General features: G+C 62.6%; 800 protein-coding genes, 15 tRNA genes, 3 rRNA genes, 1 other RNA gene, 3 pseudogenes and 1 riboswitch (2 of these 823 only partly in view). Of the genes and pseudogenes, 554 read left to right on the forward strand and 268 right to left on the reverse strand.

Going from position 1 to position 919,271, the window contains the following annotated elements; all coding sequences use genetic code 11:
* Window positions 1-1,586 carry the 3' portion of a dihydroxy-acid dehydratase gene (locus tag ACRWQA_RS06065; protein WP_434231922.1) on the forward strand. Its footprint begins 172 nt before the window's first position, so the window shows 1,586 of its 1,758 coding nt (coding positions 173-1,758); its start codon lies beyond the left edge, outside the window; the stop codon is at window positions 1,584-1,586.
* A gap of 9 nt (window positions 1,587-1,595) precedes the next feature.
* Window positions 1,596-2,522 carry a 2-hydroxyacid dehydrogenase gene (locus tag ACRWQA_RS06070; protein WP_411794685.1) on the forward strand — a complete coding sequence of 309 codons (927 nt, stop codon included), beginning with the start codon at window positions 1,596-1,598 and terminating at the stop codon, window positions 2,520-2,522.
* A gap of 353 nt (window positions 2,523-2,875) precedes the next feature.
* Here the strand turns inward: ACRWQA_RS06070 and ACRWQA_RS06075 are convergent, their stop codons facing one another.
* The 3 genes from ACRWQA_RS06075 to ACRWQA_RS06085 all read right to left on the reverse strand — a co-directional run bounded on the left by ACRWQA_RS06075 (window position 2,876) and on the right by ACRWQA_RS06085 (window position 7,640).
* Window positions 2,876-3,547 (reverse strand): haloacid dehalogenase type II, encoded by a 672-nt coding sequence (locus ACRWQA_RS06075; RefSeq protein ID WP_263580701.1) that lies wholly within the window; start codon window positions 3,545-3,547, stop codon window positions 2,876-2,878.
* 372 nt (window positions 3,548-3,919) lie between these two features.
* The gene (locus ACRWQA_RS06080) at window positions 3,920-5,014 is read right to left on the reverse strand and encodes a 2Fe-2S iron-sulfur cluster-binding protein (RefSeq protein WP_434232698.1); all 1,095 of its coding nucleotides are present in this window, start codon (window positions 5,012-5,014) and stop codon (window positions 3,920-3,922) included.
* Between the two features lie 64 nt (window positions 5,015-5,078).
* Window positions 5,079-7,640: a heavy metal translocating P-type ATPase gene (locus ACRWQA_RS06085; protein ID WP_446326259.1), complete on the reverse strand. Its 2,562-nt coding sequence runs from the start codon at window positions 7,638-7,640 to the stop codon at window positions 5,079-5,081.
* A 481-nt stretch (window positions 7,641-8,121) separates the two neighbouring features.
* On the opposite strand from ACRWQA_RS06085, the gene ACRWQA_RS06090 reads away from it, so the two are divergent.
* The 7 genes from ACRWQA_RS06090 to ACRWQA_RS06120 all read left to right on the forward strand — a co-directional run bounded on the left by ACRWQA_RS06090 (window position 8,122) and on the right by ACRWQA_RS06120 (window position 16,100).
* On the forward strand, window positions 8,122-9,660 hold the full coding sequence (locus tag ACRWQA_RS06090; RefSeq protein ID WP_263580698.1) for an ABC transporter substrate-binding protein: 1,539 nt from the start codon (window positions 8,122-8,124) through the stop codon (window positions 9,658-9,660).
* A 278-nt stretch (window positions 9,661-9,938) separates the two neighbouring features.
* Window positions 9,939-10,886: an ABC transporter permease gene (locus tag ACRWQA_RS06095; RefSeq protein WP_263580697.1), complete on the forward strand. Its 948-nt coding sequence runs from the start codon at window positions 9,939-9,941 to the stop codon at window positions 10,884-10,886.
* A 43-nt stretch (window positions 10,887-10,929) separates the two neighbouring features.
* Complete coding sequence (locus ACRWQA_RS06100; protein ID WP_263580696.1) at window positions 10,930-11,796, forward strand: ABC transporter permease; 867 nt, start codon at window positions 10,930-10,932, stop codon at window positions 11,794-11,796.
* A 31-nt stretch (window positions 11,797-11,827) separates the two neighbouring features.
* Entirely contained in the window at window positions 11,828-12,550 is a 723-nt protein-coding gene (locus ACRWQA_RS06105; protein WP_446326260.1) for a GntR family transcriptional regulator, read from the forward strand.
* Window positions 12,551-12,623: 73 nt separating this feature from the next.
* On the forward strand, window positions 12,624-13,712 hold the full coding sequence (locus tag ACRWQA_RS06110; RefSeq protein WP_434232580.1) for an ABC transporter ATP-binding protein: 1,089 nt from the start codon (window positions 12,624-12,626) through the stop codon (window positions 13,710-13,712).
* Window positions 13,702-14,757 carry an oligopeptide/dipeptide ABC transporter ATP-binding protein gene (locus tag ACRWQA_RS06115; RefSeq protein ID WP_434232577.1) on the forward strand — a complete coding sequence of 352 codons (1,056 nt, stop codon included), beginning with the start codon at window positions 13,702-13,704 and terminating at the stop codon, window positions 14,755-14,757. Before ACRWQA_RS06110 ends, ACRWQA_RS06115 begins: the two co-directional genes overlap by 11 nt.
* Before the next feature lie 11 nt (window positions 14,758-14,768).
* Window positions 14,769-16,100: an MFS transporter gene (locus tag ACRWQA_RS06120; protein ID WP_434232574.1), complete on the forward strand. Its 1,332-nt coding sequence runs from the start codon at window positions 14,769-14,771 to the stop codon at window positions 16,098-16,100.
* 82 nt (window positions 16,101-16,182) lie between these two features.
* On the opposite strand, the gene ACRWQA_RS06125 is transcribed toward ACRWQA_RS06120, so the two are convergent.
* On the reverse strand, window positions 16,183-17,343 hold the full coding sequence (locus ACRWQA_RS06125; RefSeq protein WP_434232572.1) for a M20 aminoacylase family protein: 1,161 nt from the start codon (window positions 17,341-17,343) through the stop codon (window positions 16,183-16,185).
* A gap of 353 nt (window positions 17,344-17,696) precedes the next feature.
* Here ACRWQA_RS06125 and ACRWQA_RS06130 point away from each other — a divergent pair, with 353 nt between their 5' ends.
* On the forward strand, window positions 17,697-19,151 hold the full coding sequence (locus ACRWQA_RS06130) for an aldehyde dehydrogenase family protein (RefSeq protein WP_446326261.1): 1,455 nt from the start codon (window positions 17,697-17,699) through the stop codon (window positions 19,149-19,151).
* A 132-nt stretch (window positions 19,152-19,283) separates the two neighbouring features.
* Here the strand turns inward: ACRWQA_RS06130 and ACRWQA_RS06135 are convergent, their stop codons facing one another.
* Window positions 19,284-19,481 carry a heavy-metal-associated domain-containing protein gene (locus ACRWQA_RS06135; protein WP_263580689.1) on the reverse strand — a complete coding sequence of 66 codons (198 nt, stop codon included), beginning with the start codon at window positions 19,479-19,481 and terminating at the stop codon, window positions 19,284-19,286.
* A 278-nt stretch (window positions 19,482-19,759) separates the two neighbouring features.
* Here ACRWQA_RS06135 and cueR point away from each other — a divergent pair, with 278 nt between their 5' ends.
* Window positions 19,760-20,188 carry a Cu(I)-responsive transcriptional regulator gene (gene cueR / locus ACRWQA_RS06140; protein ID WP_263580688.1) on the forward strand — a complete coding sequence of 143 codons (429 nt, stop codon included), beginning with the start codon at window positions 19,760-19,762 and terminating at the stop codon, window positions 20,186-20,188.
* Between the two features lie 14 nt (window positions 20,189-20,202).
* Here cueR and cmoB read toward each other — a convergent pair whose 3' ends face one another.
* Both cmoB and cmoA read right to left on the reverse strand, forming a co-directional pair.
* Window positions 20,203-21,195 (reverse strand): tRNA 5-methoxyuridine(34)/uridine 5-oxyacetic acid(34) synthase CmoB, encoded by a 993-nt coding sequence (gene cmoB / locus ACRWQA_RS06145; protein ID WP_434232401.1) that lies wholly within the window; start codon window positions 21,193-21,195, stop codon window positions 20,203-20,205.
* Window position 21,196: 1 nt separating this feature from the next.
* The gene (gene cmoA / locus ACRWQA_RS06150; protein ID WP_434232398.1) at window positions 21,197-21,940 is read right to left on the reverse strand and encodes a carboxy-S-adenosyl-L-methionine synthase CmoA; all 744 of its coding nucleotides are present in this window, start codon (window positions 21,938-21,940) and stop codon (window positions 21,197-21,199) included.
* Between the two features lie 238 nt (window positions 21,941-22,178).
* Between cmoA and pgi the strand changes: the two genes are divergently transcribed.
* The 6 genes from pgi to ACRWQA_RS06180 all read left to right on the forward strand — a co-directional run bounded on the left by pgi (window position 22,179) and on the right by ACRWQA_RS06180 (window position 30,332).
* The gene (gene pgi / locus ACRWQA_RS06155) at window positions 22,179-23,852 is read left to right on the forward strand and encodes a glucose-6-phosphate isomerase (RefSeq protein WP_434232396.1); all 1,674 of its coding nucleotides are present in this window, start codon (window positions 22,179-22,181) and stop codon (window positions 23,850-23,852) included.
* Window positions 23,853-23,915: 63 nt separating this feature from the next.
* The gene (locus ACRWQA_RS06160; RefSeq protein ID WP_434232393.1) at window positions 23,916-24,548 is read left to right on the forward strand and encodes a YqiA/YcfP family alpha/beta fold hydrolase; all 633 of its coding nucleotides are present in this window, start codon (window positions 23,916-23,918) and stop codon (window positions 24,546-24,548) included.
* A gap of 85 nt (window positions 24,549-24,633) precedes the next feature.
* Window positions 24,634-26,514, forward strand: a complete 1,881-nt coding sequence (gene parE, locus ACRWQA_RS06165; RefSeq protein WP_434232391.1) for a DNA topoisomerase IV subunit B — start codon at window positions 24,634-24,636, stop codon at window positions 26,512-26,514.
* A 7-nt stretch (window positions 26,515-26,521) separates the two neighbouring features.
* Complete coding sequence (parC, locus tag ACRWQA_RS06170) at window positions 26,522-28,774, forward strand: DNA topoisomerase IV subunit A (protein WP_263580682.1); 2,253 nt, start codon at window positions 26,522-26,524, stop codon at window positions 28,772-28,774.
* Window positions 28,771-29,991 carry a phosphoserine phosphatase SerB gene (serB, locus tag ACRWQA_RS06175; RefSeq protein WP_434232389.1) on the forward strand — a complete coding sequence of 407 codons (1,221 nt, stop codon included), beginning with the start codon at window positions 28,771-28,773 and terminating at the stop codon, window positions 29,989-29,991. Before parC ends, serB begins: the two co-directional genes overlap by 4 nt.
* 80 nt (window positions 29,992-30,071) lie before the next feature.
* On the forward strand, window positions 30,072-30,332 hold the full coding sequence (locus ACRWQA_RS06180) for a TIGR02647 family protein (RefSeq protein WP_263580680.1): 261 nt from the start codon (window positions 30,072-30,074) through the stop codon (window positions 30,330-30,332).
* Between the two features lie 89 nt (window positions 30,333-30,421).
* Here the strand turns inward: ACRWQA_RS06180 and ACRWQA_RS06185 are convergent, their stop codons facing one another.
* Window positions 30,422-31,276, reverse strand: a complete 855-nt coding sequence (locus ACRWQA_RS06185) for an SDR family oxidoreductase (RefSeq protein WP_434232387.1) — start codon at window positions 31,274-31,276, stop codon at window positions 30,422-30,424.
* 486 nt (window positions 31,277-31,762) lie between these two features.
* On the opposite strand from ACRWQA_RS06185, the gene ACRWQA_RS06190 reads away from it, so the two are divergent.
* The 4 genes from ACRWQA_RS06190 to leuA all read left to right on the forward strand — a co-directional run bounded on the left by ACRWQA_RS06190 (window position 31,763) and on the right by leuA (window position 36,056).
* Window positions 31,763-32,596 (forward strand): ion transporter, encoded by an 834-nt coding sequence (locus tag ACRWQA_RS06190; protein WP_263580678.1) that lies wholly within the window; start codon window positions 31,763-31,765, stop codon window positions 32,594-32,596.
* Between the two features lie 67 nt (window positions 32,597-32,663).
* Window positions 32,664-33,707: a M4 family metallopeptidase gene (locus tag ACRWQA_RS06195; RefSeq protein WP_434228709.1), complete on the forward strand. Its 1,044-nt coding sequence runs from the start codon at window positions 32,664-32,666 to the stop codon at window positions 33,705-33,707.
* A 29-nt stretch (window positions 33,708-33,736) separates the two neighbouring features.
* A complete protein-coding gene (locus ACRWQA_RS06200) occupies window positions 33,737-34,045 on the forward strand; it encodes a protealysin inhibitor emfourin (RefSeq protein ID WP_446326284.1) in 309 nt (102 codons plus the stop codon).
* A 304-nt stretch (window positions 34,046-34,349) separates the two neighbouring features.
* Complete coding sequence (gene leuA / locus ACRWQA_RS06205; RefSeq protein ID WP_434228707.1) at window positions 34,350-36,056, forward strand: 2-isopropylmalate synthase; 1,707 nt, start codon at window positions 34,350-34,352, stop codon at window positions 36,054-36,056.
* A 76-nt stretch (window positions 36,057-36,132) separates the two neighbouring features.
* Here leuA and epmB read toward each other — a convergent pair whose 3' ends face one another.
* A complete protein-coding gene (gene epmB, locus ACRWQA_RS06210; protein WP_434228706.1) occupies window positions 36,133-37,179 on the reverse strand; it encodes an EF-P beta-lysylation protein EpmB in 1,047 nt (348 codons plus the stop codon).
* A 102-nt stretch (window positions 37,180-37,281) separates the two neighbouring features.
* Here epmB and efp point away from each other — a divergent pair, with 102 nt between their 5' ends.
* Together efp and epmA are read left to right on the forward strand one after the other, a co-directional pair.
* Window positions 37,282-37,848: an elongation factor P gene (efp, locus tag ACRWQA_RS06215; RefSeq protein ID WP_167116944.1), complete on the forward strand. Its 567-nt coding sequence runs from the start codon at window positions 37,282-37,284 to the stop codon at window positions 37,846-37,848.
* A 63-nt stretch (window positions 37,849-37,911) separates the two neighbouring features.
* Entirely contained in the window at window positions 37,912-38,889 is a 978-nt protein-coding gene (epmA, locus tag ACRWQA_RS06220) for an EF-P lysine aminoacylase EpmA (protein ID WP_434228704.1), read from the forward strand.
* Window positions 38,890-38,901: 12 nt separating this feature from the next.
* On the opposite strand, the gene asd (ACRWQA_RS06225) is transcribed toward epmA, so the two are convergent.
* The 3 genes from asd (ACRWQA_RS06225) to rsgA are packed head-to-tail and all read right to left on the reverse strand — an operon-like array spanning window position 38,902 to window position 41,696.
* Complete coding sequence (gene asd / locus ACRWQA_RS06225; protein ID WP_434228702.1) at window positions 38,902-39,759, reverse strand: archaetidylserine decarboxylase; 858 nt, start codon at window positions 39,757-39,759, stop codon at window positions 38,902-38,904.
* A 29-nt stretch (window positions 39,760-39,788) separates the two neighbouring features.
* Entirely contained in the window at window positions 39,789-40,619 is an 831-nt protein-coding gene (locus ACRWQA_RS06230; RefSeq protein WP_263580663.1) for a sulfurtransferase, read from the reverse strand.
* Between the two features lie 42 nt (window positions 40,620-40,661).
* Window positions 40,662-41,696 carry a small ribosomal subunit biogenesis GTPase RsgA gene (gene rsgA / locus ACRWQA_RS06235; protein WP_434228699.1) on the reverse strand — a complete coding sequence of 345 codons (1,035 nt, stop codon included), beginning with the start codon at window positions 41,694-41,696 and terminating at the stop codon, window positions 40,662-40,664.
* An 85-nt stretch (window positions 41,697-41,781) separates the two neighbouring features.
* Here rsgA and orn point away from each other — a divergent pair, with 85 nt between their 5' ends.
* Entirely contained in the window at window positions 41,782-42,366 is a 585-nt protein-coding gene (gene orn, locus ACRWQA_RS06240) for an oligoribonuclease (RefSeq protein ID WP_434228697.1), read from the forward strand.
* 4 nt (window positions 42,367-42,370) lie between these two features.
* Here orn and queG read toward each other — a convergent pair whose 3' ends face one another.
* Complete coding sequence (gene queG, locus ACRWQA_RS06245; RefSeq protein WP_434228696.1) at window positions 42,371-43,474, reverse strand: tRNA epoxyqueuosine(34) reductase QueG; 1,104 nt, start codon at window positions 43,472-43,474, stop codon at window positions 42,371-42,373.
* Window positions 43,475-43,576: 102 nt separating this feature from the next.
* Between queG and ACRWQA_RS06250 the strand changes: the two genes are divergently transcribed.
* From ACRWQA_RS06250 to ACRWQA_RS06300, 11 genes are all read left to right on the forward strand, one after another.
* Window positions 43,577-45,139, forward strand: a complete 1,563-nt coding sequence (locus tag ACRWQA_RS06250; RefSeq protein WP_434228694.1) for an NAD(P)H-hydrate dehydratase — start codon at window positions 43,577-43,579, stop codon at window positions 45,137-45,139.
* A complete protein-coding gene (gene tsaE / locus ACRWQA_RS06255) occupies window positions 45,120-45,620 on the forward strand; it encodes a tRNA (adenosine(37)-N6)-threonylcarbamoyltransferase complex ATPase subunit type 1 TsaE (protein ID WP_263580658.1) in 501 nt (166 codons plus the stop codon). Before ACRWQA_RS06250 ends, tsaE begins: the two co-directional genes overlap by 20 nt.
* A 44-nt stretch (window positions 45,621-45,664) precedes the next feature.
* On the forward strand, window positions 45,665-47,110 hold the full coding sequence (locus ACRWQA_RS06260) for an N-acetylmuramoyl-L-alanine amidase (protein ID WP_434228712.1): 1,446 nt from the start codon (window positions 45,665-45,667) through the stop codon (window positions 47,108-47,110).
* Window positions 47,107-49,038, forward strand: coding sequence for a DNA mismatch repair endonuclease MutL (gene mutL, locus ACRWQA_RS06265; protein ID WP_434228692.1), 1,932 nt, complete (start codon window positions 47,107-47,109; stop codon window positions 49,036-49,038). Before ACRWQA_RS06260 ends, mutL begins: the two co-directional genes overlap by 4 nt.
* Before the next feature lie 16 nt (window positions 49,039-49,054).
* Window positions 49,055-49,993 carry a tRNA (adenosine(37)-N6)-dimethylallyltransferase MiaA gene (miaA, locus tag ACRWQA_RS06270; RefSeq protein ID WP_434228690.1) on the forward strand — a complete coding sequence of 313 codons (939 nt, stop codon included), beginning with the start codon at window positions 49,055-49,057 and terminating at the stop codon, window positions 49,991-49,993.
* A gap of 125 nt (window positions 49,994-50,118) precedes the next feature.
* On the forward strand, window positions 50,119-50,370 hold the full coding sequence (hfq, locus tag ACRWQA_RS06275) for an RNA chaperone Hfq (RefSeq protein WP_263580655.1): 252 nt from the start codon (window positions 50,119-50,121) through the stop codon (window positions 50,368-50,370).
* An 8-nt stretch (window positions 50,371-50,378) separates the two neighbouring features.
* On the forward strand, window positions 50,379-51,695 hold the full coding sequence (hflX, locus tag ACRWQA_RS06280; RefSeq protein WP_434228688.1) for a ribosome rescue GTPase HflX: 1,317 nt from the start codon (window positions 50,379-50,381) through the stop codon (window positions 51,693-51,695).
* 136 nt (window positions 51,696-51,831) lie between these two features.
* On the forward strand, window positions 51,832-53,055 hold the full coding sequence (hflK, locus tag ACRWQA_RS06285) for an FtsH protease activity modulator HflK (RefSeq protein ID WP_263580653.1): 1,224 nt from the start codon (window positions 51,832-51,834) through the stop codon (window positions 53,053-53,055).
* The gene (gene hflC / locus ACRWQA_RS06290; RefSeq protein ID WP_263580652.1) at window positions 53,056-53,940 is read left to right on the forward strand and encodes a protease modulator HflC; all 885 of its coding nucleotides are present in this window, start codon (window positions 53,056-53,058) and stop codon (window positions 53,938-53,940) included.
* A 178-nt stretch (window positions 53,941-54,118) separates the two neighbouring features.
* On the forward strand, window positions 54,119-55,294 hold the full coding sequence (locus tag ACRWQA_RS06295) for an ATP phosphoribosyltransferase regulatory subunit (protein ID WP_263580651.1): 1,176 nt from the start codon (window positions 54,119-54,121) through the stop codon (window positions 55,292-55,294).
* 123 nt (window positions 55,295-55,417) lie between these two features.
* Window positions 55,418-56,713: an adenylosuccinate synthase gene (locus tag ACRWQA_RS06300; protein ID WP_434228686.1), complete on the forward strand. Its 1,296-nt coding sequence runs from the start codon at window positions 55,418-55,420 to the stop codon at window positions 56,711-56,713.
* Window positions 56,714-56,818: 105 nt separating this feature from the next.
* Here the strand turns inward: ACRWQA_RS06300 and ACRWQA_RS06305 are convergent, their stop codons facing one another.
* The 7 genes from ACRWQA_RS06305 to ACRWQA_RS06335 all read right to left on the reverse strand — a co-directional run bounded on the left by ACRWQA_RS06305 (window position 56,819) and on the right by ACRWQA_RS06335 (window position 68,387).
* Complete coding sequence (locus tag ACRWQA_RS06305; RefSeq protein ID WP_434228684.1) at window positions 56,819-59,392, reverse strand: tetratricopeptide repeat protein; 2,574 nt, start codon at window positions 59,390-59,392, stop codon at window positions 56,819-56,821.
* A gap of 102 nt (window positions 59,393-59,494) precedes the next feature.
* Window positions 59,495-60,742: an alginate lyase family protein gene (locus ACRWQA_RS06310; protein ID WP_434228681.1), complete on the reverse strand. Its 1,248-nt coding sequence runs from the start codon at window positions 60,740-60,742 to the stop codon at window positions 59,495-59,497.
* Between the two features lie 37 nt (window positions 60,743-60,779).
* Window positions 60,780-61,652 carry a polysaccharide lyase gene (locus tag ACRWQA_RS06315; RefSeq protein ID WP_434228680.1) on the reverse strand — a complete coding sequence of 291 codons (873 nt, stop codon included), beginning with the start codon at window positions 61,650-61,652 and terminating at the stop codon, window positions 60,780-60,782.
* Window positions 61,642-63,198 (reverse strand): PilZ domain-containing protein, encoded by a 1,557-nt coding sequence (locus tag ACRWQA_RS06320; protein ID WP_434228678.1) that lies wholly within the window; start codon window positions 63,196-63,198, stop codon window positions 61,642-61,644. Before ACRWQA_RS06320 ends, ACRWQA_RS06315 begins: the two co-directional genes overlap by 11 nt.
* A 19-nt stretch (window positions 63,199-63,217) precedes the next feature.
* A complete protein-coding gene (locus tag ACRWQA_RS06325; RefSeq protein WP_434228677.1) occupies window positions 63,218-65,146 on the reverse strand; it encodes a glycosyltransferase in 1,929 nt (642 codons plus the stop codon).
* Between the two features lie 9 nt (window positions 65,147-65,155).
* Window positions 65,156-66,502: a UDP-glucose dehydrogenase family protein gene (locus ACRWQA_RS06330; RefSeq protein ID WP_434228675.1), complete on the reverse strand. Its 1,347-nt coding sequence runs from the start codon at window positions 66,500-66,502 to the stop codon at window positions 65,156-65,158.
* 379 nt (window positions 66,503-66,881) lie between these two features.
* Complete coding sequence (locus ACRWQA_RS06335; RefSeq protein WP_263580643.1) at window positions 66,882-68,387, reverse strand: RimK family ATP-grasp domain-containing protein; 1,506 nt, start codon at window positions 68,385-68,387, stop codon at window positions 66,882-66,884.
* Window positions 68,388-68,573: 186 nt separating this feature from the next.
* Here ACRWQA_RS06335 and rimI point away from each other — a divergent pair, with 186 nt between their 5' ends.
* The 5 genes from rimI to pepN all read left to right on the forward strand — a co-directional run bounded on the left by rimI (window position 68,574) and on the right by pepN (window position 73,566).
* The gene (gene rimI / locus ACRWQA_RS06340) at window positions 68,574-69,047 is read left to right on the forward strand and encodes a ribosomal protein S18-alanine N-acetyltransferase (RefSeq protein ID WP_263580642.1); all 474 of its coding nucleotides are present in this window, start codon (window positions 68,574-68,576) and stop codon (window positions 69,045-69,047) included.
* A gap of 80 nt (window positions 69,048-69,127) precedes the next feature.
* On the forward strand, window positions 69,128-69,613 hold the full coding sequence (locus ACRWQA_RS06345) for a YajQ family cyclic di-GMP-binding protein (protein ID WP_263580641.1): 486 nt from the start codon (window positions 69,128-69,130) through the stop codon (window positions 69,611-69,613).
* Window positions 69,614-69,791: 178 nt separating this feature from the next.
* Entirely contained in the window at window positions 69,792-70,322 is a 531-nt protein-coding gene (locus ACRWQA_RS06350) for an Hsp20/alpha crystallin family protein (RefSeq protein ID WP_434228673.1), read from the forward strand.
* 139 nt (window positions 70,323-70,461) lie between these two features.
* Complete coding sequence (locus ACRWQA_RS06355) at window positions 70,462-70,860, forward strand: YbaN family protein (RefSeq protein ID WP_434228671.1); 399 nt, start codon at window positions 70,462-70,464, stop codon at window positions 70,858-70,860.
* Window positions 70,861-70,932: 72 nt separating this feature from the next.
* Entirely contained in the window at window positions 70,933-73,566 is a 2,634-nt protein-coding gene (pepN, locus tag ACRWQA_RS06360) for an aminopeptidase N (RefSeq protein WP_434228669.1), read from the forward strand.
* A gap of 52 nt (window positions 73,567-73,618) precedes the next feature.
* Here the strand turns inward: pepN and ACRWQA_RS06365 are convergent, their stop codons facing one another.
* Entirely contained in the window at window positions 73,619-73,906 is a 288-nt protein-coding gene (locus ACRWQA_RS06365; RefSeq protein ID WP_434228668.1) for a hypothetical protein, read from the reverse strand.
* 31 nt (window positions 73,907-73,937) lie between these two features.
* Window positions 73,938-75,536 carry a cation:proton antiporter family protein gene (locus ACRWQA_RS06370; protein WP_263580636.1) on the reverse strand — a complete coding sequence of 533 codons (1,599 nt, stop codon included), beginning with the start codon at window positions 75,534-75,536 and terminating at the stop codon, window positions 73,938-73,940.
* Window positions 75,537-75,641: 105 nt separating this feature from the next.
* On the opposite strand from ACRWQA_RS06370, the gene ACRWQA_RS06375 reads away from it, so the two are divergent.
* From ACRWQA_RS06375 to ACRWQA_RS06385, 3 genes are all read left to right on the forward strand, one after another.
* Complete coding sequence (locus tag ACRWQA_RS06375) at window positions 75,642-76,238, forward strand: LemA family protein (RefSeq protein ID WP_434228665.1); 597 nt, start codon at window positions 75,642-75,644, stop codon at window positions 76,236-76,238.
* Window positions 76,239-76,251: 13 nt separating this feature from the next.
* Window positions 76,252-78,165: a M48 family metallopeptidase gene (locus ACRWQA_RS06380; RefSeq protein ID WP_434228664.1), complete on the forward strand. Its 1,914-nt coding sequence runs from the start codon at window positions 76,252-76,254 to the stop codon at window positions 78,163-78,165.
* 132 nt (window positions 78,166-78,297) lie between these two features.
* Window positions 78,298-79,035: a hypothetical protein gene (locus ACRWQA_RS06385; protein WP_434228662.1), complete on the forward strand. Its 738-nt coding sequence runs from the start codon at window positions 78,298-78,300 to the stop codon at window positions 79,033-79,035.
* A gap of 130 nt (window positions 79,036-79,165) precedes the next feature.
* Here the strand turns inward: ACRWQA_RS06385 and ACRWQA_RS06390 are convergent, their stop codons facing one another.
* Entirely contained in the window at window positions 79,166-79,372 is a 207-nt protein-coding gene (locus ACRWQA_RS06390) for a cold-shock protein (protein ID WP_102626783.1), read from the reverse strand.
* Window positions 79,373-79,742: 370 nt separating this feature from the next.
* On the opposite strand from ACRWQA_RS06390, the gene ACRWQA_RS06395 reads away from it, so the two are divergent.
* Window positions 79,743-80,384 (forward strand): LysE family translocator, encoded by a 642-nt coding sequence (locus tag ACRWQA_RS06395; protein ID WP_434228660.1) that lies wholly within the window; start codon window positions 79,743-79,745, stop codon window positions 80,382-80,384.
* Between the two features lie 18 nt (window positions 80,385-80,402).
* Here ACRWQA_RS06395 and ACRWQA_RS06400 read toward each other — a convergent pair whose 3' ends face one another.
* Window positions 80,403-82,355 (reverse strand): transglycosylase SLT domain-containing protein, encoded by a 1,953-nt coding sequence (locus tag ACRWQA_RS06400; protein ID WP_434228658.1) that lies wholly within the window; start codon window positions 82,353-82,355, stop codon window positions 80,403-80,405.
* Between the two features lie 198 nt (window positions 82,356-82,553).
* On the opposite strand from ACRWQA_RS06400, the gene ACRWQA_RS06405 reads away from it, so the two are divergent.
* The 7 genes from ACRWQA_RS06405 (at window position 82,554) to sixA (ending at window position 90,481) form a co-directional block, all read left to right on the forward strand.
* Window positions 82,554-83,075 carry a PaaI family thioesterase gene (locus ACRWQA_RS06405; RefSeq protein ID WP_434228656.1) on the forward strand — a complete coding sequence of 174 codons (522 nt, stop codon included), beginning with the start codon at window positions 82,554-82,556 and terminating at the stop codon, window positions 83,073-83,075.
* Window positions 83,068-83,538, forward strand: a complete 471-nt coding sequence (locus tag ACRWQA_RS06410) for a PaaI family thioesterase (RefSeq protein WP_434228654.1) — start codon at window positions 83,068-83,070, stop codon at window positions 83,536-83,538. Before ACRWQA_RS06405 ends, ACRWQA_RS06410 begins: the two co-directional genes overlap by 8 nt.
* A 92-nt stretch (window positions 83,539-83,630) precedes the next feature.
* Window positions 83,631-85,535: a molecular chaperone HtpG gene (gene htpG, locus ACRWQA_RS06415; protein ID WP_434228652.1), complete on the forward strand. Its 1,905-nt coding sequence runs from the start codon at window positions 83,631-83,633 to the stop codon at window positions 85,533-85,535.
* A 254-nt stretch (window positions 85,536-85,789) separates the two neighbouring features.
* Window positions 85,790-87,361 carry a Re/Si-specific NAD(P)(+) transhydrogenase subunit alpha gene (locus ACRWQA_RS06420; protein WP_263580627.1) on the forward strand — a complete coding sequence of 524 codons (1,572 nt, stop codon included), beginning with the start codon at window positions 85,790-85,792 and terminating at the stop codon, window positions 87,359-87,361.
* Between the two features lie 16 nt (window positions 87,362-87,377).
* Window positions 87,378-88,820 (forward strand): NAD(P)(+) transhydrogenase (Re/Si-specific) subunit beta, encoded by a 1,443-nt coding sequence (locus ACRWQA_RS06425; RefSeq protein WP_263580626.1) that lies wholly within the window; start codon window positions 87,378-87,380, stop codon window positions 88,818-88,820.
* 102 nt (window positions 88,821-88,922) lie between these two features.
* Entirely contained in the window at window positions 88,923-89,996 is a 1,074-nt protein-coding gene (locus tag ACRWQA_RS06430; protein ID WP_434228650.1) for an NAD(P)H-dependent glycerol-3-phosphate dehydrogenase, read from the forward strand.
* A complete protein-coding gene (gene sixA / locus ACRWQA_RS06435; RefSeq protein WP_434228648.1) occupies window positions 89,993-90,481 on the forward strand; it encodes a phosphohistidine phosphatase SixA in 489 nt (162 codons plus the stop codon). Before ACRWQA_RS06430 ends, sixA begins: the two co-directional genes overlap by 4 nt.
* On the opposite strand, the gene ACRWQA_RS06440 is transcribed toward sixA, so the two are convergent.
* Window positions 90,478-91,425 (reverse strand): AEC family transporter, encoded by a 948-nt coding sequence (locus ACRWQA_RS06440; protein ID WP_263580623.1) that lies wholly within the window; start codon window positions 91,423-91,425, stop codon window positions 90,478-90,480. The two genes, sixA and ACRWQA_RS06440, sit on opposite strands and share 4 nt — an antisense overlap.
* A 224-nt stretch (window positions 91,426-91,649) precedes the next feature.
* On the opposite strand from ACRWQA_RS06440, the gene ACRWQA_RS06445 reads away from it, so the two are divergent.
* From ACRWQA_RS06445 to ACRWQA_RS06455, 3 genes are read left to right on the forward strand one after another with little or no spacing between them, the layout of a single operon-like run.
* A complete protein-coding gene (locus ACRWQA_RS06445; protein ID WP_434228646.1) occupies window positions 91,650-92,465 on the forward strand; it encodes an alpha/beta fold hydrolase in 816 nt (271 codons plus the stop codon).
* Complete coding sequence (locus ACRWQA_RS06450) at window positions 92,462-93,331, forward strand: alpha/beta fold hydrolase (protein WP_263580621.1); 870 nt, start codon at window positions 92,462-92,464, stop codon at window positions 93,329-93,331. Before ACRWQA_RS06445 ends, ACRWQA_RS06450 begins: the two co-directional genes overlap by 4 nt.
* Before the next feature lie 14 nt (window positions 93,332-93,345).
* The gene (locus tag ACRWQA_RS06455) at window positions 93,346-94,422 is read left to right on the forward strand and encodes a patatin-like phospholipase family protein (RefSeq protein ID WP_263580620.1); all 1,077 of its coding nucleotides are present in this window, start codon (window positions 93,346-93,348) and stop codon (window positions 94,420-94,422) included.
* Here ACRWQA_RS06455 and ACRWQA_RS06460 read toward each other — a convergent pair.
* Complete coding sequence (locus tag ACRWQA_RS06460) at window positions 94,419-94,997, reverse strand: Smr/MutS family protein (protein ID WP_263580619.1); 579 nt, start codon at window positions 94,995-94,997, stop codon at window positions 94,419-94,421. The genes ACRWQA_RS06455 and ACRWQA_RS06460 overlap by 4 nt on opposite strands.
* Window positions 94,998-95,113: 116 nt before the next feature.
* On the opposite strand from ACRWQA_RS06460, the gene prmB reads away from it, so the two are divergent.
* From prmB to phaC, 5 genes are all read left to right on the forward strand, one after another.
* Complete coding sequence (gene prmB, locus ACRWQA_RS06465; RefSeq protein ID WP_434228644.1) at window positions 95,114-96,067, forward strand: 50S ribosomal protein L3 N(5)-glutamine methyltransferase; 954 nt, start codon at window positions 95,114-95,116, stop codon at window positions 96,065-96,067.
* A 30-nt stretch (window positions 96,068-96,097) separates the two neighbouring features.
* Window positions 96,098-97,183, forward strand: coding sequence for a chorismate synthase (gene aroC / locus ACRWQA_RS06470; protein WP_434228642.1), 1,086 nt, complete (start codon window positions 96,098-96,100; stop codon window positions 97,181-97,183).
* Between the two features lie 69 nt (window positions 97,184-97,252).
* Window positions 97,253-97,654: a DUF6489 family protein gene (locus ACRWQA_RS06475; RefSeq protein WP_434228640.1), complete on the forward strand. Its 402-nt coding sequence runs from the start codon at window positions 97,253-97,255 to the stop codon at window positions 97,652-97,654.
* 215 nt (window positions 97,655-97,869) lie between these two features.
* Window positions 97,870-98,316 carry a phasin family protein gene (locus ACRWQA_RS06480; protein ID WP_263580615.1) on the forward strand — a complete coding sequence of 149 codons (447 nt, stop codon included), beginning with the start codon at window positions 97,870-97,872 and terminating at the stop codon, window positions 98,314-98,316.
* Between the two features lie 169 nt (window positions 98,317-98,485).
* Window positions 98,486-100,324 carry a class I poly(R)-hydroxyalkanoic acid synthase gene (gene phaC / locus ACRWQA_RS06485; protein WP_263580614.1) on the forward strand — a complete coding sequence of 613 codons (1,839 nt, stop codon included), beginning with the start codon at window positions 98,486-98,488 and terminating at the stop codon, window positions 100,322-100,324.
* A 90-nt stretch (window positions 100,325-100,414) separates the two neighbouring features.
* Here the strand turns inward: phaC and lnt are convergent, their stop codons facing one another.
* The 5 genes from lnt to miaB all read right to left on the reverse strand — a co-directional run bounded on the left by lnt (window position 100,415) and on the right by miaB (window position 105,851).
* On the reverse strand, window positions 100,415-101,890 hold the full coding sequence (gene lnt, locus ACRWQA_RS06490; protein ID WP_434228639.1) for an apolipoprotein N-acyltransferase: 1,476 nt from the start codon (window positions 101,888-101,890) through the stop codon (window positions 100,415-100,417).
* A 28-nt stretch (window positions 101,891-101,918) separates the two neighbouring features.
* Entirely contained in the window at window positions 101,919-102,794 is an 876-nt protein-coding gene (locus tag ACRWQA_RS06495) for a CorC family transporter (protein WP_263580612.1), read from the reverse strand.
* On the reverse strand, window positions 102,787-103,308 hold the full coding sequence (gene ybeY / locus ACRWQA_RS06500) for an rRNA maturation RNase YbeY (protein ID WP_263580611.1): 522 nt from the start codon (window positions 103,306-103,308) through the stop codon (window positions 102,787-102,789). The genes ACRWQA_RS06495 and ybeY overlap by 8 nt, the downstream gene beginning before the upstream one ends.
* The gene (locus tag ACRWQA_RS06505; protein WP_263580610.1) at window positions 103,305-104,381 is read right to left on the reverse strand and encodes a PhoH family protein; all 1,077 of its coding nucleotides are present in this window, start codon (window positions 104,379-104,381) and stop codon (window positions 103,305-103,307) included. The genes ybeY and ACRWQA_RS06505 overlap by 4 nt, the downstream gene beginning before the upstream one ends.
* A 126-nt stretch (window positions 104,382-104,507) precedes the next feature.
* Window positions 104,508-105,851, reverse strand: a complete 1,344-nt coding sequence (gene miaB, locus ACRWQA_RS06510) for a tRNA (N6-isopentenyl adenosine(37)-C2)-methylthiotransferase MiaB (protein WP_263580609.1) — start codon at window positions 105,849-105,851, stop codon at window positions 104,508-104,510.
* Between the two features lie 227 nt (window positions 105,852-106,078).
* Here miaB and ACRWQA_RS06515 point away from each other — a divergent pair, with 227 nt between their 5' ends.
* The 3 genes from ACRWQA_RS06515 (at window position 106,079) to ACRWQA_RS06525 (ending at window position 107,859) form a co-directional block, all read left to right on the forward strand.
* Window positions 106,079-106,408, forward strand: a complete 330-nt coding sequence (locus tag ACRWQA_RS06515; protein WP_263580608.1) for a DUF1820 family protein — start codon at window positions 106,079-106,081, stop codon at window positions 106,406-106,408.
* A gap of 168 nt (window positions 106,409-106,576) precedes the next feature.
* On the forward strand, window positions 106,577-107,203 hold the full coding sequence (locus ACRWQA_RS06520; RefSeq protein ID WP_412031176.1) for a TIGR04211 family SH3 domain-containing protein: 627 nt from the start codon (window positions 106,577-106,579) through the stop codon (window positions 107,201-107,203).
* Window positions 107,204-107,217: 14 nt separating this feature from the next.
* On the forward strand, window positions 107,218-107,859 hold the full coding sequence (locus tag ACRWQA_RS06525) for a class I SAM-dependent methyltransferase (RefSeq protein ID WP_434228635.1): 642 nt from the start codon (window positions 107,218-107,220) through the stop codon (window positions 107,857-107,859).
* A gap of 74 nt (window positions 107,860-107,933) precedes the next feature.
* On the opposite strand, the gene ACRWQA_RS06530 is transcribed toward ACRWQA_RS06525, so the two are convergent.
* A complete protein-coding gene (locus ACRWQA_RS06530; protein ID WP_263580606.1) occupies window positions 107,934-108,524 on the reverse strand; it encodes a YajG family lipoprotein in 591 nt (196 codons plus the stop codon).
* Between the two features lie 206 nt (window positions 108,525-108,730).
* On the opposite strand from ACRWQA_RS06530, the gene ACRWQA_RS06535 reads away from it, so the two are divergent.
* The 16 genes from ACRWQA_RS06535 to trpE all read left to right on the forward strand — a co-directional run bounded on the left by ACRWQA_RS06535 (window position 108,731) and on the right by trpE (window position 126,914).
* On the forward strand, window positions 108,731-109,165 hold the full coding sequence (locus ACRWQA_RS06535) for a GNAT family N-acetyltransferase (RefSeq protein ID WP_434228634.1): 435 nt from the start codon (window positions 108,731-108,733) through the stop codon (window positions 109,163-109,165).
* Window positions 109,166-109,323: 158 nt separating this feature from the next.
* Entirely contained in the window at window positions 109,324-110,628 is a 1,305-nt protein-coding gene (locus ACRWQA_RS06540) for a flavin-containing monooxygenase (RefSeq protein ID WP_434228633.1), read from the forward strand.
* A 61-nt stretch (window positions 110,629-110,689) separates the two neighbouring features.
* Window positions 110,690-111,115, forward strand: coding sequence for a RidA family protein (locus ACRWQA_RS06545; protein WP_434228631.1), 426 nt, complete (start codon window positions 110,690-110,692; stop codon window positions 111,113-111,115).
* Window positions 111,112-111,786 (forward strand): DUF1028 domain-containing protein, encoded by a 675-nt coding sequence (locus tag ACRWQA_RS06550; RefSeq protein WP_434228629.1) that lies wholly within the window; start codon window positions 111,112-111,114, stop codon window positions 111,784-111,786. Before ACRWQA_RS06545 ends, ACRWQA_RS06550 begins: the two co-directional genes overlap by 4 nt.
* Entirely contained in the window at window positions 111,783-113,006 is a 1,224-nt protein-coding gene (gene argE / locus ACRWQA_RS06555) for an acetylornithine deacetylase (RefSeq protein WP_434228628.1), read from the forward strand. Before ACRWQA_RS06550 ends, argE begins: the two co-directional genes overlap by 4 nt.
* A 101-nt stretch (window positions 113,007-113,107) precedes the next feature.
* Entirely contained in the window at window positions 113,108-114,082 is a 975-nt protein-coding gene (locus tag ACRWQA_RS06560) for a LysR family transcriptional regulator (RefSeq protein ID WP_434228626.1), read from the forward strand.
* 261 nt (window positions 114,083-114,343) lie between these two features.
* Window positions 114,344-115,831, forward strand: coding sequence for an aldehyde dehydrogenase (locus ACRWQA_RS06565; RefSeq protein ID WP_434228624.1), 1,488 nt, complete (start codon window positions 114,344-114,346; stop codon window positions 115,829-115,831).
* A gap of 75 nt (window positions 115,832-115,906) precedes the next feature.
* Window positions 115,907-117,349, forward strand: coding sequence for an APC family permease (locus ACRWQA_RS06570; protein WP_434228622.1), 1,443 nt, complete (start codon window positions 115,907-115,909; stop codon window positions 117,347-117,349).
* A 76-nt stretch (window positions 117,350-117,425) separates the two neighbouring features.
* Entirely contained in the window at window positions 117,426-118,847 is a 1,422-nt protein-coding gene (locus ACRWQA_RS06575; RefSeq protein WP_434228620.1) for an aminotransferase, read from the forward strand.
* 293 nt (window positions 118,848-119,140) lie between these two features.
* A complete protein-coding gene (locus tag ACRWQA_RS06580) occupies window positions 119,141-120,586 on the forward strand; it encodes a sodium:solute symporter family protein (RefSeq protein ID WP_434228618.1) in 1,446 nt (481 codons plus the stop codon).
* A 129-nt stretch (window positions 120,587-120,715) separates the two neighbouring features.
* Window positions 120,716-121,414: a ribulose-phosphate 3-epimerase gene (gene rpe / locus ACRWQA_RS06585; protein WP_434228617.1), complete on the forward strand. Its 699-nt coding sequence runs from the start codon at window positions 120,716-120,718 to the stop codon at window positions 121,412-121,414.
* 42 nt (window positions 121,415-121,456) lie between these two features.
* Complete coding sequence (locus ACRWQA_RS06590; RefSeq protein ID WP_434228615.1) at window positions 121,457-121,717, forward strand: GIY-YIG nuclease family protein; 261 nt, start codon at window positions 121,457-121,459, stop codon at window positions 121,715-121,717.
* A complete protein-coding gene (locus tag ACRWQA_RS06595; RefSeq protein WP_434228613.1) occupies window positions 121,702-122,367 on the forward strand; it encodes a phosphoglycolate phosphatase in 666 nt (221 codons plus the stop codon). Before ACRWQA_RS06590 ends, ACRWQA_RS06595 begins: the two co-directional genes overlap by 16 nt.
* A gap of 160 nt (window positions 122,368-122,527) precedes the next feature.
* Entirely contained in the window at window positions 122,528-123,088 is a 561-nt protein-coding gene (locus ACRWQA_RS06600) for a LemA family protein (protein ID WP_263580601.1), read from the forward strand.
* 60 nt (window positions 123,089-123,148) lie between these two features.
* On the forward strand, window positions 123,149-125,083 hold the full coding sequence (locus ACRWQA_RS06605; protein ID WP_434228611.1) for a DUF2207 domain-containing protein: 1,935 nt from the start codon (window positions 123,149-123,151) through the stop codon (window positions 125,081-125,083).
* Window positions 125,084-125,429: 346 nt separating this feature from the next.
* Window positions 125,430-126,914: an anthranilate synthase component I gene (gene trpE, locus ACRWQA_RS06610; RefSeq protein WP_263584004.1), complete on the forward strand. Its 1,485-nt coding sequence runs from the start codon at window positions 125,430-125,432 to the stop codon at window positions 126,912-126,914.
* 83 nt (window positions 126,915-126,997) lie between these two features.
* Here the strand turns inward: trpE and ACRWQA_RS06615 are convergent, their stop codons facing one another.
* Entirely contained in the window at window positions 126,998-127,960 is a 963-nt protein-coding gene (locus ACRWQA_RS06615) for a metal ABC transporter solute-binding protein, Zn/Mn family (RefSeq protein WP_434228609.1), read from the reverse strand.
* Between the two features lie 358 nt (window positions 127,961-128,318).
* Between ACRWQA_RS06615 and ACRWQA_RS06620 the strand changes: the two genes are divergently transcribed.
* From ACRWQA_RS06620 to trpC, 3 genes are read left to right on the forward strand one after another with little or no spacing between them, the layout of a single operon-like run.
* Window positions 128,319-128,903 (forward strand): anthranilate synthase component II, encoded by a 585-nt coding sequence (locus ACRWQA_RS06620; RefSeq protein ID WP_263580598.1) that lies wholly within the window; start codon window positions 128,319-128,321, stop codon window positions 128,901-128,903.
* 26 nt (window positions 128,904-128,929) lie between these two features.
* A complete protein-coding gene (gene trpD, locus ACRWQA_RS06625; protein WP_263580597.1) occupies window positions 128,930-129,949 on the forward strand; it encodes an anthranilate phosphoribosyltransferase in 1,020 nt (339 codons plus the stop codon).
* A gap of 43 nt (window positions 129,950-129,992) precedes the next feature.
* Window positions 129,993-130,799 carry an indole-3-glycerol phosphate synthase TrpC gene (gene trpC / locus ACRWQA_RS06630; protein ID WP_263580596.1) on the forward strand — a complete coding sequence of 269 codons (807 nt, stop codon included), beginning with the start codon at window positions 129,993-129,995 and terminating at the stop codon, window positions 130,797-130,799.
* Window positions 130,800-130,875: 76 nt separating this feature from the next.
* Here trpC and ACRWQA_RS06635 read toward each other — a convergent pair whose 3' ends face one another.
* Entirely contained in the window at window positions 130,876-131,499 is a 624-nt protein-coding gene (locus tag ACRWQA_RS06635) for a c-type cytochrome (RefSeq protein ID WP_263580595.1), read from the reverse strand.
* Between the two features lie 4 nt (window positions 131,500-131,503).
* Window positions 131,504-132,754: a PQQ-dependent sugar dehydrogenase gene (locus ACRWQA_RS06640; protein WP_434228607.1), complete on the reverse strand. Its 1,251-nt coding sequence runs from the start codon at window positions 132,752-132,754 to the stop codon at window positions 131,504-131,506.
* Between the two features lie 207 nt (window positions 132,755-132,961).
* Between ACRWQA_RS06640 and nosP the strand changes: the two genes are divergently transcribed.
* Complete coding sequence (nosP, locus tag ACRWQA_RS06645) at window positions 132,962-135,340, forward strand: nitric oxide-sensing protein NosP (RefSeq protein ID WP_434228605.1); 2,379 nt, start codon at window positions 132,962-132,964, stop codon at window positions 135,338-135,340.
* Here nosP and ACRWQA_RS06650 read toward each other — a convergent pair.
* Both ACRWQA_RS06650 and ydiJ read right to left on the reverse strand, forming a co-directional pair.
* Window positions 135,317-135,517: a DUF2905 domain-containing protein gene (locus ACRWQA_RS06650; RefSeq protein WP_263580592.1), complete on the reverse strand. Its 201-nt coding sequence runs from the start codon at window positions 135,515-135,517 to the stop codon at window positions 135,317-135,319. The genes nosP and ACRWQA_RS06650 overlap by 24 nt on opposite strands.
* A gap of 66 nt (window positions 135,518-135,583) precedes the next feature.
* Window positions 135,584-138,826 (reverse strand): D-2-hydroxyglutarate dehydrogenase YdiJ, encoded by a 3,243-nt coding sequence (gene ydiJ, locus ACRWQA_RS06655; protein WP_434228603.1) that lies wholly within the window; start codon window positions 138,824-138,826, stop codon window positions 135,584-135,586.
* Window positions 138,827-139,017: 191 nt separating this feature from the next.
* Between ydiJ and serS the strand changes: the two genes are divergently transcribed.
* Window positions 139,018-140,307: a serine--tRNA ligase gene (gene serS / locus ACRWQA_RS06660; protein WP_434228601.1), complete on the forward strand. Its 1,290-nt coding sequence runs from the start codon at window positions 139,018-139,020 to the stop codon at window positions 140,305-140,307.
* Here serS and ACRWQA_RS06665 read toward each other — a convergent pair.
* On the reverse strand, window positions 140,285-141,052 hold the full coding sequence (locus ACRWQA_RS06665; RefSeq protein WP_434228599.1) for an SIMPL domain-containing protein: 768 nt from the start codon (window positions 141,050-141,052) through the stop codon (window positions 140,285-140,287). The genes serS and ACRWQA_RS06665 overlap by 23 nt on opposite strands.
* A gap of 124 nt (window positions 141,053-141,176) precedes the next feature.
* Here ACRWQA_RS06665 and ACRWQA_RS06670 point away from each other — a divergent pair, with 124 nt between their 5' ends.
* Window positions 141,177-142,340 (forward strand): AI-2E family transporter, encoded by a 1,164-nt coding sequence (locus ACRWQA_RS06670; RefSeq protein WP_263580588.1) that lies wholly within the window; start codon window positions 141,177-141,179, stop codon window positions 142,338-142,340.
* A gap of 17 nt (window positions 142,341-142,357) precedes the next feature.
* On the opposite strand, the gene trxA is transcribed toward ACRWQA_RS06670, so the two are convergent.
* Complete coding sequence (gene trxA / locus ACRWQA_RS06675; RefSeq protein ID WP_167120343.1) at window positions 142,358-142,681, reverse strand: thioredoxin; 324 nt, start codon at window positions 142,679-142,681, stop codon at window positions 142,358-142,360.
* A 246-nt stretch (window positions 142,682-142,927) separates the two neighbouring features.
* On the opposite strand from trxA, the gene cysB reads away from it, so the two are divergent.
* The gene (gene cysB / locus ACRWQA_RS06680) at window positions 142,928-143,899 is read left to right on the forward strand and encodes an HTH-type transcriptional regulator CysB (RefSeq protein WP_263580587.1); all 972 of its coding nucleotides are present in this window, start codon (window positions 142,928-142,930) and stop codon (window positions 143,897-143,899) included.
* A gap of 107 nt (window positions 143,900-144,006) precedes the next feature.
* On the opposite strand, the gene ACRWQA_RS06685 is transcribed toward cysB, so the two are convergent.
* Both ACRWQA_RS06685 and pabB read right to left on the reverse strand, forming a co-directional pair.
* The gene (locus tag ACRWQA_RS06685) at window positions 144,007-144,624 is read right to left on the reverse strand and encodes a phosphoadenosine phosphosulfate reductase domain-containing protein (RefSeq protein ID WP_263580586.1); all 618 of its coding nucleotides are present in this window, start codon (window positions 144,622-144,624) and stop codon (window positions 144,007-144,009) included.
* Between the two features lie 117 nt (window positions 144,625-144,741).
* Complete coding sequence (gene pabB / locus ACRWQA_RS06690; RefSeq protein WP_434228596.1) at window positions 144,742-146,121, reverse strand: aminodeoxychorismate synthase component I; 1,380 nt, start codon at window positions 146,119-146,121, stop codon at window positions 144,742-144,744.
* 234 nt (window positions 146,122-146,355) lie between these two features.
* Here pabB and ACRWQA_RS06695 point away from each other — a divergent pair, with 234 nt between their 5' ends.
* From ACRWQA_RS06695 to rrf, 12 genes are all read left to right on the forward strand, one after another.
* Window positions 146,356-147,066 carry a GntR family transcriptional regulator gene (locus ACRWQA_RS06695; RefSeq protein ID WP_263580584.1) on the forward strand — a complete coding sequence of 237 codons (711 nt, stop codon included), beginning with the start codon at window positions 146,356-146,358 and terminating at the stop codon, window positions 147,064-147,066.
* A gap of 31 nt (window positions 147,067-147,097) precedes the next feature.
* The gene (prpB, locus tag ACRWQA_RS06700; protein ID WP_434228594.1) at window positions 147,098-148,003 is read left to right on the forward strand and encodes a methylisocitrate lyase; all 906 of its coding nucleotides are present in this window, start codon (window positions 147,098-147,100) and stop codon (window positions 148,001-148,003) included.
* 48 nt (window positions 148,004-148,051) lie between these two features.
* Entirely contained in the window at window positions 148,052-149,179 is a 1,128-nt protein-coding gene (gene prpC / locus ACRWQA_RS06705) for a bifunctional 2-methylcitrate synthase/citrate synthase (RefSeq protein ID WP_263580582.1), read from the forward strand.
* Window positions 149,180-149,264: 85 nt separating this feature from the next.
* Window positions 149,265-151,880 (forward strand): Fe/S-dependent 2-methylisocitrate dehydratase AcnD, encoded by a 2,616-nt coding sequence (gene acnD / locus ACRWQA_RS06710; RefSeq protein ID WP_434228592.1) that lies wholly within the window; start codon window positions 149,265-149,267, stop codon window positions 151,878-151,880.
* On the forward strand, window positions 151,877-153,055 hold the full coding sequence (gene prpF, locus ACRWQA_RS06715; RefSeq protein ID WP_434228590.1) for a 2-methylaconitate cis-trans isomerase PrpF: 1,179 nt from the start codon (window positions 151,877-151,879) through the stop codon (window positions 153,053-153,055). Before acnD ends, prpF begins: the two co-directional genes overlap by 4 nt.
* Window positions 153,056-153,152: 97 nt before the next feature.
* Entirely contained in the window at window positions 153,153-154,637 is a 1,485-nt protein-coding gene (prpD, locus tag ACRWQA_RS06720; RefSeq protein ID WP_434228588.1) for a 2-methylcitrate dehydratase, read from the forward strand.
* 710 nt (window positions 154,638-155,347) lie between these two features.
* Window positions 155,348-156,887 (forward strand): 16S ribosomal RNA (locus tag ACRWQA_RS06725).
* A gap of 93 nt (window positions 156,888-156,980) precedes the next feature.
* Window positions 156,981-157,057, forward strand: a tRNA-Ile gene (locus ACRWQA_RS06730).
* A gap of 16 nt (window positions 157,058-157,073) precedes the next feature.
* Window positions 157,074-157,169: transfer RNA gene (locus ACRWQA_RS06735), tRNA-OTHER, on the forward strand.
* Between the two features lie 117 nt (window positions 157,170-157,286).
* A tRNA-Ala gene (locus ACRWQA_RS06740) sits at window positions 157,287-157,362 on the forward strand.
* Window positions 157,363-157,589: 227 nt separating this feature from the next.
* Window positions 157,590-160,569: ribosomal RNA gene (locus ACRWQA_RS06745) — 23S ribosomal RNA — on the forward strand.
* 104 nt (window positions 160,570-160,673) lie between these two features.
* Window positions 160,674-160,789: ribosomal RNA gene (gene rrf / locus ACRWQA_RS06750) — 5S ribosomal RNA — on the forward strand.
* The 16S, 23S and 5S rRNA genes sit together here with 3 tRNA genes alongside, the layout of an rRNA operon.
* Window positions 160,790-161,001: 212 nt before the next feature.
* On the opposite strand, the gene gdhA is transcribed toward rrf, so the two are convergent.
* Entirely contained in the window at window positions 161,002-162,354 is a 1,353-nt protein-coding gene (gene gdhA, locus ACRWQA_RS06755) for an NADP-specific glutamate dehydrogenase (RefSeq protein ID WP_263580578.1), read from the reverse strand.
* Between the two features lie 427 nt (window positions 162,355-162,781).
* Between gdhA and rlmM the strand changes: the two genes are divergently transcribed.
* Window positions 162,782-163,867 (forward strand): 23S rRNA (cytidine(2498)-2'-O)-methyltransferase RlmM, encoded by a 1,086-nt coding sequence (gene rlmM / locus ACRWQA_RS06760; RefSeq protein WP_263580577.1) that lies wholly within the window; start codon window positions 162,782-162,784, stop codon window positions 163,865-163,867.
* A 30-nt stretch (window positions 163,868-163,897) separates the two neighbouring features.
* Here rlmM and ACRWQA_RS06765 read toward each other — a convergent pair whose 3' ends face one another.
* Window positions 163,898-164,185 (reverse strand): antibiotic biosynthesis monooxygenase family protein, encoded by a 288-nt coding sequence (locus ACRWQA_RS06765; protein WP_263580576.1) that lies wholly within the window; start codon window positions 164,183-164,185, stop codon window positions 163,898-163,900.
* Between the two features lie 29 nt (window positions 164,186-164,214).
* Between ACRWQA_RS06765 and tusA the strand changes: the two genes are divergently transcribed.
* Complete coding sequence (gene tusA / locus ACRWQA_RS06770) at window positions 164,215-164,466, forward strand: sulfurtransferase TusA (RefSeq protein WP_263580575.1); 252 nt, start codon at window positions 164,215-164,217, stop codon at window positions 164,464-164,466.
* A 25-nt stretch (window positions 164,467-164,491) separates the two neighbouring features.
* Here the strand turns inward: tusA and ACRWQA_RS06775 are convergent, their stop codons facing one another.
* The 3 genes from ACRWQA_RS06775 to ACRWQA_RS06785 all read right to left on the reverse strand — a co-directional run bounded on the left by ACRWQA_RS06775 (window position 164,492) and on the right by ACRWQA_RS06785 (window position 167,810).
* The gene (locus tag ACRWQA_RS06775) at window positions 164,492-165,205 is read right to left on the reverse strand and encodes a hypothetical protein (protein WP_263580574.1); all 714 of its coding nucleotides are present in this window, start codon (window positions 165,203-165,205) and stop codon (window positions 164,492-164,494) included.
* A 135-nt stretch (window positions 165,206-165,340) separates the two neighbouring features.
* Window positions 165,341-166,306 carry a DUF3080 family protein gene (locus tag ACRWQA_RS06780; protein WP_434227871.1) on the reverse strand — a complete coding sequence of 322 codons (966 nt, stop codon included), beginning with the start codon at window positions 166,304-166,306 and terminating at the stop codon, window positions 165,341-165,343.
* A 55-nt stretch (window positions 166,307-166,361) separates the two neighbouring features.
* Entirely contained in the window at window positions 166,362-167,810 is a 1,449-nt protein-coding gene (locus ACRWQA_RS06785; RefSeq protein WP_434227869.1) for an MATE family efflux transporter, read from the reverse strand.
* Window positions 167,811-167,943: 133 nt separating this feature from the next.
* Here ACRWQA_RS06785 and ACRWQA_RS06790 point away from each other — a divergent pair, with 133 nt between their 5' ends.
* Entirely contained in the window at window positions 167,944-168,528 is a 585-nt protein-coding gene (locus tag ACRWQA_RS06790; protein WP_263580571.1) for an elongation factor P hydroxylase, read from the forward strand.
* Here the strand turns inward: ACRWQA_RS06790 and ACRWQA_RS06795 are convergent.
* On the reverse strand, window positions 168,486-169,337 hold the full coding sequence (locus ACRWQA_RS06795) for a LysR family transcriptional regulator (RefSeq protein ID WP_263580570.1): 852 nt from the start codon (window positions 169,335-169,337) through the stop codon (window positions 168,486-168,488). The genes ACRWQA_RS06790 and ACRWQA_RS06795 overlap by 43 nt on opposite strands.
* A gap of 103 nt (window positions 169,338-169,440) precedes the next feature.
* Here ACRWQA_RS06795 and ACRWQA_RS06800 point away from each other — a divergent pair, with 103 nt between their 5' ends.
* Window positions 169,441-171,657, forward strand: a complete 2,217-nt coding sequence (locus ACRWQA_RS06800) for a thiamine pyrophosphate-dependent enzyme (protein WP_434227867.1) — start codon at window positions 169,441-169,443, stop codon at window positions 171,655-171,657.
* Window positions 171,654-172,742, forward strand: a complete 1,089-nt coding sequence (locus ACRWQA_RS06805) for an ACP S-malonyltransferase (RefSeq protein WP_434227865.1) — start codon at window positions 171,654-171,656, stop codon at window positions 172,740-172,742. Before ACRWQA_RS06800 ends, ACRWQA_RS06805 begins: the two co-directional genes overlap by 4 nt.
* Here ACRWQA_RS06805 and ACRWQA_RS06810 read toward each other — a convergent pair.
* Window positions 172,728-173,204, reverse strand: coding sequence for a hypothetical protein (locus ACRWQA_RS06810; RefSeq protein ID WP_263580568.1), 477 nt, complete (start codon window positions 173,202-173,204; stop codon window positions 172,728-172,730). The two genes, ACRWQA_RS06805 and ACRWQA_RS06810, sit on opposite strands and share 15 nt — an antisense overlap.
* A gap of 2 nt (window positions 173,205-173,206) precedes the next feature.
* Window positions 173,207-174,103, reverse strand: coding sequence for a TatD family hydrolase (locus ACRWQA_RS06815; RefSeq protein WP_434227863.1), 897 nt, complete (start codon window positions 174,101-174,103; stop codon window positions 173,207-173,209).
* 100 nt (window positions 174,104-174,203) lie between these two features.
* On the opposite strand from ACRWQA_RS06815, the gene ACRWQA_RS06820 reads away from it, so the two are divergent.
* Window positions 174,204-176,126 (forward strand): ATP-binding cassette domain-containing protein, encoded by a 1,923-nt coding sequence (locus tag ACRWQA_RS06820; RefSeq protein WP_263580566.1) that lies wholly within the window; start codon window positions 174,204-174,206, stop codon window positions 176,124-176,126.
* A 49-nt stretch (window positions 176,127-176,175) separates the two neighbouring features.
* Here the strand turns inward: ACRWQA_RS06820 and ACRWQA_RS06825 are convergent, their stop codons facing one another.
* Window positions 176,176-176,628 carry a universal stress protein gene (locus ACRWQA_RS06825; protein ID WP_263580565.1) on the reverse strand — a complete coding sequence of 151 codons (453 nt, stop codon included), beginning with the start codon at window positions 176,626-176,628 and terminating at the stop codon, window positions 176,176-176,178.
* A gap of 100 nt (window positions 176,629-176,728) precedes the next feature.
* On the opposite strand from ACRWQA_RS06825, the gene ACRWQA_RS06830 reads away from it, so the two are divergent.
* Entirely contained in the window at window positions 176,729-177,265 is a 537-nt protein-coding gene (locus tag ACRWQA_RS06830) for a preprotein translocase subunit YajC (protein WP_434227861.1), read from the forward strand.
* A gap of 5 nt (window positions 177,266-177,270) precedes the next feature.
* On the opposite strand, the gene slyA is transcribed toward ACRWQA_RS06830, so the two are convergent.
* Window positions 177,271-177,714, reverse strand: coding sequence for a transcriptional regulator SlyA (gene slyA / locus ACRWQA_RS06835; protein WP_263580563.1), 444 nt, complete (start codon window positions 177,712-177,714; stop codon window positions 177,271-177,273).
* A 104-nt stretch (window positions 177,715-177,818) separates the two neighbouring features.
* Window positions 177,819-179,096, reverse strand: coding sequence for a DUF5924 family protein (locus ACRWQA_RS06840; RefSeq protein WP_434227859.1), 1,278 nt, complete (start codon window positions 179,094-179,096; stop codon window positions 177,819-177,821).
* A 199-nt stretch (window positions 179,097-179,295) separates the two neighbouring features.
* Between ACRWQA_RS06840 and fadB the strand changes: the two genes are divergently transcribed.
* The 3 genes from fadB to ACRWQA_RS06855 all read left to right on the forward strand — a co-directional run bounded on the left by fadB (window position 179,296) and on the right by ACRWQA_RS06855 (window position 183,009).
* Complete coding sequence (fadB, locus tag ACRWQA_RS06845; protein ID WP_434227857.1) at window positions 179,296-181,473, forward strand: fatty acid oxidation complex subunit alpha FadB; 2,178 nt, start codon at window positions 179,296-179,298, stop codon at window positions 181,471-181,473.
* 28 nt (window positions 181,474-181,501) lie between these two features.
* Entirely contained in the window at window positions 181,502-182,680 is a 1,179-nt protein-coding gene (gene fadA, locus ACRWQA_RS06850; RefSeq protein ID WP_434227855.1) for an acetyl-CoA C-acyltransferase FadA, read from the forward strand.
* A gap of 143 nt (window positions 182,681-182,823) precedes the next feature.
* A complete protein-coding gene (locus ACRWQA_RS06855; RefSeq protein WP_434227853.1) occupies window positions 182,824-183,009 on the forward strand; it encodes a CCGSCS motif protein in 186 nt (61 codons plus the stop codon).
* Between the two features lie 91 nt (window positions 183,010-183,100).
* Here the strand turns inward: ACRWQA_RS06855 and ACRWQA_RS06860 are convergent, their stop codons facing one another.
* Window positions 183,101-183,562, reverse strand: coding sequence for a flavodoxin family protein (locus ACRWQA_RS06860; RefSeq protein ID WP_434227851.1), 462 nt, complete (start codon window positions 183,560-183,562; stop codon window positions 183,101-183,103).
* A 75-nt stretch (window positions 183,563-183,637) separates the two neighbouring features.
* On the opposite strand from ACRWQA_RS06860, the gene ACRWQA_RS06865 reads away from it, so the two are divergent.
* The 3 genes from ACRWQA_RS06865 (at window position 183,638) to thpD (ending at window position 185,932) form a co-directional block, all read left to right on the forward strand.
* The gene (locus ACRWQA_RS06865; RefSeq protein WP_434227850.1) at window positions 183,638-184,114 is read left to right on the forward strand and encodes a YbhB/YbcL family Raf kinase inhibitor-like protein; all 477 of its coding nucleotides are present in this window, start codon (window positions 183,638-183,640) and stop codon (window positions 184,112-184,114) included.
* Between the two features lie 38 nt (window positions 184,115-184,152).
* Window positions 184,153-184,848, forward strand: a complete 696-nt coding sequence (locus tag ACRWQA_RS06870; protein WP_434227848.1) for a hypothetical protein — start codon at window positions 184,153-184,155, stop codon at window positions 184,846-184,848.
* Window positions 184,849-185,020: 172 nt separating this feature from the next.
* Window positions 185,021-185,932, forward strand: a complete 912-nt coding sequence (gene thpD / locus ACRWQA_RS06875) for an ectoine hydroxylase (protein WP_434227846.1) — start codon at window positions 185,021-185,023, stop codon at window positions 185,930-185,932.
* 80 nt (window positions 185,933-186,012) lie between these two features.
* On the opposite strand, the gene ACRWQA_RS06880 is transcribed toward thpD, so the two are convergent.
* Both ACRWQA_RS06880 and ACRWQA_RS06885 read right to left on the reverse strand, forming a co-directional pair.
* Complete coding sequence (locus tag ACRWQA_RS06880; RefSeq protein ID WP_434227844.1) at window positions 186,013-186,780, reverse strand: class I SAM-dependent methyltransferase; 768 nt, start codon at window positions 186,778-186,780, stop codon at window positions 186,013-186,015.
* A 100-nt stretch (window positions 186,781-186,880) separates the two neighbouring features.
* On the reverse strand, window positions 186,881-187,825 hold the full coding sequence (locus ACRWQA_RS06885) for a 2-dehydropantoate 2-reductase (RefSeq protein ID WP_263580554.1): 945 nt from the start codon (window positions 187,823-187,825) through the stop codon (window positions 186,881-186,883).
* 57 nt (window positions 187,826-187,882) lie between these two features.
* Here ACRWQA_RS06885 and ACRWQA_RS06890 point away from each other — a divergent pair, with 57 nt between their 5' ends.
* Window positions 187,883-188,623, forward strand: coding sequence for a hypothetical protein (locus ACRWQA_RS06890; protein ID WP_434227843.1), 741 nt, complete (start codon window positions 187,883-187,885; stop codon window positions 188,621-188,623).
* Window positions 188,624-188,668: 45 nt separating this feature from the next.
* On the opposite strand, the gene ACRWQA_RS06895 is transcribed toward ACRWQA_RS06890, so the two are convergent.
* Window positions 188,669-189,589, reverse strand: coding sequence for a complex I NDUFA9 subunit family protein (locus ACRWQA_RS06895; protein WP_434227841.1), 921 nt, complete (start codon window positions 189,587-189,589; stop codon window positions 188,669-188,671).
* 36 nt (window positions 189,590-189,625) lie between these two features.
* Window positions 189,626-190,138, reverse strand: a pseudogene (locus ACRWQA_RS06900) (Lrp/AsnC family transcriptional regulator); the annotation flags it as partial.
* A 406-nt stretch (window positions 190,139-190,544) separates the two neighbouring features.
* Here ACRWQA_RS06900 and ACRWQA_RS06905 point away from each other — a divergent pair.
* The 7 genes from ACRWQA_RS06905 (at window position 190,545) to ACRWQA_RS06935 (ending at window position 197,341) form a co-directional block, all read left to right on the forward strand.
* Window positions 190,545-191,009, forward strand: coding sequence for an SUF system Fe-S cluster assembly regulator (locus ACRWQA_RS06905; protein ID WP_263580550.1), 465 nt, complete (start codon window positions 190,545-190,547; stop codon window positions 191,007-191,009).
* A 70-nt stretch (window positions 191,010-191,079) separates the two neighbouring features.
* On the forward strand, window positions 191,080-192,522 hold the full coding sequence (gene sufB, locus ACRWQA_RS06910) for a Fe-S cluster assembly protein SufB (RefSeq protein ID WP_263580549.1): 1,443 nt from the start codon (window positions 191,080-191,082) through the stop codon (window positions 192,520-192,522).
* Window positions 192,523-192,600: 78 nt separating this feature from the next.
* Entirely contained in the window at window positions 192,601-193,353 is a 753-nt protein-coding gene (gene sufC / locus ACRWQA_RS06915) for a Fe-S cluster assembly ATPase SufC (RefSeq protein WP_263580548.1), read from the forward strand.
* Window positions 193,350-194,717, forward strand: a complete 1,368-nt coding sequence (sufD, locus tag ACRWQA_RS06920) for a Fe-S cluster assembly protein SufD (protein WP_263580547.1) — start codon at window positions 193,350-193,352, stop codon at window positions 194,715-194,717. The genes sufC and sufD overlap by 4 nt, the downstream gene beginning before the upstream one ends.
* Before the next feature lie 14 nt (window positions 194,718-194,731).
* Window positions 194,732-195,991 carry an aminotransferase class V-fold PLP-dependent enzyme gene (locus ACRWQA_RS06925; RefSeq protein WP_434227837.1) on the forward strand — a complete coding sequence of 420 codons (1,260 nt, stop codon included), beginning with the start codon at window positions 194,732-194,734 and terminating at the stop codon, window positions 195,989-195,991.
* A gap of 1 nt (window position 195,992) precedes the next feature.
* Window positions 195,993-196,565, forward strand: coding sequence for a putative Fe-S cluster assembly protein SufT (gene sufT / locus ACRWQA_RS06930; protein WP_263580545.1), 573 nt, complete (start codon window positions 195,993-195,995; stop codon window positions 196,563-196,565).
* Between the two features lie 65 nt (window positions 196,566-196,630).
* Complete coding sequence (locus ACRWQA_RS06935; RefSeq protein WP_263580544.1) at window positions 196,631-197,341, forward strand: SanA/YdcF family protein; 711 nt, start codon at window positions 196,631-196,633, stop codon at window positions 197,339-197,341.
* A gap of 13 nt (window positions 197,342-197,354) precedes the next feature.
* Here the strand turns inward: ACRWQA_RS06935 and ACRWQA_RS06940 are convergent, their stop codons facing one another.
* The 4 genes from ACRWQA_RS06940 to ACRWQA_RS06955 form a co-directional block, all read right to left on the reverse strand.
* Entirely contained in the window at window positions 197,355-197,798 is a 444-nt protein-coding gene (locus tag ACRWQA_RS06940; RefSeq protein ID WP_263580543.1) for a hypothetical protein, read from the reverse strand.
* A 110-nt stretch (window positions 197,799-197,908) separates the two neighbouring features.
* Entirely contained in the window at window positions 197,909-198,817 is a 909-nt protein-coding gene (gene rimK / locus ACRWQA_RS06945) for a 30S ribosomal protein S6--L-glutamate ligase (protein WP_263580542.1), read from the reverse strand.
* 31 nt (window positions 198,818-198,848) lie between these two features.
* Window positions 198,849-199,286 (reverse strand): ATP-dependent zinc protease family protein, encoded by a 438-nt coding sequence (locus ACRWQA_RS06950; RefSeq protein ID WP_263580541.1) that lies wholly within the window; start codon window positions 199,284-199,286, stop codon window positions 198,849-198,851.
* Between the two features lie 51 nt (window positions 199,287-199,337).
* On the reverse strand, window positions 199,338-200,369 hold the full coding sequence (locus tag ACRWQA_RS06955) for a DUF3549 family protein (protein WP_434227834.1): 1,032 nt from the start codon (window positions 200,367-200,369) through the stop codon (window positions 199,338-199,340).
* Window positions 200,370-200,687: 318 nt separating this feature from the next.
* Between ACRWQA_RS06955 and ACRWQA_RS06960 the strand changes: the two genes are divergently transcribed.
* The 5 genes from ACRWQA_RS06960 to ACRWQA_RS06980 all read left to right on the forward strand — a co-directional run bounded on the left by ACRWQA_RS06960 (window position 200,688) and on the right by ACRWQA_RS06980 (window position 203,839).
* A complete protein-coding gene (locus tag ACRWQA_RS06960) occupies window positions 200,688-201,446 on the forward strand; it encodes an amino acid ABC transporter substrate-binding protein (RefSeq protein WP_434227832.1) in 759 nt (252 codons plus the stop codon).
* A 17-nt stretch (window positions 201,447-201,463) separates the two neighbouring features.
* A complete protein-coding gene (locus tag ACRWQA_RS06965) occupies window positions 201,464-202,138 on the forward strand; it encodes an amino acid ABC transporter permease (protein ID WP_434227830.1) in 675 nt (224 codons plus the stop codon).
* Window positions 202,135-202,881, forward strand: coding sequence for an amino acid ABC transporter ATP-binding protein (locus ACRWQA_RS06970; RefSeq protein WP_434227829.1), 747 nt, complete (start codon window positions 202,135-202,137; stop codon window positions 202,879-202,881). Before ACRWQA_RS06965 ends, ACRWQA_RS06970 begins: the two co-directional genes overlap by 4 nt.
* A 92-nt stretch (window positions 202,882-202,973) precedes the next feature.
* Window positions 202,974-203,306: a YqcC family protein gene (locus tag ACRWQA_RS06975; protein WP_434227827.1), complete on the forward strand. Its 333-nt coding sequence runs from the start codon at window positions 202,974-202,976 to the stop codon at window positions 203,304-203,306.
* Window positions 203,307-203,338: 32 nt separating this feature from the next.
* On the forward strand, window positions 203,339-203,839 hold the full coding sequence (locus ACRWQA_RS06980; RefSeq protein WP_434227825.1) for a gamma-glutamylcyclotransferase family protein: 501 nt from the start codon (window positions 203,339-203,341) through the stop codon (window positions 203,837-203,839).
* 71 nt (window positions 203,840-203,910) lie between these two features.
* On the opposite strand, the gene ACRWQA_RS06985 is transcribed toward ACRWQA_RS06980, so the two are convergent.
* Together ACRWQA_RS06985 and ACRWQA_RS06990 are read right to left on the reverse strand one after the other, a co-directional pair.
* Entirely contained in the window at window positions 203,911-204,543 is a 633-nt protein-coding gene (locus ACRWQA_RS06985) for an OmpW/AlkL family protein (protein WP_434227823.1), read from the reverse strand.
* Window positions 204,544-204,770: 227 nt separating this feature from the next.
* Complete coding sequence (locus ACRWQA_RS06990; RefSeq protein WP_434227822.1) at window positions 204,771-205,364, reverse strand: OmpW/AlkL family protein; 594 nt, start codon at window positions 205,362-205,364, stop codon at window positions 204,771-204,773.
* Window positions 205,365-205,633: 269 nt separating this feature from the next.
* Between ACRWQA_RS06990 and ACRWQA_RS06995 the strand changes: the two genes are divergently transcribed.
* Window positions 205,634-205,930, forward strand: coding sequence for a hypothetical protein (locus tag ACRWQA_RS06995; protein WP_263580532.1), 297 nt, complete (start codon window positions 205,634-205,636; stop codon window positions 205,928-205,930).
* A gap of 87 nt (window positions 205,931-206,017) precedes the next feature.
* Here ACRWQA_RS06995 and putP read toward each other — a convergent pair whose 3' ends face one another.
* The 7 genes from putP to ACRWQA_RS07030 all read right to left on the reverse strand — a co-directional run bounded on the left by putP (window position 206,018) and on the right by ACRWQA_RS07030 (window position 213,055).
* A complete protein-coding gene (gene putP / locus ACRWQA_RS07000; protein WP_263580531.1) occupies window positions 206,018-207,496 on the reverse strand; it encodes a sodium/proline symporter PutP in 1,479 nt (492 codons plus the stop codon).
* 44 nt (window positions 207,497-207,540) lie between these two features.
* Window positions 207,541-210,732: a bifunctional proline dehydrogenase/L-glutamate gamma-semialdehyde dehydrogenase PutA gene (gene putA, locus ACRWQA_RS07005; RefSeq protein WP_434227820.1), complete on the reverse strand. Its 3,192-nt coding sequence runs from the start codon at window positions 210,730-210,732 to the stop codon at window positions 207,541-207,543.
* Window positions 210,733-210,910: 178 nt separating this feature from the next.
* Entirely contained in the window at window positions 210,911-211,723 is an 813-nt protein-coding gene (locus ACRWQA_RS07010) for a helix-turn-helix transcriptional regulator (RefSeq protein WP_434227818.1), read from the reverse strand.
* Window positions 211,724-211,773: 50 nt separating this feature from the next.
* Window positions 211,774-212,148, reverse strand: a complete 375-nt coding sequence (locus ACRWQA_RS07015) for a hypothetical protein (protein WP_263580528.1) — start codon at window positions 212,146-212,148, stop codon at window positions 211,774-211,776.
* A gap of 73 nt (window positions 212,149-212,221) precedes the next feature.
* Window positions 212,222-212,295 (reverse strand) — tRNA-Gly (locus ACRWQA_RS07020).
* Window positions 212,275-212,517 carry a hypothetical protein gene (locus ACRWQA_RS07025; protein ID WP_263580527.1) on the reverse strand — a complete coding sequence of 81 codons (243 nt, stop codon included), beginning with the start codon at window positions 212,515-212,517 and terminating at the stop codon, window positions 212,275-212,277. The genes ACRWQA_RS07020 and ACRWQA_RS07025 overlap by 21 nt, the downstream gene beginning before the upstream one ends.
* A 130-nt stretch (window positions 212,518-212,647) precedes the next feature.
* Window positions 212,648-213,055 (reverse strand): CBS domain-containing protein, encoded by a 408-nt coding sequence (locus tag ACRWQA_RS07030; RefSeq protein WP_263580526.1) that lies wholly within the window; start codon window positions 213,053-213,055, stop codon window positions 212,648-212,650.
* A 226-nt stretch (window positions 213,056-213,281) separates the two neighbouring features.
* On the opposite strand from ACRWQA_RS07030, the gene ACRWQA_RS07035 reads away from it, so the two are divergent.
* The 16 genes from ACRWQA_RS07035 to ACRWQA_RS07110 all read left to right on the forward strand — a co-directional run bounded on the left by ACRWQA_RS07035 (window position 213,282) and on the right by ACRWQA_RS07110 (window position 229,224).
* Window positions 213,282-213,788, forward strand: coding sequence for a YqaE/Pmp3 family membrane protein (locus ACRWQA_RS07035; RefSeq protein WP_263580525.1), 507 nt, complete (start codon window positions 213,282-213,284; stop codon window positions 213,786-213,788).
* Between the two features lie 552 nt (window positions 213,789-214,340).
* Window positions 214,341-215,429: an ABC transporter ATP-binding protein gene (locus ACRWQA_RS07040; protein WP_263580524.1), complete on the forward strand. Its 1,089-nt coding sequence runs from the start codon at window positions 214,341-214,343 to the stop codon at window positions 215,427-215,429.
* The gene (locus tag ACRWQA_RS07045; protein WP_434227815.1) at window positions 215,429-216,526 is read left to right on the forward strand and encodes an ABC transporter ATP-binding protein; all 1,098 of its coding nucleotides are present in this window, start codon (window positions 215,429-215,431) and stop codon (window positions 216,524-216,526) included. Before ACRWQA_RS07040 ends, ACRWQA_RS07045 begins: the two co-directional genes overlap by 1 nt.
* On the forward strand, window positions 216,523-217,407 hold the full coding sequence (locus tag ACRWQA_RS07050) for a carbohydrate ABC transporter permease (RefSeq protein ID WP_263580522.1): 885 nt from the start codon (window positions 216,523-216,525) through the stop codon (window positions 217,405-217,407). The genes ACRWQA_RS07045 and ACRWQA_RS07050 overlap by 4 nt, the downstream gene beginning before the upstream one ends.
* Window position 217,408: 1 nt before the next feature.
* Entirely contained in the window at window positions 217,409-218,302 is an 894-nt protein-coding gene (locus ACRWQA_RS07055; RefSeq protein ID WP_434227813.1) for a carbohydrate ABC transporter permease, read from the forward strand.
* A gap of 16 nt (window positions 218,303-218,318) precedes the next feature.
* Window positions 218,319-218,591: a DUF2160 domain-containing protein gene (locus ACRWQA_RS07060; protein WP_434227811.1), complete on the forward strand. Its 273-nt coding sequence runs from the start codon at window positions 218,319-218,321 to the stop codon at window positions 218,589-218,591.
* 62 nt (window positions 218,592-218,653) lie between these two features.
* Window positions 218,654-220,396, forward strand: a complete 1,743-nt coding sequence (locus tag ACRWQA_RS07065; protein WP_263580519.1) for an ABC transporter substrate-binding protein — start codon at window positions 218,654-218,656, stop codon at window positions 220,394-220,396.
* A gap of 155 nt (window positions 220,397-220,551) precedes the next feature.
* Window positions 220,552-222,225, forward strand: a complete 1,674-nt coding sequence (locus ACRWQA_RS07070) for a glycerol-3-phosphate dehydrogenase/oxidase (RefSeq protein WP_434227810.1) — start codon at window positions 220,552-220,554, stop codon at window positions 222,223-222,225.
* 83 nt (window positions 222,226-222,308) lie between these two features.
* Window positions 222,309-223,178 carry a carboxylate/amino acid/amine transporter gene (locus ACRWQA_RS07075; RefSeq protein WP_434227808.1) on the forward strand — a complete coding sequence of 290 codons (870 nt, stop codon included), beginning with the start codon at window positions 222,309-222,311 and terminating at the stop codon, window positions 223,176-223,178.
* Window positions 223,179-223,242: 64 nt separating this feature from the next.
* Window positions 223,243-224,136: an NAD(+) kinase gene (locus tag ACRWQA_RS07080; protein ID WP_263580516.1), complete on the forward strand. Its 894-nt coding sequence runs from the start codon at window positions 223,243-223,245 to the stop codon at window positions 224,134-224,136.
* 16 nt (window positions 224,137-224,152) lie between these two features.
* Window positions 224,153-225,139: a metallophosphoesterase gene (locus ACRWQA_RS07085; protein WP_434227873.1), complete on the forward strand. Its 987-nt coding sequence runs from the start codon at window positions 224,153-224,155 to the stop codon at window positions 225,137-225,139.
* A gap of 217 nt (window positions 225,140-225,356) precedes the next feature.
* A complete protein-coding gene (locus ACRWQA_RS07090) occupies window positions 225,357-226,205 on the forward strand; it encodes a rhomboid family intramembrane serine protease (RefSeq protein ID WP_263580515.1) in 849 nt (282 codons plus the stop codon).
* A gap of 23 nt (window positions 226,206-226,228) precedes the next feature.
* A complete protein-coding gene (locus tag ACRWQA_RS07095; RefSeq protein ID WP_263580514.1) occupies window positions 226,229-226,513 on the forward strand; it encodes a YeaC family protein in 285 nt (94 codons plus the stop codon).
* A gap of 49 nt (window positions 226,514-226,562) precedes the next feature.
* On the forward strand, window positions 226,563-227,360 hold the full coding sequence (locus ACRWQA_RS07100) for a DUF2797 domain-containing protein (RefSeq protein WP_412031231.1): 798 nt from the start codon (window positions 226,563-226,565) through the stop codon (window positions 227,358-227,360).
* A gap of 71 nt (window positions 227,361-227,431) precedes the next feature.
* Entirely contained in the window at window positions 227,432-228,427 is a 996-nt protein-coding gene (locus tag ACRWQA_RS07105; RefSeq protein ID WP_434227804.1) for a zinc-dependent alcohol dehydrogenase family protein, read from the forward strand.
* A 110-nt stretch (window positions 228,428-228,537) separates the two neighbouring features.
* Window positions 228,538-229,224: a glutathione S-transferase family protein gene (locus tag ACRWQA_RS07110; protein WP_434227802.1), complete on the forward strand. Its 687-nt coding sequence runs from the start codon at window positions 228,538-228,540 to the stop codon at window positions 229,222-229,224.
* 42 nt (window positions 229,225-229,266) lie between these two features.
* Here the strand turns inward: ACRWQA_RS07110 and ACRWQA_RS07115 are convergent, their stop codons facing one another.
* Window positions 229,267-230,349 carry a PA0069 family radical SAM protein gene (locus ACRWQA_RS07115; protein WP_434227800.1) on the reverse strand — a complete coding sequence of 361 codons (1,083 nt, stop codon included), beginning with the start codon at window positions 230,347-230,349 and terminating at the stop codon, window positions 229,267-229,269.
* A 96-nt stretch (window positions 230,350-230,445) separates the two neighbouring features.
* Between ACRWQA_RS07115 and ACRWQA_RS07120 the strand changes: the two genes are divergently transcribed.
* The 19 genes from ACRWQA_RS07120 (at window position 230,446) to ACRWQA_RS07210 (ending at window position 252,414) form a co-directional block, all read left to right on the forward strand.
* Window positions 230,446-232,686: a heavy metal translocating P-type ATPase gene (locus ACRWQA_RS07120; RefSeq protein ID WP_434227798.1), complete on the forward strand. Its 2,241-nt coding sequence runs from the start codon at window positions 230,446-230,448 to the stop codon at window positions 232,684-232,686.
* A gap of 56 nt (window positions 232,687-232,742) precedes the next feature.
* Window positions 232,743-233,798, forward strand: a complete 1,056-nt coding sequence (cobT, locus tag ACRWQA_RS07125) for a nicotinate-nucleotide--dimethylbenzimidazole phosphoribosyltransferase (protein ID WP_263580508.1) — start codon at window positions 232,743-232,745, stop codon at window positions 233,796-233,798.
* Entirely contained in the window at window positions 233,795-234,775 is a 981-nt protein-coding gene (gene cbiB, locus ACRWQA_RS07130) for an adenosylcobinamide-phosphate synthase CbiB (RefSeq protein ID WP_263580507.1), read from the forward strand. The genes cobT and cbiB overlap by 4 nt, the downstream gene beginning before the upstream one ends.
* Entirely contained in the window at window positions 234,772-235,878 is a 1,107-nt protein-coding gene (cobD, locus tag ACRWQA_RS07135; protein ID WP_434227796.1) for a threonine-phosphate decarboxylase CobD, read from the forward strand. The genes cbiB and cobD overlap by 4 nt, the downstream gene beginning before the upstream one ends.
* Window positions 235,875-236,423, forward strand: coding sequence for a bifunctional adenosylcobinamide kinase/adenosylcobinamide-phosphate guanylyltransferase (locus ACRWQA_RS07140; protein WP_263580505.1), 549 nt, complete (start codon window positions 235,875-235,877; stop codon window positions 236,421-236,423). Before cobD ends, ACRWQA_RS07140 begins: the two co-directional genes overlap by 4 nt.
* A complete protein-coding gene (cobS, locus tag ACRWQA_RS07145) occupies window positions 236,420-237,178 on the forward strand; it encodes an adenosylcobinamide-GDP ribazoletransferase (protein WP_263580504.1) in 759 nt (252 codons plus the stop codon). The genes ACRWQA_RS07140 and cobS overlap by 4 nt, the downstream gene beginning before the upstream one ends.
* Window positions 237,130-237,771: a histidine phosphatase family protein gene (locus ACRWQA_RS07150; protein WP_263580503.1), complete on the forward strand. Its 642-nt coding sequence runs from the start codon at window positions 237,130-237,132 to the stop codon at window positions 237,769-237,771. The genes cobS and ACRWQA_RS07150 overlap by 49 nt, the downstream gene beginning before the upstream one ends.
* The gene (locus ACRWQA_RS07155) at window positions 237,723-238,154 is read left to right on the forward strand and encodes a bifunctional adenosylcobinamide kinase/adenosylcobinamide-phosphate guanylyltransferase (protein ID WP_434227793.1); all 432 of its coding nucleotides are present in this window, start codon (window positions 237,723-237,725) and stop codon (window positions 238,152-238,154) included. Before ACRWQA_RS07150 ends, ACRWQA_RS07155 begins: the two co-directional genes overlap by 49 nt.
* A 52-nt stretch (window positions 238,155-238,206) precedes the next feature.
* Window positions 238,207-238,442, forward strand: a riboswitch (cobalamin riboswitch).
* Between the two features lie 157 nt (window positions 238,443-238,599).
* Window positions 238,600-240,432 (forward strand): TonB-dependent receptor domain-containing protein, encoded by a 1,833-nt coding sequence (locus ACRWQA_RS07160; protein ID WP_263580501.1) that lies wholly within the window; start codon window positions 238,600-238,602, stop codon window positions 240,430-240,432.
* A complete protein-coding gene (locus ACRWQA_RS07165) occupies window positions 240,432-244,868 on the forward strand; it encodes a cobaltochelatase subunit CobN (RefSeq protein ID WP_434227791.1) in 4,437 nt (1,478 codons plus the stop codon). Before ACRWQA_RS07160 ends, ACRWQA_RS07165 begins: the two co-directional genes overlap by 1 nt.
* Window positions 244,865-245,320, forward strand: a complete 456-nt coding sequence (locus ACRWQA_RS07170; protein ID WP_263580499.1) for a MotA/TolQ/ExbB proton channel family protein — start codon at window positions 244,865-244,867, stop codon at window positions 245,318-245,320. The genes ACRWQA_RS07165 and ACRWQA_RS07170 overlap by 4 nt, the downstream gene beginning before the upstream one ends.
* Complete coding sequence (locus tag ACRWQA_RS07175; protein ID WP_263580498.1) at window positions 245,317-245,619, forward strand: DUF2149 domain-containing protein; 303 nt, start codon at window positions 245,317-245,319, stop codon at window positions 245,617-245,619. The genes ACRWQA_RS07170 and ACRWQA_RS07175 overlap by 4 nt, the downstream gene beginning before the upstream one ends.
* A 69-nt stretch (window positions 245,620-245,688) precedes the next feature.
* Window positions 245,689-246,543: a cobalamin-binding protein gene (locus ACRWQA_RS07180; protein ID WP_263584000.1), complete on the forward strand. Its 855-nt coding sequence runs from the start codon at window positions 245,689-245,691 to the stop codon at window positions 246,541-246,543.
* Window positions 246,544-246,547: 4 nt separating this feature from the next.
* On the forward strand, window positions 246,548-247,531 hold the full coding sequence (locus tag ACRWQA_RS07185; RefSeq protein ID WP_263580497.1) for a FecCD family ABC transporter permease: 984 nt from the start codon (window positions 246,548-246,550) through the stop codon (window positions 247,529-247,531).
* A complete protein-coding gene (locus tag ACRWQA_RS07190; RefSeq protein WP_263580496.1) occupies window positions 247,531-248,298 on the forward strand; it encodes an ABC transporter ATP-binding protein in 768 nt (255 codons plus the stop codon). Before ACRWQA_RS07185 ends, ACRWQA_RS07190 begins: the two co-directional genes overlap by 1 nt.
* A gap of 1 nt (window position 248,299) precedes the next feature.
* Window positions 248,300-249,622: a cobyrinic acid a,c-diamide synthase CobB gene (locus tag ACRWQA_RS07195; protein ID WP_434227788.1), complete on the forward strand. Its 1,323-nt coding sequence runs from the start codon at window positions 248,300-248,302 to the stop codon at window positions 249,620-249,622.
* A gap of 13 nt (window positions 249,623-249,635) precedes the next feature.
* Window positions 249,636-250,247: a cob(I)yrinic acid a,c-diamide adenosyltransferase gene (gene cobO, locus ACRWQA_RS07200; protein WP_263580494.1), complete on the forward strand. Its 612-nt coding sequence runs from the start codon at window positions 249,636-249,638 to the stop codon at window positions 250,245-250,247.
* A complete protein-coding gene (bluB, locus tag ACRWQA_RS07205) occupies window positions 250,244-250,951 on the forward strand; it encodes a 5,6-dimethylbenzimidazole synthase (RefSeq protein ID WP_434227786.1) in 708 nt (235 codons plus the stop codon). Before cobO ends, bluB begins: the two co-directional genes overlap by 4 nt.
* A complete protein-coding gene (locus ACRWQA_RS07210; RefSeq protein ID WP_434227785.1) occupies window positions 250,948-252,414 on the forward strand; it encodes a cobyric acid synthase in 1,467 nt (488 codons plus the stop codon). Before bluB ends, ACRWQA_RS07210 begins: the two co-directional genes overlap by 4 nt.
* An 80-nt stretch (window positions 252,415-252,494) precedes the next feature.
* On the opposite strand, the gene nadE is transcribed toward ACRWQA_RS07210, so the two are convergent.
* Together nadE and ACRWQA_RS07220 are read right to left on the reverse strand one after the other, a co-directional pair.
* Window positions 252,495-253,835 (reverse strand): NAD(+) synthase, encoded by a 1,341-nt coding sequence (gene nadE, locus ACRWQA_RS07215; protein WP_434227783.1) that lies wholly within the window; start codon window positions 253,833-253,835, stop codon window positions 252,495-252,497.
* Between the two features lie 72 nt (window positions 253,836-253,907).
* Window positions 253,908-254,672: a glycerophosphoryl diester phosphodiesterase gene (locus ACRWQA_RS07220; protein WP_263580491.1), complete on the reverse strand. Its 765-nt coding sequence runs from the start codon at window positions 254,670-254,672 to the stop codon at window positions 253,908-253,910.
* A gap of 136 nt (window positions 254,673-254,808) precedes the next feature.
* Here ACRWQA_RS07220 and ACRWQA_RS07225 point away from each other — a divergent pair, with 136 nt between their 5' ends.
* Together ACRWQA_RS07225 and ACRWQA_RS07230 are read left to right on the forward strand one after the other, a co-directional pair.
* Window positions 254,809-255,369 (forward strand): hypothetical protein, encoded by a 561-nt coding sequence (locus tag ACRWQA_RS07225; protein WP_263580490.1) that lies wholly within the window; start codon window positions 254,809-254,811, stop codon window positions 255,367-255,369.
* 88 nt (window positions 255,370-255,457) lie between these two features.
* A complete protein-coding gene (locus tag ACRWQA_RS07230) occupies window positions 255,458-256,435 on the forward strand; it encodes an NADPH:quinone reductase (RefSeq protein WP_434227781.1) in 978 nt (325 codons plus the stop codon).
* Between the two features lie 73 nt (window positions 256,436-256,508).
* On the opposite strand, the gene ACRWQA_RS07235 is transcribed toward ACRWQA_RS07230, so the two are convergent.
* The gene (locus ACRWQA_RS07235) at window positions 256,509-259,472 is read right to left on the reverse strand and encodes a LysM peptidoglycan-binding domain-containing protein (RefSeq protein ID WP_434227779.1); all 2,964 of its coding nucleotides are present in this window, start codon (window positions 259,470-259,472) and stop codon (window positions 256,509-256,511) included.
* A gap of 109 nt (window positions 259,473-259,581) precedes the next feature.
* On the reverse strand, window positions 259,582-260,487 hold the full coding sequence (locus ACRWQA_RS07240) for a MurR/RpiR family transcriptional regulator (protein WP_434227777.1): 906 nt from the start codon (window positions 260,485-260,487) through the stop codon (window positions 259,582-259,584).
* A gap of 146 nt (window positions 260,488-260,633) precedes the next feature.
* On the opposite strand from ACRWQA_RS07240, the gene ACRWQA_RS07245 reads away from it, so the two are divergent.
* The 3 genes from ACRWQA_RS07245 (at window position 260,634) to ACRWQA_RS07255 (ending at window position 264,668) form a co-directional block, all read left to right on the forward strand.
* Window positions 260,634-261,962: an aspartate aminotransferase family protein gene (locus ACRWQA_RS07245; protein WP_263580486.1), complete on the forward strand. Its 1,329-nt coding sequence runs from the start codon at window positions 260,634-260,636 to the stop codon at window positions 261,960-261,962.
* A 9-nt stretch (window positions 261,963-261,971) separates the two neighbouring features.
* Window positions 261,972-262,535 carry a carboxymuconolactone decarboxylase family protein gene (locus ACRWQA_RS07250; RefSeq protein ID WP_263580485.1) on the forward strand — a complete coding sequence of 188 codons (564 nt, stop codon included), beginning with the start codon at window positions 261,972-261,974 and terminating at the stop codon, window positions 262,533-262,535.
* 234 nt (window positions 262,536-262,769) lie between these two features.
* Window positions 262,770-264,668, forward strand: a complete 1,899-nt coding sequence (locus ACRWQA_RS07255) for an SLC13 family permease (protein WP_263580484.1) — start codon at window positions 262,770-262,772, stop codon at window positions 264,666-264,668.
* A 64-nt stretch (window positions 264,669-264,732) separates the two neighbouring features.
* Here ACRWQA_RS07255 and ACRWQA_RS07260 read toward each other — a convergent pair whose 3' ends face one another.
* From ACRWQA_RS07260 to betI, 4 genes are all read right to left on the reverse strand, one after another.
* A complete protein-coding gene (locus tag ACRWQA_RS07260; protein ID WP_434227774.1) occupies window positions 264,733-267,177 on the reverse strand; it encodes an acyl-CoA dehydrogenase in 2,445 nt (814 codons plus the stop codon).
* A 210-nt stretch (window positions 267,178-267,387) separates the two neighbouring features.
* Complete coding sequence (gene betA / locus ACRWQA_RS07265) at window positions 267,388-269,079, reverse strand: choline dehydrogenase (RefSeq protein ID WP_434227773.1); 1,692 nt, start codon at window positions 269,077-269,079, stop codon at window positions 267,388-267,390.
* A 219-nt stretch (window positions 269,080-269,298) separates the two neighbouring features.
* Window positions 269,299-270,768 carry a betaine-aldehyde dehydrogenase gene (gene betB / locus ACRWQA_RS07270; protein ID WP_434227771.1) on the reverse strand — a complete coding sequence of 490 codons (1,470 nt, stop codon included), beginning with the start codon at window positions 270,766-270,768 and terminating at the stop codon, window positions 269,299-269,301.
* Window positions 270,765-271,385, reverse strand: a complete 621-nt coding sequence (gene betI / locus ACRWQA_RS07275) for a transcriptional regulator BetI (RefSeq protein ID WP_263580480.1) — start codon at window positions 271,383-271,385, stop codon at window positions 270,765-270,767. The genes betB and betI overlap by 4 nt, the downstream gene beginning before the upstream one ends.
* A 174-nt stretch (window positions 271,386-271,559) precedes the next feature.
* On the opposite strand from betI, the gene ACRWQA_RS07280 reads away from it, so the two are divergent.
* The 4 genes from ACRWQA_RS07280 (at window position 271,560) to ACRWQA_RS07295 (ending at window position 272,104) form a co-directional block, all read left to right on the forward strand.
* Window positions 271,560-271,636 (forward strand) — tRNA-Met (locus ACRWQA_RS07280).
* 143 nt (window positions 271,637-271,779) lie between these two features.
* A tRNA-Asn gene (locus ACRWQA_RS07285) sits at window positions 271,780-271,855 on the forward strand.
* Window positions 271,856-271,885: 30 nt separating this feature from the next.
* Window positions 271,886-271,961: transfer RNA gene (locus ACRWQA_RS07290), tRNA-Asn, on the forward strand.
* Between the two features lie 67 nt (window positions 271,962-272,028).
* Window positions 272,029-272,104, forward strand: a tRNA-Asn gene (locus ACRWQA_RS07295).
* Between the two features lie 87 nt (window positions 272,105-272,191).
* Here the strand turns inward: ACRWQA_RS07295 and ACRWQA_RS07300 are convergent.
* Together ACRWQA_RS07300 and ACRWQA_RS07305 are read right to left on the reverse strand one after the other, a co-directional pair.
* Window positions 272,192-275,323 carry a bifunctional diguanylate cyclase/phosphodiesterase gene (locus ACRWQA_RS07300; protein WP_434227769.1) on the reverse strand — a complete coding sequence of 1,044 codons (3,132 nt, stop codon included), beginning with the start codon at window positions 275,321-275,323 and terminating at the stop codon, window positions 272,192-272,194.
* A 365-nt stretch (window positions 275,324-275,688) separates the two neighbouring features.
* A complete protein-coding gene (locus ACRWQA_RS07305; RefSeq protein WP_434227767.1) occupies window positions 275,689-277,752 on the reverse strand; it encodes a carboxy terminal-processing peptidase in 2,064 nt (687 codons plus the stop codon).
* Window positions 277,753-277,879: 127 nt separating this feature from the next.
* Between ACRWQA_RS07305 and ACRWQA_RS07310 the strand changes: the two genes are divergently transcribed.
* Window positions 277,880-279,178 carry a M18 family aminopeptidase gene (locus ACRWQA_RS07310; RefSeq protein WP_263580477.1) on the forward strand — a complete coding sequence of 433 codons (1,299 nt, stop codon included), beginning with the start codon at window positions 277,880-277,882 and terminating at the stop codon, window positions 279,176-279,178.
* 53 nt (window positions 279,179-279,231) lie between these two features.
* On the opposite strand, the gene ACRWQA_RS07315 is transcribed toward ACRWQA_RS07310, so the two are convergent.
* The 8 genes from ACRWQA_RS07315 to ACRWQA_RS07350 form a co-directional block, all read right to left on the reverse strand.
* Window positions 279,232-279,308, reverse strand: a tRNA-Met gene (locus ACRWQA_RS07315).
* 53 nt (window positions 279,309-279,361) lie between these two features.
* Window positions 279,362-280,453: a redox-regulated ATPase YchF gene (gene ychF / locus ACRWQA_RS07320; RefSeq protein ID WP_263580476.1), complete on the reverse strand. Its 1,092-nt coding sequence runs from the start codon at window positions 280,451-280,453 to the stop codon at window positions 279,362-279,364.
* Window positions 280,454-280,508: 55 nt separating this feature from the next.
* Window positions 280,509-281,090 (reverse strand): aminoacyl-tRNA hydrolase, encoded by a 582-nt coding sequence (gene pth / locus ACRWQA_RS07325; protein ID WP_434227766.1) that lies wholly within the window; start codon window positions 281,088-281,090, stop codon window positions 280,509-280,511.
* A gap of 80 nt (window positions 281,091-281,170) precedes the next feature.
* Window positions 281,171-281,809, reverse strand: a complete 639-nt coding sequence (locus ACRWQA_RS07330; RefSeq protein WP_263580474.1) for a 50S ribosomal protein L25/general stress protein Ctc — start codon at window positions 281,807-281,809, stop codon at window positions 281,171-281,173.
* Window positions 281,810-281,931: 122 nt separating this feature from the next.
* The gene (locus tag ACRWQA_RS07335) at window positions 281,932-282,873 is read right to left on the reverse strand and encodes a ribose-phosphate pyrophosphokinase (protein ID WP_263580473.1); all 942 of its coding nucleotides are present in this window, start codon (window positions 282,871-282,873) and stop codon (window positions 281,932-281,934) included.
* 87 nt (window positions 282,874-282,960) lie between these two features.
* Window positions 282,961-283,818: a 4-(cytidine 5'-diphospho)-2-C-methyl-D-erythritol kinase gene (ispE, locus tag ACRWQA_RS07340; protein ID WP_434227763.1), complete on the reverse strand. Its 858-nt coding sequence runs from the start codon at window positions 283,816-283,818 to the stop codon at window positions 282,961-282,963.
* Between the two features lie 7 nt (window positions 283,819-283,825).
* Complete coding sequence (lolB, locus tag ACRWQA_RS07345) at window positions 283,826-284,446, reverse strand: lipoprotein insertase outer membrane protein LolB (RefSeq protein WP_434227761.1); 621 nt, start codon at window positions 284,444-284,446, stop codon at window positions 283,826-283,828.
* A gap of 29 nt (window positions 284,447-284,475) precedes the next feature.
* A complete protein-coding gene (locus ACRWQA_RS07350) occupies window positions 284,476-286,230 on the reverse strand; it encodes a tetratricopeptide repeat protein (RefSeq protein WP_434227759.1) in 1,755 nt (584 codons plus the stop codon).
* Window positions 286,231-286,464: 234 nt separating this feature from the next.
* Here ACRWQA_RS07350 and hemA point away from each other — a divergent pair, with 234 nt between their 5' ends.
* The 13 genes from hemA to ACRWQA_RS07415 all read left to right on the forward strand — a co-directional run bounded on the left by hemA (window position 286,465) and on the right by ACRWQA_RS07415 (window position 300,551).
* Window positions 286,465-287,730 carry a glutamyl-tRNA reductase gene (hemA, locus tag ACRWQA_RS07355; RefSeq protein WP_263580469.1) on the forward strand — a complete coding sequence of 422 codons (1,266 nt, stop codon included), beginning with the start codon at window positions 286,465-286,467 and terminating at the stop codon, window positions 287,728-287,730.
* 11 nt (window positions 287,731-287,741) lie between these two features.
* Window positions 287,742-288,830 (forward strand): peptide chain release factor 1, encoded by a 1,089-nt coding sequence (prfA, locus tag ACRWQA_RS07360; RefSeq protein WP_434227757.1) that lies wholly within the window; start codon window positions 287,742-287,744, stop codon window positions 288,828-288,830.
* Window positions 288,830-289,675 (forward strand): peptide chain release factor N(5)-glutamine methyltransferase, encoded by an 846-nt coding sequence (gene prmC / locus ACRWQA_RS07365; RefSeq protein WP_434227755.1) that lies wholly within the window; start codon window positions 288,830-288,832, stop codon window positions 289,673-289,675. Before prfA ends, prmC begins: the two co-directional genes overlap by 1 nt.
* A gap of 179 nt (window positions 289,676-289,854) precedes the next feature.
* Window positions 289,855-290,355 (forward strand): Lrp/AsnC ligand binding domain-containing protein, encoded by a 501-nt coding sequence (locus tag ACRWQA_RS07370; protein WP_263580466.1) that lies wholly within the window; start codon window positions 289,855-289,857, stop codon window positions 290,353-290,355.
* Between the two features lie 5 nt (window positions 290,356-290,360).
* On the forward strand, window positions 290,361-291,110 hold the full coding sequence (locus ACRWQA_RS07375) for a HesA/MoeB/ThiF family protein (protein WP_434227872.1): 750 nt from the start codon (window positions 290,361-290,363) through the stop codon (window positions 291,108-291,110).
* 352 nt (window positions 291,111-291,462) lie between these two features.
* Window positions 291,463-292,758 (forward strand): NAD(P)/FAD-dependent oxidoreductase, encoded by a 1,296-nt coding sequence (locus tag ACRWQA_RS07380; protein WP_434227754.1) that lies wholly within the window; start codon window positions 291,463-291,465, stop codon window positions 292,756-292,758.
* 38 nt (window positions 292,759-292,796) lie between these two features.
* A complete protein-coding gene (locus tag ACRWQA_RS07385) occupies window positions 292,797-294,143 on the forward strand; it encodes a glutamine synthetase family protein (RefSeq protein WP_263580464.1) in 1,347 nt (448 codons plus the stop codon).
* A 178-nt stretch (window positions 294,144-294,321) separates the two neighbouring features.
* Window positions 294,322-295,428, forward strand: coding sequence for a polyamine ABC transporter substrate-binding protein (locus ACRWQA_RS07390; protein ID WP_434227752.1), 1,107 nt, complete (start codon window positions 294,322-294,324; stop codon window positions 295,426-295,428).
* Between the two features lie 178 nt (window positions 295,429-295,606).
* Entirely contained in the window at window positions 295,607-296,683 is a 1,077-nt protein-coding gene (gene potA / locus ACRWQA_RS07395) for a polyamine ABC transporter ATP-binding protein (RefSeq protein WP_263583997.1), read from the forward strand.
* A gap of 23 nt (window positions 296,684-296,706) precedes the next feature.
* The gene (locus ACRWQA_RS07400; protein ID WP_434227751.1) at window positions 296,707-297,615 is read left to right on the forward strand and encodes an ABC transporter permease subunit; all 909 of its coding nucleotides are present in this window, start codon (window positions 296,707-296,709) and stop codon (window positions 297,613-297,615) included.
* Window positions 297,616-297,617: 2 nt separating this feature from the next.
* The gene (locus ACRWQA_RS07405; RefSeq protein WP_318153150.1) at window positions 297,618-298,454 is read left to right on the forward strand and encodes an ABC transporter permease subunit; all 837 of its coding nucleotides are present in this window, start codon (window positions 297,618-297,620) and stop codon (window positions 298,452-298,454) included.
* A 28-nt stretch (window positions 298,455-298,482) separates the two neighbouring features.
* Entirely contained in the window at window positions 298,483-299,775 is a 1,293-nt protein-coding gene (locus tag ACRWQA_RS07410; protein WP_263580461.1) for an NAD(P)/FAD-dependent oxidoreductase, read from the forward strand.
* A 200-nt stretch (window positions 299,776-299,975) separates the two neighbouring features.
* Entirely contained in the window at window positions 299,976-300,551 is a 576-nt protein-coding gene (locus ACRWQA_RS07415; protein WP_263580460.1) for a glycine zipper 2TM domain-containing protein, read from the forward strand.
* Between the two features lie 67 nt (window positions 300,552-300,618).
* On the opposite strand, the gene ACRWQA_RS07420 is transcribed toward ACRWQA_RS07415, so the two are convergent.
* The gene (locus ACRWQA_RS07420; RefSeq protein WP_263580459.1) at window positions 300,619-301,995 is read right to left on the reverse strand and encodes a glutamine synthetase family protein; all 1,377 of its coding nucleotides are present in this window, start codon (window positions 301,993-301,995) and stop codon (window positions 300,619-300,621) included.
* A gap of 235 nt (window positions 301,996-302,230) precedes the next feature.
* Between ACRWQA_RS07420 and ACRWQA_RS07425 the strand changes: the two genes are divergently transcribed.
* Both ACRWQA_RS07425 and ACRWQA_RS07430 read left to right on the forward strand, forming a co-directional pair.
* Window positions 302,231-303,031: a gamma-glutamyl-gamma-aminobutyrate hydrolase family protein gene (locus tag ACRWQA_RS07425; RefSeq protein WP_434227749.1), complete on the forward strand. Its 801-nt coding sequence runs from the start codon at window positions 302,231-302,233 to the stop codon at window positions 303,029-303,031.
* Window positions 303,028-304,527, forward strand: coding sequence for an aldehyde dehydrogenase (locus ACRWQA_RS07430; RefSeq protein ID WP_434227748.1), 1,500 nt, complete (start codon window positions 303,028-303,030; stop codon window positions 304,525-304,527). Before ACRWQA_RS07425 ends, ACRWQA_RS07430 begins: the two co-directional genes overlap by 4 nt.
* 76 nt (window positions 304,528-304,603) lie before the next feature.
* Here ACRWQA_RS07430 and ACRWQA_RS07435 read toward each other — a convergent pair whose 3' ends face one another.
* The 4 genes from ACRWQA_RS07435 to ACRWQA_RS07450 form a co-directional block, all read right to left on the reverse strand.
* The gene (locus tag ACRWQA_RS07435; RefSeq protein WP_263580456.1) at window positions 304,604-305,041 is read right to left on the reverse strand and encodes a hypothetical protein; all 438 of its coding nucleotides are present in this window, start codon (window positions 305,039-305,041) and stop codon (window positions 304,604-304,606) included.
* 127 nt (window positions 305,042-305,168) lie between these two features.
* Window positions 305,169-306,293: an agmatine deiminase gene (gene aguA, locus ACRWQA_RS07440; protein ID WP_434227746.1), complete on the reverse strand. Its 1,125-nt coding sequence runs from the start codon at window positions 306,291-306,293 to the stop codon at window positions 305,169-305,171.
* A gap of 9 nt (window positions 306,294-306,302) precedes the next feature.
* Window positions 306,303-307,772, reverse strand: coding sequence for a Na+/H+ antiporter NhaC family protein (locus ACRWQA_RS07445; protein ID WP_434227744.1), 1,470 nt, complete (start codon window positions 307,770-307,772; stop codon window positions 306,303-306,305).
* 86 nt (window positions 307,773-307,858) lie between these two features.
* On the reverse strand, window positions 307,859-309,283 hold the full coding sequence (locus ACRWQA_RS07450; protein ID WP_434227742.1) for an aminotransferase: 1,425 nt from the start codon (window positions 309,281-309,283) through the stop codon (window positions 307,859-307,861).
* A 148-nt stretch (window positions 309,284-309,431) separates the two neighbouring features.
* On the opposite strand from ACRWQA_RS07450, the gene ACRWQA_RS07455 reads away from it, so the two are divergent.
* A complete protein-coding gene (locus ACRWQA_RS07455; RefSeq protein ID WP_434227740.1) occupies window positions 309,432-310,679 on the forward strand; it encodes a Zn-dependent hydrolase in 1,248 nt (415 codons plus the stop codon).
* Window positions 310,676-312,181: an aldehyde dehydrogenase gene (locus ACRWQA_RS07460; protein ID WP_434227738.1), complete on the forward strand. Its 1,506-nt coding sequence runs from the start codon at window positions 310,676-310,678 to the stop codon at window positions 312,179-312,181. The genes ACRWQA_RS07455 and ACRWQA_RS07460 overlap by 4 nt, the downstream gene beginning before the upstream one ends.
* A gap of 94 nt (window positions 312,182-312,275) precedes the next feature.
* Here ACRWQA_RS07460 and ACRWQA_RS07465 read toward each other — a convergent pair whose 3' ends face one another.
* Window positions 312,276-313,130: a helix-turn-helix transcriptional regulator gene (locus ACRWQA_RS07465; RefSeq protein WP_263580450.1), complete on the reverse strand. Its 855-nt coding sequence runs from the start codon at window positions 313,128-313,130 to the stop codon at window positions 312,276-312,278.
* A gap of 162 nt (window positions 313,131-313,292) precedes the next feature.
* Between ACRWQA_RS07465 and ACRWQA_RS07470 the strand changes: the two genes are divergently transcribed.
* Window positions 313,293-314,669: a DNA recombination protein RmuC gene (locus ACRWQA_RS07470; RefSeq protein WP_434227736.1), complete on the forward strand. Its 1,377-nt coding sequence runs from the start codon at window positions 313,293-313,295 to the stop codon at window positions 314,667-314,669.
* Window positions 314,670-314,697: 28 nt separating this feature from the next.
* Here the strand turns inward: ACRWQA_RS07470 and ACRWQA_RS07475 are convergent, their stop codons facing one another.
* From ACRWQA_RS07475 to gatC, 5 genes are all read right to left on the reverse strand, one after another.
* A complete protein-coding gene (locus ACRWQA_RS07475) occupies window positions 314,698-316,383 on the reverse strand; it encodes a methyl-accepting chemotaxis protein (protein ID WP_263580448.1) in 1,686 nt (561 codons plus the stop codon).
* Window positions 316,384-316,621: 238 nt separating this feature from the next.
* Window positions 316,622-317,173, reverse strand: a complete 552-nt coding sequence (locus tag ACRWQA_RS07480; RefSeq protein WP_263580447.1) for a cupin domain-containing protein — start codon at window positions 317,171-317,173, stop codon at window positions 316,622-316,624.
* A gap of 58 nt (window positions 317,174-317,231) precedes the next feature.
* Window positions 317,232-318,686, reverse strand: a complete 1,455-nt coding sequence (gene gatB, locus ACRWQA_RS07485; protein ID WP_434227734.1) for an Asp-tRNA(Asn)/Glu-tRNA(Gln) amidotransferase subunit GatB — start codon at window positions 318,684-318,686, stop codon at window positions 317,232-317,234.
* Window positions 318,686-320,146 carry an Asp-tRNA(Asn)/Glu-tRNA(Gln) amidotransferase subunit GatA gene (gene gatA, locus ACRWQA_RS07490; RefSeq protein ID WP_434227732.1) on the reverse strand — a complete coding sequence of 487 codons (1,461 nt, stop codon included), beginning with the start codon at window positions 320,144-320,146 and terminating at the stop codon, window positions 318,686-318,688. The genes gatB and gatA overlap by 1 nt, the downstream gene beginning before the upstream one ends.
* Window positions 320,147-320,232: 86 nt before the next feature.
* Complete coding sequence (gene gatC / locus ACRWQA_RS07495; protein WP_111414297.1) at window positions 320,233-320,520, reverse strand: Asp-tRNA(Asn)/Glu-tRNA(Gln) amidotransferase subunit GatC; 288 nt, start codon at window positions 320,518-320,520, stop codon at window positions 320,233-320,235.
* A gap of 180 nt (window positions 320,521-320,700) precedes the next feature.
* Between gatC and ACRWQA_RS07500 the strand changes: the two genes are divergently transcribed.
* The 7 genes from ACRWQA_RS07500 to tldD all read left to right on the forward strand — a co-directional run bounded on the left by ACRWQA_RS07500 (window position 320,701) and on the right by tldD (window position 330,661).
* Entirely contained in the window at window positions 320,701-321,738 is a 1,038-nt protein-coding gene (locus tag ACRWQA_RS07500; protein WP_104201758.1) for a rod shape-determining protein, read from the forward strand.
* 131 nt (window positions 321,739-321,869) lie between these two features.
* Window positions 321,870-322,745, forward strand: a complete 876-nt coding sequence (gene mreC, locus ACRWQA_RS07505; RefSeq protein WP_434227729.1) for a rod shape-determining protein MreC — start codon at window positions 321,870-321,872, stop codon at window positions 322,743-322,745.
* The gene (gene mreD, locus ACRWQA_RS07510) at window positions 322,745-323,236 is read left to right on the forward strand and encodes a rod shape-determining protein MreD (RefSeq protein ID WP_263580443.1); all 492 of its coding nucleotides are present in this window, start codon (window positions 322,745-322,747) and stop codon (window positions 323,234-323,236) included. Before mreC ends, mreD begins: the two co-directional genes overlap by 1 nt.
* A 13-nt stretch (window positions 323,237-323,249) precedes the next feature.
* Complete coding sequence (locus ACRWQA_RS07515) at window positions 323,250-323,855, forward strand: Maf family protein (protein ID WP_434227727.1); 606 nt, start codon at window positions 323,250-323,252, stop codon at window positions 323,853-323,855.
* 53 nt (window positions 323,856-323,908) lie between these two features.
* Window positions 323,909-325,372 carry a ribonuclease G gene (gene rng, locus ACRWQA_RS07520; RefSeq protein WP_263580441.1) on the forward strand — a complete coding sequence of 488 codons (1,464 nt, stop codon included), beginning with the start codon at window positions 323,909-323,911 and terminating at the stop codon, window positions 325,370-325,372.
* A 7-nt stretch (window positions 325,373-325,379) separates the two neighbouring features.
* On the forward strand, window positions 325,380-329,210 hold the full coding sequence (locus ACRWQA_RS07525) for a YhdP family phospholipid transporter (RefSeq protein ID WP_434227725.1): 3,831 nt from the start codon (window positions 325,380-325,382) through the stop codon (window positions 329,208-329,210).
* Window positions 329,207-330,661, forward strand: a complete 1,455-nt coding sequence (gene tldD, locus ACRWQA_RS07530; protein ID WP_434227723.1) for a metalloprotease TldD — start codon at window positions 329,207-329,209, stop codon at window positions 330,659-330,661. The genes ACRWQA_RS07525 and tldD overlap by 4 nt, the downstream gene beginning before the upstream one ends.
* 90 nt (window positions 330,662-330,751) lie before the next feature.
* Here tldD and yjgA read toward each other — a convergent pair whose 3' ends face one another.
* Window positions 330,752-331,258: a ribosome biogenesis factor YjgA gene (yjgA, locus tag ACRWQA_RS07535; RefSeq protein ID WP_263580438.1), complete on the reverse strand. Its 507-nt coding sequence runs from the start codon at window positions 331,256-331,258 to the stop codon at window positions 330,752-330,754.
* 148 nt (window positions 331,259-331,406) lie between these two features.
* Between yjgA and pmbA the strand changes: the two genes are divergently transcribed.
* Window positions 331,407-332,747 carry a metalloprotease PmbA gene (gene pmbA, locus ACRWQA_RS07540; RefSeq protein WP_434227721.1) on the forward strand — a complete coding sequence of 447 codons (1,341 nt, stop codon included), beginning with the start codon at window positions 331,407-331,409 and terminating at the stop codon, window positions 332,745-332,747.
* 67 nt (window positions 332,748-332,814) lie between these two features.
* On the opposite strand, the gene ACRWQA_RS07545 is transcribed toward pmbA, so the two are convergent.
* From ACRWQA_RS07545 to ACRWQA_RS07595, 11 genes are all read right to left on the reverse strand, one after another.
* Window positions 332,815-333,084: an HPr family phosphocarrier protein gene (locus ACRWQA_RS07545; RefSeq protein WP_263580436.1), complete on the reverse strand. Its 270-nt coding sequence runs from the start codon at window positions 333,082-333,084 to the stop codon at window positions 332,815-332,817.
* Between the two features lie 2 nt (window positions 333,085-333,086).
* Entirely contained in the window at window positions 333,087-334,007 is a 921-nt protein-coding gene (gene rapZ / locus ACRWQA_RS07550) for an RNase adapter RapZ (protein WP_263580435.1), read from the reverse strand.
* Window positions 334,008-334,052: 45 nt separating this feature from the next.
* Complete coding sequence (gene ptsN / locus ACRWQA_RS07555) at window positions 334,053-334,523, reverse strand: PTS IIA-like nitrogen regulatory protein PtsN (protein ID WP_263580434.1); 471 nt, start codon at window positions 334,521-334,523, stop codon at window positions 334,053-334,055.
* A 6-nt stretch (window positions 334,524-334,529) separates the two neighbouring features.
* Window positions 334,530-334,838 (reverse strand): ribosome hibernation-promoting factor, HPF/YfiA family, encoded by a 309-nt coding sequence (hpf, locus tag ACRWQA_RS07560; protein WP_197565781.1) that lies wholly within the window; start codon window positions 334,836-334,838, stop codon window positions 334,530-334,532.
* A 109-nt stretch (window positions 334,839-334,947) separates the two neighbouring features.
* Window positions 334,948-336,369, reverse strand: a complete 1,422-nt coding sequence (locus tag ACRWQA_RS07565) for an RNA polymerase factor sigma-54 (RefSeq protein WP_263580433.1) — start codon at window positions 336,367-336,369, stop codon at window positions 334,948-334,950.
* Window positions 336,370-336,526: 157 nt separating this feature from the next.
* Window positions 336,527-337,252 (reverse strand): LPS export ABC transporter ATP-binding protein, encoded by a 726-nt coding sequence (lptB, locus tag ACRWQA_RS07570; RefSeq protein WP_263580432.1) that lies wholly within the window; start codon window positions 337,250-337,252, stop codon window positions 336,527-336,529.
* Between the two features lie 7 nt (window positions 337,253-337,259).
* On the reverse strand, window positions 337,260-337,799 hold the full coding sequence (gene lptA / locus ACRWQA_RS07575; RefSeq protein WP_434227717.1) for a lipopolysaccharide transport periplasmic protein LptA: 540 nt from the start codon (window positions 337,797-337,799) through the stop codon (window positions 337,260-337,262).
* Entirely contained in the window at window positions 337,796-338,416 is a 621-nt protein-coding gene (lptC, locus tag ACRWQA_RS07580; protein ID WP_434227715.1) for an LPS export ABC transporter periplasmic protein LptC, read from the reverse strand. The genes lptA and lptC overlap by 4 nt, the downstream gene beginning before the upstream one ends.
* Before the next feature lie 12 nt (window positions 338,417-338,428).
* Entirely contained in the window at window positions 338,429-338,986 is a 558-nt protein-coding gene (locus tag ACRWQA_RS07585; RefSeq protein WP_263580429.1) for a KdsC family phosphatase, read from the reverse strand.
* Window positions 338,987-339,010: 24 nt separating this feature from the next.
* Window positions 339,011-340,024, reverse strand: coding sequence for a KpsF/GutQ family sugar-phosphate isomerase (locus ACRWQA_RS07590; RefSeq protein WP_263580428.1), 1,014 nt, complete (start codon window positions 340,022-340,024; stop codon window positions 339,011-339,013).
* A 28-nt stretch (window positions 340,025-340,052) separates the two neighbouring features.
* Window positions 340,053-341,003 (reverse strand): calcium/sodium antiporter, encoded by a 951-nt coding sequence (locus tag ACRWQA_RS07595; protein ID WP_263580427.1) that lies wholly within the window; start codon window positions 341,001-341,003, stop codon window positions 340,053-340,055.
* A 139-nt stretch (window positions 341,004-341,142) separates the two neighbouring features.
* On the opposite strand from ACRWQA_RS07595, the gene ACRWQA_RS07600 reads away from it, so the two are divergent.
* The 9 genes from ACRWQA_RS07600 to hisD all read left to right on the forward strand — a co-directional run bounded on the left by ACRWQA_RS07600 (window position 341,143) and on the right by hisD (window position 348,061).
* Window positions 341,143-341,955, forward strand: coding sequence for an ABC transporter ATP-binding protein (locus ACRWQA_RS07600; RefSeq protein WP_263580426.1), 813 nt, complete (start codon window positions 341,143-341,145; stop codon window positions 341,953-341,955).
* Entirely contained in the window at window positions 341,952-342,734 is a 783-nt protein-coding gene (gene mlaE / locus ACRWQA_RS07605) for a lipid asymmetry maintenance ABC transporter permease subunit MlaE (RefSeq protein ID WP_263580425.1), read from the forward strand. Before ACRWQA_RS07600 ends, mlaE begins: the two co-directional genes overlap by 4 nt.
* Before the next feature lie 37 nt (window positions 342,735-342,771).
* Window positions 342,772-343,236, forward strand: coding sequence for an outer membrane lipid asymmetry maintenance protein MlaD (gene mlaD, locus ACRWQA_RS07610; protein ID WP_434227713.1), 465 nt, complete (start codon window positions 342,772-342,774; stop codon window positions 343,234-343,236).
* Between the two features lie 55 nt (window positions 343,237-343,291).
* Complete coding sequence (locus tag ACRWQA_RS07615; protein WP_434232487.1) at window positions 343,292-343,954, forward strand: MlaC/ttg2D family ABC transporter substrate-binding protein; 663 nt, start codon at window positions 343,292-343,294, stop codon at window positions 343,952-343,954.
* Window positions 343,951-344,283 carry an STAS domain-containing protein gene (locus tag ACRWQA_RS07620; protein WP_434232485.1) on the forward strand — a complete coding sequence of 111 codons (333 nt, stop codon included), beginning with the start codon at window positions 343,951-343,953 and terminating at the stop codon, window positions 344,281-344,283. Before ACRWQA_RS07615 ends, ACRWQA_RS07620 begins: the two co-directional genes overlap by 4 nt.
* A 136-nt stretch (window positions 344,284-344,419) precedes the next feature.
* Window positions 344,420-344,689, forward strand: a complete 270-nt coding sequence (locus tag ACRWQA_RS07625) for a BolA family protein (protein ID WP_263580421.1) — start codon at window positions 344,420-344,422, stop codon at window positions 344,687-344,689.
* A gap of 13 nt (window positions 344,690-344,702) precedes the next feature.
* Window positions 344,703-345,965, forward strand: coding sequence for a UDP-N-acetylglucosamine 1-carboxyvinyltransferase (gene murA, locus ACRWQA_RS07630; protein WP_434232482.1), 1,263 nt, complete (start codon window positions 344,703-344,705; stop codon window positions 345,963-345,965).
* Window positions 345,966-346,008: 43 nt separating this feature from the next.
* On the forward strand, window positions 346,009-346,671 hold the full coding sequence (gene hisG / locus ACRWQA_RS07635) for an ATP phosphoribosyltransferase (RefSeq protein WP_434232480.1): 663 nt from the start codon (window positions 346,009-346,011) through the stop codon (window positions 346,669-346,671).
* A gap of 67 nt (window positions 346,672-346,738) precedes the next feature.
* Window positions 346,739-348,061: a histidinol dehydrogenase gene (gene hisD, locus ACRWQA_RS07640; protein WP_434232478.1), complete on the forward strand. Its 1,323-nt coding sequence runs from the start codon at window positions 346,739-346,741 to the stop codon at window positions 348,059-348,061.
* A gap of 13 nt (window positions 348,062-348,074) precedes the next feature.
* On the opposite strand, the gene ACRWQA_RS07645 is transcribed toward hisD, so the two are convergent.
* Window positions 348,075-349,283, reverse strand: coding sequence for a Do family serine endopeptidase (locus tag ACRWQA_RS07645; protein WP_434232476.1), 1,209 nt, complete (start codon window positions 349,281-349,283; stop codon window positions 348,075-348,077).
* Between the two features lie 101 nt (window positions 349,284-349,384).
* On the opposite strand from ACRWQA_RS07645, the gene ACRWQA_RS07650 reads away from it, so the two are divergent.
* A complete protein-coding gene (locus ACRWQA_RS07650; RefSeq protein WP_434232474.1) occupies window positions 349,385-350,146 on the forward strand; it encodes a Nif3-like dinuclear metal center hexameric protein in 762 nt (253 codons plus the stop codon).
* A 26-nt stretch (window positions 350,147-350,172) separates the two neighbouring features.
* Here the strand turns inward: ACRWQA_RS07650 and ACRWQA_RS07655 are convergent, their stop codons facing one another.
* Window positions 350,173-350,640, reverse strand: coding sequence for a Z-ring associated ZapG family protein (locus tag ACRWQA_RS07655; protein ID WP_263580415.1), 468 nt, complete (start codon window positions 350,638-350,640; stop codon window positions 350,173-350,175).
* 202 nt (window positions 350,641-350,842) lie between these two features.
* Between ACRWQA_RS07655 and zapE the strand changes: the two genes are divergently transcribed.
* The 8 genes from zapE (at window position 350,843) to ACRWQA_RS07695 (ending at window position 357,178) form a co-directional block, all read left to right on the forward strand.
* On the forward strand, window positions 350,843-352,027 hold the full coding sequence (gene zapE / locus ACRWQA_RS07660; RefSeq protein ID WP_434232471.1) for a cell division protein ZapE: 1,185 nt from the start codon (window positions 350,843-350,845) through the stop codon (window positions 352,025-352,027).
* A 173-nt stretch (window positions 352,028-352,200) separates the two neighbouring features.
* Window positions 352,201-352,629 carry a 50S ribosomal protein L13 gene (gene rplM, locus ACRWQA_RS07665; RefSeq protein WP_167111123.1) on the forward strand — a complete coding sequence of 143 codons (429 nt, stop codon included), beginning with the start codon at window positions 352,201-352,203 and terminating at the stop codon, window positions 352,627-352,629.
* Window positions 352,630-352,642: 13 nt separating this feature from the next.
* Window positions 352,643-353,032, forward strand: a complete 390-nt coding sequence (gene rpsI, locus ACRWQA_RS07670) for a 30S ribosomal protein S9 (RefSeq protein WP_263580413.1) — start codon at window positions 352,643-352,645, stop codon at window positions 353,030-353,032.
* Window positions 353,033-353,242: 210 nt separating this feature from the next.
* Window positions 353,243-353,842 (forward strand): ubiquinol-cytochrome c reductase iron-sulfur subunit, encoded by a 600-nt coding sequence (gene petA / locus ACRWQA_RS07675; protein ID WP_263580412.1) that lies wholly within the window; start codon window positions 353,243-353,245, stop codon window positions 353,840-353,842.
* A complete protein-coding gene (locus ACRWQA_RS07680) occupies window positions 353,842-355,101 on the forward strand; it encodes a cytochrome b (protein ID WP_263580411.1) in 1,260 nt (419 codons plus the stop codon). The genes petA and ACRWQA_RS07680 overlap by 1 nt, the downstream gene beginning before the upstream one ends.
* The gene (locus tag ACRWQA_RS07685) at window positions 355,101-355,868 is read left to right on the forward strand and encodes a cytochrome c1 (protein WP_263580410.1); all 768 of its coding nucleotides are present in this window, start codon (window positions 355,101-355,103) and stop codon (window positions 355,866-355,868) included. Before ACRWQA_RS07680 ends, ACRWQA_RS07685 begins: the two co-directional genes overlap by 1 nt.
* 151 nt (window positions 355,869-356,019) lie before the next feature.
* Window positions 356,020-356,646: a stringent starvation protein SspA gene (sspA, locus tag ACRWQA_RS07690; RefSeq protein ID WP_263580409.1), complete on the forward strand. Its 627-nt coding sequence runs from the start codon at window positions 356,020-356,022 to the stop codon at window positions 356,644-356,646.
* A 49-nt stretch (window positions 356,647-356,695) separates the two neighbouring features.
* The gene (locus tag ACRWQA_RS07695) at window positions 356,696-357,178 is read left to right on the forward strand and encodes a ClpXP protease specificity-enhancing factor (RefSeq protein WP_434231777.1); all 483 of its coding nucleotides are present in this window, start codon (window positions 356,696-356,698) and stop codon (window positions 357,176-357,178) included.
* An 81-nt stretch (window positions 357,179-357,259) separates the two neighbouring features.
* On the opposite strand, the gene ACRWQA_RS07700 is transcribed toward ACRWQA_RS07695, so the two are convergent.
* Genes ACRWQA_RS07700 through ACRWQA_RS07715 form a run of 4 tightly spaced genes read right to left on the reverse strand, consistent with a single transcriptional unit; the run spans window position 357,260 to window position 360,594 of the window.
* On the reverse strand, window positions 357,260-357,838 hold the full coding sequence (locus tag ACRWQA_RS07700; RefSeq protein ID WP_263580407.1) for a BON domain-containing protein: 579 nt from the start codon (window positions 357,836-357,838) through the stop codon (window positions 357,260-357,262).
* Window positions 357,839-357,843: 5 nt separating this feature from the next.
* Entirely contained in the window at window positions 357,844-358,437 is a 594-nt protein-coding gene (locus ACRWQA_RS07705) for a phosphoheptose isomerase (protein WP_263580406.1), read from the reverse strand.
* Between the two features lie 38 nt (window positions 358,438-358,475).
* Window positions 358,476-358,844 (reverse strand): YraN family protein, encoded by a 369-nt coding sequence (locus ACRWQA_RS07710; RefSeq protein WP_434231774.1) that lies wholly within the window; start codon window positions 358,842-358,844, stop codon window positions 358,476-358,478.
* Window positions 358,828-360,594, reverse strand: a complete 1,767-nt coding sequence (locus ACRWQA_RS07715; protein WP_434231772.1) for a penicillin-binding protein activator — start codon at window positions 360,592-360,594, stop codon at window positions 358,828-358,830. The genes ACRWQA_RS07710 and ACRWQA_RS07715 overlap by 17 nt, the downstream gene beginning before the upstream one ends.
* 101 nt (window positions 360,595-360,695) lie before the next feature.
* On the opposite strand from ACRWQA_RS07715, the gene rsmI reads away from it, so the two are divergent.
* The 17 genes from rsmI (at window position 360,696) to lpxC (ending at window position 379,606) form a co-directional block, all read left to right on the forward strand.
* Complete coding sequence (gene rsmI / locus ACRWQA_RS07720; RefSeq protein WP_434231770.1) at window positions 360,696-361,553, forward strand: 16S rRNA (cytidine(1402)-2'-O)-methyltransferase; 858 nt, start codon at window positions 360,696-360,698, stop codon at window positions 361,551-361,553.
* Between the two features lie 53 nt (window positions 361,554-361,606).
* An RNA gene (rnpB, locus tag ACRWQA_RS07725) (RNase P RNA component class A) lies at window positions 361,607-361,971 on the forward strand.
* A gap of 64 nt (window positions 361,972-362,035) precedes the next feature.
* The gene (rsmH, locus tag ACRWQA_RS07730; RefSeq protein WP_434231767.1) at window positions 362,036-362,992 is read left to right on the forward strand and encodes a 16S rRNA (cytosine(1402)-N(4))-methyltransferase RsmH; all 957 of its coding nucleotides are present in this window, start codon (window positions 362,036-362,038) and stop codon (window positions 362,990-362,992) included.
* A gap of 8 nt (window positions 362,993-363,000) precedes the next feature.
* Entirely contained in the window at window positions 363,001-363,330 is a 330-nt protein-coding gene (gene ftsL / locus ACRWQA_RS07735; RefSeq protein ID WP_263580401.1) for a cell division protein FtsL, read from the forward strand.
* Window positions 363,327-365,036 (forward strand): peptidoglycan D,D-transpeptidase FtsI family protein, encoded by a 1,710-nt coding sequence (locus ACRWQA_RS07740; protein ID WP_434231766.1) that lies wholly within the window; start codon window positions 363,327-363,329, stop codon window positions 365,034-365,036. Before ftsL ends, ACRWQA_RS07740 begins: the two co-directional genes overlap by 4 nt.
* 31 nt (window positions 365,037-365,067) lie before the next feature.
* The gene (locus ACRWQA_RS07745; RefSeq protein ID WP_434231763.1) at window positions 365,068-366,576 is read left to right on the forward strand and encodes a UDP-N-acetylmuramoyl-L-alanyl-D-glutamate--2,6-diaminopimelate ligase; all 1,509 of its coding nucleotides are present in this window, start codon (window positions 365,068-365,070) and stop codon (window positions 366,574-366,576) included.
* Window positions 366,573-367,940, forward strand: a complete 1,368-nt coding sequence (locus ACRWQA_RS07750; RefSeq protein ID WP_434231761.1) for a UDP-N-acetylmuramoyl-tripeptide--D-alanyl-D-alanine ligase — start codon at window positions 366,573-366,575, stop codon at window positions 367,938-367,940. Before ACRWQA_RS07745 ends, ACRWQA_RS07750 begins: the two co-directional genes overlap by 4 nt.
* Before the next feature lie 9 nt (window positions 367,941-367,949).
* A complete protein-coding gene (mraY, locus tag ACRWQA_RS07755; RefSeq protein WP_263580397.1) occupies window positions 367,950-369,032 on the forward strand; it encodes a phospho-N-acetylmuramoyl-pentapeptide-transferase in 1,083 nt (360 codons plus the stop codon).
* A 38-nt stretch (window positions 369,033-369,070) separates the two neighbouring features.
* Window positions 369,071-370,450, forward strand: coding sequence for a UDP-N-acetylmuramoyl-L-alanine--D-glutamate ligase (gene murD, locus ACRWQA_RS07760; RefSeq protein WP_434231758.1), 1,380 nt, complete (start codon window positions 369,071-369,073; stop codon window positions 370,448-370,450).
* Window positions 370,443-371,699 carry a putative lipid II flippase FtsW gene (ftsW, locus tag ACRWQA_RS07765; RefSeq protein ID WP_434231755.1) on the forward strand — a complete coding sequence of 419 codons (1,257 nt, stop codon included), beginning with the start codon at window positions 370,443-370,445 and terminating at the stop codon, window positions 371,697-371,699. The genes murD and ftsW overlap by 8 nt, the downstream gene beginning before the upstream one ends.
* A gap of 29 nt (window positions 371,700-371,728) precedes the next feature.
* Window positions 371,729-372,784, forward strand: coding sequence for an undecaprenyldiphospho-muramoylpentapeptide beta-N-acetylglucosaminyltransferase (gene murG, locus ACRWQA_RS07770; RefSeq protein ID WP_434231780.1), 1,056 nt, complete (start codon window positions 371,729-371,731; stop codon window positions 372,782-372,784).
* Window positions 372,785-372,842: 58 nt separating this feature from the next.
* Window positions 372,843-374,255: a UDP-N-acetylmuramate--L-alanine ligase gene (gene murC / locus ACRWQA_RS07775; protein WP_263580394.1), complete on the forward strand. Its 1,413-nt coding sequence runs from the start codon at window positions 372,843-372,845 to the stop codon at window positions 374,253-374,255.
* Window positions 374,252-375,181, forward strand: a complete 930-nt coding sequence (locus tag ACRWQA_RS07780) for a D-alanine--D-alanine ligase (protein WP_263580393.1) — start codon at window positions 374,252-374,254, stop codon at window positions 375,179-375,181. The genes murC and ACRWQA_RS07780 overlap by 4 nt, the downstream gene beginning before the upstream one ends.
* A complete protein-coding gene (locus ACRWQA_RS07785) occupies window positions 375,178-375,900 on the forward strand; it encodes a cell division protein FtsQ/DivIB (RefSeq protein WP_263580392.1) in 723 nt (240 codons plus the stop codon). Before ACRWQA_RS07780 ends, ACRWQA_RS07785 begins: the two co-directional genes overlap by 4 nt.
* A gap of 195 nt (window positions 375,901-376,095) precedes the next feature.
* Entirely contained in the window at window positions 376,096-377,379 is a 1,284-nt protein-coding gene (gene ftsA, locus ACRWQA_RS07790) for a cell division protein FtsA (RefSeq protein WP_263580391.1), read from the forward strand.
* A gap of 33 nt (window positions 377,380-377,412) precedes the next feature.
* Window positions 377,413-378,582 (forward strand): cell division protein FtsZ, encoded by a 1,170-nt coding sequence (ftsZ, locus tag ACRWQA_RS07795; protein WP_263580390.1) that lies wholly within the window; start codon window positions 377,413-377,415, stop codon window positions 378,580-378,582.
* Window positions 378,583-378,694: 112 nt separating this feature from the next.
* Window positions 378,695-379,606 carry a UDP-3-O-acyl-N-acetylglucosamine deacetylase gene (lpxC, locus tag ACRWQA_RS07800; RefSeq protein WP_263580389.1) on the forward strand — a complete coding sequence of 304 codons (912 nt, stop codon included), beginning with the start codon at window positions 378,695-378,697 and terminating at the stop codon, window positions 379,604-379,606.
* 71 nt (window positions 379,607-379,677) lie between these two features.
* Here the strand turns inward: lpxC and bioA are convergent, their stop codons facing one another.
* The 7 genes from bioA to bioB all read right to left on the reverse strand — a co-directional run bounded on the left by bioA (window position 379,678) and on the right by bioB (window position 385,736).
* Complete coding sequence (bioA, locus tag ACRWQA_RS07805) at window positions 379,678-380,943, reverse strand: adenosylmethionine--8-amino-7-oxononanoate transaminase (RefSeq protein ID WP_434231752.1); 1,266 nt, start codon at window positions 380,941-380,943, stop codon at window positions 379,678-379,680.
* A 156-nt stretch (window positions 380,944-381,099) separates the two neighbouring features.
* Window positions 381,100-381,184 (reverse strand) — tRNA-Leu (locus ACRWQA_RS07810).
* 44 nt (window positions 381,185-381,228) lie between these two features.
* Window positions 381,229-381,930, reverse strand: a complete 702-nt coding sequence (gene bioD / locus ACRWQA_RS07815) for a dethiobiotin synthase (RefSeq protein ID WP_263580387.1) — start codon at window positions 381,928-381,930, stop codon at window positions 381,229-381,231.
* Window positions 381,927-382,739 (reverse strand): methyltransferase domain-containing protein, encoded by an 813-nt coding sequence (locus ACRWQA_RS07820; RefSeq protein WP_434232440.1) that lies wholly within the window; start codon window positions 382,737-382,739, stop codon window positions 381,927-381,929. Before ACRWQA_RS07820 ends, bioD begins: the two co-directional genes overlap by 4 nt.
* Entirely contained in the window at window positions 382,736-383,473 is a 738-nt protein-coding gene (locus ACRWQA_RS07825; protein ID WP_434232443.1) for an alpha/beta fold hydrolase, read from the reverse strand. Before ACRWQA_RS07825 ends, ACRWQA_RS07820 begins: the two co-directional genes overlap by 4 nt.
* The gene (gene bioF / locus ACRWQA_RS07830) at window positions 383,470-384,624 is read right to left on the reverse strand and encodes an 8-amino-7-oxononanoate synthase (protein WP_434232446.1); all 1,155 of its coding nucleotides are present in this window, start codon (window positions 384,622-384,624) and stop codon (window positions 383,470-383,472) included. The genes ACRWQA_RS07825 and bioF overlap by 4 nt, the downstream gene beginning before the upstream one ends.
* Before the next feature lie 5 nt (window positions 384,625-384,629).
* Window positions 384,630-385,736, reverse strand: a complete 1,107-nt coding sequence (gene bioB / locus ACRWQA_RS07835; protein WP_434232449.1) for a biotin synthase BioB — start codon at window positions 385,734-385,736, stop codon at window positions 384,630-384,632.
* Between the two features lie 178 nt (window positions 385,737-385,914).
* Here bioB and ACRWQA_RS07840 point away from each other — a divergent pair, with 178 nt between their 5' ends.
* Both ACRWQA_RS07840 and ACRWQA_RS07845 read left to right on the forward strand, forming a co-directional pair.
* On the forward strand, window positions 385,915-386,700 hold the full coding sequence (locus ACRWQA_RS07840) for a ComFC family protein (RefSeq protein ID WP_434232452.1): 786 nt from the start codon (window positions 385,915-385,917) through the stop codon (window positions 386,698-386,700).
* Window positions 386,701-386,755: 55 nt separating this feature from the next.
* Window positions 386,756-387,742 (forward strand): serine/threonine protein kinase, encoded by a 987-nt coding sequence (locus ACRWQA_RS07845; RefSeq protein ID WP_434232454.1) that lies wholly within the window; start codon window positions 386,756-386,758, stop codon window positions 387,740-387,742.
* Between the two features lie 47 nt (window positions 387,743-387,789).
* Here the strand turns inward: ACRWQA_RS07845 and ACRWQA_RS07850 are convergent, their stop codons facing one another.
* Window positions 387,790-388,353: a hypothetical protein gene (locus ACRWQA_RS07850; RefSeq protein WP_263580380.1), complete on the reverse strand. Its 564-nt coding sequence runs from the start codon at window positions 388,351-388,353 to the stop codon at window positions 387,790-387,792.
* Between the two features lie 269 nt (window positions 388,354-388,622).
* On the opposite strand from ACRWQA_RS07850, the gene folE reads away from it, so the two are divergent.
* The 4 genes from folE (at window position 388,623) to ACRWQA_RS07870 (ending at window position 391,582) form a co-directional block, all read left to right on the forward strand.
* Window positions 388,623-389,180, forward strand: a complete 558-nt coding sequence (gene folE / locus ACRWQA_RS07855) for a GTP cyclohydrolase I FolE (protein ID WP_263580379.1) — start codon at window positions 388,623-388,625, stop codon at window positions 389,178-389,180.
* A gap of 47 nt (window positions 389,181-389,227) precedes the next feature.
* Entirely contained in the window at window positions 389,228-389,638 is a 411-nt protein-coding gene (folX, locus tag ACRWQA_RS07860; RefSeq protein WP_263580378.1) for a dihydroneopterin triphosphate 2'-epimerase, read from the forward strand.
* A gap of 100 nt (window positions 389,639-389,738) precedes the next feature.
* Window positions 389,739-390,056 (forward strand): hypothetical protein, encoded by a 318-nt coding sequence (locus ACRWQA_RS07865; RefSeq protein ID WP_434232458.1) that lies wholly within the window; start codon window positions 389,739-389,741, stop codon window positions 390,054-390,056.
* A gap of 68 nt (window positions 390,057-390,124) precedes the next feature.
* Entirely contained in the window at window positions 390,125-391,582 is a 1,458-nt protein-coding gene (locus ACRWQA_RS07870) for an NAD-dependent succinate-semialdehyde dehydrogenase (RefSeq protein ID WP_434232460.1), read from the forward strand.
* Window positions 391,583-391,793: 211 nt separating this feature from the next.
* Here the strand turns inward: ACRWQA_RS07870 and purH are convergent, their stop codons facing one another.
* The 8 genes from purH to ppa form a co-directional block, all read right to left on the reverse strand.
* Window positions 391,794-393,374 carry a bifunctional phosphoribosylaminoimidazolecarboxamide formyltransferase/IMP cyclohydrolase gene (gene purH / locus ACRWQA_RS07875; RefSeq protein WP_434232463.1) on the reverse strand — a complete coding sequence of 527 codons (1,581 nt, stop codon included), beginning with the start codon at window positions 393,372-393,374 and terminating at the stop codon, window positions 391,794-391,796.
* A gap of 75 nt (window positions 393,375-393,449) precedes the next feature.
* The gene (fis, locus tag ACRWQA_RS07880) at window positions 393,450-393,788 is read right to left on the reverse strand and encodes a DNA-binding transcriptional regulator Fis (protein ID WP_263580374.1); all 339 of its coding nucleotides are present in this window, start codon (window positions 393,786-393,788) and stop codon (window positions 393,450-393,452) included.
* Window positions 393,785-394,828: a tRNA dihydrouridine synthase DusB gene (dusB, locus tag ACRWQA_RS07885; protein ID WP_263580373.1), complete on the reverse strand. Its 1,044-nt coding sequence runs from the start codon at window positions 394,826-394,828 to the stop codon at window positions 393,785-393,787. The genes fis and dusB overlap by 4 nt, the downstream gene beginning before the upstream one ends.
* Before the next feature lie 78 nt (window positions 394,829-394,906).
* Window positions 394,907-395,821, reverse strand: a complete 915-nt coding sequence (prmA, locus tag ACRWQA_RS07890) for a 50S ribosomal protein L11 methyltransferase (RefSeq protein ID WP_263580372.1) — start codon at window positions 395,819-395,821, stop codon at window positions 394,907-394,909.
* A gap of 76 nt (window positions 395,822-395,897) precedes the next feature.
* Window positions 395,898-397,238 carry an acetyl-CoA carboxylase biotin carboxylase subunit gene (accC, locus tag ACRWQA_RS07895; protein WP_263580371.1) on the reverse strand — a complete coding sequence of 447 codons (1,341 nt, stop codon included), beginning with the start codon at window positions 397,236-397,238 and terminating at the stop codon, window positions 395,898-395,900.
* Between the two features lie 27 nt (window positions 397,239-397,265).
* On the reverse strand, window positions 397,266-397,727 hold the full coding sequence (gene accB, locus ACRWQA_RS07900; RefSeq protein ID WP_434230182.1) for an acetyl-CoA carboxylase biotin carboxyl carrier protein: 462 nt from the start codon (window positions 397,725-397,727) through the stop codon (window positions 397,266-397,268).
* Between the two features lie 212 nt (window positions 397,728-397,939).
* On the reverse strand, window positions 397,940-399,802 hold the full coding sequence (gene dsbD, locus ACRWQA_RS07905; protein WP_434230184.1) for a protein-disulfide reductase DsbD: 1,863 nt from the start codon (window positions 399,800-399,802) through the stop codon (window positions 397,940-397,942).
* A 236-nt stretch (window positions 399,803-400,038) separates the two neighbouring features.
* Entirely contained in the window at window positions 400,039-400,569 is a 531-nt protein-coding gene (gene ppa, locus ACRWQA_RS07910; RefSeq protein WP_434230187.1) for an inorganic diphosphatase, read from the reverse strand.
* A gap of 304 nt (window positions 400,570-400,873) precedes the next feature.
* On the opposite strand from ppa, the gene ACRWQA_RS07915 reads away from it, so the two are divergent.
* Window positions 400,874-402,529, forward strand: a complete 1,656-nt coding sequence (locus tag ACRWQA_RS07915; protein ID WP_412031230.1) for a bifunctional protein-serine/threonine kinase/phosphatase — start codon at window positions 400,874-400,876, stop codon at window positions 402,527-402,529.
* An 80-nt stretch (window positions 402,530-402,609) separates the two neighbouring features.
* Here ACRWQA_RS07915 and ACRWQA_RS07920 read toward each other — a convergent pair whose 3' ends face one another.
* Window positions 402,610-403,869, reverse strand: a complete 1,260-nt coding sequence (locus tag ACRWQA_RS07920; protein WP_434230190.1) for a 6-phosphofructokinase — start codon at window positions 403,867-403,869, stop codon at window positions 402,610-402,612.
* Between the two features lie 192 nt (window positions 403,870-404,061).
* Between ACRWQA_RS07920 and mpl the strand changes: the two genes are divergently transcribed.
* From mpl to ACRWQA_RS07935, 3 genes are all read left to right on the forward strand, one after another.
* Complete coding sequence (gene mpl, locus ACRWQA_RS07925; protein WP_434230193.1) at window positions 404,062-405,441, forward strand: UDP-N-acetylmuramate:L-alanyl-gamma-D-glutamyl-meso-diaminopimelate ligase; 1,380 nt, start codon at window positions 404,062-404,064, stop codon at window positions 405,439-405,441.
* Window positions 405,434-406,051 carry a flavin prenyltransferase UbiX gene (locus ACRWQA_RS07930; RefSeq protein WP_434230196.1) on the forward strand — a complete coding sequence of 206 codons (618 nt, stop codon included), beginning with the start codon at window positions 405,434-405,436 and terminating at the stop codon, window positions 406,049-406,051. The genes mpl and ACRWQA_RS07930 overlap by 8 nt, the downstream gene beginning before the upstream one ends.
* 82 nt (window positions 406,052-406,133) lie before the next feature.
* On the forward strand, window positions 406,134-406,757 hold the full coding sequence (locus tag ACRWQA_RS07935; RefSeq protein ID WP_263580363.1) for a LysE family translocator: 624 nt from the start codon (window positions 406,134-406,136) through the stop codon (window positions 406,755-406,757).
* Window positions 406,758-406,773: 16 nt separating this feature from the next.
* Here the strand turns inward: ACRWQA_RS07935 and ACRWQA_RS07940 are convergent, their stop codons facing one another.
* Genes ACRWQA_RS07940 through ACRWQA_RS07950 form a run of 3 tightly spaced genes read right to left on the reverse strand, consistent with a single transcriptional unit; the run spans window position 406,774 to window position 410,004 of the window.
* Entirely contained in the window at window positions 406,774-408,171 is a 1,398-nt protein-coding gene (locus ACRWQA_RS07940) for a bifunctional DedA family/phosphatase PAP2 family protein (protein ID WP_434230199.1), read from the reverse strand.
* A 38-nt stretch (window positions 408,172-408,209) separates the two neighbouring features.
* Window positions 408,210-409,142, reverse strand: coding sequence for a diguanylate cyclase domain-containing protein (locus tag ACRWQA_RS07945; RefSeq protein WP_434230202.1), 933 nt, complete (start codon window positions 409,140-409,142; stop codon window positions 408,210-408,212).
* The gene (locus tag ACRWQA_RS07950; protein WP_263580360.1) at window positions 409,135-410,004 is read right to left on the reverse strand and encodes a hypothetical protein; all 870 of its coding nucleotides are present in this window, start codon (window positions 410,002-410,004) and stop codon (window positions 409,135-409,137) included. The genes ACRWQA_RS07945 and ACRWQA_RS07950 overlap by 8 nt, the downstream gene beginning before the upstream one ends.
* 90 nt (window positions 410,005-410,094) lie before the next feature.
* Here ACRWQA_RS07950 and ACRWQA_RS07955 point away from each other — a divergent pair, with 90 nt between their 5' ends.
* The 11 genes from ACRWQA_RS07955 to lipB all read left to right on the forward strand — a co-directional run bounded on the left by ACRWQA_RS07955 (window position 410,095) and on the right by lipB (window position 420,554).
* On the forward strand, window positions 410,095-411,396 hold the full coding sequence (locus ACRWQA_RS07955; RefSeq protein WP_434230205.1) for a glutamate-5-semialdehyde dehydrogenase: 1,302 nt from the start codon (window positions 410,095-410,097) through the stop codon (window positions 411,394-411,396).
* A 68-nt stretch (window positions 411,397-411,464) separates the two neighbouring features.
* Window positions 411,465-412,094, forward strand: a complete 630-nt coding sequence (gene nadD, locus ACRWQA_RS07960; RefSeq protein ID WP_434230269.1) for a nicotinate-nucleotide adenylyltransferase — start codon at window positions 411,465-411,467, stop codon at window positions 412,092-412,094.
* A 65-nt stretch (window positions 412,095-412,159) separates the two neighbouring features.
* Window positions 412,160-412,522: a ribosome silencing factor gene (rsfS, locus tag ACRWQA_RS07965; protein WP_263580358.1), complete on the forward strand. Its 363-nt coding sequence runs from the start codon at window positions 412,160-412,162 to the stop codon at window positions 412,520-412,522.
* Window positions 412,519-412,986 carry a 23S rRNA (pseudouridine(1915)-N(3))-methyltransferase RlmH gene (rlmH, locus tag ACRWQA_RS07970; RefSeq protein ID WP_434230209.1) on the forward strand — a complete coding sequence of 156 codons (468 nt, stop codon included), beginning with the start codon at window positions 412,519-412,521 and terminating at the stop codon, window positions 412,984-412,986. The genes rsfS and rlmH overlap by 4 nt, the downstream gene beginning before the upstream one ends.
* Before the next feature lie 42 nt (window positions 412,987-413,028).
* On the forward strand, window positions 413,029-414,936 hold the full coding sequence (gene mrdA / locus ACRWQA_RS07975; RefSeq protein WP_263580356.1) for a penicillin-binding protein 2: 1,908 nt from the start codon (window positions 413,029-413,031) through the stop codon (window positions 414,934-414,936).
* A 3-nt stretch (window positions 414,937-414,939) separates the two neighbouring features.
* Window positions 414,940-416,100: a rod shape-determining protein RodA gene (gene rodA, locus ACRWQA_RS07980; protein ID WP_434230212.1), complete on the forward strand. Its 1,161-nt coding sequence runs from the start codon at window positions 414,940-414,942 to the stop codon at window positions 416,098-416,100.
* Between the two features lie 61 nt (window positions 416,101-416,161).
* Window positions 416,162-417,223 carry a lytic murein transglycosylase B gene (gene mltB / locus ACRWQA_RS07985; RefSeq protein WP_263580354.1) on the forward strand — a complete coding sequence of 354 codons (1,062 nt, stop codon included), beginning with the start codon at window positions 416,162-416,164 and terminating at the stop codon, window positions 417,221-417,223.
* On the forward strand, window positions 417,220-418,200 hold the full coding sequence (locus ACRWQA_RS07990; protein ID WP_434230215.1) for a septal ring lytic transglycosylase RlpA family protein: 981 nt from the start codon (window positions 417,220-417,222) through the stop codon (window positions 418,198-418,200). Before mltB ends, ACRWQA_RS07990 begins: the two co-directional genes overlap by 4 nt.
* A 51-nt stretch (window positions 418,201-418,251) precedes the next feature.
* A complete protein-coding gene (locus ACRWQA_RS07995) occupies window positions 418,252-419,469 on the forward strand; it encodes a D-alanyl-D-alanine carboxypeptidase family protein (protein WP_412031174.1) in 1,218 nt (405 codons plus the stop codon).
* Between the two features lie 76 nt (window positions 419,470-419,545).
* Complete coding sequence (locus ACRWQA_RS08000) at window positions 419,546-419,854, forward strand: HP0495 family protein (protein ID WP_434230219.1); 309 nt, start codon at window positions 419,546-419,548, stop codon at window positions 419,852-419,854.
* A gap of 22 nt (window positions 419,855-419,876) precedes the next feature.
* A complete protein-coding gene (lipB, locus tag ACRWQA_RS08005) occupies window positions 419,877-420,554 on the forward strand; it encodes a lipoyl(octanoyl) transferase LipB (protein WP_434230222.1) in 678 nt (225 codons plus the stop codon).
* 114 nt (window positions 420,555-420,668) lie between these two features.
* Here the strand turns inward: lipB and lipA are convergent, their stop codons facing one another.
* Together lipA and ACRWQA_RS08015 are read right to left on the reverse strand one after the other, a co-directional pair.
* Window positions 420,669-421,721, reverse strand: a complete 1,053-nt coding sequence (gene lipA / locus ACRWQA_RS08010; protein ID WP_263580349.1) for a lipoyl synthase — start codon at window positions 421,719-421,721, stop codon at window positions 420,669-420,671.
* Between the two features lie 182 nt (window positions 421,722-421,903).
* Window positions 421,904-422,893 carry a LysR family transcriptional regulator gene (locus ACRWQA_RS08015; protein ID WP_434230227.1) on the reverse strand — a complete coding sequence of 330 codons (990 nt, stop codon included), beginning with the start codon at window positions 422,891-422,893 and terminating at the stop codon, window positions 421,904-421,906.
* Window positions 422,894-422,926: 33 nt separating this feature from the next.
* Between ACRWQA_RS08015 and ACRWQA_RS08020 the strand changes: the two genes are divergently transcribed.
* From ACRWQA_RS08020 to ACRWQA_RS08060, 9 genes are all read left to right on the forward strand, one after another.
* Window positions 422,927-423,940, forward strand: coding sequence for an ATP-binding protein (locus tag ACRWQA_RS08020; protein WP_434230230.1), 1,014 nt, complete (start codon window positions 422,927-422,929; stop codon window positions 423,938-423,940).
* Window positions 423,941-424,084: 144 nt separating this feature from the next.
* Entirely contained in the window at window positions 424,085-426,547 is a 2,463-nt protein-coding gene (locus ACRWQA_RS08025; RefSeq protein ID WP_434230233.1) for a DUF3141 domain-containing protein, read from the forward strand.
* Window positions 426,548-426,825: 278 nt separating this feature from the next.
* Window positions 426,826-429,453 carry a type I DNA topoisomerase gene (gene topA, locus ACRWQA_RS08030; RefSeq protein WP_263580345.1) on the forward strand — a complete coding sequence of 876 codons (2,628 nt, stop codon included), beginning with the start codon at window positions 426,826-426,828 and terminating at the stop codon, window positions 429,451-429,453.
* Window positions 429,450-429,914, forward strand: coding sequence for a DUF6586 family protein (locus ACRWQA_RS08035; protein ID WP_263580344.1), 465 nt, complete (start codon window positions 429,450-429,452; stop codon window positions 429,912-429,914). Before topA ends, ACRWQA_RS08035 begins: the two co-directional genes overlap by 4 nt.
* A 154-nt stretch (window positions 429,915-430,068) precedes the next feature.
* The gene (locus tag ACRWQA_RS08040) at window positions 430,069-430,533 is read left to right on the forward strand and encodes a 2-hydroxyacyl-CoA dehydratase (protein ID WP_434230236.1); all 465 of its coding nucleotides are present in this window, start codon (window positions 430,069-430,071) and stop codon (window positions 430,531-430,533) included.
* A 47-nt stretch (window positions 430,534-430,580) separates the two neighbouring features.
* On the forward strand, window positions 430,581-431,039 hold the full coding sequence (locus ACRWQA_RS08045) for a GIY-YIG nuclease family protein (protein WP_263580342.1): 459 nt from the start codon (window positions 430,581-430,583) through the stop codon (window positions 431,037-431,039).
* Window positions 431,040-431,227: 188 nt separating this feature from the next.
* Entirely contained in the window at window positions 431,228-432,469 is a 1,242-nt protein-coding gene (locus tag ACRWQA_RS08050) for a GspE/PulE family protein (RefSeq protein WP_434230239.1), read from the forward strand.
* A gap of 259 nt (window positions 432,470-432,728) precedes the next feature.
* Window positions 432,729-433,343, forward strand: coding sequence for a L,D-transpeptidase family protein (locus tag ACRWQA_RS08055; RefSeq protein ID WP_263580340.1), 615 nt, complete (start codon window positions 432,729-432,731; stop codon window positions 433,341-433,343).
* Between the two features lie 194 nt (window positions 433,344-433,537).
* A complete protein-coding gene (locus ACRWQA_RS08060) occupies window positions 433,538-433,801 on the forward strand; it encodes an Lpp/OprI family alanine-zipper lipoprotein (RefSeq protein WP_167110963.1) in 264 nt (87 codons plus the stop codon).
* Between the two features lie 156 nt (window positions 433,802-433,957).
* On the opposite strand, the gene ACRWQA_RS08065 is transcribed toward ACRWQA_RS08060, so the two are convergent.
* Both ACRWQA_RS08065 and mfd read right to left on the reverse strand, forming a co-directional pair.
* Window positions 433,958-435,037 (reverse strand): L,D-transpeptidase family protein, encoded by a 1,080-nt coding sequence (locus tag ACRWQA_RS08065; protein ID WP_263580339.1) that lies wholly within the window; start codon window positions 435,035-435,037, stop codon window positions 433,958-433,960.
* Between the two features lie 199 nt (window positions 435,038-435,236).
* Entirely contained in the window at window positions 435,237-438,686 is a 3,450-nt protein-coding gene (gene mfd / locus ACRWQA_RS08070; protein ID WP_434230244.1) for a transcription-repair coupling factor, read from the reverse strand.
* A 235-nt stretch (window positions 438,687-438,921) separates the two neighbouring features.
* Between mfd and ACRWQA_RS08075 the strand changes: the two genes are divergently transcribed.
* From ACRWQA_RS08075 to ACRWQA_RS08220, 30 genes are all read left to right on the forward strand, one after another.
* Window positions 438,922-440,385: a glyceraldehyde-3-phosphate dehydrogenase gene (locus ACRWQA_RS08075; RefSeq protein ID WP_263580338.1), complete on the forward strand. Its 1,464-nt coding sequence runs from the start codon at window positions 438,922-438,924 to the stop codon at window positions 440,383-440,385.
* A gap of 367 nt (window positions 440,386-440,752) precedes the next feature.
* Window positions 440,753-442,102: a Na(+)-translocating NADH-quinone reductase subunit A gene (locus ACRWQA_RS08080; protein ID WP_263580337.1), complete on the forward strand. Its 1,350-nt coding sequence runs from the start codon at window positions 440,753-440,755 to the stop codon at window positions 442,100-442,102.
* Window positions 442,102-443,328, forward strand: a complete 1,227-nt coding sequence (locus ACRWQA_RS08085) for an NADH:ubiquinone reductase (Na(+)-transporting) subunit B (protein WP_434230248.1) — start codon at window positions 442,102-442,104, stop codon at window positions 443,326-443,328. Before ACRWQA_RS08080 ends, ACRWQA_RS08085 begins: the two co-directional genes overlap by 1 nt.
* Entirely contained in the window at window positions 443,328-444,140 is an 813-nt protein-coding gene (locus ACRWQA_RS08090) for a Na(+)-translocating NADH-quinone reductase subunit C (RefSeq protein WP_263580335.1), read from the forward strand. Before ACRWQA_RS08085 ends, ACRWQA_RS08090 begins: the two co-directional genes overlap by 1 nt.
* Before the next feature lie 11 nt (window positions 444,141-444,151).
* Window positions 444,152-444,820, forward strand: a complete 669-nt coding sequence (locus tag ACRWQA_RS08095) for an NADH:ubiquinone reductase (Na(+)-transporting) subunit D (protein WP_263580334.1) — start codon at window positions 444,152-444,154, stop codon at window positions 444,818-444,820.
* 1 nt (window position 444,821) lies between these two features.
* Complete coding sequence (gene nqrE, locus ACRWQA_RS08100) at window positions 444,822-445,439, forward strand: NADH:ubiquinone reductase (Na(+)-transporting) subunit E (RefSeq protein ID WP_104201866.1); 618 nt, start codon at window positions 444,822-444,824, stop codon at window positions 445,437-445,439.
* A 68-nt stretch (window positions 445,440-445,507) separates the two neighbouring features.
* On the forward strand, window positions 445,508-446,740 hold the full coding sequence (gene nqrF / locus ACRWQA_RS08105) for an NADH:ubiquinone reductase (Na(+)-transporting) subunit F (protein WP_263580333.1): 1,233 nt from the start codon (window positions 445,508-445,510) through the stop codon (window positions 446,738-446,740).
* Window positions 446,737-447,507: a hypothetical protein gene (locus ACRWQA_RS08110; protein ID WP_434230253.1), complete on the forward strand. Its 771-nt coding sequence runs from the start codon at window positions 446,737-446,739 to the stop codon at window positions 447,505-447,507. Before nqrF ends, ACRWQA_RS08110 begins: the two co-directional genes overlap by 4 nt.
* Before the next feature lie 19 nt (window positions 447,508-447,526).
* Window positions 447,527-447,793: a (Na+)-NQR maturation NqrM gene (gene nqrM / locus ACRWQA_RS08115; RefSeq protein WP_263580331.1), complete on the forward strand. Its 267-nt coding sequence runs from the start codon at window positions 447,527-447,529 to the stop codon at window positions 447,791-447,793.
* A gap of 93 nt (window positions 447,794-447,886) precedes the next feature.
* Entirely contained in the window at window positions 447,887-449,278 is a 1,392-nt protein-coding gene (gene sthA / locus ACRWQA_RS08120; protein WP_263580330.1) for a Si-specific NAD(P)(+) transhydrogenase, read from the forward strand.
* A 431-nt stretch (window positions 449,279-449,709) separates the two neighbouring features.
* On the forward strand, window positions 449,710-451,815 hold the full coding sequence (locus tag ACRWQA_RS08125) for an acyltransferase family protein (protein ID WP_434230256.1): 2,106 nt from the start codon (window positions 449,710-449,712) through the stop codon (window positions 451,813-451,815).
* A complete protein-coding gene (locus ACRWQA_RS08130) occupies window positions 451,812-452,858 on the forward strand; it encodes an NAD-dependent epimerase/dehydratase family protein (protein WP_434230259.1) in 1,047 nt (348 codons plus the stop codon). The genes ACRWQA_RS08125 and ACRWQA_RS08130 overlap by 4 nt, the downstream gene beginning before the upstream one ends.
* A gap of 58 nt (window positions 452,859-452,916) precedes the next feature.
* Window positions 452,917-453,693, forward strand: a complete 777-nt coding sequence (gene rfbF / locus ACRWQA_RS08135; RefSeq protein ID WP_263580327.1) for a glucose-1-phosphate cytidylyltransferase — start codon at window positions 452,917-452,919, stop codon at window positions 453,691-453,693.
* Complete coding sequence (locus ACRWQA_RS08140; RefSeq protein ID WP_446326262.1) at window positions 453,672-455,063, forward strand: NAD(P)H-dependent oxidoreductase; 1,392 nt, start codon at window positions 453,672-453,674, stop codon at window positions 455,061-455,063. Before rfbF ends, ACRWQA_RS08140 begins: the two co-directional genes overlap by 22 nt.
* Before the next feature lie 10 nt (window positions 455,064-455,073).
* Window positions 455,074-455,622, forward strand: a complete 549-nt coding sequence (gene rfbC / locus ACRWQA_RS08145) for a dTDP-4-dehydrorhamnose 3,5-epimerase (RefSeq protein ID WP_263580325.1) — start codon at window positions 455,074-455,076, stop codon at window positions 455,620-455,622.
* Window positions 455,623-455,661: 39 nt separating this feature from the next.
* Window positions 455,662-456,690 (forward strand): glycosyltransferase family 2 protein, encoded by a 1,029-nt coding sequence (locus ACRWQA_RS08150; protein WP_434229120.1) that lies wholly within the window; start codon window positions 455,662-455,664, stop codon window positions 456,688-456,690.
* Between the two features lie 106 nt (window positions 456,691-456,796).
* Window positions 456,797-458,611 carry an ABC transporter ATP-binding protein gene (locus ACRWQA_RS08155; protein WP_434229123.1) on the forward strand — a complete coding sequence of 605 codons (1,815 nt, stop codon included), beginning with the start codon at window positions 456,797-456,799 and terminating at the stop codon, window positions 458,609-458,611.
* A gap of 23 nt (window positions 458,612-458,634) precedes the next feature.
* A complete protein-coding gene (locus ACRWQA_RS08160; RefSeq protein WP_434229125.1) occupies window positions 458,635-459,840 on the forward strand; it encodes a right-handed parallel beta-helix repeat-containing protein in 1,206 nt (401 codons plus the stop codon).
* 229 nt (window positions 459,841-460,069) lie between these two features.
* Entirely contained in the window at window positions 460,070-461,974 is a 1,905-nt protein-coding gene (locus ACRWQA_RS08165; protein WP_434229127.1) for an acyltransferase family protein, read from the forward strand.
* A gap of 506 nt (window positions 461,975-462,480) precedes the next feature.
* Window positions 462,481-463,602: a polysaccharide export protein gene (locus tag ACRWQA_RS08170; protein WP_434229129.1), complete on the forward strand. Its 1,122-nt coding sequence runs from the start codon at window positions 462,481-462,483 to the stop codon at window positions 463,600-463,602.
* Window positions 463,603-463,724: 122 nt separating this feature from the next.
* Complete coding sequence (locus tag ACRWQA_RS08175) at window positions 463,725-465,959, forward strand: polysaccharide biosynthesis tyrosine autokinase (protein WP_446326263.1); 2,235 nt, start codon at window positions 463,725-463,727, stop codon at window positions 465,957-465,959.
* A gap of 79 nt (window positions 465,960-466,038) precedes the next feature.
* Window positions 466,039-467,379: a hypothetical protein gene (locus ACRWQA_RS08180; protein WP_434229131.1), complete on the forward strand. Its 1,341-nt coding sequence runs from the start codon at window positions 466,039-466,041 to the stop codon at window positions 467,377-467,379.
* A 42-nt stretch (window positions 467,380-467,421) separates the two neighbouring features.
* Complete coding sequence (locus tag ACRWQA_RS08185) at window positions 467,422-468,369, forward strand: glycosyltransferase family 2 protein (protein WP_434229133.1); 948 nt, start codon at window positions 467,422-467,424, stop codon at window positions 468,367-468,369.
* A gap of 36 nt (window positions 468,370-468,405) precedes the next feature.
* Window positions 468,406-469,275, forward strand: coding sequence for an ATP-grasp fold amidoligase family protein (locus ACRWQA_RS08190; protein WP_434229135.1), 870 nt, complete (start codon window positions 468,406-468,408; stop codon window positions 469,273-469,275).
* A complete protein-coding gene (locus ACRWQA_RS08195) occupies window positions 469,259-470,461 on the forward strand; it encodes a glycosyltransferase (protein ID WP_434229137.1) in 1,203 nt (400 codons plus the stop codon). The genes ACRWQA_RS08190 and ACRWQA_RS08195 overlap by 17 nt, the downstream gene beginning before the upstream one ends.
* 1 nt (window position 470,462) lies before the next feature.
* Window positions 470,463-471,632: a glycosyltransferase family 4 protein gene (locus ACRWQA_RS08200; RefSeq protein WP_434229139.1), complete on the forward strand. Its 1,170-nt coding sequence runs from the start codon at window positions 470,463-470,465 to the stop codon at window positions 471,630-471,632.
* Window positions 471,587-472,207, forward strand: coding sequence for a sugar transferase (locus tag ACRWQA_RS08205; RefSeq protein ID WP_434229141.1), 621 nt, complete (start codon window positions 471,587-471,589; stop codon window positions 472,205-472,207). Before ACRWQA_RS08200 ends, ACRWQA_RS08205 begins: the two co-directional genes overlap by 46 nt.
* Complete coding sequence (locus tag ACRWQA_RS08210) at window positions 472,204-473,172, forward strand: ATP-grasp domain-containing protein (RefSeq protein WP_434229143.1); 969 nt, start codon at window positions 472,204-472,206, stop codon at window positions 473,170-473,172. Before ACRWQA_RS08205 ends, ACRWQA_RS08210 begins: the two co-directional genes overlap by 4 nt.
* Window positions 473,173-473,211: 39 nt before the next feature.
* Window positions 473,212-474,384, forward strand: coding sequence for a DegT/DnrJ/EryC1/StrS family aminotransferase (locus tag ACRWQA_RS08215; RefSeq protein ID WP_434229145.1), 1,173 nt, complete (start codon window positions 473,212-473,214; stop codon window positions 474,382-474,384).
* A 37-nt stretch (window positions 474,385-474,421) separates the two neighbouring features.
* Window positions 474,422-475,186, forward strand: coding sequence for an ElyC/SanA/YdcF family protein (locus ACRWQA_RS08220; protein ID WP_434229147.1), 765 nt, complete (start codon window positions 474,422-474,424; stop codon window positions 475,184-475,186).
* A gap of 108 nt (window positions 475,187-475,294) precedes the next feature.
* On the opposite strand, the gene ACRWQA_RS08225 is transcribed toward ACRWQA_RS08220, so the two are convergent.
* Window positions 475,295-477,313 (reverse strand): polysaccharide biosynthesis protein, encoded by a 2,019-nt coding sequence (locus ACRWQA_RS08225; RefSeq protein ID WP_434229148.1) that lies wholly within the window; start codon window positions 477,311-477,313, stop codon window positions 475,295-475,297.
* Window positions 477,314-477,835: 522 nt separating this feature from the next.
* Between ACRWQA_RS08225 and ACRWQA_RS08230 the strand changes: the two genes are divergently transcribed.
* The 3 genes from ACRWQA_RS08230 (at window position 477,836) to ACRWQA_RS08240 (ending at window position 480,391) form a co-directional block, all read left to right on the forward strand.
* On the forward strand, window positions 477,836-478,273 hold the full coding sequence (locus ACRWQA_RS08230) for a low molecular weight protein-tyrosine-phosphatase (protein ID WP_434229150.1): 438 nt from the start codon (window positions 477,836-477,838) through the stop codon (window positions 478,271-478,273).
* Between the two features lie 72 nt (window positions 478,274-478,345).
* Window positions 478,346-479,689: an O-antigen ligase family protein gene (locus ACRWQA_RS08235; protein ID WP_434229152.1), complete on the forward strand. Its 1,344-nt coding sequence runs from the start codon at window positions 478,346-478,348 to the stop codon at window positions 479,687-479,689.
* A gap of 351 nt (window positions 479,690-480,040) precedes the next feature.
* On the forward strand, window positions 480,041-480,391 hold the full coding sequence (locus ACRWQA_RS08240; protein WP_263580306.1) for a hypothetical protein: 351 nt from the start codon (window positions 480,041-480,043) through the stop codon (window positions 480,389-480,391).
* Window positions 480,392-480,393: 2 nt separating this feature from the next.
* On the opposite strand, the gene ACRWQA_RS08245 is transcribed toward ACRWQA_RS08240, so the two are convergent.
* Window positions 480,394-480,837, reverse strand: a complete 444-nt coding sequence (locus tag ACRWQA_RS08245; protein WP_263580305.1) for a DUF488 domain-containing protein — start codon at window positions 480,835-480,837, stop codon at window positions 480,394-480,396.
* Between the two features lie 281 nt (window positions 480,838-481,118).
* Here ACRWQA_RS08245 and ACRWQA_RS08250 point away from each other — a divergent pair, with 281 nt between their 5' ends.
* Window positions 481,119-482,933, forward strand: coding sequence for an asparagine synthetase B family protein (locus ACRWQA_RS08250; protein WP_434229155.1), 1,815 nt, complete (start codon window positions 481,119-481,121; stop codon window positions 482,931-482,933).
* A gap of 10 nt (window positions 482,934-482,943) precedes the next feature.
* On the opposite strand, the gene ACRWQA_RS08255 is transcribed toward ACRWQA_RS08250, so the two are convergent.
* The 5 genes from ACRWQA_RS08255 to leuS form a co-directional block, all read right to left on the reverse strand.
* Window positions 482,944-483,891 (reverse strand): PA2778 family cysteine peptidase, encoded by a 948-nt coding sequence (locus tag ACRWQA_RS08255; protein WP_434229156.1) that lies wholly within the window; start codon window positions 483,889-483,891, stop codon window positions 482,944-482,946.
* A gap of 11 nt (window positions 483,892-483,902) precedes the next feature.
* Window positions 483,903-484,295 (reverse strand): PA2779 family protein, encoded by a 393-nt coding sequence (locus ACRWQA_RS08260; RefSeq protein WP_263580302.1) that lies wholly within the window; start codon window positions 484,293-484,295, stop codon window positions 483,903-483,905.
* Between the two features lie 181 nt (window positions 484,296-484,476).
* Window positions 484,477-485,535, reverse strand: coding sequence for a DNA polymerase III subunit delta (gene holA, locus ACRWQA_RS08265; RefSeq protein ID WP_434229158.1), 1,059 nt, complete (start codon window positions 485,533-485,535; stop codon window positions 484,477-484,479).
* 24 nt (window positions 485,536-485,559) lie between these two features.
* The gene (locus tag ACRWQA_RS08270) at window positions 485,560-486,057 is read right to left on the reverse strand and encodes an LPS-assembly lipoprotein LptE (protein WP_434229160.1); all 498 of its coding nucleotides are present in this window, start codon (window positions 486,055-486,057) and stop codon (window positions 485,560-485,562) included.
* Window positions 486,058-486,079: 22 nt separating this feature from the next.
* Window positions 486,080-488,662 (reverse strand): leucine--tRNA ligase, encoded by a 2,583-nt coding sequence (leuS, locus tag ACRWQA_RS08275; protein WP_434229162.1) that lies wholly within the window; start codon window positions 488,660-488,662, stop codon window positions 486,080-486,082.
* A 206-nt stretch (window positions 488,663-488,868) separates the two neighbouring features.
* Here leuS and ACRWQA_RS08280 point away from each other — a divergent pair, with 206 nt between their 5' ends.
* The 4 genes from ACRWQA_RS08280 to ACRWQA_RS08295 all read left to right on the forward strand — a co-directional run bounded on the left by ACRWQA_RS08280 (window position 488,869) and on the right by ACRWQA_RS08295 (window position 492,939).
* Window positions 488,869-489,384: a zinc ribbon-containing protein gene (locus tag ACRWQA_RS08280; RefSeq protein WP_263580298.1), complete on the forward strand. Its 516-nt coding sequence runs from the start codon at window positions 488,869-488,871 to the stop codon at window positions 489,382-489,384.
* Between the two features lie 498 nt (window positions 489,385-489,882).
* Complete coding sequence (locus ACRWQA_RS08285) at window positions 489,883-491,109, forward strand: ATP-grasp domain-containing protein (protein WP_263580297.1); 1,227 nt, start codon at window positions 489,883-489,885, stop codon at window positions 491,107-491,109.
* 47 nt (window positions 491,110-491,156) lie between these two features.
* Window positions 491,157-491,747: a sugar transferase gene (locus tag ACRWQA_RS08290; RefSeq protein WP_263580296.1), complete on the forward strand. Its 591-nt coding sequence runs from the start codon at window positions 491,157-491,159 to the stop codon at window positions 491,745-491,747.
* Window positions 491,748-491,832: 85 nt separating this feature from the next.
* Complete coding sequence (locus tag ACRWQA_RS08295; protein WP_434229165.1) at window positions 491,833-492,939, forward strand: GNAT family N-acetyltransferase; 1,107 nt, start codon at window positions 491,833-491,835, stop codon at window positions 492,937-492,939.
* Window positions 492,940-493,006: 67 nt separating this feature from the next.
* Here the strand turns inward: ACRWQA_RS08295 and ACRWQA_RS08300 are convergent, their stop codons facing one another.
* A complete protein-coding gene (locus tag ACRWQA_RS08300) occupies window positions 493,007-494,338 on the reverse strand; it encodes a hypothetical protein (RefSeq protein ID WP_434229167.1) in 1,332 nt (443 codons plus the stop codon).
* Window positions 494,339-494,397: 59 nt separating this feature from the next.
* Entirely contained in the window at window positions 494,398-495,288 is an 891-nt protein-coding gene (locus ACRWQA_RS08305) for a LysR family transcriptional regulator (protein WP_434229169.1), read from the reverse strand.
* Between the two features lie 334 nt (window positions 495,289-495,622).
* Here ACRWQA_RS08305 and leuC point away from each other — a divergent pair, with 334 nt between their 5' ends.
* The 6 genes from leuC to ACRWQA_RS08335 all read left to right on the forward strand — a co-directional run bounded on the left by leuC (window position 495,623) and on the right by ACRWQA_RS08335 (window position 502,201).
* On the forward strand, window positions 495,623-497,068 hold the full coding sequence (gene leuC / locus ACRWQA_RS08310) for a 3-isopropylmalate dehydratase large subunit (RefSeq protein ID WP_263580292.1): 1,446 nt from the start codon (window positions 495,623-495,625) through the stop codon (window positions 497,066-497,068).
* Window positions 497,069-497,071: 3 nt separating this feature from the next.
* Window positions 497,072-497,725 (forward strand): 3-isopropylmalate dehydratase small subunit, encoded by a 654-nt coding sequence (gene leuD / locus ACRWQA_RS08315; RefSeq protein WP_434229172.1) that lies wholly within the window; start codon window positions 497,072-497,074, stop codon window positions 497,723-497,725.
* A gap of 220 nt (window positions 497,726-497,945) precedes the next feature.
* The gene (gene leuB, locus ACRWQA_RS08320) at window positions 497,946-499,025 is read left to right on the forward strand and encodes a 3-isopropylmalate dehydrogenase (protein ID WP_434229174.1); all 1,080 of its coding nucleotides are present in this window, start codon (window positions 497,946-497,948) and stop codon (window positions 499,023-499,025) included.
* Window positions 499,026-499,087: 62 nt separating this feature from the next.
* Window positions 499,088-499,570: a lasso peptide biosynthesis B2 protein gene (locus tag ACRWQA_RS08325; protein WP_434229176.1), complete on the forward strand. Its 483-nt coding sequence runs from the start codon at window positions 499,088-499,090 to the stop codon at window positions 499,568-499,570.
* A complete protein-coding gene (locus ACRWQA_RS08330; RefSeq protein ID WP_434229178.1) occupies window positions 499,567-501,465 on the forward strand; it encodes an asparagine synthetase B family protein in 1,899 nt (632 codons plus the stop codon). The genes ACRWQA_RS08325 and ACRWQA_RS08330 overlap by 4 nt, the downstream gene beginning before the upstream one ends.
* A 433-nt stretch (window positions 501,466-501,898) precedes the next feature.
* Window positions 501,899-502,201: a PqqD family peptide modification chaperone gene (locus ACRWQA_RS08335; protein WP_434229180.1), complete on the forward strand. Its 303-nt coding sequence runs from the start codon at window positions 501,899-501,901 to the stop codon at window positions 502,199-502,201.
* A 236-nt stretch (window positions 502,202-502,437) separates the two neighbouring features.
* On the opposite strand, the gene ACRWQA_RS08340 is transcribed toward ACRWQA_RS08335, so the two are convergent.
* The 3 genes from ACRWQA_RS08340 to ACRWQA_RS08350 are packed head-to-tail and all read right to left on the reverse strand — an operon-like array spanning window position 502,438 to window position 506,421.
* The gene (locus ACRWQA_RS08340; protein ID WP_434229182.1) at window positions 502,438-504,264 is read right to left on the reverse strand and encodes an ABC transporter ATP-binding protein; all 1,827 of its coding nucleotides are present in this window, start codon (window positions 504,262-504,264) and stop codon (window positions 502,438-502,440) included.
* The gene (locus ACRWQA_RS08345) at window positions 504,261-505,454 is read right to left on the reverse strand and encodes a nucleotidyltransferase family protein (RefSeq protein WP_434229184.1); all 1,194 of its coding nucleotides are present in this window, start codon (window positions 505,452-505,454) and stop codon (window positions 504,261-504,263) included. Before ACRWQA_RS08345 ends, ACRWQA_RS08340 begins: the two co-directional genes overlap by 4 nt.
* Entirely contained in the window at window positions 505,444-506,421 is a 978-nt protein-coding gene (locus ACRWQA_RS08350) for a hypothetical protein (RefSeq protein ID WP_434229186.1), read from the reverse strand. The genes ACRWQA_RS08345 and ACRWQA_RS08350 overlap by 11 nt, the downstream gene beginning before the upstream one ends.
* Window positions 506,422-506,862: 441 nt before the next feature.
* Between ACRWQA_RS08350 and asd (ACRWQA_RS08355) the strand changes: the two genes are divergently transcribed.
* The 18 genes from asd (ACRWQA_RS08355) (at window position 506,863) to ACRWQA_RS08440 (ending at window position 525,935) form a co-directional block, all read left to right on the forward strand.
* Window positions 506,863-507,975, forward strand: coding sequence for an aspartate-semialdehyde dehydrogenase (asd, locus tag ACRWQA_RS08355; protein WP_263580289.1), 1,113 nt, complete (start codon window positions 506,863-506,865; stop codon window positions 507,973-507,975).
* A gap of 219 nt (window positions 507,976-508,194) precedes the next feature.
* On the forward strand, window positions 508,195-510,777 hold the full coding sequence (locus tag ACRWQA_RS08360; RefSeq protein WP_446326264.1) for a type IV pilus assembly protein FimV: 2,583 nt from the start codon (window positions 508,195-508,197) through the stop codon (window positions 510,775-510,777).
* Between the two features lie 7 nt (window positions 510,778-510,784).
* The gene (gene truA, locus ACRWQA_RS08365; protein ID WP_434229190.1) at window positions 510,785-511,729 is read left to right on the forward strand and encodes a tRNA pseudouridine(38-40) synthase TruA; all 945 of its coding nucleotides are present in this window, start codon (window positions 510,785-510,787) and stop codon (window positions 511,727-511,729) included.
* Window positions 511,726-512,373: a phosphoribosylanthranilate isomerase gene (locus ACRWQA_RS08370; protein WP_434229191.1), complete on the forward strand. Its 648-nt coding sequence runs from the start codon at window positions 511,726-511,728 to the stop codon at window positions 512,371-512,373. The genes truA and ACRWQA_RS08370 overlap by 4 nt, the downstream gene beginning before the upstream one ends.
* Before the next feature lie 61 nt (window positions 512,374-512,434).
* The gene (trpB, locus tag ACRWQA_RS08375; RefSeq protein ID WP_263580285.1) at window positions 512,435-513,649 is read left to right on the forward strand and encodes a tryptophan synthase subunit beta; all 1,215 of its coding nucleotides are present in this window, start codon (window positions 512,435-512,437) and stop codon (window positions 513,647-513,649) included.
* Between the two features lie 2 nt (window positions 513,650-513,651).
* Window positions 513,652-514,467, forward strand: coding sequence for a tryptophan synthase subunit alpha (trpA, locus tag ACRWQA_RS08380; protein ID WP_434229229.1), 816 nt, complete (start codon window positions 513,652-513,654; stop codon window positions 514,465-514,467).
* A gap of 75 nt (window positions 514,468-514,542) precedes the next feature.
* A complete protein-coding gene (gene accD / locus ACRWQA_RS08385; protein ID WP_434229193.1) occupies window positions 514,543-515,568 on the forward strand; it encodes an acetyl-CoA carboxylase, carboxyltransferase subunit beta in 1,026 nt (341 codons plus the stop codon).
* Window positions 515,569-515,577: 9 nt separating this feature from the next.
* Entirely contained in the window at window positions 515,578-516,864 is a 1,287-nt protein-coding gene (folC, locus tag ACRWQA_RS08390; RefSeq protein ID WP_434229195.1) for a bifunctional tetrahydrofolate synthase/dihydrofolate synthase, read from the forward strand.
* Window positions 516,865-516,893: 29 nt separating this feature from the next.
* On the forward strand, window positions 516,894-517,568 hold the full coding sequence (locus tag ACRWQA_RS08395; protein ID WP_446326265.1) for an SPOR domain-containing protein: 675 nt from the start codon (window positions 516,894-516,896) through the stop codon (window positions 517,566-517,568).
* A gap of 4 nt (window positions 517,569-517,572) precedes the next feature.
* Complete coding sequence (locus tag ACRWQA_RS08400) at window positions 517,573-518,136, forward strand: CvpA family protein (RefSeq protein ID WP_263580281.1); 564 nt, start codon at window positions 517,573-517,575, stop codon at window positions 518,134-518,136.
* A 60-nt stretch (window positions 518,137-518,196) separates the two neighbouring features.
* Window positions 518,197-519,720, forward strand: a complete 1,524-nt coding sequence (gene purF, locus ACRWQA_RS08405) for an amidophosphoribosyltransferase (protein WP_434229198.1) — start codon at window positions 518,197-518,199, stop codon at window positions 519,718-519,720.
* Between the two features lie 11 nt (window positions 519,721-519,731).
* On the forward strand, window positions 519,732-520,928 hold the full coding sequence (locus ACRWQA_RS08410) for an O-succinylhomoserine sulfhydrylase (RefSeq protein WP_434229200.1): 1,197 nt from the start codon (window positions 519,732-519,734) through the stop codon (window positions 520,926-520,928).
* Window positions 520,929-521,039: 111 nt separating this feature from the next.
* A complete protein-coding gene (locus ACRWQA_RS08415) occupies window positions 521,040-521,594 on the forward strand; it encodes a cytochrome b (RefSeq protein ID WP_263580278.1) in 555 nt (184 codons plus the stop codon).
* 39 nt (window positions 521,595-521,633) lie between these two features.
* Complete coding sequence (locus ACRWQA_RS08420; RefSeq protein ID WP_434229201.1) at window positions 521,634-522,218, forward strand: YceI family protein; 585 nt, start codon at window positions 521,634-521,636, stop codon at window positions 522,216-522,218.
* Between the two features lie 121 nt (window positions 522,219-522,339).
* Complete coding sequence (locus ACRWQA_RS08425; RefSeq protein WP_434229203.1) at window positions 522,340-522,795, forward strand: PAS domain S-box protein; 456 nt, start codon at window positions 522,340-522,342, stop codon at window positions 522,793-522,795.
* Window positions 522,796-522,866: 71 nt separating this feature from the next.
* A complete protein-coding gene (locus ACRWQA_RS08430; RefSeq protein WP_434229230.1) occupies window positions 522,867-524,177 on the forward strand; it encodes an MATE family efflux transporter in 1,311 nt (436 codons plus the stop codon).
* 83 nt (window positions 524,178-524,260) lie between these two features.
* Complete coding sequence (locus ACRWQA_RS08435) at window positions 524,261-524,731, forward strand: Spy/CpxP family protein refolding chaperone (protein WP_263580275.1); 471 nt, start codon at window positions 524,261-524,263, stop codon at window positions 524,729-524,731.
* 511 nt (window positions 524,732-525,242) lie between these two features.
* Window positions 525,243-525,935 carry a hypothetical protein gene (locus tag ACRWQA_RS08440; protein ID WP_434229205.1) on the forward strand — a complete coding sequence of 231 codons (693 nt, stop codon included), beginning with the start codon at window positions 525,243-525,245 and terminating at the stop codon, window positions 525,933-525,935.
* A 76-nt stretch (window positions 525,936-526,011) separates the two neighbouring features.
* On the opposite strand, the gene ACRWQA_RS08445 is transcribed toward ACRWQA_RS08440, so the two are convergent.
* The gene (locus tag ACRWQA_RS08445; protein WP_263580273.1) at window positions 526,012-527,550 is read right to left on the reverse strand and encodes an NCS2 family permease; all 1,539 of its coding nucleotides are present in this window, start codon (window positions 527,548-527,550) and stop codon (window positions 526,012-526,014) included.
* Between the two features lie 157 nt (window positions 527,551-527,707).
* Here ACRWQA_RS08445 and ACRWQA_RS08450 point away from each other — a divergent pair, with 157 nt between their 5' ends.
* Complete coding sequence (locus ACRWQA_RS08450) at window positions 527,708-528,454, forward strand: Crp/Fnr family transcriptional regulator (protein WP_263580272.1); 747 nt, start codon at window positions 527,708-527,710, stop codon at window positions 528,452-528,454.
* 79 nt (window positions 528,455-528,533) lie between these two features.
* On the opposite strand, the gene ACRWQA_RS08455 is transcribed toward ACRWQA_RS08450, so the two are convergent.
* The 4 genes from ACRWQA_RS08455 to cfa all read right to left on the reverse strand — a co-directional run bounded on the left by ACRWQA_RS08455 (window position 528,534) and on the right by cfa (window position 532,370).
* Window positions 528,534-529,721 (reverse strand): amino acid aminotransferase, encoded by a 1,188-nt coding sequence (locus tag ACRWQA_RS08455; protein ID WP_263580271.1) that lies wholly within the window; start codon window positions 529,719-529,721, stop codon window positions 528,534-528,536.
* A gap of 22 nt (window positions 529,722-529,743) precedes the next feature.
* Window positions 529,744-529,869: a 4a-hydroxytetrahydrobiopterin dehydratase gene (locus ACRWQA_RS08460; protein ID WP_434229207.1), complete on the reverse strand. Its 126-nt coding sequence runs from the start codon at window positions 529,867-529,869 to the stop codon at window positions 529,744-529,746.
* Window positions 529,870-530,072: 203 nt separating this feature from the next.
* Window positions 530,073-530,984 (reverse strand): GGDEF domain-containing protein, encoded by a 912-nt coding sequence (locus ACRWQA_RS08465; RefSeq protein WP_263580270.1) that lies wholly within the window; start codon window positions 530,982-530,984, stop codon window positions 530,073-530,075.
* 234 nt (window positions 530,985-531,218) lie between these two features.
* Window positions 531,219-532,370, reverse strand: coding sequence for a cyclopropane fatty acyl phospholipid synthase (cfa, locus tag ACRWQA_RS08470; protein ID WP_434229210.1), 1,152 nt, complete (start codon window positions 532,368-532,370; stop codon window positions 531,219-531,221).
* Window positions 532,371-532,567: 197 nt separating this feature from the next.
* On the opposite strand from cfa, the gene pyrF reads away from it, so the two are divergent.
* Window positions 532,568-533,269, forward strand: coding sequence for an orotidine-5'-phosphate decarboxylase (gene pyrF, locus ACRWQA_RS08475; protein ID WP_434229212.1), 702 nt, complete (start codon window positions 532,568-532,570; stop codon window positions 533,267-533,269).
* 4 nt (window positions 533,270-533,273) lie between these two features.
* On the opposite strand, the gene lapB is transcribed toward pyrF, so the two are convergent.
* Genes lapB through ACRWQA_RS08490 form a run of 3 tightly spaced genes read right to left on the reverse strand, consistent with a single transcriptional unit; the run spans window position 533,274 to window position 535,091 of the window.
* Window positions 533,274-534,461 carry a lipopolysaccharide assembly protein LapB gene (gene lapB / locus ACRWQA_RS08480; RefSeq protein WP_434229214.1) on the reverse strand — a complete coding sequence of 396 codons (1,188 nt, stop codon included), beginning with the start codon at window positions 534,459-534,461 and terminating at the stop codon, window positions 533,274-533,276.
* Window positions 534,462-534,767 carry a LapA family protein gene (locus tag ACRWQA_RS08485; RefSeq protein ID WP_263580266.1) on the reverse strand — a complete coding sequence of 102 codons (306 nt, stop codon included), beginning with the start codon at window positions 534,765-534,767 and terminating at the stop codon, window positions 534,462-534,464.
* Between the two features lie 27 nt (window positions 534,768-534,794).
* Window positions 534,795-535,091: an integration host factor subunit beta gene (locus tag ACRWQA_RS08490; protein ID WP_010629003.1), complete on the reverse strand. Its 297-nt coding sequence runs from the start codon at window positions 535,089-535,091 to the stop codon at window positions 534,795-534,797.
* Between the two features lie 201 nt (window positions 535,092-535,292).
* On the opposite strand from ACRWQA_RS08490, the gene ACRWQA_RS08495 reads away from it, so the two are divergent.
* Both ACRWQA_RS08495 and ACRWQA_RS08500 read left to right on the forward strand, forming a co-directional pair.
* The gene (locus ACRWQA_RS08495) at window positions 535,293-535,586 is read left to right on the forward strand and encodes an FAD assembly factor SdhE (RefSeq protein ID WP_263580265.1); all 294 of its coding nucleotides are present in this window, start codon (window positions 535,293-535,295) and stop codon (window positions 535,584-535,586) included.
* The gene (locus ACRWQA_RS08500; protein ID WP_434229216.1) at window positions 535,546-535,938 is read left to right on the forward strand and encodes a hypothetical protein; all 393 of its coding nucleotides are present in this window, start codon (window positions 535,546-535,548) and stop codon (window positions 535,936-535,938) included. Before ACRWQA_RS08495 ends, ACRWQA_RS08500 begins: the two co-directional genes overlap by 41 nt.
* Window positions 535,939-535,980: 42 nt before the next feature.
* Here ACRWQA_RS08500 and nadB read toward each other — a convergent pair whose 3' ends face one another.
* From nadB to uvrY, 7 genes are all read right to left on the reverse strand, one after another.
* A complete protein-coding gene (nadB, locus tag ACRWQA_RS08505) occupies window positions 535,981-537,573 on the reverse strand; it encodes an L-aspartate oxidase (protein WP_434229218.1) in 1,593 nt (530 codons plus the stop codon).
* A gap of 87 nt (window positions 537,574-537,660) precedes the next feature.
* A tRNA-Leu gene (locus ACRWQA_RS08510) sits at window positions 537,661-537,747 on the reverse strand.
* A gap of 39 nt (window positions 537,748-537,786) precedes the next feature.
* Window positions 537,787-537,860: transfer RNA gene (locus ACRWQA_RS08515), tRNA-Cys, on the reverse strand.
* A 13-nt stretch (window positions 537,861-537,873) separates the two neighbouring features.
* A tRNA-Gly gene (locus ACRWQA_RS08520) sits at window positions 537,874-537,948 on the reverse strand.
* A 71-nt stretch (window positions 537,949-538,019) separates the two neighbouring features.
* Window positions 538,020-538,568, reverse strand: a complete 549-nt coding sequence (gene pgsA, locus ACRWQA_RS08525) for a CDP-diacylglycerol--glycerol-3-phosphate 3-phosphatidyltransferase (RefSeq protein ID WP_263580262.1) — start codon at window positions 538,566-538,568, stop codon at window positions 538,020-538,022.
* A 69-nt stretch (window positions 538,569-538,637) separates the two neighbouring features.
* Window positions 538,638-540,452 carry an excinuclease ABC subunit UvrC gene (uvrC, locus tag ACRWQA_RS08530; RefSeq protein WP_434229231.1) on the reverse strand — a complete coding sequence of 605 codons (1,815 nt, stop codon included), beginning with the start codon at window positions 540,450-540,452 and terminating at the stop codon, window positions 538,638-538,640.
* A 50-nt stretch (window positions 540,453-540,502) separates the two neighbouring features.
* Entirely contained in the window at window positions 540,503-541,150 is a 648-nt protein-coding gene (gene uvrY, locus ACRWQA_RS08535; RefSeq protein WP_263583989.1) for a UvrY/SirA/GacA family response regulator transcription factor, read from the reverse strand.
* Between the two features lie 264 nt (window positions 541,151-541,414).
* Between uvrY and ACRWQA_RS08540 the strand changes: the two genes are divergently transcribed.
* A tRNA-Ala gene (locus ACRWQA_RS08540) sits at window positions 541,415-541,490 on the forward strand.
* A 70-nt stretch (window positions 541,491-541,560) separates the two neighbouring features.
* Here ACRWQA_RS08540 and ACRWQA_RS08545 read toward each other — a convergent pair.
* A complete protein-coding gene (locus ACRWQA_RS08545; RefSeq protein ID WP_263580261.1) occupies window positions 541,561-541,803 on the reverse strand; it encodes a hypothetical protein in 243 nt (80 codons plus the stop codon).
* A gap of 371 nt (window positions 541,804-542,174) precedes the next feature.
* On the opposite strand from ACRWQA_RS08545, the gene ACRWQA_RS08550 reads away from it, so the two are divergent.
* Entirely contained in the window at window positions 542,175-543,590 is a 1,416-nt protein-coding gene (locus tag ACRWQA_RS08550; RefSeq protein ID WP_434229220.1) for an amidase, read from the forward strand.
* A 37-nt stretch (window positions 543,591-543,627) separates the two neighbouring features.
* On the opposite strand, the gene ACRWQA_RS08555 is transcribed toward ACRWQA_RS08550, so the two are convergent.
* Window positions 543,628-545,373 (reverse strand): putative bifunctional diguanylate cyclase/phosphodiesterase, encoded by a 1,746-nt coding sequence (locus tag ACRWQA_RS08555; protein ID WP_434229222.1) that lies wholly within the window; start codon window positions 545,371-545,373, stop codon window positions 543,628-543,630.
* 288 nt (window positions 545,374-545,661) lie between these two features.
* Between ACRWQA_RS08555 and ACRWQA_RS08560 the strand changes: the two genes are divergently transcribed.
* On the forward strand, window positions 545,662-547,659 hold the full coding sequence (locus tag ACRWQA_RS08560; RefSeq protein ID WP_434229232.1) for a sensor domain-containing diguanylate cyclase: 1,998 nt from the start codon (window positions 545,662-545,664) through the stop codon (window positions 547,657-547,659).
* 209 nt (window positions 547,660-547,868) lie between these two features.
* On the opposite strand, the gene ACRWQA_RS08565 is transcribed toward ACRWQA_RS08560, so the two are convergent.
* The 3 genes from ACRWQA_RS08565 to flgA form a co-directional block, all read right to left on the reverse strand.
* A complete protein-coding gene (locus tag ACRWQA_RS08565) occupies window positions 547,869-548,318 on the reverse strand; it encodes a flagella synthesis protein FlgN (protein ID WP_263580259.1) in 450 nt (149 codons plus the stop codon).
* Window positions 548,315-548,596, reverse strand: coding sequence for a flagellar biosynthesis anti-sigma factor FlgM (flgM, locus tag ACRWQA_RS08570; RefSeq protein ID WP_434229223.1), 282 nt, complete (start codon window positions 548,594-548,596; stop codon window positions 548,315-548,317). The genes ACRWQA_RS08565 and flgM overlap by 4 nt, the downstream gene beginning before the upstream one ends.
* A gap of 139 nt (window positions 548,597-548,735) precedes the next feature.
* Window positions 548,736-549,425 carry a flagellar basal body P-ring formation chaperone FlgA gene (flgA, locus tag ACRWQA_RS08575; RefSeq protein WP_434229224.1) on the reverse strand — a complete coding sequence of 230 codons (690 nt, stop codon included), beginning with the start codon at window positions 549,423-549,425 and terminating at the stop codon, window positions 548,736-548,738.
* Window positions 549,426-549,608: 183 nt separating this feature from the next.
* Between flgA and flgB the strand changes: the two genes are divergently transcribed.
* From flgB to flgL, 11 genes are all read left to right on the forward strand, one after another.
* Window positions 549,609-550,022, forward strand: a complete 414-nt coding sequence (gene flgB, locus ACRWQA_RS08580; RefSeq protein ID WP_263580256.1) for a flagellar basal body rod protein FlgB — start codon at window positions 549,609-549,611, stop codon at window positions 550,020-550,022.
* A gap of 31 nt (window positions 550,023-550,053) precedes the next feature.
* Window positions 550,054-550,461: a flagellar basal body rod protein FlgC gene (gene flgC / locus ACRWQA_RS08585; RefSeq protein WP_263580255.1), complete on the forward strand. Its 408-nt coding sequence runs from the start codon at window positions 550,054-550,056 to the stop codon at window positions 550,459-550,461.
* A 5-nt stretch (window positions 550,462-550,466) separates the two neighbouring features.
* Entirely contained in the window at window positions 550,467-551,159 is a 693-nt protein-coding gene (gene flgD / locus ACRWQA_RS08590) for a flagellar hook assembly protein FlgD (protein ID WP_263580254.1), read from the forward strand.
* 82 nt (window positions 551,160-551,241) lie between these two features.
* A complete protein-coding gene (gene flgE, locus ACRWQA_RS08595; RefSeq protein WP_434229225.1) occupies window positions 551,242-552,474 on the forward strand; it encodes a flagellar hook protein FlgE in 1,233 nt (410 codons plus the stop codon).
* Window positions 552,475-552,506: 32 nt separating this feature from the next.
* Window positions 552,507-553,262 (forward strand): flagellar basal body rod protein FlgF, encoded by a 756-nt coding sequence (locus tag ACRWQA_RS08600; RefSeq protein WP_434229226.1) that lies wholly within the window; start codon window positions 552,507-552,509, stop codon window positions 553,260-553,262.
* 28 nt (window positions 553,263-553,290) lie between these two features.
* Window positions 553,291-554,073: a flagellar basal-body rod protein FlgG gene (gene flgG / locus ACRWQA_RS08605; protein WP_263580251.1), complete on the forward strand. Its 783-nt coding sequence runs from the start codon at window positions 553,291-553,293 to the stop codon at window positions 554,071-554,073.
* A gap of 114 nt (window positions 554,074-554,187) precedes the next feature.
* Window positions 554,188-554,820: a flagellar basal body L-ring protein FlgH gene (locus ACRWQA_RS08610; protein ID WP_434232569.1), complete on the forward strand. Its 633-nt coding sequence runs from the start codon at window positions 554,188-554,190 to the stop codon at window positions 554,818-554,820.
* Between the two features lie 58 nt (window positions 554,821-554,878).
* Window positions 554,879-555,982 (forward strand): flagellar basal body P-ring protein FlgI, encoded by a 1,104-nt coding sequence (locus ACRWQA_RS08615; protein ID WP_263583986.1) that lies wholly within the window; start codon window positions 554,879-554,881, stop codon window positions 555,980-555,982.
* Window positions 555,982-557,106 carry a flagellar assembly peptidoglycan hydrolase FlgJ gene (gene flgJ, locus ACRWQA_RS08620; protein WP_434232543.1) on the forward strand — a complete coding sequence of 375 codons (1,125 nt, stop codon included), beginning with the start codon at window positions 555,982-555,984 and terminating at the stop codon, window positions 557,104-557,106. The genes ACRWQA_RS08615 and flgJ overlap by 1 nt, the downstream gene beginning before the upstream one ends.
* Window positions 557,107-557,167: 61 nt before the next feature.
* Window positions 557,168-559,072: a flagellar hook-associated protein FlgK gene (flgK, locus tag ACRWQA_RS08625; protein ID WP_434232546.1), complete on the forward strand. Its 1,905-nt coding sequence runs from the start codon at window positions 557,168-557,170 to the stop codon at window positions 559,070-559,072.
* Between the two features lie 20 nt (window positions 559,073-559,092).
* Window positions 559,093-560,385 (forward strand): flagellar hook-associated protein FlgL, encoded by a 1,293-nt coding sequence (gene flgL / locus ACRWQA_RS08630; protein WP_434232548.1) that lies wholly within the window; start codon window positions 559,093-559,095, stop codon window positions 560,383-560,385.
* Between the two features lie 117 nt (window positions 560,386-560,502).
* Here flgL and fliR read toward each other — a convergent pair whose 3' ends face one another.
* The 13 genes from fliR to fliF form a co-directional block, all read right to left on the reverse strand.
* The gene (fliR, locus tag ACRWQA_RS08635) at window positions 560,503-561,294 is read right to left on the reverse strand and encodes a flagellar biosynthetic protein FliR (protein ID WP_434232551.1); all 792 of its coding nucleotides are present in this window, start codon (window positions 561,292-561,294) and stop codon (window positions 560,503-560,505) included.
* A 25-nt stretch (window positions 561,295-561,319) separates the two neighbouring features.
* Window positions 561,320-561,589, reverse strand: a complete 270-nt coding sequence (gene fliQ, locus ACRWQA_RS08640; protein WP_434232554.1) for a flagellar biosynthesis protein FliQ — start codon at window positions 561,587-561,589, stop codon at window positions 561,320-561,322.
* Between the two features lie 42 nt (window positions 561,590-561,631).
* Window positions 561,632-562,393 (reverse strand): flagellar type III secretion system pore protein FliP, encoded by a 762-nt coding sequence (fliP, locus tag ACRWQA_RS08645; protein WP_434232557.1) that lies wholly within the window; start codon window positions 562,391-562,393, stop codon window positions 561,632-561,634.
* The gene (gene fliO, locus ACRWQA_RS08650; protein WP_434232559.1) at window positions 562,390-562,827 is read right to left on the reverse strand and encodes a flagellar biosynthetic protein FliO; all 438 of its coding nucleotides are present in this window, start codon (window positions 562,825-562,827) and stop codon (window positions 562,390-562,392) included. Before fliO ends, fliP begins: the two co-directional genes overlap by 4 nt.
* On the reverse strand, window positions 562,824-563,390 hold the full coding sequence (gene fliN, locus ACRWQA_RS08655; RefSeq protein WP_434232562.1) for a flagellar motor switch protein FliN: 567 nt from the start codon (window positions 563,388-563,390) through the stop codon (window positions 562,824-562,826). Before fliN ends, fliO begins: the two co-directional genes overlap by 4 nt.
* Window positions 563,383-564,429, reverse strand: coding sequence for a flagellar motor switch protein FliM (fliM, locus tag ACRWQA_RS08660; RefSeq protein WP_434232565.1), 1,047 nt, complete (start codon window positions 564,427-564,429; stop codon window positions 563,383-563,385). Before fliM ends, fliN begins: the two co-directional genes overlap by 8 nt.
* Before the next feature lie 17 nt (window positions 564,430-564,446).
* The gene (fliL, locus tag ACRWQA_RS08665; protein ID WP_446326266.1) at window positions 564,447-564,923 is read right to left on the reverse strand and encodes a flagellar basal body-associated protein FliL; all 477 of its coding nucleotides are present in this window, start codon (window positions 564,921-564,923) and stop codon (window positions 564,447-564,449) included.
* Window positions 564,924-565,034: 111 nt separating this feature from the next.
* Window positions 565,035-566,297, reverse strand: a complete 1,263-nt coding sequence (locus ACRWQA_RS08670; RefSeq protein WP_434231287.1) for a flagellar hook-length control protein FliK — start codon at window positions 566,295-566,297, stop codon at window positions 565,035-565,037.
* Between the two features lie 19 nt (window positions 566,298-566,316).
* Window positions 566,317-566,772 (reverse strand): flagellar export protein FliJ, encoded by a 456-nt coding sequence (gene fliJ / locus ACRWQA_RS08675; protein WP_263580239.1) that lies wholly within the window; start codon window positions 566,770-566,772, stop codon window positions 566,317-566,319.
* Complete coding sequence (gene fliI, locus ACRWQA_RS08680) at window positions 566,769-568,166, reverse strand: flagellar protein export ATPase FliI (RefSeq protein ID WP_434231290.1); 1,398 nt, start codon at window positions 568,164-568,166, stop codon at window positions 566,769-566,771. Before fliI ends, fliJ begins: the two co-directional genes overlap by 4 nt.
* Before the next feature lie 10 nt (window positions 568,167-568,176).
* The gene (locus ACRWQA_RS08685; protein WP_434231293.1) at window positions 568,177-568,920 is read right to left on the reverse strand and encodes a flagellar assembly protein FliH; all 744 of its coding nucleotides are present in this window, start codon (window positions 568,918-568,920) and stop codon (window positions 568,177-568,179) included.
* Window positions 568,913-569,917 (reverse strand): flagellar motor switch protein FliG, encoded by a 1,005-nt coding sequence (fliG, locus tag ACRWQA_RS08690; protein ID WP_434231295.1) that lies wholly within the window; start codon window positions 569,915-569,917, stop codon window positions 568,913-568,915. Before fliG ends, ACRWQA_RS08685 begins: the two co-directional genes overlap by 8 nt.
* Window positions 569,914-571,653, reverse strand: a complete 1,740-nt coding sequence (fliF, locus tag ACRWQA_RS08695) for a flagellar basal-body MS-ring/collar protein FliF (RefSeq protein ID WP_434231298.1) — start codon at window positions 571,651-571,653, stop codon at window positions 569,914-569,916. Before fliF ends, fliG begins: the two co-directional genes overlap by 4 nt.
* Before the next feature lie 291 nt (window positions 571,654-571,944).
* On the opposite strand from fliF, the gene fliE reads away from it, so the two are divergent.
* Window positions 571,945-572,274 carry a flagellar hook-basal body complex protein FliE gene (fliE, locus tag ACRWQA_RS08700; protein WP_263580234.1) on the forward strand — a complete coding sequence of 110 codons (330 nt, stop codon included), beginning with the start codon at window positions 571,945-571,947 and terminating at the stop codon, window positions 572,272-572,274.
* A gap of 143 nt (window positions 572,275-572,417) precedes the next feature.
* Here the strand turns inward: fliE and ACRWQA_RS08705 are convergent, their stop codons facing one another.
* The gene (locus ACRWQA_RS08705) at window positions 572,418-572,783 is read right to left on the reverse strand and encodes a flagellar protein FlaG (protein WP_434231301.1); all 366 of its coding nucleotides are present in this window, start codon (window positions 572,781-572,783) and stop codon (window positions 572,418-572,420) included.
* Between the two features lie 354 nt (window positions 572,784-573,137).
* Between ACRWQA_RS08705 and ACRWQA_RS08710 the strand changes: the two genes are divergently transcribed.
* From ACRWQA_RS08710 to ACRWQA_RS08735, 6 genes are all read left to right on the forward strand, one after another.
* A complete protein-coding gene (locus ACRWQA_RS08710; RefSeq protein ID WP_434231304.1) occupies window positions 573,138-575,660 on the forward strand; it encodes an EAL domain-containing protein in 2,523 nt (840 codons plus the stop codon).
* A 131-nt stretch (window positions 575,661-575,791) separates the two neighbouring features.
* Window positions 575,792-576,790, forward strand: a complete 999-nt coding sequence (locus tag ACRWQA_RS08715; protein WP_434231307.1) for an OmpA family protein — start codon at window positions 575,792-575,794, stop codon at window positions 576,788-576,790.
* A 98-nt stretch (window positions 576,791-576,888) separates the two neighbouring features.
* The gene (locus tag ACRWQA_RS08720) at window positions 576,889-578,712 is read left to right on the forward strand and encodes a methyl-accepting chemotaxis protein (protein WP_434231310.1); all 1,824 of its coding nucleotides are present in this window, start codon (window positions 576,889-576,891) and stop codon (window positions 578,710-578,712) included.
* A gap of 140 nt (window positions 578,713-578,852) precedes the next feature.
* On the forward strand, window positions 578,853-580,214 hold the full coding sequence (fliD, locus tag ACRWQA_RS08725; RefSeq protein WP_434231313.1) for a flagellar filament capping protein FliD: 1,362 nt from the start codon (window positions 578,853-578,855) through the stop codon (window positions 580,212-580,214).
* A gap of 326 nt (window positions 580,215-580,540) precedes the next feature.
* Entirely contained in the window at window positions 580,541-582,109 is a 1,569-nt protein-coding gene (locus ACRWQA_RS08730) for a flagellin N-terminal helical domain-containing protein (RefSeq protein ID WP_434231316.1), read from the forward strand.
* A gap of 114 nt (window positions 582,110-582,223) precedes the next feature.
* Window positions 582,224-582,418 (forward strand): hypothetical protein, encoded by a 195-nt coding sequence (locus ACRWQA_RS08735; RefSeq protein WP_434231319.1) that lies wholly within the window; start codon window positions 582,224-582,226, stop codon window positions 582,416-582,418.
* Window positions 582,419-582,543: 125 nt separating this feature from the next.
* Here the strand turns inward: ACRWQA_RS08735 and ACRWQA_RS08740 are convergent, their stop codons facing one another.
* Together ACRWQA_RS08740 and ACRWQA_RS08745 are read right to left on the reverse strand one after the other, a co-directional pair.
* A complete protein-coding gene (locus ACRWQA_RS08740) occupies window positions 582,544-583,047 on the reverse strand; it encodes a hypothetical protein (protein ID WP_434231322.1) in 504 nt (167 codons plus the stop codon).
* Window positions 583,048-583,233: 186 nt separating this feature from the next.
* Window positions 583,234-583,959 (reverse strand): putative metalloprotease CJM1_0395 family protein, encoded by a 726-nt coding sequence (locus tag ACRWQA_RS08745; RefSeq protein ID WP_446326267.1) that lies wholly within the window; start codon window positions 583,957-583,959, stop codon window positions 583,234-583,236.
* Window positions 583,960-584,071: 112 nt separating this feature from the next.
* Between ACRWQA_RS08745 and ACRWQA_RS08750 the strand changes: the two genes are divergently transcribed.
* From ACRWQA_RS08750 to ACRWQA_RS08890, 29 genes are all read left to right on the forward strand, one after another.
* Window positions 584,072-584,302 carry a DUF2835 domain-containing protein gene (locus tag ACRWQA_RS08750; RefSeq protein WP_434231328.1) on the forward strand — a complete coding sequence of 77 codons (231 nt, stop codon included), beginning with the start codon at window positions 584,072-584,074 and terminating at the stop codon, window positions 584,300-584,302.
* A gap of 171 nt (window positions 584,303-584,473) precedes the next feature.
* A complete protein-coding gene (locus ACRWQA_RS08755; protein WP_434231331.1) occupies window positions 584,474-585,715 on the forward strand; it encodes a GGDEF domain-containing protein in 1,242 nt (413 codons plus the stop codon).
* Between the two features lie 141 nt (window positions 585,716-585,856).
* A complete protein-coding gene (locus ACRWQA_RS08760; protein ID WP_434231332.1) occupies window positions 585,857-589,891 on the forward strand; it encodes an EAL domain-containing protein in 4,035 nt (1,344 codons plus the stop codon).
* Between the two features lie 25 nt (window positions 589,892-589,916).
* On the forward strand, window positions 589,917-591,602 hold the full coding sequence (locus ACRWQA_RS08765) for an HD domain-containing phosphohydrolase (protein WP_434231334.1): 1,686 nt from the start codon (window positions 589,917-589,919) through the stop codon (window positions 591,600-591,602).
* A gap of 148 nt (window positions 591,603-591,750) precedes the next feature.
* Window positions 591,751-593,115 (forward strand): flagellar filament capping protein FliD, encoded by a 1,365-nt coding sequence (gene fliD / locus ACRWQA_RS08770; protein ID WP_434231337.1) that lies wholly within the window; start codon window positions 591,751-591,753, stop codon window positions 593,113-593,115.
* A 72-nt stretch (window positions 593,116-593,187) separates the two neighbouring features.
* Window positions 593,188-593,607 carry a flagellar export chaperone FliS gene (fliS, locus tag ACRWQA_RS08775; protein WP_434231340.1) on the forward strand — a complete coding sequence of 140 codons (420 nt, stop codon included), beginning with the start codon at window positions 593,188-593,190 and terminating at the stop codon, window positions 593,605-593,607.
* A gap of 1 nt (window position 593,608) precedes the next feature.
* Window positions 593,609-593,992, forward strand: a complete 384-nt coding sequence (locus tag ACRWQA_RS08780) for a flagellar protein FliT (RefSeq protein ID WP_434231343.1) — start codon at window positions 593,609-593,611, stop codon at window positions 593,990-593,992.
* Window positions 593,989-595,299, forward strand: a complete 1,311-nt coding sequence (gene fliK, locus ACRWQA_RS08785) for a flagellar hook-length control protein FliK (RefSeq protein ID WP_434231346.1) — start codon at window positions 593,989-593,991, stop codon at window positions 595,297-595,299. Before ACRWQA_RS08780 ends, fliK begins: the two co-directional genes overlap by 4 nt.
* Window positions 595,280-595,561: an EscU/YscU/HrcU family type III secretion system export apparatus switch protein gene (locus ACRWQA_RS08790; protein WP_167110709.1), complete on the forward strand. Its 282-nt coding sequence runs from the start codon at window positions 595,280-595,282 to the stop codon at window positions 595,559-595,561. Before fliK ends, ACRWQA_RS08790 begins: the two co-directional genes overlap by 20 nt.
* A gap of 343 nt (window positions 595,562-595,904) precedes the next feature.
* On the forward strand, window positions 595,905-596,231 hold the full coding sequence (gene flhD, locus ACRWQA_RS08795) for a flagellar transcriptional regulator FlhD (RefSeq protein WP_263580215.1): 327 nt from the start codon (window positions 595,905-595,907) through the stop codon (window positions 596,229-596,231).
* A 3-nt stretch (window positions 596,232-596,234) separates the two neighbouring features.
* A complete protein-coding gene (gene flhC / locus ACRWQA_RS08800; protein ID WP_434231348.1) occupies window positions 596,235-596,810 on the forward strand; it encodes a flagellar transcriptional regulator FlhC in 576 nt (191 codons plus the stop codon).
* 191 nt (window positions 596,811-597,001) lie between these two features.
* Window positions 597,002-597,874: a flagellar motor stator protein MotA gene (gene motA / locus ACRWQA_RS08805; protein WP_263580213.1), complete on the forward strand. Its 873-nt coding sequence runs from the start codon at window positions 597,002-597,004 to the stop codon at window positions 597,872-597,874.
* Entirely contained in the window at window positions 597,871-598,818 is a 948-nt protein-coding gene (gene motB / locus ACRWQA_RS08810) for a flagellar motor protein MotB (protein WP_434231352.1), read from the forward strand. Before motA ends, motB begins: the two co-directional genes overlap by 4 nt.
* 57 nt (window positions 598,819-598,875) lie before the next feature.
* Window positions 598,876-601,251, forward strand: coding sequence for a chemotaxis protein CheW (locus ACRWQA_RS08815; RefSeq protein ID WP_434231355.1), 2,376 nt, complete (start codon window positions 598,876-598,878; stop codon window positions 601,249-601,251).
* Window positions 601,252-601,253: 2 nt separating this feature from the next.
* Window positions 601,254-601,748: a chemotaxis protein CheW gene (locus ACRWQA_RS08820; RefSeq protein ID WP_434231358.1), complete on the forward strand. Its 495-nt coding sequence runs from the start codon at window positions 601,254-601,256 to the stop codon at window positions 601,746-601,748.
* A gap of 87 nt (window positions 601,749-601,835) precedes the next feature.
* Window positions 601,836-603,170 carry a methyl-accepting chemotaxis protein gene (locus tag ACRWQA_RS08825; protein ID WP_434231360.1) on the forward strand — a complete coding sequence of 445 codons (1,335 nt, stop codon included), beginning with the start codon at window positions 601,836-601,838 and terminating at the stop codon, window positions 603,168-603,170.
* A 103-nt stretch (window positions 603,171-603,273) separates the two neighbouring features.
* Window positions 603,274-605,463 (forward strand): methyl-accepting chemotaxis protein, encoded by a 2,190-nt coding sequence (locus ACRWQA_RS08830; protein WP_446326268.1) that lies wholly within the window; start codon window positions 603,274-603,276, stop codon window positions 605,461-605,463.
* 48 nt (window positions 605,464-605,511) lie between these two features.
* On the forward strand, window positions 605,512-607,698 hold the full coding sequence (locus ACRWQA_RS08835) for a methyl-accepting chemotaxis protein (RefSeq protein ID WP_446326269.1): 2,187 nt from the start codon (window positions 605,512-605,514) through the stop codon (window positions 607,696-607,698).
* A gap of 20 nt (window positions 607,699-607,718) precedes the next feature.
* Window positions 607,719-608,582: a CheR family methyltransferase gene (locus ACRWQA_RS08840; RefSeq protein WP_263583985.1), complete on the forward strand. Its 864-nt coding sequence runs from the start codon at window positions 607,719-607,721 to the stop codon at window positions 608,580-608,582.
* Window positions 608,583-608,745: 163 nt separating this feature from the next.
* The gene (locus tag ACRWQA_RS08845; RefSeq protein ID WP_446326270.1) at window positions 608,746-609,837 is read left to right on the forward strand and encodes a protein-glutamate methylesterase/protein-glutamine glutaminase; all 1,092 of its coding nucleotides are present in this window, start codon (window positions 608,746-608,748) and stop codon (window positions 609,835-609,837) included.
* Window positions 609,838-609,896: 59 nt separating this feature from the next.
* Complete coding sequence (locus ACRWQA_RS08850) at window positions 609,897-611,669, forward strand: methyl-accepting chemotaxis protein (protein ID WP_434229453.1); 1,773 nt, start codon at window positions 609,897-609,899, stop codon at window positions 611,667-611,669.
* Between the two features lie 60 nt (window positions 611,670-611,729).
* Complete coding sequence (gene cheY / locus ACRWQA_RS08855) at window positions 611,730-612,119, forward strand: chemotaxis response regulator CheY (protein WP_111415342.1); 390 nt, start codon at window positions 611,730-611,732, stop codon at window positions 612,117-612,119.
* Window positions 612,120-612,154: 35 nt separating this feature from the next.
* Window positions 612,155-612,847, forward strand: coding sequence for a protein phosphatase CheZ (cheZ, locus tag ACRWQA_RS08860; protein WP_263580205.1), 693 nt, complete (start codon window positions 612,155-612,157; stop codon window positions 612,845-612,847).
* Window positions 612,848-612,996: 149 nt separating this feature from the next.
* The gene (gene flhB / locus ACRWQA_RS08865; RefSeq protein ID WP_263580204.1) at window positions 612,997-614,193 is read left to right on the forward strand and encodes a flagellar biosynthesis protein FlhB; all 1,197 of its coding nucleotides are present in this window, start codon (window positions 612,997-612,999) and stop codon (window positions 614,191-614,193) included.
* Window positions 614,190-616,271, forward strand: coding sequence for a flagellar biosynthesis protein FlhA (flhA, locus tag ACRWQA_RS08870; RefSeq protein ID WP_263580203.1), 2,082 nt, complete (start codon window positions 614,190-614,192; stop codon window positions 616,269-616,271). Before flhB ends, flhA begins: the two co-directional genes overlap by 4 nt.
* A 3-nt stretch (window positions 616,272-616,274) precedes the next feature.
* Complete coding sequence (flhF, locus tag ACRWQA_RS08875) at window positions 616,275-618,491, forward strand: flagellar biosynthesis GTPase FlhF (protein ID WP_487247145.1); 2,217 nt, start codon at window positions 616,275-616,277, stop codon at window positions 618,489-618,491.
* Window positions 618,492-619,082 (forward strand): hypothetical protein, encoded by a 591-nt coding sequence (locus ACRWQA_RS08880; protein ID WP_434229450.1) that lies wholly within the window; start codon window positions 618,492-618,494, stop codon window positions 619,080-619,082.
* On the forward strand, window positions 619,079-619,501 hold the full coding sequence (locus ACRWQA_RS08885) for a flagellar protein FlhE (protein ID WP_434229448.1): 423 nt from the start codon (window positions 619,079-619,081) through the stop codon (window positions 619,499-619,501). The genes ACRWQA_RS08880 and ACRWQA_RS08885 overlap by 4 nt, the downstream gene beginning before the upstream one ends.
* 56 nt (window positions 619,502-619,557) lie before the next feature.
* On the forward strand, window positions 619,558-620,262 hold the full coding sequence (locus ACRWQA_RS08890; RefSeq protein WP_263580199.1) for an RNA polymerase sigma factor FliA: 705 nt from the start codon (window positions 619,558-619,560) through the stop codon (window positions 620,260-620,262).
* On the opposite strand, the gene ACRWQA_RS08895 is transcribed toward ACRWQA_RS08890, so the two are convergent.
* Entirely contained in the window at window positions 620,259-621,461 is a 1,203-nt protein-coding gene (locus ACRWQA_RS08895; RefSeq protein WP_263580198.1) for an EAL and HDOD domain-containing protein, read from the reverse strand. The two genes, ACRWQA_RS08890 and ACRWQA_RS08895, sit on opposite strands and share 4 nt — an antisense overlap.
* An 83-nt stretch (window positions 621,462-621,544) precedes the next feature.
* Window positions 621,545-622,318, reverse strand: coding sequence for an EAL domain-containing protein (locus ACRWQA_RS08900; RefSeq protein ID WP_434229446.1), 774 nt, complete (start codon window positions 622,316-622,318; stop codon window positions 621,545-621,547).
* A 317-nt stretch (window positions 622,319-622,635) separates the two neighbouring features.
* On the opposite strand from ACRWQA_RS08900, the gene ACRWQA_RS08905 reads away from it, so the two are divergent.
* The gene (locus tag ACRWQA_RS08905; RefSeq protein WP_263580196.1) at window positions 622,636-623,454 is read left to right on the forward strand and encodes a motility protein A; all 819 of its coding nucleotides are present in this window, start codon (window positions 622,636-622,638) and stop codon (window positions 623,452-623,454) included.
* Window positions 623,447-624,142 carry an OmpA/MotB family protein gene (locus ACRWQA_RS08910; protein ID WP_263580195.1) on the forward strand — a complete coding sequence of 232 codons (696 nt, stop codon included), beginning with the start codon at window positions 623,447-623,449 and terminating at the stop codon, window positions 624,140-624,142. The genes ACRWQA_RS08905 and ACRWQA_RS08910 overlap by 8 nt, the downstream gene beginning before the upstream one ends.
* A gap of 82 nt (window positions 624,143-624,224) precedes the next feature.
* Here the strand turns inward: ACRWQA_RS08910 and argF are convergent, their stop codons facing one another.
* Entirely contained in the window at window positions 624,225-625,145 is a 921-nt protein-coding gene (gene argF / locus ACRWQA_RS08915) for an ornithine carbamoyltransferase (RefSeq protein WP_263580194.1), read from the reverse strand.
* Window positions 625,146-625,310: 165 nt separating this feature from the next.
* On the opposite strand from argF, the gene ACRWQA_RS08920 reads away from it, so the two are divergent.
* Window positions 625,311-625,661 (forward strand): Grx4 family monothiol glutaredoxin, encoded by a 351-nt coding sequence (locus ACRWQA_RS08920; RefSeq protein ID WP_263580193.1) that lies wholly within the window; start codon window positions 625,311-625,313, stop codon window positions 625,659-625,661.
* A 104-nt stretch (window positions 625,662-625,765) separates the two neighbouring features.
* On the opposite strand, the gene rnt is transcribed toward ACRWQA_RS08920, so the two are convergent.
* Entirely contained in the window at window positions 625,766-626,431 is a 666-nt protein-coding gene (rnt, locus tag ACRWQA_RS08925) for a ribonuclease T (protein WP_263580192.1), read from the reverse strand.
* A 201-nt stretch (window positions 626,432-626,632) separates the two neighbouring features.
* Here rnt and ACRWQA_RS08930 point away from each other — a divergent pair, with 201 nt between their 5' ends.
* Complete coding sequence (locus ACRWQA_RS08930) at window positions 626,633-627,853, forward strand: argininosuccinate synthase (RefSeq protein WP_434229444.1); 1,221 nt, start codon at window positions 626,633-626,635, stop codon at window positions 627,851-627,853.
* Window positions 627,854-627,944: 91 nt separating this feature from the next.
* Entirely contained in the window at window positions 627,945-628,244 is a 300-nt protein-coding gene (locus tag ACRWQA_RS08935) for an HlyU family transcriptional regulator (RefSeq protein WP_434229443.1), read from the forward strand.
* 30 nt (window positions 628,245-628,274) lie between these two features.
* Here the strand turns inward: ACRWQA_RS08935 and ACRWQA_RS08940 are convergent, their stop codons facing one another.
* Window positions 628,275-629,087 (reverse strand): IclR family transcriptional regulator, encoded by an 813-nt coding sequence (locus tag ACRWQA_RS08940; protein WP_263580189.1) that lies wholly within the window; start codon window positions 629,085-629,087, stop codon window positions 628,275-628,277.
* 220 nt (window positions 629,088-629,307) lie between these two features.
* Between ACRWQA_RS08940 and ACRWQA_RS08945 the strand changes: the two genes are divergently transcribed.
* From ACRWQA_RS08945 to ACRWQA_RS08985, 9 genes are all read left to right on the forward strand, one after another.
* Entirely contained in the window at window positions 629,308-630,819 is a 1,512-nt protein-coding gene (locus ACRWQA_RS08945) for a M81 family metallopeptidase (protein WP_434229441.1), read from the forward strand.
* A gap of 64 nt (window positions 630,820-630,883) precedes the next feature.
* Window positions 630,884-632,494: an ABC transporter substrate-binding protein gene (locus tag ACRWQA_RS08950; protein ID WP_434229440.1), complete on the forward strand. Its 1,611-nt coding sequence runs from the start codon at window positions 630,884-630,886 to the stop codon at window positions 632,492-632,494.
* 81 nt (window positions 632,495-632,575) lie between these two features.
* Complete coding sequence (locus tag ACRWQA_RS08955; RefSeq protein WP_434229439.1) at window positions 632,576-633,517, forward strand: ABC transporter permease; 942 nt, start codon at window positions 632,576-632,578, stop codon at window positions 633,515-633,517.
* On the forward strand, window positions 633,517-634,401 hold the full coding sequence (locus tag ACRWQA_RS08960; RefSeq protein ID WP_434229438.1) for an ABC transporter permease: 885 nt from the start codon (window positions 633,517-633,519) through the stop codon (window positions 634,399-634,401). Before ACRWQA_RS08955 ends, ACRWQA_RS08960 begins: the two co-directional genes overlap by 1 nt.
* Window position 634,402: 1 nt before the next feature.
* Complete coding sequence (locus ACRWQA_RS08965) at window positions 634,403-636,058, forward strand: dipeptide ABC transporter ATP-binding protein (protein ID WP_434229436.1); 1,656 nt, start codon at window positions 634,403-634,405, stop codon at window positions 636,056-636,058.
* 23 nt (window positions 636,059-636,081) lie between these two features.
* Window positions 636,082-637,242, forward strand: a complete 1,161-nt coding sequence (locus ACRWQA_RS08970; RefSeq protein ID WP_434229435.1) for a M20 aminoacylase family protein — start codon at window positions 636,082-636,084, stop codon at window positions 637,240-637,242.
* A gap of 72 nt (window positions 637,243-637,314) precedes the next feature.
* The gene (locus ACRWQA_RS08975) at window positions 637,315-638,931 is read left to right on the forward strand and encodes an amidohydrolase (protein WP_434229434.1); all 1,617 of its coding nucleotides are present in this window, start codon (window positions 637,315-637,317) and stop codon (window positions 638,929-638,931) included.
* The gene (locus ACRWQA_RS08980; RefSeq protein WP_434229433.1) at window positions 638,928-639,887 is read left to right on the forward strand and encodes a CobW family GTP-binding protein; all 960 of its coding nucleotides are present in this window, start codon (window positions 638,928-638,930) and stop codon (window positions 639,885-639,887) included. Before ACRWQA_RS08975 ends, ACRWQA_RS08980 begins: the two co-directional genes overlap by 4 nt.
* A 71-nt stretch (window positions 639,888-639,958) precedes the next feature.
* The gene (locus ACRWQA_RS08985; RefSeq protein WP_434229432.1) at window positions 639,959-641,089 is read left to right on the forward strand and encodes a DUF294 nucleotidyltransferase-like domain-containing protein; all 1,131 of its coding nucleotides are present in this window, start codon (window positions 639,959-639,961) and stop codon (window positions 641,087-641,089) included.
* 8 nt (window positions 641,090-641,097) lie between these two features.
* Here ACRWQA_RS08985 and ACRWQA_RS08990 read toward each other — a convergent pair whose 3' ends face one another.
* From ACRWQA_RS08990 to ACRWQA_RS09010, 5 genes are all read right to left on the reverse strand, one after another.
* Complete coding sequence (locus ACRWQA_RS08990) at window positions 641,098-643,848, reverse strand: ATP-binding protein (RefSeq protein ID WP_434229430.1); 2,751 nt, start codon at window positions 643,846-643,848, stop codon at window positions 641,098-641,100.
* Window positions 643,849-643,852: 4 nt separating this feature from the next.
* The gene (locus ACRWQA_RS08995; protein WP_263580178.1) at window positions 643,853-644,053 is read right to left on the reverse strand and encodes a hypothetical protein; all 201 of its coding nucleotides are present in this window, start codon (window positions 644,051-644,053) and stop codon (window positions 643,853-643,855) included.
* A complete protein-coding gene (locus tag ACRWQA_RS09000) occupies window positions 644,050-646,113 on the reverse strand; it encodes a 3'-5' exonuclease (protein WP_434229428.1) in 2,064 nt (687 codons plus the stop codon). Before ACRWQA_RS09000 ends, ACRWQA_RS08995 begins: the two co-directional genes overlap by 4 nt.
* On the reverse strand, window positions 646,113-646,484 hold the full coding sequence (locus ACRWQA_RS09005; RefSeq protein ID WP_263580176.1) for a response regulator transcription factor: 372 nt from the start codon (window positions 646,482-646,484) through the stop codon (window positions 646,113-646,115). Before ACRWQA_RS09005 ends, ACRWQA_RS09000 begins: the two co-directional genes overlap by 1 nt.
* Before the next feature lie 132 nt (window positions 646,485-646,616).
* A complete protein-coding gene (locus ACRWQA_RS09010; RefSeq protein WP_263580175.1) occupies window positions 646,617-646,904 on the reverse strand; it encodes a hypothetical protein in 288 nt (95 codons plus the stop codon).
* 273 nt (window positions 646,905-647,177) lie between these two features.
* Here ACRWQA_RS09010 and ACRWQA_RS09015 point away from each other — a divergent pair, with 273 nt between their 5' ends.
* The 5 genes from ACRWQA_RS09015 to ACRWQA_RS09035 all read left to right on the forward strand — a co-directional run bounded on the left by ACRWQA_RS09015 (window position 647,178) and on the right by ACRWQA_RS09035 (window position 651,724).
* Complete coding sequence (locus tag ACRWQA_RS09015) at window positions 647,178-648,851, forward strand: carbon starvation CstA family protein (RefSeq protein ID WP_434229426.1); 1,674 nt, start codon at window positions 647,178-647,180, stop codon at window positions 648,849-648,851.
* 15 nt (window positions 648,852-648,866) lie between these two features.
* Window positions 648,867-649,169, forward strand: a complete 303-nt coding sequence (locus ACRWQA_RS09020) for a cory-CC-star protein (RefSeq protein ID WP_263580173.1) — start codon at window positions 648,867-648,869, stop codon at window positions 649,167-649,169.
* Window positions 649,170-649,233: 64 nt separating this feature from the next.
* Window positions 649,234-650,241, forward strand: a complete 1,008-nt coding sequence (locus ACRWQA_RS09025; protein ID WP_434229424.1) for an ArsA family ATPase — start codon at window positions 649,234-649,236, stop codon at window positions 650,239-650,241.
* Window positions 650,242-650,364: 123 nt separating this feature from the next.
* The gene (locus ACRWQA_RS09030; RefSeq protein WP_434229423.1) at window positions 650,365-650,772 is read left to right on the forward strand and encodes a ketosteroid isomerase-related protein; all 408 of its coding nucleotides are present in this window, start codon (window positions 650,365-650,367) and stop codon (window positions 650,770-650,772) included.
* 37 nt (window positions 650,773-650,809) lie between these two features.
* The gene (locus ACRWQA_RS09035) at window positions 650,810-651,724 is read left to right on the forward strand and encodes a carbon-nitrogen hydrolase family protein (protein ID WP_434229422.1); all 915 of its coding nucleotides are present in this window, start codon (window positions 650,810-650,812) and stop codon (window positions 651,722-651,724) included.
* A gap of 47 nt (window positions 651,725-651,771) precedes the next feature.
* On the opposite strand, the gene ACRWQA_RS09040 is transcribed toward ACRWQA_RS09035, so the two are convergent.
* From ACRWQA_RS09040 to metG, 6 genes are all read right to left on the reverse strand, one after another.
* The gene (locus ACRWQA_RS09040) at window positions 651,772-652,515 is read right to left on the reverse strand and encodes a YdcF family protein (RefSeq protein ID WP_434229421.1); all 744 of its coding nucleotides are present in this window, start codon (window positions 652,513-652,515) and stop codon (window positions 651,772-651,774) included.
* A 13-nt stretch (window positions 652,516-652,528) separates the two neighbouring features.
* On the reverse strand, window positions 652,529-653,590 hold the full coding sequence (locus ACRWQA_RS09045; protein WP_263583984.1) for a carboxysome shell carbonic anhydrase: 1,062 nt from the start codon (window positions 653,588-653,590) through the stop codon (window positions 652,529-652,531).
* Window positions 653,591-653,710: 120 nt separating this feature from the next.
* The gene (gene nth / locus ACRWQA_RS09050; RefSeq protein ID WP_263580168.1) at window positions 653,711-654,349 is read right to left on the reverse strand and encodes an endonuclease III; all 639 of its coding nucleotides are present in this window, start codon (window positions 654,347-654,349) and stop codon (window positions 653,711-653,713) included.
* Window positions 654,350-654,372: 23 nt separating this feature from the next.
* Entirely contained in the window at window positions 654,373-655,143 is a 771-nt protein-coding gene (locus ACRWQA_RS09055; RefSeq protein ID WP_263580167.1) for an RnfABCDGE type electron transport complex subunit B, read from the reverse strand.
* Between the two features lie 150 nt (window positions 655,144-655,293).
* Complete coding sequence (locus ACRWQA_RS09060; RefSeq protein ID WP_434229420.1) at window positions 655,294-656,880, reverse strand: diguanylate cyclase domain-containing protein; 1,587 nt, start codon at window positions 656,878-656,880, stop codon at window positions 655,294-655,296.
* A gap of 230 nt (window positions 656,881-657,110) precedes the next feature.
* Entirely contained in the window at window positions 657,111-659,153 is a 2,043-nt protein-coding gene (gene metG, locus ACRWQA_RS09065) for a methionine--tRNA ligase (RefSeq protein ID WP_434229419.1), read from the reverse strand.
* Window positions 659,154-659,336: 183 nt separating this feature from the next.
* Between metG and ACRWQA_RS09070 the strand changes: the two genes are divergently transcribed.
* From ACRWQA_RS09070 to ACRWQA_RS09085, 4 genes are all read left to right on the forward strand, one after another.
* Window positions 659,337-659,888 carry a DUF421 domain-containing protein gene (locus ACRWQA_RS09070; RefSeq protein ID WP_434229418.1) on the forward strand — a complete coding sequence of 184 codons (552 nt, stop codon included), beginning with the start codon at window positions 659,337-659,339 and terminating at the stop codon, window positions 659,886-659,888.
* A 152-nt stretch (window positions 659,889-660,040) separates the two neighbouring features.
* A complete protein-coding gene (locus ACRWQA_RS09075; protein ID WP_263580163.1) occupies window positions 660,041-660,310 on the forward strand; it encodes a hypothetical protein in 270 nt (89 codons plus the stop codon).
* 175 nt (window positions 660,311-660,485) lie between these two features.
* Window positions 660,486-662,597: a putative bifunctional diguanylate cyclase/phosphodiesterase gene (locus ACRWQA_RS09080; RefSeq protein ID WP_434229416.1), complete on the forward strand. Its 2,112-nt coding sequence runs from the start codon at window positions 660,486-660,488 to the stop codon at window positions 662,595-662,597.
* Window positions 662,598-662,738: 141 nt separating this feature from the next.
* On the forward strand, window positions 662,739-665,120 hold the full coding sequence (locus ACRWQA_RS09085) for a DNA polymerase II (protein WP_434229415.1): 2,382 nt from the start codon (window positions 662,739-662,741) through the stop codon (window positions 665,118-665,120).
* Here the strand turns inward: ACRWQA_RS09085 and ACRWQA_RS09090 are convergent.
* Complete coding sequence (locus tag ACRWQA_RS09090; RefSeq protein ID WP_434229414.1) at window positions 665,117-666,259, reverse strand: LBF_2804 family protein; 1,143 nt, start codon at window positions 666,257-666,259, stop codon at window positions 665,117-665,119. The genes ACRWQA_RS09085 and ACRWQA_RS09090 overlap by 4 nt on opposite strands.
* 293 nt (window positions 666,260-666,552) lie before the next feature.
* Here ACRWQA_RS09090 and ACRWQA_RS09095 point away from each other — a divergent pair, with 293 nt between their 5' ends.
* Complete coding sequence (locus tag ACRWQA_RS09095; RefSeq protein WP_263583983.1) at window positions 666,553-666,828, forward strand: hypothetical protein; 276 nt, start codon at window positions 666,553-666,555, stop codon at window positions 666,826-666,828.
* Between the two features lie 97 nt (window positions 666,829-666,925).
* Here ACRWQA_RS09095 and ACRWQA_RS09100 read toward each other — a convergent pair whose 3' ends face one another.
* The 3 genes from ACRWQA_RS09100 to ACRWQA_RS09110 form a co-directional block, all read right to left on the reverse strand.
* Window positions 666,926-670,147, reverse strand: coding sequence for a transglycosylase domain-containing protein (locus ACRWQA_RS09100; RefSeq protein ID WP_446326271.1), 3,222 nt, complete (start codon window positions 670,145-670,147; stop codon window positions 666,926-666,928).
* Window positions 670,148-670,248: 101 nt separating this feature from the next.
* A complete protein-coding gene (gene thiI, locus ACRWQA_RS09105) occupies window positions 670,249-671,724 on the reverse strand; it encodes a tRNA uracil 4-sulfurtransferase ThiI (protein WP_434229411.1) in 1,476 nt (491 codons plus the stop codon).
* Window positions 671,725-671,858: 134 nt separating this feature from the next.
* On the reverse strand, window positions 671,859-672,143 hold the full coding sequence (locus ACRWQA_RS09110) for a hypothetical protein (RefSeq protein ID WP_263580157.1): 285 nt from the start codon (window positions 672,141-672,143) through the stop codon (window positions 671,859-671,861).
* Between the two features lie 480 nt (window positions 672,144-672,623).
* Here ACRWQA_RS09110 and ACRWQA_RS09115 point away from each other — a divergent pair, with 480 nt between their 5' ends.
* The 7 genes from ACRWQA_RS09115 (at window position 672,624) to ACRWQA_RS09145 (ending at window position 694,663) form a co-directional block, all read left to right on the forward strand.
* A complete protein-coding gene (locus ACRWQA_RS09115; protein WP_434229410.1) occupies window positions 672,624-674,822 on the forward strand; it encodes a TolC family outer membrane protein in 2,199 nt (732 codons plus the stop codon).
* A gap of 111 nt (window positions 674,823-674,933) precedes the next feature.
* On the forward strand, window positions 674,934-677,105 hold the full coding sequence (locus tag ACRWQA_RS09120) for a type I secretion system permease/ATPase (protein WP_434229408.1): 2,172 nt from the start codon (window positions 674,934-674,936) through the stop codon (window positions 677,103-677,105).
* Window positions 677,105-678,547: an HlyD family type I secretion periplasmic adaptor subunit gene (locus tag ACRWQA_RS09125; protein ID WP_434229407.1), complete on the forward strand. Its 1,443-nt coding sequence runs from the start codon at window positions 677,105-677,107 to the stop codon at window positions 678,545-678,547. The genes ACRWQA_RS09120 and ACRWQA_RS09125 overlap by 1 nt, the downstream gene beginning before the upstream one ends.
* Window positions 678,544-679,158, forward strand: a complete 615-nt coding sequence (locus tag ACRWQA_RS09130) for a response regulator transcription factor (protein WP_263580153.1) — start codon at window positions 678,544-678,546, stop codon at window positions 679,156-679,158. Before ACRWQA_RS09125 ends, ACRWQA_RS09130 begins: the two co-directional genes overlap by 4 nt.
* A gap of 213 nt (window positions 679,159-679,371) precedes the next feature.
* On the forward strand, window positions 679,372-689,100 hold the full coding sequence (locus ACRWQA_RS09135) for a retention module-containing protein (protein ID WP_446326272.1): 9,729 nt from the start codon (window positions 679,372-679,374) through the stop codon (window positions 689,098-689,100).
* 231 nt (window positions 689,101-689,331) lie between these two features.
* On the forward strand, window positions 689,332-694,245 hold the full coding sequence (locus ACRWQA_RS09140; RefSeq protein WP_446326273.1) for a retention module-containing protein: 4,914 nt from the start codon (window positions 689,332-689,334) through the stop codon (window positions 694,243-694,245).
* Window positions 694,246-694,333: 88 nt separating this feature from the next.
* Complete coding sequence (locus ACRWQA_RS09145) at window positions 694,334-694,663, forward strand: tryptophan synthase subunit beta like protein (RefSeq protein ID WP_263580149.1); 330 nt, start codon at window positions 694,334-694,336, stop codon at window positions 694,661-694,663.
* Between the two features lie 72 nt (window positions 694,664-694,735).
* Here the strand turns inward: ACRWQA_RS09145 and ACRWQA_RS09150 are convergent, their stop codons facing one another.
* The 5 genes from ACRWQA_RS09150 to ACRWQA_RS09170 form a co-directional block, all read right to left on the reverse strand.
* Window positions 694,736-696,661, reverse strand: coding sequence for an EAL domain-containing protein (locus tag ACRWQA_RS09150; protein WP_434228428.1), 1,926 nt, complete (start codon window positions 696,659-696,661; stop codon window positions 694,736-694,738).
* A 76-nt stretch (window positions 696,662-696,737) separates the two neighbouring features.
* Window positions 696,738-697,451, reverse strand: a complete 714-nt coding sequence (locus ACRWQA_RS09155; RefSeq protein WP_434228427.1) for a transglutaminase-like cysteine peptidase — start codon at window positions 697,449-697,451, stop codon at window positions 696,738-696,740.
* A gap of 145 nt (window positions 697,452-697,596) precedes the next feature.
* On the reverse strand, window positions 697,597-698,772 hold the full coding sequence (locus ACRWQA_RS09160; RefSeq protein WP_434228425.1) for a cation diffusion facilitator family transporter: 1,176 nt from the start codon (window positions 698,770-698,772) through the stop codon (window positions 697,597-697,599).
* Window positions 698,769-699,959: a 1-acyl-sn-glycerol-3-phosphate acyltransferase gene (locus tag ACRWQA_RS09165; RefSeq protein WP_263580145.1), complete on the reverse strand. Its 1,191-nt coding sequence runs from the start codon at window positions 699,957-699,959 to the stop codon at window positions 698,769-698,771. The genes ACRWQA_RS09160 and ACRWQA_RS09165 overlap by 4 nt, the downstream gene beginning before the upstream one ends.
* A gap of 26 nt (window positions 699,960-699,985) precedes the next feature.
* Window positions 699,986-700,915: a recombination-associated protein RdgC gene (locus ACRWQA_RS09170; protein ID WP_263580144.1), complete on the reverse strand. Its 930-nt coding sequence runs from the start codon at window positions 700,913-700,915 to the stop codon at window positions 699,986-699,988.
* A 178-nt stretch (window positions 700,916-701,093) separates the two neighbouring features.
* Between ACRWQA_RS09170 and ACRWQA_RS09175 the strand changes: the two genes are divergently transcribed.
* The 7 genes from ACRWQA_RS09175 (at window position 701,094) to rpsA (ending at window position 711,885) form a co-directional block, all read left to right on the forward strand.
* The gene (locus tag ACRWQA_RS09175) at window positions 701,094-701,522 is read left to right on the forward strand and encodes an acyl-CoA thioesterase (protein WP_434228424.1); all 429 of its coding nucleotides are present in this window, start codon (window positions 701,094-701,096) and stop codon (window positions 701,520-701,522) included.
* A gap of 359 nt (window positions 701,523-701,881) precedes the next feature.
* Entirely contained in the window at window positions 701,882-704,614 is a 2,733-nt protein-coding gene (gene gyrA / locus ACRWQA_RS09180; RefSeq protein ID WP_434228423.1) for a DNA gyrase subunit A, read from the forward strand.
* 204 nt (window positions 704,615-704,818) lie between these two features.
* Complete coding sequence (gene serC, locus ACRWQA_RS09185) at window positions 704,819-705,904, forward strand: 3-phosphoserine/phosphohydroxythreonine transaminase (RefSeq protein WP_434228421.1); 1,086 nt, start codon at window positions 704,819-704,821, stop codon at window positions 705,902-705,904.
* 3 nt (window positions 705,905-705,907) lie between these two features.
* A complete protein-coding gene (gene pheA / locus ACRWQA_RS09190) occupies window positions 705,908-707,002 on the forward strand; it encodes a prephenate dehydratase (RefSeq protein WP_434228419.1) in 1,095 nt (364 codons plus the stop codon).
* A 2-nt stretch (window positions 707,003-707,004) separates the two neighbouring features.
* Window positions 707,005-709,344: a bifunctional prephenate dehydrogenase/3-phosphoshikimate 1-carboxyvinyltransferase gene (locus ACRWQA_RS09195; protein WP_434228418.1), complete on the forward strand. Its 2,340-nt coding sequence runs from the start codon at window positions 707,005-707,007 to the stop codon at window positions 709,342-709,344.
* On the forward strand, window positions 709,341-710,030 hold the full coding sequence (cmk, locus tag ACRWQA_RS09200) for a (d)CMP kinase (RefSeq protein WP_434228416.1): 690 nt from the start codon (window positions 709,341-709,343) through the stop codon (window positions 710,028-710,030). The genes ACRWQA_RS09195 and cmk overlap by 4 nt, the downstream gene beginning before the upstream one ends.
* A gap of 178 nt (window positions 710,031-710,208) precedes the next feature.
* Window positions 710,209-711,885, forward strand: a complete 1,677-nt coding sequence (rpsA, locus tag ACRWQA_RS09205; protein ID WP_263580137.1) for a 30S ribosomal protein S1 — start codon at window positions 710,209-710,211, stop codon at window positions 711,883-711,885.
* Window positions 711,886-711,978: 93 nt separating this feature from the next.
* Here the strand turns inward: rpsA and rimO are convergent, their stop codons facing one another.
* Window positions 711,979-713,340, reverse strand: a complete 1,362-nt coding sequence (rimO, locus tag ACRWQA_RS09210; protein ID WP_434228413.1) for a 30S ribosomal protein S12 methylthiotransferase RimO — start codon at window positions 713,338-713,340, stop codon at window positions 711,979-711,981.
* 217 nt (window positions 713,341-713,557) lie between these two features.
* On the opposite strand from rimO, the gene ACRWQA_RS09215 reads away from it, so the two are divergent.
* Window positions 713,558-713,974 (forward strand): SRPBCC family protein, encoded by a 417-nt coding sequence (locus ACRWQA_RS09215; protein ID WP_263580135.1) that lies wholly within the window; start codon window positions 713,558-713,560, stop codon window positions 713,972-713,974.
* A 93-nt stretch (window positions 713,975-714,067) separates the two neighbouring features.
* Window positions 714,068-714,214 (forward strand): hypothetical protein, encoded by a 147-nt coding sequence (locus ACRWQA_RS09220; RefSeq protein WP_434228411.1) that lies wholly within the window; start codon window positions 714,068-714,070, stop codon window positions 714,212-714,214.
* Here ACRWQA_RS09220 and ACRWQA_RS09225 read toward each other — a convergent pair.
* Complete coding sequence (locus ACRWQA_RS09225; protein ID WP_434228409.1) at window positions 714,204-714,992, reverse strand: universal stress protein; 789 nt, start codon at window positions 714,990-714,992, stop codon at window positions 714,204-714,206. The genes ACRWQA_RS09220 and ACRWQA_RS09225 overlap by 11 nt on opposite strands.
* A complete protein-coding gene (locus ACRWQA_RS09230) occupies window positions 714,982-717,420 on the reverse strand; it encodes a Lon protease family protein (protein WP_434228407.1) in 2,439 nt (812 codons plus the stop codon). The genes ACRWQA_RS09225 and ACRWQA_RS09230 overlap by 11 nt, the downstream gene beginning before the upstream one ends.
* A gap of 117 nt (window positions 717,421-717,537) precedes the next feature.
* On the opposite strand from ACRWQA_RS09230, the gene ACRWQA_RS09235 reads away from it, so the two are divergent.
* Window positions 717,538-718,137 (forward strand): 2-hydroxychromene-2-carboxylate isomerase, encoded by a 600-nt coding sequence (locus ACRWQA_RS09235; RefSeq protein WP_434228405.1) that lies wholly within the window; start codon window positions 717,538-717,540, stop codon window positions 718,135-718,137.
* 76 nt (window positions 718,138-718,213) lie between these two features.
* Window positions 718,214-718,951 carry a tellurite resistance TerB family protein gene (locus tag ACRWQA_RS09240; protein WP_434228403.1) on the forward strand — a complete coding sequence of 246 codons (738 nt, stop codon included), beginning with the start codon at window positions 718,214-718,216 and terminating at the stop codon, window positions 718,949-718,951.
* Between the two features lie 29 nt (window positions 718,952-718,980).
* Here the strand turns inward: ACRWQA_RS09240 and ACRWQA_RS09245 are convergent, their stop codons facing one another.
* From ACRWQA_RS09245 to pilB, 6 genes are all read right to left on the reverse strand, one after another.
* A complete protein-coding gene (locus ACRWQA_RS09245; RefSeq protein ID WP_434228439.1) occupies window positions 718,981-719,844 on the reverse strand; it encodes a DNA replication terminus site-binding protein in 864 nt (287 codons plus the stop codon).
* A 2-nt stretch (window positions 719,845-719,846) separates the two neighbouring features.
* Entirely contained in the window at window positions 719,847-720,074 is a 228-nt protein-coding gene (gene yacG / locus ACRWQA_RS09250) for a DNA gyrase inhibitor YacG (RefSeq protein ID WP_263580129.1), read from the reverse strand.
* Window positions 720,075-720,133: 59 nt separating this feature from the next.
* The gene (gene coaE, locus ACRWQA_RS09255; RefSeq protein WP_434228400.1) at window positions 720,134-720,739 is read right to left on the reverse strand and encodes a dephospho-CoA kinase; all 606 of its coding nucleotides are present in this window, start codon (window positions 720,737-720,739) and stop codon (window positions 720,134-720,136) included.
* 27 nt (window positions 720,740-720,766) lie between these two features.
* Window positions 720,767-721,594 (reverse strand): prepilin peptidase, encoded by an 828-nt coding sequence (locus tag ACRWQA_RS09260; RefSeq protein WP_434228398.1) that lies wholly within the window; start codon window positions 721,592-721,594, stop codon window positions 720,767-720,769.
* Window positions 721,595-721,596: 2 nt separating this feature from the next.
* Window positions 721,597-722,829, reverse strand: a complete 1,233-nt coding sequence (locus tag ACRWQA_RS09265; protein WP_434228396.1) for a type II secretion system F family protein — start codon at window positions 722,827-722,829, stop codon at window positions 721,597-721,599.
* Between the two features lie 66 nt (window positions 722,830-722,895).
* Window positions 722,896-724,689, reverse strand: coding sequence for a type IV-A pilus assembly ATPase PilB (pilB, locus tag ACRWQA_RS09270; RefSeq protein ID WP_434228394.1), 1,794 nt, complete (start codon window positions 724,687-724,689; stop codon window positions 722,896-722,898).
* 414 nt (window positions 724,690-725,103) lie between these two features.
* Here pilB and ACRWQA_RS09275 point away from each other — a divergent pair.
* From ACRWQA_RS09275 to ACRWQA_RS09285, 3 genes and pseudogenes are all read left to right on the forward strand, one after another.
* Window positions 725,104-725,236 (forward strand): annotated as a pseudogene (locus ACRWQA_RS09275) (prepilin-type N-terminal cleavage/methylation domain-containing protein); the annotation flags it as partial.
* Window positions 725,237-725,467: 231 nt separating this feature from the next.
* A complete protein-coding gene (locus tag ACRWQA_RS09280; protein ID WP_434228392.1) occupies window positions 725,468-726,862 on the forward strand; it encodes an O-antigen ligase family protein in 1,395 nt (464 codons plus the stop codon).
* Window positions 726,863-726,982: 120 nt separating this feature from the next.
* On the forward strand, window positions 726,983-728,122 hold the full coding sequence (locus tag ACRWQA_RS09285; protein ID WP_434228391.1) for a pilus assembly PilX family protein: 1,140 nt from the start codon (window positions 726,983-726,985) through the stop codon (window positions 728,120-728,122).
* Window positions 728,123-728,133: 11 nt separating this feature from the next.
* On the opposite strand, the gene ACRWQA_RS09290 is transcribed toward ACRWQA_RS09285, so the two are convergent.
* Window positions 728,134-728,553: a hypothetical protein gene (locus ACRWQA_RS09290; protein ID WP_434228390.1), complete on the reverse strand. Its 420-nt coding sequence runs from the start codon at window positions 728,551-728,553 to the stop codon at window positions 728,134-728,136.
* Window positions 728,554-728,725: 172 nt separating this feature from the next.
* Between ACRWQA_RS09290 and ACRWQA_RS09295 the strand changes: the two genes are divergently transcribed.
* The 6 genes from ACRWQA_RS09295 to ACRWQA_RS09320 all read left to right on the forward strand — a co-directional run bounded on the left by ACRWQA_RS09295 (window position 728,726) and on the right by ACRWQA_RS09320 (window position 733,300).
* Window positions 728,726-729,286: an anti-virulence regulator CigR family protein gene (locus tag ACRWQA_RS09295; protein ID WP_434228388.1), complete on the forward strand. Its 561-nt coding sequence runs from the start codon at window positions 728,726-728,728 to the stop codon at window positions 729,284-729,286.
* 119 nt (window positions 729,287-729,405) lie between these two features.
* The gene (locus ACRWQA_RS09300; protein WP_434228386.1) at window positions 729,406-729,708 is read left to right on the forward strand and encodes a type II toxin-antitoxin system RelE/ParE family toxin; all 303 of its coding nucleotides are present in this window, start codon (window positions 729,406-729,408) and stop codon (window positions 729,706-729,708) included.
* Window positions 729,705-729,986 (forward strand): addiction module antidote protein, encoded by a 282-nt coding sequence (locus tag ACRWQA_RS09305; RefSeq protein WP_181514452.1) that lies wholly within the window; start codon window positions 729,705-729,707, stop codon window positions 729,984-729,986. The genes ACRWQA_RS09300 and ACRWQA_RS09305 overlap by 4 nt, the downstream gene beginning before the upstream one ends.
* 235 nt (window positions 729,987-730,221) lie before the next feature.
* Window positions 730,222-730,749: an HPP family protein gene (locus ACRWQA_RS09310; RefSeq protein ID WP_434228384.1), complete on the forward strand. Its 528-nt coding sequence runs from the start codon at window positions 730,222-730,224 to the stop codon at window positions 730,747-730,749.
* Window positions 730,750-730,902: 153 nt separating this feature from the next.
* On the forward strand, window positions 730,903-732,696 hold the full coding sequence (locus ACRWQA_RS09315; RefSeq protein ID WP_434228382.1) for a T6SS phospholipase effector Tle1-like catalytic domain-containing protein: 1,794 nt from the start codon (window positions 730,903-730,905) through the stop codon (window positions 732,694-732,696).
* Window positions 732,697-732,703: 7 nt separating this feature from the next.
* Window positions 732,704-733,300, forward strand: a complete 597-nt coding sequence (locus ACRWQA_RS09320) for a DUF2931 family protein (RefSeq protein WP_434228380.1) — start codon at window positions 732,704-732,706, stop codon at window positions 733,298-733,300.
* A 59-nt stretch (window positions 733,301-733,359) separates the two neighbouring features.
* On the opposite strand, the gene ACRWQA_RS09325 is transcribed toward ACRWQA_RS09320, so the two are convergent.
* Window positions 733,360-734,064, reverse strand: a complete 705-nt coding sequence (locus ACRWQA_RS09325; protein ID WP_263580119.1) for a Crp/Fnr family transcriptional regulator — start codon at window positions 734,062-734,064, stop codon at window positions 733,360-733,362.
* Window positions 734,065-734,576: 512 nt separating this feature from the next.
* Here ACRWQA_RS09325 and ACRWQA_RS09330 point away from each other — a divergent pair.
* Window positions 734,577-734,957: a histone-like nucleoid-structuring protein, MvaT/MvaU family gene (locus ACRWQA_RS09330; RefSeq protein WP_263580118.1), complete on the forward strand. Its 381-nt coding sequence runs from the start codon at window positions 734,577-734,579 to the stop codon at window positions 734,955-734,957.
* 157 nt (window positions 734,958-735,114) lie between these two features.
* On the opposite strand, the gene ACRWQA_RS09335 is transcribed toward ACRWQA_RS09330, so the two are convergent.
* Window positions 735,115-735,936, reverse strand: a complete 822-nt coding sequence (locus ACRWQA_RS09335) for a helix-turn-helix domain-containing protein (RefSeq protein WP_434228378.1) — start codon at window positions 735,934-735,936, stop codon at window positions 735,115-735,117.
* Between the two features lie 353 nt (window positions 735,937-736,289).
* Here ACRWQA_RS09335 and ACRWQA_RS09340 point away from each other — a divergent pair, with 353 nt between their 5' ends.
* From ACRWQA_RS09340 to ACRWQA_RS09530, 39 genes are all read left to right on the forward strand, one after another.
* On the forward strand, window positions 736,290-736,586 hold the full coding sequence (locus tag ACRWQA_RS09340) for a hypothetical protein (protein ID WP_434228377.1): 297 nt from the start codon (window positions 736,290-736,292) through the stop codon (window positions 736,584-736,586).
* A gap of 24 nt (window positions 736,587-736,610) precedes the next feature.
* Window positions 736,611-737,081 (forward strand): hypothetical protein, encoded by a 471-nt coding sequence (locus ACRWQA_RS09345; protein ID WP_434228375.1) that lies wholly within the window; start codon window positions 736,611-736,613, stop codon window positions 737,079-737,081.
* Window positions 737,082-737,555: 474 nt separating this feature from the next.
* Complete coding sequence (locus tag ACRWQA_RS09350; RefSeq protein WP_434228373.1) at window positions 737,556-738,563, forward strand: NAD-dependent epimerase; 1,008 nt, start codon at window positions 737,556-737,558, stop codon at window positions 738,561-738,563.
* A gap of 59 nt (window positions 738,564-738,622) precedes the next feature.
* Window positions 738,623-740,071: an MBL fold metallo-hydrolase RNA specificity domain-containing protein gene (locus tag ACRWQA_RS09355; RefSeq protein WP_434228371.1), complete on the forward strand. Its 1,449-nt coding sequence runs from the start codon at window positions 738,623-738,625 to the stop codon at window positions 740,069-740,071.
* Window positions 740,072-740,146: 75 nt separating this feature from the next.
* A complete protein-coding gene (locus ACRWQA_RS09360) occupies window positions 740,147-741,469 on the forward strand; it encodes a UDP-glucose dehydrogenase family protein (protein WP_434228369.1) in 1,323 nt (440 codons plus the stop codon).
* Window positions 741,470-741,481: 12 nt separating this feature from the next.
* On the forward strand, window positions 741,482-743,248 hold the full coding sequence (locus ACRWQA_RS09365; protein WP_434228368.1) for an SLC13 family permease: 1,767 nt from the start codon (window positions 741,482-741,484) through the stop codon (window positions 743,246-743,248).
* A 66-nt stretch (window positions 743,249-743,314) separates the two neighbouring features.
* Window positions 743,315-744,115 (forward strand): 3'(2'),5'-bisphosphate nucleotidase CysQ, encoded by an 801-nt coding sequence (cysQ, locus tag ACRWQA_RS09370; protein ID WP_434228434.1) that lies wholly within the window; start codon window positions 743,315-743,317, stop codon window positions 744,113-744,115.
* Between the two features lie 30 nt (window positions 744,116-744,145).
* A complete protein-coding gene (cysD, locus tag ACRWQA_RS09375) occupies window positions 744,146-745,063 on the forward strand; it encodes a sulfate adenylyltransferase subunit CysD (RefSeq protein WP_434228366.1) in 918 nt (305 codons plus the stop codon).
* Complete coding sequence (gene cysN / locus ACRWQA_RS09380; protein ID WP_434228364.1) at window positions 745,063-746,982, forward strand: sulfate adenylyltransferase subunit CysN; 1,920 nt, start codon at window positions 745,063-745,065, stop codon at window positions 746,980-746,982. Before cysD ends, cysN begins: the two co-directional genes overlap by 1 nt.
* Before the next feature lie 236 nt (window positions 746,983-747,218).
* Window positions 747,219-748,160 carry a hypothetical protein gene (locus ACRWQA_RS09385; RefSeq protein ID WP_434228363.1) on the forward strand — a complete coding sequence of 314 codons (942 nt, stop codon included), beginning with the start codon at window positions 747,219-747,221 and terminating at the stop codon, window positions 748,158-748,160.
* Window positions 748,160-748,942 carry a hypothetical protein gene (locus ACRWQA_RS09390; RefSeq protein ID WP_434228361.1) on the forward strand — a complete coding sequence of 261 codons (783 nt, stop codon included), beginning with the start codon at window positions 748,160-748,162 and terminating at the stop codon, window positions 748,940-748,942. Before ACRWQA_RS09385 ends, ACRWQA_RS09390 begins: the two co-directional genes overlap by 1 nt.
* 28 nt (window positions 748,943-748,970) lie before the next feature.
* Window positions 748,971-749,867, forward strand: a complete 897-nt coding sequence (locus ACRWQA_RS09395) for a hypothetical protein (RefSeq protein WP_434228360.1) — start codon at window positions 748,971-748,973, stop codon at window positions 749,865-749,867.
* Between the two features lie 45 nt (window positions 749,868-749,912).
* On the forward strand, window positions 749,913-750,947 hold the full coding sequence (locus ACRWQA_RS09400) for an SDR family NAD(P)-dependent oxidoreductase (RefSeq protein WP_434228358.1): 1,035 nt from the start codon (window positions 749,913-749,915) through the stop codon (window positions 750,945-750,947).
* Window positions 750,948-751,000: 53 nt separating this feature from the next.
* A complete protein-coding gene (locus tag ACRWQA_RS09405) occupies window positions 751,001-752,191 on the forward strand; it encodes an NAD-dependent epimerase/dehydratase family protein (RefSeq protein WP_434228357.1) in 1,191 nt (396 codons plus the stop codon).
* An 11-nt stretch (window positions 752,192-752,202) separates the two neighbouring features.
* Window positions 752,203-755,397 carry a glycosyltransferase gene (locus ACRWQA_RS09410; RefSeq protein ID WP_434228355.1) on the forward strand — a complete coding sequence of 1,065 codons (3,195 nt, stop codon included), beginning with the start codon at window positions 752,203-752,205 and terminating at the stop codon, window positions 755,395-755,397.
* A gap of 110 nt (window positions 755,398-755,507) precedes the next feature.
* Window positions 755,508-756,524: a hypothetical protein gene (locus ACRWQA_RS09415; protein ID WP_434228354.1), complete on the forward strand. Its 1,017-nt coding sequence runs from the start codon at window positions 755,508-755,510 to the stop codon at window positions 756,522-756,524.
* A gap of 1,356 nt (window positions 756,525-757,880) precedes the next feature.
* Window positions 757,881-759,434: a glycosyltransferase family 2 protein gene (locus ACRWQA_RS09420; protein ID WP_446326274.1), complete on the forward strand. Its 1,554-nt coding sequence runs from the start codon at window positions 757,881-757,883 to the stop codon at window positions 759,432-759,434.
* Window positions 759,435-759,572: 138 nt separating this feature from the next.
* Window positions 759,573-760,697 carry a non-hydrolyzing UDP-N-acetylglucosamine 2-epimerase gene (gene wecB / locus ACRWQA_RS09425; protein ID WP_434228432.1) on the forward strand — a complete coding sequence of 375 codons (1,125 nt, stop codon included), beginning with the start codon at window positions 759,573-759,575 and terminating at the stop codon, window positions 760,695-760,697.
* A gap of 82 nt (window positions 760,698-760,779) precedes the next feature.
* Complete coding sequence (gene wecC, locus ACRWQA_RS09430) at window positions 760,780-762,075, forward strand: UDP-N-acetyl-D-mannosamine dehydrogenase (protein ID WP_434228351.1); 1,296 nt, start codon at window positions 760,780-760,782, stop codon at window positions 762,073-762,075.
* Window positions 762,076-762,322: 247 nt separating this feature from the next.
* The gene (locus ACRWQA_RS09435; protein WP_434228349.1) at window positions 762,323-766,171 is read left to right on the forward strand and encodes a glycosyltransferase; all 3,849 of its coding nucleotides are present in this window, start codon (window positions 762,323-762,325) and stop codon (window positions 766,169-766,171) included.
* Window positions 766,172-766,276: 105 nt separating this feature from the next.
* Entirely contained in the window at window positions 766,277-767,026 is a 750-nt protein-coding gene (locus ACRWQA_RS09440; protein WP_434228348.1) for a DUF6270 domain-containing protein, read from the forward strand.
* Window positions 767,027-767,040: 14 nt separating this feature from the next.
* Entirely contained in the window at window positions 767,041-767,799 is a 759-nt protein-coding gene (locus ACRWQA_RS09445; protein ID WP_434228345.1) for a sulfotransferase, read from the forward strand.
* A gap of 248 nt (window positions 767,800-768,047) precedes the next feature.
* Window positions 768,048-769,637, forward strand: coding sequence for a hypothetical protein (locus ACRWQA_RS09450; RefSeq protein WP_446326275.1), 1,590 nt, complete (start codon window positions 768,048-768,050; stop codon window positions 769,635-769,637).
* An 18-nt stretch (window positions 769,638-769,655) separates the two neighbouring features.
* Window positions 769,656-770,927: a glycosyltransferase family 4 protein gene (locus ACRWQA_RS09455; protein ID WP_434228341.1), complete on the forward strand. Its 1,272-nt coding sequence runs from the start codon at window positions 769,656-769,658 to the stop codon at window positions 770,925-770,927.
* 5 nt (window positions 770,928-770,932) lie between these two features.
* Entirely contained in the window at window positions 770,933-772,135 is a 1,203-nt protein-coding gene (locus ACRWQA_RS09460; protein WP_434228339.1) for a glycosyltransferase family 4 protein, read from the forward strand.
* A complete protein-coding gene (locus ACRWQA_RS09465) occupies window positions 772,125-773,402 on the forward strand; it encodes an exopolysaccharide biosynthesis polyprenyl glycosylphosphotransferase (protein ID WP_434228337.1) in 1,278 nt (425 codons plus the stop codon). The genes ACRWQA_RS09460 and ACRWQA_RS09465 overlap by 11 nt, the downstream gene beginning before the upstream one ends.
* 36 nt (window positions 773,403-773,438) lie before the next feature.
* Window positions 773,439-774,530: a dTDP-glucose 4,6-dehydratase gene (rfbB, locus tag ACRWQA_RS09470; RefSeq protein ID WP_434228335.1), complete on the forward strand. Its 1,092-nt coding sequence runs from the start codon at window positions 773,439-773,441 to the stop codon at window positions 774,528-774,530.
* 76 nt (window positions 774,531-774,606) lie between these two features.
* A complete protein-coding gene (gene rfbA / locus ACRWQA_RS09475; RefSeq protein WP_434228333.1) occupies window positions 774,607-775,476 on the forward strand; it encodes a glucose-1-phosphate thymidylyltransferase RfbA in 870 nt (289 codons plus the stop codon).
* 131 nt (window positions 775,477-775,607) lie between these two features.
* Window positions 775,608-776,612, forward strand: coding sequence for a UDP-glucose 4-epimerase GalE (galE, locus tag ACRWQA_RS09480; RefSeq protein WP_446326276.1), 1,005 nt, complete (start codon window positions 775,608-775,610; stop codon window positions 776,610-776,612).
* A 145-nt stretch (window positions 776,613-776,757) separates the two neighbouring features.
* Complete coding sequence (locus ACRWQA_RS09485) at window positions 776,758-778,035, forward strand: O-antigen ligase family protein (RefSeq protein WP_434228329.1); 1,278 nt, start codon at window positions 776,758-776,760, stop codon at window positions 778,033-778,035.
* A 26-nt stretch (window positions 778,036-778,061) separates the two neighbouring features.
* Window positions 778,062-778,637, forward strand: a complete 576-nt coding sequence (locus ACRWQA_RS09490; protein WP_434228327.1) for an acyltransferase — start codon at window positions 778,062-778,064, stop codon at window positions 778,635-778,637.
* A complete protein-coding gene (rffA, locus tag ACRWQA_RS09495; RefSeq protein WP_434228325.1) occupies window positions 778,621-779,751 on the forward strand; it encodes a dTDP-4-amino-4,6-dideoxygalactose transaminase in 1,131 nt (376 codons plus the stop codon). The genes ACRWQA_RS09490 and rffA overlap by 17 nt, the downstream gene beginning before the upstream one ends.
* Window positions 779,748-781,166: a lipopolysaccharide biosynthesis protein gene (locus ACRWQA_RS09500; RefSeq protein ID WP_434228323.1), complete on the forward strand. Its 1,419-nt coding sequence runs from the start codon at window positions 779,748-779,750 to the stop codon at window positions 781,164-781,166. Before rffA ends, ACRWQA_RS09500 begins: the two co-directional genes overlap by 4 nt.
* Complete coding sequence (locus tag ACRWQA_RS09505) at window positions 781,160-782,452, forward strand: glycosyltransferase (protein WP_434228321.1); 1,293 nt, start codon at window positions 781,160-781,162, stop codon at window positions 782,450-782,452. Before ACRWQA_RS09500 ends, ACRWQA_RS09505 begins: the two co-directional genes overlap by 7 nt.
* Before the next feature lie 6 nt (window positions 782,453-782,458).
* A complete protein-coding gene (locus ACRWQA_RS09510) occupies window positions 782,459-783,565 on the forward strand; it encodes a glycosyltransferase (RefSeq protein ID WP_434228319.1) in 1,107 nt (368 codons plus the stop codon).
* 13 nt (window positions 783,566-783,578) lie between these two features.
* Complete coding sequence (locus ACRWQA_RS09515; protein WP_434228317.1) at window positions 783,579-784,652, forward strand: glycosyltransferase; 1,074 nt, start codon at window positions 783,579-783,581, stop codon at window positions 784,650-784,652.
* Between the two features lie 24 nt (window positions 784,653-784,676).
* Complete coding sequence (locus tag ACRWQA_RS09520; RefSeq protein WP_434228315.1) at window positions 784,677-785,387, forward strand: WecB/TagA/CpsF family glycosyltransferase; 711 nt, start codon at window positions 784,677-784,679, stop codon at window positions 785,385-785,387.
* Window positions 785,388-785,448: 61 nt separating this feature from the next.
* Window positions 785,449-786,828, forward strand: coding sequence for an undecaprenyl-phosphate glucose phosphotransferase (locus tag ACRWQA_RS09525; protein ID WP_434228313.1), 1,380 nt, complete (start codon window positions 785,449-785,451; stop codon window positions 786,826-786,828).
* A gap of 116 nt (window positions 786,829-786,944) precedes the next feature.
* Complete coding sequence (locus tag ACRWQA_RS09530; protein WP_434228311.1) at window positions 786,945-788,174, forward strand: O-antigen ligase family protein; 1,230 nt, start codon at window positions 786,945-786,947, stop codon at window positions 788,172-788,174.
* 4 nt (window positions 788,175-788,178) lie between these two features.
* On the opposite strand, the gene ACRWQA_RS09535 is transcribed toward ACRWQA_RS09530, so the two are convergent.
* Window positions 788,179-789,501, reverse strand: a complete 1,323-nt coding sequence (locus ACRWQA_RS09535) for a hypothetical protein (protein ID WP_434228310.1) — start codon at window positions 789,499-789,501, stop codon at window positions 788,179-788,181.
* A gap of 246 nt (window positions 789,502-789,747) precedes the next feature.
* Here ACRWQA_RS09535 and ACRWQA_RS09540 point away from each other — a divergent pair, with 246 nt between their 5' ends.
* The 10 genes from ACRWQA_RS09540 to ACRWQA_RS09585 all read left to right on the forward strand — a co-directional run bounded on the left by ACRWQA_RS09540 (window position 789,748) and on the right by ACRWQA_RS09585 (window position 799,235).
* Window positions 789,748-790,455: a lipopolysaccharide kinase InaA family protein gene (locus ACRWQA_RS09540; protein WP_434228308.1), complete on the forward strand. Its 708-nt coding sequence runs from the start codon at window positions 789,748-789,750 to the stop codon at window positions 790,453-790,455.
* 135 nt (window positions 790,456-790,590) lie between these two features.
* Entirely contained in the window at window positions 790,591-791,415 is an 825-nt protein-coding gene (locus ACRWQA_RS09545) for a glycosyltransferase family 32 protein (RefSeq protein WP_434228306.1), read from the forward strand.
* 87 nt (window positions 791,416-791,502) lie between these two features.
* A complete protein-coding gene (locus ACRWQA_RS09550) occupies window positions 791,503-792,405 on the forward strand; it encodes a LysR family transcriptional regulator (protein WP_434228304.1) in 903 nt (300 codons plus the stop codon).
* Between the two features lie 106 nt (window positions 792,406-792,511).
* Window positions 792,512-793,330 (forward strand): putative hydro-lyase, encoded by an 819-nt coding sequence (locus ACRWQA_RS09555; protein WP_434228302.1) that lies wholly within the window; start codon window positions 792,512-792,514, stop codon window positions 793,328-793,330.
* Between the two features lie 29 nt (window positions 793,331-793,359).
* The gene (locus ACRWQA_RS09560) at window positions 793,360-794,427 is read left to right on the forward strand and encodes a TRAP transporter substrate-binding protein (RefSeq protein ID WP_434228301.1); all 1,068 of its coding nucleotides are present in this window, start codon (window positions 793,360-793,362) and stop codon (window positions 794,425-794,427) included.
* Between the two features lie 61 nt (window positions 794,428-794,488).
* Complete coding sequence (locus ACRWQA_RS09565; protein WP_434228299.1) at window positions 794,489-795,082, forward strand: TRAP transporter small permease subunit; 594 nt, start codon at window positions 794,489-794,491, stop codon at window positions 795,080-795,082.
* Entirely contained in the window at window positions 795,079-796,362 is a 1,284-nt protein-coding gene (locus ACRWQA_RS09570) for a TRAP transporter large permease (RefSeq protein ID WP_434228297.1), read from the forward strand. The genes ACRWQA_RS09565 and ACRWQA_RS09570 overlap by 4 nt, the downstream gene beginning before the upstream one ends.
* A gap of 34 nt (window positions 796,363-796,396) precedes the next feature.
* On the forward strand, window positions 796,397-797,074 hold the full coding sequence (locus ACRWQA_RS09575) for a DUF2848 domain-containing protein (protein WP_434228296.1): 678 nt from the start codon (window positions 796,397-796,399) through the stop codon (window positions 797,072-797,074).
* Window positions 797,071-798,450 carry an amidase gene (locus ACRWQA_RS09580; RefSeq protein WP_434228295.1) on the forward strand — a complete coding sequence of 460 codons (1,380 nt, stop codon included), beginning with the start codon at window positions 797,071-797,073 and terminating at the stop codon, window positions 798,448-798,450. Before ACRWQA_RS09575 ends, ACRWQA_RS09580 begins: the two co-directional genes overlap by 4 nt.
* The gene (locus tag ACRWQA_RS09585) at window positions 798,444-799,235 is read left to right on the forward strand and encodes a hypothetical protein (protein ID WP_434228294.1); all 792 of its coding nucleotides are present in this window, start codon (window positions 798,444-798,446) and stop codon (window positions 799,233-799,235) included. Before ACRWQA_RS09580 ends, ACRWQA_RS09585 begins: the two co-directional genes overlap by 7 nt.
* 130 nt (window positions 799,236-799,365) lie before the next feature.
* On the opposite strand, the gene ACRWQA_RS09590 is transcribed toward ACRWQA_RS09585, so the two are convergent.
* The 11 genes from ACRWQA_RS09590 to ACRWQA_RS09640 form a co-directional block, all read right to left on the reverse strand.
* Window positions 799,366-799,890 carry a DUF1269 domain-containing protein gene (locus ACRWQA_RS09590; RefSeq protein WP_434228292.1) on the reverse strand — a complete coding sequence of 175 codons (525 nt, stop codon included), beginning with the start codon at window positions 799,888-799,890 and terminating at the stop codon, window positions 799,366-799,368.
* Window positions 799,891-800,026: 136 nt separating this feature from the next.
* Window positions 800,027-800,332 (reverse strand): helix-turn-helix transcriptional regulator, encoded by a 306-nt coding sequence (locus ACRWQA_RS09595; protein WP_434228291.1) that lies wholly within the window; start codon window positions 800,330-800,332, stop codon window positions 800,027-800,029.
* Window positions 800,333-800,345: 13 nt separating this feature from the next.
* Window positions 800,346-801,692 (reverse strand): type II toxin-antitoxin system HipA family toxin, encoded by a 1,347-nt coding sequence (locus ACRWQA_RS09600; protein WP_434228289.1) that lies wholly within the window; start codon window positions 801,690-801,692, stop codon window positions 800,346-800,348.
* A gap of 234 nt (window positions 801,693-801,926) precedes the next feature.
* Window positions 801,927-803,348: an amidase gene (locus ACRWQA_RS09605; RefSeq protein WP_434228287.1), complete on the reverse strand. Its 1,422-nt coding sequence runs from the start codon at window positions 803,346-803,348 to the stop codon at window positions 801,927-801,929.
* A 6-nt stretch (window positions 803,349-803,354) separates the two neighbouring features.
* Window positions 803,355-804,662 (reverse strand): Zn-dependent hydrolase, encoded by a 1,308-nt coding sequence (locus tag ACRWQA_RS09610; protein WP_434228285.1) that lies wholly within the window; start codon window positions 804,660-804,662, stop codon window positions 803,355-803,357.
* A 45-nt stretch (window positions 804,663-804,707) separates the two neighbouring features.
* The gene (locus tag ACRWQA_RS09615; protein ID WP_434228283.1) at window positions 804,708-805,517 is read right to left on the reverse strand and encodes a FadR/GntR family transcriptional regulator; all 810 of its coding nucleotides are present in this window, start codon (window positions 805,515-805,517) and stop codon (window positions 804,708-804,710) included.
* Between the two features lie 55 nt (window positions 805,518-805,572).
* A complete protein-coding gene (locus ACRWQA_RS09620; protein ID WP_434228281.1) occupies window positions 805,573-807,108 on the reverse strand; it encodes a sodium:solute symporter family protein in 1,536 nt (511 codons plus the stop codon).
* 11 nt (window positions 807,109-807,119) lie between these two features.
* Window positions 807,120-807,356, reverse strand: coding sequence for a hypothetical protein (locus ACRWQA_RS09625; RefSeq protein WP_434228279.1), 237 nt, complete (start codon window positions 807,354-807,356; stop codon window positions 807,120-807,122).
* 708 nt (window positions 807,357-808,064) lie between these two features.
* Complete coding sequence (locus ACRWQA_RS09630) at window positions 808,065-808,541, reverse strand: CAP domain-containing protein (protein ID WP_434228277.1); 477 nt, start codon at window positions 808,539-808,541, stop codon at window positions 808,065-808,067.
* A gap of 101 nt (window positions 808,542-808,642) precedes the next feature.
* On the reverse strand, window positions 808,643-810,064 hold the full coding sequence (locus ACRWQA_RS09635) for an FAD-binding oxidoreductase (protein WP_434228275.1): 1,422 nt from the start codon (window positions 810,062-810,064) through the stop codon (window positions 808,643-808,645).
* A gap of 1 nt (window position 810,065) precedes the next feature.
* Entirely contained in the window at window positions 810,066-811,367 is a 1,302-nt protein-coding gene (locus tag ACRWQA_RS09640; protein ID WP_434228273.1) for an L-fuconate dehydratase, read from the reverse strand.
* 196 nt (window positions 811,368-811,563) lie between these two features.
* Here ACRWQA_RS09640 and ACRWQA_RS09645 point away from each other — a divergent pair, with 196 nt between their 5' ends.
* From ACRWQA_RS09645 to nanR, 6 genes are all read left to right on the forward strand, one after another.
* Entirely contained in the window at window positions 811,564-812,328 is a 765-nt protein-coding gene (locus ACRWQA_RS09645; RefSeq protein WP_434228272.1) for an SDR family NAD(P)-dependent oxidoreductase, read from the forward strand.
* Between the two features lie 170 nt (window positions 812,329-812,498).
* Window positions 812,499-813,491, forward strand: coding sequence for a sialic acid TRAP transporter substrate-binding protein SiaP (locus ACRWQA_RS09650; protein WP_434228270.1), 993 nt, complete (start codon window positions 812,499-812,501; stop codon window positions 813,489-813,491).
* 49 nt (window positions 813,492-813,540) lie between these two features.
* Complete coding sequence (locus ACRWQA_RS09655; protein ID WP_434228269.1) at window positions 813,541-814,095, forward strand: TRAP transporter small permease; 555 nt, start codon at window positions 813,541-813,543, stop codon at window positions 814,093-814,095.
* A gap of 30 nt (window positions 814,096-814,125) precedes the next feature.
* Entirely contained in the window at window positions 814,126-815,505 is a 1,380-nt protein-coding gene (locus ACRWQA_RS09660; protein WP_263580079.1) for a TRAP transporter large permease, read from the forward strand.
* Window positions 815,506-815,514: 9 nt separating this feature from the next.
* Window positions 815,515-816,594, forward strand: coding sequence for an Ldh family oxidoreductase (locus ACRWQA_RS09665; protein ID WP_434228267.1), 1,080 nt, complete (start codon window positions 815,515-815,517; stop codon window positions 816,592-816,594).
* Between the two features lie 75 nt (window positions 816,595-816,669).
* Window positions 816,670-817,386 (forward strand): transcriptional regulator NanR, encoded by a 717-nt coding sequence (nanR, locus tag ACRWQA_RS09670; RefSeq protein WP_434228266.1) that lies wholly within the window; start codon window positions 816,670-816,672, stop codon window positions 817,384-817,386.
* A 142-nt stretch (window positions 817,387-817,528) separates the two neighbouring features.
* On the opposite strand, the gene ACRWQA_RS09675 is transcribed toward nanR, so the two are convergent.
* From ACRWQA_RS09675 to kduD, 4 genes are all read right to left on the reverse strand, one after another.
* On the reverse strand, window positions 817,529-819,169 hold the full coding sequence (locus ACRWQA_RS09675; RefSeq protein WP_434228264.1) for a UxaA family hydrolase: 1,641 nt from the start codon (window positions 819,167-819,169) through the stop codon (window positions 817,529-817,531).
* Between the two features lie 25 nt (window positions 819,170-819,194).
* Window positions 819,195-820,052 (reverse strand): fumarylacetoacetate hydrolase family protein, encoded by an 858-nt coding sequence (locus ACRWQA_RS09680; RefSeq protein WP_434228262.1) that lies wholly within the window; start codon window positions 820,050-820,052, stop codon window positions 819,195-819,197.
* 31 nt (window positions 820,053-820,083) lie between these two features.
* On the reverse strand, window positions 820,084-820,833 hold the full coding sequence (locus tag ACRWQA_RS09685; protein WP_434228260.1) for an SDR family oxidoreductase: 750 nt from the start codon (window positions 820,831-820,833) through the stop codon (window positions 820,084-820,086).
* Between the two features lie 147 nt (window positions 820,834-820,980).
* On the reverse strand, window positions 820,981-821,733 hold the full coding sequence (gene kduD / locus ACRWQA_RS09690; RefSeq protein ID WP_434228258.1) for a 2-dehydro-3-deoxy-D-gluconate 5-dehydrogenase KduD: 753 nt from the start codon (window positions 821,731-821,733) through the stop codon (window positions 820,981-820,983).
* Window positions 821,734-822,012: 279 nt separating this feature from the next.
* Here kduD and ACRWQA_RS09695 point away from each other — a divergent pair.
* Window positions 822,013-822,089: transfer RNA gene (locus tag ACRWQA_RS09695), tRNA-Pro, on the forward strand.
* Between the two features lie 100 nt (window positions 822,090-822,189).
* On the opposite strand, the gene ACRWQA_RS09700 is transcribed toward ACRWQA_RS09695, so the two are convergent.
* Window positions 822,190-822,540, reverse strand: coding sequence for a hypothetical protein (locus ACRWQA_RS09700; protein ID WP_434228256.1), 351 nt, complete (start codon window positions 822,538-822,540; stop codon window positions 822,190-822,192).
* Window positions 822,541-822,791: 251 nt separating this feature from the next.
* On the opposite strand from ACRWQA_RS09700, the gene ACRWQA_RS09705 reads away from it, so the two are divergent.
* The 5 genes from ACRWQA_RS09705 to ACRWQA_RS09725 all read left to right on the forward strand — a co-directional run bounded on the left by ACRWQA_RS09705 (window position 822,792) and on the right by ACRWQA_RS09725 (window position 827,478).
* Window positions 822,792-822,965, forward strand: a complete 174-nt coding sequence (locus ACRWQA_RS09705; protein WP_263580071.1) for a DUF2970 domain-containing protein — start codon at window positions 822,792-822,794, stop codon at window positions 822,963-822,965.
* A 179-nt stretch (window positions 822,966-823,144) separates the two neighbouring features.
* Complete coding sequence (gene coxB, locus ACRWQA_RS09710; protein ID WP_263580070.1) at window positions 823,145-824,263, forward strand: cytochrome c oxidase subunit II; 1,119 nt, start codon at window positions 823,145-823,147, stop codon at window positions 824,261-824,263.
* A gap of 75 nt (window positions 824,264-824,338) precedes the next feature.
* Complete coding sequence (gene ctaD, locus ACRWQA_RS09715; protein ID WP_434228254.1) at window positions 824,339-825,976, forward strand: cytochrome c oxidase subunit I; 1,638 nt, start codon at window positions 824,339-824,341, stop codon at window positions 825,974-825,976.
* Between the two features lie 54 nt (window positions 825,977-826,030).
* On the forward strand, window positions 826,031-826,624 hold the full coding sequence (locus ACRWQA_RS09720) for a cytochrome c oxidase assembly protein (RefSeq protein ID WP_263580068.1): 594 nt from the start codon (window positions 826,031-826,033) through the stop codon (window positions 826,622-826,624).
* The gene (locus ACRWQA_RS09725; RefSeq protein ID WP_263580067.1) at window positions 826,621-827,478 is read left to right on the forward strand and encodes a cytochrome c oxidase subunit 3; all 858 of its coding nucleotides are present in this window, start codon (window positions 826,621-826,623) and stop codon (window positions 827,476-827,478) included. The genes ACRWQA_RS09720 and ACRWQA_RS09725 overlap by 4 nt, the downstream gene beginning before the upstream one ends.
* Window positions 827,479-827,515: 37 nt before the next feature.
* On the opposite strand, the gene ACRWQA_RS09730 is transcribed toward ACRWQA_RS09725, so the two are convergent.
* On the reverse strand, window positions 827,516-827,713 hold the full coding sequence (locus ACRWQA_RS09730; RefSeq protein WP_104203676.1) for a DUF2909 family protein: 198 nt from the start codon (window positions 827,711-827,713) through the stop codon (window positions 827,516-827,518).
* On the opposite strand from ACRWQA_RS09730, the gene ACRWQA_RS09735 reads away from it, so the two are divergent.
* From ACRWQA_RS09735 to ihfA, 13 genes are all read left to right on the forward strand, one after another.
* The gene (locus ACRWQA_RS09735) at window positions 827,712-828,461 is read left to right on the forward strand and encodes an SURF1 family protein (protein ID WP_263580066.1); all 750 of its coding nucleotides are present in this window, start codon (window positions 827,712-827,714) and stop codon (window positions 828,459-828,461) included. The two genes, ACRWQA_RS09730 and ACRWQA_RS09735, sit on opposite strands and share 2 nt — an antisense overlap.
* Window positions 828,462-828,498: 37 nt before the next feature.
* Window positions 828,499-829,029, forward strand: a complete 531-nt coding sequence (locus ACRWQA_RS09740; protein WP_434228250.1) for a redox-active disulfide-containing membrane protein — start codon at window positions 828,499-828,501, stop codon at window positions 829,027-829,029.
* Between the two features lie 105 nt (window positions 829,030-829,134).
* Window positions 829,135-830,196, forward strand: coding sequence for a COX15/CtaA family protein (locus ACRWQA_RS09745; RefSeq protein WP_446326277.1), 1,062 nt, complete (start codon window positions 829,135-829,137; stop codon window positions 830,194-830,196).
* 40 nt (window positions 830,197-830,236) lie between these two features.
* Window positions 830,237-831,136, forward strand: coding sequence for a heme o synthase (cyoE, locus tag ACRWQA_RS09750; RefSeq protein WP_263583978.1), 900 nt, complete (start codon window positions 830,237-830,239; stop codon window positions 831,134-831,136).
* Window positions 831,137-831,388: 252 nt separating this feature from the next.
* Entirely contained in the window at window positions 831,389-831,856 is a 468-nt protein-coding gene (locus tag ACRWQA_RS09755) for a DUF2489 domain-containing protein (RefSeq protein ID WP_434228246.1), read from the forward strand.
* Window positions 831,857-832,104: 248 nt separating this feature from the next.
* Window positions 832,105-832,800 (forward strand): OmpA family protein, encoded by a 696-nt coding sequence (locus ACRWQA_RS09760; protein ID WP_434228244.1) that lies wholly within the window; start codon window positions 832,105-832,107, stop codon window positions 832,798-832,800.
* 279 nt (window positions 832,801-833,079) lie between these two features.
* Window positions 833,080-834,978: a threonine--tRNA ligase gene (gene thrS, locus ACRWQA_RS09765; RefSeq protein WP_446326278.1), complete on the forward strand. Its 1,899-nt coding sequence runs from the start codon at window positions 833,080-833,082 to the stop codon at window positions 834,976-834,978.
* Window positions 834,979-835,040: 62 nt separating this feature from the next.
* A complete protein-coding gene (gene infC / locus ACRWQA_RS09770; RefSeq protein WP_263583977.1) occupies window positions 835,041-835,580 on the forward strand; it encodes a translation initiation factor IF-3 in 540 nt (179 codons plus the stop codon).
* An 84-nt stretch (window positions 835,581-835,664) separates the two neighbouring features.
* Complete coding sequence (rpmI, locus tag ACRWQA_RS09775; RefSeq protein ID WP_089725334.1) at window positions 835,665-835,859, forward strand: 50S ribosomal protein L35; 195 nt, start codon at window positions 835,665-835,667, stop codon at window positions 835,857-835,859.
* Between the two features lie 36 nt (window positions 835,860-835,895).
* A complete protein-coding gene (gene rplT / locus ACRWQA_RS09780) occupies window positions 835,896-836,249 on the forward strand; it encodes a 50S ribosomal protein L20 (RefSeq protein ID WP_104203667.1) in 354 nt (117 codons plus the stop codon).
* 225 nt (window positions 836,250-836,474) lie between these two features.
* Complete coding sequence (gene pheS, locus ACRWQA_RS09785) at window positions 836,475-837,494, forward strand: phenylalanine--tRNA ligase subunit alpha (RefSeq protein WP_434231655.1); 1,020 nt, start codon at window positions 836,475-836,477, stop codon at window positions 837,492-837,494.
* A gap of 61 nt (window positions 837,495-837,555) precedes the next feature.
* The gene (gene pheT, locus ACRWQA_RS09790) at window positions 837,556-839,937 is read left to right on the forward strand and encodes a phenylalanine--tRNA ligase subunit beta (protein ID WP_434231658.1); all 2,382 of its coding nucleotides are present in this window, start codon (window positions 837,556-837,558) and stop codon (window positions 839,935-839,937) included.
* 60 nt (window positions 839,938-839,997) lie between these two features.
* On the forward strand, window positions 839,998-840,303 hold the full coding sequence (ihfA, locus tag ACRWQA_RS09795; protein WP_263580058.1) for an integration host factor subunit alpha: 306 nt from the start codon (window positions 839,998-840,000) through the stop codon (window positions 840,301-840,303).
* A gap of 54 nt (window positions 840,304-840,357) precedes the next feature.
* On the opposite strand, the gene ACRWQA_RS09800 is transcribed toward ihfA, so the two are convergent.
* Window positions 840,358-840,573, reverse strand: a complete 216-nt coding sequence (locus ACRWQA_RS09800; protein WP_263580057.1) for a DUF2788 domain-containing protein — start codon at window positions 840,571-840,573, stop codon at window positions 840,358-840,360.
* A gap of 155 nt (window positions 840,574-840,728) precedes the next feature.
* Between ACRWQA_RS09800 and ACRWQA_RS09805 the strand changes: the two genes are divergently transcribed.
* Together ACRWQA_RS09805 and ACRWQA_RS09810 are read left to right on the forward strand one after the other, a co-directional pair.
* Window positions 840,729-841,193 (forward strand): flavodoxin domain-containing protein, encoded by a 465-nt coding sequence (locus ACRWQA_RS09805; RefSeq protein WP_263580056.1) that lies wholly within the window; start codon window positions 840,729-840,731, stop codon window positions 841,191-841,193.
* A 1-nt stretch (window position 841,194) separates the two neighbouring features.
* Entirely contained in the window at window positions 841,195-841,569 is a 375-nt protein-coding gene (locus ACRWQA_RS09810) for a hypothetical protein (protein WP_434231663.1), read from the forward strand.
* 70 nt (window positions 841,570-841,639) lie between these two features.
* On the opposite strand, the gene ppnN is transcribed toward ACRWQA_RS09810, so the two are convergent.
* Complete coding sequence (gene ppnN, locus ACRWQA_RS09815; RefSeq protein WP_318153145.1) at window positions 841,640-843,004, reverse strand: nucleotide 5'-monophosphate nucleosidase PpnN; 1,365 nt, start codon at window positions 843,002-843,004, stop codon at window positions 841,640-841,642.
* 202 nt (window positions 843,005-843,206) lie between these two features.
* Between ppnN and ACRWQA_RS09820 the strand changes: the two genes are divergently transcribed.
* Window positions 843,207-844,121 (forward strand): LysR family transcriptional regulator, encoded by a 915-nt coding sequence (locus tag ACRWQA_RS09820; RefSeq protein ID WP_434231693.1) that lies wholly within the window; start codon window positions 843,207-843,209, stop codon window positions 844,119-844,121.
* Window positions 844,122-844,209: 88 nt separating this feature from the next.
* Here the strand turns inward: ACRWQA_RS09820 and gcvP are convergent, their stop codons facing one another.
* Both gcvP and gcvH read right to left on the reverse strand, forming a co-directional pair.
* Window positions 844,210-847,104, reverse strand: coding sequence for an aminomethyl-transferring glycine dehydrogenase (gene gcvP, locus ACRWQA_RS09825; protein WP_434231666.1), 2,895 nt, complete (start codon window positions 847,102-847,104; stop codon window positions 844,210-844,212).
* Between the two features lie 80 nt (window positions 847,105-847,184).
* On the reverse strand, window positions 847,185-847,577 hold the full coding sequence (gene gcvH, locus ACRWQA_RS09830; protein WP_263580053.1) for a glycine cleavage system protein GcvH: 393 nt from the start codon (window positions 847,575-847,577) through the stop codon (window positions 847,185-847,187).
* A 477-nt stretch (window positions 847,578-848,054) separates the two neighbouring features.
* On the opposite strand from gcvH, the gene ACRWQA_RS09835 reads away from it, so the two are divergent.
* Together ACRWQA_RS09835 and gcvT are read left to right on the forward strand one after the other, a co-directional pair.
* Window positions 848,055-849,461 carry an alanine/glycine:cation symporter family protein gene (locus ACRWQA_RS09835; RefSeq protein WP_263580052.1) on the forward strand — a complete coding sequence of 469 codons (1,407 nt, stop codon included), beginning with the start codon at window positions 848,055-848,057 and terminating at the stop codon, window positions 849,459-849,461.
* A 93-nt stretch (window positions 849,462-849,554) separates the two neighbouring features.
* Window positions 849,555-850,673 carry a glycine cleavage system aminomethyltransferase GcvT gene (gene gcvT, locus ACRWQA_RS09840; RefSeq protein WP_434231669.1) on the forward strand — a complete coding sequence of 373 codons (1,119 nt, stop codon included), beginning with the start codon at window positions 849,555-849,557 and terminating at the stop codon, window positions 850,671-850,673.
* Window positions 850,674-850,754: 81 nt separating this feature from the next.
* Here the strand turns inward: gcvT and ACRWQA_RS09845 are convergent, their stop codons facing one another.
* The 4 genes from ACRWQA_RS09845 to ACRWQA_RS09860 form a co-directional block, all read right to left on the reverse strand.
* Entirely contained in the window at window positions 850,755-852,869 is a 2,115-nt protein-coding gene (locus tag ACRWQA_RS09845; RefSeq protein WP_434231671.1) for a YjbH domain-containing protein, read from the reverse strand.
* Window positions 852,866-853,648, reverse strand: a complete 783-nt coding sequence (locus tag ACRWQA_RS09850; protein WP_434231674.1) for a capsule biosynthesis GfcC family protein — start codon at window positions 853,646-853,648, stop codon at window positions 852,866-852,868. Before ACRWQA_RS09850 ends, ACRWQA_RS09845 begins: the two co-directional genes overlap by 4 nt.
* A 14-nt stretch (window positions 853,649-853,662) precedes the next feature.
* Window positions 853,663-854,277, reverse strand: a complete 615-nt coding sequence (locus ACRWQA_RS09855) for a YjbF family lipoprotein (RefSeq protein ID WP_434231677.1) — start codon at window positions 854,275-854,277, stop codon at window positions 853,663-853,665.
* 134 nt (window positions 854,278-854,411) lie between these two features.
* Window positions 854,412-854,741, reverse strand: a complete 330-nt coding sequence (locus tag ACRWQA_RS09860; RefSeq protein ID WP_434231679.1) for a hypothetical protein — start codon at window positions 854,739-854,741, stop codon at window positions 854,412-854,414.
* 776 nt (window positions 854,742-855,517) lie between these two features.
* Between ACRWQA_RS09860 and ACRWQA_RS09865 the strand changes: the two genes are divergently transcribed.
* The 21 genes and pseudogenes from ACRWQA_RS09865 (at window position 855,518) to ACRWQA_RS09965 (ending at window position 881,247) form a co-directional block, all read left to right on the forward strand.
* On the forward strand, window positions 855,518-856,654 hold the full coding sequence (locus ACRWQA_RS09865) for a polysaccharide export protein (RefSeq protein WP_434231682.1): 1,137 nt from the start codon (window positions 855,518-855,520) through the stop codon (window positions 856,652-856,654).
* A 10-nt stretch (window positions 856,655-856,664) separates the two neighbouring features.
* Window positions 856,665-857,123 (forward strand): low molecular weight protein-tyrosine-phosphatase, encoded by a 459-nt coding sequence (locus ACRWQA_RS09870; protein WP_434231684.1) that lies wholly within the window; start codon window positions 856,665-856,667, stop codon window positions 857,121-857,123.
* A 36-nt stretch (window positions 857,124-857,159) separates the two neighbouring features.
* Window positions 857,160-859,358: a polysaccharide biosynthesis tyrosine autokinase gene (locus ACRWQA_RS09875; RefSeq protein ID WP_434231686.1), complete on the forward strand. Its 2,199-nt coding sequence runs from the start codon at window positions 857,160-857,162 to the stop codon at window positions 859,356-859,358.
* Window positions 859,359-859,469: 111 nt separating this feature from the next.
* Complete coding sequence (locus ACRWQA_RS09880; protein ID WP_263580043.1) at window positions 859,470-860,786, forward strand: nucleotide sugar dehydrogenase; 1,317 nt, start codon at window positions 859,470-859,472, stop codon at window positions 860,784-860,786.
* Between the two features lie 29 nt (window positions 860,787-860,815).
* Complete coding sequence (locus ACRWQA_RS09885; protein ID WP_446326279.1) at window positions 860,816-861,766, forward strand: Gfo/Idh/MocA family oxidoreductase; 951 nt, start codon at window positions 860,816-860,818, stop codon at window positions 861,764-861,766.
* A gap of 20 nt (window positions 861,767-861,786) precedes the next feature.
* Window positions 861,787-862,371, forward strand: a pseudogene (locus ACRWQA_RS09890) (acyltransferase); the annotation flags it as partial.
* A complete protein-coding gene (locus ACRWQA_RS09895; protein ID WP_434227702.1) occupies window positions 862,366-863,508 on the forward strand; it encodes a DegT/DnrJ/EryC1/StrS family aminotransferase in 1,143 nt (380 codons plus the stop codon). The pseudogene ACRWQA_RS09890 and the gene ACRWQA_RS09895, both read left to right, overlap by 6 nt.
* Before the next feature lie 25 nt (window positions 863,509-863,533).
* A complete protein-coding gene (locus ACRWQA_RS09900) occupies window positions 863,534-864,979 on the forward strand; it encodes a lipopolysaccharide biosynthesis protein (RefSeq protein ID WP_434227437.1) in 1,446 nt (481 codons plus the stop codon).
* Window positions 864,976-866,607, forward strand: a complete 1,632-nt coding sequence (locus ACRWQA_RS09905) for an asparagine synthase-related protein (RefSeq protein WP_434227439.1) — start codon at window positions 864,976-864,978, stop codon at window positions 866,605-866,607. Before ACRWQA_RS09900 ends, ACRWQA_RS09905 begins: the two co-directional genes overlap by 4 nt.
* The gene (locus ACRWQA_RS09910) at window positions 866,604-867,260 is read left to right on the forward strand and encodes a GNAT family N-acetyltransferase (protein ID WP_434227441.1); all 657 of its coding nucleotides are present in this window, start codon (window positions 866,604-866,606) and stop codon (window positions 867,258-867,260) included. Before ACRWQA_RS09905 ends, ACRWQA_RS09910 begins: the two co-directional genes overlap by 4 nt.
* Window positions 867,257-868,183, forward strand: a complete 927-nt coding sequence (locus ACRWQA_RS09915; RefSeq protein WP_263580038.1) for a GNAT family N-acetyltransferase — start codon at window positions 867,257-867,259, stop codon at window positions 868,181-868,183. Before ACRWQA_RS09910 ends, ACRWQA_RS09915 begins: the two co-directional genes overlap by 4 nt.
* 5 nt (window positions 868,184-868,188) lie before the next feature.
* Window positions 868,189-869,637 carry a polysaccharide deacetylase family protein gene (locus ACRWQA_RS09920; RefSeq protein ID WP_434227443.1) on the forward strand — a complete coding sequence of 483 codons (1,449 nt, stop codon included), beginning with the start codon at window positions 868,189-868,191 and terminating at the stop codon, window positions 869,635-869,637.
* 19 nt (window positions 869,638-869,656) lie between these two features.
* Entirely contained in the window at window positions 869,657-871,003 is a 1,347-nt protein-coding gene (locus tag ACRWQA_RS09925; protein ID WP_434227445.1) for a hypothetical protein, read from the forward strand.
* Window positions 870,963-872,081, forward strand: a complete 1,119-nt coding sequence (locus ACRWQA_RS09930) for a glycosyltransferase family 4 protein (protein ID WP_434227447.1) — start codon at window positions 870,963-870,965, stop codon at window positions 872,079-872,081. The genes ACRWQA_RS09925 and ACRWQA_RS09930 overlap by 41 nt, the downstream gene beginning before the upstream one ends.
* Window positions 872,082-872,092: 11 nt before the next feature.
* Window positions 872,093-873,343 (forward strand): glycosyltransferase family 4 protein, encoded by a 1,251-nt coding sequence (locus ACRWQA_RS09935; protein ID WP_434227448.1) that lies wholly within the window; start codon window positions 872,093-872,095, stop codon window positions 873,341-873,343.
* On the forward strand, window positions 873,340-873,939 hold the full coding sequence (locus ACRWQA_RS09940; protein WP_434227450.1) for a sugar transferase: 600 nt from the start codon (window positions 873,340-873,342) through the stop codon (window positions 873,937-873,939). Before ACRWQA_RS09935 ends, ACRWQA_RS09940 begins: the two co-directional genes overlap by 4 nt.
* Window positions 873,932-874,645 (forward strand): acetyltransferase, encoded by a 714-nt coding sequence (locus ACRWQA_RS09945; protein ID WP_263580032.1) that lies wholly within the window; start codon window positions 873,932-873,934, stop codon window positions 874,643-874,645. Before ACRWQA_RS09940 ends, ACRWQA_RS09945 begins: the two co-directional genes overlap by 8 nt.
* Entirely contained in the window at window positions 874,645-875,826 is a 1,182-nt protein-coding gene (locus ACRWQA_RS09950) for a DegT/DnrJ/EryC1/StrS family aminotransferase (RefSeq protein WP_434227451.1), read from the forward strand. The genes ACRWQA_RS09945 and ACRWQA_RS09950 overlap by 1 nt, the downstream gene beginning before the upstream one ends.
* A gap of 49 nt (window positions 875,827-875,875) precedes the next feature.
* Complete coding sequence (locus ACRWQA_RS09955) at window positions 875,876-877,843, forward strand: polysaccharide biosynthesis protein (RefSeq protein ID WP_434227453.1); 1,968 nt, start codon at window positions 875,876-875,878, stop codon at window positions 877,841-877,843.
* Between the two features lie 140 nt (window positions 877,844-877,983).
* A complete protein-coding gene (gene glmS, locus ACRWQA_RS09960) occupies window positions 877,984-879,834 on the forward strand; it encodes a glutamine--fructose-6-phosphate transaminase (isomerizing) (RefSeq protein ID WP_434227455.1) in 1,851 nt (616 codons plus the stop codon).
* Window positions 879,835-879,972: 138 nt separating this feature from the next.
* A complete protein-coding gene (locus tag ACRWQA_RS09965; protein ID WP_434227457.1) occupies window positions 879,973-881,247 on the forward strand; it encodes an O-antigen ligase family protein in 1,275 nt (424 codons plus the stop codon).
* An 11-nt stretch (window positions 881,248-881,258) separates the two neighbouring features.
* Here the strand turns inward: ACRWQA_RS09965 and ACRWQA_RS09970 are convergent, their stop codons facing one another.
* The 4 genes from ACRWQA_RS09970 to ACRWQA_RS09985 all read right to left on the reverse strand — a co-directional run bounded on the left by ACRWQA_RS09970 (window position 881,259) and on the right by ACRWQA_RS09985 (window position 884,640).
* Window positions 881,259-881,849 carry an alpha-ketoglutarate-dependent dioxygenase AlkB family protein gene (locus ACRWQA_RS09970; RefSeq protein ID WP_434227458.1) on the reverse strand — a complete coding sequence of 197 codons (591 nt, stop codon included), beginning with the start codon at window positions 881,847-881,849 and terminating at the stop codon, window positions 881,259-881,261.
* A 28-nt stretch (window positions 881,850-881,877) separates the two neighbouring features.
* Entirely contained in the window at window positions 881,878-882,831 is a 954-nt protein-coding gene (locus ACRWQA_RS09975) for a LysM peptidoglycan-binding domain-containing protein (protein WP_434227460.1), read from the reverse strand.
* Complete coding sequence (gene yihG, locus ACRWQA_RS09980) at window positions 882,780-883,649, reverse strand: 1-acylglycerol-3-phosphate O-acyltransferase, YihG family (protein WP_263580025.1); 870 nt, start codon at window positions 883,647-883,649, stop codon at window positions 882,780-882,782. Before yihG ends, ACRWQA_RS09975 begins: the two co-directional genes overlap by 52 nt.
* A 97-nt stretch (window positions 883,650-883,746) precedes the next feature.
* A complete protein-coding gene (locus ACRWQA_RS09985; protein ID WP_263580024.1) occupies window positions 883,747-884,640 on the reverse strand; it encodes a LysR family transcriptional regulator in 894 nt (297 codons plus the stop codon).
* A 132-nt stretch (window positions 884,641-884,772) separates the two neighbouring features.
* Here ACRWQA_RS09985 and ACRWQA_RS09990 point away from each other — a divergent pair, with 132 nt between their 5' ends.
* Window positions 884,773-885,474, forward strand: coding sequence for a CoA transferase subunit A (locus ACRWQA_RS09990; protein ID WP_434227462.1), 702 nt, complete (start codon window positions 884,773-884,775; stop codon window positions 885,472-885,474).
* 70 nt (window positions 885,475-885,544) lie between these two features.
* Complete coding sequence (locus ACRWQA_RS09995; protein ID WP_434227464.1) at window positions 885,545-886,204, forward strand: CoA transferase subunit B; 660 nt, start codon at window positions 885,545-885,547, stop codon at window positions 886,202-886,204.
* A 175-nt stretch (window positions 886,205-886,379) separates the two neighbouring features.
* Here ACRWQA_RS09995 and ACRWQA_RS10000 read toward each other — a convergent pair whose 3' ends face one another.
* The 3 genes from ACRWQA_RS10000 to ACRWQA_RS10010 form a co-directional block, all read right to left on the reverse strand.
* A complete protein-coding gene (locus ACRWQA_RS10000) occupies window positions 886,380-887,147 on the reverse strand; it encodes a VOC family protein (RefSeq protein WP_434227465.1) in 768 nt (255 codons plus the stop codon).
* Between the two features lie 152 nt (window positions 887,148-887,299).
* Window positions 887,300-887,560 carry a GrxA family glutaredoxin gene (locus ACRWQA_RS10005; RefSeq protein WP_263580020.1) on the reverse strand — a complete coding sequence of 87 codons (261 nt, stop codon included), beginning with the start codon at window positions 887,558-887,560 and terminating at the stop codon, window positions 887,300-887,302.
* A gap of 117 nt (window positions 887,561-887,677) precedes the next feature.
* Window positions 887,678-888,499: an inositol monophosphatase family protein gene (locus ACRWQA_RS10010; RefSeq protein WP_434227467.1), complete on the reverse strand. Its 822-nt coding sequence runs from the start codon at window positions 888,497-888,499 to the stop codon at window positions 887,678-887,680.
* A 94-nt stretch (window positions 888,500-888,593) separates the two neighbouring features.
* Between ACRWQA_RS10010 and hybE the strand changes: the two genes are divergently transcribed.
* Both hybE and ACRWQA_RS10020 read left to right on the forward strand, forming a co-directional pair.
* Window positions 888,594-889,040: a [NiFe]-hydrogenase assembly chaperone HybE gene (hybE, locus tag ACRWQA_RS10015; RefSeq protein ID WP_263580018.1), complete on the forward strand. Its 447-nt coding sequence runs from the start codon at window positions 888,594-888,596 to the stop codon at window positions 889,038-889,040.
* 83 nt (window positions 889,041-889,123) lie between these two features.
* Entirely contained in the window at window positions 889,124-889,897 is a 774-nt protein-coding gene (locus tag ACRWQA_RS10020) for a 3-hydroxybutyrate dehydrogenase (protein WP_263580017.1), read from the forward strand.
* On the opposite strand, the gene ACRWQA_RS10025 is transcribed toward ACRWQA_RS10020, so the two are convergent.
* Window positions 889,898-890,437, reverse strand: a complete 540-nt coding sequence (locus ACRWQA_RS10025) for a response regulator transcription factor (protein ID WP_434227470.1) — start codon at window positions 890,435-890,437, stop codon at window positions 889,898-889,900.
* Window positions 890,438-890,456: 19 nt separating this feature from the next.
* Complete coding sequence (locus ACRWQA_RS10030; RefSeq protein WP_263580015.1) at window positions 890,457-891,722, reverse strand: ATP-binding protein; 1,266 nt, start codon at window positions 891,720-891,722, stop codon at window positions 890,457-890,459.
* Window positions 891,723-891,871: 149 nt separating this feature from the next.
* Here ACRWQA_RS10030 and ACRWQA_RS10035 point away from each other — a divergent pair, with 149 nt between their 5' ends.
* From ACRWQA_RS10035 to ACRWQA_RS10045, 3 genes are all read left to right on the forward strand, one after another.
* Window positions 891,872-893,461 (forward strand): peptide chain release factor 3, encoded by a 1,590-nt coding sequence (locus ACRWQA_RS10035; protein WP_263580014.1) that lies wholly within the window; start codon window positions 891,872-891,874, stop codon window positions 893,459-893,461.
* 63 nt (window positions 893,462-893,524) lie between these two features.
* Window positions 893,525-894,013: a large conductance mechanosensitive channel protein MscL gene (mscL, locus tag ACRWQA_RS10040; protein WP_434227472.1), complete on the forward strand. Its 489-nt coding sequence runs from the start codon at window positions 893,525-893,527 to the stop codon at window positions 894,011-894,013.
* Window positions 894,014-894,059: 46 nt separating this feature from the next.
* A complete protein-coding gene (locus ACRWQA_RS10045; RefSeq protein ID WP_434227474.1) occupies window positions 894,060-894,821 on the forward strand; it encodes a TatD family hydrolase in 762 nt (253 codons plus the stop codon).
* Window positions 894,822-894,836: 15 nt separating this feature from the next.
* Here ACRWQA_RS10045 and ygfZ read toward each other — a convergent pair whose 3' ends face one another.
* On the reverse strand, window positions 894,837-895,877 hold the full coding sequence (gene ygfZ, locus ACRWQA_RS10050; RefSeq protein ID WP_263580011.1) for a CAF17-like 4Fe-4S cluster assembly/insertion protein YgfZ: 1,041 nt from the start codon (window positions 895,875-895,877) through the stop codon (window positions 894,837-894,839).
* A gap of 137 nt (window positions 895,878-896,014) precedes the next feature.
* On the opposite strand from ygfZ, the gene ACRWQA_RS10055 reads away from it, so the two are divergent.
* From ACRWQA_RS10055 to ACRWQA_RS10085, 7 genes are all read left to right on the forward strand, one after another.
* Window positions 896,015-896,212 (forward strand): hypothetical protein, encoded by a 198-nt coding sequence (locus tag ACRWQA_RS10055; RefSeq protein ID WP_263580010.1) that lies wholly within the window; start codon window positions 896,015-896,017, stop codon window positions 896,210-896,212.
* A gap of 16 nt (window positions 896,213-896,228) precedes the next feature.
* Complete coding sequence (locus ACRWQA_RS10060) at window positions 896,229-896,651, forward strand: OsmC family protein (RefSeq protein ID WP_263580009.1); 423 nt, start codon at window positions 896,229-896,231, stop codon at window positions 896,649-896,651.
* Between the two features lie 87 nt (window positions 896,652-896,738).
* Window positions 896,739-898,760 (forward strand): excinuclease ABC subunit UvrB, encoded by a 2,022-nt coding sequence (gene uvrB / locus ACRWQA_RS10065; RefSeq protein ID WP_434227476.1) that lies wholly within the window; start codon window positions 896,739-896,741, stop codon window positions 898,758-898,760.
* 196 nt (window positions 898,761-898,956) lie between these two features.
* Window positions 898,957-899,778, forward strand: a complete 822-nt coding sequence (gene nei / locus ACRWQA_RS10070; RefSeq protein ID WP_434227478.1) for an endonuclease VIII — start codon at window positions 898,957-898,959, stop codon at window positions 899,776-899,778.
* 172 nt (window positions 899,779-899,950) lie between these two features.
* Entirely contained in the window at window positions 899,951-901,456 is a 1,506-nt protein-coding gene (locus tag ACRWQA_RS10075; RefSeq protein WP_434227479.1) for a fumarate hydratase, read from the forward strand.
* A gap of 140 nt (window positions 901,457-901,596) precedes the next feature.
* Complete coding sequence (gene cls / locus ACRWQA_RS10080; protein WP_263580005.1) at window positions 901,597-903,015, forward strand: cardiolipin synthase; 1,419 nt, start codon at window positions 901,597-901,599, stop codon at window positions 903,013-903,015.
* A gap of 115 nt (window positions 903,016-903,130) precedes the next feature.
* On the forward strand, window positions 903,131-904,048 hold the full coding sequence (locus ACRWQA_RS10085; protein ID WP_263580004.1) for a LysR substrate-binding domain-containing protein: 918 nt from the start codon (window positions 903,131-903,133) through the stop codon (window positions 904,046-904,048).
* 212 nt (window positions 904,049-904,260) lie between these two features.
* On the opposite strand, the gene ACRWQA_RS10090 is transcribed toward ACRWQA_RS10085, so the two are convergent.
* Window positions 904,261-905,337, reverse strand: coding sequence for a bifunctional nicotinamide-nucleotide adenylyltransferase/Nudix hydroxylase (locus tag ACRWQA_RS10090; protein ID WP_263580003.1), 1,077 nt, complete (start codon window positions 905,335-905,337; stop codon window positions 904,261-904,263).
* 138 nt (window positions 905,338-905,475) lie between these two features.
* Here ACRWQA_RS10090 and ACRWQA_RS10095 point away from each other — a divergent pair, with 138 nt between their 5' ends.
* Complete coding sequence (locus ACRWQA_RS10095) at window positions 905,476-906,378, forward strand: YihY/virulence factor BrkB family protein (protein ID WP_434227481.1); 903 nt, start codon at window positions 905,476-905,478, stop codon at window positions 906,376-906,378.
* 60 nt (window positions 906,379-906,438) lie between these two features.
* Here ACRWQA_RS10095 and ACRWQA_RS10100 read toward each other — a convergent pair whose 3' ends face one another.
* Window positions 906,439-907,476 (reverse strand): Glu/Leu/Phe/Val family dehydrogenase, encoded by a 1,038-nt coding sequence (locus tag ACRWQA_RS10100; protein WP_434227483.1) that lies wholly within the window; start codon window positions 907,474-907,476, stop codon window positions 906,439-906,441.
* Window positions 907,477-907,719: 243 nt separating this feature from the next.
* Here ACRWQA_RS10100 and yccX point away from each other — a divergent pair, with 243 nt between their 5' ends.
* The gene (yccX, locus tag ACRWQA_RS10105; RefSeq protein WP_263580000.1) at window positions 907,720-907,992 is read left to right on the forward strand and encodes an acylphosphatase; all 273 of its coding nucleotides are present in this window, start codon (window positions 907,720-907,722) and stop codon (window positions 907,990-907,992) included.
* Window positions 907,993-907,999: 7 nt separating this feature from the next.
* Here yccX and ACRWQA_RS10110 read toward each other — a convergent pair whose 3' ends face one another.
* The 3 genes from ACRWQA_RS10110 to ACRWQA_RS10120 are packed head-to-tail and all read right to left on the reverse strand — an operon-like array spanning window position 908,000 to window position 910,815.
* Complete coding sequence (locus ACRWQA_RS10110) at window positions 908,000-908,941, reverse strand: nucleoside hydrolase (protein WP_434227485.1); 942 nt, start codon at window positions 908,939-908,941, stop codon at window positions 908,000-908,002.
* Between the two features lie 18 nt (window positions 908,942-908,959).
* Complete coding sequence (locus tag ACRWQA_RS10115) at window positions 908,960-909,865, reverse strand: ribokinase (RefSeq protein ID WP_434227486.1); 906 nt, start codon at window positions 909,863-909,865, stop codon at window positions 908,960-908,962.
* A gap of 2 nt (window positions 909,866-909,867) precedes the next feature.
* Window positions 909,868-910,815 carry a D-2-hydroxyacid dehydrogenase gene (locus ACRWQA_RS10120; RefSeq protein WP_434227488.1) on the reverse strand — a complete coding sequence of 316 codons (948 nt, stop codon included), beginning with the start codon at window positions 910,813-910,815 and terminating at the stop codon, window positions 909,868-909,870.
* Window positions 910,816-910,970: 155 nt separating this feature from the next.
* On the opposite strand from ACRWQA_RS10120, the gene ACRWQA_RS10125 reads away from it, so the two are divergent.
* From ACRWQA_RS10125 to tolB, 10 genes are all read left to right on the forward strand, one after another.
* Window positions 910,971-911,243 carry an FmdB family zinc ribbon protein gene (locus ACRWQA_RS10125; protein ID WP_263579996.1) on the forward strand — a complete coding sequence of 91 codons (273 nt, stop codon included), beginning with the start codon at window positions 910,971-910,973 and terminating at the stop codon, window positions 911,241-911,243.
* Window positions 911,244-911,297: 54 nt separating this feature from the next.
* On the forward strand, window positions 911,298-913,076 hold the full coding sequence (gene aspS, locus ACRWQA_RS10130) for an aspartate--tRNA ligase (RefSeq protein WP_434227490.1): 1,779 nt from the start codon (window positions 911,298-911,300) through the stop codon (window positions 913,074-913,076).
* Window positions 913,077-913,199: 123 nt separating this feature from the next.
* Window positions 913,200-913,739: a crossover junction endodeoxyribonuclease RuvC gene (ruvC, locus tag ACRWQA_RS10135; protein WP_434227491.1), complete on the forward strand. Its 540-nt coding sequence runs from the start codon at window positions 913,200-913,202 to the stop codon at window positions 913,737-913,739.
* Window positions 913,740-913,874: 135 nt separating this feature from the next.
* Window positions 913,875-914,489 carry a Holliday junction branch migration protein RuvA gene (gene ruvA, locus ACRWQA_RS10140; protein WP_434227493.1) on the forward strand — a complete coding sequence of 205 codons (615 nt, stop codon included), beginning with the start codon at window positions 913,875-913,877 and terminating at the stop codon, window positions 914,487-914,489.
* Window positions 914,490-914,584: 95 nt separating this feature from the next.
* Complete coding sequence (gene ruvB, locus ACRWQA_RS10145; protein ID WP_434227494.1) at window positions 914,585-915,622, forward strand: Holliday junction branch migration DNA helicase RuvB; 1,038 nt, start codon at window positions 914,585-914,587, stop codon at window positions 915,620-915,622.
* Window positions 915,619-916,014 carry a tol-pal system-associated acyl-CoA thioesterase gene (gene ybgC / locus ACRWQA_RS10150; protein ID WP_434227495.1) on the forward strand — a complete coding sequence of 132 codons (396 nt, stop codon included), beginning with the start codon at window positions 915,619-915,621 and terminating at the stop codon, window positions 916,012-916,014. The genes ruvB and ybgC overlap by 4 nt, the downstream gene beginning before the upstream one ends.
* A gap of 35 nt (window positions 916,015-916,049) precedes the next feature.
* Window positions 916,050-916,727: a protein TolQ gene (tolQ, locus tag ACRWQA_RS10155; protein WP_263579991.1), complete on the forward strand. Its 678-nt coding sequence runs from the start codon at window positions 916,050-916,052 to the stop codon at window positions 916,725-916,727.
* 12 nt (window positions 916,728-916,739) lie between these two features.
* Window positions 916,740-917,177 (forward strand): protein TolR, encoded by a 438-nt coding sequence (gene tolR / locus ACRWQA_RS10160; RefSeq protein ID WP_263579990.1) that lies wholly within the window; start codon window positions 916,740-916,742, stop codon window positions 917,175-917,177.
* Between the two features lie 10 nt (window positions 917,178-917,187).
* Window positions 917,188-918,498, forward strand: coding sequence for a cell envelope integrity protein TolA (gene tolA, locus ACRWQA_RS10165; protein ID WP_446326280.1), 1,311 nt, complete (start codon window positions 917,188-917,190; stop codon window positions 918,496-918,498).
* On the forward strand, window positions 918,498-919,271 hold the 5' portion of the coding sequence (tolB, locus tag ACRWQA_RS10170) for a Tol-Pal system beta propeller repeat protein TolB (RefSeq protein WP_263579988.1). It continues 522 nt past the right edge of the window; the window shows 774 of its 1,296 coding nt (coding positions 1-774); its start codon is at window positions 918,498-918,500; the stop codon falls past the right edge of the window. Before tolA ends, tolB begins: the two co-directional genes overlap by 1 nt.

The following is a 919,271-nucleotide window of genomic DNA, read 5'->3' on the forward strand; positions in this document are numbered from 1 at the left end:
ATCCCTGTAACCTCAACCTGCGTGACCTGGCGGAGGAGGTGAAGACCGGGATTCTCGAGGCGGGCGGCATCCCGCTCGAGGCGCCGCTGATGTCGATCAGCGAGAACATCATCAAGCCGACCTCGTTTCCGTTTCGAAACCTGCTGGCGATGGAGGCCGAGGAGTCCATCCGCGCCTACCCGTTCGACGCGGTGGTGCTGCTTGGGGGCTGCGACAAGACGCAACCGGCACTGCTGATGGGGGCCGCGAGCGCCGGGGTTCCCTGTATCTTCCTGGCCAGCGGCCCGGCAACGCCCCGTTCGTCGACTGGCGGAAATCTGGCGAATGCCACCGGCGTCTGGCGCCTGGTCGACGAGCTGCGTGCCGGCGAGGTTTCCCAAGGCGACTTCGCGGCGTTCGAGCGCAGCGTCATGGGAACGGTTGGCCACTGTGCCGAGATGGGGACGGCTTCCTCCATGGCGACCATCTGCGAGGCGTTGGGCGTGTCCCTTCCCGGCAGTAGCCTGGTGCCGGCGGTCGACCGACGTCGTAATCAGTTCGCCCGCGAGGTGGGCCGTCGCAGTGTCCGCATGGCTGCCGAGGGAAGTCCGCGTCCGAATGAGATACTCGACGCACGGGCCTTCGACAACGCCATCACCCTCCTGTGTGCGGTGGGCGGTTCGACCAACGTCATCATCCACCTGCTGGCGCTCGCCGGCCGCGTCGGTGTGCCGTTGACCCTGGAGCGCTTCGACGAGATCGCTCGCCGCGTGCCGCTGATCGCTAACGTTCAGCCCGCCGGCGAACATCTGACCGAACGGCTGATGACCGCGGGCGGCGTGCCGGCCCTGCTCAAGACACTCAAGCCGCTGTTGCACCTGGACGCACGGACGGTCGATGGGCGCACGATCGGCGAGGTCATCGAGACCGCCGAGGTCATCGATGAGGATGTCATTCGCCCGCTGGACAAGCCGGTGAAACCGGGCGAGACACTGGTCGTGGTGAAGGGCAACCTGGCGCCGGACGGGGCGGTGATGAAGACCTGCGCCGCAGACCCAAAACTGTTCAGTCATCGCGGCCCTGCAGTGGTTTTCGAGGACGTCCAGACGATCGCCGACCGGATTGACGATCCCGAGCTCGGCATCGACGAGAGCAGCGTGCTCATCCTGCGCAACGCCGGTCCCGTGGGCGCGGCGATGCCTGAGTGGGGCATGCTGCCCCTGCCGCGCCACCTGATGGAGCGCGGCGTCCGCGATATGCTCCGCATCTCGGACGCGCGAATGAGCGGTACCGCCTACGGCGCTGCGGTGCTGCACGTTTCCCCCGAGGCGGCCATCGGTGGTCCGCTCGCCCTGGTGCAGGATGGCGACATCATCGAGCTGGACGTGGCGGAGCGCCGGCTGGAGCTCTGCGTCGAACCGGAAGAGCTCGAGCGTCGGCGCCAGGCGTGGCAGCCGCCGCTGTCCCGGCACGTGCGCGGCTATCGCAATCTCTACAATCAACACATCGAGCAGGCGCATCGCGGCTGCGACTTCGACTTTCTCCGCGGCGCCAACGAAGAGACTCTCCCCGAAGGCCTCTTCGACGGCTGGGTAGGAGGCTGGTAGGACATTAATATGTGTATTCTCTATCGATCAGATCCGCCGCGTGCGGCAGCTTGGGCGAGCTACTTCGCCGAACATGCCCCCGACCTCGATTTCCGTGTCTGGCCTGACGCTGGCAACCTCGACGAAGTCGAATACCTGATCGCCTGGCAGGCGCCGGCCGAGTTCATTGCCCAGTTGCCCCGGCTCAAGGTGTTCTTTTCCTCGGGAGCCGGGGTCGATCATGTCGACTTTTCCGCCGTGCCCGAGCACATTCCCATCGTCAGGATGGTCGAGCCTGGCATCATCGATGGCATGGTGGAATACGTGTCCCTTTCCGTCCTGAATCTCCATCGCGACTTCTTTGACTATGTCGAGGCGAAGCAATCGCGTACCTGGCACCCCATCGAGGTGCCGCCTGCGTCGTCCCGTACGATCGGAGTCATGGGCATGGGCTCCCTCGGCTGCGCCGTTCTGGAGCGGCTGGCGACCTACGGCTTCCGGCTGCGCGGCTGGAATCGTTCGCTGCGTCACCTGGATGGCGTGGAGAGTTTCGCCGGCCCCGAGCAATTGCAGCCGTTCCTCGAGGGTTGCGATGTCCTGATTTGCCTGTTGCCGCTCACCTCGGCCACCCAGGGGATCCTGAACCGCGAACTCTTCTCGGCGCTGCCCGCCGGGGCCTCGTTGATCAACGTCGGCCGCGGTCCGCACCTGGTGGATGCCGATCTCCTCGAGGCGTTGGATTCGGGTCAGCTGTCGCGTGCCATCCTCGACGTGACCGATCCCGAGCCCCTGCCACCCGAACACCCCTTCTGGGTGCATCCGCGGGTGTTCCTGACGCCCCACGTGGCGAGCATGACCCAGCCCGAATCGGCTGCGCCCATCCTGCTCGAGAACCTTCGCCGGCATCAAGGCGGCGAGGCGCTCATGAACGTCATCGATCGGTCCCGCGGCTACTGAATCCCCTGCCGCAACCTGCGGAGATCATTGCAACCAGGGTAGCATCCCTGGTTTTTTCCGTTCCCGATGCGTTGCCGGCGTGCCGCACGGTCACAGCCGACGTCGGGTTTGCTATCTAGCTCAGCAGAGCAAAGCCGGCGAACTGCCCAAGCGGTGATCTGCTAAACCATGTGAACGTAACTCGAGGGGGGTAGCTAGGGCGCTGCGGCAGTTGTTGCAATTCCAGGAAATGGAACTCGACAAGGCGAAAGGAGGGTGTGGTGTCAAGCGGAGGAGGGGAGAGCGTCAATCGACGACCGCACTCTTTGCTCGGCGGCGAAGAGTGCGGTCGTGACGAGAGGAGGCTTTTGCGCTTAGAGCCCGACCACGGAAGCCAGGCCGCCCATGTCCTTGATCACGTGAGTCACGTAATTCGGCGCCAGGTTCGGCTCATGGTTGCGATCGACCAACACGCGAGCGCCGTAGCCCAGGTCGGAGGCGGACATATGGTCGTAGCGGAAGCTGCTGGAGACGTGCATGCACTCTTCCGGTGAGCAGCCGAGCTGGTCGAACATGTATTCGAAGGCCTGGAGGCGCGGCTTGTAGGCGCGGGCCTGCTCGGCGGTGAAGACATGGGCGAACGGGGCGCCGAGTTTTTCGACGTTCTGGTAGATCTGGTCGTTGTCGGCGTTGGAGAGGATCACCAGCGGAATTTCGTGGGCGACCTTGAGCAGGCCTTCCGGCACGTCCGGGTGCGGGCCCCAGGTCGGCACGGAGTGGTAGATTTCCAGCGCTTCCTCCTCGCGGAACTCGAGCTTCCACTTGCGGCAAGTGCGCTCGACCGAGTTGTGAACGACTTCCTTGAACGGTTTCCAGTCGCCCAGGACTTCGTCGAGGCGATAGACACGGAAATCTTCGACGAAGGCTTCCATCTGCTCCGGGCTGATGCGATCCGCGAAGATCCGGCGCGCCGACGGGCCCATCTGGAAGTTCGTCATCGTGCCATAGCAATCGAAGGTGATGTACTTCGGCTTGAATGTGCTCATGAGTTGGGTTTCCTGTTTTTTTGCGATGGTGAAAAAAAGCCCTTCGGCGTCGTCAGCGGTATCCCGAGGCATGCCTCACGAATGGGGTCGTTCACTTTGCGCCGTAAACCCATTACATCATGGGGTTGCAAACAGATGGTTTCGATGCGTGGGGGGCAAACCGCAAGAAACGTCGCTTTTATAGGCGCGCACGGCAGATATAAGCGTCCTTTCGTGATTGTCTCGCGAGGGCTTGCGGGTCCAGGCCAGCGCTGGTGGCCAGGGCGCGAGGCGCATGAAATGCCATCGGCCGAATAATGGCCTGCGTAGCGATGACGGACCGGCCTGCCTGCACGGCAAGCCGGTCTCGTGCGACAGAGGGAGCAGTTGGGGCTAGGAGGCGTTCGACTGGCAGCAGGAGCGGGGAGTGTCAGCGTCATCCTGGATGGCCTGTACTGCCGGTGAGCCCGAGGCGCTCTCGCGGTCGGCTGAGGTATAGAAGGCATCGGCATGGATGCGGTCTGCCGACACACCGCGGGCCGCAAGCAGTTCGGCAGCCGCTTCCACCATGGGCGGCGGGCCGGCCAGGTAGGCGCGGCAGCCGCTCAACTCGCTCTCGTTCGCCACCATGGTCTCGGTGACCAGGCCGGTGCTGCGCTCGGTGGGGCGGGTGGGCTCGGACAGCACGATATGGATCTGCAGGTTGGCGTGGCGCGCGGCCAGCTGCTGGAGATGGGACTCCAGATAGACGTCACGCTCGTCGCGGACGCCGATATAGAGACGTATGGGCTGACGCATTCCGGCGGCAAGCGCGGTCTCGATGATCGACTTCACCGGCGCCAGGCCGGAACCGCCGGCTACCGCGACAATGGGGCCGGCATGTTTCTCGCGCAGGTAGGAGCTGCCGAACGGCCCTTCCACCTGCACCCGATCATCTACTGACAACCTGCTGGCCACATGAGTACTGGTAGTCCCCCCGGGTACATGCCGCACGTGAAACTCGAGGATGGGCTCGTCCGGGCGATTGGCCATGGAGTACTCGCGGGTCGGGCAGCCGGGGAAGGTTACCTGGGCGTACTGGCCGGCGGAAAAGGCAAGGCGCTCGCCGTTTTCCAAGTGCAGGCGGACTCGCTTTATGTCGTGGGTGAGGTCGTCGAGCGCCACCACGGTCCCGTACACCTTGCGCACCGGATGGGCGGCTCGCGCTTCGTCATCGAGCAGCCAGGCGACGGTGCAGTCGCGGCGGGGCAGGGCGCGGCAGGCGAGTATCAGGCCGGCGTCGCGCTCCTCGTCGCTCAGCGAGAAGCGAGTGTGGGGGAGCAGCTCGACCTCGCCTTCCACCAGGCGTGACTTGCAGGCGCCGCAACGGCCGGCGCGGCAGCTGTGGGGGTAGTCGATGCCCGCCGCCATGGCGGCATCGAGAAGGGTGTCGCCATTCTCCACGGTGACGCGCTTGCCGGCGGTGGTGATCGTAACGTCGTGACTCATCTTCTTGTTCTCCAAACGTCGTGGGTGTACCTCCCGCTTGGGAGGCACGTGGTCAGGCAGGCATTCAGGCGGCCTCGGCCTGCGGGACCTGGTGGCCCGGGGCCGCGGTTTCATCCGCGGCGATCGCGATCGGCGGCCGGAAGCCCTTGAGGCGCAGCGCGTTGGTGAGCACGCAGATGCTCGAGGCGGCCATGGCCACGGCGGCGAAGATCGGCGAGAGCAGAATCCCGAAGGCGGGAAACAGCGCACCGGCGGCCACCGGGATCAGCACGGTGTTGTAGGCGAAGGCCCAGAACAGGTTCTGCTTGATGTTGCGGATGGTGGCCCGGGACAGTGCAATGGCATTGGGAACGTTGCGCAGGTCGCCGGACATCAGCACCACCTCGGCGGATTCGATGGCGATGTCGGTGCCGGTGCCGATGGCGATCCCCACGTCGGCCTGGGCCAGCGCCGGGGCATCGTTGATGCCGTCGCCGACGAAGGCCACCAGACCGCCTTCGCCCTGCAGCTGCTTCACCGCATCCACCTTGCCGTCGGGCAGCACCTCGGCCACCACCTTGTCGATGCCGAGGCGGCGGGCGATGGCATCGGCGGTGCGCCGGTTGTCGCCGGTGATCATCGCGACCTGCAGGCCTTCGGCGTGCAGCGCGCGGATGGCGGCCGGCGTGGACTCCTTGATGGGGTCGGCGACGGCGATGATCACGGCCAGGCGGCCGTCGATGGCGGCATACAGCGGTGACTTGCCCTCGTCGGCGAGCCGGTGTGCGGTCTGGGTAAAGGCTTCCACGTCCAGGCCCAGTTTGCGCATGTAGCGGTCGGCACCGACGTCCACCCGGTGCCCATCGACCTGGGCCGCGACCCCGAAACCGGGAATTGCCTCGAAGTCCTGGATGGCGCCAGGCTCCAGTCCGCGGGTCTGGGCCGCGTTGACGATCGCCTCGGCGATGGGGTGCTCCGACTGTCGCTCGACGGAAGCCACCAGGCGCAGGGTATCGGCCTCGTCGAAGCCATCGGCCACGACCAGGTCGGTGAGTTCGGGTCGGCCCTTGGTCAGGGTGCCGGTCTTGTCCAGCGCTATTACCTTGGCGTCACGCAGCGACTGCAAGGCTTCGCCCTTGCGGAACAGCACGCCCATCTTCGCCGCCTTGCCGGTACCCACCATGATCGATGTGGGGGTGGCCAGACCCATGGCACACGGGCAGGCAATGATCAGCACTGCCACGCCGTTGACCAAGGCGAAGGTCAGCGCCGGGGCGGGGCCGAAGATCAGCCAGACGCCGATGGTGGCCAGGGCTGCGACGATCACCGCCGGTACGAAGTAGTTGGTGACCTTGTCCACCATGGCCTGGATAGGCAGCTTCGAGCCCTGGGCCTGCTCGACCATGCGTACGATCTGGGCCAGCAGGGTGTCAGCGCCGACCTTGGTGGCGCGGAAGGTGAAGCTGCCTACCTTGTTGAGGGTACCGCCGACCACGTCCGCGCCGGCTTCCTTGCGCACCGGTACGGGTTCGCCGGTGATCATCGACTCGTCGACGAAGGAGCTGCCGTCGATCACCTGGCCATCCACCGGGATCTTTTCGCCGGGGCGTACCAGCACGATGTCGCCCTGGCGCACCGCGTCGATGCCGATCTCCATCTCCTCACCGTCGCGAACCACGCGGGCAGTCTTGGCCTGGAGCTTCATCAGCGCCTTGATGGCCTCGCTGGTGCGGCCCTTGGCGATGGCCTCGAAATAGCGGCCGACGAGGATCAGCGTGATGATCACCGCCGAGGCCTCGAAGTAGACGTTCACGGTGCCGGCCGGCAGCACTTGGGGCAGGAAGGTGGCCACCACCGAATAGCCCCAGGCCGCGGTAGTACCCAGCATCACCAGCGAGTTCATGTCCGGGCCGCCGCGCATCAGGGCGGGCCAGCCCTTCTGGTAGAAGCGCAGGCCGGGCCCGAACTGTACGATCGAGGCCAGCACGAAGAACAGGTAGAACAGGTTCTGCTGGCCCAGGCTCATGTGCAGCCAGTGATGAAGCCCCGGTATGAAGTGCGAGCCCATCTCCAGCACGAAGAGTGGCAGCGTGAACACAGTGGCGATGGTTACCGCACGCTTCAGCTCGGCGATCTCCCGTTCACGGGCCTCGCGTTCGCGGTCACTGCGATCCGGTGCGTCGCTGGCGGCCTCGGCGTCGTAGCCTGCCGCCTTCACGGCCTCGATCAGGCGCGGCGCGGTCACGGCCTCGGCCACCACTTTCACGGTAGCCGTCGCCGTGGCCAGGTTGACGCTGGCCTCGAGTACCCCGGGCACGTCGGCGAGTTTGCGCTCCACGCGGCCGACGCAGGAGGCGCAGGTCATGCCCTTGACTGTCAATTCGATGGTATCGCTAACGGCGGGGTAGCCGGCGCTGCCCACCGCCTGTACGACACCGGCGAGGTCTGTCCGGTCGGAAGCGAATGCCACCTGGGCGCGCTGCGTGGCCAGGTTGACGGAGGCGTCGACCACCCCTGGCACGCCGCGGATCGCCTTCTCGACCCGGCCGACGCAGGAGGCGCAGCTCATGCCTTCGATGGCCAGGGAGTACGCATCGGCTTCGTCGCGGGCGTTCTTCTTTGTTGACGGCATGTTGTCGGTTGGCATGGTCCACCTCCTCTGGTGTGCCGCAGGGGATATTGGCAAGCCTAAACCTTCTCATCATGGGAAGGTCAAGGATCTTTCTGAGCGCCTTGCATATTGTCTACAAAAGACTGTTGACAAAATTTTTTTCGTCGCCCTATCTTTTTTTCAACGGTGCAAGGCTTGGCGAAGCGGCGCACGAATTGCCTGATGGCGCGTGGCGAAATGCCCAAGCGTGACGGCAGCGAGAGGGGTCATTCGCCCCTTGACCTTCCCAGTATGGGAAGGTCTAAGTTCCCAAATAACGCCATCGCGGCCCACCAGAGCGGGACATGCCGGCCAGCTGGCGGAGGGCTCGTGGCCAGCGTCAACCTGGCCAATGACAGGTGCCGTGATCGCACAACGACCGACGAGATCACCAACAACAACAAGCGAGGCAGGATGCCCCAGCGAAATCCTTCGCTACATGTCGTTCTGCACAATAACAAGCAAGAGGGTGAGACCCATGAATACTCAACACTGCCTCAAGGCGGTACCCGCCCTGCTCCGAGGGGTGGCTGTCGCTGTCATGATCGGCCCGATGGCCGCTTCGGCCTCGGCAGCCTCCGGTGGAAAAGTCGTCTTCGGTGAGCTGTTCACCCCGGCGTCGGGGTGGGCGGTGGAGACCATCGATGCCTATGTGCTGTCTCGGGCTGGCTGTCTGGAGGGGCTAGCGCGCATGGATTACGACGCCTCGATAAATCCGGCGCTGGCCGAGTCCTGGGAGCAGATATCGCCGACGGAGTGGGAGTTCCAGTTGCGCGAGGGGGTGACCTTTCATGACGGTTCCGCCTTGACGTCGCAAGTCGTCAGCGATCAGCTCAACCGGCTGTTGAACGTGGCGACCCCGCCCCCGGGTTTTTCGCCGAGCGTGATCGAGTCCGTCGAACCGGCCGGCGAGCATGTCGTGCGCATCGTCACCAAGGCACCGGATGTCTTCGTGCCCAACCGCCTGGCCAGTCCCAATACCGGTATCCTGTCGCCCGCAGCGTTTGCCAGTGACCGCATCAACCCAGTGGGGCATTGCACGGGGCCCTTCGAGATCGTGCGTGAGATTCCCCGCCAGGGCCTGGAGCTCAAGCGCAACGAGAACTATTGGGGAGGCGAGGTGATGCTGGCCGAAGGGGAGGTGCGCTACATCCCCGACGGGCAAGTGCGTTCCATGATGGTGGAAACCGGCGAGATTCATATCGCTCGCCAGATACCCGCGGCGGCACTGGCACAGATGGAGCGCTCGCAGAAGCTGAAGGTACATACCGTCGAGGCGCCGAGAACCACTTCGCTCTACCTCAACAACCGTCGTGCACCGCTGGATAACATCAAGGTTCGCCAGGCGATCCAGAGCGCCATCGACGTGGCCGGTATCGCCGAGGCGGTCTACGAAGGTTCGGTGAACCCGGCAGTGGGGCAGTTCTCCCCGAATACGCCCTGGGCACCGGAAAATGCTGCGGTCATTCCCCAGGACCTGGAGCTAGCCCGTCAACTGCTGGCGGAGTCGGGAATACCGGCGAGCGAACTGCAACTCGAACTCCTGGCTTATGTGGAGCGCCCGGTGCTGGCCGATCTGGCCGCGGTCATTCAGTTCCAGCTCCAGCAGTTGGGGATGAAAGTGAATATTCGAGTCTCGGAATATGGCGCTATCGAACCACAGCTGCTCGCAGGGGATTTCGACATGGTCCTGCTCTCGCGCGGCTACCTCACCGATGTGGCGGATCCGATCGGCACCCTGGCCGAGGATTATGGCTGTAATGGCAGCTACAACCTGTCCGGCTTCTGCGATCCGCAGGTGGATGCGCAGTTGGAAAGAGCGAGCGCCTTGGTGGAGCCCGAGGAGCGCAATGCCATCTATCGGGACATCGCCGCGCGCCTGCAGGAGGAAGCGGTGAATGTGTTCCTGATCCACGAGACCATCAGCGAGGCGGTCTCCAACACGGTGGAAAACTACCAGGTGCATGTCTATGAGCGCACCGCCTTCCACAAGGACCTGGGAGTGAACTCGCTCTAGCGGCTCGCCGTGAGGAAGCGCTGATGTCGCGAGTCCTGCATTGCGTCAGCGCTTCCCGAACGAAGATGACAACAACAACGGAGACCCCTCTGATGAACAGCCCGAGACTTCTGCCCCCAAAGACTGCCTTCCACGACCCTCGACCGGCAGAGCCCCGCGACACGTCGTGGCTGACTGGCCGCCGGTGAGGAGGGTGTCGATGCGACGCATGGCATCACGGCGCTTGGTTCCGACCGCGTCGGAGCGGGATCCGCGCAAACCCTGGGAGGGCTGACAAAATGCCTATATTCATCCTACGCCGCGTCGCGGTGCTGGTGTTGGCGCTGCTGGTCGTCACGTTTCTGGTCTTTCTCATCCCCTATATCGGGGAGACGGATCCGGTGCGGGCGCTGGCTCGGGCGCGTTTCGGTCGCCTCGACCTGGATGCGGCCACCATCGAGGCGCTACGCCTCGAGTTGGGAATGCACCGGCCGTTGATCGTGCAATATCTGGACTGGCTGCGCAGTGCGGTGACCGGCGATTTCGGCAACTCGTACATGAGCCGTGAACCTGTCGTCGAGCAGGTCTGGTCGGCGCTCAAGGTATCCGTCGTGCTGACGCTGGCGTCGCTGGGCTTCGCCTTCGCCGTGGCCGTTCCCGCCGGCAGCATTGCTGCCTTGCGGCGGGGCGGTTCCTTCGACATGGCGACCAAGTCGCTTAGCCAGGCGTTCGTCGCCGTGCCGGAATACTGGCTCGCCCCCATGAGCATCCTGGTCTTTGCGCTCTATCTGGGCTGGCTGCCGTCGGCGGGCTGGCGGGGGCCGGAGTCGGTGATCCTGCCGGCCCTGGCGCTGTCGCTGCGTCCCATGGGCTATTTCACCCAGGTCATGCGGGCCTCGATGATCGACGTGCTCAACTCCCCCCATATCGTGGCGGCACACAGCCGCGGCCTGAGCGTCCGGCGCACGCTGATCGCCCATGGCCTGCGCAACGCCCTGCTACCCGTGATCACGCTGTTCTCGGTGTGGATGGCGGGCCTGCTGGGCGGGGCGGTGGTCATCGAGGTCATCTTCGCGGTACCCGGCATGGGCCGGCTGGTCTACTCGGCGATCGTCAATGGCGACATTCCGGTGCTGCAGGCGGGCCTGGTCGCCATCGTGACCCTTGCCGTCGTGATCAACACGGTTACGGATCTGGCCTACACCGTTCTCAACCCGGTAGTGAGGATCGACAATGCCACAGCTTGATACCCCCCTATCGCCGGATAGCGTGCAGGGCATGAGATCGAGAATGGGCAACTTGCACCTGGCGAAGTCCTGGCTAGTCCATCTCTCCCGACACAACCGCACGCTGTTGGTGGCCGGCAGCGTATTCGCCACCGTGATAGTGCTCTTGCTGCTCACGCCATGGATAGCGCAACACGACCCTTCGGCGATGACGCTTGCGCAGCGCTTTGCAGGCCCCAGTGCGGAACACTGGCTGGGGCAGGATCATCTGGGCCGGGATGTCTTCAGTCGCCTGCTCTACGGCGGTCAGTTCTCGGTCTCGATTACCACCATCACCCTGGTGATCTCGGCCGTAGTCGGCACCCTGCTGGGCGTGATCAGTGCCCGGGCAGGGGGTGTCGTCGACGAGTTCCTGATGCGCCTCGTGGATCTGATGATCTCGTTTCCCGATGTGCTGGTGGCACTGCTCCTGGTCGCCATCCTGGGGCCGGGCTATGGCACGTTGATCCTCGCGCTCACCATTACCGGCTGGACGCCCTTTGCGCGGATGACACGTGGGCTGGCGCTGGAGATCAACGCCAAGGATTATATCCGGGCGGCGGAAATACTCGGCTGCTCGCGTACCTTCATCATCGTGTATCACGTGATTCCCAATGTCCTGAGGCCGCTGGCCACGATCGCGTTCCTGCGCTTCGGCCACAAGCTGATCACGGTGGGAAGCCTCTCCTTCCTGGGGCTTGGCGTGCAGCCGCCCGATACGGATTGGGCCGCGATGCTGGCCGAGGCACTGCCCTATCTGGATCGTGCCCCCGCCCTGGTACTGATTCCCGGCCTGGCCATCTTCATCACCGCGTTGAGCGTCACGCTGGTCGGGCAGGGCCTGGAGGCGCATCTGGATGCGAAGATGAAGTGGCGTCACGAAAGTAAATGAATGAGTTTCGATCGAGATAAGGAGAGTCGTCATGATGCAGCTGCATGCGGGACCGAAACCCGTCGTTCGCTCGACCATGTCGAGCATGGTCACCGAACAGATTCGCGATGCCATCCTGTCTGGTGCCTATCCGCCGGGCATGCAGTTGAACGAAAAACTGGTCGCCGAGAGCTGTGGCGTCAGTCGCGGGCCGGTCAGGGAGGCCATCCAACGCCTCCTGCAGGAGGGGCTGCTGGTCAGCGAGCCGCACCGTGGCGTTTTCGTGCTGGAGCTCACGGAGGACGATCTCGAGGACATCTATTTTACCCGGGATGCGGTAGAGCGCGCGGCATTGCGGCGCATTGTTCAGTCCGGTCGTGGAGAAGAGCTTTCCGTTCGACTCCGGGCCATCGTGGAGTCCATGAAAAAGGCCGTCGAGGAGGAGGAGTGGACCGAGGTCGCCTCCCTGGATATTCGCTTTCACTCCGAGCTGGTGAACGCCGCCGGCAGTCGGCGGCTGTCCCGCCTGTTTGCCACGCTGATGGCGGAAATGGGGCTCTGCCTCAATCAATTGCTCGGGGTATACAGCGGCCGCGGTCGGCTGATCGAAGAGCACGAGTACCTGGCAGAGCTGGTAGCGAGCGGTGACACCGAAAAGCTCGAAAAAGCCATGGCCGACCATCTCCAGGAACCGGTCGAAACCATCTGCAATGCCTGGGAAAGAGCGAGGCAGGAAAACGGAAAATTGGCGGCCTCGGGTATGGAAAAAGGCTGAGGCGCCATGCCGGATATCGAATAGGCGTGGCTAGACACAATCACCCACATAATCACAACAGAGGGGATGAAAAATGCTTGCCAACCAAACGACCGTGCAGCATCAGTTGCGACCGGAGGTATGCGCCCCGGTTCTCGAGGTCGAGCATCTCACCGTCGGTGTTCCTGGTGTCGGTGCCATCATCAACGACCTGAACCTGACCATTCGGCGCGGTGAGATTCTGGCCCTGGTCGGCGAATCGGGCTCCGGCAAGAGCATGACGGCGCGCAGCCTGATGCGCCTGATGCCTTCTGGCATCTCGATACTCGGAGGGTCGGTACGCGTCGGCGGGGAAGAGGTGCTTTCCCTGTCCGAGGAGAATTTCAACAAGATCCGTGGCTCCAGGATCGCGATGTTGTTTCAGCAGCCACACGTGATGCTTGATCCGACCTGCACGGTGGGCGCCCAGGCCGGCGAGGCGCTGCACGTCCACCAGCATCTGACCGCCGAAGAGGAGCACGAGCGGGTCGTCCAGCTGTTTCGCGACGTCGGGATCCCGGAGCCCGAAGAGCGGATGAAGTGCTATCCGCACCAGATGTCCGGGGGGATGGCGCAGCGGGTGATGATCGCCGCGGCACTGAGCGCCGATCCCGACCTGCTCATCGCCGACGAGCCGACCACGGCGCTGGACGTTACCGTACAGGCACAGATTCTGCAGCTGCTGGATCGCAAACGGCGTGAACGCAACCTCTCCATCCTGCTGATCACCCATGACCTTTCGGTGGTCTCGGCGATCGCGGACCGGGTGGCCGTGATGTACTCAGGCGAGATCGTGGAGCAGGGCACCACCGACGAGATCCTTCACAGCCCCAAGCACCCCTACACTCAATCGCTGATCCATTGTTCACTCCTGCAGGCGGATGAGTCGGGGGAGCTGTACGCCATTCCGGGCACGCCCCCGGAACTGCTGTCGGAGATCCCGGGGTGCCGGTTCCGTTCGCGCTGTCAGGTCGCCGAAAAGTGGGGGCACCCGGAAGTCTGCTCGCGGGTTGCCCCCCCGATGGTCGAGCACGGTGGCCCCGGCTGCTGCGCACGCTGCTGGGTCGGGGCGCCGAACGACGTCCAGGCGCAGGCCATCAGGATCTGTCAGACCGAACTGGAGGGCCATCGCGATGGCTGTTGAAACACGCACCATTCCTCACGTGGCGGGTGGCCCGATTCTGAACGTCACCGAGGCCATGAAATACTATCCGCTGCGCGGCGGTCTTTTCCGCCAGCGGCGGCAGGTACGTTCCGTGGATGGCATCACGCTTTCCGTGACCCCGGGCGAATCCCTGGGCCTGGTAGGCGAATCGGGCTGCGGCAAGAGTACCTTGGCGCGGCTGATTCTCGGCATGTCGTCGCTGACCTCGGGCCATATCGATATCGACGGTATCGACGTCTCGTCGGCCAGGGGCAGCGAGCGCAGGCGTCTGCGCCGCACCGTGCAACTGGTGTTCCAGGATCCGTTCAGTGCGCTGGATCCTCGCATGACGATAGGCCGCAGCCTGTATGCGCCGCTTTCCCAGAACCGCATCGGGACCCGGCCCGAGCGGCTGCAGCGGATCATTCGGGCCCTGGACGATGTCGGCCTGGATTCGAGCTTCATCAACCGCTTCCCCAGCCAGTGCTCCGGGGGGCAGCTGCAGCGGGTGGTGATCGCGCGTGCCCTGCTACTCGAGCCGAAGGTGCTGGTGTGCGACGAGCCCACCTCGGCGCTGGATTCCTCGATGCGCTCCCAGATCCTGAATCTCCTGGCATCGCTCAGGAAGCGCTATGATCTCACCCTGGTGGTCATCTCCCATGACCTGCGCGTGGTGCATTACCTCTGCGATCGAGTGGCGGTGATGTACCTGGGCCGCATCGTCGAGGTGGCCGAGAGCGAGGAGCTCTTCGCGAACCCGCTGCATCCCTACACCCGCTCGCTGATCAACGCCTCGATGCTCGAGGAGAAAGGACTCGAAGGGTGTGCCATGGCACGCGGTGAACCGCCAAGCCCAATTGCACCGCCGCCGGGTTGCAGTTTCCATCCCCGCTGCCCCATTGCCAGGCCGGCGTGCAGCCGTTCCCTTCCCGAATTGATCGCCACCAGCGAGGGGCACCAGGTTCGCTGCCCCTATCATGCCGCTGCGCCAGGGGAGGGTGACCCTGCCGGTCGGCTGGACATGGCGGCAGCGAGTTCCGGCTAGCGAGGTGGATCATGTTCGAACCCCTGCAGGATTGGCGATACCGCCGTCTGTTCTCTGCCCAGTGCATGGCACTGCTGGGTACGGGCCTTGCCACCATCGCGCTGGCGCTGCTGGCCTACGAGCTGGCGCAAGAGCGGGCGGGGGTGGTCATGGGCACGGCACTGGCTATCAAGATGGTCGCCTACGTCATCGTCGCACCGCTGGCGCAGGCCTTCGCCGAACGCTTGCCCCGACGTCAGGTGCTGATCGTTCTGGAAATGCTGCGTGGCAGCGTGGTGCTGCTGCTCCCCTTCGTCACCGAGGTGTGGCAGGTCTACGTACTGATCTTCGTGCTGCAGTCGGCATCGGCGGCGTTCACGCCGACGCTGCAGGCCACGATTCCCGCGGTGCTGCGAGAGGAGCGTCGCTATGTGAAGGGGCTCGCCCTGACCCGGCTGGCGCACGACCTGGAAAACCTTCTCAGTCCCCTGCTGGCCGCCTATCTGTTGACCCTGATGTCCTTCAACCTGCTGTTCGTCGGCACGGCGCTGGGAATGTTCGCATCGGCGGCGATCATCGCCATGACTGCGCTGCCACGCGTCGAGCGCGCCGAGCAGCGTTCCTACACCGCCCGCGCACTGCGGGGAGTGAAGATCTTCCTCCATACCCCCAGCCTGAAGGGGCTCACCGCCATCCACTTCGCCATCGCCGCGGGCGGTGCCATGGTGCTGGTGAACACCGTGGTCTACGTGCAGGGCGTGCTGGGGTTGGGGCAGCGCGAGGTGGCGCTGGTCATGGCCTGCTTCGGTGCCGGTTCCATGAGCGTGGCGCTGCTGGTGCCTCACATCATCCATCGTGTCCGGGACCGGACCATCATGCTGGCGGGCTGCCTGGCCACCGTGGTGGCGATGGCCATCGGGGCGCTGACACCGCAGACGCTATGGAGCCTGCTGCTGCTTTGGCCGCTACTGGGGGCTGCCCTGGGGGCGGGTGTGACCACGGCGGGGCGGGTACTGCTCCATTCGTCCAGGGAGAGTGATCGCCCTGCGGTCTTTGCGGCGCATTTCTCCATTTCGCATGCGGCCTGGTTGGTGACCTATCCCACCGCCGGCGTGGTGGGCGCCCGATATGGTCTCGATGCTGCCTTCCTGGTGCTTGGCGTGCTGGCGCTGCTGGGAACCGTGCTGGCCGTGCGCGCCTGGCCGGCCGGGCTGGTGCTGACGGTGGAGCATGAGCATGCGGACCTGTCCCCCGACGACCCTCACCTCGCGGATGCCCAGGGAGGGCGCCACGCCCACCCCATCGTGATCGACGATCTGCATGGCAACTGGCCAGCCCCGGGTGGCCGAGTGGGGCGCCTGTAAAGGGACTCGATCTGTGGTGATGGCCCTGGCCGCCGGTCAGGCTTCGATATCGGTCGGCCAGCGAGTCTCCTTGCGCTACCGCTCAGCTCGCCAGATAGCGTTCGGCGAGCGCGACGTGCAGGCGAATCCCGGTTGCCAGCACGTCGTCGTTGAAGTCGTAACGGGGGTGGTGCAGCGGTACCTCTGCGTCGCCGCGCCCCTGACCCAGCCAGAGATAAGCGCCCTTGCACGCCTGCAGCATGAAGGCGAAATCCTCCGAGGTGAAGGCCGGTTCCGCGGCGAGTTCGGCGTGGGCCACGCCGGCGGCGGCGGCCAACGCCTCGTCGGCGGCAGCCGCGTCATTGATCGTCGCCGGGTAGTAGCGCTGGTAGGTCACGCTCACGCGTGTGCCGCTGGCGAGGGCGACGCCCGCTGCGACCTGCCGCAGGGCTTCCTCGATCTTGTCCTGCACCGCGATGTCGAAGGTGCGCACCGTGCCGACGACACGGACCGCGGCGGGCAGGACATTGTGCGAACTTCCGCCTTCAATCCGGGTGACCGAGAGCACCGCCGTGGACATCGGCGGAATCCGGCGAGACACCAGCCCGTTGAGCTGGGTGACGAGGTCGCTGGCGGCCAGGATCGCGTCGGGCGTCTTGTGCGGCATCGCGGCATGGGCGCCGCGCCCTTCAACCAGGATGTCGAACTTGTCGGCCGCCGCCATGATGGGCCCCGGCCGCGTCGAAACCGTCCCGGCCGGAAGGTCCGGCCAGTTGTGGAGGGCGAAAACCCGGTCGCAGGGAAACCGCTCGAACAACCCATCCTCGACCATGGCCCGGGCGCCGGCGTGTCCTTCCTCGGCCGGCTGAAAAATGAAATGGACGGTACCGTCGAAGCGACGGGTGCGCGCCAGCTGCTGGGCGGCGCCGAGCAGCATCGCCACATGGCCATCGTGGCCGCAGCCATGGAAGACACCCGGGGTGCGGCTGGCGTAGGGCAGTCCGGTCTCCTCATGGAAAGGCAGCGCATCCATGTCGGCACGCAAGCCGATAGCGCGTTCGGAACTGCCTACCTTCAGGGAGGCGACGACACCGGTTCCGCCGATGCCCGCATGAACTTCCAGCCCGAGCTGGCGCAGCGCCTCTTCTATCTTGCGCGACGTACGGCGTTCTTCGTAGGCAAGTTCGGGGTGGGCATGCAGATCGCGGCGAAACGATACCAGCGGCGCTACCAGATCATCGATTTCCGATCCCTTGTCTGACATTTTCAGCCTCCGTCGAGCAGCTTCAGCCATGTCCCGCCCCCTCGGGTTGCCGGAAGGGCGTGCTCATATCATGCACGAGAGCAGCGACAGTATCTTGCCGATACCGGGTGGTTTAATGACATTTCCTACCGTTCACTCTGCGAAATGAGCAGCCCGTACCGCGTGGCTGGCGTTACAGTGGACGGCAACGGAACACACTGACTTTGTTCGCGCTTTACCGCGGCGCTGAGGGTCGAAACCGGCATCCACCAGTTCGCGATCGCCAGCCAGGCGTTTTTCTGAGCCCGGCCACTTCGAGCCCGTATTTTCTTGCCCATCTCGGGAGCTCACTGTCGTCACAAGGATCGATTTCCATGACCTCGCCCATCGCACATCTCAACAACGCAGGCCGTCTCGATCGCATGTTCATCGACGGCGAGTGGACCTTGCCAGAGCGCTCGACCCGAAGTGCTGTCGTCGACCCCTCGACGGAGGAGCCCATTGCCGAGATCGCCCTGGGCAGTAGTGCGGATGTCGATACGGCGGTGGCCGCGGCAAGGCGCGCCTTTGCGGGCTGGGCCGCCACCTCCGCCGAGAGCCGGGCCACGCTTCTGGATCGCGTCCACGCCCTGATCCTCGAGCGTGCGGAATGGTTCGCCCAGGCGATCTCGCTGGAAATGGGGGCGGCCATCGGCTATGCGCGCAGCGCTCAGGTGCCGCTGGCGGCGGAGCACATTCGCGTGGCACGGGACAACCTGGCCACTTACCCGTTCCTCTCACATCGCGGCACCACGGCCATCCTGCGCGAGCCGATCGGCGTGTGCGGCCTGATCACGCCCTGGAACTGGCCGCTTTACCAGATCACCGCCAAGGTGGGGGCTGCCCTGGCGGCAGGGTGTACGGTCGTGCTGAAGCCCAGCGAGCTGTCCCCCCTGAGCGCCTTGCTCTTCGCCGAAGTGGTGCAGGACGCCGGGTTCCCGCCGGGCGTCTTCAACCTGGTGAACGGCGATGGCCCCGGGGTCGGTGCGGCCCTGTCGGCCCACCCCGAGGTGGACATGATCTCGCTGACCGGCTCGACCCGGGCCGGCGTCCTGGTGAGCCAGGCGGCAGCGCCGACGGTGAAGCGCGTGGCCCTGGAACTCGGCGGCAAGTCGCCCAACGTCATCCTGCCGGATGCGGACCTGGCTCGTGCCGTCGCACCTGGTGTGGCGGCCGCGTTCCGCAACCTCGGGCAGTCCTGCAGCGCTCCTACGCGTATGATCGTGCCCCGCCGGCACCTCCGGGAGGTCGAGCGTCTCGCGCGCGAGGCGGTATCCAGCATGGTGGTCGGCGATCCGCGTGCGGAGGCGACGACCCATGGCCCGGTGGCGAACCGCGCCCAGTTCGAGCGCGTACGGCAGATGATCGACGTCGGGATCGGCGAGGGCGCACGGCTCGTGTGCGGGGGGGCTGGCCGGCCCGAGGGCCTGAACCGGGGCTTCTATGTCCGCCCCACCGTCTTCTCCGAGGTGCGGACTGGAATGAGGATCGCTCAGGAGGAAATCTTCGGGCCGGTCCTCTGCGTCATTCCCTATGACACCGTTGACGAAGCCGTGGCGATTGCCAACGACACAGTCTACGGCCTCGGCGCCCATGTCCAGGGCGAGAATCTCGAGGCGGCGCGGGCCGTGGCGGCTCGGATCCGCTCCGGACAGGTGCACATCAATTATCCGGCCTGGGACCCCAACGCACCCTTCGGCGGCTACAAGCGCTCGGGAAACGGCCGCGAATACGGCATCGAGGGCATGGAGGAGTATCTGGAGACGAAATCCGTGCTCGGATTCTCGTGAGCCCCGGCGAAGCGTCATTCATGCCGGGAATGGGACGCAACGCGCCGGACAGAGCCATCCTCCGGATCGTGATGAGATCGGTGGCGAATCAGGGGGCCACGGATACGCGCCGTACCCTCGGCCCCCTCAGTACTACGCCAGCTCGTTGGGATAGCCGGCTTCCTTGAGGACAGCAGCCAGGGCCGCCGTATCGGCGCTGCTCTCGACGGTCACTTGGCGCTGCTCAAGGTCGATGTCCACGCTGGCATTGGCATCGACAGCCTTGATCGCGGTGGTGACGGTCGAGGCGCAGTGGCCACAGGTCATCTGGGGGACATTGAATGTCGGCATGATCCTTCCTCATTGGGTTTTGGGGAGTTTTCAGCCTAAGGCTTCCCACCATTGGAAGGTCAAGCGGGAAAGCAAGGTTATCCGCCGCCCTCGGCGGGCTGGGTACCGGCATGTCCTCAATGGCAGCTTCGGGCGCTTGGCGGCGCAAGGGAAGAGGACGTCTTTCCCGAAGTTTCCTATTCTTGGTGAGTTGGCCCCACCGTCCGGGGTTCAAGGCAGGCACCTCTCAGTGGTTCGAGATGGGGTATCCCTGCGTGTCCATGACTTGGAGGTACCCGATGAATATCGGTCAAGCGTCGAAGGCATCCGGCATCTCGGAAAAGATGATTCGCTACTACGAGAGCATCGGCCTGATTTCCCCGGTGCGACGCACGGAGTCGGGATACCGGATCTTCAGCGAGAAGGACGTCCACGCGCTTCGTTTCATCTCTCGGGCCCGTGACCTGGGCTTCTCGGTGGAGCAGATGGGTAACCTGCTCGCCCTGTGGCAGGACCGGCATCGGGCCAGTGCCGACGTCAAGGCTGTGGCTCAGGCGCACATCGAGGAGCTGGACCTCAAGATCAAGAAGTTGCAGGACATGCGCCAGACCCTGGAACACCTGGTGGACCATTGCCACGGAGACAAGCGGCCGGATTGCCCGATCCTGAGTGGCTTGGCGGCAGAGAACGACGCAGAAAGCGTCGAGCTCGATGCCGAAACGTCCTAGCGCGCCATTTCTCGTTACAATGGTTTTGTCGCTATCACCACGGCGCGCCTTGGCGCCGGATACCCCTCGCGGGTCTTGCTCGGATCGTTCGGGTCGAGAAAGTCGGCCAGCGACTGGAAGGTCATCCACTCGGTGGAGCGCTGCTCATCCAGCGTGGTGACCGCCTCGTCCACCACGCGCACGTTAATGAGCCCGCAACGTTCGAGCCACTGGCAGAGTGCCTTCGAAGAAGGCAGGAAGTAGACGTTGGGCATGGCGGCGTAGCGCTCGCCGGGCAGCAGTACGGTGGTAGCGTCGCCTTCCACTACCAGCGTTTCCAGCACCAATTCGCCGCCGGGGCGCAGGGCGTCCTTCAATTGCAGCAGGTGTTCCAGCGGCGAGGGGCGGTGGTAGAGCACACCCATGGAGAACACCGTGTCGAAGAAGGCGAGCTTCTCCGGCATCTCCTCGATGCCCACCGGCAGGAAATGGGTGCGCCCGCCGTCGGCGTCGCCGACGAAATGACGCAGCGCCTGGAATTGATAATAGAAGCGCGGCGAGGGGTCGATCACCAGCACGAAGGCAGCACCGGCGCCGGTCATGCGCCAGGCGTGGTAGCCGCTGCCACCCCCGACGTCGAGTACTCGCCTGCCGCGCAGGTCGGTGAGATGTGGCGCCACCCGCCGCCACTTCCAGTCGGAGCGCCACTCGGTGTCGATGTGGATGCCGGCGAGCCGGTAGGGGCCCTTGCGCCACGGCGCGAGCTTCTTCAACAGGTTCTCGCACTGGCGGCGCCGGCTATCGTCGAGGGCGCAATCCACCGTCACCGTATCGGCATCCAACTGGACATCACGCACCTCGGGCAGCGCAGGCAGCTTGGCCACCGCTTTCTCCCAGGCCGGCAAGTCGCCGTAGCGCTTGCGGTCGAGCCCTTGGGCCAGCTGTTCCGGCAGGCGAGCGAGCCAGCGCTCCAGGCCCTGATCGATGAAGGCGCGGTAAAGCGGACGCTGATCAGCAGGTATCGCCACCTCAGGCCTCCTTGAACGCAATCATCGAGGCGAAGTTGAGATACTGGAACCAGGTCAGCGAACGTGGGAAGCCGGCCTGTGCCAGGCGAGCGTGGTGCGCCTCGAGGGTGTCCGGCACCAGCACGTTCTCCAGCGCCGTGCGCTTCTGGCTGATTTCCATGTCGCTATAGCCGTTGGCACGCTTGAAGTCGTGATAGCGCTCCACCCGCCAGGCGTTGTCGCGCTCGTCGGGGTCGATCACCTTTTCCGAAAGCACCAGCACGCCGCCCGGCTCCAGCGCCGCGTAGAGTCTGGCGATGACGGCGTCCCGGTCCTCCGGCGGCAGGAACTGCAGGGTGAAGTTGAGGATCACCATGCCCGAGGGCTGGTAGTCGAGGGTGCGGATATCGCCTTCGACTACCTCGATGGCGTGCTGAGGGCATTCGGCAGCGAGGGTCTCGCGGGCTCGGGCGACCATGGCCGGGGAGAGATCCACCGCGGTGAGGCGGAAGGCATCCGCAGGCAACTGGCCGGCCAGCGCCAGGCTGGCGGCGCCCAGCGAGCAGCCCAGGTCGTAGACGTGGGCGCCGTGGCGCAGGTGACGCCCGGCGATCAGCCCCAGCATGCCCAGGATCTGGCCGTAGCCCGGCACCGAGCGGCGGATCATGTCGGGGAAGCAGGCCACCACGCGTTCGTCGAAGGAGAAGCGGGCAACCCGGTCCAGGGGTGTGGAAAAGATCGCGTCGCGATAAGATGCGTCACTCATGAGCAGGCCGGTAACATGGAACAGGCCGGTATTCTACGCCGGCTGCCGGCCGGCTGCACGGATGGCGCGCCGTATCGGCGGCGTGATGCGCACAAGCCGACCCGCGTCTACATCCTGTTGGGCACGCACTGTGGATTTACAGGCGGATACAAGGCTAGCCTGTGGGCGAAGGATTCGCTCGTCTCACGCTGGCCGTCAACGACGCGGTTGCTCCCGCACTACGTCAAGGAGGATTGCTATGAACCACGCCCCAATCGACCAGACTGGCGCCTGGCAGCAGCTGCTGGAACACGCCGAGGAGATGCGCACCACCCACCTGAGCGAGCTGTTCGTCGACCAGGCGCGTGGCCGCGCCTTCATGCGGCAGGCGGCAGGTTTGACCCTCGACCTGTCGAAGCAGCGCTGGAGCGATACGACGCTCGCGCTGCTGCTCGACCTGGCCCGCGAAGCCGGGGTTCCGGAAGGTATCCAGGCGCTGCTGGCCGGAGAGCGTGTCAATGTCAGCGAGGATCGCCCGGCGTTGCATACGGCGCTGCGCCTGCCCGCCGAGGCTTCGCTGATCGTCGATGGTGAGGACGTGGTGCCCGGCGTGCACGCCACGCTGGACCGCATGGCCACCATGGTCGCGCGCCTGCACGCCCGTCAGTGGCGCGGCGCCACCGGCCGACCGATTCACGACGTGGTCAACCTGGGCGTGGGCGGCTCCGATCTCGGCCCGCTGATGGTGACCCACGCACTGGCCGACTATCGACCCGCCGATGCCCATCATGTCGAAGTGCATTTCGCCTCCACCATGGACGGCTCGCAGCTCGCCGATTACCTCAACCGCTTCAATCCCGAGACCACGCTATTCGTGATCTCGTCGAAGTCCTTCACCACCATCGACACCCTGTCGAATGCGCGTACCGCCCGTGACTGGTTGATGGCGCGGCTGGTGAACGACGGTATCCAGGGAGTGGACGAAGAAATGGTGATGCGCCAGCACTTCGTCGGGGTCTCGGCCAAGCCCGAGAAGATGAGGGAGTGGGGTATCGCCGAGGCCAACCAGCTGCTGTTCTGGGAGTGGGTCGGCGGGCGTTACTCGCTGTGGGGTGCCATTGGGCTACCCATTGCCCTGGTGATCGGCATGGCCAACTTTCGCGAGCTGCTGGCCGGCGCCCATGCCATGGATGAGCATTTCGCCAAGGCGTCTCTCGGTGACAACCTGCCGGTGCTGCTGGCGCTGGCGGGCATCTGGAACGTCAACTTCCTCGACATCCGTGCCCACTCGATCCTGCCCTACGACGGCCGCCTGGAGCACTTCGCCGCTTACCTCGAACAGCTCGAGATGGAGTCCAACGGCAAGTCGGCGACCCACGAGGGACGCCAGGTCAGCTACTCGACCTGCCCGGTGCTGTGGGGGCAGCTCGGCCCCAATGCCCAGCACGCCTTCTACCAGCTGCTGCACCAGGGGACCCAGCCGGTGGTGTGCGACTTCATCGCTCCGCTCAAGCGTTACGATGACGTGGAAGATGTGGCGACCCGCAGGCATTTGATGTCCCAGCATCGCCTGACACTGGCCAACTGCTTCGCCCAGTCGCGCCTGCTGATGCTCGGCGACGATGCCATCGACGAGCCAGGCGAGCGGCCCGGGCACAAGCGATACCGGGGCAACCAGCCCTCAACCACGCTGCTGCTCGATCGCCTGACGCCGGCCACTCTTGGGGCCTTGATTGCGCTCTATGAGCACAAGGTATTCGTCCAGGCCACCATCTGGGGCATCAATCCCTTCGACCAGTGGGGCGTCGAGCTGGGCAAGCAGATCGCCGGCGAGACCGAACGCATCCTGGCCGATCATCACGGTCACGAGGGCATGGATGCTTCCACCCGGGCCCTGCTCGAAGCGGTCTGGCATGCCGAGCGGGAAGAGTGACCGTTGAAGCAAGGCGAAAGGGGATAACGTGGAAGGGCTGGCAATGTATACAGTGGGTTCGGTATGCTGAACGCGCCCTTGGCGCCGCTGCCGGCCAGCGGCGTGCTTTACCTGCACGGTTTCAATAGCGGCTACGGCTCGCCCAAGGCAGTGTTGATGCGGGCCGCCTGCGCTGCGCTGGCGCTGCCCTGCGAGACGCCGCAGCTGCCGCATCGCCCCGCGGCAGCCCTGCAGCTTGCCGAAGCGCTGCTGGAGGGGCTAGGCCCGAACCCGCTGCTGGTCGGCAGCTCGATGGGCGGTTTTCTGGTCACCTGCCTGGCCGAGCGTCACGACCTGTCGGCGGCGCTGGTCAACCCGGCGGTGCGGCCGGTGCGGCTGGTGTCGGAGTGGGTTGGCGAGGCCTTCGTCAATGAGCATACCGGCGAGCGCTTCGTCATCGAGACGGCGCATCGTGAGGAGCTGGCAGCGCTGACACCGCGGCGAGTCTCTCCCGAGCGTTACCTGCTGCTGCTGGGAACCGCCGACGAGACGCTGGACCCGGCGGATGCCTTCGCGCTCTATCGGGGCGCCAGGACGCTCCTGCACCCCGGAGGGGACCATGTGTTCAGCACGCTGGAGGCGTACCTGCCGGCAATCTTGGCGCACGGTGGGCATCGTCTGGAGCCGAGGTGCGTGACCGTCGCGTTCCCGGGTTGATTCCGATCGTGCGGGACAGGCTTCAGGGCGGGAGCGGGAACCCTGCAGGGAGCGCAATCGAATTCGTAACGGCTTTGGGACACGCATGACACAGTACAGTGCCAGCTCAATCGAAGTTCTTTCCGGTCTCGACCCGGTGCGCAAGCGCCCCGGCATGTACACCGACACCACCCGGCCTAACCACCTGGTCCAGGAGGTCATCGACAACAGCGTCGACGAGGCGCTGGCTGGCCATGCCCGAGAGGTCAACGTGCGCCTGCTCGATGACGGCGGCATCGAGGTTTCCGATGATGGCCGCGGCATGCCCATCGACATCCACCCCGAGCACGGTGTCTGCGGGATCGAGCTGATCCTCACCCGGCTCCACGCCGGCGGCAAGTTTTCCCAGTCCAGCTATCGCTTCTCCGGCGGCCTGCATGGCGTCGGCGTGTCGGTGGTGAACGCCCTGTCGCGGCGCCTGGAGGTCGAGGTGATGCGCGACGGCGCTCGCCACGGCATGGCCTTCGAGCATGGCGACAAGGTGTCGGAGCTGACCGAGATCGGCAGCGTGGCCAAGCGTACCACTGGTACCCTGGTACGCTTCTGGCCGGACGAGTCCTACTTCGACAGCCCGCGGCTGGCCATGGGGCGGCTCAAGCACCTGCTGCGGGCCAAGGCGGTACTCTGCCCGGGGCTCAAGGTTACCTTGGTGGAGACCGACGGCGCCGAGAGCGTATGGCAGTACGAGGATGGCCTGCGCGACTACCTGGCACAGGCCACCGATGGCTTCGAAGTGCTGCCGGCCTCGCCCTTGATCGGCCACTTTGCCGACGACGATCAGGCGGTGGACTGGGCGGTGCAGTGGCTCCCCGAAGGCGGCGAGACGCTGATGGAGAGCTACGTCAACCTGATTCCTACGCCCCAGGGCGGCACCCACGTCAACGGGCTGCGTTCGGGCCTGCTCGAGGCGCTGCGCGAGTTCTGCGAATACCGCAACCTGCTGCCGCGGGGCGTCAAGCTCACCGCCGAGGACCTGTGGGAGCGCGTCGCCTACGTGCTCTCGGTGAAGATGCTCGACCCGCAGTTCGCCGGCCAGACCAAGGAGCGCCTGTCGTCGCGCACCGTGGCGGCCTTTGTCTCCAGCGTGGTGAAGGATGCCTTCTCGCTGTGGCTCAATCATCACGTCGACCAGGCCGAGGCGCTGGCCGAGCTGGTCATCAGTGCTGCCCAGCGGCGCCAGAAGAGCGCCAAGAAGGTGGCGCGCAAGAAAGTCACCGCCGGCCCCGCGCTGCCCGGCAAGCTGGCCGACTGTTCCGGCCAGGACCCGGCCCAGGGCGAGCTGTTCCTGGTGGAGGGCGATTCGGCTGGCGGCAGCGCCAAGCAGGCGCGCAACCGCGAGACCCAGGCGATCCTGCCGCTGCGCGGCAAGATCCTCAATACCTGGGAGGTCGACAGCCACGACATCTACGGCTCCCAGGAGGTTCACGACATCGCGGTTGCCGTGGGCATGGATCCGGGCAGCGACGATCTCAGCCAGCTGCGCTACCACAAGATCTGCATTCTCGCCGATGCCGACTCCGACGGCCTGCATATCGCCACGCTGCTATGTGCGCTGTTCGTGCGTCACTTCCCGGCGCTGGTAGATGCCGGCCACGTCTACGTCGCCATGCCGCCGCTCTACCGTATCGACCTGGGCAAGGAGGTGCACTACGCGCTGGACGAAAGCGAGAAGGCGGCGATACTGCGCCGCCTCGAGGGCAAGCGCGGCACGCCCAACGTACAGCGCTTCAAGGGCCTGGGTGAGATGAGCCCGCTGCAGCTGCGCGAGACCACTATGGCGGTGGAGACTCGCCGCCTGGTGCAGCTCACTCGCGAGGTCGGCGACGGCACCATGGAGATGATGGACATGCTGCTGGCCAAGAAGCGCGCGTCGGACCGCAAGAGCTGGCTCGAAGACTACGGCAACCTCGCTGACATAGAGGTCTGATCCCCTTATGACCATGGATATCCAGGTAGCGGAGGGCGACGTCGAGCGTCTCTCGCTGCGCGAATACACCGAGAAGGCGTACCTCGACTACTCGATGTACGTCATCCTCGACCGGGCGCTGCCGCACATCGGCGACGGCATGAAGCCGGTACAGCGGCGCATCGTCTACGCCATGCGCGAACTGGCTTTGAATGCCAGTGCCAAGTACAAGAAGTCGGCGCGTACCGTCGGCGACGTACTGGGCAAGTTCCACCCTCACGGCGACAGCGCCTGCTACGAGGCGATGGTACTGATGGCCCAGCCGTTCAGCTATCGCTATCCGCTGGTGGACGGCCAGGGCAACTGGGGCAGCCCCGACGATCCCAAGTCGTTCGCGGCGATGCGCTACACCGAATCGCGCCTGTCGAAGTTCGCCGAGGTGCTGCTCGCCGAGCTGGGCCAGGGCACGGTCGACTGGACCCCCAACTTCGACGGCACCATGAACGAGCCGGTGGTATTGCCGGCGCGCCTGCCCCACGTGCTGCTCAACGGCGGCACCGGCATTGCCGTGGGCATGGCCACCGACATCCCGCCGCACAACGTGCATGAAGTGGTCGAGGCCACCTGCCACCTGTTGCGCCATCCCGAGGCAACCACCGGCGAGCTGATGCAGTACCTGCCGGCACCGGACTTCCCTACCGCGGCGGAGATCATCACCTCCCGCGACGACCTGCAGAAACTCTACGAGAGCGGCCGCGGCTCGGTGAAGCTGCGCGCCCGCTATACCATGGAGGAGGGCAAGGTGGTGGTCACCGCACTGCCCTACCAGGTCAGCGGGTCCAAGGTGCTCGAACAGATCGCCGCGCAGATGCAGGCCAAGAAGCTGCCCATGGTGGACGACCTGCGCGACGAGTCGACCCATGAGGAGCCGACCCGGCTGGTGATCGAGCCGCGCTCCAACCGTGTCGACATCGAGGCGATGATGGCGCACCTGTTCGCCACCACGGACCTCGAGAAGAACATTCGCGTCAACCTCAACGTGATCGGACTCGACGGCCGCCCGCGGGTCATGCCGCTGCCGGACATGCTCGGCGAATGGCTCACCTTCCGCCGCAAGACGGTGCGCCGCCGTCTCGAGCATCGCCTGGGCAAGGTCGAGGACCGCCTGCATATCCTCGAAGGCCTGCTTGTCGCCTACCTCAATATCGACGAGGTGATTCGCATCATCCGCGAGGAGGACGAGCCCAAGAGTGCGCTGATGGAAGCCTTCGGTCTTTCCGACCGCCAGGCCGAGGCCATCCTCGAGCTGCGCCTGCGCCACCTGGCCAAGCTCGAGGAGATGAAGATTCGCGGCGAGCAGGATGCGCTCGAAGCCGAGCGCAAGCGCTTGAAAGCGCTGCTCGGCAGCGAGGCCAAGCTCACCGACCTGATCGAGGAGGAGCTGCGCGAGGCGGCCCGCGAGCATGGCGACGAGCGCCGTTCGCCCATCGTCGAGCGCGAGGAGGCCAAGGCGCTCTCCGAAGTCGAGCTGATGGGGGCCGACCCCATCACCGTGGTGCTCTCCGAGAAAGGCTGGATTCGTGCCGCCAAGGGCCACGACATCGACCCGGAAGGTCTCTCCTACAAGTCCGGCGACCGCTTCGCCCTGGCGGCCCGTGGCAAGACCAACCAGCCGCTGGTGCTGCTCGACGACACCGGCCGCGCCTACACCTTGGCCGCTCACAACCTGCCCAGTGCTCGCAGCCAGGGCGAGCCGGTCACCGGCCGGGTCAATGTCGTCGCCGGCGCCCACATGGCCGGGCTGATGCTGGCCCCGCCCGAGACCCGCTACCTGCTGGCCAGCGACGGTGGCTACGGGTTCGTGGCCAAGCTGGAGGAGTTGATCGGCAAGAACAAGTCGGGCAAGGCGGTGCTTTCGGTGCCCAAGGGGTGCCGGGTCATGCCGCCTGTACGCGTGCCGGAAGGTGAAGACATCTGGGTGGCCTCGGTCTCCAACGAAGGGCGTCTGCTGCTCTTCCCGTTGGAACAGCTGCCCGAGTTGGCCAAGGGCAAGGGCAACAAGATGATCGACATTCCCGGCGCTCGCGCAGCGCGACGTGAGGAGCTGGTACGTGATATCGCCCTGGTGCCCGCCGGTGCGTCGCTGGTCATTCATGCCGGCAAGCGTCACCTGACCCTCAAGGATGGCGAACTGGACTATTATCGCGGCGAACGCGGCCGCCGCGGCAGCAAGCTGCCCCGCGGCCTGCAAAAGGTCGACAGGCTGGAGAGCGGGGAATGACACGACGATTGCTGATTCGCGCCACCGGCGCGGCACGACCCGGCCAGCTGGCCGGCCTGGGCCAGGCCATGGCGCGCAGCGGCGCACGGCTGCTCGACATCAATCAGAGCGTGACCTTCGGCATGGTCTCGCTGGAGGCACTGGTCGGACTCGAGCGTGACAGCGACCTGGAAGGGGCGCTCAACGAGGCCGGTGACAGCCTGGGCCTCGACGTGCAGGCGATCCAGGTCAGCGCCGAGGACTACCAGCGCTGGAGTGCTCATGCCAGCGAGCCGCGGCTGATCCTGACTCTACTGGCACCGCACCTGCCCGCCGGCATCCTCGCCGAAGTCGGCGCGCTCACCGCCGAGCACGGCCTCACCGTGGAGTTGATTCACCGCCTCTCCGGGCGTGAGCCGCTGGATGGCGGCGTGCCGCGGTTCGGCGCCTGCATCGAGTGCTGGCTTCGCGGCGAGGAGGTCGACCTCGACAGCCTGCGCGAGAAGGCGCTGGCGCTGGGGGCGATGCACGGCGTCGACATCGCACTCCAGGAGGATTCCATCTGGCGCCGGCATCGCCGCCTGGTCTGCTTCGACATGGATTCGACCCTGATCCAGGCCGAAGTGATCGATGAGCTGGCGCGGCGGCACGGTGTCTTTGATGAGGTTGCGGCGATCACCGAGCGTGCCATGCGCGGCGAGCTCGACTTCCAGCAGAGCTTTCGCGAGCGCATGGCCAAGCTCAAGGGGCTCGACGAATCGGTACTCGCCGAGATCGCCGAAGAGTTGCCGCTGATGGATGGCGTCGAGCGGCTGATGAAGCATCTCAAACGGCTGGGCTACCGCACTGCCATTCTATCGGGAGGCTTCACCTACTTCGCACGGCACCTGCAAGAGAAGCTCGGCTTCGACGAGATCCATGCCAACGAGCTGGTGATCGAGCATGGCAAGGTGACCGGCGAGGTGCGCGAGCCGATCCTCGACGCCAGCCGCAAGGCCCAACTGCTGCGCGAGATCGCCGAGCGAGAGGGGCTGGCCATGGAGCAGACCATCGCCGTGGGCGACGGTGCCAACGACCTCAAGATGCTGGCGGCTGCGGGGCTCGGGATTGCCTTTCGCGCCAAGCCGCTGGTGCGCAGCCAGGCACGCCAGTCGATCTCGACACTGGGCATCGATGCCGTGCTCTACCTGATGGGTTACCGCGAAGGGGACCTGGAGGACGAAAGCCGCGCGGGGTGACCGCCGGCACTGGTGAAGCGGGAGCAAGTGGCGTACCTTCGAAGTGCCTATCTCGAAGAACTATTACATCGGAGGTCGCCATGGCCCAAGCGCATTTCTCCGCGGAACTGCTGGACGAATTGAACCTGCTCTGTCTATACAATCTGGACACCACCCATGAAGGTCTCAAGGTGCATGCCGGCAGCGCCGCTACCGGGGCCGTCGCCGCTGCCTCGCGGTTGTATGACAAGGGCCTGGTGACCCAGGCCGACGGCGGTTACCTGACGCCTCGCGGTCGTGAAGCGGCCCTTCACGCGCAGGAGCTGGCGGGCCTGTTGGCCCCGGCAGAACTCACGACCTGAAGCTCGCTATATCTGATCGTGCTGCGAACGGCCCGAACCCGTGCGCCCGCCTGAATGCTCCAGGCGGGCGCGATCCTATGCAGGCGTTGTCAGGTGTTGAGCACCACACCACCGTTCAGGTGCAGCGTCTGGCCACTCATGTAGGAGGACTCCTCGCAGGCCAGGTAGACGTAGGCCGGGCCCATCTCGGAGGGCTGGCCGGCGCGGTTCATCGGCACCTGGCCGCCGAAGGAGGCGACCTTCTCGGCCGGGAAGCTCGCCGGAATCAGCGGCGTCCACACCGGCCCCGGGGCTACGGCATTGATTCGAATGCCCTTCTCGGCCAGCGGGACGGCCAGTGAGCGCACCAGCCCCTGGATGGCGCCCTTGGTAGCGGTGTAGTCGATAAGAGTAGGGTTGCCCTTGAAGGCATTGATCGACGAGGTGCAGATGAACGAGTCACCCTCTCCCATGTGGGGCAGGGCTGCCTTGGTCAGGTAAAAGTGGCTGAACACGTTGGTCTGGAAAGTGCGCAGGAGTTGGTCGTCGGGAATTTCGGTGATGTCGTCCCAGTCGTACTGCTCGGCGGCGTTGTGCACCACGATGTTGAGTTTGCCGAACTCCTGAAGAGTCTTGTCGACGATCTCCTGGCAGAATGACGGCTCGCCCACATCACCCTTGAGTATCAGGCAGCGGCGTCCTTCCGCCTCGATCAGTGATTGCGTTTTGCGGGCGTCGGTATCCTCCTCCAGGTGCACGATGACGCAGTCGGCCCCCTCGCGGGCGTAATGCACGGCGACGGCCCGACCGATGCCGCTGTCGCCGCCGGTGATGATCGCGACCTTGTCCTTGAGCTTGTCGGCGCCGCGGTAGCTGTCACGGATGTATTCCGGCTCGGGGTCCATCTTGTACTCGGCGCCGGGCTGGTGGGACTGCTCCTGTGGTGGTTGCTTGTCTTCGCTCATGTACTGAACTCCTTTTCCTTGGGAAACACTGCATAAATGTCTGCGCGTGCGAATCACTGCGTTGCGCGGTGCTGGTGCGCCAGCCCGGTCGAAATCCTCACCTATACCCCATAGGCTCCGGTTGATTCGCAGCCTTCGGCTTCTTGCCCCTTCGGGGCCAGCCTACGGCTGTTTGTCGCTTCGCTCGGTACTGTGCTCCGTGCGCCTTGTGCTTCATCCCGCTCGCCGATTTATCAGCGCTTCCCTTTGCACGTGATGATTTGAAGGTAGGCAGGCCGCAACCGCCAGGACAAGGCGGGGAGCGTGAATAAAGGTTTCGCTGTCGTAAAGCCTGGTGAAACCGGCTGCGCCATGAAGAGTGCGCCCCCTCGTTTCACACCCGTGATACCATCACGCCGCCTCGACTGCCGGCGCTGCGTGGCCTGTTGTCGGCGGCTCGGCGCCTGTCACTTCGGATCCTGTCATAGGTACTTTCGAGAATTCCCAATGAGCGCTTCCTTCGAAACCTGGCGCGACCGCTTCGAGCGTCTGCGCGCCCACAAGGCCTTCGAGCTGACGGTGATCACCATCATCGTCGTCTCGGCCCTGCTGATCGGCGCCAAGACCTACGAAGAAGAGGTCAGCCCCTTCCAGGAGTGGTTGCTGCTGCTCGACACGGCGGTAACCGTATTCTTTCTCGTCGAGATCCTGATCCGCATGGCGGCCGAAAAGCGTCTGCGTGATTTCTTCAAGCGCGGCTGGAACGTCTTCGATTTCCTCATCGTCACCGCCAGCCTGATCCCCATGGACGACTCGGAGATGGTGCTGCTGGCGCGGCTGCTGCGCATCTTCCGCGTGCTGCGCCTGGTATCGATGATCCCCGAGCTGCGCATGCTGATCGCGGCGCTGTTCAAGTCGATTCCGCGCATGGGTTACGTGGTGCTGTTGATGTTCATCATCTTCTACATCTACGGTGCCATTGGCAGTTTCCTGTTCGCCAGCGTCGACGAGAAGCTGTGGGGCAACATCTCGCTGGCCATGCTGACGCTATTCCAGGTTGCCACCTTCGAGAGCTGGGCCACGGCGGTGCTCTATCCCACCATGGAGCACTACCCCTATGCCTGGATCTTCTTTCTCACCTTCATCTTCCTCAACGCTTTCATCTTCCTCAACATGATGATCGGCATCGTGCTCGACGTGATGCAGAAGGAAAGCATCCAGATCGAGCTGGAGAGCGGCGAGGGCGAGGCTGCCGAGCTGCACGGCCTGCGCAAAGACGTGCGGGCACTGAGCGACCAGATAGCACGCATGGAGGCGATGCTGGAGCGGAAAGAAAAGTAAGTCTTCCACTATGCTCTAATCAACCGGTCTCGATGGGCGAGCCGGTTGGTGAAAGGAGAGGAAAAGGATGACCGACTTGTCACCCGCCGGGGCGAGACACTTCCTGCCGCCCTATCTGCTCGAACGTATCGCCAGCGCCGGGTCTGCCCACCTGAGCGAATGCGCCCGGCATACCCTGCTGGTCGATCGACAGTTCCGCGCCCGTGCCGGGGCTGCTGCTCTGCCCGAGGGCAGCGTCCGGCGCGGCGAGCCGGTCCGCTACGTGCATTCCGCCGAGCAACAGCAGATCCTGCCCGGCAGGCTGATTCGAGGTGAAGGGGAGGGCGCCAGCGGCGATTCCGCCGTCGACGAAGCCTACCACGGCCTGGGTGCGACCTACCGGCTGTACTGGGAGGTCTACGAAAGGCACTCGATCGACGATGACGGCATGGCGTTGCTGGCCACGGTTCACTACGGCCGCGATTACGAGAACGCCTTCTGGGATGGTCAGCAGATGGTCTTCGGCGACGGCGATGGAGAATTGTTCAACCGCTTCACCGTAGCGCTGGACATCGTCGCTCATGAGCTGACCCATGGTGTCATCCAGCACGAAGCGGCACTGGCCTATGCCGGTCAGTCGGGGGCGCTCAACGAGTCGTTGTGCGACGTGTTTGGCAGCCTGGTCAGGCAGTATCGACTGGAGCAGAGCGTCGATGAGGCGGACTGGCTGATCGGCAAGGGGTTGTTCACCGAGCGGGTCGCCGGACGTGCCCTGCGCTCCATGGCCAGGCCGGGTACCGCCTACGATGACCCCTTGTTGGGGCGCGACCCACAGCCCGACCATATGGACGCCTTCGTGGTGACCGAAGCGGACAGCGGTGGCGTGCACATCAACTCGGGCATCCCCAACCGCGCCTTCCATCTCACGGCCATGGCACTGGGCGGCCATGCCTGGGAACGGGCCGGCCGAATCTGGTACGACACCCTGGTCGACCGACGCCTGGAGCAAGATAGCGACTTTGCCGCCTTCGCCACGCTGACGCTGGACAACGCAGAGCGCCGCTATGGTGCCATGAGTCAGGAGGCGACAGCGGTGCGCGAAGGCTGGCGTCGCGTCGGAGTGCTGCCGTGAGCCAGCCGCCGCCATTGACTCCGGTCAACGTGGTCCGGCTGCGGCGTGAAGGTGGGGTGGCTCACCTCCCCGGCCTGGCGCGCCCGCGCTGCATCCACTGCGCCCGCTACAGCGAGGCGCAGCGTGACGAGCTGTGGCATCTGCTGTCGAGCGCGGAGTCGGGAGCAGGGGGGGAAGAGGTGCCGGGCGCCGACCGGCGCCGGTTCTGTCTGAGCGTGGAGGACGCGAACGGCAACTCGCTGTGGCTACTGACGGTAGCCGAGGACGCGATGCCTCAGGAACTGATCGAGTGGTGGCGGCGGGCCGATACGTCAGCGGAAAATGGCAACGCGCCTTGACAAGAGTCACGCATACTGATTTTCTAGAGGGCATGAACACGACATTCCGCTACCTCAGCCTGAACCTACGACTACTAGCCGGCCTTTGAGCGTCGGGCGATGCACTGTGCATCGCGTTTTGTCCAGGTCAGTCGAGGTACCGAAATGTCTACCACCCGAAGTGTTTTCTGCCACGTACATCGTTCCGTCGTGACCTTCGCCGGTCGCGGCCACTGTTTTGCCTATCGCTCCGACGCCCCGGTATGCTCGATGCAGCCGGGGCGTTGTCGTTTCTGAATGCCGCCAGCCCAGGGAGAATGCCACCATGATGCTCGACAACCCCGCCGCCAAGTACCGTCCCTTCGTCGCTGTCGATTTGCCCGACCGCCAGTGGCCGAATCGTCGTATCGAATCGCCGCCGCTGTGGTGCAGCGTCGACCTGCGCGACGGCAACCAGGCGTTGATCGACCCCATGGATCAGGAACGCAAGCAGCGCTTCTTCGACCTGCTGGTGAAGATCGGCTTCAAGGAGATCGAGGTCGGCTTTCCCTCGGCGTCGCAGACCGACTTCGATTTCGTGCGCGCACTGATCGAGCAGAACAAGGTGCCGGACGACGTCACCATCCAGGTACTGACCCAGGCGCGCCCGCATCTCATCGAACGCACCTTTGAGGCGCTGGAGGGGGCGAAGAACGCCATCGTGCACGTCTACAACGCCACCGACCCGGTGTTCCGCCGCGTGGTGTTCAATGTGAGCCGTGAGGAGTGCATCGGCATCGCGGTGAACGCCACCACCCAGATCCGCGAGCTGATGGCGGCGGCCCCGGAGACGAACTGGACTTTCCAGTACTCGCCGGAGCTGTTCACCACTACCGAGATGGACTTCGCCAAGGAGGTGGTCGAGGCGGTGATGGAAGCCTACGGGGCTACGGTCGAAAAGAAGATGATCGTCAATCTGCCGGCCACGGTGGAGGCGGCCACGCCCAACAACTACGCCGACCAGGTCGAGTGGTTCTGCCGTAACGTCAAGAACCGCGATCACCTGATCGTCAGCGTGCATCCCCACAACGACCGCGGCACCGGCGTGGCGGCTGCCGAGCTCACCGTGATGGCCGGCGCCGACCGCGTCGAGGGCACGCTGTTCGGCAACGGCGAGCGCACCGGCAACGTCGATATCGTCACCCTGGCCATGAACCTCTACACCCAGGGCGTGAACCCGGGGCTCGACTTCTCCAACATCACGCCGATCATGCGCGAGGTGGAGTACTGCAACCAACTGCCGGTGCACCCGCGCCATCCCTACGTGGGTGACCTGGTGTTCACCGCCTTCTCCGGCTCCCATCAGGACGCCATCAAGAAGGGCATGGCCGAGCGCCGCGCCAACCCCGAGGCCATGTGGGAGGTGCCCTACCTGCCCATCGATCCGCTGGACGTGGGTCGCAGCTACGAGGCGGTGATTCGCGTCAACAGCCAGTCGGGCAAGGGCGGGGTCTCCTACCTGCTGGAACAGGAGCATGGCATCGAGCTGCCGCGCCGGCTCTCGATCGAGTTCAGCCAGGTGGTGCAGGAGGTGGCCGACCGTACCGGCAAGGAGATCACCTCTCAGATGATCTACCAGGCCTTCGCCGACGAGTACCTGGCGCGTACCTCACCCTATGCGATGGTCAATCATCGCCTCTCCTCGGAGCCCGACAGTCCCAGGGTGAAGCTCGAAGCCAGCATCGAGGAGCGCGGTGAGCGGCGCAGCATCGAGGGCGAGGGCAACGGCCCGCTGGCGGCCTTCATCAAGGCGCTGGCGGCGGCCGGCCACGACGTGGAGATCATCGATTACCACGAGCACTCCCGCGGCCAGGGCGCCGACGCCGAGGCGATCGCCTACGTGGAGGTGCGCATCGACGGCAAGGCGGTATTCGGCGTCGGTACCGACGAAAGCATCACCAGCGCCTCGATGAAGGCGGTGATGAGCGCGATCAACCGGCATGTCTCCAACGAACCGGCGGCGGCTAATGTGACTGCGGCGACGCTGGCATAATTAACGTTGCGTCAGTCCGCCAGGCTGGTTTGGCGCGGCGCAAGCGAATCATGTCTGCCGTCGACGGTTCTGGGCCCTATAGCGGCGTCTTGCTCGCCTCGCCAGGAATCTCCCTGACCAACCGCGGCATCAAGAAGCCCGGCAGTACTTCTCTGAGGCCCGCGACCAGCTCGCGGGCCTCTGCGTCTGGCACGTCGAAGTGGGCGGCCCCGGCCACCGGATCGAGCACGTGCAGGTAGTAGGGCAATACGCCCGCCTCGAACAGCCGCTCGGAGAGTTCGGCCAGGGCGTCCACCGAGTCGTTGACGCCACGCAGCAGCACGCTCTGGTTGAGCAGGGTGACGCCGGCCTGTTTGAGCCGGGCGCAGGCATCAATCACGGCTTCGTCTATCTCCTGGGCATGATTGACATGCAATACCACGACCTGCTGCAGCCGGGTGGCGCCGAGCCAGCCGAGCAGGGCATCGTCGACCCGATCGGGAATGACCACCGGCAGGCGGGTATGAATGCGTAGCCGCTTGAGGTGGGGAATCGCTTCTAGGCGCTCGACCAGCCAGGCGAGCTGGCGATCGCTGGCGGCCAGCGGGTCGCCGCCGGAGAGGATCGCCTCGTGAATCGAGGTGTCCTGCCGCAGGATATTCAGCGTTTGCTCCCACTGGGTGCGGGAAGGGCTGTTGTCGCCGTAGGGAAAATGTCGGCGAAAGCAGTAGCGGCAGTTCACTGCGCAGGCGGGGCTGGCGATCAGCAGCACGCGGCCGGCGTACTTGTGGATCAGCCCCGGCCCGGGGGTGTGCTCGGCCTCGGCCAAAGGGTCGCTGACGTAGCCCGGTACCGTCTCGTCTTCGTCAACGAGCGGTAACACCTGGCGCAGCAGGGGGTCGCTGGGGTCGCCGTGGCGCATGCGCGCCAGGAACGCCTCCGGCACGCGTACCTCGAACAGGGCGTGGCCGCGCTCGGCGCCGGGCAGCCAGGCATCGTCCAGCCCCAGCCGCCGGCACAGCTCGCGCGGGTCGCGAATCGCTTGCGACAGCTGGGTCTGCCAGGCGCTCGGAAGCGTCAGGGGCGTCACGTCGACGCTTGGCGAATTCGCTCTCTGCAAAAGGGCGGAGCTTCGGGTTATCATGCGGCACACCAGTCACAAAGGGGCGAGGGCTCGAATCCTCGTCGATTCGGTATTTGCGCGTCCAGAGCCTGCTGCGGCGCGCCCGATCATTCGAGAGGCAACATGGCAAACTATTCTACCAATGAATTCAAGGGCGGTCTGAAGGTGATGCTGGATGGCGATCCCTGCGCGATCGTCGAGAACGAATTCGTCAAGCCGGGCAAGGGACAGGCGTTCAACCGCGTGAAGCTGCGCAACCTGATCACCGGTCGTGTGTGGGAGCGCACCTTCAAGTCGGGCGAATCCCTCGAAGGCGCCGACGTGGTGGATCTCGAGATGGAATACCTCTACAACGACGGCGACATGTGGCACTTCATGAAGACCGACGGCTCCTTCGAGCAGTACGCCGTCGAGAAGAAGGCGCTGGGCGACACCGTCAAGTGGCTCAAGGAGCAGGTGGCCTACACCGTGACGCTGTGGAACGACAACGCCATCAGCGTGACGCCGCCCAACTTCATCGAGCTGGAAGTGGTCGAGACCGACCCGGGCCTCAAGGGCGACACCGCCCAGGGCGGCTCCAAGCCGGCCACGCTCTCTTCCGGCGCCGTGGTGCGGGTGCCGCTGTTCATCAACCAGGGCGAAGTGCTCAAGGTCGATACCCGCTCTGGTGAATATGTGTCACGCGCCTGACCGGGTGCCTGGCTGTTTCAACGCCGAGTCCTGTTGGGCTCGGCGTTTTCGATGGTGACGACCATGCAAGAGATCGATTGGCAGCCCACTGCCACCATGGCGACCTTGCGCGAGCGGGCGCGGCTGCTGGCCGAGGTGCGGGCGTTCTTCGCCGAGCGCGGCGTGCTGGAGGTGGAGACGCCGGTGCTGGGGCATGGGGGCAGCACCGACGTGCACCTGGCCTCGCTGTCGCTCGAGGCGACTACGCCGGCAGGGCGTGAGCGGCTGTGGCTGCAGACCTCTCCCGAGTTCCACATGAAGCGGCTACTGGCCGCCGGCAGCGGGCCGATCTTCCAGCTTGCGCGCAGTTTTCGCGACGGCGAGGTGGGCAGCCGTCACAATATCGAGTTCACCATGCTGGAGTGGTACCGCCCTGGCTTCTCCCTCGATGAATTGATAGAGGAAACCGAGGCGCTGATCCGTGCTGTGCTGGGACGCGACCCGGGGCCACTGTGCCGTCGCCGCTATCGCGAGCTGTTCCGCGAGGCATTGGGACTCGATCCCTTCACCGTCGAGCTCGACATGCTGCGCCATGTTGCCGGTGAGCGCGGTGCGCTCGACATGAGCGATGCCGAACGCGACGACTGTCTCGACCTGCTGATGAGCCTGGTCATCGAGCCTGGCCTGGGGCGTGATGGGCTGGATGTCGTGGTGGACTATCCGGCGAGCCAGGCGGCGCTGGCGCGGCGCCATCGCGACCCGGAGGACGGCGAGTGGGTGGCGTCGCGCTTCGAGGTCTACCTGGCTGGGCTGGAGCTTGCCAACGGCTATGACGAGCTGACTGACGCCGGGGAGCAGGCTGCCCGTTTTGCCGAGGACAATGCCAGCCGTGGCAGACTGGGGCTTCCCGAGGTGGATGTCGACAGGCGCCTGCTGGCCGCGCTCGAGCACGGCATACCGGCAGGCAGCGGCGTGGCGCTGGGCATCGACCGGCTGATCCAGCTCGCCCTGGGCAGGACGAGCGTGGCGGAGGTCATCACCTTCGCCACGCCCAACTGCTAGAACAGGCTTCGCCTAAAAGAACTCGGGACCGCGATTGGGAAAACCGCCCAATGACTGGCCCATGCTGACCTTGGTCTTGGGCGCCAGGCCAGTATCGAAATCGACCTTGCCGGCGAAGGCCATCACTACCGTGGAGCCGAGCTTGAAGCGACCCATCTCGGCGCCGCGCTCGAGATGGATCGGCCGGTCGAAGCGGACACGCTGCACCTGGCCCGAAAGCGGGGTGACCTGGCCGGCCCATACCGTCTCGATGGCAGCCACGATCATCGCACCGACCAGCACCACCGCCATGGGCCCGTGTTCGGTATCAAAGTGGCACACCAGGCGCTCGTTGCGGGCGAACAGGTTGGGCACATGGTCCGTCGTAGCCGAGTTGACCGAGAACAGCCGCCCTGGCACGTAGACCATTTCGGTCAGGGTACCGGCCAGCGGCATGTGCACGCGGTGGTAGTCCTTGGGCGAGAGATAGACGTTGGCGTAGCTGCCGCCGCTATAGCGCCGCGCGGCCTCGGCGTCGCCGCCGAGCAGGTCGACGACCGAGAAGCGGTGACCCTTGGCCTGCAGCAGACGGTCCGCCTCGATGGGGCCGAACTGGGAGATGTTGCCGTCGGCGGGGCTGAGCAGCCCTTCGCCCAGGGGGCGGGCTTCCGGCTTCAGCTCCCGGGTGAAGAAGTCGTTGAAGGTGGCATAGGCCGCGGGGTCGGGCTCGGCGGCCTCGCGCATGTCGACCTCGAAGACCTTGATGAAGGCGCGTATCAGCGCATTCTTCAGCCAGGCGACGCGACATTCGGCCAGAAAGCCCACCAGCCGCGACAGCAGGTGGTGGGGAATCGGGTACTGGATCAGGGCGAAGAACTTGGCGAGAGACAAGATTTGAAATTCCTGGCAATGAAAGGCGTTTACTTTTCTATCGGCGTATCGTCGCGGTTGCCCCACTCCTTCCAGGAGCCGGCGTAGCCGCGCATCTTCTCGAAACCCAGCGCCTTGCCCACCAGCCAGGTGAAGCCGCTGCGGTGGTGGCTCTGGCAGTGGGTGACCACTTCCATGTCCGGCGTGAGCCCCAGCGCCTCGAGTTCGGTGATCAGCTCGGCGTAGTCGCGAATGCGCAGAGCACGCTCCTTGTCCATGGCCTCGGTCCACTCCATGTTGACCGCGCCGGGAATATGGCCGAGCTGGCGATTGTCGCCCTTCTCGCCACGGTACTCTTCCGGCGAACGGGCGTCCCAGATGGCGAAGCCCTTCTCGCCGAGGCGCTCCTGCAGCTCGAGGCGGTCGATGGCGACCTCCGGGTGCAGAATCTCGGCCTCGTACTCGCTGGGAGAGGGAGTGCGGGTCTCGGTGGAGACGGGTTGGCCGGCCTGTCGCCAAGCGTGGATGCCGCCGTTGAGGTAGGAGTAGCGGGTATGGCCGATCAGCTCCAGCGTCCACAGTAGGCGCCCGGCCCAGCCGCCGCCCTCGTCGTCGTAGGCCACCACATGGGTGTCGCGGGTCAGTCCGAGAGACGAGAACAGCTGCGACAATGCCTCTATGCTCGGCACCTCGTTGGGTACGTCGCCTTCGCTACGCGTCAGGCGGCGGAAGTCGAGGAATACGGCGCCGGGGACGTGCCCCTCCGTGTAACTCTCCGCCTTGAGCGGCACGTCGACAATCAACAACTGGGTATCGTCCAGATGCTTGGCGAGCTGCTCGGGTTCGACGATCAGCGGTAGCAGGTTCTCTTCGGAACTCATGGCGCTCTCCTTATCCTCAATGTCGTCGCGATGCGAGCTTGATCAGGTCTCGCTGAGACTATCGACGATATGTCGATAGCTGGCAAAACGTGCGGGATGAATGTCGCCGCGTTCCACGGCCTCGAGCAGGGCGCAGCCCGGCTCCTGTCGGTGGCTGCAGTCGCGGAAACGGCAGCGGCCGAGAAAGTCGTGAAACTCGATGAACCCCTCGGCGACCTGCTGCTCGTCCAGGTGTACCAGGCCGAATTCGCGGATCCCCGGTGAGTCGATCAGTTCGGCATCGTCGGCCGTAGGCAAGCGGTAGAGGCGCGCCGTGGTGGTGGTATGGGTGCCCTTGCGTGAATCCTTCGACAGGTCGCCGATGCGCAGCGACTCATCGGGTAGCAGGCGACCGATCAGTGAAGACTTGCCCACGCCGCTCTGGCCGACGAATACCGAGGTGCGCCCGCTCAGCCGTTCCAGCAATGCATCGAGCCCATCGTCGCGGGCGGTGGTCGTCGTTACCACCGGATACCCCAGCGCTTCGTAGCGGGCCAGTAGCGCGCGCAGTTCGCCGCCGTCCGCGGGCAGCAGGTCGATCTTGTTGAGCACCAGCACCGGAGCGATGCCGGTGGCCTCGGCGGCCACCAGGTAGCGGTCGATCAGGTTGGGGTGCGGGGCGGGTTCCACGGCGAAGACGATGAGGATCTGATCGATGTTGGCCGCCACCGGCTTGAGCTGGCCGCGGGGGTCGGGGCGCTCGAGCACGTTCTGGCGCTCGCTGCGGGCCACGACGACGCCTTCCACGGGGTTGCCTTCGTCGTCGTAGGTGGCACGCCAGATGACCCGGTCGCCTGTCACCAGCCCTTCGAGATTGGCGCGCAAGTGGCAGCGTACGGTCGCTTCGTCGGCGTCGCCTTGCACATCGAGAGTGCGTCCGTAGTGGGCAATGACGCGCCCGGGCCGCTCGGGGCCGTATTCGCCGGCGGCGAGCTTCTGAGAATCCTGGGCGTCGCGCTGCTCGGCGCGCCGAGACCGCTCGGCCTGTATCTTCTCGATCCGCCAGCGTTGCTGGCGACTTAGCTTGCGTTTGCTCATGGGCGCCCGAAGATCGTTACAATAGCGGCATTGTACCCAGCGTGGCCCGGCCTGTCCTGCTGCGCCCTCAACCTGGAGCTGTCCCATGCCGAATACCCCCGCGCCGCGCGACGACCTGCTGGTGTGGATCGACCTCGAGATGACCGGGCTCGAACCCGAGCGCGAGCGCATCATCGAAGTGGCCACCCTGATCACCGACAACGATCTCAACCTCATCGCCGAAGGCCCGGTGATAGCGGTGCACCAGCCCGACGAACTGCTTGCGGCCATGGACGACTGGAACCAGAAGACCCATGGCGAGTCGGGCCTGGTCGAGCGGGTCAAGCAGAGCCGCACCGTTACCGACGAGGCCGAGCGGCAGACTCTCGAGTTCCTGAAGACTTACGTGATGCCCGGGACCTCACCCATGTGCGGCAACAGCGTGCACCAGGACCGTCGCTTCCTCGAACGCGAGATGCCCGAGCTGCTGGCCTTCTTCCACTATCGCAACCTGGACGTCTCGACCCTGAAGGAGCTGGCCAAGCGCTGGAACCCGGGCGCGCTGGCCGGCTTCAGCAAGCGCAATACCCACCAGGCGCTGGACGACATTCGCGAGTCGCTGGCCGAACTGGCCCACTATCGCAATACCTTCCTGCGGCTGGCGGGCAGCGAGCGCGACGAGGAGGAGTGAGAAGCTAGGCTTGGCTGGCGATCAGCCTGTCACGCTTCTCCCGCTGCCGCCAGAGCGCCCAGCGCACGTGCTCACGCACCAGGTCGGAGGGAAAGGCGAGGCGGGCGCGCAAGGCGGCTTCCACGGCCTCGCTCCAGGGGGCGTTGCCCAGGCCCACCGCCAGGTTGCGCAGCCAGCGTTCGTAGCCGATGCGCCGTATCGGGCTGCCGGCGGTCTTGTCGAGGAACTCTTCCTCGCCCCAGCCGAACAGCGACACCAGGCTGGCGCGGTCGAGGTCGTGGCGCGGGGCGAAGTCGTCCTCCTTCGTGGCGCGGGCAAAGCGGGTGAAGGGGCAGACCAGTTGGCAGTCGTCGCAGCCGAACACGCGGTTGCCCATGGCCTCGCGGAAGCGCTCGGGGATGCTGCCGAACAGCTCGATGGTGAGGTAGGAGATGCAGGCGCGGGCGTCGACCACCTTGTCTTCGACGATGGCGTCGGTGGGGCAGGCCGTGCGACAGGCGCTGCAACTGCCGCAGTGTTCGCCCTCGAACGGGGGATCGACGGGCAGCGGCAGGTCGACGTAGAGTTCGCCGAGAAAGAACAGTGAGCCCGCTCGGGGGTTGAGCAGCATGGCATTCTTGCCCACCCAGCCGAGCCCGGCCTTGCGCGCCAGCGCGCGCTCCATGACCGGTGCCGAGTCGACGAAGGCGCGATAGCCGAAGGGGCCAACCTTCTCCTCGATCCACTGGGCCAGGGTGGCCAGGCGCTTGCGCATCAGCTTGTGGTAGTCACGACCCACGGCGTAGCGCGAGACATAAGCGATATCAGGCTGGCCCAGCACCTTGGCGCTCTCCACCTCGGCGGGCAGGTAGTCCAGGCGTACGCTGACGACACGCAGCGTGCCGGGAATGAGCTCTTCCGGCCGAGTGCGCTTGGTGCCGTGCTTGGCCATGAAGCCCATTTCGCCGTGGTACTCGGCGTCGAGCCAACGCTGCAGGTGGCGCTCGTCTTCGGCCAGGTCGAGGTCGGCGATGCCCACCTGCTGAAAGCCAAGCTCACGGCCCCAGGTCTTGATGGCCGTGGCCAGCTCGGCCAGCGCATTGTCGTCCAGGGTCGCGAGGTGGGTCATGATCGAGAAAAAACCGGGTAAATACACAGCGGGGGGATTGGCGAGCGCGCCACGGCGCTTACACTCCCAATGATAAAGCAATGCTGGCAGGGGAGACACCGGATGTCCGGGAATCGTTCCGACGAACCACAGGTCGTGCTGCGTCCGCTCTATCGGGCCGAGCAGGTGCGCGAACTCGATCGCCGCACCATTGCCACCGGGGTCGAAGGCTTTGCCCTGATGCAGCGGGCGGCCACGGCGGCTTGGCAGAGCCTCAAGGCGCGCTGGCCCGGCGTCAAGCGAATCACGGTGCTGTGCGGCGGTGGCAACAATGGCGGCGATGGCCACGTGCTCGCGGCGCTGGCGTCAGTCGCCGGGGTCGAGGTTCAGCGCATCACGCTCAAGTCGATGTCGGCACTCGAGGGTGACGCGGCGCGAGCTGCCGAGATGGCGACCGCGGCGGGTGTCGGCCTCGATCCGTGGCGCAAGGGGATCGACTTTTCCGGTGAGGTGGTCGTCGATGCCCTGCTGGGTACCGGTCTCACCGGTGAGGCGCGGGGTGAATTTCGCGATGCCATCGAGGCGGTCAATGCCAGTGGACTGCCGGTACTGGCCATCGACATACCTTCCGGGCTTGCCGCCGATACCGGGGCCGAGCTTGGTATGGCGGTACGTGCTACGCGCACGGTCACTTTCATCGGCGACAAGATCGGCCTGCACACCGGGCGTGCCCCGGCGCTGGCCGGAGAAGTCCACTTCCGTGCCCTGGGGGTCGATGCACGCAGCCATGTCGACCTGACGCCAGCCGCGGACCTGCTGGATCAGGAGCTGTTGAAGGTATGGTTGCCGCCGCGGACGCGAGACGCCCACAAGGGCGCCATGGGCCATGTGTTGGTGCTGGGCGGTGCGCCGGGCTTCGGCGGTGCGGCACTGCTCGCCAGCGAGGCGGCGGCGCGCCTGGGGGCCGGCAAGATCAGCCTGGCCACGGCACCCGAGCATGTCACGGCCAGCCTGACCTACCGCCCCGAAGTGATGGTGCATGGCATGCGCGGTGCCGCCGAACTCGGCGAGCTGCCCGGCAGGGCCGACGTGCTGGTAGTGGGGCCCGGGCTGGGGCAGGGCGCTTGGGGGCAGGGCATGTTGCAGGCAGCGCTGGGAGAGTCGAAGCCGATGGTAATCGATGCCGATGGCCTCAACCTGCTGGCCTCTCATTTCAGCGGCCAGCGCCGGGACGACTGGATCCTGACGCCACATCCGGGAGAGGCAGGCCGTTTGCTGGGCTGCAGTGCGGCTGAGGTGGAAGCCGACCGGCCCGCTGCGGCGCGCGAACTGCAACAGCGCTATGGCGGGGTGGTCGTGCTCAAGGGGGCCGGCAGCCTGGTGGCGGGCCCCGATGGCATGGCGGTGTGTCCTTATGGCAACCCGGGCATGGCCTCGGGAGGGATGGGAGACGTTCTCAGCGGTATTCTTGGAGCACTGCTGGCCCAGGGTCTGGCGCTGGAAGTGGCGGCAAGGCTCGGCGTCATGGTTCATTCGCTGGCAGCCGACATGGCCGTACGCGACGCGGGGGAGCGTGGTCTGCTGGCTGCCGATCTGGCATCCTATGCCCGAGTTATCGTCAACCCTGGGTTCGAGCCGGGGTTCCATTCGCTTGCAGGGGGCCATGATGCGCATAAGACTCGATGACGAAGACCGTCAGGTCGTCTTCGGGCAGTGCCTGGGCAAGGCCCTGAGGGCGCGTGGACGCATCTATCTCGAGGGCGAGCTGGGCGCGGGCAAGACCACGCTCACCCGTGGCATCCTGCGCGGCCATGGTCATGCCGGAGCGGTCAAGAGCCCGACCTACACGCTGGTCGAGCCCTACGACCTGGAAGGTGGGCGGGTCTACCACTTCGACCTCTACCGCCTGGGCGACCCCGAGGAACTGGAGTTCATCGGTGGGCGCGACCTGTTTGCCGATGATGCCCTGTGTATCGTCGAGTGGCCCAGCCGCGGCGCCGGTTGGCTGCCGCCTCCCGACCTGTTCGTCACCCTGCGCCTGAACGGAAGCGGGCGCCTGGCCACGCTCGAGGCTCCTTCGGCCCATGGCCGGGAGGTCGTGGCTGCCCTGGGGCGGGATACCGCCCTTGCCGACATGATCATTGACCGGGAACGCGAAACACCGTGAGCCATATTCGATCCTCGATCGCACGCCTCCATTATTGGCCGGGGATGGCCGGCATCGGTCTGCTGGCGATACTGTGCCTGACCCTGTTGCCCGACGCTCCAGTGCGGGCGGCTCAAGTCGACAATATCCGCCTGTGGGCGGCGCCGGACCATGCACGGTTGGTGTTCGATCTCTCCGACCATGCCGAGGCCGATATCTTCACCCTGGACAACCCGCGGCGGCTGGTGATCGACCTCGACCAGAGCGGCCTCGACACCGACCTGGCGAGCCTGGAGCTTGAGGGGAGCGCCATCACGGCGGTGCGCAGCGGAGTTCGCGACGGCGGCGGCCTGCGGGTGGTGCTGGAACTCTCGCGCGAAGTGGAGCCGCGCCACTTCACGCTACCGCCCAACGAGCAGTACGGTCATCGCCTGGTGGTCGACATGGAGTATCCCGGCGAGAGCGCGGTTCAAAACCCTATCGATCCCATCGAGGCGATGATTCGCGAGCAGGAGATCGCCGCCAACCGTCACAGGAGCGGTTCCAGCGAGACAGCCGGCGAGGCGCCACGAGTCGACCCCGAGGTCGTGGCTCAGCAGCCGGCGGCACCGCATCCCCGGCGTGACATCATCATCGCCATCGACGCCGGTCATGGCGGCGAGGACCCGGGGGCCATCGGGCCCAGCGGAACGCGTGAAAAGGACGTGGTAATGGAGATCAGCCGTCGTCTGCAGCGCCTGGTCGACGATACCGAAGGCTTCCGCGCGGTGATGATTCGCGACGGCGACTACTATGTCGGGCTGCGCCAGCGCACCCGCATCGCCCGTGAGCAGAAGGCCGACTTCTTCGTTTCGATCCATGCCGACGCCTTCAACAGCCCGCGGCCCAACGGCAGTTCCGTCTATGCACTGTCCCAGCGGGGTGCCACCTCGGAGACCGCCCAGTGGCTGGCGGCCAGCGAGAACCAGGCCGACCTGATCGGTGGCGTGGACGGCAATCTTTCGCTCAACGACAAGGACGAGGTGCTGCGCGGCGTGCTGCTCGACCTGACCATGACCGCCACCCTCAACGATTCCCTGGCCATCGGGGGGCAGGTGCTCGACCAGTTGGGGCGCGTCAATCGCCTGCACAAATCGCGGGTCGAGCAGGCCGGCTTCATGGTCTTGAAGTCGCCCGACATCCCCTCGCTGTTGATCGAGACGGGCTTCATCTCCAACCCTGACGAGGAGCGTCGTCTACGTGACTCGGGCCACCAGCAGCGCATGGCCGAGTCGATCTTCTCCGGGCTGCAGGCGCATTTTCGCAGCAATCCGCCGCCGGCGAGTCTCTTGGCCTGGCAGCGTGACAACCAGCGCACTCCCTCTGGTAACGAGTACCGCATTCAGCCGGGCGATACCCTGTCGCAGATCGCGGCACGCCACGGCGTACCGGTGGCGCAGCTCAAGCAGGCCAACGAACTCAATGGCGACGTGATCCGCGTCGGACAGGTACTACGGATTCCCCGCTCATGACGGTAATCGAAGCAACCCGACGCATCCGCGTCCTCGATCCCCGGCTGGCCAACCAGATCGCTGCCGGCGAGGTGGTGGAGCGCCCGGCGTCGGTGGTCAAGGAACTGGTCGAGAATGCCATCGATGCCGGTAGCACCCGTATCGAGGTGGAGCTCGAGGCTGGCGGGGCGCGGCTGATCCGCGTGCGCGACGACGGCAGCGGGATCGCCGAGGATGACCTGCCGCTGGCCTTGTCGCGCCATGCCACCAGCAAGATCGCCTCGCTGGAGGATCTCGAGGGTGTGGCCAGCCTCGGTTTTCGCGGCGAGGCGTTGGCGTCCATCAGCTCGGTCTCGCGTCTCGAGCTCGTCGCCAATGTCGACGACGACCCGCGCAGTGGCTGGCGCGTGGTGGCCGAGGGGCGCCAGATGGAACCCCGCGTCACCCCGGCACCGCATCCGCGTGGAACCTCGGTGACGGTGCGCGACCTGTTCTTCAACACGCCGGCACGGCGCAAGTTCCTGCGCGCCGAGAAGACCGAGTACGGCCACGTGGAGGAAGCCTTCCGCCGCCTAGCACTGTCGCGCTACGACATCGCCTGGGTGCTGCGCCACAATCAGAAGACCGTGCATCAGTTGCCGGCGGGTGACGACGCCGCTCGCCGCGAACGGCGTATCGCCGCGCTGCTGGGCAAGGGCTTCCTCGACAACGCCCTGCATCTCGATCTCGAGGCGGGCGGCCTGCGTCTATGGGGCTGGGTCGGACTGCCCACTCACTCCCGCGCCCAGGCCGACCAGCAGTACTTCTTCGTCAACGGGCGTGTGGTACGCGACCGGCTGGTAGCGCACGCCATCCGGCAGGCCTACCGCGATGTACTGTTCCATGGGCGGCATCCGGTCTTCGTGCTTTATCTCGAGGTCGATCCCGCAGTGGTGGACGTCAACGTCCACCCCACCAAGCACGAAGTACGCTTTCGCGATGGCCGCCTGGTCCACGACTTCCTCTTCTCCAGTCTGCATCGTGCACTGGCCGAGGCACGTCCGGGCGTGCACGAGCCGGAAGGCTCCAGTGCCGTTGACGAGGCCTCCGCAAGCGCGAGTACTGGCGGTGAGCAAGCGGTGCGTGAACCGGCAGGACGCTGGCAGCAGCAGCCCATGAGGCTGCACGAAACGGTGGATACGGCAGGACGAGTGACGGCCGATCGCGTGCGCACCTTCATGGACGGCTATCGGGCCCTGCATCCCGACCATGAAGAACAACTGCTCACGCCGCGGTCCGAGGATGATGCGGACGTCCCGGTGGCCACGCCGGCAGTGCGAGAGGCCGCGTCGCCGCGACTGCCCGATGCGGACGAGGGTAGCGGCATACCGCCATTGGGCTTTGCCATCGCCCAGTTGCACGGTATCTACATCCTCTCGCAGACGGCGCAGGGCATGATCATCGTCGACATGCACGCCGCCCATGAGCGCATCGTCTACGAGCGCATGAAGGATCAGGTGCACGGAGGAGCGCTCGAGGCTCAGCCGCTGCTGGTGCCGGTGTCGATGGCCGCCAGCCACGCGGAAGTGGCCACCGCCGAAGCCGAACGCGATGCCTTCAGCCGCTTGGGTGTGGAGCTCGATGTGGCGGGTCCCGAGACGCTACTGGTGCGTCAACTGCCGGCGCTGCTGGCGGATGCCGATGCCGAGCCGCTGATCCGAGACATGCTGGGGGACCTGGAGCGCTACGGTCGCTCCGACCGCCTCGAAGCCCGGATCAACGAGCTGCTGGCGACCATGGCCTGCCACGGCAGCGTACGCGCCAACCGACGCCTGACCACGGCCGAGATGAACGCGCTGTTGCGCGACATGGAGCGCACCGAGCGTAGCGGTCAGTGCAACCACGGCCGCCCCACCTGGACCGAGATGTCGCTCAAGCAGCTCGACCGGCTGTTCCTGCGTGGCCAGTAAGGAAGCACTCGCCCACATGCGTGAAAGACGCCCTCTCGCCATCCTGCTGATGGGCCCGACCGCCGCCGGCAAGACCGACCTGGCGATCGCCCTGCACGAGCGGCTCGATTGCGAGCTGATCAGTATGGACTCTGCCATGGTCTACCGCGGCATGGATATCGGCAGTGCCAAGCCGTCGCCGGAAGAGCTGGCGAGCGCCCCCCATCGGCTGATCGATATCCGCGACCCGGCCGATCCCTACTCGGCGGCGGATTTCCGCGAGGATGCCCGCCGCGAGATGCGACGAATCACCGCAGCCGGGCGTATCCCGCTGCTGGTGGGTGGCACCATGATGTATGCCAAACGCCTGCTCGAAGGCGTTGCCAACCTGCCGGCGGCCGATCCGGCGATACGCGCCGAGCTGGCGCGAGAGGCCGAGCGCAGCGGCCTGGCTGGGCTGCATGCCGAGCTTGCCAGGGTCGACCCCGAGTCTTCCCGGCGCATCCACCCCAACGACCCACAGCGCCTGATGCGGGCACTCGAGGTCTATCGTGCCAGCGGCACGACGCTCACCGAATTGTGGCATCAGCAACAACCTGAAACCTTCCCGTGGGAAGTGCTGTCGATAGGTTTCACGCCCTTCGATCGCAGTGTCCTGCATACGCGGATCGCGGCACGCTTCGAGGTCATGCTGGAAGCCGGCTTCATCGCGGAAGTCGAGTCGCTTAAAGCACGTGGCGACCTGCATCCAGGGCTGCCCTCGATGAAGAGCGTGGGCTATCGTCAGGTTTGGGAATACCTCGACGGACAGGGCAATCTCGAGCAGTTGCGCCATCGGACCATCGTGGCGACCCGGCAATTGGCCAAGCGTCAGTTGACCTGGCTGCGCAGTTGGCCGGGACTACACTGGGTCGATAGCCAGAGCCGGGATGCGCTGGACGATGTCCTGAAATTCGTGCGTGAATCGGGCTCTTAGCGTAAGATGTTGGCTTCGAGTGGCCGGGTAGACCAGGCCGAACCGGCATGGTGGCGTGTCGCATCGACAGGCAACCCAAGAACACAACTTCCACCCCTCATTAGAATGATTTAGGGAGAGGTAACATGTCCAAAGGGCAGTCCCTTCAAGACCCATACCTGAACATCCTGCGCAAGGAGCGCATTCCGGTTTCGATTTTCCTGGTCAACGGCATCAAGCTTCAGGGACAGATCGAGTCGTTCGATCAGTTTGTGATCCTGCTGCGCAACACCGTCAGTCAGATGGTCTACAAGCACGCCATCTCCACGGTGGTGCCTTCGCGCAACGTGCGGCTACCGCCGCAGGATCCAACGGCCCAGCCGGACAGCAACGCGTGAGGTATTGATTGTTTTTTGAACGACCCAATGCCGGCGAAACGGCAGTACTGGTCCATGTCGACTTCCAGGACGAGCGGGAACGCGAGGATCCGGGCGAGTTCTTGGAACTGGTCCGTTCCGCCGGCGCCGAGCCGGCCATGCTGCTTACCGGCAGCCGGCATCGGCCCGATTCGCGCACCTACATAGGCAGCGGCAAGCTCGAGGAGCTGCGCGAGGCGCTATCGGTGCATGGCGCCGAACTCGTCATCTTCAACCATGGCTTGAGCCCCTCCCAGGAACGTAACCTGGAGCGAGAACTCAAGTGCCGGGTACTGGACCGTACGGGGCTGATTCTCGATATCTTCGCCCAGCGGGCGCGTACCCATGAGGGCAAGCTGCAGGTCGAGCTGGCCCAGCTGGAGTACATGTCCACTCGTCTGGTTAGGGGCTGGACCCACCTGGAGCGCCAGAAGGGTGGTATCGGCCTGCGCGGTCCCGGCGAGACGCAGCTCGAGACCGACCGTCGGCTGTTGCGGGCGCGCATCAAGGCGATCCACAAGCGGCTCGACAAGGTGCGCAGCCAGCGCAGCCAGAACCGCCGTGCGCGGGCTCGGGCAGAGATCCCCAGCGTGTCGCTGGTCGGCTATACCAATGCCGGCAAGTCGACGCTGTTCAATGCGCTGACGGAAGCGAAGGTCTATGCGGCCGACCAGTTGTTCGCTACGCTCGATCCGACTCTGCGACGGTTGGAGGTCGGTGATGTCGGCCCCGTGGTGTTGGCGGATACCGTGGGCTTCATTCGTCATCTCCCGCACAAGTTGGTGGAGGCCTTCCAGGCCACTCTCCAGGAAGCGGCCGAGGCGTCGCTGCTGGTGCACGTGATCGATGCCGCCGACCCCGACCGCGAGCTCAACGTGGCTCAGGTCGAAGGTGTGCTTGACGAGATCGGTGCGCTCGGCGTGCCGATGCTCAAGGTAATGAACAAGATAGACCTGCTCGACAGCGCGCCGCGGATAGAGCGCGATGGGCAGGGCCGGCCCGAAGTGGTGTGGCTGTCGGCACGCGATGGGCGTGGGCTGGAACTGCTCGGCCAGGCCCTCTCGGAGTGCCTGGCCGAGGATGTCATCGATTTCAGCCTGCATCTGGCGCCACAACAGGGTCGCTTGAGAGCGGGTCTGCACGAGCTTGGTGCCGTGCGAGAAGAGCATTACGAAGAGGGCGGTAAGGTACGGCTCGATGTACGCCTGCCTCGACGCGACTTCCTGCAGTTGATGGCCCGCTTGGGAGAGCGTGCAGAGGACTACCTGCCGTCCGAGCTGCACGAACGGCCGGTGTGGGATGCATGACAACCGGCTGGATTGGCTTTTTTCCTGAAAACAACGGCATCAGGCGCCCTCGGGTGTCCCTACAGGATAGCAACCGACCATCCCTTGCGGCGGTACGAGAGGCCGCTTGGGAGGTAACGCAGAGTGGAGACGACGTATGGCTTGGAATGAGCCGGGTGGCGGAAACCAGAACGACCCCTGGAGTGGCGGGGGCCGACGCGGCGGTGGAAACGGCGGCGGCGGTGGCAACCGCGGGGGCAACCAGGGGCCACCCGACCTTGACGAGGCCCTGAAGAAGTTTCAGGACAAGCTCAACAGCATGCTCGGTGGCCGTGGTGGCAAGGGTGGCGGTGGCCGTGGCGGCAAGGGAGGGGGGCGCCCGCGCAACACCTTTGCACTGCCCGGGCTGCTGCTCATCATTGCACTGGGCATTTGGGGGGCGATGGGCTTCTACCTGGTCGACCAGGCCGAACGCGGCGTGGTGCTGCGCTTCGGCGAGTACCAGACCGTGGTGGGCCCCGGTCTGCACTGGAACCCGCCGCTGATAGACGACGTGCGCATGGTCAACGTGACCCGCGTACGCTCGTTGACCCAGACACAGGCGATGCTGACTCGCGACGAGAACATCGTCGAGGTCGAGATCTCGGCCCAGTACCAGGTCAACGACCCGCGGGACTTCGTGCTCAACGTGCGCAACCCGCAGCTTTCCATCGAGAACGCGCTGGATTCCGCATTGCGTCACGTGGTCGGCGGCACCGACATGATCGAGATCCTGACCTCCGGTCGCGAGATCCTCGGCAGCTCCGTGGCGAGCCGCCTGCAGACCTATCTGGACAGCTACGGCACCGGCATTCGTCTGCAGACGATCAACATCGAGTCGACTTCGGCGCCGGCACCCGTCATCGATGCCTTCGACGACGTGATCCGGGCCCGCGAGGATCGCCAGCGGACCATCAACGAAGGTATGGCCTACGCCAATGCCATCATCCCGGCCGCTCAGGGTCAGGCCCAGCGCCTGGTCGAACAGGGCCAGGGCTATCGTGAGTCGGTAGTGGCCGAAGCCCAGGGTCAGGTCAACCGCTTCAACGCGCTATTGGTTCAATACGATAATGCGCCGGAGATCATGCGCGAGCGCCTCTATATCGACGCCATGGCGGACGTCTTCGCCCGTACGCCGAAGGTATTGGTCGACGTGCGCGACGATGCACCGCTGATGTACCTGCCGCTCGACCAGCGGCCCGGAGGAACGGGTGGCGAAGGCGGCGACGAGGCGGCACGCGGCGAAAGCGGTGAGCTCGACCCGCGCGTGCTCGAGCGCCTGCGGACGTCTTCATCGTCGCAGGGCGGTAACACCGGTGGTATCCGCAGGGAGGGCCGCTAAATGGTCAACAACCGTTCCTTGATCATCGTGGGTGGCCTCGCTGCCGTTGCCTGGCTCGCCAGCAACAGCCTCTATGTGGTCGACGAAACCGAGCGAGCCGTCAAGTTGCGCTTCGGTGAAGTCATCGAAGAGAACATCCAGCCCGGGCTGCACTTCAAGGTGCCGATCACCCAGACAGTTCGCAAGTTCGACACTCGGGTGCTGACGCTGGATACCGATACCAGCCGCTACCTGACCCTTGAACAGAAAGCGGTGATCGTCGATTCCTACGTCAAGTGGCAGGTGGTCAATCCCACTCGCTACTACGAGGCCACGGCAGGCGACGAGATGATGGCGATCCGCCTGATTCAGCCGCGGGTCGACGAAAGCCTGCGTAACGAGTTCGGCCGCCTGGATCTGCAGCAGATCATCGCCGAGCGCCGCGACGACCTGATGATCAGGCCGACCCAGGAACTCGATTCGCTGATGCGCGAAGAGCTCGGTGTGTCGATCCTCGATATTCGCGTCAAGCGCATCGACCTGCCCGAGGATGTCTCTTCGGCGGTTTTCGAGCGTATGCGCTCCGAGCGTGAACGCGAGGCGCGAGAGTGGCGCGCCCAGGGTCAGGAAGAGTCCGAGCGCATCCGTGCCAACGCCGACCGTCGTCGCCAGGTGCTGCTGGCCCAGGCCACCGAGCGGGCCGAGACCCTGCGCGGTGAAGGGGATGCCGAAGCGGCGGCGATCTTCTCCGAGGCATACGGCCAGAATGCGGAGTTCTTCTCCTTCTGGCGCAGCCTCAACGCCTATCGCAATAGCTTCGACGGCGAGCGGGACATGCTGGTACTCGACCCGACCAGCGACTTCTTCCGTTACCTGCGAAGCCCGGGCATCCAGAACGGGGAATAAGCCTGGAGGAAGCCGGCCGCAGGAGCGAAGTCGGCTTCCTCGCGTTGGGCGGGCGGGGTTCAACCGGCCGCCAAACGTGATAGAATCCTTGAACCGGGCGTGGCCCGGTTTTTTTGTGGGCCATTTTCGCCATCGAGTCTTTTTTTGCCCGCCCAAATCGCCTTGCAGGATTGACGACATGACCATTGCTGACCGCTGGCTGCTGCCCGACGGCATGGATGAAGTGCTGCCGCCCCAGGCGAGCCGCATGGAGGAGTTGCGCCGGACGCTGCTCGATCTCTACTACCGTTGGGGATACGACCAGGTGATGCCGCCCCCGGTGGAATTCCTCGATTCCCTGTTGACCGGCACCGGCACCGACCTGGACCTGCAGACCTTCAAGCTGACCGACCAGCTCACCGGTCGCCTGATGGGGGTGAGCGCCGATGTGACGCCGCAGGTGGCACGCATGGACGCCCACTCCATGCGCCACCAGGGTCCGGCCAGGCTGTGCTATTGCACCAACGTACTGCGGGCCAAGGCCGACCAGCACCAGGGAGGGCGCAGCCCGGTACAGGTGGGCGTCGAGCTGTTCGGCCATGCCGGCCTGGAAGCGGACCTCGAGATCCTGAGTCTGGCGTTGCTGAGCCTCAAGGCCGCAGGTGCCGGTGAGTTGCATCTGGCGTTGGGCCATATCGGCATCTATCGTAGCCTGGTACAGGCGGCCGCATTGGAACCCGACCAAGAGCGTGCGTTGTTCGAGGCGCTCGAACTCAAGTCGCCGGGGGCCCTGGCCCAACAGGTCGAGGCGAGCGTGTCCGACCCGGCGCTGGCCGATATGTTTCGAGCGCTGGGTCGCCTGCACGGTGGGGCCGAGGTGCTGGACAGTGCGCGTGATACCTTTGCCGATGCCCCAGCAGCCGTGGCCGAGGCCCTGGCGCAGCTCAAGGCGTTGCACCAGGGCGTGGCGGAAGAGCATCCCGAGGTCGAGCTCTACTTCGACCTGGCCGAACTGCGTGGCTACCAATACCACACCGGAATGATGTTCGCGGCTTTCGTGCCGGGCTACGGCCAGGCGCTGGCCAAGGGTGGTCGCTATGACGATACCGGGCGAGCCTTCGGACGAGCACGCCCCGCCACCGGTTTTTCAATGGACCTGAAACTGCTCGCCACGCTGGTACAGAGTGAGCCGGCCCGTGACGGTATCTGGGCGCCCGCTGACGGTGAGGGCGTGACAGAGGCGATCGCATCGCTGCGCGATGGCGGGCACCGTGTGGTACAGGCGCTGCCGGGGCAGGCGACGCCGCCCGAAGCGCACCGCTGCAGCCTGCGGCTGGTTCTGGCCGATGGACGTTGGCAGACGGAAGCACTCTAGGTGTTGGCACGCGCTGACGCCTGACTTGAACGATACCGGCAGCGGGCCGGAAGACGAGCGCGGCCCGCGGGGCCGGATCATCGACGCGCACGTATGCGGCGCCGACACGAGAGACGAGACACAATGGGCAAGAACGTAGTCGTACTGGGTACACAGTGGGGAGACGAAGGCAAGGGCAAGGTCGTCGACCTGTTGACCGAATCCGCAGCGGCGGTGGTGCGCTTCCAGGGCGGCCACAACGCCGGGCATACGCTGGTCATCGATGGCGAGAAGACCGTCCTGCACCTGATTCCCTCCGGTATCCTGCGTAAGGACAAGACCTGCGTCATCGGCAACGGCGTGGTGCTGTCGCCGGAGGCGTTGATCAAGGAGATCCGCGAACTCGAGGACAAGGGCGTGCCGGTGCGTGAGCGCCTGCGGCTCTCTCCGGCCTGCCCGCTGATCCTGCCGTATCACGTGCGCCTCGATCTGGCTCGCGAGAAGGCCCGGGGCGTGGCCAAGATCGGTACCACCGGTCGTGGCATCGGCCCGGCCTACGAAGACAAGGTGGCGCGCCGCGGCCTGCGCCTGGGCGACATGCTCCATCGCGAGCGATTCGCCTCCAAGCTGGGCGAGGTGCTCGACTATCACAACTTCGTGCTGGTCAATTATCACGGCGAGAAGGCGGTGGATTTCCAGCAGATCCTCGATGAGGCCATGGAAATGGCCGAGGAACTGCGCCCGATGGTATGCGATACGGTAAGCCTGGTTCACGAGATGCGTCGCGCCGGGGAAAACATCCTCTTCGAGGGAGCGCAGGGGTCGTTGCTGGATATCGACCACGGCACCTATCCGTTCGTCACCAGCTCCAACACCACGGCGGGGGGAACGGCTACCGGCTCCGGCGTCGGGCCGCTCTATCTCGACTACGTACTCGGCATCACCAAGGCCTATACCACCCGGGTCGGCTCCGGTCCGTTCCCCACCGAGCTTTTCGACGAACATGGTCGCCACCTGGCCGAGCGCGGCCATGAATTCGGCGCCACCACGGGCCGTCCGCGCCGCTGTGGCTGGTTCGATGCCGTGGCCCTGCGTCATGCGGTGCAGATCAACTCGGTCTCGGGTATCTGCCTGACCAAACTCGACGTACTCGACGGACTCGAGAACATCCGGGTCTGCGTGGGCTACCGTAGCAAGGACGGCGACGTGCTCGACAACCCGGTCGACTCCGAAGGCTACGAGGCGGTCGAGCCGCTCTACGAAGACCTGCCGGGCTGGAGCGAATCGACCCTGGGCGCCAAGCGTATCGAGGACCTGCCGGACAATGCCCGTTCCTACATCAGCTTCCTCGAGGAGAAGGTGGGCACTTCGATCGATATTGTCTCGACCGGCCCGGACCGCAACGAAACCATCGTGCTGCGCAATCCGTTCGAGGACTGAGCACGCCCGAGCATGACGAGCAAGATAAAGGCCGGCACGGAGTGCCGGCCTTGTCATATGCGAGGCCTTGTCGAGCCTGCACCAGAACGCCCCGAGGGGCGCCGTTCACTCATCCACCTCCACCTCAGCGGCGGCGGCGAGGGCTTCTTCGTCGGTAAGTAGCTGACGCAGCGTCTCGACGGCCATCTGTCCTTCGCTCTCGAAGACGTCGTCGAGCCATAGCAGCGCCTGTTGCTGGTTGGCGTGCTCCAGTCCACGGGCAGAGAGATAGGCCTGGGCGAGGGAGAGGCGCGCACTGCGATGCCCTTGGCTTGCGGCCTCGTAGAGGTAATTGGCTCCGCGTTCCGGGTCGGCCTCGACGTTCTCGCCACGCAGGTATTCGCGGCCGAGGGAGGCCTGGGCACCCGGATGGCCCTGTTCAGCGGCCTCGAGCAGCAGGGCATGGCCTTCCTCGACGTCTTGGGCAATGGCGCCGTCACCACGCATCAGCGCGAGCCCCAATCCGACGCGCGCGTGGGTGGCGCCGGCATCGCTGGCCTGACGGTACCAGCGTTCGGCCTGTTCGGCGTCCTGCTCCACGCCGTCGCCGTTCTGGTAGGCCTCGCCCAGCAGGAAGGCAGCGTTGGGATCACCCGATTCGGCGGCGGCGGTCAGCAGCTCCATGCCTCGCTCCACATCGCGCTCGACGCCGTCTCCGGTCAGGTAAGCTTCGCCCAGGCTGCTGCGGGCTCCGGCGTGGCCACGGGAAACGGCAGCTTCGAGGTAGTCGATGCCACGCTCGGTGGCGCCCCGGTCGAGGTACATCCGGCCGAGGCTTGCCGCGGCGCCGGCATGGCCCGCCTGATGCGCCTGTCCCAGCCAGTATTCGGCCCGCTCCTGGTCCTGCTGGACGCCCTCACCGCTGAGGAAGGCACGACCGAGGTCGGCCATTGCGCCGGGATGGCCATCCTCCGCAGCGGCCACGAGCGCCTCGATGTTGCCTTGGGCGCCCAGGTCGCGCTGCAAGTAGGTGAGGGCTTCGTCGGCGGATTCGTGCCCTGCCTCCTGAGCCCGGGTCAGCCAGCGGTTGGCCTCGTTCAGGTCGCGCTCGACGCCGCTGCCGTTGCGATAGGCGCGACCGAGAACCACCATGGCATAGGCATCTCCCTGTTCGGCGGCCTGGGTGAGCAGCTGAATACCCTGGGAAGGGTCTTCCGGCAGCGGCCCTTCCAGGTAGGCTTCGCCGAGCAGGGTCATCGCCGTGGTATCGCCGGCCTGGGCGGCCTGGCGCAGCAGCTCCTCGCCGCGGCTGGGTTCGAAAGCGTGACTCTCCTCGTCCAGGTAGGCTTCACCCAGTAGTCGCATCGCCCCCGATTGTCCACGTTCGGCGGCCTGGCGTAACAGCTCCTCGCCCCGTGCGGGATCCTGAGCCACGCCGCGGCCCTTGAGATAGGCCTCGCCGAGTTGCTGGGTCGCCCATGGATGGCCGAGTGCGTGACCGCGTTCGAGATAATCGACGGCAATGTAGGGCTGGCCGGCAATCCGCTCATCATCGAGATAGAGCGAGCCCAGTTGGGCCAGCGCCAGCGGATGGTCCTGTTGGGCCGCCTGTTCGAGCAGGTTCATGCCGCGGGGCAGGTCGTTGAGCCCACCCTCTCCTTCGACGAGCGCGCGGCCGAGTATCACCTGGGCATCCACCGAACCCGCTTCGATCGCTGCTTGCAGCCAGCGCTCGGCGAGTACCGGCTGCGGTCGGCCGACGCTGCCTTCCAGCAGCGCCTCGCCGTAGTACGTCATGGCATCGACGTGCCCATCAGCGGCGGCTTCCTCGAGCAGCTCCATGCCTCCGGCGGTATCGCCGGCCTCGACCATCTCGCGTCCGGCACGAGCCAAGGCGTCGACGTCGCCGGCCTCGGCGGCCTGGCGCAGCCAGCGGACGCGCTGCTCGGGTTGATCGCCGAGCAGTCCCTCTGCCGAGTAGAGCGACGCCAGTTGCAGCATGGCGCCGGTGTCGCCGGTGCTGGCCTGTGTTTCGAGCGTCTCGGCATAGCGCTGGCCGTAGTCCATGACCGCGGCAGGGTCCTCTTCCAGCCAGCCACCGGGGGAGTGCGCTTTGGCCAATGCTTCCAGCGCCTTTGAGTCTCCCTGGGCGGCGGCGCGCTCGTAGAGCTGCTTGGCCATTTCCGGGTCGGCTTCGACATTCTCGCCGCCACTGGCCAACAGCTCGGCCAGCCGGACCTCGGCGTCCTGCTCGATATTCGCTTCCACGGCTTGCTTGAGCAGGTGATAGGCCAGCACATCGTTTTGCGCGACGCCGCGACCTTCCTGATACAGTCGCCCGAGGTGCAGCGAGGCATGGCCGTGTATGGCGGACTGCAGCTCCAGCGCCTTGCCGTAGAGCTCGGCCGCTTTTGCGGGATTCTCTTCGACGCCGATGCCGCGTTCGTAGAGCTTGCCCGCCTCATAGAAAGCCGGCATGACGTTGCGTGCCATCAGTGCGTCGAGTTGCTCCATGGCTTCCTCGTAGCGCTCCTCTTCGATCAGCCGCTGGCTGTAGTCGATGACGTCCCAGTCCCGGCCGGAGATATCGGCGTCGATGACGCCGCCGAACCAGGCTTCATATCCTGCCGGGACGGGCGGGGCATGCCCGCCGGGAGCAGAGCCTCCCGGGGCGGCACAGCCGACAAGCCATGCCGACACGATTAGCGCTGCGGTCATCCGCAGCGAGGGGACGAGTAAAGTCCTGTTCGTTGTCCGTTCCATGTGTTCCCCTCTGTGATGTGTGGTTTTCAGGTCGCTTGCTCAATTGCTCAAGCCGCGGAAGGCTTCGGTGCGTCGCTGCTCCTCGTCCATGTAGACGTGCTGCTGGGCATCGGGATCCATGAAATAGAAGGTGATGAAACCGCCGGCGCTGCGGTTGTAAGTGGGACGCACCCGGGTAATGAAACGGGCCATCTGCGGATGGTCGAAGCGGGCGAGGTAGATATCCATCCAGGTGAAATACTGGGGATCCCGCAGAAACCCGGTGAATTGTTCCAGCGGTGCGTAGTCGCCCAGTGCCTCGGGGTTGTCGAGGATGCGGAACAGGTAATCGACGGCCTCGTGAATGTCATTGCCTTCGTACTCGAGGTCGAAGATGTCGTAGCCCTGGCGCTGAATGACCTGCATGTTGGTGACGAGGTAGTTGAGCGCATAGTTCTGGTAGTGGGTCGCGCGCCGGCCGCGACTCACCTCGAGGGGCAGGGCGCCCTCCTCGGTCATGTCGTGCAGCGCCGAATAGATGGCGCTGACGCCGAAGCGGAACAGGTCGTCGTCCTCCACCAGTACGCCGATCATGCTGGCGTAGAGCGCGCGACGATAGAAATGGTTGTTGCAGCAGCTCTCCTCCTCCTCACCGGGAAACGCCGAGTGCTGCAGAGCAAGACCGTGCAGCCACTGCTCGATCTCGGCGCGCTCCTCCTCGTAGCCATCCACGTAGGGACGCACGATGGAATAGGCCATGGCGGCGGCGAACAGCATCGATTCCGCGGCGAACCAGGCCTGAGGGTCGTTCGGGTCGAAGACGAAGGTGGTCAGCGCCTTGGCCTCGGCCCAGCCGTGCAGGAAGCGTACCAGGCAGTCGGCATAGAAGGTGTCGCCGCTGGCGACGAAGGAGCCGGCCAGTACCGACACGCTGTCCTCGAAAGCGAACAGCGGCTCGGTGGCCAGTTCCCACTCCTCGGGGTTGGGGTAGAAGCCTGGTATGCCCCCGCGTGTGGTGATGGGCTTGAAATTGAGCATCTGACGACAGCTGGGACCGGTCTCGAGTTCGTCTTGCAGCTGCAGCAGGATCGAGTTGTCGGTTTCGTCCAGCAGGGCCATGCGCGCTTCGACATCGAAGTAGCCGGCATCCGTGTCGGTGACGCGGTACTCCGAGAGGTCGAGCTCCATGCGCTCCTCTCGCGAGAGAGTCTCGGTGGCTGCCGCCACGCCGCCTCCCGTCACCATCAGGGCGAGGGAGAGCGTGCACAGCAGTCTCGCGGTAAGTCCTTTTGCTACGGCAAGGGGCATGATCGGCGTCGCTCCATTGGCGCTCGAATGCGGAGTGTCAAGGGTGTGGTGTGAAGAACCGGAAAGCGGCAAAGTCCACGTACTGGTCGCGCGGCGTACGCCATCCTTCGCCGCTACCACCAAAGAAGGTGGAGAACATCAGCCCATCGATGGTGACCGAGGGCGAGGTGCGATAGACGACGTTCTGCTGTTCCAGCACCGGACGTCCGTCGACCCATAGTCGGGCGATGCCGTTCTCCTGGCCGGGGTCGTTGAGCACGATCTCCTGCTCGAGGGTGACCCACTGACCCAGCGGGAAGCGCCAGAAGCCGCGTCCCACCGAATCGCCCTCGAAACCGACCACATAGGGGTAGAGTTCGCCTTCGCCTTCCTCGCGCCACATCAGGCGCATCGAGAAGCCGTTCTTGCCATCGACCTCTTCGCCCCCGGAGGGGGCTTCGCCGCCATAGAGCCCCGGCAGTTTGCCACCGCGTACGAAGTCGAAGTCCGGGGGGAACCGGACCCTGTAACTCAGGCAGGCCCGGTCAGCCCCCTTTATGGAGGGCGGGTCGCTGTAGAAGCCGGCCCCGCCGACCGGTTCCTCCCCGGGTGAGGAGGTGCCGGCGGGGTAGTGCACGCGCAGGCCGGGCTCACCAATCCCGGTCTGTTCGGCGTCAAGGCGTTCCACGTTCTCTTCGGTACCCCAGTGACGCCGGGTATGAAAATTCTGACGTATGGAAGCGTGAGCGCTCGCGGCTTGACGCGGGCGGGGCGTTTCGGCTTGGGCGTAGCGCTGGGAACAGGCTTCCACTTGGGGAATGCCGACGAGGGCATCCTCGGCTTCGTCGGCATGGGTGGCGGAAGCCGGCAGCAATAGTGCGCCAAGCAGCGGCAGGTATAGGCTCGGAGCCCGGCTGGGCTTAGCCTTCATTGGTAACTTCATCGTTGTCCTCCGTGGCGGCGCGATAGATGTCGTCACCGAACTGGATGACCGTTCTTACCCCCTGCCAGATCCGTTCCGAGGCGGCCCCCAGCAGCGGTGCTTCGGTAAAGCGTACGTCCACGGGCTGGCCGACGCTCTCCGCAGGAAGCGGCTCCTCGGGAACCAGGAGTACGCTTGCCACGTTCTGCTGCTGGCGTACCCAACTGGGGAAACCGGCACGTGGCTGACGCTCGACGTCGAGGGCGACGTTGCGTACCCGGGCGCGAATCGGCTGGTTGGCATTGGCCAGGGTCACGTAGGCCTGCTGGTTGGGTTCGATGCGGCTGATGTCGTTCATGTGCACCAGTGCTTCGACCAGCACGTCGTCCTCGTCGGTACGGATCAGCGTCATGATCCGCTCGCTTTCGTTGATGTAGACGCCGTCGGCGCTGCTCAAGGCCCAGGCCACCAGGCAGTCGCAGGGACTGTAGATCTCGTTGCTGGCGGCGCGCGCCTCGAGCGCGGCGATGCGGGAACTCTCGTAGTCGCGAACCGTCTCGAACTGCTCGACCCGTGCCTGGGCGATCTCCGGCGAGACCGATTCGAATGTCATGGTGTCGCCACTGGCCGGCTGTGCCGAGTTGGCCAGGCTGACCTCCTGCATGCCGCCTTCGAGGTGTTCGCGCAGGTTCTCGATCAGGCGGTTGTTATAGTCGAGCGCCGCCTCGGCCAGGATCAGGTCCGATTCCAGCTCGCTGTTGACCACGCTGGTCAGCAGTTGATCGCGCTCGACCTGATCCCCGGCAGTCAGTTCGTGCTCGCCGAGGATGCCCGGACCGGGGGCTCGAATGTCGATGCGCGGCGCGGTGACGGCAGCGAAGCTAGGCTCGATCAGCATGAAATTGCGGTAGGCCGTGGCTGCCCCAACCAGCACCAACAGGCCGATGGCAACGAACAACAGGATGTAGCGTCCCATCGGCTTGGGCGGACGCGCAGGCGGCAAGGGTTTGCTCGCCTGGCGCTTGCGCGGTGTCTGGGGATCTTCACCCGCCATCAGGCCTTCGACGTTGGGCGAGCGTCCGCTGAGGGCGCTGCGGATGATCTGGCGCAGCAGCTCGCGATGCTGCGGTTCGATCTCGGTGATCTCGAAGCTGATGTCGTAGCCGTCTCCGTTCGCCGCGCGGGTCGCGCGTAGGCACTCGGCCTTCAGCGGGACGATCAGTTCGGTGGCGCCGGCCATCATCAGCAGCGAGGCGGATATTTTCTCGCCCGGCTCGAAACGCTGTGAGCTGCGTGCGGAGAAGCCCCCCAGCGAGACATCGTTGCCGCTCAGTTCGGTGTCGCTGTCGGCGAGGTCGACGCGAAACGGAAGGGTAACGCGAATGTAGCCTCGCTCGTCACGGCGCTCGTGCTGCAGCCGGTCACCCTGGGTCAGCCGCACGCTGTCCTGATCGGCATTCCTTGGCTCGGTGTGAGAGTCGGCTTGCCTCGGTCGGTGCCCACCCAGGGTAGGCTCGTGCCGCTGGGAGTCATCATCGAAAAAATTGTCAGCCATCCGTTGGTCGCTCCTTGCGTCAGGGCTGAGTCGCTGCCACGTCGGTCGGGGCATCGGGCTCGACCCTGAGTCGTACGTTGACGAGGGACAGGTTATGTTCGTTCAGGGCCAGTTGGCAGTGCGCATCCACGGTGCACTCGACGGCATCCTGGATGGGGTCGCCATTCGGGCCTTGCACCAGCTCCGCCAAGGCCGGGGAAATCGCCAGGACGGTAGTGTCCTGATTGCCGCGGATCCGCGATTCGTTCGGCAGCGTGTTGCGCTGCAGCGTCTCGAGCAGGCCGCCTTCGAGACGGAAGTAGCCCGGAGGCAGCTGCACCGAGTCGCCGCTCTTGTCTGCCAGGACGGCTCCAAGCCAGCGGTCGATCCGCTCGGGATCCTGATTGCGCTCCCATGTCTGGTCACGCGCAATGTGCAGCGATACCCGGTCCGGCGGTGCCATCACGCCGGTGGCAATAAGCAGGATGAAGAGCAGTACGCCATAAGCAAAGCCATGCAGCACATGGCCCATGCGGCGCTGCCTTCTGGCCGCAACAGGATCGCTCGGCTCGCCTGCGGAGATTCCCTGGCGTGACCATTTCTGGCGGTTGAAGCGGAAGCTGACATAAGTCTTCAGCATCGCGCCCCATACTTGATTGTAGTAAATCAGCGGAACCCACAGCAGGCTGAAGCGTCCTCGCTGCCACGCCAGGATCGAGGTGGCAATGCCGCGGGTGAAGAGTATCCACAGCACGTAGGCGAAGAAGAACGAAGGCCTGACGAACAGCGTCACCAGTGTCACCACCGTGGGTCCGACCAGGGTCGTCCACATGGAGAGACGCTGATCCACCAGGCTCCACCAGGTGAACATGCCCATCGGGCGAGGTCCCAGGCCGATGGCCCGGTTACTGGTACGCAGCATGTTGCCGTACCAGCGGCGCATCAGGTCGGTGGTCGAGGCGAAGAAGCGCCTACGGTCGGGTAGTTCTTCGAACCCGGTGACGAAGACGTCGGGAACGTAGAGCATGCGCCAGCCGTTCTTCAGCAACCAGTACCACGAGGACTTATCGTCGCCCGAGAGGAACTTGAAGTTGCCGAAGCGCCAATGGTCGACGTGGTCGCTCTCGATCAGCTCGATGAAGTCCGGCTGGGTCGCCAGGTCGGCGCGGAAGACGCTGTAGCGGCCGGTCAATACCAGCAGACGTCGCGAGACCGCCATCGAGCTCATCATCAGGTGGCGTTGCGCATAGCGCAGGTCATACCACTCGCGGGTGGCATCGTTGCCGGTCACTTCCGCGCGGTTGTTGGTGGTCAGCGCACCCAGGTCATCCTGAGACTGGAAGAAGCAGAGCGAACGCGACAGCGTACCCGGCTCGAGCCGGATATCGCCGTCCATCGACACCAGCAGCGACCCCGGCGCCGGCAGGCGCCGGGAGATTGCCCGCAGCACTTCGGCCATGGCCGAGCGCTTGCCGTCCCCTTTCTGGAACATGTAGCGCACTTCGACGTTCTTCGGCCAGCCGTGATCGTCCATCACGTGAGTGATGACATCCACATCGGTACGATCCGAGACGGAGGCGAAGATGGTGGTCGGTACGCCGTAGTCGCGAGCCTCGCGAATCAAGGCGTCGTAGACCTGGAAGTTCACCTCCGCCTCGATTCGGAACGAGGTGCAGAGCACGAACAGTTCGGGTGGCTTCTCCTCCTCGCCGATCGCGTCCGCCTCGGCCCGCAACTGCGGAAACACGCGCCGGTTGTACCATACCGAGCGTACGGCCTGGATGGCCCACCAGGAGTAGCGCCAGATGGCGATCCAGCCGATGACGAAGATGAAACTCTCCGACTCGGGCGAGAACACCTCCGAGGGCAACTCGCTGACGATGACCACCATCAAGGCCAGGCCAAACAGGAAGGTGGTGACCTCCGTGACCCGGCTGGCAGTGGAGGGATCTGGGGGAGTAGCGGACATCGGAACTCCTCAGGCCAGTACGGGCCGCACGGAGTCACCTCGGCCGATGCCGTAGTAGGCGAGCCCCGCAGCCTTGACGAACTCGGGTTGGAACAGGTTGCGTCCGTCGACCAGCACCGGCTCCCTGAGCTTGTGGTACAGCTCCTCGAAGTCGACGGTACGGAAGGCCTTCCACTCGGTGCAGATGACCAGAGCGTGGGCTCCCTCCAGGGCGTCGTCACGACGCTCGGTCAGCACCAGGTCGTCGCGTTCACCATAGAGGCGACGACACTCGTCGGCGGCTTCCGGGTCGTACGCTTGAACCCGCGCGCCGGCATCCCACAGGGCTTCCATCAGGGTGCGGCTGGGCGCTTCGCGCATGTCGTCGGTATTGGGCTTGAAGGCCAGCCCCCAGACGGCGATGGTCTTGCCGGCCAACTGGCCGTCGAAGGCCTGGCACAGCTTCTCGAACAGCTTGTTCTTCTGCCGCGCATTGACCCGCTCCACGGCCTTGATCATCTCGGCGGGGTGGCCGATCTCCTCGGCGGTATGGGCCAGCGCCTTGACGTCCTTGGGGAAGCAGGAACCGCCGTAACCGCAGCCGGGGTAGATGAAGCTGTAGCCGATACGCGGGTCGGAGCCGATGCCGTGGCGCACTTCCTCGACATCGGCGCCGAGGCGCTCGGCGAGATTGGCGACTTCGTTGATGAAGCTGATCTTGGTGGCGAGCATTGCGTTGGCGGCGTATTTGGTCAGCTCGGCGCTGCGTATGCCCATGAACATCATCTTGTCGCGCTGACGGTTGTAGGGCCCGTAGCACTCCATCATGGCCTTCTTGACGCGCTCCGAATCGGTGCCGACGATGATGCGTGAGCCACGCGAGAAGTCCTCGATGGCGGCACCTTCCTTGAGGAATTCGGGATTGGAGCAGACGTCGAATTCCAGGTCGAGACCGCGCTTCTCCAACTCGGCGGCCACGGTGCGCTCCACCTTGCTGGCGGTGCCGACGGGCACGGTCGACTTGTCGACGATGATCTTGTAGTCGGTCATGTACTGGCCGACGGTCTCGGCAACCTTCAGTACATACTTGAGGTCGGCGCTGCCATCCTCGTCGGAGGGGGTGCCCACGGCAATGAACTGGAGCAGGCCGAATTCCACGGCCTTGGTGGCATCAGTGGTGAATTCGATGCGTCCTGCGGCCTTGTTCTTGCTGATCAGATCCTCCAGGCCGGGCTCGTAGATGGGGATTTCCCCCTCGTTCAGTCGAGCCACCTTTTCCTCGTCGATGTCCACGCACATGACCTGATGGCCGACATCGGCCAGGCAGGCGCCGGTGACTAGACCCACATAGCCGGAACCGAAGATGGTTATCCTCATGGTCGTCGTCGCTCCTTGCAATTGCGCCCTGTCATCCAAACAACGCCATCGCGCCGGTGTCGGTGGTTGACCGACGTGCGATAGCGAGCAGGGCCGGGTTCATTTAGTTAGCGTGCCATACGGTACGCAACATCCGCGCCAACTAGAGAACACTGTTTTCATTCAGTGATTTGGCAGGGCATGGAGAGGATAGTGATTGAATGGGACGACACAAATTGTCGCCAATAAGAGACATAAGTGAGCCGAAGTGATCTTAGCCTTTTAGATCAAGGGCTTGAACTGTCTCTTGATGGCGACAATGGTAGAGGCGCGAGAGGTAATTTATTGAATTGTTTTGTTTTATTTGGTTAATTGATGATGTGGGTATCCAACGACTCCCTCAGCTCTCAAATGATCTGGCCGCAACGCGGGCTTCCATACGGGACAGGAAGACGCCCATGATGCGTTCGTAGAGCTGGCGCCCCAGAACGGTATCCTCGATGCCGGCGTCCACGTTGGGATTGTCGTTCACCTCGATGACGACCACGCGTTCCCCGGCCTGCTTGAGATCGACGCCGTAGAGCCCATCGCCGATCAGGCGGGTGGCCTTCAGGGCCGCCCGAATCACGGCAGGCGGTACCTCGGCCGGGTCGTGGGTCGTGAAACCGCCGCTCTTCACTCTGGCGCCCGAGTGGTCGTAGATCTGCCAGTGGCCACGCGCCATGTAGTAACGGCTGGCGAACAGCACCTGGCCATCCAGAACGCCGATTCGCCAGTCGTACTCGGTCGGCAGCCACTCCTGCAGCAGCAGCAAGGCGGAATCCTCGAACAAGCGCCGGGTTTCGTGCTCCAGCTGTTCGAACGAGCCAATCTTGACGATCCCGCGCGAGAAAGCGCCGTCGGGAATCTTGAGTACCAGGGGAAAGCTCAACCCGGCGACCCGCTCCGCCAGTGGCCGGCGGTCGCGCCGCTTCAGCAGCACGCCTTCCGGCGCAGGCACGCCGCGGGCACGCAATAACGCGTGCAGGTAGACCTTGTTGGTACAGCGCAGGATGTCACGCGGGGAATCGATCACTACCAGCCCTTCGTGCTCGGCAAGTCGGGCCATGCGATAGGTATGGTGATCCAGTGCCGTCGTCTCGCGGATGAAGAGCCCATCGAATTCGGCGAGCCGCCCCGCATCGCGCCGGGTGATCAGCGAAACGTCGATACCCAGCTTGCGCCCGGCACGAATGAAGGCCTTGAGCGCACTGCGGTTGCTCGGCGGCATGGCTTCCTTGGGGTCGACCAGTATGGCCAGGTCGAAGCGATAGCGACGGCGCGCCTTGGGAGTTCGCCACACCTTGCGCGAGTGCCGGTTGAGCGCGGAGGCGAACAGGTCCTGTTCGTCGGCGTTCAGGTCGCGAAGGTGGATCGGCTTGAGTCGGGCCAGACGCCACAGGTCGTGGCGTCGCACCAGGCGCGCCTCGAGCAGGGGGCAGGGCAGGCGCTCGAAGAGCTTTCGCGCGAGCCGGGCCAGCTCGGGCTCGCGGCATTCACCGAACAGCACGCGCAGGGTCACGCTGTCGCCGGCGAGGCGACCGTGGCGTGCCAGCTCGCCGAGCAAGGGGGCCAGGGTATCCAGTTGCAGGTCGACCAAGGCCTTGCGCGACAGCTCGTTGAGGGTTTCCACGCTGGGCAGAACACGCTGACCACGTGCCTGGGCGAGCAGGGAAACGTAGTAGCCGGTGCCCAGATAGTCGAGTTCACCGCACAGGTTGATCACGTGGGTGCTGCGGTCCTGGTCGGCCGCGCTACGATGGCGCCGATCCAGGGCCAGGAAGTCGTCGGCGCTGATCAGGTCTTCGGAGGGATAGTAGGGCTGCCAGTCTTCCTGTCGGTCGACGACGATACGCAAGGCGCACATGAGCGAGTTCCGTTCGAGTGATACGGGGCGGCAGTGCCGCGATTGCGGCCAGCATGACGCTGCAACTTCCTGTCGACAAGCGCTTCGACAGGTGAAATGATTTCATGATCCCGACGGTCCAAGGCCTGTCGATACGACCCTGTTTTCACTGTATTCCGTGTTGCTACCGCAGCCCCGGAGAGATCCATGACCGTTACTCTGCGCCAGGCCCAACCTCAGGATCTGGACGCACTTTTTCGCCTGGAGCAGGTGGCCTTCAGCGGCGATCGCTTCAGCCGCCGACAGCTCTGGCACCTGTTGAATCGTGCTCATGCCGAGACCCTTGTGGCCGACGATGGGGGACGTCTCGTGGGGTATGGCACCCTGTTGTTCCGTCGAGGCAGTCGTCGTGCCCGGCTCTATTCCTTCTGCGTTCATCCCGAGGCGCGGGGCAGCGGCCTGGGCCGCCAACTGCTCGAGGCGCTGGAGCGGGTCGCCGTACGGCATGATGCCGAGGCGCTGGGTCTGGAGGTGCGGGCCGACAACCGCACCGCTCTCGGGCTCTATCGGCGCATGGGCTTTCGATTGGAGCGCTGGCTCGAGGACTATTATGAGGATGGTTGTGCCGGCTGGCAGATGAATAAGCCGCTCGTGATCCTGGCAGAAGAGAACTCGGCCTAGCCTGGGGGGAGCCACGGGCGCGCAGGGATCGATCCGGGCTGGTAGACTTCCGGCATGATTGGGCAAACAAGGACATCGCCATGCCAACCTTCGACATCGTTTCCGAATACGACAAGCACGAAGCCAGCAACGCCGTCGATCAGGCCAACCGTGAAATCCAGGGGCGCTTCGACTTCAAGGGGGTCAAGGCGAGCTTCGAGCTCAACGGCGACACCGTGCAGCTCGAGGCGGAAGTCGACTTCCAGCTCCAGCAGATGCTCGATGTACTGCGCAATCGCCTCATCGCTCGTGGAATCGACGCGCGTTGCATGGATATCCAGGAACCCGAGCTCTCCGGTGTGCGTGCCCGCCAGGAGGTCAAGCTCAAGCAGGGTTTGGAGCAGAAGGAGGCCAAGGATATCGTCAAGCGCATCAAGGACAGCAAGCTCAAGGTGCAGGCGCAGATTCAGGGCGACAAGGTAAGGGTCACCGGCAAGAAGCGCGACGACCTGCAGGAGGTCATCGCCATGCTGCGCGGCGAAGGCGGCCCCGACCTGGCGCTGCAGTTCGATAACTTCCGCGATTGACATGCCTCGCCTGCCATCGACCCGTCAGTGGTCGATGGCCAAACTTGATCCAGCGCAAAGGGCGCCTCGAGTTCCACTTGAAAACCGTTTCCCTGCCACCAATTCTATTCGTGCTAGCGCAGTGCCGAAAGGCCTGTCCGATGCGTCACGTGTGTTTGTCACGAACAGGAGGTGGCGTATGAATCTGCAAAAGTTCTCACCCTGGAACTGGTTCAAGAGCGAGCGAGGCGACGCTGGTGCGCCGGCACCCATGGAACCTCGACATCGCGAACTCTCGCCGTTGCTCGGCATGCACCAGGAACTCGACCGCTGGATGGACGGCGTCATGCGTCAGTTCGGCATGCCGGCGCTCGAGAGTCGATTCGGCGAGATGGCCAGCCTGCTCAGGCCGCAGCTCGACATTGCCGAACGCGACGATGAGTACCTGGTCAGCGTCGAGGTGCCTGGCGTGGACGAGAAGGACGTCAAGCTTACCTTGGATGGCGACCGCTTGATCATCGAGGGCGAGAAGCGCCAAGAGAGCAGCACCAAGGAGGATCGCTACCAGCGCATCGAGCGCTCCTACGGCAGCTTCCGCCGGGTACTCGATCTGCCCGTCGATGCGCGACCCGACGAGATCAGGGCTTCGTTCGCCAACGGCGTGCTCAAGGTGCACGTACCTCGCAGTGGCGAAGTGAGAGAGAATCGCCGTGAGATTCCTATCCAGTAGATGCTGTCCTGTCACTTCCGCTCGCCCTCGGGCGGGCTTTTCTTTTTCTAACGGTGCCATAGGCATGGCCGATTGGCCTGCGCCGGCGAGATGGGCTTCAATGGAAGCAGCAGGGAAAGCCTATCTCGGAGCTTCATGCATGCACTCGCTTCGTCGTGCCCTTTACATCGTTCTGGCCTGGATCAGCTTCGCGCTCGGTGTCGTCGGCATGTTCGTACCGCTGATGCCGACGACCTGCTTCATGCTGCTGGCCGTATGGGCGGCATCGCGGGGCTCGCCGCGCTTTGCCTTGTGGATTCGCGAGCATCCACGCTTCGGCCCGACCGTGATGGCCTGGGAGGGCGAGCGCGCGATACCGCGTCACGCCAAATGGATCGCCAGCCTGATGCTGGCACTCTCGATCCTGGTGCTGCTGATGACCCTCAGCCTGGTATGGCTGAAGCTGATGCTGGTGGCAGGCCTGGCATTGCTGGGACTCTGGATCGTCACACGACCCGAGCCTGGCAGCACGGCGGCAGTGCGCCTCGTGCGGCGTTGAGGTCAAGCTTCTTTGAGGTTGGGGAGCTCGCGACCGTACAATGGGCATCGATCAAGGACAGGAGTCTTCCCGATGTCTGAACCCAAGCCGACCCATCGTCACGATTACCGGCCGCCCGCCTACCGTGTGACCCATGTCGAGCTGACTTTCGAACTGGACCCCGCCGCGACCAAGGTCAAGGCGAGTTTGCAGATGGAGCGCCACCCGCAAAGTGAGGGCGAGGCGCCTCTCGTACTCGATGGTGAGCAGCTGACCCTCAAGCGTATCGCCATCGATGGCCAGGTGCTCGCCGACGACGAGTACGCTCTCAGTGATGCCGACCTGACCGTGCACAACCCACCCAGGCAGTTTCGCCTGGACACGGAAGTCGAGATCTCTCCCAGCGAGAACACGGCGCTGGAAGGCCTTTATCTTTCCAACGGCATGTATTGCACCCAGTGCGAAGCCGAGGGTTTCCGCCGCATCACCTACTACCCGGACCGCCCGGACGTAATGGCCACCTTCTCCACCACCGTGATCGGCGACCGACAGAGCCTGCCGGTGCTGCTCTCCAACGGCAACACGGTGGAGCGGGGCGAACTGCCCGGTGGGCGCCACTTCGTGACCTGGAACGATCCGTTTCCCAAGCCCAGCTACCTGTTCGCCCTGGTGGCTGGCGACCTGGAGAAGGTCGAGGATCGCTTCACTACAATGAGCGGGCGTGAGGTCACGCTGCAGATCTGGGTCGAGGAGGAGAACCTGGGCAAGACTGACCACGCCATGGCCTCGCTCAAGCGAGCCATGGCGTGGGACGAGGAGACCTACGGCCGCGAATACGATCTCGACCTGTTCATGATCGTGGCAGTCAACGACTTCAATATGGGCGCCATGGAGAACAAGGGGCTCAATATCTTCAACTCGGCGGCGGTGCTGACCCACCCACACACCGCTACCGATGCCGCCTTCCAGCGGGTCGAGGGTATCGTCGCACACGAATATTTCCACAACTGGTCGGGCAACCGCGTGACCTGCCGCGACTGGTTCCAGCTCTCGCTCAAGGAGGGCTTCACCGTCTTCCGTGACCAGTGCTTCTCTGCCGACGTCAACTCGGCGCCGGTCAAGCGCATCGAGGACGTGTCCTTCTTCCGTACCTCGCAGTTCGCCGAAGACGCCGGGCCTACCGCTCATCCGGTACGCCCCGACCATTACATCGAGATCGGCAACTTCTATACCCTGACCATCTACGAGAAGGGCGCCGAGGTGGTACGCATGCTGTGCAACCTGGTGGGTTGGGAAGCCTTCCGCCGCGGCAGCGACCTCTATTTCGAACGTTTCGACGGCCAGGCGGTGACCATCGAGGACTTCGTCGACTGCATGGCCGAGGCGTCGGGGCAGGACCTCTCCCAATTCATGCGCTGGTACTCCCAGGCCGGCACCCCGGAGATCGATGCCTACGGCGAGTATGATTATGCTCACGCCGAGTACCGCCTGACCCTGCGTCAGCGTACCCCGGCCACGCCGGGGCAGCCCGAGAAACAGCCGCTGCACATTCCCGTGCGCATGGGGTTGGTCGGCACCAAGTCCGGCCGCGACCTGGCGCTGCATCTGGACGGTGAGTCGCTGGGCAGCGATGGTGTCATCCACCTGCGCGAAGCAGAGCAGACTTTCGTATTCACCGACGTGCCCGAGGCGCCCGTGCCTTCGCTGCTGCGCGGCTTCTCGGCACCGGTCCAGCTACGTTTTCCCTACAGCCGTGAGGACCTGGCCTTCCTGTTGGCCAACGATTCCGATGGCTTCAACCGCTGGGATGCCGGCCAGCGGTTGGCCATGTTGGCGTTGGACGACCTGATCGCCGCCCATCGCAACGGTGTGGAGAAGGTCATGGACACGCGCCTGGTCGAGGCCTTCCGAGCCCTGCTGGAGCGCGGCAGCGACGACAAGGCAGTGCTGGCCGAGATGCTGACGCTGCCCAGTGAAGCCTATATTGCCGAACAGCAGCCACTGGTGGACGTCGAGGCGATTCATGCCGCACGAGACTTCGTCAAGCAGTCGCTGGCCGCGACCCTGCGCGATGACTTCCTGCGCGTCTACGAAGAGAATCGCAGCGACGAAGCCTATGCGCCGAAGCCCGAGCAGATCGCGCGGCGCAGCCTGAAGAGCGTGGCGCTCTCCTACCTGATGGCGATCGAGGATGAGCAGGCCATCGAGCTCGCTCATCAGCAGTTCGAGGCCGACCACAACATGACCGACGTACGCCATGCGCTGACCCTGCTGACCCACAGCAGTCGCGACGACCTGGCAGGCCCCGCGCTGCGCGCTTTCGGCGAGAAGTGGGCTCACGACTCGCTGGTGATGGACCAGTGGTTTGCCATTCAGGTCACCCGGCCGCAGGCGGACGCCCTGGATCGGGTCAAGCATCTGATGGCGCACCCGGCCTTCTCGCTGAAGAACCCCAACAAGGTGCGCGCGCTGGTCGGCACCTTTGCCAACCAGAACCGCATCAACTTCCATCGGGCCGACGGCGAGGGCTACCGCCTGCTGGCCGACGTGGTGATCGAGCTCAACCGGCTCAACCCGGAAATCGCCGCCCGCCTGGTCACGCCGTTGACTCGCTGGCGGCGCTTCGACGAATCGCGCCAGGAACTGATGAAGGGCGAGCTCGAACGCATCCGCGCCGAGAAGCTCTCGCCGAACGTCTATGAGGTGATCGAAAAGGCCTTGGCGTAACCCATGACAGGGCACCGCCCATCGGGGCGGTGCCCTGTTCGGGTGACTGTGCTCAATAGATCAACCAGCTCAATACCGTCACGCCGAGTACTGCCCAGATCAGGGTGGCGATCAGGCTGCGTCGCATCAGGGCACGCAGAGCGAGATAGAGCAACCATAGGCCAAGCAACAGCACCGCCAGGCTGACCACGGTGGCGGGGATGCCCAGCGAGGTGGCCAGGCCGTTGAAGAAGCCTCGAGCGGAGGCGCCCAGGTTCTGGAAGAAATGGGTCAGCAGGTCGACCACGAAACGTATGATCTCGCCCAAGGTGCGGCCCAGCCAGGTGAAAAAGTCCTGCATGCGTGCTCTCTCGTAATGAATGGGGCTCGTCTTAGCCCATCTGTTGCGCTACGGGAGCGACACCGGCGGTTTCGGCAGCGCTGTCCGCCAGGGCTCGTCCCGCCTCGTCGTAGACATGGAAGACCGCGTTGGCCCCCAGTTCGCGTATCGGTTCGATCTCTTCGGGGTACTCGACGACCGCAGTGATACGGCCAGGGAACTGTCGGTTGCGCAATTGTTGCAGCGCGAAGAGATTGCCCGAATGGTGCGGCATGGCCAGGATCACCATCTGCACGTCGCCGGACATCAGCAACTTATCCCAGAAATCCGAATCCAGTGCATCTCCTTCGAGCAGATTGAAACCACGCTCGCTCAGGTCGGTGACGGTCTTCGGATTACTGTCGATGCCTAGCACCCGCAAGCCATAGTGCTTTCGCAGCCGCCGGTAGACGCTGCGCCCGATTCGTCCCATGCCGAGTACCACTGCCTGGGCATCGCCGATCTCTATCGGCCGTTCACGGGTCGCCAGCGCCTGCTCCTGCCTGGCGGGGAGCAGCGCTTCCAGACGGCGGTAGGCACCCTCGCTGACCGTATTGAGCACGGCGGAACAGGCGAAGCTCAGGGCTACCGCCAGCGACAGTACAATCAACCACTCCGGTTCCAGCCAGCCTGTGGCGACCGCCAGGGCGCCCACGATCAAACCGAACTCGGAATAATTGGTGAGTGCCAAGGTGGCCAGCAGCGAGGTGCGGTGGCGCATCGGGAAGGACATGAAGACTATTTGGTAGAGTACGCTCTTCAGTGGTAGCGCAATTACCAACAGAACGGCCATGCCCAGCATTTCCCAAGTGGGTGTACTGGTAAAACCGATGCTCAGGAAGAAGCCCACCAGCAGCAGCTCCTTCAGATTGAACATCGAGCGGGAGAGATTTCCCGCGGCGGGATGCGGTGCAAGCAGAAGGCCGACGACCAGGGCGCCGAGGTCGCCCTTGAGGCCGACCAGTTCGAACAGACCGTAACCCAGTACCAAGGCCAGGAACATGCCGAAGAGCATCTGCATCTCGCCATGTCCGAAGCGATCCAGCGTTTGGCGTAGCAACGGCGCCAACGGTATCAGCAGCACCAGTCCGATGGCCCAGGGGCTCGGTAGCTCGCCGGACGAGGCCGAAATGAAAATTACGGCGAAGACGTCCTGCATGATCAATACCCCAATGGCCAGGCGGCCATGAGCCGATTGGGTCTCGCTGCGCTTCTCGAGAACCTTGACTACGAAGACCGTGCTGGAAAAGGAGAGTGCGAAGCCCAGCAACAGCAGTGTGGACCAGCCGGTGCCTGCAAGTTGCCCCAGACCCAGCCACTTGAGCGCCCCGAGAACGAGCAGGAAGAGCAGGCTGGACCCTACCATGTGCAGCGATGCGCTTCCCCAGACCTCGCCCTTGAGCAGCTGACGGACGTTGAGCTTCAGCCCGATGCTGAACAGCAACAGCGTCACCCCGACATCGGCGATCGTGGTGAGCAGCGGTGTCGACTCATAGCCCAGCATGTTGAGGGCAAAGCCGGCCGCCAGGAACCCGACGAGCGGCGGCAGGCGGATGGCCATGGCAGCCACGCCACCGAGGAGAGCGGCAATGATGTAGGCGGCGTCGATCATCTATCCCCAATGTTCTGATAATGTATCCGAAGGCAGAGTGTAAGAGTTTGCCGTGTAAATGGCACTGGCGAAGTCATTGCCAGAAGCCGGCAATGAGGAGATAACATGCAAGTTACGACAATCTTGCTACTGGTAGTGCTGGCCCTGTTGGTGGTCTACGGTGTCAGCATCTACAACCGCCTGGTGGCGCTGAAGAACCGTTACCAGAACGCCTTCGCCCAGATCGAGGTGCAGCTCAAGCGACGCTACGACCTGATCCCCAACCTGGTGGAAACCGCCAAGGCCTACATGGCTCATGAGCGCGACACCCTGACCGCCGTGACCGAGGCGCGCAATGCCGCCATGGCCGGGCTGAAATCGGCTGCCGCCAGGCCGGGCGAGCCCGGCGCTATGGCCGAGCTATCCGGTGCCGAGGGCGCGCTGGGGGCCGCCCTGGGCCGGCTCAACGTGGTGATGGAAGCCTATCCGGACCTCAAGGCCTCCGACAACATGCGCCAGCTCTCCGAGACCCTCACCAGCACCGAGAACCGGGTTGCCTTTGCCCGCCAGGCCTTCAACGACGCGGTCATGCAGTACAACACCTACAAGCAGAGCTTCCCGCCGATGTTGCTGGCGGGGCCGCTGGGTCATAGCGAGGACGCAGCGCTGCTGGAGTTCGACGATAGCGCCGAGATCCAGGCCGCACCCAGCGTTCGCTTCTGACGGGTACACGGCGATGGATTTCTTCGGTGCCCAAGAGCGCGCAAGGCGCCTCACCGTCTGGCTGGTTCTGCTGCTGATGATGGCGGTGATCGGCATGATCGCTGCGGCCGTCGCGGTGGTGACGCTGGCCATGGTGCTGCTCGATGGCGGCCAGCCGGCCGTCGACCCCCTGGCCCGGGCGCTCGATCCGCTACTACTCGGTGGCGTGGCCCTCGGCGTGCTGCTGGTGGTTGCAGCGGGGAGTCTGGCGCGGCACGTGCAGCTGCGCGCCGGCGGTGCCGCGGTGGCCGAAGCGCTGGGCGGCCGGGTCATCAATGCCGCCACTCGCGATCCCGACGAGCGCCGCTTACTCAACGTGGTGGAGGAGATGGCGATCGCCGCGGGGCTGCCGGTGCCGGCGGTCTATCTGATCGACGAGCCCGGTATCAACGCCTTTGCCGCCGGCCATACGTCCCGGGACGCGGTCATTGGCGTGACGCGAGGCGCCATCCGCAGCCTGTCGCGCGACGAGCTACAAGGGGTGATGGCCCACGAATTCAGCCATATCCTGCATGGCGACATGCGCCTCAACATGCGCTTGATCGCGCTGCTGTACGGCATTCTGGTGATCGGGCTCGTTGGACGCATGCTGCTGAGAGGAATGGCGACCCGGCGCGTGGTACGTGGCTCCCGACGTGGCAACGGTCACGTGGTGCTGCTTGGCGCCGGGCTTGCGTTGATGCTGGTGGGCTTCATCGGTACCCTGTGCGGCAACCTGATCAAGGCGGCGGTGAGTCGTCAGCGCGAGTTTCTGGCCGATGCCAGCGCGGTGCAGTACACCCGCAACCCGGCGGGCCTGGCCGATGCGCTGAAACGCGTGGCGGCGCACGCCCATGGCTCCGAGCTGGGGGCGACCCGCGCCGAGGAGTTCAGCCATTTTTATTTCAGCCGCGGCCTGCCTGGCTTGCGTGGCCTCACCGCCACTCACCCGCCGCTGGCGACCCGAATTCGACGTCTCGAGCCCGAATGGGACGGCCAACTGCCTGAGCCGAACACCGCGCGAGAGGCCGTTGCCGCAACCGGCTCCAGTGAGACGGCCGCCCAAGTGAGGCCGGCCCAGGCGGCGGCCCTGAGTGGAGGAGGAGCCCGGCCGGCATCTGCCAGGCCGGCAGAGCGGATCGGTGAGCCGCGTGAAGTGGATCTGGAGCTGGCGCGAGGAGCGCTGGCCGGAATCGATCCCAGGCTGCTCGAAGCCGTGCACGACCCTTATGCGGCCCGTGCCGTGATCTACGGTCTATTGATGGGGGCCGAGCCTGCCAGTCGCGCCAGCCAGCGGCAGGTCTTGATCGGAGCCGCCCTGCCGGACGTGCTGGCGGAGCTCGAGCGGCTGGACCTGCCGCTTAGCGAGGTACGACCGGGCCAACGGCTGCCGCTGATCGAGCTGTGCCTGCCCTTGCTGCGGCAGCTTTCGGTGGCTCAGTACGCGCGCTTTCGCGACTGCCTCGAGCGGTTGATGGCGGCCCAGCACGCCCCTGGCGCCCTGCAGTGGGCTCTGTATCGCCTGGTCGTCGTCGGTAGCGAGGGGGCGACGCATCATCGCGGACGCCGACTGTCTCTGGAACGGATCGAGGCGGCAGTGGAACGCCTGCTGTCGAGCCTGGCGCTGGCGGGAAACAACGACGAGACACGGGCAGGGGAAGCGTTCCGTGAAGCGGCCGAGAGGTTGGGCTTGGGTATGACGTTGCTGCCCCAGCCGGCCACGCCCCAGGAACTCGACTGGGCCCTGGCGCGTTGTCGTCAACTGAGTGATGGCGATCGGATCAGGTTGCTTGACGCCATGACTTGCTGCGTGGTGCACGATAACCATGTCCACGCTCAGGAAGCCGAACTGTTGCGGGCCGTGGCTTGGTCGCTCGACTGTCCGTTGCCGATAGCAGCCATGGATTGATGTGTAAATGGATCGTTTTTCCCTGCCACTGTCCAAGCAGTAGGGTGACTCGCTCCCTGGCGGCTTGCAGCGTTCGCCGGGCTCTGCTGGAATAAGCCCCTTTGCGGGTCTCATATGGATGGGAGAAAATCGATGGCCAAGACACCCTGGATTCCGGCCGCCGCGGCCTTGACGCTTGCCTTGATGCTGGCAGGCTGCGGCGACGACGGCGATGAGCCGACCGTGCCAGCCCAGGACGACGAGCCCGCGGCCGAGACGGCGCCCGCCACCGAGACCACCGAAGATGAGCCATCGGCCCCGCCTCCCGCTGAGGAGGAGGAGGCCGCGACCGAGAGCGAACCGGAAGGCGAGGCGTCGCTCGGCGAGGACGAGGAAATAGACGCCGAAGCCGAGACATTGGGTGAGTCTCCCGTCGATACGCTGGAGGAGGGTGGTGCGCTTCCGGGCGAGCCCACTCGTTCCGATGTGGATGCGATCATCGAGGATACCGAGCGTCGCTTCGAAGAGGCTCAGCGCCAGATCGACCAGCAGTTCGAGGAAGTGGAGCGCAGCAATCCCGCCCTGGAACCCATGGAAGGTGGAACCGATTTCGAGTCGTCACTCGAGCCCATGGAGGACGACGAGGGTCGCTCTTCCTCGGCCATCGAGCGAGAGGCGGAGCGAACCGGCGAGGTCACGCAGTCGGATGTCGACGCCTGGCTTGAAGAGTCCGAGCGTCGCTTCGAGGAGGCACGGCGTCAGCTCGACGAGCAGTTCGAGGAGGCAGAGCGTAGCGAGCCGAGGCGCGATCTCCCGCGGATCGAACCCGAGCCGGAAGCCGAGTCAAGCACCGAGGCGTCGACCCGGGCTGAAACCGATCCGGAAGACTGAGTTCCCATGCCGGCTTGGGTTGGCATGTCGAACGGGAATACGAAAAAGGCCCACTCCAAGGAGTGGGCCTTTCGTCTGACTGCCGGGCCACATATAGACGGCCTGGCTCCGGGCCTGTCGAGGCGTTACCTCAGTTGGCGAGCCGGATGTTGGAGGCCTGAAGGCCTTTCTTGCCCTGGGTGACTTCGAAGGTCACCTTCTGACCGTCCTGCAGGGTCTTGAAGCCTTCAGCCTGAATCTCGGAGAAGTGCGCGAACAGGTCATCACCGCCGTCGTCCGGAGAGATGAAGCCGTAGCCCTTGGTATCGTTGAACCACTTGACAGTGCCAGTTGCCATTGTCGATTTTCCTTACTTACAGATTGATCGTGCTGGGCACTCGGCAATGCCGGGCCCGAAGTGCGTGGGCAAGAGCTGAAAAGTGCGCTTCGGGTGCATCGAGAACTCGACATACGACGGGACGACTTTCCACTTGCAGGCCAACGCAGCGGAAGCAGCCGGCGAGGGAGGTTGCGATCTGTGGCAGTGGCCTCGCTTCACCGATATCATCCGCTCAATCCACTGTAGATAGAAAAATTCCGAGCGTCCAGCGAATCCGTTGCCTTAAATTAGCCATACTTTGTGCTACCCGCAGCCAGCCCTGACCACGCTCGGCTATGTTCCTCGTCGGGTCACTCGAACTCATGTCTTACCTAACCGGAGCCCTGTCATGCTGGACGCACAATTCTGGCCTTTTCTGGTCGCCATCACCCTGCTGTCGATGAGTCCTGGGGTCGATACCCTGCTGGTCATTCGCAATACGGCACGCGGGGGAGTGCGCGATGGTGTGCTCACCAGCCTGGCAATCTGCTGTGGCCTGTTCGTGCATGCCACGATCTCGGCGCTGGGTATTTCGTTGATATTGCTCCAGTCGGCGTGGGCCTTCAGTGCGCTCAAGCTGGCGGGGGCGGCGTACCTGATATGGCTGGGAATCAACGGTTTGATCGCCGCGCGACGCGGTAACGCTCTGCCAGTGCAAGCGATGCAGGGGAGGCGCCAATCCGTGCCGGCCTGGAGGCCGCTGCGCGAAGGGCTGCTCTCCAATGTGCTCAACCCCAAGACAGTGGTCTTCTACATGGCCTTCCTGCCCCAGTTCATCGCTCCGACCGACCCGGCGCTGCTCAAGTCGCTGTGGCTTGCCGGGGTGCACTTCGTCATCGCCAACCTGTGGCAGATCGCCATCGTGCTCATGGTCGGTAGTGCGGGGCGCTGGTTGGCCAGCCAACTCTTCGCCCGCGCGCTGAACGGGGTGACCGGTGCGGTGCTGATCCTGTTCGGGGTCAGGCTGGCGCTGGAACGCCAGCCAGCCTGACCTCTAAGGTAGCGGCCATCAGTTCCTGGCGAGCAACGAGGCGTCGTAGCGCACCGTTTTCTCCGCCTGGCTGAGCATGGCTACGCCTTCGCTGCTGCCGCCGTTGGCCAGGCTTTCGAAGATCACGCGGTAGGAGAGCACGGCCTGGACGTAGTCGCGGGTCTCGCGGAAGGGAATCGACTCGACGAATAGGTCGAACTCCTCCGGCGCGTCGCGCAGCCAGCGGTCCACCCGGCCGGGACCGGCATTGTAGGCCGCCGCCGCCGCCAGGCGGTTACCCCGGTAGCGGTTGGTCATGTCGCGAATGTAGGTGCTGCCCAGACGGATGTTGAGCTCGGGATCGAGCACGCCGTAGGGGCCGGGATCGCTGATGCCGAGCTGGCGGCTGAGCAGGGACGCGGTGCCCGGCATCAGTTGCATCAGGCCTCGGGCGCCGGCCGGCGAGAGCGCCTCCGGGTTGTAGGCGCTCTCGCGCCGTGCAATGCCCATCAGCAGATAAGGATCGACCCCGGTCTGCTGTCCCCAGTGCAGGAAATGCTCGCGGTAGGCTTCGGGGAAGCGCCAGTCCAGGGCATCCCACAGCTGGGCGGTGATGGTGGTCTGTACCAGGCGCGCATGCCAGCCGCGGCGTGCGGCATAATCGGCCAGCGCCCTGACTTCACGCGGCGACGCGGTGGCCGCCGCATGCAACCATTCGCTGTTGGCCAGGCCCTCCTCGCCGATCCGCAGCAGCGCCTCGGTGCGCTGCACCGTCGGCCACTGGTCCACCTGGTCGCGGAAGCTGTCGTTGAGTGTGCTGCGCTCCAGGTTCAGGGAGTAGGGGCGGCCGATGCGGTCGGCGGCGGCGAAGCCGAAGAAGTTGCGCTCCCGGGCGGCACGCGCATAGGCCACCTCGGCCCGTTCCTGGTCGCCCAACTGTTCGTGGGCGCGAGCCTTCCAATACTGCCAGCGGCTGTCCTCGCGGGCCTCTTCGGGCATCAGGTCGACCCAGCGAAGTACGTCGTGCCAATCGCGGTTCGCCAGCGCATGACGGATGCGCAGCTCGAGCACGCGGGCAGTGCCGATCCGCGGCAGAGCCTCGTCGACCCAGCTCAGGTTGTGCTCGATGCCGCGTACCAGTGAGTAGAAGGCGAGGTCCTCCTCGATGGCATGCCGGTGGTTCTCCTCGATCGGCAGGTGGGCGGCGATCTTGCGCCACGCCTCCATGGCGGCTTCGGTATCGGCGCGGATGAAGCCGTGCATGGCGGCGGCGAACAGCGGCCCGCTGCCGCGGCACTCGGGGCCGATACAGGTGGGGATCCGGGTGATGTCGGCATAGCTGCGCTGAAGCCGCTCCACGGCGTCGCGCCCCTCCTGCCAGCGGCGACCGAGCTGTCGCCCCAGGTAGCTGACCAGGCCGGTCTCGCTCTGCTCCCAAGCCAGCATCATGCGCTGCCAGATATCGAACTCACTGATTTCGCCGTTGGCGCGTAGGTGGTCGAATAGCGTGTCGCAGGCATCCGGCTGTGAGCGGCCGACGCGCCAGAGGGCACGACCGCCTTCCGCTGCCGCCTGAGGGTCGCTACCGAGCAGCGCCGTGTAGTAGTGGCATTGACGCTCGGTGCCGCTGGGCTCGCCGTCGGCCACGGCCAGCAGGCTGCCATAGCGCCCGGCGGCGCCATAACGGGCGATCGCCTGGCCGCGCATCCAGTCGGCGACGGGCGCCCCCCGATGGCGCTCGATGAACTCCAGGATCTGGCCCGGCTCGGCCTGAGGCAGGCGGCTGCGCAGGCGGTGATACTCCACGTAGCCTTCCAGCACGTGGCCGTCGATGGCGGCCTGGTCGATTCGGTGCCACTCGTGATTGCGCGCGGCTTCCAGCGCCGTGCGCATGGCGCTGTCGCTGGGCTGGGCATGCGCGGTAACGGAAAAGCTGAAAGCGGCCGCGGCGAGCCAACCGGACGCGCGGCGGAACGATAAGGTATGGCGCATGTGGAACGGCCTCCGGAAGGCGGTGACGAACTGTCCCTATCCTCGCTTATCGAAGCTGCTTTGAGTAGACCGCCGCGCCGTTTTCTCGGCGCTTCAGTGGAAATTTTTCTCGGGGCCGCGCACGGGTCATGGCACTTGTGCCGGTCTCGCCCGCCAACTAGTCTAGCAAGATTGATCAAACGCTTGTTGGAGGGTGGGGTGAGCGAACGTGACGAACCGCAGAGCGGGCCTGCCGTGGCAGGTCGAAGTTCCGACGTCTGGCGAGCTGGCCTGAGCCGTTTCGTCAATGTCATTCCGCATACGCGTGGCCTGGGTCTCGAAGTGGAAGAGGTCAATCCGCCCTGGGTGCGCATGCGCTTGCCATGGTGCGACGAGCTGCTGGGTGATGCCGACCGCGGCCTGGTACACGGCGGCGTGTTGACCATGCTGCTGGATACCGTATGTGGCTCGGCGGTGCTGTGCGGGTTACCGGCGCCGGAGGTATGCCCGACGCTCGATCTGCGCGTCGACCACTACCGACCGGCGGTGGCGGGCCAGCCGATCATGGCCGAAGCCCATGTGCTTCGCGTGACGAATGCCATGGTGTTCACCGAGGGCACGCTATGGCAGGAGCCGGGCCGGCCCATCGCCCGCGGCATCGGAAACTTCGTGCGCCTCGGGGAACGCAATACGCCGCCGGGGTTCGCCGAGGCGCTTTTCGGGGAGGTCGCTCATGCCTGAAGGATTTCACGATGTAGCCTGGCTGGCCCGGACCCGTAGCGAAGGCGATATCGCCGCCTGGCTGGAGCGGCTCCCCTATGCTCGCCATATCGGCGTGTCGGCGACACCGGACGCTGCCGGCGATGGTCTGATCTTTCATCTCGAGCCGCGCGAGCACAACGTCGGCAACATCCTGCTGCCGGCGCTACATGGGGGAGTGGTGGCGGCCTTCATGGAAACCGCCGGTACACTCGACCTGATGCTGTCGGCGCGCGAGCCGCGACTGCCGCGTATCGTCGACTTCTCCATCGACTACCTGCGCACGGCCCGGGTGGTTCCCACCCACGCCCGCTGCCAACTGCTGCGCGAAGGGCGACGCCTGGCCAACGTCCAGGTCACGGCCTGGCAGGAGTCGGAGGATCAGCCGGTGGCCACGGCCCGTCTGCATCTGGTATTGGGTGCACTGGAACCGAACGACGCTTGAAAAGCGGAAGTCGGACCCCATATCGCTGAACAGTTCTGAAACGGCGACGCGCTACGCGCCGCCGTGAGTTCAAGCCATGAGGTAACCGATCCATGTCCACGACCGCTCACGAGGAAACCCTCGGCTTCCAGACCGAGGTGAAGCAACTGCTGCACCTGATGATCCACTCGCTCTACTCCAACCGGGAGATATTCCTGCGCGAGTTGATCTCCAATGCCGCAGACGCCTGCGACAAGCTGCGCTACGCCGCGCTCGACAACGATGCGCTCTACGAGGGCGACAGCGAGCTGCGCATCGAGATCGAGCACGACGAGAAGGCCCGCACCGTCACCGTGCGCGACAACGGCATCGGCATGAGTCGCGACGAGGTGATCCAGAACCTCGGCACCATCGCGCGCAGTGGCACCGCGGAATTCCTCAAGCAGCTCTCCGGCGAGCAGCAGAAGGATGCACGCCTGATCGGCCAATTCGGCGTGGGCTTCTACTCAAGCTTCATCGTCGCCGACGAGGTCACGGTGCGCACGCGCAAGGCGGGCACGGCCAAGGCCGAAGGCGTCGAGTGGCGTTCGAAGGGCGAGGGCGAGTTCACCGTCGCCGACCTGGAGCGTGAACTGCACGGCACCGAGATCGTCCTGCACCTGAAGAAGGACGCCAAGGAGTTCGCCGACGACTTCCGCCTGAGGAGTCTGGTGCGCAAGTACTCCGACCATATCGAGGTGCCGGTGCGCATGCCCAAGGTCGAGGCCGCCAAGGACGACGATGGCAACGAGATCGAGGGCAGCGAGGTCACTACCTGGGAGACCGTCAACGAGGCCACGGCGCTGTGGGTGCGTCCCAAGAGCGAGATTTCCGACGACGAGTACAAGGCTTTCTACAAACACGTGGCTCACGATTTCAGCGATCCGCTGACCTGGAGCCACAACAAGGTCGAGGGCAAGCTCGAGTACACCAGTCTGCTCTATGTGCCGGGGCGCGCGCCGTTCGACCTCTACGAGCGCGATGGCTCAAGGGGGGTCAAGCTCTACGTTCAACGCGTCTTCATCATGGACGATGCCGAGCAGTTCCTGCCGCTCTACCTGCGTTTCATCAAGGGCGTACTCGACACCCGCGAGCTGTCGCTCAATGTCTCCCGCGAGCTGCTGCAGCAGGACCCCAAGGTCGAGAAGATCAAGGGCGCGCTGACCAAGCGCGCACTGGACATGCTCAAGAAGCTGGCCAAGGACAAGGAGGCCTACCAGACCTTCTGGAACACCTTCGGCAGCGTACTCAAGGAAGGCCCCGCCGAGGACTTCGCCAATCGCGACAAGATCGCGGCGCTGCTGCGTTTTTCCTCCACCCACACCGACAGTGCCACCCAGGACCAGTCATTGGCCGACTACCTTGGCCGCATGCAGGAAGGGCAGGAGAAGATCTACTACATCGTCGCCGACGGCTTCAATGCCGCCAAGAGCAGCCCGCACCTGGAGATCTTCCGCAAGAAGGGCATCGAGGTTCTGTTACTGCACGATCGTATCGACGAGTGGCTGATGAGCCATCTGCATGAGTTCGAAGGCAAGCGCTTCGTCGACGTCGCCAAGGGCGAGCTTGACCTCGGCGAGATCGAGGGCGAGGAGGAGAAAAAGGCCCAGCAGGAGACCGCCAAGGCCAAGGAAGAGCTGGTCAAGCGAGTCAAGGAGGCGCTGGGTGATGCGGTACAGGAGGTCAAGGTAACCCATCGCCTGACCGACTCGCCGGCCTGCGTGGTGCTGCCAGAGCACGAGATGGGTTACCAGATGCGCCGCATCATGGAAGCCGCAGGGCAGAAGATGCCGGAGGTCAAGCCGATCCTCGAGCTCAACCCAGGCCACGCGTTGGTAGAGCGGCTCGAGGCGGCCGAAGGCGAGCGTTTCGGCGACCTGGCCCAGGTGCTGCTTGACCAGGCGATCATCGCCGAGGGCGGGCATCTCGACGACCCGGCGGCCTACGTCAAGCGGCTCAATGCCCTGCTGACGGCCTGAGCTTCGGCGCCGGTCGCGCCTTCGACGCCAACCCCTATCAGGCCGCCTACGGGCGGCCTGTTCGTATTCATACGCGCCCTCTAGCCTCCCTTGACGTCAACGTCATCCTTCGTTTTTTTCCGTAATTTCAGCTGGATAGTGCTACATTCATGTGCTGTCTATCGGTTGCGCTGCGGTTGTGCATTGCGGCATGGTCAGGTATGAATAGCCGGTTGACCCTTTTCGAAATTCAATAACCACAAGGGAGATCCAACGTGAAGATTGGTGCACCCAAGGAGCTCGCCAAGGGAGAGGCGCGTGTCGCGCTGACTCCTGATAGTGCGCAGTTCATCCAGAAGCTTGGACACGAATGCCTGATTGAATCCGGGGCCGGCATCGCTGCCGGTTTCGACGACGACGCCTATCGTACGGCCGGCGTCACGGTGGTGGAGAGTGCCGAGGCGCTCTGGCAAGAAGCCGAGGTCGTGATCAAGGTGCGCGAGCCCAGCGACGAAGAAGCCGAGCGGCTGCGCGATGGGCAGACCCTGATCGCCTTCTTCTGGCCGGCCCAGAACGAAGCGCTGCTGGAGAAGTGCCGGGCCAAGGGCGCGACCGTCATCGCCATGGACATGGTGCCGCGGATCTCCCGCGCGCAGAAGATGGATGCACTCTCGTCCATGGCCAACATCGCCGGCTATCGTGCGGTGATCGAGGCGGGCAACAACTTCGGCCGCTTCTTCACCGGCCAGGTGACGGCTGCCGGCAAGGTGCCGCCGGCCAAGGTGCTGGTCATCGGGGCTGGCGTGGCCGGCCTTGCCGCCATCGGTACCGCCACCAGCCTGGGCGCCGTGGTGCGCGCCTTCGACGTGCGCCCCGAAGTAGCCGAGCAGATCGAATCCATGGGCGCCGAGTTCCTGTTCCTCGACTTCGAGGACAACCAGGACGGCTCCGGTACCGGCGGCTATGCGGCGCCCTCCAGCCCTGAATTCCGCGAAAAGCAGCTCGAATGCTTCCGCGAGCAGGCCCCCGACGTCGATATCGTCATCACCACCGCCCTGATCCCGGGTCGTCCGGCGCCCAAGCTGTGGCTAGAGGACATGGTCAAGGCGATGAAGCCTGGTTCGGTGATCATCGACCTGGCCGCCGAGAAGGGCGGCAACTGCGACTTGACGCGCCCCGACGAGCGGGTCGTCAGCGACAATGGCGTGGTCGTGGTCGGCTATACCGACTTTCCCTCGCGCATGGCGACTCAGGCCTCGCTGCTCTATTCCACCAACGTTCGCCACATGCTCACCGATCTCACGCCGGAGAAGGACGGCCAGATCGTCCATGACATGGAGGACGACGTCATTCGTGGCGCCACGGTGACTCACCAGGGCGAGATCACTTTCCCGCCGCCGCCGCCCAAGGTGAAGGCGATCGCTGCGGCGAAGCCCAAGCCCAAGGAGAAGGAGCCCACCCCCGAGGAGCGGCGGGCTGCCGAACATGCCGCCTTCAAGGCCCAGACCAAGCGCCAGGCCACTCTGCTGGGCGCCGGCGGCCTGCTGATGCTGCTGCTCGGCCAGGTGGCTCCCGCTTCCTTCATGCAGCATTTCATTGTCTTCGTGTTGGCCTGCTTCATCGGCTTCCAAGTGATCTGGAACGTCAGCCATTCGCTGCACACGCCGCTGATGGCGGTGACCAACGCCATTTCGGGGATCATCATCCTCGGGGCGATCCTGCAGATCGGCTCGGGGAACTGGCTCGTCGTGCTGATGGCGGCCATCTCTGTGCTGATTGCCACCATCAACATCGTGGGGGGCTTCCTGGTGACACGCCGGATGCTTGCCATGTTCCAGAAATCGTAAGCGGCGGAGACAACACATGCTGAGTCAAGGATTCGTGTCTGCCGCGGCGATTGCGGCAAGCGTGCTTTTCATCCTCTCGCTGGGGGGATTGAGCAACCAGGAGAAGGCCAAGCGGGCGGTGTGGTACGGCATTGTCGGCATGGCAGTGGCGGTCTTCTTCACCGCCTTCGGGCCGGGTATCGGCGCCTACTGGCTGATGATCCCGATGATGATCATCGGCGCGGTGATCGGCGCCTACGTGGCCAAGAAGGTCGACATGACCGAAATGCCGCAGCTGGTGGCGGCACTGCACAGCTTCGTCGGCCTGGCGGCGGTGTTCGTGGCCTGGAGTGCCGATCTCGAGCGGCGCCGCGTGCTGGCGGCACGGGCTCTGGATGCGGGTACCGAGCAGTTCTCCGCCTTTGCCGCCCTGGTGGCGACCAAGGCGCCGGACGAACTGATGTTCCTGCAGATCGAGGTGGTGCTGGGCGTGTTCATCGGGGCGGTGACCTTCACCGGCTCGGTGGTCGCCTTCGGCAAGCTGGCCGGCAAGGTGGACGGCAAGCCGAAGCAACTGCCCGGTGGGCATCTGCTCAACGCCGGTGCCGCGGTACTGTCGCTGCTTCTGGCCATTCTCTATCTCAACGGTGCCGGTTTCTGGACGCTGTTGCTGATTGCCGCGCTCGCCTTCTTCATCGGCTATCATTTGATCATGGGCATCGGTGGTGCCGACATGCCGGTGGTGGTGTCGATGCTCAACAGCTACTCCGGCTGGGCCGCGGCGGCCATCGGCTTCACGCTTTCCAACGACCTGCTGATCGTCACCGGTGCCCTGGTGGGCTCCTCCGGTGCCATCCTGTCGTACATCATGTGCAAGGCGATGAACCGCAACTTCGTCAACGTCATCCTGGGGGGCTTCGGTGGTACCCAGGGGCCTGCCGCCGAGATCGAGGGCGAGCAGGTGGCGATCGATGCCGGCGGCGTGGCGAGTGCGCTCAACGACGCCGACAGCGTGATCATCGTGCCGGGCTACGGCATGGCCGTGGCTCAGGCCCAGAACGCCGTGAGTGAGCTGGTGCGCAAGCTGCGGGCCGCCGGCAAGCAGGTGCGCTTCGGTATCCACCCGGTGGCGGGTCGTCTGCCGGGCCACATGAACGTGCTGCTGGCCGAGGCCAGGGTGCCCTACGACATCGTGCTGGAGATGGACGAGATCAACGATGACTTCGCCAGCACCGATGTGGTGATCGTCATCGGCTCCAACGACATCGTCAACCCCGCGGCCCAGGACGATCCCAACAGCCCCATCGCCGGCATGCCGGTGCTCAAGGTATGGGAGGCCAAGCAGGTCTTCGTCTGCAAGCGTGGTCAGGGAACCGGTTATTCGGGTATCGAGAACCCGCTGTTCTTCAAGGAGAACAGCCGCATGTTCTACGGTGATGCCCGGACCAGCATCGACTCGCTGCTGTCGCAGATCGACTGATGATGTGAGGCCTTCGGCCAACGCGATGCCCCCGGAAGGGGGCATTTTTCGTTACACTCTTGACGATTTCTTCTGTTTCATCGACCGATTCGCGGGGCAGACATGTCAGACGAACCCATGCGGGTAGCAGTACTGGGCGGCGGCAGCTTCGGCACTGCGCTTGCCAGCATTGCCGCCGATAACGGTGCCCGGGTGTGCCAGTGGCTGCGCGATCCCGAGCTGGCGGCGCAGATCAATCGCGAGCATCGCAATCCACGCTACTTGCCGGAGTACGCCATCAACCCGGCGGTGCACGCGTCGAGCGACATGCAGACGGTGCTCGCCGGGGCCGAGCTGGTACTGGTGGCGATTCCCTCCCAGGCCTTTCGTGAGGTGGTACGCCAGGCCCACCCCTGGCTCAGTCCGGAACAGATCCTGGTAAGTACCACCAAGGGGATCCAGGAGGAGGGCTTCAAGCTGATGAGCCAGATCCTCGAAGAGGAGACGGGCTTTACTCATATCGGCGTGATTTCGGGGCCCAACCTGGCCACCGAGATCGCCCAGAAGCAGCTCACCGCCACCGTGGTGGCCAGCGACGATGCGCTGACCCGCACTCGGGTGCAGCAGGCGCTGGGCTGCGACTATTTTCGCGTCTATGCCAGCAACGACCGCTACGGCGTAGAGCTGGGGGGGGCGCTCAAGAACATCTACGCCATCGCCGCTGGCATGGCCGCGGCGCTCGGCATGGGCGAGAACACCCGCAGCATGCTGATGACTCGGGCGCTCGCCGAGATGGGACGCTTCGCCGTGAGCCTGGGGGCCAACCCCATGACTTTTCTGGGGCTTGCCGGAGTTGGCGACCTGATCGTCACCTGTTCGTCGAGCCTGTCGCGCAACTACCGGGTGGGCTATGCGCTGGGCGAGGGGAGAACTCTGGACGAGGCCATCGACGCCCTGGGCCAGGTCGCCGAGGGCGTCAATACGATACGCCTGGTGCGCGACAAGGCACGCGCCGAGGGCGTCTACATGCCGCTGGCCGAAGGGCTCTACCAGGTGCTGTTCGAGGGGGTGCCGGCGCGTGAGATGGCACGTATGCTGATGCGTGGCGAGCAGAGCAGCGACGTGGAGTTCGTGCTCTCGCGCGAAGACGTGCAACAGGCCCATCGCCGGGTCGAAGCGGGCGAGGGCAAGCCGTGACGGGCCGGCTCTTCCTCATGCGCCATGGCGAGGCGGTTCCGGGCCATCCCGACAGAGAGCGCAAGCTGAGCGACCGCGGCCTGGCCGAGGCCGAGCGCATGGCCGACTGGCTTGGCCGGCAGGCACTGGAAGGGGCCCGGCTCTATGCGAGCCCTTACCTAAGGGCGTGCCAGACAGCCTCGCCGGTGGCCAGGACGCTGGGCGTCGAGCCCGAGGTGCTGCCGATCATTACGCCCGACGACTCTCCGGCCGTGGTCTGCGATTGGTTGCTTTCCCTTGAGGGCGATATTCCCATCGTGCTGGTGAGCCATATGCCGCTGGTCGGGGCGCTGACCGCCCTGCTGGTGGAGGGGCGCGCCGACCGTGGTATTGCCTTTCCCACGGCCGCCGTGGCCGAGCTCGAGAGCGAGGTATGGGCGGCGGGCTGCGCCAGGTTGCTACGATTAACCGCACCCCATGACATTCGCAGAGGTAGCGGCGGCTAGATCCATCCCGCCACCTTGAGGGTGAATACGCCAACGGTGATGGTCAGGCTGGCCATCAGCGTGGTCAGGGCGATGATGTTCGCGGAAAGCGCGGCATTGCCGCCCATTGCCTTGACCATCACGAAGCTGGCCGCCGCCGTGGGGCTGGCGAAGAACAGGAACAGCACGCCCAATTCGCGCTCCTCGAAGCCGACCAGCCAGGCGGCCACGGTGGCCCCGAGCGGTAGGGTGACCATTTTCATCAGGCTGGCGCCCATCGCCAATCTCCCGGACGCCCTGATCGAGCCCAGCGACAGGGTGGCGCCGATGCAGATCAGCGCCAGTGGCAGGGTCAACGAGGCGAAGTATTGCCCCGAGGTCATCAGCCAGCCAGGCAGGCGCAGCTCCAGCGCGGCCACCGGTACGGCGGCAATGACGGAGAGGATCAGCGGGTTGCGCATGATGTGGCTGGCGATGCTGCGCCAGTCGGTGCGCCTGCCCTGTTGATAGGTAGCCAGCACGATGACCGAGAAGGCGTTGTAGGTGAGGATGACCACGCCGAGCAGCAGCCCACCGGCGGAAAGCCCGTAGTCGCCGTACATTCCGGCGGCCAGTGCTAGGCCGACGATGCCGCAGTTGCCGCGAAAGGCGCCCTGTACGTAGACGCCACGCTCGGCATGGGGAACGCGCAAGATGGCCCAGCCCCAGGCCAGCAGGAAGCTGGCCAGGGTGGCCAGGGCGAAGAACGCGAGCAGGCCAGGGTTCAGCGTGGCGTCGAGGTCGGCCTTGATGATGCTGAGGAAGATCAGCGTCGGCATGGTTCCTCTGAAGACCAGGCTCGAGGCGGTGGCAATGAAGGCCTGGTCGATCCACCCCAGGCGCTTGAGTGCCAGGCCGATGAAGACCATGGCGAATACCGGCAGGGTGATTTCCAGGGTGGCGAAGAAGAGCGCGTACAATCCCATGTCAGCGTGCCAGCCACAGGCCGACGACGATGGCGGCGATCACGGTGATCCAGAAAAGACGGTTACGTAGACGGGTATCGCGCCGGGGCCGTGAGGGACGAGACATGGCTGACTCCAGAAGAAAGCGGACGACATGGGCCGGAGGTCGACTTGGCGAGATAGAGTAAACCCGTTAGCCTGCTATCGCCACTGGCGGCCTGCCTCACCTGACACTGGATCCTGTCATGAACGAACGTGCCACCCTTTCGCGACCGCGGCTGGTCTTCGCCCATGCCAACGGGTTCCCCGGCATGAGCTATCGCAGCCTGCTGGCCCCGCTGCATGAACGCTTCGACATCCATCCCGTCGATCGTCTCGGTCACCATCCCGACTACCCGGTGGGCGCCAACTGGCTGGCGCTGCGCGATGAGCTCCTCGAGCACGTGCCCGACGACGACGGGCCGGTCATCGGCGTTGGACACTCCATGGGCGGCGTGCTCATGGCTATGGCCGCGGAGCGCGCACCGCAGCGCTTTCGCTGCGTGGTGATGCTCGACCCGCCGCTGATGCTGGGCCTGGACGCCTGGAGCATGAAGGCCGCCAAGCGCTTCGGTTTCGTCGACCGGGTCACCCCGGCAGGCAAGAGCAAGGGGCGTCGTGCGTCCTGGCCCGATCGCGAGGCAATGGCCAACCATCTGCGCCGCCGCGGGCTGTTTCGTCGCTTCACTCCCGAGGCCCTGCATGACTATGTCGAGGCTGGCACGCGGTTGCGTGACGACGGAGTCGCCGAGCTGATCTACGACCCGGCGATCGAGACCGAAATCTTCCGTAACCTGCCCGACCACCTGGCCCGCCTACCTCGCCGGCTGAGGCTCCCCTTCGGCGTGCTGGTGGGCGGTGACTCCGACCTGATTACGCCCAGGCGGCGACGCCGCCTGGCGGCCCACGGCATTCCACTGGCCCTGGTGCCGGGCACCCACATGTTTCCCATGGAGCATCCCGAGGAGACACGCCAGGCCTTGCAGGCCATGCTCGACGATCTGCTGGAGGGTGGGGCATGAGTGAAGTGCAAGCGATGTCCCTGGCCGGGGGGCGCCTGGCGGCGCTCGCCTGGGGCAAGCAGGACGCACCCACCTGGCTGGCGCTTCACGGCTGGCTGGACAATGCCGCCAGCTTCAGCCGGCTGGCGCCCCTGCTGGTGGCGCGGCTTGGCATCCGCGTCGTTGCCCTGGACTTCGCCGGACACGGCCACTCGCAGCATCGCGAAGGCGACTATGCGCTGTGGGACTACTGTCACGACCTGCTCGACGCCGCCGACGAGCTGAAGCTGGAGCGGGTATCGCTGTTGGCTCACTCCATGGGCGCGGGCGTGGCCTGCCTGACCGCCGCGGCCCTGCCGGAGCGCATCGAGCGGTTGATTCTGATCGACGGCCTGGGCGCCGTGACCACGCCGGTCGATGAGAGCGCTGCCCAGCTCCGCAAGGGCCTGCGCGTGGCCCGGCGCTCGCGCTCGGCGGCGCCGCGCTATCCTGATAGCAGGACCGCGGTGGCGGCTCGCGTGGCCGGCGGCGTGACGGCGATCGACATCGATACGGCAACGCCACTGGTCGAGCGTAATCTGATGCGGGAAACTGATGGCCATGTTCGGCTGCGTACCGATGGCCGGCTGCTGTGGCCATCACCGGTACGCCTATGCCCCGAGCAGGTGCTGGCCCTGCTCGGGGCGATCCAGGCGCCGGCATTGTTGATCGAGGGGGAGGCGGGCATCCTGGGCGAGCGCGACGCGGCCAGGGCCGCACGGGCGGCGTTGCCACAGCTGACGCGTCAGGTGTTGCCGGGCGGTCATCATCTGCATCTGGAGCCTGGCGGGGTAAACGGCGTGGCAATCGCCATCGTGGATTGGCTGGCACAATCGGGCGAGGTGTGACGTTGGAGGGCGGGATGAGCAGCAGGCAGGCGGCGGAAATGGGCAAGCGCGTGGCGTTGACCCTGGGCAGTGGCGGGGCACGCGGCTACGCGCACATCGGCGTGATCGAGGTATTGGAGGCGCGGGGCTACGAGGTCGTCGCCATTTCAGGCTGCTCGATGGGGGCGGTCATTGCCGGCGTCTATGCCGCGGGGCAGTTGGAGGCCTATCACAACTGGGTCTGCAAGCTCGATTACTTCGATGTACTGAAACTGGTCGACGTCACTTGGAGCCCGATGGGCGCGATGCGTGCCAGCAAGGTGATGAGCAAGCTCGAGGAGCTGGTCGGCGATATCCAGATCGAGGATCTGCCGATTCCCTTTACGACCGTAGCCACCGACCTGATACGACAACGCGAGGTATGGTTCCAGTCGGGGCCGCTGTTGCGCGCGATCCGTGCCTCCATTGCCATCCCGGGCGTTATCACGCCGGTACATATCGGTGACAGCACCCTGGTGGACGGCGGCTTGCTCAATCCCCTGCCGATCACGCCGACCGTTTCGGCGCATGCCGACATGATGTTGGCCGTCAACGTGACCGCCCACAGCGCACGGCCGGTGTCGCTCGAGGACCTGCTGCCTAGCGAGGAGCAGGCGGAAGAGCAGGAGAAGGTCGAGGAGGAAGCCGCGGCGCGCAAGTGGATGGATGTGCGCGGCGCGACCCGCTGGCTATTCGAGGGATTCGGCGGACCCGAGGGTGAAACGGGCGAGGCGAGCGGCAAGGCGGGGCGAGCAGCGGCAAGTGGGAGGCGGGCGTGGGGCCGACTGGACATGATCCTGGCCTCCTTTGACATCACACAGGCGTCGCTGGCCAAGTACAAGATCGCCGGCTATCCCCCCGATGTGTTGATCGAGGTGCCCAAGACGGTATGCGGCGCCTTCGAGTTTCACCGAGCCGAGGCGCTGATTCGCCTCGGGCGTCATCTCGCCATGGAGGCGCTGGACCGCTACGAGGGACGCTCGCAAACCGGGCACGGCGGCAGCGGTGGCATCATTGTCGAGCCGCCACAGATGCCGGCCGACAGCGCATCGGGGGGCGGCCAGGGCACCTAGGCATCGAGCCCGCGCCGGCGAAGCAGTATATAGACGGCGCCGGTCCCGCCGTCGCTCTCCTTGGCCGAGCAGAAGGCCAGCACCGCTGGCCACTCCCGCAGCCAGGCGTTGACGTGGCTCTTGATCACCGGATAGTTCGCTGTGCTGCCCCAGGCCTTGCCATGTACCACCAACACGCAGCGCATGTGGCTGCCCGCTGCCTCCTTGAGGAAGCTCTCGAGCTCCAGGCGCGCCTCGTCGAGGCTGTAGCCATGCAGGTCGAGACCCGCCTCCCACTCTATCTGGCCGCGCTTGAGCTGGCTGCGGGTACGGTAGGGCAGGTCGGGCAGGGCGAAGTCGAGGAACTCGGAGGGGCGCACCGGCTCCACGCGACCGTCGCTGGTGCGGCTGGTCGTGTCATGGGCGTCCGTCGCTACCGCGGCGGCACGCCGCTCCGCCGCTGCCGGGTCCCGGCGCTTGGGGCGCCCCGGGTCGGCGCGGTTGACGGCGATGCGGCGCACTCCGGCTTCGCGAAGCGCCTGGCGAAAGGCATTGGTATCGTCGTCATCGTCATCGGGTGGGCGGCGTTGGCTCATGAGGGCTCGCGTGGTGTCGTCGAGCGGCCAGTATAGCGACCTGAGCGTGGCTGTGAACCGCCTGCCGCCACGGGTACAATCGAGCCAACGATCATAAGCGACCTGCAGGACCTTTCGTGGCCAACTCCTCACCCGTTTCTCGCTCGACCCTGTCACTGGACGACGAGGCACTGTGCCGTGACCTCGTCACACTACGCGACTACCTGCGCTGGGCAGCCAGCGAATTTCACCTGGCCGGACTGTTCCACGGCCACGGCACCGATTCCCCCTGGGACGAAGCCGTTGCCCTGACGTTGGGCGCGCTGCACCTGCCCTGGAACGTTGACCCGGCAGTGCTCGAGGCGCGTCTGTTGCCCATGGAGCGCGCGCGCATCGTCGGCCTGGTGCGCGAACGCGTCACCTCACGCCGGCCGTTGCCCTATCTGCTGGGCGAGTCCTTCTTCGCCGGCTTCCCGTTCGACGTCGACGAGCGCGTGCTGATCCCGCGCTCGCCCATTGCCGAGCTGATCGAGACCGGCTTCGCCGCCTGGTTTCCCGAGGAGCCACCGAGGCGGGTATTGGACCTGTGTACCGGCTCTGGCTGCATCGGCATCGCCACCGCGCTCTACTTGCCCACTTGCCAGGTGGACCTCTCCGACGTCAGCGCCGATGCCCTGGCCGTGGCCAAGCAGAACATCCAGCGCCACGACGTGGGCGTGCGGGTGCGGGCCGTGCTCTCCGACCTGTTCGAGGGACTGGCCGGGCAGCGCTACGACCTGATCGTCTCCAACCCGCCCTATGTCGATGCCCGCGATCTTGCCACCATGCCCGCCGAGTACCGTCACGAACCAGAACTTGCCTTGGGTGCCGGCGCCGATGGGCTCGACATCGTGCGCCGCATCCTGCGCGAGGCGCGGCAATATCTGACCGACCACGGCGTGCTGATCGTCGAGGTCGGCAATTCCGATCGTCACCTGGAGGCGGCCTTCCCCGAGGTTCCCTTCCTGTGGCTCGACTTCGAGCGCGGCGGGCAGGGCGTATTCGCCCTCACCGCCGAGGAACTCGACGCCCATGCGGCGTCCTTCGCCTGATCCAACATACCGATATCGGGAGGCACGTCCATGTCCGGCAATACCTTCGGCAAGCTGTTCACCGTCACTACCTTCGGCGAGAGCCATGGCCCGGCCCTTGGTGCCATCGTCGACGGCTGCCCGCCGGGGCTGCCGCTCAGCGAGGTGGATCTGCAGCGCGACCTCGACCGCCGCCGCCCCGGCACCTCGCGGCATACCACCCAGCGTCGCGAGCCCGACCAGGTACGCATTCTTTCCGGTGTGTTCGAGGGTGTGACCACCGGTACCCCGATCGGTCTTCTGATCGAAAACACCGACCAACGCTCCAAGGACTACTCCAACATCAAGGACCAGTTCCGCCCCGCCCACGCCGACTACACCTACCACCACAAGTACGGCATTCGCGACTACCGTGGCGGCGGTCGCTCGAGTGCCCGGGAAACTGCCATGCGGGTGGCCGCCGGCGCCATCGCCAAGAAGTACCTGGCCAACCAGGGCATCACCGTGCGCGGCTACATGAGTCAGCTCGGCCCGCTGGAGATCGCTTTCAAGCAGTGGGAGGCCGTGGACGACAACCCCTTCTTCTGCCCGGATCCCGAGCGCGTACCCGAGCTCGAGGCATTCATGGACCAGTTGCGCCGTGATCAGGATTCTGTGGGGGCGAAGATTACCGTGGTGGCGGAAGGACTGCCGCCGGGGCTGGGTGAGCCGGTCTTCGATCGGCTGGATGCCGACCTCGCCCATGGCCTGATGAGTATCAACGCGGTCAAGGGCGTGGAGATCGGCGATGGCTTTGCCGCGGTGGCAAGCCGAGGCAGCGAGCATCGCGACGAGATGACTCCCGAGGGCTTCCTCTCCAACCACGCCGGCGGCGTGCTCGGCGGCATCTCCTCCGGGCAGCCGTTGATCGCTCACCTGGCACTCAAGCCCACCTCCAGCATCACTCTTCCGGGGCGCAGCATCGATGCTGGAGGTAACCCGGTCGAGGTGGTGACAAAGGGGCGTCACGATCCTTGCGTAGGTATTCGCGCCACGCCGATTGCCGAGGCGATGATGGCGCTGACACTGATGGATCATCTGCTGCGACACCGGGCGCAGAACGCCGAGGTGCGGGTGGGTACGCCGGTATTACGCTGAGCCGGCATCGCTGCATTGAGTCTGGCCCCGAGTTGCTACACTGAGAGCACACTGAAGCAGGGAAACGCCATGAAGATAAACGTCGAGTTCGACCTGACACCCGAGGAGTTCCGCCGTGCGCTGGGACTGCCCGATGTCGAAGCCTTCCAGCAGGAGCTGCTGAACCGGATCTACAAGCAGATGGAGTCCGGTGTCGAGGGCTACGACCCCATGAGCCTGATGAAGCCCTTCCTGCAGCAGGGCTTGCCTCAGGATATGAGTCAGGGGCTCTCCCAGGGACTGGCCAGCTTCGGCACCTATCAGCAGATGATGCTCGACATGCTGCGTCAGGCCGGCAGTTCCATGGGCAAGGCTCGGGAGCCTGTCAAAGCCGGCGAGGCGGAAGCTCCGACGAAGACGGCAAGCAAGTCCAAGACGGCGAATAAGGCCCGGACGGCCACTGCGCGCTCGCGTTCTCGACGTTCGGAGTAGCGGCGACCGGCGAGCGGTTTCCGCTGTGGAAGTGCAAGGGTATTGCAGCGAGAGCTGTGTAAGGCTACGCTTTGTGCAGTGCAGCATGAAGGTCGTGCCACTCGCTCCATGCGTGCGTACGGCTGGCATTGAAAGGCGCAGGGAAAGTCGCCAGGTAAAGTTCGACGATACAGGCGCTGGCCCCGCATGTTTCCGATCCACAGGAGGTCAACCCCATGCAGGACAAGATGCTCGATGAATTCAACCAGCAGACACGGCGTTTCTTCGAACCCATGCGCAAGCTGAACTCGCTGATGCTCGGCAACATGGAGAAGATGACCGAGTACCAGCTCGAAGCGATGAAACGCTACAGCCAGATGGGCACCGAGCGCATGCGCAGCGCTTCCGAGATCAGCGATGCCCAGGACCTGCAGGCCTTCGGGGCCCAGCAGGCTGAAATGATGAATGAACTCTCGCGTCAGATGATGGAAGACGCTCAGGCCCTCGGCGAGATGAGTCAGCAGTTCCGCACCGAGCTGGAGCAGCTGTTCGGCGAAGTCAGCCAGGAGTTGAGCGATCAGGCCAAGCAGGCCCAGCAGGGCGGAGCGAGCGCCAAGCCGACGGCAGCGAACAAGTCCGACGCCCCGGCCAAGGCCAGCAGCCAGACCTCGCGCAAGAGTTGATGTCATTCGCCGCCCGTCCAAGCACGGGCGGCTTTGATGTTGTAGTGTGGCATAGGGTCGCCCGTGCGGTTGCCGGCCCAGGCTGTGTCTGGGCATTGTCGAGCGCGACCATTTCGCAGCACGTAGTCGTCATGAAACGAACGACAGGGTCCGATAACAGGAGAGGGCGATGCAGTCAGGGGATGCGGTTTTCTCCCAGGTCGAACTGGAAGAGTGGAACGAACAGCTGAAGGAAATGGGTCAGCATTACCAGGCCTTGTTACAGGACCTGCTCGAGCGCATGGCGCCTAATGCGGCTGCCGACTCGATCCAGGCCGACATGCGCGAAGCCTTCCAGGCTGGGGCCGAGTCGCTGATGCGCAATCCGCAGCTACTGTGGCAGACCCAGGCTCGCCTCGTTCAGGACCAGTACCAGCTATGGCAGCAGGGCCTGCAGGCACTGACCGGTAACCTGGGTGAGCCACTGGCGTCTCCACCCAAGGGCGATCGTCGCTTCAAGGACGAAGCCTGGCAGCAGGAACCCTACTACCGTGCCATCATGCAGCAGTACCTGCTGTTTTCCGGGGCGGTCGAGGAACTGGTCGAGCAGCTCGATGGCCTGCCCGAGCGGCAGAAGCGCAACCTGGCTTTCTATGCCCGCCAGTTGGTCAACGCCATGGCGCCGACCAACTTCGTTACCACCAACCCCGAGGTGATGCGCCGCACGCTGGAGACCAAGGGCCAGAATCTCGTCGAGGGGCTTGCCCAGCTGCGTCGCGACCTGGCCAACTCCTCAGACGGCCTCAACGTGGCCATGACCGATCGTAGCGCTTTTGAGATCGGGCGCAATATTGCCGTGACGCCCGGCTACGTGGTCTACGAGAACGAGCTTATCCAACTGATCCAGTACACTCCGACCACCGACACGGTGTTCAAGACACCGCTGCTGATCGTGCCGCCCTGGATCAACAAGTACTATATCCTCGACCTGCGCCAGGACAACTCCTTCGTCAAATGGCTGGTGGACCAGGGACATACCGTTTTCCTGATCTCCTGGCGCAATCCGGGTCCCCAGCAGCGCGACCTGACCTGGGCCGACTACATGCAGATGGGGCCGATCGCCTCCATGGAGGCGATCGAGCAGGCTTGTGGCGAGAAGTCGGTCAACCTGGTCAGCTACTGTATTGGCGGCACGCTGGCGGCTTCCACCGTGGCGTATCTCACCAGCACCCGGCGCGGGCGCAAGGTGAAGTCCGTCACCTACATGGCCACGCTGCAGGATTTTCGCGACCCAGGCGAACTCGGCGTGTTGCTCAGCGAGCCAATCCTGCAGGGCATCGAGGCAAGAATGGAGGAGGACGGCTACCTCGACGGCCGCTCCATGGCTTATACCTTCAACCTGCTGCGCGAAAACGATCTGTTCTGGTCCTTCTATGTCAGCAACTACCTGAAGGGCGAGAATCCGGCGCCATTCGACCTGCTCTACTGGAACACCGACGGCACCAACCTGCCGGCGGGCACCCATGGCTGGTACCTGCGTCACATGTACCTGGAGAATCGTCTGGTAGAGCCGGGTGGTATCGAGCTGGATGGGGTCAAGATCGATCTGCGCAAGATCTCGACGCCGAGCTACTTCGTCTCCACCCGCGAGGATCATATCGCCAAGTGGAACAGCACCTACTACGGTGCGCTGTTGCCCAAGGGGCAGGTGACCTTCGTGCTGGGTGGCTCCGGTCACATCGCGGGCATCGTCAACCCGCCACAGCGCAACAAGTACGGCTACTGGACCAATGACGCGCTGCCGGACGATCACGAAGCGTGGCTGGAAGCGGCCGAGTATCACGAGGGTTCCTGGTGGCCGCATTGGCAGCAGTGGATGACCGAAGGCGGTTACGCCGACGCCGACAAGCGAGTGCCCGCCCGCCAGCCGGGGGAGGGCGAGCTCAAGCTGCTGGAAGAGGCGCCGGGGCGCTATGTGCGCATGACCATTCCCGAGGTGCTGGGCGAAGTGCCGGTCAAGGCTGACTGACTGTACGCCCGCCAACGCAACGAGGCCCGCTGATGCGGGCCTCGTTGCGTCGGGCCGGGCGTCGATGACCGCCTGACCTGGAAGTCGGGTCTAGAAACGCCGCTGACGTCGTGGCAGCCGCAACCCGAGGAGCACCAGCAGCACACTGAACAGCCAGGTCGGCCAGCTGCCGGTACGCGTGAAGGGGGTCTGACCCTCCATCGGCACGGCCTCGGCGAGCAGCGTCACGGTCTCGAACTGGGGAGCGCTGGCCACCGTGCGGCCCTGGTGGTCGATCATCGCAGTGACGCCGTTGCTGGTGGCGCGAACCACATAGCGGCCGTTCTCCAGCGCACGCAGGCGTGCCATCTGCAGATGTTGGAGCGGGCCGATCGACTCGCCGAACCAGGTGTCGTTGGATACCGTCAGCAGCAGCTCGCTGTTCCGGGCGCGCTCGGCCACCAGGTCGGCGTAGATGATCTCATAGCAGATGGCATTGCCGATCACGGTGCCCGCGGCACGGATCGGCGGCTGGCCCGAGGGCCCTGGCGTCATGGCCGGCATGGGCAGGTCGAAGAAGGCGATAGTGCCACGCAGCCAGCGTTCCAGCGGCAGATACTCGCCGAAGGGCACGAGGTGCTCCTTGCGGTACTCGCCCTCGGCGTTGCCCACGCCGATTACGCTGTTGTAGTAGAGCCCCCGCCCCTCGCGCTGGAGGATGCCGGTGAGCAGGGCACTGCCCGGTGCCAGGTGGACCTGGGCCCTGGCCAGCAGCGGCTCGGCCTCGTCCTCGAACATCGGTAGCGCCGCCTCGGGCCAGACGATGAGATCTGCTCCGTCGGCATGCTCGCGAGTCATCTCCAGGTAGGTATTGGCGGCGGTGCGCTGACCTTCCGGCGTCCACTTGATCAGCTGATCCAGATTGCCTTGCAGCAGTGCCACTCGCAGCGGCTCGCCGGCGGGCACGGTCCACTGCACGGGCAGGGCAAACGGCGCGAGCCACAGCGCCACGATGGGTACGGCGGCCCACCAGCGGCGGCGCAGGAACTCCGCCCCCAGGGTGCCGGAGAGGGCGGTGATCAGCGACAGTAGATAGACCCCGCCGATGGGTGCCCACGGCGCCAAGGGGGAGTCGACGTGGGCATTGCCCAGCAACAGCCAGGGAAAACCGGTGAACAACCAGGTGCGCAGCCACTCGCCGAGCACCCAGGCGCCGGCGAAGGTGAGGAAGGCCAGGCGTGGGCCGCACAGCAAGCGGTAGAGCCACAGCGTGGCGGCGCTGAACAGCGCCATGGTGCAGACGAACAGGGTGGTCAGGAACAATGCCAGCGGCACGCCGGTGTAGCCGTAGTCATGGATCGAGACGTAGACCCAGGAGGCGCCGGAGCCGAACAGGCCGATACCGTAGCACCAGCCCAGCAGGGCTGCCTGGCGTGCACGCAGCGGCTGGATTGCCCAATAGACGAGGCCCACTGCCAGCGGGCCCAGCCACCAGAGTTCGTAGGGCGAGGCGGTGAGGGTGGTCAGTACCCCGGCGACGAGCGCGGCCAGATAGCCGAGTGCGGGCGGCAGACGAGAATGGGTCATAGTATGTCGGTTCCTGAGACGGCCGTGGTCAGTCCTGGGAGAGAGCCGATTCGTCCTGCAGTACGGCCTCGAGCAGGCGGATGCGACGGTTGTCGGCATTGAGCACGGTAAAGCGCCAGCCGCCCAGCTCGGCATGCTCGCCGCGGCCGGGAAGGTGGCCGAAGCGCTGCATCACCAGTCCGCCCACGGTATCGAACTCGTCGTCGGAGAAACGCGTGCCGAAGCGTTCGTTGAAATCCTCGATGGGCGTCAGCGCACGGATGGCGTAGCGGCCATCGCCCAGTTCGCGGATATCGTCTTCTTCTTCGGTATCGTGTTCGTCCTCGATATCGCCGACGATCTGCTCGAGGATATCCTCGATGGTGACGATCCCGGCGGTGCCGCCATACTCGTCGACCACCACTGCCATGTGATTGTGGGTGTCGCGGAACTCCTTGAGCAGGCTGTTGAGGCGCTTGGATTCCGGTACGAACATGGCGGGGCGCAATACGTCCTCGAGGCGGAATCGCTCGCGCTCCTCCTCGGGGCTGTTGAGCAGCTTCAGCAAGTCCTTGACCAGCAGCAGGCCCTTGACCTCGTCGAGGTTCTCGCCGATCACCGGATAGCGCGAGTGGCCGGTCTCGTTGATCAGTGCCAGGTACTCCTCGGCGGGCTGGTCCACGGCAATGGCGGCCACTTGAGAGCGCGGGATAAGCACCTCACGCACCTGCTGGTCGCTGATCTGCATGGCGCCCTCGATGATCATCATGGCGTCCTGATCCAGCTTGAGGCGGGTGGCTGCCTCGCGCAGGAACTCCATGAGTTCCTCTCGCGAACTGGGACTTTCGCTGTCACCCGAGAGGGCACCGAGCAGCTTGTCGAGCCAGGACCTGCCGCCCTGGCCGTTCGTTCGGTCGTCACTCATCGATCGCGTCTCTCGTCCATGCGTCGTCTTGTTGTTCGTGGTCGCCGGGGAGTGGTGCGTAGGGATCGGCAATGGCGAAGTCCGCCAGAATCTCACGCTCCAGCGCCTCCATCCTCTCCGCCTCGGCCTCCTCGAGGTGATCATGACCGAGCAGATGCAGCATACCGTGTATCACCAGGTGGGCGTAGTGATCCAGGAGGCGCTTGGCCTGTTCACGGGCTTCGGCCACCACCACCGGGTGGCACAGCACCAAGTCGCCGAGCAGGGGCAGGGTAAGTCCTGGCGGGCCGTCGAAGGGAAAGGAGAGTACGTTGGTGGGCTTGTCGCGGCCACGATAGTCGCGATTCAACCCCTGGCCCTCCTCGCAGTCGACGATGCGCACGGTGACCTCGTGGCGCGTCTCCTGTGGGAAGCGCACCAATACGGCATTGACCCAGGCCTCCAGCTCGGCCTGTTCCGGCAACTCCTCGCCTGCGGTGGCAAGTTGCAGGTCGACGATCGCTACCGGGCTCATCTCCTGTATTCTTCCCGGTTGCGCTCGCGCTCCTGGCGCAGCGCCTCGCGCTCGCGTTCGCGGGCTTCGCGCCGGGCGCGCTCCTGGACTTCCTGCTCGGCCTCGAAGCTTTCGTAGGCTTCGATGATGCGCTGCACCAGCGGGTGGCGCACCACGTCCTTGGCGGCGAAGTGGGTGACTCCGATGCCGGCGGTGCCCTTGAGGACTTCGAGCACCTGGATCAGCCCCGAGCTCTGGCCACGCGGCAGGTCGACCTGGGTCACGTCACCGGTGATCACCGCGGTGGAGCCGAAGCCTATACGAGTCAGGAACATCTTCATCTGCTCGCGGGTGGTGTTCTGGCTCTCGTCGAGGATGATGAAGGCGTTGTTGAGCGTGCGCCCGCGCATGTAGGCCAGCGGGGCGATCTCGATCACCTGGCGTTCGATCAGCTTGCCGACCTGCTCGAAGCCGAGCATCTCGTAGAGGGCGTCGTAGAGCGGCCGCAGGTAGGGGTCGATCTTCTGCGCCAGATCGCCCGGCAGGAAACCGAGTTTCTCGCCGGCTTCGACGGCGGGGCGGACCAGCAGGATACGGCGCACCTCCTGCTGGTTGAGCGCCTCCACGGCTGCGGCCACGGCCAGGTAGGTCTTGCCGGTACCGGCCGGGCCAATGCCGAAGTTGATGTCGTGCTGCCGAATGTTCGCGACGTAGTTCTGCTGGTTAATGCCCCGCGGCTTGATCAGCACCTTGGGGGTGCGCAGCAGCACGTCGCCGTCGGCCGGACCCTCCTCCTCGTCGAGCGCCTCGCGCCCCGACTCCTGCAGGAAAAGGTGTACCGTATCGGGAGAGAGATCGCTGGCCTCGGCCTCGCGGTAGAGATGCTCCAGTACATTGGCGGCGGCCTTGACCCGGTGGCCGGGGCCGGCCAACTGGAACACGTTGCCGCGATTGCGCAGGGTCACGCCGAGGCGCGACTCGACCAGTTTGAGATGTTCATCGCGCTGACCGCAGAGGTTGGCGAGGCGCTGTGGATCATTGGGCTCTAGGCTCAATGTAATGATGCGGTTGGCCTGTGCGGCGTTTTCACTCAAGATGGCAAAGTTCCTGCGTTGCGTGTATGTGACCCAGCTTACTGCCCTGCCTTTCGGCAGGGCAATCCTTTCACGAACGAGAGTCTGCAACTCGATCTCGAAAAGGCGTTGGACCGCTCCCTGCGGTCAGTGTAGCGCCGGAGAAGCCAGTTCGCCGCGAAGTGAGTTGGGTAGCGCCTCGGTGATCGTCACGTCGACGAAATAGCCGATCAGCTCGGTGGGGTTGGCGGCGCTGAAATTCACCACACGGTTGTTCTCGGTGCGCCCCGACAGCTGCCCCGGATCCTTGGGCGAGAAGCCGCTGACCAGGATGCGCTGAGTGGTGCCCACCATGCGCCGGCTGATCTGCATCGCCTGCTGATTGATACGCTCCTGCAGGATCGCCAGGCGCTGTTTCTTGACGCTCTCGGGAGTATCGTCGGGCAGCGCCGCGGCCGGTGTGCCGGGCCGAGCCGAATAGACGAAGCTGAAGGAGTGATCGAAGCCGATGCGATGGATCAGGTCCATGGTCGCCTCGAAGTCTTCCGCGGTTTCGCCGGGGAAGCCGACGATGAAGTCGGAAGAGAAACTGATGTCCGGGCGCAGGGCGCGGATCCGCTCCATCTTGGCGACATACTCTTCGGCGGTATGGCCGCGCTTCATGGCGGTGAGAATGCGGTCGGAACCGGCCTGCACCGGGAGGTGCAGATGGCTGACCAGCTCCGGAATCTCACCGTAAGCCTCGATCAGGCTGTCGCTGAACTCCACCGGATGCGAGGTGGTGAAGCGGATGCGGTCGATGCCCTCCACAGCCGCCACGCAGGCGATCAGCTCGGCCAGGTCGATCTCGTCGCCGAGCCGGTTCTCGCCGCGGTAGGCGTTGACGTTCTGGCCCAGCAGGTTGATCTCGCGGACACCCTGATCGGCCAGATGGATCACCTCATCCATCACCGCCTCGAAGGGACGCGAAACCTCTTCCCCGCGGGTGTAGGGCACCACGCAGAATGTGCAGTACTTCGAGCACCCTTCCATCACCGAGACGAACGCCGTCGCTCCGTCGGAGCTCGGCTTGGGCAGGTGGTCGAATTTCTCGATCTCGGGAAAGGTGACGTCGACCATGGCGATCTGGTTCTGGCGGCGGGCGTCGAGCATCGCCGGTACCCGGTGCAGGGTCTGGGGACCGAACACCATGTCCACGTGCGGGGCGCGCTTGCGCAGCGCCTCGCCTTCCTGGCTGGCCACGCAGCCGCCGACGCCGATCACCAGGTCGGGATTGGCCTCCTTGAGTTTCTTCCAGCGGCCGAGCTGATGGAAGACCTTCTCCTGCGCCTTCTCACGAATGGAACAGGTATTGAGCAGGATGACGTCGGCTTCGCCTTCGTCGTCGGTCAATTCGAGCTGGTGCGATTCGCCGAGCAGGTCCGCCATGCGGGCGGAGTCGTACTCGTTCATCTGGCAGCCGTGGGTCTTGATGAAGAGTTTCTTCGCCATAAGGATTGAGGGTCGGTTATCCGACGCGTGCGTCACCGGTGAGTGGAGTGTCGCGGGAATGGGCTTCGCAAAGCCGTTCTCGAAGGTGGCGACATTATACGTAAGCAGGTCCAATGGAGCCAGTGGGGGGGGGGCACCGCGGCACCGTACGACTGTGGTACGCTTGCGCCTTGGCAGGCCCCGCAGCGGGCTCGGAGCGTAACACAACGTTGAGGACACACGGCCATATGGCGGCCAAACCGATCTACCGGGTGGTATTTCACCAACAGGGTGAAATCTGGGAGCTCTACGCCAGGGAGATCTACCAGAGCGAACTTTGGGGCTTCATCGAGGTCGAGGAATTCGTCTTCGAGGATGGCTCGAAGCTGGTAGTGGACCCCTCGGCCGACCGCCTGCGACACACCTTCGACGGTGTCAAGCGCAGCTATCTGCCGTTGAACGCCATCGTGCGCATCGACGAGGTGGAACGTGAGGGGCCGGCAAGGGCAATCAAGAGCGAAGGGCGCGTGGCCGAATTTCCGCGTGGCCCGATGCCGCCTCCGCGGCGCGAGCCCTGATCGTCTTCGCCGCTTGTACGGGGAGGGGGGACAGGCTGCTCATGAAACGACCAGCCTTTGCCGAGCCCGTGGCGGAGCGCCACGACGCTGCCTTTCCAGCGGTTTTCCCGGGGCTTATCCACAGATTCTGTGGATAGGCCGCTGAACGACATAAGCCAGGACGACGGCATGAAGCAACGATTCGAGTTTCTGCTTGCAGGCGTGGCGCTGGGCCTCATGGTCTCGCCGCTGCACGCCCAGCAGTCTGATGACGCTACCCACTGGGTTTCCGATGAACTGACGACATACGTGCGCAGCGGGCCGACCGATGGCTACCGTATCGTCGGCACCCTGACGGCAGGTGAGTCGGTTACCTTGCTCGAGACCAGCGGCGATTACAGCCGGGTCGAGAGCAGCGAAGGCGAGCGGGTCTGGATCTTGAGCAGCGAGTTGCAAGACGCACCGAGTGCGAGTGAGCAATTGCCGCGCCTGGAGGAGCAGGTCGCACAGCTCGAGTCCGAGCTCGACGGCATCAACGAGACCTGGGAGGGTCGGGTCTCGGCCATGACCGAGACACTCGAGGCGCGTGAGCGGCGAATTGCCGAGCTGGAAACGCGAAACCAGCAGCTCGATAGCGAGGCCGACAGCTCACGCCAGACCATTCGCCAGCTGCAGGCACGCCTGGATACTCAAGAAGAAGATCTGTTGATGCGCTACTTCATGTACGGCGGTGGCGTGGCCGGCGCCGGCCTGCTGATTGGTTTGATCGTACCGCACCTGCCGCGCAGGCGGCGCAAGCGCGACCGCTGGTTCTAGCGGGAGGGGATGGCATGGCGCGTGAATGGCTCGATCGCTGGCGCGAGGGGCGTATCGGCTTCCATCGCTCCGGCACTCATCCGGCACTGGTACGCCACTGGCCAATGCTCGGCGTACGTCCCGGCACCAAGGTGCTGGTCCCGCTATGCGGCAAGAGCCTCGACATGCGCTGGCTGGCCCGGCATGACCATCCGGTGCTGGGCATAGAGCTTGCCGAGGAGGCCATCGAGCAATTCGTCGCCGAAGGGGCGGGGGATGTTTCGCGCTATCAGCAGGGGGCGTTCGCCGTGTGCCGTCAGGGCAACGTCGAGCTCTGGTGCGGGGATTTCTTCCACTTCCATATCGATCAGGCCGCAGAGATCGGCGCCTTCTATGATCGCGCGGCGCTGATTGCCCTGCCGAGTGCCACTCGCCAGCGCTACGCCTTTCATCTAGCGCAACTGATCCTTCCCGGCGCGCGAGGGCTGTTGGTCTCGCTGTCGCGTGCGGCTGGAGATGAAGCGGCCGGGCCGCCCTACCACGTGCCGGCCGAGGAGGTTCGCGAGCTGTTCGAACCCAACTTCCTGGTGACACACCTGGGTGATGGTGAGCCGGAAGCGGAAAGCGGTTTTCGCGAAAGCGTCTGGGCACTGGTCCGGCGTGGGCCGATGAAGTGACCGGAGCCGACGAGCACTTGTCGTAGTCAAATAGTGAAGGGCCGCCCTTGGGCGGCCCCGGTGGCTTGACAGGCTCAGCGCGCCAGCAGTTGGGCCAGTTCAGGGTCGCTGAAGGCGCGATCCAAGGCATCGGCAATCAGGTCGTTGAGCATGCGCCGGTTGGCGTCGCGCCCCGGGCGCAAGGCATAGCTCTGCGAGCGGCGCGAGGTGTAGGTGCCGGTATAGGTGGTGCCCTGGTTGGTCACCTTGACCTCGAGCACGGCCTCCAGGCGCGCCTCGTCGATGACCGGCCGGCTGTCGCCACGCTCATAGCCGAGATGCTGCAGCGTCACCGTCAGGCCGGGTCGGCCGTTGCCGGGCTGGTCGGTCGGGGTGAAGCCCATGTCGCGTACGGCACGCTCGGCTTCGCGCTGCAGGTTTGGCACCAGCTCATGGGCGCTGACGGTGATCACGGCAGTGGACATGGCGCTGCCGCTGCGGGTGCCGATCACGTCATCGTCGCGTGCGTCCACGGCGGCCACCGTCACGGCTTGCCCGTTGCCGACCTGCGGCACCGAGACGCTGCGCTGAGGGTTCAGCTGCAGGTAATGGGGACTGGCACAGCCGGCCAGCAGGGCGGTTGCCAGCAAGGCGGCTGCAGCACGCAGGGCATGACGTCGGTTCATTCTCCCTCCTGGAAGTTACAACTCATTGCGGCATGAGCATGGCCCAAGGATAACGCCGCGCGAAACCGCGAAGGGACGCTGGCTTCAGGCAGGCATAGGCGCAGTATATCGTCAGGTGCTCACGGGCAACAGCGTTGCACCATTGCCGGACGAAGCGGTTACACTGGATTTTCTACGCTTTACGCCTCTCGAGAGAGGGAGACGCCATGATACGCCCCGCCACTACCGAGGACATACCGCAGCTCGTCGACATCTGGTTGCGTGCCTCGCTGCTCGCCCACGATTTCATACCCGCGAGCTTCTGGCACGAGCGTGCCGACGACATGGCAAGAACCTACCTGCCCGGGGCGGAAACTTTCGTGCTCGAGGCGACCGATCGCCCCATCGGCTTTGCTGCGCTCAACGGCGATCATCTGGAGGCGCTGTTCATCGATCCCGAGGTGCAGAGCTTCGGCCACGGCACCCACTTGATGGCGCATGCAATGGGGCAGCGGGAGCGCATTACCCTGTGCGTCTACTCGCGCAACGTGCGTGCCGTTTCCTTCTACCACCGGATGGGCTTCCAAGTCGTCGAAGAGCGCCGCGATCCCCTTAGTGGCGAAAACGAAACGCTGATGATCTGGGCACGGCGGCACGATTAGGTCGTATACCCTGTGGCGGCACGTGGTCAGATGACGTGTAACGCATCATTCGTAAGCTCAGTTTTTTTGATGCAAAAGCTAGAATAACTATATTTTAACTAATCATTGGGCGCGCCTAAGGTGTGGGCATAACAACATCACCGAAGGAGACACCGCCCATGACAGTCGAAAGCATCGATACGCTGGTGGTTGGCGCCGGTCAGGCCGGCGTGGCCATGAGCGAACACCTGGGCAACCTCGGGGTGCCCCACCTGGTGCTGGAGCGCCACCGTATCGCCGAGGCCTGGCGCACCCGTCGCTGGGACTCCCTGGTGGCCAATGGTCCGGCCTGGCACGATCGTTTCCCGGGGCTCGAGTTCTACGACCTGAACCCGGATGCCTTCGCCTCGAAGGAGCAGGTGGCGGCCTATTTCGAAGCCTATGCCCGCAAGATCAATGCCCCCGTCCGCACTGGGGTCGAGGTCAGGTCGGTGGAGCGCAACACTGGCCGGCCGGGGTTCACAGTCGAGACATCAGAGGGGGTCATCGAGGCCAATCGCGTGGTGGCTGCCACCGGTCCCTTCCAGACACCGGTGATTCCGCCCATCGCACCTGAAGACGAAACCCTTACCCAGATCCACTCTGCCGAGTATCGCAATCCCCAGCAGCTGCCGGAAGGGGCAGTGCTGGTAGTGGGCGCCGGTTCCTCCGGGGTACAGATCGCCGAGGAGCTGCAGTGCGCCGGCAAACGGGTCTACCTCTCGGTGGGGCCCCATGATCGCCCGCCTCGGGCCTATCGTGGTCGCGACTTCTGCTGGTGGCTGGGGGTGCTCGGCGAGTGGGACGCCGAGATGATGAGGCCCGGGACCGAGCACGTGACCATTGCCGTTAGCGGCGCCAATGGCGGCAAGACCATCGACTTTCGCGAATTGGCCCATGGCGGAATGACTCTGGTTGGCCGGACCCGGGCCTTCGCCGGCGGCAAGGTCATCTTTGAATCCGACCTGGCCGACAACCTGGCCGCCGGTGACGAGAACTACCTGTCGAAACTGGATGCCGCCGATGACTATATCCGCCGTAACGGCATCGATTTGCCAGAAGAGCCAGAGGCCCGCGCCATTCCTCCGGACCCCCAGTGCGTCAGCGATCCGATCCTCGAGCTCGATCTGGCCGAAGCCGGCATTACCAGTATCGTCTGGGCCACCGGCTTCTCGGTGGACTATCACTGGCTGAAGGTCGACGCCTTCGACGACAACGGCAGGCCTCGGCATCAGCGTGGGGTGTCCAGCGAGCCTGGTGTCTATTTCGTCGGCCTGCCCTGGCTGTCCCGGCGTGGTTCCAGCTTTATCTGGGGGGTATGGCACGACGCCAGGCATATCGCCGATCACATCGCCACCCAGCGCAAGTACCTGGCCTACCACGCCGAGGCCCAGCGCCGGGCCGGGGATGATGCCTCGCCGCGCCGAGCAGTGACCGTCGAGTAAGCCAGTGGGGAGGCGCTGCGCCTCCTTCGTTTATTGCTTCAGCAGGACCAAGGAGCCGTCGATGCCGACACATACCCGAATTCGCATGTTCAATACCAAGGCGACCTATCCCAACCAGAGCCTGGACAACGATCTCTGCCAGGCCGTGCGGGCCGGCAATACCGTCTATGTGCGTGGCCAAGTGGGCACCGATTTCGAGGGGCGCCTGGTTGGCCTGGGCGATCCTGCCGCCCAGGCCAACCAGGCCATGAAGAACGTCGAGCAGCTACTCGAGGAAGCCGGCAGCGACCTCAGCCATATCGTCAAGACCACCACCTACATCACCGACCCGCGCTTCCGCGAGCCGGTCTACCGGGTGGTGGGTCAGTGGCTCAAGGGCGTTTTCCCCATCTCCACCGGCCTGGTGGTGGCGGGGCTGGCCCAGCCGGAGTGGCTGATGGAGATCGATGTGATCGCCGTGATTCCGGAAGAGGAGGGCGCCGCATGACCTTTTCCGTTGCCGGCTTCTGTCGCGAGACCGGCCAGTTCGGCACCGCCATCAGCTCATCGAGCATCTGCGTGGCCAGCCGCTGCCCCTTTATCGCTCCTGGCAAGGGGGTGGTATTGACCCAGAACGTCACCAACCCGGTGCTGGGCCAGCGCGGCACCGAACTGCTGGCCCAGGGCCTGGATGCCGAGTCGGTGTTGGCTCGTCTGGTCGAGGAGGAGCGCTTCCCCGAATGGCGCCAGCTTCAGGTGCTCGACGCCGAGGGGCGCAGCGCCGTGCACAGCGGTGCAGAGACCTTGGGGATCCACGCCACTCGCCAGGGGCGCGACTGCGTAGCCGGCGGCAACATGCTCGCCGGCACCGCGGTAATCGATGCCCTGGTGGAGACCTTCGAGCGCCACGAGGGGGAGCTCGCCGAGCGACTGCTGGCGGCGCTGGAGGCGGCGCAGGCCGCCGGCGGCGAGCTGGGCCCGGTGCACTCGGCGGGGCTCAAGGTCACCGACCGGGCCAGCTGGCCGGTGGTGGACCTGCGGGTGGACTGGCATATCGCTCCCATCCAGGAGCTACGCATGGTATGGCAGGCCTACCGCCCCCAGCGTGACGCCTATGTCTGCCGCGCCATCGATCCCAACCAGGCACCGGGCTATGGGGTGCCGGGGGACGATCGATGAGCGACTTCGACGCCTCGGTGGCGTGTGTCGCGTTGCTCAAGCGACTGATCGCCTTCGATACCACCAGCGAGCGCAGCAACCTGCCGCTGATCCACTTCGTGCGAGACACTCTCGCCGAGCAGGGCATCGAGGCGACCCTGATCCCTTCGGCCTGCGGCGATAAGGCCAACCTCTACGCCACCATCGGGCCCCGCGACCGCCCTGGGGTGATGCTCTCCGGTCATACCGACACCGTGCCGGTGACCGGCCAGGCCTGGAGCAGTGACCCCTACTACCTGACCGCCAGGGGGCAGCGCCTCCACGGTCGCGGCACCGCGGACATGAAGGGCTTCCTGGCGGCGGTGCTGGCGGCGGTACCGGCCATGGCCCGCGCCGAGCTGACCGCGCCGATCCATCTGGCCTTTTCCCACGACGAGGAAGTGGGCTGCGTAGGAGTGCGCAGCCTGCTGGCGGCCATGCAGCGCTTCCGGGTGCGCCCCGCCGCCTGTGTGGTGGGCGAGCCCACCTCCATGCGCCTGGCCACCGCCCACAAGGGCAAGCTGGCCGGCCGCATCGAGGTGAAGGGCAAGGCCTGCCACTCCGGCATGGCCCCGGAGGGCATCAATGCCATCCAGCAGGCGGCGCCGCTGATCCAGTGGTTCGCCGACACCGCTGCCGCCAAGGCCGAGTTCGGGCCCTTCGATACCCGCTTCGCCATCCCTTGGACTACCCTGCAGCTGGGCACCATCGAGGGGGGCACGGCGCTCAATATCGTGCCGGCCCAGTGCCGTTTCGACTTCGAGGTACGCAACGTGCCGGACGAAGACCCGGATCGCCTGCTGGCGCCGCTCGAGGTCGAAGTGGCACGCCTCGATACCGAACTCAGGGCGCGCCATCCCGAGGCCGGGGCCAGCCTGAGCCGGCTCGGCGATTACCCGGGCCTGGCCATGGCGGAGCAGGGCGAGCTGGTGGAGGTAATCCTGGCACTGCTGGCCGACCCGGGCCGTGAGCGCATCGGCTTCGGCACCGAGGCGGGGCTCTTCCAGCAGGAGCTGGGGATTCCCACCCTGGTCTGCGGCCCCGGCAGCATGGCCCAGGGGCATCAGCCCGACGAGTACGTGACCCGGGAGCAGCTGGGCCGCTGCGAGGCCTTCCTGGCGCGGCTGACCGAGGCCCTGACCGACCCCGAGGCGGTGGCCCACCTAGATCGTGCCTGCGCGGCCCAGGCGCCCGCCGGGTAGTGCCGTGACGGGCCAGCGGGGCGGGCGCTGCCGAGCCAGCCTTGGTATGCTCGGCAGAGGCGGCTTCGCCGCTTCGAGCCCCCGAGTCCGGATATCCGTCGATGCGTCACTTTACCCTCAAGCAGCTGCGCTACTTCGTCGTCGCCGGCGACCTCTCCAGCGTCACCCGGGCGGCCAGGCAGCTGCATGTCTCCCAGCCCTCCATCTCGGCGGCCATCCAGCAGATCGAGGAGACCACCGGCCTGCAGCTCTTCGTGCGCCACCACGCCCAGGGGCTCTCCCTGACGCCGGCCGGCAAGCAGCTGCTGGTGCGCGCCAAGCAGCTGCTGCGGGACGCCGAGGGGCTGGAGCGCTTCGCCGTTTCCCTGGGCGAGGAGATCGGTGGCGAGCTGCGCCTGGTGGCCTTTCCCACCTTCGCCCCGGTGTTCCTGCCCCAGCTGCTGCGCCGCTACGCCGACCGCTACCCGGCGGTGAGCCTGCAGTGCGACGAGATGAACCAGGCGGATATCGTCGCCGGGCTGGGCAAGGGGGACTACGAGCTGGCCTTCACCTACGACCTCCAGGTCCCCGAGAGCATCGACTTCACGCCCCTCTACCGCTTTCCCCCCTATGCGGTGGTCAGTGTCGCTCACCCCCTGGCCAGTCGCGACAGCGTGCGCCTCGCCGAGCTGGTTAAGTACCCCATGGTGATGCTCGACTGGCCGCTGAGCCGAGAGTACTTCCTGTCGATCTTCTCCCTCCTGGGCCTCTCGCCCACCGTGGCTCACCGCGCCAAGTCCATGGACATGATCCGCGGCCTGGTGGCCAACGGCTTCGGCTTCTCGCTGTTCAATACGCCCTTGACCACCCTCGACGCCTTCGATGGCGGGCGGCTCAAGGCGCTGACCCTCGACGACGAGGCGCCGCCGCTTTCCATGGGAGTCGCCTGTCTGCGTGGGCTGCGCCTGAGTCCCGCCGCCGAGGCCATGCACCGGTTGGTCTGCAACGTCGAAACGCTGACGCCGACCCTGGAGCTTCTGGCGCCCTATCTCGTCCAGGCACCCGAGCCGTTGATCGGACTCCAGGACTCGGATTGAAGCCACCGTCGCGCCTTGTTGGCCTTGCCGCCCCTGCGAGCTGGGCCAACGGGGCCCGGCGTTGCTGCCCACGATTTCCCCTTTATCAATGAACGGCGCAGCCGGCGGGTTGAGTTCCTTCTTGCATAATAAAAACTGAAGCAAGGCTTAGCATAATAATATTTTAGCTAACCAATCCCCAGGACTATCGTGAACTCACCAAGCGTGATTCATGCCTCTCAAGGCCCATAACTACAACCCCCGACGACTGGAGTGCTTCCCATGGCGGCACACGATCTTTCCTACTGGCGTAACCTGCGTACCCGGCTGAGCCTGCCCGGTGGCGCCTTTGTCGATGGACAGCGCCGGAGCGCGGCGGATGGCGCCACTCTGACCACCTGGAACCCGGCCACCGGTGAGGCAATCACCCAGGTCGCCGCCTGTGGCGATGCGGAGGTTGATGAGGCGGTGGCCGCGGCCCGGGCGAGCTTCGAGACGGGGACCTGGTCCCGGGCCGCGCCAGCCCATCGCAAGGCGGTGCTGCAGCGCCTTGCGGCGTTGATGATGGAGCATCGGGACGAGCTGGCGCTGCTCGAGACCCTGGATACCGGCAAGCCGATCAGCGATGCCCACGGCATCGATATCCCCGGTGCCGCCGGCTGCTTCGCCTGGTACGCCGAGGCCACCGACAAGCTCTATGGCGAGGTGGCGCCCACCGACGGCGACAACCTCGCCACCATCACCCGGGAACCCGTCGGCGTGGTGGCGGCGGTGATCCCCTGGAACTTCCCCCTCGATATCACCGCCTGGAAGCTGGCCCCGGCACTCGCCGCCGGCAACAGCGTGATCCTCAAGCCGGCGGAGCAGTCGCCGCTCACCGCCCTGCGCCTGGCCGAGCTGGCCAAGGAGGCGGGCCTGCCCGACGGCGTGTTCAATGTGCTGCCCGGCCATGGACACGTCACAGGGCAGGCGCTCGGCCTGCACCCGGACGTGGACTGCCTCGCCTTCACCGGCTCCACCGCGACCGGCAAGCGTTTCCTGGAGTACGCCGCCGCCTCCAACATGAAGCAGGTATGGCTGGAGTGTGGCGGCAAGAGCCCCAACCTGATCTTCGCCGACTGCGACCTGGATGCCGCCGCCGCCGCCGCGGTGCAGGGCATCTACTTCAACCAGGGCGAGGTGTGCTCCGCCAACTCGCGGATCCTGGTGCAGCGCGACATCAAGGAGGCCTTCGTAGCCCGCTTCGTCGAGGAGGCCGCCAGGCTCAAGGTGGGTGATCCCCTGGATCCCGAGACCCGGGTCGGATCGCTGATCGACAACGATCACGCCAGGCGGGTGCGCGGCTTTATCCAGCTGGGCGTGGAGGAGGGCGCCCGGTTGGCCCTGGGCGAGGCCCCGGCAGCGAATGCCGAGGACGCCTTCGTCACTCCGACCCTCTTCGATGGCGTCACGCCCCGGATGACCATCGCCCGGGAAGAGATCTTCGGCCCGGTGGCGGTGCTGATCGAGTTCGCCGACGAGGACGAGGCGGTGACCATCGCCAACGACTCCATCTACGGCCTGGCCGCCTCGGTATGGACCCGGGACCTGTCCCGGGCGCACCGGGTGTCGCGCCGCCTGCAGGCCGGCACCGTCTCGGTGAACACCGTCGATGCCATCGACTTCACCACCCCCTTCGGCGGCTACAAGCAGTCCGGCTTTGGCCGCGACCTGTCGCTGCACGCCCTGGACAAGTTCACGCAACTCAAGACCACCTGGATTCGCCTCTAAACGAAGTTTCCCGCTCGTCGCCCGACCCCGGCGGCGAGTGTCGACGACAGCACAACAACAACGAAGGTGACGACAATGCAACAGACACAGACCCCGGTTGCCGGCGCCTCCGCCGTGGCAATCACCAGCGATACCCCCCGTGGTGTCCTGGGCTTCAAATCACTGCTGGCAGTGGCGGTCGGCCTGGTCGTCTCCCAGGGAGTGATGGTGATCATGCTCCAGGGGGTCGGTATCGCCGGCGCCGCCTTCATCGTGCCCCTGACCATCGCCTGGGTGCTGGCGCTCTGCTACGCCGCGTCCTTCTCGGAACTGGCGCTGATGGTGCCCCGGGCGGGCAGCCTGAGTGCCTATACCGAGGTCGCGCTGGGCCACTTCCCGGCCATCCTTTCGGTCTTCTCCGGCTATGTGGTGGTGGCCATGTTCGCGCTCTCCGCGGAGCTCTTGCTGGTCGACTACCTGCTGGGGATGCTCTATCCCGGCCTGGGCGGCAGCCTCTGGATCGCCTTCGGCATCCTCGGCGTATTCACGGCGCTCAACCTGTTCGGCATCGATGTCTTCGCCAAGCTGCAGAACCTGCTGGCCTTCGTGATGGTGGTCGCCCTGACCCTGCTCGGCGTCAGCGCCCTGAGCGGTGGCTTTGCGCCTCACGAGATTGCCGCAGGGCAGGTCTTCGGCGAGTTCAACCTGGGCGACGGTGCCCTGACTCTGATCGCCCTGGCCATCTGGGGTTATGTTGGGGTGGAGTTCGTCTGCCCGCTGGTGGGGGAGTGCCGCAACCCGGCGCGAAACATTCCCCGCGCCATGTTCGTCGGCCTGACCATGATCTTCGGCGTCTTCCTGCTCTATTGCCTGGGTGCGCTCTTCTACATTCCCCGCGAGACCCTGATGAGCGCCGAGCTGCCGCACCTGGAATATGCCACTGCGGCCTTCGGCGGCTCCGGCACCTTCCTGCTGGCGGTGGCGGCGGTCACGGCCACCTGCAGCACCCTCAACACCTCGCTGGCCTCGGTGCCGCGCATGCTCCAGGGCATGGCCGAGCAGGGGCAGGTGTTCCCGGTCCTCGGGCGCCTGACGCCGACGAGCCGGGTGCCCTGGGTGGCGGTGCTGTTCATCGCCGGCGTCACCGGCCTGCCGCTGCTGATCTGGGGTAATGATCCTGGCACCGTGGGACTGCTGCTGGTGGCTGCCGCGATCGCCTGGTTGCTCGCCTACATCATCGCCCACGTCAATGTGATTGCCCTGCGTCGCCGCTATCCCGACGCCAAGCGTCCCTATCGCACCCCCTTTTACCCGCTGCCCCAGCTGATCGGCATCGTCGGCATGGTCTACGCCATCGTCTACGCCTCGCCGGCCCCGGAGCTGACCGCCTGGATCTTCACCAGCGCCGGCGTGGTGCTGGGCATCGTCAGCCTGATTGCCGTGCTGTGGATCAAGGGCGTGATGAAGAAGCCGCTGTTTCGCCCCGAGCCGCTGGATGAGCTGATGGCCGACGCCGGAAGCCAACCGAGCAGCGACTGATCCCGAAATTCGGTATCGGGTCACTGGCCCGATGCCTCGAACAACAGCAAGCCCCGACTCGAACAGGAGTACCGTCATGAACAGCCTCAACCAAACCGTCACCGCGACCGCCCGCGACGAAAAGCAGCGGATCTGGGAAGCCGATCGCGATCATTTCATGCATCCCTGGACCGACTTCTCCACCTTCAAGGAGACCGGTTCCATGGTCTTCACCGCCGCCGACGGGGTCTCCATCCAGGACGCCGACGGCAAGCGCTACCTGGACGGAATCGGTGGCCTGTGGTGCGTCAATATCGGCTATGGCCGCAAGGAGATTGCCGAGGCGGTGGCGGAACAGATCTGCGCCATTCCCTACTTCTCCACCTTCGGCCACCACACCACGCCGCCGGCGGCCAAGCTCGCCGCCAAGCTGGCCGAGCTGGCACCGGGTGACCTCAATCACGTCTTCTACGGCTGTGGCGGGTCGGTGGCCAACGACACTGCGGTGCGCCTGATTCACTTCTACTTCAATCAGTTGGGCAAGCCCACCAAGAAGCAGATCATCTCGCGCATCGACGGCTACCACGGCAGCACCTACATGGCCATGTCGATCACCGGGGTCAAGGTCGACCACATTGGCTTCGATATCGACGAGCAACTGGTGCATCACATCTCCTGCCCCAACCCCTATCGTCGTCCGGAAGGCCAGAGCCTGGAAGCCTTCTGTGACGAGAAGGTGCGGGAACTCGAGGACAAGATCCTAGAGATCGGCCCGGACAACGTAGCCGCCTTCTTCGCCGAGCCGATCATGGGTGCCGGTGGGGTGATCGTGCCGCCCGAGGGCTACCACAAGGCGACCCACGAGGTGTGCCGCAAATACGACGTGCTGTATGTCTCCGATGAAGTGGTCACCGCCTTCGGGCGCCTGGGTCACATGTTCGCCTCCGAGAATGAGTTCGGCATCGTCCCGGACATCATCACCTGCGCCAAGGGGCTCACCTCCGGCTACCTGCCGCTGGGGGCGACTATCTTCTCCGACCGCATCTATGAGGTGATCAGCAAGCCCCAGGCCGAGGGCGCCATCTTCACCCACGGCTTCACCTACTCCGGCCACCCGGTCAGCTGCGCCGCGGCGCTGAAGAACATCGAGATCCTCGAGCGCGAGGATATCTGCGATCACGTCAAGGATGTCGGCGCCTACTTCGAGAGCCGCATCCGCGAACTCGGCGAGCTCGACCTGGTAGGCGATGTGCGGGGGCGCAAGTTCATGATCTGTCTTGAGAACGTCGCCAACAAGGCGACCAAGGCGCTGATCGACCCGGCGGCCAAGGTGGGCAATCGCATCGCTGACGCCTGCCAGAAGCGCGGCCTGATCGTACGCCCTCTGGCGCACATGAACATCCTTTCGCCGACCCTGATCCTCACTCGCGAGGACGTCGACTTCGTCGCCGAGACCCTGAGGGAGAGCATCCTCGAGGTCACCGAAGGCCTGCGCGACGAGGGCTACCTAGCACACTAATGTCGGCCACCCGCTGCGGTTGGGGTGGGTGGCCGACCGCGCTGTGCTAACACCCGTTTAACGAGTCTCGTCGCGCTACCAGCGACGACGGGCCGGTGCCCCGCGCACCGGCCCAGGGCAGCCTTGTCTCGAATTCCCCGGCGAGGCGCTCCACAAACAACCTATCGGAGGATCTATGGAATCCTGGACTTTCATCGGCTTCTTCGTGGCCTCTGCCGTGACGTTGGCCATTGCCGTATTAGCCCTACTGCTGGACTCGTACCAGTCAGCGAACCGGAAAGGAGGTAAGCCCAATGCTTAACTGGACGCTACTTCTACTCTCAGCCGCCGCCATGTTCCTGCTGTCATGGTGGTCGATGCGTGCCGCGGGAGATAAGGACGAGTCGGGCTTTCTCGTTGCCAACAACTCGCTCGGGCCCTTCGTCGCCGCCGCCACCATCATCGCGACGGGGTACAGCGGCTTCGTCTTCATGGGAGCGCCGGGTGTCGCCTATCAATATGGCTCCTTCGAGCTCTACTCAAACGTCTTCTATACCCCGGCCTTCCTGGTCGCCACGGTATTCTTTGCCAGCTTCCTGAGGAGAAAGGCACACAAGATGGGTAGCCGGACCATCTCGGAGTATATCGCCAACAGTCACTCGGACGGGGCGGCGGGGCGCTGGCTGCGGGCCATTTCCGCCATCATCATCGTGCTGCTGCTGAGCGTCTTCCTGGTTTCACAGATTCGGGCGATCGGTCTGCTGATGTCGGGCTGGCTGGGTATCTCATCGAATTCGGCGGCCCTGTTCGTGACCCTGCTGGTGATCGGCTACACCATTTTCGGCGGTCTGCGCGCCGTGGCCTGGACCGACACGGTGATGATCCTGGGCATGGTCGGGGCCTCCTGCGCAATCGCCTATGTAGTCTTCGTGCAGGTCGGGGTCGGGGAGCTGATCGCGGGCCTGAACGGTATCGATCCCGAGCTCGCCAACCCCTCAACAGGGGCACCCTATGGCGACAGTATCCTGGCCTCCTTCCTGGTGTTGCCCTATGCCTTCATGTGGGCCGCGGTGCTGCCCTACATGTCGGTGCGTTTCCTGGCCATCAAGCAGGGCGTCAGCATGGCCAGGGTGGGGATCTGGGTCGCCATCTTCGGGCTGCTTCTCAACTTCACCCCCCTGGCTGGGCTCTACGCACGGGCCTACTTCCCGAACCTCGAGGCTCCCGATCTGGCCATGCCGACCTTTATCCAGAGCGCCTTCGGCCCGACCATGGCCAGCGTGATCACGCTATTCATCCTCTTTGCCATGAAGTCCACGGCCAACTCCCTGATGCATACCATCTCCACGGCGATCTCCTATGATGTGCGTCATGCCCTGGGAGTGAAGTCAGGCTTTTTCAGCTGCATGAGCTTCAATCGGCTGATGGTGGTGGTCGTGGGAGTCATGGCGTTCGTCACCATGGCCTACCTGCCTCCGGTGATGGTGCTGTGGCTGGGGGTCCTCGGCAACGGCACCCTGATGGCGTCGCTGTTTGGGGTATCCCTTTGCTCCACCTTCTGGCAGGGCAACAGTACCGGCGCTCTGGCCTCCATCGCCACGGGCTTCTCCACCAGCGCCTTCGTGCTGCTGGGTACCGATCTGGGCTGGGTGCAGGGTCCGCTGCTGGGCTGTCTGGTGTCGGCTATCACCTACGTCTCCGTCAGTCTCCTGACCCGTCAGCGAGTCATCGCCACCTCACGGGAGCGGCTGGCCAACTGAGCGGTGGATGAGCATTGCTCGAGAGTCCCGTGAATCTGTGAACGGGTCCGCCTGTGGTGTCACACGGAGGCGGGCCCGGCTGTTAGAATGAGTGTTTTAACATCGAATCATAGAACCGGACGGAACCCCATGAGCGACGCGCACCGCGACTTCCTTATTGCCCCCTCCATCCTCTCGGCCGACTTCGCGCGCCTGGGCGAGGAAGTGGACCACGTGCTGGCTTCCGGCGCCGACATCGTCCACTTCGACGTGATGGACAACCACTACGTCCCCAACCTGACCATCGGCCCCATGGTCTGCGAGGCGCTGCGCAAACACGGTGTCACCGCCCCCATCGATGCCCACCTGATGGTCAAGCCGGTGGACCGGTTGATCGGCGACTTCATCGATGCCGGTGCCAGTTACATCACTTTCCATCCGGAGGCCTCCGAACACGTCGATCGTTCACTGCAGTTGATCCGTGACGGTGGCTGCAAGGCCGGGCTGGTATTCAACCCCGCCACGCCGCTCTCCTACCTCGACTACGTCATGGACAAGGTCGACATGATCCTGCTGATGAGCGTCAACCCCGGCTTCGGTGGCCAGGCTTTCATTCCAGGCACACTCGACAAGCTGCGTGAGGCGCGGCGTCGCATCGATGCGTCGGGCCTGGATATCCGTCTCGAGATCGATGGCGGTGTGAAGGTCGACAACATCGCCGAGATCGCACGCGCCGGGGCCGATACCTTCGTGGCCGGCTCGGCGGTGTTCAAGGCCGGCTGCGACAGCGACCCGAATCGCTACGACAGCGTCATCCGCACTTTCCGCGAGCAACTGACCCTGGTGTAGGCCGCCGCAATGACCGAATCGTCGACGTTGTGGTACCTGTATATGCTTGAAACGCCTCAAGGGACGCTCTATACCGGCATCACCACCGACGTGGCCAGGCGCGTGGCGCAGCATGAATCGGGGCGGGGCGCGAAGGCACTGCGGGGGCGCGGGCCGCTCGCGCTGGTACATCAGGAGCCGGTGGGCAGCCACGGCGATGCGCTGCGGCTCGAGGCCGAGGTCAAGCGTCTTCCAGCCGCGCGCAAGCGAAGCTGGTTCCAGGGCCGTCAGGGCCTCGAGGAAACGTCATGCATCCCATCCTGAACGACATACGCCTGGTCAGCTTCGACCTGGATGGCACCTTGGTCGACTCCGTGCCCGACCTGGCAGTGGCAGTGGATGCCAGCCTGAGCGAGCTCGATCTGCCAGCGGCAGGCGAGGCGAGAGTGCGCGACTGGGTGGGTAACGGCTCGCTCAAGCTAATGGAGCGGGCGCTGACCTTTGCCCTGGGCGGGCTGCCCGGAGGAGAACTCCTGGCTTGCGCCCATGAGGCCTTTCTCGAACACTACAGGCGCGACCCTGGTTCGCGTACTTGCCTTTACCCCGGGGTGCGCGAGTGCCTGGACGCACTGCGAGTCAAGGGGCTGACGCTAGTACTCGTGACCAACAAGCCGTTCGCGTTCATTCGGCCGATCCTGGCCCAGTTCGGTCTCGAGGAGCATTTCGCGCTCTGCCTGGGGGGCGACAGCCTGCCGCAGAAGAAGCCCGACCCGGCGCCGCTGCTGCATGTGGCGGCGCAATTCGGTCAGCCCTCTTCGGCCTGCCTGATGGTGGGCGATTCGCGCCACGACGTGGCCGCCGGTCGGGCCGCCGGATTCCGTACCCTGGCGGTTCCCTACGGCTACAACCATGGCGAGCCGATCCGCGACAGCCGGCCGGATGCGCTGGTTGATTCACTGGCGGAACTCATTTAGCACCGACCGGTGGCCCAAAGTTCGCATCATTCCTGCTCCAGGGAGTGTCTTACTCTCTGCACTCGGCATGGTGCAATCAACAGCAACCACGGCATAATACCTTGGCGGTTCACTATATGGCTGCTCCGCCGAAAGGCGGCATTACAGGGAAGAAATGAGCATGGGGTGGGGAATTCTGGCGCTGGTTGCGGCGCTTATTGTTTATGTCATTTATCTCTACAACAGTCTGGTCAGGTACCGGCAACTTTCCAAGGAGGGGTGGTCCGGGATCGATGTGCAACTGAAGCGCCGGGCCGATCTCATCCCTAGTTTGCTGGAAACGGTCAAGGGTTACATGAGCCACGAGCGCGAGACGCTGCAAGCAGTGACAGTCGCCCGCAGGATAGTGCTGGATGCGCAGAGTGGCTCACTGGAGCGGCGCGGCCAGGCCGAGACCCTACTCTCGGGTGCACTGGGACGTCTGCTGATGGTGGCGGAGGCCTATCCGGACCTCAAAGCAGATTCGACTTTTCTGGAGTTTCAACGGGCGTTGCAGACGGTTGAAAACGATATCCAGTTCGCGCGGCGCTATTACAACGGCACGGTGCGCAATCTCAATGTGGCAGTGGAATCTTTTCCCTCCAATGTCGTTGCCAGGGGGTTCCGGTTCGGTAAGGCCGAATATTTCGAACTCAAGAATGAAAGCGAAGGCATTGTGCCGCAGTTGGTGTTCACAAAATAAATTCCGTGCAAGGCTTTTAAAGCAGTTTATAGAGCGATTGTCCTACACAGGGAAGTTGATATGGCAAAAGTGACGGGTTCCTCATTGTTTTTAGTCTCCGTCTTTGTTTTGGCCTGTTTGGTGGCTTCGCCGATAGCGGCTGAAGAGGTCATAGAACGGTTCGAGACGGCTATTGCGCTTAAACCCGATTCATCGGTGGACATCACCGAGACGATCCGAGTCAATGTCGAGGGGGAGGAGATCAAGCGCGGTATTTTTCGCGACATCCCCACCGTGCTGGCCGGAGAGGGCAGAAGCCGCGTGATTCAGGAGCTCGAAGTGCTCTCGGTGACGCGTAATGGGAAACGGGAAAACTACACCGTCGATTCGATGCGTAATGGCAAGCGAATCCGAATCGGAAACGCCAATGTGATGCTGCCGCATGGTACGCACACCTACGAGATCAGTTACCGGATCGATCGGGCTGCGCGCATGTTCCAGGAACATGACGAACTGTACTGGAATGCGACAGGAAACTTTTGGGCGTTTCCGATTCTAGAGGCATCGGCCCTTGTCACACTGCCCGTTGACGCCGAGATCCGTGAGCTCGACGTCTTTACCGGTGCACGAGGGGCTACCGAGAAGGCGGCGACGATAGAGCGACTCGCTGATAACGTAGCACGCTTCGAAATGAGTCAACCGCTTGCGACCCGGGAGGGGATGACGTTTGCGGTGTCTTTTGACAAGGGGGCGCTGATGACCCCCGGTTTCGTTCAGGCGATGCGCTACTGGCTGGCGGACAACCGCGGGGTGATCGCGCCGATAGCGCTGGTCCTGATCGTCTTCGGCTATTTCGCCTGGGCCTGGTGTCGGGTCGGGCGAGACCCAGCCAGGGGCACCATCATCCCGCGCTTTTATCCGCCGGAAGGATTTTCCCCGGCCTTGATTCACTTTGTTTATCGTAAGGGGCGCTGGGATAAGGATGGGTGGACAGCCTTTTCCGCAGCGCTTGTATCCTTGGCTGCCAAGGGGCTGATCAGTATTCGTGAGGATGGCAGAAAGTCAATGGTACTGGAAACGACCGGCGAGGTTTCAGACTCCCCATTGCCATCTGGTGAAAAGGTTATCTTCAACTACCTGAGTGCGAGTGGTCCAGTCCGCACCGATGCCAAACATGGAGCAGGAATTCAGACGGCTCGTACTCGTTTCGTTTCTACTGTACAGGATGAGAATAGATCGGTCTTCTTCAAGTGCAATAGAAGCTTTGTTCTCTATGGCGTGGCGATTGCTTTTTTATCGTTTTTTTTCTTGGTGCTTTATGAGGTGCTGGAGTTGGGGATGCTAATCTTCATTTTGTTTTCCTTGATTCCTCTTTTGATCATGCTGCTTGTCATGAAGCGAGTATGGCGAAGGTCGATCCCGGTTCGTATTGTGGTTGGGACCCTCGTTGCCGTCTTGGCATATAAATACCTGAATTACTTGCTCGGCATGCTGAGCTTTGTTGAGCTTGATTTTGTCTTCCTCTCCCTCTTGCTGACCTTGGCGATCAGCTTCGTTTTTGGTGTCTTCATGGGAGCGCCCACCATGCATGGACGCAGGGTATTGGACGAGATCGAGGGCTTCAAGATGTACTTGGAAACCGCAGAGAAGGAGCGCTTGAATTTCCTGGAGGAGCCGGACATGAGCGTCTCACGCTATGAGGCGATTCTTCCCTACGCCATGGCGCTCGGAGTCGAGAAGCCTTGGACGGAGCGTTTCGAGAACGACCTGACGCGCCATGCAGTTCGCGATGTTGACCGCAACTACCGGCCACGTTGGTACCAAGGCGGCAATTTCTCAACGAGCGATGTCGCGTCCAGCATGAAGGGAGTCACCACGGGGATAACGGCGGCCATGCTGGCGGCTCGGCCTGCTTCCTCCTCGAGTTCGGGTTTTTCGAGTAGCGGTGGTGGCTCCTCCTCTGGTGGCGGCTCCTCCGGTGGTGGGGGTGGCGGGGGCGGAGGCGGTGGTTGGTAGAGCACGGCAATTTCTGTGAACTGTCGCCATCTCCCGTGTGTTTGGCGGCGGCCTGGGGTCCGTTGGCGCGGTTGATTCACTGGCGGAACTCGTTTAGGGTCGATTCTCGAACCCTATCAAGAACCTCGGAATCCTTCCGTTTGCCTATCCTGCGGGACACGCTTCGATGGACAGCATGATGCTGCATGACCCCTCCTCAGTGCATGGCAGCCTTCTCCAGGTTGCCACTTCGATGGTGCCGTTCGCCGCTAAGCCTGCCGGCTGGCGATGGTGACGCTCACACGAGCTTCGCTCATTTCCGATATTCACTCTCCGACACCGTCCTACCCTCGAGGAAATCGTCATGATGACGTCCGAACGTTTCCGTGCCCTGGCCGAGGCCGGCTATAACCGCATTCCTGTCACCCGCGAGGTGCTGGCCGATCTCGACACGCCACTGTCGACCTATCTCAAACTGGCCGACGAGCCTTGGACCTTCCTGCTCGAGTCGGTGCAGGGGGGGGAGAAGTGGGGGCGCTACTCGATCATCGGCTTGCCGAGCCACGAACGGATAGAGGTGCATGGCTTCAGCGTCAGTCACTTCCAGCAGGGCGAACGCCTGGAGCGAGTCGAGGTGGCAGACCCTCTCGAATGGATCGAGCAGTTCCATGGACGCTTTCGCGTGCCCAAGCTCGACGACCAACCGCGCTTCGATGGTGGCCTGGTCGGCTACTTCGGTTATGACACCATCCGCTACATCGAACCGCGCCTGCGGGGCGTCGAGAAGCCCGATCCGCTGGGGGTGCCGGATATCCTGCTGATGGTCTGCGACGACCTGGTGGTGTTCGACAACCTGTCGGGTCGCCTGACGCTGTGGACCCATGCCGACCCGGCCGTCGAGGATGCCTATGCCACGGCCATGGCGCGCCTGGAAGGGTTGGAGCGGCGTCTGCGCACGGCCGTCGTCAATGCCGCCAGCCCAGGCACTGGGCGCAGTGCGGTGGAAGAGGGGCACTTCACCTCGGGCTTCACCGAAGCCGGGTTCAAGGCGGCGGTGGACAAGATCAAGGAGTACGTACTGGCCGGCGACGTGATGCAGTGTGTGCCCTCGCAGCGGATGTCGATTCCTTACCAGGCGCCGCCGCTCGACCTCTATCGCGCGCTGCGCAGCCTCAATCCCTCGCCCTACATGTTCTTCTTCAATTTGGGCGATCACCACGTGGTGGGTTCGTCTCCCGAGATCCTCACGCGGCTCGAGGGTGGCGAGGTCACTGTTCGGCCCATCGCCGGCACACGTGTGCGTGGTCGCAGCGAGGAGGAGGATCGTGCGCTCGAAGCTGATCTACTGGCCGATCCCAAGGAGATCGCCGAACACCTCATGTTGATCGATCTGGGACGCAATGACGTGGGGCGTATCTGTGAGACGGGCTCGGTGCAGGTCACCGATCAGATGGCCGTGGAACGATACTCCCACGTGATGCATATCGTCTCGAACGTCACCGGGAGGCTGAAACCGGGGCTTTCCGCCATGGATGTGCTGCGCGCCACCTTCCCGGCTGGCACCTTGTCGGGGGCGCCCAAGATCCGCGCGATGGAAATCATCGACGAGCTGGAGCCGGTCAAGCGTGGCGTCTATTCAGGCGCGGTGGGTTACCTGTCGTGGCACGGCAATATGGATACCGCGATTGCCATCCGCACCGCGGTGATCAAGGACGGTACGTTGCACGTGCAGGCCGGAGCCGGCGTGGTCGCCGATTCCGTGCCCGAGCTGGAGTGGCAGGAGACGCTCAACAAGGGACGGGCCATCTTCCGCGCCGTGGCCATGGCCGAGAGGGGATTGGACAACCTCTAGCTGTTCTCGAGCGGTAGCGGCCCTGACTTCCGCATCGTCGGGAGTCAGGGCCGCTTGCGTTTGGGCAAGCGCAAGAATGGCGCTCACTCGCCCTCGCTGGTGTCCGGTCGCTCTTCGTCCTGCTTTCCTTCGCCTTGCTCTGCTTCCAGCAGGGCGCGGCGGATCAGCTCGGCATTATGGCGCATCATCGCCACGTAGTTCTTGGCGTCGCCATCGGGCTCGCTGAGGGAATCGACATAGAGTGGGCCGGCAAGGGAAATGTCCGTATCGGCGGCAATTCGGCGAATGTCACGGTCGGACAGGGTGCTCTCCCAGAACAGTGCGGTAGGGCGGATCTCTTCGATAAGATCGGCGATACGTTTGGCCTGTCGGGGTGAGCCTTCGGCTTCGGCATTGCTGCCCCACACAGCTTCATGGCGAAAACCATAGGTGTCGGCGAAATAGACGAAAGCCCCCTCGGTGGTAAACAGGATGCGCTGTTCCTCGGGAATTTCCGCCAGCACTTCACTTACTTCATCATGCAGCGCGGCGAGTTTCTCCTTGGCGGCGCTGGCTCTGGCCTGAAAGTTGTCGGCGGCCTGGGGGTGCAGCTCGGCCAGGTGATCGGCAATCACCTGCATGTAAGCCGCGACTGCACGTGGGTCCATCCACAGGTGGGGATCGGGCTCGCCGGTGTATTCACCGGTAATGATCGGCTGGGTCGGATGTTCCGATGCCTCGGCGAGTGCTACCAGCGGCGCTCGGTTGCCCACCGTGGCGTGGACCTGGCGCATCCACTGCTCGAGCCGATAACCGTTGTAGAAGACGATATCGGCATCCTCCAGTGCGATGAAGCTGTCCGGCGTCAGTTCCCACTCGTGCACTTCAGCGCCGTCAGGAGCCAATACGACCAGTTCGATGTCGTTACCGCCGACCTGCCTGACTAGGTCGCCAAGGATCGAAAAACTGGCGACCACCTTTGGATTGGCTGCTGCTGCTGAAACGCCACCGACCATGGCAGCGAGAGGTAGAGCCAGCCAGATCCAGGCACGGCGGGTAAAGCGCATCGTCAATCTCCTTTTAGCGGTTGCGCATGTGCCCCGATGATAGAGACTGGGGAGTAGGCTTGCCAGCAGTGGCGGAGATCGCTTCCTCTCCTGCGTTCCGATTCATCCGGCGTCGCGATAAGCCGCCATCTTGCGTTGACAGCCCCGCTGCCACGACGGCACTATTGCGTCATGAACGCAAACGCCTACATGCCAAACGCGATCCAGTGGTGGCGCTCCTGAGCGAGGGGCGGCACGCTGACGACTGAAGAAAATGCCGCCGTCAGGGCGGCTTTTTTGTGTCCGAAGCAGACCCTACACGGCTGGCCGAGCAACACGAAACACCAAAAAAGATTCGCTTGAACAGGACTTTATCGCCATGTCCGTGCTGATGATCGACAATTACGACAGCTTCACCTTCAATGTCGTGCAGTACCTGGGTGAGCTGGGGGCCGAGGTGGTCACCTATCGCAACGACGCCATCACGCTGGAGCAGATCGAGGCGCTGGCGCCAAGCCATCTGGTGATCTCGCCGGGTCCCTGTACGCCCAATGAGGCCGGCATTTCCCTTGCCGCGATCGAACATTTTGCCGGCCGCTTGCCGATTCTCGGCATCTGCCTGGGGCACCAGGCGCTTGGCCAAGTCTATGGGGGCAAGGTAGTGCGTGCGCCCCAGGTGATGCACGGCAAGACCTCACGGATCCGCCATAATGGTCAGGGCGTGTTCACCGGTCTCGAGGACCCGCTCGAGGTCACCCGCTATCATTCCCTGGTGGTGGATGCCGAGACGCTGCCTGGCTGTCTCGAGGTTACGGCCTGGACCGACGATGATGACGTCACTCCCGGCCTGATCATGGGACTGCGCCACCGCGAGCTGGATATCGAAGGCGTGCAGTTCCATCCGGAGTCGATACTGACTCGTCAGGGCCATGAGCTACTGGCCAATTTCCTGAAGCGTCGCTGACCCGCACGAAAGAGGAGTTCCTGCCCATGCAGATGCGAGACGCCATCGCCGCGGTGATGCGCCATGAGAGTCTGAGTTTCGATGCCACCCACTCGGTGATGCACCAGATCATGACCGGTGAAGCCAGCGACGCCCAGATCGGCGGCTTGTTGGTGGGCCTGGCCATGAAGGGGGAGAGCGCCGAGGAGATCGGGGCCGCGGCCCAGGTGATGCGCGAGCTGATGAAGCGCGTGCATGTGGTGGCCGACAACGTGGTGGACATCGTTGGCACCGGCGGCGACGGCGCCAATCTGTTCAATGTATCGACCGCTTCCAGTTTCGTGGCCGCAGCTGCTGGCGCCCACGTGGCCAAGCACGGCAATCGCAGCGTTTCGTCCTCTTCCGGCAGTGCCGACCTGTTCGACATGGCAGGCATCCATCTGGACCTCAAGCCGGAGCAGGTGGCGCGCTGTATCGAGCAGGTGGGCGTCGGCTTCATGTTCGCGCCCAATCACCATCCCGCCATGCGCTACGCCATCGGGCCGCGCCGTGAAATGGGCGTACGCACCCTGTTCAATATCCTCGGTCCGTTGACCAACCCCGCCGGCGCACCGAACCAAGTATTAGGTGTCTATTCCGCCGAATTGGTGCCACTGATGGCCGAGGTGCTGAAGACTCTCGGCAGTCGCCACGTCATGGTGGTGCACGCCGAGGACGGGCTGGACGAGATTTCCCTGGCGGTTCCCACTCGTGTTGCCGAGCTCAAGGGCGGTGAAATTCGTCATTACACGATCACGCCCGAGGAATTCGGCATCGAGCGCCAGGAGCTGGCGCCGCTGAAGGTCGTCAGCGCCGAGGATAGCCTGCGACTGGTGCGCGAGGCACTGGTAGGCGATGGACCGGCGGCGGACATCGTCTCGCTCAACGCCGGGGCGGCACTCTATTGCTCGGGTGTCGCCGACACGCTGAAGGAGGGCATCCTGATGGCCCAGGATGCCCAGGCCTCCAAGCTGCCGCTGGAGAAGATGAAGGAACTGGCCGACTTCACCCGCGTACTGGTTTCCTGACGCCCATTTGCGGCCACTGCCGCCCGTATCGAGATCCGACACCATGAGTCCCACTCAGGACGCCCCCACCATTCTCACCCGCATCCTGGCCCGCAAGGACGAGGAAGTGGCCGAGCGCAGCCGCGTCGTGTCCGAAGCCGAGCTGCTGGAGCTGGCTCAGCGTCAGAGCGCCCCGCGCGGCTTCATCGCTGCGCTCGATCGACGCATTGCCGAGGGTGACCCGGCGGTGATCGCCGAGATCAAGAAGGCCTCGCCCTCCAAGGGGATAATCCGCGAGGACTTCCGCCCCGCCGAGATCGCCGCGAGCTATGCCGCTGGCGGTGCCACCTGCCTTTCGGTGCTGACCGATGCCGATTTCTTCCAGGGGCATGAAGACTTCCTCGTTGCCGCACGCGACGCGTGTGACCTGCCGGTGATTCGCAAGGACTTCATCGTGCATGGCTACCAGGTCAGCGAGGCCCGTGCCATCGGCGCCGATTGTATTCTGCTGATCGTCGCCGCGCTGGACGATTCCCGCATGGCAGACCTTTACCAGCAGGCGGTGGCGCTGGGTATGGATGTGCTGGTCGAGGTGCACGATGCCTTGGAGCTCGAGCGCGCGCTCAAGCTGGGCATCGGCCTGGTGGGCATCAACAATCGCAATCTGCATAACTTCGAGACGCGCCTTGAAACCACCCTGGAGCTGCTGCCGCGCATCCCCGTCGGGGTGACCGTGGTGACGGAGTCCGGCATCCATACCCGCAGCGACGTGCTGCGCATGCGTGAGCATGACGTGCACGGCTTCCTGGTCGGTGAAACCTTCATGCGCGAAGACGAGCCGGGCGAGGCGTTGCGGCGCCTGTTCTACTGATCGATACCTGGCAGGTCGCCAACGCCGCAGACAGCCACGGTTGCCTGCGGCGCCGTTTTTTACGAGACATGCCGGACTAGCCGCGTTCGAAGTGGGCTAGGAAGTGTGCCAGTGCGTCGATCTCCTCGTCATCCACGTTGCGCAGGATATCGACCATGGTGGTATCCGGCCCACCGCGAGTGCGCTCCCGGTAATCGCGCATGGCCTTGGCCAGGTAGTCTTCACGCTGGTGGGCTAGTCGTGGCATCTGTTCCTGGCCCGAGAAGTCGGTGCGGTGACAGCTGGCGCATCGATGCTCTCGGGCGAGTTCGCGGCCTCGCTCCATCAACGCCTCGTCCGGCTCCCCGTCGGGTGGCGAAAGGGGCTGTTCGGCATAATGCGCGGCGAGCGCCTGGATCTCTTCGTCGGATAGCCCCTGAGCCTGGGGCGTCATGATCTCGTTGCGCCTCAAGCGTTCGCGAAAGTAGATCAATTGATTGGTGAGCGCGAGCGCGGGTTGCCCGGCCAAGGAGGGAACGCCTTCTTCGACGGCGTTGCCATCCTCGCCGTGGCAGCCTCCGCATACCTGGACCTGCTCTTCCAGCGGCAGGCCCGCCGCCGGGCTTTCCTGCGACCGGGCCTCTGCAGCCAGCAGCCCGACACAGGCCAGAGGCAGAACAAGGGCGCGCCGCCAGGGCGGCACGCAAGCTTGGCGGAGCATGGCCTCACTCCACGTAGTCGGGGGGTTCGTAGCTGATGCGATAGATCGCGCCGTTCTGCTCATCGGAAACCAGCAGGGCGCCATCCGGCATCTGCAGCACGTCCACCGGGCGGCCGGAGAAGCTATTCTCGCGCGTGTCGAGCAGGCCCACCATGAAGGGGGACAAGTCGGCGCGCAATCCGTCCTCGGAGAGCTTGGCCACCAGCACGTCGTAGCCCACGCTCAGGGTGCGATTCCAAGAGCCGCGACGGGCTATGAAGATGGCGTTACGGTACTCCTCGGGAAACATCTCGCCGGTGTAGAAACGCATGCCCAGCGGTGCGCTGTGTGGGTCGGTGACGGCGGCGGGCGGCGTCTTGTCATCGCAGGCACCGGTGTCGCCTAGCTCGGGGTCGATGATGCCGACACTGTGGCAAACCGGGAAGCCGAAGTGCTCGCCGGGCTCGCCCAGGCGATTGAGCTCGTCGCCGGGGCCATGCTCGCCGATCCAGTCCTGGTTGTTGTCGGTGAACCACAGTTCGCTGGTCTCGGGATGAAAGTCGAAGCCCACTGTGTTGCGTACGCCTCGCGCCTCGATACGCATATCGCTGCCATCCGCCTCGAAGCTGTGGATGGTGGCATGAGTGTCGGGGTCGACTTCGCAGCCGTTGCACGGCGCCCCTACCGGCACGTAGAGCCTGTCGTCGGGGCCGAAGGCGAGGAATTTCCAGCCATGGTGTTCGTCGTCGGGAAGACCGAAGGCCTCGGTCAGCTCCTCCGGTTCGGGGATGTCCTCTCCCTGGGCCAGGTGCGACTCGATGTCGTCGTAGCGGAAGATGCGGTTGATGGCCGCCACGTAGAGGCTGCCATCGTGGAAGGCAATACCGTTGGGCTGGGTCAGGCCCTCGGCAAGGACAGTGTGTTCGCGTTCGTCGCCGTTATCCATCACGGCGTAAACCCGACCGATCCCCCGGGTACCGACGAACAGCGTGCCTTCGTCGCCGAGCGCCATCATGCGTGCGCCCGGCATGCCGTGCGCCCAGATTTCGGCACTGAAGCCATCCGGCATGCGCAGGTGATCGAGGGGAATATCCTCCTCCGGCGTGATCGTCAGCGGGATGGCATGTGGGGAAAGGGGCGAATTGCCCAGCTCGGCGGCGCGGCCCTGGGCCCAGGCTGGCTCGTGCTCGTCGGTCGAGGCGATAGGAGAAACCACGAACGATCCGGCGGCGAAAACAGCAAGGGCGAGGCGTGTAAGGGGCGGGTAAGATGGCATGGTCGGCTCCTTGTTCTTCTTAGTGGTAGGTCCTCATCGAGTGTGCCCTCATCAGACTAGGTGTTTGTCCTTGGGCGAATCGATGAAATCTTTCTATCGCGTCGGTCCGCGACGCACCGGTGCATTCCTCCTTCTTTGCCATGATCGGTATCAACCTTCGGCGGCCGTGGCCGATAACAGAAGGAACGATCCGCAAGGGGAGCTGCCATGAGCCGGATTCGCAGCATGCAGACCCGTTCTGCCGAGGCTAGAGTCGCCGTCCAGGAGTTTCACCAAGGCGTGATCCAGGACGATACCGAGTTGGTGATGTTCTTCTGCTCCAGTCACTACGACCTGGCTGCGCTTGCCGACGAGATGAACCACCGGTTCGGCAGTATCCCGGTGGTGGGTTGCACGACGGCGGGCGAGATCGGCCCCCTGGGTTATCGCGACCATACCCTCGCCGGTGTCAGCTTCCCGACCGGTAGCTGCACGGCGGTGACGGGTCGACTGGATGCCTTGCAACAATTCAGCATTGGTGATGGGCAGGCGTTCAGCCAGTCCCTGCTGCAGCGCCTGGAGGCGCGCGTGGCCAAGCCGAGCGGTGGCAACAGCTTCGGCTTTCTTCTCATCGATGGCCTCTCGGTGCGTGAAGAACAGGTGGCGCGGACGCTGCAGACGGCGCTTGGCGATATCGTCCTGGTGGGCGGCTCGGCCGGCGACGACCTGCGCTTTGCCGGCACTTGGGTATTCCATGATGGCGCCTTTCATAGCGACAGTGCGGTCTTGACCCTGTTGAGTACCGATTTCTCGTTCCGGCTGTTCAAGACCCAGCACTTTCTCTCTTTGGAGAAGCGCTTGGTGGTCACTCGGGCCAACGCCGAACAGCGCATCGTGCACGAGATCAACGGCATGCCCGCCGCCGAGGCTTATGCCGAGCTGATCGGGGTATCGGTAGAGGCGCTCGAGCCCAGCCATTTCGCCGCCGCGCCAGTGGTAGTGCTGATAGATGGCACCGATTACGTTCGCTCGATCCAGAAGGCCGAGCCGGACGGTAGCCTGATCTTTTACAGCGCCATCGACGAGGGGCTGGTGCTGCGTGTCGCCAAAGGTGTCGATCTGGTCACCGATCTGGAGGCGACGATGACTCAGTTGCACGAGGAGCTCGGCCCGCCGCAGCTGGTTCTCGCCTGCGATTGCATCCTGCGTAACTTGGAAATCACTCAGAAGAGCAGCAAGGCTGCAGTGGAGGCGATCTTCGGCCGCAACCATACCGTCGGCTTCAGTACCTACGGCGAGCAGTACGGCGGAGTACACGTGAACCAGACGTTGACCGGAGTCGCCATCGGCATTCATCGCAGGGGCGCCGGGGTAGGACCGGTGAACGGCTGGGGGCGGATCCTGCCCAATCGGAACCAAGGGCAAACATGGGGGACGAACCAAGAGCCGGCCGCCTGCCAGCAGTCGGCGTCTCAACAGTCGATCCAGGTCGAACGGCTGCACAAGATGATACAGGCACTGATGGATCGTGCTGAACGCAGCACCAGCGTGCGAAGCTCGGACTTCAGTCTGTTTCAGACTGCGGTCATGTTGGAGGACCAGGTTCGGACGCGGACCAGGGAGCTGGAGGTGGCACTGCGAGAAAACGAACAGATCAATCATGCCCTGCAGTCCGCCCAGGAGGGAATGGCGCGCGAGATCCACGAGCGTCGACAGGCTCAGGAGGCCCTGGAGCAAGAGAAGGAGGAGCAGCGCGCTCTCATCCGCAAGCTGGAGGAGGCGCACAATCAGCTGCTGCAGTCGGAAAAGCTTGCCTCCATCGGTCAGCTCGCTGCCGGCGTGGCCCACGAGATCAACAACCCCATCGGCTTCGTCAACTCGAATCTCAACACTCTCCGCCAGTACGCGGATGACCTGCTGCGGCTGCTCGATGCCTACGAGGCGGCCGAGTCGTCGCTGGGGGCTGGGGCGGCGGGACAGATCGCTGAACTCAAGGTGTCGCTCGAGTTGGATTACCTGCGTGAGGACATCGGAACGCTGATCGCCGAATCCATCGACGGCACCGCTCGAGTGCGACGTATCGTGCAGGACCTGCGGGACTTTTCCCGCACCGAGGCCACCGACTGGCAGTTCGCCGACCTCCATCAGGGGTTGGAGAGCACTCTCAACGTGGCCGCCAACGAGATCAAGTACAAGGCGGAGATAGTGCGCGAATACGGCGAGTTACCTGCGGTCGAGTGCTTGCCTGCCCAGCTCAACCAGGTGTTTCTCAACTTCCTGGTCAACGCTGCCCAGGCGATCGAAGAGCGCGGTACCATTACCGTTCGAACCGGCTGTGAAGACGATCAGGTCTGGCTCGCCTTCGCCGATAATGGCGCGGGGATTCCTGATGAGCTGCAGTCGCGGATCTTCGACCCCTTCTTTACCACCAAACCGGTCGGCCAGGGAACCGGTCTCGGGCTTTCGCTTTCCTACGGCATCGTGCAGAAACATGGGGGCCGCATCGATGTCGTCAGCCGGCCCGGTGAGGGAACGACCTTCACCCTTTGGCTGCCAATTCGGCGTGCCACGAGCGAAAGCTCCTCAGCGATTGAGCAACCACAGTAATCCGCTGATGAACAGACTCAGCAGGATCATGGTGGTGATCGGGAAATAGAGAGAGAAGTTCTCGCGACGAATGGCGATGTCTCCCGGCAACTGGCCGAGGGGCAGCTTGGAGAGCCACGGCCAGAACAAGCCAATGGCGACGATACACAGGCCGATGACGATCAGGGAGCGGGACATCCTTGCCTCCTGTTCTTTCTGCTGGTGTGGTCCGAAAGGCCGGCGACATCCTCGCCGGCCTTTCTCTTACCAGCTCAACTGACGCAGATGGGCCAGCAACCCCTGTAGCGGGTGCGGCAGGGCCTGATCGGAGAGCCGCTTGGCCTGGCTGCGACAGGAGTAGCCGGTGGCCAGCAGCCGACCCTGGTTGGCCTCGCTCTCGACCACCGGCTGCCACGACTGGGCGTAGATGGTCTTCGAGATCTCGACATTGCGTGCCTCGTGGCCATAGGTGCCTGACATCCCACAGCAGCCGGTACTGAGCAGCTCCAGCTCGAAGCCGAAGGCGGCGAACACCTGCTGCCACGCCTTGGGGCTGCCGGGCGCGTTGGTCTTCTCGGTGCAATGCGAGAGCAGCCTGAAGCCGGGATCGTCGAGTTGGCCCAGCTGCTGCGCGAGTGCCGGGGGCACCAGGCGCTGGCCCTGGGCCGCCAGCCACTCCTGCAGCATCAGCACCTCGGGGACGGCGTCGGGCCCCAGCGCCTTCACGTACTCCTGGCGATAGGTCAGGGTCATGGCCGGGTCGATGCCCACCAGCGGCACGCCGAATTCGGCCAGGGCGCGCAGGCGGCGTGCCTGCTTCTCGGCGGTGCGTTCGAAGGCGCCGAGGAAGCCCTGCACGTGCAGCGGCTTGCCGTTGGGCGAGTAGGGCGCGACGAACACCTTCATGTCGAGGCGCGCGAGCAGCTCGACGATGTCCATCACCCGTTCGGCCTCGAAGTGGCTGGTGAAGGCATCTTGGACGATGACTACGCTTCGGGCCTTCTGCGCCTCGCTGAGCAGGCCCAGCGAGATCGGCGTGGCCTCGGCGATGCCCCAGGTGCGCAGCTGCTTGGCCAGCCGCGCGCGCGAGAGTCGTGGGCTGTCGACCAGCCCGATGGGGCCTGACAGCAGCTGATCCACCCAGCGCTGGCCCAGTGCGGCATTGTAGAGCGGTGCGACGTAGGCGAGGTACGGCACGAAGAACTCCATGCCGCCGATCAGGTAGTCGCGTAGCGGGCGCAGGTAGCGGCCATGGTAGATCTCGAGGAACTGCGAGCGCGAATCCGGCACGTTGACCTTCACCGGGCACTGGCCGGCACAGGACTTGCAAGCCAGGCAGCCGGCCATGGCTTCGTACACCTCGTGAGAGAAGTCGGGCTCTTCGCGACGCTTCCAGGTGTTGCGCACCCGCATGGGGAGGTGCTTCAAGAAGCCCCAGGCGCCTTGCTCGCGCTGCTGGCGGGTTTCCTCGATCAGATCGACCCCGGTGTTGCCCTGCAGGCGCAGCCACTCGCGGACGAGGCTGGCGCGCCCCTTGGGCGAGTGGATGCGGTCGCGGGTGGCCTTCCACGACGGGCACATGGCGTCATCGGGATCGTAGTTGTAGCAGGCGCCGTTGCCGTTGCAGTAGACCGTGGCGGCGTGGGCCTGCCACGCGTGCTCGTCGATCTGGCGGTCGAGCTGGCCGCGGGTGGGCACCCCATCGATGGTCAGCAGGCCGGGGTCGACCAGTTTGACCGCTTGCGCCTCAACCGCTTCGGACGGACTCCCTACGGTGTCGGTTGGGGGGGAAGAGGGCAGCGGCGTCGCGATCTTGCCCGGGTTCAACTGGTTGTGCGGGTCGAAGGCCGCCTTGACCTGCTGCAGGCTGGGATAGAGCTCGCCGAAGAACCTGGGGGCGTATTCGGAGCGAACGCCCTTGCCGTGCTCACCCCACAGCAGCCCGCCGTAGCGCAGAGTCAGCTCGGCGACCTCGTCGGAAATCTCTCGGATCAGCCGCTCCTGCGCCGGATCCTTCATGTCGATGGCCGGGCGCACGTGCAGCACGCCGGCATCCACATGGCCGAACATGCCGTAGCTGAGCCCGCGGGCATCCAGCGCGGCGCGGAACTCACTGATGAAGTTGGCCAGGTGCTCCGGTGGTACCGCGGTATCCTCGACGAAGGGAATCGGGCGCTTCTCGCCCTTGGCATCGACCCTGGCATTGCCGAGCAGCCCCACGGCGCGCTTGCGCATGGCGTAGACCTTCTGAATCTGGTCGCGACCGTCGGCCAGGGTGTAGCCGAGGCGCTGTACGCTGTCGTCCGCCTCGAGGTGGTGGCAGAAGGCCGCCACTCGCTCGGCGAGCCGCTCGGGATCGTCATCGTTGAACTCGATCAGGTTGATACCACGGATCGCCACTGCCTGTCGCTCGGCGGTGGCGGTATTGCCCTCGCCCGCGTCGGCGGCTGCCTCGCCGGGAAAGAATTCCGCTACGCTGTCCCAGACGAAATCCTCCATGGCCAGCAGCAGCACCTTGTCGTCCACCGTCTCGATCGAGGTGGGGCGCGGCGCCTGTGGCGTGTCCTGTGAAGCGCCCATCAGCGCCTTGGCGTCGCGCAGGGCGTCCATGAAGCCGGCATAGCGCACGTTGACCAGGGTCGAGTGCTTGGGAATCGGCAGGACGTTGAGCACCGCCTCGTTGAGAAAACCGAGCGAGCCCTCGGAGCCGCACAGCAGGCTGTTGAGGTCGAGCCGGCCTTGCTCATCCCGCAAGTGCGCCAGGTCGTAGCCGGTCAGGCAGCGGTTGAGCGGTGGAAACTTTGTGGCGATCAGCTTGCGCTGGGTATCGATGATCTCCCGGGCGGTGCGATAGGCGTTGCCGATCGTGCCGCTATGGTGGCACAGCGTCTCCAGCTCGGCATCGTCCACTGGCCGGCTCCTCAAGCGCTCGCCGCCAAGCAGCACGCTGTCGAGCTCGAGCACATGATCGCGGGTCTTGCCGTACTCGCAGCTGCCCTGGCCGCTGGCATCGGTGGAGATCATGCCGCCGAGGGTGGCGCGATTGGAGGTGGAGAGGTCGGGGGCGAAGAACAGCCCATGGGGCTTCAGGGCGGCGTTGAGCTGATCCTTGACCACCCCGGCCTGCACCCGCACGCGGCGGTTCTCGACGTCGATATCGAGAATCCGGTTCATATGGCGCGAAACGTCCACCACCAGGCCGTCGGTGAGCGACTGACCGTTGGTGCCGGTGCCGCCGCCGCGGGGCGTCAGTACCACTCGGCGATGAGCCGCGTCGCCGGCCAGACGGGCAATTCGCTCGAGGTCCTCGGCGTGACGCGGGAACAGGGCGGCCTGGGGCAGGCGCTGATAGATCGAGTTGTCGGTGGCCAGCACCGTGCGGCTGGCGTAGTCCGGGGCGATCTCGCCCTCGAAACCGGAGGCCTTCAAGGCTTCGAGAAAACGCAGATAATGGGCGCCGAGGGCGGCGGTGGCACTCGATGCGGTGGTGTCCAGGCGTGCAATCATGGTATCGATTCGGTCGTGTAACGCTGTCCGGTGCGTCGGACTGGCAGGAGAATGGCGCTACTTTACCGCGAGAGGGCGGTGGCGCGCATCCCGTCGGGCGTTGCGGCGTGGCACCATGGCAGCCTTTTGCCTACAATGTTCCGCCGTTTTACCCTCTTTTACCGTTCGCTTTCTTTCAGGGGCTGGATGCCATGCTCGATCCCAAACTGCTGCGCAGCGACCTCGATGCGGTCGCCCAACGACTGGCCAAGCGAGGCTTCACCCTCGATACCGAGCGGCTCGAGACGCTGGAGTCCCGGCGTCGCGAACTGCAGACCGAAACCGAGAACCTGCAGAATGAGCGCAATACCCGCTCCAAGGCGATCGGCAAGGCCAAGGCCGCAGGCGAGGACATCCAGCCACTGCTCGATGAGGTGAGCGATCTCGGCGACCGCCTGGATGCTGCCAAGCGTCAGCTGGCCGAGGTGCAGGAAGAGTGGGAGGCGCTGGCAAGCGGCATTCCCAACCTGCCCCACGACAGCGTGCCGGAAGGTGAGAGCGAAGAGGACAACGTCGAGCTGCATCGCTGGGGCACGCCGCGAGACTACGACTTCGAGGTCCGCGACCATGTCGACCTCGGTGGCCTCAAGGGTGAGCTGGACTTCGAACTCGCGGCCAAGCTGACCGGCTCGCGTTTCGCGGTGATGCGCGGCGGGATCGCGCGTCTGCACCGGGCGCTGACACAGTTCATGCTCGACAAGCAGACCCTCGAGCACGGCTACGAAGAGTGCTACGTCCCCTACATGGTCAACGAGGCCTCGCTGTACGGCACCGGCCAGCTACCCAAGTTCGGCGAGGACCTGTTCCGGTTGGACGACGAGCGTAGCTATCACCTGATCCCCACCGCCGAGGTGCCACTGACCAACTTCGCTCGCGACGAGATCCTCGACTACAAGGTGCTGCCGCTCAAGCTCACCGCCCATACGCCGTGCTTTCGCAGCGAGGCGGGCTCTCACGGTCGCGATACCCGCGGCATGATCCGTCAGCACCAGTTCGACAAGGTGGAAATGGTGCAGTTGGTCGAGCCTGAGACGAGCTATGCCGCCTTGGAGGAGATGCGCGGCCACGCCGAGGCGATCCTGCAGGCGCTGGAGCTGCCGTATCGGGTGGTGACGCTGTGTACTGGCGACATGGGGTTCGGTGCTGCGAAAACCTACGACCTGGAAGTGTGGCTGCCGAGCCAGTCCACTTACCGGGAGATCTCCTCGGTGTCCAACTGCGAGGATTTCCAGGCGAGACGCATGCAGGCGCGCTTCCGCCATCCCGAGCAGAAGAAGCCGCAACTGCTGCATACCCTCAACGGCTCGGGCCTGGCGGTGGGGCGCTGCCTCATCGCGGTGATGGAGAATCATCAGAACGCCGATGGCTCCATCACCGTACCCGAGGTGTTGCGGCCTTACCTGGGCGGAATCGACGCCATCAATTCTCGATCACCCAACTGACGCTGACGCCCGCCTCGATGACGATCGTTCCGGGGCGGTATTCGGCTTGAGAGCCGCTCTCCCGGGCGTCGGCGCTCATCGCCATCATGCGAGGCGCATAGATGGGGGGGCGCGTCTCGCTGATGTTGGCCACGGCACCGAGCGAAACGTCCATGGTGCGCGCCATCAGTTCGGCCTTGTGGCGCGCCTTCTCCAATGCTTTAACCAGCGCCTCGTCAGTAGCGGCATCGCGATCAGCCAGATCGTAGCTGATGCCATCCATAGCGTTGACGCCAGCTTCCGTCAGGGCGTCGAGTAGCCGCGGCAGGCGCTCCAGGTCATCGACACGAACCTGGAAAGGCCGATCCAGTCGCGTGCGCATCAGCATGTCGCTGTCGTTGTCACTGTGCCGCGGGGCGGGTACGTATTCCGGCTGGACGCTGAGTGAGCCCGCGCTGATGTCGTCGCGCTCGATGCCAGCCTCTTCCAGTGTTCGAATCAAGGCGGCGGCCCGCTCCTCCAGGCGATCACGTGCCTGGCGCAGGGCGTCGGGGTCGGTATCGTCGTCTTCATGGGGGGCTATGGCCGGCGTACGCTCCCATAGGCGGGCGCTGAGCGTGGCGCGGTCCGGCACCACATCGAGTTGTGCTTCGGCCTGCACGTCCAGCCTTGAGCGGGGTTCGTCGGCCTGTGCAGCGGCTCCTGTCAGCGGGATAGCGGTCAGCAGTCCGCCCAGCAGCAGGCAGCGAAAAGGTGTCGAGGACATCGGGGAAAGCCTCCTTGCGGCAATGATAAGTAAATCGCTCGGGATCGCGCCGGGATGGGCAGGTTTGTGTGCCCGCCCGGTTAGGGTCATGATAAGCAGGACACGCCAGGCAAGGATAGATGGCATGATTTACCGCGATGACAACGTGCGATACGGTCGCCCCCTCACCTTGACGCTGGCCTTGGCGGCGCTGGTCGTGATCATTGCGGGCATACGCGCTGGCGCCGACCTGATCATTCCTATACTGCTGGGTTTGTTCATCGCCGTGATCTGCACCTCTCCGGTGAACTGGCTCCACCGCCTGGGATTGGGACTACGCCTGGCGGTGGTGGTGACCCTGCTGGTGATCGGAGGCTTTCTTTCCCTGGTGGGGCTGCTGGCAGTCAATGCCTTCGGCACCTTCATCGAAGCGTTGCCAGGCATCGAGGGGCGGCTCTATGCGCAGTATCTCAACCTGCTCGACAGCATGGCCTCCATGGGTCTGGCGATCAACCCCGACACGCTGGCCGGCCTGGTCGAAGTCGAAGACGAGGGGGAGTGGTTCTCGGCTTTGCTGGGAGGGTTGGGCAATCTGCTGATGCAGAGCGTGGTGGTGGCACTGCTGGTCATCTTCATGCTGTTCGAAACGCTTAATTTCCGGCGCAAGGTGGCTCATGCGCTCGACCATCCAGAAGCCAGCCTGCAGCGTTTCCATGAGTTCAGCCAGACGCTCAAACGCTATCTCGCGGTCAAGACCCTCGTCAGCCTGCTTACGGGTGTCATGGCTTGGTTCGCCTGTCTGATGACTGGGGTGGACTTCCCCCTTCTCTGGGGTCTGCTGGCCTTCGCGCTCAATTACATCCCCAACATCGGTTCAGCCATAGCGGCCGTGCCGCCGGTCCTGCTCTTGCTGGTGTCTCAGGACGGCGGGCTGTTTGAAGCCTTTGGCCTGGCGATGGCCTACCTGGCCATCAATTTCATTCTCGGCAACCTGGTCGAGCCGCGCCTGATGGGGCGTGCGCTGGGACTATCCGCCTTCGTCGCCTTCCTCTCGCTGGTGGTCTGGGGCTGGCTGCTGGGTGTGGTCGGCATGCTGCTATCGGTCGTGCTGACCATGACCCTCAAGATCGCCTTGGACAGTCATCCTCAGACGCGTTGGATCGCCTATCTGCTGGGACCCGGCAAACGGCCGTTTGTCGATAGAGTGGTCGTGGAGGAGGAAGAGTTTCTTGCGACCGATGATGAATCGAGCCTGCCCTCCTCGAAAACGCAAACGCCCCGGCGGGAACCGGGGCGGAGCGAAGGTTGACGCCTGATCCAGGGGTATCAGGCGTTCTGGTCGATGAACTGCACCAGCTGTGACTTGGACTGGGCGCCTACCAGCGAAGCGACCTTGGAGCCCGACTTGAACAGCATGACGGTGGGAACGCCGCGTACACCCTGTTCGGCAGCGATCTCGGGGGCATCGTCGACATTGATGCTGACCACCTTGAGGTTGTCGGAACGCTCTTCGGCAACCTCGTCGATCACCGGGGCCATGACCTTGCAGGGGCCGCACCATGGGGCCCAGAACTTCAGCAGTACGGGTTGTTCCGCCTTCAGGACTTCCTGCTCGAAGTTGGCATTGGTGACATCGACGTTATTGGCCATGGGAATCTCCAGTTACGTTGCGCTACATCGAGCGGATCGGGTGACATGCATAGGCATATCCGGTCGGCAGATGTTAGCCGTCGGCCGGGTGTCTGGCAAATAGCAGATAATTGCCGCCGTACCTTTACCACACGCTCACGCCCATAGCCGTGATACCTGTTTGTCGTTATGCTATTTAGTGATTAGGCAAGCGGGTCTAATCGCTGATGGGGATGTCCTGCCAGGCGTCCGGGAGCCGAGTCGAGAATGAAACTACAGCAGCTGCGCTATGTGTGGGAAGTGACCCGCCACAACCTCAACGTGTCGGCAACGGCCCAAAGTCTGTTCACGTCACAGCCCGGTATCTCCAAGCAGATTCGCTTGTTGGAAGATGAACTGGGGGTTGAGATATTCGCTCGTAGTGGCAAGCATTTGACGCGAGTCACCCCGGCCGGGGAATCCATCGTCGAGCTGGCTGGCCAAGTGCTGCGATTGACCGACAACATCAAGCAAGTGGCCCAGGAGCACAGTGATGAACGCCGGGGCAGCCTGTCGATCGCTACTACACATACTCAGGCTCGCTATGCCTTGCCGCCTGTGATCGGTGAATTCACCCGCAAGTATCCCGATGTCGCCCTGCACATGCAGCAGGGCACGCCCAAACAGATCGCGCAGATGGTCAGCGATGGCATGGCCGATTTCGCCATCTGCACCGAGTCGCTGGAGCTGTTCACCGACCTGATATTGTTGCCCTGCTATCGCTGGAACCGCTGCGTGCTGGTGCCGCGCGGGCACCCCCTGGCCGATGGGGGCGAACTGACCCTCGAGCGATTGGCCGAGCAGCCGATCGTGACCTATGTGTTCGGCTTTACCGGACGCTCACAGCTCGATGATGCCTTCCGCGCCGGTGGGCTCACGCCGAATGTGGTGCTCACCGCTGCCGATGCCGACGTTATCAAGACGTACGTCAGGTTGGGGCTGGGAGTAGGGATCGTGGCACACATGGCATACGACCCCGAACTCGACGAGGACCTTGTCGCTCTCGAGGCAGGCCATCTATTCGAAAGCTCGGTGACCAAGATCGGCATCCGTCGCGGTACTTTCATGCGCGGCTACATGTACGACTTCGTCAAGGGGTTCGCTGGCCATCTCGAGCGCGACCTGGTCGATGCGGCGCTTGCCGCCGGGCCGCGGCATGAAGCCGAGCTGTTCGAGGAAATCGTCCTGCCAGTGCGTTAGGCATTACCCGAAAGCCGGGAGCGAGCTTTGGACAACGAACGAGGCGGATCAGGACTATCCCGACCCGCCTCTGCTCGGTTCTTTGCGAAAGGGCTACATGCCAAGATTCAGTGCTGTAAATGCAGCCCACACTCCCGCTTCTCTTCCACCTTGGTGGGGTCGAAGTAGTCGAACTCGTTGGGCAAGTCGTGCCGCTGCAGGTACTGGTACATGTCCTTGGCACTCCAGCCCAGTAAAGGCGAGACCTTGAGCAGGCCATCGGCGTTCTTGCTGAGGGGCGCCATGCGGGCGCGCTCCGGGGTATCCTCGGCGCGCAGCGCCGTGAACCAGACGTCCGGTGCCATCTCGCGCAGTGCCCGTTCGAACGGTTCCAGCTTGACCTCCCGCGTGAAAGCTTCGTGACGCGGGTCATCGATGCCCGGCATGGGGCCATCAACGGCCTCGCGGTGGGCCCGGGTGCGCTGCGGCAGATAGGTGATCAGGTTCAGGTCGAGTCGCTTGACCAGCTCATCGGCAAACCGGTAGGTCGCATCGGTATTGTAGCCGTGATCCATCCACACAACGGGGATGTCCGGTCGTTGGCACGTCACCATGTGCAGAATGACGGCTTCGAAGGGGCGGAAGTTGGTGGTGACGATAGGGCGCTGGCCCTGCTCCAGGGCCCAGCGAATCAGTGAATCGGGATCATTGCCGAGTTCCTGATTGATTGCGTCGAGTTCTGCCATGGAAGCTCCTGGGTCGTTGGTGGCATCTTGGCCATTACCCTAACAAAGGCTATGGATTGGCCCCCAATACCTTTTCATTGGATAAATATAGCCAAATGGCTGGTAAACCATGGTTTCTTATTCCATGTCATGCTTTGGATCTGCCAGCGCACTCATCAGGTGTCGGATCTTATCCAAGGTTTCGGTGTACTCCGCCTCGACAACGGAATCGGCCACCAACCCGCCACCTCCCCACAGGTGGATACGCGCTCCATCGGCGACGGCGGTACGAATGGCAATCGAGGTATCCATGTTGCCGCGCACGTCGACGAAGCCCAGACTGCCGCAGTAGACGCTGCGACGGCTGGGCTCCAGCTCATCGATGATCTGCATCGCTCGCACCTTGGGAGCACCGGTGATCGAGCCGCCTGGAAAGGCGGCGGCCAGTAGATCCAGCGGGCGTTTACCTTCCGCCAGTTCGCCGCAGACGATGCTGACCAGGTGATGTACGTTGGCATAGCTCTCCAGCCCGCACAGCTGCGGCACCCGGACACTACCCGGGCGGCACACTCGGCCCAGGTCATTGCGCAGCAGGTCCACGATCATCACATTCTCAGCGCGATCCTTGAGGCTGGCGGCCAGTTCATCGGCCAAGCGAGCGTCCTCTCCGGCTGTACTGCCGCGCGGGCGAGTGCCCTTGATTGGCCGGGCCTCGACGTGCCCGTCGGCCCGACAGTGCAGGAAACGCTCGGGCGAAAGCGACAGGATGGCCTGCTCACCGCGTTCCGCGTTCCAGGCCATATAGCCGGCGAACGGTGTCGGAGTGGCCTGGCGCAGGCGCTGATAGGCCGGCCAGAGGTCGCCGCGATATCTCGCGCTGAAACGCTGTGCCAGGTTGATCTGGTAGCAGTCGCCAGCACGGATGTAATCCTGCACGGCAGCAAAACGCTCGGCATAGCCGCTGCGATCGAGTTCACCCTCGAAAGGTGACAAGAGCCGAAAGTCCTGTGCGGCCGAGGAGGGTTGTTGCAGCCAACCCAGCACCTGGTCGCGCCTATCTTTCGTGGCCACCAACCAGCTTTGCTGCTCTCGGTGATCCTGAATCAGGGCCCAGTCGTACAGTCCGATGCGGCTGGCAGGCAGGGCGACGACCTGGCGCGACGACTCTCCCACGGGTTCCAGGGAACGGCCCAGGTCATAGCCCCAATAGCCGATCAGGCCGCCCAGGAAAGGCAGGTCGCTATCCGGGAGGTCGAGCGACAGGCTGTCCAGCAGGGCCTGTTGGGCCATGAAAGGGTTGCGACAGTCGCGCACCACATCGTCTATCCGAATGACACCCTGTCCATCTACGTCCAGTACCGACACGGGATCGCAACTGATGATGTCGTAGCGCCCGCCCGGCGCGGCAGGCTTGCCGCTATCGAGCAGGACGGCCCCCGGGCGCTGGCGCAGGGGTGCGAAATAAGCGAGTGGGTCATCCCGGTAGGGGAGAGGGCTGATTTGAAGTCTTTCGGTCATGAAGGGGGCCTTTCAGAACAGGCCCTCATTCTAGGGGGCAGGATGCGTTTTGTCGTGAGAGTCAGTGTCCAGCTAACGACTTTACTTTCAATACAGACGAAATTGTCGACATTGACAATCGGTGCTGGCCGAGCGCCTACAACCAAAGGGGTATAAAAACGCTGTAACAGGGAGGTTGACCGATTCAAAGGCAATGTCTAAAGTCACTTCATCCTTCAATTGTCGACAATCGCCATGAACTCAGTCGCCCCAGAACAACCCTCTCCCGAAGTTCGGACCCTGGCCGAGCGGGTCTTCCATCAGCTACAGGACGCCATCGTGCGTGGTGAGCTGGCGCCGGGGAGCAAGATCACAGAGCCGGGTCTGTCGAAGACCTATGGCATCTCCCGTGGTCCGCTGCGTGAAGCGATGCGCCGCCTGGAAGCCCATCGCCTGATCGAGCGAGTCCCACACGTGGGTGCCAGGGTGGTCAAGCTCTCGATGAAGGAACTGCTGGAGCTCTTCGACGTTCGCGAGGCGTTGGAGAGCATGGCTGCACGGCTGGCCGCGGAGCATATGACCCGCGATGAAATCGCCGGGCTGCGAGAGGTGCTTGCTGTGCACGAGCGTCAAGCCGACCTCAAGAGTGGCGAGGCCTACTATCAGCGCGAGGGCGACCTGGATTTCCATTATCGCATCGTGCTGGGCAGCCACAATCGCATGTTGATGACCATGTTGTGCGACGACCTCTATTACCTGGTGCGACTCTATCGTACCCAATTCAGCGCCAGCGGCACCCGGCCCCAGCGCGCCTTCGTCGAACACCATCGCATCGTCGACGCCATCGAGGCGGGCGACGCCGAGCTGGCCGAACTGCTGATGCGCCGTCACGTCAGTGCCTCGCGGGCCAACGTGGCTGACCGCTACGCCGAGATTCTCAAAGAGCAGGCCGAGGCTACCGCTTGAGGCCACGAGAAAGATCACAGAGGAACCTACCATGACGCAACTTACCCCCGGCGCTCGCTTCCGTACGGCTCTCGAGGCCAACCGGCCGCTTCCCATCGTCGGCACCATCAATGCCTATACCGCCATGATGGCCGAGCGGGTCGGCCACCAGGCGATCTATCTTTCCGGCGGCGGGGTGGCCAACGCCTCCTTCGGTCTGCCCGACCTGGGCATGACCACCATGAATGATGTCGTGCAGGATGCCCACCGCATCTGTGGCGCCACCGACCTCCCGCTGCTGGTGGATATCGATACCGGCTGGGGTGGAGCCTTCAACATTGCCCGCACCGTCAAGGAGATGCAGCGTGCCGGTGTGGCGGCGGTGCACATCGAGGACCAGGTGGCGCAGAAGCGTTGCGGACATCGCCCCAACAAGGAGATCGTCTCGAAGCAGGAGATGGTCGACCGCATCAAGGCCGCTGCCGACGCACGTATCGATCCTGATTTCTATCTGATTGCACGTACCGACGCCTTCCAGAAGGAAGGGCTCGACGCCGCCATCGAACGTGCCAACGCCTGTATCGAGGCCGGGGCCGATGCCATCTTTGCCGAGGCGGTGCACACCCTCGACGACTACCGTGCCTTCTGCGAGCGCGTCGACGCGCCGATCCTGGCCAACATCACCGAATTCGGTGCGACGCCGCTGTTCAGCCAGCAGGAGCTAGCCGAGGTGGGCTGCCGGATGGTGCTCTACCCGCTGTCGGCGTTCCGTGCCATGAATGCCGCGGCACTGAAGGTCTACCAAAGCATTCTCGACAAGGGCCATCAGCGTGACGTGGTCGAGCTGATGCAGACTCGCGACGAACTCTACGATTTTCTCAATTACCACGCCTTCGAGCAGAAGCTCGATGCGCTGTTCGCAGAAAACCAGCTGGCCGAAAAGAGCCCGGGCGCCTGAGCCAGGCTCGTTACGACGACAAGAAAACGCAGATCAAGGAGACTCGACATGGCTGAGAAAACCGTCAGCAGTACCGGCCTGCGGGGCCAGAGCGCAGGAACCACAGCCCTGTGCACCGTGGGCAAGAGCGGCGCCGGGCTGACCTACCGCGGCTTCGACATCAAGGAGCTCGCCGAGAAGGCGCGCTTCGAGGAGGTGGCCTATTTGCTGCTCAAGGGCAAGCTGCCCAACCAAGCCGAGCTCGATGCCTACGTGACCAAGCTCAAGGGGCTGCGCAGCCTGCCCCCGGCTCTGAAGGCCGTACTCGAACAGATCCCGGCCAGCGCTCACCCAATGGACGTGATGCGTACCGGCGCCTCGATGCTCGGCAACCTCGAGACCGAGGAGCGCTTCGACCAGCAGCAGGACGTTTCCGACCGTCTGCTCGCCGTGCTGCCGTCGATCATTTGTTACTGGTATCGCTATAGCCACGACGGCGTGCGTATCGAAACCGAAACCGACGACGAGTCGGTGGGTGCCCACTTCCTGCATCTGCTGCGTGACGAGGCGCCGTCCGAGCTGCATGCCCGGGTCATGAATGTCTCGCTGATCCTCTACGCCGAGCACGAGTTCAACGCCTCGACCTTTACTGCCCGTGTATGCGCCTCGACGCTTTCCGACATGCACTCCTGCGTCACCGGTGCCATTGGCTCGCTGCGCGGCCCGCTGCATGGCGGCGCCAACGAGGCCGCCATGGCCATGATCGAGAACTGGAAGTCGCCGGAAGAAGCCGAGCGCGAGATCATGGGCATGCTCGAGCGCAAGGAGAAGATCATGGGCTTCGGTCACGCGATCTATCGCGAGTCCGACCCGCGCAACGCCATCATCAAGGAATGGTCGAAGAAGCTGGCCGAGGACGTGGGCGATACGGTCCTGTACCCGGTTTCCGAGCGCGTCGAGGAGGTCATGTGGCGCGAGAAGAAGCTCTTCTGCAACGCCGACTTCTTCCATGCCAGCGCCTATTACTTCATGGACATTCCCACCAAGCTGTTCACGCCGATCTTCGTCTGTTCGCGCGTTACCGGCTGGTGTGCCCATGTCTTCGAGCAGCGCGCCAACAACCGTATCATCCGCCCCAGCGCCGACTATATCGGCCCGGAGAAGAGCGAATGGGTGCCGATCGAGGAGCGTGACTGAACCACTCCTCACCCGGCATCCGCAGGCGGCCGCGAGCCGCCTGCCTTCCCTCGCCTGACCCAACACCACGTGAAGACGTCGACTCATGAATACTCACTACCGTAAACCGCTTCCCGGCACCGAGCTGGACTACTTCGACGTGCGTGAGGCCGTCGAGGAAATCCAGCCTGGTGCTTACGACACCCTGCCCTACACCTCCCGGGTGCTGGCCGAGCAACTGGTGCGCCGCTGTGAGCCGGAGCTGCTCACCGATGCGCTCAAGCAGCTGATCGAGCGCAAGCGCGATCTCGACTTTCCCTGGTACCCGGCGCGGGTGGTGTGCCATGACATTCTTGGCCAGACGGCGCTGGTCGATCTGGCCGGCCTGCGTGACGCCATCGCCGAGAAGGGCGGCGATCCGGCCAAGGTCAATCCGGTGGTACCGACCCAATTGATCGTCGACCATTCGCTGGCCGTGGAGTGCGGCGGCGATGACCCTCAGGCATTCGACAAGAACCGCGCCATCGAGGACCGTCGCAACGAGGATCGTTTCCACTTTATCGACTGGACGCGCACCGCGTTCAAGAACGTCGACGTGATCCCCGCCGGCAACGGCATCATGCACCAGATCAACCTGGAGAAGATGTCGCCGGTGATCCAGGCGCGCGATGGCATCGCGTATCCGGATACCTGCGTGGGTACCGACAGCCACACGCCCCACATCGACTGCCTGGGTGTCATCGCCATCGGCGTGGGTGGGCTCGAGGCCGAGACCGTGATGCTAGGCCGGCCCTCGATGATGCGCCTGCCCGACATCATCGGCGTCAAGCTGACCGGCAAACGCCAACCCGGTATCACCGCCACCGACATCGTACTGGCGATCACCGAGTTCCTGCGCCAGGAGCGGGTGGTAGGCGCCTATCTGGAGTTCTTCGGCGAGGGTGCCGACAGCCTCACCATCGGTGACCGCGCCACCATTTCCAACATGACGCCGGAATACGGTGCCACCGCGGCGATGTTCTATATCGACGAGCAGACCATCGACTACCTGACCATCACCGGACGCGAGCCGGAGCAGGTGGCGCTGGTCGAGAACTATGCCAAGACAGTAGGGCTGTGGGCCGACAGCCTGAAGAGCGTGCAGTACGAGAGGGTGCTGACGTTCGACCTCTCCACCGTCGAGCGCAACATGGCCGGACCCTCCAATCCGCACCGTCGTCTGCCCACCTCGGCGCTGGCCGAACGCGGTATCGCCGCCAACCTGGAGCTGGCGCTGGCCGAGGAGAAGGCCGGCCGGATGCCCGACGGCGCGGTGATCATCGCCGCCATCACCAGCTGTACCAATACCTCCAACCCGCGCAACGTGGTGGCGGCGGGACTGGTGGCGAAGAAGGCCAACGAGCTAGGGCTTATCCGCAAGCCATGGGTGAAATCTTCCTTCGCGCCAGGGTCGAAAGTCGCGCGTCTCTATCTGGAAGAGGCCGGCCTGCTGCCCGAGATGGAGAAGCTCGGTTTCGGCATCGTCGCCTACGCTTGCACCACCTGTAACGGCATGTCCGGTGCGCTGCGTCCCGAGATCCAGCAGGAGATCATCGACCGTGACCTCTATGCCACTGCGGTACTCTCCGGCAACCGCAACTTCGACGGGCGCATTCACCCCTACGCCAAGCAGGCGTTCCTTGCCTCGCCGCCGCTGGTGGTGGCCTACGCCATCGCCGGTACCGTGCGCTTCGACATCGAGAAGGATGCGCTCGGCTACGACAAGGATGGCAATCCCGTCACGCTTAAGGATCTGTGGCCCGCCGACGAAGAGATCGATGCCATCGTCGGCCAGTACGTCAGGCCGGAGCAGTTCAAGCAGGTCTACATCCCGATGTTCAATCTGGATGAAGTGGAAGAGGCCAAGAGCCCGCTCTACGATTGGCGGCCGCAGAGCACCTACATCCGCCGCCCGCCGTACTGGGAGGGCAACATGGCGCGTGAGAAGGGGCTGAAGGGCATGCGGCCGCTGGCGATCCTGCCGGACAACATCACCACAGACCATCTGTCGCCGTCCAACGCCATCATGCTGGACAGCGCAGCGGGGGAGTACCTGGCCAAGATGGGCCTGCCGGAGGAGGACTTCAACTCCTACGCCACTCACCGCGGCGACCACCTCACCGCCCAGCGCGCCACGCTCGCCAATCCCAAGCTGTTCAACGAGATGGTACGCGACGACAAGGGAGAAGTAATCCAAGGCTCACTGGCGCGCATCGAGCCGGAAGGCAAGGTGACGCGTATGTGGGAAGCCATCGAAACCTACATGGAGCGCGGCCAGCCGCTGATCGTGATCGCCGGGGCCGATTACGGCCAGGGTTCGTCGCGTGACTGGGCCGCCAAGGGCGTGGCGCTGGCCGGCGTCGAGGCCATCGTCGCCGAGGGCTTCGAACGCATTCACCGCACCAACCTGGTGGGCATGGGTGTGATGCCGCTGCAGTTCGAGGAAGGCACCACGCGCCATACCCTGAAGCTCGACGGTACTGAAACCTATGACGTGGAGGGCAAGCCGGCCCCGGGGGCAACCCTGACCCTGGTGATCCATCGCGCCAACGGCGCCAGCGAGCGCGTACCGGTGCTGTGTCGGCTGGATACCGCCGAGGAGGTCTCCGTTTACTCCGCCGGCGGCGTGCTGCAGCGCTTTGCCCAGGACTTCCTCGAATCCGAGGAGGCGGTCAGCGCATGAGCCAAGTTTCCCAGATCAGGATTCCCGCGACCTATATGCGCGGCGGCACCAGCAAGGGTGTCTTCTTCCGCCTGGACGACTTGCCCGTGGCGGCGCGCCAGCCCGGTCCGGCCCGCGATGCGTTGCTGCTGCGGGTGATCGGCAGCCCCGATCCCTACCAGAAGCAGATCGACGGCATGGGTGGGGCCACCTCCAGTACCAGCAAGACGGTGATCCTGTCGAAAAGCGAAAGCCCCGATCACGACGTCGACTATTTGTTCGGCCAGGTCTCCATCGACAAGCCATTCGTCGACTGGAGCGGCAACTGTGGCAATCTCTCCGCTGCCGTAGGGCCCTTTGCCATCAGCAACGGTTTGGTGGATTCCTCGCGCATCCCCGAGAACGGCATCGCCACGGTGCGTATCTGGCAGGCCAATATCGGCAAGACCATCGTCTCACGGGTGCCGATCGTGGGCGGCGAAGTGCAGGAAACCGGCGACTTCGAACTCGACGGCGTGACCTTTCCGGCCGCCGAAGTGGCGGTGGAGTTCATGGACCCGGCCGACGGTGAGGGTTCCATGTTCCCCACCGGTAACTTGATCGATGAGCTCGAAGTGCCGGGGGTTGGTACGTTCGAGGCGACCATGATCAATGCTGGCATCCCCACGGTCTTCGTCAACGCCGAGGCGATCGGCTACACGGGCACCGAGCTACAGGAAGCAATCAATGGCGATACCAAGGCGCTGGCCATGTTCGAAGCCATTCGTGCTCACGCCGCGGTGCGCATGGGGCTGATCAAGGAGATCGCCGAGGCGGCCGAGCGCCAGCACACGCCGAAGGTCGCCTTCGTCGCGCCGCCTGCCGACTATGTGGCTTCCAGTGGCAAGGCGATCAAGGCCAGCGATATCGATCTGGTGGTGCGTGCACTCTCCATGGGCAAGCTGCACCACGCCATGATGGGTACTGCGGCGGTAGCCATCGCGACGGCGGCGGCGGTGTCCGGCACCTTGGTCAACCTCGCCGCCGGAGGCGGTGAGCGCAACTCGGTGCACTTCGGCCACCCCTCGGGCACCCTGCGCGTCGGGGCGGAAGCGTCCCTGGCAAATGGGCAGTGGACGGCAACCAAGGCGGTGATGAGCCGCAGCGCACGCGTTTTGATGGAAGGCTGGGTCCGCGTCCCGGGTGATGCTTTCTAGGACATTGGCTCGCGCTAAGTCCGAGCCCCGAGTCGCAAGTCTCGGGGCGTTTTCTATAGTGAGGGGAGACGATACCGAGCCTGCGACAGGAGGGAGCATGAGCGCCACCGTCGAACGCAACGTCCGACCCGACTACGACCCCGAGCTGCAGAAGATCGCCGACTACGTGCTCGATTACCGTATCGAGAGTGATGAGGCGCTGGATACCGCTCGCAACTGTTTGATCGACACGCTGGGTTGCGGCCTGCTGGCGCTGCGTTTTCCTGAATGTACCAAGCACCTCGGGCCGCTCGTCGAAGGCACCATGGTGCCGCATGGTGCTCGAGTACCTGGCACAGCATTTCGCCTGGACCCAGTCAAGGCCGCCTGGGATATCGGCTGTACCATTCGGTGGCTCGATTACAACGACACCTGGCTCGCGGCCGAGTGGGGGCACCCCTCCGACAATCTCGGTGCCATCCTCGCGGTGGCCGATCATCTTTCCCAGCAGCGGGTTGCCCAGGGTGAGGCGCCGCTGACCATGCGCGATGTGCTCGAAGCGATGATCAAGGCCCATGAAATCCAGGGCGTGCTGGCTCTCGACAATTCCTTCAATCGGGTCGGGCTCGATCACGTGGTGCTGGTGAAAGTCGCTTCAACGGCAGTGGCTGCGCAAATGATGGGGGCGGACCGCGAGCAGTTGCTCTCCGCCCTGTCGCATGCCTGGGCCGATGGCCAGAGCCTGCGTACCTATCGTCATGCACCCAATGCCGGTTCGCGCAAGAGCTGGGCCGCGGGGGACGCCACTTCACGGGGTGTGCGCCTGGCCGATATCGCCCTGCGCGGTGAGATGGGTATCCCCGGGGTGCTAAGTGCACCGCAGTGGGGCTTCTACGACGTCCTCTTCGCCAAGACCAACAAGGACCAGAAGATCAAGCCCGAGAACGAGCGGTGCTTTACCTTCCAGCGTGAGTTCGGCACCTATGTAATGGAGAATATCCTGTTCAAGATCGCTTTCCCCGCAGAGTTTCATGCCCAGACGGCCTGCGAGGCGGCCGTTCGGCTGCATCCTCAGGTAAAGGATCGTATGGAGGAGATCGAGCGTATCGTCATTACGACACACGAGTCGGCGATACGGATCATCTCCAAGGAGGGCGAGTTGGCCAACCCGGCGGATCGCGACCACTGTCTGCAGTACATGGTGGCGGTACCGCTGATCTTCGGTGATTTGGTCGCCGAGCACTACGAGGACGACTTCCACCGCCAGCATCCGCTCATCGATACCCTCAGGGCTAAGATGGAAATCGTCGAGGAACCTCGTTACACCCAAGACTATCTCGCCGCGGACAAGCGCTCCATTGCCAATGCCATCCAGGTGTATTTCAGGGACGGCAGCGCTACCGAGTGTGTCGAAGTGGAGTACCCCATCGGCCATCGCCGTCGCCGTGTTGAGGGTATCCCCATCCTCGAGGAAAAGTTCCGACGCAACCTGGCGACACGCTTTCCGGCTGGACGTTGCCAGCACATCTTTCAGCTTTGTAGGAACCAGGAGCAACTCGAAGCGATGCCAGTGTATCGGTTCGTCGACCTCTTCGTTATGTGAGGTTTCCGTTGCAAGGCCCCCGTCATGGCGGTGCGAGAGAGAAATTGACGGTGGTCATGGATAGGTTCTGGAAGCTGAGCTATATTTTTTGACGCGGCGGGTTGCATACCCACCGAGATAACCGTAAAGTACGCATCCGCTGCCGGCAACGGGCAACGTTGCTAGCGGTGGAGAGAGTGGTAAGTGGCTGTCACGCTTTGGGTTTTTTCGAATTGCTTCGCAAAATCCCGCTTGACGGACACGGCGGATTCGGTAGAATGCGCCTCACTCATTAGAGACCCGCTGGGGGCTTCGATAGAAACCCCGCTGAGGCCTCTAAAGGCAGCCAGCGACGCTGGTCTTCGCTGCCACGGCCACCTCGGTGCCGGCCGCGAAGGGAGTTGACAGACTCCGCCGAATCGGTAGAATACGCCTTCCTCGCAGGGCGCTGGCGAGGCCCCACGGTCCTTGGATCGAACGGCTACGGCAGCAAGCGAGACGCTCCGCTCTTCATGTTGTGTTTTGAAGAGGGTTTGGAGCCGCTCTTTAACAATCGATCAGGTAATTCATGTGGGCGCTTGTCGACGAGGTGGTGAGAAGTCACACCATATCGAGGCAAGCGACTCGTCGAAGGCCTTCGGGTCTTTTTGAGAAGCTTTGACCTTGAGCCAAGTTTGGTTCGCTTTTGTCCTTTTCTTCGGGAAGGGATGAGTAAGAACCGCAATGATTTGAAACTGAAGAGTTTGATCATGGCTCAGATTGAACGCTGGCGGCAGGCCTAACACATGCAAGTCGAGCGGCAGCACGGGAAGCTTGCTTCCTGGTGGCGAGCGGCGGACGGGTGAGTAATGCATAGGAATCTGCCCGGTAGTGGGGGATAACCTGGGGAAACCCAGGCTAATACCGCATACGTCCTACGGGAGAAAGCAGGGGACCTTCGGGCCTTGCGCTATCGGATGAGCCTATGTCGGATTAGCTGGTTGGTGAGGTAATGGCTCACCAAGGCGACGATCCGTAGCTGGTCTGAGAGGATGATCAGCCACATCGGGACTGAGACACGGCCCGAACTCCTACGGGAGGCAGCAGTGGGGAATATTGGACAATGGGCGCAAGCCTGATCCAGCCATGCCGCGTGTGTGAAGAAGGCCCTCGGGTTGTAAAGCACTTTCAGTGGGGAAGAAAGCCTTCCGGCCAATACCCGGGAGGAAGGACATCACCCACAGAAGAAGCACCGGCTAACTCCGTGCCAGCAGCCGCGGTAATACGGAGGGTGCGAGCGTTAATCGGAATTACTGGGCGTAAAGCGCGCGTAGGTGGCTTGATAAGCCGGTTGTGAAAGCCCCGGGCTCAACCTGGGAACGGCATCCGGAACTGTCAGGCTAGAGTGCAGGAGAGGAAGGTAGAATTCCCGGTGTAGCGGTGAAATGCGTAGAGATCGGGAGGAATACCAGTGGCGAAGGCGGCCTTCTGGACTGACACTGACACTGAGGTGCGAAAGCGTGGGTAGCAAACAGGATTAGATACCCTGGTAGTCCACGCCGTAAACGATGTCGACTAGCCGTTGGGTCCTTCGCGGACTTTGTGGCGCAGTTAACGCGATAAGTCGACCGCCTGGGGAGTACGGCCGCAAGGTTAAAACTCAAATGAATTGACGGGGGCCCGCACAAGCGGTGGAGCATGTGGTTTAATTCGATGCAACGCGAAGAACCTTACCTACCCTTGACATCCTCGGAATCTGCCGGAGACGGCGGAGTGCCTTCGGGAACCGAGTGACAGGTGCTGCATGGCTGTCGTCAGCTCGTGTTGTGAAATGTTGGGTTAAGTCCCGTAACGAGCGCAACCCTTGTCCCTATTTGCCAGCGATTCGGTCGGGAACTCTAGGGAGACTGCCGGTGACAAACCGGAGGAAGGTGGGGACGACGTCAAGTCATCATGGCCCTTACGGGTAGGGCTACACACGTGCTACAATGGTCGGTACAAAGGGTTGCGAGCTCGCGAGGGCAAGCTAATCCCAGAAAGCCGGTCTCAGTCCGGATCGGAGTCTGCAACTCGACTCCGTGAAGTCGGAATCGCTAGTAATCGTGAATCAGAATGTCACGGTGAATACGTTCCCGGGCCTTGTACACACCGCCCGTCACACCATGGGAGTGGACTGCACCAGAAGTGGTTAGCCTAACCTTCGGGAGGGCGATCACCACGGTGTGGTTCATGACTGGGGTGAAGTCGTAACAAGGTAGCCGTAGGGGAACCTGCGGCTGGATCACCTCCTTAAACGACGCATCACGCCTCGCGGCAAGTGCTCACAATGAATTACCTGATCGGCCAGAGCAAAGACTGTTTGGGTATGGACCCAGCGCGACCAATGGGTCTGTAGCTCAGTTGGTTAGAGCGCACCCCTGATAAGGGTGAGGTCGGCAGTTCAAATCTGCCCAGACCCACCATTCTCGAGCTTCGGCCGGGTCTGTCGCTCAGTTGGTGAGAGCGCACCCCGGAAGTTTTGTCAAGAGAAGGGTGAGGTCGCCGGGTTTATTTCAAATCTGCCCAGACCCACCAAATTTGCGTGATACGTTGTTGAAAGACTCCTCGTATAGCAGGTTATACGTCGTCGTCTTTCGCCTAGTCTCACACAAATTACATTTCGCGTGGTTTTGCCACAAAGAGATGTTGAAAGGGGCCATAGCTCAGCTGGGAGAGCGCCTGCCTTGCACGCAGGAGGTCAGCGGTTCGATCCCGCTTGGCTCCACCACACTTCCTGATGCATCACCCCACAGTCTACCTGATCGGATCTGCAGTCATAAGCCATCGTCGCACCGTGCGATGTCGGGTTTATGACTGTCGATTGACAGTCTGCTCTTTAACAATGTGAATCATGCTGACACGTTTTCTCCGCAAGGAGAAAACAAAAGTGATACGTCTCAAGCGTATCCGGCAATTGTCGTACGTAATCGCGGATCAGACCCTTTCGGGTTATATGGTCAAGCGATTAAGCGCATACGGTGGATGCCTTGGCAGCCAGAGGCGATGAAGGACGTTGTAGCCTGCGATAAGGCTCGGTGAGGTGGCAAACAACCTGTGACCCGGGCATTTCCGAATGGGGAAACCCACCCAGCACAAGCTGGGTATCCCACACTGAATCCATAGGTGTTGGGAGGCGAACCGGGGGAACTGAAACATCTAAGTACCCCGAGGAAAAGAAATCAACCGAGATTCCCCCAGTAGCGGCGAGCGAACGGGGACTAGCCCTTAAGCATGTGACTGGTTAGGCGAACGAGCTGGGAAGCTCGACCATAGCGGGTGATAGTCCCGTAGCCGAAAACCTGAGCATGTGAAATCGAGTAGGTCGGGGCACGTGAAACCTTGACTGAACATGGGGGGACCATCCTCCAAGGCTAAATACTCCTGGCTGACCGATAGTGAACCAGTACCGTGAGGGAAAGGCGAAAAGAACCCCGGCGAGGGGAGTGAAATAGATCCTGAAACCGTATGCGTACAAGCAGTGGGAGCATGCAAGTCATGTGACCGCGTACCTTTTGTATAATGGGTCAGCGACTTATTTTCAGTGGCGAGCTTAACCGAATAGGGGAGGCGTAGCGAAAGCGAGTCTTAACTGGGCGACCAGTCGCTGGAAATAGACCCGAAACCGGGCGATCTATCCATGAGCAGGTTGAAGGTTGAGTAACATCAACTGGAGGACCGAACCAGGATCTGTTGAAAAAGATTTGGATGACTTGTGGATCGGAGTGAAAGGCTAATCAAGCCCGGAGATAGCTGGTTCTCCTCGAAAGCTATTTAGGTAGCGCCTCACGTATCACCACCGGGGGTAGAGCACTGTTTCGGCTAGGGGGCCATCCCGGCTTACCAACCCGAGGCAAACTCCGAATACCGGTGAGTGCAAGCGTGGGAGACACACGGCGGGTGCTAACGTCCGTCGTGAAAAGGGAAACAACCCAGACCGTCAGCTAAGGTCCCGAAATCCTGGTTAAGTGGGAAACGATGTGGGAAGGCTCAGACAGCTAGGAGGTTGGCTTAGAAGCAGCCATCCTTTAAAGAAAGCGTAATAGCTCACTAGTCGAGTCGGCCTGCGCGGAAGATGTAACGGGGCTAAACCAGGTACCGAAGCTACGGGTGAGCCTGCATCACTTGATGCTATTCGATTGGCGTCGCGAAGCGACGTCCAAGCCATCCCGAACGTCGAGTCGGATGGAAAGAGTGGTATCAAGGATGCAGGCTCGCGGTAGAGGAGCGTCGTGTAAGCCGATGAAGGTGGATTGAGAAGTCTGCTGGAGGTATCACGAGTGCGAATGCTGACATGAGTAACGACAAGGGGAGTGAAAAACTCCCCCGCCGGAAGACCAAGGGTTTCTGTTCGACGCTAATCGGAGCAGAGTGAGTCGGCCCCTAAGGCGAGGCCGAAAGGCGTAGTCGATGGGAAACGGGTCAATATTCCCGTACCTCACTGTATTGCGATGGGGGGACGAAGAAGGCTAGGTGAGCCAGGCGTTGGTTGTCCTGGTGAAAGCCCGTAGGCTGGGGATTCAGGCAAATCCGGATCCCCAAGGCCGAGAGGCGAGACGAACTGACCACGGTCAGGAAGTCATCGATGCCACGCTTCCAGGAAAAGCCTCTAAGCTTCAGATACAGTGGGACCGTACCCCAAACCGACACAGGTGGTCAGGTAGAGAATACCAAGGCGCTTGAGAGAACTCGGGTGAAGGAACTAGGCAAAATGGTGCCGTAACTTCGGGAGAAGGCACGCCGGCGTAGGGTGAAGGCACTTGCTGCTGGAGCTCGAACCGGTCGAAGATACCAGGTGGCTGCAACTGTTTATTAAAAACACAGCACTCTGCAAACGCGCAAGCGGACGTATAGGGTGTGACGCCTGCCCGGTGCCGGAAGGTTAAGTGATGGTGTTAGCCCTCGGGCGAAGCTCTTGATCGAAGCCCCGGTAAACGGCGGCCGTAACTATAACGGTCCTAAGGTAGCGAAATTCCTTGTCGGGTAAGTTCCGACCTGCACGAATGGCGTAATGATGGCCACGCTGTCTCCACCCGAGACTCAGTGAAATTGAAATCGCAGTGAAGATGCTGTGTACCCGCGGCTAGACGGAAAGACCCCGTGAACCTTTACTATAGCTTCACACTGGACGCTGATGTTGCTTGTGTAGGATAGCTGGGAGGCTAGGAACCCCGGACGCCAGTTCGGGTGGAGCCAACCTTGAAATACCAGCCTGGCATCATTGGCGTTCTAACTCAGGTCCGTGATCCGGATCGAGGACAGTGTGTGGTGGGTAGTTTGACTGGGGCGGTCTCCTCCCAAAGAGTAACGGAGGAGCACGAAGGTACCCTCAGCACGGTCGGAAATCGTGCATTGAGTGCAAGAGCATAAGGGTGCTTGACTGCGAGACAGACACGTCGAGCAGGTACGAAAGTAGGTTCTAGTGATCCGGTGGTTCTGTATGGAAGGGCCATCGCTCAACGGATAAAAGGTACTCCGGGGATAACAGGCTGATACCGCCCAAGAGTTCACATCGACGGCGGTGTTTGGCACCTCGATGTCGGCTCATCACATCCTGGGGCTGAAGTCGGTCCCAAGGGTATGGCTGTTCGCCATTTAAAGTGGTACGCGAGCTGGGTTTAGAACGTCGTGAGACAGTTCGGTCCCTATCTGCCGTGGGCGTTGGATGTTTGAGAAGAGCTGCTCCTAGTACGAGAGGACCGGAGTGGACGCACCTCTGGTGTTCCGGTTGTCACGCCAGTGGCATTGCCGGGTAGCTACGTGCGGACGGGATAACCGCTGAAGGCATCTAAGCGGGAAGCCCCCTTCAAGATGAGACATCCCCGAGGCCTCGAGCCTCCTGAAGGGCCCAGCGAGACCAGCTGGTTGATAGGCCGGGTGTGGAAGCGCTGCAAGGCGTTGAGCTAACCGGTACTAATGGCCCGTGAGGCTTGACCATATAACCCCAAGGGGTCTGCGCATTGCGCACACGATTGACGGATACGCAGGCACGGTGAGCGCCGTGCCGAGACGATCACGCCAGCATGATTCCAACCGTTTTCGCCTGACGACCATAGCGAGTGGGAACCACCTGATCCCATGCCGAACTCAGCAGTGAAACCGCTCAGCGCCGATGGTAGTGTGGGGCCTCCCCATGCGAGAGTAGGTCATCGTCAGGCACTTCTTCAGAAACCCAGCTTCGAAAGAGGCTGGGTTTCGCCGTTTCAGGGCCTCCCATGGAGCGTAGCGGAGCGCCGCCCGCCGGATGGCCGGCCCGAACATCGTCAGGCATCACTCCCAAAACCCCGAGTTCGAAAGAGCTCGGGGTTTCGTCGTTTGTGGCTTGCGATTCAACCGATGAAAGCCCGCCAAAGGCGGGCTGGAAAGTGCGTTACACCACGCCCTGATCGATCATGGCGTCGGCTACCTTGCGGAAGCCGGCGATATTCGCGCCGAGAACCAGGTTGGTGGGCTCACCAAATTCTTCGGCCGTACTGGCGCATTGTTGGTGGATATTCGCCATGATTGCCTGCAGCTTGGTATCGACCTTCTCCATGGTCCACTGCTGCATGCTGCTGTTCTGCGCCATCTCGAGCTGACTGGTGGCCACGCCGCCGGCGTTGGCGGCCTTGCCGGGGCCGTAGGCGATTCTGGCTTCAAGGAAGCGATCTACGGCGCTGACGGTGGATGACATGTTCGAGCCTTCGCTGATGCAGTGTACGCCGTTGCCGAGCAGAGCGACGGCGTCAGCCTCGGTCACTTCGTTCTGGGTGGCGCTGGGGAAGGCCACGTCTCCCTTGATGCGCCATACGGCATGGCCATCGCCGGGATAGTCCTGGGCATCAATATATGTCGCTTCGGGATGGTACTCGACATATTCACGCAGGGAGGTGCGCTTTACCTCCTTGAGCAGCTTGAGCGTGTCAAGATCGATGCCTTCCGGATGATGGACGGTGCCGCGGGAATCGGAGCAGGTCACGGGGTGGGCACCGAGCTGGTACAGCTTTTCGATGGTGTAGATGGCCACGTTGCCGGCGCCCGATACCAGGCAGGTCTTGCCTGCGATGGTGTCGCCGCGCGCCTCGAGCATGTTCTGGGCGAAATAGACGGCACCGTAGCCGGTGGCCTCCTTGCGGCCAAGGGAGCCGCCCCAGTTCAAGCCCTTGCCGGTGAAGACCCCTTCGTAGCGGCCCGTGAGTCGCTTGTACTGACCGTACATATAGCCAATCTCCCTGGCCCCCACGCCAATATCACCGGCGGGTACGTCGATGGTCGGGCCGATATGGCGGTACAGCTCGTTCATGAACGACTGGCAGAAGCGCATGATCTCGCCGTCGGATTTGCCCTTGGGGTCGAAGTTGGAGCCCCCCTTGCCGCCGCCGATCGGGAGCCCGGTCAGGGCATTCTTGAAGATCTGCTCGAAGCCCAGGAACTTGATGATGCTGGCGTTGACGCTGGGGTGAAAGCGCAGGCCGCCCTTGTACGGGCCCAGCGCCGAGTTGAACTGAATGCGGTAGCCCTTGTTGACCTGCACCTTGCCGGCATCGTCGACCCAACTGACCCGGAACATGATCTGGCGCTCAGGTTCGACGATGCGCTCGATGATGCTGTGCCGATGGTAGCGCGGTACCGTTTCGATTAGCGGACGCAAGCATTCGAGGACCTCCTCGGCGGCCTGGTAGAACTCGCTCTGGGCCGGGCTGCTTTTGCTGAGTCCCTCGAGAGTATCGTGTACGTAAGTCATGTGAGCGTCCTGATGAGGAAAGATGGGCTCACTATAATTCAGTGCACCATTATGCAGCAATTGTATAGGCTATGTTTGGATTAGACATTGATATGAGTCGAAATTGCTGTTAAATGGCAGTTTTTCGTGCACCAATGTCGAGCATTAGTGTTTTTCCATTGACGAAAAATTAACGATTTGGAGGTTTCCCCACAGATGCTGTCGAGACTGTTAACATTGGCGGGCCAAACTTGCTGGAGCTTAATCTCTTGCCCTTGACGACTCTTTTAGCCTCTGCTTACTGCTGCAGCAGCTTATCTCAAGCTGGCAGCAATCGACTCCCGGCATGTCTGTCACTCCCTCTATTGGCTCAAGCACGAGCTGCGCTGGTGGACTTCGGCTCACGAGCGGGCCGGAGTGGGTGCTATCTGGCTGGGGGAGACGGTTGATGCCGCGGCGAGAGATAGAACTGACACCCGATCAGTTGCTGTTCTATTGTCGTCCTGGTTTCGAACATGATGTCGCTGCCGAGGTGCTGGCATGCGTCGAGCCAATGGGTTGGCACGGCCAGGCGGAGTATTCCGCTCAAGAGGGTTTCGTGCGCTTCGTCGTGGATGACGCGAGGCCGGCCAACGAGCTGCAACGAGAGCTGCGCTTTGACCGGCTCATCTTTGCGCGCCAGAGCCTGTTGGCGCTGCCGCCGCTTTCTCTGGCTCGGGATGACAGGCTGTCCTCCATCGTTGAGCAGGTCATTGCCAGCGGCTGGAGCTTCGATGCGGTCTGGCACGAAACACCCGATACCAATGAAGGCAAGGCGCTGGCGGGGTTGATCAAGGCGCTGACCCGTCCACTGGAGTCGGGGCTGCGCAAGCGTGGCGCTTTACGCCGCAAGGCTGCCGGACGCCGCTTGCACCTGTTCTGGACCGATGGCGATCGCGTGCAGTTGGGTATGAGCTTTCCCGGCAATCGCAGCGAGCTGCCGGGAGGCATTCGGCGGTTGCGTTTTCCCCAGGCGGCGCCAAGCCGTTCGACGCTGAAACTGGAAGAAGCGTGGCACGAGTTCGTGCCGCGGGAGGAGTGGGATGTCCGGCTTGGAGAGGGTATGCAGGCTGCCGATCTTGGCGCCGCACCAGGCGGTTGGACATGGCAGTTGGTCAGTCGTGGCATGCATGTATTTGCCATCGACAATGGGCCCATGAGCGACAGCCTGATGGCAACGGGAATGGTCGAGCACTTGCGTGAGGATGGTTTCGTCTGGGAACCACCCTATCGGCTGGATTGGCTGGTGTGCGATATCGTCGACAAGCCCGCACGCGTAACGGCAATGGTTCAGCGTTGGCTGATCCGGCGCTGGTGTCGGGAGGCGGTTTTCAACCTGAAGCTGCCGATGAAGCGACGCTGGGAAGAGGTCAGTCGCTGCCTGGCCTTGTTGGATGCGGCGCTGCAAGAGGCCGGCATTCGTGCCGAGTTGCGCTGCCGGCAGCTGTATCACGACCGTGAAGAAGTCACAGTCCATGTCAGGCTGCGGGACTGATGACGCCGACGAGGTGGCTCTCCCGGTCTCCTAGTAAGCGGGTTCGTAGATACGGATGGTCTCGTCTTCGGTCAGTAGTGGCAGGATACGCTGCATGGCGCGTGCACGTTCTTCGCTGGTGTACCATTCGTTCCAGGCGTTCAAGTTCCGCCACTTGACGATCATAAGGCGTCGGTCACTATGGCCGCGTTCTACCAGGGTTTCGCCCCCAACGAAGCCCCGGGCACCGAGGGAGTGGCGCATGGCCTCGCGTGCGGCCTCCTCGTATTCTTCCTCCAGGCCAGGCATGATACGACGTTCAATTATTACCTTGATCATTTAGCAGCTCCCCACGCCGAGGTCGATCGATGACAAATGCCGCCGACTCGCAGCCCACCTATCAAGACGAACTTGACACGACCGGCCTCTATTGTCCGGAGCCCATCATGCTCATGCACAACAAGGTACGTGACATGAGCCCCGGCGAGGTCCTCAAGGTGATTGCCACTGATCCTGCGACTACCCGGGATGTACCCAAGTTCTGCAGCTTCCTGGGTCATGACCTGATATCGCAGCAGGAGTCGGACGGACATTATCTCTACTTTATCCGCTTGGGCTGATGTACGGCTACCCCAGTGACTCGTCTCAGCCCTCGGCCTCCTTCGTGGCATCTGGGATGACCATCAGCGCCAAGGCTTCGAGCGTGCCGGGATCCTGTTCGCGAATGCGGTTGGCAATGCTGCGCTGGAAGAAATAGACCATTCTGTGACGGCTCTTGCCAGGATAGAGGCAGGCATCGCCGGGCAGGATCGGTGTGGTCTCGACGAGGGAGTCGTCAGCCAGAAGAGCCTCTACGTTTCCGTCGCTGTACAGGCGCCAGCCGAACACCTGCTTGAGCTGCCAGGGGCGACTGTCGTCATCGATGCATAGCGCGTGGGTGCCCTGGGTGTCGGGAATCTGCTGAATGAGCGTGATGTCGCTTGTCTCTTCGTAGTCGAAGTAGGCCGCGGCATGCTCCAGCTCGCAGGTCTTGTGGGGCGGGGGGGATTCCAGCAACTCCTCGGTTTCGGGATCGCGATAGCCGACGAAGCAGCCGTGCTCGGCGTCGTCGAGCTGGTGACATGGCGTCAGCGTCTCCATCCATGGCACCAAGCCGACGACATCACCATCCTCGCGCAGCCCCCAGGCGAGAATGGGCATGCCGTAGAGAGAGTCGGGGTCCGAGGCCAAGCTGTAGACCATCTCGAGACCATCAAGCTCGGGGGAGAGGCGGACCAGGCGTCGCTTGGCCTGGAGCTTCTGGCGCATCGTTTCCAGGTCGATGACCCGGGCAGGGCGGGGTGACAGTGACATACCCATGTTTCTCCCTCCAGATTCTGCATGGGCCGAGCGGAAAGGTCACGGCTGCGGCAAGGCTGACGGGATCGACTCCTACCTTCACGAATCACCAATATCACAGAGTCGCCTTTCAAGTTAAGTCTGCCGGGAGCTTTTTCACCTACAGCGCTCGACCAAGGCCTGCCAGTGGCGTCCATGTTCGCCGCGTGCTTGGCGAAAGGCGGGCAAGGGAGCGTGCGGATTTTCCAGTGAAAGCCAGCGCTCGCGATAGCTGGCTACCGCATCGGGAGGGGGGAGATGGCTATCGAACAGGCCATCGATCGCTTCCAGCCATCGCGTTGCCAATGCCTCGAGCCGGTCGAGCCAGTCGAACGCCTCCATATCGGTCATGCGCTGCTGCAACTCTTCAGGCGATGCCGTGAGAGCCAGGCAACCACTCTCCGACTCCAGAGTGGCGGCGAGAAGGGCCGTTGCCTCATCCAACCGTTGCTCGGCGAGCAGCAGGGCGCGCAGCACTTCTGCCGTCAGGGGGCGACTGCGCAGTGACTTGAGGTGACCCTCCAGCGTCGCGGACTCATGGCGCCACTCGGGATTGAACTGGTGCAGTGTGGCCTGGCGCAGCCAGGCCAGGGCGTCCAATTGGGCCTCGATGCCCCGAGTATCGCCAGGCATGAGAGGTGAGCTTGCGCGAGAGAAATTGCCGACCCACTCCTCGGAGTCGAACAGGCTGTTCCAGCTCACCTTCGGCAGCTGCTCGGTCTTGGTCCGTGTGACTCGCTCAAGCCGCCTGCGAGCGGATTCGGAGAGCGAGTCCGGCACGTTGCTGTGCCAGCAGGCATGCAGACGGCGCCAAAGCTCGAGCTCGTAGATCCACTGCTGGCTGGGTGGTGCCACGCGCCCGAGCTGGTTATTTCGGGCGGCGACCAGCGAAGTGATCCGGCACTCGCGAAGGGCATAGACGTTGAGCATGCTCTCGCGGGTTCCGGCGACTGTGAGAAGGCGTTCATTGCGATCGGGGAATGCGCCGATATTGGACGGTGTGCCTCTTTCTGGTCTCGGCTGATCCAAGGCCTCGGCCAGTGCCTGCTGGTATTCGACCAGCTTGGCTTGGCCTTCTCCCACATCGCCACACCCGGCCGTCAGCAGGAGCAAGAGCAGAGCGAGACAGCGCCATGTTTCAATCTGGGGCGATATCCAGCCTGCCATTCGCAACTCCCTTGGTCTTGCGGCGCAGGCGCTCGCCGAGCAGCATCGCTGCTACGGTAAGCCCGGCGATCAGGCCGATCCAGTAACCGTGCACGCCCAGCGGTTCGATCCAGCCGGCCAAGCCCCGGGTGCCCAGCCAGTGGCCACCGGCCAGGCCCACCGCCCAGTAGGCGAGCAGGGTAATGACCATGATGATGCGAGTATCCTTATATCCTCTCAGTGCGCCGGCCAGGTTGACCTGGAGTGAATCGGATATCTGGTAGAGCATGGCCAGCAGTATCAGCGACAGAGCCAGATGCTGGACGGCCGTATCGTGAGTGTAGAGGGCCATGACCGGCTCTGCCGTGAACCACAGCAGTGCACTGTTGAACAATGCGATCAGCACCGAGACCAGCACGCCGTTCCAGGCCACCATGCGAGCTCGCTCGGCCTTGCCCTGGCCGAGCGTATTGCCGACCCTGACGGTCAGCGCCATGCTCAGGGCCAAGGGCAGCATGAACAGGATCGAGGTGTAGTTCAGGGCGACTTGGTGCGCGGCCACTGTTACCTCGCCCAGGCTGGCGATGAACAGCGAAATCAAGGTGAACAGCGTGACTTCGATGAAGATTGCCACGCCGATGGGCACGCCCACGTAGAGCAGCTCTCCGATCAGGTGCCCGCGCGGCGGCGTGGGCGAGTGCCACAAGGTGACGCTGCCGTAGGCTCGCGAGCGGCGGGTATAGACGGCCATGGCCAGGCACATGACCCACATGGAGAGTGCCGTGGCGATACCGCACCCCAGTGCGCCCAGAGCCGGAAGGCCTTGCACCCAGGCTGGTAGCCAGTCTCCGAAGAGCCCAGTGAGCCCTTCACCGCCGTAGATCAGCAAGAAGTTGCTGGGAATGTTCACGGCGAGCCCCACCAGACTGATCCACAGCGACGGACGAGTATGGTTCATGCCGTCGGAGAAGGCGCGCAGGGCCTGGAACAGGGCGACCCCCGGCATACCGAAGGCGACGGCGGACAGATAGGCGGCCGAGCGTTGGGCGACCTCATGGGGTACGTCCATCAAGCGAAAGATCGGCATCACCGTCAGCCATAGCAGTAATGCCGACACCAGGCCCAGAGCCAGGGCTACCCAGAGCGCCTGGTGCACGTTGGGGCGAATGCGCTCGGTGGAGCCGGCTCCCAGCAGGTGGGCGACGATGGGCGTCAGGCCCATCAGTGTGCCGGTCATGAACAGCATCAGCGGCAGCCACAGGCTGGAGCCCACGGAGACGGCTGCCAGGTCGGTTGCGCTGACCCGGCCCGTCATCATTATGTCAGTGACGCTCATGCCGGCCTGGGCCAGTTGGGCGCCACAAATCGGCAGGGTGAGACGTATCAGAGGCCGCGTCTCCGTGCGGCTGACTCTCAGCAGGTCGGTGAAAAACGTTGCCAAGGGGCTTGCTCCGTGCGTATCGAGACCCGGCTATGCACCAGGGAAACGGAATATGTTAGCAACATCCGCTGAATTTCGCTGCGTCATCGACTCACTTATACTGGCCGGCCAATCTGCCATGTATGGAGGATCCGTGACCCATCGTCTCGAGGACGTGATCGCCCTGTTCGACGGTCTCTTCCAGCAGCGCTTCGATACTCGCTTGGTGCGCGGTGGCGACGAACCGCTCTATCTGCCCGCCGATGAGGAGAGCCCCTGGCATCGGGTGATCTTTGCGCGGGGCTTCTATGCCAGCGCGCTGCACGAGATCAGTCACTGGTGCATCGCCGGCAAGGCGCGACGGCAGCTTGAGGACTATGGCTACTGGTACCTTCCCGACGGGCGAAACGCCGAACAGCAGCGCCGCTTCGAGGCGGCCGAAATCGCTCCCCAGGCCTTGGAAATGCTCTTCTCGCACGCCTGTGGGCTGTGCTTCCACGTCAGCGTGGACAATCTGGGAGGCGAAACGGAGGTCGACCGGGAAGACTTTCACGGTCGCGTAGCGGCCCGTGCGGCACGCTTTGTCAGCGAGGGGCTACCGCCCCGGGCAGAGGCCTTTCGTATTGCCCTGGCGGCCTTCTACCAGCAGGGTTTGGCCCACGATGAGGCCGTGCAAGCCGGCTTGAATGCGCTTGATCAGGCATGCACTTCGGCTTCCCAGATCTGTTTGCCGAGCTGAAGTAACGGATCGAGCGCCGGCATCGCCTGGCGCGCGGGGAAGGCCACGCCGATGGTCTGGTGTATGTTGAGCCCGGCCAAAGGACGGCACTGCACGTCCGGGTGCGAGAGGATTTCGGGCCAGGCCGGCACCAGTGAGGCGCCAACTCCGGCCGCCACCAGCCCCAGGGTGTATTCAATAGTGCGCAGGCGAGCCCTGACCTGGCAGCGCACGCCGGCGTCGCTCAGGGCCGTGGCCAGGCGCTCCATGGCGGCACAAGGATGGCGCCAGATGAACGGAAGGCCGTCGAGTTCGGGCAATGCCACCGTAGCCTTGAGGCCCAGCGGATGCCCGTTGGGCAGTGCTAGACGATAGCTGTCGTGCCAGATCGGCTGGAAGAGCTCGCCTGGCGCCAGGTCATGTTCTCCAATGATTCGCGCGTCACAGCGCTCCTCGGGATTGACCAGCGTCAGCGCCAGGTTGTCGCCCTGCCCGATGTACTCCTTGAGCAGGACAGTCATGCGGTTGGCGCCCAATGAGCGCATCAGCCCCAGGCGCACGGGGGTGGCAGGCGCCGGGGTGCGAAACAGTCTGCTGATGGCGTTGAGGTCCTCGCTTACCTGGCGCGCCAGTGGATAGAGCCTGTGCCCTTCCTCGGTGGGCGTGATGCCACGCCGATGTCGCTCGAACAGCGGTGACCCCAGACGCTCCTCCAGCTGTGCCAGCGCGGTCGAGATGGAGGGTTGCGCCACGTGGCAACGTCGAGCGGCAGCGCTGATCGAGCCACCCTCGTAGGCGGCGATGAAATACCGCAGGCTTCGCACATCCATAAGCTATGCCTATATCTGGGGGAGGATATCGATATTATCTCTTTGTCACGCAGGCGCGCTAGGCTGTAAGTCATCCTTCATGCTGCCGTCGGGAGCCTGCATCGTGCTCGAACCATTACCCCAGGAGCAGCGTTTCTTCGCTGCGCTACGCAGCGGTGACTGGCCCGTGCCAGAGCGAGCGTGGCAGCTCGACGAGGTCGGGCTCTCTGCATCCGGCCTCGCCGAGCTGTTCGAAACCCAGTTGATGAGCCGTCACTTGGACCTGCATGCGCGGCGTCTACAGGCGCGCGGCGAGGCCTTCTATACCATTGGTAGTGCCGGCCACGAGGGCAATGCCGCCATCGCACGGGCTTTTCGTCCTACCGATCCCGCTTTCCTGCACTACCGCGACGCGGCCTTCCTGCTCCAGCGCAGCCGCGGTGTACCGGGACAAACGCCGCTGTGGGACCTGCTATTGAGCTTTGCCGCCTCGGCGGACGACCCCATCTCCGGTGGCCGGCACAAGGTGCTGGGTTCCAAGGCGCTGCACATTCCGCCCCAGACCAGCACCATCGCCTCGCACCTGCCCAAGGCCATGGGGGCGAGCTACAGCCTCGGCCTGTGGCGGCGACTCGGCGGCGGTGGCGAATGGCCTGCCGACAGCGTGGTGGTCTGCAGCTTCGGCGATGCCTCGTTCAACCACTCCACCGCTCAGGGGGCGCTCAACGCTGCCGGCTGGGCGGCCTACCAGGGCGCACCGATGCCGCTGGTGATGGTGTGCGAGGACAATGGCATCGGCATCTCCACGCCCACGCCGAACGGCTGGATCGAGGCCAGCATGCGCTCGCGCCCCGGCTTTCACTACCTCGCCTGCGATGGCCTCGATCTGCTCGATACCTGGCGCGCCGCCTGCGAAGCAGAGCGCATCGCCCGGTGTCGCAAGCAGCCGGTCTTTTTGCACATGCGCTGCGTAAGGCTATACGGGCATGCCGGTTCGGATGCCCAGCAGGCCTATCTGGCGCCGGCGCGGATCAAGGCCGACGAGGCGCGCGACCCGCTGCTGGTCACGGCCGGGCTGCTGCAGCATCACGGCGTGCTCGATGCCGTGGCCATCGAGCGACTTTATCGCTCGGTCGCCGAGCGCGTGGCGTACGTCGCCGAGGAGGCGATACGGCGACCCAAGCTCGAAACGGCCGGACAGGTCATGGCGAGCATCGTGCCGCCGTCCAGGCCGGGCCGTGCACGTCCCTGGCAGGACGAAGTCGACTCGACACCGGCGCCCATGGCCAAGCTGCTCAACCAGGCGCTGACGCGCCTGATGACGCGCTATCCACATTTGGTGATGGCCGGGGAGGACATAGGCCGCAAGGGCGGCGTCTACGGTGTTACCCAGCGCCTGCAGGCCCAGTTCGGCCCGCACCGGGTGATCGACACTCTGCTCGACGAGCAGAGCATTCTCGGACTGGGCATCGGGATGGGGCAGAACGGCCTGGTACCGATTCTGGAGATCCAGTTCCTTGCCTACCTGCACAACGCCGAGGATCAACTGCGTGGCGAGGCGGCCACGCTCAGCTTCTTCTCCAACGGCCAGTACACCAATCCCATGGTGGTGCGTATCGCCGGGCTCGGTTACCAGAAAGGCTTCGGCGGGCACTTTCACAACGACAACGCTCTTGCCGTGCTGCGTGACATTCCCGGATTGCTGGTGGCCTGCCCATCGAATGCCGCCGACGCTGTGGGCTTGCTGCAAGAGGCCGTGCGGCTGGCCGACGAGGAGCAGCGGGTAGTTGTGGTGATCGAGCCGATCGCGCTCTACCACACCCGCGACCTGCTCGAGGAGGGCGACCAGCAGTGGTGCTTTGCCGACCCGGGGCCGGAACATTGCCTGGCCATGGGCGAGCTTGGCCAGTGGGGGGAGGGACGTGATCTCGCTATCGTCACCTACGGCAACGGTGTTCATCTGTCGCGTCAGGCCGCAGCAAAGCTGGAAGCCGAAGGCGTGGCGCTGCGCATCGTAGATCTGCGCTGGCTGACCGCCATCGACCATGACGCCGTGCATCGCCTGGTCGCTGACTGCGCTCAGGTATTGGTCGTCGACGAGTGCCGGCGCAGTGGCTCGCTGAGCGAAGAGCTGATCACCGCTCTGGTGGAGCGCGGTATGCCCAGTGACAGGCTGCACCGGTTGACCGCCGAGGACAGCTTCATTCCGCTGGGGCGGGCGGCAACCGTTACGTTGCCTTCAGTGGCCGGTATCGTCGAGCAGGCGCGTGGTTTGGTGGGCCGAAAAGAAAAAGGGCGCCCGTCATTGGGGAAGACAGCGGCAAGGAGCAGTGAAGCATGAGTGAGCCCCGCAACGATTTCCGATCCCCGACGGCTCGCGAACGCCTCCTGGTCGTCTGCCCCGGCCGTGGCACCTACAATGCCGCCGAGTGGGGTACGCTGAATCGCCTGGCGGGCGGTAGCGACTGGCTGAAACGCTTCGATGCCATGCGCCGCGAGGCCGGCATGCCTACGCTCTCCGAGCTGGATGGCGAGACGGCTTTCCGCCAGAGCCTGCACGGACGAGGCGAACACGCCTCGCCGCTGATCTACGCCTGCGCCTGGGCAGACCTGCTGGCCATCGATCGCGAGCGATATGAGGTGGTGGCGGTGACCGGCAACTCCATGGGCTGGTACATCGCCCTAGCAGCGGCCGGCGCCCTGGGGCCGGACGAGGCGCTCCACCTGATCGGTACCATGGGCTTGCGCATGCAGGAGACCCTGGCTGGCGGGCAGGTCATCTATCCCTGGGTCGACGAGGCGTGGCGGCCCGACTGGGCGCTGCGTCGGGAGCTGCTGGGGCTGATCGAGGGCATTCACGGCCGGGAGGGTACCGAGCTGTACCTTTCGATCGACCTGGGCGGCATGCTGGTCTTCGGTGGCAACGAGGCGGGGCTGGCGCGTCTGATCGAGGCGTTGCCGCCGCGCGAGCGCTTTCCGCTGCGGTTGCATCAGCACGCCGCTTTCCACACGCCGCTGCAGGAGGGGGTAAGGCGTGAAGCGCGCCGTGAGCTGGCGAGCCTGCCGCTGCGCGCACCCGAGGTGCCGATGATCGACGGGCGAGGTCATGTCTGGACACCCTGGAGCAGCGATCCCGAGCAGCTATGGGACTACACACTAGGCGAACAGTTGGTGGCCCCCTACGACTTCACCGCAGCGGTGAGAGTCGGTATACGCGAATTCGCGCCGGATCGCATCGTGATCCCCGGTCCTGGCGCGACCTTGGGCGGCGCTACGGCGCAGGCGTTGATTCAACTCGGCTGGAGGGGGCTGGACGACAAGGCTGCTTTCCAGCGTCTTCAGGCCGAGGAGCCTCGCTTGATCTGCATGGGCATTCCCGAGCAACGTGAGTGGCTGCTGGCATGCCAGGAGTCACGCTTCTCCTAGGCGCTCATGCAGGCGCAACATCACCTCGACCTCGTGCTCGGGCCGTAGCGGCTCAAGCCCCATTTCGCTGAACAGCTCATTGCGGGCACGACTCCACTCGCCGGCCGAGAGGCCGGGGTAGAGGCTATCGGCCGGCGCCAGTTCGACAAAGGGGTCGATGCCGTAGGTATCGAATATTCGTGCCAGCGCAGCTTCGTCTCCGCTGATACCGGCAGTGAACAGCGTGGCGCTGAAATGGTCGTTTTCCAACTCCCTGATCACGTCCAGGGGACTCGCGCCGAAGCTGTGCAGCTCTTCCAGGCTATAGCCATTGAGCTCATTGAATTCGTCGTCGAGCCAGTCGTCATCGGGTTGGATCAGCGTATGCTTGATGCGCCCGTCGGGCAGCACCCAGGCAATGGCCAGGGGGAGATCGCTGTCATCGCCTGTCTCGACGGCGATGAATCCGGGTATGTCAGCCATCTTCAAAACTCCTCCTGCTGGGCATGGCCAGTATCAATCGAGCCCTCGTCACTGAGTAGGCGAAAGAAGGCGTGGGCGGTGTGGCTAGTGGCTCGAGCGAGTTCCGCTTCGTCGACACTTCGCCAGTGAGCGATTTCGCGCACGATCCACGGCAGCAGCGATGGCTCGTTGCGCCTGCCCTTGAGTTTGGCAGGTAAATCGCGCGGCAGCAGGTAAGGGCAGTCGGTTTCCACCATCAGCCGCTCGAGGGGGATATCCTTTACCAGCTCGCGCAGGTGATGGCCGCGGCGCTCGTCGCAGATCCATCCCGTCAAGCCAATGTGCAGATCGAGGTCGAGATAGCCGTGGAGAGTATCACGGTCGGCCGTAAAGCAGTGGATCACCGCATCGCTGATATCGTCACGCCAGGCATGCAGCATCTCGCGCATGCGCTGGCCGGCGTCGCGTTCATGGATGAACAGCGGTTTGCCGCTCTCCGCCGCCAGGCTCAACTGGGCCTCGAAGGCCCGTTCCTGCTCCGTCGGCGTGGAGAAGTTGCGGTTGAAATCAAGGCCGCATTCACCCACCGCCACCACTTCGGGGCGATGATGGAGTTCACGCATGGCCGCGGCCAGCGGGGCGTCCCAGCGGCTGGCATCGTGAGGATGTACGCCAGCGGTGGCGTGCAGGCCCGGGAAGCGCTGAGCGAGTGTCGCGGCCTGCTCGGCATGGGCGAGATCGGTGCCGGTCACGATCAAGGTCGTGACATTGGCTGCCCGCGCCCGGCGCAGCACCGCTTCGAGATCGCGTGCGAAGCTGTCGTGAGTCAGGTTGGCGCCGATGTCCACCAGCGGGGCGGGTGCGCGAAAGCGCAGCGCCTCGGGCAGGAACTCGTCGAAGTTGGCGTCGGGGTCGACCAAGGGTGCGCTCCTTTGCTGGTACACGAGGCATTGTAACCAAAGCCACGGCGGGCCAGCCATGCGTTACACTAGCCGCCTCGATGAATGAAGAGGTGAGCGTGTGACCCTGCTACGTCTGGAAAGCTTGCAACTGGCCTACGGTACCCATGTGCTGCTCGATGGTGCCGATCTGGTACTGGAGAAGGGGGAGCGCCTGGCGCTGGTCGGACGCAACGGCACCGGCAAGTCGACCCTGCTCAAGCTGGTGGCGGGCGAAATCCTGCCCGACGACGGCAGCATCTGGCGCGCCCCGGGGTTGAAGATCGGCGTGCTGGAGCAGGACCTGCCTTCCGCCACGGGCGAGACCATCTTCGACGTGGTGGCCCAGGGACTGCCTCAGGCCGGGGAGCTATTGGCCGAGTATCATCACCTGGTGCAGTCTGCCGAGCCCGACATGAAACGCATGGCGACCCTGCAGAGCCGCCTCGAGGCCATCGACGGCTGGTCATTCGAACAGCGCATCGACGTGGTGTTGACGCGCCTCGGGCTGCCTGCCGACGACCTGATGAGCTCGCTCTCGGGCGGCTGGCGCCGGCGCGTGGCGCTGGCTCGGGCGCTGGTTGCCGATCCCGATCTGCTGTTGCTCGACGAGCCCACCAACCATCTCGATCTGGACACCATTGCCTGGCTCGAGGAGCAACTGCTCGATTTCAACGGTGCGGTGCTGTTCATCACCCACGACCGAGCCTTCCTGTCGAAGCTGGCGACGGCGATTCTCGAGCTCGACCGTGGACGGCTGGGACGCTATCCGGGCGATTACGCCGCGTATCAGCAGCAGAAGACGCACGAACTGGAAATCGAGGCGCGAGAGAACGCCGAATTCGACAAGAAGCTCGCCCAGGAGGAAGCCTGGATTCGCCAGGGGATCAAGGCGCGGCGTACCCGCAACGAAGGCCGTGTGCGGGCGTTGGAGCAATTGCGTCGCGAGCGTAGCCAGCGGCGCGAGGTGCAGGGGCGGGCGAGCTTCGGCGTCGACAGGGGAGAGCGCAGCGGCAAGCGGGTGGTCGAGCTCGTCGGCGTGACCCATCGCTTCGGTAACGAAACCATCATTCGCGACCTTGACCTCGAGATCCAGCGCGGCGACCGCATCGGCCTCATCGGGCGCAACGGCGCCGGCAAGACCACGCTACTCAAGATCCTGCTCGGCGAGCTCGAGCCCAGCGAAGGCTCGGTGCGTTTGGGCACCAATATCAAGGTGGCCTACTTCGATCAGCTGCGGGCCGGGCTGGAGCCTGAGAAGAGCGTCTACGACAACGTCGCCCAGGGCAGCGACAGGGTCACCGTGGGGGGCAAGGACAAGCACGTCATCAGCTATCTGCAGGACTTCCTGTTCACCCCCGAGCGGGCGCGCCAGCCGGTCAAGGCGCTCTCCGGCGGCGAGTCCAACCGTCTGCTGCTGGCGCGGCTGTTTACCCAGCCGGCCAACGTGCTGGTGCTCGACGAGCCGACCAACGACCTCGATGTCGAGACGCTCGAACTGCTCGAGGAACTGCTGCTCGACTTCGACGGTACCCTGCTGCTGGTCTCCCACGATCGTGCCTTCATGGACAACGTGGTAACCGGCGTGCTGGCCTTCGAGGGCGATGGCGTGGTGCGCGAGTACGTGGGCGGCTATACCGACTGGGTACGGCAGGGGGGCACCTTGCCGCCTGCTCCATGGGAAGGGGCGGCGCGCCAGCAGGTGGAGCCGACCGCCAAGCCTGAAGCACCAGTCAAGTTAGCGTCATCGGTAGCGTCGACGGCGAGAAAGCCCGCCAAGCTCTCCTATAAACTGCAACGTGAGCTCGATGCGCTACCGGCCGTAATCGAAAGGCTGGAAGCCGAAGTGGCCGAGTTCGAGGCTCGGGTCGGCGATCCCTCCTTCTACCAGCAGGAAGCGGGAGTGGTGTCCGAGACACTGCAGGCCATGGGCGACAAGCAGGCTGAGCTCGACGCCGCCATGGAGCGGTGGATGGAGTTGGAAGCCATGGCCGGAGGGGAGTAGATGGTGCCAGGCGCCCGAGTGGGCGCCTAGGCGCCGTAGAGGTCGGTGGTTATTCTGCGGTTTCACCCTTCTTGCCCACTCGCACGGCCAGCACATCGCACTGAGCGCCATGCAGCACGCCGGTGGAGGTGGAGCCGAGCAGCAGGGCGAAGCCGTGCCGGCCATGGGAGCCAACCACGATCAGGTCGACGTTGTTTTCCTGGGCGAAGCGGTGGATCTCGGTATCCGGCATACCGACCAGCACATGCTGGTTCTCCTTGGCCACGTGAGGATCGGCAATCTCGGACAGGCGCTGTTTGGCATGCTCGTCGAGCTGGTCCTGAATACTGGTGAGATCCATGGGAATGTCGCCGCCGTAGGCGAAGCCGAGCGGCTCGAGGGTATGCATGATCGACAGCTTGGCCTGGTTGCGCTCGGCGATCTGCAGGGCGCGCTCGAGCACCTTGTGAGAGTCCTTGGTCAGATCGACGGCGACCAGGATATGGCGATATTCATTGCTCATGGCAGGGCTCCTGCGTAACGGCATGTGATCGGTATGCCTTCACTCTAGGACGGCTGATGAATCAAGACAACGACTTGCGTCAAGAATCAGGAGAATCCGGATGGTCTGGCTAGTCATTCTTGCGGCCCTGCTGCTGGTGATTTCACCGGTGATGTGGCTCAAGCCCAGCCCTCGGCAACGCCGCATCGTACCCCTGCGCAATGCAGCGGCCAAGGCGGGGGTCAAGGTCGTACTGGAAAAGCCGCCATTGCACGGCATCGAGACCGCCATGCCAGGCTACCGCTGGAGCTATCCTGCCGTTGCCCCCGGGCCGCGCTTTCTGCTGGTGCGCGGCAGTGAGGCCAGCGATGTATTGAAGCCCAGCGTGGCCGACTGGCGTTGGCGGATCGAGCCGCTCCGGCCCCTGCCCCAAGCGGCGCAAGAGCCGCTCGAGGCGTTGTTGACACGCTTGCCGCAGGATGCGCTGGTCATCGAGTCCAGCGAATCGGCTATTACCCTGTGGTGGTGGGAATCGCAGACGGCGGAGCGCTTTCTCACTTACCTCGACGATTTCCGTCAATTGCGCGATGCTCTGGCCGGCCGTGCCGATCATGGCGGGGCCAGGCCTGCCTTCGGACAAGAGACATCGCACGACTGAGGCGTTCAGCCGTCGCTCTCCTTGGCCTGGATCGCCAGGCCGTTGTTCTCGATATGCTCCAGCAGGGCATCGAGACGTTGCACGTCTTCTTCGCTCAAGCCGGCCAGCATTTCACGCCTGGCCTGGGTAACCACCTCATCGATCTGCTCGAGCAATGGCGTGGCAGCCGGGGTCAGGAACACGCGCTTCGTGCGCCGGTCTTGTTCGCAAGGGCAGCGCTCGATCAGCCCCTGCTCAGAGAGCTGGTCGAGCGTGCGTACCAGGGAAGGTGCCTCCACGCCGATTGCCCGTGCCAGGTCGCACTGTGGCTGTCCGTCGCCGAGTCGCCAGAGGTGGTAGAGCGTGATCCAGCGCGTCTGCGTCAGGCCCAGAGGAGCGAGACGCCGATCGATGATGGCGCGCCACAGGCGAGGCAGGCGGGACAGTCGGAAGCCGATGTTCTGATGCATGGGACTCCGCTTACATCGTTGAATTTGTCGAATTGTCCGGACCCCTTGCGTGTAATGCAACTCAAAGCGAATGGCGGCATGTGACAGGTGCTATCGAGGAGCCGCTACGAGGATGTGTCTGTTCTCGGCGCCTCCGCTTCATGAGCGTCGGATTCGCTGCCTTCTAAAGGGTGAGGGGCAGATTCTGCTGGCGTATCCAGCGTATCGGGCTGTTCGCTCTGGCTGGAGCGATTCCCCGGGACAAGACGTCGCAGGTCGAGACCGGGCAGCCCCGGCGGTGGGGAGGCACGGCCATCGGCCAGGGTAGCCGTCGACGCATCCTGCGCTACCTGAAAGCGCAGCACGCCGATGCGCTGCCCGCTGTCCGTCATGACATCGATGCGCCACCGGCCGGCAGGGTCCGTGGGAAAGTTCAACTTGTGAGTCCAGGCCCGATAGCCCTCCTGGCGCCCTCCGTGAATGGTCAGCGGAATGCGGTCGACCAGTTCACCTTCGTGTCGCCATTCATGTACGACCTCTTCGCGCAGGCCACGTGGCGCGCGAATGGCCGTGTAGGCATAGAGCCCCTGGCTGCCAAGGGTATCGGGTGTCAGCAGGGCGCTGCCTTCGGGGCTTCGCTTCGCAACATCGAAGGCCGGCGACAGGGCGCTGGCCGATATCCAGAGGTTGGCTGGGGGCACCCAGGCGCGCCCGGTCCAGGCCAGTAGCGTCAATAGCGGTAGCGTGACCAGCACGATGGTCCAGCGTCGGATAGTCATTGGCCGCAAGAGCTGCAGCAGGCTTGGCAGGCTGAATACCAACATGCACGCCAGGGCCAGCCTGAGGCTCTGGCCCGTAGTCAGTTGAAGCATGAGCGGCATGATCACCAGTACGACCAGGAAGACGCACTGGGCATGGAAGGCGAAGTAGAGCCAGCGGGCTCGCTCGGCCAGCTTGTAGTAGAAAGGGTCGAGTATCGAAAACACGGCCATGCCGAGCACCAGCAGGGCAAACAGGCCCTGACCGCTGGCCCAGACGGTCGTCGCGAGCACGAAGGGAAGACAGAAGAACAGGGTCTCCTGGTGCACCATCTGAGCGATGAAGGTGGTGACGCCCCGGGGCAGGCTGGGGTGGCCGCGGCGTGCGAGCAGGCGCCCGATCAGGCTCTCGGAGAGGAGCAGGGCCCAGGCCAGCAGCATGCTCAAGGCCAGCACCGCTCCCAGCCACTGTTGGCGTTCCACCAGGAAGAAGCTGCCAACCCCGGCGGCAAAGGCGAGAGGCGGCCAGAGCCAGCTCCACGGGCGGACTTGCTCGACGAATCGTTCGAGGCGTTGCTGGAAACGTTGCATCCGGGGCGAAGGGGAGGCCGGTGGCGGAGAGGGCACCGTATCGGGCAGGCTCATGGACGACACCTTGGAGAGACATTGGGTCTATCCTATCAGCCATTCGTACTGTCGGTGCATCGATACACCGCATGCTGGGCCATGGGTGATGAATCCAGGGCTTGACGTGTCGGCTGTAGTGCACCAAGCTTCGAGGAATCAAACGGCCGTATGAAACTGGCACTCCTCCAACGCCAACCTCTTGTGTGGAGATTCGTGGATGATCTATCAAGGCAACGCCATCACGGTGGCCCGCGGTACCAAGAACGGGGGCGACGATGTCGCCATGCTCACTTTCGACCTGAAGGATGAGTCCATCAACAAGCTATCCAGTGCCGTGGTCGCCGAACTCGACGAAGCCGTCCAGGCAATTCGCGCCGAGGACGGCCTCACGGGGCTGGTGGTCGGCAGCGCCAAGGACGTATTCATCGTCGGTGCCGACATCACCGAATTCCACGGCATCTTCGAGAAGGGCGAAGAGTACCTCGTCGAGATGAACCTCAAGGTGCACGAGATCTTCAATGCCATCGAGGACCTGCCGTTCCCCACGGTGACGGCGATCAACGGTCTGGCGCTGGGTGGCGGCTGTGAGGTGACACTTGCCACTGACTTCCGGGTCATGAGTGAGAAGGCCAAGATCGGCCTGCCCGAGACCAAGCTCGGCATCCTGCCGGGCTGGGGTGGCTGCGTGCGCCTGCCGCGTATGATCGGTGCCGACAACGCCGTGGAGTGGATCGCCGGCGGCGGCGAGAACCGCGCCGACGCGGCTCTCAAGGTGGGCGCCGTGGACGCCGTGGTGCCGAGCGAGCAACTCGAGGAGGCGGCACTGGACATCCTGGCGCGGGCCAATGCAGGTGAGCTCGATTACCAGGCGCGCCGCGCCGAGAAGACCGGCCCGCTCAAGCTCAACGCCATCGAGCAGATGATGGCCTTCGAGACTGCCAAGGGCTACGTGGCCGGCAAGGCAGGGCCACACTACCCGGCGCCGATCGAGGCGATCAAGGTGATCCAGAAAGGCGCCGGCGAGGAGCGCGCACGCGCCCAGGCCATCGAGGCCAAGGCCTTCGCCAAGCTGGCGCTGACCGACGTCTGCTACAACCTGGTGGGGCTGTTCCTCAATGACCAAGTGGTCAAGAAGAAGGCTGGAAAGTACGAGAAACAGGCCAAGGCGGTGAAGCAGACCGCGGTGCTGGGGGCCGGCATCATGGGCGGCGGCATCGCCTACCAGAGCGCCTCCAAGGGTACCCCGATCCTGATGAAGGACATCAAGGAGGAGGCCATCGAACTGGGCCTCAAGGAGTCGCGCAAGCTGTTCGCCAAGCAGGTGGAGCGCGGCAAGCTCACCACCGAGCAGATGGCAGAGAAACTGACCCATATTCGGCCGACGCTCTCCTACGGCGACTTCGGTCATGTCGACCTCGTGGTCGAGGCGGTGGTCGAGAACCCCAAGGTCAAGGATGCGGTGCTGACCGAAGTGGAAGGCCAGGTGGGCGAGGATACCATCCTCACCTCCAACACCTCGACCATCTCGATCACGCGCCTGGCGCAGAACCTCAAGCGCCCGGAGAATTTCTGCGGCATGCACTTCTTCAACCCGGTGCATCGCATGCCGCTGGTCGAGGTCATTCGCGGCGAGAAGACCGGCGACGCCGCCGTGGCGGCTACCGTGGCCTACGCTCGCGCCATGGGCAAGACACCCATCGTGGTCAACGATTGCCCCGGTTTCCTGGTCAACCGCGTGCTGTTCCCTTATTTCGGCGGCTTCAGTCTGCTGGTCGAGCAAGGGGCCGACTTCCAGCGTGTCGACAAGGTGATGGAGAAGTTCGGCTGGCCCATGGGGCCCGCCTACCTGCTCGATGTGGTGGGCATGGATACCGCCGTGCACGCCAACGAAGTGATGGCCGAGGGCTTTCCCGACCGCATGGCACGTGACGGCAAGACTGCCATCCAGGTCATGTACGAGAACGAACGTCTGGGCCAGAAGAACGACAAGGGCTTCTATGCCTACGAGGAAGACCGCAAAGGCAAGCCGAAGAAGGTCAGCGACGCCAACGCCTATGAGCTGGTCAAGCAGATCGTCAAGCAGGAGAAGGAATTCTCCGACGAAGACATCGTCGCACGCATGATGGTACCGCTGTGCCTCGAGACCGTTCGCTGCCTGGAAGACGGCATCGTCGACACCCCGGCCGAGGCCGACATGGCGCTGATCTACGGCATCGGCTTCCCGCCATTCCGTGGTGGTGCGCTGCGCTATATCGATGCCATGGGCGTGGCCGAGTTCGTCGAGCTGGCCGAAGGCCTTGCCCAGGAGCTGGGGCCGCTCTACGCGCCCACCGACAAGCTGCGCCGAATGGCTGACTCCGGCGAGCGTTTCTATTCCACCCAGGCCCAGAGCTGAATCCACCACGATCAGGAGGTTAGTGAATATGAGTTTGAATCCGAGAGACATCGTGGTGGTCGACGGCGTCCGCACCGCCATGGCCAAGGCCAAGAATGGTGCGTTCCGTAACGTGCGGGCCGAGAACCTCTCCGCCGCGGTGATGCAGGCCCTGTTCGATCGCAATGCGGGACTCGACCCGGCCGAAGTCGACGATGTGATCTGGGGCTGTGTCAACCAGACACTCGAGCAGTCGATGAACATCGCTCGCAACGCGGCGATCATGACCGGCATACCGCGTACGGTGCCGGCCCAGACGGTCAACCGCCTGTGTGGTTCCTCCATGACCGCGCTGCACATCGCTGCGGCCAACATCAAGGCCGGCATGGGCGATTTCTATATTATCGGCGGCGTCGAGCACATGGAGCACGTGCCCATGGCCCATGGTGTCGACGTCAACCCGGCGGCCAGCAAGTACGCCGCCAAGGCTGCCATGATGATGGGGCTGACTGCCGAACTGCTGGGCAAGATGCACGGTGTTACCCGTGAGGAGCAGGACAAATTCGGCGTGCGTTCACACCAGCGTGCCCAGGCAGCGCTGGATGGCGGTCGCTTCGACAACGAAATCGTCGGCGTCGAGGGGCACGACGCCAACGGTTTCCGGGTTCGGGTCGACCGTGACGAGGTGATCCGCGCCGATGCCAGCCTCGAGGACATGGCCAAGCTCAAGCCGGTGTTCGACCCGCGCGGTGGCACGGTATCGGCCGGTACCTCCTCGGCGCTTTCGGTGGGCGCCTCGGCCATGGCGATCATGAGCTACGAGCGTGCCCAGGCGCTGGGGCTCGAGCCCATCGCCAGGGTCCTCTCCACCGGTGTGGCGGGCTGCGATGCCTCGATCATGGGCTATGGCCCGGTGCCGGCCTCCAAGAAGGCGCTAAAGACAGCGGGGCTGTCGTCAGAGGACATCCAGACCGTCGAGCTCAACGAAGCCTTCGCCGCCCAGGCGATCCCTGTACTCAAGGACCTCGGTTTCCTGGATGCCATGGATGAGAAGGTCAACCTCAACGGTGGCGCCATTGCCCTAGGGCATCCGCTGGGCTGCTCAGGGTCGCGTATCTGCACCACGCTGCTCAACGTGATGCAGCAGCAGGACACCACCCTGGGGCTCGCCACCATGTGTATCGGCATGGGGCAGGGCGTGGCGACGGTGTTCGAGCGCTTGAAATAAGCCTGAAGCAGGCGTCTGCCTGGCCAGCGGCCTCGCCTTTTCAGGCGAGGCCGTTTTTGTTTGATGCGTTGACGCCCGGAATGCCGAACAATAAGATGCATATGTTTTGCATCTTATTAAATCCACTGCGAGGAGTGTCTCACATGGGGCTCAAGAACCTGTTCAAGAGAGACAAGACGGAAGACAAGCAAGCCGTTCAGGCATTCGAGCCAGGAGCGTCGACGACAGCGGCTGCGGACGCCAGCCCAGGCGAGCCTGCCAGCGCCGAGGCTGCAAAGAAGAAAAAACACGGGGAGCCTGGTGTCTGCTGCGGGTCGTGCAGCCACTGATTCGCCTGCGAGCGGTAAGCAACGGTCATGACCATTCGGACATGACCGTTTTTAGTGGAATACCGGATCGTCTCGGCGGTGGGCTGATGTACTACAGCACTCCCGCTTCGAGCCCCGCAGCCAGATAGAGGCCTAGCTCTTCTATCTGCTCGATGAATTCCTCTTGCCATTCGCCACGCAGAATCAGCGGCTCCTGCACCCAGCGCCAGCGTAGCCCGGTGACGATGCCTTCGACTGCCCGTCGCGTGCCGGTACCGTCGTGACCGGCGCGCACGTAAAGCGCACAGGGCAGGCCCTGTTTCTCCTCCAGTACGGGATAGTAGCTGCGGTCGAAGAAATCCTTCAGTGCACCGCTCATGTAGCCGAGATTCTCGGTGGTTCCCAGCAAAATGGCATCGCAGCTGCGAATGTCCTCGGGGGCGGCGTCGAAAGGGGCCTTGACCACTACCTCGACAGCGTCGATATCGGGATGACGGGCGCCGCGCGCGGCGGCATCGCGCAGTCTGCGGGTATTGGGAGAGGGCGCATGGGCCACGATCAGCAGTCGCTTCATGTTTGACAGTCTAACGGCTTTCTCCGACGCTGTTTCGGCACCTTTCCATTTTCATCCGAGAGGAGGATTCCGCACATGGCCTTTGCACTTTCGACCATGCGGCTGGAGAGCGCTGCCTTCAAGGCGCATGGAGCGATTCCTATCGTGCATACCGGAGAGGGCGATGACATCTCGCCGGCACTGAGCTGGAGCGGTGCCCCCGAGGGCACCAAGGGCTATGCCATCCTCTGTCATGATCCCGATGCGCCCCTCGTTCAGCATGGCAGCTACGGTTTCGTCCACTGGCTGCTCTACAACCTGCCGGGTTCCACCACGTCACTGGCCGAAGGCACGAGCGACGGCACGAGCGGCAAGAACGACTTTGGCAAGCGCGGCTATGCCGGCCCCATGCCACCGGAAGGCCATGGGGTGCACCACTACTACTTCTGGGTGCTGGCACTCGACAAGCCGACCGACCTGCCTGAGGGACTGGGCCTCGGAGAGCTGCTCAAGCAGCTCGAGCCCCACCTGCTCGGGATGAACCGTTTGATCGGTACCTATCAGCGCGGCTGACCGTGCGCTAGCGTTCATGGCAGTCAGGGAGGATTGCAGTGTTCGATTGGCTCTTCCAGCACGGGGACAATGTCTCCGTGCTGACCGATATCGGCACGCTGATTGTATGGGTAGTTTATGCCCAACTGCTCTATTTCAGCTTTCGCCGACAGCGTCGGCCGCGTCTGCTGATCAATCGGGGCCGAAAAAAGGATATCGATGCCCTGTGTATCATCAGCAACATGAGCGCGGAGCCGGTATTCATTCAGCACATCATTGCAGAACTCGATACCTCGCGGGGTACCGTGCGGGTGGACGTGACAGACAGCACCGAAAAGTATGATAAGGATGATGACCAGGACGGCAACCACAGGACGGATCCGTCTCCCATCGTCCAGGATGGTTCCCACCAGGGTCCCCTGGGGCCAGGCAGTTTCGTTCACATTGACAGCTTTGCGGCATTGACCCGCCGCCTGGCCAGTGATGGCGGCTTCAAGATGGAGGGGCTCCGACCCCTACAAGACGTCGTTTTTCGTACGCTGACCATTCGTCTCATCTGTATCTACGGTTCTGAGGACCTGCCGGTCGGCGCCGAGCGGCGCTTTGTATTCATCGATCAGCAGCCTGGCTGCGGTCTGGTACCGAAAACCTGGGATACCAAGCGGCTCTCATCCCCCTGGCAGCGGCGCCGGCTGTGCCGGGAGATCCGGCTATTGAATGATAAGGATGGCCTATCGTCATTTCGCTCGACTTGAGCCTGGGCATCCTGTGCTGACCGGCCGTCTTCCCCAATGGTGATTACGGTTGCCTTTCTTGCCGCAATAGGCAGATACAAAGTCACTTTGCATGCGAACCATTCCAGGTCTAGGTTGAAGAGCTGCCAATCGGATGATTGGTGTTTCGCTTGGATTCAAGGAGGAGCATGCGATGAAGGATGATGTGCAGGATCTTTTCCCTACGCGCCTGGAGCGCAAGCTCGGCATGTTCGAGCGTATCGACCCTGTGGTATTCACCGAGGGGGCTCAGCGCCGTGATGGACCACTGAGCGAAGAGCAGGTAAGCGAATATGAGGAGAAGGGCTTCCTTTCGTTCGAAGGTTTCTTCGACCAAGACGAGATGGAAGCTTTCATCGAGGAACTGCGCGACTACGAACAGGACGATGATCTCAAACTCTCCGAAGGAACCATCCTCGAGCCGGGGCGTGAGGAGATTCGTTCCATCTTCGGCATTCACGAGATTTCTGAACGCTTCAGCCGCCTGACTCGGGATCCCCGTCTGCTGGCCATGGTCGAGCAGCTCCTCGGCAAAGGGGTCTACATTCACCAGTCGCGTATCAATTACAAGCCCGGCTTCAAGGGCAAGGGATTCGACTGGCATTCCGATTTCGAAACCTGGCACAGCGAGGACGGCATGCCGCGCATGCGTTCGTTGAGCTGTTCCATCGTGCTGACCGACAATGGGGAGTTCAACGGCCCGTTGATGCTGATCCCTGGCTCGCACCAGTATTTCGTGCCCTGTGTGGGACGCACGCCGACGGACAACTACAAGGAGTCGCTCAAGAGCCAGGACGTAGGCGTGCCCGACAATGCCAGCCTGCGTGAACTGATGCTCAAGGGTGATATCGAGGCGCCCAAAGGGCCTGCAGGTACCTTGGTGATGTTCGAATGCAATACCATGCATGGCTCCAACATCAACATGTCCTGCTGGCCGCGCAGCAACCTTTTTTTCGTCTACAACAGCGTCGACAACGGTCTGCTGAACCCTTTCTGCGGCAACCGCCCGCGCCCTGAGTTCCTGGCCAATCGCATGGACTGGAACCCGCTCGAACCTATCCGTTGAAGCGCAAGCCGGCGGATGAGCGGCATGCTGCCTGAACGGAGCATGAAACAGGGGCTTGGGGGAGCGCCTGGCCTGACGCCTCAGCGATATGCCTTTACGCGCAAACGAACGTAATCGGCTGTCCAGTTGCCATGGCTGTCGCGCAGGCTGGGCGTCAGCAGTGCCAAGGCGTCGTCCAGCACCGCTTCGCGTAAATCTTCATCCAGGCCATGCAGGAAAGGATGGGCGAAGGTGGCAAGCCAGCCGGCCATGCCCGTAGGCAAGCGGGTCGGACGTGGAACCAGCTCGATGGTTTCGACGCTGAAGCCTGCCGTCTCGAGGCACTCCCGGTACTCCTCCGGCGTGGGGAAGAACCACGGAAAGCGTGCCTTGCCACTGATGCCACGTGCCTGAAGTGCCGCCAGTATGGCGGTACAGATCGCCGCGACATTGCCATGACCGCCGAACTCGGCAACGAAGCGCCCGCCCGGCTTCAGCGAGCGATGAATGCTGGCTACCACGGCTTCATGGTTGAGCATCCAGTGCAGAGCGGCATTGCTGAACACCGCATCGAATTCGTGCTCGAAGGGCAGGTTGTGGGCATCCAGCACACGGGCGTCCAGCCCTCGTGCCCGGGCGGCCTCGACCATATCGATGGCGGCATCCACCCCAACGACAGTAGCGCCGGATTTCGCCAGCACCTCGGTCAGGGTGCCGTCGCCGCAGCCCAGGTCGAGAATACGTTCGCCGGGGCGAGGGTCGAGCAGCCTGGCAACCGCGTTGCCCAGCTCGGCGACGAAACTGGCATTGTGGGCATAAGCGGCGGCATTCCAATGCTGGCCCGGGGCGTTATGAGGGGCGTCGGTCATGTTGGTGCTCCGGCAGGTGGCGCTTCACGTCTCGTTCATTCATTAAGAATACTCCAATCCGAGCCTTGCCACCGCCTGGTCGACTTCCTCGTGCAAGGGCTCATCCGTCAGGCGGCACTTCGCCGCGGGCCGCCAGTTCCTGGGGTAGTAGAGCGGCATAGATCAAGGCGTTAACCGGAGTTGCCACGCCAACCGAGCGACCCAGGCGCACCACGGCGCCATTCTGCGATTCCAGCTCGGAGGGCTCGCCGTCCATGATATTGCGCTGCATGGAAGAGGTGCTTTCGGCCGGCATGGCATCGATGAACTGCATGGCGCGGGCAACGGCATCCGGGGGAAAGGCGACGCCGTGCCCGCGGGCAACCTGGCCGATCTCCTCGAGCATGGCCTGGATCAGGGCCCGGGTCTCGGGCAGTTGCCGGGTAATGCCGATCGGGGCACGGGTGACGCTGCCAATGCCGCTCATGGCGCAGATGAACAGGAACTTGCTCCACTGGGCGACGCGAATGTCATCGGGAATCTCGGCGTTGAGGCCGTGTGCCTTGTCGAAGACAGCCTTGAGCCGTGCGGTACGTGCACTGCTGTGGTTGTCGCGCTCACCGAAGCGGACGAACGGGTCCACGCCGGCATGGCGAATATGCCCTGGCGCTTCCCTCCAGGCCAGGATGCCACAGAGGCCGTCGAGTATCGGTGCTTCGCCCAGCACCTCGGCCAGGATGTCGGCGGCTTCGACACCGTTCTCCAAGGGCAGCACCAGGGTGTCGGGCCCGACCAAGGGGCGGATCGATTCGGCCGCCTCGCGCACTTGCCATGCCTTGACTGCCACGATCACGCAGTCCACTTCGCCGATGCTGGCGGGATCGTCCGTGGCCTTGACCTGCGCCAACGTGACGTCCCCTTTGATACTGCTCACGCATAGCCCCTGCCGCTGCATGGCGGCCAGGTGCTCGCCGCGGGCGATGAAGGTGACGTCTTCACCGGCTTCGGCCAGGCGCGCGCCGAAGTAGCCGCCGACACCACCGCTTCCCATAATGGCGAACTTCATGATTCCTCCTGTCGATTCACTCTCGTTTCTCGGAGCATAGCGGCAAAGAGGCTATCCATGCTCGTGCCGATGGAGCCCAGCATGGCATCGCCTTTGTGCTGGCTCCTCGGCTGGGCACTGGGCTGCCCAGGGACGAAGAAATACGACAAACTGGGGTGCATCGACCCGTCCAGGTCTAGCGGGGCTAGCCAAGTGTCGAGCGAAGGCGTAAAACGCACCGCAATCATGCGCCAATCCGTGGAGTGCGAAATGCCTGCTACCAGAATATCCCACACACTCACACTGGTTCTGCTGCTGCTCTTGGGCGGTTGTGCAGGACGCCCGGCACCGGAGGCCGAGTCCAAGCCAGTTCCCGATGAAACGGAACAGGTCTTGTCGGCCGAGCCGTCGGTATCCCCTGTGGCCACCACGCGTCATGATCGCTTCTGGGTACCCCCGCTCTTCGCCACGGAAGAGGACGAGGTCCACTATTACATCAGTCGCTTGGCCGACAGGCGCTTCATCGATGTCTACGGTGGCGAGGAGCATCCCAGAGTCTGGTATATCGCGGCAGAGCGTCTGGGGCAGATCGGCGAACCTGCGATCCCGATGCTGTTTTCGCTGCTCGATACCCATGACGAATACGAGCTGATGCTGGCGCTGTATGCGCTACAGCTGGCTACTCAGGACCCGCGACTGATGGCCCAGACCGGTGGCGATTATGTCAGCCTCACCACAACGCTCGATGTGAAGGCCAACGCGGAGAATCGGACCATCGCGCTGGAATGGTGGGAACGGCATGGCTGGCGCTGGCAATGAGGGTCGTGCGGGATGAGCGGCGATCGCGCTGTGCCCCGGCCGCCGTTATCGGCGGGAATCCGAGCTTCGTGCCGGCAAGCAGTCGGGCAGGGCATCTCGCAACGAGCGTGGCAGGATATCCAGGTCGGCGAAGGTGCCCACACCTTCGCCGACCGTGTTGTCCTCGGCCATCATCTGGACCTGGTCCCGAGTCAGCGGTGGGCCAGGCAGTGGCGAAGCGAGCACGGCGGCAAGATGCCACAGCGGGAACGGAATCGGCAGCAGGCGGCGCTCACGCTTCAGATGGGCCATGATCAGCTCCAGTACCTCCCGGTAGCGCAGGATGTCCAGACCTCCCAGTTCGAATAATCGGCGCCCAGACGGGGCGACTCCCAATAGCCGTACGATCGCTCTTGCCACATCCACCACATGTACCGGCTGCAGCTTGGTCTCCCCGTGTCCGAAGAGCGGGATGACGGGGAGCCGGGTCAGGTCCGCCAGGCGGCTGAGGAAGGCATCATCGGGACCGAACATGACGCTCGGCCGCAGAATGATCGCCTTCGGGTAGGCATCGATGACGGCCGACTCTCCACGGCCACGTGCCCTGACGTAGGGTGAGCGCGACGAGGAGCTGGCACCGATGCCGGATAGCTGGATGAGGACCTTGACGCCTTGTGTCCGGGCCAGGCGAGCCAGGCGGCCGGCGCCTTCCACGTGCACCTGGTCGAAGGTGAGTCGGCGACGCTCGACATAAAGGCTCACGGCATTGACCGCCCCGAGCGCCCCATCGAGCGCTTGGCTCACGTCGCTCTCGCTGCGGATATCGATGCTCATCGGCTCCAGAGGGTCGCCGGGTTCGGCCCAATGGGGAAGCGCGGGCCGACGGGCCGCGATGCGCACCGCATGGCCGGCATCGAACAGTTCCTGCACGACATGACGACCGAGAAAGCCAGTTCCGCCGAATACGGTAATGGGGGCTTGCGTCATGTTGTCTCCCTTGGGGCGCTGGCGCTGGGGCTGGCTTCATGGGATGGGCAGGGGAAGGGGACCGTTCTCCTTGACTGCACGTATCGCGAAGCTGCTGTCCACTGCGCTGACCGTCTGCAACTGGCGGAATTGTCGCAGCCACTGCTCGAAGGCGTCCATATCGGCAGTAATCACTTGCAACAGGTAATCGAAGTGGCCGGAAACGCTATGGCATTGCACCACCTCCGGCATGCCTTGCACGCTCCCTTCGAACTCCTCCACCCGCTCCTGCTGATGCTGGTCGAGCCGTACCTGCACGAAGATCGTGAGTGTCAGGCCGAGCCGGACCTTGTCCAGTTCGGCACGGTAGCGGGTGATCAGCCCAGCCTGTTCGAGTCGGCGAATGCGGCGAGCGCAAGGGGAGGGGGAGAGACTCACGAGTTCCGCCAGTTCGGCAGTGGTCAGACGGGCGTCCTGCTGAAGAGCTTCGAGCAGCATGCGGTCGATGCGGTCGAGTTTGAGATTGCGCATGGGGTGCCTCGTCAATGTGGCGTTCAGTGGTTCCTTGGCCGATACCGCTAACCATCACTGCAAGTCTGGCGAATACGGCCCGTACTCGCCAGTTCTCAAGCCGATACGAGCCTGCGGCGGGTCGCTCGTTGCAGGGAGAGGCGCCGGCAACCGTGCGCTGCGAAGCGTTGAGACGACTTGCTGGAAGAGCTCAACCGGCTCGTGGAGGAGGTGGGCATCAGTCCGTCGCAGCTTGAAGTGGAGGTGACCGAGAGTGCCCGCAGCAAAATAAATGAATGAGAATGATTGGCGTTATTGGTGTTAACGGCGCCGAACGTGCCGCCATCTTGGCACATCAGCCCCACTAGTCACGGAGGGGACTTCACATCGAATCCATACAGGACTAAAATGGTCCCAAATGGAGTGCAGGCCTCCGCCGCGTATTCGTGACATTCAGGAGTCAGGCATGCTGAAGCTTTCCCGGCTGACAGACTACGCCGCCGTGATCCTGGCGCAGATCGCCCGGCATCCCGAGCATTCCCATGCGGCGGCAGAGCTGGCCGAGACCGTGCAGCTGCCCCACCCTACGGTCAGCAAGACCTTGAAGATGCTGGTCAGGGCAGGGCTGCTTGAGTCGCGTCGTGGTGCCCAGGGTGGCTACTCCCTGGCACGGCCTGCATCGCGCATCACCGCTATCGACATCATCACGGCCATCGAGGGCCCGGTGGCGATGACGGAGTGCAGCCACGCCGAGGGTGACTGCGACCTGCTGGCGACTTGTGGCGTTTCCGACAACTGGCAGCGTGTGTCGCTGGCCGTTCGCACTCTGCTCGACAGCGTGACCCTGGCCCACCTGGCCGATACCGCGCCGATCAAGCTGCCGGTGCAGCTACCCATACAGAGCGTGACCCTGGCCGTCGATACGGCCTGAGCCACCGAACCGGATTCAATACCCGAGGCGAGCTTGCTCGCCGGCCCAACCGCCCGGGAGGGGAGAGACCATGGCAACACAGGAAATGGAACAGCTGGTCCGCCGCGAATACAAAGAAGGTTTCGTGACGGACATCGAGAGCGAGACGGTGCCGCCGGGGCTCGACGAGAGCGTCATCGCCTTCATTTCCAACAAGAAGGGCGAGCCCGAGTGGATGCTCGAGTGGCGAATCAAGGCCTACCATCAATGGCTCAAGATGACGCCGCCGTCCTGGGCGCACCTGGATTATCCGCCCATCGACTACCAGGCGATCTCCTACTACAGCGCGCCCAAGCGCCCCGAAGACCGTCCCCAGAGCCTCGACGAGGTCGACCCCAAGCTGCTCGAGACCTACGAGAAGCTGGGTATCCCGCTGCATGAGCGTGCCGCCCTGGCCGGTGTGGCAGTGGATGCGGTGTTCGACTCCGTTTCGGTGGCCACCACCTTCAAGGAAAAGCTGCACGAGGCGGGGGTGATCTTCTGCTCGATCTCCGAGGCGATTCGCGATTATCCGGAACTGATCAAGCAGTACCTGGGCACGGTGGTGCCTGTGGCCGATAACTACTTCGCCGCGCTCAACTCGGCGGTGTTCACCGACGGCTCGTTCGTGTTCGTGCCCAAGGGCGTGACCTGCCCGATGGAGCTCTCTACTTACTTCCGCATCAACGCCGCCAACACCGGCCAGTTCGAGCGCACCCTGATCATCTGCGAAGAGGGCGCCCAGGTCTCGTACCTGGAGGGTTGCACCGCGCCGATGCGCGACGAGAACCAGCTCCACGCCGCGGTGGTCGAGCTGGTGGCGCTGGACGATGCCTACATCAAGTACTCCACGGTGCAGAACTGGTATCCCGGCGACGAGAATGGCAAGGGCGGCATCTACAACTTCGTCACCAAGCGCGGCGACTGCCGCGGCGACCGCTCACGCATCAGCTGGACCCAGGTCGAGACCGGCTCCGCGATCACCTGGAAGTACCCCTCCTGCGTACTGCGCGGTAAGGACAGCATCGGCGAGTTCTACTCCGTGGCGGTGACCAACGGCCGTCAGCAGGCCGACACCGGCACCAAGATGATCCACATCGGTGAGGGCACGCGCTCCTACATCGTCTCCAAGGGCATCTCGGCCGGTCGCAGCAACCAGTCCTACCGCGGGCTGGTCAAGATCGGGCCGCGGGCGAAGGGGGCGCGCAACTTCACCCAGTGCGACTCGCTGCTGATCGGCGACCAGTGTGGCGCTCACACCTTCCCGTACCAGGAGATCGGCAACAGCACCGCGACGATCGAGCACGAGGCGACCACCTCGAAGATCGGCGAGGACCAGCTGTTCTACTGTCAGAGCCGCGGTATCTCCGAAGAGGATGCGGTGAGCATGATCGTCAACGGCTTCTGCAAGGACGTGTTCCAGGAGCTGCCGATGGAGTTCGCCGTGGAGGCCGAAGCCTTGCTCAACGTCACGCTAGAGGGAGCAGTGGGCTAAGGTCCTCGTGCTCAGCCCTGTTCAGTCAATTTATTTCGAGTCGCGGTGGCGGCTCGCCAGAATCGAAAAGGTACCAAGATGCTCGAAGTCAAGGATCTGCACGTCAAGGTGGAAGGCAAGGAAATCCTCAAGGGCCTGAGCCTGACCATCAACGCCGGGGAAGTGCATGCCATCATGGGCCCCAACGGGGCCGGCAAGTCTACCCTCTCGGCGGTGATTGCAGGCAAGGAAGGTTATGAAGTGACCTCCGGCTCGGTCACCTTCGAGGGGCAGGATGTGCTGGAGATGGAGATCGAGGAGCGCGCTCAGGCGGGCCTGTTGCTGGGCTTTCAGTACCCGGTGGAGATTCCTGGGGTGAAGAACATCTACCTGCTCAAGGCGGCGCTCAATGCTCAGCGCGAAGCTCGCGGCGAGGGCGAGATCCCGGCGCCCGAGTTCCTCAAGCTGGTCAAGGAAAGGCTGGCGCAGATGAAGATGGACGCCAGCTTCCTGCAGCGCGCCGTCAATGAAGGTTTCTCGGGCGGCGAGAAGAAGCGCAACGAGATCCTGCAGATGCTGGTGCTGCAGCCCAAGCTCGCCATGCTCGATGAGATCGACTCCGGCCTCGACATCGATGCCATGCGCGTGGTGGCCGATGGCGTCAACTCCCTGCGCGACGAGAAGCGCGCCATCCTGCTGGTGACCCACTACCAGCGTCTGCTCGACTACATCGTGCCCGACCGCGTGCACGTGCTGGTCGACGGCCGCATCGCCAAGAGCGGCGACGCTGAGCTGGCCAAGGAGCTGGAATCCCGCGGATACGACTGGGTGGTGGAGGAAACTGCCGCATGAGCGATGTCGAACAGCAGTCAAGTGAGGTGAAGACCTTTCTCGACCGCCTCGCAGAGCGTAGTGCGAGCCGCGGGGCCGAGCCGACCTGGATTGCCGCACGCCGCCAGGCCGGTGCGGCCCGCTTCGAGGCGCTCGGCTTTCCCACCCGCCGCGACGAGGCGTGGAAGTACACCGACGTGCGCGCCATCGCCCGGGGCGACTTCGCACTGACCGACAGCGCCGAGTTCTCGCCAGCTTCTGCCGCGGCGCTGACGCTGCCCATCGAGGCACACCGGCTGACCTTCGTCGATGGCGTGTTCTCGGCGGCGCTCTCCGACTTGGGTGATCTGCCCGGCGGCGTGGCGGTGCTACCACTGTCCCAGGCGCTGGCCGATAACCACGAAGCCGTGGGGGGGCCGTTGGGTCGGCTGACCGGCGTCGAGTTCTCGCCGTTCTCGGCGCTCAACACCGCTTTCATGGAAGAGGGCGCCGTGGTGCGCCTGGCGCCGGGCAGCGTGGTGGAGAAGCCGATCCTGCTGCAGTTTCTTTCCAGAAGCGGGGCGCAGCCGGTGATGAGCCATCCGCGCATCCTGGTCGAGGCCGGCGCGCGCAGCCAGGCCACGCTGATAGAGCATCACGTCGGCGAGAGCGAGGCGGCCAACTTCACCAACCTGGTGGCCGAGCTGCTGCTCGACCGCGGGGCGATCCTCACTCACTACAAGCTACAGGAAGCGCCGCTCGCCGACCTGCACGTGGCCAGCATCCACGTCGAGCAGAGCCGCGACAGCCGCTACACCTCGTTCAACCTGAACCTGGGCGGTGGCCTGGTGCGCAACGACCTGATCAGCGAGCTCAACGGGGAAGGGGCCGAGGCCACCTTCTACGGGCTGTTCTACGGCCAGGGCCGTCAGCATATCGACAACCACACCCTGGCCAACCACAACGCCCCGCGCACCTTCTCCAACGAGAACTACAAGGGCATCCTCGACGACCGTGCCCGTGGCGTGTTCAACGGCAAGGTGGTGGTCAAGCGTGACAGCCAGAAGATCGAGGGCTTCCAGAGCAACGCCAACCTGCTGCTCTCCGACCGCGCCGAGATCGACGCCAAGCCGGAACTCGAGATCTACGCCGACGACGTCAAGTGCTCCCACGGTACCACCACCGGACAGCTCGACGAGGAGGCGGTCTACGCCTTGCGCACCCGTGGCATCGACAAGCAGACCGCCCGAGGCCTGCTGACCCTGGCCTTCGCCGGCGAAGTACTGGAGCAGGTCAGCCTGGATGCCATTTCCGAGCGGGTGGAGCTGGCCGTTGCCGGCAAGCTGCCGGAGCGTTTCAACCTGGCCGGGCTGGTGGAAGCCGCCATGGCCCTGCACGACGAGTAATCGAGGAGAGAGCGATGAATCACTTGGCCACCGAGCGACCGCTGAGCGCACCGGCCTACGACGTGGCCGGGATTCGCGCCCAATTCCCGATCCTCGAGCGGCAGGTACATGGCCGGCCGCTGATCTATTTCGACAATGCGGCCACCAGCCAGACGCCGCTCACGGTGATCGATAGTTTCCGCGACTACTACAGCCGCTACAACGCCAACATCCACCGTGGCCTGCATACCCTGGCCGACGAGGCGACCGCGGCTTATGAGGCGACGCGCGAGACGGTACGTGACTTTCTGAATGCGTCGGATCGCCGCGAGATCGTCTTCACCCGCGGCACCACCGAGGCGATCAACCTGGTGGCGAACAGCTGGGGCCGGACCAACTTGAAGCCGTGCGACGAGGTGCTGGTCTCGCTGCTGGAGCATCACTCCAATATCGTGCCATGGCAGCTACTGGCCAGCCAGCTTGGCATCGTGGTGAAGGTCATTCCGGTGGACGAGCGCGGCGTGCTCGATCTCGACGCCTACCGTGCGCTCTTCACTGAACGCACCAAGCTGGTGGCGGTCAATCACGTCTCCAATGCCTTCGGCACCGTCAATCCGGTGCGCGAGATGGCGACCATCGCCCATGAGCGGGGTGCGCTGATTCTGGTCGACGGCGCTCAGGCCTTACCGCACCAGGCGGTCGACGTGCGCGCCATCGATGCCGATTTCTATGCCTTCTCCGGCCATAAGGTCTATGGCCCCACCGGCGTGGGAGCGCTCTATGGTAGAGCCGAACTGCTGGAGGCGATGCCGCCCTGGCAGGGCGGTGGCGAGATGATCAAGAGCGTCTCCTTCGACGTGCCGACCACCTTCGCCGACATTCCGCACAAGTTCGAGGCGGGCACACCGGCTATCGCCGAGGTGATCGCGCTGGGCGTGGCGCTCGACTGGGTGCGCGGCGTAGGTATCGAGCGTATCGGTGCCTGGGAGGCGACGCTGCTGCAGCGGGCCACCGATGCCGTGTCGCGAATCGACGGGCTGCGCATCCTGGGCACCGCGCCGAACAAGGCCGGCGTGCTCTCCTTTGTCGTTGACGGCGCGCACTCCCAGGACATCGCCCTGCTGATCGACCAGCTTGGCGTGGCGATTCGTACCGGCAACCATTGTGCTCAGCCACTGCTGGCGCACTTTGGCGTGACCGCCACCTGCCGCGCGTCGTTCGCCGCCTACAACACGCTGGAGGAGGTCGAGGCCTTCGCTGCGGCCCTGGAGCGTGTCATCGGAATGGTGCGTTGAGATGTCGAGTATCGAACAGATTGCCAGTCTCGAGAGGGGGCAGACCCTGCCCCTGCAGCGCGACGTGGACGCCATCTCGATCCCTTTCGGCAAGACCGTGAGCCTGCCCGAGGATAGCGTGGTCAGCGTGATGCAGGCCAAGGGCAGTTCGGTGAGTGTGGGCTACGAGGGGCGGCTCTACCTGATCGAAGGCAGCAACCTCGATGCCCTGGGACTGGAACCGTTGCCGCGGCCCACCTTGCCCGAGGATGCCGGCGACGATGAGATCGAGCAGTTCGTCTGGGACCAGTTGCGTACTTGCTTCGACCCCGAGATCCCGGTCAACATCGTCGACCTGGGCCTGGTCTACGGTTGCCGCATCGAGCGGCTGATCAGCGGTGAGCGCCTCGTCACCATCCGCATGACGCTCACTGCACCGGGCTGCGGCATGGGGGATGTGATCGCAGCCGATGCACGCAACAAGATCCTCGGTGCGCCCCAGATCAGCCGCGTGCATACGGAAATCGTCTTCGATCCGCCCTGGAGCCGTGAGATGATGAGCGATGAGGCGAAGCTGGAACTCGGCATGTTCTAGCCGCAAGCCCGAGGCCACGCGCTACCGGTGGCGGGGCTTCGTTATTTCTTGCCCGGTGACGGTGAATGCAGGCCTTGCTGTGGAAAACCTTCAAGCTTCTCTTGATGTCGCTCGGCGCCCTGCTGCTGCTGGCGTTGCTGCTGTTCGTCGGCGCCAACCTGTGGGTGCTGGGCCAGACGCACTCGCGCATCGAACATGAGTTGCCGCTATGTGGCCCGGAGCGTGTCGGCATCGTCTTCGGCACCTCCCACTGGACCCGTAGCGGCGTGCGCAACCCGCACTTCGATGCCCGCATCAATGCCGCTTCCCGCCTGATTCGACTGGGTCGGGTCGAGCATCTGCTGCTGTCCGGCGACAACCGCACACGCCAGTACAACGAGCCCATCACCATGTGGCGCGACTTGCGTGACCAATACGTCCGCGATGAGGACATGACGCTCGACTACGCCGGTTTCAGTACCTTCGATACCTTGGCGCGAGCGCGGGATGTGTTCGGTGTCGATCAGGTGCTGTTGGTCACGCAGGCATGGCACTTGCCGCGCGCTCTGTTCATTGCCGATGCGCTGGGCCTGGAGGCGTGGGGCTGCAGTGCTCCGTCTCGTCCGGTGGCGGGGCTGTGGCGGCTGCAGGCCCGGGAGTGGGTGGCGCGAGCGGCGACCGTAGGGGACCTGTATCTCTGGGGGCGCGAGCCCTACTTCCTGGGGCCGCTGGAGCCTCTGCAGATTACACCGCCGAGTTGGCGTCAACTGCTCGACCCCGAGGGCGAGCACCTCTGAACGGCGCAGCCGATCAGCGACGGCGTGGCTTCTGCTGCCGGTAGAGTTCGCGAATGAGGGCCCTGCAATCCTTCCAGCACTGCTCGACGATCGGCTCGAGTGGATTGGGCAAAGGGTGGGTGTAGAGCGTGGCCAGGGCCTGCATCAGCACGCGCTCCTGTTCCAGCAACTCGCCAATCACTACCTGGCTCTCGTTGCCGACGAAGCTCTTCAGGCGACTCCAGAGCCACATGTAATCGTCCCGCTCGACATCGGCATCGCGCGGCAGCAGCTTGAGGTGCTGCCTGGCCAGTTCCTGCAGCTTCTGCATCGTCTGGGCGCGGGCTTCATAGTGAGGCTTGAGCGTTTCGCGCAGGGAAGGGCGCAGGCGCTCGAGGTTGTCCTGAAAATAATCGATGCTGTCAGCCAGCGCTTCCAGAACGCTGTCCATCGCCACTTGGCGATTGTCGAGAAACATGAGCGGTCACCTCCTCCGGTGACGCAGATTGTGGCGGGGGAAACACTGTTTTGCTACCCCCGCGGGCAAAATATGTAGCCTTTCTACAAATACCGGCCCTTTTCTCGCAATTACCCCTTGGGCTTAGGAGGCACCTTGCGCGGAGCGGCGGCATTTTTCTCGATGTGCTCGATGATCAGGCCGGCTATGTCTTTGCCGGTGGCGGTCTCGATGCCCTGCAGCCCCGGCGAAGAGTTGACCTCCATGATCACCGGGCCATGATTGGACCTTAGCAGGTCGACACCGGCCACCCTGAGGCCCATGGACTTGGCCGCGCGGATTGCCGTGGATCGCTCTTCCGGTGTGATGCGGATCAGGCTGGCCGTGCCGCCGCGGTGAAGGTTTGAGCGAAACTCTCCCTCGGCCGCCTGTCGCTTCATCGAGGCGACCACCTTGTCACCGATCACGAAACAGCGGATGTCGGCACCCTGGGCCTCCTTGATGTACTCCTGCACCATGATGTTGGCCTTCATGCCCATGAAGGCCTGTATGACCGATTCGGCGGCCTGGTTGGTCTCGGCCAACACCACGCCGATGCCCTGGGTACCTTCAAGCAGCTTGATCACCAGCGGAGCCCCCTTGACCATGGTGATCAAATCGGGGATGTCGTCCGGCGAATGGGCGAAGCCGGTGATCGGCAGGCCCAGCCCCTTGCGCGAGAGCAACTGCAGCGAGCGCAGCTTGTCGCGCGAACGGGTGATGGAGACCGAATCGTTGAGCACATAGGTGCCCATCATCTCGAACTGACGCAGCACGGCACAGCCGTAGAAGGTCACCGATGCACCGATGCGCGGTATCACCGCGTCGAAGCGTTCGATTTCCTCACCCTTGTAATGGATGGAAGGGTGGTGCGCGGCAATGCTCATGTAGCAGCGCAGGGTATCGATCACCCGGACCTTGTGGCCGCGCTGTTCGGCGGCCTCCACCAGGCGTCGCGTGGAGTAGAGATTGCGATTGCGGGACAGCAGCGCGATATGCATCGTGGACTCCGGGAAGGTAGGGCCGGGTGGGTCAGGGCTCGCCATGCAGGAAAGTGGCGCCGGGCGCCACAAGTAAGCGACGCAGTGCGCGTCGGCCGAGCAGCATGGGGTAGCGCATGTCGCTGCGGTCGGCGAGGGTCAGCTCGACCATGACGTCCAGTTCGCCCAGTTGCATCGGCGTACGAATCACGTAGCGCCACTCCTTGTGACCGTTGGAACTTGTCACCCTGCGGCGGTCATGCAGGTGGGTGCGATAAACGTGTGGCGGCGACTCCAACCCCCCGCTACGGGTGGTAAAGGCGACCCAAAGGTGGCCCTCCTCCTCGAATATCTCGATGTCCTCGGCGTGCAGGGACGAGGTGCGGGCGCCGGTGTCGATCTTGGCGCAGACGGTCATGCCGATGGTCGGCAGCGTGACCATCTCCAGGCGCCCGATCACGGCCTTGGGAATATAAGGCAGTTCCTTCATTGCGTCATTTCCAGCTGTCCTTACTCTTTGACCCAAACTCTTCGGCTGGCCTCATTGGCCCAGGCCGGCCAGGCGTTGGCCGATAGCGGAATCCTGTCGGGCTTCGCGTAGTGTCATCAGCACCGGTAGGCGCAGCCGCGGTATGAGCGCCAGGTCGCGGGCGGCACTGGCGAAATCCGCTTGCGGCTGCGCGGCCAGTTGCTCGAGGAAGCGGGGCAGACGTTCAGCGTCTTCCAGGTGCTCCCAGCCGCGCCCGGCCATCGCCGCCAGCAGATCGGGGCCGCAGGCCGCCGGATCGGACAGCAATTCATCGAACCAGACGCCGGCGATCGTCTTGTCGGCACCGCCTACGGCGCGCACGCAGGCACACAGCGTTTCCAGGCAACCTGCGGCAGCGGCCTGCTCGCCCCGGTCGCGCAGCGCAAGGCCGAGCGTGTCGGGTACGGCAATATGCTCTAGACAGTAGCACAGCGAATTCAACACTTCGTCGGGCAGGGCGGGGAGTGTCGCGGCCAACAGTCGGGCAGCCTCATTGTCCATGCGCACGGCGAAGTCGGCCAGGCCCTGCAGCCCCAGGAACTGCCAGTCCACTTGTTGCTGACCGCTGAGATAGGCTTCCACCGGCTCGAGATGAGGGCTTGCCGGTCTACCGGTGTCGCGCGTGGCAAGGGCGTGCAACATGGCCTGAAAGGGCAGTGATGGAGTGAAAGCGAGCGGGTTGTCTTGCATCAGGTTTTCGATCTCGCTGTCGTTCCCGGGTTCACGAGTCGCGCGATCCACGTTGCCTCCCAGGAGGGTCAGCAAGCGCTGCAGGAAGGCGTCGCGCGGAGCGGGCACCAACTGCCCCTGTTCGTCCAGCGGCAGGGCGAGGAACCAGATCAGCGGATCGACGAGATCCCCGAAGCGAAAGACGATGCCGAGGCGAGCCTGCCCCTGCCAGGGGAATGGCCAGGCGCTGGCGCTATCCTCGAAGCGGGCAAGGACATCCAGGGGGCACGGCTCGACTCGGCGACCCATGTGGTAAAGGTGCACCTCGGCGCCCGTGCGCGCGAAGAAATCGTGAAGCGTGTGGATCGGCTGCATAAGGGCTCCCTTTTGAGCGTGCACTCTACCGTGACGGCCGGGGAGTTGTCAGCCACTCTCAAGCGTGGAAGCGCTCGCGATTGGTCAAGAAATGACCATGCCTGGCAAAGCCACGGCTTGTCTGCTACCGGGGCGAGTTTCCATAGCTTATCCACAGCCTCTTTCAGCGAATCTGTGCATGACCTTCCGGCGCGCGACTACGCTATGGCTGACATAGAAAATTGCCATGGGGCTACGGTGGGTTATCTCATGCATGTCTGATAAAATCGAATAACAGCCGAAAAATATATTCCAAATTGATATTAATGGAGGTCGATCATGCTACCGCGCTTACTAGTCGCAGCAATACTCTCCGGTGCTCTCTCCTTCGTGGGCAACGTGCAGGCGCAGGACGGCGTGCTCAGGGTGGGCATGTCGGGTGGTTACTTTCCTTTCACTTTCGTCGAGCAGGACACGCTCAAGGGCTTCGAAGTCGACGTGATGCGGGCTGTGGGTGAAGAGCTGGGCATGGAGGTACAGTTCGAGACCGCCAACTTCTCGGGGTTGTTCGGCATGCTCGAGTCCGGTCGTATCGATACCATCGCCAACCAGATCACCATTACCGAGGAGCGTGAGGCGAAGTACCTCTTCACCGAACCGTACGTCTACGATGGTGCGCAAGTCGTCGTCAGGGCAGGCAACGAGGAGATCGAAGGCGTGGAAGATCTCAGGGGCAAGCGTGTCGCCGTCAACCTTGGCTCGAACTACGAGCAGCTGCTGCGCGAGCTGCCCTACGCCGACGAGATCGATATCCGCACCTACGACAGCAACATCGAGCAGGATACCGCGCTGGGTCGGGTCGATGCCTTCGTCATGGACCGCGTGAGTGCCAGCCAGGTAATCCAGGAGAAGCCGCTACCGCTGCAGCTCGCCGGCGAACCGTTTTCGAGCATTCGCAACGCTCTGCCGTTCCGCGATACCGAAGCCGATCGCGCGCTGCGGGATCGGGTCGACGTGGCACTTGCCACCTTGCGTGAGGACGGCACCCTGGCAGCCATCGCGGAGCGCTGGTTCGGCACCGACATCACACGCCCGTGATTCACTGAGCGCTCATCATGCGTGTCCTCGATTTCGACTACATGCTGGGGCTGATTCCCATCCTGCTGCGCTATCTGCCGCTCACGCTGCAGATGGCCGCGGCGGGCATGGCCTTGGCCTTGATCCTCTCCTGTGGCCTGGCTGTGATCCGCGTGTTGAAGATCCCTGGGCTGAACGCAGCGACCATGCTGTTCATCTCCTTCTTCCGCGGCACGCCGCTGCTGGTACAGCTATTCCTGTTCTACTATGGCTTGCCGCAGTTGCTGGCTTTCCTGACCCAGATCAACGGCATCACCGCCACCATCATGGGGCTGACGCTGCACTTTTCGGCCTATATGGCGGAGTCGATACGTGCCGCCATCGTCGGGGTCGACCGTAGCCAGACCGAGGCGGCCCTGTCGATCGGCATGACCAATGGCCAGCTGATGCGCCGCATCGTGCTGCCCCAGGCCACTCGCGTGGCCGTGCCCACGCTGATGAACTATTTCATCGACATGATCAAGGCGACCTCACTGGCCTTCACCCTGGGGGTCACGGAACTGATGGGGGCGACACAGAAGGAGGCCGCCGGCAGCTTTCTCTATTTCGAGGCCTTCATTACCGTGGCGGTCATGTACTGGATCATCGTCGAGCTGTTGGCCTGGTTCCAGCGGTGGCTGGAGATGCGACTCAACAGGGCGTACCGCAGATGATCAAGATTGCCAACCTCGTCAAGCGTTTCGGTAGTGCGACCGTGCTCGATGGCATCGACCTCGACATCGAGCAAGGAGAGATCATCGTCGTGATCGGCCCCTCGGGGACCGGCAAGTCGACTTTGCTGCGGTGCCTGAATTTCCTCGAGCGCCCGAATGCCGGTCGTCTGGTCATCGGCGACCTGGATGTCGACGTCACCCGGGCCAGCCGGGCCGAGATCCTCGCGGCCAGGCGACGCACGGCGTTCGTGTTCCAGAACTATGCGCTGTTCGCCAACAAGACCGCTCTCGAGAACATCGCCGAGGGGCTGATCGTGGTCAATCGCTGGCCCAAGGCCAAGGCGCATGAGCGAGCCCGGGAGATCCTCCAGCGCATCGGCCTGGCCGACAAGGCGGATGCCTATCCCGCATCACTCTCCGGTGGCCAGCAGCAGCGGGTGGGTATCGGTCGCGCCATGGCGGCCCAGGCCGAGGTGATACTGTTCGATGAACCGACTTCTTCGCTCGACCCGGAGTGGGTCGAGGAGGTGCTCGGGTTGATGAAGCAACTGGCGCGTGAACGGCAGACCATGCTGGTGGTGACCCACGAGATGGGTTTCGCCAGGGACGTCGCAGATCGTGTCGTGTTCATGGAGGGTGGTCGCATTGTCGAGCAAGGACCTCCCTCACAGCTTTTCAATGCGCCCCGGGATCCGCGCACGCGCGACTTCCTGCGCAAGATTCTGGCCGGCCAGCCTGCATAATGGTCGAGCCGAGATTGCAGGACGACGTCGTGTCAGAGTTGGTGAACAGGCGTGTTGTGCGATAATGGGGTCATAGCCCAACAGGAGACTCCATGACCGTTCACGAGGAGCTCGACGTAGCGTTGCGCCGTCTCGAGGCCACCATGAAAGCCACCAATATGTGGCGTATGAGCGCACCGACACCCGACGCATACGAGAGCGAGCAGCCGTTCTGCATCGATACCATGAACCTGCCGCAATGGCTTCGCTTCGTGTTCATCGCCAGGCTCGATGCCCTGGTCGAGGCCGAAGCGCCGATGCCGGCGAAGTGCGATGTGGCGCCAGTGGTCGATACCTATCTGGCCCAACAGGGTACGCGTGCTACCGATCGTCTGCTGATGTGCAAGGCCATCGAGGAGATCGACCGCCTGGTGACCGAGAACTGAAGCTGCCTAGCCGCTCACGCAATGAGAACGTCATGCCGTACTACTTCGCCTATGGCAGCAACATGAACGTGGCGCGGGTCGAGGCCCGCATTGGTGCGACACGACGCTCTCTATCGGGCGTGCTGCTCGATCATGCACTGCGCTTCGACAAGGCGTCGCGGGTTGCAGGCATCGCCCATGCCAATGTGGTTCCGGTAGCGGGGGAGAAGGTCGAAGGAGCCCTGTTCGAGCTGCTTGAGCCGGACCAGATCGAGCGAATGGACCCTTTCGAAGGCTACCCGTCGGAGTACGAGCGACATCGCCTGCCCATCGTTACCCGGGAGGGCCCGATAGAGGCCTGGGTCTATATCGCTGCGCCTGGCACCACCGCCAAGGCACTCAAACCAGCCCGAGAATACCTGGATCATCTGCTGGCGGGCGAGCCCTTCCTCAGCGTCGAGTATCATCGCCGCCTGGCCGAGGTCGAAGCGGTTCATGACCTGGAGGATCGGCTTCTCTTACTGCTGGGCCTGTCGCGGCACTCCCCACGCTGAGGTCTGCTGGCAGTCCTGAAACGTACGAGGCCCGCCATCCGGCGGGCCTCTCGGCGTTCGGGATGGCGGGATCAGAAGCGATAGCTGACGCCGGCCATGAACACCCAGGGGTCGATACTGACCTTGCCTACATCCGTGCCGTTCAGGCTGGCATCGGTATCGATATCGACGTACCAGGCGGCGGCGTTGATGCCCCAGTTGTCGTCGAGTCGCACGTCGAGGCCAAGCTGACCGGCCAGGCCCCAGGAGCTGTCGAGGTCCAGGTCCACCCCTTCGATATCGATCTCTTCGCTGAAGAAGTGGGTGTAGTTGAGGCCGACGCCGGCATAGGGCTGCAACTGGGAACCGGTGCCGCCCAGCGGGTAGTACTGCAGGGTAAGGGTTGGCGGCAGATGCTTGGTCGAAGCGGCTTCCACGCCATTGAGTTCGATATCGTGCTTGAACGGCAGCGCCGCAAGCAGCTCGATGCCGAGCTTATCGTGGAACAGGTAACCCAGGGTGAAGCCCAGGTTGGTATCGCTACGAACGTCGACATCAATAGCGCCATTCACCAGACTGCCATTATCGCTCTTGGGGTCGACATGAGCGACGCCAACGCGGGTGATGAAGTCGCCCTGGTTATAGGCGAACGCTTGGCTGCTGGCCAAGGCCGCAGTGGCCGCGAGGCCAGCAGTGATCAGAGTGAGAAGGGCTTGCTTGCGCATGAGTCGACTCCTGTCGTTTGCAAAGGAACAGCGTGGAGCTGCTTTTGAACGAAGCCAGTCTACTCAGTGCCTGACGAGAGAATATTGACCCAAGGCAATAGTTGTTTTCGACAACTGAATGGGTATTTTCGATGCTTCTTATGACTGGTGTGTCGCCAAAACGAAGAACGCCGGGCTCAAGAATGGCCCGGCGTGTTCGTACTGACGCGCTGTCAGCTCGGTTTGGCTCAGAAGCGGAAGGTCACGCCGCCACCGATGGTCATCGGATCCACCTTGGCCGTGCCGATACGCTCGCCATCGGCGGAGAGCCGGGAATCGACATCGGCGTAGTTGGCGAAGCCATTGAGCATGAAGTTTTCGGTAACGGCCAGATCGATACCCACCTGACCCACGGCGCCATAGGAGCGACGTGCATCAATGCCTTCCGGCTCGCCGGAGAAGCGGGTGTAGTTCACACCTGCACCGACGTACGGCTGGACTTTGGAATCCAGCCCACCGAGCGGGTAGTAGTTCACCAGCAGATTGACCGGCATGCGGTCGATGGTATCGGTGTCACCGCCAGCGCTGTAGGTATGCTCGATCTTCTCGGAGCCATTGAGTTCGATGCCCACCTTGTCGTGAAACAGGTAGCCGGCACCGTAGGTAAAGCCGGTTTCGCCGCTGCTGATACTGTCGAGCGCACCATTGTCGGAACGGGTATCGGACTTGGCGAAGCCGCCACGCACGAAGGTATCGCCGGCGCCATAGGCCAGGGCTGCCTGGCTAGCGAAGAGGGAGCTGGCTGCAAGGGCAACCACGGGAATCAGACGGATCGATTTCATTACAGCGTCCTCCTGGTTTCTAACGCCGGAGGTTCCCGGCAGCATTGGACGATGTGTAGTATACGAACACTGTTTCTAAAAGTCCTGTTTAATTTTGTTATCGCCGTCATTGACATGATTGTTTGGCATAATCGCTGTTCACCTAATTTCAAAGCCGCGAATATGACAAACATTGTGCAGCACGATGTACAATTATTGCTGTAGGGCAGCATGGCGTAAGGCAGGACGAAGGGCTAAGCCTTGTGTAGGCGCACACAGGAGAGGTCGCGATGCGGACAGAAGTGCAGGATTGCCCGATGTGGTTGACGCTGGCGGCCATGCTGGCGGCAGCGGTACTGGCGCTAGGATTGTTGATTCGCCCCGAGCTGATCAGTGGATTGCCGATGATCTTGCGCATGCCTGCCATCGGGCTTGGTGTCTGGGCGCTGGGCGCGGCCTTCATGCAGCCGCTGGGACTCGGGTTCCGCCGCCATTGGCTGCGGCGTGCGACCACTCCTCCGGTGAGTTTGGCTGCACTAGGCGCCTTTGCCGTCATCGTGATCGTGCGTGCCCTTTGGATGACATGAGTTGAGGCGGGCTGCACCGACAAGAAAGCCGCCATGAAGGCGGCTTTCTCGTTGCGTGATGCTATCGGTTGCGTGGGTGCCGGCTGATTACGCTTCCTCGAAGGTATCGAAGTCGGCAGTTACACGCAGATCCGGCTCTTCGGTGGCCAGGCTGGCCACGATAATGGCCGCATAAGCCAGGATCACTCCAGGGACGATCTCGTAGAGATCGAAGATACCACCGGACAGCTCGGCCCAGACCACCACGGTCACACCGCCTACTACGATACCGGCCAGTGCCCCCCACTTGTTCATGCGCCGCCAGTAGAGCGACATGATCAGCGCCGGGCCGAAGGCGGCACCGAAGCCGGCCCAGGCGTAGGCGACCAGGTCGAGTACGGTGGCGTCGGGGTTGAGCGCCAGCAGATAGGCAAGTACCGCAATGGCGATGACGGCGAAGCGGCCTACCCATACCAGCTCGGTCTGGCTGGCATCCTTGCGGAAAATCGCCTTGTAGAAATCATCGGTCAGCGCCGAGGAGGAGACCAGCAACTGGGAGTCGGCGGTGGACATGATCGCGGCCAGGATGGCGGCGAGCAGGATGCCGGCGATGACCGGATGGAAGATCAGGTTGACCATTACCATGAACACGGTTTCTCCGTCGGCCAGGTCGCGCTGGACGAAGCCTACGCCGAGCAGGCCCACGGCGATGGAACTGACCAGGGCGATGGCGGTCCAGGTCACGGCGATGCGACGGGCGGCAGGAATGTCACGGTCGCTGCGGATGGCAGCGAAGCGGGCCAGGATGTGCGGCTGGCCGAAGTAGCCCAGGCCCCAGGCCAGGGAGCTGACGATGCCGATGAAAGTCAGCGCCTCGCCGGTAGAGGCGTCGCGGAACCAGGAGAGCATGTAGTCGCTCTCGGCAGCGAGAGCGGCGCCGGCACCGGCGGTGCCGCCCAGGTCGCCGAAGGCGATGATCGGCACAATGGCCAGCGCCGCGGCCATCATCAGGCCCTGGATCAGGTCGGTCCAGGAGACTGCCAGGAAGCCGCCGAAGAAGGTGTAGGAGATCACCGCGATGGTGCCGATGGTGACCGCGACGGAGTAGTCATAGCCGAACACCGTCTCGAACAGCCGGCCGCCGGCAACCAGGCCGGAGCTGGTGTAGAAGAGGAAGAACATCAGGATGAAGATCGCCGAGATCACCCGCAGCAGCTGTGACTTGTCACGGAAGCGGTTGGCGAAGTACTCGGGCAGGGTCAGGGCGTCGCTGACCTTGAAGCTGTAGAGGCGCAGGCGCCGCGCTACGACCAGCCAGTTGAGCCAGGTGCCGATCAGCAGGCCGATGGCGATCCAGCTCGCCGAGATTCCGCTGACGTAGGCGGCACCCGGCAGGCCGAGCAGCAGCCAGCCCGACATGTCCGAGGCGCCGGCGGAGATCGCCGAAGTCCAGGGGCCGAGAGAGCGGCCACCGAGGATGTAGTCGGAGAGATTGGTCGTGCGCTTGTACGCAATGATACCGATGCCGAGCATCAGCAGCAGATACACCAAGAAGGTGAAGCCGATAGCCATGTTGTTCTCAACCATTGGGGGAGTCCTTCAACGTTGTTGTGGTGAATGACGAGTGAGGGTCACTCGTCTCCCAGCGCAAGCAGTGACGCGTTGCCACCCAGCGCGGCGGTGTTGACGGTCACCGTTTTCTCCGTGGCGAAGCGAAGCAGGTAGTGCGGACCGCCAGCCTTGGGGCCGGTGCCGGAGAGACCCTGGCCGCCGAAGGGTTGGACGCCAACGACGGCGCCGATGATATTCCGGTTGATGTAAACATTGCCAACGCGAATCCTCTGCGCAACGAGCTGGGCGAAGGATTCATTGCGGCTATGCACGCCGAACGTCAGCCCGTAGCCCTTGGCATTGATCGATTCGAGTACCCGCTCGATCTCACTGGCCTTGTAGCGCACCACGTGCAGGACGGGGCCGAACTGTTCCCGCTCCAGGGCATCGATGGCATCGATGGCGAAGGCAGTCGGCGGTACGAATGTACCCGTGGCGGTGTGAGCCGGATCCAGGCGGGTTTCGGCCAGCAGGCGCCCTTCGCCCTTGAGCTTCTCGATATGCGCCATCAGGTTCCTGCGCGCATCCTCATCGATGACCGGTCCGACGTCGGTTCCCAGGTCGCGTGGGTCGCCGACGTGCAGTTCGTCCATGGCGCCGCGCAGGATCTCGATGACCCGGTCGGCCACGTCGTCCTGAAGATAGAGTACGCGCAGCGCGCTGCAGCGCTGGCCGGCGCTCTGGTAAGCGGACTGGACCACGTCGGCCACGACCTGCTCCGGCAATGCGGTGGAGTCGACGATCAGCGCATTCATGCCGCCGGTCTCGGCGACCAGTGCCGGCAGCGGGGCGTTCTCTCTCGCGGCCAGCGCGCGGTTGATGATCTGGGCGGTGTCGGTGCCGCCGGTGAAAGCGACACCGGTGATGCGCGGGTCGGAGGTGAGCACGCTGCCTACGGTAGGGCCGTCGCCCGGCAACAGCTGCACCACATCGCGCGGCATGCCGGCTTCATGTAGCAGTTCCACCACGCGATGGGCGACGAGGGAGGTCTGTTCGGCGGGCTTGGCCAGCACGCTGTTGCCGGCCACGGCGGCGGCCACCATCTGGCCGCAGAAGATCGCTACCGGGAAGTTCCACGGGCTGATCGCGGCGAACACGCCCTTGCCGCCCAGCATCAGCCGGTTCGACTCGCCAGTGGGTCCGGGCAGTTCGATCGGCTCGCCGAACTGTTCCTCGGCGCGCATGGCGTAATAGCGACAGAAATCCACCGCTTCGCGGATCTCGTCGACGCCGTCGGTGAGCAGCTTGCCGCCCTCGCGGGAACACAGCGTCATCAGCTCGGCCATGTTCTCCTCCATCAGGTCGCCCAGGCGGCGAATGATGGCGGCGCGCTCGGCGACAGGCGTGGCCTCCCAGCGTGGGAACGCGGCCCAGGCGGCATCCACGGCGCGGGCGGCCTGGTCGCGGCTGGTCCACTGAACGCTGCCGACCCGCTGATGGCGATCATAGGGGCTGAACACCTCGTGCACGCTGGCCGGGTCGCGCGTCACTTCGAAGGCGAGCAGTGGACCGACCTCGTAGCTGCGCTCCATGAATCCCTCCATGGCCTTCATCAGCGGGTCGTACTGGCTGCGCACGTTGAGATTTACGCCTCGCGAGTTACGGCGCTTGCTGCCGTAAATGTCCTTGGGCAGGGGAATCCTCGGGTTGGCGAAGGTGCGGTACTGGCCCAGCGTTTCCACCGGGTGCACGCAGAGCGTTTCCACCGGCACCTTGGGGTCGACCAACTGGTGTACGAACGACGAGTTGGCGCCATTCTCCAGCAAGCGGCGCACCAGGTAGGGCAGCAGATCCTTGTGCGCGCCCACCGGGGCATAGATGCGGCAGTAGGTGCCCTGCGGGGCGCGCTTGAGCGCCGCGTCGTAGAGCGCCTCGCCCATGCCGTGCAGGCGCTGGAACTCGAAGGGCCGGGTGGCCTCGTTGCCCATCTCGAGGATGGTGCTGATGGTGTGGGCGTTGTGGGTGGCGAACTGCGGGAAGATCCGGCCCCGGGTCTGGCCGGAGAGCAGGAAACGTGCGCAGACCAGGTAGGCCACGTCGGTGCAGGCCTTGCGCGTGTAGACCGGGTAGCCTTCCACGCCGAGCTGCTGCGATTCCTTGATCTCGCTGTCCCAGTAGGCGCCCTTGACCAGGCGTACCGGAATCTCGTCGCCCTGGCGTTCGGCCAGGCGGTTGAGGTAGTGCAGTACCGGCAGCGCACGCTTGGAGTAAGCCTGCACCACCAGCCCGAAGTGACCCCAGCCTTTGCAGGTATCGCTTTCGTAGATGGCGCGGAACACTTCCAGGGAGAGCTCCAGGCGGTCGACTTCTTCGGCATCGATGGTCAGTGCCACGTTGCGCTGACGCGCCATGCCGGCCAGTTCGCGTACGCTACCGACCAGCTCGCGCAGGACCTGTGCGCGGCGGCCGAATTCGTAGCGTGGATGCAGCGCCGAAAGCTTGATCGATACCGAAGGTGCCGGGGTGCGCTCGGAGAGCTTGGTGCTGGTCTGGCCGACACGTTCGATGGCGCGAGCGTAGTCGTCGAAGTAGCGCCTGGCGTCGGCGCGGGTACGCGCTGCTTCGCCCAGCATGTCGTAGGAGTAGGTATAGCCCTTGTCGAACAGCGGGCGGGAACGCTTCAGGGCCTCGTCGATGTCACGGCCGAGCACGAATTGCTTGCCCATGATCTTCATCGCTTCGTACATGGCACGGCGGATCACCGGCTCGCCCATGCGGTTGACCAGACGATTGATGAAGCCCGAGGGCTTGCCGTCGCGGGGCTTGTCGAGCGTGACCACGCGGCCTGTCATCAACAGCCCCCAAGTCGAGGCGTTGACCAGCCAGGAGTCGCTCTGACCCATGTGCGCCTTCCAGTCGGCAGGGCCCAGCTTGTCTTCGATCAGCGCATCGGCGGTGGCCGTGTCGGGAATGCGCAGCATGGCCTCGGCCAGGCACATCAGCATCAGCCCCTCGTGAGTGTCGAGGCTGTACTGCTGCAGCAGCTCGTCGATGGTGTCCACGGCGGTATCCATCTCACGAACCTCGCGGACGAGTTCGGCGGTCTTGCCCGCGATGCGCCGGAAGTCTTCAGGATTGGCGCTGAGTACGTTGACCAGTTCCTGGACGAAGGCTTCCTCGTCCACGATGTAATGATCGCTGATGCGCGAGAACAGGGTATCGAGATCCTGCTGCCAGGAGGCAGCGTCCAGCATTGTTTTGGCATTGAGCATATGAATTCCCCGAAGGTCACCCGTCCTGAAACGGCAAGAGCCATGTCTCAGGCGTACCGCCCGAACATGGGTGTGTCACCCTTGACTGTAGGGGGGCAGCGGCGGGCTTGCTTGTCAAAACCCCGGGAGGTTTTGCAGAATTCGCGGGATTTTCCGGTGCGGGGATTGCAATTGCGACTTAAGTCGTATGTCGTAGACGGTTTGCGGTGAGCGCCGTGGAATTGCTTAGCTTGTTGCGCCGAAGCTGACTGGGTGGGCAGCCGAAAGCGCTGCGGAATGCGTGAGACAGAGCGCTCTGGTGGGCGAAGCCGGTATTCAGGGCGATCTGCGACAGGGGCATGCGGCTCTCCTCGAGCAACCGCCGGGCTGCTTCCAGGCGGCGACGGCGAACGTACTGCCAAGGGGAGAGGCCGGTCTGCTCACGGAAGCGACTGCGGAAATGCGCTTCGCTGAGGCATGCCTGCGCGGCGAGGTCGGCCACCGAGATCGCGCAGGACAGGTGGCGGTCGATGAATTGGTCGAGCTTGGCGAGATCGAGCCGATGCATCGACGGTGGTGTCGTTACTCCGGCAAGCCTGGCGTGCAGGCAGCCGAGAAAGGTCGCCGCCAGACGGTCGCTCTGGGCGTTGCTCAAGCTCTGCAGGCTGCTGGCCTGCTCGAGCAACAGAAAGTCCAGATAGTGCTTGAGTGGCTTGTCCAGCGCGAAGAAGCGGGGGGCATCGAACAGCTGCGACAGCTCGTGGTGATAGCCGGTGAGCGAAGGGGCTGTAGCGGGCAGGTCGAGAATGAGCTGACGGTTCTCGCCATGCCCCATGTAATAGTGCACATGGTTGGCGGGCACGATGCAGCCGGAAAAAGCCGAGATCGCACCGCCCAGCCCTTCGATCTCGAATTCCGCCTGCCCCTGTAGACCGATGACGATCTGGTGAAAATCATGGGCATGGTGCTGAGTCGCGGTATCGAGCGGAGTCTGGCGTATGATACTGGGCATATGGGGCTCCCGCGTGCAGGCTGGCGCGTCCGAGCATATCACATTCAGCGCTACGGCTGGTTACGTTGCCGCTCCCGCAGGCGCTGATGGGAAGCCAGGTGGCTGCGCAGGGCGGCCAGCTCATCTCGGCCGACCTTGTCGAGCAGGGGCTTGCCCTGGGCCACCTGCCAGGGGCGTCCATGCTCCTGCATCAGGTGCTGCGCGCGGCGTCGCACTCCGTCGAGATACTCGTCGTGGCGGATCGGATAGTTGATCACGACGTTCCACTCGTTCTCCTTGACCTGATTGGCCAGCGCCTTGTCGAACAGCTCGAGCAGCTGCTCCGGTTCGGTGCGATAGCGCGGCGTGCGCGAGAACAGCAGAATCAGCACCACGCCGCCGATGACGAACAGGCAGACGGCGAAGATGAGCAGGAAGAGTGCCATGGTAGAGCCACGCTGGGGATGAGGACGCGCCGACAGGCGTCGAAGCCACTTGGCTAGGCGGCGGCTGCGGGACTGGAGCGGGTGAAGGGAATCGAACCCTCGTCTTAAGCTTGGGAAGCTTCTGCTCTACCATTGAGCTACACCCGCGAGGCGTTTCGATAGTAAAAGCAAGGGTTTGAGCTTTGCAAGCCGTCGTGTGAATTTCCCTTTTCCTGGCCCACAAGTGGTTGTTTTTTCAAGAACGACAAAAAAATTATCGAACACTGGCGAACTTTTTTGCTTGCTGCTGTCATATCTGGTACAGGCAACAGCGCGATGGCAGTCGCTAACACTGTTGTTCTGGCTCGCAGTTTCGATCTTGCCGCCCATGACTTCCCTCATGGGCGGTTTTTTTTGTGCTGGGTGTTCAGGCGTTCACGGTACGAACGAGCCCTGCCGGAGCAGGGCTCGTCCGATTCTCCGCGGGGTAGGTTTCGTGCTGCTTTCCAGCCGGGAGGGCTCAGCTGTGTCGCATGCGCAGAATGGCGATCAGCACATCGCGACGGGTCACGATGCCGCACAGGCGGCCTTGCTCGGTCACAGGAAAGACCTTGGGTTTCTGGCCGAGCATCTCCTGGGCCAGGTCGGTAATGCTCTTTGTGGGTGAGACGGACAGGACCTCGTTGCGCATCAGCTCCTTCACCAGCGGTGCCTCGTCGTTGAGGTAGGCACTCTGGAGCAGCTTGCCCAGCACGTCCTGCTCGGAGATGAAGCCGATCAGTTGGTCATGATCATCGACCACCGGCACGCCAGGCAGACGGTGCAAGGCCAGGCCTTTGGCCAGAGTGGTGATCGACATGTTGCCTGTGACCCGGTAGCAATCCCGGGACATGATCTCGCGAACGATGGTAGGGGCCCTGTTGGGCATGGCGCATCTCCTTGTTCCGAACGCTCTCGGCGGGACACTTTCAGCATAGCCGAGTCGACTCGGATATAAGGAAGGTCTTCAACACCTGGCCAACGCTAGGTTCCCTCGCGATCAGGGCGGAAGCGGAACATGATCCGCACAGACTCACTCCAAGCAACGGAACCTGGTCTAGTTTGACAGGCAAGCCCAGCGAACCTGGCATCACGATGCATGACGGGAGGTGGTTATGGACGCTCGCGAATACCTGGCAAGAAAGGGGCTCGACGGCCGTCGAGATGAGGAGCGCCCCAACACCCTGGAGGAGAAGGCATGGGAGCGTGCCCGTCAGGCCGGAGGGCACCAGCCCCACGCCGGTACACCCTACGACTGGGAGGACTGGCAGCGCTATCACGAGGAACTGGCTGAAGGTGCCGAAACCATCGACCAGAAGATCGACCACGAGGCGCATCGCCAGGGCCGGGAGTCCGCGCCTACGGAGCACGAGACGAACGCGGCGGTGCAGGAGTACGTACCGCCGGCCGATGCCAGTCCGGTTCCGTCGATACCTGCATGGCAGGAATCCGCGGCTCTGCGCTTCTCCTACAAGGCGCTAGCAGTGCTGCTGCCTCCCCTTGCCGTTGGCCTTGCGCAAGGAGGTGGCGGGCGCGTCATCGTCTGCCTGTTCCTTACTCTGCTGGGCTGGGTGCCGGGCTGCCTCTATGCCTGGTCATGGTTGAACCGCAGGCTGGGTTGAGATCCGCTGGAGCTGGCTTGGGTTTCGGTATCGTGAAGATATCTTCGGAACCGAACAGGAGGGTTGGAAGCGGCAGGGTGGGTTCCGAATGGTCTCGGGGGCCGATGGTCGCCGTATTATCCTGATTATCCTTGAAATTAGACTATGGTATAAGTCCGTATTCGAACATGAGCGTTGCTGCGCTTCGGTCTCTGAGCTAGTCTCGCTATCGTAAATCGAACATCCGGGGTTTATTTTTGATCAAAAGCGAACATTGGTTTTCGGTGCTCTGTTCGTTTCTCTGCCACAACCTCGATGACGAACGACTCGACAAGAATAACAGGGCGAGACCCATGTTCCATCCACCTCCTCATCGATCAAGGCACGACCGATCTGTGCACGATTCTCGCCGCTTGCCTACGGCGCGCGATGCGATGCGTGGCGAGCAGGAGCCTCCCCAGGTCGGCGGCGGCTCGGAGCGGACAAGCAGCGCCGCGGCAACACCGCAAGCGTTTCGAAGCTCGACTGCGTCGCTTCACCCAACGACTCGATAACGATGACAAAGAGTTCAGCATGTCTCTGATATTGGAAAACATCGACCATGTGGTCAATGGGGCCACGCATATCGAGGGAGTCAACCTCGAGTTGGCTCCCGGCTCCTTCAACGTACTGCTGGGGCGAACCCTGGCCGGCAAGACGACACTGATGCGCATCATGGCCGGCCTCGAGACGCCGACCCGGGGCAGGGTCCTGATGCATGGAGAGGACGTGACGCGAATCTCGGTGCGCAAGCGTAACGTTTCGATGGTCTATCAGCAGTTCATCAACTATCCGGGCCTGACGGTCTTCGACAACATCGCATCGCCGCTCAAGCTGGCACGGGTGCCGGCCGAGGAGATCCGTCAGCGGGTCCACGATACGGCCAGCATGCTGCATATCGAACACCTGCTCGACCGTTACCCGGCGGAACTCTCCGGCGGCCAGCAGCAGCGCACCGCCATGGGCCGGGCCTTGGTCAAGGACGCCGACCTGATCCTGTTCGATGAACCGCTGGTCAACCTCGATTACAAGCTGCGCGAGGAGTTCCGCGAGGAGCTGCGAGAATTGTTCAAGGCGCGCAACTGCATCGCCGTGTACGCCACCACCGAGCCCAACGAGGCATTGGCGCTGGGAGGGCACACCGGGGTGCTTCACGAGGGGCGGCTGCTGCAGTACGGCCCTACCGAGGACGTCTATCACCGACCGCGCGATGTCCTCACCGCCGAAATGTTCTCCGAGCCGCCGATCAACGTGATGCCGGCAATGGTCTCGGGCTCTGAGGTCACCTTCGATCGCGACGTGCATTTTCCGCTCAATCGGGACCTGGCAAACCTGGCCCCCGGACAGTACCAGTTCGGCGTGCGCGCCTCGCATATCGGGCTCGCACCCCAGGCGGAGGACGACCTTGAGCTGACGATGAAGGTCGATATCGCCGAGATCAGCGGGTCGGAAACCTTCCTACACGTCCACAACGACATTTTCCACCTGGTGCTGCATCTGGCCGGTATTCATCCGTTCGCCGTCGACCAGGAGATCAAGGTCTATTTCCCGACCCACAAGATCTACGCCTTCGATCGGCATGGCGACGTCGTGCACATACCCGCACGCCCAGGAGCGCACTGATGGCCCAGATCACTCTCAAGTCGCTGGCGCACAGTTATTCGGCCAACCCTGCCGGCCCCGAGGACTACGCCATTCGCGAGATGGATCACGTCTGGCAGCAGGGGGGCGCCTATGCCTTGCTGGGACCGTCAGGCTGCGGCAAGTCCACACTGCTCAACATCATTTCCGGCCTGCTCACGCCCTCGGATGGCCAGGTGATGTTCGATGAACAGGTGATGAACGAGCTTCCTCCCGAGGAGCGCAACATCGCCCAGGTGTTCCAGTTCCCGGTGGTCTACGACACCATGACCGTGTACGACAATCTGGCCTTTCCTCTGCGCAACGTAGGCACGCCCGAGGCCAAGGTGCGCGAGCGGGTCAGCGAAGTGGCCGATGTACTCGACCTTTCCTCGCTGCTCAGGCGCAAGGCGCGCAATCTCACCGCCGACGAGAAGCAGAAGGTCTCCATGGGGCGTGGCCTGGTGCGTGACGATGTCTCGGCGATCCTTTTCGACGAGCCGCTTACCGTGATCGATCCGCAGTTGAAGTGGAAGTTGCGGCGCAAGCTCAAGGAGATCCACGAGCGCTTCAACATCACCATGATCTACGTGACCCACGACCAGCTCGAAGCCTCTACCTTCGCTGACAAGATCGCGGTCATGTACGACGGGCAGGTGGTTCAGTTCGGCACTCCGCGCGAACTCTTCGAGACGCCGGCCCACACCTTCGTCGGCTACTTCATCGGCAGCCCCGGCATGAACTTCGTCGAGATCGTGCGAACCGACGGCGGTGTGCGTGCCGGTACCGTCGACCTGACCCTGCCACCGGCCATGCAGGAGGTCATCCGTCAGTCCCGCTCGCGCAATCTCAAGCTGGGCATCCGCCCCGAGTTCGTCGAGATGTCCAACGTACCCGGCGAGGACACCTATGAGGTGGAAGTCGGCATGGCGCAGGACCTCGGGACCTATCGAGTCGTGTCGTTTACCTTCGCAGGCGAGACCTTCCGCGCCCGGCTGGGGGAAGACCAGCCGCTACCGGGAGGTATCGCTCACGTTCGCTTTCCCGAGGCCTGGCTGAGCCTTTATATCGACGAGTTCCGCGTGGAGGTGGGGCAATGAACAAGGTCCAGAACAACCGGGCATGGTTCCTCATCCTGCCCATGCTGCTGCTGGTGGCCTTCTCGGCCATCGTGCCGCTGATGACGGTGGTCAATTACTCGGTGCAGGACGTATTCGATGCCAATACGCGCTTCTTCACCGGCACCGAGTGGTTCGAGACCATTCTCAACGACCGCTCCCTGCAGGCGGCGCTGCTGCGCCAGTTCGCCTTCTCCTTCACCATTCTGGCGATCGAGGTACCGCTCGGCATCGGCATCGCGCTGCTGATGCCCAAGCGTGGCTGGCAGGCCTCCGCGGTGCTGATCTTGATCACGCTACCGCTGCTGATTCCGTGGAACGTGGTAGGTAGCATCTGGCAGCTCTTCACCCGTGGTGACATCGGCTTGATGGGCGTGGGTATTCGCGAGCTGGGCTACGCCTATAACATCACCCGCAACCCCACGGATGCCTGGGCCACGATCATCCTGATGGACGTGTGGCACTGGACGCCGCTGATCGCGCTGCTGTGTTATAGCGGCCTGCGCTCGATCCCGGATGCCTATTACCAGGCGGCGCGCATCGACCGCGCCACGAAGTGGGCGGTGTTCCGCTACATCCAGCTGCCCAAGCTCACCAATGTACTGGTAATCGGCGTGCTGCTGCGCTTCATGCACTCCTTCATGATCTATGCCGAGCCATTCGTGCTCACCGGCGGCGGACCGGGAAGTTCCACCACCTTCCTCAGCCAGTCGTTGACCACCATGGCCATCGCACAGCAGGACCTGGGGCCCTCGGCGGCGTTCTCGCTGATCTACTTCCTCATCATTCTGCTGGTCTGCTGGGTGTTCTACACCGCGATCATGAACAGCCAAAAAGACAACATCACCCAGGGAGGAGCCTGACATGACCAGCTCCGTACCGACCACGCCCGAGAGCGTACGCCGGCAGGCTGCCGATAGTGCCGCCAAGCGCCGCAAGCGGGCCCGCTCCGCCACCACTCGCTGGCGTCGCCGCACGCTGCTCGGGCTCTATCTCGTGTTCGTGCTGCTACCGATCTACTGGCTGCTCAACATCTCGTTCCAGACCAACAGCGAGATCCTCGGTAGCTTTTCGTTCTGGCCACACAATTTCACCTTGGGCAACTACATCGGGATCTTCACCGATTCCAACTGGTACATGGGCTATGTCAACTCGCTGGCCTATGTGCTCATGAACATGCTGATCAGCATTTCGGTGGCGCTGCCCGCCGCCTATGCCTTCAGCCGCTTCAAGTTCATCGGCGACAAGCATCTGTTCTTCTGGCTGCTGACCAACCTGATGGCGCCGCCGGCGGTGTTCTTGTTGCCTTACTTCCAGCTCTACTATTCGGTGGGGCTGTTCGATACCCACGTTGCCGTGGCGCTGGCTCACTGCCTGTTCAACATCCCGCTGGCGGTATGGATTCTAGAGGGCTTCATGAGCAGTGTGCCCAAGGAAGTCGACGAGACGGCCTACATCGACGGCTACAGCTTCCCGGCTTTCTTCGTGAAGATCTTCATCCCCATGATTCGCTCGGGGATCGGGGTGACGCTGTTCTTCCTGTTCATGTTCTCCTGGGTCGAGCTGCTGCTCTCGCGCACCCTGACCGCGACCAACGCGCAGCCGATTGCCTCGATCATGACACGCACCTCCACCGCGTCGGGGATCGATTGGGGCACGCTGGCCGCTGCCGGCGTGCTGACCATCATTCCGGGCATCGTAGTGGTCTATTTCGTGCGCAACCATATCGCCAAGGGCTTCGCCCTGGGCCGCACCTGAAGGGGAGGAAACCGCAATGGAATGGATGGTCTGGACGCTACCCACGGCAATCTTCTTCTCCGTCATCGCTGCCATACTGCTCGGCATGACGGCCTGGGAGCTGGCGTCTCCCACAGTGGAGCGGCGGGGCTTCCTGCCGATCGCCACGACCCGCGGCGATCGGCTCTTCATCGGACTGCTCTCGGCCGCCTACATCCACCTGATGACGGTCGGCTTCACCGAGCTCTCTATTTGGTTTGCCCTGGGGATTTCCGTCCTCTGGTTACTGGTGCTGATGCGCTGGGGCTGAACCAAGGCTGTACGGACGATAACCGTGTCAAGGATGACGACCACACGCAGAACGAGGTCAACATGAAGAATAAAAGGATCCAACTGACGGCCATAGCGGGCAGCCTGCTGCTTGCTTCGGCCTCGCTGCACGCCCAATCCGACGATGCCCGCGCGATTGCCGAGAGGCTGATCGACCAGCATTTCCAGAATTCCACCCTATCGCGTGAGGAGCAGATCGAGGAGCTGCTGTGGTTCGCCCAGGCGGCCGAGCAGTTCCGCGGCATGGAGATCAATACCGTCGCCGAGGGCCTCACTACCCACGTCTGGGAGCGCGACGTGCTGGCACCGGCATTCGAAGAGCTTACCGGTATCCGGGTCACCCACAACATCATCGGTGAGGGCGATGTGGTGGACAACATGCAGACCCAGATGCAGACCGGTCGCAACATCTACGACGGTTACGTCAACGACTCGGACGCCATCGGCACGCATATCCGCTACGGCACCACCATCAACCTGAGCGAGGCGATGGAGAACGAGTGGGCCGACTACACGCTGCCGACGCTCGATCTGGACGATTTCATCGGTCTGCAGTACGGCACCGGGCCGGATGGCAACCTCTACCAGCTACCCGACCAGCAGTTCGCCAATCTCTACTGGTTCCGCTATGACTGGTTCCAGCGCGAGGACCTCCAGGAGCAGTTCCGTGAGGCCTATGGTTACGATCTCGGCGTGCCGACCAATTGGACCGCCTACGAGGATATCGCCGAGTTCTTCACCGAACATGTGGGCGAGATCGACGGCGAGCAGGTTTATGGCCACATGGACTATGGGCGCCGTGACCCCTCGCTCGGCTGGCGCTTCCACGATTCCTGGCTCTCCATGGCTGGTATGGGCAGCCCAGGGGTGCCGTTCGGCAATCCGGTGGACGACTGGGGCATTCGCGTCGACGAGGAGAGCCGTCCGGTCGGCGCCAGCGTGAGCCGCGGCGGGGCCACCAACTCGCCCGCTTCGGTATTCGCCGTGACCAAGATGGTCGAGTGGCTGGACAAGTACGCGCCGCCCGAGGCGCAGGGCATGACCTTCGGCGAGGCCGGTCCGGTGCCCGCACAGGGCAATATCGCCCAGCAGATCTTCTGGTACACCGCCTTCACTGCCGACATGACCGACCCGGGCCTGCCCGTGACCGACGACGAGGGCAATCCGAAGTGGCGCATGGCGCCTTCGCCCACCGGGCCTTACTGGGAGGAGGGCATGAAGGTCGGCTACCAGGACGTGGGCTCCTGGACCTTCTTCGATTCCACTCCTGAGGATCGGCGCACCGCGGCCTGGCTGTTCGCCCAGTTCGCCACCGCCAAGACGGTTTCGCTGGAGAAGCTGATGGCCGGCCTCACGCCGATTCGCGAGTCCGACATCTTCTCCGACCAGATGACCGAGATGGCACCGAAGCTGGGCGGCCTGGTGGAGTTCTACCGTAGCCCCAACGAGTCCAATTGGACGCCGTCCTCCACCAACGTGCCCGACTATCCGCGCATGGCACCGCTGTGGTGGCAGAACCTCGCGCCTGCCGTCAGTGGCGAGGTCACGCCGCAGGAGGCGCTCGACGACCTGGCCAGGGAACTCGATAACATCATGTCGCGCCTGGCTCGGGCCAATGTGTTCGAGTCCTATCCTCCGGTGCTGAACGAGGAGCGCGACCCCGAGGAGTGGCTGTCGCAGGAGGGCTCGCCCAAGGCCAAGCTGGATGACGAGATGCCGCAGGGGACCACCGTGCCCTACGACGAGATGATGGAGGAGTGGATGGCTGCCGGCACACGTCAATAAGAGGCGGATCTCGGGCAAGCGTCCGACTCGGCCAAGGCCCGGTACGTGCGTGCCGGGCCCGTATCGAATCACGTGTTTCCGGTAGCCCGTACGGGTCATCCCAGGCCCCGTTCGGCGCTCGCCGAGCGGGGCTTTTGCTTGTAAAAGGTCCGCACATGGAACTGCGTAGCAGCAACATCGACAAACTCGACGGCGAGGTATTCGACGTCCTCATCGTGGGCGGGGGCATCAATGGCGCCTCGGCGGCGGCGGCCCTGGCCGGCAAGGGGGTGCGGGTCGCCCTGATCGAGCGTGGCGATTTCGCCGGCAGCACCAGCATGCACTCCTCCAACCTGGTGTGGGGCGGCATCAAGTACATGGAGAGTCGCGACTTCGCGTTGGTGCGCAAGCTCTGCATGAGCCGCAACCACCTGATCAGGAGTTATCCCTCCACGGTTCAGGAGATCCGCTTCCTCACCACCATTACACGGGGGTTTCGCTACCATCCCCGCTACTTGTGGGCCGGAGCCTGGCTCTATTGGCTGATCGGCAACGGTTTCACACGTATCCCGCGTTTTCTCTCGCCGGAGGCGATTCACCAGAGCGAAGCGATCATCGATACGCACAGCGCCATCGGCGGTTTCGAGTACTCCGATGCCTACCTGCACGACAACGATGCCCGCTTCGTCTTCAACTTCGTTCGTGGCGCACTCAACTACGGCGGCGTGGCGGTGAACTACGTCGAATCGCTGGGAGCCGAGCGCCAGGGCAGCCTTTGGGTCACGCGTGCGCGCGACGTGATCGATGGCGGCGATATCGAGATCCGCTCGAAGGTGCTGATCAACGCCGCTGGCCCCTGGGTGGACGAGCACAACAGCCTCACCGGTCAGGCCACGGATCATTGTCACGTCTACTCCAAGGGCATTCACCTGATCGTGCCGCGGCTGACCGACAGCCGGCGCGTGCTGGCGTTCTTCGCCGACGATGGCCGGCTGTTCTTCGTCATTCCCATGGGCCCGCGCACCTGTATCGGTACTACCGACACTCGCGTCGAGCGCCCCGAGGTGGCGGCAACCGAAGCGGATATCCGCTTCGTGCTCGACAATATCAACAAGCGCCTGGAGCTCGACAAGCCGCTGGGCAAGGAGGACATCATCTCCATCCGCTGTGGGGTGCGCCCACTGGCGGTCAGGTCCGAAGGTGGCGGCGAGCGTGACTTCCTTCAGCTCTCGCGCAAACATGCCATCGACGTCAATCAGCGTGATGCCCACCTGAGCATCTTCGGTGGCAAGCTCACCGACTGCCTCAACGTGGGCGAGGAGATCGTCGCGACGGTAGGTGAAATGGGGATCGAAGTGCCTTATCCGAAGCATCGCTGGTATGGCGAACCGCCCGCTCAGGTACGCCGCGAGTTTCTTCACCAGGCGAAGCTGATGAGACTTGATGCCATGACAGCGAGCGACGCTTCCGAGCCGCTTTCGACCCGATTGTGGCGACGCTACGGCACCCATGCGCTGGAAATGCTCGAGGAGATCCGCGAGGATCCGCGCCAGGCCGAGGTTCTGATCGAGGGCACCGAGTACCTGCGCTGCGAGCTGCGCTATGCCAAGCGCCGCGAGATGATCACGCGACTGGAGGATTTCCTTCGGCGGCGCTCCAAGATCGCCTTGGTGGTACACGAAGAGGCAATGCGCCGATCTCCGGGACTGCGCGAGGCGTGCGAGATCCTGTTCGGCGGGGCAGCCGATGCGCGTCTGGAGGAGTACTTCGCCACCACGCGGCGCGAGCGCGGGGAGAGCCTCGTCGATGTACCTGACGAAGCACTGGGCTCCACAGCGCCGCGGATGTGACTAAGCAGCGCCATGCAGCGCGTTGAAGAGGGGCGCCTTGCCGGTATAATGCCCGTCAACTCAAACGATCCAAGAGGTTAACCGTGGGCTATCTCATCGGCGTTACCGCGCTCTGGGCCTTCTCGTTCTCGCTGATCGGCGTCTACCTGGCAGGCCAGGTCGACAGCTACTTCGCGGTCATGGTGCGCGTATCGCTGGCGGCGCTGGTGTTCCTGCCGTTTCTGCGCCCGTCGCTGCTGGTGGGGCGCCAGCGGCTGGCCCTGATGGGGCTTGGCGCCGTGCAGCTGGGCATCATGTATATCTTCTTCTATCAGTCCTTCCTGCTGCTGTCGGTGCCCGAAGTCCTGCTCTTTACCATCTTCACGCCGCTCTACGTGACGCTGCTCGATGATGCCCTGTTCGGTCGCTTCACGCCGTTCTACCTGCTCACCGCCGCGCTGGCGGTGCTGGGTGCGGCGGTGATCCGTTACGACGGCATCGACAGCGGCTTCTGGCTGGGCTTCCTCGTGGTCCAGGGGGCCAACTTCTGCTTCGCCCTCGGCCAGGTAGGCTACCGTCGTCTCTCCACGTCTCTGCCAGCCGAGCTGCCGCGCCACAGCGTCTTTGCCTGGTTCTACCTCGGTGCCCTGGTCGTGGCGCTGCCGGCCTTCGCCCTGCTCGGCAATGCCGCTGTGCTGCCGAGCACCGGCGTGCAGTGGGGCGTTCTGGCTTGGCTGGGCCTGGTGGCTTCGGGCCTCGGCTACTTCTTCTGGAACCTGGGCGCCACCCGGGTCGACGCCGGCGCACTGGCAATCATGAACAATGCGCTGATCCCGGCCGGGCTCGCGGTCAACCTGGTGATCTGGAACCGTGATGCCGACCTGGTGCGGCTGGCGCTGGGCGGGGCGATCATCGTTGGCTCGCTGGTACTCAACGAGTGGTGGCTGCGTCGCCGGGCGCCCGCCGCTGCCTGAGCGGCGTTTGCCCGCCCTGCACCCAGCCTCCATAATGAGCGGCCATGATCCGAGAGGCCAGGGCATGCAACAAGAGCACGACGGTTTCAATAACATCGGTCTGATCGGCCGCCTGGGCAGTACCAGGGTGGTCGAGACCCTCAAGCGCCTGCTGCGCTTTCTCGACGAGCGTGGCCTTCATGTCATCGTCGAGGACCGTACCGCCACCGTGCTGCTCGACCATGGTCATCCCGAAGCCAGCCGGCGTACCCTCGGCGAGCTCTGCGATCTCGTCATCGTGGTGGGAGGAGACGGCAGCCTGCTGGGCGCGGCGCGCACGCTGTGTCACAGCGGTACCCTGGTGCTGGGCGTCAATCGTGGGCGGCTGGGCTTTCTCACCGATATCTCGCCCGATGAGCTCGAGGAGCGGGTCGGCCAGGTGCTCGATGGCCAGTTCGAGGTCGAGGAGCGCTTCCTGCTCGATGCCGAGCTCTATCGCGACGGTACCCTGGTCGGCAACGGCGATGCCTTGAACGAAGTGGTGCTGCACCCCGGCAAGGCGGTGCGCATGATCGAGTTCGAGCTGTTCATCGACAACCAGTTCGTCTACAGCCAGCGCAGCGATGGCCTGATCATGGCCACGCCCACCGGCTCCACCGCCTACGCGCTGTCAGGGGGCGGTTCCATCATGCATCCCAAGCTGGACGTGATCGAGCTGGTGCCGATGTTTCCTCACACCTTGTCCAGCCGGCCCATCGTCATCGACGCGGCCAGCGAGATCCGCGTGCACATCGGCGAGACCAATCAGACCTATCCTCACATCAGCTGTGACGGCCAGACGCGCGCCGTGGCCAAGCCGGACGATATCCTGGTGGTGAGGCGCAAGCCCCAGCGGGTGCAATTGGTCCATCCCCTCGGTCACAACTTCTACGAGGTCCTGCGCAGCAAGCTGGGCTGGAGCAACCGGCTGGGGGATTGACGTGAGGCAGGCGGCAATAGAAGGCTACGACCTGATCGGTGACGTGCATGGCTGCGGGGCAACCCTCGGTGCGCTGCTCGAGAAGCTCGGCTACCATCAGCGCGGCGGCGTCTACCGGCATCCGCGGCGCAAGGCGATTTTCCTTGGCGACCTGATCGACCGCGGCCCGCGGATTCGCCTGGCCGTTTCCATCGTCCGGCGCATGGTGGAGGAGGGCGAGGCGCATATCGTCATGGGCAACCATGAATACAATGCCCTGGCCTATTGTCATCGTGCGCCCCAAGGCCAGGGCAGCGAGTGGCTGCGTGATCACTCCCCGCGACACAACCGCATCATCAAGGAGACCCTCGACCAGTACCGCGACCACCCGGCGGAGTGGGACGAGACCCTGGCCTGGTTCATGGACATTCCGCTGTATCTGGATTTCGGCGAATTCCGGGTGGTCCACGCCTGCTGGGACCAGGCGCTGATCGACGCACTGGATCGTGAGTGTCCGGGCGGCGTCATCGACGAGCCGTTTCTGCAGCAGTCCGTAGCGTCGGATACGCTAGCCTATCGCATACTCGATCGACTGACGCGGGGGGTGCACCTGCCACTGCCGGAAGGCGTCGAGATCCACTCCGGCGACGGCTTTACCCGGCGCAGCTTCAGGGCGCACTTCTGGGCCCGTGAACCACAGACCTGGGGCGACGTGATCTTCCAGCCCGACAATCTGCCCGACGACCTTGAGCAGCGTGCCCTGACCAACCGTGAGCGTCAGCGCCTGCCCCATTACGGGCTCGACCAGCCACCGCTGTTCATCGGTCACTACTGGTGTGAGGGCATTCCGGCGCTGCCGACCGCCAATATCGCCTGCCTGGACTACAGTGCCGTGAAGTTCGGGCGCCTCGTGGCCTATCGCTGGAGCGGCGAGCGGCGCCTCGACGCCAATCACTTCGTCTGGGTGCGTGTGCCCCAGGAGGAGGCGGCGAGGCCCAGACCTTGGGAAATCGACTTCGACTGAGCAGGTTCGGCGCACTACAAAGTTTTACAATTTTTTTTGTCTTGAGCCTGAACTTCCTTTCGCTCCGTCCATCTGAATAGGTGTTCCCTTGAATGATCCCTTGCTCTTGTCCGGCGGCCCCCCTTCCGCCGGATTTTTTATGTGCGCCACGAACCGGATTTGAGAAAAGGGCTGCTGCAGCGCAAGATGCTCCAAAAGATTGGTTCAGGAAGATTCCATGTACCGCATCATGTTGTTTCCCCACGAAACTGACACCAGTGAGCTTCGTCGGGCGTTGTGGGCCAACCGGATCGGGCACCGGTTCACCGAGGAGGCGGAGGGGCAAGTGCTGTGGCTTGCCGACCCGGCACAACACGATGCCTTGATGCAGTTGCTGACGCGTTGGCAGCGGGGCGAGCGGATCATGCCGGAGCGGCGCCGTCGCCCACGGAACGGCGCCTCGCTGACCGTTCCTTTCCGCCTGGCACCGGTGACGTCGGCGGCCATAGCGATCTCGCTGGCGGTCTTCGCCCTGATGGGGCTGCTGGGCGATATCGTCGTCGCCATGCTCACCGTCGTGCCGGTCGCCGTCGTTGGTGGCGGGCTGGCCTTCGGCACACTGGCCGACTCGCTGACCTCGGGGCAGGTGTGGCGGCTACTGTCGCCGGCCTTCCTGCATTTCGGCTGGATGCACCTGATCTTCAACATGATGTGGCTGTGGTACTTCGGGCGCCAGGTGGAAACGCTGCAGGGAAGTGGGCGCATGTTGACGATCCTGCTGGTGGCCGGTATTGGTGCCAACCTGGCCCAGTATGCCACCGGTACCGTGCTGTTCGGTGGCATGTCGGGTGTCGATTTCGCCCTGCTCGGCTACGTCTGGCTGATGTCGCGCCGGGTGCCGGGTAGCGGCTTCTTCGTGCCGCAGATGCTGGTGGTGTTCATGCTCGGCTGGATGGTCTTTACCATGACCGACATGGCCGCGGCGGTCGGCTTCGGCAACGTGGCCAACGAGGCGCATCTGGGTGGGCTGGTCGTGGGGCTGGCCATGGGGTGGTATTATTCGAACCGAGCTCGTCGCCTTCCCTGAGCTGCCATTTCGAGAGAATTCTCATGAGCGATATGACCTTCGAGCGCATGATCCAGCAAATGACGCCGGCCATCTACGACAGCCTCAAGCAGGCGGTGGCGCTGCGCAAGTGGCCCGACGGGCGCATGCTGACCGGGGAGCAGACCGAACTCTGCCTCGAGGCGGTGATCCGCTACGAACACGAGAACAACGTGCCCGAGGAGCAGCGGGTCGGTTACTTGCAGCAGCGCACCTGCGGTAGCGCCAGCAGCGGCGCAGACGTGCCGCCCGAACTGGCGGGGTTGGCCCGGGATGCCAGTCGTGATTGAAGGTGGACGGATAGAGTTGGCTCCTGTCGTGCAGGGCTGCCTGAGCAAGATGGCCATCGCGCCCGGCGAGCAGGGCGCTGCGGTACGCTATACGCTACGTGCCGGTGAGCACCGGCTCGATCTCAATGCGCGCCTCGGCCAGCCGCTCGAGCTGAACTGGACGGGCGCCATCGCCTGCACCCACTGTGGCCGGGCGACGAAGAAGAGCTTCGCCCAAGGCTATTGCTACCCCTGCTTCAAGAAGCTGGCCCAGTGCGATACCTGCATCGTCAAGCCCGAGACCTGCCACTTCGATGCCGGCACCTGCCGGGAACCGGCGTGGGCCGAGCGCCACTGTTTCCAGCCCCACGTGGTTTACCTGGCCAATTCGTCCGGCATCAAGGTCGGCATCACGCGAGGCACCCAGGTACCGACCCGCTGGCTCGATCAGGGCGCGGTCCAGGCGCTGCCGATTCTGGTGGTGGAAACCCGCCAGCAGTCCGGCCTGGTCGAAATGCTGTTCAAGGAAGAAGTGGCCGACCGCACCAACTGGCGCGCCATGCTCAAGGGCGAGGTCGAGCCGCTCGACTTGATAACGGAGCGCAACCGGCTGCTGACCCGGCTCGAGGGTGGGCTCGCCCAACTGCGCGAGCGTTTCGGCACCGATACCATTCGTGCGCTGGACGAGGCGCCGGTCAGCTTCGATTACCCTGTGCTGGAATTCCCGCGCAAGATCGTCTCGCACAACTTCGACAAGCAGGCGCGGGTGAGCGGTACGCTGCTGGGCCTCAAGGGGCAGTACCTGATCCTCGACACGGGAGTGATCAACCTGCGCAAGTTTACCGGCTATGAAGTCGCTGTAAGCTGAGCAATCTGAACTGAGCGTAGCCGAGAGGCTGCGCTATGCTCCCGTGAGAGACTTCTTCCAAGGAGCCTGCCATGAGCCAGATGCGCGCCATGCGGTTGCATGGCCCGGGCCAGCCGCTGCAGCTGGAGTTCGTGTCCCGGCCTGAGCCCGAGGCGGGCCAGGTGCAGTATCGCGTGCTGGCCTGCGGCGTATGCCGCACCGACCTGCACGTGGTCGATGGCGAGCTGCCTTCGCCACGCCTGCCGCTGGTGCCGGGGCACGAGATCGTCGGCGAGGTCACGGCGGTGGGGGAAGGCGTCGGCCACCTGGCGCCCGGCATGCGTATCGGCGTGCCCTGGCTGGGCTGGACCTGCGGTGAATGCGAGGCCTGTGTGGCCGGTCGCGAAAACCTCTGCGCTCAAGCGCAATTCACCGGTTACACCCTCGATGGCGGCTACGCCGAGTACGGCGTGGCCGACGCCCGCTACTGCTTTCCCATGATGGCGGAAGATGCCCAGGCCACGGCACCGCTGCTGTGTGCCGGGTTGATTGGCTATCGTACCTGGCGTCTGGCCGGTGGGGAGCAGAATAGACGTCTGGGGATCTATGGTTTCGGTGCCGCGGCCCATATCCTCGTGCAGCTCGCCGTGGCGTGCGGCCAGCGGGTCTACGCCTTCACCCGGCCGGGAGACGAGGCGGCCCAGGCCTTCGCGCTGCGGCTCGGTGCCGTGTGGACCGGTGATGCCGACCAGGTACCACCCGAGCCGCTCGATGCCGCGCTGCTGTTTGCGCCGGTGGGCGAGCTGGTACCGCTGGCACTGGCCCAGGTGCGCCCGGGTGGAGCGGTCGTGTCCGGCGGCATCCACATGTCCGATATCCCCACCTTTCCCTATCGTCTGCTGTGGCAGGAGCGCAGCCTCCGTTCGGTCGCCAATCTCACCCGCCAGGATGGCGAGGAGTTCCTGGCTCTGGCGCCCACGGTGCCGATACGCACCGAGACACGCGCCTATCACTTGGAACAGGCCAATCAGGCCCTGACCGACCTGCGCGAGGGCAGGCTGACGGGAGCCGCAGTGCTGATTCCTTGAGACTCGGGCTCATGCTGTGAACGACGGCAAAGATATTGAATTGCTCGCCTGGAGGGAGAGATATTGGCAGGCTATGCTGTCTTTTCCCTTTCCATGCGACAGGTTTCGACATGTATCGCCTTCATATTGCCAACAAGAACTACTCTTCCTGGTCGCTACGCCCCTGGGTGCTGATGCGCCATCTGGACATCCCGTTCGAGGAGCGCCTGACCCCTTTCGAGCCTGGATCGAACTGGACCGCGTTTCGCACATTCTCACCGTCGGGAATGGTGCCCTGCCTGGAGGACGGTGAGCGCGCCGTGTGGGAGTCGCTGGCGATCGTCGAATATCTGGCGGAGCGACATGCCGGCGTATGGCCAATCGACGACGAGGCGCGCGCCTGGGCGCGTTGCGCCAGCAGCGAGATGCACGCAGGCTTTGCTGCTCTGCGCAGCCTGTGCCCGATGAACTGCGGGGTCAGGGTGAGGTTGCACCGAACACCGGATGAGTTGGCTCGCAATCTGGCCCGCCTCGACGAACTCTGGCAGCAGGGCCTCACGGGTTTCGGCGGCCCCTTCCTGGCGGGGGAGTCCTTCTCTGCAGTGGATGCCTTCTTCGCTCCAGTGGCGTTTCGGGTGCAGAGCTTTGGGCTCGAGCTGAGTGCGCCCTCGATGGCATATGTCGAACGGCTGCTGGCACTTCCCGCCATGCAGCAATGGTATGAGGCGGCGCTGGACGAACCGTGGCGCGAGGCGGCACACGAAGCCGAGGTGCAGGAGAACGGCACTGTCGTCGAGGACCTGCGGCGTCCTTCCTGACACTCCTACGGACTGTGTTCCTGCCGTCGTGCACGCTCCAGGTCAACTGAACAGGTCGCCCTGATCCCGGGGCGGCCTGAAGGCCGTGGTATCGAGTTGGCGCGCCTCGCGCCTAACGGGATCGTTGAGGCCGAGGCGCCGGCAGGCCTTGTCGAAGCGCTGAGCGATGAGCTCGGCAAATATCCCCTCGCCGCGCATGCGCTTGCCGAAGCGACTGTCGTAGTCGGCTCCGCTGCGGCACTGTCGCACCAGACTCATCACCTTGCCGGCCCGCTCCGGGTAGTGAGCCTGTAGCCAGTCCTCGAACAGCGGTGCCACCTCGCGGGGCAGGCGCAGTAGCGTCCAGCCGGCTGATTCCGCCCCGGCGTCGCGGGCTGCCTCGAGCAGGCGCTCCAGTTCGTGGTCGGTCAAGCCCGGAATCACCGGCGCGACCATCACGCCCACCGGTATGCCGGCACTTCTCAACCGCTCGATGGTACGCAAGCGCGCGGCAGGCGAGGCGGTGCGCGGTTCCAGGCTGCGCTTGAGCTCGGTGTCCAGGCTGGTGAGACTGATCGACACCCGGGCCAGGCGCATGTCGGCCAGTTCGGCGAGCAGGTCCAGGTCGCGCAGGATCAGCGCGCTCTTGGTAATGATCGAAACCGGATGGCGACACTCGAGCAGGAAGGCGAGAATTTCTCGGGTGCTGCCGCGCTCCGCTTCCAGTGGCTGGTAGCAGTCGGTGTTGCCGGAAAGGGCGATGGGGCGGCACACGTAGCTGCGCTTGCAGAACTCCTCTCGCAACCGATCGACCAGGCCGCTGCGGGCGATCAGGCGGGTCTCGAAGTCGATACCCGGAGACAGGTCCCAGTAGGCGTGGCTGGGTCGTGCATAGCAGTAGATGCAGCCGTGCTCGCAGCCGCGGTAAGGGTTGAGCGAGCGGTCGAAGGCGAGGTCGGGCGAGTCGTTCCAGGAGAGCGCACTGCGCGCTCGTTCGTCATTTACGACAGTGGCCAGCCGCGTCGGCATTTCCTCCTGCCACCAGCCGTCGTCCTCCGTCTCGCTGTGGGTCGGGGCGAAGCGGTTGTCGGGGTTGTAGGTGGCGCCGCGCCCCTTGCGTAGCTGCTTTTGATCGAACCGAGGCATGGGTCAATCCCTTTTGCTGTATTTATGTACAGTATATGACGCCTTCGGCGAGTCGCCAATGCTGGATAACTCGCCACGGGCGAGTACGCTTCAGGCATGACGACAACTTCCCATCGCGACTCTTCGCGTACCCATGAGGCGCTCTATTCGGTCCAAGGGCTGTGGTGTACCAGCTGTGCGCTGGCCGTCGAGGCCCAATTGATGCGGCTATCCGGTGTGGTAGCTGCCAGCGTGCACTACCCCAGCGCTATCCTGCTGGTGCAGGGGCGGCCGGACGCTTTGGAGGAAACCCGGCTGGCCGCCGCCGTCAAGCGGCTCGGCTACCGCCTCGGGCCGCCGGAGGCGGTGGGCGATGCCGAAACGCGACTGGAAGCCGAAAGCCGCTATCTCACCCTGCGTCTGCTGGCGGCAATCGCCTTCGGCATGTGGACCATGATCGCCTCGCTGTTGATCTATGCCGGTGCCATGCCCAGCCCACGGCTGGAGCTGGTCATGGCCTGGGTGTCCGGTGCCTTCGCCTTGCCTGTCGTTACCTACGTGGCGTTCCCGTTCTATCGGGCCGGGTGGCGTACGGCACGAGCGCGGCGCCCCGGCATGGATGCGCTGGTGTCGCTGGGTGCGCTGACGGCGGTGGCTGTATCGCTATGGCTGCTTTTGCGCGGCTCGGCGGAGGTCTATTTCGATACCGCAGTGATGCTGGTCGCGCTGCTGTTGGCGGGCCGGCTGGTGGAAACTCTGTGCCGCCACCGAGGGCTGCGGGCGCTGCAGGCTCTGTACGAGCCTCCCACCGAAGTACGGCGGTGGGGGCAGGGCAGCTGGCAGCCCTGCCCGCGGGAATCGGTGGCGATAGGCGATCGGGTGCGTGTCGAGCCCGGAGAGACGCTGCCTTTTGATGGCGTTGTGGAGAACGACGAAGCCCTGCTCGACCTCTCGCCCCTCACCGGAGAGAGTGCCCCGCGCCGCTGCCTGCCCGGCGAGCCGGTGGCGGCAGGCTGCCGCAACCTGGGCGCGGCGCTGGTGCTCGAGGTCACCGCGGCTGCAGGAGAATGCCGCCTGGACCGGCTGCGCGAGCAGATGTGGTGGCAGCAGGCGCGCAAGGGTGAATTGCAGCGACTGGCCGATCGCTTTGCCGGCTGGCTCAGCCCCCTGGCGGTGGTACTCGCGGCTCTCACCTTGTTGGCTACGTGGCTGAGCGGAGTGCCGGCAGAGGAGGCTTGGGTCAGGGCGCTATCGGTACTGGTCGTCGCCTGCCCCTGCGCCGTGGGCCTGGCGATTCCGCTGGCGAGCCTGGCGGGCAGCGGGCAGGCGCTGGAGCGCGGCGTGATCGTACGCGACCCGAGTGCTTTCGAAGTGCTGGCGGGTATCCGCAGTGCAGCGTTCGACAAGACCGGCACCCTGACCCGAGGCGAACCGGAGGTGCTGGCCGTGCGGCCTGCTCCCGGTTACGGCGAGGCGGCCGTGCTGGTGCTGACCGCGCTGGCGGCGCAGGGCAGCGAGCATCCGCTGGCGCGGGCCGTGCGCAGGTATGCCCGGGATGCCGGCCAGGACGCCGTTGCCGAGGTGGCGGAAGCCGAGGAGACCGGTGGCCGCGGCCGTCGCGTACGCCTGGCCGATGGGCGCCGGCTACTGCTGGGTAGCCGCACCTGGCTGGGCGAGCAGGGCGTTTCCATGAAGGGCCTGGAGGAGCCGGCTGAAAGCGAAGTGCTGCTGGCCTGCGACGGCCAGTGGTTAGCGCAATTCAGTCTGGGTGAAGCGGCGCTGCCCGGTAGTGCCGAAACCCTGGCCAGGCTGCGTCGGCAGGGGCTCGTGCTGGCGCTGATCAGCGGCGATAGGGCTCAGGCAGTCCGGCGCCTCGGGGTCGAGGTGGGGCTACAGCCCGAGGAGTGCTACGCCGGGCGCAGCCCCGAAGCCAAGGCGAAGCTGCTGGCGGCCATGCCACAGCCCTCGCTCTATGCTGGCGATGGCATCAACGATGTGCTGGGGCTGGCGACCGCCAGCGTGGGCGTGGCGCCGCTGGGTGCGAGCTCCACCGTACAGGAGGGGGCCGGCGTGGCGCTGATGAGATCGGGCGTGTCGGGTGTCGAGAACGTCCTGTACCTGGCGAGACGTACCCGTCGCGTGATGCGCCAGAACCTGCTGCTGTCGGGAATCTACAACCTGCTGGCGCTGAGCCTGGCGGTAGCCATGCCGATACCGCCGCTGGTGGCGGTGCTGGCCATGGCGGCCAGCTCGCTGAGCGTGGTGGCGAACTCGGCGCGGCTGGCCTGGAGCGACGAGGGGGCAGCGGAGCGACAGCCGGAGGCGCCGCAGGCGGCAGCGCTCGGCGCAGCACCGTGACAGCACGAGCCAGGCTGTTAAGATGGCGGCTGCCTCAGTGATATCAGGACTCCCTCATGCTTGCCGATACCCTGGCCGCCATCTCGGCTGTCGATGCAACCCGGACCCGTCCCGTCCAGGTTCGCCTGGACAGCCTCACCAAGCCTCCCGGCAGCCTGGGCCGTCTCGAATCCCTGGTCCTGGAGCTCGCAGGCATGAGCGGTGAGGCCTTGCCGACGGTCACGCCGCCCGGCGTGATCGTATTCGCCGCCGACCATGGCGTGGCCGAGGAGGGCGTCTCGGCCTTTCCCCAGGAGGTCACGGCGCAGATGGTGGCCAACTTCGCCGCCGGCGGCGCCGCCATCAACGTCTTCGCCCGCCAGATCGGCGCCCGGCTCGAGGTCGTCGACGTCGGCGTCAAGGGCGATGTCGAAGGAGCCGGCGTCGTGACCGACAAGGTGCGCGCCGGCACGGCCAATTTCGCCCGCCAGGACGCCATGAGCCTGGCCGAGGCCGAGCGCGCCGTCGAGGTGGGCATCCGTGCCGCAGAGCGCAGCCACATCGACGGCTGCCGCTGTCTGATCGTGGGCGAGATGGGCATTGCCAACACCACCGCGAGCAGCGCTGTTCTGGCTGCCCTGAGCGGCTTGCCGGCGAGTCGTCTGGTGGGGCTGGGGACGGGTATCGCACCGGCACGGCTGGCCCACAAGGCAGCAGTGATCGAAGGGGCGCTGGCCGCTCGCGACGCGGACCCATCTCAACCGCTCGAGGTTCTGGCCAAGCTCGGCGGACTGGAAATCGCCGCCATGGCCGGCGCCTACCTGGGCGCGGCGGCCCGGCGCTTGCCGATCCTGGTCGATGGCTTCATCGCCACCGTGGCGGCACTGGTGGCCTGCCGGCTCGCGCCTGAGCTGCGCGGCTATCTCATTTTCGCCCACCGCTCCTGCGAGCCGGGTCATGACGTGGCGCTCGAACTGCTCGAGGCCGAGCCGTTGCTCGACCTCGAGCTGCGCCTGGGAGAGGGCACCGGGGCGGCCCTGGCCTTCCCTATGCTGGAAGCCGCTTGCCGCATGCTGGCCGAGATGGCGACCTTCGATTCGGCGGGCGTAGCGTCTGGTGGCACGGAGGCATGAGCGCCGAACCGCTGAGCCTGGCCTTGGTCGTGCTGCTCATCGGAGCCATCCTGCTGGATCTCGTGTTCGGTGACCCTCGCTGGCTGCCGCATCCGGTGGTCGCCATGGGGCGGATGATCGCCGCCTTGGAACGCCGCTGGAATCGCGGCACGCCCAGGGGGCGGCGGCTCAAGGGCTTTCTGTTGACCGGCTGTGTGGTGGTGTCGGTCTACGCGGTGGCCTGGGGGGGGCTGATTGCACTCGCCTGGCTGCACCCCTGGCTGGGGCTTGCCGGCGAACTCCTGCTGCTGGCCAGTGCTCTCGCGATCAAGGGGCTGCGCGATGCCGCCATGGCCGTGGCGACACCCTTGGTGCGGGGCGATCTCGGTGAGGCTCGCCACGCCGTGTCGATGATCGTGGGGCGTGACACCGAAGCCCTCGATGAGGCTGGCGTCGCCCGGGCCACGGTGGAGACCGTGGCCGAGAACAGCGTCGACGGCATTACTGCGCCGCTGTTCTGGGCGCTGCTCGGCGGGGCGCCGCTGGCGTTGGCCTACAAGGCGGTGAATACCCTCGACTCCATGGTCGGTTATCGAAACGTGCGCTACGCCGATTTCGGCTACGCCTCGGCGAAACTCGACGACCTGGCCAACTTGGTGCCGGCCCGGCTGACCGCGCTGGCCATGTGGCTGGCCGCCCTGGCGATTCCAGGAGCGCGTACGCGTGGCGCCCTGGCCGGCACCTGGCACGATGCGCCGGGCCATCCGAGCCCCAACGCCGGCTGGCCCGAGGCGATGATGGCGTACCTGCTTGGCGTGCAATTGGGCGGCACCAACCACTACGGGGGGAGCATTTCCGAGCGTGCACTGATGGGCAAGACGTGCGGGCCGCTGCGGGTGGTGCATATCGGCCGTGCCGTACGCCTCATGCACGGCGCCTGGATCGTCTTTTTCCTGGTGATGGCCGGCTTGGCTGTGGCGTGGAGTGCAGGTACATGAGCGAGCAGGGAGAGGGCATGAACGACTGGCCGAGCCACGGCGGGCGTCCGGAGCAGGTACTGCCGCGCTTCGGCCTCACCGGCAAAGGTGAGGTGATCGACTTCAGTGTCAATCTCAACCCGCTGGGCCCTCCACCCTGGCTGGCAGAACGGCTTGCCGACAGCCTGGCCCAACTCTTCGTCTATCCGGACCCCGACTATACCGCAGCCCGGGCGAGCATCGCCCGGGCCGAGGGGCTTTCACCCGAGCAGGTACGCTTGACCAACGGCGGCGCCGAGGCGATCTTCCTCGCCGCAGCGCTGTTGTCCAGTCGCGAGGTGAGGCGGGCCATCGTCGTCCAGCCGACCTTCTGCGAGTATGAGCGGGCCTGCCACCACTACGGCATTGCCGTGCAGCATCTCGCCCTGGCAGGGGAGCGCTTCGAACTGGATGAGGCCAGTGCCTGTGAGGCCATGCGTGACGCCGATGCGGTCTTCCTGTGCCGGCCCAATAATCCCACCGGCACCCTGATCGAGCGTGGCTTGATCGAGCGCATGCTGGCGATAGGACAGCGCCACGGCACCATGCTGGTGGTGGACGAGGCCTTCATCGACTTCGTCGTGCCGGACGAGCGCTTGACGCCGCTGCTGGCCCGCTACGACAACCTGCTGCTGCTGCGCTCGATGACCAAGCTCTATGCCATCCCCGGGTTGCGACTCGGCTATCTGCTAGGCGGGGAGTCGACAGTACGGCACATTGCCGAGCTGCAGCTGCCGTGGAGCGTCAATTCGGTGGCGGCAGCGCTGGTCGGACCGCTGTTGGAAGACCAGAACTACCTGCATCGGACCCAGTCCTGGCTCGACGCCGAGCGGCCATGGTTCCAGCGTGAGCTGGAGGCACTGGAATTGCGGGTGGTGCCCTCCCGCACCAACTTCCTGCTGCTGCAGGATGGCGCGGCGCGACCCATGTCGGCGCTGCTGGAGCATCTGGCGCGCTGCGGTATCCTGGCGCGCCACACCCACAACTTCATCGGCCTCGATGGCGCCTGGCTGCGCGTCGCGGTGCGTACCCGGCAGGAGAACGAACAGCTGAACGAGGCCATCGCCCGCTGGAGAACGTCATGATCGCCTTCATCAGCGGTGGGGCGCGTTCCGGCAAGAGCACCCATGCCGAAGCGCTGGTGCGGCGCTGGCAGGCCGAGCGAGGTGGGGAGCGCTACTACCTGGCAACTGCCAGGAGCAGCGGCGATGCGGAAATGCTGGCGCGCATCGGCCGCCACCGGCAGGCACGCGGAGAAGGATGGCTCACGATCGAGGAGCCATTCGATTTGCTGGCCGCCCTCGACCGGGTAGCGCCTGGCAGCACGCTGCTGCTCGACTGCCTGACGCTGTGGGCCAGCCAGTTGTTATACGCCAGCCCGCTCGACGAGGCGCTGGGTATCGCCATGGTCGAGCGGACGCTGGCCACGGCCAGGCAGCAGGATATTGCGTTGGTCATCGTCTCCAACGACGTCAACGAAGGCATACCCCCCGATGACGACGAGGTCTGGCGCTACCTCGCCTTCCTGCAGCAGGTCCACTGCCTGGTCGCCCGTGAGGCGGACGAGGTGATACAGGTCGTCGCCGGCCTGCCTCAGGTATGGAAGTGCCAGGGGAGCCGTCAGCCATGAGAGATGCGGTCTACGGCCTGGTATTGGCCGTGCAGTTCCTGACCCGCCTGCCGCTGCCGCTCGCCTGCCCCTGGAACGCGACCACACGGCGCTGGGCGATACGCTGCTACCCCCTGGTGGGTATGCTCATCGGCGCTCTGCTGGTCACAGTGGCAGCATTGCTCGAAGGCGTGCTGTCCGCGCCGCTGCTCGTGCTGACGCTGCTTACGCTGTGGGTGGCGCTGACCGGCGGGCTGCACCTGGATGGCGTGATGGACGTGGCCGACGCACTGGGCAGCAATGCGCCGCTGGAGAAGCGCTGGTCGATCATGAAGGACCCGCACGTGGGCAGCTTCGGCATTCTGGCGCTGGTGTTCCTGCTGCTGTGGAAGGTGGCGCTGCTGTTCGTGCTGCTGGAGGCCGGGGCGAGCCTGGTCCTGCTGGTGGCAATTCCGGCGCTGGGGCGCCTGGCGGCGGTCGCATTGCTGGTGCTGGCACCAGCTGCCCACGCGGAGGGGATGGCTGCCGGTTGGAAGCGCGACCTGACACCGTCCGATCTTGCGCTGGCGGCGTTGCCGCTGTTGCCGCTTGCCATACTGGTGCCGGGCGGCGTGTGGCTGTGCCTGGCGCTGGTGCCGTTCCTGGCGCTCTATGCCTATGGGGTGCTGCGTGCGTTCAAGGGAATCAACGGCGATATCGTCGGAACCGTCATCGAGGGAGGAGAGCTATGGCTGCTGCTGGTCGCCTGGAGCTGGTGGTCGTTCGTCACGGCCTGACGCAGTGGAATCGCGAGCGTCGCTACCAGGGGCAGCGCGACATCCCGCTGCTGCTGCCTGATGCGGTGCCGGGGCTCGACCGGCTACGTGTAGCGCTGGAAGCGCACGAGTTCGACACCGTGCACTGCAGCGACCTGACCCGTTGTCGCCAGACCTTGGCGCATGTGATGGAGGAGCGAGCGGTGCTCCAGTCGGCACGCTTCGATGCGCGCCTGCGAGAACTCCATTTCGGCGACTACGAGGGCTGCACCTACGACGAGCTCGAGTCGTTGCCCCATTATCGCGCCTGGATCGACAGTGCGGGCGCGCAGGCCCCGCCGGGTGGCGAATCCACCGCCGAGCTGCGCCAGCGGCTCGAGGCATGGTTCGCCGACTTGTTGGCCGGCTGCATGCCGCAGGGCCAGTACCGTACCCTGGTCGTTACCCACGGTGGTGTGATTCGCGAGCTGCGCCGTCGCTTCGAGGGCATCGGCTTCTGGGAGGGCGGGGTCAGTCAGGCCGAAGGACGCATATTCACCTTCATTCATGAGCGAGAGTGCTGGCAATGCAGCTCTTCATCGGCGGTGCCTGTGCCGGCAAGCGTTGCATCGTAAGGCAGCGTTTCGACGCGGCCGTCTGGCATTCGGCTTACGCGGGATGTCGGCTCGAGGCGTGGCACACGGCTGCCGCCTCGTCGGGCTGCCTGGTGCTGGAAGGCTGGGAGCGTTGGCTGGCCGTGCGAATGGCAAACGAGCCCGATGACGACGGGCTGCGCCAAGCCATGGCTGGCGAGCTCGATGCGCTGTGTGAATGGGAAGCACGGAGCGGCGGGGAGGCAGTGCTGATCCTGCTCGAAATGGGCCGTGGCATCGTACCGCTTCTGCCTGAGCAACGCCGCCTGCGCGACCTCAACGGCTGGCTGGCCCAGGATGCCGCGGCGCGCTGCGAGCGGGTCTGGTGCGTCTGGCACGGCATGCTGCAACAGCTAAGTTCTTGATCTACCTCAGGCTAGGCGCAACGATGCGTTGACGTCCAGCCTCGCTATTGCTAGTTTACGCCCACTCTCAGGTGCCTCGCTGTAGTTCGAGGTTAAACGGGAAGTCGGTGACCTTTCTTCTAAGTTGAGGAAATGAGCATTCCGACGCTGCCCCCGCAACGGTGATCGAGTCTGGGTCCATCATCACGCCACTGTGCTCCGGCATGGGAAGGCGATGGCCCCGAAGCGCGTCATGGCGACGCTGCTTCGCTCGTCAGCCCGGAGACCGGCCCGAGAACCCAGGAAACACCGACGAATGTGTTCGGCGTTTCCCTCATGCCGGGTTGCGGTGGGTAACCTCGAGGCAGGGCAGACGCCTCACTTCTCTCCCTTTCTCGATCTCCCAAGCCGCCCCGGTTTTGCATAGAAGACCGTGCGGGCAGGCACGGCGAGCAAGGGAATCAGAATGAAAACCAAGCATCACTTGGCCGTGCAGGGCCTGGCCGCCTGCGGCCTAGCAGCACTCCCTCTGGCCGTTCAGGCTCAGGCCACGATCAGCGAAAGCGCCGACGCCGTTGCGCTCAACCCGATGATCGTCACCGCCACACTGGCGCCGCGCACCGCTGACGAAACGCTCTCCTCCGTTACCGTGCTCGACGAAGCCACCCTGCGCCGGCAGGACCCGACCAGCATCACCGATCTGCTGCGTGGCCAGCCTGGGGTGGATGTCAGCAACCGCGGGTCGTTCGGGAAAGAGAGCAGCGTCTATCTGCGCGGAACCGGTAGCGAATCGGCGGTGTTGATGATCGACGGTATCCGGCTGCGTTCCGCCACCTCGGGTGGTGCCGCCTGGCACTATCTCGATCCGCGCATGTTCCAGCGCGGCGAGATCGTGCGCGGTCCCCGCGGCAGCCTGTATGGTGCCGATGCGGTGGGTGGGGTAGTGCAGCTATTCACACGAGAGGCGGAAGAAGGTGGCCCGCATCCCTGGGTTTCGGCGGGCGTCGGCAGCTTCGACTCACGCCGCCTTAGCGCCGGGCTCTCCGGTAGCGGTGGTGGCACCCGCTACAGCTTTGCCGGCAGCCACTTCGCCACCGACGGCACTCCGGTTCGCCGCGGCGGCGAGAACCTGGGCTACGACAATACTTCGGCCCTGGCCCGAATCGCCCACACCTTCGATGGCGGCGCCGAGATCGGCGCCCTGGCCTTGCGTGCGCGTGGCAACAACGAATTCGACAGCGGAGAGAGCGATTTCGTCCAACAAGTGGCCGGCATTTATGGTGAGCTGCCGGTGACCGAGCAGTGGATCAGCCGATTGACCTTGAGCGAATCACGCGACGAACTCGACAATTTCAACACCGACTTTCCCTCGATCATCAACACCCGCACCCAGACCGCTCGTTGGCAGAATACCTTGAACTTCGGCCTGCACGAACTGATAGCGGGCGCCGAGTACAGTGAGGACAGGGCCTCGGGTACCACCGATTTCGATGTCTCCAGCCGCGGCAATGCCGCCGTTTTCGCCCAGGGATTGCTCGATTTCTCCCCCGTCGCACTGCAAGCCGGGCTGCGATACGACGACAACGAGGCCTACGGTGAGGAAGTCACCGGTAGCCTGGCGCTGGGCTATGACCTGGATGGCTCCCATACGCTGCGAGCGAGCTACGGTACTGCCTTCCGCGCGCCGACGTTCAATGATCTCTATTGGCCGAACTCGGGCAACCCCGAGCTCGACCCTGAATCCTCCAGCACCGTCGAGATGGGCATGCGCGGCCAGTATCGACGCTGGTATTGGGACCTCGCGACCTACCAGACCGACCTCGTTGACATGATCGACTGGGCACCGACCGAGGGCGGCCTGTGGGCGCCGCAGAACGTGGCGGAGGCGCGTGTGCGTGGCATCGAGCTGTCGGGTGGTGCCGAGCTCGGCGACTGGACGCTGGCTGCCGCGCTGACCTGGACCGATCCGGAGGATCGTGAAAGCGGCAACCGCTTACGCCGTCGCGCATCCAAGAGTGCGCGTTTAGACGTGGACCGTGAGCTGGGCGAATGGTCCCTGGGCGGCTCCTGGATCCTGCAAGGACATCGCTACGACGATGTGGCCAACCAGGAGCGGCTGAGCGGCTTCGGCTTGGTCAACCTGCGTGCCGGCTGGCAGTTCGCCCCGCTGTGGTCGGCTCGCCTGACGGTGGAGAACGCGCTGGACAAGGAGTATGCGACTGCCAGGTTCTCCAATGGCGATGACTACCTCAACGCCGGCCGAGCGGCCTTCCTCAGCGTCAGCTACGGTGCCCAGTGATGGCGCCCCACGTCATGGCCTGGCGGTTGGTGATAGTCCTACTGATGCTGCTGCCGACGCTTGCGTCGGCAGCCACCGTGGTGGGCATCGTCTCCGAGCGCTCGGCGGCCGAGCTCGCTGCTGGGGCACATCGCTTCCTCGACGCCTATCCCGAGCATGACGTGGTGCTGCGCACGCCGGAGCAACTGGCGAGCGCAAGCGACAGGGAGCTTGCCACGCTATTCGGCGAGGCCGATGCCGTGCTGCTCGCCGCGGTCTTCGGCGATCAGGTGGGGCGGATCGGCGAGCTCATTGAGCGGCAGGTGGAGCCGTTGGTGCCCGTGCTGGCCATAAACGGCGATCGGCGTCTGACGCGGCTTTCCCGGCTCGATGGCAAGCAGCTGTTGGCCGGGCTGAGCGAGGAGACGCTGGGCGAACTGGCGGCCGGTCCCGAGCCCGGCGAGACGGCGCTCGAGCACTATACCGACCAGCGCGAACGCTTTGCGGGGCAGCGTAAGTGGCTGATGGGGCGTGCCTACTACCAGGGGCGCAGCCCGGCGCACCTCGACGGCCTGCTGCGCTGGTTGCTGACCCAGGCCGGGCACGACCTCGACGTGTCCGAGCCGTCTCCACGCGAGGCGATTCGCTACCTGCGCCCAGCGCACATGGACGAGGCCAGCGCCGAGCCGGCCGACCTTCGCCTGCAAGGCGGGCCGGCGGTGGTGCTGCTCGATCTCGACAGCGGCGACCGCCCGGGCGACCGGGCGCTGCTGGAAACGACCTGCGAGGCGCTGGAACGCAAGGAGATACAGTGTGTCGCGGTACTGTCGCGCTGGGGAGGCGCGACTCGGGAGGCGGTGGAAAGGCTGCCCGAGACGCTGGGTGATGCCAGCCTGGCCGGTATCCTCAGCCTGCAGGACTTCACCCTGGGCGGTGGCGAGGGGAGGCGCGGTGTGACCGCGACGCTCGAGGCGCTCGACGTGCCGGTGCTCAAGGGCATCCGCCTGGCCGATCGCAGCGAGGCCCAGTGGCGCCTCTCCAGCGACGGTCTGCCGCGCGATGCGGTGCACTACCAACTGGCCATGCCGGAATTGCAGGGAATCAGCCAGCCGCTGGTCATGGCTGTGGCGACGCCGGTGCGCATCGACGAGGCAACCGGCGTGGCGTTGCGCCTGAGTGAACCGCTTCCCGCACGGGTGGCAGCCATGACGAACCGCCTGGCGCGCTGGCAGCGCCTGCGCGAGGTCGACAACGCCGACAAGAAGATCGCGCTGATCTATTACAACCACCCACCGGGGCGGCAGAACGTCGGCGCCGACAATCTCGACGTACCGGCCTCGCTGTTTGAGATGCTCACCCGTTTGCAGGAAGCCGGCTACGATACCGGTGAGCTGCCCGAGAGCCCCGAGGCGCTGCACGAGCTGATCCAGCAGCACGGCGTCAATCTGCCGGAGGATCGGGGGGCGCTTGCCGAAATGGCGGATCGAGTTGCCTCGCTGAGTGGCGACGAGTATCGCGCCTACTTCGAGACGCTGCCGACGACGATCCGCGCCGAACTCGAGCACGGTCCGCTGGGCTACATGCATGCCCGCCTGCGCGACGCCGACGACATGGGTGAGCCCGATCTCGTACGCGAATTGCTCGAGCGCAGCGCCGAGGACCTGCGGCACCTGCTCGAGCAGCACGAACATCCCGCTCGGGCACGTGCATTGGACCTGCTCGATCAGTACGTCGAAGGTTGGCGCCATCAACTCGCTCACGAAGGCGAGCCAGGCGAGCTGGAGGCGCTTCGCGATGCCCTTATCGCTACCGGCATTCCCGGCCTTTCGGGCTGGGGCGAGGCGCCGGGGCGCTCGATGGTGCACGAGGGGCGCATGCTGTTCCCCGGGTTGCGCTTCGGCAACGTCTTCATCGGCCCGCAGCCGCCGCGCGGCTGGGAAGTCGACGAAGAGCTGCTGCACGCCAACACCACCTTCCCGCCGACCCATCAGTACGTCGGGTTCTATCATTGGCTGCGTGACCGCTTCGAGGCCGACGCTCTGGTCTATCTCGGTCGCCACTCGACGCGGGAGTTCCTGCCTCGCCGCCGCGCCGGCTTGAGCGAAGACGACTATCCCGACCTGCTTGGCGGCGACCTGCCGCTGATCTACCCCTACATCGTCGATGGCGTGGGCGAGGGCATCCAGGCCAAGCGTCGTGCGTTGGGCGTGATGATCAGCCACCTGACGCCGCCGCTCGCCGCCACCGAGCTCTATGACGAGTTGCTCGAACTGCGCCAGTTGGTGGAGACCTTCGAGTCGGCGGTCTCGCCCGACAGCCCCACGCGCCGCCGTGCGGTGCAAATGTTGCGTGAGCGTATCGAGAGCCTCGACCTGGTCGATGAGTTCGAGCGCGAGATCGCCGGCGACCTGGGGCTCAATGCCGACGAGGTGACGCTCGACGAGGTTTCCGAGGAGCTGCTGGTGCATGAGGCGGGTCACTACGTGACCGATATGCAGGAGCGTTTCATGCCGCTCGGTTTGCACGTGTTCGGCCGCGATTGGTCCGCCGAAGCCATCGATACCATGCTCGCCTCGATGAGCGGCGACAGGGAGCTCGAGGCCGAACTCGCGACTGAACGTGAAAGCGAGCGGCGCGATTTGCTCGCCGCCTCGCCGGGCCACGAACGCGACGCCTTGCTGGCCGCCCTGGAAGGCCGCTTCGTCGCGCCCGGCCCAGGTAACGACCCGCTACGCACTCCCGAGGTGCTCCCCACCGGACGCAACTTCCACGCGCTCTCCAGCGACCTCATCCCCACTCGGGTGGCCTGGTCGTTGGGCCGCGAGCTGGCCGCAAGCGCACGTGCGCGCGACTCGGATGAACGACAGGCCGATGGCGAAGAGAGCGAGGCGGTGGTGCTTTGGGCTTCCGATACCGTACGCGACGAGGGCGTCATGATCGCCTTCGGCCTCGACATGCTGGGTGTACGCCCGCAGTGGAACTCGCGTGGCATCGTGCAGGGGCTCGAGCGGTTGCCGCTGGACGAGGCATATCGCCGTCGTCGCGACGTACTCTTCACTACCTCGGGGCTGTTTCGCGATCTCTACGAGGACCAGCTGGTATGGCTAGATCTGGCCGTGCGTCTGGCCCTTGACGGGGCCAGCGAGACGATTCGTGACGAGCATCCCCAGCTCGCCGATGCGCTTGAGGCTGCTCTTGCACCGCTGCCCCACGACCTGCGCGACCCGGGCGCCGAAAGCCTGGCCGAGAACCGCGTCGCTGCACGCTGGGTAGCGGATAGCCGGACGCTGCTGCAGAGCGGCGCATCGGCGCAGCGCGCCGGGGAGGAGGCTGCATTGCGGGTGTTCGGTACCGCTCCGGGAGCCTACGGTGCCGGCGTCAATCGCCTGGCCACGCGCTCGAGCGCCTGGGAGAGCCGCGACGAGCTGGGCAGCGCCTACCGCCGACGCATGGGCCACGCCTACGGCAGCCGGCAGAGCGGCGAACCGGCCCATGCCGCCTTCGACGCCAACCTGGCGCGGGTGGGACGCACCTACCTGGGCCGAGCCAGTCACCTCTACGGCCTGCTCGACAATGATGACGGCTTCGACTTCCAGGGCGGCCTTTCCAATGCCGTGGAGCAACTGCGCGGCCAGGCACCCGACAACCGTGTGCTGCAGCATGCTGATATCGACAATCCGCGAGTCGAGAGCCTGGAGCGGGCGCTGCTCGGTGAGCTGCGCGCACGCAACCTGAACCCCCAGTGGCTGCGCCCATTGATGGATCACGGCTACGCCGGGGCGCGTACCATGGCCAGCGATTTCCTCGACAACCTGTGGGGCTGGCAGGTGACCAGCCCCGAGGTGGTCCGCTCCTGGGTGTGGGACGAGGTCGACGCCGTCTATTTCCAGGATCGCCACGACCTGGGGCTGGACGATTTCCTGGCCGAGTCGCACAACGCTCACGTCAAGGCGCATATGCAGGCGATCGCCCTGCTCGCCGCCCAGCGCGGGTACTGGGATGCCGAAACGGCAACCGTGGATCGCCTCGCCGGTGAATTCGCCGAGCTGGTGGTGGCCAACGGTCTGCCCGGCAGCGGCCACGCCCACCCGGACCATCCATTGTTGCCCTGGGTCGCCGAGCGACTCGACGAGGAACTTCGTGAAGCCTTCGAGGCGGTGGTCGAGGCCGCCCGCATGGAACGCAGCGAAAATCCGGCGGTACCCGCAAGCATTCGCGAGGTGCAGCCGCTCGAAGCCCAGGCCCAGAAAGCCAGTGCTCGGGGCGATGCGACCGCTGAGCCCGATCCGGCGGCGGGACAGAGCGGCGAAACGGCGCCAGACATCGCTCAGAATGCTCCGACTGGTGACGCCGATGTCTCCGCCGAGGGTGGAGTGAATCTGCTACCTTGGGCGCTGGCCGTGCTGACGCTGTTGTTGCTGTTGGGCGGGTTTGGCCACGGGAGAAGAATGCGATGAATCATTTCCTGACTGCTGCCACGCTGGAAGTCATGGACGCCGTCGTCGGCTGGTTGCTGGCACCGGTGATGCTGGCCCTGCTGGCCCTGGTGGCATTGTCGCTGTGGGAGCTGGGACTCGCCATCGGTGAGCGCAACGGAGGGATTCGCGGGTTGGTCGAGGCGGACAGGCGCGACAGGCTGGCGAGCCGGGCGCGCCGTGCTATCGATCGCGCCGACCTGCTGGCGCGCATCGGCCCCATGCTGGGACTGATGGGTACGCTGATTCCGCTCGGGCCGGGACTGGCCGCGCTGGCAAATGGCCATCTCGACGTGCTGGCTCAGGCCGTTACCGTCGCCTTCAATACCACCGTACTGGGGCTGTTCATCGGTATCCTCGGCTACCTGCTCGGTCGCCTGCGCCGCCGCTGGTACGACGCCGCCATGGCGCAGCTGGAGAGGAGGGCGCGATGAGCGTGCCGGAGTATCGTCGCAGCCGTTTCGACACGGCCGACGAGGAGCCGATGGGGCCGCTGGCCAACCTGGCGGATATCATGCTGGTGTTTGCCGTCGGCCTGATGGTGGCGTTGGCAGCCGCGCATGAAGGGAAGGCGGAAGGCGCCGATACGAGCGGCGGCATGGACGTCGAGACCGGGCGCGAGATGCCGGAACTGCCCGCCGGCATGGGCGAGGCGGGTAGTGGTTTCGAGAGCGTCGGCCGGGTCTATCGCGACCCCGAGAGCGGCCGCCTGATACTGATCGATGACAACTGAATCAATGAGGAGCCGCAGGTGACGAACCCGCGCCATTCGAGCTTGAACCTCCTGTTCGGCGTGCTGGGCATGCTCGCGCTGCTGCTGCCCCAGGCGGCAAGGGCCGAAGTCTGTGCCATCGACGACCGCGACCGCGAGGTGTGCCTCGAGGCGCCGGCCAGCCGCATTGCCGCGCTCTCGCCGGGAGCGACGGAGCTGGTCTATGCGGCCGGGGCGGGGGAGAAGGTGGTGGCGGTGGTGGCCTACAGCGACTATCCGCCAGAGGCCAGGGCGGTGGCGTCGGTGGGCAGCCATACTCGCATGGATCTCGAAGCGCTGGTCTCGCTGCGCCCGGACCTGGTGATCGGCTGGACCACCGGCAACCCCCCCGAGCAGCTAGAGACCATCGAATCCCTCGGCGTACCGGTGTTCTATATCGAACCGCGTGAGTTCGAAGACGTCTCCAGCGCCATCGAGCGGCTGGCCCTGCTTGCCGATACCAGGGATGAGGGGGACCGCGTCGCCGCCGAATTTCGCCAAGGCATGGCCGCGCTCGCCAAGCGCTACGCCGACGCCGAGCCGGTGCCGGTGTTCTACCAGGTGTGGGACGAGCCCCTGATGACCATCAACGACGAGCACCTGATCGGCAAGGTGCTGACCCTGTGCGGTGGCGTCAACGTTTTCGGCGAGCTGACGAGACTGGTGCCGCGCATCGATGACGAATCGGTGCTTGCCGCCGATCCCAAGGCGATCCTGGCCGGCGGCATGGGCGAGGAGAACCGCGACTGGCTGACTCACTGGGAGCAGTACCCGAACCTGACTGCGGTCGAGCGCGACAACCTCTACTTCGTGCCGCCATCGCTGATACAGCGGCCCACGCCGCGGCTGCTGGAGGGCAGCCGCCTGTTCTGCGAGAAGCTCGACGATGTCCGCGGCAAGCGCTGAAGCGATGACGATTCCCCGTCGCCGCTCGCTGTGGCTGCCGCTGGGCGTGCTGGCCCTGCTGGGGCTGGCAGCGCTGCTGCTGTCGGTCACGCTGGGCAGCGCCGCGCTGTCGTTGGGCGATGTCTGGGCAGTGGTACGCGGAGAGGGTAGTCCGCTGGCGAGCACGCTGATTCTCGAGCTACGCATTCCTCGCTCACTCTCGGCTTTCGCCGTGGGTGGCTTGCTTGCCGTGGCCGGCGGCCTGATGCAGGTGCTGCTGCGCAATCCGCTGGCCGACCCCTATGTGCTGGGGTTATCCGGTGGTGCCTCGGTTGGGGCGCTGGCGGCGATGCTTGCCGGGTTGGGCGGGGCGGTGATCAGCGGCTCGGCTTTCGCCGGGGCCTTTCTCTCGACGCTGCTGGTTTTCGGCCTGGCCCATGGCACCGGCAGTTGGACGCCATCCCGCCTGCTGCTCACCGGCGTGGTGGTGGCAGCCGGCTGGGGCGCGGTGATCACGCTGATGCTGGCGATAAGCCCTGCTGAACGCCTGCCCGGCATGCTCTACTGGCTGATGGGGGATCTCTCCTATTCACGCTCCCCCTGGCCGCCGCTGGCGCTGCTGCTGCTCATCTGTCTGCTGCTGGCGCCGCTCGGACGCAGCCTCAACGTCATGGCCCGCGGGCCGCTGCAAGCCGCAGCCCTGGGCGTCAACGTGCGTCCGCTGGAGTGGATGATCTATCTCGCTGCCAGCGTACTCACCGCGATGGCTGTGACTACCGCCGGCAGCATCGGCTTCGTCGGTCTGGTGGTGCCGCACATGCTGCGCCTGGTGCTGGGCAACGACCAGCGCCTGATCCTGCCGGCCTGCGCGCTGGCCGGCGGTATCCTGCTGGTGCTGGCCGATACCCTGGCGCGCATCCTGATCGCGCCCGAGCAACTGCCGGTGGGGGTGATCACCGCGCTGCTCGGCGTGCCCACCTTTCTGTTCCTGCTGTATCGGAGCCGCTGATGAACCGCCTCGAAATCAGCGGGCTGGTGGTCGACGTGCCGGGGCGTCACGACGGTCGCCCGTTGTCGCTCAGCGTCGAACCGGGGCAGGTCTGGGGCGTGCTCGGCCCCAACGGCGCCGGCAAGACGACGCTGCTGCATACCCTGGCGGGGTTGCGCGCAGCGCGGGCTGGCCGGGTGCTCGTCGATGGCCGCCCGCTGGCCGCGCTGGGCCGGCGGCAAGTGGCGCGTACCCTGGGGCTGGTGTTCCAGGAGCGCCACGATGGTTTTCCCGCCACGGTACGTGAGACCGCGCTGATTGGCCGCCACCCCTGGCTTTCCCCCTGGCAGATGGAGGGTGGCGAGGACCTGCGCCTGGCCGAGGCGGCGCTCGAACGTCTCGATGTCGACCATCTGGCCGAGCGGCTGGTGAGCACACTGTCGGGCGGCGAGCGGCAACGCCTGGCCATTGCCACGGTGCTGACCCAGGCGCCGAATATCTGGCTTGCCGATGAACCCACCAACCATCTCGACCTGCACCACCAGACCGCGGTGATGGCTCTGCTTTCCGAGCAGGCCGCCCAGGGCAAGGCCGTCATGATGTGTCTGCACGACCTCAACCTGGCGGCACGCTGGTGCGATCATCTGCTGCTGCTCTACCCCGATGGCGAGGCGTGCTGGGGGGCGGCCGAGCGAATGCTGGTGCCCGCCGCCCTGGAGCGGCTTTACGGTCAACGCCTGGCCACCGCCGAGATCGATGGTGCCCCCGTTTTCGTACCCGTGAGGTGATATGACGACTTCGACGATTCGCGGCGAGGCCCATGCCGCCCTGATCACCGCTCCCGGCTCAGGCCAGGGCAAGTCCATGGTGACTGCAGCGCTGGCGCGGCTACACCGCAACGCCGGGCGCCGCGTGCGAGTTTTCAAGCACGGCCCCGACTACCTCGACCCCATGGTGCAGGAGGTGGCCTCGGGCCAACCGGTCTACCAGTTGCACCCCTGGATGACAGGCGCAGACGAGTGTCGCTGGCGCCTGGCCGAGGCTGCCCAGGAGGCCGACCTGATCCTGGTCGAGGGCTCCATGGGCTTGTTCGACGGCGATCCCTCCAGCGCCGACCTGGCGATTCTCGCCGGGCTGCCGGCGCTGCCGGTGATCGATGCCTGGGGCATGGCCCAGACCTTCGGTGCCGTGGCCCAGGGGCTGGCCAACTTTCATCCCGATCTCGCCATTCACGAGGTGATCGCCAATCGCGTCGGCAGTCCCGGCCACGGCAAGCTGCTGGCTGGGAGCATGCCGGCGGGACTCTCGCTGCTCGGCGCCATCCCGCGCAGCGCGGCGATGAAGATCCCCGATCGCCATCTGGGTCTCGTTCAGGCCGGCGAACTGGCCGGGCTCGATACCCAGCTCGACGCCGCCGCCGACGTGCTGAAGGAAGCCGGGCTCGACCGCCTGCCGGCGCAGGTGATGCTCGAGGCCGAGGCCCCCGAGCCGCCGCCCCGCCTGCTCGAAGGCGTGCGTATCGCGGTGGCTCGGGACGACGCCTTCGCCTTTCTCTACCGTGCCAATCTCGACCTGCTCACACAGATGGGCGCCGAGCTGCGCTTCTTCTCACCCTTGGTCGATGACGTCCTGCCCGAGTGCGACGGCCTGTGGTTGCCTGGCGGCTACCCGGAGCTGCATGCGGCGAGGTTCGCTGCCAATGCGACGATGCTTGCCACGATCCGTGCCCATCACGACGCCGGCAGACCGATCCTGGCCGAATGCGGCGGGCTGATGGCATGCATGGAGCGTCTGGTGGATGGAGAGGGGGTCGAGCACGCCATGCTGGGGCTGCTGCCCGGCACCGCGCGCATGGCTGGAAAGCTCAGCGCCTTGGGACTGCAGAGCCTGACCACCGAAGCGGGTGAGCTGCGTGGCCACACCTACCACCATTCGCTGCTGGAAACGCCGCTCGAGCCAATCGCCCATGCCCGTCGCCTGGCCGGAAGTCCGGCCGAGCCGGTCTATGTCGAGGGTCGATCGGTTGCCAGCTACTTTCACGGCTATTTCCCCTCGGCGCCGCGGTTGGTGGCCGCCATTTTCCGCGGCGAGCCGGTGCGCTTCACTGAGTAAAAGGAGATCGTTTATGCGGGAGAACGCCAAGGATCCCCGGCGCCATGCCCAGCGCATGGCCGCCAAGCAGAAGATCATGCGGGAGCGCATTGCCGCTGCACAGAAGGAGCAGGGCCTGCTGCTGGTGCTCACCGGGCCCGGCAAGGGCAAGAGCAGCTCCGGCTTCGGCATGCTGGCCCGCGCGCTCGGCCACGGCATGAAGGTAGGGGTGGTGCAGTTCATCAAGGGCACGCGGGAGACCGGCGAAGAGGCGTTCTTCCGCCGTCAGCCGGGCGTGCAGTACCACGTGATGGGTGAGGGCTTCACCTGGGATACTCAGGATCGCGAGCGTGACATCCAGGCCGCCGAAGCCGCCTGGGAAGTGGCGCGGGGCATGCTCGGCGACGCCAGCTTCGACCTGGTACTGCTCGATGAGCTCAATATCGCCCTACGCTACGAGTACCTCGATCTCGACCGGGTGCTCGATGACCTGCAGGTACGCCCGGAGATGCAGCATGTCGTGATCACCGGTCGCTACGCCCCCGAGCAACTCATCGAGCTGGCCGACACCGTTACCGAGATGCGTGTGGTCAAGCACGCCTTCAAGGAGCAGGGAATCAAGGCGCAGAAGGGCATCGAGCTGTGATTCCCGATCACGCTTTTCCCCGGGCGCAGCGGGACGCTGTCTATCGCGCCATCCATGAGCGTCGGGATGTGCGCGCCCAGTTCCTGCCGGACCCGATTCCCCCGGAGGTGCTGGCACGCCTGCTGGCGGCTGCCCATCATGCCCCTTCGGTGGGTTTCATGCAGCCCTGGGACTTCCTGCTGATCGACAGCCTCGAGGTGAGGCGCCGGGTGCATGGCATCTTCGAGCGTGAGAACGAGAAAGGGGCGCAGCGCTTCTCCGAAGAGCGGCAGCAGACCTATCGCCGCCTCAAGCTCGAGGGAATTCTGGAGAGCCCCCTCAACCTGTGCATCACCTGCGACAGGGCACGAGGCGGCGAGCATGTGCTGGGGCGCAACAGCATCGTCGACACGGACCTGTTCAGCACCTGCCTGGCGGTGCAGAACCTGTGGCTGGCGGCCCGGGCCGAGGGTATTGGCGTGGGCTGGGTCAGCATCCTCGATCAGAATGAGCTGGCGCAGGTGCTGAGCCTGCCGGAACGGGTCTACCCCTTGGCCTACCTGTGCCTGGGCTATGTCAGCGAGTTTCTGGAGCAGCCCGAGCTGGCGCGTAAGGGTTGGCGTCAGCGCCTTCCCCTGGCGGAGCTGGTACATGGCAATGGCTGGGGGCACGCCCTGGTGGATGAAGCGCTGCAAGAGGCACTGGCCGAGGTGGCACGGCCATGACCACCCTGATGATCCAGGGCACCACCTCCGACGCCGGCAAGAGCACGGTGGTGGCGGGACTTTGCCGGCTGCTGGCGCGGCGGGGCGTGTCGGTGGCGCCGTTCAAGCCGCAGAACATGGCGCTCAACAGCGCGGTGACCGTGGATGGCGGCGAGATTGGCCGCTCCACGGCGCTGCAGGCGCTGGCCGCGGGGGTGGAGCCTCATAGCGACATGAACCCGGTGCTGCTCAAGCCGGAGAGCGACCGCGGCGCCCAGGTTATCCTGCGCGGCCGAGTGCACGGCCATCTGGACGCGCTGGATTATCACGCCTACAAGCGTACGGCACGTGAAAGCGTGCTGGCGGCCTGGCAAGCGCTGTCTTCCCGATATGACGTGATCATTGCCGAGGGGGCGGGCAGCCCGGCGGAGATCAACCTGCGCACGAACGACATCGCCAACATGGGCTTCGCCGAGATGGTGGATTGTCCGGTGATTCTAGTCGGCGATATCGACCGCGGCGGCGTCTTCGCCCAACTGGTCGGCACCCTGGAGCTGCTCAGCGAGAGCGAGCGCTCACGTACCCATGGCTTCATCGTCAACCGCTTCCGCGGCGATATCGCCCTGCTCGAACCGGGCCTCGACTGGCTGGCCGAGCGGACCGGCAAGCCGGTATATGGCACGCTGCCCTATCTGCAAGGATTGCTGCTCGATGCCGAGGACAGTATCGGCCGCAGCGGGCGGATGGGGCAGGGGGACACGCTCAAGGTGTCGGTGCCGGCGCTGCCGCGCATCAGCAATCACAACGATCTCGACCCGCTGCGCCTGCATCCGCAGGTCGAGCTCAGCTTTATCGGGCCGAGTCAGGTCGGGCCGGGGCGGCCCCTTCCCCCTGCAGACCTGATCATCCTGCCCGGGAGCAAGAGTACCCGTAGCGACCTTGCCTGGCTGCGTGCCCAGGGCTGGGAAGCGGTGATACAGCGCCATCTGCGCTATGGCGGCAAGGTGCTGGGCATCTGCGGTGGCTTCCAGATGCTGGGGCAGGCGGTGCACGACCCCGACGGGTTGGAAGGGCCAGCCGGCTCGACGCCGGGGCTCGGCCTGCTCGACTTCGAGACGCGCATGGTAGCAGGCAAGCAGCTGCGCAACGTGAGTGGGCGCTTGCTACCCGAAGGCGTGGCGATCAGTGGCTACGAGATCCATAACGGTGTAAGCGAAGGACCTGGCCTGGAGCGGCCACTGGTGGAGCTGGAGGAGAGGCCTGATGGCGGTGTTAGCCCGGACGGCCAGATCATGGGCACCTACCTGCACGGCCTGTTCGATCGCCCCGAGGCCTGCGCGGCGCTGCTCGCCCGCTGTGGGCTCGACGCGCCGGACGCGGCGGTGGACTACCACGATCATCGTCAGCAGGAACTCGATCGGCTGGCCGACTGCCTTGAAGCGCACCTGGACATGGCGGCCATCGAACGGCTGCTAGGGCTGTGAACCCGATTGGGTGGGGTTGTCTGGCATACGGGCCGACACCTGAGTGTCGGCCCGTTGTCTTTTGGGGATGAGGTGGATGTTCAGTCTGGAGCAATTGGCAACTGGCGCTTGTGCGTGGTGCGACGGTAGGTGGTGAGGATGGTATCGAAAGCACGCTCGGACACGTCCCGGTTCTCCAGGAAGTCGTCGATCTCCTCGTAAGTGACACCCAGGGCCACCTCGTCGAGTTTCTGTGGCGCGAGCGATTCGAGATCGGCGGTGGGGGCCTTGTTCACCAGCTCTTCCGGGGCTCCGAGGTGTTGGCCAAGCAGGCGCACCTGGCGCTTGGTCAGGCCGGTCAGGGGAGCGACGTCGCAGGCCCCATCGCCGTACTTGGTGAAGAAACCCATGAGTGCCTCGGCGGCCTGGTCGGTGCCGATGACCAGGCCACCGCGAGTACCGGCCACGGCATACTGGGTGACCATGCGCTGGCGCGCCTTGATGTTGCCCAGCACGAAATCGCGCTGGCCGGCATCCTCGAACGCCAGGCCGCCGCTTTCCAGCGATTCCAGCAGCGCATCGCTGGCGCCCTGGATGTTCACATCGAGCACTTCGTCAGGCTGGATGAAGGCCAACGCCTTATCGGCATCGTCGGCGTCCTGCTGCACGCCGTAAGGCAGGCGCATCGCAACGAAGGTCGCCTGTTCGCCCTGTTCGCGGCGTTTCTGCACGGCCAGTTGGGCCAGGCGGCCCGCCACGGTGGAGTCGACGCCGCCGCTGATGCCCAGCACCAGCGTCGTCTGGCCGCTTTCCTGCATGATGTTGCAGAGAAAGTCGCGACGGCGCTCGATCTCATGCTGGACGTCGACGTCAGCCCGGGCCTGCAGCTGCACGCCGATAGCGCGCTGAACGGCCTGGCGCGAGCGTGTTTCTTCCGCCGCTTCCGTTGTGCTATCGAGACACAGTCGATGGTAATGGGGCAGACGTTCCAGCGCGTAGTGGGCCGCGGCCAGGCGCACTTCGTCGCGTTCGCCGTCGAAGCGGCGGGTTTCGCAATAGTGGTGATGATCACCGTTGTGGCGGAATGCCCAGGCGAAGCACACGGTGCCGATAGGCGTGTCGTCGTCACCGGGGGTAGGGCCGGCAATGCCGGTATTGGCCAGGGCCACGTCGGCATCGTTGTTGTTCAGGGCGCCGGCGGCCATCTCGCTGGCCACGGCTTCGCTGGTCAGGCCATGGCGCTCAATGGTGTCGAAGCTGACGCCGAGGTAGCGGTTCTTCGACTGGGGCGAATAGACCCCGAGACCGCAGTCGATACTCTGGCCGCTTCCCGGCACCCTCGCCAGCTCCGATATGATCAGGCCAGCGGTGCAGGACTCGGCGGTGGCGAGCTTGAGGTCATTGTCGATCAGATAGTCCGTAATTCGATCCAGCAGTTCCATTGCCATTTCTCCTGTCAATGCGTCCTCTTAGGCTAGACCAACCGAATAGCATGTTCCGGTGGCATGTCCCAGTCAGGCCGGCGGCGGGGCGATACCGGCAAACAGGGCGGGGTCATCGCTGATCGCGCTGTCGACGCCCCATTCCCAACGCCGAGCGAAGGCGGCCGGGTCGTTGGGGGTATAGCACAGCAGGCGATAGCCGGCGGCCTTGATCTCCTGTGCGCGGCGAGGGGTGAGCCGAGTCCAGTCGGTATGGATGCTGTAGGCATCGAGCGCCTCGCAGCGCGACTGCCATCTCTCGGGCACGCCCTCGGTGAGCACGCCAATGGGCAGCAGGGAGGCATCGGCCAAGGACCGGGCGTGCTGCAGGGCGGGCTGGTCGAAGGAGGAGAGGATCAGCCGCTCCGGCGGCAGTGCCTTGAGCAGGCGAGGAACCACCACCTCGGCCAGTTCGGTGCCGCTACGTTTGCTGGTCACCTTGAGTTCCATGTTGACGCCCATGTCCAGCTCTACCAGCAATTCCAGCATGTCACTCAGGGTGGCCATGCGTTCGCCGCGAAAACCGTCGCCGAACCAGGCGCCGACATCGAGCTTGCGCACCGCGGCGAGATCCAGCGTGGCGAGCCTGCCATGCCCATCGGAGCAACGCTTGAGCGTGGCATCGTGCCAGATCACCGGGGTGCCGTCGCCGAGCAACTGCACGTCGAGTTCCACCCACTGATAGCCGGCATCGTGCGCGGCCCTCACGGCCGTTAGCGTATTCTCCGGGGCATGGGCGGAGAGCCCGCGGTGTGCGATCAGTCTGGGCAGCGCAATAGCGGGGTGCGATGGGGGCATGTCTGGGCTCCGGTGGAGGATCTGGTCAGGCTAGCCGATAGTGATGACAGAGTGGCGACCACCCACTAGCGGCACGCGTGGAATCGACCGCGACTATGCTAGGCTTGCAGCCTTTGACGATGCAATGAGGCAAGGCATGAAGGTGATGACCCCCGAGCGTGACGAGCAGCGTGATGCCTGGCTCGCCCGCCTGTGCGCCGATATCTATGGAAGGGAAGCGGGGCTATCGCCGTTGGTCACTTTTACCGGCACGCGACAGGTGTTGTTCACCCAGGAGGCCGCCCGTCTCTGGGCGCTGGTGGACGATCAGGGCAGGCCCGGTGCGCTGGCCCTGCTGGCGCTCGATTCATCGGGCTCGGGCATGGCACTGCGGCTGCACGCCTCGCCCGGCGGTGACCGTGAAAGCCTGCGTCGGTTGATCCGCGAGCTGGCCCAGAAAGCGCCGCTGAGGGTCGACGCGGTGGATCAGGAGGAAGAGGCGTTCTTTCGCCGTTGCGGCATCAATCGCTGGTTCGCGGCTCCCGGCGGCCAGCGTGTTGGCCTCTCGTCCCATCACCCCGCGGGTGGCGTGAATGAGCTGGAGCCGGCGCTGGGCTTCGACGATGAAGCGGTGCTGCGACGCTTCAAGCACGACCCGCGCTTCTTCGAACAGGAGAAGGCGCTCTTCGTCGAACGGCTGGCAGCGTTCCCCGGCTGAGCGCCGTAGTGGTACGACTCGCTTGACCGCATGGGCCAACAGCGGTTGGATGGTGTCACTCTATCGTTAGCGAACAAAGGGAAACGACATGGCCAAGCGCATCCAGTTTGCTCGTACCGGCGGCTCCGAGGTGCTCGAGCTCCTCGAGGTGACACCGGCCGATCCCGCTTCCGGCGAGGTTCGGGTCAGGAACGAGGCCGTCGGGCTCAACTTCATCGACATCTATTTTCGCACCGGCCTCTATCCCGTCCCGGGACTGCCGTCGGGGCTCGGTACCGAGGGGGCCGGCGTGGTCGATGCCGTGGGCGAAGGCGTGAGCCACCTGAAGGAGGGCGACCGGGTCGCCTATGCCCAGGGGCCGCTCGGCGCCTATGCCGAATATCACGTGTTGCCGGCCGACAAGGTCGTGGTACTGCCTGACGGCATCGAGGCGGAAACCGCTGCGGCCAGCATGCTCAAGGGCCTGACCGTGCAGTATCTGCTGCGCCAGACCTGCCCGCTCGAGGGTGGCGAGACGATCCTGTGGCACGCGGCGGCGGGCGGGGTCGGCTCCATTGCCTGCCAGTGGGCCAAGGCGCTGGGAGTGAAGCTGATCGGTACCGTCAGTTCCCCCGAGAAGGCCGAGCTGGCGAAATCGAATGGCGCCTGGGCGACCATCGACTACACCCGCGAGGATGTGGTGGCGCGGGTTCGGGAGCTGACCAACGGCGAGATGTGCGACGTGGTCTACGACTCGGTGGGCAAGGACACCTGGATCACCTCGCTGGACTGCCTCAAGCCGCGTTCGCTGATGGTCAGCTTTGGCAACGCTTCGGGGCCGGTCGATGGGGTCAATCTCGGCATCCTCAACCAGAAGGGCTCGCTGTTCGTGACCCGTCCCAGCCTCAACGGCTATGCCGACACCCGCGAACGGCTTGAGATGATGTGTCGCGATCTGTTCGACATGCTGGGCAGCGGCAAGGTCACGATCGACATCGGCCAGCGCTTCGCCCTGGCCGACGCAGGTAAGGCCCAGGACGCCCTGGCCGGCCGCAAGACCACCGGCTCGACCATACTGTTGCCCTAAAAGCCGCACCGGCATGACACGACGCCCGCCTCGAAGAGGCGGGCGTCGTCGTTTTGCCCGGCAAGTGGCAGTGCTAGGCATACTCCTGGGGCGATTCGATATCGAGCTGCGGCAGAATGGCGTCGAGCTCGAACTGCGAGCGTGGCGTCAGGGAGCCGCTGCGGGATTCCCCGAGCGAGGGTGAAGCGAGTTCAAAACCGTCGGCATGGGTATCGAACTGCATGATGTCGCCGTCGAACTCGTCGAGCGTGTTGTGCAGGTTGTCGCGCAGCGCGGCGAGCATCGTCGTGCCATTTTCACCCTCTGCAATCGCGTTGATCCACTCCACGGTCTGCTCGGGCGAGAGCCCATGGAGTTCGCCGTAGCGGATCAGCAGGGGCACCGCGCTGTGCCCCCCGCCGCTCTGATCGATCAATACCTGGGCTGCCTCCTCGCTGAAGCCGGCATGGGCGAGGAAATCCGCCGTGGCCTGGGTCTCGAAGCGGCTGTTGTGCTGTGCGTTCAGATAGGCGTCGCGGCCGAACTGGACCAGGGTGGCCAGGGTGGCGATGCCGAAGCCGACTGGGCCTGCCAGCGACGAACTGCCGAATACCGCATAGCCGACCCCGCCCGCCACCGCCGCGTTGAGACCGGCACCGACGACATCGCCCTCGTTCAGGCGCACCAGCGCATCGACACCGGCCAGCCCGGCACCGAACAGATGCACGAATTTGCCGCCCAGCTTGAGGCCAGGGGTGACCCGGGAGCCCTCGCCGCCGGTGAGCAGGGCATCGACCAATTGAGCGCCATCCACGCCGACCCGCGCCGTCTCGATGGAAACCTGCAGGGCGCTGCGCAGCGAAGGATCGTCGCCGTAGGCGTCGATGGCGTTGGCCAGCCCCGAGCCGACGATGGAGAGGGCAGAGGCGCGGAAGGCGCGATTGTAGGGCGAGTCGCGGAAGATCTCGTTGGTCTTGTCCAGGGTGTTGTTGAGGTTGCGCGCCACGTCGATGCCGTAGCGCTGCGGATCGAAATCATCGGTGAACTCAGGTATCAGGGGTTCGAAGGCATCGGCGAGCTCGTCGAGTTCGTCGGCCGTGGTGCCGAGCAGTTCGGCGAGTCCCGGGTTGTTGCGCAGTGTCTCGTCAAGCCGAGTCCGGGCCTCCTCCAGCGACTGGGCGTCACTGGGGTCGATGTCGCCGGCCGGCAGGATCACGTTCTCGCGCAGGTAGGCGCCGGCCAGGCTCACCGCGAGGGGGTGGTCGCCAGTGATGCCCAGTTCGTTGAAGGTTTCGATCAGGGCGTCGCCCGACTCCCCCTTCACCAGTTCGGGTCTCTCCTGGAGGGCCGTCGAGACGGCCAACTGGGCGTTGGGGTCGTCGAGCAGGGCATCGATACGTGCCTGATGATCTGCCCGCACACCGTCGGGCAGCGCCTGCAGTTGCTCGATCTGTTCCAGCAGCCCGGCACCGCTGTCGGCCAGTTGTTCCTGCAACGCCTGGAACTCCGCTTCCCAGTCGGGATTCGAGGCGATGTAGTCGTCGATGGCCGCTTCGAGCTGTTCCTCAGTCATCGCTGCGCCGCCGTTGAGGATGAGGAAGCTCAATTCGTCGAGATGTTCGTGATAGTCATCGGCCTGCTCGGCGATGGTACCGTCGCGGAAATGCTCCACCGCGCTGAAGACCTCGTCACGAAAGCCCTCCACGCCTTCCAGCGAGGCGATCGCCAAGGCCAGGCTGGGAATGGCCTCGCCAGAGGAGACCGCCTCGTTCATCTCGTTGCGCACCGTGTTCATGTCGACCGGGAGCTGCTCGGCGAGCCGGTTCACCGCGCGGTCGCCCGCTTCCGTTCCGGCGATGCGGTCAAGGATCTCCATCAGCATTGCGGTGCCGTTCGGCCCGGCCATCGCCCCGCCGTAATCCTGCAGGTCGCCCTGGTTGGCCACTTCGATCTCGTCGACCAGGGCATCCACCACCTCGCTGGCAAGTTCGGCCCCCAGTCCCTCGGTCAGGGCGTCGAGGCGTTCGATCGTCTCGAGGGTTCGACGTTGCGGGGTATCGGTACCTTCCAGCTCTCCGTCAAGCGGCTCGGCTGCCCAGGCGGCGGCATCATCGATGATCGCCTGGGCGTCGCTGGAGCGGTCGAGAGCGTTCTGCACCCGTTCGGGGGCATCGGCTCGTCCCGCTTCATAGGTGCGCAGCGCATCGGCCGGGTCGTCCTCGGCGCGGGCGTCGGCGATGATCCCGGCCCCCGCTTCGGCGGCAATCTCCCGAGTGTCGCTGGAGCGATCCAGGGCCGCCCGTACCGCCGAAGAAGCGTCCTCATACCGCTCTTCGAGCACGTCGAGTGCCTCTTGCGGATCGCTGTGCTCACGGGCTTCGGCAATGATCTCGCGGGCTTCCGCTTCCGCTTCCGGCCCGGTATGGCTACTCGGCTGGAGCGCCAGGCCGCTGTTCTGCGCGGCCTGCTCGATCGCCATCTGGGCGGGGCCGGCATCCACCCAGTCGTGATCGTAGATACGCTGCAGGGCGGCCTGCCGCTCATCGGCCGGCAGTGCCGCCAGGTAGCGTTCGATGTCCTGGGAGATGGCATCGATCTCGGCGTCGTAATCGACCGCTGCCGGGTCATCGGCATATTCGAGGTCGTTGCCTCGCTCGCGCAGGCCGTCGATGAAATCGTCTTCGCCGATGGGAACGCCCTGGGCATCACGTGGCGACTGGGCCGCCTCCTCGGGAGAGGTATGCGGAACGAACACGACGTCGCCGGGGTCGATCTCGGCCGGATCGGAGATGTCGTCGCGCTCGTTCAGGGCGAGGAACTCGTCGAAGTCGAGGTGGAGCTCTTCGGCGATCTCCCACAGGCTGTCGCCTTCCTCGACGATGAAGACCCGCTCCGTCGTGTCGTCGATTTCGCCTGGTCCGCCTGCCGATGCTCGGGCACTGAGGGCCTCTTCGACGGCCTGTTCGAAGCGCCGGCGTTCCGCCTCGGTCATGGCCTTGGACGTCACGCCGTCGGCCTGGTAACGGCGCAGCGATTCGATATCGATCCGGTATGACATGCTCCGCTCCTCCCTCCGTGAAGGCTTAACCATAGGGAGGAGCGAAGGCCTGGTGTCTTAAGCTTTGTTGAATTTTTTGTGGCACTTCCTCAGGGGCGACCGGGCGAGATCACAGGGAAGCGCCGAGCTCGGCGATCATCGTCTCGCGATGCTTGAGCGCCGCCAGCCCCGCCTCGCCCAAGACGCTGGCCACTTCACTCAACAGGCCTTGGGCGAGCAGCATGAAGGCACACATGCTGTTGCTGTAGAACAGGCTGTGATTGGGCACCGGGAAGCTGTGACGCGCGACCCGGGCCAGGGGAGAGCTCTCCGAGTCGGTCAGGGCAATGACATCGATACCGTGGCGGGCCGCGACCTCGGCCGTGGCCAGCACGCTCGGGGTGTAGGGGAAGCAGCTTGCCACCACTAGTACGTCGCCGGGGGCGAGCTGGGCCAGGGCATCGGCGACGCCTTGCCGGCCCGCGTCCAGGGGGGCGACGTCGGGGCGCAGCATCCCCAGGCCATAGGCCATGAACAGCGCCAGGGAATGGAACTGGCGCATGCCGTGGACGCGCACCCGTCGGGCCGTCGCCAGCAGCGTCACCGACTGCTCGAAGGCCGCCGGATCGATGCGCTTCAGCAGGCCCGCCATGTTGGCGCTCTCTTGCCGAACCAGCCGGCTCAGCCGGGCCAGCTCCCCCGTGTCGCCGCTCGCTTCGAGGAGGCGGGAGGCCTGGTCGCTGTAGAAGCTCTGGCCTTCGGTGACTTCACGGCGGAAGACGGCCTGCAACTGGCCGAATCCCCCATAGCCCAAGCGCTGGGCCAGGCGCGAGAGCGTCGAGGCATTGACGCCCAACTGGACCGCCAACTCGCTGATGGTGGAGACAGCGGCCTGTTGCGGTGCCTCGATAAGCAGCGCAAGTGTGTGCCGGGAGCGCTTGCCCAGCCGGATGCCCGCCTCGCCGGCTTCGATGGCCTTGAGTCGTTGCTTGAGGCCGTTCAGCGTCTGCGGGGGTGTGGTGGGGGGTTCCGTCATTGCATCGATTCACTTCTCTCGGGGCGTCGGGAGAGCATTGTAGCCTTTGACCTGCTGGGGATGCTGGGTTGGAAGTTTTTGCAAATATCAATTGCAAATTATAATAGAGCATTTATATTTTGCGTATTGTCAACCCGGAGAATTCCATGAGCCACGTCTTCCATCGCAGCCTGACGCAGGATTACCCCACAGCCGTCAAGGGCGAAGGCCCTTACCTGATCGACGATCAGGGGCGGCGTTACCTGGATGCCTGCGGTGGAGCCGCGGTCTCCTGCCTGGGGCATAGCGATGCCGCCGTCATCGAGGCCATTCGCGAGCAGGTGGGCAAGGTGGCCTACGCCCACACCGCTTTCTTCACCACCGAGCCGATGGAAACCCTGGCCGACTTCCTGATCGAGCGCGCACCCGCAGGGCTCGAGTCGGTCTACTTCGTCTCGGGTGGCTCCGAGGCGATGGAGGCGGCCTTGAAGCTGGCGCGCCAGTACTTCATCGAGATCGGCCAGCCGCAGCGTAGGCACTTGATTGCGCGCCGCCAGAGCTACCACGGCAATACGCTGGGGGCGCTCGCCACCGGGGGCAACGCCTGGCGGCGCCAGCAGTTCGAGCCGCTGCTGATCGACGTGAGCCATGTCAGCCCCTGCTATGCCTATCGTGGCCTGAAGGAGGATGAGACCCCCGAGGCCTATGCGGTGCGCCTGGCCGATGAGCTCGAGGGCGAGATCCTGCGACTCGGGCCGGAGAACGTGATGGCATTCGTGGCCGAGCCGGTGGTGGGTGCCACCATGGGTGCGGTGCCCGCGGTGTCGGGGTATTTCAAGCGGGTCCGCGAGGTGTGCGATCGCCATGGTGTGCTGCTGATCCTCGACGAGGTGATGTGTGGCATGGGGCGCACCGGCACCCTGTTCGCCGCCGAGCAGGAAGGCATCACCGCCGACCTGATCACCATCGCCAAGGGGCTCGGGGCCGGCTACCAGCCGATCGGTGCCACCCTGGTCAGCGGGCGTATCCGCGATGCCATTGCCAATGGCTCGGGCTTCTTCCAGCACGGGCATACCTATATCGGCCATGCGACGGCCTGCGCTGCGGCGCTGGCGGTACAGACGACCATTCAGGAGCGTGACCTGCTGCCGCGGGTGCGTGAGCTGGGCGAGGGACTGCAGCGGCGCCTGACCGAGCGCTTCGGCGAGCATCCCCATATCGGCGACATTCGCGGCCGGGGGCTCTTCCAGGGCTTGGAGCTGGTAGCGGATCGCACCACCAAGGCGGCATTCGAACCCGAGCGCAAGGTGCATGCACGCATAAAGAAGGCCGCCATGCAGGCGGGGCTGATGTGCTATCCGATGGGCGGTACCATCGACGGTCGTCAGGGCGATCACATCCTGCTGGCGCCGCCCTTCATCCTCGCGGAAAGCCATCTGGATGAGATCGTCGACAAGCTCGATATCGCCCTGCGCAGTGCGCTGGGCAGCCGATAGGAGATACGCATGGCCATCGAATCCCGCCTGAGCCCACTCGACGAGGCGCGCCTGGACGCAGAGCAGCGTCGCGTACTGGAGGAGATCCTCAGCGGTCCACGCGGCAACCTGGACGGCCCCTTCCTGGCATGGGTCCATAGCCCGGGCCTGGCCGATCACGCCCAGCGTCTGGGCGCCTTCTGCCGCTACGGCACGCGGCTGGAGCTGCGCCTGACCGAACTGGCGATCCTGGTCACCGCTGCCTGGTGGCGGTCCCAGGCCGAGTGGCAGATCCACGAGCCCATCGCCCGCGAGGCCGGGGTCAGCGACGCGGTGATCGAGGCGCTGCGCACGGACCAGGAGCCGGTCTTCGAACGGGATGACGAGCGCCTGATCTATCGCCTGGGCAGCACGCTCTATGCCACCCGGCGAGTCGACGAGGCGCTCTATGCCGAAGCCGTCGAGACCTTCGGCGAACCCGCGGTGGTCGAGCTGGTAGGGGTGTTCGGCTATTACGCCCTGGTGGCCATGACCCTCAACGTCTTCGCGGTGCGTCGCGACACGGATGCTCCCCTGCCGTTCAGCGAGCCGTAAGGCCGGCGCGTCGTGTTTCAAGGCATTGCCACTACGTACCGGAGCATCTCGAGGCGGTCAACGCCATGCTCGAGAGGATGGCGAAGTAAGCGTTCGGCAGAAGTTTATCAGCACTACTGAACCCGGCCACGGCCGGGTTTTTTCATGGTGTGGCCGAAGTTGCAGAAAAGGCTGGATTTTTTTGCGTGCGACTGTTGTGCTGAGGCCAAAGAGCCACAACAGGGAGCGGTTGGAATGGCCGATCATACGCTGGTATTCATCGTGCTGGGCCTGACGCTGGCCGCCTTCGTCTGGGGGCGCTTCCGCTATGATCTGGTGGCGCTGACGGCCCTGCTGGGGTCGGTTCTGTTGGGCCTGGTGCCGGGCGACGAAGCGTTTCTGGGCTTTGGCCATCCTGCGGTGATCACCGTTGCCGCGGTACTGGTGCTGAGCCGCGGCTTCGAGCGTTCCGGGGTCGTGGACGTGATCGCCGAGCAGGTGCTCAAGGTCGGCGACCGCCTCTTCCTGCAACTGGTGGCGCTGAGCGTTACCGTCGTAGTCCTCTCCGGCTTCATGAACAATGTCGGTGCCCTGGCGCTGTTGTTGCCCGTGGCCATGCGCCTGGCGCGAGAGCACGACACCTCGCCCTCCCTGCTGTTGATGCCGCTGGCCTTTGGATCGCTGCTGGGTGGACTCACCACCCTGATCGGCACGCCGCCCAATATCATTATCGCCAGCTATCGTCGCTCGGTTTCTGGCGAGGCTTTCGGGTTGTTCTCCTTTTCGCCGGTCGGTGTGGCCGTGGCCGTGGCCGGGCTGGCTTTCATACTGCTGATCGGCTGGCGGCTGGTTCCCCAGCGCGCCGGCAAGGCTTCCACCGAGGCGATGTTCGATACCGCCAACTACCTGGTCGAGCTCAAGGTCGGCGAGGACTCCAAGGCCAACGGGCTGACCCTGCGTGAGCTGCAGCGGGAGCTGGAAGAGACCATCCCGGTGCTGGCGGTAGTACGCGATGACAAGCGCCGCGCCGGCCACGCCTTCTTCGGCGTACTCAGGGAGGGCGATATTCTCATGCTGGAGGCGGGCCCCGAGGAAATGAAGCTGCTGGAGGACAAGGCTGGGCTGTCTCTCGGCGTCGAGCCGGAGGACCCGGCAGAAGAAGCAGCCGATGATGTTAGCGGGGAGCGTGTCGATCCTGTCCAGCATCAGCCGAGCAATGACAGCAACGACCAGCGGACGGAGAGGAAAGATAAGAAAGATAAGGAGAAAAAGGAAAAGAAAAAGCGGGTCGATACCGAGGGGCTCGAATTGGTCGAGGCGGTGGTGCGAACCGACTCCATGATGGTTAATCGTACCGTGAGTCAGTTACGCCTGCACAACCAGTTCGGGCTGCACCTGGTAGCGGTAGCTCGGGACGGGGGCCGGCTCAAGCAGCGCCTTCGCGATATCCGCTTTCGTGCTGGCGACGTCCTGCTGCTACAGGGTGGCGAGAGCGAGCTCTCCGAGAGCCTGGCGACGCTGGGGTGTCTGCCGCTGGCGAGCCGCAACCTGGCGCTGGGTCAGCCGCGCATGCTGCTGGTCTCGCTGGGCATCTTTGCAGCAGCCATCCTGGCCATTCTGCTGGGAGCCCTGCCCGCGGCGATAGCGCTCTCGAGTGCGGCAGTGGTCTCGCTGTTGGTGGGAGTGCTGCCGCTGCGTGACGGCTACGAGGCCATCGACGGCCCGGTGATCGTGCTGCTCGCCGCGATGATTCCGGTGGGGCAGGCGCTCGAGACCAGTGGCGGCGCGGCGCTGATCGCAGAAGCGATGCTGGTATGGGGAGGGCAGTGGCCCGCAGTGGTTACCCTGATAGTGCTCTTCGTGATCACCATGATGCTATCGGATGTCATCAATAACGCGGCAGCGGCGGTGCTGATGGCACCCATAGCCGTAAGCCTGGCCAACGGTTTCGATGCATCGATCGACCCATTCCTCATGGTTGTGGCTGTCAGCGCCTCCTGCGCTTTCCTGACCCCCATCGGCCACCAGTCCAATACCCTGGTGATGGGACCCGGTGGCTACCGTTTCGGTGACTATTGGAAGATGGGGCTGCCCTTGGAACTGGTGGTACTGGCGGTTGCGATACCGATGATTCTAATTGTGTGGCCTCTATAAGAGAGTGAAATAAGAGCCCCGGCACGGGGCCGGGGCGGAGGGTTGCTGCAGTCGAGATGAGGCGTCAGGCTGCGTTATGGCGCAGGATATTGGCCTTGTCAGTGGCGAACTCGTCGTACTCGAAGTCGTCGACGCTGAGCAGTTCCAGCACCTCGGCCTCGAAGCGGCGCATGAACTCGGCATCCTCCTCGCTGACCAGACCCTTATCCCGGGCGGCTTCCAGGCGTGCCTCGGGGTGCAGCGCCTGGCGCGGTAGCTCGCCCTTGGCATAAGCCTTGTTGACCGTGCGATAGAGCACTTCGGCGCGGTCGTAGTCGGCCAGCAGGGCGTTGTAGTGCGCCAGCGGGTTTTCCTTGACGCCATCGTCGTTCTGCCAGGTCGCCTCGATCAGCTTGGCGCGCAGAGCTGTATCGCGAGATACCGCCTGGGCGATGTCCCTGGTCAGGTGGTCGGCGGGGCGCTTCCAGCGGCGGCCCAGCGGCATCACCACGGCCCGCAGCACGCCGGCCAGGGTGCGGTTGGGCAGGTTGTCGAACAGCTCGTCGAAGGCCTGTTCGGCGCGCTGCAGCAGGTGAATGCAGCTGTAGTGCAGCAGGGCGGCTTCACTCTCGACCTTGTCGCCTTCCTGCCAGTGCTTGAGCACCATCGAAGCGAGGTAAAGGTTGGAGAGCACGTCGCCCAGCCGTGCCGAGATCATCTCGCGCTGCTTGAGGGCGGCACCGAGACTGGCCATGGCGGCATCGGCGCACAGGCTGAAGCCGGCCGACAGGCGCGCCATGTCGCGAGCGTAGGGCGCGGCGACCGCATCGAAGGGTACGCTTGGCTTGCCGATGCCGAGCCCCATGGTGAAGGCGCGGGCAGCATTGCCGAAGACCAGGGCGGCGTGGCCAAAGAAGGCGCGATCGAAGGCCGGTAGATCGTTGCTGTCCGAGGCGGCCAGCTCCTCCAGCACGAAGGGGTGGCAGCGGATGGCGCCCTGACCGAAGATCATCAGGTTGCGGGTCATGATGTTGGCACCCTCGACCGTGATCGCGACCGGGTTGGCGCTGTAACCGATGCCCAGGTAGTTGCGCGGCCCCAGGGTCACCGCCTTGCCGCCGTGGATGTCCATGGCGTCGGAGAGGACAATGCGCTGGAACTCGGTGAGTTGGCTCTTGAGGATCGCTGAGGGTACCGCCGGCTTCTCGCCGCGGTCGATGGTATTGGCGGTCTGGTAGACCGCGGCCTGGGCGATATAGCCCAGGGACGCCATGCGGGCGAGCGGTTCCTGCACACCCTCCATCTCCACCACGGGGACGTTGAACTGGCGACGAATACGGGCGAAGCCGCCGGTCCAGCCCAGGGCGTAGCGCGAGGTACCGCTGGCGCCGGAGGGCAGGGTGATGCAGCGGCCGATGGAAAGGCACTCCACCAGCATGCGCCAGCCCTGGCCGATCATCTCGGTGCCACCGATGATGGTGTCCAGCGGTACGAAGATGTCCTTGCCCTTGATCGGGCCGTTGAGGAAGGGGCTGCCGATGGGGTGATGGCGGCGGCCGATCTCCATGCCGGCAGTGTTGCGCGGCACCAGCGCCAGGGTAATGCCGCGGTCCTCCTCTTCGCCCAGCAGGTGGTCGGGGTCGAACAGGCGGAAGGCCAGGCCCACCACGGTGGCGATCGGGGCCAGGGTAATCCAGCGCTTCTCGAAGTTGAGGCGCAGGCCCAGCACCTCCTCGCCGTCGATCACCTGTTTGCACACGATGCCGGTGTCGGGCAGCGAGGTGGCATCGGAACCGGCGCGCGGGCCGGTAAGACCGAAGCAGGGGATGTCCCGCCCGTCGGCCAGACGCGGCAGGTAGTGATCCTTCTGCGCCTGGGTGCCGTACTTGAGCAACAGTTCGCCCGGGCCCAGGGAGTTGGGCACGCCCACCGTGACCATCAGCGTCTCGCTGATCGAAAGCTTCTGCAGCACCAGCGACTGCGCCTTGGCCGAGAAGCCCAGGCCGCCGTACTCCTTGGGGATGATCATGCCGAAGAAGCCTTCCTTCTTCAGGTATTGCCACAGCTCCTCGGGCAGGTCGGCGCGCTCCTTGGCGATCTCCCAGGCGTTGCACATACCGGCGGCCACGCTGCACTGATGCTCGAGAAAGCGCTGTTCCTCCTCGCTCAGGCCATCGTCGTGATAGCTCATCAGCTTGTCCCAACGCGGGCGGCCCGAGAAGAGTTCGCCATCCCAGGCCACGGTGCCGGCCTCCAGCGCGGTGCGCTCGGTATCGGACACCTTGGGCGAGACGCGCTTGAACATGGCGAACAGGCGCGGCGTGAGCCATTGGATACGCAGTGCCGGCAGGCCGGCCACGGCAACCGCCGCCGCACCGAGCAGCAGCAGAACGCCAAGCACGGGGGAGACCAGCAGACTCACCAGGCCAAGGCCGCCGAGCATTACCAGGATTGGCATGGCGCCAGCCTCTCGCCGCATTAACGCCAGCAGGCCAGCGACGGTGAGGATGAGCAGTATGAGGGTGAGCATTTCTTCAGCGCTCCCTTGGTTCATGTTTAGAACAGTTGTTTGAATGTGTCAGCCTAGCCCATCTTGCGACAGGTGGCCAGCCCAGTGAAAGGCACGAACGAAGGCGCCCCGCTCGAGGGCGGGGCGCTGTGTGGCGAGACAAAGAGCCTTAGGGAAGCGCTGAACAAATCGCCGAGCGATTCGCTCGCGCAGGCATTTGTGCAGTGTTTCCTAGGTCAGGCGGCGTTGGGGCTCGCGTCTGGCTGGGCTGTCACCGGATACGTAGTAGGGCGCATCGGAGGGCGGCAGCGGCTCGCGGCCGCAGATACGGTCGGCGATCTTCTCGGCCAGCATGATGGTCGGCGCGTTGAGGTTGCCGGTGGGTATCGCCGGGAACAGCGAGGCGTCCACCACGCGCAGCCCTTCGAGCCCATGCACGCGACCCTGGCCATCGACCACCGCGTCGTCGCCTTCGCCCATGCGACAGCTGCCACAGGGGTGGTAGGCAGTCTCGGCATGCTCGCGTACGAAGGCGTCCAGCTCCTCGTCGCTCTGCACGTCCGGCCCCGGCGAGATCTCGCGGCCGCGGTAGGCGTCCATGGCCGGCTGGGCGATGATCTCGCGGGTCAGGCGGATGCCATCGCGAAACTCCTGCCAGTCCTTCTGGGTAGACATGTAGTTGAACAGGATGCTCGGGGCGGCGGCCGGGTCACGCGAGGTCAGGCGAATGCGCCCGCGGCTCTCGGAGCGCATCGAGCCCACGTGGGCCTGGAAACCGTGTGCCTGCACCGCGCTCTTGCCGTTGTAGCTGATCGCGATGGGCAGAAAGTGATACTGCAGGTTGGGCCAGGGCTCCTCGTCGTGGGTGCGGATGAACGCACACGACTCGAACTGGTTGCTGGCGCCGATGCCGCTGCCACGCAGCAGCCACTCGGCGCCGATCTTGGGCTGGTTGAACCACTTCAGCGCCGGGTAGAGCGTGATCGGCTGCTTGCACTCGTACTGGATGTACATCTCCAGGTGATCCTGCAGGTTTTCTCCGACACCGGGCAGTTCGTGCACCACGGGGATGTCGAACTCGCGCAGGTGCTCGGGGTTGCCCACGCCCGAGCGCAGCAGGATCTGCGGCGAGGCGATGGCACCGGCACATAGCAGTACCTCACGGCGGGCACGGACCTGGTGGGTCTGGCTACGGCGCAGGTAGCGCACGCCCACGGCGCGCTTGCCCTCGAACTCGATCACGTCGGTGGTGGCGTGGGTCTCGATGGTGAGATTGTCGCGCTGCTTGGCCTGGTCGAGGTATCCCCGGGCGGTGGAGGCGCGCCGCCCCTTGGGCGTGACGAAACGGTCCATGGGACCGAAGCCCTCCTGCTGGTAGCCGTTGACGTCCTCGGTCTCGGGGTAGCCGGCCTGCACGCCGGCATCGATGAAGGCGCGATAAAGCTCGTTGTTGCCTTCCTTGGGCGTGGTAACGCTGACCGGCCCGTCACCGCCGTGGTAGGCATTGGCACCGCTGTCGCGGCACTCTGACTTCCGGAAGTAGGGCAGGCAGTTGGCGTAGCGCCAGTCCGAGAGGCCGGCCATGCCGGCCCAGTTGTCGTAATCCAGGGCGTTGCCGCGGATGTAGCACATGCCGTTGATCAGCGACGAGCCGCCGAGCCCCTTGCCGCGACCGCACTCCATGCGGCGGCCGTTCATGTGCGGTTCCGGGTCGGTCTCGAAGGCCCAGTTGTAGCGCTTGCCCTGCAGCGGGTAGGCCAGGGCGGCGGGCATCTGGGTACGGAAGTCGAAGCGGTAGTCGGGGCCGCCGGCTTCGAGCAGCAGCACGCTGACCGCCGGGTCCTCGGTGAGGCGGGTGGCCAGCACGTTGCCGGCCGAGCCGGCACCGATGATGACGTAGTCGAATTCACGAATCTGGGACATAACGATCTCCCCAAGGCTGAAACGGAAGTGGAGCTTCGGACTGCCGCAGCCTAGCCCGCGGCTGATCCGCGGACAGGTCTACGAGGGGGCGCTGTGAATCCTTCCTTGGACGCTACCGATGCCATCCATGGCATCGGACCCCCTCTACGACCTGTCCCCGGCGCCGCTCATCTTGGTGGCCGCAGCACATCTCACGGCCCGTAGCTCGAGGTATGTGGCTTAGAAGACCGACTCGAAGGGGCCCATCTCCACCTGCACCGATTTGGTCTGGGTGTAGTGGGCCAGGGTCTCGATGCCGTTCTCGCGGCCGACGCCCGACTGCTTGTAGCCGCCCACAGGCATTTCGGCCGGCGACTCACCCCAGGTGTTGATCCAGCAGATGCCAGCCTCGAGACGATGGATGGTGCGGTGCGCGCGGGCGAGGTTCTCGGTGAATACGCCGGCCGCCAGCCCGTAGTGAGTGTCGTTGGCACGCCGGATCAGCTCCTCCTCGTCGTCGAAGACGAGGATCGACATCACCGGGCCGAAGATCTCCTCGCGCACGATGCGCATGTCGTCGCTGCAATCGGTGAAGACCGTGGCGGGAGCCCAGGCGCCGCTGGCGAAATCGCCCTCGACAAGGGGCTCTCCACCGACCAGCACGCGTGCGCCGTCCTGCTTGCCGTATTCGATGTAGTCGAGCACCTTGGCCTGGTGCTCGAAGCTCACCAGCGGGCCGAAGTTTATGCTGGGGTCGAGCGGGTCGCCCGAGCGGATGCGCGCTACGCGCTCGGCGATCCTCTCCTCGAAGTCCTGCTTTACCGAACGCTCGACGAAGACCCGCGTGCCGTTGGTACAGATCTGCCCGCTGGAGTAGAAGTTGGCCATCATCGCCGCATCGGCGGCGCGGTCCAGGTCGGCGTCGGCGAAGACGATCAGCGGCGACTTGCCGCCCAGCTCCATGGTCACGTCCTTGAGGGTCGAGCCACCTGCCGCTGACATGACTTTCTTGCCGGTGCCCACTTCACCTGTGAATGACACCTTGGCGATGCCTTCATGGGCGGTCAGCATCTGGCCGACCCGGGCGTCGCCATGCACGACGTTGAACACGCCGTCGGGCAGTCCCGCCTCGGTCAAGATCTCGGCCAGCTTCATGGCTGTCAGCGGCGTCACCTCACTGGGCTTGAACACCACGGCGTTGCCCGCGGCCAGCGCCGGCGCGGCCTTCCAGCAGGCGATCTGGATCGGGTAGTTCCAGGCGCCTATGGCGCCGATCACGCCCAGCGGCTCGCGACGGGTGTAGACGAACGAGGACTCGCGCAGGGGAATCTGGGCGCCCTCGATGGCCGGGGCGAGGCCGGCATAGTATTCGAGCACGTCGGCGCCGGTGACGATGTCCACAGCGGCGGTCTCGCTGATCGGTTTTCCGGTATTGCGCGTCTCGAGTTCGGCGATCTCCTCGTTGCGCTCTCTCAGCAGCGCCACGGCCCGATTGAGAATGCGGCCGCGCTGCATGCCGGTCATGGCGGCCCAGCGGCGCTGGCCCTCACGCGCGGTGGTGACGGCGCGGTCGACGTCGGCCTGGCTGGCCTGCTCCACTTTGGCCAGCAGGCTGCCATCATAGGGATTGACGACGTCAAATGATTCGCCGGAGGTTGCTGGCTCCCGGCGGCCGTCGATGTAGAGGGTCTCGGTGTCGAAAGCTGTCATGCGGTCTCCTTCGAGGTCGCGGTGGAGGTGTCGTAACCGACGAGGAGCTGGTCGAGATAGCCGTGGGCAATGCGACGAGCACGCTCGGTATCCAGCCCTTCGGGACTGAGGGTGCCACGCAGCCACAGGCCATCGATCATGGCGGCCAGGCCGCGGGCGGCATCGCGCGCCGCGTCGTGGGGCATCAGGCGGCGGAACTGGCAGCACAGGTTGGAGTAGAGCCGCTGGTCGTTGACCTGCTGCAGGCGCTGCAACTGGGTCTTGTGCATGCTGCTGGCCCAGAAGGCGAGCCAGGTCTTGGCTGCCGGACCGGAAATCTGGCTACGATCGAAGTTGCCATCGATGATGGCACCGAGGTGGTCGCGTGGGGAGCCGTTGGCCAGCTTGCACCGTCGTGCCGCCACGGCCTGCCCCAGATCGGAGAGGACCTGGCGCATGGTGGCTTCGAGCAGGCCATCCTTGCCGCCGAAATAGTGACTGATGATCCCAGCCGATACCCCGGCATGACGGGCGATACGCAGCACCGTGGCGTCCGCCAGACCGACTTCGTCGATGGCGGCCATGGTGGCCTTGATGAGCTGGCTACGCCGGATCGGCTCCATACCTGTCTTGGGCACCCGCTGACTCCTCTTGATGCGACTGATGCGACACCACTGGCATTTTCAGCAAGCATGGCATTTTTTTATTGAACGTTCAATCAATAAAAAGGCAGACGGCTTTTGGCTTGCTTGCGCGTCTCGCTTCGTGCATAATCCTGCCGCGTTGAAGGGGCAGCGTTCCCCTGAAAAAAAGGCTACGTAGCTCAGCCGGTTAGAGCACATCACTCATAATGATGGGGTCCCCTGTTCGAATCAGGGCGTAGCCACCAGACTCTCTACACGACGCCCGCACAACTTCCCGTTGCGCGGGCGTCGTGTGTCTGAGGGCATGTCCAGGCGCGGCCTCGGGCTCAGAATCCGCCCTTGACCTTATGTGAGCGATCCGTATACTACGCACCGTGTTCAGGGCCATTCCCGGATAGCTCAGTCGGTAGAGCAAGTGACTGTTAATCACTGGGTCGCAGGTTCGAGTCCTGCTCCGGGAGCCAAGAACACAAGCTGACCCTGACGTTCGTCATTCCTCGATAGCTCAGTTGGTAGAGCAAGTGACTGTTAATCACTGGGTCGCAGGTTCGAGTCCTGCTCGAGGAGCCATCAGCTAGTTGATGCAAGCCATCAGTTGCCCCGCAAGAGGAAGTGCCCCACTTCCTGACCGCACCGTTCCCGGATAGCTCAGTCGGTAGAGCAAGTGACTGTTAATCACTGGGTCGCAGGTTCGAGTCCTGCTCCGGGAGCCAACATCTATCGCCTCACCTCGCATTTTCCCTGCGTTGTTTTCCCCCCGCATTGTTTCCCCTTGGCGCCGTACTGGCTTGTCCTGCCTTTCAGCGTGTCTCGGTCGGGTCGTGACGAGTGCCTCGTGGCGTCACGAACGCCAGGTGGCGACGCTCGATCTCGCAGGCTTCGCATGCGGGACTGAATAGGTAACCTTGATAGCCCCCGCACCCCTGATGTCGTAGGAATGCCAGCTCCTCTTCGGTCTCCACACCTTCGGCAATGGTCTTCAGGCCCAGGGTGTCGGCCAATGTGATGATGGCCCGCACGATGCCTTGGTTCTTCCTGTCTTCGTGTATCCGCTTGATGAAGCTCATGTCGATCTTGACAGTATCGATGGGAAAGTCGCGCAGGTAGGCGAGCCCCGAGTAGCCCGTGCCGAAGTCGTCGATCGACAGGGCTACGCCGAGGCGTTTCAGTGCCTGCAGCGTGGACAGGGTGTAGTCCAGGTCGAACATGGCCACATGCTCGGTGATCTCGAGTTCGAGGTCCTGTGCCGGTACTTGCCGCTCGCTGAGCCAGCGCGTCAGTTCGAGGACGAAATCGGAGCGCGAGAACAACGAAGCCGAGACGTTCACCGCTACCGGCAGTACGCGACGCCCCTCGCGGCGCCATCGCGCCAACTGGTCGATCACCGCCTTGAGCATCCAGCGGTCGATGGCGGCGATCTGTCCGCTCAGTTCGGCGACGGGGATGAAGTGTCCCGGCGGCACCAAGCCGCGCTCGGGGTGCTGCCAGCGTACCAGTGCCTCGAAGCCGACCACCTCGCCACTGGCAATGCCGAGCTTGGGTTGGTAGTGCGCCCGTAGCTCATTGCGCTGCATGGCACTGTCGAGTTCCACCCGTAGCGTCAATCGACTCTGTGCCTGATGCTGCATCTCGCTGGAATAAAACGCATAGATGCCGCGCCCACGGGCCTTGGCCTGGTACATGGCCGTGTCGGCAGCCTGGATCAGTTCATCGAGACTGGTGCCGTCGCGAGGGGCCTCGGCGATACCGATGCTGCAACCGATGTGCACCGGTTGTTCCTCGAGCCGGTAGGGCTGTCGCACGCTTCTGATCAGACGCTTTGCGAGTGAGCGTGCCTCCTGACGACGGCCGGACAGCAGGACGACGAACTCGTCGCCGCCGAAGCGGGCCAGCGTATCGCCATCGCGCAGTTCGCCGTGCAGCCGGGCGGAAACCAACTGCAGCAGGAGGTCGCCCTGCTGGTGGCCCATGGCATCGTTGACGTGCTTGAACTCGTCCAGATCCACGAACAGCACGGAGAGGGTCAGCGGCCCATTGCCCGCCTGCTCGACCGCGTGTTGGAAGCGATTCTCCAGCAACAGACGGTTGGGCAGTCCCGTCAAGGTATCGTAGTTGGCGAGATTGAGGATCTTCTGCTCGGCCCGTACCTGTGCCGAGACGTCTTCCATTACCGAAATGAAATGCTCGATCTGGCCGTCCTCCCCCCGAACCGCGGTGATGGTGCCGCGCTGGGGGTAGTGCTCGCCATCCTTGCGGGCGTTCCAGAACTCCCCGGCCCAATGGCCCTCCGTCAGCAGACTGCGCCACAGCGATTCGTAAAAGGCGCTATCCTGCCGGCCTGACTGGAGCATGCGGGGATTGCGACCGACGACCTCCTGTCGGCTATGGCCCGTGATCCGCGTGAAGGAGGGGTTGACGTCGAGAATATGGCCACTGGCGTCGGCGATGATGATGGATTCGTGGCTGTGCTCGAAGACTTCCGAGGCCAGCTTCAGGCGTTGACGATCCGACTGCATGTTCAGGGCAAAGGCGATGTCACCGGCCAGTTCGTCGAACAGACGTACCATGTCGTCATCGAGGCCATCGCGCTGCCGGCTGAATACCGTCAGCACGGCCTGGACCGGCTTGCCCTCCGGTTTGATGGGGAATGCGGCCATGGCGCCAGGCTCATTCTGCAGAGAAGCCGGGGACGCATCTGGCCGCCAATCATGCCGAATGACATGACGGTTATCCGCCAGCGCCTGACGTACCAGGTCATGGTCGGGGTGGCAACTCCCCGCCGCTAACACGCCGCTTCCCTTGCGTGCACAGATCGAGTTGGCAGGTTGGCCGCCGGCGCCCGTTCGTGCGGCGTGTACCGGCGTGATGCAGGCCAGGCGGAAGCTGCTCTCGGCAACGATGATTTCACACATTCGCCCATAGAGCTGGGTCGGCGTCAGCTTGAGGTTGATCAGCGCCTGATTGGCGTTGCTCAGCATCTCGTACATGTCGCGCATCTTCTGCACCCGGATCAGAACGCGTCGGCGCTCGTCGATCAGGCTGCCGAGCAACCAAACGACCATCTGGTTGATCAACAGGAACACCGACAGGGCAGTCAGGCTGCGCTGAGCGCTACCGGGGGTATCGCCGGCTCCCAGGGCATCGGCCACGCCTGCGACCAGACTTGCCGACAGGACCACGAACAGGCTGGCCGTCAGGGGAAGCCGTATGGCGGCGATCAGCAGGAGAGGGGTCAGCAGGAAGCTGTAGGTGGCCAACGTCCTGTCGGCTGGGTTGTTCACACTGAAGATCAAGGCCGATGCCAGGCAGGTGAGCGCCCAGAGCGTCGCCGATTCCCAGTTGAACGGGCGGGCGCTGGACTCGGGCCCACTGCTGCGGGGGAGGTGGAAGAGCAGCACCAACAGGGGGGCGAAAAGAAGCAGGCCGTTCAGGCGCTGGATGAACCACCACAGCCACTCGGAAATGAAAGGTTCATCGGGGTCGGACAGGCCCAGCGCCGTCAGGCTGGACGACAGCGTTGCCGGCAGCAGGCAGCCCCATAGCAGGAAGTGCAGTATGCCGCGCTGCGTACTGGGGCCAAGCCCTTCGGGGGCGAAGTGCAGCAGCAACTGGGCGCCGAGCCAGGCCTGTGCGACCAGGGGCAAGCTGATCCAGAGGGCGGTGAGAGGCGGCGTACCCAACAGGCCGATGCGCAGGCCGAGATCGAGCAGCAGGACCGTACACGAGAAACGCAGCCGTTCCCGGGCGTGAGGGAGTGGCAGCACGAGCAAGGCAGCAAGCAGAATGCCTCCCTGCGGTAGCATCAAACTGAATCCGTGGTTTGGATTGCGCAGTGCATAAGCCGCCAGCGAGAGCACCGTATAGGCCAGCAACCAGCCCGCCCAGTGACGGCTTGCACTCCGGGCCGAGCCAACCAACCGATGAATCACCATACGAAGTCTTCCCATGGAGGCGTAGGCTGGCAATTTGGGGGCTGGGAGCGGGCGGATGGCTCGCCAGCCATTACCAGGGACATTCTCGTCGATCTGGTGCCCCACGCCATCAACGCAGCGTGGACGCGCCCGGCTGGGCTGCCCGCAAGCTTGTCGCGAAGTTCCGTATCGTGAAAGGGGCCGAGCCTCCCATACCGGGTGATACTACTAGGGAAGCGGGTGAGAGTTGATGACGCATCTCATGATTATGCTTGGGCGATCGCTCAAGCATCCTGTGGGGTGCAGGGAGAGTGAGCTCAGGGAGGGGAGGGCTGTGAGACGACGAGGGGCGGGTCCCTTGCGAGGACCCGTCCCGGGAGGGGGGCTTAGTAGCGGCCGGCCAGGCGGCGTTCGGTCAGCTCGGCGTAGTCGGCAAGGATGGCCGCGGCTTCGACCATCTGGACACGCTCAACCGGCTCGTCCTCGGTCTCCTCTTCTTCGCCTCGGGCGTCGATCAGCTCGTCCAGCGGCTCCAGGCCCAGGGCCTTGCGCCGGCGGTTTTCCAGCGCCAACTGCTCGGCATCGCGGCTCTCCACCTCTTTCTGGCGCTGCTCACGGTCGAGGCTGACGCTGGTGTGTTCTTCACGCAGCCGACGCGCCAGGTCCACACGCTCCTTCAGGTAAACGAAGTTGGGATGGGAGTCGGCCCTTTCGCGGTGCCGGGAGCGCAGGGTCTCGAGATACTCCCACGGCTCGCCGTAATGGCGATACTGAACGGCCTGGACGGTATCCCACTCCAGCGCGTTGTCCAGGCTGCTCTCGCCGATTCGTTCCGGGTCGACCATGTCGGGAAAGAGAATGTCGGGCTCGACGCCCCGGTTCTGGGTGCTCTCGCCCGAGATGCGGTAGAACTTGGCGCGAGTCAGTTTGATCTGGCCGTGGCTGAGGTCGTTCAGGGTCTGCACGGTACCCTTGCCGAAGGTGGCGCTTCCCAACACCAGGCCGCGACCATAGTCCTGGATGGCACCGGCGAAGATTTCGGAAGCCGAGGCCGACAACCGGTTGACCAGCACGGCCAGGGGGCCGTCGTAGATGGTGCCGGTCTCGGTATCGCCATACAGGCTGATGCGCCCGCGTGCATCGCGCACCTGGACGGTGGGGCCGCGGTCGATGAACAGACCGAGCAGTGAGTTGGCTTCCTGCAGGGCGCCGCCGCCGTTGTTGCGCAGGTCGAGCATGATGCCGTCGATGCCTTCCTGCTTGAGCCGTTCGACCTCACGTGCCACGTCGCGAGTGGTGCTGCGGAATTCCTCTGCGCCGGACTGCCAGGCGTCGAAATCGACGTAGAAGGTGGGGATGGTGATCACGCCGATGCGCTTGACCCCATCATCGCGCTCCACCTCTATGATCTCGCCCTTCGCCGCCTGGTCCTCGAGGTTGACGGTATCGCGGGTGATCTTGACCTCGTGCGAGCGTGTCATGTCCACGGCTTCTGCCGGCACGACATCGAGACGCACCACGGTACCCTTGGGGCCGCGAATGAGGTCGACCACTTCGTCCAGTCGCATGCCGACGACATTGACGGTTTCTTCCTCGTCATCCTGGCCCACACCGACGATACGGTCAGCGGGTTCGAGCACGCCCGCGCGATCCGCCGGGCCGCCGGGTACCAGGCTGGTGACCTTCACGTACTCGCCATCCGACTGCAGCATGGCGCCGATGCCTTCCAGCGACAGACGCATCTGGATGTCGAACGATTCGCCCTGGCGCGGGGAGAGGTATTCGGTATGCGGGTCGATGCTGCTGGTCACCGCGGCCATGAACAGGCCGAACACGTCCTCGCCGTTGGTCTGGCGCAGGCGCGTGAGCTGGCCCTCGTAGCGCTGGCGCAGGTTGTTCTCTATCTCCTCCTCGTCCTGACCGCTGATATCCAGGGTGAGGGCGTCGTTCTTCAGGCGCTTGCTCCACAGTTCATCGAGTTCGGCTTCGCTGTTGGGCCACGGCGCCTCACGGCGGTCCAGGTCGAGGCGCTTGTCAGTTTCGTAGGTGAATTCGAGGCCTTCATCCAGGGCGTCGAGCAGCCATTCGAAGCGGCTTTCCGCGCGATCGTGATAACGCTGGTAGAGCTGGTAGACGGTAGCCAGATCGCCTTCGAAGAGCATGTCGTCGATGCGCTCCTCCAGGTGGCGAAATTCCTCGACGTCGCTCTCGAGCAGGAAGGAGCGTTGACCGTCGAGAATGTCGAGATAACGCTCGAAGGCCAATCGCGACCAGGTGTCATCGAGAGCGGTGTCGGCATAATGGCCGTAGCGCAGTGACTCGGCCACTTCGACTGCGGCGAGACGCTGGTCTTCGCCGGGCTGGATCTGGGCAAGCGCCAGTTGAGCGCACGACAGCAGCAGCGCCAGCGTCAGGACCGCTGTGCGCCGAATAACGACAAACTGGCTCATCAATGAAGCACCCCTGGTTTCGTGTACACTTCCTTCCCTAGACAAGCGTATGCCCTATGAGTTGCCAAAGGCAGACATCGCATTGTAGCAGTTCTTGCCTCAACCACGACCCCTGATGAGGATCCTCATGTCTCGGGAAGCCCGTCTCGAGCGTCTGCTCGATTTTCTGCACCGTTCCCCCACGCCCTGGCATGCCGTCTCGACCATGGCCGAGCGGCTCGATGCCGCCGGTTTCCGGCGGCTCGACGAGAGCCAGGCCTGGCAGCTCTCGCCGGGCGAGCGGATCTACGTCACGCGCAACGACTCCTCTATCGTGGCTCTGCAGCTGCCCCCTGCGGGGCTCGAGACGCTGCGCATGATCGGCGCTCATACCGATAGCCCCGGCTTGCGGCTCAAGCCGCATGCTGCCCAGGCGGCAGCAGGCTGGCTGCAGCTCGGCGTCGAGCTCTATGGCGGCGTGCTGCTGGCCCCCTGGTACGACCGCGACCTGGGGTTGGCCGGGCGCGTTCACGTGCGCCATCCCGACGGTCGCCTCGAGGGCGTGCTGCTGAACGTGGACCGGCCGGTCGCCATCATTCCCAGCCTGGCAATTCATCTCGACCGCGAGGTCAACAGCGGAAGGGCGATCAACGCCCAGACCCAGATGCCGCCGGTATTCCTGCAGGGCGGGGAGAAGGCCGACCTGCAGCGGCTGCTGCTCGAGTGGCTGGAGAACCAGCACGGCATTACCGGTGCCGAGATCCTGGACTTCGAGCTGGCGCTATACGACGTGCAGCCGCCGGCGCGGGTCGGCGTCGAGCGGGAGCTGGTGGCCAGCGCACGCCTCGACAACCTGCTCTCCTGCTTCATCGGTCTCGAGGCGCTGCTGGAGTGCGATGGCAGCCAGGGCGTGGTGCTGGTCGCCAACGACCACGAGGAGGTCGGCAGTGCCAGTGCTTGCGGCGCCCAAGGGCCGTTCCTCGGCGACGTGCTGCGGCGAGTCAATGGACAGCTCGGCGAGCCGGGTGACGAGGGATTCATTCGCTTGATCCAGGCCTCGCTGATGATCTCCTGCGACAATGCCCATGCCCTGCACCCCAACTTCAGCGAGAAGCACGACGCTGCCCATGGGCCGGCACTCAACGGCGGCCCGGTGATCAAGGTCAATGCCAACCAGCGCTACGCCACCAACAGTGCCACTTCGGCGCTGTTCCGCGACGTCTGTCGCGAGGCCGAGGTACCGGTGCAGACCTTCGTCACCCGGGCCGACATGGGCTGCGGCAGTACCATCGGCCCGATTACAGCCACCGAACTCGGCGTGCCGACGCTGGACGTGGGGGTGCCGCAGTGGGCCATGCACTCGATCCGCGAGACGGCGGGCAGCCACGATGTCGAGTACCTGACACGGGCGCTGGTCGCCTTCGCCAACCGTCCGCGGCTGGCCTGAGTCGCCACCACGAAAAACCCGGCGCCAGTAGGCGCCGGGTTTTTTTCGATCTCTGGTGGCTACGCCCTGACTCGAACAGGGGACCCCATCATTATGAGTGATGTGCTCTAACCAACTGAGCTACGTAGCCAATCAACGGAGGCGAAGTCTACGGATTCGGCTCTTCGAGGTCAAGGTTTCTGGCTACACATTGAAGCGGAAGTGGATCACGTCGCCGTCCTGGACCACGTATTCCTTGCCCTCCAGGCGCCACTTGCCGGCATCCTTGGCGCCCTGTTCGCCGCCCAGGGTGACGAAGTCGTCATAGGCGATGACTTCGGCGCGGATGAAGCCCTTCTGAAAGTCAGTATGGATCACGCCCGCCGCTTCGGGGGCGGTGGCGCCGACCTTGACCGTCCAGGCGCGGACTTCCTTGACGCCCGCGGTGAAGTAGGTCTGCAGGCCGAGCAGCTCGTAGCCGGCGCGGATCACGCGGTCGAGCCCCGGTTCTTCCATGCCCATCTCGCCGAGGAACATGGCGCGTTCGTCGTCGTCCAGCTCGGCAATTTCGGCTTCGAGCTGGTTGCACACCGGCACCACCACGGCGCCTTCCTCGGCGGCGATTTCGTTCACCACGTCGAGGTAGGGATTGTTGTCGAAGCCGTCCTCGTTGACGTTGGCGATATACATGGTCGGCTTGAGCGTCAGGAAGCCGAAGCTCTTGAGCTGGCGCTGCTCGTCGCCATCGAGGCCAAAGCTTCTCAGCGGCTGGCCCTCGGCCAGATGGGGCTGGATGCGCTCCAGTATTGCCTTGGTGGAGATGGCGTCCTTGTCGCCGCCCTTGGCTACGCGGACCAGGCGCTGGATGGCCCGCTCGACGGTGTCGAGGTCGGCCAGCGCCAATTCCATGTTGATGATCTCGATGTCCGCGCGCGGATCGACCTGGTTGGCCACGTGAATGACGTTGTCGTTGTCGAAACAGCGCACCACATGGGCAATGGCCTGCGTCTCGCGGATGTTGGCCAGGAACTGGTTGCCGAGCCCCTCGCCCTTCGAGGCGCCCGCCACCAGGCCGGCGATGTCGACGAACTCCATGGTGGTGGGGATCACCTTCTGCGGCTTGACGATCTCGGCCAGCTTATCGAGCCGAGGGTCGGGCATCGGCACGATGCCGACGTTGGGTTCGATGGTGCAGAAGGGGAAATTCTCGGCGTCGATGCCGGACTTGGTCAGGGCATTGAAGAGGGTCGACTTGCCGACGTTGGGCAGACCGACGATACCGCAGTTGAAACCCATGATGGTGTCCTAGTGAGATATGGCGGGTGGCGCTCGCAACGGGCGCTATTCTAGTTCACCCTTGGAAACTGTGCAGCCGGCTCATGGCGCGGGCCCAGTCGCCTGACACGGCGAGCGGCAGCGTGGCCAAGCACTCATTGAGCGCGGCGCCGATGGCCTTGAGCTCCGCCTTCCCGGGGCGCCCCAGCACATAGTTCGTGACCTGGCGGGAGTCGCCGGGGTGGCCGATGCCGATGCGCAGCCGATTGAAGCCCTTTTCGCCCAGCGCGCTGACGATGTCGCGCAGACCGTTGTGTCCGCCGTGGCCGCCACCCTGCTTGTAGCGGGCGGTGCCGGGGGCGATATCCAGTTCGTCGTGGGCTACCAGCAGCTCGTCGGGGGCGATCTTGTAGAACTGGCACAAGGCTGCGACGGCGCCACCGCTGCGATTCATGAAGGTGGTGGGCTCGAGCAGGTGCAGCTCGTTTCCGTCGAGCAGAACCTTGGCATAAAGGCCGAGGAACTTCTTCTCCGGGCGCAGCTCTGTGCCGGCCTGGCGAGCCAGGATCTCGACCAGCCAGGCGCCGGCATTGTGGCGAGTGGCGGCGTAGTTGTCACCGGGGTTGCCCAGCCCGATGATCGCCTTGATCTGGGGCATGCGGGGCCTCCAAACAAAAACAAGCGCCGCAGCGCTTGATTGGGTTGGGGGCTGCCCCTGGGCAGCCCCGACAGCGCGGTTTACTCGGCGCTGTTCTCGCCTTCCTCACCTTCTTCGCCTTCGTCCGCTTCGCCGCGAACTTTCGGCTTGGTGATGCTCAGCACGGCGTTGTCGTGGTCGGCGCCATGGGTCAGTTCGACCAGGGTGACGCCAGCCGGCAGCTTGAGGTCGGAGAGGTGCAGGGTAGTGCCCAGCTCGACTTCGCTGATGTCGACTTCCAGGAAGTCCGGCAGATCCTTCGGCAGGCAGCTGATCTGGACTTCGTTGGAGAGCACGTGCAGCTCGCCGCCATGGTCCTTGATGCCCTTGGACTTCTCTTCGCCCACCACGTGAAGCGGTACACTGATGGTGATCTCGTGGGTGGCATCCACGCGCATGAAGTCGGCATGGGTGATCAGCGGCTTGTACGGGTGACGCTGCAGATCACGCACCACGACCTGTTCCTTCTGGCCGTCGACGACGAGGTTGAGCACCGAGGAGAAGAAGGTTTCGTCTTCGATGGCCTTGTAGAAGGCGGCCTTCTCGACAGAGATCGGCTGGGGTGCCTTCTCGCCACCATAGATGATGGCTGGCACTTCGAGGTTCGCACGACGCAGGCGGCGGCTCGCACCTTTCCCCAGGTCGTTACGAACGCTGGCATTGAGTGTGAAATCGGACATGTTGTTGCCTCTTGCTGAATGTAAGGGAGACGTGCGACCCGCGACCTGATCGCGACGTTCCCGAAAGCCCCCGTGGGGGCGCTACTCCGGCGCCCTGTTCATGCTGAGAGCCGTTGAGAATCTCAGTGGAACATGGCGCTGACGGATTCTTCGTTGCTGACCCGACGGATCGCCTCGGCGATCAGGCCGGCCACGCTGAGCTGACGAATCTTGCCGCTGCGACGGGCGACGTCGGACAGCGGAATGGTGTCGGTGACCACCACCTCGTCGAGTACCGAGCTGGTGATGTTCTCCACCGCCGGGCCCGAGAGGATCGGGTGGGTGGCATAGGCCACCACGCGACGCGCGCCGTGGTCCTTCAGCGCGTCGCCGGCCTTGCACAGGGTGCCGGCGGTATCGATCATGTCGTCCACCACCACGCAGGTGCGGTTCTCGATCTCGCCGATGATGTGCATCACCTGGGCTTGATTGGCCTGGGGGCGACGCTTGTCGATGATGGCGAGGTCGGCATTGAGCTGCTTGGCGATGGCGCGGGCGCGAACCACGCCGCCCACGTCCGGCGACACCACCACCAGGTCGTCGTAGTTCTGGCGCTCGATATCGTCGAGCAGGATCGGCGAGCCGTAGACGTTATCCACCGGCACGTCGAAGAAGCCCTGAATCTGGTCGGCGTGCAGGTCCATGGTCATCACCCGGTCGACGCCGGCCTTGACCATCATGTCGGCTACTACCTTGGCCGAGATCGGTACCCGAGCGGAACGCACCCGACGGTCCTGGCGCGCGTAGCCGAAGTAGGGCACCACGGCGGTAATCCGGGTAGCCGAGGCCCGGCGCAGGGCATCCACCATCAGGATCAGTTCCATCAGGTTGTCATTGGTCGGTGCGCAGGTGGACTGCAGGATGAAGACATCCTTGCCGCGAACGTTTTCATTGATCTCGACCGCGATTTCGCCATCGCTGAACTGCCCGACTGTGGCATTGCCCATGCGAGTATCGAGACTCTCGGCGATTTTCTGGGCGAGTTCGGGATTGGCATTCCCGGCAAAAACCATCAATTTTGACACGCGCATCCACCTATGCAGTGTTGGGGAGCTCTGTTGGTGATGAACCTGGGGCCGCAAGCGCATCGAGTCGGATGCTTGCTGGCATGTTCATCGACCTAGAGCAGCATGTAGCGGGGAGAGATTCAGGCCGCGGGCAGTGAAAGCAGTATAGCGGCCCGGCAGGTCGGCCAGTAGACGCCTCGCCGTGGCTTCCGAGTCCAGCCGGGCGAAGAGGCAGGCACCGGTTCCCGTCAGCATGGCGGGTGCCCGGCTGCCTAGCCAGTCGAGCGCTTCGGCGACTTGCGGATAGAGTGACCTGACCGTTGGCTCGCAGTCGTTGTGCCAGCTGGGCGCTCCCCCCTGCAGTGCGCGCGCCATGGTAATCGGGGGCGTGTTACGTGTCAATTGCGCCGCCCCGAACACCGCGCCGGTGGCGACCTCGATACCGGGGTGGACGACCAGGAACCACGGGGTATCGAGAGCGACCGGCGTGAGCTTCTCTCCCACGCCTTCGGCCCAGGCGGCGTGGCCGCGGACGAACACCGGCACGTCGGCGCCGAGGCGCAGGCCTAACTCCGCCAACCGGTCGAGCGTGAGATCGAGCTGCCAGAGCCGGTCGAGGCCGAGCAGGGTGGTGGCGGCGTCGCTGCTGCCGCCGCCCAGGCCGCCGCCCATGGGCAGGCGCTTGGTCAACTGGATGTCGGCACCCAGCTGGCAACCTGTCTCGGCCTGCAGCAGCCGAGCTGCCCGTACGACCAGATTGTCGCTATCAGCCAGCCCGACAATGGGTGGGGTCAGCCGTATTTCTTCATCTTCTCTGCGCCGCAGCCGCAAGGTGTCGCCATGATCGAGAAACTGGAACAGCGTTTGCAGTTCATGGTAGCCGTCGGCTCGGCGGCCGGTGATGTGCAGCATGCGGTTGAGCTTGGCCGGCGCCGGCAAGACGAGCTCGTCCAACGATTCCATCAGCGATTCACTCGTCAATCGTGGGGCGCCACTCCGTGACCACCAGCGTGACGTGCAGGTCGTCGTACTCCATGACCAGGCGGCGCGGCAGCCACAGCGACTCGACCTGCATCCAGTCGCGATAGACGATCTGCCAGCCATCCTGTTCGAGCCGCTGGGGAAAGCCGCGTTCGTCCTCTTCCAGGCGGTAGCGGCTATGGTCGGCGGGCAGGCCGCGAATCCAGTCGGCCAGTGAACTGACCGGCAACGACCAGCCCAGTTGCTGCTGCATCAGGGCCTCGGGGGTGGCGGCCTCGAAGCGCCCTTCGGCGTTGGTCAGCGAGAAGCGTCCTTCGCGACCTTCCAGCAGGTTGCGGCCACTGCCGAAGGGGCCGCTGATCAGCATGCGGTAGTAGTGGGGGTGCTGGCTCCAGTCGAGGTTGGCGCTGGTCGTTTCCCGGGGAGTTCGCAATCCCGCCTTGCCGATCAGGATCCAGGTGTCCAGGGCTTCCAGGCGTTCCTGTTGGGCTCCCCACTGATCGGTCGCACGTTCGCCATCCGGTGTCGTGCCCGGGGTGGCGCAGCCGGCCAGCAGGGCAAGGGCGAGGCTCACGGTAAACCATCGTATCGCGGAAGAGGGGCATCTCATGGCTTCGTCTCGTTGACAGTGGGTGATCGTCAGGGTGCCAGTTCGGGGATGCGCTCGAGGAGCTCATCGATCAACGGATGTTCGTCGTAGCGGTCTCGCGTTTGCGCCACGATGCGTCGGGCGTCGTCATGTCGCTCCAGCGCCCACAGAACCTCGGCCAGGTGGGCGGCAATCTCTTGGTCGGGCATGCCGGCGTAGGCGCGCTCCAACCACGCCAGGGCGCGCTCGGGGTCGCCCAGTCGATAGTGAACCCAACCCAGGCTATCCATGATCGCCGGGTTGCCGGGTTCGAGTTCATGGGCGCGTTCGATGAGCTCACGAGCCTCCTCCAGGCGCTCGTCGTCGTTGAGGTCCGCCAGCGTATAGCCCAGGGCATTCAGGGCTGAGGCGTTCCTCGGGTTGGCTTCGATGATGCGGCCCAAGTCTCGTTCCATGGCCTCGAGGTCGCCACGTTCCCAGGCACGCATGGCACGCAGGTAGAGTAGCGGCTCATCGTTGGGTGTGCGCGAGAGTTCGCGGTCGAGCAGGCTGTCGGCTTCGGTGTGCAGCCCGGCTTCGTCGAGCAGCTCCACCTCCAGCACGATCAGGTCGCTGAAGTGCGATTCGTGGCGCAGGCGCTCGATTCGCAGGAAGGCACGGGCATCGAGAAGGCGCTCGTCCTCGATCAGCATCTGGGCGGCACGCAGGCGAGCGCGCAGGAAATCGCTGCCGGGTGCCACCTGGCGGTAGTAGAGCAGGGCGTTGTCGATTTCCCCTTCCTCCTCGGCGATGGTGCCCATCAGGTAGAAGGCCGTGGGAGGGGGCTCGTCACTACTGACCAACGGCAGCAGCAGGCGCCGGGCCGCCTCCAGGTGACCGCCCTCCAGATAGAGGCGGGCCAGCGAAAGGTGCAGCTCCTGATTGCCGACGTGTTCGTCCATCAGGGTCGAGGTGTGCTCCTCGGCGGCGGCCACGTTGCCCAGCATCAGCTCGGCTTGTGCCAGCAGCAGCAGAAAACGTGGATCGCCGGGCGAGATCTCGAGTCCTCGGCGGGCGGCCTCGCGGGCCTCGCGCGGATTGTCGGCTTCCAGGGCCAACTGGGCGCGCGTCAGCCACAGGGCGGGCAGCTCCGAGTGATTGCGCTCGAGCAGGGTCAGGCGTCTCTCAGCCTGCTGGCGCTGGCCCGTGGCGGCTTCGAGGATTGCCATGGCCAGCACGGCGTCGTGAAAGTGGGGGTGATTGCTGGCCCCGGTGCGGTCGAGATACTCCCGCAACCGCTCGCGCAGGGGCAGCGGGTCGGTGCCCGACTCCAGGGCCAGTTCGGCGAACAGTGCCAGTTCGGCGTGCTGACCCTGCTCGGTCAATGCCAGGCGCAAATCGAGTGCCTTGGCCCAGTCGCCGCGCTGCAGGGCCAGGCCGGCAAGCAGGCGCAGCGGGGCTTCCGCGGCCGGGTCGAGGTCGTGCCAGGTGCCAACGGCCTGTTCGAGCAGCAGGATGTCGTTACTGAAGCGCGCGGCGAGCGTGCCCCGCTCCGCCAGCGGCGCGGCTTTATAGCGTTCGGCCATGGCCAGGTAGCCCAGCGTGGCACGGCGATAGTCGCCGCGCTGCCCTGCGAATTCGGCCGTCAGCAGCGTAGCCAGCCCCTCTGCGTCCAGCCCGTGCTCAATGGGGGGCGCCGAGGCCATGGGGTCTTCATGAGACGTGGCAAGAGGGGAGGTGGTCAGGCCTTGGCAGCCGCCCAGCAGGGCAGTCAGACCAAGCACTGCCAGTCCATGGCGTGAGGAGCGTATCAGCGTCGAGGGCATGCGTATCTCATCCGGTGTCCCGAGCTGCCAGCATACCGGCTAGCAGCCCATGGGCAAAGGGATCGCTGCGTCGACGATGCGGCTTGGCGAATGAGTTCCACCTTGTCGTGCGTCAATAGCCGGAGCCGCGTGCCTGGCGCCGAGTTCGGAAGGCTGTGATAGAATGCAGCGCCGCAGAGACGATTTTTTTCATTTACGGTGCCGCTGGCCGACATCACCGAAGACGCTTAACGCATGACGCTTCTTGCCCTTGGAATCAACCACAGGACGGCCACGGTCGCGGTGCGCGAGCGGGTCGCCTTCAGCCCGGCTCAGCTCGAGTCGGCGTTGACCGAGCTGCGCCGCCTGCCTCAGGTGCACGAAGCGGCGGTGCTCTCGACCTGCAACCGCACGGAGCTGTATTGCGTCACCGAGCCGAGCGGCGAGCGTACCATTCTCGACTGGTTGAGCCATTTCCATGGGTTGGCGCTCGACGAGCTGACACCCTGTGCCTACCACTACCTTGACAACGATGCCGCGCGTCACTTGATGCGCGTTGCGGTGGGGTTGGATTCGATGGTGTTGGGCGAGCCGCAGATCCTCGGTCAGCTCAAGGAGGCCTACCAGTCGGCGCGCCAGGCAAGCGGGTTGGGCGGTGAGCTGGAACTGCTGTTCCAGCATACCTTTGCGGTGGCCAAGCAGGTGCGCACGCGCACCGGCATCGGCCAGAACCCGGTTTCGGTGGCCTACGCCGCGGTGAGTCTGGCCAGCCGGATCTTCGATGACTTCGGCCGCTCGCGGGCGCTGCTGATCGGTGCCGGGGAAACCATCGAACTGGTGGCGCGGCACCTGCGCGAAGCCGGTGTGCGCAACATGATCGTGGCCAACCGTACGCGTGAGCGTGCCGAGCTGCTGGCCAGCGAATTCAATGCCGAGGCGATCTCGCTCAACGAGATCCCCGATGCTCTGGCTCGCGCCGACATCGTCATTTCCTCCACTGCCGCACCGCTGCCGATCCTGGGCAAGGGCATGGCGGAGCGGGCGTTGAAGAAACGCCGCCACCGGCCGATCTTCATGGTCGATATCGCGGTGCCGCGGGACATCGAGCCCGAGGTCGGTGAACTGGACGACATCTTTCTCTATACGGTCGATGACCTCAACGAGGTGATCCAGGAGAACCGGCGCCACCGCCAGGCGGCCGCCGACCAGGCGGAAGCGCTGATCGAGCATGGCGTGCACGTCTGGCTGCACGAGCGTCGCATTCGCAGCAGCGGGGAGTTGATTCGGCGCTACCGTGACCAGGCGGCCGAGCTGCGCGAGCACTCCGAGCGCCAGGCACTGGCAAAGCTGGCGCGCGGAGAGGACCCCGAAGAAGTGATTCGCCTGTTGGCGCACCAGCTCACCAATCGCTTGCTGCATCGGCCCACGGTGGCCCTGCGCGAGGCGTCCGGCGGCGAGCGGCGCGACCTGCTCACCGCCGCCGAGGCGCTGCTGCTGGACTCTCCATCAACGAAACCCTGACAGGACACGCCATGAAAGCGACCCTGCGCCAGCGTCTCGACGGCTTCGTCGAACGCTTCGAGGAGCTCGCCGCCTTGCTGGCGGAGCCCGAGGTGATCAGCGATCAGCCTCGTTTCCGCGACTACTCCCGCGAATATTCCGAACTCGAGCACCTGGTCGAGGCCTGGCGCGACTACCGGGCGGTCGAGAGCGACCTGGAAGACGCCGCGGTGTTGGCCGAAGACAGCGACGCCGAGATGCGCGAACTGGCCCAGATGGAGCTGGAAGAAGGGCGGGAGCGGCTGGAGACGCTGGAGGTGCGGCTCAAGCAGTTGCTGGTTCCGCGTGACCCCGATGACGGCCGCAACGTCTTCCTCGAGATTCGCGCCGGTACCGGCGGCGACGAGGCGGCACTGTTCGCCGGCGACCTGTTTCGCATGTACTCCCGCTATGCCGAAAAGCGGGGCTGGAAGGTCGAGGTGATCAGTGCCAGCCACGGCGAGCAGGGCGGTTACAAGGAGATCATTTCGCGGGTGAAGGGCGAAGGGGTCTATGCCCGGCTCAAGTTCGAGTCCGGCGCCCATCGCGTCCAGCGCGTGCCGGCCACCGAGTCCCAGGGGCGCATCCATACCTCCGCCTGTACCGTAGCGGTCATGCCGGAGGCCGACGAGCTCGTCGACGTCGACATCAATCCCGCCGACCTGCGGGTGGATACCTTCCGCTCCAGCGGCGCCGGCGGTCAGCACGTCAACACCACCGACTCGGCGATCCGCATCACCCACCTGCCCAGTGGGGTGGTAGTCGAGTGCCAGGAGGAACGCAGCCAACACAAGAATCGGGCCAAGGCGATGTCGCTGCTGGCTGCCCGGCTCAAGCAGAGTGCCGTGGAGGGGCGTCAGCGTGAGCAGGCCGATACGCGCCGCAGCCTGGTCGGCTCGGGCGATCGAAGCGAGCGCATTCGCACCTACAACTTCCCCCAGGGGCGGTTGACCGACCACCGCATCAATCTCACCCTCTACAAGCTTGGCGAGGTCATGACCGGCGAGCTCGACGAGATCCTCGATCCCCTGGTCCACGAGCATCAGGCAGACCAGCTCGCGGCGCTGCAGCAGGAAGCCTGATGCGTCTCGACGTGCTGCTGGCGCGGGCGGCCGGGCGTTTGACCCGGTCGGGTTCGGCCAGTCCGCGGCTCGATGCCGAGGTGTTGTTGTGCCATGTGCTGGGCGTCGATCGCACCTGGCTCTATACCTGGGGCGACAGAACGGTGGCGACATACTCGTGGGCTCGCTTCGAGGCCCTGGTGGCGGCCCGCGCGGCGGGCCATCCCGTGGCCTACCTGACCGGTGAGCGGGAGTTCTGGGGGCTCGCCCTGGCTACCTCGCGGCATACCTTGATCCCTCGGCCCGATACCGAAACCCTGGTGGAGGTGCTGCTCGAGCTGGCGCATGAGCCGTCGGGCCGTCTGCTCGACCTGGGGTCAGGTACCGGCGCCATTGCGCTGGCCTTTGCCAGCGAACGCCCCGGCTGGGAAGCGTTCGGCGTCGACCGGGTGGCCGAGGCGGTGACGTTGTCCGAGTCCAACGCTCGACGGCTGGGCATTGCCAATGCGCGCTTTGCGTTGAGCGACTGGTTTGCCGCCCTGGCCGGCGAGTGCTTCACCCTGATTGCGGCCAATCCGCCCTATATCGATGCCCAGGATCCGCACCTGGCGCAGGGCGACGTGCGCTTCGAGCCCAAAAGTGCGCTGGTGGCAGCGGATGCCGGGCTGGCCGACCTGCGTCACCTCGCCGAGCAGGGCATGGCCCATCTGGAGCCGGGAGGCTGGCTGGCCCTGGAGCATGGCCACGACCAGGCGGCCGCCGTTCGCAGCCTGCTGAAGAGCGGCGGTTATGTCGAGGTGGCCAGCCGGCGGGATCTGGGTGGGCAGGAGCGGGTCACGTTCGGCCGGCGGCCTGGTCAGCGTTGAGTGGGCGTATTGGAGGGGTCGGGGTCGCTGTGGTACATCTGTTCAGGAAATAACACCAAATGTCGGCATGTTTGTGTGACCGAACACCAGCGCCGCGCCTGATTCCCGCGCTTTTTCAGGTCGATTTGCTGCCATGGCGACGCTTCACTCACTCTGACTCGGCTTCCCGCGACACGATAATGAAAACCAAGACTCGCTCGCTCGACCGTATCGATCTCAAGATCCTGCGCTGCCTGCAGGACAACGCCCGCATCTCCTACGTCGACCTGGCCGCTCAGGTCGGGCTCTCTACCACGCCCTGCCTGGAGCGCGTCAAGCGCCTCGAGAAGTCCGGCGTCATTCGCGGCTACAAGGCGATACTCAATCCGCGTTCGCTAAAGGCCAACCTGCTGGTGTTCGTCGAGATCAGTCTCGAGACCCAGTCGCCGGCGGTGTTCGACGAATTCCGCCGCGCCGTCTCCCGCCTGCCGCAGATTCAGGAGTGCCACCTGGTCTCTGGGCAATTCGACTACATTCTCAAGTGCCGGATTCCCGAAATGTCCGCCTATCGCCAACTGCTTGGCGACGTGGTGCTGACACTTCCCGGCGTCAAGGAGTCGAAGAGCTACGTGGTGATGGAGGAGGTCAAGGAGGAGTTTACGCTCTACGTACCCGACATCGAGGAGCTCGAAGACAAGTAATGGCAATGGACGACGAGGCGCTGCTGCGCTACAGCCGGCAGATCATGCTGGAGCCGATCGACATCGCGGGGCAGGAGCGCCTGCTGGCCTCGCGCGCTTTGGTGGTGGGCGCCGGTGGGCTGGGTTCGCCGGTGGCGCTCTACCTGGCCGCCGCCGGGGTGGGGCATCTGATCCTGGCCGATGCCGACGAGGTGGAACTCTCCAACCTGCAACGCCAGATCGCCCATGGCATGGACGACCTGGGGCGCAACAAGGCGTGCTCCGCCCGCGACTCCGCTGCGGCGCTCAATCCGGGCTGTGAAATCCGCGTGATCGAGGAGCATCTCTCCGGCGAGGCGCTCGATGCGCTGGTGGCGGAGGTCGATCTGGTTCTCGATTGCACCGATCGATTCTCCAGCCGCTACGCGGTCAATGCCGCCTGCCAACGCGCCGGAGTACCGCTCGTCTCGGGTGCGGCGATTCGCTTCTCGGGGCAGTTGGCGGTGTTCGATCCGCGCGACCCCTCCTCGCCTTGCTACGCCTGCCTGTATCCTCCGGGAGAGGGCGGCGACGAAGAGTTGCGCTGCGCCGAGAGCGGCGTGGTAGCGCCCCTGGTCGGGCTGATCGGCTGCTTCCAGGCGCTGGAGGCGGTCAAGCTGCTCAGTGGTGCCGGTGTGGCGCACCGCGGGCTTTCCACCTTCGATGGTCTCAACGGACAGTGGCGCCACTTCCAGGTGCCACGTGATCCTGCTTGCCCGGTCTGCGCCTCACGCTGAGGCGTCAATCGTCCTTCCCTGACTTGTCACGCCGGCTGCTTGTCAATCATTGACGGCATGGCTTCCTCGAGCCCTCTGCTTCGAGCACCATCCGGCAGTTTGCTGTAGCTCGAAGCAGTGTGATGGTCATTAATTGACATTTTTGGCTTTAGGCCTAGGGTGGGAAACCATGGCGAAAGCCGATGGTGTAGGGGGTATCAGGCATGGTTGTGCCATTCCTGCTCTTTTTCGAGGGTTCCTTTGGTGTGGTGGAACGAGTAAAGTCGTTATTGAATACTTGACATGTCCTGGCGGTTTGATGCCAGACTGATTGCCTCCGATGAGACGGTTCACCGCTTCAGGAAGACGCTGCATGGCCACTGCCGCCCAGACCGACAGTCCCGCATCCTACTACCGCGATTCGATCTCGGTGCGGCTCGAACGGGCATGCCCACCCTTGGTCGGGCAGCAGCGGGTCGATGTCTGTGTGATCGGGGGGGGGATCACTGGCTGCTCTGCGGCGCTTCACCTGGCCGAGCGCGGTTACACGGTGGCGTTGCTCGAAGCCCAAGAGATCGGATACGGCGCCTCCGGACGCAGTGGCGGCCAGATCCTGCCCGGTCTGGGTACCGATATTGCCACCGTGGAGCAGGCGCTCGGTCGTGAGCGTGCCCGGGACGTCTGGGAACTGAGTCGCGAGGCGGTGCGTCTGACCACGGAGCTCATCGAGCGCCATGCGATTCCGTGCGACCTCGCCTGGGGTTACCTGCATGCTGCGGTGAAGCCGCGCCACGTACGCGAGTTGCAGCAGATGCAGGAGCGTCTGGCTCGTGATTACGGCTACGAGGCATTGAGCTGGCTCGAGGGCGAGGCGCTGCGCGAGAGGGTGGCGACCGAGGCATACCCGGGCGCGCTCCATGAGAGCGAAGGCGGTCATCTGCACCCGCTCAACTATACCCTGGGCCTGGCGCGGGCGGCACAGCGAGCGGGGGTGGCGGTCCACGAGCACAGCCCGGCCCTGGCCATTCGCCGCGGCCAGCCCGCCACTGTGGTGACGGCGCAAGGAGAGATCAGCGCCGACTTCGTGGTGGTGGGGGCCAACGCCTACCTGGGGCGCCTGCTACCCGAGTTGGAGGGGCGCATCATGCGCGCGGCCAACTATATCGTTGCCACCGAGCCGCTGGGCGAAGAACGGGCGACTCAGGTGCTGCCAAAAAACGATGCCCTGTCCGACGCCAACTTCGTTCTCGACTACTACCGCCTTTCTGCCGACAGGCGGCTGATCTATGGCGGTGAAGTCAGCTACGATGGCCGGGAGCCGCGCGGCTTGCAGCAGCGCATGGACGCCAAGATCGCACGCCTGTTCCCGGTGCTCGAAGGGGTGCGCATCGACTACCGTTGGGGCGGCGACGTGGCGATCACGCTCAATCGAGCACCGGACTTCGGTCGCCTTGGCCACAATGTCTACTATGCCCAGGGTTACTCGGGGCACGGCATGGCGCTGGCCGGGTTGGCCGGCAAGCTGGTCGGCGAGACCATTGCCGGGCAGAGCGAGCGTTTCGACATCTTTGCCGCCATGCCTCATCGTCGCTTTCCCGGCGGCGAGCGCCTGCGTACGCCGCTGCTGGTGCTGGCCACCGCTTTCTACAAGCTGCGCGACCGACTATAACGAACGTTACGCCCGGGACGGGCCGCAATGAGGTTCCCATGAAAGACCTGGAAAGCTGGCTGAAGGAGCGACGCATCACCGAGGTGGAATGCCTGGTCAGCGACATTACCGGCATCGCCCGCGGCAAGATCACGCCGGTTTCGAAGTTCATGGCCGAGAAGGGCATGCGCCTTCCCGAAAGCGTGCTGCTGCAGACCGTGACCGGTGACTACGTCGAGGACGAGCTCTACTATTCACTGCTCGATCCTGCCGATATCGACATGCTGTGCCGGCCCGATATCTCCGCGGTCTATCCGGTGCCCTGGGCGCTCGAGCCCACCGCCCAGGTGATCCATGACTGCTACGACAAGATGGGCAATCCCATCGAACTCTCCTCCCGCAATCAGCTGAAGCGGGTGCTGGCGCTCTATGCCGAGCAGGGATGGAAGCCGGTGGTGGCGCCGGAGATGGAGTTCTACCTGACCAAGCGCTGCGAGGACCCGGACCTGCCGTTGTTGCCGCCCATCGGCCGTAGCGGGCGGCAGGAAACCGGCCGGCAGTCGTTCTCGATCGATGCGGCCAACGAGTTCGATCCCCTTTTCGAGGACATGTACGACTGGTGCGAGGTCCAGGGGCTGGACATCGACACCCTGATCCACGAGGAGGGGACCGCCCAGATGGAGATCAATTTCCGTCACGGCGATCCCCTGATGCTGGCCGACCAGGTGTTCCTGTTCAAACGCACCCTGCGCGAGGCGGCGCTGAAGCACGACGTGGTGGCCACTTTCATGGCCAAGCCGATCACCAACGAGCCCGGCAGCGCCATGCACATCCACCAGAGTGTGCTGGACGCGACCACTGGGAAGAGCGTGTTTGCCAATGAGGACGGCTCCATGAGCCAGCTGTTCCTCCACCATATCGGCGGCATGCAGCGTTTCATTCCCGAGGCGTTGCCGCTGATGGCACCCAACGTCAACTCCTTCCGCCGTTTCCTTCCTGACACTTCGGCGCCGGTCAACGTCGAGTGGGGCGAGGAGAACCGCACCTGTGGCCTGCGCGTACCCGACTCCACGCCACAGAACCGGCGTATCGAGAATCGCCTGCCCGGCGCCGACGCCAACGCCTATCTCGCCATTGCCGCCAGCCTGCTGTGCGGCTACCTCGGCATGATGCAAAAGCTCAACCCCTCCGCCCCGGTGCAGGGCCGTGCATTCGAGCGCCGCAACCTGCGCTTGCCGTTCACGCTGGAGCAGGCGCTGGAGCGCATGGAGCATTGTGCCGAGCTGGAGCGCTACATGGGCCACCGCTTCGTGACCGGCTACGTCGCGGTCAAGCGGGTGGAGAACGAGAACTTCAAGAAGGTCATCAGTTCGTGGGAGAGGGAGTTCCTGCTGTTGAGCGTCTAGTTTCCTGAGTCCGGGCCCGCGCGAGCCCAGGCTCAGGACACTGGAGTGTTTGGAGGCGGCGTGATGCGCCGTTCGGCCCGATGTCCCCCATGACGGGCCATGAGATGGGCGAGGAGAAACCTCCCGGCCGGCTGTTGCGGTCGGGCTGACGAAAACAATGCCAACAAGAGGTGCCACCATGTTCTGTCAACGCAAGAAGCTCTCTCTGGCCATTGCGCTGGGTTCCCTGGCCTTGGTCGCAGTCGCTGCGCAGGCCAACGAGGTGCGGGTCTACAACTGGTCGGATTACATCGCACCGGACACCCTGGAGAAGTTCACCGAAGCCACCGGTATCGAGGTGATCTACGACGTCTACGACAGCAACGAAGTACTCGATGCGGCGATGCTGTCGGGGCGTTCCGGCTATGACGTGGTGGTGCCCTCCAACCACTACCTGACCCGCCAGGTCAGCGCCGGGGTCTACATGGAGCTGGATCACGACAAGATCCCCAATATGGAGAACCTCAATCCTGAGCTGATGGATGACCTGGAGTCGATCGACCCCGGTAGCCGCTACTCGATTCCCTACATGTGGGGCACCAACGGCATCGGCTACAACGTCGAGCGGGTCACCGAGATCCTCGGTGACGACGCGCCGCTCGACTCGTGGGCGCTGATCTTCGACCCCGATGTCACCACTGCGCTGAACGAGGGCGGCTGCGGCATCGCCATGCTGGACACAGGTGACGACATGCTTTCCGCCGGCATGGCGTACTTGGGGCTGTCGCCGCTTTCCAGCGAATCCGCGGATATCGAGGCGGCCGGCGATCTGATCGCCGCGGTGCGCGACAACATCACCTATTTCCACTCGTCGCGCTACATCTCGGATCTCGCCAACGGCGACATCTGCGTGGCGGCGGGCTACTCCGGCGACATCTTCCAGGCCGCCGACCGTGCCGAGGAGGCCGGACGCGATTTCACCATCGACTACATCATTCCCAAGGAGGGTGCGGCGCTGTGGTTCGACATGATGGCAATTCCCGCCGATGCGCCCAACCCTGACAATGCTCACGCCTTCATCAACTTCATCCTCGAGCCCGAGATTGCCGCTGGCATCACCGAGTACGTGGTCTATGCCAACCCCAATATCGCCGCAAATGAGTATCTCGACCCCGACATCCTCAACGATCAGGCCGTCTACCCCGACCAGGAGGTGATGGACAACCTGTTCGTACAGGAGGAGAAGCCGCTGGCCGTACAGCGCGTTCGTACCCGTGTCTGGAACCGGGTGAAGTCCGGCATTTGATCTCCGCGCCGGCCCCGTGGGGCCGGCAACGAATGACAAACTCTTGTTTGCCACAGGAGACGCTGTGATGCCGCAAACCCGGATACAAGCCTCGGAATCGCCGCGACGCCCCGCCGATAGCGCGGAGCATGCCGATGAGGCGCTTGGTAAACCGCGCCCGGCTCGCGAAGAAGGGTTGATGGAGATCCGCCGTGTCAGCAAGCGCTTCGACGGCGTGCTGGCGGTGGATGACGTCAGCCTGTCGATTCGCCGCGGAGAGATCTTCGCTCTGCTGGGCGGCTCCGGCTCGGGCAAGTCGACGCTGCTGCGCATGCTGGCCGGCTTCGAGAAGCCCAGCGAAGGGCAGGTGGTGCTCGACGGTGAGGACATTACCGCCATGCCGCCCTATGAGCGCCCGATCAACATGATGTTTCAGTCCTATGCCCTGTTCCCGCACATGACGGTGGCGCAGAACATCGCCTTCGGTCTCAAGCAGGACAAGCTGCCGCGCCGCGAGATCGACGAGCGCGTGGCCGAAATGCTCAAGCTGGTGCACATGGAGGCCTTCGCCCGACGTAAGCCCCACCATCTCTCCGGCGGGCAGCGCCAGCGCGTGGCCCTGGCGCGCTCACTGGCCAAGCGGCCCAAATTGCTGCTGCTCGACGAGCCGATGGGGGCGCTGGACAAGAAGCTGCGTACCGAGATGCAGCTCGAGGTGGTGCAGATCCTCGAACGGGTCGGGGTGACCTGCATCATGGTCACCCACGACCAGGAAGAGGCCATGACCATGGCCGACCGGGTGGCGATCATGGCCGATGGCTGGATTGCCCAGGTGGGCACGCCGATGGACGTCTACGAGAGCCCGGCCAACCGCATGGTGGCCGAGTTCGTCGGTACGGTGAACCTGTTCGCGGGTGAGATCGTCGTTGACGAGGCGGATCACTGCGTGATCGACAGCCCGACGCTGGGACGGCCTATTCGCATCGATCACGGCGTCAGCACCCAGGCCGATGAGCGCAGCGTGTGGGTTGCCGTGCGCCCGGAAAAGACCTGGCTGACCCGCGAGCGTCCAACGAGCGAGGACAACTGGGCAGCGGGCATCGTCGAGGACATCGCCTACCTCGGCGGCTTCTCGGTCTACTACGTGCGCATCGAGAGCGGCCATCTGGTCAAGGCCAGTATGGCCAATACCGAGCGGCGCGGTGATCGGCCGCGCTGGGACGAGCCGGTGTTCATCCACTGGGACGCGCATAGCGCGATCGTTCTGCACGATTGAACGAATGTCGTCGGGAGACCTGCATGTCTAACCTCACCGTTCGCCTGCAGCGGCTGCTCAAGCCCGGCCGTGGCTGGGTCATCGCCGTGCCGTTGCTGTGGTTGACCCTCTTCTTCCTGCTGCCGTTCGGCATCGTGCTCAAGATCAGCCTCTCCGAGGCGGCCATATCGATACCGCCTTACGGTCCCATCTTCGACTACGCCAACGAGACGCTGAACGTCATCGTGACGTTCAGCAACTACCTGTTCTTGACCACCGACACGCTCTACGTCTCGGCCTACTGGGGCTCGGTCAAGATCGCACTGCTGGCCACCGTGCTGTGCCTGGCGCTCGGCTACCCCATGGCCTACGCCATGGCTCGGGCGCCGGCCCACTGGCAGCTGGTGCTGCTGCTGCTGGTAATGCTGCCCTCGTGGACCTCGTTCCTGATCCGCGTCTACGCCTGGATGGGCATTCTCAGCAACAACGGGCTGGTCAACAACCTGCTGATCTGGGCGGGGCTGATCGACTCGCCAATCCGCATGCTCAATACCAATTTCGCCGTGATACTGGGTATCGTCTATGCCTACCTGCCGTTCATGGTGCTGCCGCTCTACGCCAACCTGACCCGACTCGATGGTTCGCTGCTGGAAGCGGCTTCGGATCTCGGCTCGCGCAAGCTCAACACCTTCCTCAAGGTGACCCTGCCGCTCTCAAAGGGCGGCATCATCGCCGGCTCGATGCTGGTGTTCATTCCGGCGGTGGGGGAGTACGTGATCCCCGAACTGCTCGGCGGCCCCAACACGGTGATGATCGGCAAGGTGCTGTGGGAGGAATTCTTCCACAACCGTGACTGGCCGGTGGCCTCGGCGCTAGCGATGGTCATGCTGGCAATCCTGATCGTGCCCATCGCCCTGTTCCATCGCTACCAGTCGCGCGAGCTGGAGGAGTGATCATGCGCAAGCCAACCTTCACCACGCTGATGCTGATTGCCGGGCTCGTGTTTCTCTACCTGCCGATGCTCATCCTGGTCATCTACTCGTTCAATTCGTCGCGGCTGGTGACCGTATGGGCAGGCTTCTCGGCGCGCTGGTACGTGGAGCTGTTTCGCGACCAGCAGATCCTCTCGGCGGTCTGGACCAGCCTGCGCATCGCCTTCTTTTCCGCCTCCATGGCGGTGTGCCTGGGCACGCTGGCCGCTTTCGTGATGGTGCGCTTCGCCCGTTTTCGCGGCAAGACGGCGCTCTCCAGCATGGTGACCGCACCGCTGGTGATGCCCGAGGTGATCACCGGGTTGTCGTTGCTGCTGCTGTTCGTGCACATGGCGCAACTGATCGGCTGGCCGGCGGATCGAGGCATGATGACCATCTGGATCGCCCACACCACCTTCTGCAGCGCCTACGTGGCGGTGGTAGTGGCCTCGCGCCTGCATGAGGTGGACATGTCCATCGAGGAGGCCGCCATGGACCTTGGCGCCAGGCCGGTGCGTACCTTCTTCCAGATCACCCTGCCGGTGATCGCGCCGGCGCTGGCAGCGGGCTGGCTGCTGGCCTTCACCCTGTCGCTGGACGACCTGGTAATCGCCAGCTTCGTCTCCGGGCCGGGCGCGACCACGCTGCCCATGGTGGTGTTCTCCTCGGTGCGCCTTGGCGTTTCGCCCAAGATCAACGCCCTGGCCACGCTGATCATCCTGGTGGTATCGCTGGCCACGTTCCTGGCTTGGTACCTGATGCGGCGCAGTGAGGCGAGGCGGCGGCAGGCGATGCTGCAGGACATGACGGCTGGTAGGTAAACCTATTTCTCGAATATGAGGTGACACTATGTCGACCCGTGCTGCCACCGAGCATGTGGCGTCCTACTATGCCGCGACGGCCAATTCGTCGCCCGAGCGTCCCGCCCTGGAAGGCGAGGTCGAGTGTGACGTTTGTGTGGTCGGGGCAGGCTTCACCGGCATTTCGTCGGCACTGCACCTCGCCGAGCAGGGCCATCGAGTGGTGGTGCTGGAGGCTGCCCGGGTCGGCTTTGGCGCCTCGGGGCGCAACGGCGGGCAGATCGTCAACAGCTACAGCCGCGACATGGACGTGATCGAGGCCAGGTACGGCAGCGAGACCGCCCGAGCGCTGGGAGACATGGCCTTCGAGGGCAATCGCATCATACGCAGCCGGATCGAGACATATGGCATCGAGTGCGACCTCAAGAACGGCAACCTGTTTGCCGCCTGCAATCGCAAGCAACTCGAGGGGCTGCGCGAACACAAGGCGCTGTGGGAACGCTACGGCAACCGCGAACTCGAGCTACTGGAGGGCCAGGCGTACAAGCGCGAGGTGGGAAGCGAGCGCTACGTGGGTGTGCTGGTGGATCACTCCGGCGGGCATTTGCATCCGCTCAACCTGGTGCTCGGCGAGGCGGCGGCCTGCGAGTCGCTGGGTGGCATCATCTACGAGCAGACGCCGGTCACCGGGGTGCACCATGGCGATACGGTGACGCTCTCCACTCCGCGCGGTAGCGTACGCGCCCGGCGCGTGGTGATGGCCGGCAACGCCTATCTTCAGGGGGTGCTGCCGGAGCTGGAGAGCAAGTCGATGCCCTGCGGCACCCAGATCGTCACCACCGAACCGCTGGCGGAGGCACTGCGTCGCGAGCTGATCCCCCGCGACATGGCGGTGGAGGATTGCAATTACCTGCTCGACTACTACCGCTTCACCGCCGACGGTCGTCTGCTCTACGGTGGTGGGGTCAACTATGGCGGCCAGGATCCGGCGGACATTGCCGCGGTGATCCGCCCCAAGATGCTCAAGACCTTCCCGCAACTGGCCGATGTGCGCATCGATTTTGCCTGGAGCGGCAATTTCCTGATGACTCTCAACCGCCTGCCGCAGTTCGGTCGCCTCAACGACAATGTCTATTACGCCCAGGGCTATTCGGGCCATGGGGTAACCTGCTCGCACTTGGCGGGAAAGCTGATCGCCGAGGTGATGCGCGGCGAGAGCGAGCGTTTCGACGCCTTCGCCGGCCTGCCACACCTGCCGTTTCCCGGTGGTCGGGTACTGCGTGTGCCGCTCTCGGCGCTGGGGGCCTGGTACTACGCGACGCGGGATCGGCTCGGTTGGTGAAGTGTCGCCAGCGGCGGACACCGGGTCATAAAATGTGGAAACCGCTTCGCTGCGCTTAATGAGAGCCAAGCGCAGCGTATACTGAGATCATCCATTCGGGTGGCACGGAATCGCCGCTCACCACGTCTCTTCTCTTGCACATCGTATCGAGCCGAGTCTTATAAGCCCGGGGCGGCATATCGCCCTGCAGGAGGAGTGTCATGAACAAGTCGATCGTGATCGGAACGACATTGAGCGTGCTGGGTCTTGGCGGTCTGGGCTTCGGTGCCTGGCAGGTGCAGCAGGAGCCAAGGGAGAGTGGGCCGCAATTCGCCGAGGTCGTCGCGGTGCAACCGGTGACCAGGAGCGTCGAGACGCCACGCGAGGTGTGTGAGGATGTGGTGGTGCACCAGCAGACTCAGGCGCCCAGCCGCGATCCGCATCGCATTGCCGGTACCGCGGCGGGGGCCGTGGTGGGTGGTCTGCTCGGCAATCAGGTGGGTGGTGGCAGTGGCAAGACGCTGGCCACCGTGGCAGGCGCGGTCGGGGGTGGCTTTGCCGGGCGTGAGATCCAGGGGCGCATCGAGGCCAACCAGACGCAAACCTATGCCACTACGCAACGCCAGTGTCATACCGTCATGGATAGCTCCGAGGAAACCATCGGCTATGACGTGACCTGGCGCCACGGCGAGCTCACTGAAGTTTCTCGACTGGATCACCAGCCCCAGGGTAACCGCGTACTGCTCGAGGAAGGGCAACCGCGCTGGGACCTGCCGCTGGCCAGCGCGGACGGCTGACAATCAACCCGCATCTACATCGCCCCGGCTCATGCCGGGGCGATTCGTTTGGCCTAGAGACGGTGCGTCAAACGTGGCGCAGGTACCAGGCATACTCGAGCTGGCTCACCGACTGCATGGCCTGTTCTCGTTCGGCCCGCCGGTTGGCGATGAAGACGTGTACGAAGTCACTGCCCAGGGCGTTCTTCAGCGGTTCGCTCGCCCCCAGCAGATCGAGAGCCTGGTGCCAGCTGTTGGTCAGCGTGGGCTCGAACTGCTCGTAGGCATTACCCTCGACGGGAGGTGGCGGGACCAGTCGCTGGCCGATGCCATGCTCGATGCTTGCCAGCAGCACGGCCAGCAAGAGATAAGGGTTGACGTCCGCGCCGGCGACCCGGTGTTCGATACGCCGTGCATCGTTGCCGCCCGAAGGTATGCGCAGCGCCACCGAGCGGTTGTCGAAACCCCAGGTGGGTGTCATGGGCACGTAGAGGCCAGGTTGGAAGCGCCGGAATGAATTGAGATTGGGGGCACAGATCGCCATTGAGGCCGGCATCAAGTCGAGCAGTCCGGCGATGGCCTGGTGCAGGGTCTCGCTGCCGAGCGGATCGCCGTTCTCGGCAGCGAAGACGTTGCGACCGCCGTCATCGAGCATACTGAGGTGCACATGGGTACCGTTGCCGGCCTCGCGACCGTAGGGCTTGGCCATGAAGGTGGCTTCGAAGCCATGATTAAGGGCCACGCCCTTGATCAAGCGCTTCAGCAGCACGGCACTGTCGCAAGCCTTGAGCGCATCGTTGCAGTGGCCGAGCGTGATCTCGAACTGGCCCGGGGCGCACTCCTTTAGTGTCGTGTCCAGCGGCAGGTTCTGGCAGAGTGCCGAGCGCTGCACGTCCTCGAGGAAGTCAGCATATTCGTCGAGCTCGCCGATCGAGTAGAGCTGGCTCTGAGTTGCACGTTCGCCGCTGCGAGGGGAGCGTGGCGGCTGGATTTGCCCCTCGGGGGTGCGTTCGCGATCCAGCAGATAGAACTCCATTTCCACGGCCGCGACGGGCGTCAGGCCACGGCGGCGCAGTCGCTCCAGTTGGCGCGACAGCACCTGGCGGGGGTCGGCGAAGAAGGGCGTATCGTCGGGTTCGAACATGGTCAGCAGCAGCTGCGCCTGGCGTCCGTCGCGCAGCCACGGCGTCGGCATGAGCGAGCCTGCCAAGGGCCGGCAGATTCGGTCGCTGTCCCCCGTGGCCAGCCCCAGCCCGGTGGCTTCGACGGTATGGCCATTGATGTCCAGGGCAAAGACCGAAGCCGGCAGATTGATGCCCAGGCGGCAGGCCTTGTCCAGGTTGTCGCGAGGGATGCGTTTGCCACGCATGACGCCATTGAGGTCGCTGATCAGCAGGTCGATGCTGTCAATGTCGGGATAGCGCTCGAGAAACTCCCGGGCCTGGTCAGCGCTGAGCGACGGCATGGTGGCACCTGTTAGGTTGTCAGTGGGTTTTGCGTTGACTCCTATCTTTCGATGACATCACTTTGTTGTCAAATCCTTTACGTATGGCTTTCATCTCTGGTGCGGGTTTGGCTGTAATTCCGCAGGAAATATGGGATAAAGTGGATGTTTTGCCGCTATGGACTGGATTTTTCTGGCTTCATGCTGGAAAGTTTAATCAACACTTTTTGGTTTCGTTCACGATTCAGGAGTTGCTATGCCGAGCCGACCCTTGGTGGGTGTCATCGCTTGCCGCCGAGAGGTGGAGGGGCATTCCGCCCACGTGGTGACCGACAAGTACCTGAGCGCACTTCGCTCCTATGGCCTGGCGCCGGTGGTGTTGCCGGTGTGGCAGGATGCCGTCGATGGCGACCTGCTCGCTCATCTGGACGGCCTGCTGCTGACCGGCAGCTATTCCAATGTCGAACCTTCCCGCTACGGCGCCGAGCGAGCGCCGGAGAACAATCGCGATGACCTGCATCGCGATGCCGCCGCGCTGGCCTGGATTCCCGCCGCCATCGCGCGTGGTCTGCCGCTGCTGGGTATCTGTCGGGGCTTTCAGGAGCTGAACGTGGCCTATGGTGGCACACTGCACCAGGCGGTACAGAACGTGCCAGGTCTCATCGATCATCGCGAGCCGGAAGCCGACTATGCGACCCGCTATGCGCCAGCGCACGACATCGCGCTTCAATCCGGTGGCCGCCTGGTGGCGCTCTATCCCGAACCGCATGCTAAGGTCAATTCATTGCATCAGCAGGGCATTGACCGACTGGGCAATGGACTTGCCGTGGAGGCGCTGGCGCCGGATGGCCTGGTCGAGGCGGTGTCGGTGGCCGAGGTCTCAGGGTTTGCCCTGGCAGTGCAGTGGCATCCCGAGTGGCGCCCCCAGGAGCATCCGCTTTACCACGCGATTTTCCAGGGCTTCGCTACGGCTTGCCGAGAGCATCGCGTGCGTCGGGCCTCAGCGCCGGACACGCAATACCTCAATGATGATCTCATACAGGAGTCCCGATCGTGAGCCGTTCGCCATCCCCCCGTACCCGTGACGACTGGCAGGCCCTGGCTGAGGACCTGTCCCTGGAGAGCCGAGCCTTCATCGACGACGCCTTCGTCGACGCCTACAGCGGTGATACCTTCGAATCGCGCAATCCGGCCACCGGCGCGATCCTGGCTCAGGTGGCAAGCTGTGACGAGCCGGACGCCGAGCGCGCCGTGGCGGCGGCGCGAGAAGCCTTTGCCGGCGGCGAGTGGTCTCGCCTGGCGCCTGGCAAGCGCAAGCGGGTGCTGCTGCGCCTGGCCGATCTGATGGAGGCCCACAAGCACGAGCTGGCGCTGATCGACACCCTCGACATGGGCAAGCCGGTTTCCAGCTCGCTGGGCGACATGGCCGGCGCCATCGCCTGCATTCGCTACCAGGCCGAGTGCATCGACAAGCTCTACGGCGAGGTGGCGCCCACCGGCGAGGACTCCCTGGCGCTGGTGTTGCGCGAACCCATCGGCGTGGTGGCGGCCATCGTGCCATGGAATTTCCCGCTGATGATGACCGCGTGGAAGATCGCCCCGGCGCTGGCCGCCGGCAACAGCGTGATCCTCAAGCCCTCGGAGAAGTCGCCGCTCTCGGCGCTGCGACTGGCGCAGCTGGCCAAGGAAGCCGGCCTGCCCAAGGGCGTGTTTCAGGTGCTGCCCGGCTTCGGTCACACCGTGGGCAAGGCCCTGGCCCTCTCCATGCAGGTCGACTGCCTGGCCTTCACTGGCTCCACCGCGGTGGGCAAGCAGCTCATGCAGTACGCCGGCCAGTCCAACCTCAAGCGGGTCTACCTGGAGTGCGGCGGCAAGTCGCCCAATATCGTCTTCGCCGACTGCAAGAACCTTGACCAGGTGGCGAGCCACGCCGCCGCCGCGATCTTCCACAACCAGGGCGAGGTGTGCATCGCCGGCTCGCGGCTGCTGGTGGAGAACGCGATTCGCGAGGAGTTCGTGGAGCGCGTCTTGAAGGCGGCGGAGAACATGCAGCCCGGTGATCCGCTGGATCCGCAGAGCTTCATGGGCGCCATCGTCGACGAGACACAGCATCGGCGTATCCTCGACTATATTCGCCAGGGCGTGGAAGAGGGTGCGCGGCTGCGAAGCGGAGGCAAGGCCATCGACGGCCCGGGGCTGTTCATTCCGCCCACGGTGTTCGACGGCGTTACCCCACAGATGACCATCGGTCGCGAGGAGATATTCGGCCCGGTGCTGGCGGTGTTCGGCTTCGACACGGAAGAAGAGGCCATCGCGATGGCCAACGACACGCCCTACGGGCTTGCCGCGGGGCTGTGGAGTCAGGACATCGATCGCATCATGCGCGTGACGCGGCGGCTGCAGTCGGGTCAGGTGTTCGTCAACAACTGGGCCGGAGGCGACCAGACCATGCCCTTCGGCGGGGTCAAGCAGTCGGGCAACGGCCGCGACAAGTCGCATCACAGCCTGGAGGAGTACTCCGAGCTCAAGAGTGTGTGGATCTCGCTCGCCTGACAGGCGTACCGGTAACACGACAAGGCCGGCCCCATGGGCCGGCCTTGTCGTAGGGCGTCAAGCGCGGGTGAAGGGCTCAGTTGCGGCCGCCGGCCCCTCCGGCTCCACCACCATTGCCGCCGGTGCCAGCGGCTCCACCATTACCTGCAGCTTCGGCGTTGCCCACGCCGCTTCCAGAGGCGCCTGCAGCGCTTTCACTGCTATGGCCCGGCGCCGCGCCCAGATTTCCACTAGCGCGACCGTCGCTGGCCGTCTCGCTGACCGCTTGGCCATCGACCCCGCCCTGGGTCACCGCCTCGCGGGCGGTCTCCAGACCAAAGACCGCGGCCTCAGGGTTCTGCTCGATGGCCGCGTCGAGGTTGTCTTGAGCCTGTTCGCGGGAAACCGGCTCGCTCTCTTCCACGACGACCTCACCGACCAACTGCTCGTCCGTCGTGCCGTCCTCCTGGGCAAGCACGCTCAACGGCAAGGCGCCAGCCACGAGGGTCAGGCCGATCAAGACTCTTGCAAACATCCTGTACTCTCCTTGGGGTCACGTTTCATGCTTTACGCTTGCCCTTCGGATTCCTGCGTTCGGCCTCTTGTGAGAGCGGACCTTCCCCTAGCATGCCCCAAGGACCGAAGGTCGACAAGCCGATGACTCACCGCGGCGAGATAGCGCGGGGCTGCTGCTGGGTGATGCAATGGATGTTGCCACCGCCGAGCAGGATCTCCCGGGCCGGCACGCCGATCACACGCCTGTCGGGAAACAGTCCCTGTAGAATGAGGCGGGCCTGCCCGTCGTGGACCGGGTCCAGTAGCGGCATGACCACCACCGAATTGCCGATATAGAAATTGACGTAGGAGCCCGCCATGCGATCCCCGGGCCGGCGCGGATGGGAACTGTTGAGACGGTCCAGGCCGCTGGCCTCGTCCTCCTCGATGAAAAGCGGACCCGGCTGGGGCAGCTTGTGCACGCGTAGTCTGCGGCCCCTGGCATCGGTGGCGGACTCCAGCACGGCCAATGCCTCCCGGCTGATGGCGTGCTGGGGGTCGTCCTCGTCATCGCACCAGGTCAGCACCACCTCGCCGGGGGCGACGAAGCAGCACAGATTGTCGACGTGGCCATCGGTCTCGTCCAGGTGGCAGCCCCGCGGCAGCCAGATGACCTTCTCGATGCCTAGGGTGTCCTGCAGTACCTGCTCCATCTCGGCGCGACTCAGGCCCGGGTTGCGGTTGGGGTTGAGCAAACACTCTTCCGTGGTCAGCAGCGTGCCTTCGCCGTCGACGTGGATGGCGCCGCCCTCCAGCACCACTGGCGCCTTGAAGCGCTCGATGCCGAGCATCTCGGCGATCTTGGTGCGGATGCGCTTGTCCTTGTCCCAAGGGAAGTAGAGCCCTCCCTTGAGGCCGCCCCAGGCGTTGAACTCCCAGTCCACCATGGCCAGACGACCGTCCGGGTGAGTCAGGAAGGTGGGCCCCACGTCACGCATCCAAGCGTCGTTGCTGGAGAGTTCCACCACCCGAACGTGGGCGGGCAATTGATGGCGGGCATTCTCGTACTGATCATCGTTGACCCCGACGTAGACCGTCTCGCTCTCGGCGATGGCGGTAGCCACCTCGACGAAGGCCTGCTGGGCCGGCTTGGCGCCATAGCGCCAGGTGTCGGGCCGCTGGGGCCACAGCATCCAGCAGGCGTCGTGGGGGGCGAACTCCGCCGGCATGGCGAATCCGTGGACCAGGGGGGAGGATCCAACAGCGGGAGAGTCAATGAGTGGCTGGTTCATGATGATTTCTCACAGGTGGCCTGCGATCAAGAAGATTGCGGCGGCGATAGCAGCGGCGATCAGTACATAGGGAAGCTGGGTCAGCGCGTGAGCCATGGGCGTGCAGCCGGCCCCTTGTGCGGAGAGCACCGTGGAGTCGCCGTAGAAGCAGGCGTGACTGCCGAAGGCGCTGGCCGAGATCAGGGCGCCGACCACCAGCGGCATGTGGGCATCGAGGCTGGCCGCCAGCGGCAGCACGATGGGCATGGCCACGGCGAACAGACCCCAGAAGGAGGCGGTGGCGAACGCCAGGAAGGCCATGGTGATGAAAACCACCGTCGGTAGCATTCCCGGTGTCATCAGCGGCTGCACGGTACTTATCACATAATCGGTGAGCCCCAGGGCGTCGTTGACCTCCTTGAGGGCGAAACCGGCCACCAGGGTGCCCAGGGGCATGATCATCGACTTGAAGCCTTCGAGTGCGGTGTCGAAGGTGTCGTGGAAGCTCAGCAGCCGTTGGCTGGCGATCAGTACCAGGGTCACGGCGAGCGCCACGATCACGCCGCGCAGGATGTCGATATCGTAGTACCAGGTGAAGAAAATCAGCGTGACGATGGGCAGCAGGAAGTTGAGCAGGTGCGGCCGCTTGCGTCCGTCGTCCGCCACTTCCAGGGCGCTGTCGTCGACCCCGCTCGGAATCGGCTGGCCGGCGGCGGCGCGGGCCTCGGCGGCCTTCATGGGACCGAGATTGGGGATCCAGCCGAGGGCCACCAGGGGGACCAGGGCGGCAGCCACCCAGGCGTAGAACATGAAGGGAATCGCCTCGATGTAGAGGTTCATGCCGTTGCCGGCGATGTCGTTCTCCTCCAACAGGCCGGCGAAGAACACCGCCCAGGTGGAGAAGGGCACCAGGATGCAGATCGGCGCGGCGGTGGAGTCCACCACGTAGGCGAGCTTCTCGCGCGAAATATTGAAGCGATCAGTGATCTTCTTCATCGACGCGCTGATCGCCAGGGCGTTGAGATAGTCGTCGACGAAGATCACCAGGCCCAGCAGCCAGGTGGCCAGCAGGCTCTGGCGGCGGCTATGGATATGCTTGGTGACGGCATCCCCAAAGGTCAGCACGCCGCCGGTCTTGACCAGCAGGGCGATCAGGCTGCCGAACAGGCCGCAGACCAGGATGATCCAGGTGACGGTATCGTTGCCCAGCACCCCTAGCAGGATGTCGGAGCCCTGGGAGACCACGCTGGTGGGGTCGACCATCAGCAGGCCGACCAGGGCACCGGCGAGCAGCGACTCGATGGTGCGTCGCGTGAGGATGGCCATGCCCAGCACCACTGCGGTGGGCAGCAGGCTGTAGATGCCATAGTCGTCGCCGTCGAACAGTGCGAAGCCGCCGAGGCTGGCAATCAGCACGACACCGAGAAACAGCAGGCAGCCCTTGGTGGCGCTGCCGAAGCTTTGGGGGTGGGCCGTCGGGCCCGAAGGAGAGTGTGACATGGTTGTTCACCTTTGTTGTTGTACATAGCACGATGGCTGGACCCGACGGGAAATGCCGGGCCATGCATGCGGCGGCTGCCGGCGGGTTACAGGTAACCGTCCTTGCGTAGCGATGTCGTGGTCGCGGTGTAGGCCTCGTCGAGGATCGCCACTACACGATCCACCACGTCACGATCCCAGATCAGCGGCGGCGAGATGATGTTGAGGTGGCCCACCGGGCGAATGATCAGGCCGCGCTTCTGGGCCTCGGCGGCGACCCGGTCGCCGACCCGTGTCTCTACCGGCAGCAGCTCCTTGGTGGCCTTGTCGGCGACGTTCTCGATGGCCAGCATGAAGTGGCTGCCCCTCACGTCGCCGACGGTTTCATGATGCGAGAGCGTCTTGAGCTGCCGCTCCAGGTAGGGGCCTACCTCACGCACGTTGGCGCAGATACCCTCGCGCTCCATGATCTCGATGTTCTTGAGCGCTGCGGCACAGCTTACCGGATGGCCTGAATAGGTGAAGCCGGTGCTCAGTACGCCGCCCTTGCGCTGGGGCGTGCCCAGCACCTCGTAGATCGCGTCGGAAATCAGGGTGGCACCCAGCGGGGCATAGCCCGATGACAGCCCCTTGGCGCAGTTGATGATGTCCGGCTGGGTATCGAACACCGGCTCGGAGGCGAAGAAGTGACCCAGGCGGCCGAAGCCGGTGACCACCTCGTCGGCGATATAGAGGATCTCGTGGGCGCGGCACACCGCCTGCATGCGGGCGTGGTAGCCTCGAGGCGCCATCAGCACGCCGCCAGCGCCCATGATCGGCTCGGCAATGAAGGCGGCGATGTTCTCGGCGCCGATGCGCTCGATGGTCTCCTCGAGTTCGGTCACCAGGTGATCGCAGTACTCCGCTTCGCTCATCCCCTTCGGCCGGCGATAGAGGTTGGCTTCGCTCAGGTGAGTGACCAGATGGTCCAGGGTGTCGAAGCCCCAGTTGTTGCTCTCGATGCCGGTCAGGCTCGCTGCCAGGTAGGTGGTGCCGTGGTAGGCGTTGTTGCGCGACAGGATACGCTTCTTGCTCGGCTTGCCCAGGCGGTTGAAATAGTAGTGCACCAGGCGAATGGTGGCGTCGTTGGCCGCCGAGCCGCCGCAGCTGTAGAACACATGGTTGAGGTTTGCCGGGGCCAGCTCGGCGAGCTTGGCGGCGAGCTCCGCCGCCGGGGCGTTGGAGAGATTGTTGAAGGTGGAGAAGTAGGCCATGCGGGTGGCCTGCTCGGCCATGGCCTGGCCGATCTCGGCGCGGCCGTGGCCCACGTTGACGCACCACAGGCCGGCGATGCCGTCGATGAAGCGGTTGCCGTGGATGTCCTCCACGTAGATTCCATCGCTGTCGGTGATCAGGTCACAGCCCTTGTCGTGGAACAGGCTGAAGTCGGTGAAGGGGTGGATGAAGTGGTCCCTGTCCTTCTGCCACAGCGACTGGGGGTCATAGCGCCGCATCGATTTGGCGGGGCGCGCGGAGGTCGTTGTCGTTGTCATGAGCTGGCTCCTCTCTCGGTGTCTCGTGGTAACCGACAGGGTCAGCCTAATCAGGGCGAGGGTGCCGCCGGTATATCCTGATTGGGGTATATCGCCGCTGTGACCTTCCCGCCTAGGGTGGCAGGGGACAATCACAAGGGAGGCACCCATGACGGTTTCCATCGACGGCCAGCGGCTCTGGTCGAGCCTGATGGCCATGGCCGAGATCGGCCCCAGCCCCAACGGCGGTAGTCACCGCTTGGCATTGACCGAAGAGGACGCCGCCGGGCGTCGCCTGTTGATCGAATGGTGTCAGGCGCTGGGTTGTACGCTGCGCGTGGATCGGGTCGGCAATATGTTCCTGCGCCGCGCCGGCAAGCGCGATGATCTCGATCCGATCGGCGTTGGCAGCCATCTGGATACCCAGCCCAAGGGCGGGCGCTTCGACGGTGTGCTAGGCGTGTTGGCCGGCCTCGAGGTGTTCCGTACCCTCGACGATCACGGCATCGTCACCGAGCGGCCGCTGGAACTGGTGGTATGGACCAATGAAGAGGGCAGCCGCTTTGCCCCGGCCATGGTCGCCTCCGGTACCTATGCCGGGGCGTTCAGCGTCGAGTCGACCCTGGCGCGCCGCGACCGTGATGGCGTGACCCTGGGCGAGGCCCTCGCGGCCACCGGTTTCGCTGGCGAGATGGCGGTGGGCGAGCCTCATCTGGCGGGCTTCCTCGAGCTGCATATCGAGCAGGGACCGGTACTGGAGGAGAGCCACGAAGCGGTTGGCGTGGTGACCGGCGTGCAGGGCATGCGCTGGTTCGACGTCACTCTGCGCGGGCAGTCCTCGCATGCCGGGCCCACCCCGATGCGCTACCGCCGCGATGCCCTGGCCGCCGCGGCACGCCTGATCGATCGCCTGCAGGCTCTGGCCATGGCCGATGACAGCGGCGACACTAAGGTCACCTTCGGTACCCTGGAAATCGACGCGTCATCGCGCAACGTGGTTCCCGGCGAAGTGACTCTCTCCGTCGATCTTCGCCATGTCGACGAGGCTGAGCTGGACGCCCTTGAAGCGCACTTCGAGCGTGAGCTGGCCGCTGCCGGCGAGACCTTTGGCATCACGGCGCACAGCAAACGCATCTGGGCCTCGCCGGTGGTGAGCTTCGATAGCGGCTGCATCGATGCCGTGGAGAGAGCCGCCAAGGCCCGCGGCGTTCCTTACCGGCGCATGATGAGCGGCGCCGGCCACGACGCCGTCTATGTGGCCCGGGTCGCGCCGACTGCGATGATCTTCATTCCCTGCCGCGACGGGATCAGCCATAACGAGGCGGAGTATGCCTCCCCGGAACACTGCGCTCTGGGGGCTCAGGTGCTCTTTGATGCCATGGTGGAACGGGCCAATATCCTGGAGGCGGGCCAATGAACGTCACGATTCCCGCCACCAAGGCCGACTGGCAGGCCTTGGCCGAGACGCTGATCCCGTGCCTGGAGAGCCGCGCCTTTATTGATGGCGCCTTCGTCGATGCCACCAGCGGCGAGACCTTTGCCACTGTCAACCCGGCCACCGGTGAGACCCTGGCCTATGTCGCCAGCTGTGACGCCGCCGATGCCGAGCTCGCCGTGTCTTGTGCCCGGGCTGCCCACGCCCGGGGCGAGTGGGCGCGGCTGGCACCGGGGCGGCGTAAGCAGACGCTGCTCAAGCTGGCCGAGCTGATGGAGGCGCATCAACACGAATTGGCGCTGCTCGACACCCTGGACATGGGCAAGCCGATCTCCAGTTCGCTGGGCGATATCAATGGGGCCATCGGCTGCCTACGCTATACCGCCGAGGGCATCGACAAGGTCTACGGTGAAGTCGCCCCCACTGGCGAGGATAGCCTGGGCCTGGTGCTTCGTGAGCCCCTGGGCGTGGTGGCGGCCATCGTACCGTGGAACTTCCCGCTGATGATGACCGCTTGGAAGATCGCCCCGGCGCTGGCCGCCGGCAACAGTGTGATCCTCAAGCCCTCCGAGAAGTCGCCCCTCTCGGCGCTGCGACTGGCAAGCCTTGCCCGTGAGGCGGGCATTCCCCGCGGCGTCTTCCAGGTGCTACCTGGCTTCGGCCACACTGTAGGCAAGGACCTGGCGCTCTCCATGCAGGTCGATTGCCTGGCCTTCACCGGCTCCACCGCGGTAGGCAAGCAGTTGATGCAGTACGCCGGCCAGTCCAACCTCAAGCGGGTCTACCTGGAGTGTGGCGGCAAGTCTCCCAACATCGTCTTCGCCGACTGCAAGAACCTGGGCCAGGTGGCCCGACATGCCGCCGCGGCGATCTTCCACAACCAGGGCGAGGTGTGCATCGCCGGCTCGCGGCTGCTGGTGGAGAACGCGATTCGCAAGGAATTCGTCGACAAGGTGGTGGAGGCCGCCAAGACCATGCAGCCTGGTGACCCGCTCGACCCGCAGAGCTTCATGGGTGCCATGGTGGACGAGGCCCAATATCGTCGGGTGCTCGATTATATCGAGCAGGGGCGCGAGGAGGGCGCGCGGCTGCGTAGCGGCGGCCAGGTGCTGGAGGGCCCGGGGCTGTTCATCCCGCCGACGATATTCGACGGCGTGACCCCGGCCATGGCCATCAGTCGCGAGGAGATCTTCGGCCCGGTACTGGCGGTGTTCGGCTTCGACAGCGAGGAAGAGGCCGTGGCCATGGCCAACGACAGCGACTACGGCCTGGCGGCGGGACTTTGGAGCCAGGATATCGACCGCATCATGCGTGTGGCGCGGCGGCTGCAATCGGGCCAGGTGTTCGTCAACAACTGGGCGGGCCCCGACATGACGGTGCCCTTCGGTGGCGTCAAGCAGTCCGGCAATGGCCGCGACAAATCCCTGCACGCCCTGACGGAGTACACCGAGCTGAAGACTGTGTGGATGTCGCTAGCGCCCTGACGACGCATCCGAGATCAACGCTTACGCATGAATTCGATCGCGCTGTCTTGCCGACTCCCTCTCGTCTCTGGGGTCGGCCTTGCTACCCTATTCCTTACCCAGCCCGCTGTCTCGATACCAAGGCCACATGGTCGAGGAACTGCCGGAACAGTTGCGACTGGCTGGAAACCTCGAGCCGCTGGTAGATGTGCTTGCGATGCACCTTGACCGTGCCGTCGCTGATATCGAGCTCTCGGGCGGCCGATTTCGTCGAGTGGCCGGCCAGCAGTAGCCGCACGATCTCCTGCTCGCGCGCGGTCAGCACGCCGGCGCCGAAGCTGGCAAAGGCCGCTTCCACCGGCTCCTGCTCGGCCAGACGCTGCTGGAATTGGCTTCCCTGCCATTTCCAGTACTCGACGAGCAGGGCTTCCACTATCGGCGAGAGGTGGCGCAGTGCCTGCAGGGCGCGGCGGGTCAGTGGCGGCGACTTGACGCCGAAGCCGAGCGATACGGCAATCACGACATCCTCCTCGACTCGGCAGAAGAGACCCACTTCGTCCTGCAGGCCCAAGGCACGATAGTAGTGGGCGTAATAATCGCTGGCCTCGAAGCGATCCGGGGCCAGCTCGCGCAGGCGATGGGCGCCTTGATCGAGGCCGTCGCTCACGGCGGCAAAGAACGGGTCGAGTAGATACGCCTCGCTCAGGTAACGCTCGATGCCCTGCTCGCGGCGATGTGGGGGGTAGTCGTCGTGGATCAATAGCGGCCGGCGGCGCCCACGGTAGGCATTGATCAGCACGGTTTCATGACCCACGAGTTCGCGCAGACAGTGGTCGAGCCGGCCGGGGAAATCGGCCGCTCCGGCACTACGAAGCAGGCGCGCCAACTGCTGGTGCCAGGCGAGGCTTTCGGGACGGGCAAGGAAGTCGAGCATGGCGGCATCGGGGTCGGGAAATAGGGATTCCAACATATCATGTCCCAGCGTTGGCGCCCGTGTGCCGTCGCATCGGAATGCAGTGGACAACGGCGTGGCGCGCTGGTAGCAGGGCGTTTACCGGTAGGCCGTGACAAGCCGGCCCATTTTGAGGAGACTCTGGCTCGATCCTTTCATGCCGTCGTTGGAGTCTGCCCCTTGACTGATCTTTTGCCGCTGCTGGCTGCTCTTCCCGTGGGATACGCCATGGCGCTTTCGGCGCTGGCGGCGTTCCTGTTCGCCTTCGGCTTGGTCGGCCTGCTCGCCGCCCGCCGCCAGCGCGCCGATACGCAGCATCATGAGGTGGCACTGGCGGAGCTACGTGAGCGACTCGCCGAACGCGAACGACGCCTCGATGAACTGCAGCGCACGCTTGGCGAGGTACAGGTGCGCGAGGCGCGGCTGGCCACGACCCTGGAGCAGAAGCAGCAGCACTTCGACGCCCAACTGGCTCTGCTGCGCGATAGTCGCGACCAGCTCAAGCAGGAGTTCGAGAACCTCGCCAACGAGATCCTCGAGCGCAAGGGGCGCGCTTTCTCCGAGCTCTCCCAGCAGCGCATCAGCGGACTGCTGCAACCGATCCAGGCCGAGATGAAGGGCTTTCGCGAGAAGGTCGAGACGATTCACCGCCACGACACCGAGCAGCGCGCCGGTCTGCGCGCCGAGCTCAGGCACCTGCAGGCGCTCAACCGCGAGATCACCGACCAGGCCGAGCGCCTGACCCAGGCGTTGCAGGGCCAGAAGAAGGTGCAGGGCAACTGGGGCGAGCTGATGCTGGAGAACGTGCTCGAGGGCTCAGGGCTGCGCCCCGGCAAGGATTACCAGCGCGAGCTCAGTTTCACCACGGCCGACGGGCGGCGCCGGCCCGACGCGGTGGTCTACCTGCCCCAGGGGCGACACCTGGTGATCGATGCCAAGACCTCGCTCGCCGCCTACGTGCGCTACGTCAATGCCGAGGACGAGCGTGAACGCGAACTGGCCCTGGCCGCGCATGCCACCGCGGTGAGCGATCGTATCAACGAGCTTGCCGACAAGCACTACTATGACCTGCCGGGGCTCAACTCGCCGGACGTGGTGATCATGTTCGTTCCGGTGGAGTCGGCCTACGTCGAGGCATTGAAGTACGACGAGACGCTCTATCAGCGTGCCATCGAACACAACGTGCTGGTGGCCACCCCTACCACGCTGCTGACCAGCCTCAATATCGTGCGTCAGCTTTGGCGCTTCGAGGACCAGAGCCGCCACAGCGCCGAGCTGGCCAGTCGCGCCGAGAAGTTCTACAACAAGCTGCGGCTGTTCCTCGAAAGCATGCAGGAAGTGCAGGCCCGGATCGACGGCGCGCGAGACAGCTACGACCGCGCCATGGGCCAACTGGTCAACGGACGCGGCAATCTGATCAAGCAGGCCGCCGAGTTCCAGGAGCTGGGCGTGGCGGTGAAGAAGGAGTTGCCCGCCGAGCTGGTCGAGCGGGCGGGGCTGGAGCTCGAAAGCGAACGCCCCCACACGGCATTGCCGGATGGGGGCGGTCGAGGCTAAGGGCTCCCCCAGCCAAAGCAGAGGCGGCTTAGAAGCTGGCCCACTCCGGTTGGCGCTCCCTGGCGGGCAGCTTCAATTGAGCCATCAGCGGCTGTGACTCGCTTTCTTGCCTGCTATGGGTCTCTCGGTGGCCTTGGGAGGGCAGTTGGAAGGCCGCCATGGCGCCCATTAGTTGACGTGCATGCTGGCGCAGGTTGTCGGCTGCCGTGGCACTTTCCCCTACCAGCGTAGCGTTCTGCTGGGTCACCCGGTCCATCTCGGCCACGGCCGTACCGGCTTCCTGCACTCCGGCACTCTGTTCGACGCTGGCCTGGCTGATCTCATGCATCAGCTGACTGACCCGTGCGATGGCCTCGACAATTTCCTCGGTGGCCTGGCGAGCCTCGGCAGCCCGTGCGTTACCGCTCTTCACACGCTCCACGTTGCTGGTGATCAGCTCATTGATCTCTCTGGCAGCATCGGCGCTATTCTGGGCCAGCTTGCGCACCTCGGCGGCGACTACGGCAAAGCCGCGGCCGTGCTCGCCTGCCCGTGCCGCCTCCACCGAGGCGTTGAGCGCCAGGATATTGGTCTGGAAGGCGATGTCATCGATGGTCGAGATGATGCTGGCGATTTCGCCGGCACTCTTGTCGAGCTCATTCATGGTGGCCGCCATCTGCTCTACCGCTACGCCGCCCTGACGTGCCGTGTACGAAGCGCTTTCCGCTTCTCGGCTGGCCTGGCCGGCGTTCTCGGTGTTCTGTACCACGGTGCCGTTGAGCTCCTCCATGGCCGAGGCTGTCTGCGTCAGGGCACTGGCCTGCTGCTGGGTACGCGAGGCGAGATCGGTATTGCCCTCGGCGATTTGTTCGCTATTGCTGGCCACGGCCTCGGCTGCAGCTCGTACCTGGGCGACGATGTCCTGTAGCTGGCGTGCCATGCCTACCTGGGCGGCCATGATGCTGTGCTCGTCGTTTTTGCGCAGGCGCCCGGCCGTGGCCAGTTCACCACGGCCGATCGCTTCGGCGAAAGCGCGCACCTCATGCGGCTCGGCACCCAGCTCGCGTAGCAATTGGCGGGCGAGAAGATACGCTATGCCCCCGCCCAGTAGCAGGGCCGCCAGGCACAGGGCCAGCATCAGCATCTGAAAGCCGGCAGCGGTATCGCGTGCCAGGGCACTGTCGGCGGCGCTTTCGGCCTCCTGATGGTCGATGAAGGCATTGATGCTGTCGAGCCAGGCGAAGAAGGCCGGGCCGGCAGCGTTCAGCAGGTGCTCGCGGGCGCCGATGAGATCGCCCTGTTCACGGTATTCCATTACCTCGCCGGCCAAGCGTCGAGTGGTATCGGCCTGGCGTTCCACGGCAGCCAGCAGTTGTCTTTCACGGGAAGTGGTACCTTCTCGCATCACTTCGTTCATGCCCGAATCCGCCTGCCGATAGTCTTCGGCCAACGCTTGGTAGTCGCGCTCGAGAGCGGCGAGGGCAGACGGTGACTCTGCCAGGGTCATGTCGCGCAGCAGGATGGCACGGTCGTGTACGCTGCCACGCCAATCGATGGCGTGGCGCAGCTTGACGCCATTGACGTCATTGATGGTGGTGAGGCTGCGATCGATGCGGTTGACCTGGACGATGCCGATGGCGGTGAGCAGGACGATCAGGGCGAGTACGGCGGAAAAACCGCCGAGCAGGCGGGTGCGGATGCCGAGTCGGGAGAGGCCTGACGGGAGTGCCTTCATAGTTGTCTTTCCTTCTGCGTAGCGTGGGAGGGCGGGCCTCAACGGAGTTCATTGTTATACAACGGCACTCTAAAACTTGTACAATAAATGTACAAATGATTTGAGCCTATACGCCCGATAGCCTAGATAAAGGGTCTCCACGCTCTATTCGGAAATGGGAGCGAGCGAAAGAACCTGCCGCATGGGCAGGTGATGTAAAACTTGTACAAGGGGGCCAGGAAGAGGCTGGAGAGGTCGCCTAGAAGGTTCGCGCCGGCGTGCAGCAGCTCACCAGCCGGCAGGGCTCGCTGGCGGGGTTGCGGAAACGGTGGGGCACGTTGGTATCGAAGTAGTAGGCCTCGCCGGGGCCGAGCACGCGGGTTTCGGCGCCAATCGTGATCTCGATCTCGCCTTCGAGTACCACGCCGGCTTCCTCGCCCTGATGGGCGATCATCTCGCGACCGGTGTCGGCACCAGGCGGGTAGGTCTCGATCATGAAGGCCAGTGCGCGACTGGCCCGGTTGGCGCCGACCAGCTTGTAGATGACTTCGCCGCTGCCGACGTCGGCCAGTTCCTCGGCCGCGTAGAAGACCTGGTTGCGGCTCTCCATGTCCATGGTGAAGAAATCGCCGACGCTGATGGGGATGGCGTCGAGAATTTTCTTCAACGAGCTGACCGAGGGGCTGACCTTGCCCTGCTCGATCAGCGACAGGCTGGAGTGGGTGACGCCGCAGCGCTTGGCCAGCTCGCGCTGGGAAATGCCACGCAGGGTGCGCAGGGCGCGCAGACGTGTGCCTACGTCGTCCGACATGCCGGTTTCCTCGTCGTGGGGAGTCGGCGCGGTCGCTGGCGCGACAGCGCCTCGTTACCTAGCAGAGCGCGTCCAGTTTCTCCTTCAGCAGCTGATTGACCTGCTGAGGGTTGGCCGTGCCCCGAGAGGCCTTCATCACCTGGCCGACGAAGTAGCCGATCATCTTGCCGCGTTTGTCCGGCTCGGCATCGCGGTACTGGGCCACCTGGGCCGGGCTGTCCGCGATGACCTGGTCGATCATCGCCTCGATGGCGCCGGTATCGGTGACCTGCTTGAGGCCCTGGGCCTCGATGATGGCATCGGCGTTCGCCCCCTGGCCGTTCCACAGCGCCTGGAACACCTGCTTGGCGGCCTTGCCGTTGATGGTGTCGTCGATGACCCGCGCCACCAGCTCACCTAGCTGGCGCGCCGATACGGGGCTGTCGACGATGGCCAGGCCCTCACGGTTCAAGGCCCCCGCGAGTTCGCCCTGCACCCAGTTGGCGGCCTGCTTGGCATCGCCGCAGACGTCCTTCACCTCCTCGAAGTAGTCGGCCATCTCGCGGGTGGCGGAGAGCACGCTGGCGTCGTAGGCGGAAAGCCCCAGTGCCTTCTCGAAACGGGCGCGCTTGTCCGCGGGCAGCTCCGGCAGGTTGTCGCGCAGGTGATCGATATAGGCCTTGTCGAGCACCACGGGCAGCAGGTCGGGGCAGGGGAAGTAGCGGTAGTCGTTGGCTTCCTCCTTGGTGCGCATGCTGCGGGTCTCGTCGCGTTCGGGGTCGAACAGGCGGGTCTCCTGGACCACCACGCCGCCCTCCTCGAGCAGCTCGACCTGGCGTTCGACCTCGTAGGCGATGGCGCGCTCGACGAAGCGGAAGGAGTTGACGTTCTTGATCTCGGCGCGGGTGCCGAGGGTTTCCTGGCCCTTGGGGCGCACCGAGACGTTGACGTCGCAACGCATCGATCCCTCGGCCATGTTGCCGTCGGAAATGCCGAGGTAGGTGACGATCGAGTGGATCGCCTTGAGGTAGGCGGCGGCCTCTTTCGCCGAGCGCATGTCGGGCTCGGAGACGATCTCCAGCAGGGGAGTGCCGGCGCGGTTGAGGTCGACGCCGGTCATGCCGTGAAAATCCTCGTGCAGCGACTTGCCGGCATCCTCTTCCAGGTGAGCGTGATGCACGCGAACCGTCTTGGTGGAGCCATCCTCCAGCGTGATCTCGACCTCACCGGCGCCGACGATGGGCTGGTACATCTGGCTGGTCTGGTAGCCCTTGGGCAGGTCGGGATAGAAGTAGTTCTTGCGGTCGAATACCGAGACCTCGGGGATTCCGGCATGGATCGCCAGGCCGAACTTCACCGCCATGGCCACGGCGGCCTCGTTGAGCACCGGCAGCACGCCGGGCAGGCCCAGGTCGACGGCACAGGCCTGAGTGTTGGGCTCGGCACCGAAGGCGGTGGAAGCCCCGGAGAAGATCTTCGAGCGAGTGGCGAGCTGGACGTGCACCTCCAGCCCGATCACGGTTTCCCATTGCATCAGGCGTTCTCCTCGGCGAAGGCGGGACGTTGACGATGCCAGTCGGTGGCCTGCTGGAACTGGTGGGCGACGTTGAGCAGGCGTGCTTCGGTGAAGTGGCTGCCAAGAATCTGCAGCCCCACCGGGCGCTGGCCGACGAAGCCGGCCGGCACGCTCATGCCGGGGATGCCGGCGAGGTTGATGGCAATGGTGTAGATGTCCTGCAGGTACATCGACACCGGGTCCTTGTTGGCGCCGAGATCGAAGGCCGGGGTGGGCGACGCGGGACCCATCAGCACATCGACCTCCTCGAAGGCGTCGAGGAAGTCCTGGCGGATCAGCCGGCGTACCTGCTGGGCCTTCTTGTAGTAGGCGTCGAAGAAGCCTTCGGAGAGGGTGTGGGTGCCGATCAGGATGCGGCGCTTCACCTCGTCGCCGAAGCCCTCCGCACGGCTGCGCTTGTACAAGTCGATCAGGTCGATGGGATTGTCGCAGCGATGACCGAAGCGCACGCCGTCAAAGCGCGACAGGTTCGATGAGGCCTCCGCCGGGGCGATGACGTAGTAGGCCGGGATCGCGTAGTGGGTGTGCGGTAGGCTCACCTCGCGCACGCTGGCTCCGAGCGATTCGAAGACCTTGATCGCCTCGCGCACGGCGGCTTCCACCTGCGGGCCGAGGCCGTCGCCGAAATACTCTCTGGGCAGGCCGATCTTGAGCCCGCTAAGGGCGGTGCCGAGCTCCTCGGTGTAGTCGGGCACGCCGCGCTGCACGCAGGTGGAGTCGCGCAGGTCGTGGCCGGCCATGGCGTTGAGCAGCAGGGCGCAGTCTTCGGCGCTGCGGGCCATGGGGCCGGCCTGGTCGAGGCTCGAGGCGTAGGCGATCATGCCGTAGCGAGACACGCGGCCGTAGGTGGGCTTGAGCCCGGTGATGCCGCAGAAGGCGGCAGGCTGGCGGATCGAGCCACCGGTATCGGTGCCGATGGCGGCCGGCACCAGGCCGGCAGCCACCGCCGCGGCGCTGCCGCCGGACGAGCCGCCCGGTACCGCGGTGAGATCCCATGGGTTCTTCACCGGGCCGTAGTGGCTGTTCTCGTTGGATGAGCCCATGGCGAACTCGTCCATGTTGGTCTTGCCCAGGCTCACGGTGCCGGCGATGGCAAGCTTCTCGACCACGGTGGCGTCGTAGGGCGCGATGAAATTGTCGAGCATCTTCGAGCCGGCGGTAGTCTTCACGTCGCGGGTGCAGAAGATGTCCTTCAGCGCCAGGGGCAGGCCGGTGAGAGCGCCCGCTTTACCCGCTGCGCGGGCGGCGTCGGCGGCGTCGGCGGCAGCCAGGGCCTGATCGTAGGTGACGGTGATGAAGCTGTTCAGTTCACCGTCGAGGCGGTCGATGCGGCCCAGCAGGTGCTGGGTCAGCTCGCGGCTGGAGAACTCGCCGGCTTCGAGCGAGCGGGTCAGTTCGGCAAGGGTCTTGTCATGCATGCGGCATGGCTCCATGAAGGCGTGCCGTTATAAAGAAAGCGGAATCCTGCGGTGGCCGGTGGGCCTCGCGTGCCGCCGGCCAGGGCTCATTCGACGACGCGGGGAACCAGGTAGAGCCCGTTCTCCACGGCCGGGGCGCAGCGTTGGAAGCGGCTGCGTTGGTCGCTCTCGGTGACTTCGTCGGCGCGCAGGCGCTGGGTGACGTCGAGCGGGTGGGCCAGCGGTGCGACCCCTTCGGTGTCGAGAGCCTGAAGCATGTCGACCATCTCGAGAATACGGCCTAGGTCGTCCACGTAGCGGGCGGCTTCGTCGTCGGTCAGGCCGAGGCGGGCCAGATGGGCGGCCCGCTGCACGTCTGCGTGTTCAAGCGCCATGAGCTGAGTGTCCTCGCACGGAATGGAGTGTTATGCACAGCAGGAAAAGGTACCATATCCGACGCGTGGCGGGCACTCTTCTCGCACCCATGGCGGCGCCATGCCGCTTGCTGCACGGGGGCCGCGATGGTACCGTTTGCCTCCGCACTGGTCCCCGGTCTGCACTAGGTAACGACGTCCATGTTCAAACGTTTGAGGGGGCTGTTCTCCAGCGATCTTTCCATCGATCTGGGTACGGCCAATACACTGATTTATGTTCGCGGTCGCGGTATCGTGCTCGATGAGCCGTCGGTAGTGGCCATTCGCCAGTCCGGCAACATGCGCAGCGTGGCTGCGGTCGGCGCCGATGCCAAACGCATGCTGGGCCGTACGCCGGGCAACATCACCGCCATTCGTCCCATGAAGGATGGCGTGATCGCCGACTTCACCGTTACCGAGCAGATGCTGCAGCACTTCATCCGCAAGGTTCATCAAAGCACCTTCCTGACGCCGAGCCCGCGAGTCCTGGTATGCGTGCCCTGCATGTCGACCCAGGTCGAGCGCCGGGCGATCAAGGAGTCCGCCGAGGGTGCCGGCGCCCGCGAGGTGTTCCTGATCGAGGAGCCCATGGCGGCTGCCATCGGCGCCGGACTGCCGGTCGATGACGCCCAGGGCTCGATGGTGGTCGACATCGGTGGCGGTACCACCGAGATCGCCATCATCTCGCTCAATGGCGTGGTCTACTCCGAGTCGATCCGCGTCGGCGGCGACCGCTTCGACGAAGCCATCTCCGCCTACGTGCGTCGCCATTACGGCAGCTTGATCGGTGAAGCCACCGCCGAGCGCATCAAGGAGGAAATCGGCTGTGCCTACCCCGGCGGCGAGCTTCGCGAGATCGATGTGCGTGGCCGCAACCTGGCGGAGGGCATCCCGCGCAGCTTCACGCTCAACTCCCATGAGATCCTCGATGCTCTGCAGGAGACGCTTTCCTCGATCGTTGCCGCGGTCAAGAGCGCGCTGGAGCAGTCTCCGCCCGAACTGGCCTCGGACATCGCCGAGCGCGGCCTTGTACTGACAGGCGGTGGCGCCCTGCTGCGCGACCTCGACAAGCTGATTGCCGAGGAGACCGGGCTGCCGGTCATCGTCGCCGAGGATCCGCTGACCTGTGTGGCGCGCGGTGGCGGCAAGGCACTCGAGATGATCGACCGTCATACCTTCGAGCTGCTCTCGAGCGACTGACGCTGGCGCAAGACCGATTACCAGTGCGAATCGACGTATGAACAGGCGCGGCCGGTTGGCGTGCTGCGCCCGGTGCGGGGGAGACGTCTATTAAACCGCTGTTCTCGCACGGTTCTGTGCCTGGTTACCGCATGCTGATTTGTGCGGTGGCCGCTTCTGCCTTGATGTTCGTCGACCACCGTTTTACCCGTATGGAAGAGGTGCGTGCGCAGCTCACCACCGTCGTAGCGCCGATCCAGTGGCTGGTCGCGGTGCCCAGCGACATACTGGCCTGGGGCTCGTTGGCGCTTTCGGATCAGCGTGGCCTGGTGGAGGAGAACCGCCGCCTGCGCGAGCAGATTCTCCATCTGTCGCATCGTGTGCAGCACATGTCGAGCCTGACGGCGGAGAACGTGCGCCTGCGTGAGCTGCTGGGTGCCGCACCACGCCAGGAGGCGGAGTACATCACTGCCGAACTGCTCTCCCTGGATTCCGACCCGTTCACCCATCAGATGGTGATCGACCGTGGGCGTCGCAATGGCGTCTTCGTGGGTCAGCCGGTGCTTGACGCCTCCGGGCTGGTAGGGCAGGTGACGGCCGTTTCGGCCTATTCCAGCCGGGTGCTGATGGTGGCGGATGCCAGCCATGCACTGCCGGTCCAGGTCAATCGCAACGGGCTGCGCTTCGTGCTGCAGGGCAGCGGTCAGTACGACACCCTGCGTGTCGTGCACGTGCCCGACACGGCCGATATCCGGGAAGGAGACTTGCTGGTGACTTCTGGTCTGGCGGGTCGCTTTCCACCGGGCTATCCGGTGGCGAGGATCACCGAGGTGGTTCATGACCCCGGGCAGCCGTTCGCCCGGGTGTCGGCCGAACCCGTGGCGCGCCTGCAGCGCTCCCGTCACTTCCTGCTGGTCTTTCCGCCCGAGCCGGCGCCGGTTCCAGACGACGAGATGTGGGATCTTGAGCTGCCCGATGAGCTTGCTTCCGACGCCACGTTGGTAACCACCGCGGAGGAGCAGGACTGATGCCGAGCGGACCGCGAACGCCTCTGGCCTGGGTGTGGCTTACGCTGCTCTTGGCGCTATGCCTGCAAGTCATGCCATTGGCCGAGGGCTGGCAGATCTGGCGCCCCGACTGGCTTGGCCTGATGCTGATCTACTGGTGCATGGCCACCCCCGATCGAGTCGGGGTCTTTCACGGCTTCGTACTCGGCATCATGCTCGACCTCATCGAAGGTGCACCACTGGGACAGAACGCCTTGACTCTGTCGTTGCTGGCCTTTCTCTCGGCGCTGGTCTATCCGCGCTTCCGAACCTATTCACTGCTGCAGCAGGCGCTACTGATCCTGGTGCTGCTGGGGCTGGTGCAACTGGTCGAGCAGTGGCTGCGTACGCTATTCGGCCCCTTCTCGATGCATCTCGCCTTCCTGTTGCCGTCGTTGATCGGCGCGGTGCTATGGCCGTGGCTGGTTACCATGTTCCAGGCCTTCGAACGTCGCCTGGCGAGTAACGACTGAAGGAGCAACGGGCATGACCGAGACGTCGAGCACTGCCGTCCTTTGCCTGGCATCGGCCTCGCCGCGACGTCGCGAGCTGCTGGACGACATCGGTGTGAAGGTCGAGGTCAAGCCAGTGGATATCGACGAGACGCCGTGGCCCGATGAATCGCCGGAAGCCTATGTGCTGCGCCTGGCCCGCGAGAAGGCCTTGGCGGGAGGGCGCTCCTCGGCGCTGCCGACGCTGGGGTCGGATACCGCCGTGGTGTGCGATGACCGGATTCTCGGCAAGCCGGCCGACCAGGCCGAAGCCGTCGCCATGCTGCGCCTGCTGTCGGGGCGTGCCCACGATGTGCTCACTGCCGTGGCCGTGACGGGACCTGCCGGGTTGCTCGACGTGTGCGTGGCCACGCGTGTCACCATGCGTGAGATCGGTGAGGAGGAGATGGCGGCCTACTGGGCGACCGGCGAACCGGCCGATAAGGCGGGTGGCTACGCCATACAGGGGTTGGCGGCGATCTTCGTCGAACGCATCGAGGGCAGCTACTCGGCGGTGGTCGGGTTGCCACTGTTCGAGACGGCTCAACTGCTGGCGCGACAAGGGGTGCCGCTGTGGCACGCGGTCGGAAATGCTGTCTAGCCGCATCACTATGTCATAATGCGGCGAAGACTTAACTGGACAAGGATTTCCGCATGAGCGGCGAAGTACTGATCAACCTGACGCCGATGGAAACCCGGGTGGCGGTGGTGGAGAACGGCGTGCTGCAGGAGGCGCTGATCGAGCGTACGCGCCGCCGCGGTATCGTGGGCAATATCTACAAGGGGCGCGTGGTGCGGGTACTCCCCGGCATGCAGGCGGCCTTCGTCGACATCGGCCTCGATCGTGCCGCCTTCATCCACGCCCACGAAGTCATGCCGCCGGGCACCCCGCCCGACGAGCAGGCGTCGATCGGGCAGCTGCTCCACGAGGGCCAGGCCCTGGTCGTCCAGGTCACCAAGGACCCCATCGCCTCCAAGGGCGCGCGCTTGACCACGCACCTGTCGGTGCCTTCGCGCTATCTGGTCTACATGCCCGACTCCCCCCATCATGGCGTTTCCCAGCGCATCGAGGACGAGCGCGAACGCGAGCGTCTGCGCGAGCTGCTCGAACTCTGCCAGAGCGAGCAGGAGATCGAGATCACCGGTGGATTCATCGTGCGCACGGCGGCGGAGAACGTGGGCAAGGACGAACTCTTCGCCGACATGCACTTTCTTCTGCGGCTATGGCGCAAGGTCGGCGAGCGCAAGGTGACCGCCCCGGCACCCAGCGTGATCTACGACGACCTGCCGTTGTTCATTCGTACCCTGCGCGACCTGATGCGCGACGAGATCGAAAAGGTGCGTATCGACTCGCGGGAGAACTACCTCAAATTGCTGGAGTTCGCCGAGGAGTTCATGCCGGATTCCTCGGCGCGCATCGAGTACTACCCCGGGGAGCGACCGATCTTCGATCTCTACAGCGTCGAGGACGAGATCCAGAAGGCCCTGGGGCGCAAGGTACAGCTCAAATCCGGCGGCTACCTGGTGATCGACCCCACCGAGGCGATGACCACCATCGACGTCAATACCGGCGGCTACGTCGGCCATCGCAACCTCGAGGAAACCATCTTCAAGACCAACCTCGAGGCGGCCAACGCCATCGCTCGCCAGCTGCGCCTGCGCAACCTGGGCGGCATCATCATCATCGACTTCATCGATATGGAGGACACGGAGCATCAGCGTCAGGTGCTGCGTGTGCTCGAGAAGGCGCTGGAGCGCGACCACGCCAAGACCAAGTGTACCGGGGTCACCGAGCTGGGGCTGGTGCAGTTGACCCGCAAGCGGACCCGCGAAAGCCTCGAGCAGACCCTGTGCGAATCGTGTCCCACCTGCGGCGGCCGCGGCACCCTGAAGACCGCCGAGACGGTGTGCTACGAGATCTTTCGTGAAATTCTGCGCGAAGAGCGCGCCTACAACGCCGAGACCTACATGGTGCTGGCCTCTCAGTCGGTGGTGGATCGGTTGCTCGACGAGGAGTCCGCGGCGGTCGCCGACCTGGAGATGTTCATCGGCAAGACCATTCGCTTCCAGGTCGAGGGCCATTATTCCCAGGAGCAGTACGACATCGTGCTGATGTGAGCGGTCGATGCATCCTCTTCGTCAAGTAGGACGCTGGACCCTCACCCTGCTGGCCGTGCTGCTGGCGCTGGTCGCCATACTGCTGCTGGCGTTGCGCCTGGCCTTGTCCCAGGTCGATCAGTTGGCGCCACGCGTCGAAAACCTGCTCGAGGCGCGCTCGGGGGCGGCGGTACGGCTGCGCGAGTTCGAGGCCAGCCTGGAGAGCTTCGACCCGGTAATGGAAGGTGGCGGCCTTACCATCGCTACCCGAGAGGGTGACGCCGGCTTGCCGTTGCTCGTGGTCGAGCATGCGCGCCTGCAGCTCGATACCGCAGCGAGCCTTCGCAACGGTGTGCCTGTGGTGGGGGATGCCCGACTGAGCGGCTTGACGCTGCATCTCTATCAGGACGAGCAGGGTGGCTGGGATTGGCCGGACCCGGCCAGGATTCCTCCGGAGCTACTGCAAGGCGAATTCGATCTCGAGCGACTCGATTTCTGGATCGGGCTGCTGCTGCGTCAGCGGGCCTGGGTGGAGAACGTGCGGCTGGTGCTGCACGGTCGCCAGCGCCGGGTCGAAATGCTGGCACCGCGGCTGCTGCTCACCGGTGACGAGCGGCGTGCACACCTGGAGGGTGAAGTCCATCTGGAGGGGCAGGAAGAGGCCACGCTGGAGGCCGTGCTGGAGGTCTTCCCCGGTCCCAGCGGCCTACGCGACTTCAGCGCCGCCCTTCAGGCCGAAATGAAGCTCGGCACGTTGATCGACCTGGTCGAGGTCTTCACCCCCGATGACCCCCTGCGTCTGGAGGATGCAAGCGGCGACGTCACTCTCTGGGGGCGTTGGCATCGTGGCGCACTGGCCGATGCACGAATCGATGTCGACGTGCCCCGGCTGGCGCTGCGTCGCGATGACGAGCCGATCGTACTGGAGCCGTTCAAGGCGCGTGGCCAGTGGCTGCGTAGCGACCAAGGCGGGGAGGCGTGGCTTCAGGGCGATGCCTCCACAGCGGACTGGGCGGAGCCGCATGAGTTCGAGCGTGAGCGGGAACCGGCACTGCCGCATTTCTGGCACCTGCGTCACGATGACGAGGGTTGGTGGCTGACCACCAGCCGTTTCGAGCTGGCTTCGCTAGCGGCCTGGCGCGAGAGAATCCTGTTACCAGAAGGGCTGGTACGCACCATCGATACCCTGGAGCCTCGTGGCCTGGTTTCCGGGCTCGGGGTCGGGCGGCGCGATGGGCATTGGATTGCCCAGGCCGCCGTGCACCAGGTCGAAGTGGAGCCCTGGGACGAGGTGCCGGGAGGCGGTCCGCTCGATGCCTGGGTCGAGGCGCAGGACCTTTCCGGGCGCGTCGAGTTCGTTGGTGTAGGCGAGCCGGCTTTCAAGGTACCACAGCTCTATGATGCGCCAATGGCGCTCTCTCATGCCAGTGGCGAGGTGCGCTGGACCTATGAGGGGCCGCGCACTTTCGTCAGCGGCCGCCAGCTCAAGGCGGGCTGGCAAGGTGCCGAGGTGGAGGGAAGCTTCGGGCTGTCGCTTGGCGGCGGCGTGCATGGTGGTCTGGGGCTAGACCTGCGCTTTCGCGACGTCGATGCCCTGGAGCGCCCCTTGGTGGACTGGCTGCCCGGCGATGCGCTGGGAGAGGAGCTCCACGCCTGGCTGGCCGCGGGGGTGGCCGGACGAGTGCCGACTGGCGAACTCAAGCTGCACCTGCCGCTGCGGCGCGGTGGCAGTGATATCGAGCCGCGCCTGCAGCTCGACCTGGAGGTCGAGGAGGGGCGGCTGCTCTTCGATCCACAGTGGCCGGTAATCGAGTCGCTGGAGGGACGGCTCAGGGCGGGCATCGGTACCCTGGAGGCTGAGGTGCGTCATGCCGAAAGTCTCGGTGTCGAGGGCAGCAGTGGGCGGGTCGTCGTCGAAGATGAGGTGTTGCGGGTGACGGGCGAACTGGCGACCGACGGTGATGCCCTGCGTCGCTACCTTCGTGCCGTGCCCATCGAAGGAATGGAGCAGGTCGACGACTGGCGCGGTGAGGGGCACGCCAGCGGCCGGATCGATCTGGCCACGAAGCTCGGAGAAGAGGAGGGCTTTCAGCTCGATCTCGACACCGACGTGGCCATGGAACGGCTCGTCTACCTCCCGCTGGGAGTGCCGTTTCAAGATGTCAGTGGCCCACTTGCGTGGCGTCAGCGCGACGATGAAGGCGGGCTCGTGGGTCGGTTGGAGGCACGCCTGTTCGGTGGGCCGCTCAATGCCGACATCGATACTCCGGCGGGTTACATCGAGCTCGATGGCACTGCCGAGGTGGAAAGAATACTGCAGCGGTTCGATGTCGCTGCCCTTGGCGCCGGGGTGTCGGGTCGCCTGCCCTGGCGGGGGCGTTTCACGCTCAGCGAAGCGAACAACAGCTTCCGCTTCGACAGCAGCCTGCAGGGCGTGGCCATCGATCTGCCGCCGCCGCTGGGCAAGGCAGCCGGTGAGGCGCGACCGCTGTGGGTTCAGGCCGATATCGACCAGCAGCGGGTCGAGGCCGAACTGGGAGGCGACGCTCGCCTGCGCTGGCGAGGCCTGCCGTGGTCGGACATGGGGCAAGGGCAGTTCTGGCTGGGGCGGCTGCCGGAGGCCCCCGCCTGGCCCGAACAGGAAGGCTGGTCGGGTACGATCTTCCAGTCCCGTCTCGACCTGGTGGAGTGGGGCGAGGCGTTGGCGCCGCTGTTGGGGAGCGAGACGACGGGGGCAGCCGACGCTTCTTCGCCGCTGCGGCGTCTACGGGTAGAGACCGCCTGTCTCGCTGGCCCGCAGGATTGCCTGGGCGTCATGTCTGCCGAGGCACGGCCGCACACCAGCGGCGGTTGGCGCGTCGGACTGCAGGGCGGGCTGCTGGAAGGGGTGCTCGATTATCGGCCGTCCCTCGCCGATCCGCTGGACATCTCGCTCGACCGCCTGACCCTTGATGCCTTGTTCCCGGCCCAGACGGAAGGTGCCGGCAATCTGCTCGAAGAACTCGACACGCCACCCGATCCGATGCCACTGCCGGATTGGCTCACCGAATTACCCGATGGCCGCCTACGAATCGCCGACATACTCTACCAGGGGCGCCAGATCGGCCCGCTGACCGCGCATTGGGAGGGGGGGGCGCAACGATTGCGGGTGGCACCGCTGGGGATGACCTTGGGCCAGGTCACGGCGCGAGGAGAGATCGTATGGGAGGCGGCCGGCGCCGGTGACAGCCTGACCCGTTCACGGGTCGATCTCGATGGCCGCGACCTGGGCACTGCGCTGGAACGGCTCGGCCAGCCGGTCTCGATTCGCAGCAACGAGACCCGTGTGCGCAGCCAACTGGCCTGGCCGGGGGCGCCCTGGCAATTTGCCCTGGCGCGCTCGCGCGGGAGCATCGAGGTCGAACTGCGCGATGGTCGTTTCGCCAATCTCGAGTCGCCTACGGCGCGGCTGGTGGGCCTGCTCAACGTGGACAATCTGGTCCGCCGCCTACGCATGGACTTCTCCGACGTGACAGGCCAGGGCACGGCTTTCGATCGTGTGAGTGGGGCTGCTACCCTGTACGAGGGCGTCCTCGAGACCAATGGCCCGGTAACGATAGACGGTCCGGCCACCTCTTTCACACTGGACGGCACCGTCGACCTCGTCCGGCGGGAACTGGATCAGCGCTTGGGCGTCACGGTGCCCGTCAGCAGCAGCCTGCCGCTGGCCGCTGTGATCGCCGGTGCGCCGGTGGTGGGCGGTGCGCTGTTCATCGCCGACCGACTCTTCGGCAGAGCCATCGACAAGGTCACTCGAATTCATTATCGCGTGCGGGGTCCCTGGATCTCGCCGGACATCACACTGGAAACCGCCGAATGACGACATCTTCACCTCTTTTGCTCGACACCGCCGCCGAGATCCTGCTACACCCCGGCGGGTTGGATCTCGACGCGCTCGATGCCGGCCTCGGTCATGTGCTCACGCCCGGCGTCGATTATGCCGATCTCTATTTCCAGAGGAGCTGGCACGAGAGCTGGGTCCTCGAGGATGGCGAGGTCAAGGAGGCTGGCTATAACATCGACGGTGGTGTCGGCGTGCGTGCCATGGCGGGAGAGAAGACCGGTTTCGCCTACTCCAACCAGATCACCGTCGATGCCTTGGCCGAGACGGGACGTACGGCTTCCGGCATCGTGCGTAGCGGTGCCACCCAGCCGGTCGGCTCACGGGTCGTGAGCCAGGCTGCGCCGCGCTATGCCTCGATCGATCCCTTGTCGGGCATTTCGGCCGAGGAGAAGATCGCCCTGCTCAAGCAGGCCGACCGCGTGGCCCGGGCTGCCGATCCGGCGGTCAGTCAGGTCAGCGCGTCCCTGACCGGCGTGCACGAAGTCGTCCTGGTGCGCGCCAGCGACGGCACGCTGGCGGCCGACATCCGGCCGCTGGTGCGTTTCAACGTCAGCGTCATTGCCGTGAAGAACGGTCGGCGTGAGCGCGGCAGCGCCGGCGGTGGTGGCCGCTATGCCATGTCACGGCTACGCGACGACAACGTCGCCGAGCGTTTCGCCAAGGAAGCCGTGCGCCAGGCGCTGGTCAATCTCGAGGCGGTCGATGCCCCGGCCGGCCAGATGCCGGTGGTGCTCGGTCCCGGCTGGCCCGGCATCCTCCTGCACGAGGCCGTGGGCCATGGCCTTGAAGGCGACTTCAACCGCAAGGGCAGTTCGGCCTTCGCCGGGCGCATGGGGCAGCGGGTGGCGGCGCCCGGCGTCACTGTGGTGGACGATGCCACCCTGGCTGATCGTCGCGGCTCCATGAGCGTGGACGACGAAGGCACACCGGGGCAGTACACGCCGCTGATCGAGGACGGCATCCTCACCGGCTACATGCAGGACAAGCTCAATGCCCGGCTGATGGGCATGCAGCCCACCGGCAATGCCCGACGCGAGTCATTCGCGCACATGCCGATGCCGCGCATGACCAACACCTACATGCTGGCCGGCCAGGATGATCCCGCAGACATTCTCGCCAGCGTCAAGCGAGGCATCTACGCGGTCAGCTTCGGTGGCGGCCAGGTGGACATCACCTCGGGCAAGTTCGTGTTCTCGGCAAGCGAGGCTTACCTGATCGAGGACGGCAAGATCACCGCGCCGGTCAAGGGCGCAACCTTGATCGGCAACGGTCCGGAGGCGATGGGCCGGGTGTCGATGATCGGTCACGACCTGGAGCTCGATACCGGCATCGGCGTATGCGGCAAGGAGGGGCAGGGCGTACCGGTGGGCGTGGGCCAGCCGACGCTCAAGCTGGATGAGCTCACCGTCGGCGGCACTGCTTCATAAAGGAACGTGCCTGCGCTCGACCATACTGTGTTGGCGCTCGGCTACGTTCCGCTGAGTGTGTGCGTGAGGTATTAGGCAATGAAGACGTGTTTATAAGCCAGCCGTATCGCGTATCAGCTTGAACAGCTTGCGCGCATTGGCCGGGGGCTTGCCGCGTTCGCGCTCGCTCTTGGCGTTGCGGATCAACTGGCGCAGTGCCTGGCGGTCGACGTCGGGATGCTCCTCGATGAAGGCCTCGATGGCCGAGTCGTCCTGTTCGATCAGGCGATCGCGCCACTTCTCGAGGCGATGGAAGGCAAGGTCGCGGCGACGACTCTCCTGCTCGATCTCGTCGAATACGGCCTGGATCGCTTCCAGGTCCTCGCGCCGCATCAGCTTGCCGACGTACTGCATGTGGCGCCGGCGCCCTTCATGGGAGCGAATGCGGGAGGTTTCCTCGACGGCGGCGAGCATGTCTTCGGACAGCGGGAAGCGTGAACGCTCGGCGGGACTCATGGCGATGATCTGTTCGCCCAGCGCCTGCAGCGCATGCATCTCACGCTTGAGCTGGGACTTGCTGGGTCTTTCATCGGAGAAAGAGGGAATATCCTGGGGCATGCCGAATCCAAGTAATGAGAGGGCCAGTGCGGGTCTGGCCATCGAGAGATGAATAGGTTCGAATGACAGCAGTATATCAGTCCGTCGTGCCACGGCGGGAACAGACACGTACGGAGACCGGCGCGGCCGGTGAACGAGGGAGAGACACATGAGCAAGGCTTTCGATGCCGCCGCCCAGCAGGCGCTGCTGGAGTCGCGTGCCGAGCAGGCGTTGGCCCTGGCGAAGCACCTGGGGGCCGACGCCTGCGAGGTGGGGGCCAGCGTCGATCAGGGGATCGGTATCAGCGTGCGCGAAGGCGAGGTGGAGTCCGTCGAGCTTTCCCGCGATCAGGGAATCGCCGTGACGGTCTACCTGCGAGGTCACAAGGGCAGTGCTTCCTCGACCGATGCCAGCGATGCCTCGATCCGCGAGGTCGTGGAGAAGGCCATGGCCATTGCGCTCTATACCGGCGAAGACCCTGCTGCTGGGCTGGCCGACCCCGAACTGATGGCCACCGATCTGCCCGATCTCGACGTGCATCATCCTTGGCCGCTTTCCACCGAGCAGGCCATTGAGCTGGCGCTGTCCTGCGAAGCGGCTGGGCGCGGCGAGCCCGGCATCCGTCAGTCGGAAGGGGCCTCGCTCTCCAGCGGCGAAGGGGTGCGGATCTATGCCAACAGCCACGACTTTCTGGGCAGCCAGCGTGGCAGTCGCCACTCGCTCTCCTGCATGTTGATTGCCGAGGACGAGAACGGCATGCGGCGCGACTACGACTACACCAGCGCTCGCAATCCGCAGGACCTGCTGGCGGCGGATGTGGTGGGCAAGAGAGCCGCCGAGCGCACCCTGCAGCGCCTGGGGGCTCGACGCCCGGCCACGGGGCGCCTGCCGGTGCTGTTCGATGCCACCGTCGCCAGCGGGCTCGTCGGCCATTTGATGAGTGCCATCGCCGGCGGCTCGCTCTATCGCCAGGCTTCTTTCCTATGCGACCGCCTGGGCGAGCCGCTGTTTCCCGACTGGTTCACTCTCGGCGAGCGTCCTATGGAGCGCGGTGCCATGGCCAGTTCGGCCTTCGACAACGATGGCGTGCAGACGCGCGACAACGTATTCATCGAGCAGGGCCGTCTTGCCAGCTACATGCTGTCGGCCTACAGCGCGCGGCGCCTCGGCATGCAGAGCACCGGCAACGCCGGCGGCGCACGCAATCTGCGCATCACGGCGCCGCTCGCCTCACGCAAAGAACTGCTCGAGCGCATGGGGCGTGGCGTGTTGGTCACCGAGCTCATGGGCCAGGGTGTGAATGGCGTGACCGGCGACTATTCTCGCGGGGCGGCGGGCTTCTGGGTGGAGAACGGGGAAATCCAGTATCCGGTGGAGGAGTTCACCATCGCCGGCAACCTAGAGGCGATGTTCAAGGGGCTATTGGCCGTCGGCGACGACCTCGACACCCGTGGCAGCATCCACACCGGCAGTTGGCTTGTCGACGAGATGACAGTGGCCGGCGGCTAAACCGAATAGACGTCTAAGTCTCATCATTCCATTAAGTTGGTGGGAATGGCCGAGAGCAGCCATTCCCCTAATTATCCTCTTCGAAGCGGGCATCGAATAACGCCTCGATGGCTTCCAGTGCCGCTTCGGCATCATCTCCTTCGGCACGGACCTCGAGTTCGGTACCGCAGGGGGCGCCCAGCATCAGCAGTGCCATGATGTTGCTGGCATCGGCCTGCTGCTGGCCACGGTTGACGAATACGCGGGCGCGAAAGGGCTGGCAGCACTGCACCAGCTTGGTGGCAGCACGGGCGTGGAGGCCACGCTTGTTGGTCAGGGTCAGCTTGCGGCAGGGCACACTCAGGTTTCCTTGCGTTCGGACGTCTCTACGGTCGTGTCCTGGGCGGCGATGACCGGTGTGTGGATGCCGAGTTCCCGATGGCGCAGGCGCACGTCGGGCTGGTGCTGGGCCAGATGTCTGGCGAGGCGCTCGGCCAGGTACACCGAGCGGTGCTGGCCGCCGGTACAGCCGATGGCGACGGTCAAGTAACTGCGGTGTGTGTCGCGATAGGCCGGTAGCCAGCGTTCGACCCAGGCAACGATGTCGTCGAGCATCTGCTGGACCAGGGGGTACTGTTCCAGGAACTCCACGATGCTGGGCTCCCTGCCGGTGGCGGAGCGCAGGCGCGGGTCCCAGTAAGGGTTGGGCAGGCAGCGTGCATCGAAAACGATATCGGCATCCAGCGGCACGCCGCCCTTGAAGCCGAACGACTCCACGGTCAGGGTCAACTGGTCGGCGCGATGGCTGGCCACCTGCTCGGTGATGCGTCCTCGCAGGTCATGCACCGACAGCCGCGAGGTGTCGATGATCAGGTCCGCCAGGTTGCGAATGTCGCTCAGCGTCACGTCTTCCGACTCGATGGCCTCGCCAAGGGTCATGTCCCGGCCGCGGGTCAAGGGGTGTCGACGCCGGGTCGCGGAGTAGCGTTCCAGCAGGATGCGCGCATCGGTGGTCAGGTAGATGATCTGGCAATCGACCTGCTTGGTGCGCAGCTCTTCCAGCAAGCGCGGGAAGCGCTCCAGGGCATGGGGCAGGTTGCGCGCATCGATGCTGACGGCGATGGATGTCTGGATCGTGGGGGAGCTGCGCAGCTCATCCACCAGGGGGCCAAGCAGCATCGCCGGCAGGTTGTCGATGGCGTAAAAGCCGATATCTTCGAGCGCTTGCAGTGCGATCGACTTGCCGGAACCGGAACGGCCGCTGATGATCACAAGCTGCATGATGGTTCTCCTGATCAGGGGCCGGCCGAACGGCGAAGGGGGAGGTCAGGCCGAGGACTGTCGTCGAATCGCTTCGATGAGACGCTCGTGGAGTTCGCGCTGGCTTTCGCACTTGCGCAGACGTGCGCGCGTTTCGGCATCGTTCATGACGCTGGCCACCTGGCTTAGCAGCGACAGATGCGTATCGTCGGCCTCCTCGGGCACCAACAGCACGAAGACGAGGTCGACCGGCTCTCCGTCGATGGCGTCGAAGTCGATGGGCTCGGCCAGTTTGAGAAAGGCAGCCACTGGGCTATGGCAGTGAGGGCTACGGGCGTGGGGGATGGCCACACCATTGCCGATGCCGGTACTGCCCAGCCTCTCGCGACCGACCAGTCTGCCGAAGACTTCCTGGCTGTCGAGGCTCGGAGTGTTCTGCGCAATGAAGGTGCTGAAGAACTCCAGCACCCTCTTCTTGCTACCCCCGGGAACGTCGAACAGCGCGCGTTCCGGGGGCAGGATGGTTTCCAATGTCATGGCAGCTCAGCGAATGCCGGCGCCCTGGGCGCGAGCCTGGGCTTTTTCCTTGTGTTTGACCAATTGACGGTCGAGCTTGTCGGTCAGCGCATCGATGGCGGCATACATGTCCTGATCGGAGGCTTCGGCATGAAGGTCGGCGCCGGCGGCGTGCAGCGTGCAGGCGGCCTGCTGGCGCTCCTTCTCGATCGAGAGCGTGACCTGCACATTGGTGATGTTGTCGTAATGTCGCTGGACGCGGCTCAGCTTCTCGCTCACGTAGTCACGCAGTGAATCGGTCAGTTCAACATGATGGCCGGTGATGTTGACTTGCATGACAAGCTCCTTCGTCCTTCGAGTGGTAGCTCGATTGTAACCCTTTTTCCTGCCCTGCATACCCCCCTCTGGCGGTTGGATTGCCCGGGGTCAGCGTTATGTCGTGGCGTCAACGAAAACGCTTGCGCTCGCTGGAGGAGGGGATTCCCAGAGCTTCGCGGTACTTGGCAACCGTGCGGCGGGCGACCTGGATGCCATCCTCGGCCAACAGCTCCACCAGGCGGCTGTCGGAGAGCGGTTTGCGCGGCGGTTCATCGGCGACGAGCTTGCGGATACGGGCGCGGATCGCCGTGCTGGAGTGAACGTCCCCGTCACCGTTTCCGCCGACATGGCTGGAGAAGAAGTACTTGAGCTCGAAGACGCCACGTGGGGTGTGGATGAACTTCTGCGTCGTCACTCGCGAAATGGTCGACTCGTGCATCTCGACGGCCTGGGCGATGTCGGCCAGCACCAGGGGTTTCATGGCCTCTTCGCCCTGTTCGAGAAACTCGAGCTGACGTGCCATGATCTCCCGCCCCACTCTCAGCAGGGTGTCGTTGCGGCTGGCGAGGCTCTTCATCAACCAGCGGGCTTCCTGCAGATGATCCTTGAGGAACTGGTTGTCTTGGCTCTTGTCCGCACGCCGCACCAGCGCGACATAGTCGGGCTGGATGCGTAGCCGCGGCAGCGCTTCGGCGTTGAGTTCCACGCGCCAGCCGGATTCGTCGTGGTAGGCGACCAGGTCCGGTGTGACGTAACTGCTGCTCACTTCGGCGTAGGCACTGCCGGGGCGGGGGTCCAGCGAGCGAACCAGGGCGATGACATCGTCCAGCGATTCGTCGTCCAGGCCCAGGCGGCGTTTCAGCAGGCGGCGGTCATCGGAGGCCAGTGCCTCGAGGAATTGGCGTACCAGGCGACGGGTCTGGGGCAGCAGTGGCGTATCGTCGGGCAGCGCGGCCAATTGCAGCATCAGGCATTCGCGCAGGTCGCGGGCGAATACGCCGGTGGGTTCGAACTGCTGCAGGCGCAGCAGGACCTGTTCGACTTCCCGGGTGGGCAGGCCCTCCAGGCCCTGTCGGCGCAGGCCGTCGCGAATGTCCTCCAGGGATTGTGCCAGGTAACCGGCGCCATTGACGGCATCGATCAGGCTCTCGGCAATGAGGCGCTGGCGGTCGCTCAAGTCGGTCATCGCCAATTGCCAGATCAGATGGCCGGTCAGCGTCTGCACCGAGGCCTGGCGCTCGAAATCCGGCCCTTCGCCGGTGGCGCCTCCGGAGCTCGTGCCATGATCGGGATAGGTGTCGGCCCAATCGCTGTCGGTGGACAGCTCGTTGGGTATCTCGTCGGCCCACTCATCGCTGGGGGTTTCGCTGACAGCCTGTTCGCCGAAGTCGTCATCGAGTTCCAGCATGGGATTGGATTCGAGTGCCTGCTGGATCTCCTGGCGTAGATCTAGGGTCGAGAGCTGCAGCAGGGCAATGGCCTGCTGCAGTTGGGGAGTCATGGTCAGCTGAGTGCCGACACGCAGTTGCAGGGATGCTTTCATGGCCATGAGGTAATGGGGCTCATCTGCCGGAAAACTCTACCCTAGTCGGGTCGACGATCACTTGCAAGATAATTCATTGCAATAAACATGCCATCGGCAATATTCATGCCTGTTTATGCAGTTGCAATAAGGATCAGGTGCTTGCTTGATGCGCGGGATTATACTACAGACGGAAATCCTCGCCCAGATAGACTTCGCGCACCCGCTGGTTGGCCAGGATGGCTTCGGCGTTCCCTTCGGCAATGATCTGGCCGTCCCCGACGATATAGGCCGAGTCGCAGATGTCGAGGGTCTCGCGAACGTTGTGGTCGGTGATCAGCACGCCGATGTTGCGTGCCTTGAGCTGGCGGATGATGCCCTTGATCTCGCCCACCGAGATCGGGTCGACACCGGCGAAGGGCTCGTCGAGCAGAATGAAGGCCGGCTCCGTGGCCAGCGCACGGGCGATCTCGACACGTCGGCGTTCACCGCCCGAGAGGCTCATGCCGAGGTTGTCGCGAATGTGGGTGACATGGAAGTCTTCCAGAAGTTGCTCGAGTCGCGCATGTCGTCCACGACGATCGAGATCCTTGCGCATCTCGAGGATGGCCATGATGTTGTCGGCCACCGACAGCTTGCGAAAGATCGAGGCTTCCTGAGGCAGGTAGCCGATACCCGCCCGGGCGCGCTCGTGCATGGCGCTTTGCGAGAGATCCAGGTCGTCGATATGGACCTCGCCGGCATCCGCCTTCACCAGGCCGACGATCATGTAGAACGAAGTGGTCTTGCCGGCCCCATTGGGCCCGAGCAGGCCGACCACGCAGCCCTGCTCGATGGAGAGGCTGATGTCGTGCACCACGCGGCGGCGCTTGTAGCTCTTGGCCAGGTTTCGGGCGTACAGGGTTTTCATTGGCACCTCAGCGCTCCGGCTGCAGGGTCATGCGGATACGCTGGCTACCTTCGACACCTTCGCCCTGGGCGCGTGCCTGAACCACGCGACGGTCGAGGAAGTATTCCAGGTAGCCACCGTCGAAGGTATCGCCACCCTGGTGCAGTTCGGCGCGATCGATCAGTTCCACTCTTCGCTCGGCCACGTGATAGACGATGGTACGTCCCCAGCCGCGCACCACGGGTTGGTCGGGGTCGGGCTGCTGTTCGATGTAGGCACGTTCGCCGCGGGCCGTGGCGCGCGAGAGTTCGCCGGCGGCATTGCGCTGAAACTCGACCCGGTCGCCGGTGAGTCGCATGCTGCCCTGGCGAATGTCGACGTCGCCGAGATAGACCGCGGTACCGGCACGATCGTCGAGGTCGAGCTGGTCGGCTTCGACCTCAATGGGCTGCTCGGCGTCACGCTGCTGTGCCATGGCCGGACCGATGCCCACCAGGGTGATCAACGCCACGCCAGCCAGCGCCAGGGGGAATGGCCAGTGGAGGGTCGGGAGCCTGCATCGCTTCATGGCGTGAAATCCTCTAGGTTGACGGCGTCGGCTTGCCCCGGCTGGGCGCCTTCCGGGATATGGTGGCCGCGCACATTGTCGGTCAAACGTGCCCGATTGTCATGGATCCAGGCGTCGAAGTGATCGCCGCGCATGCGCTGTGGCGGTTGTTGCAGCAGGGCGGGCGTGTCGCTCCAGGCGTGCCCCACGTTGGCATCGAAGTGCAGGGTCTCGGTGTCGAGCTGCCAGCGCTCTTCGGGAGCGAAGAGTCGTGCATCGCCCGAGAGCGTCAAGGGATTGCCGCCCGGGCCGAGGCGGCCTTCCGTGCCGCTTGCCACCCATAGCCGTCCCTCGCGGTCGATCAGGTGGGCCAGTGGCGTGACCGCGCGAATAACGTCGTCGTGGGGCGTATGCACCAGACGCGGGCTCTCCAGTCGCTGGTGGGCCCGACCGTCGGCATCGAAGCGGGTCAGTTGCGCCTGTTCCAGATAGAAGTCGGGTTCGCCGGCTTCGTCGGTAGGTACCGGGCCGGGGGCGGGTGCCTGCCACGGGTCCAGCCAGGCGATCAGCCCGCCGAGCGCCAGCAATATCAGGAACAGCCAGACACGAAACGAGGGGCGAGGTAGCCGACGCAGCATGGCCGGACCGCCTCAGCGCTTGCCGTGGAGGTAGGTGTCGACCAGCGCATCGCGATGCCCCTGCGCTTCGAGCAGCATGTCGCAGATTTCACGCACTGCACCATGACCTCCGCTGCGTTCTGTGACGTAGTCTGCCAGGGCGCGTATGTAGGTCGGGGTGCCGGGAACGGTGATACCGATGCCGGCACGCTGTATGGCCGCCAGGTCGGGTAAATCGTCGCCGCAGTAGGCGACCTGCTCGAGCTCGATTCCCTGGCGCGTGCATAGCTCGCGCAAAGTGGCGAGCTTGTCTTCACAGCTCTGGAAGATATGGTCGATGCCCAGCGCGGCGGCGCGATGGCTGACCATGGGCGACTCGCGTCCGGTCAGGAAAGCCACCTGCAGGCCGGCGCGTCGCAGCAGCTTGAGGCCCAGTCCGTCCTGGGTGTGAAATGCTTTGATCTCTACGCCGTCGGCCTGGAAATAGAGGCGACCGTCGGTGAGTACGCCGTCCACGTCCAATGCCAGCAGGCGAATCTTGCGCAGGCGATCGACGAGGCGCGGATCGAGGGTAGGGGTGGCCAGAGCCATGGGCTCTCCTTGGTCAGAGTGTTGTCAGATCACGCCGCTTCGCAGCAGATCGTGCATGTGCAGTGCGCCGATCGGGTGACCGGCTTCGTCGACGACGGCAAGCGCCGTTATCAGATTGTCTTCCATCACACGGACCGCTTCGGCGGCCAGTATGTCGGGAGAGATGCGCTTGCCGGGACGGGTCATGACGTCGTCCACCGTCAATTGGCTGAGGTCCTGATACTGGTCGAGCGTGCGGCGCAGGTCGCCGTCGGTATAGACACCGATCAGACGATTGTGCTCATCGACGACGCAGGTGAAGCCAAGTCCCTGGCGGGTAATCTCGAGCAGGGCGTCGCGCAGGGGGCTGCCCAACGGTACGCTGGGCAGTCGCTCGCCCTGATGCATCAGATCGCTGACGCGCAACAGCAAGCGCTTGCCCAGGCTGCCGCCAGGGTGCGAGAGGGCGAAGTCCTCGGCGGTAAAGCCACGTGCCTCGAGCAGGGCCACGGCGAGAGCGTCACCCAGTGCCAGTGCGGCGGTGGTCGAAGCCGTCGGCGCCAGGTCCAGCGGGCAGGCTTCGCGCTCGACGCCGGCGTCGAGGTGGGCGTCGGCATGGCGGGCCAGCGTCGAGTCGGGGCGCCCGGTCATGCTGATCAGCGGCGTGCCGATGCGCTTGAGCAGCGGCAACAGCGCGGTGACCTCGGCGGTCTCGCCGGAGTTGGAGAGGGCCAGTACCACGTCGCCCCGCGTGATCATGCCCAGGTCGCCGTGGCTGGCTTCGCCGGGATGCACGAAAAAGGCCGGCGTGCCGGTGCTGGCGAGCGTGGCGGCGATCTTGCCGGCGACATGGCCCGACTTGCCCATGCCGGTGACGACCACGCGGCCCTGGCAGGCGAGCATCAGCTCGCAGGCGCGGTCGAAGTGGCTGTCGAGCCGTTCGAGGAGCGCCGCAATGGCTTGCTCCTCGATCTTGAGGGTGCGGCGTGCGCTTTCCCTCAGCGGCGAGGTGCCTGGGCTGGCATTGTTGGGGGGCGAAGTGGATTCGTCTGAGCTCATGGCGATGATTGTTGCCCGATGCGAGGTTTCACTCAAGAGTGGCACCGCCGCTGAAGCCGAGCCAGGCCAGGTAGGCGGCATAGGCGATCAGAAAGGCGGCACCGATGGGACGGCCGAGGTGCCCCTGGCGCCGCCACAGCAGCAGAATGGCCAGGGCCAGGGTCAGCAGCAGCATGACGCGATAGTCCCGTCCCGCGGCATCCGGGTGAGAGGGGCCGGGGGCGAGGAGCGCGGGTATCGGCAGCACCGTCAGCAGATTGAACAGGTTGGAACCGATCACGTTGCCGATGGCCAGGTCGTGGTGTCGCTTGATGGCGCTGGCGACGCAGGCGGCCAGCTCCGGCAGGCTGGTGCCCACTGCCACTACGGTCAAGCCGATGACGAGCTCGCTGATACCCAGGCCACGGGCCAGTTCGCTGGCCCCCCACACCAGGGCGCGGGAACTCAGCGACAGCAGCAGCAGGGTGACGGCCAGCCAGGAAAGTGCGCGGCTCAGCGTCATCTCGGGAATATCACGGGTCGGGGTGGCATCGGGGCTGTCGGCGCGTATCAACCACCATACGCTGAAGATCATCAGCGTCAGCAGGACCAGGGCGTCGAAGCGTCCCAGGATGCCGTTGGCCAGCGCATAGCCGGCGACCCCGGTCGCACCGAGCAGCAGTGGCAGCTCGCGGCGCACCAGCGAGAAGGGCACCGGAATGGGGCGCGCCAGTGCCGTGGCACCCAGAACCAGTCCGATATTGGCGATATTGGAGCCCAGTGCATTACCGGTGGCCAGGTCAGGCAGGCCATCAAGGGCGGCAAAGACGGCGACCACCATCTCGGGGGCCGACGTGCCCAGCGCCACGACGGTCATGCCGATCAGCATCGCGCTCAGCCCGGTACGACTTGCGGTGGCGGCGGCGGCATTGACGAAGCGATCCGCGCTCCAGGTGAGTACGGCAAGACCCAGGGCGACCGTAATGAGAGGAAGCAGCATGGTATCGATCAGAACGGCGAGTGAGGCCGCACATTAGACGTCTTCGGTGGTTTGGGTGCAAGTGGCGGTGTGGCTCGGGCTGGCGCCGGGCAAAGAAGTTAGGATACGATGTTCGATAATTTTTCCTGGACCTTGCGGCATGATCGATTCCCCCTTCGTGGAGGTGGAGAGCCTGCATTTCTCGCGCGGCGAGAAAGCCATCTTCAACGGCGTCGAACTGCGGGTTCCCCGCGGCCGGATCACGGCCATCATGGGCCCCAGCGGTACCGGCAAGACGACTCTGCTCAAGCTGATCGGCGGCCAGCTGACGCCCGATGCCGGCCGCGTTTTGATCGCGGGGCAGGACGTGCACGCCTTATCGCGCAAGGCGCTGTTCACGCTGCGCCGCCGCATGGGCATGCTGTTCCAGAGCGGTGCGCTCTTTTCCGACCTCAGTGTGTTCGAGAACGTGGCGTTTCCTCTGCGGGTGCATACCGACCTGCCCCAGGCGATGGTGCGCGACCTGGTGCTGATGAAGCTGCAGGCAGTAGGGCTGCGTGGGGCGCGCGAGCTGATGCCGGCGGAGCTGTCGGGAGGCATGGCGAGACGCGTCGCGTTGGCCCGCGCGATCGCTCTGGACCCTGATCTCGTGCTCTACGACGAGCCGTTCGTGGGCCAGGATCCGATCTCGAAGGGTGTGCTGGTACAGCTGATCAAGAAGCTCAACGACGCGCTCGGCCTGACCTCCATCGTGGTGTCCCACGACATTCAGGAGACGCTGTCGATTGCGGACTACGTCTACGTCATAGCCGATGGCCAGGTCATGGCTCATGGAACCCCCGATAGCCTCGACATCGACGACGACCCACGTGTCAGCCAGTTCGTGCACGGCGAACCGGATGGCCCGGTACCCTTTCATTATCCGGCGCCGGACTATTTCCGCGATATCCTCAACCTGGAGGGTGGGGCATGATCGGGCGCATTCTGAGCCTCGGGCGGCGTGGCTGCGACTTGCTCGAGGCCCTGGGGCGGTCGGGCATGTTCCTCGCCCAGTCCGCCGTCGGCATTCCATCCCGCGAGGGTTGGTACCTGTGGCTGCGGCAGATGCACTTCGTCGGCGTGTTGTCGCTGGCCATCGTGCTGGTGTCGGGGCTGTTCATCGGCATGGTGCTGGCGCTGCAGGGCTACACCATCCTGGTCGACTTCGGCGCCGAGCAGGCCCTGGGGCAGATGGTGGCGTTGTCGCTACTGCGCGAGCTTTCGCCGGTGGTGGCGGCGCTGCTGTTCGCCGGGCGTGCCGGCTCGGCACTGACCGCCGAGATCGGACTGATGAAAGCCACCGAGCAGCTCACCAGCATGGAGATGATCGGCGTCGACCCGTTGCGCCGGGTGGTGGCCCCGAGGCTATGGGCCGGCTTCGTGGCACTGCCGCTGCTGACCATCGGCTTCAGCGTGGTCGGTGTCTATGGCGGTTACCTGGTCGGGGTCGAGTGGCTGGGTGTGTTCGAAGGCTCCTACTGGGGCAACATGCAGGCCAGCGTGGCCTTCGTCGAGGACATCGGTAACGGCCTGGTCAAGAGCCTGGTGTTCGCTCTGGTGGTGACCTGGATTGCGGTTTTCCAAGGCTACGACCTGGTGCCGACCTCGGAGGGGATTTCCCGCGCCACAACGCGCACGGTGGTCTACTCCTCCCTGGCGGTGCTGGGCCTCGATTTCGTGCTTACCGCGGTGATGTTCGGAGGGTTTTCCTGATGATTGAGCGGCGTCTAGCGCTGTATGGAGAGGCAGGATGAAGCGCAGCAAGACGATGGAGCTGGGGGTCGGACTCTTCATGCTGGCCGGTATTCTGGGATTGCTGTTCCTGGGACTCCGGGTCAGCGGGTTGACCTTCGAGATGCCGAGCGACAGCTTCCGCCTCGAGGCCAATTTCGCCAATGTCGGCGGTCTCAAGCCGCGTGCGCGGGTCACCATGTCTGGCGTCACGGTGGGGCGCGTCAGCGCCATCGAGCTGGATACCGAATGGTACGATGCCCGTGTCGTGCTCGAACTCGATGCCGAGCTGGAGAATCGGCTGCCCCGCGATACCACGGCAGCCATCCTGACCTCTGGCCTGCTGGGTGAGCAGTATGTCGGGCTTACGGTCGGCGGGGACCCCGAGACCCTGAGCGACGGAGATACCATCCGCGACACCCAGTCCGCCCTCGTGCTCGAGGAACTGATCCAGCAGTTTGTGTCCAATATGGTCAATGATTGAGCGTTCTCCGATCAACAAGCCTTTACTTTATTCATTATTCATTCGAGGTCGATCCATGAGCCAGATGACACTCTCCCTCGCCCTGTTTCGCCGCTTGCTTCTTGGGTTGTGCCTGGCCCTTGTCAGCCTGTCGGCATCGGCGGAGCCGGACCGTAGCCCCGAGCAAGTCATTCGCGACAGCATCGACGAGCTGATGAGTCAGGTCGAAGGGCGCAAGGATCATTACGCCAACAATATCGACGAGCTCAAGGCGCTGGTGGACGACAACCTCGACGATATCGCGGACTTTCGCTACATCGGCGCCAGCGTGATGGGGCGCTACTTCCAGAATGCCACTCCCCAGCAGCGTTCCCGGTTCGTCAACGTCTTTCGCCAGACCCTGATCGATACCTATACCAAGGGGCTTGTGACCTTCGACTACCGCGAGCTGCGTGTACTCGATAGCCAGCGTGCGTCGCGTCATGAAGACCAGGCTTCCGTGGCCATGGAAGTGGTGGCAATGGACGGGGCCGTCTATCCGGTCAGCTATACGCTGCGTCAGACCGACGGTCAGTGGAAGGTGGTCAACGTCATCGTCAATGGCATCAACCTGGGGCTGACCTTCCGCAATCAGTTCGACCAGGCCATGCGCGAGCAGGGGCGCGACTACGATGCGGTGATTGCCAACTGGTCTCCCGAAATTGCTGCGGAAGAGCTGGAGGAGGGTGGTAACGCATGAGCCGGCTGTTCGAGCGCAGCGATGTGCGGCTGGAGGCCGGCCCGCAGGGGTTGGCCGTTAGTGGCGATGTCGATTTCGAGGTCGCCGCGCCGCTGGTCGAGGCGGGTAGTGCCTGGCTGAACGAGCAGCCTGCCGGTGCGCGCCTGGTGCTCGACCTGGGCGGTGTCGAGCAAGTCAGCAGTGCCGCGCTCAGTGTATTGCTCGAGTGGACGCGTCAGGCGCGCACGGCTGGCGTCGAGATCCGTCACGTCAGGCTCTCGGCGCCACTGGCTCGGCTGACGCAGGTGGCGGGGCTCGACGAGCTGCTGCCTCTTTCCGGCGAGGCCTGATCGCCTCCGGCAAAGCCCGGTTCCGGCATCGCCAAGCGCGATGCTTTTCTTTACCATGTAGGAATTCTTGTTTCCGGCAGCGACCCTGGTTGGGGTCGCGTGCCGCTCCATTCGTGCCACAGGAGTTCCATCTTTCATGCAACCCAGTGACGTCAAGGCACTGCTCGAGGCGCGCCTCGAGGATTGCGATTTTTACATCCAGGGCGAAGGCTGCAATTTCCAGGTCATCGCCGTGGGTGATGTCTTCGACGGCCTGTCGCCGGTCAAGCGGCAACAGTTGATCTATGGCGCCCTTACCGAGGAGATCGCCTCCGGTGCCGTGCATGCCGTCAGCATCAAGACCTACACACCGGCGCAGTGGGCTAGTGCGCCGGAGAATGCGGCTTCACCTGGCCAGGGCGCCTGACACTCGGACACTCATGGACAAGCTGATCATTACCGGCAATGGACCCGTCGATGGCGAGGTCTGGGCCAGCGGTGCCAAGAACGCGGCATTGCCTATTCTGTGCGCTACCCTGCTGGCCGACGAGCCGGTCACCATAGGCAATCTGCCCCATCTCCAGGACATCACCACCACGCTCGAGCTGTTGGGTCGCATGGGCGTCGAGCCGGTGATGGGTGAGAAGATGACCATCCAGCTCGACGGCTCCCAGGTGCGCGACTGTCACGCTCCCTACGAGCTGGTCAAGAAGATGCGAGCCTCGATCCTGGTGCTGGGGCCCTTGCTTGCGCATTTCGGCCATGCCGACGTGTCGCTTCCCGGCGGCTGTGCCATCGGCTCACGGCCGGTGGATCTCCACATTCGCGGCCTCGAAGCCATGGGGGCGGAGATCCACGTCGAGGGTGGCTATATCCGTGCCCGTGTCGACGGTAGGCTCAAGGGTGCCACCATTTTCTTCGATACCGTCACCGTCACGGGTACCGAGAACCTGCTGATGGCGGCAACCCTGGCGGAAGGCACCACGGTGCTGGAAAACGCCGCCCGCGAGCCCGAGGTGGTGGATCTCGCCGAATGCCTGATCAAGATGGGCGCGAAGATCCGTGGCCACGGCAGCAACAACATCACCATCGAGGGCGTCGAGCGGCTGCATGCGGCCTATCACGACGTCATGCCAGACCGCATCGAGACCGGTACCTTCCTGGTGGCCGCTGCGCTGTCGCGTGGTCGTGTTCGGGTACGCAATACCCGCTCCGACATCCTCGAGTCAGTGCTGGCCAAGCTCGAGGAGGCCGGTGCCAAAGTCACCGTCGGCGATGGCTGGATCGAGCTGGACATGGAAGGACGGCGCCCGCGCCCGGTCAACATCCGTACCGCACCGTACCCGGGCTTTCCCACCGACATGCAGGCCCAGTTCGTGGCGCTCAATGCCGTGGCAGACGGCACCTCTCATGTGGTCGAGACTATTTTCGAGAACCGCTTCATGCATGTGCAGGAGCTGAACCGCATGGGAGCGCAGGTGGCGCTGGAGGGCAACACCGCCATGATCACCGGCGTCGAGCGCCTTTCCGGTGCCCCGGTGATGGCAACCGACCTGCGCGCTTCGGCCTCGCTGGTGATCGCGGCGATGATGGCCGACGGCGAGACCCTGGTCGATCGTATCTACCACATCGATCGCGGTTACGAGTGCATCGAAGAAAAGCTGCAACTGCTGGGGGCTCGGATTCGCCGCATTCCCGGTTGAGCGGGACAGGTGAAGCCCGCGATTTCCGATCATAGGCGAGATCATGAGCAAGCAACTGATTCTGGCCCTGTCGAAGGGCCGCATTCTCGACGAGACCCTGCCGCTACTGGCGGATGCCGGTATCGTACCGGCCGAGGACCTGGGCAAGAGCCGCAAGCTGCTCTTTGACACCAACCTCGACGACGTCAAGCTGGTAGTGATCCGTGCCACTGACGTGCCGACCTACGTGCAGCTGGGTGCCGCCGACCTGGGCGTCGCAGGCAAGGACGTGCTGATCGAGCATGGGGCCGAGGGGCTCTACGAACCGCTGGACCTCGAGATCGCCAAGTGCAAGCTGATGACCGCCGGCATCGACGGCGCCAAGCCGGCCCGTGCGCGACGCCGGGTGGCGACGAAATTCGTCAACGTGGCGCGGCGCTACTACGCCGAGCAGGGCATCCAGGCGGAGGTGATCAAGCTCTACGGGGCCATGGAGCTGGCACCATTGATGAACCTGGCCGACGAGATCGTCGACATCGTCGATACCGGCAACACCCTGCGTGCCAATGGCATGTCGCCGCGTGAACTGATCGCGACGATCAGCACGCGCCTGGTGGTCAACAAGGCGGCCATGACCATGAAGCATGAACGCCTCAAGCCGCTAATCGCACGGCTTGCCGTCGCGGTGGAGCGTCGGCGGGCGAATACCGAGTCAACGGCTCGGTAGCCATCCTGCTTGATGTCAGCAACGAGACTATTTCCACTGACTATTTCAACTGGAGGCGTAGGCGACCATGAGCGAAACCCTTGTTGAATCCGTCGACATTACCCGGCTGTCGACCGTTGATGCCGATTTCGAGACGCGCCTGGATGCGCTGCTGGCTTGGGAAGGCGTGTCGGATGCCGAGGTTCAGGGGCGTGTGGCCGAGATCATCGCGGCGGTACGTGAGCGGGGCGATGCGGCCCTGATCGAGTATACCCAGCGCTTCGACCGGCTCGCGGTCGCGAGCATGAGCGAGCTGACGCTGGGGGCGGCCCGGCTCGAACAGGCGTTCAACGGCCTACCCGACGTTCAGCGTGATGCCCTGGCCCAGGCCGCCGAGCGCATACGCGTCTATCACGAGCGCCAGAAACCGACTTCCTGGTCCTACGTCGAGGCGGACGGCAGCGTGCTCGGCCAGCAGGTCACGCCGCTGGACCGAGCCGGCATCTACGTGCCGGGCGGCAAGGCGGCTTATCCTTCTTCGGTATTGATGAATGCCATTCCGGCGCATGTGGCGGGGGTGCGCGAGATCGTCATGGTCGTACCCACTCCCGATGGCGTGCTCAACGAGCTGGTGCTGGCGGCGGCCCACCTGGCCGGTGTGGATCACGTCTTCACCCTGGGCGGCGCCCAGGCGGTGGCGGCCATGGCCTATGGCACCGAGAGCGTGCCTCGTGTCGACAAGATCGTGGGGCCCGGCAACATCTACGTGGCAACCGCCAAGCGTGCGGTTTTCGGCCAGGTGGGCATCGACATGATCGCCGGACCCTCCGAGATCCTGGTGGTTTCCGATGGCGCTACCGATCCTGAGTGGCTGGCCATGGACCTATTCTCCCAGGCCGAGCACGACGAGGATGCCCAGGCGCTGTTCGTCAGCTGGGACGAGCGCCACCTGGCCGAGGTCGAGGCGGCCATCGCACGATTGCTGCCGACGCTCGAGCGACAGGAGATCGTGCGCCAGTCGCTGGCGCGTCGCGGTGCCTTGATTCACTGTCGCGACCGCGACGAGGCCGTACGCCTGATCAACCGTATCGCCCCGGAGCATCTCGAGCTTTCCATGGCCGACCCGGAGGCGCTGCTGCCCGAGGTGCGCCATGCGGGTGCCATCTTCATGGGGCGCTACACGGCCGAAGCCCTCGGCGACTACTGTGCCGGCCCCAACCACGTGTTGCCGACTTCCGGCACGGCGCGCTTCTCCTCGCCGCTGGGTGTCTACGACTTCCAGAAGCGCTCCTCGATCATTCACTGTTCCGAGGAGGGGGCGTCGACGTTGGGCAGGGTGGCCTCGGTGCTGGCACGCGGTGAGTCGCTGACGGCCCATGCTCGCTCCGCCGAGTACCGCATCAAGGAATAGACCCTGCCTTCCTTCAGCGCTCGAACTGTCGCCCAGGCGGTAGCGGGCGCTCCCCTACCTCCAGGTCGACGGTGAACTTCTCGCCGCTGCGCACTACGGTCAAGGGAAGCGTGGCCCCGGGCTCGATGGCTGCGATGTCGCTCATGGCGGCGCGGGCATCGAGAATGGGGCGGCCATCGACCTCCAGCAGCACGTCGCCAGGACGCAGGCCGGCCTCGGCGGCCGGCCCTTCGGGCACCACCCCGGAAATGACCACTCCGCGCGGCGCCTGCAAGCCGAAGGAAGCCGCCAGGTCCTGCGTCATCTCCTGTGCTTCGATGCCCAGCCAGCCGCGGATCACGCGTCCCTGGGTCACCAGGGCTTCCAGAATGGAGCGCGCCAGACGCGTGGGAATGGCGAAGCCGACCCCTTGAGAGCCCCCCGAGCGGGAAAAGATGGCGGTGTTGATCCCCACCAGGGAGCCTTCGGCGTTGATCAAGGCGCCCCCGGAGTTGCCCGGGTTGATGGCGGCGTCGGTCTGGATGAAGTCTTCGTAGGCGCTCAGTCCCAGGTGGCTGCGCCCCGTAGCGCTGATGATGCCCATGGTGACGGTCTGGCCCACGCCGAAGGGGTTGCCGATGGCCATGGCAATATCCCCCACTGCCACATCCTCGGTATCGGCGAGTTGAATCACCGGTAGCTGGTCCAGGTCGATGCGCAGCACGGCCAGGTCGCTCTCGGGGTCGGTGCCGATCACCTCTGCAAGCGTTTCCCTGCCGTCGCGCAGCGCCACCTGAATCTCGTCGGCGCCATCGATGACGTGATGGTTGGTCAGCACGTAGCCATCCTCGCTGACGATGACGCCGGAGCCCAGGCTCGACAGCAGGCGCTGCTGGGTCGGCAAGTCGTCGGCGAAGAACTGGCGAAAGAATGGATCCGACATCAACGGATGCTCCTCGCGCGCCACGACCCGCGACGAGTAGATGTTGACGACTGCCGGCGCGGCCTTTTCGACAGCGGTCGAATAGCTGACCGGCCCCTGCTGGCGCGCCAGTGGGGCGGCCTGCTGCAGCTCGGGGGAGGGTCGCGACACTGGCTGCACTTCGGTTGGCAGCGCGGGTTGCAAGGGGCTGTCCGGTGTCGATGGGCTTCGCAGCAACTGCGGAAAGGTATTCAGCAAGACAATGGCCAGCAGCACGCCGATAAAGACGGGCAGGGCATAGGCAATGAGAGAACGTCGCATGCGGCGTTTCCTGGTCGGCGGGCGGTCGATGGCTTTCCGCTCAGTCGTTACAATGGGAGCAATTGTAACATCGACTGCGAAGCGCTGTCCGGGAGGCGGAAATGATTTTGCGAGACGAGTTGGTGCGGGCCTGCGATACCTTGCTCGGGGCCTCCGCTTTCAAGGACTACACCGTCAACGGCCTGCAGGTGGCGGGACGTGACGAAGTGCGGCGCGTGATGAGCGGGGTGACCGCCTGCCAGGCGCTGCTCGACGAGGCGGTGACGTGGGGGGCGGACCTGCTGCTCGTGCACCACGGCTACTTCTGGAAGAACGAACCGATACCCATCACCGGTATCAAGCAGCGGCGCATACGTACGCTGCTGCTCAACGACATCAATCTGCTGGCCTATCATCTGCCGCTCGATGCCCACGCGGAGCTTGGCAACAACGCCATGCTGGCGCGGCGGCTCGACCTGCGCGTGGAGGGCTGTGCCGATGGAGAGCTGGGGCAGGGTCTGGTGTGGCTCGGCAGCCTGCCCGAAGCCGTTCCGGCAGCGACCCTGGCACGCCATGTCGGGGAGCGCCTGGCACGCGAGCCGTTGCTCGTCGAGGCACCTGGCGGCGGCGAGATACGTCGCATCGCCTGGTGTACCGGTGGCGCCCAGGACATGATCACCCAGGCCTGGGAGGCCGGTGCCGACGCGTTCATCTCGGGGGAGATATCCGAGCGCACCACGCACTTGGCGCGGGAACTCGGCATCCACTATCTGGCTGCGGGGCACCATGCCACCGAGCGCTATGGCGTGCAGGCGCTGGGGGCATGGCTGGAGCAGGAATTCGCTGTCGAGCACCGCTTCGTCGATATCGACAATCCGGCCTGACGGGTGGTCCGGCGGGCTTCGGGCGGTCAGTAGCGAGGGGGCTGAGGCGTCTCGCTCTTCTCTTCGCTTGGCTTGAGCCCGAAGTCCTCCGACAGGGTGCCGCCGGAGCCATCGGCGTAATCGCGCGGTGCCGGTATGTCGTCATCACCGCCGGTCAGGGCCGGCCGGTCGGCCGACTTGAGCTGATTGGCCGACGTCCGCTGTTGGTTGAGAGGAGCATCGCAGTGCAGCGTGCTGGCATCCTCGGTCAGGCGGTGCTCGAGGGTGCGCATTTCGCGCTGGATATTGCTCACCATCATGCCTACCTGGCTGAAATGCTCGTTCATGCCTTCGCGAAGCACGTTCAGCTCGCGCTCACGTTCGGCCGCCTGGCGCCGCAGCTCTTGCGTACGGGTTGCCGATGCGCCAAGTGCGCGATAGCCGATGGCGCCGATGCCAAGGCCGACCAGCAGGCTGACGATAGCCACGATCCAGTTCACATTGCCGTAATCCACGAAGTTCTCCTGATGCTGATACACGCCGGTGCCTAGCCTCTGCCCGGTCGGGCCGCGAGCCATGCCTGGCGGCCCATTATAGAAGCGTTGGCCGTCGACGGGTCAACGATCGGTGGCATTCCATTTTTCTGCGCGCAGCGCGCTGGATGCGTATAATACGGGGCCTGTAACGATACGAGCCATGATCAGCAAGGAATCTTCCATGTGCGCGACCGTGACGCCTGCGAGTTCCCACACGGCTGCTGCCGGTACGCCGCTGGCGCGTTATCGGGCCGACCTCGAGCGCGATGATTTTCACTACGACCCGGCCCAGGAGCTGGCCGTCGAGCACCTGCAGCGGCTCTACGACCAGCTCGTGGCCTCGCCGAGAACCGAACCGCGGGCCGTGACCACCGGGCGTGGTCTCAAGTCCCGGGTGGCGAGCCTGTTCGGCAAGCGCGACAAGGGGGAGGAGGAGCCGGTATTGCCCGCCATCCAGGGGCTCTACTTCTGGGGTGGGGTGGGGCGGGGCAAGACCTATCTCGTCGATACCTTCCACGAGTCCCTGCCCTTTCCCGATAAGATGCGCACCCACTTCCATCGCTTCATGCAGCGGGTGCACAACGAGCTGGAGCACTACAAGGGCGAGAAGAATCCGTTGACGCTGATCGCCGGCAAGTTCGCCGCCGAGGCGCGGGTGATCTGCTTCGATGAATTCTTCGTCAAGGACATCACCGACGCCATGATCCTCGCCAACCTGCTCGAAGCGCTGTTCGAGCGCGGCGTGGTGCTGGTAACCACCTCGAACATAGTGCCCGACGAGCTGTACAAGGATGGACTGCAGCGTGCGCGCTTCTTGCCGGCCATCGATTTGCTCAAGCGGCACTGCCAAGTCGTCAATGTGGATTCGGGCGTCGACTACCGATTGCGTGCCCTGGAGCGCGCCGAGATCTTTCACGCGCCACTGGACGAGGCGGCGGAGCAGGAGCTGGCGCGCAGCTTTCGTGAGATCGCCAGTCATGACGGTGAAATCGACGTGCCGATCGAGGTCAATCATCGTGTGCTGAGGGCGCGACGTCTGCATGACGACGTGGTGTGGTTCGAGTTCCGCGAGCTGTGCGACGGGCCGCGTAGCCAGAACGACTACATCGAGCTTGCCCGCGAGTTTCACACCGTGCTGGTTTCCAATGTGACCCGAATGGGTGCGGCGACCGACGACCAGGCGCGTCGCTTCATCAACATGGTCGATGAATTCTATGACCGTGGCGTCAAATTGCTGATGTCGGCCGAGGCGCCGGCGGAATCGTTGTACGCCGGCGGGCGCCTCGAGTTCGAGTTTCAGCGCACCCTGTCGCGGCTGCAGGAGATGCAGTCGCAAGAATATCTCGCCTTGCCCCACAAGCCGTGATCGAAAGCCAGATTAAGACTTTAATCCTCGTGCGCACTTCCTGTAGAATATGCGCTTCTCGACCGTTGCCACTGCTCGAAGGGCAGGGCAACCAAGAAAAATAGGGATGATCCCGATGACGCCATGAGTGCTCGGGGTCCAATGCACTTGATTGATCTTGTGGTGATTTCTCCATGAAAACGTTCACTGCTAAGCCGCAGAGCGTGCAGCGCGACTGGTATGTCGTCGACGCGGCGGACAAGACGCTCGGCCGTCTGGCCACCGAAATCGCTCGCCGTCTGCGTGGCAAGCACAAGCCCGAGTTCACCCCTCACGTCGATACCGGCGACTATATCGTCGTGATCAACGCCGAGAAGGTGCAGGTTACCGGCAACAAGGCCAAGGCCAAGACCTACTATCGCCACACCGGCTACCCGGGCGGTCTTCGCTCCATGAATTTCGAGAAGATGATTGCGCACGCACCGGAGCGCGTGATCGAGTCTGCCGTCAAGGGCATGCTGCCGAAGGGCCCGCTGGGGCGCGCCATGTACTCCAAGCTCAAGGTCTACGCCGGCGCCGAACATCCGCACGCCGCCCAGCAGCCGCAAGAACTGAACATCTGAGGGGATCATCACCATGGCACAACAGTATTACGGTACCGGGCGCCGCAAGACATCGACTGCCCGTGTTTTCCTCAAGCCGGGCACCGGCAAGATTACCGTCAACAGCCGTGATCTGGACCAGTATTTCGGTCGCGTTACCGGCCGCATGGTGGTTCGCCAGCCGCTCGAGCTGACCGAGACGACCGGTCAATTCGACGTCTATGTCACCGTCAAGGGCGGTGGTGGCTCTGCCCAGGCTGGCGCCATTCGTCACGGCATTACCCGTGCCTTGATGGAGTACAACGAGGACTTCCGTCCGGCGCTTCGTGCCGCTGGCTACGTCACTCGCGATGCACGTCAGGTGGAGCGCAAGAAGGTCGGCCTGCGCAAGGCGCGTCGCCGCCCGCAGTTCTCCAAGCGCTAATTGCATCAAATCGCAACAAAAAACCCGGGCGGTTGCCCGGGTTTTTTTATTTTTATTTCAAGTGATTGCGTTTTGAATTCCACCTTGGTCAGGACTGTTTCGCCTTGTACGAAGCGACTCGATTCCTTAATATGTGGCGGATTTGGTATCCGTGGCTACGGAACTCATTCCGTGCGGTTCAACGGGTAAGCTGATGGGAGAAACCATAAAATGGCAGACAACGGCGTGAACAAAGGGCGGCGCCGTCTCCTCCTTGGTGCCACCACCGTCGTAGGTGCGGTGGGGGCCGTGGGAGTGGCGGTTCCCTTTGTGGCTTCCTGGCAGCCGAGTGCCAGGGCAAGGGCGGCGGGGGCGCCAGTGACGGCGGATGTCTCGAAGCTGGAGCCGGGGCAGCGCATGACCGTCGAGTGGCGTGGGAGGCCGGTCTGGGTTGTTCGACGCACTCCCGAGATGATGGAGCGTACCGAGAACTTCGATCCTTCCCGTCTGGCCGATCCCGATTCCGACGAACCGCAGCAGCCAAGCTACGTCACCGGTCCGTTGCGCTCGATCAAGCCTGAGATCGGAGTCTTGATCGGGATCTGCACCCACCTGGGCTGTTCGCCGCTGTTCCGCCCCGAGCCGAATGCCGAAGGCGTGGGGACGGACGATTGGCCGGGTGGCTTCTTCTGTCCTTGCCATGGCTCGCGTTTCGACCTGGCGGGGCGCGTGTTCCGCAACGTGCCGGCTCCGACCAATCTCGAGGTACCGCCGTATCGCTTTGAAAGCGACAGCGTGATCGTTGTCGGCGAAGATGAGGAGGCTGCCTGATGGGTAACCCGAACCGTGTCAAGGCAGAGAGCGGGTTCATGCGCTGGGTGGACGACCGCTTCCCTGCCACGCAGATGTGGCAGGAACACCTGTCAAAGTACTACGCGCCCAAGAATTTCAATTTCTGGTATTTCTTTGGCTCTCTCGCCCTGCTGGTGCTCGTCAACCAGATCCTTACCGGCGTCTGGCTGACCATGAGCTTCAACCCCTCCGCCGAGGGTGCTTTCGCTTCCGTCGAGTACATCATGCGCGATGTGGAGTGGGGTTGGCTCATCCGCTATATGCACTCCACCGGTGCTTCCGCCTTCTTCGTTGTGGTCTATCTGCACATGTTCCGTGGACTGCTCTACGGCTCCTACAAGGCGCCACGCGAACTGGTGTGGATCTTCGGCATGGCGATCTACCTGGCGCTGATGGCCGAGGCCTTCATGGGCTACCTGCTGCCCTGGGGGCAGATGTCCTACTGGGGGGCTCAGGTGATCATCTCGCTGTTTTCGGCGATTCCCGGCATCGGCCCGGACCTGGCCCAGTGGGTGCGCGGCGACTACCTGATCTCCGGTATCACCCTCAATCGTTTCTTCGCCCTCCATGTGGTGGCGCTGCCCATCGTGATCCTGGCGCTGGTGGTGCTGCATATCATTGCACTGCATGAGGTCGGCTCCAACAATCCGGACGGCATCGACATCAAGGCCAAGAAGGACGAGACCGGCAAGCCGCTCGACGGGATCCCCTTCCATCCGTACTACACCGTCAAGGATGTATTCGGCGTGGCCGTGTTCCTGTTCGTGTTCTGTGTGGTGGTGTTCTACTTCCCCGAAGGTGGCGGCTACTTCATCGAGAAGCCCAACTTCGAGCCGGCGAACCCGCTCAAGACGCCGGACCATATTGCCCCGGTGTGGTACTTCACGCCTTTCTACGCCATCCTGCGGGCGATCAACTTCTCGATCCTGGGGTTGGACGCCAAGTTCCTCGGTGTGATCTTCATGGGAGCGGCTATCGCCGTGCTGTTCGTGCTGCCCTGGCTCGATCGCAGCCCAGTGAACTCCATGCGCTACAAGGGCTGGATCTCCAAGGTGATGCTGGCGCTGTTCGCCATCAGCTTCGTGATTCTCGGCGTGCTGGGCGTGCTGCCGGCTACCGATGGGCGTACCGTGCTGGCGCAGATCTGTACGGCGGTCTACTTTGCCTTCTTCCTATTGATGCCTTTCTACACAAGGATGGAGAAGACGAAACCCATTCCGGAGAGGGTGACTGGCTAATGAAAAAGCAACTGTTCGCACTGCTCTTCGCGCTGGTGCCCTTCACCGCGATGGCCGCGGGTGGCGAGAGCGTGCCTTATTCGATGACGCCGGATCTCCACGACAAGGCATCGCTGCAGCGGGGCATGAAGCTCTTCGTCAACTACTGCATGGGGTGTCATTCGCTCGAGCATCAGCGTTTCGCGCGTGCCGCCGAAGACCTCGACATTCCTCAGGAACTCATCGAGGAGAATCTGATTTTCTCTTCGAGCCTGGCCTTCAACGACCAGATGCACAACGCCATGAGCACCGAGGACGGGGAGAGCTGGTTCGGGGCGCCGCCTCCCGACCTCACCCTCGAGGCGCGCCTGCGCGGCACCGACTGGATCTACTCGTACCTGCTGACCTTCTATCGCGACCCCGAGCGTCCCAATGGGGTCAACAATGAAGTGTTCGACCTGGTGGCCATGCCCAATGTGCTGGAGCCGCTGCAGGGCGTGCAGGAGAAGGTGTGTGCCGAGACGGATCGTCCCGTCGACGGAGCCGAGCTCGACCCGCTGACCGGCAAGTACCAGTCTTGCGAGGTGCTGCAGGTCACGCAGCCTGGGGCCATGGAGCCGGAGGAGTTCGAAGAGGCCGTCTACGACTTGACCAACTTCCTGGCCTACGTGGGCGAGCCGACCAAGCTGCATGCGCAGGCGCTGGGGCCGAAGGTGTTGATCTTCATCTTCATTTTCGGTGTGCTGGCGTACCTGCTGAAGCGCGAGTACTGGCGCGATATCCACTGATTCGCTCGAATCGGTATGTTGTGCTGCAGGGGGCGTATGGCCATCGTGCCATGCGCCCCCTGCGTGTTGTTCCAAGTTCGAGAGCGCGAGCCACCCCGCAGTTTGGGGTGCGTGCTATCATGCTGGTTCGAATTGATGCGAGGATTGTTACATGGGTGTAGTGGCCAAGCGGTCGTCGATGATCTTCTACTCGGGAAGCGATGATCACTTCAGTCATCGCGTACGTATCGTGCTCGCCGAGAAGGGCGTGGCGGTCGATATCGTCGAGGTCAATGGCGACCAGCGTCCCGAAGAGCTTGCCGACCTGAACCCCTACAATAGCGTGCCGACACTGGTCGATCGCGATCTGGCGCTCTATGAATCCAAGGTTATGATGGAATACTTGGACGAGCGCTTCCCCCACCCGCCGCTGTTGCCGGTGTATCCTGTCGCCCGGGCTCAGAGCCGGCTGTGGATGCACCGCATCGAGCGCGAGTGGTGTCCGCTGGTCGAGCAGATCGAGAGCGGTGGCAAGAAGGAAGTGGAAAAGGCGCGCAAGGAACTGCGCGAGAGTCTGGTCGGTATCTCACCGATCTTCGAGGACGTGCCTTTCTTCATGAGCGAGGAGTTCTCGCTGGTCGACTGCTGTATCGCGCCGATACTCTGGCGCCTTCCGGTGCTGGGGATCGAGCTTCCGGAGAAGCAGGTAAAGCCGCTCGTTACTTACATGGAGCGCTTGTTCGAGCGGGAATCATTCGTGTCGGCGCTGAGCGAGAACGAGCGCGAGATGCGCGCCTGAACCCGGCGTCGGGCTCGCCCGACGCCAACAGACTGGAGGGCAGAACGCCATGTTGTCGAGCCGCCCCTATCTGGCCCGAGGCCTCTACGAGTGGCTTCTGGACAATGATCAGACTCCCTACATCGTGGTCGACGCCGAGCAGCCTGGCGTAAGTGTGCCGCGCCAGTTCGTGCAGAATGGCCAGATCGTGCTGAACGTGGGGCCTTCCGCGGTGCGTGACCTGCATATCGAGAACGATGCCATCAGTTTTCACGCCCGCTTCGGCGGGCAGCCCATGCAGGTGGTCGTGCCGATGCCGGCCCTGGTGGCCGTCTATGCCAGGGAGAACGGTGTGGGTATGGTGTTCGGCCATGAGCCGACCATGCCGATGCCCCGGGAGGAAGAAGCCTCCGCGGACAAGCCCGGGCTGAGTAGCGTCGACAGTAACGAAGGTCGAGACGATGATGGCGTGACACCGGAACGCGACAAGGTGTCGCCGACCGGCAAATCCTCTTCGTCCAAGAAGCGACCTTCATTGCGAGTCATCAAGTGACGGCAGGCGCCATGTCGGCCAGAACGCAAAACGGCAGGCCCAAGGCCTGCCGTTTTGCGTTTTATGCGCTGAGCTGAGTGTTCAGTCGAGGTAGTCGAAGACCTTGACGATGCGCTGTATGCCGCCGACGTCGGCAACCGCATTGACGATGCGATCCGCTTCGGCCCGCCTGACCATGCCCATGATATAGACCGTGGCATTCTCGGTGATGAAGCGCAGCCGACCCGTGTCGATGCTTTCGTCGGCCGCCAGGGTGGTGCGGATGCGGGTGTTGATCCAGGTGTCCGAAAGTCGCTGGCTTGCCGGCAGGTTGGCAGCAACCGACAGTTCGTTATGTACGTCGCGTACGTTGCGTACCTCCAGCGCCACTTCGTTGGCCTTCTGCTTCAGCTCTTCGCTGGGAACCTGGCCGGTGAGGAGCACGATGCCGTTGTAGCTGTCGACGTTGATGCGGGCATCGCCGAGGCGCGCATCGCTGCGGCGAAGGTTGTGGGCGATCTTGGTCTCGATGCTTTCGTCTTCCACCTGGGCACCCAGGGTGCGCCTGCCGTAGTTCTCGTCGATGGTGCCGGGATTGGTGACACCGGTAACCGTGGTGCAGCCGCCGAGGGCCAGGATCAGGGCGGCCATGAAACAAGCGAAGAGTCTGGTTGAAGTCATTGGGATTACTCGCTGCTGCCGAAGAGTTGTTCATCGATGAGGTCGCACAGGCAATGGATCACCAGCAGGTGAACCTCCTGGATGCGCGCCGTGGAAGTGGCCGGGACGCGTATTTCGCAGTCGTCCTGGCCAAGCAGGGACGCCATGTCGCCGCCGTCGCGGCCGGTCAGGGCAATCACGGCCATGTCGCGGTCATGAGCGGCCTGGATTGCCTGGATGACGTTGCCTGAATTGCCACTGGTCGAGATCGCCAGCAGGATATCACCGGGCTGGCCGAGCGCCCTGATCTGCTTGGAGAAGACCTCGTTGTAGCTGTAATCGTTGGCGATCGACGTCAGCGTCGAAGTATCGGTGGTCAGCGCCAGCGCCGGCAGGCTGGGGCGCTCCCGTTCGAAGCGGTTGAGCAGTTCGGAGGAGAAGTGCTGGCTGTCGCCCGCGCTGCCGCCGTTGCCGCAGGCCAGTATCTTGCCTTCGTTGACCAGGCATTGAACCATCATCTGACTGGCGACCTCGATGAACGGGGGCAGGACCTCGCTGGCATAGGTCTTGGTGTCGATGCTGGCGTTGAAGTGGCCGAGTATGCGTTGCTGAAAATCCATTCTGTCGAGTCCTGTCTCGGAACGAACGATAAGGTCGGTCAGAACGCTTCGAAGGCGCCCTGTACCCATTCGAAGTCGAGCGCGGGCGGGGTGCCAGTCACGGCCAGCACGTCGAAACGGCAGGGACATGATAGCCGGTTACGTGCCAGATAAAAACGCGCCGCATGGACCAGCCGTCGCTGCTTCGTGGCGGTGACCGTCTCCAGCGGGTGACCATGGCGGGTGTCGGCACGATGGCGCACCTCCACGAAGACCAGCGTCTCGCCGTCTCCCATCACCAGGTCGATCTCTCCGCCCTTGAACTGCTGGTTGCTGGCGATGAGCCTGAGCCCCTTCGTGGTGAGCCACTCGGCGGCCACTCGCTCGATGCGGGCGCCACGGGCGCGGGCGTCAGCGGAGCTGGCCATCGTTCTGGGCATCGTCGAGCAGGTCGAAGCTCAGGATCGGGCGCGGCACTCCGCGCTCGAAGCGCGCCCAGGGCAGTCGTCGCTCGATGCGACCGTCACGCCCGGGTACCAGCAAGCCGGTGGCACCGAACATTTCGCTCTCGGGTAGCAGCTGAAACTGCGGTAGCCGGCGCGCCAGTTCGTAGGCGTCGACACCCATGGCCATCAACCGGAAGGTGGAGGGATCGGCATCCCGATGCAGTTCCTCAAAGCTGGCGAGATAGGGGAGCGCTTCCACGCCGCCTACTGCGGCATCAGGGATCTGCCAGGGAATGTCTACGAAGTTGACCTCGTCGAGGTCATGGTCGAGCAGTGGCTGCGGACGTCCCTCGTAGAGATGCGACGTGGCGTAGATGGGCAGATTGGCGGCATTGTAGTAGTCGAGTGTCGGCGGCACCTGGCGCGCGTAGCTGGGCAGGGCGAGCAGGAACAGCATGTCGGGACGGCCGCCGCTGAGCACCCGGCGAGTGCTCTCGGTGGCGGAACCGCGGGGGTCATAGGCAACGGCATTGGTGATGGTGCCGTCGCGGTTGCGCCATTCCTCCTCGAAGGCGCGGCCGACCCGTGCGCCCCACTCGTTGTTCGGCACCAGCAGGGCGCTGCGGCGATGACCGTCCTCATAAGCGCGTCGGGCAACCTGGCGCGCTTCGTCCTCGGCCGACAGGCCGAACTGGAACAGCCCCTCGGCCTGGTTCGACGAGCCGGCGCCGTAGTTCAGCGCCAGCGTCGGCAAGGGAACGCTGTCGCGGGCTTCGAGTTCGCTGACCTGGTCCTTGTCGAGCGGGCCGATGACCACCTGGGCACCGATGTTGCGCGCCTCGGTATAGAGGGCGTCGAGGTTGCCCTGGCTGGCGTCGAGGAACGAGAGCCGCACGCCGCCATTGCGCTCGACGCTGTTGAGGTGATGGATGCGGATGCCGGTGCGAATCGATTCGGCAACGCCGGACAAGGGGCCGTTGTCGGGCAAGAAAACGGCGATATGACGCACTTCCTTGCCGCGCAGTTCGCGCAGGGCCAGGAGTTCTGCGGGTACGCTGCGGGCTGCCGGGTGCTGAGGGTTGCGCTCACGCCAGGATTCCAGGCGCGTGAACAGGCGCTCGATGTCGCCGTCGCTCTCGCGTACCAGGCCGGCAAGTTCCAGCCAGCCCTGGGTGAGTTCGTCGGCTCCCTCGCGCAGACTGGCCAGTCCGTTACCCTCGAGGCGGGAGAGCGAGGCCCAGATGGGATCGTTGAGCGCTTCCCTGTCGGTGCGTGCCTGCACATACATCAGCATCGCCGCCGCGGCGCGGTGCTCGTCGACCTGCACCAAGGCGCGCCCCATGCGCTCGCGCAGTATCAGGTCGGCATCGCGCGGCATGTCGATCTCGTCGAGCAATTGGCCGGCCTGGATCACGGCCCAGGGCTCCTCGAGTTCTTCGCCGAGTTCCGACAGCAGCATGGCCCAATGCAAGCGGTATTCGGCGGACAGCTGGGCATCGTCGATCTCGCGGGTGATCTCCAGCGCCTGGGTGCGCTGGCCGCGGCGTGCTAGGATATCCGCCGCCTCGAGCCGGCTGAGTGCGGCTTGCTCGGGAGCTTGCTGCTCGGCGCGCTCGAGAAGTTGGCCGGGGTCGTCTTCGGGCACGCGCTCGACGACACCGGGAGGGGCGCAGCCGGCCATGAGGAGGGCGAGGAGCAGGGTGGCCAGCAGGCCGCGGGGCATTTTCAGCATGTATTCTTCCTTGTCTGCAGGCTCAGAGAGGCACGGGTCTATCTCTGGGCGCGGCAATCATCTCGTTCGGCCAAGCCCGACAGTCTCGCTGAGGAACCGCCATGTCTGACACTGATCTGGGCACATTGTACGTGGTCGCCACGCCGATTGGGAATCTGGAGGATTTGAGCCCCAGGGCCGCCAGGTTGCTCGGCGAAGTGACGCTGGTTGCGGCGGAGGATACCCGCCACACCTCCCGGCTGCTGCGTCACCTGGGGCTCTCGCCCGCCATGCTCTCGCTGCATGAGCACAATGAGGCGGCACGGGTCGAGCAACTCGACGAGCGACTGCTGCGTGGCCAGGACATTGCCTTGGTCAGTGACGCCGGTACGCCTTTGATCAGCGACCCGGGCTTCGTGCTAGTGCGCGAGCTGCGTGCGCGAGGGCGGCGCATCGTGCCGGTGCCGGGCCCTTGCGCCCTGGTAGCGGCGCTGTGCGCCGCGGGCCTGCCGACCGATCGCTTTCTGTTCCAGGGCTTCCTTCCGGCCAAGACGGGGGCGCGATGCCAGCGGCTCGAGGGGCTCAAGGCAAATCAGGAGACGCTGGTCTTCTACGAGTCGCCACACCGTATCCGCGACACCCTGACAGATCTCGCAGCGGTATTCGGCGAGCGGCGGCTGGTGCTGGCCAGGGAGCTGACCAAGTCCTTCGAGACGTTTCTCGACGGCAGCGCCTCGGCACTACTGGCGCGCATGGAGGCCGACCCCGATCAGGCCCGCGGCGAGTTCGTGATCATGGTGGCGGGCGCCGAGACGCGCGAGAAGGCGGACGCCGCCACCCTGGAAGCCGATGCCGTGCTCGCGGCGCTGCTTGCCGAGGGCGTTGGGGTCAAGCAGGCCGCGGCGGTGGCAGCGCGCCTGCTGGGCGGCGCGAAGAAAGTCTGGTATGGCCGAGCGCAATCGCTCAAGGAGACGCGCTGACATGGTGTGGAAAGACATTGAGAGGCCACGGGTGCGCTGGTATTCTTGCGCTCGGAGTCGGCCAGACAGTCGCCGCCGGATCGATCCTTGGATCGGTTCGGGGGAGGAAAGTCCGGGCTCCATAGGGCAGGGTGCCAGGTAACGCCTGGGCGGCGCGAGCCGACGGAAAGTGCAGCAGAGAGCAGACCGCCTACGTCTCCCCCGGGAGGCCGGCAAGGGTGAAAGGGTGCGGTAAGAGCGCACCGCGCGCCTGGTAACAGTGCGTGGCAAGGTAAACCCCACCCGGAGCAAGACCAAATAGGAACCCAATGGCGTGGCCCGCGTCGGGTTCGGGTAGGTTGCTGGAGGGCCGTGGTGACGCGGCCCCTAGATGAATGGCTGTCCTCGACAGAACCCGGCTTATCGGCCGACTCCTCCTAATCGATCCCCCGCGGCCGGTCATGCCGGTGCGCCCATACAAGCCCGAGACTTCAGGAAAGCGCATGCCGCCATCCGCAGCTGAACCGAGCCGACATGGCTTTCGTCATGCCAGCGTGCTGCTCGACGGAGCCGTGGATGCGCTCGTCCACGACCTCGACGGGGCCTATCTGGATGGTACCTTCGGTCGTGGCGGTCACTCTCGCGCCATCCTGGAGCGGCTGGACGGCCAAGGCAGTTTGCTCGCCATCGATCGCGATCCCCAGGCCATCGCCGAGGCCCGCACTATCGTCGACCCCCGCTTCGTCATCGAGCAAGGCGAGTTCGCCAGCCTGAGCGAGATCGCCCGGCGCCATGGCCTGCATGGAAAGCTGGCTGGCGTGCTGCTGGACGTCGGCGTCTCTTCGCCACAGCTGGACGACCCCGAGCGGGGGTTCAGCTTCCTGCGTGACGGCCCGCTCGACATGCGCATGGACCCGACCCACGGCGAGAGTGCTGCCGATTGGCTGGCCCGTGCCCGCGAGGCCGACATCGCCCATGTCTTCAAGGCCTATGGCGAGGAGCGCTTCGCCAAGCGCCTGGCACGAGCCATCGTCACGCGCCGCGCTGAGGAGCCCTTCCTGCGTACCGGCGACCTGGCCGAAGTGCTCAAGGTCGCGCACCCCGCCTGGGAGAAGGGCAAGCATCCTGCAACGCGTGCTTTCCAGGCGCTGCGCATCCATATCAATGGTGAGCTGGAGCAGTTGGACCTGGCATTGTCGGCAGCACTGGAGGCGCTGGCCCCGGGCGGCCATCTGGTGGTGATAAGCTTCCATTCGCTGGAGGACCGCCGGGTCAAGCGCTTCATCCGCGAGCATGTGCGCGGCGATACCGATCTGCCACGCGGTGTACCGGTGCGCGATGAGCAGCTCGCCAAGCGCCTGGAGATGCTGGGCAAGGCTCGGCGGCCCACGCCGGAAGAGGTCGAAGCCAACCCGCGTGCGCGCAGCGCCGTGATGCGCGCTGCGCGCAAGCTGATTTGAGGAACGGCATGGCGCAAGGACGGTTGTCTCCCCAAATGCTGCGCACGGCCTGGCGACCGGCCCGGTTGCCGAGCTGGCGCCTGCTGCTGGTCCTTGGTCTGCTGCTGGCTTGTCTGGTCAGTGCGATGGCGGTGATCAACGCCAGCCACCAGACCCGCGTGCAGTATGTGCGGTTGCAGCAGCTCGAGCGCGAGCGCGACCAGCTACAGACGGAATGGGGTCAGTTGCTACTCGAAGAGAGCGCCTGGTCGTCGCCGGCGCGTATCGAGCGCCTGGCCGTCGAGCGGCTCGATATGCGCCTCCCCCACGTCGACGAAGTCGAGGTCATACGGCCATGAGCACTGACGTTCGCAGTGGCGTGATGCCGCGTCGTCGGCCGCCGATGGCGCCGATGGGTGGGTTGCGGTATGGCGTGGTGCTGGGCGCGGTGATCCTCGGCTTGCTGCTACTGGCCGGGCGTATCGTGACCCTGCACGTCTTCGACCGGCCTTTTCTCTTGGGGCAGGGCGATGCGCGTACCCTGCGCACCGAGTCGCTGACGGCTCATCGCGGCATGATCACCGATCGCAACGGTGAGCCGCTGGCCATCTCCACGCCGGTGGTAACGCTCTGGGCCAACCCTCAGGAGGTTCCCGAAGATCGTATCCAGCGGCTGATGCTGTCGCAGGCGCTGGGCGTGGGCCTGGAGGATCTCGATGCCAGGCTGGAGCGCTTCGCCGAGCGTGAATTCATGTTCCTGCGCCGTCAACTGACACCGGTAGCCGCTCAGCGCGTTCTCGACCTGCGCGTGCCGGGGGTTTACGCCCAGCACGAGTACAAGCGCTACTATCCGGCCGGCGAGGTGGTGGCCCAGTTGCTGGGTGTGACGAACGTGGACGACCTGGGGCAGGAGGGCGTAGAGCTGGCCTATCAGCCCTATCTGGCCGGCACTCCGGGCCAGCGCCGGGTGATCAAGGATCGGCGTGGACGACTGGTGCGCGACCTGGCAATCCTGCGCGAGGCGCAGCCGGGTGGTGAGCTGACGTTGGCCATCGACCAGCGTTTGCAGTACATGGCGTACCGTGAGCTCAAGGCAGCGGTTACCGAGCACGAAGCCGATGGTGGCATCGTGGTGATGATGGATGCGCGCACCGGCGAGGTGTTGGCCATGGCCAACCAGCCCTCCTACAACCCCAACAATCGTGCTGGCATCGACCCACGCGGCCTGCGCAACCAGGCCATCGTCGACGTCTTCGAGCCGGGGTCGGTGGTGAAGCCGCTGGCCATGGCGGCGATCATGGAGAGCGGTATCTTCGACAGCGACGTGGTGGTCGATACCTCGCCGGGCTGGATGCGTATCGACCGCTTCACCATTCGCGACATTCGCAACTACGGCCGGCTCGACCTGGCCGGTATTCTCGAGAAGTCGTCGAATATCGGTATGTCCAAACTGGTGCTCGAGCTCGACGACCCACTGGTCCCCGATCTCTATCGGCGACTCGGCTTCGGTCAGAGTGCCGAAACCGGCTTTCCCGGCGAAGCCGTGGGACACCTGCCGGCGCCGGTGCGCTGGTCGCGTAGTCAGTGGGCAGCGCTGTCGTACGGTTATGGCCTGTCGGTCTCGGCCCTGCAACTGGCGAGCGCCTATACCGCGCTGGCCAATGGCGGTGTACGCATGGCGCCTTCACTGCTCAAGTTGGACGAAGCTCCCCAGGGAACGCCGACCATCGATCCGCAGGTGGCTCACGAGCTGTTGCGAATCATGGAGGAGTCGGTGCAGCCGAGCACGGGCGGCCGTCGAGCGGCTGTGCCGGGCTACCGGGTGGCCGGCAAGACCGGTACAGTACGCAAGACGTCGGTGCGCGGTTATGAAGAGAATGCCTATCGCAGCCTGTTCGCCGGTATTGCCCCTGTCTCCGATCCGCGTATCGTCACCATCGTCATGATCGATCACCCCAGGGCGGGAGACTATTACGGCGGGGCCGTGGCGGCACCGGTATTCTCACGCGTTACCGGTAGCGCACTGCGATTGCTCGATGTGCCGCCGGACCAGCGTGCAAGATGAATCCTGCCTTTTCCACGACAGAGGTGTGTCGATGCAGGTAAGTGCTTCTCGTCTCCAGGCGGCGCTTCGCCGCTGCTGGCCCAGCCTGACAGAGCCGGGTTTCAGCGGCGATGCGTCGGTTCGCCTGGTACTCGACAGCCGCCGTGTCATGCCGGGCGACGTCTTCGTCGCCGTGCCCGGGGTGAGCTTCGACGGCCGTGATTACCTGACCGAGGCGCTCCGCTCCGGTGCCGCACAGGTGCTTTACCACACCGAGCCGGGCGAGCCCCTTCCCGACTCGGCACAGGACAGGCCTGTCATCGCCCTGCCTTTCCTGCGCCAGCGCCTGGGCGAGCTGGGGCGCTTGCTCTTCGAGGTGCCCGATGCGCTGGAATTGATCGGCGTCACCGGGACCAACGGCAAGAGCTCCGTGACCCACTACGTTGCCGAGCTGAGCGAGGCACGGGGTCGCAAGGCGGGCCTCGTCGGCACGCTGGGTGTGGGGCGGCCCGGAAAGCTCGAGGATACCGGGCTGACGACGCCGGGACCGCTGACGCTACAGGCAACCCTTGGCGAGATGGCGGCGGGCGGCATCGACCGGGTAGCTATGGAAGTCTCTTCCCATGCGCTGGAGCAGGGGCGCCTCGACGGTTGTCATGTCACCGCGGCCGTATTCACCAACCTGAGCCGCGACCACCTCGACTACCACGGCAGCATGGCGGCCTATGCCGCCGCGAAGGCGCGCCTGTTCCGCCGCTCCGAGCTGAAGCTTGCGGTGGTCAACGCTGCCGACGCCCTGGCTCGCCTGATGCTGGCAGGGCTGCCGGAAGGCGTGCGCGTGCTGGCAATTGGCGACGAGCCGGCGGCCACGCTGCGGGTAATCGACTGGCAGCCCAGCCGCAATGGTCAGCTCGCCCTGGTGGCGACGCCGCAGGGTGAGCGTTCGCTCGAGCTCCCGCTGATGGGGCGCTTCAATCTAGATAACGTCCTGTTGGCCATCGCCACGCTGTATGGCCTGGGTGAGCCGCTCGATGCATTGTTCGATGCGGCTGCGCGGCTGACCCCGGTGCCGGGGCGTATGCAGCGAGTGGGAGGTGCAGGCCGGCCGGCCGTGATCGTCGACTATGCGCATACCCCGGAGGCGTTGGAGAATTCCTTGGGTGCGTTGCGCGAGCACCTGCCCGGCGATGGCCAGTTGTGGTGCCTGTTCGGCTGTGGAGGAGATCGTGACAGCGGCAAGCGTCCGCTGATGGGGGCTGCTGCCGAGCGCCATGCCGACCGGCTGGTGATCACTGACGACAACCCCAGGAGCGAGGATCCTGCCGAGATTCGCCAACAGATCCTTGCTGGTGTGCCGGCTGAGGCCACGCAGCGCTGCGAGGTTGTCGCCGGACGCAGCGAGGCCATTGACCGTACCATCGCACAAGCCAGCGCCGACGACGTGATACTGATCGCCGGCAAGGGCCATGAGCCGTATCAGGAAATCGCCGGCGTGCGCCATGCCTTCAGCGATGTCGCCGAGGCCGAGGTCGCCCTGAGACGACGCGAGGAGAGGCAATGAGCGGGTCCGGCTTGCAGACCCTGGGTGCCGTCGCCGAAGCGCTGGGCGTAACGGCGCCGGACCCTGATATGCCATTGGGCGATATCGCCAGCGACACGCGCCAATTGACGCCGGGCAGCCTGTTCGTGGCGCTGCGCGGTGTACGCTTCGATGCCCACGATTTCATTGCCCAGGCGCGTGAGGCGGGTGCCGTGGCGGCGCTGGTCGAGAAGTGCGTCGATGACCCGCTGCCGCAGCTGGTGGTGCCGGACACTCGCCTGGCGCTGGGGCTGCTGGGGCGTGCCCGTCGTCGTGCCTGGGGCGGCCCGCTGGTGGCGGTGACGGGCAACAGCGGCAAGACCAGCGTCAAGGAGTTGCTGGCCCGGCTGCTCGACCAGCGCGGCAAGACCCTGGCCACGCTGGGCAACCTCAACAACGACATCGGTGCGCCGCTCACGCTGCTCCGGCTCACCGACGAGCACCGCCAGGCGGTAGCCGAGCTGGGGGCCAACCACCTCGGCGAGATTGCCTGGACCACGAGCCTGGCCGAGCCGCAGGTGGCCATCATCACCAACGTCACCGGTGCTCATGTCGGCGAGTTCGGCGGTATGGGGCAGATTGCCCAGGCGAAGGCCGAGATTCTCGCCGGGCTGGGCGCCGACGGGGTGGCGGTGCTCAATCGCGACGACGCCTATTTCCCGCTCTGGTCTCGGCTGGCCGCACCGCGGGAGGTACTGGACTTCGGTTTTGCCGAGGAGAGTCGTGTGCGGGCCACCGAGCTGGCCTGCGACGCTCAGGGACGCTATGCTTTCACGCTTGTCGTGGATGGTCGCCGGGTCGGTCGGGTGCAGCTCGCCCTGCTGGGGCGTCATAGCGTGGCCAATGCTTTGGCGGCTGCGGCGGGTGCGTGGGCACTGGGGCTGGGCGACGACCAGTTGCTGGCCGGGCTGGCGGCGGCGGCACCGATGCCGGGGCGGCTGAGTCCGCTGCAGGGCATCCGCGAGTGCCGCCTGCTGGACGACAGTTACAATGCCAATCCGGGAGCGGTCAAGGCGGCGCTTGCGCTGCTGACCGAATTGCCCGGTCCCAGGTGGTGCCTGTTGGGTGCCATGGGAGAGCTGGGGGAAGGCTCGGACCGGCTGCATGCGGAAGTCGGCCACTACGCACGGGAGCTGGGGATCGACGTGCTGATGACCTGCGGGGATGCGGCATGGGCCGCGAGCCAGGCTTTCGGCGACGGCGGGTATCATTTCAACGATCACGAGGCGCTGACGCGCCATGTCCTGAACCATCTGCCCACCGGTGCCAGCGTACTGATCAAGGGTTCGCGCAGTGCTGGCATGGAACGGGTAGTGGCGGCGCTACGAGCTGACGCACCAAGGTGAACGCAACACATGCTGCTTTTTCTGGCTGATTTCCTGGCGCAGTACCAGAGCGCCTTCAACGTTTTCAATTACCTGACCCTGCGCATGATCCTGGGCACCATGACGGCCCTGTTGTTGTGCCTGTGGCTGGGCCCGTGGATGATTCGCCGCCTGGTCGAGCGGCAGATCGGTCAGGCGGTCCGCGACGACGGTCCGCAGTCACACCTGTCCAAGGCCGGTACGCCGACCATGGGCGGTGCCATGATTCTGATGTCGATCGCCGTCGGCACGCTGCTGTGGGCGGACCTGAGCAATCGCTTCGTGTGGATCGTGCTGGTGGTGACGCTGGGTTTCGGCGCGATCGGCTGGGTCGACGATTACCGCAAGGTGGTCGAGAAGAATCCCCGCGGGTTGCCGGCGCGCTGGAAGTACTTCTGGCAGTCGGTGATCGGCCTCGGTACGGCTCTGATGCTCTACCTGACGGCGACCAGCCCGGCGGAAACCAGTCTGATCGTACCGCTGTTCAAAGACATCGTGCTGCCGCTGGGCGTGTTCTACGTCGTGCTCACCTATCTGGTGATCGTCGGCAGCTCCAATGCCGTCAACCTTACCGATGGCCTCGACGGCTTGGCCATCATGCCCACCGTCATGGTCGCCATGGGGCTGGCGATCTTCGCTTACGCCAGTGGTAACGCCGTATTCGCCAACTACCTGCAGATTCCCAACATTGCCGGAGCCGGGGAGCTGGCGGTGTTCTGTGCCACCATCGCCGGTGCCGGTCTCGGTTTCCTGTGGTTCAACACCTATCCGGCCCAGGTCTTCATGGGCGATGTCGGTGCGCTGGCGCTGGGTGCGGCGCTGGGCGTGGTTGCCGTCATCGTGCGCCAGGAGATCGTGCTGTTCATCATGGGCGGCATCTTCGTGCTGGAGACTATTTCGGTGATCCTGCAGGTCGGCTCCTACAAGCTGACCGGGCGGCGCATCTTCCGCATGGCACCGCTGCATCACCATTACGAACTCAAGGGCTGGCCGGAGCCGCGGGTCATCGTGCGCTTCTGGATCATCACCGTGGTACTGGTGCTGGCCGGCCTGGCCACGCTGAAAATCCGCTGAGCCAGGGGACGCCGATCCCACCGCGCGAGGAGGCCGCAATGCCCAAGGTGGCGAAGGGGGAGACACTGGTGGTCGGGCTCGGGATATCGGGCCGGGCAATCTGCCGGCACCTGGCCAGGGAGGGGGTGCCCTTCATGGTGGCCGACACTCGCGAGGCGCCGCCTGGGCTCGACGAGTTTCGCGTCGCCCATCCGGATGTCGTCCTGCATTGCGGGCCGCTCGCGGCGCTCGACATGAGCGAGGCGCAGGAAATCGTGGTCAGTCCCGGGGTCGATCCCCATACGCCGGGCCTGGCCGAGTGCCTGGGTCGCTGCCGCGACACGGGGGAGCCGCTGGTGGTCGGCGAGATTGCTCTCTTCGTGCGCGCGGCGCGAGCGCCCATCGCCGCCATCACCGGCTCCAATGCCAAGTCCACCGTGACCAGCCTGCTCGGCGACATGGCACGGGCGGCCGGCAGGCGCGTGGCCGTCGGCGGCAATCTGGGCACGCCGGCCCTGGACCTGCTGGTTGATGTGCCCGAGGCGGAGCTCTACGTGCTCGAGCTTTCCAGTTTCCAGCTCGAGACCACGCCTTGCCTGAGTGCCGAAACCGTCGCCTTCCTCAATCTCTCCGAGGATCACCTCGACCGGCACGGCGACATGGCGGGGTATCGCGCCGCCAAGCTGGGCATCTTTCGCGGTGCCAGGCACGCCGTGGTCAACGCCGAGGATGCCATGACCTGGCCGCTCGAGCCGCTCCCGGCCCTGGATCGCTTCACGACCTTGCCTCCCGAGTCGGGCGAGTGGGGCATTGCCAGGCAGGATGGCCGCGATTGGCTGATGCATGGTGACACCGCATTGTTGGCGACCGACGAGCTGGGGCTGGCGGGGCGCCACAACCAGGCCAATGCGCTGGCGGCCCTGGCCATGGGCCACCATCTCGGCTTTCCGCTCGAGACCATGTGCGCGGTGCTGCGCCGATTCAAGAGCCTGGCCCATCGCAGCGAACCGATCGGCGAGATCGGCGGCGTTCGCTGGGTCAACGACTCGAAGGGCACCAATGTCGGTGCAACGCTTGCCGCCATAGCGGGGTTGGGGCCGACGTTGCCGGGGCGGATCGTGCTGCTGGCGGGCGGGGTGGGCAAGGGGGCCGATTTCGTACCGCTGGCCGAGCCCATGGCCCGTTACGGGCGCGAGGCGATTGTGTTCGGCGCCGACGCTTACAAGCTAGCCGAAGCACTGGAAGGAAGCGTGGCGGTGACCCGGGTCGACGACCTCGAGGCCGCCATGCAGCATGCGCGGAAGATCGCCGAGCCCGGCGACTGCGTGCTGCTCTCGCCGGCCTGTGCCAGCCTCGACCAGTTCCCCAACTACCTGGCGCGTGGCGAGGCATTTCGGCAGTGGGTCCAGCAACTCGTCGAGGAGGTTGGGCATGGCTAGCACCAAGGCGTCATCCACGCGCAAATTCGCCCGCTTGCGTCGGCTGCGCGCGAAGCTCTCGACCCGGGATCAGCCGTTCGACGGCTGGCTGCTGTTCGCTGCGCTGGCCCTGATCCTGACCGGCTGGGTCATGGTTACTTCGGCCTCCACCGAGGTGGCGGCCAGCCTCACCGGCAACCCCTGGTATTTCAGCCAGCGCCATGCCCTGTTCGTCGCCATGGCACTGCTGGCGGCGGCGGCGACGTTGCGGTCACCGCTGGCCTGGTGGCGTGCCAATGGACCGCTGCTGTTGCTGGTCAGCATCGCGCTGCTATTGCTGGTGCTGCTGGTCGGGCGCGAGGTCAACGGCAGTCGACGCTGGCTGTCGATCCCCTTGCTGCCTTTCAACCTGCAGATATCGGAAGTGGCCAAGCTGTGCCTGATCGTCTATCTCGCCGGATACCTGGAGCGTTTCCTTCCCGACGTGCGCCGTAACTGGGGCGCCTTCTTGCGCCCGCTGATGGTGATGGGCGTCGTTGCCGTGCTGCTGATTCTCGAACCGGACTACGGTGCCGTGGTAGTGATGACGGGTTGCGTGATGGGCATGCTGCTGCTGGCGGGAGCGCCGTGGGGACGGTTCGTCTTCATCCTCGTTGCCGTGGGGCTGCTTGGCTTCTACGTGGCTATCGCCGAGCCCTACCGGCTGGCGCGCCTGACCAGCTTCTCCGATCCCTGGGCCGATCAGTTCGCCAGCGGCTACCAGTTGACCCAGGCCCTTATCGCCTTCGGGCGCGGGCACTGGCTGGGCATGGGGTTGGGCAACAGCGTGCAGAAGCTGTTCTACCTGCCGGAGGCGCATACCGACTTCGTCTTCGCCGTGCTGGCCGAGGAACTGGGCCTGTTCGGCGCCATCGCTGTGGTGGGTCTGTTCGCACTGCTGATCTGGCGGGCGCTGGCAGTGGGCCGGCGTGCCGAACTGGCGGGGCTGGCCTTTGCCGCCTACCTCAGCTATGGCATCGCCATCGTGATCGGCGCCCAGGCCTTCATCAACATCGCCGTGAGTACCGGCATGCTGCCAACCAAGGGTTTGACCCTGCCGCTGCTCAGCTACGGCGGCTCCAGCCTGCTGGTGAGTTCGGCAATGGTGGCGTTGCTGCTGCGCGCCGACATCGATACTCGCCTGGCGCTGCGACGTGCCAGCTCAACCGCGCCGCGCGAGGCGCCGGGGCGGCGTGAACCCAGGATCAACGGACAGGGAGTCATGAAGTGAAGCAGGCGGCAGCGCGGCGCGTTCTGATCATGGCGGGCGGTACCGGTGGACATGTCATCCCGGCACTGTCACTGGCTCGTGGGCTGCAGGCCGAAGCGCTGGAAGTACACTGGCTGGGCAGCCCGCGGGGCATCGAGAACCGCCTGGTGCCGGCAGCCGAGTTGCCACTGCACCGCATTTCGGTGGCTGGCCTGCGTGGCAACGGCCTGGCCGGCTGGCTCAAGGCGCCTTTCAATCTGACTCGCGCCGTGTGGCAGGCGGCGCGCATCATTCGTCAACTGGACCCGGCGCTGGTGGTGGGGCTTGGCGGTTTCGCCAGCGGTCCCGGTGGTCTGGCGGCCTGGCTGTTGCGCCGCCCACTGGTGATCCACGAGCAGAACGCCGTGGCGGGTTTGACCAACCGTGCCCTGGCCCGGCTGGCCCGGCGCGTCTACGCCGCCTTCCCGCAGGCATTCGGTACGCGGGGAGAAGTGGTCGGCAACCCGGTACGCAACGACATCGCCGCCCTGGGCGAGTCGCCGCGAGAGGCCGCGACGATGCGCGGGCGGCGACTGAGGCTGCTGGTGGTGGGTGGCTCGCTGGGGGCACTGGCGCTCAACCAGCGCCTGCCCGAGGCGCTCGCGGCGCTGCCCGAGGCAAGCCGACCCGAGGTACGCCATCAGGCCGGCCGCGACAAGGACATGGCCACTCGCGAGGCCTATGCGGCGCAGGGCATCGAGGCCGAGGTGAGCGCCTTCATCGACGACATGGCGGCAGCCTACGACTGGGCCGATCTGGTAGTCTGCCGGGCGGGGGCATTGACCGTTTCCGAAGTGGCTGCCGCGGCCAAGCCGGCCCTGTTCGTGCCCTTGCCCCATGCCGTGGACGACCACCAGACTGCCAATGCCCGTGCCCTGGTGGCAGCGGACGCGGCGCAATTGTTGCCGCAACAGGACATGACCGCAGCGACGCTGGCCGATAACCTGACGACGCTGCTCGACCCCGACACTCTCGCCATCATGGCCCGGCAGGCGCGCCGCTGTGCGCATCTCGATGCCGTCGAACGCCTGGTGGCCGGTTGCATGGAGACAGCGCTTGAGCGATAGCACCTTGAGACCGGTTCCCGGTCAGGCAACGTTGCCCCGCCACGGGCGAGGCCTGGGCATGCGCCGCATTCGACACATCCATTTCGTCGGTATCGGTGGTGCCGGCATGTGCGGCATCGCCGAAGTGCTCGCCAATCAAGGCTACCGGGTCAGCGGCAGCGACCTGAAAGCCTCACCGGTGGTGGCCCGACTGCGCGAGCACGGCATTCGTGTGACCATCGGCCATGCCGAGAACAACGTATCAGGTGCCGACGTAGTGGTGGTCTCCACCGCGGTGGACTCATCGAATCCGGAGATCCGCTGGGCCCACGAGCATCGTGTGCCGGTGGTGCGCCGGGCCGAGATGCTCGCCGAATTGATGCGCTTCCGTCATGGTATCGCAGTGGCAGGCACCCATGGCAAGACCACCACGACCAGCCTGACGGCCACGTTACTCGCCGAGGGTGGGCTCGATCCGACCTTCGTCATCGGCGGCAAGCTGACCAGCGCCGGGACCAACGCCCGACTGGGCGAGGGCGACTACCTGGTGGCCGAGGCCGACGAGTCCGACGCCTCGTTCCTGCACCTGCAGCCGATGGTATCGATCGTCACCAATATCGATGCCGACCACATGAGCACCTACGGTGGCGACTTCGAGCGGCTCAAGGTCACCTTCATCGAGTTCCTGCACAACCTGCCTTTCTACGGACTGGCCATTCTGTGTATCGACGACGAGCACGTGCGCGGTCTGCTCGATCGCATCCATCGACAGTTCGTCACCTACGGTTTCAGCGAGGACGCCGACTACCGGGTCGTTGATTTCACCCAGCATGCCGGCGAGGTTCACTTTACCGCCCTGCGCCCCGACGGCTTGGCGCCACTGGATATCCGCCTGAGCATGCCGGGGCGGCACAATGCGCTCAACGCCTTGGCGGCAATCGCCGTGGCCACCGACGCCGGCGTCGATGATGCCGCCATCCTGCGAGGCCTGGCCGGTTTCGCCGGCGTGGGACGCCGCTTCCAGGTGCACGGCCATTTTGCGCCTCCCGGCGGCAGCGGTGAGGTCATGCTGGTGGACGACTACGGGCATCACCCGCGTGAAGTGGAGATGGTGATCAAGGCGGTGCGGGCCGGCTGGCCCAAGAGACGGCTGGTGATGATTTATCAGCCGCATCGCTACACCCGCACCCGCGACCTTTACGAGGACTTCGTGCGTGTCCTCGCCGGAGTCGACGTGCTGCTGCTGCTCGATGTATACAGCGCGGGAGAGACGCCGATTCCCGGCGCCGATGGCAAGACCCTGGCAGGGTCCATCCGTCAGCGCGGCACACTCGACCCAATCTTCGTGCAGCACAAGTCGGAACTGCCGGTGCTGCTGGCCAAGGTACTGCGGGCCGACGACATCCTGATCACTCAGGGCGCCGGGGATGTGGGCGGCATCGCTCTTGGGTTGGCCGAGAGCCGTTTGATTCTCGACGAGGTGGAGCTATGACGCAGGCGAGCGAGTTTGGGCGGGTCGTGGTGCTGTATGGCGGCAATTCCGCAGAGCGCGAGGTCTCTCTCAGAAGCGGGGCGGCGGTGCTGGCGGCGCTCGAGCGCAGCGGCGTCGACGTGATCGGCTACGATCCGGCCGAGGGTGGCCTGGCCGGGCTCGAAGCACTCGCCCCCGACCGTGTCTTCATCGCCTTGCACGGGCGAGGAGGAGAGGACGGGACCCTTCAAGGGGCTCTCGAGCTGCTGACCATTCCCTATACCGGCAGCGGCGTGCTGGCCTCGGCGCTGGGGATGGACAAGCAGCGTACCAAGCTCGTCTGGCAGGCCTTGGGGCTGCCGACCCCGGAGTCGCTGATGCTGTCGGCAGATGCCGACTGGGACGGCATCGTTGCCCGGCTGGGGCTGCCGTTGATCGTCAAGCCGGTGCACGAGGGCTCGACCCTGGGCATCAGCATCGTCGACAGCCGGGAAGCCCTGGAGGCGGCTTATCACGAGGCGGCGCGCTTCGATGCACGAGTCATGGCCGAGCGCTTCATCCGTGGCGAAGAGTACACCGTATCGCTGCTGGGCGAGCGCGTGCTGCCGGCCATTCGTGTCGAGGTGCCCAGCGGCTTCTATGACTACGAAGCCAAGTACAACTCCAACGATACGCGCTACCACCTGCCCTGCGGCTTGGATGCCACGCAGGAAACGGCACTGGGTGAGCTGTGCCGTCAGGCCTTCGAAGCCGTCGGCGGCGAAGGCTGGGGGCGCGTCGACGTGATGCGCGACGGCGAGGGTTGCTTCTGGCTGATCGAGGTCAACACCTCCCCGGGGATGACCGACCACAGCCTGGTGCCCCAGGCTGCCGCTCATGCCGGCATCGATTTCGATGCACTGGTGCTGGGAATCCTCTCTACCACGCTGGAGCCGCACCAGGCATGAGCACCCGAGGCTCGACGCTGGGCATACTGTTACTGCTGATTCTGTTGGGAGCCGGAGGTCGCGCCCTGTGGACCTGGCTCGATCGGCCCATCGAGCGTGTGGCGATCCGCGGCGAATTGCATCATGTCAGCGCCGACTACCTGCGCTCGCAGCTGGCGCCGCTGCTGCAGGGCCAGACCTGGTTGTCGGCCGATCTCCCGGCGCTACGTCGTCGGGCGCGCGACATCGACTGGCTGGCCGAGGTCCGGGTAGCGCGGGAATGGCCTTATGCCCTCGCTTTCGAACTGGTCGAACAAGTGCCGGTGGCGCGCTGGAACGACAACTACCTGCTCAACCCCGACGGAGAGCCGTTTGCTTTCGCTCCGGTGGAGCCACCCGAAGGGCTGCCCGATCTGGCCGGGCCGGTCGGCAGCGGTGCCGAAGTTCTGGCTTACCATGATCGATTGGTGCCGCGCTTCGAAACGCTGGGGCTGGCCATCACTCAGCTACGGCTGGAGCCGCGTGGTGCCTGGCGGTTCCAGCTCGACGACGGCGTCTGGGTGATGCTGGGCCGCAGCGACCGTGAGGCTCGGCTGGCCAGGTTGGCTGCCGCGTGGCAGCGACAGCTGGGCCCTCAGGCGACCCATATTCGTTACATCGACCTGCGCTACCCCAACGGAGTGGCCGTGGCCTGGCATGGCGAAACCGACATCGAAGAGGAGGATGACGGTACGGGTTGAAACCTTTTGTCACGTACCGGCCTCATCTTGCAGCCATTGCGCTATTTTCTTTGTCTTCAATAACCCGTATCGTGAACCAGGTTTTTCGTAATAGACTGGTGGTTTAACGCCAGTTGTTTCTATAATGGGCGCAATGACCATTTATCAGAATAATGGGATTCCCAGCAGGTCAAGTTTCAGGAGACACTCCGGCGCATGGCAGTCACTTCCAACTCATCTAATATGGTAGTCGGACTGGATATTGGAACGTCCAAGGTAGTGGCCATCGTCGGACAGCCTACCGATGACGGCGGCATCGAGATCGCCGGTATTGGATCGCACCCCTCTCGTGGCATGAAGAAGGGCGTGGTCATCAACATCGAGTCGACGGTCCAATCGATCCAGCGTGCCGTGGAAGAGGCCGAGTTGATGGCCGGCTGCGATATCCATTCGGTGTATGTCGGCGTGGCGGGTAGTCATATCAGTTCGATGAATTCGGATGGCGTGGTCGCGATAAAAGAGCGCGAAGTGATGTCTACCGATATCGATCGTGTCATTGATTCGGCGCGAGCGCGTGCCATCTCCGAAGGGCAGCGTGTTTTGCACGTATTGCCTCAGGAGTTCGCCATCGACACCCAAGGCGGTATTCGCGAGCCGCTCGGCATGTCGGGGGTGCGTCTCGAAGCGCGTGTACATCTGGTTACCGCCGCGCTCAATGCAGTACAGAATATCGATAAATGCGTGCGCCGCTGTGGCCTCGAGGTCGATGCCATCATTCTCGAACAGTTGGCTTCCAGCATGGCGGTGTTGACCGAGGACGAGCGCGAGCTCGGCGTGTGCATGGTCGATATCGGTGGCGGTACCACCGACATCGCCGTCTTTACCGAGGGGGCCATTCGCCATACGGCGGTGATCCCCATCGCCGGCGACCAGGTCACCAACGATATCGCCATGGCGCTGCGCACCCCGACCCAGTACGCCGAAGAGATCAAGGTCAAGTACGCCTGTGCCCTGACCCAACTGGCCGCCAGTGATGAAATGATCAAGGTGCCCAGCGTCGGCGATCGTCCTGCTCGCGATCTATCGCGTCAGGCATTGGCCGAAGTGGTCGAGCCGCGCTACGAGGAGCTGTTCACCTTGATTCGCGACGAGCTGCGGCGCAGCGGTTACGAAGACCTGGTGGCAGCCGGAGTGGTGCTCACCGGCGGAACTTCGCGCATGGAGGGGGTCGTCGAGCTGGCCGAGGAGATCTTCCACATGCCGGTGCGCATTGCTTGCCCCCATAACGTGCGCGGGCTTGCCGACGTGGTGCGCAACCCGATTTATTCCACTGGTGTAGGTTTGCTACATTACGCCATTCAGGAGGCTCGGCAGGGGCATGGCCGTGAGGGCAGGGTAGTGGCAGCGCCGCCCAGGCGCGAAGACGTCTCTCAGCGTGGTGGATGGGAAGGGATTCCGGCGCTGGCAAAACTCAAGGGCTGGTTGAAAGGAAATTTCTAATAGGGCCGCGGCGCGGTCCAGGAGACGGGGCTTATGTTCGAACTCGTAGATAGCGCACCCTCGAGCAGTGCGGTCATCAAGGTCGTCGGCGTAGGTGGCGGCGGCGGCAACGCCGTTAACCACATGGTCGAGAGCAATATCGAAGGCGTCGAGTTCATCTGCGCCAATACGGATGCTCAGGCGCTCAAGCGGGTAGCCGCCAAGACCGTACTCCAACTCGGCAACGAGATCACCAAGGGGCTCGGTGCCGGTGCCAACCCCGATGTGGGTCGCCAGGCTGCCATGGAGGATCGTGAGCGCATCGCCGAGCTGATCAGCGGCGCCGACATGGTCTTCATCACCGCCGGTATGGGCGGCGGCACCGGCACTGGCGGTGCCCCGGTCGTGGCGCAGGTGGCCAAGGAGCTCGGGATTCTCACCGTGGCCGTCGTCACCCGCCCGTTCCCCTTCGAAGGGCCGAAGCGCATGCGCGTGGCCGAAGAGGGGATGAGGGAGCTGTCGGAACACGTCGACTCACTGATCACCATTCCCAACGAGAAGCTGCTCTCGGTGCTGGGCAAGAACGCCAGCCTGCTGACCGCCTTCAGTGCCGCCAATGACGTGCTGCTGGGGGCCGTACAGGGAATCGCCGAGCTGATCACCAGTCCCGGCATCATCAACGTCGACTTCGCCGACGTGCGCACCGTGATGTCCGAGATGGGCATGGCGATGATGGGTACCGGTGGCGCCACCGGCGAGAATCGCGCCCGCGAGGCTGCCGAGAAAGCCATTCGCAGCCCGCTGCTGGAGGACATCGACCTGCATGGCGCACGTGGCATTCTGGTCAACATCACGGCCGGGCCGGATCTGTCGATCGGCGAATTCAACGACGTCGGCGCCACCGTGCAGGAGTTCGCTTCGCAGGATGCGACCATCGTCGTGGGCACCTCGATCGACATGGACATGACCGACGAGCTGCGCGTCACCGTCGTTGCTGCGGGTCTCGAAGGGCGACAGGCCAAGGCGACAGGGCGCGAAACCGTCAAGCGTAACGAAGGTAGCGAATATCGTCAGCGTGCCCAGCCGGCCATGCGTCAGCAGAGCGCCATGCCCAAGGCCGAGCCCCAGGAGGCGGTCAAGCCGCAGCCGGAAAAGCGTCGCTCGCCCCAGGAACTGGACGATTATCTCGATATCCCGGCCTTTCTGCGTCGACAAGCCGATTGACAGAAACTATTGCGAGCATAGGCAGGGCCAGGAGATGTTTTTTTTGTTGAAACGCACGTTCGGTGTTATAGTGAACGGTGTTTGATAACTTACAACGGCCTGGCTACTGCCCATGATCAGACAACGCACCCTGCAAAACACCATCCGCGCCACCGGCGTCGGTCTTCATTCCGGGAAGAAGGTGTACCTGACCTTGCGTCCGGCCCCGGTCAATACGGGTATCGTGTTCGTGCGTACGGACCTCGAACCCGAGGTGCAGGTGCCGGCCAGTGCCGCCCTGGTCACCGATACCACCCTGTGCACCGCGCTGTCGCGCGGTGACGTCAAGGTGGCGACCGTGGAGCATCTCATGTCTGCGCTGGCCGGCCTGGGGATCGATAACGCCTACATCGACCTCAGCGCTCCTGAAGTGCCGATCATGGACGGTAGCGCCGGTCCCTTCGTTTTCCTGATTCAGTCGGCGGGTATCGCCGAACAGGAAGCGCCGAAGAAATTCATCCGCATCAAGCGCGAAGTGGTGGTGCAGGATGACGGCAAGGAGGCGCGCTTCCTGCCGCACCAAGGCTTCAAGGTGACGTTTGCCATCGAGTTCGATCACCCGGTCTTCGAGGATCAGAAGCAGACCGCCGTGGTGGACTTCTCCACGACCTCATTCGTCAAGGAGGTTTCGCGCGCCAGAACCTTCGGTTTCATGCGCGATCTCGAGTACCTGCGTGCCAACAATCTGGCCTTGGGCGGCAGCCTCGATAATGCCATCGTGGTCGACGAGTATCGCATCGTCAACGAAGGTGGCTTGCGTTACGAGGACGAGTTCGTCAAGCACAAGGTGCTCGACGCCATCGGAGATCTCTACCTGCTCGGCCATAGCCTGATTGGTGAGTTCCGCGGCGTAAAATCGGGGCATGCACTGAACAACCAGTTGTGCCGGGCGCTGCTTGCCCAGCCCGATGCCTACGAGATCGTCACCTTCGAGAACGAGCGCGAGCTGGCGCCGATCTCCTACGCTCAGCCTATCATGGCCTGATCGCCCAGGCGGCTCGGCCGCCTGTGTGACGCAGCGAAATGCGCCGCCCTCCATGAGGGCGGCGTTTTCTTTCAGGTGAACCCTACCTTCATCGTGTGGGTGATGCGGCGCATCTCCTCGTGCGACGTGATATAGGCGGGCATGGTGTAGAGCCAGCGGCCGAAAGGGCGTAGCCAGACGCCCTGAGCGCGTGCCAGTGCGGCAACACCCTCAAGGTCTTTGGCATCGTTGACCTCGATGACGGCGGTGGCGCCCAGCACCCTGACGTCACGCACCCGAGGGTGGTGGCGAAGCGCCGGGTCGGCGAGCAGCTCTTCGTGCAGCACTCGGTTGAGGCCCGCAATCCTTTCCAGGTAGTTTTCCTCCTCGAACACGGCAAGACTCTCCAGCGCTACGCGGCAGGCCAGGGGATTGCCCATGAAGGTGGGGCCGTGCATGAAGGCGTGCAGCGGTGTATCGCCGACGAAGGCCTCGTGCACACGGTCGGTGGCAAGGGTTGCCGCATGGCCCAGGTAGCCGCCGGTCAGCCCTTTCGAGAGAACCATGATGTCGGGAGTAATGGCGGCGTGGTCGGCGGCGAACATCTTGCCGGTACGGCCAAAGCCGGTGGCCACCTCGTCGAACACCAGCAGTACGTCGAACTCGTCGCAGAGCTCACGCGCCCCCTTGAGATAGAGCGGCGAGGTCATATTGAGGCCGCCGGCGGCCTGCAACAGCGGCTCCATCAGCAGTGCGGCGATTTCATGGTGATGCTGCTCGAGCACAGCGCGCAGGGCAGCGAGATCCTGCGCTACGGTTTCTGGCTCGGCGTCGTAGGGGGCGGTGGGCGCTGGGGCAAAGTGGTGCCTGGGCAGGTAGCCGGCAAACAGGCTGTGCATGCCCTCTTCGGGGTCGCATACCGCCATGCAGCCGCTGGTGTCGCCATGATAGGCCTTCATCAGCGACAGCATGCGATGCTTGCCGGGTTTGCCGCGTAGATAGTGGTATTGAACCGCCATCTTCATGGCTACCTCCATGCCCACCGAGCCGCTATCGGAGAAGAATACGTGCTCGAGTCCGGGTGGGGTGACCCGAACCAGTTCGCGCGCCAGGCGATCGGCGGGATCATGGGTCAGACCGCCCAGCATCACGTGGCAAAGGGTGTCGGCCTGCTCCTTGATCGCCGCCACCAGGCGCGGATGCGCATAGCCGTGGATCATGCACCACCACGAGCAGGTGGCGTCGAGCAGCGTCTCGCCGTTCTCTAGAGTGAAGCGGGGGCCTTCGCCTCCGATGACCTTGGGAGCGGCTTGCTGAGTGAGCAGGTGGGCATAGGGATGCCAGACGGGCGTTGCCATCATGCCTCCGTGAGTGCATTCGTGAGTACGAAGAGGGGGATTGCGAGCGTGCGTAGCTGGTACGCGTCTACGTGGCGGCGATGCGGTGCCGTCGCAGGAAGATGGGAAGATGCTGTCGCTGGGAACGTCACGAAGCTCGGCGAAGGCGAGCCGTGATGGTGCGGATGGGGAGACTTGAACTCCCACGCCCGAAGGCACCAGAACCTAAATCTGGCGTGTCTACCAATTCCACCACATCCGCAGGGCTGGGCAGGCGTCCACATTGTACGGACCCTCGGTCGCAAGTCAATCGCCTTCGGGCAGCTCGAGATGGGCGACGGTGGCGTCGGGTCGCCTTGCCGCGGCAACCCGGCGCAGACGTGGCACCACGCCGAGGCAGGGGGCTTCGAGAGTGCGCCGCAGCGTGGCCAGATTATCGGCATAGAGCGAGGCGTCGCGGGCGAAATCGGCATCGAGCAGGTTGCCGACCCAGCCGGCCAGCTTTGCCCCGTCTGCACGTATGGCTTCGGCCGTCAGACGCGCATGGTTGAGGCAGCCGAGCTTGAGGCCTACCACCAGGATCACCGGCAGGCGCAGGCGCAGGGCCAGCCCCGAGAGGTCCTCGCTGTCGCTGAGGGGGACGCGCCAGCCGCCGGCGCCCTCGATGAGAATGAGGTCGCGGGGGGCGTCCAGCAGGGGGGCGACATGCTCGCATAGCCGGGCAAGGTCGACCTGCACGCCGGCCTGGCGGGCGGCCAGGTGCGGGGCGATGGCGGGCTCGAAGGCGAAGGGGTTGATCTGGTCGTAGGCCACCGCTGGCACGCTGCGTGCCAGCAGGGCGAGGGCATCGTCATTGCGCAGCCCGGCGTCGGTGCGACGGCACCCCGAGGCGATGGGCTTGAGCCCCAGGGTGGTCAGGCCCCGTGAGCGTGCCAGCGCCAGCATGCCGGCGGTGACGAGGGTCTTGCCGGCATCGGTGTCGGTACCGGTCACGAAATAACGGGTCATGCGTCCGCCTCCTTGTCGAGCACCAGGGTCAGTCGTCGATAGCTGACCGGCAGTCCTGCAGGCTCGCGCAGCGATTCGTAGCGGCGCTTGGCACCGGCCAGGTCGGAGCGGGTGAGGCGGGAGGCGGGGCGCGGGGTCTGGGCGCCGACTCCCTTGATCGAGGCCATCACCGCCGCCAGGTCGGGATAGAAGAAGCGCTCCGTGACGGCATTGCACTGAACGTGCCGGAAGCCGGCAAGGCGTGCGCTGGCCAGGTGCCGCTCTCGCGAGCGGAAGTCGAGCAGGGCATCAGGCGACGACCAGGCATGGCTGATCTCGTGCAGGGTGCCGGGCCCCAGGGTATTGATCACTGCCCGGCCACCGGGGCGAAGCACCCGGTTGAGCTCCGCCATCACGGTGTCGAGATCCAGACACCACTGGATGGCCAGGTTGGAAAACACCAGGTCTACCTGCCGGTCAGCCAGGGGCAGGGCGGCGGCATCTGCGCACAGCCAGTCGATGCCTCTCGGGGCTTCGCGATGGGCAACATCGAGCATGCCCGGGGCCAGGTCGAGTCCGAATACACGGCAGTCCGGGCCGAAGCGGGCCGCCAGGCGGCGGCACCAGTGTCCCGGGCCACAGCCCAGGTCGAGCACGCGATCTGCCCGATCGGGCAGGAGTGACCACAATGCTTCGCCCATCTGCAGCTGGGCTTGAGCCAGGCGTGCGTACTGGCCCGACGCCCGGGAAAAAGCGCGGGCAACCTGTCGCCGCCATACGCTTGGCGCATTTGTTTCGTGGTAGGCGGCGGGTACGAGGGAAGGGGTCATGAGGCGACCTCACCTTGGCTGGTGCGGTCGAGGTCGATCTCGCGCGCCAGTGCGACGAGGTGGTTCGCCAAGGCCTCCGGACGGGACAGCATCGGGCAGTGGCCGCTATCGGTGAGGATCCGGTCGGCCGCCTGGTGTGCCGCCTTTCCCATCAGCCTGTCCCGTTCACCGGCGAGCCGATGGATCGGGCAGGGCGGTGAGGCAAGCACGTGGGTAAGGTCGAGACGCGCCAGTTGATCGAGACCCGTGGCCAGGGTCTGACTGGAAGCGCTGGGATACTGGCCTTGAAGATCGAGCAGGCGACGATGTGCTATGCGGACGGCAGGTTCCCCCTGCAACTGCCAGCGCAGGAAGTGTTGCCAGGTTGCATGTGGGTCACGATCGAAGGCACGGCGAAAGGTTGCCAGCTCCGCAGGCCTGACGCCATCCTCGCTACAGAAGCGCGCTCCTGCCCCCACCAGCACCAGGGCACGGGGAGGCGGCAGATGAGACAGCAGCGCGCCGGCCAGCAGTCCACCGAGTGACCAGCCTACCCAGATGCTGTCGCAAGACAGATCGCCGCGCATCTTGGCGGCCAGAGCCGGGAGAGTCGTCGGCAAAACATCGTGGATCCGCTCACCGTAGCCCGGCCAGTCGGGAGTCTGTATCTCGGTGTCATCTGGCCAGTAGGGAGAGAGCGGCTGCCAGATACGCGCATCGATGCCCCAGCCGGAGAGCAGGACCAGCTTCGTCAACTCTCTTCCCCCCTGTGCAGGCGTGCCAGTGTCTCGAGCAGGCGGTCCAGGTCTTTCCGGCCGTGGGTGGCGCGCAGCGTGATGCGTAGACGGGCCTCGCCCCGTGGAACAGTCGGAGGGCGGATGGCGCCGACCAGTAGTCCCGACTCGCGCAGCCGAGCGGCCCAGTGCATGACATCCTGGCTCGCTCCCAGGGCCAGCGGCTGAATGGGGGTGAACGAGTCGGCCAGCGGTAGGTTGAGCAGCGCTGCCTCGTGGCGAAAATAGGCGATGGTGCTCCGCAGGGATTCGCGGCGTTCGGGTTCGGCGGCGAGGACGTCGAGCGCCGCGAGGGTAGCGGCCGCCACGCCGGGCGGCTGGGCGGTGGTATAGACGTAGGGGCGGGCAAACTGGATCAGGTGCTCGACCAATGCCTCGCTGCCGGCAACGAAGGCCCCCCCGGTGCCCAGCGCCTTGCCCAGTGTGCCGACCAGTATCGGAACGCGATCGACCCCGTGGGCACGACCGACGCAGCCGTCGCCATGAGCGCCGAGCACCCCCAGCCCATGGGCATCGTCGACCATCAGCCAGGCAGCATGCCGGGCGCTGATCTCCGCCAGGCCGGCGATATTGGCCACGTCGCCATCCATGCTGAACACGCCGTCGCTGACCACCAGCTTGGCCGAATCGCTCGGCGCCCGACCGAGCAGGCGGTCGAGATCGTCGAGGTCACGATGATGGAAGCGCCGCGAGCGCGCGCCGGCAAGCTCGGCGCCATCGAGCAGGGAGGCATGGTTGAGCCGGTCCTGAAAGACATGAGTGTCGCTGTCGCACAGCGCCTGAAGCGTTCCCAGGTTGGCCATGTAGCCGGTGGAGAAGAGTAGTGCCCGGGGACGTCCGACGAGTTCGGCCAGGCGTCTCTCGAGGGCTTCATGAACCTCCAGATGACCACTGACCAGGTGCGAGGCGCCGGCGCCGGCACCGAACTCGCGTGCTCCCGCGGCCTGAGCTTCGGCCAGCCGCGGGTCGCCGGCCAGGCCAAGGTAATCGTTACCGGCAAAATCGACCAGCCCGGGCTGAAGCGTGTGACGCTCACGCCAAAGCCCCTGGGCATGGCGCCAGGCGGCGGCCTCACTGAGACGCTCGGGCCAGGCGTGGAGGGGGGGCGACATCGCGTTCAGGCCTGGGTGGCGTCATAGGCCAGCGCGGCGCTGCGGGCCTGACGCTCCTGTTGCGCCAGGGCACCTGCGAGCGCGGCTTGCTGGCGGTCGTCGTCATGGCAGGTGTCGCGCCGCTCGGGATGCAGCCCGAGCTTGTCGAATAGGGCGCGGTCGCGGGTGGCCTGCGGGTTGCCGGTGGTCAGCAGCTTGTCGCCGTAGAAGATGGAGTTGGCCCCGGCGAGGAAAGCCAGCGCCTGGGTCGACTCGTTCATCTGCTCGCGACCGGCCGACAGGCGCACATGGCTTGCCGGCATCAGGATGCGGGCGACGGCGATGGCGCGCACGAACTCGATGGGGTCGAGATCTTCCACGTCTTCCAGTGGCGTGCCGGGGACCTTGACCAGCATGTTGATCGGCACCGACTCGGGATGCGGCTCGAGCCGGGCCAGCTGCTGCAGCAGGGCGGCGCGGTCGCGGGGGGCTTCTCCCATACCGAGGATGCCACCGGCACAGACCTTCATGCCCGCCTCGCGCACGTTGGCCAGGGTCTCCAGGCGGTCGGCATAGGTGCGGGTGGTGATGATCTCGCCATAGTATTCCGGCGAAGTGTCGAGGTTGTGGTTGTAGTAATCGAGGCCGGCCTCGGCCAGGCGACTGGCCTGATCGCCGTCGACCATGCCCAGCGTCATACAGGTCTCGAGCCCCAGCGCCTTGACCCGGCTGACCATTTCCAGCACTACGGCGAGGTCCTTCTCGCGCGGGCTGCGCCAGGCCGCACCCATGCAGAAGCGGCTGGCACCGGCCTCCTGGGCGGCCTTGGCCTGGGCAACCACCTTCTCTATCTCCAGCAGCTTCTCCCTGCCCAGCCCGGTGGTGTAGTGTCCCGACTGGGGGCAGTACTTGCAGTCTTCCGGGCAGGCACCGGTCTTGATCGACAGCAGCGTGGAGACCTGCACGGCATTGGCATCGAAGTGGGCGCGATGCACCTGCTGGGCGCGAAACAGCAGGTCGTTGAAGGGCAGGGCGAAAAGGGCCTCTATCTCGGCCAGCGACCAGTCGTGGCGGATGCTGGGGGTAGCTGGGGTGGTCTGGCCGCTCGGGCTGGCGTGCAGGGCATCGGACATGGAGAGGGCTCGCCTTGGTCAACTCGGTGGTTCTTGAATGTTGACTGTGAGCCTACGTGAAATTGGATTTCTGTCAACCTGGTCTGATGTGGAGGTTGACTAGGTGGTGGCAGGCGAATAATGACCTCGCAGGCGGTGTTAAGCTCCACCGCAGTGACACGACAAGGACAAACATCCAATGGAACCGGAGCTGAAGCGCGCGCCGCTGCGAGATGGGATGCCAGGAGGCTCACGATGGTTCGATTGGCTGCGGCCGCTGTGGCAGGGTGTCGACCGCGGCCTGCGTCGAGCCCTGGCTGGGCGCTGCGGTTTCTGCCTGGCGCCTGCCGAGCCCGAACGCCCTTGGTGCCAGGCCTGTTTCGAGGCGCTGCCGTGGAACCTGCCGGCCTGCCCGAGCTGCGCCGAACCGCAGCCGTCGGGCTCGCTGGCGGGAAAGCGCTGCGGCCACTGCCTGACCCGGCCGCCGGCTTTCGTTCGTGCGCGGGCGCCGCTGCGCTACGAGGATGAGGTGGTAAGGCTGGTGCAGCGCTTCAAGTTCCATGCCTCGCCGCGTGCCGGCAATGTGCTGCTCGAGCTGCTGGAAGTCGGCCTGCCGCCTGGGGCCTTGGCCTGGCCCGAGGCGTTGATCCCGGTACCGCTGCATCCCAGGCGTGCACGGGAGCGCGGCTTCGATCAGGCCGACTGGCTGGCCCAGCGCCTGGCGGAGCGCCATGGCCTGCAGCTTTCACAGGCGCAGCGACGCCAGCACACACGCTCTCAGCGCGGCCTCGATCGCGCCGAGCGCTTCCGCAACCTGCGCGGTGGCTTCGAGGTGAAGGGCCAGTTGCCGTCACGCGTGGTCCTGCTCGACGACGTGATGACCACCGGTGCCACACTGGATGCACTGGCTCAGGCCTGTCTGGCGTCCGGTGCCCGGGAGGTGGAAGCCTGGGCAGTGGCGCGCACGCCGCTGCTGATCGAATGATCCGCTGTTGCACCCAGGCTGTTACCATGGGGGCTTTCGTCAGCCGGTGAAGCACATGCACAGCACGCCACATCCCTTCGCAGCCCTGTCGCCGGCCCGTGTCGTGGCGGCCATCGAGTCGCTCGGCTTCTGGTTGCCGGGTGAGCCGTTCGCCTTAAACAGCTATGAGAATCGAGTGTACCTGCTGCATGACGACGAGGGCCGGCGCTGGGTGGCAAAGTTCTATCGTCCCGCCCGCTGGAGCGACGCGCAGATCCAGGAGGAGCACGACTTTCTGGATGAGCTGGCCGCGGAAGGCGTCGCCGTGGCGCCACCCTGGCGCAATGAGGGCGGCATTAGCCTGCATCATGCCGAGGGCTTTCGGCTTGCCCTGTTTCCCCAGCTGTCGGGCCAGGCTCCGGAGCTGGAGAACCCTTCCCACCTGTTTGCCCTTGGCGAACTGATCGGTGCCGTGCATGCGGTTGGCGAGCGTGGCGAGTTCCAGCATCGGGTCAGACTCGACCTGGATGGCATGGTGCGAGAGGCGCGGCAGCGCGTGCTGACGGCACCTTGGCTGGATCGTCGCCAGCGCCAGGCCTACGAACGTATCTCCGAGGCGCTGCACAAAGCGTTGCAGGCTCATGCCTGGACGCCGCAGCAGACGATCCGGGTGCAGGGCGACTGCCACATCGGCAACCTGCTCGGCCGCGACGACGCCTTCTCCCTGGTCGACTTCGACGATGCCATGATGGCGCCCGCCGTGCAGGACCTGTGGATGTTTCTCACCGCCGAGCACGAAGCGGAGTGGCACATGCAGCTCTCGGAGGTGCTGGAGGGCTACGAACAGCACCGTGAGTTCGATCGCCGCGAGCTGGCGCTGATCGAACCCTTGCGTACGCTGCGCCTGATGCGACACAGCGCCTGGCTGGTGGCGCGCTGGGACGACCCCGCCTTTCCCCCGGCTTTTCCCTGGGTTGCAGATGCGGGTTATTGGGACGCGCACATTCGCCAGCTGGAGCAGCAGCGCCTGGTGCTTGATCGTTCGCCGCGCTGGCTGTCTTGAAACTGGAGGGATGCGCACCCGCCGGGGGTGCGCAAAGCCGAGAGAACTCAGTTGCTGTCGGGGTCGGGTCGCTCGGCGGGGACCGGGTTGGCCACACCGGCCCCGTCGGCCTGGCGGCGTTGCTCGTTGATGCGTGCGGAGGGGTTGTCCTGCTCCTCGATCTCCAAGGAGCTGGCGAGCTTGAGATGAAAAGCATGATCCTTCGACAGTTCGCAGTGGCCGGCATCGCACACTGCCAGCCCGTAACTACCGTCCATTTCGTACGCGGCAGCGGAGATATCACCGCTATAGATGTCGCTGTCGCCACCATCAGTTTCGACGCAGGTCAGCGCCTTGGCGGCAATGCGCAGGCGGTCGCCTTCCTGGCGAGCGTCGCCCACCACGACGCAGTATTCAGGCAACTCATGGGTGGCGTCGTCAAGGCTGCTGACGGGGCGAAGCAGAATATCGTCGCGGCGTCCGTTCTCCTCTTCGAGAACGAGATCGTCGATGACCTGGAAAGCAACGACGGCATCCTTGGGTACGGCAAGGGTACCAGCCGAGGCGTGCAGGGGCATGAGGAGAAGGGCCAGTCCGCTGGCGGTCAGTATCGCGTCTGAAATCTTGCTCATATCGGGCTCTCGGGGGACCAGGCTGCGCGTATCGGCAGTTTCAAGGCCGTTATTTTACCATAGCCACCTAGGGGTGGCAGCGGAACGAATGTCGCAGGATGTCGTTTTGAGGCATACCGCCTGCGGCGGATCTTCGGTTACGGTAGAATATCGTCCAGAGGCGCTAAAAGTTATACAAGCAATATTTTTGTGCACACCTATTGTATGAATTCACGACGATGGCCGGGCCATCGCGAGACGAACGGTACACTGAGTCGCAGGGCCTGACCATGAACGAAGAGCTTGCCAACTTCTATCGCCAGATCATTCTCGAACTGGGCGAGGACCCGGACCGGGAGGGCCTGCGGGATACCCCGAAACGTGCCGCCAAGGCGATGCAGTTTCTCACCCGAGGCTACTCCCAGACTCTCGAAGAGATCATCAACGGCGCCGTTTTCAAGAGCGAGACCGACGAAATGGTGTTGGTCAAGGACATCGAACTCTATTCGATGTGCGAGCATCACCTGCTGCCCTTCATCGGCAAGTGCCATATCGCCTACCTGCCGAATGGCAAGGTGTTGGGGCTTTCCAAATTCGCTCGCATCGTCGATATGTACGCCCGGCGCATGCAGATCCAGGAGAACCTGACGCGGCAGATCGCCGAGGCCGTGCAGCGGGTCACCGGTGCGCGCGGCGTGGCGGTAGTGATCGAGGCCCGGCACCTGTGCATGATGATGCGCGGTGTGGAGAAGCAGAATTCCAGCATGACCTCTTCCGTGATGCTGGGCGCTTTCCGCGAGAACCAGCCCACACGGCAGGAGTTCCTCACCCTTGTCAACGGCCGCTGACGGGGCGGGCCCCGTGTCGACGACCGTTCCTTGCCCGGAGCCACGCCATGACGCTGCATGCCCTGGACGATCAGCATCTCGATCACGATATGGCCACGATTCGCATCAAGAATCTGCGCCTGCGTACGTTTATCGGCATCAAGGAGGAAGAGATCAACAACCGACAGGATGTGGTGATCAACGCCGTGATCCGCTATTGGGCCGATGAAGCGGTGGCGTTCAACCTTATCGAGCAGGCGCTCAACTATCGTACGATCAGCAAGCAGATTATCGAACGAGTGGAAGGGGGCCGCTTCCTGCTCCTGGAGCGCATGACGCGCGAGGTACTCGACCTGATCATGAGCCATGAGCAGGTGCTAGCGGCGCAGGTCGAGATCGATAAGCCTCATGCGCTGCGTTTCGCCGACTCGGTTTCCATCACGCTTTCGGCAAGCCGGGAGTCGCGTCAAGATCGCTGAGGATGCCCGCGTCTCCTCGTGGGCCCGTCTGGATTTGGTGGCAACGGGGCTTTGCGCTTAGCATGAGGCCCTATTGCCTAGCCGACAGAGAGACGATCGTTTGGAACGCGACAGCTCCTCCCGGGATTCGCCGCGCCGGCGCCACGCCCCCTGGGCCATGACGGCCATCGTCACGGCACTCGTTGCCCTGTTGTTCCAGGGCAGCCTGCTGCCACTCAATCTCGCTGCCGCCCTCCTTGCCGTGATGGGCCTGCGTCAGATTCATCGTCAGCCCGAGCGCTACTTCGGCCGTGCGCTCTGCTGGATTGCCATCGCGTTGGTCCTGATACTTGCCATACTTAACGCTATGCTTCAGCCGCCAGGACAGGAAGGCGTTCCCGAGGACGTACCCGAGCAGCGCAGCACTGAGGCCCTGTGAGACGGGGCAGGGCGCGGCATGAATTCACCCATACTCGGTACAGGCCCCGCGAGGCCAGGAGAGACAACATGGAAGCCCTCAAGGAAACACAACTCTATTGCCCTTTCGCCTACATCGACGGCAGTTGGGTTGCGGCCGAAAGCGGCGAACAGATCGAAGTCGTCAATCCGGCCACGGGAGAGACCTTCGGCACCGTGCCAAGGCTAGGCCGGAGCGAGACCGAACGAGCCATCGCCGCCGCCGATACGGCGCTCGTCGGCTGGCGAGCGCTCACCGCACAGGAGCGTGCCGATATCCTGATGAAGTGGCACGACTTGATGTTCGAGCACCAGGACGACCTGGCGATGATCATGACCCACGAGCAGGGCAAGCCGCTCAAGGAGGCGGCTGGCGAGATCGCCTATGCGGCGAGCTTCCTGCGCTGGTTTGCCGAGGAGGCGCGGCGGGTCTATGGCGAAACCATTCCCGCGGCCAAGCCCAACCAGCGCATCGTGATCACCAAGCAGCCGGTCGGTGTGGTCGGTGCGATTACGCCATGGAACTTCCCTGCGGCCATGATCACGCGCAAGGCCGGCGCGGCATTGGCGGCGGGCTGCACCATCGTCATCAAGCCGGCTAGCCAGACGCCGTTCTCGGCGACTGCCATGGCGCTGCTGGCCGAGCGTGCCGGGGTGCCCCGCGGCGTGTTCAACGTGGTGCCGGGGCGTGCCAGCGAGATCGCCGCGGCAATGACCGAGTCGCCCCTGGTACGCAAGATCACCTTTACCGGTTCCACCGAGGTGGGCCGTGAGCTGATGTCGCGGGCCTCCCAGCATATACAGAAGATCTCCCTGGAGCTGGGCGGTAACGCGCCGTTCATCGTCTTCGAGGATGCCGACCTGGACGCAGCGGTAGAGGGCGCCATGGCGGCCAAGTTCCGCAATGCCGGCCAGACCTGCATCTGCACCAATCGCTTCCTGGTGCAGTCGAGCGTGATCAATGCCTTCTGCGAGAAGCTGGCAGTGGCGATGAACAGTGAATTGAAAGTCGGCGATGGTACCGAGCCGGACATCAACATCGGGCCGCTGATCGACGAGAATGCGGTGACCAAGGTCAGCGAGCACGTGCACGATGCCGTGGACAAGGGAGCGGAGCTGCTATTGGGCGGCCACCCCCATCCGCTGGGCGGGAACTTCTTTACCCCGACGCTGATCAGCTTCGCCACTGGCGACATGAAGGTCGCTCATGAGGAGACCTTCGGCCCCTTGGCGGCGGTGTTTCCCTTCGAGGACGAAGAGGACGCCGTGCAGATGGCCAACGACACCCAGTATGGCCTTGCCTCCTACTTCTACTCGCGTGACCTGGGACGCGTGTGGCGAGTCGCCGATGCCCTGGAGTACGGCATGGTGGGCATCAATACCGGCCTGATCTCCAACACCGCGGCGCCGTTCGGCGGCGTCAAGGCCTCGGGCCTCGGCCGCGAGGGCGGCCACCAGGGGATCGATGAGTTTCTCGAAACCAAGTACCTCTGCATCGATCTTGGTTAATAAACGGGCTGCGCTCGGTCATACGGCGTTGAAAACTGGCTTAGAATGCTCACTTACAGCAGTAAGCTCCGCTTCTTCGCCAGTTTTCGCCTTGTCTGACCGTCGCTCGCACCGTTTCTCGAGGTAGAGAAGCATAACGCGAAAACCCCACACGGGCGTCTAGCCCAGGTGGGGTTTTGCGTGTGACTTGCTCCTTGCGGCTCGGCGAGCGTCAGTGCCTGAAGTGGCGCATGCCGGTGAACACCATGGCGATTCCCGCCTCGTTGGCGGCGTCGATCACTTCCTGGTCGCGCATGGAGCCGCCGGGCTGGATCACCGCGGTGATGCCGGCCGCTGCCGCGGCGTCGATGCCGTCGCGGAAGGGGAAGAAGGCGTCTGAGGCCATCACCGAGCCGGGCACCGAGAGGTTTTCATCGGCGGCCTTGATGCCGGCGATCTTGGCCGAATAGACGCGGCTCATCTGGCCTGCGCCGACGCCGATGGTCTGGCCGCCCTTGGCGTAGACGATGGCGTTGGACTTGACGTACTTGGCCACCTTCCAGGCGAAGGCCAGGTCGCGCATCTCCTGCTCGGAGGGCACGCGTTCGGTGACCACCGTGAGCTCGTCGCGGCCAACCATGCCCAGGTCGCGATCCTGGACCAGCAGCCCCCCGGTGACGCGCTTGAAGTCGTGGGCGTGCTCGCGCTGGCCGGGCCAGTTGTCGCCGACGTCGAGCAGGCGCACGTTCTGCTTCTCGGCCACAATGGCGGCAGCCGCCTCATCGACCCCGGGGGCGATGATCACCTCGACGAACTGGCGGTCGATGATGGCTCGGGCGGTGTCGGCGTCCAGCGGCTGGTTGAAGGCGATGATACCGCCAAAGGCGCTGGTGGGATCGGTGGCGAATGCCTTGTCGTAAGCCTCGCGAAGAGTCGCGCCGACCGCTACCCCACAGGGGTTGGCATGCTTGACGATCACGCAGGCGGTGTCGGTGAAGCTCTTGACGCACTCGAAGGCGGCGTCGGTGTCGGCCACGTTGTTGAACGACAGTTCCTTGCCCTGCAGCTGGCGGGCGGTGGCGACGCTGGCCTCGCTGGCATCGGCCTCGACGTAGAATGCCGCGCTCTGGTGCGGGTTCTCGCCGTAGCGCATGGCCTGCTTCTTGACGAACTGTACGTTGTAGGTGCGCGGGAAGCCATCCTCGCCGCCCGGTACCCGCTGGCCCAGGTAGTCGGCAATGGCGGCATCGTAGCCGGCGGTATGCTCGAAAGCCTTCACCGCCAGGTCGAAGCGCGTGGCGTCGCTCACGGCTCCGCCGTTGGAGGCGATCTCCGTCAGTACCCGGTCATAGTCGCCGGCGTCGACCACGATGGTGGTGTGGGCGTGGTTCTTGGCGCAGGCACGCACCATGGTCGGGCCGCCGATGTCGATGTTCTCGATCGCATCCTCGAGGGTGCAGTCCGGCTTGGCCACGGTCTGGGCGAAGGGGTAGAGGTTGACCACCACCATGTCGATGGGCGCGATGCCATGCTCGGCCATCACGCTGTCGTCCTGGCCGCGACGTCCCAGGATGCCGCCGTGGATCTTGGGATGCAGGGTCTTGACGCGACCGTCCATGATCTCGGGGAAGCCGGTGTGCTCGGACACCTCGGTCACGGCAATGCCGTTCTCCTGCAGCAGGCGGAAGGTGCCGCCTGTGGAGAGCAATTCGACGCCGTGACCGGACAGGCTGCGGGCGAAGTCGACGATGCCGGTCTTGTCGGAGACGCTGATCAGCGCGCGGCGTACCGGGGTGGGGAAGGCTTGGGCCATGATGAGGTGCGACTCTATATTGGGAAGTGGAGGTAAGCCGGCTTGAGCAGCGCCTCGCCGCCCCAGCCGGCCGATTCAGATCAGGTCGTGCTGCTTGAGTTTCTTGCGCAGCGTGCCGCGGTTGAGGCCAAGCATCTCGGCGGCGCGGGTCTGGTTGCCCTGGGTATACTCGAGCACGCTGGCCAGCAGCGGCGCCTCGACCTCGGCCATCACCATGGCGTAGAGGTCGGTTACCGTACCGCCATCGAGATGGTCGAAATAGCGTCGCATGGCGGTATCCACGGCTTCGCGTAGAGGCTGCTCCGCCAACGTGGCCGATGGCAGGGCGAGACTGTCCAGTTCCGGTAGGCCAGTACAAGCGCTGGCCTCGAGGCCTGGCAGATCGGCGTTGCGATTGAAGGCTTCACGATTCATGCGGCACTGATTCCATTCGTTGCCCAGGAGAGGTCGGCTTTACCCTCCGGGCGAAAGAGGTCGTCGATGAAGTCATACTGTTCGTCGGGCTGCTCCAGAGCATTGAAGGCTGCCCGCAGATCGCGCTGTCGGTCGGCGTCGAAACGACGGTCGCAGGCGAGGTACCAGCCGAGGTGCTTGCGCGCGATTCGCACCCCCATGTAATCGCCATAGAATTCATGCAGGGCGTGCAGGTGCCCACGCAAAACGCTAGCCCTCTCGCCCGACTCGGGCGGTGGGCAGCTGCGACCATGCCGCAGGTAGTGGTCGATCTCGCGAAAAATCCAGGGATTGCCTTGGGCGCCGCGACCGACCATCACCGCATCCGCACCAGTATAGTCCAGAACCTGGGCGGCCTTGCGTGGAGAGTCGATATCGCCGTTGGCGAATACCGGGATACGCACGGCCTGCTTGATGGCGGCGATGGTGTCGTATTCGGCTTCGCCCTGGTAGCGCTGCTGGCGGTGACGGCCGTGCACCGCGAGCGCCTGGATGCCGGCGGCTTCCGCGAGCCGCGCCACCCTCACGCCGTTGTTGCTCTCGGCACACCAGCCGGTACGGATCTTGAGCGTTACCGGGATGTCGACCGCCGCCACTACCGCTTCGAGGATCTCGGCCACCAGTGTCTCGTCGCGTAGCAGGGCCGAGCCGGCTGCCTTGTTGCAGACCTTCTTGGCCGGGCAACCCATGTTGATGTCGATGATCTCGGCGCCCTGATCGGCGTTGAGGCGTGCCGCCTCGGCCAGCATGGTGGCGTCGCCGCCAGCGATCTGCACGGCCCTGGGGCCGGGTTCGCCGCGGTGGTCCATGCGCTGGCGCGACTTGCGCGTATGCCACAGCGCGGGGTCCGAAGTGACCATCTCGCCTACCACCAGCCCCGCGCCCAGGCGACGGCAGAGCTGGCGGAACGGGCGGTCGGTCACGCCGGCCATGGGAGCCAGGATGACTCGATTGGGCAGGCGGTAGTGGCCGATCTGTGGCAAGGGGCGACTATCGGGCATGAGACGGATCATCGAACTTGGGGCTGCATATCATACGCCCCTGAAGGGGCAGGGTGAAGGTAGCAAAATTGCCGAGATTCAGGCCGGACGGTACCCGCTGAGCCTGACCCAGCCTTCACGAGTCCTCGGCTCATCCATCGTCAGGCCCTGATCGCGATAGGCGTCGAGCACCTCGTCGGCTTGGCGCTCGAGAATTCCCGACAGAGCCAGCCGGCCGCCGGGGGCCACATGGCCGGCAATCATCGGTGCCAGTTCCACCAGCGGGCCTGCCAGGATATTGGCGACCACGACGGGGAAGCGGCGTGCGTCATCCAGTTGTTCGGGATAGCGCAGCGCGAGTTCGTGCTCCGCGATGTCGTTGCGCTCGGCGTTGTCGCGGCTGGCCTGGAGTGCCTGGGGGTCGATGTCGGTGCCGGTGGCCAGCGCCGCTCCCAGTTTGAGTGCAGCGATGGCGAGGATACCGGAGCCGCAGCCCACATCGAGCAGCTCGACACCGTCGAGATCGCCTGACAAGGCCAGCGCATCCAGCCATTCCAGGCACAGCGCCGTGGTGGGGTGGGTGCCGGTACCGAAGGCCAGGCCAGGATCCAGGTGAAGGTTGACGGCATCCGGGTCGGGCGGCTGGTGCCAACTGGGCACGATCCACAGCCGCTGGCCCATGCGCAGCGGCTGGAAATCTTCCATCCACTCACGTTCCCAGTCGCGATCGGCGAGCAGCTCGTGTTCGATGATCGGGCAGGGTTCGTCGGGCAGAGTCTCGGCCCAGGCCGCGGCCAGGCGTTCGAGCATCGCCTCGAGCCCCTCGAGGTCGTCATACAGGCCGGTCAGCACCGTCTCGTTCCACAGTGGCGTAGTGCCGCGCTCGGGCTCGAATACCGGGTCGTCGTGGGCGTCCTGCAGAGTGATGGCGGTGGCGCCTTCGGCCAGCAGCAATTCCTCGAGCAGTTCGGCCTGCTCCGGGGCGATACGGGCCTTGAGTTGCAGCCAGGGCATGGCAATCTCCTGTGCATGACGCAGGCGGGGTGGCCGTGGCCACCCCGCAGGGAGCGATGCTCGGATCCGGAACGTTCTAGGAGCCGAGCTTCTTCTCCAGATAGTGAATGTTGACGCCACCCTGCTGGAAATGACCGTCGCGGACCAGGTCCTTGTGCAGGTCGGTATTGGTCTTGATGCCTTCCACCAGCAGTTCGTCGAGACCGTTGCGCATCCGCGTCAGCGCGATCTCGCGGCTATCGCCCCAGGTGATCAGTTTGCCGATCAGCGAGTCGTAGTGGGGCGGTACCGTATAGCCGGTATAGAGGTGTGAATCCATGCGCACCCCAAGCCCACCCGGCGGATGGTAGAGAGTGACCTTGCCCGGCGAAGGCATGAAGGTACGCGGATCCTCGGCGTTGATACGGCATTCGAAGGCATGGCCGTTGACTTTGACGTCCTCCTGGCGGATCGAAAGCGGCAGGCCCGAAGCGATGCGTAGCTGCTCGCGTACGATGTCCACGCCGGTCACCATTTCGGTGACGGGGTGCTCGACCTGCACACGAGTGTTCATCTCAATGAAGAAGAACTGGCCGTCCTCGTAGAGGAATTCGAAGGTGCCGGCACCGCGATAGTCGATCTCGATACACGCCTCGCGACACGCCTCGAGCACCTTGGACCGGGCATCGGGGTCGATGCCGGGGGCGGGAGCCTCCTCGAGTACCTTCTGGTGGCGCCGCTGCAGCGAACAGTCTCGGTCATAGAGGTGGATGGCATTGCCCTGGCCGTCTGCCAGCACCTGGACTTCGACGTGTCGCGGCCGCTCGAGGAACTTCTCCATGTACACCGTGCCGTCGCCGAAGGCCGAGTGCGCCTCGGTGCGGGTCACGTTGATTGCCGACAGCAAGTGGCCCTCGGTATGCACCACGCGCATGCCGCGGCCGCCACCGCCGGCGGCGGCCTTGATGATCACCGGGTAACCGATGCGCCGTGCGGTGGCGATGTTGTCGCCTTCGTCGTCTCCCAACGGGCCATCCGAGCCGGGAACGGTGGGTACGCCGGCCTTCTTCATGGCTTCGATGGCACTGACCTTGTCGCCCATCAGGCGAATGGTCTCGGCGCGCGGTCCAATGAACACGAACCCGGAGCGCTCCACCTGCTCGGCGAAATTGGCGTTCTCGGAAAGAAAGCCGTAGCCGGGGTGTATGGCGCTGGAATCGGTGACTTCCGCGGCACTGATCAGGGCCGGAATGTTGAGGTAGGACTGGGCCGAAGAAGCGGGGCCGATGCATACGGCCTCGTCGGCCAGGCGCACGTGCATCAGTTCACGGTCGGCCTTGGAGTGCACCGCGACCGTCTTGATGCCCAGCTCCTTGCAGGCGCGCAGGATTCGCAGGGCGATCTCGCCGCGGTTGGCGATGAGAACCTTGTCCAGCATAGGGAGTCCGCCAGTGTCGGTGAAAGTTCAGGAAATGATGAGCAGCGGCTGGTCGAACTCGACCGGCTCGCCGTCCTCGACCAGGATCGCCTCGATCACGCCGTCACGATCGGCTTCGATCTGGTTCATCATCTTCATGGCTTCGACGATACACACGGTCTCGCCCTTCTTGACGCTCTGTCCCACTTCCACGAACGCCTTGGAGCCCGGGGCCGGGCTGCGGTAGAAAGTGCCGACCATCGGCGAGGTTAGGGCGTGGCCCTGGTAGCTGGTCCCGGGGGCTTCCTCGGCGGGGCCGGCGGCAGGAGCCGGTGCTGCCTGACTGGGCGCTGCCTGCGGGGCGTACTGCGGCATGGGGGGCTGGGGCCAGCTGACGCCATTGGGGTGGCGGCTGATACGCACCGATTCTTCGCCTTCCTGAATCTCGATTTCGCTGATGTTGGATTCTTCCAGCAGCTCGATCAGTTTCTTGACCTTACGGATATCCATATTGAGTCTCGACCGGTGGATAGATGGCGATGGGCAAGGGCGCAGTCAACCCGAGCCAACTTTCGATAGATCGCGGCAAGATGACGAACATTGCCGTCGCTATCGGCCTTGATGAGCGTTGTTGGCGGAGTGTGCCTAAAATTGCAGGGGATGTCCAGCCGGTGGGGAACACTGTTCGCTCTGGTTGCCGCTCGCAAGAAGACGGCAGAAAATCAGCTGCGCTGCTGCTCGAGCCAGGCGAGCAGTTCCTGCAGGTGGCTGGCGAACTCGCCAACCCTGACCTCACCTTGGATGCGGGCTTCGCGGATCTCCTCTTCCCCGCTGAAGAATAGCAGGCTCGGCGGACCGAACAGGCCGAAGTGATCGAGCAGTTCACGGGTAGCGGCGTCGCTGCGCGTCACGTCGACGTTGATACGGGTGAACCGAGATAGCGATTCGGCGACCTCAGGGGCGGGATACACTTGGCGCTCCATCTGCTTGCACGAGATACACCAGTCCGCGGTGAAGTGCACGAAGGCAGGCTGGCCTTGATCTGCACGTTCTCGCAGCGTGTCCCGCAGTGCATCGAGACCCTCCACCGTCGCGATCTCGGCGCTCTCGACGTTGCTTGAGCCTGTGGTAAGCGATGCCAAGGGGCGCAGCGGGTCGCTACCGCCCATGGCGGCGCCGAACACGAGGGCGATACCCCAGGCCAGGAGCATCAGACCGACGGCCTGGCGAACCCGAGGCCACCCCTGGGCCAGATTGAACGAAAGGGCGCCTAGCGCCAGGGCGCTGCCAATCGCCAGTGCCGCCCACAGCAGCAGACTGGCCGCGGCGGGGAGCAGGCGTTCGACCAGCCAGATGGCCACGCCGAGCAGGAGGATGCCGAAGGTGATCTTGACGCCGTTCATCCAGGCCCCGCTGCGGGGCAGCGCGGTGGCGCCGAAGGTGCCGACCAGCAGCAGCGGCACGCCCATACCCAGGCCCAGGGCCAGCAGCGCGGCGCCGCCCATCAGCGCATCGCCGGTAGAGGAGATGAACACCAGAGCGCCGGCCAGTGGAGCCGACACGCAGGGCGAGACCACCAGTACGGAGAGGGCGCCTGCGGCGGCCAGGCCTACGGGACCGCTACGCTGGGCACGGGCCTGCCAGGCGTCGACGTGTCCCGCCAGGCGTGGTGACAAGCGCAATTCGAAAGTGCCGAACATGGCCAGTGCGAAGAGCACGAAGAGCAGGGCGAAGACGATCAGTACGGGGGCAGACTGCAGGTGCGCCTGAAGGTTGAGGCCGGCGCCGAATAGACCCATCAGCACGCCGACCAGGGCATAGGTGAGCGACATGCCGCCGACGTAGCTGGCGGAGAGGGCAAAGGCGCGCAGTCGGGTCGGCTTCTGACCGACGATGATCGACGAGAGGATCGGCACCATCGGCAGCACGCAAGGAGTGAAGGTCAGGCCCAGCCCGGCGAGGAAGAACAGGCCCAGGGCCAACGGCAGGCTGGCCTCGCCGATCAGACTGCTGAAGCGGCCATCCTGACTCCGGATGGCGGGAGGGTCCGCGGCAGATGAAGCGGAAGCATCCGTCGCATTGCCATTCGATTCGCCGCCGTCACGCCAGCCTGTGAAGGCGGCCGGCATGGCGCTGGCGCGAGCCTGCAGTTCGACCCGCTCGGGGGGGTAGCAGAGCCCGGCGTCGGCACAGCCCTGGAAATTGACCGCAATATCCAGCGGGCCATTGGCACCGCCCTGCAGAGGCGCCTCGAAGACCACGCGATCGTAGAAGACGTAGACGTCGCCGAGGAACTCGTCACTCTTGAATTCACCCTCCGGAATGGTCGGCTCGCCGACCTCGAACGCATCGTCGCGACTCTCGACGCCGAGCCGGTGGCGATAGAGATAGTAGCCCTCGGCGTTTTCGAAGCCGATGTACAGCGTCTCGCCATCGTGCCAGGCGCTGGGCTGGAAGGCCTCCTGTACCGGCAGGAAGTCGCTCTGGTTGCCGGAAGATGAAGAGAACCATTGGGCTTGAGCGCTCAGCGGCAGCCACAGCAGCAGGCAGCAGACAAGGCGTATGGCGAGATGACGGCTAGTCACGCAGGGTTTCCCTCTGGCAAACGTAAGCGGTCGATAGTCAACGCTCATGAAGGGGCGCGGTACTCATCGGAAATGTCTCGCGAGCGAAACGCGGCGTTACCGCAGGGTCCAGGTACGCATGACGCTAGAATAACTCAGTCGACGGTGGCGTTAGAACCTTACAGGTGCGCCCCGGTGTCGCACGAAAGGAAACGGGCCGCCCGGTGGGCGGCCCGTGCAGGGAGGGGGAAGCTCGTTCAGGCCTTTTCGTAGGCGGCAATGGCCTTCTCGATGGCCTTGTGCGCGGCATCGGCGCCTTCCCATGATTCCACCTTCACCCACTTGCCCTTTTCGAGATCCTTGTAATTCTCGAAGAAGTGAGCGATCTGCTGGCGCAGCAGTTCGGGCAGGTCGGTGACCTCCTGGACGTCGTCATAGAGGGTGGTCAGCTTGGCGTGAGGTACGCAAACCAGCTTGGCGTCCTCGCCGGCCTCGTCGGTCATGTTGAGGATGCCGACCGGGCGAGCGCGAATGATGCTGCCGGCCTGGACCGGATATGGCGTGACCACCAGGGCGTCGAGCGGGTCGCCGTCGTCGGCCAGGGTGTGGGGAATGAAACCGTAGTTGGCCGGGTAGAACATCGGCGTAGCCATGAAGCGGTCAACCAGAAGAGCACCCATCTCCTTGTCGATCTCGTACTTGATCGGAGCGTGGTTGGCAGGGATCTCGATGGCGACGTAGACGTCGTTGGGAAGATCCTTGCCGGCAGGGATGTGGTCGAAGTTCATCGTCGCTTCCTTCGTTGGGCGAAAAGTGAGACACCGCAAAATGGCCAGAATTATACGGACCGGGCCAGGGGATTACCAATGCGACATAGGTGAGGGTGGCCGTTGGTCGGTTGGGCTTTGGTTGACAGGTTGAGGTCGCTGCAACCGTGTATGATGGCCGACGTCAGGCGGTTCGGCCAGCCATGCGGAGCGAGCGGTGATCAGTGGCGATATCTTGAAGGAGCGTGTCTTGCCATCCAATCGACTGTCGTTGAGTGTCGGGCAGGCGTTCGTGGCGCCGGATCGGCGCCATCACCGCAGTTCCATGTCGGTGCGCATCCCCAGTCAGGCTGCCCAGTCTGCCGCCAAGGGCGCCTGCGCGGTGATCAGCGATACCAGTTCGCGCAATGCCATCGCCAAGCAGGCCGGTGATCTGAGTGTAAGGGGTTTCCTCGCCGACTACTTTTCCACGCCGGATCATTGGGACGTGAAAACGTCGGCTACCCGTGTGCTGCGGGCGCTCAACGGCTGGTGCTACAGCCAGAGCACTTTCGTCGAGGGTGGCAGCTACGTCGCCTCCCTTTCCGCCATGGTCTACCGCGGGCGTGAGGCCCACCTGTTTCATATGGGCGATACCCTTGTCTTTCGCCTTCGCGGTGCCGAGTTCGAGCAGCTCACCCGCGATCACGTGACCGATCTGGGCGGCTATCGCTACCCGTCTCGGGCCCTGGGGCTGGATGGCAGCATCGACATCGATTACATGCAGATGCCGCTGAAGCAGGGCGATCTCTTCCTCTTTACCACCCAGGCGGTGCGCGGCACCCTAATGCCATCCGATTACGTGCGCTTGATACGCGAGGATGCCAGCGATCTCGATGCGGCCTGCGAGCGGCTGTCAGCGGCGGCGCGCGAGCGGGCCCAGGAACGCGGCTACGGTTCCGACCAGTTCTGTTTCCAGTTGGTCCGTATCGACCAGTTGCCCGAAGAGGAGCAGGACCACCCAGGCCGAATCTATGGTGACCTGCCGATTCCGCCCGAACTCTCCCCGGGCGAGCGTATCGACGGCCTGGAGGTGCAGGAAGTGCTCTCGCGTACCGCCCAGTCACGAGTCTACCGGGTTCGCGATAGCCGCACCGAGCGTGAAATGGTGATGAAGGCACCGAGCCCCGAGCTTTCCAACCGCAATGCCTACCTGGAACACTTTCTGCTCCAGCAGTGGGTGGTGGAGCGGGTCAAGTCACCGTTCGTGGCGCGGGTCATGGAGTCCTCCCGCCCGCGACGCTACCTCTATTACCTGATGGTCTACGTGGAAGGCGTGACGTTGACCGAGTGGGCCCTTCGGCACCCCCAGGCCAGCCTGGCCCAGCGTCTCGATATTGCGGTGCAACTGGGCAAGGCCGTCCAGGCCCTGCATCACCGTGAGGTGTTGCACCAGCGCATCCATCCCGACAACGTCCTGATCGACACCCACGGCCAAGTGGTGCTGACCGACTTCAGCGCCTGCCACATGCGCGACCTGGACGGCCATCGGGGCTCACGAGAACTGGCTCGGCAGACCGGGCTGTCCGAACACAGTGCGCCGGAATATGCACTGGATGACGGTGTCGGCCGGCGCAGCGATCAATATTCGCTGGCCTCGACGATCTACTGGCTGCTGACCGGTGAGTTGCCCTACGAGCTGAACCCGGATCGACTGCGCAGTCATACCGACCTCGAACAGCTGAGTTACCGCAGCGCCAGGCTATTCAATCCCGAGATCACTCCCCAGCTCGACGATACCCTGCGACGGGCACTTGACCCTCAGCGTTCGTTGCGCTTTCGGCGCATGTCCGAGCTGCTCTATGCGCTTCGGCAGCAGGATGGCCGAGCCGAGCCGAAGCGTCGCGACCCGCGCCGCTTCCTGCGCGAGCCGGCCAACTTCTGGCAGGGCGTGGCCGGCATCCTGCTACTGTTGCTGGTGCTCTCCTGGTTGCTGCGATAACCAAGGGTTGCGCTGAGTGGTAGCCAAAACGACGAAGCCCCCGCCGGGGCGAGGGCTTCGTGTTAGCTAGGCTGCACGACTCAAAGCTTGAATTCGGGCAGCTTGCGTTCGACCTTGGCCAGCTTGAGGTTGGCCACCTTGGGCAAACCATTCTCGAATGGCGGGTAGTCTTCGCCCTGGATCAGCGGTGACAGGTAACGGCGACAAGCGTCAGTGATACCGAAGCCGTCCTCGCGGATGTACTCGCGCGGCATAAACTTCTCGCGATTGGCCACCTCGGCCAGGGGGGCGGGCTCGATACGCCATTCATAGGGCTCGTCGCTGACACGCTTGATGGCCGGCATCATGGCGTTCTTGCCGGCAACGGCCAGCTCCACCGCCTCTTGTCCCACGGCATAGGCCTGCTCCACGTCGGTGCGTGAGGCCAGGTGGCGGGCCGCCCGCTGCAGGTAATCGGCCACTGCCCAGTGGTATTTGTAGCCGAGGTCCTGCTTGACCATGCCAGCCAGCGTCGGGGCCACGCCGCCCAGCTGGCGATGGCCGAAGGCGTCGGTGTTGCCCGAATCGGCGAGGAAGGTGCCATCCTCGTAGCGAGCACCCTCGGAAACCACGATCACGCAGTAGCCGTACTTCTTCACGCACTCCTCGACGCGGGCCATGACCTTGCCGCGCTCGAACGGCACCTCGGGAAAGATCACCAGGTGAGGAGGCTGGCCTTCGCCTTCACCGGCCAGTGCCCCGGCAGCGGCGATCCAGCCGGCGTGGCGACCCATGACCTCGAGCACGAAGACCTTGGTCGAGGTGGCACACATGGAGGCGATGTCCAGCGACGCCTCCAGCGTCGAAGTGGCGATGTACTTGGCCACGCTGCCGAAGCCCGGCGAGTTGTCGGTGATCGGCAGGTCATTGTCCACGGTCTTGGGCACATGAATGGCGGTCAGCGGGTAGCCCATCTTCTCGGAGAGCTGCGAGACCTTGAGGCAGGTGTCGGCGCTGTCGCCACCACCGTTGTAGAAGAAGTAGCGGATGTCGTGGGCCTTGAACACCTCGATCAAGCGCTCGTACTGGGCACGATGGCTCTCGATGTCCTTGAGCTTGTAGCGGCAGGAGCCGAAGGCGCCGCCGGGCGTATGGCGTAGGGCAGCGATACTCTCGTCGGACTCCTGAGAGACGTCGATCAGGTTCTCGGTCAGGGCGCCGATGATGCCGTTATGGCCGGCGTAGACCTTGCCGATGCGGTCAGGGTGTCGGCGGCAGGCTTCGATCACACCGCAGGCGCTGGCGTTGATCACGGCGGTGACACCGCCAGACTGGGCATAGAAGGCGTTATGCTGGGCCATGGGGCTTGCGTGCTCCTGGTCTCGTACAGGGAAGTGTCCGTTTCGTGTTTCACGACAAGGCGAAACATTTTAGACGAAAGGCGGCGAACCTGCACGCCGCTGGAGGGGCGCCGCCAGGCCGTGCTAGTCTGCCGATTCCTTTCCGGCGGGCATGGCCTGCCAGCTCTACCTGGTAATAAGGGTCGGAACTCCATGCACCTTCATATTCTCGGTATCTGCGGTACCTTCATGGGTAGCCTGGCCCTGCTGGCGCGCGATCTGGGACATGCCGTCACCGGCTCGGACAGCGGCGTCTACCCGCCGATGAGTACCCAGCTCGAAGAGGCCGGCATCGGCCTGTATGAGGCCTACGCCGCCGCCAACCTGTCGCCGCGCCCCGACCTGGTGGTGGTCGGTAACGCCATGACGCGCGGCAACCCGGAGATCGAAGCACTGCTCGACCTCGGCATTCCCTATACCTCAGGCCCGCAATGGCTGGCCGAGCACGTGCTGCCCGGACGCAGAGTCATCGCCGTGGCCGGTACCCATGGCAAGACCACCACCGCCAGCCTGGTCGCCTGGCTGCTGGAGTCGGCCGGTCTCGAACCCGGCTTCCTGATCGGCGGCGTGCCGCGCAACTTCGGTGTGTCGGCCCGTCTCGGCGCTGCCGACGGGCCCTTCGTGGTCGAAGCCGACGAGTACGACACCGCCTTCTTCGACAAGCGCTCCAAGTTCGTCCACTACCGGCCCGAGATCGCTATCCTGGGCAATCTCGAGTTCGATCACGCCGACATCTTTGCCGACCTGGCGGCCATCGAGCGTCAGTTCCATCATCTCGTACGTACCGTGCCTGGGCGTGGCCGGCTGCTGGTCGCAGACGGCGAGCCGGCGCTGGAGCGCGTGCTGGAGATGGGCTGCTGGACGCCGGTGGAGCGCTTTGGTAGCGCCGCGGCGAGCCCTTGGCGGCTGGCGCTGGAGCGTGACGACGCCTCGCGCTTTCGGGTGGTGCACCAAGAGGGCGAAGTGAACGAGGATGCCGTGGTCGACTGGGCACTGACCGGCGCCCACAATGCGCGCAATGCCTTGGCGGCCTTGGCAGCGGCGCATGTCTGCGGTGTCGACCTGGCGCGAGGCTGTGCCGCTCTGTCGCGCTTCGAGACGCCGCGCCGCCGTCAGGAGGTGCGCGGCGAGGTGGCCGGCATCCAGGTCATCGATGATTTCGCCCATCACCCCACGGCCTTTGCTGCCACCCTCGAGGGGCTGCGCGCCGCCACGCCGCGCGGGCGGCTGCTGGCAGTGATCGAGCCGCGCTCCAACACCATGCGCCTGGGTACCCTGCGCGAACGTCTGGCGGCCAGCGTCACTGCGGCCGACATGGCCTTCTGGTACCAGCCGCCGGGCCTCGACTGGTCGCTTGGTCCGGTGCTGGCTGCCAGTCCCGTGCCGGCACGACTCGAGGAAGACATCGACACGCTCGTCGCGGCGCTGGTGGCCGAAGCGCGCCCGCTTGATCGCATCGTGGTGATGTCCAACGGCGGCTTCGGCGGCATCCACGAGAAACTGCTGGCGGCGCTCGAGGTGGCCCATGGGTGAGAGCACTTTGCATCCCCCGGTCACGGTGGCGATCACCGGCGCTTCCGGAGCCCAGTACGGCCTGCGCCTGATCGAGGCGCTGATAGCGGCGGAGCACGAAGTGTGGGTGATGGTTTCCAAGGCCGCCCATCTTGTCATCGAGACCGAGACCGACGCTGCCTTGCCGGCGCGGCCCGAGCGGCTGGCCCAAACGCTCACCGAACGCTACGGGGCGGCGGCGGGGCAGATCCGCTGCTTCGGGCGTGAGGAGTGGATGGCGCCGGTGGCCTCGGGCTCCGGTGCGCCTTCCGCCATGGTGATCTGCCCCTGCTCCACCGGCACGCTGTCGGCGGTGGCCACCGGCGCCAGCAACAACCTGATCGAGCGTGCCGCCGACGTGGCGCTCAAGGAGCGCCGCCAGCTGATCCTGGTGCCGCGCGAGACGCCGCTGTCGGCGATCCATCTCGAGCACATGCTGTCGCTGACCCGGATGGGGGCGGTCATCCTGCCGGCAGCACCCGGCTTCTACCATCGGCCTGCGAGCGTGGACGACCTCATCGACTTCATCGTGGCTCGGATCCTCAACCAGCTCGGTATCGAGCATCGCCTGTTGCCGCGCTGGGGAGAGTGAGCGTCGTACCCGCCTGAGGCCACCTGAATGTCATCGAATCCTGGCAGGCTGAAGTGCCAGGGCGAGACTCGAGATCCTTCTCATGATCAAGCTATCGCTGCTGTCGGTGTTCGTGCCGACCTTTTTGTTCGTCTCTTTGACACCGGGCATGTGCATGACGCTGTCGATGGTGCTGGGCATGACCCAGGGGGTCAGGCGCACGCTATGGATGATGGCGGGGGAGCTCGTCGGCGTCGGCCTGGTGGCCGCCGCTGCCGGAGCCGGGGTGGCAGCATTGATGTTGCGCCAGCCCGAACTTTTCGCTTTGTTCAAGTGGGTCGGTGGTGCCTACCTCGGCTACCTGGGGGTGATGATGTGGCGTTCCCGGGGGCGCATGGCCATTCCGCTCGACAGCATCGAGCTGGTGCCGGCTTCGCGTGGCCAACTGGCGCTGCAGGGCTTTGTCACGGCGGTGGCCAACCCCAAGGGCTGGGCCTTTTTCGTCGCACTGTTGCCACCCTTCCTCGATGCGTCGCGCCCGTTGGGTGGACAGTTGGCCGTGCTGATCGCCGTGATCCTGACCATCGAATTCCTGAGCCTGCTGCTGTATGCCGCCGGTGGGCGCGGTTTGCGGCGAGTGCTGGGTGAGAGCGGCAATGTGAGGCTGCTCAACCGCGTTGCCGGTACGTTGATGATCGGCGTTGGTTGCTGGCTGGCCTTTGGTTGAAGTACCTCACGCTCTATCAGATGGCGGGCAGCAATGCCACTCGTGCGCTGAGCAGCACCAGCGAGGCGACCGTCAACCAAGGCCATGGACAGGGCGAGAGCGGGGCATGGGGCCGGTGCTGCCAGGCCAGGCGTACCAGGGCGCAGACCACCAGCCCGAGCAGGCCTCCGCCAATCAGGTCGGTGAGCCAGTGTACGCCGATGATCAGGCGCGACATTGCCATGGGCAGGGTCAGTGCGATGGCCAGCCAGTACGCCCAGAAGCGCCGCTGCGGTGGCAATTCCTGGGCCACGAAGGCGGCGGCCAGGCCGTACAGCACCACGGCGGACGAGGCGTGGGCGCTGGGATAGGCCAACGAGCCGGCCAGATAATCCGGTGTGTCCGGGCGGGGCCGGCCGATCAACGCCTTGCCCAGGATGTTGAGCACTGCGATGCCGCCGAGCCCGGCGGCGACATGGGCCAGGGCGGCCAGGTGTCGGCGGGCCAGCAGCCAGATACCCCAGGGCAGCACCAGGGCCAGGATGCCGATGATGTCTCCGACACGTGCCAGAAGCTGGCCCGCTTCGGGCAGCATCGGCACTACCAGGACATCGAAGAAGGCGTTCACCTGGAGGTCGATTGGAAAGGGGCCGCGCTGGCGGATGACCGCAATGGTGAGCCCGGAAAGCCCGCCTAGAGAGAAGATCAGCAGCAGCCAGCTTGCCAGCGGGAACTCACCGTGCCCGCTTCGCTTCAGCCAAGTCCGTCGCAGAAGGGGGTGGCGCCTTGCGCCTCGCGCCAGCATTCGGTAGGCGCGGCCGGAGCGACTCACCTGGTGGCGCAGCCAGGAGAAGGCCACTGCCAGAGCCACGACGATCGCGGCCAGCGTGACCAGGAGCGCTTCCAGTCCCGCTGGAATCGTCAGCAGTTGCTGCCAAGTCTGTCCGAGCAGATATCCCGGTAGCACATAGGCTGGCGCCCACAGGGCAGCCGAGGCCAGGTTGGCCCACAGGAAGGCGCGCGGCGACATATGCAGCATGCCGGCAATCAGTGGGATGACGGGGCGAACCGGGCCGACGAAGCGTCCGAAGAACACCGACAGGCTACCGTAGCGTTGGAAGAAGCGTGCGCCGCGAGCCAGCCACTCTGGATGACGCGACAGCGGCCATAGCCGAGTGACTCGCTCGCGCTGGGTATAACCCAAGGTGAAACTGAGCCCGTCGCCGAGTACGGCGCCGCCGAAGGCTGCCAGCAACAGGGACGTCACGGCCATGTCCTGATGGCCGGCCAGCGATGCCGCTGCCGTGATCAGGATCACTCCGGGCAGCAGCAGGCCGACCAGAGCCAGTGACTCGAGCAACGCGATGGCGCCCACGATGAGCAGCAACAGTTCGGGGGAGGGGGCGAGTTGCAGCAGGGTTTGGGTCAGGCTCAAGCATCGACTCCTTGGTTACCAGCTCTTTGTGAGTCCCTTCAGGTGTTACTGAGATGTCGCGTCATGGTCAGCAGGCGCTGTTCGAAGCGTGGCCAGCTTTCCCCGGGAAGGCGTTGGCAGTGGGCAATCTTTACCTGGAGGGGGCCAGTGTCCACCAGCACCGTGGTTTCCAGCGCCTGCCCGATACGTTGCTGCACCATCTGGGCACCGCTCTGGCTGGTGTCCGGCAGTACCAGCCAGAAGGTGGAAGCGCTCTGTCGACCAAGAAAGTCGTGGCGCCGTGAGAAGCGACTGACGGTCAGGCAAAGTGCATCGAGCAGGGCCTGGCGCGCCCGGTTGCCGAACTGTTCGCTTGCCATCTCCAGTTGAGGCAGGTGAAGCGACAGTACGGCAAAGGGTTGGCCGAGGAACTGGGTGCGCTTGTATTCACTCGCCAGCAACTCATGCATGGCTTCGCGCGCCAGGGCGTTGCAGTGAGGATCGCGAGGATTGGTGGCGTCCAGCAGCGTCTGTTGGCGGCGCTGCTCCCAGGGCACCAGCGCGGCCACCAGCGCCATGGCGACATAGCTCAGCGCCAAATGGGCATCCAACTGGGTATCGCTGAGCAAGAGCCATATCGGGGCCAGCAGCAGATTGAGCAGCATGGCGGAGGCAAAGGGCAGCAGCAGCACCGTGAGCAGGGGGGCGAAGCCGATCCACATGATGCCTGCTTCGTCCAGCCATGGCAGCTCCAGGGCCAGCATCAGGTAGCCGACGATCAGCGCCAGGTAGGCCGATAGGCGGGCCTGGCTGGTGCTCGCGATGCCCATCAGGCAGGCGACCAACATGACCAGGGCGAGCGATGCCGGCAGCAGGATGCGATGGTAGTCGCCCATCAGATAGCGCCAGATCGAGTATCCGCCCAGCAAGAGAGCGGCAAGGGCATAGGCAACGACGATGCGAGTGGCATGAATGCGGGTATCGTCAGCCATGGGCGCTCTCCGACTCGACCTGGAGATCCTCACGCTGACGTTCGAAGCGCTGAACCGCCTCCTCGAGCGTACCCAGGGCGCTCAACGAGGCGAAGCGGACCTTGGCGTTGGGCCTCAGCCCCTTGAGCAACGTATGACGCCGCTCGCTGGCTTGTTTGTCGTCCCGGCTCAGCAACAGCGTGGCCAGGGTGCGGTGATCGAGGCGGTAGCAGTTCTCGAACTCGTAGGTCAGGCGGCACAAGTCCTGGGCCTGCGGCCAGAGCTGGCGTCGCGAAGTGCGCAGCAGCATCAGTTCGGCATGAACCCCTTCGCGCCGGCAGCGTGCGCGCTCCCGGCGCAGGTCGGTAGCCAGCTGCTGGCCACTCCACAAGGGGAGCCCCGGCACCAGGCGCATGCGCTGACGCGCGGCGGAGCGCGTCGGCAGCAAATGTCGGTTGCGGGCCAGGCCGAGCAGCATGAGTGGCAGCAATACCAAGCCGGAGAACAGGGTCTGCTCGATCCCCAGCAGATCCGCCAGCATCCACCAGGTCAGCACTGCCAAGGCACAGGTGAGGGCCAGTACCCACCCGGGCTGCGGCAGCATCAGCAGGGCGGGCCAGACCCACAGCCACAATGCATGACGTTCCGGATCGGCAATCAGCAGACCTGCCAGCAGCAGACTGGGCAGCAGTTGCCAGGGCACGGTGGCAGGCCGCCGATGGCTCATTTCGAGCAGGCTGGCCGTTATCATCAGCCAGACGCTGGCCAAGACCAGCAACAGGGCGCTGGACAGCCGTTCCGCCAGGTACGCCAGCAGGATCAGCAGTAGTGCTGCAGCCCATAGATTCAGGCGCATCAGCCCGACTTTGTACTTGCTCTGCATGGTGCCTTACTATGGAGTTCGTCGTGGTGTCGCGCCAGTATAACGCCCGCAGCGCCTTGTGGCGCTCTGCCCAGGAGAACTTCGTTCAGCATGTCCGCTCACGCCTCTCAAACCGAATGCACCGAAGCCGCGGCGGTTGATGTCGTCGCCTACATGACCCGCCTGGGTCAGGCGGCGCGTGTCGCTGCCACCCACATGCGCCGTGCCGTCACGGGCGACAAGAATCGTGCCCTGTTGGCAATGGCCGAGCAGCTCCAGCATCGCCGCAGTGAGGTGTTGGCCGCCAACGCCGCTGACCTCGCGCGTGGGCGCGACAACGGCCTGGAGCCCGCTCTGCTGGATCGTCTGGCGCTCGACGATGCCCGGCTCGATGCCATGGTGGAGGGCCTGCGGCAGGTGGCGGCATTGCCCGACCCTGTCGGCGAGATCGACGGGCTGCGCTTTCGCCCCAGCGGCATCCAGGTGGGCCAGATGCGTGTTCCGCTCGGTGTGATCGGCATCATCTACGAATCGCGGCCCAACGTGACCCTGGAAGCCGCCAGCCTGTGCCTGAAGTCGGGCAATGCCAGCATTCTGCGCGGCGGCTCCGAGGCGCGGGATTCCAATGCCGCGATTGCCGTCTGCATTCGTGAGGGATTGCGTGTGGCCGGGTTGCCGGAGAGCGCCGTGCAGGTGGTGGCCACCACCGACCGTGCGGCGGTAGGGCAACTGATCGCCATGCCGGAATACGTCGACGTGATCATCCCCCGCGGTGGCAAGTCATTGATCGAGCGCATCTCGCGTGAAGCGCGGGTGCCGGTGATCAAGCATCTGGACGGGGTGTGTCACGTCTATGTCGATGCCACGGCAGACCTCGAGAAGGCGCTGGCGATAGCCGTCAACGCCAAGACGCAGCGCTACGGCACCTGCAATACCATGGAGACGCTGCTCGTCGATGCCCCCGTCGCCGCGGAGCTGTTGCCGCAACTGGCCGAGGCTTATGCCGAGCACGGCGTCGAACTGCGGGGTTGCGAGCGCGCCCGAGCCATTCTCCCCGGTATCGCCTCTGCGACCGAGGACGACTGGTACGCCGAATATCTGGCACCCATCCTGGCGGTTCGTGTGGTCGACGGTATCGATGCCGCCATCGAGCACATCGAACGCTGCGGCTCGCACCACACCGACGCCATCGTCACCGAGGACTACGGGCTGGCACGTCGTTTCATGGCCGAGGTCGACTCCAGTTCGGTGATCGTCAATGCCTCGACCCGTTTCGCCGATGGCTTCGAGTATGGCCTGGGGGCTGAAATCGGCATATCCACCGACAAGTTGCATGCCCGCGGGCCGGTGGGGCTTGAGGGTCTGACTACCCGCAAGTACGTGGTGATGGGCGACGGACAGGTTCGTCGGTGACCTCGCACCAGACCAGTGCGCTGCCGGCCCAGCGGGCCACGCTCCCCCTGGAGCCGCCGCGAGTGGCCATGCTGGGCGGTACCTTCGATCCCGTGCACCTGGGGCACCTGCGCAGTGCCGTGGAGTTGCTCGAGGTGCTGGGGCTGGACCGGGTCCACATGGTGCCGGCCAAGGTGCCGCCTCTGCGCGGGACCCCCCAGGTCACGCCCGAGGAGCGCCTGGCGCTGCTGCGGCTGGGCATAGGCGATACGCCAGGGCTCGTCGCCGACCCTCGGGAGCTGGAGCGCGACGGGCCATCGTACAGCGCCGATACCTTGGCCAGCCTGCGCAGGGAGTATGGCGCCCAGGCAAGGCTCGTCATGGCGCTGGGTCATGACGCCTTCCTGCGCCTGGCCGACTGGCACTCGCCGCAGCGCCTGTTCGAATTGGCCCATCTGGTAGTGATCGATCGTCCCGGTTTCGAAGCCCCGTTATCGGCTGCCCTGGCCGAACTGATCGAGGGGCGCGAGGTCTCTACCCCCGGTGCCTTGATGCAGCGTCCAGCGGGCAGCCTGTTGCGCCTTGCACTGCCCACGCGCATGGCGATATCGGCGACCGAGATTCGCCAGCGCCTGGCGTCGGATCGGAGCGTCCGCTTCCTGCTGCCCGAAGCCGTTGAGGAGAGAATTCTCGCCAACTTGCTTTATCGACGCCGTTGAGCGCTGCCAGCGGCTGCCCAAGAGGCTACAATGGCGCGACCAAGACTTCCCGTTGATGAGGGGCTATGCACAACGATTCGCTCAAGACTCTGGTGGTAGAGGCATTGGATGATCTCAAGGCCAAGGACGTTGCACAGCTGGACGTGTCCCGGCTGACCAGCGTGACCGACCTGATGATCGTGGCCAGCGGCACCTCCACGCGCCATGTTGCCGCGCTGGCCAATCACGTGGTGCAGCAGGCCAAGGCCAAGGGTGTCCAGCCGCTGGGGGTGGAGGGGCAGGCCGGGTCCGATTGGGTCCTGGTGGACCTGGGCGATCTGGTCGTCCACGTCATGCTTCCTGAAACCCGCCAACTATACGACCTGGAACGGCTGTGGGCCGATTTGCCGAGCGATTCGGAGCAGCAGCAGGAACATGGTGGCGCATGAGGATCCGCCTGCTGGCGGTCGGTACGCGCATGCCTGGCTGGGTCAACGACGGCGTCGAAGAGTATCGCAAGCGCTTGCCGCGCGACTTCGCGCTGGAGATCGAGGAGATCGCTCCCGGCCAGCGAGGCAAGAATGCCGACACGGCCAGGGCCATGGCACTCGAGGCCAAGCGGATTCGCGAGCGGTTGCGCGGTGATGAGCTCACGGTCGCGCTCGAGGTCGGCGGCAAGGCCTGGAGCACCGAACGCCTGGCGCAGGAGGCCGAGAGCTGGCGCCTCGAAGGACGCGATGTGGTGTTGTTGGTAGGCGGACCGGACGGACTGGCGCCGGAGCTCTCCGCCTCTGCCGATCGGCGCTGGTCGCTGTCGCCGTTGACCCTTCCGCACCCGCTGGTCAGGGTGATCCTTGCCGAACAGCTTTATCGTGCCTGGACCCTGATGGTGGGACATCCCTACCACCGCTGAACGGCGGCTTTACGACAACCAAGAGTCGAGACCATTTCCGGCATGCGCGACCGCCGTGAGACCCTGAAGAACCCCGAGCAGGAACTGCGTATCTTTCGTGTGCGCGCGTTCCTGGCCGTTTTGACGATCCTGCTCTTGACCGGCCTCTTGGCCGGGCGGCTGGTGTACCTGCAGGTCGTCCAGCACGAGGTCTATACCACCCGCTCCGAGAAGAATCGTGTGCGGGTGGAGCCATTGCCGCCGACACGAGGGCTGATCTATGACCGCAACGGCGTTCTGCTGGCCGAGAATCGCCCCACTTATAACCTGACCCTGACGCGCGAGAGGGTCGACGACCTCGATGCCACCCTGGATCGGCTCGAGGAGCTGCTCGAGCTGACGCCGGAAGAGGCCGAAGGTTTTCGCATTCGCGCACGACAGCCCCAGCGGCCGTTTCAGCCGGCGCTGCTGATGAGTGATCTCGACGAAGCGCAGATCGCCCGGCTGGCAGTCAACCGGCATCGCCTGCCGGGGGTCGAGGTCGAGGCCCAACTGCTGCGCTACTACCCGGATGCCCATATCATGGCCCATGCCTTGGGCTACGTGGGACGCATCAATGCCGAAGAGGTCAAGACGCTCGACCCCGGCCGTTATGCCGGCACTCACTTCATCGGCAAGACCGGGGTGGAGCGCTTCTACGAAGACGTGCTGCACGGCGAGGCCGGGCTGCGCCAGGTCGAGACCAATGCGCGGGGACGGGTGTTGCGTGAGCTCGGCCGCACCGACCCGGTGCCCGGTCAGAACCTGACCCTGACGCTCGACAGGGAGCTGCAGAATCTGGCCTACGAGCTGCTCGATGGCAGGCGCGGCTCCATTGTCGCCATTGCCCCCCGAACCGGCGAGATCCTGGCCATGGTCTCGACGCCCGGGTTCGACAGCAATCAATTCGTCACCGGCATCGATTTCGCCTCATACCGTGCGTTGCAGGAGGACATCGACCTGCCGCTGTTCAATCGTGCGATTCGCGGCCAATATCCGCCAGGCTCGACGATCAAGCCGTTCCTGGCGCTGGCCGGCCTGGCCGAGGGGGTCATCACCCCCGAGAAGACCATCAACGATCCCGGTTTCTATCAGTTGCCCAACGACAGCCGTCGCTACCGCAACTGGCTGCGCTGGGGACATGGTAGGGTCGACATGGAGCGCGCCATTGCCGTCTCCAACAACACTTATTACTACTCATTGGCGCATGACTTGGGCATCGATCGCCTGCACGAGCAGATGAGTGCCTTCGGTTTCGGCCAGCGCGTCGGCCATGACGTGTACGGAGAAAGCGGCGCCCTGATGCCGTCGCGGGATTGGAAGCGAGCTCGCTTCAACCAGCCCTGGTACCCTGGCGAAACGCTCTCTGTCGGTATTGGCCAAGGCTACTGGCAGGTCACCCCGTTACAGTTGGCAACGGCCACCGCGGTGCTTGCCAACCGTGGCCAATGGGTGAGGCCGCGTCTGGCGAAGCTAGTCGGCGACGACCCGGTACCCACGGAACTGCCCGACACTCCCGCGGATATCGTCATCAGCAACGAAGGCTGGTGGGACCGAATCTTCACCGGCATGGAGAAGGTTCTCAGCGGTCACGAGGGCACGGCCAGGCGCACCGGAGTGGATCTCGAATACCGCATGGGCGGCAAATCCGGCACCGCGCAGGTCTTCTCACTGGGACAGGACCAGCGATACAACGCCGAAGAGCTTGCCGAGCGGCTGCGCGACCATGCACTGTTCATGGCCTTTGCCCCGCTGGAGGATCCGCAGATCGCCGTCGCCGTGATCGTGGAGAATGCCGGCGGTGGGAGCACCCATGCCGCACACCTGGCGCGAGCCATGACCGACGCCTGGCTGCTCGAAGAGGAGGCCCCCGACGTCGAGGAAGTGCGTGAGGTGATGGAGAATGACACCGGCAGCGTGGCGGGGAACTGAGCGATGGCATTGATGGGATTGACCAGAGGGCTTCGAGCGCGGCCGGTACGGGCGCCGGAAAGCGGTATTTCACGGCGCAAGAGCATTTGGGAGCGAACGCATCTCGACCCCTGGCTGCTGGTGCTGCTGCTGATACTGCTGGTGGCGGGTTCGGCAGTGCTCTACAGCGCCAGCGGGCAGCGACTCGAAGTCGTCATGGCCCAGGGCACGCGTTTCCTGGTGGCGACCGTGGTGATGGTAGGGCTGGCCCAGCTACCTCCTGCGACCCTGCTGCGCTGGGCGCCGCTGGTTTATGGCGTTGGCCTGCTGATGTTGGTCGCGGTGGAACTCGTCGGCGACGTTGGCATGGGCGCCCAGCGCTGGCTGGAGATTCCCGGTGTCATTCGCTTCCAGCCCTCCGAACTGATGAAACTGGCCATGCCTCTGATGTTGGCGGCATGGCTGGGCCGGCGCGCACTGCCGCCGCGCTGGAAGGATCTGCTGGTGTGCGCGGCGCTGCTCGGCTTGCCCATCGTGCTGATCGCCAAGCAGCCGGACCTGGGGACTTCCCTGCTGGTGGGGTGTGCCGGGGTTTTCGTGGTGCTGCTGGCAGGGCTCTCCTGGCGCTTCATTGCCTTTCTCTCCGTTGTCGCCGCTTCGGCGCTTCCCCTGCTGTGGATGAACCTGCACAACTACCAGCGTCAGCGGGTATTGACTTTCCTCAACCCGGAAAGCGACCCCCTCGGGGCCGGTTGGAACATCATTCAATCGACCACTGCCATCGGCAGCGGTGGCCTGTGGGGCAAGGGGTGGCTCCAGGGGACCCAATCCCAGCTCGAGTTCCTGCCCGAGCGGCACACCGACTTCATCGTGGCGGTACTCGGTGAAGAGTTCGGTCTGGTGGGCATGCTGCTCGTGCTGCTGCTCTACCTGCTGATCGTGATCCGTGGGCTGTGGCTAGCCGCCGCAGCGCACGACACCTTCGGGCGTCTGTTGGGTGGCAGCATCATTCTCACTTTCTTCATCTATGTGTTCGTCAACGTGGGCATGGTCAGCGGCATCCTGCCAGTGGTCGGGGTACCTCTGCCATTGGTCAGCTATGGTGGGACCTCCAGCGTGACCTTGATGGCGGGATTCGGTATTCTCATGTCCATTCATGGGCACCGTCGCCTGCTGCCGCGCTAATGGCAGATGCAGCGTGGCACGGGCCCGGACGAAGTGGCCCCAGTCAGGGAGTGGCGCAAGCATGAAGCCATCGAGAAAGTGGAAAGGGGCCGGCGGTGCGGTGGCCGCGGCCCTAGGGTTGCTGGTGCCGACGCTGCACGCCGCGGACTTTGCCCCTGCCGAGCACGAGGGGGCCAGGCAGTTATTGGAGGAACTCGCCGAGCGCGGCATCGAGCGGGATTGGTTGGAGACGGCACTGCATGACGCCGTCTTCCAGCAGGGTGTGCTCGATGCCATGGAAGGGGCGGCGGAGCGTCGGTTGCGCTGGGACGAGTACCGCGAGATATTTCTGCAGCCGGAGCGAATTGCCCGTGGGGCCGCTTTCATCGAGGCCCACGACGACGCCTTTTCACGTGCCCAGGCCGAGTACGGCGTGCCACCGGAGATCATCGCCGCCATCATCGGTGTCGAGACCAGCTACGGCCGTTTCACCGGACGACACCGCGTCATTGATTCGCTGGCCACGCTGGCCTTCCACCACCCGGTTCGCGGCAATTTCTTTCGCGGTGAACTGGCCGCCTTTCTCGAGATCAGCCATGAGCAGGAGGTCGAGCCCGGCAGCCTCAAGGGCTCCTATGCCGGTGCCATGGGCTACCCCCAGTTCATTCCCAGCAGCTACCGTGCCTATGCGGTGGATTTCGACGGCGACGGCCAGCGTGACCTGTGGACCAACCCGGTCGATGCCATCGGTAGCGTAGGCAATTATTTCGCCAAGCATGGCTGGCGCCGCGACGAACCCATTTATGCCGAGGCCGAAGGGCCCGGCACGCCCCCCGGGGCAATTGAATTCAATCGAACCCAGCGGCCGTACCTCGCTGTGGGCGAGCTGGAGCGGGCGGGAATCGTGCCCCAGGCAGAGTTCGATGAGGAGTCGCTGGTTATTCCGCTGGCATTGGAAGTCGACGACAAGACGTGGCGCTATCGCCTGGGGCGCGAGAATTTCTACGTCATTACTCGCTACAACCATAGCCACCTGTATGCCATGGCCGTGACCGAGCTGGCCGAGGCGATAGCGGATCTGCGTGATCTCGAACCCTTTCCGTTGTCCGCTTCGGTGGCTGCCGAGCAGGAGGAAGTGCAGTGAAAATGCTGTGGGTGGTTCTGGTCGTGACGACGTTGGTGGCAGGCTGTGCCGGCAGCGGTTCGAGCGTCCCGGCACAGCGAAACGGCCAGGCAGCGGCGCCTGCCGCGGCGTCGGGGGAGCGCTACGCTTTGAGCGGCGACGCCTACCCGCAAGACCCGCCCGACGTGAGCCAGATCCCTGATGCCGTGCCGCGCGTGGAGTCGCCCTCGCGGGGGGGCAATCGACCGGTCTACGAAGTGTGGGGCAAGACCTATCGTGTGCTGCCGGATGCGCGTGGCTACGCACGGCAGGGTACGGCATCCTGGTATGGCGAGAAGTTCCACGGTTATGCCACATCCAATGGCGAAATCTACGACATGTACAAGATGAGTGCGGCGCACCGCTCATTGCCGCTGCCGACTTATGCGCGTGTCACCAGCCTGGACAACGGCCGCTCGGTGATCGTGCGGGTCAATGACCGCGGCCCCTTTCACAGCGATCGTGAAATCGACCTCTCCTATGCCGCTGCGGCAAGACTCGATATCCTTGACCGCGGCACCGGTCGGGTGAAGGTCGAGGCGATCGACCCCGTGGTCTGGCTGGCGGAAAATGGCGGCAGCGAAACGAACCGGACAGCCGCGACCGCTGTCCAAGCGCCGGCTGCATCGACGCCCCGTGCTGCGGTGACGCCAGCGAATGACTCGGTGGCGAACGCCAACGCGACTCCCGGCAATGCCGCGCGCAGTGGAACCGACCAGGCTGAGCGCGATGTGCCGATCTTCCTGCAGATAGCAGCACTGGGTTCGGCAGACAATGCAAGAGCGCTCAAGGCGCGTCTCGAGCGTGAGCTGTCTCACCCCGTGCGTGTCGCGGATGGCACCGGCATGTACCGCGTTCAGGTCGGCCCCCTGGCCCATGCAGGTCAGGTCGAGCCCGTCCGCGACGAACTGAGGCGTGCCGGTTTTGATCAAGCTTTTATCGTCAACGGTGCCGACTGATCGGCGCGCTTACCTTAGACCCTTCTCGACGTAGCGATGAGATCCATGCCCATGCAAGTGCTGCATTCCCGTTTCCGTTCGCGGCTTCTGACCTTGGCCCTTATCGGCCTGCTGGTGGTCGTCTCCCAGGCTCTGGCTCAGGCGGTGCCGGCCCCCCAACCCCAGCCTCAACCCCAGACCATGATACCGACGCCGCCGCAGATCGCGGCCAAGTCCTGGATTCTCATGGATGCCGACAGCGGCAGGGTACTGGTGGAACACAACGCCGACGAGCGCCTGCCACCGGCGAGCCTGACCAAGCTGATGACTGCCTACCTGGTCGAGCGTGAACTGAATCGCGGCAACATCGGCATGGACGACATGGTACGCATCAGCGAGAACGCCTGGCGTACCGGCGGCTCCAAGATGTTCATCGAGGTCAATACCGACGTCGCCATCCGTGATCTGCTGCATGGCATCATCATCGCCTCGGGCAACGATGCCAGTGTGGCCGTGGCCGAGCACCTGGCGGGTGGGGAAGAGCCCTTCGCCGACATGATGAACCAGCATGCGACGCGCCTGGGAATGCTCAATACCAACTATGCCAACGCCACCGGCCTGCCGCATCCCGAGCAATACTCCTCGTCACGCGACATGGCGATATTGACGCAGCACATCATCAACGACTACCCGGAGCACTACGCGGTCTACTCCGAGAAATACTTCACCTACAACGATATTCGCCAGCCCAACCGCAACCGCCTGTTGTGGCGCGACCCTACCGTGGATGGGCTCAAGACGGGCTGGACCACCGAGGCCGGCTATGGCCTGGTGGCATCGGCCAAGCGTGACGACATGCGGCTGATCTCGGTGGTGATGGGGACCAGCTCCGAAGAAGCGCGTGCGCAGGAGACCCAGAAGCTGCTCAGCTATGGATTCCGCTACTACGAGACACTCAAGCTCTACGAGCAGGGAGCGGTATTGAACACGCCGCGTATCTGGGGCGGCGAAAAAGACGAGCTGCGTGTCGGCGTCGACCACGACGTTGCGATGACGCTGCCGCGGGCGCGCAACCAGGAGCTCAATGCGCGCCTGGATATTCGTCAGGATCTGACCGCGCCAGTCAGCCTCGGCGACCGGGTGGGCACGCTCGAGGTGCGTCTCGGTGACGAGATCGTGGGCGAGCAGCCCCTGGTTGCCCTCGAGTCGATCGAGGAGGGCGGGTTGTTCAAGCGACTGTTCGACCAGGTGCGTCGCTTCTTCAGTAACCTGCTCAGCGGCTGGTTCTAGGTGCGATGCACGCTTGGTCGACGGGAAATAGTTGAGTAAAATGCTCGGAATCTTCTTCGAGACCTTGTAGAGAGCCATGTCAGACAACGAACTGCACGATCTGCGTCAGCCAGCGGCTGCGGGGGCCTCGGCGCCGACCATCACCTTCCCTTGCGATTATCCGATCAAGGTGGTGGGCGATGCTGCCGAGGATTTCACGGCTTGCGTCTGTCAGGTGGTGTTGCGCCATGACGCCAGCTTCGATGCATCCGGCATCGAAGTGGTGGAGAGCCGAAATGGCCGCTACCAGTCGGTGCGGTTGACGCTGCGTGCCACCGGGGAAGCCCAGCTCAAGGCGCTGTTCGTCGAGCTCAAGGCCACCGGGCGCGTGCACATGGTGGTGTGAGTTGAGCGGCCAGGAGGCTGACGTGCCCATCGCGCTCCTATGTCTGGGGCGGCGACCCTACCTGCCGGTATGGCAGGCCATGCGGGAACTGACCGACAGTCGAGACGAGTCGACGCCGGATCAGTTCTGGCTGGTGGAGCACGATCCGGTTTTCACCCAGGGACAGGCTGGCAAGCCCGAGCATCTGCTGATGCCGGGCGACATCCCGGTGGTGCAAACGGATCGCGGTGGCCAAGTGACCTATCACGGACCCGGGCAAGTCGTGCTCTATCCGTTGCTCGACGTGCGTCGGGCCCGGCTGGGCGTTCGTGACCTGGTCTCGGCGCTGGAGAACGCCGTCGTTGCCGTACTGGCAGAGCACGGGGTCGAGGCGCATGCGCGCCCGGACGCCCCCGGGGTCTATGTCGACGAAGCCAAGATCGCCTCACTGGGCCTGCGCATCCGGCGTGGCGCGAGCTATCACGGCGTGGCGCTCAATGTCGATGTCGACCTGGCACCGTTCCAGCGCATCAACCCCTGCGGCTACGCCGGTATGGCCATGGCGCGCCTGGCCGATTTGAGTAGTCGGCCGCTCTCTACCGAGCGCGTCGGCATGCGGCTTGCCGAATGCCTGGCGCAACAACTTGGGCGTGGCCTGAAGCCGGTCGAAGAGGCAGCACTGGCGAAGCGGCCAGTCATCACCGAGGCGAGCGCCGATTGATCAACTGCCGTTAACTGCGGCGGGATAGGGCAACAACGACGAAGGCGACCCGATGGGTCGCCTTCGTCGTACTGGCAGTCCTTCGTTCTTGAGTCACATGGGGGCGGGCTGGGTTCAGCCGACGTTGACCGCCTGGATGCGGTTGGGGTCGGCTTCCTGGCCCGGCACCTCGGCCGGCGCGGCCAGGCCCAGGTTGTTCTTCTCGAACACGCGGTCGGCACGATAACTGGAGCGCACCAAGGGGCCGGAGGCAACCTCCATGAAGCCCTTCTCCAGGCCCAGCCGGCGATAGCGCTCGAACTCATCCGGTGTGACCCAGCGCTCCACCGGCAGATGGTTGCGGGTGGGGCGCAGGTATTGACCGAGAGTGACGATATCCACGCCGATGGCGCGCAGGTCGTCGAAGGTGGCGAGGATCTCCTCGTCCTTTTCCCCGAGTCCCAGCATCAGGCTGGTCTTGGTCAGTACATCGGGGCGGTAACGCTTGGCATGGGCCAGCACGTCGAGGGTCTTGCGGTAACCGGCGCGCGGGTCACGCACGTAATGAGTCAGCCGCTCCACCGTTTCGACGTTCTGGGCGAATACTTCGAGACCGGAATCGACCACTCGCTCGATGGCGGCCGGGTCGCCATCGAAATCGGGCGTCAGGGCCTCGACCACCACCGCCGGGGTATTGGTCTTGATCGCCCGGATGCACTCGGCATAGTGGGCGGCGCCACCATCGTCAAGGTCGTCGCGGTCGACCGAGGTCAAGACCACGTAGCGCAACCCCATCAGCTCCACCGACTTGGCGGTATTGGCCGGTTCCTCGCTATCCAGCCAACCACGCGGGTTGCCGGTATCGACGGCACAGAAGCGGCAGGCGCGAGTGCATACCGAGCCCATCAGCATGATGGTGGCGGTACCGTTGCTCCAGCACTCGCCCATGTTGGGGCAGTGGGACTCGGCGCACACGGTGCTCAGGCGATGCTCGTTGACGTTGCGCTTTACCGCCTCGAAGCGGCCGCCGCCGGGAATCTGGGCGCGCAGCCATGGCGGTTTGCGCCCCGGCTCGGGGCGTTCCTCGGCCTGGCTGCGCTGCTTGATGCCATCCTTGATGGCGGCAAAGCCATGCTCGGTGCGGAACTTCGCGCCGCTCGGCACGCGCTTTGAGGTGTTGTCGCTCATAGGGTGTGAGCCCCTCCACTCGGCGGCTGCCACAACCATGCCGTGGTGCTGGGAAGCGTCATGTTCCGGGGCAGCACCAGCCCGCATGGCCAGCAATTGATACGATGGTCGCAGGCCCGTAATCTATCATACCCGCGCCTGCCTGGCACAGCGGCGGGAGCTGGGGTTCGGTAGGGAAACCCTCAGTCGGGAGGTATCGGCAGACAAACCACGCCGTGATCGGGCATCGGCTGGGGCGGCGCCTTGAAATGCGCCTGGATCTCGCCCAGCCGCTCGCGTACGAAGCGCAGGAACAGCTCGGTCACCGGCGTGGGGAAGCGATCCCTGGGGTAGACCGTGCACCAGGAGCGGCGCATGGGAAAGCCCGGCAGGGACAGCTCGGCCAGCAATCCCGCACCGATCTCCAGGCGCACGGCCAGCCGCGGCAGTACCGTGACGCCAAGGTGCGCCATGACGCCCTGCTTGATCGCCTCGTTGGTGCCCAGCTCCATGGTATGCTGGAGCGCAACGTCCTGCTCGGCGGCGAGTTGCTCGAAGGCGGTGCGCACACCGGAGCCCGACTCACGCATCAGCAGGTAGTGCCGCGCCAGGTCTTCCAAAGTGGGAGAGTGAGCCTCGAGCAGTGGGTGGCCGGGCCAGACGATGGGTATCAGCTCATTTTCCAGGAACGGCATGAACACCAGGTTGTCATCGTCTTCGGGCACCATCGCCATGATCACCAGGTCGTCGCGGCGAGCGGCCAGCCTTTCCAGAGCCTGGCTGCGGTTGCATACCTGCAGTCGCACCTGGACGTTGGGGTAATGGGCCCGGAAGCGGGCGATCAGGTGTGGTACCACGTACTGGGCCGTCGAAACGGCCGCCAGGTTCAGCTCCCCGGAGATCGTGCCGTCCATGTCCGACAGGGTCATCTGCAGGCGCGAGACCTGGCTGAAGATGGCCTGGGTCGAGGCTGCCAGGGCATCGGCTGCCGGTAGTACGTGCAGGGTCTTGCCGGTGTACTTGAATAGCGGCTGCCCCAAGGCCTGCTCGAGCTGACGAATCTGTGCGCTGACCGCGGGCTGGGTCAGGCCCAACTGTTCGGCAGCGCGGGAGTAGGACTGCTGGCGATGCACGGCCTGGAACACCTGCAACTGGCGAAAGGTCAGGCGGTTCAGCAGGCTAGGCGTCATCATCGATCAATCCGCTACAGGGGTCGGGGAGGCCCGTTGAAAAAGCCCTTTCATGCTATCACTGCCGGCGGCCAGGGTCATGCCGGGAGCCTTGGCAGGCAGCCGCAGTCGCCGCCCCTGCGCCAGGAAGGCTGGCGTGGTGTCATGCTGGCGGGCAGCGGGCTGGCTGCGTTGCGCGCCGGCCAGGCCTGCACCGAACTCGAGCTGGTCTGGCACGACAGCGGCGGCGCGGTCGGCGATGCCCTGGTGGAGCGAGCCCGGCAACTGGGCTGCGACGCATTGCACCCGGGTGAGGCGGTAGCCGAGGAACAGTGGCGTCTCGCCCGTGCCTGTGCGCGGGCCGGTCTGGCCTTCATCGGCCCGCGGGAGGGTCTCGTCGCCGCCATGTGCAATGACGATGCCATGCGCCAATTGATGCGTGAAGCGAGGTTGCCCTTGGGTGAGACGTCGGCGCAGGCGGTGCGGGTGCACCTGCCGGTATTGGCCGACTGTCGCGGCCAGGCGGTGGCGCTGGTCGAGCACGAGCTGCTCGGCGAGAGATTCGTCATGGCGCCGAGCGAGCGCCTGACGCCTGAGCAACGTGCCTATCTTGGACAACTTGCCGTGCAGGGTGCCCGTTCGCTTGGCTTGGTCGGCCTGGCAACGCTGAGCTTCTCGCTGGCCGACAACCGGCTGGGTTTCGTTGGCATGCGCCCTGGCTTGACGGGCTACGAGGGTCTGGCCGAGGTTCTGACCGGTCTCGACCTGGCAGTGGAGCAGATTCGTCTGGTGGCGGGGGAGCGACTCCGGCGCCCCCGGGTTGGGCACATGGGTCATGGTCCGGGACGGCCGGGCCAGGCCCGCTGGCGCCTGCTTCCGTCGGTGGCGGGACAGTTGGGCGGTGGCCCGGGGGTCAGGCTCGACCGGCCCTACCGGGCCAACGCTGAGGACGAGGTGCGGCTATTGGTCTGGGGGCGAGATGGCGCCGAGGCCAGCCGCCGCGAACGTCGCGCGCTAGCCGAGTGGCAGGGCAGTCCCGGACGCATGGATGGCGATGCCGTGAGAGAATGACCGAGCGAGCTCGCGCTTCAGTCACAAAAAATCGACAAAACGGCTGCGCCGATGTGATGCAGGGCGTACTATGCTTGTTGCATTGCAGCATTTTTACTCCTCCCGATGTCGATGTGTTCGGCATCGAGAAACCTGGAGCCGAACATGAACTCACTCTTGCCGACACCCTCCAAAGAAGCCCTCGGCTTTCTGGACCCATTTGGTTTCGGCCGTGCCGCCTTCGACTACTGGCGAGACGCCGTCGAACGCAGCGTGCTGTACATGGACGTGATGCGCGAGCGAGGCAACCAATATCTCGAGCATATCGAGAAGACCAAGCCCAACGTGCTTGGCTTCGACGCCGAGGTGGTAATGGACGGCCGCAGTCTGCCACGGCCGGTCAACTACGAACTGATGCGCATCCTGCCTCCACCCGACGTCGAGGTAGATCTCCAGGCGCGTCCCTTCGTGGTCGTCGACCCGCGAGCCGGACATGGTCCCGGCATCGGTGGCTTCAAGCCGGACAGCGAAATAGGCGTTGCCCTGCGTGCCGGTCACCCCTGCTACTTCATCGGTTTTCTGCCGTATCCCGAGCCTGGCCAGACGGTCGAGGACGTGGTGGAGGCGGAAATCGCCTTCCTGCGCCGGGTGATCGAGGATCATCCGGAGTCGTGCGAGAAGCCCATGGTAGTGGGTAACTGCCAGGCGGGCTGGCAGATCATGATGGCGGCCTCGCTCGAGCCCGACTGCTTCGGGCCGATCCTGATCGCCGGTGCGCCGCTCTCCTACTGGGCTGGCGAGCGGGGCAGGGCTCCCATGCGCTATACCGGCGGCATGACCGGGGGCAGCTGGATGACGACCCTCGCCAGCGACCTGGGCGACGGCCTGTTCGACGGTGCCTTGCTGGTGCAGAACTTCGAGCGCCTCAACCCAGCCAATACCTGGTGGGGCAAGCAGTACCGTCTCTACGCCAACGTCGATACCGAGGCCGAACGCTATCTCAACTTCGAGCGCTGGTGGGGCGGGCATGTGGTGCTGGGTGGCGAGGAGATCCAGTACATCGTCGACAACCTGTTCGTCGGCAATCGGCTCTCCACTGCGCAGTTGGTGACTTCGGACGGCCGTCGCATCGACCTGCGCAACGTGCGTTCGCCGGTGGTGGTGTTCTGCTCCCAGGGCGACGACATCACGCCACCGCCACAGGCGTTGGGCTGGGTACGCGACCTCTATGGCGATACCGACGATATCGTCGCCAGCGAGCAGACCATCGTCTATTGCGTGCATGACACTACCGGCCACCTGGGCATCTTCGTGTCGGGCAGCGTGTCACGCAAGGAGCACGCCGAGTTTACCGCCAACATCGACTATATCGACGTGTTGCCACCGGGGCTCTACGAGACCACGGTGACCAGCGCCAAGGAGCGGGACGACGCCGAGCTGCTCGAGCGCGACTACCTGCTCGAGTTCAAGGCGCGCTCCATCGAGGGGCTCAACCGGGACGTGCTCCATCATCGCGAAGAGGACGACACTCGCTTCGCCACCGTGGCGCGAATCTCGGAAATCAACCTGGGGCTGTATCGACTGTTCGTGCAGCCCTGGATTCGTGCGGTGATCACCCCTGAGGCGGCCCGCTTGATGCGCCGCATGCATCCGATCCGCCTGGGCTACAAGCTGCTGTCGGATCGCAACCCCTTGTCGGTGCCGCTCCCGGTACTGGCCGAGTGGGTCCGCGAGGATCGCCATCCCGTCCCCGAGGACAACATCCTGCGCACCATGGAGAGGGCCGTTTCCGAGCAGATCACCCGTGGACTGGATACTTGGCGCGAGATCCGCGACCAGAGTACCGAACACCTTTTCCTGGCGGTATATGGCCAGCCGCTGCTGCAAGCCATGGTCGGCCTGGGCGGTGACGCTCATGTACATCGTCGTCAACCCGGCAGCGAGCCGGAGCATCGTCGCTTCCTCGAACGGCGCCAGGACGAGCTGCGCCACCGTGTGGCCGAGGGCGGCATTCACGAGGCGGTGATGCGCTCGGTGATCCACGTGCTGGGCGGGGCGCCCACGACCGACGAACGCAACTTCAAGCGTTTGCGGGCCTCGCGCGCCGAGCTGGAGCCGGGCAGCAGCCTCTCCGACTTCAAGCATCTAGTGCGCGAACAGTTCTTCATCCTCAAGCTGGATCGTGACGCGGCGCTGGCGGCGATTCCCCAGCTTCTGGCGCAAGAGCGAGCCGAGGCGATCCGTGCGTCGCTTGATCATATCGACCATGTGCTGGCAGCCAGCGGTGAGCTTTCCGAGCACGCCAGCAAGCGCTACGAGCACATTCGCGAGCTTTTCGGCGAGGCGCTGGAGCGCGTCGACCCCGCGGAGCGTCGTCAGGCGCTGGCCGAGCTTCATGACGAGGTGGCGACCGGGGCCAAGGCCGAGGCAGCCGCCCGTAGCGAGGTGGCGAACTTGCTCAATGCCGAACCCGAGGCTGCCAAGCCTGACCAGGCCAGTCGTTCCGCCAAGGTGAAGTCGCCAGCCTCGAAGGCGCGTAAGCGAACCGCCGCCGCTAGCCAACCCGACGCTACCAAGAGCGAGGCTAGCAACAAGCCGGGCGCTTCGCGCAAGCCGCGCAAGCGCTGAGCGAGAGGTTTCGTCAGGTCGCTTCAGCGCCCCTGCCGCTTTCGGCAGGGGCGCTGGCCGTTTGGCAATCGCAGCGTGGCAACGACGGTATGAGCGACTTGATGCTACTTTCACATTGTTGCTTTACTGCCGCCATGGTGGAAGCGACTGGCGTGAAACGGGTTGCTGGGGTAGGGTAAGCGGATTTTTCACCCCGCGAGGATCGTCCGCCGAGGACAGGCGGGCCGGAACCGTTCAGGTGGGGCTCCAGAACCCCGCCGTGCAGAATGTGGAGCACTATGGGCAAGTCATTGGTCATCGTCGAGTCGCCGGCCAAGGCCAAGACGATCAACAAATATCTCGGCAGCGAGTTCATCGTGAAGTCGAGCGTGGGTCATATCCGTGACCTGCCGACCAGCGGCTCGGGCAAGGCGGCTTCCGATCCCAAGGAGCGCGCACGTCAGGCAGCAGCGACGCGCAAGATGTCGCCCGAGGAGAAGGACGAGTACAAGAAGCACAAGGCCAAGGATCAGCTCATCCGGCGCATGGGTATCGACCCGGAGCACGGCTGGAAAGCCCAATACGAGATTCTGCCCGGCAAGGAAAAGGTCGTCTCCGAGCTGCAGAAGCTCGCCGAGAAGGCCGATACCGTCTATCTCGCGACCGATCTCGACCGGGAGGGGGAGGCGATTGCCTGGCACCTCAAGGAGACCATTGGCGGCGATGATGCACGCTACCGCCGCGTGGTGTTCAACGAGATCACCAAGAACGCCATCAAGGAGGCGTTCAAGGAGCCCGGCACGCTCAACATCCCGCGCGTCGAGGCGCAGCAGGCGCGGCGCTTCCTCGACCGCGTGGTGGGCTTCATGCTCTCGCCGCTGCTGTGGGCCAAGATCGCCCGTGGCCTCTCCGCTGGCCGGGTGCAGTCGGTGGCGGTGCGTCTTATCGTCGAGCGTGAACGCGAGATACGAGCCTTCGTTCCCGAAGAGTTCTGGGACGTGCACGCCGATCTCGTCTCGAAGGATGGCGAGCCCGTGCGTTTCGAACTGGTGCGCCAGGACGGCAAGGCCTTCCGGCCCACCTCGGAAGCCGAGACGCTCGAGCGTATCGAGCGCCTGCGCAAGGCGAGCCTGGCCATCACGGCGCGGGAGGACAAGCCCACCCGATCGAAGCCGAATGCCCCCTTCATTACGTCGACATTGCAGCAGGCTGCCAGCGGGCGACTCGGTTTCTCGGTGAAGAAAACCATGACACTGGCCCAGCGCCTCTACGAGGCGGGCTACATCACCTACATGCGTACCGACTCCACTAACCTGTCGCAGGATGCGGTGGCCATGGCGCGCGAGCATATCGAGCAGGAGTACGGCAAGCGCTACCTGCCCGAGTCGCCCAACCGCTACTCGAGTAAGGAGGGGGCCCAAGAAGCCCACGAAGCGATCCGCCCCTCCGACGTGAATCGCCGTGCCGTCGATCTGGCCGGCATGGAGCGCGACGCCGAGCGTCTCTATGACCTGATCTGGCGCCAGTTCGTCGCCTGCCAGATGACGCCGGCCGAGTATCTGTCCAGTACCCTGACCGTGGAAGTCGATGGCTATGAGCTCAAGGCCAAGGGGCGGGTGCTCAAGTTCGACGGTTATACCCGGGTGATGAAGCCGGCCGGTAAGAACGAGGACCAGGTGCTGCCGGACCTCGCCGAGGGCACGCCCATGCAGCTCGAAGCGCTCGACCCCCAGCAGCACTTCACCAAGCCGCCGGCCCGTTACACCGAGGCGAGCCTGGTCAAGGAGCTCGAGAAGCGCGGGATCGGCCGTCCCTCGACTTATGCTTCGATCATCTCCACCATCCAGGATCGCGGCTACGTCAAGCTGGAGAATCGGCGTTTCTATGCCGAGAAGCTGGGTGACATCGTCACCGAGCGGCTCAAGGAGTCGTTCCCCGACCTGATGGACTTCTCCTTCACTGCACGCATGGAGGACAGTCTCGACGAGGTCGCCGAGGGCGAGCGCAACTGGCGCGAGCTGCTTGACGCGTTCTACGCCGAGTTTCGCGAGGAGTTGGAAGCCGCCGAGAGCGAAGCTGGCATGCGTCCCAACCAGCCGGTGCCCACGGACATCGATTGCCCTACCTGCGGTCGCAAGATGCAGATCCGTACGGCGTCTACCGGTGTGTTTTTGGGCTGCTCCGGCTACAACCTGCCGCCCAAGGAGCGCTGCAAGACCACCATCGACTTGCTGCCCGGCGACGAGGCAGTACCCGCCGATGCCGGTGAAGAGGCCGAGACCCAGGCGCTGCGAGCCAAGCACCGTTGCCCCAAATGCGGTACGGCGATGGACAGCTACCTGATCGATGAGAAACGCAAGCTGCATATCTGCGGTAACAGCCCCGACTGCGATGGCTACGAGGTCGAGCACGGCAAGTTTCGAATCAAGGGTTACGAGGGGCCTACCATCGAATGTGACAAGTGCGGCAGCGAGATGCAGCTCAAGTCGGGACGATTCGGCAAGTATTTCGGCTGTACCAACGAGTCCTGCAAGAACACTCGCAAGCTGCTGCGCAGCGGCGAGGTGGCTCCGCCCAAGATGGACCCCATTGCGATGCCGGAGCTGCCCTGCCAGAAGGTTGACGACCATTATGTGCTGCGTGACGGCGCCAGCGGCCTGTTCCTCGCCGCGAGCAAGTTTCCTCGCAATCGCGAGACCCGCCCCCCGTTGGTGCGTGAGCTACAGGCCCACTCCCAGGAGCTGCCTGAGAAGTACCATTATCTTCTCGAGGCTCCGAGTGAGGACCCGGAGGGTCGTCCGGCCCAGATCCGCTACTCGCGCAAGAGCAAGGAGCAGTTCGTCATGACCGAGGAAGAGGGCAAGGCAACCGGCTGGCGGGCGACCTATGATAACGGCAGGTGGCAAGTGGAGGACAAGCGCAAGTGAGCCCACGAGCCCGCACCAATCAGCTGCTTTATCAGGCCGAACTGATTCTGGAGAGCGTGCCGGGCGACGATGAGCACGCCGAAGCACGGCGCATGGCTGCCGAGGAAGCCGCACTGGCGCTGACCGAGCTGGCGCTCGAGTCGCTATTGCGTGAGGTCACCGAGCATGCTCGGCTGGAGCGACACGACTGGCGCGAACTGCTGGGCCCAGAGGGAGCCGGCGTCGCCGAACTGCATCGCCTGCGCGAACTGGCAGCACGGCCGGAGAGCTGGCTTGCCTGGCTGCTCCAGCGTATCGAGGCCCTGCATGAGAGCGGTGGCGTGGCGCGCCGACGCAACCCATCCCAGCCAGGGCTCATCGCGGTAGGCAGCAGTGCTGCGCTGGGGGACGAATTGAAGGCTTGCCTACGTGAGGCCAAACGAGAGATAGCGTCGCTGCGCGAAACCAGCGAGGAGTGGTAGCTGCGCCACGCAAGGTCTTCCTTGTGAGCTAAGGCGGGCTGTCTGGCAGATCACCTTTGATTGATATACGTCAAGCGGCAATGACGAGCTTTGGCTAGGATGAAAGCAAACAGCTGGCCATCGAGGCTGGCAGAGTGCCATTGGGGAGGCTCGCATGCGCTTTCATCAAGTCAAGGAGCTGGTGGATTGGGCTGCGGATTACCATGCCCGCCTCGCCGACCAGTATGCCCGCCTGGCCGCAGCGGGAACTGACGAACGGCTGCGTATGGCGCTGGAATACCTGGCAGAGCGGGAGCGCAAGCTGCAAGCCGATCTGCTGGGCTATCTCGATGATGGCAGCGACCATGATAACGTACTGAACACTTGGTTCGACGACCCGAATGACTTCCCCCACCCCCCGGTGCTCGAACGTCTGCCGGAAGGCATCGAAGTCGAGAGCGTGCAGAGCGTATTGGCAACGGCGCTGACCGCACACAGGACCCTGCAGGATCTCTATGCTCATCGGGCCGAGCTGGCCGGCGGCAATCATGAGAGAGAGTTCTTCGAGGCGTTGACCAAGGGGCATGAGGGGGAGGTGCGCCGCCTCGTGCGTGACATGCAGCGGCTCGAAGACTATTGAGTTTATGTGCCAGACTGCAGATAGACCCTGCGATCAAGGAGACCGTCATGCCGGAACGATTCATGTTGAGCTCCATCTCGAACGATCTTCTCTCCCCCCAGATGCTCGGTTACTGGAGCGACGAGTCGCTGCGTGAAGTGCCGGACGACTCCGGCATCTATTGCGTCTTTCGAGCAGCCAAGGATCCCGAGACGAATAACATGGAGGTTCAGCAGCTGCTCTACGTGGGCGAGCATCGCAATGTGCGTTACGGCTTGCAGCATCACCCCGACAAGGAGCGCTGGCATGCCTTCCTGCAGCCCGGCGAGGAGCTCTGGTACTCGATGGGGCTGAGTGGACATGTGAACCGTGAGCGCCTGGCGGCGGCCATGATTCATGCCCACAAGCCCCGCTTCAATGGCTCCAGCGAGTATTTGGATCGCTTTCCGTTCCCCGAAACCACAGTGCATATCTACGGCAAGAAGGACAAACTGCAGAGCATTTTCACCGTGGAACCTCGCCCTTAGCGCGATGGGCGCGCCTGTCTCGCGATCGAGTGTCGCGACGAGTGCCCCCGGCAGGCTTGCCTGTCGGGGGCACTGTGCTTGGGGTACTGCTACGCAGCGCTGAGCTGCGCAACGCTGCTCTTGAGCTAAACTGCTCCCCATCGTATGCACCGCCGGTGCGCCGAGAATCACTCAGGGAGGAGCAGATCATGTTCGAGGCGTCCTACCAGCGCCACTTGCTGCCATCACTGTCGTCGCTGCTGGAGACGGGGCAGGCAGGGGGCGGTACCAGGCTCGAGGCATACGCGCTACTCGGCGATGCCCTGAGATCCAGGGCCACCGATGTGCACTTGGATCCCGGGCCCGAGGCCTACCGCATTCGCCTGCGTATCGATGGGCGTATCGTCGATGCGCTACGGGTCGATGCGGCTCAAGGCGCGCGCCTGGTGAACCAGTTCAAGGTACTGTCCAAGCTCAATCCAGTGCCCTCCCTGGTCACCGCGGAAGGCAGTTTTCGCTGGTCGCGTGAGGAGAGCGACGAAGAGGTCACCCTGCGCGTCACTGCAGTGCACTGCATGGAGGGAGAGAAGCTTGCGATTCGCTTTCTGGCGCCGCCGCAGACCTTCGACGATGTCGTGGCGCTAGGTATCGGCGAGGAGGGTGCGCTGGGTATCAGGCGCTGGATGGATGCCACGGGCAGCATGCTGCTCGTGGCCGGGCCGACCGGTGCCGGCAAGACCACTACGCTCTATACCCTGCTCGGCCAACTACAGCTGACCGATAGCCACGTGGTCACCCTGGAGAATCCCGTCGAGTACAGCATTCCCGGTATCAACCAGATTCAGGTGGACCTCGATCATGGGCTGGATTTCGCCAACGGCACCCGCTCCCTTCTTCGGCTCGATCCTGATTATGTGCTCATCGGAGAAGTCCGCGACCGCGAGTCGGCTATTGCAGCGCTGAGCGTGACCAGTAGCGGCCGTTCGCTGATGGGGACTCTGCACAGTCGCGACGCCGTGGGCGTGGTGACCTCGATGCGCCAACTCGGCCTTGCCGATAGCGAAATCAGTGCCAACCTCGGCTTGATCATCGCACAGCGGCTGGTGCGCCGGCTGTGTCAGCACTGCCGTGAGCAGACACCCCTCGACCGGCACGATCGCGAATGGTTGGAGGCAATCGGTCTCGTTCCGCCGACGCAGACCTGGAGCGCCAAGGGCTGTCCACAATGCGATGGCCTTGGCTTTCGCGGCCGCATCGGCGTGTTCGAAATCTGGCAGTTGGCTGCCGAGGATCATGCCCGAATTCTGCGTCATGCCGACGAGTCCGAACTCCGCCGCGGCCTGATCGAGCGCGGCGTCGAGCTGATGCTGGCCGACGGTCTGGCCAAGGCGGAGGCGGGCATCACCAGCCTGCGGGAGGTGTTCCGCATGGGGGCCATCCTGACGGCTTGAGACTGGGCGCTTATGCAAGTGTCGCAACCTGGAGGTTCGCAAAAAGTTGGTGCGCAAGTAAATTGTTGGCGAGCATCGGTTCGGCAAGGCTACGGAATTGTTGGCGTCCGACTTCTCGGCGTTGATGGCTTGCTGCGTGGGCTGGGCTGAGCAAGGTCGTCATGCGCGATCGAGGCTCGGTTACGTTAAGCGAACTGACAGTCGTCAAGCGATACGTTATAAAGCGCCTGTAGCGTACCGATCTGCCCGTGAGGAGCCGATGAGACCCGTTTCCCGCCGCCGCTTCGGCCAGCTTGCCCTGCTGGCGCCCTTCACACTGTTGATGGGTCATGAAGCTCAGGCCAACCTGATAGAAACCATGCTGGCGCGCGCTCATCTGCCTCGTCACGCTGACGAAGTGTGGATCCTCGTCGATGATCGCGAATCCGCGTTGAGCCTCTATCGTGGCGATCTGCTTCTCGAACGCTTTGCTCCCATCTCGCTGGGGCGTTCGGGGGCAAGCGTGATGCGGACCCAGGGTGACAACAAGACACCGAAGGGTGAGTTTCGAGTCAATCGGTTCAATTGGGAGAGCGACTGGCACATTTTCATCGGTCTGGACTATCCAACGCCCTCCCATGCGCGCATGGCGTTGGAATCAGGACTTTACACGGAGCAGGATTACGCAGATTATTTCGCCTACTATCGGCAACACGGTTATCCGCCTCAGCGAACCGTGCTGGGGGGCTTCATCGGTATCCATGGTGTCGGTAGGGGGGACCCGGAGGTTCATGCGAGCTATCACTGGACCCAAGGGTGCGTGGCGGTGACCGATGAGCAGATCGAAAGGCTTTCTGAGCTAATCGGCATTGGCACTCGCGTCGTCATCCGCTAGGCTCAAGATACGCAAGGGACGTTTCGAGCTATGGACAAGCGCCGTCTGGTATTATAAAACAGCGTTTGACTCCTGTGCTTGGCAGCAGTCGCTGCAAAAGAATCCTGCACTGAGCAGGGGAGCCTGGATCACAGGCAACATCAACGCCGCTGTACTAACTTGTGCAGTACCAAGGAAGACTCAAGGAGAACATCATGACTCTGAAGACCACCCTGAAGCTGACCGCCGCTGCTGCTTCTATGGCCATTCTGGCTGGTTGTGCCAGCAACGCCGCTCTGGATGAAGTTCGCCAGACTGCTGAAGCCGCTCAGGCCGACGCTGCAGAAGCTCGCAGCATCGCCACTCAGGCTCAGAACACTGCCAACCAGGCGCAGCGTGACGCCCAGGCGGCTCTGCAGATGTCCGAGCAGAACCGCGAAGAAATGAACCGTATGTTCCAGCGTTCCATGCAGAAGTAATTCTGCCGGAGCGCCGCATCGCTCTTGGGCGATGGCGGTTCTGCAACGAGAAAACCCCGCCTTGGCGGGGTTTTCTCGTTAGGCCGGGCGATGGCCGCCACAACGGGGAGAGTCTCGAGCGATACCTCCGGTCCCCGCTGTGGCAAAAGCTGAAAGCTAGAGGTGGCCGACCTCCAGCTCCGAGAACAGTCCTGTCCGCTGGCTGACCTCCAGTTCGGAGAACAAACCGCCATCGAGTTCTTCCTCCTGTGCCTCAGGCGCCGGCTCTTCCTCGGCGACACGCAGCAGCGAAACCAGGCGACCGTTGGGTTGTTCCACTACCTGGCGCAACTGGGCATAGTCGATCGGTGCCGGCTCTTCGCCGAAGGCATTGGCCACGATTTCCATGGCGTTGAGGATCGGCTCGAAGGTGCTCTGGTTCTCCTCGAGGAGAGGGAAGGATTGCGCGAAGAGCACGCCATCTGTCGACCAGGCAACCTTGAACGGCTGGTCGATGATATTGACCTGGGTGCCGCTCGGCACACGCTCGTAGAGCGATTCGATGTCCTCGGGGAACATGCGGATACAGCCACGGCTGGCGCGCATGCCGACGCCGTCGGGCCTGTTGGTGCCATGAATCAGGTAGCTGGGCAGGCCGAGCAGGATGGCATGACGACCCAACGGGTTGTCAGGTCCGGGGGGCACGATGGCGGGAGCCGGTTCGCCGCGTGCGGCGGCTTCCTCACGCATCGAGCGAGGGGGTGACCAGTGGGGGTCCTTCACCTTGACGGTGGTGCGGGTCACACCCACGGGGGTCGCGAAGCCGTCGCGGCCGATGCTGATGGGGTAGGTCTCGACGATGCCGGGGCGCGAATAGTAATACAGGCGCAATTCGGAGAGGTTGACCACGATACCTTCCCGCGGTGCGTCCGGGAGGATGTACTGGGCGGGAATCACCACCTCGGTACCCGGGACGGGCGCCCAGATGCTGACGTCGGGGTTGGCCATGCGCATCCCCTCGTAGCCCACGTTGTGGCGGCGCCCGATGTCGAGCAGGGTCTCGCCTTCCTCGACGGTCACGGTGTATGCCTCGCCGATCAGGTTGCCCTCATCGGGCAGGTGGAAGTGGCCTCGGGGCAGCTCCTGGGCGGCTTCGGCGCCGTCTTCCTCGGCAAGGGTCGTCGTCGCCAGTATGGCGGCAAGGCCGAACAGGGCAGCGCCAAGACCGATACGCCTGGCCAGTGTCGGGTTCTTCATCTACGTCAGGATCTCGTCTCAAGGTCGCCTGAAGGACGCATGTCGACATGCATGCTCACTCGGCGACGGTCATGCGCCCTCCGGTTCGGGGGCGCCGGGTTCGTGTCACAGTTGCGATAAGACACTTGTGTATAGTATAGCGTTCCCGGGTCTTGCGGGAGTCCCCTCCGTGCCTCGCGAAGGGGCAGTCCCGCTCCACTCAGGCTGCCTGGGCCTTGAGATTGAGAGCATCGAGCAACTGCTCCACGGCTTGAAAGCGGTCCTCTTCCTTCTCCATTTCCGCTTCGAAGCGCAGGGTATCGGCTCCATCGAGCCGATATCGCTGCGGTTCCGTCTGGATCATTTTGACCAGCGTCAGCGGATCGACCCGGGTCTGGCTACCGAAAATGACTCGACCGCGTGCGGCGCCGGCCTCCAGGCGCATGATGCCGAGACGCTCGGCGCGCTGGCGCAGTCGGGTCTGGTGCATCAAGGTCTTGACCGCAGACGGCAGCAGGCCGAAACGGTCGATCATCTCAACCTGCAGCTCCTTGAGTTCGGCTTCGTCGGTGGCGCTTGCGATGCGCTTGTACATCACCAGGCGCTGCTGAACGTCGGGCAGGTAGTCGTCGGGGATCAGTGCCGGTAAATTGAGACTGATCTCGACGCCATCGCTGAGCGGGGATTCGATGTTGGGGGTCTTGCCGGCGCGTATGGCGGCCACTGCGCGGTCCAGCATCTCCATGTAGAGGGTGTAGCCGATGGCTTCCATCTGGCCGCTCTGCTCCTCGCCGAGCAGCTCGCCGGCACCGCGAATCTCCATGTCGTGGCTGGCCAGGGTGAAGCCGGCACCGAGGTCTTCGGCGCCGGCAATGGCTTCGAGGCGCTTGACGGCATCCTTGGTAATGACCCGGGGCGGCGGAGCGAGCAGGTAGGCATAGGCCTGGTGGTGGCTCCTGCCCACTCGGCCGCGCAATTGATGCAGCTGGGCCAGGCCGAACTTGTCGGCACGCTCGATGACGATGGTGTTGGCACTGGGAACGTCGATGCCGGTTTCGATGATGGTAGAGCACACCAGCACGTTGTAGCGCTTGTGGTAGAAGTCGGACATGACCCGCTCCAGGGCGCGCTCGGGCAGTTGTCCATGGGCCACCGCCACCCGTGCGTCCGGCACCAAGGTGCGGATCGTGTCGGCAGCGGTCTCGATGGTCCTGACCTCGTTGTGCAGGTAGTAGACCTGGCCGCCGCGCAGGATCTCGCGCAGGATCGCCTCCTTGATGATCGATTCGTCGCGCTGCTGCACGAAGGTTTTCACCGACAGGCGGCGAGCCGGTGGCGTGGCGATGATCGACAGGTCGCGAATGCCGCTCATGGCCATGTTGAGCGTGCGCGGGATCGGCGTGGCGGTGAGGGTGAGGATGTCGACCTCTGCGCGTAGCTCCTTGAGGCGTTCTTTCTGGGAGACGCCGAAACGGTGCTCCTCGTCGATGATGAGCAGCCCCATGTTGGGCAGCTTCATCGACTTCGACAGCAGCTTGTGGGTGCCGATGACGATGTCGGCCTGGCCGTTTTCGATGCGCTTGAGCGAGGCCGCCTGGCCCTTGCCGGCGGTAAAGCGTGAAATCAACTCGATCTGTACTGCAGTATCGGCGAAGCGGTCGCGAAAATTCTCGTAATGCTGGCGCGCGAGCAGGGTGGTGGGCACCAGGACCACCACTTGTCGCCCCGAGTGCACGGCCAGGAACGCCGCGCGCATGGCGACCTCGGTCTTGCCGAAGCCGACATCGCCGCAGACCACGCGATCCATGGGCCTAGGCGCGGTCATGTCACCGATCACCGCATTGATGGCGGCGCGCTGGTCGGGAGTCTCCTCGAACGGGAAGCTGGCGGCGAAGCGAGCGTACTCCTCGTCGGGCGGTGCGCAGGCAAAGCCTTCCCTGGCCTCGCGGCGGGCGTAGACGTCGAGCAATTCGGCGGCGGTGTCGCGGATCTTTTCCGCTGCCTTGCGCCGTGCCTTGTCCCATTGCTCGGAGCCGAGCCGATGCAGCGGGGCGAGTTCGTCATCGACACCGGCGTAACGGGAGATCAGGTGCAGGTTGTCGACCGGTACGTAGAGCTTGGCGCCGTCGGCATACTCCAGGGCGACGAACTCCGCCGCCTGGCCGCCGGCCTCCAGCCGTTCCAGGCCGCGATAGCGTCCGACGCCATGGGTCTGATGTACCACCGGGGCGCCAGGGCGCAACTCGGCAAGGTGGCGAATGGCCAGCTCGCTCATGTCGGTGGCCTTTTCGCGGCGCCGGCTCTGGCGCACCACGTCGCCGAACAGCTCCGACTCGCTGATCACGGCCAGGCCGGGTTGCTCGAGCCATAGCCCGGCGCTGACCTCCCCCTCGGTGAGAGCCATTCGCAGCTCGCCCTGCCGAAAGGCGTCGAATCCGTCCAGATGGGGAAGCTCGAGGTGCAACGGGGCCAGCATCTCCTCCAGCGCTTCGCGGCGGCCTCGAGACTCGGCGACGAACAGCACGCGAGTGTCGCGGTGCTCATCGAGGAATTTCCCCAGCGCTGCCAACGGCTGCTTGGCACGGGCATTGATCGCCACTTCTGGCAGGGGTTGGGCGGCGGCCACGTGGGCATGCGGATGCGCCGCGTCGCTGGTCAACTCCACTCGGGGGTGGCGCTTGATGGCGGCGAACACCTCGGCGACTGGAACGAAGGCGCGGTGCGGCGGCAGGAGCGGCCGGGTAGGATCGACGCCGAGGTTCTCGTAGCGGCTCTCGGTGGCTTCCCAGTGGTGCTCGGCGGCTACGTAGGCGCCGGGCAGTAGCGCCACACGGGTGCCTTCGGCCAAGTGCTCGAACAGTGTCGCCGTCTCTTCGAAGAACAGCGGGAGGTACTGCTCCAGCCCGGGTGAGGGAATGCCCTTGAGGGCATCGACATACAACGGGCATTGGCGCGGGTCGACGTCGAACAGGGTCTCGAAGCCTTCACGGAAGCAGGCGATGGCCGAGCGCGACAGCGAATATTCGTGTGCCGGTAGCAGTTCCACCCGCTCGACCTTGTCCTCGCTGCGCTGGGTGTCGGGGTCGAAGCGCCGCAGGGTATCGATCTCGTCGTCGAACAGGTCGATGCGCAGCGGACTGTCGCTGCCCATCGGATAGAGGTCGATCAGTGCGCCGCGCAGGGCGTACTCGCCGGGCTCGTAGACCGTCTCGACGGCGCGGTAACCGGCACGTGACAGGCTCTCGCGAAAGCCTTCGCGATCCAGCCGCATGCCCACTTCAAGCGTGAGCACGCGCCCCGCGATGTAGTCCACCGGTGGCAGCCGCTGCATCAGGGTATTGATCGACACCAGCACGATGCCGTGCTCTCCGTCCTGGAGCCGGCGCAGGGTGCGCAGTCGTTCCGAGACGATGTCCTGGTGCGGCGAGAAGCTGTCGTAGGGTAGCGTTTCCCAGTCGGGGAAGGGCAGTACCGGTACGCTGGCGAAGAAGCGCAGGTCGCTTTCCAGCCGCTGTGCGTTGGCGGTGTCTGGTGTGATGACCAGCAGCGGTGCGTCGTCGGCCAGGTGAGCCAGCGCCAGGGCAGCCGAACTGCCCGGCGGTGTCTGCCAGTAGAGGGTGTCGCGAATCCCCGTTGGGCGGGGCGGTTCGAGCGGCGAGAATTTGGGCATGGTGTCGTCGGGCGTATTCGTCGGTCGTCGTGTGTGCTGCCGTCAAGGCCGTTCGCACAGGCCTGTGATAGAGACGTCGGGGTAGGTGAGGGATCATACCAGCCCGACGCAATGCTTGTAGTCAAACTGCGATTTCTGTAATCCCCCTACAGCGCCTGCGACTATCCTGCGATTGCCCCAGCGAAGCGCGAACGGGATAATGACGGCGAATTTACGATACCCAGAGAGGCTTCACGTGAGTCAGCAACCCCTCGAGACCGTCTTCCAGGAATGGCACGACAATCAGGCGCTGGCCGAACAGATGATCCCGCTGATCGGCAGCCTTTATCGTCACAACAACGTGGTCACCACCCTTTATGGGCGCTCGCTGTTCAACCGCTCGGTGATCCGGATCCTGAAGGACCACCGTTTCGTCAGGAAGGTTGAGGGCACCGAACTCTCGGTGCAGGATACCCTGCCCCTGGTCCAGGCCATGACCGAGCTCAATCTGGGACCGGCTCATGTCGACGTAGGCAAGCTGGGCGTGGCCTTCAAGAAGCGCGGCGGCGGCGATGCCAAGGCCTTCTTGCGTGAAGAACTCGCCGAGATCGTCGACACTCACGACCCAAGCGGCAGCAACGGGCAGTCCAAGGACGTGGTGCTCTACGGCTTCGGTCGCATCGGCCGCCTGCTGGCGCGGGTGCTGGTGGAGAAGGCCGGCGGCGGCAACCTGTTGCGCCTGCGCGCCATTGTCGTGCGTGGCCGGGGCGATATCGCCAAGGACCTGGAGAAGCGGGCCAGCCTGCTGCGTCGCGATTCGGTCCATGGCCCGTTCGATGGCACCATCAGCGTCGATACCGAGGCGCGCACCATTACCGCCAACGGCAATGTCATCCAGGTCATCTACGCCGACAAGCCCAGCGACATCGACTACACCGCCTACGACATCGACAATGCCGTGGTGGTCGACAATACCGGCATCTGGCGCGATGAGGCAGGCCTGGGCCAGCACCTGGAATGCAAGGGTGTCTCGAAGGCGCTGCTGACCGCGCCGGGCAAGGGTGACATCAAGAACATCGTCTTCGGTATCAACCACGGCGACATCGCGGCGGACGACAATATCCTGTCGGCAGCCTCATGTACGACCAACGCCATCGTGCCGGTGCTCAAGGTGCTCAACGACGAGTATGGCATCGAGTGTGGCCACGTCGAGACGGTGCACGCCTACACCAACGACCAGAACCTGATCGACAACTACCACAAGGGCGATCGCCGCGGGCGCAGTGCGCCGCTCAACATGGTGCTGACCGAGACCGGTGCCGCCAAGGCGGTGGCCAAGGCGTTGCCGGAACTCTCCGGCAAGCTGACCGGCAACGCCATCCGCGTACCGATCCCCAATGTCTCCATGGCGATCCTCAACCTGACCCTGGGGCGCGAGACCGACGCCGAGGCGCTCAACGACTACCTGCGTCGCATGTCGATCGACTCCTCCTACCAGAAGCAGATCGATTACGTCGATTCGCCCGAGGTGGTGTCGTCCGACTTCGTCGGCAACCGCCATGCCGGAATTGTCGATGCCAAGGCGACCATCGCCAGTGGCAAGCAAGCGGTGCTCTACGTGTGGTACGACAACGAGTTCGGCTACAGCTGCCAGGTGGTGCGCATCCTGCAGCATATCTCCAACGTGCATTTCCTGAAGTTGCCCCGCGCTCACGCCTGACCTCGTGCTGCCGGTCATTCCCGACCCGTGGGGTCGGGAATGGCTGATCCAGGTCATCTTCATGCCATTCCGAACGACGCATGCATGCTGTCGGCCCGCTCCGTCAGGGCCTGCCTAGCCCTTGATACAAGCGCCTTTCAACGCCTGTTGAACTCTATCGAAGCCAAGCGTAGAGCGGTTTTATACTCCCTTTTGCGACCTTAGGCCGTGTGGTCTTTGGTCGCGCTTGTCTTTATAATACTGTGGATTTTTTCGGGGTGGTCCGAAGCGCCTTCGGGCCTGACTGGTAACGTACTGACCCAACAAGAATTCGAATCCATTCGAACCCCTTTCCTTCGCATTTCCGATCCATCAACTGGGCGAGACTATGATCGAAGTCAAGAAAGGCCTGGATCTCCCCATCATGGGGACGCCCGAGCCGCGCATCGAGGATGCGCGGCCCGTGCGTCACGTGGCTGTCCTGGGCACCGATTACGTCGGCATGAAGCCGACCATGGAGGTCCGGGAAGGGGACAAGGTGAAACTGGGCCAACTCCTCTTCACCGACAAGAAGAACCCCGGCGTGCGCTTCACGGCGCCGGCTGCCGGCGAAGTCGTCGCCATCAACCGTGGCGAGAAGCGCAAGCTGCTCTCGGTCGTGATCCAGGTCGACGAGAACGAGGACGCGGTCGAGTTCACGGCCCATGGACGCGACAAGCTCGGGTCCCTCGAACGCCAGGTCGTCGTCGATCAACTGGTCGAGTCGGGGCTGTGGACGGCGCTGCGCACGCGCCCCTTCTCACGCAGCCCGGCCATCGACAGCGAGCCGGCTGACATCTTCGTCACGGCCATCGACACGCACCCACTTTGCGCGAATCCTGCCGACATCATCGCCGAGCAGGCCGAAGCCTTCGAAGATGGGCTCAAGGTTCTGTCTAATCTAACCCAGGGCAAGGTCTTCCTGTGTACTGCGCCCGACGCGCGGATTCCTGGTGGCGACGTGGCGGGTGTCCAGGTCGAGACCTTCGGCGGCCCGCATCCGGCCGGCCTGGTCGGTACGCATATCCACTTCCTGTCGCCGGTCGCCTTGCACAAGCGTGTCTGGCATATCGGTTACCAGGACGTGATCGCTTTCGGCAAGCTGTTCGCCGAGGGCCGGCTCGACATGGCGCGGATCGTCGCCGTGGGTGGGCCGCGGGCCGAGAAGCCACGCCTGCTGCGCACGCGGATCGGCGCCAGCACCGAGGAACTGTTGGCGGGAGAAATCCTCCAACCCGAAGATACGCGTGTGATTTCCGGCTCTGTGTTCTCCGGCTTCACCGCGGAAGGCAGCCTGCGCTACCTGGGCCGCTTCCACAACCAGCTCACTCTGCTCGAAGAGGGCAACAAACGCGCTTTCCTGGGCTGGTTGTCGCCGGGCAGCAACCGGCACTCCGTGCTGGGGATCTACCTGTCGAAGTTCAAGGGGCTCACCAATTATGCGCCCAACACCTCTACCAACGGTTCCGAGCGGGCCATGGTGCCGGTAGGTGTCTACGAGGAAGTGATGCCGTTGGACATTCTGCCGACCCAACTGCTGCGCACGCTGATCGTCGGAGACATCGAGGCGGGCATGCAGCTTGGGTGTCTGGAGCTGGATGAAGAGGACCTGGCGCTGTGCACCTACGTGTGCCCGGGCAAGTACGAATACGGTCCCATCCTGCGTGACAACCTCACCATGATCGAGAAAGAGGCCTGATGATGGGTATCCGACAGACACTCGACAATCTCGAACCGCACTTCCACAAGGGTGGCAAGTACGAGAAGTGGTACCCGCTCTTCGAAGCGGTCGACACCATCTTCTACTCTCCGCCCAGCGTGACCAAGACCACGGCCCACGTGCGCGACGGTATCGATCTCAAGCGCATCATGATCACCGTGTGGCTATGTACCTTTCCGGCCATGTTCTTCGGTATGTGGAACGCCGGCTGGCTGGCCAACAGCGCCATCGCCGACGGTTATGCCTCCATGGACGGTTGGCGCGAAGCCATTCTCATGGTGCTTGCCTCCGGTCATGATCCGGACAGCCTGTGGGCCAACTTCGTGCTCGGTGCGACCTACTTCCTGCCGATCTATCTGGTGACCTTCGTGGTCGGTGGCTTCTGGGAAGTGCTGTTTGCCGTCAAGCGTGGCCATGAGGTCAACGAGGGGTTCTTCGTCACCTCCGTGCTGTATGCCCTGGTCCTGCCGGCCACCATTCCGCTGTGGCAGGTGGCGCTGGGCATCACCTTCGGCGTGGTGATAGGCAAGGAAATCTTCGGCGGCACCGGCAAGAACTTCCTCAACCCGGCACTGACCGGCCGTGCCTTCCTGTATTTCGCTTACCCGGCGCAGATTTCGGGCGATGCGGTGTGGGTGGCTGCCGACGGCTACACCGGTGCGACCCCGCTCTCCATCGCCTTCCAGGAGGGCATGGCGGACCTGACCTCGCAGTACAGCTGGTGGGATGCCTTCATCGGTTACCTGCCCGGCTCTGTCGGTGAGGTTTCGACGTTGGCCATCTTCATCGGTGCTGCGGTGCTGCTGTGGACCAAGATCGCTTCCTGGCGAATCATGCTGGGATGTCTGCTCGGCATGGTGGGGACCAGCCTGCTCTTCAATCTGGTCGGCTCCGAGAGCAACCCGATGTTCGCCATGCCCTGGTACTGGCACCTTGTCATCGGCGGCTTCGCCTTCGGCATGGTGTTCATGGCGACCGATCCGGTATCGGCTTCCATGACCAACCCGGGGCGTCTGATCTTCGGCATCCTGATCGGCGTGATGACCGTGCTAATCCGTGTGGTCAACCCGGCGTTTCCTGAGGGGATCATGCTGGCGATCCTGTTCGCCAACCTGTTCGCGCCGCTGATCGATCACTTCTTTGTTCAGGCCAACATCAAGCGCCGTATGCGGCGTGTCGGTGCACCGGTCGAGGAGGGAGTCTGATGGCTCAGAGCAATAACTCCATCAAGAAGATTCTCACGGTGGCGTTCGCACTCTGTATCGTGTGTTCGGTTATCGTGTCGACCGCGGCGGTGGCGCTGCGGCCCAAGCAACAGCTCAATCAGGAGCTTGATCGCAAGACCAACATCCTGAGCGTAGCCAACCTGTACGAGCCGGGCATGGATGTCGAATCGGCATTCGGCGACGTGACTCCGCGCGTCGTGGATATGCGTACCGGTGAATATACCGACGAGTTCGACCCGGAGACCTTCGACCACTTTCAGGCAGCGCGTGATCCGGCTACAGGACGTACTCTGTCGGGCGATCGCGATATTGCCGGCCTGAGCCGTGTCGAGAATTATGCCACCGTCTATCTTGTCGGCGACCCCGAAGATCCGGACCAGATCATCCTGCCGATTCGCGGGCAAGGCCTGTGGGGATTGATGCGCGGTTTCCTGTCGGTGGAAGGTGATGGCAATACGATCGTCGGTATTACCTACTATGACCATAGTGAAACCCCGGGGCTCGGCGCGGAGGTCAACAACCCACGCTGGCAAGCCCAGTGGGAAGGCAAGCAGATCTACTCCGACGAGGCAGAGCTGGCCCCGGCCATCCATCTGACCAAGGGCGGCGCCAACGACGAGACCGAGATCGATGCGCTGTCCGGCGCGACGTTGACCAGCAACGGTGTCACCAACATGCTGCAGTTCTGGTTGAGTCCGGAGGGCTTCGGTACTTACTTGGCGCGCTTCCGTAGCGGAGTCGACCAGGAAGAAGTGCAGGAAGCCGACGTCGAACTCGAAGCTGAAGCTTAAGGAGCCTGAAAATGTCCGCTGTGACTCCCAAGGGCGTCCTGACGACCCCGATCTTCAACAACAACCCCATTGCCTTGCAGGTACTCGGTATCTGCTCGGCGCTGGCGGTAACGACCAGCATGAGCGTTTCGCTGGTCATGGCGCTGGCCGTTATCTCGGTAACGGCCTTCTCCAACCTGTTCGTGTCGCTCATTCGTCACCATATACCGTCCTCGATTCGAATCATCGTGCAGATGACGATCATCGCCTCGCTGGTGATCGTGGTGGACCAGGTGCTCAAGGCGTATGCCTACGAGATGTCCAAACAGCTCTCGGTATTCGTCGGCCTGATCATCACCAACTGTATCGTGATGGGGCGTGCCGAAGGTTTCGCCATGCAGAACTCGCCCGGGCTGTCGTTCCTGGACGGTGTCGGCAACGGGCTGGGCTATGGTGTCATTCTGATGACCGTCGGCTTCGTTCGCGAACTGCTCGGTTCCGGTAGCGTGTTCGGCTTTACCATCCTGCCCACCGTGCAGGATGGCGGCTGGTACGTGCCCAATGGGCTGCTGCTGCTACCGCCGTCGGCGTTCTTCATCATCGGTCTGATCATCTGGGCGCTACGTTCTACTCATCCGGAGCAGGTCGAGGCGAACGAATTCAAGATGAAGGAAAACACCCAACCGAAGGAGGCGGTGTAACATGGAGCACTATATCAGCCTGTTCGTTGCCTCGGTCTTCGTCGAGAACCTGGCATTGGCGTTCTTCCTGGGCATGTGTACCTTCCTGGCGGTTTCCAAGAAGGTCTCGGCAGCCATTGGTCTCGGTATCGCGGTGATCGTGGTGCTGACCATCTCCGTCCCCGTCAATAACGTCATCTACAACGCGCTGCTGGCGGAAGGCGCGCTGACCTGGACCGGTATCGAAGGCGCCGAGAACATCGACCTGTCGTTCCTGGGTCTGCTGTCCTACATCGGCGTTATCGCCGCTCTGGTACAGATCCTCGAGATGTTCCTCGACAAGTACGTACCGGCGCTCTACAACGCCCTGGGCGTGTTCCTGCCGCTGATCACCGTGAACTGTGCCATTCTCGGCGGCGTGCTGTTCATGGTCGAGCGTAACTACGGCTTCGGCGAATCCGTGGTCTATGGCTTGGGGTCCGGCGTCGGCTGGGCACTGGCCATCACCGCGCTGGCGGGGATTCGCGAGAGGCTCAAGTACAGTGACGTGCCGGCCGGCCTGCAGGGCCTGGGCATCACCTTCATCACCGTGGGTCTGATGTCGCTGGGCTTCATGTCCTTCTCGGGCATACAGCTCTGAGCCAGGGCGCGTTTCCGGCGGTGATCGCGCCGCCGGGAAACAGGTTACACAGCAAATAGGAAACCGACATGGTTGGAACATCTATCATCTTGCTCGGTGTGTTCATGTTCACCGTGGTCGTCATCGGCCTCGTCGTGGTGATCCTGGCAGCCCGCAGCAAGCTCGTCAGTACCGGCGACGTTTCCATCGAGATCAACGGCGACCCGGAACACACCATTACCACCCAGGCGGGTGGCAAGCTGCTCAATACCCTGGCGGCCAACGGCATCTTCCTCTCTTCCGCCTGTGGCGGCGGCGGCTCTTGTGCTCAGTGCAAGTGCCGGGTTGAGGAGGGCGGCGGCTCCATCCTGCCCACCGAGGAGTCCCACTTCACCCTGCGTGAGAAGAAGGAGGGTTGGCGTCTCTCCTGCCAGGTGCCGGTGAAGCAGGACATGAAGATCGAGGTGCCCGAAGAAGTTTTCGGCGTCAAGAAGTGGGAGTGCGAGGTCATCGCCAACCCCAACGTGGCGACCTTCATCAAGGAGCTCAACCTCAAGCTGCCCGAGGGCGAGGAAGTGGCCTTCCGCGCCGGCGGCTATGTCCAGCTGGTGGCACCGCCCTACGACATCAAGTTCTCCGACTTCGACATCGAAGAGGAGTATCGCGGCGACTGGGAAAAGTTCGACCTGTTCAAGCTTTCCCACAAGAACACCGAGGAAGTCATTCGCGCCTACTCCATGGCGAACTATCCCGAAGAGAAAGGCATCCTCAAGTTCAATATCCGTATCGCCACACCGCCTCCCGGCACCAACCATCCGCCAGGCCTGATGTCGACCTACGTCTTCAGTCTGAAGTCGGGCGACAAGGTGACGGTGATGGGGCCCTTCGGCGAGTTCTTCGCCAAGGACACCGATGCCGAGATGGTCTTCGTCGGCGGTGGCGCGGGCATGGCGCCGATGCGCAGCCATATCTTCGACCAGCTCAAGCGTCTTGATTCCAAGCGCAAGATCACCTTCTGGTATGGTGCTCGTTCCTGGCGCGAGACCTTCTACAACGACGAGTACGACAAGCTGGCCGAGGAGCACTCCAACTTCGAGTGGCACCTGGCTCTCTCCGACCCACAGCCCGAAGACAACTGGACTGGGCCGACCGGGTTCATCCACAACGTGCTGTACGAGAACTACCTCAAGGACCATCCGGCTCCCGAGGATTGTGAGTACTACATGTGTGGGCCGCCCATGATGAACGCATCCGTCATCAAGATGCTGCTCGACCTGGGCGTCGAACCCGAGAACATTCTGCTGGACGACTTTGGCGGATGATCCCCTTCGCCCTAGGGCGACTCTCCGGGCTGGCTCCCAGTGGGCCGGCCCGGCTCCTTCTAGCGCTGTTGGCGGCCGTGGCTCTCAGCGCTTGCCGTGACCACAGCAACGAGCATCTCATCCAGGGCACGGCTCTGGGAACGGGATACCACATCACCCTGTATGCCGACCTGGATCAGGAGCAGGTCGCTGAACTCGAAGCCGGCATACAAGGTGAACTGGCAACTCTCGAACGGCAGCGAGACGGGCTCCTTCGCGCGCTGGATGCCGCCTTTGGACGGTTCTGGCTACCCTCGTCAAAGCTTCGGCATGAAGCGGATCGTGTGGCGCATTCGCTGGCCGTCGATCGCTTGGCGCTATGGCTCGGCGAGAATCGTTTCGCCGCCGTGATGGTCGAGGTCGGGGGCGTGATGCGCGGCCTGGGTGTGCCACCCACGGGTGGCTGGCGCCTGTCGCTTGAGCAGGCCGGGCTGTCCGCGCCGGATGGGGCCCGACACGTGCGTCTTGAGAATGCCGCGCTGGTGCACCGCTTCGCACGCCAGGATGTGGTTCCACTGGTCACGTTGGCGACTCCGCTGGCAGTGAGTGTCGTCGCGCCAAGTGCCAGCGAGGCCATGCGGCAGGCAACGCAGCTGCTGCATGCCAATCCAGAGGACGCGGTGTTACTGGCCGAGGCCATGGATAGTGCTGCCAGGGTTGTTGTCAAGACACCACAGGGTATCGAAATCCATCATACCGCGGCTCTCGAGCCCTGGCTCGAGCCCTAGCCGCCTGGGAGGTAACCCAATGACCACTTTTCTCGTCGTACTGGGCTTCATGCTGTTGATCATGGCGGCCATGGCCATCGGCGTGATCATGGGGCGTAAGCCCATCGCCGGATCCTGTGGCGGACTCAACAAGTTGGGCCTCAAGGAAGGCTGTGACATCTGCGGGGGCAAGGACGAGATATGCGAGGAGGAGAACCGCAAGCGCAAGGGCGACCCGGTCAGTGCGCGTCGTTCGAGCGATGAGAGTCGTGGTGCCGACCTGGGCTATGACGCCACCCGCCGCTAGGCCCTGCAATGTCTTGCGCATAATGCCGTGCCGCAGGTATAGCCCTGGGAGCCGAAAACCAACATCGACAAGGGAAAGGAGACGCAAGAGCCCATGGCAGTCCATAACTACGACGTGGTGGTGATCGGTACCGGGCCCGCCGGAGAAAGCGCCGCCATCAACGCCGCCAAGCACGGCAAGCGGGTTGCTGTCGTGGAGAAGCAGCCGGTCCTGGGGGGCAATTGCACCCACTGGGGCACCATTCCCTCCAAGGCGCTGCGGCACCAAGTCAAGCAGATCATGCAGTTCAATACCAACCGCATGTTCCGCGACATCGGCGAACCGCGCTGGTTCTCCTTTCCCAGGGTCATGGAGCGTTCGCGTATCACTATCGACCAGCAGGTCGAGATGCGCACCAAGTTCTACGCTCGCAATCGCATTGACCTCTATAGCGGTGTGGCACGCTTCAAGGACGAGCATACCCTGCTGGTGCGTGACCGGCAGGAGGCGCTGGAGGAACTGGTCGCGCAGACAATCGTCATTGCCACGGGCTCGCGTCCCTATCGTCCCGCCGACATCAATTTCCGCCACCCACGAATCTACGATTCGGACACCATACTCAGCCTATCGCATACGCCGCGTACGCTGGTTATCTTCGGTGCGGGCGTTATTGGCTGTGAGTATGCGTCGATCTTTTCGGGGCTCGGGGTCAAGGTCGATTTGATCAACAATCGGGATAGCCTGCTCTCCTTTCTCGACGACGAAATCTCCGATGCGCTCTCCTACCACCTGCGCAAGCATGGCGTGCTGATCCGCCACAACGAAGAGTACGAGCGTGTCGAGGGCGACGAATCGGGTGTCGTGGTCTATCTCAAGTCCGGCAAGAAGTTACGTGCCGATGCCTTCCTGTGGGCCAACGGACGGACCGGTAATACCGACGAGCTGGGCCTGGAGAATATCGGGCTGGAAGCCAACGGCCGCGGCCAGCTACAGGTCGACGACCATTACCGTACCGCTATCCGCCATATCTACGCCGCAGGTGATGTCATTGGGTGGCCGAGCCTGGCGAGTGCCGCCTACGACCAGGGGCTCAATGCCTGCGATGAATTGCTCGAACGGGACTACCGCTTCGTCAACGAGGTGCCGACGGGTATCTACACCATCCCCGAAATCAGTTCCTTCGGTCGGACCGAGCGAGAACTCACTGAAGCCAAGATACCCTACGAGGTAGGCCAGGCCTTCTTCAAGGACACTGCCCGCGCCCAGATCACCGGCGACACGGTGGGCATGCTCAAGATCCTGTTCCATCAGGACACTTTGGAGATCTACGGCATCCACTGCTTCGGCGATCAGGCCTCGGAGATTGTCCATATCGGCCAGGCGATCATGCAGCAGAAGGGCGAGGCTAATACCCTCAAGTACTTCGTCAACACTACCTTCAACTACCCCACCATGGCCGAGGCCTACCGGGTAGCGGCCCAGAACGGGTTGAATCGGGTGTTCTGAGCCGCACGTCCTTTCATTAATTCCATCCCTATTTAACCGAGTAAACTGCTCTCATAAGAGGGCAGTTTTTTTTCGTCTCCAGTTTTACTGCGAGTGCCTTCACTGTGTTTCGGAACAATCCTCACTAGTATAAAAGTACCAGATTTTTAATAAGGTCAGAAAAACCCTTCCGATAGGATGACGCCAGCTTAGCGCCGAGTATGGCAAAAACCAACTACGCAAATGGCAAGTACGTTTAGTAACATTCTGTAGGAAAATATAACAAAGCAAGTGATCCATAGGAACGGAAAGGGAGGTCCACCATGAACTCCTCTGGCGGTAGCGTGGCCTGTGATAATCCACCCTGAAAATTAATCCTTGAAAATTCTGAATGGAGATCGAAATCACACATTATTATTTTAGATAAGTTGCTAAGTCGCATCGAGGATACAATGACGACTCACTACAGGCCTGAGATAGATGGGCTAAGAGCCGTGGCCGTTATACCTGTTATATTGTTTCATGCTGGCTTCGAAACTTTTAGCGGAGGGTATGTCGGAGTTGATATTTTTTTCGTCATAAGTGGATATTTAATTACTGGGATTATTTACAATGAAATAGTCGAAGGAAAGTTCTCAATTGCGAATTTCTACGAGCGGCGGGCGAGACGAATTCTTCCGGCGCTGTTTTTTGTCAGCATAGTTTGCATGGCTGTGGCATGGGTGTGGATGCTGCCGGAAGAGTTCGCGAGTCTGAGCCAGAGCTTGATAGCAGTAAATTTGTTCATCTCTAATATTCATTTCTGGCAGGATATGGATTACTTCGCCGGACCAGCAGAGATGAAGCCCTTTCTGCATACTTGGAGCCTGGCCGTGGAGGAACAGTTCTATCTGTTCTTTCCACTGTTCATGCTATTGGTAGGCTGGGTCAAAAAATGGCTGCTTATAGTAATTCTTACTCTATGCTTCCTCGTCAGTCTTGCCTTATCGGAGTACGCTTCCACTCATCATCCTTCAGCCAACTTCTATCTGCTACCGACCCGCGCCTGGGAACTTGTGGCTGGAGGAATCATTGCAGTCTTTTTGCATCGACACAGAGTTCAGCCTCCCCTCTGGGTGAGCAACGTGGGAGGAGTGGTTGGGGTAGTAATGCTCCTGTATGCGATATTGGTATTCGATCAGAGTATTCCTTTTCCCGGTATGTGGGCACTGATACCCGTTCTTGGAACCACTCTCGTGATACTTTTCGCCGGCGAAAGAGACATTACAGGAAAAGTCTTGTCCTTCAAGCCCATGGTAGGAATCGGTCTAATCAGCTACAGCGCCTATCTCTGGCACCAGCCGGTGTTCGCCTTCGCTAGAGAGCGTAGCTTCGGGCCCATCTCCAATATCGACTTCATCCTGTTGAGCATACTCTCCCTGCTTTTGGCATGGTTTTCCTGGCACTATGTCGAACTACCGTTCAGGAATCGCAAGAAATACACTCGGCCCCAAATCTTCAAGGCGGCTTTGGCAATGTCGTGTCTGATGATAGGTGTGGGTTCCTATGGCTATTACTCACAAGGTATCCCCTGGCGTTTTGACGGGGAGCTTGAGAATCTAGTGATGGTGCGTTCACAGAAAAACATTAACGCAAACTGTCAGAGCACGCCGGGAAACCTGATACCGCTCGAAGAGACCTGTGTGTACAACGAGAGCGGAGATAAGACGGTAGTCATATGGGGTGATAGCCAGGCGACGCCGCTAGTCGGACCGGTAGCCGAACGAGTCGATGCGCTTGGCATGAAGGTGAGACAATTCATTTACACAAATTGTTTGCCAATTGCGGGCTATACCAGAAGCGACGAACCGGAATGTGGCCGCCATAACGAGCAAGTGCTGGAGTACGTTCTGGAAGATGATAGTGTCGAGTTGGTCATCATGCTGGGTAGATATCCGCTTCAATTCGAAGGCGTCTCTTTCGATAACGGGGAAGGGGGAATAGAGCACGATGAGGCCGTGCGTGCCGTACCCATGAATCGCCTCGACATGGCTGATGACAAACTCCGCGTTGACGAGGTTGGCTCACTGCTTCAGGAAACAGTCCAGAGGATGGTTAGCGCCGGCAAGCGGGTCATTCTGCTCTATCCGGTACCTGAGGTGGGCTGGGATGTGCCTTATTTGCTGGTCAAGGAAAGAATATTCGGTATCAAACGATTTGCCCCACTTTCGACCAGTTACGACGTTTTTAAGCAGCGTACTGCATCGGCTTACGAGCAAATGTCAAGAGTCGTGGAGCACGATAATCTAATAAAGATCGAGCCGGCCAGGCTGTTTTGCGATACCTACCTGCCCAGTCGTTGCGCTACCCAGGTCGAAGATGAACTTCTCTATTACGACAATAATCATTTGAGCGTTTCCGGTGCTTCGATGCTGACATCGCAGATATTTGATGAAATGAAAAATAAGGGCTGGGTAAGTGAAGAAGAGCTCAAGTTGAGCATGCTGGGAGGTGGTTCTACTGGTGGTGCCATGCAACAAGACGATTCTGAATATGTGCAACGGGAGGCGGGGCAATGAGAATATTGATCCTGGGAAACATGGGATATGTTGGACCTGAAGTCACCAAGGAGCTGAAGCGAAGGCATCCTGAGTCTGTGTTGCATGGTTATGACAATGCTTACTTCGCACATTGCCTGACGGGCGTAGACCGAAGTCCTGAAATTTATCTGGAAAGGCAATATTACGGGGATATTCGCCATCTTCCAGAAGGCATGCTGGAAGGCTATGACGCTGTGGTGCAGCTTGCCGCCGTTTCCAACGATCCCATGGGTAATCGCTTCGAGACGGTTACTCAGGAGATCAACCAAGAAGCCACAGTAAGGGCTGCCAGGCAGGCGGCTCAGGCCGGAGTGAGGCATTTTGTCTTCGCGTCGAGCTGCAGTGTCTACGGCCTAGCGAGTGGCGAGCCCCGCAAGGAGGCAGACCCGCTCGCGCCGATGACTGCTTATGCCAGGTCCAAGATCGGCTCGGAGGATGCGCTTGCAGCTATCGAAGGAGACATGATCATAACCAGCCTGAGGTTTGCTACCGCCTGTGGTATGTCGGCACGCCTTCGCCTGGACCTGGTTCTGAATGACTTTGTGGCCTGCGCTCTGTCACAGAAAAAGATCACCGTACTCAGCGATGGAACCCCTTGGCGTCCCCTAATCGATGTCAGCGACATGGGGAGAGCGATCGACTGGGCCATTCAACGGCAGGCAAGCAATGGGGGGCGCATTCTCAGCGTCAATACCGGCTCAAACCGTCGAAACCATCAAGTGCGAGAACTGGCAGAAGCCGTCGCTGATGCAATTCCAGGAACGAGCGTGCATATCAACGAAAAAGAAGCAGTCGATAGCCGATCATACAAGGTAGATTTTAGCCTCTACGAGAAGCTTGCTCCGGAGCATCAGCCATTGATGACTCTCAAGGATTCAATCCAAGGATTAGTGGCGGGATTGTCTCGCATGAAATTCTCGGATGCGAGATTCAGGGATTCGCACCTGATGCGATTAAAAATCTTGCAAGATCATGTTGAGCAAGGGCGACTGACAGCGAGTTTAATGTGGGCAGAGAAATAGAAAATTGGTATCAACATAAATTATAAGAAATAGTTTAGTTTCTAAAGGGAGAGATATCATGAAAGTTGTGATTCTTGCTGGTGGTTTTGGAACTCGCCTGAGTGAAGAGACATCTATTCGTCCCAAGCCAATGGTGGAAGTGGGGGGGCGGCCCATACTTTGGCACATCATGAAAATTTATTCACATTACGGCTTGAAGGACTTTGTAATACTAGGCGGTTACAAGGTCGAATATATTCGTAATTATTTCCTTAATTATCGCGGCAGGCAGACAGACTACACGATCGATCTCAAAACGGGGCGAGTCGAATGGCTGAACGGTGTCAACGAAGACTGGAATGTGACGGTCCTCGACACCGGAGCGGAATCGCTAACGGGTGGAAGGATAAAGCGAGCTAAGCATCTCATCGATAATGAACCCTTCTGTTTGACATATGGTGACGGTGTAAGTGATGTGGATATAGGAAAACTGATCGAAAGCCATAAGCAATCAGGGTGCTGGTGCACGCTCACTGCTGTTACACAGCCGGGACGCTATGGTGCACTCAGGTTGGACGAGGATAGCAGCCACGTCATGGCATTCCGGGAAAAGGGAGCCGTAGACGGAGGTTTGATCAATGGCGGCTTTTTTGTGTGCGAGCCCCAAGTATTGGACCTGATCGACGATGACCGTACGACTTGGGAGAACGAGCCCATGGAGCGCATGGTACAGATGGGCAAGCTGGGTTACTACCATCATGAGGGCTACTGGCAGAGCATGGATTCGCTGCGTGACAAGATGGTGCTCGAGACAGCCTGGGCCGATACTCCACCATGGAAAGTTTGGAAAGATTGAGCCGACAGCGTTCAAATTTTTTCTACCAGCCGGGAAGCAAAAAAGCGATGATCATCGTAGATACGGCATTAGCCAAGCGAGAAGCGGAGAATAAACCGATACGTGTGGGTATGATCGGAGCGGGTTTCCAGGGCAAGGGCATCGGCTTACAGATCATGACCGCAACACCTGGCATGACCCTTTGCGCCATCGCAAATCGCCATCTTGAATCGGCCATTACGGTGTTTGAGCAGATAGGGATTGCACCAGAGCGATGCGATACGACAGTGGAGATCGAATCGGCAATCGCCAGGGGGCTGCCCGTGGTTACGGAAGATGCCCGCGCTATGGCCGCTTCTGACGGTCTGGATGCCATCATTGAGGTCACGGGTTCTATCGAATATGCGGCAGAGGCGATATTGACAGCCATCTCCAGCGGCAAACACGTCATCCAGATGAATGCGGAACTCGATGGAACGATCGGTCCCATCCTGAAGCGCAAGGCGGAACAAGCTGGGCTAATCTATACTTTTTCGGATGGTGACCAACCGGGTGTGCAGATGAACCTGCTTCGGTTCGCCGAAGGTTTGGGAATCAAACCTGTACTCAGCGGCAACATCAAGGGATTGCATGATCCCTACCGGAACCCAGAAACACAGCGCGCATTTGCGGAGCGATGGGGTCAAAAGCCCGCCATGGTGGCTTCTTTCGCTGATGGTACGAAGATCTCATTCGAGCAGGCGATTGTGGCAAATGGTACGGGAATGCAAGTTGCCCGCCGCGGCATGCTTGGCCCCGATTTCTCGAACGGCGACCCCGGCTCACCACTGGTACCCATCGAGGAAGTGCTATCCAGCTTCGAGCCTTATCTGGATGCTTCAGGACCTGGACTCGTCGACTACGTGGTGGGAGCCCGGCCGGGCCCTGGCGTCTTCGTTATCGGCACCGTGACAGATCCGCGCAAGCAGCACTACCTTGAACTCTACAAACTGGGAAAGGGCCCATATTACTGCTTCTATACACCCTATCATCTTTGTCATTTTGAAGTGCCGACCTCGGTCGCACGAGCCGTGTTGTTCAACGATCCTGTGTTAACCCCTCGCGGAGCCCCGATGGTTGGCGTCGTAGCCATGGCGAAGAAAGACCTCCAAGAGGGGACAATTATTCGTGAGTTTGGCGGCTTTGAAGTATACGGAGTTGCCGAGAACATTGAGGTTATTCGTAGAGAGAGGCTTTTGCCCGTTGGTCTGGCGCTCGATTGCGTCGTGGAAAAGCACGTCGCAAAGGATGCGCCTCTGACTTTCGATGATGTCCGGTTTCCTGAGGGACGCCTGGTTGATCAGCTGTATCGGGCGCAGGAAGACGTTTTCTTTGAGAAAATCGAGGAATAGGGGACCAAGTATGCAGTTCATCCAGACAGATCTCAAGGATGCCTACCTGGTGGAGCTTGAGCCTCGGGGTGATGACAGAGGCTTCTTTGCAAGAACCATGTGTAGAGAGGAATTCTCAACGATAGGAATTAACAACAATTTCGTTCAACAAAATACCTCCTTCTCGGCTCAGCGCGGCACCCTTCGCGGCCTACACTTTCAGAAGGCCCCGAATGGAGAGGATAAACTGATTCGCTGCATCCGCGGTGCCATTATTGACGTCATTGTCGATATTCGACAGGACTCGCCAACTTATATGCAGCATCAGATGTTCGAACTCACCAGCAGAAACAGGCTGCAACTTTTAGTACCTAAGGGATTTGCCCACTCTTTTATGACATTGGAAGATGACGTAGAAGTCAGTTATCTAGTGACAGCACCCTATACACCGTCATCTGAAGATGGGTTACGATACGATGACGTGGCCCTCGGCATCGAATGGCCTATGCCAGCTTCGGTAATATCCGCTAAGGATGCTAGTTGGCCACTGATTAGCGAACGCTCATCTCGACTTTATTGAGATTAAATATATTAAAAGCGATGACGCAGGGAGAAGAAAATGAAAAACAAGGTGATCGGCGTTATCCTTACTTACAATCGAAAGGAACTTCTCAAACGCTGCCTCAAGGCGGTTCACTCCCAGACCCGTCCATGTGACATGGTTCTGGTGATAAATAACGCAAGCGCCGATGGAACGCTTGAATACCTGACAAGTGGTAAGTATCCGAACATAAAAGTTTATACGATGAAAAATAATGTTGGCGCAGCCGGTGGTTTCAATGCTGGATTTCGATTGGCCTACGATAACGGAGCAGACTATGTATGGATGATGGACGATGACGTTATCCCGAATTCGGAGGCCTTGGAGAAATTACTGCAGGCCGACGAATTCTTAGATAATAAGGGGATGAAAAGAAGCTACCTTCTCTCAACCGCCTATACCGAGCATGGCCAAGTGTGTAATACTCCTCAAGTTAGTAATGCGAGGAATGAGGCAGGGTATTTCGATTGGCCTGAACAATTAGAACAAGGTTTAGTGGCGATCGGAAGTGGTACGTTCGTCTCGATCTTGGTGCCACGATCGACTTTGGAAAAATACGGCCTTCCCATTTCGTCGATGTACATCTGGGGAGAGGATGCGGAGTTCACCTTGCGAATCACCCAAGAGCAGCCAGGATATCTAGTTGGTAATAGCCACGTAGTTCATTTACGGCATGGCGGTGGAACGATTAGTATCGTCGCCGAGTCCAATCCAACGCGAATCAGCTATTATAAAAACTTCATAAGGAATAATTTGTACACTTCCAAGGTTTATAAAACCAGGCGCAGAACGATATCGATATTATTTAATAATGTGCTTCTGGTTTTAAAAATGCTCGCAAGAAGAGAAAATCACAAGGCATGGGTCATCACGCTCGGGTTAGCTCAAAGCTTTTGGTATAAACCCAAGGTGGACTATGTAAATAGCACGTACGATTATTCATGCGTTAGCGTTTCCTTTCCCAAGTCGGATCTTGCCGATACGGAAGATAAAACAAAAATGACATGCAGTGGAATTTATCAGCAGGGATATGCGCGTTCAATATAAAAGCTACTGCCAGGTAAGCATAGTGGAGAAGGATAGATTGTGGCCGGGAATATTCTAGTTTCTTGAGTTTAATCGATCTCGTTGTGTTCGGCATAAGGAATATAGCATGCTAAGGAAACTAAAGGACCTATACATTTTGCTGACCAGGGAGCAGCGTATAAAACTCTTGAAGCTGCAAGGCCTTATCATCGTAATGTCCTTTGCTGAGATAGCAGGCGTCATGTCGATTGGCCCGTTCATGGCGTTGGTAGGTGACATGACAATACTGGAAGAATCCCAAGGCATTGCCTCGATGCTGTATCGTATGAGTGGTATTGAAACTCCTAGCGATTTTCTTTTCTGGCTGGGCATTATGGTTTTAATGGTGCTGGCAGCAGCCTCCTTCATATCGATGTATACGGTTTGGCGGTTGTCGCTATATGGCGCAAAAGTAGGCGCAGAGTTGGGAAATAGACTTTATCGGTACTACATGTTCCAACCATGGTTATATCACGCCACTACCAGTAGCAGCCACCTTACTAAGCAGATTTCTCAAGAAACCTTGCGGATGACGAATTTTGTCATTAGTCCTTTGCTGCACTTGAATGCCAAGCTTGTCATGGCTTTTTTAATGAGCATAGTGATTTTTATCTATGACCCGATGGTAGCGTTAATCGGAATCTCGATCTTCGTGGCTTCCTACTATCTTCTTTTCGTCACAGTGCGCCGGCGGCTCGTCAAAAACGGTAAGGCAATTTCCGAAACCCAATCAGAGCGCTTCAAACTGATGGCGGAGGGTTTTGGTGGCATCAAGGACGCGCTACTGTTGGGCAACCAAAAAACCTTCATCGAGCGGTTCGAGAAGCCTAGCATGCAATTTGCAAAAGCGGCTGGCAGCAATCAGGCCATCAGTCAGGTGCCACGCTACGCAATGGAGCTCGTCGCCTTTTCCAGTGTGATTTTTTTAGTTTTGTACTTACTGGCTACCCATAACGGCAATCTGGGAGCCATTTTGCCCATACTTTCGATATATGCAATGGCCGGCTTCAAGTTGTTACCAGCGCTGCAGAAGGTGTACTCCTGTTTATCGCAGATACGAGGTAACCTTGCTTCCTTCGAAGCGGTGAGAGACGACCTTTATAATAGTTCTGAACCAAGAGGGAAGGAACCGAGCTTGGCGGTGAGAAATAATATAGTCGGAAATATCACCCCTAAAGACGTCATTCGACTGGATAATATTGTGTTCAGTTATCCCGGTTCACGGGAATTCGCACTTAACGGTGTTAGCATGGAAGTCCCGGCCAATCGTATGATTGGCATAGTAGGCGCCTCGGGATCGGGGAAATCTACGATAATTGATATATTACTTGGGCTCATTGATCCGGATCAGGGCGAAATCAGCATCGACGGCGTTCGTATCGAAACACATAATAAGCGGCAATGGCAGAATACACTGGGATTCGTGCCACAAAGTATCTTTCTTGCGGATACCAGTATCCGAGAGAACATTGCTTTTGGCGTAGAGCCGGGAAAAATTGACGAAGAAAAATTAATACGTGCCGCCGGTATGGCAAATCTCCACGAGCTCCTCGAAGAGCTGCCCAATGGGCTAGATACTTGCGTAGGTGAAAGGGGGGTTCAACTTTCAGGCGGGCAACGCCAGCGCATTGGCATCGCCCGCGCTCTGTATCACGATGCCAAAGTGCTTATTCTGGATGAAGCAACCAGTGCTCTGGATGGAATTACAGAAAAACTTATCATGGAAGCCATCCACGACATTATGGGGAAGAAGACCATTATAATGATTGCACATCGGCTCGCAACGGTTCGTCAGTGCAACCGAATCTACCTGATGAAAGAGGGGAGGGTGATTGATTCGGGGAGCTATAGTGAGCTGTCCAGCCGCAATGAAATCTTTCAGCGCATGGCGGCGCATAGCTGAACATACAGGAAGGGGGCCGAATCATGTCACTTGGATCGGTTGGAAGCATGGCTAACACTTCTCAAGCTGCCTCAACAGCTGGCATGAGAGCTGCAGTCAATGGCCAAACAGGCAGTATGTCTCGAAAAAGAAAATGTCGACCTGGCAGCATTACCACCAGTGAAATGAACATGGCACCTTCGGGCGATCCTATCCGTGACCAGCAGCAGCTACAGACTTTCCTGGATAACATTGCCACCGATGGCATAGTGGGTATCATCGAGGCGGGTCACTGGTTTCTTTACCGCAAACTGCGCTTGCATGACGGTACTCGTCTCAGAGGGCAGGGCATGGAAAGAACCATTCTTGAAGCCAGGGCAGAGGACTGGCGTCAGGATGATTATGTCGCAATGCACTTGGATGTTGGTCAGAGCCTTCATCCGCACGGCATCTTTCTGTCAGACTTCTGTATGATTGGCGCTGACAAGCACGCAACGGATAATGGCCCTCTGATTCGCCTTGAAGGAATGTCAGATTTTTTGATTGAGCGAGTTAGGACGGAGGATGCATCAAGCTACGGGATCTTCGTTACTGGTTATGGCATTGGCCGCTTTACCAACGACATACATAGTGACTTTTGGAATTCGACTCACCGCGGCATTATACGTCAATGCCGTGCTCTGCGTGGTCAAGTCGGGATAGGTTGTGAAGGAGGGGCTCAGAACATTCTGATCATGGGTAATCATACCGATGGCCAGGTTCTGCACGGCTTTCGCCTCGCCTCGGCCTATGACACTCAGCTCATAGGCAATAGTGCAATAAAAACAAGGAACGCGTATTGGATTGACCGGCACCGAGGTATTCACGTTTTGCATAATACGGCAGCCCAAGTTGAGCGCGGGTGTGTATATGGCGGATTTCACGTGAGCCGCGACAGCGAGATTTCGACGGGCTTATGGATAATGGGGAATCAATTCAAAACAACTAGATCGGCGATAACAGATGCCTATCAAGGGAATGCAGATAAATTTACCCGAATCGTAAAAATTAAGGACAATTATTTGCAAGGGGGGAATATTCGCCTTCTCTGGTCCAAGCAAGTTGACGTCCAAGGTAACGATGGCGATGGTAACAATGCTATCGTTATCTCTCATCAGGTCACAGGCATGATAGGTAATAATTTTATGAGATTGATAAACAGATCAGACGGAGTAGTAGACATTGGAAGGAATATTGCAAACATTTCGTAATGAGCTTGAGGATTATTGAAATCCATTAATAAAAAGCCTGCTATCATAATTTTTATAGTTTCGCTTAAATATAACTTAATCTCTTGCCCGCTATTTTGGTTGGTAATGTGTTCCTCTTTCTTCATAATAGCCTGAAAGCTTTGGATAGGCTATCCGCATCAATAATATCACTGCTGCCAAGAGCTATAAAAATAACGATTGCAAGGTCATTGATAAGAAACCATAGATCATGACATATAGAAAAGACATAGATGGTTTAAGAGCTATAGCAGTGCTTTCAGTGATTGCTTTTCACTCGGGGCTGGATTTTACTTCTGGTGGATACGTCGGGGTGGATGCATTTTTTGTGATTAGTGGTTTTATCATAACAAACATGATTTATAGGGAGGTTAAGGAAAATGAATTTAACTATATTGATTTTTATAAAAGAAGAGCCGCCAGACTTCTTCCAGCCTTCATTATAACATTGCTGCTAGTATTTGCTTTCGGATTCTATTTCTATACAACCAAGTCGTTCGACAAACTCGGGAAGGAAATATTTTTTTCTTCACTTGGAGCTGCAAATATTTTGTTTGCCCAAGGAGCCAACTATTTTGCTGAAGATTCTGCTTACCAGCCTTTAATGCATTTGTGGTCGCTTGGTGTTGAAGAGCAGTTTTATCTTGTGTGGCCCACTTTGTTACTGATAGCTTTTAGGATCTCTGATGTAACAGTTATTCCTTTGACGGGAATTGCCTTGGTTATAACAACTTTAATGGTCATTTCGGCAACTAATGATGGTAATAGCAAGGCATATTTCTTACTTCAATATCGGGCAAACGAGCTGTTGATCGGATCTCTTACGGCGCTTTTTCTGGCAAAATACCAAAATAATAAAGTGAAAGATAACTACAAGAGATATCTAAGTTATTTGGGTTTGTTACTCATGATTGCGCCCGTACTGCTTTATGACGAAAACACTGCTTTTCCAGGTTATAATGCTCTACTACCTTGCATTGGCGTTGCGCTCATCATTGCTTTTCCGAACAGAGGGATCGTCACTAAAATACTGTCTCACGGGATATTGGTTTTAATGGGATTAATATCCTATCCATTATATTTGTTTCATCAGCCATTAGTTTCATTCGTACGTTACTTCGAACTGGAAATGCCGGCGTATATTATTTTTATAACTATAGCTACTCTATCATCCCTTATGGCTATGGCAACCTATCATTATATAGAGAAACCGATTAGAAATATTGCACGGTCAAGCTCCATAAAGTCTTCAGTGACGATAGTAGGGCTATGTCTTTTTATCCCGGCCTTGGCTGCCGTAGGTTTTATTGTTGCTAAATCCAATGGCCTGCCTGAACGATTCAAGTATTTAAACAAATTTGCATTGGAAGTTACTAAATTTCACTCGTCTACTTTTCATGATAATCACGAGCGAGGTTTAAATATAAAAAATACTGAATACGGTAAAGTTTTATTCGTTGGTGACTCAGTATTGCAGCAATATGTTTTACCTTTTAGCATCGCTATCGGGCTTGGGGCAGCCGAAGTGGATACAGTAACGAGAGGCGGTTGTGTGCTTCTGAAAGGAGTAGAGTTTAATGATAAATACGCAGATATATCCTGCAATGATTTAAGAGAGAGTTTATATAATTCTCAAAAAAAATACGATTATGTCGTAATTTCCCAGTCTTGGGAATTGTACCAAGAGTCAGTCACAAATTTTCCTATCGGTAAAGAAATTTATGATAGATGGGCTGATTTTATAAACCAGACGATAGAGCATTTCTTACAGTATGCAGATGAAATAATCATCATTGGAGCCCATCCAAGGGTCTCTGGAACTACGAGCTTGCAACCTTCAATAAGACTTACCAAAGAGTCCTACCTGCACGGGTTGAGGTCGCTTGAGATAGTTAATGTTTCGGGTATAAATTCAGCAAGTCGCTTTTTCCATGAGTTCGAGAATATTAGTGGCGTTACCATTTTGGAGCCGCACGAAATTTTCTGCTCACCCAACTGTACACTCAGTAGTGATATCTGGTCTTACTACAGAGATAGTCAGCATATCACGAGCGCAGCCACAAATTTTGTTGTCGAGCGAATAAAACATACGCTGGCGACAAGGGCTGGCGAGTGATGAACGGAATTTCTGGGTGTAAAGCTAAAGAAAAGGAAAGTCACTATCCAGGCGGTGAAACCATTTCTAAGCCAAAAAGGGTTGAGTGGCTTAATTTTTTCATACCGATCATGGCTCCAAGCGTACAACTGCTGGGCGCGGATAGCATATTAACCAAGTCATAATTCACACCCTAGTAAAAATATTAGAATATCAATTGCTTAGGTGTAATCAGCCTGGTAGTCACTGACATTCTATCATGCCTCGACTCAACCTGGAGGGATGAAGAAATCCATGCTATTTCAGGTTCGTATTTTTTGTAATCTTGTGTAATGGTTATTGTATTCATGTAAAAAATGGCTGAATGACTGATGTACTAAAGCTTTCAGCTAGCAGGCAGTAGGGAAACTAGGAAAAGGATTCGATCTCTATGCAGCACCCTAGAGTTTGGCTGCTTATTAGGGGGGCGCATGTTAGGGGAAACTGCCATGAGCACTCGGAATGTCTCGAAAGCAAGGGAGAAGACAATGAACAAATTTGCACGTGGTGCCTGCTTCGTAGCTGTATTGCTGCCACTAGGCATGGCAGGTGGCTGCGCCCTTGCGCCTGGAGGTCACATCGACTATGAAGCGCAGGAAGTTTCATTGGATGAACAAATCGATATCGTTACGATTACTCCCGAATTGATTTCGGGGTATCGCATGGATAACGATACAAGCAAAGCACAAGGCGTCACTCCGGAGTTAGCGAGTGAAATTGAAAATTATGTATACCGTGTTGGCCCAGGTGACGTACTGAATATAGTTGTCTATGAGCACCCAGAACTTACCATCCCGGCGGGTGGGGAGCGTAGTGCGGAGGAGTCTGGAAATATAGTTCACTCCGATGGGACTATCTACTATCCCTACATAGGAAATTTAAAAGTCGAAGGACGCACGGTAGGTGAAATTCGGCAAATGATTACCAGCCGTCTTTCAACTTACGTTACCGAGCCTCAAGTTGAGGTCAGGGTGGCTGCTTTTAACTCCAAAAAAGTTTACGTGAGCGGCGAGGTCAATACGCCTGGGGCACAGCCTATCACAAATGTCCCGATGACAATATTGGATGCGATCAGCGCTGCTGGTGGAGCAACGGAGAATGCGAACTGGCATAATATAATTTTGAGTCGGAACGGTCAGGAGAAAACTTTTTCTCTTTATGAAATGCTGAAAAGAGGGAACCTGGCACACAATTCGCTTCTGCAGCCAGGCGACGTACTTCATATTGCTTCTTCGGAAAACCAGAACATATCGGTAATGGGACAAGTAAGGAATCCAGGTAATATCACAACGGGCAGGGAGCGTATGAGCCTGACCGACGCACTAGGGCGCGCGGGTGGGGTTGTCGAGTCTAGGGCTGAACCTTCAGGTATTTTCGTTATTCGTGGTAATCCTGCCGGAAGTGAAAAAATGGCGACCGTATACCAGCTCGATATTTCCAATGCCGTCGCGCTTAATATGGGTTCCTATTTTCCTCTCGAACCACATGATGTCGTTTACGTAACCTCGGCTCCGCTGGCGCGCTGGAATAATGTTATTAGTCTGCTTTTGCCGTCCATATCGTTGCCCGGTAATGTGGCGTCGACCTCCAACGAAATTGGCGATCTCTAAAACAGCGAAGCTCTTGTCTATGGCGGGCACATTATAATAAGTACGAAAAACTATTGTGCCCGCCATTGTTGAGATTCTATCCAAGTCGCTATTGATGCGCGTGCTCAGAGGGATGGTTGACGATGAATAGCTTGAGTTCAAATAGCCCAGTTCTCAGTACCGGTTCTGGTATGGCGCCGGCCGCCAGCCTACCTGGGGATGAGAACGTTGACCTAGGGCGCATGCTGGGCATGCTCTTAGATAATAAATGGAAAATTATAATATTGACCTTGCTATTCGGATTTGTGGGGGCTGTATATTCGCTGTTGGCCACACCTATTTATCAAGGAGATGCGCTTGTTCAGGTTGAAAAGACAGGTCCTAGAACGGGTGCAGATGAAATCGCTGCGATGCTACTGCAAGAAGAGCCGGTAACCGGCGCCCAGATGGAAATTCTCCAGTCACGGCTTATTGTCGGGCAGGCTGCAAATAGGCAGAAATTGGATATCAGTGTGGCTCCAGTGGTATTTCCATTTATTGGTAATGCGATTATCCGCTACGATATACCTCGCCCCGGTTTCGCGCAGGGTAGACCGGAAATTTGGGGCGGCGAGCATATTTATGTAGAGTCATTAAGCGTTGCTCCCGAGCTGGAAAACAAGCCGCTAACGCTTGAGGTTGCTGAGGGCGGGTATCGAGTTCTTGGTCCTGAAGGCGAGGAATTACTGTTTGGTCGTTCTGGCGAGCGCTCCGAATCAAGCAATCCTTGGCTGGAAATATACATAAGCGAGATACAAGCGCCGATTGGAGCTCAGTTCGAACTGCGAAAGCGTAGCCAGCAGGCCACTATCGACTACCTCAGAAACCGTTTTGTCGTCACTCAGAAGGGTGAGCGCGACACAGGTGTTTTACAGCTTATTCTAACAGGGCCCGACAAGGATGAAGTGAAGTCCTCACTGGATGCGATTTCAGAAGTATACTTGGCCCAAAATATTGCCAGGCAGGCAGCTGAAGCAGAAAACAGTCTTGTGTTCCTAGATGAACAACTGCCTAAAGTACGTGAGCAATTGGTTGAGGCGGAGAATCGGCTTAATACATATCGAATGGAGCAGGAAAGCGTGGATCTCACCGAAGAAACACGCAACATGCTTGCCGGCATGGTGGACATTGAGAGTCGCTTAAACGATCTTGAAATGCAGGAAGCTGAATTGTCACGTAGGTTCACTCCCAATCATCCTGTCTATGCTGCATTGCTTGAGAAAAGGGCTCAGCTACAGCGCGAACGTGCAAACATGGAACAGCGCACCAGCAACCTGCCGGAAACCCAGCAGCAGATCCTGCGCATGAACCGTGATGTCGAAGTCACTCAACAAATATATGTCCAGCTCTTGAACCGTATGCAAGAGCTCAACATTGCCAAAGCTGCAACCGTTGGCAATGTAAGAATCATTGATTTTGCTATGACTCGGTCAATTCCCATTAAGCCTAAATCTAGCTTAATCGTAATAATTTCACTTTTAGTTGGGTTCTTGCTGGCTGTAAGCTTTGTATTGCTGCGTGGCTTTTTAAGCAAAGGTGTCGAGAGTGCTGAGCAGCTGGAAGATATCGGGCTTCCTGTCTATGCGACGGTTCCCCGCTCGGCAGACCAGATGAAACTGGTAAAACGAGTCAAATATCGTAATAACAAAGCAAGCCAACATGCCATTGGGAGTTTTCTTGCCAAGTTGTACCCGACGGACATGGCCGTCGAGGCTATTCGCGGACTTCGTACCAGTCTCCACTTCGCCATGATGGATTCGCGCAATAATGCAATTATGATTACGGGCCCTAGCCCTGGCATAGGCAAGAGCTTTGTTACCATCAATCTAGCCTTTGTTTGTGCTCAAGCAGGACAGAAAGTCTTGGTCATTGATGCGGATATGCGCAAGGGTAATTTGCACTTTACCTTCAACGACAAGTCAGAAAATGGTCTCTCCGAAGTGCTCGCCAGCCAGCTGCCTGTCGAGCAGGCGATCAGGCGCTCGGATGTGCCCGGGCTGCATTACATGACCCGTGGTGTGGCTCCGCCTAACCCATCGGAACTTCTGATGCGCCATAGTTTCGCTGAGGCGATTGGCAAGGTCGGGCAGGAGTATGACCTTGTACTTATTGATACTCCTCCTGTTCTGGCGGTCACCGATGCGTCGATCATAGGCAAGGTTGCCGGAACGTCTCTTCTGGTTGCTCGCTTTGGCGTCAACCCGATAAGGGAAGTGAGAGTTGCGTCACGCAGGTTGGCGAATACAGGCGTGCATGTACAGGGATGCATTCTAAACGCCATCGAGAAAACGGCAGCCCTTAGCTATGGCTACGGCTATTACAGCTATTCATATAAATAAAATGCCCGCCACAGCCTGTTGGGCAAACCACCAGGCTTTGGGAGCTTATCTTCTACATCCATGTTGAAGGTGGCATGCCGTGAAGTATACAACCAAGACAGCAGATGTTGATAGCATTCGCGGTGGGCTCCGTTATATACATGGGGTTAGCTCTGCGTATATCTGCTGGATAACTCTATTCTTATATCTTTACCTTCTGAGCCCATATTTCGATCTTCGAGCTGCTGTGCTTCACGGCGGGATGCTGTCGATTGCACTGTTACTGGGGTCCCATCCGGCCATTTCTCTCAAGGCAGTGCAGCAAGTTCCCTTGTTAGTAACTCTTATTGTGCTTTGCTTATTTTGTTTATATAACTTAACAGTTTTTATTTTTTACACTGAGGTTTTTGCTACGACCTTCTTGACATACATGATACAAGTTGCTCTGTACATTCTGCTGGGATATGTGCTGGCTTTATCACTAATGCGAAAATCACTGGACATGGATCAGGTCTTGACTTTGTGCTTCAAGCTTGTGGTTTTTATCGTGTTCATAAACTCTTTGATTATCCTTGTAGAGTATAACTTTCCGGCGTTTAGAAATTTTATTGAATCGATGCTTTATCAGCCGGAGAATTCTAATATTGATTATCTTACGAGAGAATTCCGTCTCCGAGGAATCGCTTCTGGCGGGGCGGCAAATCTATCACTGTTTCATGGCACGTCTTTGATACTTCTTCAGGCGCTTTATGTCAAGAAAAAAATAGGATTCCTTTATTTTGTTACAGCTTCGGTAACCACTTTTACGTCTCTCTTGTTTATTGGGCGTACAGGGATAGTGGTGGCAATTATTGGGATCACATTATTCCATGTTCTTAATTTTTTATTTTCAAAGGAAAAGCTGTCGCTTCGTCGTTTCCTCCTCTATATCACTATTGCTGGTATCGTCATGGCTGTTCCACCTGTCTTCGCCTTTCTCTTTCCAGAAAACGTTCTTTCTTATTCTATAAGTTTCTTATATCAAGGTATAGAGGGCGTACAGCAAGAAGGAACCACTGCGGCTTTGGCAAGAATGATAAATATTCCTACCGAATGGCCTAAGCTGTTGTTCGGAGTTGGTGTGCATAGCGGTGACTTTAGTTTAAGGCGAAGTGTGGACCTAGGTTACATGAGAATGTTCACTGCTTTGGGAATTCCCGTGGCGATCACATTCTACTTTTTTGTAGCCTTTCTTGGAAAATGCGTATATAGCGTAACGCATTACAAAAGTTTCTGGATCGTATTCATGATTATCATGTTTATTGCTGAGTACAAGGAGCCCTTTATTTTCAAAGGATATTCGGCAAGGCTTATGTGGTTGATTATTGGAGTTGGGCTCTGTTACAGATATTCTTCTTGGCAGTCTATTGATAAGAAAACAGCCTCCGATTCCGCGCGGTGATTTGGCGACTCTATATTTTCGTATGCACAAATGGAGATAGTCATGCGGCCCCTAATTTCCATTGTGGTACCTGTATACAATAAAGAGAATTACGTTTCACGAGCGATTAAATCAGTGTTGGACCAGACTTACACTGAGTTTGAAATCATCGTCGTCGACGATGCTTCCACAGATCGCAGCATGGAGAAGGTGGCGGAATTCAAGGACTCCAGAATCCGTGTTCTTCACCGTTCGCAACCCGGACCGGGCGGATATGCCGCTCGTAACTATGGCATCCGCGAAGCTCGGGGAAGCTGGATTGCTTTGCTCGATGCCGATGACGCTTGGTTTCCTGAGCATCTCACTCAATCGATGCGAATAGCTAGCGAGTTTCCAGACATTCCCATTATCAGTGCCGCCCGGATGAGCGAGGTGAATGGAACTCTGAAGCTGGATCCTTTTGCAAAACGATTTATTTCTCAAGGTTCTCAGATACTTTACTTATCTGACTACCTTGAGTTCGCTTGCAAGGGGTTAAGGGCAATGGGGACAAACTCGATACTCGTAAAGCGGGATTCACTCTACCGAAATTCTATCTTTCCGGAGGGGCGTGCCGAGCGCTCAGGGGACCTTTATACCTGGGTAATGCTAATAGCAAGAATGAAGCGCATGATTTGGTCTCCTCATGTTGCTTCTATCTCTTATCGTCAAGCCTCTTTCGTTTCTCGAAATAGTGTACCTTCGATGCGTTTGTTTCATGAAATGGTGAGCGACTTGGAGCCCTATATTGATGAAAGACAGTCTAAGGCATTAAAGAAATATGCGAATAAAATGGTGAAATATGCTTGGCTTGAAAATAAAAAGGCCAGTTCCTCCATAGAGACTTCTGAGCTCTGCAAGTCTTTCTACTGGGATGTTGATTTTATCTATTGCTGTAAGTGGTTTCTGGTTTCTCTGTTGCCTTTTGAGGTTCTTGTATCTCTTCACAAGCACCATTCGTCATCTCGTTAGTCTGGATCCTACTTCCTTTTAGGGACGGAGTGTATCATGAAAAAAATCTATCGCCTGGTTCCCGTTGGTCTTCGTGAAAGAGCTGCCTTCATGTTACGTGCGGGTTATTACCCTCAGTTTAAAAAGCCTGTTACGTATAACCAGAAAGTAAACTATAGAAAATTATATTGGAAGAATCCTCTATTTGTCACATGCTCCGACAAAATTGCGGTAAAAGAATATGTGGCGGATAAGATAGGTCGTGAACACATCATTGACAGTGTTTTTGTTGGCGACATGATCACGCCCAACCAAGCCAAGCAGCTAATGGAAAATTATGGCTCTTTGGTTGTTAAGGCAAACCACAACTCCGGTCCCGTTCAGTTCCTTGATAAAGATGATGGCGAAGAAACTATCCGGAATGTTTGTCACAATATCAATCAGCAACTAAAGGAAGACTACGGTAAGGTAAAACAGGAGCCTTGGTACAGTCATGTAAAGCCAAAGGTTCTTGTTGAGCGAAAGTTGCGCATGGCAGATGGTTCGGACCCTTGTGACTATAAGTTTCATGTTTTTAATGATCCTGATAGGTCTAGGCAAACTGTAATATTACAAATGGATTACGATCGACATAAGATGTTGCATCGCTCCTTTTTTAACGAGTCGCTAGATTGGTTGCCCTTTTCCTGGAAGCAGCCTTGTCTTAGAACCAGTATTGTTCGTCCGCCTGGGTATGACAGGATGCTAGAGATTGCGAAATTACTGGCGCTTCCTTTTTCACATGCCAGGATTGATCTTTACAATATTGATGGAAGTATTTATTTCGGCGAAATAACTTTTGCTCATGCCTCAGGGAGAGGTAAGTTTTCCTCTATTATTTATGATAAATGGTTAGGAAAGCTGTGGGAACTTGATCCCGCTATTTAGAAAAAAGCATCTGATTACCCATGAAGGTGGCTTTCCTGTCATGCATATCATGCACATTATTACAAGTCTCTACCCTGGCGGAGCTCAGTCGGCACTGTACCGCCTATGCATGAGCGACACGAGTAACAAGCATACTATCGTTGCAATGATCGGAGGTGGGGAACTAGAGAAAAGGTTAGCCGACCAAGGCATCGTTGTTGAGACGCTGGGTTTCACCCGACAGGGTGGTCTATTCAAGGGTTTTTTGGCTCTCTGGAGACTTTTGAGATCGCTTCGCCCAGATATCGTCCAGACATGGATGTACCACCCAGATCTGATTGGCGGCATTTGCGCTCGTCTTGCCGGGATTCGCCATGTCTGTTGGGGTGTTCGACATACCGCACTTGAACGCGGTAAGAGTTCACGGTCATCAATGTTGACTGCACGGCTGTGCGCTTCGTTGTCCGGCTTTGTGCCCACCAGAATCGTCTGCTGTGCACACGAGGCGGCGCGAGTACATGAATCACTTGGGTACCGGTCCGACAAGTTGGTCGTGATTCCCAACGGTTACGACCTTTCTGATTTTTACCCCTATTCCGAGGATAAGAATGAGCGTCAAATATTTCTTTGTGACAGCGAACAGCTTTTACCCGTTTTGGGAATGGTTGGCCGTTTCAATGTACAGAAGGATCACGAAAATCTACTGAGGGCTTTGGCAGATCTCAAGTCGCGCGGTGTGGGTTTTCTCTGCCTGTTGGTAGGGGCCGATCTCGATGCTGAGAATAGCACGCTAGCCAAGTGGATTGAGGAGTTTGGGCTTCAGCATAATATTAAATTACTTGGATTGCGGTCGGATATCCCTGCAGTCATGAACGTTATCGATCTTCATATCCTGTCGAGCTCATTTGGCGAAGCCTTTCCTAACGTGATTGCTGAGGCCATGGCATGTGGGACCCCCTGTGTCGGAACAGACGTTGGAGATACATCAGTGATTATTGGTAAGTGTGGTTGGGTTGTCCCTCCTCGGGACTCCAAAAAGCTTGCCGATGCCATATCTGCGGCAATCCATGAGCGCGAAACATCCCCTTTGCTGTGGGCTCAGCGTCGCCATTCTTCGGTGGAGCGTATAAGGACACATTTCACTATCGACCGAATGGTAACTGCTTTCAATGACTTGTGGTCAGACTGCATGGAGGCGAAAAAATAGTATGAAATTCCTTATCGTTGCCGGCGCGCCAGGATCACTGATAAATTTTCGTGGCCAGCTCATCAAGGATCTTATAGCAAGCGGGCTAGAAGTGCATGCTGCCGCACCGGATCTCAGCAAAGACGTCCTGACGCATACGCAGCTGGAACAAATAGGGGCAAAGACGCATGATGTCTATATCAGTCGTACCGGAATTAATCCCTTCCACGATATCCGCACGCTGGTAGAGCTGGTGCGGCTCATGTGGTTTATCAAGCCCGACTACGTAATGGGCTATACGATAAAACCTGTAATATTTGGTACTTTTGCTGCTGTGCTAATACGTTGTCCAAGACGTTTTGCCCTGATTACAGGGTTGGGGTATTGCTTCTCCAGCTATGGCCAAACCGTTAAAACACGCTTTATTGGCAGTATTGCAGCCAAACTCTATCGTCATTCGCTGCGTTTTTCCAACAAGGTTTTTTTTCAGAACCCTGACGATCAGGCTCTCTTCCGCGATCGGAATATAATTAATGATTCTGTTCCTTCGGTAGTAGTCAACGGCTCCGGCGTTGATATCGATCACTACATGCCGTGTGCTTACCCTCGGCAAGTCGTATTTATACTGATTGCTCGGCTATTGATCGATAAGGGGATTCGTGAATACGCTGAGGCGGCCTATAACCTCAAGACCAAATATCCCGATGTCGTTTTCACGCTGGTCGGCGATCTCGATAGTAACCCAAACTCCATCACCGCTCAGGAACTCGACCGCTGGGTTAAGGATGGCGTCATCAACTATTTGGGCAAGCTGGATGATGTACGCGATGCCTTGGGCAACGCTAGTGTCTTCGTACTGCCTTCCTTCTACCGCGAGGGAATTCCCAGAACAATTCTTGAAGCTCTGTCAATGGGGCGTCCCGTCATTACCACGAACACTCCTGGATGTCGCGAGACGGTCGTCGACCAGGAGAACGGCTATCTTGTACCACCCAGGGATGCCCCCCAACTGGCGAACGCCATGCGTAGCTTCATTGAGTCACCGCAGCTCATCGCCACCATGGGGAAGCGCTCACGCGAGCATGCACTTCGTAAATATGATGTAAGCAAGGTCAATGCCACCATGCTCAAGGAGATGGGGATTTCATGCTCAAACGTCTCTTCGATATCAGTGTTGCCGCGGTCCTGTTGATCGTCCTGTCGCCGCTCATGCTTGCGATTGCCGCCCTGGTTAGGCTCAAGCTCGGCGCACCCGTGCTATTCAGCCAAGTGCGTCCCGGGCTGCAGGGGCGGCCTTTCCGGATGTTCAAGTTCCGCACCATGCTTGATTCGCGCAATGCCGGTGGTGAATTACTGCCTTCGGGCAGGAGATTGACACGCTTTGGCAAGAAATTGCGGGCGACGAGTCTGGACGAGCTGCCGGAACTCTGGAATGTACTAAAGGGCGAGATGAGCCTTGTCGGACCCCGTCCGCTACTCATGGAGTATCTTCCTCTCTACAGCCCCGCCCAGTTCCGTCGGCACGATGTGCGGCCGGGCATTACCGGCTGGGCTCAGGTCAATGGACGTAACAATCTGAACTGGGAAGAGAAGTTCCGCCTTGATGTATGGTATGTCGAGCATCATTCGCTGTGGCTCGACATCAAGATTCTCCTCCTGACCGTTACCAGGGTGTTGGCTCGGGAAGGTATCTCTCCCAGCAGCCACGAGATCACCCCACGTTTCAACGGCTCCCGCAATGCTCGTTCATTGGACAGAAACCCATGATGCGTCACAACATTCTTCTTCTATCGGCGGGGCGACGCGTCGAGTTACTGGAGTCCTTTCGCAAGTCGCTGAGCTTCCATCTGCCGCTGGCCAAGGTGTTCGCGGCCGATACAGCAACTCGCTACTCTGCTGCCTGCCATGTGGCTGATGCTTGTTTTGACATACCGCGAGTGTCCGATCCCGGTTATATCGACGCTTTGCTAGCGCTGTGCCGAGAGCAGCAGGTTGGGTTGTTGATACCTACGATCGATACTGAGCTAATGGCTCTTTCGCGGTACCGGAATCGATTTCTCGAAGAATCGGTGCAACCCGTCATCTCAGATGCAAGGTTGATTGCGCATTGCCGGGACAAGCGACTCACCGTCAAGGTGTTCAAGTCGATCGGGATCGATACGCCTGAAGTCTATCCGCGCGACGCCCTGGCGTTCCCTTGCTTCTGCAAGCCTTACGATGGCAGCAGTGGCAAGGGTGCCTTCCTGGTCTCCGGACCGGATCGCCTCAGTCGTTCCATGCTCGAAGACGAGCGAAACATATTCATGGAGTCGATCGGCAATGATTACAACGAGTATACCGTCGACGCTTACTATGACCGGCATGGAAGTATGCGCTGCCTCGTACCGAGGCAGCGTCTCGAGGTTCGAGGCGGTGAAGTCAGCAAAGGGATAACCCGCAAGGGGTACGTTTACGATTATCTAACCAAGCGGCTAAAGCAGTTGAATGGCGCACGCGGCTGCATCACTGTGCAGTTCTTCTACCAGCCCATTACCCAACGCATCAAAGCGTTCGAAATCAATCCGCGTTTTGGAGGCGGCTTCCCCCTGGCTGATGCTGCCGGGGCCAATTACCCTGATTGGCTGATTCGTGAATATCTCCTGGGACAAGAGATCGAGAGCTTCGACCGATGGCAGCAGGATCTCTTGATGCTTCGTTACGACGCCAAGGTATTGGTGCCGCTCGACAAGTAGCGGCGTTGCCGGCACTCATGAATCGAAGGGGTTTTACTTATGTTGAATACCCATTTTTCCCCATGGCCCTCCTTTACCCTTGAGGAAGCCAAAGCGGTTGAGCAGGTACTCCTCTCGAACAAGGTCAACTACTGGACCGGTGAGGAGGGGCGGGCTTTCGAGCAGGAATTTGCCATGGCAACTGGCTGTGAGTACGCCATCGCGGTCAGCAATGGCACGGTCGCCATGGAACTGGCGCTGCGCGGACTGGGTATCGGCTCCGGTGACGAAGTCATCGTTACCTCACGCACCTTTATGGCTTCTGCTTCCTGCATCGTCGCGGTGGGAGCGACTCCGGTCTTTGCCGACATTGATCGTGACTCCCAGAACATCACTCTCGCCACAGTTGCCGCCAAGATTACTCCTCACACGCGCGCTATAATCGCGGTTCATCTGGCAGGGTGGCCTTGCGACATGGACGGGCTCATGTCACTGGCGCGCAATGGTATCAATGTGATCGAGGATTGCGCCCAAGCCCACGGGGCACTATATCGGGGCCGCGCTGTCGGATCCATAGCGAAAGTTGGTTGCTGGTCCTTCTGTCAGGACAAGATCCTGACGACAGGTGGTGAGGGCGGTATGGTGACGACCAACGACCCGGAGCTCTGGCGGCGCATGTGGTCCTACAAGGATCATGGCAAGAGCTGGGACGCCGTATATCAGGAAAGGCATCCCCCCGGGTTTCGTTGGCTGCATCACCACTTCGGTACCAACTGGCGGCTCACCGAGATGCAGGCGGCCATCGGAAGGTTGCAGCTGCGTCGCTTGGCGGAATGGTCGGAGAAGCGTCGGTACAATGCACAGCGCATCTGGGATGCTGCCAAGGAGTGCTCGGGGTTGCGGGTACCGACACCTCCCGAGTACATTCAGCATGCTGCCTACAAATGCTATGTATTCGTTGAACCGGAGACGCTAGCCGGGGGTTGGGACCGGGATCGCATCATCGATCAGATCGTATCCCGCGGCGTGCCATGCTACAGCGGTTCCTGTTCGGAAATTTATCTGGAAAAGGCCTTTGAGGGAACCGGTTGGCAGCCGCCGGGGGGGCTTCCAGTGGCCAGGGAGTTGGGCAGAACCAGCCTGATGTTTCTCTGTCATCCTACGCTAACCGAGGTGGAGCTTGATCTCACTTGCCGAGCTCTGTCCGAGGTGATGTCACTTGCCGTTGATTGACTGGTATCGTATCGCACCCTGAGCTTACAGGAGCTCCATGTTCTCCAACTTGAAGGAACTGATCGCCGTCTACGCGATGCCGCTACCTCTCTTCTTTATTTTTCTTGGCCTCGCTGCACTGCTATTTTTCAGCGGCCGACGGCGAGGGGGGCTCGGGTTGGGTGTGCTGGCTACGGTCATGCTTCTATTGGCGGCTTGTAGTCCGTTGGCCGATAAGTTACTGGAACCCCTTGAGAGTCGTTACCCGCCGCTGCAGATATCCGGTGACGAAACATGGGTGGAAACCATCGTGGTACTGGGAGGAGGTTGGCAGCCCGAGCGCGGAGGCTCGAGCCTGTCGCGTTTAAATGAAAGTTCACTCTTTCGGCTGACCGAAGGATTGAAGTTGTTGCAGGATTTCCCTCAGGCTCGCTTGGTGGTTAGCGGCGGCAGTCGGCTAGAGAGCATGCCCCCCGTGGCAGAAGCTTATGCTCAAGCGGTGAGCGAGCTTGGCGTAACTGCCGTGGAGCTGGTGGTTCTCGATTGGCCCACCGATACAGCAAGCGAAGCCCGGGCAGTACGTGACCTGCTCGATCGAGGTAGCCAGCTTTTGCTGGTTACTTCCGCCTCCCACATGCCCAGGGCCATGGCCCATTTCCGAGCGGTAGGTCTCGATCCTGTGGCGGCTCCAACCCATCGGCTTGTAAACCCCGGAGTGGCATGGAACCTGGCTTACTGGCTGCCAACCAGTCAGGCATTGAGCAAGACCGAACGTGCTCTCCACGAGTACATGGGGCTGGTCGCTTTGGTATGGGAGCACTGAAAGTTTCCCGCCACTTCTCACTGATTCTCTATAACTCTCACGTCGAAAGGCCAGACGCCCGGCTCTGGCTTTGCTGCTCTCGATCATTGTATGAGCGGCTGCTACTGTTCATCCCTTCATTGAGGGAGAGGATATGAAGGCAGTGGGAGCTGCCTCTCGCGAATCCGGCACCTTTGCCGGTCGACTCCCGATTTCGATGGGGAGATCCAGCGAGCGCTGCCTCGAAGGAGCAGGGATCCGGCCTAGCCACACCTGGTCGACGATCTCATCTTTAGGAACATAACCTGTGGGGGCCGCCATCAGCAGTTCCCGAATCCTCTCAAGCTCAAGATATTCGACAGCTTGCAACAGCTGCCCCAGATAAGCTTCCATACGTGACCAGGGCCAGTAGTGTTCTCTGGCTGTACTGATGCGCGGATGGGCTGTGGGCGCCACGTTCTCTCCTATCAATAGCTCCTCGAAGAGCTTCTCGCCGGGTCGCAGGCCCGTATGACGGATCTCGATGTCACCTTCGGGATTCTCCTCGCTCAGCACTTCCAGCCCTGATAGCCGAACCATCTCCTCTGCCAAGTCAGCAATGCGTACCGGCTTGCCCATGTCGAGTACGAAGACGTCGCCACCGCTACCCATCGCACCCGCCTGAATCACTAGCTGGGCGGCCTCGGGAATGGTCATGAAGTAGCGTGTCACTTCTGGGTGGGTCACGGTAATGGGGCCCCCTTTGGCTATTTGCTCACGGAACAGCGGAACCACTGAGCCGGAGGAACCAAGAACGTTTCCGAAGCGGACCATGCTGAAGCGCGTGTGAGACTGATGGTCGGCCAGCGCCTGACAGATCAACTCGGCAATCCGCTTGGTAGTCCCCATCACGTTGGTAGGGCGCACCGCCTTGTCGGTCGAGACCAGCACGAAGGTTTCCACTTTGCAGGCCACGGCTGCCTGAGTAGTGGCCAAGGTGCCGAAGACATTGTTGAGGATGCCCTGGGTCACGTTGTGCTCTACCATCGGAACATGCTTGTAGGCGGCGGCGTGGTAGATGGTTTCCACGCCGAAGGTACGCATCACGGTGTCCAGGCGCTGCCGATCCTGCACAGAACCCAGCAGTGCCCTCACCGACACCTTCAGCCTTTGTTCCTGCATGCGCTGTCGCAGGGCGCGCTCAATGGTGTAGAGCGCAAACTCGCTGAGCTCATAGAGCAGCAATTCTCTGGGGCCCTGCTGGAGCACCTGGTGACACAATTCCGAACCGATGGATCCCCCCGCGCCGGTGACCATGACCACCTTCCCCCGCACATTGGCATCCAAGAGCTCCTGGTTTGGCGGCACTGGGTCGCGCCCCAGGAGATCTTCCACGGTAACGTCGCGAATTTCGTTGAGACGGGCATGACCGGCGATCATTTCTTCCATGCTCGGAAGGGTCTGAACGGGAACGGACAAGGGCTCCAGGATACGCAGGATCTCCCGTCTGCGTGAGCGTGGAGCGCTGGGCATGGCCAGCAGGATTCGTTCGGCTCCGTAGTGCTTGAGCAGGCGTGGCAGCATTTTGGGGTTGTAGACTTGCAGTCCCTCGACGAAGGTGCCGTGCATACCCCGCCAATCGTCGACGAAGGCAACTGGCGCATATTCAGAACCCTGCCGAAGGGTGTTCACCAGTTGCGAGCCCGCTGCTCCGGCACCGTAGATGATGACCCTGGCCTTGTAGCGGATCATGCTGTGCATGTTGAGCGAGCGTAGTAGATAACGCACCCCGCCTAAGCTGAGCAAGGCCAGCATCGGATAGATCAGGCAAGTTGATCGTGGCAGGGGGATGGAGGACAGGCTGGAGATGATGGCGAGCAGAGCAGCGGAGGCCGAAATCCCGATTAATAGCGTTTTCATCGCCTTGACGCTGAGGTAGCGAATCACAGCGCGGTAGAACCCCAATCTCGCGAACATTGCCAGGCTTATCGGCAATACGATCAGCCACATGCCCCAGGCGCCATGGTCCAGGAGCGGTTCAATGTTCTCGAGGCGCAGCCAGATGGCCGTGACGAAGCTAAGGGTCAGCAAAATGGCATCGATGAAAATTTGTATCATTCGCTTGTAATGGCGAGGCAAGCGAAAGAGACGATAGAGAATCATCAACATGTCGAGTCCTTTCTGCAAGTGATATCTAAAATATCTTGAAAAGGAATGGCTGACAGACCAACATGATTCTTTGCAAGCAATCCCTTTTGTTAATCAATGTTACGAAGCATATGAAAGGAAAAGGGAATGCCCAAGTTGATTTTCCTAAGCAGGGACTCGATATGGATACGTTCAGTTACAAAGAAAAAAGAGTAAAGTATAAAACAGGCATAACGAGATCTGTAATACTCCAGGGGCGAGTAGGGGACTAATTATCTGTGTAGAAATAAATGGTTAAGTACACTTCTCTGTTTGATAACTAGGAGCGAAGAGGGACTGTTCTAATGCTCGGTTTGTGAAAAATCGCAATTCGAGTGAGGAAAAAAATAGTAACATTCTTCTCAGGAGAAAATTTCTCCAATCTATTTTTGGTAATGCGGCGTGATACCGTGGAGTCATTGTTCAGGCTCATCCCTTGAGGGGTGCTGTGTGCGGAGCAGACCTAAACCTGGCTAATCCTGCCTATGTCATCATCGAGGCGTTATGTTTCAACGAATCCTAATACTTTGCACCGGCAATATCTGCCGTAGCCCTGTTGCTGCAGCGATGCTGGAAGCTCGACTACACGGCAAGCAGATCGAGTCAGCGGGCTTGAACGCGCTGGAAGGTCAGGGGGTAGAACCTACGGCCCGATTATTGGCCGAGGCCGAAGGTTTGAACGTCAGTGCTCACCAAGCGCGGCAAGTCAGCTTGGAGACCCTGTTCAAGGCCGACCTGGTGCTGGTGATGTCCGATGGCCAACGCCTTGCTGTTGGCCAGATGGCTCCCTCCGTGCTGGGTAAGACAATGCTCTTCGGACGCTGGCTGGATGGCGGTCAGGGGCGCGAAATTCCCGATCCCTACCGCAAGAGCGACGAAGCTTTTCGGCAAGTACACCAGCTGCTCCGCGAGGCAGCCGATAGCTGGGTCGGCAAGTTGTGAAGCGAGCCGGGACTCGACGTGGTTGGCTCGCGTCAGAGCATGCCGGTGAATGAATGGTCCGGAGGGTAGCTAATGTCTCAAGCCACGTCGGGATCAAGGATCGTCGAGCAAGGCGACAGCTCTTGGCGATGGGTGCATACGATCCTGCTGGGGGCCTTCGTGTCTCTATTGCTTCTAGTTCCCTGCGGATACAAGGCGGTATCGCTAGCGGCACTGATGCTGGCTCTGGCGGGGGCGATGCTGCGCCGTGACCCGATAAAGGGGGCGCGGCAAAGGATGGATAGGGAGGATCGGCTCTGGCTGTTGTCTCTTATTGCTTTCTCTGGGCTGTGGTGCATGGACGCAGCTCGCAGCGGCGTATTCGCTAGCGTGAAGTCAGATGACGAAATGATGCCGTTATGGTCTCTATTGGCGGCAGGGTTGATGATGTGGTGGCGTCGATACCCACCCTCACGGGTGGGCTTGTGGCTAGGCTTGGTTGTAGGAGGGGTGGGAGTCGGTGTCATTGCCTTGTACGAGCGCTTCGTGCTCGGTGCTTATCGCGCGGACAACGGTATGAATGCCATCCCTTTCGGTAATCTCTCACTGCTGCTTGGCGTGCTGGCGCTAGTGGCCATGCTGGGTCGCCTTGACCGTCCGTTTTCCTCCTGGTCCTGGCTCACTCCTGCACTGGGGCTCTCTGCGGTGGCCGGTCTTGCTGCCTCCTTCCTGTCCGGCACCCGCGGCGGCTGGGTAGCCGTACCCCTGCTTGCCTGGATGAGCTACGGAGCCTTTTACCCCTTTCTTCCTCGACACCGGTTACTCCAGACGGCCGGAGGGGGCTGGCTTCTGGTGGTGGCATTGGTAGCAATGACTACTATCACGGGCTACGGCGTAACCCAGCGGGTAGAACGCGCCATAGATGATGTTCGGGACTATGTGATTGAGGGGGATGGTGGTAGCTCCGTGGGACTGCGGTTGGAGATGTGGCAGGCCGGAGGACGTATGTTCATGGAGAAGCCGCTGCTGGGATGGGGAGATGAGGGGCTCAAGGAGGCACGCGATATGATGGTGAATCTCGGTTTGTTGCACCCCGGGGCGATACGCCACGATCAATTGCACAGTGACCTGGTGGATACCGCAGCACGACGCGGCCTGCTGGGAGTCCTGGCATTGCTGGCATTTTATGGGGTGCCGGCGGTGTTGTTCGCGCGTCACCTCCGCTGCTCTCGCGACATTCATGCGAGAGTTTTAGCGTTGTCAGGCCTCCTGATTGTCACCGCCTTCATAGGATTCGGACTGACGCAGTCGATGCTGAGAGACGTGAGAGGGCTGAGCGGCTACCTGGGATTGTCAATGACTTGCTGGGTGCTACTCAAGGCACGCCTGGCTGAGTTGGGAAGAACGCCAAACGTGGGAACCGGTGCGGCTCTATAAGATAACCTCGATGAAGAGTTCAAATGAGTTGCGGTATAAGGGATGTGTGTTACTTTCTGTATCTGTGTTATATTGCGTATTGAGATGGTCGAAGCTGACGGACAATGGCATAGCCGAATCGGGATAAAATGCTTGTGGCTATCTCATTCATGACAATGGCTGCTGACAGTAGTGTACCAGCATTAAAAGGTGCCATGAACGAGTACGAGATCCCTCAGGTAAAGGAAGTTTGGTATGACCAAATGCTTCTTTAGATCTGGTGGTTTTGATGATCGTTACTACGCATTTTTTCACTGCTGATGCTGCTGAAAGCAACTCATCAAGAACCCGTTTTTCTGATGAGGTGCTTAAATGAACAAGATGAATACTGTACGCCTCCCCATCGCTAGAACATCCAAGGAACTGCGCAGGGAAATGTTGCGGGCCAATCGGTTCCTGGGGAAACACCAAGCATGGTGGGGGTTGGTGCTAACCCCCGTTATTCTCTTTGTGTTCGCGCTGTTGACAGTCAGTGGCTGGAATTGGTGGTGGCCATTCTCCGCCTTCATGCTGGCCTGGGGAGCAGTCGAGCTATGCTTCCTTCCGCGTCGCTTAGCGATCCAGCGGCTCGCTGCGATTGAGAGCCGTGCCGAAGTGGTAAGGCTGGCCTGGCTGCATGGCGTCGCCTTGCGCGATGTCATCCGTGAGCGGCATCGAACCTGACCTTAGTCATGACCATTCTTCCCATTCCGGTTCTGTAACCCCAAATAACAAGGAGGAGAAGAGGGCGAGGCATCCTCGGCGTCTTCCTGCTGCAGCGCGTCTAGAATCATCTGGCGCAGGAGGGGCAGGTGCGACGCTTCCAGATTGCGCATCGCAGAAAGCAGCGTAAGCTTGTTCCGCCGGGCATGACGCATGAGAGGAAGCAGGTTGTCGGGGGCGTCACGTAGCTCCCCCCGGTAACGAACGGCAAACACCGCACTGCTAATTTCTCCCCTTCGGAGCTGCCGGCTCAGGGCGAGGGATGGCGAGGCATCACGATACCAGTCAGTCAGTTCCAACCGCTCCCTTGGCATACCGCGTGGCCAGAGCCTGTCCACCAGGATACGGGCGCCATCGTTGGCGTCGGGCTCGGCATAGATTCTCTTCAGTGCAATGTCGTATGACATGGGCACCTCCAGTCCTTGTCCGGGGTGACTAGTTTCGTCATTACACCGACTGGAAGCAACTCATACCTGATTGGTTGTCTTTTTGGCCTGTCGTCACGTCGCATGAATTTGTCTGGGCGCTTGCCCTGTTCGTTCCCGATGTCGCCGCTCGGGCGGTAGCAAGGCGGGGTTGGACGCCGCGATGCTGGTGAGGTGTACTGACATGGATTTCGTTAGGCTCGGGCATCGACGAACCCAATCCTTGGAGCATAGTCGGGTCCGCCATCAATGCGAGGGATTGTATGAGCGATTTCCTGTTCAGCTCCAGGCGCCTTCCCCCAGGCCGCCTCGCCAAGGAGCTGGAATCGATTTATCTCGAGGATCCCGTTTCTGCCCGGGAGTTTCATGGCGACTGGGGGTCCTTGGCCGTAACCCCATCTCGTTATTCCGGTTTCGCTCCAGTCGAGAACGGAACCCATTTCTGTGTGATCATCGGGGGGCCGGTGCTGTATTTCCATGACAACCACTTCCTGACAGGCAACGATGACCAGGCAGGGACGAGAGCCATACTCGCTCACTTTGAAGGGGGGCAGGTGGACTGGAGCGAAGATCTCAGTGGTCCCTTCGTAATCTTGATCATCGACAAGGCCTCGCGTCGTGTCATGTGCATCACCGATCTCATGATGTTCATTCCCGTCTATCGATACCAGCGGGAGTCCTGGCTGGTATTGGGGACCCATGTTGATGCTCTAGCGGGAGCATGCGGCCCGGAGGTGGATTTCGATGAGGCTTCACTCGTCGATTTCATCCTTCACGATGTAGTTACCTTTCCATACAGTGCTTATCAACATATTCGTCAATGCCATCCAGCCACGAAACATGTCTTTAGGCTGCGGCATGAAGAGGCTCCTTGCTTGGAACGTATGGCCTACTGGCTGCCCGATGAAACGGGGCCTTTCCGCAATCTCAAGGAGGCGGCCGAGGTCTTGAAGGAAGGGCTCAATGGCTACATCGAGCGGGTTACGGGCCCGATGCGGCGGGTGGCTCAGTTCATCAGTGGTGGAGAGGACTCACGTGTACTGGCAGCTATGTTGCCGCCGTGGCTGGAGCGGGACAGCTTCATCTTTCTCAATAGCATGACCCGGGAGGGCCACATTGCCGAGAAGGTGGCATCCGCTTCAGGGGCTCGCTTCCTTCCCGATTATCGAGACGAACTCCATTACTTGGACATCTTGCCGGAAGCTTCGTGTCTAGTAGGTAGTGGACACCAATACATTCATGCTCATGCCTTGGGTTTCCACCGGCGCCACGGGCTTGCGGATTACGATGCCGTTTTTGGAGGCTACGTCAGCGATTCCCTGCTGAAGTCACGCTCCGCGCGAAAGCTTCCGCTGTCCAGTTTCTTCAGCTTCCTGCCGCAGTGGCAACTATCGGGTGAGACACGGACCCAGGCGGTAAAGAATTCCCTGTTCCCCGACCAAATGCTGCAGGAGGTGACGCGTCGGCGTCGCGAGCATTTTCACCGTGTGAGAGCCATGCGACCGCAAAGCGCTCATGAGTGGTTTTCGCTATGGCCGATGACGATGCGGCTTGGGATTTCCAACCTCTACAGTAATCGTCGCCTATTCAGGAGCTACGAGGTGTTCATGGCCAAGGAGGCGGTGAAGGTCAGTGCTGCTTGTCCTACGCGCTGGAAGCTGAATCGACGATTGTTCCTAGCCGCGTTCGGACCGTACCTGAAGCGGACCCGCTTCCTGTTCCATGCGGACGGTCGGCTGCCGGCCTTCCCTTGGTGGGTGAACTTTCCCGTGCATACCATTCTGTGGAGCGCGCGGGAGCTGGCAAGACGCTTGGGGGTGCAGACGCACTATCAAGGTTCCTGGGCCGATTGGAAGACGCTAATGGCCAGCCAGGAGTGGGCTATGGCAAGGGACGGTGTGAGGCCTGAGCATGTGCGGCTCCAGGCGTTGAGAGCCGCAATAACCTCAGATGCTCTGGGGGAGAAAGGGCTCAATAACATTCAGCGAATCAATCTCCTGCAGACCTGCCATCAGGTCAGCAAGTCGGGCCTGCGTCGACAAGAGAAATGGCGGGACACCTCCGTCCGGGTGTGCTGAAATCGTCGCGCTACGTTTCCAGCGCATCCTGTGCGCGTTTCTGCCATGGCCCCGGCAGCTCGGCGGCACGTGACAGTGCCCGCCGGGCTTCGCCATCCTCCCCTTGTGCTTGCAGCAGCAGGCCCAGATTCAACCAAGCCGCCCCCAAGTCGTCGCGTTGCCTCACAGCGTTCCGCAACGCCTCGATGGCACCCGCTGCATTTCCCGCCGTATAACGGGCATTGCCCAGGGCAAAGTAACCCATGCCGGAGCCGGGGAAGCGTTCGACGAAAGCCTCCCAGGCGGGTAGGGTTATTTCGGCACCCTGGACCTGCTCGAAAGCAGCGATCGCCTGCAATGCGCTTTGTTCGCCGACACCGCTCGGCAGCTCACCGGGGGGCAAGGCTACGAAGGCCCAGCGTTCGCTGCGCGCCCAGGTGGCGTCGAAGCGTCGAAAGGACTCGATGCGTTCCGCTTCCTCCCCGCTGTGCAAGGTCATCTCCTCGGCACCCAGATCGTAACCGATGGCCACGGCGTAATGCCACATCGGCCACGCCGGCAGTGAAAGATTTTGCATGACGACAACCGGATGGCCGGCAGCGATCTCGGTCAGCAGCGCATCGAAGCTGTTGTCCAGTACGAACGGAATGCGTCCGTGGCGCCTCACTGTGGCAAGCATCTCGGGCTGTACGCTACCTTCGCGTTCCGGGATGAACACCTGGGGAATCAGGCTCTCCATGGCCACGTCTACGTCCCCGTGGTTGAGTACCATGGCCAGTGAGGCGGGGCCACACTGATAATCGCGCTGGGCATGGAAGGGGACGCCGTCTATCGAGGCTTGGCGCGGTAACGTCTGTTGGGTGCTTTCGGCCAGGCGTGGCGTGGAGGCACAGCCCGTCAGTATCAGCAGGCAAAGGCCCAACAGCAGAACGCCCGCTAAGCGGGCGTCCTTTAGGGCTGGTTTGAAACGGCTTTGCATGACGTTTCTCATCAGCGCGTGAAGGGGAAGACGTTGGTCAGACCCAGGATATCGGTGACCAGCAGGACGAGGAAGATGAGTACCAGTGCGCCGACGACACTGGCACCGGCGGGCATCTGATCCAACTGCTCGGCCATCTGGCGTGCCTCCTCGTCGGATAGCGCCGCCACACGGGCCTCGACTTCGGCAAGATCGACGCCCTGGGCGACGAGCTGCTTCTGAACGTCCTCTCGGGAGAGAATCTCGTTGATGCGCTCGCGGTCGGCATCGGCACGTTCGGCCGAGAGAGCCGCCTGGGTGGAGACCAGCTCGCTGGCAGGCAGCGGGGCGGCCGAAACCGAGACGCTGCCGAGCACCAGGGCCAGGATCAGCAGGGGGTTGAGAAAGCGGCGGAGTGTTTTCATGATCAGTGTTCCTTCTTCTTGGGGAAAGGCTTCCGGCTCTTGAATGATCGAACGCTCCCGGGTAGGTGAGCGCAGTCGTCCACTTGCTCCAACGATGCTGTATAAGTATAAGCAGAAAGCGTGTGAAATTTCATGCCCTTGCACAATTGATACGGCGGAACTCCCAGTGGCGGCTGCGACCCTACCCCACGCGGTAGGAAGATGGCAGTTCGGCCAGCAGGCCACGGCCACCTGCCAGCGTCAGTGCCAGATCATGAAGGCCTTCCCAGAGCGGCAGGGGGGCCGCGCCCTTGACCGAAAGATCGAGGCGCTGGGAAAACAGCAGCAGCTTGTGCAGGCGTTTCCTTGGCAAGCGCGCAATGGCTTGCTGGTAGGCGGGGCGGCGCTTGTCGAAGATGGCCGGCTTCTGTGCCTTGCAGGCGTGCTCGAAGCTCTGCCCCTGGTCGAGGTGCTGGTGCAGGGAGAGCAGAGTGCGCAGCTCGCGGGTCAGGGCCCACAGCACGATGGGGGCCTCGACTCCCTCGCCGCGCAGGCCGCGAACGATACGCGAGACGCGCTCGCGTTCACCCTTGAGGCAGGCGTCGGCCAGGGTGAAGACATCGTAGCGGGCGCTGTCCTCGACGCCGCCGGCGATCTGGGTTGGGCCGATACGGGTGCCGGGTGGTAGCAGCAGGGCGAGTTTCTGCAGCTCCTGGTCTGCTGCGAGCAGGTTGCCCTCGGTGCGCTCGCCCAGCAGGCGGGCGGCATCGAGGTCGAGCGAGAGGCCATGACGTTCGGCGCGATCGCGCAGCCAGAAGCCCAGCCGCGAGACATCGACCGGCCACACGGGGACGAACAGTCCGAGCTTGTCAAGCGCCTGGAACCAGGCGCTCTTCTGCTGGCGGAAGTCGAGCTTGCCCATACTGATGAGCAGGACGTTGTCTCCGGTTCCCGGCGCATCGGCATATTCCTTCAGCGCCTTGGCTCCTTCCTGCCCCAGGCTCTGCCCGCCCAGGCGCAGTTCGATCAGCTTGCACGAGGCGAATAGCGACAGGCTGGCCGCGGCCTCGCGAAGCCGCCCCCAGGCAAAGTTGGCCTCCACGTGGAGTATGTCGCGCTCCTCGATACCGCGCTCACGGGCTGCCGTGCGCACAGCATCGCAGGCTTCCATGTGCTGTAGCGGTTCCTCGCCGGCCACGATCACGACAGGTGGCAGCCTCTTGGCCAGCGCTTCGGGCAGTTTGTCGGCAAAGACCTTCACAGACGCACCTTCACGGGATCACCCTCATGGCTGAGCGTCATTCAACGTGCGCAGACGGTCGAACAGGCGGCGCATGGCCTCCTGGCGCAGCTCCTGGCGTGCTTCCTCGCGCAGCTCATCCTGGGCCAGCAGATTGTCATCGCTTACGGTGAAACGCGTCGCTACCTCAAGGCGCTGCTCGGACAGGCGATAAGCGCCATCGCTGCGGCGCTGAACCGAGAAGGGCACCGAAAGTGCCATTTCCCGCTCTTGCGGGCCGCTGTCGAGAACGCTCAACTGACGATCTTGGAACGTCTCCGGTCCGAGGTTGAGCACCAGTGGGGCATTGTCGTGTACCCGAGTGCCGACCGAGGTCAGGCGCTCGCTCACCAGTCGGGTCAGCTCGCTGTCGTCGCCCGCCAGGGCGAGTTCGTCGATGGCCAGCCCCGGCGTATCCAGGCCGCGCAGGCGAAAGCCGCAGCCAGCCAGTGCCAGTGCGGCACCGGCCGTCATGGCGAGATTGAGGAATCTGCGTCGCTGCATGTGTGCTCCCGTTCGATCTGCGTCAGCTCACCACGATATTGACCAGCTTGCCCGGCACCACGATTACCTTGCGCACTGCCTTGCCCTCGGTGTGGCGCTGGACGTTCTCGGCGGCGAAGGCCTCGGCCTCGATGATTTCCTTGGGCGCGTCGGCAGCCACTTCGATACGGGCACGCAGCTTGCCGTTGACCTGCACCACCAGCTCGAGGGTGTCACGCGCCAGGGCCGTGTCATCAACCTGCGGCCACGCAGCGTCGATGGCCGGCTCGGCGTGGCCCAGCTCGCGCCACAAGGTGTGGCAGGCGTGCGGCGTGATCGGTGCGAGCAGCAACACACAGGCCTCGATGCCCTCGCGAGCTACGGCCAGGCCCAGCGGCGAGGTATCGTCGAATTTCCCAAGCGCGTTGGTCAGTTCCATCACTGCGGCGATCGCGGTGTTGAAGGTGGTGCGCCGGCCGATGTCGTCGCTGGCTTTCTTGATCGTTTCGTGGGTCTTGCGGCGGAGTTCGCGTTGAGGCTCATCGAGCGCCGTGGTGTCCAGCGCGCCTGGTATGCCGGCCTCGAGGTGCTCTGCCACCAGACGCCACAGGCGCTTGAGGAAGCGGCTGGCGCCCTCGACGCCGGAATCGGACCACTCCAGCGACTGCTCAGGCGGGGCGGCGAACATCATGAACAGGCGCACGGTGTCGGCGCCGAAGCGGTCGATCATCGACTGCGGATCGACACCGTTGTTCTTCGACTTGGACATCTTCTCGATGCCGCCCATCTCGACCGGCTGGCCGTCCTTGATCAGTACCGCGCTGACCGGACGACCCTTGTCGTCGCGCTTGACCTCCACATCGGCCGGGTTGAACCACTCCTTGCCGCCGTTGGACGTCGAACGGTAGAAGGTCTCGGCGATTACCATGCCTTGGGTGAGCAAGCGCTGGAACGGTTCGTCGACCTTCACCAGGCCCAGGTCGCGCATCAGCTTGGTGAAGAAGCGCGCATAGAGCAGGTGCAGGATGGCATGTTCGATACCGCCGATATAGAGATCCACCGGCAGCCAGTAGTCGGCGCGCTCGTCGAGCATGGCCTCCTTATTGTCGGCGCAGCAGAAGCGGGCGAAGTACCAGGAGGACTCCATGAAGGTGTCGAAGGTATCGGTCTCGCGCACCCAGCCGTCGCCAAGCTCGTAGAACTCGGGCATCTTCTTCAATGGCGAGCCGCTGGCATCGACGGTGACTTCCATCGGCAGGGCCACCGGCAGCTCGTCGTCGGAGAGCGGCACGGTCTGGCCTTCGGGGCCGTACTTGACCGGGATCGGTGCGCCCCAATAGCGCTGGCGGGCCACGCCCCAGTCACGCAGGCGGTAGTTGATCTTCACCTCGCCGCGACCCAGCTCGGCCAGCCTGCCGGCGATGGCCTCGAAGGCGGCATCGAAGTCCAGGCCGTCGAACTCACCGGAGTTGATCAGCCGGCCGTATTCCACGTAGGCGCCCTCGGAAAGATCCGGGGCCTGGCCACTCTCGTCGCTGATCACCGCTTCGATGGGCAGGTCGTACTTGGTGGCGAACTCCCAGTCGCGCTGGTCGTGGCCGGGAACGGCCATGACCGCGCCGGTACCGAACTCCATCAGTACGAAGTTGGCGACGTACACCGGCACTTCGCGACCGGTCAGTGGGTGCACCGCCACCTGGCCGGTGGCCATGCCTTTCTTCTCCTTGGTGGCGAGTTCCGCCTCGGAGGTGCCGCCGCGGGCGCACTCCTCGCAGAAGGCGGCCAGCTCGGCGTTGCCTTCGGCAGCCGCCTTGGCCAGCGGATGGCCGGCGGCAACCGCCACATAGGTCACGCCCATCAAGGTGTCGGGGCGGGTGGTATAGACCGACTGCGGCTCGGCGGCGCTGCCGTCCGCGTTCCTGATGTCGAAGCTGAGCTCCACGCCGCGCGACTTGCCGATCCAGTTGCGCTGCATGGTCTTGACCTGCTCGGGCCACTCGATCTTGTCGAGATCGGCCAGCAGCTCATCGGCGTAATCGGTGATCTTGAGGAACCACAGCGGGATTTCCTTGCGTTCCACCAGCGCGCCGGAGCGCCAGCCGCGCCCTTCGATGACCTGCTCGTTGGCCAGCACCGTCTGGTCCACCGGGTCCCAGTTGACGGTGGACATCTTCTTGTAAACCAGCCCCTTGTCGACCAGTTTGGCGAAGAACCACTGCTCCCAGCGATAGTAGTCGGTGTCGCAGGTGGCGAACTCACGGCTCCAGTCGTAGGCGAAACCCAGCGCCTTGAGCTGGTTGCGCATGTAATCGATGTTGTCGTAGGTCCACTTGGCCGGCGGTACCCGGTTCTGGATCGCGGCGTTCTCGGCCGGCATGCCGAAGGCATCCCAGCCCATGGGCTGCATCACGTTTCTGCCCTGCATGCGCTGGAAGCGCGAGACCACGTCGCCGATGGTGTAGTTGCGCACGTGCCCCATGTGCAGCTTGCCGCTGGGGTAGGGGAACATCGACAGGCAGTAGAACTTCTCGCGGCTGGCATCCTCCACCGCCTTGAAGCACTGGTTCTCGTCCCAGAATTGCTGGGCGTCGCGTTCGATTTCAAAGGGCTTGTACTGTGCGTCCATCGGCTTTCGAAATGACCTTAGAGTGTTCGGGCACGGAGCTGCCGTGCGCTTGCGCAGGAAATTGTCCGCCGTCAGTCCATGCTGCATCGTGGCGATAAAACGTTGAACTGACGGCGTGATGGCGTCTAAATGGTAACCAAGGATACCCCAGTAGGGCATGCCCGGCCATGCCCGGCCCATGCTGAAACCGCTTCGAGGAGATGACCATGAGCGAACATCCCGACTCCCATCGCGAACATCGGCTGCGCGAAGGCTATGAGCGCATGCTGGCCAGGCTGCGTGAGGGCGCGGATGACTTGACCTGGGAGAACCTGCAGCGGGAGCTGGACGAGGCGGTCGAATTCGAGGCCGATCTCGAGGAGTTCACCAAGGACGAGCTGGCTTTGCTGCGCGCCTGGGTAGAGCGCGACCTGATCGACATGCGTCGCTACCTGCGGGCGGGTGGCCGTGGCGTGGCTGCCTGGCTGGGTATCGACCTCGACCAGCTCTCGCGCAAGGTGGTCGATTCGCTGTTCTCGATTGCCGATCGCAGCATCGTCGAGAACGCCCGGCTCACTGAGGATCTCGAGGCCGCCCGTGCCGACTATTGCGAAGGCGAGATCGCCGCGCCGGGACGTATGGCCTGCGTGCATTGCGACGCGATGGTCGAGCTCGAGGGCGTGACTCGTATCGAGCCGTGTCATCAATGCGGCCATCGTTACTTCGCTCGCGCTCCCAAATAACGGCTCTATCCCGTTATCCTGCCACAGGAGCTTCGTATTTTCCTTGATGCGAAGCTCCTGACAGCAAGATCACCGCTCTACCGCTCGATAAAGGAGCGTCTATCCTTGGCGTAATCCTCTACTGCATCTCCTTTTCACAACTTCGAGATTTCGCCTGAAGTGGCCGACTGGATATAAGGGTGTTTCTAAGTTTAAGTTTCAGAAAGTATTTTTCTGTAACATGATTTTTGTTGGCTGTAGTTAAACGTTTTGCTTGTGCATGAGCTTCCCGCCTTAACAACCATAAGCCTATAGAATCTTGTCGAGGATGGTGTGACAAAATCCCTTATCGTGATGAGAAAAGGTTGGTTAATAAGTATTAATTTAATCTCCAGCGTCATTACCTTCCATTAGATTTTTCAGCCTTTTTATTCCGTGATAAATATCGTAACAATTACTAACCTAAAGAACGCTTTCCATCCTGCCGCCAACGTCGTCGGTGCTGACAGAGATAATGCGATGAAGAAAATACTTTTTCTGGGTGCAGGAGCCCATCAGCTGCCTCCCATTCTCTATGCCTTGGAGCAGCAGCATCATGTGATTACCTGTGATATGGATATGACCAAGCTTGGCCATGAACTGGCCCATGAGGCATACCCAGTTTCCACCACCGACAGAGAAGGCATCTTGGCCTTGTCTCGGCATCTGAATATCGACGGTATCGTAGCTTACGCAGCTGACTCTGCTGCCCCTACCGCTGCCTATGTCGCCGAGCAGATGGGACTGCCAGGCAACCCGTATCAGGCTGCACTGACGTTGACACGCAAAGACAAGTTTCGAGCTTTCTTGGCCGATAATGGATTCAATACTCCCAAATCAAACTCTTTCGAGGATATCAACGACGCCAGGGTCTGGTTGGAACAGTTGAAGCTGCCAGTGTTTGTCAAACCGGTCGATGCTTCAGGTAATCGTGGGATTTCTTTCATCGATGCTGTTGATCAGCTCGATGCGGCATTTGGCTATGCGTTGAGTTTCTCAAGAATAAAGAAAGTAGTCCTCGAAGAACGCATTGAGAAGGTCGGCTACCAGATCGATAGCGATGTTTTCATGCTCGACGGCAAGCTCAAATTCTGGCTCTGGGCCGATGCCCACTTCGATCCCGCCTGGATGCCGCCTGCTCCCGCTGCCAATAGCTACCCTACACTTCTGGACTCGAATATTGGCCTTAAGGCTGCAGGTGAGCTAGAGCGGCTTTTGCGTCTGCTGGATTGCCGCATCGGCCCTTTCAATGTTGAGTATCTGGTCGATGCCAAGGGGGAAATATGGTTCCTTGAAGTGGGCCCAAGAAATGGCGGTGATGGAATACCCGATGTCATAAAGCATGCCACCGGGGTGGATCTGGTCAAGTATACCGTCGATGCTGCTCTTGGCCTGGAGTGTGCCACTCTCCAGCAAGTCGCACCCAGCGGATTCTGGTCTAATTATATCATTCGGGCCAAGGAGAATTGCCGACTCGTCCATATTGAAATGTCACGTCAACTTGAGTCCAAAATTATCAGCCGCCACATGTGGGTGCGACCCGGTGAGCCCGTCAGTGCTCCTTTAGGTATTCTGATACTGCGCTTCGACAGCAGCGAAGAAATGCACAATATGTTATCGAGGATGCCTGAGCATCTTGCCATCGAGACGACTCCATTGCAGGGCGTGTCCACGGCTCGATCTGCCGATGGCACTGTCATTGAATGAGAGCCGAATAGTTATAGTTCCTTTAAGGATAATGTGGAGGAATAGGCATGGTCAAGAGGTGTATGGATTTGGTCTTGGCTGCTCTTGGGATCGTCCTGTTTGCTCCCATACTGGTTATTGTATCGCTACTTGTCTATTTATTTATTGGTCCTCCTGTTCTGTTCCGACAGCTACGCCCGGGTCTGCATGGAAGGCCTTTTGAAATAATTAAATTTAGAAGCATGCGTGAGGCTTATGACGAAGAGGGCCAACCATTACCGGATGAAGAGAGATTGGGAAGGTTTGGTACCATGCTTCGGTCCACCAGTCTGGACGAATTGCCAGAGTTATGGAACGTGCTCAAGGGAGACATGAGCCTGGTCGGTCCGCGTCCTCTGTGCATGGAGTACCTGCCACTCTATAACGAAGAGCAGGCAAGGCGCCATTGCGTTCGGCCGGGAATAACAGGGTGGGCTCAGGTTAATGGGCGCAACAGCATAACTTGGGAAAAAAAATTCGAGTTGGACGTCTGGTATGTGGATAACGGAACCGTTCTATTGGACATCAAGATTCTTTTTTTGACCATAAGGCAAATTTTAAATCGTCGCGGAGTCACAAGCGAAACCTGCGTAACGATGGAGGATTTCAATGGCAGCTGAGAGCATTATTGAGATTTTAAGTTGAGTGGCTTTGCGTTTGAATTGCCGGCCCTGGGGGGGAATGATGTCTCATTGTGATCTTTACATGGGCGATAATAAAGACCAGTTTCTTCAGCGCGATAAGTATTCTTTTCAAGTAAGTACTGAAGAAGATGGGTGGAGGAGGGCGCTTCAGGATGTCGGAGAATATGATTGTTATCATACATGGGATTTTCATGAGCTCAGCCGAAAAAATAGAGAAGGAAGCCCTTTGCTGTTTACGTATAAGGGGCGCGGTGGTGTTATTGTCTGGCCGTTACTGCTGCGTTCTTTTAAGGCAAACGGTAGACAGTGGAAAGATTTAACTTCTACGTACGGTTATCCGGGGCCTCTAACAAAGGGGGGTGTTAGTGATTTCGATAAAAAAATATGGTCACGTTGTATCGAGAGGTGGTGTGGCGAGCACGGCATTGTTTCTATCTTTGCACGGTTGAACCCTTTTCTGGATACTGCTTCGGTTCTGACTGGTCTTGGTGAAATAAGAACGCTCGGCGATACCGTTCCTATTGATCTTCGCGAGTCTATGGAAGGACAGAGGTTGAATTACAGAAACAGCTTGAAAAGAGGAATAAAGAAGCTGGAAAAAATGGGGGCGGAGTGCAGGGAGGTGGATTCGGAATCATATCTCGATGAATTTATGGCGATTTATAAAGAGACCATGAGCCATCGAGGAGCGAAAGAATATTACTTCTTCGGAAGGGAGTATTGCGAGGCGCTTTTTTCCGCCAAGGACTTTAGTGCAAGAATGTACGGGGTCTTTATTGAGAATCGCATGGTTTGTGCTGGCATCTTTATGCATACCGGCAAGTTCGTCCAGTATCATCTGGGAGGAACCTTGCCAGGATTTTACCGTTTTGCCCCTAGTAAACTACTTCATGACAAGGTGCGCATATATGCCACTGAGCAGGGTGCCGAGTGGCTCATGCTGGGGGGGGGGGTGGGAGGATGCAACGACGAGTTGATGTATTTCAAAACAGGTTTTTCACCTTTGAAGTTACCTTATAAAGTTGTGCAGATCATCATCGACCCTGGCGCTTACGAAAAGTTGGAGAAATATGCTGCGGCTGTCGCAAATGAACGAGGCATGGCCCTCAATCCCCATTTTTTCCCAAGTTATCGAAGCGTAAAGGATGTTGTCCAAGATTACGCCTGAGTGCCCATGGTTTGTTTCATTCGGGAAAAACTTCGGTCGCTGTTCGACCTTATGATACCGGTTCAGCTCATGCCGATATGCTGCCCATGATCATGATGACGATCACCACCAGAGTACTGATAGCGAGAGCATAGCCAAGGTTATGGCGCATCATGCGGTAGCCGCTGACGCCGTAGCGGCCCTGCAGCGACAGGTTGATGCCCGACAGTGGCCCCACCGAGGTGCCCACCGCCCACGAGGCAAGGGCGGTGAAGGCGAACAGGGTTTGCTCGTTGCCGCTCAGGTCGAGTGTCGAAGCGAGTACCGAGACGCCGATGATCGGATGCAGCCCCGTCACGGCACTGGCCACGATCGCGAGGAAGCTGATGACTGCCTGAGCGGGGCCGAAGCGGGCGAACAGCGTCCACTCACTGCCCGTGGCGGCGGCCACCAGGGTCGAAAGCCCCAGAGTTAGCAGTCCGGCGGAGAGGAACAGGGCGATCTCGCCGCGCATGGCCGGCAGGCGTATCAGTGTATGCTGGCGCACGCGTCGCAGTGTCCAGCGGGCTCCCGCTGGCAGGTTGCTGGCCAAGGCCACCGCCGGCAGCAGGAAAGTTATGATGCTGACGATGCCAAGCGCAGGCGTGAGCTGGTAATGGAACAGCATCACTAAAGCCGCCATGGCGACCGGCATCAGCAGGCTGCGCGGCGAAAGCGAAAAGCCCGCCACATCGGCGAGGTCGAAGCGGCGCGACAGTTCCAGCGTGGTGAGAACGCCGCTGACAAGCGCCAGCGGCAGCCCCACTGCGAGAATGCGCGAGTACTCCATGCCCGGCGCCAGGGTCATCACCACACCCATGGAAGCGAAGAAGGGCGACCAAAGCGCAGCGCTGGAAAGCCCCCGGTTGAGTGCCAGCAGCTGAGGCGTCGTCAATGGGCCGCGCCGGGCGAGGCGGTCGCCGATCATGAACACCGTCGACAGATTGAGAATGGTGCCGAGCAGATGGACCCCGAGCCAGGTGCCGAGGGTGCCCCGGCGCCCCGTTATCGGCCGACCGAGCGGGCGCGACGAGCCGCTGCGGTTGCCGATCAGTCCGATGAAACTGACCCCTACCAGCATCGCCACCACATAGGTGTTACCGCTGGTCACTGCGGGCCAGGCGATCTGCGCGCCATAGTGCCAGCGTGCAATCACCAGCAGCGCCAGACCAATGACTGCCAGCGCTCCGGCTTGCCAGCGGGTGCGGTGTGGAATGTCCCGCCACAGCAGCAGAGTCGCCAGCCACAGGGCGTAGCCGACCCCGTGCGGAAGAGGTAACGCCCCGGCAAAACCGAGGATCTGCTGCACCAACCCAAGCAGAATCAGCACGCCCGCCAGGGCATGGCGTGTCGATGTGGCGGGAGAGTCGGGAGAGGACACGATGGTGTAGGGCTCCAGGTGGAGTCGAAAATTATTGTGAGCAGTCTAACAATGTTTCCTCATGTTCGGCGACTCGCTGTATCACGCGCCTCTTCCAACAGTGCCAGCATTGCCCGTGCGGCATTGGAGAGGGTGCGACTTCGGTGCACCAGATAGCCCAAGGAGCGATGGATGGGCGGATGTTCCACCTCTAGCTCGTGCAGTTCGCCAGCCACCAGCCGCTCTGGCAGCAGACTCCAGCCCAGGCCAATGGAAGTCATCATCTTCAGGGTTTCGAGATAGTTGGTGGCCAGCGCCACGGGTAGCGTAAGGCCGGCGGCCGCGAAGCGCGACTCGATCAAGGTACGAGTGAAGGTCATGGGGCCGGGCAGCACCGCATCGAAGGTGCACAGCTCGTGAAGAGTGAGGCGCCCGCGACTCGCCAGCGGGTGGTCGTGGGCGCACACGAAACACATCCGGTCGTCCCATACCGGCACCACGACGAGCTGAGGGTCCGGGTGTGGCGCCAGCGTGACTACGGCGATTTCCAGTTCTCCGTCAAGCACGCCTTGATAGGCCTGTTCGGAGTCGAGGAAGCGCAGGTCCATGCGCACCTCGGGATGGGTGCGGGTGTAAGCCTTGAGCAGCGGCGGCAGGCGATGCAAGCCGATATGGTGGCTGGTGGCGAGGGTCAGGCTACCGCCGACATCACCCGTCAGGTTGACCAGAGCGCGGCGACTGTCATCCACCATGACCAGGATCTGCCGCGCCCGGGGCAGCAGTACCTGGCCGGCCTCGGTCAACGTGACGCGGCGACCGATGCGGTCGAACAAGCGGGCACCGATCTGATCCTCCAACGTGGCGATGCGCTTGGAGACCGCCGGCTGGGTCAGGTGCAGCTGCTCCGCGGCGCGCGAGAAGCTGGCGCTGTCGGCCACGGCGAGGAAGGCTTGCAGGCTTTGGGTGTCCATCTCTCGTTTGTATTCCTTTATGGAATCCAATGAATAAATAACATGAATTGCTTTTATGGGCGAGTCGCGCAAGACTGCAATCACTCGGCCATGGCGTGCAGGAAAGGCGCAGCCCTGGCATGTCGGGGCTTTGCCGGCGACAAGGTCTTCGAGGAGACGCTGTGAATCCATCCCTGGACGCTACATTTGCCATCCATGGCAAAGACCTCCTCTTCGACCTGTCCTCGGCGCCCCTCGGCAAGCCCTGCTGCAATGGCCCTTTGAGACAAAACGTACTAGATCGGCAGAACATGGACCGGACAGGCAAAGGGCCATAGAGCCCGGGGAGAACGACATGGCAGGCCAAACGCTTTACGACAAGCTGTGGTCGCAGCACCTGGTGAAGGAGCGCGACGACGGCACCGCACTGATCTACATCGACCGGCAACTGCTGCACGAAGTGACCTCGCCGCAGGCCTTCGAGGGGCTGCGCCTGGCCGGTCGCAAGCCATGGCGGCTCGATGCCAACCTGGCCACGCCGGATCACAACGTGCCGACCACCGTGAAGGAACGTGCCGAGGGCAACGCCGGCATCAAGGACCCGGTGTCGCTGATCCAGGTGCAGACGCTTGACGACAACTGCGTCGAGTTCGGCATCGAGGAGTTCAAGATCAACGACCCGCGCCAGGGCATCGTCCACGTGGTGGGGCCTGAGCAGGGCGCTACCCTGCCGGGCATGACCGTGGTCTGCGGCGACTCCCACACCGCCACCCATGGTGCCTTCGCCGCGCTGGCCCACGGTATCGGCACCTCCGAGGTCGAGCACGTGCTCGCCACCCAGTGCCTGCTGGCCCAGAAGATGAAGAACATGCAGGTGCGTGTCGAGGGCAAGCTCGGCACCGGCGTCACCGCCAAGGATGTCGTGCTGGCCATCATCGGCCGCATCGGCACCGCCGGCGGTACCGGGTACGCCATCGAGTTCGCCGGCAGTGCCATTCGTGACCTCTCCATGGAGGGGCGCATGACGGTGTGCAACATGGCCATCGAAGCCGGCGCCCGAGTCGGCCTGATCGCGGTGGACGATACCACCATCGAGTATCTCGCCGAGCGCCCCTTCGCCCCGAAGGGCGAACAGTGGCAGGCCGCCGTGGCCGACTGGCGCAACCTGGTTTCCGACCCCGATGCACAGTTCGACAAGGTGGTGACGCTGGACGCCGCCGAGATCGAACCCCAGGTGAGCTGGGGCACCAGCCCCGAGATGGTCACCGGTATCTCCGGCGCAGTGCCCGACCCGGCCGAGCAGGACGATGACACCGTCAAGCGCGGCTACACCCGTGCACTGGAGTACATGGGCCTCGCGCCCAAGCAGAAGATCACCGACATCAGGCTCGACAAGGTGTTCATTGGCTCGTGCACCAACTCGCGCATCGAGGACCTGCGCGAGGCGGCCAAGGTGGCGCGCGGCAAGAAGGTGGCCGACTCCATCAAGCTCGCCATGGTGGTACCAGGCTCCGGCCTGGTGAAGCGGCAAGCCGAGGCTGAAGGGCTCGACAAGATTTTCGTCGAAGCGGGCTTCGAGTGGCGCGAGCCGGGCTGCTCCATGTGCCTGGCGATGAACGCCGACAAGCTCGGCGCTGGCGAGCACTGCGCCTCCACCTCGAACCGCAACTTCGAGGGGCGACAGGGCTACGGTGGGCGTACCCACCTGGTCAGCCCGGCCATGGCCGCCGCCGCCGCCATTGCCGGTCACTTCGTTGATGTACGTAGTTTCGGCGCCCAGCCCGTCGCAGAGGAGGCTTGAGCCATGAGAAAGTTCGAACGCACCCAAGGCATCGTTGCACCACTCGACCGGGCCAACGTCGATACCGACCTGATCATCCCCAAGCAGTTCTTGAAATCGATCAAGCGCACCGGCTTCGGCGTCAACCTGTTCGACGAGCTGCGCTATCTCGATGAAGGGCAGCCGGGGCAGGACTGCTCGCAGCGCCCACTCAATCCCGATTTCGTGCTCAACCAGTCGCGCTACCAGGGTGCCAGCGTGCTGCTGACGCGCCGTAACTTCGGCTGCGGCAGCTCTCGCGAGCACGCCCCCTGGGCACTGGAAGACTTCGGCTTCCGCGTGGTGATCGCGCCGAGCTTTGCCGACATCTTCTACAATAACGCCTTCAAGAACGGCCTGCTGCTGATCACCCTGCCGGAGGAGACGGTGGATCGCCTGTTCCGCGAGGTGGAAGCCAGCGAAGGCTATCGCTTGGACGTGGATCTCGAGAACCAGCGGGTGATCACGCCCTCGGGCGAGATCCTCGAGTTCGAGGTCGATGGTTTCCGCAAACACTGCCTGCTCGAGGGGCTCGATGACATCGGCATCACCCTGCAGGATGAAGATGCCATTCGTGCCTTTGAACAGCGCCATCGCGCCGAGCGGCAGTGGCTGTTCCGCGATAGCGCTCAGGTCTGACCGCTCTTAACTTTGCATCTGTCACTGGAGGGGCTGATCCGGGAACGGATTGACCAACCGTGAATTGAAAGGCGTAGGGGACAGGTCGGAGAGGAGGTCTTTTGCCATGGATGGCAAAAGTAGCGCCCAGGGATGGGTTCACAGCGCCTCCTCGCAGGCCTGTCGCCGTACAGCCCGCCGCCATCGCTCGAGAAAGGCAAGCACAAGGATTGAACAACACATGATACGCAAGATTCTGGTACTGCCGGGTGACGGCATCGGTCCCGAGATCACCGCCGAGGCCCGCCGCATCCTCGCCGCCTGCCAGGCCCGCGGTCTCGATATCGACATCGAGGAAGGGCTGGTCGGTGGCTGCGCCTATGACGAACACGGCGAGCCGCTGCCCGCCGTTACGTTGGACAAGGCCAAGGCCGCCGATGCCATCCTGCTCGGCGCCGTGGGTGGCCCCAAGTGGGACAAGCTCGAAGACCTCACCAAGCGCCCCGAGAAGGGCCTGCTCGGCCTGCGCAAGAACCTCGGCCTGTTCGCCAACCTGCGCCCGGCCATTACCTACCCGCAACTGGCTTCTGCCTCCAGCCTCAAGCCCGAGCTGGTGGCCGGCCTCGACATCATGATCGTGCGCGAGCTCACCGGCGGCATCTACTTCGGCCAGCCTCGCGGCATCGAGGTGCGCGACGGCCAGCGCGTCGGCTTCAATACCTATGTCTACTCCGAGAGCGAGATCGAGCGCATCGGCCGGGTCGCCTTCGAGCTGGCCCGTAAGCGCGGCAAGCGCTTGTGCAGCGTCGACAAGGCCAACGTGCTCGAGGTCACCATCCTGTGGCGCGAGGTGATGGAGCGCCTGGCACCGGAATACCCCGACGTCGAACTCTCGCACATGTACGTCGACAACGCCGCCATGCAGCTTGTCCGCGCGCCCAAGCAGTTCGATGTGATGGTCACCGGCAACATGTTCGGCGACATCCTCTCCGATGCCGCCGCCATGCTCACCGGCTCCATCGGCATGCTGCCCTCGGCCTCGCTCAACGAGAGCGGCCAGGGCATGTACGAGCCGTGCCACGGCAGCGCGCCAGACATCGCCGGCAAGGGGATCGCCAACCCGCTGGCCACCATCCTCTCGGTGGCCATGATGCTGCGCTACTCGCTCTCCGAGTCCGAACTTGCAAGCCGCATCGAGGACGCCGTGGGGAAAGTTCTGGATGATGGCCTGCGCACCGCGGATATTGCCTCGGAGGGCATGCGCACGGTTTCCACTCGTGAAATGGGAGACGCCGTGCTGGCGGCTTTCGAGGCACGGTAGCCAGCTGCGCCGGCTTGGTTCATGCTGTTGGCTGAGGTTTCCTCGGAGACGGCAGGTGCAACATGAAGACACTTCGGCGCTTCATCACGTTACCCTGGGCCAGAAAGCGGCTGTATTTGGAAGCCGCTGTCTGGCTCCTGCTTTCCTGGGGCTTGGTCAGGGGTTTGCCCTTCCGCTTCTGGTCCCCCTGGCTGGGTGAGCAGCGGCCGGCCGACGCCGAGCCCGTAACGGAGGAGGGCAAGGACCCCCGGGTTGCGCCCATCTGCCGCTGCATTGAGTCGATCAACGCCCGACTGGGGGGGCACTTGACCTGCCTCATGCTCGCCATGGCGGCCCACTGGATGCTGCGCCGGCGACATATCGCCAGCAGCCTGGTGCTGGGCACCCTGGCCGCGCGGGCACCCGACCAGAGCCTGCAGCTCAAGGCGCATGCCTGGATTCGTCACGGGTCGCACATCGTGCTGGGTGGTGAGACCGGGGAGGAGTATTCACCGATCTCCTGTTTCGTTCATGCAGGTCCCCTGGCGCGAGGTCATGCCCGGTGAGTGCGATTGTGGGCTGTGTGCACTTCGACGGGGCCCCGGTCGATCCCCAGGCGTTCCAGGCGGCGCTTTCCGCGCTGGATCACTATGGCAACCGCGGACGATCCGCGACGCTGCTCGATGGCTGTGCCTTTGGCCATCAACGGCTGGCTATCACAGCTGCCGCCGCCTTCGAGAGCCAGCCGCTCGAGGAAGACGGGCTCGTGCTCGTCGCCGATGCGATCCTCGACAACCGCGAGACACTGTGTGACCAACTGGGCATCGAGCGACGCTATCGCGACACACTGCCGGACAGCCGGCTGATCCTGCAGGCCTATCGCCGCTGGGGGGCCGACTGTGTCAGGCGGCTGGTGGGCGACTTCGCCTTTGCGCTGTGGGATACCCGCGACCGCTCGCTGCTCTGCGCTCGGGACCATATCGGCGCGCGCCCCCTCTACTGCCTCCGGCAGGGCGACCGCTTCTGCTTCGCCACCGATCAACGCGCCTTCAGGGCATGGCCCGGTCTCTCCGTGACGATCGACGAGTCAAGCGTGGCCGCCTTCCTGCTCTCTCCTGGGGATTGCCATGACCTCAGCTTCTTTCGTAACGCCTTTCCGCTGACGCCCGGCCGGGTATTGCGCGTCTGTCAGCAGGGCCTGACCCTTGATGCTTACTGGTCGCCCGAGGATGTCACCCCCGTGCGCTACGCTCGGCGCGAGGACTACGTCGAACACTTTCGTGAGCTGCTACTGCAGGCTGTGGGCGACCGCCTCGATGTCACCGTCGGGGTAGGCTCACACCTCAGCGGTGGCCTCGACTCGAGTGGCGTAACGGTCCTGGCCAGTCGACTGATCCAGGATCGGGGCCATCGCCTCGACAGCTGTTATACTTGGTCCCCGCCCGTGTCGGCCCAATACCCCCTGCCGGGAGCCGGGCGACGCGACGAGCGTGAGGTCATTGCGCGGATCTGTCGACAGGAAGCGCTGGAGTGCCACTATGGCACCACCAGCGGTGCCGACTTCCTGGCATATCTGGAGCGGGACCTGGCGGTGGATGGTACCGTCGATGTCTTCGAGGAGCTGGGCGTGATGCGTGTGGCCGCAGCGCGCGGCACGCGGGTCATGCTGTCGGGCTGGGGGGGGGACGAGTCGGCCACCTTCGGGATCCGAGGCTACCCGGGTTACTTGCTGGCACGCGGTCGGTGGGGAAAGCTGCTGGCGCTCACCCGGGAGGCGGCGGGAGGCATCAAGCGTCCGCGCAAGATGGCACGCTTCCTCTGGCAGCAGGGTGTCGTGCCCTGCCTTCCCGACGACCTCTTCGACCGCTATTCACCCTATGCCGATTCAGGGCGGCTGTCGCCGCTGTATCGCCAGGCGTTGATCGAGCGCTTTCCGGAAGCCGCGGCCCGGCGCGGGCCGGCCTGGCGCCTTTATCCCGATCCCGGGCGCATGCAGTGCCTGCTGATGCACCATGGGCACCTGAGCAGCCGCATGTCGACCTGGGCGCACTGGTCGGCCGAACATGGACTGATTTATCGCTACCCCCTCACCGACCGCCGCCTGCTGGACTTCACCCTGGGGCTTCCCCCGGAGCTTCTCTGGGAGCAGGGCCAGCCTCGGCGGCTTTATCGCGATGCCATCGGCGAGCGCCTGCCACTGGGCCTGGGCAAGAACGACAGCGCCAACGAGAGGAAGCGCATGGCGATTCGTGAGGAGTGCTGGCGGCTCCTGTCATCGGCCGCTCGGCGGCAGGCGTTTCAGCTGCCTTGCGAGTGGCTGGACATGGCGGCGTTTCAGGAGCGCCTGGTTCAGGCGCCCGAGGAGGGCATGAGCGACGACCAGCTAGCCGGCTTCATCTCACTGTGTTCGGCGGTTCAGGCCTGGCATCTGTGGCGACGATATCTGCCATCTTCTCGATGACCAGGCATTCACATGCTTTCTTACTATGACTTAAGCGCTAGTCGAAAGGCGTTGACCGCCTGCCGCCGACTTACGATAGTTAACACAGCCTTACGTATTCTCGTGAAATGGTGCGTTCGGCTGTTTGAGTAGTCGCGTGGCCGGCGAGTTGGCCAGGCGAGTGCAGGCTAAGGGCAACGATGGAGTGGCATGCGATGAAGCAAACATCGGATGTACCGCAAGAAACCGCCGGAAAAAGCGAGTGGGTAACGCCGGAGCTATCGTGCATGAGCGTCGATCAGACCCTGTCCGGGAATCGCAATATACCGGCAGAAATGATGTCGGGGCAATCTCATGTTCCGGGTGGCGGTGGTTCCTGATACGGGAATTGGACTCATGGACAGGGATGTCATCATTGGCTATGACCCGTTAGTTCATGATCAGGTGCCGTGATATGCAAAATCAGTTGGATATCAACAGCCAGTTAAATATCAAAAGCCGCGTAAAGCGATCCCCGTCGCCCCTTGCCTCCCGCGTGGGGGATGACCTCGTTCTCTTCAGTGTCAACAGAGGAATGTACTATGGGGTGCCGGTCGTCGGAAGGCGAATCTGGGACCTGATAGAAGATCAGATCACCGTGTCGGCGGTCTGCGATCAGCTGATGCGGGAGTTCTCGGTGGATCGTGATGCCTGCGAACAAGAAGTGCTCGACTTCATCGGCCAGCTGGAGGCCGAAGAGCTGGTGGTGAGACTGTAGAGTTGGCCTTGGCTTGGAGCCGAGAGACGGGCGTTGAGTTTGTCTCCCGGCCTTCACAACCCGCTGGGGCGCCTGCGGCGCAACTCGCCGAGGCGTCGGACCGTAGGGAACCCGAGCTCATACCGGGACCATTTCCATTTACTTGGACCATTCCACACCAGTCTTCGAAGAGCCTTGAGACAGGGGCTGCGCATGGGCCGGCCTCGCCAGGTTGACCGTGCCGCGGCATCCCTGTCCTAGGCTTCGGCATCCCGATAATGAAATGCCTGCTTCTTGAACAGCTTGCAGTAGGTGCCTCGCTTGCGGATCAGCTCCTCGTGGGTGCCGCTTTCACAGATCCTGCCTTGATCCATCACATAGATATGATCGGCCATCCTGACGGTGGACAGGCGATGGCTGATCAACAGGACGCCGCGATGATCGATGCGCTCCCGGAAGTTCTCGAACATCTCGAACTCGGCCTCGGGGTCCAGCGAGCTGGTGGGCTCGTCGAGTATGATAAACATTGATTTTCTCAGGAAGGCGCGTGCCAGAGCGAGCTTCTGCCATTGTCCGATGCTGATCTCCTGCCCCTCGTCAAACATTCGGGTAAGGGGCGTGTCATAGCCACGTGGTAGCCTGCCGATGAAACCGTCGGCGCCGGCGTTGATAGCTGCCGTCATGATCGAGGGTTGCTCACCGGAAGAGTGAATGTCTCCGAAGTGGATATTCTCCTTCACGCTGGTCGCGTACTGGGAGTAGTCCTGGAAGATGACGCTGAACAGATTTCGGTACTTCTCTGGACTGTACTGCCGAATATCGACGCCATCGAGGGTGATGTGGCCCTGGGCGGGGTCGTAGAGCCGGCAGAGCAGCTTGATCAGCGTGGTCTTTCCCGACCCGTTGACGCCCACCAGCGCAACGACCTGGCCGGGGCGGATGCTCAGGTCGATGTCGCAGAGGGTCGGTTCAGGCGATCCGAGGTACTTGAAACCAACCTTTTCGAAGCGGATTCCTTCGCGAACGGTCGCTGGCACCGCCACTGGCTGGCTCGGCTCATCGATCTCGGGACGAATATCCAGGAACTCGAACAGCAGCCCCATGTAGAGGTGGTCCTCATAGAGCTTGGACAGTTGCTGCACCAGTTCCTGCCCCATGATCTGGGCGCGCTGGAAAATCAGCATGAACAACACTAGGTCACCGACACTGCTGCGTCCTTCCGCGGTCTGCGAGGCCAGGTAGGCCAGGCTGGCGAAAAAGGCGACGGCCGCGGCGCTGCCCACGGCCACTTCGAGACGGGTACGTCGCTGTGTGATCAGCAGGCGCTCCCGGCGAATTCGGCCCCGTAGCTTGGAGTATTGAGCCCGCAGGTGGTCGCCCAACTGGTAGATGCGCAGTTCCTTGGCGTGCAGGTTGGAGGTCATCAGCCAATCGAGGTAGCTGGCTTTCCGCTCCATCTGCGTCCGGCGGCGCTGCCAGTCGTAGAGGTGTCGCGTGAAGTGAAGGCGCACCAGCAGCCCCGGTAGGATGGCCACCAACAGGACGGGCAGCAGCAGCCAGTCGATCGAAACAATCAGCACTACGACTGCCGCCAGCATGAGGCCATTTCTCGACAGCATCATCAGGTTGCCAATGACCTGGGCGGGGCGCTGGTTGCCTGACTCCCGCGCCCTCTCCAGGGTGTCGAAATAGCGTGGGCTCTCGTAGAAGGCCAGGTCGGCACTGACGGCGCGCTCATGGACCTTGCCGTCGATGTAGTCAGCCACCAGCAGGGCCTGCGCTTCCTTGGCCAGGTTCGACAGGGCGCGGGTCACCATGAAAGCCAGGGTCGCCCCCCCCGTGAAGGCAACGTAGCGCAGGACTTGCGCCATGCCCTGGGCTGCGGTGGCCTCATTGCTCAGCAGGGTCGTGACCAGATCGACCAGTTGCTTGAGCAGATAGAGCGCCGCCAGGCCGAAGCCGACCTCGAGCACCATGAGGAGGGTGGTGAGCAGGGTGCACTTGCTGCTGCTGGCCCAGAGCAGTGGCACTACCCGGCGAAGGGTGCCGAGTGGTTCCAGGACGGCCCGCGGTGAGGGAATCATTGTGCTGGCCACCTGATCCGGCTGTGTTTGGCCAGGGCCCGGTAGGGCCGAATGGCGTAATAGAACCATTGCCAGCGGGGTGGCAATGGGAGGAACTGGTAATCGATATAACCCGGCCGTAAGGGGCTGACCCATTCCCTGATGCGGCTCGCCCAGCGATAGGTCGGTGTCGTCTGCCAGGCGAAGCCGAACTCCCGGGCGGGGCGCTGGCTGCGCAGTGCCAGTTCGGCCTCAAGCCCGCCCTGCAGCGTGGTGAAGCAGGCCTCGAGCAGCTCGCGGCTGCGCGGGCTTAGGTGTGTGGAATGTTCGGGCTCAGGGGCGGCGAGTGCCCGGTAGAATTCAATGCAAGCGTCGAACGTAGATGTCAGGCCCCGGCGATCTGCGCAGGCGTAGGCAGCTGTAACATCGAAGTCAGGATGCCGCTGGATGGCATCCAGGTCGACCAGCCAGTGAAGGTGTGACCAGTAGTGGCGTGTGTGATGCAGGCAGATGTAGACAAACAACTCGTTGGTCGGCATGGCATACAGCAGGGTGTCGCCGGCCCGGAGGGCGACCCGGCTGTCGAGGAGGGCATCGGTTCGGTAGATCCGGGCGCCTCGGTCGATGTCATGATGGACCTCGATGCAGACGCCTGAGGGGGAGGCGAGGGTCACCACGGCTTTGGCCTGGAGGGCAAAGGCGAGACCCTGCCTCTCGGGCGTCAGGGTCGCCGGGTTGAGGGGGCGATAGCCGTGCTGCAGGGCGAACTCCAGCAGCTCGATACAGCGGTGGCGTGGCACAAGCAGGTCGATATCCCGGCAGGAGCGCATGGCCGGTTCATAATAGTAGCGGGCCGCCAGGGCCGGCCCCTTGAAGAAGAGATAGGGGATGTTCAGGGGATCGAGTATCTCGGCAACCAGGCGCTGCTGTTCACCGGCGACGAGCAGGTTACGCTGAACGAGGCTCAGGGCCCGCTGACGCAGGAGAGCCGCATCCGCTGGTGACAGCGTCGGTGGCGCGAGTTCGTGCAGGTGGCGATACACCAACGGCAGTATCAGTTGGCGTTCCGCCTGGCTTGCCACGTTATGCCATGTCTCGATGCGGTTGCACAGGATCAGGGCGGCCTCTCGCTGAGCCTCGGACAGCTCCAGCCGGGCCAGCAATATCAGCAGTCGGAGTGTGGCATCCGGTGGCTGGGGCTCAGCTGGCATGTCCCGTTCCCTCATGGATCTGTTGAATCAGCGGGGCCAGGCTCTCCTCGACCTTCTCCAGCGACCAGGGCCGCCGGTAGCGATAGACTCGGATCTGCCGCGCCAGGTTGGCGCCATACTGCATCAGCCTGGCAGAACCATTGAAACGCTGCCCCCACTCCGGCAGGTACAGGGCCGACATCACGATTCGGAAGGCCTTGATCCCTTCCACCGGCTCGATGGAGGCCAGTTCATCGGCGGACACTCGCTCTAGCATCACGAGCGCCTTCAACTGCTCGCTGTCGTGAGTGAAGCCCAGGTGCCCGTTCAGATGAAATTTTTCCGTGCGGGTTCGGTCCCGGACCAGGCCCTGGTGCTCGATTTCCAGGTGTTCCAGGGCGTCCCTCCAAAGCTTGAGTCGTGGGGGGCCCGGGTAGAGGGTGGGGTGGGTCTCCTCGGGCTTGATCACTCCAACATCGTCGCTGACCAGCTTCCAGCCGTATCGATAGTGCAGCCAGGCGGCAAGGGTGGACTTGCCTGCCCCGGAATCTCCCGTGAAGCCCCAGATACCGGCAGGGGTCTGGACCGCGCTGATATGAAGCGGCAGCCAGTGTCGCTGGTGAAGCAGGGCGCCCAAGGCGCTTCCCAGCAGGTAGAGGCGCAGATCACCCTCGCCAGCCGTCGAACCGCTGGCGAGTGCCAGTCGGCGATCGACGCGAATACTCAAGCCCTGCTCGACGCGATAGCGAGCGATGCGATCGAGGAGAAATTGGCAGCGGTTACTACTGCATTGGAGCCATGGCGTGCTGAACTCGGCATCTTCCAGCTGGCCTGGCAGTTCGCCGAGCTCGATTCGAATGTCGGGGCTGGCGTCCGGCGGCAGCGATTCGAGTTCGGGAAGCTCGAGCTGTGAACCGATTTTCAGTCCATAGGTAGAGTAGTTCCGGTAGGCAATGGCGGCGGGGGCATTGCGGAGGCGCCTATCCATCCCGTAAGGCGGGGACAGTACCGGTGCGGTGTCCTGTGCAGGGAGAACTCTGATGCCTGGCATGATCGGTCTGCGCCTCAGCCCCACCGTTGTGTAAATACACTGTAAACGGTATGCCCGCCGTGCCAAGCATGAAAAAAATCAACCCTAGGGGGTGAGTGCCTAGATACCATCTCTCCTAACCGGTCACAAACCCAGCATCAAATGGTTGTGACCGATATTCGGTTTGGGGCTTGAGGCCACCATCTTGCTTTTGCCCGCCCACGCACCGAGTTACCCGATTTCCAACTGACGGGCACAAGAACCGCAAATGCAGCAGCCTGTCGGGCGCTCTCGAAAGCTCGGCTACGCAGCATCGCCAACCTAGTCCCGGCGCGCGGCTGCCCGAGCGAGGAGGCTCGTGTATAATGTCCCCCACACTCGCTTATTGGAGGACTTCACATGTTGAAAGTCGGTTTCGTCGGATGGCGTGGCATGGTGGGCTCGGTACTCATGCAGCGCATGCAGGAGGATGGAGACTTCGACGGCATCGAGCCGATCTTCTTCACCACCTCCCAGGTCGGCAAACCCGGTCCCGACATCGGCGTGGACGTACCTCCGCTCAAGGATGCCACCGACATCGACGAGCTCAAGGCGCTGGATGTGGTGATCACCTGCCAGGGCGGCGACTATACCAAGCAGGTCTACGGTGACCTGCGCGGCGGCGGCTGGAAGGGTTACTGGATCGATGCCGCCAGCACCCTGCGCATGGAGGACGAGGCGACCATCGTGCTCGATCCGGTCAACCGCAAGGTGATCGACGATCAACTGGCGCGCGGTGCCAAGACCTTCGTCGGCGGCAACTGTACCGTCAGCTTGATGCTGATGGGCCTGGGTGGCCTGTTCGAAGCCGACCTGATCGAGTGGATGACCTCCATGACTTATCAGGCCGCCTCGGGCTCCGGCGCCAAGCACATGCGTGAACTGCTCAACCAGATGGGGGCGCTGCGCGATAGCGTCGCCAGCGAGTTGGACGATCCCGCTAGCGCCATTCTCGATATCGACCGCAAGGTCACGCAGGCCATGCGTAGCGGTGACTTCCCGGTCGACAACTTCACCGCCCCGTTGGCCGGCAGCCTGTTGCCCTGGATCGACACCAAGCTGGATAACGGCCAGAGCCGCGAGGAGTGGAAGGGCAGCGTCGAAACCAACAAGATCCTGGGGATCCAGGGTAATCCGGTTCCTATCGATGGCATCTGTGTCCGCATCGGTGCGATGCGCTCGCACAGCCAGGCCTTTACCATCAAGTTGAAGAAAGATGTGCCGATAGATGAAATCGAGGAGCGCATCGCCAAGCACAACGAGTGGGTCAAGGTGATCCCCAACGACAAGGAAGCGACCATTGCCGGGCTGACGCCTTCGGTCGTTACAGGCACCTTGAGCGTTCCGGTGGGTCGCCTGCGCAAAATGAACATGGGTGGTGAGTATCTCTCCGCCTTCACGGCCGGCGACCAACTGTTGTGGGGGGCGGCCGAGCCACTCAAGCGCATGCTGAAGATCCTGCGCGAGCAGTGATCCTCTCGCAGTTGCCATTGACGGGGCATCTCCTGCGGGGGGTGTCCCGTTTTGCATTTTAGGCCTGGCGACAGCAAGGCTGAGGCGGGTGCTGAGCCAAATGGCTGCTACGGCATCGGGCAGTTCACGCGAGGATATGTTACATATTTGATCATGTTCTGAATCCAGCACTTAAGAAACGGACGCTTCAACAAGAAAGCGGAAAAGCAAGGGAAGTCGATGAGACGTGAATTGTCATTTGCCCTGCTGTTGGCACTGTCGGCCGCGAGTCCGCAAACGCTGGCGCTAGGGGTTGGAGAGGCTGATGTGCGCTCTACGCTCAATGCACCGCTGCGCGCCGTCATTCCGCTTACCGATACAGCCGGGCTCGAGCCCGAGCTGCTGCGTGTCAGCGTGGCCGGGTCTCGCGAATTTGATTCGGCGGGACTCGTTCGCACGCCATTGGCGGCCAGTGTGAAGGCCGAAGTGGAAGTGCGCCAAGGGCAATGGGTGGTGACACTTGCCAGCGAGCGGCCTGTACGCGAGCCCTGGATGGACCTGCTGCTACGCTTCGATTGGCCCTCCGGCCGCCAACTGCGTGAGGTGACGCTGCTGCTGGATCCACCCGATTACGACAGCATGCCGGTGCTGGTCAACGGCTCGAGTCGCCAAGCCGAGTCCACAGTGCGGCCCTCGGCTACGTCACCTGAGCCTGTATCCCAAGCCGCCTCCAGGCCAGTCGTCACGCGCACGAGCGGCGCGCAAGCGGATAACCGTGCCTGGGTAGGCAGCGGCGACACCCTATGGTCGGTAGCCGGGCGGCTGCGGCCCGACAGCGGTATCGGCATGAATCAGATGATGGTGGCGCTGGTCGAGGCCAATCCGGATGTCTTTCCCTCGGGTAACATCAACGCCATGCGCGCCGGCCATGCCCTGGTCGTGCCGGCTCGGGAGGCCATCGCCGCGCGCTCGGCCGCCGAGGCCGAGCGCATCGTTCAGGCCATGAATCAGGCCTGGGCCAGTCGTGGCAGTGGCACCCCCGCTCGTGTTCCGTTGGGGCCTTCCACGCCTGTCGACATGGCAGCGATATCCGCCGCTGGCGAGGCTGCTCAATCCTCGTCTTCCCTGGTAGAACTGGCTGATCGAGCCGAGTTCGGGGCCAATGCCGAGGCTAACCTCCCCGGTGATGATTCCGATGCGACGCCACGGCTCATGCTGCTCAGCGACGAAGACCTGGTTACCGAGGCGAGTAGTCAGGTGGCCGCGTCGGTCGGGGAAGAGAATGGTCGCACCGCCGGAGCGCTCGATGCCGACGTGTTGGCAACGTTTGGTGCCGGTGAGCTGGCCCTTGGGGAGAGCGATCCACGCTTCGCGTTGTTCGAGCGGCGCTGGCAGGAGAGCCGTGCCGCGCTGGAAGAGGTCCAGGCCGAACGCGATGCCCTGCAGCAGGAGATTGGCGGGCTGCGTGAGGAAGTCGAGGCCATGCGCGAGCAACTGACCGCGCTGCTGGCAGATGGTGCCGGCACCGAGGGTGTCGCACCTGGCAACGCGGTGGTGCAAGGCGGGGGCGAGCCGCCTGCCGATGCGCCCTGGTGGGGGGCGGTCTACCCGGCGTCCATTGATCGCAATCTCATCCTGGGCAGCGCAGGACTGGCTGCTCTGCTGGGCCTCTGGTTATGGCTTCGCCGCCGTCGGCGCGAGGATGTCGCGCCGTCAATGGGAGGTGGAGCCATGCCCAACATGGTTCACGGCACGCCTCCTGTCGGCGACACGGCGCCGCCACCAGGAACTCACACTGCTCCGATTCCGCCCATCGCCGCAGGCATGACCGTCAGTGAAGGCTTCCATCAGGAAGAAGTGCCGCGTACCACCATGCCGCAGGCCGAAGCGATCAGCGAAGCAGACATCTTCATGGCCTATGGTCGTTTCGATCAGGCCAGGGAGCTGTTGGAGGCGGGCCTGGCCCGGAACCCCGAGCGGCACGATCTGCGCCTCAAGCTGCTCAACGTACACGTGGAGCAAGGCAACCAGCAGGCGGCAGAGCATGAAGCGCAATTGCTGGCCGAGACAGGCGACTCCACGCTGGTGGCCGAAGCAGGTCGGCTAATGGCCAAGCATAAGCCCATGCCGCCCAGCAATGGCTCCCTTGCGAGCAGTGATGGGCCGCTACAAGATGGCGTCCAGCCAACGGGACGGGAGGTCGTTGAACCGAAGGGGGACGCTGCGGAGCAGGGGGCGCCTTCGGCTCCGACCGAGCAGCCACAGGTCGACTTCCCCCGCATTGATGCAGTCGATCGCGAGGACACGCTGTCGGACAAAGTGACGTCCCAGGAGGAGCCGCGACGGGACGAAGCGTCGAATGAGCTTGACGACGAGGAGCCGCCAACCGAGGTTCCGAGGCAGGCCCCGCTCGCCGAGCGTAGCGAGACGACAGAGTGGCGCACGATCGATTACCAACCTCCTGCCCTGGAACCGGAACCACGGCCACGCGAAGAGACGCCCATGCAGCCCAGCGTCGAATTCCCGCTAATGGATGATATCCAGGATGCCAAGCAGGGCCCTGAGCATTCGGGCGCTCGCCCGGCCGAGCGGGAGGAGGAAGCCGAGTGGGAGGTGGAGGAGGTAGCCTTCCCACCGCTGGATCGCGATAATGGCGCTGTTTTGGACTCCTCCAAGCGCAACGATCTGGAACGAGCTCGCCAACTACTCGAGAGCGGCGACGTGGAGCGGGCTCGTCCGCTGTTGCGGCGGCTGCTGGAGGATTCCAGCGATCCGCAGGTGCACGATGAGGCCCGGGATCTATTCACTCACTATCGGCTCTGATGGCGGCATGACCCTGTTTCGACTTCTCGATGATCGTCAACCACTGAGCGGCCGCTTGGCGCTGGGGGTGGAATATGACGGCAGCGCCTACTGTGGTTGGCAACGGCTCAAGCATGCCCCGTCGGTGCAGGCCGAACTGGAGCGGGCGCTCTCCAAGGTGGCGAGTCAGCCGATAACGGTGCATGCCAGCGGCCGAACCGACTCCGGCGTGCACGCCACCCGCCAGATCGTGCACTTCGATGCACCCGCGCCGCGTTCGCCGAAGGCCTGGGTGTTCGGGGTCAACGCCAACCTGGCTCGCGACATCGCGGTGAGCTGGGTGCGCGAGGTGCCCGACGAGTTTCATGCGCGCTTCAAGGCGCTGGCGCGACGCTATCGCTACATCATCCTCAACCAGATGAGCCGGCCGGTGCTGGAGCGGCACAACGTGACCTGGTGCCGCGACCCGCTGGATGCCGACGCCATGCACCGCGCGGCACAAGCGCTGGTGGGTGAGCACGATTTCTCAAGCTTTCGTGCTGCGGGCTGTCAGTCGAAGACCCCTTGGCGCCATCTGCACTTCATCGAGGTGCGTCGCCACGGGCCGCTGGTAGTGATCGACGTGCAGGGCAACGCCTTCCTGCACCACATGATCCGCAACATCGTTGGTGCGCTGGTCAGCGTGGGGCGTGGTGAACAGGGTGATGCCTACCTGGCCGAACTGCTGGCGCTGAAGGATCGCACCCTTTCCGACGTCACGGCGCCGGCCTGTGGCCTGCATTTCGTCGATTCGCTCTACGATGGCTCCTGGGGGCTGCCTCAGGAGCCGCTGGGGCCGAATCTGCTGGCTTTCCTGGGCGAGTGGACCGGCGAGCGCGAACTACCGGCATGCCCCATGGTCGAATTTCGCCGAGGCCGGCCAGTGTCCGAAGCAACGAGTGGCGATTCCATGGTGAAGGAAGGTGAGTCATGACACCGTCGAAGCCAATGCGTACCCGCATCAAGTTCTGCGGCCTGACCCGTGAGCGGGACGTGGCCGACGCCGTGGCGGCGGGAGCCGATGCGCTCGGCTTCGTGCTCTGGCCCGGCAGCCGGCGCCACGTCGACGCGGATCGTCTTGCAGCGCTGAGTGCCGGCGTGCCGGCCTTCGTCACCCGGGTGGGCCTGTTCGTCGATGCTTCGCCAGAGCTCGTCCAGAAGGCCAGCCGTTACCTCGACCTGCTGCAATTCCATGGCGACGAGACGCCGTCTTTCTGCGCTCAGTTCGACCGACCATGGATCAAGGCACTACGTATGCGCGACGACCTCGACCTGCACGCTGCGGCAGCGGCCTACTCTGGTGCCCAGGCGTTGCTGCTGGACGCCTACCGCCCGGGGGTTCCGGGTGGCACCGGGGAGACTTTCGACTGGTCGCGAATCCCCGCAAGTCTGGAAAAACCTGTTATCCTCGCGGGTGGGCTGAGCGCGGAGAATGTAGCCGGCGCCATCGAGCGTGTGCGCCCCTTTGCGGTGGACGTTTCCGGCGGTGTGGAAGCCGAACCCGGTTGCAAGGATCCCCGCCTGCTGTCGGCTTTCGCCGCGGCGGTGGCCCAGGCCGATCGCAGGCGCCTGAGCTGATTGCTTTGCCCAAGCCCGATTCATTCCCTGTCCCTTATGGCGACCCTATGAGGTGTCTTTAGTGAGCAAGTTCAGTGACCTGACCCGACTGCCGGACGCCCGCGGCCATTTCGGCCCCTACGGCGGCCGGTTCGTCTCGGAGACCCTGAGCTTCGCCCTGGACGATCTGGAGAAGACCTACATGCGTCTTCGCGACGATCCGGACTTCCAGGCCGAATTCGACTACGACCTGGCCCATTACGTGGGCCGTCCCTCTCCGCTCTACCACGCGGAGCGATGGTCGAAGCAACTCGGTGGGGCACGGATCTGGCTCAAGCGCGAGGACCTCAACCACACCGGCGCGCACAAGGTGAACAACACCATCGGCCAAGCGCTGCTGGCCAAGATGAGCGGCAAGCCACGGGTGATCGCCGAAACCGGCGCCGGTCAGCACGGCGTGGCCACGGCCACCGTGGCGGCACGCCTGGGCCTGAAGTGTGAGGTCTACATGGGGGCCGAAGACGTCCAGCGCCAGAAGCTCAACGTTTATCGCATGCGCCTGCTCGGTGCCAACGTGATCCCGGTGGAGTCCGGCACCCGTACCCTCAAGGATGCCATGAACGAGGCGCTTCGCGATTGGGTAACCAACGTCGACGACACCTTCTATATCATCGGTACCGTGGCCGGTCCGCATCCATATCCCATGCTGGTGCGTGACTTCAACGCTGTTGTCGGCCGCGAGGCGCGTCGCCAGTCGCTGGAGGAGTTCGGCAAGCTGCCCGATGCGCTCATCGCCTGTGTCGGAGGTGGCTCCAATGCCATGGGCCTGTTCTATCCCTTCGTCGAGGACGACGAAGTCGCCATGTACGGTGTCGAGGCCGGCGGCGACGGTATCGATACTGGCCGCCATGCCGCGCCGTTGGCGTCGAACGCACCGCGCGGCGTGCTGCACGGCAACCGCACCTACCTGATGTCAGACGAGGGCGGCCAGGTCTCGGATACCCATTCGATTTCGGCGGGCCTCGACTATCCGGGCGTGGGCCCCGAGCACGCGCTGTGGAAGGACGTGGGGAGGGTGCAGTACGTGACCGCCAATGACGATGCCGTGCTCGAGGCGTTCCGCGAGCTGACCCGGGTGGAAGGCATCATGCCGGCGCTGGAGTCGGCCCATGCGCTGGCCCATGCCAAGGTGCTGGCGCCGACCATGCGGCCCGACCAGAACCTCGTGGTCAACCTTTCCGGCCGCGGCGACAAGGACATCATGACGGTCGCCAAGATCGACGGCCTGGAGTTCTGATGATGAATCGAATCGATAAACGCTTCGCCGAACTCAAGGCCCAGGGCCGCCGGGCGCTGATTCCCTACATCACAGCCGGCGATCCGGCGCCGCAGCATACTGTCGGTTTCATGCACGCCCTGGTGGAAGCGGGCGCCGACGTGCTCGAGCTGGGCGTGCCATTCTCCGATCCGATGGCCGACGGCCCGGTGATCCAGAAGGCCTGTGAACGTGCGCTCAAGCACAACGTGCGCTTGAGCCACCTGTTCGAGATGGTGCGCGAGTTCCGCAGTCGCGACCACGAGACGCCGATCGTGCTGATGGGCTATCTCAACCCCGTCGAGCGCATCGGTCTTGCCGCTTTCGCCGAACAGGCTGCCGCAGCCGGGGTCGACGGCGTGCTGACCGTCGACATGCCTCCCGAGGAAGCCGACGAGTTCGGCCCGCTGCTCAAGCAGCACGGCCTGGCCTCGATCTTTCTCGTCGCCCCTACCACTTCGCGGGAGCGGGCCGCTACAATATGTGCCCATGGCGAGGGCTACCTCTATTATGTTGCGCTCAAGGGCGTGACCGGGGCCGCCACGCTCAATGCCGGCGACGTGGCAGAACATCTGGCGCCACTGCGGGAACTGACCGAGCTGCCGCTGTGCGTCGGTTTCGGTATTCGCGACGGGGCCTCGGCGGCCGAGGTCGGCAAGGTGGCCGATGGCGTCATCGTCGGTAGCGCCCTGGTCAGTCGTATCGCCGACAACGCCGAGCAGCCCGATGTGATTGCCGGCGAGCTCAAAGCGATACTCGGCGAGATGCGTCAGGCCCTGGATGCGTTGCCGGCTCGCTGAGCTTGCCCTCGTTCAAGTTTCGATTCATGACACCCTGCGTAGCCGGGTGCAACAGCATACGGAAGCCTTTCTGACATGAGCTGGCTCGACAAGATTGTTCCCTCCATGGGGCGGATTCAGCGCAAGGACCGGCGGGCCAGCGTGCCCGACGGCCTGTGGCGCAAGTGCCCGAAGTGCGAGGCAGTACTCTATCTGCCCGAACTGGAAAAACTTCACAACGTCTGCCCCAAGTGCGATCACCACATGCGTCTGACCGCACGCAAGCGGCTCGACTGGTTTCTCGACAAGGAAGGGCGGAGCGAGATCTCGGCCGACCTGGAGCCGGTGGATCGTCTCAAGTTTCGTGACTCAAAGAAGTACAAGGACCGCCTCAATGCGGCACAGAAGGAGACCGGCGAAAAGGATGCCCTGGTGGCCATGCGCGGCACTCTGGACGGCTTGCCGGTAGTCGTGGTGGCCTTCGAGTTCACCTTCATGGGCGGGTCCATGGGCGCCGTGGTGGGCGAGAAATTCGTACGTGCCGCTGCCTTGGCGCTCGAGGAGGGCATTCCGCTCATTTGCTTCTCCGCTTCGGGTGGGGCGCGAATGCAGGAAGCGCTGTTCTCGTTGATGCAGATGGCCAAGACTTCGGCTGCGCTTGAGCGTTTGCGCGAAGCCGGTGTGCCCTATATCTCGGTACTGACAGACCCCGTTTTCGGTGGCGTCTCGGCGTCGCTGGCCATGCTCGGCGATCTCAATGTGGCCGAGCCCAACGCCTTGATCGGTTTCGCCGGACCTAGGGTCATCGAACAAACCGTGCGCGAGAAACTGCCTGAGGGCTTTCAGCGCAGTGAGTTCCTGCTAGACCACGGCACGGTGGACATGATCGTCGCCCGTGGCGAAATGCGCGACCGCCTGGGTGCCGTGCTGCGCAAGCTGACTCACCAACCGCCTAGCGGCCTCGATGAGGATATGGTCCACGAGCCGGACCTGGTCGACGAGGCCGAGCGTGCGGTAGCGGAGGAGGGCGAATACATCGACACCGTCGAGCCCGAAGCGCCGGAGAAATTTTCGCCCTCGGGGTCATCCGAGGAGACCGACCGCTTTGATTCGGCGCGCTGATCGCTCGTGATGCCTTCGACGCCATCACGCACGCTGAACGACTGGCTCAGCTATCTCGAGCAGGTCCACCCGGTGGGCATCGATCTTGGCCTCGAGCGGGTGGCCGAGGTCGCTCGCCGCATGGGGCTGCTGGAGAGCCGCCTGGCGCCGCGTATCATCACCGTGGCCGGTACCAACGGCAAGGGCTCGACAGTTGCCATGATCGAGGCGCTGGCCCGTGCGCATGGTCTTGCCACTGCGGCTTATACGTCGCCCCACCTGTTGCGTTACAACGAAAGGCTGCGATTCGACGGCAGTGAAGCGGATGATGCCACGCTCGTCGCCGGCTTCGAGGCCGTGGAGGCGGCGCGTCTAGCTGACGAGCCCGTGAGCCTGACCTACTTCGAGGCCGGAACCCTGGCGGCACTGTGGGCCATCTTTCGTCACCGGCCCGACCTCGCCGTGCTCGAGGTCGGCTTGGGTGGCAGGCTCGATGCGGTCAACGTGATCGATGCCGACGTTGCCGTCATCACGACCATTGCACTCGATCATGCCGATTTCCTCGGCACCGATCTCGAAGGCATCGGCCGTGAAAAGGCCGGTATCATGCGTGCCGGCCGTCCCGTCATCCTGGGCAGTGGCGAGCTGCCGGCGAGCGTGCACCAGTGCGCCGAGGAGCAGGGAGCAACGACCATGCGGCTGGTACATGACTTTCGCTGGGAGCCCGCCGGCACCGGTCGCTTCCACTGGCGGGGAACCGCTGTCGATGGGACTTCCTCCAGACTCGAAGGCTTGCCTGATCCTGGGCTGCCGCTGGACAATGCTGCTACGGCACTGCAGGCCCTGATTGCGGCCGGTGTTGCGCTCGATGAAGTGAGTTGCCGGCTGGCCTTGCGCGAGTTGCAGGTGCCCGGCCGTATGCAGTGGCTGGGACAGTGGTGCCTCGATGTGGGCCACAATCCGCATGCCGCCGCTTACCTGGCGGGAAGACTCGCTGAGCAGCCATGCCGCGGTCGTACCTGGGTGCTGCTCGGCATGCTGGGTGACAAGGACGCCGATGGTGTCATCGGGGCGCTGGCCGGTGTGGCAGATGGCTGGGTCGCCGTGACCCTGGAAGGTGGTCGTGCACGTAATGCCGAGGATCTGGCGGGACGCATAGAGGCGTATGGGGGACATGTCGCTTACCAGGCCCCGACGCCCGAGGACGGTGCAGCATGGTTGTCCGGGCGGCTGGCGCCCGACGATCGCGTGTTGGCATGCGGCTCCTTCTTCACGGTAGCGGCCATACTGACGTGGAAGCTGGCGCAGGCGGCTTAGCGGGGGCAGGAGGGATGATGAAGTACGGAATGCGAGAACGAATCAGCGGTGCGATCATTCTGATTGCCCTGGCAGTGATCTTTGTGCCGATGCTTTTCGATGAGCCGGCGCCGCGTGACGAACGCCCCCAGCCGATGCTGACCATTGAGCAACCGGTACCGGTGGAGCGCCGCAACGTGCCCGATCCGCAGCCACCGGAAAGCCTGGGGCAGATCCGCTCACCCGAAGCGAGCCCCGCACTGGTGGAACCGCAGCCGCCGTTGGAAGACGTCGAGCCCTCACCCAGTGAGGCGGCCCAAGTGGAAGCCGCACCAGCCGTGGCGGTGCAACAGGGCGAGGCAGATAGCGCCGCGCCTCGACAGGACCCCATTGCGGATCTCGCCCAGGCGGCTTCCGAGCGGACCGAGAACAGCCCGCCCACGACGCCGAGCCCCGAGGCCGATCGTCAAGCCTCGACGGAGGGTTCATCGCCGAGCGGGGAATGGGCCGTGCAAGTGGGTAGCTTTGGCGAGCCGGGAAATGCCGAACGCCTCCAGGCGCAACTGCAGGAGCAGGGTTTCCCCGTCTACAGCCGGCGGCGTGACAACAACATGACCACGGTCTACGTGGGGCCCTTCGAATCCTCGGATTCCGGTGAGCGCGCCATGAGCGCAGTGAAGGAAAAGATCAACCTGCAAGGACTGCTGGTCAGAGTGAGAGAATGAGGTTATGACGCTGACCTGGCTCGACTGGGGCTTTCTCGCCGTGCTGGCCATTTCGACCCTGGCTGGCTTCATGCGTGGGCTGATCCGTGAAGGACTTGGGTTGGCGGCCTGGATCATCGCGCTGTTGGCGGCACGGCTGCTGGCCGAGCCGGTGGCCGATCTGCTTTCCGGGCTGATCGACAGCCCCGACGGCCGGTTGGTGCTGGCCTTCGTGCTGGTGATTCTCGGTGTGGTGCTGCTTTGCGGCATCATCATACGCATGGTGCATGCCGCCGTGGAGTGGGTCGGCATGGGCTTCTTCAACCGCGTCGCCGGGGCCTGCTTCGGTGTCGCGCGTGGTGCGGCCGTGCTGGTGGTGGCGACCATCCTGATCAGCCTGACGCCGCTGTCGCAGTTGCAAGCATGGCAGGACGCCGAGCTGCGGCCGAGCTTCGAGCAACTGCGCGACTGGGCCGTGAACCAACTCGAAGCCTGGGAAGGCCGCGTGCCTGAGGCCCCCGAAGCGTGGCGGAACCTTCCATTACCCGAACGTCGCGACGGCGGGACCCCTGAGCCCGGTGCGCTGTAAGTCCAATTGCCATTATCAAGCCGGCCTCGGTCGGCGCCCCTGCAAGCGAGGTAAGGTGGAATGTGCGGTATCGTAGGCCTTGTGGCCAAGCAGACCGTGAACCAGGCGATCTATGACGCCCTGACGGTGCTTCAGCATCGCGGCCAGGATGCCGCGGGCATGATGACATGGAGCGAAGGGCGCTTTCTGCTGCGCAAGAGCAACGGCCTGGTCCGTGATGTGTTCCACACCCGTCACATGGCGCGGCTGCAGGGTAACCTGGGGATCGGTCATGTACGCTACCCCACTGCGGGCTCGTCCAGCGAAGCGGAGTCGCAGCCGTTCTATGTGAATTCCCCTTATGGCATCGCGCTGGCCCACAACGGCAACCTGACCAATTCGGACCAGCTCAAGCAGGAGCTTTTCTCTTCCGACCTGCGCCATATCAATACCAGTTCGGATTCCGAAGTGCTGCTCAACGTGTTCGCGCATGAACTGGGCAAGCAGGGGCTGCACCTTTCTCCCGGCGATATCTTCGACGCGGTGCGACGGGTGCACCGTCGTTGCCGCGGCGGCTACGCCGCGGTGGCGATCATCAACGGCGTCGGCCTGGTTGCGTTCCGCGACCCCAACGGTATTCGCCCGGTAGTGTTCGGCACTCGCGACGAGGGCAAGGGGCAGGAGGTGATGATCGCCTCGGAATCCGTGGCGCTCGATGTGGGTGGCTTCGAGTTGCACCGCGACCTGGCGCCAGGCGAGGCGATCTTCGTCGACATGGAGGGGGAGTTCCACACCCAGCAGTGCGCCGATACGCCCACGCTGTCACCCTGCATCTTCGAGCATGTCTACCTCGCACGACCCGATTCCATTCTCGATGGTGCCTACGTCTACGGCACGCGCATGCAGATGGGGCGCAAGCTTGGCGACCGTATTAGCAGCGAATGGCCGGAACACGACATCGACGTGGTGATTCCGATTCCCGACACCTCGCGTACTTCGGCATTGGAGCTCGCCCAACACCTGGGCGTGACCTATCGCGAAGGCTTCATGAAGAACCGCTATATCGGTCGGACCTTCATCATGCCGGGGCAGACCCAGCGCAAGAAATCGGTACGCCAGAAACTCAACGCCATAGGCGTCGAGTTCAAGGGCAAGAACGTGTTGCTGGTCGACGATTCCATCGTGCGCGGCACCACCTGCAAGCAGATCATACAGATGGCACGTGAGGCCGGTGCCAACAAGGTCTACTTCGCCTCGGCGGCACCGCCAGTGCGCTACCCTAACGTCTATGGTATCGACATGCCGGCGGCCGCAGAACTGATTGCTCATGGCCGCAGCGAGGCGGAGGTCGGTGAGCTGATCGGCGCCGACCGCATCTTCTACCAGGACCTGGACGACTTGAAGGCTGCCTGTCGCGAGGTGAACCCCGAGCTCGAGCAGTTCGACTGCTCAGTCTTCGACGGTCGCTATGTGACCGGGGATATCGATGCCGGCTACCTGTCAGCGCTGGAGGCTTCGCGCAACGATGCCGCCAAGGAGCAGCAAAGTGTCGGCGCTCACGCACTGGTGGGCATGCATAATCAAGACGACGACATCGACGACTGAGGTGGCCGAGCATGCATGACGAGACACCCCCCGACGACAGCTGGGCGCTGGAGACCATGGCGATTCGCGCCGGCCACCTCCGCACCCACGAGCAGGAGCATGGCGAGCCGATCTTCCCCACCTCGAGCTTCGTCTATGGCAGCGCCGCCGAAGCGGCGCGCAAGTTCAAGGGAGAGGAGCCGGGCAACGTCTATTCGCGCTTCACCAACCCCACGGTGCATACCTTCGAGCGTCGACTGGCGGCCCTCGAAGGGGGAGAGCGCTGTGTGGCGACGAGTTCCGGCATGGCGGCAATTCTCTCGACGGTACTCGCCCTGCTGCAGGCCGGCGACGAGATCGTTGCCTCGCGCTCGCTGTTCGGCTCCACCGTCAGCCTGTTCGACAAGTACTTCGGCAAGTTGGGCATCACCACACGCTATGTGGAACTCTCCGACCTGGCGGCCTGGGAGGCGGCAATTACGTCCCGGACGCGCCTGCTGTTCGCCGAGACGCCCTCCAACCCGCTCTCTGAAGTCGTCGATATCGCGGCGCTCGCTGAGATCGCCCATCGCACCGACGCACTGCTTGCCATCGACAATTGCTTTCTGACTCCGGCGCTGCAAAAGCCGCTGGCGCTGGGGGCGGACCTGGTGATTCACTCCGCCACCAAATATCTGGATGGGCAGGGACGAGCGGTCGGTGGCGCCGTGGTGGGGCGTGACAAGGAGCTCGAGGAGGTATTCGGCGTGGTACGCACCTGTGGGCCTTGCCTGAGCCCGTTCAACGCCTGGATCTTCACCAAGGGGCTGGAGACGCTCAACCTGCGCATGCGCGCCCACTGCGAGAACGCCCAGGCACTAGCCCTGTGGTTGCAGGCGCATCCGGCGGTGACGAAAGTTCACTACAGCGGCCTGCCGGACCACCCGCAGCATGAGCTGGCCAGTCGCCAGCAGGGCGGTTATGGGGCGGTGTTGGGTTTCGAGGTGAAAGGAGGGCGCGAGTCAGCCTGGTCGGTCATTGATGCCACCCGTATGCTGTCGATCACCGGCAACCTGGGTGACGTCAAGACCACCATCACCCATCCCGGTACCACCACCCACGGGCGCCTTTCCGATGCACAGAAGGAGGCGGCCGGCATTGGCGAGGGGCTGGTCCGCGTTGCGGTGGGGCTCGAGGCATTGGAGGACATACGCGCCGATCTGGCGCGTGGGCTCGATGCCTTGGCCTGATCCCGATTCGGGAATTTTTACGAACGTGACGTTCGGTTTTTTCAGCGCATCCTGAGCATTCGTTACGGTATGCTGCCTCCCATCGAGAACGAAGCTCAACGGGAGCGAGAAATGTGGTGCAACACCCGCTCAGGCTGGGGCCTGGTCAGCATTATGCTTCATTGGATCAGTGCCGCGGCAATCGTGGGCTTGTTCATTCTCGGTTGGTGGATGACGGACCTGGGCTATTACGACCCCTGGTACAACCGTGCTCCATGGTGGCATCGTTCCATTGGCATGCTGCTGCTTTTCGCCACGCTGCTGCGCGTGCTCTGGCGTCTGTTCCAGCCCACGCCAGTCAGCCACGGTAGCCGCCTGGAACGTGTCGCGGCTCACCTTGGCCATATTGCCCTTTACGTGCTGATGCTCACCGTCATGATCAGCGGCTATCTGATTTCCACTGCCCGCGGGCGTGGCATCAGCGTCTTCGACTGGTTCGAGGTGCCCGCGCTCCTCAGCCACTTGCCCGACCAGGCCAGTATTGCCGGAGAGATTCACTGGTACAGTGCTGTGGCTCTGCTGTTGCTGGCGGCAGGGCACACACTGGCGGCGCTGAAGCACCATTTTCTCGATCGCCACGATACCGTCACTCGCATGTTGAACCCGGCACGTACGCGTCGCCGTTGAACGCCAGCGCCTGCGGGCGCTTCAATCAAGGAGAGACTCATGTTCAAGAAAGCCGCACTCGCCACTGCCCTCGGTGCCGTTTCCCTGGCCGCCACCGGCCTGGCCCTGGCCGACGACTACGTGGTGGATACCGAGGGGCAGCACGCCTTCATCCAGTTCAAGATCAACCACCTCGGCTTCTCTTATATCCTTGGCAACTTCGAAGAATTCGAAGGTCGCTTCCACTATGACCCTGAAGACCTCGAAGCGTCGAGCGTGGAAATGGAGGTTCAGGTGGGTAGCCTGAACACCAATAATGCCGAGCGTGACAAGCACTTCACCAGCAGCGATTTCCTGGATGCAAGCGAGTATCCGACCGCCACCTTCGTCTCCACCGGCTTCACGCCCAATGGTGACGATGAGGGCGTGTTGACCGGTGAGCTGACCCTGCATGGCGAGACCCGTGAGATCGAGATGCCGGTAACTCTGATGGGTGAAGGCGAGGACCCCTGGGGCGGCTATCGCGCCGGCTTCGAGGGCAGCACCATGCTGACCCTGGCCGACTTCGGTATCGACATGAGCGACTTCCCCGAAGCGATGCATGAACTCGAACTCTACGTTACCTTCGAGGGCGTACGTCAGTAGCAGCACTCTTTGGCGTGTTGACACCCTCGGCGCAGCCGAGGGTGTCCGTTAAGCAAGTCGTTAAGGTGCTGTAACTGAATTCCAGTACCATGCAGGCTTAACTCGGTCTTGGAGTCTGCCGGTGCGCTATTTATTCAGATCTCTTCGTTGCCTGTGGCCATCATCACGGCGCCGGCTACGCTCAGGCAGCAAGGCTTGCCAAGGTGATTCGCGTTTCAGGCTGCTGCTGGAAAGCCTGCCGAATGTCGCGGTCCAAGGCTATGACCGCAAGCGGCGGGTGATTTACTGGAATGAGGAGAGTGTTCGACTGTACGGCTATCAGGCCGAAGAGGCAGCCGGTCGCTACCTCGAAGAGCTCATCATTCCCGAGCCCATGCAAGCGCAGGTGATACGAGATCACTCGGCATGGTTGCGTGAGGGTAAGGCAATACCACCAGGGCGCCTGGTACTGCGGGACAAACAAGGGAATCCGGTGCCGGTCTACTCCTATCATGTGATGCTCGACGAATTTTCTGAAGATCCCGTCATGTTCTGTGTCGATGTCCGTCTCGATACGGATCTGGAGACAGTGTCATAGTGATACCGCATGCTTCTCGCGATGCCGCCATATTTCGGTTGGGCCCGGCGCTCTGGCGTCAGACCTGGCCGATGGCCATCGGGGTGTCGGCACTGCTCGGCTTCCAACTGGTGGATAGTGCCTTCGTTGCTCGCCTGGGTACGGCGCCGCTGGCGGCGCAGTCGTTCACCTTTCCACTGACCTTTCTCATCATTGGCGTGCAAGTAGGGCTTGGCATCGCCATCGCGGCGTTGATCTCGCGCGCACTCGGTGCCGGCGAAGCGGGCAGGGCGCGGCGTCTTGGCTCGCTGGTGCTGATGGCGGGAGGTTCCATCATCGCCATGCTCGCGTTCGTGCTGTGGTGGGCCCAGGCGCCCATTTTCTCGCGCCTGGGTGCCGACGCGGCAACGCGAATACTGATCCGCGACTACTGGGCCCCACAGCTACTCGCCGCGTGGCTGGGAGCGGTTCTCTACTTCGTCTACAGCCTGTTTCGTGCCCATGGCGATACGCGGCTGCCCGGCAAGTTGATGGTGATGACCAGTCTCGTCAATCTACTGCTGGATCCGCTTTTCATCTTCGGCATTGGCCCCTGGTCCGGGCTTGGTCTCCCGGGAGCGGCGTGGGCCACGGCGGTGGCCTTTGCCAGCGGCCTGCTGCTGGTCGTCAAGCGACTGCGTCAGAACGATTGGCTGGCGCGAAGCGGGCTCAGGCGGGAGCTGGCTGTTTCGTCGCGCCCCTTTGTAGCGATTGCCGGGCCGGCCATGGTCAGCCAACTGATGCCACCGCTGGCGGCCATGCTCGCCGTCTCGGTGGTAGCGAGCCTGGGGGAGTCGTCAGTGGCGGCATGGGGCCTTGCGAGTCGACTCGAAACCCTGGTTCTGGTCGTGGTGCTGGCCATGACCATGTCACTGCCGCCCTGGCTGGGGCGTTGCTATGGCGCTGGCGACTGGGCGCAGATCAGGGAGTTGGTGCGTCTGGCGCTGAAGATCGTGGTGGGATGGCAGCTCGTGCTGGGCACCCTCTTGGCGCTGCTGTCGCCTTGGGCCGCTGAGCTGCTGGCGGGCAGCCCCGACGTGCGTGACGACCTGGCAGTGCTGATCCGTTTTCTGCTGCCGAGTTACGCAGCGCTGGGTGTCTGCATGCTGGTGGTGTCCGCTGGTAATGCGCTGGGTTGGCCGCTGCGTGCCATGCTGACGTCCATGGCAAGGCTTTTCCTTTGCTACCTGCCGTTTCTCTGGTTGGGGGCTTTGCTTGGCGGCCTGTCGGGGCTCGCCATGGGGGCAGCGCTCGGCAATGTGCTGGCCGGAGTGATCGCCTGGCAACTGATGCGCCGTATGTTGGCGCGAAGAGAAGCCGATACCCGTTCCGAGTCGAAACTTTTGCCTGGGGAGCGAACCTGACGCCTGTTCCGCTGTCAGGGTTAGGACGTAGTGACTCGACAGTGTCGAGTCATGAAAGCAACTCTGATGGAATGGAGTAAGTAATGAAGCTCACCAAGTTTCTGGCAACGATCGCGCTCACCTTGGGTATTGCTGGCGTAGTGTCGGCTCAGCAGATGCAGGCCCCGCCCCAGGGGGATCAGGTGGATCAGCTCGATCAATTGCTCGACCTGGACGAGAACCAGCAGCAGGAGATCCGTAGCCTGCTGGACGAGGCCGAGCGTCAGCTGGCACCCAAGGAGCAGGAAGCCCAGGCGCTTCAGGCACGTCTCGGCGATTATGTCGGACCCGATTACGATGAAAACGTCATTCGTGAGGATGCGTCACGGCTCGGCGACTTGACTGGCGAGATCACGGCCGAGACGGTCTTGCTGCAGTCTCGCATCGAGTCGGTGTTCACCGAGGAGCAGCGTCAGCAGTTGGATGAGGCGATTGCCCAGCAACAGCAACAGATGCAAGACCTGCAGAATCAGATGCAGCAGCAGGAGGGCCAGCCGGCCCAGCCCGCGCAGTAAGTTCGGTCTCGGCAGCGGCTTCCTTTCTGGGAGCCGCTGTACTGCCCGTCGCTTTGCTTCTCGTCCCTAAATTCGTGCGTTATCCCACCATCGAACCCAAACGGCCTGAACGTATCCCGTTACGCTGCGTGACATAGCGCCCAGGCTTGCATCGACAAGGCCCTGCCGAATTCTGGTAGGGCCTTGTCACGTCGGAGAGGCAACAGGCCCTGTCGTAAGATGATTCCCGCCTATTCGTGTCGTGAAAGGCAGACAGGGGGATTTTTCGTCAAGCCGTCATTCTGCGCGATCTCTCTCTGGTTGCTGTTGCTTCGTTGCGACAGTTAACGCCGCGAGGGCGAGTTGCAAAAGCTATTAATAAAACGGCGTTCTTTTATAACTGCATCTTTTCTCAACACTTTGTCTTTTCGTGGCATGTCTCTCGCTAGGTGAAGGACGAGCGGTATCGCTGTTGAGCCGCTCGTGAGGAGTCTCACCGGAATAGCCCAAGGAAACGGGCCAAGGAGGCACTATGAAGCTCAAGACACTGACTGCCAGTATGGCTCTGATTTTTGCCGGTCTGGCCGGCGCGACCGCTCATGCCGAGACGGAAGAGTGGCAGAGCGGCAATTTGTCCGCGGTAGGTATGACCAGTGAGTCTTCTACCATGCTGCTGGCCCAGGCCGGCGATGCCGATGGTGGCCTTGATGGAGGTGCCGAGGGCGGCGTCGACGGCAGTACCGATGGTGGCCTTGATGGAGGTGCCGAGGGCGGCGTCGATGGCAGTGCCGAGGGTGGCCTTGATGGAGCTGCCGAGGGCGGCGTCGATGGCAGTGCCGAGGGTGGCCTTGATGGAGCTGCCGAGGGCAGCGTCGATAGCAGTGCCGAGGGTGGCCTTGACGGTGATGCCGAAGGCGATGTCGATAGCGACGCCGATGGTGACCTTGATGGCGATGCCGAAGGTAGCCTTGATGGGGATGCCAATGCCGAGAGCGATGTGGAGGTGGAGTCCACGGAGGACATCGGCGTCGAATCAGAGGTTGAGGCCGACGCAGAGACGGAGACCGAGGTCGATGCCGACAGCCGTACGAAAGCCCCGGGGCTGGACCGTGCGATGGAGCGAGCCGCTGAGCCTGCCCAGGATCGGATCGAAGCAAATCGTGATCGTATCAGGGGGACTGCCGAGAGTGAGACGGAAGCCGAAGGCGCCATCGACGCCAACTGAGCCCTGATACGGCAACCGAGGGTGTTGCAGAACGAGGAACCGGGGGGCGCTGCTGCGCCCCCCGGTGCTTGTCAGCTCAGTCAGTGGCTGGCGGTGATGTGACCGCAGCAGGCTTCGATGACGATACGTGCGGTGCTGCCAGCTTTTCCTGCTGCCAGGCAAAATAAAGAAACAGGGCGCCCATCACCAGGTAGCCGAGGGTAAAGTCCCAGGCAGCGTTCAGGGCCAGTTCCGGTGCATGCATCAGTCCGACGAAGGAGAAGGCGGCCGCTACCGCAGCGAAGATGGCGGCGCGCCGGAACTGATGGTCGATGACCGAAACGGTCATGGCACCGATGAAGATGGCCATGAACATGGCGCCTTGGCCCATGGCGACGATGCCGCTCGAGATGTCAGCCACTACATCACCGGCGCCACGATTGAAGCGAGTCATCACGTAGTTGGCAAAGTAGGGCAGCATGGCCAGCGCCACAGCAGGGTAGTATCGGGTGTCGTTGCTCTGAAAGGCCGTAGCGATCATCGACATGCCGACGAAGACGAGGATGGGGGCAACGACAGAGACCGGGATGATGGCCGCCAGGGCGGCGATCAAGCCGAACATGGTAGCCAAGGCATAGACCGCCCCGTTGAGAATGCTGTAACCGCGGCCCGCTCCCATCCACTTGGCGCCTACGGTGGCGATGTACACCGTGGTGGGGAAGACGCCACCAAACAAAGCGCCGAGCATGGTGCCGGCGCCATCCACGGCCTGGCATTCGCGCACATCATACTTGTCACCAGCGGCTTCCATCGCCTCGACGTTGTTCATGGTCTCGATAGCGTTGTACAGGGTGATGGGCAGCACCACGGTGAGTACCGCCAGCATGCCGGTGAACAGCAGCCCCAGCCCCTCGAGCCAGGCCAGGTTGGGCAGCAGTGGGTAGAAGCCGAGGTGGGTGAAGGCGTCACTGAAGCGCTCTCCACCGGCATCGCCGATCAGGTAGGCCATGGCGGTACCGATGACGATGGCGAACAGCGACGTGGGCAGCCGGAAAGGCATGCTGACCCGAGCCACCAGGCCGACGATGATGATGGCGAGTACCAGCAGGCCGATGACCGGCATCTCGAGGGTCTTGAACAGCATCTCGCCGGCGATGAAGGTCAGTGCCACGCCGGCTACGGCACCCAGCATGGCGGCACGTGGCAGATGATACTGGACCCAGCGGCCGATCAGGCTGACGGCGGCCTCGATGGCGCCGCTGATGAAACAGGCGGCGACAGCTACCTTCCAAGCCAGTTCGGCATCGCCGGTAAGCTGCTTTGCGGGTAGCAGAACGCCGAACAGGAAGACGAACATGACCGGCGTGGAAATACCATAGGAGAGGGCGGTGACGTCGGCGCGGTTCTCCTTGCGTGCCAGGCGCGCCGCGCTCCAGGCATAGTAGAAGTTGCCCACCATGACCGCTACCGCGGCCCCCGGCAGTACCTGGCCGAATACGATGGAGGCTGGGAAACCCATGCCCAGCATGCTGATGGCAATGATGACGAAGTTCGCGATATTGTTCTGGAAGAGGGCGAAGAAGGCATCGGTATCCTCCTTCTTGTACCACGGGTAGTGCACTGGGGAAGCCGCCATGATGAGCCTCTTGTGTGTTGGGGTTGTAGTCAAGGCAGGCTCAGTGTGGCCGTTTCCTGACTGATTGGTCAAGCCTGCCTTTGTCGTATACTGGCATTGTCAATTTAAGTATCGCTGTGTACATGGGCTTGCATTCCGCATCGAGAGGAGAGCATCGATGAGCTCAGAGGAGAGCTGTATTGTTCGCCACTTCAACTATTTTCATTCGGTATCGAATGAGGATAAGGAGCTGCTGGCGCAACTGGAGGACAGCGCCACGCGTGCACGGGCGGGCACCATCCTGTGGGAAGAGCAGGATGAGGCTGCTGAGTTCTGTACCCTCAGGCGCGGCTGGGCGTTTTCGTATCGTGAACTGGAAAACGGCACTCGTCAGATTCTGGAAATCTATCTGCCTGGCGATATTATCGGCTTGCGGGAGTTCGCCTTCTCGCAGCGCCTGGCCGGGGTGCAGATGGTCGAGGACGGGGAAATCTGCTTCTTTCCCCATCGAAATCTCGTCAATATCTTTCGGCGCTCGTTTACCCTTACCTCTATCCTGTTCGCCGTCGCCAGCCGACAGCAGGTACTGTTGACCGAGCGCCTGGTCAACCTGGCGCGCCGCAACGCGCGTCAGAAGCTGGCTCATTTTCTGCTCGAGATGTGCCAGCGTATCAAGCAGACCAACTGCGACGGCTGCGAGAACTTCCGTCTGCCACTATCACAGGAGGTGCTGGCAGACCTGCTCGGGCTCAGCACGGTGCACATCAGTCGAACCTTTACTGCGCTGAGCGACGACGGACTGGTTTTCCGCGATCGCTACAACGTGACGATACCGGATCTGGAAGCCCTGAAGCAGGAGGCCGGGTTCGATGACCGCTACCTCATCGAGAACATGCGTCCGCTTTTCAATGGCGCGGAAGCATGAGACGAATGGCGGCCGTCGAGCCAGCCATAACGCGATGCCCCGGCCATGGCCGGGGCATCTACTTTGCCGACAAGCGAGATCAGTTGACTGCGGCAATGGCCTTGGCCAGGTAGGGCAGGTTCTCATGGGAGAAGCCGGCCACGTTGGCCCGGCCCGAACGCACCATGTAGATACCGAACTCGTCGCGCAGGCGGTCGACCTGCTCCGGCTGCAGGCCGGTGTAGGAGAACATGCCGCGCTGCTCGGCTACGCAGGCATACTTCTGATCGAGCCCGTAGGGTTTCAAGGCCTCGACGAAATCACGGCGCAGGGTGTTGATGCGATCGCGCATTTCGGTGAGCTCCTCGCGCCAGAGGGCGGCCAGCTCGGCGGAGTGCAGGATCTCGCTGACGATGGCACCGCCATGAGCCGGCGGGTTGGAGTAGTTCTCGCGGGCGACGATGGCCACCTGTGAACGAATGTTCTGCATCTGCTCGTTGTTCTTCGCCACCATGATCAGGCAGCCGGTGCGCTCGCAGTAGATGCCGAAGTTCTTCGAGCAGGAGCTGGTGATGATGACCTCGTCGAGGTTCTCGGCGAACAGGCGCACGCCGTAGGCGTCCTCGTCGAGGCCCTCGCCGAAGCCCTGATAGGCAAAGTCGATCAGGGGCAGCAGGTTGCGCTCACGGACCACTTCCAGGATTTGCTGCCACTGCTCGCGGGAAAGATCGAAGCCGGTGGGGTTGTGGCAGCAGGCGTGCAGCACGATGACATCGCCGGCGGGAATCTGCTTGACCGCCGCCAGCATGCCGTCGAAGTCGAGACGGTTCTCGGCGTCGACGTAGGGATACTTGTGCAGCTCGATGCCGGCGGCAGTGAAGATGCCGTGATGGTTCGGCCAGGTGGGGTTGCTGACCCAGATTCCCTTGCCGGGAAGCTGGGAGCTGATGAAGTCGGCAGCCAGGCGCAGCGCACCGGTGCCGCCCGGCGATTGGGTTGCGCTGGCGCGACCGGCCTCGAGTACCGGGGAACCTTGACCCAGTACCATCGGCAGAACCACGTCGCCATACTCGGGTGCCCCGTGGGAGCCGATGTAGGTCTTGGTGGTTTCGTTCTTGAGCAGCAGGGCCTCGGCTTCCTTGACGGCGCGCATCACCGGGGTGTTGCCCTGGGCATCCTTGTAGACGCCGACGCCGAGATCGACCTTCTCGGGATTGGTATCCTTCTTGAAGGCCTCGATCAGGCCGAGGATGGCATCCCCGGGAACCCGCTCAATATGTTCGAACATTTATTTCGCTACCTCGTCGGTTCTAGCGGCAAGAATGAAGTCGTCGCGATGCAGGCCCTTGATCTTGTGTCCACCAAGTCACGGTGACGTTGTTCCATTCGGTCAGCAGCTCGGTTTGGTGGCCCGCGGCTTCGGCAATTTCACCCATAGGATTGATAAAGCCAGGGCTTGCCGGAAACCGGGAAAGATAAAGACCCTCTCAAGTCTCATGATGCCATTGCGCTCGACAATCTGCCACTCGGGAACCGCGGGTTCGAACCGTCCGATCTCGGCTTCCGTGACGGCAGGTGATCTCGTGGCAGGCTGCTCAGGGCTGGCATGGTGGGCTTGTCAGGCAGGCTTCCTCATGGGCTAACGACTTATGACGCGATTGCGCCCTTGATGCTTGGCCGCGTAGAGGCTGCGATCGGCCCTGTCGATCAAGGTGTCCCTCGACTCGCCCAGGCGATACTCGGCGAGGCCGATGCTGGCCGTGACCTGGCCGGCATCGATACCGAAATCGTGCTCGGCGATGGCACGGCGTAGCCGTTCGGCCAGCGGATGGCTGGCTACCTGGGGCGTCAATGGCAGCACCACGGCAAACTCTTCGCCGCCGAGCCGGCCCACGACGTCCTCTTCCCTCAATAACTGGTGGCAGAGGTTGGCGAACTCGGCGAGAACCTGATCGCCTTGCAGGTGCCCCCAGGTATCGTTGATACGTTTGAAATGGTCCAGATCGATCAACATCAAGGAGAGCGGGCTGCCATGTCGGTTGCTCTTGGCAATCTCTTCATCCAGCCGAGTCATCAGCCTGCGGCGGTTGGCCAGGCCTGTCAGGTCATCGGTATCCGAGAGTCGGCGTAGCCTGGCTTCCTCGGCCATCTGCTCGGTGATGTCAATCATCAGGCCGTACCAGAGCACCCCGGTCGAGGAGTCTTCCGGCTGGGCCCGAAGCGCCACCCAGCGACAGCGACGGCTCGACAGACGTATGCGGAACTTGGTGGCGATGGGTATGCGCCAGCGAGCCGAGCGCTCTATGGCCGCCATTACTCTTGGGTAATCCTCCTCATCCAGGCGGTCGAGCATATGACGAGCGTCCTGGCTCAAGGCGTCACGGTCGATTCCTGGCAGGCTGGTGCCGCTTCCGGCCAGGTAGGGGAAATGCATGTGTCCGTGATGGGCACGATGAAACTGAAAGACGACGCCAGGCAGGCGTTCCGTGAAGTCACGCATGCTTATCGGCTCGTTCAGCTCCCCTCCCGTCATGGCATTCTCATCAGGCATGCGGGCATCCCTTGTGGCCTGCTGCGTACAGGCATGAGTCCTGGTGTTGTTATGTAACGGCTCAGTGCTACGTCACGGGCATGCGTGGCTTTTGCGAGAAGCCTAGCTGCCTTCTGAAGGAAGCCGTTGAGAGAATGCCTAATATACGTTGTAACGATGCGTAAAGCATCTAGCTAACGCTGTAAGAGATTGTCCATGTCGCGTGTAAGCATAAGCCGAATGCGGTAATGGAACTCACCGCGGGGCGTCGTAGCGAGCTCGTCTTCCGCGAGAGAAGACGACCTGCCAGAGCTGCAGATCGCGAGCACGAAAGGCACCGGCGCACACCGACAGGTAATAGCGGAACATGCGCTCGATGCGCTGACTGTAGCGGTCGGCGATCTCGTGCCAGTGAGCATCGAAGTTTTCACGCCAGGCCATCAGGGTCCTGTCGTAGTCGGGGCCGAAGTTGTGCCAATCCTCCATCAGCAGCAGTCCTTCGCTGGCGTCGGCAATATGTCGTGCCGAAGGGAGAACCCCGTTGGGGAAGATGTAGCGATCGATCCACGGGTCGACGCTGATCTCGGAGCTGTTCGAGCCAATGGTGTGCAGCAGGAACAGGCCGTTCTCGGCCAAGAGTCGCTCGACGGTCTGAAAGTAGGTCTCGTAGTTGCGATGACCCACGTGCTCGAACATGCCGATGGAAACGATACGATCGAAGCAGCCGGTCAGTTCGCGATAGTCCATGAGTTCGATTTCGACGGGCAGGCCGGCGCAGCGTTTCCTGGCCAGCTCCGCCTGCTCGCGGGAGATGGTGATTCCGGTGACCGTGACACCGTAATGGCGGGCTGCGTATTCGGCGAAGCTGCCCCAGCCACAGCCGATGTCCAGCACGTGCATGCCGGGGCGCAGTTCGAGCTTGCGACAAGCCAGCTCGAGCTTGGCAAGCTGAGCTTCGTGGAGCGTCCTGGCTTCCTTCCAGTAGCCGCAGGAGTAGCACATGGTGGGATCGAGCATACGCTCGAAAAGATCGTTGCCCAGATCGTAGTGGGCTTCGCCGACGATATAGGCGCGGGCCTTGCTTTGCAGATTGAGCAGCCCCGCCTGAAGGCGATACATGATGCGATCCGCAGGGGGGCGGGCCCGCTCTCCCAGGCCGTGCTGGAGCAGGCGGCAGGCCATCTCGTCGATCTGTTCGCACTCCCACCAACCGTCCATGTACGACTCTCCCAGCCCCAGGGAGCCTTGGCGCAGAATTCTCGAGCAGAAGTCGGGATGGTAGATCTGCGGGTCCCAGGCGGCCTCGCCGTTGAGCGTCACTCCGGACCCCTCAAGCAACGCACTCAGCACTCGTTGGGCGCGGCTGTCAGGCAAGGCAATGGGACTTATGCGCTGTTCGCTTGTCATGGAGTCCTCCCGGTCCATCGCTTCAAGGGCGTAGCACTGCCGTTATCGATCATTGTTGGCCTAAGGCGTGAGTACATCGGGCGTGCCTAATGGCGTGCTCATATTAGGTAAGAGCATAGTTCAGGCTGAAGAGAACGGTGAAACCGTCAGTGGCTGGTATAATCGGGCTACCTGACCACGCAGCCGGAGCCCTCAACGTGTCTAGTGATTCGCCACTGATCATCGCTCTCGACCACCCCTCTCTCGATGCCGCCCTGTGCCTGGCCGACCGGCTCGATCCCGAGCGCTGTCGCGTCAAGGTGGGCAAGGAACTGTTCACCCGCAGCGGTCCGGAGGTGATTGATGCGCTGCATGGGCGCGGTTTTCAGGTCTTTCTCGATCTCAAGTTTCACGATATCCCCAACACCGTGGCCGGGGCCGTACAGGCGGCCGCTGAGCAGGGCGTGTGGATGGTCAACGTGCACGCCAGCGGTGGTGCGCGCATGATGGAAGCGGCGCGTGAGCGGCTGGATCGCCACGGTCTGGCCACTCATCTGATCGCCGTGACGGTACTGACCAGCATGACGGCGAGCGATCTTGCCGGTGTGGGCATCGACGCAACTCCGGCACAGCACGTCGAGCGGCTAGCCGTTCTGGCGCGCCAATGCGGTATGGATGGGGTGGTGTGTTCGGCGCAGGAGGCGGCTCGCCTGAGCCAGCTATGCGGTGACGGCTTCCTCAAAGTGACGCCGGGTATCCGGCCCCGCTCTGCCGAGCATGGCGATCAGCGCCGCGTGATGACGCCGGCCGAGGCGATAGTGGCGGGAAGCACGCATCTGGTGATTGGCCGGCCGGTGACCCAGGCGGACGATCCAATGGCGGCCTTGACGGCTATCGAGCAGGAGCTGGCTGCGGGCTGAGCCCTCATTCTCCTTCGATACCGGTAATGGGGCGGGTGGTACCCCAGCTTCGACAACTGGGGCACTGCCAGTGGAGCGGTTGGCCGGCGAACCCGCAGCGTTGGCAACGGTGCCTCGGTCGTGCCGTCAGCAAGGTGTGGGTGTGTTGCTTGAGTAGCTGCAGCCGGTTGTCCGGCGCACCCTGCTGCTGCTGCTGGTGCTGGTAGAGATCCAGCAGGTAGTCGAGCGCCCCCAGGCTCGGGGCCCGGTTGAGCTGTTCGCTGACAAGCTCGATGGCCACCTGCAGTCCATGTCGCTTGCGCTGGGTCTCGGCCAGCAGGATGATCAGGCTGGTTACATGAGCCCGTTCGAGCAGTTGCTCCAGGCAATCCACCAGTCCCGCTTCGTCATCCAGCATCACATAGGCGTGGTGCAGCGGTTCCAACACGATGGGCATCATGTCCAGGTCTTGATCGGGGATGCGCATGAGGATGCGGATGGCCTCGCGGTAGTGCCCGGTATCCTGAGCCAGGGCCGCCAGCAGCAGGTTGGCGCGCACACAGCGAGGGTCAATGGATAGCGCCCGACGCAAGTGCTTGCGAGCCAGGCCCGGGCTTGCGGAGTGACGCTCCTGGTCGGCCATTTCGCAGAGCCAGTGGGCCGCTGCCCGACGGATGTCCTCGTGCTGGCGAATCAGGGTGGGGTAGGCCACGTCGAAGGCGGCCTGCCACTCCCCTTCACGATCGAAGAGGTCCGCCAGCAGGCGTTTGGCGGCATGACGAAAGTCGTCATGGCTGGAGTCGTGTATCAATTGCTGGAGAAGTCGCTCGCTGCGATCGAACAGACCCAGCTGGAAAAAATCCCGCGCGAGTTCAAGCTGCACCTGTTCACTCTGCAGCATCGTCAGGGTGGGACGAGCCAACAGGTTCTGATGGATCTTGACGGCGCGGTCGGCTTCTCCCCGAGTTCGGAATAGATTACCCAAGGTAATATGGGTATCGATGGTCTCGCTGTTCACTTCCAGCGCACTGACGAATGTCTCGATGGCGCGATCCGGCTGCTCGTTGAGCAGGTAGTTCAGGCCGACGAAGTAGTCACGCGACAGCGTATTCGGTGGCGGGCGTTCGTGGCTACCCTGGCGCTCACGGCGGCCTAGCCACCAGCCAATGGCAACGGCGGCCACCAGCAGCACAAGCAGCAGGGCATCAGGCATTTACGGCAGTTCCTTGAGCTCCTGAACGCGAAGCCGGTCGAGTTCCTTGCGTTGCTGGCGATTCAATCGCTGGGCGCGGGAAAGCGCGGTGCGCAGCCTCAGCCAGACTCCTGTCATCGCCAGCATGCCCAGCACCACGCCGCAAACCAGGGCGGCCAGGAGCCAGACGGAGAGCGATATGGGCGGTAGCTCCATCCAGATCAGGTTGAGCGGTACCGTCTGCTGGTTGTTGACGGCGAAGAGTATGCCGACAAGCAGCACCGCCAGCAGAATGATGGCCAGGATCAGGCCTTTGAGCCAACGCATGTTTCTATCCCTTGTGAATGACGAAAGTTAGTAGCCGAGGGCACGGCTGGCATTGACCTGCTCGCGAAGCTCCTTGCCAGGCTTGAAGTGTGGCACGAACTTGCCCTCCAGTGCGACAGGATCGCCGGTCTTGGGGTTGCGGCCCACCCTTGGCTCCCGATAATGCAAGGAAAAACTGCCGAATCCCCTGATCTCGACTCGCCCTCCCTCGGCCAGCGTATCGGTGATGTCGTCGAGAATCAGGCGAACCGCGGATTCGACTTCCTTGATCGAAAGTTCAGGCTGGCGCATGGCGATCTGTTCGATCAACTCGGATTTGGTCATCGGGTCATCTCCAGGCATTGCCCGGTCCGGTGGGACCTGGGTGGCATTCTTGTTCTTCCGTCAGCATACTGCTCAAACCGAGATAAAACAACGCACTACGACCATGGTCAAGAAAAGTGGACAAGGCGGGCCGAAGCACTGCCCCATTTTCCCGGCTCCGGTATACTGAATGGCTCATTCTCCTTACCATCGAGGTCGACGTTGAGCGAAGCGAATACCCCCGATGCCGCTGCCCTGCGCAAGCGGCTCTATTGGCACTCCCGCCGTGGGATGTGGGAACTCGACCTGTTGCTTATCCCTTTCCTCGAACACTGCTACGACCAGTTGGGGGCCGATGATCAGGCAGCGTATCGTGCCTTCATCGAAGGAGAGGATCAGGATCTCTTTGCCTGGCTGATGCAGCGCGATGAGCCAGCCCCCGAGTTTCGTCGCATCGTGGCGCTGATTCAGGCACATGCCGAGAACGCCGACAACGATCCGCATCGTCCCGTCTAGGCTGGCATGGGGCTGCCAGTGGCTGCTGGCGCTGGCAGTTACCGGTAGCGTGCTGATCCATGTGCCGGGCTGGCTGGCGATGCCGGCCCTGGCGTGGCTCTTGCCTCTGGGCTGGTGGCTCTGGCACGGGCAGGCCCGCGGCGAACTTCATATGCACCCGGAAGCCGGAGGGAACTGGCGGTGGCTATGGCGCCCGCTGGCTACCGCCGAAGCCGTTCCGGTCGAGCTGCGCTGTGCCTACCTCGGCCCTTGGTTGATTGCGCTGGACATCGATCGCCGTCGGATCTGGTTATGGCCCGATAGCGCTTCGCCTGCTGCGCTTCGACAGTTGCGGCGCATCCTGGTTCGTTGACCCAGCCTCGTTGATTCAGCTTCGTTGAGCCAGAAAGCCATTTCATGCAGAAGACGACAGGGCGTCCAGATGAAGCCTCGAGGGCTGAGGCGGCAAACGATGCGGACAGTCCGGATTGAAGTGCAGGCCACGTGACTCACGGCGCTGACGAGCTGCCAGAACCGTCAATCGGGCCAGCCTGATGGCATGCCATAGGCTCGCCAGCGCCGCACTGGGCGCGGCATCCTTGTGCGCGGCCTCAATCTCCCGGCTCAGCTCGTTCAGCTCGCTTGCCGCTGTATCTAGGCCGGCATCGCGGCGGACGATCGCCACGTGGCGGCTCATGATGTCTCGCATTGTCGTGCGCCACTGCTGGATGCGCTGGGCTTCCACTGGCTTCTCGCCCAGATTGTTCGCCGTCAGCGCAGCCGCGGCTGGTGCACGGCCAAGTGCCAGCCTGGCGGCACAGCTGCGCGCGTAGACCAGGCATTCGAGCAGCGAGTTGCTGGCCATGCGATTGGCGCCGTGCAGGCCCGTGCAGGCGACTTCACCAATGGCGTACAGGTGCGGCACGCTGGAGTTGCCGTCGAGGTCGGTGGTAATGCCGCCGCAACTGTAGTGTGCTGCGGGCACGACCGGGATCGGCTGGCGGGAGATGTCCAGGCCGCGGGTAAGACAGTGATCGTGAATGGTGGGGAAGTGGTGACGTATGGCCGCTTCACCGAGGTGGGTCACGTCCAGCCACACATGGGGTGAGCCAGTGCGCTGCATTTCTGCGTCGATGGCGCGGGCGACGATATCGCGTGGCGCCAGTTCGGCACGCGCGTCCAGCTCGAGCATGAAGCGACGTCCGTCGGTGCTGTAAAGACGCCCACCTTCGCCGCGGACGGCCTCACTGATCAGGAAGGGCGGGCCGTCCGGATCGTAGAGACAGGTGGGGTGGAACTGCTGGAACTCCAGATTCATCAGTTCGGCCCCCAGCTCGGCGGCCATCATCATGCCCTCGCCGCTGGCTGGATGGGGGCTCGTGGTGTGGCGATAGAGTCCGCTGGCGCCACCGGTGGCCAGTACCGTATCACCGGCCAGCAGCTCCAGCAGTTCGCCTCTTTCGTCCAGGCAACGGGCGCCGCGACAGCGCTTCTCGCCATCGGCCAACAAGCCGATGGCAACGAGGTCGTCGCGTATGGTGATGGTCGGGCTTGCCTGGACGTGGGCCTTCAGGGTATCGAGTACGGCACGCCCGGTGGCATCCTCGGCATGAATGATGCGACGGGCGCCGTGTCCGCCTTCTCGGGTCAGGTGATAGGGATAGCTGGCGCTCGGGCTGTCGTCACGCGTGAACGGTACGCCGAGCGACAATAGCCACTCGATGGCAGCGGGCCCTTGCTCGACGGTGAAGCGCACGGCGCGTTCGTCGCACAGTCCATCGCCGGCCACCAGCGTATCCGCTACGTGGGCATCGAAGTCGTCCTGAGGGGAAAGCACGGCGGCAATACCGCCTTGAGCCCAGCGGCTGGCGCCTTGATCGTCGCTGGCGGGACGTACCAGGGTGACGTGACGTGTCTCGGCAACGTGCAAGGCCAGGGTCAGGCCGGCAACGCCTCCGCCGATCACCAGTACATCGTGTTCGCTACGAGTCGAGGTGCTAGGAGCCATGCGTGTTCTCGCTGAAGCCTACTATGCGACAGCCAGCATGCCGCAAAGCTGTCCGGCTGGATAGGAGCGAGAGGATAGCGAAGAGCCTGGTGCCCGGAGCCGGGCTCGAACCGGCACGGTGTTGCCACCGAGAGATTTTAAGTCTCTTGCGTCTACCAATTTCGCCATCCGGGCGGCACGGTTTCGAGCAGGCAGCTGAAAGGGGTCAAGAAATGGAGGCTGGAGTCGGAATCGAACCGGCGTACACGGAGTTGCAGTCCGCTGCATGACCACTCTGCCATCCAGCCTCAATGAGTCGTATGGAGCGGGAAAGGAGATTCGAACTCCCGACCCTCGCCTTGGCAAGGCGATGCTCTACCACTGAGCTATTCCCGCTCGACTCGAGTGCGAATTATAAGGATAAGCTCGTTAATGTCAATCACTTGATGGCGTTCGGTTGCCGGCTGCTACATAGCGCGCGACAGGTGGGGCCAGGCCGCACGCAGGTACATCAGCATCGACCAGAGCGTCATTATCGCGGCGATATGCAGGGTGGCGACTCCTAACAGGGAAAATTGCGTGCCCGGTGCGAAGGCCAGCAGCAACAGCAGGGCAATCATCTGCAGGGTGGTCTTGAACTTGCCGAGCCAGGAAACCGCCACGCTGCCGCGCTTGCCCATCTCGGCCATCCATTCGCGTAGCGCCGAAATCACGATTTCGCGCCCGATGATGACCAGGGCGGGCAGTGTCAGCCAGATGCTGTCGAAGCGCTCGATAAGCAGTGCCAGGGCCACGGCCACCATCAACTTGTCCGCTACCGGGTCGAGAAAGGCGCCGAAGGGAGTGGACTGGTTCCAGCGCCGTGCCAGGTAGCCATCGAGCCAATCGGTGACAGAGGCCAGCGCGAACAGGCCGGCGGCTACCGGCATGCTCCAGGAAAAGGGGAGATAGAAGAACACCACCAGCAGCGGAATGAAGGCGATTCTGGCCAGCGTCAGGATGTTGGGGATGTTCATGTGACGGGGGGTCCTTGCCTTGGTCAGGAAAGCCGAAGTGAGCCCCTATTCTATCTGTACCGGGCGCCATCATCCATGCAGCGAGCGATGAATCGTCTCCGCCAGGGTGGCGCTGATGCCGGGAACGCGGGCGAGCTCCTCGCGGCTGGCCTGCTTGACGCCCTGCAGGCCACCGAAAAAGCGCAGCAACTCCCGGCGACGTTTGGGGCCGATGCCGTCGATGTCCTCCAGCGCGGAGCTGCGGCGGGCCTTGTCGCGACGGTTGCGGTGTCCGGTAATGGCAAAGCGGTGGGCCTCGTCGCGCACGTGTTGGATCAGATGCAGGGCCGGCGATGCCGTCGGCAGATCGAGGGTGCGATCGACGGTTTCGATGAACAGTGTCTCGAGACCGGCCTTGCGTGTGGTTCCCTTGGCCACGCCAAGCAGTCGGATCGTGTCGAGCCCCAACTCGCCGAGAACATCGCGCGCCAGGTTGAGCTGTCCCTTGCCGCCATCCAGTAACAGGATGTCCGGCATCATCCCTTCGCCTTCGGCGAGACGGCGAAAGCGTCGACTCAGCGCCTGGCGCATGGCGGCATAATCGTCACCGGCAGTCACGCCCTCTATGTTGAAGCGCCGGTAATCCGACTTTCGCGGGCCGTTGCGATCGAACACCACGCATGAGGCCACTGTCGCCTCACCATGGCTGTGACTGATGTCGAAGCATTCTAGCCGCTCGATGTGCATTTCCAGCGCCAAGGCTTCCTGCAGCGAGTCGAAACGACGGTCGAGTTCGTTCTGGCTGGCCAGGCGGCTGGCTAACTGCTGTTCGGCGTTGGTACGTGCCAATTCGAGCCATTGGCTGCGGTGACCGCGCACCTTGTGGGTAACGCGCACGCGCCGCTCGGCACGGCTGCTCAATGCGCTTTCCAGAATGTCGCAATCTGGGAGCGGTAACGTGGTGATCACTTCGCGAGGGATTTCGCGTTCCTGGCCAATGTAATACTGGCTGACGAACTCCCCCAGCAGCTCGGAAGCCTCGAGGCCCAAGCCGTTATCGGGGGAGTGATGGCGAGCCCCCAGGAGTCGCCCTTGACGTACTGCCAGGACCGAGATGCACAGGGCGCCTTCGCGCTCGGCCAAGGCAAAAGCATCGGCGTCGCCGCCTTCAGTGTCGACGAACTGGCGCTGCTGGAGCTGACGCAGGTGCTGGATCTGATCGCGCAAGCGGGCTGCATCCTCGAAGGCAAGGTCACGGCTGGCGGCCTCCATGGCGTCGGTCAGTTCCTGAGTGACCTGTTCGCTGCGGCCTTCAAGACACATTACGGCGTGCTCAAGGTCGCGACGATAGTCGGCTTCACTGATATATCCCACGCAGGGTGCGCTGCAGCGCTGAATCTGATACTGCAGACAAGGGCGTGTGCGATGGGAAAAGACGCTGTCTTCACAGTTGCGAATGCGAAAGATCTTTTGCATCAGCGAGAGGCTTTCCCGTACCGCGCCGCTGCTCGGGTAGGGGCCCAGGTAGCGTCCATCGTCGTGACGCCTGCGGGCACGCTTGTACTCGAGAGCGGGGTAGGGGTGTCGATCGCTGGCAAAGACGAAGGGGTACGATTTATCGTCGCGCAGCAGGATGTTGTAGGTTGGCCGCAGCTCCTTGATTAAGGTCTGCTCGAGGAGCAGGGCCTCGATCTCGCTACGTGTTACCGTAACCTGGACGTCAGCGATGCGAGACACCATGGCCTGGGTCTTGGTGTTGAGCGCACCACGAAAATAGCTGGCCAAGCGGGCCTTGAGCCGCTTGGCCTTGCCTACATAGAGGGTATCGCCGCGCTCGTCCAGCATCCGGTAAATGCCGGGGGCTTGTGTGAGGTTGGCAAGGAACTGCCTCGGGTCGAAGGTCATGGCGCTCTGGCTGTCTTGCATGAAAGCAACAGATTACCAGAAGCGTTCGTTCAGTTGGTGGTATCGAAACCTTCGATCAGGCCATGCTTCAATCCCAGGTGCGTCAGTTCCACGTCGGTCTCGACACCAAGCTTCTCGAAAATCCGGTAGCGATAGGTGTTGACGGTCTTGGGACTGAGGAACAGTCGGTCGGAAATTTCCGAGACCCGTTGGCAGTTGACGATCATCATGGCCACTTGCAGCTCACGCTGCGAGAGCTTGTCGAAGGGATTCTCTTCCGAGTCGAAACGCGAGAGCACCAGGCGCTGGGCGATGTCGGGGCTGATGTAGCGATGCCCGGCAAATACGCTGCGGATGGCGTCGACCATGTCCGGTACGTGAGTATCCTTGCTGATGAAGCCGCCTGCGCCGGCGTCGAGCATGCGCTGTGCGAAATTGTCTTCCATGAAGCCGGTCAGCGCCAGGATGCGCACGTCGGTATTGTTGCGCATTATCTTGCGGGTCGCTTCGAGACCGCCGATGCCCGGCATGCGCAGGTCCATCAGAATGACGTCCGGCTCGAGCTCGCGACATAGCGTGATGGCTTCTTCGCCGCTGGCGGCTTCGCCCACCACATCTATGTCCTCTTCGTTCTCGAGCAAGCGAGCAAGACTGGTGCGAACCAGATGATGATCGTCGACAATGAGCACCTTGATCAAGACTGACATTCCTCGTCATTGCGGAAAGCTGGCAGCGAACGAACAGGCAGTCGCGGCGGAGCTTGAACTCGGGGCTAGGCTCTTGATCGCCGAGCCTTCGGCATATTTAGGTGCAAGCTTGCCATACTCGTGGAGCAAGGGAAATTGAACGAGCATCCCATTTCCCGCTTTCTATCAACGAAAAGGAGGTTCTCGCACAGCGCTATTGACGAGGCCTGCCGCCATAGGTACGATACGCCTCGTTCTCGCAGGTCGAGGACATGTGGGGCCTTAGCTCAGCTGGGAGAGCGCAACACTGGCAGTGTTGAGGTCAGCGGTTCGATCCCGCTAGGCTCCACCAACAAGTTTTGAAGAATCAGCCGCTTGGCGCATCGCGCCAAGCGGCTTTTTCATGTGCCATCACTGTCGCACTAGCGTCCCGTGCACCATTGCGTATAAGTGCCCTGTTCGTCGGGATGGCCGAGACGCCACTTGGGCGCGACATCGAGCATTTCCTCCCGGTACCACTGCTCGACTTTCTCGCAGTAGCGCTGCTGGTCCGGCGTCAGGTCATCCGGGTTTACCGTTTCCGCCTGATCCCTTGCATCGTTGAGCAGATGGATGCCAGCGCCGATGCTGACCACGCAGGCGGCAGCCACCAATGCCTTGTTCATTTTCATTTCCTTGCCATTGTTCGTATCTATTAACCAAGGTTAGCTCCTTGATACATGAAGATACAAAGTTGGCTGCATTCGCTCCGTCATTCTCGCGCTTCGTCGTCTACGTTATGGGCACGAACGGACATGCCGCGACTCCGTGCTGGCTGTTGCCGGATCGGGAGTCGTGATCAGGGAGGAGGCGTGATGCGTACCCATGATTTGCGCCATGCGGTTATGCCTGGCTGCTTTTAGAGCGACAGGAGGATTCGCTCTGTCTGGCGCTAACCGATGGGAGGCGCCCTCCACGTGTCGGTCGCCCAGTTTGCTCAACTCGGCTTTTCTTTCCCACACTCGTAGGAGGTCTCACTGGAAAAACGGAGGTTCTTGTGAGCGACACCGATCTCGGCACCATGGATGCAGGTCAGCTTCGCCAGCTTTTCGAAAGCGGCGCGGCTTCTCCCTTGGAGGCAACGCGAGCTGCACTCGAGCGTATCGATCGCTTCAACGCTAGCGTCAATGCCTACGTCGTGGTCGACAGGGAGGGGGCAGAAGCGGCCGCAGAGGCTTCGACCCGACGCTGGCGCGAAGGGCGTCCATACAGCTGCATCGATGGCATTCCCGTCTCGTTGAAGGATCTGACCGAATCTCGCGGCCTGCCGGCGCGCAAGGGATCGCTGACGGAATCGGACGCCCCCTGTGAGCGGGACTCCCCGCCGGCGCGTATGCTGCGCGAGGCGGGTGCGGTAATCCTGGGCAAGACCAATACACCGGAATTCGGCTGGAAGGCCATTACCGATAATCGAGTCTTCGGCGCGACGGCCAACCCATGGGACACTGGTCTGACGCCGGGCGGTTCGTCGGGCGGTGCGGCGGTCGCGGCGGCGCTCAATATGGGAGTGCTGCATCAGGGCGGCGATTCAGGCGGCTCGATCCGCATACCCGCGTCATTCTGCGGCGTGTTCGGCTTCAAGCCCACCTTTGGCTGGGTGCCGGAGTGGCCGCGTTCCAAGGAGGCCTCGCTCTCCCACCTGGGGCCATTGACTCGAACCGTAGCCGATGCGGCAAGGATGCTGAACGTGATCGGGCGGTACGACTATCGAGACCCTTACGCCTTGCGTGGGCAACCCCATGATTGGGGAGAAGAGCTTGGGCGGGGGATCGAGGGCATGCGAATCGCTTATTCGCCCACGCTGGGCTATGCCCGGGTGGAGCCGGAGGTGGCCGAATGTGTCCGCAAGGCAGCCTGCCGGCTTGCGGACCTCGGGGCCGAAGTGGAGGAGGTGGACCCCGGCTTCGAATCGCCCATACGTATTTTCAATACCCTCTGGTTCACTGCGTCACTTGCGCTGTATCGCGAGCACGGCGAGCGCCAGCGACGGCTGCTCGACCCCGGCCTGGTGGCCGATGCGAAGCGGGCCGAACAGCTGAGTGCGCTGGACATGTTCTACGCTCTCAAGGAGCGGGCGCGTCTGACGGAGAGGCTCGAACACTTCAATCAGCGTTACCACCTGGTCATGACGCCTTCAGTGGCAGTGAGTCCCTTTCCTCTCAATCTCGACGTGCCGCCATATACCGGCATGCGCGACTGGGAGGAGTGGGCGCCGTTCTCCTATCCTTTCAACCTCAGCCAGCAGCCAGCGGCATCCGTTCCCTGCGGCTTTACGCCGAATGGCCTACCCGTGGGTTTTCAACTGGCAGGCGGCAAGCATGACGATGCCAGGGTGTTGCGGGTCAGTCACACTTATCTCTCGGCTTTTCCGCCGCGCTTTCCCGATGAGCTGGACCTGGCGCGAAGTGGCTAGGTCGTCTAGTGACGACTCCCGGCCGGCTCGCGTCTTGTCATGCGTCGGCTGGTCCATGCTCTTCGAGCCATGACGTCAATGCCTCCGCCGTCATGGCCGGGCCATACAGGTTGCCTTGCACGAGCCGTGCGGAAACCGCCTCCAGGTTGGTTGCCACGCTTTCATTGTCGATACCGACGATCACGGGCTCGATATCGAGGGCATTGAGCATGCGGCACGATGCTTCCACCAGGCGCCGCCCATCATGGTGAATACCGGCCAACTGGGCATCGATGGTGGCTTTGCAAAAGGGCAGGCGAGACAGCCACGAAAGATCCACGGAGTCTTTGCCGAACCCCTCGACGGCGAGGCGGATACCGAGCCGCTCGAGCCGCTTCAGCAGATGGGTGGCCTTGTCGAGGTCGCCGCCAAGGCCCTGGGCGGGAACTTTCAGTGTCAGCCAGTCGAAGGCGCTCACTTCCTGATGTCGCAGGAAATGGTCCAGTGGCCGATGGTCGAAGGTGTCCTGTGCCAGGTGCGATTCACACAGCTGAATGGAAACCGGCAGCCTTCCCAGCGGTGAGTCGGTGTCGTGCCAGCGGCGATGATCGGCTATCGCCGTCTGGATCATCCAGCGGTTGAGACGTACGCCAAGCCCCAGGCGGGCGAGAATATCCAGATAATGCCCGGGTGGATGTTGCCAGCGCTTGGGGCGTCTCCAGTGCAGCACGGCTTCCATGCCGGTACAGCGAAGGCTGTGCCGATCAAGCTCCGGCTGGTAGTGCAGCTCGAAGTGTTGATTCGGCATATGGACGGCTTCGCTGAGCAGGCTTTCGAGCCGGTGCTTCTCCTTGAGTTGCGCCGTCAACCGATGGTCGACGAAGGCGAGGCGGCCTGGTCCCTTCTTGCGGGCAATGAACATGGCGCTGCGCGCGGCCGCCAGCAGCGACTCGACATCCTCCGCATCGGTAGGGTAGAGCGCGATGCCGATCGATGCCGTCATCAGCAGGTAGCGATCCCCTGACGTGAATGGCGGTTCCAGGGCTTCCTGCAGGCGTTCAGCAACCAACTGCGCCGACTCGGCGGTTCCATCCTTCTCCAGCAGCACCACGAACTGGTCGCTACCGAGCCGCGCCAGGGTATCCTTGTTGCGCACCTCGCGCTGCAAGCGTTGGGCCAGCTCGCCCAGCAAGCGGTCCCCCTCGATATGTCCTATCGTATCGTTCAGGTTCTTGAATCGGTCGATATCGATGAACAGCAGCGCAAGGGTGGTGTCGGCGCGCTCGGCCTGGGCCAGCGCGTGGCTCAGGCGGTCTCGCAGCAGCAGCCAGTTGGGCAGGCCCGTGATGGGGTCGATGTGTATCCAGTGACGATCGTCGAGAATTTCACCGTTAGCGCTGGTGAGCTGGACGAAGGTATGCAGAAAGTGGCGTGGCTGCTGGTGTTCGTCGAGCAGGGGGTCGACCGTCATCAAGACCGGTAGCGACTCACCGTCGGCGCGACGGCAGAGGACTTCTTGTTGCCAGGAATGGGTCAGGCCCGGTGCCGTGTCAGCGGTGACAGGCAGCTGTGAAGGCGTGCGCCGGGAAAGATAGAAATGTTCTATCGGCCACCCAGTCGTTTCGTCACCGTCGCTCCCTGCGATGCGACAGAAGGCATCGTTGACCAGCATGATGATGCCATCGCCATCGGTGATGACCATGCCGGTTTGGCTTTGCTCGAAGGCGTGTTGCACCAGCCGGGCCGGATGCTGGGCCAGGACATGCAAGTGCTTGCCCGGAGGGCGGTTACCTTTTTCGGTCATCTGGGCGGCTTCGGTAAGTGGAATTCGGATCGCTTCAGGTCTATATCGTCCTGTCTCGTCAGGACTTGAGCAACGGCGCCCTCCTGGCTTGTTGCGTTGAGGAGTGGGAGCGTTCAGTTGGGTAACATGCTTTGATGCCTTTGTAAGGCTCAAGTTCGCTTCGGTCGTGCCGATAACGAAGTTAGTTCCGCTCTCTGTGGGACAGCCAGGGAAAGGTAGCATGCAACTGCCAAACCGAAGCCGACAGGCTATTTTCTACCTCTACCCAAGGGGATCGTATTTCACGTGATGGCACCTATCGCGTCCCTGGCTCGCTCGATCTGCTCGCTGCAGGGGCGCCTCCTTGCTGGACTGGCCATGACTTGGCTGGTGATCGTCGGCGTCGTTCTGGTACTGGCCTGGCTGTTCGGCAAGGGGCTCGTCGACGAAGCCAATCTTTCACATCTGCGCTATGAGTCGCGGCTGATCGCCGATGACCTGACCCGGCAGGTCGATCGCAGGTTGGGTGCGCTCCGGCGCCTCGAACGGGCTCTGCGCGATGCCGAAGAGGATGAGCTGCCGTCCCGGTTGACGAATAGCCAAGTGCTGATGGAGTGGTTCGAAGGGTTGATGGTGACCGATGCTGAAGGCCGCGTCGTTGCGGATTGGCCCGTTGTGCCGGGACGAGTGGGACTAGAAACCGCCGATACGGAATATTTCCGCATGGTTCGGCATTCACCATGGCCCTACGTGAGCCGCCCTTTCATCGGCCGGGCGAGCGGCGATTCCCTGGTGCTCATGCTGGTGCCGCGCTTCGATGAGCAAGGGCGCTTTGCCGGTGTGGTCGGCGGTATGATCAACCTTGCTCAAGGTGGACTGTTTCGCCGGCTGGAGACGATCCGCTTGGGCGAGGATGGCTACGTATCGGTATACACCGCAGAGGGCGAGCGTCTCTTTCATCCGCGCCGCCAGCCGCCGGCGGAACAAGGGTATGTTCCAAGCGATCTGCCCATGCTGCAGCTCGCACTGGACGGCTGGCAGGGCGAGACGGTCGCCAAGGGAAGTAGCGGTACTCCGGCTCTCATGTCGTATCGCCAGATCTGGCCGGCTAACTGGGTCGTCAAGGTGGCGGTGCCCCAGGCCCAGGCTCGACAGCCCTTGGGCGATTTCCTGGGCCGCCTGTGGTGGGCCTGGCTGATACTGGCGGGCATGATGCTGGTCGCCATGCGTTTGCTGGTCAGGCGATTGCTGCGTCCCTTGCATCGGCTCGAGCGGCAGATCGCCCAGGTCGGGGCGGGCGAGAGGCGCTATCTGGAACTCTCCACCAACATGCATGAGCTGCGTCAGGTCGCCAGTAGCTTCAACCGGCTCGAGCACGAGCGACTGGCGGCGCTGGAACACCTTCGCGATCGCCAAGCGTTTCTCGACGCTGTGCTCGGCTCTACCCCTATTGGCATGTTCGTGGCGGATCTGAACGGTCGCCTCAACTATCTAAACCCGGCGCTCCTCGAGCTGCTCGGACTCGATGCGCTGCATAGCAACAAGGAGTGGTGGGAGCGCATCCACCCCGCTGATCAGCGGGGTGCCGAGGACATGTGGCGCCATACCCTGGCGACCGGCAACGACTTCGTGCGTCAAATGCGTTTCCTTCACCCGAACGGGGCTACCCTGTGGGTCGAGGTGCATGCCAGTCAGGTGCAGGGCAACGAGCAGTCGCTGGGCTTCGTGGGCATGGTCAAGGACATTACCGAGCGACGGCAGCAGGAGGCGCTGCAGCGCTGGGAAGCCGAACACGACCCCTTGACCGGGCTGCTCAACCGGCGTGGTTTCGAGCGACGCCTCGAGGAGGCGTTGGCGGAGTATTCCAAGACCGGCACTCCCTCGGTGCTGATCCTGTTCGACCTCGACCACTTCAAGCCGATCAACGATGAGGGTGGACACGCCCTGGGTGACGAGATGTTGCGGCGAGTCGCCCAGGTTGTGGCCTGGGAAGTGCGACGCAGCGACCATGTTGCCCGTCAGGGTGGGGACGAGTTCGCCGTCCTGTTGCCCAGCTGTACGCTCAAGCAGGCCGGCGAAATTGCAGAGTCCTTGCGGCGTGCCGTATCCGAAGTCACCGTGACCAGTGAGGAGAAGACCTACAGTATCACGCTCAGCATGGGGGTCACGGCGCTGCAAGAGGGGGATGAATCGGCGGAGGTCGTGCTTGCCCGCGCCGACGAGGCGAGCTACCAAGCCAAGGCAGATGGGCGCAATACCGTGGTGATTACGACCTTCGACGATGATCTGATCGACAGCCTCTGGTAGAGGCTCAAGGTCAGGCGATAGTACGCTTGCCTTGATGAACGGCAAGCTACTATACGAGGAGTTTCTGGTTGCAGCAGGGGAGCTTGAGCGATCGGCACACGGCGTGAAAATTGCCGCCAGCGATGCGCAAAGGCCACAGGCGTTGGTTGCCCGCCAGATAGACAGGGAAGCGAAAAAACAAGAGAAGAGGCGGAGTGCTGGGGACGGTACTAGACAGAAGCGTTGATGCGCCCCGATTGGGCGGCAACACGCCCGCTGGCGCGATATACGGTCTTCTCGGCGGCCTGATGCATGAACGTCAGAAGGCGGGTGTTCTGCTCCATGCGCAGTTCCACCAGTTTTCCGTTCAGCGTATTGAGGCGCTGGGCTTCACGGGTCAGCTCCAGCGTGTGTGTCCAGGCGCGCTCGCAGCCGGCATCGGCTGCCGCCTGGCGAGCGCCTTCCGCCCCATTGGCATAGCCCAGACGCTGCTGTACGCCTTGGCGTAGCGTTTCGCTGGCCTCGAGCTTCGCCAGCAGCGTCTGTTTGCGTTCGGCGATCTCGCCGAGCGCGTTGCCGTCGATTCTTGCCTCGGCCAGCACGGAACGTTCCTGCTGAAGCAGTTCAATGACGCCGCCCAGGCGCTGCTGCTGTTCCTGAAGAAGCTTCGTCAGGCTCATTCCCCGCGGCTCTCCGCTGCCAGGGATTCGATCAGGGCGTCGGCGATGCGGTCGGCACGAATTTCCAGCCGCCCATCGCGAATGGCCTCGCGAATCTCCTCGACCCGCGCCATGTCGACGTCACGTGAAGTATCGGCAGCCTTCTGGCTGAGATGGGTGGCGGCAGACGGGCCGGGCTCCTGCTGTCCCGCAGAAGAGGCGCCCTTGACTGGCTGAGTCTCCTCGCGCGGCGTCGTCTGGGCCGGGCGAGTCAGGGGGTTCTGGCTGTTGATTTTCACGATAATGGCCTCATGACCGAATGCTTTCCTCTGCTATCGGCAACGCGCTGGATAACTTTAGGCCTTTTTTCGGCATAAGTTTCCCGGGCGGACATGCCTTTGCTTGTCGGACGCACTCGTCAGCTTGTTGCGGTCGGTTTCAGAAGTCTACGGCAAGGGTGCCCTCTCCGACTACCTCGGCGGTCACAACCTCGCGGCTATCGAAGCGAACCCTTATGCGGTCGCCCAAGGCCCCAGGCTCCAGGGCCTGACCCTCACGGGATACACGGAACGACGACCCTCTGGCTTCGACCACGACACGCTGGTTTCTCTCCACCAGCGGCAGGCTGCGAAACTGGTGGGCCTGCAGAGGCTGGCCGGGAGCGAGTGGGCGTGTCGCCACCTGACCGACGATCTCATCAATATCGAGCAAGGTGCGGTTCGGCAAGTCGGCAAGATTTCCCGATCGCATCTCCAGGTGGTCGCGGCGTACGGCCTCACCCGTCGACAGCGGGGTGGCGAGCACCGGATATTCACCCACCACGCCAACTTCTGCTTGCAGGTAACGTACCTGGCGGCCGTCGGTGCCGCAGCGTACGCCCACGGAAACACGCCCCAGAGGGACTTCTCCCGGGCGCGTGAGGAACGGCTCGGGGAATTCACAGGCCGGTAGCCTGGCGGAGGGCGGGTGCAGTTCGATGACGAGTTCGTCGCCCAAGGCCCGAGCTTCCTCATGCAGGAAGCCGTGCACTGTCTGCAGTAGTTCGGTGTCGTCGGCCGAGGCTGTCGCAATCGTCATGAAACCGAGCATCGATAGCGAGAGCTGCAGGGCGAAGCGGGTCAGGCGCATGGGGCAAGGCCGTCCGGCATGAGGGTAATGGCTGGATTCTAGCTGGCTCCTCCGGAGTGAAACAGCGGAAATGAACGAGGAAAACGGGCCTGTTCCTGCCATTGAAATGACAGTGGCGTGGCTATTCTTCAACCTCAAGAAGTTCCGCATGTCATCCACTGGGTTCGTACGGGGAGTGCCGGCATGATCGACCAGCTCGAGGCCGCCTTTAATTACCATCAGCAGGCGCTGGGCCTGCGTCAGCAGCGCCACCAGGTCCTGGCGAGCAATATCGCCAACGCCGATACGCCGAACTACAAGGCGCGCGACATCGATTTCGCCAGTGAACTGAAGAAGGCGGTCGAACAGGGGCGTTCGGCGGGCGGTGGGCTGTCGCTGGCGCGCACCGCCGAAGGGCACCTGTCGGGCCGTGCCGTGGCGACGCCCAGGCACGAGCTGCTCTATCGCATTCCCGACCAGCCGAGTCTGGATGGCAATACCGTGGACATGGACCGCGAGCGGACCCAGTTCGCCGATAACACGGTGCGCTACCAGGCGGCCCTGACCCTCATGAACAGCCGCATCCAGGGGCTGAAGAACGCCATGCAGCCGGAATAACAGACCGGATCAGACGAAGAGAGATCTTACCATGTCGATGTTTTCCGTGTTCGATATCGCCGGCTCGGCCATGAGCGCCCAGTCGCAGCGTATGAACGTCACCGCCAGCAACCTGGCCAACGCCGACAGCGTTGCCGGGCCTGACGGCGAGGCCTACCGGGCCAAACAAGTTGTGTTCGAGTCGCGCCTGCAAGGTGGGCAAGGCATTGGCGGTGTCGGCGTGCGTGAAGTGGTCGAGGACCCCTCGCCACTGCGCATGGAGTACCGCCCCGAGCATCCGCTGGCCAACGAAGAAGGCTATGTGTCGATGCCCAACGTCGAGCCGGTGCATGAAATGGTCAACATGATTTCTGCCTCGCGCTCCTACCAGGCCAACGTCGAGGTCATGAACACGAGCAAGCAGATGATGCTCAAGACACTCACGCTGGGCGAGGGCTGATCGTCATGTCCAATACCATCGATGCGAATGTCGTCACGCGCCTGAACCAGGGGGGGCCAGCCGCTCGCGATGCCAGCCAGTCCGCTGACTTGCGCAACAACTTCATGACCCTGTTGATTGCCCAGATGAAGCATCAGGATCCCCTCGAGCCCATGGACAACCATGAGATGACCAGCCAGCTGGCGCAGATCAATACCGTCAGCGGCATCGAGGATCTCAACAAGACCTTGAGCGGCATCACCGACCAGATGAATGCTGGCCAGACACTGCAGGCCACCGGCTTGATCGGCAAGGGGGTGCTGGTCCCTGGAGATCGAGTGCTGCTAGAGCATGGCGAGGAGGGTGAGCTGCACACTACACCGTTCGGCATCGAGCTGCCCCAGTCGGCCGACAACGTGAGAGTAGTGATCACCAATGCCAGTGGGCAGGTGATCAACCGCTACGACATTGGGCCGGCCAAGGCGGGAGTGGAGTCGTTCACCTGGGATGGCCGTACCAGCGAGGGCGAGGCAGCCGCCTCGGGCTCCTATCGCGTGCGCGTCGAAGCCACCAGTGGCGACAAGACGGTGAATGGCACCACGCTCAACTACGCCGTGGTCGGTGGGGTAACGCCCCCGGGCCAGAACGGGGGAGTGAAGCTGGACCTGGGTGCCGTCTATGGCCAGGTCGGCCTCGATCAGGTCAAACAGATTCTTTGACTCTTCATCCATTGATACAGCATACGCAGCATAAAAGAACCGCGCATAGCGGCACTTTCAGCGGTAGGCAGAGGAACGAAAAATGAGTTTTTCACAAGCATTGAGCGGCCTGAACTCCCAGGCTCAAAAGCTGGGCGCGATCGGCAACAACATTGCCAACTCCCAGACCGTAGGGTTCAAGGGCTCCAACGTCCAATTCTCCGACGTGTTCGCCAACTCAAAGGTGGGGCTGGGCACGCGGGTATCCGCCGTGCTGCAGAACTTCAGCGAGGGCAATATCGAATCCACCAACCGTAACCTGGACCTGGCGGTAGCCGGTAACGGCTTCTTCCGCTTCATGGACAGCAGCGGTGAGGTGGTCTACTCGCGCAACGGCCAGCTCTCGATGACCTCCGACGGCAACCTGATCAATGCTCAGGGCTTCCGGATCATGGGCTACGGCCTCAATGCTGCCGGCCAGGTGCAGGTGGGTGGCCAGCCGGTGCCGCTGAACGTCTCGGCTGAGGAACTGGCTGCGAGTGCTACTACTCGTGTCGGCACCACCATCAACCTGGACGCGCGCAAGGTAATCGGTGATGACCTCAGCACGGTCGAGACCGCAGGTGGTGACATGATCGACTACCACTACTCCAACAACTTCACTATCTACGATTCACTGGGTAACCCGCGCAATATCACCGTCTATTACGAGAAGGCCGGTGCCAACCAGTGGACTGCCAAGATGACTCTGGATGGCCAGGCCCTGATGAATGGCGCCAACCCCGAAGAGTTCAATCTCGAGTTCAATGCCAACGGTCAGTTGATCACTCCTGCGAACGGTACCTTGGGGGTCACGTTCGACTCGGCAACTTATCTTGGCGGTGGGACGGATGATCTAATTTTTGACCTCAACCTGGCCGGTTCCACTCAGTTCGGCAATACCTCCACCGTCAGTAGCCTGACCCAGAACGGCTACACCTCCGGCACCTTGGTGGGTATCACCATCAACGAGAACGGCACGATCATGCGTAACTACTCCAACGAGGAGTCGCGCCCCGCCGGTCAGATCGCCCTGGCTACCTTCCGCAATCCCGAGGGCTTGACGCCGGCCGGCGACAACGTCTGGCGGGCTTCCAACGAATCGGGCCAGGAGCTGATCGGTGCTCCGGGTACCGGCTTGCTGGGTGGAGTCGTCTCCGGTGCGGTTGAGACTTCCAACGTCGACATGGCACGTGAACTGGTCAGCATGATCGTGGCGCAGCGGGCCTACCAGGCCAACTCGCAGACGATCAAGACCCAGGACGAACTCCTGCAAACCGCGATCAACCTGCGCTAAGCGCTTATACCAAGCGCTAGGGGAGCCGAGTCATGGACCGCATCCTTTATACCGCCATGAGCGGGGCCAAGCAGAGCATGGACCAGCAGTCGGTGGTCAGCCACAACCTGGCCAACGTCTCAACCAGCGGCTTTCGTGCCCAGCTGCATGCCATGCGCGCCGTGCCGGTACAGGGCGACGGCATACTACCAACCCGCGTTTCAGTCGCGGCGACCACCCCGGGTAGCGACTTCAGCCCGGGGCCGATCACCCATACCGGACGCGAGCTGGACGTGGCGCTGGAAGGCGACGCCTGGCTCGCCGTGCAGGCGGACGACGGGACCGAGGCCTATACCCGCCGCGGTGATCTCCAGGTAGACGGCAACGGTCTGGTCACCGTGGTGGGGCGCCCTGTCATCGGCGACGGCGGTCCCATCATCGTGCCGCTTGGCTCGAGCGTCTCCATCGGTGCCGACGGAACCCTCAGCGCCATTGGCGAAGGGGAGGGCCCCGAGGCCTTGGTCGACGTGGGCCGCCTCAAGCTGGTTTCGCCCGAGCGGAACCTGCTGCGCGGTGACGACGGCCTGTTCCGTATGCCGCCCAACGCCGAGGGCGAAATCGCAGCGCTGGAAGGCGACGACGAAGCCCGTCTTGTCAGCGGTTCGCTGGAAGGCAGCAATGTCAGCGCGGTGGAGGCCATGGTCGCCATGATCGACGTGGCCAGGCGCTACGAAATGCAGATGAAAGCGATCAGCACCGCCGACGAAAATGCCCAGCGGGCCAACAACCTGCTTTCCATCCAGGGCTGATGACCCATAGGGTCGAGGAAAAAGTATCATGATCAAGTCACTATGGACGGCCAAGACCGGTCTGGAATCCCAGCAGGTCAAGCTGGATGTCATCTCCAACAACCTGGCCAACGTAAGTACCAACGGTTTCAAGCGCTCTCGGGCGGTGTTCGAGGATCTTCTCTATCAGAACCTGCGTCAGCCCGGCGCGCAGAACGACGTGCAGAACCGGCTGCCTTCGGGCATGCAGGTCGGCACAGGCGTGCGCCCGGTAGCCACCGAGCGCCTGCACAGCCAGGGTGGGCTCGAGCAGACCGAGAACTCGCGTGACCTGGCAATCAACGGTAACGGCTTCTTCCAGGTGCTGATGCCGGACGGTTCCACTGCCTACACCCGCGATGGCAGCTTCCAGCTCAACGAGAATGGCCAGATGGTGAACGCCAACGGCTATCCGCTCGAGCCGGCCATCATCATCCCCGACAACGCATTGTCGATCTCCATCGGTGAGGACGGCATCGTCTCGGTGACCCAGCCCGGCGTCAACCAGGCGCTGGAAGTGGGGCAGATCACCGTCTCCACCTTCGTCAACGCGACCGGCCTGGAGAGTATCGGTGGCAACCTCTACCGGGAAACCACCTCTTCCGGTCCGCGTAACGAGGCCATGCCGGGCATGAATGGCGCCGGCAGGCTTTTCCAGGGCTACGTGGAGACCTCCAACGTCAACGTGGTGGAGGAGATGGTCAGCATGATCCAGACCCAGCGGGCCTATGAGATCAACAGCCGTGCCGTGCAGACCAGCGACGAGATGCTGGCGCGGCTGAGCCAGCTGTGATCGACGTTCAATGAAACATCTTGGCCTGAAGCGTTCGGCCGGAAGCGAGTAAGAATGAAAGGTACGGGTATTAACTCGGGGTGGAGAGTGGTCACGGTGATCCTCGCTATCGTAATGCTGGCTCTGGGCGGTTGTGCCCAGGTGCCGCGTGCCTCGGTGGTGGGTGAGCAGGAGCAGATCAACATCGTCGAGCCGCCGCCGCGGATGGCCAATGGCTCCATCTACCAGGCGCATCGCGGGGTCCAGCCGCTGTTCGAGGACCGTCGCCCGCGCATGGTCGGCGATATCCTGACCATCGTGCTCGATGAACAGGTCAGTGCCAGCAAGAACGCGCGTTCGAGCATGGATCGCAACGGATCGGCCGGCCTCGACCTGGCCGGATTGCCCGATGCCCTGGAGCGTCTGGCTGAGTATGGTTTCGAGCTCTCGGGCGAGAGCGACTTCTCGGGCGGCGGCGGCTCCCAGGCCAACAACAGCTTCACTGGCACCATTACCGTCTCGGTACTCGAGGTGATGCACAACGGCAACCTGCGCGTGCGTGGCGAGAAGCAGATCGCGATCAACCAAGGCGTCGAATTCATCCGCTTCTCTGGTGTGGTCAACCCGCGCACCATCACCGGCCAGAATACGGTGCCCTCCACGGCCGTGGCCGACGCCCGTATCGAGTACGTCGGCAATGGTTACATCAACGAGGCGCAGTACATGGGCTGGATGCAGCGCTTCTTCCTGAATATTTCGCCTTTCTGATGGAAGCGCACGGGGGCGAACAATGAAGCAGATCGGGATGAACCGGGATATGAGGCATATGACCGTGTTGGCGAGAGTGCTGCTGCTGTTGGGGCTCTTCATGCTGGCGTTGCCGGTACAGGCCGAGCGGATACGAGAAATCGCCAGCTTCGCCGGCGTACGCGACAACCAGCTGGTTGGCTACGGCCTGGTGGTCGGTCTCGACGGGACCGGCGACCAGACCATGCAGGCTCCCTTCACCGGACAGAGCCTGACCAATATGCTCTCGCAGCTCGGCATCACCGTGCCGCCGGGCACCAACATGCAGCTGCGCAACGTGGCCGCGGTGATGGTAACCGCCGACCTCCCGCCGTTCTCGCGTCCGGGGCAGCGTCTGGACGTCAATGTCTCCTCGATCGGCAACGCTCGCAGCCTGCGTGGCGGCACGTTGCTGATGACGCCGCTGAAAGGCGCCGACGGCGATACCTACGCCATCGCCCAGGGTAATCTTCTGGTCGGGGGGGCCGGGGCGGCGGCGGGAGGTGCTTCAGTACAGGTCAACCAGCTGGCAGGTGGACGCATTGCCGGTGGTGCCATGGTCGAGCGGGAGGTGCCGCTCGACCTCGGGAGCAATGGCGGGCTGCTCGAGCTGGAGTTGAAGGAGTCCGATTTCGGCACCGTGCAGCGCGTGGTCAATGCCATCAACAACGAATTCGGCCGGCCGGTGGCGGCAGCGATGAACGGTCGCGTCATCGCACTCGACGGGCCGATGAATGCCAACTCCCGTGTCAACTTCATGGCCCAGGTGGAAAATATCCAGGTCACGCCTACGGAAGCATCGGCCAAGGTGATTTTCAACGCCCGCACGGGCTCGGTGGTCATGAACAGTGCGGTCAAGCTGCATCGCGCGGCGGTCGCCCATGGCAATCTCTCCATCGTGATCGACCCGCGCTTCCTGGTCAGCCAGCCGGCTCCCTTCGGCCAAGGGGAGACGGTGGTGGTACCCGATACCGAAATCGAGATCCAGGAGCAGGACGCTTATCTGCGAGTGGTCGAGGGGGCCGACCTGGTGGATGTCGTCAATGCGCTCAATGCGCTTGGTGCCACGCCCTCTGACCTGATGGCGATACTCGAGGCGCTCAAGGCGTCCGGTTCGCTGCGCGCCGACCTGGAGATCATCTGATGAGCATCCAGGACGCCACCGGCCAGTTCGCCCTCGATGTACAAGGGCTCGAGCGGCTCAAGCACACCGCGCGTCAGGATAGCGCGGCCGGCCTGCGCGGCGCGGCCCAGCAGTTCGAGGCGCTGTTCCTGCAGATGATGCTCAAGACCATGCGCGACACCGTTCCCTCCGGTGGCCTGCTCGATAGCCAGCAGGGCGAGTTCTACCAGTCGATGCTCGACCAGCAATGGGCGCAGACCATGGCGGGGCGTGGCATCGGTCTGGCTGATCATCTCGTCGCGCAGTTGGAAGGGCAGATGGGCATTTCGCCTTCCCGGTCCGCTGTGGCCGACCGGGAACTCGGTGAACTGATCGCCGGTATTCCTCGCGGTACGCCAAGGGTGCTACAGGATGCCCTGCAGCCGGCGAGCGAAGAGGAAGCGAGTGGTGATGAGCACGAAGCGACAGTGCGTGAGGCCGAAGCGATAACGACGCCGGCCAGCTTCCTCGAAGAACTCGAGGCGGTGCGTGGCGGCTTCATGTCGGCGCTCGATGCCGAGTTGCCCGACGCAGCACCTGCCGCGCAGGCAGCGCTGTCGGCTCAGGGCAACTTCGCGGCTCCCCAGGCGTCTCGCACGAATGCAGCGGCAGGCGAGCACGTGCAGCGCTTCATGGAACGCCTCTCGGCGCCTGCCCAGGCCGCCAGCCGCAAAACCGGCGTGCCGGCCGAACTGATCCTGGCCCAGGCGGCGCTGGAAACCGGCTGGGGGCGCCACGAGATCGCCACTGCTGACGGTGGCAACAGCTACAACTTGTTCGGCATCAAGGCGGGAAGCAGCTGGCAGGGACGCACTACCGACGTGGTCACCCATGAGTACATCAATGGCCGGCGCACACGAGTCGTCGATACCTTCCGCGCCTACGGCTCCTTCGAAGAAGCCTTCACCGACTATGCGCGGCTAATCGGCAACAATCCCCGCTATGCGGCAGTCACCACCGCAGGCAATGCCGAACAGGCTGCCAGGGCGCTACAGACGGGCGGCTACGCCACCGACCCGGCCTACGCCGACAAGCTGATCGCGGTCATGAACAGCATGGGACCGATGCAGCAGCGCGGCGATTCGCTGGTCTTTTTCAGCTATTGAATGATTAAAGTTCTGACCTGACGGGCCGATATCAAAGGCATTGGCGAAAGGAAACGACACGATGAGTACCATTTTTTCCGTCGGCCTGAGTGGCTTGAATGCCGCGCAGAACGCGCTGAACACCACCAGCAACAACATCAGTAACGTCTATACGCCCGGCTACAATCGGGAACTGACGATTCTCGGCCAAAGCCGCGCTGATGCCGGCGTACAGGTCAATGTCATTCAGCGCCAGTTCAACCAGTACGTGGCCGCGCAGCTCAACGCCGCGACGAGTTCCTCCAGTGCGCTGAAGACCTACGAGAACCAGATCAGTCAGATCGACAATCTGCTGGCCGACCGTGACGCGGGCCTGTCGCCGCTGATGCAGAAATTCTTCTCGTCGCTGGAAGACCTCGCCGGTGCGCCTTCCGACCCGGCGGCCCGTCAGGGCGTACTCGGCACCGCCGATACCCTGACCGCCCAGTTCCGTGCCTTCGACAGCTACCTGCAGGACATGCAGGAGGGCATCAATGGTCAGATCAAGGACGAGGTCACCCAGGTCAACAACATGACCGAGCAACTCGCGACCCTCAATCGCGAGATTGCCTTGGCTCGTGCGCGCAGCGGTGAGGCGCCCAACAGCCTGCTCAACCAGCGCGACCAACTGGTGGCCGAACTCAGCGAGCGCATGGACATTCGCCTCGATATCCAGGACGGCAAGAGCTACAACATCAGCCTGCCCAACGGCCAGCCGCTGGTTTCCGGCACCAATCACTATCGCCTGGAGGCGATGGATGCCCCCAACGATCCGCAGCGTACCGTGCTGGGCTATCGTGATTCCGGTGGCAATCTGGTGGCTCTGCCGGAGAATACTATCAAGGGCGGCACCCTCGGCGGTCTGATGACCTTCCGTGCGGAAACGCTGGACAAGACCCAGAACCAGATCGGCCAGCTAGCCGTATCGCTGGCGGTCGGTTTCAACGAGCAGCACCGTCTGGGCCAGGACCTGAACGAGAATCAGGGTGCCGACTTCTTCAGCATCGGCCAGCCCCAGGCATACTCCTACCCGCGCAATACCGGCGGGGCGGAGGTCGTGGGTACGAGCTTCGATGTGGCAAATATCGATCAATTGCGTGCCACGGATTACACCATTCGCTTCCAGAACGGTGAGCCTCAAGTCACCCGCAAGGACAATAACCAGGCGCTTCCGGCCGATGAGGTCAACTGGGAAGGCAATGTACTGAGCTTCGGCGGGATGATCTTGGAATTCAGTGCTCAGCCCAACGACGGCAATCGCTATGAGGTGCAGCCGGTGCGTCGTGCAGCAGCCAGTTTCGAATCGCAAATCAGTGATCTGGACAAGATCGCGGCGGGCAGCTTCGTTGCCTCATCGGGAGACCTCAGCGTTTCCGGCTTGCGAGCCGAGTCGGGCGCTTTTGCCGACGCCAACGCTCATACCTTCACTCTATCCACCGCAGCGGGTCTGACGACCGTCTCAGCCCCGGCGGACCCGAATGATTTCACGGTCAACGGCGAAGCGTACGATCCTGCCGTCGGGGTTGTGGCCGGGGATCGTATCGCCATCGATGGTATCGAGTTCGTGGTGGAAGAGGTTCCGGCGGAGGGGCAGGATGCGAGCCTTTCGCTCTCGGTCGCTGCTTCCGGTACCGGCGACAACCGTAATGCCCTTGCCCTGCAGAACCTGCAGAGCAAGGCATTGGTGGCCGGTCGCTCTTCGTTCAGCCAGGCTTATGCCGGCATGGTCAGCGATGTGGGCAACCGCACCAACATCGTCAAGGTCAATCTCGATGCCCGCCAGGGGCTCACCGATCAGCTCAAGGCTGTTCAGCAATCCGAATCCGGCGTCAATCTGGACGAGGAAGCGGCCAATCTGATTCGCTACCAGCAATTTTACATGGCCAACGCCCGGGTTATCGATACCGCTTCCACGGTATTCGACACCATCCTCGGCTTGCGTAACTGATCTTCAGGGAGTCCAGTACGATGCGTATCAGCACCGTGACCATGTTCGATCAGAGCGTGGCATCCATGAACCGCCAGCAGAGCGACTTCCTCAAGGTTGGCCAGCAGATTGCCAGCGGCCGCCGCGTGGTGAACCCCTCCGACGATCCGCAGGCGGCTTCGCGGGCGGTCGGCGTCTCCCAAGCCAAGGCGGTGACCCAGCAGTTCGCCGATGCGCGCGTGTCGGCGCGCAACTCGCTGGCTCAAGGCGAAAGCGTGCTCAACAGTGTCAGCGACGGTATCACCAGCGCCAAGACGCTGCTGGTACAAGCGGCAAGCGATACCCTGAGCGACGTCGATCGTCAATCGGTGGCCTCCGAGCTGCGTGGTATTTATGAGTCCCTGATCGGCCAGGCAAATGCCACCGATGGAAACGGGCGCTATCTGTTCGGGGGTTACAAGGATGACTCGCCACCCTTTGCGCGCACCACAGGTGTGGGTATCTCAGGCGCCAATTATGTCGGCGACGAAAGCATTCGCGAACAGCGCATCGACGCCTCACGGCTTATGCCGGTGGCGGATAATGGCAAGACTATCTTTCAGAGCGTGCCTTCTGGCGCAGGCTATGTTGCGCGGGCGGAAAAAGAATCAGCGGGCAATATCAGTATCGGCACACAGTCGGGTTATGTGCGTAATGAAGGCTCTGTCACCTTCACTGGCCCGAGTCGTGTCGACCCGGATAATGCGCATTTCGGCAAGCCGTTTGAACTTGAGTTTGCCACCAATGTGGATGGCGACCCGATCTTCTCCGTCAGCGCTATAGAGGCAGACGGTACACGGACGCCCATCGTCACCGATGAGGCTTACGAATCCGGCAAGTCGGTCAGCTTTGGTGGTGTCAGTATCACGTTGGAAGGCACACCGGTAGATGGTGACCAGCTTCAGCTACGTCCGGCGAACCATGAGGATGCCAATCAGGATGTATTCAAGTCGCTGAAGGATGCTATCGACCTGCTGGAGCTCGACCAGGAGGGAGCTGACGAGAACCGGGCGCACTTCCGCAACACGATCAATACAGTGATGCGTGAACTCGATAACAGCCTCGACAATGTCCTGACCGTGCGTGCCTCTATGGGGGCAAGGCTCAATGAACTGGACGTGGTCGATGCCGTCAGCACCAATCGCATGACGAACTACGAGAAGACCCTTTCCGACCTGGTCGACCTCGATTACAGCGAGGCAATCGCCGAGTACAGCCTGCGTCAGGTGGGGCTGCAGGCAGCGCAGAAGGCCTTCGTCGACGTCAAGGGCTTGTCGCTGTTCAATTATCTGTGAGCTCATCGGCAGGGATGCCGCGCTCCTGATGTTTGACGTTTCCCTGCAGACCGCATAGGTGCAAAACCCATGGGGTCTCTTTCGCCGTTCCGGCTTGCCGGAGCGGCTTTTTTTGCCTCAGTTAAGTGGGGCCAGCGCCTCGATGAGAGAGAAGAGGAACTGGATGCCGTTGCTGAACAACCGTTGCAGGAAACGTGACATGTCGGTCATCAGTACCATCAGCAGCACAAGGCCGATGGTAAGGGTCATGGGGAAACCGATGTTGAAGACCGTCAGCTGTGGGGCCGAGCGATTGAGGATGCCCATCGCCAGGTTGATGATCAAGAGCGAGCCCACCAGCGGTAATGCCAGCGACATGCCCGCCACGAAGATGGTGCCGCCGTAGCGCACCAGCATCTCGAAGGCCTCAGGGTTGAATGAGCCAATGCCGATGGGCAAGCCATGGAAGCTCGTGACCAACGCTTCCAGCACCATCAGGTGTCCGCCCAAGGCGAGGAACAGTAGCAGGGTGATCATGTAGAACACCCGAGAGAGGATCATGGTATTGGTGCCACTGCCGGAGTCGAAGAACGTGGCGAAGGCCAGGCCCATCTGCAGGCCGATGAACTCGCCCGCAGCTTGCACCACGGCGAAGGTCACGTGCATCACCAAGCCCATGGCGATGCCGATCAGCATCTGCTCCACCATGATGCCGAACCCTGCCCAGGACATGATCGGCACGTCGGGCATGGGCGGAAGCACCGGCGCGATGACAACGGTGATGAGGAATGCCAGCCCGATCTTGGCCTGCCTGGGTACGCTGGAGTGGCCCCACAGCGGGGCGGCGGAAAAGAAGGCAAGCAGCCGCACGAAGGGCCACAGCAGCACTACCAGCCAGCCATGCAGCTGGGCGAAGGTCACTTCGACCATGCGTAGCTCACCTCAAGAGTGTGGCTCACATCAACATGCTGGGTATGCTGGTGAAGAGGTTGCGGGTGAAGTCGACGATCAGGCCGATCAACCACGGGCCGGCGAGAACCAGTACGGTGAACACGCCGAGGATCTTGGGGATAAAGGAAAGCGTCATCTCGTTGATCTGGGTGGCGGCCTGGAACAGGCTCACGATCAGGCCGGTCAGCAGCGCGGTGATCAGCAACGGGCCGGCCAGGTACAGCGTGACGCGCATGCCCTGGTAGGCAATGCTCATGACCATTTCCGGTGTCATATCGACTCCTCGCCGAGCCTGGCTCGGTCTTGTTACGTCGGTCTAGATGAAGAAACTTTCCGCCAGCGAGCCGATGATCAGCTGCCAGCCGTCCACCAGCACGAACAGCATCAGCTTGAACGGCAGTGAGATCGTCGCCGGCGGTACCATCATCATGCCCAGCGACATCAGCGTACTGGCCACCACCAGGTCGATGATCAGAAAAGGAATGAAGATGGTGAAGCCGATCTGGAACGCCGTCTTCAGCTCACTGGTGACGAAGGAGGGCACCAGGATGCGCAGTGGCACGTCCTCGGGGCCCTGCATGGGACCGACCTCGGCCAGGCGCGCAAACAGCGCCAGGTCGGGTTCGCGGGTCTGGGCCAGCATGAACTCGCGGAAGGGCTGCTGGGCCAGTTGCAGGAACTCGTCGAAGTTGATCTCGTCCGCGGTCAGCGGTACCCAGGCGGATTCGTAGACCATGCCGATAACCGGCGACATCACGAAGAAGGTCAGGAACAGGGCCAGGCCCAGCATCACCTGATTGGGCGGCGTGGCCTGGGTACCTATGGCGGTACGCAGCAGGCTGAGTACGATGATGATGCGAGTGAAGCTGGTCATCATCAGCAGCGCCGCCGGCAGGAAAGCCAGCGAGCTCAGCAGCAGCAGGGTTTGCAGCTGAATCGACCACTGCTGTCCACCATCCTCCAGGGGCTGGCTGACGATGCCGGGAATCTGTTGGGCATGGGTACCCAGCGGCAACAGGGCAAAAACCAGTGCGGCAAGCAGGGCGAGCAGGCGCAGCGAGCGAGCGGAACCGATCATGAATCCCCTCGCCCGCGACCGCCCAGGCCGGCATTCTGCTTGAGTGCACGTGCGAAGCGAGCCGCGAATCGCTCACCCTCGGGTGCCGAGTGCGGAGCATTCTCGCCTGACTCGACGGGGGCTTTTAGTTCGTGCAGCTTGTTGACCTGGCCGCCGCCGACACCCAGCACCAACCAGGTGCCTTCGACCTCGACGATCACCACCCGCTCGCGGTTGCCCAAGGCAGCGCTGCCGATGACCTGCAGGTGGCCGCCAGCCGCACGCTTCTGGGGGTTCCAACGTCGCAAAAGCGCCGTGCAGACAAAGATGATGGCAATGACCAGCGCCAGGGCCGCGGCGGTCTTGCCGAGGGTGGCCATGCCCACCAGGGCATCGCCACCGACGGCGAGCGACTCGAGCCCCGAAGCGGTTTCGGAAGAAGCGGTATTGCTCATCGGTTGAGTTTCTGCACCCGCTCGGAGGGGGTGATGATCTCGGTGATTCGGATGCCGTACTTGTCGTCGACGACGACGACTTCTCCCTGGGCGATCAGGTAGCCGTTGATCAGGATGTCCATCGGTTCGCCGGCCAGGCCGTCGAGTTCGACGACGGAGCCCTGGGTCAGCTCCAGCAACTGCTTGATGGTCAGCTTGGTCCGGCCCAGCTCCACGGTCAGCTTGACCGGGATGTCCATGATCATTTCGAGATCGCGGGCGGTACCGCCTTCCTTGCCCTTGTCGAGCGGGCGGAACACGCGATCGCCGGCCGATTGGGGCGCAGGGGCGGGCGCGCTTGCCGTGGGCTCGTCGGCCGCGGCTTCAACGGCTTCCTGCTCGGCCAGGGCTTCGGCCCAGGGATCGTCCTCGGCGCTGGGAGCGGATTCGGCCGCTTCCTGCTCGGCCATGGCTTCGGCCCAGGGGTCGTCGTCGGCCGCAGGTTCGTTGTCCTGCTGCTCGGACATGGCCGAGGCCCAGTCGTCGTCGGAAACGTTCTGATCGGGTTTCTTGGGATCAGTCATGCTTGAAGTCCTTGGCTTGAGGCGCTGCGCCCTTGATGAAGGCGTCTTTTGACACCGGATTCTGTGCACCATGGTCGATGATGCGGATGACACGCAGCGCGCGTTGCTCGTGCTGGCTACCGTAGTCGCACTCCATCACCGGCACGCCGTCGACGCTGGCGGTGACCGTCTCGGGTAGCTCGAGAGGGAGGACGTCGCCCACCTTGAGCGCCATGACATGGGCAATCCGGGTGGGGACGTCGGCAAAGTTGGCGACCAGCTCCACTTCGGAGCGACGCAGTTCGCCCGCCATGCGCTTGGTCCAGGAACCATCCTGATCGTGATGGCCATCGCTGAGCGGGTTGGCCAGCAGATCCCGCAGGGGCTCGACCATCAAGTAGGGAATGCAGATCTGGAAGCTGCTGGAAAGATTGCCGACCTCGATGTTGAAGTTCGTGTTCACCACGATCTCGTTGGGCGAGTTGGTGATGTTGGCGAACTTCGACTGCATTTCCGAGCGCAGGTAGCTGATCTGCAGCGGGTAAACCGATTTCCACGACTCCTCGTAGGCGTCGATGGCCAACTGCAGCAGGCGCTGGATGATGCGCTGCTCGGTGTTGGTAAACTCCCGTCCTTCCGACTTGGTCAGGAAGCGGCCGTCGCCGCCGAACAGGTTGTCCACCACCATGAATACCAGGTTGGGCGGGAACACGATCAGGGCCGACCCGCGCAGCGGCTTCATGCCGATGATGTTGATGTTGGTCGGTACCGGCACGTTGCGAGAAAACTCGCTGTAGCTCAGGTAGCGTACCGAGTCGACGGTGATATCGGCACTCCGGCGCAGCAGGTTGAACAGCCCCATGCGGAAATGCCGCGCGAAGCGTTCGTTGATGATATCCAGCGCCTGCAGGCGCTCGCGAATGACACGATGCTGAGTTGCCGGGTCATAAGGGCGTACGCGAGAGTCACCGTCGCTTCGCGCAACGGGCTCGTCGTCGCCGCTGACGCCCTTGAGCAGGGCGTCGATCTCATCCTGTGACAGCAGGTCGTCTTGGGACATGGTGGCCAGGGCCCCGTTTATTGCACGATGAACTCGGTGAACAGCACGTCCTGGATCTCCAGGGACGGCTGGGGCTCGGTCAATGGCTCTGAAAGCATGGCGATGACTTCTTGGCTCAAGTGGCGCTTGCCATTCGGCGTAGTCAACTCGCTGGCCTGCTTACCTGAGAACAACATCAGCAGCCGGCTACGGACCTGTGGCATGTGCTCATTGAGAATCTCACGAGTCTCGTCGTTGCCTACCTTCAGCGAAATGCCGGCATAGAGCAGGCGCGAACCGAAATTGTCGTCGGCAAGATTGACCGTGAACGGGTCGATCTTGACGAAGATCGGCGCCTGTCGCTCTACTTGCTGGGTCTGGAGGTTACCCTCGTCGCCGCCGTTGCGATTGTTCATGACCATGTAGATGGCCGCTCCGGCAGCTGCCGTGGAGAGCAGTACCAGCAGTATCATCAGCCACAGGAGCTTGGAGGAGCCACCCGTCGATTTCGCCATTGCCTTGCCTTTATCAGTGTTGGTCTAGCCGTTGAGGAGAGTATGCCGAAGGCGCGCGGCCCCTGATGACAGGAACAAGCCGCGCGAAAGGGCTTATCTTGGCTTTTTGTCTCAAGCGTAGAGGTTCACGCGGCCATCCAGCGAAAGCGTGGAGGAGGAGGCTACGCCCGCGTCATCTCCCGCCTGGGGCAGTTCGTCATCGGCCAGTGCCTGCGCTCCCTGGCGACGCTGTCCGTCATTGCCGGCGAATTCCTGGGCGTCCTGCCGGCGCTGCTCTCCCACTGAGGTTTCGCCCAGGCTGATGCCCTGCTCGGCCAACGCCTCGCGAAGTTGCGGAATGGCTTGCTCGAGCACTTGACGTACCTGCGCATGGGCAGACAGGAACTGGGCCTGAGCCCCCTGTTCGGTCATCTTGAGGGTGACGGAAAGCGGGCCGAGTTCGGCTGGGTTCAAACGCATCTCGACCTGTTGTTCACCGCCTTGACGGGCGAACTGCACCAGCTGCTGGCCCAACTGGCCGGGCCAGGCCGGGCTCTGGAGTGGCGCGGCTAGACTGGCCTGGGCGAGCTGAGGCTGGGCCGGTGCGTTGGCCGGCGCTGCCGTACTGGCAGAGGGCGGTGCCATCGGTGCGGATTCCGGCACGAAGCTGCCACGCGGAGCGTCGGTTGACGCTCCTCTCAGCTCGCCACCGGTCTGTGGTGTGGAAACCCTGGCGAGGGCCGTCGTGAAATCCGTGGGGCGTGCGGTCGCGGTGGCGTCGTCACTGGCTTGCTGGGTGGCGGCCGTAGCCGACGCAGCCAATTGAGCCTTCAATGGGTTGCCAGGGACAGCCTGGTTAGGCACGGCGGGCATGTCGGGACGTGCGGCGCTTTCTCCCCCGACGCGCAGGCCGGAAATGGCAGCGCTCGGGCGCTGAGTCTCGGCTGCGGCGGTCGCCACCAGGGCGGCAGCCTGGGGCAGTTCGCTCAGCTCGACTGCCATTTCGTCAGCGGGTGGAGCCGGTTGCTGGCCGGGCAATGGCGGCAAGTCGGCCATGGCCGGCTCCTGATGGCTGCCTTCGATCAGCGCGAGCCGCGCCATGATCTCGCTCAACCCGGTGTCAGGTAGGGTAGGCCCGGCCTCGACATCGAGCCGCTGGCCGGCGTGGGCATTCAGTGCCTGAAGCAGTGCCTGCTGTGCCGCCATGGTCGGCGGCGGCAGGCCCTCGACCGAAGTGGCGCTGAAGGCGGCCGGGAACGTGGCGCTGCCGGCATGACCGGGAGCGTTCTGGGCGGCTTGGTTGAGCGCCAAGGCGAACTGGCCATCGCCAGCGCCGGGTTCCGGCTTGCCGGAGAGTGGCGTCGGCAGGGCGGACAGTATCATTTGGATATTCATGGTTATCTCCTTTGCCGAATCACGATGCGTATCCGGCATTCAGGCGCAATAGCCGTCCGGCTGCCATCTCGTCACTGGTACGTTGTTCGCGGCGCTCCTCCTGGCGCTGCCGCTCGACGTCCCGACGCGACACCAGGGTATCGTAGGCCGAGAGCCGCTTCTGTTCCTGTTGCCACTGCTGCTGGCTCTGCTGGACCCGCTGCTGCTGGGCATCGAGAGCCTGCCTGGCCCGCTGAAGCGCCATGTCCAGCGAAGCCAGGAACTGCTGGTAGTTGTGCATGCTGGCCGGGTCGATGCCTTCGCGCATGGCTTGCTGCAGGCGCTCGGCGTATTCGAGCCGATAACGGTTGAGCGACTCCAGTTGGGAGGCCACCTGACGTTCGCTCTGACGTTCTCCGGCCAGCAGTTGGCCCGCCTGATCGCGGGCATCGCGGGCCAGATCACTCAGCATGGCGAGTTGGGACGATGCACTCATTGTCTGACTCCTAGGGTTTCAGCCAGAACCTGTCGAGAAGCCTCTATCGAGGCGTTTTCATTCATGCCCTGTTGGAGAAAGTGCTCCAACTGCGGGTAGCGCTGAACGGCTTCGTCCAGCTGGGGATCGTGACCGGGGCTGTAGGCACCGACGCTGATCAGGTCTCGGTTGCGCTGATAGCGCGAGAAGAGTCGCTTGAACGCCTGGGTCATCGACAACTGCTGGTCGTCGATGATGTGCGTCATCACGCGGCTGATCGAAGCCTCGATGTCGATGGCCGGATAGTGGCCGGCCTCGGCCAGGTTGCGCGAGAGCACGATGTGGCCATCGAGAATGGCGCGTGCCGAGTCGGCGATCGGGTCCTGCTGGTCGTCGCCTTCGGTGAGTACGGTATAGAAGGCGGTGATCGAGCCACGGCCACGTTCGGCATTGCCGGCACGTTCCACCAGACTGGGAATCTTGGCGAATACCGAGGGTGGATAGCCCTTGGTTGCCGGAGGCTCGCCGATGGCGAGGGCGATCTCGCGCTGGGCCATGGCGTAGCGAGTCAGTGAATCCATGATCAGCAGTACGTTCTTGCCCTGGTCGCGATATTCTTCCGCCAATCGCGTGGCATAGGCGGCGCCCTGCAAGCGCTGCAGCGGAGAAGTATCGGCGGGAGCCGCTACCACCACGGCACGGCGACGCCCCTCGGGGCCGAGAATATTGTCGATGAAGTCCTGCACCTCACGGCCACGCTCGCCGATCAATCCCACCACGATGACGTCGGCCCCGGTATAGCGGGCCATCATGCCGAGCAGCACCGACTTACCTACGCCGGAGCCGGCGAACAGCCCCATGCGCTGCCCGCGACCGACGCTGAGCAGGGCGTTGATGGCGCGAATGCCAACGTCGATCTGTTCATTGATCGGGGCTCGCTTCAGCGGGTTGAGCGGCGGCGTGGAGAGCGGGGCGCGAGGGGCGTCGTCCAGCGGGCCGAGGCCATCCAGCGGTTCACCATTGCCGTCGACGACACGACCCAGCAGCGATTCGCCGAGCGGAAAGCGGCGGGCGGCATGATCCGGGCCATCGCCCAGCGGAAAAACGCGGGCGCCAGGCATCAGGCCGGCAATCTCCGTGAGCGGCATCAGTAGAAGGCGCTCGCCGTTGAAGCCGACAACTTCGGCCTCGGCGAAACGGGGCTGCTCGCTGCCGCCGGACGAGAGCAGCTCGATACGACAGGCGTTGCCCAGGGCAACGCGCAGACCGACGGCTTCGATGACCATGCCGGTGGCGCGAAGCACCCGTCCGCTGGCGCGATAGCCGGGCACCGTTTCCACGCGCGCGCGGACATGCTGCAGCGTCTGCTGCCAGCGTGCCTGATGCGTGTTGGTTGGTGTCGCAGCTTCGCTCATGTCCTGCCTCTTACTCATCGTTATCGTCGGCGGAGGTCGCCGAGCGCCGCCGCCTGACTTGCGCCTTGACGGCTTCCCAGCGGCTCTCCCAGGTGGCGTCGAGCTCGCCGTTGGCACTGGTGACACGGCAGCCGCCGCGGGTCAGTTGGGCGTCGGGCTGCAGCTTCCAGCCTGCCGCGACCAGTTCATTGCCCAGGTGCTCCTCGACCAGCTTCAGGTCCTGGGGGTTCAGCCACAGGCGTTGTTGGCCGACCAGCGGGGGGTCGGTGTGCAGCAGGGTCTTGATCAACTCCAGCACTTGCTTGGGGCGCGCCTTGAGCGCTTCGCCGGCCAGTTGATGAGCTGTCGCCATGGCCAGTTCGACCAGGTCGTTGGCGATCTCTTCGTCGAGCTGCTCAAGCGCGTCCGCGAACTGTTCAGCCAGTGGCTTGAGCGGTGTCACGACTTCATGAAGGCTTTGCTTGAGCTCACGCTGTGCTTCCTGGCGTCCTTCCTTCAAGCCTTGTGCATGGCCTTCGCTGCGCCCCGCTTCCAGGCCGGCCTGATAGCCTTCATCGCGCGCTTCCTGCATGACCTTGTCGCGCAACGCCTTCAGCTCGGCCTGGCGCTGGAAGGCGGCACGCCGCCTGGCCTGCTCGGCCGGGTCCAGCTCCTGGCCAGGGTGCTCGTCCGCACTCTCGGCGTGCAACTCGCCCATCTGCCAGCGCTGCCAGGGCGCATGACGTTCGGAAGAGGAGGGCGCCCGCTCAGACATAGGTGTCGTCCCCACCGCTCAGTACGATCTCGCCGGAATCCGCCAGGCGGCGTACCACCTGAAGAACGGATTTCTGCTCGGCTTCCACTTGGGAGACGCGAATCGGCCCACGCGCCTCCATGTCCTCGCGCAGGAGGTCGGCGGCACGCCGCGACATGTTGCGCAGGAATTTCTCCATGAGGGCTTCGGGGGCGCCCTTGAGCGCCACCACCAGCGAGTTGGTGTCGATCTCCTTGAGCACCAGCTGAATGCTGCGGTCGTCCAGGTCCATGAGGTTCTCGAACAGGAACATCTCGTCGATGATCTTCTGGGCGAGGTCTTCGCTGTGGGCGCGTACCGTTTCGATCGCGGTCTCTTCCAGCGAAGAGTTCATCAGGTTGAGGATCTCGGCCGCGGTCCTCACGCCGCCCATCTTGCTGCGCTTGAGGTTCTGGCCGTCGAGCATGCCGGAGAGCACCTCGGTGAGCTCCTGCAGGGCGGCCGGCTGGACGCCACTGAAGGTGGCGATGCGCAGGACCACGTCGTTGCGCAGCTTGTCGTCGAACAGCTCGAGCACGTCGGCGGCCTGATGACGCTCCAGGTGAACCAGGATGGTGGCGATGATCTGCGGATGTTCGTCGCGGATCAGCTCGGCCACCATGGAGGCTTCCATCAGGTTCAGCGAATCGATACCGCTGCTGGTGCCGGTGGACTCCAGGATGTCCTCGATCAGGCTGGTGGCACGTTCGCTGCCGAGCGCCTTGGTCAGCACCGAGCGGATGTGCTCGCTGGAGTTGAGGTTCAGCGCGATGAACTCCTCGGTCTCGCGATGGAACTCCATCATGACCTGCTGCATGTCCTCGTGGGAGACCTGGTCCATCTCCGCCATTTCCATGCTGAGCTGCTGAATCTCCTTGGGCGCGAGGTACTTGAATACCTCCGCGGCACTGTCCTCATCGAGAGCCAGCATCAGGATGGCGCTGCGGCGTACGCCGCTCATGGTCTTGGCACTGCTCATTCTTTATTCATCCAGCTGCGTACGATCATGGCGATCATGCGTGGATCCTCCTGGGCGAGCTCACGGAGTTCGGCCAGGTGGTCCTCATAGGCCGAGGAGCGGCGCTTGCGCTTCGGCTTCTGGTAGGGGCGCAGTTCGTCGTCGTCTTCCCGGGCCGTTTCGAGCTCGCCTTCGCTGGCTTCCGAATCGTCACCCACGCGAACCTGCAGGCCGGATCCCGGGGCAGTGGCCAGAACGGGTCTCTCGGTATGACGCTTGATCAGCGGACGCAGGATCAGCAGGTAGCCCAGCAGGATGCCCAGTGCCACCAGTAGGTAACGGCCGATGGTGAGCGCCAGAGCATGCACTTCGGGCGACTGCCACCATTCGAGTTCCTCGCTCTCCTCGACGATACGGCTGAACGGGCTGTTGACCACCTCGATGGCGTCGCCGCGGGCCTGGGAGAAGCCGATGGCCTGGCGCACCAGGCGCTCGATCTGGGCGATCTCGGCTTCGCTGAGTGCCACACGGTGCCACTCGCCTTCTTCGTTGCGCTCTTCCCGGTAGTCCACTACCACGGCGGCGCTCAGGCGAGTCACCTGGCCCTGGCGGTGCTGAATATGCTGAATGTTGCGGTCGACCTCATAGTTGATGACGTCGTCCTGGTTCAAGTTGTTCAGTGCCTGGAGGCCTTGCTGAGCCTCTTCGGTGAGCTCTCCATCCTCATCGGTGGGAAGTTCTTCGATGGGGGAGGGAGCGACGCCCGGCGGTGTGTTGCTCAGTGCACCGGGAATGCCCAGCGCCACGCCGTCGCCACCGTTATAGGAGAGGCTGGATTGACGGCTGCGCACCGCGGCTTCGTTGGGCGGCTGGTTGGGGCCATAGCGCTCGCTGGTTTCCTCGCGACGCGAGAAATCGATCTGGGCAGCAACCTGAGCACTGATGCTCTCACGGCCGAGGATCGGCGCCAGGATGTTCTCGATGCGTTGCTGGAAGGTGCGTTCCACTTCGGCGATGTAATCGAGCTGGGTCGCGTCGAGGCCACGGCCCTGGCTGTTCGGCGTCGACAACATGCGGCCGTTCTGGTCGACCACGGTGACGTTCTCGGCGGCGAGGTCCGGCACGCTGCTCGATACCATGTGAACGATGGCGCTCACTTGACCCTCGCCCATGACCCGGCCCGGCTCCAGGGTCACGATGATCGAAGCCTTGGCGGGTTCACGATCGCGTACGAAAACGGAAGAGCGGGCCATGGCCAGATGAACGCGGGCGCGTGAAACCGGCCCGAGGGATTCGATCGAGCGCGACAGCTCGCCCTCGAGGCCGCGCTGGAAGTTGACCTGCTCGGCAAACTGGCTGACACCGAAGGCCTGGCCGTCCATCAGTTCGAAGCCGACATTGCCACCGCGCGGCAGACCTTGCTCGGCAAGCTGCAGGCGCAGGCCGTGTACGGAGTCGCCCGGGACCAGCAGGGCGGTGCCGCCCTCGTTGAAGCGATAGGGAACGCCGCGGCTTTCGAGTTCGCTGATGATGCGTCCGCCGTCGGCTTCGGTGAGGTTGCTGTAAAGGACGCGATACTCGGGCTCACGTGCCCACATCAGCAGGGCCACCACGATGGCGATCATGGCGGCGCCGCCGATCAGAACGGCGAGCAGCGGGTTTCCGCGAAGCTGTTGCTGAAGTCGCTCCAGCAGCGCAGAGGAAGACACGCTGGCCGAGGAGTTCTGACGCTCCTGCGTCGTGGCACCGTTGCTCATGCGCCCCCCCGTAGGAGAACGCCATCGGCTGCTTTTAAGATGTTGCTGGAAGATGGCATCGACTGCATCCGTTCACCGCGTTCTGGCTGCCCCACAAGGGGCGCAACTGTGATGGAAGCTATTATGCGAGCCGCCTTCCAGTCCAAAGGCGGGAAAAGCCCCTTTTTTACCTGCCATTTGGCAGTTTGGTTATTTTTCGTAAGCTGTTAGCCTTGCTCTACATTCGCCGAGGGTCGGATTCAGCGGCCAAAGGCGGTAGCAGGCATTCAATGGCGAAAGAGGGCGCGGATCATGAGTTCACCGGCCATCCAATCGGCGCTGGCACAGATGCAGACCCTGGCGGCCCAGGCCGGCAGCCAGGTTGGCAAGGGGCAGCAGGTTTCCACTCAGGTGGGACAAGGCGGCTTTGCCGGCGAGCTGCAAGCGTCGATACAACGTATCAACCGCTTGCAGCAGGCGTCCGCCGCCAAGAGCATGGCGTTTCAGGCCGGCGATCCCAATGTCGAGCTAAACGACGTCATGGTCGACATGCAGAAAGCCAGCGTGGCATTCCAGATGGGGCTGCAGGTTCGTAACCGCCTGGTGACGGCCTACAAAGACGTCATGAATATGCAGGTCTAAAACACTGTACAAATGGCTGCGCGAGCGAATTGCTTCGTTGCGCGGTACGCGGAATCCTCACATATACCCCATATGCTCCGGTTCCTGTGCTCCGTGCGCCTCGCACTCCATCTCGCTCGCCGATTTGTTTCAGCGTTTTCGTATCACACCTTCAGACTGATCAAGTTCCCCTGCAGCTCTTCCAGCCGTTCGGCGATAGCCAGCACTTCCTCCGAAGGAATCTGGCGCAGTACATCGCCCGTTTCACGGTCAACGATGTGGGTAATGACCCGTGAGGTATCGTTGAGTTCGAACTCCACGCCGTACTGGCGAAGCACTTCATTGATGCGTTGAATGGGCTCGACCAGATCGGCTGGGCTGGGCGACTGGCCGTGGCTCGCGGCCTGGGCCAGCATGGTGCCGGCCGAAGGTAGCGTGGCGAGCACGGTTTCCTTGCGCTGGCGCGGTGTCAGGTCGTGCAGTGCCGACGTACTCAAGGCGTTGGTGGCATCGGTCAGTGGCGAAGACATGTCGTGTTTTCCTTATGTATGCCCTTGCTGAAGCTTTCTTCAAGCCTTCTTTCAGCATCCCCCCCAAGGCCGCCTGACAGGCAGCCTCTCCCATAAGCACTATCGGCCGTTCCGACGACAACTTTAGATCTTGGTGCATTTTTTTACGTTTCTATTGCGGAGCGTTGGTCTTTTTTTGTCTTCGTTGATGCAAAGTGGGGCCAAGTGGATAAAATGCAGTTACGGATTGGCTACATTCCGAATATTTCAGTTCCAACAGGCAGGGATGGTGGACAGGGCAGGGAAGCGTGCAGGTTGTTCTTGGGTGCGAGATTGACGAAGACTCAAGCGGCAATATCCAGCCAGCGAGGCGCCATGAGCCAAGAGTTACCTATCGAACGCATCATGCAGTCCGGGCTTCTGACCTGCGAACCCGAGACGCCGCTGTGGATGGCCGCCGAGCGAATGGCGGCACGCCAGTGCAGCTCGATAATCGTGGTCAAGGCAGGGCAGCCCCTGGGCATCTGGACGGAACGCGATGCGCTTTCGGTCAATTTCGCCGACCCCGATGCCGTTCGCCTGCCGATCTCCCAAGTCATGAACCAGCCGGTCGCGAGCCTGAATCGTTCGACCCCGGTCAGCGAAGCCGCGTTGCGCTTCAATGCCGAGCGGCGGCGTCATTTCCTCGTGGTGGATGACGGTGGGGCTCCGGTGGGCATTCTGTCGCAGACCGACGTTGCCCTGAACCAGGGGCTCGAGCCCTACTTGCGGTTGCGCGAAGTCCAGGCGGCCATGCGCCAGCGAGCGCTGGTGCTGGAGGGCGGGCAGCGTCTGGCCCAGGCGGCACGCTCGATGCGGCTCTCCGAGTGCGATGCAGTGGTGGTCAAGTGCGCGGACGGTGAGCTGGGCATTCTCACCGAGCGTGACCTGGTTCGGTTCGTGGCGCGCCACCCCGGGAACACGCCAATCGATTCCCTGGCCAGTCGCCCTCTGCTCACGGTGCACCAGAGCGATACCCTGATTGCCGCGCGGGACCTGCTGATGAACCATCGCGTGCGCCACCTGGCAGTGCTGGACGAGGCCGAGGAGGTGGTGGGGCTGCTGGGGTTTCGCGACTTGCTGGCCGGCGCCGAACACCTCTACATGCAGGATCTGCGCAATGCGCTGGAACAACGCGATCGTGCCCTCGCTAAATCGCGGGAGAATCTACAGCTGGCCGAGCGGGTAATCGATTCCTCCCTGGAAGGCATCATCATCACCGATGCCGGCAACCGTATCGAATTCGTCAATCGCGCCTTTACCCACATGACCGGCTACACCTCCGAAGAGGTGATCGGCAAGACCCCGGCATTCCTGGCTTCTGGGCGTCATGATGCCGCTTTCTATCGCCAGATGTGGGATGCCCTGCAGCGCAGCGGCTACTGGCGTGGCGAGATCTGGAACCGCCGCAAGAACGGCGAACTCTACCTCGAGCTTCTGACGATCACGGCAATCACCGACGACAGCGGTGCCGCTACCCATTACGCTGCGTTGTTCAGCGACATCACCCACTTGCGCGACAATGAAGAGCGTATTCGCAAGCTGGCCTACTACGACGCCCTCACCGGGCTGCCCAATCGCCGCCTGCTTGAAGACCGGCTGGAGCTGGCAATACGCCATGCCCATCGCAACCAGAGCCGGCTGGCGGTGATCTTCGTCGACCTGGACCACTTCAAGGAGGTCAACGATGCGCTGGGCCATGCTTTCGGTGATGAACTGCTGGTGATGATGGCCGAGAGGCTGCAGCTGCGCCTGCGTGAGGACGATACGCTAGCCAGGCTCGGGGGGGATGAATTCCTCGTGCTGCTTCCCGATCTGGAAGAGGTGGACGAAGTGGCCCGGGTGGCCCAGCGCCTGGTGGAAGCCGTGCGAGAGCCCTGCGTGATCGAGGGACAGGAGTTTCGCGTCGGCTGCAGCCTGGGCATCAGCCTCTACCCCGACGATGCTTCGACGGCGGAGTCGCTGGTGCACAGTGCCGATGCCGCGATGTATCGTGCCAAGCAGGAAGGGCGCAACGGCTACCGCCTCTACCGCAACGAGATGAACCTGCAGGATGACCGCCAGCGTGCGCTGGAATCCGCCCTGCGTGAGGCGTTCGTGTCGGGGGAAGGCCTGCAACTGCACTACCAGCCCATTTTCGAGCGGGTAAGCGGTAATCTGCATAGCGCCGAGGCACTCTTGCGCTGGCATCACCCCCTGCTCGGCACCGTGCCGCCGACCAGCGTCGTCACCTTGGCCGAGCGGGCAGCGCTGCTGCCACAGTTGGAAGAGTACATTCTCGAGCAGATCTGCACGCAACTGGCTGCTTGGAGTGCCCTGGGGGCCAGGCCGGTTCCCGTCAGCATCAATCTGTCAGCACGCCAGTTCTGGCAGCATGACCTGCCCGTGCGGGTGGCCACCAAGCTCAACGAGCACAAGCTGCAACCGGGCTTGGTGGGCTTCGAGATCGCCGAGCGTACCCTGCTGGAAAAGCCCCACCAGGCGGCCATTGTGCTCAAGCGATTACGGCGGCTTGGTGGAGAGGTCGCCATCAACGATTTCGGTACTGGCTATGCCTCGTTCGGTTATCTCCAGGAGCTGCCGATCAGCATGCTCAAGATCGACCGTCGTTTCGTGCAGCGCCTGGACAGCGGGCAGCGAGGCAGTGCGGCGATCGTGGCCGCAGTGGCCGGGCTGGCCCGCGAGATGGAGCTGTGCCTCGCCGCCGTCGGGGTCGAGACCGACAGCCAGCGCGAAGCCCTGGCACGGCATGGCGTCGAACTGATCCAGGGTTATCTCACCGGTCAGCCGGTACCGGCCGACCTCTTCGCCAAGCGCTATCTGGTCTCCCAAAGTGGGGTGACACCACAGGACGCCTGAAGTCAGCGGCCTGGCAGCAAGGAGATAGCCTCGACGGGCGCTTTTTACGGTTTCACCCGCCTCCATGACCCGTTAGGCTAGGCATCTTTCCGCGTCCATCATCCCATGCTCCCAGGTCAACTGCCGTTTCGATGAGCTCCCTCCATGCCAGCGGTGGCGATCATCGTGGTCCCATGCGCCACGAGTCGCTGATGCCGACCCACCACGATCACGACCAGGACAGCACCTGGATGATCGGCTACCTGGATATCATGACCCTGCTGGTGGCGCTGATGGTGCTCATCTTTACGCTTTCCAGCTTCGGGGAGCCTGACGACGAGGCAACTCCGCTCACCACGCACGTCCCCTTTGCGATACCGCTGCCCAGTGAAATGACCCAGGCGCTGCCTGAGCCGATCGTACCTCGTCCGGCTGGCGGCCAACTGAGCCAATCCGCCATCGCGGCGGCGCTGGGCGTGGCTGGGCTACCGCGGCCGGCACCAAGCGAAAGGGTGGCCTTTACGGCTCCGCCCGCTCCGTTGGCCCTGCTGGCGAAGCGTGAGCCATCGCCACTCGTGCTGCCGCGGCCGATGCTGATGGCAAACGGCACGCTGCCGATGTCCCCGGCCGATTTTGCACTGGTGCTGACCGATCGACCTCCGAACGGCGCCCAAGAAATCGACCCGCAAGCCATGGCCGCGACTGAAGCGCTGCAAGGGGCGATGAGGGATCGTCTTGACGATGCCCCTTATCTGGCCGATCTCGAGGGAGTGGAAGTTTCGCGGGTGGCCGAAGGCATCAAACTGCGCGTGGAGGATCGGCTGCTGTTCCCCACCGCGACGGCCGAGCTGACCGATGACGGCGAGGCTCTCGTACAACGCCTGATGGAAGTGATTCAGCGCCACGACGGAGAGGTCGCCGTGGAGGGGCATACCGACAGTCGGTCGATTCAGACCGAAGAGTTCCCCTCCAACTGGGTGCTCTCCAGCGCCAGGGCGATCGCCATCGTTCATGCCCTGGAGCGGTCGGGCGTCGAATCGCAGCGCCTGCGCGCGGTGGGCCTGGCTGACACTCGCCCCTTGGCGAGCAACGAGACGGGAGAAGGGCGTGCCCAGAATCGTCGCGTCGAGGTGATCATTCACGCGCGTTGAAATCCGCCTAAAGTCTAGCTTCTCGCAGCCGATATGCGGATAGCTCCGGCGCATGGACGTGTCCGGCACCGCATCCCGTTACAAGCGAGACCTTATTCATGCTTACCTCTCTGCGACTGCGCCTGCTGTTGGCCACGGCTGCCGTCATTGCCGTGTCGTTGCTCGTCAATGCCGCTATCAATTACTTCACTCTCCAGCGCCATAACGACCAGCAGGTGGCGCGCAACCTGGCGGCTGAAGCCCAGGGTAATGGGCTTGCAATCAGCGAGTGGATCGAGGCCCGTGCTGGCATGCTGGAAGCCCTTGCGCCGGCTGCACGGAGCGAAGACCCTCTTGACGCACTGCTGCAGCTCGAAGCCTCGGGCGGCTTCATGTCCACCTACCTGGCGAACCCGGCGGATGGACGTGGGATCTTCTCCGATGGCTGGAATCCGCCGGCCGACTATGATCCGCGCCAGCGCCCATGGTATCTCCAGGCCGTCGAGGCTGGTGATACCATCATTACCCAGCCCTATGTAGATGCCAGTACCGGCGGTTTGATCGTCACCATCGCCACGCCCTTCCAAGACGATGGTCGACTGGTTGCGGTTGGCGGTGGGGACATTGCCATCGACACTATCGTGGCCAACGTGGGCGCCATCGCGCCAACACCGGAAAGCTTCGCCTTTCTCGTCACTGCCGACGGCACGTTGGTGGCGCATCCCGATCCTGAGATGACACTGGAACCGGCGTCGCGACTGTCCGCAGCCTTCGATGCCGGTTATTTCTCCTCTCCGATCGGCATCGAACAGCCCGTGCGACTTGCCCTTGAGGGGCGCAACAAGTGGCTGCGTAGCGTGCCCATCCAGGGTACCGACTGGCAACTGGTCGTGGCATTGGACGAGCGCGAAGCCACGGCCGGCCTGCGCGCCGCATTGGGAACCTCTTTGGTCACCCTGGTGCTGGTGGTGCTGGGTGCCGCTCTGGTGCTTGGCACACTACTCAAGCTGATGTTTCGACGGCTGGAGGCGGTACGCGATGCCATGGCTGACATTGCCAGTGGCGATGGCGATCTCACGCGGCGCTTGTCCGAGAACGGCCGCGATGAAGTGGCCCAGATCGCAGGCGCCTTCAACCAGTTCGTATCGCGCATCGAGAACGTCATGCTGACCATTCGAGACGCCAGTGAATCGGTCACCGTGGCGGCTGGCGAAATTGCCACCGGTGGCCAGGATCTCTCCCGGCGTACCGAGAACGCCGCATCGAGCCTGCAGCAGAGTTCGGCCTCGATCGAAGAGATCACCAGTACCGTCGAGCACACTGCGGATTCGGCCCGCCATGCCAGCGAGCTGTCGCAGTCTGCATCCGAGGTGGCGACCCGTGGTGGCGAAGTGGTGGGTCAGGTCGTGACTACCATGGAAGAGATCACTGCCTCCTCCGAGCGCATCGGCAATATCGTCAAGGTGATGGACGGCATCGCCTTTCAGACCAACCTGCTGGCGCTCAATGCCTCGGTTGAAGCGGCCCGGGCCGGCGAGCAGGGCAGAGGCTTCGCCGTGGTGGCGGGCGAGGTGCGCCAACTGGCAACGCGTAGCGCCGAGGCATCGCGAGAGATTCGTGGCCTGATCGATGCCTCGGGACAGAAGGTCGCTTCGGGTACCGAGCTGGTTCGTCGCGCGGGCTCCACGATGGAGGAACTGGTGGCGGGCGTGAACCGGGTGGCCAAGGTGCTGGGTGAGATCAGCGTGGCGGCGGGCGAGCAGAGCGACGGGATTGGCCAGGTCAATGTGGCGGTGGCCGAACTCGACCGCATGACCCAGCAGAACGCAGCGCTGGTGGAAGAATCTACCGTCGCTGCCGAGCAGCTCAAGGATCAGGCCGATCGCCTGGCCGAGGCCGTGGGGGGCTTCAAGCTCAGCGAGCGCCGGTTGGCCCACGCCTGAATGTGACGCAAGCTAGACTGACCGCAGGGAAGCGGCCTTTCGCCCTCAGCTGTTTTTTTTCCCGAAGCCTAAAGTTATTTGCTCGCCGGCCGAGGTAATAGAAATCAGGAGGCAAATACACCGACACAAGGCAGTTCCTCATGGCCAGTATTTCATCGCTTGGCATCGGCTCCGGGCTCGACCTCAATGGTTTGCTCGACCAGCTCAACGAGGCGGAGCGCGGCAAGCTCGAGCCCATCGAACGGGAGATCGAGACCCAGCAGGTCAAGATCTCCGCCTACGGCGAACTGAAGGGTGCGCTTTCCGCCTTCCAAGACGCCACCAATGCGCTCAACGATGCCGCGCTCTACCAGAGCCTTTCTACCTCCGTGAGCGGCGATTCCGTTCAAGCCGCCGCAGGTAGCGATGCCGCCATCGGGCAGTACGCCATCGACGTGGAGCAGCTGGCGGCCGCCGGCAGCCTCGCCACACAGCGGGTGGATAGCCTCGACACCGTGCTCAACGATGCCGATACCACGCTCAATCTCACCTTCGAAGATGCTGCCCTCGACCATGGTGTTGCCATTGCCGCCAACAGCACCCTCGAAGACGTGCGTGACGCCATCAACGCCGATCCTGATGCAGCCGTTACAGCATCGATCGTGAACGATGGTGAAGGCTACCGGCTAGCCTTGATGTCGAAGGAGACCGGAGAGCAGGCGGCCATCACGGGCACCGATTTCGCTGCGATGGCCAGCCAGGCCACTCTGTCGGATGCAGATATCGTTCAGCCTGGGCTGGATGCGAAGCTGGAGGTCAACGGCATACCCATCGTCAGCGCCTCCAACCAGGTGGAGGGTGCCATCCAGGGCGTCACTTTGAACCTCAATGACACTGGCAGCAGCACCGTAGCCGTGGAGCAGAATACCCGGGCGGTGCGCGAGGCCGTGACCGGCTTCGTCGAGGCCTTCAATACGCTTAAAGGCACCATTGGCGAGCTGACCGCCTTCAGTAGCGAGGGAGGTGAGGTCGGCGACCTGCTCGGAGACAGTGCCGTGCGCAATGTCGAAGGGCGCCTGCGCGGGGTGCTGGCGGGCGGTGTGTCGATGGAGGAGAGCGGCTTTGCCATGCTCAGCGATATCGGTATCTCGCTCAAGCTTGATGGCACGCTGGAGATCGACGAGCAGCGTCTCGATGAGGTCGTCGCCAATGACCAGGATGCGCTGAGCGCTTTCTTTGCTAGCGATAGCTCAGCGGGCGGCCTGGCCGGACAGCTCAGCGCGACCGTTACCCAACTGAGCGGCAGCAGCGGTGCCCTGGGTGGCGCCATCAGCGGTGCCGAGAGCCGTATCGAAAGCCTCAACGACCGCCATGCACGGATGGAACAGAGCATCGAGGCCACCATCTCCCGCTATCGTACCCAGTTCGGCCAGCTCGACGGCATGATCGCCCAGATGAACCAGACCAGCGATTATCTCTTTCAGCAGTTCGAGATGATGAACGCCCAGCTCGGGCGGGATTGATCTAGTCGTGGGTATGCTTAAGAGCGCCGCCAGGCATCGCCTGGCGGCGCTTCTCTTTGTTTGGATCCTGATGCCAACGCTTTGTGCTGACCGCCTGTGCGGCCACTAGTGCGCTTTCAGGCCCGTGCACTGGGCGACGCCCGGGCAAAGCCTGTCAACGCCAAATGAAATTTTTTTCACTCTCGCCCTAAAGTCCTGCCGCCAGGTGCCGTTAAACAGGGTAACGGCCAACGGCGCCGTTGAGGTAGGCCCTAGATGCTGGGCCAAGAAACTAAAGGTTCAGTGGGCCCGCCAATGGAGCCCTCAACGAAAAGAAGGAATGACCCATGTCAGTCATCAATACCAACATCACTTCGATGATCGGCCAGTCCAACCTGCAGAAGAGCCAGAACGCTCTGCAGACCTCCATGGAGCGCCTCTCCTCCGGCCTGCGTATCAACAGTGCCAAGGACGACGCCGCCGGTCAGGCTATTGCCAACCGCATGACCGCTCAGATCACCGGTCTGGCTCAGGCCCAGCGTAACGCCAACGACGGTATCTCTGTTGCTCAGACCGCTGAAGGTGCACTGAACCAGATCAACGACAACCTGCAGCGTGTTCGTGAGCTTTCGGTGCAGGCTCAGAACGAAACCAACTCAAAGGACGATCTTCAGTCGATCCAGGACGAAATTGGTCAGCGCTTGAGCGAAATTGATCGTATCTCTAAGGAAACTAGCTTCAACGGTGTTAATGTCCTGGCCTCTGATCGTGCTCTACAGATTCAAGTGGGTGCTAACGATGGTGAGCAGATTAGTGTGAATTTGAAGGAGATCACCTCTGCAACACTGGGGCTGAGTAACTTCAATGTCACTAACAAAACTCTTGATACTGGTAAGCTTTCACAGACTCCGGTCACAGAGACTATTGCTGAGCAACCAGCATCTATTTCCACTACTGCTCTAACATTTGCAGATTCAAATAGTGCTGGTACCTATGAGCTGGTGTATGATTCAGATGATGCGGATACGCTGCTCGTTAAGGATACTGTCTCGGGTAATTACTTTACCGGGACTTATGATTCTACCACCAACACTGTCGGCTTCGATTCAAATGAGAATGCTGGGGCTGGTGTAACGCTTTCCGGCTCTGAAGTCACAGCTACTCATGTAAACGATGGTGACCAAATCGTCGATGTTAATGACATCGGTGGTTATGACGATAGCAATGTTGCTGCCGGTATGGAAGTGTACGGCGGCGTAAGTGCTGGTGGCGGACAGCAGTATTTCGTTTCAACGGATGGTGGCACCACGCTGTTTAGTGCCAGCATTGATTTTGATACCGGCGTAGTGACTTGGGACTCAAGCGAAACACATAACGCGGGGGCTGATGCAGGTACTGATCCTACTGGTATCGACGTAACTGCTACTGCACTTGAAGAAGTGGTTAATTTCGATTCAGGTTCCCCTGCAGTCGCTATCGATACAAGTGGCTTGGAAAGCAGTAAAGTAGGTGCTTCTCCTGAGGTTTTCGCCCATGAAGGCGGTGGCTATGTAGTTAAGGGAGAAGTTGATGGTCAGTCTGTCTACTTCCAGGCTGAAGTCGACACCGCGACTGGTGCGGTTACCCTGGGTGATCAGCTGAATGCCGATCCGCTGGCTTCACTTGACGCGGCCCTGAATCAGGTCGACAGCCTGCGCTCCGAGCTGGGTGCCGTTCAGAACCGCTTCCAGGATGCCATCACCAACCTGAACACCAACGAGACCAACCTGGCTGCCGCCCGCTCGCGCATCCAAGATGCCGACTACGCGGTGGAAGTGGCCAACATGACCCGCGCGCAGATCTTGCAGCAGGCCGGCACTTCCGTACTGGCCCAGGCCAACCAGATCCCGCAGAACGTGCTGTCTCTGCTGGGCTAAGGTTAGCTCCGGTCAAGTTCTCGGGGAGGGCCTCCTTCCCCCTGGACTACCTCGAACCGGCCCCTCGGGGCCGGTTTTTTATGATGCTCTTTATGAACCAGCGCGAGGTGCGTCATGAACGAAGCCGAGTATCAACAGGTCATTGATGAGCTCGATCGCGTGATTCGCGATGCCCGCGATACGATGGATCGCTTCGAGGCTGCCGGTATGGACGAGAAGATGGCGGATGATTACGCCAAGCTCCATGAGATATATACCAAGGCCGTAAGCGAGCAGCGAAGCTATACGTGGAAGATGCTTGATCTCTGATTTTTGGGTGTTTTAGTCCAAATTTACGCAGCAATGTGCAATCGTATAACGCTATGTCCGAAGATCAGACTGCTAAATTTTCCTGCGGTGGGCGCCCGCAAGCGGCCCACCGTGAAAACCAGTAATCAGCGGGTCGGGTTCAGCTCAGTAATTTTCAGGGTCGCCGACTGCATCTGGTTGTTGCCGTGAACGCCCACCCAGATGTTGTACATGCCACTGGGCGGATTCTGGAACATGACTACGGGGTCGAGGCCGTTGAAGTCGTCGTTGCAATACCAGCGGCCGTCAGGGGCGTTGATCACCAGTGTAGTGTCGCTGCCGGATGTGGCGGTGACATAGAGCGGCATGCTGCCGGCTGAGTAGTGCAGGTCGACGTCCGGGGCGCTCGCCATGATGTATCCGGTGCAGTTGGGACCTAGCTTAGCGCTTACTTGATTGGAGCCGCCGGCCTGCAGACTCTGGGTCCAGGGGTCGGGAGTAAAGCCGGCTTGAAGGTGTACGCTGCCGTAGCTGGGTTCGGCGCTCCAGTCCGGTTCCTGGGCAAGTGCGGTGGGAACGGTGGCAGCCATGCTCAAGGCGACGAGCCCGAGCCATGCGTTGTGCATGGCGCTTGTTTGAGTTTTTCTCATGATGTTTCCTGCGTGAACGAGCAAATGCTCGGGCATAGGCACTTCGGTTACGAAACGTAAGCAAGTGCCGGGTGCAAGCGAGAGGGTATGCCGAGTGGGGCTCCATGAGAAGACACTACTGTTAGGAGATAGCTTGCGTTATTTCCACGCAGAGCACGCCACGCAGAACTTGCGGGTCGCGAGCCGTCAGGCCTGGCTACTGAGCCTGGTATTGCCGCCCTGGCTTTGCACCGCGCGGGAAACGATGTCGTATTGGCTTAGCGAAGGTACGGTATTCAGCGTCCTCTGGGTTGCCATGGCTTGACTCGCGCCTTGGTCGTCCGTGGTTTGCTCGGAGCGTGAGCTGGTGTTGGGGGCAGGTCGCTGGCTGGCATGCAGTTCACTGGCCTGGCGGGCGAGATCCAATTGGGCGGTCAGCAGGTACTGGCGCGCCTGGGCAGCAACCTGATGGTCCTTGGGTGAAGGATCGGCAGGCGCCAGGGCGGCGCTGATCACCTGCTGCATCTTGCCGATAGTGGCTCGTGGGTCGCCGGGAACGGGACCGTAGTCGATCGGCACCTGTCCAGCGACGACATAGCGTTCGCCATCCGGCCCCCGCTCGTATTGATAGCTGGCCGCCCCCGTGTAGTGTCCGCCGGCGATCTGGTGTGCCAGTTCGTGTTGGCGCACCTCGCGGTCAGTGGTCTTCATTTGTTCCAACTGACGCAGTTCCTGCTCGGTGAGTGACTCGGCGTTGGGTTTCTGAGGAGCTTCGGCCTGGGCCACTTTGCCCTGAGTTGCCGCTTCGGCCGCTGTTTCCTGGGTATTCGAACTGCCGGCTTCGCCAAGGACGCGTGCCTGCTCATCACGTACCGAGGATTGAACCAGGCCAGGCGGATGGGCGGCAGGACCGATAACGGTGGAAGCGAACATGGTGGCTATCCGTTCGAGAGACTGGATCGGGTAAAGTATTGGTGCATCCATCGTTGATGGCAATTCCGAAGTCAACGCATGCCCTGTCGTACCAGGAGTCAACTGCATAGTCATGCCCAGTATCGATGTCGTCTTGGATCTCTCCGCAGAGGCCTGCCTCGCCCATTACGAGGGTCGAGTCGGGCAGGTAATGGCGTATAGCCTGGATGGCCGGCGCGTGATGTTTCCGGCCGAGGCGCTGCGCCGGGTGGTGGCCCGGGATGGCGTTCATGGCACCTTTCGTCTCTTCTTTACGCCGGAGGGGCGCTTCCAGTCGATAGCCCCCTTGCAACGAGACGTTTGAAATGGCGCTGAAATGGCGCGATGTTCGTCGTATGCCGTACCCGGGAGTCCCGTTACGTTGAGCTTGCTTTGATAGGACGACGAATCGGCACGGTTACCCTTTCGTTCAGGCATTGCGCAGCGTTTCCGTTACCGGCCATTTCGATGTGCGGCCACTCTACAAGGCCAGGCCATGCTCTTCAGCAAGTCGAATGAACCCACCGATTACCAGAATCGCCGCCTGGATGCGCTGGCCGAGCCACCCGAGGTGGGGCATGAACTGTTCGTCGGCTTGAGCGCCCTGCGCGATACCCTGAGCAGCCGACATCATTCGCGCGACTTCGCGTTCGCTCATGCGCGCTATCTGCGCAGCCGTGTACTGGCCCTTGGGCTGATCTTCGCGCTGCTTTCACCGCTGTGGATCGTGGTGGACTCCCTGGTGCTGCCGAGCGAGCTCCTGCGCTACACCCTGGCGGGAAGGGTGGGGCTATTGCTGGGGCTGGTGGGTGTGCTGGCGCTGGCGTACTTCAGCCATGAGCGGATACGTCGTATCCGCTTCAGCGCCGGTATGCTGCTTGCGTTGCCGGCAGGGTTCTATCTCTTCGTTTTGGTCATGTTGCCAGCGGAGCAGGTACGCCACCTGGTGGGATATGGTTTCATTCCCTTCCTGCTGGTGGCGGCGTTGAGCGTCTTTCCCTTCACCTTGTTGGAATCGATCGCGGCCGGTCTGGCCATGCTTGGACTGCTGGCGTACTCGCAGGTGATCGATGGCAGCTGGCTGACCGGTCGCGGCCTGGAAAGCGTCTGGCTGCTCTCCAGTCTGCTGGTCGTTTCCCTGGCGGCCAACCATTTTCAGCTCAGCCTGCTGCTACGGCTCTATCGACAGGCCACGCATGACCCCCTGACGGGGCTCTTCAACCGCGGTGCGCTGGAGGTGCATCTGGAGAAGATCCAGGCCTGGCAGCGCGACACCGAAGGCCAGGACAGCCTTGGCAGCGTGCCCTGTTCGTTGCTGATGATCGATCTCGACCACTTCAAGCGTATCAACGACAGCTACGGCCACTCGGTCGGCGATAGCGTGTTGTGCCAGTTTGCCGAGCTGCTGGTGAGTCAGACGCGTCGGCATGATTGTGTCGCGCGTTATGGCGGAGAGGAGTTCGTCATCATCCTGGTCGGCAGCGGCCAGGCCAGGGCGCTGGAAGTCGCCGAACGCATTCGGTATGCCGTGGAGAAGACCGAATTCAGCGGCCATGCTGACGAGCCCATTCCGGTCACAACCAGCATCGGCGTGACCCGGCTGGAACAGGACGAGCCGGCACAGGAAGCGCTCAAGCGTGCCGACGAAGCGCTCTATCTGGCCAAGCGCGAGGGGCGCAACCAGGTGGTGGCGGCCCTGGCCCCGACGACGCCCGAAGACGCACGAACCCCCCAATAGCGAATCGCCGCGTACCCATAAGACTCCTTCGAGGCAGTCGATCTCAGCGGCGCTTCGAGCCACATGTTCCCTGCCGAGTTCCTCAAGTCCTGCGGCTCGCTGCCGATAAGAAACTCAGAAGAATTAGCGAGCGGGGATCGCATGCCCAACAATTCACAGCAAGTGGCGCTCCATACCTGGCTGGTGCTGGTGCCGGTATTGCTGCTGGTCATGGGTATCGTCAACGGACTTGCCACCTGGCGACTGCCAGTCGAATGGCAGCCGCCAGGAATCAGTCTGCCCATCATGATGCTGGTTGGCGGCGGGCTGTTGGCAACGCTTCTGGGCCGGGTGTCAATGGCGCAGCTCTGTGGGGCGCTGCTGTTGCCGATCGGTCTGTACGCACCGTTGGTGGCATGGTTACCCTCTGAGGTGGCTGAAATCTTTCCGTTTGGGCAGGAACCGCTTACCCCGGCTACCAGCATCGCGGTGCTGATCGCCGCGGCCTGCCTGATGGCAAGCAACCGCTCTGTACGTGCTCGCCTGTTCTGGTGGCTTGGCGGTGTCGCGCTCTTCCTGGTTGGGGGAGTGAGCGTTGCGGCGGGGCTACGACCTGATCTGGTTGTCACTACCCCATGGGGTACCGCCTTCGCCACGCCCTTCACGGCCTTGCCGGCGCTGCTGTGCGGCACCGCCATGATGCTGATGGCGCGCCATCCGACCGTAGCCCCCGCGCTGAATCGCGCGATGATCCTGGCGTTGATTGGTGGCGTGTTTGCCAGCGGCATTGCCTGGTATGCGCTGACCTGGCAACAGTATGACGCCCGGCAGCGGCAAGCCACGGAGCTCTTCTTCACGTTCAAGGTCAGCGCCGAGCGGGTAGTGGACGACAAGCAGCGCGAGATCCAGCGCATGGCGGAGCGCTGGGTGGAATTTGGCGGTTTGCCGCCGCAACGTTACCGGGAGGTGGAAGTCGAGGGCTTCTTCCGCGACATGCCGAGCCTGGTTGCGCTTCACTGGCAGTCTGGGCTGGACGAACGGTTCCGCTGGGGGCAGGAGAGGGATAATTTTCTTTTCTCGGACTGGGTAGAGAAACACGACTGGTTGCTGGATTGGCTGGCAGTAGGCGGCCCCTACCCACGCTGGGTATTGCCGGACGAGGAGCGCCCGGAGCTCGCCCTGGTATCTGTGCCGTTGCCATTGCCCGCGCATGGCAAGTTGATTGCCGTGCTCGATCTCACGCGTCTGTTTCGCGAAGAGGTGAATGCACTGGTCACGCCGCTGCGTCTCTCCTTGCAGCGTGATGTGAACCTGTTGGCGATTAATCACCTGAACGATACCGAGGGTGTGGAGCTGCGTCGGGGGCTGGTGATGCTGCCCGGTGGGGCTGCCATGGAGATGCGCATCCATGATGCTGGGCCGCTGTTGGCCAGCCTGGCGGGACTGATGCCGTTGGGTGTTGCCGTGGGCGGGCTGGTGATGAGCTATCTGCTGGCCTTCAGCCTCGGGATGGCCGGCCTGAGCCGGCGCCGCTCGATGGCCTTGGCGCGCACCCAGCGTCACTTGCGAGCGCAACAGCGCGTGCAGACGTTGATTGCGCGGGATCAGCCCCTGGAGGACACCCTCAAGGCGATCTGCCGGATCGTCGAGGCCCAGGTGCCGGGGGGAATCGCATCCATCATGCTCTGCGACGAAGCCGGCTTGCACCTGGTGCGTCTCTACAGTGTGAGCTTGCCGCAAGCCTATGGCGATGCGATCGAGGGGGTGGCAATAGGCCCCGAGAACGGTGCCTGCGGCCGCGCGGCGTATATTCGCGATTTTGTCATATGCGCCGACATCGCCCACGACCCGCGCTGGAATGGGTACCACGAGTTGGTGGCAAGCCATGGCCTCCGGGCTTGCTGGTCCTATCCGGTGACGAGCAGTAGTGCTCGTGTGCTGGGTACCTTTGCCATCTATTATCGCCAGCCTGGCGAGCCCACGCGAAGCGATCGCCGGCGCGTGATCGAGGCGGCCGAACTGGTATCGCTGGCGGTGGAGCGGGAGCGCAACCGCCAGGCGTTGGTGGAAAACGAACAGCGCTATCGCTCGATGTTCACTTACCATCCCGATGCCGTTTTCTCCCTCGATCTGGAGGGAAATTTCACCACGGCCAATGCCGCCTGCAGTACCGTAACCGGCTATCCACTCGAACAACTGCTCGGCTTGCATTTCTCGAAACTGCTACAGCCGAACGATCGGGAGCGCATCGAGGCGCTCTATCTGAATGCCGACAAGGGCGAGGCGTTCCGTTATACGGCCACCATCCGCCACCGCGAGGAACGCAGCGTCTATCTCGACGTGACCAACCTGCCCATCGTGGTCAATGACCGGGTGATCGGTTTCTACGGTATCGCCAAGGACATGACAGAGCGGCATCGACGCGAGACGGAGCTTCGCATACTGCAACGCAGCGTAGAAGCCAGCATCAACGGCATTGTCATTACCGATGCCCGGCAGCCCGATAACCCCATCATCTACGTCAATGAGGCCTTCGAGCGCATTACCGGCTACGGACGTGACGAGGTGCTAGGGCACAATTGTCGTTTCCTGCAAGGCAGTGAGACCGACGCGGAAGCCATGGCGCAGCTGAGGCAGGCGATTGCCGGGCAGCGTGAGCTCAACGTCACCCTGTGCAACTACCGCAAGGATGGCACGCCGTTCTGGAACAATCTCTACCTGGCACCCGTGAAAGACGACAAGGGCATCGCTACTCATTTCATCGGTATCCAGCACGACATTTCCGAACGCAAGTCCTACGAGGCGAAGCTGTCGTATCATGCCAGCCACGATGCGCTGACGGGCCTGGCCAACCGCTCGCTGTTCGAGGACCACCTGGTGCATGATGTGCTGCTCGCCCAGCGGCACGGCTGCCACCTGGCGGTACTGTTCCTCGACCTGGATGACTTCAAGCCGATCAACGACAGCCTTGGGCACGAAGTGGGCGATCAGGTCTTGATCCAGGCCGCCCAGCGCCTGGGTGAGGAACTGAATCCGGGCGATACACTGGCTCGTTTCGGCAGCGACGAATTCGTCATTCTGCTGCCGGAACTGGAACGCGAGGAAGAGGCTATTCGCCTGGTCGAGCGGCTGCTCGTCTGCGTTCGCCGTCCTTATCGGGTCGGCGAAAACGAGCTCTACATTGGCGCCAGCGTGGGCATTGCCTTCTTGCGAGAGGCGCTGGAGAGCCCCGTCGAGCTGATTCAGCAGGCCGACATGGCGATGTACCGTGCCAAGCAGAAGGGGCGCAACGCCTGGGAGTGCTTCACCAGCGACATCAACGACGAAGTGAATGAGCGCATGGCGCTGCGCAACGACCTCCAGGAGGCGATCGAGGCAGAAAACTTCGAATTGCACTACCAGCCCCTGCTCGGCGCCAGGAGCGGGAATGTGGTCGGCTTCGAGGCGCTGGTGCGCTGGAAGCATCCGGTCAAAGGGTATCTCTCCCCGGCGCTCTTCATTCCGTTGGCCGAGGATACCGGCCAGATCGCGCCGATCAGCGAGTGGGTGCTACGACAGGCGTGCCGCGACATGTGCCGCCTGGCCGCAGAGGGATACGGCCGCTATCGCGTATCGGTCAATCTCTCGCCGCTTCAGTTCCGCCGCGCCAATTTTCTGTGCAACTTGCAGCAGGCGCTACGGGAAACCGGCCTGTCGGCGGATTATCTCGAGCTGGAACTCACCGAAGGTATTCTGATGACCGATACCGCGGCGGCCATCGAGACCCTGCATCGCCTGCGCGACATGGGGGTGGAGGTTTCCATCGACGACTTCGGTACCGGATTCTCGAGCTTGAGCTATTTGAAGCAGTTGCCGATCGGCAAGATCAAGATAGACCGCAGTTTCGTGCGCGATGTCACTACCAACCGCCATGACAGTGCCATCGTCCAGGGCATTATCTCCATGGCGCATCACCTGGGGTTGATAGTGGTGGCCGAGGGTATCGAGGAAGCACCGCAGCGTGACTTCCTGGCGGCTCATGGTTGCGACGTCTTTCAGGGCTTCTTCTTTGCGCGTCCCATGCCGCTCGGGAAATTGCGCGACTACCTGAAGGAGCGGGCCGATGTCGCCGGGCAGCACGGCAACATGCCTGTGCCGGCCGAGAACGAGGCGCTGATGTCGGGCGCCCAGGCGTTACCGGACGATAACCATAAATAACAGTTGAAGGGGCAGGATAGCGAGGATGGCGCAGGTTCAGGATGAGTTTCTTCGAGTGGGAAGCCCGAGCGAGGTCGAGGTGCTGCTGGAGCGGTTGATTCAGCCGGGCGGCGCTTCGCTGATGCTAGATAGGCCCGACAGTACACCCATGCCGGTGGTAATGATGGAGCAGGCACCGGCGCAGTCGCTGCTGCTCGACATCACCGCCGTGCGGGAGATCGTCGGCGAGCTGAAGCGCGGTATCGGTTTTCGCCTGCTGGGCCAAGTGCAAGGCAAGATGATTCGCACACCGGTACTGAAGTCGCTGCAGGTCGATACGGCGGGCGGAAGGGTGCAATGCCAGTGCGAATACCCGCATTACCTCGAGGAGCTGCAGCGGCGCGAGGCCTTCCGTGCCCGCTTGCGCCTGGGCATGGAGGTGGGTGCCATCGTGCGCGGCACCGAGGGCGAGACTGCTGTGCAGGGGGATCTCAAGGATCTGTCCCAGCAGGGCTGTCAATTGGAGTTGCCTTCCTCCGCTGCCACGCTGCTTGCCGAGGCCGTCGTGGTCGAGGTCGAATTCTGCTTTCCCAACGATACGCGCTTCACGGTTCAGGCGGTACCACGTCACACGGTTGCGGATAGCGACCGCCAGGCCCTGAAGGTGGGGTTTCAGTTCGAGAACTGTACCGCCGAGCAGGAACGCAAGCTGTGGTTCTTCGTTCGCGAGATCGAGCGTGAGTCGTCGCGCTACGGCGACGATGCCGATGTCGGCCGCTTGCCGTCGATGCTGTTCCAGAGCCACTCGGCTGGCGCTGTTGCCCCAGTCGGCCGGCGCAACCTTCAGGCTTATCCCACGCCGATGGCGCGCCGGCTGGCGCGGGTGGCAGGTTACCTCGATGCTCAATTGCTCGAGTTGCAGCAGGGCGACGAGGTCGACTCCGTTCAGCTGTCACGCCATGCCGACATGTTGCTCCAACTGGCCGAGGAGGACATCGAGGCGTTGCTCTTCGCCACTCGCTGCCTGGGGCAGGAGCCGCTGCTGGTCCGTCATGGGCTGGGCGTCGCCGTGCACCTGCTGGCGCTGGCCGGTAGCGGTTCGGTGCCGCGGGATGTACGCAAGGCATTGGCTGCCAGCGCCATGGTGCATGACCTTGGCAAGGGGCTCCTTCCTCCCGGCTTGCTGGCGACCGAGTCGCTGGGTCCCGAGGGGCGCGAGCGTCTCAGGGAGCACGTGGCATTGCTGCAGCAGCGCCTGGGTAGTTGCCAGTGGCTGGCCGTGGAGGTCATGAATTCGGTCGTGTCCGGTATCAATGAGCGGCTCGATGGGAGCGGCTATCCGACCGGGGCAACGAGCGATGGCCTGACCGAGCTGGCACGCATGAGTGCGGTGGTGGACGCGGTGGATGCCATGCGGCGCGATCGCCCCGATCGACCCGCCTGGCGCATCGATGCGGCGTACCGACACCTGCTCAAGTCGCCCCACCAGTTCGACCCACGCTGGGTGAAGCGTTACCTGGAGCGTTTCGGGCTGCGCCCGGTGGGGTCGCTGGTGCGCTTTTCCAGTGGCGCTCTGGCTTGGATCCAACGGCTCGATCAACAGGGCAAGCCCTTCCAGGTGCAGTTGACCCAGGAGGTCGTTCCTCCCGGCGAAGGGTTGGGCGAGGTGCTGCGCGGGGATGTCACGGCGCGCCTGGGCGAGATGGTCGAGGAGGTTCCCGTCTCGACATGAGGTGCCGGACTCAGGGGCAGCGGGGCTGGCGCATCTAAAGTTGACGCACTTTGAGCCGATAGTACGAAATAACCCCATGGTCGCGGGCTTTTCACCGGAATCGTTGGCGCGAAGCCTGCCACAATAGCTGCATGAAAAAGGAAGCGTCATGGCTACGATAAGCTCGCTGGGCATTGGTTCCGGGCTGGACCTCAACAGTCTGCTCGATCAGCTCAACGCGGCCGAGCGCAAGAAGCTCGCACCCATCAAGCTGCAGCAGCAGGGCCATCAGGCCAAGATTTCAGCCTATGGCAAGCTGCAGAGCGCTCTGACCAAGCTGCAGGAAGCGGCTGCGAAGCTCAACGACCCGAAATTCTTTCAGAGCGTTTCGAGCAATGTGACCGGCAGTGGCGTCAAGGCTGCGGCCAAGTCCGATGCGCCGCCAGGAAGGTATTCGGTGAACGTTACCGGACTTGCTACTGCTCAAAGCATTGCGGCGAGCGGCGTGGAGAGCAGGACCGCTCAATTGGGCGGCGGGAGTGTCAACCTGACGCTCGGCACCGGCGAGCCGATCGACATTGCCATCGACTCAGCCAAGAGTACGCTCGAAGATATCCGCAAGGCGATCAACGACAGCAAGTCGGGGGTCACAGCGACTATCGTCAACGATGGCTCTGGTAATCCCCACCGCCTGGTGATTACCTCCAACAAGACCGGAACCGAAGCGGCGGTCACGGCCTCATTTTCGGGGGGGCTGGAGGCGCGTCTGGGCGCCACTCCCGAGACAGTGGTCACGGCGAAAAACGCTTCGCTCACCGTTAATGGCATCGCCATCACCAGCCAGACCAATCAGGTGGAAGGAGCGATCCAGGGCGTAACCCTCGATCTTGAAGAGGAAACTGCTGAAGGCGGAAGCAACATCGTCGTGGTTGAGCGCAACACACTGGCCATTCGCGAGGCGGTGAGTGGATTTGTCAAGGCTTACAATGACCTACGTAGTACTAACAGCGAACTGACTCGCTTCAACTCCGATACTGGCGTGGCTGGCGAGCTGCTGGGCGATAGCACTCTGCGTACCGTCGAGTCGCGCCTGCGCGGCGTGCTCAGTGGGGGTGTCGGCGGAGGCGATTTCCGCATGCTGTCGGATATCGGCATCACCCTGCAACGTGATGGCACCCTCAAGCTCGATGAAGAGAAGATGAGCGGGATTGTGGCCAACGAGCCCCAGGCTTTGGCTGCGTTTTTTGCCGGTGAGAACAAAGCGGGCGGCCTGGCCGGCAGGTTGGGCGAGACGCTTGATCAGGTCCTGCGCGATCGTGGTCTGCTGGACAATGCCAAACGCGGTCTGGAGTCGAGGATCACCAGCCTGAAGGATCGCCACGAGCGAATGGAGCGCAGCATCGAGCAGACTATTCAGCGCTACCGGACTCAGTTCGGCCAGCTCGATGCCATGGTGGCCAACATGAACCAGATGAGCGACTACCTGTTCCAGCAGTTCGATATGATGAATGCCCAGCTTGGGCGCAAGAAATAAGGGCGCATGCGCACGGCCAAGCCGACAGCGTGATGCTGCAGTAACCAAGTCATGAACTAGGGGAGTTTCGCCATGACTGTCATGCGAGGAGCAGCCGCTTACGGCCGTGGCGCCGGAGCCTATGCGAGGGTTGGTGTGGAGAGCGGCGTGATGTCGGCCAATCCGCATCAGTTGATCGTGATGCTGTTCGACGGTGCACAAGGCGCCATTCGTGCGGCACGTATTCACATGCAGGCCGGCAACATCGCGGAAAAGGGTAAGGCCATCTCCAAGGCGCTCGATATCGTCAACAACGGTCTCATGGCGGCACTGGACATCGAAAAGGGTGGCGAGATTGCCGAGCGCTTGGGTTCGCTGTACGACTACATCGGAAGGCTGCTGTTGGCTGCCAACCTGCACAGCGACCAGGAGAGCCTCGACCAGGCCGAAAAACTGCTGGACGACATTGCCTCGGCATGGCGAGAAATAGGCGGCACAGGAGGACAAGGCTGATATGGCCATGTCGACCACTCGTGCCGTTCTGGACGGCTATGCCCGGCTCAGGCAACAGGTTGCCATCATGCTCGAGCTGGCTCGGGCCGGCGAGTGGGACGCGCTCATCGAACGGCAGTCCGGCTATCTGCAGCTTGCCGATCATCTCAGGCAGCTCGACAAGGAAGCCGTACTCGACGAGGACGGCAGGGAGTGCAAGGCCGCACTGCTGGAAGCCATTCTTGCCGATGATCTGGAAATTCGCGAGAAACTGATGGCGCGACGCAATGAGCTCGGTCAACTCATGGATAGCAGCCGGCGCCAGCGAGACTTGCATCGCAGTTATGGCAAACAGGCGGCATCCGTGGTCGATGCTTCCGACAAGTTTGGCCCGGGGACGTCGTGAGTGGCATCACGCCACTGCTCGATACGCTGCTTCACCAGGTGTTGGGCAAGCGTGTGGATACGGCTCCGGCGCGTGATCTGACCGAGCCGGTTCGGCCGGTCGACCCAGGCGAGGGGCCGCGGGCACTGCACAGCGACTCGCGCCTGGAGGGGCGCCGTCCGGGCATGGCGCCGTTGCAGGGTACCGGTATGCCAGCCCAGCGTGGCGATGCCTTGGCGCCGCGCAGCGATCCTGCCCAGCCTCCCGCTTCCTCTCAGACCCATTTCAGCCCCTCGGCACGTACCATCGCCGACCTGCTGGTACGTTTTCCTGCCCCGCCATCGGTGCTGAGCACGAGTTCACCGCTGATGGCGGCGGGTGAGGCACCGAATGCCACGACCCTGGCCGACCGATTGCAAACCGGTGTGCGCGACAGCGGATTGTTCTACGAATCGCATCTCTCGCGCTGGTATCGCGGCGAGATGAGCCGCCAGCAGTTGGAAGGCGAGCCGCAGATGCTGCGTACGCTGCGCTTCACTCCGGCTCCTGTAACGCCGGGGAGTGCTCCTGCGACAGCGCCGAACGTTGCCACAGCACCACCAGCGCCTGGTGCGCATCCATTGCCGCAAACGGGGCAGGCCCCGCCGGCTCCGCCCGTGCCCGGACAGGCGTTGCCGGGGCAGGCGGCTTCGGCCGCCAATACCTATATCGCCACCGAAGCGTTGTATCCCGCGGCGGCACGTGGCGAGAGGGCCGGAAGCGAGATGCCGGCCCCGGCCTCGGGCCAGTTGCGCGATACGGTAGCGGCGGGTGCGCTGCGTGGCGAAGGACCGGAACAGGCTGGGCGCGAGGCCACCGATCAGCTTGCACGAGCGCGCTCCGTTGGGGGAGAGCCGGTGCACGATAGCCTCCAGGGGCTGGTGCGGCATCAGCTCGAGATGCTGGTGACGCCGATTTTACGCTGGGAAGGGGATGTCTGGTCCGGCATCTTCATGGCGCTGATGATCCAGCTTCCGGCCGGCGCTCGGCATGAGCAAGAGGGCGCGACACAGGAGGAACAGGATTCGCAGCAAGAGGCCTGGCACTCCGAACTCCAGCTCACCGTGCCAAGCTTGGGTGAGATTCGGGTGGCGATGTGGCTGCAGGAAAAGCACGTGCGCCTGCAACTGCTGGCCAGGGATGACGCTACCCTGCACACCCTTGAGAGGGGCGTGCCACAGTTGGAGCAGCGACTGCGGGATGCTGGGCTGTCGACGGTACTGATCGATGCGCGCCCTTGGGACACGGATAGTGAGAGAGGGGGGGCGGATGACGGAATCGAAGCCTGAGCGGCGACGGCAGGCGGTGGCATTGGCCTATCGTGATGGCGACGATGCCCCGCGGGTGCTGGCAAAGGGCTACGGCGACATGGCTGAGCGAATTCTGGCCGAGGCCAAGCGGCAGGGGATCTACGTGCATGATGCCCCTGAGCTGGTATCGCTGCTGATGGGGCTGGATCTGGATGAGCGGATCCCTCCGATGCTGTATCAGGTGATCGCCGAACTGCTCGTATGGGTGTATGAGATTGCCGAAGCGCAAGAGCTTCGTTGAAAAAGCAGGGGTTTGTTTTGTAAATTTTTGTAAAGCAATGCGCAATGTGTGAGTTTTGTCAAGATATGTATGTGTATTTTTTTATGTTCGCACACAATGCGTTAACAAAATAGTCGGAAAGGCTTAGCTGACTCACCTTTTAGTCTGAGTAGGTCTTGCGTTGAGAGAGGTTGGCAGGTATCAAAACAGTGGTCACAATGCATGTGTGTGAGATATGTCCTTAATCAGGTGCTGCCTGGTCGACTCGTTGCGTTACACGACGTATCTCTAGGCCGTGATCCTGAATAAGTGCGTTACAAAAAAACAAAGGACACGCGAATCAATAGCGTGCAGGGAAACTGAAATGACGAACACGAATCACCTGGATGAAATCCAGGAGCTGAATCTTGCCTATCTGTTGCTGGCGCAACGTCTGCTCAACGACGATCGCGCGGCGGCCATGTTTCGCCTCAAGATCGATGACGAAACCGCCGATCTGCTCGTGTCGCTCGGCGCCGCCCAACTGACCCGCCTGGCGCGTACCAATCAACTGCTCTGCCACTTCGGTTTCGATGGCGCCGAGCAGCTGCGTCAAGTGATCGATAACCCCCGTGACAATGGATTGTCGCAGTTCCACGCCTCGCTGCTGATGGCAGGCCGTGGAACCGTATCCATGTCGCGGGGGGTGTGAGCGATGTCACAGAAAAGCCTCGTCGAGGAGATGCAGCAGGTTCAGCTTGCCATCGAGCTGATCGAACTGGGGGCGCGCCTCCAGGTGCTGGAAACCGAGACCGACCTGAGTCGTGCCCGCCTGATTCGCCTTTTCAAGGAAGTGCGTGGCATGTCTCCGCCCAAGGGGATGCTGCCTTTCTCCACCGACTGGTTCATTACCTGGCTGCCGAACGTTCACGCTTCGCTGTTCTATAACGTCTATCGCAGCCTGGTCGTGGGGCAGAAGTGCGAGCGGATGCAGGCGTTCGTCACGGCCTACCGGCTTTACAACGAACAGGTCAGCATTGATCAGGCCGAACCGGTGCTGGGCCTGACCCGCGCCTGGACCCTGGTCAGGTTCTTCGAGAGTGACCTGTTGCAGTTGTCTACCTGTACCCACTGTAGTGGTCACTTCGTCGCCCATGCGCACACGCCGGACCATGACTACGTCTGCGGAATCTGCATGCCGCCCTCGCGTGCCGGCAAGACCCGCAAGCGCCGTGAACGTGAAGCGGAGGAGGCCGTCAGCCGTGAGGTCTCGCTCAAGCGAGTCGGTTGACCTCCAGCGCTTTCACTCCATCATGCCTGCTTAGCAAGACGCCGCCTTCGGGCGGCGTCTTGTCGTATGGGCGAAGCTGCTGGTGCACTTGCGAGAGGACACTCTCTTTTTGGCTGCCAGGCCTCAAGTGTGGCCACGCTTGGCCGATATGCAGTGATAACGACGGCTTACACCAATAAAGGGTATCGGTTGTGCTGATTCTTCTGGGTTACCTCGTAGTCATGTTGTGCGTCTTCGGCGGCTTTGTGCTGGCCGGCGGCTTCCTTGGACCGCTCTATCAGCCGACCGAGCTGCTGATGATCGGTGGGGCCGGGGTCGGTGCCTTCATCGCCGCCAACAATGGCAAGGCGATCAAGGCGACCTTCAAGATCATCCCCAAGCTGCGGCGGACCAAGAAGTACAACAAGGAGTTGTACATGGAGCTGTTGGCGGTGCAGTTCAAGCTGCTGAGCAAGGTTCGCCGCGAAGGCATGCTCGGCATCGAGCGTGACATCGACAGCCCCCAGGAGAGCGCGCTGTTCCAGGAGCACCCCAAGGTGCTGGCCGATCCGATGATCATGAACTTCCTGACCGATTACCTGCGCCTGATGGTGGCCGGCGGCATGGATCCCATGGAGATCGACGAGTTGATGCTCCACGAGATCGAGACCTTCGAACAGGAGGCGCACATCCCGGCGGATGCCATTGCCAAGGTGGGCGATGCCATGCCTGCCTTCGGTATTGTCGCGGCCGTCATGGGAGTGGTGAAAGCGTTGACCTATGCCGATGCCGGCCCCGAGCAGATGGGGCAGATGATTGCTCACGCCCTGGTCGGTACTTTCCTCGGCATCCTGATGGGTTACGGCTTCATCAACCCGGTGGCCAGCAGCATCGAGCGCCAGATCAAGGAAGCGGAGAAAATGTTCCAGTGCATCCGCATCACCCTATTGGCGAGCCTGCATGGCTATGCGCCGCAGTTGGCAGTCGAGTTTGGCCGCAAGGCCCTGCATACCGCCGAACGCCCCGGGTTTACCGAACTCGAGACCTACGTGCGTAACGCCAAGTCGGGTGCGGCAGCAGAATGAGCGCAGGCGGCGACAAGCGCCCGATCATCATTCGGCGCAAGAAGGTAGTCCACGCTCACCATGGTGGAAGCTGGAAGATCGCCCTGGCCGACTTCATGACGGCCCTGATGGCGCTGTTCCTGGTGATGTGGATTCTCTCGGTGTCGAGCGAGGAGCAGCGCGAGGGTGTAGCGGAATACTTCAGCGCGCCGCTGGCCAGTGCCATCACAGGGGGAGATCGTGCCGGTAGCACCAAGGTCATTCCCGGTGGCGGCCCCGACCCGGCTCACAGCGAAGGGGAGCGGGCCAGAATCGACACACGGGAGTTCTCGCGCCCGAGCGAGCAACAGCGTCGCTTCTTCATGGATCTGCAGCGGCGTATCGAGACAGTGATCGAAGCCGACCCCGAGTTGCGTGAACTGCGCCAGCAGATGCGCTTCGATCTCACGCCCGAGGGGCTGCGTATCCAACTGCTCGATACCGAGCAGCGGCCGATGTTCGCCATCGGCAGTGACCGCGTCGAGCCCTACATGCGCAATCTGCTACGGACTATCGCGCCACTGCTCAACGACCTGCCCAATGACCTGAGCATCGGCGGTCACACCGACAGTCGTCCCTATGCAGGTGGATATCGGGGCTACAGCAACTGGGAGTTGTCCAACGACCGGGCCAATGCCTCTCGCCGCGAGCTGGTTGCAGGTGGATTCGATTCGGACAAGCTGCTGCGGGTATCCGGCTTCGCCGATCGCGTGCTGCTGCCCGATACCGATCCGTTCGATGCGGACAACCGTCGGATCGAGCTGCTGGTGCTGCTGCCGGAGGTGGCGGAATACATCCGTCGACCGAACATCCTGAACGGTCCGGGCGTGCCGAGCCCGATGAGTACGCGCTCCGATAGCGAAGTCGATCTGGCACCCGTGCAACAGTTTACAGAAGGCCTGCGCCGTGCTCTCAATCCCGAATAGGGAACAGAGAGTCACAGGCGCCAGACAAAACCAATTTGACACCAGGTGGTGAAGCGCATGGATATCACAGATTTCTATGACACTTTCTTCGAAGAAGCCGAAGAGCTGCTGGCCGACATGGAGCGCTACCTCCTGGAGCTCGACGTCGACGAGCCGGATACCGAGCAGCTCAACGCCATCTTTCGTGCGGCCCATTCGATCAAGGGCGGTGCCGGCACGTTCGGCTTCGACGTGCTCCAGCGAACCACGCACCTGTTCGAGAACCTTCTCGACCATACCCGCAAGGGCGAGCTCAAGCTGCGTCGGGATATCGTCGATATCTTTCTGGAAACCAAGGATATGCTCAGTGATCAGCTAAACGCCTATCGCAACAGCGACGAGCCCGATCAGGAGGCCTTCGAGCGCATCTGCGAGACGTTGCAGCGGCTGGCGCTGGAAGAGATCGGCCAGGATCTGGATGGCGGTGCCGCGGCGACACCGCCACCGAAGGCCGAGCCTGTTGCCGAGGCAGTCCCTGACAACCTGCCTGAAGCGGTTAACCCTGCCGGTGGCGAGCAGCGTATCGTGACGCTGCTGAACGTGGGTGAGAAGGATCGTCAGTTGCTCGTTGAGGAACTGGGTCAGTTGGGAGAGGTGGTCTCACACCAGGGCGACGAGCAGCGCTACGAAGTTGTGCTCGTCTCCAGCGATAGCGACGACGATATTGAAGCCGTGATGTGCTTCATCATTGATGGCGATCAGTTTCAGATCAAGCCTGCCGCCTCCGGTCAGCCCGAGGTGGCAGCCGACACTCCTCTCGTCGCCGGTGAAGGGGAGCGAGTCGTCACACTATTGAACGTGGGGGAAAAGGATCGTCAGCTTCTCGTCGAGGAGCTGGGTCAACTGGGCGAGGTGGTTTCACAGCAGGGTGACGAAGCCCGCTATGAGGTTGTACTGGCCTCCTCAGTCAGCAATGACGATATCGAGGCGGTGATGGGCTTCATTATCGATGCCGATCAGTTGCAGATCAGCTCCGCCGGTGCCGCCATTGAAACGGCAACTGTGGAAAAAACAGCCGTGATGCCGGCATCGACGGATACCGTCAAGGTGGCCGACACGCCCAAGCCTGCCGATAAGTCAGTAGGTCGGTCGACCCCGAAAGCGACCAACGATGACGCTTCGAAGCCTGCACGCGGCAAGGCCAAGACAAAAGGGCCCGAAAGCTCTTCCATTCGTGTATCCGTCGACAAGGTCGACCAGATCATCAACCTGGTGGGCGAGCTGATCATTACCCAGTCGATGCTCGACCAGACCGTCAGCGAAATTGACGGAGTCGCCGACAGTGCGCTGCTCAATGGCATGAGTCTGTTGCAGCGCAATGCTCGGGACCTGCAGGAATCGGTGATGTCGATCCGCATGATCCCGATGGATTTCGTCTTCAGCCGCTTCCCTCGGGTAGTGCGCGAGACCGCCGGAAAGCTGGGCAAGGAGATCGAGCTTACCACCGAAGGTGAATCCACCGAGCTCGACAAGAGCCTGACCGAGCGCATCATCGACCCGCTGACGCACCTGGTGCGCAACAGCCTCGACCACGGCATCGAGCCGCCCGACGTGCGTGAGGCGGCCGGCAAGCCCCGCACCGGCAAGCTGGTGCTGTCGGCCAAGCACCAGGGTGGCAACATCATCATTGAGGTGATCGATGATGGCGCCGGCCTCAACCGCGACAGGCTGCTGGCCAAGGCGCGCGAGAACGGCCTGCCCGTTTCCGACTCCATGAGCGACGACGAGGTGTGGCAGCTCATCTTCGCCCCTGGCTTCTCTACGGCGAAGGAAGTGACCGACGTCTCGGGTCGCGGTGTCGGCATGGACGTGGTCAAGCGCAATATCCAGGGCATGGGCGGTCACGTGTTGATCATGTCCAGGCCAGGCGAAGGCACCACCATTCGCATCGTGCTGCCGCTGACGTTGGCGATTCTCGACGGCATGTCGATCAAGGTCGGCGACGAGATGTTCATCCTGCCGCTGTCCGCCGTACTCGAGTCGCTGCAGCCGGCCAAGGAGGATCTGTACGCCATGGCCGGTGACGACGTGGTGCTCAAGGTCCGCGACGAGTACCTGCCGGTCGTGGCGGTGCACGAGGCGCTGGACGTACCGAACGCCAAGACCAAGCTCACCGAAACCATCGCCGTGATCGTGCAGGGCGAAGGGCGTCGCTATGCCCTGCTGGTGGACGACCTGGTCGGCCAGCAGCAGGTGGTGGTAAAGAATCTGGAAACGAACTACCGCAAGGTGCCGGGAGTCTCGGCCGCGACCATCCTCGGTGATGGCAGCGTGGCGCTGATCCTCGATATCACCGGCTTGCATCGCCTCAGCCGTGCCAAGAAGGAAAAGCGCCGACCCGAGCGCGAACTGCAATCACTCGAAGCTCTTACCGACAAAGCGCTGGAGACCTGATCATGAACCAGATGAAAGATGCAACATTGGCCGCAGCCGAAGCTCATAACCGTGAATTCCTGGTGTTCTCGCTGGGCGACGAGGAGTATGCCGTCGACATCCTCAAGGTGCAGGAGATCCGTGGCTACGAGAACGTCACGCGAATCGCCAACGCGCCGGACTTCATCAAGGGCGTGACCAACCTGCGCGGAGTGATCGTGCCCATCGTCGATCTGCGCATCAAGTTCCATCTCGACAAGGTGGAATACGGCGGCCAGACGGTGGTCATCGTGGTCAATGTCGAGGACAGGGTCGTCGGCATCGTCGTCGACGGCGTGTCCGACGTGATGACTCTCTCGCCCGATCAGATCAAGCCGGCTCCTGAGTTCGGCGTGACCCTGTCGTCGGACTTCCTTAGCGGGCTGGGTAGTCTCGAGGACCGCATGCTGGTGATCGTCGATATCGACAAACTGTTGACCAGCGACGAGATGGAACTGGTCGAACGCGTGGCCGAGTGAAACGAGGCTGAACTAAAGTTCGCCTCGCCCTTGCCGATGTCCGTAGGGAAGGCGGCCTTTCCGTACGCCGCTCATTAAGGGGATGACGTGAAGTATCTCGACAACCTGACAGTCCGGGCCAGCTGGTTTCTGGTGCTGCTGTTCTTCGGCGCGATGCTCGTCGTGCTGAGCTTCCTGGGTCTCTATGCGCTGCAGCAAGGCAGTACCGCCGTTGCCGCCATGGCGCCGCATGCGGGGGAGTCGGGCGCGGCCTATCAGGCCTCGTTCGCCGCCACGGCCGACCTGATGCGCCTGGCGATCGTCGTCGTGCTGGCAGGATCGGCAGCGGTCATGGGCATCGTGGTATGGGGTATCAGCGTCAATGTGCTGCGGCCGCTCGCCCGCCTGGTCGGGTACTTCGAGGGCTTGGCGCAGGGCAATCTCTCCCAGCCGGTGGAGAGTCGCGGCAACAACGAGATTGGGCGCCTCTTCATCTCGCTGAAGCACATGCAGGACGGACTCTCCGAAACCGTCGGGACGGTGCGCAGCAGCAGCGAGGGCATCTATGTCGGTGCCCAGGACATCGCCGAGGGCAATGGCGAGCTGTCGTCCCGCACCGAGCAGCAGGCCGCCTCGCTGGCCGAGACCGCTTCCAGCATGGAGGAACTGGCCTCCACCGTGGAGCAGAATGCCGACAATGCGCGTCAGGCCAGTCAACTGGCCGCCGAGGCATCCCGCACCGCCGCCCAGGGGGGCGAGGTGGTCGGCGAAGTCGTCTCGACCATGCATGACATCAGCGAAAGCTCGCACAAGATGTCCGACATCATCAGCGTCATCGACACCATCGCCTTCCAGACCAACATCCTGGCGTTGAACGCCTCGGTCGAAGCGGCACGTGCCGGCGAGCACGGGCGTGGCTTCGCCGTGGTGGCCCAGGAGGTACGCAACCTGGCGGGACGCAGCGCCTCGGCCGCGGGTGAGATCCGGGTACTGATCAAGGCCTCGCTCGAGAAGGTGGACGTCGGTACCGCCCGAGTGGACCAGGCCGGCCAGACCATGGGCGAGATCGTGGCAGCCGTCCAGCGGGTCAGCGACATCATGGACGAGATCGCCTCGGCCTCGCTGGAGCAGAGCAACGGTATCGGCCAGGTCAACCAGGCCGTGACCCAGATGGACCAGGTGACCCAGCAGAACGCGGCGCTGGTGCAGCAGGCCGCCACGGCGGCGACCCAGCTCGAGGCCGAAGCCGCTCGCCTGCGCGAGGCCGTGCTGCGCTTCCGGCTGGCCGGGCAACAGGACGAGCCGGCCCCGGCGTCTCGCAAGAGCCAGGCAGGCGTGGCCAGGCAACTGTCACAGCAGGATCCCCTGCCCGCCAAGCGTCATCAGAACGTGAAGCATCGCCAGGGCGAGCAGTCGCAAGAAGAAGAGTGGGCTTCATTCTAGGGTCCCAGCACCGTTTGAATCGAGGGACCCATTGTCATGCAGGGACGGCGTCATGCCAGCTCCGTTCCGCCTCTGATCGAGCCGAGTCGGCAAGGAAACTACAATGCGCAACAACCAGCCGGTGACACAGCGGGAATACAAGTTGGACGATCGGCAACTGCTGATCACCCGCACCAATCTCAAGGGGCAGATCACCTACGCCAACGACGCTTTCGTCGAGGTGAGTGGCTATAGCCGTGATGAATTGCTCGGCTCACCGCATAACCTGATTCGCCACCCCGACATGCCATCGGCGGCCTTCGCCGATCTGTGGCAAACGATCAAGCGTGGTGACACCTGGCAAGGGGTGGTCAAGAACCGGTGCAAGAACGGCGATCACTACTGGGTGAAGGCCACGGTTACGCCGATCATCGAGAATGGCCAGTGTCTGGGGTATACCTCGGTGCGCACGGTAGTCGAGCCTGGCGTCGTCGCGACGGTTGAGCGTGTCTATGCGCGTCTTCGCGAAGGGCGCTCCGGCTTTGCCGTTCGCCAAGGGCAGGTGGTGCGTCGCGGCCCGCTGGGCTGGCTGGCGCGTATCAATTTTCATTCGATCCGCGCACGCCTCTCCATGCTCACCATTGCGGCGCTGCTGCTGCTGGCCTTCAGTGGCGGTGTGGGGCTCTACGGCCTGGAGGCATCAGGGCAACGCCTGGCGGAACTGAACCGTGACGGCTTGCAGGACGTGATTCGGCTTCAGCAGCTCGGCCAGCTCGTCAACGAGGGGCCGCAGGGCCTCACTGCCGAACAGCGCATGGATATCCTGGGCGAGCGGCACCAGCGCGCCGAGGAGCTCTCTCGCATCGCCGGGCAGCTTTCGGCGCTGTGGGACGAGTACCTGGATCGTGACGTCAACCGTACGCCGGTGGCGATGGAGTTCGATGCCTCGTTGGCGAGCTTCCTCGATGATGGCTTGGCATCCATAGCCGATGCGCTGGGTGGAGAGGAAGCCTTCGATGCCATGATGGCGCTGAACAACCAGACGGCGCCGCTGCGTGAAAGTGCGGAAGCCTTGACTGTTCAGATCAACCAATTGATTGAACAGCAACGCCTGGCGGCGCTGGGCATGGCCGAGGACGCTGAGCAGGGGCAGCAGCAGATGCTGGTTGGCCAACTGGGCTTCATGGCACTCGGCTTCGTGCTGCTGATCATCATCAGCGTATGGATCATGCGGGCGATTACCCGGCCGGTGCGCCGCGCGGCTGATTTCACCTTGCAGATCGCCTCGGGCAACCTGGCGGTGGCGACGCCGAAGCAGACCCGTGACGAGATCGGTGCGCTGCTGGGCTCGCTCGATACCATGCGCAAGAGCCTCTACAGCACCACCGCGAGCGTACAGCAGGGCATCGACGTCGTGACCCCGGCGTCGCGCTCCATCGCCCGCGGCAACGAGGATCTCTCGGCGCGCACCGAACAGCAGGCCGCCTCGCTGCAGGAAACCGCCTCCAGCATGGAGGAGATGACTACCACGGTGCAGCAGAACACCGACAACGCCCGCCAGGCCAGCGGGCTGGCGCTGGACAACGCCGGCCGTGTGCGCGATACCGGCGAGCTGATGCATGGCGTGGTGCAGACGATGGCCCGCATCACGGCCGGCGCCGAGAAGATGAAGGACATCATCAACGTGATCGACTCGATCGCGTTCCAGACCAACATCCTGGCGCTGAACGCCTCGGTGGAGGCGGCGCGGGCGGGCGAGCAGGGTCGCGGCTTTGCCGTGGTGGCCGGCGAGGTGCGCAACCTGGCCGGACGCAGTGCGGACGCCGCCAAGGAGATCCGCCAACTGATCGACGGCTCGGCCAGCGAGATCCACGAAGGGGCCAGCCAGGTGCAGCGTGCCGAGAGCGCGATGGCCGAAGTGGTGGCGGCCTCGCAGCGGGTCAACGACATCATGGGCGAGATCACGGCGGCGTCCGAGGAGCAGAGCAGCGGCATCGGCCAGATCAACCAGGCCATCACCGAGATGGACCAGGTGACCCAGCAGAATGCCGAGCGCGTGCAGCAGAGCGCGCGGGCGGCAAGCGACCTGCAGCATCAGGCGGAGCAACTGGCCCAAGCCATTCGCGTCTATCGCCTGCAGGGGGCCGGCCCCGAGAAGGTGCCCGGTTCGCAGGAAACCGAAGAGCTGCGCTCAGCCGGCACGTCGAGGAAGCCGACGAGCACACCAGTCTCGCAGCAGGATCCGCTGCCCGCCAAGCGGGTGCAGGCCAAGGCGCGCCAGACGGCATCCGATGAGGAGTGGGAGACGTTTTAAGGTTATGGCAGGGGACTCACTCACACGAGGCTGCAAAGGATAATAACGATGCGTGACAATCAGCCGGTAACACAGCGGGAATACAAGTTGAGTGATGAGCATCTGCTCATCAGTCGAACGGACCTGGAAGGGCGGATCACCTACGCCAACTCCGCGTTCGTCGAGGTCAGTGGTTATTCTCACGAAGAGATGATCGGGGCACCCCATAACCTGATTCGCCATCCCGACATGCCGCCTGAGGCCTTCGATGACCTGTGGAAGACCATCAAGAAAGGGAATACCTGGCAAGGGGTCGTCAAGAATCGGCGCAAGGATGGCGACCATTACTGGGTGCAGGCGACGGTCACGCCGATTCTCGAGGACGGCAAGTGCCAAGGCTACACCTCGGTACGGGCTCCGGTTGAGCCGGTCGTCGCCGAGGCGGCGGCTCGCGCCTATGCCCAGCTTCGTAAAGGGAGTCGGAAACTGTCAGTCAAACAGGGCCAACTGGTGCGCCGCGGGCTGCTGGGTGCGCTCTCGCGGCTCAACGTCCATACCATTCGGGCCAAGCTGGTTACCCTGACCCTGATTCCGGTGTTGCTGCTCATGCTCAGCGGCGCCGTGGGGCTCTATGGCCTCAAGGTATCGGGAGACCGCGTTGCCTACCTCAACGACAACGGTGTGCAGGATATCGCCGACCTGCAGCGTATCGACCAATTGCTGAGCCAGTTGATGACCGACCTGGAGCGCCCGGTGCGCAACCCCAGGGCGTTGCGTCTGGAGCAGATCCAGGAGCTGGCCAATCAATCCGAAGGTGTCGTCGAGCGCATCGATGCCTCCTGGGAGAGCTTCCTCGACGGCGAGGATACCGCGCGTGGAGAAGTGGCTGCCCTCGACGCCCAACTTGGCGTCGCCATCGCCGACGGCATCCGCCCGACGCTGCAAGCGCTGATCGACGGCAGCGGCTTTGCCGCCTACGAGGCCTACAACGATGTGCTGCGACCGGAAGTTGATGCCATCAGCGAGAGCATCAACGTACTGGTCGAGGGCAAGCTCGACTATGCCAATCAACTGGCTGAAGAAGCCCAGCGCGGTCAGGTCGTGATGCTTACGGGCCAGATTGCGGCGCTGTCGATCGGCATCCTGTTCCTGATCCTGCTGGGGGTCTGGACCATGCGAGCGATTACCCGGCCGGTGCGCCGCGCCGTGGATTTCACCTTGCAGATCGCCTCGGGCAACCTGGCGGTGCGCTCGCCGGATCGTACGCGCGACGAGATCGGCTTGTTGCTCGGTGCGCTGAACACCATGCGCAAGAGCCTCTACAGCACCACCCGCAGCGTGCAGCAGGGCATCGACGTCGTGACCCCGGCGTCGCGCTCCATCGCCCGCGGCAACGAGGACCTCTCGGCGCGCACCGAACAGCAGGCCGCCTCGCTGCAGGAAACCGCCTCCAGCATGGAGGAGATGACTACCACGGTGCAGCAGAACACCGACAACGCCCGCCAGGCCAGCGGGCTGGCGCTGGACAACGCCGGCCGCGTGCGCGATACCGGCGAGCTGATGCATGGCGTGGTGCAGACGATGGCCCGCATCACGGCCGGCGCCGAGAAGATGAAGGACATCATCAACGTGATCGACTCGATCGCGTTCCAGACCAACATCCTGGCGCTGAACGCCTCGGTGGAGGCGGCGCGGGCGGGCGAGCAGGGTCGCGGCTTCGCCGTGGTGGCCGGCGAGGTGCGCAACCTGGCCGGACGCAGTGCGGACGCCGCCAAGGAGATCCGCCAACTGATCGACGGCTCGGCCAGCGAGATCCACGAAGGGGCCAGCCAGGTGCAGCGTGCCGAGAGCGCGATGGCCGAAGTGGTGGCGGCCTCGCAGCGGGTCAACGACATCATGGGCGAGATCACGGCGGCGTCCGAGGAGCAGAGCAGCGGCATCGGCCAGATCAACCAGGCCATCACCGAGATGGACCAGGTGACCCAGCAGAATGCCGAGCGCGTGCAGCAGAGCGCGCGGGCGGCAAGCGACCTGCAGCGCCAGGCGGAGCTGCTCGACCGTGCGATTCGCGTCTTCCGGCTGCGTGGTGCCGGGCTCGAGCAGGTTGCTACCCAAGAGCAGGAGCGAACCTCGGAGGCTTCCTCCGAGCGTTCGCGGTCCGCCACCCCCGCCTTGTTGCATGACCCGCTTCCCGCGAAGCGTGCTTCTGGCAAGTCAAGCAAGGCGACAGCCGATGAAGAGTGGGAAACATTTTGACGAAGTCACAAAGCCCCGGGATGGAACCGGGGCAATGGTCCGGGCTGGGTCATCTCGAGCGTGATCTGGTCCTCACCGACGAAGACTTTTCCCGGATTCGCCAGCTGATCTATCAGCGCGCAGGTATCGTGCTGGCTGAACACAAGCGCGAGATGGTCTACAGCCGTCTGGCCAAGCGCTTGCGCCATCACGGCCTGACCCGCTTCAGCGACTATCTGGAGAAGCTGGCGCGCCAGCCCGATGCGCGAGAGTGGGAGGCGTTCACCAATGCGTTGACGACCAACCTCACGGCCTTTTTCCGCGAGATGCATCATTTTCCCCTGCTGGCCGAGCATGCTCGCAACTCCAGCGGGCCGGTACGCGTCTGGAGCGCAGCCGCCTCGACCGGTGAGGAGCCGTATTCGATCGCCATGACCCTGCTCGAAACCCTGGGGCCGCGGGCGGCGGACGCTCGAGTGGTAGCCACCGACATCGATACCGAGGCGCTGACGCGTGCTCGGGCCGGTGTCTATCCCGTCGAACAGGTTCGCAAGATCGATGAGGAGCGCGTCAAGCGTTTCTTCCAGAAGGGGCGTGGGCAGCACGAAGGGCTGGCCAGGGTACGACCGGAGGTGTCATCGATGGTGGAGTTCCTGTCGATGAACCTGCTGGCGCCGCAGTGGCAGATCAAGGGACCCTTCGATGCCATCTTCTGTCGCAACGTGATGATTTACTTCGACAAGGAGACTCAGGCGCGTATTCTCGAGCGCTTTGCCCCGTTGCTCAAGCCCGATGGTCTTCTGTTCGCCGGCCACTCGGAGAATTTCTCCTATATCAGCAAGGTGTTCCGCCTGCGAGGTCAGACGGTCTATACCTTGGCGGATCGTGGCGGCGCGAAGGGGTGACGACGGCTCGCGCCGCGATCTCCCCTGCTGTGTCGTCCATCGCCGGCGACCTGCCACGGCCGAGCCCGACAGACCATCCGGGCACTGCGGCTATCCCGACGCGAGGCTAAAGTTTTCACCGCCCGGGCCGATTAATCACATTATTGAAAAGCCATGAGTCGCAATGACTTCCTCATGTACAAGGAGATTTGCCTTGGGCTCGAACAGGATCAAGGTGCTGTGTGTCGATGACTCGGCGCTGATTCGTGACCTTCTCAGTGAGATCATCAACTCGCAGCCGGACATGGAAGTCGTGGCCGTGGCGCCGGACCCTTTGGTGGCGCGCGACTTGATCAAGCGTCTCAACCCGGATGTCCTGACACTCGATGTCGAGATGCCACGCATGGATGGCCTCGACTTCCTCGAGCGATTGATGCGCCTGCGGCCGATGCCGGTGTTGATGGTGTCGTCGCTGACCCAGGCCGGTTCGGAGATCACCCTGCGCGCATTGGAGCTGGGGGCGGTGGATTTCGTCGCCAAGCCGTCGCTGGGTATCCGCAACGGCATGTTGGAGTATGCCAACGACATCGCCGAAAAGATTCGTGCCGCGGCCAAGTCGCGCCCGCGCCAGGCCCGCCAGGCCCCAGCGACGCCGCGGGCGGCCTTGAAGGCACCGCTGGTATCGAGCGAGAAGCTGATCATCATCGGGGCCTCCACGGGAGGCACTGAAGCGATCCGCGCCGTGCTCGAGCCGCTGCCGGCCAACAGCCCGGCCATCCTCATCACCCAGCACATGCCCGGCGGCTTCACTCGCTCCTTCGCCGAGCGGCTGAACCGGCTCTGCAACATCACCGTGAAGGAAGCCAGCGACGGCGAGCGAGTATTGCCGGGCCATGCCTATATCGCGCCGGGCGACGCTCACCTGAAGCTGGCGCGCAGCGGGGCGAACTACGTGGCCCGGCTCGACGACGGGCCGCCGGTCAATCGTCACCGCCCTTCGGTGGACGTGCTGTTTCATTCCGCTGCCACCCAGGCGGGGCGCAATGCCATCGGAGTGATTCTCACCGGCATGGGCAAGGACGGGGCTGCAGGGCTGCTCGAGATGCGGCAGGCGGGTTCGTCCACCCTGGCCCAGGACGAGGCAAGCTGCGTGGTCTTCGGCATGCCTCGCGAGGCGATCGCCCTGGGGGGAGCTGCCGAAGTGGCAAGCCTGGACGATATTCCCGAGCGCTTGATGGAGCTGGTAGCGGCTTCGGGCCGTGCACAGCGAGTCTGATGGACCAGAAGAAAAACGAACAATAGCAATCGCCACCTTACGCAAGGAGCCGCCTGGTAATGAGTCGCCTGATTCGAAATATCAGTATCAACGTTTCCGTGATTGCCGCCTTGGTCAGCTTCGCCGTGCTGATCGGCGTGGTGGCACTGCTCTCGTTCCTGTCGGAGCGTCAGGCGGAGCGGGTCATGACGGACCTCGACCGCATCAATGCCCAGCAGCTCAACGAGGTCAATCGTGCCGATGCCTTGCTCAACTTGGCGCGCGTCAGTCTCGAGATTGCCTCCAACCAGATCATGCTGGGGCGCATGGCCGATGCCAATCAGCAGCTCGATGTCGCGGTGGATCGCATGGACCGGGCCGAGGCGCGCTTGAGCAGCTTCTCCGCGTCTCCCAAGTCCGATGAATCATTGGAAATGGCCCAGCGGCTCGAACAGAACTTCACGACGGTACTCAGCCTCGTTCGCGAACAGCACGAAGCACTCGATCAGCTCAATACCCCGGGGTTCGGCAAACTGCGTGACGAGCTGATCGAGCCCAGTGCCGCCCTCGCTGCCAGCATGACCGAGTTCGTCCATTACGGTTTCAGCACGGGACAGGCGATGACTGCCGAGTTCCGTGCCCAGGCTGACCGCTTCGCTATCATCAAGCTGGGCGCACTGGTACTGGCCGCACTGGTGTTGGTGCTGGTGTATGTCGGCCTGCGTGCGACGGTGATCCGACCGCTCAACTCCGCGGTCAAGCACCTTCAGACCATTGCCAAGGCCGACCTGACCAGCAAGATTCCCGAGGGCAGCCGCAACGAGATCGGCAAGCTGTTCAACGCCATGCGCAACATGCAGCAGAGCCTGACCCGCATCGTTGGCCAGGTGCGCGACGGTAGCGGGTCGATCCACATCGGCACCCGCGAGATTGCCAGCGGCAATGCCGATCTGTCGTCACGTACCGAGCAGCAGGCGGCTTCGCTGCAGGAGACCGCGGCGAGCATGGAAGAACTTACCGCCACGGTACGCCAGAACGCCGACAATGCGCGCCAGGCCAGCGGGCTGGCCCTGGACGCCTCGACGACAGCCGAACGTGGCGGCGAGGTGGTGGATCGCGTGGTCAAGACCATGGGCAGTATTTCCACGAGCTCCCGGAAGATCAGCGACATCACCAGCGTGATCGACTCCATCGCTTTCCAGACCAACATCCTGGCGCTGAACGCCTCGGTCGAGGCGGCGCGTGCTGGCGAGCAGGGGCGCGGCTTCGCCGTCGTGGCCGGCGAGGTGCGCAACCTCGCCAGTCGCAGTGCCACCGCGGCCAAGGAGATCAAGGATCTGATCGACGGCTCGGTGGCCCAGGTGAAGGAGGGCTCGACCCTCGCCGAACAGGCCGGCGAGACCATGGACGAGGTGGTCAAGGCGGTGCGCCGCGTGACCGACATCATGGACGAGATATCGGCGGCTTCGCAGGAACAGAGCGATGGTATCGAGCAGGTGAGCCAGGCGGTGGGCCAGATGGATCAGGTCACTCAGCAGAACGCCTCGCTGGTCCAGCAGGCCACGGTTGCCGCTGCCTCGCTCGAAGAGCAAGCCAGCCGTCTCGAGCAGGCCGTCGCGGTGTTTCGCCTGACGGGAGACGCGCAACAAGTGTCCCAAGCCGGTGCGAGCCAGCGCCGAGGCGGTGCTTCTCCGGGCGAGGCGACACTGGCGCAGCGTACAGGCGTGCCAGCCCTGGCCAAGCCGACAGGTGGGGCGCAACCCACTACGCGCCAAGCGGCCGAGATCGATCCCAAGCCGAAGCGCAAGACCCAGGCCGAACCCGTCGCCGAGGGCGAGTGGGAAGAATTCTGAACCACGGCGGCAATCACTGCCGTCAGATGACCGTTACCTGAAAGAGAAGAGGAATTCCCGATGGCTGACAAGAACATGAGCTTTCTGGTGGTCGATGACTTTCCGACCATGCGCCGGATCGTTCGGAGCCTGTTGAAGGAGCTCGGCTACACCAATGTCGAAGAAGCCGAAGACGGACAGGAGGCGTTGAGCAAGCTGCGCTCGGGCTCCTTCGAGTTCGTGGTGTCCGACTGGAACATGCCAAACCTCGATGGCCTGGAGATGCTCAAGCAGATCCGCGCCGACGATGCGCTCAAGCAGTTGCCGGTGCTGATGGTGACCGCCGAGGCGAAGAAGGAGAACATAATCGCGGCAGCTCAGGCCGGGGCCAGCGGCTACGTGGTGAAGCCGTTTACCGCCGCCACGCTGGAAGAGAAGCTCAACAAGATTTTCGAGAAGCTGGGCAAGTGACGCTGTTAGCCCCGCTTGCGAAAGGAGAGTACAAAATGAGCGCAAACGAGCAGCCAGGCCAGGCTCAAGCGGCCGGTGCCGCCGGCGAGGAACTGGTCCAGCGTATCGGACAGTTGACCCGCATGCTGCGTGAGAGCATGCGCGAGCTGGGTCTGGACAAGGAAATCGAGAAGGCGGCCGAGGCGATTCCCGATGCGCGGGACCGGCTGAGTTACGTGGCTACCATGACCGAGCAGGCCGCGGAGCGTGCCCTCAACGCCATCGATCGTGCCCAGCCGCTGCAGGACGCGATCAGCAGTGGCGCTGAGTCGCTGGACAAGCGCTGGGCCGAGTGGTTCGCCGAACCCAAGGAGCTCGACGAGGCGCGCGACCTGGTCAAGCAGACGCGCTCCTACCTGGCTGAGGTGCCCGACAAGACCCAGGCCACCCAGAAGGAGCTGCTCGAGATCATGATGGCCCAGGACTTCCAGGATCTGACGGGGCAGGTGATCAAGAAGATGATGGACGTCATCCGCGAGATCGAGCACCAACTGGTACAGGTATTGATCGACAACGTCCCCGAGGAAGTGGCCCGCGAGAGCATGCAGCGCAAGGCCAACGATCAATGGGAGACAGAAGCGCGCCGCCGCGAGGAAAGCCTGCTCAACGGTCCCCAGATCAAGCCGGGAGCCGACGTCATGACGAACCAGGATCAGGTCGACGATCTACTGGATCAGCTCGGCTTCTGAGCCCTCCTAACGCTTCGCGTTCCTCACTGCAATCCCTTCCGCGTCGTGGGTCGTGGCCGATAAGGCCACGATCATCGGCGCTTTTTGGCGTATCGCCCCCTCACCGTTGACGCCACAATGGCCACCGTGCAGAAGAGTGTCTGGTAGCCATGGCCGACGAAAGCAGTGATCAGGAAAAGACCGAAGAGGCCACGCCTCGACGCCTGGAGAAGGCGCGCGAGGACGGCCAGGTCGCCCGTTCCCGGGAATTGACCACCTTCATGCTGCTGTTGGGCGGCGTGGTGGGTATGTGGTCGATGGGAGCGATGCTCTACGATCAGCTCGGGCTGGTGATGGAGCAGGCCTTCCTGTTCGAGCGTCGTCAAGCCTTCGAAACCGGTCCCATGCTGAGCAACGTGCTCGACCTGGGCAGCCGTACGCTGGTGTCCATGATGCCGCTGTTCCTGTTGCTGACGTTAGTGGCGTTGGTGGCGCCGGCGCTGTTGGGGGGCTGGCTGATTTCGGCCAAATCGCTCAAGCCCCAGATGTCGAAGCTCAACCCTTTCAAGGGTCTGAAGCGCATGTTCGGTACCCAGGCACTGGTCGAGCTGTTCAAGGCGGTGGCCAAGTCGGTGCTCATCGGTGGGGTCGGCATGGCGTATCTCTATTTCAAGCGCGGGGAGTACCTGTCGCTGTTGGATCAACCGACGACCCAGGCATTGGCACGAGCGCTGATGATGGCGGCCGAGGCCTGCGGCTTGATGGTGCTGACGCTGCTGGTGGTGATACTGATCGACGTGCCCTACCAGCTTTGGAACCATGCCAAGAAGTTGCGCATGTCGAAGGACGAGATCAAGCGCGAGCACAAGGAGTCCGAGGGCGATCCGCACCTCAAGGCACGGATCCGCTCCCAGCAGCAGGCAATGGCGCGCGGTCGCATGATGAGCAAGGTGCCCGAGGCGGATGTCATCATCACCAACCCGACGCACTATGCAGTAGCGCTACAGTATGATGAGAAGGGCATGGGGGCGCCGAGGGTAGTAGCCAAGGGCGCCGACAGGGTGGCAGCGCGTATCCGCGAACTCGCCGAGGAAGCGGGTGTACCGCTTCTGCAGGCCCCGCCGCTGGCTCGTGCCCTGTATCACCACGTCGATCTCGAGCATGAGATTCCGTTTGACCTGTATACCGCCGTAGCGGAAGTCCTGGCCTGGGCCTTCCGTCTCAAGCACGTGTCACGAGAGGGGGGAGAGGTGCCGCCTACACCAGAGAATTTGCCCATACCGGAAAACCTGGAAGTGCCAGCCGCCGATGCGGTCGCTGGCGACGCTGACCAGGATACCGCCGGGCCCGGCGGAGAGCGTCGATGAAGTCACTCAGCCATATCATCGGGCGGCGCGACTGGATGGGCGACGTGCGCATGAAGCTGCTGGCCGGCCCGATCCTGATCATCATGATCCTCGGCATGATGATCGTGCCGCTGCCGCCGTTCGCACTCGACCTGCTCTTCACCTTCAACATCGCCTTGGCGGTGATGGTGCTGCTGGTCAGCATGTTTACCCAGAAGCCGCTGGATTTCGCCGCGTTTCCGGCAGTGCTGCTGTTCACCACGCTGCTGCGCCTGTCGCTCAACGTGGCCTCCACCCGAGTCATCCTGATGGAAGGGCACCAGGGCGGAGATTCGGCCGGTAAGGTCATCGAGGCGTTCGGCGAGTTTCTCATCGGCGGCAACTTCGCCGTCGGTCTGGTGGTGTTCCTGATTCTCGTCATCATCAATTTCATGGTCATCACCAAGGGCGCGGGACGCATCGCCGAGGTGGGGGCGCGCTTCATGCTCGATGCCATGCCGGGCAAGCAGATGGCCATCGACGCCGACCTCAATGCCGGCCTCATTGGCGAGGAGGACGCCCGCAAGCGTCGTTCCGAGGTTGCCCAGGAGGCCGATTTCTATGGCTCCATGGACGGTGCCAGCAAGTTCGTGCGCGGCGATGCCATGGCCGGTCTGGTGATCATGGTGGTCAACGTCATCGGCGGTCTCCTGATCGGCATGCTTCAGCACGGCATGGGCTTCGGCGATGCCGCCAGGACCTATACCTTGATGACCATCGGTGATGGCCTGGTGGCCCAGATTCCCGCCCTGGTTATTTCCACCGCCGCTGGCGTGACCGTGTCGCGTGTCAATACCGAGCAGGACGTCGGCCAGCAGATGATCGGTCAGCTGTTCGTCAATCCCCAGGTAATGGTGCTGGCGGCGCTGGTCATGGGCCTGCTGGGCCTGGTGCCGGGCATGCCCAACATGGTGTTCCTGCTCTTTACCGGCCTCTTGGCCGGCCTGGCCTGGATGCTCACGCGGCAGCGTGAGCAGCGCCTGGTGGAGGAGGAGCTTCACACCGAACCGCCACCACCACCCGAAGCGCCCGAAGCCAGTTGGGAAGACGTCCAACTTGTGGATACCCTGGGTCTCGAAGTCGGGCATCGTCTCATTCCGCTGGTCGACCAGCGTCAGGACGGTGAATTGCTGGGCCGCATCAAGAGCGTGCGCAAGAAGTTCGCCCAGGAGGTCGGCTTCCTTCCCGCCGTGGTGCATATACGCGACAACCTTGAATTGGGTGCCAACACCTACGTGATTACCCTGAAAGGGGCGGAAATCGGCCGCGCCGAGGCCTTCCCCGGACAGTGGCTTGCCATCGACCCTGGGCAGGTTACCGGCCAGTTGCAAGGCACGCCGACCACCGACCCCGCCTTCGGCCTGCCGGCCGTCTGGATCGACGGCGGCCAGCGCGAACACGCTCAGGTCTACGGTTATACCGTGGTCGATGCCGGTACCGTGATCGCCACCCACCTCAACCACTTGCTGCATCGCCATGCGTCCGAAATGCTGGGGCGACAGGAGGTCCAGAAGCTGCTCGACAAGTTGGGCGAGGAGCAGAAGTCGCTGGTCGAGGACGTGGTTCCCAAGGCCATCAGCCTGACCGTGCTGCAGCGTATCCTGCAGAATCTGCTCGACGAAGACGTCTCCATTCGCGACATGCGTACCATCTTGGATACCCTGGCGGAGTACGCGCCTCAGCAGCAGGACACCAACGAGCTGACGGCATTGGTGCGGATCATGCTGGGGCGGGCGATTACTCAGCAGTGGTTCCCCGGACGCGATACGCTGAACGTGATAGGCCTGGATGCCCAGCTTGAGCAGGTCCTGATGCAGGCGATGAACGGCAATGGGTCGCTCGAGCCCGGACTGGCGGAGACCTTGATGAGTCAAACCGAACAGGCCGTCGAGCGCCACGAGGCGAGCGGCGAGCCAGCGGTGCTGGTCGTGCAGCATAGCCTGCGACCGTTGCTGGCCCGCTTCCTGCGCCGGCGCATGCGCCACCTTGTGGTCATGTCGCAGGCGGAAATTCCCGATGATCGCACCCTGCGCATCGTGACGCTGGTGGGAGGTCGATAAGCGATGAGTGTCATGCGTTTCTTGGGCGCCAACAGTCGCGAGGCCATGCGCCAGGTGCGTGCTGCACTTGGCGATGAGGCCCTGATACTGGCCAACCGACACACCGAGCAGGGTGTCGAAATCCTGGCCATGGCCGAGTCGGCGGCGACCGACGGTGATGCCAGTATCGGCAGCGTCACGCCGCCATCCGCCGAGTCGGGCCGCCCGGCAACCACGCCGGCCACGCCAGTGGGGCCGGACCCGGCCCAGGCCTTCGAGGCCATGAGTGCAAGGCTGCTCGAAGAGATGCGCGACATGCGCGCCCTGCTTTCCCGCGAGCGTGGCCAGCCGGAATCGGCCGATACGCTCGGCGAGCAGCTCGTGCGGACGATGCTGGAGGCAGGTTTCGGCCAGGCGTTGGCCGAAGAGGTGGTGTCGGCCCTGCCCGAAGAGTTGGCGGTCGCAGGCGCGCTGGATGAGCGTGCATTGGCCTGGCTGGCGCGCCAGTTGGCCAAGCGCTTGAGCGGCCTGGACGACGAAGCCGCCTTCATGGACCGTACCGGTATCGTGGCGCTGATCGGTCCCACCGGGGTGGGCAAGACCACCACCACGGCCAAGCTGGCGGCGCGTTATGTCATGCGTCACGGCACGCGTCCGGTGGCGCTGGTGACCACCGACAGCTTCCGTATCGGCGCTCATGAGCAGCTGCGCATCTATTCGCGGCTGCTTGACGTGCCGATGTACGCGCTCAACGCCGACCAACCGGTATCGGATCTGCTGGAGCGTGTGAAGGGCAAGTCCTGGATCATCATCGATACGGTTGGCATGAGCCAGCGCGATCACCGCGTGATCGAACAGGTCAGTCATCTGCACGGCGGCGATTCCCCGGTGCGCCTGGTGCTGCTGCTCAATGCCGCCAGCCAACCCGAGACCCTCGAGGAGGTGGTGGTGCGCTATCGCCAGGCGGCCCAGGCGGCCGGTGGCGAGTTGTGCGACTGCATCATCACCAAGCAGGACGAAGCAGGGCGGTTGGCGCCCGTGCTCGACATCGTCATGCGCCACGGGCTTCGTCTGCTGTTCGTCTCGCATGGCCAGCGTGTGCCGGAGGACATGGCGCTCGCCGAGCCCGATACCCTGATCGGACAGGCATTGGCCGATCGCACACCGCTGGCAAGGCCGGCGCGACAGGCCGTGGAGCCTGCCGCCCGAAGTTCCGGCAACCTGCTGGGCCAAGGGCGCCGCCTGGCCGTCGTGTTGCAGGCGCTGCGCCAGCGCCTGCCCGGCTTCGAGCGCCTCGAAGAGGTGTGGAACCTGCTGGGGTTACCTTCAACCGTCCAGCAGCAGCGCCTGGAGCAGTTGCTGGCAGACTATCCCCGTTCCGACCAGGCGCTGGGCATGATGTGGAGCGAACGCCGCCGTGTGCCGGGCGAGAACTGGTCGATGCCCGACGTGGCACTCAGCCCCGAGGGCACCTGGCTGGCGCTGCCGCTATTGCAGCATCGCCAGGTGGCGGGACAGCAGGGGCGTCTGGCGGCGGCGCTGGAGCGGCACGATATCGGCGTACATCTGCTGAACGGGCTGCCCGATGGCGAGGCGGGAGAGTGGTTGGAGCGTCAGGAGATGAGTTGGTGCAGCCAGGTGCGCGGAAGCCAGCGTGTCGACTACTCCGGCGAACGGCGCACCCTGGCGTCGCTCGAAGGTACGGGCGAAGCCATGGGTGAAGTGCGCTGCCGTTTCCGCGGTGCACCGGGACGTCTCGGCCTCTCTACCCTGCCCGTCGAGGTGGTCTTCAAGGGTGGCCGGCGCGACCAGCAAAGCCTGAGTGCGCGGGCCTGGCTCGGTGAGGTTCGTGATGAGGAGAGTGGCAAGGTCCTTGGCAAGCGCTATTGGATAACCCCGGCGCGGCTGGGGCGCGAGCCCAAGCCACTGTTGCTCACACTGTTGCAGGGCGACGTTCTGCCGCAGCTTGCCCGCCGTGCCTGGCAGCGCCTGGACCCGGCCGAGCTAGGGGAACTACGTGCCGATCAGCGTCTGTTGATGGCCAGTGGTCTGGCGACGGTGGCGGCTCACCTGGACCTTGCCGAGGACGAGGCGGCGATGGATCTACGGGCGGAGCTGCTGGGGCTTGGCGGTGGGCGTCGCCGACGCCGCGACGTTGCGCTGCTCGAGTCGTTGGTACAACTTTTCATGGTGCGCGATGCCATTCGCCACCTTGGTCTCGGTGAAAGGGAGACAGGTTAGATGGGATGGGACCAGGCCGCAGGGCTGCGCCAATGGGCGAACGGTGAATCGCAGGATTGCCCGGCACATGTGGCCGAGATGCTGGTCGAGCTGGCTGCTGGCGGAGGCAGCAGTGAGGCAAGATCGCAGGCTGCCCCCCGGCCATCGGCCAAGCCGGCATCAACGAGTGCCGCCGTGACGCCGCCGCGCAAGGCGGGCAGTGCTCAGCCAGTGACGTTGATGGTGCTGGGCCTGCCGGGCACCGCCGAACGGCACACCACCAGGGTGAGCGAACTACTGGAAAGTTGGGCCGGGGAGGGGCGGCGCTGGATAGGCGATCCGCGGTCCTGGCGCATCGTGGCGTTGCCCATCGACAGTCCGCACTTGCCACTGCTGGTGACACAGCAATCGCACTGGGCGCTGTGGGTGGATGACGATCTGGAGGCGTTTCGCCGCGGCTATCGCATGCTCAGGCAGATCTCCGAACAGGGCGGCCCGCAGCGTTTGATCGCCGTACATCCGCGGGGGGTGGGGCGGCAGGGTCTATTGGCCAATCTACAGTATGTGGCGGACGCTTATTTCGGCATCGAACTGCTGGTATTGGCGAGATGATACGTCGTACGGGGCCTTGGCTTGCGGGTGTCGCACTCTGTGCCGTGTGGATGGGTATCGCTCATGCCGCCGGCAGTTGGGTCGCCAGCGCTCCTTCGCTGCTGGTGACCATGGCCGACCGCCCGAGTTCATCCGCTGCCTTGCTGCCACCCTCGCCTGAACTGGCGCGCGGCCAGGTGATGCGACGGGTTGGCTGGCAGTATCAGCCACCAGCCGGCAGTGAGGTGAATGCCTGGTTGTGCCACCCGGGGGGCTGCATACCGCTACCGGGGCCACGTGGGCAAACCGATGTCATGGCGGGCCTGCCGGCCGATACGCCACTGTATTTCCAGTTTTCACTGCAGGATCGCCGGCAGCGTGCCACGACCCTGCAAGGGCTGCAGGTGATCGTCGACCATGAGCATCTGCAACGACCCTGAGCCCATCGAGCGTTCGAGTCGACGCCCGGGGGATTGTTAGCCGTGAGAGCAAGCGCATGTACACAGCACGAGGCAAGATTGAACAAGCAGACCTGCTGGACGAGTACCTGCCGCTGGTGAGGCGGCAGGCACTGTCCATGCAGGTTCGGCTGCCGGCAAGCATCGAACTCGACGACCTGATTCAGGCCGGCATGGTGGGGCTGCTCGAGGCCATGGGCCGCTTCGATTCGACCCAGGGCGCCAGTTTTGCCACCTTCGCCAGCCAGCGTATACGCGGTGCCATGCTCGACGAGTTACGCAGCCGCGACTGGCTGCCGCGCAGCGTCAGGCGCAACGCACGGGCGGTCGACGAGGCGGTGCGGCGCCTGGAACAGACGCTGGGGCGCTCGGCCGAGGAGACCGAGATCGCCGCCGAACTCGACATGGGGTTGGAGGAGTATCGGCAATTGCTCAACGATACCAACAGCGGGCATCTGCTCCCCTTCGAAGCGCTGATGGCCGAGGGTGTCGAGCCCGGGATCGAGGATGCCTCGATCGACACTCCCTACCGTATGCTCATTGACGAAGAGAAGCGCCAGCGTCTGGCCGAAGGCATCGAGGCGTTGCCCGAGCGTGAGAAGTTGCTGATGGCGCTGTACTACCAGGAGGAACTCAACCTCAAGGAGATCGGCGTCGTGCTCGGCGTGACCGAATCACGGGTCTGCCAGCTGCACAGTCAGGCGGTGAGCCGGCTCAGGGCGCGCCTGACCGAGCACGCTTAAAGATTTTCCATCAGGGACTTGGTGCTCCCGAGGGCATTCATGTAGCAGTTGTGGAGCCGATCGGCAGGCACGTCGTCGATGGCTTCTTCGACCTGCCGCTCATGGTTCTCGCACAGGGTCAGCACGGCACCCAGGGGGCCTGAGCGGTGCTTGAGGGCATCGATGATCGGCTGCCCCAATGGCAGGTGTTCGAGCAGGGTCTGGCGGTCCTCCTCCAGCAGGGCATCCATCATCGAGAACAGGCCGGTGGTGAAGGCATCCTCGGGGTCGAGGGAGGGGAAGGGAGCCGTCAGGTTGCGGCACATGAAGGCACGGATCAACGCCATGCGCAGCACGATGCGCGACGAGGGTTGCAGGCTGGCGAGTGTCAGGGTCAGGATCAGCCGGCGAAGCTCGATGAGCCCCAGGAGCTGTACCGCGCGATGCAGGTCGACCTCCTTGCCGCCGCGGTGGAAATAGCTCGAGTTGGCCCGGCGCAGGATGGCCACGTGCAGGTGTGGCACCTGCACCACCAGCTCATGGAGCCGGTTGAGATCGTTGTTGTCCTCGTAGAGGGCGCGGATCAGGCGGATCTGGGCAGCACGGTTACCGTGGCGACCTCGCGGGGCCGATGCGATGAAGCTGGGTTTGGCGAGATAGTGCCCATGGTAGTAGTCGCAGCCCAGCGCCTGGTAGCGCTCCAGCTCTTCCCGGCTGTCGAGGTTCTCGACCAGTAGCTTGACGTTGCGTGCGGGAAGCCGTTCCAGCGTCTCGTCGTCGAGATCCTGTGGCGAGGTGAGCATGATGATGTCGCAGCGATCGAGCATCGCCTCCAGGTCCTGCTTCAGCAGGCGGGTCGATACGATGACCCGGTAGCCGCGCTCGCGGATGTCGTCCAGGCGAGCGAGCAGCTCGGCATCGACCGTGTACACTTCGGCAATGCCAAGTGCCAGGCGCGGTGCCGGCGTCGGCAGCAGCTCGGGACGATCGAGCCACTCCAGTGGCAGGTCGAGGAACAGTGTCCTGTCGCCCAGCAGGCCGCCATCGCCGAGTTCATAGACGGCGCTGGCCAGCGCCCTGGCCGTGGCGGCCATGACGTCCTCGGTTTCGGTGTCGGTGTGCCGGGTGTAGACCAGGCGATCCGCCACATGGTGATGGCTGGCATCGTGAATCGGATGCAGAGCGACGGTGAAAGGATCGTGGTCCCTTTGCTCAGGCATGCTGCTTGGCTCCGTGCTGAGTGTGATGCACTCGGAATATTCTCAAGTTGCAGGTTGTCGTGATCGTGATCGAAGCGTTTTCTTCAAATGGCCCGCTGCAATGCCATGAGAGCCGGCTCCAGGCCAGGAGTCAGTTTCTCGAGGCCGGGACGGGCATAGAAGAAGCCTTGCTGCTGGGTAATGCCGCTGCGGGCCAGCCACAAGGCTTCCGCACGGGTCTCCACCCCTTCCGCCACCAGGTCGATGCCGAGCTCCCGGCCCAGGCCGATGAGGGCACGCAGTATGGCCTGGCGGCGCGAATCGCTGTCGCAGCCCATCACCAGGGCGCGGTCGATCTTGAGCCGGTCGGGGTGCAGTTCCACCAACAGGTCGAGGTTGGCGAAGCCATTGCCGAAGTCGTCCAGTGCGGTCACGAAGCCCATGCTACGGTAGGCCTCGATGATGTTGCCCAGATGCTGTCCCTGAACTCGCTCGGTCTCCGTAACTTCGAAGATCAGTCGCTCGACCGGCCAACCCACCTGCTCGGATATCGCCAGCGTTGCCTGGATGCATGCCATGGGCTCATAGACCGCGTTGGGCAGGAAATTGATCGACAGGTTCTCGCGCATGCCAAGGCGGCTGGCGAGTTCGATGGCGCGGATTCGACAGGCCTGGTCGAAACGGTAGAGCAGGCGAGGGGTGACCTGCGCCAGGATACTGCCAGCGGATTCGCCACCCGGCCCCCTCACCAGTGCCTCGTAGGCGGTGATGCGGGCCGAGGCGAGATCGACGATGGGCTGGAAAGCCATGGTGAACGCGAAGGGCAATGGACCCTCGCAGCGTTCGCAGTGTCCTTCCTTTTCGGCGCATCGATGCATGGCTACTCCTGTCTGGTCGCTATCGGCCAGCGGCTTGTCCTCCTGCGCGCCAAGTCCGCTGCAGGAATCACTCATTGGCAAGGCATAGGCAACACGCCTTCGCCATCGTCCATCATGGCAGGCTGGGTCGAAGGGCCTGCTGCCGACAAGGATCTCATGGCTATCGTATCGGCCGGGACCGAGGAAACTTTAGCGTGTTACGGAAAGCATGATCTGGGTCAACCGGATGCCGTCCTTTTCCGGTCATGGTTAAAGTGTCCCCGTTCCAAGCCGATAGTACTCTATAGATGCCATGCCCCGTATTTTCAGGAGCTTGAATGAATCCATCCACCATTATCGGCATGTGCGCCAGTATCGTCCTGCTGGTCAGCGTACTGTTCTTTACCGCCGAGTCGCCACAGAGCTTCATCAACCTGCCGGGCCTTGCCATCGTGCTGGCCGGAACCATGGCGGCCACCTTCATCAGCTATCCGCTCAAGGAAGTGCTACGGGTAGTACGCCTGGTGGGCCTGGTGTTTCGCCGCGAGAACACCTATATGCGCGACGACATCAAGGAGCTGGTGGACATCTCTCGGCTCTGGTTCAAGGGCGACGTGCGGGCCGTCGAAGCGGCCTTGGAAAAGGCGCGCAATCCCTTCCTGCGTACCGGCATCCAACTGGTCATCGCCAATACCAAGGAGGACGAGATCTTCGACCTGCTGCGCTGGCGCATCGCCCGGCTCAAGGCGCGCGAGCACGCCGAGGCGCAGATCTTCCGCACCATGGCCACCTACGCCCCGGCCTTCGGCATGATCGGAACGCTGGTGGGGCTGGTCAACATGCTCGAAGTGATGGAGTCGGGCGACTTGCACGTCATCGGGCCGCGAATGGCGGTGGCGCTGTTGACCACCTTTTACGGGATCCTGCTGGCCAACCTGGTCTTCAAGCCCATTGCCGTGAAGCTCGAACGGCGCACCGAAGAGCGGCTCATCGCGATGAACATGGTACTCGAGGGCATCTCGCTGATTACCAAGCGCCGCCTGCCGTCCTTCATCGAGGAAACTCTCAACTCCTTCGTCGTCAACTATCACGACGAGATTCGCGATCCGGAAGTGGCCAAGCGCGACGCCCCGGACGGAGAAGCGCAGAATGCTTGATCGCAGCACGCGAGACGTGCTGCATCCTCCCGCCATCGATGCCGGGGAGGGTGAGGGCTGGCTGGTGAGTTACCTGGATGTGCTGACCCTGCTCATCACGCTGTTCGTCCTCTTGCTCTCGCTGGCTGGCAACGGTACGGCCATCCAGGAAAGCCGTCAGAGCGGTGAGGCCAGTGCCACTGTCACTGTCACGCCGCAAGCTGAGGCCGTCGAGCGCATGGTGGCTGGCGCGGGGCTCAAGCCTCGCCACGATGGCTTGCAGCCGCGCTTCCCGGGTCTCGATATCGAAGGCGTGAGCGTGACCGAGGGGCAACAGGGTATCACCCTGCGGATCGACGACAATCTCCTGTTCGACAGCGGCCAGGCCGTCCTCACGGGGCAGGGGCGTGAGGTGCTGAGCCGGTTGCGCGAAGTCCTCGCGACATTCGAAGGAGACATCTCCGTGGAAGGGCATACCGACAGCGTTCCCATCGCCAGTGCCCGTTTCCCATCGAACTGGGAACTCTCATCCGGACGAGCCATCGCCGTATTGCGTTACCTGTCCGACCAGGGCCTGCCGGCCGAGCGGTTGCGAGCAGTGGGCTACGCCGAGACGCGCCCATTGGATAGCAACGAGACTCCGGAAGGGCGCGCCGCCAATCGTCGCGTCGAGCTTCTGTTGCATCAGGACGTGACAGCTGGCAGCTAGGCTTTATTGCCTGACGACCGAGCCGTGAGCGGGTAGAGTCACCGCCGAGATGAATCCCGGCGGTGCGGCTTGGTGCCAGGTCTCAGTGATCGACCCGCCCCAGCAACAGGAATTCGATCAAGGCCTTCTGGGCGTGCAGGCGGTTGCCGGCTTCCTGCCATACCACCGCGCGTGGGTCGTCGAGGAGGGTTTCACTGATCTCCTCGCCGCGGTGTGCCGGCAGGCAATGCAGGAACACGACGTCGGGTTTGGCGCGGTCCAGCATGCCCTCGGTGACCTGGAAGCCGGCGAAATCCGCTTCGCGCTTGGCCTGCTCCTCCTCCTGGCCCATCGAGGCCCACACATCGGTCGTCACCAGGTCCGCGCCGACCACGGCCTCGGCAGGATCGTGCAGCAGAATGACCCGGTCGCCGGCGGCTGCGAGGATGTCCTGGCGCGGCTCGTAGCCCTTGGGGCAGCATACCTTCAGTTGGAAGTCGAACTGGCGCGCGGCGTTGATCCACGAGTGGCACATGTTGTTGCCATCACCAATCCATACCGCCGTGCGTCCACGCACACTGCCGCGCAGCTCGGTCCAGGTCATGACGTCGGCGAGTAGCTGGCAGGGGTGGTAGTCGTCGGAGAGCGCATTGATCACCGGCACCGAGCTGGCGCCGGCGTAGGTCTCGAGGCCGGCATGGGAGAAGGTGCGGATCATGACGATGTCGACCATCTCCGCCAGCACCCTCGCGGTATCCTCGATCGGTTCGCCGCGACCGAGTTGGGTATCTCGTGGCGAGAGGAATAACGCATGACCGCCGAACTGCGCCATGGCCGTCTCGAACGAAACCCGTGTGCGCGTCGACGATTTCTCGAAGATCATCGCCAGCGTGCGGTTGGTGAACGGAGCGTAGGTCGGCCCCTGGGCCCGCAGGCGGTTCTTGATCGTGATGGCGCGCTGGATGAGGTAGTGCAACTCTTCGGGGCTCAGGTCCAGCAGGGTCAGGAAATGGCGTGTCGCCATGGCGATCTCTCCGCGCGAAAAAACCACCATCCTAGCCAGCCTACGGGGGATGCGCAATTCGCCCGTCATCAGTAGAATGGGGCCATGAGCTAAAGGCTGAGTATCGCACTCGGGTATTGTCCGTCCCGACACCCTCGGCATCCATCTCTTCCAACAGGAGCGCACATGAGCACTACCATCGAGAACATTCAGCGCCAGATCGGCGAGAATCCCATCCTGATCTACATGAAGGGCACTCCCCAACTGCCGCAGTGCGGCTTCTCTGCCCAGACGGTGCAGGCCCTGATGGCCTGTGGCGAGCGTTTCGCCTTCGTCAACGTGCTGGACAACCCCGATATTCGTGCAGAGTTGCCCAAGTACGCCAACTGGCCCACCTTCCCCCAGCTGTGGGTGGAAGGCGAGCTGGTGGGTGGCTGCGACATCGTCGCCGAGTTGCACCAGAGCGGCGAACTCGAGAAGCTGATCAAGGAGGCGGCGGCGCGCGCCAAGGCCAACGAAGAGGGTGGTGACGCCTGATCCTCCTTTCGCAACGCACGCTTCAATGACATGGGCCCGCGAGCTTCCGCTCGCGGGCCCATGTCATTGAAAGAACCGCATAAATGCTCAACTTCTCGAGGCTTCTACAGCTCGTCGAGGCCCTGTTCCCGCTGCGCCAACGCCCAGCCGCCCAGATCCTTGTAGCGATTGACGATGGCGCAGAACAGCTCTGCGGTTCGCTCGGTGTCGTAACGTGCCGAGTGGGCCTCCTGATTGTCGAACGGAATCCCCGCTGCGCGACAGGCTCGGGCGAGGACCGTCTGGCCATAGACCAGGCCCGCAAGGCTGGCGGTATCGAAGCTCGAGAAGGGGTGGAAGGGATTGCGCTTGATGCCGCAGCGATTGACAGCGGCGTTGAGAAAGCCGTGGTCGAAGGCTGCATTGTGGCCCACCAGCACGGCTCTGGTGCAGCCATGCGACTTGATCGCCTTGCGCACGGGGCGAAAGATCTCGCCCAAGGCCTCGGCTTCGGAGAGTGCCACCCGCTGGCGTAGCGGGTCATCGAGTTTTATGCCGGTGAAATCGAGCGCAGACTGCTCGACGTTGGCTCCCGAGAAGGGCTGTACGTGGTAGGCGTAGGTTGCGTCCGGCATCAGGTTGCCTTCCGAATCCATGGTCAGCGTCACGGCGGCGATTTCGAGAATGGCGTCGCGTTCTGCGTTGAACCCTCCGGTTTCCAGATCCACCACCACCGGCAGGAAACTGCGAAACCGCTGCGCCATCATCTCGCGAGTGATCGCCTCGCTCATGCACCTCTCCTCATCACGTGCCTCTCACGCCAGTCATTACGGGGACGGCTCCTTGCCAGCGAACGACTGCGTCGCCAGGCTGCCTCTCATGGGCGAAAAGTCTAACAGCTTGGCCGCGATACGTCCCGCGGCCGGTATTCGCCAGGCAGCAGCCACGCTATACTGCACGTCTTGTGACGTTTACCTGAGAGGAGCCCCCGAATGTCCGATGTCAAGAAGGTCGTGCTTGCCTACTCCGGCGGCCTGGACACGTCCGTCATCGTCAAGTGGTTGCAGGAAACCTACAACTGCGAGGTGGTGACCTTTACCGCCGACATCGGTCAGGGCGAAGAAGTGGAGCCGGCGCGCACCAAGGCCCAGGCCCTGGGCGTGAAGGAAATCTACATCGAAGACCTGCGCGAAGAGTTCGTGCGCGACTACGTCTACCCCATGTTCCGCGCCAACACCATCTACGAGGGCGAGTACCTGCTGGGTACTTCCATCGCTCGCCCGCTGATCGCCAAGCGCCTGATCGAGATCGCCAACGAGACCGGTGCCGATGCCATCTCGCATGGCGCCACCGGCAAGGGGAACGACCAGGTGCGCTTCGAGATGGGTGCCTATGCGCTCAAGCCGGGCGTCAAGGTAATCGCGCCGTGGCGCGAGTGGGACCTCACTTCCCGCGAGAAGCTGATGGCCTACTGCGAGCAGCACGACATCCCCGTCGACTTCTCCAAGAGCAAGAAGAAGTCGCCGTACTCGATGGACGCCAACCTGCTGCACATCTCCTACGAGGGCGGCATCCTCGAGGACCCGTGGGCCGAGGCCGAAGAGGACATGTGGCGCTGGAGCGTGGCGCCCGAGGCCGCACCGGATGCGCCCACCTACGTCGAGCTGACCTTCGAACACGGCGACATTGTCGCCATCGACGGCAAGGCGATGAAGCCCCACGAGGTGCTCGAGACCCTCAACAAGCTGGGCGGCGACAACGGCATCGGCCGTCTCGACATCGTCGAGAACCGCTACGTTGGCATGAAGTCCCGCGGCTGCTACGAGACCCCGGGGGGCACCATCATGCTGCGTGCCCATCGCGCCATCGAGTCGATCACCCTCGACCGCGAGGAAGCGCACCTCAAGGACGAGCTGATGCCCAAGTACGCCAAGGTGATCTACAACGGCTACTGGTGGAGCCCGGAGCGCCGCATGCTGCAGGCCGCCATCGACGAGACCCAGAAGAACGTCTCCGGCGTGGTGCGCATGAAGCTCTACAAGGGCAGCGCCACCGTGGTGGGCCGCAAGTCCGAGCAGTCGCTGTTCGACGAGTCGATCGCCACCTTCGAGGACGATGCCGGCGCCTACAATCAGAAGGATGCCGAGGGCTTCATCAAGCTCAACGCTTTACGTCTGCGTATTGCGGCCGGCAAAGGCCGCCAGCAGAGCTGATTGCCTGTCGATTCGCTCCAGGACGCGCCGGCCCAAGGGCCGGCGCTCTCGTTTGGAAAGCTCGTAGGGAAGAACTGTAGGGGAGAGAACAATGCTGAAGAAACTGTTGGGTGGACTGTTCGGTAGCGGTGAAGCCAAGCCGGGCAATGCCAAGGCCGCCGAGCCGGTGGAGTACAACGGCTACCAGATCGTTTCGGAGCCCGCCGAGCAGGGCGGTCAGTTCCGCGTCAGCGGCTGGATCCGCAAGCCGGGAGCCGAGGGCGAGATCCTGGAACACCGCTTCGAGCGCTCCGACCTGGTGCCGGGTCGAGACGCCTGCGACCAGTTGATGGTGAGCAAGGCGCAGCGCTACATCGATCAGGTCGGCGACGACATGTTCAAGCCGCGCTGAGACGACAGGCCGCTGCCCGGGCCCATCCGTTCAGAAACGCGAAATGGCCAGGGCGGCTTCGGCGGCCAGCGGGAAGAATCTGTCGCGAAAGGCCTCTTCGTGCCAGTCGCTCAAGGACCCTGCGATATGAATCGCGCCGCAGGGTCTTCCGTCATGCCCTATGATCGGCACTCCCAGCGCAATTTCACCGATGAGTATCTCTTCGCGGGCCAGGGCAAAGCCCTGTTCTCTTGCCTCATGGACCTTGCTCATCACCCGCTCGGGGTCAGTGATGGTGCGAGGCGTCAGCGGGGTCCGGTCGGAGCGGGCAATGATGTCCCGTACCTCGTCGTCGTCCAGCTTGGACAGGATGGCGCGGCCGCCCGAACTGCAATAAGTCGGCACGCTGTGGCCCACCAGGGTGGCGAAGAACGTCTCCCGCTTGCTCTGCATCCGCGCCGCATAGACGACGCGAACATCGTCGAAAAGGCTGAGATCGACCCGCTCCTGGGCATTGCGCCTCAGTTCGAGCAGCACCGGCGTGGCGTTGCGGACGATCGGGTTCAGGCTCAGGTAGTCCAGCGTATGGTCGAGAATGCGGATATCGGGCAGGAAGCCGCGTCCATCCTTGTCCAGCCGCAGGTAGCCCAGTTGACGCAGGGTATGCACGATGCGCTGGGCAGCGCTACGGTCGATACCGGCCGCTTTGGCAATCTCGGCCAGGCTTAGGGCGCTGTCCACACCGTGGAATGCCGAGAGTACCTGCATGGCGCGCGCCACGGACTGGACGAACAGCGGGTCGTTGCGCTGTGCCTCGGTAACGATCCTGCCGCCAGGCACCGATTTCAACACATGTCGCGTCATGCTTCGGGGATTCCTTCTGGATTTGCGCCAACCGGTATGTCCGACTAGCTTGCTATAAGCAGCAAAAAAACAATACAGATGCATTGTCATGCGATGCAACTGGCTTCTCAAGTGATCCAGCACGCCACCGTTTCAATTGCAGCTCTCCACGGTTTCATCGATCAACTTTCGTGATGCCAGGGAGCCGGCTGCACAGCGTGTGGAAGGGAGCACGACAATAATGACGTATCGTGTTGCGATAGGTGGGTTCCTTCACGAAACCAACACCTTTGCACCCAGCAAGGCGACCTACGAGGACTTCGTCCAGGGCGGTGGCTATATGCCGCTGGCACGTGGTGAGGCGCTGTTGAGCGCGTGCCGAGGCATCAACCTCGGCATCTCCGGTGCGGTGGCGCATGCACATGAGGCAGGTTGGCAGGCGGTGCCGCTACTGTGGGCGGGTGCCATCCCTTCCGCCCATGTCACGCGTGAAGCCTTTGACCGCATCGTCGAGGAACTGCTCGAGCGACTGAGTCGGGCGGGCAGGCTCGATGGCGTGCTGCTGGATCTGCATGGTGCCATGGTGTGTGAGCATCTCGATGACGGTGAGGGGGAGCTGCTCGCCCGAGTGCGCCAAGTGGTCGGCCCCGAGACGCCCATCGCCGCCTGCCTGGACCTGCATGGCAACGTCACTGCGCGCATGGTCGAGCAGGCCGACGTGCTGGTGGGGTTTCGCACCTATCCCCACACCGACATGGCCGAGTCGGGACGGCGCACGGCACTCCTCCTCGAACAATTGATGAGGGTCCGAGCGCCGCTGGCCAAAGCACTTCTTCGCCTCCCCTACCTGGTCCCCATACCCTGGCAAACGACCGACCTCGAGCCGGCCGCGGGCCTTTATCGCCTGGTGGCCCAGCAGGAGCGCGAGGAGGTGCTGAGTACCTCGCTGTTCATGGGCTTTCCCGCTGCCGATTTCCCCGAATGTGGTCCTGTCGTCGTCGCTTATGCACGCTCTCAGGCCTTGGCCGAGGCCGCCGTAGAACGAATCGGGCGGGCCTACGCCGAGGCGGAAACCGGCTTTGCCGGGCGTGTCTTCGAGGCCGCGGAGGGCGTCGCCGAAGCGCAGCGCCTGCTGCGTGAAGGTAGCCGGGGCCCCATCGTACTGGCCGATACCCAGGACAACCCCGGAGCGGGGGGCGATTCCAATACCACCGGTATGCTGCGTGCCTTGGTCGAGGCCCGTGTTCAGGGGGCGGCGCTGGGACTGATGGTAGATCCGGCTGCCGCGGCGAGCGCACACCGGGCGGGCGAGGGCGCCGTGGTCGAGGTGGCCCTGGGTGGAACATCCGGCACTGCCGGGGATAGTCCCTATGCGGTCAGCGCGAGCGTAGAGCGGCTTTCCGACGGCCAACTGCTGGCCAGCGGCGATTTCTACGGCGGCGCGCGGCTGGACCTGGGGCCATCCGCCTGCTTGCGCATCGATGGGGTGCGTGTCGTGGTCACCAGCCACAAGGCCCAGATGGCCGACCGGGAGATGTTTCGCTTCGTGGGGGTGATTCCCGAGGAGGCGGGCATTCTGGTGGTCAAGAGCTCGACCCACTTCCGCGCCGATTTCGCATCGATTGCCGCGGAGATCCTGATCTGCAAGGCGCCGGGGCCGATGCCCTTCAGCCCCGCGGATCTCGCCTGGCGCCGCCTGGCGCCGGGTATGCGCTTGAGCCCGCTGGGCAGAAGCTTCCAACCTCCCGGGTAGGCGCCGGCAGGCCATCGGGCACTGGCAAGTACTCCTATAACAACGCACAAGAGGAAGGACGAAAATGAGTAAACCGATACCGACGAGCTCGGTTGCCAAGATCGCGAAGTGGCAAGGGGGGCTGGCCGTGGCGATGGTCGGCGCCCTGTCGCTGCCGGCCACGGCTCAGACCGATGCCGATACCATTGTCGCCGTCATGCATTCTGGCCTGCGCGTGCTGGACCCGATCATCACCACGGCGCATATCAGCCGCAATCACGGCTACATGATCTATGACGTGCTATTGGCCTCGGACGAGGAGTTCAACCCCCAGCCGCAGATGGCTGACTGGGAGGTGTCTGACGATGGGCTCGTCTATACCTTTCGGCTGCGCGAGGGTCTGACGTTCCACGATGGCGAGCCGGTAACGGCAGCGGATGCGGTGGCCTCGCTGCAGCGCTGGGGAGAGCGCGACTCGGGTGGCCAATTGATCTTCGACGTGACCGAGAGCCTCGAGGCGAGCGACGACCGGACCGTCACCTGGACCCTCTCGGAGCCCTTCGCACCTCTCGTCGAGGTGTTGGCCAAACAGTCGGCCGTGCCGCCCTTCATCATGCCGGCGCGCATTGCCGAGACCTCATCGGACAGCTCGATCAGCGAGCACATCGGCTCAGGACCCTTCCGCTTCGTCGAGGAAGAGTATGAGCCCGGCGTTTCCGTGACCTACGAGCGCTTCGAGGATTACGTGCCCCGCGAGGAGGAGCCGAGCTGGATGGCGGGCGGCAAGGTGGTGAACGTGGAGCGCGTCGTGTGGACGACGATGCCCGATGCCCAGACCGCGGTGAACGCACTCTCGGCCGGTGAGATCGACTATATCGAACAGGTGCAGGTCGACCTGCTGCCGATCCTCGAATCCAACCCCGACTTGGTGGTGGAGACGCGCGATCCGTTCGGTTACCAGGCCATAGGGCGGCTCAATTTCAAGCATCCTCCCTTCGATGACAAGAAGATTCGCCAGGCGGCCCTGAAAGCGCTTAATCAGGAAAATGTATTGGCTGCCATGATGGGTAATCCCGATTACTACGAGGTGTGCGGTGCCATCTTCGGCTGCGGCACCCCATTGGCCGACGATACGGGGTCCGAGACGCTTACCGGCGGCGGTGACCTCGAGGGTGCGCGCCAGTTGCTGGAGGAGGCTGGCTACGATGGCACTCCCATCGTGTTGATGCAGCCGACCGACGTCAGCAGCCTGACCGCTCAGCCTGTAGTGGCAGCCCAGGCGCTGCGCAATGCCGGCTTCGAGGTCGACCTGCAGCCCATGGACTGGCAGACCCTGGTGAACCGCCGCGCCAGCATGTCGCCACCGTCGGAAGGGGGCTGGAATGTCTTCTTCACCAACTGGATGGTTCCCGAGATCACCTCGCCGTTGATCAACGTGATGCTCAATGGACGTGGAGAAGAGGGTTGGTTCGGATGGCCCGATGACGAGCGCCTGGAGGAGCTGCGTGCGGAGTTCTTTGCCGCCGAGAGCCTCGAACAGCAGCAGGAAGTGGCGCGCAAGCTACAGGCGCATACCCTGGACGAGGTGATCTATATCCCGCTCGGCCAATACCAGATGCCTCAGGCACGACGCGACAGCCTCACCGACATGATTGCTTCGCCGGTACCGGTGTTCTGGAACGTCAAGAAAGAGTGAATGGTGGGTGACGGCGGGCGCGAGCGTGCGCCCGCCGACTCGCTCTTCGTCGCTTGCGCAAACGACGCGAAGGAGTGACCCATGTTGGGTTATATCGCCAGGCGGGTATTGGCTGTCGTGCCGGTCATGATCATCGTGGCCTTGTTCGTGTTCCTGATGCTGAGGCTGACGCCCGGCGACCCTGCCGCCATTCTCGCCGGCGACTCGGCCACCCCTGCGCAGTTGGAGAGGATCCGCGAGAACCTGGGGCTCAACGATCCCCTGCATAGCCAGTTCATCAGTTGGGTAACCCAGTTGTTCCGCGGCGACCTGGGCGTCTCGCTGATTTCCAATACGTCGGTCAGCACCATGATAGGCCAGCGTATCTGGCCGACTCTCAACATTGCCGTACTGACCATCACGCTATCCGTGCTGATCGCCTTACCCATGGGCGTGCTCGCGGCGTGGCGACACCGCAGCTGGATCGACTATGCCGTGATGACCTTCTCGGTGCTGGGCTTCTCCGTTCCGGTATTCGTGATCGGCTACATCTTCATCCAGATCTTCGCCATCGAACTGCGCTGGTTTCCCGTCCAGGGGTATATGGCACCGACGCGCGATTTCCTGGGCTTCCTGCAGCGAGCGGTGCTGCCGGCATTCACCCTGGCCACCATTTACGTCGCCCTGATTGCGAGGATGACCCGGGCCAGCATGCTCGATGTGCTGGGTGAGGACTACGTGCGCACCGCCAGGGCGAAGGGGCTGCGCGAGAACGTCGTGCTGTTCCGGCATGCCCTGCGCAACGCCGCGGTACCGATCATGACCATCATCGGCACCGGCTTTGCCCTGCTGATCGCCGGCGTGGTGGTCACGGAGAGCGTCTTCAATATCCCCGGTGTGGGCCGGCTGACCGTGGATGCCATCCTCGCTCGGGATTATCCGGTGATACAGGCGATGATCCTGCTCACGGCAGGCCTCTACGTGCTGGTGAATCTCGTCATCGATATCTCCTATACGCTCATCGACCCGAGGATCCGTTACTGATGGCTCATGCAACGCAACCCACCTCGGCGATGCAGGCGGTTCTCGGAGCGCTCTCCTTGCCCAGGCGTTGGCGGGTCGGCGCCGGGCCCGTGATAGCGGGAGTGGTGCTGTTGGCGATCGTGGCGTCGGCGCTGCTGGCGCCCCTCTACGTGCCCTACGACCCGATGCAGATGAACTCGCTCAACCGCTTGCAGCCCGCCTCGGCCGATCACCTGCTGGGTACCGACCAGTACGGCCGCGACCTGTTCAGCCGCATCATGATCGGCGGCCGGGTATCGCTGCTGATCGGTATCGGAGCGGCTCTCTTCAGTGTGCTGACCGGGATGCTCATCGGCCTGGTATCGGGCTTCTTTCGCATGGCCGATGCCATCATCATGCGCATCATGGACAGCCTGATGGCCATTCCGGCCATCCTGCTGGCGATTGCCCTGGTCGCACTCAACGGTCCGAGCGTATGGTCAGTCATCGTTGCCATTACCATTCCCGAGGTGCCGCGAGTGGTGCGGCTGGTACGTTCAGTGGTGCTGGGTGCCCGCGAGGAGCCATACGTAGAAGCGGCGATTGCGCTGGGCAGCGGCATGTTCAAGATCCTCGGCAAGCACCTGATGCCCAACACCCTTCCGGCTCTGATCGTCCAGGGAACCTACATCTGCGCCTCGGCGATCCTTACCGAGGCGCTGCTGTCGTTCCTGGGGGCCGGGGTCAGCACTGAAATTCCCACCTGGGGCAATATCATGGCGGAAGGGCGCACCTACTTTCAGGTCCATCCGGGACTGATCTTCTGGACCGGGGCGGTGCTGTCGCTGTGCATCCTCTCGATCAATCTGCTGGGCGATACGGCACGCGACATGCTCGATCCGCGGCTCAAGAGACGGGAGGTCTGAGATGCATTTCAAGAGTGCCGACTTGAGCGCTTCACCCGTGGTATTGAGCATACGTCAACTGTCAGTGGGGCTGACAGGGGAGACGACCAAGGTATTGGATGCGATCAGCCTGGACGTGCGTGCCGGCGAAACGGCCTGCCTGGTTGGCGAGAGCGGTTCGGGCAAGTCGGTCACGTCGCTGGCCGTGATGGGCCTGCTACAGAAGGGTTCACTGGAAGTAACAGGTGGGAAAGTCCTGCTGGATGACGAGGATCTGCTGACCTTGACGCCTTCGCAAATGCGCCGGATTCGGGCACGGCGCATCGCGATGATCTTCCAGGAGCCGATGACGGCCCTTAATCCGGTGATGCGGGTGGGCGAGCAGGTCGCGGAAGTGCTGAAGACCCATACCGACATGCCGGCCAGAGCCTGCGAAGCCAGGGTGCTCGAGATCATGGAACAGGTTCACCTGCCCGAGGTGCGGCGGATCTACCGTTCTTACCCTCACCAACTGTCCGGCGGGCAGCGGCAGCGCATCATGATCGCCATGGCGCTGGTACTCGAACCCAAGCTGCTGATCGCCGACGAACCCACCACGGCGCTGGACGTAACCACCCAGGCCCAGATACTGGCGCTGATCGCCGAGCTGCAGCAGCGCCATGGTACGGCGGTACTCTTCATTACTCATGACATGGGGGTGGTTGCCGAAGTGGCCCATACCGTGCACGTGATGCAGCACGGCAGGATCGTCGAGCAGGCCCCCGTCGAGACGCTGCTGCGTCATCCTCGCGAGGAGTACACGCGCACGCTGTTGAGTTCCGTGCCGAGCCTGGTGCCGCGCAACGTGCGCACGACGAGTCATCAGGAGGGCGTGCTGGAAGTGCGCGGCATGAACAAGGCGTACAGCGACGGAGGCTGGTTCCTTCGTCGCCCAGGCACGCTGGCGGCTAGAGACATCGATTTTACCGTGGTACGCGGCAGGACGCTTGGCATCGTCGGCGAGAGCGGTTCGGGCAAGTCGACGGTCGCCCGTTGCATCATGCGGCTGGTCGATCCCACCTCGGGAAAGGTTCGCGTCGCAGGTACCGAGATCGCTCGGCTGTCGCGCCGCGCGCTGCGTCCGCTTCGCAAGCATTTCCAGGTCGTCTTCCAGGATCCTTTCCGCTCGCTCAACCCCCGCTGGACCATCGCCATGAGCCTGATGGAAGGGCCGCTCAACTATGGAGTGAGTGGGCCCGAGGCACTTTCACGCGCTGAAGAGATGCTTGAGCTGGTCGGGCTGCCACGTGACGCTCTACACCGCTACCCTCACCAGTTTTCCGGTGGGCAGCGCCAACGGATCGCCATCGCTCGCGCGATCATGATGCGTCCGGATGTGCTGGTGGCGGATGAGGCGGTATCGGCTCTGGATGTCTCGGTCCAGGCCCAGGTGCTGAAGCTGCTTGGCGACATCCAGCAGAAGCTGGGCATCGCCATTCTGTTCATTACCCACGACCTGCGCGTGGCCGCGCAGATCTGCGATGACGTCATCGTGATGCAGCGCGGCGTCATCGTCGAGCAGGGGCCGGCCGGGGAAGTGCTTGCCTCGCCCCGCCACGACTATACGCGGCAGTTGATCGAAGCCGCACCCGGGCGTCACTGGGACTTCGCCAATTTTCGCGAACTCGACATCGCCTGAACCCAACGCTAACGAGGTGGAACATGTCTGTCCTGTCACGCATCGCCGAGTACGAAGAGGAACTTGTCGCCATTCGCCACGACATCCACGCGCATCCCGAGCTTGGCTTCGAGGAGACGCGTACCTCGGCGATCGTGGCGGAAAAGCTGCACGGCTGGGGAGTCGACGAGGTCCATACCGGAATAGCCGGCACCGGAGTCGTCGGCGTGCTGAAGGGGCAGGGCGAAGGGGGGTGTATCGGCTTGCGCGCGGACATGGATGCGCTGCCCATCGAGGAGGCTTCCGGCCTGCCCTATGCCTCGCAAAATCCTGGCAGGATGCACGCCTGCGGCCATGACGGCCATACCACGATCCTGCTCGGGGCGGCACGCTACCTGGCCGAGACGCGCAACTTCGTGGGCACCGTGACCCTTATCTTCCAGCCCGCCGAGGAGGGCCTGGGCGGGGCAAGGCGAATGCTGGCCGAAGGGCTTTTCAAGCGTTTTCCCTGCAACGAGATTTACGGTCTTCACAACGACCCGCTGAGTGAGCCGGGCCAAGTCTCCATTACACCCGGGCCGGCGATGGCAGGCGCCACCTTCTTCGACATCAAGGTGGAGGGCACCGGCAGCCACGCGGCCATGCCTCACCAGTCCGAGGACCCCATCGTCATCGCTACTCAGCTGGTGCAACAGCTCCAGGCGGTGGTGAGCCGCAATTCGCCGCCGACCAGCCCGCTGGTGCTTTCGGTCACCCAGTTCCATGCCGGTTCCGCCTACAACGTCATTCCCGACACGGCCACGCTCGCGGGCACGATTCGCTATTTCGACGATGAACTCTGCGAGCAGGTGCACGAGCGTATTCACCGGCTCTGCCGTGGACTGGAACTCGCCCATGGCGTGCGCATCAGCGTTGAATTGCGCAACATCTTCAACGTGCTCGTCAATGATCCGAAGTGCTCGCAGACCTATATCGAGGCGGCCAGGGAGGTCGTGGGCGATGACCGGGCCGAGCTGGTCGACAGGCTCGTCACCGGCAGCGAGGACTTTGCCGACATGCTCCAGGTCGTGCCCGGTGCCTACTGCTGGGTGGGACACGCGGGATCGATACCGCTGCACAACCCGGGTTATGTCCTCGATGACGGCATCCTGCCGATCGGCGCCAGCATCATGGCAAGGCTGGTCGAACGTCGACTGCCCCGCTGAGCCACATTCCGAATCGCTAGGTTGGCGCCGCCGGGCGGCGCCATAACCGCTGTCGCTACTCCAGGATTCGCCATGACCATCACCGTCTACCGCGCGCGGCACATCCATACCATGAACCCTTCGCAGCCGAGCGGCAGTTGCCTGGCCGTGAAGGATGGACGAGTGCTGAGCCTGGCGAGCCTGGACCGGATCAGGGCCTTCGGTGATGTCGTCGTCGACGATCGCTTCGCCGACAAGGTGCTGATGCCCGGCTTCGTCGAAGGGCATAGCCATGCGCTCGAAGGAGCGATCTGGGACCACCTCTACCTGGGCTGGTTCGACAAGGTGGCCCCCGATGGGCGGCGCTGGGATGGGCTGCGCGACGTCGAGTCGATCCGGCAGCGCCTGGTCGAGAGGCTGCGGCGACATCCGCCCGGCCAGCCGTTGATTGCCTGGGGCTTCGACCCGATCTACTTCGCCGGGAGCCGGCTCGACAAGCGGCTGCTCGATGCGGTCAGCAGCGAGGTGCCCATCATCGTCATGCACGCAAGCTTGCATGTCATGACGGTCAATTCGGCCGTGCTGCGTCAGGCCGACATCGACTCGAAGCGCATCGACGGCATCGTACGCAGTGCGACCGGCGAGTGTCTCGGCGAACTGCAGGAGATGCCGGCCATGCATCTGGTCTTCGACCGCTACGGCATCGATTTCTTCGAGGAGGCAAGCAAGCCGCATGCCCTGAAGCAGTACGCCCGTGCAGCGCGGCGCGAGGGCATCACCACCATCACCGACCTGCTCAACCCGCTGAGCGACAGCGCCATCGAGGCCATGTGCCAGACGACGGAGGCCGCCGATTTCCCCGTGCGCCTGGTGCCGGCCCTCAATGCACTCGCCTGGGAGCCAGAAACTGGCAGTGAGCGCGTCAGGCTGGCCATGCAGCGCAATCACGACAAGCTGCGCTTCGGCATCGTCAAGCTCGTGACCGATGGGGCCATCCAGAACTTTACCGCGCGGTTGATGTGGCCCGGCTATCTGGAAGTGGATGGCAACGGCGTATGGAATGCGCCGCCGGCGACCTTTCATCATCTGATTCAACACTACCATCAGGCGGGCCTGCAGCTGCATATCCACACCAATGGCGATGAGGCGGTGGAGATCGTCCTCGATGCCTTGGAAGAGGCTCTGAGCCTGTGGCCTCGGCCGGATCATCGCCACACGCTGCAACACGTCCAGTTGATTCGCCAGAGCCAGCTCCATCGCGTCAAGGCGCTAGGGGCTTGCCTCAATATCTTTGCCAACCACATCTACTTCTGGGGCGACATTCACCTGAGCCGCACGCTCGGCTTCGACCGCTGCCAACGCCTGGAGCCCACGGCCAGTGCCGACCGGCTGGGCATCACCTTCGGCATCCACTGCGATGCGCCGGTCACGCCGCTGTCGCCGCTGTTCACCGCGCACTGCGCGCACACTCGCCAGACCGCATCCGGTGAGATACTGGGCAGCGCCGAGGCCATCAGTCGTGCTCGGGCCCTGGAAGCGATCACCCTGGGTGCGGCCCGTACGCTGCACATGGACCACTGCATCGGTAGCCTCGAACCGGGTAAATGGGCCGACGTGGCGGTGCTCGATGACGATCCGCTGGATCCTCAGGTGCCACTCTCCGAGGTGAAGGTCCACGCCACCCTGCTGGCTGGAACCCCCACGCAATGAGTGGCCAGGTGACGCCGGCCATTGCGGTACATCTGCTTTGCGGCTTTCTCGGCAGCGGCAAGACGACTCGCATCAATACACTGATCCGTCGCGGCGAGCTTCCTGACACGCTCTTCTTGATCAACGACTTCGGTAGCCTGAATATCGATGCCGAATTGATCGAATCGAGCACTGGCTCGAATGTGGGCCCGGGCGAAGTGCTGCGGCTGAGCAATGGCTGCGCCTGCTGTGGGATTTCGGGCAACCTCTCGGCCCAACTCAGTGCCATCAGGCGCTGGCAGCGCCCGCCGCAACGCCTGGTGTTCGAGGCGAGCGGCGTTGCACGCCCGCGCTCATTGATGCAGCTGTTCGATGCCGCCGGCGGCTACCGTCTGGACAGAACGGAGCTGTTGGTCGATCTATCGTCCCTCGATGTCCTGCTGCGCGATGCAAGCGTGGGCGATATGGTCGCGGCGCAGCTTGGTGACGTCGACGATGTGCTGCTCAATCGTTGGGGTGGCATGGCGCTGGCGGAGAGACAAGAGATGGCGCGGCAAATCGTGACGTTGAATCCCAAGGCACGCTTGCAGTGGCTCGCCTCTCCGGCCGAGGAGCCCTCTGTGCGGGCCGCTGCGGCTGAAGCTCTGCCCATCGAAGCTTTGCCCACCTTCCCGTGCGATGCCGGAACGGGGCTGGCGTCCCTCTCGGTTGGGCTGGCCAGGCCCCTGGATCCCAACCGGTTGCTGGCGCTGCTCGACGTAGCCTGCCCAGTGCTGCTGAGAGCGAAGGGATTTCTCAGGAGCTGCGATGCACCTGAACGGATACAACTATTGCAGTGGACGCCAGGGCAAGCCAAGTTGACCGCCCAGCCGCGGGAAAGAGCTGCGGTACTGGTATTGATCGGCAAGGGAAAACTCAACCTGGAGCGTCTGGCGGCGATGATCGAGGCAGAGGCAGCCACCTCCAGGCTAGCGTAATCCCTTGGCCCAAGTGTCTCGTTTCCTCTCTCTCGTTACACTCGCTTGACGTGCATACGATGGGAGACGATATGCGAGTGCTGCATCGGGCTTCACCCTGGCGTGAGCTGTTCGCCGGCGACGGCCAGCCTGAGCTTGCCAAGCTGCTGGCGCCGCTGCGCGAAGCATTGGACGAACTGGGGCCGAGCCCCGACCTGCCTGTCTCCCACGCCTGGCAGCTGCGGCTGGCCGAGGCCCTGCAGCGGCTCGACCTGCCCGCTTGGCGTATCAGTCAGCTGATCAGCGACCATAACGACCAGCTTTACCGCCGTGCGATCCAACTCTCGCTCAGCGAGATGCAAGGGCAGGGTTGGGGCAAGCCGCCGGTGGGGTTCTGTGTGCTGACGCTGGGCTCCGCGGGCCGGCACGAAAGCCTGCTGGGTCCCGATCAGGACAACGCCATGATCGTGGCCGACTACCCGGATTCCCGCCATACCGAGATCGACGGCTTCTTCCAGGCGCTCGGTGAGCGCTTCACTGCACGACTCGATGAGGCAGGCATACCGCTATGCAATGGCCATGTGATGGCGCGCTGGCCGATGTGGCGCAAGCGGCTCTCGGAGTGGTGCGAGCAGCTGAGCCTGTGGACCCGGGAGCGCCGGGTGAAGCGGGTGCAGCAGAGCAATATCCTGCTCGATTTTCATCCCGTGTTCGGCGATGCCGGCCTGGCCGAGGCACTCGCCGAACACGTCGCACGGCTTATGCCCAGGGCGGGACTGTTCCTGAACGAAATGGCGCAATTGCTCGACGAGCTGCCGGTGGCGCTGAACCGCTTCGGTCGGCTTTCCGCTAGCGATGAGGACGCGCCTCATGAAAAGGCCCTCAATCTCAAGCGCCAAGGCCTGTTACCACTGGTCAATGCGGTGCGACTGCTGTCGCTTCGCCATGGCGTCAGCGTGCCGGATACGCGCTTGCGGCTATCGGCGTTGGTGTTGAAGGAGGCGCTCACAGCACGCCAGGCCAGGGCAGGAATTTCGGCACTGGATCGCCTTCAGGAGCGACTGCTCGCGGCACAGCTGGCGAGCCTGAAGGTCGGAGGGGCCGCCGATGGCTGGATCGACATGGTCCGGCTGGAGGATGACCAGCGCCTGCTGTTGCGCCACGACATGCAGGCGATTCGCAGCCTGGTCAGGTTGGCGCAGGGGAGCGTCGGTGGCAGGTAGGAGGCCCTTCATTCAGGCTGCGCTTGCGTTACCAGGGCGCTTGGCAACTCCATGACCAGGCAGGCACCTTGCAGGGTCGGGGCATCGTCGACCCATAGCCGTCCGCCCAGGTGAGCGACGATGCCGCGGCTGATCGGCAAGCCCAGACCGCTGCCGCGCGGGCGGCCGCGGGCCTTGCCGCTGGCGGCGCCGTAGCGCTTGACCTGATGGAACTTCTCGAATACTCGTTCACGTTCATCAGGCGTTATGCCCGGACCGTTGTCTTCGACGCTTAGCCTGAAGCTCTGCTTGTGTCGGGCCAGATGGAGGCGCACGCGCGGGTTGTCGTCGTCGGCGAATTTGCCGGCATTGTCGAGCAGGTTGATGATCACCTGCTCGAGGCGGTCGGAATCGCCGATCACCGGCGCCTCATCGAGTTCCAGTTCGACCTCGAGGGCAACACCGCGGTCCTCCTGCAGCCGGTGCACGGCATCCACGCTGTGGCGTACCAGCGCCACCAGGTCGAGCCGCTGGGGATTGAGCGTCAGGCGTCCGCTCTCCAGGCGCGCCAAGTCGAGAATCTCTTCGATCAGGCGCGAAAGCCGCTGGCTCTCGAGCACCACCACTTCGAGAAAGTGCACGCGCTTCTCTTCCGGCAGGTCCTTGCTGTCGCGCAGGATCTCGGCGAAGGCACGGATCGAGGTGAGCGGCGTTCTCAATTCGTGGCTGACCATGGCGACGAACTCATCCTTCAGCCGGTCGAGTTCGCGCAGGCGCTCGTTGGCGGCTCGCAGCTCCTCGCCGATGCGGGCCAGCTCGTTGGACTTCTGCTCCAGGCGACGGTTGTACTCCAGCGTCTGCGAGGTGGTGTCGAGAATGCTGAGGATGGACTCCAGGTCCAAGGCCTCGCCGCGGACCACCGAATTGATCAGCACCCTCGCCGATGCACTGCCCAGGGCTCCCGACAGGGCCTGTTCGGCGCGGGCGATCAGTGCCGGCGGGGCGGGGGTCTCATCGGCTTGGCTGCCCTGTGGCGCGTTCAGTATCCGGGTCGTGGCGCCGGCCCCCAGGTAGCGGTTCAGCAGGCTCTTGAGTTCGCCGCAGGTGGTCTGGCCGCGCCACAGCGAGGTGTGTTGAAGCCCGGGGTTCATGGCCTCGGTGAAGAGTGCCGCCTGGGTTTGCTCCACCGGACTCTGGCGCGTGAACAGCGACACGCCGACCAGAAGTCCGACGTTGGCCAGCAGGCTCCATAGCAGGGCGTGACTGTAGATGTCGAACCCTTCCAGGCCGAACAGCGCGTAGGGGCGCAGCCATTCCAGGCCCAGCAGGCCTTGCTCGAGAAGGGTGGCATCGAGCCAGCCCGACTGGGCGAATCCCGGTATCAGCAGGGTGTAGCACCAGGTGAGAAAGCCGGCCAGCAGGCCCAGGGTTGCGCCGGCTTGGGTCGCCCCGCGCCAGTACATGCCGATCAGCATGGCCGGAGCGAACTGGGCCGCGCCGACGAACGACACCAGCCCGATGGTCACCAGGCTGTAGGAATCGCCGATCAAGGCGTGGTAGAGGTAGCCAAGCAGCAGGATCAGTACGATCGCCACGCGGCGGATGCCCAGCAGCCAGCCGGCCAGCTCCCCTTGGGAACTCAGGTGGAGCCGGCGGGAGCGCAGCAGCAGCGGCATCATCAGCTGGTTGCTGACCATGGTGGAGAGTGCGATCGTTTCGACGATCACCATGCCGGTTGCCGCCGAGAGCCCGCCGATGAAGACCAGTAGCGGAATGCCCTCGATGCCGGCCGAGAGCGGCAGGGTGAGCACGAAGCTGTCGGGATCGCCGTTGCCCATCGGCAGCAACAGGCCGGCCATGGCGATGGGAATCACGAACAGATTGATCGCCACCAGGTAGAGCGGGAACAGCCAACTGGCGCGCCTGAGGTGGCGCTCGTCGACGTTCTCCACCACCAGTACCTGGAACTGGCGCGGCAGGGTGAGGAAGGCCAGAAAGGCGAGCACCAGGGTGCCGACCCAGCCGATGGTTCCACCGGGGACCGCCGCCAGGCTCAGAGCGCCGGCCAGCTCGGGTGTGTCGGCGACTTGGCGAAAAAGATCGCCAGGCCCGTTGAACAGCACGAACGTCACGAAGATGCCGACGGTGAGAAACGCCACCAGCTTGACCAGTGACTCGAAGGCGATGGCGGCGACCATGCCCTCATGGCGTTCGCTGGCGTCCAGGTGTCGGGTGCCGAACAGGATGATGAAGACGGCGAGTACCAGCGCCACCCAGAACGACTTGTCGGTCCAGAAGCTCTCCTCGGCGAGGCGGAACTCGGCCGCTTCCGGGTAGTTGACCAGCACCGCGTGACTCAGGGTGATCGCCTTGAGCTGCAGGGCGATATAGGGCGTGATGCCGATCAGCGCGATCAGCGCCACCAGCGCGCCGAGGCTCGAACTCTTGCCGTAGCGGGCGCTGATGAAGTCGGCAATGGAAGTGATGCGCTGGGTGCTGGCAATCCGCACCATCTTGCGGATCAGCAGGGGGGCCGTCAGCATCGCTAGTGTCGGGCCCAGGTAGATCAGCAAGAAGCTAGGGCCGAATTCCGCGGCCCGCCCCACGCTGCCGTAGAAGGTCCAGGCGGTGCAATAGACCGCAATGGAAAGGGCATAGACGGTAGGCGAGCCGATCACCGAGCGGCCCTGTTCGGCGCGACGGTCGCCCCAGGCGGCGATCACGAACAGCAGCGCCAGGTAGCCGAAGGCGACCGTCAGCACTACCGGATCGGTTCTCATCGCGTCAACTTTCCTCCTGCCGATGCTCCATCAGCCAGGCGGTCAATCCGATAACGGCCAGCCAGGCCACGAACAGGTAGAGCGGCAGCCAGGATGGCCCGGCAGGCGCGGGTCGATCGAAGATCAGTACCAGCGGCGGCGAGAAGAGCAGGGCGGCCACGCCGATCAGTGCTATCAGCCTGGCACGGTGGTTTGAGGCGTTCATGTGCAGGCGTCCTCGCGATCCAGGGCGGTGGACTGCAGGGCCAGCACCTGCTCCAGGGTCTCGATGCCGCGGGCTTCCAGGCGTGGCAGCAGTGCCAGCCACAGCTCGGCCGTCACTCGTGCATCGCCGAGCGCCGTATGACGGGTTCCCGGGGGGAAGCTGAGGTCGTAGCGCTCGGCGAGGGTATCCAGGTCATGCCCGTCCAGACTCTCGTCCAGGGCGCGGGAGAGCAGCAGCGTATCGAGCACCGGCATTTCCAGTGACATTGCGCTGCCGGTGGGCTGCAAGGCCAGCAGGTCGAAAGCGGCATTGTGGGCCAGGATGACGGCCTCGCCGATATAGTCACGGAAGCGCGGCAGGATCACCGAAAGCGGTGGGGCGCCGGCAACCTCGGCGTCGGTAATGCCGTGGATCGCAGTGCTGGCGGGTGGAATCGGCCTGCCGGGATCGACACGCACGTCGAAGGTGTCGCTGGCCAGCAATCGGGCATTGACGATACGGCAGGCGCCGATGCTGATCACACTGTCACCACGACGCAGCTCGAGCCCGGTGGTTTCGGTATCGAAGGCCACGATTTCCAGCGCCCGTAGCGGGCAGCGCGCCAGCTCGGCATCCGGCGGCGGCAGATCGGCAATACCGAAGTCATGGAACTCGGGGCGTGGCGGCAGCTGTCTGGGTGGCGCACCGACGCGATCCACGGCGGGTAGCGGCAGGCGCAGGCGGGCATATTGCCCATCGCCGTCCGCCAGGCTCCAGGCATCGCTGGCATGTTGACGCAGCAAGTCGCCGACTCGCGGTGAAAGCGGCAGCGCCTCGAGGCGCTGTTCGCACCATGCCGCCAGCTCCCGTTGCGGCAGCGGTTTGCCGGGCCAGATCAGGTCGAGGTAGACGCGACGATTGCCGAGCAGGATCTCGCCCTCGAAGTACGTGGTGCCGGCATGCTTGCTCAGCCGCTCCAATAGTGCGACGAGCATGACCAGCAGCGCCGGGGCGTCGCCCTTGAACCAGGCGGGCATGCCGATGGGCAGGACCTCGATGGAGTTGTCGCCGAGTCGCTCGTTGAGCGACTGCCACAGGTCGTTTGACCAGAGAGGTACCAGGCGCTCGCCCTGCCGCTGCATGTCCTCGATCAAGCGTCCGAGATTCTCGATTTCGCTGCCCAGGGCACGGCTCTCCTCGTCGATGACTGCTTCCAGGCGCCGGCGCAGCGTATCGTCGATATGCCTCGCATGGCGTACGCTGCCCAGCGCTTCGGCGGCACTGGCCAGGCTGGCACCGTGCCGACGCAATGGTCCCATGTGTTCCGCCAGGCCGGCACGGGCGCCCATCTCGCTGGTCCAGGCGGCGGTGGCATCGGTCAGGGTCAGCAGGGTCTCGCCGTTACTCTGGGGCACGCGGCGCATCACCATGTGCAGCCAGCGCTCGTCGCAGGGAATCAGCAGCTCGCGTGGCGAACCGTCTTCAGGCAACTGTCCCAGCGCATCCTGCAGGCTCGATATCGGCAGCAGGGCATCCAGGCGTTTACCGAGCCCAAGTCCGGTATGCTTCTCGAACAGGGCCTCGGCGGCCTGATTGAACAGCAGCAGCCGACGATGCTGGTCGCACAGCAGCAGCGGTGTGTCGAGTACCTGCAGCAGCGTCTCGAGCTCCTGGCGAATGCGGGCCGCACTGCGTGCGCCTTCGGCATGGGCCGTGGCCAGGCGTTGTCGGTCGCTGCGCCAAGCTTCCCGCACACGCACCAGGTCGGGCCCCAGGCCGCGCAGCCAGCCTTCGGGAGGGTAGTCCTCACGGGCGTCCGGGTTGGCCACCAGACGCGCCAGCTGTACCTGCAGGTGGCGCAGCGGAGTGAACAGCATGCGCTCGAGCAGCAGACCGACCAGAAAGATGGTACCTCCGCCGGAGAAGCAGCCGAGCCACAGCACGAGGCGGGCGAAACCCTGGGGGTGGAACAGGCTGTCGAGCCAGGCGGCGAAAATGGCGCCGCCCAGCAGGCTGACACCGCTGAGCAACAGCCACAGGCCGATCAGGCGCTGACGCTTGGGCAGCTTGCCCCCTCTCATCAGGCATCCTCTGCCAGCAGGGCTTTGACCTTCTCGACCAGTGCCTGGGTCGAGAAGGGCTTGGTCACATAGTCGTCGGCGCCGAGCGCCAGCCCCTTCTCGCGCTCCACCTCGCGTCCATGGGCGGTGAGCATGATGATGGGCAGCCTGGCGTGGCGTTCATCCTGCCGCAGCTGTTCCAGCACATCGAAGCCACTGATGCCTGGCAGGCTGATATCGAGCAGGATCAGGTCGGGTGAGGATTGCTCGACCTTGGCCAGGGCGCCTTCGCCATCCTCGGCCGTGTCCACGTCGAAACCGGCCTGTTGCATGAGGAACTCCAGCGACAGGACGATGTTGGGCTCATCGTCCACCACCAGCACCTTGGCCATTCATGACTCCTTGAGATTTGTTGGTATCTTGTTGTTTACCAGTCTAGTGAACATGGCGGAGGCGGCAAAGACGACCTTGGCAGAAGGTGTATGAATGCGAACTGGCAGCCGGGAGGACGGCCGCGCGTGCGCTCAGCGCGGTTCGTCGCCGTTCTTCTCGAGTCGCCGCAACTTGGGCCCCAGCGGGCCCAGCCACAGCCACACCTGTAGCAGTACCAGCAATGGCAGCAGCCAGGCCGGGGCGCCGGTGGTGCGGGTAAGAATGTAGAAGATCAGATAGGCGGTGATGCCGGCGATGAGGCCCACCAGCGTGAACCTGAAGGCGCTTGCCTGGCCGGGTTGGCGGGTAACGCGAAACAACAGGCCGACGAAGGCACCGAAGGCGGCGGCCATGGCGAGTTGCAGCAGAATTTCTTGCATGGGGTTCTCGTCATCCGGAGGCTGGCTATGCCAGCAGCGTAACGTGCGTGCAACCCTGGTGCTGTACGACCTTGGAACAAAGCCTCGAAGCGGGCATGCTCCGGTCAACGCTACGACTTTAGGATCAAAAGCCAGGCCGGAAGTTGGACTTGTCACTTCGCTCTGCTCATCCTTGGCCGAGCAGGGCCAAGCGCGCTGCCGGATCTGACCCTTCGCGTAACATGCGAGTCGTCAAAGAAGAAGGAACTCATCCTCAAAAAGGAGCCGACCAGAATGAGTGCCATCATCTTGCTGGTTCTAGGTCTTGCCGGGATGGCTGCGGGGTACGTCTTCTACTCCCGTTTCATAGCCACGAAGATCTATCGTCTCGATCCCGATTTCAGAACCCCTGCCCATGAATTCGAGGATGGGATCGATTTCGTGCCGACCAACCGCTTCATTCTCTGGGGGCACCACTTCACCTCGGTCGCTGGTGCCGCGCCCATCGTGGGCCCGGCCATCGCGGTCATCTGGGGCTGGCTGCCGGCCTTCCTGTGGGTCGTGCTCGGTACCGTGTTCTTTGCTGGCGTACACGATGCAGGGGCCATCTGGGCCAGCGTGCGCAACAAGGCCAAGTCGGTCGGCGCCTTGACCGGAGACGTGGTCGGCGCCCGGGCGCGCAGCATATTCATGATCGTCATCTTCCTCGTGCTGCTGATGGTGAACGCGGTATTCGCCGTGGTCATCGCCGGGCTGATGATGAATTTCTCCAGCGCCGTGGTACCGGTGTGGGGAGCCATCCTGGTGGCACTGGTCATCGGTCAGTTGATCTATCGCCGCATTCTGAGCCTGCCGGTAGTGTCGATTCTCGGTGTCATCGCGCTCTACGCCTTGATCTTCATCGGCCCGTCGGTGCCGATCCAGATGCCGGCCGAAGTCGGGGGGCTCTCGGGCAATGCCGTATGGATCCTGATCCTGTTCGGCTATGCCGCCATTGCCTCGATGCTGCCGGTGTGGGTGCTGCTGCAGCCGCGCGACTACATCAATGGCCTGCAGCTGTTCATCGGCCTGATCGTGCTCTACGGCGCCATCGTGCTGCTCAACCCCAGCGTGGTGGCCCCGATGATCAACGACGACCTGCCGGCAGGCACGCCATCGATGCTGCCGCTGCTGTTCGTCACCATCGCCTGCGGCGCCATCTCCGGCTTCCATGGCCTGGTTTCCTCCGGCACCACTTCCAAGCAGTTGAACAAGGAGACCGATGCCCGCTTCGTCGGCTACTTCGGTGCCGTGGGCGAGGGCATGCTGGCGCTTGCCGCCATCCTGGCCGCCACCGCCGGCTTTGCCACCTTCGCCGACTGGCAGGCGGTCTATACGGCCTTCGGTGCCGGCGGTGTCAACGCCTTCGTCGAGGGTGGCGCCTACATGATCCATAACGGCCTGGGCCTGCCCGAAGCCACCGCAGCGACCCTGCTGACGGTAATGGCGGCCCTGTTCGCCGGCACCACCATGGATACCGGTCTGCGCCTGCAGCGCTACATCTTCCAGGAGTGGGGCGCGATCTATCACCAGAAGTGGATGACCCGCAACGTGCCCGCCACGCTGCTCGCCGTGGGTAGCTGCCTGCTGCTGGCTTTCGGCGCCGGCGGTGCCGACGGCACCGGTGGCATGATCATCTGGCCGCTGTTCGGCACCACCAACCAGTTACTGGCGGGCCTGACCCTGCTGGTGGTCACGGTGATGCTGGTGCGCCTCCGCCGGCCGATGTGGTACACCCTGGCGCCGCTGTGCTTCCTGCTGGTGATGACCATCGCCGCGCTACTCATCCAACTGCGTACCTTCTTCAACGAAGGCAACTTTTTCCTGCTGTTCGTGGACATCGTGGTGCTGGTCGCCGCCATCCTGGTGGCGATGGAGTGCGCCTCGGCGCTGAAGCGTTCGCGTGCTGAAATGGCCAGGCAGGAATGAGCCTCGGAGGCTGACATGAACGACGATCATGACAAGTCGCATGATCCTCGTCTCGAACGGATTCGGGCCTGGCTGAGCCAGGCTCGTTTCTTCACCGAGGAGATGTACAGCGCGCGCTATCGCGGCGCCATCGCCCGCGCGCGGCGAGACGAGGACGACCTGTTCATGCTGCTGGTGTTCTCCGAGATGATGGGCGTGCCCAATCCAGCTGCCTACTACACGCTGGAGCTGCAGCCACTGCTGCTCGAACGCTTTCACGACTGGCATCGGCGCATGGGCATGGAGCGTTCGCCGCTCGATCATTTCAGATGTTGTTAGCGGCCGGATCTTGAGCGCGGCGCCGAATTAGCCGCGCAGCAAGCCATGCTTCGTGGGATGTGACATGAGAGAGTTACTCGATAAACGCCTGCTCTGGGTGGGCGGCAAGGGCGGGGTGGGCAAGACCACGGTGGCGGCAGCGCTTGCCGTGCTGGCCGCGCGACGCGAACGCCGCGTGCTGGTGGTGTCCACCGACCCGGCCCACAGCCTGGGCGACGTGTTCGACCGCGAGCTGGGCGATGCGCCGCGGCGCTTGTTGCCCAATCTGGATGCCATGGAGATCGACCCCGATGCCGAGGTCGAGGCGCACCTGGCCCGGGTCACCGAGCAGATGCGCCGTTACGCCGCGCCGGAAATGATGGCCGAGCTGGAACGCCAGATGCGCCTGACCCGCCAGTCGCCGGGCACCCAGGAAGCCGCGCTGCTGGAACGACTGTCGCGCATCGTCACCGATGACGGTGCACCCTACGACCTGGTGATCTTCGATACCGCACCGACGGGACACACCCTGCGCCTGCTGACCCTGCCCGAGGCCATGGCGGCCTGGACCGACGGACTGCTGGCGCACAACCGCAAGTCCGAAGAACTGGGCAAGGTGCTCTCCCACCTGACGCCCAAGCGTGGTCGTGACGTCGACACGCCCTTCGATGACCCCCAGGAGGACCCCCTCAGCGACCTCGATGAACGCACTCGCGACGTGGCACGAACCCTGATCGAGCGTCGGCGCCTGTTTCACCGTGCCCGTCGCCGCATCGAGAACGCCGAGGAGAGCGGTTTCCTGTTCGTGATGACACCGGAGCGGCTGCCGATCCTCGAGACGGTGCGTGCCGTCCAGGCGCTCGAGGCGGTCAAGGTCCCGGTAGCCGGAGCCGTGGTCAACCGGGTGATCCCCGACGACGCCGACGGTGATTTTCTGCGTGCGCGACGTATGCAGGAGGCCAGCTATCTGACGCGCATCGACGAGCAGCTGGCGCACCTGCCGCGACCGCGCCTGCCGCTGCTGCCGAGCGACGTGCAGGGTATCGCGGCCCTGGAGGATCTGGCCAACCGGCTCGAGAGCCTGGGCTTCTGAAGCGAGCTCGTCCTCTGCGGTCATTGCTGTATGGCAATGGTCAAATGCATGCCGGCAGACTAACGTCGCCTGGCCGGGGCGTTTACACTCACGCCCCAGGAATTCACCCAGGAGAGCCTGCCCATGTCCGAGAGCGTGCAACTGATCCAGCGTTACTACGATGCCTTCAATCGCGGCGACTGGGACACCATGCTCGATTGCCTCGATGCCGAAGTGGCGCATGACCTGAATCAGGGGCCACGTGAGACGGGGCGCGACGCCTTTCGTCAGTTCCTGGCTCGCATGGAGCGCAGCTACGTGGAGCGTCTGGAGAATATCGTGGTCATGTCCAGTGACGACGGCCGCCGGGTCGCCGCCGAGTATGTGGTGCACGGTGAGTACCGCGCCACCGACGAGGGCTTGCCGCCGGCCAAGGGGCAGCGCTACGTGTTGCCCGGAGGTGCCTTCTTCGAGGTGAACGGGGGCCTGATCACCCGTGTCACCAACTACTACAACCTCGAAGAGTGGTTGCGCCAGGTGGCCGAAGCGTGATGTCGGCTATCTCTACGAACACGAGGGAGGGGTAGCGATGCGCGTGGCCGTGGCCAAGTACCCGATCGGCATGCCGGCGAGTTTCGGCGAATTCGCCCAGCGCCAGACAGCCTGCCTGCGGCAGGCCCGCGAGCTGGGAGCCCGGATCGCGGTGTTGCCCGAATACCTCAGCCTGGAGCTCGCAGCCAGCTTCTCCCCCGAAGCGCGCGGTGACCTCAAGGCCTCGTTGGCCGAGCTGCAGCCGTGGCGTGGCGCCTGGTGCGAACTCTACCGGCGCCTGGCTCGGGAACTCGACATGTACCTGGTGCCCGGCACCTTTTTGCTCGACGTCGGCGGCGGGCGCTACCGCAATCGGGCCGACTGGTTCGCCCCGAACGGAGTTCATGGCTGGCAGGACAAGCTGCAACTCACCGGCTACGAGAAGCAGAGCGGTGTCATCGAGCCCGGCGACGCCCTTCACGGCTTCGACTGCGACGGCCACCGGGTCGGTATCGCGGTCTGCTATGACGTGGAGTTCCCGCTGCCGGTGCGTGCTCAGTACGAAGCCGGAGTGCGCCTGCTGCTGGTGCCCAGTTGCACCGATACCCCTGCCGGCGCGACCCGCGTTAGGGTCGGCTGCTTGGCCCGTGCGCTCGAGAATCGCTTCTTCGTGGCCCAGGCGGTGACCGCCGGCGAGGCACCATGGAGCCCGGCGCTTGATATCAACACCGGCGAGGCGACTCTCTACGCACCCATGGATCATGGCTTCCCCGCCGATGGCATGCTCGCCACTACCGAGGGCGACATGCTCTGGGCCTGTCACGACGTCGACATAGGCACATTGGAGCTGAACCGCGTTCACTCCCAGGTGGATAACGACCGCGACTGGCCGCACCAACTCGTCGCCACATTGCAGCCCTGGCCCGCTGCTTCGGACGCCAAGCCGACGCAGTGCGAAACGGCATCGGCTTGAGAGACAAGCATGTCCCCCTGGCTGGTGCTGAGTGAGCGGGACTGGAACTAAGGCAGCAATTGACGGAGCGACAGGGCGGCACGCCCCAGCCATTCGTTGAGGGCTCGCGTGCTCTGGTTGAGATGATAGGCGCGCGGCAGCCAGGCTTCGAGCCCTTCGGGCGGCGGGCTGGTGAATTCGGTAGGGGCGGGCACCACGACCAGGCCCTGTGCCTCGAACTCCGCCACCGCCCGCGGCATATGCCAGGCCTGCGAGACCAGGGCGACCCGCCCTATGTCGTCTGCACGCAGCATCTCGGCACTGAGGCGGGCATTCTCGGCGGTGCTGCGGCTTTCGCCTTCCAACCACTTCACCGGTATGTCGAAGATGTCGCGCAGGGCGGCTGCCATCAGGCTCGCTTCTGCGGCTTCCTCACCATGCACCCGGCCGCCGCTGACCAACAACGGCAGTTCGGTCTGGCGATGCAGGTAGGCACCGTAGGCTAGCCGGCGCCAGGTGGGGTTCGCCGGTGCATCGCCCCAGCCGAACTCGGGGGCCATATAGTCGCGCCCACCGCCGAGGATGACGATTGCCTCGGCGCTCTCCAACTGGGTGCGGGCCGGAGTGGGGTGAGGTTCCAGTCCCTGACGCAGGGCATGGCTGGCCATCGGCGTGGCGAGCAGCAGCAGGCCGAACAGCCCCAGCATGATCAGCAGGGCACCAAGGAATCGCCTGGGACTGAGCATCAGCCCCAGGAGTACCAACAACACGTTGAGGGTGGGTGGCAGCAGCAGGATCTTGAGCAGCGTCATCGTTGCGTTCCGGTCAAGCGCGTTCGAGAAGTTCCAGCCTGCGGCTGGGCCAATGGACAATGGCCGTGCGAGAGACCATGCCGGTGGACAGCCGGGGATGTTCCCGTGCGATGACCCGGGCGGCGAACTCAGAGAGGAAACACGACTTCAGTTCGGCCCGGGCTCGATCCACTCCGACCGTTTGATAGGGGGTCGAGGCCAGCAGCAGGAAGCCGTCATCGGGAATGCGCCCCGCCTTCATGTTGGCATCGATGATTGCTGCCGCGGTGCCGATGGGTTCGGAGAGGTTGGGGCTGTAGGGCCCCACGATCAGGGCGGTGTTGGGCAGGTGCAGGAAGTCGAAGCCTCGTCCAACGCAGATCACCCATTCGCGATGTTCGATGTCGAGTTCGCGAGCGGTGCCGCGCAGCGAGTCGACATGCTGCAGGTTGCCTTTCAGCAGCGGTAGCAGGTCGCGGCGAATGTCGGCCGGCATGTCGGGACACAGGCTGGTGACGTGGCGTACGAGATCGCCTTCCTCGTCAGGGGTCAGCTCGCTGATGTCGAGAGTCCTGTCGTCGGCACCGTGCACGATGAGCGCATCGGTATCGGTTTCGAAGCCGCACACCAGTGGATAGACGTGACCGTGATCGCGACCGAAGATGCGTTCGGCCTGGCGACGTATCTCATGGGCATGGGCCAGGGCAGCGTCCGCGTCGCAGGCGAAGCCGGCACAGCCGCGCGCCCGCTCGCCACGTGAGAAATGGTAGCTGATGATCAACAGCACGCCGTTACCGCCACGGATGGCTTCATCGACGGCATCGGTGAGCATTTCGCCGAGGTAGGGCCAGCCCAGGTGGAAGATGCCGCCAAGGTTACGGAACGGAGTGATGATACCCAACGGAGTACGGGTGACATGGGGTAGGTGAATACGCCCGTCCATGCACTTCATGGCCAGGATACGCGTGGGATGGTTGGCCAGGTAGCGCTCGCGAGCGAGCCATGCCGAGGGGCTGCAGAAAGTGTCGGCGTGCTCACGCGAAAGGGCGAGTAGCGCCTCGATACGCTCATCGATGGGGCGGTCGTGCAGTGGCATGGTGCGCATGCTGCGGCTCTGATTATTGTTGTCTACCGCTTATCGTCCATGACTGTGCAGGAATATGCAAAACCTGCATTAGTCGAATAAAATACTCCACGAAAATCTGTGTAGTGCTTTCTAACCAAGCTCCACCTTTTCCTTGTACTCGCACAGATCCTCGATCACGCAGCTACCGCAGCGCGGCCGGCGTGCCACGCAGGTATATCGGCCGTGCAGGATCAGCCAGTGGTGCGCATCGCGGCGAAACTCCCTGGGCACGTGGCGAAGCAGTTTCTGCTCGACCTCGCTCACGTTCTTGCCAGGGGCGATGCGGGTGCGGTTGGAGACGCGAAAGATATGCGTATCCACGGCAATGGTGGGGTCGCCGAAGGCAGTGTTGAGGATCACGTTGGCGGTCTTGCGCCCAACCCCCGGCAGCGCTTCGAGCTCGGCGCGGGTGCGTGGTACCTCCCCGCCATGCTTCTCGACCAGCATGCGGCAGGTCTTCATCAGGTTCTCGGCCTTGGTGTTGTAGAGTCCGATGGTCTTGATGTGTTGTTTGAGCGCATCGAGGCCGAGATCGATGATGGCCTGAGGCGTGTTGGCCACCGGAAACAGCCGTGCGGTGGCCTTGTTGACTCCCACGTCAGTGGCCTGGGCGGAGAGCAGCACGGCAGTGAGAAGCTCGAACGGCGTGCTCCAGTTCAGTTCCGTGGTCGGCTCGGGGTTGTGTTCGCGCAGGCGGGCGAAAATCTCGTAGCGTTTCTGGGCGTTCATCCGGGCTCTCGTTGCGAAGGGGCTCATGGCGAACCGGGCGCCAGGGATGCGCGGGCTTCCTCTAGCAGGGCGTTGGCGCGCTGGAGCTGGGTTTCGGCCTGATGACAGGCTTCGTTGTCATGGCATCGCTGGGCGTGCTCGAGCTGTTGTCGAGCTCTTCTTACCGCCTGTTCGGCTGCTTTCACGGCCATCTGGCGCTGACGCTGCGGCGCCGGGCCGCTGCGCGAACCGCGGGTCTCCTGCCGGATCACGCGGCGCTGCCGCTCCAGGCGCTTCTCCCGCTCAAGGCGTGCCAGGCGCTGCAGGCGTGCCTGATACCGCCGGCGGCCCAGTTGCGCCCGCCGTGCCAGGTACGCTTGGCGATCGGCCTCATCGGCGGCAGCCTGCCACTCGGGATGCGGCACCAGGTCGATGCAGTCGACGGGGCAGGGCGCTACACACAGTTCACAGCCGGTGCACTCGGCGGTGATCACGCTGTGCATGCGTTTGCTGGCGCCCAGGATGGCATCCACCGGGCACGCCTGGATGCACTTGGTGCAGCCGATGCATTCCGCTTCGCGAATGACCGCCAACAGAGGCAACTGAGCCGGCTGCTCGAGGGGCTGGGATGGACGACCGGTCAACTCGGCGAGGCGTTTGACAGTTTCCTCGCCGCCGGGCGGGCAGCGGTTGATCGGTTCGCCCGCGTCGATGGCCTCGGCGTAGGGGCGGCAGCCCGGGTGGCCGCACTTGCCACACTGGGTTTGCGGCAGCAGGGCGTCGATGGCATCGATCAAGGTGCTGTGGCCCGTCACGTCGTCTCCTGGTTGGGCGCAGGTGAGGTGCCGGCACGAGGCTGGCAGCCGACTATTATACGCTGCAGGGCTGGCCCGGGCATACCGCCCGGGTCAGCGTTGGCCTCGATGGGACTAGGCTTCGCCTGATAAAGAGGCGAGTAATGGTATCTATCGGTCGATGGTGCTGAGCCGATCGCTGATGCAATAGCCTTCCACCCGGTTGCGTCCGCCCGATTTGGCCTGGTACATGGCCTGATCGGCGGCACGCATGATATCGCCCGGGGTCGCCAGGTCCGCTCGATACGCGGCAACACCAATGCTTACGGTCACGCTGGAGCTGGTCGGTGAATATTCGTGCGGCAACGCCAGCTCGTTGACCGCCTGGAGCAACTCCCGGGCATGGGTGAGGGCGGCCTCGAGAGAGGTGTCCGGAAGCAGGACGCTGAATTCCTCACCGCCGGTGCGTGCCACCAGAAATCCATGCTTGCCGAGCTGCTGCTCCATGCACTGCGCCAAAGCTATCAGACAGGCATCGCCCGCCTGATGGCCGTAGTGGTCGTTGTAGAGCTTGAAGTGATCGATATCGATCATCATCGCGGCGGTTCGGTGATGCTGGCCGGGGCGCCTCAGCACCTCGGCAAAGCGCTCGTCGAACAGGCGCCGGTTGGCCACGCCCGTCAAGGGGTCGTGCAGGGTCAGTTCCAGCAATTGCTCGGACTGTTGCTGCTGGTGTTTCAGCAGGTTGCGAAACTCACGGGCCAGGGTGCCGATCTCGTCACGACGAGTCACCAGACGGGTTGGCATCGGTGGTGGTATAGCCTCCTGATGGAGGCGCTGGGTGTAGTGACTGAACTGGCGCAGTGGCAACAGCACCATACGTTCGAGCAGCCACAATACGAGCAGTAGCGTGACGATCAGCACGCCACCGGTCCAGTAGAGAGCGAAGCGAAACGTCTCCAGGCTTGCCTGATAGCGTTGACGGGGCAGCAGGGCATCGATACGCACGGCTCGGCTGGCGGGAACGGCGGCAACGCTGCGGCTGGCGGCCATATGGGTGGGCGAGACGCGTTCGAGCTGTTCGCTGGGAACGCTACCCGCAATGACGGTATCGAGTGCGAGATCGATGCCGGTGGTATCGCGTAGCTGCTCGATCCAAGGCTCGGAGAGCGGACGTACCATGGCCAGCCAGCCGGCCGACGGCGATTCTTCCCTGTTCTGGTAGATCGGCGACAGGGCGCCCATGGCCAGTTGCGGCAGCGACAGCAACCAGGTATGTGTGACTTCCTCGAGCCCACCATCGATTCGCTCGCGAAGGAATTTCACGGCGGGGGCGGCCCAATCGCAGGGAGGCTGCAAGCCGGGGCAGGAGGTGAACTCACCCTCTTCATCAAAGCCTACTACCCAGTAAGGTTCGTAGCTGTCATTGAGAAAGAACATCAACTGCAGATCGAGAGTCAACAGGGTGTCTTCGTAAAGGTTGGAGTCAACGTACTCGGGCTTCACCCCACTGACGAAATCGTAGGTATCGTCCCAGTAGGCCCAGTCTTCCACCAGGCGACGCATGTGATTGAGTTCGCTGCCAAGGGCACGTTCGGTCCTATCGAGCTCGGCGCTGGCGAAGGCCTCCTCGTCTTCCAGCAGGATTGGCATGATCTGGTAGCGTGCGATCAACACCAGCGCAAGCAGGGCCAGGCACAGCACGGTGCACAATGACAGCAGGAAACGATTACGCAACGAATTGAGCACTGTCGTCATTGAGGCATGCCTGTTTCATGTGTCGCCACCCACGGTGTCAGGGGTACCGGCACCGGTGTAGGTAATTGCTTACAAGATATATCGGCTTTGGATTACAAAGCTTTAATGAGACCAGGCTTTTGATTGAAAAGTGCCATTCCCAGCCCATGCTACGCCAAAAATTGGCTCTAAGAGCTCATTTGACAAAGAAAAGCGCGACCGAGGCCGCGCTTTTTCCGTGCCGAAGCCGTTTATCTGATTCGTTGACCGGGCTCGGCACCGGAGTCCGGTGATAGCAGGTAGATGCCGCCGTCATTTCCCGCCGCCAGCACCATGCCTTCCGAGACACCGAAGCGCATCTTGCGCGGGGCCAGGTTAGCTACCATGACGGTCAGCCGGCCTTCCAGCGCCTCCGGGGCATAGGCCGAGCGGATGCCGGCGAAAACGTTGCGCGTCTCGCCACCTAGATCGAGAGTGAGTTGCAGCAGCTTGTCGGCGCCCTCCACGTACTCTGCCTTGGCGATACGCACGATACGCAGGTCGACCTTGGCGAAGTCGTCGAAGGCGATCGGCTCGGCGATGGGGTCTTCGGCGAGCGGCCCGTTGGCCGCTTCCTTGAGTTTCTGTTCTTCCACCAGGTCCTCCTTCGACGCCTCGATCATGGCATCGATCTTCTCCCGCTCGACGCGGGTCATCAGCGGCTTGAATTTGGCGATTGCGTGGTCCAGCAGGACTTCCTGGCGGCTCGCCCAAACGAGCGAGTCCAACTGCAGGAACTGGCGTGCCTGCTCGGCCATGGCCGGTACCACCGGGGCCAGATAGACCATCAACTGGCGGAACAGGTTAAGGCCTACCGAACAGATTTCCAGTACTTCCTGCTCGCGGCCCTCCTGTTTGGCCAGCACCCACGGTTCCCTGTCGGCGATATAGGTGTTGGCCTCGTCGGCCAGCTCCATGATCTTGCGTACGGCACGCCCGAACTCGCGGGCCTCGAAGTCCTCGGCGATGCCATCTCCCGCGGCGATGAACCGTGCCACCAGCTCCGGCTCGATGCAGTGGGTCGAGAGCTTTCCGTCGCCCAGCTTCTTGACGAAGCCGGCGCAGCGACTGGCGATGTTGACCACCTTGCCCACCAGGTCGGCATTCACCCGGGCGGCAAAGTCCTCGAGGTTGAGATCCAGGTCGTCGACCCGCGAGGTGAGCTTGGCGGCGAAGTAGTAGCGCAGGTACTCCGGGTTCAGGTGCTCGGCGTAAGTCGCCGCCTTGATGAAGGTTCCGCGGGACTTCGACATCTTGGCCCCGTTGACGGTGACGAAGCCGTGGCAGTTCACCGCCGTGGGCGTGCGGAAATCGGCACCGTGCAGCATGGCTGGCCAGAACAGCGCATGGAAGTAGACGATGTCCTTGCCGATGAAGTGGTAGACCTCGGCTTCGCTATCCTTCTTCCAGTAGCTGTCGAAGTCGATGCCGGTGCGTTCGCACAGGTTCTTGAAGCTGGCCAGGTAGCCGATCGGCGCATCCAGCCACACGTAGAAGTACTTGCCCGGAGCATCGGGGATCTCGAAGCCGAAGTAGGGTGCATCGCGGGAAATGTCCCATTCGTTGAGGCCGGACTCGAACCACTCCTGCAGCTTGTTGCCGATCTGGGTCTGCACGTGGCCGCCGCGGGTCCATTGCTTGAGGAAGTCAGCGAAATCGGGAAGCTTGAAAAAGTAGTGGGTGGAACTGCGCACCTCGGGTGTGGCGCCCGAGATTGCCGATACCGGGTCGATCAGCTCCGCCGGGGTGTACGTGGCGCCGCAGGCCTCACAGTTGTCGCCGTACTGGTCGGCAGTCTTGCACTTGGGGCAGGTACCCTTGATGAAGCGGTCAGCCAGGAACAGGCCCTTCACCGGGTCGTACATCTGCTCGATGTCGCGGGTGGCGATATGACCGCGGTCGCGCAGGCGAGAGTAGATCAGCTCGCTGAAATGGCGGTTCTCCTCGGAATGCGTCGAATGATAGTTGTCGAAAGCGACGCCGAAGGTGGCGAAGTCGGCTTGGTGTTCCTTCGACACGCGCTCGATCAGGGCTTCCGAGGTGATGCCCTCCTGCTCGGCCCGCAGCATGATCGCGGTGCCGTGGGCGTCGTCGGCGCAAACGTAGTGACACTCATGGCCGCGGCTCTTCTGGAAGCGCACCCAGATATCGGTCTGGATGTATTCCAGCAGATGGCCAAGGTGGATCGAGCCGTTGGCGTAGGGCAGGGCACTGGTGACCAGAATCTTGCGCGGGGCGCTTGCGTTGTTCGACATGTCGGCTCTGATATTCCCGGGAAAAACAGACCCTCGATTGTAGCCGTGTTGGGACATGACTGCACCCGGTGAGGGGGAGTCGGGGCGTTTCGTCTGATGGGTGCGGCCTGGTATGCACGTCGATGCCCATGTACTGCTACCTTGCACTAGGCCGACACTGGACTCGCTGATATGGAGGCTTGCTTGGATCCGATCTTCTTCGACTCTCTTGCCGCCTTGCTGCGCACGGCGTTACTGGGCGTGCTGGGCTATGTCAGTCTGGTGTTTCTGCTGCGGGTATCAGGACGCCGCACGCTATCGAAAATGAACGCCTTCGACCTCGTCGTGACCGTGGCGTTGGGCTCGGTACTTGCCACCGTGATGCTCAGCAAGGACGTTACTCTGGTACAGGGAGCCTTGGCCTTCGCACTATTGGTCGGGATGCAATACTTGGTTACCTGGGCCAGCGTTCGCTGGCGTTGGGTACGGCAACTGGTGACCGGTGAGCCGGCGCTGTTGTTCTTTCAGGGGGAATATCTGCCGAGTGCGCTGTTGAAAGCTCGTGTGACCAAAGACGAAGTGAGAGCGGCAGCCCGCGCAGCCGGGATGGCTGATCTGAGCGAGATCGCAGCCGTCATACTGGAAACCGACGGCTCATTCAGCGTGCTGGGGCAACGGGCCCGGGGCACTGGATCGAGCCTCGACGGGGTGAAGGCACCAGGGCGGGGAGAAGGGGAAGTCGAGACCAAGGATTGAAGCCAGGTTGGCGGTGCGCCCTGCGCTCCTTTAGAATGCAGTCATGCGGTGGAGGGCAAATGGATTGGCCCCCGCGGCATGCTCTCTCATTGCCCGTTACGCATCATCCGAAAAACGAACGAATGACTGATACCTTTCGTGAGGATGATACGATGAAACTGCGACTCGCTCTGCCCCTGCTGCTGATTGCCGCCCTGCTGGTAGGCTGTGGCACCAACGCCTTGGCGCCGCGCTATACCAGCGAAAACCCCGATATCATGCGCATCAGCGAGGAACAACCCGCCAACCCCGAGAAAACCATCGAAGACCTCGGTTCCTACTGTGTCGAGGTCACCGAGACCTGGAACGCTCACGGCGAAACGCCGAATGGACAGACCCTGTGGGCCAAGGACACTCAGCGCGCTGTCGTACCATGTGACTGAGCCCCTGCCAGGGTAAGGAACCAGAGGTAGATTCAGCCGGCCCATGCATCTGCATGGGCCGGTTTCGTTGGAGCGAGTAACCCGTTCAAAGATGGAAAGCAGTCTAACTTTCCTTAAAGTTTATGCTCGCCAAGCCGACAATTCTTTCAATAGGCTCGACTCCGGGGCGGAGACCATGGAAGTTTGGCGTTTCGATATCACCGACCCTTCGCTGGGCCCATTGCTGGAAAGCAGCTACGATCCCTTGCTGGTCACGCTTTCCATTGCCATCGCCTGCTTTGCGGGTCTCACTGCGTTGATGCTGGCCGATCGCATGGTCGCCTCGCCTTCGCCCACGAGCAAGAACTGGTGGCATGTTGGTGGCGCGGTGGCCATGGGCTGCGGCATTTGGGCGATGCATTTCAGTGCCATGCTGGCCTTCTCCGTGGAAGGGCACGAGCGCATGGGGTACACCTTGAGTTTGACGGTGCTGTCCCTGATACCGGCGATACTAGGCAGCGGTGCGGCCCTGCATTTCATGGCGCACCCGAGCCTCAAGGTACGTCAGCTTCTCATAGGGGCGCTGCTGATGGCAGCGGGCATCGGCAGCATGCACTACACCGGCATGGAAGCCATGCACATGGAAGGGCTGCGCTACCACTTTCCCTTCTTCGTTCTCTCCATTGCGGTAGCCTTTCTGCTGGCCCTGGCATCACTTTACCTCCATTTTCGTGTACGCAGACTACCGGCATTCTCGGAAAGCGGCATGACGCTGGTAGCCGGGGTCTTCATGGGCTTTGCAGTGGCCGGCATGCACTATACGGCGATGGGAGCCTCTCGCTTTTACCATAGCTCTGTAACCGTCGCGCATGACTCACTGCTGTCACAGGATGGCATGGCCGCAGCCATTAGTGGCTTCGCCGGCCTGATTCTGGGTCTGAGTCTGCTGGTGACTTGGGTCGATCGGCAGAAGGCGATCCAGCGAATGCTTGAGCACCTTGCCAACACCGATACCCTGACCGGTCTGCCGAACCGGGCATGTTTCCGGCGACGTCTTGGGCAAGCGCTCTCGCATAGCCAGCGGCACAGCACTCGCCTCGCCGTGATGTTCATGGACCTTAATGACTTCAAGACGATCAATGACAGCCTCGGTCATGCTGCCGGTGACAGGGTACTTCGGGAATTCGCTCGGCGGCTCACCGGTCCCATTCGAGGTGAAGACGCGGTAGCACGTTTCGGCGGCGATGAGTTCATTATGCTGATCCAGGACCTGGCCATGCCGGAGGACGCAATCCAGACAGCAGAGCGTTTGCTGAGGATCATGGATGCGCCGATCGAATTCGAGGACTGGAAATTTCATGCCCAGGCCAGCATAGGCATAAGCATCTATCCCGATGACAGCGAACAGGCCGACGAGCTCATTCAGCAGGCTGATGCCGCCATGTATCAGGCCAAGCGCCATGACTCGGGCTATCACTTCTTCGACCCAAACATGACCGATCGGGCAATGCTGCGAGTACGATTGGGAAATGATCTGCGGGATGCTCTGGAGCAGGATCAACTGTTCCTGCACTACCAACCCCAGGTCAACCTGCAAACGGGGAAATGGATAGGGGTGGAAGCCCTGGCACGATGGCACCACCCTCAGGAAGGGGATATTCCTCCGTCCGTCTTCATTCCCTTGGCAGAGCGCATCGGCTTGGTAGTACCTCTCGGTGAATGGGCGCTGCGGCGGGCCTGCCAGCAGGGGCGGACATGGCTGGATGCGGGCATGGCATTCGGTCGCATTGCCGTCAATGTGGCGGCTCCCCAGTTGGCGCGGCCGGAGTTCGTGAAACGGCTTCGACATATCCTGGAATCTGCCGACCTGCCTGCCAGATACCTCGAGCTGGAGATCACGGAGTCCTCTCTGATGAACTCGGACCAGAGCACCATCAATAGGCTGCAAGAGGTACGACGCATGGGGGTGTCGCTGGCGATTGATGATTTCGGAACGGGCTACTCGTCGCTGAGCTACCTCAAGCACTTGCCTATCGACAAGTTGAAGATAGACAGCAGCTTCGTAGATGGCGTCATGGCTGATCCTCGGGACCAAGCCATCATTCGGGCGGTGGCCGATATGGGTGGCAGCCTGGGATTCATAGTGCTCGCCGAGGGGATCGAAACCGAAGAGCAGGGGCAAGCCGTGTTGCAACTGGGATGCCGCCAAGGGCAGGGGTTCTTCTTTGCCCGGCCCGCAGATGCCGAGTCGATCGACCGTGCGCCGAATGAGGCCCAGTGGGATGATGCCAGCGATGACACCATGTAGTTTCTTCCTGTCATCTCGGCGGCATAGTCACAGGCTTCGCGGGACGGGGACAAGGGGGCACCGAACCTGCGCTCAGCCGTGCGGCGACTTTCCAGCCGACACCGAGTAACATTTCCACTGGGATCAAGCAGGTGAGAGGTCGTGGTGGAACAACAGCAGGGGTTCGTGCTGACCCGGCACTGGCGTGAGTCGGCTGCCGGCACCGAGGTCACGTTCTGGCTGGCCACCGATGAAGGCCCTCGGCATGTGCGCTTGCCGGTGCAGCCCTCGGTGGCGTTCCTGCCCGCCGAACAGCGGGAGCAGGCCGAGGCGCTGCTGTACGGCGAGCGTGACGTCGAGCTGCGCCAACTAGACCTGCGAGACTTCCAGCATCGCCCCATGCTCGGCCTCTACTGCCGCCAGCATCGTCAGTTGATGAACCTTGCCAAGCGCCTTGGCGATGCCCGCATCGATATCTACGAAGCCGACGTACGACCACCGGAGCGCTACCTGATGGAGCGGTTCATCACCGCACCGGTGTGGTTCACGGGAAGCGTGAATACCGATGGCACGCTGATCGATGCCCAACTGAAGCCAGCGCCCGATTATCGCCCCCGGCTCGTACTGGCCTCGCTGGATATCGAGACCGATGCACGCGGCGAGCTCTACTCCATCGCGCTTGAAGGCTGCGGCGAGCGCCAGGTCTACATGCTGGGGCCCGCCAACGGGCAGGGTGGCGAGGCCGATGCTGCCCGCGATTTCTCGCTCGCGTACTGCACCAGCCATGAGGCACTGCTGGAGAGTCTCAACGCCTGGATCGCCCGGTACGACCCGGATGCCATCATCGGCTGGAACCTGGTGCAGTTCGACCTGCGCATCCTGCAGCGGCACGCCGAGCGTCTCGGCGTGCCGCTGCTGCTAGGACGCGGTGGTGAGCCGCTCGGCTGGCGCGTCCATGGCAGCAATACCAACCACTTCTTCTCCTCGGCCCCCGGCCGGCTGATCATCGATGGCATCGAAGCCCTGCGCCAGGCCACCTGGCGCTTCGCCTCGTTCAGCCTGGAAAACGTCGCTCAGGAGCTGCTGGGCGAGGGCAAGGCGATCGACAACCCCTACCAGCGCATGGACGAGATAGACCGTATGTTCGCCGAGGACAAGCCGCAGCTTGCCCGCTACAACCTCAAGGACTGCGAGCTGGTAACGCGAATCTTCGAGAAGACCGAGCTCATCGACTTCTTGCTCGAGCGGGCCAGCGTCACCGGGCTTCCTGCCGATCGCAGCGGTGGCTCGGTGGCGGCCTTCTCGCATCTCTACCTGCCGCGCATGCACCGGCTGGGCTTCGTGGCGCCAAACCTTCCCCAAGGGCGGGACGGGAACGAGGACAGTCCAGGCGGGTTCGTCATGGACTCGCGGCCCGGCCTCTACGACTCGGTACTGGTGCTCGATTTCAAGAGCCTCTACCCATCGATCATCCGCACCTTCCTGATTGATCCGGTGGGGCTGGTAGCAGGGTTGGAGGAGCCCGAAACGCAGACCGTGCCGGGTTTTCGCGGTGCCCGCTTCTCGCGAACCAGGCATGCGTTACCCGACATGGTGGCGCGGGTATGGCAGGGACGCGAGGCCGCCAAGCGCGAGGGCAATGCGCCACTCTCCCAGGCACTGAAGATCATCATGAACTCCTTCTACGGTGTACTCGGCTCACGCGGCTGTCGTTTCTTCGATCCGCGCCTGGCATCGTCGATCACCCTGCGCGGCCACGAGATCATGCGACGCACCCGAGAGCTGATCGAGGCCGAGGGTTACACGGTGATCTACGGCGATACCGATTCCACCTTCGTCTGGCTGGGCAGCGCCCACGAAGAGGCCGAGGCTCATACCATCGGGCAACGCCTGGCGGAGCGGGTCAACCGCTGGTGGGCGCAGCACCTCAAGGTGGAACATGGACTCGAGAGTGCGTTGGAACTTCAGCTCGAAACCCATTTCCGACGCTTTCTGATGCCCACCATCCGTGGCGCGGAGGAGGGCAGCAAGAAGCGCTATGCGGGGCTGGTGCGTGACGCACAGGGAGGGGAGCGCATCGTCTTCAAGGGACTGGAGACAGTGCGTGCCGACTGGACGCCACTGGCCAAGATCTTTCAGCAGGAGCTGTACCGGCGTATCTTTCTCGGCGAGACCTATCGCGACTACGTGCGCGACTACGTGAGTCGCACCCTGTCCGGCGAATTCCACGAGCGCCTGGTCTATCGCAAGCGGCTACGTCGACGGCTCGATGATTACCGCCGCAACGTGCCGCCCCATGTACGCGCCGCGCGCATGGCTGACGAGCTCAATAGCCAGCTAGGACGTCCGCGGCAGTACCAGCATGGCGGCTGGATTCGCTACGTGATCACCGTGGCGGGGCCGGAGCCGCTCGAGGCGCGGCGCTCCGCCATTGATTATCAACACTATCTCTCCCGGCAACTGCAGCCGGTGGCCGACGCCATCCTGCCCTTCCGCGGCGACGACTTCTCCAGCCTGATCGATCGCCAGCTCGGTCTGTTTTAGCCCGACGTGGCGTTGTGAGCTGTGTCGAGCGACTGCCCGTTCATGAATTGGCGGCGCCAGGCCCGAACCCGTTCTTCCGGATAGGCCATGTCGCAAGCTTCGAAAAGCTCTTCGAGGAAGCGCTTGCGCCTGCCCCTGCATCTCCCGGCAAGCACGGTAGCGGTAGTCAGCAACTCCAGTACGCGGCGTTTTTCTCGGCGTTCCAGACGATTGAGCGCGAAGCGTTGCTGAGGCCAGTCCACGTCGATGCTGTGCTTACGGCTGCCGAAGGTCTCGAGCAGACGAGAAAGCAAGTAGACATGGTTGGGGTGCGCATCCTGATTGGCCATGACCAGAGCGCCAAGCGCATGCAGTGCGACGCGACGAGCTTGCTCGCTCAGCGGATCGCGCTCGAGCTGAGCGACCTGTGCCTCGATGATGAAGGGACCCAGCGCCTGCTCACGGGCCTTGATCAGGATTCGCCAGGTAATGATGGCATTCCACACGGCGTAGAGCGGGCCAGTGACCAGCGGCAGCAGGCCACGCAGCGCCACGCGGCCCAGGATGCGGCGCAACAGCACCCGTAGCAGGAAGCTGGTGACGCCCACCTTCATGCGATACATCACCGCCATGGCAGCCAGCTTCCAACGGCTCATTCGGGCATAGGGGTCGATGCCATAGATTCGATGCCGCGGGTTGGGAAACTCGAGGGCAATGCGGGTCAACCCGAGCAGAAGCAATCTGGCCCGGGGGCTGTCGCGAAGTGGTACGGCGGCAAGACGGCTGGTAGTGGCCACGCCGCGCAGCGCATTCCAATAGAGAAAAGCAATCTCGGCGGCGCTGACCACCCCGGCCACGGCAAAGAAGCCGGCCCAGTAGGGCAGCTGTCCCCGCAGGCTCATGTCCTGCATGCCATCGAGCATGCCCTGGCGCATGTACCACTCCATGCCGCCAATGACCCCGCCTGAGACAATGCCGGCCAGGGCGGCCCAGGCAACGGTTCGACGGAATACCTGGCGGATGCCGTCAATCTCCCGGCTGCCATGCGCCTGTCGGGAAATGACGTTGCCTTGGTTATGATGCCGCAGGTAGCGTGCGGCCCAGCGTTCGAACACGCTGGGTGTCGGGGAGTATTCCTGGTCCGGTCTTGCTTCGGCCATGAAACGTCGTCACATCCTGACCTGTGTCTGGTACCTTCAGCGTAGCGCGGCTAAGGGATCAGTACGAATTGCCAACTTTACACGCTATCGTAGCCTCAAGAGCCAGATTGGCTCTCGCATCGACACGTTCTGACCATGAACGGACATATGTGGCTTCAAGCAATGAGGTTATCTTAGGTAGGCTTTGGAAGAACGCTGTTCGAAAAACATTGACGGCCTCGAAAGCGGATGATATCTAGCGCTACCGGCAATGCCTGCCGGTGCGTCATCGACACTTTCGAGGGTTTGTGAACATGCCTTTGCGCCGCTGTTTGCCCGTAGTACTGGTAGCTGCCGCCCTGATTACCGGCTGTGCCAGCAATTCCACCATTGCTCCTCGCTATACCACCGACAATCCCGATCTGCTGCGGATTGGTGGCGAGCGTCCTTCCAACCCCGATGTTCGTACCGAAAACGCCGGTTCCTTCTGCATGGAAGTTACCGAGCGCTGGAACGAACACGGCAAGACGCCGGACGGCCAGATGCTGTGGGCCAAGGATACGCTGCGCAAGGTCATACCCTGCCAGTGATCTCTTGATGAAAGCTCCCTGACAAGGCCCGGTGCAGTTCAAGCACCGGGCCTTGTCGTTTACGGCCCGGTGGCATACTCAAAGACTCACTCAACGACTAGCGCAGGGCGAGGTTGGGCGACGAGGGTGAGTCGTCGCCAGCGTCATCCGACGGATCCGCTTCGGCATCTTCGGCGAAGTGGTATTCACCCCGGGGCATGGCGGGACAGTTACCCGCGCCGGGTTCGAGGTAGGGACGCAGGATTGGCTCCATGCCCTTGAGCACCTGCACCGGCAGGGCCGATGTAAAGCGGAAGTCGTCCGAAGCCGTACCCGCCACATAAGCGGTGAGGGTGCCGAAATGGTCGTCGCCGAGATAGAAGACAAAAGTGGCGGTGCGGTTGAGTGCGCGTGAACTGGTGACCTGTCCGCCGCGACCCACCGTTTCGATGCGATTGTTACCGGTGCCGGTCTTGCCGCCCAGGACCAGCGGCGTGCCATCCTCCAGGGTGAAACTGCCCTGCAGGCGTCTGGCAGTACCGCCTTCGACCACTTGGGACAGCGTGTCGCGCAGCACCGCAGCCACCTCAGGAGCCATGACCCGTTGGGCTCTCCCTGGGGCGGGCAGAAAGCGGGTTTCGTAGGGCGTGTCGGCGGCGAAGTGCAGCTCATCGATGCGTAGCGTAGGTTGCCTTATGCCATCGTTGAGGATGATACCCATCAGCTCGGCCAGTGCCGCCGGGCGATCGCCCGACGAGCCCACCGCAGTGGCCAGCGAAGGCACCAGGTGTTCGAACGGGTAGCCCAGGCGCTGCCAGCGCTCATGAATGTCGAGGAACGCTTCGACTTCGAGCATGGTGCGGATACGCACGTCGCGAGCGCTGCGATGGCGTGTCCGGAACAGCCAGCCGTAGACCTCCTGGCGCTCCTCGACGCTGGCCGAGGCAGCTTCGGCGAAGCTGGCATCCGGATAGTCGAGCAGATAGCCCAGCAACCACAGCTCCAGTGGGTGGACCCGGGCGACGTAGCCCTGGTCGGTGAGCGAGTAGCTGCCGGGCGCGTAACGTTCATAGAGCGTGTCGGTCTCGCGCTCGCTCGGACGACTCGCGTCGGGCAGCCAGTCGCCGAGAAAGCCGGCGAACTCGTCGCGGCTGGCTTCCGGGAACAGGTAGCGGTGTACCGCGGCAAGGCGTGGTGCGGAGACACGAAGCCCCTCGAGGAAAGTGGCGAGGCGCTGATCGCTGTTCATGTTGCGGTATTTGCGCCAGAAGCGCAGCAGGAAGGTACGCCCCTCGCGGTCGGCAAACAGGCGCAAGTACTCCATGCGCCGGGGGTCGCCGTCATCCTCCAGGAGTTGGGTCCGGTGCTCGTTACGATGCGTGCTGTAGCGCACCAGGTCCCGCATCACGCGAATGAAGGGCAGGTTGAGCGACTCCCGCATGGCTTCGGCTAGCGTCGGGTTGCGGCCATTGTCCTCGCGGCGGAAATTGCTGAAGGTATGCCGTCCGCCTCCGGTGAAGAAAGCCTCCCCCGGGCTTGCCGAATACCGCCGCTCCATGGCCATGGACAGAAGCCCGTCGAGTGGCAGATTGGGCGCTTCGATGAGCCGGTCCAGCACCCAGCGGCTGAGTACGTCCTGGCGGTCGGTTTCGACCGCGCGCAGCTCCTCGACACTCTTGTTGCCATGGCGTGCGTGCAGTTCGGCGATTACTTCCAGATAGGTGGCCAAGACTCGCAGCTTGGCGGTGGAGCCGAGTTCGAGTTTGCTACCCTCGTTGATATCGAAGGGCTGGTCGGTATTGTCGGTCTGGACGCGCACCATGAAGCCGTCTTCACTGCGCTCGAACAGGGTGAAACTGTAGCGCACGTCCTGGGTTCGGTCGGGGGAAAGCAGGCGCTCTCCCAGCAGACCGATCTCGCCGGCGAACTCGGGGTCCGCCAGGCGATGCAAATAGGCTGTGACGTCGCTCTGGAGCCTGGCGTTGAGCGTCGTGCGTGCAGTGAGGTCGAGCCGGTCGAGATCGTAAAGTGACATGCCTAGCATGCCTCCCAGGCGCTGGCGTGCAACCTGGACCCCTTTGTCCGGTTCGATGCGCAGGCTGAAGGGCGTTTCGGTGTAATCGCGAAAGCTCAGGCGCCGCTCCAGCGCCGCCTGGGCGAGGGAGTTCGAAACCACCCCTTCTTGACGAAGCAATCGCAGGTAGCTGTCTGTCAGCTCTTCCAGTGATCTGCGGCCACCAGCCAGATACCAGGAGGGGCGCCGCTGCGCGATCATCAGTGCCACGACCTGGCGCAGGGCCAACCCCCGTTCAGCAAGGCTGTCGATCTCGTCGAAGCCGATCGCGAGCAGCCGATTGAACGTATCGAAATCGGCACCGAACCAGGCCCACAGACCGTCGCCGATGCCATGCACCTCGCCGTAGCCGGGGGCGGCCGAAAGCGGCACGGTATTGAGGTAATCGAGCGCCACGTCCTGGCGAGCGGTCAACGTCTGGGGGCCATGCTGGTAGCTACGCACGCTGGCCGAGACCATCTGGCGCAGCTTCTCCCGGGACGAGTAGGTCAGGCCTTGAGGGGAATGACGATACTTCTCGAGCTGGGTAGCCAGGGTGCTGCCTCCCGCTGCCTGCCCGGGAAGATCCAGGGCGCGGCCGACCTGCGACAGGGCCGCCTTGGTGAAGCGTGGCCAGTCAACGGCAGGATTGGCGTAGGGCGTGCTCTCGTCCAGCAGCTGTCGATTCTCGATGAACAGCAACGTTTGCAGTACGACCGGGGGGATGGTGTCGAAGCTGGGGTAGTGCCGCTGGGGATGACGGAACTGATAGAGGGTATCGCCCCGGCACTCCTCGATATACAGGCCAGCTTGCGCCTTCTCGGGGTAGGGAGGGAAAAAGCCGCGGCGCGTATAGTCGAGCAGGGCAGGTGAGAAGCGTGCCTGCTCGGTGATCTCGTAACCGCGCGACAACAGGCGTGACTCCAGCTCCGGTAGCTGGGTATAGCCCAGGCGCTTGTCGAAGGGGCCGTGGCCAGGGAACTGGATCCGGTTGCTGCGTCCGGGCTCCAGCGTATAACGCAGGGTCGCAGCGTAGCGCGAGAGTTCCTGGGCCTGAAAGTGAGATGTCTTGGCCTCGGCCACCAGCAGCGTGGCGAGCGTTACCCCAAACAGTAACAGCAGTATCCCCAAGCCCAGGTAGAGATAACGATGTGACGACGCTTCCCGAGGAGCCGGAGCGAGCTTCGGTTCCTGAATGAAAGGCGAGCGCCTCTCGAACGACTCGCCGTTGCCGAGCCACGACCCGGTAGACGAATTCCGGTGTGACGAAGACCTGCGCGCACCCATACGTCACCCCCACCGACCACGGCCTGTTAATTTCGTTGTAGCGCAGTCCAGCGGGGCGATAAAGAGATTGCTAAAAAAGAATTTGTAACCGTCACCGATCGTCAAGAAGTGCGATAGACCCCGAAGTGCCTGAACCCCCGGTCGTGCAAGTGCATGGCCTGCATGCGGCTCATCACGCCCTGGTCGCAGTAGAGCAGGTAGCGGCGGTCATCGGGCAGCGACTCGGCACGCGACTGGAGTTCGAAGAAGGGAATTTCCAGGCACTCCACCTGATCGAGCATGAGCGGCGCGGCCTCGCGCTCAGCCGCAGGGCGGATGTCGATCACGCTGACGATGGAGTCGTTGGCTGCTGCCTGCAGGTCGGTTACCACTTCCAACTGCGGCTCGCTGTCTGGCTGCGGCTCCAGGAGCCGGTCGGAGCGAGTCAGCACGGCCAGCTCTACGGCTGCCTCGAGCACGCTGAAGTCGAAATTCTCCTCGGCGTCGGCGACCTTGTCATGGCGCGCCTGGGTATTGGGCCGCTGGGAGACGGCGCCGCACACCTCCGGCATGCCTTCGGCGAAAGCGGCGGTGCCGATCTGGCGGGCGGTATCGATGATCGTCTGCTTATCCTCGGCAATCAGCGGGCGCAGGATCGGCACGTCGCTGGCTTCATCGATGAGCACGAGATTGGTCAGGCTCTGGCTCGACACCTGAGCGATGGCATCCCCGGTCACCAGCATGGGAATGCGTGCGCGCGATGCGATGCGGTTTGCTGCCCGTACCATCATTCGCTTGAGTACCACGCCGATGAGACCGTCGGGTATGCTGCGCTGCAATTCCGCCACCACGCCTTCGAACGGTACCGAGAAGAACTTCACCCGATGCGAGCGGCCGTAGGTCTCCCACAGGTGGGACGAAACCTCGCGCACGGCGGCCTCGTGTCCGGCTCCGCCGAGTTCGAAGAACAGGAAATGCGTCTTGATGCCGCGTCGCATCATCTTCCAAGCCGCCACCGGCGAGTCGTAGCCGCCCGAGATCAGCGCCAAGGCCTGGCCCTGCAGCCCCAAGGGGTAACCGCCCAGCCCCGGCCAGCGCTGGCGCACCAGGCGCAGGCGGCTTTCGACCACATCCACCCTCACGTCGACATCCGGCTCCTTGAGCCGAACCCGGGAGCCAGGCGCAGCATCGAGCAGTTCCCTGCCGAGGTGGCGCTCAAGGTCCTCCGAGGTGAAATCATGCACTCCCCGTCGCTTCACCGTGATGCGGAAGGCTCTTCCGGCGATGGCATCTCGCCAGACCGGTAGCAGCCGCTCGGTCGTGTCGGTAAAGGAGCGGAAAGGGACTTCTTCGACACACTGCACCTCGTGAATGCCGGGGATGCGGCACAGCATCTCTTCCAAACGGCTGCGCCACTTCGTCGAGGCGCCGTCGGGTATCCGCACCTTCAAGGCATCCCAGCCGCCCTGTACGTGCACGTCATCGCCCAGCGGACGCAGCACGTTACGGATGTTGCCGACCAGACAGCGTGTCATCTGGCGGCGCACGGAACGTGACTTGATGGTGATTTCGGGAAACAGCTTCAGCAGGTAATACATGGCAAGTTACTTGTAAAAGATTTGGAAAACAATTGCTTGCCATTATACCAGAGCAATGGTGTCGACGTGCGTCCGGTTAGCAGTCAGGGCGGTTGCAGCGGGCGCCAGGGGCACCCGCTCGGATCATTGCCGGTTCAGTAAAGGGCTTGCTCCTCGCTGACCACTTCCTTGAGCAGCTCCAGGAACAGCTTGTCGGCTTCAGAGTGCTCCTGCGGGTCCTCGGGAATGTGCACGCTGGTGGTATCGGAAATCTCATTGGCGATGCGTGCCTGGGCGCCCTCAGGGTTGCCCTCACCGTAATGGCGGCGCGCGATCTCCAGGGAGCGATCCAGAATCTGGGGCTCCTGGAGCAGTTTCTTGATGAAACCGCGCAGCTCGTTGATGACGCGCGTTTTCTGGATCTCGGATGAGGCAGACATGATGTCTCTCCTTGTGCTGATGGCTCATGTCGATCATGGGCTGACGATAGCATGTTTGCCGGTCGCCGGGAGAGCGTTGCCGCTAGGCGAGGGATCTGGTCGGGGTATGCTCACGTACAGTCGGACTCATCATAATTTATGTCATGCCAAAGGTTGAAAAAGGGTGACGAGAAACTATTGGACTTTTCTACCGCCTCGGTTACGCTAGCTTACAATTATGTAACAACTATGCCTGACGGGTAACCAGGCAGAACAAGCAACTCCTGACGGCCGGAAAAAAGGATTATTGGGTTACAATATTGTTACACGAAACGATGCCGGCCAGGCAAGTCAAGGTAACCAACGAAGTATCCAAGGGAATCGGGAATGGATGCACCATCCGGCTACTCCGGATGAGCCCCGTAATAACAAGAATATGTCTTCACAACTCGACGGATTGCCTGTGCAGACGGGGCATCCGAATCATGAAAGGGAACACCCATGACAAATGCGATTGACTTTTCTCGTACTCATCGACTGGCCAAAGCCATGATGGTGGGTACCTCCCTGGCACTCCTTCCGGTAGCCGCTGCGGTGGCTCAGACCCTGCCGCCAGGCCTGGCGGCGCCGGGTTCTGCCGATATCCAGCAGGTGGTGCGCCAAGCACTGACCACCAACCCCGAGGTCAAGGCCGCCCTGAACGGGTTGAGCGCCGCCGGGCATGATGTCGGCGTGGCGCGTGGCAACTATCTTCCGAGCATCGACCTGGCCGCAGGCATCGGCCGCGAGGAGCGGGAGGGCGACGGGCGCGGCAGCTACGATACCGATTTCGCCGAACTGCGTCTGTCACAGATGCTCTACGACGGCTTCGCCACCCGCAGTGAAGTCGAACGCCTCGATCGCGCCGAACTGGTGCGCTACTACGAGCTGCTCGGTGCCAGCGAGAACGTGGCGCTGGAAGCCACCCAGGCCTATCTCGACGTCAGCCGTTATCGAGAGCTGGTACGCCTGGCCCAGAGCAACTACGCCGACCACCTGCGCGTTTTCAACCAGATCGAAGAGCGTGTGCGTTCCGGTGCCGGACGCGGTGTCGACCTCGAGCAGATCAGCGGTCGTCTGGCCCTGGCCGAGTCGAACCTGATGACCGAGGCTTCGAATCTCCATGACGTCACGGCGCGCTACCAGCGCATCGTCGGCAGCCTGCCGGCCGAAAACCTGGCTCCGGCACCGCAGCTCGACGACCGACTGCCCCCTTCGGTGGCCGAGGCGGTCAACCTGGCATTCCAGGGCAACCCCGATTTCCACGCTGCCATCGAGAACATCGAAGCGGCAAGGGCGGAACAATCCGGTAGCAAGGCCGGATTCCAGCCGCGCCTGGACCTGCGTGGCCGTACCGGCACCAACAACAACGAGAACGGCTACGACGGCTTCGGTCGGCGCGATCGCCACAGCATCGAGCTGGTCGCCAGTATGAACCTGTACCGTGGCGGCAGCGATCTGGCCTCGTTCCGCGCAGCCAGTGACCGTGTCGAACAAGCGGTCGATCAGCGCGACCTGGCGTGTACCAACGTGCGCCAGACCACCCAGATCGCCTTTAACGATACCCAGCGTTTGCGCGAGCAGATTCGCTACCTCAACGAGCATCGCCAGTCGATCGACCGTGTTCGTGGTGCGTATCAGCAGCAGTTCGATATCGGTCAGCGCACCTTGCTCGACGTGCTCGACAGCGAGAACGAATACTTCGAGGCAAGCCGGGCCTATACCAATGCCGAGTACGACATTGCCTTGGCCGATGCGCGTACGCTTGCCGCCATGGGTCAGCTGATGCAAGCCCTGGGCGTGATGCGCGACGACATGCCGACCCTGGCCGAACTGGGCAGCGACGGGGTGGCACTTGACCCCAGTATTCTCTGCCCGGTCGAAGGTCCGAGTGGCTATACCCTGGCGGATTTCACCCGCGGCATCAGCGCGCCGGCTCCGACCCGAGCTCCCGATATCACGCTCTCTGCCGATGCCCTGTTCGCTATCAACAGCGCAGAGCTCGGATCCGATGCACGTCAGGAACTCGCCGAGCTGGCGGGTCAGATCCGCAATCGTACCGACCTGGCGCGGGTGTTCATCGCCGGCCATGCCGACAGCACCGGCAGCGATGCCATCAACGACCCGCTCTCTCAGCGTCGTGCCGACAGTGTGGCGGAGTACCTGGCCAGCCAGGGTGTCGATCGCGGCTTGATCCAGACCCGCGGCTATGGCTCGCGGCAGCCCGTTGCCACCAACGACACGGTGGAAGGGCGTCGCCAGAATCGCCGCGTCGAGGTCACCCTCGAGAGAGTGGGCGAAAACCTCGACCTGGGCGCCGTGCAGCAGTGGCCTCAATCGAACGCTGCCTCTGTCTGGGCCGAGACCCAGCCCGTGGCCAGCGTCTATGGCGAGCTGGAAGCCGTGGCGCAGGTCGAGCGGCAGGTGGAGAGCATTCAGCAGGGGGCCTATCTGCAGGTGGTAGCGCTCAGTAACCCCGAGCGTGCACAGAATGTCGGCCACCAGCTCAGTGACACCTTTGCCCAGCCGATGCGATTGGTCAGCACTTCCGACCTGCATCGGGTGCAGCTTGGCCCCATCGGCGACCCCGGCGAACTGGCGGCACTGCGTGCCGAACTGAAGCGCCTTGGCTATGCCGATAGCTACGTCGTACAAGGCTGAACGACCTGGGGTAAATGCTGCCTGTCGCGGGTTCGCTCGACACGGGCAGCGATCGTTGTATAGCGCCATCCCGTCCGGCAGTGCCGGACGGGCCTCATACCCGAGGTCCCTGTGACACAGCAAGAAGTACTGGATTCCTCCCTGGGTGCCGCCCGCTCCGCCGTTCGCGACGAGCTGCTCGAGTGCCTGCAAACCATCGCTCTTGCCCATGACCATGCGGTAACGTCCGATTCGTTGACCGCTGGCCTGCCGTTGGAAGAGGGTCGCCTGACGCCTGGCGTTTTCCCACGAGCTGCTGCTCGGGCCGGAATGACGGCACGCATCGTCAAGAGTCGTATCGTACAGCTCAACCCCGCACTGTTCCCTGCCGTACTCCTTCTGGAGCCGGGTCGTGCTTGCGTACTCGTGGCGCTCGATCTCAAGACGCGCCGCGCCAAGGTGATCTTTCCCGAGCTTGGTGATGCCGCGAGCGAGGTCGATCTCGATGGCCTGACACAGAGCTACAGCGGCCAGGCCATCTACGTACGCCCGCGTTTCCGCTTCGATGCTCGGGGCCCCGAGGTCGACAAGCAACGTTCTCGCCATTGGTTCTGGGGCGTCATACGTGAGAACCGTCGGCTCTATCGCGATGTGATCGCCGGCTCAATAGTCATCAATCTGTTTGCCGTGGCCATGCCACTGTTCGTGCTGAACGTCTATGACCGTGTGGTGCCCAATCACGCCACCGAGACGCTGTGGGTACTGGCTGCCGGTATCTTCATCGTGCTCTGTTTCGATCTGGTGCTGCGCCTGATGCGCAGCGCTTTCATCGACTTGGCCGCGAGCCGGGCCGATGTCAAGCTGTCGTCGAAGATCATGGCCCAGGTGCTGGGCCTGCGTATGGAAGCCCGTCCCGCCTCGACCGGTTCGTTCGCCTCGACCCTGCAATCCTTCGAGTCGGTGCGCTCGTTCATTGGCTCGGCCACGGTGGTGGCGCTGGTGGACCTGCCTTTCGTCCTGTTTTTTGCCGCCATCATTGCGTTGATCGGTGCGCCGTTGGCGCTGCCCGTGCTGGCCGGCATCGTCATCGTGCTGCTCTATGCCATGGCGGCTCAGGGCAAGTTGCACGAACTTTCCGAGACCACTTGGCGAGTCAGTGCCCAGCGCAATGCCAACCTGGTGGAATCCCTCTCGCAGCTGGAAACGGTCAAGACGTTGCGCGCCGAGAGCCGCCTGCAGGGATCCTGGGAGAAGGCCACGGCCTTTCTCTCACGTACCTCGGCGCAACTGCGCCTGGTCAGCACCTCGGTTTCCAACGTGGCGATGTGGGCCCAGCATACCGTCGCGGTATGCGTGATCCTGATCGGCGTCTACCTGATCATCGACGGCAATCTCACCCAGGGTGGGCTGATTGCCGCCTACATGCTGTCGTCACGCGCCATGGCACCGGTTAGCCAGGCTGCCGCGTTGTTGGCCCAGTACCATCAGTCGGCTACTGCGCTCAAGTCCCTCGACGATGTCATGCAGCGCCCAGTGGAGCGCCCCGAGGGCAAGTCGTTCATCACTCGGCCGGTCATTCGCGGCGAGCTCCGCTTCGACAAGGCCTCGCTGCGCTATCCAGACGAGGAGCGAGATGCACTGCGCGACATCTCGCTCAAGATCGAGCCCGGCGAGAAGGTGGCCCTGCTGGGGCGCGTCGGTTGCGGCAAGACCTCGCTCAACAAGCTTTTGCTGGGGCTGTATGCCCCCACGGCGGGCTCGGTATTGCTCGATGGCGTCGATCTGCGTCAGTTCGATCCCGTGGAGCTGCGGCGGCACATCGGCTACGTGCCGCAGGACGTCAGCCTGTTCTTCGGTTCGTTGCGCGACAACATCGTGGCCGGTGGCGGTAGCGATGGCGTCGATGACGAGGCGCTGCTGCGGGCGATCAAGCTCAGTGGCCTGGAAAGCCTGGTCAATGGCCATCCGCAGGGCGTCGAGCTCCAGGTGGGCGAGCGCGGCCAGATGCTCTCCGGTGGCCAGCGCCAGGCCGTGGCCATCGCTCGGGCGCTGGTTCACGATCCGCAGATTTTGTTGCTCGATGAACCCACCAGCTCCATGGACCATGCCAGCGAGGAAGCCTTCAAGGTCAGCCTCAAGGAGTACGGGCAAGGCAAGACACTGGTCGTGGTGACCCATCGTACCTCGCTGTTGTCCCTGGTCGATCGCATCATCGTGATCGATGCCGGCAAGGTCGTCGCCGATGGGCCGCGCGACAAGGTCGTGGAAGCCCTGCGCAAGGGCCAGATCGGGAGGGCCAACTGATGACCGTCACGTCTCCCAAGGCCAAGGGCAAGAGTGCAGAGCAGCAAGGCTTCGAGGCAATCGGGCGTTTCACCGACGTCGGCGGCCGGCCATTCCGCCCCTTCATGGATCGTCTGTTCTCCAAGCGGGTGACTTCCGCCCACCTCAATCGCGACTGGGCCAGCGATGCCGACTGGGCGCGCATGCAGCAGGACCCGATCCGGGCACGGCTCTTCCTCTACACCGTGTTGCTTGCCTTCGGCGCGCTGATCGCATGGGCCTACTTTGCCTCGATCGACGAGGTGACGCGTGGAACCGGGCGAGTGATTCCCTCCAGTCAGTTGCAGAAGGTTCAGTCCTTCGATGGCGGTGTGGTGCAGCAGATCATGGTGCGTGAAGGGGAGATGGTCGAAGCGGGACAAGTGCTGATGCGCATCGACCCCACTCGCTTCGTTGCCAACTTCCGTGAGAATCGCGCACAGGCATTGGCCCTTCGCGCCCGTGCCGAGCGGCTCAGGGCCCTGGTCACCGACACCCCCTTCAATCCCGACGACGACCTACGCAACGAGGCGCCCGATATCATCGCCCAGGAGCGTGAAGTCTACGAGAGCCGGCGCGAGGAGCTGCGCGAACAGGAGAGTATTCTGCGCGACCGCATCCGGCAGCGAGAAGAAGAGCTCAACGAGGCAAAAGCGCGGCGAGACACTGCTCAGCGCGAGGCCAACATGTCCAGCCAGGAGCTGAACCTGACGCGGCCCCTGCTGGCCTCAGGGGCGGTTTCGGAGGTCGACATCCTGCGCCTCGAGCGTGAAGTTTCGCGTGCCACCGGCGAGCGCAACCAGGCCGCGGCTTCCGTCGCGCGCCTCGAGGCCGCCGTAGAAGAGGCGCGTACCCAGCTACGCGAGATTGGCGCCGAACGGCGCAGCGAATGGCGCAACGACCTGGCTCTGACCATCGGGGATCTTGGAGCGCTCGATGAGTCCAGTGCCGGCCTGCAGGATCGAGTGCGCCTCGCCGAGGTTCGTTCCCCGGTGGATGGCATCGTGCAGCGCCTGGGTATCAATACCCTTGGCGGTGTGGTGCAGCCTGGGCAGGACGTGGTGGATATCATACCCAGTGACGATCAACTGCTGGTCGAAGCACGAATTGCGCCGCAGGATATCGCCTTCCTGCGCCCCGGCCAGCCGGCGACCATCAAGCTGACCGCCTATGACTTCGCCATCTACGGTGGGCTCGAGGCCCAGTTGGATCACATAAGCGCCGACACCATCACTGACGACGACGACAACACCTTCTACCTGGTGCGTGTGAGAACGGTCGAAGGAGAAAACCTGGGCAGCGATATTCAGGTCATGCCCGGCATGACGGCTCAGGTCGACATCATGACCGGTAAGCGCACCGTGATGCAGTATCTGCTCAAACCCGTACTGCGGGCATGGAGCAACTCCATGGGGGAACGATGATGGCAGTCCTGTTCGTTAGTCAGAGGCGTGCAGAGATTCCACGGCTGCACAGCGCCTTTCCCGATGTTCGGCGCATCAATCCGGACCAGGCTCGGGTCATGGTCGACAGTGGGGATCGTATCTGGCTGATGACGGATCATCCGGATTGGCCGGCATTGTCAGTCGTGCTAGCTGCTCAGGGTGCCATCATTGTCGTCATGTCATTGGCGCCAAATGAAGCAGAAGCCCTCAAGGCGCTACAGGCCGGTGCGCGTGGCTATGTTCATGCGCTTTCCCCGCCTGAACTGCTGGGGCAGGTGGCCCTGGTTACCGCCAACCAGGGGATATGGGTCCCGGCAGAGTTGCTCAGCAAGGTGGTTGGCGTTGCATTCGTCACGCTGGGGGGGCGTGAAAGTCTGCCGCAGGAGAGCTTGTCCACGCTGACGGAGCGCGAGCGTGCCGTGGCACTGGCGGTGGCGGAAGGCCGCACCAACAAGGAGGTTGCTCGACAGCTCGACATCACCGAGCGCACGGTCAAGGCACATCTCGGGGCGGTATTCCGCAAGCTTGGCGTTCGCGATCGCATGCAGCTGGTACTCCGGCTGGCGAAGCAGGGCGAGAACGTCACTTAGTCAACGAGTTGTCTTTCTTTTAAAAATAACGGCTTGCCGAATATTCGCCAAGCCGTTATTTCGTATGTGTCCGGCTTTATTCCCGACTTGTCCATCGGTCCAATATTCATGTTTCCACTTGTAACCTAATGTGTGTCGTCATGAGTAAAAGTACCGGCTGTACCCCTTGAACAAATAATTGAAAAAAACACAGACGACACAGGGAGCCATGTCATGGCCATCGCCACAGTTATCTCGATTACCGGCCAAGCCTGGGCGCGCGACGCCGAGGGCAATCTGCGCGAATTGCGCGTGGGAGATACCCTTCAGGAAGGTGAAGTGCTGGTCACCTCCGATAACGGAAGCGCCCAACTCGACTTCGCCGACGGAATCGATCCGGTACTGGTCGAAGGCGGTGAGCAAGTGGTCATGACACCGGAGCTCGATGCCGATGAGGCGGTCGATGCCTCCGAATTCGCTGCCCTGGACGAAGATCTCGAAGCCCTGCTGACGGCGCTGGACGACGACAGTGTCGACCTGCTCGATATACTCGATGCCACCGCAGCCGGTGCCGGCCCCGGTGGTGGCGCCGACGGTGGTCATAGCTTCGTGCGCCTGGCGCGAATTGCAGAGGACGTCAACCCGCTGGCGTTCGAGTTTGGTCTGGGGCAGGAGAACGATCTGCCTGAAATCGAAGGCGCCTTCTTCGATATCGTCGAGCCGTCCGCCGGCATTCTCGATGCTCCACTGTTCGATGCACAAACGCTGAGCGAAACGGGATCGGTCGTCACCGGCGTATTGCCGTTCTCCTTCGGGACTGGCGTCAATGGCAGCGTCACCTTCGCTGACATGGACGGCGTGCAGGCGCAGGTAGGCCAGGAAACCATCATTTACAGCTGGGATGCCTCCTCAAACACGCTGACTGCCTTCTCGCCTGCCCGTGACCTGAATATTTTTACCATTCAGGTCAATCCCGGAACCGGAGAGTTCACGCTCACGCAGTTGAACAGCTTGCTTCATGAAGAAGGCATGGACGAGGCGCTGGCCAGTCTGGTCTACACCGTGACCAGCACCAGCGGCACGGCGACTGGCACGCTGAATATCACGATTCTGGATGATATGCCGAGCCTCGAACTGGGCAGCGTCGACCTCGGTGACGTGGCCCTCGAGACCCAGGACAGCGAGACCCTCGACGGCACGTCCGTCGCCACCGGTAGCGTGGCCGCGGCCTTCGAGGCCGCCGTCACCGCCCAGTACGGCGCCGACGGTGCCGGCAGTACCGTCATCGACGGCTACACCCTGACCCTGGGCAACGTCCAGCACAGCCTCACCAGCGGTGGCGAGCCGATCGTCTTCACCCTGGTCGACGGCGTCGTCATCGGCACCGCCGACGGCAACGAAGTGCTGCGCATCGAACTCGACGCCGCCACCGGGGCGGTCACCGTGACGCAGTCCGGCCCGGTGGATCACCCCGAGCAGGGTGTGGACAGCGTCGGCCTGCCGGCCGGTCTGGTGGGTGTCACCGCCACGGTCACCGTGACCGACGCCGACGGCGACGTGATCAGCGACAGCCTGTCGGCGGACCTGAGCGGCAGCATCACCGTTGTCGACGACATGCCGAGCGTCGAGCTGGGCGACGTCGATCTGGGTGACGTGGCCCTCGAGACCCAGGACAGCGAGACCCTCGACGGCACGTCCGTCGCCACCGGCAGCGTGGCCGCGGCCTTCGACGCCGCCGTCACCGCCCAGTACGGCGCCGACGGTGCCGGTAGTACCGTCATCGACGGCTACGCCCTGACCCTGGGCAACGTCCAGCACAGCCTCACCAGCGGCGGCGAGCCGATCGTCTTCACCCTGGTCGACGGCGTCGTCATCGGCACCGCCGACGGCAACGAAGTGCTGCGCATCGAACTCGACGCCGCCACCGGGGCGGTCACCGTGACGCAGTCCGGCCCGGTGGATCACCCCGAGCAGGGTGTGGATAGTGTCGGCCTGCCGGCCGGTCTGGTGGGTGTCACCGCCACGGTCACCGTGACCGACGCCGACGGCGACGTGATCAGCGACAGCCTGTCGGCGGACCTGAGCGGCAGCATCACCGTTGTCGACGACATGCCGAGCGTCGAGCTGGGCGACGTCGATCTGGGTGACGTGGCCCTCGAGACCCAGGACAGCGAGACCCTCGACGGCACGTCCGTCGCCACCGGCAGCGTGGCCGTGGCCTTCGACGCCGCCGTTACCGCCCAGTACGGCGCCGACGGTGCCGGTAGTACCGTCATCGACGGCTACGCCCTGACCCTGGGCAACGTCCAGCACAGCCTCACCAGCGGCGGTGAGCCGATCGTCTTCACCCTGGTCGACGGCGTCGTCATCGGCACCGCCGACGGCAACGAAGTGCTGCGCATCGAACTCGACGCCGCTACCGGCGCGGTCACCGTGACGCAGTCCGGCCCGTTGGATCACCCCGAGCAGGGTGTGGATAGTGTCGGCCCGCCGGCCGGTCTGGTGGGTGTCACCGCCACGGTCACCGTGACCGATAGCGACGGCGACGTGATCAGCGACAGCCTGTCGGCCGACCTGAGCGGCAGCATCACCGTCGTCGACGACATGCCGAGCGTCGAGCCCAACCCCAGCGACTTGGCTGAGCTTGGAGTCGATGAAAGCGCCTTCGGCGAGCCGGCAACAGCCGACTTCTCCGGAGCCTTTTCCGTCGCCTTTGGCGCCGATGGTGAAGGAAACGTCAGCTACAGCCTGAGCATTGACGGCGATGGCGTGACTGGCCTTGCAACGACAGACGGTGGCCAGGCCATTACCCTGATCGACGATAACGGCACCATCATCGGCCAGGCTGCCGATGGCCGTGTGGCTTTCACCATTACCGTCAACGCTGCTACCGGCGAGGTCACCCTGACCCAGCACCTCGCCCTGTCACACCCTGACGGCACCAATCCGGCCGATGTGTTGGGCTTGGCAGGCAGCGGCCTTACGCTCAATGCCACGGCGACTGACAGCGATGGCGACACCATCACCGCCGGTATCGACTTGGGCGGCCAGCTCAGCTTCGTCGATGACGGCCCGCAGGCCAACAACGACTTGTCCCTCGTACAACTGGGCCGCTTCGAGAAGTCCGGCAACGTCATGAACAATGACGAGCAAGGTGCGGACGGTGCGCAGGTGACCCACATCACGTTTGATGGAGAAACTGTCGAGCTGGTCGATGGCTCCGCCACCATCCAGGGTGCCCATGGCCTGCTGACTATCAGAGCAGATGGTAGTTACACCTATGAGCGCACATCGACACCGGATCACCAGGGCCTGTTCCTGGACAAGTTCACCTACACCCTGACCGATGGAGATGGAGATACAGACACGGCCACGCTGAGCGTCAAGGGCCTGGATATGCCGGTATACATCGTCAACCCGGTGTCTGGTCAAGGGGCGCATCTCGTCGTCGACGAGGCGAATCTGGCGAATGGAACGAATCCCAACGCCGGTGAGCTGACCCAGAGCGGCGGTTTCCTCGTCAACGCGGTGGACGGTCTCGAGCAGCTGACCATTTCCATCGGCGAAGGCGACGACCAGCAGACGCTGATCGTGACGCGCAACGAAGATGGCAGCTTCAACTTCGACGGCGCCTCCATCGACGTACCGGACGGCTACAGGCTCGAGGTCACCGGCATTACGCCGCTGCCCCTCGGTGGATATCTCGTCAGCTATGCGTACACCCTGCAGGGTAACAAGACCCATGCCGGCAGCGAAGATGACGCTCTGATCCGTAACTTCTCCATTACGATCACGGATCGTGACGGCGACACCGCAAGCAGCAATTTGAAAGTGAAGGTCATCGACGATGCGCCAGAGGCCGACCTGGCTGGCGCTCGTGGTGCTATCGAAGGTGGCGAGGCTGTTACCGGTACCTGGAGCACCCAGTCTGGCGCCGACAGCGAAGGCGCTCAGCAGCTCATCTCCATCAACGGTGGTCCCGAGCAGGCGCTGCAGATCGGTCATGCATATGAGCTGCCTGAAGGTACGCTGACTATCAATGAGAACGGCACCTGGACCTTCGTGGCCGGCACCAATCTTGATCACAGCAACGGCAAGGTGCCGGTGAGCTTTGAACTGATCGTGATCGACGGAGACGGTGACCGGGCCAGTGATACTCACCGGATCAAGATCAAGGACGGTGAGGGTCCGACGCCGGGTGGCGAAAACGGTGAGGGCGGCACGGTTGACCTGGTGGTCGACGAGCGTGGCCTGCGCGAGGATGGCGACACCGAACTGGCGAATGCCCAGGCAGAGCTCACCTTCACTGCTGGTAGCGACAATATCGTCGACTTCGCCTTCGTCAATCCGGGCGCCATCAGCGTGAGCGGCCTCGAAGAAGGCATCGAGCTGACCTGGGAAATCAACGAAGCGGGTGAGCTGATCGGTAGCCTCGACGGCGAGCCGGTGCTCAAGCTGACCCTGAACGGTGACGCAATCGCCGCGGGTCAGTCGGGAACGGTGTCGGTCAATGTCGAATTGATCGGCAACCTGCCGCACCATGTCAACGTGGATGAACTCACCATCGGTGGCGTACAAGTCGTGGCCTCCGACAGCGACGGTGACGTCTCCGCGCCTGGTAGCATCAGCGTGCGGGTCGACGATGACCTGCCGAGCGTCGAGGGTACCGATCCCTCCGGTCATGAAGTCGTCATTACCAACTTGAATAGCCTTGCCGGCTACAACAACAGCTTTGGCTACTACATCAAGGACGAGAACGGCAACCCGACGATCGGTATGGTCATCTGGGGCAACGTCAAGCATGACAAGGGCGCCAGCTATGTTCTCGAAGGTTACGCACCTGGCGAGGTCGGCTACTTCATCATTCCCAATGGGGCGAACCTGAACCCGGGGCTGGAGAATGAAACCGACGTCAATTTCGTCCAAGTCAACGGCGTCTGGGTAGCGGTCACCCAGAATGGCGACCAGTTGAACGGGCAGAATGACAATGCTCCCGTACTGTTCAATGATCCGTCGTTGAATCCGGGCGGCGCTTCCCATGTCGAGAACAATGCCGAAGAAGGCGATATCAACTGGGAAGACGTCTATGGTGGCGGCGACAAGGACTACAACGACGTCAATATCAAGGTCGAGTGGACGCCTGCCAACCTGACCGTGGACGAGTCGAATCTCGATGTCGACGCTGAGTTCGACTTCTCTGGTTACTTCAGCGCCGAGTACGGTGCCGATGGCCTGGAAACTCGTGATTACAGCCTGGGCGTCGTGGCCGATGGCGCCAACTCCGGCCTGGTCGATACGCAGACCGGTGAAGCCGTCCTCGTCAAGGAAGTGGACGGCGAAATCGTCGGTTATGTCGTCATCGACGGCGTGGAAGTGCCTGTCTTCACGCTGAGCGTCAACGCCGAAACCGGCCTCGTAACGCTTGACCAACTCAGGGCCGTTGCCCACCAGGGAGCTGGACAGACCGGTGCGAGCGATGCCGCCAATATCCTCGCCAACGTCATCTCCCTGACCAAGACCGTGACCGACAGCGATGGCGATGTGGCCCATGCCACCATCGACATTGGCAAGGTTATCTACTTCCTCGATGACGGTCCCACCGCAGTAAACGACCTCGCCGAGACCGCGGAAGACACCCCCATCACCTATAACGTGATGGCCAACGATACGGCCGGTGCCGACGGTGCCACGCTGACCGCGGCGAGCCTGCGCAACCCGAGCCAGGGCAGCCTGAGCTTCGACGCCAACGGTGAGGTCACCTTCACCCCGGCAGCGGGCTTCGAAGGCGACGCGGTGATCGACTACACCATCACCGATGCCGACGGCGACACCGCCAGCGCCACCCTGACCGTGACGGTGGCGGAAGACTCCGAGCCGACGATCGAGGTCGGTGGGCCTAACGTCAACGACGGCCTGGCCAGCGTCGACGAAGCCGGCCTGCCGAACGGCAGTGCGGCGGGTGACGGCTCCCACGCCACCAGCGGTACCCTTGCCATCGACACCGGCAACGACGGCCTGGCGAGCCTGGTGATCAACGGCGAGAACGTCACCGGCGGCGGCACGGTGCAGGGCACGCACGGCACCCTGGTCGTCACGCTCGTCGACGGCAGCTACAGCTGGACCTACACCCTGGACGGCGCCACCGACGGCGATACGACCAGCGACAGCTTCACCCTGGTTGTCACCGACAGCGACGGCGACGAGGCCAGCGATAGCCTGACCATCGCCATCGTCGACGACGTGCCGCAGGCAGTGGACGACACGGCCAGCCAGGCAGAAGAGAACGCACCGGTCACTATCGACGTGTTCGGCAACGACACGGGCGGTGCCGACGGCGTCGACCTGACCAGCGGCGTGGCGCTGGTGGCAAACAGCCTCACCGGTACCGGCACGCTGGCCTACAACGCCGACGGTACCTTCACCTACACCCCGGCGGCGGGTGAGGAAGGGGTGGTGAGCTTCGAGTACACCATCACCGACGCCGACGGCGACACCAGCACGGCCACGGTGACCCTGACACTCAAGGATGATTCCGAGCCGACGATCGAGGTCGGTGGGCCTAACGTCAACGACGGCCTGGCCAGCGTCGACGAAGCCGGCCTGCCGAACGGCAGTGCGGCGGGTGACGGCTCCCACGCCACCAGCGGTACCCTTGCCATCGACACCGGCAACGACGGCCTGGCAAGCCTGGTGATCAACGGCGAGAACGTCACCGGCGGCGGCACGGTGCAGGGCACGTACGGCACCCTGGTCGTCACGCTCGTCGACGGCAGCTACAGCTGGACCTATACCCTGGACGGCGCCACCGACGGCGATACGACCAGCGACAGCTTCACCCTGGTTGTCACCGACAGCGACGGCGACGAGGCCAGCGATAGCCTGACCATCGCCATCGTCGACGACGTGCCGCAGGCAGTGGACGACACGGCCAGCCAGGCAGAAGAGAACGCACCGGTCACTATCGACGTGTTCGGCAACGACACGGGCGGTGCCGACGGCGTCGACCTGACCAGCGGCGTGGCGCTGGTGGCAAACAGCCTCACCGGTACCGGCACGCTGGCCTACAACGCCGACGGTACCTTCACCTACACCCCGGCGGCGGGTGAGGAAGGGGTGGTGAGCTTCGAGTACACCATCACCGACGCCGACGGCGACACCAGCACGGCCACGGTGACCCTGACCCTCAAGGACGATTCCGAGCCCACCATCGAGATCATTGCAGACGGTGGTGAGGGTGTTGTCTGGGAGGCCGCGCTGCCCAATGGTTCCGGTGGTGGCAATGTGTCGACCTCGGGATCGATGAGCATCGAGACCGGCGGCGACACATTGGCCAAGATCGAAGTTCAGGACAAGAACGGTACCTGGATTTCCATCGACCTTACTACAGGCCAGACCACCAGCGTCGAAGGCAAGTACGGCATACTTGTTGTCGACGCCGATGGCAACTGGAACTATACCCTGCAAGCGGCCTCTGACCATCCGGAAGAAGGCCTGGTCGGAGCAGATGACCAGAAGGCAGAGAACTTCTCCGTACGTGTCACTGACAGTGATGGCGACACGGCCGACGCCAGCCTGGCGATTACCATCAACGATGATGGTCCTGGCATCGGTGAGGTCGCCGACTCGACCATGCCCAACGAGGCTGGAACGGTGGAGGGCGTACTGGAGTTCGAAACGGGTGCCGACGAGGAAGGTGCTTCGCTGACGATTACTGGAATCACTGGTCTACCGGAAGGCTGGACGACGAGTGATGCCGGTGGGGCATCCATTGATATTAATGCGCCGGATGGCACGAAGATCTTTACCGTTACGCTGAATGACGATGGCAAGACCTATACCGTCGAACAGCATGCTGCCCGCCCGGGAGAAACTGCGGAATTCGAACTGGCGCAGGCGATTGGCAATTCACCTCAGCCCGACTATGACTTTGGTTTTGCCACGCTGACCCTGCTCAATAGCAATCAGCAGGATCAATTCAATGCCAATACATTCGGAGCTGGGCATGCATTCGGTATCGGAAATACCTGGTTCGATTCGGGCGAAAGCTTCGAGATAGAATTTGCCGGCATGTTGTCACACTTCAGCTTGGGCATTGCTGTTGTTAACAAGGCAGGCACGTTGACTGTAACGCTGGATGATGGCAATGAATCCGTGGTGATCGAAGTTCCGGTCTCCGCTGGTATGTCTGCCCTCGAGATTACTGCCGACCAACTGCTGGCAGCCGCGCAGGATCAGGGCGTGGATATCACCGGTTTCAGCACCGTGACGATAACGGGTACTGATGGCATCAAGGTATCCTTTACCGACATCTCCTATACGGACACTGTCCCTGCCGACTCCATGGAGTTCACGGTACATGTTGAAGGTGTGGACGGTGACGGCGATTCCGTAACGGATAGCTTCACCGTGACCTCCGAAGCGGATGCGCCCGCCCCGATCCTTGGTGTCGGCAATAACTTGGATAACGCTCTGCAAGGAGGTAACGGCTCCGATGTCCTGATCGGCGACCGCGGCGGCAATGTGACCATCACCGAACCCGGCGAGAATTATAATATCTCGTTGATTGTCGATGCGTCCGGCAGCATGGCGGATGCTTCGGGGAGCGGCAGCCTGAGCCGGATGGATCTCACCAAGCAGGCGCTGCTGAACCTGGCCAACCAGCTCAAGGACCACGACGGTACGGTCAACGTGCAATTGGTCGCCTTCTCGTCCCACGCCATCACCTCGGCCAGCATTCAGAATCTGAGCGCTGGTAATGTTGGCCAACTCATCGCGGCGATTAATGCACTCTCGGCGAATGGCACGACGAACTACGAGGCGGCTTTCCAGCAGGCTGTTTCCTGGTTCAACACCCAGAATGCCAACGGTGCTACAGCCTCCGATGGTTTCAAGAACATCTCGTACTTCCTGACAGATGGCGACCCGACGGTTTATTACGATTCAAATGGAAACCTGCAGGGGCCGCGAACTAGTACCAGCTACGAGGTGTTCAAGGAATCCGTCGAGGCATTCGAGGCTCTGAGCAACATCAGTCAGGTGCACGGGACCGGCATCGGGAATGGGGTCAGCGAGAACTACCTGAGATTTTTCGACAACACGAATGACTCAGGTGAGGGATCCGAGACCTTCTTCGTTGGGTATCCTTGGTGGGATATATTTGGTCAGTATCCTCAATATGAAAACGTCACAGGCCCCGTTGGCGAAGTCGATATCGTCAATACTGCCGAGGATCTGGCCGCCGCGCTGCAGGGCGGCTCCAGCAGCGATGAGCTGGCCGAGCTGGGTGACGACGTGCTTACCGGCGGTGACGGCAATGACATCATCTTCGGCGACAGCGTCAATACGGATCATCTGGAATGGACCAACGGCGATACCGGTGAATCGTTCACTGCGGGCAGCCACGATGGGCTGGGCTATGCGGGACTGGTCGAGTACCTGCGTTGGGCGGAGGGCACTCCAGGTGAGGCGCCGAGCGACGCCGAGGTACTTGCCTTTGTGAAATCACGCTGGGAGGAGCTGTTGGATAGCGCCCGTCCCGATGGCGGTAACGATACCCTAAGCGGTGGCGCCGGTAATGATATCCTCATCGGTGGGGCAGGTGACGACACCCTCATCGGCGGCACGGGTGACGACATCCTCCTTGGCGGCCTTGGTGCCGATACCTTTGTCTGGAACCTTGGTGACCAGGGCGAGGAAGGCAGTGCCGCGATCGATACGGTCAAGGACTTCTCGCTGGAAGAGGGCGACCGGCTGGACCTGAGTGAACTTCTCAGCAACAACAGCGGCCCCGAGCATCTGCGCTTCGAAGCCGAAGAGGGCGGAAGCACGACGCTCTACATCAGCACGAACGGTGGGTTCGGAAATGCAGATGGCTTCGACAGCTCGCTTGCCGATCAGGTTATCGTACTGGAGAACTACAGCGGAGACCTCGAGGCACTGAAGTTGAGCCTCAACATCGATTGATTGTTCCATAAGGAAACGGACGCCCGGCTTAGGCCGGGCGTTTTTTATTGATAATCACTCACATCTTATTTATTGACCGACCCCAACTTTTTTCTTCACCCTGTACTACGGTCCAATATCGCGTTGTAGGCTTTGGCTCATACTCAGCATTAAGCACGCCCCTCCAGGCACGGACCGTTTGGCCGTGGCGAGCCTCGTGAAAAGTTCTTCCACTTTGCGGGGTATACCCTCATGTCTATTGCAATCGTTCTGTCCATCTCCGGTCAGGCCTGGGCTCGTGATGCCTCGGGCAACCTGCGTGAATTGCGCGTCGGAGACGCGCTGCAGGAAGGAGAAACCGTTGTCACGTCCAATGGAGGGGATGTGCAGCTCGACTTTGGCGATAACCTCGACCCCACCCTGATCGAGGGTGGCGAGCAGGTCGTCATGACACAAGAGCTTGGTGCCGACCAGTCGGTCGATGCGAGTGAATTCGCTGCCCTCGACGAGGATCTCGAAGCGTTGCTGGCGGCGCTGGATGACGAGTCGATCGATCTACTCGACGTGCTCGATGCCACGGCAGCCGGGGCTGGCCCCGGTGGTGCCGCCGACGGTGGCCACAGCTTCGTACGACTGGCGCGCATTGCCGAAGATGTGGATCCTCTTATATTCAACTTCGGCTTGAACGATTTGGGTGGGCCGCCGGAAGAACAGGGCGGAGCCTTCCTGCTGGCGGAAACGGAAGTGGAAGAGCCGGAAGTACCCGTGGTCATTGCACCGACTGCGGAAAGCTTCGATGCCACGCTGCTCGATATAGAAACGTTGAACGAGCCGGGTTCGGTAGCCAGCGGCATACTGCCCTTTACCTTTGGTTCCGGCAGTGGCGGCACGGTGACTTTCGCTGCCATGGATGGAGTGGTACTTCAGGTTGGCGGCGAGACGCTCACGTTCAGTTGGAATGCCGGCACCAGTACGTTGCAGGCGGTTTCCGAAGCTCGTGGTATCACCATCTTCAGCATCGAGATCAATCCCTCCACCGGTGCCTTTACCGTGACCCAGGTCAACAGCCTGCTGCACGGGGAGGGGATGGATGAAGCGCTTGCCAGCTTGGTCTATACCGTGTCCAGCAGTAGCGGCAGTGCTACGGGCACGCTCCAGCTTACCATCGTCGATGATGCGCCCCGGGCCCTTGATGACTCCGCCAATACCGGCGAAGACACCCCCGTCACCGTCAACGTGATGGCCAACGACACCGGCGGTGCCGACGGCGCTACCCTGACCGCGGCGAGCCTGCGCAACCCGAGCCAGGGCACGCTGAGCTTTGCGGCCAACGGCCAGGTCACCTTTACCCCGGCGCCCGGCTTCGAAGGCGACGCGGTGATCGACTACACCATCACCGACGCCGACGGCGACACCGCCAGCGCCACCCTGACCGTGACCGTCGCGCCCGACTCCGTACCGGTCATCGCCATCAACGCCGACAGCGACAACGTCGACGAAGCCGGCTTGCCGAACGGCAGTGCGGCGGGTGACGGCTCCCACGTCACCAGCGGCACCTTCAATCTCGACACCGGCAACGACGGCCTGGCGAGCCTGGTCATCAACGGCGTCAACGTCACCGCCGGCGGCACGGTGCAGGGCAGCCACGGCAGCCTGGTCGTCACGCTCGTCGACGGCAGCTACAGCTGGACCTACACCCTGGACGGCGCCACCGACGGCGACACGACCAGCGACAGCTTCACCCTGGTGGTCACCGACAGTGACGGCAGCACCGCCACGGACAGCTTCACCGTCGACATCGTCGACGACGTGCCCGTGGCGCGTGACGACACCGCCAGCACCGGTGAGGACACCCCCATCACCGTCAACGTGATGGCCAACGACACCGCTGGTGCCGACGGCGCCACCCTGACCGCGGCCAGCCTGCGCAACCCGAGCCAGGGCACGCTGAGCTTCGCGGCCAACGGCCAGGTCACCTTCACCCCGGCGCCCGGCTTCGAAGGCGACGCGGTGATCGACTACACCATCACCGATGCCGACGGCGACACCGCCAGCGCCACCCTGACCGTGACCGTGGCGCCTGACTCCGTACCGGTCATCGCCATCAGCGCCGACAGCGACAGCGTCGCCGAAGCCGGCCTGCCGAACGGCAGTGCGGCAGGTGACGGCTCCCACGTCACCAGCGGCACCTTCAATCTCGACACCGGCAACGACGGCCTGGCGAGCCTGGTCATCAACGGCGTCAACGTCACCGGTGGCGGCACGGTCACGGGCAGCCACGGCAGCTTGGTGGTCACGCCGGGAGCGGGTGGCAGCTACAGCTGGACCTACACCCTGACGGGCCCCACCAGCGGCGACACCACCAGCGACAGCTTCACCCTGGTGGTCACCGACAGTGACGGCAGCACCGCCACGGACAGCTTCACCGTCGACATCGTCGACGACGTGCCCGTGGCGCGTGACGACACCGCCAGCACCGGTGAGGACACCCCCATCACCGTCAACGTGATGGCCAACGACACCGCTGGTGCCGACGGCGCCACCCTGACCGCGGCCAGCCTGCGCAACCCGAGCCAGGGCACGCTGAGCTTCGCGGCCAACGGCCAGGTCACCTTCACCCCGGCGCCCGGCTTCGAAGGCGACGCGGTGATCGACTACACCATCACCGACGCCGACGGCGACACCGCCAGCGCCACCCTGACCGTGACCGTCGCGCCCGACTCCGTACCGGTCATCGCCATCAACGCCGACAGCGACAGCGTCGACGAAGCCGGCTTGCCGAACGGCAGTGCGGCGGGTGACGGCTCCCACGTCACCAGCGGCACCTTCAATCTCGACACCGGCAACGACGGCCTGGCGAGCCTGGTCATCAACGGCGTCAACGTCACCGGTGGCGGCACGGTCACGGGCAGCCACGGCAGCTTGGTGGTCACGCCGGGAGCGGGTGGCAGCTACAGCTGGACCTACACCCTGAACGGCGCCACCAGCGGCGACACCACCAGCGACAGCTTCACCCTGGTGGTCACCGACAGCGACGGCAGCACCGCCACGGACAGCTTCACCGTCGACATCGTCGACGACGTGCCCGTGGCCGCCAACGACAACGGTGGCACCGTCACCGAAGACGCCGCGGTGAATGAACTCAGCGGCAACGTGCTCGTCAACGACAGCTTTGGCGCCGACGGCCCCGTCGGTGGCACTGCCAGCGTGAGCTGGAACGTCAGTGCCGAAGAGCTGGCCGAGATTGGCAAGTACGGCACTCTGGTGCTGAACACCGACGGCAGTTGGAGCTTCACCCTCGACAATAGCCTGGCCGCGGTACAGGCGCTGAATGCCAGCGACCTGCTGAATTTCAACCTCGGCTACACCATCACCGATGCCGATGGCGACACTGCCAGCGCGACGTTGTCCCTTGCCATTCAGGGCGCCAACGACAGTGCCCAGGTGACGGTCAACGTCAGCGGAGCCGACAGCACCGTCCATGAAGCCGGCCTGACCTCCGAGGCGGATACTCGCGAGAGTGCCAGCGGCAGCTTCCAGGTGGCGGCGACTGACGGCATCACCAGCGTCACGGTGGGCGGTCAGTCGTTCACCTTGGCTCAATTGCAGGGCTTCACGGCCGCCTCACCCTCGGTGGGCATCGTGACCTCCATGGGCATGCTCTACCTGACCGGCTACAGCGGATCAGCCACGGCGGGCACCGTCAGCTACACCTACACCCTGAGTGAAGCCCAGGCTCACGGCGCCCCCGGCAGCAGCACCGATGGCACCCTGATCGACAGCGTGGCGCTGGGCGTAAGCGGCGTGGGAGGCAGCAGCGGCGGCGCCAACCTGTCCATTGCCGTCATCGACGACGCCCCGGTACTGAATGTCACCAATGCCGTCTCGCTGAATGCCATCGGTGTCAGCTTTACAGGCACACTCGCCGATATCGGCGCCGACTTCCCCGGCAGCGTGACACTTTCCGGCACGCCGCCGGCAGGGCTTACATCGGGCGGCAAGGCAGTTACCTACCAACTGTCGGCTGGCGGTAGCGTGCTGACTGCAACGGCAGGCGGTCAGGCAGTGTTCAAGCTGACTGCACATCCGGACGGCACCTACACCTATGAGCAGTTCCAGCCCCTGGACCTGGCCATCCTCAACTCCAACCTCCAGGGCTCGGTAGGGGCCAGCGGTCCGCAGCTTGCCTACTTCATCTATGAAGACGGCACCTTTGGCTCGAACGCAAGTGCCAAGGCTTGGTCGGTCAAGATCACCGGGAGCGGCAACGTCAACCCCAGCACCCAAGGGATGGGCATTGGCAACAACTTGTTCGAAACAGGCGAGAAAATGCGCCTCGACTTCGACAACGAGGGCGCCAGCGGCACGGTGAACCTGGCCTACGTCGCCAAGATCGGCATCAACGGTCTGGATGGCAGTGAAACCGTAGCGTATACGGTGAAACTCAGCGATGGCACCAGTCTGACGGGTATTGCAACATCCGCCTCGCTGGTGGATGGAAGCCTGTTCATCACTGCCTCGCCCGGCACTTACATCGACTATGTCGACCTCGTCGCTGGGCATAGTACCTCGGTACGGATCACCTCGATATCGACCTTCACGTTGGACGACGGGGTGCCGAAAAACCTGGAGTTCGGGTTTACCGCAACGGATGCGGACGGCGATAGCGTGACTGGGTCGCTGAGCGTCACGGTGCAGAACAGCAATGAGCTGAGCGGGAACGCCGATGACAACATCATTGCGGGTGGTGCGGGTGCGCAGACCTTATCGGGCGGCGCGGGCAACGACACACTCATCGGCGGGGCGGGCAACGACACCCTGATCGGTGGCGATGGCGACGATGTGTTCCAGTGGAACTTCGGCGATCAGGGCACGACGAGCGCACCGGCCATCGATACCGTGAAGGACTTCGGCCATGGTGAAGATGTACTGGATCTGGCGGACCTGCTGCAAAATGAAGGAGTCGAGACCATCGACAGCTTCATCGTCGCGGCTCAGCAGGGCTCGGATACCGTGCTCTACATCAACCACGAAGGCGGTATCAACGTGGACGGCAGCAATGCCACCCAGGTGATCGTGCTGGAGAACTACAGCATGGGAGAAGTCAGCTCAGCGGACTTCCTCCAGGAAATGCTGGAGAATGGCCAGTTGCACATCGACCAGTGACATGTCGTTGAGCTAGACCCTCGCCCTGCCTGGAGACACCGGGCAGGGCGTTTGTTACTCTACGTAAGGATCATTCAAGGGCAAAACCATGTACATCAAGCGCAACGAATCGGGGCAGGTCGTGCAGGTGAGCCGTGAGGCGACAGCAGAGTGCCGTGAATTCGTGCCGCCGTCTTCACCCGAGCTGCAGAGCTTCGTCTCGGAAGATGGGGATGCCGAGAACCTGGCACTGTCGAAGTCCGACCTGGCCTTCGTGCGGGTACTCGAGGACGTGATCAACGTGCTGATGGACAAGGGTGTGATTAGCTTCACCGATCTGCCCGAGCCGGCCCAGCAGAAGCTGATGGAGCGTCAGTCGCTACGTAAGCGCAGGAACAGCGTGGGCCTGATGTCCGATGGTGACGATGGCATCATTTGACGCTTTGCATGGAAACGGCAAGATTGAAACGACGAGGCCGGCTTCTGCCGGCCTCGTCATGTCGCACAGTTGTCAGGCCCCGCTCTCGCCGCTGCCTTCTCGATGGCGTATCCCCGGTCCCGTGACCCCGTCCAGCCCCAGTTCGAAGAGGGTCTTTGCGGCTTCCTGGCTCTCGACACCTTCCGCAATGGCCATGATGCCAAGGGAGTGGGCCAGCGTAGCCATGCCGCGCAGCAGGCTCTGCTGATCGTTGCGGCTCTCGATCTCCTGACTCAGTGCACCTTCTATCTTCAAGAAGCTCAATCCCAGGTCCTGCAGCCCTTCGATTTTGCCGAACTGGGTGCCGACATGCTCCAGGCCAACCCGGCAGCCTAGTCCCAGCAGGGCATGGCAGAGCGTCTTCAGCGCCTGGGGTTGCTGTATGGCAGCGGACTGCGGCAGTTCGAACCACAGCTTATCGGCAATGCTTTGGTGCGCCCGTACGCGGGAGAGCAGCTCGCCGACGAAGTGGCCATCGTTGAGCGAATCGGGAGAAAGGTTGATCGCCACCGCTTTACCGCTAGTCTCCACATCAGAAATTGCAGCCGTAATTGCGGCCAGATCGAGCGAGGGCGCCATGGCCAGGCGCGATACCCAGGGCAGGAACACGCCCGCTGGGCGCCATTCGCCCTTCAGGCGCAGGCGCGAGGGCACCTCGTGGTGAATCAACTGGCCCTGCGCATCGAGTACGGGATAGTGGGCCAGGAATACGCCTTGTTCGAGGGCTTCCGTCAGCGCTTCGCGCCACTCGTCATGGTTCGTGAAGAGTACATTGCTGGCAGGCTGGTCGATGATTTCCTGGCTGTTTCCGCCGCGGGCTTCGGCGGCGGCCAGCGCACCGTCGAGACTGGCCAGCAATTGGGTGCGGCTCTCGCCCTGATGGTATTGGCATAGGGCGGAGGGCATAGCCACAACAGCCCCAAGCTCCTCGCCTAGGCTGTGCAGGCGCTCCGCCAGATCGTTTCCGAGTGCTTCAAGATCGTGATGACGTGGTAGGGTCAGGGCGAAATCGCTGCCGTTGAGGCGTCCCACCGTGCCGTATCCGTATAGGTTGGCCAACTGATCCAGGCGCCGAGCGACCCGAACCAGTAGCGTATCGGTTGCCGCATGTCCGAGCTGCTGGTTGAGCTCGGCCAGGCGCGCGACACGCACCAGGGCCAGGGTGCCGCTGGCATCGTCCTTCTCGCTTTTCAAGTGCGCCTGCAACTGGTCCAGGAAGGGCGTGCGGGTGAGCGTATCCGTCACAGGGTCGTGCTGCATGCGGCGCCGTAGCTGGTCGAGCTTGTCGCTCTCTTCGCCGAGCATCTGGCGCACGGCGTATGAGAGCTGGTTCATGGCCTGCACCACCTCACGCAGCTCCCGCGTACGCGGCTCGCTTGCCATCATGAAGCGGCGCTGGCCGATGGCCTGGGCCTGGCTGACCACGTTTCGCAGCGGGCGACGAATGGTACTGACGATCCAGCTTGCCAGCAGCAGGCTGACGACGCCGGCAAGGGCGAACCAGCCGGCCAGCTCCAGGGTGCTGCGCCATAGCGAGCGGTAGGCGAAGCTGTGCTGGCTTTCCAGTTCCAGGGTGCCGTACTGTTGCCAGCCGTCCTGTACCACCGCATGGCCCGCAGGCACGTCGAAACGAACCAGCTCGACGAACCAGGCAGGCACGTCGTCGACATGTTCGCCGGCGGTGCGCTGCTCGATGATTTCTCCCTCAGCGTCGCGCAGCTCGATGCGCTGATAGTGCCCGGTGTCGAACTGGGCGGCCAGCAGCAGCTCCAGGATGACGGGGTCCTTCTCCATCTGGCTCATCGACAGCGCCAAGGCATTGGCGTTGTCGTTGTTCTTGATCTCTATTTCCTGCTCGATGTAGTGACGGCTGCTGGTCACGCCGATGAGCAGGCTGCCGACGAAAGCCAACAGCAGCAGGGTCGTTATGGTCAGCCAGAGCTGCTTGATCAATGACATGTCTTCGTTCCCCCCGGGAATGAACGCCCTGGTTCGTTCCGTTGCGTCGATCGTTTCTTGTTGTGTGGCCGTATCATCAGATGAATCCTTGCTGCTGCATGCGTTCGATCACGTTGCGCCAGCGCGACAATCGTGCCACCGGATCGGCACGCGACTGGCTGGAGCTGCCGGCCCACAGGCCCTCGCTGTTGAAGCTGAATACCGGGTCAAGATCGGTACGCTGAGTGGCGGGGGTAATCGAAGGCACGAGGTTGTCGAGTATCTGGGGCACCGCCGTCGGCGTTTCGTAGTAGCCCAGCACCATATGGGCCTGCACGATCTGGCTGCGGCCAAGGCGGGCACGAACGTAGATCATGCGTAGTCGAGAGCCGGGTACGCCGAGCTCCTTGAGCGTCACGTACTTGGCGATCGAATAGTCCTCGCAATCGCCCTGGCGTTTGCCCATGGTTTCCAGCGGAGTGGCCCAGTAGTCCTCGGCGCCCCAGATCTGGACGTCCTCGAGCCAGCGCACCCGGCGATTGAAGAAATCATTGACCTCGCGCAGTTGAGTGTCGAGGCCGGCACCCTGCAGCCGGTCGAGCAGCGCGAACCACTCTTCGAGAATGGCGAGGCCCGAGCTGCCATACAGGCGCTGCATGCTGTCGCGCAATCGCGCGCGATCGATCCTTGCTTCGAGCGTCGCCGGCGAAAACCCCAACCCTGCGGCCAGCAAGAGCCCTCCCAGGCCGGCCAAGAAGCGGCGGCGGCTGGGCCTGGGGCTGAGTCCATGTGGGGTAGGGCGATGCGTCATCAAGCGCGCCGAAAGCGTGTTAAGGAATGTAAGCTATTCAGCGAGTATAGAGGAGCACGATGCCAGTACGATAGAGATGACGTTTCACGTACTGAATAGTGGAGCGCGGCTTAAGACTTGGCGGGCACAGGGCAGGCGAGACTGCCTAGCCCTTACCCGGCCCCTGCCACACTCGCAGCCTGCCCACCCAGGTCAGCTCCCGGGAGGCCCCGCGTAATTCGCGGGCGGCATCTTCCAGGCTCTGCTGGGGCGGTAATTCGTGCACGTAGACCGATACATCGATCTGTTCGGCGAGATAGTGCAGGTCGAGGGCAACGCGGTTCTGCCAGGCGCTGCAACCCTGCCATGCGGTTTCGAGCATGCCTTCCACATCCTGGCGCAGGGGGAGGCCGGGGCGCAGGCTGTGTTCGATCTGCTCGGAGTCGTCTTCGGGGTCGATATGGAAGGTGACGTCGGCCAGTTCGGGGTAGGCGTTGCGCAGCTTCCGGCTCACCGCATTGCCGATCTCATGCGCTTCGGAAACGGTCAGTCGCGGCGGCACCACGATGTGCAAGTCGAGTACCACATGGCTGCCCACCGAGCGGGTGCGCAGGTCGTGCACGCTGTCCACGCCGGGCACCGCCTCGGCAATGACCTTCATCTTCCCCTGGTCGCTTTCGGGCAGGGCGGTGTCGATCAGCTCGCGGCCGGATTCCCACAGCAGCCGCCAACCTACCTGGCCGACCATGACGCCGACGATGATGGCGGCCACGGCATCGACCCAGCCGGCGCCGAACTGGGCGGCCACCAGGCCGATCAGTACCACTCCGGTAGAGAGCGCATCCGAGCGTGAATGCCAGGCGTTGGCTTCCAGCAGCCGCGAGCGCACGCGCTTCGCCACGGCGAGGGTGTAACGGTAGATCCACTCCTTGGCGAGCAGGGAGCCCACGGCCACCGCGATGGCCCAACCGCCAGGGGCGGGAATCGGCTCGCCGGCCATCAGCCGGGTCAGGCTGGCCCAGGCAATACCGCCGGCGACGAAGATCAGCACACTGCCAAGCCAAAGGGTGGCGAGCGTCTCGATCCGGCCGTGGCCGTAAGGGTGATCGCTATCGGGTGCCTGGCGGCCGAAGTGGGTGGCCGCCAGCACGAAGGCATCGGTCACCAGATCGGAGAAGGAGTGGATGCCGTCGGCGATCAGGGCGGCGGAGCCGACCAGCATGCCGGTCACCAGCTTGAGCAGGCCAACCGCAAGATCGACCACGGCGCCGATCAGGGTGACCCGATGTGCCTCTCGCGTCTGGGCGCCGCGATCGGGTGGCCGGTGAGTGTGCGTGTTCACGATGACGTCAGGTCGTGGCCGGCGAGCTTCGCCGCCTTGTGACGCACGGGGTTGGCATACTGGGCCAGCCACCAGGGGCGCAGCTCGGCTGGCACCTCGTTCAGGCGCGCCTGGAAGCGTGCCCGGTCGACGTCGCTGACCTCGCTCATGTCCAGCAGCTCCGGGGCATCGCCCAGCGCCTCCAATGCCAGGTAGTGGCTGGGGAAGAGGTGATAGCCACCGACCACCTGGCGGTCGATCTCGTCGGCTACCGCCTCCGGGGTGTCGAAGCCGGTACCGAGTGGCTCGCCGAAGCGCAGCTCCACCCGCCCCTTGTGGCCGGTGATGCCGGCGACGATGGAGCTGATGTCCTCGAATTCGCTCTTCTCGTAGCGCCCCTCGCTATGGATGGCATGCAGTTCGCGTGCCTTCTGCAGATCGCAAGGGTCGTACTCATAGCTGATCGACACCGGCACCATGCGCAGCTCGGCGATGGCATCGCCGATGGGGGCGCTGCGGTCCTCCTGGCGCCTGGCCATGGTCAGCATCTTGATGATCGCCGTGTCGGTACGGTCGATGCCGTCCTTGGCGCGCCCTTCGCGCTGGGCCATCCAGATCGAGTGGTTGTCCTCGGTGATCGAATGGCGAATATAGCTCGAGAGATTCTGGTAGGCCGCCAGCATGGCGCGCTTGCCGCGCAGGGCACGTGGCACGATGAAGCTCTTGTTGAGCCGCATCAGGTCGGTCACGTAGGGCTTCTTGAGCAGATTGTCGCCGATGGCGATTCTCACCGTATCGCGCCCCGCCTGGTGCAATGCGTAGTTGACGAAGGCCGGATCCAAGGAGATATCGCGATGATTGCCGATGAACAGGTAGGCGGTGTCCGGATTCAGGTTCTCAAGCCCCTCGACGCGAAAATCGTCGGTGGAGGTGCGAATCATGCGCGCCATGTAGTGGGCCACGCGCATCTGGAAGTCCAGCACGCTGGCCACGTCGCGCGTTTCTCGGCGAATGGCATAGGAGGCCAGAGCTCGTGCCAGCCAGGGCAGCGTTCGGCTCAGTCGTGGCAGCCGGTAGCGGGTCAGGGCATCGAGAAGCTCCCGGTTGGTCGCCAGGTTCTCCAGCACTGCCGCTACCTCGTCGTCCCGATAGGGGCGGATGTCGGCCCAGGGATCCGTTGAGGTCATACCTGTCGCGGTGTTAGTCATCGGTGTGTCTTGGTTGCCGGGTTGGGTCATGCACTAGCCTGGGGAGCGGCATTGGCCTCACCGCCCAGCCAGGCAATCAATTGTTCGACTTCTTCGGCCAGGGCCTGGGCCATCAGCATGAAGTCGGCTTCGAGACGCACGATAGCATCGCCATCGTCCTCGATCTCGCCTGCTTCGTCGATCAGGGCATCACTGAATCGCAGCGACTTGAGCGTCAGGTCGTCGTGCAATACATAGGCGAGCCGGCCTTCGACCTCCACCGCCAGGCGGCTGGCCTGCCGGCCGGTGGCGAGCAGCTGCTGGATCTCGTCGCTGTCCAGGTCAACCTGACGGGCGCGCAGTACGCCGTCGTCGCCCTTGGCCTTGAGTTCGACCTGGTCGCCAAGCTGCAGCGAGGCGGGGCGAGAGTCCTCTTCGGCAAGCCACTGGGTCATGGCGCGCATGGGCAGGGTCTGGGTCGCCAGCGGCGTGACTTTCAGGCTGCCCAGGGTCTCGCGCAACAGGTCCAGTGCCTCCTCGGCGCGCTTGCGCGAACTGGTATTCACCGCGATCAGGTGGCGCCGCGTGTCCCACCACAGGTCGACCTTCTGGCTGCGGATGAAGGCGCGCGGCAGCAGCTCTTCGTAGATCTGCTCCTTGAGCTCCTGCTTTTCCTGTCGGCGCAGCTTGCGGCCCTCGCGGGCTTCGATCTCGGCGCCGCGCTCTTCCAGCTCCTCGCGTACCACGCCGGCGGGCAGCAGCCGTTCATGGCGCAGCATGGTCATCAAGCGTTGCCCCTGCAGCTCGTGCAGCAGTGCGGTGCCGGCGCGCCCGGCGGGCGGGCACCAGCCCACGCGCCTGGCCTCCTGGCTGCCGGGCGTGCGTGCCGCCTGCTCGGCCAAGGCGGCTTCCAGGTCGGCTGCGGGAATCTCCGCTGACCCGTGCAGGCGGTAAAGGTGCAAGTGCTTGAACCACATAGCGCATTTCCTGAGCGTAAAGGACGCATATTATGGCGAAGGGGACCCGTGGGTTCCAGTGGCAAAAGCTCGACCTGGCATAGTGGAAATTCAAACTGTTGTTTGAATTCGGCGCGATGACCGGCCTAGAATCGAGCGGGATCATCCCCTTGAGAGATTAAGAGAAGAGACAGCACCCATGGACAACCGCATTTCCCGCGTCACTCTGCGTGTACGTGGCTACCATCTGGATGGCTACGGGCACGTCAACAACGCCCGCTACCTGGAATTTCTCGAAGAAGGGCGTTGGGGCTACTTCGACGACCGCCCCGAGCTTGCCCGGCACTTCGCTTCCGGCAACCCGGCGCTGGTGGCGGTCAACCTCAACATCAACTATCGCCAGGCGGCGGTGGCAGGCGATGATCTCGAAGTGCTCACCCGTGTGGCAGAGCTCGGCAGTCGCAGTGCACGCATGTACCAGGAGATTCGCCGCATCGACGACGGCCAGCAGGTCACCGATGTCGATCTCACCTTCGTGCTGCTCGACGTGCGAGCTCAGCAGTCCATGGCCATCGAAGGGGAGATTCGTCAAGCCCTGGAGCCGTTGATCCTGCCTAAAGAAACATAAGCAACAACAATATCTCGCGGGCCATGATCTGCGCCTTTGCACGTTCCAGCACGCTGCCTTTGTGTTGTCGAAGTGGTATGATGGCAGGCTGTTAATGGCGCTCCGTATCAGGAGAAACGCTGCACGAAACGACGAGCGAGATGAAGCGCAAGGCGCCCGGAGCGCAGAACCGAGCATAGCGACAAGCATCCGTAGGATGACCCCGGAGGGGCGAGAAGCCGAAGGCTTCGAGTCAAACAGAGCATATGGGGTATATGTGAGGGTTCCGAGCACCGCGTAACGCAGCGATTCGCTCGCGCAGGCATTCGTGGAGTGTTTCTTGGCGCCAAATCGCTGTAGCGCAAAGGACTCGACGACCCATGGGTGACATCGCCAGAGAAATTCTGCCAGTCAACATCGAGGACGAACTGAAGCAGTCGTACCTCGACTACGCGATGAGCGTGATCATCGGCCGAGCACTGCCGGACGTGCGCGACGGCCTCAAGCCGGTGCACCGGCGCGTGCTGTTCGCCATGCACGAGCTCGGCAACGACTGGAACAAGCCCTACAAGAAGTCGGCCCGTGTGGTGGGCGACGTCATCGGTAAGTACCACCCCCATGGTGACAGTGCGGTCTACGACACCATCGTGCGCATGGCCCAGGATTTCTCCATGCGCCACGTGCTGGTCGACGGCCAGGGCAACTTCGGTTCCATCGACGGCGACAGTGCCGCGGCGATGCGTTACACCGAGGTGCGCATGGCCCGGCTCGCCCATGAGCTGCTGGCCGACCTCGACAAGGACACTGTCGACTGGGTCGACAACTACGACGGCACCGAGCGCATTCCCGACGTGCTGCCGACCAAGGTGCCCAACCTGCTGATCAACGGCTCCTCGGGTATTGCCGTGGGCATGGCCACCAACATTCCGCCGCACAACATGGCGGAAATCATCGATGGTTGCCTGGCGCTGATCGACGACTACACCCTGACCGTCGACGACCTGATGGAGTACATCTCCGGGCCCGACTTCCCCACGGCCGGCATCATCAACGGCCGCGCCGGCATCCTCGAGGCCTACCGTACCGGCCGCGGTCGCATCTACGTGCGTGCCCGCCACACCATCGAGCACGACGACAAGACCGGCCGCGACCACATCATCGTCACCGAACTGCCGTACCAGGTGAACAAGGCGCGGCTGATCGAGAAGATCGCCGAGCTGGTCAAGGACAAGAAGATCGAAGGCATCGCCGAGCTGCGCGACGAGTCCGACAAGGACGGCTTGCGCGTGGTCATCGAGGTCAAGCGCGGCGAATCCGGCGAAGTGGTGGTCAACAACCTCTTCGCCCAGACCCAGCTTCAGAACGTCTTCGGCATCAACATGGTCGCCATCGAGAACGGCCAGCCCAAGATCCTCAACCTCAAGGAGATCCTCGAGGCCTTCATTCGTCACCGCCGTGAAGTCGTCACCCGGCGCACCCTGTACGAGCTGAAGAAGGCCCGCGAGCGTGGGCACATCCTCGAAGGCTTGGCCGTTGCCATCTCCAACATCGACGAGGTGATCGAGCTGATCAAGGCCTCGCCGAGCGCCGCCGAGGCCAAGGAGAAGCTGCTCGACAAGGTATGGCCGCCCGGCCAGGTCACCGCCATGCTCGAGCGCGCCGGTGCCACCTCGTGCAAGCCCGAGGAACTGGAAGAGGGCTTCGGCCTCAATACCAGCGGCACCGAATACCGCCTCTCGCCGGCCCAGGCCCAGGCCATCCTCGAGCTGCGCCTGCATCGCCTGACCGGCCTCGAGACCGAGAAGCTGCTCGACGAGTACCTCGGCATCCTCGAGAAGATTGCCGAACTGATGGCGATCCTGGCCTCAAGCGAGCGCCTGCTCGAGGTGATCCGCGAGGAGCTCGCCGCGGTGCGCGACCAGTTCAGCGATCCGCGTCGTACCGAGATCCAGGCCAGCCACCTCGACCTCTCCATCGAGGACCTGATCGCCGAGGAAGACATGGTGGTCACGGTCTCGCGTACCGGCTACGCCAAGACCCAGCCGCTCTCAGACTACCAGGCCCAGCGCCGTGGCGGTCGCGGCAAGTCGGCCACCTCGATGAAGGACGAAGACGTCATCGAACACCTGCTGGTGGCCTCCACCCACGACACCGTACTGCTGTTCTCCAACAAGGGCAAGGTCTACTGGCTCAAGGTCTATGAGATGCCGGCCGCCAGCCGCGGCTCGCGCGGCAAGCCGCTGGTCAACCTGCTGCCGCTGGATGAAGGCGAGGCGATCAACGCCATCATGCCGGTGAAAGACTACAGCCCCGACTGCTACATCTTCTTTGCCACCGCCAAGGGCACGGTCAAGCGCACCAGCCTCGACCAGTTCTCGCGTCCGCGCAGCGTCGGTCTGATCGCCATCGACATCGAGGAAGACGATCGCCTGGTGGGCGCCGCCATCACCTCGGGCAATGACCACGTGATGCTGCTGTCGTCCAATGGCAAGGCGATCCGCTTCGAAGAGACCAACGTGCGTGCCATGGGCCGTACCGCCCGCGGTGTACGCGGCATGCGGCTGCTCGGTGGGGCCGAGGTGATCAGCCTGATCATCCCCCAGAGCCAGCAGATCGATGCCGACGCCGACAGCGAGACGGAAGCCGAAGAGGGCGCTGCGCTGGAGAACGGCAATGGCGGACAGATCTACATCCTCACCGCTTCCGAGAACGGCTACGGCAAGCGTACCCGGCTCGAGGAATTCCCGCTGCGCGGGCGCGGCGGCCAGGGCGTGATCGCCATGCAGACCAGCGAACGAAACGGCTCCCTGGTGGCGGCCATGCAGGTCTACTCGGCCGACGAGATGATGCTGATCACCGACCGCGGCACCCTGGTACGTACCCGTGTCGATGAAGTCTCGATCACCTCGCGCAACACCCAGGGCGTGATGCTGATCCGCCTGGGCAACGACGAGAAGCTGGTCAAGACCGTGCGCATCGACGAGCCGGAGGAGGTCGAGAGCGAAATCATCGAAGGGGAGGGTGAAGAGGCAGCTCCGTCCGATGGAGCGGATTCGCCGGAGCAGGGCGCGGATGAGAATGGCGCCACGGACGAGTTCCGGAACGACGAATAAAGGCTTGCCGCACCATGCCGAGCGATGAGCACCGGGGGCCAGTCGAAGCGAGGGTCTTTTGCCATGGATGGCAAAAGTAGCGCCCAGGGAGGGGTTCACAGCGCCCTCGCGCAGGCTGGTCGCCGGGATAGCTCATCGTCTGCTAGGGCGCTCACTTCGCCTAACGCATGGCTATGACATGAGAAGAACGGAACCACGACGCTGATGACACGCCACTATAATTTCTGCGCCGGTCCTGCGGCGCTGCCCACCGCGGTGCTGGAGCGCGCGCGGGAAGAGATGCTCGACTACCACGGCCGCGGGCTGTCGGTGATGGAGATGAGTCACCGCTCGCCCGAGTTCGTGGCCATCGCCGAGCAGGCCGAGGCCGACCTGCGCGAGCTGCTCGCCGTGCCGGCGAACTACAAGGTGCTGTTCCTGCAGGGCGGCGCCAGCCTGCAGTTCTCCATGGTGCCGATGAACCTGCTGGGGCAGGGCGGCACGGCCAATTTCTTGTACACCGGGATCTGGGGCAAGAAGGCGCTGGCGGAAGCCAAGCATCTTGGCTTTGCGGTCCACATGGCGGGTTCCAGTGAACCCAGCGGTCACAGCGAGGTGCCGGCCCAGGCGGACCTGGTGCTGTCCGATGACGCGGCCTACCTGCACTACACCGCCAACGAGACCATCGGTGGGCTCGAGTTCGACTACATTCCCGACGTCAGCGTGCCGCTGGTATGCGATTACAGCTCGAGCATCCTGTCCGAGCCGCTCGACGTGTCACGCTTCGGTGTGATCTACGCCGGGGCACAGAAGAATATCGGCCCCGCGGGCCTGACCCTGGTGCTGGTGCGCGACGACCTGCTCGAGCGGCGCTGCGAACGCATTCCCAGCCTGTTCGACTACCAGGCCGTGGCCGAAGCGGGCTCCATGGTCAACACCCCGCCCACCTATGCCTGGTACCTGGCGGGGCTCGTGTTCCAGTGGCTCAAGCACGACATTGGCGGGCTCGATGCCATGGCCACGCTCAATGCGCGCAAGGCGGCCAAGCTCTATGCGGCGATCGATGAAAGTGGCCTCTATTCCAACCCCATCGCGCCGCGTAACCGTTCACGCATGAACGTACCCTTCGTACTCGCCGACGATCGCCTCGACAAGCCGTTCCTGGCCGAGGCCGACGAGGCCGGGTTGCTCAACCTCAAGGGCCACCGCAGCGTTGGCGGCATGCGGGCGAGCCTCTACAACGCCGTGCCCGAAGCGGCCGTCGATGCGCTGATCGACTTCATGGCCGACTTCGAGCAACGCAGGGGATAAGCCATGACCGACGAAACCCCCACCAATCTCGACTCGCTGCGTGAGCGTATCGATTCGCTCGACAACGAGATCCTGCGGCTGATCAGCGCTCGCGCCGAGTGCGCCAAGCAGGTCGCCGAGGTCAAGACCCAGAGCGACCCCGGGGCCGTCTTCTACCGTCCCGAACGCGAGGCCCAGGTGCTGCGCCGCATCATGGAGCTCAACCCCGGGCCGCTCAACAGCGAGGAGATGGCGCGGCTGTTCCGCGAGATCATGTCCGCCTGCCTGGCCCTGGAGCAGCCGACCAAGGTGGCCTACCTCGGCCCCGAGGGCACCTTCACCCAGCAGGCCGCGCTCAAGCACTTCGGCGAGAGCGCGGTGAGCATGCCCATGGCCGCCATCGACGAAGTATTCCGTGAAGTGGAGGCGGGAGCGGTCAACTACGGCGTGGTGCCGGTGGAGAACTCAACCGAGGGCGTGGTCAGCCACACCCTGGACTCGTTCATGGACTCCTCGATCCGCATCTGCGGCGAGGTGGTACTGCGTATCCATCATCATCTGCTGGTGGCCGACACCACGCTGCGCGACAAGGTCTCGCGGGTCTACTCGCACCCGCAGTCGCTGGCGCAGTGTCGCAAGTGGCTCGACGCCCACTATCCCCGTGCCGAACGGGTGCCGGTCTCGTCCAACGCCGAGGCGGCGCGCATGATCAAGGGCGAATGGCACAGCGCCGCCATCGCCGGTGACATGGCGGCCAAGCTCTACGGCCTGGAGAAGGTGGCCGAGAAGATCGAGGACCGCCCCGACAACTCCACGCGCTTCCTGATCATCGGTAGCCAGCACGTGCCCATGTCCGGCGAGGACAAGACTTCCATCGTGGTGGCCATGCGCAACCAGCCCGGTGCGCTGCACGATCTGCTCGAGCCGTTTCATCGCCATAGCATCGATCTCACGCGCCTGGAGACGCGTCCCTCGCGCACCGGGGTGTGGAACTACGTCTTCTTCATCGATTTCAAGGGCCACGTGGACGAGCCCCGGGTCGCCGCCGTGCTCGAGGAAGTGCGCCTGCGTGCCTCCGAGGTCAAGGTGCTCGGTTCCTACCCAGTAGGTGTGCTGTAAGCGTGGTGGGCGGTACGACACCTCCGAGTGACGCGCGCATCCTCATCGTCGGCCTGGGGTTGATCGGCGGCTCGCTGGCAGCAGCACTGCGGGCCGCTGGCTATGGTGGCGACACTACCGGCGGCTTCGGGTCGGTTAAAATAGCCGGCGGCTTCGGGCCGGTTGAAATAGCCGCATGCGACCCGGACCCCAGCGAGATCGAGCGCGGCATCGAGATGGGCCTGATCGATCATGGCGACACCCGGCTCACACCGCTGGTGGAGGGCGCTACGCTGATCGTGCTGGCCGTGCCGGTACTGGCCATGCAGGGTGTGATGGCCGAACTCGCCGCGGCACTGCCGCGAGAGGCGCTGGAAGGCGAAGCCCCGCGGATAGTGATCACCGACGTAGGCAGCACCAAGGCCGCGGTGCGCGACTGCGCCCTGGCAGCTTTCGGTAGCCTGCCCGCCGGCCTGGTGCTGGGTCACCCCATCGCCGGTTCCGAGAAGAGCGGTGTGGCGGCGGCCGATCCTCGGCTCTACGTCAATCACAAGGTGATCCTCACCCCCAGCGCCGAGACCGCTTCCTCCGCCGTAGCCCGGGTTCGGGCACTGTGGCGTGCCTGTGGCGCCGAGGTGCTGGAGATGGAGGTCGACAGGCACGACCAGGTGCTGGCGCGTACCAGCCATTTGCCGCATCTGCTCGCCTTCTCGCTGGTGGATACCCTGGCGCGTCAGGACGAGCGGCTGGAAATCTTCCGCTACGCCGCCGGCGGTTTTCGCGACTTCACCCGCATTGCCGGCAGTGATCCGGTCATGTGGCGCGACATTTTCACCGCCAATCGCGATGCGGTGCTGGCCTCCCTCGACGACTTCGAGGCGGGGCTCGGCCGGTTGCGTCAGGCAGTGGAAGCGGGCGACGGCGATGCTATGCTCTCAATTTTCGACCGTGCCAGCCACGCACGGCACTATTTCGACTCTCTCCTGAACCAGACCAGTTATCAGGCGGAATACCAGATGCAAGAACAAGGCAAACTCACCTTCCGGGCCACGCCCGGTGGCCGTGTCGCCGGCCGCATCCGCGTGCCGGGCGACAAGTCGATCTCCCACCGCTCGATCATGCTCGGGGCGCTGGCCGAAGGCGTCACAGAAGTGAAGGGGTTCCTGGAAGGGGAGGACAGCCTCGCTACCCTGCAGGCGTTCCGCGAAATGGGCGTGGCCATCGAAGGGCCTCACCAGGGCCGGGTCACCGTGCACGGCGTGGGCATGCACGGGCTCAAGGCGCCTTCCGGGCCGCTCTACGTGGGCAACGCCGGTACCGCCATGCGCCTGTTCGCCGGATTGCTGGCGGGCCAGCGTTTCGACACCCAGCTCATCGGCGATGCCTCGCTGACCAAACGCCCCATGGGCCGCGTGGCCGATCCGCTGCGGCTGATGGGTGCCAAGATCGATACCGCCGATGGCGGGCGCCCGCCGCTCAATATCCACGGTGGCCAGAAGCTCCGTGGCATCAGCTACGACATGCCCATGGCCAGCGCCCAGGTGAAATCCTGCCTGCTGCTCGCCGGGCTCTATGCCGAAGGCGAGACCCGTGTGCGCGAGCCGGCGCCCACTCGCGACCACACCGAACGCATGCTGACCGGCTTCGGTTATGAGGTGCACCGCGAGGGCGATACCTGCTGGCTGCGCGGTGGTGGCAAGCTGACCGCCGCGCCCATCGACGTACCATCGGACATCTCCTCCGCCACCTTCTTCCTGGTGGCCGCGGCGATCACGCCGGGCTCCAACCTGATGCTCGAGCATGTCGGCATCAACCCCACGCGTATCGGCGTGATCAACATCCTCAAGCTGATGGGCGCCGACCTGCGCCTGACCAACGAGCACGAAGTGGGCGGCGAGCCGGTGGCCGACCTGCACATCCGCTATGCACCGCTCAAGGGCATCGACATCCCCGTCGATCAGGTGCCGCTGGCCATCGACGAATTCCCGGCACTGTTTATTGCCGCCGCCTGCGCCACAGGCACCACCCGCCTGCGCGGCGCCGAGGAGCTGCGGGTCAAGGAATCCGACCGCCTCCAGGCCATGGCCGATGGCCTGGCGACCCTGGGTGTCGAGCACACCTTGCGCGAGGATGGCATCGACATTATCGGTGCCGGCGATCGCGAAGTGGCCTACGGCGGCGGACGCATCGACAGCCTGGGCGACCATCGCATTGCCATGGCCTTCGTGGTGGCTTCGCTGCGCGCCGGCGAAGAGATCGTCATCGACGACTGCGCCAACGTCGCCACCTCCTTCCCCGGCTTCACGGAACTTGCCCGGGTGGTGGGTCTCAGGGTCCACGAGGAGAAAGAGGTGGGGGCATGAGCGAAGCGGCGAAGGTATTGACCCTCGACGGGCCCGGAGGCGCCGGCAAGGGCACCATCAGCCGCCTGGTCGCCGAGCGGTTGGGTTGGCACCTGCTCGACAGTGGTGCGCTCTATCGCCTGACGGCGCTGGCCGCCATGCGCCGCGGCCTGGTGCTGGATGACGAACCGGCGCTGGAGCGGGTGGCCGCCGAACTCGACGTGGTCTTCGTGGCCGAGGAGGACAAGACTCGTGTGCTGCTCGAAGGCGACGACGTCAGCCACGAAATCCGCACCGAGCAGGTAGGCGACGCCGCTTCCCAGGTCGCCGCGCTGAATGGCGTGCGCCAGGCGCTGCTGCAGCGCCAGCGAGACTTCAGGAAGCCCCCCGGGCTGGTGGCCGACGGGCGAGACATGGGCACCGTGGTCTTCCCCGATGCCGAACTCAAGGTGTTCCTCACGGCCAGCTCCGAAGAGCGTGCGCGCAGGCGCCACCTTCAGTTGCAGGAGGCGGGGGTGGATGCTAGTCTATCGAGTCTTTTGAAGGAAATTCAGGCACGCGACGCACGCGACATGCAGCGCAGCGTGGCTCCTCTCAAGCCGGCCATTGATGCCATAACGCTTGATACCACGAGCCTGAAGATACCGGAAGTGGTGGAACGGTTGACGGAGTGGCTCGCCGAGCGCGGCCTCGTCCCCGAGACTTGATCTCCCTTGCGGCGCCCTCGGACGGATGTCATGGCATGGTCGGGCAATTCACTCTTGCAAGCCCGGCCAGGTCCAACCAGCGCTAACATCGCCGGGGGTTTGGTAAATAAGGCCCGCACTCGCTGGTGGTGCGGAGAAGGCGGCAACGCCTCAACACCGTTGATCACGTAGGAAAATCATGAGCGAAAGCTTTGCTGAACTGTTTGAACAGTCACTGCAGGACATCAACATGGAGCCGGGCGCCATCGTCACGGCTACCGTCGTCGACATCGAGGGTGACTGGGTCACCGTCAATGCCGGCCTGAAGTCTGAAGGGCAGATTCCCGCGGCGCAGTTCCGCGACGATAACGGCGAACTCACCATCGCCGTTGGCGACGAAGTCAGCGTCGCCCTGGAAGCCGTCGAAGACGGTTTCGGCGAGACCCGTCTGTCTCGCGAGAAGGCCAAGCGCGCCGAAGCGTGGAAGATCCTGGAAGCGGCCTTCGAGAAAGAAGAAATCGTCAAGGGCGTGATCAACGGCAAGGTCAAGGGCGGCTTCACCGTCGACATCGACTCCATCCGTGCCTTCCTCCCGGGTTCCCTGGTCGACGTGCGTCCGGTGCGCGACACAACGCATCTCGAGCACAAGGAACTCGACTTCAAGGTCATCAAGCTCGACCCGAAGCGCAACAACGTCGTCGTTTCCCGCCGTGCCGTGCTCGAAGCCGAGAACAGCGCCGAGCGTGAGGCCCTGCTCGCCACCCTGCAGGAAGGCCAGCAGATCATTGGTATCGTCAAGAACCTGACCGACTACGGTGCCTTCGTCGACCTGGGCGGCGTCGATGGCCTGCTGCACATCACCGACATGGCCTGGAAGCGCATCAAGCATCCGAGCGAGATCGTGGCCGTGGGCGACGAGATCAACGTCAAGGTGCTCAAGTTCGACCGCGAGCGTAACCGCGTCTCCCTGGGCCTGAAGCAGCTGGGCGAAGATCCGTGGGTCAACATCAAGGACCGCTACCCCGAGGGTACCGTGGTTCCGGCTCGCGTCACCAACCTCACCGACTACGGCTGCTTCGCCGAGCTGGAAGAGGGTGTCGAAGGCCTGGTTCACGTCTCCGAGATGGATTGGACCAACAAGAACATCCACCCGTCCAAGGTCGTCAACATCGGCGACGAAGTGGATGTCATGATCCTCGACATCGACGAAGAGCGTCGTCGTATCTCCCTGGGTGTCAAGCAGTGCACGCCGAACCCGTGGGAAACCTTCAGCGCCCAGTACAACAAGGGCGACCGTGTGTCCGGTTCCATCAAGTCGATCACCGACTTCGGAATCTTCATCGGTCTGGAAGGCGGCATCGACGGCCTGGTTCACCTCTCCGACCTCTCCTGGTCCGAGACCGGCGAAGAAGCCGTGCGCCGCTTCAAGAAGGGCGACGAAGCCGAAGCCGTCATTCTCTCCATCGACCCGGAGCGTGAGCGCATTTCGCTTGGTATCAAGCAGCTCGACTCCGACCCGGTGGCCGAGTACCTGGCCGTCAACGACAAGGGCTCCATCGTCTCCGGCCGTGTGGTCGAAGTCGATGCCAAGGAAGCCCACGTCGAGTTGGCCACTGATGTCGTTGCCGTACTCAAGGCATCCGAGATCAGCGCCGACCGCGTCGAAGATGCGCGCAACGTGCTGAGCGAAGGCGACACCGTCGAAGCCCGCATCGTCAGCGTCGATCGCAAGAACCGCGCGATCAACCTGTCGATCAAGGCCAAGGACCAGGACGACACTCGTCAGAACCTGAAGAAGCTGCGCGAGCAGGAAGTCGAGACCGGTGGCCCGACCACCATCGGCGACCTCATCAAGCAGCAGATGGGTCAGGACTGATCGTCCTTCGGGCTCCGTTCGCGGAGCCCGAACCAGGCTTTACAGCCAAGAAAAACGCCACCCTAGGGTGGCGTTTTTGCGTCTGGCTATCGCTTATGCCGAGTAGAAGTCCATGAACTTCACCGGTTTCTCTTCTTCTATGACCTCTGCCCAGAGATCGTATTCATCGGCGTTGGTTACGCGTGCTCGGACGACATCTCCCGGGCGCACGGTGCGCTTGGCATCCAGGAACACCATGCCGTCGATCTCGGGGGCATCTGCTTCGCTGCGGCCGATCGGGCCTTCCTCGTCGACCTCGTCCACCAGCACTTCGATCTCGCGGCCGATCTTGCGTTCGAGTCGGGCGGCGGAGATCTGCTGCTGGTGAGCCATGAAGCGCTCCCAGCGCTCCTGCTTCACTTCATCCGGTACCGGCTCCAGGCCCAGCTCGTTGGCCGGCGCGCCCTCCACCGGAGAGTATTGGAAGCAGCCCACGCGGTCGAGCTGGGCTTCGCTCAGCCAGTCGAGCAGGTACTGGAAGTCCTCCTCGGTCTCGCCGGGGAAGCCGACGATGAAGGTCGAGCGGATGGTCAGTTCGGGGCACAGCTCGCGCCAGCGCTTGATGCGCGCCAGGGTCTTGTCCTCGAAGGCGGGGCGCTTCATCGCCTTGAGCACCTTGGGGCTGGCGTGCTGGAAGGGAATGTCCAGGTAGGGCAGGATCTTGCCCTCGGCCATCAGCGGGATCAGCTCGTCCACGTGAGGGTAGGGGTAGACGTAGTGCAGCCGCACGCGAATGCCCAACTCCGAGAGCGCCTCGCACAGCTCGGTAAGCCGTGTCCTGACCTCGCGGCCGCGCCATTCGCTGGGGGCGTAACGCAGGTCCACGCCATAGGCGCTGGTATCCTGGGAGATCACCAGGAGCTCCTTCACGCCGGCCTTGGCCAGCCCCTCGGCCTCGCGCAGCACATCGCCTACCGGGCGGCTCACCAGCTTGCCGCGCATGGAGGGAATGATGCAGAAGCTGCAGCTGTGGTTGCAGCCCTCGGAGATCTTCAGGTAGGCATAGTGGCGCGGAGTGAGCTTCACGCCTTGGGCCGGCACCAAGTCGAGGTGCGGGTCGTGCCGATGGTTGTGTGGCGCCGCCTCGTGCACGGCACCGACGACTCGTTCGTACTGCTGCGGGCCGGTCACCGCCAGCACGCTGGGGTGAACGTCGCGAATGGCGCCTTCGTCCACGCCCATGCAGCCGGTGACGATCACCTTGCCGTTCTCGGCGATGGCCTCGCCGATGGCATCCAGCGACTCGGCCTTGGCGCTGTCGATGAAGCCGCAGGTGTTGACCACCACCACGTCGGCGTCGTCATAGCTGGGCACGATCTCGTAGCCGTCGGTGCGCAGCTGGGTCAGGATACGCTCGGAATCCACCAGTGCCTTGGGGCAGCCTAGTGAGACGAAACCGACCTTGGGTGTGGGCATGTACTACCTCAGAGGAAAAATGTGGCGCTTCATCTCGCTCGGCTATTTGTTCGGAACTGTCGATATACTCAGAAAGTGTCGAATTGCTGAGCGCATCCGAACCAATGCCTGCGTAAGCGAAGATTAGCTATTCGCGTTAGCTATCGATCAGCAGGACGAGTAACCTGCGGAATGAAAGTGGAGCATTTTAGCGTCGTACAGCAGTATAGGGAACCGCATGGCCACGATCGAACACAGCGCAATTCTCAAGGCCCCGCCGGAGCGGGTATTTGCCCTGCTGGAACGGGTCGAGGACTTCGTCGACTACTCCGACCTGATCAAGGCGATCGAGCCGCTCGGCGGCGAACGCTATCGCTGGCATGTGCATGCCGTGGGCATGGACTGGACCTTCGAGGTGGCCATCACCGAGAACCGGCCACCCGAGATGCTGGCCTGGGAATCGGTGGATGGCGTTCACAACCAGGGCTGCTACCGGCTCAGCCCGGTGGAGGCGGGTACCGAAGTCCACTTCACGCTGACGTATGCCATACGCAACCGCCTGGTCGAAAAAGCCGTGACCAAGGCGGCCAAGCCGCTGGTGCACAAAGTCAGCCGACAGATTCTGGAGCGGGTGGAAGAGCGGCTCTGGCGGTAATAAAAAAGTTAGGCGCCTATCTTCTGCTTTTCCCGGGCCAGGACTACACTCGATTCGACGAGGCCGCATTGGCCTCTGATGAGGAAAGCTGTCGTGAGCGTAGTCAAAGGCGTCATCTGGTGTCTGGCCATTCTCTTTGCCCAGCTCGGGTTGTTGCGTTACGTGGACAAGCGTGTGGCCGCCATGCCGCGAATGCAGGAGCCGCCCCTGGAACCCGGCGATCAAGTCGCTAAGGAATGACCAGAATCGGCAGCGGAACCCTGCCGATAACCTCGCCATCCTCCTCCAACAGGCTTGCCAACTCGCTGCGGCGCAACAGCAGCCCGCCGGCATGGGCGTTGGCCAGCGCTCGCTCCAGCGCTCCGGCATGGCTGACGGGCAGGGGGGCGGCGCCGTCGAACAGCGAGGCTAGCCATCCCGGTATCGTAGGGGGGGCCTCTTCCTGAACCCGGTCGTCTTCGCGTGTCGCCAGCCAGTGCAGCGGGCCACGCCGAAATGGGTGTGTCTCGTCCCACAGCAGCACGCTGCAGGGGGCTTCCAGGATCAGGCGACGGCTGGTGGAGCCAAGCCGCTTTTCCCAACGCTCGCTGGTGCCAGCCTTGCCGAGTACCAGCACGTCTCCCGGGCCGGCCTTGGTCAAGGCCTCGACAGCAATCTGCCCGCGGCTGACCTCGAGCCGGTGGCGCAGGTCGCGCCCGGCCACCGCCTCGGCCAGCGCCTGCTGCACGCGCTGCAGCTGGTGGGCGATGCTGTTTTCCAGCGAATCGGGTGTCAGCGGGCGCGTCAGGCCCGACTGGGCGCCGATCTCGCAGGAAAAGGGGAAGGCGGCGCAGCGCAGCAGATCGAGATCCTCGACGTAAAGCGCCACCAGCTCGACGTGGCGTTGGCTGGCCAGATCCACCGCCGCGGCCAAGGCCGCCAGGCTGTGGCGAGAGGCATCGAGCAGGGCCAGCACACGCGCCACATCCAGCAATGGCGTCTGCGAGCCGTTGCCCTGCGGGGCATCGTCACTGATCATCGCTGCGCTCCTCGTCGGTGCTGCCGGCTTCGTTCTCCTTGTCTTCCTCCTTGTCGTTCACCTTGACCTTGCTTCTCTTCACTGCCTGGTGAAAGGCCTCGAGCCGCTCGTGTACCTTGGCATTGAGGCTTCCGGCTGGGTAGAGGCCTTCGTCCGTGCGTTCGCCGGGTGTCATCCCGGTGAGCAATTCGAGCGCCTGGTCCAGGTACTCGATGGCGTAGACCTTGAACTCGCCGGCGGCGATGGCATCGCGCACCTCGAGCTTGAGCATAAGATGTTCCACGTTGGTGGCGGGCAGCAGTACTCCATGTCCCTTCACGCCGCCGCGCGCCTGGCAGATATCGAAGAAACCCTCGATCTTCTCGTTGACCCCACCCACGGCTTGCACGCGGCCGTGCTGGTCGATGGAGCCGGTCACCGCCAGGCGCTGGTCGATACCTACGCGGGCGATGGCCGAAATCAGGGCGCAGGCTTCCGCCACCGAGGCGCTATCCCCCTCGATACCGCCGTAGGATTGCTCGAAAGCCAAGCTGGCGGAGAGCGAGAGCGGCGTATCCGGGGCATAGCGGCTGGCCAGGCAACGCGACAGGATCATCACTGCCTTGGAATGAATGCGTCCGCCCAGGCGCGCCTCGCGCTCGATATCCACCACGTGGCCAGGTCCGGGCCGGGCGGTGGCCGTGATACGGGTGGGCTGGCCGAAGGCGTAGTCGCCCAGGCTCATCACCGAAAGGCCGTTCACCTGGCCAACCTGAAAGCCCTCGAGCTGTATCGCGACGATGCCGCGGGCGATGGCCTCATGGCTGCGCTCGTGAATGCGGCTGGCGCGCCACAGCTGCTGCGCCACGGCTTTCTCCACATGGCGGCGCGACATCACCTTGGCGTCGTCGCGCTCGGCCCAGTGGTCGGCCTCTTCCAGCAGGTCGCTCAGAGCCCGATGGCGGGCGGTGAGCTTGCCCTGGTCGTCGGCCAGGCGGCTGGCACGTTCGATCACCGCCGCCACGCCGCTGCGGTCCAACGGGCGTAATGCCGAATCCCGCGCCAGGGTGGCCACCATGCGGGCATAGAGCGGCTGATTGCCGTGGTTGCGCTCGAGCTCGTCCTCCAGGTCGGCCTGCACCTTGAACAGCTCGAGAAAGTCGGGGTCCTGCTCGCACAGCAAGTAGTAGAACAGGCGCTCGCCGAGCAGCACCACCTTGAGGTCCAGCGGCACCGGCTCGGGATCCAGCGTGGTGGTGCTGATCAGGCCATAGGCCTGTTCCAGCGACTCGGTGCGGATCTCGCCGGCACGCAGCACCCGCTTGAGCGTCTCCCAGGCGCCGGCATGCATCAGCAAGGCGCGCACGTCGATCACCAGGTAACCGCCATTGGCCCGGTGCAGGCCCCCGGCACGAATCAGCGAGAAATCGGTCAGCAGGGTGCCGTTGTGAACGTGGTGTTCAATACGCCCCACCAGGTGCTGATGGGTCGGCAGGTCGAGATAGACCACCGGGGCACCTTCGCAACCGGTGTTGTCGACGATCAGGTTGATCGGGAAGCGGTTGAAGATCGCCTCTGGCGGCATCTCGGGTTCGTCGGCGATGAACGAGTCGACGTGCAGCAGCATGGCGTCGCGCAGCGCTTTCAGGTGATCCAGAATGCCGTCGTGATCGGCGTAGCGCTCTTCCAGCTCGGCCAGCGGCGCGTCGATGGCCGTTTGCAGCATCTCGCCGTTCAGCGTGGAGATGTGCTCGCGCAGCTGCTTCGCCAGGCGCGGCATGTGGCGAATGGCCTGGGCCAACTTCTTCTGCAGGACCTGTACAGTGCCCTCGATGCGCTCGCGATCGTCCTTGTCGAGCTTCTCGAACTCTTCGGGCGACATGATCTTGTCGTCGTCGCCGGCCGGCGCGAAGGTGAAACCGTTGGGTGTGGAAAGCAACAGGATGTCGTGCTCGCGCGCCTCACGGCGCACCACTTCGATGGCATCGCGCTGGCGCTCGCCCATGGCCTGCTTCATCTCGTGCAAGCGGTTCTGATACTCATCACCCTCGAACACGGCGGGAATCGCCGAGCGCAACTCCTCGGCCAGCTGTTCCAGGTCGGCCCGCAGCACCCGGCCCATGCCGGTGGGCAGCAGCAGGCACAACGGCTGGGTATGATCGTCGAAGTTGTAGCGGTAAGCGATGTCCGGTGGAGTAGGCTCGTCGCGGGAGCGTTCGGAGAGAAAACGTCCGACCAACTGGTGCTTGCCATGCCCGGGATGGCCCAGCACGTAGAGATTGAAACCATCGCTGCGCATGGAGGTGCCGAAATCCAGTGCATCGCGCGCGCGGGCATGGCCGCTCAGCATATCCAGCGACTCGAGCTCGCTGGTGATCTCGAAATCGAAGGCGTCCTCGGGGCAGGCGCGATAGACCTGCGTGGCGTTCAAGGGCTGCAGTGGATTCACCAACTGTTCTCCTTATTCTCTAATACAGTCCAGTATGGAGGAGAGGTGACAAGCCTGCATGATGCAGATCAATATGACGGGCGGGCTAGCACGGCTGCCGACAAGGAGACCACCACCATGACCTTTACCTTCTGGTTCGATTTCGCCAGCACATACTCCTATCCAGCCGCGATGCGGCTCGAGCACGAGGCCGCCGAGCGTGACATCGAAGTGCGCTGGCAGCCCTTCCTGCTGGGGCCGATTTTCCAGGCCCAGGGCTTGAACGACACGCCCTTCAAGCTTTACCCGGCCAAGGGGCGCTACATGTGGCGGGATGTCGAACGCCTGTGCGACCGTGATGGCATCCGCTTTCACCGTCCCTCGCAATTTCCCCGCAGCGGCCTGCTGGCCGCGCGCATCGCCAACTGGCACGTCGAGGAAGAGTGGGTGCCGGCGTTCGTACGCAGCGTCTACCGCGCCAATTTCGAACACGACCAGGACATCGCCGATCCCCAGGTCATCGGCAACTGTCTGGCGGAGCTCAAGCTCGACGCGGCCTACCTGCTGGAGGAAGGCCAGCGCCCCGAAGCCAAGGAAGCGCTGCGCGATGCCACGGCCCAGGCCCAGGCGTTGGGTATCTTCGGCGCGCCGTTCTTCATGGCCGGCGACGAGCCGTTCTGGGGCTACGACCGCATGGAGCAGGCACTGGAGTGGTATGAGTCGTCACGCCTGGACTGATACTGTCACCTGGCCATGCCTCGTTCCGTAAAGAACCGGCATGGACCTTCGTGTTGATTCCTAGGGAGAGAAATCGATGAACGCCAGCAAGATCTTGCAGCAGCTGATGCAGCAGGCCGGTGGCCAGAGCGGCAACCGGAATAGCGGGGGAGTGGACGTGAAAGGCATGCTCGAAGGCCTGTCCCGCCAACTGGGAGGCGGTTCGGCGGGCCAGGCCTCGGCCGGCGGCAGTGGCCTGGATGTGAAGAGCCTGCTGGGTGGCGGCGCCATGGGGCTGCTGGTGGGCTCCAAGCGTGGTCGCAAGCTCGGCGGCAAGGCGCTCAAGTACGGTGCCATTGCCGCGGTCGGCATGCTGGCCTGGAAAGCCTGGCAGAACTCGCAGAACGCCAAGGGCCAGAGCGGCCAGCCGGCGGCCAGTGGTGGTGAAGGCGAGCGGGTCGAGGTGTTGCAGGGCGAGTTGCAGGAGCGTCGCAGTCTCGAACTGCTGCAGGCCATGATCATGGCCGCCCGCGCCGACGGCCATATCGACGCGCAGGAGCGTGAACTCATCACCCAGCAGATCGACGCCCTGGGCGCCGATGACGAGCTGCACCGCTGGGTCGAACAGCAACTGAGCGCCCCGCTGGATGCCGAAGCGCTGGCGCGGCAGGCCGACTCGCCCCAGGCGGCGCGCGAGATGTACCTGATCAGCGTGGCGGTGATCGACGAGCAGAATCCCATGGAACGGGCCTGGCTCGATCAACTCGCCAAGGCGCTGAAGCTCCCGGCCGAACTTGCCGGTGAGCTGGAATATCAAGCACAGCAGGCCGGCTAGGTTTTCTAGCCTTTTTCATTCACCGCGAATCAGCGGTAGCGGTAGATCCGCAGGCTGGGCAGGTAGGGCGTTTCTTCCAGCTTCTCGTCGCTGCGCCGTGCCCGGGTGCGGTTCGGCGGCGGGGTGGCCGGGGGCAGGTTGTGGTCGGGCAGGTGACCGCGCGGCGCGGGTAGGAACAGCGGCAGCGCCACGTTCATGGCGCGGCGGGTGCGGCCGTCTTCCAATGGCTCGCAGTAGAACAGGTTGGCGCGCATCAACGGCGCCTGGCTCTGCACCTGGGCCAACGGTTCGCTCGAGGGTAGCGCCGCCAGCTTGCGCAGCTGAATGCGCACATGGGGTGCGTCGCTATCCAGCGCCAGCAGCTTTTTCTCGACCTCTTGCACCGTCAGCCGCTTGATCGAGCGACCGCTCGAGTACCAGGCCAGGCGTACCCGGGCCACCGGCGCCTCGGCCATGGGGATGGCTCGCCAGCACTGCTTCAGGTGCAGCCGGGCGAGGCCGCTGCCGCGCAGGTGGTCGTGCAACTGTGGGTGGCGAAACGGCAGCACCGCCTTGGCCTCGGCCAGCAGCGGTGGGTCCTCGGCCTTGATGCGAGCCAGCCGCTCGGCGAATTCGGTCTTGGCTGCATTCACTTCGGCCACCCTGGTCATCAGCGTGTCATCGGCGGCAATCAAGCCGACATGGCTGCGGGTGGCGCGGCCGTCCTGGCCGTCGGTGTACCAGAAATCGAGCAGGGCGCGGCGCAGCCACTCGGTGCTGGCTTCGACCCGAAAGGCCCAAGCCTCGGCGGGCGAAGCGGCATAAGCCTCGAGCAGCGCCTCGGTGCGCTCGATCAGCATATCGAAGGCGACCTCCAGTTCGGCCAGTAGCCGGTAGGTCGGTGCCGGCGCCAGGCTCACCGATCGTCGCCCTGGTCGGCGCGGGTCAGCCACTCCTCGATATTGGTCTCGTCGAGTGCCGGCTCGCCGGCGATGCGGTGCGATTCGTCGGCCCAGGCACCCAGGTCGATCAGTTTGCAGCGCTCGCTGCAGAAGGGGCGGTAGGGATTCTTCTCGCTCCACACCACCTTCTTCTGGCATTGCGGGCAGGCGACGGTCAGGGGGCGTTGGTTGTGTTGGCTCATGAATCCGCAAGGGTTGGTGGCTTTCCGCCCATTCTAGCGCTTATGGGCGATCATGTGGGCTATCGACTGGCCGCCATTTCACGGTAGCGTCGATCCAGCTCGGCGACCTGAACGGCGAGATCCTGCTCGTTGCCACTGTTGTCGATCACGTCGTCGGCGCGGCTCAGGCGTTCACTGCGCGGCATCTGGGCGGCCACGATGGCGCGGGCCTGTTTGTCGTCCACGTCGTCGCGGGCGGCGGTGCGGGCGAACTGCAGGCTCTCCGGCACGTCGACCACCAGGCAGCGGTCCACCATTTCGCTCTGGCCTGATTCGAACAGCAATGGCGAGACCAGCAACACGTAAGGCGCGCCCTCGGCTTGTAACCGTTCCAGGTGTGCCACGATGCGCTGGCGAATGCGTGGGTGGGTCACCGATTCGAGCCAGAGGCGCTCGCTCGGGTCGGCGAAGACGATATCGCGCAGCGCGCGGCGGTTCAGGCTGCCGTCGGCCAGCAGTACCTTCCCGCCGAAGCGCTCTGCAATCTCGGCCAGCGCCGGCTCGCCGGGCTCGACCACCTCGCGGGCCACGTCGTCGGCATCCACCCAGGGCACACCCAGCGACGCGAAGGCCCGCGCCACGGTGCTCTTGCCGGAAGCGATACCACCCGTTACGCCAACGATCAAAACAGGTACTCCCTCACAAGCCCTCACTCAGAGTGTCATGCCGACATAAACGGCCATCAGCGGCTCGCCCACCAATAGCGCAATCCAGCCGGCGCTGGCCAGGAAAGGGCCGAAGGGCATCGGCGCGCCGCGCATCCGGGGCAGGGCAAGCTGAATGGCGATACCCACGATGGCGCCCACGCCGGCGGAAAGGATCAGCACCATCGGCAGGTACTGCCAGCCCAGCCAGGCGCCGAGGGCCGCCAGCAGCTTGAAGTCGCCGTAGCCCATGCCTTCCTTGCCGGTAATCAGCTTGAACAGCCAGTAGACGCTCCACAGGGCAAGATAGCCCGCCATGGCGCCGATCACCGCGCTGGGCAGCAGCAGGGGCTGGAACAGCAACTGGTAGAGCAGGCCCGCCCACAGCAGTGGCAGGGTAACGACATCCGGCAGCAACTGGGTGCGCAGGTCGATCACGGCAAGTGCCAGCAGCGCCAGGCAGGCACCGAAGACGAACAGGCCCTGCCAGGTGACGCCGTACAGCGCCACCACGGCCAGCGCCAGACAGGCGCCGGCCAGTTCCACCAGCGGATACTGAGGGCTGATGCGTGCTTCACAGGCAGCACAGCGGCCGCGTCGCTTGAACCAGCCGATGACCGGCAGGTTGTCGTGCCAGGCAATGGGCGTTTCGCATTGAGGGCAAATCGAGCGCGGCACCAGCAGGTTGAAGCGGGGCGACGCCTCCTCTGGCAGTTCCAGTGCCTCGCGTGCCTCGGCCCGCCAGCCCAGCATCAGCATGACCGGCAAGCGCACGATCACCACGTTGAGGAAGCTACCCAGGCAAAGGCCCAGCACGGCCGCCAGCAACCACACCATACTCACAATACCGTGCCTAGCTCGAAGATCGGCAGGTACATGGAGATGACCAGGCCGCCGACCAGAATCCCCAGCACCACGATGATCAGCGGCTCCAGCAACGAGGTGAGGGCGTCGACCTTGTTGTCGACCTCCTCCTCGTAATAGTCCGCCACGCGGTTGAGCATGGCGTCCAGCGCGCCGGATTCCTCGCCGATGCCGACCATCTGCACCGCCAGGGCGGGGAAGCGCTCGGTCAGGCGCATGGCGAAATGGAGTTGCTGGCCGTTGGACACGTCTTCGCGGATCTGCCGTGTGGCGCGTTCGTAGACCAGGTTGCCGGTGGCCCCGGCGGCAATGTCCAGCGCCTCCACCATGGGCACGCCGGCGCCGTAGGTGGTCGCCAGGGTGCGCGAATAGCGCGCCACGGCGGATTTATCGAAGATGTCGCCCAGCACCGGCACCTTGAGCAGGAACGCATGCACGCGATAGGCGAACGCAGGCGAGCGCTTGATGCCCTGGCGCATCAGGTAGACGAAGGCGATCAGCCCGGCCAGGCCCCACAGCCAGTACTGCTGGGCGAATTCGGAAAGGGTAATGGTCATGCGGGTCATGGCCGGCAGTTCGGCGCCGAAGCCGTGGAACAGGCTCTCGAACTGGGGCACCACCTTGATCAGCAGCAGTGCCGTCACGCCGACCCCCACCAGGATCACCGCGATGGGGTACCACAGCGCCTTCTTCACCCGGCCCTTGAGCGATTCCACCTTCTCCTTGTAGGTGGCGACACGGTCGAGCATGCGGTCCAGCGAGCCGGAACTCTCGCCCGCTTCCACCAGGTTGCAGAACAGGCTGTCGAACTGATCGGGGTGATTGCGCAGCGCCTGGGAAAAGCTCGAGCCGGCCGAGACCTCGTTCATCAACTGCTGGACCACCGCGCTCATGGCCGGCTTGCGGATACTCTCGGCCACCACCTGGAACGCTTGCAACACCGGCACGCCGGCGCGAATCATGGTGGCCATCTGGCGGGCGAAAAGCATTATGTCCCTGGGCTTGATGGTGCCCATGCCGCCGGTGAGCCCGCCTTTGCGACGCACGTTCTTGACAATGATGTTCTGGTTGGCCAGCTCGCGTTCCACCTCGAACTTCTCGGCGGCCACTACCTCACCGCTGACCAGACGCCCGCCGGGGCCCTTGCCGGTCCAGCGCCAGCGGTACAGTCTCAGTTTCTTTGGCGCTCTTGCGGTTCTGGTTGCCATAGATTCCCTGCTGCTTGGATGCGTCTCGATTATTATCGGCGCTAGCTCATGAGGCTTGAGGCCGTATCAATCCTTTGTGACCCGGTTGACCTCGGTCAGGCTCGTGATCCCCTGCATCACCTTCAAAAGCCCGCTGCGACGCAGGTCCGGGTGGCCCTCTTCCCGTGCCAGTTTATCGAAATCCATGGAGTTGCCGTTACGCATGATCAGTTGGCTCATGGCCGTGCTGATCGGTACCACTTCATAGATCCCTACGCGGCCCTTGTAGCCATGGGTGCAATGCTTGCAGCCTACTGCTTCGTACACGGTAGCGCTATCCACTTCCTGCTCCGTGAAGCCCTCTTGCAGCAGCGCCTCGCGGGGAATCTCCGCCTCCTGGCGGCAATGCTTGCACAGCCGCCGCGCCAAGCGCTGGGCAATGATCAGGCTCACCGAGCTGGCAATGTTGAACGGCGGCACGCCCATGTTGGCCAGGCGGGTGAGGGTTTCCGCGGCGGAGTTGGTGTGTACCGTGGAAAGCACCAGGTGGCCGGTCTGCGACGCCTTCACCGCAATTTCGGCGGTTTCAAGGTCGCGAATCTCACCCACCATCACCACGTCCGGATCCTGGCGCAGGAAGGCGCGCAGGGCACTGGCGAAATCCAGGCCGATCTTGGGTAGCACGTTGACTTGGTTGACCCCAGGCACCTTGATCTCCACCGGATCCTCGGCGGTACAGATATTGCGCTGCACCTCGTTGAGAATGTTCAGCCCGGTATAGAGCGACACCGTCTTGCCGCTGCCGGTGGGGCCGGTGACCAGGATCATGCCCTGGGGGTGGTCCAGCACGCCCTCGTACAGCGCGCGCTGCTCCGGCGTGAAGCCCAGTGCATCGATACCGATCTGCGCCGAGGCGGGGTCGAGAATACGCAGCACGATCTTCTCGCCGTACACGGTCGGCAGCGAGTTCACGCGGAAATCGATCGAGCGGGTCTTCGATACCTTCAGCTTGATCGCGCCATCCTGGGGCAGGCGGCGTTCGGAGATGTCCAACCGCGCCATCACTTTCAGCCGCGCGGCAATGCGCGCGCGCATGGCGAAGGGCGGCCGGGCCGATTCTATCAGCATGCCATCCACGCGCATGCGTACCCGGTAGCTCGTCTCGTAGGGCTCGAAGTGAATGTCCGAAGCGCCACGGCGAATGGCGTCCAGCAGGATCTTGTTGACGAACTTGACGATCGGCGCATCGTCGGCACCGCTCGAGGCGGCATCATTGGCGCGCTCGTCGCTGATATCGACGCCTTCGTCGAACTCCAGTTCGCTGACGGCGTCGTCCACCCCTGCCAGCTCGTCCATCATGCTGGACTCGTGCTGGGCCAAGTAGGCCTCGAGTACCGGCAGCAACTGGTCCACCGGGCACAGCACGGCTTCGATGCTGAGGCCGGTGGCGAACTGCAGCTCATCGAGCAGGGCCAGTGTGGAAGGGTAGGGTACCGCGACCGTCAGCCGGTGGCCGCGGCGGCTGAGCGGTACCACGCAAATCTTGCGCAGCAGTTTCTCGGGATAATCGTTGGCCGGGGGCAGGCTCGCCAGGCGCAGCGCATCCAGGTCGACCAGCGGCAGGCCATACTCCCAGGCGGCGCACAGCGTGCCTTGGCGGGCCGTGACCAGACCGGCATCGATCACGTGCTGCAGCAGGCTGGTCTCCGCCTCGCGTGCCTCGTGTTCCGCCCGCTCGGCCGCCGCGCGCGAAAGCAATCCGTACTCCACCAGCCTTCGTGCGAATCCGTGCAGGCCCTCGGTATCGGCCGAGCGCTGCTGGCTGGCATCCCCACTGGTAGAAGCGTGGGCACCCGTCGGTGCCGTTCGATAGTCGTTCATGGCGCCTCAGGCATCGGCCCGCAAGGGCGGTGAGCAATAGGGTTACCCGCATTCTAGACCGTTGATACGGTTGATCACAGCAGGCTGACAAACGCCATGCCAACTGGTATTAACTTCATCATGGCTTATGCTGAGGTTAATCACCTACCTACGTAGGTAGCGCTTGCGGGGTAGAGGCTGAGTCATCTAATGTAAGCTTCAAGGCTCTCGATAGCCGCGAAGAAGGGTGCGAACTCAGGCATTTACGACAAAAAGCTTGAGAAGGCCCAGCAAGGGGGATGAGCAAGGCCGAACGGCCTGGCCACGACGAAAGCGGCGCTACCGCGCCGCAGGTGCAAAACCGCCCAAGGCTGCCGTAAGCGGCCAACAGGCACACTAGAGCAGGGGACGACTGCGATGAGTATGAAGAAATTGATGCAAGAACGAGCAGCCGCCAAGCAAGGACAGGGCGGTTTCACCTTGATCGAGCTGCTGATCGTGGTCGCGATCATCGGGATTCTGGCGGCGATAGCGATTCCGCAGTATCAAAACTATACGATCCGTGCGGCTGAAAATGCCTGTCTGGCCGATGCGCGATCATATGCAACTGCAGCTGCGGTTGCAGCAAGCGAAGGCTCCACCACAGCTCCAACTCTTACAGATGTGATTTCTGGAGATTCTGCTTGCGCTACTATTACTATTTCTGGATCTGTAGTTACAGGTACGCCGCATAATACAAATGCCAGCGCGCAGACGGTCGATATCGGCTTTGGCTCTTTTTAACCGGGTTTAATTTGGAATGGCCGGTTTCAAGCCGGCCTTTTTTATGCTTCAAGTAGATTTTTTTCGTCTTGTTCTAATTCTGTTTTTTTTGCTCTCCTTTGGTTTTTGTGGATGGTGCTGGCGTGATCAATTTGCTGGAAAATTAATCTCCAGTTGCAATGATGGGAAAATACTCTGTTGCACTATTCTGGTAATGGCACTATTAGCTGTTCTTCTTAGTCCTGCGCCGTTTGTAGCATTTCTGGAGTTATCTTATATCGTTGGCTTGTTAGTATCCTCTTGGCTAGTTTCTTTTGCTTCAATTAAAATAAAGTCACTTATTGCATGGAGAGTAATAGGTGGGCTGCTTATCTTGTTGATCCTGATGCACTCTGTGTACGCTATGGACATAATATCGTTACGCCATGCTTTCATGACTCGACATGATGCGACTCCTGGATTTTCTCATGATAGGCTTTTCTCAGATTTGGCAGCCGGAGTTATTCCACTGGCAGTACTGTATTCGGTTTCAAGGAGGAGGTTGTCTGTATCTGCTATATGTTTGAGCGTACCACCACTGGCAGTTTGGTGGTACTTGCTTTTTATTAGTGAGGGCCGTTCTGGGATTCTTTCTCTGGTTCTGGCTGGGTTGGTAGTGGCCGTACTGTATCGCAAGGCGGTGCTAATCCCAATTTTTGTTCTCTTGCTTTCGTCAGTTGTAGGTCTGGTGGGTTGGTTTATTTTTAATCCGATGGTTAAAAGAAGCTCAGGAGAAGTTTTTCAACGCGATATTAGAAGTGGTTCGGGCCGTTGGGAACTGTGGCGAGATGCAATTTCATACGCTTCTGATAACTTTCCATTCGGTATCGGTCCGATGCAGTATGCTGGTGATGGAATAATGCGTGGTGGCAGTGCGCATAATTTGATATTGAATACAGCCGCAGAGTGGGGGGCTGTTCTTGCTGTGATTTTGGTTGCAGTTCTGGTAAAAGGCGGGTTAGAGGTATTGCGTCGGGCAGTAGTGCTTCCAGATGCAGAGAAGCCGATTTACGCATGCTTAATCATGTCATTCTTCGCCGTGATGATTAATCTTCAGTTTTCTGGTGCGCATATAGCGCCTTCCAGCGCGTTAGTTATTATTGTGTCAGCAGGTTTTGTGTTTGGCTATCGAGGCGAGGAGATGAATTATGCCCCGCACTTAAAAATGCAGTACAGAAGTTATGGTGCGATAGCTTGGGCTGGGGTTATGCTTGTTCTGGCATATTTATTTTATGCCGGGCTGGAGATGTATTGGTTATCTTTAGATTCTCAGTTACTTTGCATGCAACAAGAGGGGAGGCTACATTTATTTCCTCGCTTTTGGGCTCAAGGCCGCCTGGAATGCATGCAAATGGTCGCTCCAGATCATTGGCTGTTCTGGTCGTGGCGCTAAGGGGGTGAGTTCGACTAGTCCTTTCATCGCGTTATTGTCTCCGACTCGAGCGTGACGCTCGTCTTCTTTTGATGTAATGTTGTGTATCAGAAGCGTAGCCAAAAGTCACTGGGGGTGGCGATGGCGGGTACACAACATAGGCAACGTGGCGCGGCGCTCGTCCTTGTGCTGGCTATGCTGAGCATGGCGCTGATGCTGGGCCTGTCTGGTATCAGCAGCAGCTTGGTCAACGAGCGGCTGGCTGGCAACTACCGAACTGCCACCCAAGCTCAGATGGCTGCCGAGGCCGGGGCAGCCACAGGAATGGCCGATCCTGATAAAAATTTCCTGGGGCCGGGGCCGGTCACGAATGGCGATGATATTTGGTCGTCGTGGGTCCAGAGCGATGATGGAAGGTTTCGCCGTCGCTACACCATGCTGAATCCCGCAGGGTTGCAAGCCGCTATGGATGAGGGGCTAGTGCCTGTTTTCGACCTGCCTGCTGGCTCCAGATTCCTCATCGGTCAGGGTCAGGTGAACGACCGCGTTGGCGATATCAATCGATACATCCTTGTCAGCTATGCAAGTGGTGGTGCCCCCAATCTCGATGCCGTTTTCACCTGCTTTGGGCTCGAATGTTCTCATAATGCGGATGGCCACCTTCATGGTGAAGACCATCCGCTCCCAGATAGCTTCAACTGCACGGGGGCTTCTTGTCGAACTACGCCGGAGCCGGATAGAGACACGGACCTGGATGTGCCCGCTTTCGCTCACTTTGCGCCCGATCATGAAGAGTACTCTGTTAAGAGAGACTTCTGGGAAGCGTTCATTGCTGAACTACCTGCACCCGATGCCAGCTTCTCCAGTGGAAGTATTAGCTTCGACGGTTCCCGCGATGCGCCTTCGGTCATTGAAATCACGGGTAACGTGAAAATGAACGGTAACCAGGCCACGGCCGGTATCATCATTGTGCGTGCTGGGGCGACACTGGATAAGGCCAATGGCACGGCGCACCACGAAGGGCTGATTCTCGTAGAGGAGGGTGGCAATGTGAGCATGGCAACGGGAACGTTCAACCTCTACGGTGGTATCGTCATGCTCAAGTCCGAAGACGCTTCTGGCGATGGTGAGGGTGGCGGGAAAGGTAAGGGCAACGACAAGAAGGGCTCTGACCTTGATGCGAAGGGCAACTCTGCCCTTAGATACAGTACGGCAGCAGTATCGCTGCTCGATCAACTGTTACCTGGCGGGAGCGGGCCGACTGGTTGGCGTGAGTTATAACTTGAGCCGCCTCAATGAACGATAGAGCCGTATAGCCACTTTTGCGGCAGGACGTCTTTCCAGGCCATGACATGCCGGGTGCGCAATGCCCTGGCGTATAGCAGCAAGTACGACATGTCCTGCGCCATGTGGGCACTCTCCTGCATTCGGAGGGCGTTCTGCGTCAGCAGGAACAGGAAGCCGGCCTGCTGCAGCTCCTGCCTGAATTCCGTTATTTCCGAACCTATACCGTGCTCGGCAAATGCGAGGAAAGCTCGGCATTCCATGGTCCAGCGCTCGCTGTACCGCGAGCTCTCATGACACGCCCAACCTAATTCGTGCCCCTTGGCGATGGCACGGTGATAAGTCTCGCTGCCATAGGCTGGTAGAGAAAACAGCGATGCCAGCGCAAGGACGATAAAGGCGCGGACTCTCTTGCCGTGGAACTGCATGGCTATGCCCTTTTATTTTGTCGATTTGTCTGTTATCGGCGACTACCTTTCAAACTTGAGTAAAATTCATCCGTAACGCTGCACAATGCGCCGAAAAATGCCGTTTCGTTGCACGCTAACTGCGCATTTCCTGCCTAGGCTGGAAGCAAGCTGGCTTCAGGAGGAAACAACCATGCTGCATGCCAAACGCAAGCTGCTCGTAGGCGTTTCGATACTTGGACTAACGCTCGGTGGTGCTGGGCTACAGGCTCAGCCGTCAGATAACCGCGGCCAGGGTCAAGGCCAAGGTCAATGGCAGAACCAGGGCGGCAACCCAGGAAAGGGGCAGGGTGCAGCGCAGGCTCAGCCAGGCCGTGGCCAGGCGGGTGAGCCAGGGCGTTGGCACCGCAGCAACGAGCACGAGCACGAGCATGGCGAGGGGCGAGGGCGAGCGGAAAGGCATGATGTTTCCCACGGCCCGCGTATCGACGAGCGCGAGATCCGCCGCCTGCTGGTCGAGCGCCGCGACTGGATCGAGATCGACCGCAGCCGCGAAAGCCTGCCGCCGGGCATTCGCATGAACCTCGAGCGCGGCAAGCCGCTGCCCCCCGGCATCGCCATGCAGATGGACGAGCGAATCCTGCGCGACCTGCCGCGTTACGACGGCTACGAATGGCGCCGGGTCGGCCCCGACGTCATCCTGGTGGATGCGGCCAACGCCATCATCTACGAGATCCTGCGCGATATCTTTTGAGTCAAAGCCTGGCCTCTGGAAACCGTTCCAGGCTCAGAGTGATTACAGACAACGCTGAGCTCAGCCATGCCTCATGGCACCGCTTGCCTTGGTGTGAACTATGGTTCACAATTGTGGTCATGAAGAGTATCAGCCAAACCGAAACCTACTCTGCCTGGTTCACCAAACTGCGAGATCAGCGAGCCAGGGCCAAGATACTGGCCAGGATTCGCCGAATCGAGCTTGGCAATTTCGGAGATTGCGAACCGGTGGGAGAGGGGGTGTCGGAGCTGCGTATTCACTATGGCCCCGGCTACCGAGTGTATTTCGTGCAGCGAGGATTTGAGCTGGTGATTCTTTTGGCTGGTGGCGATAAGGGCAGCCAGGCCAGAGATATCGAGATCGCGAAGCAGCTTGCACGCGAGTTGAAGGAGGTGCCATGAGCTCTCTACAGAAATGGGATGTTATCGATCATTTGGGTTCAGAGGAGGAGATGGCCCTCTACCTTGAGGCCTGCCTTGAGGAAAACGACCCCGCGCTAGTGGCCGCTGCTCTAGGCGATATCGCCCGCGCGCGGGGAATGGCGCAACTGGCCCGCGACACCGGACTTACCCGGGAGGGCCTCTATAAGGCGCTTTCCGCTGATGGCAATCCCAGCTTTGCCACGATCATGAAAGTCATGAATGCTCTCGGATTCAAACTTCACGCTGAAGCGTCCTGATCTAATGGCCCGGTAGACCCAGACCATCGCCCTGGCATGTCCCGCCAGGGCGCTGTTCATCTAGGCGCCAGGCATAGCGCGTAGCCCTTGGTTGTTACCCGTCTTCCCTTGTTCTTGTGAGCAGCGGAATACTGACCCCGGTCAATCAATAGGCATGTACTTATAAAAAAACTTGCCTTCACTTTTGTGGTGCGCTTTGCGAGACTCCTGCACCTATTTTGTGCAAGAGCCGGACATGAAGACCTATCTCGCCAAGATGCGTGCCGAACGAACGCGAGCCCCCAGTCCCGATTGGCAGGATGCGCTGTGGTCGTGGCTCGGCGCGTTCAGCGGCATGGGCGCCATCTGCTGGCTGAACGCACACTGGCTATCCCATCATCTTTTGATTGTGGCTTCTTTCGGGGCCACCTCGGTACTGATCTACGCCGCACCCGATAGCCCATTTGCCCAGCCGCGCAACGTCCTGTTCGGCAGCATGCTCTCGGCCCTGGTGGGGGTAGCCTGTTTCAAGCTGCTGGGCAGCACGGCGCTGGCGGTAACGCTTGCAGTGTCGCTCTCGGTGCTTGCCATGCAGCTCAGCCATACCGTACACCCACCTGGCGCAGCAGCGGCACTGGGCGCGGTGATCGGTGGAGAGGCGACAGCAACCCTGGGCTGGTGGTATCCCCTGATGCCGATCGGCATTGGCTGCAGCGTAATGCTCGTAGTGGCTATATTGGTCAACAACCTGGCCCGCCATCGGCGTTATCCGCGTTACTGGTAGTGGTTGAGCGCCAGTCCATGACGACGCTCACCCATGCACTCAAGTCAGAAATTTGCTCATGATGCTGTAGGAAATCGGCCATAGCGCTGATCTTTACAATTTGGATACCCTAATAAACATTGCCAATCTGAAACCAGGGACAGGAGACAGGCAGTGTTCTGGAAGCTCATACGTCGCTTTGACGTCAGGGATGTCGATCTTCCCTTCATCGAGTCGCCCAGCCTCGCCTCGAGCAAGGTCAAAGAGAAGTTGTCGAGGGAGTCCAGCCGGGAAGAGCTCTCGCAGCTGTATGCCAAGGCAGGCGGCATTGGTTGGGCGCCGGACAAGGAAGTGGCGATCCGTACGATCGTCAAGGCGGTCGAGCTGGGTGGCTTGCTACTGGTCCTGAACGACGGTTTCGACCGCCCCTTCCTTCCTCTGGTCAAATGGAATGGCGAGCAGTGGCGCTCGAACGCTCGTGGGGTGTTCGGCGGAAGCAGCCTGGTCGATTCCTTGCTGCCACGGTTGAATGCCAGGGGCCTGGGGCCACAAGCCATGGCCACGCTACAGCGGCACGGTGACTGGGGCGTCACGCGCCCTGCGCCGACTTCCGAGCCGCGGCCTTCCACCCCGCCACCCGTGCCGGAAACGCCTCCCGCCCGGCCGCGTACCCTGCAGATCGGCATATTCTTCGATGGCACTGGCAACAATATGTATAACGACCGCCACTTGCCCGATCGAGATATTACCAATGTGGCCAAGTTGTATGATCTGTATCGCTTCGATGGTGTCGATGGGGATTATCATCGAGTCTATATTCCCGGCGTAGGTACCATAACCGGCCGGGAGGGCGAGGATGGCTTCGTAGCCCCCGAAGACGCAATCGGCATGGGCACTGGCGTCGGCCCTGAGGGCGGTCATGCCCGTATCGAGCAGGCGTTGAACGAGGTCCGCGAGATTTTGGAGGCCAACCCCCGCGACTCGCTGGTGACCTTCGATGTGTTCGGCTTTAGCCGCGGCGCAGCCTTGGCACGACACTTCGTCAACCTCATCCACCGCTGGCCGGAAACCTTGATGGTGCCGGACTTCCGGCTCGGTGGAGCGGAAACCGTGACGGTGCCGGATTTCCGAATTGGCGAATACCGGCCGCCGCTGCGCCTCATCCAGGCCTTTCCGCCCTCGCCGATTCCCTTTCCGCAGGTGCGTTTCGTAGGGCTGTTCGATACCGTGGGCAGCTTCTACTGGCCCGGCAACGCCGAAAACCTCGATTTCGATCTCTATATCGCGTCGGGCAGCGCCGCGCGCGTGGTGCAGCTTACCGCCCACCACGAGATCCGCCGCAACTTCCCGCTCAACAGCATTGCCGATGCCCAGGGCAACCATCCCGGCAATTTCGCCGAGATCGCCTTGCCGGGAGTGCACTCCGATGTGGGCGGCGGCTACGAGAACCCGCGACACGAAGCGGACTTCGCCAATCTCGAAGAATTGATCGTGCGCCATCGCGGCGGGGTTGGCGCCAATGGGGAGACGATTCGCCGGGCTCAGGCGGAAGCGGAGGCAAGAGGGCTCTCCATACGCGTGGAGGGCATGGACGTGCTCGAAGTCGAGCGGCGCGCCACGCGCAAGGAGCTGGCGATCTATGCCTTGCACCAGATGCACGACGAAGCAAAGCGAGCCTGGGTGCCCTTGCGCGATCTGGATGACACCGATCCTGATCATGTCATTCCCGCCGAGCTGCAAGCTCTTATCGATAGCTGGTGGCAAAACGGTAGGCGACACGGGCGGCAGTGGATGCTGGAGATGTCGCACGAACACTTCACCGGCTACATCCATACGTCTCACCGCCAGTACCCGTTCACTTTGAGAGACCGCTTCGCCCACGCCCCAGAGCCTAGCGGCAAGCGCCGGGTATTTCCCAATCACCACAGTGCGCCGGTGGCGGCCCCGCAGGAGCCTCAGGATGCCTAGGTCATGGATGAACCGCCTGCGCCCTGTGCTGCTGCTGATGCTGCTTTTATTGACCAGCGCCTGTGAGGCGGAGCCCCGGCCGGAGCTGCGGCGTTATGACTTTGCAGTACAGCTCAATGGTGGCCCCACGGGTTGGCCGGTGTGGGTGGAAGAATTGACCTTCGATCATACGTGGTGGTCGCCGGGTGGGAATCTGGGCGGCGGGTTCGACAAGCGGCCTCCTGCAGGGGGCGCAACTGCTGTTTTGTCTCGCCCCATGCCCGCCCCGTCTTCAGTGCAGGCACGCTGGTTCTCCTACCGCACCCAAACCTTTTACGAGATCGATTTGGCACTTTCGGATACTGATGCCCAGTTGCAGCAGTGGTATCGAGATTATCCGCCGCCGGATTACCGCCATTATCTTATGGCCGGTTTCTCCGGCGAGGGTGAGGTCTACGTCTGGTGGCGAGCACGCTGTACGGTTTGCGGACGCGACCGTAGCCGGGATTTCCATTCGCCGATTGTGGAGTCTGCGTGGGCCGAGGAGGCCGAGGGTGATCCGAACCGCTACCGCAATCGCACTCAGGAATACGTTGATGAGGGCGTTATTCCCTCGCCTTGGTAAGTGTGGGGTGGGCGGGTGGTCCGGCTATTGTGCTTGTTTCGCCGCAGGAGTGTAGGCAGTCAAGCGGTGAGCTCGAGATCTGCGTGCTTGAAATCACCCAGCGTAGCCAGGCCACGCCAGTTCTTGATCTGGATCTGCTTGTTCTCGCAGTTCTCGATCAGCCCCTTGCGCTTAATCTTGCCGATCGAACGGCTGACGTGAACGCTGGAAAGACCCAGCACGTCGGATATTTCCGTTTGCGTGAGTGGGAAGTAATATCTTCCCTTGTAGGTCAGCCCGGCAGCGTAGGAGCGGGCATAGCATTCGCACAACAAGTTGGCGATTCGCCCCTCGGCACTACGCGCCGAGACATTGATGATCCAGTTCAAGGCCACGCTATGGCTGATGTGCCCGGAAACCTTGAACAGGCGAAGTATCCTGGGGCGCTGGAACAGCCGCTCGGCGCTTTCCGAATCGATGGTCATGAAGCGAAGCGACGTAATGGCCTTGATGGAGAACTCCAGCCTGCTGTACAGGCCTTGGCCACTGTCGCTGATATCGCCAGGCAACAGTAGCGAAGTAATGGGCTCACTGCCGTCGCGCAGCATCTTGTAGCGGCAGGCCCAGCCCCTTTCGATGACGTGCAGGCACTCGAGCGTATCGCCTTCGCGGGCCAAGTGGCTTCCTTTCTGCACCTCCCGCATGGGGCCAATGTGGCTATTGAAAATACGCTTGTCTTCGGGGCATAAGTCGTTGCGTGCCTTGAAGTTATGGAACAAGTACATGACATCCCTTTCGTCGTGTCTCTCGATCTCATCCAAGGTGAGGTTCCTTGGAAAGTGTAACAAAGGGAGGTTGGAGTGCAACTCGCTTGATTAGGGATGCGTGATGAAAATGCCGTGTTGGCTCCTCCTGTAGCCTGCGTGCACGCCACTCCATCCGCCTTTTTCATGCAAGTTTGCCGGCCCTTAAGTGGCGTTTTTAGAGTAGGTTGGCAACTGAGCGACGCGTAAAAAGCCGGCCTTGGGCGCTGGTCCGTCGTAAGCCGCTTCGCAATGGATATGCCATGGTGTATCAGTCATTGCAGCATAACTTGGATGATTGACAAGACGAATGCTTTCAGTTTGTGTATAGCGGTAACGAAGAGCGAGCTTACTCTACGTGGCAATAGGCTTAGCTGTTTGACGCAGGCGATGTGAGTCGACTAAAACTAGTCTGAAGTATTGTCATTTGGTTCGGGTTGTTGTATTTATAGGCGGCATCCCAAATATCCTCCCAATTTGCAAGGACCGTGTATATGTCTCTTCTCAGCGAATTCATGCAGAAAGAACAGCAGCTCAAGCAGCTTCAGGCTGAAATGGAGCGGCTGCAGAACGATGATCGCCTGAAGGCCGAACTGCAATTCAAGGACAAGCTCGAAGCACTGATGCGTGAGTTCAACAAGAGCTCCGCCGACGTAATCGGCCTGCTCGAGCCACAAGGCGGAAAATCCGCGCCGGCCAAGGCGGCAACTGCCTCCGGTGCCGGGCGCCGCAAGCGCAAGCTGAAGATCTACAAGAATCCGAAGACCGGCGAAGTGGTGGAAACCCGCGGCGGTAACCAGAAGACGCTCAAGGCGTGGAAGGACGAGTTCGGCTCCGACACAGTGGAAGGCTGGCTGGTTCGCGTCGAGTCCTGATCGACGAGCCCCGAACGACTCGCTACGGGCCGAAGAGTTCTAGCGAAGGGCTCTCGGTGAATTCGAGCGATAAGTTCGAATTGTGGTGAGTTCGAACAATGGGGCTTGAGCGAGAAGAGGGCGCGCGCCGATTGCGCGCGCCCTCTAGCAGGAGCCATCAAGCCTGCTGAACAGGAAGCCTGACAAGGACGCCATTCTCGTCCCATTCCACCTGAACGGCTTCGCCACTGGCGTGAAGCCTCTGTTTCGGAAGGCCTTCGCAAACCAGATACTGAATGACGTCAGGTATATCTTCCAGCGATTCCAATTCCACGCACGCGTGCTGCTGGGCTGGCAGTTTCAGCAGGCGAAACGACGCGGGGATGGCGATTCCCGGTGCCTCGTTGCCATTGACGATCGGGCCGACATCGATACGTTCCACATCGCTGGGCAGTGGAATATTGTGCATCAAGGCGATGGTTTGACCTTGTCGCAGGCGATCGGGAAGACTTTCGACTCCTTTGGCATGGTGGGTCCATTTGCGAAGCACTTCGAGAGGGTGGCTATGCTCCTTGCGGTACAGGCGCGTTACAAGGGCGTGCCGTGAAGGTGCCTTGCAGATCGTGTATCGAGGCGGGTCGCCGCCATGGCCTTGGCAGTAGGGGTTATGGTGAAGTTTCAATCGCAACGCCTGACGGTATTGGCGTGGCGTTTTATTGTGGTATCGTTGGAAAGCGCGGCTGAAGGCGGAATGGTTCCGATAGCCACACCGGGTCGCAATGAACTGGATGGAGAAAGGGGTGAACGCCAGCAGGCGTGCTGCCTTCTCCAGTCTCAGGGTGTCGCGATAAGCGCTAGGGGACAGGCCGAAGCACTGCTTGAACCTGCGCCGGACCTGTGAGGTCGAATAACCGAGTCGGCTGGCGAGGTCTTCTATTCCCTGCTGGCTATCCAAGTGCTCCTGCAGCCAGATCTCCGCCCGCATCATCTCGTTAAACATAACTGTCCCTTGCTCGATCCCGCAGCAAAACGAAGGTTGCTGCATCCATATCAACGCTGGCGGCCTCAATGATGCCCAGGCAATGCAATGCTAGGCAGGCATATCGCCTCTGGTTTTTATGGTTTTTATGCATCTCTTTATGCGCTTTAGCAGGAGGCAAAGGCAAGTTTGGTTAGCATGTTTGACCGTTTGTGCATAATTGTAGCCCAGGTCGATACGATGCTCCTTGTTCGCTAGCCCATGTGTCTTTCAGGGTAGCGCAAGGGCCTGCCTTCGCTACCACACGGTTTGGCGGTATACTCGGGCCGGTCACCATCGAGTGCCGCCAGGTACTTGAGCAATTACGGATACAAATGAGAAACCAGAAACCCAACCGTTCCATGGACGAGCGCGAAAAACTGCGCAAGTTTCGTGAGCTCGATGATGCCTTCGCCCAGGCGCTACGCGAGCTGGAAAAGCCCAATTCACGCCTCGATATTCCTACCGGGCCGCCTGTGCGTAGCCTGGCGGAGATGGAGGAGGAAGAGCAGCAGCGCCGCCAGCAGGCGTTCGAAACGCGGCTCCAGTCCCTGATGAGCGAATACGCCCAGCCCAGGGAGAGCGTGACCTTGCTGCTCCGCACCCTGCAGATGCTAGGGCGTATTGCCTGATTTACTCATGACCTGTCTGCGCCGATGACCTATTTCCTGGTAATGGGCAGCCTGGTGCTGTCCGTACTGTTCACGCTCGGCTGGGCCCTTTCTCGCTTGTTGCGCTGGATGGCCGGTGGCCTGCCGGGCGGTAGCGGCAAGGCCAAGCGCAAGCCCACCAGGCGCAGCGGTGCAACGCGTCAGGCGCGGTCTGTCAAAGACACCCGCAGTTCGAACGCCAGCGCCAAGAGCAAGGCCCAGGCCGTTGCCAAGCCGCCCAGCGAGCCCTGGCGCATCACCCGGCGCTTGGCCGGGTGGCATTCCAGTACTGCGCTTGCGCTGGTGGTGGCGCCTAGCTATCTCGTGGCGCGCCTTGTCGAGCACGGCATGAGCTTTCGGCCGCCGCACACCGTACCCGATGGGTTCACATCACTGGTGGTCGGCCTCGGCTGGCTTGCCGCCGGCTTGATCCTGTGCGCCCTCATACATCGTCTGGCCGTTTGGCGCTGTCGTTGACAGAGCGTTACCAAAAGTTGTTCTCAGTAGTCTGTATTACGGCCTGTCATATTTTCGTCAGATTCAATCAAGCTTTTGACGGTCCAGAGTTATTTGCCCCCACTCCACGGTAGAGCATCGCTCCCGAGTGCCGTAGAATTGCGTCATTCCTATAACGATACCGGCAGGGAAGGGCAGTCGAGCGCCAGCTCGGCGACGGGCCGTGAGCAGTGGCGCCAAGGGCTGAACCTGGCCTGAGGCTTGCCGTGCGCATTCTCGCGACGTTCCCTGGCCCAGGTATCGCTTCGCAACAGGGCCAGGGAACCGCCCGGAACAATCCCCGGGCGGTAGCGTGTCTGAAAAGGCGCGCTTGGGCAGAACCATACCCACGACATGAGATGAATCATCTCGCGGCGCCTGCAGCTTCCGTTAGGATTGGTATCGAAATACATCATTTGTGTAACGGTGCGTTGCAAAGAGAAGCGTGGGCTTAATGTGAAACTGCTTATTACCGGTATCGCTGGGTTTATCGGCCATGCAGTGGCCAAGCGCCTCAGTGGGCAGGGCCACGAGATCGTCGGTATTGACAACCTCAATACCTACTACGACGTCTCGCTCAAACAGGCGCGCCTGCACGATCTGGCTGACTGTCACGACATCCGCTTCATCCATCTGGACCTGGGCGACCGCGAGGCCATGGCCGCACTGTTCCGCGAGAACGAGTTCGACCGGGTGATTCACCTGGCCGCCCAGGCCGGGGTGCGCTACTCGCTGGACAACCCCCACGTCTACGCCGACTCCAACCTGATCGGCCACCTCAACGTGCTGGAGGGGTGCCGGCAGCACAAGGTAGGACACTTGGTGTACGCCTCATCGAGTTCGGTGTACGGCATGAACGCCAAGACCCCATTCGATACCGGCGACAGCGTGGATCATCCTGTCAGCCTCTACGCGGCCACCAAGAAGGCCAACGAGCTGATGAGCCACACTTACGCCCACCTCTACGGCGTACCGATGACGGGGCTACGCTTCTTCACCGTCTACGGCCCCTGGGGCCGGCCCGATATGGCGATCTTCAAGTTCGTCAAGGCGATGTTCGAAGGCCAGCCGATCCAAGTGTACAACCACGGCGACATGTCACGGGATTTCACCTACATCGACGACATCGTCGAAGGTATCGTGCGCATCCAGGACGTGATCCCTCAGTCCACACCCGATCGCGTCGCCGCCAGCGCCCGGCCCGACCGCAGCACCGCCCCCTACGCGCTGTACAACCTCGGCTATGGCGCGCCGGTCTCGCTGATGTCATTCATCCGTGCTTTGGAAGCCGCCACTGGGCGTGAGGCCATCTGCGAATACCTGCCCATGCAGCCCGGCGATGTGCCACGCACCTGGGCCGACACCGAAGCACTGCTGGAAGCTACCGGCTACCGCCCACAGGTGCACGTGGAAGAGGGGGTGAAGCGCTTCGTGGCGTGGTACCGCAATTTCTACGGCGTCTGATTCGCAGGGCAAGATCCAAAAGCAAAAGGCTCACAGAACAAGAAGTAAAGGACGACGACTTGAACATACTCCACCACGGCGGCGGGGCGGGCGTAACCGGCAGCTGCCACCGCTTGCAGATCGCGCCGGACCGGGCGCTGCTGGTCGACTGCGGCCTGTTCCAGGGGCAGGATGCCGACCATCTCGATAGCCTCGAACAGCACAGGGTGCGCTTTCCGGTGGAAGACGTGCTGGCGCTGGTGGTCACCCACGTGCATATCGATCACATCGGCCGGCTGCCCTATTTACTGGCGGCGGGCTACAAGGGGCCGATTCTGTGCTCGGTGCCTTCGGCACGCCTACTGCCGCTGGTGATCGAAGATGCCCTCAAGATCGGCTTCACCCGAGACCGTGCCCTGATCGAGCGCTTCCTGGCCGAAGTGCAGGGGCGCCTGGTGGCGCTGGACTATCAGACCTGGCACACCGTGCTCGGCGACGAACGCCACCACGTACGGGTCAAGCTGCAGCGCGCAGGGCACATCCTCGGTTCCGCCTACGTAGAGGTGGATATCCAGGACAAGTCAACCGACCAGAGCCAGCGTACCGTATTCTCCGGCGACCTGGGTGCGCCCTACGCGCCGTTGCTGCCCGCGCCCAAGCCGCCGTATCGCGCCGACGTGCTGGTGTTGGAAAGCACCTACGGCGACCGCCGGCACGAAGACCGGCGCCACCGTCGTGAAAGGCTCAAGGCCGCCATCGACAGCGCGCTCGAAAACGGCGGCACCGTGGTGATCCCCGCTTTCAGCGTGGGCCGCACTCAGGAACTGCTCTACGAACTGGAAGGGCTGATTCATAGCGCGCGCAGCGAACGCTGGCGCGACCTCGAGATCATCGTCGACTCGCCCCTGGCCGCCCGCTTCACCGAGGTGTACCGCGAACTCAAGCCGTGGTGGGACGCAGAAGCGCACAAGACGCTACGCAGCGGCCGCCATCCGCTCAGCTTCGAGAACCTCTACACCGTGGACAGCCACGAAGAACACGAGCGCACGGTCGAATACCTGGCAGTAAGCGGCAGGCCCGCAGTGGTGATCGCCGCCAGTGGCATGGTCAGCGGCGGCAGGGTGGTGAACTACCTCAAGCGCATGCTCGGCGACGAACGCCACTGCGTGCTATTTACCGGCTACCAGGCGGCCGGTACACCGGGGCGGGACATTCAGCGCTACGGCCCGAAGGGCGGCTGGGTAATGCTGGATGACCAGCGCATCGACATTCGCGCCCGGGTGGAAACCGTAAGCGGCTACTCGGCCCACGCCGATCGGCACGACCTGCTCAACTTCGTGCGCCGCATGCGCCAGCTGCCCAGGGAAGTGCGCCTGGTACACGGCGACCCCCAAGCCCAGGCCGCGTTCAAGGCTTACCTGCTGGAGTGGGCCGAGGGGGTAGGACACCCGCTTCGGGTAACCCTGGGTGGCGATTTTCTCGTAGCAAGTATTGATATAAAGAAAGAGACCGCCGAGGCCTTGGCATGAACAGGCTCATGCTCAAGCGCAACCAGGCCGGTTACTGCGACGTCATCATGCAAGCGCATACATAAAGGGATGGCAATGAACGTTACCGTATTCGGAACCGGCTATGTGGGACTGGTACAGGGGGCGGTGCTGGCCGACGTGGGCCATCATGTGGTGTGCGTTGACGTGGACGCCGTCAAGGTGGAGCGCCTGAGCAAGGGCGATATCCCCATCTACGAACCGGGGCTCGAGCCGCTGGTCAAGGATAACTTCGCTGCAGGACGGCTCAAGTTCACCACCGATGCCGCCGAAGGCGTCAAGCACGGCCAGGTGCAGTTCATTGCCGTGGGAACCCCGCCAGACGAAGACGGTAGCGCCGACCTCAAGTACGTGCTGGCCGTGGCCGAGACCATTGCCCAGCACATGGAGCGCGATCAGGTCATCATTAACAAATCCACCGTACCGGTAGGCACCGCCGACAAGGTGTTCGCCAAGGTGGACGGCGTGCTGGAAGCCCGTGGCCGTAAGGACCTGCGCTTCGACGTAGTCTCCAACCCCGAATTCCTGAAGGAGGGCAGCGCGGTAGGCGACTGCCAGCGGCCGGACCGCATCATCATCGGCACCTCCAGCCGAGTGTCGGAAGATATGCTACGTGAACTCTATGCGCCCTTCAGCCGCCAGCAGGACAAGATGATCGTGATGGACGTGCGCAGCGCCGAGCTGACCAAGTACGCCGCCAACTGCATGCTGGCCACAAAAATCAGTTTCATGAACGAAATGGCCAACCTGGCCGAACGCCTGGGCGCGGATATCGAGATGGTGCGCCAGGGCATCGGCTCCGACCCGCGCATTGGCTACCACTTCATCTACCCCGGGGTGGGCTATGGCGGCTCCTGCTTCCCCAAGGACGTACAGGCGCTGATCCGTACTTCCGACGCCATCGACTTCGACGCCAAGGTGCTCAAGGCAGTGGAAGCGCGCAACGAGGAACAGAAAGCCACCCTGTTCCAGAAGATCCACAAGCACTACCAGGGCAACCTGGCCGGCAAGACCTTCGCCATCTGGGGCCTGGCCTTCAAGCCCAACACCGACGACATGCGCGAAGCCCCCAGCCGGGTACTGATGGAAGCGCTGTGGGAAGCGGGTGCCAAGGTGCAAGCTTTTGACCCGGAAGCCATGGAAGAAGCCCAGCGGCTCTACGGCAACCGCGACGATCTCTCCCTGTGCGGCACCAAGGAAGCCACTCTGCGCGGCGCCGACGCCCTGGTGATCGTCACCGAGTGGCAAAGCTTCCGCGCGCCGGATTTCGAACAGATAAAGCAACAGCTCACAGAACCGCTGATCTTCGACGGGCGCAACATGTTCGAGCCGAAGAGAATGGCGATCAAGGGATTCACCTATCTTTCCGTTGGGCGGTAAGTCGTTCTCTTGATGCCAGTTGAAGCGTTATTCACGTTAGGAATCGTCGTATCGGTACTGCTCGCCCTGGCTACGAGCCGGGTCGCACCGGATACGATTCTCATGGCGGCCCTGGCCGTGCTTGTCATCTCGGGCATTCTGACTCCCGGCGAGGCCCTGGCTGGCTTCGGCAACCCCGGTGTCATGACCATTGCCGTGCTTTACGTCGTGGCTGCGGGCCTGAAGGAGACCGGCGCCATCCAATGGCTGGCGCACCGCATGCTGGGGCAGCCGCAGCGGCTGCGACAGGCGCAGCTACGCGTTCTGCTACCGGCTGCGGGGCTGAGTGCCTTCATGAACAATACCACTGTGGTGGCCATGTTCATTCCGGCCATTCAGGAATGGGCGGGGCGCCTAAGGCTGCCGCCATCCAAGCTGCTTCTGCCGCTCAGCTACGCTGCCATCATTGGTGGCACCTGTACGCTGATCGGCACCAGCACTAACCTGGTGGTGGACGGCCTCCTGCAGAGCGAGCAGGGCATCAGGCTCACCATGTTCTCGCTTGCCTGGGTTGGCATTCCCATCGTTCTGGTGGGGGGCACGTTTCTCTACCTCTTCGCCGATCGCCTGCTGCCGAACCGGCAGGGTGTGCTGGAACAGCTCGAGCAGGCGCGCGAATACTCGGTCGAGGTAGTGGTAGACGAGAAGGGCCCATTGGTGGGCAAGAGCATTGCCGATGCCGGGCTACGCCATCTCAGCTTTGGCTACCTGGCGGATATAGAGCGGCATGGCCGCCTGCTCACCGCTGTGCCGCCGAGCACCGAATTGCAGGCCGGCGACATTCTCATCTTCATCGGGGCGCCCGAGTGTGCCCGCGAGCTGCGCCGCATTCACGGTCTGAAGCCGGCCAGTGGCGACGTTCACAAGCTGGATATTGCCCACCATCAGCGCTGCCTGGTGGAAGCCGTGATCGGGCCCGATTTCGGCGGGCTTAATCAAACGGTACGTGAATCGCGCTTTCGTTCGCGCTATCAGGCCGTCATCCTGTCTATTTCCCGCCACGGCAGGCGTATGCCAGGCAAACTCGGTGATCTGCGCCTGCAGGTGGGCGATACGCTACTGATCGAAACCGCCCAGGACTTCGTCGACCAGTATCGCTACCGCAAGGATTTCCTGTTGGTCAGTGCGCTGAACGACTCCACACCGCCGGATTTTCGCAAGGCACCGGTGGCGCTTGGCATTCTCGCGGCAATGGTAGCTGTCAGCGCCATGGGTCTGCTCAGTATTCTCGAAGCGGCACTGCTGGCCGGTGGGGGCATGCTGGTCACACGTTGCGTGCCGGCCAGCAAGGCGCGCCGTTATGTGGATCTCTCCGTTCTCGTGGTAATCGCCTCCTCCTTTGCGCTGGGGGCTGCCATGACGAAAACCGGTGCCGCCGCACAGGTGGCCCAATGGCTGCTGCTGATAGACAATCTGGCGCCCTGGCTGGCGCTGGCCCTCGTCTATCTCATGACGGTGCTGTTCACCGAGCTGATCACCAACAACGCGGCCGCCGTGCTGATGTTTCCTATCGCCGTTGCCGTTGCCGAGCAGTTGGGCGTAAGTTTCATGCCCTTCGTCATCGCCATCATGTTTGCCGCCTCGGCCAGTTTCATGACCCCGCTGGGCTACCAGACCAACCTGATGGTACTGGGCCCCGGTGGCTACCGCTTCACCGACTATCTGAGGCTGGGCGCTCCCTTGAGCCTGATCGTAGGTATCACCGCCGTAGCGCTGATACCGTTGGTCTGGCCTTTCTAGCCGAGAGCAAGGCTGCCAGCCCGAAGCCAGAAGGAAACACTTTTGACCGATTTTGTAACAGCCGATATGCGTGCTCGCCTTATCGAAGGTATTCACGCCGCGGGCCGTGAAGTCATCTCGATCTACGAGCGTGATTTCAGTATCGAGACCAAGGATGACAAGAGCCCACTGACCGAAGCGGACATGGCCTCCCACCATGCCCTGGTGGACCTGCTTGAACGCATGACTCCAGAGGTACCGGTTCTCTCCGAGGAATCCGCGGAAATTCCTTTCGCCACGCGCCAGGCCTGGCAGCGCTACTGGCTGATCGACCCGCTCGACGGCACCAAGGAGTTCATCAAGAAGAACGGTGAATTCACTCTCAACGTAGCGTTGATCGAGGATGGCGTGCCGGTGTTCGGTGTCGTCCATGCACCTGTGCTGCGCACCACCTGGATCGGCCAACAAGGGCAGGGCGCATGGAACCAGGTGGATGAGGGGCCGTGCCACACCATCAAGGTGCGTGCTCTGCCCGATCCAGAGCAAGAGGCCTGGCAGGTAGTGGGTAGCCGTACCCATGGTTCGGAGGAATTCGAAGCCTTCTGTAGAGAGCTGCCAAATCACGAACGTGTCTCCATGGGCAGCTCATTGAAGTTGTGCCTGGTAGCGGAAGGCAAGGCCGATCTCTATCCGCGCCTGGCTCCTACCAGCGAATGGGACACGGCGGCGGCGCAGGCAGTGGTTACCGCGGCGGGTGGCGAAGTGCTGAATGCCCACACTCTGGAACCGCTGCGCTGCAACCAGCAGGAGAGCGTACTCAACCCGTTCTTCATCGTTGCCGGCGAGCGGGACCCACGCTGGGAATCGGCCCTGCGGGCTAGCCTCTAATTTGCCGCTATCTTTTCCAAGGTACCTTTGATGTCAGATATTTCTGCTGAGCGACAGACCCACCTCAAGCAACTCGAAGCCGAGTCGATCCACATCATTCGCGAGGTGGCGGCCGAGTTCCGCAACCCGGTTATGATGTACTCCATCGGCAAGGACTCCTCGGTGATGCTGCACCTGGCGCGCAAGGCCTTCTATCCCGGCCCGCCGCCGTTTCCGCTACTGCACATCGACACCACCTGGAAATTCCGCGAGATGATCGCCTTCCGCGACCGCATGGCCGCCGAGGTGGGCATGGAGCTGCTGGTGCACACCAACGAGGAGGGGCGCGCCGCCGGCATCAACCCCTTCGATCACGGCTCCAGCGGTTATACCGACGTGATGAAGACCCAGGCGCTCAAGCAGGCACTGGACAAGTACGGCTTCGATGCCGCCTTCGGCGGTGCCCGTCGCGACGAGGAGGCCAGCCGCGCCAAGGAGCGGGTGTTCTCGTTCCGCGACAAGTTCCACCGCTGGGACCCCAAGAGCCAGCGCCCGGAGCTGTGGAACCTGTACAACGCGCGGGTCAACAAGGGCGAATCGATCCGCGCCTTCCCGCTCTCCAACTGGACCGAGCTGGACATCTGGCAGTACATCTACCTCGAGCAGATTCCCATCGTGCCGCTCTACTACGCCGCCCCGCGGCCGGTGGTGGAGCGTGACGGCATGCTGGTGATGGTCGACGACGAGCGGCTGCCGCTGGCCCCCGGCGAGGTGCCGGAGGAGAAGTGGGTGCGCTTCCGCACCCTGGGCTGCTACCCGCTGACCGGCGCGGTGGAGTCCAAGGCCGACACGCTGCCCGAGATCATCCAGGAGATGCTGCTGACCCGCACCAGCGAACGCAGCGGCCGGGCCATCGACCACGACCAGGCCGGCTCGATGGAGAAGAAAAAGCGCGAGGGGTACTTCTGATGGCACACCAGTCGACATTGATTGCAGACAACATCGAGCAGTACCTGCACGAGCACGAGAACAAGGACCTGCTGCGCTTCATCACCTGCGGTAGCGTGGACGACGGCAAGTCGACCCTGATCGGCCGGCTGCTGCACGATTCCAAGATGATCTACGAAGATCACCTGGCCGCCATTACCCGCGATTCGAAAAAGGTCGGGACTACCGGCGAAGAAGTCGATCTGGCGCTGCTGGTCGACGGGCTGCAGTCGGAGCGCGAGCAGGGCATCACCATCGACGTGGCCTACCGCTTCTTCTCCACCGACAAGCGCAAGTTCATCATCGCCGACACCCCGGGGCACGAGCAGTACACCCGCAACATGGCCACCGGCGCTTCCACCGCCAACCTGGCGATCATCCTGATCGACGCCCGCTACGGGGTACAGACCCAGACCCGGCGGCACAGCTTCATCGCCGACCTGCTGGGCATTCAGCACCTGATCGTGGCGATCAACAAGATGGATCTGGTCGACTACTCCCAGGCGCGCTTCGACGAGATCGTCAAGGAGTACCAGGCCGTTGCCGAGAAGCTCCACGCTCGCGACATCCGCTTCGTTCCCATGTCGGCGCTCAAGGGCGACAACGTGGTCAACAGGAGCGAACACATGGGCTGGTACCAGCAGCCGGCCTTGCTGGAGCTGCTGGAAACCGTAGAGATCAGCCACGACCAGAACCTTCGCGATCTGCGCTTCCCGGTACAGTATGTCAACCGCCCCAATCTCGACTTCCGCGGCTACTCCGGCACGCTGGCTAGCGGCATCGTGCATCGTGGCCAGGCCGTCAGGGCGCTGCCCTCAGGCAAGGTTTCCAAGGTGGGGCGAATCGTCACTTTCGATGGTGACCTGGAAACCGCCTGGCCGGGCCAAGCGATTACCCTTACCCTGGAAGATGAGATCGACATCTCCCGCGGCGACTGGATCGTGGCGGAAGAGGACAAGGTGCCGCTTGCCAATGGCTTCGAAGCGGATATCGTGTGGATGCACGAGGCCCCGCTGGAGCCCGGCAAGCTCTACGATCTCAAGCTTGCGACCCGCGCCGTGGCAGGCAAGGTCACGGCGATCGACTATCAAGTCGACGTCAACACCCTCGAGCAACGTCACGCCGAAAACCTCGACCTGAATGTCATCGCGCGTTGCCATGTCGAGCTCACCGCCCCGGTACCGGTAGACGATTACCGCAGCAGTCCGGGCACCGGTAGTTTCATCATCATCGACCGCCTCAACAACATCACGGTTGGGGCTGGAATGATCCATCAGCCGCTGGATAGCGAGCTGCCCTACGAGTTCCGCGAACACGACAGCAAGGCCAATGTGGTATGGAACCGCACCAGCGTGACCCAGGCCATGCGCGAGCAGCTCAATGGTCATAAGGGCAAGTGCGTGTGGTTCACCGGTCTATCAGGTGCGGGAAAATCCTCGCTAGCCAACGCCCTGGAAGTGGAACTGAACCGCCGCGGCTATCACACCATGTTGCTGGACGGCGACAACATCCGCCACGGCCTGAGCAAGGACCTCGGCATGAGCGAGGAAGACCGCGCCGAGAACATCCGCCGCGTGGGCGAGGTGGCCCGTCTTTTCGCCGAGGCTGGCATCATAGTGATTACCGCCTTTATCTCGCCGTTTCGCAGCGAGCGGGACGCCGCGCGCGAGCTGTTCGGCGAGGGTGACTTCATCGAGGTTCACGTCGATACACCGTTGGACATCTGTGAGCAGCGCGACCCCAAGGGGCTCTACCAGAAGGCACGGGAAGGCAAAATCAAAGATTTTACGGGTATCAGTAGCCCCTATGAGGCGCCGAAAGCCGCAGAATTGACTGTCAACACCGCTGAACTGAGCCAGCAGGAGATTATTGGGCTGTTGCTCAAGCAACTTTCATTTTAGCGGAACAATGCCTTTGTGAGGGGCTCTTAATTTACACTGATATGTTTTACCGCTCCTCCTCAACATATACCCTAGCTAGTTAGCTAGCACTTGCAGGTGTCGTAGCTGAAAGTAGGCTATGGAAGTGGCAGCTAGGAAGGTTCTGCGGTAACTTTACTATTATGGCAGAGCATCGTTGAAGGGTGGAAGTAACATCAATGAGTGACATAGCTCGCAAAACAACTAGGAGCACTGGTATGACGAGCACGGCCGCCGAGCCAGTAGGGGGAGGCAATAAGGGGGAAGCAGGGCGTGACCAACTGGTCATGGTGAACCTCTCTGCTAAGCCTTGTACAATTTGGCTGAATGCAATGCGTGAGGCGGGGCAGCCGTGGTATGGGGAAGTGATTGATGACTTGGTGAAGGCCAAGGCTATGCTGCAAAAACAGCCCTACGCCCATTTCCTGATATGTTACGACACGCCAGAGAGACAGATAGCCAACGATATTGGAAATGGCCGTTTGCCCTCCCAAGCATTAGCGAGCTGGCAGAACCAAGTAAAGCTCCTTCTGGACCTTTATCATCAACATTACCAGCGCGTAACCTTAGTGGTGCACGAAGCGCTTTTCAATCGGCAAAAGGCACTTTTTGACCAGCTTACTGCCCGTAGCGGCATTGCCCTTGGCCGGGTCTCCCTCAACGGCAATGCTTCGGTTGCCGGCAGCGAGCTGCTCGAAGAACAGCACGTAGTCTTACACCGTTTAATGGGGCTCCAGGCGCTGCAGTACCCACCAGCCAAGCGCTTGGCCCAAGAGCTGGAAGCGAGCTCGCTGCCACTCTTAGAGCCGGAAGACCTGTTTGATTTTCTAGATCAGACATATAGTGTTGTAAATAACTCCGAGACCAAGATAAATCTGGACGATCTGCAGCAGGAAAACGACTTGTTGATCAGGCAGCTTCACATGGTCCAGGAAGAGCTAGAGCAATATCTGCAGGAAAAAGAAAAGGACGACACGGAGATAATTAAGCTAAAAAATGAGATTAAGCGTAAAAAAGAAGAGATGCTTAATCTGACGCAAAAAAACAATAATATGTTAGCACAGCTTAAAGCGATAAGAAGTTCAAAATCGTGGAAATTGACGGCACCTCTGCGCCGAACCATGATGATGCTGGGCGGCAAGAAAGGCGGAGGAGCCTAATGGAGCAACAACCGATTTCAGCGTTGCAAGAGGTAAATGGCACCATCCTACACCTTGGGGCAGGTGAGTGCCGTGAGCTGGAAACCTATCTAGCAACAGAAGCAGAGCAAATTGTATTAGTAGAGCCAGCTCCCGAGGCTGCTCAGGCATTGAGGCAGAGAACCGCCGATGAGCCGCGTGTAAAAGTGATCGAAGCTGCTGTATCTAGCCTAGCGGGAGGCGCCACTCTCTACTACTACAACCTTCCTGGTCTAGCCACCCTTCATCCCCTCAAGCCCTTGCCTACCAAATGGCCAGGGTTGCGCGAAATTTCACAGGTAAATGTGAAAGCGTACAGCCTGGACCAGCTTATGGAGCAGGTGACTATGGCGGAGGGGAGAAAGCACTGGCTGGTTATCGAGACCCCCGGTGAAGAGAGTCATGTCCTGCGTGCTATCAGGGATTATGAAGTTCCGCTATGGATTTCGCACCTTTCCTTGTATATCGGAATTCTGACACCGCAAGTTGACCAAACACGGCCAGCGCTACTTAAAACTTTGGAAGAAGCCAGCTATCGCTTAGTAGATGTTGTCACCCAGGCGGATCAGTTTATTTTCCATGCCAAGGCAGGAGCGCTAAAAGTCCATCAGGAAGAGTTACATAGGCTAAAACCTGTACAGCTGCTTAAAGAGAATCAACGGCTACAGAATGAAAATCAAGCGTTGAGCGAAAAAATGGCTCAAGCCGAAGCACAACTGAATCTTATGGAAGAATTAATTTTGCACGGGGTCATACATGAGTAAGGGGACGGACCCTCATGCCGAGCATGTAATGCATGAAATGACGCTGTACTGGCAACTGGGAAAATGGCGTGACCTAGTCGCACTATATCAGCAACAAGACATGAGTGTCTGTACGCATCGAACCCGCCTGACAGTGCTTGCATCTGTTGGCTTATGCCAACTGAACAGGCATGAAGAGGCGCGCCATTGCTTGGTCCAGGCATTACAATGGGGCGCTCGTCCCGCCGAGGTATTAGCGCTACTTGCTTCTGGGGTTCATAATACCTTAGGGTTGGCCAGTCTCATAAGAAATCAGGCGGAACGTGCCCACATGCATTTTAGGCAAGCGGTATCTGAGCAGCATGATGCCGCGCCGGGACAAGCAACAGCACGTGCTCGCGCACAAACTGATTGGCTTATTGAATCTTGTCCAAGGCTGGGATACTCGGTCGAAATGCTACGAGAAGCAGCCCATTACCAACCTCTTGATTATAGCTCGGACGCGGATCGACGTTCGCTGGCGCATGCTTGGCAGTACTGGATCAAAGGGGAATGGGGAGCGTTGGTCAAGGTGGATAAAGCTATGCTCGATCAGCACCCTGACCGTGCAGAGTTAATAAGCCTGGCTGCGGCAGGCTATCAACAGCTTGAAGATGTCGATAATGAGCAGCGTTGCATACAATTGGCATTGGATTGGGGCATCGCTAAAGCTTGGTTAAAGGCTCTGCTCGTGTCGGGCATTCAGAACCGTATGGCACGGGCCGCGACCTTGGCGCGGCGGTATGAGGAAGCTAGCTACTATTTCAGCCGAGCTATGGAGGTTCGATCCATGACACATGCTCCGGAACTTAACTTAGCGCTGGAAGAAAGAATCAAGTATCAACTAGCGGATCTGGAGGAAGGTGATATTGATCAAGTCAGATCTGCACTTAATTTACAATATTGAAGCTCCGCAAAGCCATCAAAGAATCATGTCAGGGAATTATATTAGATGAATCGTTTCAAAGAGAAAACCGTATTGGTCACTGGAGCCTGCGGTACTGTAGGAAGCGAGTTGGTAAGTCAGCTGCTCAGAGTTTTTGGTGTCAAAAATTTGATTGGTATCGATAATAACGAATCCGAACTCTTTTTCCTTCAGCAGCGCTTCCAGGCTTACAGCAATGCAAATTTCTATCTTGGTGATATTCGCGACCGAGCCAAGCTCACACGCTTGTTCAGAGAAGTTGACATTGTATTCCATGCTGCGGCTTTTAAGCATGTAGTGTTGTGTGAGAGTTCGCCTTTCGATGCCGTGCAAACCAATGTCAACGGTGTGCAGAACGTGATCGAAGCGGCTTACGATGCCGGTGTGGAGCGTGTAATTTTTACAAGCTCCGACAAGGCGGTGAATCCCACAAATGTTATGGGTACCTCAAAACTGATGGGCGAGCGGCTGATGACGGCAGCTAATAATGCTTATCGAGGACATAGCACACTGTTCAGTTCTACACGTTTCGGTAACGTCTTAGGTTCGCGTGGGTCCGTAATCCCCATCTTCCGCGAGCAGATTCGCAAGGGTGGGCCAGTAACCTTGACAGATCCTGCCATGACACGATTCATCATGACTATTGAGGAAGCTACGCGCTTGGTCATTGACTCCAGCCTACAGGCCAAAGGAGGCGAAGTATTCGTTACCAAAATGCCAATCATCCGCATCCAAGACCTGGCTGAATGCATGATCGCGGCCTTAGCACCCCGTTATGGTCACAATCCGCAAGATATTAGCATCAAGGTGATTGGTTCGAAAGCAGGCGAGAAGCTATATGAAGAGTTGATGAGTAGCGAAGAAACGCGCCGTACCTGTGAACTAAAAGATTATTTTTCGGTGCTCCCTGCCTTTGGCAATGTGACCGAAGAAATCATCTACGACTATCCAGACAAGATCTGCGAGGGTATCGACAAACCCTACAACTCCGAACTGGAGCCAGCGATGACAAAGGCAGAACTTGCCGTTTATTTGGAAACCCACGGTTTGCTCGAAGACTGAGCATGATTCAAACTTCTCTATCGTAGCAAAATTATTTGTAATAAGGAGTTATCATGTCCTCACACGTTCTGATTCTCGGTGGCGACGGCTATCTCGGCTGGCCCACGGCAATGTACTTTTCTCAACGTGGCCACGAGGTCACGGTTGTCGACAACTATTTTCGGCGCAATGCTTGCACCGAGCTGGATGTCGGCATGCTGTATAGTGTGCCCACATTGCAAGAACGGGCTAAGATCTGGCATGAAAAGACAGGCAAGGAAATCAAGGTCGTAATCGGGGATCTGACCGATGCCGAGGTAATGCGTTCTCTATTTAACGGAACCGTGAATTATCAATGGGCAGTGGATGCCAAGTTTACTGGTATACCGGAGACCATAGTTCATTATGCCGAGCAGCCATCCGCTCCGTACTCGATAATGGACTACAAACACGCCAATATCACGCTGTCCAATAACCTGCTGGTAACCAACAACCTGATGTTTGCAGTGCGTGACTTTGCTCGCGACGCTCACATCATCAAATTGGGCACCATGGGAGAATATGGCACGCCAAATATCGATATCGAAGAGGGCTGGCTGGATATTGAACACAAGGGCCGCAAGGGCAAGTTTCTCTTCCCGCGTCAGGCCTCATCGCTCTATCACACCACCAAGATCATGGATACCGACTTGCTGTGGTTCGGCGTGCGCATGTGGGATTTGCGCGTGACGGATCTCATGCAAGGGCCTGTGTACGGCAACGAAACCGATGAATCTGCCATTGATGAACGCTTGAAGACCATCTTCAACTACGATGAAATCTTCGGCACAGTGGTCAACCGCTTCGTGGTGCAAGCGGTTGCCGGCTACCCACTGACTGTCTATGGCCAAGGCGGGCAGACTCGCGGCTATCTCAATATCAAGGACACCTTGCAGTGCGTAGGCAAGTCGCTGGAAACCCCGGCCATCAAAGGGGAGCTTCGAATTTTTAACCAAATTATGGAAACATTCAGTGTCAAGGAGTTGGCCGAACTGACTCAGAAGGTAGGTGAGAAGCTGGGGTATGGCATTGAAATCAAGAGTATCGACAATCCTCGTAAGGAAGCCGAAGAGCATTACTACAACCCGACCTACCAGGGGCTGATCAACATTGGCGTCGAGCCTCACTACCTGACCGAAGAAGTGATGGAACAGATGATTCGAGTAGCAGATCGCCACAAAGAGAATATTCGCAATGACGTTATCTTCCGTGGTGTTCGCTGGTAGGCATGCCTGATATGAGCGCCGATAATCAGATTGCGCTAACGGCTTTTCAGAAGGCGAGGGCGCACTTTACGCAGCGATGTTTTTCACAAGCCCGTCTTGCCTTGGCGGATTATCGGCATCTCATTCGGTATGAAGCTTTTCAGCATGAGGATCGACGTTTATTAGGTGGCTTACCGAGCTGTTCGGTTATTATCGTTAGCTATGCGGCTGGGCCAGGCTTGCTAGAGTGCCTCGATACTCTCTTGGCCCAGACGCACCCAGCCTTTGAAGTCATTTTAATCGACAACGGCGGTAATGAGTCCCTTCAGTCAGCTTTGAAGCACAGGCCTATTTTGCATGTGCAGTGCCCGATGAATCTGCTGCCATCCGAGGCGCGCAACATCGGTGCCTACTTTTCGCGTGGCTCGGTGCTGGTTTTCGTTGATGATGATGGCCAAGTATGCGAGGACTACTTGCATCAAGCCGAGCAGGCGTTGCACAAACCGAATGTCATCGGCGTCCGGGGGAGGATACTGCCACTCACCGCGAGTGGTGCAAGTATCCCTCACTATGATCAAGGTGAGGAAACGGTACCATCAGCTTTCACTCTGGAAGGCAATATGGCCATTAGGCGAAGTGTCTTTCGCGCCGCTGGCGGTTTTGACCCACTAATGTTTGGTCATGAGGGTAAGGAGCTGACCGAGCGTTGCCAGCGGCTCGACCCTGCATTCCAAGTTCTCTATTGGCCAAAGCTTCTTCTCTATCACGACTATGCGCAAGGCGCTCGTCTACAAGCCAAACGTGAGCGTCAGCAACTCGGGGCAGACTATCGAGTATATTTGGAAAAACTACGCTCCAAAACTTTCAAGTGCTTTATCAGTGAACCTAGAATTGGGGACGACAACGTGAGCCAGGCAGGCATTTCCGTTCTGCTCCGCGCCGGCAATGATGCGCAGGCGGCTAGAAAATTTCTTGAACAGTTTATTAAGATCAATACTTATAAGCCGGTGGAAGTATTTGTACTGTTCAATGAACCACGAACCAGCCATCTTAACTTAGTGCGTGAATTTGCTGGAAGACTATCCGTGATTGTGCTGTCAGTAGAGAAGCGCACTTTTTCCAGCTTGCTTCCTAAGTTGCGTTACGATTATGCACTTATTGTTTCGACGCCAACTGAAATTGGAATGGACGTACTAGGACAAGCTATAGTTGCATTAGCAGGTGCTGCTAGTGGCTTATATATGAGTTTTAATAAGCAAGTTTTAGGTAATTCTCTTCTGTTAGGAAAACAAGAGCTATTAAGAATAGAAAGTAAATATCTACAAGCGAGCAAAGACGATATTGAAGAAGGCTTAGGTAATAAAAAAAGATTATTTTTTCCCCCTGAGTTGGAAAAAAATACAAAATCTCAAGAATTGAACGGCTCAAACTCTATGGAGCTAAAAAGCGGGAAAGTTTCGAGTCCCGAGAAGCTACTGAATGATGATGAAAATTACTCAAACAAAATTATTCATGAATGTAATTATTTTGTAGAAAAAGATATAAAGCCACACACTGCGAAAAGAGCGCTTGGATTAAATGTCGCTTTTTTTGGCAGCAATCAGCTTTGTGATCGTATTCAGAAAGTCTGTGATATAATAGACTTATCGAAAAGGATTAATAGTGGATTTCCAACGGAAGACATTGACTTTCTTTTAGTTGAGTCAACTCTTGAATCCTCGCTAAACCGAAATCAAGAAGAAAGTCTAAAAGAGCTTTTTCTTCAGTTTAAAGAGAGAAAAGTGCCGACGGTGTTTTGGTACACTGAAGCCTATGAGCACTGTTCTTTTTTCTTAGATATTGTTGACTTATTTGATTTTATTTATGTTGCAGAAGAGCAGGCAGTGCAATGGTTTAAGAGTCAAACGAGCAAGCATATTGCGTATGCACCTTTAGGTATTGTACCTGAGATCAACAATCCTGTTAAGACAAAGATAGCAACAACTTTTACAAATTTGTATGTTATGTATGATGGCTGGGCGGACTTGATTGAATATAAAGAAAATAGGGATCTTTTAACTTCACTGAATAGGGATGATCTTCTTGTATTTGACTCGAATTGGAAGTTTAAGAAAAATAAGCTATTAGATTTTCCGGATTATAAAGAAAATATCATAGGTTGCATTACTTACAAACAGCGTCTACAGGCGCTTAAAGAATTTAATGTTCTTCTAATAACATCAAAGACATTAAAATCCTCAGCAAAACTTCGGAAGGAGATTGTTGAGGCCTTGGCTGCAAAGTCACTTGTTATTTGTTACGGCGAGATGGATTTAGGTGATATTGGGAAATGGGTAGAGTTTTATAATGATTTTGAAAGCCTTAACAAGAGATTAGACTATTTAAAAAATAATCCATTAGAGCTTAAGTCGAAGGCACAGAACGCTTGGAGAAAAGTTCATTCCGAGTACACAGTTAGCCAGAGATTAAAACAAATGGCAGTTGATGTTGGTGTTGAAGTAAAGGACAAGAACATCAGGATTAGCTGTATTACTATCACAAAGCGCCCTCACCACTTAGATAACATAATTAAAAATTATTTAGCTCAATCATATGTAGAAAAAGAATTGATTGTAATAATAAATTCTTTTGTGGAAGACTTCTCAGGGATAGTTAAATATATAAAAGATAGCGTGCCGAATGCGCAAGTGTATCAAATTGGTTGTGAGAGAAATATAGGTTTTTGCTTGAACTTTGCTATCAACCGTTCTTCTGGTGACTACTGGGCAAAAATGGATGATGATGACCAATATGGAAAAAACTATATATTTGACTATCATTTGTCATCAAGATATCTTCCATGTGACTTAATTGGTAAGAAAATGGGATACACTTATTTCGAAGCTTATAATGCGGTTTTCCTACGTAACCCGTTGGCTATTGATAAAAGTGATATACTTTGCAGTCGGGAGCACTCCGTACATATGTCTGGCGCTACTTTTTTCGGAAGAAAGGAGCTTATAGAAAGTGTTCCTTTTGCAGAGAATGTACGCTCTTCTGTAGACTCCGATTTTTATATTGGCTGTTTGGAGAAGGAGCATACGGTTTTAATTACGGATGATTTTAATTTTGTTGTGTTTAGGGCGAATAACAAAGATCACCATACTTGGAAGCAGAATGACGCCGATTTAATTAAAAGGTCGATCAAAATCTGTGATGGCTTTGATTGTGATTTTTTTGAATCTTAAACTTCATGGAAAATTACATATTGGTCTTTACTCATATCAATGCATGCTTAGCAGATGAGCTAATATCAAAATATTCTTTATGCTCCTAGTTCCTCGGGATACGGACTGACATGAATCAATTAAATATAGGTAAAAAAATTATTATTGTTTTGGGACCCGGGCGTTCAGGCACTTCGTTGCTTATGCAAATTCTCGAACATCAGGGCATAGCTTTATCAGAGAAACTAAATCAACCAAGTGCAGCGAACAAATATGGTCCAAAAGAAGATAAAGATATCTTTGAGGTTCATTCAATTTTACTAAAAGAGTTAGGAAGTAATCCTCTTATTCCACTTCCTGATGGCTGGATGAATAAGGAGGCTACATTAAGGGCCAAGAAAAAGCTTAGAGACATTCTCTTAGATAGGCTAGAGAATAACTCTGTTTTTGCGCTGAAGGATCCGCGCATGAGCTTTTTTTTACCGCTATGGAATTTAATTTTTAATGAACTAAAAATTACACCTGTATATCTTTTTGCCATTCGTGAATTTAAAGCGACTGCCGGCTCACATCTTCGACAATATAACCTTTCACCTGAAGCTGTGGAGTCTAGTTGGTTATCAAGGACAATTGATGCGCTGAGGTATGTCGGCACCGAATGTTTCTTTGTACATTACGAAGACTGGTTCTCTTCCCCTGAATCAACTTTGGAGGGTCTGCGTGAACATTTGCGAAATCATAACATTGCTTTGACTAAGAACTGCGACTTAAGTGAATTAGTTGATAAGTCGGCTGATCGATCCAAAAAAGACGATATTATTATCTCAAATATTTGTGTGCAGGAATTAAATAATTTTCTTGCAGATTTCCGTGGTTATGATTATGACCGGGAAAAATTAATAGATAAGATTAACTATTGCCAAGGAATCATGCAAGGTTTCATGGCATGGTGTAATTTTGCGCACATAAACATTGCAGCTCGCGAGAAGGCGCAGCAGCAGTTACGAAATGCAAGGAAAAAAATCCAAGATCTGTCGGACTGTGAATCTCGGAAAGAGTATTTAGAGGCTGAGTTGCTTCTGGCTAATAAAGCAGGTAAGGAGTTTTTCACAACTATGGCTATGATGAAAAGAATTGATGATATTTAACCATATTAAAAATTTAAAGTTAGGGATAGCTTTAACAACTCTCAAATGATAATTGCCGCATATTAGTCTAGCTACTTTACCTGTATACAGCGCATGCAATACATGCCTAATATTTTTTATGCGTTAGAAGCTTTTTTATTTGTTACCTCTCTCGCCGACGTTATTAGTAGTTGGCTACCAGGGGTGTGCAGTACCTACCTGCTATTGTTACTTGGCTAGCACGGATAAGGCTACCGCTGGCATGCTTATCCCGGCGCGTTGCAGGCGTGATAGGCGAGACGGTGTCTAGCGCCAAAGTAGGGAGAGGCGGATTAGTGATCTGGGCCGTCTATTCGTCGTAAGCGCCTAGCCAAGTGCCGGCAACCACATGTGTCATATTTGCACGAGACATAACTGAAGGGGACAGGAATTAAAACGGCAACAAAAGTTGGGCACTATAAAAGACGAATGAGTGCTAACTCGCTTGATATGAGGGATGTGCTTACGAACAACAGATATCTATAATAAATAAAATATTTAAAGAAGAGTTTTCAATTTTTGGCTATGAAATGCTGCATCCTTAATATCTGTAAACCCGCTGCGCTATGCCCGCCGCATCCTAAGTCATCGGCCTGATGGCACAGCTGCCCTACGCCTTCATGCCGCGAGCCTCGGATGCCTTCGTATGATTTAATAATTTTATGCTGCAAGTGATAACCTGGCTGTTCGCAGCCATCCACTTCTGACTTTAGGGACGTCTTACGATCCAATGGTGGATTGGCTCAAGCTGGGCCAAGGTTGTAAGCCAGCTTTGTTTTTGTTTCACCCGAGTCGACCAGGCTCTGCGCTTTGACTTCGGCTCAGCAGGCTGATCTGGTCTTGCGACCGAGGCTGCACGAGATCGTACTCACCGTCGAGTTAGTGGGGCACTCTCTCAATAAAAATTTTGTCGTGGGTTGTGATTTTGTGGATGCGTCTTTTAGTAATTCTACCAGCCGCTAAGTTGGTGGTGTATTTTTTGCTTTGTACTGCTAGTCGGGCCAAGTATTAGGGATGCCATCGGACTGATCTTGCCTAGCAGCAGCTAACACTTTGATAACATAAACACTGGACGAAGCGAGAATTTCGAGTACATCTAGACTGATGTAATCACTCCGGATCTGAGACTCTTCCTTAAAAATTCCGCAAATATACGTAACCACTGGCGTGATCGTTAAGAGGATCGCATGGGCGCAGGGCTTGTTTTTGGCTGCATTGGTGAGCAGTTGCTAATTCTTGTCGATTGAGTTATCAGGGGGAGGAAGTTTCTTGCCATGCTTGAGTCGAGAACCTAGCCAATATCATGTCTACAAACATCGGCAAGGCATTGGGGGGAGCATGCAGGTAACATATTTGGATTTGTTGGAACGCAGAGAGCGATTAGGAAGAAATGTTGGAGCGCTGGATTTTCTAATAGAGTATGTTAGAAAGAAAAATTTTCTTCAGTCTCATGATCAAGTCTATTATTACTGCTCGGAGAAGTCTAATAAGTATATCAAGGCTAAAGTTACGAATTCAGGAGTCGGGCATCCGCAAAAATCTCAAAAACTCAACAATTTAGTTGATTGCGCTGCAGCGTTACGAAGTGTCCAAATGCTGCAATCATATCTTGAGTTGATTAGTTTATTGATAGACAATATTAATGCTTTAGAAAGAAGAAAGCAATTGAAGTTGTTAGGGCATATTAAAATAGCATTTCTATTAAGTGCAGACCAAGATTTCTTGGTTCGGCTAAGAAAAAAAAATGAAGCTTTTTTTAAAAAGATCCACTTGCCCGAAGAAGTTATAAAAACCTTGGATGATGATCTGGGTGGCTTGGTAAGAAAGGGTGATTCGGTAAACGACTTAGTATTTGATGCTCATGAGGATGCAAAAAAAATCGAATTTTTTTTAAGGTCAGAATACATTGATCATGCACTTTTTGAGCAGAAATTTGGTCTCGAGTTAAACCTCGCTGCACTAAAGAGAGATTCTGATGCATATTTGAAGACATTAAATCGCCTGTTCTTTGAAAGTGGATTAAAAGGCATTGGTCAAGTTGATCTCTGCTCTGAAAATGTTCTGTCAACGCTAAATGTTGACATGGCTGAGGAAAAAACAAGTCAAGAACGTGGTTTAGTCTCTATCATTGTATCTTGTTTCAACTCCGAAGATACCATAACCTATGCATTACGCTCCTTATTATGCCAAACATACAAAAATATCGAAATTCTTGTATGTGATGACAGAAGTGAGGATGACAGTTTGAATGCTATCTTGGCGCTGGCTGAAAAAGACAAAAGAATAAAGGTTTTTAAATCAAGATTGAATCAAGGTACTTATAATATAAGAAATGCGCTACTGAAAATTTCCGAGGGTGAGTATATTTCTTTTCATGACTCCGATGATTGGGCACATCCTCAAAAGCTAGAAAAACAGTTAGAATTTATGTTGAGAAATGATGTACCTGTTTGCAGTACCCGCTGGATACGAATGGATCCGAAAGGAAGAGCCATCTTCTTTGTGGATGGAAAAATTTATCGTTTCTGTGTAGTTTCAACCATGGTGAAGCGGGAAGTTTTTTCGATAATACCTAAGTTTAGACAGAGCGTGGTGGCTGCTGATACGGAGTTTCATGAGGCATGTATCCAGCTTCTTGGTGAAGAGAAGGTTAAAGTTCTCGATAAACCTTTGGTATTGGGTTTATGGGGAGATAATTCACTGACTAAAAGAAATGGCTTAGAAGCTGAGAATACTGGCCATGTGGCGGAGCGTCGCAGAAAATATTCGGAAATAGCTGCAAGGCAGCGTGTTTTTGGCTCAGGGATCGTTACAGATAACGATGTACGCGATGTTCTCGTTGAAAACGGGATCTATCGTGAGTTTTCGGGGGTAGATGAAGTTAAGGTCTAGAAGATTATCGGTGTGCTCGGATCAAGGGTTCCGATATGGATAAGCCGCGTAACCTGAGAAGTCAGTAACCGTCGAGTAAATAGCGTAAACCAGTTGCTCATTCGATTTACCATTCACGAAATATACAAATTTATGCCTATCAAGACTCTATGCGTGTTCGGCACGCGCCCCGAAGCCATAAAAATGGCTCCTTTAGCCCTGTCTCTCGCTGGCGATACGCGTTTCGACGCCCAGGTTTGCGTGACCGGTCAGCACCGTGAAATGCTAGACCAGGTGCTGGATCTGTTTGAACTCAAGCCTGACCATGACCTGAACATTATGAAGCCGGGACAGGATCTCACTGATGTGACCACAGCGATCCTGCAGGGCATGAAAGGGGTACTGGCAGAGGTAAAGCCCGATATCGTGCTGGTTCACGGCGATACCTCGACTACGCTGTCTGCCACACTGGCTGCCTATTATCAGAAGATTCCCGTTGGGCACGTGGAAGCGGGGCTGCGCACCGGCAATATCTACTCGCCCTGGCCGGAAGAGGCTAACCGAAAGCTCACCGGCGCCCTAGCCGAGCTGCACTTCGCCCCCACGTATCGCTCCCGGCAGAACCTGCTCAATGAGGGTGTGGCCCCAACCAAGGTGCACGTGACCGGTAATACAGTGATCGACGCACTGCTCGACGTGGTGCGTAAGCTCGATGCCAGCCCGGTTTTCCAACAGCAGTTTGCCGAACGATTCGATTTCCTGGATGCCGAGCGCAAGCTGATACTGGTGACCGGCCATCGTCGCGAGAGTTTCGGTGGCGGCTTCGAACGTATCTGCCAGGCCCTGCATGATACGGCCGCTCGCCATCCTGAGACCCAGATCGTCTACCCGGTGCATCTCAATCCCAACGTGCGCGAGCCGGTCAACCGCCTCTTGTCAAATATCGAAAACGTTCACTTGATCGAGCCGCTGGACTACCTGCCGTTCGTCTACTTGATGAACCGCGCCCACCTGATCCTCACCGATTCCGGTGGCGTGCAAGAAGAGGCCCCGTCACTCGGTAAGCCGGTGCTGGTGATGCGCGACACCACCGAGCGTCCCGAGGCCGTGGATGCAGGCACCGTCAGGCTGGTGGGAACCGATGTGGAGCGCATCGTCAGCGAAATGCACACCTTGCTGACTGACACCACCGCCTATGAAGCCATGAGTTACGCCCATAACCCCTACGGCGACGGCAAGGCGTGCCAGCGCATACTCGAGACCCTAGCCAGTACCTCCTTCTAGGGCGCCGAGTCACTAGACGATTAACGCTGTAGACGCTCCTGACATTCATTCAAAAGTACCCTTCCTCACCGGACATACACACATGGACTTCAACACCATCTCCGTCATTGGCCTAGGCTACATTGGCCTGCCAACCGCCGCTGTCATCGCTTCTCGTCGCAAGAAAGTTGTCGGCGTGGACATCAACCAGCATGCGGTTGATACCATCAATAAGGGCGAGATCCATATTGTCGAGCCCGAGCTCGATATGATCGTGCATGCCGCAGTAAAAGAAGGGTACTTGCGTGCCACCACCAGCCCGGAGTCGGCTGATGCGTTCCTGATTGCTGTACCCACCCCCTTTAAGGCCGAAAGCGGTGATAATCATGTGCCGGATCTGAGCTATATCGAAGCGGCCAGTAAGGCCATCGCCCCGGTACTGGAAAGGGGCAACCTTGTCATTCTGGAATCCACCTCTCCTGTGGGGGCCACCGAACGCATGGCAGCATGTCTTGCAGAAGCGCGCCCGGACCTCAGCTTTCCGCAAACCCATGGGGAAGAATCGGACATTCGTATTGCCCATTGCCCTGAGCGAGTGCTTCCCGGTCATGTGATACGAGAGCTGGTTGAGAACGATCGATTAATTGGGGGTATGACGGAGAAATGCTCCAAGGCGGCCACCGGTCTCTACAAGATTTTCGTGCAAGGGGAGTGCATTGCCACCACCGCGCGCACCGCCGAGATGGCCAAACTCACCGAGAACAGCTTTCGCGATGTGAACATCGCCTTTGCCAATGAGCTTTCCATTATCTGCGATAAGCTCGATATCAACGTGTGGGAGCTGATTCGCCTGGCCAACAGACACCCACGAGTGAATATCCTGCAGCCCGGTCCAGGCGTAGGCGGTCACTGCATTGCGGTCGACCCTTGGTTCATTGTCAGCGAGACGCCGGATGAAGCCCGCCTGATCCGTACCGCGAGGGAGGTTAACGATGGCAAGCCGCAGTGGGTAATCGACAAGGTCAACGAGGCGGTGGGTAAGTTCCTGTCAGCCAATCCCGACAAGACTGCGAAGGATGTGACGATCGCCTGCTTTGGCCTGGCCTTCAAGGCTGATATAGATGACCTGCGGGAAAGTCCCGCCTTGAAGATCGCGGAGGCCATTGTAGCGGTGCATCCGGGCCAGTTTCTGGTAGTGGAGCCAAATATTAAGGTCTTGCCTGAAGGCAAGCTTGTTGGCGCCAGGCTGGTTGACCATCCGAATGCCTTGGAGGCTGCCGATGTGATAGTGCTTCTAGTGGATCACAGACCCTTCAAAGCAATTCTCGCCGACAAGCTTGATCAGACTTATCTTGTGGATAGTCGTGGCGTATGGGAAAGCTATGCTCGTTTTAAGTAAGCAATGTACAGCCTAAATATAGGGAAGGCGGGATATGAGAGGGAAATACAGGCTGAAGAAGCTATTAAAAAGGATTGGCATATATGAGTCTTTGGTAAAAGCAAGATTTGGAATTAAGGGCTTGGTCCAGCCCCTAACCTCTCCTTCTCGGCTGGTGGAAAAATTACGGAGGTATATAAATAAAGCAGAACTGAATGAGGCCAAGGAGGCGTTCTATAGGTATGGCTGTATTTCAGGCTCTTTATCCATGCTAAAGAAGTTAGAAGATAATGGCTTGAAGCTCAATAGCAAAGAACTAGAACTTCTCAACCAGCTCAATGGGCTTCTTCGGTTGAAAGGAGGTTGGTTTATTCCTCCTCGCCAGCCTAATCCCGGCCTCATGACTCGCCACAAGCATCTTCTCTACTGCCTGCATCAGTCGGTGCCGCATGCCACAAATGGCTATTCGACACGTTCCCATGGTGTTGCGGTGGGTCTACAACAGGCGGGTTGGCAGGTACGCGCCACCACGCGTCCTGGCTTTCCCTGGGATGAAGGAGCTAACTGTCTTAATGCGGGCTACCATGAGGCCGAATTGGAAGGCGTATCTTACGCTGCCATTGCGGGCTGGAATCTGGCTACGACATCACTGGACTTCTACCTGGCCCAAGCCGCTGATCATTACGTGCGAGAAGCCCAGACCAGTGGATCCGAGATTATCGTCGCCGCCTCCAATCACATCACCGCACTGCCGGCGTTGATGGCTGCCCGCCGTCTGGGGCTGCCGTTCGTGTATGAAGTGCGCGGTCTATGGGAGGTTACGCAAGCTTCCACCCAGTCCGAGTGGGCGGGCTCTGAGCGCTATGAACTAATGCGCGAACTTGAGCAACAGGCCGCCCGCGAGGCGGATCTGGTCATTACCCTGACTGAAGAGCTGGCCGAGGAGCTGGCCAACTGGGGCGTTGCCCGCGATCGTATCGTGGTGGTGCCCAACGCTGTCAACGCCGAGCGCTTCCAGCCCATGGGGCCGGATGCCGCGATCGCCAAAGAACTCAACCTCAAGCCCGGCGTGCCGGTCATCGGCTATGCAGGCAGCGCTGTAGCCTACGAGGGCCTGGAACTGCTGATGGAGGCCTTGGCACAGCTCAAACAGAAAGGCCAGGCCTTCACCTTCGTGCTGGTGGGCGATGGTAAGGTTATCGATACAGTCAAAGCTAAGGCCAAAGAACTGGATATTGAGGGGGAGTGCCGCTTTACTGGCCGAGTGCCCTTCGATCAGGTGCCGCGCTACCTCTCCTGCATGGATATCATGCCCGTTCCGCGCCTTTCATCAGCGGTGACGGAAATGGTCTCTGCCCTCAAGCCGCTGGAAGCCATGGCGATGGGCAAGGCCGTTGTGCTCTCGGATGTGTCGCCCCACAAGACCATGGCCGGGCCCAACGGTGCGCGTGCTAGCCTGTTTAGGAAAGACAGCGCCGAGGCTCTGTCTGCTGCGCTGAAGCAGCTCATCGACAGCCCCGAACAGCGCAAGCGCCTGGGACAGGCAGCCCGTGCCTGGATCGAGCAGGAGCGCACCTGGAACCATGTCACCTGCCGCTACGCCAATGCTCTGGAGCGTGTACGCCGTGATACCGCAGTGGCTACGGCCAAGGCCCAGCCTGTCGCTGCCAAGCGCTTGGAGCAGATCACCCTGGGCTTGATCGCCGATAAGTTCACTACCGATACGCTGACGAGCGCCGTCAAAATAGTGCCGCTTTCTCTGGAGAATTGGCGGGAGGAGCTGGCCAGTCAGCCCATTGACGCCATGTTCGTGGAGTCCGCTTGGAAGGGCAACGATGGGCAGTGGCACCGCAAGGTCGGCTACTACAGCGAGGAAGAGTTCGCGCCGGTCACCGAGTTGCTGGCCCACTGCCGCGAGCAGGGCATCCCCTCGCTGTTCTGGAACAAGGAAGACCCGGTTCACTTCGATCGCTTCCGCAAGACCGCCGCCCTGTGCGATCACGTCTTTACCACCGACAGCCGGCGAATCATTCCCTACTTGGCCACCCCCGGTGCGCTGACCCTAACCGCCAGCAGCTGCCCCTTCTACGCCTCGCCGAAGATCCACAACCTTCTACCCTCAGCCCGTGAATGGCAGCCAACGGCGGCCTATGGCGGAACCTACTACGGCAAGCGCTACCCCGAACGCACCGAGTACATGGACAAGATCATGAGTGCTGCGGCCCCGCTGGGCCTCACGATCTACGATCGCCAGCACGACGACCCCGAATCCCCTTACAAGTACCCAGGCGGCCTGGACGGATATGTGGTCGGCAGCCTGAGCTACGAAGAAATGATCGAGGCCTACAAAGCCCACCCGGTCCAGATCAACGTCAACTCGGTACTGGATTCCCCTACCATGTTCTCGCGCCGGGTGATTGAAGCTGCCGCCTGTGGCTCGCCGATCATCTCTGGCCCAGCACTTGGTATGAATCGTTATCTGGAAGGAGCGGGGCAGATCGTGCGCATCGAAAGCGATGCTGCCCAAGTGCTCGAAAACCTATTGCACCACCCAGCGTACCGTTGGCGGGTGGCGCTAAGGGGGGCTCGAGCAGTAATGCGAGCGCATACAACCGAGCTTCGCCTGGCACAGATGTTGCGGACCGCGGGCATGATGATTTATGCCCCTCAGCCGCCCCGCCTGCAGCTAGTCACTAGCGATATATCGGACGCTGCCGTAGATCGCCTCTTGGCTCAGACGCTACGCCCCCTGCGCGTAATCGCCAGCCAGTGGCAAGCTGGCACCCAGGCACGGCTCGATGCCGCAGATATCGCATGTGCCACCTCTGAGGGGGAGATCATACAAAGCGATTCACTATGGGTACTGGCCGATCCACATGTGCTGGAAGACTTGGAGCCCGAAGATCTCGAAGACTTGGCCTGGCCCACTCGTTACGCTCCACAAACGCGCATCGGCTTTGTGCGTCGCGATAGTCCAGATGAAGGCGAGTGGCCAGGCGTTGCTCTGGAAAGCCAGGCCATTGACCCTGGCTTACAACTGCTCTGTCCCCCAGCAGACATAGCGCTCAAGGAACTGAGCGACTGGGCTGCGTTACAGCCAACGCTGGCCTTGCGCAAGCCTGCCCAAGCCCATGAGCATCCACCCAGCATTCCGCCGAAGAAAACGGTAGTGATCGCTGGGCATGACCTCAAGTTCATCAAACCATTCTACCCCTACTTCACCCAGGCAAGCATTCGTCTGCTCCTCGACTTCTGGAGCGGCCACAACCAGCATAACGAAACCGCCAGCAAACGACTGGTTCGCCAAGCTGATACGGTATTCTGCGAGTGGATGTTGGGCAATGCCATCTGGTACGGCAACCATAAGCGGGAAGGGCAAAAGTTAGTGGGCCGGCTGCATGCCCAAGAACTGCGTAGTGCGCTGTTTGACGAGGTGCCCTTCGAAAAATTTGACACGGTGATCTTCGTAGGGCCGCACATGTTGCGCAAGGCTGAGAAGCGAAACTCGGCATTAAAATGCAACGGTATCGTGATCTTCAATGGCGTGGATATAGACGCAATGCGGGCTATACCGCGGAAACAAACGAATGGTAAGGTGCTGGGCCTGGTGGGCATGGTGCCGCAAAGCAAGCGTCTGGATCGCGCGCTGGATATTCTCAAGGAACTGCGCAAGGAGGATGGTGGTTACACCCTACGAGTCAAGGGCAAGCGTTCTGAAGACTATCCCTGGATGGCGAAGCGCACCGAAGAAATGGCTTGGTACGAAACACAATATCGTCGCTTGAAAGAGGATCCGCTACTCAAAGGGGCGGTATTCTTCGACTCTCACGGAAACGATATGCCGGAGTGGTATTCAGGCATCGACTACGTGCTGTCCGTTAGTGATCACGAAAGTTTCCATTTAGCAGTCGCAGAAGGCTCTGCTTCTGGAAGCCACCCCATTATACTTCCTTGGGAGGGTGCTAGTGAAATATATCCAGCGGATTGGATTGCGAATGAAATTAAGGGGGCGGTTAAAAAAATAATTAGTTATGATTCAATCAAAGTTGACGCAAAAATAACGGTAAGTAATTTCGATATTAAAAAGGTCGCCATTAATTTAATGAAGTGTTTCTAATCGATTGTGTATGTTTTTTATATCTTATTTCTTATGCCTGGATAAATAGGCGAGTATTTACTTGCGCATTGATGAAATTAAATATCTATAAGCTTAGGCGATACTATGTCTATCAGTGGTAATGTTTCAATATTAATATTAGGAAGTTGTGTAACTCGAGATGGTTTCTCATATGCAAGCAATGATGATTTAAAGCTTGCTGGTTACATGGCCAGAACTAGTCTTGCTTCGCAATCGAGAAGATCATGGTTTGATGAATCTATCCTTGTCAATATTGATTCCCCCTTTCAAAAGAAAATGGTGGAGTTTGATATGAAAAAAAATATGACAAAAAAAATACAAAACACAGATTTTGATTTATTAATTGTAGACTTGATCGATGATAGATTCGATCTCGTAGAACAGTCAGAAGATTGCTATGCTACTCGATCGGTTGAGTTTTTGAAAGGGCTTAATGGCAAGCCGGTTGGTCGGATTATTCCACATGGCAGTGAGGAGTATGAAGTATTATGGAGGCAAGGTTTTGAAAAGTTATTAAGTTGTCTTGTGAATTGTGGAAAAAAAGAAAAAATAAGGGTTAATGAAGTTTATTGGGCGACTAAAACCGATCATGGAAAATCAATCCAAGGTTTTGCCGCGGATCGCATAAAGGAAGAAAATGATTTGCTCTCTCAGCGCTATGGCTATATGCGCCGCATTCTTGGTAAAGATCAATTCTATTCATTTGAAGATAAATATTTCGTAGCTGATGAGAATCATAAATGGGGAGTCTCTCCTTTTCATTACACTTCGTTTTATTACAAATCGCTGATGGATAAAATTAAAGGCGATTGTAATTATAATTTATTGTGCTGAATGTGGATAAAGATATGATACCGCTGATCGTAATGGGTATGGGTCGGTCTGGAACAAGATATTTTGCAGATATTTTATCATCGCATGAGTCCGTTCTCCTTTATGGTGAGATTCCCCATTCTGCAATGGCTAGGTTCATCTCGCTTTTAGATACTTTAGATAAGGAGCACAGTAGGGACGCGGCGAGAAAGCAAAGGTGGGATGAAAAAAAACTTTCTTTTATTTTTGAAGCATTTAAAAGCATGTCGATGGGGAGGGCAAAGAATAAATCTGGGCATCTTTATGTTGGGCATAAGACGCCCAGAAGCGAATTCTTTTTTGATGCTTATGAGAGACATTTTAAGGGCGCTGGTGTACAGGCTTGTTATTTTTATTGTTTACGTAACCCCTTTGATGTATGGTCTTCATTTCAAAATATGCCATGGAATGCTTTTGAAAACGTTAATGCTTTCATAGAATGTTATAATGAATCATACCGCAGATATGTTCAGGCGTCTTCCAGAGCTAAAGGGCGAGTGCATCTTTTAAATTTGGACGTCTTAAGGCTGGGTGGTGAGCCCCGAAAATTCTTTCAAGAAAAGGTTTTTCATCCGTTAGAAATAAATGCTGATGACGACTTTCTTGATTCTTTGATTGGTAAGAGTAACACAAATTCGTCTCAAAATGCCGTAGGCCGAAAACCTGAAAAAATGTCCTCTTTAGATTATGATAAAATTATGGGAAACAAAGAGATTTCCCTGATTATTTCCGAGCACTTTGCGTGGCTAGTCTAGCATTGTATTTATGAAACATATAGAGATTTTAGTATTGCTAATCCTTTCAGATTTGTACTTGGCGCCCTCTTGCTAACTACGGAGCTTATGAATTGTTAAGCCACATCATGACTACTATTAGGTGGTCTTTCTCTATCGGCAATAAGTTTTTTAAGGTTGTGCCGTGGGATACGTTTGTGATAGTTATGGCTACTCTAGTATCTCAGTTTTCGATACTGTTAGCGTTCTTGCTGCCTTTGAAAATTATCATGTTGCTAGGTTCAGGTGGGGTTCCTCGCTACTTTCCCTCTTTTCTTGCTAATTATAATAAAGATGTTCTTGTTATAGCTCTAAGTATAGCGGCTATTGGTTTCTATATAGCTTACATGGTTGCCGAAAAAATCATATCATTTGGATCGCATCGTGGTGCTAATTATTTGTTGTTAAAAAGCCATAAAGTGACATTGTTTGAAAACCAAGAAGGAATTGCTCGTCGAGGTTTTCAACGCTATTCAAGTAGTTTGGCAAGTAGTGTGTTTTTATTTCTGGTCGCTGTAGCGCTTTTTTGGCTGTATCCTGAGCTGTTAATATTCATTGCTTTTTATGTTGCGATGGCTTTTTTAGTGGTGGCTTTGCTCTACTCTAAAGTCGAGAAAATAAAGACTGGCTTGGACACGGCGCCTGGAGCTATTGTTACCACTTTGACCAATATAGGCTTTCTTTTAGCATTCGCATTTATGGTAGGCCAGTTTCTTGCCGGCGATCCTCCAGGTTTATTTGTTGCTATCATATCTTTAATAATGATGCGTCAGGGATTTTCGAGAATCACCGGGATTGTTAATGACCTAAGAGGCTTATATATACAACGGTTTAAGCTCAATGCTTTGTTTTTTCATGGGCATGTTTTGGTCAATGAGCCAAAGCAGCATGAGACAAATTTTTGGACACTGTTTCGTTCACCACAGCTGGAAGAGTGGCTTTCAAATGTATTGCAAGGTGTAGTTTCTAGACCGATTGATGAATTAAGAATCCAGTGGTTTAAGCTTGGCATGTCAGATATAGTGGCGTTGCATGTCCAGGTGTATGGTCCTGATAAAAACGTTCACGGTGCGTATCTTGTTAAACTGTATAACGCCAACCGGAGCTCCTTGGCTAAGCATGAAGCCACATTGTTGGCTGAGGATACTAATCTGCCGGCTTTGAAATTGCTTAGTGTTAATGAGGTCGAGGGGTTTCAGTGTAATGTTATGCAATGGAATTCGGAAAAACGGTTGTCGCAAAAAGAATTTTTGAGAGTGAGGGATCGCGTTTCAGCTCGACTAATGTCAATTGAACCAGAGAAAAAAATCCTTTCTCGATTTACTCGTTCACGCCCCCTTCTGTGGCAGCGTATTAATACTGTAATGCTGGAACGTCTCCATACTGTAGCTGAGCTGCTGGGGCGTGAGCATGTTGATTATTTAGAGCGGCTTGGTAAGGAGTTGGAGGCCATTAAATGCCGGCTTGGCGAGTTGCCTTTAATCATTGTCAATCCTGATCAAGAAGCTGATTTAATTCTAAAAGCAGATAATGGTAAATTTGTTATGATACATTGGGGACGTTGGGCATTGGAGCCTATAGGCGCAAATTGGCCGACGCAGACCAGCCAGTTCGAAAAATTGGGTAGTGCTCTGGAGGAAGCGAAATCAGCCCGCCCTGCTTTGCATAATGTCTCTATTGAAGATGTGAACCTTTCTGCATTGATGTATGCGTTTGAAAAGATGTATGCTCGCCAAAATTTTGTTGGTGCTTTGAAATTAATTCCTAGGATTTTGAGGTGTCTTGATGTGGCGCCTGAGACGTCCAGGGCTTCAACCTGACGGTGCGAGGAGAATGATTTGCCAACTGTTTCCATGATTGTCTGGAACGAATTTCTTAATGACGCGCGAGTTTTGAAGGAGGCGCAGACCCTCCAGGCAATGGGACATCAGGTTGTTGTGCATGCCCTGCATACCCCCGGTGTGACGGAAGAGCGGGAAACTCTAGCCTCTGGTGTTCAGGTGGTGCGTGTTGCTCGCAGTCCATTGTGGAAGCTTCGCAAGCGTAAGCGCCTCGAAGCCGAACGCAATGCCGCCAAGAAGAGTGAGAAGACAAAGCCACAATCACAGAAGGCTGCTGCTCCGCCGCCTGAAACCTTTGTACGGCAGTTGCTCAAGCTGGTGGCTAGGCTCTGGACCCATGCTGGGCTCGCCATCCAGCTCATGCGTTCCCGCCCCGATGCCATCCATGCCCACGATGTGAATGTACTGCCAACTGCCTGGATAGCGGCCAAAATCGCTCGGGTGCCGCTGGTTTACGATGCCCACGAGATCAGTACCGACCGTGAAGGGTACAAGGCCTTTCGTGGCGTGGTTGGCTGGTTGGAGAAGAAGCTCATGCCCAGGGCCGCCGGCACCATTACGACGACGGACGCTCGTGCCAAGTTCTTTGCCCGCGCCTATGGCATACCTCGCCCACTGGTGCTGCAGAATCGCCCTCGGCTGGTCAAAGTGAAGGGATCGAACCGCATTCGGGAGGAGTTGGGGCTGGTCGAGCCTTGGCCGATCGTGCTTTATCAAGGCGGGCTGCAGCCGGGCAGGGGGCTTCCCCGTTTGGTGGAAGCGGCCGCCAGTGTGTTGAATGCCTACTTCGTTTTCATTGGTGGGGGCCGGCAGGCCCACGAGCTCCATGAGCTGACGGCCAAGCTGGAGCTGAAGGAGCGGGTACGGTTCATTCCTACCGTGGCGCTCAGTGAGCTGCCGTCCTATACCGCTTCTGCGGATATCGGCGTGCAACCCATCGAGAACACTTGCCTCAACCACTTCACTACCGATTCCAACAAACTGTTCGAGTATGTGATTGCCGGTTTGCCGGTAGTGGCTAGCCAGCTGCCCGAGATTTCTAAGGTAGTGCGTAACCATGATCTGGGTTTGTTGGTGCCTCCTGGCGATACGGAAGCCTTGGCGGGTGCCATCCGGCAGTTGGTGGAGTCATTGGACCTGAGGGTCTATTACCGTAGCAAGGCGGAGCAGGCCGCCGAGTCGCTCAATTGGGAGAGCCAGGAACAAGCACTGGTCGAGCTGTATGAGCGGGTACTGCCTGCTTCTCGGGTCGCCAAGGCAGGGCGTTGAGCTCCGTGCGGGTGCTTCTGCTTGGTTTCTATTACCCACCGGATATCAGCGCCGGTGCCTTTCGTGCTGAAGCCTTGGTAGAAGCGCTGGCCTGTCGTTTGCCTGCGCATGGTGAACTGCATGTGCTTACGACCAGGCCCAGCCGGTATGTCGCTGAAGGAACTTCACCTCCTGCAGTGGAAACGCTCTTTTCAGGTAAGGTGAGAGTCGTACGGCTGCCTGTTTCGGGCGGGGGACGTGGCATGGCCTCCCAGGCTCGTGCATTTGCCTCCTATGCACTTCAGGTGCGTAGGCTGGTTAAACAAGAGCGTTACGACCTGGTGATCGCCACTTCGTCCCGCCTGATGACGGCGGTACTCGGCGCCTGGGTTGCGCGCAGGAAGAAAGCACGGCTCTATCAGGATATACGCGACAATTTCGTCGAGAACCTGCCCTTCGTGCTGCCCGGGGGCACCGGCAGGCTTGTGGCGCCACTGTTTGGCATGCTCGAGCGTTGGGCGCTGGGTCGCGCCGACAGGATCAACCTGGTTTCGCGGGGATTCGAGCCCTATTTCCGGCCACGCTATCCCCGTCAACGCTTTGCCTGGCACACCAACGGTATCGATCCCCCTTTTGTCGAGGCGGCGGAATCTGGTTTCTTTGATCAGAAAATTCATGCCGATGAAAGCCAGCCCCTGCGTGTACTCTATGCTGGCAACCTGGGGGCCGGCCAGGGAATGGAACTCATCCTGCCGAACCTGGCGGAGCGGTTGAGTACGCGGGTTGCCTTTACCGTTATTGGTGCGGGGGCGGGGCGGGAAGCTTTATGCCGCGCACTGTCGGAACGAGGCATTGAGAACGTGCAGGTGCGAGATCCCGTACCACGCGAGGCGCTGCTCGAGGCTTATTACGCTGCCGATGTGCTTTTCCTGCATTTGAACACCTTGCCTTCGCTGGAGAGTGTTCTTCCCTCCAAGCTGTTCGAGTATGCCACGACGGGCCGGCCCATCTGGGCTGGATTGGCGGGCTTCCCTGCTGATTTCGTCAAGGAGGAGATAGAAAACGCTGCGGTGTTCGCACCGGGCGATGTCGAAGCGGCTGTCGCTGCCTTGGATCGACTTGAGTTACACTGCCGCCCGCGACCGGCATTCGTAACGAAATGGCGGCGTGACAAGATCATGGCGAACATGGCAGATCAAGCTTTGGCTCTGGTGACGAATGAAGCGTAAGTACGAGCGCCGGCATTCCCGGTGGTATGAGGTGTTGCTGCTGGGGTTGGGTATCCATGTCCTGGTGGGGCTGCCGTTGGTTATTCTGTTACCTTCGCTGGAGCGCTGGGGCTGGGAATTCTGGCACTACTTGCCGGACGTGCGCAGCAACACAATTATTGCCGTTGGGGGGGCTTTCCTGGCTTCCGCACTGACGCTTCGGCGTCTAAGCGATTACCCTGGCACCCAGTTGGCAGCCTACATACTGCCTACGGTTTCCATCGCCTTCTTGATTACCGTGGCTTTGCTGTTTTTCACCCGGGAGGGGTATACCCGCCAGGTACTGTTCAGTGGCTATATCGTGAGCCTGGCGTGGTTCTACCTGGGTTACTCCATTGGCCGCCGCTACCGCATGTTGAAGTTGGCGTTGGTGCCTTTCGGCGATACCAAGCGTTTGTTGCACCACACCCGCCGCTTAGACCTGCGTTTGCTGGACGAGCCCGACCTGCAAGGGGTTCGCGTCGATGGCGTGGTGGCCGACCTGCGAGCGGAGGACCTACCGCCGGAGTGGGAGAAGTTTCTGGCGACCTGTACGCTATGCCATATTCCCGTTTATCACATTCGCCAGATCCATGAGTCGCTTTCGGGCAGGGTGCAGATCGATAGCCTTTCCGAGAACGAGTTCGGTAGCCTGCTGCCCTCGCTGATGTACCTGCGCTTCAAGCGCTTCGTCGATACTCTTGGTGCCATACTTCTGTTGCCGTTGTTGTTGCCGATCATGTTGGTCACGGCCGTGGTGATCAAGCTGGATAGCCCCGGCCCTGTGTTCTTCATGCAACCGCGCATGGGCTACCGCGCCAGGCCGTTTTTGATGTACAAGTTTCGCAGCATGTACCACGACATGAGCGGTGAGGACTTTACCATCTCGGAAGACGACCCGCGTATTACACGGGTAGGCAAGGTGATCCGAAAGTATCGCATCGACGAGCTGCCGCAGATTTTCAATATTTTGAAGGCACAAATGAGCTTCATCGGCCCTCGGCCGGAGTCGGTGTCTCTCTCCGAGTGGTATGAAGAGGACGTACCGTTTTTCAGCTATCGTCATGTCGTGCGCCCGGGGATTACTGGCTGGGCGCAGGTAGAGCAGGGTTATGCGGCCGAAGTACAGGGTATGACCAAGAAGCTGCAGTACGATTTCTACTACATCAAGCACGTATCACTATGGCTGGACGTGCTGATTGCTCTCAAGACAGTGCGTATCCTGTTTACCGGTTTTGGCGCCCGATAGAATTTTATTCAAACTTGGCTTGAACATACGGTTTATATGAAAATTCTCATTACAGGCGGAGCGGGTTTTATCGGTTCGGCCGTGATTCGCCATATTATTCAACACACCGCTGACAGCGTGGTCAATGTCGACAAGCTGACTTATGCAGGCAACCTTGGCAACCTCAACGAAGTTAGCCACTCGGATCGCTATCGCTTCGAACGAGTTGATATTTGCAATCAAGGCGAGCTGGAGCGGGTGTTTGACACTTATCAGCCTGGTGCGGTGATGCATCTGGCCGCAGAGAGCCATGTGGACCGTTCGATCGATGGCCCTGCAGATTTTATCCAGACCAATATCGTGGGAACCTACACCCTGTTGGAGGTGGCGCGACATTACTGGCTGGGTCTCACGGCGGCGCGCAAGGCCGAGTTTCGCTTTCACCATATCTCTACGGATGAGGTTTACGGGGATTTGCCACACCCGGATGAGGAGAGCGATGCGCTGTCGTACCTTTTCACTGAGCGTACCGCTTATGCGCCTAGCTCACCCTATTCGGCCAGCAAGGCCAGTTCAGATCATCTGGTGCGGGCTTGGCAGCGTACCTTCGGCCTGCCAACCCTGGTGAGCAACTGCTCCAACAATTACGGGCCTTATCACTTCCCGGAGAAGCTGATCCCCTTGATGATCCTCAATGCCTTGGAAGGCAAGGCTTTACCGGTATATGGCAAGGGCGACCAGATACGAGATTGGCTCTATGTGGAAGATCACGCCCGCGCGCTCTATCGGGTTGTGGCGCAAGGGAAGATTGGGGAAACCTACAATATTGGCGGCCACAACGAAAAACGGAATCTGGAGGTGGTTCAGACTCTCTGTGACCTGCTACAAGAGTTGGCACCGCCTGCTGGGCGTGGCTTGTCTCTTGAGCACTATCGGGACCTGATTACCACCGTAGAGGATCGTCCTGGCCATGACCGGCGCTACGCCATCGACGCCGGCAAGGTCGAGCGCGAACTCGGTTGGGTACCGCAGGAAACTTTTGAAACCGGGCTGCATAAAACGGTCCAATGGTATTTGGATAACCAGGCGTGGTGCCAGCGGATCAGGGATGGCAATTATCGAGGCGAACGGCTGGGCAATCGGATCTAGGTGGCACTGGATGCCACAACAATGCATGGTTGCTGTTGCAGTGCTTGGAAGCTAAACAAGTGATGGAGTCAATCAAATGAAAGGCATCATTCTTGCCGGAGGTTCCGGTACTCGTCTTCACCCCATCACCCGCGGTGTCTCCAAACAGCTCCTGCCGATCTACGATAAACCAATGATCTACTATCCGATCTCGGTGCTGATGCTCGCTGGCATTCGCGAGATCCTGATCATTTCCACGCCTGAAGATCTGCCCCAGTATGAGAATCTCCTGGGTGATGGCAACGATTTCGGTGTGCGCTTTGAGTACGCCCTCCAGCCCAGCCCCGAAGGTCTGGCTCAGGCATTTATTATCGGTGAGGAGTTCATTGGCGACGATTCGGTCTGTCTCGTGCTCGGTGATAACGTTTTCCACGGGAACGGTTTCAGCATACAGCTCCAGCGAGCAGCGGCACAAAAGAGCGGCGCTACTGTCTTTGGCTACCTGGTCAAGGATCCCGAGCGTTTCGGCGTGGTGGAATTTGATGTAGAAGGCCGCGCGATCTCCATCGAAGAGAAGCCAGTGCAGCCTAAATCTCCCTATGCTGTCACCGGCCTCTACTTCTACGACAACGATGTCGTGGAGATTGCCAAGCAGGTCGAACCCAGTCATCGTGGAGAGCTGGAAATTACCAGTGTGAACAACGCCTACCTGCAACGCGGTGACTTGCGCGTGGAACGGTTGGGGCGTGGGTTTGCCTGGCTGGACACAGGCACCCACGATAGCCTGTTGGAAGCTAGCCAGTATGTGCAGACCATCGAGCATCGCCAAGGCCTGAAAGTCGCCTGTCTGGAGGAGATAGCCTGGCGCAACGGTTGGATCACAACCGAGCAGCTGATCGAATGCGGCAACGCGCTGAGCAAAACAGGATATGGGCAGTACTTACTGCAAATTGTGAAAAGCCAGTAGGGGCGTGCCTTTTGCTTGGAGCTATTGAGCTGAGGAGTTCCTACGATGTACCGTTGCGGCAAGCCGCATCAATGGGTACGCACGGTTGGTGGCTAAGCACACGCTAGGTGTTGCCCTTTTTTGGTAATTCCATGCAAATGAAAATATTAGTGGTAGGTGGCGCTGGCTACATCGGCTCGCATATGGTGAAGCGACTTGCGCTGGGGGGGCATGAGGTCGTGGTGCTCGACGACCTCTCGACGGGGTTTGCTTCACAGGTGAAGTGGGGCCGGTTGGTGGTAGGCAGTACGGCAGACACCGAGCGATTGGCCTCGCTCTTCGGTGAGAACCGCTTCGATGGCGTGATGCACTTTGCCGGCTCCAGCCTGGTGGGTGAGTCGGTTGCCGCACCCGCGCGGTATTACCGCAACAACGTCGCTCACACGCTCAACCTGTTGGATGCCATGGTCAGTCATGGCGTACGCCACTTCGTCTTCTCTTCTACGGCAGCGGTCTATGGCGAGCCAGTGGCGGTTCCTATTGGTGAAGCTCACCCACGTTCACCCATCAACCCCTATGGGGCCAGCAAATGGATGGTCGAGCGCGTCTTGCAGGATTATGCGGCTGCCTACAGGCTCAACTCGGTAAGCCTGCGCTACTTCAATGCCAGCGGGGCTGATCCGGACGGCGAGCTGGGGGAGTGCCATGACCCCGAGACGCACCTTATCCCCTTGGTCCTACAGTCGGCATCCGGCCGGGGCGGGCCAGTGACGGTGTTTGGCCGCGACTATCCTACGCCGGATGGCACTTGCATCCGCGATTACGTCCACGTGACTGATTTGTGTGAGGCACACGCTTTGGCCTTGGAGGCCATGGCTTCGGGCAGGTGCAAGGGAGCCATGACCTTTAACTTGGGAAACGAGGAGGGGGCGAGCGTGCATGCGGTGATCGACGTGGCACAGGAGCTGGTAAGACAGGATGGCTACGAAATTGCCGTGCGGGAGGGTTCACGCCGACCGGGCGACCCGGCAGTGCTGGTTGCCGATTCAAGCCTGGCCAGGCAAACGTTGGGTTGGCAACCGCAGTTTGGCCGATTGAGCCAGATCGTTGCCCATGCGTGGCATTGGGAGAAAGCATTGGCCAGGCAAGACGGGTAACTTTCAGCGTTGCTCTGACAGGAATGGCCCGTGCGGGAGAGCCACGAGGCTTCGATAGCGCCGCACGGGGTCGAAAGTGATATGATTTGCGCGAGCGCCTTTAGGCGCTCGTTGTGTTTATGGCTCGCTTGGTAGAGGAAGTGCAATGAAAGGCGTGTTCATGCGAGAGCGAGCTTTGCTGATGAATCAATGGGCGTTGCTACTGGTACTCGTGCTCCTCATTGCGACCCCGGTACGTAGCCATGCTGTGGTAGCGGTATTGCTGCTCTATTCCGTTGGCTACCTGACGGTCAACCGCCATACGTTGTCGATGTTGCCTTTCGATTGGCTAGTGATTGGGCTGCTGACGCTGTACTTGTTGTCACGGTTACCTATCTTCTTACTGGATGGTCAGCAGTCGCGCTATCTGGCCCCTGGCGCGCATATGGCCGCTTTGGTGCCTATCTATCTGATGCTTCGCCACTTATTGGCGCCTGTCGACCTACCAGCTTTCAGGCAATATATGGAGGTTGGTGTTGTGCTGGGTTGCCTGGGTGCTCTGGCAGTAGCGCTCTACCAAACCCTGGTATTGGGCAGTTATCGCGCCGATGGTTTCTTGTTCAGCATCAACTTGAGCTACCTCAGTTGTGCCATGGCGTTCCTCGCCGCTAGCCTGATACGAGGCAGCAGCCATAAAACATGGCTGCTACTCGCAGCTCTTGCCGGGGCCCTAACCTGCATACTGACCCTCGTCCGGGGCGGGATCCTGGTGCTGCCGATCCTGCTGGTTCTGTTGCTATTGCTTAATGCCAACACAATCGGCTGGAAGGTAATTGTGGCTGCTTTGGTTGCTCTCCTGATGCTGGCGTTGGTTAGCTATGCCACGTTGCCTAACGTACAAAACCGCATTGACTACACTACCGCTGAAGTCACTAACTTGATGGAAGGTGATATCGAAGCCGCCGTTTCGAGCGGAGGACGCCTACAGCTTTGGACGGCAGCGTATCATGCCTTCATGGCACGACCGCTGATCGGGCTTGGTTATGAAGAACGTGAGGCGCTCAATGCCGAGCTGGTGGAGCGAGGCGTACTCACCGAATGGGTGCTGGGTGTAAACCGTGGTCATGCCCACAACCAGTATTTCGAGATGGCTGCTACAGGCGGTCTGCTGGCGCTGCTGGCGCTGGCTGGCTATCTTGTGGTGCCGGGGGTTTACCATTGGAAGGTTTATCGGAGAGATCGAGATAATACGTGGGCACAGGCAGGCTTGGTGTTCACGGTGGGGTTCGCCTTCTACAATCTGACCGAGGCGGCTATTCATCATGAAATGATGACCACCTTCTACACGTATATGCAAGTGATGTTGGTAGTGATGGGCAGGGTAGAGCTAGGATACAAAGGTCTGGGGCTGGGGACTGCAAAAAAATCTTGTCCTCAAGGGTAAAGGACTCCTAAAGGAAGGGTGAGAGTATGGCGTATTATTCGCATGCCGAGCTTCAGGAAATGGGTTTCAAGAAAATTGGAAAGAACGTAAAGATAAGCAATAAAGCGAGTATTTACGAACCTGAAAAAATAACCATAGATGACTTTTCAAGAATCGATGATTTTTGTGTTATTTCTGGAAAGGTTACCATAGGTAAATATTGTCATATTACTCCAATGTGTCTTGTGGCTGGTGGCGAACCTGGTGTGTTTCTGCACGACTTTAGTTCGTTGGCTTATGGAGTTAAAGTTTTTTCTCAGTCCGATGATTACAGTGGCCGGACGATGGTCAATTCATTGATCCCCAGAAAATATAAGGCGGAATTTTTTAAAAGCGTTGAAATATGTCGCCAGGTTGTGATAGGGGCAAATGCTGTGGTTCTTCCGGGAGTCACCATAGCCGAAGGATGCTCGATTGGCGCTTCCGCGCTCGTATTGAAGAGCACAGAGGCCTGGGGAGTCTATGCAGGAGTACCTGCAAAGCGAATAAAAGAGAGGAGTAAAGAATTACTTCAGCTCGAAAAGCAGTTTCTTGACGAGGTGCGTAATGATCCCATTCAATAAGCCACCTTACACAGGTCGAGAAAACGAACATATTTTGACTGCCTTGGCAAGCGGGAAATTATCCGGTGATGGAGCCTATACGGCAAAATGCCATGAATGGTTCGAGCACCGTTTGCCTTGTCATAAAGCTTTGCTGACCCCTTCGTGTACGCAAGCATTGGAGATTGCTGCCCTCCTGATTGATATTAAACCGGGGGACGAAGTCATTATGCCGAGCTATACCTTTGTCAGCACGGCCAATGCGTTTGTATTAAGAGGAGCGAAAATCGTTTTTGTCGACATACGTCCTGACACAATGAATATCGACGAAAATAAAATTGAAGCAGCCATAACCAATAAAACAAAAGCTATCGTTCCCGTTCACTATGCCGGTGTCGGTTGTGATATGAAAAAGATTATGTCACTTGCCGATCGTTACAGTCTCTTTGTCATTGAAGATGCTGCTCAGGGAATGATGAGTCGGTATGAGGATAAAATGCTAGGTACGATAGGGCATTTGGCTGCGTATAGTTTCCACGAAACTAAAAACTATACGAGCGGTGGGGAAGGGGGACTACTGATAATAAATGACCTTTCTTTTAAGGAAAGGGCGGAAATAATCCGTGAGAAAGGGACCAACCGCAGCTTGTTTTTCCGTGGTATGGTGGATAAGTACAGCTGGGTAGATATTGGCAGCAGTTATCTGCCAAGTGAGTTGCAAGCGGCTTACTTATGGGGGCAGCTTGAAGAATCAGACAATATTAACAATAACCGACGCTCTATTTGGGAAAAGTATTACTCACGGCTTTATCATCTGAAAAAGAAAGACTTTATAGATTTGCCCTTTGTGCCTGACAATTGTGTCCATAATGCGCATATGTTCTACGTCAAGGCCAAGGACTTAGAGGAAAGGGATGCATTAATAAAACATCTTAAAGATAATGGCATTGCGGCTGTCTTTCATTATGTGCCGCTGCATACGGCTAAAGCAGGAGTCGTTTATGGAAGATTTGAAGGCTGTGATGAATTTACAACAAAAGAATCTGAGCGTTTATTAAGACTTCCTATGTGGTATGGTATGCCTGACGAGTTTGTGGAAAAAACTGTGGTAGGTATAACGGACTTTTATCATTGAATATCAGGAAAATTGCCAGCTTTTCCCTTGGGCCAGTACTTGGTGCCTTTTTGGGATTTATAACGCTGCCGTTAATTGCATGGATATTTCCCAAGGAAGATATCGGGCGGTTCTCGATGTATCAAGCTGTCTTGGGCTTTGGTGTAATGCTGTTTAGTTTGGCACTGCACCAGGCATATGTGCGAGAATATCAGGAAATGGACAATAAGGGGCTTTTGTTAAAGCTAACCATATTGCCTGGGGTCCTTCTCTTCGTGTTGGTAAGTTTGGTATTTTTTGTTTTTCCTTTGAGCTTGTCGATTTGGGTATTTGATCTCCAGTCAGTCGAGCTGGATATGTTGATCATGCTTGGTTTGTTATTCTCTTTTTTAATCAATATATTGAAGCATGTTTTAAGAATGCAGGAGCGAGGAATGGCGTTCTCCGTAGCAGAAGTAATGCCGAGGATAAGTCATTTAATATTTATCGTTATTTTTGTGGTCGCGTTTTACGAATATGGGTTTAAAGAGCTGGTTTTGTCCAATGTAATTGCGCTTGCAATCACGCTGACGGCTTTAGTCTACCTGGTAAGAGCGGATATAAGGCAGGCGCTGTCGGCAGAATACGATAGAAAAACAATGCAGGCAATGCTGACTTTTTCACTACCCTTGGTGGCGGGAAGTTTAGCCTATTGGGCTTTGACGACAATGGATCGTTTTTTTCTTCGGATACTGGCAGGATTCGATGAACTTGCCCTCTATTCTGTTGCAGTAAGCATTGCTGCTGTAGCGGCAGTTTTATCTACCATTTTTTCTAACTTGTGGCACCCCGTTGTATACCGTTGGGTTAGTGAGGGGGTGCAGATGGAAAAAGTACAAGCAGTAATTGATTTTATGCTTTTGGGTATCTTGGCAGTTTGGTCTCTGTTTGGTGCTTTTTCCTGGGTGATAAGTTACCTTCTGCCTAATGAATACTTGAGCATCCAATATCTTGTTGTTGCATGTGTTTCAATGCCGTTGCTGTATATGCTTTCGGAAGCTACGGTCATTGGGGTGGGAATTACCCGGCGCTCAGTTTTTTCTATGTCGGCCTCATTGTTGGCCCTGTTTGCCAACCTGTTACTAAATTATTTGCTGATACCGAAATACGGAGCTGCTGGAGCGGCTATCGCTTCTGCCTTGTCATTCTCACTTTTTTTCGCAATAAGAACGGAAGCTAGCTGCTACGTATGGAGGCCAATTCGAAGATTGCATATGTATATATTGGTCATCTGCTATTTGTCCTTCACAATACTGTTTGCTCTTCAAGAAGTCCAGTATCCAATCGTTGCGGTGGGTTTGTGGCTTTTTTTGCTTCTGTTAACAATGCTTCTGCTTAATAACCGAGTGCGCCAATTATTTGACATCGTTAAGGATAAGGTGGCTTCAAAATGCTGATCATCTATAGTGCATTGCGGTTAGGAGGGATCGAGACGTTCTTTGTCAGGCTGGCAAGAGAACGGCACAGGCAGGGGAAGTCGACGAATATTCTTCTCCTGGATAAATATTCTGAGAGTGATTCGGAACTTTTACAAAAAATGAGGGCTGTGGCAAACGTTTACACGTTTGAAGATGTTTTTTACGACTACCCTATTCTTGTGCGTCGCTTTCCTTTGTTGACTCCTATGAAAAAAACAGGCGTCGATAAAGTACTTGAATTTGCCACTCAAATTCACGTGACCAATGGAAAAAATGCACTTCTTGCTGATCGGTTAAACAACGTAGCGAGCAAGAATTTGCCAATAACCGTTGGGGTGTACCATTCATTGGAATTTGCATGGGGCGGTAAACAGTTGCCATATTTTGAACGCATCAATCGTGAGTTTGTTCTGAAGCATCAACCAAGCGATAATTTGCTGTGTTTTGCGAGCTCTACAAAAAATTTTTTACAGGATAGACTTTCAGTACAAATAGAAAATGCTAAAGAATTCCGTCTTGGTGTGATAGAAAGCACGCATCGCCATGCTCGGCAGCCACATGAACTTAGGAGGACGAAAACTTCTGATGCGGTGTTAAAAATATGTGCTGTGGGGCGCTTGGTGGAGTTCAAAAGCTATAATTTGTGGATGCTGGACGTTATAAAGACTCTGAGAGAAAGAAATATTCCTGTACTATTTGACATTTACGGCGATGGGCCGCTTACGAATAAGATTCAAGCTAAGATTGATGCATTGGGCCTGACGGATTTGGTCACCATGCGTGGTTCTTTTGAATATTCGAAATTTGATGATGTTGTCTCTGGATACGATATATTTATCGGTAGTGGCACGGCTATTATACAAGCAGCGTTCTGTGGTGTTCCCTCTATCATCGGAATAGAATCCTTGGAGAATCCTGTTTCCTATGGATTTTTTAGTGACTATTCAGAATATGAGTATCACCATCCTGCTTTGAGTTTCCCAAAGCGACCTGTGGTTGAGTTGATTGAAGAGTTCAAGGATATGAGTCTTGAACAGCGTGAGGAACTTTCTCGACAGCATGTTGAAGCAGCCGAAAAGTTTTCAATGACCGCTGTGGCACAGAATTTTGATCAACCTTACCTTACTGCTGTTGATAATTTTAATTATTCAAGAGTTGCTTACTCTCTTAGCGAAAAGATTTTTAGTTTGAAGCATAAGCTTATGGGGCGAAGAGTTGAATATACTAAAAGAAAATTTGATAAGGTGGAAGTCGACAAGAGGTGAATAAAAGTGGATGCGAGTGAAAGAAAGGTCACTTTTATCATTACCGCCCTGGAAGGTGGCGGTGCTGAAGCGGTATGCGTGAATGTGGCGAACGGATTAGCCGAGAGGGGATGGGATGTCACTTTAGTGATTTTGCACCTTGGTAATGCTGCTTATGTGGACCGCATAAGTGATCGCGTTAATTTTCAAGTGCTGGGGGCGGCATACGTTCGTCATGCATTCTTTTTATTGCTGGGCTATATCAGGAAGCATAAAGTTCGCAAGGTGGTGGTGTTCACTTATCAGCTGGCAGTTATGATGGTTTTGGTGCGTGCTGTTAGCTTCCAGCGTTTTAAACTTGTGGCCAGGAATATCAATACGCTTTCCGAGGTACGTGCCCGCGCTAAGGGTTGGTGGCGAAATTTGGTTGCTCGCTTGATCGACGCTTTTTATTGTAAAGTAGATTATATTATAAACCAGTGCAAAGACATGCAGCGGGACCTGGTCGATCTATATGGTGTGAATCCGGAGCGCGCCCCAGTTATTTACAATAGCGTTAACCAGCGTATTGAGCAGTATGCTGCTGCCTTGGATTGGGAGGCTATCGAAAAGAAGAACTACTATTTATGCGTGGGGCGTCTGGACGAGCAGAAAGCATTTCATTATGCAATTGAAGCTTTTTCCAAGGTGGCGGATGAATCCCCAGGCTTACGTTTGAAGATAGTCGGGCAGGGTCGCCTTGAAACTCAATTGAGGGAAACGGCCGAGGCCCTCGGGGTCGCGAGTCGAGTCGACTTCGAAAAATTTCAGAAGGATATCATTCCCTTTTATCTGGGAGCCAAGGCGACACTGTTGACTTCGTTGTACGAAGGCTTCCCTAACGTGCTTATCGAATCGATCACGCTCGGTACGCCAGTCATTGCCTTCGATTGCAAGAGTGGGCCAAGAGAAATCGTCGATGATCGCAATGGTTATCTGGTTGAACATCTTTCGGTGGAAGGGTTGGTGGCTGCAATGCGAAATGTCGATGGCCGCTTCGATCCGGCTACGGTACATGAATCTTCGGCACCCTATGCCACGAAGTATGCACTGGATGCTTATGAGAATTTGTTGCTAAAACCATGCATCGCTTGAACGGAAGTAGAATATGCGAGTTGCCATAGTCGTAACCCAATACGAGGCTGGTGGCGCGCAGAAAGCGGCCATCAACTTGGCGAACGGCCTCGTCAGGGCAGGGCATCAGCCTACCCTGGTGTTTCTGTACAAGAAAGCAGAGGCCGATTTTTACATTGAGCCCGGCGTGGTTGTCGAATACTTGCTAGCCCAAAAGCAACCCGTTTCGCTGCTGCTGCTTTCCTTACCACGCCTGGTCAGTGCGCTGCGCAGGGCTGGGGCTGAGTGCGTCATTGCGTTTACGCACTATGCCAATCTCTATTCGGCGTTGGCGGGCAAGCTGCTCGGCGTGCCGGTGGTGATTTCGCACCGCAATCCACTGTTCTCGTATGGTCGTTTGGCTCGCTTGGCCGACCGGTGGCTAGCCCGGCTGGGCTGCTTGAGTACGGTCACCTACGTTTCCGGTGCGGTACAGGATTCCTTTAGTTCGCACTATGCCGGGCAATCGCTGGAACACAAGGTGATTTATAACTGTGTGGAACAGCGCAACGGGTTGGAAAGCCTGCCGCCAATTCAGGGCGATTACATTCTGGCGGTCGGCCGGCTGAGCGAACAGAAGAACCATGAACTGCTCATCAGGGCGCTGTCTCGATCATGCTATACCGGCAATCTCGTCATTCTCGGTGAAGGGGAGCGTCGAGAGGCGTTGGAGGCGCTTGCCAGGCGGCTTGGCGTTGATTCGCGCATCGAAATGCCAGGAGTCAGGAGTAATGCTGAAGTTAACGCTTGGCTGCGTGGTGCCAGGGCCTTTTTCATGCCTTCACGCTACGAAGGGATGAGCAATGCGTTGCTGGAAGCCATCATCAACCGTACTTATACCGTTGTTTCAGATGTTGCGCCGCAGGTCGAAGCCGTGACGTTCGAGGGTGAGACCTATGGTGAGGTGTTGGCGATCGGTGACGTCGAGGCTTGGGCGGCTTCCATGAGCGAGTTGGAAGATGGGAACAAAATTCCATGCCCCAGGGTGTATGATGCGCTTGCCAAGCGTTACTCCTTCGAGCGCTTCATGAACGACTTTCTCTCGCTTCTACCGGCAAAGACCCGGTAGCAGTGAGCCTCACGTGAGCTTTGCATGATTGAATTGTTAAGGGAGCGAGTCTCAGGAAGTGGCGATGGCCTGCCCAGGCTCACCACCTTCCTGAATCCCTACTCATACCGCGTGGCCAGGAGGCGGCAGGAGATCTTCCGGCGCTTCGATACTATCCACTACGACGGGATAGCGCTGGTGTTGCTGATGAAGCTGGCTGGTGTGAGGGCGAGCCGCAAGAGCTTCGACATGACATCCATGGCTCTCGAAGTGCTGAGCACGGCAGCACAACAGGGCCGGCGAGTCTACTTCGTGGGCAGCGAGCCGGGGGTGCCTGAGCAAGCCGCTACGAGGCTGAAAGATCGCTTCGCGGGTTTGCAGGTGGCCGGTATCCGTCATGGCTTCTTTGCCAATGAGGCAGAGCGGGTGGAATTTATCCAGGAGCTCACCTGTTTGGCGCCGGATATCGTGATCGTTGGAATGGGGGCGCCACGGCAGGAAAAGCTATTGCTGGACCTTGCCGACGCGGGGTGGCGAGGTGAGGGCTACACCTGCGGTGGTTTTCTACATCAGACAGCAAAAGGTGGCACCCAGTACTATCCGCCCTGGATGGATCGAATGAATCTGCGCTGGATGTATCGCATCTTCGATGAGCCAAAGCTGATCAAACGCTACACCGTCGATTACTCCGTCTTTGTATGGCTGTTTGCATATGATCTGCTGTCCTTCCATGCGAGGCGTCGCAGAAAGGGCTGAGTGAGCCGTATGGGAAGGCCGGGCGCACCGGCTGATCTTTTTCTTGTTTTGGGATTTTACGATGGCAGGACCATCCAGGTTCAGCAAGTATGAGCCCTTCCAGATGCTCGGGCCGCTTGTCGATTTCCTTGGCGTTGTAGCGGCTGGCCTTTGCGTGCATCGCCTGCGGTTTGGCGAATGGCAGCTAGACGACCAGTATGGGGCAGCGCTGCTGGCCATCGCTCTACTGGTAGTCTTGGCCAATGCGCTGAACGGTGCCTATCAGAACTGGCGCAGCTCCAGCTTTCCCCAAGTGCTGCTGCAGTTGCTCATGGTCTGGTTGGGCATCGCTCTTGTCGTCATGTCTCTTCTATTCCTTGCCCACGTGGCGGAGCGTTATTCGCGGCTGTGGGTGGGCTTCACGTTATTGGGCTCGTTCTTTCTCTCTTTTGCGATGCGGGTAGTGGCCTATCAGGCGGTGAAGGTACTGTACCGGCGGGGCCGTTTGCGTCGGGGGGTATTCCTGGTGGGGCCTGAAAGCCAATTGTTGGATGTGGGCAAGGACATGCGCCGCTATGCCTCCGAAGGGTTCAGCATCGTTGGGGTGCATCGTCTCAAGCGAACGCTGTGCGAGGAGGAGCTGGAAAAGCTGGTGAAGCGGGTGGAGCTTTCTGGAACAAGGGAAATCTGGATCTGCGTGCCGTTGGAAAGAGGGCATGAGGCTCAACTGCTCTTCCGTGCTCTGCAACAGCTTATGGTAGATGTGCGGCTGATTCCTGGCCTCAAGGACATGCGCTTGCTCAATCATCGTGTCAGCCAGGTGGCAGGGCGCTACGCCTTGGATTTGAGCGTGAGTCCGATGGCGGGCATGGCACCAGTGATCAAACGCCTCGAAGATATCGTGTTGGGCACGCTGATCAGCGTGTTGATTCTGCCGGTTTGCCTCGTGCTGGCTGTCGTCGTGAAGCTGAGTTCGCCAGGGCCCGTGCTTTTCAAGCAGTACCGCACTGGCATCAACGGCAAGCGCTTCAAGGTGTACAAGTTTCGCTCGATGGCTATGCATCAGGAACCAGAGGGGCAGGTCACCCAGGCGAAGCGGGGCGATGCTCGTGTCACCCGAGTGGGGGCATTCATGCGGCGGACTTCGCTGGATGAACTACCACAGTTCTACAACGTGCTTCAGGGGAGGATGTCGATCGTAGGCCCCCGGCCCCATGCGCTGGCTCACAATGAGCACTACCGTGAGCTCGTGGAATCCTATATGAGGCGCCACAAGGTAAAACCTGGGATTACCGGCTGGGCGCAGGTGAATGGCCTGCGTGGCGAAACGGATACCCTCGAGAAGATGGAGCAACGGGTCGAGCATGACCTTTGGTACATTGACAACTGGTCGCTCGGGTTGGATCTGAAAATCATTTTCTTGACGGTTTTCAAAGGATTCGCCGGTTCGAATGCTTACTAATGCCGTCGCGATTCTTGATTTGGCATCGACCGATGGGCATCATGCCGCACAATTCTTGAACAATCGTCAGGATACGCTTTGTGAATGTAATGACGGCTAGCCCCATGACGGGCGCCATGCGCAATTATACCAGCCTTGCTGCCTTTCTTCTGATGGCCATTGCACTGATCGTACCCAGCGGCTATTCGGCTGGAGCGGTCATGCTGCTGTTGGGCAGTGCTGTACTACTGCTCGGCCGAGGGAAGCTGGCTCTTGAGCGACGAGATTGGTGGATTGTCGCCGTTTTTCTTGCAATTGCGTTGGTGTGGATGGCCGAAGCCTGGTGGGATGGCCAGGGCTCGCGGGGGATGGACAAGCCTGTCCGCTTCATCCTGGCGGTGCCGGCTCTGTTTTTGGTTTTGGCGTATCCTCCGCGTGCAGGTGCTTTCTGGGCCGGATTGGCCGTGGGGGGCGTGCTGACAGGGGGCTGGGCCATATGGCAGAAGATGGCCCTGGACGTTGAGCGAGCCAGCGGTTACACCTACGTGATTCAATACGGCAACATCAGTATGTTGACCGGCATTCTATGCCTGGCAGGTATGGGGTGGGCCATGTGCCAACCTCGTCGTGGCGTGTGGTTGACGTTGATGACCTTGGGGTTCGTTGGCGGTGCCTTGGGGTCGTTGCTTTCGGGAACTCGGGGCGGTTGGATAGGCCTGCCGGTTGTTTTCTGGGTGCTTTACAAGGGCTATGGTGCCGGGCTGGCTGCCAAATGGAAGGGACTGGCACTGCTTTGCGTTTTCATTTTCGCCTCGCTGGCGTATGCCATACCGCAAACGGGCGTGCAGGAGCGCGTGGAGCGGGCCGTTATCGATGTGACCAGCTATGCCGCCCAAGCGGGGAAGACGACCTCGATTGGTGCTCGATTCGAGATGTGGAAGGGCGCTGCACACATGTTCGTGGAGCGACCCTTGCAGGGCTGGGGAAACAACGGATACAACGAACGCATGGAGGAACTGGCTGACGCGGGCATAGTGCATTCTCATGCTGCAACGTTCGGTCATGCCCATAATGAATTTCTCGATGCTGCGGCCAAGCGCGGCATTATTGGTTTGCTGGCGGTGTTGGCCCTGTACCTTGTGCCGATGCGTCTGTTTGCCCAGCGCCTGAAGGCTTCCAACGTTGAGCTGAGATCCTTTGCGGTGGCTGGCGTGCTGTTGCCGGTAGCATTCTTTGATTTTGGGCTCTCCCAGGTGTTTCTTGCCCATAATAGCGGCGTGATGGTCTATGCTTTCCTATTGCCTGTGATCTGGGCATTGTTTCGTCATGCTGAGCAAGAGCCTGGCCTGCACGTAGGCCAGGCTTGAGATATTACCCCGGCAATGCTGCGATTATGTTTTCCAGCGTTCTTGTTCCCTGTTCATTACCTTTGTGCTGCTTCCACCAGAGTTGGTGAACGGCTCTTACCCGCATTGTGGCGTGCCGGATTCCCAGGGTTTGCGCCATCGCCAGCCTATGCAAACCCTTGTTGATCTTGATCATGCCTCCATGCCGGTCGATGGCTATACCGAGCGGATCCTTTCCAAGGCCGATCTTGAAACCGAAGCAGCTCATGTCTTCCATATAGAAGAGATAGCGTTCCAGGTAGGTAAGAATGCGTGCTTCGGTGTCAAGCAGAATGCCCTGATGATGCAGGCGTAGTGGGCCGCGCTGTTCGAGTCTGTTCATCAGGTTGGCATAGCTATCGCTTGCGGTCAGGTCGAGTCGGTGGGCCCAGATATCGCTAATGAAATGGTGTCGCTGGGTTTCTACAAGGGCCGGTGTCTTCAGGTCCCAGTCCCCCGGCCAGATAAAGAAATTGGAGATCTTGCGTCGCTGAGCTCGATTCGGGAACGAAATGGGATAGTCGAGACCTCGGCTTAGCACACGAGGATCTATCTCGAGATCGAGCCTGTCACCAAGATACGCTTCGACGCTACGCCGCGGCAGGCCCTGGTTTTCCAGCACCGCACCGCCTGCCTTGTTGTCTAGCCAACGTTCGAACAGCTTGTCTTCGAACGGGCGCCCCAGGCTGCGCTTGAAGCTTTCCTTGAGGAGAAAGGCAGCTCGAGAGCGAAACATGCGGTAGCGCAGGGCTGGGTCGTACAGCGGCGGGTACACGCGTTCGCCGGTTGGCGTCAGTGGAGCGTTGCGTTGGACGATTTCTGCTGTTATGAGTTCGTTCAACTCACCCATGAGCCGGCCGGAGGGTGCCGTAGGAGGCTCCTGTTGCGACATCGCCAGTAGCCTTGTGCCGCTGAGCAGTGCGGGACGGGGCCCTGTGGGGGCAAGTACCGTTGCCGTGTCCTCGGCTGCCAACACGCTTACTTGGCGCATCATGGCTTGCTGTGAGCCGTGCAGCGCCAATAGCTGGTTATAGAGGCGGCTGGCGAGTATGCCGTACAGCCACAGGCTGGGCATCGTGCTGGTGTTGAGATCTGAAAAATTGCGCCACGCAAGCAGCAGGGTGTCGCGACATACCGCTTCTCGGTGCCTTGGCTGCTCGAGAAAACGTCCCGACACGCTGAGCAGGCGTGGTAAACAGGCGCTTGTCAACTGTTCAAACGCGTCTGTATTAGCCTCGGTGCAGTCACCGTTCAGTGAATTTTCGTCGACGCTGGCTGTAGGGGTGGTCTCGTTGTCGTTGTTAGCCACGGCTGGTCTCGAAATGACGATGAAAAACCGGCATTCTATGCGAATGCGAGCGTTCTATGGGTACAGCTCAACGAGCTGCAAAAAGTATCGACTAAAGAGGCAGGTGAAGGCATTGCCTCGGTTTGGGTGTGCGCTGCTCCGTTCTACTCGCCTGAATAAGTGCAGTCAAGCGCTTGAGCGTTACAAAGCAATAATTAACAATAGCTTACGGCAAGGCTTGCAGTGGGAAATGATTGGGAGCGCTGAGTGAAGATCACGGCAGTGGAGATTGCAGGCCACAGACGTAACTACCTTTTGTTCGAAAGCGGAAATATGCAGGCTCCCTTGAGTTTGGCTAAGGATGATCGTTCCCGCTTGATGGAAGAGAAGGCCAGCAGTGAGTTCTATTTTGACAAGGCAACGGGTGTGCTGGCCAAGGTCAAGAGAGACAAGTATGGCTGGCGACAGCGACCGTTGCGATGGTTCATGCGCGATTTTCTTGACAAACGCTTCTTCTTCCAGTTCGAGGCGCGCAAGGAAGTGCGAAGCAAGAAGATCCTTCGGCAGGCTGGGCTGTGTACGCCTAGGTGCTTGGCCTGGGGCATATCGCTGAATCCCTTCAATCATCAAGGGTCGCTATTGCTGATCGAACATGTCAATGGCGTGATGACGGGGGAGCAGTATTTTGAAGGCCTGAACGAGCCCGGGCGTGACCGCTTTTTGGTAAGATTGGGCGACGACCTGCTGAAGCTGGCCGTTGCCGGCTATGTGCATCGTGACCTACATATGAACAATTTCCTGTGTGCTTCCACGGGCGAGATTATCTGGATCGATACCCATGTCAAGCCACTGCCGATAAGCCAGCGTGGCAAATGGCGGGCTCTTTATCGCTCGATCAGCCAGCAGCATTTGCTTGATGAGCGGTACCGCGAATCCCTGCATCTCTACCTGAAAGAGCGTTGGCGCTCGGCGTAACAAGCTGGCGCATACAGTAGCCGAAGACATTCAAATTTTTTCCTTATGTAAACCCCTTGACGATGGGGCTGGCTCTTTTGAACTCTCCTGCCCGAGGTGAGTCGTAGCAGGGGTATCCGGACGAGTCATGCCGGTATGGCCTCATACTTCGACAAGGGGAAGCAAGTGAAGAACATCGGTGTGCTGGTATTCGCCAGGGTCGTGAAACTGCTGGCCAACGTCACCAAGCTGGCTTCCTATGGTTTCCACTATGCATTTCCCGACAAGCGCTTCACCATCCCCGAGCGGGCCTCGCCGTGGTGGCCTTCCAGCCGACCTTCCAAGGTGCCGCGCATCATCTGGCAGACCAACTTCACCGACAAGGCCACGCTGCCGGTTTACCTGAACTACCTGTTCAACCGCCTGATGGCGCCTGGTTTCGAGTATCGCTTCATGATCACCGAAGCCCGGGAAGCATACATTCGCGAGAACTACTCACCGGAGATCCTCGCGGCCTATTCACGCCTGCAGGTGGGGGCGGCCCAGGCCGATTTCTGGCGGGTGCTGGTGCTGCAGAAGCACGGCGGTGTCTACATGGATATCGACGGCCATGCGGTGTGGCCGCTGGCGCGGATCGTCAAGCCCGGGATGGATGAGCTCTACATCACTACCCGCCGCGGCGAGATCAGCAACTACTTCATCGCCAGCAAGCCGGCGAACCCTCACATCGTGCGTATCGGAGAGGCCATTCTCGCCAACATCGAGGAGGCAACCGAGAAGAACATTTTCGAGCTGACCGGGCCGGGAGTGTTCAACAAGGTATTGCCCCGCGACGAGGTGCCTACGGCCTGCTACCGCACCACCTGCAACCAGGGCAACTTCACCAACGAGTACTTCCAGTACATCGACAAGCCCCAGGGCAAGTGGACCCGGCAGCAGCACAGGGTCGATGTTGTGCGCAAGCGCGAAGCGGCGGAGTAGGCTGCTGGCACAGTCTGTCCATCTCTAGCGGTGCCCGGAGCGCTGAGGCAAACTCCAGCGCAGCGGCCAGAAAACAGGGGAGATGGCATGAATTTTCGCAGCCTGGAGACATTTGTCTGGATTGCGCGTCTGGGCAGCTTTCGGGCCGCGGCGCAGCGGCTCTATACGTCACAGCCCTCCGTTTCCGCCCGGATCTCGGGGCTGGAAGATGAGTTGGGGGTCGAGCTGTTCGAGCGAACCGGCCGTCGCGTGGTGCTGACGGCGAAGGGGCGCGAGCTGCTCGCCTACGCCGAGAGACTGCTGCATCTACAGGGTGAGATGCTGCAGGTCGTGGCCAAGGCGGAATGCCTGCAGGGCAGCATTCGCCTCGGCGTGGCGGAAACCATCGCCTACACTTGGCTGCCGCGTTTGATCGAGCGCGTCAGCGAGGCCTATCCGGCCATCAACCTGGAGCTGGATATCGATATTTCGGTCAATCTGGCCGACAAGCTGACCAACCATGACATCGACATTGCCTTTCTGATGGGGAAGGTAAACCAGCCCGGTTTCACGAACGAGGACTTGTGTCGCTATTCGCTGGTATGGGTGGCGAGCCCGAAACTGGCAATACCCACGGGGCCAATTACCCTTGCGGAGCTGGCCAAGTGGCCGATCATCACCTATCCGCGTCGCAGCGAACCGTATACCGTGATTCGCTCCCTCGTCGATCCGATGAACCACTCCACACGGATCCATTCCAGTTCTTCGCTCTCAACCATCATACGGATGGCGTTGGATGGTATCGGGGTGAGTGCGCTGCCCCGTGAAATCGTCTCCCAGGAACTCGAGAGCGGCACTCTCCGACAATTCAGCGTCGAGGCAGCACTGCCCGACCTGGCCTTCAACGTGGCCTACAGTACGGCCCCCGGTGCCAACGTGGTGAGGGCGGTGGCAGAGCTTTCGCTGCAAACCGCTTCTCGTGGAGGGTTTCGAGCCTCTCGGCATGCCTGATGTCACTTCTGATCCAAAAAGCTGATCAATTGTGATACTTAATTTCGATTTGTATTAATCATCGCTTCTGCCTTAACTGAAGGGAAACGTCAGTTGAGGTCGATCGATGACGATTCCCCGCCCGGACGACTCCATTCTTCCTACGGCCCATTCCTCTCCTGCCGAGGTTCGCTGGGCGGCGAGAGAGGGCCGCTTGCAGGCGCCCACTGCTGGGCTGGCCTATGGCTTCGTACAAGCCAATCTCGTCATCCTTCCCGAGCCGCAGGCAAATGGCTTCTTGCGTTTCTGCCAGGCGAACCCGAAACCTTGCCCCTTGCTCGCCGTCAGCGAGCCGGGCGCACGCAGCTGCGCCACGCTCGGTAGCGATCTCGATATCGCTCGCGATGTTCCCACCTATCGCATCTTTCGCGAGGGCCATTTGCAGGCAACCGTCAGCCACGTCGATGCGGAGTGGCGCGACGATCTCGTGACCTTCGCCCTGGGGTGTTCGTTTACCTTCGAGCATGCCCTGCGGCAGGCCGGGTTGCCGGTTCGGCACATCGAGGAGGGGCGCAACGTGCCCATGTACCGGACTTCGCTTCCTCTGGTGACCGCGGGGGGCTTCGCTGGAAACCTGGTGGTATCGATGCGCCCAATGAAGGCTGCTGATGCCATTCGTGCCATCCAGGTCACGACACGCTTTCCCCAGGCTCATGGTGCCCCGGTGCACCTGGGCGATCCTTCCCGGATTGGAATTGCGGATTTGCGCTCCCCGGACTACGGGGACGCGGTATCGGTGGGTGAGGGTGAGTTGCCGGTTTTTTGGGCCTGTGGGGTAACGCCTCAGCAGGTTCTGATGGATGCCGGTATCGAACTCGCCATTACCCACAGCCCGGGCCACATGCTGGTGACCGACATTCCCGACAGTGAGCTGGCCCTACTATAACCATCACGACGCAGATAAGTGAGGAAACCATGCTGACTACAAGAACAAGTCTCGTCTCAGCCATCGCGGCTGGTCTATGCGTTTCGGCAGGGCAGGCTGCAGCTCAGGAACTGGATCAGGCCAGCCTTTCCTATGTGGGTAGCTGGAGCAGCCTTTCGCTGTTCCAGAATTTCGAGCGACCCTTTTGGGAGGAGCACCTACCGGAAGCCTCCGAGGGGCGTATTACCACAGAGGTGACGACCTTCGACCAGATGGGGCTCGACGGGGGCGAGGTCTACCGCCTGATGGCCCGCGACGTGGTGGAGGTAGGTTCCACCGTTGCCGATTACGCCGTTCAGGACGCTCCCGAGCTCGAAGGGCTCGACATGCCGATGATTGCGCCGGATGTGGAAACGGCGCGCGAAGTGGCCGAGGCCTACCGTCCGGTATTGGCGGACGCCTTTACCAAGCGCTTTTCGGGGGCGCAACTCCTCGCGGTGGTGCCCTATCCGTCACAGATGGTGTTCTGTAATGCCGAAATCGAAGGCCTGGGCGATCTTGCCGGCAAGAAGGTTCGCGCCAGCGGACGCACCACGGCCGAGTTTCTCGAGGCCCTCGGTGCCGAGGGCATCACCCTCAGCTTCAGTGAGGTGCCCGGCGCCCTGCAGCGGGGCGTGATCGACTGCGCCGTAACCGGTTCGCTTTCCGGCTACAGCTCCGGCTGGCATGAAGTGTCGACGCACCTCTATCCGCTACCCGTCGGCGGTTGGGACCACGTGGTAACGGCCATGAACGGAAACAAGTGGAACTCGCTCTCCAGCGATACCCAGGAGTGGCTGCTGGAGGAGATTCGCGAGAACTACGAGGCGCCCGTATGGGAGTCGGCAGTGGAAGAGACCCGCGAAGGCATCGCCTGCCTGACCGGCGATGGCGACTGCTCGCGTGGGGAGCCGGGCGACATGGTGCTGGTGGAAGCGACCGATGAGGACTTCCAGGAGGTCTCGCTCCACCTCGAAGAAACCCTGCTGCCCAACTGGGCCAACCGTGTCGATCAGGAATGGGTGGACCGCTGGAACGAGACCGTGGGAGAAGTCACAGGCTTGAGCGCGTCTCGCTAACTTACTGGACTTGACCGTTGCTAGCGGGCTGGGCATGACCCGGCCCGCCTCGGAGAACGTTATGTTTCAGCGGGTAAATGATGGGCTCGACCGTGCGCTGGGTATCGTGCAGGTGGGGTCGCTGTGGCTGGCGCGTGCCGGCGGTGTACTGATTCTTCTGACGGTAGCCATGGTAACGGTGGAGGTGCTGTCTCGCCGCCTGATGGGTCGGTCGGCGGTGCATGCCACGGAACTCACCGGCTACATCATGGCGATCAGCTCCAGTTGGGCGTTTGCCTACACCCTGATGCGTAAGGCGCACATTCGTATCGATGCCCTTTACGTGAACCTGCCTATTCGCATTCGCGGCGTGCTGGACCTGCTGGCGCTGCTGGCAATGGCGCTCTTCTGCGTCCTGGTGGTCGGAGCGGCATTCGACATCGCCGCAAGCTCCTACGCCGGCGGGGCGCGGGCCAATACTCCCTTGGGAACGCCGGTCTGGATACCCCAGGCGCTGTGGCTGCTTGGGCTGGCGTGGTTCGCTCTGGCGGTCGGCTTGGTGTTGCTGCGTGTGCTCTTCGCGCTGCTGAATGGAGACACTGGGCGCATTCAGCAACTGGCCGGGAGCCCCACGCTGGATGAGCGGCTGGAAGAGAACAAGGAATACGCCTCATGATCCTGATGGCTTTGCTGGTTCTGCTGCTGCTATTGGTGCTGAGCGTGCCGGTGGCCGCCACGCTCATCGCGCTCGGCTTGTTTCTCGACGAATTCTTTTCTCCTTTCCCTTTGGTCAGGGCTCTGGGCGATGTCCTGTGGTCGGCTTCGGACAGCTTCCTGCTGATCGCGATTCCCCTCTTCATCCTGCTGGGGGAGATCCTGGTGCGTACCGGTATCGCCAAGGGGACCTACCGGGCGCTGGAGAGCTGGCTGTCGTGGCTGCCGGGCGGTCTGCTGCATGCCAACATCGGTACTGCCACGCTGTTTTCGGCGACTTCCGGTTCGAGCGTGGCCACCGCGGCGACCATCGGTACCGTGGCGATCCCCCAGGGCAAGGAGATGAAGTACGACCAGCGCCTGTTCACCGGTTCGATCGCTGCCGGCGGCACCTTGGGCATCATGATCCCGCCTTCGATCAACCTGATCGTCTATGGGTTCTTGACGGAAACCTCCATTCCCCGGCTGTTTGCCGCAGGGTTGCTGCCGGGCTTGCTGCTGGCCCTGCTGTTCATCCTGGGCACGGCGCTGATCTGCCTGTGGCGGCCCAGCCTGGGCGGGCCCAGCCGCCGCCACAGCTGGCGGGAGCGTTTCTCGGGCCTGCGCCATCTGGTGCCCGTGCTGCTGTTGTTTGGCGTCGTGGTGGGGTCGATCTATGCCGGCTGGGCGACACCCACCGAGGCCGCTTCGCTCGGAGTTATCGGGGCGCTGCTGATCGCCGTGACGATGCGCAAGCTGTCGCTGGCGATCATCGTCGAAGCGCTGGACGGCACGATGCGAACTACGGGAATGATCATGTTGATCATCATCGCTTCGTACTTCCTCAACTTCGTGCTGGCGTCGGCCGGCATCACACGGGAGCTGAGGAGCTTTCTCGAGACCGCTGGCCTCGGGCCCTATGCCACGCTGCTGATGGTGATTGCCCTCTATATCGTACTCGGCTTTTTCATCGAGACGCTCTCGCTCATGGTGATCACGATTCCGATCGTCGCCCCGATCATGATCGGCCTGGGGTTCGACCCGGTATGGTTCGGCATCCTGCTGATTTTGCTGATCGAGATGGCGCTGATTACGCCGCCCGTCGGTCTCAATCTCTATGTGGTGCAAGGCGTGCGCCAGGGGGGATCGTTCAACGACGTGATGGTCGGCGCCATTCCCTATGTCGGCATCATGCTGCTGATGGCCGTGGTGCTCGTGCTGTTCCCGGCCGTCGCCCTCTATCTTCCCGAAGTGCTGAATTGAGCCTCCCAACGACAAGTGCCAATGGAGCCAGAGAATGTTGATTTTCCATGTATCGGAGACCGACAAGGCCCTGAAGGTCGATATTCAGGAGCTGATCATCGCCGGGTGGGCCGGGCGCGAGCAGGCAGCCATCGATGAGCATATCGAAGAACTCGAGGCGATCGGCGTGAAGCCGCCCTCGGCAACGCCGCTGTTCTATCGCGTTGCTGCCAACCAGTTGACCACCGAGCCGACGATCCAGGTGCTCGGCGAGGCCTCGAGCGGTGAAGTGGAGGTCGTGCTGATCGGCACGCTACAGGGCACGCTTGTCGGTATCGGCTCCGACCATACCGATCGCGAGGCGGAAGCCTGGTCGGTGGCGCACTCCAAGCAGGTCTGTGCCAAGCCGGTCAGCCGCAAGGTGTGGCGCCTGGAGAGCGTGCTCGACCATTGGGATGAATTGCAGATGACGTCTTACGCTACGATCGAAGGGCGGGAGGTGGTCTATCAGCAGGGCGGGGTGACGGGCTTGCTCCACCCTGCCGAGCTGCTGCGCCGCTTTGGGCTCGACGAGGTGCGTCTGGCGCCGGGACAAGCGATGCTCTGCGGTACCTTGCCGGTCATGGGCGAGGTACGCGCCGCCGATGCATTTCGCGTGGTGCTGACGGATCCGGTCAGGGGGCAGGAGCTCGAGCACCATTACCGTATCAAGACGCTACCGGTGGTCGCATGAAGACACAGGAGACATTGACGCTTGCCGCTGAACTCTCCGCCGGGCTCACGCTTCGCCAGCTCATCGATGACCTGGAGGAGGGCAACCTTCAAGCCAGAGCGCTGCTCGAGGCCTGCTGGGTGAACAGCGACGAGAAGGACGATCCTGAGGCACGGGTGTATACGGCTCGCTTCGATCAGACCGCATGCGCCGAGGCCGAGGCGGCGAATGCCTTGCGTCGGGCCGGCGTGCCGGTGGGCGAGCTCGCCGGCCTGCCGATAGCGCTCAAGGCGCTGTTCGATGTGGCCGGCGAAGTGTCTCATGCCGGCTCGCGCTGGTGGAGCGAGCCGGCAGTTGGGGATGCCTGCATCGTCACACGGCTGCGTCGGGCCGGGGCGGTGATCACGGGGCATACCAACATGACCGAGTTCGCCTATTCCGGCCTGGGGTTGAACCCGCATTTCGGTACGCCGGAAAACCCGCTGGCGCCGGGGCGTATCCCTGGCGGCTCCTCGTCAGGTTCCGCGGTGGCCGTGGCCCAGGGGATGGCGGTAGCGGCAATCGGCACCGATACCGGCGGCTCGGTGCGTATCCCCGCGGCCTTCTGCGGCCTGGTGGGGTTCAAGCCTTCGCAACGGCGCATTCCCCGCGATGGCACCTTCCCGCTCTCGGACAGCCTGGATTCGATTGGCCCCATCGCCCGTAGCGTGGCCTGCTGCGCCCGCCTGGACGCCGTCCTGTCGGGCCGCGCCTACCGCTCCTTGGCGCCCTATGATCTGAGCGGGCGCCGCTTCGTGGTGCCCGAAACCTACATGCTCGACGCTATGGACGACACGGTGGCGCAGGCCTTCGACCGAAGCCTGCGTCAACTGCGTGCGGCCGGAGCGGTGATCGTCGAGGCGCCCGTGCCGGTGCTTGGTGCACTGCCTGAGCTGATGGAGGGGGGCGGGTTCACGGCGGCCGAGAGCTATTTCCTGCATCGTGAGTGGTTGGCAGAGCATGCCGGGAGCTACGACCCTCGAGTGCATTCCCGGATCGAGAAGGGCGCCAATATCTCGGCGGCCGATTACCTCGAGCTCTGCAAGCGACGGCAGGCACGGATGTGCGAGATGGATGCGTGGCTGCAAGGCTACGATGGCCTGCTCGCGCCCACTGTGCCGATCGTGCCGCCTCGCATGCAGGAATTGGAGAGCGACGAAGGGTACGCGCGGCTCAACTTGCTGGTGCTGCGCAACCCGACCGTAGCCAACCTGTTGGATCTTTGTGCGATCACACTGCCTAGCCACGCCGCGGGTGAACTGCCTAGCGGCATCATGCTGGTAGGCCGCAACGGCCAGGACGATACGCTGCTGCGCCAGGCGCAGGCCATGGAGGACGCACTGCGCCACCCATGCTGAGCATGCTGCTGACCAAGCTGGTTGCAACCGCCTTGGTGGTGATAGGCGTTTCCGTGACGGTGGCCAGACTTGGCCCCCGCCTCGGCGGGATTCTTGCCGGGACGCCCATCGTACTGGGGCCTGGCTATTTCTTCATGCTGCAGGAGCAGAGTGCCGAGTTCGTCCGGTCGGCGGTGCTCTCGACCCTGCATGCGCTGGTGGCGACCCTGCTGTTCAGTAGCTGCTACGTCATTGCCGCCGCCAGGTTGGGTGCACTAGGCAGCCTTGGCTTGGCGACGCTCTGCTGGATTCCGGCAGCCTTCCTGTTCTCGCTGCTGCCGGGAGATATCTGGGCCGCGGTGCTGCTGTACATCATCGTATTGGCAATGGCCGAGGGAATTCGGCGCGCGCTCGACCTGAAGCAGCCTGTCGTGGTGGCCGGTTCGGGTTGGTTCGATCTGCTGTTGCGCGGCCTATTGGCTGGGCTCGTGGTGGGCGTGGCGACCACGCTTGCCGCACGCTCGGGGCCGGTGCTGTCCGGTGTGCTGGTGGGCTTTCCCGTGGGGCTGTTCACTATCGGCTGGACTCTGCATCAGCGCTACGGGGCCGAGGTCGCCCGCTGTACGGTATCCGTGGCCCAGCATGGCATGTTGAGCCTGGTTGCCTTCGCTGTCGTCACGGCGCTTATGGTCGGTTCGGTGCCTCCCATGGCCACTTTCGTCTTGGCGCTGCTGGCGTCCATCAGCGTCAGCATGGCGCTCTTCATGCTCAGTCGGTGGCGGGTCCGGTCGGTGCTTTCCCGTTGATCGGCCTTTACTGTCTTCGAAACGGCCTGCGTCCGCGAGAACTACTCGCCGGAGATCTTTGAGGCTGATTCGCGCCTGCAGCCACCGAGCGAGAGGTTGGTCGGAACAGGCTTGGGCGAGGCCGGTTGAGTCAGTGGCCTTCACCCACATGCTGTTTCCGCTCCTGGGGGCTCACCTTTTCTATGACCACTTCGGGGTGGTGGCTCTCGATCGCAGTTCTGAATGCTTCTTCTCGTTCGTCGGGAACGTCTATGATCAGCAGCATTGCGCCTCTCTTGATCGCTTTATTGAACTTGCTGACCTTGATGTCGCGCACGGAGACGCCGACCATCGTGCTGGTCCAAACGCCGAACAGCGCCCCGAAGACCGTCATGCCGAGGGCCATCCAGACGATGTTCGTATCGATCAGGACGTAGTGCGCGATCAAGCCCAGCACAAAGCCTAGTACTGCCCCGACGATGGCGCCGCGCTTCGCGGCATTGACGACATCGCTTGTCTGGAGCAGGGTGGCGATCGGTACCCCCTCCTTTTCCAGGGGTTTCCAATCCTTGCCCATGACGTGCAGGTTGTCTTTAGTCAACCCCATCATGTTCAGCTCATTGACGATGTCGGTCGTGGTCTCCTTGTCGGGTATCAGAAAGTACAGGCGCTGCATGGTGTCCTCCCTGCCCCCAGGCCCAAGGGCCCTGTGTGTTTTCCTCTTCGTCTCCTCTTTCTATAAGGTAGGTGTAGCAGCCATGCGGCGCGCCTTGCCAGGTCCTGCCGCTCGGCCTTGTCTGGCTGGTGCATACCTACTGCTCGAGCGCCCGCTCCAGCAGCGCCCGCTGACGCGGCAGCAAGCCCACCCTCAGGCCCAGCGGGCGGTAGACGCGGTTCATGGCGTCCAGCGTCATATTGGCGCGGTTGCGTTCCAGGTCGGACAGGGTGCGGCGGCTGATGCCGACCAGCTTGGCATAGGCGTCCTGGGATAGCCCCAGCACGTCCCGCCTCAAGATGCGCAGGGCTTGGCCCTCGCTGATCTCCTCGGTAAGCAGCTGGCGCGCCACGTCGAGGAGCTTCTGCTCGCGTTCGTCCGGCGTCAGCTCGTGCTTCTTCATGGCGTGCTCCAGGTCATAGCAGGCTCCAGCGTTTCAGGCGGCTTTCCAGGGTGCCGAGGCCGACCGCGGGCATGGTCAGGATGCGCTCGGGAACGCCACGCTCACGCAGCCGCTCCTGTAGCCCCACCAGTTGGCCGGCCAAGGTTCGCAGCTCCTGCATGAGTTGCGGTGCAGGTGCCAGATCGTTCAGTTCCTCGGCAATGGCCTGCCAGTCGAACTCGCCCCCTTCTTCGAAAGGCGAACCCCAGCGCGTGGTGCGGGTGACTCCTTCCGGGTCGGCCTTCATCGGGGCGAAGTCGTAAACCGGTGCGTGCCAGATGCCTTCAGGCCGCTTGAGCAGGGCGGCATTGCGGCCATGGTTGTCGGAGTTGCCGAAGGCCACGTTGAACAGGTCGCGCTTGACCCACTCGCTGACGAAGGCAGCGGTATCGAAGGGCTGCTTGCCTTGTGTGACGCGATTCTGCCGTTCGAGTCTTTCGACCAGGCCGCGGATCACCTGGAAATGGTTGAGATGCGCACCGGGTGCAGCACCGAAGATGGCGTAGATGGATTCCAGTCCAAAGCGTGCCTGGCCGTTTTCATGCATCGCAATATCGAAACGTGGGAGCCACAGCGAAGGATAGCGCTCGCCCTCGATCAGTTGCATGGCGCCGGTATCGATGGTGTCGATGCCCAGCGCAGCCAGCTCCTGGTAGTAGTGGTATTCCGCCCGCAGGATGTCGCAGTCGTCCTGGCTACGCTGGCCGCGGGGAAACTTCACCAGATAGGCGCGATCGTGGTTGCCAGGGTCGTCCTGCCAGGTGTCGATCCAGACTTTGTCATCAGTGGTACGACGCAGCAACAGCTTGGGCGCTTCGCCGCCGGCACCGGTGGCACCGCCGCTCGCCGCGCCCATCTGTTGAGCGTATTCCAGGAAGTCGGCGTGGCGTTCCACCACGTCTTGCAGGGTGAAGCGATGCGCTTCCAGGCGTGAGCCGGCGAGGCGCTGGGGTAGGGCCTCCTTGATGCGTAGGTTGCCTACCGGGGCAATGGTGCCATGCCGCAGCAGGGCGCTGTCTTGCTCGCCGGCAGAGGTACCCTGCATTCCCAGGTGGGTTACCCAGTAACGGCGGCTGGCGCCGGCGGGCATGATGTCCTCGAGGAAACCGAACCAGCGCTCGGCGCGATGTTTCATCATCAGCTCGACTGGCAGTGTCAGGCTGCAGGCGTGCTCGTCGTCGTGAAACAGCCAGTCGATGGCGTAATCCTGCAGGTAGCTCAATTCGGCGGCACCATGAACGCCCCGTTCGGGATCGGGGATGTCCAACAGGGCGGCATCTTGCCAGCGCTGGTCATGGTAAATCTGAATCGTGAGCTGCATGTCCGGGACCGTATGAGCATAACATTGCTCAATTATAGCTTATTATCATAATTCTGAGCATTATTTTGCTCCATTTGTGTTTTGCTTCTTAAATGTTGAGCAGTAAATTTCTCATAAATTGAACGACTGCATTGTTGCGAATGGACCAATGGCAGGACCAATAGCAATAAAGCGCCGGGCTTATGCCTGGCGCTTTGCTTTGTACTGGTCATTCAGTCATGGCCACCGGTCTGGCTAGCCGGGGCCAAGGCCGGGGGGCGCCAGCCTGGGCAGGTGCGGTTCGAGCAGGCGTGCTGCGTGGATCACCTTGATGTCCTGGAACTTGGGGCCGACCAGGTGAAGGCCGACGGGTAGCCCATGGGCATCGAGGCCGCAGGGCATCGAGGCGGCCGGCTGCTGGGTCAGGTTGAACGGGTAGCTGAAGGGGGTCCAGTCCACCCAGGAGCCGTAGCCGCCTTCTGGAGGTACGTCGCGGCCGGCTTCGAAGGGGGAGATCGGCAGGGTGGGTGTGACCAGCAGGTCGTAGCGCTGGTGGAATTCGGCCATGTGGGCGGTGAGCCGCTCGCGCTCGCGGCAGGCCGCCAGGTAGTCGCTCAGGGAGACGTCCTGGCCGCGACGGGCAATGGTCAGAAGCCCGGGGTCGAGCTGCCGTTGCTGCCGCTCGTCCAGCCGTTCCAACAGCTGCGAGGCGCCGGCGAACCAGAGAGTGTCGAAGGTGCGGCGGGGGTCGTCGAAGCCGGGGTCGAGCCGTTCTACCGTGGCGCCAAGCTCGCGCAACAGCCCGACGGCGCGTTCGACCTGCTCGGCAATGTCCGGTGCGACCTTGGCGTAGCCCAGGTCGGCGCTGTAGGCGATGCGCCACCCTTTCAGGCTTGGCGGCGGTGGGCACAGCCAGTCGCAGCGAGCGGGGTTGCCGAGGTGGCCGTCGCGCGGGTCCGGCTGGGCCATGACGCTGAGCATCAGGGCGCTGTCTTCGGCGCTGCGGGTCATGGGGCCCAGGTGTGAGAGGGTGCCCATGATGCTTGCCGGCCACTGCGGTACCCAGCCGAAGGTGGGCTTGATGCCGAAGGTGCCGGTGAAGCTGCAGGGTATGCGGATCGAGCCGCCGGCATCGCTGCCCTGGTGGAGCAGGCCGAGGTTGAGTGCCGCCGCGGCTGCCGCGCCGCCGGAGGAGCCGCCCGGGGTCAGGCGGGTATTCCAAGGGTTGCGCGTGATGCCGTGGAGCGGGTTGTCGGTCACTCCCTTCCAGCCGAATTCCGGTGAAGTGGTCTTGCCGATGAGCACGGCACCGGCTTCGCGCAGGTGTCGGCTGACAGGAGCGTCGGAATCCCATGGCCCGTCTGAGTCGCTGGTGCTCGAGCCCAGCCGGGTCGGCATGCCGCGGGTCTGGGTCAGGTCCTTGATGGTGGTGGGAATGCCGTCCAGCGGGCCGCAGGGTGTACCGGCCAGCCAGCGGCTTTCCGAAGCGCGGGCGGCTTCCAGGGCCTGCTTGCCCGCCACATGGGCGAAGGCGTTCAGGCGGGGCTGGTGGCGTTCGATACGGGCCAGGCAGTCTTCGGTCAGCTCGACCGGTGAGAGCGCCTTGCGCCGGAACAGGGCCAGCGCCTGGCTGGCCGTGAGCGTGGCAAGATCGCCGGGAAGGTGGGCGTGCGTCATGTCGGCTCACTCCTCGTCGGCGTCGACGACCCCGGCGGCTTCCAGCATGGCGTGGAGCAATACGTTGCAACCGCTGTGCAAGTCGTGGGGGGTGGCGTTCTCGATCTCGTTGTGGCTGATGCCGTTCTCGCAGGGCACGAAGATCATCGCGGCCGGGGCAACGCGATTGACGAAGATCGCATCGTGGCCGGCGCCGCTGACGATATCCATGTGCGGGCAGTCGAGCCGTTGGGCGGCCTGGCGCACGGCGCCGACGCAGCGCTCGTCGAAGTGCTCGGGAGCGAAGTCGGCAGTGGGCGTGAGTTCGGCGGCAAGGCCGTGGCGCTGGCCGATCTCGGTGATCGTCGCTTCGAGTTCAGCAGCCATGCTATCGAGCGTTGCGGGTTCCAAGTGGCGCAGGTCCACGGTCATCTGCACCTGGCCGGGGATGACGTTGCGCGAGCCGGGGTGCAGGTTCATTACGCCCACGGTGCCGCGCCCGTGGGGCTGATGCGCGTTGGCGATGCGATTGACGGCCAGGGTCACTTCCGCGGCGCCCATCATGGCGTCCTTGCGCAGGGCCATGGGCGTGGGGCCGGCGTGGGCCTCGACACCGGTGAGGGTGAGGTCGAACCACTTCTGGCCCAGGGCGCCGATCACCACGCCGACGGTGTTGCCGGTGTCTTCGAGAATCGGCCCCTGTTCGATATGGGCCTCGAAGTAAGCCTTGATCTCGCTCGGCGTAACCGTATCGCTGCCGCGGTAGCCGATGGCATCCAGCGCGTCGCCGGCCGTGGTGCCTTCGGCGTCGGTCTGGGCGAGCATCTTGTCGAGCGAAAGCTGATCGGCGAACACGCCCGAACCCATCATGCAGGGGGGGAAGCGGCAGCCTTCCTCATTGGTCCAGGCGACGACTTCGATCGGTGCGCGGGTCCTGATGCCGTGCTGGTTGAGGGTACGAATCACCTCCAACCCGGCCAGCACGCCGAAGCAGCCATCGTACTTGCCGCCGGTGGGCTGGGTGTCGAGGTGGCTGCCGGTGACCACTGCAGGGGCATCGGCGTCCTGGCCGGGGCGGCGGGCAAAAATGTTGCCGATGTTGTCGATGCGGATGCGGCATCCTTCGGCGCGGCACCATTCGATGAACAGGTCGCGTGCTTGTCGGTCGAGCTCGGTGAGGGCCTGGCGGTTGACCCCGCCCTTGGGCGTGGCGCCGAGCTTGGCCAGGTCCATCAGGGCCTGCCACAGTCGGTCGCTGTCGGTGCGCAGCTGATCGAGGCTTGGAGCGGCCTGAACCTGAGCTTGCGTATGAGCTTGAGTCTGAGTACGTGTCATGTCGCTTCCTTTTTTATCGCTTCCTTCGTCGTGCTTGTATCGGGGCTAGCGGGCGGGGGTGTACTGGCGCAGCGGCGACTCCTCGGAGCGTTCGCCGAAGGCGCTCTGATCGACGAGCATCTGGTCCGCCATTTCGGCTTCCAGCGCAGACATGTGGTGTTCGGCGTCTTCCATGTGCTCCTGCATCAGGGCGCGGACACGCTCGCTGTCCTGCGCCCGATAGGCGTCCACCAGTTCGCGGTGGTAGCAGTGGTTGGCCTCATCGAACTGCTTGCGCTCGGGAACGTAGGCCTTCTTGACCACCACCAGGTCGCGCAGCATGTCGTTGAGGAAGCGGCACATGAAGGCGAGCAGGGGGTTGGGGCAGGCCCGGGCCAGCAGGTTGTGAAACTCAAGCTCGAGGAAGCGCTGGCGGCGCTGGTCCTCGTCGCCTGGGTGGCTGTGCTCGCAGGCCGCCATGTTCGCCTCGAGGTTGGCCAGGTCCAACTCGCTGAGCCGCCCGACCACCGATACCGCCAGCTCGACTTCCAGCAGCTTGCGCAGTTGGTACACCTGGTGGCCGTCCAGCGACTTGAAGTGCAGGAAGTTGCGCAGCATGCGGCTGGCCGGTTCCATGGTCGGCATGTTGATCACGGCACCGCCGTTGGGGCCGGTCTTGAGGGTGATCAGCCCTTCCACTTCGAGGATCTTGAGGGCTTCGCGCACGGTTCCCTTGGCGCAGCCGTAGAGCTCCATCAGGGTCTTCTCGTTGGGCAGGCGTTCGCCCTCGGTCAAGCCTTCGGTGGCAATCCAGCGCTTGATGTCGTCGCTGATCAGTTCCGCCAGCTTCTGGCGGCGGCGGGGCGGTGCGGCCATGTGTTATCTCCCATGCGTGGCCGGGGCCTGACGCGGCAGGCCCCGGTTCTTCGTGTCAGCGAATCGGCGATGTTTCGGTGGTCGGGCTGGCGCTGCCTTGTTTACCTTCGAGGCGCTCGGGGTGGTATTCGGCATCGTAGTCGTGGCGTGCCTGGGCGAAGCGTTCCACCACGTCTCGATCCTGGCGTCGCAGGGCCAGGCTCAGGCCGATGAAGACACCGGCATTGAGCAGCAGCCCCCAAATACCGGCATGCAGGCCCAGCGGAGCGCTGGTCAGCGGTGTGTAGGTCAGCACCAGCACGCAGGCGACCCCGGCCAACAACCCCCAGAGGGCTCCCATGGGGTGCGCGCGCCGCCAGGTGATGGCGCCGAGGGTGGGCACGATCAGCTGCGCGGTACCGGCCAGGGCGGCAATGCCGATGGTAACCAGTACGCCCGGCACGGTCAGCGCCATGATGTAGGCAACCAGGGAGAAGCCGACCAGCGAGAGACGGCCCACGCCGACGATACGCGCCTGAGTGGCCTCGCGGTTCACGTAGCGCTGGTAGATGTCCATGGTCACCACGGTGGAGACCGCATGGATCTGCGAGTTGGCGGTGGACATGGCGGCGGAGGCGCCGGCGGCCATGATCAGCGAGGCCAGCAGGTAGGGCGCGTAGTTCATCAGCATGATCGGCAGGATCTGGTCGGGGTTCTCGACGCCCGGCTCCAGCAGTACGCCACTGTAGCCGGAGAGCACCGAACCGAAGTAGGCGAAGGCGGCCAGGCCGAGCAGGAACGGCATCAGGTTGAACAGCCGACCGCTCTTCACCGAGTACATGCGCAGCCAGATCTGCGGCCCCATGAAGGCGCCGATTGCCACGATCACGAACAGCGAGAACCACATGCTGTAGCCCATGTTGCCGTTGGGCCCCGGCATGGTCAGGTGTTCCGGCGAGGTTTGCTGCAGCTGGGCGAAGAGCGCGCCGGGCCCGCCCACGTGGGACGAGATGTAGTAGCCGGCGTACATCATGCCGAAGAACAGCAGCGCACCGTAGATGACGTCGGTCCAGGCGATGGCGCGGATGCCGCCGATCCAGACGTAGACGATGATGATGAAGTAGAACAGCAGGGCCGCCAGCCAGAAGGGGATCACGCCGCCCGAGGCGACTTCGATCAGGTAGGCGCCGCCGGTCAGTTGGATCTGCAGGTAGGGTACGGTGAAGACCAGGGTGATGATGGCGACCACGATGCGCAGGGCTTCGCTGTTGTAGAAGTCGCCCATCAGGTCCGATGGCGTCAGGTAGTTGAAGCGCTTGCCCAGGAACCAGACGCGCTTGCCGACCCAGTAGTACATGAAGCCGAACAGCAGGTTCCAGGCCAGGGCGGTCAGGTAGACCGGCCCGCCGGTGTAGAAGGTGGCATTGGAGCCGAGGAAGGCGAAGGCGCTCCACCAGGTGGCGGCGACGGTGAAGAACACCGCCACGCTGCCCATGGCCCGGCCCTGGACGAAGAAGTCTTCACTGGTTTCCTGTGACTGACGCGAAGAGACCACCCCGACGATCAGCGGGATGATCATGAAAGCGGCAATGATGAAGATGCTGCCGGTCATGGTCGGCCTCCTCAGCGGGCGCTGTCGTTGGTGATGGTTCGGCTACCCCAGTCGGTCAGGTAGGCCACCAGGAACAGCAGCGTGATGAAGGCCCACCAGGCCAGGTTCCAGACGAAGAGGAAGGGGATGCCCAGCAGCATGGGCTCGATCTGGTTGGCCATCATGATCGCTGGGCTTTCCAGCATGATGAAGCCGAGGAGGATGCCGCCGTAGAGGGCGAGCTTGATGGGTGGCAGGTTTCTCAGCATCGTCTATCCCCTTGTTTTGTTTGGTGGGGGAGAATATCCATCACCGGAGTTCCGGCGATGGCGTGATCGTGTCTGCGTGTCCAATTATTGTATTTATACGAATAAATATAATGATTAGTTCATCGCGCAGCGGCTTGTCAAGTTCTCGTGGGATCCGCTAGGGGCTTGCGTGGGAGGAGGGTGGACACGTCTGGAGCTGCCCTGTTGGCACGTTCGGTCTCTCTGAGCGGGAATTAGGAAATAAATGCACCAAAACGGCTATGGAAGCATTTTCCATGCGCTTGATCGGTGCAGAGACGAGAATCATGACATACAGTGGTGTATCTTTGCGCCAAGGGGGCAAACTGTCGGAAAGCTGATGAAATGTCGACAAAGCTGCGGCATGATGATTCTCGATGTCACACAGGAGAAACCTCATGTCTACACAACTGAACACGGGTATCGCGTGCGAAGTGCTGAATCACTGGGTCTCCCATGCATTGGCCCAACAGGCCGCTCACAACGCTCTCGTTGCCTACATTCCCTGATCTCATTCGTTCTGCCTATTGGACCAGGGAGGGTCCAGACCCAATCTCCTGTTAGTCGTTGCGCCGCTTTCCTCTCGTTCCGTTCTTGTTCTTCTTATTACTAGCTTCTCGCTTCCGCGTATCGCTACGCTGCTCCTTCTCATCTTTCTGCACTGGCGTGATACGCCCGATAGGCATGTGTTTATCGAGGGCGTGCGAACACCTGCGTCCAGAAGGGTGAATAGCGCGACTCTTCGGCCTCGACCGAAGCGGCACCCATCTCAGTGAATTTATCGCTCATGATGTTGGCGCAGTGCCCTGGGCTGTCCAGCCAACCGGCCATGACGGCCTCCATATCAGCCTGGCCGGCAGCGATGTTCTCGCCCACGACCCTCCATTCGTAACCCGCTTCGCTCACTCGCGTGGCAACCCCTTCGTCATCCTCTCCGGTATGGCCGAAGAATTCCTCTTCGGCCATCGCTTGGGAATGGGCCTGGGCCGCCACGGCCAGGCGACAGTTCCACTCCAGCGGTTCGGCCGCTTCATATTCGTCATCGCCGCACTGGCGCGCCTCACTGCGGGCTTCGTTGACGCGTTCGAGCATGGCTTGCTGCTGCTCGTTCGGCTCGCACTCGGCAGCGTGGAGCGGGGCGGCGGCCACAACGAGGGCGAGGGGCATGAGGAGCTTGCTTGATGCTGGGATTGGCGGTTTCATCGACCTTCCTCTGGTCATGGGCTCCATTTCGCAATGTAGTCGCGGGGCGGGCCTCGTGCAGGCTCTCAGTGGCGTGGTGGCAGGATGCGCCCCGGGTTCATCAATCCATCCGGGTCGAACAGCGCCTTGATGCCTTCGGCCAGTTCGCGCTCCACCGGCGAGAGGCGGGCCAGGTAGGCGGGTTGCTTGGTACGGCCGATGCCGTGCTCGGCGCTGATGCTGCCGCCGAAGCCGTCGAGCACCTCGAACAGGCGTTCCTCCAGGGCATGCAGGTGACCGTGCTTCTCGGCCTCGGGCATGGCTTGCGGCGGCAGGATGTTGAAGTGCAGGTTGCCATCGCCCACATGGCCGTAGGCGATGATCTCGCACTCCGGCGAAGCCTCCATCACGATTCGGCTGGCCTCGTCGACGAAGGCCGGGATCGCCGAGATGGGCACCGAGATGTCGGTGCGCAGGTGCTCGCCGCGGCGCCGCTGGCCTTCCAGCATGCTCTCGCGGAACTGCCACAGCTGGCGCGATTGGGCTTCGCTGGCGGCCAGCGCGCCGTCGAGCACCAGGCCGCGGGCCATGCCTTGTTCCAGCAGGTGTTCGAGCATGGCGCCGAGGTCCAGTGGCCCGCTGGCGCTGACTTCCAGCAGCACGTACCAGGGGTAGCTGCTGTCCATGGGGTCGCTGAGCGACGACGTGGCCTCCATGGCGAGTTCAATGCAGCGGCGCGGAATCAGCTCGAAGGCGCTGAGCAGGTCGCTGCAGTCGCGCCGGGCGAGGCCGTAGAGTTCGATCACCGCTTCCAGGGAGTCCAGCCCGAGCAGCGCCGTGCGGGCCTGGGTGGCGCGGGGCGTGAGCTTGAGCACGGCGCCGGTGACGATCCCGAGCGTGCCTTCGCTTCCGAGGAACAGCTGCTTGAGCGCGTAGCCGCGGTTGTCCTTGTGCAGCTCGGTCATGCCGTTCCACAGGCGGCCGTCCGGCAGCACGACCTCGAGCCCCAGTACCAGCTGGCGCATCATGCCGTGGCGCAGTACGTTGAGCCCCCCGGCATTGGTGGCGATGTTGCCGCCGATCTGGCAGCTACCCTGGGCGCCGAGGGCCAGCGGGAACTCGCATTCATGCTCGGCGGCGGCCTGCTTGACGCTTTCCAGAATGCAGCCGGCGTCCACGGCCATGGTGAAGTTGATCGGGTCGATGGCGCGGACCCGATTCATGCGCTCCAGGCTAATCACCAGTTCGCCGCCGTCGGCGGCGGGCAGGGCGCCTGCCACCAGGCCGCTGTGACCGCCCTGGGGCACCATGGGGACACCGTACTCACGACACGAACGAACCGTGGCGACGACCTCCTCGGTGGAGGCGGGGCGGGCCACCGCCAGCGGCAAGCCGAGCCGGTCGCCGGCCCAGTCCGCCACGTAACGGGCCATGTCGTCGGGCTCGCGCAGCAGGCCGCGCTCGCCCAGGCGTGCGGCGAGTGCTTCGAGAAAAGCCTCTTGCTGCATGTCAGCTCTCCTCCTGCCAGGCAGCGCCATCCGGGAAACGATGCCGGGCCAGCGACTCGGGAAGCATGGTGATGCTGTAGCCAGGAGCCTCGGGTACGCGGTAGCGCCCGCGCTCGATGACTACCGGGTCGACGAAGTGCTCATGTAGATGGTCGACGTATTCCAGCACGCGCCCCTCCAGGCTGCCCGAAACGGCGATGTAGTCGAACAGCGAGACGTGCTGGACGTATTCGCACAGCCCGACGCCGCCGGCATGGGGGCAGACCGGCACGCCGAACTTGGCGGCCATCAGTGTCACCAGGATCACCTCGTTGAGCCCGCCCAGGCGAGCTGCGTCGAGCTGGCAGTAGTCGAGGGCCTCGGCCTGGAAGAACTGCTTGAACATCACCTTGTTGTGGCAGTGCTCGCCGCTGGCCACGCCGATGGGGGCGACGCGGTGACGGATCTCGGCGTGGCCGAGAATGTCGTCGGGACTGGTGGGCTCCTCGATCCACAGCGGATCGAACTCGGCGAGGCGGCGCATCTTGGCGATCGTCTCGTCGACTTCCCACACCTGGTTGGCATCCATCATCAATACGTTGTCCCAGCCGACCTCCTCGCGCAGCAGGGCGGCGCGGCGAACGTCCTCCTCCTGGTCGCCACCGATCTTCTGCTTGAAGTGGGTCCAGCCCTCGGCGAGCGCTTCCCGCGCCAGGCGGCGCACCTTGTCGTCGGTGTAGCCGAGCCAGCCGGCCGAGGTGGTGTAGGCGGGGAAGCCGTCGCGCTTCATCTCGGCTTCACGCTCGGCCTTGCCGGCCTCTCGCCTGCGTAACAGGGCGATGGCTTCCTCGGGAGTGAGGGCGTCCGTGACGAAGCGGAAGTCGAGGCAGCGCACCAACTGCTCGGGGGGCATGTCCACCAGCAGCTTCCAGATGGGCTTGCCCTCGCGCTTGGCCCACAGGTCCCACACCGCATTGACCAGGGCCGCGGTGGCTAGGTGGATCGCGCCCTTGTCGGGGCCAATCCAGCGTAGTTGGCTGTCGCCGGTGATCTCGCGCCAGAAGGCGCCCATGTCAGCAGTGATCGAGGCCAGCGTTCGGCCTTCGACCAGGTGGGCCAGGGCATTGACAGCGGCGACGACGATCTCGTTGCCGCGGCCGATGGTGAAGGTGAGGCCGTGACCTTCGGCACCATCGTCGTCGGCGCGCAGGATGACGTAGGTGGCGGAGTAGTCCGGCGCGGCGTTCATGGCGTCCGAGCCGTCGAGGTTGCGCGAGGTGGGAAAGCGGATGTCCTGTACGTCGACTTGGGTAATGGTGGTCATGCTGCCTCCTTGCGAGGATTGCCTGGCGTTGCGAGGGGCCTGGCGTTTGGCCGGGAGTCGTCTAACATGCTATCTGTGTCGTGTTGTATGACAGGTATGCCAAACCAATCTCACTCTAGCGCAAGGTGCCGAGTCGGGTCGACAGCCGGTCGCATCGGCATGAGTGAACGGATCCAATCGACAGGGGAATTCAGCAATGCTCGAGGAGTGGAAAGGCAAGCGGGTACTGATCACCGGGGCCAGCCGTGGTATCGGCGCCGCCGTGGCGCGGCAACTGGGCACACTGGGTGCCCGGGTAGCGGTGCACTACCACGCCAGCGCCGACAAGGCCCAGGCGGTGGCCGAGGACATTCGGGCGGCAGGCGGCGAGGCCGTGGTCGTTCAGGGCGACGTGAGCCGTTCCGAGCAGGCCCGGCGCGTGGTCGACGAGGCCGCCGCGCAGTTGGATGGGCTGGACCTGCTGATCAACAACGCCGGCGACATGCTGGGTCGCGTCGCGCTGGGCGAGATCGACGACGAGCACTATGACCGCGTGCTGGACCTCAACGTGCGCTCGGTGGTGATGGTCTCCCAGGCCGCGCTGCCACACTTCAAGCGCGCCGGTGGCGGCAACATCATTCATACCAGCTCGATCGCAGCGCGTAATGGCGGCGGCCCGGGCGCGGGCCTGTACGCCTCGGCCAAAGGCTTCGTCAGCACGCTGACACGCAACATGGCCAAGGAGCTGATGAACGACCACGTCCGCGTCAACGCCGTGGCGCCGGGCGTCATCGCCACCGATTTCCACGCTCGCCACTCCTCCGAGGAGCAGCTGGCCGCCATGTCCGCTTCCATTCCCATGGGGCGCACGGGGACCGCGGATGAGTGCGTAGGCGCCTATGTGTTCCTGGGCACCGATAGCATGAGCGGCTACATGACGGGCCAGATCATCGAGGTCAACGGGGGCTTGCTGATGCCATGAGCGAGGTGGGGGATGCCAGACTTTGGTCGAAAGCCTGGCCGCTCGGTTGCAGCACATCAGACGAGGGACTAGGTTTCCTTATGATGGTATGACACGTATACAAGAAGCCATCGGCCGAAGACGGCAAACGACCGTCATCGCACCGCTTCACTTACGAGGAGAACAACAAGATGGTCAAGCAGAGCAACCGCCAGTGGAATCGTTGGCTGTCGATCCCGCTGCTGATAACGGGGTTGGGCGCGGCGGGCGCCGCCAGCGCCGAATCACTCACCTTCGCTCATGTCTACGAGACCTCCGAGCCCTATCATGAGTGGGCGCTGTGGGCGGCCGACGAGATCGAGGAGCGTACCGACGGGCGCTACACCATCGAGGTGCATCCCGCCTCGTCGCTGGGCAAGGAGGAGGACATCAACGAGGGCCTGACCCTGGGTACCGTGGACATCATCTATACCGGAAGCCAGTTCGCCGGCCGCGCCTATGGGCCGATCGGCATTGCCGGCGCTCCCTACATGTTCCGCGACTTCGACCACTGGCAGGCCTATGCCGAAAGCGACCTGTTCCAGGAGATCGCCCAGGGCTACCAGGATGCGACCGGTAACGTGCCGGTGGCGCTCAACTACTATGGCGAGCGTCACGTGACCTCCAACAAGCCCATCACGGCGCCCGAGGACATGCAGAACCTGAAGATCCGCACGCCCAACGCGCCGATGTACATGATGTTTCCCGAGGCGGTAGGGGCCAACCCGTCGCCCATCGCCTTCGATGAGGTCTACCTGGCCCTGCAGCAGGGTGTAGTCGATGCCCAGGAGAACCCGCTGCCGACCATTCGCGCCAAGGCGTTCTACGAGGTACAGGACCACATCAACCTCACCGGCCATATCACCGATTCGCTGCTGACGATCATCGGCGGGCCGTTGTGGGATCGCCTCTCCGAGGAGGATCGCGAGATCTTCCGCGAGGTGTACCAGGAGGCGGGCGAGAAGATCACCGCCGACATCCAGCAGCAGGAGCGTGAGCTCGTGGCCTGGTTCGAGGAGCAGGGCGTGACGGTCAACGAGGTCGACCGCGAGCCTTTCCGTGAGGCGGTGATGCCCGAGCACAACGGTGACGACGCCACCTGGGACCAGGAAACCTACGATCGACTGCAGGAAATCGGTCAGTAACCGTCGAGGCGTGCCGTCTCGTGCGGGGCGGCACGCCGGGAGGGCAACCATGTCTCACGATATCCTGCCGCCTGAGGCCGTACCTGAGGCCGTCGGCATCGATCCGGTTGGCGAAGACGACTTCGATTTCAAGGAATATGGCTGGGAGGATTGGCCGACGCTGGTGGTCTTCTGGGTGTTGGCCGGGGTGGTGTTCCTGCAATTCTTCAGCCGTTACGTACTTGGCAGCTCGGTGGGCTGGACCGAGGAGATTGCCCGTTACCTGCTGATCGTGGTGGGCTTTTTGGGCAGCGCCATGGCGGCACGCAAGAATTCGCACATTGCCGTGGAGTTCTTCTATCGCTACATGCCGGGCGGCGTCGGCCGGGCGATGTCGATGATGGTGGATATCGGTCGCACCGTCTTCTACGCCGCGGGCGTATGGATCAGCTACGGCCTGGCGGCCAAGACCAACGCGATGATGGTATCGATCGACGTGCCCAAGGACGTCATCTACTACATCGTGATGGTCGGTTTCCTGCTGATGCTGGTGCGTTCGGTCCAGGTGACGATTCGCCACTGGCGCGAAGGGGAGAGCGAGCTGACCACGGCGAAGGACCGATGATGACAACGACAATCAACCGGAGAGCTCGCCATGCCTGAGGTATCGATCCCCCGGCGCAAGGGTTCTGTCGTCCCGCCGCTGATCGCCGCCCTGGCGGTCGCTTTCTGCGTGCTCATGGCCGTCATGGGCTACTACCTGACGTTCCTGTTTGCCTCGATGTTCACCCTGCTGGTGATGGGATTTCCCATTGCCGTGAGTCTCGCGGGCTCATGCCTGATGTACGTCTACCTGACCGGCCGGGTGCCCGATATCGTGGTCGCGCATCGCATGATCAACGGCATCGACAGCTTTCCGCTGCTGGCGATCCCGTTCTTCATCCTGGCCGGCAACCTGATGAACCATGGCGGTATCACCACGCGGATCTTCGATTTCGCCCGCGCCTTGATGGGCTGGATGCGCGGTGGACTGGGGCACGTCAACGTCGGCGCCAGCATCGTGTTCTCCGGCATGTCCGGGGCGGCGGTGGCCGATGCCGGCGGGCTCGGCACCATCGAGATCAAGGCCATGCGCGATGCCGGCTACGATCAGGAGTTCGCGGTGGGTATTACCGCGGCTTCGTCGACCATCGGTCCGATCATCCCGCCCAGCCTGCCGATGGTGATCTACGGCGTGATGGCCGGTGCCTCGGTGGGCCAGCTGTTCGCCGCAGGGCTCATCCCGGGGCTGCTGATGGGTGCAAGCCTGATGATCATGATCGCCATCCTCGCGCGGCGGCGCGGCTATCCGCGGGATGCCTCGTTCTCTGTGCCGCTGGTGTGGCAGACATTCAAGCGCGCTTTCCTGTCGCTGCTGACTCCGGTGATCATCGTTGGTGGCATCATCACGGGTGCCTTCACACCGACCGAGTCGGCGATCGCCGCGGTGGTCTATGCGCTGATCCTCGGTACCGTGGTCTACCGCATCCTGACCTGGCGGCGGTTGCTCAAGGTGAGCATGGAGACCATCGAGACCACCGCCGTGATCCTGCTGATCGTCGCTGCCGCGTCGATCTTCGCCTGGATCCTGACCAGCAACCAGGTCACCCGACACGTGATGGAACTGCTGGGGCCGTTTTCGGACAACCCGATTGCCATCCTGCTGCTGATCAACCTGGTGCTGATCGTGGTCGGCTGCTTCATGGAAACCATCGCCGCCATCACCATCCTGGTGCCGGTGCTGCTGCCACTGGCCGTCAATGCCGGGGTCGACCCGGTGCACTTCGGCGTGATCATGGTGCTCAACCTGATGATCGGCCTGTTGACCCCACCGGTGGGCATGGTGCTCTACGTGCTCTCACGGGTGTCGAACATCTCCTTCGAGAAGTGCATGCGCGGCACGCTGCCGTTCCTGGTGCCGCTGGTGATCGCGCTGCTGTTGGTGACCTTCGTGCCGGCCATCTCCATGTGGCTGCCCACGCTCGTTTATCGTTGAGGAGCGTCGATGTCTGGATCCCACGAGCCCGCCTTCCGGGTGGCGAGCACTGAACTGCAAGCCTTCATGCAGCGCGCCCTGGCGCGTTGCGATGTCGACGAGGCCTCGCGTAATGCGGTCGCCCGTGCCCTGGTCACCGCCTCGCGGATGGGTACCGACAGCCATGGGCTGCGCCTGTTGCCGCACTACGTCGAGGCAGTGCAGGGCGGGCGTATCAACCCGCGTCCCGCCATGCGTTTCACCCGGCGCCTGCCGGGAACCGGCTATCTCGACGCCGACGACGGCTTCGGCCACTTGGCCGGTTACACCGCCATCGAGCACGCCATCGCCATGGCCGACGAGATCGGTACCGGCGCGGTGGCCGTCGGTGGCTCCTCACATTTCGGGGCGGCGGGTTGCTATGCCCTGGAGGCGGCCAGGCGTGGTTACGTCGGGCTGTCGTTCAGCAACGCCGATGCCCTGGTCAGCCTGCATCACGGGCAGGGGCCGTTCCATGGCACCAACCCCATCGCGTTCGCCGCGCCGGTGCCCGGCCAGTCACCCTACCTGCTCGACATGGCGACCAGTTCGATTCCCTGGAACCGGGTCAAGCAGTATGCCGCCATTGGGCGTGAGCTACCTCCCGGCGTGGTCGTCGACGCCCAGGGAGAGCTGACCGTCGATGCCGCCCAGGCCACGTCATTATTGCCGCTGGGCGGTGCCGACTTCGGTTTCAAGGGAGCGGGGCTTGCCGGCGTGGCGGAAGTGCTCAGCGCAACCCTGACCGGCATGGTCCACGGCTTCCGCATGATACCGATGAGCGGCGAGGACATGAGTACGCCCCGGGGGGTGGGGCATTTCTTCCTGGTCATGCGCCCCGACGCCTTCGTCGAACGCGATGCCTTCGATCGTGGCATGTTGGATTACCTGGCGGACCTGCGTGCGCAGCCCGCGCTGGAGGGCAGGGAGGTGTTGGCGCCCGGCGACCGGGAGTGGCGCTGTCAGGCGCATCGCGACGCCGAGGGCATCCCACTCGATACAGCCAACGTGGTGGCCTATGCCGAGCTGGCCAAGGCGCTATCGATAGCCGCGTTAATAGAGTGGCCGTAAGAAAGTGCACGGATGCAGTAACATAGTAGCCGGGTTCGCATGGGGTCCGGATTGGCTGGCCAGGAGTTGCATTGCATGAGTCGATACAAGGTGGAGCGCAAGACGCTGTCCGAACAGGTGGCCGAGCAGCTCGAGGCGGAGATCCTCGAGGGGCGTTTGAAGGAGAACGACCAACTGCCCTCGGAGCGCGAGCTGATGGAACAGTTCGGCGTCGGCCGCCCGGCGGTGCGTGAAGCGTTGTTCTACTTGCAGCAACTAGGCCTGATCGCCATCAATAGCGGTACCCGCGCGCGAGTGATTCGCCCCACTGCCGAGTCGGTCATGGCGCGCCTCTCCGGGGTGACCCGCCAACTACTGTCAAAGCCGGAAGGTCAGCAGTACTTCCAGGAAGCGCGGGCCATGTTCGAGATCTCGCTGGCGCGCTACGCGGCCCGACATGCCAGCGAAGAGGATCTCCAGCGCCTGCGCGACGCCCTGGCGGACAACCGCGATGCCGTGGGCGACGAGGCGCGCTTCAAGCGTTCCGATAACGACTTCCATGGCGTGCTGGCGAGCATCGGTCGCAACCCCATCTTCGACGCCATTCACGTGGCGCTTTCCGAGTGGCTCGACGATCGCCGCGCCCAGGTGTTGCAGCAGAAGGACGAGGACAAGGCGGCGCTTTCCGCGCATACCGAGATCGTCGAGGCAATCGAGTCGCGCGACCCCGATGCCGCCGAGGCGGCGATGCGCCGCCACCTCGACCGGCATTATGGGACCTATATGAAGCTCAAGAAGCGTCTTGCAGATTAAGCGATGAGCCACATACCTATAGAACGTAGGCGAGCGAAGACCAGACGAGGCAAAAATCGACGAGAGGACGGAGTTTACTTGCTGTAAATGAGTACCTTGAGCCGATTTTTAACGAAGTATGGTCGAGCGCAGCCACGTTATTCTACAAGGAAACGCCGCGCTTCCAGGGAATGAAATCATACTGCGCCAACCCCACGGCCTTGGGCGTATAGCGCCCCGAGGCAGCATCGATGCACAGTTGCAGGAGTTCATCGGCAAGCGCCTCGATCTGCGCTTCCCCGCGAATGATCGGTCCGGCATCGAAGTCGATGACGTCGCCCATGCGGCGGGCCAACTCGCTGTTGCTGGAGATCTTCAGCACCGGAGTGACGGGGTTGCCGGTGGGCGTGCCGAGACCGGTGGTGAACAGGATCAGGTTGGCGCCGGAACCGGCCAGGGCGGTGGTCGATTCGACGTCGTTGCCCGGGGTGCAGAGCAGGTTGAGGCCCTTGTGGCGTAGTGGTTCGGTGTAGTCGAGTACATCCATCACCGGGCTGTCGCCGCCTTTCTTGGCTGCGCCCGCCGACTTCATGGCGTCGGTGATCAGGCCGTCGCGGATATTTCCCGGCGAGGGGTTCATCGAGAAGTCCGCTCCAACCCGGGCGGCGTGCTCCTGGTAGGCCGCCATCAATGACTGGAAGCGCTCGGCCACTCCGTCGTCACGGCAGCGGGCCAGCAGTTCGTGCTCGACACCGCAAAGTTCGGGAAATTCGCTCAAGATGCCGCTGCCGCCCAGGGCGACCAGGCGGTCGACCACGGCGCCCACCAGCGGGTTGGCCGAAAGCCCCGAGAAGCCGTCTGAGCCGCCACACTCCACCCCCAGGGAGAGCGCCGAGAGCGGGGCAGGGGAGCGTTCGACGCGATTGGCCGTGGCCAGGCCGTCGAAGATGGTGGTCAAGGCCTCGCGAATCAGCGCTTCCTCACTGGTACTTGCCTGTTGCTCCAGGTAGTGAACGGGACGCAGCCCCTGGGGGTCGCGCGCCGCCACGGCGGCCTTGAGCATCTCGATCTGTGCTTTCTGGCAGCCCAGGCTGAGCACGGTGGCACCGGCTACATTGGGGTGGCAGACGTAGCCCGCCAGCAGTTGGCAGAGCGCCTGGGCGTCGTCGTCGGTGCCGCCGCAGCCCAACGTGTGGGTGAGAAAGCGCACGCCGTCGACATTGGGAAACAGTCGTTCGCGGGCCGGCGAGTCGCGCTCGGTGGCGTTCTCTCCGAGCAGCAGGGTACGGGCCATGCGCTTGTAGTCGCGGTAGGGGTCTTCGCCCAGGGCGTCGGCGACGCACTGGCGCAGCACCTCGATGTTGCGGTTCTCGCAGAATACCAGCGGTACCACCAGCCAGACGTTGGCCGTGCCGACCTTGCCGTCGGGGCGGTGGTAGCCCTGGAAGGTGGCACCGGCAAAGGCCGAAATATCCGGGGCTTGCCACTCGCCGCGCTTCGCCTGCGGTGCGGAGGAGGCAGTGCTGTGTTCGGTGTTGTCGACCGTGATGGCCGTACCTGCCGGAATGGGACGCGTCGCTCGCCCCACGGTGACGCCGTACATGATCACGGCGTCGCCGAGGGCCAGGTTCTCGAGGCTGAACTTGTGCTTGTGACGGATCGGCTCCGCCAGCGTCAATTCACGACCGGAGTCGACGACCCGGGTGCCGGCCGGCAGATCCTTGAGTGCCACACGAACGTTGTCGGCGGCGTGAACGCGCAGGCTCTGCAGTTGGCCGCTGTCGCTGGCAATGGTTTCGCTCATCGGCTGAGGCTCCAAGTACAGGGCGCTATACGTTGCCCGCAGGTTCGGCGATCACGCCTTGGGTCTGGGTGCCCAGGCCTTCTATGCCCAGGCGCATCCGCTGGCCCGGCCGCAGGTAGACCGGCGGGTTCTGGCCCATGCCGACCCCCGGTGGGGTGCCGGTCGAGATGACGTCGCCGGGCGCGAGCGTCATGAAGCGGCTCAGGTAGCTGATCAGGAAGGGGACACGGTAGACCATGGTGCGGGTGGAGCCATCCTGGTAGCGGTGGCCATCCACCTCCAGCCACATCGACAGGTCGTGGGGGTCGGCCACTTCATCCGGCGTCACCAGCCACGGGCCCAGCGGGCCGAAGGTGTCGCAGCCCTTGCCCTTGTCCCAGGTGCCGCTGCGTTCGAGCTGGAATTCACGCTCGGAGACGTCGTTGACTATGCAGTAGCCAGCCACGTGGTCCATGGCATCGGCTTCGGCAACGTAGCGCGCCTGCTTGCCGATGACCACGCCGAGTTCGACTTCCCAGTCGGTCTTGCTGGAGCCGCGGGGGATGATGACGTCATCGTCGGGCCCGCAGATGGCGCTGGTCCACTTGTTGAAGACCACCGGCTCGGGCGGCACTTCGGCGCCGGTTTCGGCAGCATGATCGGAATAGTTGAGTCCGATGCAGATGAACTTGCCAACGCGGCCCACGCAGGGGCCGAGCCGGGTGTCGGCGGCGACCTCCGGCAGGCGTGAGGTATCGAGCCGGGCCAGCTCCGCCAGGCTGTTTCGCCCCAGGCGTTGGCCGTGGAGATCGTCGATATGCGCCGAGAGGTCGCGAATCACGCCGTCGGCGTCGAGCAGGCCAGGTTTCTCATGGCCCTTGGGGCCGAAGCGCAGCAGTTTCATGTCGTCTCCTCTCTACAAGTTCAGCTCGGGTTCAGATCAGCCAGCCGCCGTCGATGACCTGGGCGGTGCCGGTGGTATAGGCGGATTCGTCCGCGGCGAGATAAGTGGCCAGGGCGGCAATCTCCTCCGCCGTGCCGAGCCGGGCCAGCGGCTGGCGGGCAAGGAATTCCGCATGCACTTCGGCCTCGGGACGCCCTTGCTGGCGAGCCTGTTCGCGAATGCGTTGGCGCAACGAAGGGGAGTCCACGGTGCCGGGGCAAATGGCGTTGCAGCGGATGCCCCGGTCGATGTAATCGGCGGCGATCGACTTGGTCAGGCCGAGCACAGCGGCCTTGGTGGTGCCATAGGCGCAGCGGTTGGGTACGCCCTTGAGGCTGGAGGCCACCGACGCCATGTTGATGATACTGCCACCGCCATGCGCGATCATGCCCGGCAGCAGGGCTCGTGTCAGGCGCATCATGGCGGTGACGTTGAGGGCCAGGGAAAGTTCCCAGTCGTCATCGCTACCGGTCAGCAGCGAGCCGCTGGCGACGAAACCGGCGCAGTTGAATAGCACGTTAACGGGAGGCAGCTCGCTGGCGAGGAGGTCGATGGCCGTTGAATCGAGTACGTCCAGCCGGCGTATCTCGATGCCATCGATGGTCGCCAGGTCGCCGAGTTTTTCCCTATCGATATCGGTGGCGATGACCCGAGCCCCCTCGGCGGCGAAGTTCAGGGCGGTCGCACGCCCGATTCCTTGCCCCGCGGCCGTGATCAGCGCTGTCTTGTCGCGCAGTCGCATAGCGTTCCTCGTTGCTGTTCTCGTTGTGGTTATCAGCGGCGGAGCCTGTGTCGAGACGGGGTGGTATGACAGGATACTAGCCTGACATTTGTCCCGAGTATGGCGCAGTCCGGAGGAAATGCAACTCGGCACCCGGGCATGCCTGATTCAGCGGGCGAGCCAACCGCCATCCACCACAAGGGCGTGGCCGTTGACGTAGCTGGCGGCATCGGAGCAGAGGAAAATCACGGCACCAGCGAGGTCTTCGGGGGTGCCCCAGCGCCCGGCAGGAATCCGGCCGAGGATCTCGGCGTTGCGGAACTCGTCCTCGCGCAGCGCCTGGGTGTTGTCCGTGGCCATGTAGCCGGGAGCGATGGCGTTGACCGTGATCCCATGAGCGGCCCATTCGTTGGCCATCAGGCGTGTCAGCCCGAGGATGCCGCTCTTGCTGGCGGTGTAGGAGGGTACCCGGATGCCGCCTTGGAATGATAGCACCGAGGCGATGTTGACGATCCGCCCCGGCGCCTGGCGATTCACCAGATGACGCGCCACGTGCTGGCTGAGGAAGAAGGCGGCCTTGAGGTTGACGTCCATCACCTCGTCCCAATCCTCCTCGGTGAACTCCAGTGCCGGGGCGCGCCGGATCGTGCCCGCATTGTTGACGAGGATGTCGATGCGCCCCAGCTCATCGACGGCCCGGGTCAGGATCTCCTCCTCCCGGTCTTGGCCCAGTCGGGCTTCGAGGTTGACGTAGCGCCGGCCGAGCGACTCGATGCGCTCACGAGTGTCGTCGGCGTCGCGGCGATTGACCCCGACGACTTCGGCACCCGCTTCAGCCAGGGCCACGGCGATACCTTGCCCGAGCCCCTTGTTGCAGCCGGTTACCATGGCGACTCGTCCGTCCAGACGAAAGCGAGACATGCGACTCCTCCTTCCTGTGATGGCGGTTGTGCGTGCACGGTGAAGATAGCGCCTATTGCCTCTGGCAGGAGAATTCACAGCAACAGGCCGATGCATCGGCAAGCGTGATGGAGCTGGATCCCACCTGCCGCACAAAGGCAACCAACTGAAAGGAAAGTACAAAAGAGGCTTTCCATTTGCGCGCTAACGCGCTAGTATACGCCTCGTTCTCGGGGCGCCGGCAAGGTCGGTCAGACCCGAATCACGGGGTTTCGGCATATGCCCGGTGTGAAGAACAGTCGGAGCGTGGCGCAGCTTGGTAGCGCGCTGCAATGGGGTTGCAGAGGTCGCAGGTTCGAATCCTGTCGCTCCGACCATTAGATTCATGAAAAACCGCCACTGACGGGTTCTCCCGGGTGGCGGTTTTTCGTTTTGGCGTCCGTCCGTCCGTTTGCTCTGCTCCCCCCTCTGGCTCGTTCAGAGCTCTTCCCAGATGCGCCGCCTGAATTCATGGGGCAGGGTGGCTACCTGCTTGAGTCGCTGCATGTGTTGGTCGGCGACCTCGCGGGCGATTTCCTCGTAGCACTCCTTCATTTTTTCCGGATCGGTTCCGTGGGTCTCGTAGCACTTGCCGAGTTGCTCCCCGGCGGCGGAGAGGGCGGCGAAGAAGCGCGCCTCCTGCTGCATCATGTCGGTCAGGCTCTCCATCCAGGCAAGCTGCAGGCGTGTCATCGGCGTAATGCCCTGGACCCATTGTTGCGCCCACCACTCCATGAGCGGCTGTGAGAGGCCGATAGCCGGGTTCGGGTTCGGGGTGGCGCTGGCCATGTCTGACTCCTTTGGTGGAAGGGTGTCGTAGGTGAAGGATAATTATCCTCTTGAGTGTAGCCCAGCCATGGGGTGGTCCCAGGTTTTTTGCTGCGCTGCGTTATGAATATTTTGCGTTTTCCTGGCATGTTTCTTTACGCCCGGTTCATGGCATGCTTCCCTTGTGTGGGCTGGCTGGGGTGAGCTGACTGAGGTGAATGGTTGGGTCAGCCTTTGGCATGTGGGCCTTGGCTTTGAGAGGGAACCCTTGCATGTGGGAAGTCATCAAGTCCGTGCTTGCCGCCTTCCTCGGCGTGCAGCGGGAACAACAGCGACTCAAGGACTTCGAGAAAGGCAATCCGATCGCCTTTATCGTCACGGGCATCGTGCTGGGCGCGGTGCTGGTGGGGCTGATTGCGCTGGTGGCGGTTCTTGCGGCTGGCTGAAAGAGCCACGTTGCGTTGATTGGCGCGTTAGCCAGAAGGCGTAGGCGAAGGCAGTGACTTTCAAGATGAGATCTCTATACTCGATGAAGAAGCGGCTAATGTTCTCCATGGATGAGGACCCCCGACCCCTGACACTCGGGGCTGCCGTTCTCTACAACTACAAATTTCGGGAGGCGTCGATGCGGACTCTGCTCGTATGGCTGGCAGGGGTCTTGATTCTTGCTGGCTCGAGCCAGGTGGCTCTGGCTAACGGCTGGAACATGCCCGTTGGGGTTTCGACCCTCAGTGGCGAAATCTACAGCCTGCACATGATCATCTTCTGGATCTGTGTGGTCATCGGGGTGGTCGTGTTCGGGGCGATGTTCTATTCCCTGTTCCGCTATCGCCATTCGAAGGGCGCCAAGTCTGCCAACTTCCACGAGAACACCACCGTCGAGATCATCTGGACGGTGATTCCCTTGCTGATCCTGATCGGCATGGCGGTGCCGGCCACGGCGACGCTGCAGAAAATCTACGACCCTTCCGATGCCGAACTCGATGTCATGGTCACGGGGCAACAGTGGCGCTGGCGCTACGAGTACCTCGGCGAGGATGTTTCCTTCAATTCGAATCTGGCCACGCCCAGGGCACAGATCAATGGGGATGAAGAGCGGGGCGAACACTATCTGCTCGAAGTCGACGAGCCGCTCGTTCTCCCGGTCAATCGCAAGGTTCGTTTCCTCTTCACCTCCGATGATGTGATTCATGCCTGGTGGGTACCGCAACTGGCCGTCAAGCAGGATACGGTGCCGGGTTTCGTGACCGAGAACTGGGTGCAGATCAACGAGCCTGGAATCTACCGCGGGCAGTGTGCCGAGCTGTGTGGCGTCGATCACGGCTTCATGCCCATCGTGGTGCGCGCCGTGGAGGAGGAGGAGTTCGATACCTGGCTTGCCGAGCGCAAGGAGGCGGCCGCCGAGGAGGCCATGGGCATCGATCGCGAATGGGAAATGGATGAGCTGATGGAGCGTGGCGAAGGCGTCTTCGGCAGCATCTGCGCTTCCTGTCACCAGCCCGAGGGCCAGGGCTCGCCGCCCGCCTTCCCGGCTCTGGCCGGCAACCAGCAGTTGATCGAGGATGCCGATTGGCACATCGAGACCGTCATCAACGGGGTTTCAGGCAGTGCCATGCCGGCGTTCCGCAGCACGCTCAACCCCGTCGAGCTGGCTTCGGTCATCACCTATACGCGTAACGCCTGGGGCAACGAGACCGGCGACGTGATCCAGCCTTCCGAAATAGCCGAGCGGCTGGAAGAGTGATCGCGGGCACGGCCCCGAGGGCCGTGCCCCCTGACGTGACGCGCGATAACAAGACATTGTTTATGGAGTTTTCCGATGGCCCCAAAGGTACCTCCTCAACCGATTCTCGAGCAGAGCAGCACCGCCGCGGAAGCCGGGCATGGACATGCTCATGACACCCCACCGAAGGGCATTCTGCGCTGGCTGCTGACCACCAATCACAAGGAGATCGGGACCCTTTACCTGATCTTCTCGCTTACGATGTTCTTCATCGGCGGCATCTTTGCCCTGGTGGTGCGGCTCGAACTCTTCCAGCCTGGCTTGCAGTTCGTCAGGCCCGAGTTCTTCAACCAGATGACCACCATGCATGGCCTTATCATGGTGTTCGGGGCGATCATGCCGGCGTTCACTGGCTTGGCCAACTGGATGATCCCGCTGCAGATCGGCGCCCCCGACATGGCCTTGCCACGCCTCAATAACTTCAGCTTCTGGTTGCTGCCGGTGGCCTTCGGCCTGCTGCTTTCCACGCTGCTGATGCCCGGTGGTGGGCCCAACTTCGGCTGGACCTTCTATGCGCCGTTGTCGACCGTCTACTCGCCGCCGTCGACGACTTTCTTCATTCTGTCGCTGCATATTGCCGGCATCAGTTCGATCCTGGGTGCGATCAATATCATCGCCACCATTCTCAACATGCGTGCGCCGGGCATGCGCATGATGGACATGCCGTTGTTCGTCTGGACCTGGCTGATCACTTCCTTCCTGCTGATCGCGGTGATGCCGGTGCTCGCGGGGGTGGTCACGATGATGCTGATGGACATCAATTTCGGCACCAATTTCTTCAATGCCGCGGGCGGCGGTGACCCGGTACTGTTCCAGCATTTGTTCTGGTTCTTTGGGCACCCCGAGGTCTACATCATGATCCTGCCGGCGTTCGGTATCGTTTCAGCGATCATTCCGACCTTCGCCCGCAAACGCCTGTTCGGCTATGCCTCCATGGTGTACGCCACCGCCGCAATCGCGATTCTCTCGTTCGTGGTGTGGGGACACCACATGTTCGCCGTGGGGATGCCGCTGGTCGGTCAGCTGTTCTTCATGTACGCCACCATGCTCATCGCCGTGCCCACCGGGGTGAAGGTCTTCAACTGGGTGGCGACCATGTTCCGCGGCTCGATCAGCTTCGAGCCGCCGATGCTGTTCGCTCTGGCCTTCGTGGTGCAGTTCACCATCGGCGGCTTCTCAGGCTTGATGCTGGCCATTGCACCGGCCGACTTCCAGTACCACGACACTTATTTCGTGGTGGCGCACTTCCACTACGTGCTGGTGCCGGGGGCTCTCTTCGCCATCCTGGCGGGGGCCTACTACTGGTTGCCCAAGTGGACCGGACACTATCCCAACCTGCGCCTTTCCCAGTGGCACTTCTGGCTCTCGGTGATCGGCGTCAACCTGACCTTCTTCCCCATGCATTTCTCGGGGCTGGCCGGCATGCCGCGGCGGATACCCGACTACGCGCTGCAGTTCGCCGACTTCAACGTGGCTTCCTCGATTGGGTCGTTCGTCTTCGGCTTTTCCCAGCTGCTGTTCATTGCAGTGATCGTGCTATGCGTGCGGGGTGGCCAGAAGGCACCGGCGAAGGCCTGGGGCGAGCACACGGACGATCTCGAGTGGAGCGTGCCGAGCCCGGCCCCGCTGCATACCTTCGAGACGCCGCCGACGTTCCATCGTCCGGCGCATTGAGCGTGGGTTTCCGGTCGAGTGCGCCATGGTCGGAGACGAGAGCAGGAGTGACGCATGATGCGTAACGAGTCGGATGAGCGTCAGGCAGGGGTCAAGCGTACGGTCTGGCGTAGCGTGGCGGCGCTGGCCGGCATGTTCGCCTTCGCTTTCGCCCTGGTGCCATTGTATGACGTCTTCTGCAAGGTGACGGGCCTCAACGGCAAGGTCGACACCACTGCGCAGGCGCTCGTTCACGAGAACGTCGATGAATCTCGCACGGTCACCGTGCAGTTCATCACGCGCAGTGGGTCGGGGCTGCCATGGCGAATGGAGGTGGAGACCCGCCAGGTTCGCTTGCACCCGGGGCAGACCTCGGAGGTGAACTTCACTTTCGTCAATCAGAGCGATGCGGTGAGCTGGGGGCGTGCGGTTCCCAGCGTCTCGCCTTCCAAGGCCACGCGCCACGTGCGCAAGGCAAGCTGTTTCTGTTTCGAGGAACAGCAGTTGCAGGCGGGGGAGCGGCTGGAGCTGCCGTTGGTGTTCCAGCTGGACCGCGACCTGCCCCCCGAGGTCGGTACCGTCACCCTGGTCTATACCCTCTATCCGATCGAGGGCAAGAATGAACCGCTTCAGGCGGCTGTCCAGACCATACAAGGAGAAGAGGCATGAGTGGCAGTTACTATGTCCCGGCAACCAGCAAGTGGCCCGCGCTAGGCTCTCTGGCCCTTGGGGTGATGATGATCGGCGCCGGCATGATGCTGGTTCATGACCGCGGCAGCATCGTCATGCTGCTTGGCCTGGCGGGGGTCCTGGCGGTAATGGCCCTGTGGTTCCGCGACGTTATCGCCGAGTCGCGGAGAGGCCTCTACGACACCCAGATGGACCGCTCCTTCCGTTGGGGAATGGGCTGGTTCATCTTCTCCGAGGTGATGTTCTTCGCCGCCTTCTTCGGAGCCTTGTTCTACATTCGCTTCTTTGCCATTCCCTGGTTGGGTGGCGAGGGGACCAAGGGAGCCACGGCGCTGCTTTGGCCCGAGTTCACCGCTCACTGGCCCCTGCTCAGTCCGCCTGACGCCTCCATTACCGGCCCGGCTCAGGTGTTCAGCCCCTGGCAGCTTCCGCTGGTCAACACGCTGATCCTGATCTCCTCCAGCATCACCTTGACCGTTGCCCACGAGGCGCTCAAGGAGGGGCATCGCCAGGTCTGCCGTAACTGGCTCGCCGGCACCGTGCTGCTGGGTCTGTGCTTCATCGTCATACAGGGTGTGGAGTATTACGAAGCCTATACCCACTACGGCATTACGCTGGAAGCCGGTATCTACGGCGCGACTTTCTTCATCCTGACCGGCTTCCACGGGCTTCACGTGATCGTCGGCACGATCATACTGATCGTGATGCTGGCGCGGATCGTGCGCCGGCATTTTACCCCTGAAGAGCATTTCGGCTTCGAGGCGGCCAGTTGGTACTGGCATTTCGTCGACGTGGTCTGGGTAGGCCTGTTCATCACCGTTTACGTATTCTGATGGCTGGCGCGTAGGCGCTAGCCGTGGTGGCCTGGGGTCATGCTTCACCCAGGCTGCCGAAGAAGAAGCCGTAGAACAACAGGGCGAGAAGCAGTGCGGCGAGCGTGACGCGGATTTTCAGCGACACCAGCAGCCGACGTGATTGGCTGTCGTCGCGCAACAGGAAGCCGACGCCAGCTGCCAGGCTGGCCAACATGGCCAGGAACACGACGGCTATCAAGGTCTTGAGAAACATGGGTTACTCCGTTGGGGGTCAGGGGGCGAGGCGTGACAGGCGTCTGCTCGGCTGGCGGTTGAGTATATGGTACCTGCTCTGGTCGCTGCTGACGGTGTTGGGGTTGTTCCTTGGACTATGGCAGTGGGAACGGGCCGACGACAAGCGCGACTATCTGGCCCGGCTGGATGCAGCGCCAACGCTGGAGTCGCCCCGTGAGACACCGCCGGAGGGAGCCCGTCTGACCTTGCATGGCGAGTACCTGGCGGACGAGACCCTGTTCCTCGACAACCGCACCCATGAAGGGCAACTGGGGGTGGCCGTGCTTACTCCTCTACGCGACGAGGAGGGCCGGCTGTGGCTGGTGCAGCGCGGCTTTCTGTCGACAGGGCCGACCCGTGCGACACCCGAGGTGGAGACACCGTCGGGCGAGGTCAGGCTGCGGGGGCGTTGGCAAGCTGCCGGTGATGCTCCTCCGCTCTTTGGGCCCAATCGGGAGGGGATGCGCCTGCAGCGCATCGATCTCTCCGCCTGGGAGCTGCCAGGCGGCTTCGCTCACGATGGATGGTTGCATCTCGAGCAGGGCCCCGGGCATTTGGACTCGTGGTGGAAACCCAGTGTGGTGCCGCCCAGCCGCCATGTCGGCTATGCCGTCCAATGGTGGGGGTTGGCTCTGGCGGCCTTGGCGGTGATGATCATCGGGGGGCGCCGGCTGGCCAGTGACAGACGGCACGCGCCAGGCGGCTCTCCTGATGCAGGTGACGAATGACGAGTGAGACTCACGGGGGATTGCAGTGCAGGAAGCCATGAACGCCCGCTATCAGCGCTTGAAGCTGCTGGCCTTGATCGCCGTCTTCGCCCTGCCGATGCTCTCGGCTTGGGTCATGCTGCATTGGCGCATCGGCATCCCCGACCAGCACACCGCCCATGGTGAGTTGGCCCCCCCCGTACCATCGCTGATGGAATGGCCGCTGACCGAGCGGCAGGCCTCGTTTGATGGCGGCGACTGGGTGCTGGCCTTCGACTGTACCCGCGACTGCGAGGCCCACGCCGACCGCTGGTGGCGCATGCATCGGGCGCTGGGCCGCGAGGCGCCGCGTGTCACGCGCTTGCGAATCGGCGGCGACGCCGAAGCCCTGCCCGGAGAGGCGGTCACTCATTGGCGGGAGAGGCCCGAGTGGCAGGCGGCGGGCGCAGTCTGGCTGCTCGACCCGCAGGGGCGGGTGGTGTTGCGCTACGATGGTAGCGTCGCGGAGCGCGACGTGATGGACGACCTGAGTCGTCTGCTGAAACGGAATCCCGATCCGCGCGAGGCCGAGGAGTTCGACGGCGCCTAGCGTTGAAGCCGTCCCACCCCGGCCATCTCGCGGTTAGACGAGCGATATGACATGGTCGATTAAGACATGACAGGATCAAGGACGCCATTCATGCAGGGTTTGTCGATGCCAACTCTTCACGGCCAGGCGCATGTGCGCCGGTTACGTCTGCTGTTGACCCTCAGCCTGGTGGGTGTCGTCTTTACCAGTGTCGTGATCCTCATTGGCGCCTGGACACGACTGGTCGATGCCGGCCTCGGGTGTCCGGATTGGCCAGGCTGCTACGGTGCGCTGGTGGTGCCGGATGTCGAGCGCGCGTCGCTCCATTCGCCTCATGCACCGCTGGAGGCTTTCAAGGCTTGGGTCGAGATGATCCACCGCTACCTGGCGTCGACGCTTGGGCTGCTGGTGATCGGTATGTTGTTGTTGGGGGCAGGGCTGCGCCGCAAGCCCGGTTATCCGTGGAAAACCAGTGTGGCCCTGTTGGGCGTGATCCTGCTGCAGGGCGCCTTTGGCGCCTTTACCGTGACGCTCAAGCTATGGCCACAGGTCGTGACCCTGCACTTGCTGGGAGGGCTCTCGGTGCTGGTGCTGTTCCTGTGGCTGCATCTCGGGCTGCGCCGTTTCGCCAAGGGTGCCGAAACCGCTGTGCCGAAAAGGCGGCTGACGCCGCTGTGGTTGGCGGCCGTGGCATTACTGGTTCTGCAGTTGGCGCTGGGGGGGTGGGTATCGAGCAACTACGCCGGTATCGCCTGCCAGGGTTTTCCTACGTGCAATGCGCAGTGGTGGCCCGAGATGGACTGGAGCGAGGGGTTCCACTTGACCCAAACGGTCGGCCCCAATTATCTGCATGGACAGCTTCACGCCGATGCGCGCACCGCCATTCATCAAGGGCATCGCATCGGCGCGCTGCTGCTGGGTCTGGCGCTGCTGGCGCTGGCGGCGCGCTACTGGAGCCAGGCGCACATGCGCCTCTGGCTCGGTGGGTTGGTCATCGCTTATGGTGTTCAGCTCGGGTTGGGAATCGCCAATGTACTGATGTGGCTTCCCTTGTGGCTGGCGCTCCTGCATACGGCCGGGGCCTTGTCGCTCGTGCTGTTGCTGGCGTTGGCCGTGTGGCATTGGCGTGAGCCGGCTACGGAAGTCGATGATCCGACACGAAGGGAGAAGGAGTGGGTGCATGTCTAACGCACTGACCAAGCGTGAGGGGGGCAAGGGCGCGCTGTTGATGCAGCTGGGCTTGCACGAGTCGGCCACCTGGACGTGGCAGGACCTGCTCACGCTATGTAAGCCCAGGGTGGTCGTGGTGATGCTGGTGTGCGCCCTGGTGGGAATGGCGCTGGCGACACCGACCCTGCCATCGTTAGCCACGGTAGTGTTCGGCCTGGCCGGGATCGGCATGGCGGCGGGCGGAGCCGCGGCCTTCAATCATGTGGTCGACCGCAGGCTCGATGCGATGATGCTGCGTACCTCGCAGCGCCCGCTGGCGACCCGGCGAATGCCCACCGTTCTGGCGCTGGGCTGGGCGTCGTTGCTCTCCATTGCCGGCATTGTCCTGCTGCTGTGGCAGGTCAACGCGCTGACGGCGTGGCTGACGCTGGCGTCGTTGATCGGTTACGCCCTCATCTATACGGCATTCCTCAAGCGCGCGACGCCGCAGAACATTGTCATCGGTGGTGTGGCCGGGGCCGCTCCCCCCATGCTCGGCTGGACGGCGGTGACCGGACAGTTGGGGCCGGAACCGCTGCTGCTGGTGCTGATCGTCTTCGCCTGGACGCCACCGCATTTCTGGGCGCTGGCGATTCACAAGCGTGACGAGTACGCGCGGGCCGGCGTGCCGATGCTGCCCGTGACCCATGGCGAGGCGTTCACTCGGCTGCAGGTATGGCTGTATGGCTGGCTGACCGTTGCCGTGACGCTGCTGCCATTCGTCATCGGCATGAGCGGTGCCGTCTACCTGCTCGGTGTCATGGCGTTGAACCTGCGCTTCATGTACTGGAACTGGAAGGTATGGCGCGGCGCGGACCCCAAGGCGCCCCTGGCGGCCTTCTGGTTCTCGATCCGTTATATCCTGGGGGTGTTCGGCGTACTGTTGCTGGATCACTATGCGGGACTCTGGGCAATGTAGCTCTGGCGTGCCTATCATGTTCTTCATGCTTGCAAGCGCCCGGTATCTCATGCCGGGCGCTTGTCGTTGCGTCAACAGCAACGGTCAGCAGGCTCATCCAACGCATTGTGTCGGTCCGATCGATATTTCCTTGCTCAACAACCGCTTCCTGACTGCAGCGCTGCGGATCTTGCGTGCTGAATCGTCCGGGGCCTGTGCCAGCGCCCGGCTTGCGTTACAATTCCGGGGCTCATTCGTCAGCCTGGAGATTCGATGACAACGACAACGGCATTGATCCTGCTCGCCGTGGGCCTGGCCATCGTGGCCGGCCTGGCGGCTTATGCCTTTACCCTGTGGCAGGAGGTAAAGCGTCGCAGCGCCTTTCGCGAGGAGGAGCTTCGTCGTGCCCACGAGAATTGCCTGTCCAACCTGGAGATTGTCGCCTCATCGCTGCTTCAGGAGCAGGTGGACATCACGGAGGGCGCCTGGCGCTGCAAGCTGTTGCTCGATATCCTTGACCCCGACTTGATCGAAAGGCCCGGTTTCCAGGCCATCGGTGAGGTTTACGCCCGCACTCAGCATCTGCATACTCATTCCGCGCGCAAGCAATTGGCGCCGCGCGACCGGATGCGTGAGGACCGCGAGCGCCTCGAGGTAGAGGCGGAGTGGCGTCAGCCGGTGCTGGAGGCGGCGGAGGAGATATTGAGGTTTCGTCGCAGCTGGCCGGATGGCCTGCATTAAAGCTATACAAATACTTTACGCCAAGGTATGTTGGCGACGCTTATCACACTCCCAAAAAGCTAATCAATGACCATTCTTCGGGTTTTTTCTGGCAAAATTCGGCACAATGGTCCACGAATGGAGTGTGAAGGCGCTTTGAGCGAGGCCGATAACGGCCTACACTTGGAGCCGTTGGGTCAATGAGTGTCCTGACCTTCGGGGAGTTCGCTTTGCATAGCCCCGAGATGAAATCAAGAAGGAGTCTTGCAATGAAAAAATCAACGACTGGCTTGCTGTTGGGTTCTGCACTGGTAATCGGCCTTTCCGGCTGTGCCTCGGATTTCCAGCGGGGCGGTGAGAGGGCTGGCGGCGCCACGACGGCATCGTCTGGCAATGCCTGGTATCAGCAGCCCCTGGTGTGCGGTATCGCTGGCGGCCTGATCGGTGGCAGCATCGGCTATGCAACCAGCGGTGAATCCGATGAGGAAAGCGGTGCCGCAACGGGTGCTGTCGCAGGTTCCGCGATCGGTGCCCTGCTGTGTGCCGACCGTACGCCGGAACCGAAAGTCGAGCCCGAGCCGATGCCCGAGCCCGCACCCGAGCCCGCTCCGGTGACCGAGTTCGAGCCGGTAACGCTGGATAGCGAAGTCACCTTCGCCTTCGACTCTGCCGAGATCCGTCCCGGCGCGCATCAGACCCTGGATCAGGTGGCCACCACTCTGCGTGAAAACCAGAACCTGCGGGTGCGCATCGAAGGTCATACCGACTCCGTGGGCTCCGATCAGTACAATCAGGGGCTGTCCCAGCGTCGTGCCGACTCCGTTCGCGACTTCCTGGTTTCTCGCGGTATCGCCGAGCATCGCATGACCACGCGTGGTTTCGGTGAGTCGCAGCCGATCGCGACCAACGACACTGACGCAGGCCGTGCGCAGAACCGTCGTGTCGAGATCCTGAACTGGGATTGAGGAAGCGTTTCGGGCAATTCGCCCGCTAGCGTCTTCGGCAGGGGCACCTTCGGGTGCCCCTGTTGCTTTCTTGGAGCCTGCCTGGCGTGGCGCAGAAGGGCTCGATTCTGTTAGTCTTGTCGGCTGCCGCGACGTGCAGCGAGGCCGTTTGGCACGGTACTCGTATCGCCCAGGGTAATGGGTGGGCTGCACTCCGGATTGATCACCTATTTTCGAATCTGCTATTAACCGCGACACGTGATCCCTGGTATGGATCACCACTGCGCAAAGGACGCTTAGATGCCCATCGTGACCCTGCCGGACGGCAGCCAGAGAACTTTCGACGAACCCATCAGCGTGATGCAGCTTGCCGAGTCCATCGGACCTGGGCTGGCCAAGGCCTGCGTGGCCGGCAAGATCGACGGCGAACTGGTGGACGCCGCCGACCTCATCGACCGTGACGCCGAAGTGGCGATCATCACCGCTCGTGATTCCGAGGGGCTGGAGGTCATTCGCCACTCCTGCGCTCACCTGATCGGGCACGCCGTCAAGCAGCTCTACCCCGATGCCAAGATGGCCATCGGCCCGGTGATCGACGACGGTTTCTATTACGATATCGACTTCGGCCGTTCGGTGACGCCGGACGACCTGGCCGCCATCGAGGCGCGCATGAAGGAGCTGATCGACACCGAATACGACGTGGTGCGCGAGTACGTCGATCGTGACAAGGCAATGGCTACCTTCGAGGAGCGCGATGAGCCCTACAAGCAGGAGATCATCGGCGACATCCCGCAAGGCGAGACCATTCGCCTCTATTACCACAAGGAATACACCGACATGTGTCGGGGGCCCCACGTGCCCAACACCCGGCACCTGAAGGCCTTCAAACTGACCAAGCTGGCCGGCGCCTACTGGCGTGGCGATGCCAGCAAGCCAATGCTGACCCGCATCTACGGCACTGCCTGGGGCGACAAGAAGCAGCTCAAGGCTCACCTGCAGCGGCTCGAAGAGGCCGAGAAGCGCGACCACCGCAAGCTGGCCAAGCGCATGGACCTCTTCCACCTGCAGGAAGAGGCCCCGGGCATGGTCTTCTGGCATCCCAATGGCTGGACTCTCTACCAGGCACTGGAGCAGTACATGCGCCGTGTCCAGATCGAGCACGGCTATCAGGAGATTCGCACACCACAGGTCGTCGACTTGTCGCTGTGGAAGAAGTCGGGTCACTGGGGACACTACAGCGAGTTGATGTTCACCACCGAGTCGGAGAAGCGTGAGTACGCGATCAAGCCGATGAACTGTCCCTGCCACGTCCAGGTGTTCAACCAGGGGCTCAAGAGTTACCGTGACCTGCCGCTGCGCCTGGCCGAGTTCGGTAGCTGCCACCGCAACGAACCTTCCGGCTCGCTGCACGGCCTGATGCGGGTGCGCGGCTTCACCCAGGACGATGCTCACATTTTCTGCACCGAGAAGCAGATCCAGAGCGAGGCCGAGGCTTTTATCGCGCTGACCTTGAAGGTCTACAAGGAACTCGGCTTCGATGACGTCGAGCTCAAGCTCTCGACCCGCCCCGAGGACTTCATGGGCGAGCCGAAACTGTGGGACCGTGCCGAAGCCGGCCTCGAGGCGGCGTTGAACGCCACCGGTCTCGATTGGGAGCTGCAGCCGGGCGAGGGGGCCTTCTATGGACCCAAGATCGAATTTGCCCTACGTGACTGTCTCAATCGCGTGTGGCAGTGTGGTACTCTGCAGCTTGATTTCAACCTGCCGGGTCGCCTGGGTGCCCAGTTCGTCGATGAGGATGGCGAACGCAAGACACCGGTAATGCTGCATCGGGCGATCCTGGGCTCCTTCGAGCGCTTCATCGGAATCCTGATCGAGCACTATGCCGGAGCCATGCCGCTGTGGCTGGCGCCGGAGCAGGCGGTGGTATTGACCATCACCGACTCCCAGCGCGATTATGCGGTCGAACTCGAGCGTCGCTTGCAGAAAATTGGCCTTCGCGTCAAGGCGGACTTGAGGAACGAGAAGATCGGCTTTAAAATCCGCGAACATACGTTGCAGAAGGTTCCCTATCTCCTGGTCGTAGGAGATAAGGAAGTTGAAGCCGACTCGGTTGCCGTGCGCACGCGCACCGGCGAAAACCTGGGCACCATGACCGTTGACGTCTTCATTGAGCGGATACGGGCAGAAGGCTGGTGAGCACAGGTTGGTAAAGACAGGTTGGTAACGACATCGTCAATTACCGGAACGGAGACGGAACGATCAAGCGAAGCAGCCAGCGCGCACGTCCTCAGGACAAGCGCCCCCCAATGAACGAGCGGATAACCGAGGATCAGGTTCGCCTGATCGACAGCGACGGCGAGCAGCTGGGTGTCGTACCTACCAGCGAAGCGCTCGAGCGTGCCGAAGCGGCCGGTCTTGACCTCGTCCAGATTTCCAATGCCGATCCGATCGTCTGCAAGATCATGGATTACGGCAAGTTCGTCTTCGAGCAGAAAAAGCAGAAGGCTGCCCAGAAGAAGAAGACGAAGCAGATTCAGGTCAAGGAAGTCAAATTCCGGCCTGGCACCGACGAGGGCGATTATCAGGTGAAGTTGAAGAACCTGATCCGCTTCCTCGAAGGTGGCGACAAGGGCAAGGTCACGCTGCGGTTTCGCGGTCGTGAAATGGCGCACCAGGACCTCGGCCGCAAGCTGATGGAGCGGATCGCCGCGGATCTCGATGAGATCGGGACCGTGGAGGCCTTCCCCAAGATGGAAGGGCGCCAGATGATCATGATCATTGCCCCCAAGAAGAAGTGATCCGAAGGCCAGTCCAACGGATGGTCGGCGCAAGCCGACCATCGGCCCCGGATTTTCTGAAAAATCTCGAGCGGAGTTATTCTCATGCCGAAAATCAAGAGCAACAGCGGCGCTGCCAAGCGCTTCAAGAAGACGGCCAACGGCTTCAAGCACAAGCAGTCGTTCCGTAGCCACATCCTGACCAAGAAGTCGACCAAGCGGAAGCGTCAGCTGCGGGGTATGAAGCAGATCCACGACGCCGACAAGGCACTGATCCAGCGCATGCTGCCGAATCTGTAAGCCTTTGGTTGCCCAATTTAACGTCAGGAGAAAGCTATGACTCGTGTCAAGCGTGGTGTCGTCGCTCGTCGTCGTCACAAGAAAGTCCTCAAGCTGGCCAAAGGCTACTACGGTGCCCGTTCGCGCGTCTTCCGCGTGGCCAAGCAAGCTGTCATCAAGGCCGGTCAGTATGCCTATCGCGACCGTCGTCAGCGCAAGCGTCAGTTCCGCGCCCTGTGGATCCAGCGTATCAACGCCGGTGCCCGTCAGCACGGTCTGTCCTACAGCCGCTTCGTCGGCGGCCTGAAGAAGGCGGGTATCGAGATCGATCGTAAGGTGCTGGCCGACCTGGCCGTTCACGAGAAGGCTGCCTTTGCCGCCATCGTCGAGAAGGCCAAGGCTGCCCAGTAAGTGACATCGGCCGGTGGCGTCGGGCCGGCCCAGGCCGGTCCGCCACGATGCCAGACCGTCGCAGGGGAAGAGCAGCCGCTCTTCCCCTGTTTTTTTGTGGCCACCCTCCATGGCGGCCACTCTAGGGGCCGTCGCTGGCGCGACGCCAAAAATCGCTCCTGGCGTTTTTTGGCCTCATGCCACTGACGCGTTAACCGTAGAATCAACGATTTCGGAGCTCAGCGGATGGACCATCTACCGACATTGGTCACCGAGGCCCGTCAGGCCATACAGGCCGCCGAGAGCATCGCGGCGCTCGATGAGCTGCGGGTGCGCTACCTCGGCAAGAAAGGCGAGATCACCGCCCAGCTCAAGGGGTTGGGCAAGCTGCCGGCGGGTGAGCGCCCGGCAGCGGGGGAGCGCATCAACCAGGCCAAGCAGGCCCTGGCCGATGAGCTGGATGCTCGCCGCCAATCGCTTTCCAAGGCTGCCCTCGAGGCACAACTGGCGGCGGAGCGCATCGACGTGACCCTGCCGGGGCGCGGCCAGGCCAGCGGAGGCCTGCATCCGGTCACCCTGACCCTGGAGCGCATCGAGGGACTGTTCAGCCGCATCGGCTATGATGTGGCCGTGGGGCCGGAAGTCGAAGACGACTATCACAATTTCGAGGCTCTCAACATTCCGGCGCACCACCCGGCACGCGGCATGGCCGATACCTTCTATTTCGACGCCACGCGCCTGCTGCGTACTCACACCTCGCCGGTGCAGGTGCGCACGATGAAGGAGCAGGCGCCGCCGATCCGCATCGTCTGCCCGGGACGAGTCTATCGCAGTGACTCCGACCTGACCCACACGCCGATGTTCCACCAGGTCGAAGGTCTGTTGGTGGACGAGGACGTGAGCTTTGCCGACCTAAAGGGCACCATCGAGGACTTCCTGCACGCCTTCTTCGAGCGTGACGACCTCTCGGTGCGTTTCCGCCCCTCCTATTTCCCCTTCACCGAGCCTTCTGCCGAGGTCGATATCCAGTGCGTGATGTGTTCGGGCGAGGGCTGTCGGGTCTGCTCCCACAGCGGCTGGCTGGAGGTCATGGGCTGCGGCATGGTGCATCCGGAGGTCTTCCGTCACTCCGGCATCGATTCGGAGCGCTACAAGGGCTTCGCCTTCGGCATGGGCGCCGAGCGCCTGGCCATGCTGCGCTATGGCGTCAACGACCTGCGCATGTTCTTCGACAACGACCTGCGCTTTCTGCGCCAGTTCGCCTGATGCGGGTTCCGTACGAACCCGGGCGGCGTGACATGAACTTCGGCCGAACACAGGATTGATCATGAAATTTTCCGAACAGTGGCTGCGTGAATGGGTCTCCCCGCAGCTTGGCGTACAGGGGTTGGCCGACCAGATCACCATGGCCGGCCTGGAGGTGGATGCCGTCGAGCCCGTGGCGTCGGCCTTCAGCGGCGTCGTGGTGGCCGAGGTCGTCGACAAGCAGCAGCATCCCGATGCCGACAAGCTCAACGTCTGCCAGGTGGTCGATGGCAGTGGCGAGTCGGTGCAGGTGGTGTGCGGCGCTGCCAACGTGGCGGTAGGGCAGAAGGTGCCTTTCGCCCGAGTCGGTGCCTTGCTGCCCGGCGACTTCAAGATCAAACAGGCCAAGCTGCGCGGCGTCGAGTCGCGCGGCATGATCTGCTCTGCCTCCGAATTGGGGCTGGCCGAGGAGACCTCTGGGGGCATCCTGGTGCTACCCGCCGATGCCCCGACCGGAGAGGATTTCCGCACCTGGATGGGGCTCGACGATCATACCGTCGAGGTGGATCTGACCCCCAACCGCGGTGACTGCCTGAGCCTCAAGGGGCTGGCGCGGGAAGTCGGCGTACTCAATCGACTGGCGCTGACGCCGCCTGCCATCGAGCCGGTAGCCGCCAGCCACGACGAGACCTTCCCGGTGCGTGTCGAGGATGCCGAGCGCTGCCCGCGCTATATCGGCCGGCTGATCAAGGGCGTCGACGTCACCGCGGCGACACCGTTGTGGATGGTCGAGCGACTGCGGCGCAGCGGGATCCGTTCGATCGACCCGGTGGTCGACGTGACCAACTACGTGATGCTCGAGCTGGGTCAGCCCCTGCATGCCTTCGACCGTGAGAATCTGCACGGCGCAGTGGTGGTACGGCTGGCGCGGGAGGGCGAGCAACTGACCCTGCTCGACGGCCAGGAGATCACCCTGGAGGCTTCTACCCTGGTGATCGCTGACGAGCGCGGTCCGTTGGCGATTGCCGGCGTGATGGGCGGCGAGCATTCCGGGGTGAGCCCCGCGACCCGCGATATCTTCCTCGAGTCGGCTTTCTTCTCGCCGCTGGCGGTGGCCGGGCAGGCGCGCTCCTACGGCTTGCATACCGATGCCTCCCATCGCTTTGAGCGCGGTGTCGACCCGCAGCTCACTCGTGACGCGGTGGAGCGTGCCACGGGGCTGCTGCTGCAGATCACCGGCGGTGAGCCGGGGCCGCTGGTGGAAGTGGCAAGCGAAGCGCATCTGCCGGGCGAGCGTGAGGTCACCCTTCGCAGCGCGCGTTTGGAGCAGGCGCTGTGCAAGGCGCTGCCCGGCGAGGAGGTGCAGGAGATCCTCGAACGACTGGGCATGCAGGTGCGTGCCGTCGAGGCTGGGTGGCAGGCACGGGTGCCGAGCTGGCGCTTCGACATCTCCATCGAGGAAGACCTGATCGAGGAGGTGGCGCGCATCCACGGCTACAACCGCTTGCCGGTGCGTCGCCCAGCGGCGCGCCTGGCGCTGCGCCCTGACCACGAGGCGCGTACGCCCCTGGCGCGCCTGCGTCGCCAGATGGTGGCGCGCGGCTACCAGGAAGCCGTCACTTACAGTTTCGTTGCTCCCGAGCTGCAGCAGACGCTGCTGCCGGATGCGGTATCGCCGCGGCTGGCCAATCCCATTTCCAGCGACCTCGCGGTAATGCGGGCGAGCCTGTTCCCGGGACTGGTGCGCGCCCTCGAGTACAACCTCAACCGTCAGCAGACCCGTGTGCGCTTGTTCGAAACGGGCCTGATCTTCCGCGGCGACCTGGATGAGCTGGAGCAGACGCCGATGGTCGGCGCGCTGGCCTGCGGCGAGCGCTTTCCCGAAGGCTGGACCGGTAGCCGTGAGAAGGTCGATTTCTTCGATCTCAAGGGCGATCTGGAGAGTCTGATCGCGCTGGGTGGCGAGGAGGGCGCGTGGCGCTTCGAGCCCGGTGAGCACTCCGCGCTCCATCCGGGGCAGAGCGCCCGGATCCTATACCGTGGCGAGCCGGTGGGCTGGATCGGTGCGCTGCACCCTGGCGTGAAGGCCGAGCTGGGGCTCAAGGTCGAGGTGTTCCTGTTCGAAGTGCGCCAGGATGCGCTGACCCACGGCGTCTTGCCCAAGTTCGAGCCGCTGTCACGCTATCCGGAAGTGCGTCGGGACCTGGCCTTCCTGCTGGGAGAGGATCGTCCCGTGCAAGCGCTGCTGGATTGCGTTCGCGAGCAGGCGGGGGAGTGGCTGCAGGAACTGAGTCTGTTCGATGTCTACCAGGGCAAGGGCGTACCCGACGGCAGCAAGAGTGTTGCCTTGGGCTTGACCTGGCAGCATCCTTCGCGCACGCTGAATGACGATGAAATCAATCAGTTGGTCGATGCCATCGTCGCCGAGTCGCATCAGCATCTGGGGGCCGAGCTGCGCGGATGAGCGCACGAGGGGCGGATGCCATCAAGGCGGCGGGCTGGACCGCCATTCTGAGGAGGTGACATGGGAGCGTTGACCAAGGCGGAACTGGCCGAACATCTTCACGCCGAGCTGGGGCTGACCAAGCGCGAAGCCAAGGCCATGGTAGAGTCGTTCTTCGAGGAGATCAGGGCGTGCCTGCGTGAGAACGAACAGGTGAAATTGTCTGGATTCGGCAATTTCGACCTGCGCGACAAGCGTGAGCGCCCCGGCCGCAACCCGAAGACCGGCGAGGAGATCCCCATCTCGGCACGTCGTGTCGTGACGTTCCGCCCCGGGCAGAAGCTCAAGAGCCAAGTGGAGCGCTATGAAGGTTCGGCGCCCAGCTAGGGTTCGCCACCAACTGACGGGCAGGATGCCGCTACGGAGAGGGCATCCTGTACGCTACACGCCTCCGCCGCTCTCCATCAGCCAGGTGACGACCACCTTGAGGATGTAGCCCATCATGCCCGCTCCAAGCACCACGAAGAGCATGATGGTGCCAAAGCGGCCGGCCTGGGATTTTCTGGCCAGGTCCCAGATGATGAAGCTCATGAAGAGGATCAGCCCGCCGATGAGCAGCGGAGTGATCCAGGCTTCGAACGTCTGCGTCTGCAGCATGTCGCCTCCTCGAACGAAAGGCCGACTATTATACTCGGGCATGACCCGAGCTGCATGCGACACCTCGCCGCCCTGCGGCGGGGCTCGCTGCCGAACTGCGTCAGCAGCCTGCGTCGTGATATTATCTCGTTGAATAGTTCAGGTTTATCCCCGACATGCCAATGCTGAAGATCTTCGTAGGAACCATGTATGGCGGTGCTCTCGATGTCGCCGAACAGGTCGCACCGCTGTTCGAAGCGGCCGGCTACGACACCGCCATCTTCGAGCAGTCGACGCTTGAGGACCTGACCGAGGAGTGGCCCGATCTGGCGCTGTTCTGCGTGTCTACCACCGGTAGCGGCGATTTCCCCGGCAACTTCGTCCCCTTCGCTCGGGCGCTTGACGAGAAGAGCCCATCGCTGGTGGGGTTGCGTTACGGTGTGATCGCTCTGGGCGACAGCTCCTATGGCGATACCTTCTGTGGGGCGGGGCGCCGCCTCGACGAAATGCTCGAGGGGCTTGGTGCCACTCGCCTGGGGGAGCGGCTGGAAGTCGACGCCATGGAAACCTTCATGGCCGATGATGCCGCGCTGCCCTGGGCCGAGGAGTGGATCGAAACCCAGCAGCTCAAGGTAGCCTGAGATGAATGCCGCGCCGACTGCGGAACGGCTGAGCCTGATGGCGGGCCTGCTGGTGCTGATGTTTGCCACCGTGCCGCGTTACCTGGCCGGCGGGCACGACAACCGCCTCACTCTGATCGTCATCGCCATTGCAGTGGTGGCGGTGGTGGCGGCCATGAACTGGCGCATGCTGCAAGCCGGTGAGCGTGCCCGGCTGCCCCGGCTGGGCAAGCGGTTGGCGGCGTCGCTCGTGGTCGGCCTGGCGTTGATGGGGCTGTGGCACGCGCTGTTCACCGCCTGGATCAGTTGGCAGCTGCTGATCGCCCATGGCGCTACCCTGGGGCTGCTGCTGCATGCCCTGTGGCTATGGTGGCGTCCCGTCAGTCCGCAGGATTGACGAAAATGGCCGGGCGCGGTTGCGCCCGGCCATTTGCCGGTACTTTCTTCCTTTACTTTCTTCCTTCCGATCACACCAGTCGATAGCAGGGCTCGTATTCGCGCCCCGGCAGCTTCATGCGCCCCTGGGCGACGAAGGAGCCGAGCAGGTCGTCCAGGCGACGCATCAGCTCCGACTCGGCGTGCAGCTGGAAGGGACCGTGCGCCTCGATGGCACGCAGCCCATGCTCCTTGACGTTGCCGGCCACGATACCCGAGAACGCACGGCGCAGGTTGGCCGCCAATTCATGGACCGGCTGGTTGCGGTGAAGGGCCAGTCCCGCCATTGCCGCGTGGGTCGGTTCGAAGGTTTCCTGGAAGTTGCGCGCGATGGTCAGCCGCCAGTTGTAATGGAAGGCGTCCTGCTGGGCGCGACGGAACTCGGTGACACTGTCGATACCTTGGCGCATGGTGCGGGCGACCTCGACGGGGTCGTCGACGATGATGCGGTACTTGCTGCGTGCCGCCTCGCCGAGGGTATAGACCAGGAACTCGTCGATGCGCTGGAAGTAGTCGGCCGAGTTGGCGGGGCCGGTGAAGATGACCGGCAGTTCCATGTCGTGGTTGTCGGGGTGCAGCAGGATGCCCAGGAGATAGAGGATTTCCTCGGCCGTGCCGACCCCGCCGGGGAAGACCACGATGCCGTGCCCGAGGCGCACGAAAGCCTCGAGACGCTTCTCGATGTCGGGCATGACCACCAGTTCGTTGACCAGCGGGTTGGGCGCTTCGGCGGCGATGATGCCGGGTTCGGAAATACCCAGGTAACGGCCATCGCCGATGCGCTGCTTGGCATGCGCCAGGTTGGCCCCCTTCATCGGCCCCTTCATGGCGCCGGGTCCGCAGCCGGTGCAGATGTCCAGTTCACGTAGGCCAAGCTGGTAGCCGACGTCCTTGGTGTACTCGTACTCCTCGCGGGTGATCGAGTGGCCGCCCCAGCACACCACGATGCCGGGGTCGCGGCCGGGTTTCAGCGTGCCGGCCTTGCGCAGGATGTGGAACACCGCGTTGGTGGTACCCTCGCCGGTGCTGAGGTCGAAGCGCTGATGGTGTTGGATCTCGTTGTAGACGTAAACGATATCGCGCAGCACTGAAGAGAGGTGCTCGCGAATGCCGCGAATCATCTTGCCGTCGACGAAGGCCTCGGCCGGTGCATTGCTGACCTTGAGCCGAATGCCGCGGTCCTGCTGGATCACTTCGATATCGAAATCGTGATAGGTCTCCATCAGCACCAGGCTGTCGTCAGTCACGCTGCCGGAGCTGAGCACGGCCAGCGAGCAGCGACGCAGCAGGTCGTGCAGGCCGGCCTTGGAGGTGTCGCGCAAGCGGTTCACCTCGTGCTGAGAGAGCACTTCCAGGCTTCGCAGGGGGGAAATGGTGGCGGAGATGGTGTCGGGCATGAAACGATCCTTGTGGAGTCGGCTTGCGGCCCTGTCGAACGCTGGACAGGGGATCGTGCAATGTTCATCGAGTCGTGGTCATCGAGTCGTGAACCGATGCTATCATGCCGGCCGCCATGGCGCAGCGCTGCGCCGCCGGGCTTGCAGTGGTAGGATGACAGCAACCGGTCGCGACCTCGACCGCACCTGCAAGCGATGCGCCATGTTCAACGCCCAGTACTTCCGCACCTTCATTACCCTGGTCGAAACCGGCAGTTTCACGCGTACCGCACATCACCTCGACATGACCCAGCCGGGGGTCAGTCAGCACGTGCGCAAGCTCGAGCAGTACCTCGACAAGCCGCTGCTGGAGCGGCAGGGGCGGCGCTTCACGCTCACTGAGGCCGGGCGTCGGGCCTACGACTATGGCCTGCGCCTGTTCGCCGAGCATGAACAGTTCCGCCATTCGCTCGATGACGATGCGCTCGATACCGGTGAGTGTCGCATTGCGTCGCCAGGCAGCGTCGGCCTGATGTTCTATCCCTACATTCTCGGCCAGCAGCAGATGTCGCCGGGGTTGACGGTCAACTACAGCTTCGCCTTCAGCCATGAAATCGTCTCGGACGTATTGGCCGGTCGCCATGACCTGGGAATCGTCACCGAGCCGATTCGCCATCCGGAGCTGGACTGCAGGCTCTGGCACCAGGAACCGCTGTGCTTGGTGGTGCCGGCCGACTTCGCCGGTACCTCGCTGGCCGAGCTGATGGGCATCGGTTTTCTCAATTATTCCGATGGGGTCAACCATGCCGGAGCTCTGCTGCGCAGTAACTTTCCCGACGAGTTTCGCTCCATGAGCCAGTTCCGGCGCCAGGGCTTCACCAACGAGGTGGGCATGGTGATGGATGCCGTGGCCCGCGGGCTTGGCTTCACCGTGGTGTCGCGGCTGGTGCTGGAAACCTCCCCCTGGCAGCGCCAGGTCAAGGAGCTCGACCTGGCGGTAACGGAGCACGAGACGCTGCATCTGGTCACCCGCTCTGGCGCCAAGATTCCACGCCGTTATGCGCGGTTGCTGGATGGCTTCCGCGAGCAGCGCATGCGCGAGCGCTTCGGCTACGGGGAAGTCGTTTCGCCGCTGTAGTTGCCGGCTAGTTGTCGGCTCGATACCCGCCAAGCAAACGGCCCGCCGAAAGGCGGGCCGTTTGCGCTGAGGCAAGACGCTGCACGAATCAGTCGCGGTACTCGTCGATGCTGGGGCAGGAGCAGATCAGCTGCCGGTCGCCGAAGACGTTGTCGACGCGGTTGACCGCCGGCCAGTACTTGGCGGCCTTGACCGCTGCCGAGGGGAAGGCGCCGGTCTCGCGGGAGTAGGAGCGCTCCCAGGCAGGGTCCATCAGGTCGGCCATGGTGTGCGGCGCGCTGACCAGCGGGTTGTCGTCGGCCGGCCACTCGCCACCTTCGACCCGGGCGATCTCCTTGCGAATGGCGATCATGGCGTCGCAGAAGCGGTCGATCTCGTAGCGCGATTCCGACTCGGTGGGTTCCACCATCAGCGTGCCGGGCACCGGGAAGGACATGGTCGGGGCGTGGAAGCCGTAGTCCATCAGGCGCTTGGCGATGTCCTCCTCGCTGATGCCCGAAGCCGCCTTGAGCGGGCGGATGTCGATGATGCACTCGTGTGCCACGGTGCCGTTGACGCCGCGATAGAGCACCGGGTAATGGTCCTCCAGGCGCTTGGCGATGTAGTTGGCGTTGAGAATGGCGAGCTCCGTCGCCTGGCGCAGCCCGCGCGCGCCCATCATCTTGATGTAGGCCCAGGAGATCGGCAGGATCGAGGCGCTGCCGAAGGCCGCCGCGGAGACGGCGCCGCAGTGCTCCTTCACGCCTGCAATCGGCGTTACCACGTGGTTGGAGACGTAGGGCGCCAGGTGTGCCTTGACGCCGATGGGGCCCATGCCCGGGCCGCCGCCGCCGTGGGGGATACAGAAGGTCTTGTGCAGGTTGAGGTGCGATACGTCGCCGCCGAAGTCGCCGGGGCGTGACAGGCCCACCTGGGCGTTCATGTTGGCGCCGTCGATGTAGACCTGGCCACCGTGGCGATGGACGATGGCGCACGCCTCACGCACGCCCTCTTCGAACACGCCATGGGTGGAGGGGTAGGTCAGCATGATCGCGGAGAGCGCGTCGCTGTGCTGTTCGGCTTTGGCGCGCAGGTCGTCGAGGTCGATGTTGCCCATCTCGTCGCATTCGACCACCACCACCTTCATCTGGGCCATGGCGGCGGAGGCGGGGTTGGTGCCGTGGGCGGAGCTGGGAATCAGGCAGACGTCGCGGTGGCCCTGGCCCTGGGCGGCCTGATAGCGGCGGATCGCCACCAGGCCGGCATACTCGCCCTGGGCCCCGGAGTTGGGCTGCATCGAGATATGGTCGTAACCGGTGATCTCGACCAGGAACGCTGCCAGCTCGTCGATCATCTGCTTGTAGCCGACCGCCTGCTCCTGCGGCACGAAGGGGTGCAACTGACCGAACTCGGGCCAGGTTATCGGGATCATCTCGCTGGTGGCGTTGAGCTTCATGGTGCACGAGCCCAGCGGGATCATTGCGTGGGTGAGCGAGAGGTCCTTGTTCTCGAGGCGCTTGAGGTAGCGCAGCATCTCGGTCTCGCTGCGGAAGCGCTCGAAGGTGGGGTGGGTCAGGAATACGGAGTCGCGACGGCAGGCGGCGGGAATGCCGTTGATGCCATCGGCTGCAATCCTCTCGTCCAGCGTGGTGACCGAGAGCCCGTGCTCTTCGCCGAGCAGCACGTCGAACAGGGCGTCGAGGTCGTGGGCCGTGGTGGTTTCGTCCAGGCTGACACCGATGTCGCCATCGTCGAAGTAGCGCAGATTGATTTCATGCGTCAGTGCCCGGCCGTGGATCTTGCCGGCATCGACGCCGGTCAGGCGCAGAGTATCGAACCAGCTGTCATGCACCAGTGACACGCCCTTGGCCTTGAGCCCTTCGGCCAGGATAGTGGTCAGGCGGTGGATGCGGCTGGCGATGTTGGTGAGGCCCTCGGCGCCGTGGTAGACGGCATAGAAGCCGGCGATGTTGGCCAGCAGCGCCTGGGCGGTACAGATGTTGGAAGTGGCCTTCTCGCGGCGTATGTGCTGCTCGCGGGTCTGCATGGCCATGCGCAGGGCGGTGTTGCCGCGGGCATCCTTGGACACGCCGATGATGCGCCCGGGGATGGAACGCTTGAGCTTGTCGGTGGTGGCGAAGTAGGCGGCATGGGGGCCGCCGTAGCCCATGGGCACGCCGAAGCGCTGGGTGTTGCCGACAACGATGTCGGCACCGAGTGCACCCGGCTCCTTGAGCAGCACCAGGCTCATGATGTCGGCGGCGACACAGGTCATCACGTTGTTCTCGCGGGCGGTCGCCAGCAATGGGGCGAGGTCGTGCACGCGGCCGCTCTCGCCGGGGTACTGCAGCAGGGCGCCGAAGACGTCATGCTCGGCCAGGCTCTCGGCCGGACCGACGATCAGCTCGAAACCGAAATAGTGGGCGCGGGTGCGCACCACGTCCAGCGTCTGCGGCAGCACGTCGTCGGCCACGAAGAAGGCGTTGCTCTTCGACTTCTTGTTGGCGCGCTGGCACAGCGCCATGCCCTCGGCGGCGGCGGTGGCTTCGTCGAGCAGCGATGCGTTGGCCAGCTCCATGCCGGTCAGGTCCATGACCATCTGCTGGAAGTTGAGCAGGCCCTCGAGGCGACCCTGGGCGATCTCCGGCTGATAAGGCGTATAGGCGGTGTACCAGCCTGGGTTCTCCAGCACGTTGCGCTGGATCACGGCCGGCACGTGGGTGTTGTAGTAACCCTGGCCGATATAGGTCTTGAACACCTTGTTCTGGCGCGCCAGGCGCCTGAGGTAGTCGAGCGCCTCGGCTTCGCTGCGCGGCGGGTCGAGATCGAGTTCGCGGCCCAGGCGAATTTCCGCCGGTACCGTGCGTTCGATCAGAGTATCGAGGCTGTCCATGTCCAGCGCCGCCAGCATGGCGGCTACATCTTCGGCTCCGGGGCCGTTGTGGCGACGGATGAAGGCGTCATGATCGGCCAGTTCGGCCAGGCGGCGGTTGTCGTAAACCATGGAGAACCCTGTAAGTCGATGTGGAATGCCCGGCGATGCCGAATGCAGTCACCGGGCCGGGGAGCGTCGCTGTGTCGTGATCAGGAGTCGCTGTCGACCACGGCCTGGTATGCCTCGGCATTCAGCAGGGCTTCCACGGCGGCCGCATCTTCGACGCGAACCTTCATGATCCAGCCACCCTCGTAGGGCGCTTCGTTGACGGTCTCTGGGGCGTTCTCGAGGATCTCGTTGACCTCGACGATCTCGCCGGCCAGCGGCGCGTAGAGATCGGAGGCGGCCTTGACCGATTCGATCACGCCGAACTCCTCGCCTTTCTCCAGGGTGCGACCCACTTCGGGAAGCTCGACGAACACGACGTCCCCAAGGGCTTCCTGGGCATGGTCGGTGATGCCGATGGTGACGGTACCGTCGCCGTTGTCGAGCACCCATTCGTGGCTGTCGTTGTAGCGCAGGTTGGCAGGAATCGAGCTCATGATGTTTTCCTATAAGAAAAAGGTTTTCTGACTGGGCGAATGCTAACGCCATTGACGTCGTTTGGCGAGCCCGAGGGGCCGCCTTCGATGGATGGGATCAGGCCTGTCGCATCGATAGCGTGGCGCGCAGGGCGGCAGGCGTCCAGTGCAACTTGCTCATATGGGGTAGGCCTCCCACGGTCAAGGCCTCATTCGACACCGTCGGCTCGGCTCACTAACCTGTGAGGCATGCCGCTTGGCGGTGACGCTGTGTCCGGGGCGTGTCGCCAAATTGGAAGTCAGCGGTGTCGTGACGTTTGTTTCCGATACGAAACACGCGCTAAGCTTGCGCGGTTGAAAGCAGGACGAACGAATCGCAGCAGGCATTACGACCCAGGTGGCGCCTTTCTGGAGTTTTCCGCTATGGTACGCCGTCTGGTCGTGTAGATCTCTCGAGAATGTCCTTAAAAACAGTCCATACAACAGAGGGAAACGTTCGTGGAAACATTGACAGCAATATTCAGCGCTATCAACGGTGTGGTCTGGGGGCCGTTGATGCTCATCCTGCTGTTGGGGGTGGGTCTCTACCTGCAGATCGGCTTGAAGCTGATGCCCATCCGCAAGCTGGGCACCGGCTTCAAGCTGATGTGGCAGGGTCGTGATGCCAAGCCGGCACCTGGCGAGGCGAAGAAGCTCGAAGACGAAGGTGAGATTTCCCCCTTCAACGCCCTGATGACGGCACTGTCGGCCACCATCGGTACCGGGAACATCGCCGGCGTGGCAACGGCCATCGCCCTGGGCGGTCCGGGTGCGGTGTTCTGGATGTGGATCACAGCACTCGTCGGCATGGCGACGAAGTTCGCCGAGGCGGTTCTCGCGGTGCGTTTCCGGGAAACCGACAGTACCGGGTATCACGTCGGCGGGCCGATGTTCTATATCAAGAACGGCCTGGGCAGGAAGTGGCTGTGGCTGGGTGGCGCCTTTGCCTTCTTCGGCGCCGTGGCTGCCTTCGGCATCGGCAACACCGTGCAGTCGAACTCCGTGGCCGACGCGCTCGATTCGACCTTCGGTATTCCCCATTGGCTGACGGGTGTGGTGATCATGGTCCTGGCGGGCGCCGTGATCCTGGGAGGTATCAAGCGTATCGCCAAGGTGGCCGGCAAGCTGGTGCCGATCATGGGTATCGCCTACGTGGCGGCGGGGCTGGTGGTGCTGATCGTCAACGCCGGCGAAATCGGTGAGGCTTTCCGTCTGATCTTCTACTATGCCTTCAACCCCGTGGCGGCAGCAGGGGGCTTTGCCGGGGCCGCGGTGATGGCGGCGATTCGCTTCGGCGTGGCACGCGGTATCTTTTCCAACGAGGCGGGCCTGGGCAGTGCGCCCATTGCCCACGCTGCCGCCAAGACGCGCAACCCGGTGCGCCAGGGCCTGATCGCCATGCTCGGCACCTTCATCGATACCATCATCGTGTGTACCATCACCGCGCTGGTCATCCTGACTTCCACCGTGTGGGTGCAGGGGGAGCAGGGTGCTTCGCTGACCGCGCTCTCCTTCGATGCGGCGCTGCCCGGCTGGGGCAACCAGATCGTATCGCTGGCGCTGGCGGTATTCGCCTTCACCACCATCCTGGGCTGGTCGTTCTACGGTGAGAAGTGCTTCCAGTTCCTGTTCGGCACGCGCTCGATCATGCTCTATCGGGTGCTGTTCGTGCTGGCGATTCCCTTGGGTGCCATGGCTCAGCTCGGCTTCATCTGGCTGATGGCCGACACCTTCAACGCCCTGATGGCGATTCCCAACCTGATTGCGCTGGCGCTGCTGTCGCCCGTGGTGTTCAAGGTGACGCGCGACTACTTCGACGGCAAGGAGGTGCTACCGGGCGAGGATCTGGACCACGACAAGTCCTGATCGACCCTGCCTGGTGGCTCGAGGCGCCCTTGGGAGCGCCTCGTCTTCTCCTGATCGAGCCTCCCTTGCCTACACATGCCACGAGGAAACCTCATGAGCCAACTCAAGCACACACCGCTGTACGACTTGCATCTGGAGCTGGGGGGCAAGATGGTGCCCTTCGCCGGTTACGAGATGCCGGTGCAGTTCCCACTCGGCGTCAAGAAGGAGCACGAGCATACCCGTGCCGCCTGCGGCCTGTTCGATGTCTCCCACATGGGCCAGATTCTGCTGCATGGCCCACGTCCTGCCGAAGCGCTGGAAACGCTGGTGTGCGCCGATATCGTCGGCCTGCCCGAGGGCATGCAGCGCTATGCGCTGTTCACCGGTCAGGAGGGCGGTATCCTCGATGACCTGATGGTGGTCAATCCGGGGGGTGGGTTTCTCTATCTGGTGGTCAACGCCGCTTGCAAGGAGCAGGACGTGGCGCTGCTCGAGACCGGGCTCGTCGACGATGAGCATCGGGTCGAGGTGCTGGATCGTGGCTTGCTGGCCCTGCAGGGGCCCAAGGCGGCGGAGGTCATGCGCCGGCATTGCCCCGAGGCCTGCGAGATGGTGTTCATGCAGCATGGTCGTTTCGAGATCGATGGCATGCCTGTCTGGATCAGCCGAAGCGGCTATACCGGCGAGGATGGCTTCGAAATCTCGGTGGCGGCCGACCAGGCAGAGGCGCTGGCCCGCCGCCTGCTGGCCGATGAGGAGGTCGAGCCCATCGGCCTGGGGGCGCGGGATTCCCTGCGCCTGGAGGCGGGGCTGTGCCTCTACGGTCACGATATCGATTCCGAGACCACCCCGGTGGAGGCGGGACTGATCTGGGCCATCGGCAAGGCGCGTCGTCACGGCGGAGAGCGTTCGGCGGGATTCCCCGGGGCCGACCTGATCCTGCATCAGGTCGATGCCAAGGATCACCGTCGCAAGCGGGTCGGCCTACTGGGTGAAGGGCGTGCCCCCGTGCGCGAGGGTGCCGAACTCTACAGCGAGGACGGCCGCCACATAGGCCGGGTCACCTCCGGTGGCTTCGGGCCCAGTGTCGGCCAGCCGGTCGCGATGGGCTATGTCGATATCGAGCATGCCGGGATCGGCTCGACCGTCCATGCCGAAGTGCGAGGCAAGCGCTTGCCCATGGTGGTGAGCAAGATGCCTTTCGTGGCACCAGGCTATTATCGCGGTTGACCATTTTTATACCGTTATCTTCCAATCAGACCACCGCATGCAGATGCGGTGGTCTGATTGCTTTCGTCGGCATGCCGATGCTCAGCGCATCAGCTCGGCCTGGTCGTCCCAGTAGCGTCCCATGCTGCGCTCCTCGGTCATGTCGTAAAGTGATTCGCGACGAGCCAGGCGGGCGCCGCCGTCGCGCGTGAGCGGGCTCCAGGCGAGCTGGGCGCGCTGTCGGGTGGAGTGTACGAAGAAGGCGTCCAGCGGCAGCGAGAGATAGATCCCCTTGTCGAAGCTGCCTTCACCGAAGGCATCGCCGGCATTGGTAAAGGTGGCCCAGCCGCCGAGGCGGACACCCGAATCGAACTCCCGTGATACATCGAAGGTGACGCCGAGGTCGCCGGCCAGATAGCGGCCCACGCTGACCTTGGCCAGCACGTCTTCGTAGTCGGTCTGCCAATAGCCGGTCAGGTGCCCCGTCCAGGTGCTGTAGTCGCGCATGCCGAAACGCTGGTCGAAGTCGCGCTGCTTGACCCAGTTGAGGTCGAGGCCGAGGGCCACGTCGCTGTTGAAGGGGCGGTAGAGCAGTTCTGCTCCCGCCCCGGCGAACATGGTCTCGAGCAGGCCACCATAGCCCATTGCATACCAGTCGTTGCCCAGTTGGGCGGTACGGGTGTACTGGAGATTGCTGATGCCGATATCGGTCTCGGCCAGGTAATCGCCGATATGCGTACGTACCCGTGGCAGGTCCGAGGGGCCCATATAGCGATACTTGCCGAGGTTGTCGTCCAGCGTATAGGTCAGCGCGCCCGACACCCAATGGTTGGGTCCCAGCCGATACTCGCTGTCGAGGTTGGCCGAGAGCCGGTAGAGGTAGCCGTCGGGGCCGCCGAAGTTTTGCTCGAGCTGCGGCTCTAGACTGTAGAAGAACCCGCGGGGTGGGGATTCATGCAGCACTTCGCCCTGGCTCGGGGTCAGCGCGGCGTGAGAGTAGATCCCGTGGCGATACGTCACGGCTTCGTCGCTGGTAGATGCCGCGGCCACCAGGGCCTCGCGTTGGTGCACGCTCTCGCGCAACGCCATGCCGCGCTCGTGCCAGCGGAAGCGGAAGGTCTCCACATCGCTGCCTAGATGGTTGTGCAGCAGGCGGCCTGCTCGCAGTTCGCTCTCGGCGAGGGAACGATAACGCGTGGGCTCGCCTTCGACGATGACGCTCGAGCCATCCTGTCGGATGCGATAGACACCGATGCCGGCGTTGGCACCCAGCTCGCGGCTGAGCCCGTTCCAGTCACTGGTGTGTTCGGCGGGAGCCGGCGCCAGGTCGACGGGAAGCGGGTCGCGCTTGGCCTGGGAGATGCTGCCCAGGTTGGTCGCGATGGTGATCCCGAGCATGGCGGTGTTTCCCCGCTGCCAGCCGGCCTTGAGCTCGATGCTGTCGGTCAGGCGCAGCCGAGCGCCCAGGTTGAGGCGTGAATCCTGCTCCTGGTCGTTGCGCTGCGGCTCGTGCTGATAGTCGTTGCCTTCCAGCTCCAGTTGAAGCACCAGCGGATCCCATGGCGTCTGGTACTCGATGCCGCCAAACAGGGCACTGCGGCCGCTGAACAGGCTGCCCAGGTTGAAGTCGCCTCCGTCTCCACCCGAGCTGAACCCGGAGCGTCGTTCGAAACGCTCGTCAAGTCGGGCCAATGGGTTGGTGAAGTCCTCATTGTTGCCCAGGTAGCCCCAGCCGATCCCCAGGGTAAAGTCGAAACTGTGCCAGCGCTTGCTGGCGACCAGGTACTCACTGGAGAAGAGGCCGGTGCCGCCGATGTCGCGAGCGCCGAGGGCTATCTGTGGCCAGTAGCGATCTTCCTCATGTAGCCTCACCTTGAAGTCGATGCCCTTGTCCAGGTTGTTGCGATCATCCGTAGCAGCCAGGTAGCGCCTATTTTCCACCTCGACGTAACGGAAGCCGGCTTCCAGCCACTCGGTGGGCTGGAAGAAAACGCCATAGCGCCGGTAGGGCGCAGTACGCGAAAGCGAGAAGGCGAAGCCGCCGAGAGGCGCCATGCGTGCGGTGGGGGTCTGCATCAATCCCACACCGCCGAAATCTCCCTGCCCGCTGCCGAGGCGTGGCTGGGTCGGCTCGGCCATCGCCGATCCGGGAACGGCCAGGGCGATGGCAAGCGTCAATGGGGCAAAGCGTGGCGGTAGGGGGTTGGGCCGCTTCATGTGGCAGGTCCTCCCGAATCGGCTTGACCCGCGGTGTCAGGCAGGGCGACGGCATGACACGCATCGCCGGGAAGGCGGGTCGACAGGAAGCCGGACAGGGCGCGGTTGACCCAGTCGGCTTCCTGAACCGGTTCGGGCAGGGCGAGCGCGACGCGACTACCGGCCACCAGGGGAGCATCGCCAGCGTTCCAGGCTGCCACGCCGATGCGGCGAGGGGGGCTCTGGGGGGTGATCACCCAAGCCTCGTCGGCGCTGGACCACTGCGAGCTCGGTTGCTTGCGCAGCAGGTCGCGCAGGCTCATGCCTGGGGTCCAGGGATGCCGAGTCACGCCGCCGAAATGCCACAGCTCTACCCATTCGGGCACGTTGCAATGACCGACGTCGGCCAAAGAGGTCAACAGGGGATCATGGCGCGGTGAGGCGAGCAGGGCGGCAAGATCGGCCCTGGCCGCCGTACGTCCCGGCGTCGACTGCAACTCGGCGAGGGTGGCCTGCCATTGTTCCAGCCCTCGGGCCATGTCGGTGTGTCCGGCCAGCGAGTACCAGTCGATCAATGTTGCCAGCTCCTCTTGCAGGCGCCTGGCCTGGCGCTGCTGGGGCTCCTGTTGTCGCTCTAGCAGGTAGTAGCTGTAGGCGGGTGGTTCGGGCAACGCCTGTTGCTCGAGCCACAGGTCCGAGAGCCGGAGGGCGTCAGCCTGGCCGTCGAGGGGCAGAGCCAGCAGTGCGCCCAGGCAGACAGTGTGCCAGCGCCCGGCAAGGGGGTGGTGACGTCGGGTCATTCTCGCTCTCTTTGTCACGACGATGGCGCGTCGTCAGGCAGGGTTGTCTGCCCGGCGTCACGCCCGGTGTCCTCGGCATCGCTCCACCAGGGTCTCGCCACCTGCCAGCGCAGGCGTGGACCGTCCGGCCAGAGCACCATGTCACCCCCCCAGATCCGCAGGCTGCCGGGCTCACGCCAGTACACCCCACGGCTATGCGTGTTACTGCTCTTCCAGTCGAGTTGCTCGGTACAGCGCTCCAATGCCAGTTGGGTCAACGGAAGGTCGACGGGCTGAGCCGATTCGCAGGTGAGGCTTGCCATTGCCACGTCCTGCCACTCCTGACCATTGGCATCGCGCCAGTGCACATGCACTCGGTAGTGGCTCGAGTTGGCCTCTGTCGAACGCCAGCGCCCCAGCAAGAGCTCTTCGAAGCCGGCCGTGCTTGCGGGAACTCCGTCTCGTAAATGCAGCGTGGCGCGGTCGCCTGCCTGCCAGTAGGTGTCGCGACCGTGCTCTCCGGTACGATGCGCCATGACCAGTAGTGCCTGGCTGCCCTCGGTGCGTGCCACCAGGGTGGCGTAAGGCAATGCCTCGGCCTGTGCAGCCGGATCCTCACCGCGACCCCCGCCCATCAGGGTGGCCCCCATGGGGGTCAACTGGCCGCCCTGAGTGCAAGCCGTTAGGCCTGTGACAAGGCATCCCAGCAGCAAGTGAAGCAGGACCGCCTTGCGGCGGCCCTGTGTCGGCACACGCATCTTGCTGCACCGTCTGTCGCGGCTCATCAGCGCGTTCCGGTGCCGGTTCCAGTTCCGGTGCCGGTACCGGTGCCAGTGGCTCCGATCGCCACGCCAATTCCCGCAGCGCCGCGGCTAACGGCGCCGGCCAGCGCCTGGCCGGAGTTGCCCGGTGCTTGGCCGGCGGCGCCGCCGCCAGTGGCTAGCCCGCCACTGGACACCGCGCCTGGCGCAGGCGTGTTGGCTGAATTGCCTGGCGCCCCGGGCGTGCCCTGGGGCAGCGTGGCCTGCTGAGCTAGCGCGAATGGCGCCAGGCCCAGCAGGGTCACGCCCGCCAAGGCGATGACGCCTCGTCGTAACTTCAATGGTTCAAGCATATCGATATGACTCCTTTATTGCGCCGGATACCTCCGGCGGGGGCGATTGGCCGGATAGTGTATCCTCATAATGGTTCTGGATTACTATCTGGCCGGCCTGCCATTGGCAGGCAATGCAGACAGGCTTACATGCGTTCGCCCCCGTGACGATTTAAAGTCATGGGGGTTGATTCGAGTGGTGAATTGATAACCTAATTCCAGATAACAGGAAAGAAACTTATCTTGTTTCAGGGTGTCCGTGTGTATATAAGGGTAAAAAAATGTATAGAATCTAATAAGGGGTAGTGGCGAGCACGAAAAAGGTTTATTCTGGCCCCGTCTACTTGGCGCCTTGCACGGAAGCAGAGGCCCTGTCTTGTCAGTTTCCTCAAGTTTGCGTCGTGTCGCGGTCCATGCCGCGGGACATTTTGTGCCTTGAAATCAAGGTAGTGCACGTGGCTTCGGGGATTGTCGTCTAACCTCGTGGCGGTAGCGTGCCTGACGCCGGTGGTGATTCCGTCTAATAAATGTCGAAGGTGGAATAAAGTATTCTTCGGTTCGTATTAAAAGCGCTGGTGTCGAAATTGAGAGACAGTTTAAATTGGCTTGTGTCGCCGAACGACAACGAAACTGTCTTATTGCAGTGTCAGAATGAGAAACCCGGGTGCAGTTGGTGTTATTTGTTCGTTTATTCCCGTGTCACCCGGTGGCGACATTAATGAATAATAAAAGCGACAAGGAATGGCTGCTTGAGGCGACAGGGTTCAGGTTAATAATGACACGCGAGTGAAAAGTCGATGAATTACTACTTTCTGTGGCCCCGGGCGGGTCGCTTTCTCTGCATGCTTGGGCTGTTCGTCCTGGGTGGGTGCGCCTTCGCTCCGGGGGGGCACATCGATTACCAGGCGGATTCCGCCCCGATCGACGATCTGGTCGATATCGAACCCATCACCTTCGGCCTGGTGCGTAGTCAGAGCCAGGATGTCAAAGGAGCTGAGGATATCGGCGAGGTGAGCGAGGCTCTGCGCGAGGGCATCAGCGGCTATGAATACTACATCGGCAAGGGCGATGTGCTCACCGTCATCGTCTATGGCCATCCAGAACTGACCATTCCTGCGGGAGGTGAGCGTAGCGCCGCGGAGTCGGGCAATGCCGTGCATAGCGACGGCACCATCTTCTACCCATTTATCGGCCGCATCCCCGTGGAAGGGAAGACGGTGCGCGAGGTGCGAGAGATCGTCGCCCGCGGCCTGGAGCCGTATGTGGCCATGCCGCAGGTCGAGGTTCAGGTCGCCCAGTACAACTCACAGAAGGTAAACGTCACCGGCGCAGTGGAAGAGCCCGGCCCGCTGCCGATTCGCAACGTGCCGTTGAGCGTGCTCGATGCCATCAACCTTTCCGGCGGCCTGGCGGAGCATGCCAACTGGCACGACGTCCTGCTGACGCGGGATGGCGAGGAGATCCGCTTGTCCCTGCATGACATGCTCAACAGCGGTCGGCTCGACCAGAACATGCTGCTGCAAGCTGGCGATGTATTGCACGTGCCCGACAACAGCAACCAGAAGGTCTACGTCATGGGCGAGGTGCGCGATCCGAAGAGCCTGCCGATGGGGGCGAGCCGGCTCACGCTGACCGATGCGCTTTCCGAGGCCGGTGGCATGGAGGAGAGCAATGCCGATGCCTCGGGCATCTTCGTTATTCGTCGGGCGCCGGCCGACAGCGACAAGCTCGCTACCGTCTACCAGCTCGATGCCCGCAATGCCGCGGCGCTGATGCTGGGTGCCGAATTCACCTTGCAGCCGACCGACGTGATCTATGTCACCACCACGCCGCTGGGGCGCTGGAACCGCGTCGTGCGCCAGCTTCTGCCCACGGTCAGCAGCCTTTACCAGACCACGCGTACCGGGCGTGAGTTCGAGCGAGTCGGCCAGTAGAGGGAAAAGAATGTTTCAGGAAGTACTCGTGGTGTGCATCGGCAATGTCTGTCGCAGCCCGGTCGGAGAGGCGCTGCTCAGGCAGGCCTTGCCCGGTCACCGCATCTCATCGGCGGGCCTGGGGGCGCTGGTTGGCCATGGTGCCGATCCTACGGCCGTCAGTCTTGCAGAAGCCGATGGGCTCGACCTCTCCGGGCATCGGGCGCGCCAAGTCACTGCCGAGATGGTTCGCGAGGCCGATCTGGTGCTGGTCATGAGCGAGGGTCAGCGCCTGGCGATTGCCGAGCAATTCCCGTTCGCTACCGGCAAGACCATGCGCTTCGGACGCTGGCTGCCGGGGGAGACGGGCAACGGGGTGGATATCCCCGACCCCTACCGCAGGAACGAAGAGGTCTTTGTACGCGTACATCGTCAGCTTACCGAAGCGGCGCGGCTGTGGCAGGCGCGCCTCGGTAGTTCACGAAGCTGAAGCGAACGACCACCTTTTCACGCCAGGACCCTATCAATGGTGAAAGAGATCAAGACGGGCTCGCGCCCAGGCTATGACGATATCGATCTGGGCAGGTTGTTCGGCGTATTGCTGGACAACAAGTGGCTGATCATGTCGGTGACGGCGATCTTTGCCGTGGCGGCCGTGATTCATGTGCAGTTGGCCACGCCGATCTATCGGGCCGATGCCCTCGTGCAGGTTGAGGGCAAGACCGGGCTCAGCAATCCGCTCGCCGAGGTGCGCTCGATCCTCGGTGAAGAGCCCAAGGCCGAAGCCGAACTCGAGATTCTGCGCTCCCGTATGGTGCTCGGGCAGGCCGTGGACCAGGAGCACCTCGACATCGAGGTAATTCCTACCCGCCTGTCGTTCGTGGGAAATTATCTGGTCAGGCTCGGCATCGAGCGCCCCGGTTTCGCCGAGCGCAGCGTCTGGGCCGGCGAGTACCTCAACGTGGGCGAGCTGCGCGTCGACCATGAGTGGCTGGGACGTGCGCTGCGCCTGGTGGCCGACGACCCCGGAAGCTACCGGCTCTATCATGGCGAAGAGTTGCTCGGCGAGGGGCGCGTCGGCACCACCGAAAGCTTCGACGACGGCCGCATCGAACTGCGCGTGGCCGAGCTGGAGGCTGGCAAGGGGGCGGAGTTCACGGTGGTGCGCCGTACCCGCCTGGCCGCCATCAACAGCCTGCGCTCACGCTTCAGCGTCGGTCAGCGCGGTCGCGACAGCGGCGTGTTCAACATGACACTGCTCGATGAGGATCCTCGCCGCGCCGAGCGCACCTTGAGCGTCATCTCCCAGATTTACCTGACTCAGAATGTCGAGCGTCAGAGTGCCGAAGCGGAGCAGAGCCTCAAGTTCCTCGAGGAGCAGGTGCCGCAGGTACGCAGCGATCTGGCCACAGCCGAGGATGCCCTCAATGCCTTTCGCATGGAGCATGAGAGCCTCGACCTCAGCCTCGAGACACGCTCGGTACTGGATCGGGTCGTCGAGCTCGATACGCAGCTCGGCGAGCTGGAGATGGAGCAGGCCGAGCTGAGCCAGCGCTATAACAGCTCGCACCCGCTCTACGCCGCCATGATGGAGAAACGCAACAACCTGGAGCGCGATCGCGAGCGGCTCAACGAGCGTATACAAGGGTTGCCCGAGACCCAGCAGCAAATCCTGCGCATGTCACGTGACGTCGAAGTCACCCAGCAGGTCTACGTGCAGTTGCTCAACAAGATCCAGGAAATGAGCATCACCAAGGCCAGTACCGTGGGCAACGTGCGCATTCTCGACGATGCCGTCGCCCAGCCGGGGCCGGTGGAACCACGCAAGCCGGTCACCGTGGTCATGCTGACCCTGGTCGGCGCTTTCCTGGCGGTGGCATTCGTCATCGTACGCAGCATCTTCCATCGTGGCGTGGAGAGTGCCGATCAGATCGAGGACCTGGGCCTGCCGGTGTATGCCACCGTGCCGCTCTCCGATGATCAGGAGAAACTGGTAAGGCGGGTCAAACGACACAACCGGCGACATGGTCGCACAGTCTCCAACGGGGTGCTGGCCCAGAACGCCCCCGACGATACCGCCATCGAAGCTCTGCGAGGCCTGCGCACGTCACTGCACTTCGCCATGCTCGAGGCCAATGACAACCGCCTGATGATCACCGGACCGAGCCCGAACATCGGCAAGAGCTTCATTTCCATCAACCTGGGGGCGGTCATCGCCCAGAGCGGCCAGCGCGTCCTCATCCTGGATGCCGACATGCGCAAGGGGCACATCCATACCGCCTTCAATGCCGACAGCAAGGGCGGGCTGTCCGAGGTGCTTTCCAACAAGGCCGAGCTGGACGAAGTCATTCGGCAGTCGCCGATCAACGGATTGAGCTACGTGGCGCGCGGCAAGGCGCCGCCCAACCCCGCCGAGTTGCTGATGAGCGAGCGCTTTACGCGAATGCTCGATGCGCTGAGCGAGCGCTTCGACCTGGTGATCGTCGACACCCCGCCGATCCTGGCCGTGACCGATGCCGCGGTGATCGGCCACCACTGCGGTACCACGCTGCTGGTGGCTCGCTTCGGGCTCAACCCGCCACGCGAGGTCGACGTGGCCATCCGCCGCCTCGAAACCAGTGGCGTCACGGTCAAGGGCGGCATTCTCAACGCCATCGAGCGCAAGGCCGCCACCAGCTATGGCTACGGCTATTACCACTATGCCTACAAGACCACCCAGACCTGAGCGCCGCATGCGCCAAAGACTCTGTCCGAGCCTGCCCGTGCAGGCCGTTCCCTGGCGTGAGGCCAACTGGCCGAGCGCCGATCACTATCACTCGAAAATCATGGAAGCGTCATGACCACTATCAAAGATCGTCTGATTGGCCGGCTCGAGCGCAAGGAAGCCGTGATAGGAATCGTCGGGCTTGGCTATGTGGGGTTGCCCCTGATGCTGCGCTACAGCGAAATCGGCTACCGTGTGCTGGGTATCGACATCGATGCCGGCAAGGTGGACAAACTCAATGCCGGGCGCAGCTACATCGAACATATCGCCTCTGAGCGGGTCGCCCGGGCCAAGGATGCCGGGTTCGAGGCAACTACCGACTTCACCCGTGCGGCGGAAGTCGATGCGCTGATCCTGTGCGTACCGACACCGCTCAACAAGCATCGTGAACCGGATATCAGCTTCGTCATCAGGACCGTCGATGCGCTCAAGGGACATCTGCGTGAAGGCCAGGTGATCTCGCTGGAGAGCACCACCTATCCCGGCACCACCGAGGAGGAGCTGCTGCCTCGAGTCGAGGAGAGCGGCCTTGAGGTCGGCGAGGCGCTGTTCCTGGTCTATTCGCCTGAGCGTGAGGACCCGGGCAACCCCGACTTCGAGACCCGTACCATTCCCAAGGTGGTCGGCGGCCATACGCCGGCATGCCGGGACGCTGGTGTGGCGCTCTATCGTCCGGCCATCGATCAGGTGGTGCCGCTGAGTTCGACCCGTGCCGCCGAGATGACCAAGCTGCTCGAGAACATCCACCGCGCGGTGAATATCGGCCTGGTCAACGAGATGAAGATCGTGGCCGACCGCATGGGCATCGACATCTTCGAGGTGGTCGATGCCGCCGCCACCAAGCCGTTCGGCTTCACTCCTTACTACCCGGGGCCGGGGCTGGGCGGCCATTGCATTCCCATCGATCCCTTCTATCTGACCTGGAAGGCCCGCGAGTATGGACTTCATACCCGCTTCATCGAGCTCTCCGGTGAGATCAACCAGGGCATGCCGGACTATGTGGTGGGCAAGCTGATCGAGGGGCTGAATCAGCATGGACGGGCGCTGAAGGGCAGCCGCGTGCTGGTGCTCGGCATTGCCTACAAGAAGAACGTCGACGACATGCGCGAATCGCCTTCGGTCCACATCATGGAGCGGATTCGCGATCGTGGCGCCGAGGTGGCCTACAGTGATCCCCACGTGCCGTCCTTCCCGCCGATGCGCGAGCACCATTTCGACCTGGAGAGCGTACCTCTCTCACCGTCGACCCTGGCTGAATACGACGCCGTCGTTCTCGCTACCGATCACGACCGCTTCGATTACGACATGATTCGCGCCCACGCCCACCTGGTCATCGATACCCGGGGCATCTACCGCGGCGTCAACGAAGAACGAGTGATAAGGGCCTGATCTCCATGTCCAACGTACAGGTAACCGCCATGAAATACTTCGCTCTGATCGGCGCCGCCGGCTATATCGCTCCACGCCACATGAAGGCCATCAAGGAGACCGGCAACCACCTGGCCATGGCCTACGACATCAATGACTCGGTGGGCATCATCGATTCGATCTCTCCGGAAAGCGAGTTCTTCACCGAGTTCGAGCGCTTCGTTGAGAGCGCCTGGCAGCGCAAGCGCGACCCTTACACGGCGCTCGACTATGTCTCGGTGTGTTCGCCCAATCACCTGCACCACGCCCATATCGCCGCCGGCCTGCGGCTGGGCTGCAACGTGATCTGCGAGAAGCCGCTGGTTCCGACGCCGGCCCTGCTCGAGGAGCTCGAGAGGGTCGAGCAGGAGACCGGCCGGCGCGTGTTCAACATTCTGCAACTGCGCCACCATCCGGCCATCGTCGAGCTCAAGGAGCGGGTCGCCAGCGAGCCGCGCGACGACAAGTACGACGTCGAGCTCACCTACATCACCTCGCGCGGCAAGTGGTACCACGAGAGCTGGAAGGGCGACCCGCGCAAGTCCTTCGGGGTGGCGACCAACATCGGCGTGCACTTCTTCGACATGCTGCACTTCGTGTTCGGCGATCTGGAGCGCAACGTCGTCCATTACCTGGACGAGCATCGCGCCGCGGGCTATCTCGAATATCAGAAGGCGCGGGTTCGCTGGTTCCTGTCGATCGACAGCAACGACCTGCCGAGCAGCGTGCAGGGACAGCAGACCACCTACCGTTCGATCCTGTGCGAAGGTCGCGAGATCGAGTTTTCGGGTGGTTTCACCGACCTGCATACCGTTTCCTACCAGGAGATCCTGGCCGGACGCGGCTTCGGCCTCGACAGTGCGCGCCACTGCATCGAGACCGTCGATACGATTCGCAATGCTTCCCTGGAAATACCTGCCCGCAACGAGGCGCACCCCTGCCTCAAGCGGCACCTGATGTGAGGCTCGCCATGGACAGCCCAATGCTCGATAACCGTTACCCCGGCGTACAGATCCATCCCAGTGCCATCGTCGACGACGGTGCCGAGATCGGCGAATCGTCCCGCGTCTGGCATTTCGTTCACGTCTGTGGTGGTGCTCGCATCGGACGTGGCGTCTCGCTGGGACAGAACGTCTTCGTCGGCAACCGCGTCGTCATCGGCGATCGCTGCAAGGTGCAGAACAACGTCTCGGTGTATGACAACGTCACGCTCGAGGCGGGCGTCTTCTGCGGCCCGAGCATGGTCTTCACCAACGTCTACAATCCGCGCTCGCTGGTCGAGCGCAAGGATCAGTACCGCGACACCCTGGTACGCGAGGGTGCGACCCTCGGGGCCAACTGCACCATCGTCTGCGGAGTGACCGTGGGGCGTCATGCGTTCATCGGCGCCGGCGCGGTGATCAATCGCGACGTGCCCGATTTCGCCTTGATGCTGGGGGTTCCCGCCCGCCAGCAGGGCTGGATGAGCCGTCACGGCGAGCGTCTCGACTTGCCGCTGGAGGGAGAGGGCGAAGTGGTCTGCCCTCACACCGGCGATCGCTATCGGCTCGAAGGGAGCACCCTGAGCTGCACCCCCGCGCAGGAAGGCTCCACCTCCGACGCCAAGGACACCCGTCGCCTGGACTTCATCGATCTCAAGGCACAGCAGGTGCGCATTCGCGAGCGCATCAACGCCGGCATCCGCAACGTGCTGGAGCACGGCAAGTATATTCTCGGCCCCGAAGTGGACGAGCTCGAGGCGCGCCTGGCCGACTATGCCGGCGTGCGCCATTGCATCACCTGTGCCAACGGTACCGACGCTCTGCAGATCGCCCAGATGGCATTGGGGATCGCTCCAGGGGACGAGGTCATCACCCCGGGTTTCACCTATATCGCCACTGCCGAGACCGTGGCCCTGCTCGGGGCACGGCCCGTCTACGTCGACGTCGACCCGCGCACCTACCTGCTCGACCCGGCGAAGCTCGAGGCCGCCATCACGCCGCGCACCCGTGCGATCATCCCGGTATCGCTCTACGGCCAGTGCGCCGACATGGATGCCATCAACGAGATCGCCGCTCGACACGGCATCCCGGTGATCGAGGATGCGGCTCAAAGCTTCGGCGCCACCTATCGCGGCCGGCGCTCCTGCAGCCTGTCGCAAATTGCCACGACTTCGTTCTTCCCCAGCAAGCCGCTGGGCTGCTACGGCGACGGCGGAGCCCTGTTCACCGATGACGACGAACTGGCCAAGGTGCTGCGTCAGATCGCCCGTCACGGTCAGGGACGGCGTTACTACCACGTCAGGATCGGCGTCAACAGCCGCCTGGACACGCTGCAGGCCGCGATCCTGCTGCCCAAGCTCGACATCCTCGACGAGGAGCTCAGGCTGCGCGAGCAGGTCGCCGAGCGCTATGGTCGCCTGCTGCGTGCGCACGGCTTCGCGTCGCCCCATGTCGAGCCCCACAACACCAGTGCCTATGCCCAGTACACGGTGGAAGTGGATGACCGCGAGGTGGTGATCGCACGGCTGGCAGAGGCCGGCATTCCTACCGCCGTTCATTACCCGATCCCGCTCAACAAGCAGCCGGCGGTGGCCGACCCCGGCGTCGACCTGCCGGTCGGCAATGCGGCCTCGCGTCGGGTGGTCAGCCTGCCGATGCATCCGTACCTCACGGCCGAAGATCAGGAGCGCATCGTCACGGCGCTCGGGGAAGCGGTGGCCTGAGCCAGCTGTCAGGGAGAGACATCACGTGCTGAATCGGCTCGTCATACCGGCAAGACGTCTGCTACCGACCCAGGGGTTCGCCCGTGGGGTCAGTGTATTGGTAGGTGGCACGGCGGGGGCGCAACTGCTGACAATCGCCGCGGCACCGCTGCTGACCCGGCTGTATACCCCGGAGGATTTCGGTTTGCTGGCAGTATACGGCGGCCTGCTGGCGCTGTTCACCGTGGTGGCCAGTGGTCGCTATCAATTGGCGATACCGCTGCCGGAGACGGAGCGCGAGGCGGCCGAGGTGCTGGCGTTGAGCCTGGCGGTGGTGGCCTTTACCACCCTGGTCGCGCTGCTGCTGGTGCTGCTGGGGGGAAGGGCGTTGGCCGAGGCGCTGGGCGTGCCGTCGCTCAGCCCTTGGCTGTGGCTGCTGCCGCTGGGCGTCGCGTTCGCCGGGGGCTACCAGGCGGTCAGCCACTGGGCAGTACGCACGCGCGCATTCACCGCGCTGGCCTCGACGAGGATCAAGCAGTCGCTGGCCCTGCTGGCGATTCAGCTCGTGGCAAGCCCTCTGGGCGGGGGCGGGCTCTTGCTCGGCCATGCCGCGGGCCAGGGGGCCGGCACGTTGACACTGGCGCGCCCGGCGCTGCGCGCCGTCGGCCAGCATCGTGTCACCGCGGCCGGCGCCTGGGCGGCGGCGCGTCGCTACCGCAAGTTTCCGCTGTTCTCCTCCTGGTCGGGGCTGTTCAACACCCTCGGCAAGCAACTCCCGCCGCTGCTCTTCGCCGCGCTGTTCAGCCCCGTGGCTGCGGGTCTCTATGCCCTGGCGCATCGCGTGCTGGCGATGCCCATGACATTGATCGGCGAAGCCGTGGGCAAGGTGTTCTTCTCCAGCGCCGCCGAGGCGCACCGGCGGGGCGAGCTGGGCCCGCTGGTGGCTAAGGTGCACGCCACGCTGGCGCAGATCGCCATGCCGCCGGCGATCGTCCTGGTGGCGATTGGCCCGGACCTGTTCGCCCTGGTCTTCGGCGAGCGCTGGCGCGAGGCCGGTGAGTTCGCTCGCTGGATGGCGCCCTGGCTCTACCTGGTGTTCATCACCTCGCCGCTGAGCCATCTGTTCTCGGTGATGGAGCGCCAGGGCCAGGGCCTGGCGTTCCAGGCGCTGCTGCTCGGCGTGCGCGTGGCGGCCATCGCCATCGGCGCCGCCCTGGATGATCTGCTGCTGACGGTGGCGTTGTTCTCGCTGGGCAGTGCCGCCTGCTGGGTCGGCTTCCTGGTCTGGATCGCTCACTTGACCGACAACCGGCCGCGAATCATGGCGATATCCACGCTCTCGGCGTTGGGGTGGGGGCTGGCACTGCTGGCGCCACTACTCGTCGTCGAGTGGCTGGCTCCCGCGTGGCTGCCATGGAACGCCGCGCTGCTGCTCAGCGCCGCTCTGGTGGGATTGCGTTATTTCCTCCTGTTCCGAAGGGCCTACCAATGAGTTCGATACATTGTCATTTTTCTTCCTCGCGCTGGCAGGAGTGCGAGCTGCCGGACGGACGTGGTCATGTCTGCGGCAGCGTGTGGCTCGACGGGCAGCGCCTGTCGCCGGGCTCCGCCCTGAAGCAGTTGGAACTGGCCGACGACATCGGTGCCTGGCGCCAGCACATGGGGGAACTCAACGGTTTTCACGCCCTCGTGCGCCGCACGGGGAACGGCATGGTGGCAGCCGTGGATCGCGTGCGCTCGATTCCGCTGTTTTATGGCATGCGCGGCAACGAGTGCTATCTCAGCGACGATGCCGACTGGGTACGCCAGCGGACCGACGAGACGCAGGTCGACGATGAGGCCACGGCCGATTTCGAGTTGGCCGGCTATGTCACAGGCCGCGACACGCTGTTTCGCCGCGTCAAGCAGCTGCGCGCCGGCGAGGCGCTGATCGTGGGCGATTCCGGCCAGGGCCTGGACCTGTCATTGGAGCGCTATTACCGCTTCGACTATCACGCCGTGGCGGAGCGTGACGACAGCCGCCGCCTGGCCCGGCTCGAGGAAGTCCTCGATGCCGCTTGCGATCAACTGGTCAAGACAGCCAACGGGCGCCAGATCGTGGTGCCGCTCAGCGGGGGCTATGACTCGCGCTTGATCGCCACGCTGCTGGCGCGCTGCCAATACCCGCGCGTGCTGACCTACGCCTATGGATATCGCGACAATCATGAGGCCAAGGTGAGCCGGGAGGTGGCCCGTGCCCTGGGGCTGCCGTGGACCTTCATCGAATACAGCCAGGAGGCGTGGAGCCGCGTTGCCGATAGCAAGGAGTACTGGCGCTACCAGCGGTGGTCCTCGGGTTGGAACGGCATCGCCAACATGCAGGATTGGCTGGCGGTCAAGCTGCTGACGGAACAGGGCAAGGTCGAGCCGGGCTCGCTGTTCGTACCCGGTCACTGCTGCGTGACCGGCTTCGTGCCGCCGAGCGTCTTCGAGGCCAAGCGGGCAGGGCAAACGATGCCGCCAGGCGAGCTGGCCGAAGCGCTTCGCCAGCGTCATTTCACGCTCAATGCCAGCGATGAGGGCGATGCGCTCTTTCGCGAGCGCGTACTGCCTCGCCTGGCCCTCGACTACCCGCTGGACGAGGCCCTGGAGCCCGATGAATTCATCCGTCAGTTCGTGCTGTTCGGCTGGCAGGAGCGCCAGGCCAAGTTCATCGTCAACTCCGTGCGCAGCTTCGAGTTCTTCGGCCATGACTGGTCGATGCCGCTCTACGACCGCGACTTCATGGCCTTCTGGCAGTCGGTGCCGAACCATTGGCTGGAGAGCCGTTCCGGCTACGTCTCCTTCGTCGAGGAGCTCTTCGCCGAGGTCAGCGGTCATCAGGCTCCGCTGGGCAACGCCGCGCAGCAGTCCCGACAAAGCCTGCGCGCTCGCCTGAGCCGCCTGGCGGCCTTCCGGCGCGGCCCCGGGGCAAGCGTCAAGCGCCTGGCAAAGCGGCTGATGCCGGGGCTGGCACGCGGCAACACACTGGCTTCCACCGGGCGCTTCCCTCCTGAAGCCCTGGAGCGCCTGCGCTCACAGGGGTATTCGCATAACGGAGTGGCGGCGCAGCTGTTTCTCGAGAGGTTCTGTCGATCATGAACGTCAACGCACCGAGTCGATACCTGCGCGTCGCTCTCGAAGCGTTCGCGTCGATCGCTCGCAACCTGCGCCGCTCACGGGGATTCGCCACCGTGCCGCTGCGCCACTACAACGGCTACCGGCTGTGCGCCATGCGACGGGCGCATCTGGACGGGGCGCTGGCACTGTACGCCAAGCTGCACGATGGCAGGGCGATGGACTTGCCCCGGCGCTGGCTGTATCGCCTGGCGGGGAATCGCCTCGGCGTGGTGGCCCTCGACACCCAGGACCGCGTCGTGGGAGCGGCCTTCTATGGCTTCAGTCGTCGTGACCTGCTCGAGGGCAGGGTGCACTCGAGCTTCAGTGGGGTAGATCCGGCCCACCGCGGGCAAGGGCTCGCCACCGAGCTGCGGCGTACGGCCATTCTGCATTTCCGTGCCAACGGAGTGCGGGGCTACTCCTCACGGATCTCGGCGGACAATGTTGCCTCGCTCAAGCCCAGCCTGCGTCTCGGCTTCCGCATTGCCGAGCGCTACCACGATCCGATCAGCGGCGAGCTGCGCTACTACCTGGTGTGCGACTTCGACGACGACTACCTGGATGACGCGACGCAGGGCCAGACCCCGGAACCCCAACCGCAGCCTCCGGAGACGGAAAGGAAAGCCGTACCATGATGAACGATCCCCTGTTCCATCCCGGATGGATCCGGTTCAACGAGCAACGCTGGGGCCTGACGGCCGAGCCATTGGCCTTCACGCCCGACAAGGGTGACGGCTGGCGGCTCGATACCGTGCTCTACCGCAACCACCATGGCCGCTTGGTGACGCCGCCGCGCAATCCTCACCTGCCGATCGACTTCCAGTGTGCCAGTGAGCGGCCCGCCGCACGCAACCGGCGCAAGCGCCTGGCCCTGACACGCCTGGCCGAGTACCTGCAACAGTGCGAATTCGGCGGCAGTCTGAGCCTCTCCTCGGTGGCGGACGACGTGCGGCCCTTCGAGTGGGCCAACATGGCGGCGCGTCCGCGCTTCACCTATCACCTCGACATCGCCACACGCGAGGAAGCCATCGACCCCAACGCGCGCAAGAAGGCACGCAAGTGCGGCCGGCTCGGCTATCACTGCGAGGTCACCGAGGACTACCACGCGGTGGCCGACTGCCTGGCGGGCCCGGAAGCGCGCAAGGGCTTCGACTATCGCCTCGACGCGGCGGAGCTCGCGCGTCTGGCCGAGCTGATGGGGCCGGAGCATTTCGTCTGCTTCCTGGCGCGCAACGCCGAGGGTGAGGCGATGGGGACACGAGTCTGTCTGTTCATGCCTGGTGGCCATGCCCTGGCATGGTCGGCGGGCATGAAGACAGAAGCCATGAAGGATGGCGTCAACAACCTGGTCGCCGAGGAGGCATTGAATTTCTTCGAGCGTCAGGGGTGCACCGTCTTCGACTTCATCGGCGCCAATATTGCGCCGGTGGCGGAGATGAAAGAGGCATGGGGCGGGCGACTGGTCTGCCACTACACGATCAGCCAACGAGGCATTCGTCAGCTGGCGCGTGAGGCGTACGTTACGGCCCGCACACTGATGAAGAGGGAATCCAAGTGAATGACATGACTGCACTTTACGATCGGAATTCCCATGCGGGGCCGAACGCCTCGCTGAAACCGTCCTGCGTGCCGGGTAACCTGTCCGTCGTCACGCCGACCGCAACCTCGGGTGAGCCGGTGCTTGTCTGGCTGGAGCGGATCCTGCTGGAACGCTTCGGGCTGCCGTTGCAACTGGAACGCGATGGGCCGGAACGGCTCTATCTGCGCCACGCCGAGGCGCCGGGGCATATCCTTTTCGACTGTCTGCAGCCGGAGTTCTACCTGACCGGCGGGGATCTGCCGCACTGCCAGTGGGATGCGACGACCGAGGGGTTTCGAACGCCCCTCGATCTGCCGTTGCCGGCGCCGGGGGCCGCCAGCCTGCCGCAGCCGCTGGTCGAGCCGGTAGCGGGAGGGCTGGCTATTCACTACGACATCCTCGGCCTGACCTACTGGATGTTGTCGCGGCAGGAGGAGGTCGATGCCCAGGTACTCGACCGCCACGGTCGCTTTCCTGCCAGCGCCTCTCATGCCGGTCGCCACGGCTATCTGGACAGACCCGTAGTCGATGAATGGCTGGCAGTGCTTGGGCAGGTCATCCAGCGCCAGTGGCCGCAGGTAGAGCTGCGCCGGCATATGTTCACGCAGCGTGCGACCCACGATGTCGACCGACCCAGCCGCTATGGATTTGCCCGCGACATCAAGCTGGCGCGGGTCATGCTGGGCGATGTCCTGCTTCATCGCCGCCCACAGGCACTGGTGGTGGGGCCCTGGATTCGGCTGTGTACCCGCCGTCGGCTGCATTCGCTGGATCCGCTCAACACCTTCGACTGGCTGATGGATGTCTCCGAGCGTCACGGCCTGAGCAGTGCCTTCTACTTCATCTGCGGCCGAACCGACCCGCGCAAGGACGCCGACTACGAGCCGGAGCATCCGGCCATACGTCATCTCATGCGGCGCATGCACGAGCGCGGCCATGAGATCGGCCTGCACCCCAGCTATCACACTTTCCGCAACCCCAAGGAGTTGGCCAACGAGGCCGGGCGCCTGCGGCGTGTATGCGCCGAGGAGGGTATCGAACAGGCGCAGTGGGGCGGGCGCATGCATTACCTGCGCTGGCAGATGCCGTTGACACTGCAGGGGTACGCACAGGCCGGACTGGACTACGACACCACACTGGGTTACGCCGAAGCGCCCGGGTTCCGCTGTGGCACCTGCTTCGACTACCCGGCCTTCGACCCGGTCAAGGGTGAGTCGTTGGCGCTGCGCATCCGGCCGCTGATCGCCATGGAGGCGTCGGTGATCTCACCGCTCTACCTGGGGCTCGGCACGGGTGAGGAGGCGTTCGAGTGCTTCAGCAGGATAAAGGCGCGCTGCCGTGCCGTGGGTGGCGTCTTCACCCTGCTGTGGCACAACTCGGAACTGACAACGTCGGCCCAGCGCGAGCTCTACGAGCGCGTGCTGGCCGACTGAGCGACGCAGGGATATCGGCATGGTCCTGTCCGGTGATGCGCTGACGACACGCGTCTCAGCCATCGGTTTCTTCGTGCTGTTCCCGGGGTTCATCCTCTATCACACCCTGGTGGCGATGGGGGTGATCCCGGCATTGCTGGGCGGCCTGTTCGGGGTGGTGTCGGTGCTGATGTTCATCGTCTACTGCGCGCTGTTGCCGTCCCAGCTGTACCTCCTGCTGACCTCGACGCGTGGCTATGCACTGGTGACGTTGTTCTTCTTCGTCTATGTGCTGCTGTGGTCGGTGGCCAACTACGGCTTGATTGGAGGCAGCGTGATGCAGGCGGCGCTGACCCAGACCGTCGAGACGCTGGTGCTGTGGCTGGTGCTGTTCATGTTGGGCTATCGCGTCCCGCTTGCTTCGCCGCGGTTGGCGCGCGCCTTCTGGATCGCCTTCGTCCTGATCGCCGGCTATCTGATCTTCCATGTTGCCACCACCGGCCAGTGGATGTTCTTCGCCCGACGCATGATCGAGGCCGAGATAGAGGGTGACAGCGTCTCTACCTATCAGGGCTATGCTCGCAGCGCCCTGGTACTGCTGCTGTTTCTGATAGCGGTCAGCGAACGGGCCATGGTGCGTGCCGTTCTGATCGTGCTCGGGGCCTTCGTCATGTTCGTGCTGGGTGCGCGCTCGGAGCTGTACGCCTTCCTCTCGCTTTCGGCGCTGCTGCTGATGCTATGGGCGGGCATGAGCGTCAAGTACATGATCACCCTGCTAGCAGTGGTCGCCGCCCTGATCGCGCTGGTGGTGAGCCAGTTCGAGGCTCTGGCCGGCAGTCGTCAGTTGCAGATCTTCGACTTGTCGGGAACCAGTTCGTGGCTGGCGCGCCAGAACCTGGGTCAGCGTGCCGTGGAGCAGATCCTCGACAGCCCGTTGCTGGGTCGCTTCGGCGGGCATATCGCTTCGGCGCAAGTGACCGGCGGCTATGCCCACAGCATGCTCTCCGCCTGGGTCAATTACGGGCTGCTGGGCTTCATTCTCTATATCGGCCTGACGCTCTTCGCCTTTGTCGGTGCCGGCTACCGCTTGCTCTTCGTTGGCGATCGCGCCGCCAGGTGGGTGTTCGCCTTTTCCATCAATTTCGTCTGCCTGCTGCTGATGGTGTTGGCCAAGCCGGTGTTCTGGCCGCTGCCGGCGCTCGGCTGGGGCGCCTTCGCCAATGCCATTGTCGCTAGCCGTCAGGAGCGCGACGACGATGATACGCAGCCGGCCGGCACGGACGACTCCCATCATGACGAACCGGGGCAGCCTGACGCTGCAAGGGATATACAAGGACGCAACGATAATGAAAGTGGTACACCTGACTTCCGCCCATCCGCGCTATGACACTCGCATCTTTCACAAGCAGTGCCGGTCGCTGGCCGCCGAGGGTTATCCGGTGACGCTGGTCGTCGCGGATGGTGAGGGAGACGAGGAGCGGGATGGAGTATCCATCGTCGATGTCGGGCATTTACCCGGGCGCCTCAATCGTGTCGTGAAAACCACGCGTCGCGTCTTTGAGCGGGCCAGGCAACTGGATGCCGATCTCTATCACCTGCACGATCCCGAGCTGATGCCGGTGGGGCGGCGTCTCAAGCGGCTGGGCAAGCACGTGGTCTACGACGCCCACGAGGACCTGCCGCGCCAGATGCTGGCCAAGCACTATCTGGGCAAGGTCACGCGGCAAGTGCTTTCGCGCGGCGTCGATGCCTACCAGCGGCGAATCTGCCGCCATTTCGACGTCATCGTCGCGGCGACACCCTACATTCGCGATCGCTTCAGCGAGTTCCATCCCGAGGTCGTGGACGTCAACAACTTTCCCATGCTTGGCGAACTCGGCGGTGCGCTCGAAGCACGCCTGACCGGCGATGCGGGCGAAGCCCTGGCGGTCTGCTATGTCGGTGGCATCGCCGAGGTTCGCGGCATTCGCGAAATCGTACGGGCGATGGAGAGGGTCGAGCCGGGGTGCCGGCTACAGATCGCCGGTGATTTCAAGACGCTCGCCCTGGAGCAGGAGGTGATGACTTACGCCGGCTGGGCGCGGGTCGAGGCGCACGGCTACCTAGATCGAGCCGGCGTGCGCCGGGTCATGGCCAGTTCGGTTGCCGGCCTGGTCACGCTCCATCCCATCATCAACTACCTCGATGCTCTGCCGGTGAAGATGTTCGAGTACATGAGCGCCGGGCTGCCGGTGATCGCCTCGAACTTTCCGCTCTGGCGCGAGATCGTCGAAGGCAGCGACTGCGGGTTGTGCGTCGACCCTCTCGATCCCGCCGCGATCGCGGAGGCCATCGATTACATCGTGACCCATCCCGAGCGTGCTCGTGAGATGGGCAAGAACGGCCAGCGGGCCGTGATCGAGCGTTACAACTGGCAGCAGGAGGAACGCAAGCTGCTGGACACCTACAACGCCCTTTCCCGCTGACCGAGGACTGCATGAGACACGTCTGGATCCTGAATCACTATGCCAAGCACCCCGATGCGGCCGGCGGGGCCCGTCATTATCAACTCGCCCGGCACCTGCCGGCACACGGCTGGAGCGCCACGTTGATCGCCTCCAGCGTCGATCACCCCAGCGGTGAGCAGCGGCTCGCTAGCGACGAGGCCTGGCGGCAGGAGACCTGCGGCGACGTGCGCTTCCTGTGGCTGCGCACCTCCAGCTACCGCGGCAACGGCGGCGGACGAATGAAGAACATGCTGGAGTACACCTGGCAGGCGTTGAGACCGTCGCGCCTGGCCGGGCTCGAACGTCCCGACCTGATCATCGGCTCGAGCGTGCATCCCTTCGCGGCCCTGGCCGGCTGGTGGTTGGCGCGTCGCCATCGAGTGCCGTTCGTGTTCGAGGTGCGCGACCTGTGGCCTCAGACCCTGATCGACATGGGGCGGTTGCGGGAAGGTGCGGCGATGACACGAGGGCTTCGCGCGCTGGAAGCCTTCCTCTATCGTCGCGCGCGCCGTGTGCTCACCTTGTTGCCGCGGGCGGTGGACTACATCGCCCCGTTGGGCGTGCCCGAGGAGCGTGTGGTGTGGCTCTCCAACGGGGTCGATCTCGCCGAGTTTCCCGAGCCCGATCCGCCCGCTCCACGACCACCCGAAATGCCTTTATCGCTGATGTACTTCGGCAGCCATGGCGATGCCAACGGGCTCTCCGACCTGCTGGAGGCCATGGCGATCGTCAAGGAGGACTGCCGCAATGGCGAGGTGCCGGTGCAGCTTCGCCTGATCGGCGACGGGCCGGCCAAGCAGGCGCTGATGCGTCAGGCCAGTGGGCTCGGGCTGGATGGGCGCTGGATACGCTTCGAGCCGCCGGTGTCCAAGCGAGAGATCCCGGCGCTGGCCCGCGAGGCCGATGCCTTCGTGATCACGGTGCGTGACCTGCCGCAGCTCTACCGCTTCGGTATCAGCATGAACAAGTTGTTCGACTACATGGCCGCCGCGCGTCCCGTGATCATCGCCTCGGCGGCGGTCAACGACCCGGTGGCCGAGGCTGGGGCCGGCATCACCGTTCCCCCCGAGGATCCGCTTGCGCTGGCCGAGGCGATCAAGCGTCTGGTGGCGCTGGCGCCGGAGGAGCGTGCCCGCATGGGACGGGCGGGGCGGACCCATATGGAAGCCGTATACGACTACCGGATCCTGGCCGAGCGCCTGGCCGGCATCATGAACGACGTCATGGATGAGAAGCAATGAAGCGACTGTTCGATATCGTGGTTTCCCTGGTGGCGCTGGTATTGCTCTCGCCGCTGATGCTCACGGTGGCGCTACTGGTGCGGCTGAGGCTCGGCTCCCCGGTGCTGTTCCGCCAGACCCGGCCAGGGCGTCACGGCCGCGCCTTCGAGATGATCAAGTTCCGCACCATGCGCGACGCCGTCGACCGCGACGGCAAGCCGCTGCCCGATGCGGCGCGCCTGACACCGCTTGGGCAACGGCTGCGTGCCAGCAGCCTCGATGAGCTGCCGGAGCTCTGGAACGTGCTCAAGGGCGACATGAGCCTGGTCGGCCCGCGTCCGCTGTTGATGGAGTACCTGCCGCTCTATACGCCACGCCAGGCCCGGCGTCACGAAGTCCGTCCGGGCGTGACCGGCTGGGCCCAGGTCAATGGCCGCAATGCGCTCTCCTGGGAGCAGAAGTTCGAACTCGACGCCTGGTACGTCGATCACCGCTCGCTGTGGCTCGACCTGCGCATCCTGCTGCTCACGGTGAAGAAAGTGCTGGTTCGCGAAGGCATCGCCCACGACGGCGATGTCGCCATGCCGAGGTTCCGCGGAGGTCATCATCATGAGTAATCGCCGTCGTCTCGCCATTCTCGGCGCCAGCGGCCACGGCAAGGTGGTGGCGGACATTGCCATCCAGGCCGGCTGGCAGGACCTGGTCTTCTTCGACGATGCTTGGCCGGAGAAGACGCGTCACGAGCACTGGGACGTGGTGGGTACCTTGCCGATGCTGCTTCACGACCTGGCGAACTTCGAAGGCGTGGTGGTGGCCATCGGCCATAACGCCATCCGCGAAGCCAAGCTCGACGCGTTGCTGTCGCAGGGGGCCAGGGTCGTCTCGCTGGTGCATCCACGCGCCACGGTCAGCCCGATGGCCCGTATCGGACCGGGGAGCGTGGTCATGGCCGGGGCGATCGTCAATGCCTTTGCCGAACTCGGCATGGGCACCATCGTCAACACCGCCGCCACCGTGGACCATGACTGCCGGCTGGGCGCCTGCGTGCACGTCTCCCCGGGGGCCAATGTGGCCGGCGACGTGGAGATCGGCCGTACCAGTTGGATCGGGGCCGGCGCAGTGGTGCGTCAAGGGGTCGCCATCGGCGAGGGCGTGATGGTGGGTGCCGGAGCGGCCGTGGTCTCCGACATCGATGGCCATCTCGTCGTGGCCGGCGTACCGGCACGGCCGCTGTCGCCAACGCAGAACGACGACGATGATCCGCCTCCCAACGCCTCGAACGTGCTGCGCTTCAACCTTATTTCACCGCAAGGAAGAACCTGATGCTCAACGGACCCTTTTCCCCGTGGCCTTGCTACACCCGCGAAGAGGCCGATGCGGCGGCCCGCGTGCTGCTCTCCAACCGGGTCAACTACTGGACCGGTGAGGAGTGCCGTCAATTCGAGCGGGAGTTTGCCCGCTTTGCCGGCAGCGAATACGCCATTGCCGTGGCCAACGGTACCGTGGCGCTTGACCTCGCCCTGCGCGGGTTGGGTATCGGCGAGGATCCGGCCGACGAAGTGATCGTCACGTCACGCACCTTCCTGGCCTCGGCTTCGAGCATCGTCACCTCTGGTGCCAGGCCGGTATTCGCCGATGTCGACCGGGACTCGCAGAACGTCACTGCCGCGAGCGTGGCCGAGAAGATCACTCCACGCACCCGGGCGATTGTCGCCGTGCACCTGGCCGGCTGGCCCTGCGAGATGGATGCGCTCATGGCCCTGGCCGAACGCCACGGGCTCTACGTGATCGAGGACTGCGCCCAGGCACATGGGGCGCGTTACCGGGGGCTCAGCGTTGGCAGTATCGGTCATGTCGGCTGCTGGTCATTCTGCCAGGACAAGATCATGACCACAGGTGGCGAGGGCGGCATGGTCACCACCAACGATTCCGGCCTGTGGCAGCGCATGTGGGCGTTCAAGGACCACGGCAAGAGCTGGGAGGCGGTGTACGAGCGCGAGCATCCGCCGGGCTTCCGCTGGCTGCACGAGAGTTTCGGCACCAACTGGCGGCTCACCGAGATGCAGGCGGCGATCGGTCGTATCCAGCTCGACCGCATGCCGCAATGGAAGGCCGCACGGCAGGCCAATGCGGGGCGCATCTGGCGGGCAGCGGCCAGATGCCCCGGCCTGCGCGTGCCCGAGCTGCCGCCTCATTGCGACCACGCGGCATACAAGTGTTACGTCTTCGTCGAACCCGAACGGCTGGGGCCGGGCTGGGATCGCGACCGCGTCATGGCCGAGGTCAATGCTGCCGGGGTGCCGTGTTTCTCGGGTTCCTGTTCGGAGGTGTATCGCGAGAAAGCCTTCGAGGGCACCGGCTGGCGCCCCGAAGAGCCTCTTCCCGTGGCTCGTGAACTGGGCGAGACCAGTCTGATGTTCCTCTGTCATCCGACGCTGACGGAGAGTGAGATCGCGCGAACCTGCGCGGTGCTCGAAGAGGTCATGGCACAGGCCAGCGCCTGAGGCTCGGAATCGGCGGGCGCGTCGGCGCCCGCGGTCATGGAGAGACGATATGCGAAATCTTCTGCAATCCCTGTTCCGCCTGCCAAGACGGCAGAAGCGCACCATCCAGTTGGTGGTCGACTGCGTGCTGATCGCGGCGAGCTTCCTGCTGGCCATGCTGCTGCGCCTGGAGGACTGGGCGCCGTTGGTGGAGGTGCGCACCTGGATGGCGCTGGTGGTCATGATCCCGCTGAGCCTGGCCATCTACATCCGCCTCGGCTTCTATCGCGCGGTGATCCGCTACCTGGGGCCCAAGGCGATCCGTGCCGTGGTGATCGGGGTCGTGGTGTCGGCGCTGTCGCTGCCGCTGGCGAGCTATCTCTTCGCCCTCGGGATTCCCCGCAGCGTGCCCTTCATCTACGCCATGCTGGCGCTGCTGACCATCGGTGGGGTGCGTTTCGGCCTGCGTGCCATCTATCTGCGCAGCCAGATTCGCCACAAGCCGCGCGTGGTCATCTACGGGGCCGGTTCCGCGGGGCGCCAACTGGCGGTGTCGCTCAGCCATGGCCAGGAGTACCTGCCGATCGCCTTCGTCGATGACGCCGTGAGCCTGCAGAACACCTACATCGAGGGGCTCAAGGTCTACCCGCCACGCCAGCTCGGGTACCTGTCCGACACCTATGGTGCCGAGCGGGTGCTGCTGGCGATGCCCAGCGTGAGCCGTGAACGCCGCCGCGAGATCCTCGCCGAGCTCGAGCCCCAGGGCTTCCCTGTCCAGACGATTCCCGGCGTGGCCGACATGGTGACCGGGCGCGCCAGGATAAGCGAGGTGCGCGACGTGGCGGTCGAGGACCTGCTCGGGCGCGATCCGGTGCCGCCCAACCCCACCCTGATGGATGCCAACATTCGCGACAAGGAAGTGCTGGTGACCGGGGCGGGAGGCTCCATCGGTTCCGAGCTCTGCCGCCAGCTCCTGCGTCACGGCCCCAAACGGTTGCTGCTGCTCGATATCTCCGAGTTTGCCCTCTACCGTATCGAACAGGAACTGCGCCGCATCGCCAAGGCTGAAGGGCTCGAGGTACGCATCGAGGCGCTGCTCGGTTCGGTGCAGCATTGCAAGCGCTTGACCGCGGTGATGAAGGCCTATGAGGTGCAGACCGTCTATCACGCGGCCGCCTACAAGCATGTACCGATGGTCGAACACAATGTGGTCGAGGGCGTGCAGAACAACGTCTTCGGCACGCTCTCTGCCGCTCGTGCGGCGATGGAGGCCGGGGTCGAGACCTTCGTGCTGGTGTCCACCGACAAGGCGGTACGACCGACCAACGTGATGGGTACCACCAAGCGTCTGGCCGAACTCGTCTGTCAGGCCTTTGCCCAGCACCAGGATGCCACGCGCTTCTGCATGGTGCGCTTCGGCAATGTGCTGGGCTCCAGCGGTTCGGTGGTGCCGCTGTTCCGCGAACAGATCCAGGCGGGCGGGCCGATTACCGTGACCCACCCGGACATTACCCGTTTCTTCATGACCATTCCCGAAGCCGCCCAACTGGTGATCCAGGCCGGCGCCATGGCGCGGGGCGGCGACGTCTTCGTGCTCGACATGGGGGAGCCGGTGCGCATCGCCGACCTGGCGCGCCAGATGGTGCGGTTGTCGGGGCTGAGGGTGCGCGACGAGTACAGCCCCGATGGCGATATCGCCATCGCCTACAGCGGCCTGCGCCCAGGCGAGAAGCTCTACGAGGAACTGCTGGTGGGCGACGATGTCTCGGCAACCTCGCACCCACGCATCATGACGGCCCAGGAAGTGTTCTGGGAGTGGCCGCGCCTTGAGGCCTATCTCGACCGCTTGTTCGAGGCGTGTCGCAACTTCCATCACGACGGCATTCGCAGCCTGCTGCTGGAAGCACCGACGGCGTACCGGCCGGAGGGGGAGATCGTCGACCTGGTATGGCTGGAGAAGCGCCGTCGCGAAGCACGGATGGCGGGCTCGAAGATGACGGTGACGCCGTTGCGACCGGTGTTGGAGCGGCACAAGTAGACAGCAGCATTCGATGACCAGCCGGCCTGGGATGGCCGCTGGCCGGCCCTCATCGCAGCCGGCGCATCGCACCGCGAATTCATTGCCTTAGCAAGTGCACCACGGCGCAAGGTCGTGGCACCGTTCATGGAGAAGAGAACATGTGTGGCATCGTAGCTGCTGTGGGGGCGGACAATGTCCTGCCCATCCTGATGGAAGGTCTCAAGCGCCTCGAATACCGAGGCTATGATTCAGCCGGTGTCGCTCTGGTTGAGGCTCCTGGCAAGCTGGGCCGTGCCCGGGAGGTGGGCAAGGTGGCGGCGCTGGAGCGACTGCTGTCGTCGTCGTCGCTGACAGGCATGACCGGGGTGGCCCACACCCGCTGGGCGACGCATGGCGAGCCCAGCCAGGACAACGCCCATCCTCACGTGTCGGGGCGTGTCGCCGTCGTGCACAACGGCATCATCGAGAATCACCACGCGCTCAAGACCGAACTCGCCGCCGACGGCTACGTTTTTACCTCCCAGACCGACACTGAGGTCGTGGCTCACCTGATCGAGCGTGAGCTGAAAGATCATGGGGAGCTGCTGATGGCGGTCGAGGCGGCGGTCGCGCGGCTCGAAGGTGCCTATGCCCTGGGCGTGATCGACGCCGACAGGCCCGATCGCGTCGTTGGCGCGCGTCACGGCAGTCCGCTCGTGGTGGGCATCGGCGAGCAGGGCTGCTACCTGGGGTCCGACCCGCTGGCGTTGCTCACGGTGACCGATCGCTTCGTCTATCTGGAGGATGGCGATCTGGTGGAAGCTACGCGGGAAGGCTGCGTCGTGCATGGGCTCGACGCAGCGGGACGGCGCGCTCCGGTGATTCGCGAAGTGCTGCGCTACGAGCACGACGATCAGGCGGTCGGAAAAGGGGAATTCGAACACTACATGCTCAAGGAGATCCATGAACAGCCGGTCGCCGTGGCCAACGCTCTGGAAGGGCGGCTGGGCAGCGATCAAGTGCTGATCGAGGCTTTCGGTCCCCAGGCGCGCCAGCTCCTCGGCAAGACCCGTCAGATCCATCTCGTCGCCTGCGGTACCAGCTATCATGCCGGCATGGTGGCACGCTACTGGATCGAAGCGTTGGCCGGTGTGCCGTGCCAGGTGGAGATCGCTTCGGAATACCGCTATCGCGACGTGGTCGCTCCCCCGGGCACGCTGCTGCTGACCCTGTCGCAATCGGGTGAAACGGCCGACACCCTGGCCGCCCTTCGCCACGCGCGCAAGCGCCAGGGCGACAACTACGTCGGGGCGCTGGCGATCTGCAACGTGCCGGGCAGCTCGCTGGTGCGCGAATCCGACCTCAGCCTGATGACTCATGCCGGCCCCGAGATCGGCGTGGCTTCGACCAAGGCCTTCACGACCCAATTGACCTCACTGATGCTGGTAACGCTGGCACTGCGCCAACTGCGTGGCGGCGATCAGGACCTGACGGCCAAGTTGGTGCATCGCCTGCGCTATCTGCCGACACTGCTGGGCGACACGCTGCAGCTCGATGCCGAGATCGCGGCTCTGGCTCCGCGCTTCGTCGACTATCGCCATACGCTGTTCCTGGGGCGCGGTGCGCAGATGCCGATCGCCCTGGAAGGGGCGCTGAAGCTCAAGGAGATCTCCTACATCCATGCCGAGGCCTATCCCGCCGGAGAGCTCAAGCATGGCCCCCTGGCGCTGATCGACAACAGCATGCCGGTGGTTGCACTGGCGCCGAAGGATGAGCTGATCGACAAGCTAAAGTCCAACCTGCAGGAGGTGCGCGCACGTGGCGGCCAACTGCTGGTGTTTGCCGATCCCGAGAGCGGCCTGGAGCAGGAGGAGGGCATGACGGTGGTCAAGGTGCCTGGATGCTGCCGCTTCCTGGCCCCCATCGTCTACACCTTGCCACTGCAGCTGCTGGCTTATCATGTGGCCGTAGCACGCGATACCGATGTCGACCAGCCGCGTAACCTGGCCAAGTCCGTCACCGTCGAGTGAGAGAGCAAGGGAACCGTTCGGGGGGCGTCGACTCCACTATTCTATGAGAGGTGTTTTTCAGTACGGCGCCAGGGGAGCCAGGAGGGCAGTTCCTCCGGGCGTCGTTGACGGCAGCGTATCAACGGATGAGCCATTGCCATGATCGAAGAAAATTCCTGTCGACCGCTCCCCAGGGCCATGTCGCGTAACTTCAAGGGGCTGTGTCAGGCCTGGCTGTCGGCGCTGGCCATGCTTACCCTGGGGGCGTCGATGCTGGTGCTGCCGTGGGGGGTTCTCGTCGTTGTGCCACTGCTGTTACTGACGGCAGCCTGGCTTGGCGAAGAGGGGCAGGTCGATGCATTTCCGCGGCGCGAGGATCTGCTGCTCGTGGCCGCCATGGGCCTGCAGGGCCTGATTTGGGCCGGCATGCTCTGGCTACACGGCGAAGGGGCCTCAGGGTTGTTCAATGCCTGGCCCTTCGCCCTTGCCGTGGTCGCCCTGATGGCATTCGCCAGGGTCAGGGTTCCTGCCACCTGGCTATGGGCCGGCCTGGCGCTGAGCAGCCTGGCGGCGAGCACTTGGGCGCTCTGGCAGCGCGTGATCGAGGGTACGGCGCGAGCCAACGGCCACGAGCCGCTGCACGCCATCCTGTTCGGCAACCTGGGGCTGTTGATGGGGCTGCTGTGCTTCGCGGGTTTGAGCTGGTCGTTTGCCCGCCGTGAGCGCTGGCCCTGGTCGTTGCTGTTGATCGTCGGTGGCCTGGCGGGCCTGCTCACCTCGGCCTTGTCCGGTTCACGTGGAGGCTGGATCGGGCTGCCGTTGGCCATCTGGGTGCTCTATCGGGGACACGGTCGCCGACTGTCCTTGGGCTGGCGGGTCACCTTGGTGGCGGCCTTGATGGCGCTGCTGGGTAGCCTGTATGCCATGCCGCAGACCGGCGTGGCCACGCGGGTCGACAACGCGGTCAACAGCCTTCGACAGTACGTGGCGGGCGATGACGAGATGACCTCGGTCAGTGCCCGGCTGGAGATGTGGCGGGGCTCTTCGCAACTGATACTGGAGCGCCCGTTGCTTGGCTGGGGCGCCAAGGGCTACCAGACCGCCATGCGCGAGCGCGGCGCAGAAGGGGTGCAGGACCCGGCACTTGGGCGCTTCTGGCACGCCCATAACGATATTCTCGATGCCTGGGTCAAGCGAGGGGTGCCGGGGCTGCTGGCCTTGCTGGCGCTCTATTTCACCCCGCTGTGGCTGTTCGCTCGCGGTGTCGGTGCGGGTTCGGGCGAACAACGAGCACTGGCGGTGGCGGGTACCCTGGTGCCGGTCGCCTTCATCGACTTCGGCCTGACTTACAGCTTCCTCACATATCCTGTCGGCGGGCTGGTATATGCCCTGCTGATCACGATTCTGTGGGGACTCTATCGCCAGGCGCGCTGAGTCTGGCCTCACTATCGCTCGGCAAGCGGCAAGACGCGGCGAAAGGTGAGGCTGATGCGCAGCCCGGGGATGCGTCGGGGCAGCAGGGCGTGTTGCAGGCTCGCCTGGCAGCCGGGCCCCATCAACAACAGGCTGTCATGGGGTAGCCAGACGTTGAAGGGTTCGCCGTTGCCTTGCTTCCAGCGAAATCGCAGCGGCCGTTCGCTGCCCAGCGTTACGGCGGCGATGACGGGGGCCTGGCCGAGTTCGGGTTCATCGTCGCTGTGCCAGCCCATGCGTTCGTCACCGTCGGCATAGCGGTTGAGCAGAACACTGTTGAAGTCGGCGGCGATACCCTGTGATGCCAGCAGGGTGCGGATTCGCTCGCGTATGTCGGCGACATCCGGGTGCCAGTCCTGCGGCTGGAAATCACGTCCCGAATAGCGATAACGCGCCTCGGGCTCACCCATCCATACCTGACGCCGGGGAATCGGATGCTCGCGTCCGTACAGGCGCAGGCTGGGGCGCTGCCAATCGAGCTCTGCGTCCAGCCTGGCCAAGGCCTCGCTGGCCGCAGGTTCGCCGAGGACGCCCCGGTAGCGAGACAGCGGTGGCTCCGCCAAGAGTCGTTCCCATGCCGATGTCATGGCACTAACGCAGCACGCGCCGGGGGTCGATCGGCTTGCCGCCGAGCCGCATGTCGAACAGCAGGTCGAAGCGCTCCGTGGCATTGCTGAAGCCGACTTCACAGAGCGGTGTGCCACGAGCGACACGTGCGCCATCGTCTACCAGCAGCGTATCGCACAAGGCATAGACGCTCTGCAGATTGTCGGCATGGTGCACGATCACCACGCGACCGAGCTGGCGCATGCTGCCGGTGAAGCGTACGTCTCCGTCGGCGACGGCCTTGGCTCGAGCGCCTCGGTTGGTGGCCAGTAGCATCGGCTGCAGGGTGCCATGGATATCCGTGCCGTAGGCGCGCACGATGCGGTAGTCGTCCAGCGGCCAGGGCCAGTTGCGCGCCGAGTTCGGCACCGCACTGGGCGCGGGCGGTGGCGTGGCGGTGCGCGCCGGAGCGCTGGTCGAGTTGCCGCTCGAGCGGTTGCCCGAACTGCTCGGGGTCGATGCCGCCACTGCGGTAGCACCGCGCAGGGGCACCTGAATGACCTGGCCCACACGCAGCCGGGTCGGTTCGACTCCGGGATTGGCCGACTGGATCCGCGCCGGCGTGGTGCCAAAGCGCCGGGCAACCGCCGAATAGGTATCGCCGGGTCGGATCTGGTAGCGATAGGGGCCGCCGGACGGTGCGCGTTCCTGCTGTGACGGTATCAACAAGCGCTGGCCGACGGCCAGCCGGCTGGGGTTGACGTCGGGATTGAAGCGCTGCAACCGGGCGAGCGGCACGTCGGCGCGGGCAGCGATGCTGCCGAGAGTGTCGCCGCGCTGTACCACGACCCAATTGCCGGCGATGCCGGCATCACCGCTGCGCTGGACCTCGCCACCAGGGGAGGCACAGCCGGCGAGCGACAGCAACGTCAGTACGCAAATCAGTGTCAGCGCGATGTGAGCGCCTGGTCTTTTTCCTGCCACAGGGCGTTGAGCCATGAGTGGAAGCGTTCCTTGTAGTGCGGGTCGTCATGGTAGCGACTGTCGAGCATCCAGCCCGGTACCTCGAGACGGCGAGCCTCGAGCGTTATCGATCCTTCGCGTCCGCACAAGAAGCCCCAGAAGGTCGGGTCCGGGTTTGCATAGTGCAACGTGACGTCGAGGATACCGTCGAGCTGGTCGCCGAGCTGACTCAGCACCTGCGCGACACCGCCGGCCTTGGGGCGAAGCAGGTGGCGGAAGGGGCTATTTTGCGCGTCGCGCTTGGCCGGGGTAAATCGCGTGCCTTCAACGAAGTTGAAGATGGCCAGCGGCATTTCTCGGGCGCGCTCGCACATGCGCTCTGTCGCCTTGCGATCGATGTGCGCAAGCCGTGGGTTGCGTTCGACCTGCTCGCGGCTGTAGCGGCGCATGAAGGGAAACTCGAGTGCCCACCAGGCCAGCCCCACGATGGGGATCCAGATCAGTTGCTGCTTGAGGAAGAAGCGCGGCATCGGTATGCGCCGATGCAGGACCATGAGCAGCATGAAGATGTCGGTCCAACTGCGGTGATTGGAGATCACCAACCAGCGCTGATCGGGCGACAACCCTTCGGGCAGGGTTACGCTGAGCTCGGGCTGCAGCCAGTGGCGCATCCACCACAAATTGCAGCCGATCCAGTTCAGGGCAACGCCATTGAGCCCGCGCAGTACGACCAGGCGCAGGGTACGTGTCGGCGTGATCAGCTTGAGCAAGGTCAACAGGATCAGGGGAACCGACCAGAACAGGGTGGTGATCACCAGTAGCAGTACGCTGACGAGCCCTCTCAGGGTCGACATTCCTGACTCCTCGACATAGCGACAACGACGTCGTGACATTTCTTGACGATAGCCGCACATGCTAATGGATCAGGCTCAGGCTGCCCAGTGCCAGCACTCACGCTGAAGTTTCGCACAGGGTTGTCTGCAGCACCTCGTGCATCGCCCGCGCGGCGATCGAGAGCTCCTGGCCGGCGCCCAGCACCACACCCACGGTGCGCCGTATCTGCGGGTCGTAGAGCGGTACGCAGCGGGCGCCGAGCTCATGCATCTGCTCGCGGCACAGCGAAGGGACGGCGCTGACGCCCAAGCCGCTTGCCACCATGCGGCCGACCGTGGCGAGCTGGTGGCTCTCGAACGCGACCGGCAGCTCGGTGTGCTGGCGTGCCAGGGCCTGCTCCAGCAGGATGCGCACCATGGAGGGGCGCTGCAGGGTGATGAAGTCATGCACCAGAAGGGCCTTCCAGTCGACCGACTCGGCGGAGGCGAGGGGCGAGTCCGGGGGCAGCACGGCAACGAAGGTGTCGTCGAACAGCGGCAGGAAGTCGATTCCTTCGCGGGTTTCCGGCTCGAAGGCGATGCCCAGCTCGACCTGCTGGCGGCGCACCATGTCGATAACCTGTTCGTTGATCACATCGTGCACCGTCACGTTGACCCGTGGGAAGCGCTCGCGAAAACGTCTCAATGCCCGGGGCAGTCGATTGCAGGCGATGGAGGGCATGGCGGCCAGCGCCACCCGGCCGAGCTGGAGGGTAAAGCGCTGACGCAGCAACTCCTCGGCGTTGTCCCAGTCGGCCAGCAGGCGCTTGGCCAGCGGTACCAGGATCTCGCCCTCCGGAGTGAGGCGAACGCTACGTGTGCTGCGAATCAACAACGGGCCGCCCAGGGTCTCTTCGAGCCCCTTGATGGCAAGGCTCAGGGCCGGTTGCGACAGGTGCAACCGCTCGCAGGCCTGGGTGAAGCTGAGGGTCTGGGCCACGGCGAGGAAGGCGCGAAGCTGCTTGACGGTCATGGGAGTGGCTCGTTTTATAAATGATTCATATCAATTGATAAAAAAAACAAACTTAACAAATATATTGGGCAGGTCAACACTGATCAGGTACCGTCATTTCCGTACCCATTCACAACAAGACGAGGCTTTGCGATGTCCGGATTCGACAAGCGCGTGTACTCCTACGAAGACGCAATGGCAGGCATCGAAAGCGGCATGACCGTGGTTGCCGGTGGCTTCGGCCTGTGTGGCATCCCCGAGAACCTAATCGCCGAGGTCAAGCGCCGCGGCGTCAAGGACCTGACCGTCATCTCCAACAACTGTGGTGTCGATGGCTTCGGCTTGGGCGTGCTGCTGGAAGACAAGCAGATCAAGCGATTCTACGCCTCCTACGTGGGCGAGAACGCCCTGTTCGAGCAGCAGATGCTCAACGACGAGATCGAGGTGATCCTGACGCCGCAAGGGACCCTGGCCGAGAAGATGCGCGCTGGTGGGGCCGGCATTCCCGCCTTCTATACCGCCACCGGTTACGGCACGCCCATCGGCGAGGGCAAGGAAGTGCGCGAGTTCAACGGACGCCATTACATTCTCGAGGAGGCGTTTCACGCCGATTTTGCCATCGTCAAGGGCTGGAAGGCCGACCGCTACGGTAACGTGATCTACCGCGATACCGCCCAGAACTTCAACCCGCTGGCCGCCACCTGCGGCAAGGTCACCGTGGTGGAGGTCGAGGAGATCGTCGAGCCGGGCGAGCTTCGCCCCGATCAGATCCACACCCCGGGCATCTATGTCGACCGCATTATTCAGGGCACTTTCGAGAAGCGTATCGAGAAGCGCACCGTGCGCGAGGGTTGAACCCGACGCCGCTTCTCACGCCGGCTGAGGCCGGTCTCGCTTCTCCACCGAACACAAGAGGCAAACAAAGATGGCACTGACTCGTGAACAGATGGCACAGCGTGTGGCGCAAGAACTGAAGGACGGCTTCTACGTCAACCTGGGGATCGGCATTCCCACCCTGGTGGCCAACTATGTGCCGGAGGGCATCGATGTGATGCTGCAATCGGAGAATGGCCTGCTCGGGATGGGACGCTTTCCCACCGAGGACGAGGTCGATCCCGACATGATCAACGCCGGCAAACAGACCGTGACCGCGCGCCTGGGGGCGGCCATCTTCGATTCGGCCCAATCCTTCGCCATGATCCGTGGCGGCCACGTCGACCTGACCGTGCTCGGCGCCTTCGAGGTCGATCAGGAGGGCAATATCGCCTCCTGGATGGTGCCCGGCAAGCTGATCAAGGGCATGGGCGGCGCCATGGACCTGGTGGCCGGCGCCGAAAACATCATCTGCACCATGACCCATGCCTCCAAGCATGGCGAATCCAAGCTGCTCGAAAAATGCACGCTGCCGCTGACCGGTGCCGGTTGCATCAACCGGGTACTCACCGATCTCGCCTACCTTGAAATCGAGAACGGCACTTTCATCCTCAAGGAGCGTGCCCCGGGGGTCAGCGTCGAGGAGATCGTCGAGAAGACCGCCGGCAAGCTGATCGTGCCCGATCACGTGCCGGAAATGACCTTCGCTTGAGGCAATCAGAGGTAGAGCAAAGGCCCGGGTTCTGCCCGGGCCTTTACGTTTCAATACGTGATGGTTTTATGATCAGCGTAAAGTGAAGGGCGTCGTTATTGGGGCCGCTGGCGCTTGTCACGGTGTCTTGCACAGCGTTATCCACAGTTTCTGTGGATAACGCCAGCAGATCGGTTCAGGTGAGCTCGCAGCGTGTATGATGGGGTAACAACAGCTCTACGGCACGCTCGTGGTCGCTGCTCAGGCGCTTCTGAATCAGGGCCAGGCCGCCCAGGCAGATGCGATGCTCATCCCCCTCGGAGAAGGCCAGGCGCTGCGAGCAGGTGGGGTAGAAGCGATACTTGAGCAGCGGCGATACCGGGAAGACCCCCTGATGACGATCTTCGCTGCCCTCGAGGCCGGCAGCCGCCAGGGCGGCATCGAGGGCTTCGAAGCTGCTGCCGAGGCGTTCGCAGTCGAAGCCGGCGTGATGCACGCTCGGCCCCATGACGGCGAACCAGGCCGCCAGAGGGTGGGCATCATATAACGAGCGATAGACGTTCCAACTGGGCATGGGCCAGGGGCGACCGCGGCTCAGCAGGTTCTTGCCGCGGGTATCCCGGGGGTGGGTGCGGCTCACCAATTCGGCGAGTTCGTCATGCGGCACTCGCGACAGGCTGCTGAGCTGCAGTTCTGCCAGCACCAGCCAAGTGCCACTGTCGGGGGGCGCCAGCAGGGACACCAGCAGCCCGCGGTCGGCCATGGCGTAGCGGTGCACGGGACGATAGCCGAGATGGCCCAGCGTCGGCAGCAGGTCGTCGGCGGCAAAGGGAGGCTGATTGAGGGTGAGAAGCGTCAGATACTCTGCCGGTGCATCCGTCGGCCACAGGCGCAGCATCCCCACGTCCGGGTGCTGATGGATGTAGTCGAGCCAGAGTTGCTGAAGGAATTCTTCCCTTTGCATCGTGCCGTTCCTTTTGTCCAGATGCGCTTGCGCATTAGACCTCAGTATAGGGGCTGGCCGAGAACGGCTTTCAACGCGGGAAGAACGTTAAACGGGAAATGAACGATGACGGCAGGCCGAGGCAGCGCCCCGGCTCAGGCAGGCGGTGCGGGTCATGCCATGAGGGCATTCTCGCGGACATATTGGTCGAACTCGGTGAAGCCACCGACGTGGGTCTGGTCGATGAACACCTGCGGAACGGTCGAGACCGGCTTGCCAATGGTCTTCTCCAGATCGGCCTTGCTGATACCTTCGGCCCAGATATCCACGTAGCGATGCCCTTCAATGACATTGGCACGTTCCAGGCTCTCGGCGAGCTGCTGGGCACGAACGCAGAAAGGGCAGCCGGGACGACCGAAGATGACCACGAACATAAAAACTCTCCTGAAGATATTTTCCTGGCGCTATTGTGACGGATGGAAGGACAAGGGGCCAATAGCAGGCTGCTAGGGGGCCGATTGGGGGATGCTATCGCGCTGCCGCCGAATGAATCAGTACGACCTGAGTTCGTTGGCATCGGCCGCGCGCAGCAGGTCGCCGAGCTCGGCATGTATCTCGGGGGCGCTGACCAGCAGGTTCTCACCGTAGAGATCGCCTGGAATGCCCTCCGGGCAAGGGTACAAATGTCCGGTACGGGCGCCGGCCTCGCGTGCGATCAGCACCCCGGCGGCGAAGTCCCAGGGCGACACGCTTTCGTAGTATGCATCGAGGCGGCCGCAAGCCACGTCGCACAGGTCGAGGGCGGCCGAACCGTTGCGCCGTACATCCTGGCAGTGTTCCAGGATGGCCACCAGGCGGCGCATCAATGGCGGGCGGCTGTCGCGTCGGTAGGGGAAGCCGGTGCCCACCAGGCACCGCTCGAGGTTGGTGGTACGGCTGGCGTGAATCGCCTTGCCGTTGCGCCAGGCCCCTTGTCCGTAGAGAGCGGTGTAGGTCTCGCCAAGGAAGGGGGCATGCACCACCCCCAGGCGGGTCTTGCCCTCGCTGACCCAGGCGATGGATACGGCCACATGGTGCAAACCATGGGCAAAGTTGACGGTGCCGTCGATCGGGTCGATGACCCAGAGCGCATCGGCCGTGCGCATCACTTCGCGGTCCGGTGCGAGCTCTTCGCTGAGGCGTTGCTCACCGGGCAGGCTGGCCTCCAGGCGTTCACTGATCAGGGTGTCCACGGCCACGTCCACGTCGGTGACCAGTTCCTGGCCGCTCTTGAACTGCTGGTTGAAGGTCTGGCTCTGCCTGGCCTCCACGATTCGCTCCCCGGCTTCCCGGGCGATGGAGACGGCCAGCTCTAGGCGTCGCTGGGGCAGCATGGGCATTCCTCGTCGCGCATGGACCTGCCAGAATAGCAGTCGTGGGGCGTCATGCCGAATGGATCCCTGCTCATTAGCCTAGAAGGAGTGTGTCATGCTGGCTCCGACGCCCGAGCAGTACCGGCGCCTGCTCGAGATGACCCAGGCCTGGAAGCAGCGGTTTGGCGCTGCGCTCGAGACCTCACCGAACGCCAACCCCCATCTCGATGCCGATGCCCTGTGCTTTCAGGCTTGTCCCGACGATGGCATCGGGTCGGCGGGGCGCGACTACCTGGTCGGTGCCCTGATCAGTCCCGTTTCGCTGTCGCTGGTGCTGTTCCCGATCTTCGGCAGTGCGGCGGCACCCGCCGAGGGGGAGCGACGCGCCTTCGCGCTGCCCTCGGGCCGTTATCCCTTCGTCGCCGAAGTGCTGGAGGAGGGCCTCTGGCTGTGGCGCTGCGAACTGCTCGACGATCTCTCCGATCTCGAGTCCCGCGAGGAGGGAAGCCGTCTGGCACAGCGCTTGATGGATAGGGTCATGACGCCGGAAGGCGCAATGTGAGGCCATGGTCTGGCTGGCTCTGGTCGCCGCCCCGGGCTTATGCTGGAGGCGGCTTTCCCAACGTCGTGTAGAAGGATTTACCCATGACCAATGCAACGAACTCCGTGCCACGCGTCGCTCTGGTGACGGGAACCGCCAGCGGTATCGGCGAGGCAGTGGTTCGCCAGTTTCGCGAGCTCGGCCATCAAGTGCTGGGCGTCGATTTCAACGATCAGGCCAAGGAGAAGGCCGATGCCGTCGGTGCGGCGTTCTTCCAGGCCGATCTCACCGACGGCGAGGCATGCAAGGCCGCCGTGGCGGAGGCCATCAAACGCTTCGGCCGGGTCGATATTCTGGTCAACAATGCCGGCATCCAGCACGTGTCGCCGATCGAGGATTTTCCAGAGGCCAAGTGGCGCCAGATCATCGACCTGATGCTGACGGCGCCTTTCCTGTTGACCCAGGCGGCGTGGCCCTCGATGCGCCAGAATGGCTGGGGGCGGATCGTCAACATCGCCTCGGTGCATGCCCAGGTCGCTTCGCCGGGGAAGTCGGCCTACATCAGCGCCAAGCACGGCATGATCGGGCTGACCAAGACGGCGGCGCTGGAGGGCGGTTCCCAGGGGATCACTGCCAATGCCATCTGCCCGGCCTACGTCAAGACACCGCTGGTGGAGAACCAGATATCCGATCAGGCCCGGCTGCACGGCATGAACGAACAGGACGTGGTGGAGCAGGTCATGCTCAAGAACGCCGCGGTCAAGCGCCTGATCGAGCCCGAGGAGGTGTCGGGGCTGGTCGCTTACCTGGCCTCTGACGCGGCGGGTGCGGTGACCGGCTCGAGTTGGAATATCGATTTGGGCTGGACAGCTCAATAATTACCGCCGCACCGGTCGCTTCTGCAGCTTGCGCTGAAGGGTGCGGCGATGCATGCCCAGGGCACGCGCGGTGGCGGAGATGTTGCCGTCGTGCTCCTGCAGTACCTTCTGGATATGCTCCCAGGCGATACGGTTGATCGACGGCGGGTTGTCGGCCACCTCGGCTTCCGGGTCGCCCTCCTCGCGTCCTAGTGCGACAAGAATTTCTTCGGCGTCGGCGGGCTTGCACAGGTAATTGACGGCACCGAGCTTGATCGCTTCGACGGCGGTGGCGATGCTCGAGTAGCCGGTCAGCACCACGATGCGACAGCTTGGCACCACTTCGAGCAGTTCCGGCAGCAGCTTCAGGCCCGAGCTGTGTTCCAGCTTGAGGTCGAGGGTGGCCAGCTCCGGGCGGTGACGCCGAGCCAGCGACAGGGCCTGCTCCGCGTCATTCGCCACCAGCACCTCGTAGCCGCGCCTGATCATGGCGCGCGAGAGTACGTGGCAGAACATTTCATCGTCGTCGATGATCAACAGGCGGGTATCGGCGTCTTGCATGGCAACCTCGTCGCGTCGCTCAGGGCTCACTGTGCGGCAGGATCACTTCGGTCAGCGTCCCCCCATCCGGATGATTATACAGGCTCACGCCGCCGCCGAAGCGGTTGATCGTGGCATGGGTGAGGAACAGCCCGATGCCGAGCCCCTTGCTCTTGGTCGAGACGAAGGTTTCCCCCAACTGATCGGCGATATCCAGGGTGACCCCAGGCCCATGATCGCGGATGTCGATCACCACATCCTGGGCATTCCAGTCCAGCCCGATGCTGATGTCGTCCGGGTTGGCGTCAGCCGCGTTGTTGAGCAGGTTGGTAATGGCCTGGTCGAGGGTCGTGTCGACCTTGAGCCAAGGCGTGCCGCGCTGATTGGCAATCTCGAGGCGGTGGCTGACGTCCGGCCGCAGCACCAGCCAACGTTGCACCACGCCCTGCAGCCAGTCGCGGGCGTCGCGCACTTCCGGCTCGGCCATGCGCCGCCGGTCGGCGCTCTCCACCAGGTAGCGTAGGCGGGACTTGCACACATCGACCTGACGGCGCAGCAGATCGATGTCCTCGAGCAGCTCGGGATCGTCACGTGCGTCCTGGCGCATCTCGCTGAGCAGTACCGCCATGGTCGAAAGGGGCGTGCCGAGTTCGTGGGCGGTACCGGCCGCCTGGGTCGCTACGGCGACGATCTGTTCGTTGCGCAGTGCCGACTCGCGGGTCTGGGAGAGTGCTCGCTCCCGGCTGCGCAGCGCATGGGCCATCTTGTAGATGAAGAAGGTCACCAGTCCGGCCGAGAGGCCGAAGTTGATCCACATGCCCAGCACATGCAGGTTGATGCCGAATCCCTCGTGATAGTGGGCGAACTGCGGTACCGGCTGGTAGTCCCACATCAGCAGCGTATACGACGCCATGGCGGCCGAGGCGACGATCCAGGCGTAGCGCCAGGGCAGGGTGGCCGCGGCGATGGTGACCGGGACCAGGTAGTAGTTGATGAAGGGGTTGTTCGAGCCGCCGGTAAGATAGAAGAGTAGTGTCAGGCCGAAGATATCGATGAGCAGGTGGATCACGTACTCGATGTGACTGACCGCCCATTGGCGGCCGAGGCGCCACCAGGTGACCAGGTTGACCAGCCCCATGCTGACGATGACGCCGATGACCGCGGTCACTTCGAGCTCGAAGTGAAGCAGCTCGATACCGACGATGACTGCCGCCAGGAAGCCGGTCCAGGTGATGCCGCGCACGATGGTCAGGCGAACCAGGTTGCGGCTGGGGGTCGAGAGCGGCAGAGGCAGGGCGGTGGGCATGACATCTCCTGGGGCGTTCGTACCGCCATGATACCGTCTCGGGCCCTTTCTCGCCGCTGCCCTACAACTGTGCGGGGCAAAGCCGTAGAATGCGTGCCAATTCACCATTCACGCACCGCTAGCGGTGCCACACGACGAATTCGAGACTGATGTCAGCTGCCGATCTGGCCCGCGAAGTCGGGCTGCGTAGGACCTTCGCCATTATCTCGCACCCCGATGCGGGCAAGACCACCATCACCGAGAAGATGCTGCTGTTCGGAAACGCCATCCAGCTCGCCGGCTCGGTGAAGAGCAAGCGCAACGACCGCCACGCCACCTCCGACTGGATGAAGATGGAGCAGGAGCGGGGTATCTCGGTGACCACCTCGGTGATGCAGTTCCCCTATGGTGGGCGTATCGTCAACCTGCTCGACACCCCGGGGCACGAGGACTTTTCCGAGGATACCTACCGCACGCTGACGGCGGTGGACTCGGCGCTGATGGTGATCGACGGCGCCAAGGGCGTCGAGGCGCGTACCATCAAGCTGATGGAGGTGTGTCGCCTGCGCACCACGCCGATCCTCACCTTCGTCAACAAGATGGACCGCGACATCCGCGACCCCATCGAGGTGATGGACGAGGTCGAGACGGTGCTGAACATCGAGTGCGCGCCGATGACCTGGCCGATCGGCATGGGGCGCCACTTCAAGGGGGTCTACCACCTCTACAACGATGTCATCCACCTCTACACCCAGGGACAGGGCAGCCGCATTCCCGACGACAAGCGCATCGAGGGGCTCGACAACCCGGAGGTCGATGCGATACTCGGTGCCGAGCAGGCCGAGGAACTGCGCATGGAGGTCGAGCTGGTGCGTGGCGCCTCACATGAGTTCGACCTCGACGCCTACCTGCGCGGCGAGCTGACCCCGGTCTACTTCGGAACCGCCATGGGTAACTTCGGCGTGCGCGAGATGCTCGATGGCTTCGTCGAGTATGCGCCGCCGCCCCAGCCGCGGGAGACCGATACGCGTACCGTGGAAGCCGAGGACGATCGCTTCACCGGCTTCGTGTTCAAGATCCAGGCCAACATGGACCCCAAGCACCGCGATCGCATCGCCTTCCTGCGGGTCTGCTCGGGCAAGTACGAGAAGAACATGAAGATGCGCCACGTGCGGATCGGCAAGGACGTCAAGATCGCCGATGCCCTTACCTTCATGGCTTCCGATCGTTCCCACGTGGAGGAGGCCTGGCCCGGCGACATCATCGGCCTGCACAACCATGGCACCATCCAGATCGGCGATACCTTCACCATGGGTGAAGACATGCGTTTCACCGGCATTCCGCACTTCGCCCCAGAGCTGTTCAAGCGCGTGCAGTTGAAGGACCCGCTCAAGCTCAAGGCATTGCAGAAAGGCCTGCAGCAGCTCTCCGAGGAGGGTGCTACCCAGCTGTTCCAGCCGCTGGACAACAACGACCTGATCCTGGGCGCCGTGGGCACCCTGCAGTTCGACGTGGTGGCCCATCGCCTCAAGGAAGAGTACAAGGTCGACTGCATGTATGAGCCGGTCAACGTGCAGACCGCACGCTGGATCTATTGCGACGATGCCAAGAAGCTCGATGAGTTCAAACGCAAGGCGAGCGCCAATCTGGCGCTGGATGGTGGCGGCTACCTGACCTACATTGCTCCCACGAGGGTCAATCTTCAGATGACCCAGGAGCGCTGGCCGGAGATTCGCTTCGCCGCCACCCGGGAGCATTGACCTCCGGGCGCCGACCAAGCGGTATGAGCAAGCCGTAAGAAGCTGCCAAAAGGGGATGGGGGCATGGCATCGAAGATGCTGAAGGAGTTCCGTGAATTTGCGGTCAAGGGTAACGTCGTCGACATGGCGGTGGGGATCATCATCGGCGCCGCCTTCACCTCCATCGTCAACAGCCTGGTGAAGGATATCTTCACCCCGCTGATCGGTCTGGCGACGGGAGGAATGAACTTCACCAACCAGTTCCTGGTGCTGCGCGACGGTCCTGGTGAAGAGCTCTATCACACCCTGGAACAGGCCCAGGCCGCGGGGGCGGTGACACTCAACTACGGCCTGTTCCTCAACGCGCTGCTGTCGTTTGTCATCGTCGCCTTCGCCACCTTCCTGCTGATCCGCAACATCAACCGGCTCAAGAACCTCGCCCATCGCCCCGAGACGGCTGCTGCACCCACGATCAAGGATTGCCCCTACTGCCTGAGCAAGATTCCCATTCCGGCCACCCGCTGCCCGGCCTGCACCTCGCAGTTGCCTGCACCGCAACCCGCGCCGGAGTGACTCGGGCACCAACGTGGCCGCTACCACGCAAGGGAGCACGACACGGATGTTGATAGACGCTCACTGCCATCTCGACTTCGAAGCCTTCGACGACGACCGCGAAGCGATGTTCGAACGCGCCAGGGTGGCCGGGGTCGGCCATTTCATGGTGCCCGGCACCACCCGCGCGCGCTGGCCGGCGGTGCTGGCGCTGGGCGCACGCAGCGATGTTCACGTCAGCCTCGGCCTGCATCCCTATTTCATGCATGAGCACGGTGAAGGCGATGTCGAGGCCTTGGGTCACATGCTCGACGAGCATCCCCAGGTGCGAGCGTTGGGTGAGTGCGGCATCGATGCACGCTTCGAGGAAACCCTCGACGACCAATGGACGCTGTTCAACGCTCAACTGCGCCTGGCCAAGTCGCGTCATCTACCGGTGGTGATCCACTGCGTGCACGCCAACGACCAAGTCTCCAAGCGGCTGCGCCAGCTCGATCTGCCGGCGGGCGGGCTGATTCACGCCTTCGCCGGCTCGCCGGACCAGGCATGGAAGCTCCTCGACCTCGGTTTCGTGGTGGGACTGGGCGGCGCGGTCACCTACGAGCGCGCCCAGCGCCTGTGGCGCGCGGTGAAGAGCCTGCCCGAGGATGGCTTCGTGCTGGAGACCGACAGCCCCGACATGCCGCTGTGCGGCCACCAAGGCCAGCGCAACGAGCCGGCGCGCATCGCTCAGGTGTGCGAGATGGTGGCGAAGCTGCGGGGGGAAACGCCCGAAGCGATCGCCGCGCAGAGCACGGCGACCGCGAAACGCGTGTTCGGCATCGATTGAGGGCTTCGAGCCGCCTCAGCCGGCCGCCTGCGCCAGGATTTCGGGATCGAGTCGCTCGATGGGATAGGGCAGTTTCAGCAGCTTGACGGCCTGGCCATCCACACTGAGCGGGCCAGGGTCGTCGCGGGTACTCAGCACTGCCAGAATCTCGGCCTGCCCATAGGCGTCGAGTTCCGCGGCGACTACTTCGCCCAGGCTCTTGCCACTGTCATCGACCACCGCCGCGCCGAGTGCGGGCAGGCGATTTCCCTCGAGCTGTGCCCGCATCAGGCGTTTCTTCACCTGGCCGCGGAAATGCGCGCGCGCGACCACTTCCTGGCCGGTGTAACAGCCTTTCTTGAAGCTGACTCCGCCCAGTGCTTCCCAGTTGATCATCTGCGGCAGCAGGGCATCCTGATGGGCGGGCGTGAGCCAGGCGAGCCCGGCCTGGATGTCATGCAGGCACCATATCGCATTGCCCACCGGGAGCGCCTGCTCGACGAGCCGGGAGAGGGTGGCTTCGGCCAGCTCCAGCGGTAGGCAGGCCATCAGGCGGTGTTGCGGCCCGGGATGGGCCAGCAGTTGGAATTCGTCGTTGCCGGACTGGTGCCAGACCCTTGGGGGAGCGACATCGAAGCGCACCTCCGCCAGGGCGGGGGCCTCCGAGCCGATCAGGCCCAGCAGCGCCAGGTCATCGCGGATGGTGAGCTCGCTCTTGTAGAACGGTGCGAACTTCTTGAGGTGATCGCGCAGCGGCTCGAGCAGGCCGCGATGCAGGATGAGGCGGTAATGCTGGGTGCCGACGCGCAGCAACTGGGCGTTGGCCAGCATGCGCCCCTTGGCGCTGCAGAAGCAGGTCAGGGGGGCGAATGTGCCATCGGCGAGATCGACCTGGGCGCTGGTCTGGCCTTGCAGCAACTTGCCGGCACCGGGACCGATCACATCGAGTATGCCAAGATGCACCAGAGGCGTGACGACGGTGCGTTCCACGGCCTGACGGGCAGGCTCGGGGGTGTCGAATTCCACTCGCTCATCGCTCACTCGTCGCCCCTCCAGGGCGGTTATCCAATCGCTCATGCCTGTGTGGCTCCGGGTCGTCGTCGGGAACTGTTCCTGTCAGGTATGCGGGCGCGAGCGGCCGATTGCAAGCGGTGTCGCTCCCAGAGGGCCATGATAGACTTGGTTTTTTCTTGTTCCATGCCCAGGAGTCTTGCATGCCGCAGCAGTCGCTCAGTTTCAGTGGCGTGGAGAGCGCCGACCAGGTCAACCGTATCACCACGGCCCTGATGATGGTGGATGGCGTGGAGAGCGCCGAAGTGGGCCGTCATGGAGCGGACGTGGAAGGGCGAGTGAGCCGTGAAGCGCTGATTCGCGCCGTTCAGGCCCTCAAGTTACCCATTGAGGTCAAGTAACCAGGCGGAGTCGTCCATGAACAAGACCATCGAGATCGTCAGCGAGCGCAACAGCATCTTCCGGCAGCGGGTTCAGATAGCGGGTTTCGAGGATCTCCATGTGGACGTGCCCAAGGCCTTCGGTGGCGAGGGCAGTGCACCGGATCCGCACGACTATTTCGACCTTTCCCTCGGCGCCTGCAAGGCGATCACCGCGCAGATGTACGCCCAGCGCAAGCAGTGGCCGCTCGAGGGGGTCAGCGTCAGAGTCAACCGCGACGACAGCGAGGAACGCAAGGGCACTTATCGACTCGAAGTGGTGATGACCTTTCACGGCATCGAGGACGAAGTGCAGCGGGCCCGGCTCGAGGAGATCAGCCACAAGTGTCCGATACATCGCCTGATGACCAGCGCCACCGTGGAGGTTACCACGCGCACCGCCGATGTCGCCGAAGCGTAACCCGGGAATCGGTCTTATACTGTTTTCCCGCTATCGGTACGTTCCGCCCAGGCGCCGCATGGCGCCTGTAGTTCGTCTGGAGTCGTCATGAGCAAGCCGTTTCGCCTCAATGCCAATTTCGAGCCCGCCGGCGACCAGCCTGCCGCCATAGAGAGCCTGATCAAGGGACTGGAATCAGGACTGGCCCACCAGACGCTGCTCGGCGTGACCGGGTCGGGAAAGACCTTCACCATGGCCAACGTGGTCGAGCGGTTGCAGCGACCAACCATCGTCATGGCGCCCAACAAGACCCTGGCCGCGCAGCTCTACGGCGAGTTCAAGTCCTTCTTCCCGGACAACGCCATCGAGTACTTCGTCTCCTATTACGACTACTACCAGCCGGAGGCCTACGTACCCTCGTCGGATACGTTCATCGAGAAGGATGCCTCGATCAACGACCACATCGAGCAGATGCGTCTCTCGGCCACCAAGGCGTTGCTCGAGCGGCGTGATGCGCTGATCGTGGTCTCGGTGTCGGCGATCTACGGTCTCGGCGATCCCGACCAGTACCTCAAGATGCGCCTGCACTTCACCCGCGGCGAGCTGATCGACCAGCGCTCCTTCCTGCGCCGCCTGGCGGAGCTGCAGTACACCCGCAACGACATGGACTTCAAGCGCGGTACCTACCGGGTGCGCGGTGACGTGATCGACATCTATCCGGCCGATTCCGACGAGGAGGCGGTACGGGTCGAGCTGTTCGGCGACGAGATCGACTCGATCCGTCTGTTCGATCCGCTGACCGGTGAGGTGCGCGGCCACGTGCCGCGCATGACCATCTATCCCAAGAGTCACTACGTGACGCCGCGGGAGACGATCATCTCGGCTGCCGATCGGATCAAGGCCGAGCTGATCGAGCGGCTGGAGTGGCTGCGCAAGAACGACCGCCTGGTGGAAGCCCAGCGCCTCGAGCAGCGCACGCTCTACGATCTCGAGATGATGAACGAGCTGGGCTACTGCAACGGCATCGAGAACTACTCGCGCTACCTTTCGGGGCGAAACCCTGGCGAGCCGCCGCCCACCTTCTTCGACTACCTGCCCGACGATGCGCTGCTGTTCATCGACGAGTCACACGTCAGCGTTCCCCAGGTGGGCGGGATGTACAAGGGCGACCGCTCGCGCAAGGAAACCCTGGTCGAGTACGGCTTCCGCCTGCCCTCGGCGCTGGACAACCGGCCCATGACCTTCGAGGAGTGGGAACGCATCTGCCCGCAGACGATCTTCGTCTCGGCCACACCCGGCCCCTACGAGGCCGCGCACGCCGGGCAAGTGGTGGAGCAGGTGGTGCGCCCCACCGGCCTGGTCGATCCCGAGATCGAGGTGCGCCCGGCCTCGACCCAGGTCGACGACCTGCTCTCCGAGATCCGCCTGCGTACCGAGGTGGGCGAACGGGTACTCGTCACCACCCTGACCAAGCGCATGGCGGAAGACCTTACCGAGTATTTCGACGAGCACGACGTACGGGTGCGCTACCTGCACTCCGATATCGACACAGTGGAGCGGGTGGAGATCATTCGTGACCTGCGCTTGGGCAAGTTCGACGTACTGGTGGGCATCAACTTGCTGCGCGAGGGTCTCGATATTCCCGAGGTTTCTCTGGTGGCGATCCTCGATGCCGACAAGGAAGGCTTCCTGCGCAACGAGCGCTCGCTGATCCAGACCATCGGCCGGGCGGCGCGCAACGCCCACGGCAAGGCGATTCTCTACGCCGACCGCGTGACCGACTCCATGCGCCGCGCCATCGACGAGACCGAGCGGCGCCGCGCCAAGCAGGTCGCCCACAACGAGCAGCACGGCATCACGCCCACCACCGTGACCCGCTCGGTGGCCGACATCATGGAGGCGGCCCAGGCGCCGGGGCGCAAGGGTAAGGGCCGGCGCGGCGAGCGCAAGGTGGCCGAAGGCGCGGCGATCTACGATCTCTCCGAGCTATCTCCGAGCGAACTGGTCAAGGAGGTCGCGCGAGTCGAGGACGCCATGTTCGAGGCGGCCCAGAACCTGGAGTTCGAGGAGGCAGCACGGCTTCGCGACCGGCTGCATGAGCTGAAGGAGCGGCAGCTGGCGCTGGGGTAGGCATCGTTGATTGCCTGCTGCGCCCGCCACGGAGCGAGGGGCGCCGGGGGCAGGCCGAAGAGGAGGTCATTCGACATGGATGTCGAATGTAGCGTACAGGGAAGTATTTACAGCGCCTCCTGGCAGGCCTGTCCGCGGATCAGCCCCGAGCGGGCTATGATAGCCGGATTCGTTGCTGAGATCGTAAGGAAAAGGGATGCCCGAAGGCCCTGAGATTCGCCGTGCCGCCGATCGCCTGCACGAGCAACTCGCCGGCAAAAGGCTGGAGTCCGTGTGGTTCGCCTTCCCCGAGCTGGCCGCAGCGGCCGATTCGCTGGTGGGGCGTGAGGTCACGGCGGTGGACAGCTGGGGCAAGGCGCTGTTGACCCGCTTCGACGACGGTCGAGTGCTCTATTCCCACAACCAGCTCTACGGCGTATGGAAGCTGCACGACGCCGAGCGCGAGCCGGACACCCAGCGCTCGCTGCGGGTTCGACTGACCGCGGAAGGGCGTTCGGCCAGTCTCTACAGTGCTTCCGACGTCTCGCTATGGCCGGCCGACAGGCTCGATGAGCATCCATTCCTCTCCCGGCTTGGCCCCGATCTTTTGACCCATGGCATCACTCCGGAGCAGGTCATGGCACGCCTGGCCGAGCCGCGTTTTGCACGGCGCAGGCTAGGCGGGCTGATGCTCGATCAGGCGCTCTTCGCCGGCATTGGCAACTACCTGCGCTCCGAGATCCTGTTCTTCGCCGGCGTCTCCCCCAGAGAGAAGCCCGCGGAGCTGGGGGAGGAGCGTCTGGCGCTGCTGGTGCGCGCCATTCTCGACGTGACGCGGCGAGCCTACGACCAGGCGGGCGTGACCAACCGGGACGAATGGGCCGCTGCCGCACGCCGCCGAGGCGAGAGCCGGCGATTGTGTCGCTTTGCCGTCTACGAGCGCGACGGGCTGCCATGCCACGACTGTGGGAGCTTGGTAATACGGGAGAGCATTGCCTCGCGGCGGCTGTATCGATGCCCGCGCTGCCAGCCAGGCTGAGGCTCTGGATTTATACCGTTATCTTCCGTCATGTTGCCATCCATTCGACCTTGGCGGTACAACCCTGTCGAACAGGACCCGATACGGTATAATTCGCCACCGTTCGAGCCCGCCGCTTCGCTCTGCGAATCCAGAAGCGGGCATGCCGACACTGCCGAGGAGTTCCTTTCACATGACCGTGATCCGCCAGGACGATCTGATCCAGAGCGTCGCCGATGCCCTGCAGTACATCTCTTATTACCACCCCAAGGATTTCATCGACGCCATGGCGGCGGCGTACGAGCGGGAGGAGAACCCGGCGGCGAAGGATGCCATCGCCCAGATCCTGATCAACTCGCGCATGTGTGCCATGGGGCACCGGCCGATCTGCCAGGATACCGGCATCGTTACCGTTTTCGTGCATGTGGGCATGAACGTGCGCTTCGAGGCTGACATGAGCCTCGACGACATGATCAACGAGGGCGTACGCCGTGCCTACCAGTTGCCTGACAACGTGTTGCGGGCCTCGGTACTGGCCGACCCGGACGGCAAGCGCAAGAACACCGGCGACAACACGCCGGCAGTGATCCACCACAAGCTGGTACCTGGCGACACCGTCGAAGTGCACGTGGCGGCCAAGGGCGGTGGCAGCGAGGCGAAGTCGAAGTTCGCCATGCTCAATCCCTCCGACAACGTGGTCGACTGGGTGATGGAGCAGTTGCCCAAGATGGGGGCCGGCTGGTGCCCGCCCGGCATGCTCGGCATCGGTATCGGCGGTACCGCCGAAAAGGCCATGGAGATCGCCAAGGAGGCGCTGCTCGATCCCATCGACATCCAGGAACTGCAAGCGCGTGGCCCGTCCAATCGCGCCGAGGAACTGCGTCTGGAGCTGTTCGACAAGGTCAACAAGAGCGGTATCGGCGCCCAGGGCCTGGGTGGCCTGACCACGGTGCTCGACATCAAGGTCAAGGATTACCCGACCCACGCCGCCAACAAGCCGGTGGCGATCATCCCCAACTGCGCCGCCACGCGACATGCCCATTTCACCCTGGACGGAACTGGCCCCGCGGCGCTGCCTGCTCCCAAGCTCGAGGACTGGCCGGAGATCACCCGCGAGGCGGGCGACAACGTCAAGCGCGTCAATCTCGATACGGTTACCCCGGAGGATGTCCAGAACTGGCAGCCGGGCGACACCCTGCTGCTAAACGGCAAGCTGCTCACCGGCCGCGACGCTGCCCACAAGCGCATGGTCGACATGATCGCCAAGGGTGAGGAATTGCCGGTCGATCTGAAGGGGCGCTTCATCTACTACGTGGGCCCCGTCGATCCGGTACGTGACGAGGTGGTCGGCCCGGCGGGTCCCACCACGGCCACGCGGATGGACAAGTTCACCCGCACCATGCTGGAGGAGACCGGCCTGCTGGGGATGGTCGGCAAGGCCGAACGCGGGCCGGCCGCCATCGAGGCGATCCGCGACAACAAGGCGGTCTACCTGATGGCGGTGGGTGGTTCGGCCTATCTGGTGGCACAGGCGATCAAGAAGTCGCGCGTGGTGGGTTTTGCCGACCTGGGCATGGAGGCGATCTACGAGTTCGAGGTCGAGGACATGCCGGTCACCGTGGCGGTCGACAGCCAGGGCACCTCGGTGCACCAGACAGGCCCCGCCAAGTGGAAGGCGATCATCGCCGAGCGTGCGTAGAGGAGCTCGGGCTTGGCCGGGGCTGGCTTGATCCCGGCACGCCTCGCTTCAACTGTTGGCTTTCCCGACGGCCCCGCCAACTGGCGGGGCCGTCGTCGCTTAGGGTATGCTGCAGACCGCTGTTTTTTCAGGGAGAGATCATGGCATCCTGGCTAATGGGCCTGGCAATCTTCATGGTACACCTGCTGGGTTTCCTCTCGGCGATACTGGCGCTGCTCTCCAGTCGCACCTCGCAGGGGGCCGTGGCCTGGATCATCTCCCTGGTGACGTTTCCCTATGTCGCCGTACCCGCCTACTGGATCTTCGGCCGACCGCGCTTCTACGGTTACATTTCCGCCCGTGGCGAGCGCGATACCGTGCTGAGGCGTATTCTTGCCGACCAGCGCTGGCGCCTCGATCCTTTTCTTGCCGACGTGCATAGCCCTGACGTGAGGGCCGTGGAGCGCCTTGCCATGATGCCCCTGACCAGCGGTAACCAGGCTGAGCTTCTCGTCGACGGCAAGAGCACCTTCGACAGTATCTTCGCCGGTATCGATTCGGCCCAGCGCTACGTGCTGGTGCAGTTCTTCATCGTTCGCCACGATGCGCTGGGGCAGCGGCTCAAAGAACATCTGCTGCGCGCCGTGAGGCGGGGCGTGCGGGTCTATTTCCTCTATGACGAGGTCGGTAGCCGCAAGCTGGCCGAAGGCTACCTGAGCGAGCTCGGAGATGCCGGCGTCGAAGTCAGTCCTTTCCGCTCGTCACGCGGTTTCAAGCATCGCTTCCAGCTCAATTTTCGTAACCATCGCAAGATTCTCGTGGTGGATGGAGGCCAAGGCTGGCTCGGCGGATTCAACGTCGGTGTCGAATACCTCGGGCAGCACCCGCGACACGGGCCCTGGCGCGACACGCATCTGAAACTGACCGGCCCCAGCGTCCTGGGGCTCCAGGAGGCCTTCTGGGAAGATTGGCACTGGGCCACCGGTGAAGTCATCAACCTGAGCTGGGAGCCGCAGGTGGTCTGCGACGAGTGCCAGAACGTCGTCATCGTGCCATCGGGACCGGCCGATCGACAGGAAACCGCCAGCCTGCTGGTACAGCACGCCATCCACAGTGCCCATGAGCGTTTATGGGTTACCAGTCCCTACTTCGTTCCCGATCAAGGTGTGCAGGATGCCCTGCGCCTGGCCGCGATGCGCGGGGTGGACGTCCGGATCATGATGCCCGAGCATCCCGATCACCTGCTGATTTACCTGTCGGCTTTCTCCTTCCTGCCCGACCTGGTGCGCGCGGGGGTCAAGGTCTATCGCTACCAGCCCGGCTTCATGCACCAGAAGGTGATCCTGATCGATGACGTGGCGGCGGCCGTGGGCACGGTGAATCTCGACAACCGATCGTTTCGTCTCAACTTCGAGATCACCGCCTTCATTCCCGATCGGGGCTTTGCCGACGAGGTACATCGCATGCTCGAGCGCGACTTCGCGGTGTGTCGCCGTATCGGTTACGAGGAGCTGCACAACCGGCCGCTGTGGCGCAAGCTGATCTCACGCGCCGCCTACCTCACGGCACCGATCCAGTAAGGCATAGCGACGCTTGGGTTCGGGCAGCGGCTAGGGTACATTAGGCGCTGCCTGCAAAGGCCGCGCACCGCGGTGCGCTTACCTCAAACTGTGATGGCTGTCAGCGGGAGTCGCGGTGAATCTCGAAACCAAGTGGCTGGAAGATTTCGTGGCCCTGGCCAGCACCCGCAGCTTCTCTGCCTCCGCCCGGCAGCGTCATGTCACCCAGCCGGCCTTCAGTCGTCGTATTCGCGCACTGGAACAGGCGGTAGGGGTGATACTCGTCGATCGATCGACCACCCCCATCAATCTGACCCCGGAAGGCCAGCTGTTCCTGATCACGGCACGCAACCTGGTGGAACAGCTCAACGAGTGCCTGGGCCACCTGCGTGGCGTCTCCATGGCGCGCGAGGCACTGGACATCGTCGCTGCCCACTCCCTGGCGCTGAGTTTCTATCCCGAATGGATCTCGCGGTTGCAGGAGGGGCTCGGGGAACTGCCGACACGGCTCGTCGCCATGAACGTGGGCGAGGCCATACACGTGCTGCGCGAAGGCAACTGTGACCTGATGCTGGCCTATCACGACCCCTACGCCACCATGCAGCTGGATGCCGAGGTGTTCCCCTCGTTTTCCATCGGCCAGGTCAAGATGCTGCCGGTCAGTCTTCCCGACGCAAAGGGCAAGCCGCGGTACAGCCTCGAGAGCAAGGACACCATTCCCTACCTGGCCTATACCCAGGGCGCCTTCCTCGGGCGCAGCGTACGCATGCTGCTGAAGAACGATCCATTGCGCCTGCGCCTGCGCACCGTCTATGAGACCGCCATGGCCGAGGGCCTCAAGGGCATGGTACTGCAGGGCGTGGGACTGGCCTGGATTCCCGACTTCTGTGTGCGCGAAGAACTCAAGAGCGGCAAGCTGGTACGCGCCGGCGGCGAGAAATGGGATGTGCCGCTGGAGATTCGCCTCTATCGCTGCTCGCTGGTTCACAAGCCGGGAGTCGAGAAGCTGTGGAGGCAGATGATGAAGCTGCCGCGCGACTTCCTGCAGGCTTAGAAAAGCACTCCACGAATGGCTGCGCCGCGCAATCGCTGCGCTATAGCCGCCGTCCCTGGCGGCTACCCTTCGGGCCAGCCTGAAGGCTGTTCAAATTCGTTCCCGACGAATTTGTACGCGGTGCTCGGAGGCGTCACATATACCCCATATGCTCCGCCTCCTGTGCTCCGGGCGCCTTTCGCTTGGGCCGCTCGCCGATCCGTGAAGCACTTTCATATCCCGCCGAAATCGGCCGGCAGGCCGAGAAAATTCTGGATGATGAAGAAGTGGTCCTCGAACAGGCTATCCGGTTCGAGTTCGGCCAATGGCACCCAGCGCGCGTGGTCGCCGCCCTTGACCGGCTTGAGCCGGGGTAGTTGCTGGTCGGGGCGCAGGGCGAAGTAGAAGGCTTCGGCCAGGGTTCGGCCGCGCCAGCTGCGATGGGGCTCGTCGAACAGGCGCTGGCCACGCAGCGAGCCCTTCAGCACCGGTTCCGGTACCTTGAGCCTTACCCGTTCGCGTAGCTCGCGCAGGCAAGCGTCGAGCAGGCGTTCGTGCGGGTTGACGAAGCCGCCGGGCAACGCCAGCAGTCCCTTGCCGGGTGCCGCGGTGCGGCGCACCAGCAGCACGTGACCCGACTGCACCACCACGGCGTTGACGGTGACGAAGATGGGTGGGTAGGGCGCATTGGCCCAGGCCTGGCGATACTGGTCGAGCAGCTTCTGTTCCTCCATCAGTTGCAGGTGGGCGTCGCTGCCCGCGAAATCGCGAAGTGCCGTGCATACCCCGGGTGGCAGATCGTGGGTCGCCCCGGTGCTGAGGTAGTCTTCGGTGGAAGAGGGCGAGCGGAACAGGCGCTCGCGGATCTGACTGGCCGAGATACCGTCGACCAGCGGTACGCTGACCGACTCCCACTGGGGAAACAGCGTCAGGTAATAGCTCGACTGGCCGCGGCTGGCGCCGATCAGGCCGATGCGTGGCAACCGTGCATGATGATGGCCGGCGATGTCGCGCACCTTTCGCTGTACGTCGCGCACCCAGACATCATTGTTGTAGAGCGCATCCAGCAACGGCACGATCTCCAGACGTGCGTTCTCTTCCTCGTCGAAACAGCTGCGCAGCTGCTCCTGTCGCTCGTCGAAGCGCCACGGATTGCGCAGCGAACGCGCTTGCCAGGCGGAGCCCACCAGAACGATCACCTGACGTGCATGGCGCAGGGCCTCGTTGATCACTGCCAGATGGCCAAGATGAGGGGGCTGGAAACGTCCGATGAATACGAGACAGTCAAATTCATGATGGGTATCGTTCATCGGCGTATCCTTCGCTGGTGGCTCGGGGGCTACATTATGGGCGTGGGCTGAGGAGGGCTGCAATGCAAGTCTTTGGCCGACAGGAGCATTTCGATTGCGTATGCTGAAAAAAAGGAAGCAGTCGGCCAAGGAGGTGTCGTGTCTCGTCTCTCATTCAGATTCTGGTGGAATACGGTCAGTCAGGCATTCAGCCTGTGGTTGGAGCGCAATGCGTTCAGCTATGCCGGTTCGTTGGCTTTCTACACGCTCTTCTCGCTTGCCCCTACGATGATCATTGCCGTTGCCGTGATCGGCGTGGTGTTCGGCGATGAGGCTGCCCAAGGTCAGATCGTCGCGCAGTTGCAGGGAGCGCTGGGCGAAGAGGCGGCAAAAGCGGTCGAGCAGGCGGTGGCGGCGTCGCGTATCGAGGAGTCGGGCATCTTGCCGACACTGCTCGGGTTTGGGGGCCTGATGGTGGGGGCGACCACGGTGTTCGCCCAGATGCAGTACTCGCTCAACATGATCTGGGGCGTGACCGCCAAACCCAGCCGCAACAGTATCCTGGTCTTTCTCAAGCAGCGATTATTGTCCCTCGCGGTGGTGCTCGCCATCGGTTTCATCCTGCTCGTATCGTTGCTGATCGGTGTGATGCTGCGTGGCATGCTACAGGCCGTCGACGATGCTACCCCGCTGATCGGTCCGGTGACGGCGGGGGCAGAGTTCCTGATCTCCCTGGCGGTGATCGCTGCCTTGTTCGCCACGATCTTCAAGGTACTGCCCGATGTGGTGCTGAGCTGGCGAGACGTGCTGCTAGGGGCACTGGTCACGGCGTTGTTGTTCGCCATCGGCCGCAGTGTCATCGCCTCTTATCTGGCTTATACCGCCACGGCGTCGACCTATGGTGCTGCAGGTTCGTTAGTGATGATCCTGCTGTGGGTCTACTACAGTTCGCTGATCTTGCTGTTCGGTGCCGCCTTCACGCGAAGCTATTTGCTGGCCAGGGGACGCGAGGTCGTACCGCGCAACAGCGCAGTTCTCGTCAAGCGCGAGCTGGTGATGTAACGACACAAGGCGCCGAGAGGCGGCAGGCAGACCGGACGGCTGATCCGCCCGGCCTTGGTGTCAGCCTTCGAGACGCTCGCGTGCCAGTTGATCGGCGACCTCCGCCGGGTTTCTGTCTTCCCTTCTGGCGCGGGTGAGGATCTCGTCGACGGTGGCGGTGATCCGCTCCACATGGCGCATCACCGCATCCCGGTCGTAGCGGTCGTGACGTTGGGCTTCCACCTCGATGACACCCCCTGCGTTGGCGACATAGTCGGGGGCATAGAGGATGTCGCGGGCATGCAGGCGTCCCGCCACCTCGGGAGTGGCCAACTGGTTGTTGGCCGCCCCGCAGACCACCTTGGCCTTGAGCCGGTCGGTCACCTCCGGGGTCAGCACCGCACCCATGGCGCAGGGAGCGAAGATGTCGACCTCGGCATCGAAAATTGTCTCGGGCGTCACGCTCTGCGCACCAAGTTCCTCGACCAGTATGCCCAGGCTGTCGCGGTCGACGTCGGTCAACACCAGGTCGGCCCCCGCCGCGTGCAGCTCTCGGGCCAGGTGCGCCCCGACGTGGCCAACGCCCTGAATGGCCACGCGCAGCCCCTCGAGTTCGTCGCGACCGAAACGATGGCGTACGGCGCTCTTCAGCGCACAGAACACGCCATGGGCGGTGAAAGGTGAGGGGTCGCCGGAAGCGCCACCCTGGCCCAGTCCGCTGACGTGAAGGGTCTCCTGGCGAATGAGGCGCATGTCCTCTTCACCGCTGCCGGAGTCTTCGGCGGTGATGTAGCGTCCGCCCAGCGACTCCACCAGCCTGCCCATCGCGCGCAGCATGTCGGGTGTCTTGTCACGCCGGGGATCGGCGATGATGACCGCCTTGCCGCCGCCGAGGGGCAGGTCGGCCAGGGCCGACTTGTAGGTCATGCCGCGCGAAAGACGTAGCACGTCGGTCAGGGCATCGTCTTCGCTGGCATAGGGATAGATGCGCAAGCCGCCCAGGGCGGGGCCGCGGCGGGTGTCGTGGATGGCGATGATGGCGCGCAACCCGCTGGTTTCATCGCAGCCGAAGACGATCTGCTGATGATGGTCGAACTCGGGGTGGTCGAAGACCCGCATGGCGTTATCTCCCTCGTGAGGATCCATTGTTGTGGTCTGGAAGGCGATGGGTGGCACCGCTCCATCGGGGCGGCCATTGCTTGTGGCGAGGCCGCATCCCTATTATCAAGATTAGAGCATTGCGCAGGGGGCTGGAATCCCGCTTGCGGGTCCTGTGCGTTGATTCCGGTGCGCTGTCCAGGCTTGACGCAAGCGACCACACTGGAAAGAACGAGTACGTACTGACGGAGCGAGGAGGGAAGAATGAGCAAGCGCTGCGTAAAGGCACTGGTGGCCGGCAAGGTCCAGGGCGTGTGGTATCGCCGGGCGGTGCAGGAGCAGGCGCTCCAGCACGGCCTGACCGGCTACGCCAAGAACCTGCCCGACGGGCAGGTCGAGGTGTTGTTGTGCGGCAATGGCGAGGCGGTCAACCAGGTGGCCAATTGGCTATGGCAAGGGCCATCGAATGCCCGGGTCACCCACGTCGAGCTGGAAGCACTGGAGTGCCGCGACCCGGATTGTTTCGTTTGCCTTTGACCTCCGCTCAGCTCAGGGTGTCGGCAATCCACTCGACCACTGCCTCGCCGTCCACTTCGAGGCACACTTCTGCCAGGGGTGTCTGCGACCAGCGCTCCTGGATGAAGCCGCGGCCCTCGGGAGCGAACAGGGTCTGACCTTCGGCGATGCCGTCGGTGACGACGGATAGGTGCCCCGGGGCGGTGGTGAACAGCTCCGGGCGCAGCAGCCAGGCCAGCGCGCAGCTGTCGTGCGGGCAGCAGCCGTCGATGCCGAGGAATTCGCGATAGAAGTCACGGTAGAAGGCGTAGCTGCCGGCCAACACCTTGCCGAGTTCGCCCTGGCCCGCCTCGATGCGCTGCATGTGCGCCTGTGTGAGCACGCAACGATGGGTGACGTCGAGCCCTACCAGGGTCAGCGGCCAGCCGGCGGTGAGCACGCGTTGGGCGGCATGCGGATCGTTGAACATATTGGCCTCGGCCACCGGCGTGACGTTGCCGCCCTCGCGGATCGAGCCACCCATGATCACCACATGCTTGACCTTCTCGATGAGCGCGGGGTCGAGCTGCAGGGCGGCGGCCAGGTTACCCACTGGACCGACCGCGACCAGCGTGACCTCGCCGGGGCGGGCATTCACAGTATCGACGATGAACTGCGCGGCACTGCGCGGGTCTTTCTTCCCCTTCACGTCGGGCAGCTCGATATTGCCCAGCCCGTTGGCGCCGTGGATGTGTGCCGGCGCGGGATGACGCGGCTTGACCATGGGGCCGGCGGCACCCTGGGCGACCGGTATTTCACGGCTGGCCAACTCACTCAGCAGCAGGGCGTTGTGGGTGGCAGTTTCGATGTCGACGTTGCCGTAGGTGGTGGTCAACCCCAGCAGTTCGATCTCGGGGTGGCGCAGGGCGATGGCGATGGCCTGGGCGTCGTCGACGCCGGGGTCGGTATCGAAGATGATCGGATGCGACACGTTGCCTCCTTGTGGGTGTCAGGTACTGGATTGTCGGGTGAGATACCGCTCGACCTCGTCGCGCGGCGGGATGCTGTCGGCGGCGCCGGGGTGCTGCACGCCCAGCGCCGCGGCATGGGCGGCAAGCGCCAGGCAGTCGGGCACGTGGCGTCCCTCCTGCAGTGCCGCGAGGAAGTAGCCGATGAAGGTATCGCCGGCCCCGGTGGTGTCCACCGGCTCGACCGGCAGGGCGGGCTGGAAATGCCGCTCGTCGCCCGACTGGTACCAGGCGCCTTCGCTACCCAGGGTGAGTACCGTGGCCGTGCTGGGCAGTCGCTCGCGCAGGCCTTCGAGCAGCACCTGGGCGTCGCTTTCCTCGGGTAGCCCGGTCAGCCAGGCGGCTTCGCCGCGGTTGACGAACAGCAGGCGGCAGGCCTCCAGCGGCAGTGCGAGTACCGTGTCGCTCATGGGCGCGGGGTTGAAGGCGATGGCGAGGCCCTGCCGACGGGCGCAATCGAGCAGCTCAGGCAGCGCGTTGCATTCGTTCTGCACCAGCAGCCAGTCGCCGGGGCGAGCCGCCTGGCACAGGGCGTCGAGATGCTGTCGGGTAAAACCGTGATTGGCGCCCGGATGCAGGATGATGGCGTTCTCGCCAAGGTCGTCGACCTGGATGAGGGCGTGGCCGCTGGCTTCGTCGACCAGCTCGACATGGGTAACGTCGACACCGGCGCGGGCCAGCCGATCGCGGGCCCAGCCGTCCTGTCGGCCCAGGCGCCCCCAGTGACACACCCGGCCTCCCGCCATGGCCATGGCCAGCGACTGATTGGCTCCCTTGCCGCCGAGGCCGACATGGTAGCTGCGGCTGGCCAGCGTCTCGCCGGGGTGCACCAGGTGCGGCACGCGGTAGAAATGGTCGAGGTTAATCGAGCCCAGGTTGTGCAGCATGGTCAGGTTCCGCTCCGTTGAGCTTTCCAGTCGCGCAGGTTGTCGGCCGTGAGCGAGACGATGCGTTGGCGTGCCTCGGGAGTGATCCAGGCACTGTGCGGCGTCACGACCAGATTGAGCGGCTCGGATAGAGCGTCGAGCAGAGCGTGGCCCTCCCGCGGCGGTTCCGCCGGCAGCACGTCGACACCCAGTCCGCCCAGGCGCCCGCCGCGCAGCGCTTGTAGTGCCGCTTCCTCGTCGATGATGCCCCCGCGGGCGCAGTTCACCAGCAGGGCGCCGGGCTTGCAGGTGGCGAGCAGGTCGGCGTCGACCAGGTGGCGGGTGGCCTCGGTGAGCGGGCAGTGCAGGCTGATGACGTCGGCCTCGGGGACGAGCTCGGCGAGGCCGGGGCGGCTGTCATTACCTTCGTTACCCGGCCGAGCGGCAAAGCTCACGTGCATGCCGAAGGCCTCGGCCAGGGCCGCCACGCGGCTGCCCAGCTCGCCCTGGCCGACGATGACCAGGTGCTTGCCCTCGAGCTGCAGCGTGCCGTGCTCCATCAGGCAGAAGAAGGGGCTCTCGTTCCAGCGTCCGGCTGCCACGTCACGCTGGTAGAGCGGCAAGCGGTTGGCCAGGGCCAGGATCATCATCAGAGTGTGCTGGGCCACGCTGGCGGTGCCGTAGGCCGTGACGTTGCGTACCCGGATGCCCAGGCGCTCGGCCGTTGCCATGTCGATGTTGTTGGTGCCCGTGGCCAGAACGCAGATCAGCTTGAGCTCGGGCAGGGCCTCGAGGGTGGCGGCATCGAGCACGACCTTGTTGACGATGGCGACCTCGGCGTCCGCCAGGCGCTCGCGGCTCTGGGCGGTGGTGCTGGTCTGGTGAACGTCCAGCGCATCGACCCGGTCGCGAATGGCGGCGAGATCGACGTCGGGGCCCAGGCTGGCGGCATCGAGTATCACGGCTTTCATGCTGGATTCCTTGTGTTGGTTCGCCGCGGCAAGGCTGGGACAGGCCTTGCCAGGCACGTTATACTATCGGGCTTTCACGGCAGGCTTGGAAAGTGCGCCGCTCGACCCTATATCGCCGTTGGTTGCGCGCTGTCGAATCAGGAGTGAATTGAACCATGCCCATCTATGAATATCAGTGCAAGGCCTGCGGCCATCGTCTGGAGAAGCTCCAGAAGCTCAGCGCCGCCCCCCTGACCGACTGTCCCGCCTGCGAAGCACCGGCGCTTGGGCGCCTGGTTTCCGCGGCGGGCTTCCGTCTGGCCGGTGGCGGCTGGTACGAAACCGACTTCAAGTCCGGCAGCAAGAAGAACCTGGCCGGCGACTCGGGAAGCAGCGGCGGAGAAAGCAAGGAGAGCAAGGCGCCGGCGAAGGACGGCGCCGCGGCCTGACCGCGACCCATACCGATCTTTTCACAGACAACGCTTAACGAAACAGGATACGACATGCGCAGCCATTATTGCGGCCAGCTCAACGAGACCCTGGTGGACCAGACGGTCACCCTGTGCGGCTGGGTTCACCGCCGCCGTGACCACGGGGGCGTGATCTTCCTCGACATGCGCGATCGCGATGGCATCGCCCAGGTCGTGGTCGACCCCGATACCGCCGAGGCCTTCGCCACTGCCGACCGCGCTCGCAGCGAGTTCGTGCTGCGCGTCTCCGGCCGTGTGCGGTTGCGCCCCGAGGGCACTCAGAATCCCAAGATGCCCACCGGGTTGGTCGAAGTGCTGGCCAAGGACGTCGAAGTGCTGAACACGGCGGCCACGCCGCCGTTCCAGCTCGACGAGCATGGCAAGGTTGGCGAGGAGGTTCGCCTCAAGCACCGCTACATCGACCTGCGCCGCCCCGAGATGATCGAGAAGCTGCGCCTGCGTTCGCGCATCTCGCACCATGTGCGTGCTTTCCTGGAAGGGCAGGGCTTCCTCGACATCGAGACGCCGATCCTGACCCGCGCCACGCCCGAGGGCGCCCGCGACTATCTGGTGCCGAGCCGCACCCATCCGGGTAGCTTCTTCGCCCTGCCGCAGTCGCCGCAGCTGTTCAAGCAGCTGTTGATGGTGGCGGGCTTCGACCGCTATTACCAGATCGCCAAGTGCTTCCGCGACGAGGACCTGCGCGCCGACCGTCAGCCGGAATTCACCCAGATCGACATCGAGGCCTCCTTCGTCGAAGAGGAGGACATCATGGGCGTTACCGAGACCATGATCCGCGAGCTGTTCCAGGACGTGCTCGACGTCGAACTGCCCGAGTTCCCGCGCATGACCTGGGCCGACGCCATGGATCGCTACGGTTCCGACAAGCCCGACCTGCGCATCCCGCTGATGCTGGTCGACGTCGACGACCTGATGAAGCAGGTCGATTTCCAGGTCTTCTCCGGCCCGGCCAACGCCGCCGATGGCCGCGTGGCGGCGTTGAAGGTGCCGGGCGGGGCCAGCATGTCGCGCAAGGTGATCGATGACTATACAAAGTTCGTCGGCATCTATGGTGCCAAGGGCCTGGCCTGGATCAAGGTCAACGAGCGCGCCAAGGGTCTCGAGGGCCTGCAGTCGCCGATCGTCAAGTTCATGGAGAACGTGATCGAGGAGCTGCTCGACCGCATCGGCGCCGAGGATGGCGATATCGTCTTCTTCGGTGCCGACAAGACCAATGTCGTCAACGAGGCGCTGGGCGCGCTGCGCGTCAAGCTGGGTGAGGACCTCAATCTCTACACCCGCGACTGGGCGCCGCTGTGGGTGGTCGACTTCCCGATGTTCGAGGCCGACGACAACGGTCGCCTGAGCCCGCTGCACCATCCGTTCACCTCGCCCTCGTGCAGCCCCGATGAGCTCAAGGCCAATCCGGCCGCGGCGCTCTCGCGTGCCTACGACATGGTGCTCAACGGCACCGAGCTTGGCGGCGGTTCGATCCGTATCCACGACCAGCAGATGCAGAGCACCGTGTTCGAGATTCTCGGCATCGGCGAGGAGGAGGCCCGCGAGAAGTTCGGCTTCCTGCTCGACGCCCTGCACTATGGTGCGCCGCCCCATGGTGGCCTGGCCTTCGGCCTCGACCGCCTGGTGATGCTGATGGCGGGTGCGCGCACCATCCGCGAGGTGATCGCCTTCCCCAAGACCCAGAGTGCGGCCTGCCTGATGACCGACGCCCCGGGCGAGGTCAGTGGCGATCAGCTGCGCGAGCTCAACATCCGCCTGCGCCAGAAGGCCAAGGTGGAAGGGCAGGAGTGACGCTCCCGCCTTCTCGTTGCAGTATGTACCGGACCGGCGCCCTCAGGGCGCCGGTTTCACGACGATTCCACAAGAGCGGTGTCCGATGACCCTGGCCATGAATCCCTCGATCGAGCATGCGCCGTGTTGATTCTCGGCATCGACCCGGGCTCGCGTACCACCGGCTACGGTGTGCTCGACGTGAGTATGCCTACGCCGCGCTACGTGGCCAGCGGCTGCATCCGCCTGCAGGACGTGGCACTGCCCCAGCGCCTGGCGCGCATCTACGCCGGAATTGCCGAGCTGATTGACCTGCATCGCCCGGGAGAGCTGGCCATCGAGCAGGTGTTCATGTCGAAGAACCCCGACTCGGCGCTCAAGCTGGGCCAGGCGCGCGGCGCGGCGATCGTCTGCGCGGCCAACCATGGCCTGCCGGTGAACGAGTACGGACCGCGCCAGATCAAGCAGGCGGTGACGGGTAGCGGCGGGGCGACCAAGGCCCAGGTGCAGCACATGGTGGTCGCGGTCCTGGGGCTGGACGGTACTCCCCAGGCCGATGCCGCCGATGCGCTGGCCATCGCCCTGACCCATGCCCACGCAAGGCTCGGTTTACTCAATCAAGGCAGTTTCGGTGGGCATCGTTCTCGCCGCCGTGGAGGCTCCTGGCGCGATTTCCAACCTTGAAAGCGCGTTGGCACCTTCGGCAGAATAATTCTCGAACACCGTTTACCATAGACTGGTCAGCCGCTTGAGCGACCAGTATAGTGGCGCCAGGAAGGCCTTGAGCCTGGATGTATTCGGATCGGGATATCGAACTCCATGATCGGACGCCTGCGTGGCACCCTGCTCGATAAACAACCGCCCTGGCTGGTCGTGGACGTGGCCGGGGTCGGCTATGAACTCGAAGCCTCGATGACGACCCTGGTGGCGTTGCCTGGGGTAGGGGAATCCGTTTCACTTTTTACGCACCTCACTGTGCGCGAGGACGCCCACCTGCTGTTCGGCTTTGCCCGCGAACAGGAGCGAGCGCTGTTTCGAGCGCTGATTCGCGTCAACGGCATCGGTCCCAAGCTGGCCCTGGCCATCCTCTCGGGCATGGATGAGACGGCCTTCATCCGCTGCGTGATGGAGGATGACGTCAAGTCACTGACGCGCCTGCCCGGGGTCGGCAAGAAGACCGCCGAGCGTCTGATCATCGAGATGCGCGACCGCTTCCCTCACTGGGAGCATCCGGGCGCGACCGACCTGACCGGTGTCGCGACAGTGCCCAGCGCAGGGCAGGAGCGTCAGGACCCACTGGCAGACGCCGAAGCCGCGTTGGTGAGCCTGGGCTACAAGCCCACCGAGGCAGCCAAGATGCTCTCCGGGGTCGACGAGGGTCTCTCGACCGAGGCCATGATCAAGGCGGCCCTGACCAAGCGCATGGCCGGCTAGGGCGAAGTCCTGCCACCTGCCTCAATTAGTCGTCTGCTGACCGGTGATAGAGGGATCGCTATCCAGAATGTTCATGAGCGCCGCGAGTATCCGACATGATGCACAATGACCGCTTGATCGCCGCCGACGAGCGAGATGGCGAGAGTCGCGTCGATCACGCGATCCGCCCCAAGCGTCTGGCCGAATATATCGGACAGCCGCGCGTGCGCGAGCAGCTGGAGATATTCATCACTGCCGCGCGGGGGCGCGACGAGAGCCTCGACCATACACTCGTATTTGGCCCACCGGGGCTGGGCAAGACCACCCTGGCCAATATCATTGCCGCGGAAATGGGGGTAGGGCTGAAGTCCACCTCCGGCCCCGTGCTCGAGCGTGCCGGCGATCTCGCTGCGATGCTCACCAACCTGCAGCCGGGCGACGTGTTGTTCATCGACGAGATCCATCGCCTCTCGCCGGTGGTGGAGGAGATCCTCTATCCCGCGATGGAGGACTTTCAGCTCGACATCGTCATCGGCGAAGGCCCGGCGGCACGCTCCATCAAGCTCGACCTGCCGCCTTTCACCCTGGTGGGTGCCACCACCCGTGCGGGGCTGCTCACTTCGCCACTGCGCGACCGCTTCGGCATTGTCCAGCGCCTGGAATTCTACGACATCGACGAGCTCACCGAGATCGTGACGCGCTCGGCGAGGCTGCTCGGCGTCGAGGCAGACCGCGAGGGCGCACGTGAGGTGGCGCGGCGTTCGCGCGGCACCCCGCGCATCGCCAACCGCCTGCTGCGGCGGGTGCGTGACTTCGCCCAGGTACGCGCCGATGGCAGGGTGGATGCCGCCATTGCCGATCAGGCGTTGAACATGCTGCACGTCGATCACCACGGGCTCGACCACATGGACCGTCGCCTGCTGCTGGCCATGATCGAGAAGTTCGACGGTGGCCCGGTCGGGATCGATTCGCTGGCGGCGGCGATCGGCGAGGAGCGTGACACCATCGAGGATGTGATCGAACCCTACCTGATCCAGCAGGGGCTGATGATGCGTACCGCTCGTGGCCGGGTTGTCACGCGCCAGGCGTGGTTGCATTTCGACCTGGTTCCGCACGAGCAGTCACTGGATGCGAGCGGCGAGGTGCGACCGTGAGTGAGTTTCGCTTGCCGTTGCGCGTTTACATCGAAGATACCGATGCCGGCGGCATCGTCTATTACGTCAACTACCTCAAGTTCATGGAGCGGGCACGCAGCGAGTGGCTGCGCCACCACGGCTTCACCCAACGCGAATTGCTCGACGCCGGCATTCAACTGGTGGTGCATCGCCTGGACTGCCGTTATGCCAAGCCCGCCCGGCTCGACGACGACCTTTCGGTCACGGCGGCCGTGGAATCGAGCGGTCGCTGCCGGCTGAGTTTCGCTCAGTCGGTGCAGCGTGGCGGGGAACCCTTATGCGAGGCGCGGGTCGACATCGCCTGTGTGGATGCCGCGCGTTTCAAACCCACACCTTGGCCGCCGGCACTGGCCGCGGTTCTCAACGGTTAACTGCAAGATCAGCGAGGAAGCCCGTGAACGACTCCATGTCAATACCGCACCTGATCATGAGCGCCAGCACCGTGGTGCAGCTGGTCATGCTGATCCTGGTGATAGGCTCGATACTCTCCTGGGTGGTGATCTTCCAGCGCACCTTCGTGATGCGCCGGGCACGCCGCGCGCACCAGGCCTTCGAAGAGCGCTTCTGGTCGGGGGTCGATCTCAACGAACTCTACCGTGATACACCGTCGGAGCAGGAGACCCAGGGCGCCGAGCACGTCTTCCGTGCCGGCTTCCGCGAGTTCAACCGCCTGATGGCCAAGACCAAGAGCGCCGAGGCCATTCTCGACGGCGTTCAGCGCAGCATGCGCGTGGCCTGGTCTCGGGAAGAGGAGCGCTTGACCCTGCACCTGGTGTTCCTGGCCACGGTGGCCTCGGCGAGCCCCTATATTGGCCTGTTCGGTACCGTATGGGGCATCATGGGTTCGTTCCAGTCCCTCTCCATGGCCCAGCAGGCCACGTTGGCAACCGTGGCGCCATGGATCGCCGAGGCGCTCATCGCTACCGCCATGGGCCTGTTTGCCGCCATCCCCGCGGTCATCTTCTACAACCGCCTGTCATCCGAGTCCGATCGCATGCTGGGCAAGTACGAGGACTTCGCCGAGGAGTTCCACTCCATCCTGCATCGCAATCTGCAGGGTCGCAGTGAAGCCGGCGCCGCCTGAGGGAGTCGCGACATGCATGGACCGTTCAACCGCAGTGGGCGCCGCAAGCCGATGGGGGAGATCAACGTCGTTCCCTTCATCGACGTCATGCTCGTGCTGCTGGTCATCTTCATGATTACCGCTCCGATGCTGACTCAGGGAGTGCAGGTCGAGCTGCCCCAGGTCACGTCCGAGCCGATCGAGGCCCAGGAGGACCGTGATCCGATCATCGTATCGGTAGACCGCGAAGGAGGTTACTTCCTGTCGATCGGTGGTGAGGAGATGAACGTCGATCTCGACGAACTGGCCGATCGTGTGATCATTCTGCTTGAGCGTCAACCGAATACGCCGGTCATGGTGCGTGGCGACCGCTACGTGCCCTATGGCGAGATCGTGACCCTGATGAGCACCCTGCAGGTGGCCGGTGTGGCCAACGTTGGGTTGATTTCCGAGCCGCCGCCGCGTGATTAGGGGCCTCTAGATGAGGAAATTGAAAGACGTGATGGCCCAACGCCGGCAAGGCCCTGCCCACGTAAACGACCGTCCGGTCGGCTATGGCGTGCCTGCACTGCTGGCCATTGGCCTGCACGTGTTGGTCGTGGTGCTCAGCGTGGTCAGCTTGCCCCAGCGGCAGCCGGAGTCCGAGACGAGTTCGATCGTCCAGGCCACGCTGGTCAGCACCGAGACCACCACCGACCAGGCCCAGCGTGCCGAGGAGGCTCGTGCGCGTGCTGCGGCTCGCCAGGCGGAGGAAGAGGCGCAACAGGCCGAAGCTGAGGAACAGGCGCGCGAGGAGGCCGAACGTCAAGCGGCCGAAGAGCAGGCGCGTCAGGCCGAGCAGGAGCAGGCGGCGCGAGAGGAAGAGGCTCGCCGCCTGCAGGAAGAGAGACAGGAAGCCGAGGCGGAAGCGCAGCGGCGCGCCGAGGAGGCGGAACGCCAGGCCCGCCTGCGCGAGGAACAGGAAGCCGAGCGCCAGCGTCAGCAAGAGGCCGAAGCGGAAGCTCAACGCCAGCGCGAGGCCGAAGCGGAAGCTCAACGCCAGCGTGAGGCCGAAGCGGAGGCTCAACGCCAGCGCGAGGCCGAAGCGGAAGCCCAGCGCCAGCGCCAGCGCGAGGCCGAGGCGGAAGCCCAGCGCCAGCGCGAGGCCGAGGCGGAGGCTCAACGGCAGCGCGAGGCCGAGGCGGAAGCTCAACGGCAGCGCGAGGCCGAGGCGGAGGCTCAACGGCAGCGTGAGGCCGAGGCGGAGGCCCAACGGCAACGTGAGGCCGAGGCGGAGGCTCAACGGCAACGTGAGGCCGAGGCGGAGGCTCAACGGCAACGTGAGGCCGAAGCGGAGGCCCAGCGCCAGCGCGAGGCCGAGGAGCAACGTCGCCGTGAGGAGGAGGCTCGTCGTCAGCGCGAAGAAGAAGCGCGGCGCGCGGCCGAGGCCGCGTCCCAGGGGCTCGACCGGGCCATCGAGGGCGAGTCGGATGCCGTGGCCGATGCCCGGCAGGGCCAGGAAGCGGCCAACAGTTTCATCAACCTGGTCCGCCGCGCGGTGGAACAGGCTTGGGTAATCCCGCCTGGGGCCAGCAATGCACTGAGTGCTACGGTTCAGGTGCGGTTGGGCCCCTCGGGTGAGTTGTTTGGCGCTAACATTACCCAGAGCAGCGGAGACAGCAGCTTCGATCGCTCCGCGGTTCAGGCGGTGGAGGCTGCTGCACCGTTCAACGAATTGCGCCAATTGCCGCCAGCGGCGCAACGTGACTTCCGCCAGTTCAATCTGCGATTCACACCGGGAGATGTACGCTGATGAAAGCCCTGATGACTACCTGGCTGAGTGCCGTGCTGTTGATGTTCGGTGCGCTCGCACATGCCCAGGATAACCTGACCATCGAAATCACCCGCGGCAGCGATCGGGCAACCCCCATCGCCATCGTGCCGTTCGCGGCCGACGGCGAGGAATTGCCCGAGGACGTGGCCCAGATCATCAGTGACGATCTGCAGCGCAGCGGATACTTCGAGCCACTGCCACGCGATGCCATGTACGATCGGCCCAGCTCCGGCGACGAGGTACGCTACGGTCAGTGGAGTGCACTCGACGTGCGTTACCTGGTCGTGGGCCAAGTCAGCCGTGGGGCCGACGGCTATCGCATACGCTATGAGCTGATGGACGTCAGCGGTCAGCGTCGCATGATCGGTGAGAACGTCAGCGCAGGTGGCAACGAGCTTCGCGCCGGCGCCCACTACATCAGCGACCAGATCTTCGAGGCCGTTACCGGCATTCGCGGGGCGTTTTCGACCCGGATTGCCTACGTCACCGCCCAAGGTACCGGGGACGACATCCAGTTCGCCCTCTACGTTGCCGATGCCGATGGCCACAACAGTCAGCAAGTGCTGAGTTCGCGCGAGCCGATCCTGTCTCCGGCGTGGTCGCCTGATGGCCGCCGGCTGGCCTATGTCTCCTTCGAGACCGAGCGGCCGGCGATCTACGTGCAGGATGTGAATACCGGGCAGCGGACCAGTATCGCTTCGTTCGAGGGGATAAACGGCGCGCCCGCCTGGTCACCGGATGGGCGTCGCCTG

The sequence above is a fragment of the Billgrantia sp. C5P2 genome (assembly GCF_051062895.2).

Coding starts and splice junctions, on each gene's coding strand:
- ACRWQA_RS06070 (WP_411794685.1), top strand. CDS start 1,596: ATGTGTATTCTCTATCGATCAGATCCGCCGCGTGCGGCAGCTTGGGCG.
- ACRWQA_RS06075 (WP_263580701.1), bottom strand. CDS start 3,547: ATGAGCACATTCAAGCCGAAGTACATCACCTTCGATTGCTATGGCACG.
- ACRWQA_RS06080 (WP_434232698.1), bottom strand. CDS start 5,014: ATGAGTCACGACGTTACGATCACCACCGCCGGCAAGCGCGTCACCGTG.
- ACRWQA_RS06085 (WP_446326259.1), bottom strand. CDS start 7,640: ATGCCAACCGACAACATGCCGTCAACAAAGAAGAACGCCCGCGACGAA.
- ACRWQA_RS06090 (WP_263580698.1), top strand. CDS start 8,122: ATGAATACTCAACACTGCCTCAAGGCGGTACCCGCCCTGCTCCGAGGG.
- ACRWQA_RS06095 (WP_263580697.1), top strand. CDS start 9,939: ATGCCTATATTCATCCTACGCCGCGTCGCGGTGCTGGTGTTGGCGCTG.
- ACRWQA_RS06100 (WP_263580696.1), top strand. CDS start 10,930: ATGGGCAACTTGCACCTGGCGAAGTCCTGGCTAGTCCATCTCTCCCGA.
- ACRWQA_RS06105 (WP_446326260.1), top strand. CDS start 11,828: ATGATGCAGCTGCATGCGGGACCGAAACCCGTCGTTCGCTCGACCATG.
- ACRWQA_RS06110 (WP_434232580.1), top strand. CDS start 12,624: ATGCTTGCCAACCAAACGACCGTGCAGCATCAGTTGCGACCGGAGGTA.
- ACRWQA_RS06115 (WP_434232577.1), top strand. CDS start 13,702: ATGGCTGTTGAAACACGCACCATTCCTCACGTGGCGGGTGGCCCGATT.
- ACRWQA_RS06120 (WP_434232574.1), top strand. CDS start 14,769: ATGTTCGAACCCCTGCAGGATTGGCGATACCGCCGTCTGTTCTCTGCC.
- ACRWQA_RS06125 (WP_434232572.1), bottom strand. CDS start 17,343: ATGTCAGACAAGGGATCGGAAATCGATGATCTGGTAGCGCCGCTGGTA.
- ACRWQA_RS06130 (WP_446326261.1), top strand. CDS start 17,697: ATGACCTCGCCCATCGCACATCTCAACAACGCAGGCCGTCTCGATCGC.
- ACRWQA_RS06135 (WP_263580689.1), bottom strand. CDS start 19,481: ATGCCGACATTCAATGTCCCCCAGATGACCTGTGGCCACTGCGCCTCG.
- cueR (WP_263580688.1), top strand. CDS start 19,760: ATGAATATCGGTCAAGCGTCGAAGGCATCCGGCATCTCGGAAAAGATG.
- cmoA (WP_434232398.1), bottom strand. CDS start 21,940: ATGAGTGACGCATCTTATCGCGACGCGATCTTTTCCACACCCCTGGAC.
- pgi (WP_434232396.1), top strand. CDS start 22,179: ATGAACCACGCCCCAATCGACCAGACTGGCGCCTGGCAGCAGCTGCTG.
- ACRWQA_RS06160 (WP_434232393.1), top strand. CDS start 23,916: ATGCTGAACGCGCCCTTGGCGCCGCTGCCGGCCAGCGGCGTGCTTTAC.
- parE (WP_434232391.1), top strand. CDS start 24,634: ATGACACAGTACAGTGCCAGCTCAATCGAAGTTCTTTCCGGTCTCGAC.
- parC (WP_263580682.1), top strand. CDS start 26,522: ATGACCATGGATATCCAGGTAGCGGAGGGCGACGTCGAGCGTCTCTCG.
- serB (WP_434232389.1), top strand. CDS start 28,771: ATGACACGACGATTGCTGATTCGCGCCACCGGCGCGGCACGACCCGGC.
- ACRWQA_RS06180 (WP_263580680.1), top strand. CDS start 30,072: ATGGCCCAAGCGCATTTCTCCGCGGAACTGCTGGACGAATTGAACCTG.
- ACRWQA_RS06185 (WP_434232387.1), bottom strand. CDS start 31,276: ATGAGCGAAGACAAGCAACCACCACAGGAGCAGTCCCACCAGCCCGGC.
- ACRWQA_RS06190 (WP_263580678.1), top strand. CDS start 31,763: ATGAGCGCTTCCTTCGAAACCTGGCGCGACCGCTTCGAGCGTCTGCGC.
- ACRWQA_RS06195 (WP_434228709.1), top strand. CDS start 32,664: ATGACCGACTTGTCACCCGCCGGGGCGAGACACTTCCTGCCGCCCTAT.
- leuA (WP_434228707.1), top strand. CDS start 34,350: ATGATGCTCGACAACCCCGCCGCCAAGTACCGTCCCTTCGTCGCTGTC.
- epmB (WP_434228706.1), bottom strand. CDS start 37,179: ATGATAACCCGAAGCTCCGCCCTTTTGCAGAGAGCGAATTCGCCAAGC.
- efp (WP_167116944.1), top strand. CDS start 37,282: ATGGCAAACTATTCTACCAATGAATTCAAGGGCGGTCTGAAGGTGATG.
- epmA (WP_434228704.1), top strand. CDS start 37,912: ATGCAAGAGATCGATTGGCAGCCCACTGCCACCATGGCGACCTTGCGC.
- ACRWQA_RS06230 (WP_263580663.1), bottom strand. CDS start 40,619: ATGAGTTCCGAAGAGAACCTGCTACCGCTGATCGTCGAACCCGAGCAG.
- rsgA (WP_434228699.1), bottom strand. CDS start 41,696: ATGAGCAAACGCAAGCTAAGTCGCCAGCAACGCTGGCGGATCGAGAAG.
- orn (WP_434228697.1), top strand. CDS start 41,782: ATGCCGAATACCCCCGCGCCGCGCGACGACCTGCTGGTGTGGATCGAC.
- queG (WP_434228696.1), bottom strand. CDS start 43,474: ATGACCCACCTCGCGACCCTGGACGACAATGCGCTGGCCGAGCTGGCC.
- ACRWQA_RS06250 (WP_434228694.1), top strand. CDS start 43,577: ATGTCCGGGAATCGTTCCGACGAACCACAGGTCGTGCTGCGTCCGCTC.
- tsaE (WP_263580658.1), top strand. CDS start 45,120: ATGCGCATAAGACTCGATGACGAAGACCGTCAGGTCGTCTTCGGGCAG.
- ACRWQA_RS06260 (WP_434228712.1), top strand. CDS start 45,665: ATGGCCGGCATCGGTCTGCTGGCGATACTGTGCCTGACCCTGTTGCCC.
- mutL (WP_434228692.1), top strand. CDS start 47,107: ATGACGGTAATCGAAGCAACCCGACGCATCCGCGTCCTCGATCCCCGG.
- miaA (WP_434228690.1), top strand. CDS start 49,055: ATGCGTGAAAGACGCCCTCTCGCCATCCTGCTGATGGGCCCGACCGCC.
- hfq (WP_263580655.1), top strand. CDS start 50,119: ATGTCCAAAGGGCAGTCCCTTCAAGACCCATACCTGAACATCCTGCGC.
- hflK (WP_263580653.1), top strand. CDS start 51,832: ATGGCTTGGAATGAGCCGGGTGGCGGAAACCAGAACGACCCCTGGAGT.
- hflC (WP_263580652.1), top strand. CDS start 53,056: ATGGTCAACAACCGTTCCTTGATCATCGTGGGTGGCCTCGCTGCCGTT.
- ACRWQA_RS06295 (WP_263580651.1), top strand. CDS start 54,119: ATGACCATTGCTGACCGCTGGCTGCTGCCCGACGGCATGGATGAAGTG.
- ACRWQA_RS06300 (WP_434228686.1), top strand. CDS start 55,418: ATGGGCAAGAACGTAGTCGTACTGGGTACACAGTGGGGAGACGAAGGC.
- ACRWQA_RS06310 (WP_434228681.1), bottom strand. CDS start 60,742: ATGCCCCTTGCCGTAGCAAAAGGACTTACCGCGAGACTGCTGTGCACG.
- ACRWQA_RS06315 (WP_434228680.1), bottom strand. CDS start 61,652: ATGAAGGCTAAGCCCAGCCGGGCTCCGAGCCTATACCTGCCGCTGCTT.
- ACRWQA_RS06320 (WP_434228678.1), bottom strand. CDS start 63,198: ATGGCTGACAATTTTTTCGATGATGACTCCCAGCGGCACGAGCCTACC.
- ACRWQA_RS06325 (WP_434228677.1), bottom strand. CDS start 65,146: ATGTCCGCTACTCCCCCAGATCCCTCCACTGCCAGCCGGGTCACGGAG.
- ACRWQA_RS06330 (WP_434228675.1), bottom strand. CDS start 66,502: ATGAGGATAACCATCTTCGGTTCCGGCTATGTGGGTCTAGTCACCGGC.
- ACRWQA_RS06335 (WP_263580643.1), bottom strand. CDS start 68,387: ATGTGCGCCTTGCGTATCGTCGTCGACCGACAGGAAGACTGGCAGCCC.
- rimI (WP_263580642.1), top strand. CDS start 68,574: ATGACCGTTACTCTGCGCCAGGCCCAACCTCAGGATCTGGACGCACTT.
- ACRWQA_RS06345 (WP_263580641.1), top strand. CDS start 69,128: ATGCCAACCTTCGACATCGTTTCCGAATACGACAAGCACGAAGCCAGC.
- ACRWQA_RS06350 (WP_434228673.1), top strand. CDS start 69,792: ATGAATCTGCAAAAGTTCTCACCCTGGAACTGGTTCAAGAGCGAGCGA.
- ACRWQA_RS06355 (WP_434228671.1), top strand. CDS start 70,462: ATGCACTCGCTTCGTCGTGCCCTTTACATCGTTCTGGCCTGGATCAGC.
- pepN (WP_434228669.1), top strand. CDS start 70,933: ATGTCTGAACCCAAGCCGACCCATCGTCACGATTACCGGCCGCCCGCC.
- ACRWQA_RS06365 (WP_434228668.1), bottom strand. CDS start 73,906: ATGCAGGACTTTTTCACCTGGCTGGGCCGCACCTTGGGCGAGATCATA.
- ACRWQA_RS06370 (WP_263580636.1), bottom strand. CDS start 75,536: ATGATCGACGCCGCCTACATCATTGCCGCTCTCCTCGGTGGCGTGGCT.
- ACRWQA_RS06375 (WP_434228665.1), top strand. CDS start 75,642: ATGCAAGTTACGACAATCTTGCTACTGGTAGTGCTGGCCCTGTTGGTG.
- ACRWQA_RS06380 (WP_434228664.1), top strand. CDS start 76,252: ATGGATTTCTTCGGTGCCCAAGAGCGCGCAAGGCGCCTCACCGTCTGG.
- ACRWQA_RS06385 (WP_434228662.1), top strand. CDS start 78,298: ATGGCCAAGACACCCTGGATTCCGGCCGCCGCGGCCTTGACGCTTGCC.
- ACRWQA_RS06390 (WP_102626783.1), bottom strand. CDS start 79,372: ATGGCAACTGGCACTGTCAAGTGGTTCAACGATACCAAGGGCTACGGC.
- ACRWQA_RS06395 (WP_434228660.1), top strand. CDS start 79,743: ATGCTGGACGCACAATTCTGGCCTTTTCTGGTCGCCATCACCCTGCTG.
- ACRWQA_RS06400 (WP_434228658.1), bottom strand. CDS start 82,355: ATGCGCCATACCTTATCGTTCCGCCGCGCGTCCGGTTGGCTCGCCGCG.
- ACRWQA_RS06410 (WP_434228654.1), top strand. CDS start 83,068: ATGCCTGAAGGATTTCACGATGTAGCCTGGCTGGCCCGGACCCGTAGC.
- htpG (WP_434228652.1), top strand. CDS start 83,631: ATGTCCACGACCGCTCACGAGGAAACCCTCGGCTTCCAGACCGAGGTG.
- ACRWQA_RS06425 (WP_263580626.1), top strand. CDS start 87,378: ATGCTGAGTCAAGGATTCGTGTCTGCCGCGGCGATTGCGGCAAGCGTG.
- ACRWQA_RS06430 (WP_434228650.1), top strand. CDS start 88,923: ATGTCAGACGAACCCATGCGGGTAGCAGTACTGGGCGGCGGCAGCTTC.
- ACRWQA_RS06440 (WP_263580623.1), bottom strand. CDS start 91,425: ATGGGATTGTACGCGCTCTTCTTCGCCACCCTGGAAATCACCCTGCCG.
- ACRWQA_RS06445 (WP_434228646.1), top strand. CDS start 91,650: ATGAACGAACGTGCCACCCTTTCGCGACCGCGGCTGGTCTTCGCCCAT.
- ACRWQA_RS06450 (WP_263580621.1), top strand. CDS start 92,462: ATGAGTGAAGTGCAAGCGATGTCCCTGGCCGGGGGGCGCCTGGCGGCG.
- ACRWQA_RS06455 (WP_263580620.1), top strand. CDS start 93,346: ATGAGCAGCAGGCAGGCGGCGGAAATGGGCAAGCGCGTGGCGTTGACC.
- ACRWQA_RS06460 (WP_263580619.1), bottom strand. CDS start 94,997: ATGAGCCAACGCCGCCCACCCGATGACGATGACGACGATACCAATGCC.
- aroC (WP_434228642.1), top strand. CDS start 96,098: ATGTCCGGCAATACCTTCGGCAAGCTGTTCACCGTCACTACCTTCGGC.
- ACRWQA_RS06475 (WP_434228640.1), top strand. CDS start 97,253: ATGAAGATAAACGTCGAGTTCGACCTGACACCCGAGGAGTTCCGCCGT.
- ACRWQA_RS06480 (WP_263580615.1), top strand. CDS start 97,870: ATGCAGGACAAGATGCTCGATGAATTCAACCAGCAGACACGGCGTTTC.
- phaC (WP_263580614.1), top strand. CDS start 98,486: ATGCAGTCAGGGGATGCGGTTTTCTCCCAGGTCGAACTGGAAGAGTGG.
- lnt (WP_434228639.1), bottom strand. CDS start 101,890: ATGACCCATTCTCGTCTGCCGCCCGCACTCGGCTATCTGGCCGCGCTC.
- ACRWQA_RS06495 (WP_263580612.1), bottom strand. CDS start 102,794: ATGAGTGACGACCGAACGAACGGCCAGGGCGGCAGGTCCTGGCTCGAC.
- ybeY (WP_263580611.1), bottom strand. CDS start 103,308: ATGAGCCCGGTAGCGATCGTCGACCTGCAACTTGCCACCGCAGGCGAG.
- miaB (WP_263580609.1), bottom strand. CDS start 105,851: ATGGCGAAGAAACTCTTCATCAAGACCCACGGCTGCCAGATGAACGAG.
- ACRWQA_RS06515 (WP_263580608.1), top strand. CDS start 106,079: ATGGCGGCCAAACCGATCTACCGGGTGGTATTTCACCAACAGGGTGAA.
- ACRWQA_RS06520 (WP_412031176.1), top strand. CDS start 106,577: ATGAAGCAACGATTCGAGTTTCTGCTTGCAGGCGTGGCGCTGGGCCTC.
- ACRWQA_RS06525 (WP_434228635.1), top strand. CDS start 107,218: ATGGCGCGTGAATGGCTCGATCGCTGGCGCGAGGGGCGTATCGGCTTC.
- ACRWQA_RS06530 (WP_263580606.1), bottom strand. CDS start 108,524: ATGAACCGACGTCATGCCCTGCGTGCTGCAGCCGCCTTGCTGGCAACC.
- ACRWQA_RS06535 (WP_434228634.1), top strand. CDS start 108,731: ATGATACGCCCCGCCACTACCGAGGACATACCGCAGCTCGTCGACATC.
- ACRWQA_RS06540 (WP_434228633.1), top strand. CDS start 109,324: ATGACAGTCGAAAGCATCGATACGCTGGTGGTTGGCGCCGGTCAGGCC.
- ACRWQA_RS06545 (WP_434228631.1), top strand. CDS start 110,690: ATGCCGACACATACCCGAATTCGCATGTTCAATACCAAGGCGACCTAT.
- ACRWQA_RS06550 (WP_434228629.1), top strand. CDS start 111,112: ATGACCTTTTCCGTTGCCGGCTTCTGTCGCGAGACCGGCCAGTTCGGC.
- argE (WP_434228628.1), top strand. CDS start 111,783: ATGAGCGACTTCGACGCCTCGGTGGCGTGTGTCGCGTTGCTCAAGCGA.
- ACRWQA_RS06560 (WP_434228626.1), top strand. CDS start 113,108: ATGCGTCACTTTACCCTCAAGCAGCTGCGCTACTTCGTCGTCGCCGGC.
- ACRWQA_RS06565 (WP_434228624.1), top strand. CDS start 114,344: ATGGCGGCACACGATCTTTCCTACTGGCGTAACCTGCGTACCCGGCTG.
- ACRWQA_RS06570 (WP_434228622.1), top strand. CDS start 115,907: ATGCAACAGACACAGACCCCGGTTGCCGGCGCCTCCGCCGTGGCAATC.
- ACRWQA_RS06575 (WP_434228620.1), top strand. CDS start 117,426: ATGAACAGCCTCAACCAAACCGTCACCGCGACCGCCCGCGACGAAAAG.
- ACRWQA_RS06580 (WP_434228618.1), top strand. CDS start 119,141: ATGCTTAACTGGACGCTACTTCTACTCTCAGCCGCCGCCATGTTCCTG.
- rpe (WP_434228617.1), top strand. CDS start 120,716: ATGAGCGACGCGCACCGCGACTTCCTTATTGCCCCCTCCATCCTCTCG.
- ACRWQA_RS06590 (WP_434228615.1), top strand. CDS start 121,457: ATGCTTGAAACGCCTCAAGGGACGCTCTATACCGGCATCACCACCGAC.
- ACRWQA_RS06595 (WP_434228613.1), top strand. CDS start 121,702: ATGCATCCCATCCTGAACGACATACGCCTGGTCAGCTTCGACCTGGAT.
- ACRWQA_RS06600 (WP_263580601.1), top strand. CDS start 122,528: ATGGGGTGGGGAATTCTGGCGCTGGTTGCGGCGCTTATTGTTTATGTC.
- ACRWQA_RS06605 (WP_434228611.1), top strand. CDS start 123,149: ATGGCAAAAGTGACGGGTTCCTCATTGTTTTTAGTCTCCGTCTTTGTT.
- trpE (WP_263584004.1), top strand. CDS start 125,430: ATGACGTCCGAACGTTTCCGTGCCCTGGCCGAGGCCGGCTATAACCGC.
- ACRWQA_RS06615 (WP_434228609.1), bottom strand. CDS start 127,960: ATGCGCTTTACCCGCCGTGCCTGGATCTGGCTGGCTCTACCTCTCGCT.
- ACRWQA_RS06620 (WP_263580598.1), top strand. CDS start 128,319: ATGTCCGTGCTGATGATCGACAATTACGACAGCTTCACCTTCAATGTC.
- trpD (WP_263580597.1), top strand. CDS start 128,930: ATGCAGATGCGAGACGCCATCGCCGCGGTGATGCGCCATGAGAGTCTG.
- trpC (WP_263580596.1), top strand. CDS start 129,993: ATGAGTCCCACTCAGGACGCCCCCACCATTCTCACCCGCATCCTGGCC.
- ACRWQA_RS06635 (WP_263580595.1), bottom strand. CDS start 131,499: ATGCTCCGCCAAGCTTGCGTGCCGCCCTGGCGGCGCGCCCTTGTTCTG.
- ACRWQA_RS06640 (WP_434228607.1), bottom strand. CDS start 132,754: ATGCCATCTTACCCGCCCCTTACACGCCTCGCCCTTGCTGTTTTCGCC.
- nosP (WP_434228605.1), top strand. CDS start 132,962: ATGAGCCGGATTCGCAGCATGCAGACCCGTTCTGCCGAGGCTAGAGTC.
- ACRWQA_RS06650 (WP_263580592.1), bottom strand. CDS start 135,517: ATGTCCCGCTCCCTGATCGTCATCGGCCTGTGTATCGTCGCCATTGGC.
- ydiJ (WP_434228603.1), bottom strand. CDS start 138,826: ATGATTGCACGCCTGGACACCACCGCATCGAGTGCCACCGCCGCCCTC.
- serS (WP_434228601.1), top strand. CDS start 139,018: ATGCTCGATCCCAAACTGCTGCGCAGCGACCTCGATGCGGTCGCCCAA.
- ACRWQA_RS06665 (WP_434228599.1), bottom strand. CDS start 141,052: ATGTCCTCGACACCTTTTCGCTGCCTGCTGCTGGGCGGACTGCTGACC.
- ACRWQA_RS06670 (WP_263580588.1), top strand. CDS start 141,177: ATGATTTACCGCGATGACAACGTGCGATACGGTCGCCCCCTCACCTTG.
- trxA (WP_167120343.1), bottom strand. CDS start 142,681: ATGGCCAATAACGTCGATGTCACCAATGCCAACTTCGAGCAGGAAGTC.
- cysB (WP_263580587.1), top strand. CDS start 142,928: ATGAAACTACAGCAGCTGCGCTATGTGTGGGAAGTGACCCGCCACAAC.
- ACRWQA_RS06685 (WP_263580586.1), bottom strand. CDS start 144,624: ATGGCAGAACTCGACGCAATCAATCAGGAACTCGGCAATGATCCCGAT.
- pabB (WP_434228596.1), bottom strand. CDS start 146,121: ATGACCGAAAGACTTCAAATCAGCCCTCTCCCCTACCGGGATGACCCA.
- ACRWQA_RS06695 (WP_263580584.1), top strand. CDS start 146,356: ATGAACTCAGTCGCCCCAGAACAACCCTCTCCCGAAGTTCGGACCCTG.
- prpB (WP_434228594.1), top strand. CDS start 147,098: ATGACGCAACTTACCCCCGGCGCTCGCTTCCGTACGGCTCTCGAGGCC.
- prpC (WP_263580582.1), top strand. CDS start 148,052: ATGGCTGAGAAAACCGTCAGCAGTACCGGCCTGCGGGGCCAGAGCGCA.
- acnD (WP_434228592.1), top strand. CDS start 149,265: ATGAATACTCACTACCGTAAACCGCTTCCCGGCACCGAGCTGGACTAC.
- prpF (WP_434228590.1), top strand. CDS start 151,877: ATGAGCCAAGTTTCCCAGATCAGGATTCCCGCGACCTATATGCGCGGC.
- prpD (WP_434228588.1), top strand. CDS start 153,153: ATGAGCGCCACCGTCGAACGCAACGTCCGACCCGACTACGACCCCGAG.
- gdhA (WP_263580578.1), bottom strand. CDS start 162,354: ATGACTTACGTACACGATACTCTCGAGGGACTCAGCAAAAGCAGCCCG.
- rlmM (WP_263580577.1), top strand. CDS start 162,782: ATGCCGCGGCGAGAGATAGAACTGACACCCGATCAGTTGCTGTTCTAT.
- ACRWQA_RS06765 (WP_263580576.1), bottom strand. CDS start 164,185: ATGATCAAGGTAATAATTGAACGTCGTATCATGCCTGGCCTGGAGGAA.
- tusA (WP_263580575.1), top strand. CDS start 164,215: ATGACAAATGCCGCCGACTCGCAGCCCACCTATCAAGACGAACTTGAC.
- ACRWQA_RS06775 (WP_263580574.1), bottom strand. CDS start 165,205: ATGGGTATGTCACTGTCACCCCGCCCTGCCCGGGTCATCGACCTGGAA.
- ACRWQA_RS06795 (WP_263580570.1), bottom strand. CDS start 169,337: ATGGATGTGCGAAGCCTGCGGTATTTCATCGCCGCCTACGAGGGTGGC.
- ACRWQA_RS06805 (WP_434227865.1), top strand. CDS start 171,654: ATGAGTGAGCCCCGCAACGATTTCCGATCCCCGACGGCTCGCGAACGC.
- ACRWQA_RS06810 (WP_263580568.1), bottom strand. CDS start 173,204: ATGGCTGACATACCCGGATTCATCGCCGTCGAGACAGGCGATGACAGC.
- ACRWQA_RS06825 (WP_263580565.1), bottom strand. CDS start 176,628: ATGAGCAATGAATATCGCCATATCCTGGTCGCCGTCGATCTGACCAAG.
- ACRWQA_RS06830 (WP_434227861.1), top strand. CDS start 176,729: ATGGTCTGGCTAGTCATTCTTGCGGCCCTGCTGCTGGTGATTTCACCG.
- slyA (WP_263580563.1), bottom strand. CDS start 177,714: ATGCATCAGAACATCGGCTTCCGACTGTCCCGCCTGCCTCGCCTGTGG.
- ACRWQA_RS06840 (WP_434227859.1), bottom strand. CDS start 179,096: ATGAGCCTGCCCGATACGGTGCCCTCTCCGCCACCGGCCTCCCCTTCG.
- fadB (WP_434227857.1), top strand. CDS start 179,296: ATGATCTATCAAGGCAACGCCATCACGGTGGCCCGCGGTACCAAGAAC.
- fadA (WP_434227855.1), top strand. CDS start 181,502: ATGAGTTTGAATCCGAGAGACATCGTGGTGGTCGACGGCGTCCGCACC.
- ACRWQA_RS06855 (WP_434227853.1), top strand. CDS start 182,824: ATGGGGCTCAAGAACCTGTTCAAGAGAGACAAGACGGAAGACAAGCAA.
- ACRWQA_RS06860 (WP_434227851.1), bottom strand. CDS start 183,562: ATGAAGCGACTGCTGATCGTGGCCCATGCGCCCTCTCCCAATACCCGC.
- ACRWQA_RS06865 (WP_434227850.1), top strand. CDS start 183,638: ATGGCCTTTGCACTTTCGACCATGCGGCTGGAGAGCGCTGCCTTCAAG.
- thpD (WP_434227846.1), top strand. CDS start 185,021: ATGAAGGATGATGTGCAGGATCTTTTCCCTACGCGCCTGGAGCGCAAG.
- ACRWQA_RS06880 (WP_434227844.1), bottom strand. CDS start 186,780: ATGACCGACGCCCCTCATAACGCCCCGGGCCAGCATTGGAATGCCGCC.
- ACRWQA_RS06885 (WP_263580554.1), bottom strand. CDS start 187,825: ATGAAGTTCGCCATTATGGGAAGCGGTGGTGTCGGCGGCTACTTCGGC.
- ACRWQA_RS06890 (WP_434227843.1), top strand. CDS start 187,883: ATGCTCGTGCCGATGGAGCCCAGCATGGCATCGCCTTTGTGCTGGCTC.
- ACRWQA_RS06895 (WP_434227841.1), bottom strand. CDS start 189,589: ATGACGCAAGCCCCCATTACCGTATTCGGCGGAACTGGCTTTCTCGGT.
- ACRWQA_RS06905 (WP_263580550.1), top strand. CDS start 190,545: ATGCTGAAGCTTTCCCGGCTGACAGACTACGCCGCCGTGATCCTGGCG.
- sufB (WP_263580549.1), top strand. CDS start 191,080: ATGGCAACACAGGAAATGGAACAGCTGGTCCGCCGCGAATACAAAGAA.
- sufC (WP_263580548.1), top strand. CDS start 192,601: ATGCTCGAAGTCAAGGATCTGCACGTCAAGGTGGAAGGCAAGGAAATC.
- sufD (WP_263580547.1), top strand. CDS start 193,350: ATGAGCGATGTCGAACAGCAGTCAAGTGAGGTGAAGACCTTTCTCGAC.
- ACRWQA_RS06925 (WP_434227837.1), top strand. CDS start 194,732: ATGAATCACTTGGCCACCGAGCGACCGCTGAGCGCACCGGCCTACGAC.
- sufT (WP_263580545.1), top strand. CDS start 195,993: ATGTCGAGTATCGAACAGATTGCCAGTCTCGAGAGGGGGCAGACCCTG.
- ACRWQA_RS06935 (WP_263580544.1), top strand. CDS start 196,631: ATGCAGGCCTTGCTGTGGAAAACCTTCAAGCTTCTCTTGATGTCGCTC.
- ACRWQA_RS06940 (WP_263580543.1), bottom strand. CDS start 197,798: ATGTTTCTCGACAATCGCCAAGTGGCGATGGACAGCGTTCTGGAAGCG.
- rimK (WP_263580542.1), bottom strand. CDS start 198,817: ATGCATATCGCGCTGCTGTCCCGCAATCGCAATCTCTACTCCACGCGA.
- ACRWQA_RS06950 (WP_263580541.1), bottom strand. CDS start 199,286: ATGAAGGAACTGCCTTATATTCCCAAGGCCGTGATCGGGCGCCTGGAG.
- ACRWQA_RS06955 (WP_434227834.1), bottom strand. CDS start 200,369: ATGCAGCCGATCCACACGCTTCACGATTTCTTCGCGCGCACGGGCGCC.
- ACRWQA_RS06960 (WP_434227832.1), top strand. CDS start 200,688: ATGCTACCGCGCTTACTAGTCGCAGCAATACTCTCCGGTGCTCTCTCC.
- ACRWQA_RS06965 (WP_434227830.1), top strand. CDS start 201,464: ATGCGTGTCCTCGATTTCGACTACATGCTGGGGCTGATTCCCATCCTG.
- ACRWQA_RS06970 (WP_434227829.1), top strand. CDS start 202,135: ATGATCAAGATTGCCAACCTCGTCAAGCGTTTCGGTAGTGCGACCGTG.
- ACRWQA_RS06975 (WP_434227827.1), top strand. CDS start 202,974: ATGACCGTTCACGAGGAGCTCGACGTAGCGTTGCGCCGTCTCGAGGCC.
- ACRWQA_RS06980 (WP_434227825.1), top strand. CDS start 203,339: ATGCCGTACTACTTCGCCTATGGCAGCAACATGAACGTGGCGCGGGTC.
- ACRWQA_RS06985 (WP_434227823.1), bottom strand. CDS start 204,543: ATGCGCAAGCAAGCCCTTCTCACTCTGATCACTGCTGGCCTCGCGGCC.
- ACRWQA_RS06990 (WP_434227822.1), bottom strand. CDS start 205,364: ATGAAATCGATCCGTCTGATTCCCGTGGTTGCCCTTGCAGCCAGCTCC.
- ACRWQA_RS06995 (WP_263580532.1), top strand. CDS start 205,634: ATGCGGACAGAAGTGCAGGATTGCCCGATGTGGTTGACGCTGGCGGCC.
- putP (WP_263580531.1), bottom strand. CDS start 207,496: ATGGTTGAGAACAACATGGCTATCGGCTTCACCTTCTTGGTGTATCTG.
- putA (WP_434227820.1), bottom strand. CDS start 210,732: ATGCTCAATGCCAAAACAATGCTGGACGCTGCCTCCTGGCAGCAGGAT.
- ACRWQA_RS07010 (WP_434227818.1), bottom strand. CDS start 211,723: ATGCCCAGTATCATACGCCAGACTCCGCTCGATACCGCGACTCAGCAC.
- ACRWQA_RS07015 (WP_263580528.1), bottom strand. CDS start 212,148: ATGGCACTCTTCCTGCTCATCTTCGCCGTCTGCCTGTTCGTCATCGGC.
- ACRWQA_RS07025 (WP_263580527.1), bottom strand. CDS start 212,517: ATGGGCGGCAAGATCGAAACTGCGAGCCAGAACAACAGTGTTAGCGAC.
- ACRWQA_RS07030 (WP_263580526.1), bottom strand. CDS start 213,055: ATGCCCAACAGGGCCCCTACCATCGTTCGCGAGATCATGTCCCGGGAT.
- ACRWQA_RS07035 (WP_263580525.1), top strand. CDS start 213,282: ATGGACGCTCGCGAATACCTGGCAAGAAAGGGGCTCGACGGCCGTCGA.
- ACRWQA_RS07040 (WP_263580524.1), top strand. CDS start 214,341: ATGTCTCTGATATTGGAAAACATCGACCATGTGGTCAATGGGGCCACG.
- ACRWQA_RS07045 (WP_434227815.1), top strand. CDS start 215,429: ATGGCCCAGATCACTCTCAAGTCGCTGGCGCACAGTTATTCGGCCAAC.
- ACRWQA_RS07050 (WP_263580522.1), top strand. CDS start 216,523: ATGAACAAGGTCCAGAACAACCGGGCATGGTTCCTCATCCTGCCCATG.
- ACRWQA_RS07055 (WP_434227813.1), top strand. CDS start 217,409: ATGACCAGCTCCGTACCGACCACGCCCGAGAGCGTACGCCGGCAGGCT.
- ACRWQA_RS07060 (WP_434227811.1), top strand. CDS start 218,319: ATGGAATGGATGGTCTGGACGCTACCCACGGCAATCTTCTTCTCCGTC.
- ACRWQA_RS07065 (WP_263580519.1), top strand. CDS start 218,654: ATGAAGAATAAAAGGATCCAACTGACGGCCATAGCGGGCAGCCTGCTG.
- ACRWQA_RS07070 (WP_434227810.1), top strand. CDS start 220,552: ATGGAACTGCGTAGCAGCAACATCGACAAACTCGACGGCGAGGTATTC.
- ACRWQA_RS07080 (WP_263580516.1), top strand. CDS start 223,243: ATGCAACAAGAGCACGACGGTTTCAATAACATCGGTCTGATCGGCCGC.
- ACRWQA_RS07090 (WP_263580515.1), top strand. CDS start 225,357: ATGTACCGCATCATGTTGTTTCCCCACGAAACTGACACCAGTGAGCTT.
- ACRWQA_RS07095 (WP_263580514.1), top strand. CDS start 226,229: ATGAGCGATATGACCTTCGAGCGCATGATCCAGCAAATGACGCCGGCC.
- ACRWQA_RS07100 (WP_412031231.1), top strand. CDS start 226,563: ATGGCCATCGCGCCCGGCGAGCAGGGCGCTGCGGTACGCTATACGCTA.
- ACRWQA_RS07105 (WP_434227804.1), top strand. CDS start 227,432: ATGAGCCAGATGCGCGCCATGCGGTTGCATGGCCCGGGCCAGCCGCTG.
- ACRWQA_RS07110 (WP_434227802.1), top strand. CDS start 228,538: ATGTATCGCCTTCATATTGCCAACAAGAACTACTCTTCCTGGTCGCTA.
- ACRWQA_RS07115 (WP_434227800.1), bottom strand. CDS start 230,349: ATGCCTCGGTTCGATCAAAAGCAGCTACGCAAGGGGCGCGGCGCCACC.
- ACRWQA_RS07120 (WP_434227798.1), top strand. CDS start 230,446: ATGACGACAACTTCCCATCGCGACTCTTCGCGTACCCATGAGGCGCTC.
- cobT (WP_263580508.1), top strand. CDS start 232,743: ATGCTTGCCGATACCCTGGCCGCCATCTCGGCTGTCGATGCAACCCGG.
- cbiB (WP_263580507.1), top strand. CDS start 233,795: ATGAGCGCCGAACCGCTGAGCCTGGCCTTGGTCGTGCTGCTCATCGGA.
- cobD (WP_434227796.1), top strand. CDS start 234,772: ATGAGCGAGCAGGGAGAGGGCATGAACGACTGGCCGAGCCACGGCGGG.
- ACRWQA_RS07140 (WP_263580505.1), top strand. CDS start 235,875: ATGATCGCCTTCATCAGCGGTGGGGCGCGTTCCGGCAAGAGCACCCAT.
- cobS (WP_263580504.1), top strand. CDS start 236,420: ATGAGAGATGCGGTCTACGGCCTGGTATTGGCCGTGCAGTTCCTGACC.
- ACRWQA_RS07150 (WP_263580503.1), top strand. CDS start 237,130: ATGGCTGCTGCTGGTCGCCTGGAGCTGGTGGTCGTTCGTCACGGCCTG.
- ACRWQA_RS07155 (WP_434227793.1), top strand. CDS start 237,723: ATGCAGCTCTTCATCGGCGGTGCCTGTGCCGGCAAGCGTTGCATCGTA.
- ACRWQA_RS07160 (WP_263580501.1), top strand. CDS start 238,600: ATGAAAACCAAGCATCACTTGGCCGTGCAGGGCCTGGCCGCCTGCGGC.
- ACRWQA_RS07165 (WP_434227791.1), top strand. CDS start 240,432: ATGGCGCCCCACGTCATGGCCTGGCGGTTGGTGATAGTCCTACTGATG.
- ACRWQA_RS07170 (WP_263580499.1), top strand. CDS start 244,865: ATGAATCATTTCCTGACTGCTGCCACGCTGGAAGTCATGGACGCCGTC.
- ACRWQA_RS07175 (WP_263580498.1), top strand. CDS start 245,317: ATGAGCGTGCCGGAGTATCGTCGCAGCCGTTTCGACACGGCCGACGAG.
- ACRWQA_RS07180 (WP_263584000.1), top strand. CDS start 245,689: ATGCTCGCGCTGCTGCTGCCCCAGGCGGCAAGGGCCGAAGTCTGTGCC.
- ACRWQA_RS07185 (WP_263580497.1), top strand. CDS start 246,548: ATGACGATTCCCCGTCGCCGCTCGCTGTGGCTGCCGCTGGGCGTGCTG.
- ACRWQA_RS07190 (WP_263580496.1), top strand. CDS start 247,531: ATGAACCGCCTCGAAATCAGCGGGCTGGTGGTCGACGTGCCGGGGCGT.
- ACRWQA_RS07195 (WP_434227788.1), top strand. CDS start 248,300: ATGACGACTTCGACGATTCGCGGCGAGGCCCATGCCGCCCTGATCACC.
- cobO (WP_263580494.1), top strand. CDS start 249,636: ATGCGGGAGAACGCCAAGGATCCCCGGCGCCATGCCCAGCGCATGGCC.
- ACRWQA_RS07210 (WP_434227785.1), top strand. CDS start 250,948: ATGACCACCCTGATGATCCAGGGCACCACCTCCGACGCCGGCAAGAGC.
- nadE (WP_434227783.1), bottom strand. CDS start 253,835: ATGGAACTGCTGGATCGAATTACGGACTATCTGATCGACAATGACCTC.
- ACRWQA_RS07220 (WP_263580491.1), bottom strand. CDS start 254,672: ATGCCCCCATCGCACCCCGCTATTGCGCTGCCCAGACTGATCGCACAC.
- ACRWQA_RS07225 (WP_263580490.1), top strand. CDS start 254,809: ATGAAGGTGATGACCCCCGAGCGTGACGAGCAGCGTGATGCCTGGCTC.
- ACRWQA_RS07230 (WP_434227781.1), top strand. CDS start 255,458: ATGGCCAAGCGCATCCAGTTTGCTCGTACCGGCGGCTCCGAGGTGCTC.
- ACRWQA_RS07235 (WP_434227779.1), bottom strand. CDS start 259,472: ATGTCATACCGGATCGATATCGAATCGCTGCGCCGTTACCAGGCCGAC.
- ACRWQA_RS07240 (WP_434227777.1), bottom strand. CDS start 260,487: ATGACGGAACCCCCCACCACACCCCCGCAGACGCTGAACGGCCTCAAG.
- ACRWQA_RS07245 (WP_263580486.1), top strand. CDS start 260,634: ATGAGCCACGTCTTCCATCGCAGCCTGACGCAGGATTACCCCACAGCC.
- ACRWQA_RS07250 (WP_263580485.1), top strand. CDS start 261,972: ATGGCCATCGAATCCCGCCTGAGCCCACTCGACGAGGCGCGCCTGGAC.
- ACRWQA_RS07255 (WP_263580484.1), top strand. CDS start 262,770: ATGGCCGATCATACGCTGGTATTCATCGTGCTGGGCCTGACGCTGGCC.
- ACRWQA_RS07260 (WP_434227774.1), bottom strand. CDS start 267,177: ATGCTCACCCTCATACTGCTCATCCTCACCGTCGCTGGCCTGCTGGCG.
- betA (WP_434227773.1), bottom strand. CDS start 269,079: ATGTCCCAGATTCGTGAATTCGACTACGTCATCATCGGTGCCGGCTCG.
- betB (WP_434227771.1), bottom strand. CDS start 270,768: ATGACAGCTTTCGACACCGAGACCCTCTACATCGACGGCCGCCGGGAG.
- ACRWQA_RS07300 (WP_434227769.1), bottom strand. CDS start 275,323: ATGGTGATTCATCGGTTGGTTGGCTCGGCCCGGAGTGCAAGCCGTCAC.
- ACRWQA_RS07305 (WP_434227767.1), bottom strand. CDS start 277,752: ATGAGCCAGTTTGTCGTTATTCGGCGCACAGCGGTCCTGACGCTGGCG.
- ACRWQA_RS07310 (WP_263580477.1), top strand. CDS start 277,880: ATGTCTCGGGAAGCCCGTCTCGAGCGTCTGCTCGATTTTCTGCACCGT.
- ychF (WP_263580476.1), bottom strand. CDS start 280,453: ATGGGTTTCAACTGCGGTATCGTCGGTCTGCCCAACGTCGGCAAGTCG.
- pth (WP_434227766.1), bottom strand. CDS start 281,090: ATGCCCCAGATCAAGGCGATCATCGGGCTGGGCAACCCCGGTGACAAC.
- ACRWQA_RS07330 (WP_263580474.1), bottom strand. CDS start 281,809: ATGTCCGATTTCACACTCAATGCCAGCGTTCGTAACGACCTGGGGAAA.
- ispE (WP_434227763.1), bottom strand. CDS start 283,818: ATGGAATCGTTGGACGAGCTCGTCTTGCCGGCGCCGGCCAAGCTCAAC.
- lolB (WP_434227761.1), bottom strand. CDS start 284,446: ATGAGATGCCCCTCTTCCGCGATACGATGGTTTACCGTGAGCCTCGCC.
- ACRWQA_RS07350 (WP_434227759.1), bottom strand. CDS start 286,230: ATGCCCTCGACGCTGATACGCTCCTCACGCCATGGACTGGCAGTGCTT.
- hemA (WP_263580469.1), top strand. CDS start 286,465: ATGACGCTTCTTGCCCTTGGAATCAACCACAGGACGGCCACGGTCGCG.
- prfA (WP_434227757.1), top strand. CDS start 287,742: ATGAAAGCGACCCTGCGCCAGCGTCTCGACGGCTTCGTCGAACGCTTC.
- prmC (WP_434227755.1), top strand. CDS start 288,830: ATGCGTCTCGACGTGCTGCTGGCGCGGGCGGCCGGGCGTTTGACCCGG.
- ACRWQA_RS07370 (WP_263580466.1), top strand. CDS start 289,855: ATGAAAACCAAGACTCGCTCGCTCGACCGTATCGATCTCAAGATCCTG.
- ACRWQA_RS07375 (WP_434227872.1), top strand. CDS start 290,361: ATGGACGACGAGGCGCTGCTGCGCTACAGCCGGCAGATCATGCTGGAG.
- ACRWQA_RS07380 (WP_434227754.1), top strand. CDS start 291,463: ATGGCCACTGCCGCCCAGACCGACAGTCCCGCATCCTACTACCGCGAT.
- ACRWQA_RS07385 (WP_263580464.1), top strand. CDS start 292,797: ATGAAAGACCTGGAAAGCTGGCTGAAGGAGCGACGCATCACCGAGGTG.
- ACRWQA_RS07390 (WP_434227752.1), top strand. CDS start 294,322: ATGTTCTGTCAACGCAAGAAGCTCTCTCTGGCCATTGCGCTGGGTTCC.
- potA (WP_263583997.1), top strand. CDS start 295,607: ATGGAGATCCGCCGTGTCAGCAAGCGCTTCGACGGCGTGCTGGCGGTG.
- ACRWQA_RS07400 (WP_434227751.1), top strand. CDS start 296,707: ATGTCTAACCTCACCGTTCGCCTGCAGCGGCTGCTCAAGCCCGGCCGT.
- ACRWQA_RS07405 (WP_318153150.1), top strand. CDS start 297,618: ATGCGCAAGCCAACCTTCACCACGCTGATGCTGATTGCCGGGCTCGTG.
- ACRWQA_RS07410 (WP_263580461.1), top strand. CDS start 298,483: ATGTCGACCCGTGCTGCCACCGAGCATGTGGCGTCCTACTATGCCGCG.
- ACRWQA_RS07415 (WP_263580460.1), top strand. CDS start 299,976: ATGAACAAGTCGATCGTGATCGGAACGACATTGAGCGTGCTGGGTCTT.
- ACRWQA_RS07420 (WP_263580459.1), bottom strand. CDS start 301,995: ATGCCGTCGCTCAGCGCTGACCAGGCCCGGGAGTTTCTCGAGCGCTAT.
- ACRWQA_RS07425 (WP_434227749.1), top strand. CDS start 302,231: ATGCCGAGCCGACCCTTGGTGGGTGTCATCGCTTGCCGCCGAGAGGTG.
- ACRWQA_RS07435 (WP_263580456.1), bottom strand. CDS start 305,041: ATGTTTGCAAGAGTCTTGATCGGCCTGACCCTCGTGGCTGGCGCCTTG.
- aguA (WP_434227746.1), bottom strand. CDS start 306,293: ATGAACCAGCCACTCATTGACTCTCCCGCTGTTGGATCCTCCCCCCTG.
- ACRWQA_RS07445 (WP_434227744.1), bottom strand. CDS start 307,772: ATGTCACACTCTCCTTCGGGCCCGACGGCCCACCCCCAAAGCTTCGGC.
- ACRWQA_RS07450 (WP_434227742.1), bottom strand. CDS start 309,283: ATGACAACGACAACGACCTCCGCGCGCCCCGCCAAATCGATGCGGCGC.
- ACRWQA_RS07455 (WP_434227740.1), top strand. CDS start 309,432: ATGACGGTTTCCATCGACGGCCAGCGGCTCTGGTCGAGCCTGATGGCC.
- ACRWQA_RS07460 (WP_434227738.1), top strand. CDS start 310,676: ATGAACGTCACGATTCCCGCCACCAAGGCCGACTGGCAGGCCTTGGCC.
- ACRWQA_RS07465 (WP_263580450.1), bottom strand. CDS start 313,130: ATGTTGGAATCCCTATTTCCCGACCCCGATGCCGCCATGCTCGACTTC.
- ACRWQA_RS07475 (WP_263580448.1), bottom strand. CDS start 316,383: ATGAAGGCACTCCCGTCAGGCCTCTCCCGACTCGGCATCCGCACCCGC.
- ACRWQA_RS07480 (WP_263580447.1), bottom strand. CDS start 317,173: ATGTCGGACGACGTAGGCACACGTCTGCGCGCCCTGCGCACCCTGCGT.
- gatB (WP_434227734.1), bottom strand. CDS start 318,686: ATGCAATGGGAAACCGTGATCGGGCTGGAGGTGCACGTCCAGCTCGCC.
- gatA (WP_434227732.1), bottom strand. CDS start 320,146: ATGCATGACAAGACCCTTGCCGAACTGACCCGCTCGCTCGAAGCCGGC.
- gatC (WP_111414297.1), bottom strand. CDS start 320,520: ATGGCGCTTGAACACGCAGACGTGCAGCGGGCCGCCCATCTGGCCCGC.
- ACRWQA_RS07500 (WP_104201758.1), top strand. CDS start 320,701: ATGTTCAAACGTTTGAGGGGGCTGTTCTCCAGCGATCTTTCCATCGAT.
- mreC (WP_434227729.1), top strand. CDS start 321,870: ATGCTGATTTGTGCGGTGGCCGCTTCTGCCTTGATGTTCGTCGACCAC.
- mreD (WP_263580443.1), top strand. CDS start 322,745: ATGCCGAGCGGACCGCGAACGCCTCTGGCCTGGGTGTGGCTTACGCTG.
- ACRWQA_RS07515 (WP_434227727.1), top strand. CDS start 323,250: ATGACCGAGACGTCGAGCACTGCCGTCCTTTGCCTGGCATCGGCCTCG.
- rng (WP_263580441.1), top strand. CDS start 323,909: ATGAGCGGCGAAGTACTGATCAACCTGACGCCGATGGAAACCCGGGTG.
- ACRWQA_RS07525 (WP_434227725.1), top strand. CDS start 325,380: ATGCATCCTCTTCGTCAAGTAGGACGCTGGACCCTCACCCTGCTGGCC.
- tldD (WP_434227723.1), top strand. CDS start 329,207: ATGACGACATCTTCACCTCTTTTGCTCGACACCGCCGCCGAGATCCTG.
- yjgA (WP_263580438.1), bottom strand. CDS start 331,258: ATGCCCCAGGATATTCCCTCTTTCTCCGATGAAAGACCCAGCAAGTCC.
- pmbA (WP_434227721.1), top strand. CDS start 331,407: ATGAGCAAGGCTTTCGATGCCGCCGCCCAGCAGGCGCTGCTGGAGTCG.
- rapZ (WP_263580435.1), bottom strand. CDS start 334,007: ATGCAGCTTGTGATCATCAGCGGCCGTTCCGGTTCCGGCAAGTCGATC.
- ptsN (WP_263580434.1), bottom strand. CDS start 334,523: ATGACATTGGAAACCATCCTGCCCCCGGAACGCGCGCTGTTCGACGTT.
- hpf (WP_197565781.1), bottom strand. CDS start 334,838: ATGCAAGTCAACATCACCGGCCATCATGTTGAACTGACCGATTCACTG.
- ACRWQA_RS07565 (WP_263580433.1), bottom strand. CDS start 336,369: ATGGCCATGAAAGCATCCCTGCAACTGCGTGTCGGCACTCAGCTGACC.
- lptB (WP_263580432.1), bottom strand. CDS start 337,252: ATGAAAACCCTGTACGCCCGAAACCTGGCCAAGAGCTACAAGCGCCGC.
- lptA (WP_434227717.1), bottom strand. CDS start 337,799: ATGAAGCGATGCAGGCTCCCGACCCTCCACTGGCCATTCCCCCTGGCG.
- lptC (WP_434227715.1), bottom strand. CDS start 338,416: ATGCTGCGTCGGCTACCTCGCCCCTCGTTTCGTGTCTGGCTGTTCCTG.
- ACRWQA_RS07585 (WP_263580429.1), bottom strand. CDS start 338,986: ATGGCTCTGGCCACCCCTACCCTCGATCCGCGCCTCGTCGATCGCCTG.
- ACRWQA_RS07590 (WP_263580428.1), bottom strand. CDS start 340,024: ATGAGCTCAGACGAATCCACTTCGCCCCCCAACAATGCCAGCCCAGGC.
- ACRWQA_RS07595 (WP_263580427.1), bottom strand. CDS start 341,003: ATGCTGCTTCCTCTCATTACGGTCGCCCTGGGTCTTGCCGTACTCACC.
- ACRWQA_RS07600 (WP_263580426.1), top strand. CDS start 341,143: ATGATCGATTCCCCCTTCGTGGAGGTGGAGAGCCTGCATTTCTCGCGC.
- mlaE (WP_263580425.1), top strand. CDS start 341,952: ATGATCGGGCGCATTCTGAGCCTCGGGCGGCGTGGCTGCGACTTGCTC.
- mlaD (WP_434227713.1), top strand. CDS start 342,772: ATGAAGCGCAGCAAGACGATGGAGCTGGGGGTCGGACTCTTCATGCTG.
- ACRWQA_RS07615 (WP_434232487.1), top strand. CDS start 343,292: ATGAGCCAGATGACACTCTCCCTCGCCCTGTTTCGCCGCTTGCTTCTT.
- ACRWQA_RS07620 (WP_434232485.1), top strand. CDS start 343,951: ATGAGCCGGCTGTTCGAGCGCAGCGATGTGCGGCTGGAGGCCGGCCCG.
- ACRWQA_RS07625 (WP_263580421.1), top strand. CDS start 344,420: ATGCAACCCAGTGACGTCAAGGCACTGCTCGAGGCGCGCCTCGAGGAT.
- murA (WP_434232482.1), top strand. CDS start 344,703: ATGGACAAGCTGATCATTACCGGCAATGGACCCGTCGATGGCGAGGTC.
- hisG (WP_434232480.1), top strand. CDS start 346,009: ATGAGCAAGCAACTGATTCTGGCCCTGTCGAAGGGCCGCATTCTCGAC.
- hisD (WP_434232478.1), top strand. CDS start 346,739: ATGAGCGAAACCCTTGTTGAATCCGTCGACATTACCCGGCTGTCGACC.
- ACRWQA_RS07645 (WP_434232476.1), bottom strand. CDS start 349,283: ATGCGACGTTCTCTCATTGCCTATGCCCTGCCCGTCTTTATCGGCGTG.
- ACRWQA_RS07650 (WP_434232474.1), top strand. CDS start 349,385: ATGATTTTGCGAGACGAGTTGGTGCGGGCCTGCGATACCTTGCTCGGG.
- zapE (WP_434232471.1), top strand. CDS start 350,843: ATGTGCGCGACCGTGACGCCTGCGAGTTCCCACACGGCTGCTGCCGGT.
- rplM (WP_167111123.1), top strand. CDS start 352,201: ATGAAAACGTTCACTGCTAAGCCGCAGAGCGTGCAGCGCGACTGGTAT.
- rpsI (WP_263580413.1), top strand. CDS start 352,643: ATGGCACAACAGTATTACGGTACCGGGCGCCGCAAGACATCGACTGCC.
- petA (WP_263580412.1), top strand. CDS start 353,243: ATGGCAGACAACGGCGTGAACAAAGGGCGGCGCCGTCTCCTCCTTGGT.
- ACRWQA_RS07680 (WP_263580411.1), top strand. CDS start 353,842: ATGGGTAACCCGAACCGTGTCAAGGCAGAGAGCGGGTTCATGCGCTGG.
- ACRWQA_RS07685 (WP_263580410.1), top strand. CDS start 355,101: ATGAAAAAGCAACTGTTCGCACTGCTCTTCGCGCTGGTGCCCTTCACC.
- sspA (WP_263580409.1), top strand. CDS start 356,020: ATGGGTGTAGTGGCCAAGCGGTCGTCGATGATCTTCTACTCGGGAAGC.
- ACRWQA_RS07695 (WP_434231777.1), top strand. CDS start 356,696: ATGTTGTCGAGCCGCCCCTATCTGGCCCGAGGCCTCTACGAGTGGCTT.
- ACRWQA_RS07700 (WP_263580407.1), bottom strand. CDS start 357,838: ATGACTTCAACCAGACTCTTCGCTTGTTTCATGGCCGCCCTGATCCTG.
- ACRWQA_RS07705 (WP_263580406.1), bottom strand. CDS start 358,437: ATGGATTTTCAGCAACGCATACTCGGCCACTTCAACGCCAGCATCGAC.
- ACRWQA_RS07710 (WP_434231774.1), bottom strand. CDS start 358,844: ATGGCCAGCTCCGCTGACGCCCGCGCCCGTGGCGCCCGCATCGAGCGA.
- ACRWQA_RS07715 (WP_434231772.1), bottom strand. CDS start 360,594: ATGCTGAAAATGCCCCGCGGCCTGCTGGCCACCCTGCTCCTCGCCCTC.
- rsmI (WP_434231770.1), top strand. CDS start 360,696: ATGTCTGACACTGATCTGGGCACATTGTACGTGGTCGCCACGCCGATT.
- rsmH (WP_434231767.1), top strand. CDS start 362,036: ATGCCGCCATCCGCAGCTGAACCGAGCCGACATGGCTTTCGTCATGCC.
- ftsL (WP_263580401.1), top strand. CDS start 363,001: ATGGCGCAAGGACGGTTGTCTCCCCAAATGCTGCGCACGGCCTGGCGA.
- ACRWQA_RS07740 (WP_434231766.1), top strand. CDS start 363,327: ATGAGCACTGACGTTCGCAGTGGCGTGATGCCGCGTCGTCGGCCGCCG.
- ACRWQA_RS07745 (WP_434231763.1), top strand. CDS start 365,068: ATGCAGGTAAGTGCTTCTCGTCTCCAGGCGGCGCTTCGCCGCTGCTGG.
- ACRWQA_RS07750 (WP_434231761.1), top strand. CDS start 366,573: ATGAGCGGGTCCGGCTTGCAGACCCTGGGTGCCGTCGCCGAAGCGCTG.
- mraY (WP_263580397.1), top strand. CDS start 367,950: ATGCTGCTTTTTCTGGCTGATTTCCTGGCGCAGTACCAGAGCGCCTTC.
- murD (WP_434231758.1), top strand. CDS start 369,071: ATGCCCAAGGTGGCGAAGGGGGAGACACTGGTGGTCGGGCTCGGGATA.
- ftsW (WP_434231755.1), top strand. CDS start 370,443: ATGGCTAGCACCAAGGCGTCATCCACGCGCAAATTCGCCCGCTTGCGT.
- murG (WP_434231780.1), top strand. CDS start 371,729: ATGGCGGGCGGTACCGGTGGACATGTCATCCCGGCACTGTCACTGGCT.
- murC (WP_263580394.1), top strand. CDS start 372,843: ATGCGCCGCATTCGACACATCCATTTCGTCGGTATCGGTGGTGCCGGC.
- ACRWQA_RS07780 (WP_263580393.1), top strand. CDS start 374,252: ATGACGCAGGCGAGCGAGTTTGGGCGGGTCGTGGTGCTGTATGGCGGC.
- ACRWQA_RS07785 (WP_263580392.1), top strand. CDS start 375,178: ATGAGCACCCGAGGCTCGACGCTGGGCATACTGTTACTGCTGATTCTG.
- ftsA (WP_263580391.1), top strand. CDS start 376,096: ATGGCAGTCACTTCCAACTCATCTAATATGGTAGTCGGACTGGATATT.
- ftsZ (WP_263580390.1), top strand. CDS start 377,413: ATGTTCGAACTCGTAGATAGCGCACCCTCGAGCAGTGCGGTCATCAAG.
- lpxC (WP_263580389.1), top strand. CDS start 378,695: ATGATCAGACAACGCACCCTGCAAAACACCATCCGCGCCACCGGCGTC.
- bioA (WP_434231752.1), bottom strand. CDS start 380,943: ATGGCAACGCCCGTCTGGCATCCCTATGCCCACCTGCTCACTCAGCAA.
- bioD (WP_263580387.1), bottom strand. CDS start 381,930: ATGACCCGTTATTTCGTGACCGGTACCGACACCGATGCCGGCAAGACC.
- ACRWQA_RS07820 (WP_434232440.1), bottom strand. CDS start 382,739: ATGACCCCTTCCCTCGTACCCGCCGCCTACCACGAAACAAATGCGCCA.
- bioF (WP_434232446.1), bottom strand. CDS start 384,624: ATGTCGCCCCCCCTCCACGCCTGGCCCGAGCGTCTCAGTGAGGCCGCC.
- bioB (WP_434232449.1), bottom strand. CDS start 385,736: ATGTCCGATGCCCTGCACGCCAGCCCGAGCGGCCAGACCACCCCAGCT.
- ACRWQA_RS07840 (WP_434232452.1), top strand. CDS start 385,915: ATGGAACCGGAGCTGAAGCGCGCGCCGCTGCGAGATGGGATGCCAGGA.
- ACRWQA_RS07845 (WP_434232454.1), top strand. CDS start 386,756: ATGCACAGCACGCCACATCCCTTCGCAGCCCTGTCGCCGGCCCGTGTC.
- ACRWQA_RS07850 (WP_263580380.1), bottom strand. CDS start 388,353: ATGAGCAAGATTTCAGACGCGATACTGACCGCCAGCGGACTGGCCCTT.
- folE (WP_263580379.1), top strand. CDS start 388,623: ATGAACGAAGAGCTTGCCAACTTCTATCGCCAGATCATTCTCGAACTG.
- folX (WP_263580378.1), top strand. CDS start 389,228: ATGACGCTGCATGCCCTGGACGATCAGCATCTCGATCACGATATGGCC.
- ACRWQA_RS07870 (WP_434232460.1), top strand. CDS start 390,125: ATGGAAGCCCTCAAGGAAACACAACTCTATTGCCCTTTCGCCTACATC.
- purH (WP_434232463.1), bottom strand. CDS start 393,374: ATGGCCCAAGCCTTCCCCACCCCGGTACGCCGCGCGCTGATCAGCGTC.
- fis (WP_263580374.1), bottom strand. CDS start 393,788: ATGAATCGTGAAGCCTTCAATCGCAACGCCGATCTGCCAGGCCTCGAG.
- dusB (WP_263580373.1), bottom strand. CDS start 394,828: ATGCCCGATAGTCGCCCCTTGCCACAGATCGGCCACTACCGCCTGCCC.
- prmA (WP_263580372.1), bottom strand. CDS start 395,821: ATGCCCTGGCTGCAACTCAAGGCCCGTATCGCCCCGGAGCAGGCCGAA.
- accC (WP_263580371.1), bottom strand. CDS start 397,238: ATGCTGGACAAGGTTCTCATCGCCAACCGCGGCGAGATCGCCCTGCGA.
- accB (WP_434230182.1), bottom strand. CDS start 397,727: ATGGATATCCGTAAGGTCAAGAAACTGATCGAGCTGCTGGAAGAATCC.
- ppa (WP_434230187.1), bottom strand. CDS start 400,569: ATGAACTTCGACCACATCCCTGCCGGCAAGGATCTTCCCAACGACGTC.
- ACRWQA_RS07915 (WP_412031230.1), top strand. CDS start 400,874: ATGTCGGTGCGCATCCCCAGTCAGGCTGCCCAGTCTGCCGCCAAGGGC.
- ACRWQA_RS07920 (WP_434230190.1), bottom strand. CDS start 403,869: ATGGCCCAGCATAACGCCTTCTATGCCCAGTCTGGCGGTGTCACCGCC.
- mpl (WP_434230193.1), top strand. CDS start 404,062: ATGCACCTTCATATTCTCGGTATCTGCGGTACCTTCATGGGTAGCCTG.
- ACRWQA_RS07930 (WP_434230196.1), top strand. CDS start 405,434: ATGGGTGAGAGCACTTTGCATCCCCCGGTCACGGTGGCGATCACCGGC.
- ACRWQA_RS07935 (WP_263580363.1), top strand. CDS start 406,134: ATGATCAAGCTATCGCTGCTGTCGGTGTTCGTGCCGACCTTTTTGTTC.
- ACRWQA_RS07945 (WP_434230202.1), bottom strand. CDS start 409,142: ATGGCTGACGATACCCGCATTCATGCCACTCGCATCGTCGTTGCCTAT.
- ACRWQA_RS07950 (WP_263580360.1), bottom strand. CDS start 410,004: ATGCAGAGCAAGTACAAAGTCGGGCTGATGCGCCTGAATCTATGGGCT.
- ACRWQA_RS07955 (WP_434230205.1), top strand. CDS start 410,095: ATGTCCGCTCACGCCTCTCAAACCGAATGCACCGAAGCCGCGGCGGTT.
- nadD (WP_434230269.1), top strand. CDS start 411,465: ATGCTGGGCGGTACCTTCGATCCCGTGCACCTGGGGCACCTGCGCAGT.
- rsfS (WP_263580358.1), top strand. CDS start 412,160: ATGCACAACGATTCGCTCAAGACTCTGGTGGTAGAGGCATTGGATGAT.
- rlmH (WP_434230209.1), top strand. CDS start 412,519: ATGAGGATCCGCCTGCTGGCGGTCGGTACGCGCATGCCTGGCTGGGTC.
- mrdA (WP_263580356.1), top strand. CDS start 413,029: ATGCGCGACCGCCGTGAGACCCTGAAGAACCCCGAGCAGGAACTGCGT.
- rodA (WP_434230212.1), top strand. CDS start 414,940: ATGGCATTGATGGGATTGACCAGAGGGCTTCGAGCGCGGCCGGTACGG.
- mltB (WP_263580354.1), top strand. CDS start 416,162: ATGAAGCCATCGAGAAAGTGGAAAGGGGCCGGCGGTGCGGTGGCCGCG.
- ACRWQA_RS07995 (WP_412031174.1), top strand. CDS start 418,252: ATGCAAGTGCTGCATTCCCGTTTCCGTTCGCGGCTTCTGACCTTGGCC.
- ACRWQA_RS08000 (WP_434230219.1), top strand. CDS start 419,546: ATGTCAGACAACGAACTGCACGATCTGCGTCAGCCAGCGGCTGCGGGG.
- lipA (WP_263580349.1), bottom strand. CDS start 421,721: ATGAGCGACAACACCTCAAAGCGCGTGCCGAGCGGCGCGAAGTTCCGC.
- ACRWQA_RS08015 (WP_434230227.1), bottom strand. CDS start 422,893: ATGATGACGCCTAGCCTGCTGAACCGCCTGACCTTTCGCCAGTTGCAG.
- ACRWQA_RS08025 (WP_434230233.1), top strand. CDS start 424,085: ATGAACTCACTCTTGCCGACACCCTCCAAAGAAGCCCTCGGCTTTCTG.
- topA (WP_263580345.1), top strand. CDS start 426,826: ATGGGCAAGTCATTGGTCATCGTCGAGTCGCCGGCCAAGGCCAAGACG.
- ACRWQA_RS08040 (WP_434230236.1), top strand. CDS start 430,069: ATGCGCTTTCATCAAGTCAAGGAGCTGGTGGATTGGGCTGCGGATTAC.
- ACRWQA_RS08045 (WP_263580342.1), top strand. CDS start 430,581: ATGCCGGAACGATTCATGTTGAGCTCCATCTCGAACGATCTTCTCTCC.
- ACRWQA_RS08050 (WP_434230239.1), top strand. CDS start 431,228: ATGTTCGAGGCGTCCTACCAGCGCCACTTGCTGCCATCACTGTCGTCG.
- ACRWQA_RS08055 (WP_263580340.1), top strand. CDS start 432,729: ATGAGACCCGTTTCCCGCCGCCGCTTCGGCCAGCTTGCCCTGCTGGCG.
- ACRWQA_RS08060 (WP_167110963.1), top strand. CDS start 433,538: ATGACTCTGAAGACCACCCTGAAGCTGACCGCCGCTGCTGCTTCTATG.
- ACRWQA_RS08065 (WP_263580339.1), bottom strand. CDS start 435,037: ATGAAGAACCCGACACTGGCCAGGCGTATCGGTCTTGGCGCTGCCCTG.
- mfd (WP_434230244.1), bottom strand. CDS start 438,686: ATGCCCAAATTCTCGCCGCTCGAACCGCCCCGCCCAACGGGGATTCGC.
- ACRWQA_RS08080 (WP_263580337.1), top strand. CDS start 440,753: ATGATCGAAGTCAAGAAAGGCCTGGATCTCCCCATCATGGGGACGCCC.
- ACRWQA_RS08085 (WP_434230248.1), top strand. CDS start 442,102: ATGATGGGTATCCGACAGACACTCGACAATCTCGAACCGCACTTCCAC.
- ACRWQA_RS08090 (WP_263580335.1), top strand. CDS start 443,328: ATGGCTCAGAGCAATAACTCCATCAAGAAGATTCTCACGGTGGCGTTC.
- ACRWQA_RS08095 (WP_263580334.1), top strand. CDS start 444,152: ATGTCCGCTGTGACTCCCAAGGGCGTCCTGACGACCCCGATCTTCAAC.
- nqrE (WP_104201866.1), top strand. CDS start 444,822: ATGGAGCACTATATCAGCCTGTTCGTTGCCTCGGTCTTCGTCGAGAAC.
- nqrF (WP_263580333.1), top strand. CDS start 445,508: ATGGTTGGAACATCTATCATCTTGCTCGGTGTGTTCATGTTCACCGTG.
- ACRWQA_RS08110 (WP_434230253.1), top strand. CDS start 446,737: ATGATCCCCTTCGCCCTAGGGCGACTCTCCGGGCTGGCTCCCAGTGGG.
- nqrM (WP_263580331.1), top strand. CDS start 447,527: ATGACCACTTTTCTCGTCGTACTGGGCTTCATGCTGTTGATCATGGCG.
- sthA (WP_263580330.1), top strand. CDS start 447,887: ATGGCAGTCCATAACTACGACGTGGTGGTGATCGGTACCGGGCCCGCC.
- ACRWQA_RS08125 (WP_434230256.1), top strand. CDS start 449,710: ATGACGACTCACTACAGGCCTGAGATAGATGGGCTAAGAGCCGTGGCC.
- ACRWQA_RS08130 (WP_434230259.1), top strand. CDS start 451,812: ATGAGAATATTGATCCTGGGAAACATGGGATATGTTGGACCTGAAGTC.
- rfbF (WP_263580327.1), top strand. CDS start 452,917: ATGAAAGTTGTGATTCTTGCTGGTGGTTTTGGAACTCGCCTGAGTGAA.
- ACRWQA_RS08140 (WP_446326262.1), top strand. CDS start 453,672: ATGGAAAGTTTGGAAAGATTGAGCCGACAGCGTTCAAATTTTTTCTAC.
- rfbC (WP_263580325.1), top strand. CDS start 455,074: ATGCAGTTCATCCAGACAGATCTCAAGGATGCCTACCTGGTGGAGCTT.
- ACRWQA_RS08150 (WP_434229120.1), top strand. CDS start 455,662: ATGAAAAACAAGGTGATCGGCGTTATCCTTACTTACAATCGAAAGGAA.
- ACRWQA_RS08155 (WP_434229123.1), top strand. CDS start 456,797: ATGCTAAGGAAACTAAAGGACCTATACATTTTGCTGACCAGGGAGCAG.
- ACRWQA_RS08160 (WP_434229125.1), top strand. CDS start 458,635: ATGTCACTTGGATCGGTTGGAAGCATGGCTAACACTTCTCAAGCTGCC.
- ACRWQA_RS08165 (WP_434229127.1), top strand. CDS start 460,070: ATGACATATAGAAAAGACATAGATGGTTTAAGAGCTATAGCAGTGCTT.
- ACRWQA_RS08170 (WP_434229129.1), top strand. CDS start 462,481: ATGAACAAATTTGCACGTGGTGCCTGCTTCGTAGCTGTATTGCTGCCA.
- ACRWQA_RS08175 (WP_446326263.1), top strand. CDS start 463,725: ATGAATAGCTTGAGTTCAAATAGCCCAGTTCTCAGTACCGGTTCTGGT.
- ACRWQA_RS08185 (WP_434229133.1), top strand. CDS start 467,422: ATGCGGCCCCTAATTTCCATTGTGGTACCTGTATACAATAAAGAGAAT.
- ACRWQA_RS08190 (WP_434229135.1), top strand. CDS start 468,406: ATGAAAAAAATCTATCGCCTGGTTCCCGTTGGTCTTCGTGAAAGAGCT.
- ACRWQA_RS08200 (WP_434229139.1), top strand. CDS start 470,463: ATGAAATTCCTTATCGTTGCCGGCGCGCCAGGATCACTGATAAATTTT.
- ACRWQA_RS08205 (WP_434229141.1), top strand. CDS start 471,587: ATGCTCAAACGTCTCTTCGATATCAGTGTTGCCGCGGTCCTGTTGATC.
- ACRWQA_RS08210 (WP_434229143.1), top strand. CDS start 472,204: ATGATGCGTCACAACATTCTTCTTCTATCGGCGGGGCGACGCGTCGAG.
- ACRWQA_RS08215 (WP_434229145.1), top strand. CDS start 473,212: ATGTTGAATACCCATTTTTCCCCATGGCCCTCCTTTACCCTTGAGGAA.
- ACRWQA_RS08220 (WP_434229147.1), top strand. CDS start 474,422: ATGTTCTCCAACTTGAAGGAACTGATCGCCGTCTACGCGATGCCGCTA.
- ACRWQA_RS08225 (WP_434229148.1), bottom strand. CDS start 477,313: ATGTTGATGATTCTCTATCGTCTCTTTCGCTTGCCTCGCCATTACAAG.
- ACRWQA_RS08230 (WP_434229150.1), top strand. CDS start 477,836: ATGTTTCAACGAATCCTAATACTTTGCACCGGCAATATCTGCCGTAGC.
- ACRWQA_RS08235 (WP_434229152.1), top strand. CDS start 478,346: ATGTCTCAAGCCACGTCGGGATCAAGGATCGTCGAGCAAGGCGACAGC.
- ACRWQA_RS08240 (WP_263580306.1), top strand. CDS start 480,041: ATGAACAAGATGAATACTGTACGCCTCCCCATCGCTAGAACATCCAAG.
- ACRWQA_RS08245 (WP_263580305.1), bottom strand. CDS start 480,837: ATGTCATACGACATTGCACTGAAGAGAATCTATGCCGAGCCCGACGCC.
- ACRWQA_RS08250 (WP_434229155.1), top strand. CDS start 481,119: ATGAGCGATTTCCTGTTCAGCTCCAGGCGCCTTCCCCCAGGCCGCCTC.
- ACRWQA_RS08255 (WP_434229156.1), bottom strand. CDS start 483,891: ATGCAAAGCCGTTTCAAACCAGCCCTAAAGGACGCCCGCTTAGCGGGC.
- ACRWQA_RS08260 (WP_263580302.1), bottom strand. CDS start 484,295: ATGAAAACACTCCGCCGCTTTCTCAACCCCCTGCTGATCCTGGCCCTG.
- ACRWQA_RS08270 (WP_434229160.1), bottom strand. CDS start 486,057: ATGCAGCGACGCAGATTCCTCAATCTCGCCATGACGGCCGGTGCCGCA.
- leuS (WP_434229162.1), bottom strand. CDS start 488,662: ATGGACGCACAGTACAAGCCCTTTGAAATCGAACGCGACGCCCAGCAA.
- ACRWQA_RS08280 (WP_263580298.1), top strand. CDS start 488,869: ATGAGCGAACATCCCGACTCCCATCGCGAACATCGGCTGCGCGAAGGC.
- ACRWQA_RS08285 (WP_263580297.1), top strand. CDS start 489,883: ATGAAGAAAATACTTTTTCTGGGTGCAGGAGCCCATCAGCTGCCTCCC.
- ACRWQA_RS08290 (WP_263580296.1), top strand. CDS start 491,157: ATGGTCAAGAGGTGTATGGATTTGGTCTTGGCTGCTCTTGGGATCGTC.
- ACRWQA_RS08295 (WP_434229165.1), top strand. CDS start 491,833: ATGGGCGATAATAAAGACCAGTTTCTTCAGCGCGATAAGTATTCTTTT.
- ACRWQA_RS08305 (WP_434229169.1), bottom strand. CDS start 495,288: ATGGACACCCAAAGCCTGCAAGCCTTCCTCGCCGTGGCCGACAGCGCC.
- leuC (WP_263580292.1), top strand. CDS start 495,623: ATGGCAGGCCAAACGCTTTACGACAAGCTGTGGTCGCAGCACCTGGTG.
- leuD (WP_434229172.1), top strand. CDS start 497,072: ATGAGAAAGTTCGAACGCACCCAAGGCATCGTTGCACCACTCGACCGG.
- leuB (WP_434229174.1), top strand. CDS start 497,946: ATGATACGCAAGATTCTGGTACTGCCGGGTGACGGCATCGGTCCCGAG.
- ACRWQA_RS08325 (WP_434229176.1), top strand. CDS start 499,088: ATGAAGACACTTCGGCGCTTCATCACGTTACCCTGGGCCAGAAAGCGG.
- ACRWQA_RS08335 (WP_434229180.1), top strand. CDS start 501,899: ATGCAAAATCAGTTGGATATCAACAGCCAGTTAAATATCAAAAGCCGC.
- ACRWQA_RS08340 (WP_434229182.1), bottom strand. CDS start 504,264: ATGATTCCCTCACCGCGGGCCGTCCTGGAACCACTCGGCACCCTTCGC.
- ACRWQA_RS08345 (WP_434229184.1), bottom strand. CDS start 505,454: ATGCCAGCTGAGCCCCAGCCACCGGATGCCACACTCCGACTGCTGATA.
- ACRWQA_RS08350 (WP_434229186.1), bottom strand. CDS start 506,421: ATGGATAGGCGCCTCCGCAATGCCCCCGCCGCCATTGCCTACCGGAAC.
- asd (WP_263580289.1), top strand. CDS start 506,863: ATGTTGAAAGTCGGTTTCGTCGGATGGCGTGGCATGGTGGGCTCGGTA.
- ACRWQA_RS08360 (WP_446326264.1), top strand. CDS start 508,195: ATGAGACGTGAATTGTCATTTGCCCTGCTGTTGGCACTGTCGGCCGCG.
- truA (WP_434229190.1), top strand. CDS start 510,785: ATGACCCTGTTTCGACTTCTCGATGATCGTCAACCACTGAGCGGCCGC.
- ACRWQA_RS08370 (WP_434229191.1), top strand. CDS start 511,726: ATGACACCGTCGAAGCCAATGCGTACCCGCATCAAGTTCTGCGGCCTG.
- trpA (WP_434229229.1), top strand. CDS start 513,652: ATGAATCGAATCGATAAACGCTTCGCCGAACTCAAGGCCCAGGGCCGC.
- accD (WP_434229193.1), top strand. CDS start 514,543: ATGAGCTGGCTCGACAAGATTGTTCCCTCCATGGGGCGGATTCAGCGC.
- folC (WP_434229195.1), top strand. CDS start 515,578: ATGCCTTCGACGCCATCACGCACGCTGAACGACTGGCTCAGCTATCTC.
- ACRWQA_RS08395 (WP_446326265.1), top strand. CDS start 516,894: ATGCGAGAACGAATCAGCGGTGCGATCATTCTGATTGCCCTGGCAGTG.
- ACRWQA_RS08400 (WP_263580281.1), top strand. CDS start 517,573: ATGACGCTGACCTGGCTCGACTGGGGCTTTCTCGCCGTGCTGGCCATT.
- purF (WP_434229198.1), top strand. CDS start 518,197: ATGTGCGGTATCGTAGGCCTTGTGGCCAAGCAGACCGTGAACCAGGCG.
- ACRWQA_RS08410 (WP_434229200.1), top strand. CDS start 519,732: ATGCATGACGAGACACCCCCCGACGACAGCTGGGCGCTGGAGACCATG.
- ACRWQA_RS08415 (WP_263580278.1), top strand. CDS start 521,040: ATGTGGTGCAACACCCGCTCAGGCTGGGGCCTGGTCAGCATTATGCTT.
- ACRWQA_RS08420 (WP_434229201.1), top strand. CDS start 521,634: ATGTTCAAGAAAGCCGCACTCGCCACTGCCCTCGGTGCCGTTTCCCTG.
- ACRWQA_RS08430 (WP_434229230.1), top strand. CDS start 522,867: ATGGCCATCGGGGTGTCGGCACTGCTCGGCTTCCAACTGGTGGATAGT.
- ACRWQA_RS08435 (WP_263580275.1), top strand. CDS start 524,261: ATGAAGCTCACCAAGTTTCTGGCAACGATCGCGCTCACCTTGGGTATT.
- ACRWQA_RS08440 (WP_434229205.1), top strand. CDS start 525,243: ATGAAGCTCAAGACACTGACTGCCAGTATGGCTCTGATTTTTGCCGGT.
- ACRWQA_RS08445 (WP_263580273.1), bottom strand. CDS start 527,550: ATGGCGGCTTCCCCAGTGCACTACCCGTGGTACAAGAAGGAGGATACC.
- ACRWQA_RS08450 (WP_263580272.1), top strand. CDS start 527,708: ATGAGCTCAGAGGAGAGCTGTATTGTTCGCCACTTCAACTATTTTCAT.
- ACRWQA_RS08455 (WP_263580271.1), bottom strand. CDS start 529,721: ATGTTCGAACATATTGAGCGGGTTCCCGGGGATGCCATCCTCGGCCTG.
- ACRWQA_RS08460 (WP_434229207.1), bottom strand. CDS start 529,869: ATGGGTGAAATTGCCGAAGCCGCGGGCCACCAAACCGAGCTGCTGACC.
- ACRWQA_RS08465 (WP_263580270.1), bottom strand. CDS start 530,984: ATGCCTGATGAGAATGCCATGACGGGAGGGGAGCTGAACGAGCCGATA.
- cfa (WP_434229210.1), bottom strand. CDS start 532,370: ATGACAAGCGAACAGCGCATAAGTCCCATTGCCTTGCCTGACAGCCGC.
- lapB (WP_434229214.1), bottom strand. CDS start 534,461: ATGCCTGATGCCCTGCTGCTTGTGCTGCTGGTGGCCGCCGTTGCCATT.
- ACRWQA_RS08485 (WP_263580266.1), bottom strand. CDS start 534,767: ATGCGTTGGCTCAAAGGCCTGATCCTGGCCATCATTCTGCTGGCGGTG.
- ACRWQA_RS08490 (WP_010629003.1), bottom strand. CDS start 535,091: ATGACCAAATCCGAGTTGATCGAACAGATCGCCATGCGCCAGCCTGAA.
- ACRWQA_RS08500 (WP_434229216.1), top strand. CDS start 535,546: ATGCCGAGAACGCCGACAACGATCCGCATCGTCCCGTCTAGGCTGGCA.
- nadB (WP_434229218.1), bottom strand. CDS start 537,573: ATGGCTCCTAGCACCTCGACTCGTAGCGAACACGATGTACTGGTGATC.
- pgsA (WP_263580262.1), bottom strand. CDS start 538,568: ATGAACATCCCCAACATCCTGACGCTGGCCAGAATCGCCTTCATTCCG.
- uvrC (WP_434229231.1), bottom strand. CDS start 540,452: ATGACCTTCGACCCGAGGCAGTTCCTTGCCAACCTCACACAAGCCCCC.
- ACRWQA_RS08545 (WP_263580261.1), bottom strand. CDS start 541,803: ATGAACAAGGCATTGGTGGCTGCCGCCTGCGTGGTCAGCATCGGCGCT.
- ACRWQA_RS08555 (WP_434229222.1), bottom strand. CDS start 545,373: ATGACCGAAAAAGGTAACCGCCCTCCGGGCAAGCACTTGCATGTCCTG.
- ACRWQA_RS08560 (WP_434229232.1), top strand. CDS start 545,662: ATGGCACCTATCGCGTCCCTGGCTCGCTCGATCTGCTCGCTGCAGGGG.
- ACRWQA_RS08565 (WP_263580259.1), bottom strand. CDS start 548,318: ATGAGCCTGACGAAGCTTCTTCAGGAACAGCAGCAGCGCCTGGGCGGC.
- flgA (WP_434229224.1), bottom strand. CDS start 549,425: ATGCGCCTGACCCGCTTCGCCCTGCAGCTCTCGCTATCGATGCTCGGT.
- flgB (WP_263580256.1), top strand. CDS start 549,609: ATGATCGACCAGCTCGAGGCCGCCTTTAATTACCATCAGCAGGCGCTG.
- flgC (WP_263580255.1), top strand. CDS start 550,054: ATGTCGATGTTTTCCGTGTTCGATATCGCCGGCTCGGCCATGAGCGCC.
- flgD (WP_263580254.1), top strand. CDS start 550,467: ATGTCCAATACCATCGATGCGAATGTCGTCACGCGCCTGAACCAGGGG.
- flgE (WP_434229225.1), top strand. CDS start 551,242: ATGAGTTTTTCACAAGCATTGAGCGGCCTGAACTCCCAGGCTCAAAAG.
- ACRWQA_RS08600 (WP_434229226.1), top strand. CDS start 552,507: ATGGACCGCATCCTTTATACCGCCATGAGCGGGGCCAAGCAGAGCATG.
- flgG (WP_263580251.1), top strand. CDS start 553,291: ATGATCAAGTCACTATGGACGGCCAAGACCGGTCTGGAATCCCAGCAG.
- ACRWQA_RS08610 (WP_434232569.1), top strand. CDS start 554,188: ATGCTGGCTCTGGGCGGTTGTGCCCAGGTGCCGCGTGCCTCGGTGGTG.
- ACRWQA_RS08615 (WP_263583986.1), top strand. CDS start 554,879: ATGACCGTGTTGGCGAGAGTGCTGCTGCTGTTGGGGCTCTTCATGCTG.
- flgJ (WP_434232543.1), top strand. CDS start 555,982: ATGAGCATCCAGGACGCCACCGGCCAGTTCGCCCTCGATGTACAAGGG.
- flgK (WP_434232546.1), top strand. CDS start 557,168: ATGAGTACCATTTTTTCCGTCGGCCTGAGTGGCTTGAATGCCGCGCAG.
- flgL (WP_434232548.1), top strand. CDS start 559,093: ATGCGTATCAGCACCGTGACCATGTTCGATCAGAGCGTGGCATCCATG.
- fliR (WP_434232551.1), bottom strand. CDS start 561,294: ATGGTCGAAGTGACCTTCGCCCAGCTGCATGGCTGGCTGGTAGTGCTG.
- fliQ (WP_434232554.1), bottom strand. CDS start 561,589: ATGACACCGGAAATGGTCATGAGCATTGCCTACCAGGGCATGCGCGTC.
- fliP (WP_434232557.1), bottom strand. CDS start 562,393: ATGATCGGTTCCGCTCGCTCGCTGCGCCTGCTCGCCCTGCTTGCCGCA.
- fliO (WP_434232559.1), bottom strand. CDS start 562,827: ATGAGCAATACCGCTTCTTCCGAAACCGCTTCGGGGCTCGAGTCGCTC.
- fliN (WP_434232562.1), bottom strand. CDS start 563,390: ATGACTGATCCCAAGAAACCCGATCAGAACGTTTCCGACGACGACTGG.
- fliM (WP_434232565.1), bottom strand. CDS start 564,429: ATGTCCCAAGACGACCTGCTGTCACAGGATGAGATCGACGCCCTGCTC.
- fliL (WP_446326266.1), bottom strand. CDS start 564,923: ATGGCGAAATCGACGGGTGGCTCCTCCAAGCTCCTGTGGCTGATGATA.
- ACRWQA_RS08670 (WP_434231287.1), bottom strand. CDS start 566,297: ATGAATATCCAAATGATACTGTCCGCCCTGCCGACGCCACTCTCCGGC.
- fliJ (WP_263580239.1), bottom strand. CDS start 566,772: ATGAGTGCATCGTCCCAACTCGCCATGCTGAGTGATCTGGCCCGCGAT.
- fliI (WP_434231290.1), bottom strand. CDS start 568,166: ATGAGCGAAGCTGCGACACCAACCAACACGCATCAGGCACGCTGGCAG.
- ACRWQA_RS08685 (WP_434231293.1), bottom strand. CDS start 568,920: ATGTCTGAGCGGGCGCCCTCCTCTTCCGAACGTCATGCGCCCTGGCAG.
- fliG (WP_434231295.1), bottom strand. CDS start 569,917: ATGAGCAGTGCCAAGACCATGAGCGGCGTACGCCGCAGCGCCATCCTG.
- fliF (WP_434231298.1), bottom strand. CDS start 571,653: ATGAGCAACGGTGCCACGACGCAGGAGCGTCAGAACTCCTCGGCCAGC.
- fliE (WP_263580234.1), top strand. CDS start 571,945: ATGAGTTCACCGGCCATCCAATCGGCGCTGGCACAGATGCAGACCCTG.
- ACRWQA_RS08705 (WP_434231301.1), bottom strand. CDS start 572,783: ATGTCTTCGCCACTGACCGATGCCACCAACGCCTTGAGTACGTCGGCA.
- ACRWQA_RS08710 (WP_434231304.1), top strand. CDS start 573,138: ATGAGCCAAGAGTTACCTATCGAACGCATCATGCAGTCCGGGCTTCTG.
- ACRWQA_RS08715 (WP_434231307.1), top strand. CDS start 575,792: ATGAGCTCCCTCCATGCCAGCGGTGGCGATCATCGTGGTCCCATGCGC.
- ACRWQA_RS08720 (WP_434231310.1), top strand. CDS start 576,889: ATGCTTACCTCTCTGCGACTGCGCCTGCTGTTGGCCACGGCTGCCGTC.
- fliD (WP_434231313.1), top strand. CDS start 578,853: ATGGCCAGTATTTCATCGCTTGGCATCGGCTCCGGGCTCGACCTCAAT.
- ACRWQA_RS08730 (WP_434231316.1), top strand. CDS start 580,541: ATGTCAGTCATCAATACCAACATCACTTCGATGATCGGCCAGTCCAAC.
- ACRWQA_RS08735 (WP_434231319.1), top strand. CDS start 582,224: ATGAACGAAGCCGAGTATCAACAGGTCATTGATGAGCTCGATCGCGTG.
- ACRWQA_RS08740 (WP_434231322.1), bottom strand. CDS start 583,047: ATGAGAAAAACTCAAACAAGCGCCATGCACAACGCATGGCTCGGGCTC.
- ACRWQA_RS08745 (WP_446326267.1), bottom strand. CDS start 583,959: ATGTTCGCTTCCACCGTTATCGGTCCTGCCGCCCATCCGCCTGGCCTG.
- ACRWQA_RS08750 (WP_434231328.1), top strand. CDS start 584,072: ATGCCCAGTATCGATGTCGTCTTGGATCTCTCCGCAGAGGCCTGCCTC.
- ACRWQA_RS08755 (WP_434231331.1), top strand. CDS start 584,474: ATGCTCTTCAGCAAGTCGAATGAACCCACCGATTACCAGAATCGCCGC.
- ACRWQA_RS08760 (WP_434231332.1), top strand. CDS start 585,857: ATGCCCAACAATTCACAGCAAGTGGCGCTCCATACCTGGCTGGTGCTG.
- ACRWQA_RS08765 (WP_434231334.1), top strand. CDS start 589,917: ATGGCGCAGGTTCAGGATGAGTTTCTTCGAGTGGGAAGCCCGAGCGAG.
- fliD (WP_434231337.1), top strand. CDS start 591,751: ATGGCTACGATAAGCTCGCTGGGCATTGGTTCCGGGCTGGACCTCAAC.
- fliS (WP_434231340.1), top strand. CDS start 593,188: ATGACTGTCATGCGAGGAGCAGCCGCTTACGGCCGTGGCGCCGGAGCC.
- ACRWQA_RS08780 (WP_434231343.1), top strand. CDS start 593,609: ATGGCCATGTCGACCACTCGTGCCGTTCTGGACGGCTATGCCCGGCTC.
- ACRWQA_RS08790 (WP_167110709.1), top strand. CDS start 595,280: ATGACGGAATCGAAGCCTGAGCGGCGACGGCAGGCGGTGGCATTGGCC.
- flhD (WP_263580215.1), top strand. CDS start 595,905: ATGACGAACACGAATCACCTGGATGAAATCCAGGAGCTGAATCTTGCC.
- flhC (WP_434231348.1), top strand. CDS start 596,235: ATGTCACAGAAAAGCCTCGTCGAGGAGATGCAGCAGGTTCAGCTTGCC.
- motB (WP_434231352.1), top strand. CDS start 597,871: ATGAGCGCAGGCGGCGACAAGCGCCCGATCATCATTCGGCGCAAGAAG.
- ACRWQA_RS08815 (WP_434231355.1), top strand. CDS start 598,876: ATGGATATCACAGATTTCTATGACACTTTCTTCGAAGAAGCCGAAGAG.
- ACRWQA_RS08820 (WP_434231358.1), top strand. CDS start 601,254: ATGAACCAGATGAAAGATGCAACATTGGCCGCAGCCGAAGCTCATAAC.
- ACRWQA_RS08830 (WP_446326268.1), top strand. CDS start 603,274: ATGCGCAACAACCAGCCGGTGACACAGCGGGAATACAAGTTGGACGAT.
- ACRWQA_RS08835 (WP_446326269.1), top strand. CDS start 605,512: ATGCGTGACAATCAGCCGGTAACACAGCGGGAATACAAGTTGAGTGAT.
- ACRWQA_RS08840 (WP_263583985.1), top strand. CDS start 607,719: ATGGAACCGGGGCAATGGTCCGGGCTGGGTCATCTCGAGCGTGATCTG.
- ACRWQA_RS08845 (WP_446326270.1), top strand. CDS start 608,746: ATGACTTCCTCATGTACAAGGAGATTTGCCTTGGGCTCGAACAGGATC.
- ACRWQA_RS08850 (WP_434229453.1), top strand. CDS start 609,897: ATGAGTCGCCTGATTCGAAATATCAGTATCAACGTTTCCGTGATTGCC.
- cheY (WP_111415342.1), top strand. CDS start 611,730: ATGGCTGACAAGAACATGAGCTTTCTGGTGGTCGATGACTTTCCGACC.
- cheZ (WP_263580205.1), top strand. CDS start 612,155: ATGAGCGCAAACGAGCAGCCAGGCCAGGCTCAAGCGGCCGGTGCCGCC.
- flhB (WP_263580204.1), top strand. CDS start 612,997: ATGGCCGACGAAAGCAGTGATCAGGAAAAGACCGAAGAGGCCACGCCT.
- flhA (WP_263580203.1), top strand. CDS start 614,190: ATGAAGTCACTCAGCCATATCATCGGGCGGCGCGACTGGATGGGCGAC.
- flhF (WP_487247145.1), top strand. CDS start 616,275: ATGAGTGTCATGCGTTTCTTGGGCGCCAACAGTCGCGAGGCCATGCGC.
- ACRWQA_RS08880 (WP_434229450.1), top strand. CDS start 618,492: ATGGGATGGGACCAGGCCGCAGGGCTGCGCCAATGGGCGAACGGTGAA.
- ACRWQA_RS08885 (WP_434229448.1), top strand. CDS start 619,079: ATGATACGTCGTACGGGGCCTTGGCTTGCGGGTGTCGCACTCTGTGCC.
- ACRWQA_RS08890 (WP_263580199.1), top strand. CDS start 619,558: ATGTACACAGCACGAGGCAAGATTGAACAAGCAGACCTGCTGGACGAG.
- ACRWQA_RS08895 (WP_263580198.1), bottom strand. CDS start 621,461: ATGCCTGAGCAAAGGGACCACGATCCTTTCACCGTCGCTCTGCATCCG.
- ACRWQA_RS08900 (WP_434229446.1), bottom strand. CDS start 622,318: ATGCATCGATGCGCCGAAAAGGAAGGACACTGCGAACGCTGCGAGGGT.
- ACRWQA_RS08905 (WP_263580196.1), top strand. CDS start 622,636: ATGAATCCATCCACCATTATCGGCATGTGCGCCAGTATCGTCCTGCTG.
- ACRWQA_RS08910 (WP_263580195.1), top strand. CDS start 623,447: ATGCTTGATCGCAGCACGCGAGACGTGCTGCATCCTCCCGCCATCGAT.
- argF (WP_263580194.1), bottom strand. CDS start 625,145: ATGGCGACACGCCATTTCCTGACCCTGCTGGACCTGAGCCCCGAAGAG.
- ACRWQA_RS08920 (WP_263580193.1), top strand. CDS start 625,311: ATGAGCACTACCATCGAGAACATTCAGCGCCAGATCGGCGAGAATCCC.
- rnt (WP_263580192.1), bottom strand. CDS start 626,431: ATGAGCGAGGCGATCACTCGCGAGATGATGGCGCAGCGGTTTCGCAGT.
- ACRWQA_RS08930 (WP_434229444.1), top strand. CDS start 626,633: ATGTCCGATGTCAAGAAGGTCGTGCTTGCCTACTCCGGCGGCCTGGAC.
- ACRWQA_RS08935 (WP_434229443.1), top strand. CDS start 627,945: ATGCTGAAGAAACTGTTGGGTGGACTGTTCGGTAGCGGTGAAGCCAAG.
- ACRWQA_RS08940 (WP_263580189.1), bottom strand. CDS start 629,087: ATGACGCGACATGTGTTGAAATCGGTGCCTGGCGGCAGGATCGTTACC.
- ACRWQA_RS08945 (WP_434229441.1), top strand. CDS start 629,308: ATGACGTATCGTGTTGCGATAGGTGGGTTCCTTCACGAAACCAACACC.
- ACRWQA_RS08950 (WP_434229440.1), top strand. CDS start 630,884: ATGAGTAAACCGATACCGACGAGCTCGGTTGCCAAGATCGCGAAGTGG.
- ACRWQA_RS08955 (WP_434229439.1), top strand. CDS start 632,576: ATGTTGGGTTATATCGCCAGGCGGGTATTGGCTGTCGTGCCGGTCATG.
- ACRWQA_RS08960 (WP_434229438.1), top strand. CDS start 633,517: ATGGCTCATGCAACGCAACCCACCTCGGCGATGCAGGCGGTTCTCGGA.
- ACRWQA_RS08965 (WP_434229436.1), top strand. CDS start 634,403: ATGCATTTCAAGAGTGCCGACTTGAGCGCTTCACCCGTGGTATTGAGC.
- ACRWQA_RS08970 (WP_434229435.1), top strand. CDS start 636,082: ATGTCTGTCCTGTCACGCATCGCCGAGTACGAAGAGGAACTTGTCGCC.
- ACRWQA_RS08975 (WP_434229434.1), top strand. CDS start 637,315: ATGACCATCACCGTCTACCGCGCGCGGCACATCCATACCATGAACCCT.
- ACRWQA_RS08980 (WP_434229433.1), top strand. CDS start 638,928: ATGAGTGGCCAGGTGACGCCGGCCATTGCGGTACATCTGCTTTGCGGC.
- ACRWQA_RS08985 (WP_434229432.1), top strand. CDS start 639,959: ATGCGAGTGCTGCATCGGGCTTCACCCTGGCGTGAGCTGTTCGCCGGC.
- ACRWQA_RS08990 (WP_434229430.1), bottom strand. CDS start 643,848: ATGAGAACCGATCCGGTAGTGCTGACGGTCGCCTTCGGCTACCTGGCG.
- ACRWQA_RS08995 (WP_263580178.1), bottom strand. CDS start 644,053: ATGAACGCCTCAAACCACCGTGCCAGGCTGATAGCACTGATCGGCGTG.
- ACRWQA_RS09000 (WP_434229428.1), bottom strand. CDS start 646,113: ATGAGAGGGGGCAAGCTGCCCAAGCGTCAGCGCCTGATCGGCCTGTGG.
- ACRWQA_RS09005 (WP_263580176.1), bottom strand. CDS start 646,484: ATGGCCAAGGTGCTGGTGGTGGACGATGAGCCCAACATCGTCCTGTCG.
- ACRWQA_RS09010 (WP_263580175.1), bottom strand. CDS start 646,904: ATGCAAGAAATTCTGCTGCAACTCGCCATGGCCGCCGCCTTCGGTGCC.
- ACRWQA_RS09015 (WP_434229426.1), top strand. CDS start 647,178: ATGAGTGCCATCATCTTGCTGGTTCTAGGTCTTGCCGGGATGGCTGCG.
- ACRWQA_RS09020 (WP_263580173.1), top strand. CDS start 648,867: ATGAACGACGATCATGACAAGTCGCATGATCCTCGTCTCGAACGGATT.
- ACRWQA_RS09025 (WP_434229424.1), top strand. CDS start 649,234: ATGAGAGAGTTACTCGATAAACGCCTGCTCTGGGTGGGCGGCAAGGGC.
- ACRWQA_RS09030 (WP_434229423.1), top strand. CDS start 650,365: ATGTCCGAGAGCGTGCAACTGATCCAGCGTTACTACGATGCCTTCAAT.
- ACRWQA_RS09035 (WP_434229422.1), top strand. CDS start 650,810: ATGCGCGTGGCCGTGGCCAAGTACCCGATCGGCATGCCGGCGAGTTTC.
- ACRWQA_RS09040 (WP_434229421.1), bottom strand. CDS start 652,515: ATGACGCTGCTCAAGATCCTGCTGCTGCCACCCACCCTCAACGTGTTG.
- ACRWQA_RS09045 (WP_263583984.1), bottom strand. CDS start 653,590: ATGCCACTGCACGACCGCCCCATCGATGAGCGTATCGAGGCGCTACTC.
- nth (WP_263580168.1), bottom strand. CDS start 654,349: ATGAACGCCCAGAAACGCTACGAGATTTTCGCCCGCCTGCGCGAACAC.
- ACRWQA_RS09060 (WP_434229420.1), bottom strand. CDS start 656,880: ATGACGACAGTGCTCAATTCGTTGCGTAATCGTTTCCTGCTGTCATTG.
- metG (WP_434229419.1), bottom strand. CDS start 659,153: ATGTCGAACAACGCAAGCGCCCCGCGCAAGATTCTGGTCACCAGTGCC.
- ACRWQA_RS09075 (WP_263580163.1), top strand. CDS start 660,041: ATGAAACTGCGACTCGCTCTGCCCCTGCTGCTGATTGCCGCCCTGCTG.
- ACRWQA_RS09080 (WP_434229416.1), top strand. CDS start 660,486: ATGGAAGTTTGGCGTTTCGATATCACCGACCCTTCGCTGGGCCCATTG.
- ACRWQA_RS09090 (WP_434229414.1), bottom strand. CDS start 666,259: ATGGCCGAAGCAAGACCGGACCAGGAATACTCCCCGACACCCAGCGTG.
- ACRWQA_RS09095 (WP_263583983.1), top strand. CDS start 666,553: ATGCCTTTGCGCCGCTGTTTGCCCGTAGTACTGGTAGCTGCCGCCCTG.
- ACRWQA_RS09100 (WP_446326271.1), bottom strand. CDS start 670,147: ATGGGTGCGCGCAGGTCTTCGTCACACCGGAATTCGTCTACCGGGTCG.
- thiI (WP_434229411.1), bottom strand. CDS start 671,724: ATGTATTACCTGCTGAAGCTGTTTCCCGAAATCACCATCAAGTCACGT.
- ACRWQA_RS09110 (WP_263580157.1), bottom strand. CDS start 672,143: ATGTCTGCCTCATCCGAGATCCAGAAAACGCGCGTCATCAACGAGCTG.
- ACRWQA_RS09115 (WP_434229410.1), top strand. CDS start 672,624: ATGACAAATGCGATTGACTTTTCTCGTACTCATCGACTGGCCAAAGCC.
- ACRWQA_RS09125 (WP_434229407.1), top strand. CDS start 677,105: ATGACCGTCACGTCTCCCAAGGCCAAGGGCAAGAGTGCAGAGCAGCAA.
- ACRWQA_RS09130 (WP_263580153.1), top strand. CDS start 678,544: ATGATGGCAGTCCTGTTCGTTAGTCAGAGGCGTGCAGAGATTCCACGG.
- ACRWQA_RS09135 (WP_446326272.1), top strand. CDS start 679,372: ATGGCCATCGCCACAGTTATCTCGATTACCGGCCAAGCCTGGGCGCGC.
- ACRWQA_RS09140 (WP_446326273.1), top strand. CDS start 689,332: ATGTCTATTGCAATCGTTCTGTCCATCTCCGGTCAGGCCTGGGCTCGT.
- ACRWQA_RS09145 (WP_263580149.1), top strand. CDS start 694,334: ATGTACATCAAGCGCAACGAATCGGGGCAGGTCGTGCAGGTGAGCCGT.
- ACRWQA_RS09150 (WP_434228428.1), bottom strand. CDS start 696,661: ATGTCATTGATCAAGCAGCTCTGGCTGACCATAACGACCCTGCTGCTG.
- ACRWQA_RS09155 (WP_434228427.1), bottom strand. CDS start 697,451: ATGACGCATCGCCCTACCCCACATGGACTCAGCCCCAGGCCCAGCCGC.
- ACRWQA_RS09165 (WP_263580145.1), bottom strand. CDS start 699,959: ATGACTAACACCGCGACAGGTATGACCTCAACGGATCCCTGGGCCGAC.
- ACRWQA_RS09170 (WP_263580144.1), bottom strand. CDS start 700,915: ATGTGGTTCAAGCACTTGCACCTTTACCGCCTGCACGGGTCAGCGGAG.
- ACRWQA_RS09175 (WP_434228424.1), top strand. CDS start 701,094: ATGGACAACCGCATTTCCCGCGTCACTCTGCGTGTACGTGGCTACCAT.
- gyrA (WP_434228423.1), top strand. CDS start 701,882: ATGGGTGACATCGCCAGAGAAATTCTGCCAGTCAACATCGAGGACGAA.
- serC (WP_434228421.1), top strand. CDS start 704,819: ATGACACGCCACTATAATTTCTGCGCCGGTCCTGCGGCGCTGCCCACC.
- pheA (WP_434228419.1), top strand. CDS start 705,908: ATGACCGACGAAACCCCCACCAATCTCGACTCGCTGCGTGAGCGTATC.
- cmk (WP_434228416.1), top strand. CDS start 709,341: ATGAGCGAAGCGGCGAAGGTATTGACCCTCGACGGGCCCGGAGGCGCC.
- rpsA (WP_263580137.1), top strand. CDS start 710,209: ATGAGCGAAAGCTTTGCTGAACTGTTTGAACAGTCACTGCAGGACATC.
- rimO (WP_434228413.1), bottom strand. CDS start 713,340: ATGCCCACACCCAAGGTCGGTTTCGTCTCACTAGGCTGCCCCAAGGCA.
- ACRWQA_RS09215 (WP_263580135.1), top strand. CDS start 713,558: ATGGCCACGATCGAACACAGCGCAATTCTCAAGGCCCCGCCGGAGCGG.
- ACRWQA_RS09225 (WP_434228409.1), bottom strand. CDS start 714,992: ATGATCAGTGACGATGCCCCGCAGGGCAACGGCTCGCAGACGCCATTG.
- ACRWQA_RS09235 (WP_434228405.1), top strand. CDS start 717,538: ATGACCTTTACCTTCTGGTTCGATTTCGCCAGCACATACTCCTATCCA.
- ACRWQA_RS09240 (WP_434228403.1), top strand. CDS start 718,214: ATGAACGCCAGCAAGATCTTGCAGCAGCTGATGCAGCAGGCCGGTGGC.
- yacG (WP_263580129.1), bottom strand. CDS start 720,074: ATGAGCCAACACAACCAACGCCCCCTGACCGTCGCCTGCCCGCAATGC.
- ACRWQA_RS09260 (WP_434228398.1), bottom strand. CDS start 721,594: ATGGTGTGGTTGCTGGCGGCCGTGCTGGGCCTTTGCCTGGGTAGCTTC.
- ACRWQA_RS09265 (WP_434228396.1), bottom strand. CDS start 722,829: ATGGCAACCAGAACCGCAAGAGCGCCAAAGAAACTGAGACTGTACCGC.
- pilB (WP_434228394.1), bottom strand. CDS start 724,689: ATGAACGACTATCGAACGGCACCGACGGGTGCCCACGCTTCTACCAGT.
- ACRWQA_RS09280 (WP_434228392.1), top strand. CDS start 725,468: ATGGCCGGTTTCAAGCCGGCCTTTTTTATGCTTCAAGTAGATTTTTTT.
- ACRWQA_RS09285 (WP_434228391.1), top strand. CDS start 726,983: ATGGCGGGTACACAACATAGGCAACGTGGCGCGGCGCTCGTCCTTGTG.
- ACRWQA_RS09290 (WP_434228390.1), bottom strand. CDS start 728,553: ATGCAGTTCCACGGCAAGAGAGTCCGCGCCTTTATCGTCCTTGCGCTG.
- ACRWQA_RS09295 (WP_434228388.1), top strand. CDS start 728,726: ATGCTGCATGCCAAACGCAAGCTGCTCGTAGGCGTTTCGATACTTGGA.
- ACRWQA_RS09300 (WP_434228386.1), top strand. CDS start 729,406: ATGAAGAGTATCAGCCAAACCGAAACCTACTCTGCCTGGTTCACCAAA.
- ACRWQA_RS09305 (WP_181514452.1), top strand. CDS start 729,705: ATGAGCTCTCTACAGAAATGGGATGTTATCGATCATTTGGGTTCAGAG.
- ACRWQA_RS09310 (WP_434228384.1), top strand. CDS start 730,222: ATGAAGACCTATCTCGCCAAGATGCGTGCCGAACGAACGCGAGCCCCC.
- ACRWQA_RS09320 (WP_434228380.1), top strand. CDS start 732,704: ATGAACCGCCTGCGCCCTGTGCTGCTGCTGATGCTGCTTTTATTGACC.
- ACRWQA_RS09325 (WP_263580119.1), bottom strand. CDS start 734,064: ATGTACTTGTTCCATAACTTCAAGGCACGCAACGACTTATGCCCCGAA.
- ACRWQA_RS09330 (WP_263580118.1), top strand. CDS start 734,577: ATGTCTCTTCTCAGCGAATTCATGCAGAAAGAACAGCAGCTCAAGCAG.
- ACRWQA_RS09335 (WP_434228378.1), bottom strand. CDS start 735,936: ATGTTTAACGAGATGATGCGGGCGGAGATCTGGCTGCAGGAGCACTTG.
- ACRWQA_RS09340 (WP_434228377.1), top strand. CDS start 736,290: ATGAGAAACCAGAAACCCAACCGTTCCATGGACGAGCGCGAAAAACTG.
- ACRWQA_RS09345 (WP_434228375.1), top strand. CDS start 736,611: ATGACCTATTTCCTGGTAATGGGCAGCCTGGTGCTGTCCGTACTGTTC.
- ACRWQA_RS09360 (WP_434228369.1), top strand. CDS start 740,147: ATGAACGTTACCGTATTCGGAACCGGCTATGTGGGACTGGTACAGGGG.
- ACRWQA_RS09365 (WP_434228368.1), top strand. CDS start 741,482: ATGCCAGTTGAAGCGTTATTCACGTTAGGAATCGTCGTATCGGTACTG.
- cysQ (WP_434228434.1), top strand. CDS start 743,315: ATGCGTGCTCGCCTTATCGAAGGTATTCACGCCGCGGGCCGTGAAGTC.
- cysD (WP_434228366.1), top strand. CDS start 744,146: ATGTCAGATATTTCTGCTGAGCGACAGACCCACCTCAAGCAACTCGAA.
- cysN (WP_434228364.1), top strand. CDS start 745,063: ATGGCACACCAGTCGACATTGATTGCAGACAACATCGAGCAGTACCTG.
- ACRWQA_RS09385 (WP_434228363.1), top strand. CDS start 747,219: ATGACGAGCACGGCCGCCGAGCCAGTAGGGGGAGGCAATAAGGGGGAA.
- ACRWQA_RS09390 (WP_434228361.1), top strand. CDS start 748,160: ATGGAGCAACAACCGATTTCAGCGTTGCAAGAGGTAAATGGCACCATC.
- ACRWQA_RS09395 (WP_434228360.1), top strand. CDS start 748,971: ATGCATGAAATGACGCTGTACTGGCAACTGGGAAAATGGCGTGACCTA.
- ACRWQA_RS09400 (WP_434228358.1), top strand. CDS start 749,913: ATGAATCGTTTCAAAGAGAAAACCGTATTGGTCACTGGAGCCTGCGGT.
- ACRWQA_RS09405 (WP_434228357.1), top strand. CDS start 751,001: ATGTCCTCACACGTTCTGATTCTCGGTGGCGACGGCTATCTCGGCTGG.
- ACRWQA_RS09410 (WP_434228355.1), top strand. CDS start 752,203: ATGAGCGCCGATAATCAGATTGCGCTAACGGCTTTTCAGAAGGCGAGG.
- ACRWQA_RS09415 (WP_434228354.1), top strand. CDS start 755,508: ATGAATCAATTAAATATAGGTAAAAAAATTATTATTGTTTTGGGACCC.
- ACRWQA_RS09420 (WP_446326274.1), top strand. CDS start 757,881: ATGCAGGTAACATATTTGGATTTGTTGGAACGCAGAGAGCGATTAGGA.
- wecC (WP_434228351.1), top strand. CDS start 760,780: ATGGACTTCAACACCATCTCCGTCATTGGCCTAGGCTACATTGGCCTG.
- ACRWQA_RS09435 (WP_434228349.1), top strand. CDS start 762,323: ATGCTAAAGAAGTTAGAAGATAATGGCTTGAAGCTCAATAGCAAAGAA.
- ACRWQA_RS09440 (WP_434228348.1), top strand. CDS start 766,277: ATGTCTATCAGTGGTAATGTTTCAATATTAATATTAGGAAGTTGTGTA.
- ACRWQA_RS09445 (WP_434228345.1), top strand. CDS start 767,041: ATGATACCGCTGATCGTAATGGGTATGGGTCGGTCTGGAACAAGATAT.
- ACRWQA_RS09450 (WP_446326275.1), top strand. CDS start 768,048: ATGTTGCTAGGTTCAGGTGGGGTTCCTCGCTACTTTCCCTCTTTTCTT.
- ACRWQA_RS09465 (WP_434228337.1), top strand. CDS start 772,125: ATGAAGCGTAAGTACGAGCGCCGGCATTCCCGGTGGTATGAGGTGTTG.
- rfbB (WP_434228335.1), top strand. CDS start 773,439: ATGAAAATTCTCATTACAGGCGGAGCGGGTTTTATCGGTTCGGCCGTG.
- rfbA (WP_434228333.1), top strand. CDS start 774,607: ATGAAAGGCATCATTCTTGCCGGAGGTTCCGGTACTCGTCTTCACCCC.
- galE (WP_446326276.1), top strand. CDS start 775,608: ATGCAAATGAAAATATTAGTGGTAGGTGGCGCTGGCTACATCGGCTCG.
- ACRWQA_RS09485 (WP_434228329.1), top strand. CDS start 776,758: ATGAAAGGCGTGTTCATGCGAGAGCGAGCTTTGCTGATGAATCAATGG.
- ACRWQA_RS09490 (WP_434228327.1), top strand. CDS start 778,062: ATGGCGTATTATTCGCATGCCGAGCTTCAGGAAATGGGTTTCAAGAAA.
- rffA (WP_434228325.1), top strand. CDS start 778,621: ATGATCCCATTCAATAAGCCACCTTACACAGGTCGAGAAAACGAACAT.
- ACRWQA_RS09505 (WP_434228321.1), top strand. CDS start 781,160: ATGCTGATCATCTATAGTGCATTGCGGTTAGGAGGGATCGAGACGTTC.
- ACRWQA_RS09515 (WP_434228317.1), top strand. CDS start 783,579: ATGCGAGTTGCCATAGTCGTAACCCAATACGAGGCTGGTGGCGCGCAG.
- ACRWQA_RS09520 (WP_434228315.1), top strand. CDS start 784,677: ATGATTGAATTGTTAAGGGAGCGAGTCTCAGGAAGTGGCGATGGCCTG.
- ACRWQA_RS09525 (WP_434228313.1), top strand. CDS start 785,449: ATGGCAGGACCATCCAGGTTCAGCAAGTATGAGCCCTTCCAGATGCTC.
- ACRWQA_RS09530 (WP_434228311.1), top strand. CDS start 786,945: ATGCGCAATTATACCAGCCTTGCTGCCTTTCTTCTGATGGCCATTGCA.
- ACRWQA_RS09545 (WP_434228306.1), top strand. CDS start 790,591: ATGGCCTCATACTTCGACAAGGGGAAGCAAGTGAAGAACATCGGTGTG.
- ACRWQA_RS09550 (WP_434228304.1), top strand. CDS start 791,503: ATGAATTTTCGCAGCCTGGAGACATTTGTCTGGATTGCGCGTCTGGGC.
- ACRWQA_RS09555 (WP_434228302.1), top strand. CDS start 792,512: ATGACGATTCCCCGCCCGGACGACTCCATTCTTCCTACGGCCCATTCC.
- ACRWQA_RS09560 (WP_434228301.1), top strand. CDS start 793,360: ATGCTGACTACAAGAACAAGTCTCGTCTCAGCCATCGCGGCTGGTCTA.
- ACRWQA_RS09565 (WP_434228299.1), top strand. CDS start 794,489: ATGTTTCAGCGGGTAAATGATGGGCTCGACCGTGCGCTGGGTATCGTG.
- ACRWQA_RS09570 (WP_434228297.1), top strand. CDS start 795,079: ATGATCCTGATGGCTTTGCTGGTTCTGCTGCTGCTATTGGTGCTGAGC.
- ACRWQA_RS09575 (WP_434228296.1), top strand. CDS start 796,397: ATGTTGATTTTCCATGTATCGGAGACCGACAAGGCCCTGAAGGTCGAT.
- ACRWQA_RS09580 (WP_434228295.1), top strand. CDS start 797,071: ATGAAGACACAGGAGACATTGACGCTTGCCGCTGAACTCTCCGCCGGG.
- ACRWQA_RS09585 (WP_434228294.1), top strand. CDS start 798,444: ATGCTGAGCATGCTGCTGACCAAGCTGGTTGCAACCGCCTTGGTGGTG.
- ACRWQA_RS09590 (WP_434228292.1), bottom strand. CDS start 799,890: ATGCAGCGCCTGTACTTTCTGATACCCGACAAGGAGACCACGACCGAC.
- ACRWQA_RS09595 (WP_434228291.1), bottom strand. CDS start 800,332: ATGAAGAAGCACGAGCTGACGCCGGACGAACGCGAGCAGAAGCTCCTC.
- ACRWQA_RS09600 (WP_434228289.1), bottom strand. CDS start 801,692: ATGCAGCTCACGATTCAGATTTACCATGACCAGCGCTGGCAAGATGCC.
- ACRWQA_RS09605 (WP_434228287.1), bottom strand. CDS start 803,348: ATGACGCACGCCCACCTTCCCGGCGATCTTGCCACGCTCACGGCCAGC.
- ACRWQA_RS09610 (WP_434228285.1), bottom strand. CDS start 804,662: ATGACACGTACTCAGACTCAAGCTCATACGCAAGCTCAGGTTCAGGCC.
- ACRWQA_RS09615 (WP_434228283.1), bottom strand. CDS start 805,517: ATGGCCGCACCGCCCCGCCGCCGCCAGAAGCTGGCGGAACTGATCAGC.
- ACRWQA_RS09620 (WP_434228281.1), bottom strand. CDS start 807,108: ATGACCGGCAGCATCTTCATCATTGCCGCTTTCATGATCATCCCGCTG.
- ACRWQA_RS09625 (WP_434228279.1), bottom strand. CDS start 807,356: ATGCTGAGAAACCTGCCACCCATCAAGCTCGCCCTCTACGGCGGCATC.
- ACRWQA_RS09630 (WP_434228277.1), bottom strand. CDS start 808,541: ATGCCCCTCGCCCTCGTTGTGGCCGCCGCCCCGCTCCACGCTGCCGAG.
- ACRWQA_RS09635 (WP_434228275.1), bottom strand. CDS start 810,064: ATGCAGCAAGAGGCTTTTCTCGAAGCACTCGCCGCACGCCTGGGCGAG.
- ACRWQA_RS09640 (WP_434228273.1), bottom strand. CDS start 811,367: ATGACCACCATTACCCAAGTCGACGTACAGGACATCCGCTTTCCCACC.
- ACRWQA_RS09645 (WP_434228272.1), top strand. CDS start 811,564: ATGCTCGAGGAGTGGAAAGGCAAGCGGGTACTGATCACCGGGGCCAGC.
- ACRWQA_RS09650 (WP_434228270.1), top strand. CDS start 812,499: ATGGTCAAGCAGAGCAACCGCCAGTGGAATCGTTGGCTGTCGATCCCG.
- ACRWQA_RS09655 (WP_434228269.1), top strand. CDS start 813,541: ATGTCTCACGATATCCTGCCGCCTGAGGCCGTACCTGAGGCCGTCGGC.
- ACRWQA_RS09660 (WP_263580079.1), top strand. CDS start 814,126: ATGCCTGAGGTATCGATCCCCCGGCGCAAGGGTTCTGTCGTCCCGCCG.
- ACRWQA_RS09665 (WP_434228267.1), top strand. CDS start 815,515: ATGTCTGGATCCCACGAGCCCGCCTTCCGGGTGGCGAGCACTGAACTG.
- nanR (WP_434228266.1), top strand. CDS start 816,670: ATGAGTCGATACAAGGTGGAGCGCAAGACGCTGTCCGAACAGGTGGCC.
- ACRWQA_RS09675 (WP_434228264.1), bottom strand. CDS start 819,169: ATGAGCGAAACCATTGCCAGCGACAGCGGCCAACTGCAGAGCCTGCGC.
- ACRWQA_RS09680 (WP_434228262.1), bottom strand. CDS start 820,052: ATGAAACTGCTGCGCTTCGGCCCCAAGGGCCATGAGAAACCTGGCCTG.
- ACRWQA_RS09685 (WP_434228260.1), bottom strand. CDS start 820,833: ATGCGACTGCGCGACAAGACAGCGCTGATCACGGCCGCGGGGCAAGGA.
- kduD (WP_434228258.1), bottom strand. CDS start 821,733: ATGTCTCGCTTTCGTCTGGACGGACGAGTCGCCATGGTAACCGGCTGC.
- ACRWQA_RS09700 (WP_434228256.1), bottom strand. CDS start 822,540: ATGGCCAGCGCCACCCCGAACCCGAACCCGGCTATCGGCCTCTCACAG.
- ACRWQA_RS09705 (WP_263580071.1), top strand. CDS start 822,792: ATGTGGGAAGTCATCAAGTCCGTGCTTGCCGCCTTCCTCGGCGTGCAG.
- coxB (WP_263580070.1), top strand. CDS start 823,145: ATGCGGACTCTGCTCGTATGGCTGGCAGGGGTCTTGATTCTTGCTGGC.
- ctaD (WP_434228254.1), top strand. CDS start 824,339: ATGGCCCCAAAGGTACCTCCTCAACCGATTCTCGAGCAGAGCAGCACC.
- ACRWQA_RS09720 (WP_263580068.1), top strand. CDS start 826,031: ATGATGCGTAACGAGTCGGATGAGCGTCAGGCAGGGGTCAAGCGTACG.
- ACRWQA_RS09725 (WP_263580067.1), top strand. CDS start 826,621: ATGAGTGGCAGTTACTATGTCCCGGCAACCAGCAAGTGGCCCGCGCTA.
- ACRWQA_RS09735 (WP_263580066.1), top strand. CDS start 827,712: ATGGGTTACTCCGTTGGGGGTCAGGGGGCGAGGCGTGACAGGCGTCTG.
- ACRWQA_RS09730 (WP_104203676.1), bottom strand. CDS start 827,713: ATGTTTCTCAAGACCTTGATAGCCGTCGTGTTCCTGGCCATGTTGGCC.
- ACRWQA_RS09740 (WP_434228250.1), top strand. CDS start 828,499: ATGAACGCCCGCTATCAGCGCTTGAAGCTGCTGGCCTTGATCGCCGTC.
- ACRWQA_RS09745 (WP_446326277.1), top strand. CDS start 829,135: ATGCCAACTCTTCACGGCCAGGCGCATGTGCGCCGGTTACGTCTGCTG.
- cyoE (WP_263583978.1), top strand. CDS start 830,237: ATGCAGCTGGGCTTGCACGAGTCGGCCACCTGGACGTGGCAGGACCTG.
- ACRWQA_RS09755 (WP_434228246.1), top strand. CDS start 831,389: ATGACAACGACAACGGCATTGATCCTGCTCGCCGTGGGCCTGGCCATC.
- ACRWQA_RS09760 (WP_434228244.1), top strand. CDS start 832,105: ATGAAAAAATCAACGACTGGCTTGCTGTTGGGTTCTGCACTGGTAATC.
- thrS (WP_446326278.1), top strand. CDS start 833,080: ATGCCCATCGTGACCCTGCCGGACGGCAGCCAGAGAACTTTCGACGAA.
- rpmI (WP_089725334.1), top strand. CDS start 835,665: ATGCCGAAAATCAAGAGCAACAGCGGCGCTGCCAAGCGCTTCAAGAAG.
- rplT (WP_104203667.1), top strand. CDS start 835,896: ATGACTCGTGTCAAGCGTGGTGTCGTCGCTCGTCGTCGTCACAAGAAA.
- pheS (WP_434231655.1), top strand. CDS start 836,475: ATGGACCATCTACCGACATTGGTCACCGAGGCCCGTCAGGCCATACAG.
- pheT (WP_434231658.1), top strand. CDS start 837,556: ATGAAATTTTCCGAACAGTGGCTGCGTGAATGGGTCTCCCCGCAGCTT.
- ihfA (WP_263580058.1), top strand. CDS start 839,998: ATGGGAGCGTTGACCAAGGCGGAACTGGCCGAACATCTTCACGCCGAG.
- ACRWQA_RS09800 (WP_263580057.1), bottom strand. CDS start 840,573: ATGCTGCAGACGCAGACGTTCGAAGCCTGGATCACTCCGCTGCTCATC.
- ACRWQA_RS09805 (WP_263580056.1), top strand. CDS start 840,729: ATGCCAATGCTGAAGATCTTCGTAGGAACCATGTATGGCGGTGCTCTC.
- ACRWQA_RS09810 (WP_434231663.1), top strand. CDS start 841,195: ATGAATGCCGCGCCGACTGCGGAACGGCTGAGCCTGATGGCGGGCCTG.
- ppnN (WP_318153145.1), bottom strand. CDS start 843,004: ATGCCCGACACCATCTCCGCCACCATTTCCCCCCTGCGAAGCCTGGAA.
- ACRWQA_RS09820 (WP_434231693.1), top strand. CDS start 843,207: ATGTTCAACGCCCAGTACTTCCGCACCTTCATTACCCTGGTCGAAACC.
- gcvP (WP_434231666.1), bottom strand. CDS start 847,104: ATGGTTTACGACAACCGCCGCCTGGCCGAACTGGCCGATCATGACGCC.
- gcvH (WP_263580053.1), bottom strand. CDS start 847,577: ATGAGCTCGATTCCTGCCAACCTGCGCTACAACGACAGCCACGAATGG.
- gcvT (WP_434231669.1), top strand. CDS start 849,555: ATGAGCCAACTCAAGCACACACCGCTGTACGACTTGCATCTGGAGCTG.
- ACRWQA_RS09845 (WP_434231671.1), bottom strand. CDS start 852,869: ATGAAGCGGCCCAACCCCCTACCGCCACGCTTTGCCCCATTGACGCTT.
- ACRWQA_RS09850 (WP_434231674.1), bottom strand. CDS start 853,648: ATGACCCGACGTCACCACCCCCTTGCCGGGCGCTGGCACACTGTCTGC.
- ACRWQA_RS09855 (WP_434231677.1), bottom strand. CDS start 854,277: ATGGGGGCCACCCTGATGGGCGGGGGTCGCGGTGAGGATCCGGCTGCA.
- ACRWQA_RS09860 (WP_434231679.1), bottom strand. CDS start 854,741: ATGCTTGAACCATTGAAGTTACGACGAGGCGTCATCGCCTTGGCGGGC.
- ACRWQA_RS09865 (WP_434231682.1), top strand. CDS start 855,518: ATGAATTACTACTTTCTGTGGCCCCGGGCGGGTCGCTTTCTCTGCATG.
- ACRWQA_RS09870 (WP_434231684.1), top strand. CDS start 856,665: ATGTTTCAGGAAGTACTCGTGGTGTGCATCGGCAATGTCTGTCGCAGC.
- ACRWQA_RS09875 (WP_434231686.1), top strand. CDS start 857,160: ATGGTGAAAGAGATCAAGACGGGCTCGCGCCCAGGCTATGACGATATC.
- ACRWQA_RS09880 (WP_263580043.1), top strand. CDS start 859,470: ATGACCACTATCAAAGATCGTCTGATTGGCCGGCTCGAGCGCAAGGAA.
- ACRWQA_RS09885 (WP_446326279.1), top strand. CDS start 860,816: ATGAAATACTTCGCTCTGATCGGCGCCGCCGGCTATATCGCTCCACGC.
- ACRWQA_RS09905 (WP_434227439.1), top strand. CDS start 864,976: ATGAGTTCGATACATTGTCATTTTTCTTCCTCGCGCTGGCAGGAGTGC.
- ACRWQA_RS09910 (WP_434227441.1), top strand. CDS start 866,604: ATGAACGTCAACGCACCGAGTCGATACCTGCGCGTCGCTCTCGAAGCG.
- ACRWQA_RS09915 (WP_263580038.1), top strand. CDS start 867,257: ATGATGAACGATCCCCTGTTCCATCCCGGATGGATCCGGTTCAACGAG.
- ACRWQA_RS09920 (WP_434227443.1), top strand. CDS start 868,189: ATGACTGCACTTTACGATCGGAATTCCCATGCGGGGCCGAACGCCTCG.
- ACRWQA_RS09925 (WP_434227445.1), top strand. CDS start 869,657: ATGGTCCTGTCCGGTGATGCGCTGACGACACGCGTCTCAGCCATCGGT.
- ACRWQA_RS09930 (WP_434227447.1), top strand. CDS start 870,963: ATGAAAGTGGTACACCTGACTTCCGCCCATCCGCGCTATGACACTCGC.
- ACRWQA_RS09935 (WP_434227448.1), top strand. CDS start 872,093: ATGAGACACGTCTGGATCCTGAATCACTATGCCAAGCACCCCGATGCG.
- ACRWQA_RS09940 (WP_434227450.1), top strand. CDS start 873,340: ATGAAGCGACTGTTCGATATCGTGGTTTCCCTGGTGGCGCTGGTATTG.
- ACRWQA_RS09945 (WP_263580032.1), top strand. CDS start 873,932: ATGAGTAATCGCCGTCGTCTCGCCATTCTCGGCGCCAGCGGCCACGGC.
- ACRWQA_RS09950 (WP_434227451.1), top strand. CDS start 874,645: ATGCTCAACGGACCCTTTTCCCCGTGGCCTTGCTACACCCGCGAAGAG.
- ACRWQA_RS09955 (WP_434227453.1), top strand. CDS start 875,876: ATGCGAAATCTTCTGCAATCCCTGTTCCGCCTGCCAAGACGGCAGAAG.
- glmS (WP_434227455.1), top strand. CDS start 877,984: ATGTGTGGCATCGTAGCTGCTGTGGGGGCGGACAATGTCCTGCCCATC.
- ACRWQA_RS09965 (WP_434227457.1), top strand. CDS start 879,973: ATGATCGAAGAAAATTCCTGTCGACCGCTCCCCAGGGCCATGTCGCGT.
- ACRWQA_RS09975 (WP_434227460.1), bottom strand. CDS start 882,831: ATGGCTCAACGCCCTGTGGCAGGAAAAAGACCAGGCGCTCACATCGCG.
- yihG (WP_263580025.1), bottom strand. CDS start 883,649: ATGTCGACCCTGAGAGGGCTCGTCAGCGTACTGCTACTGGTGATCACC.
- ACRWQA_RS09985 (WP_263580024.1), bottom strand. CDS start 884,640: ATGACCGTCAAGCAGCTTCGCGCCTTCCTCGCCGTGGCCCAGACCCTC.
- ACRWQA_RS09990 (WP_434227462.1), top strand. CDS start 884,773: ATGTCCGGATTCGACAAGCGCGTGTACTCCTACGAAGACGCAATGGCA.
- ACRWQA_RS09995 (WP_434227464.1), top strand. CDS start 885,545: ATGGCACTGACTCGTGAACAGATGGCACAGCGTGTGGCGCAAGAACTG.
- ACRWQA_RS10000 (WP_434227465.1), bottom strand. CDS start 887,147: ATGCAAAGGGAAGAATTCCTTCAGCAACTCTGGCTCGACTACATCCAT.
- ACRWQA_RS10005 (WP_263580020.1), bottom strand. CDS start 887,560: ATGTTCGTGGTCATCTTCGGTCGTCCCGGCTGCCCTTTCTGCGTTCGT.
- ACRWQA_RS10010 (WP_434227467.1), bottom strand. CDS start 888,499: ATGCTGCCCCAGCGACGCCTAGAGCTGGCCGTCTCCATCGCCCGGGAA.
- hybE (WP_263580018.1), top strand. CDS start 888,594: ATGCTGGCTCCGACGCCCGAGCAGTACCGGCGCCTGCTCGAGATGACC.
- ACRWQA_RS10020 (WP_263580017.1), top strand. CDS start 889,124: ATGACCAATGCAACGAACTCCGTGCCACGCGTCGCTCTGGTGACGGGA.
- ACRWQA_RS10025 (WP_434227470.1), bottom strand. CDS start 890,437: ATGCAAGACGCCGATACCCGCCTGTTGATCATCGACGACGATGAAATG.
- ACRWQA_RS10030 (WP_263580015.1), bottom strand. CDS start 891,722: ATGCCCACCGCCCTGCCTCTGCCGCTCTCGACCCCCAGCCGCAACCTG.
- ACRWQA_RS10035 (WP_263580014.1), top strand. CDS start 891,872: ATGTCAGCTGCCGATCTGGCCCGCGAAGTCGGGCTGCGTAGGACCTTC.
- mscL (WP_434227472.1), top strand. CDS start 893,525: ATGGCATCGAAGATGCTGAAGGAGTTCCGTGAATTTGCGGTCAAGGGT.
- ACRWQA_RS10045 (WP_434227474.1), top strand. CDS start 894,060: ATGTTGATAGACGCTCACTGCCATCTCGACTTCGAAGCCTTCGACGAC.
- ygfZ (WP_263580011.1), bottom strand. CDS start 895,877: ATGAGCGATTGGATAACCGCCCTGGAGGGGCGACGAGTGAGCGATGAG.
- ACRWQA_RS10055 (WP_263580010.1), top strand. CDS start 896,015: ATGCCGCAGCAGTCGCTCAGTTTCAGTGGCGTGGAGAGCGCCGACCAG.
- ACRWQA_RS10060 (WP_263580009.1), top strand. CDS start 896,229: ATGAACAAGACCATCGAGATCGTCAGCGAGCGCAACAGCATCTTCCGG.
- uvrB (WP_434227476.1), top strand. CDS start 896,739: ATGAGCAAGCCGTTTCGCCTCAATGCCAATTTCGAGCCCGCCGGCGAC.
- nei (WP_434227478.1), top strand. CDS start 898,957: ATGCCCGAAGGCCCTGAGATTCGCCGTGCCGCCGATCGCCTGCACGAG.
- ACRWQA_RS10075 (WP_434227479.1), top strand. CDS start 899,951: ATGACCGTGATCCGCCAGGACGATCTGATCCAGAGCGTCGCCGATGCC.
- cls (WP_263580005.1), top strand. CDS start 901,597: ATGGCATCCTGGCTAATGGGCCTGGCAATCTTCATGGTACACCTGCTG.
- ACRWQA_RS10090 (WP_263580003.1), bottom strand. CDS start 905,337: ATGAACGATACCCATCATGAATTTGACTGTCTCGTATTCATCGGACGT.
- ACRWQA_RS10100 (WP_434227483.1), bottom strand. CDS start 907,476: ATGCGGGTCTTCGACCACCCCGAGTTCGACCATCATCAGCAGATCGTC.
- yccX (WP_263580000.1), top strand. CDS start 907,720: ATGAGCAAGCGCTGCGTAAAGGCACTGGTGGCCGGCAAGGTCCAGGGC.
- ACRWQA_RS10115 (WP_434227486.1), bottom strand. CDS start 909,865: ATGCTGCACAACCTGGGCTCGATTAACCTCGACCATTTCTACCGCGTG.
- ACRWQA_RS10120 (WP_434227488.1), bottom strand. CDS start 910,815: ATGAAAGCCGTGATACTCGATGCCGCCAGCCTGGGCCCCGACGTCGAT.
- ACRWQA_RS10125 (WP_263579996.1), top strand. CDS start 910,971: ATGCCCATCTATGAATATCAGTGCAAGGCCTGCGGCCATCGTCTGGAG.
- aspS (WP_434227490.1), top strand. CDS start 911,298: ATGCGCAGCCATTATTGCGGCCAGCTCAACGAGACCCTGGTGGACCAG.
- ruvA (WP_434227493.1), top strand. CDS start 913,875: ATGATCGGACGCCTGCGTGGCACCCTGCTCGATAAACAACCGCCCTGG.
- ruvB (WP_434227494.1), top strand. CDS start 914,585: ATGATGCACAATGACCGCTTGATCGCCGCCGACGAGCGAGATGGCGAG.
- tolQ (WP_263579991.1), top strand. CDS start 916,050: ATGTCAATACCGCACCTGATCATGAGCGCCAGCACCGTGGTGCAGCTG.
- tolR (WP_263579990.1), top strand. CDS start 916,740: ATGCATGGACCGTTCAACCGCAGTGGGCGCCGCAAGCCGATGGGGGAG.
- tolA (WP_446326280.1), top strand. CDS start 917,188: ATGAGGAAATTGAAAGACGTGATGGCCCAACGCCGGCAAGGCCCTGCC.